The sequence below is a fragment of the Cupriavidus sp. H39 genome (assembly GCF_050271075.1).
GTDB lineage: Bacteria > Pseudomonadota > Gammaproteobacteria > Burkholderiales > Burkholderiaceae > Cupriavidus > Cupriavidus necator_B.
The window spans coordinates 56530-958882 of sequence record NZ_CP189846.1; the positions used below are offsets into that span (position 1 = coordinate 56530).

The window sequence follows — 902353 nt, forward strand, 5'->3', positions numbered from 1 at the left end:
GGCGGACGGCGAGCGCAAGATGGTCACCGCGCTGTTCGCCGACATGGCCGGCTCGACCGCGCTGATCCATGACCTCGATCCCGAAGACGCCCGCCGCCTGATCGACCCGGTGCTGGCACTGATGATGGAGGCCGTGCATCACTATGAGGGCTATGTCGCCAAGTCGATGGGCGATGGCATCCTGGCGCTCTTCGGCGCGCCCATCGCGAACGAAGACCATCCGCAGCGGGCCATGCTGGCGGCGCTGCGCATGCAGGAAGCCATGCGCCATTACGCTGACGGCGTGCGCCTCGCCCAAGGCATCGCGCTGCAGATCCGTGTCGGCATCAATTCCGGCGAAGTTGTGGTGCGTACAATCCGCATCAAGGACTTGCACACCGACTATGACCCAGTGGGCAATTCGATCCATATTGCTTCGCGCATGGAGAGCATTGCAGTGCCCGGCTCTATCGTTGCGAGTGAACACACGCGCAACCTGACCGAAGGCTATTTCGCGTTCAAGGCCCTCGGAGAAACGCCGATCAAGGGGCTATCCAAGCCGCTCGAGGTCTTTGAAGTCGTCGGTCTGGGCCCGCTGCGCACCCGGTTGCAGGTGTCGGCCAGCCGCGGCCTGGCGCGCTTTGTCGGGCGCACCCGGGAACTCGAACAGTTGCACGAAGCGCGGGCACGGGCACGGGCCGGACGTGGGCAGATTGTCGGCGTGGTCGGCGAACCAGGGGTCGGCAAGTCACGGCTTTGCCACGAGTTCAAGCTGCTCGCGCCGCGCGATGGCCTGGTGCTCGAAACCTTTTCGGTTTCGCACGGCAAGGCCTACCCCTATCTGCCGCTGATCGAACTGCTGCGAAACTACTGCCAGATCACGGGGCAAGACGATGAGCGCCGGCGGCGCGAGAAGCTCACTGGCAAGCTCCTGACGCTGGACCGTGCGCTGGAAGACAGCCTGCCTTATCTTTGCCACCTGCTGGGAGCCGTCGAACCAGGCTCGGCACTGGCGCAGATGGACACCCAGATCCGCCAGCAGCGCACCTTCGAGGCAATCAAGCGGCTGCTCGTGCGCGAAAGCCTGACCCAGCCACTGGAGCTGATCGTCGAAGACCTGCAGTGGCTCGACAGCGAAACCGAGGCCTTCCTCGGTTTTCTCGGCGAGAGCGTGCCCAGCGCACGCATCCTGCTGCTGGTCAATTTCCGGCCGGAATACCGGCACGACTGGAGCCGCAAGAGCTATTACACCCAGCTACGCCTGGATCCTCTTGGCGAAACCGAAGCTCGGGACCTGCTGCGCGCGCTGCTGGGCGACGCCACCGAACTTGCCCGGCTCGAGCCGTTGATTCTGGAGCAGACCGAAGGCAACCCCTTCTTTATCGAGGAAGTGGTGCAGGACCTGGTCGAGGGGCAAGTCCTGCGCGGCGAGCGCGGCCATTATCGTCTCGAGCAGGTCCCGGGCAAGCTGCACATCCCCGCCACCGTGCAAGGGGTCCTCGCCGCCCGCATCGACCGCCTGCAGCCGGCCGAGAAAGCGCTGCTGCAGACCCTGGCCGTGATCGGCAAGACATTTCCCTGGAGCCTGCTTGCGCGCGTCGTCGAGCAGCCCGAGGACAAGACCAAGAGCTTGCTGGCCCGGCTGCAGGCTGGGGAGTTCATCTACGAGCAGCCAGCGTTCCCGGAGATCGAGTACAGCTTCAAGCATGCGCTGACCCAGGAGGTGACCTACGGCTCCCTGCTGAGCGAGCGGCGTCGTACGTTGCATGAGCGCACCGCCCAGGCGATCGAGGCCCTGTTCAGTGCTCAGCTCGAGGAGCACTGCAGCGAGCTGGCCTATCACTTCAGCCGCAGCGGCAACACACCGAAGGCGGTGGAGTACCTGCACCGAGCCGGGCGCCAGGCCGTGCAACGCTCGGCTGACGCCGAGGCGGTCGCCCACCTCACCATGGCGCTTGCCTTGCTTGCCAGGACGCGGACTGACGACCTCGAACACGCACGGCAAGAGCTGAGCATCCAGCTCACCCTCGGCCCGGCCTTGATGTGCAACAAAGGCTTCGCCGCCCCCGAAGTAGGGGCAGCCTATACGCGTGCGCTGGCGCTGTGCCGGGAACTGGGCGAGACGACCCAGCACTTTACGGCGCTGCTGGGACTACGCACCTTCTGTACGGTCCGAGCGGAACACCGGACCGCTCGCGAGTTGGCGGACCAACTGCTTGGCCTGGCCGAACAGGCGCAGGATCCTGCTTTGCAGCTCCAGGCGGGTCGGGCGTTGGGGGCCAACCTGCTCTATCTTGGCGAACTGCTGCCTGCCCGCGCGCGGCTCGAGCAGGCCATGGCAATCTATGACCCCGGGTTGCACCGATCACAAGCCTTCATCTATGGCCTGGAGCCCGGCGTTCAAGGCCTGGCTCTCATTGCCATGGATCTGTGGCTGCTTGGCTACCCGGACCAAGCCTGCACACGCAGCCAGGAGGCGCTCGCCCTGGCCCGGCCCCCCTCCCATCCTTCCGACTCGGCCGATGCGCTGATAGCCGCTGCGCAGGTCGGTCTGTTCCGTGGCGAAGTGCAACAGGCTCACGATCTCGCACAGGCACTCGTCGCCCTCGCAACCGATTATGGCTTGCCATACGGATTGGCTTGCGGAACGATCCTGTCAGGCTGTGCCCTGGCTGCTGGTGGGCAAGCAGAAACGGGGATCGACCTCATGCAGAAAGGCTTGCGCGCATACCGCGAAACCGGTGCCGAGCTTCTGCGAACCCTTTTTCTGGCGCTGCTTGCCGAAGCCTGTGCCCGAGCCGGACAAGTTGACGCGGGGCTTGCAGCGGTGGTCGAGGCGCTGGCTGCCGTGGAGCGAACCGAAGAGCGGGTGCACGAAGCAGAGTTGCATCGACTCAAAGGAGAACTGACACTGCTGGAAGCGGGCCGACTGCGCGAAGCGAACGGGGTCGCCAACGACGCCGAAGCCTGCTTCCAGCGGGCGATTGCGATTGCCAGCAGGCAGGACGCCCGATCGCCGAAGCTCCGCGCGGTATTAGCGCTGAGCCGCCTGTGGCAGCAGCAGGGCCGGCATGCCGAGGCCCGTTCCTTGCTGCGCGAAACCTACGGCTGGTTCAGCGAAGGCTTCGACACTGTGGACTTGCGAGAGGCCCACGCGTTGCTCGTCAAACTCGAGGAACAGTGAACCCATCGCCGGACGGATAGCTCGTTTAATCGGGCGTCGCCATCGCCGGTTTGCACAGCATCCCGAACTGGATCCGTAAGCTGCAGACTGAAGGCGGCGCCGTGGATTGAAGCAAACTCCACATCGAGTGGACCACCATCCCTAGCTTTCCAAAGCGAGAACGGCGCCCCGCTCATCCTGCTGATGGGGGCGTGCTACCAGGTAGCGGCCATCCCCGAAGACGAGCGGCCTCTGTTCGGACCGTTCCTGGCGGATAACTCGTCCGATATAGACCACATGGTCACCTTCAGGGTGGGCGGAAACCTTCACGCACTCCAGGTTTGCCGCGCATGAACTAATAATGGGAACGCCGCCCAAACCGGATCGAAATGCGATATTGCGAAATTTGTCGTCGCTAGCTGTCGAAAACTGCCTGGAGATGTGAATTTGATGCTCTGAGAGGATGTTTACCACGAACCGCTCCGCGTCCCGAAAAACGGGGTGGCTCCTCGATGAAAGCGATTGACTCCATAGGATTAATGGCGGATTCAGGGAGACAGAGCTGAACGAGTTGACGGTGAGCCCACATGCCCTTCCGGTGGCGTCCAAAGTGGTCATCACAGCCACCCCTGTGGGGAAAGCACCCAACGCCTTGCGCAGAGCCAGACTATCAATATGTTCCATGGCTTTTCCTTTCAGGCTGCGCTGAGGGCCCCACCGCGACAAGGTCGCCGGCCGTGCTGTCCGGGCGGGTCGCAGCTTATGCCAAGGTTGTGCTTCAAGCCGATTTCAACTGCGTTCTCGATCTGTTCGTTGCTACCGCCAAGCACCGCGGCAAGACCCGCTGCAGCCATCGAGCAGGCCGCCCCGACTTCACCCTGGCTACCGGCCTCGCCCCCAAATATCGACGCGTTCTTCCTATAAATAATGCCGATGGCCGCAGCGGTTAACAGGAAATCCACCACACCATCCTCATTGGCTCCGGGTACGAACTTGCGGTAGTACTGCAGTACAGCGGGAATTATGCCGCCAGCGCCCATGGCAGCGGCAATTGCCAGTAGCCCGGCGCGAATGTCATAGGTGCTTCGCCAGCATTTCTCATTCTCGAGCATCAGGTCGGCAATGGTGCGACCTGACTCCTTGCACATCCGCAATAGCTCCTCGGCGCTCTGAAAGGGGTAAGGAATCGGGTGTTCGTCGACCCTCGGCACATTCAAGTGGCAAGCCGCGATCATGGGGCCCACGGTATGCGAACCAAGGGGCCCGATTTCAACCTTGAAGATATCGAATATGCTGACGGACATACTGCCCTCGACCATGTCTGCGGTACCAGTTCCGCTCGCTCCGAACGGAGCGTCGTCCGCCCTACGGCGTGTCACTAGTACATCAGGTATTGCAGGCTGAGAGATAGAACCGGTGCGTCGTCACATTAGGACATTCGCGCCAAGGCGGGGATTCGTCTACTTCGGCAATCATCACGTCGTGCTGACAGAGGCAGCATTGGACAACAAGGAAGTTGCGATCGTGTTCAAGCCGCGACACGAGTGGCCAAGGAAGTTTCGGTTTCTGAGGCTCTACCGCGACCCACCCCAATCCAGAGCCGCCGGCGAAACGCCCGGCGTCATCCATAGCCGGGCAGCTTCACGTCTAGCCCTATCAAAACGAGGCGGCGCGTTGGTGCCGCCCGATCATTCGGCGCCAGCACGCGCGCGCGGTGGCGCCGCCCGCAGCTCGCGCGGCCGCGTCTTCACGCAGACGGACGTGATGCCCGCTGCGGCGAAAGCCCGGCGTGCACCGCGAGCACCAGCAGGCCGCCCGCCATCGACCTCAGGCCGCATTGTGGAGCCTACGCGCCGTAGGCCGCCAGGAAGACCCGTACGGCCTCGCGCAGCAGAGCCCTGTTTTCCCGGGTATCCGGCATCTCGAGCTTCAGCAGTCCGCGGATGTGCCCGGAGCCCAGGAACATCGACAAGAACAGGTCCGCCGCCTGAAGCGGGTTCCGCACCTTCAGCGTGCCCGCCGCGTCGGCACGGCGCAGGTATGCAGCCAGCTCGCCGTTCACACGCTCCGGGCCGTCCTTGTAGAACGCACGGCAGACTTCCGGCTGCGCCCCCGCGACGCCGTAGACCGAGCGCAACGCGCCCAGGGCGTCGTCTCCGCGCGCCAGTGCGAGAAACCGGGCGCCGATCGCCAGCAGCGCCTTCTCCGGCTGGTCCGGGTCCAGCGCCCCGGCGCCCGGGACGCCAGCCACCACCGTCGCCGTCCTGTCGCGCACGACCGCCTGGAACAGCCTCTCCTTGGAGCCGAAGTTGCTGTACACGGTCATCTTGGACACACCGGCGTCCGCGGCGATGGCATCCACGCTGGCACGCTCCAGGCCATGCTCGTTGAAGTGCCTTTGCGCCGCTTCCAGGATGCGCCGCACGCGCTCGGGATCGCGTGGCCGCCCGCGTTGGGGCTTGAGAGCGGGAGCTGGGGGGCGGGCCATGGGCAGATTAGTGGATTTAACAGTTCATTATAGCGCACGCACTTTATTGGACTTGCAGTCCAGTAACTGACGGCGATCCCGAGGAGCCCCTCAGCGGTGGACAGGGCGGGCCGCGAGCAGCGGCAGCAGCGGCAGCAGCAGCAGCAGCAGCAGCAGTGGGCTATCAAGCATGGCGGACTGTGGAAGATTAATTGTACTTGACAGTTTACTATTTATGCCTAGTATTACTATACTCGTAGTCTAATAATCAGTCGACCCATGACTTCCTCCCCCTGGCGCAGCCGCGGGCCGGCCCCGCCGCCCGTCTCGAGCGCGTAACGCTGGACGATATTTCGCGCCAGGCCCAGCCCACCCCTCCATCCACAACACGGAGCCCATCACCATGAATGACGTGATCATCATCGGCGGCAGCTTTGCCGGCCTCGCCGCCGCCCTGCAGCTCGGCCGTGCCCGCCGCAAGGTCACCGTTCTCGATACCGGCCTGCCGCGCAATCGCTTCGCCGGCCACTCGCATGGCCTGCTCGGGCACGATCACAAGCCACCGCTGGACATCCTGGCAGAGGCGCGGCAGCAGCTGGCGCGTTATCCTACGATCAGGCTGGTCAGTGCCCGGGCCGACAGCGTCTCCGGCGCCATCGACCATTTCTCCGTCCTCACTGGCGATGGCGAAGGCCTTGGGGCGCGCCGCCTGATCCTGAGCTATGGCGTCGCCGACCAGATGCCTGATGTTCCGGGCTTTGCCGAAAGCTGGGGCACGTCCATCGTGCCCTGTCCCTATTGCGACGGCTTTGAAGTCGCCGGCCAGCATTGGGGCCTGGTCTGGGCCGGCCCGCAGTCGCACCAGTCTGTCAGGCTGTTCCACGATTGGACCGACAAGTTGACTGTCTTCGCCGATGGTCACGACATTCCGCCCGATATCCAGGCCGATCTGGCGCGCCGCAACATACCTGTCGTCGATGGCCGGATCATCGAGATCGCCCATCACAAGGGCCATATCACCACCGTCAATCTCGATACCCGCCGCAATATCGCGGTCGACATCCTGTTCGCCCATCCGCGCAACAAGCCGTCCGCAAGCCTGCATGAATCACTGGGCCTCGCCACGGTGGAGACGCCCGTCGGCATCGCCCTCAAGGTCGACGAGCGCCGCCAAACCAGCATGCCCGGCATCTACGCCGCCGGCGACCTCGCCACGCCCTTCTTGCCCTCGGTCACCCTGGCATCATCGCAGGGCGCGATGGCGGGTATCTTCGCCCAGCAATCGATGCTGGTTTGAGGGCGTAGATTCCCGTCTCCGGTGCCGCGGGCTATCGCCAGCAGGGCGATCCCGGCGTGGGTTCGATCCGCAAGACTTGCCGCTAATCAGGTGTGTGCGTGGCGGGTCATGCCGGGCGCCAGGCCTCATCATGGAGTGATATGAGCGTGCTTGAACTGAAGTTTCCTCCTCCCATCGTGGCGCTTGTCCTGGCTGTTCTTATGTGGCTGACGCCAGCCGTCGCGGGCCTTGTGCAGATTCCCTATCCGGTCCGCGTGCTCTGCGCCGTCGTTTTGGTGTGCGTCGGCCAAGGCATCAGCATCGCCGGAATGGTTGCGTTTCGGCGCGCCAGGACCACCGTGAACCCGGTCAAGGCAAGCTTGGCTTCCTCGTTGGTCATTCAAGGCGTGTACCGCTATACGCGCAACCCCATGTATGTCGGGCTCTTGCTTACCCTGTTGGCGTGGGCAGTGTTTCTGGCGAATCCGCTCGCTGTCCTATGGGTCGTCGTGTACGTGCTTTACATCACTCGGTTCCAGATCATTCCGGAAGAACGTGTGTTGGCGTCTCTATTTGGGGCAGAGTACGAGGCTTACAAAGGGAGGGTACGCAGATGGGTATGAGGCCTGACGGGTCTGCAAGCACTTTCCCCCTAAGTCAACCGCCAGACCAACGCTCCGGTTGACGCAGACAGCGCCAGATGGAGATCTCGCCCGTTTCTATGAACGAAAGATGGGTGTTCAGCTTTTCTTGAAGTAACTGGAGATGACGGCCGTCCCATCGAAACGCTCCCAGGCAGTAATATGAGCGTTCGCTCCCCAACTGGAAATACCGCAATGCAAGTACTGGTTGACGCAGACGCCTGTCCGGTCGTCGTCAAGGAAATGCTGTATCGGGCCGCGCAGCGCGTCGAAGTGTGCGTCACGCTGGTAGCGAACAAGTACCTGCGCACGCCGCCGTCCCGCTTTATCAAGGCACTGCAAGTGCCGGCGGGTTTCGATGCCGCGGATGACCGCATCGTCGAACTTGCCAGCAGCGGTGACCTCGTGATTACGGCGGACATACCTCTTGCGGCGGCGGCCCTTGACAAGGGCGCTTACGTGCTCGATCCGCGAGGAATCTGGTTTAGCCCGGAGAATATCCAGGAGCGCCTGACGATGCGTGAGGTGATGGAACAGCTCCGCAGTGCCGGCATCGATACCGGCGGCCCGGCGCCGTACGCCGCACAGGATGGCAAGGCGTTCGCTGGCCAATTGGATCGGTTCCTTGCACGCCATGCGTTGCCAGGCGCGGCCGGCTGAAGCTTGCCATCCCCAGGAACGCAATAGTGGGCCGACGCTGTTGCGGTCGCCCCGCCAGCCATGACGAGATAGCCATGTCCCGATACGTTGCCTTTCTTCGCGGCGTCAGCCCGATGAACGCCCGGATGCCCGAACTCAAGCGCTGCTTCGAGGCGGCGGGCTTCTCCGAAGTGAAAACCTTGCTCTCCAGCGGAAACGTCGTGTTCAATGCGCGATCATCGTCACTGGCCAGCCTGGAGCGGCGCGCCGAGAAGGCAATGCAATCGGAACTGGGCCGCAGCTTCGACACCTTCGTCCGGCCGGTTCGCTATCTCCAGGACCTCATCGACGCGGACCCGTTCGCCGAGTACAGCCTTGCGCCTTCAGCTAAGCGGGTGGTTACCTTTTTACGCAGCCCGGTGCCGCTAGACGTGAAGCTGCCCATCGAGCGTGACGGCGCAAGCATCGTCAAGGCCAGGGCCACGGAGGTCTTCAGCGCCTACGTGCCTGACCCGAAGAAAGGCCCGGTGTTCATGAGCCTGCTGGAGCGCTCGTTCGGGAGGGATATCACCACTCGCACGCTCGATACGGTCATCAAGTGCGCCAGGGTTTAGGGTGGATGCGTAAGGCGGCCGACCTCCAGCTCACGCACTCGGACACTATTGCTGCGCGAGCATCAGGTTCAGGTTCTGAACCGCGGCGCCGGATGCGCCTTTGCCCAGATTGTCGAAGACCGCGGACAGCAGGACGTGCCCGTGTTCCATGTTAGGAAAAACGCTTAGGTGCATGTCGTTAGTACCGTTCAGCGCTTGCGGATCCAGATGCTTTAAATCACGCGATTCGTCCAACGGTACGACACGTACATGAGCCGCCCCGGCATAGTGGCGCGCGAGGCAGGCGTGCAGCGTGGCGCCGTCCACGTTGGGGGCCAGCAGCCGCAACGCGAGCGGCACCGTCAGCACGATGCCCTGGCGGAACGCACCATACGCGGGAACGAAGATGGGACGATGCACGAGCCCGGCGTGCTGCTGGATCTCCGGGGGATGCTTGTGCGCGAGTTCCAGGCCATACACCTGGAATGCCGGCGCGCTGACGGCATCCGGCCCCTCGTGCTCTTCCACGCCGGCACGCCCGCGCCCGGAATAGCCAGACACCGCATGCATGCTGACGGGGTAGCTGGCTGGGACAAGCCCGGCCTGCACCAGGGGACGCAACAGGCCAATCGCACCGGTCGGATAGCAGCCGGGATTGGTGACCCGTCGTGCGTTCGCGATGCGCGCCGCCTGTCCCGGTGCCATTTCCGGAAAGCCATAGGTCCAGTCCGGATGCGTGCGGTGGGCGGAACTTGCGTCGATCACCCTGACCGCGGGATTGACGATGGCGTTCACCGCCTCGCGTGCGGCGGCATCGGGCAAACACAGGATGGCGATGTCGCAGGCATTGATGGCTTCCGCGCGACGCCGTGGGTCCTTGCGTTCCGACGCGCCAAGCGTGAACAGCCTGAGGTCGGTCCGCCCGCGCAGCCGTTCGTGGATCTGCAACCCGGTGGTGCCTTGGTCGCCGTCGATGAAAACCAGGGGAGAGCGCATGCGAGGAATACTCCGGTGACTGAAGGGGTAACACGTCGAAGGAGCCCCAATCTTCCATGGACCGCTAGAATAGGGAAAGTTGAATTTCACAACCTTGATATTCAGCTTTACTGAACCGGGAGCCGACATGCGAGAGATCAGCCTGGACCGCCTGCGCACGCTGGTCGCCATTGCCGACCATGGTTCATTCGCCGGGGCAGCGCGTGCCTTGCACCTTGCGCCGCCCACGGTCAGTCTCCACATCGCTGAACTGGAACACCGCATCGGGGCACCGCTGCTGTCGCGCAAACGCGGACAGGTAAGGCCGTCGGCGATCGGCGAGGTGCTGGTGGAGCGCGGGCGTCGGCTGCTGGCCGATGCGGAGCAGGCGCTGGACGATATTCAACGACAAGTGGAGGGGCTCGAAGGGCGCGCCCGGCTCGGTGCGTCGACTGGCGCGATCGCGCACCTGCTGCCACAGGCGCTCGAGGTGCTGCGCCAGCAGCATCCCGCCATCGACATTCAGATTGCGGTCCTTACTTCGCAGGAAACTCTGTCCCGACTCGCGGACGGCGCGCTGGATATCGGGCTGGTTGCACTGCCTCAGCCGCCGGTGGCAGGACTAGTGATAAAGCCCTGGCGCCGCGACCCCGTGATGGCCTTCGTGCCGGCGCATTGGCAGTGCCCGGCCCGCGTCACGCCGGAATGGCTCGCCGCCCAGCCGCTGATTCTCAATGACGCGACCACACGCCTCTCGCGTCAGACTGCCGAGTGGTTCGCGGCCGCGGGGCACCATCCCGCACCACGCATTCAGCTCAACTACAACGACGCTATCAAGAGTCTGGTCGCGGCGGGTTACGGCGCGGCGCTGTTGCCCCACGAGGCCACCACGCCACTGCCGGACAAGCGCATCGTCATGCGTCCGCTGCGCCCGGCGTTATGGCGTCGGCTCGGCATCGCGCATCGTGCGGGGTACGTTGAACGCTCCACCCAACACGTACTGGATGCGCTGTGGGAACTCCGAGTGGTGTAGTTGGCGGCGGCAGACCATGCCCGCCGCCATCCTGTCGGCCTATTTGACGCAGGCAAGGTTCACGGCAAGGCCGCCCCAATCGGTGGCCTGGTTGTTGTCCACCTGTACCTGGAGCTTGTCGCCATGGGTGACCGTCCCGACCGCCACCTCCTGGCTGCAAGACTGCTGGCCATTGGTGACCTTGCAGTTCAGGTCCTTGACCGGTGTAAGCGTCACCGACGCACCGGAGCCGGTCACCTTGTGCACCGAGATATCGAGCGTGCCCTGCACCTTGCCCAGCGTGCTCGCCGTGAGCGTGACGCGCGTGCAATCGTAGGGAATCACGACCCCGAAGTCAGACGGCAACGGTACCGCACCGCCGGCGCCGGTCATGGCATAGCGGCCGCGGCTGAGCGAATCCGGCACGTTGAAGTTGCCGTTGTAGACGGTGCCGTTGGCCATGGTCACTCCCGACGTTGGCCACTTGCCGTCCTGCTTGGGCCCGTACATCGTCCACGTCGTGGTGTCGAAATAGAAGTCGCCATTCTCGCCGATGTTGTCGGTCGGTGCGCCGCTGCCGTACAGGACATGGCCGCCATTGCCGACCGTGGTGCCACCCGTGCCGCCCGTGCCACCGGTGCCGCCCGACCCACTGGTCAGCGTGACCCCTGCCGGCCACGCGCCATCGGCCTTCGGCCCGTACAGCGTCCAGGTGGTGGTGTCGAGGTAGTAGTCGCCGTTGTTGCCGAGGCTGTTTGCGGGCGCGCCGGCTCCGGTCAGCACCGCGCCGCCGCTCGGTGGCGGCGAGCCGGTGGCGCTGCCGAGCGGCACGCCGGCGGGCCAGGTGCCGTTCGCCTTGGGGCCGAACAGGGTCGAGGTGGAGGTGTTGATGTAGTAATCGCCGTTGTTGCCGACCCCGCCGGTCGGATCCACCGAGCCGGACAGGATGGTGTTGCCGGCCGCGCCGGTATTGCCTCCCGGACCCGCCAGCGAAACCCCTGCGGGCCACACGCCATTGGCCTTCGGACCGAACATCATCCACGTCACGGTATTCAGGTAGTAGTCACCGTCTTTGCCGATCCCGGGCCCCGGATCGGTGGTGCCAGACAGCATGGCACTGCTGGCGGCCGCAGCCGGGGCGGGCGCGGACGGAGCGGTGGGTGTGGTGGGCGTGGCGGGCGACGTGCCTGTCGAAGTGCCCGGGCTTGCGGCGGCGCCGGCAGAGGTCGAGTCGCCCCCTCCGCCCCCGCCGCATCCGGCGAGCGTGATGACAAGGCAGGCGAATGGCACGGCGGCCAGTTTGATGCGGGCGATTTTCATGGGCTCCCCTTCCGCGGACTCTTCGGTCGTAATGGTCGACGGCTTCGAAGCGCCATCGATGAACCCAATCTAGTTGGCGGAAATGGAATGGAAAATCGGCCCTATGGATGAGCCGCCCGATCGAAGCAACGCCGTTGCGGCGCTGATGGCATGGCACTACGTCCGGGCTTCTGCAAGGTGTCCGGCGCGCCGGCGCGAAGCAAGAAACGGCCAGCGCCGCGCTCCCGCGGAACCCTGCAGAGCTTTGCCTGACAAGGCCTTCAGCCATTGACAATGCCGCCCGCAGCGCGCTGGCGAGCGGTAGCCAGCGACGCAAGTCTGAGGTTGGAAAAACAGTCCAGGCGCGCCGAAACCGGTGATCGGTCAGCGCCAGCCAGGGCCCGCCAAATGGACCGGCAAAAGTATGTGTCCGGGATGAAACGCTGAGGGCGATGCGCCGCAACGCGCGGGATCTTGCCCTGCGCCCCGCGTGCCCGGCGGTGGAGGCCACTCTGATCTTCACCCTGCAACCGAAGCCTCCGGCCCGGAAGTCCAGGGCCACTGCCCCGCCGGAATCCCGAAAAAATGCCGGCCATCGCCGATGGCCGGCACCAAGCTCACAGCAGATGGAGAATGCGGCCCCGCGGCGGGTCGCCGCCGCCGGACAGCGCGAACGCGGGGCCGGAGTTCAATGTGCATCACCGCGACGGCCTCGCCTTCGTCCACCCGGACTCGTCCGTTCGGGGTATGCGAGGCGCGGGCGGATGGCTCTAGTGTTTCCTTTCCCAATGACTTTGATGAAGGAGGAGACCATGGCCAAGGCCGAGAATCTGGTGACGTCGATCCAGGTGGAGATCGATGCGCCGGTAGCGCTGGTGTGGGAAGTGCTGACCGACTTTGCGCGCTACGGCGAATGGAACACGTTCTGCCCCGGCCTGGAGACCACCGGGCGGCTCGGCGACATGGTGCACATGCAGGTGCGCATTCCCGGCACCGACCAGGTGATTCCCGTCAACGAGCATCTGGTGGCATGGGAGCCGGAGCGGCTGCTGTCGTGGGAGCAGCGCCCCACCGACGCGAACAAGGACGCCGCCCGGCGCGACCAGTACCTGGAAGCGATCGGTCCGGGACGAAGCCGCTACTTCACCACCGACCTGTTCCTGGGCCTGAATGCCGAGACCATCATGCGCGAGCACGGCGCCTGGGTGAAACAGGGATTCGACCAGGTGGCACGCGACGTCAAGGCGCGCGCGGAAGCACTCCACGCGCAACGGGAGGCCGCGCGCGGCTGAGCCCGGATCAGATCGCCCGGACAACGGGCCGATCTGCCTTTACTGTGGCGGACGCTGGCTCAGCACCAGCAGCGCCGCGGCGCCACGGCTGCGCACGCAGGCGTCGTCGCAGCGCTCCACCGAGGCTTCGGCGGCGGGCAGTGTAACGGCAGGCCGGTGGTCCTGGCCGGCATCCACTGCCAGCCCCCAGGCCACGCCCATGGCGGCGCCGGCCCCGGCCAGGCCCGCCGCCCAACGAAATCCGAGCCGCTTCATCGCTGTCTCCTCCGCTTGCCCCGCTGTTATCCGAGGTGTTGAAAGCATCGTAGTCAGCGGCGCGCCGGATCTCTTCGTCCGAGCAGACTAAGGGGTATCCCGCATCAGGGCGGGGTTGGAAGTAGCAGCGGATCGACCGGCCTCCGGGGTGGCGGCAAGCGCCGGATTGCCCTGGTACAGCCGGGCCAGCGCGGCGGCGCTGCCAGACAGGCCGGATGGCGCCAGGTGCATGGCATGCGCGCCCAGCAGGCCCCACAGGTGGGCCAGCAGCAGGCCGGCGAGGCCGGGCGCCGGCAGCAGCATCGCGAACGCCGCGCGCAGCGCTTCGGCGCCGCGCAGCACGCGCTCGCGCAGCGGACAAAGCTCGCAGGCGTCGCCGCACTTGTGCTGCAGCAGCGCCGCGATCAGGCTGACATGGCGGGCAAGCTCGTCGTCGCTGAGCAAGGCGGAAAGCGCCTGTTCCAGCGCGTGCGTGCCAGTGCCGTCGCCCCCCTGCGTCAGCGGCGCGAGCCGCGCGGCGAAGTCGGCTTCGGCGCAGCACAACAGTGCGCCCAGCAATTCGGCGCGGGAACGGAAGTGCCCATAGACGGCGCCGCGCGTCATGCCGATGGCGCGGGCCACGTCGTCGACGGTGACGCAGTGCAGGCCGCGCTGGCGCATCAGCTGCTGCGCGCTGGCCAGGATGCGCGCGCGCGTGGCGGCGGCATCCTCGCGGGTGTGGCGGGCCATCGGCGCAGCGCGCTTACAGGAAATGCACGTCGTCCGGGCCCCAGTGCGCGCGCATGCTGCGGATGCGGCCATCGTCGCCGAAGGTCATGATATCGGTCACGTCGATGCGCGCGGGCCGCCCTTCCAGCCGGGCATGCACGGCGAAGGTCAGCGCCGCGGCATTGCCGTGCGAGCCACGCGGCGGCGCCACCACCTCCAGCCGCGCGCCCAGCGCGGTGGCGTGCTGGTAGAACGCCAGGATGGCCGGCTTGCCGGCGATCGACTGCGCGCCGACCGGGTCTTCCACGGTGGCGTCGTCGGCATAGAGCGCGACAACGCCCTGCGCGTCGCCGGCATTGAAGCGCTCGACATAGGCGAGCAGCGTCGCCTTCATCGCGGCGCTATCGGGGCCATGGGGCATGGGATTCTCCTGATCGTGGGCTTCAGCGTGCGGTGTAGCCGCCGTCGATCACCAGTTCGGCCCCGGTGACATAGCGTCCGGCGTCGGACACCAGGTACAGGATGCCCGCGGCGATGTCGCGCGGCTGGCCTACCTTGCCCGCGGGCGTCTGCCCGCCCAGGTAATCGAACAGCGCCTCGCCCTGCCCCGAGGCCTGGGCCACGTGCTCGAGCATCGGCGTACGGATAAAGCCGGGATGGATCGAGTTGGCGCGAATGCCCTTGCCGGCATACAGCAGCGCGTCGGTCTTGGCCATCATCCGCACCGCCGCCTTCGACGCGTGATAAGGCGGCACGTCCGGCCCGCCGGCGATGCCGTACATCGACGACACGTTGACGATGGCGCCGCCGCCAGCACGCTCCATATGCGCGATGGCGTGCTTGGTGCACAGGAAGGTGCCGGTCACGTTCACCGCCATCACCTGCTGCCATTGCTCCAGCGGCAGTTCATGGGTGGGCGCATTGGGCCCTTCGATGCCGGCGTTGTTCACCAGGATGCCGAGGCCGCCGAAACGCTCGGCGATCTCGCCGAACGCGCGTGCCACGTCGCTTTCGCGGGTGACGTCGAGCTGCCAGAACGCGGCCTCGCCGCCTGCGGCGCAGATGGCTTCGGCAGTCGCCTTGCCGTCGGCTTCCAGCAGGTCGAGCACGGCCACCCTGGCACCCGCCGCCGCCAGCACGCGCGCGGTCTCGGCGCCGATGCCTCGCGCCGCGCCGGTGATGGCCGCCACCTTGCCATGCAGGCCGAACAGGTCATACGGGTATTCCATGATGTCTCCTTGGTTTTGTCTTGTGGGCGTGCGGGCCAATTATGCCGCGCCGTCCGGCGCGGTATCGCCCAGGAAGCCCAGGCATTCGCGATTGAAATAGGCCGCGTGCTCGACCATCACCCAGTGGCCGCAGCGATTGATCATGACGAAGCGCGCATTGGCGCAGCCGCTCAGGAATTTCGCCGCGCCCGAGGCGGGATTGAACTGGTCCTCGGTACCCCAGAAACCCAGCACCGGGCAGCGGATTTCACCCAGCCGCGCGGTCAGGTTGGGCACCTTCATGGTGGCCAGCACCTCGCGCGGCTGCTCGCGGCAGACCGCCATGCGCTCGTCGACCAGCGCGTCGGTGACCAGGCTGGCGTCGTGCACCAGCAACTGCAGCAGCTGCCGCATGGTGTCCGGGTTCATATGGCCGCCGGTGAACAGCGACACCATGCGCTGGATGCCAGGCATCTCGAAATAGGTCTCGCGCTCTTCGACGCCGCCGGGCGCCATCATCACCAGGCGGCTGACATGCTCGGGGTAATCCAGCGCGTATTGCAGCGCGATCGCCCCGCCCAGCGAGTTGCCCACCAGCACGCAGCGCGGCAGTTCCAGCGCCAGCAGCTGCGCGCGCAGCGCGGCGACGAAGAAGTCCAGCGTGTACTCGACGTCGTCCGGCTTGGACGACAGCCCGTAGCCCGGCAGGTCCACCACCACGGTGCGGTAGCCCGCCGCGCCGAACGCCGGCACGTTGTGGCGGAAGTTGCTGTGCCCGCTCGCGCCCGGCCCGCTGCCATGGATAAAGACCACCGGCTCGCCCGCGCCGGTGTCCAGGCAGTGCAGGCGCAGGCCCGTGGCGGTGGTGATGAAGCGCCCCACCGGCAGGCTGGGGTGCAGCGAGGCCGGCGTGGCGGATGGCGAGGACGGGTGCGGCGAGGTAGCGGACATGAGGGCGTCTCCCTTGGTTTGCCCAGCATCTTGCGCAGCGCCAACGCCGCGGGCATCGTTCATTCGGACTACGAGCCGCCGGGCCACTTCTCCTACGATGGGCGCTCCATGCATCGAACGGGGGGAAAACCCATGACAGGATCCGCAGGATTCCATTACACCGGCCAGACCGTGCTGGTCACCGGCGGCATGCGCGGCATCGGCCGCGCCATCAGCGAAGCCTTCCTGCGCACCGGCGCGCAGGTCTTCGTGTGCGGACGCACCGCGCCCGCCGACGACAGCGAGCTGCCGGCCGCGGACGGCCACCGCGCCCGCTTCATTGCCGCGGACATCCGCGACCTCGAACAGGCCGACGCGATGCTGGCGCGGATCGCGCAGGCGAGCCCAACCCTGGACGTGGTGATCCACAACGCCGGCGGCGCCCCGTTCGCGCTGGTTGCCGAGGCCTCGCCGCGGCTGCTCGAGTCGGTGATCCGGCTCAACCTGGTGGCGCCGCTGCAGCTCGCCCAGCGCGTCAATGCGCGCATGCAGCAACAGGCCGGCGGCGGCGTCCAGCTGTTCGTCGGCAGCGTCAGCGCGCTGCGCCCTTCGCCCGGCACCGCCGCCTACGGCGCCGCCAAGGCCGGCATCCTCAACGCGGTGCGCACGCTCGCGGTGGAATGGGCGCCCCGCGTGCGCGTGGCCGCGGTCAGCCCGGGCATGGTGCTGACCGATACCTCGCAGCAGCAGCACTACGGCGACCCGGCGGCGCTGCGCAGCATGGCGGCGACGGTGCCGCTGGGCCGGCTGGCGCTGCCGGATGACATCGCCGCCGCCTGCCTGTTCCTGGCGTCGCCGCAGGCCGCGTACGTAAGCGGCGCCAATCTCGTGATCGATGGCGGCGGCGAGCGGCCGGCCTTTCTCGACGCGGCCTCGGTCAACCGCGGCTGAGCCGTTGCCCGTAGGGAAACCGCCTAGTCCGTTCTGCCGATTTGTGCGTGGCTCCCCCTCTCTACGCTTCTCGTCCAGGCGAGCGCCGATCGAAGTGCCAGGCAATGAACCAACACCGATACCACGGGGAGACCACCATGCACCAACCAACACGCGGGCCACTGCCGCGCCGCAACCGGCTGCGGCCCATCGCCGCGGCCGCGGCCCTGACAGCGCTGGCCGCGCTGCTCGCGCAGCCCGCGCGCGCCGGCGATACCGTCGACCTGGGCCACGACACCACGCTCGACTACAGCGTCACCGCCTCCTACGGCGCGGCGCTGCGCACCGGCCGCCAGAGCGACGCGCTGCTGAGCCCGGCCAATATCAACGGCGACGACGGCGACCGCAACTTCAAGCGCGGCGACCTGATCGCCAACCGCGTCTCGCTGCTGGGCGAAGCCCATCTCAAGCACAATGCCTTCGGCGCGCTGCTGCGCGGCAGCGTGTTCCAGGACTGGGCCTACAGCGGCACCAACTCGAACAACGCGCCCTTCACGGTCAACCACAGCGGCCCGTTCAACCAGTTCACCGGCTCCGCGCGCGACTACCACGAGCACCGCGCGCAGCTGCTCGACGCCTACGTCTACGGCGCCACCCCGATCGGCGGCACGCAGCTGAGCTTCAAGCTGGGCAACCAGGTGGTGGCGTGGGGCGAAAGCCTGTTCTTCGCCAACATCGCCGGCGCGCAAGGGCCCGCCGATGCGACCAAGGCCTTCGTTCCGGGCGCCGAGGTCAAGGACATCCTGCTGCCGGTGCCGCAAGCCTCGCTGCAGCTGCAGGTGACGCCGTCGTTCAGCGTGATGGGCTATTACCAGTTCACCTACAAGCCGAACCAGATGTTCGCCCCGGGCAGCTATTTCAGCACCACCGACGTGGTCGGTCCTGGCGCCGAATTCATCATCGGGCCCGGCTTCAACATCCCGCGCGGCCCGGACATCCGCCCGTCCGACTGGGGCCAGTGGGGTGTCGGTGCCCGCTTCCGCGTGTTCGAAGACACCGAGGTCGGGCTCTACCAGCTGCGCTACCACGACAAGAACCCGAGCGTGGTCACCTCGCTCTTTCCCACGCTGCAGTACCAGCAGAAGTTCTTCGGCGGCATCAACCTGACTGGCGCCAGCTTTTCCACGCAAGTGCTGGGTGCCAACGTGGCCGGCGAAGTCAGCTACAAGGACGGCATACCGATGCTGGTGGACGTGGCCGGTTCGCCCACGGCCTCGCGCGGCAAGGCGCTGCAGGGCAACCTGTCCGCCATCTACTCGGTGGGCCCGACCTTCCTCGCCAATTCGCAGTCGCTGCTGGGTGAAATCTCCTACCTGCACGTGCTGAGCGTGGATCCGGTGATGGGCTTCAGCCAGCTGACGAATACGCGCAATTCGGCGGCATTTCAGCTTGGCTGGTCGCTGACCTACAACAACGTGTTCGATGGCTGGGACCTGACGGTGCCGTTCACCTACGCGCAGCAGTTCAGCGGCAGGTCGGCGGTGGCCGGCGCCTTCGGCACGCTGATGGGCTATAGCGACAAGCGCGCCAGCGTGGGGCTGACCTTCAAGTACCTGAACAACCTGGAGCTCAACCTGACCTATGCCGCGTTCATTGGCGGCGCCAACATCGCCAACCGGCCGCTGGCTGACCGCGACTACGTCGCCTTCAACGCCAAGTACTCCTTCTGACCCTGGTCCCGGTCCGCGCCGCCATGGCGGCGCGGACCGTCCCTTCCCTGCCATGAACGCCGACCTGATCACCACGCTCAGCAACGAACTCCACCACGCGCTGGTCACGCGCACGCCGGTGCCACCGCTCAGCGGCCGCGGGCTGGCGCTCGATGTCAGCGCTGCCTACCGCATCCAGCAAGGCTTTATCGCCCACCGGCTCGCCGCAGGCGACCGCATCACCGGCAAGAAGATCGGCGTGACCAGCGCCGCCGTGCAGCAGATGCTGGACGTGCACCAGCCCGACTTCGGCATCCTGCTGCAAAGCATGCATTACGCCGCGGGCCAGCCCATTCCCACGGCGTCGCTGATCCAGCCGCGCGCCGAGGGCGAGATCGCCTTCTTCCTGCGGCGCGACCTGCGCGGGCCCGGTGTCACGCGCGACGATGTGCTCGATGCCACGGAAGCGGTCGCGGCCTGCTTCGAGATCGTCGATTCGCGCATCCGCGACTGGCGCATCCGCATCGAGGATACGGTGGCCGACAACGCCTCTTGCGGCGTCTATGTGCTCGGCGACGAACGCGTCAGCCCGCATGCGCTGGACCTGGGCACGTGCGCGATGACGCTGGACAAGAACGGCGAATGCGTCGCCACCGGCACGGGCAGCGCCGCGCTGGGCCACCCCGCCGACGCGGTGGCTTGGCTGGCCAACACGCTCGGCAGCTTCGGCATTCCGCTGCTGGCGGGCGAGACCATCCTGTCGGGCTCGCTGGCGGCACTGATTCCCGTGCAGGCCGGCGACCGCCTGTCCATGCATATCACCGGCATCGGCGGCTGTGCCGCCGTGTTCTCCTGACCCCTGACCTTGCCACGCGAGACCCCATGAACAAGATCCGATGTGCCCTGATCGGGCCCGGCAATATCGGCACCGACCTGCTCTACAAGCTGCGCCGCAGCGAGATCCTCGAACCGGTCTGGATGGTCGGCGTCGAGCCGTCCTCGGAAGGGCTGGCGCGTGCGCGCGAACTGGGCCTGAAGACCACCAGCGACGGCATCGACGGCCTGCTGCCGCACCTGGAGGCCGACGATATCCGCATCGCCTTCGATGCCACCTCGGCCTACGTCCATGCCGAGCATTCGGCCAAGCTGACCGCCCGTGGCGTGCGCGTGATCGACCTGACGCCGGCGGCGATCGGGCCGTTCTGCGTGCCGCCGGTCAACCTCGAGGCCCATATCGGCAGCAACGAGATGAACGTCAACATGGTGACCTGCGGCGGGCAGGCCACCATCCCCATGGTGTACGCGGTGTCGCGCGTGCAGCCGGTAGCGTATGGCGAGATCGTGGCGACGGTGTCGTCGCGCTCGGTCGGGCCCGGCACGCGCCGCAATATCGACGAATTCACGCGCACCACGGCGGGCGCGATCGAAGCCGTCGGCGGCGCGCGCCAGGGCAAGGCCATCATCGTGATCAACCCGGCCGAGCCGCCGCTGATCATGCGCGACACCATCCACTGCCTGACCGAAGACGCGCCCGATGTGGCCGCGATTACCGCGTCGGTGCACGCCATGATCGCCGAGGTGCGCAAGTACGTGCCCGGCTACACGCTGAAGAACGGGCCGGTGTTCGACGGCAAGCGCGTCTCGATCTTCCTCGAGGTAGAAGGCCTGGGCGACTACCTGCCGAAGTATGCCGGCAACCTCGACATCATGACCGCCTCCGCCGCCCGCACCGCCGAATGCATCGCCGCCGCCATGCGCGCCGGCAGCCCCGCAACCGCCACCGCTTGAGGAGCCAGGCCATGACCCAACGCATCACCCTGCATGACATGACCCTGCGCGACGGCATGCACCCGAAGCGCCACCAGATTTCGCTGGACCAGATGAAAAGCATCGCGCGCGGGCTCGATGCCGCGGGCGTGCCGCTGATCGAAGTCACCCACGGCGATGGCCTGGGCGGCGCCTCGGTCAACTACGGCTTTCCCGCGCACAGCGATGAGGAATACCTGCGCGCGGTACTGGGCGAACTGAAGCAGGCGCGCGTGTCGGCGCTGCTGCTGCCCGGCATCGGCACCATCGACCACCTGCGCATGGCGCACGAGATCGGCGTGCATACCATCCGCGTGGCCACGCACTGCACCGAGGCCGATGTCTCGGAGCAGCATATCGGCATGGCGCGCAAGCTTGGCATGGATACCGTCGGCTTCCTGATGATGGCGCACATGGCGCCGGTGCAGATGCTGGTGCAGCAGGCGCTGCTGATGGAAAGCTACGGCGCCAACTGCCTGTACATCACCGATTCCGCCGGGCACATGCTGCCGCACGATGTCACCGAGAAGCTCACCGCCGTGCGCCAGGCGCTGCGCCCCGAGACCGAGCTGGGCTTCCACGGCCACCACAACCTCGCCATGGGCGTGGCCAATTCGCTCGCCGCGATCGCCTGCGGCGCCACCCGCATCGATGCCGCGGCCGCGGGGCTGGGCGCTGGTGCCGGCAATACGCCGATGGAAGTGCTGGTGGCAGTGTGCGAGCGCATGGGCATCGAGACCGGCGTCGATGTGTTCCGCATTGCCGACGTGGCCGAGGACCTGGTGGTGCCGATCATGGACCACCCCATCCGCATCGACCGCGACGCGCTCACGCTGGGCTATGCCGGCGTGTATTCGTCGTTCCTGCTGTTTGCCAAGCGCGCCGAGGCCAAGTACCGCATTCCCGCGCGCGAGATCCTGGTCGAGCTGGGCCGGCAGCGGCTGGTGGGCGGCCAGGAGGACATGATCGAGGATACGGCGATCACGCTGGCGCGCGAGCGCGGCTTGCCGGTGGCGTAACGGCGGCGGCCCCGGTTTCGGCCCGGCGCAGCCGGGCCTGCTTTCATCACCAACAAGAAAAGGAGACAGGTTCCCATGCTCAGACTTCGTGCGCGCCCGCGGCGCGCAGGCCTCGCCATCGCCGCCATCGCACTGGCCGCCGCGGCCAGCCCGGCCCATGCCCTCAATATCCTGCTGACCAATGACGACGGCTGCGCCGCGCCTGGCATCGCCGCGGTACGCAAGGCCCTGCAGGACGCCGGGCACCGCGTCATCACGGTCGGCCCGGCGATCAACCAGAGCGGCTCGGGCGCTGCCTATGCCGTGCCCGATGGCCGCACCCGGCTGGTGGTCGACCCGCTCGCAGGCAGCGCCGAGACTTTCTGCGTGCACCGGGTCAAGCCTACCTTCGTCGCGGGCGGCGCGCTCAACGCCACCAACCCGGAATACATTGGCACCGGCTCGCCGGTGGACGCCACCGCCATCGGCCTGAAGATCGTCGCGCCGGAAAGCGGCTTCACGCCGGACCTGGTGGTCTCGGGCGCCAACTTTGGCGAGAACCTGTCGGACTCCATCCCGCATTCGGGCACGGTGATGAACGTGCTGTTCGCCGCGCGCCGCGGCGTGCCGGGCATCGCGCTGAGCGTGGGGGTGGACTTTGCCGAGGCACGCACCGGCTTCCCCAGCACGCTCGCCGCGTTCCCCAAGGCCGGCGCCTTCCTGGCACGCGTGATCGCCAGCCTGGAAGCCACCCGCGCCGCCGGCCAGCCGCTGCTGCCGGTGGCCAACCCGCTGAGCATCAACTACCCCGTGACCGCCGGCGGCACGCCCGCGGGCGTGCGCCTGACCGTTCCCGGCACCGTGGACTCGTTTACCACGGCCTACAAGCGCAATCCCGACAACACGGTATCGATCGACGTGGGCGCGACGGAGACCGAACCGGCTGCGCTCGCGCGGATTGCCGAGACCCCTGCGTTCCTGGCGAAGTTCATCACGATCTCGCCGCTCGATGTCGACTTCCGCCCGACGCCGCTGGCGCGCGGCCTGTTCAACCGCTCGCGCCGCGAGCTGGCCAACCTGGCCCCTTGAGCACCGATACCATGGGCAAGCACCTTCGACACTGGCGCCACCTCGTGCTCGCATGCGGGGTTGCCGCCGTCGCGGCATGCGGGGATGACCCGGCACAGGAAGTGAGCGGCACCGCGGCGGTCGGCGCGGCGCTGGCGGGCGCGACCGTGCAGTTGCGCGACGCGCACGGGCACGTGCGCCACGCAACGGCCGATGCCAGCGGCGTATTCCGCCTGTCCGGCGTATCGGACGGTGCGCTGATGGTCCGCTGCGAAGGCGGCCTCGCGCAGGGCGAACCGAACCGCCAGCGGCTGCATGGCCTGGTACTGGGCGGGCGCACCGTGAACTGCACGCCGCTGACCGAGCTGGCGCTGTGGAAGCTGACAGGCGGCCCGCCGGTCCAGGCCTTCGACAGTTTCGGCGAGGCAAGCGCCAAGGGGCTGTCGGCCGAAGCCCTGGCTGAAGCGGAGAACGCCGTGCTGGCTGCGCTGGCCGCAGGTGCCGGGGTCGATATCGACCCCGCCGCCACACCGCGGCGCTGGCATGACACCCCGCTGCAAGCCGGCAATGCCGGCGATGCCCACGATGCCGCGCTGGAAGCGCTGCGCGAAGCCATCGCCGACCAGGCGTCGATGGACTTGATGGGCGAGATGGTGGCGCACGGCCTGTGCGTGGCGGACGGGACCTGCGGGTAAGACAGGGGCTGCGGGACGCGTGACCGTCGTCCCGCATGGTCCCGCACTGCGGGCCCGGGGTTCGGCCCCCGCTGTCATCCCTCCGGCCGCAACACGGTCAATTCCAGGCCCGAGCTTCCCTTGGCCTGGCGCAGCACTGCCAGCTCGCCAGGCACCCGGAACAACGCAGCGAGGCAGCCCTTTAGTTCGTGCAACAAGGCTTCACCCCGCGCCGCGTCCTTGCCGCCGTCAAGAACCCACTCGCGATAACCGCTCTGGATCGCCATCACGTCTTCGGTGATCTTCCGCTTCATGGCATGCCCCCCGCCCCGTTGTGCTTCGTCCGTATTCACCTGGACCGCGTAAATACGTGCCTGCCGCCAGCCATTGGCTGCCGACGCGTTGCACCGATGGTAGCCAGGTGAGCTTCGATGCCATATCGGGCAAAGGGATGTTTCAGAAGTGAACGGCAGGACCGGTCGGGAAGCGCCGGCCTGGGACTCGCGCAGGCGTACGCGGTAGTCGTCCCGCCGTCAGGCCGTCGCCAGCAGACCGGTGGTGTCTTGCTGCGCGGCCCGGTACTGGGTCAGAAGCGCGTCCACCAGCCCGGCCACGTCCTGCACCGCATTGACCCCTGACACCGAATGCCCCGCGCTCCAGATATCGACCCAGCGGCGCGGCGTGCGGCCGCCGTTGTGGTGCTCGCTGTACAGTTCGGCCGCCCGCTCCGGTGTGATCGGGCCAGCCAGCGACTTCGGGTCGAGCCCCGCGGCGATTACGGACGGGCGCAGCATATTGGTGTCCAGCCCGGTGAAGGCCTGGGTCAGCAACACGTCATCGAGCCGGCTGTCGACAAGCATGGCCTTGTAGCGGTCCGCGCCCAGGCTTTCGCGCGTGGCAATGAAGCGTGTGCCCATCATGCCCAGGTCACAGCCCAGCGTGCGGGCCGCCCACAGCGCGGCACCGTCGGACATGCCGCCAGACAGCACGATGGGGCCGTCAAACATCTGCCGCACGGCACGCACAAAGGCAAACGGGTTGGCCCAGCCGGTCTGCCCGCCGGCCCCGGCCGTAAGCAGCACCAGGCCGTCGGCCCCGGCCGCCAGCGCCTTCTCCGCATGGCGGATCGAAGCCACGTCGGCGAACACCAGGCAGCCGATATCGTGCAGCGGCTGGATGACCGCCTCGGGCGAACCCACGCTGGCGATGACCATCTCCACCCGGTGGCGGATGAGGACCTGCAGGTCTTCATCCAGCGTGGCCTGGCGGCGCATGATGAGATTCGGGCAGACCGGCGCGGTCGGGCCAGGCGCGTCCGCGCAGTGGGCCTTGATCTCGGTAAGCCAGGCGTCCAGTTGCGCGGCGCTGCGGGCGTTGACCGTCGGAAACGCGCCGATGACGCCGCTGCGGCACGCGGCGCTCACCAGTTCCGGGCCGGACACGCGCAGCATCGGCGCGGCGATCAGTGGCAAGCGCAGGCGCGACGCCAGCGATGAAGGCAAGCTCATGCAATCCTCTCTTGGATGCCTGGCGTCCGCGCACAGCGCGGTGCGCCAAGCCATGTCGATCCATCAGTTGGTGTAGCCGGTCTTTTCGATCAGGCGGGCAAAGCGCTTGCGCTCTTCCTGTGCATAGCGCGTGGTCTTTTCCGGATCCAGGTCGACCGTCTCGGAGCCCGCGCTGGATTGCTCCACGTAAGCCAGATACTCTTTGGATTTCAGCGCAGCGGAGAACCCCTTGTACAGGCGCTGGACCATCTCGGGCGGCGTGCCGGCCTTGACCCCGTAGCCGACCCAGATGTAAGCCGTCGAACCGGGGTAGCCCAGCTCGCTGAAGGTTGGCACATCGTGGAAGGCCGGAGGCCTGCGCTCGTGCGTCAGGGCCAGCAGATGGATCTTGCCGGCGCGGAAGAATTCGCGCGCGGCGCCGGCGTCGATGATCATCGCATCGACATTGCCGCCGACCACGTCGTTGAGCGCGGGCGCAGGGGCCTTGTATTGCACGTTGTTGAGCTCGATGCCGAGCTCGCGCTGGATCATCAGCGCCAGCAGCTTGTAGTAATGCCCGCTATAGGTCGCCAGCGACGCCTTGCCCGGATTGGCCTTGGCGTAGGCGACGAAGTCGGCCAGCGACTTGTGCTTGCCTGCCTTCACGACCAGGGCAGTACCGCCGCGCGTCGAGGTGATGACGGGCTGCAGCTGCGTTTCCGGATTGAAGCGCAGGCTCTTGTTGACCAATGGCACGATCACCATGTTGCTGGGCGAGATCATCAGCACGCGGGTTCCGTCAGCCGGTCCGTTCAGCACGTACTGCGTGGCGATCATGGTGTCGGCCCCCGGCTTGTTCTCGACGATCACCGTGCGCTGCAGTTCCTGGGACAGGATGCTGGCCAGGATGCGCGTGCTGGTATCCGCGCCTGAGCCGCCGCCAAGCGGCAGGATGATGCTGATCGGGGTCTTGTCCTGCGCCAGCAGCGGCGCATGCGCCGTCCATGCCGCGGCCGCCGCGGCGGAGCCCAGCAGAAAGCTTCGTCGTTGCATCGTTGTCTCCTCCTTGTTGGCGCTATTCGCCCGACCAGACCGGCGCGCGCTTGGCCGCGAAAGCCTTGAGTCCTTCCACCCGGTCCCTGGAGTTGAGCGCGACCTGGGCGATGGGCATCTGGTTTTCCCAGGCGTCCAGCTCCTGCCATTCGAAGGCCTTGGACATGATGCGCTTCGACGCGGCCAGAGCCGTCGGGCCGTTCACCAGCAGCGAGCGGGCCAGCTCGATGGCGCTGTCCAGGGCCGCGCCCGGCTCGACCACCCGGTTCAGGAGGCCATAGGGCCGCAGGAAGTCGGCGTCGTAGAACTTGCCGGTCAGGGCCATCTCAAAAGCGATATTGCAAGGAATCTTCTTGGGCAGGCGGAACAGCCCGCCGCCCACGGCGACCAGATTGTGCCTGACCTCGGGCAGGCCGAACTTGGCGTTAGCGGCGGCCACCACCATGTCGGCAGTCAGGCACAGCTCGAAGCCGCCGCCGACCGCATAGCCCTCGACGGCGGCGATCAGCGGCTTGCGCAGCGGGTGCATGAAGCAGCCGAAGCCGCCGCGGCGCAGCCTGGCGCGCTTGGCGCCGCTGGCCGCTTCCTTCAGGTCGGCGCCGGTCGAGAAATTGCCGCCTGCGCCATGGATGACGGCAACGAAGCAGGTACGGTCCTCTTCGATCTCGTCCATGATGTCCTGCAGCGCGATCGCCATGGCGTTATTGCAGCAGTTCTTGACCTCGGGCCGGTTCAGGGTGATGACGGCGACCCCGTCTTGCTTCTCCAGCACTGCGGCTTGCTCGGTTGTCATGCTGCGCTCCTTACAGGTTGAACGAGAATCCGCCGTTGACCGGGTAGGTCTGGCCGGTGATCCACGAACTGGACCCCGAGGCCAGGAACAGCACCATGTTGGCCACGTCCTCCGGCTGCCCCACGCGGCGGATCACGTAGTTCGACAGCATCTTCTTTTTCCTGTCGGGATCGGCCTCGAGACGCGCCGCGATCGCCGGCGTTGCGGTGGCGGAGATGGCCACGCAATTGGCCGTGATGTTGTAGCGCCCCAGGGCGCGGGCCGCGCCGCGCATAAAGCCGGCGGCGCCGGCCTTGGCGCCGGAATAGATCTCCAGGTTGGGCTCGCCCACGCGGCCGGCGTCGGAGATGATGGTGATCAGCCGGCCCGCGTTTTTTTCGATCATGCCCGGCACGACCGCCGCCGTGCAGTTGATGACGCCGTAGAAGTTGACGCGGATAAAGCTGTCCCACGCCGCCTCGCCGACTTCCCAGAAATGCTTGCGCGCTTCCGGGTCGGGGTTGACGCCAGAATTGCCGGCATTGTTGACCAGGATATCGATGCTGCCGCCGGCCTCTTGCACGGCCTGCGCAAACACGGCCTTGACCTGCGCCTGGTCGGTCACGTCACAGACGGCCGCCACGGCTTTCACGCCCAGCGCCGCGATTTCCCGCACCACCGCGTGCGCGCGCTCGGCATAGAAGTCGTTGACGATGACGGCCCGCGCGCCGCTCCTGGCAAAGTGCAAGGCCACCTCGCGGCCCACCCCCTGGCCTGCGCCGGTCACGGCCGCGATTTTTCCGTCGAGGTCGGTCAGGTTCAAGTTCATACGTTGCGCTCCTGGTTATTCCAATGAGGTTGGCGAAGCTCGCGCTTCAGGATCTTGCCGACGGCGTTGCGCGGCAGTTCGGCGACATGCACGAAATCCCGTGGCCGCTTGTACGAGGCCAGGTGCGCCTGCCCCAGCGCCGCCAGTTCGTCGCCCGCGATGGGCCGGCCGTCCCTGGACTCGTAATAGGCCACTACCTTCTCGCCGAATTCTTCGTCGGGCAGGCCGACCACCGCGATGTCGAGCAAGCCGGGATGCTGGTAGAACGCGGCTTCGATTTCCGCGGGATAGATGTTGACCCCGCCCGAGATGATCATGTCCTTGGCGCGGTCGGTGATGTAGAGATAGCCGTCTGCATCGAGATGCCCCATGTCGCCGGTGCGGAAGAAGCCGCGCGCGTCGAGCGTGTCTTCGTCCAGCGGCGGCGCGTTGAGATAGTTCCTGATCACGGCCGGGGTGTTGACCCAGATCTCGCCGACGGTGCCGCAAGGGCACGGCTTGCCGTCCTCGTTGCGGATTTCGACTTCCACGCCGTCATAGGGCAGGCCGCTGGATCCGGGTTTCCTGAAGTGGTCTTCCGCCTTCATGCCGGCGATCATGCCGGTCTCGGTGGAGCCGTAGCCCTCATGCAGCACCGGCCCGAACTGCGCTTGCACCCAGTGCTTGATCGCCATCGGGACCGGCGCGGCGCCGATGCCCATGCTCTTGAGGCGCGGCACCTGGCGGCCCGAGGCCTCCTGGTAGCTCTTGAGCCGCTTGTACATGGTGGGCACGCCGGTCCAGTGCGTGACGCCGTGCTGCTCGGCCAGGTCGAACCAGTGCGCGGCATCGAAGCGGTTCTGCAGGACCAGCATGGAGCCGTGCGTCATTGCCGCGCGCACCTGCGAGGGGCCCGAGCCGTGGTGCAGGGGCATGGACACCAGCACCACGTCGGATGCCTGGTAGCGCTTGTACGCCCCGCCCTGGGCTTCCAGATAGCGGTTCAGGCGCTCGTTGCCCGGCTCAGGCCGCAGATGGCGCGCCACGCCTTTGGGCCTGCCCGTGGTTCCGGAGGTGTAGATGATCTGCTCGCACAGTTCTTCCATGAGGATGGGCGCTCCGCCCGGCTGGATCAGCGCGTTCCATTGGCTCTGTGCGCCAGTCCTGCTTACCGGAATGATGGCGTCCCGCGCCAGCACGGAGATTTTTTCCATGAACCCATGCGGCTGCTCGTCGTCCAGTATCAGCATGCCGGCGCCGGCGTTCTGCAACACATAGTTGACCTCGTCGGGAACCAGGCGCCAGTTGATGCCCAGAAGCCGGGCCTTGAGCTTGGACAGCGCCAGCATCAATGCCACCCATTGCGTCGTGGTCTGCATGCGCAGGGCCACGATGTCGCCGGCGACGACGCCGCGGCTGGCCAGCTGGTTGGCGATGTTGTCGGCCAGGGTGTTGAGTTCGCGCCAGCTCAGGCAGTCGTCCGCGGCCAGCACCGCGGTCCGGTCGGGCTGAACCTGGGCCCAGTGCTCAGGCAGGGTCGGTACAGTTGTCATGGGGATGTCCATCGATCAGCGGAACAGGTGACGGGCCAGCACGTGGTACTTGTGCACCTCGCTCGGGCCTTCATAGATGCGGGCCGGGCGCTGCGAGCGGTACCAGTGCGCGATGGGGTTATCCAGCGAGACCCCGGCCGCGCCGAAGATCTGCACGCCGCGGTCGAGTACGCGTCCGACCACCTCGGTCGCCTGCATCTTGATCAGGCTGGCCTCTACGCGCGTGTCCTGGCCGGCATCGGCCTTGCGGGCGGCCGCGTACATCATCAGGCGGCACTGGTTGATATCGATCCATGAATCCACGACCATGGCCTGGATCGCCTGCTTCTGCGACAGCGGCGAGCCAAACGCCACGCGATCCTTCGCGTAGTCGGTCATCATCTCCAGCGTGCGCATGGCGATGCCCATGGCGCGCGCGCCCACGCCGAAGCGCGCTTGCGATAGGATGATCTGGGCATTGCGAAAGCCTTCGCCGCTGGCGCCGATCAACGCATCCTCCGGCACTTCGCAATTGTCGAAGATCAGCTCGTTGGTGATCATGCCGTCCAGCGTCTGGATGTCGCGCGACACCTTCAGGCCCGGGTTGGCCTTGTCGACCGCGAACATGGAGATGCCGCCGTGCTGGCGCTTTTCCTGGTCGGTCACGGCCACCACGAAGATCACCTCTGCCGGGCCGACGCTGGAGATGAAGACCTTGGTGCCGTTGATCACCCACTTGTCGCCGCGCTTGACGGCCTTGGTCTGGATCGCATTGCCAGGATCGGCGCCGCCCGAAGGCTCAGTCTGCGCAAACGCGTAGCGCAGCCGGTCCTCCAGGCAGGGATCGAGGTAGCGCTCCTTCTGCACGCCCGTGGCGTTGAAGAGGAACGGCGGCACCTGCCCGCCGAAGCGCAGGGGCACCAGGCACTGGAAGTTCTCCTCGATGACCGCCAGCTGCTGCGTCACCGTCAGCTTCGCGCCGCCCAGCGCTTCGGGCAGCGTCAGGCCCCACAGTCCCACCTCTTTTGCGGCCCGGGTGCCGGGCAGCAGATCCTGCGGCGTGATCTCGCCGCCCTGCAGCTTGCGGGCCTCCAGCGGCATCTGGTGCTTGTGCACCAGCTTGCGGGTGAGGTCCACGATGGCACGCGTGTCCTCGTCGAATTCGACCATGTAGTCGATCATGTCTGTGTCTCCTGGATAGGGTTCGGGGTTCAGATGCCCAGCACGTGCGCGTAGCAGACGGCGCCTACGCCAACCATGTGCGCCAGCCCCGTGCGCGCCCGGGGTTGCTGCCGCTGCCCGGCCTCGCCGCGCAGCTGCAGCGTGATTTCGGCGATCTGGCCGACGCCGGTGGGGCCGATCGGATGACCCATGGCAATCAGCCCGCCGGACGGGCTCACCGCCACCTTGCCGCCGATGTGGAACTCGCCCGCCTTCAGGGCAGGGATAGCGTGGCCCGGCTTGCATAGGCCCATGGCCTCGAGGTACAGCACCTCTTCGATGGCAAAGGCATCGTGCAGCTCGACCACGTCAAGCGCCGCGGGGGCGACGCCGGCCTCCTGCAGGGCCTGCTGGCAGGTGGCTTGGGTGAGCAGTTCATCGAACGCCGTGGCGTCCTGGTACACGGCCTGGCTTTGGGCGGCGGACGACAGCACCCGCACCGCGCGGCCGGGGTCGATGCCGTGCGCCCGGATCGCGTCTTCGGACATCAGCACCACGGCCGCCGCGCCTTCACCGACCGGCGTGCATTGCAGCACCGTGAGCTCGCCCGACACCTTGCGCCCGCCCAGCACCTCCTCCAGCGTGCGCGGCTTCTGGCGCTGGGCGTTCGGGTTGAGCGCGCCGTTGTTGTGGTTCTTCACCGCGGCCAGCGCGATGTCGCGCATGTCGGCCCCGGAGCGATGCACGTACTTGTCCGCCAGCAGCGCGAAGTGCGTGAACGGCGCGATGTATTCACTGGCCAGATGCTCGATGCCGGCCTGCGTCTCGGCCCGGACCACCGGCGCGCGCTTGTCCACGCCCAGCACCAGCGCGGTATCGGCCAGGCCGCTGGCCACTTCGATGCAGGCATGGCGGAACGCCGTGGAGCCGGAGGCCGACGCGTTTTCGACATGGGCGATGGGCAGGCCCGTCGCCCCCAGGTGGCGCAGGATGGGTCGCCCGCAGGCCATGCCCAGCAGCGCCCGCGCAACATAAGCGGTATCGACGCCGGCGATGGGCACGCCCGCATCCGCCAGCGCCTGGCGCGCGGCGGTCAGGCCCAGGGTCACGTACGGCGTATCCGACGGGTCCTGGTAACGGTGCCAGCCAATGCCAACCACGTAGACCGGCCGCAGGTCCTTTAGTGTTTGCTTCATGCCGTCACCCCGAAGCGGAATTCCAGGACCGCCGGGTCGTGGCCGCGCTGACGCAGCACGCCATGGACGCGCCGGCCATGCCAGTCGCCCGGCTCATGCCCCACGTCGAGCAGGGCGCGCACCACCGGCCCGGCGTCGAGTCGCACCTCTGCCACCGTGAACGGCATGGCCGGCTCCGGCTGGGCATGGATGTGGACCTGGCTGCTGCCCAGCACCACGCCCTGGGCGGCCAGTTCGATATCGGCCAGGGCGCCGCTGCCGCAGCGCTCGCAGCCGTAGTGCTGGGGGGGAAACGCCACTTCATTGCACGCGGTGCAGCGGATGCCCTTGAGAAAAGGGGTGTGATGGGTGTTCCAGCCACAGAGCCCGGGCTTGTCGATTCGTGGGGTTGTCTCGTCTGTCGTCATGTTTTTTCCTCAACTTACTTACCATATGGTCGGTAAGTTTGTATGATTTATCAAATAGGGTTTTCACGCAGTCGGACACCTATGTCCTGGCTTGCCCCACCCATCCCTGTCCAACAAGGAGCGCACACCATGGGCCCACTCGCAGGCGTCAAAGTGATCGAAATCAGCGGCATCGGGCCCGGCCCGTTCTGCGGCATGCTGCTGGCCGACCTGGGCGCGACCGTCATCGCGGTCGAGCCGCCGGAGCGCCTGGCCGCGCCGGAACGGCCCCATGCCATCACCAGCCGCGGCAAGCAGTCCGTGGTGCTGAATCTCAAGCATCCCGTCGCCGTCGAGGCCGTGCTGCGCCTGTGCGAGGGCGCCGACCTGCTGATCGAGGGCATGCGCCCGGGCGTGATGGAGCGCCTGGGCCTGGGTCCGGAGGTGTGCCTGCAGCGCCGGCCCGCGCTGGTGTACGGGCGCATGACGGGCTGGGGCCAGGACGGGCCATGGGCACCGCGCGCCGGGCACGACAGCAACTACACCGCCCTCAGCGGCGCGCTCTGGTTTGCGAGCCCGCCCGATCAGCCGCCGATGGCGCCGTCCACCGTGCTGGGCGACGTGGCAGGCGGCGCGCTTTACCTGGCGGTCGGACTGCTGGCCGCCCTGCAACATGCGCGCAGCACGGGGCAAGGACAGGTCGTCGATGCCGCCATCGTCGATGGCGCGGCCCACATGCTGAACCTGATGCTCGGCGCCATCCAGCGGCGCGGCGGCAGTTTCGCGCGGGGAACGCAGGCGTTTGACGCGTCGCACTGGGCGGCGCAAAGCTTCCGGTGCAAGGATGGCGGCTGGATCAACTTAGCGCCGCTGGAACCGAGGTTCTATGCAGAGTTGCTGGCGCGCCTCGGACTCAGCGGCGACGCGCGCTTTGTCCGCGGCCAGAACGACCCCGACCTGTGGCCCGCGCTCAGGCAGGCCATGGCCGCACGGATAAGCTCGCGCACACGCGCCGAATGGGAGGCTTGCCTGGAAGGCAGCGATGCCTGCTGGGCACCCGTGCTGGCGCCGGACGAGGCCGCGCGCCACCCACACCTGGCCTCCCGCCAGAGTTATGTCGAGCATGGTGGCGTGCTGCAGGCCAGTCCCGCGCCGCGGTTCTCGGCCACGCCCGCGGCCTTGCGGGACATCGCCCCGGCCGGTACGCACACGCGCGAAATTCTCGGCGCCCTGGATTTCACACCCGATAATCTGGAAGAATTGCTGTCTTCCAACACGCCTGAATTTGCTCGCACATGACCGCCCCTGCCGCCCACCCCGCCCGAACCCGACGCACCCAGGAGGAACGGCGCGCCACGTCGGAGGGTGCGTTGATCAAGGCCGCCATGACGGTCATGCGTGCCAAGGGCATTGGCGGCATGACCATTGCCGAGGTGGCCGAGACTGCCGGCGTCAGCAAAGGGCTGGTGGTCCACCTGTACGGCAACAAGCAGGCGCTGCAACTGGCCGTGCTGTCCGAATTGCGCAGCCAGTTCGCCAGGCGTTTCCATCAGGCGGAGGGGCACACGGTGGGCCTCGCGCGCCTGCGCAGCTTCATCCGTACCCAGCTCGGCAGCCTCGGCAAGTCGGACTCCAACACGCAGGTGTTCTCGGCACTATTGTCGGAGGCCATCTTCCAGGATCGGGAATTCGCGGCAGACGTAGCGCGCATGAACGATGCCACCGTCGCTTTCGTGCGCGAGTGCCTGGAGGCCGAACAGGCCCAGGGCACCCGCTTCATCGAAGAGGACCTGGACAGCCTGGCCACTTTCATCGTCGCCAGCCTGCGCGGCATCGCGCAGGTCTATTCCATCAACGCAACCGCAAAGACCAAGACGCTGGACACGCAAAAGCTGCTGCAGCTGTGCGAAGCCATGGTGGATGGGATGGTCGTTTCGGCTTGATGCCGAGCTGGCATTTTCCGGCCGCCACCGGCGCGAGTTCACGCGCACGCTGTCAGGGACGTCGGGACGCTACCGCCCACGTGTCACCCTGGCCGCGCAGGCGTTTCGATCATGTCACGTCGCCGAACGGCAGGCTACGATACCGCTTGCCTGTAAGGGCCGCAACGGCGTTGGCCAGTGCGGGCGCAATCGGCGGCACCGCGGTTTCGCCGATGCCGGTCGGCGGGTCGGCCGAGGGCACGATGTACACGGCAACCTGGGCGGGCATGTCCGCATGCGTGGCCAGCCGGTAATCATTCCAGTTGCCTTGCTGCACCACGCCGTCCTTCAGCGTGATCTGCGCGCCCGGTAGCGTGGTGCCCAGCCCCATCAGCATGCCGCCCTGGACCTGTGCCTCGATGGTGCGCGGATTGATCGGCATATTGCAGTGCACGGCAGCGGTGACGCGATGCACGACCGGCTGGTTGCCGCGCATCGAAGCCTCGACGATGTACGCCACCACGGTGTCGAACGATTCGTGGACCGCCACGCCCCATGCGCGGCCGGCCGCCAGGCGACGCTTGCCGTAGCCGGAGCGTTCCACCGCCAGGTCCAGCGCCGCGATATGTCGCTTGTGCTCGCGCAGCAGCGTGCGGCGATACGCCACCGGATCGATGCCGGCGGAGCGGGCCAGTTCGTCGACCAGCGTCTCCATGACAAAGGCGGTGTGGGTGTGTCCCACCGAACGCCACCACAGTACCGGCACATTGACCTTGGGGTGATGAACCTGGAGCGCGATCGGGAACGGATAGGGGCTGCCGGCGACGCCCTCGACCATGGTCGAGTCAACCCCATTCTTGACGGTGAAGGATTCGAACGGCGTGCCCATCGTGATGGACTGGCCAACGATGACGTGCTTCCAGGCGAGAACCTTGCCCTTGCCGTCGTGGCCGATTTCCACGCGGTGGAGGTGCATCGGGCGGTAGTAGCCACCGCGCACGTCGTCTTCGCGGATCCAGATCATCTTGATCGGCTCGCGGCGGCCCGCGGCGTACCGTGCCTTGGCCACCTGGGCGGCTTCGAACAGGTAATCCGAAGTCGGCACCGCGCGCCGGCCGAAGCCGCCGCCGGCCATCATGGTGTTGAAGGTCACCTGCTCCGGCTTCAGGCCAAGTACGGCCGCGACATTGGCCTGGTCAACGGTCTGGAACTGCGAGCCGGCCCACACCGTGCACTGGTTGCCACGGAAGTCGATGGTGCAATTGAGCGGCTCCATCGGCGTATGCGCGAGGTATGGGAAGGTAAATTCGGCGGTGATCCGGTGTGGCGCGGCAGCCAGCGCGGAGGTGTCGGCCGTGCTCGCCTGCGTGCCGGGCTGAATTGCCAGCTCGCGGTAGCGGGCCAGCAGCGCGGTGCTGTCCGCCTTCTCGACGCCGGTGGTATCCCATTCCACCTGCAACGCCTCGCGTGCCTGCCGCGCCGCCCAGAATCCGCTGGCGACGATGGCCAGCCCGGTGGCGCCGCCGACCAGCGGTACCTGATAGACATCTTCCACCCCGGCGATCGCTTTTGCGGGCGCCGTGTCGACGCGCGCCACGCGGGCGCCGAACACCGGCGGATGCACCATGACCACGGCGCGCATGCCGGGCAACATCATGTCGATGCCGAACTGTTGCCTGCCGTTGGACTTGTCGCGCGCATCCAGTCGGTCGACAGGCTTGCCGATCAGCCTGAACTGCTGCGGCGACTTGAGCTGCACGCTTGCCGGCACGGGCTCGGCCAGCGCGGCCGCGGCCAGCTCGCCGTACGTGGTGCGGCGGCCGTCCGGCGTGGTCACCACGCCCGAGTCGGCCTTCAGCTGCGCAGGCGGGACACCAAAGCGCCGGGCGGCTGCGGCAAGCAGCATGGCACGCATGCGCGCGCCCACCTCGCGATACTGCGTCCAGCAGTTCTTCATGCTGGTCGAGCCGCCGACCATCTGCATGTGAAAGACCGGATCCTTGTAGGCCTCGCCGGCGGGGGCGAGCTGGCAGCGCACCTTGCTCCAGTCCGCGTCAAGCTCTTCTGCCACGATCATCGGCAATGCCGTCTGCACGCCCTGCCCGAACTCGAGCTTGCCGATGGTGACCGTCACGATGCCATCGGCATCGATACCGACAAAAGCCGATGGCGGAACCGGGGGCGCGGGCGGTGTGGGCGAGGCACCGCCGGCCGTCTGCGCACCCACCGGGAAAGCGCACAGCGCGAAGCCGGAACCGAAGCTCAGCTTCAGGAATGTGCGCCGGTCGATGCCGCCACTTGCCTGCTGCATGCGTATCATGGCATCTCCTCAGCCGATAGACTTTGCGGCGTCCTTGACCGCAGCATGGATGCGCGCGTAGGTGCCGCAGCGGCACAGATTGGCGCTCATGGCGCGGTCGATATCGGCGTCCGTCGGATGCGGGTTGGCCTTGAGGAGCGCCACCGCGGACATGATCTGGCCGCTCTGGCAGTATCCGCACTGTGCAACATCGTGACGGATCCAGGCTTCCTGCACTGCCCGGCCCACCTTGTCGTCGCCAATGGCCTCGATGGTGGTGACCTGCCGGCCGGCGACGGAAGACACCGGTGTCACGCACGCGCGACGCGGCTGGCCGTCGACATGGACGGTGCATGCCCCGCACACCGCGATACCGCAGCCGAACTTGGTCCCGGTCAGCGCAAGGTTGTCGCGCAGCACCCAAAGCACCGGCATGTCGCCAGGCACATCCACTTCCTGCGTCTTGCCATTGAGGCGTAAAGAGATCATGGCTGGCTCCCGTTGCCTTCCCGCGCCGTCTTGGTCATGACGCCAGAGCGCGCGATCTCGCGCAGATGCTTCGCCAATGCCTCGTCAGCAGCGGCGCGCGTGGGTCCGACCGAAGTACGCAGCGGTTCGCTCGTATCGCAAGGCGCGCCATTGCGGATCCATGTGCGCACCTGCTCGTCGAAAGACGCCTTGTCCAGCGACGGCAAAGTGCGCCCGGGCCCCGGCTGCCAGCCCCAGGCAACGAGATGGTCCATGACCATATGTTCCTCGAGCATTGCGAGCGAACGCCCGCCGTTGGTCTTTGGCTCGCGGAACACCTTGCACAGCGCAGGGCCATTGAGTCCAAGCCAGGACATCTTCATGCTGGCTGGTGGCATGTGCCATCCCGGCTGGCCGTCGGTATCCAGCCCGGGGGGCGCATGCACAAGCGGGCTGTTCTGCGTGCCATGGCAGGTGGCGCATTGCAGCGGTGCAACGCCCCTGCCGTCGACGCCGCGCTGCACTGGGGGATAGTGCGGCGCCTTGGCATCGCCCTGCAGTGGGGAATCGGGCACATGGCAGTTCAGGCAGCGGCCATGCAACAGCACCCGCTCGATATTGGCAAAGGCTTGCAGGCCGGCGTTGCGATCGGGCGACGCAGACACCTGGGTGGGCTGGAAGGGCGCATCCGGACCCGCTGCGGAAGCGAGCGTGGACAAGGCCGTAGCACCGATTGCCGCAACGCGGCGAAAGCCCGGGTGAATGTCCATAGCGCCAGCCTCCCCATGCCGCCATGCTGCGGCCATTGGAATGTTGTAGTGCCGGATGCGCTGGCTGGCAAGAACTGGACCGACGTAGCTCGGCGTCTCAGGCGCCGGAGGGTCGATCTGTAACAGCCGCCGTCACGCGTGCCGCTTCTATGGACCCACCGACGGCAACATCTCGCACACCGGCAGCCGGAATATGAACTCGCTGCCGCCGCTGCGCCGGTTGCGCACTTCCAGCGTGCCGCCGTGCGCCTCGATGATGGAGCGGCAGATGGCGAGGCCCATGCCCATGCCGTCTTCCTTGGTGGTGAAGAATGGATCGAATACCTGGCCCAGCACGTCGTCGGGAATGCCGGAGCCATGGTCCTGCACGCTGACGACGACGTTGTCGTTTTCCCGGTACGAGGTCACGATCAGCTCGCGCTGCGCCGCCGGCGTCTGCGCCATGGCGTCGAGCGCGTTGGTGATCAGGTTCAGCACCACCTGCTGCAGCTGGACGCGATCGGCTTCGACCATGGTGGTCCGCGCAGCCAGGCGCGTGCAGACCTTGACGTCGTGCGCGTCGATGTCCAGGCGCACCATGTCCAGCACCTCGCGCAGGACTTCGTCGGGATGCAGCGGTGCCAGCACCGCCGGTGCCTGCTTTGCCAGCGCGCGCATGGCGCGGATGATGTCGGCGGCGCGCAGCGCGTTGTGCTTGATATGGCTAAAGCCGTCGAGCGCCTCGGCGATCTCCGGGGTGGGCCGGTTCAGCCAGCGCAGGCTGGCGTCGACAGTGGCGACGATGGCGGTCAGCGGCTGGTTCACTTCATGGGCGATCGATGCGGCCAGGCTGCCCATCACGGTCAGGTGCGAGGTGCGCGCCAGTGCCGAGCTTGCGCTGCGCAGCCGCATCTCCGCCGCGACGCGGCGGTTGCTCTCGTCGATCAGTTGCTCGTACAGGCGCGCGGTCTCGAGCGAGATCGCCAACTGCGGCGCCAGCACCTCGAGTTCGGCGATCCGGCCGGCGTCGAACACCGCGGGGGCCAGGTTGTTTTCCAGGTAGATCGCGCCGATCATGCTGCCGCCGCGCAGCAGCGGCAGGCACAGCACCGAGCGCAAGCCGCTGGGGATGGCGCCCTTGCTGCGGATCGACGGCGCGTCGACCATGGCATCATCCAGCACCAGCGTCTGCCGGGTGCGCAGCACGCTGTCGAGCACCGCCAGCGGCAGGGCCTGTTCGGTCGGCACCGCGCTGCCCAGCGTCACCGCCACCTTGCCGTCGGCGACGCGTCCCGAGGCTTCGATCATGGGCTGCTCGCCGCGCATCAGCAGCAGCAATCCGTACTGGGCGCCAGCGTGGACCACCACATGGGTCATCAGCGTTTCGATCAGCCGGTCCATCACGATCTCGCTGGACATTGCCCTGGCCGTCTTCATGCCCAGCTCCCAGCGGCTCGCGGCAAGCTTGCTGTCGGCGCCGCCGGGGCCACCGTCGTCAGGCCCCGCAACGTCGAGCTGCGGATGCCGCGCGTCCAGCAGCATCGCCTTGTGCTCCGCGCCCCAGCGGCGGTAGCCGGCACGGGCCAGGCGCCAGTGCTGCGCGGCCGCGGTCGGCAGGCCGCGCGCGTCGCACAGCATGCCGGCCAGCTCGTGCGCGAGCGCCGCCTCGTGAACGAACCCGGCCGCAGCGGCGGCAGCGGCCGACTGCTCATAGCAGGCCAGCGCCCGCATCGGATCGCCGCGCAAGCGCGCCAGCTCGGCATCGACCATCGCTAGCTTGCCCTGGAAGGTCAGCGGGTTCAGCGCCGCCCAGCGGACAAAGCAGTCGCGCTGCGCCGCCACGTCGGCCATGACGCGGTCCGGCGCCGCACCGGTGACCGCGTGCGCCAGTGCAATGGCGAGATACAGCCGGCAATCGGCGACGTTGATATGGGCCGGCGCCGACCAGCTCAGCGCCTGGGCCTCGCGCAGGCTCCGCACCGCGTGGTCCCATTCCTGCCGGAACACCGCAGCCATGCCGTCGTAAAGCCAGATCCAGAACTGGGTCGGCAGCGAGTTGGCGTGCGCCAGCCGCTGCGCCGCGCTCATCTGGTGGACGGCCTCGCCCTGCGGCGGCGCTTCGTCGCCGTTGCGCAGGCGGTGCAGGAAATGCAGCTGCGAATACAGGATCAGCTCGATGTCCCGGTATTGCACCAGCCGGGTCAGCGCCAGCCCGCGGCCGATCTCTTCCTCCACCAGCCGCAGGTGCTCGCCCATGGCAAGCAGGTCCGAGGCGATATGGTTGCAGGCATAGCAGGCCATGCCGATATCGCCCGAGGCCAGGCCCAGCAGGACCGCGCGCTGCGCATGCGCCAGCGCGTAGGACAGTGGCCGGGTCCAGGCGCTGACCTGGTCGACCGCCACCAGCGTTGCAATGCGTTCGGCCTCGTAGCCATGGCGATCGGCCAGGTCCATCGCCGCCAGCCCGTAAGCCAGGCCGTCCTCGTATTCCTCATACAGGCTGGCGATAAAGACGCCGAACCAGGAAAGCCCGTACGGCGATTCCGCGGTGGCGCCGTGCTCCAGCGTCAGTTCCACCATTTTGGCCACATGCAGGAAGCTGATGCCGTCATGCACGAACAGCGATGAGATCAGCGTCGACAGCAGGCCCATGATGGTCTGGATGCGGCTGTCTTCGGTCGCCGGAAACGACCCCAGGCTGTCGATCGGGCGACCGTCCAGCGCCCTGCTCACTGCCTCATAGGCCTCGCGCATGCGCGCTGGCGTGGGGCCGCGCTCCAGGTGGATATCGAGCAGCGCCAGCCCCGACAACGCGGCGTTGATCGCGCCTTCGTAATCGGAACGCACGGTCTGCAGGCTGGCCTTCAGCCGATGCACGGCTGCCTTGTCCGCCGGCGGCAGCTCGCGCGCGAGCAGCGCATCGATCTCGCGCGAGGCGGGCTCAAGGCGTGCCTGCGCCAGCAGGCATTCGCAGTGCAGCAGGCTGGCGGCGTAGGCCAGTTCGCAGTGCGTCGACCACCACGACGGCTGCATCAAGGCGAACGCCTCGTCGGTGTAGCGAATCGCCTGCGCCAGCGCCGCGCTGCGCCGGGCGCGCCTGGCAGCGACCAGCAGCACCTGCACAAACGCCACGCGTTGCAGCTCCGGCAACGGATGCCCGTGCGCGCGCTCGATCTGGTTGCCGATCTCGAAGGCATGCACGGCCAGCTCGGCTTGCCAGTGCTCGATCATGATGCCCGCGATGCGCGCGTGCATGGCCGTACGTTCGCGCGCATCGACCATGGCGTACGCGGCTTCCAGCACGCGGTCATGCTGGAAGGCGTAGCCATCCTCCGTACGGATCAGCAGTCCGGCAGCGACGAACGGGCGCAGCCGCGCGCCAAGCCGGGCCGGACTGACTTGCGCCACGCAGGCGAGCAGGCTTCGCTCGCAGCGTATGCCCACGCACGCCAGTTGCTGCAGCAACTCCGCACCGTCTTCCGGCAGCCTGGCGAAGCGGCGAGTCATCAGGTCGGTCACGCTGTCGCTGTAGCGATGCTGGGCGGCGTCTGCCTCGTCCCAATGCCAGCCGGCGTCGTCGTCGCGGTAGGCCAGCACGCCGTCGTCGACCAGCGCGCGCAATAGCTGGTACGAGAAGAAGGGGTTGCCACCGGTCTTCGCATGCACCAGGCGCGCCAGCCCCTCGACCCGCGGCGCCGGCTCATGCAAGGCAGCCGCCACCAGTTCGGTCAGGTCCGGCACGGCCAGGGGGCGCACGGCGATGCGCGTGACCGGCAGCGCGCCGGAGCGACTGGCGTGCAGCAGCCACGAAAAGCGCTGCTCCACGTCGTTGCCGTGGTCGCGATAGGCGGCGATCAGCAGCAAGTTGCCAGGACGTTGCGTGGTGAAGGCTTCGAGCAGCGCAATGGTCGACGCATCGGCCCATTGCAGGTCATCGAAGCACAGCACCAGCGGCGCGCCCTTATCCGCAAAGATGGCGAAAGTGGCCAGGATGGCCTTCACCGCGCGCGCCTGCGCCTGCCGGGCCGGCACGTCGGCCAGCGGCGCGGTGCCTCCAAGCACATGTCCGGCCTCCGGCACCAGCTCGGCAACGGCCCGGCCCTGCCCCGCGAGCGCGCCCAGCCAGCGCTCGCGCACCGGCGCCAGCGCGGCTTCCGGCTCGGCGAGCAGCGGCAGCACCAGCGCGCGGATCATCTGGGCCACCGGCGCATACGGAATTTCGCGTTGCAATTGGTCGCTCTTGCCGCTGGCAAAGCGCATGTCTTGCTGTCCCGCGTGACACGACAGCCAGGCCGCCAGCGCTGACTTGCCGGTGCCGGCGGCGCCGGCGATCAGCACCAGCTCGGACTGGCCGCTGTGGCGCACGCGCGCCAGCGCATCGGCCAGCTGCGCGGTTTCGCGCGCGCGGCCAAAGAGTTCGCCGGACACGCTCAGCGTCGAAGTCGCGCCGGCGCCGTCGAGGTTAAACGGCGCGATCTCGCCGCGTTCGCGCCAGTCCGCCTGGCAGCGCAACAGGTCGGCCAGCAGCGACATGGCGCCGGCATAGCGGTCGGCGGGATCCTTGGCCAGCAGCCTGAGCACGATCGCCCCCAGCAGCGGCGCGATGCCAGGTGCGAGCACCTGGGGCGGAACGGGTTCGATGGCGAGATGGGCATGCTGCCACGCCGCGGGCGAGTCCGCGGTGAACGGCAGCGTGCCGGTCAGCATCTGGTAAAAGGTGATGCCGAGCGAATACAGGTCCGAGCGCGCGCTGGTGCGCGCGTGGTCCTCGCGCGCGACTTCAGGCGACCGGTATGGCCATGATGCAGGCCCGGGCCGCGGCACGACGGACGGCATGGCATCCAGCGCGGTGGCGTGGTCAAAGCCGGTCAGGCGCACGCCGGCGCGGTCGTCGGCGAGCAGGTTGTGCGGCCGGATATCGCCATGCAGCAGGCCGTGCGCATGCGCGCCCGCCAGCGCACGGGCGCTGCCGATGGCAAGCTCGAGGAAGCGTGCGACGGGGACCGGGGCGCCGCCCAGTGTCGCGGCGAGGGTCGAAGTGGGCGCTGCGCCATACACCACCACCATGCGCTCTGCGCTGCGCAGCGTGGCCGCCGGCACTGCGGCCCAGTCGGCTTGCAGGCGGCCGGACAGCCGGAGCTCGTCCTGCAGTGGCTCGCTGTGCGCCAGCGGCGCACTCCTGGCGAAGCGGCGCAGATGGGTATCGGGATCGGCGAGTTCCAGGTAGCTGATGCCGTCCGATATGTGCAGCACGGTCTGCGCGGCCCGTCTCAGCCAGGCGTTGTCAAAGGCCGGCGCAGTGCTTTGCTGCGGAGGGATGCCAGGCGTCATGGGGGCAGGAATGGTCGGAATCTGGGCGTCATGCGGATGCCATATCTGACTGGCGAAACCCGCACCGCCATGCCGCGCCATTCTAACCGGCATGCGCGGCAAGTCAGGCCATCGATTCCGCGCCGGCGGGCCATCCCATCCCCAGGCGTTGAGGATGCCGCTTCAGGCGGCCACCAACGCACGTCGGGCGTGATCAGCCCCCGACCTTGCAGATGCCGAGCTGCTGCGCCATCAGCACCAGCTCCGCAAAGGTGCGCGCCTTCATCTTGCGCATGGCCTGGCCGCGATGGATCTTCACCGTCACCTCGCTGATGCCAATCTCGGCGGCAATCTGCTTGTTGAGCAGCCCGGCCACCGCAAGGCCCATGACTTCGCTTTCGCGCGGGGTCAGTGACTGGTAGCTGGCGCGCAGCGCTTCGCCCTGGCGCAGATCCTCGCGCCGCAACCGGTCTTTCTCCAGCGCCGCGGCCACCGCATCGAGCAGGTCCTGATCCCGGAACGGCTTGGGCATGAAATCTTCGGCGCCGGCCTTCATGGCCGCGACCGTCATGGCGATATCGCCGTAGCCGGTCATGAAGATGATGGGGATGTCGATGCGCATCCGGCCCAGGCGCGACTGCAGGTCGAGTCCGCTTGGCCCGCGCAGCCTGACGTCGAGCAGCAGGCAGCACGGCGTATCGGGAAAGGGAGTTGCCAGCAACTCTGCGGCCGAGGCGAACAACGCCACCTTCAGGCCGACCGAGCGGAACAAGTTGCCCAGCGCCCGGCGCAGCCCGGCATCATCGTCGACCACCAGCACCGTCGCGTCATCGCTCGCACTGGCGTCGGCCGGCTCCAGGCTTGGTGATGTCACGGTCAGATCTCCAGTGCGCGCGGAAAGGTGAGGCGGATTATAACCAGCAGACAGGCAGGTCACTGCAAGAACCGCGATTGGACCATGGCAGTGATGCACCGGGCACTCATACCATGGTGTTAGTCGCACGGTTGCCCAGCGTGACGGCGTGCCAACCGCAAACCGCACGACCACCCCGGCAGGGTGCACGGGGTACCACGCCAGGGCATCGGCCGTGCCGCCGGGTAATACGAACATACGATTTGCATGGTGGCCCCCAACGACTAGTCTTTCATGCGGCAGCGCTGCGGTCACCACGGAACCACGCCGCCCTTTTCCGCCCCTCCCGTCCACGGCCTTGCCCGCAAGCAAGGACCACGCTCGGGCTCAACCCTGTCCCAAGGAACGACATCATGTCCAATCCGAAGCTCGAAGTCCTTACCCCGCAGAACAGCCAGCTGATCATCATCGACCATCAGCCGCAGATGGCCTTCGGCGTGCAGTCGATGGACCGGCAGGCCATGAAGAACAACGTGGTCGGCCTGGCCAAGGCGGCCCGGATCTTCAATATCCCGACGACGATCACCACCGTCGAGAGCGAATCGTTCTCGGGCTTCACCTACCCGGAACTGCTCGACGTGTTCCCGGACCAGAAGACACTGGAGCGCACCTCGATGAACTCGTGGGACGACCAGAAGGTGCGCGACGCGCTCAAGGCCAACGGCCGCAACAAGGTGATCGTCGCCGGCCTGTGGACCGAGGTCTGCAACACCACCTTCGCGCTGTGCGCGATGCTCGAAGGCAACTACGAGATCTACATGGTGGCCGATGCGTCGGGCGGCACCAGCAAGGAAGCGCACGACTACGCCATGCAGCGCATGGTGCAGGCCGGCGCGGTGCCGGTGACGTGGCAACAGGTGCTTCTGGAGTGGCAGCGTGACTGGGCCCACCGCGACACCTATGACGCCGTGATGAAGCTGGTCAAGGAGCATTCCGGTGCCTACGGCATGGGCGTCGACTATGCCTACACCATGGTCCACAAGGCCCCGCAGCGCACGGCCACGCCGCACGAGTCGATCGCGCCGGTACCGGCGCGCTGAGCCTGCGGCCCTATCGTCTCCTCCTGTCGTCCTCCTCCATCGCAAAGGTGAACCATGAGCTTTGTCACTACCCCAGACGGTACCCGGATCTTCTACAAGGACTGGGGCGCCGGCCGCCCGGTCGTGTTCTCGCACGGCTGGCCGCTGAACGCCGACGCCTGGGATGCGCAGATGCTGTTCCTGGTGCAGCAGGGCTTTCGCGTGATTGCCCATGACCGCCGCGGCCATGGCCGTTCGGACCAGCCCGCGCAGGGCAACGACATGGACACCTATGCCGATGACCTGGCGGCGTTGCTGGACGCACTGGACCTGCAGGGCGCGACGCTGGTGGGCCATTCCACGGGCGGCGGCGAAGTGGCGCACTACATCGGCCGCCATGGCAGCGCGCGCGTGGCCAGCGCGGTGCTCATCGGCGCGGTGCCGCCGGTGATGCTGAAGACCACGGCCTATCCCGACGGACTGCCGATGGCGGTGTTCGATGGTATCCGCAAGGGCGTCGCCGACAACCGCTCGCAGTTCTACAAGGACCTGGCGGTGCCGTTCTTCGGCTTCAACCGCGACGGCGCCAGGGTTTCGCAGGGCACCATCGACGCGTTCTGGGCGCAGGGCATGGCCGGCGGCATCGTCGGCCAGTACGCCTGCATCAGGGAATTCTCGGAGGTGGACTACACCGATGACCTGAAGAAGATCGACGTGCCCACGCTGATCCTGCATGGCGATGATGACCAGATCGTGCCGATCGGCAACTCGGCGCGCCTGTCGGCCGAGATCGTGAAGGACGCCACCCTGAAGATCTACCCGGGCGCTTCGCACGGCCTGTGCGTGGTCAACGCCGACCAGGTCAATGCCGACCTGCTGGCCTTCCTGAACGCCTAAGCTTATGTCAGTTACCCGCCGGCAATTCATCGCCTCCGCTGCCGCGATCGGCGCGGCCGCATCCTCGGAGATCTTCGCCATGTCACCAGGCACGCACCCTGACCTGATCCTCGTCAACGGCAAGTTCGCCACGCTTGACAAGTCCAACCCGCAGGCGGATGCCGTTGCCGTGCGCGACGGGCGCTTTGTCGGCGTCGGCACGCGCCAGGACATCATGAAGCTGGCCGGGGCGCAGACGAAGGTCATCGACCTGAATGGCCGGCGGGCCATTCCCGGGCTGATCGACAGCCATATGCATATCATCCGCGGCGGCCTGAACTACAACATGGAACTGCGCTGGGACGGCGTGCGCTCGCTGGCCGATGCAATGCGGATGCTGCGGGAGCAGGTGGCGCGCACCCCCGCGCCGCAATGGGTGCGCGTGGTGGGCGGGTTCACCGAGCATCAGTTCGCCGAAAAGCGGCTGCCCACCGTCGAAGAACTGAACGCCGTGGCGCCCGATACGCCGGTGTTCATCCTGCACCTGTACGACCGGGCGATCCTGAACGGCGCGGCACTGCGCGCGGTGGGCTACACCAAGGACACACCGAACCCGCCGGGCGGCGAGATCATGCGCGATGCCCGCGGCAATCCCACTGGCCTGCTGCTGGCCAAGCCCAACGCCACCATCCTTTACGCGACGCTGGCAAAAGGCCCGAAGCTGCCGCCGGAGTACCAGAAGAACTCGACGCGCCATTTCATGCGCGAGGTGAACCGGCTCGGCGTCACCGGCGTGATCGATGCTGGCGGCGGCTACCAGAACTACCCCGAGGACTACAGCATCATCGAGGAACTGCACAAGGACGGCCAGTTGACGGTGCGGCTCGCCTACAACCTCTTTACGCAGAAGCCCAAGGAAGAACTCAGCGACTTCAAGACCTGGACCTCGACAGTCAGGCCCGGCCAGGGCGACGACCTCTACCGCCACAACGGCGCGGGCGAAATGCTGGTCTACACCGCCGCCGACTTCGAAGACTTCCGGGTCGAGCGCCCGGAGATGGCGCCGTCGATGGAAGCCGACCTGGAGCCGGTGATCCGCCTGCTGGCGGAAAAGCGCTGGCCGTGGCGCCTGCATGCCACCTATGACCAGACCATCACGCGCGCGCTCGACGTCTACGAGAAGGTCGCCAGGGAGGTGCCGTTCGATGGCCTGAACTGGTTCTTCGACCACGCCGAGACCATCTCGGACCGCAATATCGACCGCATTGCCGCGCTCGGCGGCGGCATCGCCGTGCAGCACCGCATGGCGTACCAGGGCGAGTACTTCGTCGAACGCTACGGCGCGCGCGCGGCGGAAGCGACGCCGCCGGTCAAGAAGATGCTGGAGAAAGGCGTCAAGGTCGGCGCCGGCACCGATGCCACGCGCGTGGCCTCGTACAACCCCTGGGTGTCGCTGTACTGGCTGACCACCGGCAAGACCGTGGGCGGCATGGCGATGTACCCGCAGGCCAACCTGCTCGACCGCGAGACCGCGCTGCGCCTATGGACCGAGGCCAATACCTGGTTCTCCTCCGAAGTGGGCAAGAAGGGCCAGATCAAGGTGGGCCAGCTCGCCGACCTGGCGGTGTTGTCCGCCGACTACTTCAGCGTGCCGGGCGACGAGATCCAGGACATTGCCTCGGTGCTGACCATCCTCGGCGGCAAGGTGGTCTATGGCGACGGCGACTTCAGCAAGCTGTCGCCGCAGATTCCGCCGGCGATGCCGGACTGGTCGCCGGTACGGCATGTGGGCGGCTACCAGCCGCGGCCGCCGGCACGCACGCTCGCCATGAACACCGCGTGCGGCTGCGCCAGCAGCTGCGGCGTGCATGGCCACGCGCATGCCAGGGCCTGGACCTCCAGCGTCCCGGCTTCGGACGAAAGCACCTTCTGGGGCGCGCTCGGCTGTTCGTGCTGGGCGTTCTGATCCCGAACCTCAGTCGCCCACCCAAACAGGAAGACCGGTCATGCCCGAACCGACTACCACGCTGACGCCGGCTACCTCCGGCGATTCCACCCACGGGTTGCCGCGCTGGCTGCACTGGCTCGCGCTGCTGCTGCTGTGCGCGGCCTACCTGCAGGGCGGCCTGGTCAAGCTGGCCGACTTCCACGGCGCGATCGCGGAGATGCAGCACTTCGGCCTGGCGCCGGCGGTGCCGATGGCCATCGCGACCATCGTGCTGGAACTGGGCGCCTGCGCCATGATCCTGCTCGGCTGGCGCCGCTGGCTTGGGGCACTGGCACTGGCCGCGTTCACGCTGGCCGCGACCTTCGTTGCCAACCGCTTCTGGCAGGCGCCGTCCGATGCCAGGTTCATGATGGCCAATGCCTTCTTCGAACACCTGGGACTGGTAGGCGGCTTCCTGCTGGTGGCCTGGCATGACCTGCGCGAGCGCGCCCGGCGCACGCAGCTTGCGCAAACACACCGGTGACCACCATGGCAGAACAAGCCCTCCGCCCCGCGCCCGCCCCTGCCAATGGCGGCACCTTCGCTCCGCTCGCGCAGGCCACCTTCGCGGTGCTGTGGGCCGCGACCATCCTCGGCAACATCGGCAGCTTCATGCGCGACGTGGCCAGCGCCTGGCTGGCCACCGACCTCTCCACTTCCCCGGCCGCGGTCGCCACGATCCAGGCCGCGGCCACGCTGCCGGTGTTCCTGCTGGCGATTCCGGCCGGCGTGCTGTCCGACATCCTGGACCGCCGGCGCTTCCTGATCGCGGTGCAGGTGGGGCTGGCCATGGTCAGCGGCACGCTGATGGTGCTGGCCTGGCGCCAGGCGCTGACCATCGAAATCCTGATCGGCATGGCCTTCCTCGGCGGCATCGGCGCGGCGATGATGGGCCCAACCTGGCAATCGATCGTGCCGGAACTGGTGCCGCAGCAGGAGCTCAAGCGCGCCGTCGCGCTCAATGCGCTGGGCGTCAACATCGCGCGCGCGATCGGCCCAGCCGCCGGCGGGCTCCTGCTGGCCGCGTTCGGCGCGGCCACGACGTATGGCGTGGACCTGGTCAGCTATGTCTTCGTGATCGCCGCCCTGCTGTGGTGGAAACGCCCGCAGCGCCCTGCCGACCCGCTGCGCGAGCATTTCCTCGGCGCGTTCCGCGCCGGGCTGCGCTTTACCCGTGCGCACAGCAAGCTGCATGTCGTGCTGGCGCGCGCGGCCGTGCATTTTGCCTTCGGCAGCAGCATCTGGGCGTTGTTGCCGCTGGTGGCGAAGCAATTGCTGCACGGTGGCGCCAGCCTCTATGGCGTGCTGCTGGGCGCGGTCGGCATCGGCGCGATCCTCGGCGCACTGGGGATGCCGCGGCTGCAGCGGCGGCTCGATGCCGACGGCATGGTGCTGCTGTCGGCCATCGTCACCGCGGTGGTGATGGCGGCGCTGTGCCTCGCGCCGCCGGTATGGCTGGCGCTGCCGCTGCTGCTGTTTCTCGGCGCGGCCTGGATCTCCGCCCTGACCACGCTGGGCGGCGTGGCGCAGGCCATCCTGCCCAACTGGGTGCGCGGACGCGCGCTGGCGGTCTACCAGATGGTGTTCAACGGTGCAATGGCGGCGGGCAGCCTGGCGTGGGGCTTCGTGGCCCAGGCGCTGGGCATCTCCGGCGGGCTGCTGGTGGCCGCCGGCGGCTTGCTGGCCGCGGCGCTGCTGCTGCATCGGCTGCGGCTGCCGCGCGGCGAGGAGGATCTTGGACCCGCCGGGCACTGGCCGGAGCCGGAAGGCGCCGACGAGATCGCGCATGACCGCGGACCGGTAATGGTCCTGATCGAATATTGCGTGCGCGCGGAAGACCGCGACGACTTCCTGCGCGCGGTACACAAGCTCTCGGAAGAGCGCCTGCGCGACGGCGCCTTCAACTGGGGCGTGATGGAAGACCCGGCCGATCCGGAACTGCTGACCGAGTGGTTCCTGGTCGAGTCCTGGGCCGAGCACCTGCGCCAGCACCGCCGCGTGCCGCATGCCGACGCCGACCTGCAGCGCGACATCACACGCTTCCATGCCCGCGAAACGCCGCCGCGCGTGCGGCACCTGCTCGGCGTCGGGCTGCCGGCAGCGCCGTCGGCCCGGCATTGATTTGCGCAACCATCAGGAATTCCTCCCATGAAGCTCTACCTTGTCTCCCTGGCCGCCGGCATCCTGGTCGGTATCATCTACGCGCTGATGCAGGTCCGTTCGCCGGCACCGCCGGTAGTGGCGCTGCTCGGCCTGCTCGGCATGCTGATCGGCGAACAGGTGGTGCCGCCGATCAAGCGCATGCTGGCCGGCGAACCGGTGACGGCCGCATGGTTCCATGCGGAGTGCGTGCCCAAGATCACCGGTACCCCCGGCCCGACGCTGAACGCCGCCAGCAAGACGCCCGCAGACGATGCGGCGAACTAGCCTGGCCGCCCGCGCGCTGCTGGGCACAGGCTATGCAGTGCTGTGCGTGCCTGCGCTGGCGGCAGGCAGCGTCACCGTCTACGGCCGCCTGAACACGTCGATCGAGTACAGCCGCGCCAGCACGGCGACCGACGGCACCGCTCTCGGCGGCATCGTGCGCCTGAACAACAACCGCTCGGTATTCGGGCTGCGCGGCGAGGAAGAACTGGGCGGCGCGCTCAAGGCGCTGTGGCAGATCGAAAGCGCGTTGTCGCTCGATTCCGGGCAGGGCCAGATCGCCAGCCGCAATTCACGCATCGGCCTGCAGGGCAGCCATGGCTTGCTGTTCATGGGCCACTGGCACACGCCCTACACCGAGGCGACCATGGGGTACGACCCTTACTACCCGACCACGGCCGGGTATATGGCGCTGATCGGCAACGGCTCGGCATCGAGCACGGACAATGTCGAGAACACCAGCGCGTTCGATCGCCGCCAGAAGAACATCGTGCAGTACCGCTCGCCGCCATGGGCGGGCGCCAGCCTGTGGCTGGGCTGGGGCTTGCCCGAGGAGAAGACCACTGTCGCGCGCAATCCCGCGCTGTATTCGGTGGCGGCGGTCTATGAGCGCGGCCCGCTCAACGCGACGCTGGCGTGGGAACGCCACCAGCACTACCAGGCCGCTGGCCGCAACGACGACGCGCTCAAGGCAGGCGTGGCGTGGCAGCTGCTGGCCGGCACGCGCCTTGCCGCGGTGGCCGAGCACCTGCACTACCGCACCGATACCGGCGACCTGCAGCGCAACGCGTACTATGCCTCGCTGGTGCAGCAGGTGGGGACCGGCAGCGTGCGCATCGGCGTGGCCTACGCGGCCAACGGCACCGGATCGTCGGCGCAGACCATCGGCTCCTTCCGCAGCGGCGCGCAAACCCACGCCACGCAGTTCACGGTCGGCTACGACTATCCGCTGTCGCGGCGCACGGCGCTGTACGCCTACTACAGCCGCATCGACAATGCGGACAACGCGGTCTACGACTTCGCCATCAACGACCTTGGCATCCGCGCGGGCGCCGATCCACAGACGGTAGCGCTGGGGCTGCGCCACAGTTTTTAGCGCGGTGCCAAGCCCGTGGGCCTGCTGCCGACGAAACAATGGGGCGTGCGTGCCCCTGCCTTCGCGCACACTTTCCTCGGGGAATTTGCGTGAATGCCATGCCCGTGATTGCCATCGTCGACAACGACGCTGCCGTTCGGCACGCCATGGGTCGCCTGCTGCGCGCCTTCGACCTGGCGGTGGAGCTATACGCCGGCGGCGCGGCGTTGCTGGCGTCGCCGTCGCTCGGCGGCATTGCCTGCGTGATCACCGACGTGCAGATGCCGGACATGAACGGCTTTGCACTCAGCCATGCACTGCGCGCGCGCGGCCTGCGGATGCCGGTCATCTTCATGACGGCATTCGACAAGCGCGGGTATGAAGCGCACGCGCAAGCGGCGGGGGCAGCGTGCTTTATCGGCAAGCCGTTCGAGGACACGGAGATCATCCGATGTATCGAACAGGCGCTGGGCCTGCCCGGTGACACGTTGTAAGCCAATCGTGCCCCGGTCTCGACGCGACGCCAGGCCTGCTTGTCTCTCTCCGGTTTCATGGTTTTATGTTCTTCTGGAGGCGCCAGCGCCCCGATACGCTATGTCGGCTGGCTGGTGCGCGCGGTTGGCGCGGTACGCTCGCCTTTGCCATGCGTCGCTAGCCAGCAAAGGATCGAACCCGCGACCACCATGGCGGCGCCCTTCCAGAACGCGAACGACAGCGGCGCTTGCAGCAGCGCGGCGGCCAGCGCCGCGGAAAGAACGGGAATGAAATACGAGGCCCCCGCCAGCACGGTCACGTTGCCGTGCAGGATGCCGACGTTCCACGCCGCGTAGCCGAAACCCATCGCACAGGCCGCCAGCGCCAGGTAGACCACGCCCGCCATGCTGAACGCCATCGCTTCGCCGCCGGTGAACAGGTACTTGGCCCACAAGGCGAGCGCGGTCAGCATGAAGAACAGCGTGACGGCGTTCTTGCCCTGGGCGATCCGGGCCGTCACCGTGCAGTAGCCCGCCCAGATGATGGCGCCGGCGAAGGCCAGTCCGTAGCTGAGCGGGTTGTCCCGCACGTTGGCTGCCATGCCTGCGAGGTCCAGGCCCTGCTCTCCGGCCAGTACCGCGCAGATCCCCACAATGGCCACCACGAAGCCCGGCACGATCAGCCAGTTGGCCCGCTGCCGGTTGAACAGGATCGCGGCCAGCATGGTGAAGGCCGGCCACAGGTAGTTGACCATGCCCACTTCGATCGCCTGCCTGCCGGTGTTGGCGTAGCCGATCGACAGCGACAGGCACAGCTCGTACGAGACGAACAGCACGCTGCCCCAGATCAGGTAAGCGCCGGGCAGCGCCCTGAGCCGCACCTTGCCCACCGCGATCCACAGCAGCACGGAGGCAACCGTATACATCAGGGCCGCCCCGCCCGTGGGGCCGAAGCTCTCACTGACGCCGCGGATCAGGCCGACAATCGAACTCCAGAGGAGCACGGCGACCAGCCCGATCAGTGTTGCCCGTTTTCTTTGCATGACTGCCATGGGGGAAATCTATCGATGGAGCGAAAGGGGCCCTACTTTACTTGAGCGGCACCGGCACATCGATCCAGATCGTCTTGATCTCGGTGTGCTGGTCATGCGCCCAGATCGGCTTGTCGCGCGCCGAAGCCGGAGTCCTTGAACGACGAGATCATCGATGCGATCGCGCGCCACGATGCCGACGCCGCGGCGGAGATTGTGTGCCTTGAGGAGACCCGCCCGGCGCCGGCCGTTTCTTCAGCGCCGGCGCGGGCCTGCGCGTACCGCTAGAATGCAGGCAACGACGCAGCAGTGCTGCGTTGAGTCTGATCCCCGGGAGCCGGCATGGAACCTCTCTCTTTTGAGTTCGTCACCGTTGAGGAAGCAAAGAAGATCCTGGACGGCGAGCCGCCGGTGCAGGCCGCGCCCGACTGGAGCGACCTGCGGCGCCCCCCCGCGCCGCAGGATACGGTGCTGTCGGACCTCGCCATGCGCTGGGTGTTATCGCTGCCCGGCGAGGCGCGTCCGCTGATGCTGTGCCGGCGCTATCCACGCATCGGCAACCAGTTGGCGGCGCTGTCCGCCAATCCGGCCGCGCTGCATGATTTCCTGGTCGAGTTATTGATCGACAAGCGCGGTGGACGGCAGGGGTTCCCGGATGGCATCGCGCTGGAACTGTCGCGCTTGCATGCATACTTGGTGCGGCAACTGCCCGGCGGCAGCGATGCGCCGGGCTGGCCGGACCTGACGGACTGAAACGCCGGCAATTCCCCTTTGCCGGGATGCGCGGCGGGCGCGCTTGCCCGCCGCGCCGCCGTTCAGATCACCAGTTCGATCACGAACGGCCCCTTGCGCGCATTGGCCATGCGGAACAGGTCGGCAAAGCTCTCCATGTCGGTGGCCTGCGCCCCTTCCACGCCCATGCCCGCGGCCAGCTTGACCCAGTCCAGGTCCGGGTTGCCGATGTCGAGCATGTCGAGCGCGGTCTTGCCGGGGTTGGCGCCGACCCCGGCCAGCTCGCCCAGCAGGATGGCGTACTTGCGGTTGGCCAGCAGCACCACGGTAACATCGAGTTGCTCGCGCGCCATGGTCCACAGCGCTTGCAGCGTGTACATGGCCGAGCCGTCGGCCTGCAGCGCGACCACGCGCCGGCCGGGCGCCGCCACGGCCGCGCCGAGCGCCAGCGGCAGGCCTGCGCCGATGGCGCCGCCAGTCAGCTGCAGCCAGTCGTGCGGGGCCGCGTGCACCGTGCCGGGATAGAACGCGCGGCCGAAGCTGATGCTCTCTTCCACCACGATGGCCTGCTCGGGCAACAGCGCGGTAAGCGTGCGCGCCACCGCCTCGGAGGTGACCGCGCCGCGCGCGGGTGCCACCGGCGCAGGCACGGCGGCGGCGGGCAGTTGCGCCTGGCGCGCGCCGAGTTCATCGGCCAGCCGTGCCAGCGCTTCGGCCAGGTCTTCTTCCGGGCGGGCCAGCACATGCATCGCGGCATCCTCCGGATACGGGCGCGGCGACTTGCCGGGGTAGGCAAAGAAGGTCACCGGCGCAGGCGCGCCCACCAGGATCACGTTGCGGATGCCGGCCAGCTTGTCGCGCGCGGCATCGCCCGAATACGGCACGCGATCCACCGCCAGGCGGCCGCGCCCCCGCGCCACGCGCGCATTCGACATGGGCGAGATCAGCCGCGCGCCGGTGGCGGCGGCGATGCGGTGGGCATCGGCCAGCGGTGCCTCGCGCAGGGCGCTGCCGCCCAGCACCAGCAGCGTCGGCTGGCCCGAGCGCAGCACGCGCGCGGCCTGCTGCACGGCATCCGGCGAGACCCTCGGCACCGGCAGCGGCGGCAGCGGCGCGGCCACGACGCCGCCGGCATCCCAGCACACGTCGGACGGCAGGATCAGGCTGGCGACGCCCCCCGGCGCGGCACACGCCGCCTGCACCGCGGCCGACGCATCGGCGCCCACCGAAGCCGCCTGCGTGGCGGTGCGCGTCCACACCGAGACCGGCCGGGCCCAGCCTTCGGTATCGGCCGTGAGCGGCGCGTCCAGCGGCCGGTGGTAGGTGGCCTGGTCGCCGATGAGATTGACCACCGGCGTCTGCGCGCGGCGCGCGTTGTGCAGGTTGGCCAGGCCGTTGGCCAGACCCGGCCCGCAATGCAGCAGTGTGGCGGCGGGCTTGCCGGCCATGCGCGCATAGCCGTCGGCGGCGCCGGTGACCACGCCCTCGAACAGCCCCAGCACGCAACGCATGCCGGGTATGCGGTCCAGCGCCGCGACGAAATGCATCTCGCTGGTGCCCGGGTTGGCAAAGCAGGTGTCCACGCCATTGGCCAGCAGGGTCTTGACCAGGCTCTCGGCGCCGTTCATCGGTTGTGCGTTGTCCATCTGGGGTCCGGTGGTTAAAGTGTTAGCAGGGATTGGCAGGGACCGGTCAGTCATGCCGTCTGCGGGCGCGTGGCCAGCAGGTCGAAATCGAGGCAGACAAACTCGGTCGGGAACTCAATGCGGGCGAAATAGACGATGCGCTCCGCACCCGCCGCCGTGGCCGGCGGCACGCAGGCAAAGCGGCGCAGCTCGGCCACCGGTGCGCCCACCGCAAGCGCCAGCGCGGCCGCCGATTCCGCGCCCGCCGCGACGATCGACAGCCGCTGCCGCGCCGTGCTGACCGACAGCCCGGGAAAGCGGTCGAGCACCGGCACCGAGGCGCCCTGGCGGAAGGCGTCGGGCTCGCGCGCGAACACCTCGGCATCGATATAGACCTCGCCCACGGCAAAGGGGCGTCCATCAAGGCGGTGCAGCCGGCGCAGGAAGTGGTAAGCGGGCGCGCGCTCGCCGGAGCAGGGCATGCCGAGGTCGTCCGGTAGCGGCACATTGCCGGCCGACTCGACCATGGCTTCGGTGTCGAGCTGCGCGCCGACGGCAACGGCCTCGTCCCAGCTGGTCGACAGCGATACCTGCCGCCGCGCGCGGCACGGCGCCTTGACGAACGTGCCGCGCCCGCGCGAGCGCTCCAGCAGCCCTTCCTCGTCGAGCATCGACAGCGCATGGTGCATGGTCATGCGCGCCACGCCGTACTGGCGGCACAGCTGCTCCAGCGACGGGATGCGCGCGCCCTGGCGCCACGCGCCGCTTTCGATCTGGCGGCGAAAGATGGTGGCGAGCTGCAGGTAGACCGGCTGGCGGCTGCGCGACAGCAGTTCGCTGGAAAGACGTTCCGGCATGGGCGGTTGCCCGGTGCCGGGCACATTGAGAGTGCCGGTGGATTCCGGCGGGGTGCCCGACAGTATAAAAAGTCTATATAAGTAGACTACTAGGGTAAACCTTGAACAAAAAAAAAGCGCCCGAAGGCGCCATACAAGACCATCGTGCAGCGTCTTACCACCGCACATCCCGTTCCCACTCCTTCATCTCTTCCTCGGCGCGCTCCTTGGTATAGCCATAGCGCTCCTGGATGCGGCCGGCGAGCTGGTCGCGCTTGCCGTTGATCTGCGTAATATCGTCGTCGGTCAGCTTGCCCCACTTCTCCTTGACCTTGCCCTTGGCTTGTTCCCACTTGCCTTCGATCTGATCCCAGTTCATGTCGTGCTCCCAGGTTTCATGGCAAGGGGGCGCCGGCAGCGTCCCCTTGCATGTGGTGCGGTGAACGGCCCGCCCTTGGCCGGGCCGGACGGTACTGAAGCCGCTTACTTGCCGTACTTGGCCTTCACGTCGGCCTGGCACTTGTCCTTGGATTCGCCAGACAGGGCGTCGCAGCGTTCCTTGTCGGCCTTGTAGGCGGCATCCATGGTGTCCTTCTTCGCGTCAGCGCGGGCTTCCGCGACGTCGGCGCGCGAACCGGTCGCCGCGGCCTTGTCCACCTTGGCGGCAGTCAGGGCCTTTTCATGCGCGGCCTTGGCGTCCTTCTTGCAGACGTTCTTGTCATTGCCCTTCTTGTCGTCGCACATTTCCTTGGCAACGTCATAGTCGCGGTCGGCCTTGGTCTTCTCGGCCTTGGCCATCGACTTTTGCGTGCCGTCGCGGCGGGCTTCGGCCTGGGCCTTGGCCACATCGCGGTCGCGCTTGGCTTCGGCCTTGCAGACGTCCTTGGCATTGTCCTTCATGCCATCGCACTTGGCAGTGGCCGCCTTGTAGTCCGCGTCGGCCTGCTTCACCGCGGCGTCATAGTCGGCTCTTGCGCCGGTTGCAGCCGGGCGGGCCGTCGTTCCCGGTGCTGTGGTCTGCGCCAGGGCAAAGCCTGCCGGGGCAGCAATCATCATCGAACACACTGCTGCAGTCAGCCATTTTTTCATCATGTCGAGCTCCTTTCCGGTTGATTGCGTAAGGGTACGCATGAGAGGCCGGCGGCTATGCTGCTGGCCACGCCGTATGTACAGAGTAGGCCCGGGGGGATGGGGTCAGCAGGCGTTGGGCTCCGAAAGGAACGTCAGACTATTCCGACATAGCGCATCGCGCTCGGCACATGCAGGGCGGCACCGGGTTGCGCAGGGCTTGTCGATTGCGTCTCGCCATGAAAAACGCCGCCCGGCAGCGGGCGGCGCCAGGCATCGCCTATGTCTGCGATGCCAGACAGGCAGCGCAGGGGCACGCCCCCGCGCGCGGCACTGTCATCAGCCTGAAATCGAAGACCCCAGCCGGTTTACGTCGGGCTCCGCGCCTGCCTCGTCCGGCCAGTTGCGGCCCACCATCCATTCATAGAGCGTCGGCAGCACGATCAGCGTCAGCACGGTCGCGGTGATCAGCCCGCCGATGATGACGATGGCCAGCGGCCGCTGCGTCTCCGAGCCGATGGCGCGCGAGATCGCCATCGGGAACAGGCCCAGCATGGCCAGCAGCGCGGTCATCAGCACCGTGCGCAGCCGGTCCATCGAGCCGGTCAGCACCGCCTGGCGCACCGGCATGCCTTCTTCGCGCAGCTGGTTGAAGTAGGTCACCATCACCACGCCGTTGAGCACCGCCTGGCCGAACAGCGCGATAAAGCCGATCGCCGCCGACACCGACAGCGGGATCCCGGTCAGCAGCAGCGCAAACACGCCGCCGATCAGCGCGAACGGGATGTTCGAGATGATCAGCGTCGCGCTCTTGAACGACTTGAACGCATTGAACAGCAGCAGGAAGATCACCAGCACCGACAGCGGCACCACGATCGACAGCCGCGCCATGGCGCGCTCCTGGTTCTCGAACTCGCCCGACCAGCTGATCTTGACGTCATCGGCCCTGACGTTCTTCGCCACCAGCTTCTGCATGTCCTTGACCACGCTGCCCATGTCGCGGTCATGGATGAAGATGCCGATCGAGGTGGTGCGCTGGCCGTTCTCGCGGCTGATGTTCATCGCGCCGGAGGCGGTGCGGAAGGTCACCAGCTGCGACAGCGGCACCTGTGCGCCATCGGCGGTCTGCATGAAGATATTGGGCAGGTTCGGCAGCGCGCGTTCCGACGGCTTCAGCCGCACGGCCACGCTGAAGTGCTTCTCGCCCTCCCACAACTCGGTCGCGGCCTTGCCCGCCAGCGCGGTTTCCATCAGCTCCTGCACGTCGGCCACGTTGATGCCGTAGCGCGCGGCCTGGGCGCGGTCGAACTCCAGCACGTACTGCGGCAGCTCGCCGTCGCGGTCGATAAAGGCGCGCATCACACCCTTGACCGACTGCACGTTGGCCAGGATCTGGTCGGCCACCTTCTTGTTCTGCTCCAGGCTGTCGCTCTGCACCTTGATCACGATCTGGCCCTTGATCTGCGAGATGCTTTCCAGGATGTTGTCGCGCACCGGCTGCGAGAAATTGGGCTCGATGCCGGGGAGCCGGCGCAGGTTCTTGTCGATCTCGCCGATGATGGCGCGCTTGTCGAGGCCGCCGCGCCATTGCTTCTCGGGCTTGAGGTCGACCAGGATCTCGACGGTGTTGATCAGCTTGGGGTCGGTGCCATCGTCGGGACGGCCCACCTTGGAGATGGTGGTGTTGACCTCCGGCGTCTTGCGGATCACGCTGCGCAGCAGCCGCGCCTGGTCGCGCGCCTCGTCGATCGACACCGACGCCGGCAGGTCGAAGCTGACCCACATCGAGCCTTCGTCCAACTCCGGCAGGAACTCGCTGCCGAGGAACTTGCCCGCGCCCACGGTCATCACCAGCAGGCCCAGCGCCGTCCCCACCACCAGCTTCTTGTGGTCCAGGGCCCACGCCAGCATCGGCGCGTAGAGCCGCTTGCAGTGGCGCACCAGGAAGTTGTCGTCGTGCGCGATGTTTTTCTTGAGCAGCAGGTGGCACAGCAGCGGCACCAGCGTCAGCGACAGGATCAGCGAACCGATCAGCGCGCCCGTCACCGTGTACGCCATCGGCGCGAAGATCTTGCCCTCGTGGCGCTGCAGCGTGAAGATCGGGATGTGCGCGGCGATGATGATGACCATCGAGAACACGGTCGGTCGGCCTACCTCGGTGGTGGCTTGCAGGATCGCAAGCAGGCGCGCCCTGCTGTCCTGGATCTGCTGCTCCTTCAGTTCGCCCAGCCGCTTGAAGATATTCTCGACCACGATCACCGCGCCGTCGACGATGATACCGAAGTCCATCGCTCCCAGCGACAGCAGGTTGGCCGGAATCCCGACCCAGGTCAGGCCGATGAACGTGGACAGCAGCGCCAGCGGGATGATCAGCGCCACGATCGCCGCGGCGCGCACGTTGGCGAGGAACAGGTACAGCACCGCCATCACCAGCAGCGCGCCCTCCACCAGGTTGCCGAACACCGTGTGCAGGGTCTTGTCGATCAGCGTGGAGCGGTCGTAGTACGGCACGATCTTCACGCCCTTGGGTAGGATCTGGTCGTCCAGCAGCGCGATCTTCTGTTTCAGCGCGTCGAGCACCAGCGACGGGTTTTCGCCCTTGCGCATCACCACGATACCCGAGACGATGTCCTCCTCGTCGTCCTGGCCCATCAGGCCTTGCGGCGGTGCGCTGCCGACGCGCACGTCGGCAATGTCCTTCACCAGGATCGGGGTGCCGTTGTTCTCCGCCACCACCACGTTGGCGATATCGGCCGACGTGCGGAAGCTGCCCAGCGAGCGCAGCAGAAACTGCTGGCGCCCGTGCGCCACCGCGCCGCCACCGGCGTTGGCGTTGGCGCGCTGCAGCGCGGTGAACAGCTGCGACAGCGAGATCCTGGCGTCGCGCATGCGCGCCAGGTTGGGGTTGACTTCATACTGCTTGATGGTGCCGCCGATGGTGACCAGGTCGGCCACGCCGGGCACCTGGCGCAGGTTCTTCTCCACTACCCAGTCCTGCAGCGTGCGCAGTTCCTGCGGCGTATAGCCCTTGCCGGTCAGCCGGAAGCGGTAGATCTCGCCAATCGCGGTGGACAGCGGCGCCAGGTCCGGATGCACGCCGTCGGGCAGGTCCACGCTGCGCAGCCGCTCCAGGATCTGCTGGCGCGCGGCCACGTCGGTAGCGCGGTCGTTGAAGGTCACCATCATGAACGACAGCCCGAACTGCGTATGCGAGAACACCCGCACCGCGTTGGGCGTGCCCGCCAGCGCGGTCTCGATCGGGATCGTGACCTGGCGCTCCACTTCTTCGGCGGCGCGCCCCGGGTACAGCGTGATGACGTTGACCTGGATGTCGGACACATCCGGGAAGGCTTCGATCGGCAGGTTCTTGAACGCGGCGACACCGCCCCCGACGAAGATAAGCAGGCCCAGCCAGACAAAGAGCTTCTGGTGCAGGGCAAAGCTGACGATACGCGAAATCATTGGGCGGCAGTCCTCATTGTGCTTTTTTTGCCGCGGGTGCCGCGGGCGCGGCGCGCGCCGCGTTCACCGCGGTGGCATCGCGCAGGATGTCCTGCAGGTAGAGGTTGCCTTCGCTGATCACGGTCTCGCCGTCCTTCACGCCTTCGAGCAGCTCGGTGGTGCCCGGCAGCGTCACGCCTACGCGCACCTGGCGGCGCTCGAAGGTATTGGGCGCGGTGCGCACGAACACATAGTTGCGGTTGTCGGCCAGGAACACGGCCTTGGACGGCACCGCGATACCCTTGAACGAGGCCGCCGGCAGCTTCGCCGTGACGAACATCTCGGCCTTCAGGCGGCGCTCGGGGTTGGGCACGCTCAGCCGCACCTTGATGCTGCGCGCGGTCGGATCGACATAATCGGCAATCTTGACCACGGTGCCGGCAAAGGTCTCGCCGGGCCAGGCGGCGCTGGTCAGCTGCACGTCGACGCCGGGCTTGAACAGGCTCAGGTCGGCCTCGCCCGCATCCACCTGCGCCCACAGCGTGGTCGGATCGGTCACCAGGAACAGCGGCGCGGTCGGGGGCTGGTCGGGGCGCAGTTCCATGCCGAGGTTGATGTTGCGCTCGACCACCAGGCCGTCGATCGGGCTGCGCAGCGCAAAGCGCTGGTTGACACCAGCCGCCCCGGCCGCGGCCGCGCCGTACTGGCTGAGCGCCGCCTGGGTGCGCTGCAGGTCGGCCGCGGCGCGCGCGGCATCGGCCTGGGCCTGCTCCAGTTCCTTCTGCGCGATGATGCCGGCGCCATACAGCTCGCGCTGGCGCGCCAGCGCCTTGGCCGCGACCGCGCTGTCGGCGGCGGCCTTGCGCGCATCGGCCTGGGCCACGCCGAATTCCGGCGAGGTCAGCGTCGCCAGCGGCTGGCCGGCCTTGACCGTGGCGCCCGGCTGCACCAACACCTCGGTCACGCGCCCGGCAAACGGCGTGGCCACGCGCACGGTCTTGTCTTCGTTCCACACCAGCCGGCCGGGCAGGCTCAGCATGCGCTCGCCGCCGGTTTTGGCGGCCTCGCCGGCGATGCCGGGCAGCGTCTTCACGCTGGCCGGAAACTGGATGGTATTGCCGCTGACCTTGGGATCGTCATCGGCCTTGGGCGCTTCGGACTTGCCGCACGCGGCCAGCACCAGCGCGCACAGCGCCACGGCGCAGGCCGTCGACAGGCTTGCCGGCGCGGCGGCGGAAAAAGGGATGCAGGACGTACGGCGGAACATGCGTGACAGGAGAGACATGAAGAATGCGCGGGAACTGCGGTTCAGGGACGTGCCTGCGAAGCCACGGGTGCGCCCGTGGTGGTAGAGGTCTGCAGCGCGACACGGTACGCCGACAGCGCCTTGGCGTACTCGCCCTGCGCTTCGGTGGCATCCAGCCGGGTCTGGCGCAGCGCGCGGCGCGCGTCGAGCAGGTCGAGCACGCCGGTGGCGCCCTTGCTGTAGGCGAACTCGGCACTGCTGGCCACGCTCTCGGCCGCCGGCAGCACCTCCTCGCGCATCTGGCGCAGCGACTGGCGCGCGGTTTCGAGCTGGCTGCGCAGGCGGTCGATCTCGTTGCCGGCCTCGAGCATCACGCGGTTGCGGTCGTCCAGCGCGGCGTAGTAATCGACTTCGGCGCGCCGCGCCTCGCCGCCATTGCGGTGGCGCACGAACAACGGGATCGACACGAACACGCCGAAGCTGTTGCCGGAGCCGTAGCTGTTGGTGGGCGAGGTCGGATAGTGCTCCGCCTGGGCACCGATGGTCACATCCGGCACCCGTCCGGCGCGGGCAAGGTCGCGCGACGCGGCGGCGGCGGCCAGGCGGGCTTCAGCCGCGGTCACGTCGGGCCGGCGCTGGAGCGTGTCAGGGTCTGGTTGCGGCACGGCGGCATCGAGCGCCGGCCAGTCCGCCACCAGCCGGTTGTCGGCAAGCGTGCCAGGCACGCCCATCGCCTGCGCCAGCATGGCCTTGTCGCGGTAATGGTCGGTGATGGCCTGGCGCATGTCATTCTGGGCACGCAGGGCGTCAAGCTGCAGCTTGGTCACGTCGGCGCGCGCCACGTCGCCGGCCTTCAGGCGCGTCTCGCTGGCCTGGCGGGTGCGCTCGTACAGCGCCAGCGTTTCGCGCAGTACCGCCACGCGCTCCTGGCTGGCCAGGGCCTCGAAGAAGGCCTGCTCCGCCACGCCGGTCTGCTGCGCCACGACCGCCTGCACCACTTCGCCGGCGGCGGCGCTGGCCTTGCGCGCGGCATCCACGCGCAGGTTGCCCTTGTTGGCGGTCTCGATGAGCTGGTCGACACGCAGCGTGGAGTCCACCGTCTTGCTGCGCAGGTTGCCCGAGCCGACCCCGGCATGCGGGTTGATGTTCTCCACGCCCACGCTCAGCACCGGGTTCGGCCGTTGCGACGCAATCTGCACATCGGCCTGACTGGCTTCAACTCCGCGGCGGGCGGCGATGATGGTGGGGTTGCAGCGCATCGCGTCCAGGCGCGCCTGGGCCAGCGTCAGCGAGGCGCCCGCCGGCGGCGGCGCGCACGGGCCGGGGACGGCCTGTGCGGCCTGGGCGGAGTCTGCGGAAGGAAGCGGATCGGCGGGGCGTGCGCCGAGGGGTTCGGCGGCAAAGCTCGGCGCGGGCCCCGCCACGGCCCCTGATACCAGCAGGACAGCTACGGCTACACGGGAAAAGACAAAAGGCACGGTCAGTCAGGCTCGGTTCGACAACGATCTGCGGTAAACGACCGTGCCCGCCGAACGGTTCACCGGGGCGCAAAATATTCATGCGCCCGGGCCCGCGATGCGGCTGCGCGGCGCGGCTGTCTTGGATGCGCCTTCGCCGCTGTCCTGATGCCGCCAACGGCACCCGGACACGATCTCCCGCCCGCATTCAAACCGAATCGCATTACAAACGGCTTTCATTCGGCTGACAAAAGCCTTTAACTGCTCGAAAACCCCTAGTGGCCGGAATATTCGGCAGCCATCATGGCCGATGCCGGCCATGACGGCGGAAGCCGCCGCCGGATTATCCCTTCACTCGGTCATCGAGCCCCAGGCCGCGGCCGATGATCTCCTTCATGATCTCGCTGCTGCCGGCATAGATGCGCGAGATGCGCGCATCGGCATACATCCGGCAGATGCGGTACTCCTCCATATAGCCGGCGCCGCCGTGCAGCTGCACGCCCTCGTCGACCATGCGTCCCTGCAGCTCGGACGTCAGCAGCTTGGCCGACGCCGCGGTTTCCACCGTCAGCGTGCCGGCATTGTGTTGCAGCACGCACTGGTCGACAAAGGTCTGCAGCGCGTCCAGCTGCGCGCGCAGTTCGGCCAGCTTGAAGCGCGAATTCTGGAACGTGCCGATGGCGCGCCCGAAGGCCTCGCGCTCGCGCACATAGTCCAGCGTGATATCGAACGCCACCTGTGCCGACGCCATGTAGCCGCAGGCCCCGATCAGGCGCTCCTCGGCCAGGTGGCGCGTCAGGTAGCGGAAGGCCTGGCCGGGCTCGCCCAGCACGTTGGCCTTGGGCACCTTGACGTTGTCGAAGAACAGCTCCGAGGTGTCCTGCGAATGCAGGCCCAGCTTGCGCAGCTTGCGCCCGCGCTCGAAGCCCGCCATGCCGCGCTCGACGATAAAGAGCGTCAGGCCGTGGCTGCGCTCCGGGTCGGTGCGGGCCACCACGACCACCACGTCGGCCAGCTGGCCGTTGGAGATATAGGTCTTGGCGCCATTCAGCACCCAATGGTCGCCGTGGTCCTCGGCGCGGGTGCGGATGCCGGCCAGGTCCGAACCGGTCTGCGGCTCGGTCATGGCCACGGCGAAGATCGACTCGCCGCGCGCCGCCGCGGGCAGCAGGCGCTGGCGCTGTTCTTCATTGCCGATGCGGCCGATATAGGGTGCCACCAGGCGCGAGTGCAGCGTGCCGAAGAAGCCGGAGTCGCCGTGGCGCGCGTTTTCCTCGATCAGGATCTGCTCATAGCGGAAGTCCTGGACGCCGGCGCCGCCGTATTGCTCGTCGGCCCACATCAGCAGGTAGCCCTGCTCGCCGGCCTTGCGGAACACCTCGCGGTCCACGCAGCCCTGTTCGCGCCAGCGCTCGCCGTGCGGACCGACCTCGCGCTGGTAGAAGCGGCGGGCGGATTCGCGGAAGGCGTCGTGTTCGGCTTCGAAGATCAGGCGTTGCATCAGGGTCTCCAGGGGTTTTTTGAGATAGACCAGGCCAGTGTCGGCCGCGCAACGCCTATGAGATTCGTCGGAACGGATGATTTTTCTTACCGCTCCGGCAAACCCGCAACTTCAGCAAAAAGCCGATTGAATGCAATTTTATTGATATGAAGTGCAAATAACTTTCATTTACCTGCCGGCACGCTTTGTGCCAATACTGGAACCACGGATAACGATTCGACGGAGCGGGAACATGGAAGCCATCCTCTGGATTGGACTGGCGCTGGCACTGGTGGCGTTGGGGGGTACCGTCACCTGGCTGATCGGCACGCGCGTGCCGGAACCGGTCTTTGCGCGCGCGCAGTTGCACGGGCGCTTTGCCGGCCTGGAGCCACGCCCGCCGCGCCGCGGTGGCGGCGGCCGGATGCGGCGGGTGCGGCAATGGCGCCTGGTGGCCGTGCCCACGCCCGCCGGCCAGCTGGTGCCGGTGCGGATCTGACGGCCGCTCGGAGGGCAGGTCGGCCGGGCGCTATTGCGGGAAGTCCCAGCGCTGCGACCAGTCTGATTCCTCCCGCACGATCTCGCGCAGGATCTCCACGGCGTGCTGCGCCGTTCCCGCGGGCGCCTTGGCACAAACCAGGAACACGGGATACGAGAACTCCGGCGCGCCGGCGACGCGCGCCAGCACCCCGCTGTCCAGGTAGCTCTGCACCACGCGCGTACGGAAATAGCCGCTGCCCCCGAACTGCAGGATGTACTGCAGTGCCAGCGGCCCCAGGTTGAAGTACAGCGACGCCCGCGCATGCTCCGGCAGTGCGCTGTCATGCTGGCGGCGGAACTCCGGGCCCCAGTCGACATAGACATAGCCGCCGTCGCGCTGCGTCGAGCGGATCAGGACCAGCTTCTCCTCCATCAGCGCTTCCACGTGCATGCCGGGCGCGTACTCCGGCTGATAGACCAGTGCCGCATCCAGCGCGCCGGACTGCAGCCTGCGCTGCAGCTCGGCGCCCTCGCCCACCTCGGCCCGCACCGCCTGCGCCGGCATGCGCTGGCGCAGGCGCGTCGCCCACAGCAGCACCAGCGGATTACCCAGGCTGATTTCCGTGCCATAGCGAAACAGACTGGCCAGCCCCGCCGGCAACGGCAACTCGCGGCACGCCGCCTCCCAGGTCTGCACCAGCTGGCCGGCGTAGCCCAGGAAGCGCTGCCCGTCCGGCGTCAGCCGCGCCCCCGCCTTGTTGCGCTCGAACAGGCGGCAGTTCAGCTGCGCCTCCAGGCTCTTGATGCGCGCGGTCACGGCGGTCTGGGTGACATGCAGCTTGTCCGCGGCGGCCAGCAGGCTGCCATCGCGCACGACTTGCAGGAAAGTGCGGGCGAGTTCGATATCCATGGGGCGATCCCGGGGGGGTGTGGCGAGTTTCGGGCAATCTGGCCATTGAGAATCGGAGCATACACACAAGGGGCTTCGAGGGTGATGTGGTGTTGTCCGCCGTCACGCTGGCCGAAGTCGGATTCGGTGTCACCACCTCGCGCGATCCGCAGGGCGCACGGCGCGCCCTCAGGCGTTGATCGGGGGCCGCGCCGCGCCAGCGTGCCGCCACGGGTCGATAACCGCGGCCTTCGGCTGACTTCGCCCTGGCTCAGCGCGCCGGCTGTGCCCGCACCCCCGCTGGCATGGCAACCGGCACGGCGCCCGCCATCGGCGCCACCGGCACGCTGCGCCCCTCGCGTGGCGGCCTTAACGGCACGATGCCTTCCGGCTCCTGCCACGCCTGGCCATTGTCATAGCCGGTGGCGGCGGCCTCCAGGTAGCCGACGGCGAACTTGCGCTCCGGCGTCACGGCCTGCATGACCGGCGAGGCCGGGGCCTGCGGCGCCTCGGACTGCGCGCAGGCGACGCTGTTGATGCATAGGCCCAGCACACGCAGCAGCGCCATGGCCTGGCGCGAGCGGTGCAGGATGGCGGGCGGGCGCGACGCGGCCTGCCCGTTCTGGCATGGGGATCGGGTATTCATCGGGGTTCTCCGGGAAGCCATTGCTGGCAGGTGGCACAACGAGCCGCGGCGCCGCGCTCGCTGTCCATAGCGCAATCACCGTGCCACCGCCTGATGCCGGCTACAGCGGGGATTACGGCACTTTCCGGAGGGGAAGTGGTGGGTTCGGGCCGACGCTAGCGACGCTGGTGTCGGCTGGCGCCCAACATCCCGGCACCGAACCGCCTCAGGGCTTGACCGCCGCCGCCAGCACCGCCGGCATCGGCACCTCGAAGCCGCTGCCGCGCATGTAGCCGGCAACGGTGCCGCGCAGCACCGCACGGATTTCGTCGCGGGCCTTGGGTGTCTGCGCGCGCAGCGTGGCGGCGGCGCGCACGGTGCCCTGGGCCAGCGCATCGAAGAGCTGGTCGGGCGTGGAGAAACGCCAGACCTGCGGCACGCTGCGACAGGTCGGCATGACAAAGCCAGCCTGCTGCAACGCGCTGCGGCAATGGCCTGGGTCGCTGAACAGGAAGAAATTCGGCCCGACCGGGATATCCACTTCCATCGAGCCATAGGCGCGGATCGCGGCATAGACCGCGCCGAAGCCGACGGCGCGCTCGGGCGTATCCCATACCGTGAAGGCGATGCGCCCGCCCGGGCGCAACACGCGAAAGGCCTCGGCCAGCGCCGCGTCCGGGTCGGACATATGGCACAGGCCAAAACCATTGACCACCGCGTCGAAGCTGGCGTCGCCAAAGGGCAGCGCCTGCGCGTCGGCCTGCTCATACCGGACGCCGGGATGCAGCTTGCGCGCCAGTTGCACTTGCGCCATCGAGAAATCGATGCCGATGGCCTCGGCCCCGCGCTGCAGCGCTCCCGCCGCGACGTGGCCGGAGCCGGAGGCGACGTCGAGCACGCGTTGCCCGCCGGCGACATGGGCCGCGTCCAGCAGAGACTCGACCGATTGCCGGGTCACGTGCGACAGATGCTCCTGGTACCGGCTGACGACTTCCGGGTCTTCCCAGCCGGCCAGCTCAAAGGCGCGAAACGAATCTGCGGTGTGGTCCATGCCTACTCCTCGGCGTCGATATCCAGTCGGGCGGGCGTGTATTGGTGATATTGGTGAGCGGACGCAGTGGGGCTGCATCGCGAGAACCCGGTCAAGCCAAGTATAGACAGCGCCGCGGCCAGGGAGCGGCCAGGCGCCCGGACAGGCACCCCTGCGCTTTGCCGCCAGGTCTCACCCGTTCAGGCGAAGCGCAGCGTGGCCACGCCGGCGGCGATCAGGCAGGCCGCGCCCAGGCGCGCGGCGCCGACGCGCTCGTTGAGCAGCAGCGCGGAGATCAGTGCGCCGAACAGGATCGACGACTCGCGCAACGCGGCCACCGGGGCCACCGGCGCGCGCGTCATCGCCCACAGCGACAGCGCGTAGGACGCCAGCGTGCCGCCACCGCCCACCAGCGCGAACACCAGGTTGCGCCGCAGGTAGCCACCGAGCTGCGGCCGGCGCGTCGCCAGCGCCCACGCCGCCAGCGGCAGCGCGGTCAGCAAGAAGATCCAGAAGGCATACGCCACCGGCGCGCCGGAGCGGCGCACACCGGCGCCGTCGATCAGCGTGTAGGTGGCGATCACCAGCGCGTTGAGCAGGGCCAGCCATACGCCCTCGCGGCCCCCGCCCACGCCATGGGCGCCACGCGCGCCGCCGGCCATGGCCAGGATGCCGAGGCTGACCACGGCGATGCCGCCCCATGCCAGCGCCGACAGGTGCTCGCCCAGCCAGCCCACGCTGGCCAGCGCCACCAGCAACGGCGCGCAGCCGCGCATCAGCGGGTAGGTGAGGCTCATGTCCGCGCTGCGGTAGATCCGCGCCACCAGCGCAAAGTACACCACGTGCACGCCCACCGACGCGGCGATGAAGGGCCAGCTGGCGGCCGCCGGCTGGGGCAACGCCGGCAGCGCCACCGCGGCCATCAGGCCCGCCGTCACCGCCACCATCACGGTGGACAGCATCTTGTCGCCGCCGCCCTTGACCACGGCATTCCACGCGGCATGCAGGAAGGCGGCAAGCAGGACGACGGCGAAAACGGTAAGCGACATGGGCGGCAGCAGAGTCGGCGCCATCAGGCAGCGCGGGATCGCGCCATTCTAGCCGCGCCCCTGCTGCGCTTCCTGCCGCGGCGCCTATCGCGCTAAAGCCGGCTCACCTGGCGCCGGTGACGCGCCAGACCGTATTGCCGACATCGTCCGCCACCAGCAATCCGCCACGCTTGTCGATCGCCACGCCCACCGGCCGCCCGCGCGCCTTGCCGTCGTCGTCGACAAACCCGGTGAGCACATCGAACGGCGCGCCCTGCGGCCGGCCCCCGCTGAACGGCACGAAGATCACCTTGTAGCCCGCCAGCGGGCGACGGTTCCATGATCCATGCTGGCCGACGAACATGCCTTCGCTGAAGCGCGCCGGCAGGCTGTTGCCGCTGGCCGCGGCCAGGCCCAGCGAGGCGGTGTGCGCGCCCACGGCATAGTCCGGCACGATCGCTCTGGCCACCAGGTCCGGTGCCTGCGGCTTCACGCGTTGGTCCACATGCTGGCCATAGTAGCTGTAGGGCCAGCCATAGAAGCCGCCGTCGCGCACCGAGGTGATGTAGTCCGGCACCAGGTCGCTGCCGATCTCGTCGCGCTCGTTGACGGCAGTCCACAGCATGCCGGTGACCGGCTCCCACGCCATGCCGTTAGGATTGCGCAGGCCGCTGGCAAAGATGCGGTGCGTGCCGGTGCCAGGGTCGACCTCCCAGATCGCGGCGCGGCCGGCCTCCTTGTCCAGGCCGTTCTCGCCCACGTTGCTGTTCGAGCCCACCGTCACATACAGCTTGCTGCCATCGCGGCTGGCGATCAGGCTCTTGGTCCAGTGATGGTTGAGCGGCCCGCCGGGCAGGTCGGCCACCTTCCGTGGCGCGGCGCTGATCTCGGTCTGGCCGGGCTGGTATGGGAAGCGCAGCAGCGCGTCGGTGGCGGCCACGTAGAAGTCATTGCCGACCAGCGCCATGCCGAAGGGCGAGTTCAGGTCCTTCAGGAATACCGAACGCTGGTCGGCCACGCCGTCGCCGTTGGTGTCGCGCAGCAGCGTGATGCGGTTGGCGCTGGGCGTGCCGGCGCCGGCGCGCTTCATCACCTTCTTCATGATCCAGCCGCGGATGCCCTTGCCGTCGTCGGGCTTGGGGGGCGCATTGCTCTCGGCCACCAGCACGTCGCCGTTGGGCAGCACATAGAGCCAGCGCGGATGGTCCAGCTTGTCGGCGAAGGCGGTCACCGCCATGCCTTCGGCCGGCACCGGGTGCTGGCCCGCGGCCCAGCCGACGGCCGGTGCGATCTTGACGGTAGGAATGGCAGTGGGGTTGGGCGGCGGCAGCTGCGGCGCGGATCCAAAGCCGGCTTCGGACGGCAGCTTGGCCGATTCGCCGCAGGCGGCCAGCGCGGCCATCACGGGCACGGCGCTCGCCAGCAAGGCGGCGCGCAACAGCGGCAAGGCGGTGGGCATCGGCATGGTCCGGGCTCCTCGGCAACGCGGGGCGGCGCGCCTGTGCCTGGACTATAGGACGCATGGCGCCGGGCGCTCTGTAGGCGCCGGGGAAGGCACCGTGTAGGACGATGCCCACCTCCGCGCCGCTAGATCAGCCGCGATGCGGCGTATCGAGCCCCTTGACCACGGCCGGACGCTTGACGAACACCTCCAGCACGCGCCGCACATTCGGAAAATCCTGGATGCCAACCAGTTCCCCGGCTTCGTAGAAGCCGACCAGGTTGCGCACCCACGGGAAGGTCGCGATGTCGGCGATGGTGTAGTCGTCGCCCATGATCCAGTCACGCCCGTCCAGCCGCTGCTCCAGCACGTTCAGCAGGCGCCGGCTTTCGGCCACGTAGCGGTCGCGCGGGCGCTTGTCTTCGTAATCCTTGCCGGCAAACTTGTGGAAGAAGCCCACCTGGCCGAACATCGGGCCGATGCCGCCCATCTGGAACATCACCCACTGGATGGTCTCGTAGCGGCGCGCCGCGTCGGCGGGAATCAGCTTGCCCGACTTGTCGGCCAGGTACAGCAGGATCGCGCCCGATTCGAACAGCGCCAGCGGCTTGCCGCCCGGCCCGTTGGGATCGAGGATCGCGGGGATCTTGTTGTTCGGGTTCAGCGACAGGAATTCCGGCGAATGCTGGTCGTCGCTGTCGAAGCGCACCAGGTGCGGCTCGTACGGCAGGCCGGTCTCTTCCAGCATGGTCGACACCTTGACGCCGTTGGGCGTGGGCAGCGAATAGAGCTGGATGCGGTCGGGATGCTGCGCCGGCCATTTGCGGGTGATGGGGAAAGCGGACAGATCGGGCACACGGGCTCCTGGTGCGGGCGTTTCCACGCCATGGCGGGAAACGCCGGACAACGGCAAAGCCCGATCATAAACCGGCCTTGCCGGGCTTGCAGCGCAGGCCCAGACCGTTGCGGCCGCCGGCGCCGCGCGATACAGGGCACGCGCGCGGCTGCGCAAAAACAGAAGGGGCCCCGCTTGGGGCCCCTTCCTCATGCCCGCCTGGCTGCGCGGCTTACACCGTCACGCCGTCGGCCACTTCCTTGAAGTCCTCGATCTGGTCGAAGTTCATGTACTTGTAGATCTTGTCGCCATTGGCGTTGAGCACGCCCATGTCGGCCATGTACTCGTCCTTGGTCGGGATGCGGCCGAGGCGCGAGCAGATTGCCGCCAGTTCGGCGGAACCCAGGTACACGTTGGTGTTCTTGCCCAGGCGGTTCGGGAAGTTGCGCGTGCTGGTCGACATCACCGTGGCGCCTTCGCGCACCTGTGCCTGGTTGCCCATGCACAGCGAGCAGCCCGGCATTTCGGTGCGCGCACCGGCGGTGCCGAACACGCCGTAGTGGCCTTCCTCGGTCAGCTGCTTCTGGTCCATCTTGGTCGGCGGAGCGACCCACAGCTTGACCGGGATGTCGCGCTTGCCTTCCAGCAGCTTGGAGGCTGCGCGGAAGTGGCCGATATTGGTCATGCACGAACCGATGAAGACTTCGTCGATCTTGGCGCCGGCCACCTCGGACAGCGTCTTCACGTCGTCCGGGTCGTTCGGGCAGGCCACGATCGGCTCATGCACGTCGGCCAGGTCGATCTCGATCACGGCGGCGTACTCGGCGTCGGCGTCCGGCTCCAGCAGCTTCGGATCGGCCAGCCACGCTTCCATGGCCTTGATGCGGCGCTGCAGGCTGCGCGGGTCTTGATAGCCCTGGGCGATCATCCACTTCAGCAGCGTGATGTTGCTGTTGATGTATTCGATGATCGGGTCCTTGTTCAGGCGCACCGTGCAACCGGCGGCCGAACGCTCGGCCGAGGCGTCGGACAGCTCGAACGCTTGCTCGACCTTCAGGTCGGGCAGGCCTTCGATTTCCAGGATGCGGCCCGAGAAGATGTTCTGCTTGCCTTGCTTGGCCACGGTCAGCAGGCCTTGCTTGATCGCGTACAGCGGGATCGCGTTGACCAGGTCGCGCAGGGTCACGCCCGGCTGCATCTGGCCCTTGAAGCGGACCAGCACCGATTCCGGCATGTCCAGCGGCATCACGCCGGTGGCGGCGGCAAAGGCCACCAGGCCCGAACCTGCAGGGAAGCTGATGCCGATCGGGAAGCGGGTGTGCGAGTCGCCGCCGGTGCCGACGGTGTCGGGCAGCAGCATGCGGTTCAGCCACGAGTGGATCACACCGTCGCCCGGGCGCAGCGAAATGCCGCCGCGGGTGCTGATGAACTCAGGCAGCGTGTGGTGGGTCTTGACGTCGACCGGCTTCGGGTAGGCGGCAGTGTGGCAGAACGACTGCATCACCAGGTCGGCCGAGAAGCCCAGGCAGGCCAGGTCCTTCAGCTCGTCGCGGGTCATCGGGCCGGTGGTGTCCTGCGAGCCCACCGAGGTCATCTTCGGTTCGCAATAGGTACCCGGGCGGATGCCCTTGCCTTCCTGCAGGCCGCACGCGCGGCCGACCATCTTCTGCGCCAGCGTGAAGCCCTTGCCGGTGTCGGCCGGGTTCTGCGGCAGGCGGAACAGCGTCGACGGGGCCAGGCCCAGCGCCTCGCGTGCCTTGGCGGTCAGGCCACGGCCGACGATCAGCGGGATGCGGCCGCCGGCGCGGACTTCGTCGAACAGCACGTCGGACTTGACCTTGAACTCGGCGATCACTTCACCGTTCTTCAGCGCCTTGCCTTCGTACGGGCGCAGCTCGACCACGTCGCCCATTTCCATCTTCGACACGTCCAGCTCGATCGGCAGCGCGCCGGCGTCTTCCATGGTGTTGTAGAAGATCGGGGCAATCTTGTTGCCCAGGCACACGCCGCCGAAGCGCTTGTTCGGGATGAAGGGGATGTCTTCACCGGTGAACCACAGCACCGAGTTGGTGGCCGACTTGCGCGAGGAGCCGGTACCGACCACGTCGCCCACGTAGGCGACCAGGTGGCCCTTGTCCTTCAGCGACTCGATGAACTTGACCGGGCCGCGCTTGCCGTCTTCTTCCGGCTGGAACGCCGCGCCTTCGCGCTTGTTCTTCAGCATCGCCAGCGCGTGCATCGGGATGTCGGGGCGGGTGGTGGCGTCCGGGGCCGGCGACAGGTCATCGGTATTGGTTTCGCCCGGCACCTTGAACACGGTGATGGTCAGGCTTTGCGGCACTTCCGGACGGCTGGTGAACCACTCGGCGTCGGCCCAGCTCTGCAGCACGGCCTTGGCGTTGGCGTTGCCCTTGTCGGCCTTCTCCTTCACGTCATGGAAGGCGTCGAACATCAGCAGGGTCTTCTTCAGCGCCTCGGCGGCGACGGTGCCGACTTCGGCATCGTCCAGCAGCTCGATCAGCGGCGAGATGTTGTAGCCGCCCAGCATGGTACCCAGCAGCTCGGTGGCCTTGGCCCGCGAGATCAGCGCGCACTGTTCCTTGCCCAGCGCCACGGCGGCCAGGTACGAGGCCTTGACCTTGGCGGCGTCATCGACGCCGGCGGGGACGCGGTGCGAGATCAGCTCGACCAAGTTCTGTTCTTCACCGGCGGGCGGGTTCTTCAGCAGTTCGATCAGCTCGGCCGTCTGCTTGGCGGTCAGGGGCAGAGGGGGGATGCCAAGCGCGGCGCGCTCGGCCACATGTGCGCGATAGTTTTCAAGCATGGGAACCTGCTGAGTAATTAGGTTTAGAAAGACTCGGTACGTCGCGATTGTAGTCCGAAGCGGCTCCTGGGTCAAATGTCTTATATCTTATATAAGAGTACTTTTACAAAAATCCATCTGAAACAAAGGCTTGCTGAATAAAGGAGTTGAAAACTCGCGTGAGTGACTACCCGACTAGCGTAGTAGGGATTGTGGGCTGGTAGGCATGTGGCCCTGCGGTTGGGTGGCGTGCTTGACGTGCGTGGCTGTTTCGCCGGCGTAGCCGGCGACTTACTCTTTTGTCCGAGCGACAAAAGAGTAAGCAGAAAAACGCGTCGCCTCTGGGCGGCTGGCCAAGGCGGCGTTGGTCATTCGGATGGTGGCGACTTGCGGTCGTGGGTCCGGTGGTTCGACCCTGCTGACGCTACCGGGAGGTGCCTGACGTTCGGGGTCGGATGGACGAACCCGACTTTAGGTCGGTGGCAGCCTGCCAACCAGGTTGTTGGTGGGACGCCTTCGGCTGCGCTGCGCGCGCTCACCATCTCAGGTCGTATGCCGTGGCACGGAGTGCATCGCTGCGCTCGCACGGCGCTGTCGCGGGCGAGCCCAAAAGCTTGGCTTCCCTCCCGCTTGTTCTCTCTCCCCTCCTCCCAACCCAATACCAACACTCAAGTTCCTCCGTCAACAAGCGTTAACCACCCTGCAGGCGCGCAACACAACGGCGCCCGCTCGCGTAGCCGTGCCTGCTCCCTTTCCGCTCAAATGGCCAAGCTGAAAGGGTTTCCCCCTTTTTTTCGGCCCTTTGCTGGCCTGCAATTCCGGAAGAATGGCAGGCATTCCGATACAGGCTTCTCATGGCGAACACGGCTTCCCCTCCCCGGACTGGCAACACAGGCAAGCGCGGCCGGCTACTGCTGATCGGCGCCGGCGTGCTGGTGGTGGCACTGGGTGCCGGAGGCTTCGTGCTGGGCAGCATCCTGAGCAACCGCCAGCCGGCGGCGCCCGCCGCGCCCGCCGCTCCGGTGGTCCCGCCGCCGATCTTCGTGCCGCTGGATGCGTTCACCGTCAACCTGCGCAGCGACGACGGCGACCGCTTCCTGCACACCGGCCTGTCGCTGAAGGTGGCTGACGCCGAGACCCAGGCACGCCTGGCCCAGTACCTGCCCGAGGCGCGCAGCCGCATCCTGCTGCTGCTGTCGGCCAGGCAGCCGGCCGAGCTGGCCACCGTCGAGGGCAAGCGCAAGCTGGCCGACGACATCCGCGACACCATCAGCAAGCCGTTTGCCAGCGGTCTGCCGGCGCAACGCGTGCTGGACGTGCTGTTCACCTCGTTCGTGGTGCAGTAAGCGAGCAGCCAGGGCAGCACGTTTCATCCATAACGCCGCACAAGGGGCAGGACACTAGATGGCCTACGACAAGTTCCTCTCGCAAGACGAGGTAGACGAGCTGCTCAAGGGCGTATCCGGCGAGGCCGATACGCCCAAGGCCAGCGAGACTGCGCCCGACGAGGGCGGGGTGCGCCCCTACAACCTGGCGACGCAGGAACGCATCATCCGCGGCCGCCTGCATACGCTGGAAATCATCAACGAGCGCTTTGCGCGCTCGCTGCGCACGGCGCTGTTCAACTTCATCCGCCGCGGCGCGGACATCACCGTGGGCAGCATCAGGATCGAGAAGTTCGGCGATTTCGCGCGCAACCTGCCGATGCCGACCAACCTGAACCTGGTCCACCTGAAACCGCTGCGCGGCACCGCGCTGTTCGTCTACGACCCCAACCTGGTCTTCCTCGTGGTCGACAACCTGTTCGGCGGCGACGGCCGCTTCCACACCCGCGTGGAAGGCCGCGACTTCACCCAGACCGAGCAGCGCATCATCCAGCGCATGCTGGAGCTGACGCTGAACAGCTACGGCAATGCCTGGCGCACTGTGCATCCGATCGAGACCGAGTACATCCGCTCGGAGATGCACCCCAAGTTTGCCAACGTCGCCACCCACAACGAGGCCGTGGTGACCACCGCCTTCCACATCGAACTGGGTGCCGTCGGCGGCCAGCTTCACGTATGCCTGCCGTACGCGATGATCGAGCCCCTCAAGGACCTGCTGATGAATCCGCTGCAGGACGAGAAAGAGGTCGACAAGGGCTGGGTCACGCAACTGTCGACGCAACTGCGCGCGGCCGAGGTCGAGCTGGTGGCCGAATTCGCCCACCTGCAGAGCACCGTGGCCGAAGTGCTGGCGCTGCGCGCCGGCGACGTGCTGCCGATCGAGCTGCCCGAGAAGGTGTTCGGCAAGGTGGACGGCGTGCCCGTGATGCAATGCGGCTTTGGCACCATGAACGGCCAGTACGCGCTGCGGGTAGAACGAATGATCAATCACCAGGACGGCGATTCCCACCTGGATACCGAGGACACCGATTATGACTGACGGCATCGAGGACAAGCCGGTCGACCCGATGGACGACTGGGCCAGCGCGCTGGCCGAGCAGACCAGCGCCACTTCCGCCGAGATCCCCGCCGCTGCCGCGCCGGCCGCGCCCGCCGCCACGCCGGCCGCGGCCACGGTCTTCCCGCCGCTGGCCAAGGAAGCGCCGAGCGGCTTCCGCAACGATATCGAGATGATCCTCGATATCCCGGTGCAGCTGACCGTGGAACTGGGCCGCACCAAGGTGCCCATCAAGAACCTGCTGCAGCTGGCGCAGGGCTCGGTGGTGGAGCTGGACGGCCTGGCCGGCGAGCCGATGGACGTACTGGTCAATGGCTACCTGATTGCCCAGGGCGAAGTCGTGGTGGTCAACGACAAGTTCGGCATCCGCCTGACCGATATCATCACGCCGTCCGAACGCATCCGGAAGCTGAACAAATGACAGCCGCAATCCGTGCCTTGCTCACTGCGCTGGCCGCGCTGCCTTGCGCCGCGACTGCCGCCGAAGGCACGCACGCGCCCGCGATCAGCGGCGCGGCCAGCCTGGCGCAGGCCGGGCTGGGACTGTTCGCCATCATCGCGCTGATCCTGGGCATGGCCTGGGTGGCCCGGCGTGCCGGCCTGGTGCGCCACGCCACCGGCGGCGCGATCAAGGTGGTCGGCAGCACCATGCTGGGCGCACGCCAGCGCCTGGTGCTGGTCGAGGTGGGAGACACCTGGCTGGTGCTGGGCGTGAGCCCAGGCGAAATCCGGCCGCTGCACACCCTGGCCGCAGGCACGCCCGCCGACAGCCAGGCCATCGTCCACGGCGCCACCGGCCCGTTGCAACCGCCCACCGGCGGCAGCTTTGCCGACAAGCTGCTGCGCTCGATCCAGGCTCAGTTCAAGTCATGACTTTCCCGCGTGCCACGCCGTGGCGCCAGCTGCCGCGCCATGCGGGCGCCGCGCGCCCACTTCCGCTGTGCCTGCCGATACTGCCCCTGCTGGTGCTGATGCTGACCGTGGGCACGCTGGCGCCCGCACCCGCCTGGGCCCAGGCGCTGCCCGGCGTCATCAGCAAGCCCGCGGTGGGCGGCGGCCAGATCTGGTCGCTGCCGGTGCAGACGCTGGTGCTGCTGACCTCGCTGTCGTTCCTGCCGGCGGCGATGCTGATGATGACCGGCTTTACCCGCATCATCATCGTGCTGGGCCTGCTGCGCAACGCGCTCGGCACGGCCACCTCGCCGCCCAACCAGGTGCTGGTGGGCCTGTCGCTGTTCCTGACCTTCTTCGTGATGTCGCCGGTGTTCGACCGCGTCTACAACGACGCCTACAAGCCGCTGTCCGAAAACAAGCTCAGCCTGGAAGCCGCCGCGGCCAAGGCCGCCGAACCGCTCAAGGCCTTCATGCTGCGCCAGACCCGCGAGAAGGACCTGGCCATGTTCGCGCAGATGGCCAAGGCGCCGGAGATGCAGGGGCCGGAGGAAGTGCCGCTCAGCATCCTGGTGCCGGCCTTCGTCACCAGCGAGCTGAAGACCGCGTTCCAGATCGGCTTCACCATCTTTATCCCATTCCTGATCATCGACCTGGTGGTGGCCAGCGTGCTGATGGCGATGGGCATGATGATGGTGCCGCCGGCCACGATCTCGCTGCCGTTCAAGCTGATGCTGTTCGTGCTGGTCGACGGCTGGCAGCTGCTGCTGGGTTCGCTGGCGCAGAGCTTCATGAACTGAGGCGGGCCTCCGGCGCCCGCCACCCCTCACATCATCCGAGCCATGACCCCGGAAACCGTAATGACCATCGCCACCCAGGCGATGAAGATGACCCTGCTGCTGGCTGCCCCGCTGCTGCTGGTGGCGCTGGCCGCCGGCCTGGTGGTCAGCCTGTTCCAGGCCGCCACCCAGATCAACGAGATGACGCTGAGCTTCATCCCGAAGCTGATCGCGCTGTTCGCCACCATGGTGCTGGCCGGGCCGTGGATGATCAATGCGATGGTCGACTACATGCGCGAGGTGTTCCAGAGCATTCCCGCGCTGGCGCACTGACGGCCGCCCCCGCCGCCACCTGCGCTGCTGTCCGCCACCGTTGCCGCTCTTTGCCTGCCTGCCCGCTGACCCGCCGCCGTGATCGAATTCACCTCAGCCCAGCTCTATGGCTGGCTCGCGGCATTCCTGTGGCCGTTCTTCCGCATCCTCGCGCTGATCGGCACCGCGCCGCTGTTCGGTGAATCGACCATCCCGCGGCGCGCCAAGATCGCGCTGTCGGCGCTGATCGCCATGGTGGTCTCGCCCACCGTCGCCCAGCTGCCGGTGGTGCCGGTGTACTCGTTCGGCGGGCTGATCATCATCCTCAATGAAGTCGGCATCGGCCTGGCCACGGGCTTTGTCATGCGGCTGGTGTTTGCCACCGTGCAGCAGGCCGGCGAGATCATCGGCCTGCAGATGGGCCTGTCGTTCGCGTCCTTCTTCGACCGCGCCGCCGGCGGCCAGACCATGGTGCTGTCGCGCTTCCTGAACCTGATCGCGGTGCTGCTGTTCCTGGCGCTGGACGGCCACCTGCTGATGCTGGGCGCGCTGGTCGACAGCTTCAACAGCCTGCCCATCGGCGGCACCCCGGTGTCCGCGGGCGGCGCCATGGCGGTAGCCCGGGCCGGCGGCATGGTGTTCGCCTCGGGCCTGCTGCTGGCGCTGCCGATGATCGCCGCGCTGCTGACTCTGAACCTGGCCATGGGCATCCTGAACCGCGCCTCGCCGCAACTGTCGATCTTCGCGGTGGGCTTCCCGGTCACGCTGTCGGGCGGGCTATTGGTGCTGATGCTGGTGATGCCGCAGATGGGCGGCTACATGCAGCACATGATCGAGGCGGGGCTGGAGGCGGTGGGGACGGTGCTGGGGCAGTTCGGGCGGTAACCGCGCCTGGTGTGGCGGCGCTCAACCCTTCACGCACACCACCTGCCGCAGCGTGTGCACCACCTCCACCAGGTCCGCCTGCGCCGCCATCACCGCGTCGATGTCCTTGTACGCCATCGGGATCTCGTCGATCACGGCGGCGTCCTTGCGGCATTCCACGCCTTGCGTCGCCTGCTTCTGGTCGGCCACGGTGAAGCGACGCTTGGCCTCGCTGCGGCTCATGGTGCGGCCCGCGCCGTGGCTGCACGAGCAGAACGACTCCGGATTGCCCTTGCCGCGGACGATGAACGAACGCGCTCCCATCGAGCCCGGGATGATGCCCAGCTCGCCGGCCCGCGCGCTGACCGCGCCCTTGCGCGTGACCAGCACGTCGGCGCCGAAGTGATGTTCCTTCTGCACGTAGTTGTGGTGGCAGTTGACCGCTTCGAGCTGCGCCTGGAACGGCTTGCGCAGCACCCGCCGGGCCGCGGCCAGCACGGCCTCCATCATCAGCTCGCGGTTGCGGCGCGCGTAGGCCTGCGCCCACGACACGGCGTAGATATAGTCCTCGTAGTGCGTGGAGCCTTCGACCAGATAGGCCAAGTCGCGGTCCGGCAGGTTGGCCAGGTGCTGGCGCATGTCCTGCTGTGCCAGCGTAATGAAGGTGGTGCCGATGGCATTGCCGATCCCGCGCGAGCCGCTGTGCAGCATGAACCAGACCGACTGCGCCTCGTCCAGGCACACCTCGATGAAATGGTTGCCGGTGCCGAGCGTGCCCAGGTGGCTGCGATGGTTGGCGCGCGCCAGGTGCGGGTACTTGTCGGTGATGCGGCGAAAGCCCGGCGCCATCTCGGCCCAGGCCGCGTCGACGTGCGACGGTGCGGAGCCCCAGGCGCCCTGGTCGCGCCGCCCGCCCTGCGCGGTCCGGCCATGCGGCACGGCATGCTCGATCGCGCTGCGCAGCTGGCCCAGGTTGTCGGGCAGGTCGGAGGCGGTCAGCGAGGTCTTCACCGCCATCATGCCGCAGCCGATATCGACGCCCACCGCGGCGGGAATCACCGCGCCCACCGTGGGGATCACCGAGCCGATGGTCGATCCCTTGCCCAGATGTACATCCGGCATCACCGCCAGATGACGGAAGATGAACGGCATCCGGGCCGTATTCACCAGTTGTTCGCGCGCGGCGTTTTCCACCGGCACGCCGCGCGTCCACAGCTTGACCGGCTTGCCGGCGCCAGTGTCGAGTACGTCGTATTGATGCTTGTCCGCCATGTCAGCCCTGTCCCCCGTCGTCATGCTTTGCAGCTTAGAGGCCGGGGCTTGCCAAGGATTCCCTAGCTGCCGGCGTGCCCGACAAAGCCGGCAAACGCACCCAGGTCCACATTGCCGCCCGACACGATGATGCCCACGCGCTTGCCCTTCACATCGAGCTTGCCGTGCAGCACCGCGGCCGCGGCCAGGCAGCCGGTGGGCTCGGCGACGATCTTCATGCGTCCGGCGAAGAACTTCATGGTGTCGACCAGTTCGGCATCCGACACGGTGGCGATGTCGGTCACCAGCTCACGGATCACGGCGAAGGTGTGTTGGCCCAGGTACGGTGTCTGCGCGCCGTCGGCGATGGTACGGGGCGTATCGATGCGCACGATCTCGCCGCTGCGCAGGCTGCGCTGGCCGTCGTTGCCGGCCTCGGGCTCGACACCGTACACCGCGCAACCGGGCGACATCGCCTGTGCCGCCACCGCGCAGCCCGACAGCAGTCCGCCGCCGCCCAGGCACACCACCAGCAGGTCCAGCGGGCCGGTTTCCTCGAACAGTTCCTTGGCCGCGGTGCCCTGGCCGGCCATCACATGCGGGTGGTCATAGGGCGGGATCAGCGTCATGCCGCGCTCGCCGGCGATGCGCCGGCCCAGCGCCTCGCGGTCGTCGCGGTAGCGGTCGTACAGCACTACCTCGGCGCCATAGCCACGCGTGGCCTCGATTTTGATCGCGGGGGCGTCCTGCGGCATCACGATCACCGCCTGCACACCCAGCAAGCGCGCCGACAGCGCGATCGCCTGCGCGTGGTTGCCGGAGGAGAAGGCCAGCACGCCGCCCGCCTTCTGTTGCGGCGTGAACTGCGCAATCGCGTTGTACGCGCCGCGGAACTTGAACGCGCCGATGCGCTGGAAGTTTTCGCACTTGAAGAACAGCTGCGCGCCGGTGGCGGCGTCCGCGGTGGCCGAGGTCAGCACCGGGGTGCGGTGGGCCGCCGCGCGGATCCGTTCGTGGGCGGCGGCAACGTCGTCGAAAGAAATCGGCAGGGCGGTCATGGCGGTGGCAAGAGGGAGTCGGGACCGGCCAGTTTACCCGCCCCGGCGCCTCCGCGCAGCCATGCCGCGCCGGCGGCTATGCCGTGGCCAGCCTGTGCGCCGCGCGCCGCGGCGCGGGCAGCGTACCGGCACCCGGCTGCAAGCCAGCCGCTTCGCCCGGCAGGCGGAAGAACGCCACCACCTCGCTCAGTTCCCGGCCCTGCTCTTCCAGCGCGCGCGAGGCATTGGCCGCCTCGCTCACCAGAGACGCGTTCTGCTGCGTTACCTGGTCGATCTGCACGATGGCCTGGTTGACCTGCTCGATGCCGCGGGTCTGCTCGGCCGACGCCGTGGCGATCTCCTCGACGATGCCGGTCACACGCGCCACCGCCTGGGTCACCTCGGCCATGGTCTGGCCGGCCTCGCTGGCCAGCGACGAACCATCCTGCACCTGCCGGCCCGACGCCTCGATCAGTTCCTTGATCTCCTTGGCCGCGCTGGACGAGCGCTGGGCCAGCCCGCGCACCTCGCTGGCCACCACGGCAAAGCCACGCCCCTGCTCGCCCGCGCGCGCGGCCTCCACCGCCGCGTTCAGCGCCAGGATATTGGTCTGGAAGGCAATGCCCTCGATGATGCCGGTGATCTCCGCGATCTTGCTCGAACTGGCGCTGATGTCCTGCATCGTGCCGACCACGCGCTGCACCGTGGTGCTGCCGCGTTGCGCCACATCGGCGGCGCTGCGCGCCAGCTCGCTGGCCTGGCGCGCATTCTCGGTGTTCTGGCGCACGGTTTCGGTGAGCTCTTCCATGCTGGCAGCGGTCTGCTCCAGCGAAGCCGCCTGTTCCTCGGTGCGGCTGCTCAGGTCGGCATTGCCGCTGGCGATCTCGCTGGTGCTGATGGCGATATTGCCGCTGCTGGCGCGCACCTGGGTGACGGTGGCGGTCAGGCGCTCGTTCATGTCGCGCAGCGCCGCCAGCAGGCGGCCGGTCTCGTCATCGCGGTCCACCTCGATGCGCGCGCCCAGGTCGCCGCCGGCGACGATGCCGGCCACCTCGACGGCACGCTGGATCGGGCGCGTGATGGCGCGCGTGACCAGCACGCCGCCGGCCAGCGCAATGGCCGCGGACGCCAGCGAAATCAGGATCAGCAGGTTGCGCTGGCGCTCGTAGTCCGCCTCGAGCCTGCGCTCCATTTCCTTCTGGCGCGCCTTGGTGAACTCGGCGTAGGCATCGGTCGACTTGATCAGCGCCGCCAGCAGCGGACGGCACTGCTTGTCGATGCGCGCGACGGCTTCCTCGATCTTGCGCTCCACCGCCAGCCCGACGATGCCGGTGGCCACCGGACCATACTGCGCCTCGACCTTGGTCACGTCCTCGACCAGCTTGCGCGCCTCGTCGCTGACGCCAGGCTGGCGCACCATCTCGTTGAGCCGCGCCAGCCGGGCCTGCACGTCTGCGTGCGCGCGCAGGGCGTCGGCCTTCTCGCGCTCCAGTTCCGCCGCATCCGTCACCAGCACCAGGTTGCGCGCCGCGATGGCGCGCCGGTCGACCGCGCTGCGGACTTGCGTGGCCATGTCGGCGCGCGCATTCAAACCGTCCAGATAGTCATTGAAGCCGGCGGTCGCATCGCCCAGCGCATGCAGCGAATACGCCGACACCACCAGCACCACGCCCGCCAGCGTGCCGAACCCGGCCAGCAGCCGCGTGCGGATAGACAGACTCCTGAAATTCATGATCACTCCCCTTACCGTCCAAGAAGACGTATGCGCTTCCGTTGTTATGGTTCTAGCCCTGGTGCATGCCCGACGACTGCATGCCACTGCGCGCCCGTTCCTGCCGGCCGGCACGGTGTGCGCAAGCCGCCGGGCGCGCATGGCCCCGGCGGCGGTCTGGCATCCGTGCTCTTTGTTGCGGGGGCTAACGGTAGGGATGCGGGGAACTGTTCCCTACTGGAGTGGGGGATGGGAGGGTGAGGGTCTCCATGCCGCGCTGTCGGTGCGCGGCAATGCACTTGCGGGTGGTCTGGCTGCCTCAGTCCGCGCGGATACCCCGCTGCCGGATCAAGGCGCCCCACTTGTCCGTTTCCTTCGCGAGGTGCTCGCGCAATCCTGCCGGCGAACTGCCGATCGGCTCCGCGCCGATCAGCGCCAGCCGCTTCTGCACCGCGGGCTTGCGCAGCGCCTCGAGCATGGCGCGGTTGAGCGTGTCGATCACCGGCTGCGGCGTCTTCGCCGGCACGAAGGCGGCGAACCACGGCGACAGCTCGTACCCCGGCAAGCCGGCTTCGGCCACCGTCGGCACATTGGGCAGCGCGCTGGAGCGCTTGCTGGTGGTGACCGCGATCGCCGTCAGCTTGCCCGAATCGATATGCGGCTTGGCCGAAGTGATGCTGTCGAACATGTAGTCGACCTGGCCGCCCAGCAGGTCGGTCATGGCCGGACCGCTGCCCTTGTAGGGGACATGCAGCATGTCGACGCCGGCCATCGACGTGAACAGCTCGCCGGCGAGGTGGATCGAGGTGCCGTTGCCGGCCGACGCATAGGTGTATTTGCCGGGCGCTGCCTTGGCGTGCGCGACCACCTCCTTGACGGTGCTTTCCTGGCGCCGCGCCTTGTTGGCCACCAGCACGTTGGGCACCACCGCCAGCAACGACACCGGGGCAAAGTCCTTGACCGGGTCATAGCTCAGGCGGCCGTACAGCGCCGGGTTCACGGCCATGCCGTTGGCGACGATGATCAGGGTGTAGCCGTCGGCGGGCGCGCGCGCCACCAGCTCGGCACCGATATTGCCGCCGGCGCCCGGTCGGTTTTCCACGACGATGGACTGGCCGAGCGTGCGCGACATCTCTTCGCCCAGCGTGCGGGCAATGTTGTCCATCGCGCCGCCCGCGGGGAACGGCACGATCCAGCGGATGGGGTGATCCGGATAGGCCGCGTGCGCGGCCGGTGCGGCGAACGACAGGCTGGCCGCCAGGGCCAGGGCCCCGGCGCGGCTGGTGCTTGCCAGCCGCTGGAATAACGTCTTCATGGTCTCCTCACTGCGTGATGCGCCGGCGCGGGCAACGCGCCGGGCGCTGGAATAGCTGCGCCGGCTCAACGGCGGCGGTAATGCGCCAGCTTGTCTTCGTCCAGCACCAGGCCCAGGCCCGGCCCTTCGGGCAAGTGCAGGCTGAAGTCGCGGTATTCGGGACGCTGCTGCACGATGTCATCCTTGAGCAGCAGCGGGCCGAACAGCTCGGTGCCCCACGCCAGTTGCGGCAGCGTGCAGAAGCCGTGCGCCGCGGCGATGGTGCCGACGCTGCCTTCGAGCATGGTGCCGCCATACAGCGCGATGCCCGCGGCATCGCCCACCGCGGCGGTGCGCAGCATGCCGAAGATGCCGCCGGCCTTGGCGATCTTCAGCGCGAACACGTCGGCGCCGCCGATGCGCGCCAGCTCCATCGCATCCTCCGGGCCGCACACCGCTTCATCGGCCATGATCGGCACCACGAAGCGCGCAGCCAGCCGCGCCAGCGCCATGCGCTGCTCGCGCGGCGTGGGTTGCTCGACCAGGTCGACGCCGGCGGCTTCCAGCATGGCAATGCCGGTGGCGGCGTCGGCTTCGTTCCAGGCCTGGTTGACATCGACGGTGACGCGTGCGCGGTCGCCCAGCGCGCGCTTGATCGCGGCCACGTGCGCCACATCGTCGCGCACGCCGCGCCGGCCGATCTTCAGCTTGAAGGTGTCGTGCCGGCGTTGGGCCAGCAGTTGCTCCGCCTCGGCAATGTCGCGCGCGGTGTCGCCGCTGGCCAGGGTCCACAGCACCGGCAGCGTCGCGCGCACCGCGCCGCCCAGCAGCGTGGCCAGCGGCACGCCCAGGCGCTTGCCCTGCGCATCCAGCAAGGCGGTCTCAAGCGCGGACTTGGCAAAGCGGTTGCCGCGCGCGACCTTGCCCAGGCGCGCCATCGCGGCATGCACGTTGGTCGCATCCTGGCCGGCCAGCGCCGGGGCCAGGTAGGTGTCGATGGTCAGCTTGATGCCTTCGGGACTTTCGTCACCGTAAGACAGCCCGCCGATGGTGGTGGCCTCGCCGATGCCCTCCACGCCATCGCTGCAGCGCAGGCGCACGATCACCAGCGTCTGCTGCTGCATTGTCGCCATGGCCAGCTGGTGGGCCCGGATGGTGGGCAGGTCCACCAGGATGGCTTCCACCGAAGTGATAGTAGGGGTCATACCTTGTCGATGCGATTTGAAGTTGTGGCCAAGTATGCGGCTTGACTTTGCCGGTGTCCAAGACCGATGATGTCTCGATCAATACCCTGTAGGTATGGGAAGGCTCCCTATGGAACTTCGGCACTTGCGCTATTTCCAGGTCGTGGCGCAGGAACTCAACGTCACCCGTGCCGCCGAGCGGCTGCATATGGCGCAGCCGCCGCTGTCGCGCCAGATCCGGCAACTGGAAGAAGAGATCGGCGTGGCGCTGTTCGACCGCGTTGGCCGCGGGCTGCGCCTGACCGAGGCCGGCCGCTTCCTGCTGGAGCAGACCACGCAATTGACGCAGCGCCTGGAAGAAACCATCGAAGGCACGCGCCGCATCGGGCGCGAGGAAAAGCGCTGGTTCGGCATCGGCTTCGTGCCGTCGGTGCTGTATGGCGTGCTGCCGGAGCTGATCCGCGAACTGCGCGAGTCGGACCGCAACGACCAGCAAGTGGAAGTAGGACTGGCCGAGATGATCACCGTCGAGCAGATCGAGGCGCTCAAGGCCGGCCGCATCGACCTGGGCTTCGGCCGCATCGCGCTGAACGATCCCGCCATCCGCCAGCAGGTGGTGATGGCCGAACCACTGGTGGCGGCGCTGCCCGCGCGCCTGCCGGCACCGCGCCGCAAGGCGCTGACGCCGCAGGCGCTGGCGGCACGTCCGTTCATTCTCTATCCGGCCCGGCCGCGGCCCAGCTACGCCGACCACCTGCTGTCGCTGTTCCGCGCACAAGGCCTGCAACTGCGCGTGGCGCAGGAAGCCAACGAACTGCAGACCGCGCTGGGGCTGGTGGCCGCCGGCATCGGCATCACGCTGGTGCCGGCGTCGATCCAGCGCCTGCACCGCGACGATGTGCGCTATTGCCCCATCGATGCGCCGGGCTTCGTCTCGCCGGTGATCATGAGCTATCGCGAAGGCGACACCTCGCCGTTCCTGGCGCGCGCCGTGGACTGGGTGATGCAGCGGCGCCAGGTTCCCGTCAGGTCCCGGTAAACCGCGGCTTGCGCTTTTCCTGCCAGGCCAGCGCGCCTTCGCGGATATCATGCGAGCCGTTGGCCGCGCCGATGTCGGCAGCCAGCGCCGCGTCGCCCGGCTGCACGGCGTAGAGCCGGCGCAGCAGGTATTCAGGCGCAGGCCACGCAGCAGCGTGGCGCCCGCGACCTCCTTTGCCCCTATGCCAGCATCCGCACCTGCGGCTCCCGGCCCCACTGCCGCGTCTTCGCCGCCGCGATAAAGCGGGCCGTGTCGCTGGCGGACACGATGCCGTCATCCGGCTGCAGTCCGGCGCGGGACAACAGTGCGTCGCCGCCCGCATCGGCGGCAATCGCCTTCAAATGGGCATAGGCAAAGCAGACAAAATCCAGTGCCGCGCTCTCCTGCGCCAGCATGGCGGCACCGTTGGCGGAGAGCACCACGGCCACGGCATCGAACATCACCGAAGGGGTCCCGGCCAGCTGCCCGTCGGCGGGCAGCTTCGCGCCGTCGGCCAGCACCGCGCCGCCCACCTTGGGCGCGACGATCTTCACCGTGGCGCCGGCGGCCATGGCCGCCTGCCGGATCGCCTCGACCGTGGCGCCATCGGAGCCATCGGCGACCAGGATGCCGATCTCGCGTCCCTGCAGCGTGTCCTTCATCTTGCCGATGATTTGCAGCGCCGGCGACGGCGGCAGGTCCTGCACCGGGGCGGCGGTGGGCAGCGGCTCGGGCACCTGGTCCAGCGCCAGGCCGTCGGCCACGCGGCGGCCCAGGTCCGGGTCGATATTGAGCAGGTGAGCCACCATCCGCTCGCGCACATGGACGTGCTCGACCTTCGACAGCTCGAACACCAGCGCCGAGGCGATGTGCGCCTGCTCGGCGCGCGTCTGGCTGCGGTAGAACAGGCGTGCCTGGCTATAGTGGTCAGCGAAGGTCTCCGGGCGGATACGGCCCTTGTCGCCCTGCTCCGGCACCTGCGCGCTACGGAAGCCCAGGTCCGGCGCTTCGCGCGGCGAGTCGTCGGACAGCGAGTTGGGCTCATAGGCGACGCGTCCCCTGGGCTGCTGCATCTGCATATGGCCGTCGCGCTGGTGGTTGGCAAACGGGCACTTGGGCGCGTTCACCGGGATCTGGTTGAAGTTGGGTCCGCCCAGGCGCAGCAGCTGCGTGTCGAGGTACGAGAACAGCCGGCCGAGCAGCAACGGATCGTTCGAGAAATCGATGCCGCGCACGATGTTGGCGGGGCAGAACGCCACCTGCTCGGTCTCGGCGAAGAAGTTGTCGGGCCAGCGGTCCAGCACCATGCGGCCGATGATCTTCAGCGGTACGGTCTCTTCCGGGATGATCTTGGTGGCATCGAGATGGTCGAACGGAAACTTGGCGGCATCGGCTTCGGTGAACAGCTGCACGCCAAGTTCCCATTCGGGGAAGTTGCCGGACTGGATCGCGTTGAACATGTCGCGCCGGTGGAAATCCGGATCCGCGCCGGCGATCTTGACGGCCTCGTCCCACACCGTGGACTGCAGCCCCAGCTTCGGGCGCCAGTGGAACTTGACGAAGGTGGACTTGCCCTGGCTGTCGAGCAAGCGGAAGCTGTGCACGCCAAAGCCTTCGATCATGCGCAGCGAGCGCGGGATGGTGCGGTCCGACATGATCCACATCACCATGTGCATCGACTCCGGCGTCAGCGAGATGAAGTCCCAGAAGGTATCGTGCGCGGTCGCCGATTGCGGGAAGCCGCGGTCGGGCTCCATCTTGACCGCGTGGACCACGTCGGGGAACTTCATCGCGTCCTGGATAAAGAACACCGGGATGTTATTGCCGACCAGGTCCCAGTTGCCCTCCTTCGTATAGAACTTGACCGCGAAGCCGCGCACGTCGCGCGGCGTGTCGACCGAACCGGCGCCGCCGGCCACGGTGGAGAAGCGCGCGAACACCGGCGTCTTGACGCCGACCTCGGTCAGGATGCTGGCGGTGGTGAATTGCGCCAGCGAATCGGTCAGCTCGAAATAGCCGTGCGCCGCCGTACCGCGCGCATGGACGATCCGCTCCGGGATGCGCTCATGGTCGAAGTGTGTAATTTTTTCACGCAGGATGAAATCTTCGAGCAAGGTCGGGCCGCGCGGGTTGGCCTTGAGCGAGTTCTGGTTGTCCGCGATCGGCGCGCCCTGGTTGGTGGTCAACGGCGCGTGCGTGCCGCCGGCAACCTGGTGCAATTCACCGCCGGCGCCGCGCTGGGCATCGCCATAGCCGGCCGGCGCAGCGGCAGCGGTGGTGGCGGAACTGGCGCTTGACGCGAGCCTGGCCTTGTCGTCGGACGTCTGGGGCATAGCGGTCTCCTGGGTCGGATTGACGGTTGAAGGGATGGCAATCCGGCATGGCTTGCAATTGCCGCGCCCGCTTTCGGACACTTTTGGTTACAAAGGCAAAGCAGCGGAAGTGCGGCCTGTCAAACATCTGACATTTGATCCGTCAACAATCGCCCGCTGTCGCGACAAGCCACGGCCATCCCGCAGCCTCCGGCCGGATCTGGGCTTGCCATCCGCTGCGGCGGAGTCCATCGCGTGCAGCCGCTGTCGGCGCATGGGCGCGGCCATCGTTATTCCTTTAACCAAAAGTAAAGGCCCTGCACCAATGAGACCTAACTTGCTGTCGCATTCCGCCCGGCCATGGCTGGCCGCCGGCACCATCACCCTGGCCTTGATGCTTGCCGCCTGCGGCGGCGACGACTCGCCCGGCGCGGGAGGCGGCACGCTCCAGCCCGCCGCCGCCAATGGCAAGGCTCCGGACACAGCGGGCAAGCCCGATGACGCCGGCAAGCCCGGCACCTGCGCCACGCGCTGCGCCCCGTGATGCGGGCCGCCTTCCGACCCAGCGACAGACCCACCCAAGCCACGCCATGACCTTCAATCCGTCCAAGCGACAGTTCCTCAAGACCAGCCTCGGCACCGGCGCCGCCGCCGCGGTGCTGGCCAGCTTTCCGCCCAGCATCCGCCGCGCGCTGGCGATCGAGGCCAACAACGCCACCGGCACCATCCAGGACGTCAAGCACGTCGTGATGGTGATGCTGGAAAACCGCTCGTTCGACAATTACTTTGGCACCTTCAAGGGCGTGCGCGGCTACGGCGACCGCTTTGCGATCCCGCTGCCGAACGGCAAGAACGCGTTCTACCAGACCGATGCCAACGGCAATACGCTGACGCCCTACCACCTCGATGAAACCCAGGGCAACGCGCAGCGCGCCGGCGGCACGCCGCACACCTGGCCCGACGCGCAGGCCGCGTGGGACCACGGCCGCATGGACCGCTGGCCGGTCGCCAAGAAGGCGCTGTCGATGGGCTACTACGACAATGCCGAGATCCCGTTCCAGCGCGCGCTGGCCGACGCCTTCACGCTGTGCGACGCGTACCACTGCGCGATGCACACCGGCACCATTCCCAACCGCCTGTTCTACTGGACCGGCAGCAACGGTCCCACCGGCGACAACGTCGCGGTGATGATCAATGAATTCAACGCCGGCGCCGACGTGGGCCCGTCCACCGAAGGCTGGACCTGGAAGACCTACGCCGACCGCCTCCAGGGCGCCGGGGTGAGCTGGAAGGTCTACCAGAACGTGCCGGACAACTACGGCTGCAACCAGATGATGAGCTTCCGCCACTGGCGCGCCGAGATGGAAAAGATGCCGGACGGGCGCAAGCTGTCCAACACCGCCGGCACCGGCGTCAATCCGCCCTACAACCCCGATATCGACGACCAGTACAGCCCGTTCGCCAAGGGCTTCTGCAACACCATGGCGGACGGCGGCTTCCTGCAGTCGCTGCGCGACGACGTGCAGAACGGCAGGCTGCCCGAAGTGTCGTGGATCATCCCGCCGGCCGAGTTCAGCGAGCACCCCGGCCCGTCCAGCCCGGCCAAGGGCGGCTGGTACGTGCAGGCCATCCTCGATGCGCTGACGGCATCGCCGGAGGTATGGAGCAAGACCGTGCTGCTGATCAACTTCGACGAGAACGACGGCTTCTTCGACCACAGCCCGCCGCCGACCGCGCCGTCGCGCAACCCGGACGGCACGCTGGCCGGCAAGTCCACCCTGGACGACGCGCAGATGGCCTACGAGTACTTCAACTTCCCGCCCGCCACCGCCAAGCAGCCGCCGCAGGACGGCAAGCCATTCGGGCCGGGACCGCGTGTGCCGCTGTGGGTGGTATCGCCGTGGAGCCGCGGCGGCTGGGTCAACTCCGAGGTGTTCGACCACACCTCGGTGCTACGCTTCCTGGAGGCGCGCTTCGGCGTGATGGAGCCGCAGATCAGCGCCTACCGCCGCGCCGTCTGCGGCGACCTGACCAGCGCCTTCAACTTCGCCACGCCCAACACCGAGACGCTGCCCGTGCTGGCGGGGCGCACCACGCGCGCCGATGCCACCAGCCTGACCGCCTGGCAGCAGGCGCAGCCCGCGATCCCGGTGCCGGCCACGCCGGCGCTGCCAGCGCAGGCCACCGGCTCGCGTCCGTCGCGCAAGCTGCCGTATGAACTGCATACCAGCGCGCGCGTCGATGCCGCCGCCCGCACCGTGCGGCTGCTGTTCGCCAACGGCAGCGCGCACCAGGCGGGCGCGGTATTCCATGTCTACGACAAGCTGCACCTGGACCGGATTCCGCGCCGCTACGTGGTCGAGGCCGGCAAGGCGCTGGACGATACGTGGGACATCAACGCCGACGGCGGCAAGTACGACCTGTGGGTGCTCGGGCCCAACGGCTATCACCGCGCGTTCACCGGCGACATCCATGAAGCGGCCACCACCGCCGCCGAAATCCAGGTCTGCTACAACCCCTGCAAGAAGCCGACGATCCAGGTCAAGCTGCATAACGACGGCGATGCCGACGTGACCTTCACCGTCAAGGCGCTGGCCTATCGCGGGGACGGCCCGTGGACGCAGCGGGTCAAGCGCGGCAAGGTCGAAACGCTGGAATGGCCGGTGGCCGAAAGCGGCAACTGGTACGACTTCGCCGTGACCTGCGAAGCCAGCCCGGCATTCGCGCGGCGCTTTGCCGGTCGCATGGAGAACGGCGAGGACACGGTCAGCGATCCGGCGATGGGACTGGCCTGATCCTCCGGGGCGCGGGGCCTCGCGTCCCGCGCAAGGCCCGGGCCGTTTCGTCCGAGCGCAACGAAACGGCCCGTCTGCCGTTTGCTCGTCGCATGCGAGCTTGCCTTGCCTCGGCACCACTAGGCAGGCGGAGCCGACGGCCCGCCTGCGCTGGCACGCAACCGGCTTACGCCTTGCGCCAGACCGGCGACGCCGACACCGCCACCTTGCGCGGCAGGATGCCCTGCGCGGCAAAGGCGTCGGCAATGCGCTGCTGCTCGGCCAGCGCGTCCGCGTCGACGGTGCGCACCGCGTAGCTGCGCCGCGCGTTAGCGGCCTCGACGGTGGCGGCATCCAGGCCGATCAGCGGCGCATGCCAGCGCGCGGCCTCGGCGGGGTGGCGCTTGACCCAGTCGCCCGCGTCGCGCAACGCGTCGAACACCACCGCCAGCACCTCGGCATGGGTGCGCGCAAACGGCGTGGCCGCCAGGTAGAAGCGACGATAGCTCGACAGCCCTTCGCCGTCGCGCAGCACGCGCGCATTGGCCTGGCGCTGCACCGCGGCCAGGAACGGGTCCCAGATCACCCACGCCGCCACGCTGCCGCGCTCGAACGCCGCGCGCGCATCGGCGGGGCTCAGGTAGGCCGGTTCGATATCGCGGATCGACAGCCCCGCGCGCGCCAGCGCCTCGAGCACCAGGTAGTGCGCGCCGGCGCCCTTGGCAAACGCCACGCGCTGGCCCTTGAGCTGGGCCACCTCGCGGATCGGCGAATCGCCGCGCACCACGATCGCCTGCGCCTGGGGCGACGGTGTCTCGGTCGCGTAATACGTAAGCGCCGCGCCCGCGGCCAGCGCGAACGGCGGCACCGCATCGGCCACGTCGGCACTCAGGTCGATGTTGCCCAGGTTCAGCGCTTCCAGCAGCGGCAGGCCGGAGGTGAACTCATACCACTGCACCGCCACGCCCCTTGGCGCCAGGGCTTTTTCCAGCGTCTGCCGCGATTTCAGCAGGATCATCAGCGTGGAGGACTTCTGGTAGCCGATGCGTAGCGTAGCCTCCCCCTGTCCCCGGCTGATGCCCGGCAGCGCGGCAGCGGCGGCCGCGCCCGCTGCAGCCCGGAGCAGGCGGCGACGGCGGTCATGGGTCGGGTTCATGGCGTTGCTCCAGGATGCAGGTCGGAGCGCCAGCTTAGTCAGGGCAACGGGCAAAGCCAACGAAGATTGTCGCGCATGCTTATGCAACCGCCAGCGGGCTCGTTCGGTCGCGGCGCTATCATCCGGGAATCGCGCCCCCCCCCGAACGGAACCCCATGGACCTGTCCGCCGGCATCCCCATCCTCCGCATCTTCTCGGTCGACAAGGCCAGGGAGTTCTATCTGGATTACCTCGGCTTCACGCTCGAGTGGGAGCATCGCTTCGAAGACGGGTTGCCGCTATACGCGCAGGTCAGGCGCGGCGGCCTGACGCTGCATCTCAGCGAACACCACGGCGACGCCACGCCGGGCTCGACCGTGTTCGTGCCAGTGACGGATATCGATGCGCTGCACCAGGAGCTGTCCGCCAGGAACTATCCGTACGCCCGGCCCGGTGTCGAAGATGTGGGCTGGGGCCGGATGCTGCAGGTGGCCGATCCGTTCGGGAACCGGCTGCGGTTTTGCCAGGTGGCGGAGGATTAGGCGGCCGTTCGAAGCCCGAATCCGCCAGCAACCCTCATGGCGCGCTGGGCCGCCTATGCGCAGGGCAATGCCTCGAATGCCGGTAGCCGCTCCAGCGCGGCGGTCAGCGCTGCCAGCGCCGGATGCGACGCCGGATCAACGGCGCCGGGCATCATGCATTGCGCGAAGGTCCAGGCCACCGCGGCGGTCAGTTCAGGCTGCCCGATCTCGGCTTCGCTGGCCGGGACCGGGCGCACGGCAAGCTCGGCTTCCAGCAAGGCAAAGGCGCTCTCGCGCTGGGCATCGACGCGGTCCAGCCACGGCTGGTGCAGCTTGCCGGCCGGACGCTGGCTGTGCTCGTAGAAGTTCTGCACCACCTTCTCGCAAGCCGCCAGCGCCAACCCGATGACGCGCAGCGCGGCCTGCCGGGACGCCGTATCGGCCGGCATCAGGCTGCGGCCCGCCAGCGACTCGGCATAGTCGATGATGAGCGTGGAGTCCATCAGCACGACGCCGTTGTCGCACACCAGCGAGGGGGCCTTGACCACGGGGTTGACGGCGCGGAAGCGCTCGACCTCCCGAAAGACGGACACGGACTCATGCGTGAACGGCAGGCCGAGCAGGCGTAGCGAGATCGCCGTGCGGCGGACATAGGGGGAGTCGAGCATGCCGACGAGTTTCATGGCGTGGCTCCGGTGTCGGGATGGGTCGCGGATGGGTTGGGACGGGATCCCCGCCATCATCCACCCGGCCCGCCGGCCGCGCCACTGCCCGGGACGTGTAAACTGCTGGATTTTTCGAATCCAGCGGAATGTTACAAGTGCCCCGGCGCACAGGCTTCAGCGGACCCACGCTGGTCCGCCTGCTGGCCCGCCTGGCTGAGGCCGATGCCCCCGCCCCTGCAAGCTCGCTTTCCAGCCAGCTGAGCCAATGGCTTGGCTGGGCGGATGCGATCGCGCTGTCGTCGGCGCTGAAGGCCCAGGCGCCCGCCTTGCCAACCGCGCCAAGTGCCGGCGGCGGCACCGAGGCGCAGGAATGCGCGCGCGTGCGCGCCCGATTGGCCGGCGCCATTGCGGAAGACGCCGCGCCAGCGGGCCGGCGGCGCGGGCCGCCGCGCCCGTCGGCGCTGCCCGACCCGGTCGATGCGCAGGTCGATTACGCGGTCCATCGCCAGCGCTACCTGACGCTGCAGCAGACCATGGAGAGCACCATCGGCAGCCTGCGCGCAAGCTTGCGCGCCGCGCTGTCGGCCCGCTCGCCCGCCCTGGCCAAGCTGGCCATGGTCGATGCGGTGATGGAGCGCGTGCTGGGCACGCGCGAGCAAAGCCTGCTTGGCGCGGTGCCGAATCTGCTGGAACCGCACTTCCAGCGCCTGCGCCAGGCCGAAGCCGCCGCGCTGGAGAACCCGGCGCAGGCAGCAGGACAACCCGCGGCGGTCCGCCCCGGCGCATGGCTGGGCGTGTTCCGCAAGGATATGCAGAGCGTGCTGCTCGCCGAACTCGAGATCCGCTGGCAGCCCGTCGAGGGCTTGCTGGCGGCGCTGCAAGACAGCTAACCCGGACATCATGACCCGATACCTCACCCATATTGTTGCGTTCCTGGCGGGCCTGGCGGTCGTCTGCTGGATTGGCGCGGGCTATGCCGGCACCAATTTCCTCGCGCTCGTCGTCACTTTGCTGATCGGCGGCTTCTACCTCGCGGGCGCGCTGGAACTGCAGCGCTACCGCCAGGCCACCGCCACGCTGGCCCAGGCGCTGGCCGGCCTGTCCGAAGCCCCGGCCAGCCTCGGCGGCTGGCTGGAACGCCTGCACCCGAGCCTGCGCGACAGCGTGCGGCTGCGCGTCGAAGGCGAGCGCATCGGCCTGCCCGGCCCTGCGCTGACGCCCTACCTGGTCGGCCTGCTGGTGCTGCTGGGCATGCTGGGCACCTTCCTGGGCATGGTGGCCACCTTGCGCGGCACTGGCATCGCGCTGGAAGGCGCCACCGACCTGCAGGCGATCCGCGCTTCGCTGGCGGCGCCGGTCAAGGGGCTGGGCTTTGCGTTCGGCACCTCGGTCGCGGGCGTGGCGACCTCGGCCATGCTGGGGCTGCTGTCGGCACTGTGCCGGCGCGAGCGCATCCAGGCCGCGCAGGCGCTCGATGGCCGCATCGCCACCACGCTGCGCAGCTATTCCCGCAGCCACCAGCGCGACGAAGCCCTGCGGCTGCTGCAGCGCCAGGCCGACGTGATGCCGGCGCTGGCCGAGCAGATGCAGGCCATGATGCGGGCCATGGCGCAACAAAATGAAGCCCTGGCCGAACGGCTGGCGGCCAGCCAGGACACCTTCCACGGCAAGACCGAGGCGGTCTATACGCGCCTGGCAGCGTCGGTCGAGCAATCGCTGAAGGACAGCATCGCCGACAGCGCCCGCGCCGCCGGCGCCGCGATCCAGCCGGCGGTGGACGCCACCATGGCCGGCCTGGCACGCGAGACCACGGCCCTGCGCGACACCGTCACGCAAGCGGTGCAACAGCACCTGGAGGGCGTCTCGAGCCGGTTCGACAACGCTACCGCCGGCGTCGCTGACACCTGGAACCGGGCGCTCGCCGGCCACCAGCGCACCAGCGAGGCGCTGGCGGCGGACCTGCGCACGTCGCTCGATGGCTTTAGCCAGACCTTCGAACAACGCTCGGCCAGCCTGCTGGACAATGTCGCGAGCCGCTTCGACGCCGTCGCGGCCAGCACCGCCGAGGCGTGGCGCGAGGCACTGTCGCACCAGCAGCAGGCCGGCGAAAAGCTGGCCGGCGACAACCAGCAAGCGCTGGCCGCCGCCGCCGCCGCGTTCGGCGAGCACGCCGCGGCGCTGGTGCGGACGGTGGACACTGCGCATGCCGGCCTGCAGGCGCAACTGGCCGCGCAGGACGCGCAGCGCCTGTCGGCCTGGGCCGACACGCTCGGCGGCATGACCGCCACGCTGCGCCAGCAGCTGGAACAACTGAACGCGCACACCGTCAGCCGCCACGACGAAATCAGCGCCACGCTGGCGCAGAACGTGCGCGAGATCTCGGCGCAGACGCAGGCGCATGCCAGCAGCACGCTGGCGGAGATCGACCGCCTGGTGCAGGCCGCATCGGACGCGCCGAAGGCCGCGGTCGCGCTGCAGGCAGAGCTGGCGTCGCGCGATGCCGAGCGCTTTGCCGCGTGGACCGAGACGCTCGGCAGCATGACCGCAACGCTGCGCCAGGAATGGCAGCAACTGAACGCGCAGACCGTCGCCCGCCAGGACGAAATCAGCGCCGCGCTGGCGCAGAACGTGCGCGAGATCTCGGCGCAGACGCAGGCGCATGCCAGCCGCACGCTCGCGGAGATCGACCGCCTGGTGCAGGCGGCCGCGGAAGCGCCAAAGGCCGCGGTCGCGCTGCAGGCGGAACTGGCTGAGCGCGATGAAGCGCGCTTTGCCGGCTGGACCGAAACCCTCGGCGGCATCGCCGCGACGCTGCGCCAGCAGTGGGAGCAGTCGAGCACGCACGCCGCCGCCCGCCAGCAGGAAGTCTGCGAGGCGCTGGCACAGACCGCGCGCGTGATCGCGGCCGAGACCCAGGCGCACGCCAGCACCACCCTCGCCGAGATCGACCGCCTGGTCCAGGCCGCGGCCGAGGCACCGAAGGCCGCCACCGCCTTGCAGGCGGAGCTGGTGGCGCAGGACGCGCAACGCCTGGCGGCCTGGACCGATACGCTGGGCGGCATGGCGGCGTCGCTGCGCCAGGAATGGGAACAGGCCAGCACGCACGCCACCGCGCGCCAGCAGCAGATCTGCGAAACGCTGGCCGTGACCGCGCGCGACATGGCGGCCCATGCCGAGACCCAGGCCACCGGCACCATTGCCGAGGTTTCGCGCCTGCTGCAGGCCGCGGGCGAAGCGCCGCGGGCCGCGGCCGAGGTTATCGCCGAGCTGCGCGAGAGGCTGACCGAGGGCATGGCGCGCGACCACGCCATGCTGGAAGAACGCAGCCGCATGATGGAAACGCTGGGCACGCTGCTTGACGCCGTGAACCATGCCTCCACCGAGCAGCGCACCGCGGTCGACACGCTGGTCGCCACCACCGCTGACCTGCTCGAGCGCGTCGGCACCCGCTTTACCGACAAGGTCGAGTCCGAGACCGGCAAGCTCACCGACATCGCCGCGCAGGTCACCGGCAGCGCGGTCGAGGTGGCCAGCCTGGGCGAAGCCTTCGGCGTGGCGGTGCAGCTGTTCAGCGAATCGAACGGCAAGCTGATCGACCACCTGCAGCGCATCGAGGCCGCGCTGGACAAGTCGATGACGCGCAGCGACGAGCAACTGGCCTACTACGTGGCGCAGGCGCGCGAGGTGGTCGACCTGAGCATGCTGTCGCAGAAGCAGATCCTGGAAAACCTGCAGCTGCGCACAACTCCGCAGGCACCCAGCGCAGAGGCGGCATGAGAGAAGAACTCGACGCCGGCGTTGAGCCCACCGTGCCGGCCTGGGCGGTCTTCGGCGACCTGATGTCGGTGCTGCTGGGCGCGTTCGTGCTGGTCCTGCTCGGGGTCATCGGCGTGCAGATGGAGCTGTCGGCGCGGCTCGAAGCCGAAGTGAAGCAGCGGCAAGAGGAAGCCCAGCGCCGCGAGACTCTGGAAAAGGCGCTGGCCGGGCCGCTCGCCGCCGGCCGCGTGACGCTGGTGAACGGACGCATCGGCATCAGCGGCAGCGTGCTGTTCGCACTGAATTCCGCCGAGCTGCAGCCCGAGGGCCGCGACCTGCTCAAGAGCCTGGCGCAGCCGCTGTCGGCCTACCTGCGCAGCCGCGACGAGATCCTGATGGTCAGCGGCTTTACCGACGACCAGCTGGTGCGCGAGGGCAACCGGCGCTTTGCCGACAACTGGGAGCTGTCGGCGCAGCGCGCGCTGACCGTGACCCGCACGCTGATCGATGCGGGCATCCCGCCCTCGTCGGTGTTCTCGGCCGCGTTCGGCTCGCAACAGCCGGTGACCCCGAATGCCGATGCCGCGGGCCGCGCCAAGAACCGCCGCGTGGAAATCTCGCCGGTGCCGCGCGTGACCACCGGCACGGTGAAGGCGCATGGCTGACCTCGACGCGGCGGCCAGGGTCCGCGCGCAACTGGACGACTGGCAGGCCAGCGGCGCGGACCGCGCCGACCCCGTGCGCTTCCGCCTGATGCAGGCACTGGCCCGCCGTGCGGCCGGACACGGCGGCGCGGCGCGGCGCCTGCTGGAGGCGCGCCTCCAGGGCTTGGTCGCCGCCTATGCCGCCGTCGTGCAGGGCAATGCCGATAGCGTTGGCGAAGCCATGGGCCAGCACGCGCCGCCCGGGCCGGCGCCGGCGCAAACCGCCAGCGCTCTTGGCGCCCTGGTGCATGACCTCGCCGCCCGCGCCAGGCCGGCCATCGCGGCGGCCCCGGACGCTGCGCGCCGGCTTTCGCCCGCACCGGCGCAAGCCGCGCCGCCGGCCACGCCGCTGGTCGACACCCTCGCTGACTACTTCCGCGAGACCTGGGCCCGGGTCAGCGTCGAGCAGCAGTTCCGCCAGTCGCTGGAACGCGTGCCGGAAAACGCCGGGCCGCTCAATACCGACCACCTCGTGCACCGCTCGCTGTCGCTGATGCGCGAGACCTCGCCGGAATACCTGCGGCATTTCCTGTCGTACGTCGAGGGCATGGCGTGGCTGGAGCAGCTGGGCGCCGCGGCAGCGGCGCAAAAGGAAGCGGCCCGTGCCGCCGCCAGGAAAAGCCAGCGCGGCAAGGCCCGCAAATAGCAGCCCGCCCGCCTGCGGCCTCAGCGCAGCCGCACCACCACCTTGCCAAACGCGCCGCGCTCGAGGTGATCGAGCGCCGCCGGCAGCTGCGCAAAACCATACTCGCATTCGACCACGGGACGCAGTTCCAGCCAGTCGACGGCGCGTACCAGGTCTTGCAGCGCGCGCCGGTGCGACACCCCGATGCCCTGCACGGTCACGCGGCCGTGCAGCACCGGATAGACATTGGCGCGCAGCTCATCGCCCTGCAGGTTGCCGATCACCGAGATCCGGCCGCCCTGCGCCAGCGCGGCCAGCGAGCGGCCGAAGTTGTCGCCGCCCGCCAGTTCCAGCACATGGTCGGCGCCGCGGCCGCCGCTCAGCTCGCGCACCGCGGCGGGCCAGTCGGGTGTGCGGCCGCGATGGATGCCATGCGCCGCGCCCAGCGCCTGGGCGCGTACCAGCTTGTCGTCGCTGCCCGACACCACGATCACGCGCGCGCCTTGGGCCCGCGCAATCTGCACTGCAAACAAGGCCACGCCGCCGGTACCGATCACCACCACGGTATCGCCGGGCCGCGTCACCGTGGCCTCGGCCAGGGCCTGCCACGCCGTCAGGCCGGCGCAGGTCAGCGTACTGGCCTGCGCGGCGTCGAGCGTGCGCGGCGCCGCGACCAGCGCATCCCCGGCCAGCACCACGTATTCCGACAGCATGCCGGGGCCCGGCACGCCCAGCGGCTTGCTGTGGCGCGGCTGCACGCCATCGAGCCAGCCGGTGAAGAAGGTGCTGATCACGGCGTCGCCCGGCGCAAGCTCATCCACGCCATCGCCGGTGGCCACGACTTCGCCGCGCATGTCCGACCCCGGCACCAGCGGCGGCTGCACCGGCATTCCCATGCCGTCCCGAATGACCAGCAGGTCGCGGTAGTTCAGGGCCACCGCCTGCACCCGTATCAGCACTTCGCCAGGTCCGGGCGTGGGCACCGGCGCATCGACGCGGTGCAGGTTGTCGCGGCCGAACGCCGAGAGTTGCCAGCGTTGCATGGAGGAAGTCATGGAAGCTCCAGTAGGGAATTACGGTGAACCCACTATACTGATTCCCCTGTAGATCCATTGGGCAATCGAATTCATTCCTGTGTAGCCTCCATGGAACCAATAACCCACGACCGGCTGGCCGGCATCACGGCCTTCGTGGCCGCGGCGCAGGCCGGCAGCTTTGCCCTGGCGGCGGCCCGCCTGGGCCTGACGCGCTCGGCTGTCGGCAAGGCCATCGCGCGGCTGGAAGCGCGCGTCGGCGTCCGCCTGTTCGTGCGCACCACACGCAGCCTGGCCCTGACCGATGACGGCCAGGCGTTCTACGAACGCTGCGCCCAGGCGCTGGAAGACCTGGATGCCGCGCAGCACATGCTGGAAGCGGGGCGCGGCGCCGTCGCGGGCCGCGTGCGCGTGAGCGCTCCGGTGGTGTTCGGCCGCCATCATGTGGCGCCCCTGCTGCTGGAGCTGGCGGACCGTCATCCGCAGCTGCGGCTGGAAGGCAATTTCACCGACCGGCTGGTGGACTTTGCCGACGACGGCATCGACCTGGCGATCCGCAGCGGCCGCCTGCCGGACAGCGATACGCTGGTGGCACGGCCGCTGGGCACGCAGGCCATGGTGTTGTGCGCGGCCCCCGACTACCTTCGCCGTCACGGCACACCGGCCAGCATTGGCGGGCTGGCCTCGCACCGGTGCCTAGTCTACCTGCACGGCAGCCAGGCGGTACCCTGGTCGCTGGCCGGCGCTGACGGCAATACGGTGCAGCCCGGCCTGTCGCACTGGATCGGCTTCGACGATATCGACACCCTCGCCATGGCCGCGCTCCGTGGTGCCGGCGTGGCCAACCTGCCGCTATGGCTGGTGCGCGCGCCACTGCAACAAGGCACGCTGGCGCGCGTGCTGCCGCACGCCTCGGTCAGCCGCACGCCGATGCACCTGGTATGGCCGCGCACGCGTTTCCTACCCTCCAAGCTGCGGGTCACGATCGATCTGCTGGTGGCGGCGCTGCCTGCGGTGCTGGCGCTGGATTGATGCCGGCGGCGTGGCGATGTAAGACCGCTACGCCGCCACGGCAAACCCGTACAGCGCCGCGGCGTTGCGCCAGCGCAGCGCGGCGGACAACGCCGCACCCGCCGCCTCGCCATCGCCGGCCGGCCCTTGCCACGCGGCCAGCGTGCGGCACTCGTCCAGCCGGACCGGCCCCTCGTGGTTGGTCCATGGCCAGTCGCTGCCCCACAGCAGGCGATCGTCGCCGACGATTTCGCGCCATGCCTGCGCCAGCGCGGGCCAGTCGTGCGGTGATGGCAGCCGGTATGGCGCACTGATCTTCACCCACACCGGGCGGCGCGCCCGCACGGCCGCGGCAACCCCGAAGATGGCATCGGCGATGCCGGCGCTGCCAGGGCGGCCAAAGTGGTCCAGCACCACCGGCGTGCCGGCATCGCCAAGGGCCGCGTCGAGCCGCGCCAGCACCATGCCGCCGTCACCGTTGTGGGTATGGAGTTCGACATGCCAGCCCAGCGCATCGATCCTGCGGAACAGCCCGCGCCAGGGCGCGGTGGCAATGCGCTGCCAGTCCGGATCGCCGTACAGGTTGAGGCGAATCCCGCGCACGCCGGCGGCCTGCAGCGTTTCCAGTTGCGGGTCGGTCACCGAGGGGTCGACCACCGCCACGCCGCGCAGGCGTTCGGGCCAGGCCTGCAGCGCGGCCAGCAGCGTCGAGTTGTCGGTGCCCAGAAAGCTGGTTTGCACCACCACCCCATACAGGTCTCCCAAGCCGCCCAGCGTGGCCCGCCAGTCTTCCAGTCCGGCGGCATAAGCGGGCCGGTAGCGGGCCGACGGCATGGCAGCACCGTTATCGAAGACGTGGAAGTGGGTATCCACCAGCGGCAAAGCGTGCCGGCTCATCATCAGCCCTCCGTGGGGCGGGTATATCCGGATATGGCGTCCGGACCCGCGTCAGTATTCTAGTCCTCTAGAGGACATGAGCAATCAATTTAGCACGGCTTCGGCATGCCAGACAACGCGCTGCACCAGACCACTCCCGCCGCCGCGGGCCTGAGCCGCTACGGCCAGATTGCGGCGGCACTGCAAGCCCGGATCGTTTCCGGCGACTGGACACCAGGCAGTGCCATCCCGGCCGAGGGGGCGCTGGCCAGGGAATTCGGCATTGCGCTGGGCACCATCCGCCAGGCCATTGCCGTGCTGGTCCAGCAAGGCCTGCTGGAGCGCGTGCAGGGCAAGGGCACCTTTGTGCGCAAGGGACTGAGCGGCGCCAGCCTGATGCGGTTTTTCCGCTTCGGCCGGTCCGATGGCGCGCCCGTGGTGCCGCGCTCCGAAATCCTGTCGTGCCGCGCGGTGAGGCTGGACCAGGCCATGGCTGCGCGCTTCGGCCTGGCAAGCGGCGCGCGCGGGCTGGCGATCTCGCGCCGCCGCTGGCTGGACGATACGCCGCGGCTGCTGGAATCGATCTGGCTGCCGCTGCCGCGCTGCGAAGCGCTGCAACAGCTGCCGCGGGCGCAGTGGGGCGACCTGCTCTACCCGCTGCTGGGCAGCGCCTGCGGCGTCACGGTCCATCGCGCCGTCGACGAAGTGACCTTCCGCACGCTGGCGGCGGACGAGGCCGGATTGCTGGCGCTGCCCGATGCGCATCCGTGCGCGGTCGTCACGCGCTACGCCTTCGACCTGGCCGGCCAGTGCATCGAATACCGGCTCACGCGCGGCGACGCCTTTGCCTTTCGCTATACCGCTGACGTCCGCTAACGGACCGTCCCCACGGAGACAGAATCATGCACGCACGCCACGCGATCGCTGCCACGGCCATGATCGCCACCCTCACGCCGGCGCAGGCCGCCGACCCTGCCGCAACGTGGCCGGCACGCCCCCTCACCATCGTGGTGACCTACCCCCCGGGTGGCGGCGCGGACCTGATGGCACGCTTGATTGCCCCGGCTCTCGGGCGCGAGCTAGGGCAGACCGTGGTGGTCGAGAACCGGCCCGGCGCCGGCGGGCAGATCGGCGCCGCCTATGTCGCCAAGGCCGCGCCGGATGGCTACACGCTGATGATCGATGCCTCGTCGTATGCCGTGAACCCGAGCCTTTATCCGCGCCTGCCCTACGACCCGGACAAGGCCTTCCGGGCGCTCGGCGTGCTGGCGCGCTATCCCAACGTGCTGGTGGCCACCGCGAGCTTTCCGGCGGGCAAGGTCAGCGATGTCGTGGCCATGGCCAAACAGAAGCCGGGCTCGGTCGCCTTTGCGTCGTCAGGCAACGGCTCGGCGCAGCATCTGGCGGGCGTGCTGTTCGAGCAGCGTGCCGGCGTCGACCTGCTGCACGTGCCGTACAAGGGCGGCGGCCCCGCCATGACCGATGTCATCGCCGGCCAGGTGCCGCTGTTCTTCGCCAACGTGGCCTCGAGCCTGCAGCACATCCAGGCCGGCAAGCTCAAGCCGCTGGCGGTGACCAGCCGGGCGCGCACGCCGGCGCTGCCGGCCGTGCCGACCATGCAGGAAGCCGGCGTGGGCAGCTACGAGGTCTATGAATGGAACGCGGCCTTCGTCCCCGCCACGACACCGGAGCCGGTCGCCACGAAGCTTGCCGATGCGCTGCAGAAGGTCATGACCAGCGCCCAGATCCGGCAACGGGTGGCCGAACTCGGCGGCGAAGTGGTGGCGGCGCCGCCGGCTCAAGCGCGCCAGTTCATCGACGGGCAGGCGCGGCTCTGGGCCAAGGTCATCCGCGACGGCAACATCAAACCCGAGTAACGCCCGCGCTACCCACTATCGCCCGTGGCTCGCCATGGCCCGGCTACCGCAATTCCAGGAGACAAGCATGACCAATCCCTTTCGCCGCCAACTGCTCAAGGCCGGCGCCGCGCTCGGCGCGTACGCGCTGGCGCCCACCCTCGCCCGCGCCCAGGCCTGGCCCGCCAAGCCGATCCGGCTGGTGGTGCCGTTCGCGCCGGGCGGCAGTTCGGAGATCGTTGCGCGCTCGACCGCGGCGGAGCTGACCAAGCTGCTGGGCGTGTCGGTGTTCGTCGAGAACAAGCCCGGCGCCGCCGGCAATATCGCGATGGGCGAAGTTGCGCGCGCCGATGACAACCACACGCTGATCCTCGGCCATATCGGCACGCTCGCGGTCAATCCCTTCATCTTCCCGAAGCTGCCGTACGACCCCGTCAAGGACTTCCGCGCGATCTCGCTGCTGTCCAAGGTGCCGAGCCTGTACGTGGTCCATCCCGACGTGCCGGCGAAGAACCTGAAGGAATTCGTCGCGCTCGCCAAAGGCAAGCCCGGCAAGCTCAACTATGGTTCAGCGGGCAACGGCAGTGCCGGCCACCTCGCCTTTGAATACCTGAAGGCCGCCACCGGCACCTTCATCACCCACGTGCCGTACCGCGGCAGCGGCCCGCAGATCACCGACCTGCTGTCCGGCCGCCTGGACGCCGCCGCGGTCGGCGCGCCCGCGATCCTGCAATTCATCAAGGCCGGCAAGGTGCGCTGCATCGCCACCGGCACGACCCAGCGCATTGCGCAGTTGCCTGACGTCCCCACGGTGGCGGAGCAAGGCTATCCCGGCTTCGAGATGACGCAGTGGTACGGCCTGCTGGCGCCGGCCTCGCTGCCACAGGCGGCCGCCGACAAGCTGGCGGACGCCACCATGAAGGCAGTGAAGAGCCAGAGCTCGGTCGAACGCCTGAGCGCGGACGCGGCCATCGTGGTGGGCGGCACGCCGGCGGAATTCTCGCGCTTCATCGCGCAGGAGCAGCAGCGCTGGAAGCCGATCATTGCGCGCGCCGGGATCAAGCCGGACTGATCGTATCGGCCAGCGCCGCCCCGTGGCTCAGGGCTTTTCCTGCCACACCGCGATGCCGCCCGCGGTGCCGGCACGGCCATCCAGGCCGATTTCCACGCGGGTCAGGTCTTCGCCGACCAGCAGTTCACCGGCGTAGGTCTTGCGCACCCGCTCGACGATCTGCCCCACGGTGGCATCGCCGTTCAGGCCGATGTGGCTGAACACCGCCAGCTTGGGCGCAGCGGCCTGGAACACCCGCGCGGCATCCTCGGGCGAAGACAGATGGTCGTAGATGGCGCGGTACGCGGGGGTGGACGCCAGCAGCGCATCCGGGATCAGCGTGACGCAATGCACCAGCACGTCCGCATTGCGGGCCTGCGCCACCACGGCGGGACTGAAGCGGGTATCGCCCGACAACACCACCGAACGACCACGATAGTCGATGCGATAGCCATACGACGGGCGGATGTTGTCGCCGTGGTCGTTCTCGAACGCGGTCACGCGCACGCCGTCCTTTTCATAGACGACGCCGGGCGCCACGTCGTGGGCATCGATGGTGATGCCGGTGAGCGCGCTGCCCTCGTCCTTGTGCCGGATCGCGATATCGGCGGCAAAGGCCTGGCGCAGGCCATCCGCCAGCGCGCGCGTGCCCGCCGGCCCATACAGCGCCATGGGCCGGTCGCGACGGCCATAGGGCGGCCGCAGCCAGCCGGTCAGCCACAGGTCGGGCAGGCCCACCAGGTGGTCGGAATGGAAGTGCGTGAGGAAATGCGCATCGACGCTGCCCAGCGGAATCCGCAGCTGCCACAGGCGCACCGATACGTTGCGGCCGAAATCGAACACCAGCTTCTGGCCACCGGCCTCCACCAGCGTGCTGTAGCCGGCGCGGGTTGGCGACGGCACCGGCGTGCCGGTGCCAAGCAGCGTCACGCGGAAATGGTCGGCGCGATCGGCATCGCCTGCGCGGCCCGGCACCGCCGAGGGTGTGACAGCCACCGGCGCCGTGGCGGGCGCGGCGGCCGAGAGCGCTGAAGCGCAGACCAGGACGATGCCGGTCAGCATCGACAGCGAGCGGGATGGTTTCATCGTTCTACCTCTTGAATGGCCGCAACGGCTCAGAAGATCTGCTTGATACCAAGCATGACACCGGCCTGGTTGCCGCCGGGCGCGGGATTGCCGCCGGGGCTGCCTCCGCTGACCGACAGTGCCGACTGGCCGCGATTGTCGATATAACCCGCGGTGGCATAGACCGAGGTGCGCTTCGAGAACGCATAGGTGCCGCGGATCGCGCCCAGCCAGGCCCGGTTCGCGCTGTGCCGGTAACGCAGGTAATAGAGTTCGCCGGCAAGGTTGAATGCGGGCGTGAGGTCATGCGAGGCCCCCGCGAACCACAGATCGCTGCGCGGCGCGGCGCTCGCCTGGTTGTTGCGCGACAGCAGGCCGAGGCCCAGCTTGGTCCGCTGCAGCAGCATGTAGCCGCCCAGCGAGAAGCGATCGTCCGTCAGGCTGCTGCGGGTCAGGCCGCCAAACGCGCCCGGTCCGCCGCGCAGCGAATCGTAGGCCGCGCTCACCCCCCACCAGCCGGTCTCGTACATCAGCATGGCGGACCATTCGCGGCAGGCCCTGGCGTCCGCCGGGTTCTCGCCCGCGCAGTTGGTGCCGGCCGGTCCGGGGCCGGCATTGACGGCATCGCGGCCCAGGCTGTACGTCGCGCCGACGGTGACCCCGCCGAACTTGCCCTTGTACGACACCGCGTTGTCGGCACGCGTGTTGGGGATATAGCTGTCGATCGAGCCGACGCCATAGACGTTGGAGGTCAGGATGTCGGTATCCAGCCTGGCCCAGAACAGCATGGTGTACTGGCGGCCGAACCCGACCTGCCCCCAGGGGCCGCTCAGCCCGACGAAGGCCTGGCGCCCGAACAGGCGCGCGCCCTGGTTCGAAACGCCCGAGTCAGGCGCAAACCCCGATTCCAGCACGAACACGCTCTTCAACCCGTTGCCCAGGTCCTCGCTGCCGCGCAAGCCCCAGCGTGACGGCACGGTCGCCGCCAGCGACGGCTGGCGCACCAGGGTATCGGCCGCCGCGCCGACGTGGTTCAGGTATTCCACGCCGGTATCGATGACGCCGTAGAGGGTCACGGACTGCGCTGCCGCCACCAGCGGCAGCGCTGCGGCGAGTGCGGGAGCGAATATGCGGAATTTCACGATGTCTCTCCTTGCCGGCCACACCAGCCCTCGCATTGGCCCTGTGGGTCGCGTGTTCATATTTGAACATCTGTTTCTTTATTGAACCAATAGGCGCGAATGATAGCGCTACGGGCAATGCCGGCAGAGTGGGGAAACTACCAATCCGGAAACAGGGCAAGGCATGCGGCACGCAGCCAATACCGGCGGCTGAAGCGTGGAAGCCCGTGCCGATACACGCACCATTTACAAACGGCGTGTGCTAACCGCGCGGCAGCAACGCGCAGCAACGGTGGCCCGGAACCTGCAAGGGCTTGCTGCCACGATCCACCTTTCAGGAGCCCGCCATGAGCATCTTCAAGGACATCCTCAACAAGCTGCTGGGCAAGCACAAGCCCGCTGCCACCACCACCGCGGGCACACCCGCCGCCGGGTCGCCGACTTCGGCCGGCGCGCCGGCCGGCACCGCGCCAACCTCCGGCACCGGCACGGCGCCCGCCGGCGGCAACGTCCAGGGCACGACGGGTGCGCCCGCCGGAGCGCAAGCCGCGCCGCTGTCAGGCGTCGATGTCGAGGCCATCATGGACCGGTTGGTGCAAGAGAGCGGGCAGACGCTGAACTGGCGCACGTCCATTGTCGATGCGATGAAGGCGCTTGGCATCGACAGCAGCCTGGAACACCGCAAGGAACTCGCGCGCGAGCTGCACTACAGCGGCGACATGAACGATTCCGCCGCGATGAACGTCTGGCTGCACAAGCGCCTGATGCAGGAACTGGCCGCCAACGGCGGCAAGCTGCCCAAGGAACTGTCCTGAAATGCGGCGCCGGGCTGGCGACGCGGCGGTTCAGCCCGCGATGCCGGCCCAGCGCAGATGCCGGTCCCAGTCGTTGTCGCTGATCACGCCGGACACGCCCTGTCGCTGGCCATCGGCACGATAGAAGTAGGTGCGCGGCATCTCGCCCATCCAGTCGGGGTCGACCGCATAGCGCAGCCGCTCCTGCGGCTCATGCCCGAACACCCACGCATTGCGCGTAAGGCTGACGCGCTGGAGCACCTGCCGCACTTGCGGCAGGGCGTCGGCGCTGTCCGTCGACAGCGTGACGACGCGCAGCGCCGGATGGCGTGCACGCAGCTTGCCGAGGGCGTCGAAGTTGCGCTTGCAATAGACGCAATCCAGCGACCACACCACCAGCACGAAGGGCTTGCCGCCCTGGCTGGCGGCGAGGCGCGCGGCATTGGCCGAATCGAACACCGCGACACGGTCGGCGGCCGGACCGGCGGCATGGGCCGTGCCGGACAGCAGCGCCAATGTTGCAACGGCGGCGGCGAGCAGTTGGCGGCGCGATCGCATCATGCGCCCTCCTGCCCGAGCGCGAATACACGGAAGCCCTCGGCCTCCGTGCGCCATAGCACGTAGGCGCGGCCGGCGTGCTGCAGCAGGTGCGGCTGGTCGGAATCACGCTCGGTACCGGCCAGCTTGCGCGTCTGCCAGGTCTTGCCGCCGTCGTGCGACAGCATGGCGGCGAGCCGCGTTTGCTGGCCGTCGAACGATTTCCACACCACCGCGATGTCGTTGTCGTTCAGCGCGACGATATCGGCATGCTGCGCGCGCGCATCCTCCAGCGGACGTTGCGATTGCAGCTTGCCGTCGCGCCAGCGCCCCACCGACACCGTCGGCTTGTCTTCGCGCACGCTGAACCACACCATGTGCACGGTGCCGTCGGGCGCCACCGAAGCCCCAGAGCCGTGGTGCGGGCACGCGTCGATGCGCCAGTCGTCGAAGGTGGCGCGCTGCATCGGCGTGGCCTTGCCGTCGGCGCCCAGCAGCGCCAGCGCGTGGTCGCGCGCGTTGGGCGGGAACACATGGCGCCACACCGCCAGCATGCGGCCATCCGGCGTGGGCGACAACACGATGCGGCAGCATTCGCACGACTGGTCGGCGATCTTGTAGTCGCCCTGGAAACTCTTGCCATGATCGGACGACACGGCGTAGTAGATCGCGGCGCCGGCATACGGCTGCTTGCGCGCCTCGGCGGCGGCCACGTCGCGCTTGTCGATCCAGCTGACAAAGACGCGCCCGGCCGGATCCACCGCGATGGCGTCGAAGCGATGCGCGATCTGGTCGCGGTTGGCATGCACCGTCAGCGGTTCGGCAAAGGTGTTGCCGCCGTCGGTGGAGCGCGCAAAGCGGATAAAGCCCGTCCACGGCGTGGGCAGCGGCTGGGTCCAGGTGACGTAGATCTCGCCATCGCGCCCGGCGGCCACCTTGGGGCGGCTTTCATGATCGGCGGCGACCAGCTCCGGCGTGCCGTTGACATGCCGCGCCGGGCCGAAGCTGCGGCCGTAGTCCGTCGACGACCGCACGGCAACATGGGGACCGTCCTTGTAGGCAATCCACAGCTTGCCGTCGCGGTCGAAGGCGGCGCCGGTGCCCAGTTCGCTCGTCTTCACGGCCCTGGCCTGGCCCCCATGGCCGGCATGATTGCCGTGCGTCTGCGCGGTCGCGCTGGCGGCGGCCGCCACCGCGACGCAGGCGACCAGCCCGGCAAGGATGACGCGGACGGCGGGACGGGTGCCTGGCAGGGTGGAAGTCAGCGTGTTCACGGGCTCAGAAGGAAAGTTTTGCCTCGGCGTAGAACGTCCGGCCCGGGTACGGGTGGTAGACGTAATAGCGCTGGTCGGTGAGGTTGTCGATGCCAAGCCCGAGCCGCACATTGCGCGCGGGCTTGTAGGTCACCTTGACGTCGAAGGTCAGGAAGCTGCTGGTGCCGCCAAAGGTATCGGGATTGGTGTCCGAATTGTCGAGCGTATTGTACTGCCGGCCCGAATAGGTCATGGCCAGCGTGCCGGCCCACGCCGGCGCGAAACGATAGGTGCCCGCCAGGTTGGCGCGCCACTTCGGGATGCGGTAGAAATACTTGCCCACCGAGGCCGGGTTGTTGGCATTCTCCAGCGTCTTCGAATGGTTGTAGGCGCCGCTGGCCGACAGGTCGAAGCCGCTCACCAGCACGTCGCGCCCGTCATAGGCCAGCTCGATGCCGCGCGTGCGCACCCGCTCCACGTTCTGGAAGCTGGTGACGGTGGGGAATACCGTGGTGTTGGTCTGGCTGACCAGCGCATCGCGGATATCGTCCTCGTACAGCGAGACCCGGAAGTTCGAGGCATCGACCGTGCGCTCGAAGGTCAGGTCCTTCGAGAACGAGCGCTCGGGCCGCAGGGTGGGGTCATTGTTGATCAGCGCCGTGCCAGTGATGCGGCCCTGGAACAGCTCGCTGACGGTCGGGTAGCGATAGGCCTGGCCCAGCGACAACCGGCCCAGCCAGTCCTGCCCGAACGCCTTCTCCAGCGTCAGCTTGGGTGACCAGTTGGATTCGCTGCGCACGGGATAGCCGACCGCCACGCCCGGCTGGCTGCGGCTGCCGTCATAGGCGCGCCAGTGCTCGTAGCGCACGCCGGGAATCAGCTTCCAGTCCTCGGCAAAGTACCAGGCGTCCTGCGCAAAGAGCGCCTGGGTCTCGGTCTTGCCGGCGAAGGCGTTGTTGAACGCGGTGATGGTGGCCGCGCGCCAGTCAGAGGTGTCGTAGCTGGTGTTGCTCAGCCGGTAGTTGTCATAGTGGTAGCCGACCGTGACCCAATGCCCGCCCTGCAACCGCTGCGGGCGGTAGTCGGCCTTCAGGTCGAGCGTGCGCCAGCCGGTGCCATCGCCATAGGTCACCGTTCCCGGTCCGTTGCCGGCGGTGCCGGCGCTGCGGCTCACGTCCTTGCTGACATCGAACAGCGAGGCCACGCCCGAGAAGTTCCAGCCGGTCTGATTGCGCGTGCGCAGCGACAGCCCGTAGAGCCAGCGCGCGTCCTCGCCGTTGCCCGGCGCGAAGGCGTTGGCAGGAATCACATACTGGTAGCCGCCGATATTCACCGGCCCGCCCGAGACCACGTTGCCGTTGGCATCGCGCAGGTAGCTGCCGGTGGAATTGGAGCGGTCCTGCTGCCAGTAGGCGGCGGTGAACTGGGCCTGCAGCGTGCTGGTGATGTCGTAGCCGAGCTTGAGCTTGAGCTGGTCTTGCACCGTGTGCGTGATGCCTTCGCTGTTCACGCCCATCACCACGCGATCGCGGCCGCTCTGGTCCCGGTCGAAATAGGCGCCCGAGACCGGGATGTCCGCCGCGCCCGCTGGTCGCGTCGAGCGCGACGCGGTATAGAAGCTCAGCGGCTGGCTCTTGCTGTCCTGCCGGTCCACGCTGACCAGCCACGAGAACGCGCCGACGCGGTCGCCCACATAGGCGTTGGCATGCACGCCGTTGAAGTTGTCATGGGTGCCATAGAGGCCGAAACGCTGCGCAAACAGCTGCACGCCGGCATCGCCCTCGAACTTCTCCGGCGTGCGCGTGGTGATCAGCACCGTCGCGCCCAGCGAGTTGCCGGGATACAGCGCCGAATACGGGCCGTACAGCACGTCCATGCGCTCGATCTCGGCGGCATTGACCAGCGACCAGCGCGGCGGGAAGCTGAAATCCGAACCCAGCAGGTTGGACAGCAGCAGGCCGTCCGCATAGACCAGCCCGCGCGCCGACTGGCGCGAACTGGTGCTGCGCACCGAGATGATCGAATTCATATCGCCGATAAAGCGCTTGCGCACGGCGAGGTTGGGCGCGTATTTGAGCGCGTCTTCCGTATTGACCACGTTGAAGTCGGCCATGCGGGTGCTGCGGATGCCGTAGGCGGGCGCGGGCGTGTTGGGCGGGATCGCCGGTGTTTCGCCGGACTCCGATTTGGCCGAGACCACCACCTCCTGCAGCGGCTCGGGCGCATCCACGGCCTGGGCGACCGCAACGGGGGGCCCCATCAGCACCGCCGAAACCGCGAGCGCAATGCGATTTTTCTTCACTGGAAACCTTGTTGTCGTCTTTTTGGCTCGCTGTCCTGCGCAGCATCAGGCGCCTCCCGCGCCTCCCCGATAGCGAGCGCTGACATTTTATGGGGCGAGGCGATTGGCGCCGATGCGACATAGCGACGCGGGCCGCCGGCAATCTCAGCGTTAACCCGCATACCCAATGCACGGCCTTGTCACTACATTGCCCCGACTGGCATCCAGCCAGCGTGATGCAGGGAGAGACCGTCGCGGCGCCCGCCGCGCACGGCGCCGAAGGAGCAACCGCCCCGGAAACTCTCAGGCAAAAGGACCGGCATCACCCGTCAGTGCACTCTGAAGAATGCCGGACGCCATCGTCAGCCCGGCATACCGAAGGAGCAAGCGCGCCCCGCCCCCGCGGCCAGGCGTCGTGAATCTCTCAGGTCCAGAACAGAGGGGGCGTCCTTCACGCATGTTGCGTGCGGACTCCTACCCTCAGACGTTCCTGGATCCTGCAGATCATGAAAACGATCGCTGTCATCGGCGGTGGCATCACCGGTGTTACCACGGCCTACGCGCTGGCCCGGCGCGGATTCTCCGTCACGCTGTTCGAACGGCACCGCTATGCCGCCATGGAGACCTCGTTCGCCAACGGCGGGCAACTCTCCGCCTCCAATGCCGAGGTCTGGACCCACTGGTCCACCCTCGTCAAGGGCATCAAATGGATGCTGCGCAATGATGCGCCGCTGCTGGTCAATCCCCGGCCCAGCTGGCACAAGCTGTCATGGTTCGCCGAGTTCATCGCGTCGATTCCCCACTACCGCCGCAACACCATCGAAACCGCGCGCCTGGCCATCGCCGCGCGCGAGCACCTGTTTGCCTGGGCGGCGCAGGAAGGCATCGACTTCGACCTGAAGCGGGCCGGCATCCTCCATATCTATCGCGACCGGGCCGGCTTCGAGCATGCCGGCCGGGTCTCCGCGCTGCTGGCGCGAGGCGGCCTGGAGCGGCGCGCGGTGACGCCCGGGGAGATGCGGGCGATCGAGCCGACGCTGGCAGGCTCCTACTATGGCGGCTACTTCACCGAGAGCGATTCCACCGGCGACATCCACAAGTTCACCAGCGGCCTCGCCGCCGCCATTGCGCGCCTGGGCGTGCGCTGCCTGTACGGCCAGGACGTGCGCGCGGTGAAAACGGACGGACGGCATGCCACCGTCACCGTGCAGGACGACAACGACACCGCCAGTTCCACCTTCGACGGCGCCGTGATCTGCGCCGGCACCGCCAGCCGCGCGCTGGCCGCCGGGCTGGGCGACCGCGTCAATATCTATCCGGTCAAGGGCTATTCGATCACCGTCAACCTGACCGATGACGCCAGCCGCGCCGCGGCACCGGTGGTCAGCCTGCTAGACGACGAAACCAAGCTGGTAACCAGCCGCCTGGGCGACGACCGCTTCCGCGTTGCCGGCACCGCCGAGTTCAACGGCACCAACCGCGATATCCGCGCCGACCGCATCCGCCCGCTGGTGGACTGGGTGCAGCAGTGCTTCCCCGGCGTCAGCACGCGCAGCGTGGTGCCGTGGGCCGGGCTGCGGCCAATGATGCCCGACATGCTGCCGCGCGTGGGGCGCGGTCGCGCGGCCTGCATCTTCTACAACACCGGCCATGGACACCTGGGGTGGACCTTGTCGGCGGTGACGGCGGACATGGTGGCGGGCGTTGTGGACCAGGCACTGGGAACGGCGCCGGCGGTAGTGCCGGGCGCTGCCATGGCGGCGGGCGGGATCTGATGATGCGAAGGTAGAGGGTCAGGGCAAGACCGGAGCCGAACAAATGGCCACTCAGCCGTTGGATTCGTTCAGGAAGGCACTCACTCACCCGCGCAGTCTCCAATTGTGCGCAGAATGAAAGCCTTCTGCGTGGAGGCCAACCAACGGGCGCTGCACGACAGGACCCACACGATCGCTTGCGCAATACAATGCTCCTGTACAAACGGCGGTGGGTCCTGAGGAGCGTACAGATGACCGACAGCAGGGTGAAATCCAATCTTCGCAATACGTGGGAATCGGCAGCACCCGGCTGGGCGAAGTGGGAGCATGTGTTCGCCACCAATCTTTCGGGCGCCACGGACACGCTCATGGATATGGCCGGTATCCGGCCGGGTATGCGCGTTCTCGATCTCGCTTGCGGTGCCGGGAGCCAGAGCATCCAGGCAGCAATGCGAGTGGGTGCCGACGGCGAAGTGGTTGCCTGTGATTTATCGGGCACCATGCTGGAGCATGTCCGCCGAAATGCCGCGCGTGCCGGTCTTCAGAATATCGAAACACTGGAATGCGCCGCAGACGAATTGGACGAGACATTGGCGCCGTTCGACGCGGCGATGTGCCGCTTGGGATTGATGCTTTTTCCGTCACCTGGTGAGGCCTTGATAGCTGTCCAACGCGCACTCAAGCCTGGCGCGCGTTTCGCGGCGCTGGTCTTCACGACGCCGGCCAACAATCCCTTCATGGCTCAGCCGATGGCGATCCTTCTACGCCACGCAGGCAAGTCTCCTCCCGCGCCCGGACAACCTGGAATCTTCGCACTGGGAGGCGATGGCGTGATGGAACGCCTGATGAACGACAGCGGTCTTGGCGATGTGAAAACACAACACGTTCGAGCGCAACTCGCCTTGCCGAGCGCGTCCGATGCTCTGCAACTGATGCAGGAAGCCGCCGGGGCATACCGGGCTGTGATAGCCGACCTCGACGTCGCGGCGAGATTGAAGGCCTGGAACGATGTTTATGAATGCCTAAAGCAGTTTGACGCCGGTGATGGCTTCAAGACCGAGCTTGAACTCATCATCGGGTCGGGCGCCAGGCCAGGATAGTTTCAACAGGCCGATGCAGATCGGGAGAAAGTTTGAGTCCTGTCCGCGCTACCGAGTTTGCAGGGGTGAGCGAATGACGGCTCAACAACGATGGACGGCCGTTCCAGACACGAAGACTTGATTGACGGCGAAGGGTCGGTCGTTCTACGACGGTAAAACTCACCAGCCCGCGCCAGGCCAGTCGGCCGCATACTGGCCGCCCGGCGCTATCAATCAACCTCCGCCAAAGTGCACATTCCCCACAGACTTCGCAACGCTCGCCGCGCCGTCTGCCGCCTTAATCCAGCGTGATCGCTTCGCGCTGGATCACCGCCGTCCAATTGCCCTCCTCCTTTGCCACGCGCTTCGCGAAATTGGCCGGATCGATCATCACGACATCGCCTTGCTGGCCCAGCGCGGTCTTCGCCTTGCTGTCCTCGAGCAGCCCCTGCGCGACCGAATGAAGCTTCTGGACGATCTGCGGCGGCGTGCCGGCCGGTACCAGCATGCCGATCCAGAAGGTCACGTCGAAGGGCGAGATGCCAAGCTCCTCGAGCGTTGGCACCTCCGGCAACTGCGCCATGCGCTTCGGAGCGCTGACGGCGAGGGGCTTCAGCTTGCCCGCTTTGATCTGCGGCAGCGCGGTCCAGGTGTCGAAGGCGGTATCCAGCTCACCGCTGATCACGGCCAGTTGCGCCTGGGCCGCGGACTTGTAGGGAATGTGCGTGGTCTTGATTCTGGTCCGGTTGTTCAGCATGGCAAAACTGAGATGCGCAATATTGCCCGGCCCGGCGGATCCATAGCTGACCTTGCCAGGATGCTGCGTCGCGTAGCGCACGAGCTCGGGCACCGAGCCGACCGCGTTTTTCTGCGACCATTCAGGATTGGTGACGAGGATGAAGGGCGCCTCCAGGACCAGCGTGACCGGCGTGAAGTCCTTTGGCGAGTAGGTGCCCTTCTTGTAGATCTGCGGGTTGATGGTGATGCTGCTGGAGTTGGTGACCAGCAAGGTATAGCCGTCGGGCGCCGCCCTGGCGGCCTCGCCAACGCCGATCAGTCCGTTCGCGCCAGCCTTGTTTTCCACCACCACAGGCTGGCCGAGAGACTTGGTCAGGCGCTCCGAAAGCACCCGGGCCACGGTATCCGTGAACGATCCCGCCGGAAAGGGAACAATCATCCGGATCGGCTTGTTAGGCCAGCCGGTATTCTGGGCCGCGGCCGGCGCGGCCATCGTCGTGGCCAGGAGGCCAAGCGCGGCTGCCGCCATGCTGAGTTTGCCGGCCTTTGCGCCTGCCTGGCACCGCTGGATCCATGTCGATTTGTTCATGTCGTCTCCGTATCGTAATAGTCGTGTTTCTGAATACTTGCAGGGCTTATGGCATCTGCCTTGCCTGCTTTGGTTTCGCGACGGTGCCGGTGATGCCCTGTTGTTCCAGGCTTGCGATCTGGTCCGCGCTGAGCCCGAGCACGCCGCGCAGCACCGCTTCGGTGTGTTCGCCCAGCGTCGGCGCGAGATGGCGGATGGGCACGGGGTCCGGCCCGGTCCTGAACCATGCGGTGCTGGATGTGTAGGTGCCGACGTGGGCGCGCTCGACCTGGCGCCAGAACCCGCGCGCGCGCAGGTGGGGGTCCCGCAGCACCTGCGACATGGGCCGCACCACGCCGGCAGCGATCCCGGCCTGTTGCAGCTGCTGCATTGCCGCGTCGGCGTCGCGAACCACGCACCAGGACTTGATCGCCTGTTCGATCATGGCCTCCCCGGCGCGCCGTCCCGAGGCCTGCGCCAGCCGGGGATCCGCCGCGAGGTCCGCCCGGCCGATCGCCCGGCACAGCGCGGGCCAGTCCGCGTCGGTCACCGTCAGCACGATCCACGCATCGTCGCCGGCGCAACGGAAGCAGCCATGCGGGCAATGCATCGGATGGCGATTGCCCTGCCGCGGCGACACGCCGCCGGTGACGGATTGCTCCAGCATGAACGGTGCGGCCATCGGCAACATGGCCTCTACCTGCGACAGGTTGATGTGCCGACCCTGCGCCGTCGCTTGTTGGGCAAACAACGCAAGCAGAATCGCCGCGCCGCCGTTCAGGCCGCCGACCGGATCGCCATAGGCGTACGACGTCATGGCCGGCGGACCATCCGGGTGACCCGTGTATAGCGGCAGCCCGCTGGCCTGCTCGAGCGTGCCGCCGTACGCTCGGGTATTGCTCCACGCGTTGCCGAGCCCGAAGGCCGGCATCGACAGCATCACCAGCCGTTCGTTCCTGGCGCGCAGGGCTTCGTAGTCCAGCCCGAGCTTGGGCAGGACCTCGGCGGAATAATTCTCGATGACCGCGTCGGCACCTTCGACCAGCTGCAGCAGCAGCTGCTTGCCTTCGGGCCGTGTCAGGTCCAGCGTGATGCCCAGCTTGTTGCGGTTCATCAGGTTGAAGTTCGAGTTCTTCTCGTACAGCCTGTCCCGATAGAACGCCTCGGTGAAATTGGCGCCGCGCCACCAGTCGGGATAGCCGGTGCTCTCGACCTTGATGATCTCCGCGCCAAAGTCGGCCAGCGTCCGCGCCGCCAGCGGCCCGGCCCAGCCCATCGTCAGGTCGATCACGCGCATGCCCTGGAGCGGCAGGTGCTCGCCGGCCGTTCGCATCAGCGCCAGGCGCGGGCGATGGTCCAGTCCCGCGGTGCGGTAGTGCAGGTCATGCGCGCCCTTTGCCGGCGCCTTGCCGCCGGGCAGGGGCCCCGCCGCATCGAGGCGCAGCGGCACCACCGGGCCTTCGAACGTAGCGCCGCCCACGCCGACCGGCACGAAGGCACCGCGCTGCCGGTGCACTTCCTGGCCAAGCAGGGTCTCCATGGTCGGCACGATCACGGCCGGATGCTTCTGCCCGCCCAGGATCTCGAACCACTGGCGGGCCGTGCGCGTCAGGAACGCAGGCATCAGCAGCGCGTCGATCTCGTCCGCACGTTCCATCCGTTCCGGCCCGCTTGCGTAGCGTGGATCGCTGCCGAGGTCGGGACGACCGATGGCCTCGCACAGGCCCTTCCACTGCGGCAGGGTGTGCGTAAAGATGCCGATCCAACCTTCGGCTGTCTGGTAGATCCCGGCCGGATGCGTGCCGCAGAACCGGTTGACGCCAAGGCGCCGCAGCGGATGGCGCTGGTCCTGCACCATGCCCGCTTCCATCTCGACCACGCCGAAGACCGCTTCGTGGGCGCTCAGCACATAGCGGCGGCTGCCCTGGCCGCTTCCGATCAGCGCCGCGACGGCGGCCGAGAATGCGCTCAGCCCGACCACGATCGCCGACTGCACGTCGTGCGGCATGTGCGGCGGCCCATCCGCGGGGCCGCTGCCGTGCACGGCGCCGGCAAGCCCGCGACACACGGCTTCGGCGCCGGCGTAATGGCTGTACGGCCCGCTCTCGCCGAACCAGGTGAGTGCCACCTCGATCGGCTCGTGACGTGGCGTGTGATCGGCCGCCTGCCGCCAGACCGGCGTGCCGAGAATGCCCGGGCCTTCAGCCAGCGCACGGGCGTCCAGCACCACGTCGCACGTCAGCGCCAGCTGTGCCAGCCACGCGCCGTCCTCGGCGTTTCGGTCATCGGCGGTAACGCTGCGCTTGTTGGTGTTCAGCCACGCAAACAGCGCGCTTTCCGGTTGCGCGGCGCCTGGTGCGCTGACCAGCGGCGGCATGCGCCGCCACGCGTCGCCCGCCGGGCTCTCCACCTTGATGACTTCGGCGCCGAAGTCGGAAAACAGCTTGCCCGCATACGCCAGCGCGGGGCCGCTGCCGACCTCCAGCACGCGCAAGCCGCCCAGCGCCAGCTGCGCCGGGTCAAACCCATGCTTCGTCATGGAAACCTCTTGGCTCTGTGTAGGGATTCGCCGGGTACGGCGCTTACCACGCATCGATGAATCCGCGGCGCTCCCTGCGGCCGCGCAAGTCCGCCGAGGCGATGCCCTGTGCGATCCACTTCCGTGTCTGCGCGGGGTCGATCACCGCATCGATCTCGACGGCGGCCGCGGTGTTGATCGCGTGGCCGCGCTCGTAGGACTGGGCGACCAGCCTGTCGAACAGCGCCTTGCGCTCGGGGCCATCCGGCACGGCCTCGAGCTCCTTCTTGAAGCCCAGCCTGACCGCGCCCTCAAGACCCATCGGCCCGAATTCGCCGGTCGGCCACGACACGGTGAAGCTTGCCGAGCGGAAGCCCCCTCCCGCCATGGCCATCGCACCCAGGCCGTAGCCCTTGCGCAGCGTCACCGCCAGCAACGCGACACGCAGCTTGGCCGCCGTCAGGAACATGCGCGAGACGTGCCGCACCTGCGCCCGGGCCTCACATTCCGGACCCACCATGAACCCCGGGGTGTCGATCAGCGAGATGATCGGCAGGCCGTGCGCATCGCACAGCTGCATGAAGCGCGACGCCTTGTCCGCGGCGTCCGCATCGATGGCGCCGCCAAGGTGATACGGGTTATTGGCCATGATGCCGACGGGCTGGCCTTCCACACGCGCCAGCGCGGTGTGGATGCCCACGCCGAAGCCGGCGCGCAGCATCAGCACGCTGCCGACGTCGGCGATGCCCTCGATGGCCTTGCGGGTGTCGTACACGCGCAGCCGGTTCTCGGGCACGACCTGGCGCAGCGCCAGCGCTTGCGGCGCGCTCCAGTGCGCCACGCGGCCCTGGAACATGGACAGGTAGTGCTTCGCCGCCTGCACAGCCTCGGCCTCGTTGTCGACCAGGATATCGATCACGCCGTTGGCCACCTGCACCGCTGCGGGACCGACTTCTTCCGGGCGGAAGATGCCGAGGCCGCCGCCTTCGATCATGGCCGGTCCCGCCATGCCGATATTGGCTGACTTGTCGGCAATGATGACGTCGCAGCAGCCAAGGAAGGCCGCGTTGCCGGCGAAGCAGCGGCCCGAAACAATTCCTACCACCGGCACGTTGCCGCTCAGCTCGGCAAACGCGGCGAACGACGGCTGGTACAGCCCGGACACCGAAGGGAAATCGACGTCCCCGGGCCGGCCGCCACCGCCTTCACCGAACAGCACCAGGGGCAGCTCGTCGCGCAGCGCCACCTCGACGATGCGGTCGGTCTTGATGTGGTTACGCTTGCCCTGCGTGCCGGCCATCACCGTGGCGTCGTAGGCCATCACCGCGCTGCGTGCACGCGCCTTGCCGACCAGTTCGCCGTTGATATTGCCGATGCCGGTGATCAGGCCATCCGCCGGGGTGTTGACGATCAGGTCCTGCTGGCTGCGGCGCGACGACTGCGCGGCGAGCGCCAGCGCGCCGTACTCCACGAAGGTATCCGGATCGCACAGGTCGGCGACGTTTTCGCGCGCGGTGCGCTGGCCGCGCGAGCGGCGCCTGGCGACGGCATCGGGGCGCGCGGCGTCATCCAGGTAGGCATGCCGGTCCAGCACGCGCTGCAGGTCGGCGCGGATCGCGTCGGAGTCGGCCTGCTGCGCGGCGGCCACGGCGACGCCATCGGCCTCGAGCTGCTCCAGCACGATCAGCACCTGGTTTTCCGCAGCCAGCGCGCCCGGCTCCAGCCTCAGGTCGACCACGCGCCCACCGCATTCGGCGACGATGGCGTGCTCCATCTTCATGGCGTCGAGCACTGCAATCGTCTGGCCGGGCTTGACGATTTGGTCCAGCGCGACGCCAATCTCGACCACCCTGCCCGTCAGCGGCGCACGGACAGCCACCAGGCCCTCGCTGATTTCCTCTTCCGGATCGACGTGGCGCGGCGCAAGCGCCTGCGAAGGACGCGTCGCGCCGCCCAGCAAGGCTTCGTGCGCGCGACCGGCCTGCGCAATGGCCTCCGCCGCTGCGGCCAGTTCTTGCACGATCGCCTCGAAGTGCCGGGTATGGACGTCCTGCGCGAGGAAATCGTCGCGCTGCACCAGCGCGCGCAGCAGGTTCAGGTTGGTCGGGACGCCGGCGATGCGGAACTCCGCCAGGCTGCGCTGCAGGCGCCGCACGGCCGCGTCGAACTTCGGCGCTGAGCTGGTGACGATCAGCTTGGCCAGCAGGGTGTCGAAATTGGGCGACGGTTCATAGCCGGTGTAGCCATGGGAATCGACGCGAACGTCCGGGCCCGAAGGCGGGTCGAAGCGCTCCAGGCGGCCGTGTGCGGGACGCGCCAGGCCTTGCGCATCGGTCATCTCGGCGTTGATGCGCACCTGGATGGCATAGCCCCGGGCTTGCGGCGGCGCGGCGGGATCCAGGCCGAGATCGGCGAGCGCCTGCCCGGCGGCGATCCCGATCTGCAGCGCGACCAGGTCGACACCGGTAACCTGCTCGGTGATGGTGTGCTCGACCTGCAAGCGCGGGTTGGCCTCGATAAAGACAAAGTCCTTCTGCTCGCCGGATTCGGCTTCCTCGACCAGGAACTCGAAGGTGCCCAGGCTCTGGTAGTTGACGCGGCGCGCCAGCCTGAGCGCCGCCTTGATGATCTGCTCGCGCAGCTGTGGCTTCAGTACCGGGCTGGGGGCGATCTCGACCACCTTCTGGAAGCGGCGCTGCAGGGTGCAGTCGCGTTCGCCGAGGGCAATCACATGCGCGCCGTCGCCGGCGATCTGCACTTCGATATGGCGCGCGCGGGCAACCAGCCGCTCGGCGTAGACGGCATCGATGCCAAACGCCGAGCTCGCCTCGGAACGGCAGCGCGCATACGCTTCGGCCAGGTCTTCGCGCCGTCGTACCACGCGCATGCCGCGGCCGCCGCCACCGCCAACCGCCTTGATCACCACGCCCGCGCCGCCTTGCTGGTCGAAGAAGCTGGCGATTTCCTCCAGCGACGCCGCGCCGCGCGTCGCCGGCATGACCGGCACGTCGCTGTCGGCCGCCAGTTCAAGCGCCCGCCCCTTGTCGCCGAACAGCGCGAGCTGCTCGACGGTAGGGCCGATAAAGCGGATGCCGGCGTCATGGCAGGCCTGGGCGAAGTCGGCCCGTTCGCTGAGGAAGCCATAGCCCGGATGGATCGCATCGCAGCCGGATGCCTTCGCCGCGGCGATGATGCCTGCCATGTCGAGGTATGCAGCCGGCCCGGCGCCGTCGAGGGCAACGGCCTCGTCGGCCAGGATCCGGTGCAGCGCGCCCTGGTCGTCCTGCGAATAGACCGAGACGGTCCCGATCTCGAGATCGCGTGCGGCGCGCAGCACGCGCAGCGCGATCTCCCCTCGATTGGCAATCAACAGCTTCTTCAATGCAGTCTCCTCTCTGTAATTCGATGTCCGTGCCGTACCGGTGATGCCTGGCCTGGCCGCTCAGGGACGGATGCCAAAGCGGCTGATCCCGGCCTCGCGCAGCGGCGCCGCCAGGTTGGCGAACTCGCACAGCAGCGTGCGGGTGTCGCGGGGGTCGATGATGTCCTCGATGACGAAGGCTTCCGCGCTGCGGAACGGCGACGTCAGGCTGCGCACGCGCAGCTCGATCTCGGCGCGCTTCTGCACCGGATCGTCGGCGCCTTCGATCTCGGCCTTGTAGGCGACGTCGAGGCCGCCTTCGATCGGCAATGCGCCCCAGCTGGCGGAGGGCCAGGCATAGCGGAAATTGAAGCGCCCCATGTGCTGGTGGCCGGCTGCCGACACGCCATAGGCGCGGCGCAGGATCACCGAGCACCACGGCACCGTGGCCTGGTAGAGCGCTGCCAGCGCGCGCACGCCATAGCGCATGATCCCTGCCCTTTCTGCCTCCAGGCCGACCTGGAACCCGGCTGTATCGACCAGGTTGACCACCGGCAGGTGGAAGGCCTGGGCCATGTCGACGAAGCGCGTGAATTTCTCGGCGCTGTCGCTGTCCCAGCTGCCGCCATGGAAGGACGGGTCGCTGGCGATCACCGCCACCGGCCAGCCATCCAGGCGTGCCAGCGCGGTGATGACGGCGCAGCCCCAGTGCCTGCCGATCTCGAAGCAGGACTCGTCATCCATCAAGGCCTGCAGGATCGGCCGGATCTTGTAATCCGCCCGGCTGTCACGCGGAATCGCCGACAGCAGCCATTCGTCGCGGCGCGCGGCGTCGTCCCTGGGCTCGCCGCGCGGCGGCAGTTCAAATACGGAAGGGGGCAGATAAGACAGGAACTGGCGCGCGCGCGCGAAGGCCTCCTGCTCGGTGCCGACCTCATCGTCGACCACGCCGTTGCGGGTGTGGATCTGGCTGCCGCCCAGCTCGTTCTTGCTCAGCGCCTCGCCCACGCGGGCCACGACCGACGGCGGGCCCTCACTGAACAGTTGCGAGGTTTCCCTGACCATCACCGAATAGTGGCTGGCGGCCACGCGCGCCGCGCCCATGCCCGCCACCGAACCCAATGCCAGCGACACCACCGGCACCACCGACATGTTCTCCACCACGTGTTGCCAGACCTTCATGGTGGGAATCAGGGTATGGCCCTTGATCTCGATATTGCGCACCGAACCGCCGCCGCCGGTGCCGTCGACCAGCCGGATCATCGGCAGCCGCAGGTCGTGCGCCATCTTCTCGGCGTGGATCAGCTTGTCGCCCACTGCGCCTTCGTTGGCACCGCCGCGCACGGTGAAATCGTCCCCCACCAGCACTACGGGCCGGCCGCCTACCTGCGCCCGGCCCATCACCAGGTTCGACGGAACCAGGTCCACCAGCCGCCCGTTGCTGTCGTAACGGCCGCTGCCGGTGAGGCCACCGACCTCCCGGAACGAGCCGGGGTCCGCCAGGGCGTCGATCCGCTCGCGCACCGTCAGCTTGCCGGCCGCCTTGTGGCGCTCCACCTTGCCTTCGCCGCCCATCCGGGCGGCGAGCCGTCGACGGTGGGCCAGTTCATCGATTTCAGGCTGCCAACTCACTGTCCTCTCCTGTGTCTTTGCGCAATACATGTGTTGGCAACTTCTCGCAGGAGATGTGCCAGCCCCCAAAAACCCGCTTATGGGTTGAATTTATTGAATAATTTCGGGGCCGCCATTAGGATGTCTCCAATGACTACACAATGTGTCCGCACAGCAGGCACGCACGGAGACACAATGTGTCCTCAATGAAGGCACAAGACGGAACCAAGTTCGCGCTCGGCGTGCTCGTCTGTTCTGGCGACGGAACACGCGAGGCAGCGCTCGGTGCTTGTACCGACCCCGCCATCGCCGACGCCGCGTTCGCTGCATGCGCCCGCGCAGGCGCGCCGGGTTCGGGACGCAGGCTGTTTCCCGTTGACGCAGCCGACCGGCGCTTCATCGGCCTGTCGCTGGAAGACGGCGAGCGCCAGCTGATCGTTCTGCATCACGCCGATAGCCAGGCCGTGCTGCTCGACTTCCTGGGCACGGTGCCCTTCGCCGGCGCGATCCTGGACTACTTCCTGAACGACCCGTACCAGGCCATCACCGTGGTCGACAAGGCAGGACGGGTGCGCTTCATCAGTCCCGTCCACGAGAAATTCCTGGGCCTCGAGACCGGCGGCGGCATCGGCCGTCCGGCGGCCGAGGTCATCCCCAATTCGCGGCTGCCGCAGGTGGTGGCCAGCGGGAAGGCCGAGATCGGACAGTTGCAGCAGCTTGACGGCGCCACCCGCGTCGTCAACCGCATGCCGATCCGCCAGGACGGGGAGGTGGTGGGCGCGATCGGGCAAGTCATGTTCAAGGGGCCAGAGGCGCTTGTCCGCATGCACAAGGAACTGGTTGAATTGCGCTCCGAGGTGGCGCGCTACCAGCGCGAGGTCGATGGTCTTCGCCACGGCTTGCACGAACGGCAACCGACGTTTGGCCTGATCGGCGAAAGTGCGCCGATGCAGCGCCTGCGCCGCGAAATCCAGACCGTCGCGCGCCTTGACGTGCCGGTGCTGATCCTGGGCGAGAGCGGCACGGGCAAGGAGCTGGTGGCCCGCGCCATCCACGGCGCCGGGTCCGAGCCGGCCAGCGCGCGGCCACTGGTCAGCCTGAACCTCGCTGCCCTGCCCGCCACGCTGATCGAGTCGGAGCTGTTCGGCCACGCGCCTGGCGCCTTCACCGGGAGCCAGCGCCAGGGACAGGCGGGCAAGCTCGAACTGGCCGCGGGCGGCACGGTCTTTCTCGACGAGGTCGCCGACATCCCGATGGAAATGCAGGGCAAGCTGTTGCGCGTGCTGGAAGACCACATGATCGAACGCCTGGGCAGCCGCCGCGCGCAGCGGGTCGATTTCCGCCTGGTCACGGCCACCAACCGCGACATTCCCGAACTGATCGACGCCGGGCGTTTTCGTCTTGACCTGTACTACCGGCTCAGCGGCGTGGTGCTGCGCATCCCCGCGCTGAGCCAGCGGCGCGAGGACATTCCGGCGCTGCTGCAGCATTTCGTCGACGCCTTCTGCACGCGCAACGCCATGCCGGCGCCTGGCATCGACCATGAAGTGGCGCGTTACCTCGCCGGCCAGCCATGGCCCGGCAATGTGCGCCAGCTGCGCCAGCGCATCGAGGAGGCACTGGTCTTCTGCGACGGCCGGACGCTGCGCGTGGCGGATTTTGCACGCGGCGAGTCGGCGCGCGGGCTATCGGGGCAGCAAAGCCGGCCCGCCTTGCATGCGCCCGAAGAGGCGTATCCAAACGAGACTGCCGCGACGGACGACCTGCCATCGCCAACTCCCACACATCGCTCCCCTGCCGAGCCCGCCGCGGGCATGCGGGAGCTGGCCTATGCCGCGGTGATGGACGCCGTCGCTCGCCACGGCGGCAACAAGAAACGCGCGGCCGAGCAATTGGGAATCTCCCGCTCGCATCTGTACAAGATCCTGGAGCGCGGGCCGCACGGGTCGCGATCGAAATAGGGTCGCTGCTCGGCGCTGGCTGCCGCAACTACTGGTTCACCAGGCGCCCTGTGGGGACCTCGGCCGATGTCGCTTGGCAGCTTAACCGCCGCTGCGGTCCAGCTTGGTGTCAGCAAGAGGATGGTGAGCCTTTGCATTGCGGAGCCGGAGCGAGCCGCGGGCGTGGCGCACGGGACGGGGCCGGGGCAAAAGGAGTGCCTTTGCAGGCCGCCATCTCGCCCTCCGCTACGCCAAGGCAGCGCCGCGCTTCGGGAAACCGCGCCTCCGCCCTTCCGATATCATACCGATGCCCCGTTTCAGCGGCTTGCATGGCTAAGTGAGAATTCCTTTTCGACAATGACGAAGATTACTGTCGGCATACTGCTGTTTCCCGGCTTTCAACTGCTGGATGTTGCAGGTCCACGTGATGCATTTGCTGAGGCCGAGGCGCTCAGTCGCCGAGTGCACCAGTACAGCATCATGACGGTTGGAACGACGCGGGGCAGCATTACTTCGTCGAGCGGCATGACCGTGGTGCCGGATCGCACGATCTTCGATCCCTGCCCTGACTTCGACACTGTTCTGATCCCAGGCGGCGTGGGAATCTTCGATGCGATGCAGGACGCGGGGCTTTGCGAGTGGGTGGTGGCCCGGAGACGGACCTGTCGCCGCCTTGCGGCAATCTGCAACGGCGCGTTCCTGCTGGGCGCGGCAGGATTGCTCGACGGGCGCACGGCAACGACCCACTGGATCGACGCCGGCAATCTTGCCCGGCAGTTTCCCCGCGCCATCGTCGAGCCGGATCGCATCTACGTCAAGGACAAGGGCATCTACACGACTGCGGGCGTGACCGCAGGCATCGATCTCAGCCTGGCATTGATCGAGGAGGATTTCGGCAGGGTACTTGCCCTCGATGTGGCCAAGTACCTGATCGTCTATTTGCGTCGGGCAGGCGGCCAGTCGCAGTTCAGCCCCTTGCTGGATGTCCAGGGGACGGCAAACTCGGAGGTCGAGCGGCTGCAGCACTATCTGCAGGAAAACCTGCGGCAGCAGCACACTCTGGACTCGATTGCAAAGCAGGCACACATGAGCGCCCGCAATCTTTCGCGCCTGTTCGCGCGGGATTGCGGCATCAGTCCCATGGCATTCCTCAACGACGCCCGCATCGATGCAGCAAGGCGCATGCTGGAAGAGACCGATTGCTCGATGAAGGAAATCGCCGCGAAATGTGGCTTCGACAGTCCGACCGGGCTGCGCCGGGCATTCCAGCGCAGGCTTGAGCTGACGCCGCTGGAGTACAAGCATCGCTTCCGTTCCCGGCACTCGGAGAAACAGAAGACCGGTACGAGCCCGCGCAAGCCTGAATAAATACGTGACGGCAAATATGGCTGCGGGCGTTTGAGGAACTGCGGGCCGTTTCGTCGAATGTTTCTGTGCCAGGCAACGCTCGCCGCGGCCAGGATGGCGCGAGGGGTGCGCGGCGGACTCGGACCATCCGTCCGGTTGGTCGGGAGAATCTTGCGCCGGCCGACCCGTCTGCCTACCGAAAACGCACATCCCAGAGTTTGTCCAGATCGGTTCACATGGACACTTCTGGCCAGCTTGGCGCACCTACTCCGCCAACCTGATAACAGTGCTGGACACTCGGCGCGCGGGGCGGAAGAACGCCCGAAATCCACCCTAGAATCCGTCCAAGACCCGTTTTTCTGAACCTCCCGGAAAGGCCAATCGATGGAAGACGGGTCGTTTCTCCAGCGCTTGGTTAATTGAATGAACGCGATTTTCCGAGCTCCGCACAAGGAATTAACAGGACGGATTCAGTGGATATCTTCATGCTTATCGCCATGGCTCTCGGCGCGGTGGCCGTCGGTGTATCGGCGACCGTAATCATCGGGGTCCTGGTTTCGGATCGGCTGGCTCTCGCGGCACAGCAGCACGGGCGCCATGCGGGCTCAGACAGCAGAACCATCTCGCAAAACGCCAGATCCAGGACACGCAATTCGCCTTTGCGGCGTTGACGCGCCGCGCCCCGGCTTGCAGTGAAGGCCCGCATTAAAAGACGGGCCGGAGGAGAACCATGCGTAATATCGACATATTCAAGCTCGCAGAGCATTCGCGTTTCACGTCATTGCATGGCGTGGTGCTTGCGTGGTGTGCCCTGGTCATTATCTTCGATGGGTATGACCTGGCAGTCGCGGGCATTGCCTTGCCCTACATCATGAAAGACCTGAATGTGGAATCCGCGCATGCCGGCATCATGGTCAGCGCGGCGTTGTTTGGCGCGATGTGCGGGGCGGTGTTGCTCGGGACCCTGGCGGACAGAATCGGCCGGCGCCGCGCCATCGCGCTCTGTGTGGGGCTGTTCAGTGTGTTCACCGCCGCCGCGGGGCTGGCGCGCGACCCCCTAACCTTTGGTGTGTTCCGCTTCATGGCGGGCCTGGGCATTGGTGGTGTGATGCCGGCTGTGGTGGCGCAGATGACCGAGTTTTCGCCCCATAAGTTGCGCGGGACACTGGTTACCCTGATGTTCAGCGGCTACTCCGTTGGCGGCATGATTGCGGCGCTGCTCGGCAAAGGCCTGATCGAACATTATGGCTGGCAGGCGGTGTTCTTCGCCGCAGCCGCGCCGCTGGCGATCGTCCCGTTCCTGCTCAGGTCGATGCCGGAATCGATTCCCTACCTGATCCGGCAGCGCAGGAACGCGGAACTCACGGCCATTGCCGTTCGACTGAGCCCCGACTACACGCCTGAACCGGGCGACCGGTTCGTGATTCCCAACGAGCCGACCCCAGGGTCCACGCCGATCCGGAGCCTGTTTGCGAACGGGCGCGGCATGAGTACGTGCATGTTCTGGCTTACGTTCTTCATGTGCCTGTTCATGGTCTACGCGCTGAGTTCCTGGCTGACCAAGATCATGGCCAATGCGGGCTACAGCCTGGGATCCGCCCTCACCTTCGTATTGATCCTCAATCTCGGCGGCATGATCGGCGCAATCGGCGGCGGCATGCTGGCCGACCGCTACAGCATCAAGCGTGTGCTGCTCTGCATGTTCGCACTGGCTGGCATCTCGATTACCTTGCTCGGCTACAAGCCGCCGACCGCGGCGCTGTACCTGCTGCTGTGCGTGGCCGGCGCCGCGACCATCGGTACCCAGATCGTGGTCTACGCCTATGCCGGTCAGTACTATCCCCTGTCGAGCCGGGCCACGGGCATCGGCTGGGCATCCGGCGTCGGCCGCCTTGGCGCGATTTCGGCACCCGTGATGCTGGGCTTCGTTGTCGCGATGAACTTGCCGCTGCAGCTCAACTTCCTGCTGATGGCTGTTCCCGCTGCCATCGCGTTCATGGCGGTGCTGCTGATCAATCGAAAATCCCGCAACCGGGGCGCTTGCGCCTCCCATGGCAACCTCTCACATGGTCCGGCCACTGCCGCCGCCCTCAGCGAGCACTAGACGCGAGGCATCGGCGGCCGATACCGCATGGCAGGTAGCGGGCGGCCACGCGCTCCCCGCAGCACAGATATTTCCATGATCCGCTCAGGCAAAACTGCCACCCCCGGCAAGCGCGTTGCGCGCCCCAGTCATCTTCCCGCCTCGGGCGAACCATGGCGTTGGCGCGCCACTGAAATCAGTGCCGCAGTACGCGCGGGCCACGTCTCCAGCGTCGAGGTTGTGGAAAGCGTCTATGCGCGGATCGAGAGCGTGAATCCGTCCCTCAACGCCATCGTCCATATGGATCGCGACCATGCGCTCGCCAGTGCCGCCGCGATAGACGAGCAACGCAGGCAGGGCAAGGCGATGGGGCCACTGGCCGGCGTGCCAGTCTCCATCAAGCTGAATGTGGATGTACGAGGCCAGTCCACCACCAATGGCACCCCTCTGTGGAAGGCGCGGATCGCACCGGACGATAGCACGGTGGTAACCAACCTGCGCCGCGCCGGCGCCATTGTCATCGGCCGGACGAATACACCGCCCCACTCCTTCCGCTGGTTCACGGAGAACCCCATCCATGGTCGCACCACCAATCCATGGACGTCCGCAGTGACGTCCGGCGGATCCAGCGGTGGCGCCGGCGTCTCCGTCGCCGCGGGGATGTGCCCGGTTGCCCACGGCACCGACATCGCCGGCTCCATTCGTTATCCCGCATACGTTAACGGCGTGGTGGGCCTGCGGGCGACGCCGGGGCGGATTCCCGCCTATCACCCCACAACGCAGCAACGCTTCTTCGGGCTGCAGTCCATGTCCGCCCAGGGGCCGTTGACGCACACCATCGCCGATGCGCGGCTGGCCCTGGAAGCCATGGCCGATGGTGGCGGCATGGACCCGCTGTGGGTGGATGCACGCATGCACTTCGACGACGATTGCCTTCCGGTGCGCGTGGCCCTGGTGGACGAGATCGATGGTGTCGAGCTGGAGCCGCCGGTTCTGGAAGCACTGCGGAAAGCGGCGGGCGCGCTCGCCGCCGCAGGCTACCGGGTGGAACGGGTGCGCATGCCCAATCTGGAGCGCGGCGTGAGAATCTGGGAGCAAATCGTCATGACCGAGTGCGGATTCGGAATGATCGCCGCAGTGGATGCCATTGGCGATCCGGACATAAGCACTGCAGTCCACAACATGGCACGGTGCTCACCCGGGGTCGACCTGGCGGGCTATGCGCGGGCGATCGCGGATCGGGACAACCTGCGCCGCGAATGGTGCGAACAGTTCGCCGAGTATCCGCTCGCGCTGATGCCTACCTCGTGTCACATGCCCCTGCCCTGGGGCGCCGACCTCGGCACCGTAGCGGACATGAAGGCCTTGATGGCGGTGCAAAGCCCGCTCATCGCCGTGGCGGCCAGCGGTTTGCCTGGTCTCCATGTGCCGACCGGTGTTGCCGATGATCGGCCGGTAGGCGTCCAATTGGTCGCCGGCAGTTTTCGCGAAATGCGCCTGCTCCACGCGGGCGAGATCATCGAGGCCGAATGCGGCATTCTCAACGAGTTGCGCTGGGAACGCGAATAGCACGAGGAGCGGCAAGCTTTATATCTTCGCCGTGACCACTGGTAGCCAGCGTAGCCCGGCTCTCGATACAAATTGATAGCGTTACAACATAGGAAGACAAAGCCATGTCAACGAGCCGCGTGCTTAGCGCCATGATCCCCGACAGCAAACTGGCAAGAGAAGTCACGCAACTCATTCGCGACACCGAAAGTGAATTGCTGTTCAGCCACTCCACTCGCGTCTATCTGTGGGGCGCGCTGCTTGGGAAACGAAAGGGCCTGGCCTTCGATCCGGAGTTGCTTTACGTCGCAGCGATGTTCCATGATATCGGCCTCACATCGAAATATGGCGAGAGCCAGCTGCGCTTCGAGGTGGATGGCGCGAACGCCGCGCGCGATTTCCTGCGAAGCCATAATCTGCCCGAAGATGACGTGGACAAGGTCTGGACAGCTGTTGCGCTCCATACGACTCCGGGAATTCCGGAGCACATGCGCGGGGAAATCGCGTTAGTGCAGGCCGGAGCTGGAATGGACGTGGCTGGGCGTGGCTTTGAGGACTTCACGGACGAACAGCGCGACGCGGTGATTGCTGCATATCCCCGCGACCCTGATTTCGCCGCCAAGATGATTGATGCCTTCTATCACGGTATGAAGCATCGGCCCGGTAGTACGTTTGGTACTTTCAACGATGATTTCCTTGCCTACAAGGATCCGAGCTTCGAGCGGGTGAACCTGTGCAGCATTATTCTGAACTCAAGCTGGAAGCGGTGACCGTTTAGATCAGCGTCTCGTCCGCAGCATCGCGTCCAGGCTACATATAACACCCCCCAATGGATGGGTGTCCAGCTGGCGCAACAACCGAGGGAGTGACACCGATGGCGTGACGCAAAGGGCCTCATCTTTGGCAAAATGTTTTTACGTCGGCGTGGGTGTGCAGGCCGACAATCGTCACGGCACGATTATCGTGACCGGCGACGCTAGAAAAACATCGATTATAAGAAAGGTCTCCGCCGTGGGTCGCATCAAAATCTGCCTGGCACTTGGCGCGCTGGGCTTCATCCTGTCCGGGTGCAGTGTAGTTGCACCACCTTATCCTCCATCGCTCGACAACGTCCAGACGTTAAAAACCAGCGGCGCCGCGCCCACGCGCGTCGGCACGTTCACTGAGAGCGGGCCCGGCGTCAAGCACCCCATTCCGCTGCGGGCCAACAGCCTGGTGTCACCGTATGGCAGCACGTGGTCGGCGTACATCTCGGAGGCTGTGACGCGTGAGCTGACCATGGCCGGCAAAATTTCGCCGAACGCCGATGTGGTGATTTCCGGCACGCTGCTGCGCAACGAGATCGATCCCGCGATTGTCACTGCCTCTGGAGACGTATCGGCGCGTTTCATCGTCAAGAAAGGCGAGACTGTGCGTTACGACCAGATCAAGTCGGTCCATCGCGAATGGGAATCCTCGTTCGCGGCGGCCGTGGCGATTCCGAAAGCAGTCACCGAATACGGCTACACGGTGCAAGCGCTGCTCGCCACGCTCTACGCCGACCCCGCTTTCCTCGACGCCTTGAAATAACACCGATAACGACACAGAAAGGAGAAATACGATGCGTGCCTGGTTCACGATCGCTAGCCGCTGCGCGGCTGTTGCCGCGCTGATCGCACTGGCTGGCTGTGCCCATCCGATTCAGATCGCGACCGACAAGTCCGCGCCCGCCACACCTGCGCAGAAGAAGGTCGACAGGAACATCGGCTTTGTTATCCCGGACCCGCTACTGGCAAAGGAAGTCACCACGCCAGGCGGCGGTGGTGACAAGGTTAGCTACCTGCCATACCGCGACCTCGAGGTGCCGCTCTACAGCACCTTGTCCAACGTGTTCGCCAACGCTACCAAGCTCAAGGCACCGGACGACCGTGCGGCAATTGATAAAGCACAACTCGCCTATATCCTGACGCCTGAGATCTCGACCGATTCGTCGTCGGAAAGCGCCCTCACCTGGCCACCGACCCGTTTTACGATCAACCTTACCTGCACCGTGACGGATCTCAGTGGCAAGGTCGTGTTCAAGAAGGTGGTCTCGGGCCATGGCAACGCGGAGTTTTCGGAATTCAAGAGCAACTTCGCGCTGTCGGCCCAGCGCGCCAGTGAGAACATGCTCAGCAATCTGCAGAAGGCGCTCAGCGAAGCCCCCGAATTCGGCGCGACTCTGCCATCGGCAGCAGCCGTCGCCACGGCACGCTAGCATCGCGCGCGGTATCGGATGCTATGGGGGTCATGCCGCCGTTTTCGGGAGTACGTTTGGCATGCCACCCCGCCCACAGCACGCATGTGCGTCCGGATGCCAGTGACGCGAAGCTGGAACCGAGCGTGACGACGTGAATTGCTTTCGACCAACAAGGGTGGATCTACCCACTGGACCAGTCCCAGATCCCGTGGGTAACGGTGCAATTGAGTCGGTTTGGCGCCGGTTGACGGTCGCCCGTGCCGGATCACGCGGCATCCTCCGGCGACGTTCGTCGGCTGTCAAACCCCTGGTCTAGGGGTGAATGGTCTCCCCGCGACTGAGCATGTCGATGAACTCCTCGATCTTGCGCACCCGTGTTGCGGGCTTTTTGGCGTTCTGTATCCGAAACAGGATGGCGTAGCGGTTTCGGCCGCTCAACGTCGCAAAGAACGCGCTGGCCTTGGGGTTGGCATCCAGTGCGGCCTGCAGGTCGTCCGGCACGGCCGAGTTGCTGGCCGACGTATAGGCAGCCTGCCAGCGGCCATCCTCTTTGGCTTTCTCGATCTCTCGCAAGCCAGCAGGAAGCATTCTGCCCGCGGCGATCAGGGCTTCGGCCCGGTCTCGGTTGAGCTTGGACCAGATACTTTTTGGGGAGCGTCGAGTGAAGCGTTGCAACCAGTATTCTTCGCTTTCAGCCTGTTTTTGACCATCAATCCAGCCATGACAAAGGGCGCTTTCCAGCGCCTGTTGGTAGGTCAAGGTTGGCTGCCCGGCGCCCTTCTTGGCAAGGCGCAGCCATATCGCGGTCGAGGTACCGCCGTTTTGCGTCAACCAGTTTTCCCATTCATTCTGGTCAAGGAACGTCAGGCGAGGCTCAGTCATGGAGATCCGAATGGTTGCATTCCGGCAGCGAGGCTTTTTCGTTTACTAAAGCCTCGCAGATTACCGATTTGCGCGGATTTTGGAATACCCGATTTAGCGCCGATTCGGCGTGCATCCCTCTGAGCAATATGTCAGACCACCCCCTCATCCCGCAACCGCCCCAGCTCTTCCTCCCCAATCCCCAACTCCCCATAAACCTCCGCATTGTGTTCCCCCACATCCGGCCCGGTACGCGGTGACGGCGGCGCATAGCCCGAGAAACGCGGCACCACGCAAGGCGCCGGCACCGTGCCCAGGTCCGCATCGGGCAGCCGCACGATGGCCTGGCGCGCCACCATCTGCGGGTCGTTGACGATATCGGCGATGCTGAACACCTTGCTGAACGGCACCTGGCATTGTTCCAGCCGTGCCGCTGCCGCGGCATAGGGCTGGGCGGCGAACCATGCCGCGATGCTGGCATCGAGTGTTTCGATATGGCGGACGCGGCCGGCGTTGGTGGCGTACTCCGGTGCCTGCGCCAGTTGTGGTGCGTCCATGGCCTCGGCCAGCCGGCGGAAGGTGGCGTCGGACGAGGCCACCACGGTGACCCAGGTATCGTCGGCGGTGCGGTACATGTTGGATGGCGCGGCGTAGGTGGTGCGATTGCCGGCGCGCTGGCGCACATGGCCAAGCTGTTCGTATTCGATGGCAAGCGGATCCAGCAGGCGGAACAGTGCCTCGGTGGCGGCCAGGTCGATCTCGCGGCCGAGCTGGCCGGGTCTGGCGCGCTGCTCCGCCACCGCGGTGGCAATCGCAAAGGCGCCGAACAGGCCGGCGATCATGTCCCCCACCGGGTAGTTCATATGCATCGGCCCGCTTTGTGCCGTGCCCGCCAGGTTGGTGAAGCCACTCCTGGCTTCAAAGATGCGGGCAAACCCGGGCCGCGCCGCGTCAGGCCCGGTCTGGCCGAAGCCGGTCAGGCGCAGCACGATCAGGCTGGGGTTGGCCGCGTGCAGCGTATCGAGATCCAACCCCCAGCGCGCCAGCGTGCCGGTGCGGAAATTCTCCACCAGCACGTCGAAGCCGGGCAGCAGGCGCAGGATGATCTCGCGGCCGCGCGGCGTGCGCACGTCCAGGGAAATGCCGCGCTTGCCGCGGTTGGTCACCTTCCAGTAGAGCGCGTGGTCCTCGGTGACCGGCTCCAGGCCGCGCAGCGGATCGCTGCCGTCGGGCAGTTCCAGCTTGACCACTTCGGCGCCCATGTCGGCGCACAGCGTCGCGGAGAACGGAGCCGCCACCACGGTGGCCATGTCCAGGATGCGCAACCCGGCGAGCGGGCCGGTGGCCGGTGATTCGGGCAATACAGCGGGGGCGTGGGGGTCTGGCATGCGGGTCTCCGGCGGCAGGTTGTCCGCTGCAAGGTGGCAGGCGGGCCGCCCGGGCGCAAGTACGGTTTCGCTGTGCGGAACGGTCGTGCTACAACGTTGACGCCCCCTTCTCCGGATCCCAGCATGGAACCCAATCAACCACCGCACCGCATGGACCGCAACCCGGAACTCCTGCCCCTGCCAGGCCTGGCCAGCGAAGACGCCCTGGCGACCGACCGCCAGTTCGCCACCAACCTGGCGCGCGGGCTCGAAGTGCTGCGGGCGTTCACGCCGTCCAGCCCGGTGCTGGGCAACCAGGACATCGTGGCGCGCACCGGGCTGCCGAAGGCGACGGTGTCGCGGCTGACCTACACGCTGGGCCTGCTCGGCTTCCTCAGCCGCGTGCCGGGCAACCAGAAGTACCGGCTTGGCGCCGGCGTGCTGGCACTGGCCTACCCGATGCTGGCCGGGCTGGCGATCCGCCAGGTGGCCCGGCCGTACATGGAAGCGATCGCGCGCGAAACCGGCTGCACCGTGAACCTGGGCATGCGCGAGCGCCTGTCGGTGGTCTACGTCGACAGTTGCCGGCTGGACCCCGGCAACCTCTACCAGCCGGACATCGGCAGCACGCGCCCGCTGCTGGCCAGCGCCATTGGCCGCGCGGTGTTGCTGGCCTGCAGCGCGGACGAGCGCACTGCGCTGCTGAACCGGCTGCGGGTGGAGGACCCGCAGCGCTTCAACCAGGAGCGCCAGATGTGGGCGGACGACCAGAAGCATTTCCGCGCGCACGGCTATTGCCTGAGCCGCGGCGAGTGGCGGCCCGAGATCCACGCGATCGCGGCGCCGCTGCGCCAGTCGCTGCACCAGGACCCGTTCGCGCTGAACTGCACCATCGCGGCATCGCGCAATCGCGACAACATGCTGGAGCGCGAGGTGGCGCCCCGGCTGCGCGAAGCGGTGCGGCAGATCGAACTGAGCTGCGCGCGCTGACCCGTTACGGGACCGTGGCGCGGCAGCGCAGCCTGCCGGCAATGCCGCCGGCAGGAGCATGACCAGCGGCCCGCAAGAGGCCTGCACGAGACCGACCTTGCGCCCGGCAACGTCCCGGCGCAGGCAACCAAGGAGACAAGATGGATGCCTTTTACCCGTTGCGCCGGCTCGCCGCCGGCATGCTGGCCTGCGCCGCGCTGACGCCTGCGGCTACGCTTGCCGCCGACGATGCCGCGCGCTTCCCGGACCGCCCGGTGCGGATCATCGTGCCGTTCTCGGCGGGCGGCGTGGTCGACTCGGTCACCCGCATCACCGCCGAGAACATGGCCAGGGTGCTGCAGCAAGCGGTGATCGTCGAGAACAAGACCGGCGCCGGCGGCGCCATCGGCGCCGACGTTGTCGCCAGGTCGCCCGCCGACGGCTATACGCTGCTGGCGGTCAGCCCCAGCTACGTGGTCGGGCCGCTGCTCAATCCGTCGACCCATGGCAAGAGCGGCAAGGACTTCCGCGCCGTGGCCGGCATCGGCGCGGTGCCCAACGTGATCGTGGTGCCGGCCGCGTCGCCGCTGCGCACGCTGCCGCAACTGCTCGATGCCGCGCGCAAGCAGCCGGGCACGCTGACCTACGCCAGCGCGGGCGTCGGCACTTCGAACCATTTGTCAGCGGAATTGCTGGCGCAGATGACGCACGTGAAGCTGACCCACGTGCCCTACAAGGGCCAGCCCGAGGCCATGAGCGACCTGCTCGGCGCGCGCGTCTCAATGATGGCGCTGACCTCGGCCATTGCGCGCCAGCAGGTGCAGAGCGGCAAGCTGCGCGCGCTGGCCGTGACCTCGGGCAAGCGCACGGCGGTGCTGCCGGACGTGCCCACCGTGGCCGAGGCGGCGCAGCTGCCGGGCTATGAAGTGGGCGCATGGTTCGGGCTGGTGGCGCCGCAGGGCACGCCGGACGCGGTGGTGCGCAAGCTGGCCGATGCCGCCGCGCGGGCCACCGCCGACCCCGCCACCGCACGACGCCTGGCCGAACTCGGCATGGAGCTGGCACCGCAACCCCCCGCCGCATTCGAGCGCTTCCTGGATGCCGAAACCAAAAAATGGACCGGCGTGCTGAAGACCGCCGGCATCACGGCACAGTAGCCGCGCAAGCCCCAACACGTTCAACTCCCCACCGGAACCCTTCCATGATCCGCGACTCCGCCCGCCAGCAAGCGCTGCTTGCCGAACTCCGCCGCTTCGTGCTGGAAACCTGCATCCCGCTCGAAGCGCAGATCGACCGCACCGACGTCATCCCCGAGCCCGTGGTCGAGCAGATGCGCGGCCTCGGCCTGTTCGGCCACAGCATCCCGGAAGCCTACGGCGGCGCCGGCCTGACCACGGAAGAGCTGGCGCAGGTGAACATCGAAGTGTCGCAAGCCGCCACGGTGTTCCGCGCCCGCTTCGGCGGCAACACCGGCATCGCGTCCGAGTCGCTGGTGGCCGACGGCACCGAAGCGCAGCGCCAGCGCTACCTGCCGCAGCTGGCGTCCGGCAAGATGACCGGCTGCTTCGCGCTGACCGAGCCGGAGGCCGGCTCGGATGCCACCGCGCTGCAGACCACGGCCACGCAGGACGGCGACCACTACGTGCTGAACGGCAGCAAATGCTTTATCACCAATGCGCCGATCGCCGACCTGTTCACCGTGTTCGCCCGCACCGACCCCAGTACGCCGGGCGCGCACGGCATCAGCGCCTTCCTGATTGAACGCGGCACGCCGGGCCTGAGCACCAGCGAGCCTGAGCGCAAGATGGGCCAGCACGGCTCGCCGGTGGGCGATGTCTACCTGAAGGATTGCCGCGTGCCGGCCAGCGCCATCGTCGGCGGCAAGCCCAATGTCGGCTTCAAGACCGCGATGAAGGCGCTGAACAAGCAGCGCATCAACCTGGCCGGCCTGTGCGTGGGGCCGGCGATCCGGCTGATCGACGAGATGGTCCGCTATGCCACGCAGCGCCGCCAGTTCGGCAAGCCGATTGCCGACTACCAGCTGGTGCAGCAGATGATTGCCGACAGCAACACGGAACTGCATGCGGCGCGCGCGCTGGTGCTTGACACCGCGCGCCGGCGCGATGCCGGCGAGGACGTGACCATGGAGGCGTCGATGTGCAAGCTGTTCGCCTCGGAAATGGCTGGCCGCGTGGCCGACCGCGCGGTGCAGGTGTTCGGCGGCAGCGGGTATATGGCGCGCACCGTGGCGGAGCGCTTCTATCGCGACGTGCGGCTGTTCCGGCTGTATGAAGGCACCACGCAGATCCACCAGCTCAATATCGCGCGCCGGACGATGGAGGCGCGCGCGGCGGCGCTGGAGGGCGACGCGGGCTGATGGCGCGCGCAAGCCTTCAATGCGGCACGACGTTGCGCTGCGCCGCGGCTTCCGCGACAAAGGCATCCAGCAACCGCTGTGCCGGCACCGTCAGCGGCGTGTCGGCCCGATACAGGGCATGGATGGTGGTGCGTGGCAGCGCGTCTGCAATCGGCAATTCGATCAGGTCCAGCGCGGGGCCGTAGCGCGCGAAGAAGCCCTTGGGCATGATCCCGACCACGTCTAGCCTGGGCATCAGCGCCAGCAGCGTGGCAAAGGATTCGCATTCGAGCCGTACCTGCGGGGTACGGTCCTGCGCGGCATCGAAGCGCAGGTTGCGCGGATCACCCGGTCCGCCGGTGGGGCCGGTCAGCACCCAGTCGGCCTCGACCAGCCGGGCAAGCTTCCTGGCGCGTGCAAGGGGATGGCTGCGGCGCGCGGCGATGACGACCTGGCTATCGAACAACGGCTGGACCAGCAAGTCGCGCCCCGCGCCGCCGGTCGGCAACGGCCCCAGCGCCAGGTCCAGTTCACCGGCACGCACCTGCTCCAGGGCGCGCGGGTACAAGGTATCGCGCACGCGCAACCGCACCTGCGGCCACCTCGCGCCAAAGCGCGCCACCGCGCCCGGCGCAAGCAGGATCGCTGCCACCGGCGACAGCCCCACGCTGACCTGAGCCTCGGCATGCCGCAGGTGCCATGCCACTTCTTCCCGCGCGCGCTCGAGTTCGCGCACCACGGTGCCCGCGCGCGCCGCCAGCAGCTCGCCGGCAGGCGTCAGGCGCACGCCCTTGGGCGTGCGCAGCACGAGCGCGGCGCCAAACTCCTGTTCCAGCTGCCGCAGCGCCTTGGTCAGGGCGGGCTGCGTCACATTGAGGATCTGCGCCGATGCGCGCAGGCTGCCGCTCCGGGCGAGGGCCAGCAGCAGGTGGAGTTGTTGCAGGCGCACAAGCGCTCCCAGGTTGGGGCGATTACCCATGGTAATCGAGATAGCAAAAGGTGAAGCGATTTTTGCCTGCGGGCCGCCTACGATGGGTCTGGCCGGGCGGTCGTTGGCCCACCCCCGCAGCGCGGTGCCGCGACGAACGTGGAAGCCATATATCCCCTCACCTTGGGAGCGTCCCTTGCCGAAGCGCGTGAAGAACATCCTCTTTATCATGTGCGACCAGTTGCGCGCCGACCACCTGTCCTGTTTCGGCCATCCGGTGCTGAAGACCCCGCACCTGGACGGCCTGGCCGCGCGCGGCGTGATCTTCGACCGGGCCTATGTCCAGTCGCCGGTGTGCGGCCCTTCGCGCATGAGCTACTACACCGGCCGCTATGTGCATGCGCACGGCGCGAGCTGGAACTTCGTGCCGCTCAAGGCCGGCGAGATGACGATCGGCGACCACCTGCGGCCGCTGGGCGTGCGCTCGGTGCTGGTGGGCAAGACCCATATGCGCGCCGACCTGGCCGGCATGTCGCGCCTGGGCATCGACCCGGCATCGCAGATCGGCATGCGCATCGCCGAATGCGGCTTCGACCCGTACGAGCGCGACGACGGCATCCATCCGTACTCGGGCCACGATCCTGACCCGGCCTACAGCGCCTACCTTCGCGCGCACGGTTTCGATGGCGACAACCCGTGGGAAAGCTGGGCCAACGCGACGGTGGACGACGACGGCACGATCCGCTCAGGCTGGTTCCTCAAGTATTCGAACCGCCCGGCGCGCATCCCCGACGAACATGCCGAGACGCCCTACATCACGCGGCGCGCGATCGATTTCATCCGCGACGCCGGCGCTCAGCCGTGGTGCCTGCACCTGTCTTACATCAAGCCGCACTGGCCTTATATCGTTCCGGAGCCCTATGCCAGCATGTACCGGCCCGAGGATGCGCTGCCGGTGGTGCGCGCGGACGCCGAGCGCCACAACCCGCACCCGGTCTACGCGGCGATGATGGACCACCGGGTCTCGCGCACCTTCTCGCAGGACGGGGTGCGCGACACGGTCATGCCCGGCTACATGGGCCTGGTCAAGCAGATCGACGACCAGTTGGGCCTGCTGTTCGCCATTCTCGAAGCACGCGCGCTGATGGATTCGACCATGATCGTCTTCACCAGCGACCACGGCGACTACCTGGGCGACCACTGGATGGGCGAGAAAGACCTGTTCCACGAGCCCGTGATCCGCGCCCCGCTGATCATCTACGACCCCGACCCGCGCGCCGACGCCACCCGCGGCACGCGTTGCGACGCGCTGGTCGAGGCCATCGACCTGGCCCCGACGTTCCTGGACGTCTGCGGTGGCGAGGCCGTGCCGCACATCCTCGACGGGCGCTCGCTGCGCCCGTTGCTGTTCGGCCAGCGCCCTGCCGACTGGCGCGGCCATGTGGTCTGCGAATATGACTTCGCCTTCCAGGACGCGCGCATCGCGCTCGGCACCAGGCCGCGCGAGGCATGGATGCGGATGATCTTCGACGGCCGCTGGAAATACGTGCTGTTCGAGCAATACCGGCCGATGCTGTTCGACCTCGCCACGGATGCCAACGAGTTCCACGATCTCGGCGCCTCGGACCACCCGCAAGCCGCGGCCGCGCGCGCGCGGCTGCACGAGGCACTGTTCCGCTGGGCGCGTCAGCCGCGCCAGCGCGTCACGATCGCGGACGGCACCATCGCGTCCACCGAGATCCAGCCGCGCATCACCGAAGGCGGCATCCTGATCGGCTTCTGGGACGAAGCCGACCTGGCGCAGGCGCGCCAGTCCTTCAAGCCCCGTTTCGCATCCGCCAACCCGCTGGTGAAGCCCACCCTGGACCGGCTGACCCAGCCCCAAGGAGTCGAACATGATGACTGAAACCCCCGACATCACGCGCAACCGCAACGGCATCGACGGCATCTCGTGGAACATTCTCGGTCAGGTCTACGTGCCCATGCAGGTGAGCGACGACAGCATGGCGTGGCATGCCACCTTTCCGGAGGAAACTTTCGTGCCGCCGCACGTGCATCCGCACCAGGACGAGTACATCTACTTGCTCGACGGCCAGATCGACCTGCTGCTGGGCGACAGCAAAACCACGGCCGGCACCGGCGACCTGGTGCGCATGCCGCGCGGCATTCCGCACGCCTTCTTCAATAACTCCGGCAAACCCGTCACGGCCCTGTTCTGGGCCGCGCCTGCCGGCAAGCTGCTGGCGCTTTATCGCCGCATCCACAACGTGTCGAGCCCGACGGAAGTGATGCAGGTCGCGCCGGACTACGGCGTCGTGTTCCTGCCTCCGGTATCGGCGGCGGCCTAGCGCACCAGCGCGCCCGGCAGGGTGGACGCCATCCAGGCTTGATCACCGGAGGGACGATGCAATGCATACCCTGACAAACGACGCTAGCGCGGCCAGCGCGACCCACCGGGCAGCGGCGACGCGGCGCCAGGCCTGGGGCGTGACGGCGATGCTCACGCTCTTCATGGTGCTGAACTTCGCCGACAAGGCCGTGCTTGGCCTGGTGGCCCGGCCGGCGATGGCGGAGCTGGGACTGACGCCGGTGCAGTTCGGCTTCATCGGCAGCAGCTTCTTCTTCCTGTTCAGCCTGAGTGCGATCGCGGTCGGCCTGGTGGCCCACCGCGTGTCGGGCCGCTGGCTGATCCTGGTGCTGACGCTGGTCTGGGCGGCGGTGCAGTTCCCGATCCTCGCCGGCGGCGGGGCCGGCGTGCTGCTGGCCTGCCGCATCATCCTGGGCGCCGGCGAAGGGCCCGCGCTGCCCGTGGCGTTGCACGCAACGCACGGCTGGTTCCCGGCCGAAGACCGCGCCCTGCCCAGCAACCTGATCGCCATCGGGCCGACCATCGGCGCCGCCATCGCAGCGCCGCTGCTGTCCTGGGTCATCGCCTCGCCGGCACTGGGCTGGCGCTGGGCCTTCGGCCTGCTTGGCATTGCCGGCATCGCATGGGGCCTGGCCTGGGCCTGCATCGGCAAGGACGGGCCCTACCGCGGCGGCCATGGCGCCAGCGAGGGCGGACCGGTGGCCAGCTCGTCCACCGAGCGGCTCAGGTCCGTGCCGCTGCGGCGCGTGTTCGGCGGCAGGATGTGGCTGGCTGCCACCCTGGCAGGGTTCTCCTGCTTCTGGGCGCAGGGTGCCATGACCACCTGGGTGCCGCAGTACCTCGGCGGCGTGCTCGGTGTCGAGCCGGCGCGGGTCGGCCTGGTCTACGCGCTGCCATGGCTGTTCGGCACGCTGCTGCTAGTGGTGCTGGGCTTTGCCGGCCGCCACCTGATGCGCAACGGCGGCTCGGCCCGGGTGGCGGTGGGCGGTCTGTTCGGTGCGTCGCTGGTGGTTTCCGGCGCTTGCCTGCTGTGGCTGCCGCACACCTCGGGCCTGCTGGCGATGGTGTTGACCACGGTCGGCTGGGGTGCTTTCCTGGTGTTTCCGATGGCACCGACCGCGGTCGCCTATGCCGTCAATCCCGAGCAGCGGGCCGCCGTGATCTCGACCCTGGTCGGGGTCGCCTCGATCGGCGGGGTGCTGTCGCCCGCGGTATTCGGATGGCTGGTGCAGAACGCCGGATACGTCGCATCCGCGGGCGGCGCTGGCGACACGGCCCTGCTTGCGCAGGGCCTGAACCTGGCCTTTGCCCTGACCGGGCTGCTGCTGCTCGCTACCGGCCTTGCGGCTGTGGCCCTGGTCAATCCGGAGCGCACGGCGACATTGTTGCAGGCAGCCCGCTGAGCGAGCCACGGCGCCACCGCCGCGGGCCCGCAAGGGACCCTGGAATATAGCGCACGAGTCACATTTAGTCACGGCCAGCCCATCTGGCTGGCTGCTCACCGCGATGGCAGCGCTGCAGGCGCAATCGCCCCGCCCCACACCGCATACCCCCCTCCAAACAGGCGTCGGGTTGGTGGAAGTCCGGTCACAATCCTCCCCTGAAGGCTGGCACAGTGGTCGCTACATCAAGCGGGCGCCAGAGCTGACCAGTCAATGGTTCACGCCGGATCATGCCGGGCGCGCCCGCGGCGTGCGCGGACGGCATCCGTTTTGCCGACGGCGCCGCGCCGCGTCTTGCCCACCCTCCGCTTCTTACCGACCTGTTAAGGACCACCGATGCTCACCCACGCCGAGCCTCCGCTAGCCAGGCAGCCTGGCTGCCGCACCAAAGCCCCCACGCTGCCGCCATGGATCACGACGCGCATGGCACAACATTTCGAGGAGCGCATGGGCAAGCTCTGGGGTGGGGACCACCTGCTGCACGGGCTTACCCCCGGACCGGACGCGCTGCACCTGAGCAGCAACGACTACCTGTGCCTGCTGGGCGAAGCCACACTGGTGCAGGCCCAGGCGCGGGCCTTTCACGATGACGCGCCGGAGTTGCTGATGTCTTCGGTATTCCTGCACGGCGATACGCCGCAGCGGCGGGTCGAGCGCAAGATCGCAGACCTGATGCAGGCCGAGGACGGGCTGATCGCCCAGTCCGGCTGGGCCGCCAACGTGGGCCTGGTGCAGTGCATTGCCGGCCCCGGCATTCCGGTCTATATCGACATGAACGGCCATGCCTCGCTGTGGGAAGGCATCATTGCCGCGGGCGCGCAGGCGGTGCCGGTGCGCCACAACGATTGCGAGCACGTGCGCCGCCAGCTTGAGCGCTTCGGCCCGGGCGTGATCATGGTGGATTCGGTCTACAGCACCACCGGCAGCGTGGCGCCGCTGGCGGACTATGTCGCGCTGGCGGAAGCCTCCGGCTGCGTACTGGTGGTGGACGAGTCGCACTCGCTGGGCACCCACGGCCCGCGCGGCGGCGGCCTGGTGCCGGCGCTGGGGCTGTCGGAGCGCGTCCACTTCCGCACCGCCTCGCTGGCCAAGGCCTTTGCCGGCCGCGCCGGCTATGTGGCCTGCTCCACGGCCTTCAAGGATTTCTTCGCGGTGGAATCGCGGCCGGCCATTTTCAGCTCCGGGCTGCTGCGCCACGAGATTGCGTGGTTCGACGCGGTGACGGATTTCATTGCCGCGGCGGATGCGCGCCGGGCGCGCCTGCATGCCATCACCCGCGAGACCCGGGCTGCGATTGCCGCGCTGGGCTACAACATCAGCGAGGGCTCCGAGCAGATCATCGGGCTGGAGGCGGGCAGCGAGCCGCAGGTGAAGGTGCTGCGCGACGCGTTGCAGCGCCGCGGCATCTTCGGCGCGGTATTCTGTGCGCCGGCCACGCCGAAGAACCGGGCATTGATGCGACTTACGCTGCATGCGAAACTTGGCGCCAGCGAAATCGACCGCCTGGTCGGGGTGCTCGCCAGCATCCGCGACGAAGTCCGGCTGGACGAGTGGTCCTCGACGCGCCGGGCCCGGCGCAAGTCCTAGAATCCCACAAGCGGGCCGCTGGCAGGCATCCGCGAGGAGTAGCCCTGGAGATGGATGCAAAGGTAGCGCAAGCGGAGGACGGCCGCACCACCCTGGCCGGGCTGGCCCGCCAGGCGTGGCAGGCCGTGTTCGAGACCGCCGCACGGGCCACGCTGCTGGACGAGGAGAGCGTCATCCGCCTGCGCCGGATCCAGATGGTGGGCGCGCTGGGCGTGGTGGGACACCCGCTGTACTACGTGATCTGGTCCTACGTGTTCCCGCAGCCCTATGAAAACCTGTGGCTGCGGCTGGCCTGCACCGCGCTGTTCGTGCCGCTGCTGTTCGCCTCGGCGTTCTCGGACCGGCGCTGGCTGCCGCCCTATGCGCTCTTTGCCATCACGGTAGGCCTGCCGTTCGCCTTTATCTTCTTCTACCTCGAGAATGGCGGCTCGATGGTGTGGGCCGAATCGGTGATCATCGCGGTGGTGATCCTGTATCACTTCAACACCGCGTTCGCGACCATTGCCTTGTTCTCGGGCGCCGCGGCCGCGATTGCCCTGTTCGTGCTGGCCGGCAACACGATGGGCGGCGTCCCGTGGGAACCGGTGCTGCTGCAGTTGCCGGTGATCGGCTTCGTCATCGCGGTGCTGGTGGTCATCAAGATGGACCGCCAGCTGCTGGCCGAGCAGAAGCGGCGCGGCATGGCCGCCGCGCTGGCAACCGTGGCCCATGAGCTGCGCACGCCGCTGACCAGCCTGGCCATGACTGCCAGGGGCCTCAAGGCCCGGCTGCCCGCGGCGCTGGACCAGGACACGCCGCAGCGCGACGACCTGATGCAGGCCGTGGCCCGGATGGAGTCAGACCTGGCCCATATCAGCAACAGCATCGAGCTGCTGGTCGCCAACTCCAAGAACCCGGAAAACGCCACGCAGGCCCTGTTCGAAGTGGGCGAGGTGATTCGCGACGCGGTCGGCCGCTTTCCGTTCGAGCCCGGCGACCAGGAGCGGGTCACGCTCGACCTGCCCGTCCGCGCCTACGTGATGGGCAACGCCCAGTTGTTCGGGCTGGTCACGACCAACCTGCTGAAGAACGCGCTGGAAGCGGTCCGGCGCGCCGGCAAGGGCACCATCCATATCCGCTGCGAGGTCGGGTCCGAGGCCGTCCACGTGGTGTTCCGGGACACCGCCACGGGCGTGCCACCGCAGGTGCTGGCGCGGATGTTTCAGCCCTTCTTCTCCTACCCCGCGCACCGCGGCACCGGCATCGGGCTGGCGTTCTGCCAGAAGGTGCTGGGCAGCTGGGGGGCGGGCATCAGCTGCCGCTCCGAGGAACACGTATTCACCGAGTTCGACATGCGCTTCCCGCGCAAGGGAAAATGGCCCGAGCCGCAGCGGCCGGACCTGCCGCGGCCTGACGGGCCCCTGACGCACAACTGATACCTGCGGGCCCGCGCGGGCCGTTACACCACGCCGGCGGCCTTCAGCGCGGCCACCTGTCCGGCATCCATGCCCAGCAGGTCGCCCAGCACGCGCTCCGTATCCTGCGACAGCAGCGGCGGCGCGGCGCGCACGGGCAGGCGTTCGCCGTCGAGCCGGTACGGCGGCGCCAGCACCTCGACGCGGCCGGTTTCCGGATTGGGCAGCTCGGCCAGCAGGCCGGCTTCGGCCGAGCGCTTCGAGCGCAAGGCCTCGAGCAGCCCCAGCACCTCGCCGCACGGGATGCCCGCGGCGCCCAGGCGCGCCAGCAGCAGCTCGCGCGGGCGGCGCGCCAGTTCGGCGCGCAGTTCCGGCAGCAGGGCCTGGCGGTTGGCCGAGCGGCCGGTGTTGGTGGCGAAGCGCTCGTCGCCGGCCAGGTCCGGGCGCTCGATCACCTCGGTGCAGAAGCGCTGGAACTGCGCGTTGTTGCCGACCGTGATCACCAGGGGGCCATCGGCCGCGTCGAACACGCCGTACGGCACGATGGACGGATGGGCATTGCCGTACTTGGGCGGGTCCTCGCCCATCAGCAGCGCCTCCAGGCCATAGTAGGCCGTGATCATCAGGCCGCAGTCATACAGCGCCATTTCCACGTGGCGCCCCTGGCCGGTGCGCTGGCGGTCGTACAGCGCGGCCAGCACCGCCTGCGCGGAATACATGCCGGTGAACATGTCCACCACCGCCGTGCCGAACTTCAGCGGGCCCTGCCCTTCCTCGCCATTCAGCGCCATCAGCCCGGCCTCGCCCTGCACTACCAGGTCGTAGCCTGGGCGGGTCGCCTCGGGGCCATTGCTGCGGTAGCCGGTGATGGAGCAATACACCAGCCCGGGGTTGATCGCCTTCAGCGCCTCGTAGCCCAGCCCCATCTTGTCGATGCCGCCGAACTTGAAGTTCTGCACCAGCACGTCGCACTTCGCCGCCAGCTCGCGCACGATGCGCTGGCCCTCGGGCTGCTGCAGGTCGATGCCGATAGACTGTTTGTTGCGGTTGGCACTGTTGAAGTAGGCGGTGTTGCGCGTGCCGACGCGCAGGCCCCAGTCGCGCGTATCGTCGCCGCGGCCGGGGTGCTCCACCTTGATCACCTCCGCGCCCAGGTCGCCCAGCGCCTGCGTGCACATCGGTCCGGCCAGCACGCGGGACAGGTCCAGCACGCGCACGCCGGCCAGCGGCAGGCGGGAATTGTTGGTATCAGCCATCCGGCGATCTCCTTGTGTGTATCTCTCTCGGGCAAGCGATGGATCGGCCCGGGCTTCGCCCGGATTTTGCACTGTCAAGGCCGGGTCGACAATTCCATGGATCGTTGACACGGTGTCAATCAAAAATTAACACTCCGCCGCCTCCAGGCAAATGGCGGTCGGCAAGAACGGGCTTACCTTAGTGCGCGGCAACACAAGAGATTGGGGGGATTCGGCGTGGTGCGTGAGCCCGCCGCGCGCTCGCATGCACGGTCGCGTGCCGGCCCTATAGTATCCTCGCGGGTTCCGCACCCCGTACCACGAGATTGATGCAACACACCGACGACGCGCTGCCCGGGCACGAATCCTCAGTCATTCATGAACCGCGCCTGTGGCGCGACAAGGGCTGGACCGCCCGCGTGATCAAGAACGAGGACGGCGACGGCTGGGCGGTCGAGATGATCCGCGACGGCAGCGCCGAGCCGGCGCTGGTCGGCCCCTGGACCATGGGGCGCAACAAGGTCGACCCCAAGCCGCTGGATGCCACCGCTCACCAGACCCTGGTCAAGACCGCGTCGGAGGTGATCCGGCGCCATGAGCAGCAATTGCACGCGCAGCTCAACAAGCAGGTCAGCATCGAGTCCGACTCCGGCACCGTGACCGTGAAGCTGGCCATCACGCCCGACGAGTTCGAGCCCTTCGGCACGCTCACGGCCGAAGACGCCCTCGGCGAGGTGCTGGCGACCATCAAGGTGCGCCCCGATTTCCGCCTGACGCGCGACAGCGCCGAGCGCTGGGCGGCCAGCGGGTTCGACAGGATCCGCTAGGCGGCCTTGGCGCGCTAGGTTGCCAGCCCGTCGTCCGGATCAATGTTCTGGTTCAACCGGAAGACGTTGTCAGGATCGTACTTGCGCTTGATCGCAACAAGACGGGCATAGTTCTCGCCATACGCCGCCCTTACCCGGTCTTTTCCCTCGTCGCCGAGGTTATTGGCGTAGACGCCTCCGGTAGAGAACGGACGAACGGCCTGCCACATCGCGCGTGCCCATTCCATCTGCTTGCCATCCTCGGCGGGGTCGTCCCAGATGGCGATCGGGAAGCAATCAAAGTTCGCGTCGCGATTGCATCTCGAGATAGGTACGGGGTTGGAGCGTGGCCTCGCCTGGGATGCCGGAATCGATCAATGGCCGCAGCGCCTCGCGTCCCGCATCGCGGACCTGCTGTGGGCACTTCGCGGCGGGGGCGGCAAATTCGGCATTTGACCCCATCGTGGTGGCGAGCCCGTGCCGCATCGTGGCGCGATCGAACTCGCCCAGGTTGAGGCCCGCTTCGGCACGTGCCACGCGGCGTCCGGCATCGACGTCGATGCCTTTGATGCAATGCTTTGTTGGGACGCTGCGCGGCGCACGGCCGGCAAACGTGCACGCGTCAATCGCGCATGCGAAGCAGATCAGCGTAAGAGACCAGCTTGCTGGTCTCCTTGGACAGCGTCTTTCGTTTTGACGCCGGGCGGCGGGACTGGCCGTGCTCGAACGTTGCCGCGGCGCGCGCATCTTCGCGCGCGTTGGTGCGGTCGGTCCTGGCTTCCGCCTTGAGGCGGTCGGCTTCGAGACGCGCGGCGACCCGCTCTTCCCGGGCGACGTCTTGCGCAACCGAAAGGATTTCGGCCCGCAACAGCTCGCGTCTTTGCCGGGCGATGGCACGGGCTGCCTGCAATTTTTCCTTGCGCTGCTGCAGCCAGTCCCTTCTGTTGACCGGCGCGGGCCTCGCCTCCGCCGGCACGCTCAGGCGCAGAGCCCGGCTGAGCGAGACTTTATCCGCCAACAGTTTGCGCCGCGGTTCCTTCGCATTACTCACGCTGCGTCATTCTCCAGCTGCACGTGGATGTCGACCATGCATCACCCACGATCCATGCAATCATCCCGTCGACCTTACCATAGGACGCTATCTCAGGCCGATGATGGCGCAGCATGCCGGCCGCGAAACGGCGACCGTCCGGGAAGCGACTGCACGGCATGGCATCATGTCGATGACCCGCCCGGACCACGTGAAGTCCTTTGCCCCGAACCCTCGCCACTGAACGGATCGAAATATTCGAAGCGCCGCCCACGACGGCCACGTTCCAGTCTCCCGCAACGCGGGGCCGTCCCGGTATTGCCCGGACAGCGTTCCGCTTCATCATTGCGAGTGAACCAGTCCACGCACACTGAGGGCGGCAAACACGTGGTTGACCACCGCGTCGCAGCGTGGGCCGGCAAAGCTGAAAGTGTCCCGCAGATAGGGCTTCGCCTCTTCAGCCAGGGCCTGGCGCAGCATCTTGCGGGCGCGCAGGAAGCGTGTCTTGACCACGTCATCGCTGACGCCAAGGCAATAAGCCGTCTCCTCCACGCTCATGTCTTCGACGGCGCGCAGGATGAACACGCAACGATAGATTGGCGGCAGGTTCTCGACCGCGCTTTGCAGGAGCTCGCGCACCTGGGTGCGCTCGGCCATGGCTTCGGGGGATGCGTCATCAGCGGTGCGGAAGGGCATCACGTTCTCCTGTGAAGCTTCGCCAGAATCTTCTTCCGCCCGGGCGCCCATCTGGACCAGCCCGCGTTGCTTGCGCTGCGTGGTCAGGGCGACATTGATGGCAATACGCGCCAGCCAGGTGCTCAGTGCGGCCTCGCTGCGAAACGAATCCAGGCGGGTAAAGGCGCGCAGGTAGGTTTCCTGCACCACATCCTGCGCTTCGGCGTCGTCCGGGACCACGCCCCGCGCGGTGCGGAACAACAGGCGGTTGTTGCGCCGCATGATGATTTCGAAGGCGGACGCGGCGCCGGCGCGGGCGCTTGCGACCAGGTCGGCATCCGTCGGGGCACCGGCAGCAGACGGCAAAGGTGGCCAGGGATTCTGCTTTGGGTCCATAGTGGCTTTTCCCGTTCCTGGTCATTAGACGGCACCGCCGCGAAAAGGTGACAGCCGGCTCGGGCCGGATCCGACCGCCACCCGGGTTCGCTCGAACCACGCGTCAGCAATCATAGGAGAACGCTACCCGCCGCCACCGGCCGCCACGAGCCGCAATGTGGCCCAGGCCTCTTGTCACCTTCCCGCGTCCGTCAACGTCTAACGACATATGCCACGGACGCGCCCAGGCCACTGCCCTCGGACATGTCCGTTGCCATTTATCAGTCGCCTCATCCATGTGACAAGGACACCGATCATGATCAAGCAACCCTCCGCACTGGCAACCGAAGCAGAAGTCCAGCCCGTACCGTTGCGGCGGGCAACGATGAAGCCCATGCCTCGGCCGCGGCTGGTCAATGCCCTGATGACAGTGGCCGCGATGGCGGCAGCCACGGCATGCGGCGGCGGTTCCGGAGGGGGAGGGACTGACGCGGCCAGCACGGAAGCAGCGCAGAAGGCCCTGGTCGAGCAGGGCAAGCAGATCTTTCGCTTCGATACCTTCGGCGACGAAGCACAGTGGACCGACAAGCTGAGGATGCACGAGGTCATCGCCAGCTCGGTGGATCCCTTGACCGCGTTTTCCGTCGGGCTGAAGGTCGACGCCGACGCCTTGCCCGAGACGGTCGCGAATGGCATCCGCAATGGCACCATCGACCTGAAGAGCCCGGCGACGACGGTGGCGCTGCTGAAACTGAACGCGGTCGTCGGCATCAAGGGGACGGTCGAGACGGTCAACGGGGCAGACAAGCTGACCCATGTCGGCATCACCTGCGCGCTTTGTCATTCGACGGTGGACAACTCGTTCGCGCCGGGCATCGGCAGGCGGCTGGACGGATGGCCCAACCGGGATCTCAATCCCGGCGCCATCATCGCGCTGTCACCTGCCATCGACGATGCCATGAAGAAGGTCCTTAACGCCTGGGGTGCGGGCAAGTACGACCCGCGCAGCAATATCGACGGCCTCAGCAAGCCGGTGGTGATACCGCCCGCCTTCGGGCTGGCCGGCATTCACCGCATCACCTTTACCGGCGATGGCGAAGACATCATGTACTGGAATCGCTATGTCGCCGTCTCCCAGATGGGCGGCCTCGGCTCCGTATCCGAGCCACGGCTGAATATTTCCATCACGCATGGTACGGAGGATCTCGTCACCAGCAAGCTTCCGGCGCTGCAAGCGTATCAGCTGTCGCTGAGCGCGCCCCCGCCGCCGGCCGGCAGTTTCGACCCGGTAGCGGCAGTGCGGGGACGCCTTGTATTCGAAGGCGCGGGTCGATGCGCCACCTGCCATAGCGGCCCGGCATTTACCGATGCCAACTCGGTCCTGCATCCGCCTGGCGACTCGATGGCCGAACCGGAAACCCCGAGCTACGCGTCGCGCTCGGCGACCAAGCAATACCGGACCACGCCCCTGAAGGGCGTGTGGCAGCACCCTCCGTATTTTCATGACGGATCGGCGGCCACATTGCACGATGTCGTAAATACCTACAACACGAAGCAGGGACTGGGACTGAGCAGCGGGGATATTGCTGACCTGGCGGAGTATCTGAAGGCGCTGTGACCGATATTGCCGGTTGCACTTCTCAGCGGGCCTGGCAAACCAGCAGGTCCGGGCTCTTTCTCTTTATGGTGCGCAGGCGGTCTGGTTCCCGATCCGAGCGGCGCGGCGCCTGCCGCCGTTTCAAGCATGCTATAAATCCGCATGCTGCAGTGACCACATCCCCGACGCCCTCCAGAGAACAAGAAAATGCCAATGAGAAAGACGATCGTTGCCGCGGTTGCGCTACTGGGTGCCGCGCCGGTGCTGGCCCAGTCGCCCGCGCCCGCCACCGCGGTGTCGCCCACGCTGTCCCGCGTGGCGCAAGCGGGCATCCTGCGCGTCTGCACCCCGGGCGACTACAAGCCCTTCAGCTTCATGAAGTCCGAAGGCCTGTACGAAGGGCTCGACGTGGACCTGATGACCTCGCTGGCCAGCTCCCTCGGCGCCAAAGCGCAATTCGTCAAGACCACCTGGGCGACGCTGATGCCCGACTTTGTCAGCGGCAAGTGCGATATGGGTGCCGGCGGCATCTCGGTGTCGCTGGAACGGCAGAAGCAGGCCTATTTCAGCGCGCCCTACATGGTCAACGGCAAGACTCCTATCACCCGTTGCGAGAACGTGGCCCGCTTCCAGACCGTCGAAGCCATCGACCAGCCCAACGTGCGCGTGATTGCCAACCCCGGTGGCAGCAACGAGCGGTTCGCCCGCACGCGCCTGTCCCGGGCGAAGCTGACCATCCACAAGGACAACCTGACGATCTTCGACGAGGTCATCCAGGGCAACGCCGACGTCTTCGTCACCGAGGCCGCCGAAGCCATCGTCCAGAGCAAGGCGCATCCCGAGCTTTGCGCCGTCAATCCCGACAAGCCACTCCAGTACGCGGAAATGGGCTATCTGCTGCCGCTTGGCGATGAGGTGTTCAAACGGTACGTCGACCAGTGGCTGCACCTGGCCAAGGCCGGCGGTGAATTCGACGCACGCCGTGCGACATGGCTGGGAAAGTAGTTTGACATCGGGCGGCGCCCGCCCGATGCTTGCGCTGTCGCTGGCCTGCGTCGCGCGGGACAATGGCGACGTTCGATCCACGCAGGAGGGAAATCATGCGCGCTGCCTGGTACAGCAGGAACGGAGAAGCCCGGAAGGTCCTGGAGTTTGGTGAGCTGCCAACGCCGACGCCCGGACCTGGCGAAGTCCGCGTCAGGCTTGCCACGTCCGGCGTGAATCCGTCCGATGTCAAATCCCGGCATGGCCGGCCGCTGGCGAGCGAGCGCGTCGTGCCGCACAGCGACGGGGCTGGCGTGATCGACGCGGTGGGCTCGGGCGTGGCGCAGGCCCGCATCGGCGAGCGTGTCTGGATCTGGAACGGCCAATGGCAGCGGCCCATGGGCACCGCGGCGCAGTACATCGCGTTGCCACAGGCGCAGGCCGTGCCATTGCCCGCCAATACGGATTTTGCGGCGGCCGCCTGCCTTGGCATTCCGGCGATGACGGCTTTCCACGCTATCCATCTGCTTGGCGACATTGCCGGCAAGACCGTTCTGGTCATCGGCGCATCATCCGCCGTTGGCCATTATGTCGTGCAACTGGCGGTTTATGCCGGTGCCTCCGTCATTGGCACCGTGGGCTCGACGCAGAAGGCTGACCATGCGATGGCGGCCGGCGCGCAAGCAACGATCGACTACAAGCAGGAGCCGGTTGCGCAAGCCGTGATGGCGCTGACCGGGGGCAAGGGCGTACATGCCATTGTCGATATGGACTTCTCCACCACGGTACAGCTGCTGCCACAAGGCGTGCTGAGGCCCCACGGCACGCTGGTCAGCTATGGCTCGAACGCGTACGGCGATATCCCGGTCCCGTTTCGCGACCTGCTGTTCAGCTCGGCCTCGCTCCGGTTTTTTCTTGTGTACGATCTCTGCCGCGCCGACCGGGAACGCGCCATCGGCGGGCTGACCCGGCTGATGGAGGATGGCAGGCTGAAGCACGCCATCGGTGCCCGCTTTCCGCTGCAGGCGATCGCGCAGGCGCATGAGGCGGTCGAAGGCGGCAAGCTGATCGGCAACGTCATCCTGGATATACCACCGGAATGACCGCCGGCCGGTCCTGGCCGGCAGACCCGCCAGGCAACCGGCGGCTATCAGAATCGCGCTCGCCCGCCTGACATGTCGAAGACAGCGCCCGCGTTGAAGCGGCTGGCGTCCGAACATAGCCACGCGACCAGGTGCGCGGCCTCGGCCGGATCGCCGAGGCGCCCGGCCGGGCTCTCGCTCACCATGGCCGCCACCTCCTGGCTGCCGAGCGCGCGGATCATGTCGGTATCCATGGGACCGGGTGCAACGCAGTTCACATAGATATTGCGCTTCACCAGTTCGCGGCCGATGGCCTTGGTCAGTGTCACCACACCGCCGCTGGCCGCGGAGTACGCCGCCAGCCCCGCCAACCCTTCCTTGCCGGCCATCGAGCCCATATTGACGATGCGGCCGCCGCCCCAGCGCAACATATGCGGCAGCATCGCCTGCAAGACGTACATGGTGCCGACCAGGTTGACGGCGATGATGCGCTGCCATTGCGCGGGATCGTGGGCTTCGAACGGCCGCACCGGGCCAAGGTAGCCAGCATTGTTGACCAGGATGTCGAAGCGCTGTCCCGCTTCCACCAGCCGCGTCAGCGCCAGCCGGACCTGCGCCCCATCGGAGATATCGACGACCTCGGTGGTGGCATCTGCCAGCTGGAGCGGGACGATATCCCACACATGCACGCGTGCGCCGCCGTCGACCAGTTGCGCCACGATCGCCCGCCCCAGTCCGTTTGCCCCGCCCGTCACCAGCGCTGTCTTGCCCGACAGGTCATAGCGATTTGACACGGTACCTCCAGTGCACCCCGGGATGCGCAGCAGGACAGCGTGGTCTTGCCACGCGGCCTACCCGCGGACCGCTACGGACCGCTACGATACAGGCCGTCTTGCGTACGCTCTGTTCGGTTTCGGACAAATCGGGCCCTGCGCCGCGGTCAGGCATCCCTGATCGAAGTACCGGCCATGCTGCTGGTCGTCGGCATCTTCAACCGGTCGCCGCGCTGGTATGAGGGCAGCGCGCGCCGAGGCCGCGCCATGCTGGCTAGCGACGAAGGTCGGCCACCGCGCCGCGCTTCAAACCCTCGGGATGGAGCCGGTCCGCGTCCAGCCGCCGGAACACCAGCCCGGACAGCACCGTCACCACGCCCATGCTGAAAAAGGCCAGCCGGTAGGCCGGCGCGGCCACGCCGAGCGTGGCCGAGAAATAGCTGACCAGCCCGCCGCCAATCGTGACGCCCAGCCCGATGGCCAGCATCTGCACCATCGAGAACAGGCTGTTGCCGCTGCCGGCATCCGCACGCGACAGGCCCTTGAGCGTGACACTGTTCATCGCCGCGAACTGCATGGAGTTGGCGCAGCCGAACACGGCCAGTTGCACGATCGACAGCGCCAGCGGCCAGCCCGGCGCAATCGCCGCGAACGAGGCAATGGACACGCCGACGATCCATGTGTTGACCAGCAGGAACGTGTCGTAGCCAAAGCGGTTCACCAGCGGCACGATCCAGCGCTTGGAGATGGTGCCGGCAACGGCGATGGGCAACAGCATCAGGCCCGAATGAAACGGGGTGTAGCCGAGCTGCAGCTGGAACAGCAGCGGCAGCAGGAACGGCACCGCGCCTACGCCAATGCGGCACACCAGGTTGCCGGCCAGGCCGACGCTGAAGTTCGGTTCCCCGAACAGCGCGAGGCGGAACAGCGGCGACGCGTGCCGCCTGGCATGCGGAATGTAGAGCAGCGCGCTGCCGACGCTGAGGGCGATCAGGAGCGCGCTCCACGGACTGTGCGCGCCGTGTTCCAGCGCCAGCGAAAACGTGACCATGCATAGCGACAGCAGGCCGCAGCCGATCCAGTCGAACGGCGGCGCCACGCCGGCCTCGCCCTGCGGCAGGTAGCGCCGCACCGCCAACAGGCCCGCCAGGCCCACCGGCACGTTGATCAGGAAGATCCAGTGCCACGACGCGCTCTGCACCAGCCAGCCGCCCAGCACCGGTCCGAAGATCGGGCCGACCTGCCCGGCAATGGAAACGAACGCCAGCGCCGCGATGTACTGTTCGCCCGGGACATTGCGCAACACCGCGAGCCGGCCGACCGGCAGCAGCATCGACCCGCCGATGCCCTGCAGCACGCGCGCCACCACCAGTTGCGGCAGCGTGAAGGCGGTGGCGCAGAACACCGAGCCCAGCACGAAGATCAGGATCGCGCTGAAATAGACCCGGCGCGTGCCGAACTTGTCCGCCAGCCAGCCGGAGGCCGGCGTCAGCATCGCCATGGTCAGCGTGTAGGCCACCACCACCGGCTTCAGGTCGAGCGGGCTTTCGCCGAGGCTGCGCGCCATCGCCGGCAGCGCGGTGTTGACGATGGTGGTGTCCAGGGTCTGCATGAAGAAGCCGGCAAAGACGATCCAGAGCATGGCCTGGCGGGAGACATCGGCGGCGGCGGGAGTTGAGGCGGTGGGCATGCGGTTCCTGGAAGCGGCCGGCCCGGCGGGCTGCGGGATGGCTTGCCTTGCATGCTACGCAGCGCCACCCCCATCGGGAACCCCTCTGGCCTTGTTGACTGTCATCGCAGAATCCGATGACAATGCCGCGATGCTCAATCCCGTCTGGATCCGCACCTTCGCCACGGTCGCCACGGCGCGCAGCTTTACCGACGCCGGGCGCCAACTGGGCTTGTCGCAGTCATCGGTCAGCGATCACATTCGCCGGCTGGAACAGAGCGTGAGCCGGCGGCTGTTCGTGCGCGACACCCATTCCCTGGCGCTGACGCCGGATGGCGAGGCGCTGCTGGTGCATGCGCGGCTGATCCTGGAAGCGCTGGCGCGCGCCGAGTCGCAGTTCACCGCGCCGCGGCTGCAGGGGCGGGTCCGGCTGGGCACGTCCGAGGACCTGGCGCAGGGGCCGCTGCCCAACCTGCTGGCGGCGTTCCGGGCGACGCACCCGGATGTCGAACTCGAGATCATGATTGCCATGACCAGCAAGCTGTACGAGGAGATCGAGGCCGGCACGCTCGACCTGATCGTCGGCAAGCGGCGCGAAGGCGAGCGCCGCGGCGTGCCGGTGTTCCGCGGCCAGCTGGAATGGCTGGCGCGGCCCGGCACCGTGGTCGATATCAGCCAGCCGCTGCCGCTGATCCTGGTCCATGAGCCCAGCGTGACGCGCTCGGTGGTGCTCGACACGCTGGCCAAGGCCGGCTGGCGCTGGCGCGTGGCCTGCACCAGCAGCAGCCATTCCGGCTGCATCGCGGCGGCGCGCGGCGGACTGGGCATTACCGTGCGTGCGCAGAACCTGGCCGGCGGCGGACTGGTGCCTCCCGTCAACGTCGATGCCCTGCCGGCGCTGCCCGGCGTCGAATTCATCACCCTGGCGGCGCGGCGCCTGAGCCGGCCGGCGGAAACCCTGCGGCAACTGATCGCCAAGAGCGACCTGCGCGCGGCGCGGCTGGACTGAAGGCCTGGCCACGCTGCGGCGCCCGGGCCAGCAGCTTTGTGCCCCACGGGTCTGCCAACACGGGTCTGCCAATCATGCGTGCGATGACGCACAGACCAGAATTTACCAGCCGTTAATCTCGATCCCATGAACACGCCGTCGCTTCGAACGGCGTGCACCGGTCTCCCAGGAGCATCGGATGGATCGATTTTGCTTGTCGGACGCCGCGTTCTGCCCGAGCGTCAATCCGGGTCGCACTCCCATCTACAGCAGCTCGCCCGAGCGCGCCGTGGCGTCGCAGATGACCGCGTTCACCGCGGCCCTGCAGGCGTGCACCGGCCATTCCTTCCATCGGTACGGCGCGCTGCATGAATTCTCGGTACGGGAATTCCGCACATTCTGGGGTTGCTTCCTGCAGTGGTCGCAGGGGCTGGCCTGGTCGGGCAACCCCGAGCCGGTCTGCGTCGGCGACGATTGCGAGCATGCCCGCTTCTTCCCGAACGTGCTGCTGAACTACGCGGACAACCTGCTTGGACTGGAGGTAGCGGGTCCCGACGCACCGGCGTTGACCGCCTGCCACGCCGATGGTCGGCGCGAACGCCTGAGCCGCGGCGAACTGCGCCACCGGGTCGCGCGTGCGGCACATTCCTTGTCGCAACTGGGGCTGCGCGAAGGCGACCGCGTGGTGGGCGTGATGCGCAACGACGCGGAAGCCATCGTCGCCGCGCTGGCCGTGACCGCGCTCGGCGCAACGCTGTCGACCGCCGCGGCCGAGATGAGCGTCGAGACGCTGCTCGACCGCTTCGCGCCGCTGGCGCCGCGGCTGCTGCTCGCGCACACCGCGCAGCGCGCATTCGACACCGGCCTGGCGCTGGCGGACAACGTCGCCGGCCTGGCGGCCGCGCTGCCGTCGCTGCAGGGCATCATCCAGCTCGACGACGGCAGCTTGCCGGACACCGTCAGCCAGCCCGTGCATGCGCTGGGCGACCTGATCGCCCGCGGCGATGCGGAGCAATTTTCCTGGCGGCGCTTCCCGTTCAACCATCCGCTCTTCATCATGTTCTCGTCGGGCACGACCGGCAAGCCCAAGTGCATCGTGCACGGCGCCGGCGGCAGCCTGCTGGAGCACCTGAAGGAGCACCGCCTGCACTGCGACCTGCGGCCCGGCGACCGCATGTACTTCCACACCACCTGCGCCTGGATGATGTGGAACTGGCAGTTGTCGGCGCTGGCGTCGGGGGCCGAGATCGTAACCTATGACGGGCCGATCGCCACGGTCGACGCGTTGTGGCGCCTGGTCGCGGACGAGCGCGTCACGGTGTTCGGCACCAGTCCCGCCTACCTGAAGATGTGCGAGGATGCCGGCCTGGTGCCAGGGCAGCAGTTCGACCTGGGCGCGCTGCGCGCGATGATGTCGACCGGATCGGTGCTGTTCGACGCGCAGTTCGAATGGGTGCGCGATCACGTCAAGCCGCTGCCGCTGCAGTCGATCTCCGGCGGCACCGACATCCTCGGCTGCTTTGTCCTGGGCAATCCGAACCTGCCGGTCTATGCGGGCGAAGCCCAATGCAAGAGCCTGGCGCTCGATGTGCAGGCGTGGGAACACGGCGCGCCTGCCAGCGGCATCGGCGAGCTGGTGTGCGCGAACCCGTTCCCGTCGCGACCGCTCGGCTTCTATGGCGACGTGGACGGCAAGGGCTTCCACGCGGCCTACTTTTCCGCCAACGCCGGGGTCTGGACCCACGGCGACCGGATCGAGTTTACGCCCGAAGGCACGGCGCGGCTGCACGGCCGCTCCGACGGTGTGCTCAATGTCCGCGGCGTCAATGTCGGGCCGGGCGAGATCTATCGGGTCCTGCGCGATATCCCGGAAATCCGCGAGGCGATGGTGGTGGAGCAGCGCGCGCAAACGGCACCGCCCGACCGCACGCACGCGGAACGGTACGAACAGCGCATGGTGCTGCTGCTGGTGCTGCAGGATGGCGTCGCGCTGACCGGCGCGCTGGCCGCGCGCGTGCGCCGCGACCTGGCGCGCCGCGCCTCGCCAACGCATGTGCCCGACCGCATCCTGGCCGTGCCGGCGCTGCCGGCCACCCATAACGGCAAGCTCTCCGAAGCGGCCGCGCGCAATGCGGTCAACGGCCTGCCGGTGGGGAATACCGCGGCGTTGCGCAATCCGGGCTGCCTCGACGCCATCCGCACCCATCCGGGCCTGAACCTGGCGGCGCGCGAACTGCCGGCCCCCGGCACCACACGCGAGCAGCTGGAACGCCATTTGCAGGCCCTGTGGGAACGATTGTTCGACTTCGCCCCGATTGGCCGCGACGACAACTTCTTCGACCTCGGCGGGCATTCACTGCTGGCCGCGCGGCTGCTCGCCGACGTGCACCAGTCGACCGGACGCACGATTCCACTTGCGACGCTGCTGTTCACGCCAACCATTGCGGGCCTGGCCGCGGCGATCGACGAGACCGCGTCCCCCCAGCCCTCGCCCAACCTGGTGCCGGTGCGCGGCGGCACCGGCTCGCCGCTGTTCCTGGTGCATGGCGCGAGCGGCTCGGTGATGGAATGCTGGGGCATGGTCAACGCGCTGCGGACGTCGCGCCCGGTCTATGGGCTGCAGGCACGCGGCCTTGACGGCGAGCAGCCGACGCAGCGACGCGTCGAGGATATGGCGGCCAGCTACATCGAGCAGATCCGCACGTTGCAGCCCAGTGGTCCGTATGCGCTGGCCGGCTACTCGTTCGGCGGCCTGGTTGCGTACGAGATGGCGCAGCAGCTGAGCCGCGCCGGCGAGCACGTCGAGCTGCTGTGCCTGCTCGACACCTATGTCTGCGAGCATTTCCTGCCATGGCGGACCTGGGTGCGCTTCTGCTGCAGTTATCCCGGCTATCAGTGGCGCAAGCTGCGGGCGGTGCCGGCGGCGCAGCGCCTGCGTTACCTGCGCTACGCACTGCACCGGGCCGCCGAAGGCGTGGGCATGCGCCGCGGCCGCATCACGTGCCGGCCCGACGCGTTCACCGAATCGCTGCCGCCGGCGCTGCAGCGCGTGCGCGAGACCATGGGCCGCGCCATGACAACCTATCGGCCGCAGCCTTACCACGCCGGCCCGGTGCTCTATCTGCGCGCCGCGGTCAGGCAGCAGCAGCGCGGCGATCCGCTGACGCTGTGGCGGCGCGTTGCGCTGGGCGGCCTGACCATTGCCGAAGTGCCCTGCAGCCATTTCGATCTGGTGCTCGAGCCCAACCTCCAGGTGGTGGCGGCGATCCTGGACGAGGGCCTCGCGGGTGCGTGATGTGGCGCGGCATGGATCAGGCGCCGGCTGGCGCGCGCAGGAACCCGACGCCATGCAGCAGGATGGCTTTGCCGCACTGGGCGCGGTAGATGCCGCGCCGCTCGTGCTGCCGGAGCCGGAACGCCTCGCGTTGCCGGACGGCGCGGTACAGGTATGGATGCTGGAAGACGCGCAGGTCAGCCCCGCCTGTGCGCGGCTGGCCCATGCGCTTGCGCCGGACGAGCGCGCGCGCGCCCTGGCCTACCGCCACGCCCGGCACCGCGAGGGCTATATCGCCCGGCGCGGCCTGCTGCGCTGGCTGCTCGGCGGCTATCTGCGCTGGCCGCCCGAAGCGCTGCGTTTTGCTGTGTCGGCATTCGGCAAGCCCGTGCTGCAATGGCCGCCAGCCGGGCTTGCCTTCAGCGTGTCCCACACCGACGGCATCGCGCTGCTGGCTTTCGGGCGGGATTGCCGCCTGGGCGTGGACGTGGAGCGGCGTGCCGGCGGACTGGATGCTCCGGGCCTGGGGCGCGGCGTGTTTTCCGCCGTGGAGGCACGAACCCTCGCGCGCGCGCGGCCGGATTCGACCGACACCCTGCTCCGCCTCTGGACGCGCAAGGAAGCGCTGCTGAAGGCGCTCGGCATGGGCCTCTCGGGCGATCCCACCGCCTATACGACGGGCAACGACAGGCAGCGCGGCGCGGGCCATTGGCGGGCTTCGCACCATGGCACCGCCATCTCGGGCTGGACCTGCCTGGACTTGGATGCCGGGCCAGCGTTCCGGGCGGCGCTGGCCGTATCGCTGCCGGACGCAAGCGTCACCTGCCACGGCTGCGCGTCGCCGGCACAGCCGCTTGACACGTTACGTGACGCGTTACGTAACACGTAACGCCCCGCCGCCCGTTACCCGCGCATCCACGCGGTCCCGCCAGCCTGGGCTCTTGCCGCAGACCCGCGGCCCGCCTGGATCCGGCGCTGGCACGGCATGGCACGCCAGTCCTTGCCGGGGCTGGCATCGCCCTTGCTGATACCGATGAAAAACGTTGGCCCTCGCGCCGACACCAGACCAGCGGAGGAAGGAATGAGCTCGATTCACCGTGGAACGCCGGACCCGGCGCAAGTGCTGCAATACGGCCGCGAGGCGCATGCCGTGGTCATCGACGACATGCCGATCTACCGGCACGGCGTCATGCGTTTGCTCAGCGAGATGCCGGGCATCAGCCGGGTGGAACCGGTAGAGACAGAGGCCCTGGCGGCGCGCAATCTGCGCTTGCCGGCGCCGGCGCTGCTGGTGTTCGGCATGCCGTTGGACCTGGCCGACGGCTGGAACCAGTTGCGGCTGGCCAGCCTGGTGCTCAGGCCGCGGCGCCTGCTGCTGATCTCGGACAATATGTGGCTGCGACTGCCGCCCGGCCTGGACCCGCGCTATGCCCGCACCTTGTCCCGGTCTGCCTCCGTCGCAACCATCGAGCGGGACGTGCGCGCGCTGCTGGACCTGCCGCTCGCCGCGCCGGCCCAGGCCGGGCCGGACGCCGCGCCTGCCAGCTTGCAGCGGCCCTTCCACGCGTTCGCGTAAGCCGCGGCTATCGCGTCGGCGAAACCATGTGCACCCGCGCCGTGGATCCGGCGATCCGGCGCGAGAACGCACTGGCATTCTCGTTCTCCCCGTAAAAGAACGTTGGCGCCGGGGCGAGATGCCTCAGGAACGGCTGGAACTCCCGGCTGCCGATGCAGATCTTCGACCGCTCCGAAGCCGCCCCCAGCAGCACCTCTCTTGCCGCGCGGTCGGCCTTGTCCAGCCCTACGGCGCGGGCGCGCTGGTCGGTGAGATCATCGTCGACCAGCACATAACGCCCCGGCAGCAGGTGCGACAGCATGAAGTCGCTCAGCGCTTCCTGGACCGATATCGACAGCCCGAACAATCGCTTGGGCATGTTGGCGGGATTGATCCCGCCCCAGTCGTAGGTGCCGCCCTCGCGATTGCGGCGGGGGTTCACGGTGAACTTCGACGACATCGTGCCAATCGCCATGACGTGGACATCGGCGGGCGACCGGAGCAGGGAATACTGCGCCTCGTGCACCGCCAGCAAGCCCGGCGCATTGGCGTAAAGGCCGCCGTCGACAAACTGGTTATGGTTGAACGTGTAGCGCGCAAAGTAGCCCGGTGCCGCGCTGGTCGCCATTGCGATATCGACGATGCGGAACTTGTGATCCCGCTTGAAATTGACGTGGTGCGGTGTCTTGAATATCTGCGGCCGGCCGGTGGAGTAATTGATCGCGGGAATGACCACGCGGTGCGCGCACGCGCCCAGCAGGCGCTGTCCGAACATATGGTCATCGGCAAGCAGTTCGCCGAGACGACGCGAGGAAAACGGGGCCCGCCAGATGCCGGCTAGCGACCAGCGCCGCTGGAAGATTTTCTCGCCATACTCGGTCAGCAGCGCAACAATGCGGCTCGCCGGCACTTCCAGCGCCAGGGCCAGCGCAATCACCCCGCCAATCGAGGTGCCGGCGATCAGGTCGAACCGGGTCGCAATCGGGGCACCGATTTCTTCCTCGAAATCGGCAAGCAGCCTGGCGGTGTACAGCCCGCGAAAGCCGCCGCCCGAGAGCGCGAGAATCTGAAACCGGGTTGGCGCCGCCTCGTCCAAGAAGTCCCCCCTTCAGCCGCATGAATCTTCCGCTATCACGACGGGCAACAGCGGCGCGCTCGGGAACGGGTGCCGCCAGTAACCGCGTGGACACCAAACCGAGTTTCGAAGTCTCGTGGAACGCAGCGCGCCCGAGATGCCATGCGCATCCATACTAGACGACGTCGGATTATTTTTACAGCAGCCAAGGCGCACCGCCGCAGTTCAGCGACGCGGCGCGCGCAGCCAATTAGACGGCATTTCATTCTGACTTGCGCAAAGTGCGGTCTCGCGCGACGTCGATCGGCGGCATCATCAATGCGGTGCCGAACGACCCGGGACTCCTGCGGCTGTCGAGCCGCGCGTTCGAGATGGAGCTGACGCGGGCGTTCTGCGCCGATGTGGACGCGCCGTGAGGCGGCGCGCCAGCGTCACCGGATCCATGCAGATCCCGGCGACGCGCGCGCTCAACGGCTGCAGCGCGCTGTCCGGGCGGCAACCGCTCAGGCGTTTGCCGCCAGCGCGGCATCCGGGGCACGGCGGAAGCTGATGGCAAGCCGGTTGAAGGCGTTCATCAGGCCGATGGCCATGGTCAGGTCAGCAAGCTCCTTCTCGCCGAACACCGCCGCGGCACGCTGGAAGTCGTCGTCAGGCACATGGGTATCGGCAACGCGGGTAACCGACTCCGCCCATGCCAGCGCCGCCTTCTCGCGTTCAGTGAACAACGTGCCCGCTTCATGCCAGGCTTGCACGAGCGCCAGCTTTGCCGGCGTGACACCATGCTTGATCAGGTCCCGGGTATGCATGTCCAGGCAATAGGCGCAGCCGTTGATCTGGCTGACGCGCAGATAGACCAGTTCGACCAGCACATCCTCCAGGCCTGACTGCATGACATAGCCATAGACAGATCCAAACGCCTTCATGCCGCCCGGCGCTGCCTTGGTGTAGTCCAACCTCATTTCAACCTCCCTGCTCGTCGTGGGTAGTCAGTGCCGTGTCGTTCGAATCCACCACGAACACGGCCAGTAGTTTGGCCGGCTTGCGCCGGTCCGCATTACGGCTCACGCGATGGCGCGAGCCGGGTTCCTCGAAGAAGGCTTCGCCGGCCTTGTAGACGCGCTCCGGCTCGTCGTTCACCTTGCTGGCGATGCTGCCCGAGACGACATAGGCATAGATGAACGCCGACCTGGCGTGGGTATGCGGCAACGACGCGCCTCCAGGCGGATAGACAACTTCCACCGCGACCAGTGATTTGCCCGGGATATTGGATATGGTGCGCGAGAAGTTGGGCTTGACGATATCGCCGGCGCCGGCCGGTTGCGGGCCATGCGCGGCAGCGGCGCCGGCGAATGCCATGCCGGCAGCGGTCATCATCGAAAGAAGTGCGTGTCGAGGTGTCATGGGTATAAAAGGCAGGAAGTGCTACAGCGCGCCGTCAGCGTGGCTTGCCACGGCGCGGGAAAACGGGCGGCCGCCTCGCATCACACCGCTTCGGCCTGGCCGGCGGCTGCGGCGCGACCATCCAGGGCCGGCCGCGCGATGCGGCGATGCGCTGCCGCGGTGAAGACAAACGCCAGTGCAATCATTGCCGCCGCGAACAGACTCAGGTACTGCCCGCCGGTCGACCGGAGTACGATGCCCCCAAGCACGCCCGAGCCGGCAAGCCCAAGATAGGTGGCCGTATTGTTCAGCGCGAGCAGCAGTGGCGCCACCTGCGGCGACAGTTGCACCAGCCGGTGCTGTTGCGGCACGATGAGCCCCCATCCGCAGAGCCCCCAGATGACCAGCGCGATGACAGCGCTGACCGGATGCGCAGCGGTCCACGGCAGCGCACAGAAGTTAAGGATGGCGATCCACAGCATCGCATCGACGATATGGCGGCTGTCGAAGCGGTCCACCAGGCGGCCGGCGACCAGGTTGCCAACCGTAGCCGCGACGCCCCACAGCAGGAACAACCCCGCGAGCATGCGTTCGTCGCCGTGCGTCACCGGTTCCAGCACCACGCCGGCATACGTATAGACCATCAGGAATCCGCCGAACGCGAACAGCGACGTCAGCAAGGTCAGCGCGACGCGCGGGTCGCGCATGGGGGCGAGCCGCTCGCGCAGCCTGACCGTTGCGGGCAGCGGCACCGACGGCAGCAGGGTCCAGACGCCGATCATCGCCGCGACCCCGAGCGCCGTGACGAACCACAGCGTCGACCGCCAGCCGCCGAATCCGCCGATCAGTGTGCCCAGCGGCGAACCCAGCGCGGTGGCGCCAGTGAGCCCGGCGGTTACCGTGGCCAGTGCGCGGCCGCGTTTTTCAGGCGAGGCAAGCGCCGCGGCCACGCCCAGCGCAGTAGGCGAGAACAGCGCGGCGCCAAACCCGGCCAGGGCCCGGCTCATCAGCACCCAGTGCACGTCGGTCGCGAGCGCGCTGACGGCGTTGCCGACGACGAAAATGCCCAGCGCCGAAACCAGCAGCAGCTTGCGCGGCAAGCCGCCCGCCACCGCTGCCATCACGGGCGCCGCCACCGCATAGGTCAACGCGTAGCACGTCACCATCAGGCCAGCCACACTGACCGATGTATGCAGCGACGCCGCCACGCTGGGCAGGATACCGGCGACGACGAAGTTGTCGGTGCCCATTGCAAACATGCCCAGCGCCAGGATCAGTAGTCGACGGTCCATAGGAATGCTCTTGCGGAATGCGGTTGCGGATGGGCCCGGGAAGCGGCGCATACGCCGCGGTGTTACTGCGCAGTCACCGTATTGGCCCGCTGTGGTGGTTACCTGCGAGCAATCATAGCCAGCGTTGACCGCGTCTCAAATGTCATATATACCGTCAATTCAGGACATGACTCAGGCACTGACCAGGACAACGCATGCACACCATCGGCTTCGTCGTATTCCCCAACTTCTATGTGATGGGCCTGGCGGCGATCACCGCGTTCGAACTCGCGAACGTCGTGCTCGAAGAGCGCGCCTACGACGTGACGGTGCTTTCCGAGCAGGGGGGACTGGTGATGTCGTCGGCGGGCATCCGCGTCGAGTCGCAGCCGTTCGGCAAGGCGGCGTTCGACACCGTGATGTTCGGCTCCGGCGTGGAAATCGACGTGGTTTCCACAGCGCTGACCGGGTTCGTCAGGCACGCGCTGCAGACCTCGCGGCGGATTGCCGCGCCCTGCACCGGCGCCTTCATCCTGGCGCACGCGGGCGTGCTGGACGGCCGGCGCGCAACGACGCACTGGCGGTTCGCGCACGACTTGCAGCGACACTTCCCCAAGGTCGTCGTCGAGGAAGACCAGATCTTCATCGTGGACGGCCCGATCTGGACCTCCGCCGGCATGACCGCAACCATCGACATGGCGCTGGCCATGATCGAGAAAGACCACGGCCAGGAAGTCTCGCGCGCGGTCGCGCGCAAGCTGGTGATCTACCATCGGCGCGCCGGTGGCCAGTCGCAGTTTTCAACGCTGCTTGACCTCGAGCCGAAGTCCGACCGGATCCAGAAAGCCATCGACTATGCCAACGCCAATTTGCGCAACGCGCTGACTGTCGACGAACTGGCCGATGTTGCCGGGCTGAGCCCGCGCCAGTTCAGCCGGGCCTTCAGTGCCGAGACCGGCCAATCGCCCGCCAAGGCGATCGAACATCTGCGCGTGGAGGCCGCCAGGCTGTTGCTGGAAAAAGGCCGCCTGTCGCTGGACGTGATCGCGGACGAGGTGGGATTCTCGGACCGCGAGCGGATGCGGCGCGCCTTCCTGCGTACCACCGGGCAGCCGCCCCAGGCGGTGCGCCGCATGAGCCGGGAACCGCGCGGGCCGGTCGCTGCCTGAATACGGCAGCCCATGCGATCATAGCCAGGCCCCAGGCCAGCCTCGCCCCGCCATGCCGACCCGCTCCCCACGCTCCCCACGCTCTTCCCCGGTACAACGCGCGCTCTCCATCCTGCGTGCGCTTTCCGATCCGCAGGTGCGGCGCCTGTCCGACGTGGCGCGCGCCACCGGCCTCGACCCGGCGACGACGTCGCGGCTGCTGGACAGGCTGGTCGCGGAAGGGTTCGCCACGCGCGATGCCCGGCGGCGCTTCGGCATCGGCGCCGAGGTGTTCCAGCTTGCCGACGTGGCGCAGCGCCGCGTCGACCTGCGCGCGCTGGCCCGGCACAGCCTGGAGCGGCTGGTCGAGGAATTCGAAGACACGGCCGTACTGACCGAAGCCAGCCGCGGCGAAGCGGTCTGCACGCAGCTCGAACTGGGCACCTTTGCGATCCGCGCCAACTATGTCGAAGTCGGCACGCGCCGGCCGCTCGGCGTGGGGGCTGGCAGCATGGCGGTGCTGGCGTGGTTGCCCGCGGCGGAGCGGGCCCGGCGACTGCAGCAGACCGCGCGCAAGCTGGCGGCGTATCCGCGCCTGAGCCCGGAACTGATCGCAACCGAGGCCGAAGCCGCGCGCGAGCGCGGCCACGTGATGTTCCTGGACTGGGTCATCCCGCAGATGGGCGGTATCGCGGTGCCGATACTGGACTACGAAGGCCAGCCGCTCGGCGCGCTCAGCATTGCCGCGCTGAGCGAGCGGCTGCGCGGGCGCGAAGCCCGGCTGGCCAGGCGCCTGAAGGACGAAGCGCGCCGCATCAGCAGCGCCTGGACCCGACGCGCGGGGCCGCGCTAGCGTGCCACCGTGTTAGTGCGCCATCGCGTCAGGCTGGCGGCCCGCGCAGCAGTCCGGCGAGCGCATCGGGGATCTCCAGTTCAAAGCGCAGCACCACGCTCGCCAATGCCTTGCCGTAATTGTCGAGCGCCAGGCTGCGCGATACGCCGCCACCGAGCGCGCCGTGCGCGACAAAATTCAGCACCTGCAGGCCATCGACGGCATGGCGCTCGACCTCGCCCGTGATCACCGCCCCGTACATGGCCTTGAAAGCCTGCGCGGTGAGCTGATCCTTCAGGTACGGATAGAACGCCGGGTCATAGGCAATTACCGCCGTGTTGGAGGTATTGCCCTTGTCGCCCGACCGGGTATGCGCAACGCGCCGCAATGCAACGATCATGGCTGGCCCTCAGAGAAAGTGAATGCGGGACTCGACCTGCTCGCGCGGCACCAGCGTGGACCATACGCCGATGATCTCGCGGGTGCGGTCCTGGTGCGGCACGCGCTTGCCCGTCGACGCCAGCCCGCACACCGCCATGCTGTCGATCTCGCGGCCGACCTTGGCGGCCTCTTCGCGGGTGCGGGTGCGGGCGGCCACGCGCACGGCGATCTCGTTCGGCTCGCACGGCGGCACCGGCGACGCCGCACCGTGGATCGCGTTGACACCGAGAAAATCAATGCGCAGTTCGTCCGCCTGCAGGTTCGCCAGCGCAAAGCGCTGCTCCAGGATGATGCGCGCCAGCTCCGCCTTGGCCAGGCAGCCAGGCCCCGCATAGAAGAACATGTCCTCGCCGATAAAGCCCTCGGTGCAGCCCAGCGACACCTTCAGCGTGCCGGTGCGCGGCGCGCCGCGCACGCCGCTGATGCGCACCTGGTCCGGGCCGGCCTGCTCGAGCACGGCGGTGGTGAAGTCCACCACCACGTCCGGCGTGATATAGCGGGCGGGGTCATGCACCTCATAGAACATCTGCTCCTTGATGGTCTGCAGGTCAATGCGGCCGCCGGTGCCGTCTACCTTGCCGATGACGGCGCTGCCCTGCGCATCGACTTCCGCGATCGGGAACGCGAGGTTCCACGGCTCGGGCACATCCTTGTAGCCCGGGTCGCCGAAGTATCCGCCGGTTGCCTGTGCGCCGCATTCCAGCAGGTGGCCGATGGCGCTGCCGCGCGCCAGCAGGTCCACGTCGCGCGCGTAGTCCCAGCCAAAGGCGTGGATCATCGGCGCCAGGAACAGCGACGGGTCGGCCACGCGGCCAGTCACCACGATCTGCGCACCCTGCTCCAGCGCCTTGACGATGGGCAGCGCGCCCTCGTAGGGCTCGGCGGAAATCAGCGTGCCGCGCAGCGACGCCACCGGTGCCCCGCTCTCCATCAGCGCGAGGTCCTGGTCGCAGATCGCCGCGGTCAGGTCGGTGGTGGTGATGGCGGCGATGCGCGGCACCGGCAGCCCCATTTCTTCGCAGAGTTCCGCGATGCGGCGCGCCGCGCCGAGCGGATGGATCCAGCCCTGGTTGCTGATGATGCGCGTGCCGTTGGCCAGGCAATGCGGCAACACCGCGCGCATGCGCTCGTCGAGATAGGTGTCATAGCCGGCAAAGGCGGGATCGCGGCGCTTGCGCACCTGGGCCGCCGACACCGTCGCCTCCGCCATGGTCTCGAAGCAGAGATAGTCGAGCCGGCCCAGGCGGGCGCTGAGCGCGGCCGGCTCGACGCGGTCGCCCCACCAGCCGGAGCCGGAGCCGACGCGCAGCGTGGTCTTGGTCATGGAATGGTCCGTGTGAAATGGCGCCTTACTGGGCCTGGATGCCAGCCTGGCGGATCACGCGCGACCACTTGTCGTGGTCCGCGCGCAGCATCGCCGCGAATGCCGCCGGCGTGTCGCCGCCCGGCATCGCGCCGAGCTGTTCGATGCGCTGGCGCACCGCCGGCTCGGCCAGCACGCCGGCCGCCGCCTTCTGCAGCTGCGCGACGATGTCCGGCGGCGTGCCGGCGGGCGCGAACAGGCCGAACCAGGAATTGACCACATAACCGGGCAAGCCGGATTCCTGCACCGTCGGCACGTTCGGCAAGACCGCAGAGCGCTGCGGGCTGGTCACGGCCAGGGCCCTGACCTTGCCGGCCTGGATCTGCGCCAGCGCCGAAGGCAGGTTGTCGAACATCAGCTCGACCTGCCCCGCCAGCAAGTCGGTCATCGCGGGCGCCGCGCCCTTGTACGGCACGTGCTGCATCCTGACATCTGCCATGCTGACGAACAGCTCGCCCGACAGGTGCGGCGAGCCGCCGGTGCTGGTCGACGCATAGTTGAGGCGCCCCGGCTCCTTCTTCGCCAGCGCAATCACGTCCGCCACCGATCGCACCGGCTGCGCGGCATGGGTCAGCAGCACATTGGGCGAGTTGGCCACCAGCGTCACCGGCGCGAAGTCCTTCGCCGGGTCATAGGGCATCCGCGCGTAGAGGTACTGGTTGGTGACCTGCGTGCCGAGCGTGCCCATCAGCAGCGTATAGCCGTCGGGCGCGGCACGCGCCACCGCTTCTGCACCGACATTGCCGCCCGCGCCGGGACGGTTTTCCACCACGACACTCTGTCCGAGCACCTCGCCCAGCCGGGCGCCGACCACACGCGCCAGGATATCGGTGGTGCCGCCGGGCGTGAACGGCACCACCAGCCGGATCGGCCGCGCCGGATACCCGGCAGCGCTCGCCGCCTGCGCCGTTGGCAGACAACACACGGCAACCACAAGCGCCAGCCGGCGCAGGTCCCAGATTCGCATCGCTGTCTCCTCGCACTGCGCCGGCAGCGCCAGCGCTGTTTCGCCTGATGAAGGTCTTGTGCAGCGATGTTAGGCAGCGCGCGCAAACACCGTCAAACTTTGCGGCCGAATTTTCACTGAATGAAAATGTGGGGGCCCGCATCGCAGCGGTGACGCAGTGCCGCTGCGTGATGCGGCAAACCCCGCAGCCGACAGGTGACGCCCCCGGCCGCAGCGGACGACACCGATTTTTCTAAGCTCGCCGCCGAAAAGTTTCACTTCCGCTCGAAAACACTAGCTGCAACCATGCACCAAACTCTGTCCCCGGCCCGCATGGATGGGGAGCGCACGCGGCGGTGGCATTGCCGTTTCCCAAATGACGCGAGCGACGGATGACCATGGTCTTCTTGCTGATGCGGCGGCTTGCCGCACTGGCCATCCTGCTTTGGCTCGGCATCGCCGCGGCCCAGGCCGCGCCGGAGCCCGACGCTGAAGCGGAGGCCGGAACGGTCGAACTCCGCCTGATGAACCGCCCGATCGCGGTGCTGCGCGCAACGCTCGCCGACGTCACGCCCGAAGCGCGCGTCCGCCGCGCGCGGGACCGCTTCGAAGCACTGACCCCCTCCGACCTGCTGCAGCCCGTCAGAACCAGCCCTGGCGAACTCGCCGGCCAGCACGGCGAGGCCATCTATATCGGGGAGCGGCTGCTGATGGCCGTAGTCGAGGGTGACCGGGATCCCGAAGACAAGACCTCGTTCGAAGCGCTGGTCGGGCAGACGGTGGATAACGTCGGCCAGGCCGTGGCCGCGCGTCGCCAGCAGCAGCACTGGCCCACGCTGATTCGCGCCGCCTTGCGCACGGCCGGCGCGCTGGCGGTGGCGGTATTGCTGGGCTGGGCGTTGACGAAGACCCGGCGGTTGCTGGGGCGCGTGGTGGATGCCTCGCTGCAACGGCATCTGAAGGCGCGCACCGCGGACGGATTCGACTGGACCGCGGCCCTCTACCAGCTGACCGACCGCATCGTACGCATCCTGGCGGTCGCGCTGTTCGCACTGGTCGCCTTTGTCTGGCTGGAATTCTCGCTGCTGCAGTTTCCGCTGACGCACCCGCTCGGCGATCGCATGGGGGCGTACCTGTGGCGGCTGCTGGAAGGGATCGGCGGCGCCATGGTCGGCGCCATCCCGGGCCTGCTGGTCGTCGCCATCATCGTCTTCATCACCCGTGGCGTGCAGGGGGTGGTTGCCAGCGTGTTTGCGGCCACCGAGCGCGGCAGCCTCACCGTACCCGGCCTGCATCCGGAGACGGTGCCGGCGACGCGCCGGCTGGCCGCGGTGCTGGTGTGGGCGCTGGGCTTCACCTTTGCCTACCCGTACATCCCCGGTTCGCAGAGCGACGTGTTCAAGGGCGTTTCCGTGCTGCTCGGCTTCATGCTGACCCTGGGCTCGGCCAATGTCGTAAACCAGCTGATGAGCGGCATGGTACTGGTGTACGCGCGCGCGCTGCGCGTGGGCGACATGGTCAGCATCGGCGAGACGGTGGGATGGGTAGAGAGCCTGGGTCCGCTGTCGGTCAGGCTGGTCAACCTGCGGCAGGAGCAGGTCACGCTGCCGAACGCCGTGGTGGTCGGCAGTGCCGTCCACAACTATTCGCGCTCCGGCGACATCAACGGGAGCAGGGCGGCGCTGCTGTCGTCGGCGGTGACGATCGGCTATGACACGCCCTGGCGCCAGGTCCACGCGATGCTGCTCAACGCCGCGCGCGAAGTGCCCGGGCTGGATCCGGGCACAGCGCCCTTTGTGCTCCAGCGCGGGCTCTCGGACTTCTACGTCGAATACGAACTGTTCTTCGCCATCGAAGACCCGCGCCGGCGCTTCTTCGCCCTCTCCACACTGCATGCCGCCATCCAGGACGAGTTCAACCGCCACAACGTGCAGATCATGTCGCCGCATTTCGTGCTGCAACCGAAGGATCCGGTGATGGTGCCGGCCGACCAATGGCATGCGCCTCCGGCGCACCCGCGCCGCGACAGCTGACCCGCCTGTGCGCCGCCGCGCCGGAATCATGCAGGCTTCATGACCCTATAAGCTGTCCTAATCAATCCAGCACGGCAATCTTGACGACAATGATGGCTTTATGACACGGGCCGCAGTCCGGGCTCATTGGCATGACGCCATGCCCCTTTGTCTTCACAAGGAGTTTCCCCATGACAAGATTCCAGGTCAATGGCCAGCCCAAGGACGTCGACGTTCCCGACGAGATGCCGCTGCTGTGGGCATTGCGCGATGAGCTCGGGCTGACTGGCACCAAGTTCGGCTGCGGCATGGCGCTATGCGGCGCCTGCACGGTGCATGTGGACGGCACCGCGATCCGGGCCTGCGTGACGCCGGTGTCCGCCGTCGCGGGGCGGTCCGTCGCGACCATCGAAGGCCTGGAAGGCGACCGGGTGGGCCAGGCGGTGCAGCAAGCGTGGATCGAGCATAACGTGGCCCAATGCGGCTATTGCCAGGCCGGCCAGATCATGACCGCGGTCAGCCTGCTCAAGACCGCGCCGGCGCCGACCGACCGGCAGATCGATGAAGCCATGAGCGGCAACATCTGCCGCTGCGGCACCTATCCGCGTATTCATGCCGCGATCCGACAGGCGGCCAGGCACCTTGCGCAGGGAGGCAAGTAAATGGCCGACATCGCTCAACTCTCACGCCGCCAGTTCCTGCGCGGCAGCCTCGGCCTGATGACGCTGGCCGTGACCACCGGTGGCCTGGTGACCGTCGCCCGCGCCGCGGATCCGGCGCCAAAGAAATTTGGCGCCGACGGCATGCCTGGCGGCACCGTGGACGATCCGCTGGCGTTTGTCTCGATCGCGGCGGACGGTACCGTCACCATCGTGGCCCATCGCGCAGAGATGGGCACCGGCGTGCGCACCAGCCTGCCGATGGTGGTGGCCGATGAGATGGAGGCGCGCTGGGAGCGCGTCAAAGTGGTCCAGGCCGAGGCCGACGAGACCCGCTACGGCAACCAGAACGTCGACGGCTCGCGCAGCGTGCGGCATTTCCTGATGCCGATGCGGCGCGTTGGCGCGGCGGCCCGCCAGATGCTGGAAGCCGCTGCCGCCGCGCGCTGGTCGGTGCCGGTGTCCGAGGTCAGGGCCGTCAACCACGAAGTGCTGCACCAGCCCACCGGCCGCCGCCTGGGCTATGGCGAACTGGCGGCCGACGCGGCCAGGCAGCCGGTGCCCAAGGGGGATGCGCTCAGGCTCAAGCCCCGCGCCGAATTCCGCTATATCGGCAAGAACGCGGTACGGCCGGTCGACCAGCAAGCCATCGGCACCGGCCGCGCCGTCTACGGCATGGACCTGCGCCTGCCCGGCATGGTGTACGCCGTGGTGGCGCGCCCGCCGGTGGTGGGCGGCAAGCTGCGCCGCGTGGACAGCCGCAAGGCGCTGGCGCTGCCGGGGGTCTTGAAGGTGGTGGAGATTCCCGCCTTCCAGGGCGCGCCGGCGTTCCAGCCGCTGGGCGGCGTGGCGGTGGTCGCGCGCAACACCTGGGCGGCCATGCAGGGCCGCGCCGCGCTGGAAATCGAATGGGACGACGGCCCTAACGGCAGCTACGATTCCGCGGCGTATCGCCGCACGCTCGAGGCGGCTGCGCGCGTGCCGGGCAAGACCATGCGCAACCAGGGCGATGCCCGGCAGGCCTGGGACCAGGCGCCGCCGGCCGCGCGCCTTGCCGCCGAGTACTACGTGCCGCACCTGGCCCATGCGTCGATGGAACCGCCGGTAGCCACCGTGCGCATCCGGGGCGGCAGCGCCGAGGTCTGGACCTCGATCCAGAATCCTGTCGCCGCGCAAGCCGCCGTGGCAAAGCGCCTGGAGCTGAAGCCGGGCAACGTCAGGGTCAACGTGCTGCTGCTGGGCGGCGGCTTTGGCCGCAAGTCCAAGCCCGACTTTGTCGATGAAGCCGCCACCGTTGCGCAGGCAATGCCCGAGGGCACGCCGGTCAAGCTGGTCTGGACGCGCGACGACGACATCCACCACGATTACCTGCACACCGTCTCCGCCGAGCGGCTGGAGGCGGTTATCGACAAGCAGGGACAGGTACAGTCCTGGCTGCACCGCAGCGCCGCACCGACCATCGCCTCGCTGTTTACCGAGGGCGCCAAAGGCCAGCAACTGTTCGAGTCGGCCATGTCGGCGATCAACATGCCCTACCGCATTGCCAACGTGCGCGTTGAGACCGCCGAAGTGCCGGCGCATGCGCGCATCGGCTGGTTCCGCTCGGTGGCCAATATTCCGCATGCATTCGCGGCACAGTGCTTTATCGCCGAGCTGGCGCACCGCGCCGGCAAGGACCACCGGCAGTTTGCGCTCGACCTGATCGGACCGGCGCGCAAGCTCGACCCCGGCACGCTGGCCGATACCTGGAACTACACCGAATCGCCGGAACGCTATCCATACGACACCGGCCGCCTGCGCGGCGTGATCGAAGCCGCCACCCGCGGCGCGGGCTGGGGCCGCAAGCTGCCCAGGGGCCACGGGCTGGGCCTGGCCTTCTGCTACAGCTTCATGAGCTACACCGCCACCGTGGTCGAGGTGGCCGTGGATGCGAAGGGTGAGGTGCGCGTGCTGTCAGTGGACATGGCGATGGACTGCGGCCCGCAGATCCATCCCGACCGTATCCGCGCGCAGATGGAAGGCGGCGCCATCATGGGCCTGAGCCTGGCGCTGGCCAGCGAGATCACCTTCGACAAGGGCCGCGTGATGCAGAGCAACTTCCACGACTACGAAGTGCTGCGCCACCATGCGTCACCGCGCGTGATCCGCACCCACCTGGTCAACGACAACCACGACCTGCCGCCGGGCGGCGTGGGTGAACCGCCGGTGCCGCCCGTGGCGCCCGCGCTGTGCAACGCGATCTTCGCCGCCACCGGCAAGCGCGTGCGCAGCCTGCCGGTGCGCAAGGTGGCATAGGGAAGGCGGCGCCGCGTGCCGGTCAGGCCGGCCGCGCCGCTTCGGCGCGCGCGGTCAGCCAGGTCAGCAAGGCCGCGGCCAGCAGCAACGCCGCGCTGGCCGCGAAGGTGCTTTGGTAGCCGCTGCGGTCAAACAACAGGCCACCCGCGGTGGAGCCCAGCGCGATGGCAAGCTGGACCACCGCCACCAGCAGCCCGCCGCCGGCCTCGGCGTTCTTGGGGAAGGTTCTGGCGATCCAGGCCCACCAGCCCACCGGCGCTGCGGTGGCAACCAGCCCCCACAGCGCCAGCAGCGCGACCGCTGCGGCAGTCTGGGCGCCGAATGCGACCAGCGCCAGTGCAATGCCGGCCATCAATACCGGTATGGCGACCATGGTCGCGTAGAAGCCGCGCCTGAGCGCCGTGCCGATGGCCATGGTGCCGATGAAGCCCGTAATTCCGATTACCAGCAGGATCAGCGACAGCGAGGACACCTCCACCCGTGTCACCGTCTCGAGGAATGGTCGCACGTAGGTGAACAGCGTGAACTGCCCCATGAAGAAGACACTGGCACCGAGCATGCCCAGCGCCACCAGCGGCTTGCGCAACAGCCGCAAGCCGTTGCCGGCGCCGCTGCTGCGCGCTGCCACCGGCATGGACGGCAGGCTGATCCACTGCCACGCGAAGGCGATCAGCGCCACCGGAACCAGGCACAGAAACGCGCCGCGCCAGCCGATCACCGCGCCAAGGTAGCTGCCCAGCGGTGCCGCCACCACCGTGGCCAGCGCGTTGCCGCCGTTGAAGATAGCCAGCGCGCGCGGCACCTGGTTGGCCGGCACCAGCCGCATCGCCGTTGCCGCCGACATCGACCAGAAGCCGCCGACCACCACGCCGATGAGCGCGCGGCCCGCCATGTAGATGGCGTAGCTGGACGCCAGCGCGATAACCGCGCCGGAGACGGCCATCAGCGCCGTCAGCGCCAGCAGCAGCGTCTTGCGGTTCATGCTGCCGGCCAGCGCGGCGATGAACAGGCTGGTTACCACGGCAAAGGCGCCGGAGATCGCAATGCCCTGGCCGGCCAGGCCTTCGGTGACATGCAGATCGGCGGCCATGGGCGTCAGCAGGCTGACGGGCATGAATTCCGAAGCGATCAGCGCGAACACGCACAGCGTCATCGCAAAGACGCCGCCCCAAAGGGCGGGCTGTCGCGCGGCGTCGTGCGGGGAGAGGATCGCGCCCAAAGGGGCGTCACAGAGTTGGGTTGTCATGCAATCGGGAAGGACTGGAGGCGCGGGGCGCCGGGAGCGAAATAAATGCCGGGGGCGGCACTGGCGAAGCCGGATCGCGGCTTCTTCGTTCCTGCCATCTTCGCGCGCGCGGGCACCCGTGACTAGCTAATGAGTGCTTAAAGAGGTTATAAGTACGGCTAATCAATGTGCCGATGGAGGCCGATTCCATGGTCCGACGCAATCTCAACGATCTGCTGGCCTTCGTGACGGTGGCGCGCGAAGGCAGTTTCACGCGCGCCGCGGCCTCGCTGGGCGTGACCCAGTCAGCACTGAGCCAGGCCGTGCGCGGCCTCGAGGAACGGCTGCGGATCCGGCTGCTGACGCGCACCACGCGCAGCGTCTCGCCCACCGCGGCGGGGGAACGGCTGATGCAGGCGATCGGCCACCGCTTCGACGAAATCGAGGCGGAACTCGATGCACTGACCGCCTTGCGCGACAAACCCGCCGGCACGGTGCGCATCACCTGCGGCGACAACGTGCTGCACACGATCTTGCTGCCCCGGCTCGCGCCGCTGCTGCATGAATATCCGGACATCAAGCTGGAGTTCGACGTCAACTACGGCTTCCGCGACATCGTCGCGGACCGCTTCGACGCCGGGGTGCGCCTCGGCAGCACCATCGACAAGGACATGATCGCCGTGCCCATCGGCCCGCCGCTGCGCATGGCCGTGGTGGCGTCGCCCGACTACTTTGCCGCGCATCCGTTGCCGAAGACGCCGCAAGACCTGATGGCGCACCGCTGCATCAACCAGCGCATGCCAACCTCCGGCGGGTTGTACGTCTGGGACTTCCAGCGGCGCGGCCGCCAGGTGAACGTGCGCGTGGACGGTCCGCTGATCTTCAATACCACCCAGCCCCAGGTGGACGCGGCACTGGCGGGGCTGGGCATCGCGCTGCTGCCCGAGGATGAACTGATGCCGCATATCGAGGCCGGCCGCCTGGTGCGGGTGCTGGAGGACTGGTGCCCGAAGTTCAATGGCTACCACCTGTATTACCCGAGCAGGCGGCAGCCGTCGCCGGCGTTTGCGTTGGTGGTGCAGATGTTGCGGGGGGGGGTAGGGGTAACGTGCTGACGCTTACAGAGGCGTCATCTTTCAGATGACGCTGCCGGCGATACAAATTGTATTTCTCTACTGGAGAGTCCCATTCCAGCGTCGGGCTGAAAAGCGCTCATTGTCGCTGCTTCGGATATAAGGGCATCTGCTCCGGGAGAAGTGATGGCGAATCGTCGGGACTTACCTGCAGCGCACGGTGTTTCTCCCGAGAACGAGCACGAGCTTCAGCATCGCTTGCGGCTCCACGCCATGGTTCGAAATGAAAGTCCGGTGGCATTACCGGATAGTCAGGACCGGGATAGTCGGGATGACCGGACATGAAATTGGAGATAATTATTCTGATTTTCCATTCAGGCAGAAAATGAATTTGAACTGTACCCGTCTCATCGTACTTCTCGATTGGAACGATGGCCTCATGCCATTTTTCTACTGCCGCATCCCCCGTCGCATTGGGATCCGAACTGGAGGTGGTCCAGCGTACCGTTGCAGTCAGTCCCTGATGCCACTTTCTTGGGTAAGTCACGCAACAAACAAAGCCCCCGCCCCCGCCATAAGCGAAGGAATTGCCTCCCCACGCATCGTTGATGTAGAACTGATGAATATAGTCGGGCGTATGATTGTAAGCAGTGATACTGGAAGCGGCCATATCATTCGCTCGCGCCTCTTCCTTGCCACAAGCCGTAATCATGATGGTCAACGCTGCCACGATGACCGCCATCAGGATTGTGCGCTTACGCTTCATGCTATTTTCGCTCTTCGCCGTGTTGCCGGACTCATGGCAGTACTACCTGCCACCTCCCCGGAATTCGCCGATGAACTTTTCTGTTCGATCGAGCGATTTTTCCCGCCGTGATCATAGAGCGGGGTCAAGCCTAATACGCCTGCTCCTCCATGAACGCCGTGATCGCCGCCATCTCCGCTTCCGTCGCAGCCATGGCGCGGAACAGCTCAGCGTTCTCCATATAAAGATCTTGCGGTATCGATCCGCTGCTGGCGTAGCCGTTCAGCGCCTTGCCAACCACCTCGGAACGGACGCGCGTCTGCTTAAGTTTCTGGTCAAGCTCTTTCATCCGCCTTTTCAGCGCGATGGCGTCAAGTCCAGCTAGTTCCGGATAGCTGGCGCGATAGTCCATATATTTATCGTCGTAGACTGTACGCCATCGCAGATAGCCCCACATCTGCCAGAACTCGCGTCCACTGGCCTGTTGCGGCAGCTGGTCAGTGTAGGCCGGATCCTTCAGGGCTTCGTCGACCGACTGGCCCTTGGCTTCGCGTTGACCTTTGAGGCGTGTGTGCGTCTCCAGCATCGCCTTTTCCTCTGCACTCAATAGCGGTGGTGGCATGACGCTGACCTTGGCCGTCATGGCCCCGCTCATCGCCGGCACAGTTTCCTTTTGTGAGGCTGACTGTGCGGCGGCCGCATCGAGCTTGTCCTGTTGTCTCTGGTACCAAACATCGTCGTCGTCGCCCATGGGCTTGAACCAGGCGCGGGAGTCGTGCACATGGCGAGAGAAGAAAACGTCGACGGCCAGCGGAACATCGGTGTCGTCCCAGGCCCGTTTGACGTCCTTCCACATGCCGAACTTGATGCCGATTGCCCTCTTGGCCTGATAGAACATGGCGGCGCCCTGCACCGCGCCGACGGCCGGCATCCAGGCGAGCGGCCCACCCGGTGCTTCGGGAACTGCCGCCTGTACGGCCGGGCGCACGGCTGAGCCAGCGATTGCCGCCGTTGCCGCACCGAGGTTGTTGGCATGGGCTTCGGCGACCCATTTCGCGCCCTCCATCAGCCAGCCGGTGTAATGACCACGGGACCAGCTCGGCACCAGGTTTTCGTAGCGGTCCTGGCTCCGAACCCATCTCAATTCCTCGGCCAACTCGGCATCGGCGTAGATCAGATCCGTGCGGTCGTTCCTGGGCGCGCGCTGGACGCTGGGCATGGTTGCCACCTTGCCCAGCCAGCGATGGCGCCAGCGCAGGAAAAAGCCGTAATGGTGCCGGATCAGGTTCGGGGTCGTGTCAGGCAGGAGCCCTGAAGTTGCAGTGGCGTCTCGGTAGCCGTTGAAGGCCGCGATAAGATCGGGGTCGACCCGAAACTGCTTCCTCAATTCGGCTGGCGCAGACGCCGGGCTCATCAGGGGCACACCGGCGATGACGGCCTCCCGGTACATGTGCGCCAGCGGAATCTGGGACAACTTGGCGCTGTCGTCAGGTGTCCCGTCGGCGCGGCAGCCGCGTCCCTGTTCGCCCGGCTCATAGCCTCCGCCGAGGTCAGAGTGGACACCGGGATAGACGAATTCCTCCACGTTGCCGCCTTGCGCGCTGTCCAGGGGAAAGGAGCCACGCACCTCATGGCTCGATACCAGATGCACGCAACGTTTGACCAGGTCGGGGCCCGGAATGCGCAGCCAGCGCTTCTGCGCCCACGCGCCGTGTCCGGAAGCCATGGTCTCCATCATGCTCTGGGCGATGCCAGCAGAAGCCACGGTGTCGAACAGCCCCAGAAAGTCAATCTGGACCGGGATGCCGCATAGGCTGAGCTTGCCTCCATTGGCGTCGCACGCGTCCCGCAGCCAGTTGCAGAACACGCGAGCCTGCGCAGCCCCGCGAGAGAAGCCGAACACATGCAAACGAATGCGCTTGATGATCGGCTTGCGGTCCCGGGGCAGATTACCCAGAACCCTGGCCAGCGCCGCCTTGCGTTCGTTGAGCACGCGCCGGCGGCCCTTGGTATTGACCTCGCGCCAGTTGGTGCGCGCTACGGCGGTCAGGGAGGCGAGTGGGCCGACGCCTGAGCGCAACTTGCGATCGAATTCTCCCTTGGCGCGGTATTTTCCGTTCAGTTCGCGCTCGATGGCGCTGCTGTCGCCGAGGCCTGGAATTCGAATCTCGGGAGCATTCAGGTCGGCACTCATCTGCTTGACGAGGTCACGATCAGCGTTTCGCTCGGTCAGATTACTTTGGTGGTAGTGGAAATGCAGATGGTTGTGTATCTGTAGCAGAGCCCAATTCATGCGCGCCTCACCGCCCCAGCCAGCGGCGGCGCCGGCGACCGCCTGGATGCCAATGCCAACATCTCCAACTTCCTTGTAGAACGGTGTACCCACGCCCGCAGCATAGCTTCGAAAGCGGTATCGCTTTAACTCGGATTGTTTTGGATCGACGTCAAACAGGTCAAACAGCCTCGCAATGTTGCTCTGAGCGCTGCGCGGCCGGTCGTTGTCTGCGTTGTTGCGAGTGCCGTCGAAGAAAAATCCGAAGTGCAAATCCTCTTCACACGGAGCCGGTCCGGCAAGACGGAGATCGAGGCCGGTGAACTGGCGATATATTTCCTGCTGCGAAAGTCCGAACGGCTTGGGCGGGCATTGCGGCGCAAACTTGACGACGGTCATGGCTTCTGCAGTCTAGCGGAATAGGTGGTATGGGACTGAAGCATGCTGAGGCAGGCCAAGTGGTTACCTACCTACCTTGCTGGGGGCTTTCGGGGGGATCGCGCAGTTCGGGCCGATAGCATAGACGCCGGTCTTGCGGGGCCCGGCGTTTGATACAAGCCTCTTTCGGATCTTCAAGACGGTAAGGATCTTTCTCAGCCCCGGGCCCCCATTTCGTCAGGTATAGCTTGACCTCTTGGTGTGGGTAGAAGGCAACGTAGAAGAAAGAGGCATCTTCGGGCGGATACTTTTCGACTGATACTTCCTTGGTATAAAGAGCCTTCTCGTCCTTCGCGAACAGTTCGTCGTCACTCCATTTGATCGTGACCTTGAAGTTCGGGTCCCAGTGCTTGGGTACGGAGATCCCTCCAGTCCAACTGGTGCCGCCAGCATTCGCCACCATCCCTCCAGCCCATTGGCCGTTGACGTACACGACGCCGATTGGCACATCGGTGTAGTTGAGCACCCCGATCTGGCCGCCAAGCGTCTCGTCCTCGATCGCTGCGGGTGGCGGCTCGGCTTTGCCGCACGCGGCTATGCCGAACAACGTAGCGGCCAGAAGTACAACAAACGAGCCTCGGATCATCCTTGTCATCATCATTGGTCATCCCTTATGCGCCAGCATGATGCCATGGCGCCGAGCCCTGCCAAGGGCGATTGCCTTCCCGAACGCCGTCACAAGCATGCCCCCTCGAGCAAATGCTAGTGCAGTGCTTCTGTGAGAAACAAATGGCCTCTCTCTGTGCGTCATGGCGACTAAGGCATGAGTGACGTTGGCTCGCGTGGAACCCTTTACTTTGAGACTGTGTTGTCGTCATGGACGGTCTTGTCGGCATCAGAAAGCTTCCCGGCCAATCCGGTGCATTCCTCATGCACAACGTCACGCCAATGCTCACGCGGCTCTCTCTCCCTGATATAGATGTATGACATTTCGATAGTCATCGCGAGCATGCACGCTAGATCTTTCTTGTCATCTCGTTTGGCTGCTTCGTATTGGGTGATGTAGCCATCAATGCGAGTGGGTTCCGATGCCCTCTCGAAATTTTCCGCACCATTTCCCAAGAACCAGTATCCGGCGCAAGCGAGGCCGATCCAGGCAACGCTGATGCCCGCGATGATCCACGTATCACGGCCCATTTTTGATTGTCCTTCGGAGGTCTTCCTCGCAGGGACGGAATCTTGAGGTTGAACAGCTTCGAAAGCGGTATCGCTTCAACTCGGATTGTCTTGGGTGGATGTCAAACAGGTCAAAAATCCTCGCGACGTTGCTCTGAGCACTGCGGGGCCGATCGTTGTCTGCGTTGTTGCGGGTTCCGTTAAAGAAGAAGCCGAAGTGCAGGTCCTCCTCACACGGCAACGGTGCATTAAGGCAGGCATCCAACCCGGTGTGTTGGCGATATCTCTCTTGCGGCGACAGATCAAACGGCGTCGTAGGGAACGGAGGCGCGAACTTAACGATCGTCATGCTTGGGCAAAGTGAGCAGATTCATGTGGAAGGCATGATATGCAAGGGCTAGTTGCGGCCCTTACGCTCCTGAAGCATCCGGTATTCTTCTCTGAACTCCGGCGCATAGCAGGTCTCCCTTTCCGTCGGTGCTTTTCTTTTCAGACAGGCATCGGTGGGGTCCTCCAGGCGGTATGGATCTGCCGCCGCACCGGGGCCCCATTTTGTCAGGTATAGCTTGACCTCTTGGTGGGGGTAGAAGGCAACGTAGAAGAAGGAGGCATCTTCGGGCGGATACTTTTCTACGGATACTTCCTTGGTATAAAGCGCCTTCTCGTCCTTCTCAAACAGTTCGTCGTCACTCCACTTGATCGTGACCTTGAAGTTTGGGTCCCAGTGTTTGGGAACAGAAATCCCGCCAATCCATTCGGTCCCACCTGCATTCGCCACCATCCCCCCAGCCCATTGGCCGTTGACGTACACGACGCCGATTGGCACATCGGTGTAGTTGAGCACCCCGATCTGGCCACCAAGCGTATCGTCCTCGACAGGTGCTGGCTGCGGCTCAGCTTTGCCGCACGCGGCCACGCCGAACAACGTAGCGGCCAGAAGTACCACACACGAGCCCCGGATCATTCTTGTCGTCATCATTGGTTATCCCTTATGCGCCAGCACGATGCCATGGCGCCGCGTTCTGCCAAGGGCTATTGCCTTCACGAACGCCATCACAAGCATGCCCCCGCAAGCAAATGCTCGCGCAGCGCTTCCGGCGACCGGTGTGACTCGCACAATCGCTGCTGCAGCGCTGGTGAGTGCAGGCCGTGTTCCCCCGTTGCCAGTGCATGCGAAGCAAGCAGCAGGATGTCAGGCATAGCCGCAATCCGATGCTGCTTTGCCAGCGCCCAGGCTTGCGCGACCAGCTGATGCGCCTGGGCCCGCTCGCTTGCAGGCAGCACGCCGCGAGATTGCCGATAGAGCGTGTCGAGCAAGGCGTCCGGCATCGCCGCGTCGACCATCCTGTCGAGTGCACCCTGCGAGATCAGCAGCGGTTCTGACGGGTATGCCTCGGGTTCGGTCCTGGGCTCGGTAAGCGGCAATGTTTCGAGCAGCCCATCCCGGTTCACAAGGTGCCACTGCACGACGGGGGCCGTCAGCTGAGCCCATGCCATGGGCCCGAGAGCCACTGGCAGTGAGGACAGGACCCGCGTATCGGCGAAGCGCAGCAGCAGGCGTGTGTCATCGCCTTCGACGACTGGTTGCAGGCAAGGCTCCCATAGCTGCGCCAGGCGCGCAGGGGGTTGCCATGACGTCACGAAGCTAAGCATCGGCCTGCCCTGGCAGTGCTTGCCCAGCGCCGAGACCAAGGCACGCCGTTCATCGCCGGCGAGGCCGTCCAACGGCAATAAGTACGGGGAGGCCGAGAGCAGATCGCGGAGCGCGCTTGTCCCGCCGTACAAAGAGTGGCGCGGGACAGGCGCCGCGAAAGGCCTCGCGCCGTGATCAAACGCGCCATCGACCAGGGCAGACCAGTGGACGCCCGCGGTACTCTCGATGCGATGCAACAGGCTGTCAATCCATGTCTCGGGATCTCGGGACTCGACTGCGAAATACATAGGTGCCTCTACCGGTCTATACGGTTGCGAGCGGCATGCCGGCGGCTGCCGCTTTGAGCAGGCAGTCGAGACAGATCGTCTGCGGGAACTGCGGCAACGAATAGGGTGTGCTCGCCGCCCCCTCGAAGGTTCTCTTCGCGGCCTTATAGGTAATCGGCCCCGGACATTCGACGGTGATATTGCCGCCCTCGATCGTGATGGCCGCCCCGCCCGCCGTCGCAATACGAATGCGCTTGGCGGCGGCAAAGTCCACGTTCATATTGGCCGAGACGATGGTCAGGTCCTCGCGCGCCGCCAGCCTCAGCAAGTCATGCTGCGCCTGCAGATCGATATCATCCTGACCGGCCGTCAATTGCAGGCCGACGTTACCCTCGCCGGCCGATGACAGACCTGCCGCAATGCCGATCGCTTGTCCGGCATGCACGCGCGCCTGCCCTGCGACGGCGACGTTGTTGTCCTGCCCGCTGGCCAGCACCACGCTTTCGCCGCTGGCGATCTGCAAATCCTGGCCCGCGACCATCGCTACGCCTGCCCTGCCGTTGAGATGGACCATCGGCTCGCCCTGATGGGGCACCTTTGCCGGCGTGCTGGTATTGCCATCAGCGGCATCACTCTGGGCCGCTTCAAGCGATTGCCCATCGACCATGCCGGCAGCGGCCCTCGCTTGTTTCGTCAGCGGTGACTCGTCGTCCTTCCCCGCCGACAGCGCCGGGGTCTGGTGCGCGGTCGCGCCATCGCTCAGCGTCCTGACCAGGTCACCCGCCTGCCGCAGCAGCGCGATGCCGGCGGCGTTGTCTCCGGTCGGCAGTAGGCGCCCTGTGATGGCATCGCGATAGGTCGTTAGCAGCAGCCCGGCCTGGCCACGTACCGCGGCATGGCCATCTGTACGCAGCTCGAACCCCTGCCCCCGGAAGCTGCCACGGCGGTTGTCCTGCTGGTGTATTACGTGGCCGAGGTTGAGCTGGGTGGCTTGTTCCGTCGTTGCCAGTTGCGTGCGCAGTTGGTCGTCGGTGTCGTCGAACACCAGTTGGTTGTAGCCCTTGCCGCCATGCTCCTGGCTCTTGAAGCCGGTCAGCGCGGCGGCGTTGCGGTGGCCGTCCGGGTCGGTGCCCATGCCATGCCACGCCGGGCTGTTGCCGCCGGCGAGGTTGCCCTGGGCGCTCGGCTGATTGTCGGAGCCCATCGCATAGACACCGCTGGCGTCATAGGGCTGGGCGAACGTGGTCGCGGCCATCGACTTGCCGCCCGGCGTGGGCGCGATGCCGGCTTCGCCCTGGCCGTTGTACAGCGCGCCGATCACGAAGGGCTGCTCGATATCGTTGTCCGCGAACTTGACCAGCACCTCCTGGCCGATACGCGGCAACCATTGCCAACCCATGCCGGCGCCGGCTTGCCGCTGCGCGACGCGTACCCAGCGGCTGCTGCGGTCGTCGGCGCGTTCGCCGCGCTGCCAGGGGAAGCGCACGCGGATCTGGCCGCGCGGGCTGGCGTGGTGTTCGGCATTGCCATCGGCCTGGGTCTGCCCGTCAGGGCCGACCACGATCGCGGTATGGACGCCCAGTGGCATGGAATGGCTATAGAGGCGCGGACAATCGCCCTCCAGCACGGCGGCACGCCATGGCCGCCGCGCATCAAAGGCACGAAACAGCGCCGCATCGCCGTGCTCCCGAGCCGTGGCCAGCAGGGCTCCGGTCGGCACCAGCCGCTCGGCTGCGTCGTCGAAGAAGCTGCTCATCAGGCCGGCGGTGGTCGCCACGGCATCCGGCGCCGGCGGTGGCGTGTCGAAGTACAACGCCGCTTCCAGCGGTCCCATCCGGTCGGCGAGCGCGGCACGTGTTTCCACCGCGAGGTTGTTGATGCCGCAGTGCTCGACTGCGTCGAGCAGCAAGGGATATCCCGCCGTATCGTCCTCTTGTGGTGGCAGGTGCGGGCAGCCGATGACGGTGAGTCGTGTACCGCAGCGCAGTGTGCGTACGGAAGCGCTGCCGGTGAACACCAACGCACGCGCTTCGATGGCTTCCATTACCTGCTCGGCTACGCGCTGCGCACTTTGGATGTCCGGCGCCAGCGACAGGCTGACCGACAGATAAGGATCGGGACTGGCGGCACGGCCTGAAAATGCGCCGAAGCGCGCCGGCGCGTGGCCACGGACGGTGCGCTTGCTCTCGGGATCCCAGGCACCCACTGCCACGCCGCCAACCGCGGCACGCGTTTCACAGATCAACTGCTGGATGGCGTCAGCCGATTCCTGGCTATGCGCACGGTGGTACCGGATGCCACCGCCGGCGGCCGATTCGGCATCCTCTGGTAATTGCGCGCTGTCGGCAAAGATCACCACGGCATGGCCGAAGGGCGCTTCCTCGTCTTCCACCACCGAGTAGCCGAGCCCGGCCTCGGCCAGCAGGCGCGACAGGAAGTGGTAGTCGGTCTCACGGAATTGTGCGACGTAGGCACGTTCTCCGATTGCCGCGATGCGGGCCTCTGCGCCGGCGGCATACCGCCACCGCGCGTAGGGCGCGTACGGCTGCAGGATGGCCTCGATGATGCTGTCGAGGCGGCGATTCTGGAACACCTGGTTGTGGCGCTGTTGCGTGGTCAGCCACAGCCAAGGCACCACGGTCAGGCGGTAACGCGCGAGGCTGCCGTCAGCGCCAAGCTTCTCGGCCTGCCGGACCAGGCCGGTGCGGCGTGACTGGCTGCCGTCAGCGAGCGTGGTCAGCAGCGTGATGCGCTGTCCGAGCAAGCTGTCGAGCGGAATATCGGCATTGGCGCTGAGCGCGATGATGCGCGATTCCGAAAGCATCGAGACACCTTCGCGGCCGATCCATGCTTCGACAGCAAGTTCCTCGACCGGCGACCGGCCGTCCAGCCTGTACAGGCGATGTTGCGATGAAAAAAGATGCTGATAGAGCGTGGCTAGATCCATTTCCCGTACAAGCAGGCGCAGCGCAATCACCGAAACCTGCAAATCTGCCCCGAAATAATACGGAAGTCCATCAGAAATGTATTAAATACTATTTACATCTATTTTTATCAAATTAAGAAATCGTCATAGGGACTGGTCGGTGTTCGTTTGACCAAAAAAAAGCCGCTCCGAAGAGCGGCTTTGGCAGCTTCATGGGCCCTTGGCCCATCGCGGCATCAGTCGTCCAACAACGACAAATCGCGCACCGCGCCCTTGTCCGCCGACATCACCAGCTTGGCATAGGCCTTCAGCGCAGCGGACACCTTGCGCGGACGCGGCTTGGCCGGCTTCCACCCCTTGGCGTTCTGCGCTTCGCGGCGATGCGCCAGTTCCTCGTCGGACAGCAGCACGTTGATGGTCCGGTTGGGAATGTCGATGCGGATCTTGTCGCCGTCGCGCACCAGGCCGATGGCGCCGCCGGCCGCCGCCTCGGGCGAGCAGTGGCCGATGGACAGGCCCGAGGTGCCGCCGGAAAAACGGCCGTCGGTCAGCAGCGCGCAGGCCTTGCCCAGGCCCTTGGACTTGATGTAGCTGGTCGGGTAGAGCATTTCCTGCATGCCGGGGCCGCCCTTCGGGCCTTCATAGCGCACGATCACCACGTCGCCGGCCTTGACCTTGTCGTTGAGGATGTTCTCGACCGCTTCGTCCTGCGATTCGGTGACGTGGGCGGTGCCCTCGAACACCAGGATGCTCTCGTCCACGCCGGCGGTCTTCACCACGCAGCCGTCGAGCGCGATATTGCCGGTCAGCACCGCCAGGCCGCCCTCCTTGGAGAAGGCGTGCTCGTAGGAGCGGATGCAGCCTTCGGCGCGGTCCAGGTCCAGGCTGGGCCAGCGCGTGTTCTGGCTGAACGCCACCTGGGTGGGAATGCCGGCCGGGCCGGCCAGGTAGAACTGACTGACGGCCTCATCCTGGGTGCGACTGATGTCCCACTGGGCCAGCGCGTCGCCCAGCGTCGGCGCATGCACCGTCGGCACGTCGGTGTGCAGCTTGCCGGCGCGCTCCAGCTCGCCCAGGATGGCCATGATGCCGCCGGCGCGGTGCACATCCTCGATGTGGTACTTGTTGGTGTTGGGCGCGACCTTGCACAGTTGCGGCACCACGCGCGACAGGCGGTCGATGTCGGTCATGTCGAAGTCGATTTCCGCCTCGCGCGCAATGGCCAGCAGGTGCAGGATGGTGTTGGTAGAGCCGCCCATGGCGATGTCCAGCGTCATGGCGTTCTCGAACGCCTTGAAGCCCACCGCGCGCGGCAGCACGCGCGCGTCTTCCTGCTCGTAGTACTGGCGTGCCAGTTCGACGATGCGGCGGCCGGCGCGCTTGAACAGCTGCTCGCGGTCGGCGTGCGTGGCCACCACGGTGCCGTTGCCGGGCAGCGACAGGCCCAGCGCCTCAGTCAGGCAGTTCATCGAATTGGCGGTGAACATGCCCGAGCACGAACCGCAGGTCGGGCAGGCGGAACGCTCCACCTCGGCCACGTCGGCATCGGAATACGCGCTGTCGGCGGCGATCACCATGGCGTCGACCAGGTCCAGCTTCTTGAACTCCATGGCCTTGGTGACGGGATTGGCCAGGCGCGTCTTGCCGGCTTCCATCGGCCCGCCCGAAACGAAGATCACCGGAATGTTCAGGCGCATTGCGGCCATCAGCATGCCCGGGGTGATCTTGTCGCAGTTGGAGATGCACACCATGGCGTCGGCGCAGTGCGCGTTGACCATGTACTCGACCGAGTCGGCGATGATGTCGCGGCTGGGCAGCGAGTAGAGCATGCCGTCGTGGCCCATGGCGATGCCGTCGTCGACCGCGATGGTGTTGAACTCCTTGGCCACGCCGCCCGCGGCCTCGATCTCGCGCGCGACCAGCTGACCCAGGTCCTTCAGGTGCACGTGCCCCGGCACGAACTGCGTGAAGGAATTGACCACGGCAATGATGGGCTTGGAGAAATCTTCGTCTTTCATGCCGGTGGCGCGCCACAGCGAGCGCGCCCCCGCCATGTTGCGGCCGGCGGTGGAGGTTTTGGAACGGTAGGTGGGCATGGTCTTGCTTTAGAAGTATCGCGGTAGGAAGCGGGCCGCGGGAATAAGGGCCCTGGCATGCCCGTGCGAACAACCTCTTGAGCTGCGCCGTGGGCAAAGCCGCGATTATCCCACACCCGGCCGGGCGGGATATTCCGGCGGTGGCGGCGCCCGCCAAGTCCGTCGCAATGTTCGGGCGGCCACCATGGGCGCGCGGCGGCGGCCCCCGATGCCCTTGCGCGATTGCCGTTTCGGGGAAATGCTTGCGCTTATGTCACCAGCGCGGAGCAACGTCATGGATACATCAAGCGAACTGCAAGCCACCGTGGACGCCCTGGCACAAGCGGGCAAGGGCCTGTTGGCCGCCGACGAAAGCGGCCCGACCATCGCCAAGCGCTTCGAGCGCATCGGCGTGGAATCGAGCGAAGAAAACCGCCGCGCGTGGCGTAACCTGCTCCTGGGCACGCCGGGGCTGGGCGACTACATCAGCGGCGTGATCCTGTACGAGGAAACGCTGGGCCAGCACGCCGACGATGGCACGCCGCTGCCTGAACTGGCCGCGCGCCAGGGCATCGTGCCGGGGATCAAGGTCGACAAGGGCAAGATTGCGCTCGCGCTCGCGCCCGGCGACGAAATCACCGAAGGCCTCGACGGCCTGGCCAAGCGGCTTGCTGGCTACCGGCAGCAGGGCGCGCGCTTTGCCAAGTGGCGCGCGGTCTACAACGTCTCGGACACGCTGCCCGGGCGCGCTGCCGTGCAGGCCAACGCCGAGGCGCTGGCGCGCTACGCCGCGATCTGCCAGCAGGCCGGCGTGGTGCCGATCGTCGAACCCGAGGTGCTGATGGATGGCGGCCACACCATGGCCCGTTGCGCCCAGGTGACCGAAGCCGTGCTGCATGAAGTCTTCCACGCCCTGCATCGCCACGGGGTGGCGCTCGAACACATGCTGCTCAAGCCCAGCATGGTCCTGCCCGGCAAGGAAGCCGGCCACGCGCCGCCGTCCGAGGTCGCCAGTCAGACCGTGCAGGTGCTCAGGCGCACCGTGCCGGCGGCGGTGCCAGGCATCTTCTTCCTGTCCGGCGGACAAACCCCTGCCGAGGCCACCGCCAACCTCGACGCGATGAACCGGCTTGCGCCACTGCCGTGGCGGCTGTCCTTCTCTTATGGGCGCGCACTGCAGGAGCCGCCGCTCCTGGCCTGGCGCGGCGAGGCCGCCAACGCCGTGCAGGCGCAACAGGCATTGCTATTGCGCTCCCGGCTGAATGGCATGGCTTGCCTGGGGAAATATGAGGCGGCACAGGAGGGCGCGGCCGGTTGAGCATGCACGATGCGCCTATGCCGTGGAGCATAGGCGCAATGCCGCGCCACCGTCTCAGCGGAATACCCCCACCGCCTCCACCAGCCGCACCGCCTGCTGATTCAAACTCTCTGCCGCAGCCGCGCTTTGCTCGACCAGCGCGGCGTTCTGCTGCGTGATCTGGTCCAGGTCGCTGACCGCGTCGCCCACCTGCGATATGCCGCTACTCTGCTCTTTGGTGGCGTCGCTGATCTCGGCGATCAGTTGCGACACATGCCTGACCTGCGACACGATGTCCTGCATGGTCTTGCCGGCATCGTCCACCAGCCTGGCGCCGGATTCGACGTTGTGCACGCTGGCATCGATCAGTCCCTTGATTTCCTTTGCAGCGTTGGCGCTGCGCTGCGCCAGGCTGCGCACCTCGCCCGCCACCACGGCAAAGCCGCGGCCCTGTTCGCCGGCGCGCGCGGCTTCCACCGCGGCATTCAGGGCGAGGATGTTGGTCTGGAAGGCAATGCCGTCGATCACCCCGATGATCTCGGCGATACGCTTCGAGCTGTCGGTGATCGCCTTCATCGTGCTGATGACCTCGGACACCGCCTCGCCGCCGCGTTCCGCCGCGACACTGGCCGAGCCCGACAAGGTATTGGCCTGCGCCGCGGTATCCGCATTGCTTTTGACCGTGGCGGTCATCTGGGTCATCGACGCGGCGGTTTCCTGCACGTTCGACGCGGCCTGCTCGGTGCGCGCGCTCAGGTCCGAGTTGCCGCGCGCGATTTCATTGCTGGCGGTCTGGACGTTGACCACCTGTGCGCTGACGTCATCGATCAGCCAGCGGAACATCAGGCCCAGCTGGTTGATGGTGCGCAGCGTCATGCCGATCTCGTCGACCCGGTTCATGTGCACCGCCTTCTGGCTTTCGCCCGCGGCCACGCGCAGCGCGTGTTCCAGCACTTGCTCCAGCGGCGTGGTGACCTGCCGCTGCAGCAGCCACGACACCAGCAGCGTGCAAAGCGCCATCACCCCGGCAAAGCCGGCCAGCGCCATGCCGCCCAGGCCAAGCCACCAGGCACTGGCGACACTGGCCGGGAGCAGTCCCGCCAATGCCAGCCGCACGCGCCAGCGCACCGGCATGACCTGGAACACCGACGTCACCGCCATCAGCCCGGTGCGGACGATCAGTCCCTTGTGGAATTTGCGGTTGCCGGCACGGCCTTCTCGAAAGTCGCGGTACAGGCGCTCCGCGGCGGCAATCTCGTCGCGCGTGGCCTTGGTCCGCACCGACATATAACCGGCTGGCCGCCCGTTGCGCACCACCGGCGTGGCATTGGCGCGGACCCAGTAGTGGTCGCCGTTCTTGCGCCGGTTCTTCACCAGCGCAGTCCACGGCTCGCCGCCCTTCAGCGTGGCCCACATGTCGGCGAAGGCTTCCGCCGGCATGTCGGGATGGCGCACCAGGTTATGCGGCTGGCCCTGGATTTCTTCCTGCGTGAAGCCGCTGACTTCGACAAAGGCCGCGTTGGCATACGTGATGTAGCTTTGCGTGTCGGTGGTCGACATCAGCGTGGCGTTGTCCGGGAACTCGAATTCCCGCTGCGTCACCGGTTGATTGTTGCGCACGGCACTCCTCCTCATTCTCGATAAAAGCGGGGGACGCATGAGTGTTTGCGGCTTGCAGAATCGCTGTCTGCATATGTCCCATCCAGCCTGAATATCGGTTTGCGGAGGGTTCGCCTGACCCCCTCTATCGTGGGGGCCGGAAAGAAGCATGACGATGACCGGTGCCGGCATGGCTTCGGACACCGCGCCGCTGTCGGGTCTTGGGGAAAACACCAGGCTCCCCCGACATGCGCCTCAGGAAGCGGCCTGCCGGAGTCGCAGCGCGTTGGTAATGACCGAGGCAGAACTCAGGCTCATCGCCAGCGCCGCGATCATCGGCGACAGCAACAGGCCCGTCGCCGGATACAGCACGCCCGCAGCCAGCGGAACGCCCAACGCGTTATAAATGAACGCAAAACCGAGGTTTTGCTTCATGTTTCGAATGGTCGCGTGCGAGAGTTGCCGGGCCCGCGCAATCCCCCGCAAATCTCCTTTGACCAACGTGACCTGCGCGCTATTCATGGCGACATCAGTGCCCGTGCCCATGGCGATACCCACATCCGCCTTCGCCAGCGCCGGCGCATCATTGATGCCGTCGCCCGCCATGGCCACCACCGCGCCTGCCTGTTGCAGGGAACTGACCAGTTCCAGCTTGTCCGCCGGCTTTACCTCGCCGTGGAACTCGTTCACGCCAAGCTTCGCCGCCACCGCCCTGGCCGTTGCGATGCCGTCCCCGGTCGCCATGACGACACGGATACCTTCTTCCCTGAGACGCGCCAGTGCCTCGGGCGTGGTGGCCTTGACGGGATCAGAGACGGCGAGCAGGCCCGCCAGCCTGCTTTCGACGGCGAGGTACATGACGCTGGCGCCTTGCGCACGCAACGCGTCCGCCTGTGCCACCAGCGGTCCGATGGCCACGCCTTCCGCTTCCATGAGCGCGGTGTTTCCAATCGCGATCGTCCTGCCACCCAACGTGCCCCTTACCCCGATTCCCGAACTCGACTCGAAGCCCTCCGGCTTTTCCAACGGCAGGCTGCGCCCGCGGGCTGCTTCGACAATCGCGGCGGCCAGCGGATGTTCGCTGCCTTGGTCCACGCTGGCAGCCAACCGCAGCACCTCTTCCTCGGTAAAGCCGTCTGCGCCGATCGCGCGCTCGAAGACTGGCCTGCCTTCGGTGAGCGTCCCGGTCTTATCGACAATCAGGGTATCAACCTTGCGCAGGTTTTCAATGGCAGCGGCGTCCCGAAACAGCACACCGCTGGAAGCGCCCTTCCCGCTTGCGACCATGATCGACATCGGCGTGGCCAGGCCCAGCGCGCAAGGACATGCGATGATCAGGACGGCGACGGCATTGATCAGGCCGAACACCCAGCTCGGCTCGGGCCCGAAAAGCCCCCATGCGACAAAGGTCAGCACCGCAATGCCGATGACGCCGACGACGAAGACACCGGCAACCTTGTCCGCCATCCGCTGCATCGGCGCCTTCGATCGCTGCGCTTGCGCCACCATCTGCACAATCTGCGACAGCACGGTCTCGGAGCCGACCTTTTCGGATCGGATAACGAGGCTGCCCGATGTGTTCATGGTGGCACCGATGACATGGTCGCCGACCCGCTTGGAGGTCGGGATCGGCTCACCGGTGATCATTGACTCGTCGACCGCGCTGGTGCCTTCCGTCACGACACCATCGACTGGCACCTTCTCGCCGGGTCGCACGCGCAGCAAGTCGCCAACGTGAACATGGGTGAGCGGCACGTCTTCCTCGACATTGTCGGGACCGATACGTCTCGCCGTCTTGGGCGCCAGTCCCAGCAACGATTTGATCGCGGCCGAGGTTTGCGAGCGGGCCTTCAGTTCAAGCACCTGTCCCAGCAAGGTGAGGGAGATGATCACTGCCGCGGCCTCGAAGTAGACGCCGATACGGCCATGCTCGGCAAAAGCCTGGGGAAAGGCGCCTGGCATGATGGTCGCCACGACGCTGTAGGCATAGGCGGCGCCCGTGCCGATCCCGATCAACGTCCACATGTTCGGACTACGGTGGATGATCGACTGGAAACATCGAACCAGGAAGGGCCAGCCCGCCCACAGCACCACCGGCGTCGACAAGGCAAGCTCGACCCAGCTCTGCGTCGGGACCGCCATCCAGCCAAGGCGATGCCCGAACATCGCCAGCACGAACACCACGCCGGTAAGTGGAAGTGTCCACCAGAAGCGCCGACGGAAGTCCGCCAGCTCCGGGTTCTCGCCCTCATCCAGTTCCGGCAACAAGGGTTCCAGCGTCATGCCGCACTTGGGGCAATTACCCGGATGATCCTGGCGGATCTCCGGATGCATCGGGCAGGTATAGATCGTGCCATCGGCGCGCGGCGCCGCCGTGGCTGGCTCCGTCCTGATGCCCGTCTGTTCATGAACACGATCATGGTGATGCGCATGCTCGTGATGATGGCCATGACCAGCCTGTTCCTGTGCCGCAGTATGTTCGCCGGCGCCGCGGCGCCCTGGCTTTCTGGCATCGCGTTCGTTGCTCGTCCTGTCCATCCTGGCTCCCTTGGTTGCTAGGCCCGCCGTCCACGGCGAACTCCGGCTTGCTTGCTACGTGGCCTTGCCGCAGCCGTGGTGTGGGCCACTAAGGAAATGGTTCAACAGACACGGCCACACTAACTTAAAACGCAGCGTGGGGACTCCGCCATCGCGCCGGAGACGTCAGCTTAGACCTTCCCATAATGGCAAGGTCAAGGGCAACGGTGCACTCCATTGAGTTTCGAGGCTGACCTCAGCCATGCTGATGGTATGGGCCGGTCGCGCACCACAACGTTACGCAACCATGACATCCCGGTAAGCTGCAGCGAACATTGGCTCGGCATGTCGATTGCCAAATTGCGCCTGACGCCCGCACGAACTTCCACACACACTTGTCAGGCGATCGAGAGTTGTTGCGCGCCCGGCGGTACAGCAGGCACTGAAGGACGAGGGCATCGGCTGACCCACCGCGCCACCACCGCCTCGCCCGCAACCCTGATCACGGGAGGCCGGGCCTTACGGACAGGGCAGCGTTCTGCGCGGCTCCGAGGGGCCGCGCGCGATGCGGCTTTCCTTGGGGCTACAGCCAAACTGCGCGTGATACCAGCGCGAGAACCCGCTCGGCGCGGAGAAGCCCAGCAGAGTCGCCACCTCGGTCAAGGGACGGTTGGTTTCGATCACGTGGCGCGCCGCGAGCTCCATGCGGATGTCGTTGACGAGGGACGAGAAAGGCTTCCCCTCTTCTGCCAGGCGGCGCTGGACCGTGCGGCACCCAATGCCCAGGTGCTCGGCGACCTGCTCGATGCTGCAGCGGCCGCTGGGCAGCAATAGCAGGACCATGCGCCGAACGTCGTCGAGCATGGTGGCCTGCTGCGACATGGCTGCGGCGTCTATCAACTGCTGTACATAGCGTGCCATGGCCGGATCGGCATAGGGGTTGCGCGCGTCGAGATCGGCCTTCGTGCAGACGATGCAGTTGAAGTCGTAGTTGAACTCGACGTTTGGGCCAAAAAAACGTTGGTGCACACTGAGGTCGCGCGGCGCCGGGTGCTCAAGGCATACGCGCGCCGGCTCCCAGTCCGGCCTGTGGAGCTGGCGAATCAACCGCACCATGACCCCCAGCGCCAACTCCACCCGCTGACGCGTCGGCTCGTGCGCATTGCCGGCCATGACCCCTTCGCGGATGATGACCAGATCGCCGCACTCCTCGATCGCCAGCGACAACGCACTGTTAAGCAGCGCCTGATAGCGCATCAGCATCCGAAGCGAGTCACGCAGCGTCGGCTGGTCACGGATCAGCAGCCCCACCGGCCCAAGATTGGATAACAGCCGCGACTCGGCCATGCACAGCCCGAAACTCTCGTTACCTGACAGGGTTGCGGCCGCCTGCAGCAGGCGGCCGAGGCGCTCCACAGGAATCATGACGTCCGGCTCACGCAGCGCGCTCGGATTGAGTCCCGCATCAAGGAGCATGCGCACCGGATCCAGCCCGGCGGCTCGGGCAAGCTCGCTGAAGTTGGTCAGGGCTGCGGCGCGGACAAGTGACGACATCAGGCGTATAGGGGGCGGGGGCTGTGACACACAAGGATAAATGCCTGTCACGTACTGTCAAGCGGGAAACGGCGCCAGCCGCCACACTGCTGTGGCGGCATGGTTATCACAGGAGACACGTCATGAATCAGCCACTACACGCGGCACCCGCCGTGGTTCGCGCAACCTCTCTGGGAAGCTCGATCCGGGTCGAACCCCTTACTTGCACGATCGGCGCAGAACTCAGCCACGTCAATCTGGGCGCGGCCGCGGAGGATGTCCAGCAGATGGCGGAAATCCGCGCACTGCTCCTCAAGCATCGGGTGCTGTTCTTTCGCGACCAGGACATCACGCGCGCACAGCACGTGGCGTTTGCAAGCCGCTTCGGCCAGCTGGAAGACCATCCGGTGGTGGGCAGCCACCCCAACCACCCGGGCCTGGTTCAGATCTACAAGACACCGGACAGCCCACCCGACCGCCACGAGAATTCCTGGCATACCGATGCCACCTGGCGCGAAAGGCCCCCGATGGGCTGCGTGCTGCGCTGTATCGAATGCCCGCCTGTGGGCGGCGACACCATGTGGGTCAACATGGTCGAGGCTTATAACCAGTTGCCGGAAGAGATCAAGACGAAGATCGCCCCCTTGCGGGCGCGCCATGGAATCGAGGCGAGCTTTGGTGCTGCGATGCCGATCGAAAAGCGTCTTGCCCTGAAGGCTCAGTACCCCGACGCCGAGCATCCGGTGGTGCGCACACATCCGGAAACCGGAGAGAAGGTGCTGTTCGTCAACGGCAGCTTTACCACGCACTTCACCAATTACAACGTGCCGGCCAACGTCCGCTTCGGGCTGGACAAGGCGCCGGGCGCCGGCAATTTGCTCAGCTATCTGGTCAGCCAGGCCAACATCCCCGAATACCAGGTGCGGTTTCGCTGGAAGAAAAACAGCGTTGCGTTCTGGGACAACCGTTCCACGCAGCATTACGCCGTCATGGATTACCCGCCGTGTCACCGAAAGATGGAGCGCACCGCCATCGTCGGCGACGCGCCTTTCTAAGCATTGGCCGGGAAATCCGACATGCCGCGGCGAGATTACTCCGGCTGGTAGTTGATGGACTTCAGCAGGGCGGCCTGTTGCTGGTACGCTTGCCTTAGGTCCGCCATCATCGCTTCCGAGGTGGCGGCATCCCCCTGCTCCATGCCCATTTCCTTGACGCGCTTCTGCACCGCCGGTTGCCGGAAGTACGCCAGCGTTGCCTCGCGGACTTTTTGCTGGATTCCCGGTGCGACGTCCGGACGCGACCAAACGGCGAACCAGCCTGCCTGCGACAGTTGCGGATAGCCGAGCTCCTTGAACGTAGGCACATCCGCCAGCGCGGATATCCGGGACGGATAGGCCACCGCAATTGCCTTGATCTTTCCCGCCCTGATCAGCGGCAGTGAGGTGGTCACCCCATCGAACATCAGCGGAACATGGCCGCCCGACAAGCCACCCGGTTCACTAGTCGATCTGGATCCGGGCATCGGCGGCGATCTTCGACCAGAGCTGCAGATCGCGGCCGACCATCTCCCGGAACTGCTCAGGCGTGGTCGCGGGTGGCGGCCCGAAGTTCATCGTTTTCATCTTGGCAGAGAGATCGGGAGACTTCTGGACCTTGTTGATTTCATCGCCGAGCCGCTTCAGAATCGCCGGGTTGGTCCCCGCCGGTGCGAAGACGCCAAACCACCCCACCGCATCGAACCTGTAGCCCTGCTCGCCCATGGTCTTGACTTCGGGCAGCTGCGGCGCACGCGCATTGCCGGTAATGGCAATCGCGCGTATCTTCCCCGAACGCAGGAAAGGAATCGGTGCTCCCGGATCGGTCCAGCCAATTTTCACGACGCCTGAAGCCAGATCGGTCAATAACTGATTCGAAGTCCGATAGCGAACGTGGTCGGTCTTCATGCCGGTCTGCTTCTTGATCCATTCCATCGTCAGTTGCCCTGAAGATCCGGTAGACCAGGTGGCGTAGCCGTACTTGTCCGGATTCGCCTTCACGAACTGGATCAGCTCCGACAGGTTATGAACCGGCAGATCGTTGCTGACCAGCAGCACCACACCACCCTCGGCCGTCTCGGCAATCGGCACCAGGCTCTTCTTCGGATCGTAAGGAATGGTCTTCAGCACGGCGGGGGCGATGACCATGTTCGACGCCGTGGTGTAAAGCAGCGTGTAGCCGTCGGGCGGTGCCTTGACAACAAAGTTTGTCCCCACGATCCCACTGCCGCCTGGCCGGTTGTCAACGATGACCGGTTGCTTCAACGATACCGACAAGCGTTGCGCCAGCAGGCGTGCCAGCGAATCGGTTCCCGACCCTGCCGACGACGCCACCACCATCTGGATTGGGCGCGTGGGCCACCCATCCTGCGCGCGCGCGGGCGCTGAAGCGCACCACGCCGCAAGCACTGCGATGCCAAGCGGGACCGCAAGCCGCTGCGTCCGGAATGCCATTGTCACCCTCCATATCATTGTTCTGTCAGCGCGATCACTCAACGTGCGGGAACGACACCAGCCGCTGGCATCAGCCAATGACTGGATTCGTGGCCTGGCTTCAGACCGGCAGGCTTTCCTGCTTGCGCAGGAAGCCCTGGTGGCCACCATTGCGATTGGGGGCGAAGCCATTGGCCTGGAGCGTTTCTTCCACGGTGTCGTAGAAGACGCCGAGCTTCAGGATTTCACGCGTTTGCTGCGCCGTCGCGATGGGACGGCCGAATTCGCGGGCGATACGCACCAGTTGCCTGATCTGCTCGACCGAGCTCATCTTGCCCGTGCGCGTCTGGTTCCAGAGTACGTCCTCGATGCCGCATCGCACATGCAGGCCCAGGGCCATGCCGATCATATTGATGGGCAGCACATTGAGGACCGAGCTTTCCACCGTCACCACGGCGCCATCGGGCACCGCACGCAGCATGTTGGCCAGGTTGTAGATGTTCGCCTGGTCCATGCCGCCGCTGATCGCCACCCAGTTCATCACCAGCGGGCCCTTGTAGACGCCGCGGCGAATCATCCGCTCGATCGTTTCGAAGCTGTTGATGTTGTAGACCTGGAATTCGCTCTGGATGCCGGCCGCGGACAGGCGCCGGATATGTTCCTCGGCCCAGCTGGGATTCGACGGCACGATCATGTCCTTGTACGTGTCGTAGAGATGCGGGAATCCGCGCGATACGCCCTTGAAGTCGTCCACACCGGCATGCTCGGTCACGTTCATCTGTGTCGTGTTGACGGTTACCGTGACCTGGTCGGGCCTGGGGTCGAGTTCGGCCAGCATATGCCGCGTGTCGTCGCTCAGCCATTTGGCGGCCTGACCCTCCTCGGGCGCGAAGCTGATCGAGCCGCCCACCTGGATCACCATTTCAGGTACGGCGGCGCGCACCCCGGCGATCAGTTCGTTGAACATCGACAAACGCTTGCTGCCCTTGCCATCGGCTTCGCGGACATGGAGATGGAGCACCCGGGCACCGGCTTCGTAGCAATCCACCGCTTTCTGAATCTGTTCTTCCATGGTGACAGGGATATCTTCCGGGAAGTCCGAAGGAATCCAGCCCGGCGCATACGGGGCGGCCGTAATGATCAGCGGCTGCTGGTTTTCGGGATACAGGTGGCCGTCAAGGAAGTTCATGGTTATGGGTCTCCAGGATGCGTGTTGTGTATGGAAATGTCGAACCGGCTGAGAGCGTTTCCCGGGCGGGAAACCGTCAGATCACGAAGATGGACGAGCCCGTGGTCTTTCGGGCCTCGAGGTCCCGGTGTGCCTGCACGGCATCCTCCAGGGCATAGCGCTGATTGATCTCGATGCGGATGCGGCCCGCCGCCACATGGCCGAACAGTTCATCGACCAGTTCCGCCTTTTCGGCAGGGTCGGCGATATAGTCGGCCAGGCCAGGGCGCGTCAGGTATGCCGAGCCCTTGCGGGCCAGGATGGCCGGATCGAACCCGCTGACCGGGCCCGAGGCAAAGCCGACGCAGACCAGCAGGCCGCGCCGCTTGAGTGAGTCCAGCGAGGCCATGAAGGTGTCCTTGCCGACGCTGTCGAACACCACAGACACGCCCGCGCCATCCGTCAGTTCCCGCACGCGCCTGGCCACGTTCTCATGGCTGTAGTTGATCGTGTCATCACAGCCATGGGCGCGGGCAACTTCGGCCTTGGCATCGGTAGAGACCGTTCCGATCACAGTCAAACCCAGCAGCTTGGCCCATTGCGAAATGATCAGGCCAACACCCCCGGCCGCGGCGTGCAGCAGGATGGTGTCGCCCGCCTTGAACGGGTAGATCCGGCGCATCAGGTAGGCGGCTGACAAGCCCCGCATGGTCATCGCCGCCGCGACTTCGCAACCGATTGCCTCCGGCAGCTTGATCAGCGGCGCGGCAGAGATCAGCCGCTCGGTACCGTAGGCGCCCAAGGTGTTGGTGAAACCCGTATAGGTGACGCGGTCGCCGACCGCCAGATGGGTAACGCCGGCGCCAACGGCCTCGATCACGCCGGCGGCTTCGTTGCCGAGGCCGCTGGGCAGCGGAACCTGATAGGTGCCGCTGCGGAAATACGTGTCGGCAAAATTCAGTCCGACGGCCACATGACGGACGCGTACCTCGCCTGGCCCCGGTTCGCCAACGGCAGCGGTCTCAAAGCGAAGGACCTCGGGTCCGCCGGTTTCGTAAATCCTGATGACTTTTGCCATGTGTCTCCTGTCTGCTGTCGAACATGAATCCGCACGTCGGCTTGCCGGGTGGCTTGCCTGAGCGACGACCTGTGTGGCGAATCATCAGGCCGTGCCCGGCGTTGCGCTTTCCTTTTGGCGTCTTGCGCTTTCCCTTTTCTGACAAAGGCTGGCCGGCTCGCTCGTATTGGCGTCGGCAGAGGCAAGGGGTGCAGGGGGCGGCGTTCGCGTAGCAGGCGCTGGCCCAGAAATGGCCATGCTTCAGCGATGCGCAATGTGCAGCTTGGACGGCCCGGCCAGCTGGCCGGGACGGGTCTCATCCAGCGGACCATGGGCCATTGCAATCGGTCAGCCTGACCCAGGTCCGCGGGAGCGCGAAACTCACGTCAAGGCAAAGCGCACCGCGAACTGCGTCATGCGGCTGATCTGTAGATATCTCTACATGATTGAAATGCACGTTATGGACTTTTAACATGCTCCCATGACCGGATTCACTGATCCCTGGGCCTTGTTGATCGTTACGCTTCCCACATCCGGCGCCACCGCCCGGATGCGGATCTGGCGTGCGATCAAGACGTTGGGCTGCGCGGCGCTGCGTGATGGCGTCTATCTCTTGCCTGCCGGCGCCAGGCAGATCGCCCATTTGAGCGAACTCGCCGACGAGGCCCGGCGGGAAGGCGGCCAGGCCTGGCTCTTGAATGTCCGGGCCAGGGATCCGGAGGAAGACGCCACGTTCCGGGCGTTGTTCGACCGCAGCGCCGACTATGCCGAATTGCAGGCGGCCCTGGCAGAAGCGCGCCGGTCGCTTGCCAGCCAGGACAGCGCCGAACTCAATCGCCTGCTGCGCCGTCACGGGCGTGCCTACGAAGCCATCCGCATGACCGACTTTTTCCCCAATGAAGCGTCGATCCGGACTGAAGCCCAATGGCATGACTTCAGCCGCGCGATCGACAGCATCCAGTCCCCGGGCGAACCCCAGGCGCTGACGCGGCCCATCGCTCGTCGGGATCCGGCCCAGTATCAAGGCAGGCAGTGGGCAACGCGCCGCCACCTTTGGGTGGACCGCGTGGCCAGCGCCTGGCTGATTCAGCGCTTTATCGATCCCCATGCGCGGTTCCTCTGGCTGGAGAGCCCGGCCGATTGCCCGGACGATGCGCTGGGCTTCGACTTCGACGGTGCGACCTTCACCCATGTCGGCGATCGCGTGTCTTTCGAAGTGCTGCTGTCGAGTTTCGGTCTTGAATCCGACCGCGGGCTCGGCCGGCTCGGCGCCATGATCCATGCACTGGATATTGGCGGGATGCCGGTGCCAGAGGCCAGCGGCTTTGAAGCGATGCTGGCCGGCGCCCGCGCCCGCCTGAAGGACGATGACGCCCTGCTGGCGGAAATCGGCGCGGTGCTGGATTCGCTTTACGCACACTTCCGCACCCAGCAGAAAGCCTGACGTCAACGTTCCTCAGGATCCCGTCATGAATCGCATGCAACAAGAAGAGAGCCCGGCACCACCGGAGATCCCGGAACCGCCCGCCTATACGCTCTGGCAACTCGTCCTGTATTTCCTGCGGCTGGGCACGTTGGGCTTTGGCGGGCCCGTTGCGCTGGCCGGCTATATGCACCGCGACCTGGTGGAGCGGCGGTGCTGGATCAGCGATGGCGACTACAAGGAAGGCATAGCGCTGGCGCAACTCGCGCCCGGTCCGATGGCTGCGCAACTGGCAATCTATCTCGGCTATGTCCATTATCGCGTCCTCGGCGCCACACTGATCGGCCTGGCCTTCGTGCTACCGTCATTCCTGATGGTGCTGGCGTTGGGCTGGGCGTATGTCAGGTTTGGCGGGCTGGCCTGGATGCAATCGGTGTTCTATGGCGTGGGTGCCGCCGTCATCGGCATCATCGCCATCAGCGCTTACAAGCTGACCACCAGGAGTGTGGGCAAGGACAAGCTGCTGTGGGCAATTTATGTGGTGCTGGCGGCGGTGACCATCGTCACCGAGTCGGAAGTCGCGTGGCTGTTCCTGGCGGCGGGCGTGCTCGCCTGGTTCTGGCGTGCGCCACCTCAATGGCTGCGGCAGAGCGGCGCCAATGCGCTTGCTGCCATGCAGGTGCCGGCCGCAAGCGGCCTGGCGAGTACGCTGGAGTGGCCGCTACTGACCCAGATCGGCGTGTTCTTCGCCAAGGCGGGCGCCTTTGTCTTCGGCTCGGGACTTGCCATCGTGCCATTCCTCTACGGCGGTGTCGTGACGGAATACCAGTGGCTGAATGAAAGGCAGTTTGTCGATGCGGTGGCCGTGGCCATGATCACGCCCGGCCCGGTGGTCATCACGGTCGGCTTTATCGGATACCTGGTGGCCGGACTACCGGGCGCCTGCGTGGCGGCATTGGCAACGTTCCTGCCCTGCTATCTGTTCACCGTGCTGCCGGCCCCCTACTTCAAGAAATACGGCAAGCTGCCGGGCATCCTGGCCTTCGTCGACGGCGTCACTGCGGCCGCGATCGGCGCCATCAGCGGGGCGGTGTTCGTGCTGGCCAGGCGTTCGATTGTCGACGCTCCGACCCTCCTGCTGGCCTTGGGCACGGTCGCATTGCTGCTGAAATTCAAGAAGCTGCCCGAGCCGGTCATCATCACCAGCGCCGCGCTGATCGGCCTGGCTGTTTATCCGGTGCTGCATCACTGAACTGGACGGCCTGAAACGCAAGGATTGACGGACCGGCGACCGGATCGCTATGGCTATGCATAAGGATCAAGCTTCGGGCGCCAGCGGGCATTGGCTTCAACGCATCGCGCTGCCTGCCGGTGTGCAAGCCTCCGCCTTGCCGCTGCTGGCCGGCCGCGCGCTGCGCGGCATCTGTGATGGCTATGTGGCCGTGCTGTTGCCGGCCTACCTGCTGGCGCTGGGCTTCGATCCGGTGACGGTGGGGCTGATCAGCAGCGCGACCCTGATCGGTTCCGCCCTGGCCACCATCCTGGTCGGGATCGTCGGGCACCGCTACCCGCAACGCCGCTTGCTGATGCTGGCTGCCGCCCTCATGGCAGCGACGGGTCTCGGCTTTGCCGGGTTCTCGACGCTGTGGCCGCTTCTGCTGGTCGCCTTCGTCGGCACGCTTAACCCTGGCTCCGGCGATGTCAGTGTGTTCCTGCCGCTGGAACACGCGCGCCTGGCGGAATCGGCCTCGCCCGACAGCCGGACGGCACTGTTTGCTCGCTACGGCCTGATCGGGGCATTCTCCTCCGCGTTGGGCGCCCTGGCAGCGGCCATCCCCGCATGGCTGGCGGGGCAAGCCTGGCTGTCGTCGCTCGATGCAATGCGCCTGATGTTCGTTTTCTACGGGATCACGGGGCTGCTGCTGTGGCGTCTCTACGCGCGCCTGCCTGCCACGCAGCCGCATGGAACGCAGCTGGCGACAACGCCATTGGGCCCGTCCCGTCCGATCGTAATGCGGCTGGCCATGCTGTTCAGCGTGGATGCGTTCGCGGGCGGGCTCGTCGTCAATTCGCTACTGTCGCTGTGGCTGATGCAGCGTTTCGGTCTGAGTCCTGCCGCGACCGGCCGGTTCTTCTTCGTGGCAGGCCTGCTCACGACGTTCTCGCAGCTTGCCGCAGTGCCGCTGGCGCGAAAGATCGGCCTGCTCAATACGATGGTGTTTACGCATATTCCTTCCAGCCTGTGCCTGATTGCAGCGGCTTTCGCGCCCACCATGGCGACGAGCCTGGCCTTGCTGCTGGCGCGCAGCGCGCTGTCGCAGATGGATGTGCCGACCCGCACGGCCTATGTGATGGCCGTCGTCACGCCGCCTGAACGGGCGGCGGCTGCAAGCCTGACCGCGGTGCCGCGCAGCCTGGCCGCCGCGCTCAGCCCTGCGCTCGCCGCTATGTTAATGGCCCATGGCTATGCAAGCGTGCCGCTGGTCACCTGCGGCCTGCTGAAAATCGCTTACGACCTCGCCATGCTGCTCGCATTCCGTCGGGTCAAGCCACTCACTTGACGGCGCGGCGTGGAGCGGCTGACCGGCGTAGGCTCATGCCCCCTTGCGCGTTGCACGACATTGCCCCCCGCCGCAAATGCGCTTAACATGACAACCCCATTCCCCATCACCGAGGTATTCGTCATGCGCCATTGATGCCGCCGTCTTCATGACGGCCAGTCTCCACCTACCCCCATGAGCAGGGGGAGCTTCTGGCATCGTTGGAATGCACACATGACGAATCCCTATCTCGCGCTGGAAGGCGTGTCTTACGTTTTGCCGGACGGCAGGACGCTTTTCTCCGACATCAGCGAACAGTTCGACCAGCGTCCCACTGGCCTGGTCGGGCGCAATGGCGCGGGCAAGACGGTGCTGGCGCGCATGCTGGCCGGCCAAGTGCAGCCGGCTGCCGGGCGCTGTACGCGCGCTGGCAGCGTGTACTACCTCGCCCAGCAGGTATCGCATCCGCCGGGCGCCACGGTCTCGGACCTGGCAGGCGTGCGGGCCATCCTCGCTGCGCTCGAACGCATCGAAGCCGGCAGCAGTGCGCCCGAAGACTTCGATGCCGTGGGCGAGCGCTGGGATATCCGCCTGCGGCTGCAGGCCGAACTGGAGCGCAATGGCCTGGGCCATCTCGATGCGGCGACGCCTGCCAGCGCGCTCAGTGGTGGCGAAGCCATGCGCGTCACGCTGGCCGGCGCCTTGTTGTCGGACGCCGATTTCCTGATCCTGGACGAGCCCAGCAATCACCTCGACCGGCCGAACCGTCAGGCGCTGGCCGAGCAGTTGCAGCGCTGGCCGCGCGGGCTCCTGGTGGTAAGCCATGACCGGCAACTGCTGGAGGGCATGGTGCGTACCGTGGAACTGTCTTCACTGGGACTGCGCAGCTATGGTGGCAACTACACCTTCTACGCGCAATGCAAGGAGCAGGAGCGGCAAAGCGCGATCCAGCAACTCGAACAACGCCAGCTTGAACACCGGCGCGAAGTGCAGGCCCTGCGCGAGCAACGCGAGCGCCTGGAGCGGCGCCAGGCCCGCGGCAACCGGCATGGACACGAAGCCAACCAGGCCAGCATCCTGCTGGGCCGCCAGAAAGAACGCAGCGAAGGTTCCGCCGGCAAGCTGCGGCGGCAGCATGCCGCGGCCCGCGCGCAAAGCGCCGAGCGCGTGCGCGAGGCCGCGCAGCGGGTCGAAAACGATCTGGCCATCGTGGTGCACGAGCTGCCGGTTGCGCTGACTTCGCAAAGGCGTGTCGCGGAACTGGAGGCCGTGGAACTGCCCTTTGTCCAGCCTGCCACGCGCCGCATCAGCCTCACTCTGACGGGACAGCAGCGCGTGGGCGTGGTCGGCCCCAACGGCAGCGGCAAGTCGACCCTGCTCAAGGTGCTCGCCGGCCAGCTTCAGCCTTTGGCCGGGACATGCAAGATGTCGGTGGCAGGCATCTATCTGGACCAGCAGCTGGCCAGCCTGGACCTGCGCCGAACCGTGCTGGAACAGATGCTGGCGGCCAACCGTGTGGCCACCGAAGGCGACCTGCGCATGCGCCTCGCACACCTGGGCCTGGATCACCGGAAGATTGCAGCGCCCGCCGGCTCGCTCAGCGGCGGCGAGCGTCTCAAGGCGGCGCTGGCGTGTGTGCTGTATGCTGATCCACCGCCGCACCTGCTGTTGCTGGATGAGCCCAGCAACCACCTGGATTTGCCTTCCGTGCAGGCGCTGGAAGCCATGTTGCGCGGCTACCGGGGCGCGCTGGTGGTGGTGTCTCACGACGATGCATTCATGGACAGCCTTGGCTTGACAGATCGGCTGGTGGCGACTGGACAAGGGTGGCGGATCGAGCCATGGTGATGCGCCAATGCGCTGGCCGGGCCTACCGGGACCAAATAGAATCTGCCACTGCGTTTCCACCTCAATGCTGACAGTACGAAAGGAATCACGATGATCACCGGACACGTCTTCATTGCCACCAGCCTCGATGGTTTTATCGCCCGCCCCGATGGCGACATCGGCTGGCTTCTGGAGCGGGATGACCCCGCCGAAGACCATGGCTACACCGCCTTTATCGCCGACAAGGACGCGATCGTGATGGGCCGGGGCAGCTACGAAAAAATCGTCACGATGGGCGAATGGGCTTACGACCGCCCCGTGGTGGTGCTGTCGCGGCAACTGGCCGGCAAGCCGGTGCCCGAGACGTTGCAGGACAAGGTGCGATTCTGGGATGCCACGCCAGCGAACGCGCTGGCGCAGCTGGAGGCAGAAGGCGCCCAACGCGTCTATGTCGACGGCGGCCAGTTGGTCCAGTCGTTCCTTCGCGCAGGTTTGATCACCGACATGGTGGTCACCACGGTGCCGGTGTTGATCGGGGCAGGCAGGCCATTGTTTGGGGCGCTGCCGAGCGACGTGAGTCTGGTGCTCGAATCGAGCCGTCACTTCCCGTCCGGGCTGGTGCAATCGTCCTACCGGGTGCTGCGCTGATCGGTATTTGGGCGAAACCGGCCGCTATCCGCCTCGCATTCCTTCTTCGAATCAACACACCGCGCGATACGCCCCGTATCGCCCAGTACCAGCGCGCGGCCGATGGTGTCGAGCGCGTCGCGCATCAGCAGCGCCTGTTCGACATCGCCCGCGTAAGCGGTCAAATCCGACCACTTCACGTTGCGGAGAAACCTGGACAGAGCGGCGGCGCGCCGCTCGTCGAGGTCCAGCCGGATGGTGTGTGCCATCACGCCTATGGCAGCTTGGGACCTGCATTGGACATGTCGGCCAGCGCCGGCTGCGCTTCCCTGGTGTAGAACTTGTAGGCGACGAAGACGATGCCAACCCACGACGCGGACACAATCAGCGACATCCGCATGTCCGGCAGGATGGCGATGCAGACCAGTACCGCGGCGATAAACGCCAGGGCAATGTAGTTGCCATACGGGAAGAACGGCATCTTGTAGGAAAGGCAGTCCGCCTGGCCGGTCTGGATCTTGAGCCTGCGGAACCGGAGATGGCTGACCACGATCGACGTCCATGCACACACCAGCGCGAACACGGTGATCGACGAGAACAACTCGAACGCCTTCTCCGGCATCAGGTAGTTCAGCAGTACGCCCGCGAACATCGTGGCGAACACCAGCATGATGGCGCGCGACGGTACATTGCGGCGGTTGACAGTGCCCAGGAAAGCCGGTGCGTTCTTCTGCAATGCCAGGTTGTAGAAGGTGCGGCTGTTGGTAAACACGCTGGCGTTCACGGCCGACAGGACCGCGGTGATGACTACCAGGTTCATGATCCCGGCCGCGGCGGGCACGCCGATCCTGGCGAACACATCGACGAAGGGGCTGCCCTTCGCCGTCAGCGAGGTCCACGGAAAGATCATCAGCAGCACCGCAATGGCACCGACGTAGAAAATCAGCAGGCGCCAGAACGTGGCGCTGACGGCCTTGGGCATGGTGGTCTTGACATCCTTTGCCTCCCCCGCCGCCAGGCCGAGGTTCTCGATGCCGCCGAACGAGAACGCCACCATGACAATCGACAGCACCATGCCTCCGATGCCTTTGGCAAAGAAGCCGCCATGGTCGACGAGGTTGTGATGCCCGATAGGCTCGCCATGGTTGCCGAGGCCAAAGAAGATCATGCCAGCGCCAAACACGATCATCGCAACGATCGCCGTCACCTTGATCAGCGCAAACCAGAACTCGGCCTCGCCATAGAACTTCACGCCGATCATGTTCACAAAGAACATGACCGATACGGCAATCAGCGCGGTTACCCAGATCGGCATGGTCGGGAACCAGAAGTGCACGTAGTTGCCCAGCGCATTCAGTTCAGCCGCGCTTGTCGCCAGCAGGAAGATGAACGCGTTCCAGCCGTTCAGGAAGCCGGCAAAGCGATGGATATACCGGTTCGAGTACGAAATGTAGGACCCGGAAACCGGTTCCTCGACCGCCATCTCGCCCAGCGCCCGCATGACGAAGTAGATCGCCACCGCGGCGACCAGGTAGGTCAGGATGATCGCCGGGCCGGCGGTCTTGATGGCCCACGATGAGCCATAGAACAGGCCGGTACCGATCGCGCCGCCGATGGCGATCATCTGGATATGGCGGCTTTTCAGATCTCGTTTCAGCTCTTCCTGTTCATAGGACTGAGCGGCGGTTTTGCTGCGCATTGCACTGTCTCCTTTGGAACATCTTGTCGTGATGCTTGTCTTTGTGCGGGGCCGCCTGTCCGGTTCGGAAATCCGGATGGGGGGTTGTCGCCTTCCCATGCGATGGGCGAGCGCCACCCCACCCGATGGCTCCTTTTCCATCGGCTGACGGCTTGTCATGGCTTGGTTCGCGGCAGTCGGGGCCTGGCCGCAACGCGTCCGGATTGGCTAGCTAAGGTCAGGCATGCCCCGGTCCGGTCAAAGATCGGCGACGGCGGCGGTCAACCTGCTGATGGCTTCCTCCACGGTCGCACGCGGGCAGCCAAGGTTGACCCGCATGTAGCCGTGGCCTTCGAAGCCGAACTTCTGGCCCTTGTCGAGCCAGAGGCGGGCCCTGGTCAGCATGAACTTTTCCAGCGCTTGCGCGTCCATGCCCAGGCCACGGCAGTCCATCCACGCCAGGTAGAGCGAGTCGGCCGGCAGCACCTGGATGCGCGACGTCGCGCGATGCACTGACTCGCGGAAATGGGCGTGATTGGCACGCAGGTATGCCAGCATCTCTTCCAGCCATGGTTCACCGTGGGCATACGCCGCCTCGGCGGCCACCATGCCCAGCGTATTGACCAGCGGGAACATGTTGCGGTCGTACTGGCGGCGCAGTTCGTCGCGCAGGCGTCGGTCCGGAACAAACACATTGGCACTCTGCAATCCCGGCAGGTTGAAGGTCTTGCTGGGCGCCGTGCAGGTGATGCTGTGCCGGGCGAAATCGTCGCCGAGGGAAGCAAAGGGAATGTGCTTCTTCTCAGGGTGGAGGATGAGGTCCTGATGGATCTCGTCCGCGATGACAAGAACGCCGCGGCGCAGGCAGATCTCGCCCATGGTCCGCAACTCCTCCTCGGACCAGACATTGCCCGTGGGGTTGTGCGGATTGCTCAGGATAAAGAGCCTGGTATCGTCGCGGATCGCCGCTTCAAAGCTGGCCGGATCGAAGCGGTAGCCGGCATCGGTCCGCTCGAGCGGGGCAAAGGCGAGATGGCGGCCATTGATCAGCACGTCGTTATGGAAGTGCGCATAGACCGGCGGCTGGATCAGCACGGAATCGCCGGGTGCGGAAAATGCCTGGATGGCCGTCTTCAGCGCGGTAATGATCCCGGAAGTCTGCACCACCCATTCCTTTGCCACCTCCCAGCCGAACCGCTTGCGCTGCCACGCCACGACCGCATCGACGTAGCTGTCGGTCGCGCCGCCGGGATAGCCGAAGATGCCATGGTCCACCGCTTCGTGCAGCGCGTCGATCACGGCCCGCGGCGCGCGGAAATCCATGTCGGCCACCCACATCGGCAACGGCCTGGCGGCTGCCTCTTCCGGCGCGAGGAGTTTTTCCGGAATGGCCCACTTCATGGATTGGGACTTCGTACGGTCGATGACTTCGTCGAACACGCTGACCGCCTGGCCGGCTCCGGCCGACATCTTGTCTTGCACTGCCGTTTCATGGATCTTCATGGCTTCCTTGTTCTCGATTCAGGGGCGCGCCCGCTGGCGCCGGATGGCTTCGATGGAGGCCAGCATAGCGGCGCCAAGGCATGAATAAAAATGGTATCTTTTCATGAACCAATGAACGGGAGTCATGCGTGCTGGATCGTCAACATCTTGTGGCACTAGTCGCGGTAAGCCGGACCGGAAGCGTCACCGCGGCGGCGGAGAAGCTGAACGTTACGCAGTCCGCGCTCTCGCACATGGTGAAAAGGCTGGAAGACCACCATGGCGTGCCGATCTGGACCAAGAACGGCCGCGGCCTGCGCTTCACGCAGGCGGGGGAATATTTGCTCGCGCTGGCGGACCGCCTGCTGCCCCAGCTGGAGCACGCGGAGCGCATCCTGGCGGACTTCGCCGAAGGGCGCCGCGGGGCATTGCGTGTCGGCATGGAATGCCATCCCTGCCAGAAATGGCTGGCGCGGCTGACGCCGCAATACCTCGCCGCGTGGCCGGATGTCGAGTTCGATGTCCGCACCTCGTTCCGCTTCGACGGCGTCGCCGCGCTGCTGGGGCACGAGATCGACCTGCTGATCACGCCCGACCCGGTCAAGCTGCCAGAGCTGGCTTTCACGCCGGTGATCGACTATGAACTGGTGCTGGTAGTTCATGAATCCCATGCCCTGGCAGCACAGCCGTTCGTACGGCCACAGGATCTGACGGACGAGACGCTGATCACGGTGCCGGTGAGCGTGGAGCGCCTTGACATCTATACCCGCTTCCTCGTCCCGGCGCACTGCAAGCCCAAGCGCCACCGCACGGCCGAAGCGACCGACCTGATGCTGCAGCTGGTCGCGGCGCAGCGGGGCGTGTCCGTGTTGCCGGACTGGCTGGTCGAGGAGGAAGGGGCCGGCATGCCATTGCGGGCGTTGCGGCTGGGCAAGCGCGGTATCCGGAAAAGCATCCATCTCGGCATCCGGCGCGGCGACGAGCAGACGGCATACATTGCCGGCTTTGTCGAGATGGCGCGGCAATCGGGGCGCTAGGCAGCGCGCTGCCGCGCGCGAGACGTCAAAAGCCGAAAAGCCGGGGCAGCCTCGCCACCGGCGTTCTGCGGCGCAATCAGAGCTGCCTGGACGGCTCCGCGCTGGTCCGTTGCAGCCACAGCAGCGCGGCCACGGCAACCATGACAGACGGCAGGATCAGCGAGCTCACCATCGCCCAGCCAAAGGCCGCCAGCAGGCTGCCTGAAACAAACGACCCCACCACCATGGCCCCGAACACGACGAAGTCGTTCAGCGACTGGACACGCGGCCCCTCCTCCGGGCGATGGCAAGTCAGCACCATGGCGGATGCACCCAGGAAGCCGAAGTTCCAGCCCACCCCTAGCAGGATCAGCGCGATCCAGAAATGATGGACGGCCATGCCGCTGAGGCCTGCCAGCGCCGCCATGCCGGTCAGCGCCAGGCCCGCCAGCACGATCGCCGGCGCACCGTAACGGGCGAGCAGGCGCCCCGTGAAGAAGCTCGGCGCGTACATCGCGATCACGTGCATCTCGATGCCGTAGTTCGAATAGAGCCGGGGTATGCCGCACAACTCCATCGCCAGCGGCGCGGACGTCATCATGAAGTTCATCATCATGTAGCTGACCACGCCGCACAGCATGGCCACCAGCAACTGCGGCTGCCGCAGGATCTCGCGCACCGGCCGGCCACTGCCGCCGTGCGGCCCCGCCGTGCGGACCTCGAACCTGACACCGCGCAAGACGATGGCCGCCAGGACCGCGACCGCGGCAGAAGCCAGGTAGGTCACGGCATACGCGTGGGGCGGCCACAGGTTCATGGTGGCGGACACCAGTTGCGGGCCCACGACCCCGGCCGCAACGCCGCCGGCCAGTACCAGGGACAACGCTCGCGGCCGTTCTTCCGGGCCGACGCATTCCGCGGCGGCGAACCGGAACGTCAGCACGACCGCCGCATAGGCGCCGCCGAACAGCATGGCAAAGCAGAACAGCGCGAAGGACCGGTTGACGAGCGCCAGCGCAGCCAGCAGGCCGACCAGTACACCACAAGCGTTGCCGGCTAGAAACGCAGCGGGCCGGCCGAACCGCCGCGCCAGCATCCCGACGGGCAGCGTGGACAGTGCCATGCCAACCACGAACAGCGAAATCGGCAGCGTGGCGAGTTCCGGGCGCGGCGATAGCATGTTGCCGATGATGGCGCCGGTCGCATACACGACGGTGGAGTTCGCACCGGAGAGGGCCTGTGCGATGGCAAGCCGGGCGACGGAGGCATTGAACGTCATGGATGCATTGGCGAGGAAATTGAATTTTGCAAGGCGTCATCGACATTGGCGAAGCGCCCTGCGCAGGGGAACGTTGACGGCGCCGCCGCAGTGCCTGCCTGTCAGGCATTACCCGCCGTCATGGTCAGCACCATTCTGAACTTGACGTCCCCTCGCTTCAAGCGCTGATACGCCTCGTTGGCGCGTGCCAGCGGCATCGCTTCGAAGCGCGGACGCGCGTCCACCAGGACACTGAACGCGAGCGCCGCCTCGCTCTCGTGCGGCGTGCCGGTAATCGAGCCGACGACTTCCCGCTCGCCAACGACCAAATGCCCTGCCTGCACGGCAAGTGGGTCGCGAGTGCCGCCAAGCACAACCAGCCGGCCTTGCGGCACCAATGCGGGGATCAACGCGGAAACGGCCTGCGCGTTGCCGATCGTCGAGACCACGGCCTGCGCGCCACCCAGCTTCTGCAATGCTTGCGCGGCATCGACAGCGTTGGTGTCCAGGTAGACATGTGCGCCGAGTTCGGCCACGTCGCCGGCGATATCGCTTCCCCGTCCCACCGCGACCACCTTGAACCCCATTCGCTTCGCGTACTGGATGGCCATGTGGCCAAGTCCGCCGATCCCGAGGATCGCGACCACATCCCCTGCCTGGGCGCCGGACTTGCGCAGCGCGTTGAACGTGGCGATCCCCGCGCAAAGCAGGGGGGCCGCTTCCTCGGAACCCAGTTCATCGGGAATGGCGACAAGACCTGTCGCGCGCGCACGGACGATTTCGGCATAGCCGCCATCGCAGGTCGCGCCAACGACCGGCTGGTCCTCGCACAGCTGGAACTGTCCCCGCCGGCATTGGTTGCACGCATTGCAGTGTCCGCCCAGGCGCCCGATCCCTACCCGCATCCCGATCCGCCACATGGCGGGCGTATTGGCGCCAGTCGCAAGGATTCGTCCCACGATCTCGTGCCCGGGCACGCGCGGCGGTTGTTGTGTGGCCTTGGCCTGCTCGATATCGCCGATGTCGGCGCCGCACATGCCGCAAGCTTCTACCTGGATCAGGACTTCCCCCGCCTGCGGCAAGGGAGTGGCCCGCTCCACCAGTTCCAGCACTCCAGGATGGGCGATCTGCATCGCGCGATAAGTCGGTTTCATTTCAGAGGCCCACGGTTTTTGAAATCGATCGGTTCATGCGAATCAGGTCTTGCGTTCCCCTGCCAGCGGCATCCAGTGCCCCGGCAAGATAGCCGGGGAAGCGCTGCGACCATTCGCTGGCAATGCCGGTAATGCGGCCTTGCCAGGGCCCGGACGACGCCGTGGCGGCCGGCGCGACGGCATGGCGATGCTGGCCGCCTTCAAGATCCAGCGCCGTCGCGGTCAGGCCATCGGCGGCCCAGTCCTTGACAAAGTCCGCGACGGGTTTCCCCGCGCGCGGACCGAACAGCCGGGCAAGCTGCGCACGGCAGTGGGTGCGCAGCACGTCTTCCGGAACGGTGCGCCTGACACGGGCCGGCACGCCGAAGAATCCAAACAGCGCGGCGCTGCCGCCGGGCATCGATGCATCGTGGATCTCGCCCATCGGTCCCACCGCACTCCGGGCTGCTCCGGAAAGCCCCTGCTCGCGCCAGAACGGACTGTCATAGACCGCGACATACTTGGCGTGCGATGCCATCCAGGTCGGCGTAGCACGCCATTGCTGCGCAAGACGCTCCGCAGCGCCGGGGCGAAGGTGATGGTTGCCTCGGCCAGGCGTGGCGGCAGTGCCAGCAAGACATGTGCTGCCGCCATCGTCACGGCCTCTCCGGCCTCATCGGTGCAATCCAGCGCGACGCCGGAACCGGTGCGGCGCAGCTGGCGTACGGTCCGGCCCGTGACGATCCGCGACGGCTCAAGACGCTGGCGCAAGGCATGCATCAGCGCACCCATGCCGCCCGCCAGGCGCATTGAAACGGGCGAACTGGCATATCCTCGCAGCCGCGCGGGGGCTGCATCGATGCTGCGCTCGGACAGCATGTCCCCAGCCTCATGCTGAGGGAATCGCGCGATGCCAAGTTCGGCCACCAGGCCATCCAGGTCACGCTGGAAAGCCGGCCAGAACCAGGTGGGCCCGAGATCTACGCGGTCCCCTGCGTAATCCTCCGCTTTGGCCGCGGCGTGACCGCGTGACAGGCTTGACAGGCTTGACAGGCTTGACAGGATGCGTCCACCGGGAGCGGAACGCGCTTCAATGATGACGTAGTCGTCGATACCGGATTGCCTGAGCAGCATGGCCGCGTACAGGCCGCTCAGACCCGCGCCGACGATGGCGATCTTTGTGCTGTGCATGACCTATGCCGCGGCCCCTGCGGCCGGTCCATGGGTCCTGATATACAGCGTTGCGCCTGGCACACCGGCATGGATCTCCGCGTGATCGCCCTCGGGGAATCGCATCCAGCTTCCCGCCGCATAGCCTTGGCCATCCACGCGCAGTTCGCCGTGAACCACGAACAGTTCCGCAGGGCATCCATGCGGCAAGGACACGCCACCATCCAGGCGCAGCAGGGCGACACGTTCGGCCGCGTCCGCATACAGCGCGCAGACCGCGCCGCCGTCAAATTCGCGCCAGTGCACGGCGTCGTTGGTATCGATACGCACGCTTTGCTGCTCGCTCGCCATCATGTGCCGCAGCTTCACGAAAATGACGGCGCCGCCCGCGCTTGACGGCCGGTGCGACGATCCAGGCGGATTGCGCAGATACCAGCCCGCCGGGTAGTGCGCGTCCGCCTCGGAGAAGACGCCTGACAGCACCAGGACTTCTTCACCGGCCGGATGCGAATGAGGCGGGAAGTGGGATGCGGGAGCGTACCTGACAATACTGGTCGCCCGGGCCTGCTCTGCGCCAAAACGCTCCAGCATCATCCGCTCGACGCCGGGTTGTGGCGAAGCGACCCAATGGTAATCGGGCACGACGACGGCGCGGCGGGAGAGGTCGGCATTCACGTACATGGGTGGGGAGCGGCGGGCTCACGTTCTGCATGCAGGGAAGGCCGTGCAAGGTGCAAAGACGGTGGCGAGCCGAAAGCGGATTATCGTTGTGGATACAGCGATTGTTGTTGCTTTCGGCGAAGCCGACAACCGAGATTATCTGCGCGACGATAAAGAAAAACTTTAGCGTGGGGCACTCCCGCCACTGCGACCTTGACCCATCAGTACCGACTCCGCGGGCTTTGTATCGTCGGATGCATGGTTCAGTTCGATCATCGCATCAGGCGGGACGCTATCAAGGAGAACCAGTTTCCCCCTTCACTCAAGCTCAGTGATAGCTTCGCGGCTTTTCGCAAGCTCTCTCAAACGGTACTTCTGAATCTTTCCAGTACCGGCCTTCGGCAATGGGCCATATACGACCCTCACGGGGCATTTGTAATGGGCCAACCGATCACGACAGAAATCAATGACCTCCTTTTCTGCGGGCGCGTCGACTCCGGGCTTCAGTTCGATAAAGGCGCAGGGCGACTCCCCCCACTTCGGATGAGGCTGGGCTACCACGGCGGCAATCAATACCGCGGGGTGTTGATGCAAGACATCTTCAACCTCCACCGACGAGATGTTTTCCCCTCCCGATATGATCACATCCTTGGATCGGTCCGTGATCTGTACATATCCGTCGGGATGCATGACCGCGACGTCGCCAGTGTGAAACCAGCCGCCAGCAAATGCGGCTACGGTCGCCTGGGGGTTCTTCAGATAACCCTTCATCACGATATTGCCGCGTAGCAGCAACTCACCTTGCGTCTTGCCATCGCAAGGTACCGGTTCCATGGTGTCAGGATTGGCAACGCGCAGCCCTTCCAGGGCGGCGGCCCGATTGCCCTGGCGCGACATCAGTCGGGCTTTTTCTTCGATTGGCTTGTCATCCCACGCCGGATCGCGATATGAACTGACCGGCGTTCCCGAGGCCTCCGTGATGCCGTAGACGTGCTCCACATCGAAGCCCATTTCCATCACAGCCTTCAGGACACTTGCCGGCGGCGGCGATCCGGCCGTCCGCACCCTGACCGCATGTGACAACGTGCGAGGCTCGGATTCCGATGCCGTCGCAATCGATGCCAGGACGATGGGCGCGGCACAGAAGTGGTCCACCTTATGCGTCTCAATGGCGTGAAAGATGTTCGCCGCCGTGACCTTGCGCAAGCAGACATGCGTGCCCGCCGCGGCAGTAATGGCCCACGCGAAGCACCAGCCATTTGCGTGGAACATGGGCAGCGTCCAGAGATACCGCGGCCCGCGCGGCATGCCCCAGTCAGTCAGCTGAAGCATGCTCATTAGGTATGCGCCCCGATGGCTCAGCACCACACCCTTGGGATCAGAAGTCGTGCCGGATGTGTAGTTGAGTGCGATGGCATCCCACTCGTCATCGGGCCAGATGCCGCCGAAGTCGACATCGCCTTCGCTGAGAAGCTGCTCATAGTCGAGCCCTCCCAGTCGGTTCCCGGTAGGCCCTTCGGCATCGAGAATGTCGACCACCACTGGTGGATTTTCCAGGCCCTGCAGAGCGGTTGCAGCGAGCGCAGCGAATTCGCTGTCTACCAACAAGATTCTGGCTTCGCCATGGGCCAGGATGAACCTCACGCCGTCCGCGTCCAGCCGGCAGTTGATGGCATTGAGCACCGCACCGCTCAGCGGGACACCGTAATGGGCCTCGACCATGGCAGGAGTATTCGGCGCCAGAATGGAAACCGTATCACCACGCTGGACGCCGCGCTTCACGAGCGCGCTGGCAAGGCGGCGGCAGCGGTCTCGCGTTGTCCTCCAAGACTGGCGGAGGCTGCCATGGACGATCGCAGTTCGCTCAGCATACTGCTCGGCGCACCGATCAAGGAACTGCAAGGGCGTCATCGGCACATGGTTGGCCGCATTGCGCTCAAGTCCTGCCCGATAAATGTTGGCGTTCATCTTTTGTCTCCTGCCTGACGTGTCGCGGCTGGTTCATCAGCTATCGCTAGTTGTGGAAACAAAAATGTAGCGACTGCCCATGATCGAGAATGTCTCGCACGAGACATTGCCCCATTCCCAATTTCGTATCGCTACCCGAGGGCGAATGTCTCGCACATGACAGTGCGCCCGCGCTCTTGCTCCTACTCTCCGACCGGAGTCCGTCAGATGTCTACGACATGTCGAGAGAGCAAGCATGAACAGAGTTGCACCCCCACCCGCAGAACTCCAGTCTGTCCGCGAGGCTGTTGAATGGGCGATCGTCACCCGCCGCAGCGTCAGAGCCTTTCGTCCGCAGCCCGTCGATGTCGAAACCGTCCACAAGATCCTCGACGTCGCCCGGTTTGCCGCCACGGGCGTGAATATCCAGCCATGGCAAGTGCATGTCGTGACCGGGCAGGCACGCGACCGCGTTTGCGCCGCAATCAAGCAGGTCGACGATGACCCGGCACAGTCCGGCGCCCATTCTGACGAGTGGGCGTACTACCCGGACGAGTGGGTGGCACCGTATCTGGATCGGCGCCGTGAAGTGGGCTGGAGGCTTTACGGCCTGCTCGGCATCGAGAAGGGAAACAAGGCGCGCATGCATGCCCAGCATGGCCGGAACTATCAGTTCTTCGACGCACCCGTTGGCCTGTTCTTCACCGTCGACCGACTCATGAATGAAGGCAGCCTGATCGACTACGGGATGTTCCTTCAGAACCTCATGGTCGTGGCACGCACATATGGCCTTAGTACCTGCCCGCAGGCTGCCTTCATGAAGTACCACGCCATTATTCGCCGGGAGCTGTCATTGCGGCCCGAGGAGAAGTTGGTAGTCGGTATGAGCCTGGGCTACGCCGACGACGAGCGTGTGGAAAACCAGCTGGTGTCGGAGCGGGCGCACGCATCCACCTTCACCGTCGTCCACAGATAACCAAGGCAAGAAGCTTTACTGACAAGGCAACCCATCCAGCACCGCATGGAGGAGACATATGAAAACCGAGATCAATGTACACAAGCTGGCGGAAGACGCGCGATTCTCGCGATTCCACGCCGTAATCCTGTTCTGGTGTGTCGCCATACTGGTTCTCGACGGCTATGACCTTGCAGTGGTTGGGGCGGCCTTGCCCTCGATCATGAAAGAGATGGGCGTGGATGCCACCAAGGCCGGCTTCATGGCCAGTTCCGCGCTGTTCGGCATGATGGTCGGTGCGATCTGCCTGGGCACCATGGCCGAGAGGATTGGCCGCAAGCTGTCCATCTGCATCTGTGTCGCGCTGTTCAGCATATTTACGGCTGCAGCCGGGCTCACTACCGATCCCATCACATTCAGCGTGACACGCTTCCTCGCAGGGCTGGGAATCGGCGGCGTGCTGCCCGTTGTCACGGCCCAGATGGGCGAATTCGCACCGGCCAAGATGCGCGCCCGGCTGGTCACCCTCGTCTTTGCCGGATATTCGATCGGCGGCATCCTCGTGGCGCTGACCGGCAAGCAACTGATCGGGACGTACGGATGGCAAGCGGTGTTTTTCGTCGCGGGACTTCCGATCTTCTTCATTCCGTTCATTCTGTGGACCATGCCGGAGTCCCTTGCCTTCCTCGCGAAAAAGGGACGCAATGCCGAACTGGAGCGTGTAGCGCGACGCCTGGCGCCGGCATTGACGCAGGGCGAGCGCTATCAGTTTTTCGTTCTGTCCGAGGCACTCGCTTCCAATGCCCCGGTGGCTGCGCTCTTCTCGCAGGGTAGAGCCCTTAGCACGCTGATGATCTGGGTGGCGTTCTTCACCGGCCTCTTCATGGTCTACGCGCTCAGTTCGTGGCTGACCAAACTGATGGCGTTGTCCGGCTACAGCCTGGGCTCGGCGCTGAACTTCGTGCTCGTCTTCAACATCGGTGCGGTCTGCGGTGCCATTGGCGGCGGATGGCTGGGTGACAGATTCAATATCAAGCACGTGCTGGTTGCCTTCTATGCCACGGGAGCGGTTTCTCTCGTCCTGATGGGATACACCAAGACGACAGAACTGCTCTTTGTTCTCGTGTTTGTTGTGGGCGCGTCCACCCTCGGCACGCAGTTGCTGGCCTATGCCTACGCGGGTGAGTACTACCCCGGGTCCATTCGCTCGACGGGCGTGGGATTCGCCTCAGGGATCGGGCGACTGGGTGCCATCATCGCCCCGGTTCTCATCGGTGCGCTGGTGGGAATGAAACTGCCGTTGGAACAGAACTTCCTGGCCATCGGCGTCGCCGGCCTTGTCGGTACGGTCGCCGTCATCCTGATTGACCATCGCAAGAGCGCCGTTGCACAGAACCGGCCAGACGAAATCGCCTCGCAAACACCGCTGGTGTCTATTCCCGCGCATCAACCTACCAACCACTGAAACAGAAGCTCGACCATCATGAAAATCTCCGGCAATGTATTTATCGTGACCGGTGGCGGATCCGGACTCGGCGAGGCGACAGTCAGGGCCCTGACACAGCAAGACGCGACGGTCGTCATCGTCGATCGCGACGTCACAAACGGTCAAGCCGTCGCCAGGGAAACTGGTGGCGTCTTCTGGAAGACCGACGTTGCCGACGAGGCGAACGTCAAGGAGATGTATGCCTTTGCCTCGGGACTAGGAAAACTGCGAGGGCTGGTTAATTGCGCCGGCATTGCACCCGCTGAGAAGGTCCTCGGAAAGAGCGGTATCCACGCCCTGTCGTCGTTCATGCAAACGATGCAGATCAATGTGGGTGGCACTTTCAATCTGCTGCGCTTTGCGGCGGAGATTATGGCAAGCCAGGAGCCGGTGGAGACTGGTGAGCGCGGCATCATCATCAACACCGCGTCAATCGCAGCCTTCGATGGCCAGATCGGACAAGCCGCTTACGCGGCCTCTAAGGGTGCGATCGTGTCGATGACACTTCCGCTAGCCCGTGAACTGGCTCGCTTCGGCATCCGCGTGATGACCATCGCGCCGGGCATCATGGAGACGCCGATGCTGCTGGCCATGCCGCCGGAAGTGCAAAGGGCGCTCGGCGATTCGGTGCCATTTCCGCCCCGCATGGGCAAGCCCGACGAGTTTGCCGGACTGGTCGAATACATCCTTGGCAATGCCTACCTTAACGGCGACGTGATCCGTCTCGACGGCGCGATCCGGATGCCGCCGAAATGATTCAGGAGCAATCATGACCACGAAAGACCCGATCGTCATTGTGTCGGCTGCCCGGACTCCTATTGGCGGCTTCCAGGGCGCGCTGTCCAGCCTGGGCGCCCCGGATTTGGGCGGCGCTGCCATCCGGGCCGCCGTCGAGCGTTCAGGCATTGCGAACGATGCAGTACAGGAAGTGCTGATGGGATGCGTACTGCCTGCAGGCGTTGGCCAGGCGCCCGCTCGCCAGGCGAGCATTCATGGCGGGCTGCCGCTCTCGGCGGCCTGCACCACCGTCAGCAAAGTGTGCGGCTCCGGCATGAAGGCAGTGATGCTGGCGCACGACCTGCTCGCAGCCGGCACCAACGACTTCATGGTGGCGGGCGGTATGGAATCGATGTCCAACGCACCTTATCTCGTGCCCAAGGCGCGCAGCGGTTACCGGCTGGGACACGGCACCCTACTAGACCACATGTTCTTTGACGGCCTCGAAGACCGATACAGTCCGGAGACAAAGGGCAGGCTCATGGGCACCTTCGCCGAGGACTGCGCAGGGGCGTATCAGTTTTCTCGTGAAGCGCAAGACGAATGGGCGGTACTTTCCACGCACCGTGCCCAGGCGGCGATCCGGGACGGCAGCTTCGCATGGGAGACCGCTTCGATATCGATCGTTGACAGGAAAGGCGCGACGGCCACCGTTGCTGATGACGAGCAACCGCTTAAGGCAAATGTCGACAAGATCGCGTCGCTGAAGCCCGCCTTCAGAAAGGATGGCACTGTCACCGCGGCCAACTCCAGTTCGATTTCGGACGGGGCCGCAGCATTGGTGCTGACGAAGGCCTCTATCGCAGCGCGCCTTGGCTTGAGCCCGATCGCCCGCGTGGTTGGCCATGCCAACCACGCACAGGCTCCGGCAACGTTTGCCACCGCTCCCATCGGGGCCATACGGAAGCTGCAGCATGACATAGGATGGGACACGGCTTCGGTCGACCTTTGGGAAATCAATGAGGCCTTCGCCGTGGTCACGATGGCTGCGATTCGCGATCTGTCCCTCGATTCCGCTCGCGTCAACATTCACGGCGGCGCCTGTGCGCTCGGTCATCCAATTGGCGCTTCGGGTGCCCGGATTCTGGTAACGCTCCTGGGTGCGCTGCGCAAGACCAAGGGCCGCCGCGGGATCGCAAGCCTATGTATCGGGGGTGGTGAAGCAACTGCAATCGCGATCGAGATGCTGTAGCAATTGGGCGCCAGGGCGAGTGCCGCCTCGCCCTGGCTTCAATGGATCGGGCGGGCTAGTCGCCAATATGCGCGTACCGGCGCAGTCCATCCAGATCGATTACTACAATGGCTCCGTATTCCATCTCGATCATGCCCGCGTCGGCCAGTTCGCGGAGTGCGCGGTTGGTGTTCTGCCGAGAAAGCCCTGATAGCCTGCCGAGTTCTTCCTGCGACAGCGCAAGGGTGCGCTCGGTCGAAGGATAGAGCTGATGGTGGAATAACTCGGCCAGGCAGAATGCAACACGGGCTGCGGCCTCGTGGAGTCGGAAGTTGTGCACCAGTCCGACGTAGTAACCGCAGCGTGCATTGAGCTGGTCAATGACGTAGCGACTGAAGCCATGGTTACGCCCCAGCAGCCACAAAAAAGTCTCGCGTGGCACGTAGGCAATGCGACTGTCCTTGATTGCTACCACCGAATACGGCCGCGTCTCCGACTTCAGCACTGCGCCTTCACCAAACCACGATCCCGCTGGCACGCCAGCAAAGGTCACGGCGCGACCGCAAGCGGAGGCCGTATCAACTTTAATGATGCCTTCGATTACACCAAGCCAGTGATCGGCCGGATCGCCGCGATGACAAGCCATGCCACCCGCGGCGCAGTAGCGCTCGAACGCCTCGGTTTTGACACGCGACTTCTCTTCGTCGGTCAATATGGCGAACCAGCTTGACGCCTGCAGGAAGTCCTCCAGCGTGCGATGGTGTGACAGCGTCGAACCGTAGCGCGTGTGCACATGGACTGCGCCGTGCATTTCAGCGTAGGAAATCGACCGCATGGCAATACCTTGGCTGTGCAAAGCGACTGGGCCAGGGCTTTTCATCGCTCTTGCCATCCAGGCCCGCGTTTTTTCGCGCCTCGCGGCGCGCCGAAGGATCGGCATAGTGAGCGCCGAACTCTCTGATGCGCTTGCCTGACTCGGCAAAAGGGGAAAAGGATTTCCACGGCGACCGTCTCCTGCTACGGGGCCGGGTCGGTGCCGGCCTTAAGTGAAATCACGATTCACTTAAGGCTAAGGCGGCCGCCTCACGAAGTCAAGGACGAACCCCGCAGGGTATCTACTTACCACCCGCACTTACCTACGGACTTAGCTCGGCATTGCGCCGGGAGGCGTCTTTCCGTACACATCGAACCTAGAATCCGAGTTCTATTTATGTATGCCGTCTTCTGCACAGGGAATCGTCACGCCGGTGGAATGAACCGCACCGTGGTTCCTGCCACGCCACGCAGGCAGAAGGAAATAATGGACGTCGCCTGACTCTGCATTGGGACGCCCGCCAGCGCTGCTTCGCTGCTCAACGGAGCGACAAGTCCCTCGAACAGGCATCCGACAATGCAGTCGGCCGAGGCAGCCGAATCCTGTTGGGGAAACTCGCCGTTGGCAATACCTTGATCAATGATGGTGCGGAACACCCGCGAGAGCGCACGGTGATAGGCCAGTCTTGCTGCCTCGACCTCGGGTTCAACCGGTTCGGCCACCAACGCGTGCGCCAGCCGCCGGCCACGCAACGCCCTGCTCGCGAAAGTCCAGGCCGCCAGGCCCAGCCGCTCGCAAGCGGTGCCATCCCGCATGGCAATGCCGGCCACGACATCAACTTCCCGCTGTGCCGTGTACTTGACGACCTCGACAAGCAGTTCGGTCTTGGACGGAAAGTATCGATATAGCGTCCCGATCGCTATGCCAGCCGCCTCGGCGATCGCCGTCATCTGGGCCTCCCTGAACCCCGACTGCGCAATCAGCGTGCGTGCGGCCTTCAGGATAAGGGGATGCTTGTCGGCACCGCGGCGACGCAGGCGTACCTTGGGAGAAGTCAGTAGATCTTGCATCTCGGTCCTGCTGCCTTAAGCCATCCCTGCCGTAATCGCGGGGAGCATCCTGCGCCGATTATGCCACGCCCGGCCGTTCCAATATGGGAGCGCCGCGCAACGGCCGGCACTCGACCCAGCACCAATGTCCCATACATGACAGTTGTCCCGTACCTCAATGTCTAGCCTCTGCAAAAAGGGCTACCAAACCGAGCAGGACGCGTACCTGCTCACGACACCTGAGGAGACTACTGTGCGCCGTACCGAAATATCGCGTTCGCTGTTCCTGTTTGTGGGTAGTGCCGCAGTCATCGGCAGTCTTGGCGGTTGCGGCGGGTCCGACGAAAACAAGGTTGCTGCAGCGCCACCGCCGTCGGACAGCACCGCCATCGCAACCCCGCAGACCACCTGTAGCGACTTCCTGGGGCAAACCATCGAAGGCGCGACAGTTACGAAGGCGCAAGTCGTTCCTGCCGCCAACGGCGTACCAGAGCGTTGTACGGTCCTCGCGCAAATGCCGCAGGACTTACAGTTCGAAGTGAACCTGCCGACCAATTGGAACAAACGGACGGTATTCCTTGGCGGCGGCGGCTTCGACGGCTCGATCACGCGATTGCCCAGTGGCTCGAACAGCCCCAATATCGCCGAGCGCGGGTTCGCTACGATCGCGACCAATCACGGCCATACGTCCGCCAACACGCAAGCATGGGCCATGGACCCTGAAATGCTCAATGAATATGCGTATCTGGCAGTGCCACGCGTGCTGCCCGCGGCCAAGGCCATCATGCAAACCTACTACGGAGCGCAGCCGGTTTCGAGCGCAAAGATCATCTATGAGGGATGCTCGGGGGGCGGCAGGCAAGGCCTCATCCAGGCACAGCGGTTTCCAAAACTGTTCGATGGCGTGATATCCCGCGCGCCTGCCAACGCGTACACGCCCCAATTCCTTTGGTATCAGAAGACCTACAAGCAACTGGCAAAGCCGGGCGCGGCCCTGTCGACGGCAAAGATCAAGACGATTTCCGACGCTGCCTACAGGAAATGCGATGCCCTTGACGGTGTAGCAGACCGAATCGTCTCACGCCCTGACATCTGCCAGTTCGATCCCGCGGAACTCAAATGCTCCGGTGCTGAGAGCGACGCCTGCCTGACCGATCCCCAGATCGATTCAGCCCATACCTTCTACGCGGCGACGAACATCGCCAATGGAAGTTATACCTGGCCGGGATTCCCATATGGGGGCGAGGAGCAGCAGGGCACCCCCACGCATATGTGGGGAGGCGCGATTTCGAAGCTGCTGATGGATGGATTCATCAAATACTTCGTTGCCCAGGATCCGATGGTAGATCCGCTGACGCTGGAACCGGAAAACTACACTGCCCGGCTGAATCAACTCGTCACCATGATCGACGCGGTGAATCCCGACCTGACGCAGTTTCGGGTACGCGGCGGAAAGCTGATCCTCTGGACAGGACTCACGGATTGGCTGATCACCGCCAACAATGCAACCGACTACTACACCAAGGTCGTAACCCAAGCTGGGGGGCAGGCGGAAGCGGACAAGTTCGTCGAGTACTTTACGGCGCCGGGTGTGAATCACTGCGCCGGTGGCACCGGTGCCGATACCGTCGATCTGGTCGGGCCCATGTTCGACTGGATTGAGAAAGGGGTCCCGCCTTCCCGGGCAGGCATGGTCGCCACCCAGAGCACGCCGCTTCCCAATGAGAAGCCCGTCAAACGTCCACTCTGCAAGTATCCGCAGTATGCACGGTACAACGGCATGGGGAATCCGACCGAGGACAGCAGCTTCACTTGCGTGACGCCGTAGTGCGGAGACAGGTATGGGTCATCGTGACAGCACGAGGCCCATACTGTTTGTCGACAACACTGGCACGAAGTGGCAGGGGAAAGCGGCTTGACGCCGCCCGCGCTCGTGTCGCCTCAAATTTTCCGGAGGCCGCCCCTCCCCCTTACAAATACTTAAACAGATTCATCCCCTGAATCTGCATAAACGACTGCTGCGCCCCCTGCAGCGCCGTCTGCCGCTGGTAGTACTCGGTGATCGCCTTGGCATAATCCAGGTCCTGCAGCCCCGACAACGTCTGCGAATAGGTCAGGTCGCGGTTGGCACCCACGTCGTCCAGCGCGTCCAGCTCGTTCATGCGCGAGCCCACCGATGCGCGCACGGTCAGCACGTTGTCGAGCGAGTTGGAGAACTGGCGCACGGCGGTCGACAGCACGTTGCCGAGGTTGGCGCGGTCGCTGTCGGAGGCGGCGGGCTGGCGCAGTGTGTTGATCACGGTTTGCAGGTTGGCGAACATGTCGGTGCCGGCCTCGCTGGCCGGTTGCATGGTCAGCGTGTCGCCGGCCTTGGGGTTGCCGGTGACGTTGAAGCTGAAGCCCGCCACTTCAATTTGCGCTGGCGACGTGTACGCCACGGGGCCGGTAACCACCGGCGCGGGGGTTGCACCCGTTGAGGTGTCGGTGATGGTGTATTCCATCTGGCCGCTGGCGTTGGCCGTGAACGACATCTGCAGCGCGTGGCCGAACAGCGGGTTGCTGGGGTCGGTGGTGGACACCGTGCCGAAAGTAGCGGTGCCGGTATTGGCGGGGTTGCCCTTGACCACATACCCGGCGCCGCCGGTCACGCTCAGGAAGACTTCGCGGCCGGTGTTGCCTGCGGGCATCTGGCGCGCCACGTCGACCTGCAGCAGTTGCTGGCCGTTGTCACCGATGTAGGTGCTAGCGCCGGCGCTCTGCGTGAACGGTGCGCTGCCCGAGCGGGTGCCACCGAACAGGAACTGGCCATTGCCGTCGTCGGAATTGGCCAGGCCCAGCAACTGGTTGTACAGGCCTTCCAGCGCGGTCGCCACCGAGCCGCGGTCGGCATCGCTCATGGTGCCGTTGCCGGCCTGCACCAGCAGGGTCTGGATGTTCTGCGTGATGGTGGTCACGGACTGTAGCGCGTTCTCTTCCGCCGCCAGCGCGATATTGGCCTGCTTGCGGGACGTGGCGTACTGCCCGTTGACCGCCTGCGCCTGGCTTACGCCCAGCGCGCGGGTGGCGCCGACGGGGTCGTCCGATGGGGTCAGGATGGAGCGGCCGGTGCCGAGCTGCTGCTGGATATGCATCAGCGCGCCCTGCTGGAAGTTCATCGAAGCCAGGCCTTGCTGGTACAGGGTGGAGCTTGCAACGCGCATGTTGGGTTACCTCTTCTGACGCTGGTGAGTGCGGCGCTTACCGGCCGATGCCGATGATGGTGTCGAACAGCGTGCCCGCGGTCTGGATCACGCGCGCATTGGCCTGGTACAGCTGCTGGAAGCGCAGCATCGACACGGTTTCCTCGTCCATGTTGACGCCGGACACCGATTGCTGCGCGGTCTTGATCTGCGTGGTGATGCTGTCCTGCGACGCCGAGGCGATCTTGACCGACTTGGCGCGCGTGCCGACGTCGTTGACCAGCTGCGCGTAGGCCTCGCTGAAGCTGGACACGCCGCCGATGGTCTTGGCGTTCTGCAGCTTGGCCAGCACCAGCATGTTGCCGTTGTCCTTGACCGCGCCAGCGTTGCTGCCCAGCGTGAAGCTGTCGCCGGCGGCGGGCGTGCCGCCGAAGCTGAAGGTCAGGCCGTTGAGGGTGAAGTCGGTATTGCTGCCGTTGGCCACGCCCACCGGCTGCGGCGCCATGGCGACGCCGCCGACCTTGAAGACGTAGTTGGTGCCATCGAACTCGGCGGTGATCTTGCCGGCCGGCGGCGAGAAACCCGGGGCGACCTTGCTCAGCGCGGCGGTGGCGGAGCCCTTGTTGCCGGCAGTCGCTTCGATGTGGGCGGGCGATGCGGCCGCGATCTTGGCGGGATCGCTGATGGCCATGTCGAAGCCGGTGGCGGCATTGCGGGTGGGCTGTACCGTGAACGAGTCGTTGGTGCCCATCGGACCGTTGATGGCGACGGTGAAGCCGTCGGCGCTGAACTGCAGCGGGTAAGTCGCGCCGCCGGCGGGCACGGGCGTGACTACCTGCTGGTAGTCGGACAGGCGCGTCAGCGTGTAGTTGGCGCCGTCGAAGTGCAACGCGTAGTCGCTGGTGGTCAGCGCCGAGGCATTGTCGATGGTCGCGGTTGCCACCGTGGTCTTGACGGTGTTGTTGGCGTTGGGGATGGTGGTGGCGTTGCCCAGCTTGAACATGTCGGTGCCGGGGGCGCCGTTCAGGTCGATGCCGAGCTGGTGCTGCGCATTGAAGCTCGTGCCGATCGCCAGCGACAGGCGGCCGATCGCGCTTTGCGCGGGGTCCAGGGTTTCGGTGCGGAACTGCAGCAGGCCGCCCAGCGAGCCGCCGCTGATCGCGCCCGGCTCGCTCTCGATTACCGTGCCGGTCGGCAGCGTGTAGGCCACCACGGTGCGGTTGGGATCGGCCGCCGAGGCCACGGCCTTCAGGTCATAGGCGTCATTGCCCATCACCAGCGGCTGGCCGTTGCCGACGAAGACGTTGTAGGTGCCGCTGTCCTGCACCACCACCTTGGCGCCGACCAGCTTGGTCAGCTCGGCCACGGCCTGGTCGCGCTGGTCCAGCAGGTCGTTGGGCGGCTGGCCGCCGGAGGCCGCCTTCAGGCGCGTGATCTCCTGGTTCAGGTTGGCGATCTGCCTGGTATAGGCGTTGACCTGCGTGACCGCGGTGCCCACCTGCTCGTTGACGCCGGCCTGCAGCTGCTTGAAGTAGTTGCTGGCCGAACGCACCTGGCCCACCAGTGCCTGGCCCGCCGACAGCATGCCCTGGCGCGCGGCCGGATCGGCCGGGGTATCGGCCACCGCCTGCACCGCGGCGAAGAACTTCTGCATCAGCGGTGCCAGGCCGCCCTTCTGGTCGGCCAGCAGGTTGTCGATCTGGCTGATCTGGTCCGAGTACGCCGCCAGCGAGGCGCTGGCCGAGGTGGCGCCGCGCAGCTGGCCGGTGAGGAACTCGTCATAGACGCGGATCACCGTGGTGGTGTTCGAGCCGAAGCCGTAGAAGCCCTGGCTGGTGTACTGGCCGCCGGCAGATGCGACGATGGTGTTCTGGCGCGAATAGCCTTCGGTTGCCGAGTTGGCAAAGTTATGGCCCGTCGTCGTCAGCGCGTTCTGCGCGGTGTTCAGGCCGGAAAGGCCAATACTGAAGAGAGACATGGTGCTCTGATCCCGGATTTTTTAGGACTGCCGCGGGCTTCGGCCGGCGGTGTGGATGTGGGAGTTATCGGCTGGTGGGGGGTGGGACTTTAGGTGTGGAAGTTGACTTTTGCCGGGGGCCCGCTGGTTTGCTCCCGCGGGAAAGGGCCGGAGGTGGCAATAGCGACAGGCTTCACTTCGTTGATACTCCCGCCCTCACCCCAACCCTCTCCCGCAAGCGGGAGAGGGAGCACGCAAGCGGGAGTTGGGAGGCGCAAGCCAATGATGGTGGCGCTGGTTGGCTCCCTCTCCCGCAAGCGGGAGAGGGAGTACGCAAGCGGGAGTTGGGAGGCCCGAGACAACGGCGCCGCCGCTCCTTACGCCGCCACCTTCTTCATGATCTTCACAAGCTTGTGCCCGTACGCCGGATCGGTGGCATACCCCGCGCGCTGCAGGCCGTGCGCGGCGTCTTCGGCCGTAGCCGCGCTGACTACGCCCGCATAGCGCGGGTTGCTCGTCAGCAGGCGCGCGTAGTCGGCGCAGGCTTCGTCATACGAGCCGTAGGCGCGGAATTTGGCGCGCACCTTCTGCGGCTGGCCGTCGATGTATTCCGTGGTGGTGATTTCCGCGACGCGGCCCTTCCAGCTGGGGCCGGCCTTGATGCCGAAGACGTTGAATGTGGCGGAGCCATCGGCGTGCGTGATCTCGCGCTGGCCCCAGCCGGATTCCAGCGCGGCCTGGCCGACGATCAGCCGCGCCGGCACGCCGCTGGCACGGGAAGCGGCTTCGGCGGGCCCGGCAATGCGGGCAACGAAGGCGCTCACGTGGGCGGGCGCGTCGTCGGGCAGCCGGCCGAGCCGGTCTTCGCCCTGGCCGCGCTCCGCGTAAGACTGCGGCTGGTACTGGCGCAGGCCCGCGGTGGGATTCCAGTGCTGGCCCGCTACGACGGTGCCGATGGCCGGCAGGTCCGCCTGTTCGCCCGCGTCGGCGGGCGCTGCGCCAGCGGCGCGGCTGTCGAGCAGCCTGGCCATCTCGGCATCGGCCGCCTTGCCTGCCTCGGCCGGACTCAGCGCGTTCATGCCGGATAGCATTGCCGTGCCGGTGGCGCGCGCCAGCTGGCGCACCATCACGTCGGCCAGGCCGATGCCGCGCGACGACATCTGCTGCGCCAGCTGCTGGTCCATCATCGACAGGTAGAGCTTGCTCTGTTCGTTGTCGAACAGGCCGTCCTGCGGCGTGGCGTCGCGCATGCTCTTGAGCACCATCTGCGTGAACACCGCCTCGAACTGTTTGGCGACGGCCTGCAGCGTATTGGCGTCGGCGCCGCCGCGCGCGCTGTGCTTGAGCGCTTCGAAGCCTTGCGTGTCCAGCGCAAAGCGCTGGGTCAGGTCGGCGCCTGGCGGCGGCAGCGCGCCGCTGTGGATGCCGCTGTTCATGGTCAGATCACTTCCAGCTCGGCGCGCAGCGCACCTGCTGCGCGCATCGCTTCCAGGATGGTCTGCAGGTCGGCCGGGGTCGCGCCCAGCGCGTTCAGCCCCTTGACCACCGCGGCCAGCGAGGCGCCCGCCTTGACGATCTGCAGCGAACCGCCCTGCTGCTTCATGTCGATCTGCGACACCGGCGCCACCACGGTCTGGCCGTCGCTGAACGGCGCGGGCTGGCTGATCACCGGTTGCGTGTTGATCACCACCGACAGGTTGCCGTGCGCCACCGCGCAGTCATCCACGGTCACGGCCTGGTTCATCACGATCGAGCCGGTGCGGGCGTTCAGGATCACCTTGGCCGCGGCCCGGGCCCGGGTGACGTCGATATTCTCGATGCGCGCCAGGAAGCCCACGCGCGCCGCCGGCGATGCCGGCGCGCGCACCTGCACCACGCGGCCGTCCAGCGCCGCGGCAACGCCGCCGCCCATGTTGCGGTTGATGGCTTCGACCACACGCTCCGCCGTGCCGAAATCCGTGTCCTTCAGTTCCAGGTTGAGCACGCCGCCATCGGGCTGGAACGGCGCGACCGCGCGCTCGACGATGGCGCCGTTGGCGATGCGCCCCACCGCCAGCTGGTTGATCTGCACCTTGCTGCCGTTGGCCGACGCGCCCGCGCCGCCCACCAGCATGTTGCCCTGGGCGATGGCGTAGACCTGCCCGTCGGCGCCCTTGAGCGGGGTCATCAGCAGCGTTCCGCCGCGCAGGCTCTTGGCATTGCCCATCGACGACACCACCACGTCGAGCTGGCTGCCAGGCTGCGCGAAGGCGGGCAGCGACGCGGTCACCATCACCGCCGCGACGTTCTTGAGCTGCATGTTCTTGCCGGCCGGCAGCGTGATGCCAAGCTGCGACAGCATGTTGGTCAGGCTCTGCGTGGTGAACGGCGTCTGCATGGTCTGGTCGCCGGTGTTGTCCAGCCCCACCACCAGGCCGTATCCGACCAGCGGGTTCTCGCGCACGCCCTGGAAGGTGGCCAGGTTCTTCAGGCGCTCGGCCTTGGCACCGGTGGCGAAGGCGCCGAAGGCCACGCCCAGCGCCAGGCTGACCATGGTCAGCCGCAGCAGGCGGGACAGGAAACGAGCGAGCATCTGGGCAGACATGGCGCGGTCAGAACGGAGAAACATTGAGGAAGAAGCGCTGCAGCCAGCCCATGTTCTGCGCTTCGTCGATCACGCCCTTGGCGGTGTATTCGATGCGCGCATCGGCGACCTGCGTCGACAGCACGGCGTTGTCGCCGGTGATGGTGCGGGGATTGACCACGCCGGAGAAGCGGATGAACTCGGCGCCCTGGTTGATGGCCATCTGCTTTTCGCCGGAGACCACCAGGTTGCCGTTGGCCAGCACCTCCAGCACGGTCACGGTGATGGTGCCGTTGAAGGTGTTGGCCGCGCTGGCGCCGCCGCTGGCCTTGAGCGTGTTGGCGCCATTGATGCTGGCGTTCGAGCTACTGCTGAACAGCCCGGCCAGCGCCTTGGGCACGGCATCAAATGCCAGCGAAGTATTGCCGTTGCGGCTGGCGTTGGTGCCCGAGTTCTTGCTGGCGTTGACGTTCTCGGTGATGACGATCGTCAGGATGTCGCCTACATTGCGCGGACGGCGATCCTCAAACAGCGGGTTGCCGGCATACGAGGACGCGAAGATCGAGCCGGTGGCCGGCCCCATCGGCCGCGGCTCCGCGCGCGCGGTGGTGGGCAGTTGCACAAGCGGCTCACGCGGCATCAGCGCACAGCCGCCGCTGGCCAGCATTGCCAAGCCGGCCAGGCAAACCAGCGCACGCGCGCCCAGGCGGGAAAGCAAGGTGGCCATGTTCACACCAATCAACCCAGTTGCGCCAGGCGCTGCAGCATCTGGTCCGATGCCTGCACCGCCTTGCTGTTGATCTCGTACGCGCGCTGCGTCTGGATCATGCTGACCAGTTCCTCGACCACGTTCACGTTGGACGCCTCGACATAGTTCTGCTGCACCGTGCCCGCGCCGTTCAGGCCCGGCACGGTAGTGTTGGGCGCGCCCGAGGCGTCGGTCTGCACGTACAGGTTCTCGCCCATGCTTTCCAGGCCGGCCGGGTTCATGAAGGTGGCCAGCTGCAGCTGGCCCACCTGCACGTTGGCGCTGGAGCCCGGCTGCGTCACCGACACCGTGCCGTCGCGGCCGACGGTCATTGTCAGCGTGTTGGCCGGGATGGTGATGGCCGGCTGGATCACGAATCCGCTGGAGGTCACCAGCTGGCCGTTCTGGTCCACCTGGAACGAGCCGTCGCGGGTATAGGCGGTGGTGCCGTCAGGCAGCGCCACCTGGAAGAAGCCCTGGCCCAGGATGGCGACGTCCTTGGCATTGCCAGTCTGCTGCGGGTTGCCCTGCGTGTGGATGCGCTCGGTCGCCACCGGGCGCACGCCGGTGCCCAGCTGCATGCCGGAGGGCAGCGTGGTCTGGTCCGACGACAGCGCGCCGGGCTGGCGGATGGTCTGGTACATCAGTTCCTCGAACACCGCGCGGCCGCGCTTGAAGCCGTTGGTCGACACGTTGGCCAGGTTGTTCGAGATCACGTCCATCTGCGTCTGCTGCGCATCGAGGCCGGTCTTGGCAATCCAGAGAGAGCGGATCATGTTGGTCCTTGCTTGGGTGCTGGGGGCCGGCACGGTGCGCCGTGCCGGCCGGTCATTCGGTTCAGTTGGTCGAGAGCAGCTGGTTGGCGCGCTGCTCGTTGCCGTCGGCGCCCTGGATCATCTTCATCTGCATCTCGAAGCGGCGCGCATTGGCGATCATCTCGACCATGGCTTCGGTCGGGTTGACGTTGCTGCCTTCCAGCGCGCCCGAGATCACGCGCACGGTGGGATCGGCCTCCAGCGGCTGCGCGCCGGGGCGCAGGCGGAACAGGCCGTCGTCGCCGCGGGCGATGGCGTCATTGGGCGGATTGACCACGCGCAGCCGGCCCACCTGCGCCAGGCCGGCCGAGGCTTCGCCCGGGCCGCGCGCGGTGATGGTGCCGTCGGTGCCGATGGTCACCTGCGAGCCCGGCGGCACCGCCAGCGGACCGCCGTCGCCCATCACCGGCAGGCCGGAGATGGTCTGCACCTGGCCGTCCTGCGCCACCTGCAACGCGCCGGCGCGGGTATAGGCCTCGGTGCCGTCGGGCGCCTGCACCACCAGCCAGCCATTGCCCTGCAGCGCCACGTCCAGCGTGCGGCCGGTGTAGGTCAGCGGGCCGGCGCGCATGTCGGCACCTGGCGTGGACGCCAGCGTGAAGGCGCGCGTGCCCGCCTCCGGCCCGACCACCGGCACCGCGCGGTACAGGTTGACCTGGGCGCGGAACGCCGGCGTCGAGACGTTGGCGAGGTTGTTCGATACCGCCGCTTGCTGGTCGAGTATCTGCTTGGCGCCCGACAGGGCGGTGTAGATCATGCGGTCCATGGCGGCGGCTCAGCTCAGCGTGGCGGTCACAGGTTGACCAGGGTCTGCATGACCGTGTCCTGCGCCTTGATGGTCTGCGCGTTGGCCTGGTAGTTGCGCTGCGCCACGATCAGGTTGACCAGCTGGCCGGACAGGTCCACGTTGGACGCTTCCACTGCATTCGAGCGCAGCGTGCCCATGCTGCCGCCGGCCGCGCCGATCAGCGCCTGGCCGGACGCGCCGGTGGCCGACCACACGTTGTCGCCCTCCGGCTTCAGGCCTTCGACGTTGCCGAACGCGGCCATCACGATCTGGCCCAGCGGCTTGGTCTGCTCGTTGGAATAGTTGCCGGTGATGGTGCCGTCGCCGTTGACCGAGAAGCCGAGCAGGCTGCCCGAGGTGTAGCCGTTCTGGCTGAGCTGCTTGACGTCGTTGTCGGCGCCGAACTGGGTGGTGCCGGTCAGGTCGAGCTTCATCGCCATCGCCTGCGCGCCGTTGGTGGCCGGCTGGGTCAGGGTCACGGCGCCGGCCGCGGGCGATTGCAGCGCGCCCGCATTGTCGAACGCCAGCGTGGCGGGCGCGCCGCCTACCATGTTGCCGTTGACGTCGGTCACGTACATCTGCCAGTCGGTGCCGCCGGCCACGGTGGGATGGACCGGCGCCACGGCCGAGTCCGCCACCTTGGCGAAGTACGCCATCAGCTGCTGCTTGTTGCCCAGCGAGTCATAAACGTTGATCGCCGTGCTGTAGTTGAACATGTTGCTGGTCGGCGGCGAGCCGGCCGAGCTGGCGAAGGCCTGCGTCGGCACGGTGGCGCGCGAGTCCAGCTGGAACTTGGCGGTGATGCTGCTGGTGGCGCGCGGTTCCATCTGCGCGTTGCTGATCACCAGCGGCTGCGGCTGCACGCCGGCACCGCCGGCCACGCCCGCGGGATAGCCCGTGACCTGCAGGCCCTGCATATTGGTGATGCGGCCGTCTTCCTGGCGCTGGAACTGGCCGTTGCGCGAGTAGTAGACCGCGCCTTCCGGGCTGGTCAGGCGGAAGAAGCCATTGCCGTTGGTGATGGCCACGTCGAGGGACCGGCCCGAGGCCTCGATATTGCCCTGGTTGAACGACTGCACCACCGAGTTCACGCGCACGCCCAGGCCGATCTTGGTGCCGGCGTAGACGTCGGCAAACTGCGCGGCCGATTGCTTGTAGCCAACCGTGTTGGCGTTGGCGATGTTGTTGCCGATCACGTCCAGGTTGGACGCGGCGGCGTTCAGGCCGCTTACCCCTTGACCGAAACCCATGATTGCTTCCTTTTGACTAGGCTATGGTGGAAGCCGGCCGACGCCCAGGCGCTGCCGGCACCTGCGTATTAGAGAATGCGGCGCACGTCGTCGACGTTCGCGGTCTGGCCGTCGCCCAGGTCCACCAGCACGCCGCTGGCGTCGCCGCTGATGCTCTGGACCTTGCCGTACACCAGCGCCACCGGCTGCACCGAAGTGCCGTTGGCGGTGGCGGTCACCTTGAAGGCGTAGTCGCCGTCGGCCACAGCCACGCCGGCGTTGTTCTTGCCGTCCCAGGCGATGTTGTGCACGCCCGCGGTCTGGCCCTTCATGTCGATGGTGCGCACCACGTTGCCGTCCTTGTCGAGCACGTCGACCGTGACCGCATCGGCGGTCGACGGCAGGTCCAGCCCGATCTTGCCCGGCACGCCGCCTTCGACCGACACCTGCTTGCCCGGCACCATCACGGTGTGGCCGATCAGGGCGGCGGAATCCATGGCGCGGCTGGCGCTGACCTGCGACAGCAGCTGCGACAGCGTCGCGTTCATGGTCTGCATGCCGCTGACGGTGCTGATCTGCGCCAGCTGCGAGGTCAGCTGCGCGTTATCCATCGGGTTGAGCGGATCCTGGTTGTTCATCTGCGTGACGAGCATGGTCAGGAAGTTGTTCTGCAGCTCGGAGGCGCTGGCGCTGCCGCTCTTGAGCGCGTCGTTGATGCCTTGCGTGTTGCTGCCTGCCGTGGCGCCGGTGGCGGAGGTGGTGGTCATGTCTATGCTTTGTCTGCGTGCTGGTTGGAGGCGTTCGCGTCCCGATCCGGGCCCGCTGCTTACTGGCCGATCGTCAACGTCTTGAGCATCATGTTCTTGGCGGTGTTGAGCACTTCCACATTGGCCTGGTAAGAGCGCGACGCCGAGATCATGTTGACCATCTCCTCCACGGGGTTGACGTTGGGCATCACCACATAGCCCTGGGCATTGGCCATCGGATGCGTGGGGTTGTGCACCATGCGCGGGGGCGACGGATCCTCGCTTACGCCGCGCACCTGCACCCCGCCGATATCGGTCTGCCCGGGCGTGGGCGCCATGCCGAACACCACCTGCTTGGCCCGGTAGGCCTGGCCATCGGGGCTGACCACGCTGTCGGCATTGGCCAGGTTGGACGCGGTCACGTTCATGCGCTGCGACTGCGCGGCCATGGCCGAGCCCGCGACGTCGAAGATGTTCATTGCCGGCATGGGTTCGCTCTCCCGTTACTGCTGGATCGCGGCCAGCATGGTCTTGATCTTGGAATTCATCACCGTCAGGCCGGACTCGAAGTGCACGGCGTTGTCGGCAAACGCCACGCGTTCGGTGTCCATTTCCACGGTGTTGCCGTCGACGCTGGACTGCAGCGGGATGCGATAGGCCAGGTCGAACTCCTCGCGGCCCGGCGCCTGCGCGGGGAGGTGGCGCACCGACGTGGTCGACAGCGACATGCCCTCGTTGCGGTGGCCGCGCTCCACGCTCTGCGCCAGCGTGCTGGAGAAATCAAAGTCGCGCGCCTTGTAGCCGGGCGTGTCCGCGTGCGCGATGTTCGAGGCAATCACCGACTGCCGCTGGTTGCGCAGGCTCAGCGCTTCCTGCTGGAAACGTAGTGCCGCATCAAGTCTGTCAATCATCTGGCATCTCCCTGCTGGCCATGCGCTCACCGGAACGGAGCGAACCTGCCTTCTTCAGGGTTGGCATCTTAGGCGGGGAGCTGTCACGCCAATCGGATGAATAAGGACGGGAAATCCGCGCATTTCGGCCTGCCCGCGCGCGAGGCGCTGCCTACAATGGGCCCCGATGACAGATGTATACGGCGCGCGCAGCCAGTCACGGGGCCGCGCGCCGTCCTTGCCGGGAAGTCCAGATGAAACAGCATTGCCGCAACGCCCGCCGCGTGGCGCAAGCCCTGCTTGGCGCTTGCCTGCTTGGCCCTGCCGCCGCCGGCGCCGCGCCGGCGCAGGTCATGCCGGTCGCCATGCAGGCGCCGGCCGCGCATGGTGCCGGCGCACCCGCCCAGGCCGCGGCCAACCCCTTCACCGAAGACCCCGCGCGGGTGGCCGTCGAGCGCTTCCTGCAACAGCAGACCGCTGGCCTGCCGGGCAAGGTCAGCGTGCAGGTGGCGCCACCGTCTGGCGGCCGCGCACCGGAATGCATATCGCCCGACCCGTTCCTGCCCGCCGGCGCTTCGCCATGGGGACGCATCTCGGTGGGCGTGCGCTGCGGCGGCGAGCGGCCCTGGGTACGCTACATGCAGGCCCGCGTATCCGTGCTGACTGACTATTACGTGGCCGCACGCGCGCTGGGCGCCGGCGAGCCGGTCGGCCAGGCCGATGTCGAAGTTCGCCAGGGCGACCTGGGCGCGCTGCCGCGCGCGGTGATCACCGACCCGGCGCAGCTTGCCGGGGCCGTCACCGCCAACCGGATCGCCGCCGGATCGCCGCTGCGCACCGACCTGCTGCGCAAGGCCATCGCCGTGCGCCAGGGCCAGACCGTCACCGTGGCGGTCGAGGGCGATGCCTTCCAGATCACCAGCGAAGGCAAGGTGCTGGCCGACGCCGCCACCGGCAACACGGTGCAGGTACGCCTGCGCAGCGGCCAGGTGGTCAATGGCCTGGTACGCAGCGGCGACACCGTGGTGCTGCAATAACCGTACGGCAGGTGCTGTAACCGTGGCAGAAAAGACTGGAAATCCGGGGCAGGCGGCGTGCGAAAATGCCGCCGCAGCCGCCGCGCGGCGAATCCGGGCCAGGCGCCCTAAAGAATTCGCCGGCGCGTCCGTAATGCCATAGGAAACCAGCAAGGAACGCCCCGTGAAGATCAACCACTCCACCTCGTCCCGGCCCGCCGACGCCGCCGCTGGCGACGCCGCCCGGCCCCAGGCCGCCCCGGCCGCCGCCGACGCGGCCGCGCCGTCCGCCGGCCTGAGCGTCAGCCCGCTGGCCGCCCAGGTGCGCGACATCAGCGCCCGCCTGGCCCAGCCGACTGACGACGATATCGATACCGCCAAGGTCGAAGAAATCCGCCAGGCCATCGCCGAGGGCCGGATCCGCATCGACCCGGGCAAGATTGCCGACGGCCTGCTCGCCACCCTGCGCGAGCTTGGCCAGGCCGACGCCAAATAGCCATCATGAGCCAGAGCCTGATCCAGTCCCTGCAGCGCGAAACCGAAGGCATCCAGGCCTTCGGCCAACTCCTCGCCGAAGAGCGCGACGCCCTCAAGCGGGGCGACTTCCAGTCCCTGAGCGGACTGCTGACGCGCAAGGTCGAACTGGGCCAGGCCCTGTCCCGCCAGCTCAAGGCCCGCGAAGCCCAGATGGGCGCGCTGGGCCTGCGCGCCGGCCCCGAAGGCCATCTGCTCGGCCGCCAGGTCGACCCGGCGGTGGCCGACGCCTGGCGCCGCCTGATCTTCACCGCCCGCACCGCGCGCGACGCTAACGCCCTCAACAGCGCCGTCGTCGACGCCCACCTCGACTTCACCCGCGAAGCCATCCAGGCGCTGCGCCAGCATAGTGGCGGGGATGCGGGGTTGTATGGGAAGGATGGGAAGGCGGCGGCGGGGGTTGGGGGAGTGAGTCTGGCGGCTGGTTAAGGCTTCGGCTCTGGCGCGCTTTATGGCGGTGGCAATTGCGAGAGCCTTCACTTCGTTGATCCTCCCGCCCTCACCCCAACCCTCTCCCGCACGCGGGAGAGGGAGTACACAACCTGAAATTGGAAAGCCCGAGGCAATAGTGCCGCTGCGGGTTTTCTCCCCTCTCCCGCTTGCGGGAGAGGGGCCGGGGGTGAGGGCAGGCGGTGGCAATAGCGACAGCCTTCATTTCGTCGATACTCCCGCCCTCCCCCCAACCCTCTCCCCCACGCGGGAGAAGGAGTACACAAGCAGGAAGCGGGGGGTTGGTTGAGTCTAGCGGCTCGCTGAATCGATCAGCCAGATGTTCCATCTTTTCGTCACTTGTTGATAAGTGACGAAAGAACGGAACACGCATCCCTACCTGAACCCCACCACCACCTCATTGCTCCGCCCCTGCAACACCGGCACCAGGCTCCCCTGCCCCGGCACCCGGAACGCAAACACAAACCCCTTGGTGGCATCGTCGCCAAGGAACGCGTCAGTCTTGCCCTCGGCCTGCGGCAGCAGCACGCAGCGTTGCGCATTGCACAGGTAGGCCTGCAGTTCCTGCGGTGGCGTCTTGGCGAAGCTGTAGCGCCAGCGCACCGAGGTAATCACCCCTTCCGATTGCGGCAATACGCCGGTGGGCAGTATCGGCGGCGATACCGCGCGTTGCCCGCGGCCGTATAGGGCCGGTCCATTGACGGAGCCCGTCCATGCATGACGGGTGCCGGCATCGAAGGCGGCCCATGCGCAGGCCGATACGGCAACCAGCAGCCAGCAGGCGCCACGCGCGGCGCGCCCCGGCCCACGCATCACAGCAGCCCGCGCAACTGGTTGCGCAGCCGGTTGATGGCCTGCCCGCGGATCTGGCACACGCGCGACTCGGTCACGTCGAGTACGGCGCCGATTTCGCGCAGGTTCAGTTCCTGGTCGTAGCACAGCGACAGCACCAGCTTCTCGCGCTCGGGCAGCCGCTCGATGGCGCGCACCAGGGCCTCGCGCATGCCGCTTTCCATCAGCACGGTGAGCGGATTGCCGTCATCGCTGCCGCCGAGGTGGCGGTCCAGGAAGTCTTCTTCGCCGGAGCGCTCGAAGTCTTCATAGTGCAGCAGCTGGCAGCCATAGACCTCGTTGAGCAGCAGCTGGTATTCGTCCAGCGGCATCTCCATGGCCTCGGCCACCTCGGAATCGATCGGCGTGCGGCCGAGCTTCTGTTCCAGGTTGCGCTGGGTGCGTTCGATGCGCCGGGTGAACTGGCGCAGGCTGCGCGATTGCCAGTCGTTGGCGCGCACTTCATCGAGCATGGCGCCGCGGATGCGCTGGCTGGCGTAGGTCTCGAATCGCGCGCCGTGCGTGTCTTCATAGCGCTTGGCGGCGTCGAGCAGGCCGATCATGCCGGCCTGGATCAGGTCGTCGATCTGCACGCTGGCGGGCAGCCGGGCGGCGAGCTGCAGCGCGATGCGCCGCACCAGCTGGGCGTGCGCCTTGACCACATCGGCCTGTTCGAGCTTTCCCTGGATCGTGTACATGGTGCAATTCTCGTGACTGCTGGATGGCTGGACCGGCACGCCTGCGGCGGCCGGCTGGCTCAGGGTGTGGTGGTTTCGGGTGACATGGCTGGCAGGCTCATGCCATCGCGGGGGCGGCAGCGGGCGTGGCGGCGTCCGCGCGCAGCGGCCAGGCGCCGATGCCGCCGGCGCTGCGGCGCAGTGCCGCAGTGGCTGGTGCCGCCGGGAAGGCCTCGACCACGCAGCGGCCCAGCTGCACGGCGCGCGCCACCAGCGGGTCGGCCGGCAGCCAGCCCGCGCACAGCACTTCGACGCCGAGGTACTGGCTGGCGGTGCGCGCCAGGTTGCGCAGGATGGCTTGCACCGTGGCTTCGCTTGCCGCCAGGTTGACGATCAGGTGGAACCGGCGCCACGCATACAGGTGGTGCAGCCGCTTGATGCAGGCATAGGCGGCGGTGATCGACGCCAGCTCCGGGCGCATCACCACCAGCACGTTGTGCGCGCCGCCCGCAAGCGGCGACAGCGCGCCCTCGGCGTCGATGCCGGCATCCACGATCACGCTGCGAAAATCGCTCCCCGCCGTCTGCGGCAAGCCGGCACCCGGTACCGGCCGGCCCGTCGGCAGCACCGACAGCACGCCGCCCGGGCCAACGCCCGCCGCAGCCTCCAGCGATAGCCGGCCTGCCTGGACATCGGCCAGCGTGCCCGCCGGCCTGGCGCCGGACAAGCGCGTGGCCCCGGCCGCGATGTCTTCATCGACCAGCAGCACACGCTCGCCCTGCATCGCCAGCGCATGCGACAAGCCCAGCGCCACGGTGGTGGCGCCGGCACCGCGTTCGCTGGCGAGCACGGCGATGCGGCGCGTGGTGCGCGGCGCCAGCATGCGGCGCAGGCTCTCGGCCTGGTCCATGGCGAGGGAACTCACTGCAGCGCCTCCGCGGTGGGGGCAGGCGCTGCGATGGCGCGGCCCGGATAGTTTTCCAGCACGTCGAGCAAGGCCAGCATGCGGCCCATGCCTTCATTGAGCACGGTGCCCGGCACCGGCGCGCCCGGGCGCACCGTACGCCCGGCCAGTCGCGCAAGGAACGCGGGCGCGGCCGCGGTCGGCGCATGTTCCAGGCGCAGCCCCGACATGCCCAGCTGCAGCGCGGCCACGGCGGCGCCGGCGGCATCGTGCGCATCCTGCGCGAAATGATCGATGGCATGGCGCAGCGTGCGCAGGCCGGCCTCGGCGGCATCGGTCCACAGCGCCCAGCGCGCGACCTGCGCGGCATCCTGCGCCAGGGCCGGATCGCACAGCAGGTAGCGCGTATCGAGCAGTTCGCCGGTGACGCGGTCAGCCAGGCGGGCTACCACCAGGCAGGCGTCGATGCCGCCTTCGGGCGTGCCCTTGCCGCGCACCGGGCTGTCCGGCACGCGCACGTCGGCGGTTGCCAGCCAGCGCACGGCATCGCGCTCGCGCACGGTGTCTTCGCCGACGGCGTGGAAGGTCAGCGTATCCGCCAGGGCATCGAGCTTCCACGCGGCACCGGCGCTGACCACGCGCGCGGTCTTGCGCGCACTGGCGACCCAGCGCTCGCCAGCCGTCTGCCAGCGCGCCAGCGTGGCGGCGGAAGGCATCGTCTCGAGCAGGTTGACGACCTTGCGCGCGGCGCTCATCGCGGCGCGCAGGTTGGCGGCGTCGGCTTCAGCTTCGCCCAGCGGCTGGCCGGCACGGCCAGTGGGCGTGACGGCAGCCGCCAGCGGCATGCCGTTGCGGTCGGCCAGCCACAGCGTATGCTGCATCGGCTGCGGCGCGCGGCGGCCGGGCACGGCCACCTGCAGCGTGGCGGCGATGGCCAGCACGTATTGCTCGCAATGGCGGGTCACGTCCCGGCACACGGCTTCGCGCACCTTTTGCGACATCGCGCGCAGGGCGGGCGCGCCGGCGCCGCGCTGTTGCCACAGCGAGCGGGCCAGGTCAAAGCCCAGGCCCGCGCCATTGAGTTCGGCCACGCACTGGCCCAGCGCGTCGGCGCTGTCGGTCAGCGAGCGCAGCACGTCGGTGGCACCACCGCGCGCGGGCGCTTCTTCACCGGCGCCGGCGGCGGCGCGGCGCGCGGCATCGGCATCGGCGAACACGGAGCCGCGGCGCGGCGTCAGGAAGGCGCGCTCGACCAGCGCGGTGCTGCTGGCCAGCTCCAGGTGCTCGGGCACGCGCTGCCCGGTGGAGGCATAGAAGACAGGCAGCCGGTGGCGGATCACCACGTCCAGCACCGAACCCAGGTGGGTCGCTTCATCCAGCTTGCTGATGATGCAGCCATCAATGCCGCCCCCCTCCGGCGCGGCGTCATGACGATAGGCGTGCACCACTTCATTAAGCGTATCGCCATGGCTGGCGCCGTTGAGCAGCAGCACGCGCTGCACCGGCGCGGGCACGCCGGCCAGCATGGCGATCTGCTCCGACAGGCTGCGGTCGCGCTGGCTCATGCCGACGGTGTCGATGATCACCAGGTGCTTGTCCTTCATCGCCGCCAGCGCGAAGCGCAGGTCGGCGGCGTCTTTGACCGCATGCACCGGCACGCCCAGGATGTCGCCGTAGATACGCAGCTGCTCATGGGCGCCGATACGGAAGCTGTCGGTGGTCAGCAGCGCCAGCTTGTCGGCGCCGTGGCGCAGCACGAAGCGCGCCGCCAGCTTGGCCGTGGTTGTAGTCTTTCCCACGCCGGTGGGGCCCACCAGCGCCAGCACGCCGCCTTGCGCGAACAGGTGGTCCTCGTCGGCCAGCACCGGCAGCTTGCTGGCCAGTTCGGCGCGGATCCAGCCCATCGCCGCCGGACGGTCATAACCCAGCGGCAGCCGCGCCAGCAGCGTGCGCGCCAGTTGCCCGGAGAAGCCCGCGCCGACCAGCCATTCGAACAGCGATTCGCGCAGCGGGTCGCTCGCGGCCACGCCGTGGGCTGCCGCGCTCGGGGCCACACCTGGGGCCGCGCCGATGCCGGCCAGCTGGCGCTCCAGCATCGCGCGCATCGATTGCAGTTCGCCGCGCAGGTCGCCGATCGCGGCGGGCTCGGCCACCGGTGCCGGCGGCACATACACCTGCGCCGTGGCCTGCACGCTGCCCAGATCCGTATCGCGCATCGCGACGATCTCCACGCCGCCCTCGACGGTGCGGTTGGACAGCACCACGGCATCGGGGCCCATGGCTTCGCGCACCTGGCGCATGGCTTCGCGGCCGTTGGCCGCGACAAACTTGGCTACGCTCATCGTTGACTCCTCACGCGCCGATCATGGCGGTGATGCGGATATTGCGGTTGTCCGGCACCTCGGCGTGCGACAGCACCCTCAGCTGCGGCATGGTCCGGCGCAGGAAGCGCGCCATCAGCGGACGCAGCTGCGACGGCACCAGCAGCACCGGGTCCATGCCCATCTGCTCCTGGCGCGTGACCGCGCCCTGGGTCTGCTGTAGCAGCGCGTCGGCCAGACCCGGCTCGATGCCGCCGCCATTGGTCAGCGCCTGCGACAGCACGCGCTCCAGGCCGGCATCGAGGCCAATCACCTGCAGGTCGGCATTGTTCGGGAACAGCTGCTGCGTGATGGCGCGGCCCAGCGCCACGCGCACCATCGCCGTCAGCTCGTTCGGGTCGCTGATCCTCGGCGCGTGCTCGGCCACCACATCGAGGATGGTGCGCATGTCGCGGATCGGCACGCCTTCGTCCAGCAGGTTCTGCAGGATCTTCTGCAGCGCCGTCAGCGAAATCGCCTTCGGAACCAGGTCTTCGGTCAGCTTGGGCGAGTCCTTGGCGATGCGGTCCAGCAGCGCCTGCACTTCCTGGCGGCCCAGCAGCTCGGCCGCGTGCATGTGGATCAGGTGGTTCAGGTGCGTGGCCACCACGGTGCTGGCGTCGACCACGGTGTAGCCGTAGGCCTGCGCCTGCTCCTTGATGCCGGCATCGATCCACACCGCCGGCAGGCCGAAGGCCGGATCGCGCGTGGCCGCGCCGGGCAGCGTGCCGCTGACCTGGCCAGGGTTGATCGCCATCCACTGGCCCGGCATGGCTTCGCCGCGGCCGATCTCCACGCCCTTGAGGGTGATGCGGTAAGCGTTGGGCTTGAGTTCCAGGTTGTCGCGGATATGCACCACCGGCACCAGGAAGCCGATCTCCTGCGCCACCTTCTTGCGGATGCTCTTGATGCGGCCCAGCAGCTCGCCATCCTGCGCGCGGTCCACCAGCGTGATCAGGCGGTAGCCCACTTCCATGCCGAGCGGGTCCACCAGCGTGACGTCGTCCCAGCTGGCTTCGGTCGATTCCTGCGCGACGGCCGGGGTGCGCTCTTCACGCTGTTTGGTTTGCGCCTGCGCGGCAGCGCGACGCGAGATATAGCGGCCCATCCAAACCAGCGCGCCCGCCAGCAGCAGGAAGGCAAAATGCGGCATGCCCGGGATAATGCCCATCAGTCCGATGATGCCCGCGGTCAGGTACAGCACGCGCGGGTTGGCAAAGAGCTGGCCGGTGAGCTGCTCGCCCACGTCCTGCTCGTTCGACACCCGCGACACGATCACGCCGGCGGCGGTGGAGATCACCAGCGCCGGAATCTGCGCCACCAGGCCATCGCCGATGGTCAGCAGCGTGTAGTTGTGCACGGCGGTGCCAAAGTCCAGGTCATGCTGGACCATGCCCACCACCATGCCCGCGGCCACGTTGATAAACATGATCAACAGGCCCGCCACGGCATCGCCGCGCACGAACTTGCTGGCACCGTCCATGGCGCCGTAGAAGTCGGATTCCTGCGCCACCTCGGCGCGGCGCTTCTTGGCGGCGGCTTCGTCGATCAGGCCGGCGTTCAGGTCGGCGTCGATCGACATCTGCTTGCCCGGCATCGAGTCCAGCATAAAGCGCGCGCCGACTTCGGCGATACGCCCCGCGCCCTTGGTGATCACCATGAAGTTGATCACCACCAGAATCGCGAACACCACGATGCCCACGGCGAAGTTGCCGCCCACCAGGAAATGGCCGAAGGCCTCCACCACCTTTCCGGCCGCATCCGGGCCGGTATGCCCTTCCAGCAGCACCACGCGCGTGGACGCCACGTTCAGCGACAGCCGCAGCAGCGTGGTGAACAGCAGTACCGCCGGGAAGGCCGCAAAATCCAGCGGCTTCTGCGTGTACATGCTGACCAGCAGCACCATGATCGCCAGCGCGATATTGAAGGTGAACAGCAGGTCCAGCACAAAGGCCGGCAGCGGCAGGATCATCATCCCCAAGATCATGATGATCAGCAGCGGCCCGGTCATGGCCTTGAGCTGGCCCGCCGAGCGCAGGCCGGGCAGGTTCAACAGGTTGCTTAGTGCGTTCATTCGCGCATTTCCGGTACGGCGAGTTCATCGGGCACCGCCAGGTCCGCGGGCGCCTGCGGCTGCGGGCCCTGCGAGTAGTGCCAGTGCTTCAGTTGGTAGACCCAGGCCAGCACTTCGGCCACGGCGGTATAGAGGCCGGCGGGGATTTCCTGGCCCAGCTCCACATGGCGATGCAGCGCACGCGCCAGCGGCGGCGCCGACATCAGCGGCACGCGGTGCTCGGCCGCCAGCGCGCGGATGCGCGCGGCCACCTCGCCGGTGCCCTTGGCCACCACGCGCGGCGCGCCCATGCGCCCTTCCTCATAGCGCAGCGCCACCGCAAAGTGCGTGGGGTTGGTCACCACCACGTCCGCCTTGGGCACCTCGGTCATCATGCGGCGGCGCGCCATGGCGCGCTGCTGCTGGCGGATGCGGTTCTTGATATGGGGGTCGCCCTCGCTCTCCTTGAACTCCTGCTTGACCTCTTCCTTGGTCATGCGCAGCTTCTTGAAGAACTCCCAGTACTGCCACGGCACGTCGATGGCCGCCACCACCAGCAGCGACAGCGACACCACCAGGCAGCAATACATGACCAGGTCGACCATGTGCAGCAGCGCCTCCTGCACCGGCGCATTCATCAACGCGATGGCCTCGGGCAAACGCTTCCACAGCACCCACGCGCCGACCGCGCCCACCAGCAGTGACTTGGCCACCGCCTTGAGCAACTCCACCAGCGAGTGCGCGGAGAACATCCGCCCCAGCCCGGCCAGCGGCGACAGGCGCGAAAACTGCGGCGCGAACGATTTGGCCGAGAACACCCAGCCGCCCAGCAGCAGCGGCGCGGCCAGCGCGGCCACGCCGAACAGCAGCAGCAACGGCAGGAAGGCCAGCAGGCTGTCCCACACCATCAGCGCAAAGCGCGACAGCATGCGCGAGGTGTCGAACGCCGTGGCCCGCTCGAAGCGCAGCGCGCCCTGCATTACCTGGTTCAGGCTGCGACCCAGGTGGCCGCCCAGCGTCCACAGGCCGGTGACGCCGGCAATCAGCATGACGAACGTGGCCAGCTCGCGCGAACGCACCACCTGCCCCTCCTCGCGCGCCTTTTCCAGGCGCCGGGGTGAGGCGGGTTCGGTTTTCTCGAGATCGCTTTCTTCGGACATCCACGCTCCGTGCGAAGCGGCCAGCCGCTATTCGTCAGCGGGGATTATCGAAGCGAGGGTGTGTTCCCATTCGCGCGAAAAGGCGGGGGAATTGGGTGCTGTTTGGGATATGGGGGACGTTTGGGGTTAACGGCGGGCGGGTCGCGCGGCTTTAGGGGAAAGTGGCGAATCCGTCGATAGGCCGTGGCTCTGTTAGCACCCTCTGCCCGCTCACTGAAAGAGGGTTTCACATGGTGAAATTTCTGCCGACGAAAGCGTGCCCTCCGTTTTCGTTCTGCGGGAAAACGTTTCGTATCATGAAATTTGTCACGTAACTCATTGAAAATTAAGGACAAACAAAGTCTTATGTCTTATATAAGACTTGGCCGCAGCGGAGCCAGATCCCCCTACAATGAGGTCACGCTGTTTGCTTCGACCCACGGTCGGCACGCCAAACGATTTTTCTCAAACGCGCCTTATCTTAGGAAACTGACATGGCCCAGTATCAAGACGACATCAAGGCAGTGGCTGCTTTGAAAGAGACCCAGGGCAGCGCCTGGAATGCCATCAACCCCGAGTACGCTGCCCGCATGCGCGCGCAGAACAAGTTCAAGACGGGCCTGGACATCGCCAAGTACACCGCCAAGATCATGCGCGCCGACATGGCCGCCTACGATGCGGACCCGTCGAAGTACACCCAGTCGCTGGGCTGCTGGCACGGCTTTATCGGCCAGCAGAAGATGATTTCCATCAAGAAGCACTTCAACAGCACCGAACGCCGCTACCTGTACCTGTCCGGCTGGATGGTGGCCGCGCTGCGCTCCGAGTTCGGCCCGCTGCCGGACCAGTCGATGCACGAGAAGACCTCGGTCAGCGCGCTGATCCGCGAGCTGTACACCTTCCTGCGCCAGGCCGACGCCCGTGAACTGGGCGGCCTGTTCCGCCAACTGGACGCCGCCACCGGCGCCGAGAAGGCAGCCATCCAGCAAAAGATCGACAACCACATCACGCACGTGGTGCCCATCATCGCGGACATCGACGCCGGTTTCGGCAACGCCGAAGCGACCTACCTGCTGGCCAAGCAATTCATCGAAGCCGGCGCCTGCTGCATCCAGATCGAAAACCAGGTCTCCGACGAGAAGCAATGCGGCCACCAGGACGGCAAGGTCACCGTGCCGCACGAAGACTTCCTGGCCAAGATTCGCGCCATCCGTTACGCCTTCCTGGAACTGGGCGTGGACGACGGCATCATCGTCGCTCGCACCGACTCGCTGGGCGCCGGCCTGACCAAGCAGATCGCCGTGACCACCAAGCCGGGCGACCTGGGCGACCAATACAACTCGTTCCTGGATTGCGAAGAACTGTCGGCCGACCAGCTGGGCAATGGCGACGTCATCATCAAGCGCGACGGCAAGCTGCTGCGCCCGAAGCGCCTGCCCAGCAACCTGTTCCAGTTCCGCGCCGGCACGGGTGAAGCCCGCTGCGTGCTGGATTGCGTGACCGCGCTGCAGAACGGCGCCGACCTGCTGTGGATCGAAACCGAAAAGCCGCACATCGCCCAGATCGCCGGCATGGTCAACGAAATCCGCAAGGTCATCCCGAACGCCAAGCTGGTGTACAACAACAGCCCGTCGTTCAACTGGACCCTGAATTTCCGCCAGCAAGCGTATGACGCCATGAAGGCCGCGGGCAAGGACGTGTCGGCCTACGATCGCGCCCAGCTGATGAGCGTGGAATACGACGACAGCGAACTGGCCAAGCTGGCCGATGAGAAGATCCGCACCTTCCAGGCCGACGCCTCCCGCGACGCCGGCATCTTCCACCACCTGATCACGCTGCCGACGTACCACACTGCCGCGCTGTCGACGGACAACCTGGCGAAGGAATACTTTGGCGATCAGGGCATGCTGGGTTATGTGGCTGGTGTGCAGCGGAAGGAAATTCGTCAGGGTATCGCCTGTGTCAAGCACCAGAATATGTCTGGGTCGGATATTGGGGATGATCACAAGGAGTACTTCAGCGGGGAGGCTGCGCTGAAGGCGGCGGGGAAGGACAATACTATGAATCAGTTTTGATTCTGGTAGGGCACCTTAAAGCAGAACGCCAACCCGGAGGGGTTGGCGTTTTTCTTTGCAGCGAGCTTGCTCGCTAATCTTCTTGCGGGGTACCGAACAGTCCGCCAGCGCAGGCGCCTGATGCTGAGGTCGAGACTTCTCAAAATCGGTGAGAAGTCGTGATACAAGGGGCTCAGCGACGCGAAAAGAGTTGGGTCAGCCTTTGTCAGCTAAACGGATTATGGGCGAGGATCCTGCCCGCGCGAGACAACGGCTCCGCCAGCCCCCAGGCAATTTGATGCGGGCCTATAGTCGATGTGCCACACCTTGAATTCGGGACACTGGCCTTCTGAGCCCCCTTCTCTGCGCGTGGCGCCGACCGCCTCCCGCTCACCGCGCGCCCAAAAAATCGCCCACGTTCCGTCCGGGCATCGGGCGACCGACCCTCGATCCGCCATCAACCGCAGACGGCCCGCGCCCGTCCCTTCGCATAAATGCCGCGTCGAGTCCCCCAGTACGGCGCGTTCCTCACGTACGACACTGTCAACGGAGCCTGTCGAGAACATCCGTCAGCGAGCGGGACAGCCAAACGCCATATCGCTGCCCCAGTTTCGCCTGCTCCGCCCGGGATATCGCTGCCTTCTCGGCGATCACCCCAGAGGAGTAGGGAATAGCCGTGTAAAAGGCCTGCAGATCGAACAGATCATTCTGGCTCAGCCTCCCGGTTTTCGATTCGATTCGCGCCGCCATCTCGGCTTCGACGTGCAGACTGGGCACATTTTCTACGAGAGATCGCACGGCCGCGTCGCCAAGACATCGCAACTCCGCCAGGGTATGGCCGGTTTCCTCAAGGATTTGCAGCATTAGGTCCTGATAATCGAGGAACAATTGCGCGCAATACGCCCGACGCCTGAGATCTACCGAACTTCCCGATAGCTGGCTTCGACGGATCTCGATCCGCGCAATCAGATCCCGTCCGAGTCGATCAAGATTCTCGTGGGCTCGACGACGACTCGCATCATCTTGATTGACCATAAAATCGACGTATACCTCGGCCGGATCGAAATGCCGATTAAGGCGACGGACCCGTTCGATATCGGCTTGCGGCGCCGCCAACTCGTCCATCGGGTCAAAGGCCTGAAGAAACCCCTGTGCAATTACCCAGTTCGGATTCAGCTCAGGAGCAGGCTCCTGGAATAGCCGGTGAATGGCCTGTCGTAACTCGACGCCAAGCCGACCTCGCCGGCTTCTGTAGACAAAGCCGCGACTGAGCCTGGCCTGGACCAGTGCTAGCCGACCGCGGCTAATCGGTTCGTTGCGCTTTGACGTCTCGATGATGTGCGCCGCTGAGAGCGGGCACAGGGCGTCTCCAAGATCGACGGCATTCGCCAGACGCTCATAGGATTCGCGCAACAACGGGCTATGTGCCCGACCACTATGTAATCGGGCCAGTTCGATCCATTTATTCTGGTCAAGATAGATGATCTGCACAGCTAGCCTAATCCCTATCCAAGTTTTGGCGGTATGGCACGCGTCGTCTTTCCTTGCAGCCCGCCAAAGAGTATGACAGACATGGTTCCGCTCAGATGCTGTTGGTGCCACCATCCATGTCAAGCCCCTCGCCCCCGCGATGAGGCGGTGCATTCCTATAGCTTTCGTGGCATGCTCCAATTCTCTGGGGAGGAGACATCTCACATGCGTCTAAAGACGATCAAGCTGACAAATTTTCGCGGATATCAGTCTACCGCCATCATTCCAATCGACGAATTCATGACGGGCATCGTTGGTCGGAATGACTATGGAAAGTCCACCATTCTGGAAGGGCTGGCGATTTTCTTCGAAAACGAGAATGTCAAGCCGGACAAGAATGACATGAATTGCTTTGCCGCCCTGCAAGGCGTGGACCACTTCGAGATCGCTTGTGTGTTTGAAGACTTGCCCGAGAAACTGGTTCTCGACGAGAACGCCCAGACCACGCTGTCTCAGGAGTATCTGCTTAACGTAGATGGCAATCTAGAGATTGTTAAAGTCTACAAAGCCAACACCGGCAGGCTCGAGCGTACGGCTATTCGCTGCGATCACCCCTCGGACAGGGTACTCGGCACGTTACTAAGCCTGAAGATGGCTGAACTGAAGCAGTTGGGAAAAGATCGGGATGTGGAGACTGCGGTCCCCGACAAGCGGGTCGCATCGTTGTGGCGCCAGGCTATTCGCAACGCCGCCCAACCCATTGCCTGCGAACAGACGCTCCTTGACGTCGAGAAAGGATTCTCTACAGAAAGCAAAACGATTTGGGGAAAGCTCCAAGACCTGCTCCCAACGTTTGCTCTCTTCAAAGCCGATAGGGAAAGCAGCGACGGGGATGCAGAAGCCAAGAATCCGCTCCAGCAAGCTGTAAAAGAAGCGCAAGCTGCGATACAGGCGCAGATCAACGCGCTGGAACAGACGATCGAGGCCAGCGTCATGGACGTCGCGGCCCGGACCCTTGACAAACTGAGAGAGATGGCACCTGAACTGGCCAACGAACTCAAGCCACGTTTCAAAGAGAAGCCAAAGTGGACATTCAATTTCACGCTCGACGGAGAGAACGGCATCCCGATCAATAAGCGCGGCAGCGGCGTACGGCGCTTGATCCTGCTGAACTTCTTCCGCGCCGAAGCCGAGAAGGCCGCTGCTGGTTCATCGCGCAATGTCATCTACGCCATCGAAGAGCCTGAAACCTCCCAGCATCCCAACTATCAGATGATGCTGATGCGGGCGCTCCTGGCACTGGCTAATCAGCCAAATCGTCAGATCATCGTCACCACCCATGTGCCCGCGCTGGCCGGCCTCATTCCAATCGACGGTCTTCGATACGTTACCAAAGATGCCAACGGCATTCCCATCGTCAAAACCCCCGATCCAGGCGTTCTCAGGGAAGCTGCAGAGAGCCTCGGCGTGCTGCCAGAAAGTGGGATGGAGCGAGCGAAAGGTGTCGTATTGGTCGAAGGCTCGTCCGATGTGACTTTCCTGCGCCATGCTGCTCGAACTCTGAAAGATGGCGGCCATCTCGCCGCCAATCTCGAGGACGTTGGTGTGGTGCCCATCCTGATTGGTGGATGTGGGAGCGTCAAGCATTGGGTGACCTTGAATCTCGCGGACGATCTCGGCTTGCCGTGGTGCGTGTTCCTTGACTCCGATATCGGTGGCGACCCGGCACAAGTCAAGTCCATCAAGAAGCGCCAGCAGGAGGTGGAGTCACGCGGTCGGCCGTTCTACGCCACCCGGCGGCGCGAGATCGAAAACTACCTGTGTCCGGACCTGATCTTTGCCGAGACCGGCGTGAGGGTTGCCTTCACCGACACGTGTGATGCGAAAAAAATCATCGGCAATGCCGTCGGCATGAAACCCGACGAAGTAATCAACCGATTCTGGCCAAGCATGACGGCTGAGCGGATCCTCCAGTGCTCTTTGTATAGAAACGAAGGAGTCGAAAGCTCGGAACTCAAAGAAGTCATGGAACACCTGATCGCGCTTGCCCAATAGCCTGTCGTCACGCCAGCCGACAGTCTTTCGATGCAAAGGCGCCCTCCGCAGAGGTTGGACGCAATCCCTATGTACGAACTTCACCGCCTGGGGTGGAACAGTTTTCAGCAGCTATGCCATACGATTTGCCGCGAAATCCTCGGGCAAACGGTCGAGTCATTCCTCGACTCGAACGACGCTGGCCAGGACGGGGCATTTTCTGGTCAGTGGACGCCGACGCCGGGGCAACTCTACTCTGGCCAATTTGTCATTCAGTGCAAGTTCACGGCGGATGCCAGGCACAACCTCAAGCCATCCGACATCAAGGACGAAATCGAGAAGGTTGAGAAGCTCGTCGCAGCGGGCAGGTGTGATGTCTATGTGCTGATGACAAATGCCGGGGTATCCGGCGCACAGTCGATTAAAGTCAAGGAGCGGCTGTCACAGGCCGGCGTTAAGCATACCCTTGTCTTCGGATCGACCTGGATCAATCAGCAGATTCGAGAAAGATCGGATCTGCGCACCCATGTCCCCCGCCTCTACGGGCTCGGCGACTTGAGTCAGATACTGGACGAGCGCGCCTACGCCCAAGCGCGGGCAGTGCTGGAGTCGATGCGCGAAGATCTCGCGAAGGTGGTACTGACGGCCTCCTATCGGAAAGCGGTCCATGCCCTGAATGAGCACGGGTTCGTACTGCTGATTGGCGAGCCCGCAGCCGGCAAGACGACCATTGCCTCCATGCTGGCCATGGCCGCTGCCGACAAATGGAACTCCTTAGTGCTGAAGCTTAGTGACCCGACGAAGGTCGAGGAGCGATGGAACCCTGGCGAGCCGTCCCAGTTCTTCTGGGTGGATGACGCCTTCGGCATCATGCAGTATGAGTCGTCACAGGCTCACTCATGGAACCGCATCTTGCCTCAGGTCCGGACAATGCTCCGCCATGGGGCCAAGATCGTCATGACGTCCCGGGACTATATTTACAGACGTGCCAGACGTGACCTCAAGGAAGGCGCTTTCCCATTATTCAATGAAAGCCAAGTTGTTATCGACGTTCACGACCTGTCTACCCAGGAGCGGCAGCAGATCCTTTACAACCACCTGAAACTCGGAGGGCAACCCCTTTCCTTCAGGGCCGCGATCAAACCTCACCTTCGTTCCGTGGCTGCTCATCCCCGCTTTATTCCGGAGATCGCCCGACGGCTCGCAGATCCCGCCTTCACCAAGACGCTCAGGATCGCGCCGTACAGCCTCGAGCGCTTCGTGGAGAAGCGCGAGCAACTGCTTCAAGAAGTACTGGATGGGTTGGACCAGGATAGTATGGCTGCACTCGCGCTGATCTACATGAAGAAGGATCGTCTCGAAAGTCCGATTTCACTGCAGGACACGGAAGAGGACGCATTGCGCAGGTTAGGCAGCAATCTAGGCCGGTGCATCACGGCACTCGAAGCACTGAATGGCAGCCTCGTTGTCCACCAGCAGGTGGACGGCGATCCCGTATGGCGATTCAAACATCCGACGATCGGCGACACATTCGCATTGGCCCTGGCTAGAAGCCCAGATCTCTTGGGCATTTTCCTGCTAGGAAGCGCCACCGAGAACTTGATTGAGCAGGTGACCTGCGGCGATGTCGGCATAGAACGAGCCGTGACGGTACCCAAGTCTCTGTATCCGCAGATGATCGCGCGGCTAGGCGAATTCACCGCCAGCGAGAAATACAAATCCCAGTATCTTGCGACTTGGGGTGCGAAGCGATCTCTGCATGCATTTCTAACCCGCCGATGCTCGAAAGAGTTCCTTACGCTCTACCTGGAAGCAAACCAGGGCTTGGTCAGCAGCGTTTGTCAACCAGGCTTGCGACTGATGTGGTCCTCGGAAGTGGACCTCGCCGTGCGCCTGCATGAGCTAGGGCTCTTGCCCGAGGAAGACAGAAAGACCTTCGTTCGTGTGGTCAGCGAATACGCCGTCAGTGGTGAGGATGTGTACGCATTAGGCAGCGAGGGCATTCGCAGTGTGTTCACTCCAGCGGAATTCGACGCGCTTGTCGCGACAGTCCGTACCATGCTGGTCCCTCACCTGGACGAGATGCGACAACGAGAGCAAGCAAGCTATCGTGGAAATGAACCTGCCGAGGAACACTTGGATCACCTGTTCGAGGGCCTCAAAACGCTGATGGACATCTTCGGTGAAGATGGCGAGGCCGGCCAACTCATTGAGCGCGAGATTGACCGGGCACGGGACTGGATCACCGACAACGACCGCGAACGTCCAGAACCCGCCTCCCGTTCGCTCGACGCAGCGACGGTCGAAGACAAGCCACAAGGCACACGAAGCATCTTCGACGACATAGATTCATGAGTATCCCGCTTTCCTTGGCCCATCGTGGCCGGTCAGACGAGATTTCGCTGAGAGCCTTAGCGGAACGCTGGGTGCCTTGGTTCGAAGACCTTCCCGACCCAACGCCGGAGGCCGAAGCTAGAGGAAGAGAACTACAAGCTGAGCTTGAAGAAAGGCGGCTGCGTGGCATAAGCAGATGATCGTCTCGATTGCTACGACTAGGCTATCAGCCAGTTCCGTCGCTCATAGGCATGGGCATCAGCCGCTCTGCAGGTGGAGTGGACGCCCGATCTGCAAAGTTAACATAGCACCGTCATGCCCAAAACAGACGCCGTCCGTTGTGATGTTTGTTCTGAGAAAACCAACCATCTCTCGAACGAGGCATCAAACCTAACGAAATCCCGGTAATGTTCCGTTACCGCCATACCCACTAAGAGCGAGTGAATTATGGCTTCATTGAGAATCGTTTCTGTAAGATTTACTCATTATAAAGCATTCAAGACCTTCTCCTTAAATCTCCAGGATTTCAATGTTCTGGCTGGCCCAAATAATTCTGGAAAATCCACAATTGTTGGCGCCTTCCGGATTCTGCATGAAGGCTTACGGAAAGCTCGCACGAAGAATCCGGAACGAGTCACTGTCGATGGCATCGCCTTGCAGGGCTACAAAATTAATCTTGATGGACTGCCTGTCGCTTCTGAGAATATCTTCCATGACTATGACGACAGTCGTGCTGCGACTATCGTTTTTCGTCTATCCAATGAAAACCTCTTGTATTTGCATTTTCCGGAGAGAGGCCTCTGTATTCTGGTAGCCGAGCCAAAAAGTGGCGCGATTCGAAGTCCCAGTCAGTTTCGGAGTGCATACGACTTAGATATTGGATTTGTTCCAATTCTCGGCCCCGTGGAGCAGCACGAGCCCCGGTATCAAAAGGAAGCTGCGCGAAAAGCCTTGCTCGCAAGTGGTGCATCGCGGAACTTTCGAAATATTTGGCATCACTATCCGGAGGATTTTTCCAAATTTCGCGAGTTAGTGCAATCAACCTGGCCAGGGATGGACATCGAACGACCTGAATTGAGCGACGACGGTAGATTTCTCCTAATGTTCTGTCCAGAGGAACGGTTTCCTCGCGAAATTTGTTGGTCCGGCTACGGGTTTCAAGTTTGGTGCCAAATGTTGACTTTTATTGTGAAGTCTTCATCAGCCAGCCTCCTTGTTATTGATGAGCCGGACATATACCTCCACTCTGATCTTCAGAGACAGTTGGTCTCCTTGTTACGGGAGCTCGGCCCAGATATTGTCTTAGCAACTCACTCGACAGAGATCATCGCAGAATGCGAACCTACCAGCCTCCTAAACGTCAACAAGCGAAAGAACTCAGCTAGTCGAGTTCGAGATGTATCTCAATTAAAGCGGGTTTTTTCAGCCCTGGGATCGAACCTCAATCCGACCTTGACGCAGCTTGCAAAAACTCGACGAGCCGTTTTCGTGGAAGGTTTGGATTTTCAGATTCTTGCTCCACTCGCTCGAACTCTGGGAATGCAAAGACTGGCAAACCGGAGCGATTTCGCAGTAATCCAGACAGAAGGTTTCAATCCTCGGCGGGCAATCGATCTCGCTGCTGGCATCGAGAAGACAGTCGGAGGGAAGGTACTGAGGTCCGTAATTCTCGATCGCGATTACCGGTGCGACGAAGAAATATTTGAGATCGAGACAGAGCTTAAGGAGAATGGATTTCATGTGCATATACATAAGCGCAAGGAAATCGAAAACTACTTACTCACAGAAAAGCCACTTACTCTAGCGCTTCAGGCTCGCTTGCGAGAGAAGGAGCGAAGATCGGGTAAAGCCGCTGGCACGCTTCCGAATATTAATGCCTTACTCGATGCCGATATGGAAGAAGTGCGCCACGATGTTTTTGCCCAGCTACTTGCCCGCTATTCGGACTTCAAGAAGCGTACCGCTGGTAATTTGGATTCAGCGACCGTTAACGCAAAGCTATCTAGGGAGTTCGAAACTAGGTGGTCGCAGATGGGAGGGCGCGAAGCCATGGTCCCCGGGAAGGAGATTCTCGCCAATCTCAATCGCCAATTACAAGAATCCTGTGGGGTAACACTGACTGACGGAGTTATTGCTAATCAATTCTCGCGGGAAACAATTCCTGGAGATTTGTTGCATCTACTCGATTTTCTGAACCGGTTCGGACAGATGGCGACCCCGGAATAGCACAAGATCCTATCGTCGGTAAACGCTAACTCTAACGGCAAACTAGGCTCAAGATTTGATCACTCCCGGATAGCTAGCAAATGACGGCGACGGGTCGTTCTGCGCCCCCCGGAATCAGGCTTCCGGGATGGGGCGGCAGCCGACTACAGGGCAGCCGCCCCACCCGCCATCACTCAACCCCCAACCCCTGCCTCTCCACCACCGCCAACTCACTCAAAACCTGCGTCTCATGCGCCAGCGTGGCCGCAAGGGAAAGCAAACTTTCCCAAACCCCCTGCTCCAAATCCACCGCCTCCAAACTAACAGCCCCATGCTCACTAGCCATAAGCAATAGCCCATGAAGCTGCGCCGCCCGTTGCACCGCAAGACTTAGCGGATTCTCCCCGCGGGTGTGAGCGGTGACGAGCATGTCGACACCATTGTGTTCCGCCGTAATACCGTGATGACTATGGCTATACATGACGCACCTCCACATACGCGGCATGCGCGCGCTGCTGCTTTGTGAAGGTACTGGAAATTGCCAATCGCCCAGAATGGGCAAGTAAGAACTGAAGCATGGGAATGCCCCCTATCCAAACAGGTTCAGTCCCGCTCCCCCGGTGTGTATAGACCGGGGACATAGGTAACACATGTGCCGGGACATGGGTAACAGTCCAGTCTCCAGTTTAATCGGCCAAGTGTAGGTCTATGGTGGCCACCTTTTGATGGCAGAAGTAGACGTCAAAGGTACCGTCCAGGTCCACGCGAGGGCGCAGCGCTACAGGCGTTCCGATCAAGGCTCGTCCGACCCGGAACGTCTTTCCTCGGAAGCAGATGCGCCCACCGTCGCCTACCTTTCGCACGATGTCATCGCTGCCGTACTCGATAGGTGGGAGTTCGCGCGGCATCGCCCGTGGACTAGGCGCATAGCGGCTTGCGGGTGTCTCCATATCCAGCGCGTGATGTGGGCGCTTGAAGTTGTACACGTGGCGCCAATGGCTGAAGTGATGCTGCGCATCATCCAGATCCCGGAAGCGCTGGTTGGCCAGCAACTCCGCCTGCATGGTTCGGTGGAAGCGCTCGTCCTTACCGTTGGTCTGAGGATGGCCAGGTCGGCTATGGCTGAGCCGCACGCCTAGGCGAATCAGCCAAGCGCCCAGCGTGGTTAATGCACGGGGCACTGGAGAACCCCAGGGCGGGCCGTTGTCTGCATTGATCCGCTCGGGCAACCCGTAGCGCGCAAAAGCCTTCTCTAACGCTTCCTGGACGGACGCAAACTGTTCGTTGCCCAAGGCCCTGAGCAGCACATTGAATCGGGAGTGATCGTCCAAGACCGTGAGCGGATGGCACCGCTGCGTGTCGGTGGCGAAGTGGCCTTTGAAGTCAATTTGCCATAGTGCATTGGGCCGGTCGTGCTCGAAGCGCTGCCATGCTGTAGCGGCCGCGCTGGCGGCCGGATCGATCAAGCCATGGCGGCGCAACACCCAATTGACTGTGCTGGGAGCGATTTGGACGCGGTGGTCGCGCTCCAGCACGTGTGCGATCTTGCGGGCGCCCCAAGCGGAATGTTCGGCTCTTATCGCCAGCACGCTCTCTTCAACTGCAGCGGGAGTTCGCCGGGGGGAGCTATGTGGCCGCCGTGTTCGGTCGTCCACATCCTCTCGGTTCAACCACTTGTAACCGGTCTTGCGACTGATGCCGAAGCGGCGACAAAGCTCCGCAATATTGGCGTCCGCCTGGCGTGCCAGGCGGACGAACTCTTCTCTTTGCTGCTTCACGGTGGTTTGGCTCCAGGGCAACGTTGTCCTCCCGCTGACTAAGCGGGAAAAGTGTTACCCATGTCCTGGCACACCTGTTACCTATGTCCCCGGTCCATACACCGGTGCTGATTGGGGTGGGCGGGCGCAAGGCAGGGTTAGCAGACCGGGAGAGAGCAGAGAGCCGGCGAGCCCGAAGGCTCCCCTGCCAGGGCCCGCCCAAAGAAGGGGCGTGCGCAGGCACGAACGTAAGGATACCGCCGGAAGGCGAACGTTCGGCTCTCTCTTTCAGGCTGCTAAACCCGGTCGCTACGACGCAGCGACGAGCCCAGTATGAAGAGATGCAGCAAGCGCGAGTATGGGCAAACTCTTAAAAAGCGTTCAGCGTCGAATTGCCGGGATGAAGCGGGTGCGCAGGTGTTGATGCGGTTGACTCCGTGGATGCGCCCGCCCTCACCCCCGCCCCTCTCCCGCAAGCGGGAGAGGGGAGAAAACACGTGGCATCGCGAAATGCCGCAGGCTAATCAAGCTTCAAAACCCCAAACTAGCCAACAAATCATCCACCTGCGCCTGGTCCGACACCACATCCGGCTTCCCTTCCGGATTCACCTGCGGACCATTCATCAGCGTCGACGGCGCCGGCGCTTCCACGCGCCGCTCGGATGGCACGTTGTCGATCAGCACCTGCAGCAGCTCCTGCTCCAGCGCACGGATCATGTCCATCATCTTCTTGATGACCTGGCCGGTCAGGTCCTGGAAGTCCTGCGCCATCATGATGTCGAGCAGATGGCTGTTGGTGGCGCGGGCTTGGCCCGGCACCTCAGACAGGAAGGCGCGGGTGTCCACTACCAGCGAGCGGGCGTCGGCCAGTTCCACCGGCTTTTCAAACCAGGCGGCCCAGCGCTTGTCCAGCGTTTCGGCTTGCTGTTCGATGTCGGACTGGATCGGCTGCGCCAGCTCGACCGCGTTGAGCGTGCGCTCGGCGGCCTGCTCGGTCATCGCGGCGATGTAGTTGAGGCGGTCGCGCGCGTCGGGGATGGCTTGCGCGGCGCGCTCGATTTCCTTGTCCAGGCCGAGCTCGCGCATGTTGTCGCGCAGCATGCGCGTCAGGTTGCCGATGCGCAGGATCAGTTGTTCGGCGGAGTCGTTGCTCAGGGTGGGGGTCATGACAAACGCGCCTCCGCCTCAGCCGCCGAGTTTTTCGAAGATCTTGGTGATCTTCTCGTCCAGCGTGGCGGCCGTGAACGGCTTGACCACGTAGCCGTTGGCGCCGGCCTGGGCCGCGGCGATGATGTTTTCCTTCTTGGCCTCGGCGGTCACCATCAGCACCGGGATCTTGCCGATGTTGGCGTCGGCGCGGATGGCCTGCAGCATGGACAGGCCGTCCATGTTGGGCATGTTCCAGTCGGAGATCACGAACTGGAAGCTGCCGTCCTTGGCCTTTTCCAGGCCGGCGGCGCCGTCCTCGGCTTCCTCGACGTTGACGAAACCCAGCTCCTTGAGCAGGTTGCGGATGATCCGGCGCATGGTCGGGAAATCGTCCACGACCAGGATCTTGATGTTCTTGTCCACTTTAAAGACTCCAGTAAATGCAGTGATGGCTTGTGGGTCCGGCTTTGTTGTTTCGGCTTTCCGGCTCGATTAGACCCGTTGCGCGCGCGTGCCGTAGGTGGCCAGGCGCGCCATGACGCGCTGGGTCATCGCCGGCAAGGGCACGACTTCATGCACACCGCCGGCGGCGATCGCCTCCTTCGGCATGCCAAATACGATGCAACTCTGTTCGTCCTGTGCCAGGTTGTAGGCGCCGGCCTCGCGCATGCGCAGCATGCCGCGCGCGCCGTCCTTGCCCATGCCGGTCAGGATCACGCCGATCACGTTCTTGCCGCCATGCTGCGCGGCCGAATCGAACAGCACGTCGACCGACGGGCGATGGCGGTTGACCGGTGCCTCCTGCGACAGGTGCGCGACGTAGTTGGCGCCGCTGCGTGCCAGCAGCAGGTGTGAGTCGCCCGGCGCGATATACGCATGGCCCGGCAGCACGCGCTCGCCATGCACGGCTTCCTTGACCGTGATGCGGCACAGGCCGTCCAGCCGCTGCGCGAAAGAGCGCGTGAAGCCGGCCGGCATATGCTGGACGATCAGCACCGCTGGGCTGTCGGGTGGCAGCGGCATCAGGAATTCCTTGATGGCCTCGGTGCCGCCGGTGGAGGCGCCCAGGATGATCAGCTTCTCGGTCGACAGCAGCGGGCTGCGCAGCATCGGCACCGGCGCCGTGCCGGTGGTGGACGGCGCGGCCGCTGGCGTTGCCGCGCGCACGCGCGCGCGCGACGCGGCGCGCAGCTTGTCGGCGATGGTGTCGGTGTATTCGAGCAGGCCATCGCGGATGCCCAGCTTGGGCTTGGTGACGAAGTCCACCGCGCCCAGCTCCAGCGCGCGCATGGTGATCTCGGACCCGCGCTCGGTCAGCGACGACACCATCAGCACCGGCATCGGCCGCAGCCGCATCAGCCGCTCCAGGAAGTCCAGGCCGTCCATGCGCGGCATTTCGACGTCGAGCGTCAGCACGTCGGGGTTCAGGCGCTTGATCAGGTCGCGCGCCACCAGCGGGTCGGGCGCGGTACCGACCACTTCCATGTCGGGCTGGCTGTTGATGATCTCCGTCATCAGGCTGCGGATCAGCGCGGAGTCATCCACGCAGAGCACCTTGATCTTGGCGGCAGTCATGTTTGGTCGGGCTTGTAGGGTTTCAGGGAAGCTGGCGCGAGTGAGCCTGCCGCGCAAACAGTTCCGGCGAGCGCGACGGTTCGCGCGCCGAGGTGGCAATGGCCCGCGCCAGCGCGCGTTCATCGCGCGCCACCGACACCTGGTCGTCCTGCCGCGTCAGGCGGCGCACCAGCGCCAGCCCGCCGATGGGGAAGTAGCTGACGCGGCGCGCATGCGGGCCGCGCAGGTCTTGCGCGGCGACGCGCACCTCTTCGGTCTTCAGGTAGCGCAGCACAAAATCCGCGTTGCGGTCGCCGATGTTCAGCGTGGTCATGTTGGCCAGCACCGCGCCGCCGCCGAAGACCTTGGCCTCCAGCCGCTCGCGACGCGCGCCCATCTTGAGCAGTTCGTTGATCAGCACTTCCAGCGCATAGCTGCCGTAGCGCATCGATGCGGACAGCATGCGGTCGGCGCTGCCGTCATCGTCCGGCAGCATGAAGTGGTTCATGCCGCCGACGCCGGCCACCTCGTCGCGGATGCAGGCGGCCACGCACGAGCCCAGCACGGTGGTCAGCACCACGTCGTCGCGCGTCACGTAGTACTCGTTGGGCAGCAGCTTGATGGCCTGCTTGCCGAACTCGCGGTCGAAGTACGTGCGCGTGGCCAGCGCTTCGGGCAGGTGGGGCGTGCGCATCAGGGCCTGCCCCGTCCGGCTGCTGCGTGCGCGGCCGGTGCCAGTTCATAGACGGTTTGCCCGCGCAGCTGGAATGCGCGCGTAACGTAGGAGAAGTTCTCCGAATGGCCGGCGAACAGCAGCCCGTGCGGCTTGAGCAGCGGCACAAAGCGCTCCAGGATGCGGCCCTGGGTCGGCTTGTCGAAGTAGATCATCACGTTGCGGCAGAAGATGGCGTCGAACTGCTCGCGGATGCCCCAGTCGGGCGCAAGCAGGTTCAGCGGCTCGAACGCGATGGTGGCGGCCAGCTCCGGCTTGACCTTGACCGAGCCGGTGCGCGGGCCGGTGCCCTTCAGGAAGAAGCGCTTGAGCCGTTCCGGCGACAGCCGCGCCACCTGGTCGGCCGAATAGACGCCGCTGCGGGCCTTGGCCAGTACCTGGGTGTCGATGTCGGTGGCCAGCACGGTGCCGGCGCGGTCGCCCAGCGCCTCGGCCAGCGTGATGGCGATCGAATACGGTTCTTCGCCGGTGGACGCGGCCGAGCACCAGACGCTGTAGGGACGGCCGATCTTCTTCGCGTGCTCGGCCAGCAGCGGGAAGTGGTGCGACTCGCGGAAGAACGAAGTCAGGTTGGTCGTCAGCGCGTTGGTGAAGAATTCCCACTCCGGCGACCGGTCATCCGCGTCCAGCAACGCCAGGTAAGAGGCGAAGTCGGTCAGCTGCAGCGTGCGCAGCCGGCGCGCCAACCGGCTGTAGACCATCTCGCGCTTGTGGCTGCCCAGCGAAATGCCCGCGCGCCGGTGGATCAGCGCGCGGATCTGCTCGAAGTCGCGCTCGGTCAGCAGGAAGTCGCGCGCGTCGTCGCGCCGCAGCAGGGCGGCCGGCGCGGAGGCCGAACCCGAATGAGCGGGTGCGCTGGCGGCGGTGCGGAACGGCGTCATGGGCTGTGCTTCGGTAATGCGAAAAATCAGGCGTACTCGGCTTCGACCAGTGCCATCTCGGGGCTGGTCATCAGCTTCTCGATATCGATCAGCACCAGCATGCGGCCATCGATGGTACCCAGGCCGGTCAGGTGCTCGGTCGAGATCGACACGCCGAACTCGGGCGCGGGCTTGATCGCCTCGCCGGTCAGCGTCAGCACGTCCGACACGCCATCCACCACGATGCCGACCACGCGGCCGGCCACGTTCAGGATGATGACCACGGTCTGGTGGTCGTAGCGCACGTTGCCCAGGCGGAACTTCAGGCGCAGGTCGACGATGGGCACGATCACGCCGCGCAGGTTGGTCACGCCCTTGATGAAATCCGGCGCGCTGGAAATGCGCGTGACGGTCTCGTAGCTGCGGATCTCCTGCACCTTGAGGATGTCGATGCCGTATTCCTCCGACCCCAGCGTGAAGACCAGGAACTCCTGGCCCGAAGCGTCGCTTCCGGGGGTATCGATGTGTCCGATGCCGGCCATGATGTCTAGTTCTCCTGTGATGGGGATTACTGCGCCAGCGCCGGTTCCTGCCGGCGCACGCCGGTGCGCTGCAGCGCGCCGACATCGACGATCAGCGCCACGCTGCCGTCGCCAAGGATGGTGGCCGCGGAAATGCACGGCACCTTGCGGTAGTTGGTTTCCAGGTTCTTCAGCACCACCTGGTGCTGGCCGATCAGCTGATCCACCAGCAGCGCGAAGCGCTTGCCTTCGGCCTGCAGGATCACCGCGATGCCCTGCGTGGGCTCCTGCAGCGCGCCAGCCACGTTGAACACGCGGTGCATCTCCAGCAGCGGCAGGTACTCGCCGCGCACGTGCATGACGCGGTCTGAGTTGGCCGCGGTATGGACGTCTTCGGCCTTGGGCTGCAGCGACTCCATCACGCAGTTCAGCGGCAGGATGAAGGTCTCTTCGCCCACCTTGACCGACATGCCGTCCAGGATCGCCAGCGTCAGCGGCAGCACGATGCGGATGGTGGTGCCCAGGCCCGGGCGCGAGCTGATCTGCACGTGGCCGCCCATCTCCTGGATGTTGCGCTTGACCACGTCCATGCCCACGCCGCGGCCGGAGACGTCGGTGACGACCTCGGCGGTGGAGAAGCCCGGCGCGAAGATCAGCTGCCAGACTTCCTCGTCAGTGATGGTCTCGGATACCGGCAGGCCGTTCTGGATGGCCTTGGCCAGGATGCGCTCGCGGTTCAGGCCGCCGCCGTCGTCGCTGACTTCAATGACGATATTGCCACCATGGTGCTGCGCGGACAGGATCAGCTGGCCGGTCGCGTCCTTGCCCGCGGCAATGCGCTTGTCGGGGGTCTCGATGCCGTGGTCCAGGCTGTTGCGCACCAGGTGCGTGAGCGGGTCGATGATGCGTTCGATCAGGCTCTTGTCCAGCTCGGTGGCCTTGCCGAAGGTGACCAGGTCGATCTGCTTGCCGAGCTTGCTGGCCAGGTCGCGCACCAGCCGCGGGAAGCGCGAGAACACATAGTCCATCGGCATCATGCGGATCGACATCACCGCTTCCTGCAGGTCGCGCGCGTTGCGCTCCAACTGGCCCATGCCGGAGAACAGGCGGTCGAACAGCACCGGGTCCAGCGACGACGCGGTCTGCGCCAGCATCGATTGCGTGATCACCAGCTCGCCCACCAAGTTGATGATCTGGTCGACTTTCTCCGTGGGCACGCGGATCGAGCCTTCGCCGTGCGCGGGCGCGGGGGCCGGCGCGGCCTTGGCTTTTTCACGCGCGGCGGGCGCCGCCGGGGCTGGCGCCGGTGCCGCGGCCACGGGTGCGGGCGCGGGCGCGGCAACCTGGGCCGGCGCTGCGTCCGGTGCATCGGCGGCGGCTTCGATCACGATCTGGTCCATGTCGATCACGAAGCAGCACACCGCGATGATGTCGTCGGCGCTGCATTGGGTGTTGAGCCACACCACCAGTTCGCCGTTGGTTTCCTGCTGCCCGGTGATCTCGCCCAGGTTGGCCAGCTCTTCGCGCAGCAGCGCCTGGTCCGACGCCGAGACCTTGATCAGACGGATCTTCAACGCACCGCCTGCGGGCGGTGCTGCGTGAGCGGCGGCGGCAACGGGCGCGGGGGCAGCAGCGGGTGCCGGGGCCGCGTCATGGCCGGCGGCTTCCTGTGCCAGCTGCTGCAGCACGGCGCAGATGCGCGCCAGCGTTTCCGGATCGGGTTCGGTGCCGTTGCGGTAGGCGTTGAGCTGGTCTTGCAACACGTCCTTGGTTTCCAGAAAGGTGTCGATGATGGTCCGGGTCAACGCCAGTTCCTGCCGGCGCGTGCGGTCCAGCAGGTTCTCGAAGATGTGGGTGGTCTCGGTCAGCGCGGCAAAGCCGAAGGTGGCGGCGCCGCCCTTGATCGAATGCGCGGCCCGGAAGATCGCGTTCAGATGCTCGGCATCGGGCGCCTCGATGTCCAGGCCGAGCAGCAGCTGCTCCATTTCAACGAGCAGCTCTTCCGCTTCCTCGAAGAAGGTCTGGTAAAACTGAGTGATATCGATATCGACAGACATGGCGTCCTGATTCACTTGGTTACGGCGCACGGCGCGCTGCGGCGGCCCTGCGTCATGGTTTGCTGCCCGGGGCCGGCGCTGTTGCCGGTGCCGCCGCCGGTGCGGAGGCTGCCGCCAGCCCTGCCTGCATCTCTTGCGCGGCCTTGCCGGCCTGCGCCGCCACCGTGACCTCGGCGGCGCTGGCGTTCTCGGCTTCAAAGCGCGCCTGGGCTTTGTGGTTCAGCACCACGATGCTGATGCGGCGGTTCACCGGCGCCAGCAGGTCTTGCTTGTCCAGCGGCATGGTCGCGGCCAGGCCCAGCACGCGCAGCACCTTGCCCTCCTGCATGCCGCCCGCGATCAGCTCGCGGCGCGAGGCGTTGGCGCGGTCAGCCGACAACTCCCAGTTGCTGTAGGTGCGCTCGCCGTTGGAGTAATTGGACGCATCGGTATGGCCGGACAGGCTGACCTTGTTGGGCAGCTCGTTCAGCACCGGGCCGATCTCGCGCAGGATGGTGCGCATATAGCTTTCGACGGCGGCGCTGCCGGTGCGGAACATCGGCCGGTTCTGCGTATCCAGAATCTGGATGCGCAGGCCTTCGCTGGTGATGTCCAGCAGCAGCTGCGGCCGGAACTGGCGCAGCACCGGGTTGTTCTCGATGATCTGTTCCAGGCGCTGCTTGAGCGCGCGCAGGCGCTGCGCCTCCTGTTGCTCGTTGCGGCGCTGTTCGTCGCTGGGTTCATTGTTGCGCGCGCGCAGGGTCTCGCCGTCCTTGCGCAGCGCGTCCTGGCCGCCGCCCGGGATCACGCTGGGCGTCTGGCTGCTCTTCTCGCCGCCGACGATGGCCACCTTGAGCGGCATGCGGAAGTATTCGGCAATGCCTTCCAGCGTCTTCTTGTTGGCGCTGGACAGCAGCCACAGCACCAGGAACAGCGCCATCATCGCCGTCATGAAGTCGGCGTAGGCAATCTTCCAGCTGTGGTTGCCGTGCGGCCTGGCGTGCGATTTCGCCCGGCGGACGATGATCGGACGCATATCGTGTGCGCTGCTCATGTGGTGCCCCTTGCTGCGTGCGTTGCCGGCTGCTTAGTTCAGGCTCTTCACTTCACGCACGTGGTCGTCAAGCTCGAGGAACGACGGACGCACCGTGGAGTACAACACCTTGCGGCCGAATTCCACCGCCACCAGCGGCGCGTAGCCGTTCAGGGACGCCAGCAGCACCACCTTGATGCACTCGTAGACCTTGACGTTCTCGGACACCTGCAGCTCGATGCGCGCGGCCAGCGGCGAGACAAAGCCGTAGGCCAGCAGGATGCCGAGGAAGGTGCCGACCATGGCGTGCGCGATCAGCGCGCCCAGTTCGGCCGGCGGCAGGTCGGCCGAGCCCAGCGCATGCACCACGCCCATCACCGCGGCGACGATGCCGAACGCCGGCAGGCCATCGCCGACGCGCGACAGGGCATGCGCGGGTATCTCGGCTTCATGGCGGAAGGTCTCGATCTCGTGGTCCATCAGGGCCTCGATCTCGAACGCGTTCATGTTGCCGTTGACCATCATGCGCAGATAGTCGGTGAGGAATTCCATCACCACCGGATCCGACAGGATGCGCGGGTACTGGCTGAACACGCTGCTGGCGGCGGGATCGGCGATTTCCTTTTCCAGGAACAGGATGCCCTCGCGCCGCGCCTTGGACAGCAGCACGTACAGAAGCGACATGACGTCCAGGTACAGCTCTTTCTTGTACTTGGAACTCTTGAACAGGCCCGGCAGCGCACGCGCGGTGGCCTTGATGGCCTTGCCGGTATTGGTGGCGATGAAGGCCCCGATGGCGGCGCCCGCGATGATCACCACTTCAGCAGGTTGATATAGCGCGCCCATATGGCCGCCGGTCATGGCGTAACCGCCAAGCACCGCCGCTACCACGACGACATAGCCAAGAACTACTAGCACGATCGGATCCCCGTCTTAAAAACGCGCGTCAGCCACGCTCATTGGCCCGTTGCACGGGCGCACGGAGAGGATCCGTCCGCCAGCGCAGCAAGCTTGCCAGCCGGCGGACCTTGACCAGGATCAGGCGCTGGTCTGCACGGCGGCGGCGTCTTTCGAGAGCTTCTTGACTTTCCCTGCGCGCGACGGCGGACGGCACAGGCTGCACACGAAGTTCGCGTGCGGCTCATACGCGTGCGTGACAAACTGTCCGCCGCAACACGTGCACCGGGACAGCTGCAGCATGTTGCTCTCGAAGAACCGTACTAACGTCCAGGCCCGCGTGAAACTTAAGACAATTTCACCGCCGAGCAGCGAAACATGCTCGAGGTACAGGCGGTACGCCGCCACCACCGCGCGGATGCCCACGGTCTCGCCTTCCTGCACCATGAACTGGTACGCGGAGAAGAACAAGGACGAGTGGATATTCGGCAGCCAGGTGGTGAACCAGTCGGTCGAAAAGGGCAGCATGCCCTTGGGGGGCGAGACGCCGCGCAGCTCCTTGTACAGGCGTATCAGCCGGTCACGCGACAGCGTGGTCTCGGCTTCAAGCACCTGCAGGCGCGCGCCCAGGCCAATCAGCTCGATCGCGAGCTGGGTCTGGTTGGCGTCCTGGAGCACGCTCTTGCGGCTGGGAACGGAGGTGGCCGTGTAACTCCGGGTCGGCTCGGCCTGCAGGAGCGCGGTCAATTGAGCGACTCCACAGGCTGACGTGCCAGCAAGATCGCGGCGTGGATCTGCTGCATGTCATGGCTCTTGGCCGTGTGGGTGAGAGTAGACAGAAGCGCATGGTCGTCGAAGCGGAACCTGCACAGCACCATGTTGGATGCCGCCAGCTTGACGAGTTGCGCGGAAGTCAGCTTGGCAAGGATATCCGCAATTTCCTTGCTGACCCCTAGCCGAAACATGGCTTCGACCTGGTTTTCGCGCACCAGGCGTTGCGCGAGCAGCAGATAGGCGAGGTTAACCTCCCTGATCTCCTGGAGAACTTCACTGCTTTCCAATTTATCTCCGCTACCAAAACCCGCCATAGCCGCTTGTCCGGCGCTTACCGTTGCCCTCGGGGGGCCCGGCGACCAGATCGTTTGCATGCGGCTGGGCGGGTACAACGTACGACTAAGGAACTACGCCCATGTCCAACTGTAATCAACCCCGTTACAAGTGTTACAGAGTGTAAGTAAGACCGTTACGTTTATATCGGCAATCGCCCCGCGGTGCCAATCCCTACTTACGCGGGGGGGAACCAAATGTCGCATGAAACATACATTACGATTGCGTATTTTGTAACAAGTCACACGCGTGACGCTTGATTTAACGCAACGCAGTTCAGCAAACGTCATATGCATCAAACGCGCCGCCGTGCCTTTGGTAGCCTGCTGGATTCCTCTATTGACGCAGCGTGCGCGCAGTGCTTCGCCGCTGCATACCGGTCGCAACGCTGTCCGTAACACGTCCGGAATACATGTGCCTGAAATCGTTTCGATCTGGCAGCGCGCGGCTCACTGTCCGAACATGCGGCGCAGCCATGCCGCGAGGCGCGCGAACACATCGTCGGGCGCTTCCCGGAACAACGCCGGGCGCACGCGTTCGACTTGCTCCAGCACGCGCGAGGCCTCGTCCGGCTGCACCGAGCCGTACTCCAGCGCCAGCCCCAGCATGCCGCGCAACTCGCCCACGCGGGCGCGGCCGATGGCTTCGTTGTCTTCGGTCTGCAGCGCGTACATCAGGTCATAGGCGCGCTGCCGCAGGCTTTCCGCCAGGCGCCATGCCGGCGCGCGCATGCGCTCTTCCAGTGCGCGCAGGTCTTCCGCGGACGCCGCTACCTGGGTGGCCAGGGCATCGGTATAGGCGCTGTCGGCACCGCACTCGGCCAGCACCTGCGCCGCCCATTCGCGCGCATGCGCCAGGCGCTGTTCGCCGCTCCAGCCGGGCTGCACCGCCAGGCCGAAGCCGAAGCGCTGGGCGTCGCGCATCAGCGCCGCGAGCGCATTGGGCAATTGCTTGTCGAACACGCGGCGCGCCCAGCCGTACTCACCCCCGGACAGCAGCCGCGAGACCGCGCGCTCAGTCAGCGGCCCGTCATGCTGCAGCAGCCGCGCACGCAGGAAGTCATTGAACTCGGGCGGCAGGAACTCGCGGTCCAGTCCGCTCGAGACCCCGACGAACTGGTCGAATTCCTTGCGCAGCCTGGCCGCATCCTCTTGCGGCAGGGCCAGGGTGATATCAGTCGTCATGGCAACACTCAGAACGCGCTCCAGTCGCCGTTGTCGGCAGCGGCGAGCGCGGGCCGCGGCGCCACGGCCACAGCGCGCGGCGCCGGCTTTGCTGGGGCCGGCTCGGCTGCGTCGCGCGCGGCTTCATCGCCGGTGGCGGCTTCCGTCCTGGCAATGGGCTTGGCCGCACGCTTGCCCGCGGCCATGGCACGCACCGCGCCCACGGCGCGCGGGGCTTTGGCGAGCACCGTCGCGGCCGCCGGCAATACCGCGAAGCGATCCGCGCGCTCGTCCTCCGCAGCCAGGCGGAACGTCGCCACCGCGGACTGCAGGCGGCTGGCCTGCTCTTCGAGCGCGCCCGCGGCGGCGGCGGCTTCTTCCACCAGCGCCGCGTTCTGCTGCGTGACCTCGTCCATCTGCGCCACCGCCTGGTTCACCTGCTCGATGCCCGAGCTCTGCTCGGCCGATGCCGCGCTGATCTCGCCCATGATGTCGGTCACGCGCTTGACCGCCTGCACGATCTCATCCATGGTCTTGCCGGCCTGGCCGACCAGCGCCGAGCCGTTGTCGACACGTTCCACCGTGTCGCCGATCAGGCCCTTGATCTCCTTGGCCGCGTTGGCGCTGCGCTGCGCCAGGCTGCGCACCTCGCCCGCCACCACCGCGAAGCCGCGTCCCTGCTCGCCCGCGCGCGCGGCTTCCACCGCCGCGTTCAGCGCCAGGATGTTGGTCTGGAAGGCAATGCCCTCGATCACGCCGATGATGTCGACGATCTTCTTCGACGCATCGTTGATTTCGTCCATGGTCTGCACCACCCGGCCCACCACTTCGCCGCCGCGCAGCGCCGTGTCCGATGCGTTCGCCGCCAGCCCGCTGGCCTGGCGCGCGTTGTCCGCGTTCTGGCGCACCGTGCTGGTCAGTTCTTCCATGCTCGATGCGGTCTGCTCCAGCGATGCCGCCTGCTGCTCGGTGCGCTGCGACAGGTCGTTGTTGCCCGCGGCAATCTCGCGCGAGGCGCTGCCGATCGATTCGGCCGAGGCCTTGAAATCCCGCACCATGCGCGACAGCTGCTGCTGCATCTGCTGCATCGCATAGACCAGGCTGCTCTTGTCGCCGGCACGCGTGGCCACTGGCGACGAGAAATCGCCCTCGGCAATGCGTGCGGCGATGGCCGCGGCATAGGCCGGCTCGCCGCCCAGCTGGCGCGACAGCGTGCGCGCCAGCAGCACGCCCAGCAGCACCGACAGCGCCAGCCCGCCCAGCACCAGCCCCAGCATCCACAGGCGCGTGGCGTCGTAGACGCTGCGCGCTTCTTCCATGTTGTTGCGGGCGCGGTCATCGCGGCGCTTGACCATCTGGAACATCACGGCTTCCAGCGCATGGCTGTCCTTGAGCAGGTCGGCGCTTTCGGAGAACACCTGGCTCTCGAACTGCGAGGTATCCAGCGGCTGCTTGCTGACCAGCTCGACATACTTTTCCATGCGCGCGCGGAACGCCGGCGAGAGATCCTGGTATTGCTTGACCAGCGCCTTGCCCTCCGGCTTCTCGAATGCGCCCGACACCTGGCGGATGCGTTCATCCATCGCGCCCAGCGATTTGGCGATCTGCTCTTTCTCGACCGTGCGCTCGCCCATGGTCGACGCCGACAGCAGCGCGATCTGCGCGCGGCTGGCGTAGACCAGGTTGATATTGGCGTCCTGCACGGCCTTCAGCGCGCGCAGGTCGTCGTGGTAGATCTTGCCGGTCCAGTCGGCCATGCGGCCCATGTTGACGACGCCCAGCAGCCCCATCACGGCGCCGATCACGGCAACGACCAGGAATCCGGCAACCAGCCTGGTCGTGACGCGCAATTGATTGAACCAATGCATAGCAACTCCCCCTTGTAACTGAAGCCTCGGGCACGGCCTGCCGCACCCTGTGTACGCTGGCAGCGCGGTACGCCGCGCCTGCCTTCATTCCGATCCGAACCGTGCGGGCGTCGGGGCCTAGGCCCGTGCCAGCGGCAGCACCGCATCGCCGCGCGTCTGCGCGGGCTGGCGCTGCGGCCGCACCTCTGCCTGCATGCTGACGCGGAAGGTCGCCACCGCATCGCGCAGCCGCAGCGCCTGCTCTTCGAGCGCGCCCGCCGCGGCGGCGGCTTCTTCCACCAGTGCCGCGTTCTGCTGCGTGGACTCGTCCATCTGCGCCACCGCCTGGTTCACCTGCTCGATGCCTGAGCTCTGCTCGGCCGAGGCCGCGCTGATCTCGCCCATGATGTCGGTGACGGACTTCACCGCCTGCACGATCTCTTCCATGGTCTTGCCGGCCTGGCCGACCAGCGCCGAGCCGTTGTCGACGCGCTCCACCGTGTCGCCGATCAGGCCCTTGATCTCCTTGGCCGCGTTGGCGCTGCGCTGCGCCAGGCTGCGCACCTCGCCCGCCACCACCGCGAAGCCGCGTCCCTGCTCGACCGCGCGCGCGGCTTCCACCGCCGCGTTCAGCGCCAGGATGTTGGTCTGGAAGGCAATGCCCTCGATCACGCCGATGATGTCGACGATCTTCTTCGACGCATCGTTGATCTCGTCCATGGTCTGCACCACGCGGCCCACCACTTCGCCGCCGCGCAGCGCCGTGTCGGAAGCGTTCGCCGCCAGCCCGCTGGCCTGGCGCGCGTTGTCGGCGTTCTGGCGCACCGTGCTGGTCAGCTCTTCCATGCTCGATGCGGTCTGCTCCAGCGACGCCGCCTGCTGCTCGGTGCGCTGCGACAGGTCGTTGTTGCCGGCGGCCACCTGGCGCGTCGCCGTCGAGATGCTGGCCATGCCTTCCTGGATCTCATGCACCACCGACAGCAGGCTGCGCTGCATGGTCTGCATGGCCTGGGCCAGCGCGCCGATCTCGTCGGCGCTGCGGTGCTCGAAGCGGGTGGTCAGGTCGCCCGCGCCCATGCGCAGCGCGAAGTCCAGCATGTCGCGCACCGGCCGGTTGACGCGCGCCAGCAGCATGGTGCCGGCGGCGAACGACGAGGCCAGCGCCAGCACAAAGCCGCCCCACAGCCACGGGCGCAACGTCGCGGCATCCGTGCCGCCCACAACTTCCACTGCAACCAGCGCCGCCAGGAACCACACCAGGCCGCCAGCCTGGGCCCACAGGATGCGGCGCTTCAGGTTCAGCCGCAGCAGCCCCTGCGCCATGCCACGCAGGCCGGTGCGCACCACCGCGCCATGGCGGATCGCCAGCCCGTCGGCATGTCCCGCGCGAAAGCGCGCATAAGCAGCGCCCGCGGCCTGCACCTGCTCGCGCGTCGCCATCGAACGCACCGAGGTATAGCCCACCACGCGGCCGTCGACGCGCGTGGGCGTCACGGTCGCATTGACCCAGTAGAAGTCGCCGTCCTTGCGGCGGTTCTTGACCACGCCCATCCACGTGCGGCCGGCCTGCAGGTCTTGCCACAGGTCGGCGAACGCCTCGGGCGGCATGTCGGGGTGGCGCACCAGGTTGTGCGGGGCACCCAGCAATTCCTCTGCCGAAAAGCCGCTGGCCTCGATGAAGGTGCGGTTGGCAAAGGTGATACGGCCCTTGAGGTCGGTGCGCGAGATCAGGTAGTCAGAGGGCGACAGCTGGTACTCGCGGTGCGTGACGGGTTGGTTGTTTCGCATCAATGTCAGTACTGCATGCCCGTGGCGCGCTGCATGGATCCATGCAGCCCCACCGCGGGCGGGTTCGGTCCGGCTGGCGGGGTGCGCCGGCCGGACGGCGGGGGCGCTCGGGCTGGTTCAGGACACCGCTTCCAGCGCGGCCAGTTCTTCGGTATTGAGCAGCTTCTCGATATCGACCAGGATCAGCATGCGCTGCTCGACCGAGCCCAGCCCGCGGATGTAGTCGGTTGCCAGTTCGCCGGAGAAGTGCGGCGTGGGCTTGATCTGCGCGGCGCTGAGCGTGAGCACGTCGGAAACGCCGTCGACCACGATGCCGGTGGTGCGGTCGTTGAGGTCGACGATGATCACAACCGTGTACTGGTCGTAGCTGACGTTGGGCTGGCGGAACTTGATGCGCAGGTCGATGATCGGCACGATGATGCCGCGCAGGTTGATCACGCCCTTGATGTAATCGGGCGCATTGGCGATCTGGGTGACCGACTCATAGCCGCGGATCTCCTGCACTTTCAGGATATCGACGCCGTATTCCTCGCGGCCGAGGGTAAAGGCCAGGAACTCCTCGCCCGCGCCGTCTGCCTTGTCGATGTGCTGCATCGTCTAGCCCCCCAAATTGGCTCATGCTGGTTGCTCTGGCGCCGCAGCGGCCAGGACCGCTGGCTTGCGCCGGGCCATGACTTCGCCCACCAGTGTTTACGGCAGGATCCGGGGTGACTGAAGGGCGACGCCGGCGCTTTCCTTACCCTTCCGACGTAGGGGATGCCGCATCCAGCAGCGCCGCCACGGCCTGCATCAGCCCGTCGGGATCGAACGGCTTGGGCAGGAAGCCCGACGCGCCGGCCGCGCGCGCCTGTTCGCGGATGCTGCCGTCCTGCTCGGTGGTCAGCATCAGGATAGGCATGCGCGCATAGCGCGGCGTGGCGCGCAGGCTGCGGATCAGTGTGAGCCCGTCCATGCCGGGCATGACCTGGTCGGTGACCAGCATGCCGAAGCTGCCGGCCACGGCCAGCGCATGCGCCTGGTCCCCGTCCGCGGCCTCGGTGACGTCAAACCCTCCGGCGCGCAGGCAGGCGCCGATCATGCGGCGTAGCGAGGGAGAATCGTCGACAACGAGGATGCTGCGCGATGACATGGGCGCCTCCAAAGGTGCAGGAACTGGGTGGGTCCGCCAGGAAGATGGAAGGTGCGGCCGGCGACGGATGGGCCGGCGCAGGGCTGCTGCGGAAAGCGGGCAGCCTGCCAGAGTGGTTATCGGGAGGTTGGCGGGGGAACTTTAATCCGGGCTTTGGCGATGAGACTGGCCCCGCGTGTTGGAGACAGGCCCGACTGCGTGGAGGCGCCGGCCCTCACCCCCGCCCCTCTCCCGCAAGCGGGAGAGCGGAGCACACAAGCGGGAGAGAAAAGCCTTTGGCCTCGCCCGCGACAGCGCCGTGCGAGCGCAGCGACGCACTCCGTGCCACGGCATGCGACCTGAGATGGTGAGCGCGCGCAGGCGTCCCACCAACAACCTCGTTAGCAGGCTGCCACCGACCTAAAGTCGGGTTCGTCCATCCGACCTCGAACGCCAGGCACCTCCCGGTAGCGTCAGCAGGGTCGAACCACCGGACACGAAACCGCAAGTCACCACCATTCGAACCACCAACGCCGCCTTGGCCAGCCGCCCAGGCGACGCGCTCTTTGCCTACTTTCTGTCGCTCGGACAGAAAGTAGGTCGCCGGCTACGCCGGCGAAACTGCCACGCCAGTCAAGCACGACCACGCCCCGCGGTGCCCATGCCCCAAAAAAAACATCACCCCCCACCCTGCTCCCGCAACGCCTCAGCAAACCCCCCAGCATCCAGCGGCAACGACAGCAGGTATCCCTGCACCTCATCGCAGCCCATCTCGTTGAGGATCTCCAGCTGCGAGGCCGACTCCACGCCTTCGGCCACCACCTTCATGCGCAGCTCGTGCGCCAGCGCCACCATCGAGCCGACAATGGCACGCCCCTGCGCATCGGTATCGAGCCCGCCGATCAGCGTGCGGTCGATCTTGAGCGTGCCCACGCGTAGCCGCTTGAGATAGCCCAGGCTCGAATAGCCGCTGCCGAAATCGTCCAGCGCCACCTGGATGCCGAGCGACTGCAGCTCGGCCAGCGTTTCCAGCGACTTGCCGATGTCCTTCATCGCCGCGGTCTCGGTGATCTCCAGCGTGATCGCCGACGGCGGGATGTCGTGCTGGTGGATCTGCTCCAGCAGGTATTGCGGGAAGTTGCGGCTGGCAAAGCGCAGCCCCGAGACATTGATCGCCACCGGCACGGTCGGCATGCCGGCGTCGCGCCACTGTCGCACCTGGCGGCAGACGTTGGTCAGGACCCAGTCGTCGAGCTTGTCGATCTGGCCGGACTGCTCGGCCACGGCGATGAACTCGGCGGGGCTGACCTGGCCCAGCGCGGGATGGCGCCAGCGGCAGAGCGCCTCGGCGCCGACCACGGTGCGGCGGCGCGCGTCGTACTTGGGCTGGAACTGCAGCGACAGCGTATCGTCCTGGATTGCCACCCACAGGTCGCGCCGGATCACGCGGGTGCGGCGCGCGCGTTCGCCGGCGGCGCTGTTGAACAGGCGCACCTGGTTCGAGCCGCTCTCGCGGGCTTCGGCCAGGCTGACGCGGGCGGCCTGCATCAGCGTTTCGGAGGTATGCGCGTCGCGCGGGTAGATGGCGATGCCGATATTCACGCCGATCTGCATCTGCAGCCCGCGCGCGGCGATGAACTCCGCCAGCGAGCCCAGCATGCGCGAGCCCAGTTCCTGCGCGCGGCCATGGTGGACCAGTTCGGGCACGCCCACGGCAAACTCGTCGCGCGCCAGCCGCGCCAGAAAGTCGTGCGGCTCCAGCACGGCCTGCGCCAGCGCGCCGGCGTCCTGCGCCAGGATGTCGTCGGCGCGGACCTCGAAGACTTCGTCGACTTCGCGGTAGTCGGCGATATGGATCAGCAGCACGGCGCAGCCGGTCTCGGCCAGCCGGGCCTGGCCGATGGCCTGGTCCAGCCAGCGGCCGAACGCCACGCGGTCGGGCATCACCGTTGCCACGCTGTATTCGCCAATGGTGTCCTGCCCGCGCGCGCCGGCACGCACCGTGAGGCGGCCCGGGCGCCCGGGGATGCGGGCGCCGCGCCGCGCCAGCCGCGGCTCGGCGCCGCGGTGCAGGCCCGGCAGGTCATCGGCAAGCTCGTCGGCCAGCGCGGATTCGGCGCGCGCCGGCGTCGGCAGCCAGCCGCGCGACTGGGCCCGGTGGACGGCGAACAGCAGCGCGCACAGCGCGGTCAGCCCGCCTGCCAGCCACGCCGGGTGCGGCAGGCCGGCGGCGTCGAGGCAATCGCGCGCGGTAACGGTGCCGGCGCCGCACGAGCGGCCCAGGTGCGTGCCGGCAGCCGCCACCAGCCCGGCCCCGGCCACCACCGCCATCAGCGCCGCGCCGCGCCACAGGCGCGCGCCCTGCTGCAACCACTGCGCCAGCAGCTTGACCGCCGTGGTGGCCGCCGCCGCGGCGGCAAAGCTGGCCGCCAGCTGCGCCGTATCGTTGACGGCCGGCACGCTGCCCGACAGCCCCACCACCAGCACGGGCATGCCGATGCTCAATTGCGACAGCAGCGCTGCCGACCACGTCAGGGCACGCAGCGACCGGCTGCCCGCCGGCTGGTCCGCCCGCCCGGCGCGAACACCGAGGGCGGCGGCCACGCCCAGCAGGGCAGCCAGCAGCAACAGGACGGAACTCAGGGCAATCATTGGGCTGCGCGATGATGAAGAAAATGCGCGAAGACGGTCAGGACGCGGGGCAAACCCCGCATCATGGCATCTTGCAGTCGCCGTGTGAACAAGGCAATGACTCGAACGCGGGGTTAGAACGCGCTCCAGTCATCATCGCCGCCGGCCGCGGCCAGCGCGGGCCGCGCCGCTGGCCTGGCTGCCGGCTGGCTTGCCGGCGCGCCCGCGGCTTGCCGCACCGCCGCGCCGCGCGCCGCCGCGGTGGCGGCAAGCTTGGCCGGCGCAGCGCTTTTCAGCGCTTTTGCGGGTGTTTTGGCTGGCGTTGCTGCTACAGCAGCCGCCGCGGGAACGGCTTGCGCGCCGGCGCCAACGGTGAACACCGAGACCACGTTCTTGAGCTTCTGCGCCTGTTCTTCCAGCGCACCGGCAGCGGCGGCGGCCTCTTCGACCAGCGCGGCGTTCTGCTGCGTCACCTGGTCCATCTGGGTCACGGCCTGGTTGACCTGCTCGATGCCGCTGGTCTGCTCCTGCGAGGCGGCGCCGATCTCGTTCATGATGTCGGTGACCCGGCGCACGGCCTGCACGATCTCGCCCATGGTCTGGCCGGCTTCGGCCACCAGCCGGGTGCCGCTCTCCACGCGCTGGCCCGACTCGCTGATCAGCGCCTCGATCTCCTTGGCGGCCGAGGCCGAGCGTTGCGCCAGGCTGCGCACCTCGCCCGCCACCACGGCAAAGCCGCGCCCCTGCTCGCCGGCGCGCGCGGCTTCCACCGCGGCATTGAGCGCCAGGATGTTGGTCTGGAAGGCGATGCCCTCGATCACGCTGATGATCTCCACCACCTTGCGCGAGGCCCCGTTGATCTCGTTCATGGTATCGACCACGCGGCCCACCACGTCGCCGCCCTTGAGCGCGATCTGCGAGGCCTCGCTCGCCAGCACGCCGGCCTGGCGCGCATTGTCGGCATTCTGGCGCACCACGGTGGTCAGCTCTTCCATGCTCGCCGCGGTCTGCTCCAGCGAAGAGGCCTGTTCCTCGGTGCGCTGCGACAGGTCCAGGTTGCCGGTGGAAATCTGCTGCGTGGCCGACGCCATCGAGTCCGCGCCGGTACGCACTTCGGCGACGATGCCCGACAGGCTCGCCTGCATCGCGGCCAGCGCCTGCATCATGCGCCCGATCTCGTTCTTCGAGATGCTGCTGATGCGCGCGGTCAGGTCGCCCCGGGCGATGCGCTCGAACACCGCCAGCGCCTCTTGCACCGGCGCGACGATGGCACGGTTCAGCGTGACCGTGCACAGCACGGCAATGGCCAGGCCCAGCACGATCATGACCACCGACAGCATGCGGATGCGCGCAAAGCCGGCCTGCGCCGCACTGAAATTGGACTCGCCCGCCGTCAACTGGAATTTCTGCAGCTTTTCATGCGCGCTCGACATGCTGCGCTGCAGGTCAGGCAACACCTTCTTTGCCAGCCGCACGGCCTCTTCCTGGTTGCCCGCCAGCGACGCCGCCTGCAGCGGCAGCACGCCCTGGTCCATGAAAGCCTGGCGCTGCTTGCCCAGTTCCGCTGCCAGGGACTGTTCCTCGGCGTTCTGGGGCAGGCTCATATAGCGCTTCCATGCCGCCTCCGACGCCTCCACGAACACGCGCGAGCGGTCGACGTTGACCTTGGGCTCGTCCGGCTCGCCAATCATTACGTTGCGGTCCAGCGCCAGGCGCATGCGCGTGGTGGCCAGCATCGCATCGCTGAGGGCAACGGTCGAGCCAAGCTGGTTGGCATAGGTCTCCTTGAGCGCGTCATTGCTCTGCGAGATGCCATACAGGCCGGCAGCGCCGACCAGCAACAGCAGCAACGACAGGATTCCCATGGCGCCCCGTAGCAGGGTCTTGATCTGAATATTGTTATGGAAGGACATGATGAAAATGACTTAGGCAATCCGCGGGACACACCCCTTGCCCCGGTCCGGCAAGATCGGTACTGCGTCGATCCGCCCTGCTGGGATAACGGCGCGCCCCCCTCATCCTTGAGCGGCCACCAGGCGCCGGCGTTTATGGTGAATTCGGGATGCCGCGATGTCGGATATAAGCCACGTGCCGGATCGCGAGCGAGGGCGACGGCGGCATACATCGCGACCGCCTGTCCATAAAGCCGGCGCGATAATACCGGGCAGGTTTCCGTGCGCGCTGGCAACCGACCGGTCTGGTTGACCGAATACCGCCGCTATTTCCCGCCCGGCGTGCCACTAAGCGCAGTGCCGCCGAGCGCCGCAAAAATCGGCCGGGACTCCAGCTGACACTGAAAGTTCACACAATTAACAGAACAAGAATTTTCGCAAAAAGCGCCCTGGATTACGCCACCAGGATTTGCAGCACGCAGCCGGCCCGTTATAATTGTTTTCAGCATTTTCCCCCGCCCCCCAGCGCACCCAGCGCAATTCATTCACCGGAAACCGAGGACGCAATGGCGACGTATCAGGAAATCGTTCAGAAAATCAGCGAACTGCAGAAGCAAGCCGAGGAAATCAAGGCGCGCGAACAATCCACGGTGATCGCGGATATTCGCGAGAAAATCGAGCAATATGGCCTGACCGCGGAAGACCTCGGTTTTGGCACGAAGGCCCCGGCCGGCAAGAAGGCGGCCAACCGCAAGGTGCCGGTGCGTTATCGCGACAGCGCCGGCAATACCTGGACCGGCCGCGGCAAGCGTCCGGGCTGGCTGACCCAGGCCCTGGCCCAGGGCAAATCGGTCGAGGACTTCCTGATCCGCTGAAAACGCCCGACCGGCAGATGGCAAAACGCCACGGAAGTTATCCGTGGCGTTTTTGTTTTTGGCGCGCGGGAAGCGCTGCCGGGCTGTCAGGCGTCGAACCCGTGCGGGTTCTGCGACTGCCAGCGCCAGGAATCCTGGCACATGCGGTCGATATCGTGCTGCGCGCGCCACCCCAGCAGCTGGTGGGCCAGCGCGGGGTCGGCGTAGCAGGCGGCGATATCGCCGGGGCGCCGTGCCACGATCTCATACGGCACCGGCTTGCCGCTGGCGCGCTGGTAGGCCTGCACCACCTCCAGCACGCTGTAGCCACGCCCGGTGCCCAGGTTCACGGTCATGCCGCGGCCCTGTTCGCGCAGGTAGTTGAGCGCTGCCAGGTGGCCGTCGGCCAGGTCGCAGACATGGATATAGTCACGCACGCCGGTGCCGTCCACGGTGGGATAATCGCCGCCGAAAACCATCAGCTTGTCGCGGCGCCCGCCCGCCACCTGCGCCACATAAGGCATCAGGTTGTTGGGAATGCCGCGCGGATCTTCGCCGATCAGCCCGCTCTCGTGCGCGCCGACCGGATTGAAATAGCGCAGGTAGGCAATGCGCCATGCCGGATCGGATTTTTCCAGGTCGCGCAGGATTTGCTCGCCCATCAGCTTGGTCTGCCCATAGGGATTGGTCGCCGACAGCGGGAAATCTTCCAGGATCGGCACGGCATGAGGATTGCCATAAACCGTCGCCGAAGAACTGAACACCAGTTGTTTCACCCCGGCCGCGCCCATTGCCGCGCACACCGTCAACAGGCCATCGAGGTTGTTGCTGTAATAGGCCAGCGGCTGGCTGACCGATTCGCCCACCGCCTTGAGCGCGGCAAAATGGATCACCGCGCTGATGCGGTGTTCGGCAAAGAGGCGGTCCAGCAAGGCGCGGTCGCGCACGTCGCCCTGCACAAAATGCGGGGCCTGGCCGGTAATGGTGGTGAGCCGCTCGATCACGGCCGGGCTGCTGTTGCACAGATTATCCAGGCCGATCACATGGTAGCCGGCATTGAGCAGCGCGACCCAGGTATGCGAGGCGATATAGCCGGTGGCACCGGTCAGAAGCAAGGTTTCGGGCATGACAAATGGCCTGATGGGATTCGATTCAGTAATAGCGGACCGGCGGCCGGCAGGCCATGTTCGCGGCAAATAACCTGAAGCGCGGCGCCCGGTGCGTGAAGCTGCCTATTATCCACGAAGTGCCGCCGCGCCCCGGCCAGCCCGGCCGGCACGGTATCAGGCAGAGGCAGCCGCGGCGGGCGCCGCCAGCCCGGCCCGGGCCTGCCAGGCTTCATAGGCCGCGCGCAGCCGCCAGCCTGATTCCAGGTCGCGCATGCCCAGGTACTGCGCGACCTCGGCGGGCGCCGTGCCGGCCTCGAAATGCATCGCCGCGCAGGTATTGCGCAAGGTCTGCGGCGAGGCGCGTTCGCTGCGCCCGGCGAGCACGCCGGCTTCATCCAGCAGGATTTCCACGCGCCGGTACACCGACGCCGCATGCATCGCCCGCCCCGTCGGCATGGCCGGGAACACCAGGCTGCCAAGCGTGCCGGAAGCCTCGCGCAGCGCCAGCCAGGCCCGCAGCGGCGCATGGGCCAGCGGGAACAGCGGCACGGTATAGGCCCGGCCGTTGTCCGCGCGCACCATGCGCAACGCCATCCGCCCGGGTGCGCCGTCGGCGATCACGTCGATGCGCAGCGCGCGCGCCTCGGCCACTTTCAGGCCGCCGCCGAGCAGCACGGCCAGCAGCGCCGCGTCGCGCGCGCGCTTCCATTGCGTGGGCGACGCGGCGGCGCGGGTGTCGCCGGCCGGCACGCCGGCCGGACCCAGGATGCGTGCCACCAGCAAGTCGCGCTCCCCTGGGAGCAGGAACGCGGTGGGGTCGTTTTCGCCCTCGGCCAGATGCGCGCGCACCGCCTGGCTGCCCGGGTTGTGCAGGCCCTCGCGCAGCCGCGCCAGGTGGTGGAACACCCGTTCGATCAGCCGCGCATAGCGGTAGCGGTGCGACTTGTGCAGCTGCTGGGCGTCCAGGAACTCGCCGATCTGCTCTGCCGACCAGCTCAGCGGCGGCAGGCCGCGTTCGGCCGACCAGCGCAGCAGCTTGCCCCACATCGCGCGGTACACCACGCTGGTGCCATGGCGAAAACCGTGCTGCGCCAGCCAGCCGTCGAACGCGCGCTCGGGGTGGTCGCGCCAGGCGGCCAGGTCGGCATCGAACAAAGCCACCTGCTCGAGATGGGCGGCGCTGGGCTTGGTGGTCACGGACACTCCTGGTCTCCTGCATTGGCCGGCGGCCGGCGGACGATCGCGACTATTGTAGACAACGCGTCACTGCGGGCTGCAGCGCGCCATGCCGAACTTGCAGCGGGCCGCGGCGCGTGCTACCTTTCGATCCACTATGCAACTGGTTGCATAGAACCGGAAAGCGATCACCGTAACCTACCGCGCCCCGCCAGGAGACCCCGTGACCACCGCCCTGCTCCCCGCCGCCCAGGCCTCGCTCGACGCCTGGCACCAGATGATTGCCACCCATTCCATGGCCGGGCTCGATGCCATCGTTGCTGATGACGTGGTGTTCCGCTCCCCGGTCGCGCACACGCCGTATCCCGGCCGCGCCGCCATCGCCCTGGTGCTGACCACCGTGAACCAGGTGTTCCAGGACTTCCGCTACCACCGCAGCTTTGTCAGCGACGACGGCCACAGCGTGGTGCTGGAGTTCAGCGCCGCCGTGGACGGCAAGGCGCTCAAGGGCATCGACATGATCCGTTTCGACGACGCCGGCCGCATTGCCGAGTTCGAGGTCATGGTGCGCCCCCGCTCAGGCCTGGAGGCGCTGGCTGCCGCCATGGCCGCGCGCCTGGCCAGCCAGAAAGACGTGCTGACCGGCGCCGCCTGACGTGCGCCGGGCGGCAGCGCTTCGCCCTTTACCGTTTCGCTTCCCCGATTACCCGGAATTACCCAGGAGACTTCCCCATGGCCCTTCCCGCCCAGCTGCAGAACCGGCTTTCGCTGCCGGTGGTGTGCTCGCCGCTCTTCATCATCTCCAACCCCGACCTCGTCATCGCCCAGTGCAAGGCCGGCGTGGTCGGCTCGTTCCCGGCGCTGAATGCGCGCCCCGCGCCCAAGCTGGAGGAATGGCTGGACCGCATCACCACCGAACTGGCGGAACACGACGCGAAGCATCCCGAGCGCCCGTCGGCCCCGTTCGCGGTCAACCAGATCGTGCACAAGTCCAACGACCGGCTCGAGCATGACCTGGAACTGTGCGTGCGCTACAAGGTGCCCATCGTGATCACGTCGCTGGGGGCGCGCAAGGAAGTCAACGACGCGGTCCACTCGTATGGCGGCATCGTGCTGCACGACGTCATCAACAACACCTTCGCGCGCAAGGCGATCGAAAAAGGCGCGGACGGCCTGGTAGCGGTCGCCGCCGGCGCCGGCGGCCATGCCGGCACGCTGTCGCCATTCGCGCTGCTGCACGAGATCCGCGAATGGTTCGACGGCCCGCTGCTGCTGTCGGGCGCGATCTCCAGCGGCGACGCCATCCTGGCCGCGCAGGCCGCCGGCGCCGACCTGGCCTATATCGGCTCGGCCTTCATCGCCACGCAGGAAGCCAACGCGCAGGACGGCTACAAGCAGATGATCGTCGACAGCAATGCCAACGACATCGTTTATTCCAACCTGTTCACGGGCGTGCATGGCAACTACCTGCGCGGCAGCATCGAGCGCGCCGGGCTGGACCCGAACGCGCTGCCGGAATCGGATCCGTCGAAGATGAATTTCGGCTCCACCAGCGTGAAGGCCTGGAAGGACATCTGGGGCGCCGGCCAGGGCGTCGGCGCGATCAAGCGTGTGGTGCCGGCCGCGGAACTGGTGCGCCGTTTTGCCGAGGAATACGCGCTGGCGCGCCGCCGCCTGGGACTGGGTGAAGCCAGCCCGGCCGGCACGCGGGCGGTCGACTTGGCCTGACCGCGGGCGCCCTTGCGCCGTCGCGCTACAGCAGCGGCAGCAGGGCCTCCCCCCAGGCCACCCAGTCGGTCTCGAAGCGGATTCCGCGCTGCAGCAGCGCATAGCGCAGTTGCTGCGCGCGATCCATGTCCGGCGCCGAAAAATCGCGCCGCTCGATGGCCAGGTAGGTCTCGAGGCGGGCGCGGTGCAGCGCGATCAGCCGCCGCATCTCGTCGCCCAGGCCAAGTGGGCCGATCACCGCATCGGCACGCAGCTTGACCAGGATCTCCTCGCGCTGGTCCAGGCCCGCGCCCGGCGCCAGCACCCAGCGCGCCAGCTCGTCATGGCCGGCGGGCAACACCCGGTAGACCTTCTTGCGGTTGCGGCGGTCGGCTGCGCCCTCGCCTTCCGCCGCGTCGTTTTCATCGGCGGCAATCCAGCCGCTGTCCGCCATCCGACCCAGTTCGCGATAGATCTGCTGGTGCGTGGCATGCCAGAAATAGCCGATGGAGCGGTCAAAGCGCCGCGCGAGGTCGTAGCCCGATGAGGGCTTTTCGATCAGGGAGATCAACAAGGCGTGCTGGGTCGACATGCGTCTGGGCTGAGCGGCGGGGGTGAACGGAATGGCTCAGAAAGCACGGACGTGCCGGCACGCGCCACGGTCACCGCACTTTCAAAAACAGCCGCTATGGTAGCGCAATGCCGGTACGGTGCCGCCGCGCGGCCGGCGTGGCGCATGCGCAAACCAGATGCCGACAAAACAATATATTTGCCGATTTTGTCAGTTAAGAAATTTCCTACCAGACAGAATTAAAAAATGCTGAATGGCATTTCTGGCCGACGTGCCATACATTCCATACATTGAAGCTGTGCGAGCAAATACGATCCGCCCCCGGCCGCACCATGCAGCAACTTTGGAGTGTGTCCATGACCGGAAGAATCCTGCTTGCCGAAGACCGCGACGTGCCCTGGGAGGCCGACGCGCGCCCGCTCGGCCTGCTGGCGCCAGTGCACGACAAGGCGCCAGTGTATTACCGCCTGCCCGATACGCCTGACGGGCACCATATCAAGGAATACCCCAGCGGCCTGCGCCAGCTGGTACGTTTTGTCGGCGTCGAGGAACAGGTCGTCAAATACAACCTGACCTGAACCCGCACGCCATCGATTTCCCTGTGGTTGTCTCCTCCGAGCCCGATCCTGCGGGCAGGGACTTGAACCCGCGAGCTTCGCGGGTTTTTTCTTGGCGGCGCGCCCGCTCGGTTTTTCCCATCGCCCCACCGCCGTACCGTGCGGGCGTCCGCCGCTTCAGAGTTGCGGCGCGCGGCAGGGGGCGCCATCGGGGTTGGCCGACTCCGCCATGCCGAACACCGCGCGTGCCCCGCACTGCGAGCCAAACATGCGCGCCTGGTCGTGACCCACGCCCACCACCTCATAGGCCTGGTGGTGCAGCCTCAGGTCCGCACTTGCCAGGTAGCGCTCATAGCGCAGGTAGCCGCGGGCACGCTGCAGCCGCGTGGGGCCTTCGGCCTCGGCGCCGCAAGCCTTGTCGAGCACGCGGTGGTTGGGGTCGTTGTCATCGGTACCGGCCAGGTAGGTCACCTGGCGCGCGGCGTAGCGCCGGTACAGCGCCAGGCCATCGGCGCCCTGCGCATACGGCACGATGTCCTGCATGCCGTACCGGTACTTGTCGTAGTCCGGGCAAACCGCCTGGTCATACGGTGCGAACGACTTGCCGTCCGGGCCCGCCGGGCGCACCGGCGTGAAATAGAGATAGGACGACGGGTTCGCCACCACGTAGCGCAAGTCGATGCCGCGCGCGCGGATGCGTTCATCCACCTGGTTCAGCACGGCATAGCGATGCACGATCTGCGCGCCACCCGAATGCCCGGCCACTGTCACCCTGGTCACCCCCGGCAGGCGCGATTTGTCGGTGACGAGGGCGAGCAAGTCGTCAAGCACTTGCAGCGAACTGACCGGGAACGGCGCATTGACGGCATTCTCGCCGCTCATCCAGCCCTGCACCGACCACTGCGGCATGCCTTCGAAGCCCTTGCCATGGTCAGGCGTGCCGGGAAAGTTGGGGGCGACCAGCAACACTTCACCGGGATCGCGGCCGCTGGCCTTGAGCAACGCCGTGCCGGCGGCGTAGTAATCGTCGCCATTGCGCTGCAGGCCGTGCTGCACGAACACGACCTCGCGGATTCGCGACAGATCCCCGTCGAGCCGGTGGTTGGCGTAAACCGGGAAATCGTAACCCGCCCCGGCACCCAGATGCACGCGCTGCCAGTGCGGCCGGGCCAGGGCCGCCTGCGCCGGCGGGCTCGCGGCCAGCGGCGGTTCAACCGCGCCGGCGCAAGCGGCGAGGACCGCGGCGGCCGCCGCACCGGCAACGCAAGAGAGTTGGGGAATGGCTCGGAACATGGCATGCGCTCTGGGTTGGCAGAGCATCAATGGTAGGGCAGCTGCGCGGCCGGCCACAACGTTATGTTGCAGGCACGCCGCAGCACGCCGCGCAACGCCGGCGGCACAGCGGGCAGCGCATTCGGCAAGTACCCTGGTGCCTGCACGATGCTAGCGCTTGCAACAGGCGGAAGAAGGGATTGCAATCGACGGCAGCGCCCGTCCGTTAATAGGACGGGAACGAAGGTTGCAGCGCCTTCGGACTACCCGCCCCAACCCACAGGATTGCCCTATGTACATGGTCTATTGGTCGCAAGCGGACGGCGCCGGGCTCAGTCCGCATGCGCAGTCCTTCCCCAGCGATGCCATGCGTGAAGCGCTGCGCTTTACCGAGGCGCTGCGCCAGCGCCAGCATGCGGGCGAGCCGGTCAGCTTTGTCACGCTGTGCGCAGAAAATCCCGACTCGGTCGGCCGCGCCGGCGCGGCCGACCCGCCGCCCGACTACGCGTGGAAGAAGCGGCGGCCCTGAGCCTGCCGCCAGGCCGCCGGTCAGGCGCGTGCCGCCGCCGGCCGCAGCGCCGCGCGCACGACGAAGGCCATCACTACCGCAAACAGCAGCATCACCGCCAGGAAGTACAGCCCGGCGGCCAGGCTGCCGGTGGCGTCCTTGATCACGCCAATGCCATACGGCCCGAAATAGCCACCCAGATTGGCCAGCGAGTTGATGGTGGCGATGCCCACCGCGGCGCTGGCGCCGGTCAGAAACTCGCCGGGCAGCGCCCACACCACCGCCTGGATCGAATAGACCGAGAACGCGGTCAGGCAGATAAACAGGAACTGCAGCGCCGGCGACTGTACCCACGCGCTCAGCGCCATGGTGATCGCCGCCATGCCGGACACCACCACGATATGGCCGTAGCGCTCGCGCTTGCGGTCCGAATGGCGCGGCACCAGCCAGAGCCCGACCACGGCAAACAGGTAGGGCACGGCCGACAGCAGCCCGGTCATTGCATCGGTGACGCCGAACTGCTTGATGATGGTCGGCAGCCACAGCGACAGCCCGTAGATGCTTAGCGGGAACGGCAGGAACAGCAGCGACAGCAGCAGCACGCGCTTGTCGCGCAGCGCCCGCAGCGGATTGCCATGCGCTTTCAGCGCATAGGTGGCCTGGTCGGCGGCCAGTTCGCGCTCGATCCAGGCGCGGTCGGCCGGCGCCAGCCACGCCGCGCTGGCCGGCGACTCCGGCAGCAGCTTCAGCGTCGGCAGGCACAGCAGCACCGCGGGCAGGCCGCTGAGCACGAACAGCGTCTGCCAGTTGCTCATGCCGAATACGCCGTGGGTCGACAGCACCAGCCCCGCGATCGGCCCGGTGATGATCAGCGCGATCGGCTGTGCCAGCACCAGCAGGCCGATGATGCGCGCACGGTGCCGCATCGGGAACCACTTGGTCAGGAAGTACAGGATGCCCGGATACAGCCCCGCCTCGGCCGCGCCCAGCAGGAAGCGCAGCACGTAAAAGCTGTGGGGCCCACTGGTCAGCGCCATCGCCATGGTGATCACGCCCCAGGTGAACAGGATGCGCGCGAACCAGCGGCGTGCGCCGAAGCGCTCCAGCGCCAGGTTACTGGGCACTTCGCACAAGAAATAGCCGACGAAGAACAGCCCCGCGCCGAGGCCGTAGGCCGCATCGCTGATACCGATCGCCGCATTCATGTGCAGCTTGGCAAAACCGACCACCGATCGGTCGATATACGCCACCACGTAGATCAGCGCCAGGAATGGGATCAGCCGGCGCACCAGCATGCCGATGATGCGGTGCTCTTCCGCGGCTTGCGATCGTTCTCCCTGGGTCGGGGCGGCGCGCTCCATCGGCGCGGTCTGGGTGCCTTGCATGGCGTAGTCTCCTTGTCTTTGTCGTAGCCGGCTGCGCGACAGGCAGCCGGGGGGTTTGGTGCAATGACTCAGTGCGAATGGCGCGGCACCTCGCGGCCGCGGCAGCCCACCAGGAAGTCGAGGTCGCAGCCTTCGTCTGCCTGCAGCACGTGGTTGACGTACAGCTTGCGATAGCCGCCGTCCGCGGGTGCCTCCAGTGGCTGCACGTCAGCCATGCGGCGCGCGAACTCGGCGTTGTCGATATCGAGATGCAGGCGCCCGGCCTCGCAGTCGAGCTCGATCCAGTCGCCGTCGCGCACGATCGCGAGCGGGCCGCCCGCGGCCGCTTCCGGCGCCACGTGCAGCACCACCGTGCCGTAGGCGGTGCCGCTCATGCGCGCGTCGGAGATGCGCACCATGTCCTTGACGCCCTGGCGCAGCAGCTTGGGGGGCAGGCCCATGTTGCCGACCTCGGCCATGCCCGGATAGCCGCGCGGGCCGCAGCGCTTGAGCACCAGCACCGAGTTCTCGTCGACCTCGAGCGATTCGTCGACGATGCGTTCCTTGTAATGCTCCAGGTTTTCGAACACCACCGCGCGGCCGCGGTGGCGCAGCAGTTTCGGCGTCGCGGCCGACGGCTTGAGCACCGCGCCGCGCGGCGACAGGTTGCCGCGCAGGATGCGGATGCTGCCGTCGCGGATCAGCGGCTGATCGAGCGGGCGGATGACTTCATCATTGGTGATCGGCGCATCCCTGACGTTATCCCAGATCGCCTTGCCGTTGACGGTCAGCGCATCCGGGTGCGGCAGCAAACCCGCCTCGCCCAGGCGGCGCAACACCGCGGGCAGGCCGCCGGCATAGTAGAACTCTTCCATCAGGAAGCGGCCCGACGGCATCAGGTCGACGATGGTCGGCGTGTCGCGCCCCACGGTGCTCCAGTCTTCCAGTTCCAGCGGCACGCCGATGCGCCCGGCGATCGCCTTCAGGTGGATTACCGCATTGGTCGAGCCGCCGATCGCCGCGTTGACGCGGATCGCGTTCTCGAACGCCTGGCGCGTCAGGATCTTCGACAGCGTCAGGTCCTCGCGCGCCATCTCGACGATGCGGATGCCGGACATGTGCGCGAGCACGTAGCGGCGCGCATCGACCGCGGGAATCGCCGCGTTGTGCGGCAGCGAGGTGCCAAGCGCCTCGGCCATGCAGGCCATGGTCGAGGCCGTGCCCATGGTGTTGCAGGTGCCGGCCGAGCGCGACATGCCGGCTTCGGCGGACAGGAACTGGTGCAGGTTGATCTCGCCCGCCTTGAGCGATTCATGCAGCTGCCATACCGCGGTGCCCGAGCCGATGTCCTTGCCGTCGAGCTTGCCGTTGAGCATCGGCCCGCCGGTGACGACGATGGCCGGCACGTCGCAGCTGGCCGCGCCCATCAGCAGCGCCGGCGTGGTCTTGTCGCAGCCGGTCAGCAGCACCACGGCGTCGATCGGGTTGCCGCGGATCGCTTCCTCGACATCCATCGCGGCGAGATTGCGCGTCAGCATCGCGGTCGGCCGCAGGTTGGATTCGCCGTTGGAGAACACCGGGAATTCGACCGGGAAACCGCCCGCCTCATACACACCGCGCTTGACGTGCTCGGCCAGCTTGCGGAAGTGCGCGTTGCAGGGGGTCAGTTCCGACCACGTATTGCAGATGCCGATCACCGGCCGGCCGTCGAAGGCGTGGTCGGGAATGCCCTGGTTCTTCATCCAGCTGCGGTACATGAAGCCGTTCTTGTCGGCGGTGCCGAACCACGCGGTCGAGCGCAGCGGCTTGCGTTGCTTGTCGTTGTCCTGGGAATCCGACATGTTGTTCCTGGTGCAATGGCCGCCAGCGCTGGCGGCGGGGAATGGCAGGGACGACGGAGCCAGCGGCATGGCGCCACGCTGTCTCCGGTCGTTGTGGTTTTGTCGGACGCAGTGTATGCAGCTTGCCGATATGCTACTAATGAAGAGTTCGGCCATTGCCATACCAATATCGGCATCAGTATTAACCCTAGTCCAATGCCAGTTCCAACCCCTTCCCCCGCGTATTCCCCGGCGCCGCCGGCCGTGCCGACCTGGCACAACCACACCCGCCTGAAGACGCGCCAGCTATTGCTGCTGCTCGCCGTGGCCGACGAAGGCAGCATCCATCGCGCGGCCGAACGGCTGGCGATGACGCAACCGGCCGCGTCCAAGCTGCTGCGCGAGCTGGAAGATCTGCTGTCGGTACCCTTGTTCGAGCGCCTGCCGCGCGGCATGGCGCCAACGGACTACGGCCGCGCGATGATCCGGCACGCGCGCGCGGTGGTCGGCAGCCTGAACCAGGCGCGGGAAGAAGTGCTGGCACTGAAGGCAGGGCGGCTGGGCCATGTGGCGATCGGCGCGATCACCTCGCCGGGCGTGCGGCTGCTGCCGCCGGCGATCGCGCGGATCAAGGCGCGCTATCCGGGCCTGCGGGTGTCCGTGGAGATCGACAACAGCAACGTGCTGCTCGACCGGCTGGCGCAGGAAAAGCTGGACATGGTGGTGGCGCGCCTGTTTCCCGAGCACGACAAGGGCCGGCTGCGCTACGCGCCGATGGCGCAGGAGCCGGTGTGCGCGGTGGTGCGGCCCGATCATCCGATGCTGGCGGCGCCCGGGCTGTCATTGGCCGACACCGTCGACGCGGCCTGGCTGATCCCGCCGGCCGGCACGGTGCTGCGCCACCGCTTCGAGCTGATGTTCCAGCGCGCCAGCCTGGCGCCGCCGGACAATGTGGTGGAGACCGCCGCGCTGCTGTTCCTGACGCGCATGGTGACGCAGTCGGACATGATCGCGGTGCTGACCGCCGACGTGGCGCAGTACTACGCCGCGTTCGGCATGGTGCAGGTCCTGCCGATGGCGATGCCCTGCCATATGGACGATTTCGGCCTGATCACGCCGACCGACCGGCTGATGTCGCCCGGCGCGCTGCTGGTCGCCGAGGCGCTGCGCGAGGCCGCGCAGGACATCTATGGCGGGCAGCAAGCGGCATGAGCCCGCCCCTGCCCGCGCGCCTCATCCGATGATGTTGAAGTCGCCGAAAAACGCGTCGTTCAGTTCCAGCCCCAGGCCCGGCAGGTTGTCATCTAGCTGCAGGTAGCCGTTGTCCGGCGCGGGGTCGCCCTTGAAGATGTAGTAGAACAGCTCGTTGCCGACCTCGACGTCATGCACCGGGAAGTACTCGGCCATCGGCGACGCGGTCGACGCCATGGTCAGGTGGTAGTTGTGCATCTGCCCGGCATGCGGGATCACCGGCACCGACCAGGCCTCGGCCATGGCGTTGATCTTCTGCGCGGCGGTGATGCCGCCCACGCGGTTGGTGTCGTACTGGATCACGTCGACCGCGCGGCGTTCCAGCAGGTCCTTGAAGCCGTACGAGGTGAACTCGTGCTCGCCGCCCGAGATCGGGAACGGGCTGGCCTTCTTCAGCTCGACATAGCCTTCGATATCGTCGGCGATCACCGGCTCTTCGAGCCAGCGCGGGTTGAACTCGGCCAAACGCGGCAGCATCCGGCGCGCGTATTCCAGGGTCCAGCCCATGTAGCACTCGAGCATGATGTCGACGCCGTCGCCCACCAGCTCGCGCAGCAGGCGCACCTGCTCGATGTTCTTCTGCATGCCGGCGGGGCCGTCCTTGGGGCCGTAGCCGAAGCGCATCTTCATCGCGCTGAAGCCCTGGTCAAGGTAGCCTTGCGCTTCGGCCAGGAAAGCATCGCGGTCATCGTTGTTGTAGAGCTTGGAGGCATAGCACCAGATCTTCTCCTTGGTGCGCCCGCCCAGCAGCTTGAACACCGGCTTGCCGACCGCCTTGCCCATCAGGTCCCACAGCGCGATGTCCACCGCCGAGATCGCCGCCATGCCGATGCCCTTGCGGCCCCACGCATGGGTGCGGCGATACATCTTCTGCCACAGGTATTCGTTGTCGAACGGGTCCTGGCCGATCACGACCGGCGCCAGGTACTGGTCGACGATCTCCTTGGCCACGCGCGGCGCCAGCGCGCAGTTGCCGATGCCAACCAGGCCGGTATCGGTCTCGATCTCGACCACCATCCAGCCATGGAAGCGGAACGAGCCCATGGCGTCGCCGCGCTCGAAGAGGATATCGGTGGCGTTGGTGCAGAAATGCGCTTGCGGCGGCACGGTCTTGCCCTTCCATTCGAAAACGCGGGCGCGGACGTTGGTGATCTTCATGTTCAGCTCCTGATGGCAATGCGTTGGCGCGAACGCGCCCCGGCCGCGCCGGGGGCGGTCTTGCGTGTTGCGGTATGGATGGACGGGTTGGCTAGGCTTGCGCGGCCGCGCGTCGCTGCGCACCCATGCTGCAGGCGATCTGGAACGCCTGCAGCGTGGCGCCCGGATCGGCGCGGCCCTGCTGCGTGATATCGAAGGCGGTGCCGTGCGCGGGCGTGGTGATCGGCACCGGCAACCCGCCCTGCACCGTCACGCCGCGCGAGAACCCCATCAGCTTGATGCCGATCTGGCCCTGGTCGTGGTACATGGTGACGATGGCATCGAACTGCCGCTGCGACGGCCCGCCCTGCACCTTCAGGAAGATGGTGTCGGCCGGGAACGGGCCCTCCGCATTGACGCCGCGCTCGCGCGCCGCGGCCACGCCGGGTGCGATCACGTCGATCTCCTCGCGGCCGAAGGCGCCGTTGTCGCCGTTGTGTGGGTTGAGGCCGCACACGGCAATGCGTGGACTGGCCATGCCGGCGTGGCGCAGCGCCTGGTCGATCAGGTCGATGGCACCGCCGACGCGTTCGGGCGTGATCATCGCCGGCACGTCCTTGAGCGCGACGTGCGAGGTCACGCGCGAGGTCCACAGCCCGTCGAGCACGTTGAACTCGCAGAAATTGCCGTGGTAGCCAAGCTGCTCGGCGAACCAGTGCAGCTCGTCGCTGTGGGCCATGCCGGCGGCATGCAGCGAGCTCTTGTTGAGCGGCCCGAACAGGATCGCATCGGCCTGCCCCGCCTGCGCCAGCTGCAGCGCCAGCGCCAGGGTGCCTAGGCTGTAGCGTCCGCCTTCGGCACTGGCCGCGCCGCGCGGATAGGCCGGGCGCCCTGGCAGCTGCCAGTGGTACAGGCGCGGCTTGCCGTCGTCGGCAAAGGCGGGCACGTCGGTCTCGGCCAGCGCCAGCTCGACGCCTGCGATGCGCATGCCGTGGCGCCATTCGTCGCGGTCGGCGATCAGCAGGATGTCGGCCTGCGCGGCCGTGCCGGCGTCGGCCAGCAGCCGCGCGATCAGTTCAGGACCGATGCCGGCGGGGTCGCCCAGCACCATGGCGATTCTTGGTCGGGAATGCATGAGGCTTCCGTAGGATTATTGGTCGAGCTTGACGCCCAGTTCAGCGATGAGCTTGCCATAGCGCGCATATTCGGCCCGCGAGAACGCGTCGAACTGCGCCGCGGTCAGCGTGCCGGGCACCGCGCCCACATCCGCCAGCCGGCGCACCGTGTCGGGATCCTTGATCACCGTGGCGAGCGCGCTGCCCAGCTTCTGCAGCGCCGCGGGCGGCGTGCCGGCCGGCGCGTAGACGCCGTACCACGCGCTCATCTGGATGCCGGGCACGCCCGCTTCCGCCAGCGTCGGCACGTTGGGCAGCAGCGCGGAACGCTTGTCGGCGGTCACCGCCAGCGCGCGCAGCTTGCCGGCCTTGATATGGCTGATGACCGACGGCATGGTCTCGAAGCTCATGTCCACCTGCCCGCCCATCAGGTCCACCAGCGCGCTGCTGCTGCTCTTGTACGGCACATGGAGCAGCTTGCCCTGGATCTGGCGCGCAAAGGCCGCGCCGGCCAGGTGCTGGGTACTGCCGACCCCCGACGAGCTGTAGCGAAACTTGTCCGGATTGGCCTGGATTTGCGCCACCAGCGCCTTGACGTCGCGCGCCGGCACCTGGTTGTTGACCACCAGCACATTGGGCACGGTCGACACCAGCGCCACCGGAACCAGGTCCTTGAGCGGGTCGAACTGCAGCTTGAGCAGGTGCGGCGCGATCGCCTGCGAGGTGACCACGCCCATCAGCAGCGTGTTGCCGTCCGCCGGCGCCTTGGCGGTAATGTCCGCGGCAATGGTGTTGGACGCGCCGGGGCGGTTGTCCACCACCACCGGTTGCTTCAGCTGCGCGGCGAGCTTGTCGGAGACGATGCGCGCCATTACGTCGGTGCCGCCGCCCGGCGCGGCGCCTACCATCAGCCGCACCGGCCGCGTGTCCTGGGCCCACGCCGCGCCCGTTGCTGCCGCCACCGTGGCGAGGCCGGCGAGTGCGCCGGCGATCCATGTCTTCATTGCTGTCTCCGTCGTTTGCTGTCCGGGCTCTGCGGCGCGGATGGCCAGACTATAGGAGCATCAGCGATTCGCTACTACTGATGTTTTTTGAACCGGCGATCACCTGGAGTTATACCCCGGCGTCCGCCGCACCCGGCCCGCGCGGGCCCGCTTTCAGGATAGCGGCCAGCTGCCGCGCGGCGGCCGACAGGCCGCCCCCGCGCCGCGTGACGATGCCGAAGGTCTGCTGGCGCGACTGCAGCCGCACCGGCAGGATGCGCAGCATCTTCTGGCGCACGAACATGGCGGCCACGCCCGCCGGCAGCAGCGACACCAGGCCGGGGTCGTCCTGCAGCATCGCCACCGTGACGAACGCCGACGAGGTCGACACCGCATTGGCCGGAAAGCTCAGGCCGGCCAGGTCCAGTTCGCGCTGCAGCAGGGCATGCATCGGCATGTGGCCGGCATACGTGATCCAGCGATAGCCCGCGAGGTCGGCAAACCCCATTGAAGTCGCGCGCGGCGCGGGATGCGAGCGCCCCACCACCACCGCCACCTGCTCGTCGCCAAGCGCGTGGTAGTGGTAGCGGGCCGGTTCGTCGCTGACCAGCGAGCGGCCGACCACCAGGTCCAGGTGCCCGTCATCGAGCAGTTCCAGCAGGCGCCGGCTGGTGTCCTCCATGATCTCCAGCGCCAGCTCCGGGTGCGCCTGGCGCAACTGCGCCAGCGCCGGCACCAGCACGTCCGGCACCGCCCCCATGATCGTGCCCACGGCGACGCGGCCGCCGCTGCCGGCGCGGATGCCGGCCACCTCGTCGCACATCGCGCCCAGGTCGGCCACCAGCTGCCGTGCGTGCCGGATCACGCAGTGCCCGAAGGCGTTGGGCCGCATGCCGCGCCGGGAGCGTTCGAACAACGGCGCCTCGAGCATGCTTTCCAGTTCCTGCAGCGACTTGCTGGCCGCGGACTGGGTCATCGCCATGGCCGCGGCCGCCTGGTGCAGCGAGGCGTGTTCGTCGAGCGCAATCAGCAATTGCAGCTGCTTGACGCGCAGGCGGCCCGTGAGAGTTTCGAGCGTGGATTTCATGGCGGGTCAGTGAGTCGCAAAAGCGATCACCAGATGGAAAGGTTTCAATATACAGCCCGCCGGACGGCTCGTATATTGGCCCGACCCATTGATCGACAGCCGGAGCAGACCATGACCCGCAGCCCCACCCCTACCGTCTACCGCGGCGTATTCCCGGTCGCGCCCACCATCTTCGACGCACAAGGCGGGCTTGACCTGGACGGCCAGCGCCGCTGCATCGACTTCATGATCGATGCCGGCTCGCACGGCCTGTGCATCCTGGCCAATTTCTCCGAGCAGTTCGTGCTGAGCGACGACGAGCGCAACGTGCTGATGCGGACCGTGCTGGAACATGTGGACGGCCGCGTGCCGGTAATCGTCACCACCACGCATTTCAGCTCGCGCCTGTGCGCCGAGCGCAGCCGCGCGGCGCAGGACGCGGGCGCGGCCATGGTGATGGTGATGCCGCCCTACCACGGCGCCACCATCCGCATGCCCGAGCGCAGCATCTACGAGTTCTTCGCCACCGTCTCGGACGCCATCGACATCCCCATCATGATCCAGGACGCGCCGGTCAGCGGCACCACGCTGAGCGCGCCGTTCCTGGCGCGCATGGCGCGCGAGATCGGCAATGTGTCGTACTTCAAGATCGAGGTGCAGCAGGCCGCCGCCAAGCTGCGCGAGCTGATCGAGCTGGGCGGCGACGCCATCGTCGGCCCGTGGGACGGCGAAGAGGCCATCACGCTGATGGCCGACCTGGAAGCGGGCGCCACCGGCGCCATGACCGGCGCTGGCTTTCCTGACGGCATCCGCCAGATTCTCGATGCCTGGCAGGCCGGCGACGCCGAACTGGCGGCGCAGCGCTACCAGCAATGGCTGCCGCTGATCAACTACGAAAACCGCCAGGGCTGGCTGGCGACCAGCAAGGTGCTGATGCAGGAAGGCGGCGTGATCGCGTCGGACGCGGTGCGGCATCCGCTGCAGCCGATGCACCCGGCGACGCGCGAAGGGCTGATGCGGATCGCGCGCCGGCTGGATCCGATGGTGTTGCGGTGGGGGCGGTGAGGGTTTGTCCTTGATGTGCTGGCGCCTCGCATCGAGAAGCGCCGGCCCTCACCCCCGCCCCTCGCCCGCAAGCGGGAGAGGGGAGCAAACCACCGGCTTGCGAAGCCACCACTGTTCCCAACTCTGCCGATGTGTGCTCCCTCTCCCGCTTGCGGGAGAGGGTTGGGGTGAGGGCCGGAGCCCTCCACGAAGTGACGGCGCTTTGCATGCCCCCTCCTTCTGAAAGCACACAACGACTTCCCAAAATCCACCCATGACCCTCACCGGCAACCTCCTGATCGGCCGCCAATCACCGCGCGGCACCCAAGGCACCCTCCACGCCATCGACGCAGCCACCGGCGCCACGCTGGAACCCGCCTTCGGCGGCGCCACGCCCCAGCAGCTCGACCAGGCCTGTGCCCTCGCCTGGCAGGCATTCGATACCTACCGCGAGACCGCGCCCGAACGGCGCGCCGATTTCCTCGAAGCCATCGCGGCCAACATCGTGGCGCTGGGCGATGCGTTCATCGATCGCTGCGTCGCCGAGTCCGGCCTGCCGCGCGCCCGCATCGAAGGCGAGCGCGGCCGCACCGTGGGCCAGTTGCGCCTGTTCGCCAACCTGCTGCGCCAGGGCGATTTCCTTGAGCTGCGCGTCGATCCGGCGCAGCCCGAACGCAAGCCGCTGCCGCGCCCGGACCTGCGCCTGCGCCATATCCCGCTGGGCCCGGTCGCGGTGTTCGGCGCGAGCAATTTCCCGCTGGCGTTCTCGGTGGCGGGCGGCGATACCGCATCGGCGCTGGCCGCCGGTTGCCCGGTCATCGTCAAGGCGCATCCGGCGCATCCCGGCACGTCGGAACTGGTGGGCCGCGCGATCCGCCAGGCCGTTGACGAGCTGGACCTGCCCGAAGGCACCTTCTCGCTGCTGTTCGATGCCGGCCTGGAAGTCGGGCAAGGGCTGGTGGCGGACCCGCGCATCAAGGCCGTCGGCTTCACCGGCTCGCGCGCCGGCGGTATGGCGCTGATGGCAATCGCAGCCGCGCGCGCCGAACCGATCCCGGTCTATGCCGAGATGAGCAGCGTCAACCCGGTGCTGCTGTTCCCGCACGCGCTGGCCAGCCGCGCCGAAGCCATCGGCACCGCCTTCGCCGATTCGCTAACGCTGGGCGCGGGGCAGTTCTGCACCAATCCCGGCCTGGTGCTGGCGGTGGCGGGCGACGACCTGGACCGCTTCCTGCGGGCCGCGTCGGCACGGCTCGCCACGCTGCCCGCGGCAACGATGCTGACGCCCGGCATCCATCGCGCCTATTGCGCCGGCGTCGAGTCGCTCGCCCGCCATGCGCAGGTACAGACCGTCGCGCTCGGCCCGGCGGGAGCGGCCACGCAAGGCCAGGCCGCGCTGTTTGCCACCGACGCCGCGGCGTTCCTGGCAGACCCGGCGCTGCGCCACGAAGTCTTCGGCGCCGCCGCGTTGGTCGTGCGCTGCCGCGACCTTGCCGACATGCAGCGCGTCATCGACGCCCTGGAAGGCCAGCTGACCGCCGCGCTGCATCTCGACGAGGCCGATCACGACGCCGCCCGCGCGTTCCTGCCCGCGCTCGAACGGCTGGCGGGACGCATCCTGGTCAATGGCTTCGGCACCGGCGTCGAGGTCGGGCATGCGATGGTGCATGGCGGGCCCTGGCCTGCCACCGCTGACGGCCGCAGCACCTCGGTCGGTAGCCTGGCCATCGCGCGCTTCGTGCGCCCGGTCAGCTATCAGGACATGCCGGCCGCCCTGCTGCCTGCGTCGCTGCGCCCGGACAGCCCGCAACGCCACACGTGGCGCGTGGACGGCAAGCTGCCGGAGACAGTAGGCTGAGCCCTACCGCGACAACGCCCGCAACGCATCGATCAGCAGGCTCATCGATGCCGTCAGCGGGCGGCCGCGCCGCGTGACGATGCCATAGGGCCCGAGCTTGCGCGGCAGCGGCAGCGGCAACACCGCCAGCGCGCCCAGCCGGCCATAATAGGCCGCGACCGACTCCGGCAACACCGCGATCAGTTCGCTGTCCGCCAGCAACGACGTGGTCATCAGCACTGCCGCGGTCTCGATGGTCGATGGCGGCGCGGGCACGCCGGCATCCTCGAACGAGCGGTCGATCAGCGCGCGCATCGGGCTCGGGCGCGGCTGCATGATCCACGGGTAGCGCGTCAGCTCCGCAAACGACAGCTTGCGCCGGCGCGCCAGCGGATGCTCCGGCCCGACCACGATAGCCAGGCCTTCGTCGCCGAGCTGCTCGAACTCCAGGCCGCTGCTGTCCCAGCCATCCGGCACGCGCCCCAGCACGATATCGAGCTGGTCACGCTCCAGCTGCGGCATCAGCACATCGCTGGTCTCCACATGCACCGCCACCTCCAGCCGCGGATGATCGCGGTTGAGCTGCCGGATCACATCGGCAAGCAGCCCCGGCGTCGGCGCCATCACCGCGCCGACGCGTACGCGGCCGATCTTGCCGGATTCCAGCGCGACCAGTTCGTCGCGCAAGCCACCCATATCCGCAAATACCAGCCGCGCATAGCGCGTCGCCGCCAGCCCGAAGCGCGTAGGCCGCAGCCCCCGCGCATGGCGCTCGAACAGCGGCACGCCGAGCAGCTCTTCCATGTCCTGCAGCATCTTGCTGACCGCGGGCTGCGTCAGCGTCAGCGCCTCGGCCGCCTGGCGCAGCGAGCCGCGCTCTTCCACGGCCAGCAGCAGCCGCAGGTGCTGCATCTTGAGGCGGCCGTGGAGGGTGCTGACGGGTGGGATCATGGGCGGGGAAAATGCGTGGGCAATGAGGGGCGCACTGCGATCACAAATTCTTATCGCTTCGGGCAGGCTGGTCAAGCCTGAGGTATCGCTGATGCCCTGCGCATCAAATGTACAATGCCCCGTGCCCGGCACCACGGCCAGCCAGGCCCCGTCATTCTGCAAACCGCTTTCAGGAACAGGACACCAGCCATGGGCAACACCAGCCGGGCTTTCCTTCTCGGTCCGCTGCTCAAGGGCGTCTCGCGTTCGTTCTATCTCACGCTGCGCGTGCTGCCCGCCGGCATGCGCGACCCCGTGGGGCTGGCTTACCTGCTCGCGCGTGCGGCCGACACCATTGCCGATACCGCGCTGATCCCGCCGCAGCGGCGGCTGGCGTTGCTGCTGTCGCTGCGCGAGCAGGTCAACGGCACCGTTGGCATCGCGGCGCCTGCCATCGATATCGCGGCGGAAGTGGCCGGCCAGCAGGAACAGTCGGACGAGCGCCTGCTGCTCGAATCGCTGGAGCCTGCGCTGGACGTGCTGGCGCAGCTGCAGGCGGCCGACCGGCAAGCGGTACGGCAGATCGTGGCGACGCTGACCGAGGGCATGGAATTCGACCTGCGCACGTTTCCCGACGAACGTTCCGGCCGCGTGGCCGCGTTGAGCGACTGCGACGCGCTGGATCGCTATACCTATATGGTTGCCGGTTGCGTGGGCGAATTCTGGACGTACATGACCGCCGCCCACGTGCCGGTTGCGATTGGCGACAGCGGCACCATGCTGCGCCGCGGCGTTCGCTTCGGCAAGGCCCTGCAGATGACCAACGTGTTGCGCGACTGCGGCAAGGACCTGCGCATCGGCCGCTGCTACCTGCCTCGGACCCTGCTGGAGCGGCACGGCTTGCGCGCGCCGGACCTGCTGGCCCCGGAGGCCTCGGCGCGCGCGCGGCCCCTGATGTTCGAGCTGGTGCGCAAGACGCTGGAGCACTTTGAAGAGGCGCTGGCCTACACCCTTGCCATCCCCGCGCGCTTCATCAGGCTGCGGCTGGCGTGCCTGTGGCCGGTGCTGATCGGCATGGAGACCTTGCTGCGCCTGGTCCGCAACGACGACTGGCTTGATCCGGCAAAGGCGTCCAGGCTGCCGCGCAGCGAGGTTTACCGGATCCTTGCCGGCTCACTGCCGGCGGTGCTGTCAGACAGCCTGCTGCGGCGGTGGTTTGCGCGTCTGCGGCGGGACATCGAGGCCCGCGTCCGCTGACGCGCACCGCGCCGTGACCGCTTAGTCCGACTGGTACTTCGGCGAACGCGGCCCATACAGCAGGCCGCCCGGCTGGCCCGCCGCCAGCAGCCGATAGCTGGTGCTGCCGGCAACGGTGTAGCTGGCGTCCAGGGTATGGTTCATCGCCTGCGTGATGGCCGCGCTGATCAGCATGCCGATCAGCCCGCCGCCGCTGCTGGAACTGTCGGTGGCCGCCACCGCGGTGCCGGACCACAGTACGTCACCATTCTTCAGGTCGACCAGTTTGGCGTTTGCAGCCACCCGGGTCACGCTGCTGAGGATCTGGTACCTGGATCCATACTCGGTCACGGTCACGTACAGCGCGGCGTCGGCGCCGAAGATCTCGCGCAGCTTGGCCACCGGCACGGCATGGATCTCGTCCGGCACCGTCAGGCCGTTCTGCCGGAAGGTCTCGTCGACCAGCGCGACCGGCAACACGTAGTAACCGGATTCCGCCAGCGGGAACGTGGCCTGCGACAGCATGGCATAGGTGGCCTTGATGTCCGGCGAGGTATTCTGCGGCGGCAAGACCACGATGGAGCGCGGCCGGCTGGACTTGAAGGCGGAGTAATCCACCTGCTTGTTCGGCACGGCACAACCGGCAAACAGCAGGACGATGGCCGCGCCTGCGAGATAGCTCAGTAGTCGGCGCATCATTGGGCCCTCCCTGCGGTGCCGGCGTCCTTGCCCGCGGCGGTGGCGCCGGTCTTGATTTCTGTGCGGGCGTCGCTGTTGACGTTCCTGAGCAGGAAATCCATATAGGGCGTGGACTCCGGGAACAGGGTCTTCTCGGTCTGGAACTCCTTGATCATCTGGTCGCCCTTGCCGACGTTCAGGTACAGCATGCCAAGCTGGGCGTGATAGCCCGGCGGCACCGAACCGCTCTGCGCCTTGATCTTCTGCAGGCCGCTTTCCATGGCGGTGATCTGCGCCTCCTTGGATTCGCCCTTGAAATACTCGTAGACCTGGGCCTGATAGCCCTCCCACTGATACATGGGCTTTGGTGCCGCGCAGCCGGCGAGCAGCAGGCTGCCGGCGGCTGACATGAATGCTGCGCGGCGCAGCATGACCGTATTCTTCATTGTTGTTCTCGTTGCGTTGGACCTTGCCGCTTATTGCGGGCCCGGCTTCCAGGCGCCCGTCTCGATGGCGCTGACGAGGTTGTTCACGGCCTCGCGCATGGCCAGGTCCATCACCTTGCCGTTGAGCGTCGAGTCGTAGCTGGCGGTGCCGCCGAACCCGATCACCTCGCGGTTCGACAGCTTGTATTCGCCCGCGCCTTGCGTGGCATACACGACTTCCGAGGTATTGATGTTGACGACGTTGAGGTTGACCTTGGCATAGGCCACCTGCTCGCGGCCGCGGCCGAGGATGCCGAACAGCTGCACGTCGCCGACTTCCTTGCGGCCGAATTCGGTGATGTCGCCGGTAACGACATAGTCGGCGCCCTTGAGGCGCTGCGCCTGGTTCTTGATGGCCGCCTCGCGCTGGATTTCCGCCAGGTTTTCGCGCTCCAGCACATTGAAGCGGTTGGTCTGCTGCAGATGGGTGACCAGGCTGGTCTTGGCCTGGCCGCTGAGGCGGTCGATGCCGTCCGAGAACACCCCGCGCATGTAGTTCGAGCGATTGTCGAACTTGCCGACGGCGATCGGCGTGCGTACGCCGTGATACGGCCTGGCGGCGCTTTCTACCTTCTGCACCGGCAAGGCCGTCGAAGTCTCGGTAGCGCAGCCGGCCAGCAGCAGCGCAGCGGCCGCGCCGAGCAGGCAGCACGATTTGATGGGTTTCACTGGATCTCTCCCTGTTGTCGTTGAGCGGGTGCCACGGCCGGGACGCGCGCTGGCGGCCTGGCATGGCACCGCACGGCGGTGCGGCCCGCGGCGCGCGCCATGCTACACCGTGTCCTGCGAGGGAAGGTCGATTTGGATCAACAGGCTGGCGCGGCGGGTGGCATGGGTCGCAATCTGTCTTACGGCAGGCGCTGGCAAATCCTTAGCCATGCGCGGCGAAAATGCAGCGAGCCATAAAAAAACCGGCCCAATGGGCCGGTTCTTCTCTGGACAGCAAGGCGCTGGCGCAGGCTCAGTCCACCGTCGCGCCCGAAGCCTTCACCACCTTCGCCCACTTGGCCGTTTCCGACTTCATGAAGGCGGCCAGCTGGGCCGGCTTTTCCGGGTTGGGTTCGGCGCCCTGGTCGGCCATCTGCTTCTTCACTTCGGGCATGGCCAGGATCTTCACCAGTTCGGCATTGAGGCGGTCGACGATGGGCTGCGGCGTGCCGCCGGTGGCGTACAGCGCGAACCACGAGGTGGCTTCATAGCCCGGCACGCCCGATTCGGCCACGGTCGGCACGTTGGGCAGCGCCGGCGAGCGCTTGGCCGAGGTCACGGCCAGCGCGCGCAGCTTGCCGGCCTTCACGTGCGGATACGACGACGGCATGTTGTCGAACATCAGGCCGATCTGGTTGCCCAGCAGGTCGTTCACCGCCGGGGCGCTGCCCTTGTACGGGATGTGCTGGATATGCAGGCCGGTCATCGAGTTGAACAGCTCACCCGACAGGTGCATCGACGAGCCGCTGCCCGACGAGCCGTACGACAGCTTGTCCGGGTTGGCCTTGACGTAGGCGATCAGTTCCTTGATGTTGTTGACCGGCACCTTGGGGTTGGCCACCACCAGGTTCGGCACCATCGCCACGCGGCTGATCGGGGCGAAGTCCTTGACCGGGTCGTACGGCAGCTTGGAGTACAGCGACTGGTTGATCGCGTGCGTGCCGATGGTGCCCATGAACAGCGTGTAGCCGTCGCCCGGGGCCTTGGCGGCGATCGAGGCGCCGATGTTGCCGCCCGCGCCCGGACGGTTGTCGATCACCACCGGCTGGCCCAGCGCCTTGCCCAGTTGCAGGCCGACGATGCGCGCCAGGATGTCGGTGGTGCCGCCGGCCGAGAACGGCACGATCAGCGTGATCGGCTTGGTCGGATAGCCACCCTGTGCATGGGCCGCGCCGGCAAAGCCGGCGATGGTGGTGGCCAGTGCCACGCCGGCGGCAAGCAGGCGGCGGCGCGTGGTGGAGGTCTGGGAATCTTGTCTCATCGGTAATGCTCCGGTGCTATATCGTTCCGGCGGTGATGGGGTACCGCGGGAGGTTGTGCTGGATGGCGTAATTGCCGTTCCCGAACGGAGGGCGCGCACATGCGCGCTTCCGGTGGGCGGCCCGCTCGTGGGCCGCCATGCGTGACGCTTGGTTAACGTCTCTTCTTGTTGAATGCTTGAGTCGCGCCGGCCGGCCGGGCTTTACACCGGCGCAACGCCCAGCGTGGTGCCGCCGCACACGTACATCACCTGTCCGGTGACGAAGCCGTTGTCCGGCGACAGGAAGAACAGCGCAGCGCGCGCGACGTCTTCCGGGGTGCCCATGCGCTTGACGGTGATGCTGGCAAGGATGCGCCTGGTCTGCTCCGCGCCTTCCGGATTGCTCTTGCGGAACAGTTCGGTGGCGATCGGGCCCGGGGCCACGGCGTTGACGGTAATGCCGTCGCCGCCCAGTTCCATCGCCAGCGTGCGGGTCATGCCGATCAGGCCGGCCTTGGTGGCCGAGTACACCACGCGCTCGGCCTTGCCCAGCGCCGCGCGCGAAGCCATGTTGACGATGCGGCCGAAACCCGCGGCGCGCATCGCCGGCAGGCACGCCTGCGTCAGCAGCAAGGTGGCCTGCAGGTGCAGCCCAGTCACGTAGTCCAGGTCGGCGACGGTGGCGGTATCGGCGGTGCCCGGGCGCGTGGCGCCGGCATTGTGCACCAGGCGCGTGACCGCGAAGCTCGAGGTGACCTGCGCGGCCACCGCCCGGGTGGCCTCGGCATCGGTCAGGTCGGCCTGGAAGAAGGTCATGTTGGGGTGCGACCACGTCGGTTCGGCGTAGTCGACATTGACCACCTGGCTCACGCCATCGGCCAGCAGCATTTCACAGATGGCACGGCCGATACCGGAACTGCCGCCGGTGACGAGGGTGGCTACGGGGAGGGACATCTTTGACTCACTTTCAAAACGACTGCAGGCTAACTCCCTCTCCCGCTTGCGGGAGAGGATTGGGGTGAGGGCGGGAGCTTGCAGTACTACCGCACAGCAAGCCGCGTTGACGCCTTCCAGCGCATTTTTGCCGCGCATGGCAATGGCATGCGCTTGCCCTCACCCCCGCCCCTCTCCCGCGCGCGGGAGAGGAGAGCAAACAAGCGGTAGAGCTACCTGATTGCGCTCAAACGCGCTCGATCACCATCGCAATACCCTGCCCCACGCCGATGCACATCGTGCACAGCGCGACGCGGCCGCCGGTGCGGTGCAGCTGGTACATCGCGGTCGTGACCAGGCGCGCGCCGCTCATGCCGAGCGGGTGGCCCAGCGCGATCGCGCCGCCGTTCGGGTTGACGCGCTGGTCGTCGTCGGCCACGCCCAGTTCGCGCAGCACGGCCAGGCCTTGCGCGGCGAACGCTTCGTTCAGCTCGATCACGTCGATCTGGTCCATGGTCATGCCAAGCTGCTTGAGCAGCTTCTGCGACGCCGGCGCCGGGCCGATGCCCATCACGCGCGGCGCCACGCCTGCGGTGGCCATGCCGACGATGCGCGCGCGCGGGGTCAGGCCGTGCTGCTTGATGCCGGCTTCGCTGGCCAGCAGGATCGCGCAGGCGCCGTCGTTCACGCCTGAGGCGTTACCGGCGGTCACGGTGCCGTCAGCGCGGACCACGCCGCGCAGCTTGGCCAGCGCTTCGAGGCTGGTGGCGCGCGGGTGCTCGTCGCGCTCGACCACGATCGGGTCGCCCTTCTTCTGGGCGATGGTGACCGGCGTGATCTCTTGCGCCAGCGTGCCGTCAGCCTGCGCGCGCGAGGCTTTTTCCTGGCTGCGCAGCGCCATCAGGTCCTGGTCTTCGCGGCTGATTTTGTAGTCGGTGGCGACGTTCTCGGCGGTCTCGGGCATCGAGTCGACACCGTAGGCCGCGCGCATCGCCGGGTTGATGAAGCGCCAGCCGATGGTGGTGTCGAAGATCTGCGCATCGCGCGAGAACGCGCTGGTGGCCTTGCCCATCACGAACGGGGCGCGGCTCATGCTTTCCACACCGCCGGCGATCATCAGGTGCGCCTCGCCCGCCTTGATCGCGCGCGCCGCGGTGCCGGTGGCATCCATGCCGGAGCCGCACAGGCGGTTGATGGTGGCGCCCGGCACGTCCTGCGGCAGGCCCGCCAGCAGCGACGACATGCGCGCCACGTTGCGGTTGTCCTCGCCGGCCTGGTTGGCGTTGCCATAGATCACGTCATCGATGGCCTTCCAGTCCAGGTCCGGGTTGCGCGCCATCAGCGCCTTCAGCGGCACCGCGCCGAGGTCGTCCGCGCGCACCGCGGACAGGCTGCCGCCGTAGCGGCCGATGGGGGTGCGGATGGCGTCGCAGATAAAGGCTTCGGTCATGGTGTGTCTCTCTCTTTGTGATGGGTATCGATGGCGCCGCTCAGGCCTGCTTCAGCGGCACGCCGGTCAGGCGCTGCAGTTCGTCGAAGCTCAGGCCCTCGACCAGGTCGCGCGCGACCAGGCCGTCGGGGGTCACGTCGAGCGTGGCAAGATCCGTGTAGATGCGCGTCACGCAGCCGATGCCGGTAAGTGGATAGGTGCATTGCGGCACGATCTTGCTTTCGCCCTGCTTGGTCAGGTGCTCCATCATCACGAACACCTGCTTGGCGCCGATCGCCAGGTCCATCGCGCCGCCCACGGCGGGGATGGCGCCCGGTGCGCCGGTGTGCCAGTTGGCCAGGTCGCCGGTCTGCGATACCTGGAACGCGCCCAGCACGCAGAAGTCGAGATGGCCGCCGCGCATCATCGCGAACGAATCGGCGTGATGGAAGAACGAGCCGCCCGGCTTGATCGTCACCGGCTGCTTGCCGGCGTTGATCAGGTCACCGTCTTCCTCGCCGGGCGCGGGCGCGGGGCCCATGCCGAGCAGGCCGTTCTCGCTGTGCAGCAGGATTTCCTTGTCGGCGGGCAGGTGGTTGCCGACCAGGGTGGGCAGGCCGATGCCGAGGTTGACCACGGCACCGTCGGGAATGTCTTTGGCCACGCGGGCGGCCATCTGATCGCGGGTCAGGCGTTGCATGCTGTTTCTCCTGTATTCGCGCTCAGGCGACCTTGACGACACGCTTGACGAACAGGCCCGGTGTCACGATGTGCTCGGGATCCATCTCGCCCAGCTCGACCACGCGGCTGACCTGCACGATGGCGCATTTGGCGGCCATCGCCATGATCGGGCCGAAGTTGCGCGCGGTCTTGCGGTAGGTGAGGTTGCCCCAGCGGTCGGCGGTGTCGGCCTTGATCAGCGCAAAGTCGGCGTGGATCGGGGTTTCGAACACATAGCCCTGGCCGTCGATGATGCGCGTTTCCTTGCCCTCGGCCAGCGGCGTGCCGTAGGCGGTGCGGGTGAAGAAGCCGCCGATGCCGGCGCCCGCGGCGCGGATGCGCTCGGCCAGGTTGCCCTGCGGCACCAGCTCCAGCTCGATCTCGCCGGCGTGGTAGAGCGAATCGAACACGTAGGAATCCGCCTGGCGCGGGAACGAGCAGATGATCTTGCGCACGCGCTTGGTCTTCAGCAGCGCGGCCAGCCCGGTGTCGCCGTTGCCGGCGTTGTTGTTGACGATGGTGAGATCGCGCGCGCCTTGCTCGATCAGCGCGTCGATCAGTTCCGCGGGCATGCCTGCCAGGCCGAAGCCGCCGGTCAGGATGGTGGCGCCGTCGTGGATGCCGGCAACTGCCGCTTCCACCGTGTCGTATAGCTTGTTGATCACTTGCGTTCCAGGTCGGAAGATCCGCCAGGCTACCGGAGCGGGCCGCAAGCCGCGGCACATGAAAGACGGTCTCCGGTAATCCTGCCGGAAGGATGTTCGTTGCGGCGGGCAGCGTGGGCTGCCTCGCGAACGGTCCAGCAGTCTGCGCGTGGTCTGCTTTGATCGGGATGGATCAGGCACTCGTAGATCGAACCTCGGCCAAGGCGATGTGCCCGATCGATTTGTTCGATATACGAACTTGAATTCGCAGAATGAACAGATTACACCTGCGCATTCCCGATGGTCAAGCCGACCGCGCGGTCGGCCAACCGGTTTGTGCGATCAGCGCGCACGCGTGACGCGCACGGCCCGTGTGTAGGACAGAGCCGACATCACAATCGGCTCGCACGGGATTGGGCGCCAGGCCGGCCGGGCCTATCGTTGAAACAGAACAGGGCAGCGCCGCACAGCACCCACCGGACCACCCGGCTGAGCAGGCTGCCTGGCAACACAAAAGAACGAGGAACCCGTCATCATGGCCACCCCCTCCGTCCCGTTTTCTTCTACACCCCATGCGGCAGCGCTCGCCCGCATCTTGCATGTCACCCGCAGTGCCTGGGCAATGGACATCCGTCCGACCCAAGCGACGCCTGCCGCCACCGGCGCCGCATTGCAGCCTACCACGCCGGCGCTGTCGCGCCGCGCCCGCCTGGCCCGTGCGGCCGCCCGCGCCTTCGAGGCGCAGGTGATGGCGATTCGCTGCCGCAGCGTGGTCGTCGCCTGATCCGGCCGCTCTTGCCTTTCTAGGCCGCCGCCGGTACGCCGCTCAGCAGCACGTGGCTGCCGTCGATCCCGGGGCGCACTTCCAGCCGCACGTCGATGCGTTCGCGCAGTTCCGTCACGTGCGAGATGATGCCCACCAGCCGGCCGGCCTGCTGCAGGTCGAGCAGCGTGCGCAGGGCAAAGTCCAGGCTTTCGGGATCCAGCGTGCCGAAGCCTTCGTCAACGAACAGCGTGTCGAGCTGGATGCCGCCCGCGCGCGACTGGACCACATCGGCCAGTCCCAGCGCCAGCGACAGCGAGGCCAGGAAGCCTTCGCCGCCTGACAGCGTATTGGCCGGGCGCGCCGCGCCGGTATCGTGGTCGAACACTTCGATGTCGAGCCCGCCGGCGCTGCGCTGGTCGGCCTGCTCGCGCAGGCGCTGCAGCGCATAGCGGCCGCGGCTCATCGCCAGCAGGCGCGTGGAGGCGGCTTCCAGCACCTCGTCGAGCAGCGTCGCCAGCACGAAGCGCTGGAACGTCATGCGGCGCGGGTTGTTGCCGTTGGCGACTTCGGCCAGCCGGCCCAGCACGGCAAAGCGCGCTTCGATGTCGCGGCCCTGGTGGTCCAGCTGCTGCAGCCGCTGCTGGCATTGCACCAGCGCGTCGCGGGAACGGCCGCGTTCGGCCTGTTGCCGCACCAGGGACTCCACCGTCGCGGCAGATGCCCCCAGCGCTGCGCGCAGCCCGTCCAGGTCCGGCGCATCCAGCGCTTGCGCGGCAGCTTGCGCACGCGCGTGCCGATCCGCGGCGGCGGCCAGCTGGCTCTCGAAGGTGCGCAACGTGGCATCCAGCGCTTGCATCGCGTCATCATCCAGGCAGGCGTCGGCGTGCGCCTGCGCATCAGCAAAGCCCTGCTGCGCGAGCCCCTGCGCCAGTGCCGTGTCGGCGTTGGCCAGGCGTTCAGTGATCTGCGCCTGGGCCTGGTGTGCCGACGCCAGCGCGGCCTGCGCACCGGCATGCTCCGCCGCGGCCTGCCGCTCGGCCGCCTGCGCCGTGGCCAGCGCTTGCTCCAGCCCCGCCAGCGTGGCCTGCGCCTGGCGCAGCGCCTCGCCCAGGGCCACCGGATCGCGCGAATCCTCGGGCACCTGGGTGCTCTCGGCCTGCCATTCAGCGCGGCAATGGGCCAGCACCTGCAACGCGGCATCGGCGGCGGCAACGGCGTCGCGGTGCACGGCTTCGGCGCTTTCGCGCGCGGCGTGCGCGGCCGCGATCGTGGCCTGGCGTTGCGCCAGGCTGGCCGACGCCTGCTGCTCCTGCGCCAGCGCCGCTTGCCGCGACCGGATCTCGGCGTCGAGACTGGCGGCGGCTTCGTCGCTGGCATCGCCGAGTTCCGCCGCCAGTTCTTCCCGCCGCTCGCGTGCGTGCCGGATCGCCAGCTGCGCTGCCTCGTTTTGGCCGGCGCAGCGCACCGCTTCGGCCTGCGCTTCCAGCAGGGCCTGGCGCGCTGCCTCCAGCGCCAGGTCCGACAGCGGCTGCGCCACATGTTGTGCCGGCTCGGGATGCGCGGTGCTGCCGCAGACCGGGCAGGCATCGCCCGCCGCCAGCCCTTGCGCCAGGCGCGCGGCCTGCCCGGCGCGCCACGCGGATTCGGCCTCGGCCAGCGCGGCGCGGCAGCGGTCGCGCTGATCCAGCGCCTGCTGTTCGGCCCGCGCGTGGCCGGCGGCTTGTCCGTTGGCGGCGGCCAGCGATTGCGCCGCCTGCCGATGCCGCTCGAATTGCCGCGCGCGGTCCTGCAGCGCGGCCAGTTGCAAGGCGCTCGCCTGTGCCTGCGCCGCGGCAAGCTGCGCCTGCGCTAATGCCGACTCGGCGGCCACGGCGGCGGCACGGCATGTCTCCAGTTGCGCCACGGCGTGCCCGCGCGCCGTGGCGGCCGCGGCCTGCCTGGCTTCGGCCTCCTGCAAGGCGCGCTGCAGCGTCCCCAGCCGCTGCGCGCGCGGCAGCATCGCCTCCAGTTGCGAAACGCGGCGCTGCGCGGCCTGGCGTACGTCGACCTGCTGCGACTGGGCCTGCAAGACCGCGGCGGCCTGCGCGGCCCGTTGCGCAGCGCGCCCGGCGTGTTCGCCGGCCTGCGCCAATGCACTGGCGCCGGCAATGTGATCGCGCTGCGCGGCCTGTGCGGACAGCAACGCCGGCATGACGCGCGCGGCGCGCTGGGCCGCGTGCAAGCGGGCGCGTTGTTCTTCCATGGCGGCCTGCCGCGCCAGCAGCCCGGCATGGGCGGCCTGCGCCTGCTGGCGCTCCTGCAGGCGCGCCGCGACCTGCTCGCCGGCGGCCAGCGCCGCCTGGGCGGCGGCTTGCGCGGCGCGCGCGCCTTGCTCCTGGCCATGCAGTGCCTGCAGCTCCGCCTGCATGGTCGTGATGCTGTCCGCCAACGCCGCAGCCGACTCCATCCCGGCCTGCCGCAAGGCTTCCTCGCGCTGGATGGTGATGCGCTCGGCGTCGCGCCGGATGCCGGCGGCTTCGGTCTTCAACAGCTCTTCCACGCGGCGGTACAGCTCGGTGCGGAACAGCCGCTCCAGGATGGCCTGGCGCGCCTGCGAACTGGCGGTCAGCAGTTCGCGAAAGCGGCCCTGCGGCAGCACGATCACCTGGCGGAACTGCGCGCTGTCAAAGCCCAGCAGATCCCGCACGGCATCGGTGACCTTGCCCGGCTGGCTGGCCTTGCTGGCCCAGCCGTTGCCGTCGTGCAGATCCAGCTGCGCCTTTGCCGGTTCTGTCACCCAGCCCTCGCCGCGCTGCCTGGGCCGCTCCTGCGCGGGCGAGCGCACCACGCGCCAGCGCTGCGCGCCCAGGCTGAACGTCAGCGTCACCTCGGTGCGCAAGCCCGCCGCGGCGTTGGCGCTGCGCATGGCCTGCGCGCTGCGCTCGCCGCCGGAGGTGTCGCCGTACAGCGCAAAGCAGATGGCATCGAGCAGCGTGGTCTTGCCCGCGCCGGTGGGGCCATGGATCAGCACGAAGGCCTGCTCGCCCAGCCGCGTGAAATCGACCTGTTCGGTCGCGGCAAAGGGGCCGAACGCCTGCAGCGTCAGATGCAGCGGTCTCATGCCGACTCCCGCTCAGCCGCGGCGATACCGGCCAGCACCTGGTCGAGCGCGGCGCGCTGGGCCGGGTCCAGCTCGGCATCGGCCACTTCGCGGAAGAAGCTGGCGAACAGCTCGCCCGTGCCAAGCTGCCGCAGCTTGCGCCCTGCCTCGGAGGCCACGCCGCTGCGCGCCAGCACGGTGCGCTCGATCGCCAGCGCGTTGGGATAGACCTGGCGCAGCCGGGCCATCGGGTCCAGCAGCGCGCCGGTATCCGTGAGGCACGCGTGGATGTAGTCGTCGCGCTGCGGGTCGTCGGCGCCCGCGGCCAGCAATTGCGCCAGCTCGCCCTCCACCACGCGCACGTCGCGCAGCGGCTGCAGCGCTACCGGCGTAATGGCAACGGCCCCGTCCGCATCCAGTTCAATGCGCGACACCGACTTCTCGTGCGCGCATTCCGACAGCGAGTATTTCAACAGCGAGCCCGCATAGTGGATGCGTCCGCCGCCCAGCGTCTGCGGCCGGTGCAAGTGGCCCAGCGCGACCAGGTCGAAGCCGGCGAACAGGTCCGCGGCCACCGCGCCGCTGCCGCCCACGGACAGCGGCCGTTCCGATTCGCTGGCCGCGCCGCCCACCACGAAGGCATGGCCCACCACCACCGCGCGCACGCCCGCCGGATGCACCGCGCGGATGGCATCGAGCTGCGCGCGCAAGGCGGCTTCATGCGACGGCACTTCGGTGCCGATGGCATCGCGCACCACGGCAGGCTCGGCATACGGCAGCGCGTAGATGCGCACTTCGCCATGCGCGTCTTGCAAGGTCACGCAACTGGCCGCCGCCAGCGTGCGGCCGGCCACGTGCAGCCCCTGCGCGCGCATCAGGCGCGCGCCGAACTCCAGCCGCTGCGCGCTGTCGTGGTTGCCCGCGATCATCACCACCGGCACGCCGGCGTCGACCACGATGCGGCCCAGTACGTCGTCGAGCAGCACCACCGCCTCGGGCGGCGGCACGGCGCGGTCGTAGACGTCGCCGGCAATCAGCACGGCATCTGGCCGCTCGATGCGAACCAGTTCGACAAACTGGTCGAGGAGATGGGCCTGGTCTTCCAGCAGACTGCGCGCGTGGAAGAGGCGGCCGAGATGCCAGTCGGCGGTGTGAAGGAATCGCAATCCGGGGTCCGTTGAAGAATCGGGGAAACCCGTATCATAATGCGTCGCAGGCCGCCGTCCTCCAGCACCGGTTCAGGCGGGCGCGCGCGACCGGAAGGAAATCCGCCTGCCCGGAGGCGGATCGCGCTCAGACCGGCTCGGCCTCGCTGTCGGCGATCTGGTACTTGCGCATTTTTTCCCACAGCACCTTGCGGCTGATGCCCAGGCTTGCCGCCGTGTCCTGCCGCCGCCAGCCGTTGGCGTCGAGCGCGGCCAGGATGCGCCGGCGTTCTTCCATGTCGCCGCGCAGGTCGGCGCGCTCGCCGCCATCGAATGCGCCCGGATGCAGCGCGCGGAACAGCGGCCGGATCCGTTCCTCGTCCCAGTGCCCGCTCTGCTGCACGGTGATGCCGACGCGCTCGGCCAGGTTGCGCAGCTCGCGCACGTTGCCGGTGAAGTAGGCGGTGCCGACCGCGCCCTTGAGCCAGTCCGGCATCGGCGGCAACGCGTCATAGCCGGACGCGCCCAGCATATGGCGCAGGAACGACTGCAGCAGCGCCAGCTTGTCGGCGGGGCCGCGCTCCTCCAGGCTGGGGATGCGCATCTCGATCACCGCCAGGCGGAAGAACAGGTCGGCGCGGAAGCGTCCCTGCCGCACGGCATCGCGCAGGTCCTTGTTGGTCGCGGCCACCAGCCGGAAATCCAGCTTGACCGCCAGCGTCGAGCCCAGCCGGGTGATCACGTTCTCTTCCAGCACGCGCAGCAGCTTGACCTGCTGGAACAGCGGCAGGTCGCCGATTTCATCGAGAAACAGCGTGCCGCCGTTGGCCTGCTCGAAATACCCGCGATGCGCGAACGACGCGCCCGTGAACGCACCCTTGGCATGGCCAAAGAATTGCGACTCGAACAGCCCGTCGGGAATCGCGCCGCAGTTGACCGCGACGAACGGGCCCTTGCCGTAGGTGCTGTTGCGCTCATGGAACAGGCGCGCGATGCGCTCCTTGCCCGCGCCGGTTTCGCCGTACAGCATCACGTTGCTGCCGAAGTCGGCAAAGGTCTCGACGTGCTGCAGCAACTGGCGCATCGCCGCGGAGCCGGCCACCAGGTCGGCCTCGCGTTCGCCGGTCGGCTCGGTGGCGAGCAACTGCGGCAGCAGCTTGCCGATCTGGCTGCGCAGGTCGGCGCCGGTAAAGTCATCGGCCAGGATATGGGCGTACTCCGGCGGGAAGCGGCCGGGGTCGGTTTCGCGCCCCGGTCCCGCCACCCAGATCACCGGCATGCCGTGCGCGGCCTCCCAGTCCAGCGAGAAGCGCGCGGCACCGATCACCGACACGCTGATCACCGCGATGCACGGCTTCAGGCGCGGCTCGGCCGGCAAGGCCTCGAGCGCGCCGGCGCGAATCACGTCCACGCCCAGCGGCGCCAGGAAACGGGTAACGCGGTCGGCAATCTCGTACTTGCCTTCCCACACGTAGACTTCAAGGTTTTCGTAGGCCCAGCGGTCTGTCTTCATTCTGTTTCTGCCATCAGGCGGGTTGGCGCGATCATGGCTCAGTACACCAGTTCGGCGTTGTTGCAATCGATGCTGTGGACCCAGAGGTCGGCGTTGCCGAGCTGGATGCCGAGGCTGTTGAGCAGCGGCGGAACCAGGGTGTCGAGCGCAGCCCCCAACGTTGGTGCGAGTAGCGGGCCGAGGTCAATGGGCACGCTGAGGATTCCCAGCAGTTTCGTCCGTACCTTCAGCGACAGCACCTGCGAGAACAACCCACCAAAAGGATCGGCCATACCCACTTGCGCATGGCCACCCGGGCCCAGGGTGATGTCCTGCCCGGCAGTGTTGCCGTAGCGCGTGACGTCGGCGGCAACCACGTCCGCGATCCCGACCCCAAGTACCTCCGCCTTCCCGAGCACCACCTCGCCGCCCGTGCAGCCGTCGGTCAGGCAAGCCGTGGCCAGGCCGCTCTTCACCTGCATCGTGGCCCGGCGGTCCGCTGGATTGGCCGCGCATTGCAGCCGCGTAAGGTCGGCCGTGGCGCCGGCGACATCGAGATAGAGCGGCACGTTCAAATTGGCGTCCAGAACCGGCTTCAGAATGTCGGCCTTGATCTGGAGCGCCAGCGTCAGCCTCACCTGCGAGGAACTGGCGCTGGTCTGCCAGGTATCGGGCTTATCGGAAAGCTGTCGCGCCGGACCGGCTGCCGTGACCGGTGGCTCGATCACGCGCAAGTTGGCGGTGATGCCACCCAGTCCAAGCGGCAGCTTGGGTATGTTCAGCGGCAAGGCGACCGCGCTGTCTCCGCGTGCGATTTGCGCACCGGCTACCAGCAACTGCGCGACATTCACGCCCACTTCCACCGCCGACGATGCGGCGGGTGCCATCAGGCCAAGGTCAAGCAGCCGTGCCAGCGACACCGTCGCGGCCGCCCCGCTCGCTGCCAGCGTGGTCGGCGGGCTGCCCAGCATGGTCGTGAGCAAGGTTTCGCGTCCGGCCGCGCCGAGCACCAGCGCATAGAAATCGCGCAGGTTCAGCGTGGTGCTGAGCAGTTGGTCCACCGTACCGACATCGGCTTCGAGCCTCAGCTGATCCAGCGTTACCGTGGTATTGACCAGCCCCTGCCAGTCCGCCAGCGACAGGTTCACCGCATTACCCAGCAGCATGCTCAGCATGCCGTTGGCGGTAGAGACATCCAGCAAGCCCGTCCCCAGCGAAAACGCCGCCACCGGCGGACTGCCGCTGGCAATCGATTCGGCAAACAACTGCCTGCCGCTGCCGCCGTTGAATACAAACAGGATCGGCACGGTCTGCGTGGCCTGTACGCGCACGGCGTTGGGCGAGACCGTAGCGGGGTTGTACGCGACGTTGAAATGCCGCGGGCCGGCCGTCGCCGGATCCCACACCCCGACGCAGGCCGTCATAGCGTCGGCGCCGCCGCCGGCGGCATCGGCACAGCCCATGGCAATGCCGGACGGATACCCGTTCTTCGCGCCGATATTGCTGACCGTCCCCAGCACCGCGGCGTTGAGATTGGCCGCGCTATCCGCCCGCTTGAGCTGCTGCGCCGCCGACATCGCCGCCAGGTCCACCATGTTCTGCAACTGCCGCTGGCGCAGGAACACATGGCCGACGTCGATCGACACCAGCGTGGCGATGGCCACGGTGGCGATCAGCAGCGCCGCCATCACGCTGACGGCGCCGCGCGCGGAGCGAGGGGTGCGGCGCACCGGCGGCTGGCGCAGGCTCATTTTCCGCCAAGCATCTGGCCGGCCGAGCCGGAGCGGGTGGTGCTGGCGTTGGCCTGGCCCGTGTAGAACTCGGGCAGCGCAAAGCGGAAGCTGTTCAGGTAGCGCTCATAGCCCAGCGCGGCCTGTTCGCCGTGCATCGGCAGCATCGGCCCGGCCTGCGTGCCCTCGCGCTGGATCGCCAGGATCGCGCGCGTATCGGCGCCGATCTCGCGCTGTGCTGGCCGCCCGGGCGGCATGGTGCTGGCGACGGCCGCTTCAGCCATCGCGGCGTCGCCCTGCGCGTGCGCAAGCGGGGCCAGCGCCCACAGGCCGAGCGCCAGGCAGGCGGCGCGCTTGTGTATGGCAACAAGAAGAGTGGTGGTCATGGTGTAGCGCCGGCTTGCGCGGCGATGGCGATTGGCTTGGCCACGACCGCCACGGCGGCGGGCGCGGATATCGGTTTCTGGCCCGGGCGTGCCGCGGCGCGCTCGCGTGCGGCGGCGGCGCGGGCAATGCGGTCGGCTTCCTTGCGAATCGCGCTGCGGGTGGGCTCCGGCAATGCGGCCTTCTGCATCATGGCGTTGGCCTGGGCGCGCTTGCCATCGGCCATCAGCCAGACCACGGCATTGCTGATCACGCGCGGATTGCGCGCATCCAGCTCGAGCGCCTGCATCACCGGCACCCGTGCGTCCTGCAGCGCGCCGGCGCGCATCAGCGCATAGCCCAGGTCACTGGCGATGCGCGCGTTGACGGGGTCCAACGCGGCGGCCGCGCGCAATTCCGTGATCGCGCGCGCAAAGTCATCCTGGCGCCCGGCCAGCAGCCCCAGCCCGTGGTGCGCATGCGCGGCCTCGGCGCCCTTGGCGGTGGCGGCCAGCTTCTGGTACGCCTCGGTGGCGGCCTGGTCCTGTCCGGTCTCGCGCAGCGCGTCGGCCCGCATCACCTGGATCTCGGGGCCGGCGCCGAAGCGCTGCACATAGACCTCGATATGCGCGAGCGAGGCAAAGTACAGCCCGTCCTGCTGCATCTTGCGGATCAGGCCCAGGTAGACCGCCTGTTCGCTGTACTCGGCGCGCGCGGTCTTGTCGCGCAGCTTCGCCAGCTCGACCTGCGCCTCGGCTTGCTCGTGCATGGCCGAGGCGCCGTTGTTGCCGGCGGCGCAGCCGCACAGCGCGGCCAGCAGCAGGCACGCGGCCGAGGTCCGCATCCGGCTCGTCGCCGGGCCGGCCCGGCGCGCCATCCATCGGGTCATCGCGTTCCTCCCATGTTTGCCAGCATGCGGATCACCCCGAGAAAGCCGGGGCCCGCGGTCAGGATCAGCAGCACCGGCAGCAGGCTGACCACCATCACGGCCGTCATCTTGACCGTGAGGCGGCCGATCTCATCCTTCATGCGCGACTTGCGCGCCTCCTGCATGCGCAGCCCGAACTGGCGCAGCGGCTCCTGCACCGCGCCGCCGTGCTTGTCGACCTGCGTCAGCAGCGTGATCAGGCTCTTCAGGTCTTCGCTGTCGAACAGCCGGCCGATGCGCAGCAGCGTCTGCTCGCGCGAGCGCCCCGACGCAAACTGCTGGTTGGCGCGCGCCAGCTCCGGGCCCAGCACGTGCAGCATGCTGCCGAACTCGGCCACGATCACCTGCAGGCTCTGGTCGATCGAGAGACCCACGCCCTGCAGCAGCCGCAGCATGTCGATAAGCACCGGCAGCTCGTCGTCGACCATGCGCAGGCGCGCGGCGGCGCGCCGGCGCAGGTACCACTTGGGCGCCAGGTAGGCCACGGCGAAGGTGCCGAAGCCCCATGCCATCACGGCGAACGCACCCGCGCCGACATGCCACAGCATCGCCAGCACCGACAAGGCCAGCGGCAGGCCCAGCCGCAGCACGCCGAACACCACGCGCGCCTGCAGGCCAACCCAGCCGCATTGCTCCAGCAGCTGCTGGTCTTCGGGCGTCACCACCGCGCGGCCCAGCCGCGATTCCAGCCAGTGGGCGTCGAAGCGCTCGCCGACGCGCGCGCCAAGCTGAGCGCCGAGCGCGTTGGCTACCCCGGCCGTTGCCGCGGCGCCGGTTGCCCTGGCTCCGGGATGCGCACCTGGCGCGCCTGGCGCGCGCGGCGCCGCAAGCGGGGCCTGGGCCGCCTGCGCCGCCTCCAGCGCGCGCTGGCGCGCCAGCGCAGCGTCGATAGTGCGCGCCGACAGCCGGCGCTGGCGCCAGTCGCGCAGCAGCGGCAATGCCAGTACGCCCACGCCGCACGCGGCGGCAAGCAGGCTCAGCGAGATCAGCGTCAGGCGGTCCATGATGGCGATGTCATCGTTGTTCAGATCGACCTGGCCAGCCGGTACAGCATCAGCGCGCCGGCAATTTCCAGCGCGGCGGCGGACAGCAGCATGGTCTTGCCGGTGGGGTCTTTCCACATCATCAGGATGTAGCCGGCGTTCAGCGTGAACAGGCCGCCGGCCACCACCAGCGGCAGCAGGCCCAGCACCCATGCCGACAGCCGTGTCTCCGCCGACAGCGCCATCAGCTCTCGCTGCGCCTGCTCGCGGTCGCGCATGAAGGTGGCGGTGCGCTCCATCACCACGTCGGCGCGGCCGCCGTAGCGCACCGACAGGCGCAGCACGGAAGCGACCAGCACCAGTTCCTCGACCTGGTAGGCGCGCCCGACCTGCAGCACTGCCTGGTCCAGCTCCTTGCCGGCGCGCTGCAGGTGCACGGCCTGCACCAGGCACTGGCGCAGCGGTGCCTCGGTATTGGCGATGGAATTCTGGAACGCCGCCGGCACGCTGCTGCCGATGGTCATCAAACGCACCACGCCGTCGAGGAAGCCGGGCAACTGCGACAGCAGCTTCTTGTGCAGCCGGCGCACGCGGTGCCAGGCCGCGCATGCCGTCACCGCCACCGCCACAACCAGCGCCGACACCGCGCCCAGCCATTGCCCCGCGACCGCGCCGGCGAGCGTGCACAGCGCCAGCGGCGCCAGCCAGACCACCGCGGTACGGCGCGTCGGCGCCAGGTCGGCCCGGCGCAGGAAGTCGTCCCAGCGGCGACGCAGGTCGCGCGCCGGCATCTGCAGCGCGGGGTCGGACGCCTGCGTGTAGCGCATCCGCACCTGCTCGGTCTGCGCCTGCAGGAAGGCCTGCTGCTGTTCGCGGCGCGCGCGTGCCTGCGCGCTGGCGAGCAGCAGCAGCCCCAGCCCGGTGATGACCAGGGCCACCGCGGCGAGCAGCAGCGTGGCGCTAGACATCGAAGCGGTCGTCCAGCATGAAGCCCGGCCCGCGCATGCGCGCCAGCTTGGGCGAGTGCGGCAGCAGGCCCAGCGACAGCCAGCGGTCGGTCTCGGTGCCGTCGGGGTTCATGAACGGCTCGTGCCGGTACAGCTCCTGCGTGGAGATGATGTTGTCGCCCAGGCCAGTGACCTCGGTGATCGAGACGATGCGGCGCTTGCCGTTGGACAGCCGCGCGATCTGCACGATGAAGTCGATGGCATTGGCGATCTGGCGCCGCAGGCTCATCTCGCTGCCCTGGAAGCCGGCGAAGCCGGCCAGCATCTCTAGCCGGTACAGGCATTCGCGCGGGCTGCTGGCGTGGATGGTGCCCATCGAGCCGTCGTGGCCGGTGCTCATCGCCTGCAGCATCTCCAGCACCTCGCCGCCACGCACTTCGCCGACGATGATGCGGTCCGGGCGCATGCGCAGGCTGTTGCGCAGCAGGTCGCGGATCGACACCACGCCGGTGCCCTCGAAGCCGCCGGGCCGGCTTTCCAGCCGCACCACGTGCGGGTGGTTCAGCGCCAGCTCGGCGGTATCCTCGATGGTGATGACGCGCTCGGTGGGCGGCACGAAGGTGGCCAGCGCATTGAGCAGCGAGGTCTTGCCGGAACTGGTGCCGCCGCTCACCAGGATGTTGCAGCGCGCCTGCACCGCGGCCTGCAGCAGGTCGCAGATCTCGGGGCTCATGGTGCCCAGCGCCTGCAGGTCGGCGGGCGTCATCGGGTCCTTGCGGAACTTGCGGATCGACACCACCGGCCCTTCCAGCGCCAGCGGCGGGATTACCACGTTGATGCGGCCGCCGTCAGGCAGGCGCGCGTCGACCATCGGGTTGGACTCATCCAGGCGCCGGCCGATCGGCGCCAGGATGCGGCGCACGATGCGCAGCAGGTGGCCGCTGTCGGCAAAGCGCACCGGGATGCGCTCGAGCACGCCGTGGCGCGACACGTACACGTCCAGGTGGCCGTTGACCAGGATGTCTTCGACCGCGGGATCGTTGAGCAGGTCCTCGATCGGGCCGAAGCCCGCCAGCTCCTTGGTCAGCGCCTCGGCGATCTGGCGCAGCTCGGCCTCGTTGATGGGGATGCGCCGCAATCGGGTAAAGCTCTCGAGCTCCAGGTCGACAAAGCGCTGGATCGCGGTGCGCGACCAGCGGCCGAACTCGGCGCCAAGCTCTTCGATGCGGGTCAGCAGGTGCTCGTGCGCCGCTTCCTTGATGTTGTGGAACTCCTGCGACACCGGGAACGGTGCGGGGGTGTTGTCCGAGAATTCGATCGCTTGGCTCATGTCAGCTTCCAGTGCGTGCCGTGCGCGCACCGCGCGCTACCAGCGCTGCGCGCAGCGCCGCGGGCAGTTTGTCCTTGATCCGCGCCAGCAGCGTGGTGTCCCTGGCCGCGGCAGTGCGGTAGCCCAGCCGCGCCAGCAGCTCGGCCAGCGCGCGCACATAGGGGCAGTGCGGGTCGTCGTCGGCGAGCACCGCGCCGCGGTTCGTCGCCAGCACCAGCGCCTCGCGGCTGTCCGGCAGCGTCGCCACCGATTCCACGCCCACGCGCCGCGCAATCTGCGCCGCATCGACGCCCAGCCGCGCATCGAAGCGCGACACCAGCAGGTGCAGGTCGTCGCGCTCCACTTCGCGCGCGCGCAGTTCGTGCACCAGTTCCGCCGCCGAGACGATCGCGCCCACGCTCTGGTCCGCCACCAGCACCACGCTGTCGGCGGCCTTGACGATCTGCGCGGTGAACTCGGCATTGCCGAAGCCGCCCAGGTCGACGATCTGCAGGTCGAAGAACGCGCGCAGGCGCTCGAGCAGGCCGATCGCATCGGCGTACGAAATGTCGCGCAACTCGCTCAGCGCGGCAGGCAGCGGCAGTACGCACACGCCGTTGCCATGGCGCGTCAGCGCGGTCTGCACGAAGACCTGGTCGAAGCGGCGCAGGTTGCGCACCGCCTCGACAAAATGAAAGCCCGGGCTCAGGTTCAGGTAGAGCGCGCCGTCGCGCGCCGGCAGGCCCAGGTCGGTCAGCAGCACTTCGGCGCGGGCATCGGTCTTGGCGTGGCGCGGCAGGTGGCGGCGCGCCGCCGCGGCCAGGTTGACCGCCAGGCTGGTCACGCCCACGCCCGCGCGCGCACCCAGCAGCGCCACGATCTTGCCCTGGCGCGCCGCCTCGGCCGGGCGCACCTGCTCGCTCGGCACGGCCAGGCGCTTGACCACGGCCTCGGCCTCGGCCGGCGCATCGCGCAGGTCGATGAAGTCCTTCACGCCCGCGCGCAGCGCGGCCAGCATCACGCCGGGCTCGCCGGCGTGCCCCACGGCCACCAGCGGCAGGCCCGGGAACAGCCGCTGCAGCTGCTCGGCCAGGCGCGCCGACGGCCCCGCCAGCTCTGCCGAGAAATGCAGGAACACGAGTCCCGGGCGCAGCTCGGACACGCGCTCGATAAAGCCTTCCTGGGCCCCGCCCTCGGCCACCAGCGTGCCCAGCGCGCCGATGATCCGGCCCAGCCAGTCCCTGACTTCGCCCTGCGTTGCGTGCAACAGAAAATAGTCCATCTCTCCGCCTCAAAGCTGTGGGCCATGCCAGCCGGCATGGCCGGCGGCTATTTCGAGAAACCCGGCAAGGTCGGGTCCGCGTATTCACCCAGCACATACCAGCCCCACACGTTGGGACTGGCGTTGGTCCGGCCGTCGGCGCCGACAGCCTGCGCCGCCGGCGCGTTCCTGGCCATCGGCTTCACCAGCCGCGGCGTGACGACGATCATCAGCTCGCGGTCTTCCTGGTGGAAGTTCAGGTTCTTGAAGAACGCGCCGATCACCGGCAGGTCACCCAGCACCGGCACCTTGTTGACGTTGCTGACGGTGTTGCGGCTGACCAGCCCGCCGATGACGAAGCTCTCGCCGTCGCCCAGTTCCACCGTGGTATCGGCGCGCCGCGTGACGATGGCCGGCACCACCGCGCCGTTGATCGAGATGCCGCGCGACGGGTCGAGGTCGCTGGCCTCGGGCGCCACCTTCAGCGCAATGCGGTCGGCCGACAGCACCGTGGGCGACACCGTCAGCCCGATGCCGAACGGCTTGAACTGGATCGTGGTGGTGCCCAGCGCCTGCGGCACCGGGATCGGGATCTCGCCGCCGGCCAGGAAACTGGCGCTCTGCCCTGACAGCGCCACCAGGCTGGGCTCGGCCAGCACGCGCGCCAGGCCGTTGGCCTCCAGCAGGCTGATGTTGGCGAAGATGCCGTGCGTGAGCGACGCGGCCACCAGGTTGAAGGCATTGCTCATCGGCGACGCGATGTCGGCGCTGAAACTGCCGGGCGCACCGCCGCTGCCCGGCGTAAAGGTGAACTTGTTCAGCGTCGACGGCGAGAACGTGCCAAAGGCAAAGCCCGAGTTGTTGCGGAAGAAGTTGATGCCGACTTCCTTGAGCACGGTCTTGCTGATCTCCACCACCTTGACGTCGACCTGCACGGTGCCCGAAAGCGGCACGGTGGAGCGGTCCACCACCAGACCCGGCTTGCCGTCGGCCTTGCCGGCGGTGGCCGCGCGCGCCGCCGCCTGCGCGCGCGCGGCGGCGTAGGCGTCGGGCGACTGGCCGGTGATGGTGGCGCCGGCCGCCGAATAACCCAGCTTTGCGCCATCGGCGTCGGGCGCGATGGCATCGACCTGCACGCTGTAGGTCTGCGGCTCGGCGCCGCCGCGGGTCCACACCATCACGTCGGTCACGCCGGGTTGTTTGGCCACCAGCAGCACGCTTGGCGCGCCGCGGGTGCGCAGCACCAGCGCATCGGCCACCGCGGGGTTGCCCACGGCGACGCGTTCCACTGGCTGCGCGCTGCGCAGCTCCTTCTGCGCGCCGGCCATCAGGCGCAATTGCCGCGCCGTGGCGGCGTCCTGCGCCTGCGCACGGGGCGCCAGCGCGCACCACGCGGTGGTGGCGATCATGGCGGCAAGCGTCAGCTGCATCAGCCGGCGGCGCAGCGTCACGGCATGGGCTGGGGTGTTCTGGATTGGCATGCGATGGGCGCCCACGTTCTTATTCGATGTCGCGCTTGCCGGCGCGGATCACTTCCACGCCGGCGCGTTCCCTGAGCTGCGCCGACGCCGGCGGCGCCGCAACCTGCAGCGGCCGCGGTGCCGGCGCTGCCACCGGTGCGCGCGGCGCCGGTGCGCCGGCGGTGGCGGCCAGTCCGGACAGCAGCACGCCGGCCGTGGCCTTGTCGGTGGCGGCGCGCGGTGCGTCGGCACCCATGCCGGCGCGTGTCGCCAGCGCGGGCGGCAGCTCGGCAAACATGCCGTCGCTGGGCATGGCTTCATCCTGCGGATTGCGCAGCGCCAGCATCAGGCGCCCGGAATGCTGCGCCATCGCCAGCCGGCTGACGTATTCCAGCGGCACCGACAGCACCGCGGTCTTGGCGCCTTCCTGGCGCGCCATCATCTGTTCCGGCTTGACCGCCTGCGGCCGGTTGACCGAAGCCACGCCGTAGGCCAGCACGCGCAGGCGCGACAGCAGCATGCGCGCCTGGCTGTCGGGGATTTCCTGCTGGTCGCGCCGCAGCACCAGGAACACATCGACATAGTCGCCGGGCTGCACCTGGTTGCCGACGCCAATGACTTCATCGACCGACACCGCGACCGCGCGCTCGCCTTCCGGCACCTGCGCGGCCAGGCCGGACAGCAACTGGCTTTCCAGCACCGGCACGTTGGCGCCCAGCGCCACCAGCGGCACCTGCCCGGTCACGCGCGCCACTTCGCGGTAGGCGCCGGCGGGATCGATCGGCAGCATCTCGAGCTTGAGCGACTCGGCATCGAGCGGCTTGCCGGCTTCGGCCGGGCGCGTGGTGACCACCACCGGATGCAGCGGCCTGGCGCTCGCCGATGCCGCGGGCTGGGTCGGCTGGCGTCCCACCTGCCACGCCAGCAGGGCCAGCAGCAAGGCCAGGCCAAGCAGCACGATGGCCAGTAATCGGATCTGCTTGCTGGTCATGCGGAAATCCTTGGTTCGGGCATGGGGCGTTTCGTCAGGCGCATCAGATATCAGGAGAGAGCTGGACCATGGCCGAGCCCGACAGCGCGGCCGGGAGCGGCACCATCGGTACTGCGGGCATGATGTTGGTTGTGGGCAGGGTCAGCGTGACCTGCACGCAGATGTCGGCCGAGCCCGCCGCGCATGGCACGGCCGCGGCAATGCCGGCAGCGGGAATCAAGGCACTGATGGATGCGGGAAGGGTGTTGCGCGCCATCGCGGCCGCGGCATTGACACGGGCCTGCTGGGTGGCTGCCAGGCTGGTGCCGGCAACGCCGGCGGGATAGCGCAGCGCCGCGCGCGCGCCTTCTTCAGCGGCCAGCGTCAGCACCTGCTGCAGCGCCAGCATCACGCCGTAGTACACGATGCCGATCACGATGGTGATCAGCACCGGCGCCACGATGGCGAATTCGATCGCGGCACTGCCGGCGCCGTGGCGGCGTCGGTCGATCCTCCTGTTGGTCCCTGCGTGCAGCAACATCTGAAACCCCGGTCCCTGGTGTTCTTTCGCGTCGACCGGCGGCGCGGCCTGCCGGCCTCAAGCCTGTCCGGCTATTGGCCCGCAGCGGTCCAGGCCAGCACGCCCACGGCCAGGTACGCCGCATATGGGATGCCGCGCGCCAGCGAAAACTGCGCCGTGGGAAGTGGTTCGTCCTGGGAAGGCAAAGCGTGATCCGCGGCCGGCGTGCGGCGTGCCAGTGCCAGCGCCAGCGCCAGCGCCAGCAGCGCATGCACCAGCCCGAGCAGGCTGCCGACGACCCACGCCACCACCAGCCCTTGCGGACCGGTGAACAACCCCGCCACCGTCAGGAACTTGACATCGCCCGCGGCCATGCGCCCGAGGGCGTAGACCGGCAAGGTGACGGCAAGACCCAGCCCCGCGCCGATCAGGCGCGCGGCCAGCGAAGGTTCCGCGGCCTGACCGGCGATCAGCGCCAGCCCAAGGGCCAGCACGGCAATCGCCAGCAGGAGGTTCGGAACGCGACGGTAAGCGAAGTCTGTGTAGAGGGTCGCCGCGCAGAGCAGCGCGGCAAGCACGGCTGTAAAGTGCTTATTCCCCTGCCGCAGGAAGCCACTTCAAGACTTGTTGTCCAAGATTCTTGAAACCGGTGGTGAGGTCTTTGCCGAGTTGAGTTGCACCGACAGCAACACCAAGGGCTACGAGTCCCGCAATCAGCCCATATTCAATAGCGGTTGCCCCGCGCTCATCTTTAATAAAGCGTGCAATGAGTCGTTTCATGATTTTTTTGACACTCCCGAAGTGATCTGACGCCGCGATCACGCTTCCCCCGTTCGATTATCACGGTGCTCTGTGGCCCGCTCTTTTATCGACTATTCACGCTTGCTGCGCTTTTTTTATAAGACATGGTATGTCTCAACCATACCCCTCCTACGGGTGATAGTAATGACCCGAAGGGGTTAAAGCACCCGTTTCAAACGGCCGAGCGCGCGTTGGACCCAAAGGTTGTTAAAGAGCAGGCGGGCCGGCGCAAACCGGCCCGCAGCCTGGCCACGCAGGCATTTCAGCCGCGCGGCCAGAGGGAATAAAAAGATGCGCTGCGACGGGGTGATGAGCGACAGCGCACCGTGAAAACACCTATGCGGGTTGATACATTTCAGTGAAGCAGACCGCCCAGGATCGGCAGTTGCGGCTTGCTGTCGCCGCCGCCGGCGCTGCCCCCGGCGCTGCCGCCGACACCGCTCTTGATGCCGCCGACCAGGCCGGTCACCGGGGCCAGCAGCGCACCGACGGGACCCAGCGCACCGCCGCCACCGGCACCGGCACCGCCATCGCCGCTGCCGGACTTGACCAGCGGCAGGTTGCCGAGCAGGCCGCCCAGCGCATTGCCGCCGGCGCTGCCATCGCCACCGTGGCCGTTGCCGGCGCCGGCCAGCGGCAGGTTGTTCAACAGGCCGCCCAGCGGGTTGCCGCCGGCCTGGCCGTTGCCGTTGACAAGCACGCCCACCGCTGCAACGGTCTTGCCGGCCTCGGTCACCACGCCGCCGAGCGGTGCCACCACCGGCGCCTGGGTGTTGCTGAGCATGCTGCCGCCGGTGGCCACGGTATTGCCCACCTTGTAAAGCAGGCCGTTGACCGGTTCGCCCAGGCGCGTGGCCCCGCCCAGGGTCTGGGTGCCGTCGGTGACCTTGCTGGTCAGCGGCACGATGACCTTGCTGAGCGAGTTGGTGACCTGCGCGACGGCGCCATCGGACAGCACCGCTTGCAGCTTGTCGCCGCCACCCTGTACCGCCGTGCCCACCTGCTTGACCAGGCCGCCCACCGGTGTGGTCAACGGTGCCAGCGGCGCCAGCTTCTCGGTGCCCAGGCCCTGCACCAGCGCACCGCCGCTGACCACGGTATCGCCCACTTCGCGCACGACGTTGCCGGTGCTGGACACGGTCACGCCGAGCGGGTTGTCGACCGCGCCCATCTGCCCGAGCCCGTCGCGCACGCCGGCGCCGAGCGCGCCAACCGCTTCGCCCGCATTGACCACCACGCCGCCCGCGCCCTGGCGCGCATCGGTGGGCAGCAGCGGCAGCGGCGCGTCCTGGATCGACTTGCCGATCTCGCTGACGGCATTGCCCGCTGACACCACGGTGTTGCCCGTGCCTTCGGTGACCTTGGCGGTCGGCGTGGTCTGCGCGGCGGCCGGCGGCGGCGGCGTGACCGGCGTATCGGCGCCGCCACTGCTGGGCTGCGGATTGGCACCGCTGCCGCCGCCGCTCGACGAGCAGCCCGACATCAGCAAGGCAAGGGCGGCGACGCCGGCCGCGGCCAGCGAGGTCATGGAAAGCGGTGCGGGATGCTTGGTCTTCATGGTCCTTCTCCTGTCTGGTTGACCACGGCGCTGCCGGGCCGTCTTTTCTTGTGAGCCGCATGGAATGCCGACGAGCCCCCCGGTTGTCCCGCTTTGTTCGACCGGCCTGCCATCCCCATCAGTCATGGCAACACGGTGGAACGCGAAATCGTCGGCGGCGTCGGGATAGCCATTGGCAAGGCGCATGCCAGCGCTGCAAGGTGGGCTGGCGCACAGACCGGCGCGCTGCTTGCAGGCCTTGTGCGGCGCGGCTTGCCGGGTGAATCGGGGTGGCGGCGGAACCGGCGCCGGCAGCGCCGCGGCCGGGTCAGAACGCGTTACGTGCTACGTAACGTGTTCCGGGCCGGCGGGAACACGCAGCGGCGGCGCGGACAGCGCGCGTCAGCGGCCTGCGCACCTCATCGCCCGCGCGGGTTTTGTTCCCCGCGCAACGACACACGTTACGTAACGCGTAACGCGCCGCCCGCTTCGCGCAAACGCTCGCGCGGGTCTTGCGCCGTTTGCCCCGATCACCGTGCAAGCCGCATGCCGCAAGGCTTGGCCGGGGCCACACCCGACTTCGGCGGGGTCTGTGCGGTAGCGCGCCAAAGTGCTGGCATAGCGATTGCGCTATCAGCGTCACCGCAGCACGCAGAAGACAAACGCGTTGCGCGGCCGAGCGATTGAAACGACGGGAATGAAGGAACAGACCATGCGCAAACAACAACTCGCCGTTACGGCACTCCTTGCAACCCTGCTGGCCCTCGGTGGCTGCGCCAGCGGTAGCGGCTCGACGTCCATGGGCACCAGCGACACAGCGGGCACCAATGGCGGTACCAGCGGCGGTACCAATGGCGGTACCAGCGGCGGCACTGGCGGCACCGGGGGAACTGGTGGTGGCACCGACCTCGCCGGGGGCGGTACCGGCGGCACAGGGGGCACGGGTGGCGGTACCGGTGGCACGGGTGGCACCGGTGGCACCGGTGGCAATGGCGGCAACACCGGCGGCGGCGAGACGCCCACCGCGCTGACCCCGACCGCCACGGTGATCAACAACGCTGGCACGGTGCTGGGCAATACCGGCAGCACCGTCACCGATCTCGGCAACCAGCTTGGCAATGCCAACCTGCCGCTGGTGCCGACCCAGACGCAAAGCGGCCTGGGCGGCGTGGTGGCAGCCACCGGCGATGCCGTGGGCGCGCTGGCCACGGGCCTGCAATCCGGCCTCGGCAGCATGCCCAATTCCACCAACCCGGTCGGCACCACCGTTGCCAGCACCGGCAACGTGGTGACGGAGCTGGGCAAGGCGGTATCGAGCGCGGGCACGGCGGTGAGCGGGCTGGGCACCGGCCAGCTGGCGCCGCTGGCGCCGCTGACGTCGCCGCTGGGCACGGTGGTCGGCACGCTGGGCAACACCGTGAGCAACACCGGCGAGACGCTGACCTCGGTGCTGTCGAGCGGTGCGGTCGAGCAGGTGACCATTACCACCAGCAAGCTGATCGTGCCGATCACCTCGCAGCTGACCAGCACGACGCAGTCGCTGGGCGCCGCGACCGGGCTGGGCACCCCGACCGCTGGCCTGCTGGCGACGGTGGGCGGCGCGCTGGCAACGGCCGGCAGCAAGCTGCAACAGACCAACACGCCGGTGGTTGCGGGCGTCGGCGGCGTGGTGAACGCCACCGGCACCACCGTGGCCGCGCTCGGCGGCGCGGTGAACGGCCCCGCCAGCGGCGGCGGCCTGGGCGCGCTGAGCCCGGTACTGGCACCGGTAACTTCGCTGGCCGGGGGGCTGACGGGAGGTACGGGCGCTGGCGGCACGGGTTCGCCGCTGGCGCCTGTCACCAGCCTGGTCGGCAGCGTCACCGGCGGCCTGACGTCCGCCACGGCCAACACGCCGCTGGCGCCGGTCACTTCGCTAGTCAGTGGCGCAGTGGGCGGCCTGGGCAGCGCCACCGGCGGCAGCACCGGTTCGCCGCTGGCGCCGGTCACCGGCCTGGTCGGCGCGGTCACCGGGGGGCTGACCTCCGCCACCGCCAACACACCGCTGGCGCCGGTCACTACCGCGGTCAGCGGTGTAGTGGGCAGCGCCGGCGGCGCCACGGCGGGGACGGGCAGCACCAGCCCGCTGGGCCCCGTCACCAACGTCGTCTCAGCCGTCACCGGCGGCGCCACCTCGACCGCTGGCAGCACCACCAAGGGTTCGACCACCACCGGTCCGATCGGTGGCCTGGTCGGCGGCCTGCTCGGCGGCCTGAGCGGCGCGCTCGGCCAGAAGTAATCCCGCCTTGACCCGCTGCCCGGGCGATCGCCGGATCGCGGGCAGCGGCGCACTACCGATTCAACGTAGCGGCCACGCGCTGGACCAGCAGCATCGGACAGCAGGCGCCCGGGGGTAGCGGCAATCCCCACGCCCGTGGCACGCGACGTCAATAGCCGCAGTGTTTCTTACAGGGGTTTTGCCATGCGTGCACGTCATCGCGTTGCCGCGCTGCTGGTCGGCGTCGGCGCGTTCCATCACGGCCTGGTCCAGGCCGATCCGCGCAGCCCGGTCCAGGGCGATCCAACCCAGACGCTTCCCAAGATTGCGCCGGCCCGGCCCGACAGCCGCGTGACCGTGCAGGTCGAGCGGCCGCAGCCCGCCATGCAGGATCTGCTCAACGCGCGCCTGACGCCGCGGCGCTTTCGCATCGAAGGCGCCAAGACGCTGCCGTTCGAGGAAGTGGCCGCGCAATTCAAGCCGCTGGCCAACCGCGAGATTACGGTGGCGCAGCTGCTGGAGGCCGCCAATGCGGTGACGCAGATGTACAAGGAGCGCGGCTATCCGCTGTCGTTCGCCTTTGTGCCGGCGCAGGATTTTGCCAATGGCGATGTGCTTGTCACCGTGGTCGAAGGCTATGTGGCCAAGGTGACCGTGGCCGGCAAGGCCGGCCCGGCCGAGGGCCGCCTGCGCGCCATTGCCGAGAAGCTGCAGCAGGACCGTCCGCTGCGCCAGGACCGCTTCGAGCACTACGTCAACGCGCTGGCGCTGCAGCCTGGGCTGCAGGTCGCGGCCACGGTGCAGCCGCCGACTACCACCGACGGCGCCTGCGAGATGGTGCTTGAGGTCAGGCGCAAGCCGTTCACCTTCGGCACCGGCATCGAATACATGTCGCCGGGCCTGCGCGCCATCGCCACGGCGACCACCAACAGCCTGACCCCGCTGGGCGAACAGATCTCGGTGTCCGCACTGTTTCCCAAGGGCCGCGACAGCGAGGAGTACTACGCCGCCAGCTACGCCCAGCCGCTCGGCACCGAGGGCATGGTGGCGCGGCTCAATGCCTCGCACTACCGCGGCGTGCCGCAGAACGCGACGCTCGCGCCGATCGGCTTCAACCCGCGCTATGTCAACGACACCAAGCGCATCGGCGGCACGCTGAGCTATCCGCTGCTGCTGTCCAACGCCCATACGCTGACGCTGACCGGCGGCGTCTACGGTGCCGACCAGTTCGAGCGCTATACCCACACCGCCACCGGCACGCGCGTCACGCTCGGCACCAACGTGCGCGTGGCCACCGCCGAGCTGAGTTACGTGCAACGCGGCGAAGGTGTGAGCCGCAATGCCACGCTGGGCCTGTACAAGGGTTTCGATGCGATGGGCGCGAGCCGCCAGAACAACAGCAACGACCTGAGCTTCTTCCGCACGCGGCTGCTGCTGTCGCAGTCCAGAGACCTGCCCGCGGGCTTTGGCCTGACCGTGGCCGCGGCCGGCCAGTACAGCGGCGACCGGCTGGCTTCCGGCGAGCAGATCAGCTTTGGCGGCCGCTTCTTCGGCCTGGGCTATCCCGCCGGCGAAGTCGCCGGCGACAAGGGCTGGGGCGCCTCGGCGGAAATCAGCCGGCTGTTCCTGCCGGATCTGACCTACCTGCGCACGATCCAGCCCTACGTGTCGGCCGACGTCGCGCGCGTGTATTCCAACAGCGTGTCGCTGTCGCACCGCAGCCTGTCATCAGTGGCCCTCGGCGCGCGCTTCTCCGACCGGCGCTATTACACGCTGGACCTATCTTTGGCCCAGCCGGTCGGCGACAAGCCGACCAATGCCAGCCACCGCTCGCCGCGCATCAACATGATTTATTCCTACCAGTTCGACTGAACCCTGCCCGCTGAACGGTTCCCTGCACGGCCGGCGGCAGTTCAGCGCCGGCCGGTTTTTTTGGCCACGCCCGCCTCGCGGCGGCCTCCGCGAGCGCCGCAATTTCGCAACACTTTCGCCAGGTAGGGTTCCGGCATGCATGGCCAGCCTTGACCAGTCAATGACAAGCAAATGATAATACTTCTCATTATTGTTTCATTTTGCTAAACCACTGAGGCGTAAAGTGCAGTATTCGTCAGTCATAACAAGAAAGAATCACGGGAAGCTGGGTGCCATGCCACGACTGACCAGCGTGGTCGGCGCAGCGGTCGCGGCGGCGCCGGTGGCCGCGCAGGAGGCGCCCGCCAGGCCGGTCGACCTGCCGCAGGTCACGGTCACCGGGGACAGCGGTTTCAAGGCGGAAAGCTCGTCGTCGATCAAGAATCCCGAGCCGCTGCGCGATACGCCGCGCTCGATCACGGTCATTCCCCAGGAAGTCATCCAGAGTACCGGCTCCACCACGCTGACCGACGTGCTGCGCACGGTGCCGGGCATCGCGTTCGGCGCGGGCGAGGGCGGCAACCCGGTTGGCGACCGCCCCTTTATCCGCGGCTATGACGCGCAGGCCAGCACTTTCCTCGACGGTTTCCGCGATATCGGCGCGCAGTCGCGCGAGCTGTTCAACGTCGAGAACGTCGAAGTGACCAAGGGCCCGGCCGGTGCCTACGACGGGCGCGGCTCGGCCGGCGGCAGCATCAATATCACCAGCAAGGCGCCCAGGCTGGCCAATTTTGCCGAAGGCAATATCGGCGTCGGCAACGCGCAGTATGTGCGCGGCACGGCCGACGGCAACTGGCAGTTCGCCGATCACGCGGCGTTCCGTCTTAATGCGATGTTCCACGACCAGGACGTCGCCGGCCGCGATGCCGTGCACCAGAAGCGCTGGGGCGTGGCACCGTCGGTGGCGTTCGGCCTGGGGACCGACACGCGCCTGACACTGTCGTACTACCACATGCAGACCGACGACATCCCCGACGTCGGCATCCCGTACAACAACCCCGCCTTCACCGCGCGCCGCGACGGCCTGCCGCGCATGCGCCAGACCGGCGACGGCTCGCCGGTCAACGTGCCGCGCAGCACCTACTACGGCCTGCTGGACCGCGACTTCCGCAAGGACCAGGCCGACATGGGCACGATCCGCTTCGAGCACGATTTTTCGCCGGCGCTGAAGTTCCGCAACCAGACCCGCTTCTCGCGCACCAACCAGGACTACATCTACACGCAGCCTGACGACAGCAAGGGCAACATCTACTACGACCTGCTCTGGCGCCGCGTGAACACGCGCTATTCCACCGCGCGCACGGTGGCCAACCAGACCGACCTGTCGGGCGAGTTCCTGACCGGCGCGGTCAAGCACAAGTACGTCTTCGGCGTCGAGTTCTCGCAGGAAAAGAGCGAGAACGACAGCTACACCGTCGCCACCGGCAACAGCAGCTGCCCCAACGGCGCCGGCGCGGCCAGCGGCTACAACTGCACCACGCTGCTCAACCCCAACCCCAACGACCCGTGGGCCGGCAGCATCGCGCGCACCAATAACCCGACCAACGCCAAGACCAATACGGCGTCGGTGTACCTGTTCGACTCGGTCGAGCTGAGCAAGCAGTGGATCGTCAACGGCGGTGTCCGTCTCGACAGCTATCGCTCCAGCTTTACCGCGGCGCGCGCGGCCAACGGCTCGCGTGCCGAATACTCGCGCGACGACAACCTGTTCAACTACCAGCTTGGGGTGGTGTACAAGCCGGTGGAAAGCGCCAGTTTCTACGTGTCGTACGGCACCTCGTCGACGCCGGCGGGCGCGTTCCTGGCGCAGGGCTCGGACCCCAACGGCCTGGCCCCGGACCGCAGCGGCAACCGTGGCGACCAGCTCGCGCCGGAAAAGAACCGCTCGTTCGAACTGGGCACCAAGTGGGACGTGCTGAAGAACCGCCTGGCACTGACCGCGGCAATCTTCCGCATCGAGACCACCAACGCCCGCATCGTGCAGCAGGACGGCACCGCGGCGATGGCCGGCAACAAGCGCGTGGACGGCTTCGAGCTGGGCTTCTCCGGCAACCTGACCGACAAGTGGGCCTTGTTCGGCGGCTACACCCACCTGAAGAGCGAGCTGCGCAACAACGGCGGCGCGGGCGCGGCCTTCGGCCAGAGCAACGGCCAGTCGTTCCCGAATACGCCGGACGACAGCTTCAGCCTGTGGACCACGTACCAGCTGCTGCCGAACCTGACCCTTGGCGGCGGCGCGTACTACGTGTCGAAGATCTGGGGCAACCAGGGCACCAACAAGTGGGTGCCGTCGTACTGGCGCTTCGATGCGATGGCCGCGTACCGCATCAACAAGAACGTGGCGCTGCAGCTGAACGTGCAGAACCTCACCGACAAGACCTACTACAGCCAGGCCTACACCTCGCACTACGCGACCGTGGCACCTGGCCGCGCCGCGGTGCTGAACCTCAACCTGCGCTACTGAGCGCGGCGGCCGCCCAGGTCGCCAGCCCGCACTGCGCATCTGCACCACGCGGCACGCGGCCGGCCCCGGCTGCGTGCCGCTTTGCCTTTCAAGCGAAGCCCTTTGTATGGATACCCTGCCCTTTCGCGTCGCCACGCCAGTCGAACTCCACCAGCTCGGACCCGCCGCATTGCGCGACAAGCTCGCCGGCCCGCCGCACCTGGCGCTGCCGTGGCTGGGCGGCGCCGCGGTGGCGGGCCACCTCGACGCGCAGATGGTACTGGGCCAGTGGTTCCTGGCCGGCCATGGCGTCACGCGCGACGAAGCGCAGGCCTTCGCCTGGTTCAAGCATGCGGCGCACGCCGGCCACGCGGGCGCGGCCAACCTGGCGGGCCGCTGCTACGAAAACGGCTGGGGCACCGCACCCGATGATCGCGCCGCCGCGCACTGGTACACGCTCGCGGCCGAGCGTGGCTCGGACTGGGGCATGTACAACCTGGCCACGGCGCTGGTGCTGGGACGCGGCCTCGCCGCGGACCGGCGCGCAGCGCTCGGCTGGTACGAGCGCGCCGCGGCGCTTGGCCATGCCAAGTCGCTGAACATCATCGGCAGCTTCCATGAAGACGGCTGGGAGGTAGCGCAGGATCCGGCGCGCGCGGCCGCGTATTACCGCCAGGCGGCCGAAGGCGGCGACTTCCGCGGGCAGTTCAACCATGCGCGGATGCTGGCGCTGGCGGGACGCGAGGCCGAAGCGCAGCAATGGATCCGGCGGGTGCCGCAAACCGCCACCGGGCCCTTCATCGACAAGATGCTCGCATTCCTGCGCGACGCCCCGCAGCAAGCGCTGCAGCGTCTGTACGCGCATGCCAGTCAGGCCGCACGGGCGGCGGCTGCCGCCGCCTGAAAGCAGTGTGGGCTCAGGTCACGCGGAAGCCCACCTTCAACGTGACCTGGTAGTGCGCGATCTTGCCGTTCTGGATATGGCCGCGCGTTTCCACCACTTCGAACCAATCGATGTTCTTGATGGTCTCGCCGGCTTTGGTGATGGCGCTCTGGATCGCCTGGTCGCAGCCGTCGGGCGACGACCCGACGATCTCGACCAGCTTGTAGGTGTGGTTGGTCATTGCCTCTCCTTGGCGGGCGCAGCCGCAGGGGGTTGCCTCCATCATAGGCGCCGGCCGCGGATAGCCCCAAGCTTGCCGGGCGCAGATCCTGTTACACAATCGCCCTTTGCCAGTGGCGTATGCGGCTGCTACGCTGCGTTCCCGCCAGACAGGTGCGGCGCGCGGCGCGCGCACGCTGTCATTCACCGACGCAAAGATCCGCCGTGACTTATCGATTCATTCGCCGGGCCGTGCTGGGCCTGGGGCTGGCCACCGCCTTGTCGGCCTTCACCTCGTTCAGTCCCTTCGCGCTGCTTGCGCACGCCCGTTCGGCCTCCACCTTCGACCAGGTGTCCGAAACCATTGCCAACAGCATCAGCGAGACCTTCAACGAGGCCGTCGCCAATCACTTCCCCACCCGCACCGGCAAGCCCGCGCAACCGGCCCAGCCACCCGACGCCAGGCCGGTGCCCGCCAAACCCTTCGCCGAGGGCAGCGGCTACACCCTATGCTTCGTTCCCGATGGCGCAAGTTGCCAGGCACTGCTGGTCAATGCCATCCGCAGCACGCGACATCGCCTGCTGATCCAGGCCTATTCGTTCACCAGCGCCCCGATTGCCGAAGCCGTGGCGCAGGCGCACCGGCGTGGCGTCGACGTGCGCGTGATCCTGGACAAGAGCCAGCAGAGCGAGCGCTATACCAGCGCCACCTTCCTCAAGCACGCCGGCGTGCCGGTGGTGATCGACAGCAAGCCCGCGATCGCGCATAACAAGGTGATGGTGTTCGACGACCAGGCGGTCTTCACCGGGTCCTTCAACTTCACCAAGTCGGCGCAGGAGCGCAACGCCGAGAACGGCATGCTGGTCCGCGGCGACGCGGCGGTGGTCAAGGCCTATACCGACAACTGGAACAAGCGCTACCGGCAGTCGCGCGCGTACTGAGCGCTGCTCCACGCGGCCCCTGCACGAACCCGCGCGCGGTGGCACACTGGCGGGCTGACGTCGCCGCATGTTGCCGCGGCGGCCCGTGCAAAGTCTTTTCCGGAGAGCCCTTTCCCATGACAGCCATTCCTGACAGCCAGTGGATCCGCGTCGACACCGCCGCGGGCAGTTTCGATGCCTACCTGAGCCTGCCGCCGGCGGGCGTGCAGCCCGGCGCGCCGGGCATCGTGCTGCTGCAGGAAATCTTCGGCGTGAACGAGCATATCCGCGCCGTGGCCGACCAGTACGCCGCCGACGGCTATGCCGTGCTGGCGCCCGATGTGTTCTGGCGCCAGGCCCCGCGCGTGCAGCTGGGCTATGAGGGCGACGACATGGCGCGTGCCATGGCCTTGCGCAAGGCGGTGGACGTGGCGGCCGCGCTCGACGATATCGCCGCCACGGTGCAGGTGCTGCGCCAGCATACCGGCGCCGGCAAGGTGGCCGCGGTGGGCTACTGCTTCGGCGGGCTGCTGTCGTACCTGAGCGCGGCGCGCGGACTGGTGGATGCGGCCGTGCCCTACTATGGCGGCGGCATCCAGAACCAGTTGCAGGAGGCCGCGAATATCCGCGTACCGGTGCAGTTCCACTACGGCGCGCTCGACGCGCATATCCCACCCGACGCCGTGCAGGCCGTGCGCGAGGCGATGGCCGGCAAACCCGGCAGCGAGATCTTCGTCTACCCGCAGGCCGACCACGGCTTCAACTGCTGGGCGCGCGGCTCCTATCACCAGTCCAGCGCCGCCCTGGCGCACGGGCGCGCGCTGATGTTCCTGTCGGCATCGCTGTAGTCCGCACCCCGACGGCTGCCGGCTTGCCATGGCGAGGCGGCAGCCCTTATCCTCGGCGCTTGGCTTCAAGACTTGCTGGACCCCAACCATAACAATGGAGACCACCATGCAGTCAGAGCAGCAGCGCGCCCTGCGCAACACCATCCCCGACGCCATGGCCCGCGCCGTGCGGCGCAGCCCGGGCAAGACCGCGATCCGTTTCGGCGAACGGTCGTGGACCTTCGGCCAGCTCGATGACGCCAGCGCGCGCGTGGCCGGCGCGCTGGCGCAGTGGGGCCTGCGCCCCGGCGACCGGGTCGCCGCCTTCGGCAAGAATTCCGACGCCTATGTGCTGCTGTGGCTGGCCTGCCTGCGCAGCGGCCTGATCCATGTGCCGGTCAATTTCTCGATGACGCGCGCCGAGGTCGAGTACATCGTCACGCAATCGGGCGCCAGCGCGATCTTTTGCGACCCGGCGCTGGCTGACCGCGTCGATGGCCTGCCCTGCAAGCTCAGCGGCACGCTGCATGGCGGCGATCCGCGCGCCAACCCGCGCGATATCCTCGTTGCCGCCGCAGAGGGTCCGCCGGCACCCGTGTCAGATGGCCTCGCCGAGGCCCTGCCCGCGCAGATCCTGTACACCTCCGGCACCACCTCCGCGCCCAAGGGTGCCGTGCTGACGCATCGCGCGCTGCTGGCCGAGTATGTCAGCACCATTGCCGCCTGCGATATCCGCGCGTCGGACTATTCGCTGGCCGCACTGCCGCTTTACCACTCGGCGCAAATGCATGTGTTCCTGATGCCGCTGCTGCTGTGCGGCGGCACCACGCTGATCGCCGACAGCCCGGAAGCCGGCTATTGCCTGCGCACCATCCACGCCGAAGGCATCACCAGCTTCTTTGCGCCGCCGACGGTATGGATCGCGCTGCTGCGCCATGCGGAGTTCGACCCGGGCCGGCTGGGGTCGCTGACCAAGGCTTACTACGGGGCCTCGATCATGCCGGTACCGGTGCTGCTGGAGCTGCAGCAGAAACTGCCGGCGCTGCGCTTCTACAACTGCTACGGGCAAAGCGAGATCGGGCCGCTGGCCACGGTGCTGGGGCCCGACGAGCACGCCGCGCGGCCGGCATCGGCGGGGCGGCCGGTATTGAACGTCGAGACCCGCATCGTCGATGAAACCCTGCAGGACATGCCGCCGGGCGAACTGGGCGAGATCGTGCATCGCTCGCCGCAGCTGCTGACGCACTACTGGGACAAGGCCGAGCAGACCGCCGAAGCCTTCGCCGGCGGCTGGTTCCATTCCGGCGACCTCGGCTATCTGGATGCCGAGGGCTACCTGTACGTGGTGGACCGGATCAAGGACGTGATCAACTCGGGCGGCGTGCTGGTGTCGAGCCGCGAAGTGGAAGAGTGCCTGTACACCCATGCCGCGGTGGCCGAAGCGGCGGTCTTTGCGCTGCCGCACCCGAAGTGGGTCGAGGCGGTGACGGCCTGCGTGGTGCGCAAGCGCGGCCATGAGGCCGCCACCGAGGACGAACTGATCGCGCATGCGCGCCAGGCGCTGGCGCCGTTCAAGGTGCCCAAGCGCATCGTGTTCGTCGCGGACCTGCCGCGCAATACGGCGGGCAAACTGCTCAAGCGCCAGCTGCGCGAAGATTACGCGCAGCTGTTCGGCGCGGACTGACGCGCTCAGTACGGCACGGCCACGCCGTTGTCGATCCTGACGCGGTCGCCGATGCGCATCTGGTAGGCGTTGGACTGGGTCAGCGTCAGGTAGGCATTGTCGCTGGTGCGCACGCGCACCCGGTAGGCCGCGGCCGACGATCCGGTGCGCTTCTCGACCTCGTTGCCGGCCACCGCGCCGGCCACGGCGCCACCGATGGTGGCCACGGTATTGCCACGCCCGCCGCCGACCTGATGGCCCAGCAGGCCGCCGACGATGCCGCCGACCACGGCACCGGCACCACTGGTCGAAGGCGGCTGGCCCGGCACCACTTCAATCGCCTCGACCCAGCCATAGCGCACGCCGTAGCCCGGGTTGCCGTTGTGGTTGCCATAGCTGCCGTCCGGATAGGCCTGCTGCGGATACGGCTGCTGCGGATAGGAAGACTGCGGGTAGTCCGGCTGGGGATACCCTTGCTGCGGGTAATTCTGTTGCGGATAGCCCTGCTGCGGGTACTGCGGATACCCCTGCTGCGCGGGATAGCCGCTGATGGTGGTGCCGCTGCTGCCATAGCCCGTGCTGCCATAGCCGTTGTTGCCATACCCGCCACCGTAGCCCCCGCCATACCCCGAGCCATAGCCATTATCGTAGCCATACGGCGTGGCACACCCGGCCAGCGCACCGGCGCCAAGCACCGCAAGCACAACCGAACGAAGGGGGATGGACATGTCAGGACTCCTGCGCGCTGCGCGTGTTGGGGAATGCGCGCGAGTCTAGGGCTGCCGGCGGCCAGCGGGTGTCACCGGAGCTTGTGATTGGTAACCGCCTGTAACGGGGGTGCGATGCCGGCGTGGCCGCGCTCAGCCGCGCTCCGCGCCGTCGTCGTTGAACTGCGTGATGCGGGCCACGCGGAAGGCGCCGCGCAGCGATTCCAGCTCGGTCCGGTGCAGCATGGCCAGGCGGTTCAGGTAGCGCTCGCCCTTGGCCGTCAGGTGCACCTGCACCACGCGGCGATCCTCGGGGTTGAGCCGCCGCTTGACCAGCCCGGCGGCCTCGCAGCGATTGACCAGGGCCACCACGCCATGCTGCTTGGCCTGCAGGCGCTCGGCCAGCTCGCCGATCGAAGCCCAGTCCTTCTCGGCACAGCCGCGGATATGCAGCAGCAGCAGGTATTGCTGCACCGTCAGGCCCTCCTCGCGCGCCGCGTCTTCGGAGAACCGCAGGAAGCGGCGCAGCTGGTAGCGGAAGTCGGATAGTGCCTCGAAGTCGGCCTTGCTGAGCGGGGCGGGATGCGACGACGAGGCGGACTTGCTGGGCATGGGCGGCAAAAAAATGCGAAGGGAGGAAGAGGCGCGGAAACTGCGCACGCGCCCCCGTCGGGGCGCTCGCAATTATAGGGGCCGCACGGCACACCGCCAGTCGCGGCCGCGCGGCCGCCGGCAGCAGATCCCGGTTTGCGCCGTGCGCGCGCCCGGCTATGGCAGAATCTGTGCGGTTGCAGACACCTTCACCCGTCACCGGAAAACGCACCGATGTTCTCGGAAATCGCTCTCTTCTTGCTGGATACCGTCTTTACCCTGTTCGGCATGGCGCTGCTGCTGCGCGTATGGATGCAGCTGACGCGGCTGCCCACGCGCAATCCGGTGTCGCAGGGCGTGTTCCAGATCACCGACTGGCTGGTGCGGCCGCTGCGCCGCATCATCCCGGGTGTGGGCGGCATCGACTGGGCCACGATCCTGGCCGCATGGCTGACCGCGGTGGTGTTCCTGGCGCTGGTTGCGCTGATCAGCGGCATCGACTTGCCCGGCTTCCTGCCCGTGATGCTGCTGACCGCCGTGCTCTACGTGCTGAAGTGGGCCATCAGCCTGGTGATGTGGGTCACGCTGCTGATGGCGATCCTGTCGTGGGTCAACCCGCATTCGCCGATCACCCCGGCCATTGACCACCTGACCGCGCCGGTGCTGCGTCCGATCCAGCGCGTGGTGCCGCGCCTGGGCGGCTTCGATGTCTCGCCGCTGGTGCTGTTCGTAATTGCGCAGATTTTGCTGATGGTCATCGCGCGGGTCGGTGCGGGCGTGTTCGGCCTGCATTGAAGGGGGAACGATTCATCGCCACATTGTTCGCCGCCTTGGACAGTGTTTCGCGGAGCCGCGCTTTTTCCGAGCCGTGCGAAGTCCTACATTACAGGGCAACGCGGCGCTGACGCCACGCCCCTGCCAAGAAGGACTCCACACCATGAAGACCATGATCCAGCGCCGCACCCTGGCGCTTTCCGTGCTGTGCGCCGCCGGCCTGTCGTTGGCCGTCGCGGCCCACGCCGCTGAACCGGTTTCCGATCTCGCGCGCCTGGACGGCAGCAGCGCCCATGTGGGCAAGGCCGATCCGTACCTGGACGGCGCCCGCATCGGCCGCGCCGACCCCTACACCGATGGCGCCCGCGTCGGCAAGCCGGATCCGTTCACCGACGGCGCCAACGTCAGCGAGCGTCGCAACGCGTTCACCGACGGCGCCTGACACGCAGTGACTTGCCACGGCCCCGGCCGTGGCAGCCCGCCGGCGACCCTCAACCCGCCGTGCGGGCCTCTCCGGGCGCCAGCCCGTCCGCAGCGGCATCGAGGCCGCCATCCCGTACCGTCTCGGCGCCTCCCTCTGGTCCCTCCGGCGGCAACTCCGACACCATCATCGATTCGATCGCTTCCATGAAGGCGCGCACCTTGCGCGGCTGCAGGCGCCGGTCCGGCAGCAGCGCGAACACGCGCAGCGGCGGCAGCGGATAGTCGGGCAGCACGCGCACCAGCCGCCCTTGCGCGATCTCGGCCTCGCAATAGATCACCGATAGCCGGGCGATGCCCAGCCCGGCCAGCGCGCCCTGCAGGCGCAACTCGGCGTTGTGGGTCTGCATGCGCGGGCGAATCGGCACCGATACGGTCTGGCCGTCGCGGGTGAATTCCCAGACCGTGTCGCCGGGCGTGGTCAGCGTCGGCATGTTGGCCAGGTCTTCCGGGCGCAGTTGCGCCGGCAGGCTGGCCGCCAGCGCAGGTGCGGCGAACAGCCCGCGTTCGACGTGGTAGATGCGGCGCGCCACCGTGCCCGAATCCGGCAGGTCGGCGTCGACGATGACGAAGGCCACGTCAAAGCCATCGCGGATCGGATCGACCAGGCCCTGCGTGATTTCCACCGCCACATCCAGCGCGGGGTGTGCCGCCAGTGTGCGGCAGATCACGCCGCCCAGCTGCTGCGCGCCGAATTCATAGGGCGTGGCGATGCGCAGCACGCCCTGCACGCGCTCTTCGCGCGCCAGCGTTTCCTGGCGGATCTCGCGCAGCCGCGCGAACAGCGGCGCCACATCGCGATACACCGCCTTGCCCGCATCGGTGAGGCGCATGCGGCGCGTGGTGCGCTCCAGCAGCTTGGCGCCGATGGCGGTTTCCAGCCGCGCCACCGCGGCCGAGACGCGCGACTTGGGACAGTCAAGCTGCTCCGCGGCGGCCGTGAAAGTGCCCTGCTCGACCACGCAGCAGAACGCCTCCCAGTCATTCCATTGGATTGTTTCGTTCACCGGACAATGTTTCCCTGACAGCCTGTAGTTCTCCACGGTGGGCCTACATTATGCTTGAGCGATGCAACAAACGCCTGTCCCAGCCGGAGCGGACGGCCTCGCCCCCGCGGCTCCGGCAGCCCCCGCCCCCATTACCGCCACGCCCCCGCGCCCGCGCATGCAGATCGCCAGTCACCCCGAAATGGGTCACTGGCGTCTTTCATTGTTCGGTTTGACGCTGGGGCTGGTGACCGGCATCGACTTCTCTTCCACGCTGATGATGGGCGTGGCCAGCCAGCATATCCAGGGCGGCGTCGGTGCCGCGCCGGAAGACTACCTGTACGCGATCTCGGCCTACGCCGCCACCGCGGTGCTAATGAACATGGTGCTCGACCAGATCGCGCGCCGCATCACCTACAAGCGCTTCACCTTGGCGTCGCTGCTGGTGTTCATCGCGGGCTCGCTGATCTGCGCCGAGTTTGCCAGCCCCGCCGGGCTGATCACCGGCAAGGCGGTGCAGGGCTTGGGCGCGGGCGGCCTGTTCGCGGCCTCGCGCATCCTGGTCCAGTTGGTGTCGACGCCGGCCGAGCGCGGCCCGCTCATGCTGCGCTTTGGCGGCGGCGCGTTCTCGATGCTGGCGATCACGCCCTGGCTGACCAGCATCTTCCTCGACGATATCGGCTGGCGCGCGGTGTTCCTGTTCCAGGCCGGCATTGCGCTGCCGGTGCTGCTGTCGGTCGCGCTGACCTACCCCACGCGCGCGCCGCGCGATCCGCATCCGCCGGTATCGACGCTCGACTGGCCCGCCGCCATCGCCGCCGCGCTGGGCGCGCTGGTGTTCCTGCATACGCTGCAGGAAATGCGCTACACGCGCTTCTTCAGCTCGCTGGAGATGCCGCTGGCCGCGCTGTGCGGGGTGGCGCTGTTCGCCTTCAGCGGCTGGCGGCTGTATCGCCATCCGGACCCGTGGATCGACTTCTCGCGCCTGGCGGGGCGCCAGTACTTGTACGGCCTTGGCTTCTACACGCTGTACTACCTGCTGTCGTCGGCATGGTCGTTCCTGCTGCCGACGCTGACGCAGACCGGTCTGGGGCTGACCTTCCGCACCACCTGCATGCTGCTGTCCACCAGCGGCACGGTGTCGGCCATCGGCGCCATCGTGATCACGCTGGGCATGGCGCTGGTATTCCGCAAGCGGCGTGTGATCGCGATCGGCTTTGTCGTCTACGCCTGCGCGGCGATGCTGCTGTCGCACCAGCTGATGCCCGGCGCGCCGGACTACGCGCTGGTGCCGGTGGTGCTGCTCGAAGGGCTGACGCCGGTGCTGCTGATGGTCCAGGTGGCATCGATGACCTACCTGGAAGTGCCGGTCGAGGATTTCTCGCACGCCTACCAGTTCAAGAACGTGTGCAAGCAGATCGCCTCGGCGATGGGCACCGGCTTGGCCAGCGTGTTCATGCAGGACGGCCTGGCGCAGCACCGCACCCACCTGGTGGAGCACATCACCCGCTTCAACCCGGCGCTGCAGATGCCCGACGTACTCTCCGCGGGCGGGCTGGCCAGGATCTCGCAGGAAGTCGACCGGCAGGCCACGCTGCTGGCCGGCATGGACATGCTGCATGGCTTTGCCGTGCTGTGCGTGGTGGCGGCGGTGTTCGTGCTGCTGCAGCGCAGCTTCCGCTGAGACCCAGATTCTGGCCGCTGCTGGGCGCTGCCGGCCCGGCACTGGCGCAATCCCGGCATTTCCTCTACCCTTTCGGCCTTTCCGTGCCAATCCGGCGAACCGCGCCGGCTACGCAGATGGCCAGTTCCACCGATTCCCGCCAGACTCCGCCGCCAGCATCGCAGACCGCCGACAGCGCCGCCACGCCCGAAAAGCCGAGCGACAGCTATGTGCAGTCTTTTGCACGCGGCCTGTCGGTGATCCGGGCCTTCAACGCGCAGCACCCGGCCCAGACCCTGACCGAGATCGCCCAGGCCAGCGGCCTGACGCGCGCCGGCGCGCGCCGCATCCTGCTGACGCTGGTGGGCCTGGGCTACGTGCAGGCCGACGGGCGCCTGTTCCGGCTCACGCCCAAGATCCTGGACCTGGGCTTCGCCTACCTGACCTCGATGCCGTTCTGGAACCTGGCCGAGCCGATCATGGAGACGCTGTCGCAGCAGGTGCATGAAAGCTGCTCGATCTCGGTGCTGGACGGCACCGAGATCGTCTACGTGCTGCGCGTGCCGGCGCGCAAGATCATGACCATCAACCTGTCGATCGGCAGCCGCCTGCCGGCGTATTGTTCTTCGATGGGACGGGTGCTGCTGGCCGGCCTGAGCGAGGCTGAGCTCGACCGCGTGCTGCGCGCCACCGAGCTGCGCGCGCGCACCGGGCGCACCGTGACCGACGTGGACGCGCTCAAGGCCATCGTCGCCGATATCCGCCAGCGCGGCTGGGCCCTGAACGATCAGGAGCTGGAAGAAGGTCTGGTGTCGCTGGCCGCGCCGATCCGCAACCGCGCCGGCCACACCATCGCCGCCATCAACATCAGCGGCCAGGCCAACCGCACCAGCGCGCAGGAGATGCTGGAGCGCTTCCTGCCGCCGCTGCTGGAGGCTTCCGAAAAGATTTCCGGGCTGGTCGGGCTGCGCACCTGAGCGCAGCCGCGCCGGATCAGACTGCGGCGGGCAGCTCCACGCTGCCGAACTCGGCCGAGCGCGTGCCGTCCAGCGGGCGATTGCTGGCGCCGAAATATGCGAACGCCACCGACAGCTTGACCGCATTGGACGCATTGCGGCCGGCGGCATGGAACAACCGGCTGTCGAAGCACAGCACATCGCCGCGGTGCAGCGCCAGCGGCTGCGCGGCGTCCAGCAGCGGCTGGCTGGCCGGGTGCGCTTCGATCAGGAATTCGGCCGGGTCCAGCTGGCCCGGCTCCAGCTTCGCCTGGTGCGACCCCGGGATGACGCGCAGTACCCCATTGCGCTCGTCCTCGTCGCCCAGCGCCAGCCACACCGTCACCAGTTCCGGCCGCGCGAACGACCAGTAGCGCGTATCGCGGTGCCAGCCGGTCTGGCTGCCATAGTGCGGATGCTTGGTCATCACGCAGTTGTGATGCGCCAGCGTGATGCGCGCGGGCTCGCCGAGCAAGGCCTGCACCACGGCCACCAGCTTGGGGTCGCTGGCCCAGCGGCGGAACACCGCATCGCGCCCATAGGCCTGGCGCAGGCGCCTGACCGTGCCGCCGCCGGCGGCATCGCGCGTGGCCGGGGCACCCGGATAGCCGAGGTCGGCCTCGAATTCCACCGGCGGCACCGCCGCGGCCAGGTGCTGGCGCGTCACCGCCTCCAGCGCCGCGCACGCCGCCTCGTCGGCAAAGCCGCGCAGGATCACGAAACCGTTGGCATGGAAGGCCTGCACCAGGCGCGGCAGCGCGCCGGCATCGGCGGACAGAGTGGAAGCAGGCAGGTCGGCGCAGGGATCCAGCAAGGTCATTGCAGCAGGCGCGGGCAAGGCCGCGGAAAGAGGCGGAAAGAGGAACAGGGCCGCGGTGGCCCGACAGGCTCATGATGCCAGAACCGGCGCGATCTGGCGCAGGCGCCGCATCGTCATCCTGCGCCGTGCGGCGGGGCCATCGGGCGCCTGCGTACGGAAACAGACGGTGCCGCAAGCGGCCCGCGCCGCTACAATGCGCTCGTCTCCGCCCGATAATCCCTGCATCCGCCGACTTTTTCCCCACCTCTTGCGCCGAGGTCCCACGTGACTGCACGCCCCCGCATCGTCGCTTCGCTGGCCGAGGCCCAGGCCCAGCTGGGCCGCATTGTCCTTGGCAAGCCACAACCGGTGCGGCTGGCGCTGGCCTGCATGCTGGCCCGCGGTCACCTGCTGCTGGAAGACGTGCCGGGCGTGGGCAAGACCACGCTGGCCCATGCGCTGGCGCGCACGCTGGGGCTGCACTACCAGCGCGTGCAGTTCACCAGCGACCTGTTGCCGGCCGACCTGATCGGGGTTTCGGTCTTTGTCCGCGACGCCGGCGAATTCCGTTTTCACCGTGGCCCCGTATTCGCGCAGGTGGTGCTGGCCGACGAGATCAACCGGGCACCGCCCAAGACCCAGAGCGCGCTGCTCGAGGCGATGGCCGAGGGGCAGGTGACCCATGACGGCGCCACGTACCCGCTGCCGTCGCCCTTTTTCGTCATCGCCACGCAGAACCCGCTCGAGCAGATCGGCACCCATGCGCTGCCCGAATCCCAGCTGGACCGCTTCACCATGCGGCTGTCGCTGGGCTACCCCGACCCCGCCTTCGAGCGGGTGCTGTACCTCGGCGGCGCGAGCGCTGCGGAACTGCCCCCGGTGATGGATGGCAGCCAGGTGCTGGCCTTGCAGGAAGCGGCCGCGCAGGTCTACGCCAGCCCGGCGCTGGTCGACTACGCGCTGGCGCTGGTGCAGGCCACGCGCAGCCACGGCGGCTTTGCCGCGGGGCTGTCGCCGCGCGCCGGGCTGGCGCTGCTGGCGTGTGCGCGGGCCTGGGCCCTGCTGGCACAGCGCGAACTGGTGCTGCCCGAAGACGTGCAGGCGGTCTTTATGGCCGTGGCCGCGCACCGCTTGTTGCCGGCCGGCGCCGGTGGCCACGCCGCCGTCGACGGCCAGCTGGCCGCGCTGCTGGCCGGCGTGGCGATTCCCTGAGGGCCATGGCGTCGCGCAAGGGCGTGCTCGGCGGCTTGCCACGCCTAGCACGGCACCGCGCGGCAAGCCGGCGCCCCGCTGGCGGCGCCGGCGGCGTGGTGCTGCTGGACCGGCGCCATCTCTATATCCTGCCCACGCGCGGCGGGGTCGGCTTTGCGGTGGTGCTGGCCGCCATGCTGATGACTTCGCTGAACTACAACATCAGCCTGGGTTTTGCGTTGACGTTCATGCTGGCGGGCATCGGCATGTCGTGCCTGTGGCTGGCCTACCGCAACCTGCTTGACCTCGCCGTGGCCGCGGGGCCGGTGGCGGCGGTCCATGCCGGACAGGATGCCGTGTTCCACCTGCGCGTGGACAGCCGCGGTGGCGACGCGCGCATCGGCATCGAGGCCCGCTTGCGCGCCTGGCCGGAAGTCGCTGCCGCGACGCTGACGCTCGATGCCAATGCCAGCGGCATGCTGGCGCTGCACGTGCCGGCGCCACGCCGGGGCCGTCTGGCGCTGCCGCGCGTGACGATGGCGAGCCGCTTTCCGTTCGGCCTGTTCCATGTCTGGAGCCATGCGGACCTGGAGTTGTCGACGCTGGTCTACCCCGCGCCGGAAGCCGGTGCCCCGCCGCCACCCGAGCAGCGCGCCGACGCAGGCGACGGCGCGCAAGCCGCCGCCAGCGCGGCGAGCAGCGAAGACGGCATCGACCAGCTGCGTCGCTACCGCAGCGGCGACCCGCTGCACCGCATCGCCTGGAAGCACAGCGCGCGCACCGGCCGCTGGCTCAGCCGCGCCGGCGATCCGCCGCGGCAGCCGGCGCGCTGGCTGGACTGGCACGCGCTGCCCGCGGGCATGGAGGCCGAGGCCCGGCTGTCGCGCCTGTGCGCGTGGCTGCTCGCCGCCGGCGACGAGGTCGAGATCGGCCTGCGCCTGCCCGGCGTGGAACTGCCGCCGGCGCGCGGCGCCAGCCACCGGCGCGCCTGCCTCGAGGCACTGGCCTTGTGGCCGCAACGTCCTGGCACCTACCGCGCCGCGGCACACCCATGAAAACCGCGCCCCGGCCGCTGCGGCATGAAGACCACGGCCTGCTGCTGGGCCAGCTGGCGCTGGTGCTGGCGCCGCAGGCGCGCACGCTGCCGGTGGCGGTGAGCCTGCTGCTGGTGCTGTTGCTGGCGTGGCGCTGGCTGCTGTGGCGGCGGCGGGCGCCGCTGCCGTCGCGCTGGATGCTCGGCACGACCGCGGTGCTGGTGCTGCTGGTGGCGTGTGCGCTGGTATGGCAGGACGGAGGTGGCATCGGGCGCGAGCTGGCGGTGGCGTTGCTGGGCGCCTTTGTCATCCTCAAGCTGCTGGAATGCCGCGCACTGTCGGACGCGACCCTGGTCACGCAGCTGTCGTTCTACCTGCTGCTGACGCTGTACCTGTCCGACCAGCCGTTCTGGCTGGCGCTGTATAGCCTGGCCATCGGCGCCTGGGTGCTGCGCAACTGGCTGTTGCTGCATCACCCCGAGGCGCGCAGCCGGCTGGCGATCTGGCCGCTGCTGGGCCGCATGGCGCTGTTGGGGTTGCCGTGGGCACTGGCGCTGTTCGTGCTGTTCCCGCGCCTGGAGCACCCGCTGTGGCAGCTGCCCCAATCGGCGCAGAGCGGCACCACCGGCATCAGCGACACCATGCGCCCGGGCAGCGTGGGGCAACTGATCCGTTCGCCCGAAATCGCCCTGCGTGCCGAAATTGCCGGCCAGCCGTTGCCCGCGGCCGCGCTTTACTGGCGCGCGCTGGTGCTGTGGGAATACGACGGCACCACCTGGCATCCGTCGCCGCAGCGACGCCAGCAACTGGCCCCCGCGGCTGGCGCCGGCAGCACGGCGAGCATCGACATCAGCATTACGCTCGAACCCAGCCGGCAGCGCTGGCTGTTCGTGCTCGACCGCGGCCAGGCGCTGTCCGCCGGCGCGGATGCCGCGATCACGCCCGATGGCGAATTCATGTCGCGCCGGCCGGTGGACCAGCGCATCCGCTATCGCGCCCATTCCACGCTGTCGCCACCGGCGGAATCGCTGCCGCCGGCCACGCTGCGGCTCGCCCTGAGCCTGCCCCCCGGCAACCCGCGCGCCCGCGCACTAGGCGCCCAATGGGCACAGCGCCATGCCGATCCCGCCGCGCGCGTGCAGGCCGCGCTGCGGTTGTTCGCGGCCGCGCCCTTCGCCTATACGCTCACGCCGCCGCCGCTCGGGGCTGAACAGATCGACAGCTTCGTGTTCGATACCCGGCGCGGCTTCTGCGAGCACTACGCCAGCAGTTTCGTCTTCCTGATGCGCGCCGCCGGCGTGCCGGCGCGCGTGGTCACGGGCTACCAGGGCGGCGAGTACAACCCCATGGCCAATCACTACGTGGTGCGCCAGTCCGATGCGCATGCGTGGGCCGAGGTCTGGCTCGACGGCCGCGGCTGGCTACGCGTGGACCCGACCAGCGCGGTCGCGCCCAGCCGCATCGAGCAGGGGCTGGATGCGGTGGTCGGCAGCGAAGCCAATGACTGGCGCCCGTCGCGGCAGCCGGCGTGGCTGAAGGATTTGCGCTGGGCGTATGAGGGCATGGTCTACACCTGGCAGCGCTGGGTGCTGCAGTACGACCATGCGCGCCAGCAGCGGCTGCTGCAGGCGCTCGGCACCAGCGCCGGCGCCGGCCCTTTGCTGGCCGCCGTGCTTGGCATGCTGTGCCTGCTGGCGCTGGTGCCCCTGTGGCGGCGGCGCGTGCCGGCGGACCCGGTCAGTGCGGCCTATGCCCGCTTCTGCACCGTGCTCGCGCGCCACGGCTGCACGCGCGCGCCGGCCGAAGGCCCACAGGACTTTGCGGTGCGGGCCAGCGCGCAGCTGCCGTGCGCCGGCGACGCGATCGCCGCCGTCAGCGCCGCCTATATCAGCCTGCGCTACGGCAGCCTGCCAGCCGAAACGCGGGCCCAGGCCCTCGCCTCGATGCGGGCCGGCATCCGCCGGATCTCGGCGTCATTGCATCGGTAGCAGGCGGACGCTCGCGCATTAGCTGCATTTGATATAATTACATTTGAAACTATATCAGATGCCATCAATCCGCCGCCCGCCATGTCCTTTGAGCAACGCATCGACCGCTTTTGCGCCACCCACCCGGAAGCCCCGCGCGACCTGATCCTGGCCTCACGGCTGCTGCTGCGCACCGCGCGCCTGCTGCGCGGGCATATCGACCAGGCCCTGGCGCCCTTTGAACTGGAGATGAGCCAGTATCTCGTGCTGAGCATGCTTGCCGTCGATGAAGGTGAACCGAGCATGCCGTCCGAACTGGGTGCCACGCTCGATGCCACCCGCACGCAGATGACGCGGCTGCTGGATGGCCTGGAAACGCGCGGGTTGCTGCGCCGGCGCGCTTCGGCCAGCGACCGGCGCAGCCTGGAGCTGACCCTGACACCGGCCGGCCGCCGGCTGCTCGAGCGTGCCGCCCCGGCCGTGCATGCCGCCTATGGCGAAGCGTGGGCGCCGCTCGGTGCAAGCGGCCTGGCCAGCGCTACCCGCACGCTGACCCTGCTGCACCAGACCCTCGAGGCACAGCAGCCATGAATCCGGAATCGCCCTGGCGCCCGCTGTGGCGATTGCGCGCGGGCATGCGGTGGCTGCGCTGGCTGAGCCACCGGCAGCGGCAGACGCTGCTGATGACGCTGCTGGCGCTGGCCACGGGCGTGGAGTTCCTCGAGAACATCATGTTCGTGTTTGCCTCCAGCCATATCGTCGGCGGCCTTGACGCCGACCCGCGCAGCTTTGCGCTGGTGCAGGCGGCCTACGCGGTGGGCAGCATGCTGATGATCCTGAAGCAGCAATGGCTGTCGCGCCGGTTCGGCTACCGCTACTACCTGACTGGCGCGCTGCTGCTGTTCATGGCCGGCACGGTGGTGGCCGCGACCAGCCATGCGCTGCCGCAGATGGTGGTGGCGCGCTTTATCCAGGGCGTGGGCGGCGGCGCCTTGTTCACCAGCTGCCGCATCCTGGTCAATGTGCTATTCAGCCCAACCGAGCGGCCGCGCGCCACGCGCATCTTCATGATCGGCATCTTCGCCGCCTCGGCGCTGGGCCCCGCGTTCGCCGCCGAACTGATCGACCATGGGGTCTGGCAGGACGTGTTCTATGGCGTGTTGCCGTTCGCCGCGCTGGCGACGCTGGGCGCGTGGCTGCTGCTGCCCGATGCCGAGCCGCGCGCCGGCGCCGACGGCCCCGCGCTCGGGCCGCTGCTGCTGTTCGGTGCCGCCATCGTGACGTTGCAGGCGGCACTGACCGAGGCGCGCTTCGACGTGTTCTCGCATCCGCTGCGCCTTACCCTGGTGGCCACCGCGGGGCTGGCGCTGCTGGCGGTGTTCCTGTGGCACCAGTGGCACCACCGCGCGCCGGTGCTGCATCTGCGCGCGCTGCGCCAGCCGGTGTACCTGACCGGCCTGGCGATGTACTTCGTGTACTACATGATCAGCAACCTGAGCGGCTACCTGTTCCCGATCTATGCCGAGCAGGCGCTGAAGATCCCGCTGGCCACCACGGGCTGGCTCAATACCTTCGCCGCGCTGGTCAGCCTGGCCGGCATCTTCGTCTACCTGCAACTGGCGCCGCGCCTCACCCGCAAGAAGCCGCTGATGGTGGCCGGGCTGGTGCTGATGGCCGGCACGGCATGGTGGTTCGCGCAGATGCCGCCCGACGTCGGGCCGCCGGCGCTGGCGTGGGGGCTCATCGGCAAGGGCCTGTTCGGCGTGCTGGTGATCATTCCCATTGCCGGGCTGACGTTCCGCGCGCTAAGCCCGGATGCATTTGCCCACGGCTACCGCAGCAAGAACCTGATGCGGCAGATCGCCAGCTCGTTTGCTTCGGCGCTGGGTGCGGTGCTGCTGCAGAACCGCCAGTTCGCTGTGCACGACAGCCTGCTGCACGCGCTCGGCCAGCGCCCCGCGGAGGCGGAACACTGGATGTCCGGGATGCAGGCGGCGCTGGCCGCGCGCGGCTTCGATGCGGCGCAGGCACACCAGGGCGCGCTGGCGCAGCTCAGTGCACTGATCACGCAGCAGGCCACGCTGATTGCTTGCGAGGATATCTATCGGCTGATTGCCGGCCTGGCGCTCGGCGCGGCGGCGTACATGCTGTTGCAGCGGCGGCTGACGTAGGCACCCAATGCATCGCGACGCGAGGCTGGCGAGGACTGCAGGTACTACCGGGAGAATCAGGGAGAAGCGAAGGCACCGCGCGCAAAAGGGGGCGGCGCGGACGGGTCGCAGTGCCGGCGGTCGCGGCACCGGCGCAGGTCCTGCTCAGAACAGCGACAGCTGGCGCATGCCGAAACCAATGGTCTCTTCCACGCGCGCGCGGGCGTGGGCCAGCGAGCCTTCCGCGCCGGAGTAGTTGCCGGCGGCCCAGTGGTAGACCACGGGAAGCTCGCCGCGCTCGGACAGGCGCACTTCGCCCAGCTTGTCGCCACGCTCGTTGCGGTAGAAGTGCGAACGGTAGCCGCGCTCCCAGTGCGGGGCCACCTCTTTCTTGCGCCGCCGGGGCTTCGGCGCGGAGCCGGTGGCAGACGTCGTGGACGTCAGCCGCCGCGCTCGATCGGTACCCGGCATCTGGGCACGGGTGAAATCCAACTGCATAGACTTCCTCTTTGTCGATTCAGCAGAACCAGGGCCGGCGGGGGCTGCCGCCGCATGCTTCGTGCATCGCAGTCGAGATGATACCTGCTGGCGCGCTTTCTGTAAGCAGTTCGTTGCGCTGAATCCCGCCTCTGGTAAGGCTTAGCGGGCCGTATACCGGCACGTATACCCGCTTGTTTACGTGTCGGTATACGTGCGGGTATACGGCCCGCGGAGGCGTCAAAGCGTTGCTGGTTAACGGCTTGCGGACACACGGCGGTGCCCGCAAGGATCAACCCAGATCGAGCGGAATGAAGATGCGTGCATCATCGCGCTGCACCAGCAACGCCACCTGCTTGCCCGACTTGCCCACCAGCGTGCGCAGTTGATCGACCGATGCAATGGGCGTGCCGTTGAGCGACAGGATCACGTCGCCGGGCTGGATGCCAACGCGCGCGGCGGGCCCGGTCACGTCCTCGACCACCAGGCCGCCGTCGATGCCGCTTTCGTGCTTCTCCGCCGGCGTCAGCGGGCGCACAGCCAGCCCCAGCCGGCCATTGGCCTCCTTGCCGCCCGCCTTCTGCGCCACGGCCTGGTCCCGGGCGGTGCCCACGGTCACCGCCAGCGTCATCGGCTGGCCCTTGCGGATGATCTTCAGCGAGCTCTGCGTGCCCGGCTTGATGTCGGCCACGTGCTCCGGCAGGTCGCCCGAATGATCGATCACGTCGTTGTCCAGCTGCACGATGACGTCGCCAGGCTTCAGGCCCGCGCGTGCGGCCGGGCTGTCAGGCTCCACCGAATTGACCAGCGCCCCCGTCGGCCTGGGCAGCCCGAACGACTGCGCCAGCGCCTGGTTGACCTCCTGCACACTGATGCCAAGGCGCCCGCGCGTGACCTTGCCGTGCGCCACCAGTTGCTGCTGCACCTTGGTCGCCACGTCGATCGGGATCGCGAACGAGAGGCCCTGGTAGCCGCCGGTCTGGCTGTATATCTGCGCGTTGATGCCGACCACCTCGCCGCGCTGGTTGAACAGCGGGCCGCCCGAGTTGCCGGGATTGACGGCCACGTCGGTCTGGATGAACGGCACATAGGTGTCGTCAGGCAGCGAGCGCGACTTCGCGCTGACGATGCCCGCGGTCACGGTGTTCTCAAAGCCGTAAGGCGAGCCGATCGCCAGCACGGGCTCGCCCACGCGCACCTGCGACGGGTCGCCCAGGCGGACCGTCGGCAGATCCTTGGCATCGATGCGAATCACTGCCACGTCGGTCTGCGGATCGGTGCCGAGCACCTTGGCCTTGAACTCGCGGCGGTCGGTCAGCTTGACGGTCACCTCCTGCGCGCCGTCGACAACGTGGGCATTAGTCAGGATCAGGCCGTCGGGGCTGACGATAAAGCCCGAGCCCAGTCCGCGCACCAGTTGTTGCGGACCAGCTTGCGGCCCCTTGAATTGCGGGCCGAAGCGCTTGAAGAACTGGAACAGCGGATCGTCCGGATCGATGCCGGGCGGCATCTGCACCGCCGTGCGCTGGGCGCGCGCGGTCACGCTGATATTGACCACCGCGGGTCCGTACTGAGCGACGATGCCGGAAAAATCCATCGGCCTGGCCACGGCGGCCGCCGGCTGGGCGGCCGCCACCACAGGAGCGGGAGCCGCGTAGCCCGGGGTGATGACTTCCCGCTGCAGATAGGCATAGCCGCCGCCGAGCGCGGCCAGGGCCGCGATACCAACGGCGGTGCGAGCAATGGTCTGGCGCATCATAGGTGTTCCTTTCCTTTTAGCATCCGGCGTCGGCACGATGCGACGCAACACCGCCATGCTAGCGAGCCAGACTTAAAACAGACTTAAGGATGAGACTCGCATCCCACTGCGCGGCGATCCGCTCGGCGTTCTCGAAAATTTAGCTTGCGCACAATCTAATTGTGTTTAATATACTGGCATGGAACGCGATCACGAACCCGCCACTGACTGGCTTTTGCTTGATCAGCAACTATGCTTTGCGCTGTATTCGAGCTCGTTGGCGATGACCAAGCTGTACAAGCCACTGCTAAGTGAGCTTGGGCTTACTTATCCGCAGTACCTCGTCATGCTGGTCTTGTGGGAGACAGAAACGTTGTCGGTTTCGGAACTCGGCAATCGCCTGGCGCTGGACTCGGGCACGCTGACGCCGCTGCTGAAGCGGCTAGCCGCCACGGGTCTGGTCAACCGCACCCGGGACGCAACGGACGAACGCAGGGTCCTGGTCAGCCTGACTGACGCCGGCCGTGCACTGCGTCAGCGCGCGACCAGGATTCCTGAACAGATGTTATGTGCCACGCAATGCCCGGTCGAAGAGATCCAGGCGCTGACGCGGCGCTTGCATGCACTGCGGTCGACGCTCGAACAAGCGCGGACCGATTCCAGCTTGCCGAACTGACGGCAGGCCTTAATGATGGCGCCCCTGCGGGCAACCAAACCGGAGCCTTAGATGAAACTCGAAAAAGTCGTATATACCGCCCATGCCACTGCGACCGGCGGCCGCGATGGCCGTGCCACTACCTCCGATGGCCAGCTCGATGCCAAGCTCGCCGTGCCAAAAGAGATGGGTGGTGCCGGCAACGGCCTGAATCCGGAGCAGCTGTTTGCCGCCGGCTATTCGGCCTGCTTCCTCGGGGCGATGCGCTATGTCGCGAGCCAGCAGAAGATCAACGTGCCCGCCGATGCATCGATCGAGGGCGCGGTCGGCATCGGTCCGATCCCGCAGGGCTTTGGTATCCAGGTCGAACTGAAAATCTCGCTACCCGGCTTCGAGCGCGAGGCTGCCGAGAAGCTGGTCGAGCAGGCGCATCAGGTGTGCCCGTACTCGAACGCGACGCGCGGCAATATCGACGTCACGCTGACTGTGGTCTGAAGCGTCGAGCCGAGAAAAAACGGCCCGCATCGCAAGTGCGATGCGGGCCGTTTTTTTGGCATGGTGCGGGCTACTGGCCCGGTTCGGCGCTGGTCAGATGAGCGCAAAATGACCGCTTCTGCGCCGAACTCATCCGTTTGATTTCGATTTCTGCCTTCAACGCTTCCGACTTGGTGGCAAAGCGCAATTGGCCGAGCACGCGCAAGGGCTTGCGCGAGCGCGTGTACTTGGCGCCTTTGCCGGACTGGTGTTCGGCAAAACGGCGCGCCACGTCCGTGGTGATTCCGGTGTAAATGGAATCGCCGGTGCATTCGAGCAGATAGAGATACCAGGCGCAGTCAGCGGACATAGGCGGAAATGGAGAGCTGCGGCAATGGTATTACGGTGTAACGGCAATGGCGAGCGCAGCGCCAAAGCAAAAACCCCTCGCAGCGAATGCTGTCGAGGGGTTTTGCACGATAAGAGCCTGGCGATGACCTACTTTCACACGGGTATCCGCACTATCATCGGCGCGGAGCTGTTTCACGGACCTGTTCGGGATGGGAAGGGGTGGTTCCAGCTCGCTATGGTCACCAGGCATGAAGGGTTGTGACGCTGGGGTTGAAGCCAGCGTCACGAATCGGGATGTAGTGTTGGTTGTGTATTGACTGTGTCAACTGGCACAAGGCGAATCACTCACCAGGCAAAACACACTGGTTATAGGATCAAGCCTTACGGGCAATTAGTACTGGTTAGCTTAACGCATTACTGCGCTTCCACACCCAGCCTATCAACGTCCTGGTCTCGAACGACCCTTCAAGGAGGTCAAGCCTCCAGGGAATCCTCATCTTCAGGCGAGTTTCCCGCTTAGATGCTTTCAGCGGTTATCTCTTCCGTACATAGCTACCCTGCGATGCCTCTGGCGAGACAACAGGTACACCAGCGGTACGTCCACTCCGGTCCTCTCGTACTAGGAGCAGCCCCCGTCAAGATTCCAACGCCCACGGCAGATAGGGACCAAACTGTCTCACGACGTTTTAAACCCAGCTCACGTACCTCTTTAAATGGCGAACAGCCATACCCTTGGGACCGGCTACAGCCCCAGGATGAGATGAGCCGACATCGAGGTGCCAAACACCGCCGTCGATATGAACTCTTGGGCGGTATCAGCCTGTTATCCCCAGAGTACCTTTTATCCGTTGAGCGATGGCCCTTCCATTCAGAACCACCGGATCACTATGTCCTGCTTTCGCACCTGCTCGACTTGTCGGTCTCGCAGTTAAGCACGCTTTTGCCATTGCACTTTAGGTACGATGTCCGACCGTACCAAGCGTACCTTCGAACTCCTCCGTTACACTTTGGGAGGAGACCGCCCCAGTCAAACTGCCTACCATGCACTGTCCCCGACCCGGATTCACGGGCCAAGGTTAGAACCTCAAACAAACCAGGGTGGTATTTCAAGGACGGCTCCACGTGAACTGGCGTCCACGCTTCAAAGCCTCCCACCTATCCTACACAGATCGGTTCAAAGTCCAATGCAAAGCTACAGTAAAGGTTCATGGGGTCTTTCCGTCTAGCCGCGGGGAGATTGCATCATCACAAACACTTCAACTTCGCTGAGTCTCGGGAGGAGACAGTGTGGCCATCGTTACGCCATTCGTGCAGGTCGGAACTTACCCGACAAGGAATTTCGCTACCTTAGGACCGTTATAGTTACGGCCGCCGTTTACCGGGACTTCAATCAAGAGCTTGCACCCCATCATTTAATCTTCCGGCACCGGGCAGGCGTCACACCCTATACGTCCACTTTCGTGTTTGCAGAGTGCTGTGTTTTTATTAAACAGTCGCAGCCACCATTTTATTGCAACCCCTTCACCCTTCTGGCGCAGGCCAGTCAAGCTACCAGGGCGTACCTTATCCCGAAGTTACGGTACCAATTTGCCGAGTTCCTTCTCCCGAGTTCTCTCAAGCGCCTTAGAATACTCATCTCGCCCACCTGTGTCGGTTTGCGGTACGGTCTCGTATGACTGAAGCTTAGAGGCTTTTCTTGGAACCACTTCCAATTGCTTCGCAGCACTAGGCCGCTCGCCCCACACTCTTGAATTCCGCGCCCGGATTTGCCTAAGCGCCTTCTCCAATGCAGGGACCGGGACTTCCAACACCCGGACAACCTTCCGCGATCCGTCCCCCCATCGCATCATACGACGGTGCAGGAATATTAACCTGCTTCCCATCAGCTACGCATCTCTGCCTCGCCTTAGGGGCCGACTCACCCTACGCCGATGAACGTTGCGTAGGAAACCTTGGGCTTACGGCGAGGGGGCCTTTCACCCCCTTTATCGCTACTCATGTCAGCATTCGCACTTCTGATACCTCCAGCATCCTTTACAAGACACCTTCACAGGCTTACAGAACGCTCTCCTACCACGCACTTGCGTGCGTCCGCAGCTTCGGTATATGGCTTAGCCCCGTTACATCTTCCGCGCAGGACGACTCGATCAGTGAGCTATTACGCTTTCTTTAAAGGGTGGCTGCTTCTAAGCCAACCTCCTGACTGTTTTAGCCTTCCCACTTCGTTTCCCACTTAGCCATATTTGGGGACCTTAGCTGGCGGTCTGGGTTGTTTCCCTCTTGACACCGGACGTTAGCACCCGATGTCTGTCTCCCGTGATTGCACTCTTCGGTATTCGGAGTTTGCTATGGCGGGGTAATCAGCAATAGACCCCCCAACCATGACAGTGCTCTACCCCCGAAGGTGAGACACGAGGCACTACCTAAATAGTTTTCGGAGAGAACCAGCTATTTCCAGATTTGTTTAGCCTTTCACCCCTATCCACAGCTCATCCCCTAACTTTTCAACGTTAGTGGGTTCGGTCCTCCAGTACGTGTTACCGCACCTTCAACCTGGCCATGGATAGATCATCTGGTTTCGGGTCTACACCCAGCGACTCAACGCCCTGTTCGGACTCGCTTTCGCTACGCCTTCCCTAATCGGTTAAGCTTGCCACTGAATGTAAGTCGCTGACCCATTATACAAAAGGTACGCCGTCACCCCTTACGAGGCTCCGACTGTTTGTATGCATGCGGTTTCAGGATCTATTTCACTCCCCTCCCGGGGTTCTTTTCGCCTTTCCCTCACGGTACTGGTTCACTATCGGTCGATCACGAGTATTTAGCCTTGGAGGATGGTCCCCCCATCTTCAGACAGGATTTCACGTGTCCCGCCCTACTTGTCGTACACCTAGTTCCACAATCGTGTTTTCGCATACAGGGCTATCACCTGCTAGGGCCGGGCTTTCCATCCCGTTCTGCTAACACCACTGCTAAAGAGTACAAGGCTCTTCCCATTTCGTTCGCCACTACTCTGGGAATCTCGGTTGATTTCTGTTCCTGCAGCTACTTAGATGTTTCAGTTCGCCGCGTTCGCTTCCCTGACCTATGAATTCAGTCAGGGATGACCCATACGGGCCGGGTTTCCCCATTCGGACATCTCCGGATCAAAGCTTGTTTGCCAGCTCCCCGAAGCTTTTCGCAGGCTACCGCGTCCTTCATCGCCTGTGATCGCCAAGGCATCCACCACATGCACTTGTTCGCTTGACCCTATAACGAGTGTGTCTCGATGACTCGAAACCGTCGCTACAGGATGAGTTCTCGCATTTGTGCCGTATTCCAAGTCATCTTTCGATCACTTAAATACATTTTGGTTGATACAATCACAACCCGGTATCGCGTTATACAACTGTGCGTCTCATCAACGCACCGCGACACCTTTACTACATCCCATATTGTTAAAGAACAGCCGATTCGCAGGTGAGACCCGCGATCGCTTGGCAATGCCAAAGGGAAGCACTCAGTAAGCGCTTTCCTTTGACAACCAAACCAAGGTACCAGGTAGTTTCGTCCCGCTCGTAAGCGGTGGTGGAGGATGACGGGATCGAACCGACGACCCCCTGCTTGCAAAGCAGGTGCTCTCCCAGCTGAGCTAATCCCCCCTTCGGATAACTTGGTGGGTCTGGTAGGACTTGAACCTACGACCCCCGCCTTATCAAGACGGTGCTCTAACCACCTGAGCTACAGACCCTTGGCTGTAACAGCAAACAAACCGATAAGTGTGAACGCTAGGCTTGAGACACAAGCCTCTGGAAAGGAGGTGATCCAGCCGCACCTTCCGATACGGCTACCTTGTTACGACTTCACCCCAGTCATGAACCCTGCCGTGGTAATCGCCCTCCTTGCGGTTAGGCTAACTACTTCTGGCAAAACCCACTCCCATGGTGTGACGGGCGGTGTGTACAAGACCCGGGAACGTATTCACCGCGGCATGCTGATCCGCGATTACTAGCGATTCCAGCTTCACGTAGTCGAGTTGCAGACTACGATCCGGACTACGATGCGTTTTCTGGGATTGGCTCCCCCTCGCGGGTTGGCAACCCTCTGTACGCACCATTGTATGACGTGTGAAGCCCTACCCATAAGGGCCATGAGGACTTGACGTCATCCCCACCTTCCTCCGGTTTGTCACCGGCAGTCTCTCTAGAGTGCCCTTTCGTAGCAACTAGAGACAAGGGTTGCGCTCGTTGCGGGACTTAACCCAACATCTCACGACACGAGCTGACGACAGCCATGCAGCACCTGTGTCCACTTTCCCTTTCGGGCACCTAATGCATCTCTGCTTCGTTAGTGGCATGTCAAGGGTAGGTAAGGTTTTTCGCGTTGCATCGAATTAATCCACATCATCCACCGCTTGTGCGGGTCCCCGTCAATTCCTTTGAGTTTTAATCTTGCGACCGTACTCCCCAGGCGGTCAACTTCACGCGTTAGCTACGTTACTGAAGAAATGAATCCCCAACAACTAGTTGACATCGTTTAGGGCGTGGACTACCAGGGTATCTAATCCTGTTTGCTCCCCACGCTTTCGTGCATGAGCGTCAGTGACGTCCCAGGGGGCTGCCTTCGCCATCGGTATTCCTCCACATCTCTACGCATTTCACTGCTACACGTGGAATTCTACCCCCCTCTGACATACTCTAGCCTGACAGTCACAAGCGCCATTCCCAAGTTGAGCTCGGGGATTTCACGCCTGTCTTATCAAACCGCCTGCGCACGCTTTACGCCCAGTAATTCCGATTAACGCTCGCACCCTACGTATTACCGCGGCTGCTGGCACGTAGTTAGCCGGTGCTTATTCTTCCGGTACCGTCATCGACCCCGGGTATTAGCCAGGGCCATTTCTTTCCGGACAAAAGTGCTTTACAACCCGAAGGCCTTCTTCACACACGCGGCATTGCTGGATCAGGGTTGCCCCCATTGTCCAAAATTCCCCACTGCTGCCTCCCGTAGGAGTCTGGGCCGTGTCTCAGTCCCAGTGTGGCTGATCGTCCTCTCAGACCAGCTACTGATCGTCGCCTTGGTAGGCTTTTACCCCACCAACTAGCTAATCAGACATCGGCCGCTCCTGTCGCGCGAGGCCGTTACCGGTCCCCCGCTTTCACCCTCAGGTCGTATGCGGTATTAGCTAATCTTTCGACTAGTTATCCCCCACGACAGGGCACGTTCCGATGTATTACTCACCCGTTCGCCACTCGCCACCAGGGTTGCCCCCGTGCTGCCGTTCGACTTGCATGTGTAAGGCATGCCGCCAGCGTTCAATCTGAGCCAGGATCAAACTCTTCAGTTCAATCTCTGTGTGGAAGCCTCGCGGCTCCCTCGCTCTTTCGAGCGGTCGCTCACTCTCAGAAAACTGACTGACCAGATCCGAAGACCCAGTCACGTTTTGCTGTGCGAGCACTGTATAACTTGAAGCAGCACTGTCCGAAGACAGCGGCGTCCGCTACCCAGCGCCCACACTTATCGGTTGTTTGTTTGTTAAAGAACTTCGCCATCCGGCTTTGCCGTTCAGCGCGCTGCGTTGTCTGCAGCAGAGAAACGAGATTATGCAGCGCTTTCTTCGTTTCGTCAACCGTTTGCAGCAATCTTTTTTGCTGCCGTCAGCGCTGCAAACCTCGCTGCGCCAACCTCCCGGCCGACCCCGCATCCCTTGCTGCGCCTGCCTTGCAGGGGCCGCGTGGTGTTGCGAGGGGGCGAATAATAAGCGACCGCAACGGGGTTGGCAAGCGGTTTCTCGGAAACGCCCGAACTCGGCACGGATGCGCCGCTTTCGGCGCTTGGGCCCTGACGCGCCACGCTACTTATAGAATGACCGTTCCGGCCCGCGGGGCCGCTTTTCGATTAAATGGGGGCGTTTGATGACTATCCAAGCGACGTGGAAGCCAAGCCAGGGCAACAGCATCTGCCAGCTGACCAACGGCACTGCCGAGTGGCAAGCCGATCTCGACGCTTCCGCCGGGGGCGACACCCGCTATCCGAATCCGCATGACTTGCTGGACTCCGCCCTGGCGGCCTGCACAACCCTGACCTTGCAGCTGTATGCGAAACGCAAGGGTTACGCGGTCACTGATGTCCATGTTTCGGTCGGTCATCAGGAAGCCAACGGCACCTATACGATGCAACGCGAAGTGAAGGTCAGCGGCGACCTGTCGCCCCAGATCCTGGAAGACCTGCTGCGGGTCGCGAATCGTTGCCCGGTGCACAAGACCTTGTCCGGACAATTCTCGATCGAGACCTCGATGGCATGACCTGGCGCAACCTCGGTTCATTCAATGGTTGCAGCCGCAAATGATAATCGTTAGCATTTGACTCTCGGGTTCTGACACCACCTGAGTCAGCAAATGGGTTGGCCGGGCACGCTAGCGTGCCCGGCTTTTTCTTTTGCGGCATGGCTGGCACCGCGCGCGTCACGGGCCATGTCATGGTCCTGACCACGACGCGGGATACGCTAATGATGTCGTCGACGGAATCGGCGCCGCGATCCGACCCGTTAGAGCGAACGCCCATGCGGTGTGTTGGCTGGCCCACCAAGGTTGCCTGCGGGAAGGGGTCAAAACGAAGGTGGCGGCTTTCTCTGCCATGCCGCGCCGGCTTACCATGGACGGAAAGCAGAAGAATAAAAAAACGCTTACAAGACGAAGCGAGCGGGGGGATGCCTTGACCAACTTCATTGAAGCCTATTGCGCCCAGATACGGCTTGCGGGCGCAAGCGGCGTGATTGCGAAACCCGTCGTGGTGGCGCGGGACAGCACCTACGCCATGCATTACGTCCCCTGCGAATACCTGAATACGCAGGCAGCGCTGGTGCTGGTCAGCACCACGCCCGGTCATGCCCATGTGCGGCTGGCCGCTGCGGTAACCGAGGAACTGCTGCGCACCCATGCGCCGGGCCGCGTGGTCCAGCGCGAGAACAAGCGGCGCGTCGAACTGGGCGGCAAGCTGGTGCGGCCCAACCTGATCCGCATGCTTGACCACTTCCGCGTGCCCGAGCTGGTCGGACTGCCGCATGCCGCCGCGTTGTGGAACGAAGGCTTCGAGCGCCTGCAGCCGCTCGCCCTGTTGCCGCATGCCACCACGCGGCGCGGGCTGGCCTTTGACGGCCCGCTGGAAGAACTGCTGGACGCGCCGATGCTGCGTGAAATCTTCGAGACCCAGTTCCTCGGTGCCGTGCGGCAGATGCGCACCGACGCGCTGTACCTCGCACTGGGCCGCACCGCCTGGGCCGGGCTGCAGCATGCGGTCACGCGCCGGTTGCTGGCACGCCGCCAGTTGCTGGGGATGATGCCAGTGCCGGCGCGTGCCGGCAGCATGGTGCGCTACTTCCTGCGAGAGATTGCGGCCAGCGCCTTGTCGGCCAAGGATCCGGTGCGGCATCGCGTGGACTGGCTCGATGCGGCCCACGCCGAACTGGAATCGAACGTCCGGAAACTGCGTGCTTCCGTACGACCGGATCCGCATCCCGCCTACCTGATCGCGTAAGCGGACGCTCGCCTTCACGGTTGTGATGCATAGACCCCACGAAAGAGGGGTCTTGCGGCGTCGGTTTGGGACGATAACGTCTCTTGAGGAAATTGACACTCCTCGCATTCCCGATTGGCGGCCCCTTGCGGGCCGCGATTTTTTTGGGGCGCGCGGTATGGCAAGGTTCAGATTGGCCAGCGTGCGCAATGCTCGGGCACACGGTTTGCGTTCGGTCCCACCGTCCGTCTTATGCTGATCCCGTCATGACCCCGACCCCCGCCTTGCACCTTGCCCTGTGTGCCACCCTGCTGCTTGCGTCCCTTCCCGCGCCAGCGCAAGGGGGCCAGCCCGGACTTGTCCTTTCCGAGCGCAAGCCGGGCGGCGCGCTGCCGCCGGACTGGAAAAATTTACCGGTGGCCGAAGGCAAGGCCAGGACCGAGTACAAGCTGGTGGCGGAGGGCGGCACCACGGTGCTGCTGGCGCAAGCCAACAGCTCGGCGTCGGCGCTGATGCATGCGGGCGACGTGGACCTGTCGCGTACGCCCGTGGTGGCCTGGCGCTGGAAGGCAGATGGCGCGATACCCGGCGCCGACAACCGCGACGGCGCGCGCGAAGACGCGCCGGCGCGGCTGGTGTTCTTCTTCGACGGCGACACCAGCAAGCTCTCGCTGGGCGACCGTGCCGCGCGGCAACTGGCCAGGACCGTGGCGGGCGAGGAACTGCCCTATGCCACGCTGATGTATGTCTGGTCAACCAGCGCCGCGCCGGGCAGCGTCATCCCCAATCCGCATACCGGCCGCGTACAGATGATCGTGGTCTCCGGCGAGGGCGATGCCGGCACATGGCAGAACCTGCGGCGCAACCTGGCGCAGGACTATGAACGCGTCTTCCACGAACCGCCCGGCCCGCTCAAGGCCTACGGCATCATGACGGACACCGACAATACCCGCGCCGCCGCCCGCGCCTGGTATGGCGACATCCGCTTCCTGCCTCGCACCGCGGCGAAGGACTAGGCCGGGGCAGGATGCTGGCCGAGGCTCCATCGCAGCGCATCCGCGACCTTGGCCATCAGCGTGGCATCGTCGTGCGCGTCGTGCCCGCCGGCCACCAGCGCCTCGCGCACGCTGACAACCTTGTCCGCGCCATAACGCCGTTCGCTGCCAATGGCCGCCTCGAAGGCATTGGCGCGTGCATTGATCTGCTCAGGGTCGGCGCCGACCAGCAGCACGGCATGGGCGAGCACCAGGTGGCGCTGGCCGTCGGCGGCCTGCATGGCGGCCGGCGCACGCCGCCAGTATTGGGCCGTGCCGGCGATCTTGCGCGCGGCGGCGGGCGGCCCCCAGGCAAGGTTGTAGCGGCCGTCGCAAAAGGAGCCGGCCACCGCCTGCCAGTGGGTCTCGATGCCGAGCCTGCGCAGGCCGCCGCCGATCACCGCGCACAGGTGCAGGTAGACCGCGTCGCTGAGCGCGCCTGGCGGCTGTCCCACGGCGTAAGCCAGACTCAGGTTGAGGATGCCGGGCCCTTGCGGAACCAGCCCGCCGCCGGACATGCGCAGGAACACGGGGCACCCGTTCCGGACGAAATCGGCGCACGCGGTCTCGAGCGCCACATGGCGCAGGTAGGTGCGCGGCACCACCAGCGACAGCGGTGCTTCCCACAAGCGCGCCACCTGCCGGCCCTGCGCCGCGAGCTCCATCAGCGCCAACTCTTCCTGCAGCGGGTCGCTGCCGGGCGGGACCGTGGCAAGGGCTTCGACAAATTCAAACGGCATCGGATCGCACCGGCCCGGAGTGGCAATAGGCCGAGTCTAGCAATCCTGGGCGTTGAGCGCATCGAAATACGCCAGCGCGCGGGCGGCGTACATGGCGCCGGGTCCGCCACCCATTTCGATATTGATCGCCAGCACCTCGGCCAGCTGGGCGCGGGTCGCGCGATGGCGCTGTGCCTGGCTGGTATGGAACAGCACGCAGTCGTCGCAACCTTTCTGCACCGCCAGCGCGACGGCCACCAGCTCCTTGACGGCGGCGGGCAGGCTGCCCTCCTGCATGGCGGCCTTCATGACGCCCTGGAAGGCGCTCATCGCGGCGGGCTGGGCCTGGCCGAGCGCGCCGAATTGCTTGTTGATCTCCGCCAGGCGGGTCTTCAGGTCTGTGGTCATCTAGGTAGTCCTGTGGTGGAACGGCCCAAGGCAGCGGCCCGGACGGCGCACGGCGGCGCCCCCCGGGCGCTGTATCAGCCGGCCAGGTGAATCTTCAGCAACGCATTGAAGTCATTGGCCTTCTCCATCTGGCTCATATGGCCGGCGTCGGGGAAGACCCTGACGGTGGCACCCGGCGGCGCGGCTTCGGCATGCTCGGCGGGGATGATGCGGTCCTGTCCGCCCCACACCACCAGCACGCGCTTGCCGCTGTCGGCCAGGCGCTGGCCCGGTTGCTCGCTCTGCCGGCCGCCGCCGAACAGGCCCTGCCCCAGCGCGGTCAGCGCCTCGGGCACGCCATCGAGCCGCTTGTAGCGCAGCAGGTCGTCCAGCATCTGCCGGCTGACAAGGCCGGGGTCGGCAAACAGCAGTTCGACCACGGGCTTGAGTTCGCGCCGCGACTGCGCACTGACGAAGCCATCGGTATAGCCGCTGTTGACAGCCTCGCCGAAGCCCACCGGCGACACCAGCGCCACCGACAGCACCCGCTGCGGCGCATCCACCGCCAGTTGCGCGGCCACGCCGCCGCCCATCGAGTGGCCCACCACATGGGCCGCGTCGACCCCGATCTCGTCCATGAAGCGCGCTACAAAGCCGGCCATCTGCGCCAGCGTCGTGCCCGCGAGCCGCGGCGACGACTGTCCGTGGCCGGGCAGGTCGAGCGCCACCACGGTGTACGCGTCGGCCAGGGGATCGAGGTTGAACAGCCAGTTGTCCAGGTCGCCGCCAAATCCGTGGATGAAGAGCACGGTCTGGGCGCCCTCGCCCTTGCGGGCATAGCGGACCCGGATGCCGTCGACCTCGGCGAACTGGTACGCGGCGGCGGCGTCCTCGTCGCCGCCGTCGTCCGCCGGCGTTTCATAAGCCGCGACATATTCATCGATCTGCGCATCGCTCACCTCCGCAGGGGCCAGCACGCCAAGCAGCGCCTTGACCGGCAGCACGTCGCCGGCCTGCGCCACCCTGCGGCGCAGCGTGCCCGCGTCGGGCGCCTCCACCGCATTGGCGATCTTGTCGGTTTCCACGTCGAGAATCGGCATGCCCACGGTGATCTCGGTGCCTTCGTCGACCAGCCAGGCATTGACGGTGCCTTCCTTCATCGACAGGCCCCATTTGGGCATCACGATCGGGGTAATTGCAGGCGTAGACATCAGTGCTTGCCTCCCTTCACGGTCTTGCGCGCGGCGTTGACGATGTGCGCGGCGCTGGGGATATACAGGTCTTCCAGCGTGGGCGAGAACGGCACCGGCGTATGCGGCGGGCACACCATCTCGATGCCGGCCTTGAGCGCGCCGAAGGCCTGCTGCGCGACCTGGGCGGAGATGTCTGTGGCGATATTGCAGCGCGGGCTGGCTTCATCCACCACCACCAGCCGGCCGGTGTTCTCGACCGACTCCAGCACCGTGTCCATGTCCAGCGGCGACAGCGTGCGCAGGTCGACGATCTCGGCCTCGATCCCTTCCTTCGCCAGCGTTGCCGCCGCCTCCAGCGCGCGATGCACCATCAGCCCGTAGGTGACGATCGACACGTCCTTGCCGTCGCGCACGATATTGGCCTCGCCGAACGGGATGGCATAGGCGCCTTCGGGAACGTCGCCTTCCAGGCCATAGAGGTTCTTGTGCTCGCAGAAGATCACCGGGTCGTTGTCGCGGATCGCCTGGATCAGCAGGCCCTTGGTGTCGTACGGCGTGGACGGGCACACCACCTTCAGGCCGGGGATATGCGTGAACAGCGGCGTCAGCATCTGGCTGTGCTGCGCGGCGGCGCGAAAGCCCGCGCCCACCATGGCGCGGATCACCACCGGGGTCTCGGCCTTGCCGCCGAACATGTAGCGGAACTTGGCGGCCTGGTTGAAGATCTGGTCGAAGCAAACGCCCATGAAGTCGATAAACATCAGTTCGGCGATCGGGCGCATGCCGCAGGCCGCGGCGCCGATGGCGGCGCCGACATAGGCGGACTCGGACAGCGGTGTATCCAGCAGCCGGTCGCCATGCTTGGCATAGAGCCCCTTGGTCACGCCCAGCACGCCGCCCCAGGCGTCCTTCTCGCCGTCCGCGCCGGCGCCGCCGACGATGTCCTCGCCCAGCATGATGACGCTGGGGTCGCGGGTCATTTCCTGGTCGATCGCCTCGTTGATCGCCAGCTTGATGCTCAGTTTGCGAGCCATGTTTGTCTCCTGATGATTGGGTGCGTGGCGGATCAATAGCTGACGTAGACGTCGGTCAGCAGGTCTTCAGGGCCCGGCTGGGGCGCTGCCTTGGCTTCCTGCACGGCGTGCTCGATCAGCGCGGCGACTTCGCGGTCGATGGCGTCGAGTTCCTCGCGCGCGACCACGCCGGCCTGCGTCACGGTGCGGCCGAACAGCTTCAGGCAATCCTTGTTGGCGCGGATGTCGTCAAGTTCGCCGGCGGCGCGGTAGGTCTGCGCATCGCCTTCGAAGTGGCCGTAGAACCGGACCATCTTGCATTCCAGCAGCGACGGCCCGCCACCCTCGCGCGCGCGGCGGATGACTTCGCCGGCGGCCTCGTGCACGGCAAAGAAATCGGTGCCATCGACCGTCACGCCCGGGATGCCGAAGCCGGCGGCGCGGTCGACGTAGCTGTCCACCGCGGTGCCATAGTCGCGCGAGGTCGATTCGGCGTAGCCGTTGTTCTCGATGACGAAGATCACCGGCAGGTTCCATACGGCCGCCAGGTTCAGGCTTTCGAGGAAGGTGCCCTGGTTGGAGGCGCCGTCGCCGCAGAAGGTAATGCCGACCTCGCCCTTGCCGCGGAACTTGGCCGCCAGCGCGGCGCCGCAGATCAGCGGCGCGCCCGCGCCGAGGATGCCGTTGGCGCCCATCATGCCCTTGGACAGGTCGGCGATATGCATCGAGCCGCCCTTGCCGTTGCACGAACCGCCCTTCTTGCCGTAGATCTCCTTCATCATCGCCACCGGGTCGACACCCTTGGCAATGCAGTGGCCATGGCCGCGGTGCGTGCTGGCGATGCGGTCGCCGTCGTGCAGGTGGTGCAGGATGCCGACGCCCGCGGCTTCCTCGCCCGCGTACAGGTGGACGAAGCCGGGGATGTCGCCGCGCGCGAAGTCCACGTGCAGGCGTTCCTCGAAATCGCGGATGGTGCGCATCCGGCGGTACACCGTCAGCAGCGTCTCCTTGTCGAGCGGCAACGCGCCGCGAGGTTGCGCCGGGTCTTGCGAAGCTCTGGCTGTCATGTCTGTCTCCTTCGTTTTCAGGTGTTGCACTTCAAGAAAAGCGGGGCATGTTGCGGGCCGAGGCCCGCGCGGGATCAGGCAAAGACGTGTTGCGGCGCGCTGCGCATCAGCTGTTGGCGCGCCGCGTGGCGCATGCAGGCAGCGACGTCGATACTGCGGAAGGCGTGGTCGTGCAGCGTGACAGTGACTTCGTCGTCCGGGCCGAAGGTCAGCTCGCGCTCGCCGTCGAGCGCGACGATGCCGCTGCGCTGGCGCACGCGATGGGGTCGGCCATGCTGAAGCCGCTGCCAGCCGGCCACCGGCACGGTGCACATCAGGCCCGGCGCGATCGGCGCGCGCAGGTCGAATTCGCCCGCGCCCGGCGCGGCCAGTTCGATCGCGAGGCCGCCGGCTTCCCGCCGTCCCACCGGCTCCAGCAAGCCGGCGATGGACGACAGTCCGATCGCCTCGGGGTCGGCAAAGGACACGTAGACCGCGGCCAGCGTGTCGGTCTTCCACAGCGCGCGCGCGCCGATGAAGTGTTCATGCGAGATCACCGCATCGACCAGCGCGATGTCGCGGCGAAAGCCGCCGTTGCCGTCGCGGATGACGATGTCCAGGCGCTTGTTCGAGGCCAGCGCCTGGCTGGCGGGAATGCGGCCGGTGGCATAGAGGCCGGTGGCCAGCCCGGTGATGGTGGGCTCGCGCATCTCGGGGTAGGCATTGTTGGTGCCGGTCGACAGGCCGGCGATCGGCACCGCGCCGCACTCGCGCACCACCGCGCGGTGGGTGCCATCGCCGCCCAGCACGATGATGGCGGCCACGCCCGCATCGGCCATGCAGCGCGCGGCATGCAGCGTGTCGTCGACGCGCGAGGCCACCGGCATGTCGACATAGTCGACCTCGGGCAAGCCGGCATCCGGTCCCTGCCGGCGTGCCAGGTGCCGCGCCAGCATGACCCGCAGCCCTTCGCGGTCGGGCATCATCAGCACGCGCCGCACGCCGCAGGACGACAGCGCGGCGAGCAGGCGCAGCACGATATTGACGCGGTCGGACAGCTGCAGGCTGTTGGCGTTGGCGATCACGCGGCGGATGTCGCGCGCCGAGATCGGATTGGCGATGATGCCGACCAGCGGCGCGTCGGCGGACCTTGGCTGCCCCATTGCCTGTCTCCTGTGTTGTCATTGTCGTGACAGGCTTATTGCAATGGGTGTGCCAGTGGCCGGACAGCATCGCGATGGCCGAAATCGGGCATTGCGTGGCCCGGACTTCAGGGATAACCCGCAAGAACCGCTACCGCTTGCGCCAAAAGAACGGCCAGAGCGGCCGCCATGGCGAGACAGGTGTCACAGTACAGGTGTACGGGCTGGACACGCGTAACGTCTCATGACCGGTGTCTTCGCACGCGGGCGAAGCCGACGCGGCTCGAAACAGCGAGATGCGAGAGTGCCCGGCACCTTCGCAGAAACGGGTACGGTCGGCCCAAGCGCTGGCTCTGCCGGCCTGCTGCAGGCTGCGTGGCGCTACGACTGCGCGTCGCCGTCGCGCCGGTTAGGCGACTGGATGCCATAGCGCTCCATGCGCCGGTACAGCGTCATGCGGCTGATGCCGATCTGGCGCGCGACCGCGCTCAGGTTCCAGCCCGACGCGCGCAGGTACTGCATCAGCAGCATGCCCTCGGGGGGCAGCTGGTGCGGATCGAACGGGGCGGCGGTATCGTGGTTCGCGGCGGGTACGGCCGGGGCGGCCACCGCGGCCGGGGCGGCAGCAGCCGGGATGGCGGTGCCGGCCACCGCGTCGGGCAGGTCATGCACGTCGATATAGCCGCCGCTGCAGACCGCGCGCGCGTACTCCAGCACATTGCGCAGCTCGCGCAGGTTGCCCGGCCAGCGGTGGCGGCGCAGCCGCTCGCTCGCCGCCGGCGACAGCGTCACCGGCTCGCCCGCGCCTTCCTGCAGCAGCTTGCGCACCAGCCAGTCCAGGTCGGTGCGGGCGCGCAGCGGCGGCAGCTCGAAGCGCGCACCGTTCAGCCGGTAGTAGAGATCCTCGCGGAAGCGGCCCTCGGTCACCAGCTGCTCGAGGCGATGGTGCGTGGCCGAGATCACGCGCAGCCGCACCGGTACGGGCCGCGCAGCGCCCACCGGCAGCACCTCGCCCTCGGCCAGCACGCGCAGCAGCCGCGACTGCAGCTCGCGCGGCATGTCGCCGATTTCATCGAGGAACAGCGTGCCGCCGTCGGCCTCCTGGATCAGCCCGCGCTTGCCGCGCGAGCCGGCGCCGGAGAAGCTGTTGGGCAGGTGGCCGAACAGCTCGCTCTCGATCAGCGTCTCGGGAATCGCCGCGCAGTTCACCGCAACGAAAGGCCCGGCGCGGCGCGCGCTGGCCTGGTGCAGGGCCTTGGCGAAAAATTCCTTGCCGCTGCCGGTTTCGCCGTGGATCAGCAGGTGGATCGGTGAATCGACCAGGCGCGCGGCGCGCTCCAGCTGTTGCGCCAGCGCGGCATCGCCGCCACTGAGCGCCGCCAGCGGTGCCGGCATCGCAACCGGCGCCTGCGCCGCGGGCGCTTGCCAGCCCAGCGCGGGCGGCATCACGCTCAGGTACAGCAGGCCGCCGCTGCGGTTGAGCGCCACCAGGCGCTGCTCGCTGGGGCGCGAGTAGACATAGCGGCCCAGGTCTTCGAGGCGCGCGGCGAACAACGCCTCGAACGGCTGGCCGAGCACGGTGGCGCCCGGCATGCCGCCCAGTTCGGTCTCCAGCATCAGGCGGGCACGATGGTTATGGCCGACGATACGGCCGGCATCGTCGAGCGCCAGCAGGTATTCCGGATTGACGTCGACGAACTCGGGCGCGACGTTCAGCTTCAGGATCCAGTCGCGCCGGTGCGCGCGCAGGAAGTTAGCGTTCTCGATATGCGCGGCGTAAATGCGCACCATCTGCAGCGCCAGGCCCTGGCTGTCCTTGGCTTGCGGCGAGACCAGCGCCGAGATGTCGAGGATGGCGTGCAGGTTGCCGTGCGTGTCGAACAGCGGCGCGGCGGTGCAGGTCAGCGGGATATGGGTGGCATCGAAATGGTCAGCCTGGTGCACGGTCAGCGCCTGCCCGGTGACCAGCGCGGTGCCGACCGCGCAGGTACCCGCGCCGCTCTCGCTCCATTCCGCGCCGAGATAGAGGCCGGCGTGCCGCAGCGCGGCATCGCTGTGGGTATCGCCGATATAGTCGACCGTCACGCCCTGCGCATCGGTCAGCAGCACCACATAGCCCAGCGCCGCCACCTGGGCGTGCAGGCTCTGCAGGCCGTGGCGCGCGATGCGGGCGAAGTCGTCGATGCGTTCCTGGTGTTCGCGCAGGCGGGTCTGCGGCAGGATGCGCGCCTCCTGCATGCGCGAGGGATCGAGCCCGTACTGGTGCACGCAGCGCCGCCACGAGTTCTGGATGATCGCGTCATGCGCGATGCGGTCCGCGAGCAAGGCTGGCGGGGATAGGTAGGCGGTGGCCTGGACCACCGTCTCGATGTGCTCGCGTTGCCGCAGGTCCATCGCTGTCTCCTGTCGTCGCTGCCCTCGTGGCCACGGCTGCGCCGGAGGCGCGCATGGCTCGCATGAAGCGGTGGATCGGGCGGACTGCGGGCGCGTGCTGCGGGAGCCGCGCCACTGTTATGGTCTCGGGGCTACTAATGTATCCGAGCCCGGCGGCGCTGCGCAAACAGGATGCGTGGGGAAGCGGGCGGCCGTGCGCTGCAAGTGCGGCGCACGCCATTCCATCGGCAATGGCGCTCAGGCCGCCGGCGAGCGCTGCAGGCTGCGGGCTGCATCCGCGGCGATGGCGAACGAGCGCAGCCGCGCGGCGTGGTCGAAGATCTGTCCCGTGATCATCAGCTCGTCCGGGCGCAGGTCATCGACAAAGCGCTGCATGCCGGCGCGCACGGCATCGGGGTCGCCCACCACCGAGCAGGCCAGCGAGCGCCGGATGTGGTCGGCCTCGCTCTCGTTCCAGAGCGCTTCGATATCGTCGACCGGCGGGCGCAGCTGGCCCGGCGTGCCGCGCACCAGCGCCAGGAACTGCTGCTGCAGCGAACTGAACAGCCGGCGCGCCTCGTCCCCGGACTCGGCCGCGAACACATTGAGGCCGAGCATCACATAGGGCCGGTCCAGCGATTCGGACGGGCGGAACGTGCGCCGGTACAGGTCGAGCGCCTGGCGCATGAAGCCCGGCGCGAAATGCGAGGCAAAGGCGAACGGCAGCCCCATCGCCGCGGCCAGCTGCGCGCTGAACAGGCTCGATCCCAGCAGCCAGATCGGCACTTTCAGCCCCGCGCCAGGGACCGCGCGCAGCCGCTGCCCGGGGCGCACGTCATCGAAATACGCCTGCAGCTCCTCCACGTCCTGCGGGAAGGTATCGGCGCTGTCGCTGGCGAGCTGGCGGCGCAGCGCGCGCGCGGTGGCCTGGTCGGTGCCCGGCGCGCGGCCCAGGCCCAGGTCGATGCGGCCGGGATAGAGCGAGGCCAGCGTGCCGAACTGCTCGGCGATCACCAGCGGCGAATGGTTGGGCAGCATCACGCCGCCGGAGCCCACGCGGATGGTCTGCGTGCCGCCGGCGACATAGCCGATCAGCACCGCGGTGGCGGCGCTGGCAATGCCGGGCATGTTGTGGTGCTCGGCCAGCCAGTAGCGGTGGTAGCCCAGCTGCTCGGCATGGCGCGCCAGGTCCAGCGAGTTGCGCATGGCCTGGGCGGCGTCGCTGCCTTGCGGGATGGGGGCAAGGTCCAGCACCGAATAGGCGACGCCGTTGCCGGCGGGGAGAGCGTTGCGATTCATGTCGTGGTCGGGCGGGCGGCGTACGCCACGCGTGCGCCGCCCGCTGCAAAGGCGGATGGTTCGCTATGTTAGTGAGCCTGCGCGGATCGTGCTGGCGGCGGCGTTGCGGCCCTGCGGGCGGCGTGGGTATCGCCAGGCGCAGCGCGACCGCGGCGGGCGCAAGGATTGAGCCGCGCGCCGCTTGCCCTTACCATTCAGCCCGATGCGAAGGAACGATCGATGACTCTCAAGACACTGGATGGCGCGCTGGCCTTGCTGACCCACTTCACCGTGCGCCAGCCCACCTGGGGCGTGCGCGAGCTGGCCAAGCACAGCGGCGTGCATTACGCCGTGGTGCACCGCGTGCTGGCTACCTTCGCCGCCAACGGGTTCCTGGTGCAGGACGCGGCCACGGGCAAGTATTCGCTGGGGCTGCGGCTGTTCGAGCTGGGCCAGGTGGTGCGCAAGAGCTTCTCGCCCGACGAGATCGTGCGCCCGGTGCTGGAAAAGCTGGCCGCGCAGAGCGGCGAGACCGTGTTTCTGTCGTGGCTCGACGGCCATGAAGGCCTGTGCGTGGGGCTGGTGCACAGCCAGCACCAGCTGCGCTTTTCGATCGAGCTGGGCGAGCGCTTTCCGCTCTATGCGGGCGCGCATGCCAAGGCCATGCTGGCGTTCCAGGACGAGGCCTTCCGCGACGAGGTCTACCGCCAGGGCGTGGCCCGCATGGGCCCGCATACCACGCTGGAACGCGAGCGCATCGAGCAGCAGCTGGCCGAAGTGCGCGAACGCGGCTGGGCCCATACGCGCGAAGAAGCCGCCGCCAGTGTCGCGGGGCTGGCCTTGCCGCTGTGGTCGCGCGACCACAGCGCGGTGGTGGGCTCGGTCGCCATCGCCGGTCCGCAGCAGCGGCTGGACGACGCCGCCGTGCCGCGGCTGCTGGAGGCGCTGCGCGACGCCAGCGGCCGGCTGGAAGACGTGATCGGCTTCGTGCGCTGACCCGGTTCAGCGCGCCCGATCACGCCAGCAGCGCCTTTCCCACTTCGCCGCCCAGCACGCGCTGGCCGATGGCATGCCCCAGCGCCCGGTAGCTTTCCCACTGCGCTTCATCGAAGAACTGGTCGCCGGTGCCTTCCTGCGGGAAGGCCGGGTGCGTGGCGCCATAGTGCCGCACGTCGGCCGGCGCCCATGACACCAGCCGCGGCTTGAGCAGCACGATGCGGCAGACCCGCGCGCGCGGCGCCGCGCAGGCCGGGTCGGTGCGGTACACGTCGAGCAGCACCGCGCATTTGTCGGCGGCGGTGCCGCTGCCCGCCCCGCCCGGCAGGAAATCGTCCGGCACGCCGAAGACGCGGCTCAGCACCGGGTGCGTGGTTGCGGCCTCGGTATCGACCTCGATCTCCAGGCCATGGTCGATACGCGCAAGGCGGATCAGGTTGGCGAGGTCGCCGAAGCGGTAGTCCGGGTCGCCGCCACCGTCGCACAGCACGATCAGGGCGACGTCGCGGCCCGGACGCAGCAGCTCGTAGACACCGGTGTTGTCGAAATGGCCGCCGTCCGACAGGTACTGCCAGCCGCGCCGCGTGCCATGGAAGCGGGCGCTCAGCTCGCACCCCAGGTAGTACTGCGTGCGGAATATGCCGGCGGCCAGCCAGGGATGGGTGGCACGTTCGGGATGGCGCCCCCGCGCGCCCGCGCGTCCGCCCTGGCGCGCGTACCTTGCCGGATACGACGGCCACCATGTACCCAGCCGCAGGTTGGCCAAGCCCAGCAGCAGCGATGTGCCAAGCGTGGTAGCACGGCCCAGCCCGGTGGACACCGCCGCGCCGGAAATGGCGATCCAGTCGCCCACCGTGAGCGCTTGCGCAAGCTTGCCCGACGAGGGCCATGACGCATCCGGGCAGCACTGCCAGCCGTCGACGGTGAAGCGCGCATAGGCGTCCGGCGCGAGCGCGGTCGCCGCGCCCGGCCGGGGCAGGCCGGCGCCTGGCGCCAGGCACAGCGGCTTGCCCTTGCGGTCGCGCTGGACCAGTTGCTCGGCCGGATCGATGGTCAGGTTCAGCGTCACGTTGATCAGGTGCAGCGGCGCCAGTACGTGTGGATCGTAGTAGGCGTTGAGGCTGAGCTGGTCGCCGGGCACGGGCTCGGCTACGCTGAAGCGCGCGCGCCGGCGCCGGTCCGCCGCCGGATCGGCATCGGGCGCGGCAAAGCGCTCGCCGTTGGACGCGCCCAGGTAGGCGCGGGTCAGGCGCGCCGCGTAGAAGGGTTGCAGCGTGGAAAGGTTGAGGAATCCGGTAAAGCGGCCGGCGACCAGTGCCAGCACCAGCGCCACGATCGTCAGCGTGGCCAGGGCTGGCCCGGTGTAGGCGGTGCCATACACCAGCCAGTCGACCGGCTCGCGGCCATTCCAGCGCACCCACAGCACCAGCCACGACCACAGCACGAACAGCAGCAGCGCCAGCACCGCCGCGGCCGCCCCGGCCAGCAGCGAGACCGGCAGGCGGGCCCAAAGTGCGCGCCAGGCGGTCCGGGCGCTGCCCTTGCGGCCTTCGTCGAGCTTGCGCGCGCCGTAGCGCACCAGCCAGACCAGCACGCCCAGCGCGCTCGCGGGCAGCGCCACGCCCCACGGATGGCCGGCGGCGTGGGCATACAGGTAGGTGGTGCGTGCGGCGGTATCGGCCACGCCCAATGCCGCGAGCCACAACGTCAGCGTGACCGCCGTGCGCAGCGCCCGCGTGGCGCGCACGCGATAGCCGGATACGGTGCGCGGCTCGCCCTGCAGCATCACCAGGCAGGTCAGTACGCCCAGCCAGGTCAGCACGCCCAGCGCGGCAAACAGCTGCGCAGGCACGGGCTGCGCACCGATCCAGTCCAACCAGCGCGCGGCGCCTAGCAACAGCAGTCCGAGCAGCGTGGCCACCATCGGCGCGGGGCTGAAGAAGCGGCCCGGCGCCTGCGGGTCGCTGGCGCGCGGATAGACCAGCCAGTACGCCAGGCCGGGCGGCACCGCGCCGATCACCGCCGTGGCCAGCGGCAGCCACAGCCAGGGGCTCCACCAGATCGCCCATTCGCCCTGGTTGAAGGCCTGCCGCGCATCGTGCAGCAGGTCCATCTCATAGCGTCCGAAGCCATACCACACCCCCGCGGCACCATGCAGCAGCAGCGCGAGCGTGGCCAGCACCGCCAGCAGCGCGCTGCCGATCACGTAGTGCATCGCCAGCCAGTTGCGCACCACCAGCGCGGCGGCATAGAGGTTGTCGCCCGCGCCCGTGGGCGACAGGTAGCGGCCGTTCTCGCGCAGCCACGCGAGCGCGCCGCGGCCGGGATCGGCGGCATACGAGACCGAGGTGTGGATGCGCCCCGGCGGCTCGCACTGGAGCGTGTGGTATGCCTCGGCCGCGGCCTGGACCGGGCCGGTGCCGCGGCGCAGGCGCCCCGGCACGAACAGGCTGACGAAGAAGGCGCCAAGGTAGCCGCCGCCGCTGACCGTGGACAGGTAGTCGAACTGGGCCAGCAGCGACGCCAGCCCGGGCACGGTCTGCGCCGCGGCGGCAGTGCTCGCCGCGGGAGTCTGGGGCGCGCTGCGGTCCGGGTTGGCCGCCGTGGTTCCTGCCGGCATGTCGGTGCCCGCCAGCGCCTGCATCACACCCAAACAGAAGGTGGCGCTGCGGATGCCGCCGCCGGACAGCGCCAGCGCCCAGTTGCGCTGGCCCTCCGTCATGCGCGGCGCGATGCCGAGCTGGCGGCGGCGGTGCGCGATGCGGGCCGTTTCGTCGCCGTAACCGTGGTCTTCCGCAGCCATGGGTGCCTCCCCGTAGCAGTCGGCCTGCGCCAAGTATAGGCAACGGCGCATGGTCGAGATGTGGCGGGCCCCGGCGAGGAATGCGCGTTAACCCTGATTGTTGTGCGGCGGGGTCAAGCCTAGCATTTCTCTGTATCAGAGACGTTGTCTCTTATATAGAGACACAAGCAGTCAGTCATGCTCAAGACCCTCGATGGCGCCCTGGCGCTGTTTACTCATTTCACCGCTCGCCAGCCCAGTTGGGGCGTGCGCGAGCTTGCGCGCGAAAGCGGCGTGCATCACGCCGTGGTGCATCGGGTACTCGCGACCTTTGCCGCCAATGGCTTCCTGACGCAGGACGCGGCAGGCCGCTATGGACTGGGCCTGCGGTGGTTCGAGCTGGGGCAGGTGATGCGCAAGACGTTTTCGCCGGCCGAAGTGGTCCAGCCCGCGCTGGAGGCGCTGGCGCGGGAAAGCGGCGAAACGGTTTTCCTGTCCTGGCTGGACGGTCACGAAGGCCTGTGCACGGACATCGCCCAAAGCCAGCACCAGCTGCGCTTTTCGATCGAGGTGGGGCAGCGCTTCGCGCTGGATGCCGGCGCGCATGCCAAGGCGATCCTGGCATTCCAGCCCGAAGCGTTGCGGCGCCAGCTGAGCGGCGACGCGCCGGCACTGGCCGCGCAGCTGGCCCAGGTCCGCGCCGACGGCTTTGCCTATACCTGCGAGGAATCCGCGGCCACGGTGGCCGGGCTGGCAGTGCCGCTGCAACACCGTGAGACCGGGGCGGTGGTGGGATCCCTTGCCATCGCCGGCCCGCTGCAGCGGCTGACGCGCGAGGCCGTGCCCCGGCTGCTGGAAGCGCTGCGCGCGGCGTGCAAGACGATCCGCCCGGTGGCGGGTTGCATGCGCTGAGCGCGCGCCAGGCATCACACACAACAGACAAAACCAGACAACACTAAGGGGAGCGGTGGACGACATGACCATGCCAACACAACTGAACGCGCCGATGGCGGCGCAGCCTGCAACCCGGACCCGCTTCATGGAGCCCTTGCTGCTGCTGGTCTCCGTGGCGCTGTCCGTCTTCGGCGCGATGATCGGCATGCAGCTGATCGTGTCGCTGGGGATCTCGGCCAATACCTCGATCATCGGCGCGCTGATCGCGATCGTGTTCTCGCGCATTCCGCTCGAGGTCACGCGGCGCTTCCGCGTGCTGGAGCGGCAGAACCTGGTGCAGACCGCGATCTCGTCGGCCACCTTCGGCGCCGCCAACTCGCTGATGATCCCGATCGGCGTGCCGTACGCGATGGGCATGCCCGAGCTGGCCACGCCGATGCTGCTCGGCGCGGTGATTGCCATGTTTGTCGACGGCGCGATGCTGTACTTCCTGTTCGGCAGCAAGATCTTCCCGGCCACCGGCACCTGGCCGGCCGGCATCGCCACGGCTGAGGCGATCTGGGCCGGCGACCGCGGCGGCCGCAAGGCCGCGTTCCTGGGCCTGGGCATTGCCGTGGGCGTGGGCGGCGCGTGGCTGGGCGTGCCGATGTCCGCGTTCGGCGCGGCCTTCCTCGGCAACCTGGCGGCGCTGACCATGTTCGGCATCGGCCTGCTGGTGCGCGGCTATTCGGTGGCGCTGACCGGCATCGATATCGCCAAGGCCTATATCCCGCACGGGCTGATGATCGGCGCGGGCATCGTCGCGCTGTGCCAGGTAGCCCATGAAATCCGCCGCGCGCGCCACGCGCCGGCGGCCGACGCGCGCACCGTCGAAGTCCCGGCCACGCGTGCCAGCCGCATCCTGTCGGGCGGCTTCCTGATCTACCTGGCGATCGCGCTGCTGATCTCGGTGCTGGCCGGCCACGTGTCGGACATGTCGCTGGGCATGCTGGTGCTGTTCGTGCTGTACGCCGCCTTTGCCGCCTACGTGCATGAGCTGATCGTCGGCATCGCGGCGATGCACTCGGGCTGGTTCCCGGCCTTCGCGGTGGCGCTGATCACGCTGACCATCGGCATCCTGATCGGTTTTCCGCCGACGGCGCTGGCGGTGCTGGTGGGCTTTTCGGCCGCTACCGGCCCCGCCTTCGCCGACATGGGCTACGACCTCAAGACCGGCTACCTGCTGCGCGGCGAAGGCCGCGACATGGAGGCCGAGCTGGCCGGGCGCAAGCAGCAGTTCCTGGCTGCGATGATCGGCTTCGCGGTGGCGGCGGTGGTGGTGCTGGTGTTCCACGGCAGCTTCTTCGCGCAGGGCCTGATCCCGCCGGTGGACCGCGTCTATGCGGCGTCGATCAAGGCCGGCTCGTCGGCCGAGATCGCGCGCAACCTGATGATCTGGGCCGTGCCCGGCGCGCTGCTGCAGTGGCTCGGCGGTGCCAAGCGCCAGCTCGGCATCCTGCTCTCCACCGGCATGCTGATCGCCTCGCCGCTGGCGGGTTGGGCGGTGCTGGCGGGCCTGGCGATCCGCTTCGTGCTGCAGCGCCTGCGCGGTGACAAGCACATCGCCGAGATGAGCGCCTTCGCCGGCGGCGTGATCGCGGGCGACGCCCTGTTCAGCTTCTTCGGTTCGGTCACCAAGCTGAAGAAGTAAGCCCCACACCCAGCTTTTCCGGGGCGCGTGCCAGTGTCCCGCCTGTCATTTCCCGAGACGTTCCATGGATATCCAAGCAATCCGCGCCGACACCCCGCTGACGGCTTCCACCATCTATCTCGACACCGCCGCGGCGTCGATCCCGCCCGACGCCGTACTCGACACCGTGCGCAGCTACCTGCTCGATACCGGCCATGTCGGCATCTACCTGCCGGCGTTCCGCAAGCAGACCTATGCCCGCGTGGAAGCCGTGCGCGAGACCCTGGCCGGATGGCTGAACTGCGCGGCCGACGAGCTCGCCTTCACCAAGAACGCCACCGAGAGCATCTCGATCGCCGCGCGCGGCATCGCCTGGCAGGCCGGCGATGAAGTGCTGGTGGCCGACACCGAGATGCTGAGCAACCTGCTGCCGTGGCGCCGGCTGGAGCAATCGCACGGCATCGTGGTGAAAATGGTGGCGGCCAATGCCGAAGGACTGCTGAGCGCCGAGGCATTCGAGGCCGCGATCACCCCGCGCACGCGCCTGCTGACCTTTTCGCACCTGCCCAACTCCAGCGGCGCGGTGCAGCCCGCGGCGCAGATCTGCGCGGTCGCGCGCAGGCACGGCGTGCTGTCGCTGGTCAACGGCGCGCAAAGCGTGGGCATGCTGCGCTCGGACGTGGCCGAACTCGGCTGCGACTTCCTTGCCGGCTGCGGCCGCAAGGCGCTGCGCGCGACCGAGGGCTCCGGCTTCCTGTATGTGCGGCGCGCGCTGATCGCGCAGGTCGAGCCGATGCTGGTGGGGTGGTGGAACGGCGCCTACGACCGCGCCACCGGCGCGCTGTCGCTGGTGCCCGGCGCGAAGCGCTTCGAAGCGGGCTGCCCGATCGTGCCGGCCATCCTGGGCCTGGGCACCGCCATCGACTACGCCGCCGCGATCGGCATTGACGCCATCGAAGCCCGCGTGCGCGACCTGACCGAGTACGCGGTAGCGAAGTTCTCGTCGATCCCCGGCTTCGAGCTGTATGGGCCGGCCGACGTGGTCCAGCGCATCGGCATCGTGCCTTTCAATGTGCGCGGCGTCGACCCGGCCCGCATCGTCACCGCGCTGGAGGCGCAGCAATGCATCATCGAAGCGGGCAACTTCATGGCCGACGCCATCCTGGCGCGCTACGGCGTCTCGACCATGGCACGCGTGTCGCTGCACTACTTCAACACGCATGAAGAGATCGACCGCGTGGCCGCGCTGATCCGCACCGCCATCGCCTGAACCCTGAACCGAACAGACGGAAACCAAGACATGACCCAACGCATCCTCCTGATGAGCAGCTCGCGCAAGGACCACCTCGGCTATCTGGAGCACGCCGGCGAGCAGATCCACACGCTGCTCAAGCACGAGCCGCGCAAGGTGCTGTTCGTGCCGTTCGCGGGCGTGACCTTCAGCTTCGATACCTATGAAGGCATGGTCAAGCCGGTGTTTGAGAAGCTCGGCTACGCGCTGGAATCGATTCATCACAGCGCCGACCCGCTGCGTGCGGTGCGGGAAGCCGAGGCCATCGCCGTCGGCGGCGGCAACACCTTCGCGCTGCTCAAGCGCCTGTACGACGCCGGCATCGTCGATGCCATCCGCGCGAAGGTGCGCGCCGGCACCCCGTATGTGGGCTGGAGCGCCGGCAGCAACGTCGCCTGCCCGACCATCCGCACCACCAACGACATGCCGATCGTGCAGCCGCCCTCGCTGCGCGCGCTGGGGCTGGTGCCGTTCCAGATCAACCCGCACTTCATCAGCGGCAAGCCCGCCGGCCACAACGGTGAAAGCCGTGAAGAGCGGCTGGCTGAGTTCCTGCACATCAACGCACCGGAACAGGTGTTTGCGCTGCCGGAAGGATCGGCGCTGTATGCGGATGGCACCACCGGTCTGGTACTGGGCGAGCGTCATGCGTTGTGGTTCCCGGCGGAAGGCAAGGTCGAGACTATCCGCGAGGGCGAGCCGTTCGCGCTGTCGCAGATCACTGGGCCGGCGGGGATGGAGGAATGGCCGGGTTTTGCGGCTTGAGTCGGCATTGACGGCGGATAACCGGGTGTTTTCTCCCCTCTCCCATGTATGGGAGAGGGGCGGGGGTGAGGGCGGGCGTCTCCACGAAGTGAACCGCCAGGATGCTTGCCATGCGCCTGCCCTCACCCCCGGCCCCTCTCCCGCAAGCGGGAGAGGGGAGCACACACCCGGCATGGATCGCCAATAGCGAGCCAGCCACATCGGGCCGCCAAGCCCAACGCAACCCAACAACAACCCGCCCGCGAGCCGCCCCGCGCCGCTCGCGTGGCCCCCCTTTACCCTCTGGAGGAGAAACCACAATGAGCCAACCCCTTCGCCACGCCGCGCGCCTGGCCTTGCCCATGATGCTGGGCCTGCCGGCCGCCGCGATGGCGCAGTCCGGCGTAACCCTGTACGGCGTCATCGATACCGCGCTGACTTACCAGACCCATTCCAACCCCGCCGGCGATGCGCAGGTCGGCTTGCAGCAGGGTGGCGAAGGCTTCCTGTCGGGCAGCCGCTTCGGCCTGAAGGGTGTCGAAGACCTGGGCGGCGGCGTAAAAGCCGGATTCGTGCTGGAGAACGGGCTGCTGGCCGATACCGGCAGGCTCGACCAGCAAGGCCAGCTGTTCGGCCGCCAGGCCTACGTAAAGATCGGCAACCAGTGGGGCGAGCTGGCGCTGGGGCGGCAGTACACCACCGCCAACACCATGCTGTACTACGTCGATCCGCTCGGCGTGGGCGCGGCGCCGTCGAATGCCTGGATGGTCTACCTGACCGGCCAGCGCTACGACAATGCTGTCAGCTATACCGGCAATTTCGGTCCGGTGTCGGTGATCGCCGAATACGCGCTGGGCGAGGTTGCGGGCAATACCCGCGCGATGTCGTCGATGTCGTTCGGCGCCAGGTACGCGGCCGGGCCGATCACCGCCGTCGGCGACTTCCAGCAGACCCGCGACAGCCAGAGCCGCAACGCCAACCTCTACCTTGCCGGCCTGAAAGCCGCCGTCGGCCGCGCCAGCCTGTTCGCCAACTATATCCACAGCGACCGCGACGCGGGCTTCGACTCGTCCCGGGGCGGCACCGATACGGCCACCATCACCAGCATGTCGACCGCGGCCACGCCGACCAACCGTGCGGCGATCAGCTCGGTGTTCGGCGGCAGCCGCCACGACGACTTCTTTACGCTGGGCGCAAGCTACGCCGTCACCGGCAACGTGACCCTGACCGGCAGCGTGATGCACAACCGCACCCGCGCCGACAGCTTCAGCGGCAACCGCACCACCGCGTACGCCGTGGCCGGCTACGCCTTCAGCAAGCGCACCGATGCCTACCTGGCGCTGGCCTATGACCGCGTCCACGGCGACTGGTCGGGCCTGTTCGGCAACAACACCACCAGCTGGACCGGCGGCAACGGCACGCCGCTGGACGGGCGCGACACGCAGACCACGGTGATGGCCGGCCTGCGCCACCAGTTCTAACGATTTAACCGACGCCCGCCCGCGCCACGCGGGCCGGCACATCATCTGGAGAAAGCCATGGCCCTGCAGCAGACACTGGTCATTCACGAAGCCCTGGACAGCCCGCACGCCAACGGCGCGGTCGTCAGCCAACTGTTCGCGCCGTACGCCGAGGCCGGCGTGTCGGTGCAAGTCACCACGGTCAACAACGCGCCGCCCGAGAACGCGGGCAACACCACCGATTTCATCACCATCGTGATCCCCGGCAGCGCCGGCAAGCGCGGCGGCGGCAAGGCGCCGACGCTGGGGGTGATCGGCCGCAATGGCGCCATCGGCGCGCGTCCGGAACTGGTGGGCCTGGTGTCCGATGCCGATGGTCCGATCGGCTGCCTGGCGGTGGCGCTCAAACTGGCGCAGATGAAGGCGCGCGGCGACCACGTGGCGGGCGACGTGATCGTGACCACCCATCTGTCGACCAATGTCTCGATGGTGCCGCACGACCCCGTGCCGTTCATGGGCATGCCGGTCTCTTCCGACACCATGAACGACTACCAGGTGCTGCCGGAAATGGACGCGATCCTGTCGATCGATGCATCGAAGGGCAACAGCATCGTCAAGCATCGCGGCTTTGCGATCTCGCCGACGGCGATGCAGGGCTATATCCTGCGCGTGGCGCCGGACCTGGTGGCGACGATGGAATCCACCACCGGCTGCCCGGCGGTGACCTTCCCGATCTCGCTGCAGGACATCACCCCGTACCACAACGGCCTGTACCACTTCAACAGCATCATGCAGCCGCACGTGGCCACGCCGGCCCCGGTGGTGGGCGTGGCGGTGACCGCGCAGTCGGTGGTGTCGGGCAGCGCGACCTCGGCCAACCATGAAATCGATATCGCCGAGGCGGTGCGCTTCTGCGTGGAGGTGTCCAAGCGCTTCGGCGCTGGCAAGTGCCAGTTTTTCAATGCCGCCGAGTGGGAGCAGATCCGCGCGATCTATCCGGACCTGTCGGTGTTCCAGACCGCCGGCAAGCGCTGAGGCTTGCGCCTCAGCGTGCCGTCGCCTTGCCCGGCCCGGGATGGGTGATGGCAGGCGGCACGGTGTCGCCGTGCCGCCGCTTCCATTCGTCGAAGCCCCCGGCCAGCGCCCAGGTCCTGGGATAGCCGGCCACGCGCAGGCGTTCGGCCAGCAGCGCCGCCGACATCTCGTTGGGGCAGGCGCAATAGACCACGATGTCGGCCTCGTCACGCGGCACGCCCAGCGCGTCGAGGCTGTCGAGCGCGCCCTGCATGTCGAGCACCATCGAACCGGGGATGCGCTCCATCGGCATGTCGCCATGGGCGCGCACGTCGATCACGACGGGCAGCGTGCCGGCCACGCGGCGCGATTCCAGTTCATCCACACTCATGCGCGGCACGCGCCGGGTGATGCGCAGCAGCCGGAAGCGGCGCCACGAGCGCCACGCCAGAAACACCAGGAACGCCCCCACCACCGCCACCACGGCCATATGGCCATAGGTGCTGAAGCCCTCCAGGATGGCATCGATAAAGTCGCTGAACACCACGCCGATCAGCAGGCCGCTGCCGGCCCACACCAGGGCGCCGATCGCGTCGTAGAACAGGAACAGCGGCAGCGGCGTGCCGGTCATGCCGGCCATCGCGGTCGACAGCGCGCCGGCACCCGGCAGCAGCTTGGCCACCACCAGCGAGCGCGGCCCCACGCGCAGGTACAGCGACTGGGTCTGGCGGATGCAGGAATCGGGCGAAATCGATACCTTGCAGATGGTGCGCAGCATCGGCTGCCCCAGCCGGCGCCCGGCGAAGTACCAGCCGGTATCGGCAACCAGGCAGGCCACGATGACCGCCGCCAGCACCGCGCCGATCGACGGCCCGGTCTCCTGCGCGCCCAGCGCGCCCGCGACGAACAGCATCGGGTAGGCCGGCACCGGCAGGCCGGCCTGCTCGACCAGTACGTTCAGGAATACCAGCATCAGCCCGTGGTTCTCCAGCAAGGCCTGTAACTCTCCCACCGCGCGCTCCTTTTTGGATCAGGACGCCAGTGTGCCAGCCGATGAGGGCCCGCGCAGCGCGAGGTTTGCATGGTCGATTCAAAAATTTGATGAGTGCGGCATGCGTTACATGAATTACGTTGTCCTACAACAGAACCTTTTCGCGGCTGGCGGTGTACGGCGGGCGGTGGGTTACTCCAGTGATTCGGTACTTACAGACGGAGCGGGGGCGGGGCCAGCTGCGCAGCTTGGCGGGCGGACTCCCCGTTAACCCGAGGTACGTCCACACCCTATTGCCTTCGCCTATTTGTTGTCGTACGATGACTGATAACTCGGATGATCTGCCCCACGCAGTCAGCCGCCTCTGCCACCCGGGCGCCCGCCCTCCAGGATTGCCGCAATGCTCGCACCCATCGAACTCAAGCAAATCGTCTCCGAAGGCCTGCTGTCCTTCCCCATCACCGACTTCGACGCCCGGGGCGATTTCGCGCCGCAGTCCTATGCCGCCCGCCTGGAGTGGCTGGCCCCCTACGGCGCCACCGCGCTGTTCGCGGCCGGCGGCACTGGCGAGTTCTTCTCGCTGACGCCGCAGGATTACTCGGCCGTGGTCGACACCGCCGTGCGCACCTGCGCCGGCAAGGTCCCGATCCTGGCCGGCGCCGGCGGCCCGACCCGCACTGCCATGGCCTATGCGCAGGAAGCGCAGCGCCTGGGCGCCGCCGGCGTGCTGCTGCTGCCGCACTACCTGACCGAAGCCAGCCAGGACGGCATTGCCGCCCACGTGGAGCAAGTCTGCAAGTCGGTCGATATCGGCGTGATCGTCTACAACCGCGCCAATTCGAAGCTCAACGCCGACCAGCTGGCCCGCCTGGCCGAGCGCTGCCCCAACCTGATCGGCTTCAAGGACGGCGTGGGCGACATCGAGGCCATGGTCAGCATCCGCCGCAAGCTGGGCGACCGCTTCTCGTACCTGGGCGGCCTGCCCACCGCCGAGGTTTATGCCGCGGCCTACAAGGCGCTGGGCGTGCCGGTGTATTCGTCGGCGGTGTTCAACTTCATCCCCAAGACGGCGATGGACTTCTACCGCGCCATCGCCGCGGACGACCACGACACCGTGGGCCGCCTGATCGATGACTTCTTCCTGCCCTACCTGGCCATCCGCAACCGCAAGGCCGGCTATGCGGTGAGCATCGTCAAGGCGGGCGCGCGCCTGGTGGGCCGCGACGGCGGTCCGGTGCGCGCGCCGCTGACCGACCTGACCGGCGAGGAAATGGAAATGCTGGGCGCGCTGGTCAACCAGCTGGGCCCGCAGTAACGGCAGGCAGTCACGGCACGCAGGCGGCCGGCAGGCCGTCCTCGCATTGCCTCGCATCGCATTTCGACCAGCCGGCCGCGGGGCGCATGCCCTCCGGCCGGCGTCCCCGTTCCCAACGCTGACAAGGAATTCTTCCATGCAAATCACCGGCGACATGCTGATCGGCGCGCAAGCCGTGCGCGGCACCGAAGCGACGCTGCAGGCCCTCAACCCCGCCACCGGCGCGGTGCTCGGCCCTGACTTCCACGGCGGCGGCCAGGCCGAAGTCGAGCGCGCCTGCGCGCTGGCCGAAGCCGCCTTCGACACTTACCGCAACACCACGCCCGAACAGCGCGCGGCCTTCCTCGAGGCCATCGCCGCGGGCATCGAGGCGCTGGGCGACACGCTGATCGAACGCGCGCACCTGGAAAGCGCGCTGCCGATCGCGCGCCTGCAGGGCGAGCGCGGCCGCACCGCCGGCCAGCTGCGCCTGTTCGCCACGGTGCTGCGCGAGGGTCGCTGGCAGCAAGCCACTTTCGACCCCGCGCTGCCGGAGCGCACCCCGCCGCGCCCGGACCTGCGCATGCAGCGCATCGCCATCGGCCCGGTGGCGGTGTTCGGCGCGAGCAATTTCCCGCTGGCCTTTTCCGTGGCCGGCGGCGACACCGCCGCGGCGCTGGCCGCCGGCTGCCCGGTGGTGGTCAAGGCGCACTCGGCGCACCTGGGGACCTCCGAACTGGTCGGGCGGGTCATCCAGCAGGCCGTGCAGGACGCCGGCCTGCCGCAGGGCGTGTTCTCGCTGCTGGTGGGCGCGGGCAATGTCATCGGCACGGCGCTGGTGTCGCACCCGGCGATCCAGGCCGTCGGCTTTACCGGCTCGCGCGCGGGCGGCATGGCGCTGATGCGCGCCGCCAACGCGCGCCCGCAGCCGATCCCTGTGTACGCCGAGATGAGCAGCATCAACCCGGTGTTCCTGCTGCCCGCCGCGCTCGACGCGCGCGGCGAGGAAATCGGCCGCCAGCTGGTCGATTCGCTGGTGCTGGGGGTCGGCCAGTTCTGCACCAACCCCGGTCTGGTGATCGGCATCGAAGGCCCCGCGCTGGACAAGTTCCGCGCGGCGGCGCTCGACGCGCTGCAAGGCAAGCCGGCGGCCACCATGCTGACACCCGGCATCCATGCCGCCTATGAGCAGGGCGTGGCGCAGCTGTCATCGCTCGACGGACTGCGGCGCATCGGCAACGGCGTGGACGCCAGCGGCGTGAACCAGGCGCGGCCGGCGATCTTCGAAACCACCGCCGCGCAGTTCCTCGCCGACCACCGCATGCAGGCCGAGGTCTTTGGTCCGTCGACGGTCCTGGTGGTGTGCCGCGATATGGAAGAGATGCTGACCGTGGCGCGGCATCTGGAGGGCCAGCTGACGGCGACGATGCAACTCGACGACGCCGACCACGCGGCCGCGCAGCGCCTGCTGCCGGTGCTGGAACGCAAGGCCGGTCGCGTGCTGTGCAACGGCTATCCCACCGGCGTCGAGGTAGCCTACGCGATGGTGCATGGCGGGCCGTTCCCGGCAACGTCGGATGTGCGGACCACGTCGGTGGGCGCTACGGCGATCGACCGCTTCCTGCGGCCGGTCTGCTATCAGAACCTGCCGCAAGGGCTGCTGCCGGCGGCGCTGCGGAAATAAGGCAGGACGCTGGGATGTGCCCCGCCTGGTGCGGGGCTTTTTCTTTGGGAAATGCCACAGGCTTTTCCAATACCGGCGGTGTACTCCCTCTCCCGCTTGCGGGAGAGGGTTGGGGTGAGGGCGGGAGCAACCACGCAGTGCGAGCGCAACGCGCTTGCCACACGCCGGCCCTCACCCCCGCCCCTCTCCCGCTTGCGGGAGAGGGGAGCAAACCACCGCCGTCTCGAGCCGCCAAAAAAAACGGCCCGCATTCACCATGCGAGCCGTGCTGCCGCCACCATTCCCATCAAGCCTCCAGCTTGATCCCCGCCTGCTTCACCACCCCCGCCCAGCGCGATTGCTCGGCGACGAAGAACTTGCCGGTCTCCCCCGGCGTCATCGTCACCACTTCGGCGCCCTGCGCCACCAGCTGCGCGCGCAGGTCCGGCGCGCGGATGATGCGGATCAGCTCGCCGCTGATGCGCGCCACCATGGCGTCGGGCATGCTGGCCGGCGCCATCACGCCCTGCCAGGTGCCCGATTCGAAGTTCGGCACGCCCTGCTCGGCGATGGTCGGCACGTTCTGCAGCAGCGGCATGCGCGTGCGCTTGGATTGCGCGATCAGCTTGAGCTTGCCCGACTGCACATGCGGCAGCGTGGCGAGCATGCCGTTCATCAGCACCTGGGCGCTGCCGCCTACGGTATCGGCAATCGCCTGCGAGCCGCCCTTGTAAGGCACGTACTGCCACTTGGCGCCGGTGGCCTGCTCCACCGCCACGCCGGCGAGGTGCGGCGCGCTGCCGATGGCGGTCACGGCAAAGTTGAGCTGGCTGCGCTGCGACAGCGCCACCAGTTCCTTCACGCTCGCGACCTGCACCGACGGATGCACCACCAGCAGGTGCGGCGAATACGCCAGCATCGATACCGGCTTGAGATCCTTGGCGATATTGAAGGTCAGCTTGGTGTACACCGACGGGCTGATGGCCAGCGCGCCGATATCGCACAGCAACAGCGTGTGGTTGTCGGTGGCCTGCGCGACCAGCGCCGCGCCGACGTTGCCGTTGGCACCGGGCCGGTTGTCCACCACCACCGACTGGCCCAGCGCCTCGCCCAACTGCTTGCTGACCAGCCGCGCGATGATGTCCGACGAGCCGCCGGCGGTGTACGGCACCACCAGGCGGATCGGACGGTTGGGCCAGTCCGGCGCGGCGTGCGCGGCCGTTGACAGGCCGGCGAGCGGCCCCGCGGCCAGGCCGGCGGCCAGCGCGGAAGATTGCTTGAGGAAATTGCGGCGTCCGTGGGTCATGCTGTGGTCTCCTGTCGATGGCGCGCGCCGGCGCGGCACGGGTGGGCGTGCAGGGCCGGCGCGGTCGGTGCTTTGTTTGGTCTTGGTGTGGTGATTTCAGTCCAGCGCGATCTTGCCCTTCTCGATCACGGTCTTCCAGCGCTGCAACTCCTGCGCCTCGAACTGGTTGAATTGCTCGGGCGTGTTGGCCACCACCTCGAAGCCGCTCTCCGTCAGCGTCTGGCGCATCTTCGGGTCGTTCAGCGAGGACACCAGCGCGCCGTGCAGGCGGCTCTTGATCGCGGGCGGCAGGCCGCGCGGCGCGGCCACGCCCTGCCAGGAATAGACCTCGACATCCTTGATGCCGGCCTCGGCCATGGTGGGCACATTGGGCAGCACCGGCGAGCGCTTGTCAGAGGTCACCGCCATCGCCTTGAGCTTGCCGGCGCGGATATGCTGCAACACGGCGTTGATGTTCTGGAACGACACGTCGACCTGGCCGGCCAGCAGGTCGGAGATGGCCGGGCCGCCGCCCTTGTAAGGCACGTGCAGGCCGTCGGTGGCGCTTTTCTGCCAGAACAGCGCCGCGGTCAGGTGGTCCGACGAGCCTGCGCCGGACGAGGCAAAGCTGACCTTGCCCGGGTTCTTCTTCATGTAGGCCACCAGCTCCGCCAGCGTGTTGGCGGGGAACCGCGGATTGGCGACCAGCACGTTGGGCGCGCGCACCGCAACGGTCAGCAGGTCGAAATCCTTGGCCGGGTCATAGGCCAGGTTCTTCTGCAGGAACGGATTCACCGCATAGACGCCGATCGACGCCACCATCATGGTGTAGCCGTCGGCCGGCGCGCGCTTGACGTAGGTGGCACCGATGGCGCCGGTCGCGCCGGGACGGTTGTCGATCACGAACGGCTGGCCCAGCTTCTCATTGAGCGGCACCGTCAGCATGCGCGCGATGGCGTCGCTGGAGCCGCCCGGCGGGAACGGCACCACAACCGATACCGGGCGCTGCGGCCATTCCTGCGCCGCGGCGCCGGCCGTGGCGCTGAAGGTGAAGGCCGCCATCGCGGCGACCGAGCCGAGCGCGACGGCGCGCAGCCAGCGGGGCAGGCGCGGCGCGCCCTGGCATGGGAAGGTGTACATCATTGTCTCCTGCAGTGTCTTGATGAGGGAGGCCGGCCGTCCCGATGGCGGCAGCGGCCGTTGGCGTCGTCGCCGGTGCCGTATCAACGCACCATGCACGGCGCCTTGTTGTTGAACTTCCAGCCGGGGATCAGGAACTGCATCGCCGCGGCGTCATCGCGTGCGCCCAGGCCCTTGCGCTGGTACAGCTCGTGCGCGCGCGCGAGGGCATCGAGGTCAAGCTCGACGCCCAGCCCCGGGGTCTTGGGCACCTGCACCAGCCCGCCTTCGATCTTCAGCGGGTTGCGGGTCAGGTGTTCGCCGTCCTGCCAGATCCAGTGCGTGTCGATGGCGGTGACGCGCCCGGGCGCGGCGGCGGCCACGTGGGTGAACATCGCCAGCGAGATATCGAAGTGGTTGTTCGAATGCGAGCCCCAGGTCAGGCCCCATTCGGCACACATCTGGGCGACACGCACCGAGCCCTGCATGGTCCAGAAATGCGGGTCCGCCAGCGGGATATCGACCGACTGCAGCCGCACCGCGTGCCCCATCTGGCGCCAGTCGGTGGCGATCATGTTGGTGGCGGTGGGCAGGCCGGTGGCGGTGCGGAATTCGGCCATGATCTCGCGCCCGGAATAGCCGTCCTCGGCGCCGCACGGGTCTTCGGCATAGGCCAGCACGCCGCGCTTGTCGCGGCACAGGCGCACGGCTTCCGCCAGCGACCACGCGCCGTTGGGGTCCAGCGTGATGCGTGCCTTGGGGAAGCGCTCGGCCAGCGCCAGGATCGCTTCCATCTCTTCGTCGCCGCGCAGCACGCCGCCCTTGAGCTTGAAGTCGTTGAAGCCGTAGCGCTCATACGCCGCTTCGGCCAGGCGCACCACGGCGTCGGGCGTCATCGCCACTTCATTGCGCAGGCGGAACCACGCGTTGTCCGCGTCCGGCTCGGTGCGGTAGTCCAGCGTGGTGCGCTGGCGGTCGCCGATATAGAACAGGTAGCCCAGCATCTCCACCGCGTCGCGCTGCTGGCCTTCGCCCAGCAGCGCGGCCACCGGCACCTCCAGGTGCTGGCCGAGCAGGTCGAGCAGCGCCGCCTCCAGCGCCGTGACGGCGTGGATGGTGATGCGCAGGTCGAAGGTCTGCAGGCCGCGGCCACCCGCATCGCGGCCGGCAAAGGCCGCGCGCACGCGGTTCAGGATGGCCTGGTACTGGCCGATGGGCTGGCCCACCAGCAGCGGGCGCGCGTCTTCCAGGGTCTGGCGGATGCCTTCGCCGCCCGGCACTTCGCCCACGCCGGTATGGCCGGCGCTATCGCGAAGAATCACGATATTGCGCGTGAAGTACGGGCCATGGGCGCCGGACAGGTTCATCAGCATGCTGTCATGCCCGGCGACGGGCACCACGGTCAGTTCGGTCACGACCGGGGTGTGGGCGGACGCCATGGGGGTGGCGGTAAGGGTCATCTCAGGACTGTCTCCGGCATTGCCGCGGGGCGTACGATCCGCCACCCGGGCCTCTGTGTTGCGTATGTTATCTGTCATCGTATGACTGATAACCCAGTATAATGAGCCCATCTCGAACCGGTCAAGTCCGGGAAACCCCGCCCGTATCAGTCTCCGTCGCAGCCGCCATGCCCAACGCACAGCCCCTTGGTCCCGCCCCCAGCCCCACCCCGATGCGCCGCCGCGGCCGCACACTTGCCGAGGAAGTCGTACAAGCCCTTGGCGAGCAGATCCGCGAGGGCCAGCTCAAGCCCGGCGACAAGCTGCCCACCGAATCCGAGATCATGGCCGCCATGGGTGTCAGCCGCACCGTGGTGCGCGAAGCGCTGTCGCGGCTGCAGGCCAGTGGCCAGGTGGAAACACGCCACGGCATCGGCACGTTCGTGCTGGAACGCGCGGCCGAGGCGCCCTCGCCGTTCCGGATCGGGCCGGAGGCGCTGGGCACGGCCATGGACGTGATGGCGATGCTGGAGTTCCGCGTCAGCGTGGAGGCGGAGGCTGCCGGCCTGGCCGCCGCGCGCCGCACCGAGGCCCAGTTGGCGGCGATGCGCCAGGCGCTGGATGAACTCAAGCACGGCGCCGGCGCGGGCAATGACGCCGTGGAAAGCGACTTCGCCTTCCACCTGGCCATCGCACGCGCCACGGGCAACCGCTATTTCACCGACATCATGGGCCACCTGGGCACCATGGTGATCCCGCGCAGCCGCCTGCAGGTCAGCTCCCCGGAACGGGTGCAGTACCTGGAACGCGTCAGCATCGAGCACGAGAACATCTACGACGCGATCGAGCGCCGCGACCCCGATGCCGCCAAGGCCGCCATGCGCATGCACCTGACCAACAGCCGCGAGCGGCTGCGCAAGGCTTCGGGCTCGGCCAGCCCGCAAGGCTGAAGCGGGGCGCGCATGCCGCGGGCATGCGTGGTTAAGTTATACGATGTCTAATGAGAAAGCGCGGGTGGAATCGCCCTATGGCGTCAGCCGGCACCGGCGGGCAAAGTCGACCAGTTCGACCAGCGACGACACCTGCAGCTTGTTCATGATGCGAGCCTTGTAGCTGCTGACGGTCTTGTTGCTGATAAACAGGCTCTCGCTGATGGCCTTGTACGACATGCCCCGCGCCAGCATCTGCAGCACCACCAGTTCCTTGTCGGACAGCCGACGCAGCATCTCGTCGTCGGCCGACATCGACTGGCGCGGCGCGCCGCCGCGGCCCAGCAGCGGAAAGACGGTGTAGCCGGCCAGCACCGCCTCGACCGCGCGCAGGATCTCCTTGATGTCCTGCGTCTTGCTGACGAAGCCCTGCGCGCCGGCCTGCCAGGAGCGGCTGACGAACACTGCCGGGTCCAGCGCCGTCACCACCAGGATGCGCACCTGCGGATGGATCGCGCGCAGGCGCGGCGCCACGTCGAGCCCGCTCGAGCGCGGGATGTCGAGGTCCAGCAGCACCAGGTCCGGCATGCGCGCGCGCACCATTTCGATGGCGCATTGGCCGTTGTCCGCCTCGATCACCTCGTCGACGCCAAGCAGCTGCGACAGATGGTGCCGAAGCACCAGCCGCATCGCCGGATGGTCGTCAACGATCAGGATGGTTGTCATGCGCGGGTCCGAGGTTCGAGGCAGGCATCGGGCGCAGGCAGCATCCCCGGCAGCAACGGGAAAGCAGGAACGGCCACGCCGGTACGCGATGCCACGCCAGTATAGGGAGCGGCAAGCGCGCACAGGATGGGAGGAATCCGCATCGCTTGCAGCGAAAATCCTAGGCCGGCCTCAGACGCGCGGCGCTGCGCGCGGGCCGCGCCGGCGCCGGCCCCGGGCGCGTGTCCCTGCCCGCGGCAGGGGCAACGGCAAGCGGCCAGTGGTGCTACTCTATTCGGGCGTGTTTCATCATTCCATCCATGGAGAACACTGTGCCCCGCAAGACCCCCATCGAGCGCTACCGCAATATCGGCATCAGCGCGCATATCGACGCCGGCAAGACCACCACCACCGAGCGCATCCTGTTCTACACGGGCGTCAACCACAAGCTGGGCGAAGTGCACGATGGCGCGGCCACCATGGACTGGATGGAGCAGGAGCAGGAGCGCGGCATCACCATCACCTCGGCAGCCACCACGGCCTTCTGGAAAGGCATGGCCGGCAACTACCCCGAGCACCGCATCAACATCATCGATACGCCCGGACACGTCGACTTCACCATCGAAGTCGAGCGTTCCATGCGCGTGCTGGACGGCGCCTGCATGGTCTACGACGCGGTCGGCGGGGTACAGCCGCAATCCGAAACGGTCTGGCGCCAGGCCAACAAGTACGCGGTGCCGCGCATCGCGTTCGTCAACAAGATGGACCGCGTTGGCGCCGACTTCTTCCGCGTGCAGACGCAGATCGCCGACCGCCTCCGCGGCCGCGCGGTGCCGATCCAGATTCCGCTGGGCGCCGAGGACCACTTCCAGGGCGTGGTCGACCTGGTCAAGATGAAGGCGATCGTCTGGGACGATGCCAGCCAGGGCGTGCGCTTCGAGTACCAGGACATTCCCGCCGAACTGCTCGCCACCGCGCAGGAATGGCGCGACAAGATGATCGAGGCCGCAGCCGAGGCCGACGAGGCGCTGCTGACCCAGTACCTGTCGGGCGAGCCGCTGACCGAGGACCAGATCAAGCAGGGCCTGCGCAAGCGCACCATCGCCAACGAGATCGTGCCGATGCTGTGCGGCAGCGCCTTCAAGAACAAGGGCGTGCAAAGCATGCTGGACGCGGTAATCGACTACCTGCCGTCGCCCGCCGACGTGCCCGCCATCCTGGGCCACACCGAGGACGACCGCGAAGCCGAGCGGCACCCCAGCGACGACGAGCCGTTCGCCGCGCTGGCGTTCAAGATCATGACCGACCCCTTTGTCGGCCAGCTGATCTTCTTCCGCGTCTATTCCGGCGTGGTCAGCTCCGGCGACAGCGTCTACAACCCGCTCAAGGGCAAGCGCGAGCGCCTGGGCCGCATCCTGCAGATGCACGCCAATGTGCGCCACGAGATCAAGGAGGTGCGCGCCGGCGATATCGCCGCGGCGGTGGGACTGAAGGAAGCCACCACCGGCGACACGCTGTGCGACCCCGACAAGGTCATCATCCTGGAGCGCATGACCTTTCCGGAGCCGGTGATCTCGCAGGCGGTGGAGCCGAAGACCAAGGCCGACCAGGAGAAGATGGGCGTCGCGCTGAACCGGCTGGCGCAGGAAGACCCGTCGTTCCGCGTGACCACGGACGAGGAATCCGGGCAGACCATCATCTCCGGCATGGGCGAGCTGCACCTGGAAATCCTGGTCGACCGGATGCGCCGCGAATTCGGCGTGGAGGCCTCGGTCGGCAAGCCGCAGGTGGCGTACCGCGAGACCATCCGCCAGCCGGCCCGGGACGTCGAGGGCAAGTTCATCAAGCAGTCGGGCGGGCGCGGCCAGTACGGCCACGTGGTGCTCAACCTGGAGCCGATGCCGCACGGCGGCGGCTATGAGTTCGTCGATGCGATCAAGGGCGGCGTGGTGCCGCGCGAGTTCATCCCCGCGGTGGACAAGGGCATCCGCGAGACCATGCAGTCAGGCGTGCTGGCCGGCTACCCGGTGGTCGACATCAAGGCCACGCTGGTGTTCGGCTCTTACCACGACGTGGACTCCAACGAAAACGCCTTCCGCATGGCCGGCTCGATGGCGTTCAAGGAAGGCATGCGGCGGGCCCGGCCGACGCTGCTCGAGCCGATGATGGCGGTCGAGGTGGAAACGCCCGAGGAATTCACCGGCAACGTGATGGGCGACCTGTCCTCGCGCCGCGGCATGGTGCACGGCATGGAAGACATCGCCGGCGGCGGTGGCAAGATCGTGCGCGCCGAAGTGCCGCTGGCGACCATGTTCGGCTACTCCACCACGCTGCGCTCGCTGACGCAGGGGCGTGCGACCTTCACGATGGAGTTCAAGCACTACGCCGAGGCGCCGGCCAATGTGGCGGAAGCGGTGATCTCGGCAAAACGGGCGGGCTGACGGCGACCCACGCCGGGGTGTCGCGCGGGGACTTCGTCGACGCGCGGGGCCTTAGCCCGGCGCGCTCCCGCCAGCGGGATAGGCGCGCCCAGGCGGCATATTGAAGACCTGCGCCCGGCCCTCGGCTGCCGCCGCCCACCCACCGGAGGCGCGCTATCCGCGCCTTTGCGTTGCGGTGGCACCACGGCGCCGCTCGCGCAATGCCAGTGCCGACGCGTTGTTTTTGCAAGCCCCGCGAAAGAATTACCACCACTGCCTGCTCGCCAGGGCGGCCGGAGGCCGCGCGGGGCGCCGCCGCCCGGCGATCTGCGCAGAAACCACGCCAAACCGACGCAGGCATGGTCATTGCGCACGCCATGCATTCCACCGTCTCGCGACAAGGAGCACAGCATGCAAACCCAACCTCCCAGCAGTCAAGGCGCAGCCATCGTCGGTTCCGGCGTGGGCGAAGGCCCGGGCCCGGAAGTGATGGCGGCTTCCAGCCTGGATGGCACCAAGGCTTATTCGTCCGACGGCGAGCATGTCGGCAAGATCTCCGAGATCATGCTGGACGTGCCGCACGGCCGCATTGCCTATGCGGTGCTGACTACCGGCGGCTTCCTCGGCATCGGCGACACGCTGCATGCCATCCCCTGGAACGCGCTGGTCATGGATACCGACGAAAAGTGCTTCCGGATCGCCGTGACGGCCGACCGGATCAAGTCCGCACCGGGCTTCAACAAGGATAGCTGGCCGAGCATGGCCGACCCGCAGTGGGGCAAGTCGCTGCACGAATACTACGGGCGCGACCCGTACTGGGTCTCTCCGCCGCTGTAAGCCGATTGCAGCAGGCTGCGGGATCGGGCCGCGAGTGCGCCGGGACAGGCGCCTCGCGGCCTGCTTGCATTGCGCGGCAAGGCTAGGCACAGTCTGGCCAGACGCGGGTCGAAGGCCGGGGCCCGTGCGCCCCGTGCGACAACCAATAAGTACACCCGCCGCCAGCATGACGCCCTTGCCATCTCCGCCCCCCTCAACCAAGGTTCCTGCCGCCGGCGCCCGCACGGCCCCGGTTGCGCCCGCCGACATGCCGGGCTTTCTGGCCGGCGGCGGCGAAATGGGCGCGCTGATGCGCGCGTTCGACTGGGGCGCCACCCCGCTGGGGCCGCCGCAGGCCTGGCCGCACAGCCTCAGGACGGCGCTGCGCATCATGCTGACCTCGCGCCAGCCGATCTGGATCGGCTGGGGCGAGGCCTTGCACTTCTTTTACAACGACGCCTACAAATCGATCATCGGCGGCAAGCACCCTGGTGCGCTCGGCCAGCCCACTTCGGTCGTCTGGCGCGAGATCTGGCCCGAGATCGGCCCCCTGCTCGCCACCGCGATGACCGGCATCGAAGGCACCTTCGTCGAGCAGAAGCTGCTGATCATGGAGCGCAACGGCTACCCGGAGGAGACCTACTACACCTTCTCCTACAGCCCGGTGCCGAATGACCACGGCGGCACCGGCGGCATCATCTGCGCCAACAGCGACGACACCGAACGCGTGCTGGCCGAGCGCCAGCTGAACGTGCTGCGCGACGTGGCGGCTTCGGCCAGCGATGCGCGCGCGTGGCGCGACGCCTGCGAGCGCGCCATGGCGGCGCTGTCGGCGGACCCGCGCGACATCGTGTTTGCGCTGCTGTACATTGCCGAGCCCGGCGCCCGCACGCTGCAGCGCGTGGGCGCCATCGGCATCGATGCCGGCCATCCCGGCGCACCCGCGCAGATCGCGCTGGACGCGCAGTGGCCGTGGCCCGTGGCCGAGGTGCTGGCGCAGCAGCAGCCCGGCCTGGTCAGCGGCCTGGCTTCGCGCTTCGCCGTGCCGCTGCCGGGCGGCGCATGGGGCGTGCCGCCGTCGTCCGCGGCCGTGATCGAGGTCGCGCCATCGGGCAACGCGTCGCATCGCGGCGTGCTGGTGGTGGGCCTGAACCCGTTCCGCCTGTTCGGGGACCGCTACCGCAGCTTCCTGACGCTGGTGGCGGGGCAGATCGGCGCTGCCATGCACTCGGCGCTGGCCTATGAGGCGGCACGCAAGCGCGCGGAAGCGCTGGCCGAGATCGACCGCGCCAAGACCGCGTTCTTTTCCAATATCAGCCATGAGTTCCGCACGCCGCTGACGCTGATGCTGGGCCCGCTCGAAGAACTGGTTCGCCGCGCCGGTTCCGGCGAAGACCGCGCCCTGCTGGAGATGACGCATCGCAACGGGCTGCGCCTGCTCAAGCTGGTCAATGCGCTGCTGGATTTTTCGCGGATCGAGTCCGGCCGCGTCACGATGCGCCGCCAGCCCACCGACCTGGCCGCGTTGACGGCGGACCTGGCCTCGCTGTTCCGCGCCAGCGTGGAAGCGGCTGGCATCACGCTGCAGGTCGACTGCCCGCCGCTCTGCCCGCCGCTGGCGCACGCCGTGGCGGTGGACCGCGACATGTGGGAGACCATCGTGCTGAACCTGGTCTCCAACGCCTTCAAGTTCACCTTCGCCGGCACCATCAGCGTGACCGTGGCGGCGCAAGGCGACGACACCGTGGCGTTCACCGTGCGCGACACCGGCATCGGCATCCCGGCGGCGGAACTGCCGCGCATCTTCGAGCGCTTCCATCGCGTGGAAGGCGCCCAGGGCCGCACCATCGAAGGCAGCGGCATCGGCTTGGCGCTGGTGCAGGAGCTGGTGCGGCTGCACGGCGGCACCATCGACGTGCAGAGCGTGCCAGGCGAAGGCAGCTGTTTCACCGTGCGCTTGCCGGTGGGCGCGGACGCGGCGATGGAGGCGGCCACCGACACTGACGCCGCGCCTGCGTCCAGCAGCGTGCAGGCGCGCGCCTATGTCGAAACCGCGCTGCGCTGGCCGCAAGCGCAGGTGCCGCCGCCGGCGGGGACGCTGACCGCTGAAGACCTTGCGATGCCGTCGGCGGAAGCAGCGGCGGCATTGACGACAGAAGCGGCCGCCGCAGCCGGCGATGCCGCCCACGGCGGCGCCCTGGTGCTGGTGGTGGACGATAACGACGACCTGCGCGACTACATGTGCCGCCTGCTGGGCGCCGCCGGCCACCGCGTCGCCGTGGCCGCCGACGGCGAGGCGGCGCTGGCGCTGGCGCGCGCGCAGGCGCCGGCGCTGGTGGTCTCGGACGTGATGATGCCGCGCCTGGACGGCTTTGGCCTGGTGCGCGCGCTGCGCGCCGATGCCGCGCTGAGCGACACGCCGGTGCTGCTGCTGTCGGCCCGCGCCGGCGAGGAGGCACGCGTGAGCGGCCTGGGCAGCGGCGCCGACGACTACCTGGTCAAGCCTTTCTCCGCGCGCGAACTGCTGGCGCGCGTGGCCAGCAACCTGCGCCTGTCGGCCCTGCGCCGGGCCACCGAGCGCCGCCTGCAGGAACTGAACGCCACGCTGGAGCGCCGCGTCGCGCAGGCCGTGGCCGACCATGACCGGCTGTGGGAGCTGAGCGAAGACCTGCTTATCGTCGCGCGCTTCGATGGCTGCCTGCAGCGGGTCAGCCCGGCGTGGACCCGCACGCTGGGCCACGCGCCACAGCAGGTGCTGGGACGCGCGTATCTGTCATTCATCTACCCCGACGACCTGGCCAGCGCGAGCGCGCAGCTGGACGCGCTGCGCCACGAGGGTGTGCCGGTGCGCTTCGAATGCCGGCAGCAGCGTGCCGACGGCGCGCTGCGCTGGCTGGCCTGGACCCTGTCGGTCGATCCGGCCAACGGCCATATCCACGGCGTGGGCCGCGACGTCACCGGCGACCGCGAAGCGCAGGCCGCGCTACGCCATGCCGATGCGGCCCTGCGCACGGCGCAGAAGATGGAGGCGATCGGCAACCTGACCGGCGGCGTCGCCCATGACTTCAACAACCTGCTGCAGGTGATCGGCGGCAACCTGCAGTTGCTGGCGCGCGACCTGGCCGGCGATGACCGCGCCGAGCCGCGCCTGCGCAACGCGCTGGCCGGCGTCGCGCGCGGCGCCAAGCTGGCGTCGCAGTTGCTGGCCTTCGGGCGGCGCCAGCCGCTGGCGCCCCGCGTGGTCAACCTGGGCCGGCTGGTGCGCACGCTGGACGACATGCTGCGCCGGGCGCTGGGCGACGGCATCGAGATCGAGACGGTGGTGTCGCCCGACCAGTGGAACACACTGGTCGACCCGTTCCAGGTCGAGAATGCGCTGCTGAACCTGGCAATCAACGCCCGCGACGCCATGCACGGGCATGGGCGCCTCACCATCGCGGCGCGCAACGCCATGCCGGGCGAAGCCGGCGACGAAGCCGCGGCCGCGTCAACGCAGTATGTGCTGCTGTCCGTCACCGACACCGGCGTCGGCATGCCGCCCGAGGTGCAGGAGCGCGTGTTCGAGCCCTTCTTCACGACCAAGCCCGAGGGCCAGGGCACCGGCCTGGGCCTGAGCATGGTGTATGGCTTCATCCGCCAGTCCGACGGCCACGTGAAGATCTTCAGCGAGCCCGGGCGCGGCACCACGGTCACGCTGTTCCTGCCGCGCGTGCGCCAGGACGAAGACCCGGATATCGAAGTGGACGCGGGCCCCGCGCGCGGCGGCAGCGAGACCGTGCTGGTGGTGGAAGACGACGAAGACGTGCGCGCCACGGTAGTCGAGATGCTCGCCAGCCTCGGCTACCACGTGCTGCGCGCGCGCGACGCGCACAGCGCGCTGGCCATCGTGGAGCGCGGCGTGCCGGTAGACCTGCTGTTCAGCGATGTGGTGATGCCCGGCCCGCTGCGCAGCACGGAACTGGCGCGCAAGCTGCGCGAACGGCTGCCGGAGGTGGGCGTGCTGTTCACCTCAGGCTACGCCGACAGCGTCATCGTGCATGACGGGCGGCTCGATGCCGGCATCGAACTGCTCAGCAAGCCCTATACCCACGAGGCGCTGGCGCGCAAGGTGCGCCACGTGCTGGCCAATCGTGGCCAGCGCGCCGCGATGGTCGCGGACGCAACGCCGGTGGGCCAGGCGCCAGAGGCCGCGCCGCTGCGCGTGCTGTGCGTCGACGACGACGCGCTGGTACGCGCCGGCACCGCGGAAATGCTGCGTGCCTATGGCATGCACGCGCTCGAGGCGGACAGTGAAGCGACGGCGATGGCCATGCTGGCCGGCAATACCGTCGACGTGCTGGTGACCGACGTGGCGCTGGCCGGGGATTCCGGCGTGGACCTGGCACTGGCGGCATGCGCGCACCATCCGCGGCTGGGCGTGGTGTTCGCCACCGGCTACACGCTGGACCTGACGCCGGCCCAGCGCGCCGGGCTTGGCGCGGTTGCGGTGCTGCGCAAGCCGTATCCGCCGCAGATGCTGCTCGAGGTGCTGCGCGATGTCGTTGGCGATGCCGGGAACGATGTCGCACCCCAGGCCGAAGCGTCCGGCCGGCCGCAACCGGCGAGCTGAGCGCGCCGCCGCGCAACCTGTCGCCTCAGCCGCTCAACCGCTCAACCGGCAAGCAGCCAGCAGGCGCCCGCGCCGGCCAGCCCGATGAGCGCCACGCCGGGCAGCAGGCGCTGCACCGCGCGCGGCGCGTAGGACAAGCCCAGCGCCACGGCGATGGCACTGGCCGTCAGCATGCCCAGCCACGACACCGTGCCCAGCGGCCCGCCCTGCGCGGCAATCTGCAGCCCCAACGCCAGCGTCAGCGCCAGCGCGCCGGCCAGGCGCAAACGCGCCACCGCGCCACCGCGCCGGGCGTCGGCATGCTGCCGCGGCCATGGATATCGGCATGGTGGCGCTCGAGCGACAGCGCCAGGGCGGCAAACCCGGCCAGCGACAGCGCCAACGCAGCCAGCGCGTTCATGCGGCCTCCTGCGTGCCGGCGGCGACGTTGCGCGGACGCGATGCCATGCGAGCGCCAGCGGGTTGGCGGCGGCCGGTCATCCACGCGGCGGCGCCCAATCCCAGGCCCAGCGCCAGCGACACCAGGTCGAAGCCAGCCACGGCGGCCGGCCCGCGTCCCTGCAGCAGCGTCACGCCCAGATGCGACGCGGTGGTCAGCGCATTAAGCAGCGGGATGGTGCCGAACAAGAGCGCGCCCGCCCACAGCTGCGCGCGCCACATGCCGCGCGTGGGCCGGCATAGCGCCAGCAGCGCGCACGCGCCCCAGGCCATGAAGAACCAGCGGATCTCGGCCTCGGGCCGCTGCGCCATCGTCACCGGCAGCAGGCGGTTGGCCCAGAAGTAGCTGGCAAAGGCCACCGGCAAGCCGGCAATCGCGCCGATATTGAGCGCCTCGACCAGGCGCAGCCCAAACCCCGGCCGTCCCCGCGCGGCGATCGCCCTGGCCTGCTGCTGGCGCGTGCGCACCGTCCACAGGATCGCGCCGGTGGCCACCATGGCAGTGCCGGCCAGCCCGCACAGGAAGAACAGCGCGCGCAGGCCCGGCGCCGCAAAGCCGGCGATATGCAGGCCGGTCATGACGCTGCGCGTCAGTTCCGCGGCGGACTTGTTCTCGGCGTACCTGCCGAGCAGGGCGCCGCTGGTACCCGCGAATTCGAGCGCCGGCGGATCGTGCGCGAGCGTATCGGGCTCGGCGCGGCTGATCGTCACGGTTGCGTTGGCATCGCCCGGCAGGCTCACCACGATGCGGCGCACCGCCCCGCCCTGCCACGCGCGCTCGGCTTGCGCCATCATGTCCGGCACGCTCGCCAGGGGCGCGGCCGCGCCCGCTGCCTTGGGCGGCGGCGGGCGCAGCCTGGCCTGCGCCTGGAACGCGCGCTCGTCGCCGCGGTAGGCGGCCTCGATGCCCCACGGCATGTACATGAACAGCAGCGTGACCAGCCCGGTGTAGGTGATCATCAGGTGGAACGGCAGCGGCAGCACCGCCAGTGCATTGTGCGCATCGAGCCAGGAACGCTGGCCCTTGCCACGCCGGAAGGTAAAGAAATCAGCAAAGATGCGGCGATGGGTGATCACGCCGCTGACCATCGCCACCAGCATGAACATGGCGCAGATGCCGGCAATCCAGCGCGCCCACCTGGCCGGCATGTAATGCAGGTCGAAGTGCAGCCGGTAGAGGAATTCGCCGCCGCGGGTCTCGCGCGCGGCTTGCAGCGGCGCACCGGTGGCCGGATCGAGCAGGCGCGTGTCGAAGCGGCGCGGCTTGCCATCGGCATCGCGGGGCGCCTGGCCCGGCTTGTAGGTCCACAGCACGTTGACCGTGTCGCGCCGCGCATCCGGCAGCGTGATGAACCAGCGCGCGGCATCCGGCGCCTCGCGCTCGAGGTAGCGCAACGCGTTCTGCGCCACCTGCGCCGCCGGCATCTGCCTGCCGGCATCGGCGGGCGCGGTGCGATGCAGCTCTGGCCGCATCCACAGCGATATCTCTTCCTTGTAGTAGCTGGCGGTGCCGCCGCAGAACATCAGCCACAACACCCAGCACACCAGCAGCCCGCTCCAGGTGTGCAGCCATGCCATCGACTGCCTGAATCCCGCGCGCATCACGCCCCCCGCCCAAGCGCCAGCATGGCCGACAGCAGCGCGGCCGGCAGCGCCAGGCCCACCCACGCGCGCCATGCGCTGCGCACCGCAAACACCCAGACCACCGCGCCGGCATAGATGGCGAACGACAGCAGCGTGGCCGTGGTCACGGCATCGTGCCGCGCCATCGGCAGGTAGAGCGCCAGCACCGCGGTGGCCAGCGCGGCCAGCGCATAGCCGCCGGCGATGGCGGCAACGGCGCGCGCGCCGACGCCGGCGCGATAGCGCCACGGGCTGGCCTGCGTCACCTTGCTCACGCCGGCCCTCCCAGGGCGTGGGGATCACCGCAAGCGATGGAGACAGGCAAAGCGGGGTGGCGGGGGATGGCGGGGACGGCAGACATGGCGCGAGGTGGATTTCGAGTCATCACGAATGATAACAATTCGCATTTTCGCTCTCAAGGTTATCGCTGTCCCCTCCATGGCGGATGCCCGTTCATATCGTCAATTTTTTTGAATAACAATTACAAGGAATGTTTCCTGTAAGGCGCATCGCCTTCGCTATAGTTCTCTACATGGCAGCGCGACAAAGAATATAGCGCCGCCGCAGACGATCAACTAATTTGAATTTATCCGGAGAGCCCCATGTCGAACGCCAAGCTTGAAGTCCTGACCCCGCGCAACAGCCAGCTGATCATCATCGACCACCAGCCGCAGATGGCCTTCGGCGTCCAGTCGATGGACCGCCAGACCATGAAGAACAATGTGGTCGGGCTGGCGAAGGCGGCCAGCGTGTTCGACGTGCCGTCCATCATCACCACGGTGGAGAGCGACTCGTTCTCGGGCCACACCTACCCGGAATTGCTCGATGTGTTTCCCGGCAAGCAGACCCTGGAGCGCACCTCGATGAATTCGTGGGACGACCAGAAGGTGCGCGATGCCCTGCAGGCCGCCGGCCGCAAGAAAGTGGTGGTGGCCGGACTGTGGACCGAGGTGTGCAACACCACCTTCGCGCTGAGTGCGATGCTGGAAGGCGACTACGAGATCTACATGGTGGCCGACGCCTCGGGCGGCACCAGCAAGGAAGCGCACGACTACGCCATGCAGCGCATGATCCAGGCCGGCGTGGTGCCGGTGACGTGGCAGCAGGTCCTGCTGGAGTGGCAGCGCGACTGGAAGAACCGCGACACCTATGACGCCGTGATCGACATCGCCAGGGAACACTCGGGCGCCTACGGCATGGGCATCGACTATGCCTACACGATGGTGCACAAGGCCGCGCAACGCACCGCCACGCCGCACCAATCGGTCGCGCCGGTGCACGCCCCGGTGATCGAGCGCTGACCCGCGTCGGCATCCGACGGGAGAACACACCATGAACCCAAGCGCAAACCTTGCCCATGGCGCACTGCTGCTCGGATGCTGGCTGGCGCTCGGCACCACCAGCCTCGCCGCCGCGGCCCTGGTCGCAAGCACGCTCGCCTGAGCAGCGCAGGCGCGGTCGGCAAAAGGCCGCGTTCCCGGCTAGCGCTGCTGCGCGAACATCGACATGTGCCGGCCGATGTGGTCCAGCAGCTCGATCGCCGCCGCGGGCAAGGGCCGGCCGTCTTTCACCAGCAGCCGCGCCTGGGTGCCGAGGAACAGGGGATGGTCCAGCGGCACCACCGCCAGCGTGCCCGCCGCGATCTCGCGGTACGCGGCGAATTCCCCGATCAGCGTCATGGACTGGCCGTAGGCGACGAACTGCTTCAGCGCAGTCAATGAGTTGCTGACCAGCGTGGCGCGGATCGAGATGTTTTCAGCGAACTCGACCATGCGCAAGGCATGGCCGACGCCAAACGAGGCCGGCATCATGGCCAGCGGGTAGTCCTGCAGGTCAGCGATGCGGGCGGCGCCGCCGCGCAGCGCCAGCGGGTGGTCGGGCCTGACCAGCAGCACCACGGGCTGCGGCGCGCTCGCCCGGTACGCGATGCGCGGGTGCGGCGGCGGGTTGTAGGCCAGCCCGATATGCGCGCGGCTTTCCGCCACTTCCTCCAGCACGCCGTCGACCGCAAGGATATCCATGCGGATATCGAGGCGGGGATAGCGCGCACAGAACCGTGCCAGCACTTCGTTGACGAGCAGGTCGACGTAGCCTTCGCTCAGCACCACGCGCACCTCGCCTTGCTGCAGCCCTTGCAGCGCGTGCAGCTGGTCTTCCAGCTTTTCCTGGTGCGAGCGGTAGCCGCGCCAGAACTCCAGCAGGTGCGCCGCCGCGGCGGTGGGACGGAGCCCGCGCGGCTCGCGTTCGAACAGTATCGCGCCGAGCTCTTCCTCGAGCAGGCGGATCTGCCGCGTGATCACCGAGGGCGAGGTGTTCAGGCTGTCCGCGGCGCCGCGGATGGTGCCATGCGCCAGCACTTCACGAAAATATCGCAGCCGTTGCTGATTGATTTCTCGCATGTCGAACGCGGGTTCCGCGGAATTTTTCCGGAGCGCTAACGATACCTGAACGCGCCTCGCCTTGCTCGCCCCGGGGGCAGCGCGGGTCACCTGGCGACGGGGTGTTGCCCGGAACAGAACGAAGTGTGGACCGAGTTGCTGTTTGCCAGCCTGGCGCCGGCTGCCAGGATTCAGTTCACGAGGGCCCCGACCAAGCCCCATCGAGCCGCAAACCACCGGAGACAGCCAGCATGCTCGCAATCCCTACCCCAGGCGCCATCGACGGCGCTTCCAGCCTCTACAGCCGGATCAACTGGCGCCTGTTGCCCTTCCTGCTGGTCTGCTACCTGTTCGCCTACCTGGACCGGGTCAACGTCGGCTTTGCCAAGCTGCAGATGCAGGGCGAGCTGGGCTTTTCCGACGCGGCCTACGGCGTGGGCGCCGGGATCTTCTTCCTGGGCTATGTGCTGTTCGAGCTGCCGAGCAACCTGATGCTGCCGCGGGTCGGCGCCCGCAAGACCTTCAGCCGCATCCTGGTGCTGTGGGGCGTCACTTCGGCCTGCATGGTGTTCGTGCGCGACGTGCCGACGTTCTACGCGATGCGCTTCCTGCTCGGCGTGTTCGAGGCCGGCTTCGCGCCAGGCATGATCTATTACCTGTCGTGCTGGTACGGGCCACAACGGATGGCGCGCGCCATCGCCATCGTCTTCCTGGCGGGGCCGATCGGCGGCATTGTCGGCGGCCCGGTGTCGGCGTGGCTGATGACCGCGCTCGCCGGCCAGGCCGGCTTGTCCGGCTGGCAGTGGATGTTCCTGGTCGAGGGCCTGCCTTGCGTCCTGCTCGGCCTGCTGGCGCTGTCGCTGGTACCGGACCGCCCCGCGCAGGCGAGCTGGCTGAGCGAAGCGGATCGGCGGCTGCTGGCAACCGAACTGGGACCTGTGGCGGCGCACAAGCATGGCTTCGGCGCGGTGGCCCGGGACCCGCGCGTCTATGTCCTCGCGCTGGCCTACTTCTGCATCATCGCGGCCATCTACGCCATCAGCTTCTGGCTGCCGACCATGATCAAGGCGCAGGGCGTGGACGATACCGTGCGGCTCGGCTGGTATGCGGCCATCCCCTACGTGGCCGCCGCGTTCGGCATGTACTACATGGGCCGCAAGTCAGACCGCTCGGGCGAACGGCGCCTGCACTGCGCCGTGCCCGCGCTTGCGGCGGCCGTGCTGCTGGCGGCCTCGGTCCTGGCCGATGGCCACCTGGTGGCGACGCTGGCGCTGCTGACCTTCGCCACCATGGCGCTGTGGATGGCCTACACCGTGTTCTGGGCCATGCCGGCCGAGTACATCAAGGGCCCCGCGGCGGCGGGCGGCATTGCGCTGATCAATACCATTGGCCTGTCGGGAGGCTTCTGGGGCCCGGCCACCATCGGCTGGACCAAGACCGCGACCGGCAACCTCCATCTCGGCGTGCTGCTGATGGCCGCGCTGCCGTTGCTCGCGGCCATCATCCTGCTAGCCAGCAAGCAGCGCGCGCGCCGCTGAGGCGGCATGACGTGGGCAATACCGCGGATCGCACCGCACCGCGACCGCGCCAACTGACCAACCAAGGAGCTCCCGTGCAACTGCATCTTTCAACCTGGGCGGAAGTCGAGCAATACCTGGCCCGCAGCCGCACCATCGTGGTCCCCATCGGCTCGAACGAACAACATGGACCGACCGGGCTGCTCGGCACCGACTGGCTGTGCCCGCAGATCATCGCGCACGAGGCGGAGCAGCACGCCGATATCCTGGTGGCGCCGACCTTCAATATCGGCATGGCGCAGCATCACCTGGCGTTCGCCGGCACGATCTCGCTGCGTCCATCGACCTTCATGGCCGCGATCGGCGACTGGGTACGCTCGCTCGCCGGACACGGCTTCGAAAAGATCCTGTTCCTGAACGGCCATGGCGGCAATGTTGCCTCGATCGACGCCGCGTTCTCCGAGCTCTACGCCGAAGCCAGCTTTGCCCGGCGCCGCGCCGGCTTTGCGCTGAAGCTGTGCAACTGGTGGGACCTGGCGGGCGTGGGCGAACTGGCGCGCGACCAGTTCCCGACCGGCCACGGCTCGCATGCCACGCCCTCGGAAATCGCGATCACCCAGTGGGCCCTGCCGCAGACGCGCAAAGCCGCAGACTATGCGCCCCGGATCGCCCCCACCGGGCCGATCCGCGAGGCGCTGGACTTCCGCGCGCGCTATCCGGATGGCCGCATCGGCTCGGACCCGGGCTTGGCAACGCCCGACAAAGGCGCGGCGCTGGTCCGGCTGGCGGCGCAGAGCCTGGTGCAGGAGCTGGACGCGTTCAGCCGCGAGCCCATGCCGGCGTGATGTGGTGGCGTGATGTGGTGGCTGCGCCGGCAATACCGGCGCTGGCCGCGGCGGGCTCGGGATTGATTACGCCATGTATCAATGGCTGTTCCCGCCGATGGCTTTATCGCGTGTCGGCGGCGCCTTAGAGTCCGTCGCATGGGCCACGGCAAGCGGACGCGACCTGCGCTTTGCGCCGCCCCCGATGCAGCGGCCGGCACCCGCCGTGCCCGTTGCGAGCCAACCCTTGATTGGAGAGCCACTATGTCTGTCCTGCAACGACTCGCGGCGCGCGGCATGGCGCTGCCGCCACCACCTCAACCCTTGGGCAGCTATACCGCGGTCAGCCAGGCCGCAGACCTGCTGTTCATTTCCGGGCAGCTGCCGCTGCAGGATGGCAAGGTGCTCTGGCAAGGCCAGGTCGGCAACGATCTGAGCGTCGACGAAGGCAGGCGTGCCGCCGAACTGGCGGCGCTCAACGTGCTGGCGCAGATTGATGCCTATCTGGGTGGCTTTGCGCGGCTGGACCACATCGTGCGGGTCGATGGCCACATTGCCAGCGCGCCGGGCTGGTTCGCGCAACCCGCGGTGCTGGACGCGGCCTCGGAGCTGTTCCGCGACGTGCTGGCAGAAAAGGCCGGCCACGCGCGGACCATTTCTTCCCACTTCCAGCAGCCCGGCAACGCGGCAGTGATCCTGGTGGTCATTGCCCAGATCCGGCCGGCATGAGCGCATCGTGCGGGCGGCGCAAGCTGCCTTGCTACGCCGAAAATTTCTCGAGCAGGAAGTCAACCAGGACCCGCACCCGGCGCGTGACATGGCGCGCGGACGGGTAAAGCAGCACGAACGGGCGCGTGCTGCCGCCGTATTCGCGCAGCACCTCCACCAGCGTCCCGTCGCGCAGGTCCTGTTCCACGACGAAGCGATAGGTCTGGAACAGGCCGGCGCCGGCGCGCACCAGCGTGGCACCGCCGAGGATATCCTCCGAGGCCGTGTACGAGCCGGTCGTCACGATATCGGTTTCGGTGCCGCCGACGCGCAGCGTCCAGGGAATCCGGCGCCCGCTGCTGGGGCGCTCGAACTGGATGCATTCATGCCGCAGCAGGTCCTCGGGAGATTGCGGCGTGCCCGCCTGGCGCAGGTACCCGGGCGTTGCCACGACCACCAGTTCGGCATCCTCCAGCTTGCGCGCGATCAGGTTCGAGTCATCCGGCGCGCGCCCGCGCACGCTGAGATCATAGGTGTCATCGGCGAAATCCACATTGCGGTTGCTGATGTGCACGTCGATGCGGACCTCCGGGTACAGGGCCCGGAATGCCGGCAGTACCGGCAGTACGCGATAGTGGGCATAGGGCGTGGGCAGGCTGATCCGCAGCCGCCCCGCCGGCGCCGTGCGCTGACCGCCAATCTGGCGCTCGGCATCGACCAGCTGCGCCAGCGCCCCGCGGCTCTGCTCGAAGTAAAAGCGGCCTTCGTCGGTCAGGCGGATCTGCCGCGTGGTGCGCACGAACAGCCGGACCCCGAGCCGCTCCTCAAGTCTTTGCACCGTGCGGCTGACCGCGGGCGGCGTCACGCCGGCGGCGACCGCGGCCGCGGTGAAGCTGCCCAGTTCCGCAGCCAGGCAGAACAGTTCGATGCTGCCGAGCTGAAGGTCATCGAATTGCCGTTTCATCGCTTCCCTTGCTGGTGACGGACCATCGCCCGCTATGCCGGACAGTCGCCATCATAGGTGCGCGCCGGGATCAAGTCGACTACGGCGGGGTGGGCCGCGCGCCGATCCGGCGCATTCGTACTCGCCGCGCATAACTGTTTGTCCGGCCAGGGCCTTCGAAGCGCCAGGCGGATTCCCTAGAGTGGAATCCATCGGCGCCGCCGGCCCGATCGGCAAGCTAGCCGGCCCCCACCTACATCGAGGTAAATCATGAGTGCAGCCCAGAAAGTCATCGTCATCACAGGCGCATCGCAAGGCATTGGCGCAGAACTGGTCAAGGCCTTCCGCGAACGCGGCCATCGCGTCGTCGCCACGGCGCGCAGCATCCGCCCATCCGACGACCCGGACACGCTGGCAGTCGCCGGCGATCTCGCCGACCCGGCCACCGCGCGCCGCGTTATCGCCGCAGCCATGGCGAAGTTCGGCCGCATCGATACGTTGGTCAACAACGCCGGCATCTTCGTCGCCAAACCGTTCACCCGCTATACCGACGCGGACTACGCGGCGGTCACGGGCATCAACCTGACCGGGTTCTTCCATATCACGCAACTGGCCATCGCCGAGATGGAAAGGCAGCGCAGCGGCCACGTTGTCAGCATTACCACTAGCCTGGTCGACCATGCCATCAGCGGGGTGCCATCGGTGCTGGCATCGCTGACCAAGGGCGGGCTCAATGCGGCAACCCGCTCGCTGGCGATCGAGTACGCCCGGACCGGCATCCGCGCCAATGCGGTCTCGCCCGGCATCATCAAGTCGCCGATGCACGCACCGGAAACCCACGAGGCACTTGGCGCGCTGCACCCGATGGGCCATATGGGCGAGATGCGCGACATCGTCGATGCCGTGCTGTATCTCGATACGGCGCCCTTCGTTACCGGGGAAATCCTGCACGTCGACGGCGGGCAGAGCGCCGGCCATTGAGGCCATGGCATGCGACGGCGGCAGCCCGCGCCTGCCGCCGTCCCGATCGACAACACGGGACTGCCATGCCGCGAGCCGCCCTTGCTTCAGACCAGGTTGGTCTCGACGTGAATGCTGGCGCGCAACGCCTTGGAGTACGGACAAGTCTGGTGCGCGGTATCGACCAGTGCCTGTGCCACCTCCCGCTCGATGCCGGGTATCCGGACATTGAGGCGCGCCTGCAGCAGGTAGGCTTCGCCGGCCCTGCCCAGGTCGACCTCTGCGTCGACCGACAGGTCGGGCGGCAAGCCGACGCGCATCTTGCCGGCGGCAAGCCCGAGCGCGCCGATAAAGCATGCCGACCAGCCCGCCGCCAGCAATTGCTCCGGGTTGGTGCCGGCGCCGCTGGAGCCCGGCGACGACAAGCGCAGGTTCAGGCGGCCGTCGTCGCTGCGGGCCTCGCCGTCGCGGCCGCCCGCGGTGATATGGACCTTGCCGGTGTACAGCACTTTCTCGATGCGCGTCATGTCTTGTTCCTGATGGGTGGTGTTGGGGTGGATGCGGAAAGCCAGCGCGTCGCCGGCCGGCACGGCTTACGCGTAGGCGCCGTCGAGATAGGGGTCGATGCTGCGCGACGGGTCCGCCGAGACGCCGCTGCGGTCGAGCCCGGCCACGGCACGGGCGCCGTCGGTAAAGGGATCGACGTTGCGGGCACCGTCGCTGTACGGGTCGACGCTGCGCGCACCGTCGCTGTATGGGCTGCGCGTGTCCTGAATGGAGCGCGCGCCTTCGCTGTACGGGTCACGTGCATCCGCCACGGCGCGGGCGCCGTCGGTGAACGGGTCGCGTGCGCCTGCGGCAGACAGGCTGGCAGCCTGGGCGCCGGCAGCTGCGGCGGCGAGGGCCAGGGCGAGGACAACACGGCGGGCGATTTGGGTAGTCATGATCGGTTTCCTTAAAGTTCGCGTTGAGGGTTTAGCGGGCCGGCTTCGCTTTCGGGTTATCCGGCGCGCGGCCACGGAACGTATTTAAGGAGACCGGTGTATCGGCCATGTAGCCAATGCAGGCCGACTTTGTCAGCCGCCGTGTCGCACCACAGGCGAGATACAAAGCGGTACAAAGTGGCGGGCGCGACGCGCGCTGGGCGCCGTGCCAAAGGCCGGGCCATGCGCCGCTGTGCGCCTCGCCGCGCCGTTGTCCAGGCGGCTAATCGGTTGCGGCGCCCTGCCCGGGCCCCAGGCGCATGGCTTCCTCGCGCAGGCTGCGCACGAACGCATGCACCACCTCGCCTGCCCCGCCCTGGCGCCATACCGCGCCAACCGGCCCGAACGATTCGGCGTCGGCCACGGGCAGCATGCACAGCAACCCCAGCGCTTCGAGGTGGCGTGCCATGGCGCCGGAACAGACCCCGATGTAATCGGTGCCCCGCAATACCGCCTCCAGCGTCAGCACCGAACCGGTTTCCACGCGCGGCTGCAGCCCGGCCGCGCCGCGCTCGAGCAGCACCGTGTCGAGCCGGGTCCGCATCAGGGTCTCGCGCGGCGGCATCACCCAAGGAAAGGCGAACAGGTCGCGCCAGGCGATGCGCTGGCGCCCCGCCAGCGGATGATGCCGTGCCACCACCACGCCGATGCCATCCTCGAACAGCACCTCGTGCGCCAGGTGCGGCCCATAGGCGCGCGCGTCGAGGGAGCCGACGATGACGTCGTAGTCGCGCCGCTCGAGCCGCTCCAGCAAGGTATTGAAGACGCCTTCCGTGACCGCGATCTGCACGTTGGGCTGCGCCTGCTGGAAGCTGACGATGGCGCGCGGCACCAGGTGCGCCACGCCGGCAAAGACACTGCCCACATGCAGCCGCGCCACCGCGCCCTTGGCGATCGAGCCCAGCTCTTCATGCGCGCGCGAGACCTCGCCCAGCACGCGCACCGCCAGCTTGCGCACCGCTTCGCCGGCCGGCGTGAGCTGCAGCCGGCGTCCGCGCACCAGCAGCCGCGCGCCCGCCAGCGCTTCCATCTCGCCCAGCCAATGCGACATCGCCGACTGCGTCATGTGCAGCCGCTGCGCCGCCGCGGACAGGGTCCCGGCATCCAGCAGGATCAGGAAGGATTCGAGATGGCGCATGCGCAACCGGCGCGCCCACGCCACGCTATCCGCAGGTTCAGTCATGAGTGTTTACTAATACATCCATCGGAACAATTCACTGGCGCTCATGGTAAGCCAATTCAATAATGCGCAGGACTTCCCCCGCTTTCTCGGCTTCCTCACATTGTTCTCAGGCTTTTCATCTATGAAGAAACTCTCAGTTATTTCGTACCTGGCCGTGGTGGCGGCTGGCCTGGGCCTGGCCCTGCCAGCCTGGAGTTGCGGCGAAGCGGGATCGAACCGGCCGATCCGCCTGGTGGTGTCCCAGCAAGCCGGCGGCAGCACCGACACCATCGCTCGCATGTGGGCCGAGCATGCCGGCAAGGAACTCGGCACCACGGTGGTGGTGGAGAACAAGCCCGGCGCCGGCGGCGTCATCGCCGCCAAGTCGGTCCTGGCGCAACCCGCCGACGGCTGCACGCTGTTCCTGGCGGGCGTGTCGCAGATGGTGCTGAACAAGTTCGCCTACGCGCCGCTGGCCTATTCGCCCGAGAAGGATTTCACGCCGGTCGCGACGCTGACCAACGTGCCGTTCGTGCTGGTGGCCAACCCGCAGAGCGGCTTGCGCACGCTGGACAACCTCACCGAAGCGGCGCGCGCCAAACCCGGCGCGATCAACTTCGCCTCGTCCGGGCTCGGCAATTCGACCCATCTGGTGGTGGAGATGCTGCTCAAGCAGCGCGGCCTGCGCATGACCCACGTCCCCTACAAGGGTGAGCCGGATGGCGTCATCGCCACGGTCTCGGGTGAAACGCAGGTGATGGCGCCGGTGCTCAGCACCGCATTGCCGCAGATCCGCGCCGGCAAGCTGGTGCCGCTGGTGGTGTTTGCCGCGAAACGCGTGCCGGACCTGCCGGACGTGCCGGCGGCACCGGAAATCGGGCTGAAGGGTTTCGAGGACATCGGCTGGTCGGGCATCGCGGCCAGGGCCGGCACGCCAGCCGCCCCGATCCGGCGCATGCATGCGGCGACGCAGAAGTTCCTGTCCGATCCGGTGGTGGTCGACAAGCTGCGCGCGATGCAGGTCACGCCGATGCCCGGTCCGGTCGGCAAGCTGGCCGAGCTGACGGCCCGCGACACGGTCAAGTGGAAGGACGCCATCGGCGACCTGAACCTGCGCGCCAACTGAAGCCCACACAACCCTGGACCCCGAGGTAACAATGAAAAAAGGCATGGTGGTCTGCCCGCAGCCCGAAGCGGCGGAAGCAGGCATCGAGATCCTGCGCGCCGGCGGCAATGCGGCGGACGCCGCGGTCGCCTGCGCGTTTGCCCAGACCGTGGTCGATCCGCTGATGTGCGGCATCGCCGGCTTCGGCACCGCCGCGGTGTATATGCCGTCGCAACAGGCGCACGAGTACATCGACTTCCACGCCACCGCCCCGGCGCGCGCCACGGCGGACATGTGGGCCGACAAGCTGCAAGGCGAGGCGCGCGACGGCTTCGGCTTCTTCGTGAAGGACCGGCTCAACGACATCGGCTACCAGTCGATCGCCACGCCGGGCACGCTGCGCGGCCTGGAGGCGATCCACCGCAGCTACGGCAGGCTGCCGTGGCGGGAAGTGATCGCGCCGGCGATCCGCTGGGCGCGCGAGGGCTATTTCGTGCGCCCGGGCATGTATGCGTTCTGGATCGACGTGGCCACGCTGGGCCGCGCCAGCAATCTGGAGCGGCTCGCGTACAGCGCCGATGGCCGGCGCCTCTATTGCCGTGAAGACGGATCGCCCAAGACCATCGGCACGCCGCTGCACAATCCCGGCTATGCGGACACGCTCGAGCAGATCGCGCGCGAGGGGGCGGACGCGTTCTATCTGCACGATATCGCCGCGCGCATCGTCGAAGACATGGAGGCCAACGGTGGCCTGCTGTCGCGCGACGACCTGGCGGCCTACCGGGTCGAGCGCACCGCGCCGCTGACCGGCACCTATCGCGACCGCACCATCACCACCAACCAGCCCCCGGGCGGCGGCGTGATGCTGATCGAGATGCTGAACATCCTCGAACGCTTCGACCTGGCGCGGATCGGCCACAACACGCCGGAATACCTGCGCATCGTCTGCGAGGCGATGAAGGCGGCCACGCGCGACAAGGACCTGCACGTCGGCGACCCGGCCTTTGTCGAGGTGCCGCTGGCGCGCCTGCTCGACAAGGGCTATGCCCGCGCGCTTGCGGAGCGCATCGTCGCCGGCGACAAGGTCGACATTGCCCGCGTCAATCCCGGCCACGTGGTGCCGCGCGACACCACGCACCTGTCGGTGGTCGATGGCGACGGCAACTGCATCGCGCTGACGCATTCGCTGGCGATGCCCTCGGGCGTGATGACGCCGGGGCTGGGCTTCCTGCACAACGGCTGCATGGGCGTGTTCGATCCGCGCCCCGGCCGCGCCGGCAGCATCGCGCCGGGCAAGCGGCGCTTCACCTCCTCGTGCCCTTCGATCGTGTTCCGTGACGGCAAGCCGGAGATCGTGCTCGGCGCGCCGGGCGGTACCCAGATCGCCATGGGCGTGCTGCAGGCCATCCTGAACGTGGTCGATTTCGGCATGGCGATGCAGCCGGCGGTGTCGGCGCCGCGCTTCTCGTCGACCAGCAATGCCATCGACGTGTGCAACCGCATTCCGCGCTATCTCACCGCGGAACTGGAAGCGCAAGGCTACGAGGTGATCCGCAATCCTTACAACTACACCATCGCGTGGGTGCATGCGATCCGGCTTGAGCAGGGCGTGCTCGATGGCGGTGCGGATCCCGGGCGCGACGGGGTGGCACTGGAGACGGAGATCGCTTGAAGACGCGTCGCGTGCGCGACATGCACCACCCGTGCCGCCCGGGACGAAGACGGACTACTTTTCCAGCGTCAGGATCGGCGCGCCCTGCTTCTTGATCAGGAACACGACGAACTTGGCAGGCCTGGTCTTGCTGGCATTGCGCCCGACGGTGTGGATGTCGTCAGGGCCCTCGTGGAAGGTCTGGCCCGCCTTGAGCGTGACTTCCTTTCCGCCCTTCACGCCCATCACGATGCTGCCTTCGAGCACGTAGATGAAGCCGTGTGCGTCGTGGCGGTGGACCGGGTCGGCACCGCCCGGGCCATACTCCACGACGATCATCTCCACCTCCTTGCCCGGATACTCGGGCAAGGGCTCGGTCAGCAACGGCTTGACGCTGACATCGTTCGCGGCCATGGCGGGCCTTGCCATCGCCAGGCACGACAGCGCCAGCACCGGCAATATGCAGAGGATGCGCTTCATCGCCTTACTCCAGACCGGCCTTGTCGAGGCCGAACGCCTTGTCGGACGAACCGGGCACGGTGCGGAAGGCGACGTTGAGGCGGTTCCAGGTGTTGATCGTACCCACCAGGAACGTGAGATCGGACAGTTCCTTTTCGGAGTACTGCGTGCGCACGCGTTCATAGACATCATCGGGCACGCCTTGCGCCGACAGTTGCGTCACGGCTTCGGTCCAGGCCAGCGCGGCGCGCTCGCGCGGTGCGAACAAGGTCGATTCGCGCCAGATTGCCACGTGGTGCAGGCGCAGCTCACGCTCGCCATGGATTTTTGCCTGCTTGATGTGCATGTCGACGCAGAAGGCGCAGCCATTCAGTTGCGATGCGCGAATTTCGACCAGCTCACGCACAGGTGCCTCGATGGTGGTCTTCTGGAACAGTGCGCCAAGCTCGATGAGCTTTTTCGACAGTTCCGGGGATTGCTGAAAGAAGTTAAGGCGTTGCGTCATGGGTCGCTCCTGCAGGGCTATGGGTTGGGCTCACAGCCCCTCTGCGCCGTACGTCCGGCGCAGCGGCTGCTTGCCGTGAATGCTAGGTGCGGAGGAAACAGCGCGGTAGTGCCCCGATGGTGCCCACGCTGTTGTCGTGCCGGCACCAATCGTGCCGCGCCATCAGTCGATGACCCTGACGATGCTGTGGATCCCCTCGCGTGCCATCTTTGCGTAAGGGCACAGCCGCTCGGTATCCCGCACCAGCGCCTCGGCAACGTGCCGGGCCACACCAGGCATGCGGATGCGGATCTCGGCAATCAGCGCGTAGCCGCCATCCATGGGATCGCGGCCGAACGACACCTCGGCCGCGACCGTGGCATTCGACACGTCGACCCGTGAACGCTTGCCGACAAGGCTCAAGGCCCCATGAAAGCAGGCCGCAAAGCCTGCCGCGAACAGTTGCTCGGGATTGGTGCCGCTGCCCGGGCCACCGAGCGCCACGGGCAGGCGCAGATCGAGCATCAGGTTGCCATCGTCGGATCTGGCAATGCCGGAGGCACGGCCATGCCCCGCCTCACCACCCGCCACCGTGACCGTCGTCGTATAGAGCGCGGTGAAGCCCTGCCCACGGTACCGGTCGAGCAGCGTAAGCGGTGGCGGCTGCAAGCTTTCGCTGTCCCCCATATGGTCTCCAGGCTACTTGCCTTGCGATGGCTGCCAGTCTTCGAAGCGGATGCGGCCGAGGCGTGCCTCGCCCGCGGGCACCAGGGTGTCTTGCCGAAGTTCGGCGCCGAAGTATCGCGCGGCCGTATCCGCCACGACGCGACGCGTGTCGCCAGTGGCCTGCAGATAGCGCTGCACCAGGTCGCTCATCTTGAAGCGCTCCGGCCCGGCGATCTCGGTAATCGCGTTGAGCGGTGCGGCCAGCGCGGCGTCGGCGACGGCGTCGGCAACATCGTCCGAGGCAATCGGCTGGATCAGCGCGGACGGCAGCGTGATGGTGTCGCCCGGCCCGGCCGACTGCACGATGCCGCCGAGGAATTCGAGGAACTGGGTCGAACGGACAATGGTGAAGGGAATGCCCGCCTTGCGGATCAGCGCCTCCTGCGCGATCTTGGCGCGGAAGTAGCCGCTCTGCTCGAGCTTGTCGGTACCGACGACCGACAGCGCGACATGGTGGCGCACACCGGCCGCCTGCTCGGCTGCCGCCAGGTTGCGGCCCGAGGTCTCGAAGAATTCCAGCACGGCCCGATCCTCGAACGACGGCGAGTTTGCAACATCCACCACCACCTGCGCGCCCGACAGCGCTTGCGCCAGGCCCTCGCCCGTCAGCGCATTGACCCCGGTGGCCGGCGAGGCGGCAACTACGTCATGACCCTGGGCAGCCAGTCGCGCGACGACTTTCTTGCCGATCAGGCCGGTACCACCGATAACAACGATCTTCATGATGCCTCTCCAGACAGAAGGTGGACAATTCCCTCCGCATGTTAGGGAAGGCGGTGATTGCGCACCAGAGCGGCGCGGGACGCACGCTGTTTCCTGTTTGGCATCAATCGAACGTGGCAGCGCCGGCGCAAAGGGTGTGCACCCGCCCCGCAGGACATGCGCGGCGCCCGCGCGCGGGTCTAGCGATTCACCTTGAGACGGTATTCGCTGGGCGAGAGCCCGAAATGCCGGCGGAACGTCACGCGCATCCGTTCTTCGCTGCCGAATCCACACGCGCGCGCGATCACGTCGATCGGCTGGCTGACGTCCTGCAGCTGGCGCCGCGCGGCCTCCAGGCGGAAATACTCGACGCCCTTGGCTGGCGTGCGGCCGGTTTTTTCCTTGTAGACCCGCGCGAAATTGCGCGGGCTCATGCCAACGCGATTGGCCAGTTGCTCGACCGAAAGCGCTTCGTTCGCCAGGTTCTGGGTGATCCACAGGTGCAGCGATTCGAACATCGGCACCTGGCGGCTTTGCGTGATCAGGATCTCGCTCAACTGCGGCTGCGCCCCGGGCCGCTTCATGTAGACCGCCAGCTCCTTGGCCGCATTGAGCGCGACCTCGTGCCCGTAGTCGGCTTCCGCCATGGCAAGCGCCAGGTCGATGCCGGTGGTGACGCCGGCCGAGGTCCAGAGGTGCTGCTGCTGTACGAAGATCGCATCCAGGTCCAGGTCCACCGTGGGGAACAGCACGCGGAACCGGTCAAGCATGGCCCAGTGCGTGGTGGCGCGCTTGCCGTCGAGCAGGCCCGCGAACCCGAGCAGGAAAGCGCCGCTGCACACGGACGCCATGCGCCGTACCGAGCCGGACGCGCGGGTCAGCCACTCGATCAGCGGCGTCGAGGTTCGCGCAACCTCGAGGATGGCCGGCGAGCCCGGCACCACCACCGTGTCGACCGTGCCCAGGTCGAAGGTATCGAGCGCCGAGGTGTGCATCGCGGTGCCTTCCACCGTCGTGACCATGCCGCCCGAAAAGCTGGCCGTGTGACAACGGTAGCCCGGCATGCCGCGGGCCTGGGCGTAACGGGATGCGGCCCAGAACACGGTCTGGGGGCCGGCAAGATCGAGCAGGCTTACGTCCGGATACGCCACGAACAGGATGTTGCGTGGCACATCTTCGGCGTTCTCGGGGGCAAGGGGCGACGGATTCAGGACCATGGGCGGGAAATACCGTAATCGGGGCGATGCTATGTCATCGGAGCCAGCGTGCGCAAGAGACTGCGAAGGCTGGGCGGTCTGCGCGATACATGTCTTTTTGCGCCTGGCTCCGGACACAGGCTACCGGTAGTGCGGCGGCGTTTCCACTGATGCACCAATCGCCGCTGAAGATGGCGTGACGTGCAGCGACCGGCTGGCAGCCTGGCAGGAATTCGGGGTTCGCTGTCATTTACGCCCCGCTGGCCGGTTATTAAGATTCGCAAGGGTCGGCCAGGGACGCGAGGACATCGACGCGCATCGGGCGCCGCAGCAAACGGTGGGTGCGAGCGGCTTCCCGGCGCGCATCGCCCTGGGCGGCGGCGCTTTCAACGCGCTTGCCGGGCACTGTATCAGCGATGGCCGACGCGCTGCAAAAGAGGGAGCCCTTGGGGGGCAGACATGAAGCCATCAGAGCCAACGGATATGCCGGAGCGAAGCTTCCGCCTGAGTTTGCCCAATCGGGCGGACGCGCTGTCGGCCAGCTTTGCGGCCAGTTATGCCGGCATCATGGCATTCATGGCTGTGGCAAGCGAGGGCAGCTTCGCCAAGGCGGGAGAGCGCCTGGGTATCGGTCGATCGGCAGTGAGCCGCAATGTGCAGAAGCTCGAAACCCAGCTCAGCACGCGGCTGTTCCTGCGCACCACACGCACCACGCAGCTGACGCGCGAAGGGCAGCGCTTCTTCGAGAACTGCCACCAGGGCGTCACGCACATCGTCGAAGCGATGAACGACATACTGGAACTGCGCCAGGGCCCGCCGCGCGGACTGGTGCGAATCAGCGCGGCAGTGGACTTCGGCAGGAAAGTCGTCGCCCCGCTGCTCGACCAGTTCGTGCGTGCCTACCCCGACATCGCCATCGACCTGCTGCTCGACGACCGGCCTACGGATTTTGCCTCGGAGCAGATCGACATCGCGTTCCGCAATGGCCGCATCGAGGATTCGAGCATCATCGCAAGACAGCTGATTCCCATGCAGATGGCCTTGTGCGCGGCGCCGTCCTACGTGGCCAGGCACGGGCTGCCCCAGACGCTGGAAAACCTGGCGCAGCACGAATGCATCAGCTTTCGCTACGCCAGCGGACGCGTATGCGATTGGGAATTCAAGGCCGACGGCGTGGTGCGCAAGTACACGCCCACGGCGCGCATGACGTTCAACGACGCCGACCTGGTCCTGCAGGCCGTGCTGCGGGGTTGGGGCATTGCGCAGCTGGCTGGCTACCAGATCCGCGATCACGTGGCGAACAAGGAATTGCTGGTGGCGCTGGACCGGTACGCGCCCGACGACCGTGGGCATTACCTGTGCTACCTGAGCCGCCAGCACTTGCCCACGCGCATTCGTGTCTTCATCGATTTCATGGTCGAGCATATACGTGGGCTCGATCTGAATTGCCTGACCGGCTTCAACCCGGCGCGCGCGAACGGCGATGTCAGGATGGCAACCGCTCCCACCGCTGGAGAGCTGGGCTAAAGGACAATGCCATGTTCCGACGCCGGTTCCGGCACGGGGTCGGTCTCGCCTAGCATCTCCATCAGTTCGCGCTCGATCTTGCGGCAGATGTGCGCGATCGGCACATCGTTGGCGCCGCCTTCGAAAGGGTTTTCGGTGCTTTCACCGACCTGTTCCAGCGCGAGATACATCCACGAGATCATCGCGCTGAACGGAACCACCAGCCAGATCAGGTGGCTATGCATGAAGCCCGGCACGCTGCTGTTGAGCTTCTCGAATTCCGTGAGAATGCCAAAGGGAAGCAACAGGCAGAACGAGCGCACGAAGAGCTGGTTGATGACCGCGTATTGCCTGGGGTACGGATAGTCCTTGATACGCTCTGCCCGCCCTTGCTGCTCGAAGGCATCCCGGATGGCTCGTTCGAACTCCATATGGAAGGCGCAGTCGATCTCGCCGGCTTGCACCAGGCGTTTGATTGCCGCTGACTGCGAGGCAAGTATCCGCGTTGCCTTGCTTTCGGTCCGCCGCAGCGCATCGCGCTCATCGGGCGGCAGATACCGGGCAAGCGCATGTTCCAACGGTGTTTCCCACTCGGGCACGCGGTAGTGCTTGCGGTATTCCACGTTGGCAGCCTTGCCCGCGTTCTCCCAGATCCGCGGGCTTCTGAGTTGATAGCGAAGCGCCGTCAGCCACGCGCAGTGCCGCAGAACCAGTTCTCTTCCGGCCGCCGGCGTGGTGGTGAAGTCCCGGCTGATGACACCCAGGAACCGGCTTCCGTTCAGGATCTGCGTCCAGACCTGCTGGGCCTCCGACGCCCGGTTGTAGGTCTGCACATTCTTGAAACCCACGATGAACGAGGTGGCGGTGCCCAGCAACACCACGACCGATAGCGGCACCGACAGCCATGTCAGCCCAAGGAGCTGATAGAGAACAATGGGGAGCGCTCCACATGCCAGCAAGGCATAGATTTGCCGTCTCGACCAGACGATGAATTCGGACAACGAGTAGGATCTTCCGAGGTGCATGATCGGAATCGTATGAGCGGTGGCACCCATGCGCTAGATGCGCAGCGATACGCATGGCGTTGCCCGGACGGCACCAATCCCCGGCGCGCGGGTACGCGCTGCCTGACCGGCCTGGGCCGCGTGAGCGAAACCCAGCTACGGTACGCGGGCAATCCGGTGGCTGAAGCCACCGGCAAATTCGATACCCCCGAAAATTTTCCTTGTAATGAGATCGATTCCCATTTACTATTCGATCACTGCCTGCCGTACGGCGCACCGAACCCGGCACCGGATGGCACAGGCAGACCGGCCAGGCTGGCCCCGCTCGCGGCACGCGACGGCGACCAGCGCTGGCCGGGACAGATTTCCGGATGCCGCCCCCGCGGCCTTCGACACCGTCTTTTGTGGGGACCGCTCCGTCACGCGGAGCGTTTGGTAGTAGCCAGTCTCCGGAAGATCGGGAAAGCAACCAGACCCCGCTTTCCCGATCGCGTCTTCCGGCGGCAAGCCAGGCCACCTTTTTATTCCGCGCGCCGTGCAGGCACGTCGCGCCGCCAGGGGCAGGAGCGCCAGCGCGCCCGGGCCCTGGCGCTTCCCGCCTGAAATCCCGCCACGCCACCGACGCCGCGCCCGCGGCGCCAGGGCCGGGCGCCGCCCTGACTGCGGGGCGCCAGCCGCAGCATGCCTATGCCATCCGCCATGTCATCCGAGAGCACCAACCCGATCCATCTCAAGCGCGCCGGCCTGAAGGCCACCTCGCCCCGGATGCGCATCCTCGAAGTGTTCCGCACCAGCGCCAGGCGCCACCTGAGCGCGGAAGACGTGTATCGGATTCTGTTGACGCAGGACGAGGATGCCGGGCTGTCGACGGTGTATCGCGTGCTCAACCAGCTGGTGCAGGCCGATATCCTGCTGCGGCACAGCTTCGAGTCCGACCACGCCGTGTTTGAACTGAACGAAGGCGGTCACCACGATCACCTGATCTGCGTGGCGTGCGGCCGCGTGGAGGAATTCCGCGACGACAGCATCGAACAGCGCCAGCGCCAGGTCGCCGCCGACAACGCCTTCGTGCTGCGCGAGCATATGCTGGTGCTGTATGGCGTGTGCCCGCAATGCCGTGCCGCCGACGCCGATACCGAGCGCGTGCCGGAACTGCCGGCCAGCGCCTGATCCCGCCGCATGTTGCGCGCCTGACGGAGCCATCCATGGAGCGCCTGACCAAACCCCTGTCCGAACTGAAACACCTGATCAACCGGTGCCTGCGCCAGGAGCCCGGCTGCCAGGACTGCCAGCTGCGCGCGGTGTGCGTGCACCGGCCCGACCATACCGGCTGCAACTGGAGCGCCGAAGTCGATTTCCCCGAACGCAGCGAAGCCGACGCCGTGCGTCACTGGCGCCAGGCGCGCCGCGTGGTGATGATGGTGCGCGCGCAGTACAACGTGGGCACCGCGACGCAGGCCTGAACCCTCAATGTTCAGCGGTAACGCCGGACGCCCGGCTAGCGTCACGCTGCCCCGCACGGGCCGGCCGCAACACCAGCCACACAGCCATCCCGATCAGCACCCCGCCCGCCGCGTGCGCCCACGACAGCGCCTCGCCGAGGAACAGGGCGCCCCAAACCATGCCGAACGGCGGAATCAGGAAGGTCACCGTCAGCGAGCGCACCGGGCCCAGGTCGGCGATCAGCCGGTAGTACAGGATGTAGGCCAGCGCCGTGCACAGCGTGCCCAGCCCCAGCATGGCCGCCCAGACCCCGGCGCCGGCGTCGGGCAGCGTGTTGTGGCGCCACAGCGCGGCGATGCAGAAAGGCAGCAGGAAGGCGGCGGCACCCACCAGGCTGCCGGCTGCGACCAGGCGGCTGTCGAGCCCGCCCCGCTGCGTAATCCAGCGCCGCGCGAGAAAGCCCGACAAGCCATAACAGGCGGTGGCGAGCAGGCAGGCCAGTGCCCCCAGCAAGACCTCCGCGGTGAATGCCACCGGCCCGGTGCGGGTCAGCACCGCGACACCTGCCACGCCCAGCATCACGCCCAGGGCTTTTGCGCGCGTCAGCGGTTCCGCAAACGCGATCGCCCCGATCACCACGCCCATCAGCGGCGTCATGGCATTGAAAACCGCCGAGTAGCCGGCCGGCAGCCACAGCGCCGCCACGGCATACATCGCGAACGGAATGCCGGAGTTGACCACGCCCAGCGCCAGCACCGCCGGCCATTTGCCTTGCATCTCCCACCGCAGGCGCAGCAGCGGCAGGCACGCTGCCAGCGTCAGCGCGCCGATCAGGACGCGCACGAACGCCGTCGGCACTGGCCCCAGCACCGGCGCGCCGATGCGAATGAACAGGAAGCTGGCGCCCCAGAGGGCGGCAAGGGCCAGCAAGCGGATCAGGTCGAGGGGTTTCATCGGTCAGCGGGTATCCGCCAGCAGGTCAGCGATGCCGCATTGGACGCCGGCGCGGCGCCGATCGCAAGCCGGATTCGGACCTGTGGCCCGGTAGCCCGCGCCCGGGAGGTCAGCGGGACGCCGCGAATTGGCGACGCGTTGACAGATCTACATGAAATTTGAGGGCCGTTTCCGCCACAATGTCACGTAAACACGTCACTTTCTTACCGTGACCTTTCATCCTTCCCCCTCGCAGGAGGGGACGCGTTGCCGACGCGTGACAATCCGCATTCGATTAAATTAAAATCTGGTCTGCGCCAGAGTTAATTGACCCCTCCGACGCATTCCCGACAAGCCGCCAGGCCCCCTGGCGGCTTCTTTTTTTGATGCGGTAAAATGCGCGCTGCCCGGCGCAGCGGCAGGCAATACCCGTTCGCCGCCGGTCCCACGGTGCAGCAGGCATCACAGCACCTGCATCCCGCGTCAACCGGCGCGGCGCCACCCGCGTTGCCAATCCACATGAAACGACAGTTCCTGGGCCTGCTGGCCCGCGTCTACGTCCTGCAATTCGCGCTGGAAGTACCCGCGACGGTGGCCATGCTGGCCGACATGCTGCTGGAATATGGCTTCCAGGTCGATATCGGCTCGGTGCGCCCCCTGCTGCGCGCGTTGCAAATGGAAGGCTACCTGGAAAGCGTGCTGCGCGACGGCATCGGCCGGGTCTACCTGCTGACCGAACGCGGCCGCGAAGAACTGCAGGCCAGCCGCCAGCGCATCGACGACCTCTATCGCCGCCTGCACGCCGGCCTGCCAATCACCGACGAAGCACAGCGCTCCGCCTGATCGCGCGCCCGACGCCGGCGCCGCGAGCGTACCCGTTTCTGCGCGGCTGCTTGGTCACGGCGGCGGCGCCCCAGCCGGCGTACCGGCCTTACTTCTTCTCCGCCTTGCCTTCGTAGCGCTTGCTCCATTCGGCCAGGATGCGGTCGCGGTTGTCGCTGGCCCAGCGGAAGTCGTTCTTGATCAGGCGCTTCTCGTAGTCCGCCGGCAGCAGCGCATCGGGCTTGGCGATGCCCGGCACGGCCAGCACCGCGAAGTTCTTTTCATACAGCGCCATCGCCTCGCGCGACGCGGAGAAGTCGGCCAGCTTGCGCGCGGCATCAAGCTGCCTGGTGCCCTTGACGATGGCGGTGGCCTCGATGTCCCAGCCCAGGCCTTCGCTGGGCAGCACGATGTCGATCGGCGCCCCTTCCTTCTTCGACTTCATGGCGCGGTACTCGAACGCGATGCCGATCGGGAACTCGCCCTGCGCCGCCATCTTGCACGGCTTGGAGCCCGAGTGCGTGTACAGGCCGATGTTCTTGTGCAGGGCGTCCATGTATTGCCAGCCCTTCTGCTCCCCCATCATCTGCAGCCATGCGCTGACGTCGAGGAAGCCCGTGCCCGACGAGGCCGGATGCGGCATCACCACCTTGCCGGCGTAGACCGGCTTGGCCAGGTCGGCCCACGAGGCGGGCTTGGGCAGGCCCTGCTTCTGCGCCTCGACCGTGTTGAAGCAGATCGCCGCGCCCCACACGTCCATGCCGACCCATGCCGGCGGGTTGGCGGGACTGCGGTATTTCGCGTCGATCGCGGCCAGGTTCCTGGGCGCGTACGGTTCCAGCATGCCTTCCTTGTCCAGGATCGCCAGGCTGGAGCCGGCCAGGCCCCACACCGCGTCGGCGCGCGGCGCGGCTTTTTCCGCCAGCAGCTTGGCGGTGACGATGCCGGTGGAGTCGCGCACCCACTTGATCTCGATATCCGGATGCACCTTCTCGAACGCGGCCTTGTAGGCGGCGATCTGGTCGGCTTCGAGCGCGGTGTAGACCGTCAGCACGGTGGCGGCGTGGGCGTGGCCGGCCAGCAGCGGCAGCGTGGCGGCGGCCAATGCTGCGGCAAGGCGGGTGATGCGGGACATGGTTTCTCCTTTGGGGTCGGTCAGTGTGTTGCGCAATGCAGCGGGATGACAAAACGGGAACGGTTCAGCCGGCACGCCAGCGCTGCGCGCGGCGCAGCCAGCCGGCCGAAAGCGCGTGCAGCAGCAGCGCCGCCAGCACGGCGGTCAGCAGGATCAAGGTCGACATCGCCGCGGCCGGCGCGGTATCGCCGGCATCGTCCATGTTCAGCACCGAGATCGCGGCCAGCACGGTGTCGGGGCTGTACAGGAAGATCACCGCGGAGACCGTCGTCATCGACGACACGAACAGGTAGCGGAAGATGTCGAGCAACGCCGGCAGGCACACCGGCACGGTCACGCGCCAGCACGTCAGCAGCGGCGCCACGCCCAGCGACAGCGCGGCGGCCTCGAACTCATGGTCGAGCTGGCGCAGTGCGGCGGCCGCGGTCAGGTGGCCGGTGGTGTAGCAGTGCGCGACATTGCATAGCACCAGCAGCGCCATGGTGCCGTACAGCGCGTGCAGCGGATTGCCGGGCGCATTGAAGAAAAACACATAGCCCAGGCCCAGCACCAGGCCCGGCACCGCCATCGGCAGCAGGAAGCCCGCACGCAGCACGCCGTGCAGCCAGGCGGGCCCGCGCGTGCGCAAGGTCAGCCAGGCCCCCAGGAAGATCGCCACCGTGCCGGCCAGCGCGGTCAGCGCCGACAGCTTCAGGCTATTGCGGTAGGCCAGCCAGCCGCCGCCGTCCATGTTGTCGAAGTCGTAGTGCGCCAGCGTCAGGTTCAGGTTGTACGGCCACAGCTTGACCAGCGACGCCCCCACCGCGGTGGCGACCACCGTCAGCAGCGCGGCGCTGATGCCCAGCACCAGCAGCAGGCACGCGCTGTCACGGCCACGCTCGGGCGCCGGCACGTATACCTGCGCGCGGCTGCCCAGCTGCGTGCGCTGGCGCCGCTGCAGCGCCATGTCCACGGCAAAGGTCAGCAGCGCGGGCGCCAGCAACAGCATGCCGATCAGCGCGCCGCGGTCGAACTGCTGCTGGCCGACCACGGCCTTGTATGCCTCCAGCGCCAGCACCGGGTAGCCACCGCCTACCACCTTGGGCACGCCAAAGTCCGTGATCACCAGCGTCAGCACCAGGCAGGCCGCGGCGAACAGGCCCTGGCGCGCGCCTGGCAGCGTCACGGTACGAAAGGTGCGCCACGGGCCGGCGCCCATCGCGCGCGCCGCTTCATACAGGCGCGCATCGGCCAGCGACAGCGTCGCCACCAGCACCATCAGCGCATGCGGGAAGGTGTAGAAGGCCTCGCCCAGCACGATGCCCCAGAAGCCATAGATGCCACCCGCCCCGAAGGCGCCGCGGAAGATGCCCTGGTTGCCGAACAGGTAGACCAGCGCGATCGCCGGCAGCAGCGAGGGGGCAAACAGCGGCAGCAGCGCAATGCCGCGCCACAGCGGCCGCAGCACGATGCAGGAACGCTGCAGCGCATAGGCAAAGCCGAACGCCAGCGGCACCACCAGCGCCACCACCGTCAGCGACACCGCCACGCTGCGCCCGAGCATCGGCACGAAGTTGGGGCCGGAGACCAGCGCGGCCAGGCGCGCGCCCAGCACCCACTGGCCCGCGCCATCGAACCAGGCCTGGCGGAACAGCGCCAGCAGCGGCAGCAGCAGGCCGACGGCAAGCCCGGCCAGCCACAGCCACTTCATCGCGGCGGGGGCGCCGTGCGCCAGTCGCCCGGCCAGGCCGGTGCCGCGCCGGTGGGATGCAGGTGCCTGCGTTGGCAGCACGGTCGTGGCGGCGCGCGTCATGCGAACACCCGCAACGCCGGCGCGGGCAAGGCAATCCAGAACTTGTGGCCGCCCGCCTCCGGCAGCCGGTGCCGCGCCTCGCGCGCGACGTCGGCAAACAGTGTCAGGCCGGGCAGCCGGTCGGCTGCCAGCGCGAGCCGGTAGCGGTTGCCCAGGTAGGTCTGGTCGACCACGCGCGCCAGCAGCCGATTCGGCTCGGCGGGGTCCGGGTCCAGCCGCACCGCCTCCGGGCGGCAGCACAGCCTGCCGGCGCCAGCCACGGGCGCCGCGGCGTCCACCAGCAACTCGACCGCCTCGCTGCCCTCGCCAACCCGGAAGCGCCCGGCCGGCGCGCTGTGTCCGGGTAGCCAGTTGGCCTGGCCGACAAAGCCGGCGACGAAGGCCGACGCCGGCTGCTCGTAGATCTCGGCGGGCGTGCCCGCCTGCACGATGCGCCCCCCGTCCATCACGGCGATGCGGTCGGCCATGGTCATGGCCTCTTCCTGGTCGTGGGTGACCATCACGGTGGTGATGTTCAGGCGGCGCTGCAGCTGGCGCAGCTCCACCCGCAGATGCTCGCGCACGCGCGCGTCGAGCGCCGACATCGGCTCATCCAGCAACAGCAGCGAAGGCGCCGGCGCCAGCGCGCGGGCCATTGCCACGCGCTGCTGCTGGCCGCCGGAGAGCTGCCCGGGGAACTTGCGTTCGCTGCCGGCCAGCCCGACCAGGTCGAGCATCTCGGCCACGCGCGCGTCGCGATGCGTGCGCCCCATGCCGCGCCCGTGCAGCCCGTAGGCGACGTTCTGCGCCACCGTCAGATTGGGGAACAGCGCGTAGGACTGGAACAGGATGCCGTAGTCGCGCGCCTGCGGCGGCAGGCCGGTCAGCGCGCGCGCGCCGGCGTGGATGCGGCCGGCGTCCTCGCGCTCGAGGCCCGCGATGATGCGCAGCAGCGTGGTCTTGCCGCAGCCGGACGGGCCCAGCAGGCACAGCAGCTCGCCTTGCCCGACCGACAGCGACACCCCATCCAGCGCGACGAAGCCGCCAAAGCGCTTGCTGACCTGCTCCACGGCCAGGAACGCCCTGCCTTGCGTTGGCTTGCCTGCCTGCATTACCGAATCTCCCCGCATCTCGATCGAACCGGCCGCCAGCATAGGCAGCGCAGATGCCAGCCATATGGCAGATCGGCAAAGTATTTCGATGGAGCTATCGGGGGATTTGGGATGCCGCGCGCGGGGCGCGGTCAGGCCTGGGACGGCGTGGACGCAGCCGGGATCTGGGCAATGTCCGGCACGGCCAGCGGCTTGCGCAGCACCTCGCGCAGCGCCTGCTGCGGCACGCCCTGGCTGAACAGGAAGCCCTGCAGCCCGTCGCACCCCTGCGCGCGCAGGAAGGCGAACTGCGCGGCGGTCTCCACCCCTTCGGCGATCACCTTCAGATGCAGCTGGTGGCCGAGCGCGATGATGGCCGCGGCCACGGCCTGGTCGTGGCCCGGCGTGGCCACGCCGTCGACAAAGGACTTGTCGATCTTGAGCCGGCTGATCGGCAGCCGGGTCAGGTAGCTGAGCCCCGAGTAACCGGTGCCGAAATCGTCGATCGACAGCCCCACGCCCAGCTCGCGCAGGCGGCGGAAGGTTTCGATGGTGGTCTCGCCGCCATCGACCAGGAGGCCTTCGGTGACTTCGATCACCAGCCCCTGCGGCGGCAGGCCGGCTTGCTGCAGGCAGCGCGCGACGGTGTCGGGGAAGCTGGCCTGGCGCAGTTGCAGCGGCGAGATATTGACCGCCACCTCGAGGTCGCGGCCCAGTTCCGTGCGCAAGGCCTGGATCTCGCGGCAGGCGGTGGCCAGGGTCCATTCGCCCAGCGGCACCACCAGGCCGCTCTGCTCGGCAATGGGGATGAACTCGGCCGGCTGCATGACGCCGCGCTCGGCGGTCTCCCAGGTGATCAGCGCCTCGACGCCGGGAATGGTCAGCGTGGCGGTATCGACGATCGGCTGGTAGCGCAGCCGGAATTCGTTGCCCGCCAGGGCGCGCCGCAGCAGGCCTTCGATGGTGAAGCGCGCCAGCGAGGCCTCGGCCATTGCGCTGGCAAAGCGGCACAGCTGCGCTCGCCCGCCCTGCTTGGCGGCGTAGACCGCCGAGTCGGCGGACTTGAGCAGCTCGGTCAGCGTGTCGCCATCGTCCGGGAACACTGCCATGCCGATCGACGGCGTCACGCGCAGGCGCTGGCCGCCGGCCAGCAGCTCTTCATTGACGCGCGCCTGGATCTTGGCGGCGATCAGCTCGGCTTCGCTGTCGTGGCGCAGGCCGCCCAGCACCACGCCGAACTCGTCGCCGCCCATGCGTGCCACCAGGTCGCCCTGGCGCACCGTGCCCTTGATGCGGTCGGCCATGGTGCGCAGGACGTCGTCGCCCACCGGGTGGCCGAGCGAATCGTTGATGTGCTTGAAGTGATCCAGGTCGAGCAACAGCAGCGCCACGCGCTCGCCGCGGGTGCGCGCTTGCAGCAGCAGGGCCTGGGCGCGCTCGCTCAGCTCGGCGCGGTTGGGCAGGCCGGTGAGCGGATCGTGCAGCGCCAGGTGGCGGATGTACTCGTCCACGCGCAGGCGCTCGGTCAGGTCGTAGCCGATCGCCTGGTAGCCGGCTGCGGGCGCGCCGGGCGCGGCATTGCTGGCGGGCGCCTTGGGCGACGACGGCAGCGGCAACGCGGACACCGCCAGCCGCACCGGCATGCGCGAGCCGCCCTTGCGCACCCAGGTCCATTCGCGTTCATCGGTCAGCCCCAGCCGCGGCTTGGCCAGCAGCGCGGGCAGCCCCGGCGGCACCGGCGCGCCCAGTTCGGCGCTCAGCGCGCGCGCGTGGTCGGCCAGTTCGGCGGCGACATGCAGGCCGGTCATGGGCATGTGGCCGACCAGTTCGGCGCTGCTGTACCACAGCATGCGCTGGCCGGCCGCGTTGATGCCGGTGATCAGGCCGTGCTGGTCGAAGGTGATGACGCAGAAGGCGGCGTGGTCGAGCAGCCCGGCATAGCGCGCCGCCTGCACCGCGGCGGTCTCCTGCGCGCGCCGCTCGGGCGCGAGGTCCGTCAGCGCCCACAGCCAGTGGCACGCCGCGCCGGCGGCGCCGGGCAGGCGCGTGGCGCTGACGCGCAGCGCAAAGGTGGCGCCGTCGGCGTGCACGCCCGCCAGTTCGCGGTGGACTGCGGAACCCGCCGCGGCGTCGGCGGGAACCACGCCGGTGGCGCCGGGAACCAGCGCGTCCAGGCTGCGTCCGGCCAGGCGCGTTGCATCGGTGCCGAACAATTGCCCGGCGCGCTCGCTGGCGCGCACCACCACGCCCTGCGCATCGGTCACGACAAAGCCGTCGGCGGACTGGGCCAGGCAGGCCTGCAGCATGGCGCTGTCGTCTTCCCAGGCGTGCACGGCCTGCGCCTCGCGCTGGCGCGCGGCGCGGCCCTGACGCGCCAGCGCATGGGTCAGCCATGCCAGCAGCAGCGTCGCCAGCGCACCCGCCGCCGGGACCAGATAAGCGGGGTGCGGGCCATGCGCGGCTTCGAAGGCGGGACGGGTGGCGGCGCGCAGCGTCCAGCTGCGGCCGCCATAGTGGAACTGGCGCTCGCCCTGCAGCAGCGGGGCCTTGCCGTCTTCGCGCAGCTCGCCTTCGGTGGGCCCGCCCGACAGCAGCGCCCCGGCCGCGGCGGGGCCGCCCTCGTGCAGCGACAGTTCGAGTTCGTTCGCGGCCGAGGCCCCGACCGCGCGCATCAGGTCGCCCAGCCGCAGCGACAGGTAGACGTAGCCGAGCACGGCCTCGCGCCGCTGCGCCACCGTGCTGAGCGCGGCAGCGCCGCCATAGACCGGCAGGAACACCATCGCGCCCCGCTGGCGCGGCACGGCCTCGGGCTCGCGGATCGGGTCCAGGCCGGCGCTCAGGCGCGGCTCGCCGCTGTCGCGGGCGGCTTCGAGCGCGGCCCGGCGGGTGGGCTCGGACAGCATGTCGAAACCGGCAACCCGCATGCTGTGCCCGTCCAGCGGATCGATGTAGAGAATGGGTGCGTACCGCGCGCGCGCGCCGGCGGGATGGATGCTGTAATCGGCGAGGCCGTCGGCGCGGGCGGCCTGCACCAGCCGTGGTACCTGCTGCGGCGTGGTGAGCGGGGCGTAGCCGATGGCCTGGGTGCCGGCCGGCAGGTCGTCGCGCTGCGCGGTATAGAGGTAGTTGCGCCATTGCGCGCGCGAGGTGGCGGGATTGGCCGTCATCACCGCGGCCACGCCGCGCAGCAGCCGTTCGTTCTCCAGCATGCGCTCGCGCAGCGCGCCGCCGGCTTGCGCCAGCAGTGCATCGAAGTGCTGCTGGGCGGCGCGGCGCTCGAGCCGGTCGGCCTGCAGCCATGCCCCCGCCGTCAGCATCGCGCCGCCGGCCGCGACCAGCAATGACAACAGGGCGGGAGGAAGCGAAGTCAGTCTCATGTTCGGTGGGTTCCGGCATGCGGCAGGGGCCCCCCCCCTGCGCAGGCATGCCGCCACGCGACCAGCCCTCGCCTTAGCGGGGGACTATACCGTGGCGCAGGCAGCGCGCACAGCCCCGCCGCGGCATGGCGCCGGCAGCGGGGAAATGCCGGATGCCCCACTGCGGCGGGGTATGCTAGGGTTGTACCCGAGACTCGACCTGCAGTTTGCGACAAGCCTGCGCTCTCCTCGCCGGCCTTGCGCCCCCACTGCACCCGACATGCCCGTCTACACGCCCACGCTGAAAGCACGCATTGCGATCATCACCACCGTGCTGGCCGCGGTGTTCGGCACCGGCATCGTACTGATTGCCCTGTACGACGCGCATCGCGACCTGCACGATGCGCTCGAAGGCCAGCAGGACTCCGTGGTCAAGCTGACCGCCAACCAGCTCGACACGGCCATGAACGACCGGATCCAGCTGCTGTCGCACCAGGCCGACCAGCTCGGCGGCCTGCTGGCGCAGGCGCACGGCGCGCAGGCCGCGGCGGCGCGGCAGCGGGCGCTGGAGGCGCTGTCCGCCGCGATCCCGGTGCCGGCGGCGTTCAACGCGCTGCTGGTCGCCGACCAGCACGGCAATGTCGTGAGCGGACATGGCGCCGGCGCTGAAGTGGGCGACCGCGCCTATTTCCGCGAGGCGGCACGCACGCTGGCACCGGTGGTATCGCCGCCGATCCGCTCGCGCGCCACCGGCCAGATGGGCGTGCTGGTGGCGGTGCCGGTGCTGTCGCCACAGCGCAGTTTCCAGGGACTGGTGGGCGGTTGGCTGGACCTGTCCAGTGCCAACTTCCTGGTCGACATCCTGCATAACCGGCTGGGCACCACCGGCTATTACTGCCTGGTATCGGCCGGCCGCGAGCCGGTCTACGTGCGCCATCCCGACCCCGCCCAGGCGCGCCAGCCGGCACGGCCGGTGGCCGATACCTGCGGCGAGGACGACAGCCCCGCTACCCTGGAATTCCTTACGCCGGCGCGGCCGGTGATTGCGCGCTACCTGATGTCGAGCACCGGCTGGGAACTGGTGGCATTGCTGCCGGCGCGCGAGGCCTACGCGCCGCTGCGACAGATGCAGCAGCGCTTCCTGGGCATGGCGGGGGTGGCCATGGCCGCGGTGGCGCTGCTGATCTGGCTGGCGGTGCGGCGCCAGCTGACGCCGCTGTCGCGCCTGCATCGGGTGGTGCTGGCCAGCGCCAACGACCTGTCCGCGTTCGAGCGGCTGCCCACGCGCCAGCAGCGCGACGAGATCGGCGACCTGACCCGCGCTTTCATCAAGCTGATGCGCGACGTGCGCGAGCGCCGCCAGGCGCTGGACCGCAGCGAACGGCGGCTGCGCGCCGTGACCGACACGCTGCCGTCGCTGCTGGCCTTCGTCGATACCGAAGCACGCTATGTGTTCAACAACCTCGCCTACGAGCGGGTGTTCGGCCTCAAGCCCGAAGAACTGCGCGGCAAGCCGATGCGCGAGGTGCTCGGCGAGGCCCGCTTCGCGCGCGTGCGGCCGTTCCTGGAACGCGCGCTGGCCGGCAGCGCGGTGACCTTTGAAACCGAGGACGAGGGCCCCGACTACCACTGCATGGAAACCAGCCTGCGCCCGGAATGGAGCGCCGACGGCAGCGCAGTGGTGGGCGTGCATGTTCACGTGCAGGACATCACGCAGCGCAAGCTCGAAACGCAGCGCCTCGCGCGCATGTCGCGCACCGACCACCTGACGCAGCTGCTCAACCGCAGCGCCTTCGAAGGCCAGCTGCACGCGGCCATGACGCGCAGCCGCGAGCATGGCGCGCTGATGGCGCTGCTGTATCTCGACATGGACCGCTTCAAGGCGGTCAACGATATCCACGGCCACGCCGCCGGCGACCTGCTGCTGCAGGACTTCGCGCAGCGCGTGCGCCAGTGCGTGCGCGACAGCGACACCGTGGCCCGGCTCGGCGGCGACGAGTTCGCCGTGGTGCTGGAAGACCTGCCGCAGCCCGCCGCCGCGCGCCGCGTCGCGCAGGCGATCCTGCAGGCGATGGACCAGCCGTTCAGCTTCGAGGGCGTGCGCGCCGACGTCGACGTCAGCATCGGCGTAGCGCTGTACCGCGGCGGCCCGGCGCATGACCACGAGCTGATGCGGCTCGCGGACGTGCTGCTATACCGCGCGAAGGGCGCGGGCCGCGGCCGCTACGAGATCGGCCCGCCGGAACTGGCGGAGGAACCGAGCCCGCAGCCCGCGGGGCCGCACGCGGCTCAGTGAATGGTGCCGGCGGGCTTGTCCGGCGCCGCGCCGCCGGCGCCCTCGGGCTCGAACGGCACGTGGCGCCCATCGCTGGACTGGTAGCCAAGCTGGGCGTCGGCGCCCAGCATCTTTTCCCAGGCGATCATGGCCTCGGCGACGGCCTCGGGCGCGCCCTTGAACACCACCACATCGTTGCCGCAGTTGGGACATTCGCCGCCGAACACGGCGTCGATGCCGGGCAGGCCCGGCACGTCGAGCGCGTCGAACTGCGCGAACGCGGTCTTGCAGTGCCCGCAAACCAATTGGGGCGGGCGCAAGGCCTCGATCTTTGCGCGTGCCTGTGCTGCACGCTCCTCGGGGGTACCCCGCCGTTTTGCCTCGCCCATGATGTCGTTCCTTCCCCGTGCTGCCGGTGTGTGTGTTGGCATCGGCCGGCCGTGCGGCCGGTGCCATGCCTGTTAGATGCGCAATGCGGGCCGGTGGTGCCCGAACCCTGCCGCAGGTGACGGCCGCGTTGCCTGCGTGCCGGCGCCTGCCTGCTGCGCTTACCTGGCATTGTAACCAGCGTGGCGCAGCAAATACCGGGCCGACAGGAAGCTGCAGCGCCTGCTATTGTGGATAACGATGCCCTGAGCGGGCGTGCAGGCGACGCTTGCCGCACCGCGGGCATGCCGGTTCCATCCACCTACCCCCGAGGAGGACGTTCCATGATCCGACCCACCGTGCAGGAAAACGCCGCCCGCTACGCTGACTGCATTGCCGCCTGCAATGCCGCGGCGGCGGCCGCCCTCAAGTGCGCGGCCGCCTGCCTGGAAGAACAGGACGTGCGCAAGATGGCGCGCTGCATTGCGCTGGACATGGATTGTGCCGGCATCGCCCAGCTGGCCGCGTCCTACATGCTGCGCAACAGCGAGTTCGCGCCGCTGGTGTGCGAGGACTGCGCCGAAGTCTGCAAGTGGTGCAAGGAGGAATGCGAGCGCCATGATGCCGAGCACTGCCAGGAATGCGCGCGCGCCTGCGCCGCGTGCATGGAGCAGTGCCTGAAAATGACGGCGTAGCGCAAGCGCCGCTCAGTTCCCGCCGGGTGCCTGCCCGGATGGTGCGTCCGCCAGCGCGACAAAGGCATCGATCAGCCGCGCGCCGCGCCGCTCGCGCAGGCAATACAGGTATTCGTGCAGGCATGGCGAAGCATCGGTGAAGCCCAGCACGCGCAGGTCAGCATGGCTGGGCACCTCGTGCCGGGCGATCACCGATACGCCCAGGTTGCGGATCACCGCTTCGCGGATCGACTCCCGGCTGCCGATTTCCATCTGCGCCGCGGGACTGACGCGCGCGTGCGCCAGCATGTCTTCGGTGGCGATGCGTGTGGTCGACCCCAGTTCGCGCATCAGCAGCCTGCAGCCCGCCAGCGCGCTGACCGGCACTTCGGCATGCCCGGCCAGCGCATGGGTGCGATGCACCACCAGCATCAGCGGGTCCACCCCCAGCAGCATGCGCGACAGGCGCGCATCGTCCACGCGCTGCGACGACGTGGCCAGGTCGACGCGGTATTCCTGCAGCGCCGCCAGCACCTCCTGCGAGTTGCCGGTGACCACGTTGACGTCGATGGCCGGGAAACGATCGCTGAAGCGGCGGATCAGTTCCAGCACGTAGTAAGGCGCGGTGGCGCCCACGCGCAGGCTGCCGGTGCGCAGGTCGCCGGAATGGCGCAGGAAGAAGTCGATCTCGGTTTCCTGCTGCACCAGCGCCTCCACCCGCGGCAGCAGCGCCAGCCCGGCGTCGGACAGCGCCAGCCGGCGCCCGCCGCGATGGAACAGCTCGACCCCGTAGGCATCTTCCAGCGCGCGGATCTGCGCCGTAATGGTGGGCTGCGACAGGCCCAGGCGCCTGGCCGCCTGCGTGACGCTGCCGATGCGGGCCACCATGAAGAAGGATTTGAGCTGGGCGATGAGCATGCGGCGGGAAGATGTCGCGAAAGCCGGCAGCGCGGCAAGACAGCGGAGCGCGGGCACCCGCCGTGGTGAAGCGGTATTCTAATGGACTGCATCACGCCTTCCGCCCAGCCGCCCGCCGCCTTGCCAAGGAGTCTGCCCATGCCTGACCCGTCCACCGCCGCCACCCGCATCGAAAAAGACAGCCTCGGCGACGTGCCCGTGCCCGCCGACCACCTGTGGGGGGCGCAGACCGAACGCTCGCGCCAGAACTTCCGCATCGGCACCGAGAAAATGCCGCCCGCGCTGATCGAGGCCTTTGCCATCCTGAAGCTGTGCGCGGCGCGCGCCAACGGCGAACTGGGCGTGCTCAAGCCCGAACTGGCGCACGCCATCGAGCAGGCCGCCGCCGAAGTCATCGAAGGCCGCTGGCCCGATGAGTTCCCGCTGTCGGTGTGGCAGACCGGTTCCGGCACGCAGACCAACATGAACCTGAACGAGGTCATCGCCAACCGCGCGATCCAGTTGCTCGGCGGCCAGGTCGGCAGCAAGACGCCGGTGCATCCCAACGACCACGTCAATGCCAGCCAGTCTTCCAACGACAGTTTTCCCACCGCGATGCACATCGCCGCCACGCGCGCGATCCAGCAGCAACTGCTGCCGGCGCTGGAGCAGTTGCAGCAGACCTTCGCGCGCAAGGTCGAAGCCTTTGCCGATATCGTCAAGGTAGGCCGCACGCACCTGCAGGACGCGGTGCCGCTGACGCTGGGACAGGAGTTCTCGGGCTACATGGCGCAGGTGGCCGATGCCCAGTCGCGCCTGCAGCAGGCCATGCTGCGCGCGATGCCGGTGGCACAGGGCGGCACCGCGGTGGGCACCGGCCTGAACGCGCCGCACGGCTTCGCCGCCGCCTTTGCGCGCGCGCTGGCCGACTACACCGGCCTGCCGTTCGAGCCCGCGCCCAACCGCTATGCGCTGCAGGCCGCGCACGATGCGCTGGCGGACCTGTCCGGCGCGCTCAACACCACTGCCTCGTCATTCCTGAAGATCGCGCGTGACTTCATGCTGCTCGGCTCCGGCCCGCGCGCCGGCTTTGCCGAGCTGGTGCTGCCGGCCAACGAGCCGGGCTCGTCGATCATGCCGGGCAAAGTCAACCCGACCCAGGCCGAGGCGCTGGCGATGGTGTGCTGCCGTGTGATCGGCAACCACACCACGGTCACGCTGGCGAACGGGCTGGGCACGCTGGAACTGAACGCCTACAAGCCGGTGATCATCTACAGCCTGCTGCAGTCAGTGAGCCTGCTGGCGGGCGCGGCCTCGAGCTTTGCCGAGCATATGGTCGAAGGCGTCGAGGCCGACCGCGAACGCATCGCCGAGCTGCTGGAGCGCTCGCTGATGCCGGTGACCGCGCTCAATCCGCATATCGGCTACGACCGCGCCGCGGAGATCGCCAAGCTGGCGGTCAAGCGCAACCTGTCGCTGCGCGAGGCGGCGATCGCGTCCGGGCATGTCACCGAGGCGCAGTTTGCCGAGTGGATCGACCTGAAGGGGATGACGCGCGAGGTGTAGCGCGCAAGGGATAAAACAGAGGCGCCCGGCGTGGAATCAATCCGCGCCGGGGCGGGCCGGCCTCAGCCGACGAAGGCCTTTTCCAGCACGAAGTGGCCGGGGTGGCTCATATTGCCTTCGGCAAAGCCGCGCGCTTCCAGGATGCCGCGCACGTCCTTGAGCATATCGGGACTGCCGCACAGCATGATGCGATCGTTCTCGGTCGAGAACGGCGCCACGTCCAGGCGTTCGAACAGTTCGCCCGAGGCGATCAGGTCGGTGATGCGGCCGCGGTTGTCGAACTCTTCGCGGGTCACGGTCGGGAAGTACACCAGCTTCTCGCGCACCAGGTCGCCCAGGTGCTCGTGCTGCGGCAGGTGTTCCTGGATCAGCTCGCGGTAGGCCAGCTCTTCCACGAAGCGGCAGGTGTGGGTCAGCACGACCTTGTCGTAGCGCTCGTAGACCTCGGGGTCGCGGATGATCGACAGGAACGGCGCCAGGCCGGTGCCGGTCGCCAGCAGCCACAGGGTCTTGCCGGGCAGCAGGTTGTCCACCAGCAGCGTGCCGGTCGGCTTCTTGCCGACGTAGATCTGGTCACCCTCGCGCAGGTGCTGCAGGCGCGAGGTCAGCGGGCCGTCGGGCACCTTGATGCTGAAGAATTCCAGCGTCTCTTCGTAGTTGGCACTGGCGATGCTGTAGGCGCGCAGCAGCGGGCGGCCGTTCACCTCCAGCCCGACCATGGCGAACTGGCCGTTTTCAAAGCGGAAACCGGGGTCGCGCGTGCAGGTGAAGCTGAAAAGGGTGTCGGTCCAGTGGTGGACGGAAAGGATCGATTGCTGGTTCAGATTGCTCATGGCAAGACGCGGAATACAGCGCAACGGGCGCGCCAAAACGGCTGGGAAGGAAGCGATCTTAACGCATGAGCCGAGTGGGCGCAGGCGGAGCCTGCAACGCCAGCAAGGGATTTGCGCGCGCCACGGCGCAGGTGCGGCGTGGGAAGCACGCGGCTGATTGTTGATGAATTTTGGCTAATCCTTTGTTATGGACAACATTTATTCACTGAGTGCCAACGTCCATCATGCAGCCATCCCCAACCTCACCAGGAAACTGCCATGACCTCCACTTCCTCCCTTCCGCTTGCCTCACGCCGTGCCGCCCTCGTCACCGGCGGCTCGCGCGGCATTGGCCGCGCCATTGCGTTGCGGCTCGCCGCCGACGGCTTTGACGTGGCCGTCGGCTATGCCGACAACGCCGCCCGTGCCGAAGACACCGTGGCGGCGGCACGCGAGGCCGGCGTCCACGCGATCGCCGTCCAGGGCGATGTGGCGCAAGCCCCTGACGTGGCACGGCTGTTCGACGCCGCGCAACAGGCCTTCGGCCGGCTCGACGTGGTGGTCAACAGCGCCGGCATCATGCCGATGGCGCCGGTGGCGCCGGCCAGCGTCGACACCTTTGACCAGGCCATCGCCACCAACCTGCGCGGCGCCTTCCTGGTGCTCGGCGAGGCGGCGGCGCGCCTTGGCCAGGGCGGGCGCATCATCGCACTGTCGACCAGCGTGATTGCGCGCGCCTTTCCCAACTATGGGCCGTACATCGCGGCGAAGGCCGGCGTCGAGGGGCTGGTGCGGGTGCTGGCCAACGAACTGCGCGGCCGCGGCATCACCGTCAACGCGGTGGCGCCGGGACCGGTGGCGACCGAGCTGTTCCTCGACGGCAAATCGGCGGAGCAAGTGGCGCAGCTGTCGAAACTGGCACCGCTGGAGCGACTGGGCACGCCCGAGGACATTGCCGGGGCGGTGGCGTTCCTGGCCGGGCCGGACGGCGCGTGGGTCAACGCGCAGGTGTTGCGCGCCAATGGCGGCTTTGCCTGATCGGCATCAGCCGCCGGGCGATGGCGTGGGCGGCAGTTCGCAGCGCTGTCGCGCCAGCGCCTCGCGCGAGTAGCCGTGGCGCACGCGCAGCTGGTGCTCCACGGCGTCCGCCTGGTCCAGGCAGGCGAACACCAGGTCATCCTTGAACCGCTGCGATACGCCCTTCAGGCGCGGCGCCTCGTAGGCGACCTGGCGCGCACGGCAGCGCAGGAACAGCAGGGTTTCCTGGGAAGCGATGATGAGCTGGTCCTGCTCGATCCGCTTGCATTCGACCAGATCCTGGGCAGAGGCGCTGGCGCCGGCAAAGAGCAAAGGCAGGCACAGCCATCGGCGCAACGAGCGGTGCATGGCAAACGGGGGGCGCAGAAGGCCAGTTGAGGGTCCGGCTCGAATCATTGCCCAGCGGCGCGCACAGTGCAAGCCACAGTGCGCGCAACATCGCATTGCGGCATGGCTTCGGACGGCCCAATTCGGATTCAGTGTCCCGCATGCCGGACAATCGCCCACAAACCCTGATAACGCCGTCGCCCGCCGGGCCCATGCAGCGCCGCAGCGCCTCGCCTGGGCTGGGCAGGCCAGTCCGTTGCCGGTACGCTTGAGGCCATAGCGCCGCAGTGCGCGCCAGATCACGCCCCAGACGCACGGGCTTTTGCGCCCGGCCCTGCCCAGTGTGCCCCCGCCGCTTCAACGCCGATGCGGGCCCTGTCAGCGGCATCTTCCGCCCGTACTGCGCAACGCGACCCACCGCGGCGGTTGCACCGCCCTGACTGCAAAGACCCCCACATCATGACCGATCTCACCGCTACCCCAGCCCAGGCGGCGCCGCCCGACCGTGAAGAGGTGCGCAAGCGCGTCTACGCCATCGTTGCCGCTTCCTCGGGCAACCTGGTCGAATGGTTCGACTTCTATGTCTACGCCTTCTGCGCCATCTATTTCGCGCCGTCGTTCTTTCCCAAGTCCGATCCCACCGCGCAACTGCTCAATACCGCCGGCGTGTTTGCCGCCGGCTTCCTGATGCGTCCGATCGGCGGCTGGCTGTTCGGCACCATCGCCGACCGCCACGGCCGCAAGAACTCGATGCTGATCTCGGTGGTCATGATGTGCGCCGGCTCGCTGCTGATCGCCTGCCTGCCCACCTACGCCAGCATCGGTAACTGGGCCCCGGCGCTGCTGTTGCTGGCGCGGCTGATCCAGGGCCTGTCCGTCGGCGGCGAGTACGGCACCACGGCCACCTATATGAGCGAGGTGGCGTTGCGAGGGCGGCGCGGGTTTTTCTCGTCGTTCCAGTATGTGACGCTGATCGGCGGGCAGTTGCTGGCGGTGCTGGTGGTGGTGATCCTGCAGCAGTTGCTGGACGAAGCCGAGCTGAAGGCCTGGGGCTGGCGCATCCCGTTCGTGGTCGGGGCCGTCACCGCGGTGGTGGCGCTGTTCCTGCGCCGCACGCTGCATGAAACCTCGTCGGCCGCCAGCCGCGGCAGCAAGGAAGCCGGCAGCGTCGCCGGGCTGTTCCGCCACCACAAGGCGGCGTTCTTCACGGTGCTGGGCTATACCGCCGGCGGCTCGCTGATCTTCTACACCTTTACCACCTACATGCAGAAGTACCTGGTCAACACCGCCGGCATGTCGATCAAGACCGCCAGCTATGTGATGACCGGCTGCCTGTTCCTGTACATGTGCATGCAGCCGCTGTTCGGCGCGCTGTCCGACCGCATCGGCCGGCGCAACAACATGCTGCTGTTCGGGGCGCTGGGCGCGCTGGGCACGGTGCCGATCCTGACCGCGCTGGGCACCGTCAGCAGTCCCGGCATGGCCTTCGTGCTGATCGCCGCGGCGCTGGCCATCGTCAGCTTCTATACCTCGATCAGCGGCATCGTGAAGGCCGAGATGTTCCCGCCCGAGGTGCGCGCGCTGGGCGTCGGTCTGGCCTATGCCATCGCCAACGCGATCTTCGGCGGCTCGGCCGAATATGTCGCGCTCGGCATGAAGACGCTGGGCCATGAAACCGCGTTCTACTGGTATGTCAGCGCGATGATGGTGGTGGCCTTCCTGGTCAGCCTGCGCCTGCCGCGCCAGGCCCGCTACCTGCATCACGAGCACTGAGGCCCGTGCCCGCGCGCGGGCATGGCAAACTACGGGGCCGGCAGCCGCCACGCGGCGCGCCGGCCCCTTATCTTTTTTCCGAGCCATGGATCTCAACGCCCTGCGCCTGTTCGTCGACATCGTCGACGCCGGTAACCTGAGCGCGGCCGCGCGCAAGCTCAAGATGACGCGCGCCAACGTCAGCTACCGGCTCAAGGCGCTGGAGGAAGAGCTGGGCGTGCAGCTGCTGCGCCGGACCACGCGCCATGTCGAGCCGACCCCGGTGGGCGCCGGGCTGTACGAGCACGGCCGCAATATCCTGGGCGAGGTCGCCGCCGCCAATGCGCTGATCAGCAACATGGGAAAGAGCCTGCAAGGCCATGTGCGGCTGTCGGTGCCTACCGGGCTAGGCCATTCGCTGCTGTCGCCGCTGCTGGTGCGGTTCAAGCAGCGCTACCCGGACATCACGCTCGACGTGGTCTTCGACAACCGCGTGCACAACCTGGTGTCCGAGGACGTTGAAGTGGCCCTGCGCATCATTTCCACGCCGCCGGATTCGGTGGTGGCCACCGAGATCGGTGCCGTCGACTGGATCGTGTGCGCGTCGCCGGGGTACCTCGCCGGACACCCGGCACCGCAGGCGCTGTCGGGGCTGCAGGCCCATGCCATCGTGTGCGCGTCGCCGGTGGGGCAGAAGCTCAAGGCATCGGGTTCGCGCGAAGGCGGCAGCGGCGACGAGGTCCGCGAACAGGTGGTGCTCGAGCCCACGCTCAGCTCGGAGAATTTTGCCTTCCTGAAAGAGGCGGTGCTGGCCGGCCTGGGCGTCGGCATCTTCCCGATCTATGCCATCGGCGCGGAACTCGACAGTGGCGCGTTGCTGCCGCTGCTGTCCGACTACCGCATCAGCGTGTTTGGCAGCAAGCTTTACATGCTGACCCTGCCCAACCGCTACCAGACCTTGGCCACGCGCTACCTGCTGAACTTCCTGAAGACCGAACTCCAGGCGGTGTGGCCGCGGCTGCACCGTTAGCCGCGGGCCTTCAGGCATGGTGCCGGCGCACTATAGTAGGAGCACAAGGATAACCGTCGGCGCATCCGGAACCAAGGAGCAACCATGGCCCTGGCCAGCACGCTCGCAAACTGCCTGAGCAGCAAGAACACCCACTACGACATCATCCGCCATCCCTACACCCTGAGCAGCATGGCCACGGCAGAGGCCGCGCACGTGCCCGGGGACCGGCTGGCCAAGACCCTGTTGCTGGAGGATGACCGCGGCTACGTCGCCGCTGTGATCCCTTCGAGCCATCACCTGCAGATGGCCGCCATCTGCGAACAGACCGGGCGCAACCTGGTGCTGGCGCACGAGGACGAGATCCGCGAGATCTTCAAGGACTGCGATCTCGGCGCAATTCCTCCGGTGGCGATGGCATACGGCATGCAGACTTATGTCGACGACACCCTGATGCAGCAGCCCGAAGTCTATTTCGAGGGCGGCGACCACCAGGAGCTGGTGCACATGAGCGGCGACCAGTTCGCGCAGCTGATGTCGGATGCGGGGCATGGGCAGTTCTCGCGCCGCATGATGTAAGCGGTCGCGGCAACGGCCACCACGCGGGCTTGCCGCCTGCGCGGTGGCCGTTTTGCGTTTTCCGGCGATTAAAGCTCAGCCGGCGGGCAACGCCGGCGCGCTGTCGTCCTTCAGGTCCACGCCGGAGCGCCCCAGCGCCGCGGCGCCGCGCAGCAGGAACACCAGCCGGTCGGCCGCCTGCGCATACGGCAGCCCTTCCGGGCGCACATTGGAGATGCAGTTGCGCTCGGCATCGGTGCGGCCCAGGCGCGGCGCATAGGTCAGGTAGATGCCAAGGCTGTCGGGCGAACTCAGCCCGGGCCGCTCGCCGATCAGCATCACCACCTGGCGCGCGCCCAGCCGCTCGCCGATTTCGTCGCCCAGCGCCACGCGCGACTGCTCGGCCACCACCACGGGACCGACCTGCCAGCCGTGCGGCAGGCGTTGCCGCGCCGCCTCGAGCAGCGGCAGCGCATGGCGCTGCGTCGCCAGCGCTGACAGGCCATCGGCGATCACGAACACCACATCGGGCGCCTGCTGCGGCCGTGCCGCGTCCAGCTGCGCACGGCTGGCCTGGTCCAGGCGCCGGCCCAGGTCAGGGCGGCGCAGGTAATGCTCGCGGTCCGGCGCCGCGCTGTGCACGGTGGCGTGCGGCAGCCCTGCAGCCTCCAGCACCGCGGTGATGGTGCCCACCTCCAGCGCCAGGTGCACCGCGTCGCGCGCCTGCGCGTGGGCCAGGCCGAACGCCAGCACGGCATCGGTGGGCTGGCTGTGGCCGGTGCGGCCCAGCGCGATGCGCGCGCGCGTGAACCGGCGCAGCCGTTGCCACGGGTCGGCTTCGTCCGCGGCGGTGTCCGGGCTGGCGGGCGTCTGGCGTCTGGCCGTCATCGCTCGCGCCTCACAGGGTGTGGGCCATCTGCAGCAGCGGCTGGCGCGCCGCCGGCTCCAGCAGCCGGCCAGCGGCATCGGCCATGCCCATGCGCTGCAGCCACGCCTCGAACTCCGGCGCCGGCCGCAGCCCCAGCACTTCGCGCAGGTACAGCGCATCATGGAACGAGGTGCTCTGGTAGTTCAGCATGATGTCGTCGGCGCCCGGCACGCCCATGATGAAGTTGATCCCGGCCACGCCGAACAGCGTCAGCAGCGTATCCATGTCATCCTGGTCGGCCTCGGCGTGGTTGGTGTAGCAGACGTCGCAGCCCATCGGCACGCCCATCAGCTTGCCGCAGAAGTGGTCTTCCAGCCCGGCGCGGATGATCTGCTTGCCGTCGTACAGGTACTCCGGCCCGATAAAGCCCACCACGGTATTGACCAGCAGCGGCGAGAACGCGCGCGCCACCGCATAGGCACGCGCCTCCATGGTCTGCTGGTCGACGCCGTGGTGCGCGTCGGCCGACAGCGCGCTGCCCTGCCCGGTCTCGAAATACATCACGTTGTCGCCCACGGTGCCGCGCGCCAGCGCCTGCGCGGCGTCGTGCGCCTCGGCCAGCAGCGCCAGGCTGATGCCGAAGGCCGCATTGGCGCGCTCGCTGCCGGCCACCGACTGGAACACCAGGTCCACCGGCGCGCCCTGCCCGATCGCGCGCAGCGTATTGGTGACATGGGTCAGCACGCAGGACTGCGTGGGGATGTCGAAGCGGCTGCGCAGCTCATCGATCATGCGCAGCAGCGAGACGATCGTGCCGAGGTGGTCCGAGGCCGGGTTGACGCCGATGGTGGCATCGCCGCAGCCGTAGAGCAGGCCGTCGATGATCGACGCGGCGATGCCCTTGGGGTCGTCGGTCGGGTGGTTGGGCTGCAGCCGCACCGCCAGCCGGCCCGGCAGCCCCACCGTGCTGCGAAAGCGCGTGACCACCTGGCATTTGCGCGCCACCGCGACCAGGTCCTGGTTGCGCATCAGCTTGCTGACCGCCGCCGCCATTTCCGGGGTGATGCCAGGCGCCACCCGCGCCAGCAGCGCGCTGTCGGTGTCATGCCGCAGCAGCCAGTTGCGCAGGTCGCCCACGGTGGTGGCGCCGATCGCGGCGAAGGCCGCGGCGTCGTGGCGGTCGTGGATCAGGCGCGTGACTTCGTCGTCCTCATAGGGCACCAGCGCCTCGTTGAGGAAGCGCGTCAGCGGCACCTCGGCCAGCGCCAGCCTTGCCGCCATCCGCTCCTGTTCGCTTTGCGCGGCGAGGCCCGCCAGCGCGTCGCCGGAGCGCGCCGGGCTGGCCCGGGCCAGCAGCGTGCGAAGATCGGCAAAGACGTGGCGGTGGCTGCCGATGGTATGGGTGTAGGCCATGCGTTGCGTTCCCTGGCTTTGCGACAACGGAGACAGCGCGGCGCACGACTGGCCGAGCCCGATTCCCCCTAATATAGACACCCTTTGCGTGTGCCGATATGCCAACATCGACATCACGTGGCGGCGGCACATGCGACTGACGCAGCCGACTGACGCAGCCATTACATCTGGATCGGCGAGAATCCAGAATTCTTTTCAGCAAATTGCATGCCGGAGACACCGATGAAAGACCCCGAACCGACCGCCACCCCGCGCCTGCCGCCGGCGGCGTGGTACAGCGTCGGCACCGTCGCCTACCTGCTGACCGCGCTGGCGCTGTGGACCGTGCTGCATGCCAACCTGGTCGCGGCGCTGCTGTCCGGGCTGCTGCTGTATTCGCTGGTGGACGTGCTGGCGCCGCGCCTGAGGCGGCTCAACCAGCGCCACGACGCGCTCGCCGTGGCGATCCTGTCGGCGCTGATCCTGCTGGGGCTGACGCTGGCGGGCTGGCTGCTGGTGCGCTTCGTCAGCGGCGAGGGCAACACCCTGGACGGCCTGCTCAACCACGTGGCCGACATCATCGACCGCTCGCGCGGGCAGCTGCCGCCCTGGCTCAGCGACGCGCTGCCCAACGGCGTCGACGAACTGGCCAACACACTGATCGACACCCTGCGCGAGCATGCCGCGATGGCACAGAAGCTGGGCGCTGAAGTCCTGCGCACGCTGGTGCATATCCTGATCGGGCTGGTGATCGGCGCGATGGTGGCGCTGTACCGCGCGGTGGCGCGCCCCAACCGGCGCCCGCTGGCGGCCGCGCTGGTGGCGCGCGCGCGCACGCTGCAGCTGGCGTTCTCGCAGTTCATCTTTGCACAGATCCAGATTTCCACCATCAACACCGTGCTGACCGCGGTCTACCTGCTGCTGGTGCTGCCGCTGTTCGGGGTACACCTGCCGCTGAGCAAGACCCTGGTGGTGATCACGTTCGTGGCAGGACTGCTGCCGGTGCTGGGCAACCTGATCTCGAACATGGCCATCGTGGTGGCTTCGCTGTCGGTGTCGCTGCCGATCGCGGTGGCGTCGATGGTGTTCCTGGTGGTGATCCACAAGCTGGAGTACTTCCTGAACGCGCGCATCATCGGCGCGCGCATCCAGGCAGCGGCGTGGGAGCTGCTGATGGTGATGCTGCTGATGGAAACCTTGTTCGGCATCCCGGGCGTGATCGCCGGGCCGATCTTCTATGCGTACCTGAAGCGCGAGCTGGCCGGCGCCGGGCTGGTCTGAATGCCGCGGCCGGCACCCCGGCCCATGGTAGGACCAATTTCCGGCCAGCGCCCCGGGCTCAGTCCCCGTCCTGCTCCACCCGGCTGCGCACGAAGTCGATATGGGTCTGCATGGCGGTGCGCGCCTCTTCGGGGCGGCGCGCGCAGATCGCATCGCACAGCGTGCGGTGCTGCAGCAACAGCAGGTCCGACGCCCCGTCATCCTGTTCGCGCAGGCCGGTGCCGTTGATGGTGATGTGCTCGCGCAGCATGCCGATCACGCTGGTATGCAGGTGCAGGAACATGGTGTTGTGCGAGGCCTGCGCGATGGCGTCATGCAGTTGCGCATCGGCATCGGCCTCGGCCTGCTTGTCGTCGGCGGCGCGTGCGCGCTCCAGCTCGGCCATCAGCGCGCGGATGCGCTTGACGTCCGCGGGATTCGCGCGCAGCGCGGCAAAATAGGCCGTGGCGCCTTCCAGCACGCGGCGGAATTCCAGGATGTCTTCACGCAGCGCGGGATGGTCCGCCACCAGCTGGCCCCAGGGCGACGCAATGCCCGCGCGCAGCTGGTCGGTGGCATAAACGCCGGCGCCGCGCCGGCTCTGCAGCAGGCCGCGCGCAGCCAGGCGCTGGATGGCCTCGCGCACGGTGTTGCGCGCCACCGCGTATTCCTCGGCCAGCACGCGCTCGGCCGGCAGCCGCGTGCCGGGCGGCCAGGTGCCGTCGAGCAGCGCGGTTTCCATGCGCCGCATCACCGACTCCACGCGTCCGCGGGTGTGCCCGTGCCTGGCTGCCGTCATGCCGTATGTCCTCGTCCTGATCCTGTGCGCGACGGCCCCGGAGAATTGGTCCAACCAATTTGTACCGCCGCGCGGAAGCGGGAATTATGCGCCCAAACGTGCGACCCAGCACGTGCGGAGCGAGACATGAAGGATCGTCAGTACCCCAGCGGCCCTGCCCCCACGCAGGCCTACCTGTTTGCCACCTGCCTGGTCGACCTGTTCGTGCCCCAGGCTGGCCTCGATGCCGTGCGGCTGCTCGAGCGCGAAGGCCTGACCGTGCATTTTCCGCGCGGGCAGAGCTGCTGCGGCCAGCCCGCCTACAGCAGCGGCAACCCCGACGCGGCCCGTGCGGTGGCGCGCGCCCAGCTTGAACTGTTCCGCCAGCCGTGGCCGGTGATCGTGCCGTCCGGTTCGTGCGCAGGCATGATGCGCCACCACTGGCCCCAGCTGTTTGTCGACGATCCGGTGGCCGGCCCCCAGGCCCGTGAACTCGCCGGGCGCGTTTATGAACTGGGCGAGTTCCTGCTGCACGTGCTGAAGGTGGATTTCGGCGATGCCGCAGCGTCGGCCCAGGCGCCGGAACGCATCGTGCTGCATACCTCGTGCGGCGCCCGCCGCGAAATGGGTACGCGCCAGCACGGCGTGGCCCTGGTCGATGCGCTGCCCGGCGTGACCCGCGTCGAGCATCAGCGCGAGTCCGAATGCTGCGGGTTCGGCGGCACCTTTTCGCTCAAGCATCCCGACATCTCCGGCGCCATGGTGCGCGACAAGGTGGCCGCGGCCTGCGCCACCGGCTGCGACCGGCTGGTTTCGGCCGACTGCGGCTGCCTGCTCAACATCGGCCATACCGCCGCGCACGACCACGCGCCGCTGCAGGTAGAGCACCTGGCCAGCTTCCTGTGGCGCCGTACCGGAGGTGCCGCATGAGCACGCCCGGCGCCCGCGAACGCATGCTTGGCCGGCTGCGCGCCGCCGCACCCGCGCCGTCCCCGCAAACCACTGAGCTGGACCACCGCATCGACGATCATTTCGCCGCGCGTCGCGCGGGCACGCCGACCACCGGCGAGCGCGTCGCCGCGATGCAGGCCGCGCTGGAAGGCCTGCATGCCGAAGTCTGGTGCGCCGGCGCGACCGCGTGGCCCGCGTTGATTGCCACGGCACTGGCCGAGGCTGGCGTAAAGCGCCTGCTGCTCGATCCGGCCAGCCCGGCCGGCGCCACGCTGGCTGCCGCACTGCCGGCCGGGATAGCAGCCATCGGCTACGACCGCCCGCTCGAAGCGTGGAAGGCGGAACTGTTCGACACCGTCGATGCCGGCTTTACCGTGGCGCGCTCCGGCATCGCCGCCACCGGCACGCTGGTGCTGGCGCCCGACGCGGGCTCGCCGCGCACGGTGTCGCTGGTGCCGCCGCTGCATGTCGCGCTGGTGCGCGCCTCGACACTGCATGACGACCTGCACATGGCCGCGCGCATCGAGCGCTGGGCCGACGGCATGCCGACCAACCTGGTGCTGATCTCGGGTCCGTCCAAGACCTCCGATATCCAGCAGACCCTGGCCTACGGCGCGCATGGTCCGCGCCGGCTGTGGGTCGTAATCGAGACCGACACCGCGGAGGCCGGGCAATGAGCCAGCAGACCCTGCAATTCGTTGCGCCACAAGACTTCAAGGCGCGCGCCCGCGAGGCACTGGACGATCCCAAGCTGCGTCAGAGCTTCCGCGGCGCGATGGACTTCCTGCAGGGCAAGCGCCTGGCGCAGTTCCCCGACGCCGATGAACTGGAGCGCCTGCGCGACCTCGGCGAAGCCGTGCGCCAGCACGCGCTGGCCAACCTGCCGGACCTGCTGGTGCAGCTTGAAGACAAGCTCACCGCGGCCGGCGTGCAGGTGCACTGGGCCGAGACCGCCGCCGAGGCCAACGCGATCATCCACGGCATCGCCAGCGCCCGGGGGGCAACGCGCGTGATCAAGGGCAAGTCGATGGCCAGCGAGGAGATCGAGCTGAACCATTACCTGGCCGAACGCGGCGTTGACTGCATCGAGTCGGACATGGGCGAATACATCGTCCAGCTGGCCGGCGAGAAGCCATCGCATATCGTGATGCCGGCGATCCACAAGACCAAGGGCGATATCGCGCAGCTGTTCACGGCGCATATCCCCGACACGCCCTACACCGAGGACGTCGACGCGCTGATCCAGACCGGGCGCCGCGCGCTGCGGCAGGCCTTTGTCGAGGCGGACATCGGCCTGTCCGGCGTGAATTTCGCCGCCGCCGACACCGGCACGCTGTGGCTGGTCGAGAACGAGGGCAACGGCAGGCTGTCGACCACCGTGCCCGACGTGCATATCGCCATCATGGGCATGGAGAAAGTGGTGGCCAGGCTCGAGCACATTGTGCCGCTGTCGACGCTGCTGACGCGCTCGGCCACCGGCCAGGCCATCACCACGTATTTCAACCTGATCTCGGGCCCGCGCCGCGCGGGCGAGCGCGACGGCCCCCGCGAAGTCCACCTGGTGCTGCTCGACAACGGCCGCACGCAGGCCTATGCCGACGCGCAGCTGCGCGCCACGCTGCAATGCATCCGCTGCGGTGCGTGCATGAACCACTGCCCGGTCTACACCCGCATCGGCGGCCATGCCTATGGCACCACCTACCCGGGTCCGATCGGCAAGATCATCTCGCCACACCTGCTGGGGCTGGACGCCACCGCCGACCTGGCCACCGCGTCGAGCCTGTGCGGCGCCTGCGGCGAAGTCTGCCCGGTGCGCATCCCGATCCCGCAACTGCTGGTGCGCCTGCGCACCGAGGCCAACCGCGATCCCGCCGAGCCGGTCGCCCATCCGCTGCGCGGCCAGGGCGCGAAGTACAGCCGCAGCGAGCACCTGGTGTGGCGCTTCTGGAGCGGCGCGTATTCGCACCCGGCCGTGTACCGGCTGTTCCGCTGGGCCGCGACGCGGCTGCGCGCGCTGACGCCGGCGCGGCAGATGGGCTGGACCCAGCACCGCACGCCGCTGCGGCCGGCGGCGAAGAGCCTGGCGGATTTGCTAAAGGACAAGGGGCAGCCGGAGTAGGAAGGCCGCTCAGCATCGTTGAGCTATCCCGATACCACTGGTGTTCTCCCTCTCCCGCCTGCGGGAGAGGGCCGGGCTGAGGGCAGGCGCGTCGACGAAGTGAAGCGCAGTCGCATAACAACGGCCTGCCCTCACCCCCTGCCCCTCTCCCGCTCGCGGGAGAGGGGAGCAAACCAGCGGACGCGGATGCGCCCGCAGCCCCCAACCAACAAAACAACGATTTTCCGAAACACCACCCAAGCAGGAGACTAAACCGTGCAACCCTGGACCCAACTCTACACACCGCTAGGCAGCCTGTGGCTGTCCGCGCTGGCGGCAGCCATTCCGATCCTGTTCTTCTTCATCGCGCTCGCGGTCTGGCGCATGAAGGGCCATGTCGCCGCGGCGGTGACGCTGCTGCTGGCGCTGGCCGTGGCGATCTTCGCCTACGGCATGCCCGCGCAGCAGGCACTGGCCGCGGCCGGCTTCGGCTTTGCCTACGGGCTGTGGCCGATTGCGTGGATCATCGTGACCGCGGTGTTCCTCTACAAGATCGTGGTCAAGACCGGCCAGTTCGACGTGATCCGCGCCTCGGTGCTGTCGATCACCGACGACCAGCGCCTGCAGATGCTGCTGATCGGCTTTGCCTTCGGCGCCTTCCTGGAAGGCGCGGCGGGCTTCGGCGCGCCGGTGGCGATCACCGCGGCGCTGCTGGTGGGGCTGGGCTTCAATCCGCTGTACGCGGCAGGCCTGTGCCTGATCGCCAATACCGCGCCGGTGGCGTTCGGCGCGATGGGCATTCCCATCATCGTGGCCGGGCAGGTGACCGGCATCGACCCGTTCCATATCGGCGCCATGGCCGGGCGCCAGCTGCCGCTGCTGTCGCTGCTGGTGCCGTTCTGGCTGGTGTTCATGATGGACGGGGCCAAGGGCGTGCGCGAGACCTGGCCGGCGGCGCTGGTGTGCGGCGGCAGCTTCGCAGTGACCCAGTACTTCACCTCGAACCATATCGGACCCGAGCTGCCGGACATCACCTCGGCACTGGTAAGCCTGGTATCGCTGGCGACGTTCCTGAAGGTGTGGCAGCCGCGCAGCGCATCGCAACGTGCCGGCGGCAGCGCGGGTGGCGGCGTGAGCGGCGGCACCGTCGCGCTGGCAGGCTTTGGCGGGGGCTTCGGCGGCGCGCTGGCGAGCCGCCAGGCATCGCCCTATACCGTGGCGCAGACGCTGCGCGCGTGGGCGCCGTTCGGCATCCTGACCGCCATCGTCACGGTGTGGAGCCTGCAGCCGTTCAAGGCGCTGTTCGCCGCCAACGGCGCGCTCGCCGGTACGGTGCTGAAGTTCAAAGTCCCCGGGCTGGACCAGCTGGTGATCAAGGCCGCGCCGATCGTGGCCACGCCCAAGGCCTACGACGCGGTGCTGAAGCTCGACCTCCTCTCCGCGGTCGGCACCGCCATCCTGCTGACCGCGCTGATCTCCGCCGTGCTGCTGCGCATGAAGCCGCGCGACCTGCTGGCCACCTTCGGTGAAACGCTGGTGGAACTGGCGCGCCCGGTGCTGTCAATCGGCCTGGTGCTGGCGTTCGCCTTTGTCGCCAACTACTCCGGCATGTCGTCGACGCTGGCGCTGCTGCTGGCCGGAACCGGCGCGGCGTTCCCGTTCTTCTCGCCGTTCCTGGGCTGGCTGGGGGTGTTCCTGACCGGGTCCGATACCTCGTCCAACGCCTTGTTCTGCGCGCTGCAGAACACCACGGCGCACCAGATCGGCGTGTCCGATACGCTGATGGTGGCCGCCAACACCACCGGCGGCGTCACCGCCAAGATGATCTCGCCGCAGTCGATCGCGGTGGCCTGCGCGGCGACCGGGCTGGTGGGCAAGGAATCGGAGCTGTTCCGGTTTACCGTGAAGCACAGCCTGCTGTTCGCGGTGATCATCGGCATCATCACGGTGGTGCAGGCCTACCTGTTGCCGGGGATGATTCCGGGGTGATGAACTTTGCGTGACCCATTGGATGCTCCCTCTCCCGCTTGCGGGAGAGGGTTGGGGTGAGGGCGGGAGTCTTCACGAAGTCCAGCCGGTGGTATGCCTGCGCCTGCCCTCACCCCTGCCCCTCTCCCGCAAGCGGGAGAGGGGAGCAAACCGCGGTACTAACCGGCCACGTCGCTATTCGAGGAACTCGTCCCCTTCAGTGAGCGGCGCATATCGGTACGTCGCCGGCGTGCGGCTCAGTTTCACCGGCGCGCCCAGCCCCTGGTATCCCCCTTCCATCTCCACCACCATCCCGCGGTGCCGCGTATGCGGATGCTGCAAGGCATCGGCCACGGACAGCACCGGCGCGCAGGGCACGCCTGCGGCCACCAGCTCGTCGGCCAGCACCTTGCCATCGAACTCGGACAGCCTGGCTTCCAGTTCCGCCTTCAGCGCCACGCGGTTCACCGAGCGCGCGCCCGCCGTGGCATAGCGCTCGTCATCGGCCAGCGCAGGCAGCCGCAGGTGCTCGCACAGGATGCGGAACTGCCGGTCGTTGCCCACGGCCAGGAAGATCGGGTCCGTGGCAGTCGCCACCGTGTCGTACGGGTAGATGTTCGGGTGCGCGTTGCCGGTGCGCTGCGGCGTCTTGCCGCTCATGAACCAGTTGGCTGCATGCGGATGCAGCAGCGACAGGCCGGAGTCATAGAGCGCCGCCTCGACAAACTGCCCGCGCCCGCTGCGCGCGCGCTCCTGCAGCGCCAGCAGCACGCCGATCACGGCGTTCAGGCCGGTCACCATGTCCACCACTGGCAAACCCACGCGCAGCGGATCGCGATCGGCCTCGCCGTTGATGCTCATGATGCCGGACATGGCCTGGATCGCGGCATCGTAACCGGGCAGGCCGCCCAGCGGGCCGTCGGCGCCGAAGCCGGAGACGCGGCAATGGACCAGCCGCGGGAAGCGCTCCGACAGCACGTCATAACCCAGCCCCCACTTCTCGAGCGTGCCGGTCTTGAAGTTCTCGACCAGCACGTCGGCCTCGGCCAGCAGCGCCAGCAGCACCTCGCGGTCCGGCTCGGCGGCCAGGTCCAGCCGCATCACGCGCTTGTTGCGGTTCAGGCCGAAGTAGTAGGACGCGACGCCGTCCTTGAACGGCGGCCCCCAGGTACGCGTGTCGTCGCCCTGCGGCGGCTCGATCTTGAGCACGTCGGCGCCGTGGTCGCCCAGGATCTGGCCGCAATACGGGCCGCCCAGGATGCGCGACAGGTCGACTACGCGGATGCCGGCGAGCGCGCCGGGACTGGCTTGGTTCATGGCTGCGATCCCCTGTGCGATGTCAGTCAAGCTGGGCGCCGGACTTCTGCACCACGGCGCGCCACTTGCCGACCTCGGCCTTGACGAAGCCGCCCAGCTGCTCGGGCGTGGTCGACGGCGCGAATTCCAGGCCCTGGGCCTGCAGGGTCTTGCGCACCTCGGGCTGCTTCAGGGCATCGGCAAAGGCGCGGTTGAGCTTGCCGATCACTTCGGGCGGCGTGCCGGCGGGTGCGACCACGCCGAAGAACACCGACACGTCGAAGCCCGGCACGCCCTGCTCCGCCACTGTCGGCACGTCAGGCAGCGCCTGCGAGCGCGCCTTGGTGGTGACGCCCAGCGCGCGCACCTTGCCGCTCTTGATGAAGGGCATCGCGGTCAGCACGTCGGTAAAGGTCATGCTGACCTGGCCGCCCAGCAGGTCGTTCAGCGCGGGGCCGGTACCCTTGTACGGGATGTGCTGGAAATCGGTGCCGGTGACGTTGTTGAACAGCACCCCGGCCAGGTGCGACGAGGCGCCGTTGCCGGAGGAGGCATAGGTCAGCTTGCCCGGGTGCGCCTTGCCATAGGCAATCAGCTCATTGACGTTCTTCGCCGGCACCGACTGATTGACCACCAGCACGTTGGGCAGCTGGCCGATCTGGATCACCGGCGCGAAGCTCTTGACCGGGTCGTAGTTGATCTTGCGGTACAGGCTGACATTGATCGCCAGCGGCGCCGAGGTGCCGAACATCAGCGTGTAGCCGTCGGGCTCGGCGCGCGCCACCACCTCGGCGCCGATATTGCCGCCGGCGCCGGCGCGGTTTTCCACCACCACCGGCTGGCCCAGGCTGGTCTTGAGCGCGGCGGCCAGCGTGCGCGCCATGGCATCGGTGGGGCCGCCCGGCGGGTAAGTGACGACCATCATGATCGGCTTGGACGGGAAGTCCTTCTGCGCGAAGGCGGGGGCGATAAACAGCGAGCAGGCGGCGAGGGCCGCGACGCGGTGCCAGAGTTTCATGGCGTTGTCTCCTGGGTATAGGACGTCTCCCGCCGGTGGCGGGATGGTGTTGCGGGGGATTGGTGCCGGACGTGGATCCGGTCAGAACACGTTGACCTGGTCGACCGCGCCGGCGCCACGCACCGTGCCGTCAGCCGGCGCGACGGTCTCGGCCAGCCACTCGGGCTCGGGCTGCGCGGCCAGCGGGTCCTGCGGCAGCACGCGGTGGCGCAGCACCAGCTGCGCCAGCCGCATGCGGCGCACCGAGCCGATGCGCCCGGCTTCCCAGGCCATCGCCACCGCACTGGTGACGTGGTACAGCGCCGAGGCGGCCTGGCGCGCCAGCAGCTCGCCGTCGGCACCAGCCTCGGCGGCCTGGCCGGCCAGCGTCGCCGCGGCGGCGATGGCGCGCTCGAACACGGCGCGGGCACCGGCGTGCATCGGCGTATCGGCCAGCAACGCGGCCAGGTGCGCCTGCAACACCGGCAGCGCGCCTTCGCGCCGCACCGCGCGCAGCACGTCGAGCGCGACGATATTGCTGGTGCCTTCCCAGATCGAGCCGAGGTGCGCGTCGCGCAGCAGGCGCGGGTCGCTCCATTCCTCGATATAGCCGCAGCCGCCGCGAATCTCCATGGCGTCGCCGGTGACCTTGCGTGCGTCGCGGCACGCGCGGAACTTGATCAGCGGCGTCAGGATGCGCATCAGCGGGTAGGCGTCGGGCTCGCCGGCATCGGCGCGGCGCAGCGCCTCGGCGGTCTGGAACACCATGGTGCGCGCCTGCTCGGTGGGCAGCGTCAGCTTGAGCAGCTGGCGGCGCATCAGCGGCATGTCCTGCAGGCGCTTGCCGAAGACCTGGCGCTCGCGCGCGATGAACAGCCCTTCGGTCAGCGCGCGGCGCATCAGCCCGGCCGCGCGCACGCCGTTGGACAGGCGCGAGTTGTTGATCATGTCGGCCATCTGCACGAAGCCGCGGCCGGGTTCGCCCACCAGGTAAGCGTGCGCGCCCTCCAGCCGGATTTCACCACTGGCCATCGAGCGCGTGCCCAGCTTGTCCTTCAGGCGGATGATGCGGTAGTGGTTGGCGCTGCCGTCGGCCAGCTTGCGCGGCAGCAGGAACAGCGACACGCCCTTGTGGCCGGGCACGGCGTTGCCGGCCTCGTCCTCCACCCGCGCCAGCACCATCGCCAGCGCGGCATCGGGGTTGGAGCAGAACCACTTGTCGCCCAGCAGGCGCCAGCCGCCCTCGGCCGAGGCATCGCGCACCGCGCGCGTGGCGGTGGCGGCCACGTCGGAGCCGGCGCCCTGCTCGGTCATGAACATCGCGCCCTGGTACAGGTCGTCGAACACCTGCGTGGTCAGGCTGGGCAGGAAGCGCTCGACCAGCGCCGGGTCGCCGAACTTGCGCAGCGTGCGCGTCAGCGAATCGGTCATTGACAGCGGGCAGCACAGGCCGAACTCGGCCTGCACGAACAGATACGTGAGCGCGTACTTGGCCGCCGGCGGCATGGGCTTGTCCCAGCCCAGCACGCCGCCGCGGTGCGAGGCCGCGGCGAGGCCGAATTCGGCAAAGGCCACGCGCTCCATCTCGACATAGGCCGGGTGCTTGTCGATGCGCTGCGCGTCCACGCCGGCGCGGGTGCGGTAAGTGAGCTCGGGCGGGTTGCGGTCGGCCACGCCGGCCAGTTCGTCAAGCACGCCGCCGGCCAGCGCGCCCATGCGCTCGAGGTACGGCAACAGGTGCTTGAACAGGTCGGGCGGCAGGTACAGCGGCAGCAGCGCGCGCAGGTCCGGGTCGGCGGCGAACAGGCTGCCACCCTGGCGGTCGGGCACCGGATGGGCGGCGGCCGCCACGGGCGCGGCCTGGGCTTGCTGGGGGATGTCGCGCACGGCGCTGGATGGCATGGCTGGTCTCCTGGTATGGGGTGGGTGCCGGCTTGCGGCCCCTTTGGCCTCCATTATTCAAACCCCAAGGATTTGCGTCTAATTCTAAAATTGGCTTGATCCATATAATTTCTGTATCGCCATGGAATTCCGCCACCTGCGTTACTTCCTCGTGCTGGCCGAGGAACTGCACTTCGGCCGCGCCGCGCGCCGGCTGGCCATCTCGCAGCCGCCGCTGTCGCTCAATATCCAGCAGCTCGAGGCCTCGGTCGGGGCGCGGCTGTTCGACCGCGACAGCCGCGGCGTGCGGCTGACCGCGGCCGGACGGGCCTTTCGCGAATCGGCCACGGCCCTGCTGGCGCAGGCCGAGGCCGCGCGGGTGCTGGCGCGCGACATCGAAGCCGGCGCGGTCGGGCGCCTGCGCGTGGGCTTTGTCGGCTCGATGCTGTACCGGGGGCTGCCGCAGACGCTGCGCGAGTTCCAGGCCGCCTACCCCGGCATCCAGGTGGCGCTGACCGAGCTGAACTCGCAGGAGCAGATCGACGCGCTGCTGCACGACGAACTCGACGCCGCCTTCATCCACACCGGCCGGGTGCCTGACACGCTGCAGGCGACGCTGGTGCATACCGAGCCCTTTGTCTGCTGCCTGCCCGCCGACCATGCACTGGCCAAGCTGGCCGAACTGCCGCTGGCGGCATTGCGCGGCGAGCCGTTCGTGCTGTTCTCGCGCAAGGCCTCGCCCGACTACTACAGCCGGATCTTCGACATGTGCGCCGCGCAAGGCTTCTATCCGCAGATCCGGCATGAGGTGCGGCACTGGTTGTCGGTGGTGTCGCTGGTGTCGCAGGGGATGGGGGTGGCGGTGGTGCCGGCGGCGCTGGCGCGTTCCGGCATGGCCGGTGCCGCGTTCCGGCCGCTGGCGGACGCGACGGTGCGCTCGGAGGTCTACTGTGCGTGGAACGTCGCGCCGGACCATCCGGCGCGCGACCATTTTGTCGCCATGGTGGCGGCGAAGGCGGCAGGCCCGAAGCGCGGCCATAAAGAAAAAGCCACCGGTCCAGGGACCGATGGCTTGTGAAGTACGCGTGGAACGGGGTGTTCAGCGTGCCGTGAGCTTAACGCCGCTGGCTTACGGCATCCAATAACGCAAATGCAGTAATTGAGCGGTGCCACCGAAGCGCAAGCCTGCGCCGCTAAGCGGTTATCATTCGCCTCCTGCCGTGCCCGGCGCGGCAAGGCTGGCGTGCCCGCCGTTTGAGGGGCAACGCAAAGCCCCATTTGCGATACAATGAAAACGATTTTCATTTACATACCCCGGCGCGGTCGCACGGACCGCTTGGCGGCAGGCCGCGCCACGGACTGGAAGCATGATGCGGTTGTCTGAACTTCCACGGCGCACGCCCGCCGTAGTGCAATCGGTGGACGACGCCACCCCCGGGGATCCGGTCGCGCGCCGCCTGCGCGAACTGGGCTTCGTTCCCGGCGAAGCCGTGCAGATCATCGCCTACGGGCCGTTCGGCATGGATCCGCTGGTGGCGCAGGTGGGCTTCACGCGCTTCGCGCTGCGCCGCTCGGAGGCGGCGCGCATCGGCGTCGAAGTCGCCAGCGCCTCGGTCACCCGCCTCGCCCCCGCCGCGCAGGGCGACGAGACTGCCCCACCGTCCGCCCAACGGACTGCCTGAGCCTTCCCGGATTATGTCTGCAGCTGCTTCCCCTTCTGCCCTGCGCATTGCGCTGGTCGGCAATCCCAATTGCGGCAAGACCGCACTGTTCAACCGCCTGACCGGCAGCCGCCAGAAGGTGGCCAACTACGCCGGCGTCACCGTGGAGCGCAAGGAAGGCTATTTCGTGTCGCCGGCCGGACGCCAGGTACGCATCCTGGACCTGCCCGGCGCCTACAGCCTGCATGCGGCCAGCCTCGATGAGGCCATCACGCGCGATGTCTGCCTGGGCCAGCGCCCCGGCGAAGCGCGTCCGGACCTGCTGGTGTCGGTGGTCGACGCCACGAACCTGCGCCTGCACCTGCGCTTCGTGCTGGAACTGCGGCAGCTGGGGCTGCCGATGGTGGTGGTGCTCAATATGAGCGACGCCGCCGCGCGGCGCGGCATCGAGATCGACCGCGACAAGCTGGCGGCCGCGCTGGGCGTGCCGGTGGTCAGCACCGTGGCGGTCCGGCGCGACGGCGCCGCGGCGCTGGTGAGCCTGCTCGACGCCACGCTGCCGCCCGCCCCCCCGACCGCATCGGAGTTCGCCAGCGATGTCGACGTGCATGCCGAAGTCAACCGCCTGCTGTCCGCCGCGGTGAGCATGCCGGCGCGCACCGCCGCGCTGGACGACCGCATCGACCGCATCGTGCTGCACCCGGTGTTCGGCCTGCTGTTGCTGGCGGTGCTGCTGTTCCTGATGTTCCAGGCGGTGTTTTCGTGGGCCGAGCCATTGATGGACGGCATCGAGGGCGGCGTGCACTGGGCCGGCGAGATGCTGGGCGCCTGGCTGCCCGACGGCATGCTCAAGAGCCTGCTGGTCGACGGCCTGGTCGCGGGGCTGGGCAGCGTGGTGGTGTTCCTGCCGCAGATCCTGATCCTGTTTCTTTTCATCCTGACGCTGGAAGAATCTGGCTACCTGCCGCGCGCGGCCTTCCTGCTCGACCGCCTGATGATCGGCGCGGGCCTGTCGGGGCGCTCGTTCATTCCGCTGCTGTCCAGCTTTGCCTGCGCCATTCCGGGCATCATGGCCACGCGCACCATCCAGGACCCGCGCGACCGGCTCACCACCATCCTGGTGGCGCCGCTGATGACCTGCTCGGCACGGCTGCCGGTCTATGCGCTGCTGATCGGCGCCTTCATCCCCGAGCGCACCGTGATGGGCCTGTTCAACCTGCAGGGCCTGGTGCTGTTTGCGCTGTACGTGGCCGGCATCGTCAGCGCGCTGGTGGTGGCCTATGCGCTCAAGTTCCTGCGCCGCGACCGCACCGACCATCCGCTGCTGATGGAGCTGCCTTCGTACCGTATCCCCAACCCGCGCGACGTGGCCATCGGCCTGTGGGAACGTGCCCGCACCTTCCTGTCGCGCGTGGGCAAGGTGATCCTGGCGCTGACGGTGCTGCTGTGGTTCCTGTCGACCTTTCCGTCCGCCCCCGCGGGCGCGACCGCGCCGGCCATCGACTACAGCTTTGCCGGCATGATCGGCCATGCGCTGCAGAAGGTGTTTGCGCCGGTGGGCTTCAACTGGCAGATCTGCATTGCGCTGGTGCCGGGGCTGGCCGCACGCGAAGTCGCCGTGGGCGCGCTGGCCACCGTCTACGCGCTGTCGGGCAGCGAAGAGACCGTGGCGACGCAGCTGGCGCCGATGATCGCGGCGCAGTGGTCACTGGCCACCGCGCTGTCGCTGCTGGCGTGGTACGTGTTCGCGCCGCAGTGCATCTCCACGCTGGCGGTGATCCGGCGCGAAACCAACTCCTGGAAGGTGATGGCGCTGTCGGCCGCCTACCTGACCGGGCTGGCCTACCTGGCCGCATTCGTGACCTACCGCGTCGCGCTGATGTTCAGCTGAGGCCAGCCGCCGCCATGACCTTCTACCACGCCATTGAAACCCTGCTGGTGCCGCTGATCGTGCTGGCATGCGCGGTGTCGGTGGTGGCGCGCTATGCGCCGCGCACGCGCGAGCGCGTCAAGGCGGCGCTGGCGGCGCGCCTGGGCGGTCCCGCCGCCGCAGGCTGGCGCGGCCGCCTGGCACGCTGGCTGGCCCCGCAGGCCGCCGCGGGCTGCGCCAGCGGCTGCGACGACGGCGGCTGCAATACCTGCGGCGCCAATACCAGCACATCGGCCAGCCCGGACAAGCCTGCCGAGCAGGTGGTGCGCTTCGTGCGCAAGCGCTGAACGACGCGCTTTCCTTCTCCAGAGATCCACGCAGAAACGGGTACGCCCGCTGCTTTCGGCCGGTGCCGAAGCAGCGGTTTGCGCTCGTCTGCGCGTGTCTGTGGGCCCTGCGACGCGGGCCGTGCGCTGGTCAGTCGGGCCCTGGAAAGCCTTGCGTCCCGGCGCGCAGAATTGGGTACGCTTTGCGTGGGCTTGCTTGGTGTGCAGGCCGGGAAGTGTCGAAAGCTGGCACGCAGAAATGGGTACGATTTACCTTTCTACCCATCATCCATGCCGCTTGTGTACTCCCTCTTCCGCAAGCGAGCGGGGAGCAAACCGACAGCCTGCCATTTGCCCCATAAAGCAAAACGCCCTCCATGCGGAGGGCGTCTTGCCAGCTGCGGGATACCGGCGTTTACCTGACCGTACCGAAGACGACCAGCTTCAGCGGCGTATTGTCGGCGACCGCGGTGCAGGTCGCGGTGATGGTGAAGTCCCCGGGTCCGGTGCCGCTGGCGCGTACCTGGTTGGGCAGCATCAGCATGCTCGGGCTCAGCGACACCGGCCCGGTGCTGGACCATGCCCAGTCCTTGCACGCGGTGAACTGCGCATCCTCGCCCAGGTGCTTCATGCGTGCGGTCACCTCGATCGGCATGGGCGCCATCAGCAGCAGCGTCATCGGCTCTTGGTTATCGCCCACCAGTGCCCACAGCGGGTTCTCCGTCACCGTCAGGGTGGCGCTGCGGCGCTCGCCCAGCTTGCTGCTGACCGCGGTCACGGTCAGGCTGCCCTGGACCGGACCGGTGTCTCCCGCCAGGCTGGTACGCACCGTGGCGTCATGCGTACCCGCGGCTTCCAAGGCGGACAGCGTGGCCGAGGTCTCCGTGTAGCTCCAGCTGCCGTCGAAGTCCGCGGTCACGTCCTGGCCGTCGTGGCGCAGCACGCGCGCGCTGAAGGTCTCCGGACGGTTGCTGAACACCTGCAGCGCATTGACTTCGCGCCCGCCCTGGGTGGTCACCACGCGATAGGCCGCGGCGCCGTTCTTCTGCACCGTCACGGCGATGACGCCGGCGAGGGCATGTCCGTCCGGCGCGGTCACCGAGACCGAGACACTGGCCGTGGCCGCGGTCGTGGGCGAGCCGTTGCTGGCCTTCAGCGTGGCGCTGTTCTGGCTGGCCGCGACCTGGACCGCGGTGCCGCTGCTGGACCAGGCCCAGTTGGCAACGCTGGCCGACACATCGCTGCCGTTGCTGTCGAGCAGCGCCACTTTGACCGGCAGTTCCTGGCCATCGCGCATCGACAGGCTGGTGGCGGGCATCGACAGCGTGTAGCTCAGGGCCGACGCCGGCACCACGGTGATGGTGGCCGCTTGCGCGGGCAGCTGCACCGTGGTGTTGTCGGTGCCCCGCACCGTTGCAACCACCTGCACGGTGGTGGTGCCGGGGGCAACGCCCTTGACCACGGCGCTGCCCGGCGTGCCGGCGCTTGGCTGCACGGTGGCGACGGCGCTGTCGGTGCTGACCCACTCAAACGTGGTGTTGCCCGATACGTCGACGCCGTTGCTGTCCACGGCCAGAGCGCTGATGGTCAGCGTGCGGCCAACCCCCACCTCGCCGGAGGTCACGCTCATCTTCGCCGTATAGGTCAGCGGCGTGGTCGTGCGGCCCGATGCCGGCGCGGCCGGCGTGCCGCTGCCACCGCCACCGCCGCATGCCGCCAGCAACAAGGCCGCGGCCGGGCCCGCCAGCCAGGATGCCCACCTTCTCAGTCTCATGATGTTTCCCCCAGTCGTGTTTTTTCCCGCGCTACCAGCCTAGGCACAAAGCGGCGCACGCAATACCAGCCAGAGGACTGAGGTGCAGCGCACAGAACCCCGCAGCGATTCATCCATTCAGGGCAGAGCCTCGCCTTGCGGGCGACGGAACGCCAGGCCGCCACGCGCCAGCGGCCGCAGGGGGCTCAACCGTTTGGCGCAATCCGTTGCTGCCGCTCCCCCGACCGGGCCACGGTGGATCGGCGCGCAACGCGGCCCGCGTTCAACCCTTGACCGGCTCCCAAGTTGTCGACTAACCTTGCCCGGTCATATGGACTTGCGCTGCGTGCGTACCCACCGGAGCGGCTGCGGCCCTCTCTCTCTCCAGCCACGATGAACCGTTACACCAGCACTCCCTGCCAGGCTGCCGATGCGTCCCGCATCGCTGCCCGCGCACGCGTGCTGGCCGCCCAGGCATCGGGCCGCGCCCTGCGCGCTTCCTCGCTACCGCTAAGCCTACCGATCGGTTGCCGGGCCTAGGGCCCCGTGGCAGTTCGGCAGCCTTTCGCCACCCTTTTCCCGTTGATCCATCGTTTATCTTCCCTTGCGAGGAAGGAGACCCCGTATGCTCGGCAATCCCGCCACCAAGTACCGCCCCGCCGCCACCGTCGACATCCCTGACCGCACCTGGCCCGGCCGCACCCTCACGCGCGCGCCGCGCTGGATGAGCACCGACCTGCGCGACGGCAACCAGGCCCTGATCGAGCCGATGAACCCGGCGCGCAAGCTGCGCTTCTTCGAACAGCTGGTGAAGATCGGCCTGAAGGAAATCGAAGTGGCGTTTCCCTCCGCCTCGCAGACCGACTTCGACTTCGTGCGCATGCTGATCGAGCAACAGCGCATTCCCGACGACGTGACAATCGTCGTGCTGACGCAGTCGCGCGAGGACCTGATCCGCCGTACCGTCGAATCCGTGCGCGGCGCGGCGCGCGCCACCGTGCACCTGTACAACCCGATCGCACCGGCCTGGCGGCGCATCGTCTTCAATGCCTCGCGCGACGAGATCAAGGCAGTCGCGGTATCGGGCACGCGCCTGATCAAGTCGCTGACCGATGCCATGCCCGAGACCGCCTGGACCTACGAGTATTCGCCCGAGACCTTCAGCCTGGCCGAACTCGATTTCTCGCTGGAAGTGAGCGACGCGGTGTCAGCCGCGTGGCAGGCCGGGCCAGGCCGCCCGATGATCCTGAACCTGCCGACCACGGTGGAATGCAGCACGCCCAATGTATTCGCCGACCAGGTCGAATGGATGCACCGCCGCCTCGCCCGGCGCGAGCACATCGCGCTGTCGGTGCACCCGCACAATGACCGCGGCACCGCGGTGGCGGCCGCGGAGCTGGCACTGATGGCGGGCGCCGACCGCGTCGAGGGCTGCCTGTTCGGCAACGGCGAGCGCACCGGCAACGTCGACCTGGTGACGCTGGCGCTGAACCTCTATACGCAGGGCGTGGCGCCACAGCTGGACTTCTCCGATATCGATGCGGTGCGCCAGTGCGTGGAGCACTGCAACCAGCTGCCGGTGCACCCGCGCCATCCGTATGTGGGCGACCTGGTGTTCACCGCGTTCTCGGGCTCGCACCAGGACGCGATCCGCAAGGGCTTCGCGCAGCAGCAGCCGGACGGCATCTGGGAAGTGCCCTACCTGCCGATCGACCCGGCCGACCTGGGCCGCAGCTATGACGCGGTGATCCGCGTCAACAGCCAGTCGGGCAAGGGCGGCATGGCTTACCTGCTGGAACAGGTGCATGGCCTCTACCTGCCGCGCCGCCTGCAGATCGAGTTCAGCCGCGCGGTGCAGGCCATGACCGACGACACCGGGCTGGAAGCGAGCGCGGACGACCTCCACGCCCTGTTCCAGCGCGAGTACCTGGCGCGCGAGACGCCGCTGCGCTATGTCTCGCATCAGTTGGCATCTGACAGCGGTGGCGCCACCGTGATCACGGTGCAGATGGTGCGCGACGGCCAGCCCTGCAGCGTGCGCGGTAGCGGCAACGGCCCTATCGACGCCTTCGTCAATGCGCTGGACCTGCCGGTACGCGTGATGGATTACCACGAGCATGCGATGACCGCCGGCGCCGATGCGCGGGCAGCGTGCTATGTGGAAGTGCGCGTGGGCGATTCGCCGACCGGGTTCGGCGCGGGCATCGACGCCAACCTGGTCACGGCCTCGCTGCGCGCGGTGCTCTCGGGCGTGAACCGGCACCTGCAGGCCGGCTTTGGTGCAAGCCATCCCATCGCACATGCCGCTGCGGCCGGCGCGGCCGCCGAGGCCTGACGCCCGGCGTATCGCAAGAAAACCGGTGTGCCCCGCCCCCACGGGGCACACCCGGAAAGACGCCCTTGCGGGCGCCCACGACATGCCTGGTGCGGATCCTGGTACCAATGCGCGCGCACCGCATTGCACGTGCTCGGATCTTTCGCAAAGCGTAAGCGGCAGAATCGTGCCGCGCTACGAATCATTTCGCATGTGGTTAGAAGCGACGTCCGAAGCCGCGCCGCGCGTGGCCGCACTGTAGCGCCCTCGCGACGCCGCGCGCACCATTTGGTTCCGCTTGTTTTGTGTCAAGGCCCCCGCCAGCCTGCTCCGCCACACTTGGCCCGGCTTCGATAACAAACCAAGCAGACCTCATGAAAACACTGTCTCTTCGCACCGCCACCTGTTCGGCCATCGCCACCTGCGCCATGCTCGGCGCCTTCGCCACGCCCGCCGCCGCCGCGGACGACGCCCAGGGCAACTGGATGGTGCGTCTGCGCGGCACCTACCTCGACATGGCCAACAGCGCCGATCCCGTTGGCGGCGTCGGCCCGTCCGACCGCATCACGGTCAACAACAAGTGGATCCCGGAACTCGACGTCACCTACTTCTTCACGCCGAACATCGCCGCCGAACTGGTGCTGACGGTGCCGCAGAAGCAGAACGTCTACCTCGATGGCAACAAGATCGGCACCTTCAAGCATCTGCCACCGACACTGCTGGTGCAGTACCACTTCATTCCGAACGGCACTTTCCGCCCGTATATCGGCGCAGGTTTGAACTTCACCCGCATCTGGGGCGAGAACATCGCCAATAACGCGTTGCAGCTCGACAGCTGGAGCGTCGGGCCCGCGCTGCAGATCGGCATGGACTACAAGCTGACCAAAAACTGGTTCCTGAACGCCGACATCAAGAAGATCTGGCTGTCGAGCGACGTCAAGGCGGGGGACGTCAAGGTATCCAAGGTAAGCCTGGATCCGTGGCTGTTCAGCATGGGGGTGGGCTATCGGTTCTGATCCTGCCACGCCATGCAAAAGGCCGGCGCCCATCGGGCGCCGGCCTTTTTGCCTTGCGGATGAACGCGTCGGCCGACGCTACCGGAACGCTGGCTCGTCAAAGCTGCGCAGCTTGCGCGAATGCAGTTGCTCGACGCCGTGCTCGCGCAGGATGCGGATCGCCTCCAGCCCAATGGTCATATGCTGGCTGACGCGCTGCCGATAGAACGCGTTGGCCATGCCGCGCAGCTTGAGTTCGCCATGCAGCGGCTTGTCCGACACGCACAGCAGGGTGCCATACGGCACGCGCAGCCGGAAGCCATTGGCCGCCACGGCCGCGCTTTCCATGTCGATGGCAATCGCGCGCGACTGGTTGAAACGCGCATACAGCGACTTGGACTTCAGCTCCCAGTTGCGGTCGTCGGTCGAGACCACCGTGCCGGTGCGCATGCGCGTCTTCATCTCGTTGCCCGACAGCCCGGTCACGCGCGCCACGGCCTCTTGCAGCGCCACCTGGATCTCGGCGATGGGCGGCACCGGCACCCATGGCGGCAGGTCGTGGTCGAGCACGTGGTCGTCGCGCACGTAGGCGTGCGCCAGCACGTAGTCACCAAGCTGCTGCGAGCGGCGCAGGCCGCCGCAGTGGCCCACCATCAGCCAGCAGTGCGGGCGCAGCACGGCGAGGTGGTCGGTCATGGTCTTGGCGTTGGACGGCCCGACGCCGATGTTGACCAGCGTCACGCCCAGCTTGTCGCCGCGCACCAGGTGGTAGGCCGGCATCTGCGGCAGCACGCGCGGGCGCGTGGCGTCGTCGGGTTCCGCCGCGCCGAGGTCCTGCACCACGTCGCCGGGCTCGACAAAGCGGGTGTAGCCGCCGCCGTCGCCATCGCCCATCAGCGCGCGTCCCAGCGCGACGAATTCATCGACATAGCGCTGGTAGTTGGTGAACAGCACGAAGCGCTGGAAATGCTGCGGCGCCGTGCCGGTGTAGTGGTAGAGCCGCTGCAGCGCCAGGTCCACGCGCTCCGCCGGGAACAGCGACAGCGGCCAGGCTTCGCCGGGCACCGGCTCATAGGTGCCGTTGGCAATGCCGTCGTCGATGCGGTTCAGTTCGGGCAGCACGAACGACGCTTCCAGCTCGCGCGCCTGGGTGTAGCTGATGTCGGTGGTGGAGGCTTCGATCACGAACGGCAGCGGGATCGGGCGCCGGCTCAGGCCCACCACCACCGGCACGCGGTGATAGCGCATCAGCCGCTCGATCTGGTCGCGGTAGTAATCGGCCAGCAGGTCGGGGCGCGTCACCGTGGTGCCATAGACGCCGGGGTACGCCACCGTGCCCCATGACGGCCGGCTGTCGGTGACCATGGTCTCGATGTTGACCGAGATGCCCAGGTACGGGTAGCACGCATGCGCGGCCGAGGGCAGGGGCTTGCCGCCGGCGAAGGCATCGAAGCGCGCACGCACGGCGCCGACCGATGCCTCGTAGATGTCGCGGATGCGGGCGAGCGCCGCATCCGCGTCGGTGAACTCGGCAAGCTGGTCGGCTGGATGCGCGGAGGAGAAGACGGGGGCGTTCATGGAGGCCATGATACCGCGCCGGCGCGTTGCCGTGAGCGACGCCCCGCCGTGCCAGGCGCCAAATTGACGCGCCCGCGCACGCTCGCTACACTCCGCCAATTGCGCAGCACGGCTCGCCGTGCCGTTCTCGACTCGCGGCGCCCCTGGTGGCAAGGGGCGGCGAGGGGGCCGTACACGATTTGCTGGGAGAGCCGCCAATGGAAATCCGTAACTTGTTGCCCGACGACCTCGAGGCAGCCAGGCAACTACTGATCGCCAATGGCTGGGCTCACCGGGTCGGCGGTCCCGAAAAATTCGCGCGGCTGGTCGCCAATTCGCAGCGCGTCGCCGTGGCGGTTGAAAAAGGCGAGGTGGTCGGCTTCGCCCGCGCGCTGTGCGACGACGTCTGCGACGGCTTCCTGTCGATGGTGGTGGTCGCACCCGGCCACCGCCGGCACGGCATCGGCCGCGCCCTGGTGCGGCATATCGTCGGCAGCGATCCCGATATCAACTGGATGCTGCGCGCGGCACGCTCTTCCGAAGCGGCGTTCTTCGGCCAGCTCGGCTTTACGCCCTCGATGGTCGCGATGGAGCGGCGCCGGCCCTGAGCCGCCCATCCCCCCTTTCGTAGTTCAGCGTGCGCCGATCTTGCGGCGCAGTTCTTCGGCCGTACCCACCTGCCGGAACAGCGGCCCGCCCGGCGCAAAGCGATCGGCGCTGGCCAGCGGCCCCACCACCACCGGTTCGAATCCCGCATCGCGCACCAGTTGCGCGGCCACCTGCAACGCAGCCGGGTCATCGCCCGCGATCGGCACCGCCACCAGCCCGCCGGGCCGGTGATGCTCGCTGGCAAATTGCGCCGCGCCCATGAAGTTGAAGGCTCGCACCACGCGCGCGCCGCGCAGGTAGCGCGCGGTGGTAAGGCCGATGCCATCGCGCCGCGCCTCGTCGGCGATGGGGCCGTCGCGGTGTTCATAGGCGTTGGTGGCATCGAGCACGATCTTGCCTTGCCAGGCCCTGGCATGGTCGCGGCTGAGTTGCGGCAGCGCGCCGTAGGGCATGGCCAGGAACAGCACGTCCGAGAACGCATTGGCCTCGGCCACGGTGCCGGCGCGTGCGCGCGTACCCAATTCTTCGACCAGCGGCTTGCGGCGCCCCATGGGATGACTCTAGGCGAAAAGGCGCCGCCCCTGGCTAGCGGTCGCCGCGGATCGGGCCATACTCGGCCGGCACCCATGCATAGCCGGCGCTATCGCGGCGCACATGGCCCAGGCCCGGGAACGGCATATGCGCGCCGCCCACCCACAGCCGGCCTCGGGCCGCCTGCTCCAGCAAGCGCTTGCGCGTGATGACGGCCTGGTGGCTGTCGACGTCGAATTCGATCGCCACCTGCGGCCGCCGCAGTTGCAGCGCGTGGTTGTGCACGATGTCGCCCCACAGCAGCAAGCTGTCTTTGCCCGAGGTGAACAGGTAGCCGCTGTGGCCCGGGGTATGCCCGTTGGCCTGCACTACGCGCACCCCGGGAATGGGCTCGCCGCCGGCGCCGCCGCTGAAGGTGCGCAAACGCTGCGCCGCCTGGTACGGCGCCACCGCGGCACGCGCCATGGCGAACAGGCCCTGCGCCTCCTTGGGCGCAGCAGCGGCGTTGGCGTCGCTCAGCCAGTAGTCGAGGTCGGCCTTGTCCACATACACCGTCGCGTTCGGGAACGCGGCCTTGCCGTCGGCGGCCAGGCCGCAGGCGTGGTCGCCATGCAGGTGCGTGAGCAGCACGGTGTCGACCTGTTCGGGCGCATAGCCCGCAGCGCGCAGGTTCTCGCCGATGCGTCCCAGCGTCGGCCCGAAACAGGCCGCCGCGCCGGTGTCGACCAGCACCAGGTGGCTGCCGGTATGGATCAGGTAAGCATTGACGGCGGTCTGCATGCCCGGCGTCGAGGCCACGAACATGCGCGCCAGCAAGCTCTGTACTTCACGCGCACTGGTGTACTTGAAGATCTTCGGATCCAGATCGATGTAGCCGTCATAGAGCGCGGTGACTTCGAGCTGGCCCACCATCATGCGGTAATAGCCCGGCACCTGGGTCTTCTGCTGTGCCGGCGGCGCGGCGGTCTGCGCGCCGGCCACGCCAGCGGCCAGCACGGCGCTGCCCATGGCGATGGCGAGGACGGCACGCGATACGGCCCGGCGCAGCGTCGGGCGCTGGCGTCGGCGGGAGGTGGCATGGCGCACCACGGACTGCAGCTTCATATCCTGATCCTGTTCTGGTTGGTGTTGTCGAGGAGCAGGCCGGCGCCGACGGCGCGCGCGGCCAGCACATATCTTAGCCGCGCCTTGCCGGACAAGGGCGCAAGGGTCAAAGCGTACCTACTTCTGCGTAAAAAACGGGGCCACGTGGCCCCGTTTTCCATGCATGGGAGCTTGCGCCGCTCCGCGTTCACTCTGGCTGGATATTCGCCGCCTTGATGATGCGGCCCCACTTGCCCGACTCCTGCGACTGGAACTTCGCCAGTTCCGCGGGCGTGCTGGTGAAGACCTCGGTGCCGGTCGACTTGTAGAAGCCGGCGGCGGTCTCGCTGCGCGCGGCCTTGACCATCAGCGCATTGAGCCGGGCTACCACCGGCTGCGGCGTACCCGCGGGTGCGTAGGCGGCGAACCAGTAGCTCATCTCGTAGCCCTTGACGCCGGCTTCATCGATGGTCGGCACTTCCGGCGCCAGCGGCGAGCGCGCCTTGCCCGACACGCCCAGCGCGCGCAGCTTGCCGCTCTTGACCTGCGGCAGGCCGGTGGCGGTGTCGGTGATCATCATCTGGATCTGGTTGCCGAGCAGGTCGGTGATGGCCAGCGGGTTGCTCTTGTACGGCACGTGCAGCAGCTGCACCTGTGCCATCTGCTGGAACAGCTCGCCGGCGATGCGCGATGACGAACTGCCGCTGCCGAAGCTGAGCTTGCCGGGCTGTTGCCGCGCCAGCGCGATGAATTCGCCCACGGTCTTGGCCGGCACCTGCGGATTCACCACCATGATCTGGCCGCCGCGTCCCAGCGCGGTGATCGGCGCATAGTCCTTGACCGGGTCGTAGGGCAGCTTCTTGTACAGGTGCTCGTTGGCCGCATGCGTGGTGTTGGTGCTGATCAGCACGGTGTAGCCGTCCGGTGCCGCCTTGGCGACGTCGGACGCGGCAATGAAGCCGTTGGCCCCGGGCTTGTTGTCGACCACCACGGTGACCTTGCTGTCCACGGTGATGGCCTGGCCGATGGCGCGCGCCAGCTGGTCGGTGGCACTGCCCGCGGCGAACGGCACCACGAAGCGGATCGGCTTGTCCGGAAACTCGGCCCAGGCCTGGCCCGCGGGCAGGACCAGGGCGAACGCTACCGCGGCCAGTGGCTTGAGAAACGGGTTCATGGGGTCTCCTGTTGAAATCGTTGTCGGTGGAAGCAATGGATCAGTTGGCGTGGTCGGCCGCCGCGAGCCGGGGCGGCAGCGGGATCTCGAGCTGCAGCAGGCGGAACGACAGCGCCTTGCCATGGGTGTCGAGGTTGAGCGCATCGTTGACGCCGCCATCGAGCACGCCGTCGAGCACGAAGTTCATCGCATGGAGCGAGGGCACCAGGTAGCGCGTGACCGCCGCGGGCCGGCGCTCGCGAAACAGCGCGCGCACCGCGTCTTCGGTCACGTGCGCCACCAGGTGGTCGTAGTCGCGCGCGTCATAGGCAATCACGCTGATGTTGGAACGGTCGCCCTTGTCGCCGGTGCGGCCATGGGCGAACTGGTAGAGCGCGGCGGTGGCGGTCATGGCTGGCTCCTCAGTCGATGAAGGTATGGGTAGGCGTGACGGCTTCGCGCGGCACCAGGCACGACACCGCATTCAGCCGCGCGCGCTGGGCGGTGCGCACACCGCCGCCGCCGGCGGGGCCACAGGTATAGAGCGCATTGACTTCGCGCTGCAGCGCCTGCGCCACGGCCACGTCGTCATGTGCCAGCGCGGCGCGCAAACGCACGTCCTGCGCCTGCGCCTCGTGCGGCTGGGGCTGCGCGAGCATGGCACCGCCATCGTCGGCCAGCACGCTGAGCACGCCGATCAGGTCGAAGCGGAGCGGCACCTCGTGGCCCAGCAGCTGCATGCGCCGGCGCAGGATGTCGGCGGCCAGCCGCGCGCGCGCCGCGGCGTTGGGACCCGCGTAAGAGATCTCGCCCTCGGCCAGCCAGCCGCCGTGGCTGAACACATTGGCCTTGAGCTGCGCCGGGCGCGGGTGGCCGCGCACATGGCGCAAGCCAACGCGGTCCGGGCCCAGCTGCGCCACGGTAACGGCGCCGATGTCGGCCACCACGTCGGGCGTCAGATACGCGCATGGGTCGTGGACCTCGTACAGCAACTGCTCCTTGACCGTGCGCAGATCGACGCAACCGCCGGTATTGGCGGCCTTGAAGATCTCGATGCCGCCATCGGCATCGAGCTGCGCGATCGGGAAGCCCAGCGCGTGCACGTCCGGCACCTCCTTGCGGCCCGGATCGGCGAAGTAGCCGCCGGTCACCTGCGCCCCGCATTCGAGCAGGTGCCCGGCCATGGTGGCGGCCGCGAGCCGGTCCCAGTCGTCCCACGACCAGCCGAAGTGCGCCATTGCCGGCCCCACCGCCAGCGCCGGGTCCGCGACGCGTCCGCACACCACCACCTCGGCACCGGCGGCGAGCGCGTCGGCAATGCCTTGCGCGCCGATATAGGCGTTGGCGCAGACAAAGCGTTCGGCGTCGAAGGCATCGCCAAGAATGCCGTGCAGGCGCGCGCGCCCCGCATCGTCGGACAGGTCATCACCCTCCACCACCGCCACCCGCGGCACGGGCAGCCCCAGTTCGCGCGCCAGCTGCAGCACGCGCCGCGCCGCGGCGCGCGGATTGGCGGCGCCGAAATTGCCGACGATGGGAATGCGGTGTTGCAGGCACAGGCCCAGCACCGGCGCCAGCAGCGCATCCAGCAACGGCTCATAGCCTTGCGCGGGATCGTTGCGCCGCGCCAGCTGCGCCAGCGCCAGGGTGCGCTCGGCCAGGGTCTCGAAGATCAGCGCGGCCGGCTGCGCCGCGGCGATCAGCGTGCGCACCACCGGCAGCGCGGCGTCGGTGCGGTCGCCGGAGAAACCGGCGCCGGAGCCGATCAGCAAGGGAGCAGTCATGGTCGGGAAGCAGTCGTTGGGCAGGGTCGATCCCATTCTAGGGCGTGCGCGCCCAGCCAAAAAATGGATTATTTGGATTAATCTATCGACTTGCTGGATATATCCACCGGGCCCATGAACCTGTCGGTCAAGCACCTGCGTGCCTTCGTGGCGCTGGCCACCTATCGCAATTTCACCCGCGCGGCGCGCGCCTGCCACCTGTCGCAGTCGGCCTTCAGCGCGCTGGTGCAGACGTTGGAAGAGCAGGCCGGCAGCCGGCTGTTCGAACGCACCACGCGGCACGTCGAGCTGAGCAGCGACGGCGTGCGCTTCGAGCAGACCGCGCGCCGGCTGCTGGCGGACTTCGAGACCGCCTTCGAAGACCTGCGCGCGCATGCCGAGCGGCGCAAGGGCCGGGTTTCGATCGCGGCGCTGCCTTCGCTCGCCGGCGGTGACCTGCCGCCGCTGCTGGCGCAGTTTCGCGCGCGCTATCCGGGCATCGTGCTGGAATTGTTCGACCAGCTTGCCGACGGCTGCATCGAACTGGTCCGGCAGGGCCGCGCCGACTTCGCGCTGGCGCCCGCGCCGGCCCAGGACGACGACCTGCGCGTCGAGGCGCTGGTGCGCGACACCTTCCACCTGGTGTGTCCGGCGGACCATGCGCTGGCGCGCAAGCGGCGCATCACGCCGGAGATGCTGGCCGGTCTGCCGTTCATCCAGCTGTCGCGCACCACCAGCGTGCGCCAGCACCTGGACGCCGCGCTGCATCCGTTGCGCCTGGCCAGCGTGATGGAGGTAGAGCACCTGGCCACGGTCGCGGCGCTGGTGCAGGCGGGGCTTGGCATCAGCGCGGTGCCGTCGCTGGCGCTGTTCCAGTTCCGGCGCGAAGGTCTGGCGATCCGGCCGCTGCAATTGCCGTCGCTGGTACGCGATATCTGCCTGGTGCGGCTGAAGGACCGCGGCGATTCAGCCGCGGCGGCCGCGATGATCGAGGCCCTGCAGGCGTTCTACCGCGGTGGCAAGGTCCCCTCGCGGCGCTGATCCGCGGGCCGGAGCCGCACGCAGAATTGGGTACGCTCTGGCGCGCGGCGCGTCAGAAGTGCCCGAGATAGCCACCGTCGACCGCCAGCACCTGTCCGGTGACATACGACGCGGCCGGCGATGCCAGGAACACCACCGCGCCCGCCACCTCCTGCGGCTGGCCCCAGCGGCCCAGCGAAGTGCGCTGACGCAGCCACTCGGCCACGCTCTCGTCTGCCACCATGGGCTGGTTCGGTTCGGTGGCGAAATAGCCGGGGGCGATGGCATTGACCGTGACGCCGTGGCGGCCCAGGTCAGCGGCCATGGCGCGCGTCAGTGCGTCCAGCCCGCCCTTGGTGGCGGGATACAGCACGTCGCCGGCGCGCGCCACCTGGCCCGCAATGGAGGTGACATTGACGATGCGCCCGTAGCCGCCGTGGCGCATGCGCTGCGCGGCCAGGCGGCACAGCGCGTACGGCGCCACCAGGTTGGTCTCGAGCATGGCGCGCAGGTCGCCGGCATCGAGCTGGGCCATGGAGCTGCGGTTGCGCGCGCCGGCGTTATTGACCAGGATGTCGAGCCGGCCATGGCCCGCGTCGATGCGTTCGAACGCGGCCGCCACGGCGGACTCGTCGGTGATGTCGAGCACCAGCGCCTCGGCGCTGCCGCCGCGCGCCGCCAGCGTGGCAACGGCCTCTTGCACGCGTGGCGCATTGCGCGCCACCACCAGCACATGGGCGCCGGCATCGGCCAGCCCGGCGGCAATCGCCAGGCCCAGGCCCTGCGCGCCGCCGGTCACCAGCGCCACGCGGCCATGCAGCGAAAACGGCGTGCGGGAATCGGGGGAGGGGATCGGATTAGCCATGCGGGCGACTATACCGCAGGCCGCCGGCCTCGGCCCCCGTGACTGCGCACTAGCGGATCAGCTTGCCGGTGGACGACACGATCGACATTTCCACGAACGACGAGCCGGTGTGGCGCGCGGCGCTGTAGCTGATCAGGATGCCGCCGAGGTCATAGTCGCGCATGCCTTCCAGCGCCGCGACCAGCCGTTCGCGGGTCAGGTCGGGGCCGGCGCGGCGCAGCCCTTCGACCAGCACCTTGGCCGACATGAAGCCCTCCATGCCGGCGTTGGAAAGCTCCACGCCCTGCTGCCGGGCCAGGCTGCGGTATTCGCTGGCCAGCGTCATCTGGCTGGAGTTGGTGCCCGGCACCACCTGCGTGATGATCAGGCCGCGCGCGTCGTCGCCGAGTTCACGGATAAAGGCATCGGCGGCATTGTTGGACAGCGTGACGAACTGCGCCTCGCTGCCGGCGCGGCGCAGCTCGCGGATGACGCGCGCCGCCTCGGAGCCCGAGCCGATCACCAGCACTGCCTGCGGGTTGGCCTTGTGCATGGCGGCCACGCCCTGGCCGATGTCGCCCATCGGCCGGGAGAAACTGACCGTGGCCGCGGGCTGCACGCCGCGCGCCTGCAGCGCGCCGTTGTAGCCTTCCAGCACGTCCTTGCCGAAGCCGTCGTTGGCGTAGAAGATGCCGATGCGGCTCATGCCGGACGTAGCCAGGTGGTTGATCGCCCGCGCCACCTCGTCCTGGTACTTGGCGCGCACGTTGAAGACGTAGCGGTTCACCGGCCGGTGCAGCGTGATGGCGCCGGTCAGCGGCGCCACCAGCGGCACCTTCTGCGCGGCGATGATGGGCAGGATGCTTTCGTTCTGCGGCGTGCCGCGCACCATGAAGAGCGCGAACACCTTGTCCTCGTCGAGCAGCTTGCGCACATTGTCGGGGGTGCGCTTCGCGTCGAAGCCGTCATCGTAGGTGACCAGTTCGATGCGCCGGCCGGCGACGCCGCCGCTGGCATTGACCGTGCGCAGGTACACCTGCGCGCCGGCGATCTGCTCCTTGACCGAGCCCGCCACCGGCCCCGTAATGCCGGCCGACTGGCCGATGCGGATGGTGTTGCGGGTCACGCCCGGCTCCGCCAGGGCCGTCTGCGCGGCCCACCCCAGCGTGGCGGCCAGCATGCCGCACGCGATCCATTTCGCCTTCATTGTCTCGACCCCTCCGCCTGGACGGCTGCTTTCATTGTTCTGTGGCGGCGCGGCGGGCATGGCCCGGCGCCGTCACGCAAGTTACCGCATGCGTCCGAGCGGGGCAAACCGGGAAATCAGGGGGTGTTGCAGCAGCCTCACACCGGAACCGGAGCGGTTCCGGTGCGGGCCGGGGCGCGTAACAGGGAACGCGCCGGAACGCGCCGCAAGGGCGCGGCAGGAGACATGCAGCGCCGCGAGGCGCTGGCCGGCGACAACTGCCGGATCAGGGGAACGCCGGTACGGCCGGATCCATGCCGGCGAAGCTGGCTTCCGGATGCGCGTTGCGCAGCAGGGTTTCGATTTCCTCGATGCGGCCGCGCGGCACGTCCACCATCAGCAGGATCTTGCCCGCCTCGATGTCCTTCTCGAACGCGCGCAGCCGGCTGTTGGGCGCAGAACTGCCGATCATGCTGGCGGCCCAGGCCCCGAACACCGCACCCAGCACCGCCAGCACGCCGACCAGCCCCCACTGCGGGGTATCGCTGACGATGGGGAACATCGCCACCACGACGCCAGCCACCACGCCCACGCCGCCGCCCACCATCAGGCCCATTTCAGCGGCATGAACGATGTCGGAGGTCTGGAACAGGTTGGCTTCATGCAGGCCGGTCATGTCGGCACCGTCGCGCGCCACGAAGTGGATGTGGCGGTTCTCGAGGCGGGCCAGCAGCAGGTCATCCATGGTGCGTTTGGCACTTGCCAGGTCGGGCAACAACCAGAAGATGCGTTTGCGCATGTCTCTCTCCTTGTTCAGGCCGCGCCACCGGTGAGGTGGAAACCGCTCGGAAAGTACCGCTGGCGGCGCGGGGTTATTTCTTTGTACGCCGTTCATGGGGCCAGCGCAAGGCGCCTTTCGGCGCTGGCGCACCGTGCCGGCGCATGTGACGCGCACGCGCAGGCCGCGCGGGCGGGGCACGCGTCACGTCTGCGCAGCCGGGCGTGCCGGCGGCTCAGAAAGTGATCGGCAGGCGCACATTGACCTGCAGGTCGGGCGTGTCGCGCGTCAGCCCCGCGCCCACCGAAAGGTTCAGCGTATAGCGGTTGTTGAAGCGGTACGAATACCCCACCAGCAAGGTGCCCTGCGTCACGCGCACCGAGCCGGGCACGGTCAGCCCGTTCTGCTTGGTCGGCCAGATGATGGCCTGGTCATAGCCGATGCTGAACGACGCCTTCTCGTTGAGCGACAGCCCCATGCCGAAGCTGAACTCGAAGATGTCGCCCGGCGCGATCTTGCCCAGGTTCTCCGTCTCGCCGTTGAGCACGGTGCGGCTCACGTTGTTGCGCGCAAAGTTGTGCAGGTAGCTGAAGGTGCCGAAGAACACCGCCGGATCGGTCGGCAGCAGCCAGGTGATGCCGGGCTGGATCGCCTGGAAGCCGGTGCCGGTGGGCAGCCCCAGCGGCAGGCCGGTGCCAGTGGCATTGCCGACGCAGCGCGTCACGCAATCGGTGACCACCTCGAACGGGTCCTTGCCGGTGTTGGACTTATAGCGCAGCCAGCCGACGAAATACGGGATGCGCTCATTGCCGTAGTTGAGCTGGTAGCGCACCGTGGCCTCGACATCGCCCAGGCCCTTGCCGCTGGAATTGAATACGTTGTCGACCGCGGTGCCGGTGAACACCTCGCGGCTGATGGTCGAGCCCGAGGTCTGCACGTACGGCACCTTGGCCTCGATCTCGAGCCGCTTGGTGACGCCGTAGCGCAGCGCGATCGATTCGATATAGGTCGAGGTCTTGACCTCGCGCACATCGATCAGGCCGATCAGGATGGCCGGGATGATCGAGTAGCCGACCAGCGCGACGCGGTTGTTCGACGAATAGCCGTACTGGAAGCCCGGCTCCACCACGAACTTGCCCTCGGCGGTGAGCACCCCGGGCTGGTCGATCAGCGGCGCAATCTCCGGCGGACGCCGGTCGCTCTCGGGCGGACGGCCCACAGGCTCTTCCACGGCCACCATCTGCGGGCTGGCGGACTCGCCCTGCTGCGCCCCGCCCTGCGGCGCCTGGGCGATGACCTGTTGCGGGCTGCCGGGCAGACCCGGCACGCCCTGCGTGGCACTGGCCGCCGCTGCCGCGGTGGCGGCGTTGGTGGCGTTGTCGGCCGGCATCACGCCGGGCCCCGTGCGCTGCCCGCCGCGCTTGGTGGCCAGCACCTCGGTGCCGATCACGCTGCGCAATTCGCGGATCACTGCTTCCTGCTCGGCCAGCGCGCGTTTCATGGCATCGAGCTGGCTGGCCTGGTCGGCGAGTTCCCTCTGCAGTGATTCCAGTCCGGCCGCGGGTGGCCCCGCTTCCGGCGGCGTCTGGGCCTGCGCCAGTCCGCCGAGCAACAGCAACGTCGAGCATCCCGCATTGCGGATGCCCTGCATCGACCGCTTCTTCATCACGTCGTCCTCCCCCGGATTGCAGACTGTCTTGCAGGAGCCTGCGACCTGTACTGCCGGTTACCTCGCTAACGGCTATCTCATGCTTGCGGCCCGCAGCAGCGCATGGTTCAGCGCCGTGTTGGCCAGTTGCGACCGGAAGGCCTGCAGCGTATTGACGCTTGCGTCGATTGTCATCAGGCTCCGGATGCTCTGGTTGTTCAGGGTGTTCTGGATCACGGTCGCCGGCGTTCCCGCCAGCGCGCCCACCGATGCGGCATTGCCCGGGCCGTTCTGGATCACGTTCAGCAAGCCGTTGGTCACGACCTGGCCCGTGGCGGTACTCACCACGGTGGTGGGCAGGCCCGCCGCCGCTGCGCCTGCCGCGCCTGCGGCGGGCGTACCGGCTCCCGCTGCACCGGCGCTGGCAGCGGCGCCGCCATTGGCCGCTGCGGAAGCCGTGCCGCCTGCCCCCGTGCCAGCCGAAGCCGAAGCCGCCGCGCCGGCCGTGACCGGATTGCCCGCCAGCGCGTTGGCCACCGCCGCGTTGGTGCTGGCCACAATGGCGGGTCCCAGCGTCGCGGCCAGCCGCGTGGCCTGGTCCGCGGTGATGCGGCTGACGTCCGGGATGTTAATGCTGGTAGCGACCACCAGGTCGCCGTTGATGTACACCGCGCGTTCGATACCGAACGAAACCTGCAGCCCGGGCATCTCGAAGCCGCCGCGCATGTCGTCGAGCTTTTCATGGGTTACCGGTTTCCAGCCGGCCATGCTGCCGCGCGCGGCAGCCAGAGGTTGGGTGTCGGCGCGCGCGCGCGCGGCCATGGCGGCCTGCGCTGGCGGCGCCGAGGCATCGGGCGCCGCGGGCGGCGGCGGCATGCCGGCCTGTGCCGTGCCGGCGCACGCCAGGCCCGCGCCCAGCACCATCGCCGCGGCCGCCGAGGCGGTGCTGCGTGGCACGGCCGGGGCCGGCAAGGAAGTCTGCAACATGATGCGTTCCTCAAAAATCCCCGGCGCCATGCCGGGGCATCACCGTGAAGAACAGGTTGTCCCGGTTGACGCCCATCCAGTAAGGACCGCTGGGCGCGACGCGCCAGTCCGCGGCAACGTTGAAGCGCGCGTGCTCGGTGCGGTTATGGATCACGAACAGCAGCTGGCTGTCCCAGATGCGCTCGAACTGTTGGCGCGACATGGCGCGGGTGCCGCGCGCCGGATCTCCGACCAGCACGCGGTCGCCCTTCACGCCCTTGACCACCACGAAATGGTGGTAGCCGTTCTCCACGATCAGCACGATCGCCGGCACCTGCGTTTCTTCCAGCTTGGACAGCGGCACTTCGAAGCCATCCGCCTCATAGCCCAGCGCAGCCAGGAAGCGCTTCATGTCCAGCAGCGAGAACCCCTCGGCGCGGATCTTCTGCTGGTCGCCGTTGAGGTACATGTTCTGGAACACCGCCGCCTCGTTGATCGGATGGCCGTACTGGTACGTCAGCAGCGTGGCCACCGCGGCCGAGCCGCAGCTGAAGTCGAACTGCTGGCGGATGGTGGACTTGAAGCGCGCCTCGCGGATGCTGGTGACCCGGACGGTGTAGGGTTCGCCGACCGGGCCGTAGATCGCGGCGTCGGCAGCCAGCGCGCCGGGCGCGTGCGCCGTGGCCAGCAGGCCCGGCACGCACGCCAGCAGGATTCGCAGCGGCTTCATCATTTGAACTGGACGTTGACGATGGTGGCGTTCTGGATCAGCACGTTCGATCCCGAGTTCTGGATCGCGGTGGGAATCCCCGCCGCATTCGAGAACGCGCCGTCCGTGATGTGGTTCGCGCCGGACAAGGTATTGACCGCGGCGTTGTCGGCCACGGTGCCGTGCAGGCGCATATCGTTGACGGTGACTTCCGCACCGCCGCGGATGTCATCCAGCCGGGACACCGGCACGGCTTTCGCCGCGCCGGCGAACAGCGCGGCCGTGGCGGATGCCCGCCCGGGGTCGGCTGGCGCCGCCCGCGTGGCCGCGGCTGTGTCCGCACGCGCCGCAGCCATGGCGGCCTCCAGCCCTGGCGGCTCCGCGTGGGCCTGCAATGCTGTCCAGGCGAGTAATGCCGCGGCACAGGCGCCGACGGCGAAGCGGACCGGTTGCATGGTGTTTCCCCCCTGCCGCTGCGCCGACTCGTTCCAGTCGGCTGCATGGCAACTAGGCTTGCGTAGGCATGACAGGGCCCGGGCGCCCGCACACAGGATGCGGGCGCCGGTCCTGCCGGCATGACTGCGACACCGCCGGCCGGCCCCCGGGGCAAACCCCGGGGATTCCGGCCGCGTTGCGCGTCTTACCTGCCGCCCACGTTGAGGTTGGCCTGCACGTTCACGCTTTGCTGCACCAGCGAGGCAACGCCGCTGTTCTGGCTGGCCATCATGATGCCCGCCGCCGTCTGACCGACGCTGGTCATGGTGTTGGACATGTTGAAGGTGCCCGCGTCGACCAGGACGTAGCCGCCATTGCCGCCGGTCCCGCCAGCGCCGCCGTTGCCGACGCCGCCCGTACCGGCAACCCCGCCGGTCGCCGAACCGCCGGCACCGCCGGCACCGCCCGAGCCACCGCTGCCGGTGGAGGCACCGCCGTTGGAGGCCGTCGCCGTGGCCGCCGCGGCATTGGCGTTGCCGCCCGCACCGCCAGCACCTGCCACGCTGGTCTGCGAACCGCCTGCCGCGCCGTTGGCCGTGGCCGAACCCGCGGTGGCGGTCGAGGTGGCCGCACCGCCAGCGCCACCGGCACCGCCGGTACCCGAGCCGGCGCCGCCGGTCGAGGTCGACATCGAGGTGCCCGCGCCGCCTGCGCCGCCGCTCGCCGTGGCCGTGCCGCCGGTGGCGCTGGCCGCGCCGCCGGTGCCGCTGCCATTGGCTGCGCCCGCCGTACCGCCGCCGCCGCCGGCACCGCCGGCACCGCCGGAGTCAGCGCCCATGCCATTGCCGACGCTGCCGCCCGAGCCGCCGCTGCCGCCACCGCCGGCACCGGAGCCAGCCAGGCCGCCCAGGCCCGCGCTGGCGCCCAGGGCGCCGCCGGCCAGTCCGGCCGCGCCACCGCCACGGCCACCTGCGCCCAGCGAAGCGCTGAGCGAACCGCCACCGAGGCCAGCCGCGCTGCCGCCGCTGCCGCCGCGGCTGCCCGCCGCGCTGAGGGCGCTGCCGCCCAGCGCCGCGGCGCCGCCACCGTCGCCACCGGTACCGCTGGCACGGCCGCCATTGCCGCCGTCGCCCGCCACGGCGCGTCCGCTGGTGGCATCGCCCGCGGTGGCGCTGCCATTGGTCGCGCTCGCGCTGCCGCCGATCGCGCCGACCGCGCCGTTGCCGCCCGTCGCCGCGCCGCCGGTGCCGCCGTTGCCGCCGGTGCCGCCCCTGCCGCCGTAGCCGACGCCGCCGTTGGCATTGCCGGTGTTCCGGGCCACGTTGCCGATGTTGGCGACGGTGTTGCCGGTCACCTGGCCGCTAAGCTTGCTGACCGCGATCGCCTTGCTGGTGTTGAAGGCATTGGCGATGCTCGACGAGGCATTGCCGGCATTGGCGGCGGCATTGCCAAGGCCGCCCTGGTCCAGCGTCAGCCGGGTGCGGTTGTCGGAGTTGGTCTTGGTGCGATTGTTGGAGTTGGTGCGGTTGTTGGAGTCATTGGTCGACTTGTCGACCGCTACCGTCGTGGTCCGGTTGTTGGAGTTGGTGCGCGACTTGTCGACGTCGATCGAGGTGGTGCGGCTGCTGGTACTGGTGCTGTGATCGGAGTTGTCCTGGTTCGAAGTCGAGTTTTCGTTGGCCAGGGACCCGGCGCCGCTTTGGGTCGAGGTGGCGGTGGCTGACTGATGGCTCCAGCCGTCGGTGTTGTTATTGGTCGGGTTACCCCACGCCGAACCAGCAAAGGCGAGGGCAATCGCCGACGCCAGAAGTGTCTTGTTCATTACGATGCTCCCAGGAGGATTTCACGGTCACAGCGGCTCAGCTCCTGGCCCGCACTCATCGACGAGCGCGGCAGGAGGTTCAGGTCCGGCGTTCTGCCAAACCAGCCTGCCCTGCGCATAATCGGTGCCAGCTTCGTCACCCGGGGCGGCAAGTCCTTGTATTACAAGGGCCACCCGGCGCCGCGGCAGCGCTCTGGCCGATGTTTTGCCGGATCGACATGGCCCCGCGCCGATGTGCGGCACGCGACATGTCACATTGCTGTGACAGAGGCGCCCCATCGCGTTTTGAGGGGCCCGCGGCGACCGTCAGGAAAGCTTTCATTTTCAAGCCCTTGCAGCGCCGGCTCGGGATTTGCCCTGATTCTTTCGCCACGTATCGGCGGTGAAACACGCGCCTGGGGGTGTCGCCGCCGCCGCCCTTTTGGGCCGGACCACATTGCTGACTCGACCCGGCGATGGCGCCATGGGCAAGCCCGCGGCTACCGCCATGGTCGCGGTATCGCCCGCTGGCCGGCTCGCCGGCGACGCCATCGGCCCCACCCGGCACAATGCGTCACCGCGCCTTGGCGCAGCACGGACCACCGCGGCACGCGTGCGAGCCCCTGTCGCGAAAACCCCTCAGCGTTTATCCTCGCTAGGCCCTATGTCTGATTTAAAGTACATTAGAGGCATTACAGACTTGTCATCTCTCCACAAGGGAAACCATGAGTGAAGCCGTCGTTCCCCTGTATCACCAGATTTACGTGGTGCTGCGCCAGCAGATCGTCGAAGGCCGCTTCGGCCAGGGTCCCTTGCCCGGCGAGATTGACCTCGCCAAGCAGTTCCACGCGTCGCGCGTGACCATGCGGCGCGTGTTCGACCGGCTGGTGCAGGAAGGGCTGGTGCGCCGCCACCGCGGGCTCGGCACCTTCGTCAACCCGCATCCGGTGCGCCCGGCCGCGGCCGCCGGCGAGGAACGCGGCACCAGCCTGCTCGACAACATCATCGACATGGGCCAGAAGACGTCGGTCAAGGTGATCTCGATCGATGAAGTCCATGCCACCCCGGACGTGGCCGATTCGCTGCAGATCGAGCCGGGCGATCCGGTGGTGAAGATCGTGCGCGTGCGCCACTACCGCAACCGTCCGCTGTCGCACATCACCGTCTACCTGCCGGCAGCGCTGGGCCGGCCGATCACGCGCCAGGCGCTGGAAGAGACCCCGGTGCTGCGCTTGCTGGAAGCGGGCGGGGTCAAGCTCGGCCGCGCCAGCCAGGTCCTGTCGGCACGGCTGGCCGACGTGGTGGTGGCGCCGCTGCTGGACGTGCCGGTCGGCGGCGCGCTGCTGGCGGTGCGCCGCGTGGTCAAGGACCAGTCCGGGCGCCCGGTGCAGCTGCTGCTGGGCCAGTACCGCCCGGACCGCTATGAATACCGGATGGAACTGTCGCCGGCCGGCGTCGACAGCGCCAACGTCTGGGTGGAAAGCGAGACCCGCCCGGGCTTGCGCGACTGACGCCGCGGTGCCGCCCCGGCGGTGCGTTGCCGGGGATGCGCCGGATCGTGTTCCGCGCCATACTGCGCATCCCTGATCACATCAAGCGAGGAGCCGCCGCCATGCCTGAGTTCCGCCTGGTCCCGTCCATCCCGGCCAGCCCGACCCGTCTGCCTTCGATTCCGCGCCGCGCCACGGTGCGGCGCCTTGCCGCGCTCGGCACGCTGGCCGCCTGCGCGCTGGCCCTGCCGCTGGCGGCCGTGGCCCAGGCACAAGGCCAGGGGCCGGCGCAGGTGGCCGGCGGCAAGCCGATCCGGATCCTGGTGGGCGCGCCAGCCGGCGGCACCACCGACACGCTGGCGCGCACCATTGCCCAGGAGATGTCGCAGGAGCTGGGCCAGCCCGTGGTGGTCGAAAACCGCCCCGGCGCCGGCGGCAATATCGCCGCGGACCTGGTCGCCAAGAGCGCGCCGGACGGCAGCACGCTGCTGATGAGCTTCACCAGCCATACCATCAACGCCACGCTGTACAAGAAGCTGCCGTTCGATCCGGTGCAGGACTTCACGCCGATCACGCTGGTCGCCACCGTCCCCAGCGTGCTGGTGGCCACGCCCCGGCTGGCGGCCAACAATGTGCCCGAGCTGATCCGCCTGGCGCGCTCGGAACCGGGCAAGCTGAACTTCGCCATCGGCTCGGTGGGCTCGTCGCTGCATATGGCCGGTGACATGTTCAAGATGATGACCGGCACCTACATCGTCAACATTCCGTACAAGGGCACGTCGCCGGCGTTGACCGACGTGCTGGCGGGGCAGTGCGACCTGATGTTCGCCAGCACCATCAACGTGCTGCCGCACGTGCGCGCGGGCAAGCTCAAGGTGCTGGGCGTGACCAGCCCCGCGCCGCTGCCGCAGTTCCCGGGCGCCGCGCCGATCGGCAATACCGTCAAGGGCTTCGAGTCGAGCGCGTGGTTCGGCCTGTTCGGGCCGGCCGGCATGCCGCACGACACCACGCAGGCGCTGTACCAGGCCGCGCGCAAGGGGCTGGAAGCCCCCGCGGTGCGCAAGCGCCTGGAGAACGACGGCGCGCAGCCGATGGGCACGCCGCCCGACGCCTTTGCCGCGTTCGTGAAGCAGGACGTCAAGCGCTGGGCGGGCGTGGTCAAGTACTCGGGCGCGTCGCCGGAATGAGCGCCGCACCCGCCACGCTCGCACAGAAGCTGGTGGCACGCGCCGCCGGGCTGGCCCATGCCGAGCCCGGCACCGTGGTGATCTGCCGGGTCGACCTGGCGATGTCGCACGACTCCAGCGGCCCGCGCCGCGTGGCGCCGCTGCTGGACGAACTGGGCACCGGCGTCTGGGACCCGTCGCGCTATGTGGTGGTGACCGACCATTTCGTGCCCGGCGGCGATGCCCAGGCCGAATCGATCCTGCGCTTCACGCGCGACTGGACGCGCCAGGCCGGCGCGCACTTCATCGACGCCGAAGGCATCTGCCACGTGGTGCTGCCCGAGCGCGGCCACGTGCTGCCGGGCCGCCTTATCGTCGGCGGCGACAGCCACAGCCCCACCGGCGGCGCCTTCGGCGCGTATATGTTCGGCGTGGGCGCGACCGAGATGGCCGGCGTGCTCGCCACTGGCGAGATCTGGCTGCGGGTGCCGGACACCATCCGTCTGCAGTGGGACGGGCAACTCGCGCCAGGCGTGTGCGCCAAGGACATGATGCTGTTCCTGTGCGCCACGCTGGGCATGGGCGGTGGGCGCTACCAGGCCCTGGAGTTCACCGGCAGCGCCGTCGCCGCGCTGCCGATGCAGGAGCGCATGACGCTTACCAACATGAGCACCGAGCTGGGCGCGCAGACCGGGCTGGTGGCACCCGACGCAGTCACGCTCGACTGGCTGGCCCAGGCCGGGGTGCCGGCGCAGACCCTGGCGGCGATCGACCTGGACCACTGGCGCACCGATCCCGGCGCGCCCGTGCTGGCCACCCATCGCTTCGACGCCGCGGCGCTGGTGCCGCAGGTGGCCGCGCCGCACTCGCCCGCCAACAGCGCGCCGGTCGACCACGCCGCCGGCGAGCCGGTGCAGATCGCCTACCTGGGCGCTTGCACCGGCGCCAAGCTGGAAGACCTGCGCATGGCCGCGCGCGTGCTGCGCGGGCGCCGCGTGGCCGCCGGCGTGACGCTGCAGGTGGCACCGGCCTCGCGCCGCGACCAGATGCAGGCCGAGCAGGAAGGCACGCTGCGAATCCTTGCCGACGCCGGCGCCATGCTGCTGCCCAACGCCTGCGGCGCCTGCGCGGGCTATGGCGCGGCGCGCTTCCCGGCGGGCAGCCGTGCCATAGCCTCGACCGCGCGCAACTTCGCCGGCCGCATGGGCGATGCCGGCAGCGCCGTGTGGCTCGGCTCGCCGATGACAGTAGCCGCCAGCGCCGTCACCGGCCGCATCACCGATCCGCGCACGCTGCTGGAGTAACGCCGCAGCCCTGACCCCGTGCCCGCCGCCGGCGGGACAGACTTCTCCGCATGACCTCTGCCTTCGCCCCCGCACCTGCCGGCCGCCTCTGGCGCTTCGGCGACAACATCGACACCGATGCCATGGCCCCCGCCGTGCTGATGAAAGCGCCGCTGCCGGTGCTGGCCCGGCATTGCCTGGCCGCGCTGCGTCCGGAGTTTCCCGGCAGCGTGCGCCCCGGCGACGTGCTGGTGGCCGGTGCCAACTTCGGCATCGGTTCCTCGCGCGAGCAGGCGCCGCAGGCGCTGCGCGAACTGGGCGTGGGGGCGGTGGTGGCGCAATCGTTTGGCGGGCTGTTCTATCGCAACGCCATCAACCTGGGCCTGCCGGTGCTGGTCTGCGCCGACACCAGCCGGCTGGCCGATGGCGCGCACGGGGTGCTGGACCTGGATACCGCGCAATTGCGGCTGGACGACGGCAGCGTGGTGGCGTGCGAACCGATTCCGGCGTTCCTGCGCGCCATCCTGGCAGCGGGCGGGCTGGTGCCGCACCTGAAGGCGCGCCTGGCGCGCGAACGCGGCGCCGGGGGCTGAATCCGGCGCCTCAGGCCGCGGCAGGCGGTGGCGCGGTGCGCAGCAGCGCCAGCGCCTCTTCGTCGCTGGTCTGGCTGAAATCGAGGTAGAACGCGCCCACCGCGCCGAAGCTGGGCGGCGTGTTCAGGCAGATGACCTCGTCGGCAGCCGGCGCCAGGCTGGCCAGCCCCTCCTGCGAACCCACCGGCGTGGCCGCGACCACGCGCGCCGCGCCGGCCATGCGCACGCCTTCGAGCGCGGCGCGCATGGTGGCGCCGGTGGCAACGCCATCATCGACCACGATCACGACGCGTCCGGCGCGGGCCGGCACCGGCTTGCCGCCGCGGTAGCGCTGCTGGCGCCGGGCGATCTCGTCGAGCTGGCGGCCGCGCTCGGCATCGAAGCTGCCGCTCTCGACGGCGCGGCGTGCCCAGGGATCGTCATTGACCACCGTGTGCGGCCCGCCGCCGCCGGCATCGCCCTCCACCACCGCGCCCAGTGCCAGCTCCGGGTAGCCCAGCGCGCCGATCTTGCGCACCAGCAGCACGTCCAGCTGCCCGTCCAGCGCGCGCGCCACCTCAAATGCCACCGGCACGCCGCCGCGCGGCAACGCCAGCACCAGCGGCGGCTGGCCCAGCCGGGCGGCGCCAAAGCCCAGCGCCGCCAGGTGGCGGCCGAGGTATTGGCCCGCTTCGCGGCGATCGGCAAAGCACGGGGGCAAGGACATGTCGGTTTCCATGGGCGGGACAGTCCGGCGCGGGGGTCCCTCCGCCCAATATAGACCCTGGCGATGCCTGCGGGGGCGGCCCGCGGGCCACCTGCCGGCGCGAGCGAGCGCCATTAGGCGCGATGGTGCAACAGTGTGTTCAGCCGGGGGTGGCTGACCGCGCCGCAGTGCAGCATTACGATGGCGGCTGGCACTGACAACGCCGCACCGCCCTTGCCGGGCGGGTACCGCCCGCGCCCGGCCCGATCGCATGAGCCCTGACATGACCACGCCCTCCTCCGCCCGCGCCGCGACTGCGCAACCCCGACACGACGCCACGGCAGACGTTTCCCCCCTCGCCGCGCCGGACATTCCGTTCGGTTCGCTCGAAGCCGCCGCGATGGCCGAGCTGCCGTACACCTTCCGCCCGGCCGGCACCTGCACGCGCTACTACAACGAGTTTTTCGGCTGAAGCGCCGGCGGCGCGCCCGCCGCCATCACGGTATCGCACAGCGCGGCCAGTCGCGCCGCCATGTCGCGCGCGGCGGCCGGCAGGTCCGGCTGCGCGTGCAGGCTCAGTTCGACATCCGGCACCGCGGCGGGCCAGCCTTGCTCCAGTACCGTGTGCTGCGCCGTGGCCAGCCGCCGCGGCAGCAGCGTCACGCCCAGGCCATCGGCCACCGCCGCCAGGATGCTGGCCAGGCTGGCGCTGACAAAGGCCACGCGCCAGCGCCGGCCGCCGGCGTCGAGTGCGTGCGTCATCTCGCCGCGATACAGGCCGCCCACCGGGAACGCCACCAGCGGCACCGGATCGCGCGCCACCGCCGGACGGCTGCGGCTGTCGATCCAGCACAGCGGCTCGGGCCAGCTGGCCAGCCCCTGCGCCTGGCCGGTGCGCTGCTTGACCAGCACCAGGTCCAGCTCGCGGTCCTGGAAACGCTGCCACAGCTCGTGGCTCATGCCGCTGGTCACCTCCAGCCGCATGCCCGGCCAGTCATCGGCAAACCCGGCCAGCACCGGGGTCAGAGGGCGCGCGGCAAAGTCCTCGGGCACGCCTAGCCGGATCTCGCCCTGGCCGGCGCTCTGGCGCAACTGCCCCACCGCCTCGGCCATCAGCTGCTGCAGGCGGCGCGCATAGCCGAGCAGGCGCTCGCCTTCCGGCGTGGTGGTGACATAGCGGCCGCTGCGGTCCAGCAGCACGCAGCCCAGCTGGTCTTCCAGCCGGCGCACCTGCTGGCTCACGGTGGACTGGGTCAGGTGCACACGCTGGGCGGCACGGGTAAAGCTGCCGCTTTCGGCGACGGCGACAAAACTCTGCAGCAGCACGGGGTCGAGACGGGGATCCTGCACGACGGGGCATCCATTGGTTTTTCCACTGCTGGCGATTTCATCATTTAATTTCCCAATCACCAAGGCCCGGCGTACAGTGGCGCCGCGATGGCCCCGGCTGCATCCGGGCGCCGTCGCCCCTGACTTCAAGCACCATGCCGCGTTGCGCGCGAGCATGTACCCACTTTTCTGCCAACCATGACCACTCACCAGGCATTCATGCGCGAGGCGGTCCGCCTCGCCTTGGCCAACCGTGACCGCGGCGCGCGCCCGTTCGGCGCCGTGCTGGTGCTCGACGGCGAGGCTGTCGCCACCGGCGTCAACGACATCGTCCACAGCCACGACCCCACCACCCATGCCGAGATGGAGGCGGTGCGCGCCGCCGCGCGCAAGCTGGGCCGGCCCGACCTGCGCGGCAGCGTGGTCTATGCCAGCGGCCACCCCTGCCCGATGTGCCTGGCGGCGCTGACCATGGCCGGGGTGCAGGCGGTCTACTACGCCTTCGACAACCACGATGCCGCCCCCTACGGCATGTCGAGCGAGGCCGCCTACCAGGCGCTGCGCCTGCCGCTCGACCCGCCGCCGCTGCCGCTCACGCGGGTGCCGGTCGACCTTTCCGCCGCGCAGCTCTACGGCATGCGCGCGCGCCGTGGCTGAGGGCGCGCGCCCGGCGCGCCCCGCGCCGCCGCGCTGGCTGGTGCTGGCGGCCGTGGCCGGCATCGGCCTGAACCTGCGGCCGTTCCTGACCGCGGTCGGGCCGCTGGCGCCGGCCATCCGCGGCGGCACCGGCCTGAGCTACCAGGGCATGGCGTGGCTGACGCTGCTGCCGATGCTGCTGATGGGGGTGGGCGCGTTCTTTGGCCCTGCCATCCGCGCGCGGCTGGGTGCGCGCACCGCGGTGCTCGGCGCGCTGGCCTTGCTTGGCGGCGGTTGCGCGCTGCGGCTGGGCGCGGCCGGCGCCACCTGGCTGATCGCCTCGGCGGCGCTGTGCGGGTTGGGTGTGGCGGTGGTGCAGGCGGCGTGCCCGGGACTGGTCAAGCAGGAGTTCCCGGCGCGCGTGGCACCGGTGATGGGCCTGTATTCGGCCGCACTGATGGGCGGCGGCGCGCTGGGCGCGCAAGTGTCGCCCTATGTCACCGAGCTGGCCGGCAGCTGGCGCGAGGCGCTGGCGCTGTGGGCCGTGCCCGCGCTGGCGGCGCTGGCACTGGCGTGGGTGGCGCTGCCGCGCGGCGCGGCCAGCAAGCCGGCATGGGCCGGGGCCGCGCGGGCAAGCCGCCCGGCCAGCGCCGCCGGCAAGACCGGCGCGCTGCTGCGGCGTCCGCGCACCTGGCTGCTGATGGCTTGCTTTGGCGTGATGAACGGCGGCTATGCGTCGCTGGTGGCGTGGCTGGCGCCGTTCTACCAGAGCCACGGCTGGAGTGCGCCGGCGAGCGGCTCGCTGGTGGCGCTGATGGCGGTAGCTCAGGCCGCCGCGGCGCTGCTGCTGCCCACGCTGGCGGCGCGCCGCCTGGACCGGCGCGCCTGGATGGCACTGGCGCTGGGGCTGCAGGTGGCCGGCTTCGCCGGCCTCGCGCTGTGGCCAGACGCGGCGCCGCACGCCTGGGCCGTGATCGGCGGCGCCGGCTTGGGCGGCTGCTTTGCGCTGTACCTGGTGGTGGCGCTGGACCACCTGCCCGATCCCGACAGCGCCGGCGCGCTGAGCGCGGTGATGCAGGGCGGCGGCTTCCTGCTGGCGTCGCTGGCACCGTGGCTCACCGCCATGCTGCACGACCGCACCGGCGACTTTGCCGCGGGCTGGTGGTACCACCTGGCGTGCGCGGCGGTGGTCGGCGTCCTCACCATGCGGCTGGATCCGGCGCGCTACGGCGCATCCTTTGCATTGGCGGCGCCCGCCGGGTGCGCGCGGGCCGCAGGATGAAACCGGCCTGGCCGCGATGACGGCGGACGGCTGATACCAGTCTGGCCGCCAGCCGCCTCGTCCGGGCTCAACCGGGCTCAACCAGGCTTACCCCGGCTCAACCGGGGGGCCGGCGAGGTCAGCGGGCCGGCGCGGCCTCCACCACGGCCGTGACATCCGCCGGCGCCGGCTGCTGCGGCAGTGCGAACAAGGCTGCGGCGGGCGGCGACAGGCCCTGCAGCCATTGCAAGGCAAGCACGATAAGCATGACCGGCATGGCGCCTCCTTCCCGCATTCCGTGGCCACTTCCCACTGGTATAGCCCATCCTGCCCGCACGGCGCCCGAGGGCGACGTCCGGTATCGTCCGGGCGTACCCGTTTCTGCGTGCCTGCCGCACCGGCCCGGCCCGTTAGCGGCCACGCCCGGGCCGGCCGCCTTGCGAAAACTATTTCGCATGTAACGTCACATTACCTTCGAAGTTGTGCCCGTGCGCCGTCTGCCGGGTCCGCCGCTGTGCCCGGGGAGCCTTGCCCGGCAAAGGATTCCGGCGGGCATGCAGGCGCAGCGGGACCTCGCCCGCGCCGTCGCCCCTTGTGAGACAGGCTTACAAGTGCAAGCGCGCAGCGTGGGGGCCGGTCGCTACATTGGAGCCGTGTCCAACGCGATCCCGCCAGGAGCCCTGATGAAACGCGCCCTCTCGCTGGTGGTGCTGCTGTCCACCACCGCCGCACTGCTCTCCGCCTGCATCGTGGTGCCCCCGCGCGGCGGCCCGCCGCCGCGCCACTACCACCACTACGACCGCTATTGATTACCCCCACCGCCCAAAGGAGCTATCCCATGAAACGCCAACTCCTGCTTGCTGCAGCCGTCCTTGCCACGGGCGGCGCTTTCGGGCTGAGCGCCCCTGCCGAAGCCCATCCGGCCGTCGTCGCCAGCGGCTACGGCCACCCGCCGCCGCCGCCGCGCTATGAGCCGCACCCGGCCGCGCGCCGCGGCCAGGTCTGGGTCCCGGGACACTGGGAAGCCCGCGGCGGACGCTACGACTGGCGCGGTGGCTACTGGCAGCCGCAGCGCGTCGGCTACCGCTATGTGCCCGAGCGGTGGGTGCGCGGGCCGCACGGCTGGGTCATGCGCCCGGGCCGCTGGGTACGCTGAAGCCGGACAGCTGGGCCATCATCCTGCACCGCGGCCTGCCTCCCCCCACCAATGGGTGGTGGCAAGCCCGGCGCGCCCGGTGCCGCCCGCGCCGCAGCGTTCATCCATAGTGGTAGCCGCGCCTCATCCAGAAGCACTAGACCATGTGCGCGAACTGCCCGGAAATCTCCCGAATTGATTTCGCAACCAAGCTTTCCGGAGCACGTTTCATAATTGGAGCAGCACCGCTGATGATGTATTCCGGACACCCCTCGATAGGGTTATAAAATCGTCATATCCCGCCTCGGGATAATAGAATCTGTTTCAGGTTTGCAACCAATTTAATTCTCAATGTCACATCTTTGAAACCACCGCGAATGGCGCCAGCGCGGCGTTTGCGGAACCTGGCAGGTATAAATACGACATATTTGAAGGGATTATTAAGGTCCTTTCATTCCCTCCTTCATTCCACCCCGGACCCACTCGCTTGCATTCCCCTCCCCCACCCCATAAGATGAATTCCAAGTGATTTAGGAGCAAGCAGCACCCGGGTTCGGATTTCGGGGTCATCCTTCCAGCCATGAGCGAGTTCCAGCCACAACAACGGAACTGTCAGGCATGGAAGCATGGGGGTCAGCCACAGAGCCAGCCACCAGTCATCAGCCGTCGCTGGTGACGGCGGTCCTGTCACGTCCTCCATACGCAAAGTGCCCCGCAGTCCGCCCCCAGGTAAAAACGGGGAGTGAAGTCCATGAATGCGTTGCTGATCGAGGAGCATCCACTGCTCCGGCTCGGGCTGTTGCAGATGCTCGAAAACATCCAGGAATCCGCCCAGGTGGCGGCCATTGCGCCCGCGGATATGGCCAGGCTGGACGCCAGGCACCAAAACGCCGACCTGCTCGTTTTCGGCATGCCCGCCGACCCCGCGCCCGGCTGGGTGCTGCTGGACCAGGCCCGGCAGACACTCGCGCCGCAACGCATCCTGATCCTTGCCGACACCCTGCCGTTGCACGTGCCCACCGCGGACAGCGCGCGCGGCATCTGCGGCTGCCTGCCCAAGTCCGCCTCGCTGGCGGTGATCGAGGCTGCCATCCGCATGGCCGTGTCCGGCGTCCAGGGGCTGGTCTTCACCGCCGAGACCGGTACCTTGCCCTCGGCGTCGCGCTCGGCAATGCCCGCCATGCAGTCACTCGCCTCGGCTGCGCCGCTGCCGCTCAGCGCCGCGCATCCGGCCCAACCGCCGGGGGAGCAGTTGTCGCTGGCGTCCTGCGCCAGCACCCCGCGCGCCGCCCTGCGTACCACCGTGGCCCTGCGCGACCTGACCGAGCTGCGGCCCGGCCAGCCGCTGTCCGCACCGGCATCGGCGGCGGTGTCGCCAACGCCCGCTGCCATGCCGCTGACCGAGGAAGAGCCCGGCTACGACGAGGCTGAGATGCTCAAGATCACGCCGCGCCAATACGAGGTGCTGGTGCTGCTGGCGCGCGGCTATCCGATCAAGACCGTCAGCCGCATGCTCAACATCTCGGTGGCGACGGTGAAGAGCCACGCCTGCACGCTGTACCAGCGGCTCAAGGTGCGCAACAAGGGCGAGGCCGTCTACGCCGCCCTGCAGCGCGGCGCCACGCTGGAATGGGTCAGTGGCGACGAACGCATCACGCGCGAAACCAATGGCGCCGGGATGGCGTCAAGACGCAACGAACCGCCGTGCCAGGCGGTCAGGCCAGCGGTCTGAGGCCGGTCTGACAGTTTTGCCGCGCCGCGCCCGCACAGACGGGCCGGCGCAACACCGGCGCTTGCCGGACGGGAGGGGTCATCATGCAAGGCAGCACGTTCTTGCCCAGCTTTTCCGTGTGCGTCAGCACGCGCGACCATCCGGACGGCCTGCGCCGGACCTTGCAGTCGATCGCGGCATCGACCATGCCGCCGCACCAGCTGATCGTCTGCGATGACAGCAGCCACGACGCCACGCGCGCGCTGATGCGCGACGCGTACCCCGACATCCCCTGCCTGGACGGGCCCCGGCGCGGCGCCGCCGCCAGCCGCAACCGGCTGCTGCGCGCGGCCACGGGCACGCATGTGCTGTTTCTCGACGACCACGCCGCGCTGGGGCCAACCTTCCTGCAGCAAATGGGCGAGCGCCTGGCCGACGACTTCATCTACCGGGTCGCCGCCGGCGGCAACGCCGACGCGCTGGTGCTGACCGGCACGGCGATGTGCGCGGGCGAATGCCTGCGTCCGCAGCGCCAGGATTTCCTCGGACAGCCGTTGCGCCAGCCGCGGCGCGGCGCGGCGCGCGCGCGGCCGCTGTGCGCGGTGGTGCTGTCCAGCACGGTGTTCCCGCGCGCGCTGCTGGAGCGGCTGCCGTTCGACGAGTGCCTCGATGCCGACTACGACGTCGCCGACCTGACCGGGCGCGCGGTCTATGGCTGCGGCTGCCGCATCGAGCTGGTGCCGAGCGCGATCAACCTGCTGCATGGGCAGCGGCCACTGCCATGCGGCGGCAGCCCGGCCGCCGATGCCGCGCGCATGGTCACCATGCTGCACCGGTACGGCCGCAGCCAGCACCGTCACGACAAGGCCGCGCTGTTCCTGATGCTGGCCCTGCCACACAACCTGGGACAGCACCTGCACCGCAGCGGCTGGCGCGGCGTGGCGCCGTTCTGGGCCACCACGCGCCTGCTGTGGCAGCACTTGCGGCTTGCGCCCGGCCATGACGGCACCGCGGACCCGGCCCGCGCCGAGGTCGCGGCGCCGATGCCGCGCACCTGATCCGTGGCGGTGCGCCCACACCGGCGGCCGCCCTTGTGTGGGGTAGCAGACGGTGCGCCGCAGGACCGCGGCGCTACAGTCGCCCCACTTGCTAACGGATCAGAGCCATGGGCGCAAACGAGCTGGACACTCTCGGTCATCACACCGTCATCGGGCCGGAGCGGACCGCGCCGCGCGGGCGCAACGGCATCCGGCGCGCGCTGATCACCGGCATTACGGGGCAGGATGGCTCCTACCTGTGCGAGCTGCTGCTGGCCAAGGGCTATGAAGTCCACGGCATCAAGCGGCGCAGCTCGCTGTTCAACACCGAGCGCATCGACCACCTGTACCAGGACCCGCAGGCGCCGGAGCGCCGCCTGATCCTGCACCACGGCGACATGACCGACACCGCCAGCCTGGTGCGCGTGGTGCAGCAGTCGCAGCCAGACGAGATCTACAATCTCGCCGCGCAGAGCCACGTGCAGGTCTCGTTCGAAGAGCCCGAATACACCGCCAACACCGATGCGATCGGCACGCTGCGCCTGCTGGAGGCGATCCGCATCCTAGGGATGGAGAAGCTCACGCGCTTCTACCAGGCGTCCACCTCCGAACTCTACGGGCTGGTGCAGGAAATCCCGCAGAAGGAAACCACGCCGTTCTATCCGCGCAGCCCGTATGCCGCGGCCAAGCTCTATGCCTACTGGATCACGGTGAACTACCGCGAGGCCTACGGCATGTATGCCTGCAACGGCATCCTGTTCAACCATGAAAGCCCGGTGCGCGGCGAGACCTTCGTCACCCGCAAGATCACGCGCGCGATTGCCCGCATCGCGCTGGGCCTGCAGGAAACGCTGTACCTGGGCAACCTGTCAGCGCTGCGCGACTGGGGCCATGCGCGCGACTACGTCGAGATGCAATGGCTGATGCTGCAGCAGCCCGCGGCCGAAGACTTCGTCATCGCCAGCGGCGAACAGCACAGCGTGCGCGAGTTCGTGCAGCGCGCCGCGCGCGAGCTGGGCATCACCATCACCTTCCATGGCAGCGGCGTCGACGAGGTCGGCATGGTCGAGCATGTCGATGCGCCCGCGCGCGGCGGCATCACGCCGGCATGCAAGCCGGGCGAAATCGTGGTGCGGGTCGATCCGCGCTACTTCCGCCCGACCGAGGTGGAAACGCTGCTCGGCGACGCCAGCCGTGCGCGCGAGCGCCTGGGCTGGACCCCGCGCATCGGCTTTGCCGAACTGGTCCGGGAAATGATCGAGGCCGACTACGCCGCCGCGCGGCGCGACGCGCTGGTCAGGCTGGCCGGGTTCCAGGCCTTCAATCACCTTGAGTAGTCCCTTGTCCGGTCACGAGGCATCCATGAACGAGCCCATTGGCGCGCGCCCGCGCATCTTTGTCGCCGGCCACCGCGGCATGGTCGGCTCGGCCATCGAGCGCGCGCTGCGCGCGCAGGGCGACGCCGACATCGTCACGCGCACGCACGCCGAACTGGACCTGTGCGACCAGCAGCAGGTGCAGGCATTCTTTGCCGCGCAGCGCATCGACGCGGTCTACCTGGCTGCGGCCCGGGTCGGCGGCATCCATGCCAACAACACCTATCCGGCCGAATTCATCCACCAGAACCTGGCTATCGCCACCCACGTGATCCATGCCGCGTGGCAGGCCGGCGTGCGGCGGCTGCTGTTTCTGGGCTCGAGCTGCATCTACCCGCGGCTGGCGCCGCAACCGATCCGCGAGGCGTCGCTGCTGACCGGCGCGCTCGAGCCGACCAATGCGCCCTACGCCATCGCCAAGATCGCCGGCATCATGCTGTGCGACAGCTACAACCGCCAGTACGGCACCGATTACCGCTGCGTGATGCCGACCAATCTCTACGGGCCCGGCGACAACTACCACCCCGACAACAGCCATGTGATACCGGGACTGGTGCGCCGCTTCCACGATGCCCGCCTGGCCGGCAGCGCGCGCGTGTCGGTGTGGGGCACGGGCAAGCCCTTGCGCGAATTCCTGCATGCCGACGACCTGGCGCGTGCCTGCCTGCATGTGATGGCGCTGTCCGCACCGGCATACCGCGAGGCAGCGCCCACGGGCTTCCTCAACGTCGGCAGCGACGACGAGATCTCGATCGGCGCGCTGGCGGCACTGGTGGCGCAGGTCACCGGCTATCGCGGCAACATCGCCTTCGAAACCGACAAGCCCGACGGCACGCCGCGCAAGCGCCTGGACAGCGCCGCCATCATGCGCACCGGCTGGCGCCCGCGCATTGCCCTGCAAGACGGCCTGCGCAGCGTGTACGAGGACGCCTGCCGCACCGGCAGATTGCCTGGCGGCATCGCGGCCGCGCTGGCCTGACCCCCAACGCGCGCGGAGCGGCCATGAAGATCCTGATCTACTGCCAGAACTACGCGCCCGAACTGACCGGCATCGGCAAGTACACCGGCGAGCAGGCGCAATGGCTGGCCGCGCGCGGGCACGAGGTGCGCGTGATCTGCGCGCCGCCGTACTATCCCGCGTGGCGCGTCGGCGAGGGCTACAGCGCCTGGCGCTATGGCCGCGAAGCGCACGGCAGCGTGACGGTCTACCGTGCGCCGGTATGGGTGCCGCGCAAACCCTCGGGCCTGCTGCGCATCCTGCACCTGATGAGCTTTGCGCTAAGCAGCCTGCCCTGCGTGGCGGCGCAGCTGCGCTGGCGTCCCGACGTGATCTTTGCGGTCGAACCCACGCTGATGTGCAGCCCGGCGGCGCTGCTGCTGGGCAACTGCACGCGCGCCCGCACCTGGCTGCACGTACAGGACCTGGAGGTCGATGCCGCGTTCGCGCTGGGCGTGCTGCGCCATCCGCTGCTGCGCCGGCTGGCCACCCGCATCGAACGCGCGCTGACCACGCGCTACCACCGCGTCTCGACCATCTCGCAGGCCATGGCGGACGCGCTGCTTGCCAAGGGCGTCAGCAACGCGCGCCTGCAGCTGCTGCCCAACTGGGCCGACCTGCACGAGGCGCCGGCCGACGCGGCGCTGGCGTTCCGGCACGGCCTGGGCATCCCCGCCGATGCGGTGATCGCGCTGTACGCGGGCAACATGGGCAACAAGCAGGGCCTGGAAGTGCTGGCCGATGCCGCGCAGGCGCTGCAGGGCCACCCGCGCATCCACGTGGTGCTGTGCGGCGACGGCAGCGGCCGCGCCGCGCTGCAGGCGCGTTGCGCCGGCATGGCGCGCGTGCATTTCCTGCCACTGCAGCCGCAGGCGCAGTTCCACGCGATGATGGCGGCGGCCGACATCCACCTGCTGCCGCAGCGCGCCGATGCCGCTGACCTGGTGATGCCGTCCAAGCTGACCGGCATGCTGGCCAGCCGGCGCCCGGTGATTGCCACCGCGCAGCCCGATACCGAACTGGGGCGCCTGGTGGCACGCGTGGGCGTGCTGGTGCCGCCCGGCGACGGCAGCGCGCTGGCGCACGCCATTGCCACCCTCGCCTGCCAGCCGCAGCGGCGCGCCATGCATGCCGCCGCGGGCCGCGCCTGGGCCGAAGCCCACCTGGGCCGCGACGCCGTGCTGGCGCAACTGGAGTGCGCGCTGCAGGCACTGGTATCGCCGCCTGCCGCGCAAGATGCCTCTGCGGTTGCATAAGCGCAGAGGCGGCGAACGCCAACCGTCCAAGGGGGACCTCATGAGCCAGAACACCGCCACCACGCAAGCCGCGCTGGTGCAACGCCTGATGCAAACCATCAAACCCCTGGTGCCAAGCTGGGTGCGCACGTACTACCACGTGCGCCGGGAGCAGCAGCATGACGCGCGCTACCGCGCCAAGCCGCCTGGCGAAGTGTTCTCCGACATCTACCACAGCAGCCTCTGGGGCGAGGCGAACGAGCCGGGCTTCTTCAGCGGCACCGGCTCGCACGATCCGCGCATCGTCGAGCCCTACGCCGATGCCGTCACCGCGCTGCTGCGCGAACTGCCGCGCAAGCCCGACGTGGTCGACCTGGGCTGCGGCGACTTCCATATCGGCAGCCGCATCCGCCCGGCATGCGGGCGCTATGTGGCCTGCGACGTGGTGGCGCCGCTGATCGCGGCCAACCGCGAACGCTACGGCCATCTCGATGTCGAGTTCCGCTGCCTCGACATTGCCGGCGACGAGCTGCCCGCCGGCGACGTGGTGTTCCTGCGCCAGGTGCTGCAGCATCTGGACAACGGCCGGATCGCGCGCGTGCTGGCCAAGCTGCACCGCTACCCGGTGCTGGTGCTGACCGAACACTTGCCGCTGGCGCCGGATTTTCCGCCCAATGCCAACAAGCGGCTGGGGGCCTCGACGCGGCTGGCGCGCATGGTGCCGAGCGGCGTGGTGCTGACCGCGCCGCCGTTCAACCTGAAACCGGTGCACAGCCGCGTGCTGTGCGAGGTGCGCGAAGGCGCGGGCGTGATCCAGACTGTCGCCTACACCCTGCATTGAGCCGGCGCCCGCGCAACGGCGCGGCCTTGCCGGCTTGCCACCGGCCTCAGCCGGCGGTGCCGGCCTCGGCCGGCGCGGTGGCCGAGGCCGGAGCCAGCGCGGCCAGGTAGATGGCCTCGTACTGGTCCAGCGCCCGTTCCGCGGAGAAATGCCGCGCCCACGCCAGCGAGTCGGCCGAGAGCTGGTCGCGCCGGTCCTGCGGCCACGACAGCAGCTCCAGCAGCATCCCCACGTTGCGCCGGGCCCAGGCCTGCGCCTCGCCTGGCTCCATCGGCTCCATCATCAGCGCCAGCCCGCCGCCGATTTCCTGCATCGGCGCCCGCGCCGTGGTCAGCACCGGGATGCCGCACGCCATGGCCTCGATCACGGGCCAGCCGAACCCCTCTTCCAGGCTCGGGAACAGCAGCACCGCCGCCAGCGCATAGGCGGCGTGCACGGCCGCGGTGGACATGCCCTCCAGGAACCGCACCTTGCCGCCCAGGCGCTCGGCGCCGGCGGCCAGCTCGCGCATGGCGGGGGTCGGCTCGGGGCCGATCATCCACAGCGGGCGCGGCGCGGCGGCACTGTCACCGCCGCTAGCTTCGCAGTACGCCTGGTATAGCGCCAGCACGCCCTCGCGGTTCTTGTACCACTGGTTGCCGCCGATATGGACCAGCATGCCGGGCCGGATCTCGTCGATGCTGGCCGCGCGCAGCCGGCGCATGGCGACATCGGGCGCGAGCGGACGGAACGGGTAGTTCAGGCCGTTGTGCACCACCCGCACCCGCGGCCGCGGCCCGGGATGCAGGCGCAGCAGGTCTTGCGCGGTCTTCTCCGACACCGCGACAAAGTTCCGGCCCAGCGCGATGCCGCGCAGGATCAGCGCCTGGTAGAGGCGCCCGCTGGCCGACAGCTGGCGGCCCGGAAACTCGCCCGCGGCAGTGCGCTGCGCGATGAAGTCGTGGCAGTGGATGACATGCGGGCGGCGATGCAGCAGCCACATCCACATGCCCAGCGAATGATCGGTCAGCACCACCAGCGCACCCGCACCCTCGCGCCGCAGCCGCCACCACGCCCACGCCGGAAAGAGCAGGTACTGGTCGACATAGCCGAGCCACTTGCGCAGGCCCGGGCGCGTGGACAGCCGCACCAGCACGGCGGGCGGCGTCCATAGCTGGGCCTCGTGGCCGCGCTCGCGCATGCCCTCGACGATCATGGCCGCGAAGCGGTCCATGCTGTGGCTGCCGAAAAATGTGGGATGACCGAACAGGATGAGCCTCATATTGCTTTTCTTTTCGGATCCATGTGGAGGTTCGATGGAGATGCCTGGCCGGCAGCCTGCCGCTAGCGCGCGTGTCGCCGTCGCGGCCGCGCGCGCCCGTCCGTGCGCGCCGGCCGCCCCTGCCGCTCCAGGCGCGTGACCGCCATGGTGAGGCCGACCAGGAGAAAGCCCAGCACGTTGGCGGTCAGCTGGCCGATCAGCGACCACGTCAGCAGGCCCAGCGTGCTCACCAGCCACAGCAGGATGGCAAAGCAGCTGCCGGTGCGGCGCGCCGCACCGATGGCGAGCCACATGCCGGCCACGCACACGGCGAACTTCAGCGCCACGTACAGGTAGCCGAGCAGGCCGGCCTCCTCGACGGTGCGCCCGGTCTCGGTCTCGGACAGCATGAAAGTGATTTCGCCGCGCTCGAGGTAGCTGGCCAGGTTGCTGCCGCGTCCGAGCCCCGCGCCCAGCAGACTCGGCTTGGCGTAGGCTTCGGTCTCGCCCAGGAACATGGTGCCGACGCGGTCGCCGAAGTCTTCGTCCTCGGCGGCGTCGTGGAAGCGCTGCACCGTGCCTTCGACGGACTCGCTGAACACGGCCATGCCGACGGCGCCAATCAGCACCGCCGCGCCGGCCCAGACCAGCACACGGCGCTTAGCCACGCCGCGCCCGAACGCCAGCGTGCAGAGCGCCGCCACCCCGAACAGGCCCGGCAACAGCAGCACGGTGGCACGCGATCCGCTCACCAGCACGCTGACCAGCAGGCTGCCCAGCACCACCAGCGCATACAGCCAGTGCCGCTTGCCTTCGCCGCCAAGCACGTAGTGCAGCGCCATCGGCATGGTGATCGCCAGGAAGGTGGTATAGCCCAGCGTGAACGAGAACGTGCCGGTGGTGCGCACGATGTCGCCGACCATCATGAAGACCCGGTCTTCGTCGCCGTCGACCTGCCGGTTCAGGAAGCTGCCGGGCGGCAGATAGTGCTGCAGCACCACCAGCGGTGCCATCAGCACCATCAGCACCAGCGTGGTCTTGCAGATCGCCGCCACGTCTTCGGGCTCGAGCAGCAGCGCCGCGGCCACGCCGAACCACACGTAGAGCAGCCAGAAGCGCAGGCCGACCAGCATGATGGCAAAGCTGCCGTCGCCGGCAATCGCCTGCAGCAGCCCCCATGCCAGCACCAGCGCGCTCCACAGCATCAGCAGCCGCATCGCGGGCCGCGCCGGCGTAAAGCCGCCATAGCGCATGGCGTAGTAGATGCCATACACCGCCAGCAGGTCGCGCAGCAGCACCAGCGGCAGGCTCAGCGAGCCGGCTACCCACTTGCGCGCCGCGCCTTCTAGGACGGCCACCAGGAACACCAGCAGGAACACGGTGCCGAAGGTGGTGCGGGCCTGCCGGCGGATGCGCGAGCGCGCCGGCGGCGCCAGGTGTGCGACGGAGGGGCTCAGCATAGCGTGGCAATGGTTGCGACCGCGGCGCGGCGATACCTGGCCCAGGTGTATTTCTCCCCTGCCATGCTCGCGTAAGGGCGCGCCTCGTCCAGGCTGGCGCGTACCGTGGCAAGCTCCAGCATGCGGTCATACAAGGATTGCGCGCTGACCTGGACGACCCAGCCCGCGCGCGGGAATTCCTGCAAGATCTCTTTGGCGCCGACCCGTTCCGACACCAGCGCCGGCGTGCCGCAGGCGAGCGCCTCGGCCACCACCATGCCGAACGAATCGAAGCGCGACGGCAGCACCAGGCAGTCGGCGTCGGCCAGCTCCTGGTAGAGCGCCGACTGCGGCAAGGCCCCGAGCAGCGTAACCCCGGGGGTCGACGCCAGTGCCGCGGCCAGCCCCGGCTCGGCGCCGCCGCCGGCCACCGCGAGCTCGGCCTCCGGGACGCGCGCGCGCACCATGGCAAAGGCCTGTTGCAGCAGGTCGACCGCCTTGAGCGTGGTCAAGCCGCCGGCATACAGGAAGCGCGTGCCGGCGCGCGTGCGCCGGCGCCGCACGTCGCCCGGCGGGCTGGCGCCGAGCAGGATCGGCCTGAGCTTGGCGCTGGGCACGCCGGCCCGCGCGTAGGTCTGCGCGGCAAACTCCGAACAGGTGATGACCAGGTCCGCCAGTTCGACCTCGCGGTCCTTGCGCGCATCGATGCACGCAAGGTACGGGTCGGGCTGCAGGCCGAGCAGGGCCGCCGCCGTCGCGCGATGCACCGCCGGCGCGTCGAGCACGCAGCGGGCGCCGATACGGCGGGCCGCCTCGAAGGTCTGCATCGCCGAGTTCTCGTAGGCCACCACCACGTCGGGGCGCAGCGCCTCGACGCGCCGCGCCGCCCACGCATCGAACAGGTGGAACACGCGGTGCGCATAGGCCGACTGCGACATGCCCAGATACCGGTTGAGCCGGACGCGGTGGTGCAGCCCCAGCTTGAGCATGGCCGGGAAGCACAGCGGATGGCGGCGCAAGGCCAGCGGGATGCCGACCTCGCGCACCTTGGCGCCGAGCGCCGGCGGCAGCCACCACGGCACCGGCTCGCCCGGCCCGCGCACCGGCACGCCCGACCAGTACTGGCAGAGCAGGCCCTCCTCGTGGAGCGCCTGCGCCATCTGGTGCGAATGCTGCAGGCCGGGGTGGGTCACCAGGATCTTCATGGGCGGCCCCCGTCGACGCTCAGCACGGCCGGCGGCAGCAGCCGCCCGGCGCGGATCGCGCCCGCCAGCTCGCACATCACCGCGGCGCCAAGCCCGGAGGCCAGGCCGGCCTCAAACCAGAGCACGCCCCTGAGCGTGGACAGGTCCAGCAGGTGCGGCGCGGCCAGGCACCAGGCAATCACGACCGGCACCTGCATGTAGTTGAAGTGGTTCAGGCCGCGGTTGGCCAGCAGTTCCCAGGCTACGCCGGCGATGCTGTAGGCACCGGCGCCGAGGCAGGCGATCACCAGTTCCGAGCCCAGGCCGGCGTAGTTGGCGCCGACCAGGCGCAGCAGCAGCCCGGGCCACAGCCAGGCCAGCAGCACCAGCGTGCAGGCCGGCAGCGAACCCAGCAGCAGCCAGCCCAGGTACTGGCGCAGCACGTGCTCGCGCGCCTGCGCGAAACGGGGCACGACATACGCGCCCACCACGATGCTGACCGGCACCAGCAACTGGCCGATGCGCGACAGCGCGCCGATCGCTGCGGTCTGGCTGACCGCGCCGTAAAACGCGACGATGCCGAAGGCGAACTGCGACTGCAGGCAGAAGAACGCGTCCATCGGAATCTGCCGGCGCGTGATGGCGCGGATCGAACGCTGGTCTTCGGCCACGGGTTCGGCCGCCGTCGCCGGCAGTTCGCGGCGCAGCCAGCGGCGCACGAACGGCACGCGCAGGCCGGCGAAGAGCGTGTTGACCAGGCTCGCGGCCAGCGCGCTCTGCAGCCCGAGCAGGTAGACCACCCCCGACAGCAGCAGCCGCGCCCCCGACAGGCTGGCATCCAGCGCCTGCAGCGCCGGCGCCCGGTTGGCGAACAGCAGCACCTGGTCCACCACGCGCGACTGCATGTCGAAATACCACATCGCCAGCAGCGTCAGCAGCAACGCGGCCACCAGCGCCAGCGACGCATGGTTGCGGTACATCAGCACGGCGGCGACGATCAGCAGCGGCGGCAGCAGGAAGGCCGAGATGCGCTTGCGCTGCGCCAGCGCGGCGCGCGTGGCCTGGGCCGCGCGCTCGCGGTCGGGCCAGGTGCGCCCGAGGATGGCATTCAGGCCGAAATGGATGCCGCCCTTGGTGATGATCGACATGGCGCCGACGATGGCCCCCGTGACCGTATAGATGGCGTAGTCGCCCACGCTGAGCCAATGCGCCAGCAGCAGGCCGGTGACGGCACCGAGCCCCTGCGACAGCACCGCGAAGACAAAGATGCGCAGCGCTTTCATGGGGTGCCGCCCGGCGTGGCACTGGTGGCGGCGGGTCCGTGCGCGGGCTGCGACGTGGCCTCGGCGGCAGGCGCCGGCGCCGGCCGCTCGCCCAGGATGTCCAGCAGCCGCTGCGCGCTCTGCCGCACCTCGTAGCGCCGCAGGAAGCAGTCGCGCGCCTGCACCCGCATGCGCGCCTGCGCGGCGGGCCCGGCCTGCAGCCATTGGCGCAGGCACGCGCCGGTGCCCGCGGCGGTGTCGGCGCCGGCCAGCCCGGCCCCGTCGGCCACGATTTCGCGCCAGATATTGACCTTGTCGGAGATCAGCACCGGCACGCCGCAGCCCAGCGCCTCGGCCACGGCCACGCCAAAGTTCTCCTGGTGCGACGGCAGGCTGAAGACTTCGGCCGCGTGATAGGCGCCCCATTTCAGGTCGCCCGACAGCATCCCGGTCCAGCTGAGGCGCTGCGCCAGCCCCAGGCACTCGGCCTGCCGCGCCAGGCGCGCGCGTAGCGCCGCCTCGACCGGCCCCGCCAGTACCAGCTGCAGCCGCGGGTCCGCACCGGCCACGCCGGCAAAGGCTTCGAGCAGCAGGTCGCAGCCCTTCTTTTCGTGGATGCGGCCCAGGAACAGCACGATGCGCTTGCCGCGCAATTCCGGAAATGCGGCCAGGAAGAACTCGCGCAGCGGCGCGGCCTCGGCGGGCGGCTGCGCGGTGCCGTATCCGGCCACCAGCTCGCGGCAGCGATACGGCCAGAAGGCATTGCGCGAACGCCGCTGCTCTTCCTCGCAGGTGAACAGCACGGCGCGCGCGCCGCGCAACACCCAGTAGTCGCCAAGCAGCCAGTACAGGCTCTTCTTGATGTGCTTGAGCGGATAACGCTCGCGGAACCACGGATCGAGCATGCCGTGGGTAAAGACAAAGTAAGGCACCTGGCCGCCGCGCAGCGCGAGGCAGGTGGCCAGCGCATGGAACTGCCACAGGCCTTCGACCAGCACGGCGTCGTAGTTGCCCGCATGGGCGCGCAGCCACCGCAGCATCCGGGGGTTGAAGCCGTATTTCGTCGCGGTCGGCCCCAGTGCGATCACGTTCATCTCGCTGGCGCGCACGAACGGTGCGTCAGGGGCGTCGCCACAGCAGACATCGATCTCGGCGCCGCGCTCGCGCAGCGGCTGGCGCAATTGGCGAATGCCCTCGATGGGGCCGCCCCCGGCCGGGTTGATGGAGGGTATGACGTGCAGCAATTTCATGATGCAGGGCGATCTCCGGAATGCGCGCGTCGTGCCCGCTTGATGCCTGGCACGTGTCCCCAGGCTGGCGCCAATGGCAAGCGGGACCATACGTCCTCGTGCCCGCAGCATGAGCCAGGCCGCGCGCAGGCTCTGTTCGCTGCCACACACCCGCGCCGGCCAGCGCTGGCGCCGCCTGGCGAATGTGGACCAGCGCACCGAGCCGCGCCCCGCAGCGCACCAGAATGGCTCCCACCGGCGCCGTTTGCATGGCGCCCTATCCGCGCCACGCCATGCCGATTCCGATCCTGATGTACCACCAGATCGACGCACCGCCGCCACGCCGCTCGCCCGGGCGCGGGCTGTGGGTGCCGCCCGCGCGCTTTCGCCGCCAGATGCGGCTGATGCACCGGCTTGGCTATCGCGGCCTCAGCATGCGCGACCTGATGCCGTACCTGCACGGCGAGCGCAGCGGCAAGGTGTTCGGCATCACCTTCGACGACGGCTTTCGCAACGTGTTCGAGCACGCCATGCCCGCGCTGGATGCGCTAGGCTTCACCGCCACCAACTACTTTGTCTCGCGCCAGCTGTCGGGCAGCAATGTCTGGGACCGGCACCTGGGGATCCGCCCCGCAGCCCTGATGAGCGTGGCGCAGATGCGCGCATGGCACCAGGGCGGCCATGAGGTCGGCTCGCATACGCTGGACCATGTCGACCTGCGCCGCATGGCGCCGCAGGAGGCGCGCCGGCAGATCGCCGCATCCAAGGATGAGCTGGAGCAGTGGCTCGGCGTGCCGGTAACGGCCTTCTGCTACCCCTATGGCAGCCAGGATGCCGCGCACCGGGCGATGGTGCGCGAGGCGGGCTACGCCAACGCCACCATTACCGCGCGCGGCCTGGCCCGCGCCAGCGACGACCCGTTCGGCCTGCCCCGCGTCAGCGTGTATTGCGCCACCGGCATGCTCGGCTTCCTGCGCAAATGCCTGACCGCGCACGAAGACCGCTGGCGCGAAGCCTAGCGGCCAGCTTCGGAAGAACCCTGCCGCTCCGTGCTGAAGGGGGTGCGCTCGCGCGGCTCGCTCGGATGCTGCGTGAAGCGCGCGATGGCCTCGGCATAGCGCAGCGCCACCGCGTGGCGTTCGTGCTCGCGAAGGAACTGGCGCGTGCCGGCGGCATCCCGGCGTGACGCGCCGGCCAGCACGGCAGCCATGGCGGCGTGCAGCGGCTCGAGTGCCGGCTCGACGACCCAGCCGAAATCGCCGACCGCTTCGGGCAGGCCGCCGCGCTGGCTGACAATCACTTCGCACCCTGCCGCCAGGCCTTCCAGCGCCACGATGCCAAAGGACTCATAGCCCAGCGACGGCGCCACCAGGCATCGATGCCGGCCCAGCAGCGCCGCCACGCTGGCGGCGCCCTGGCAGCCGGCAAAGTGCACCGCGTGCGCGCATCCCAGTCCGGCGGCCAGCCGCGCCAGGGCCTCGCGCTCCGGCCCTTCGCCGACGATGGTCAGCCGCGCGTGCGGCTGCCGCGCCTGCAGGCGCGCGAAGCTGCGCACCAGCAAGTCCACGCCCTTCTCGGACACCAGCCGCCCGACGAAGATAAAGCTTCCCGCCGGCCGCGCGCCGGCTGGCGCGGGGTCGGCGAACAGTTCGTCGCGATAGCCATTGTGGATCACCAGCGGCTGGCCCGGCAGCCAGCCGGCCAGGTAGTGACTGACGCAGATGCCGTCGTAGAAGCGCGACAGCCAGCGCTTGAAAGCACCGGTCCAGGCGCCGCGCGTGTCGCCATGGACCACGTACGGGCCGTGGTGCGTCAGCACGATGCGCCGGCGCAGCAGGCTGGCCAGCATCACGTCGTAGAAGGTCAGGCCGACGAACAGCACGCGCCGGTGGCGCAGCAAGGCGCGCGCGAGCTGCAGCTTGCCGCGGACCCGGGTCACGGCGAACGGGAACGTGGTGGCATCGCCGGGCGCGGCGGGCGTGCTGGTGGCCACTTCCACTGGGTAGCCCAGTTCCGCCAGCCCGCTCGCCAGCTCCTCGGCGAACCGCTCCATGCCGCCGATCAATGGATGGAAAGGGGCGCTGAAGATCAGGATGCTTGGCAACGGCGCAGGGGTCTCGGGCAGCCGCAAGGGTTGCATCATCGCGTCATGGCTCCGGTCGCGCAGCATGCAAGCACGCCTGTGCAAGCTGCGTCCTGGCCGCAGGATGCACCATCACCGGGTGCCGTTCCGTGCGCTGGCGCACTTGCCTGAAGCGTGGCGAAGCTACGGCTTGCGCGCGATGAAATGGAACCAGCGGATATCCTCCACGCCGGCGCCGTCGGCCAGCGGTGTCGCGGCGAGGTCGCCGAACACGGCCTCGGTGCTCAGGCCGACCTCGGCCAGTGCGCGCTGCTGCGCGGTGCGCTCGGTATAGACAATGACGATGCCGAACTTGTGCGCGGCGCACACCCGCACCGCGTAGCCGTCGCACTCCTGGTTCAGCCGCGAATGGCGCAGGTAGTTGACGGTGGCCAGCGGCAGGTTGACGACCATGCGCGCGGCATTCAGGCCCAGCCGCAGCGGGTTGGCCGACCATGCCGGCGGCCGCAGGAACACAGACAGGTTCTCGCGATAGCTGGGTCCGTGCAGGTTATGGGTGGAGAACAGCAACAGCCCGCCGGGCCGCAGCACGCGCGCGAACTCGCGCAGGATCGCAGCGCGACCGGCGTAGTCGACGGCATCGATGCCGTTGAAGCTGAACACCACCAGCCCGAAGCTGTTGTCGGCCAGCGCCGACAAGTCGCGCGCATCCATCAGCCTGACCGCCACGCCCGGGTGGTTGCGCCGGCAGACCTGCACCAGCCGCGGGGTGTAGTCGATGGCGAGGTAGTCATGGCTGAGCGCGCGCAGCATCGCCACCGTGCGCCCGCCACCCACGCCGACGTCGAGCACCGGGGTGTCCCGTGCGTCTTGCGCGACATACGACAGCGCCGCCGCCTCGCCCGGGTCGGTCCAGTCCGTCATCGTGCCGAACCAGCGGGTGGCACCCCAGCTGGCCCAGGCGCGGCGGTTGATCCGGTCTTGTGCCGTTTCCATCCATGCCTCCAGTAGCCTCGTACGAGCCACGCCGGGCGTCCGCCCCAATGGCGCGACCCGCGTGCCCGAGTGCATAACGCCGACGATGCGCCGCCGGTTGGCGCGCAACCGTGCGCGAACACACCGCGCCGGTCGCGCGCGGCCGCTGCATCTGTGGCACGGCGCACCGATCCGCGCGCCGCTTGGCGCGAGCATCGCCGCAATGCCCGCCGTCCCGGAACGCTCCGTATGATCATCCAGCACACCCACCGCACCTCCGGCCCGTCGTTTTCGCTGTCCAACCGCGTGCGCCGGCAGCTATGGAACTGGGTATGGCTGTGGCTGTTCCGCCCCAGCCTGCGCCCGATGCATGCCTGGCGTGCCGCGCTGCTGCGCCTGTTCGGCGCCCGCCTCGGCCGCGATGCGCGGGTCTATCCCGCGGCGCGGATCTGGGCGCCGTGGAACCTGGTGATGGGCGAGCACACCGCCGTCGCCGACGGCGTGACCCTCTACAACATCAGCCCGATCACGCTGGGCGACTACGCCATCGTGTCACAGGGCTCGCACCTGTGCACGGGCTCGCATGATTACAACAGCGAGACCTTCCAGCTGATCGCGTCGCCGATCACGCTGGAGCGCCATGTGTGGGTGTGCGCCGAAGCCTTCATCTCGCCGGGCGTGACGTTGCCCGAGGGCGCGGTGATCGCGCCGCGCACGGTGGTCACCAAGCCGCTGCGCGAAGCCTGGACGGTGTACGGCGGCACCCCCGCGCGCGCCATCGGCCAGCGCCGGCCACAGCCATAGCGGTGCCGGTGGCGGCACGTGGCCGGTGCGGGGCATGCCACTCACAGCGCTCGGCGCAGTGTGCGAGAGCGCACTGATCCGGGCTACCCGCAGCCCTAGGCTGGGAGCATCGGGGGCATGCCGTCCCAGCGAGGGCGCAGCCCCAATGTGCAGGAGGAACGTCGTGGAAACCAGTCAATGCCGCACCACTTGCCTCATCCCCCGCACCCGCGCGGCGCGCCGGCGCGCGCTGCCGGGCGTGTGCGCCGTGCTCGGCGCCGCCCTGCTGCTGGGCGGCTGCGCCGCATCGCCGGGGATGTACTTCAGCGCGAACGCAAACGTCGATGCCGTCGGGCCGGACGCCAAGCCGGACATCACGCCCATCACCATGGACCTGGTGCGCGAACTGCGCGCGAAGAGCAAACCCACCAATCACCGCGTCGAAGAGCTGTTCGCCACGCCCAAGCCCTACGTGATCGGCCCCGGCGACATCATCTCGGTGGTGGTGTGGGATCACCCCGAACTGGTGTTCCCGACGCAGACCTATAGCATCGGCGCGGGCTTCGAGGTTCCGGCCTCCACCGGCGGCTCCAACATGCCCGGTTATGTGGTCAGTCCCAACGGCGACATCCAGTTCCCGTATGCCGGCGTGATGAAGGTCGCCGGCAAGACCGCCAACCAGGTGCGCGACGAAATGGCGCGCGTGCTTTCGCGCGTGGTGCGCAACCCGCAGATGACGGTGCGCGTGCTGGGCTTTCGCAGCCAGCGCGTCTATGTCGACGGCGAGGTCAGGACGCCCGGCATGCTCGCCATCGACGACGCGCCGATGACGCTGGTCGAGGCGCTGAACCGCGCCGGCGGGGTGCTTAACAACACCGGCGACAACAGCCGCGTGCGCGTCACCCGCGGCGAGCGCAGCTGGTACGTGAACATCCCCGCGATGCTGGCCAAGGGCGTGGACCCGTCGCGCATCCTGCTGCGCTCGGGCGACATCGTGCGCGTCGAGCAACGCGAGGACAGCAAGGTCTTTGTCACCGGCGAAGTGGTCAGGCCGGCCTCGCTGCTGATGCGCAACGGGCGCATGACGCTGAACGAGGCGCTCGGCGACGCCGGCGGCGTCAACCCCAACTCCGCCAACGCCGAGCATATCTACGTGATCCGCAAGATGGCCAACGATGCGCCCAAGGTGTTCCACCTCGACGGCTCCTCGCCGGTGGCGCTGGCGATCGCCGAAGGCTTCGAGCTCGAGCCCAAGGACGTGGTCTACGTCGATGCGCGCGAAGTGGTGCGGTGGAGCCGGGTCATGACCCTGCTGGTGAGCCCGATCGTGGGCGTCAACAGTCTCGCGCGGCCCTGAACCCATGCTGCATCTGCCGATCCTGAAACCCGATGAAGCCGCGATGATCCGCTCGATCCTGGTGGTGTGCCTGGGCAACCGCTGCCGCAGCCCGATGGCCGCCGACCTGCTGCGCCAGGCCTTGCCCGGCTGCAGCATCAGTTCCGCGGGGCTGGCGCCGCCGGTGGGCGCCGGCGCCGATCCGCGCGTGATCCGGCTGCTGGCCAAGGACGGGCTGGACCTGGCGCCGCACCGCGCGCGCGAGCTCGACGACGACATGGTCGACGCTGCCGACCTGGTGCTGGTGATGGACAGCGAGCAGCGCGAATGGCTGGAGCAGCGCTTCCCGCAGGCGCGCGGCAAGACCTTCCGCCTGTGCGAGGCCGCGCAGGCGGATATTCCCGATCCCTACGGCGGCTCGCAGGCGATGTTCCTGATCGTGCTGGGGCTGATCCGCGAGGGCGTGCAGGCATGGACGGCACAGATTCAATCCGAAGCACAGGCAACCCGCTACGGGGAGGCAACATGAGCAACATCAAGAACCTGCGTGACTACGAGGCCCAGGCCCCCGAAGGCGATGAGCCGTCGTCGGACCTGACTTCGTATGTCGACGTGCTGGTCCGTTATCGCTGGACCTTCCTCGCGGTCGCCGCGGCGGTGATGGCCGCGGGCCTGCTGTTCGCGCTGTTGAGCAAGCCGGTCTACCGCGCCGACATCCTGGTGCAGGTGGAGGAGCAGAACGGCGCCAGCGCCAACAACCCCAACAAGCCCACCGCGACCGTGTCGCCGGTGTACGACGTCAGGCCCGCGCCTTCGGCGGAGATCGAGCTGCTGCGCTCGCGCATGGTGGTGGGCAAGGCGGTGGACGCGCTGCAGCTGGACGTGTCCGCGTCGCCGCACTACTTCCCGGTGATCGGCGCCGCGCTGGCCGGCTTCAACCGCGAGCTGTCGCAGCCGGGCCTCTTCGGCAAGGGCGGTTATGCGTGGGGCAGCGAAGCGATCGCGGTATCGCGCCTGGAGGTGCCGGCCGCGATGGAGCGCCGGCTGATCACGGTGACCGCAATGGGCAATGGCAAGTACCGGCTGGCCTTCGCCAGCGACGATGCCGTGGCCGAAGGCAGCGTCGGCGTGCCGCTGACGGTGGCGACCCACAGCGGCAAGGTCACCATCGAGATCAGCCAGCTCGAAGGCCGCCCCGGCGCAGTCTTCCATGTCTCGCGCGTACCGCGCGCGGTGGCCATTGCCGACCTGCAAAGCCAGATGATGATCACCGAGCGCGGCAAGCAGAGCGGCGTGATCGGCGTGGCGCTGGAGGGCACCTCGGCCGAGAAGACCGCCGCCATCCTGAACGAGATCGGCAACGAGTATGTCGAGCAGAATCTGCGCCGCAAGGCCGCCGAGGCCGAGAAGTCGCTGGCCTTCCTGGAAGCGCAGCTGCCGCAGCTCAAGCAGCAGCTGGAAAGCGCCGAGTCGCGCTACAACAACATGCGCAACCAGCGCGGCACCATCGACCTGAACGAAGAATCCCGGCTGGTCCTGGCGCAATCCGTGGCGGCCCAGACCAAGCTGGCGGACCTGCGGCAGCGGCGCCAGGAACTGATCGCGCGCTTCACGCCCAACCATCCGGCGATCGAGATCATGGACAAGCAGATCGCCGACGTGAACGCCGAGCTCGGCGCGGTCGGCAGCAAGATCCAGCGCCTGCCGGATATCGAGCAGAACGTGCTGCGGCTGATGCGCGATGTCCGGGTCAGCACCGAGATGTACCAGTCGCTGCTGAACGACGTGCAGCAGCTCAGGCTGGTCAAGGCCAGCAAGATCGGCACGGCGCGGCTGGTGGACCCGGCCGAGGTGCCGATCCGCCCGGTCAAGCCCAACCGCCAGCTGATTGCCGCGGCCTCGGTGCTGCTGGGGCTGCTGGCCGGGACAGCGGTGGTGGTGCTGCGCCGGCTGCTCGACGGCGGCGTCGCCGATGCGGACGAGATCGAGCGTGAAACCGGCATGACGGTGTACGCCACGGTGCCCTACAGTGCCGCGCAGTCGCGCCTGCGTGGCGGGCCCGATATCGACAAGCTGCTCGCCAGGCGCTTGCCCGACGACCCGGCCGTGGAAAGCCTGCGCAGCTTCCGCACCTCACTGCAGTTTGCCCTGCTCAACAGCGACAGCAACAATGTGGTGGTGATCACCGGGCCAGCGCCGGAAGTAGGCAAGTCCTTCATTTCGGCCAACTTCGCCACCGTGCTGGCCACCGCCGGGCGCCGCGTGGTGCTGGTCGACGCCGACCTGCGGCGCGGCGGGCTCAACCACCATTTCGGCAAGCCGCGCGTGCCGGGCCTGACCGAACTGCTGACCGGCACGCCGCTGGAGCAGGTGCTGCAGCGCGACGTGGTGCCGGGGCTGGACTTCATCGCCACCGGCTCCGAGCCGCCGCTGGCGGCCGACCTGCTGCAGACGCGCGGCATGGACACGCTGCTGGCCACGCTCAGGAACCGTTACGACGTGGTGCTGCTCGATACCCCGCCGGTGCTGGCCACTTCCGACGCCGGCGTGCTGGCGACCAAGGCCGGGGCCGTGTTCCTGGTGGCGCGGGCCGATGCCAGTACGGCATCAGAGCTCAAGGCCACGCGGCGGGCGATCGTGCAGGCGGGGAGTGATATCAAGGGCGTGATCTTCAATGGCCTGAAGGTAGAGGGGCGCTGGTATCGGGCGCACTATCACTTCGGGAAGTATCGGTATATGAATCAGTATGGGGGCGCGAGTTCTAAGAGGGCTTAAGGTGGCTTAGGTTGGGTTTTGGAAGGGGCGGTGTTGGTGACATGCTGTCGGCTTTTGAACCGCTGGGTTCCGCCCTGCTGGGCGGGTCACTTTTTGTCCGAGCGACAAAAAGTAACCAAAAAGCGCGTTTACTGCCCTGCGGGCGGCATGTCTTATCGTAGTGTGCCTGGGGGTTTTCGTACGGGGCTGGGCTTCCTCGCATAGCGGGACTGCCTGCCGCAGGGGTGCACGACCGTGGGAGGGGCGTTGAAGGGATGGTTGAACGAGCCCAGAGCGGTGGGTGGCCGCCTGCTGCGGGCCTTGCCGTAGGAACGCCTACGGCTGCGCTGCGCGCAGGCAGTATCGCAGGTCAGGGGCCTCGGCACGGTACGCCTCGCTGCGCTTGCTTGGCGCTACGGGCCGGTGACCCGGTCTGGCGAAATCGCACAAGGCCTTCGGGGGGACGCCTGCAGCAGTGTTACGCGCCGGCAGCTACTGGCTGACGGAACTCAGAAACCCGCCTCGCACACAAAAAAAACGGAAGTCCAGACAGGCCCTGCGGCCCGGCAGCGCCAAGCGAGCGCAGCGAGGCGTTCCGAGCCGGGAACCCCGATCTGCGACACTGCCTGCGCGCAGCGCAGCCGTAGGCGTTCCTATGGCAAGGCCTGCAGCAGGTGGCCACCGGCCGCTCTGGGCTCGTTCAAACACCGCTCCAACGCCCCTCCCACGGTCGTGCACCACCGCGGCAGGCAGTCCCGCTATGCGAGGAAGCCCAGCCCCGTACGAAAACCCCCAGGCACACTGCGATAAGACATGCCGCCCGCAGGGCAGTAAACGCGCTTTTTGGTTACTTTTTGTCGCTCGGACAAAAAGTGACCCGCCCAGCAGGGCGGAACCCAGCGGTTCAAAAGCCGACAGCATGTCACCATGCCTCACCCCCCAATCCCAACAAAACCATCAACACACCTTCGCACCCTGCGGCAACCCCTCCCCCACCGCCTCCATCGCAGCCAATGTCCCCACCACATGCTTGACCACCTGGTCACAAAAAATCTGCCTCCCCTCCGCCAGAAACAACGCATGATCCATACACCCATGCCGATGCACAGTGATTTGCGTGAACGCCGCCAGCGCTTCCAGATCTCTGCCAAAACGGAGCTGAGCCTCATCGAACCCCACGTCCTCCGACCCATACAGCATGTCCGTGCGCACCCCACGCTCATTCAGGCTGCGCATCGCGGCCCGTGCGTAAGCCGTGACTGATGCCAAATCTTCGCCACCGCGCAGCCGCGTCAAGCGAAACGCGACGCGCTCGGTGGCGTGCCGGTACGCATAGCGCGCCATGGCCGCGGCGAGCGCGCCGATCCGCACCTGCCCCTGCAACACCCGTTCCCAGTTGCCGCTACGGCGCGCGGCCGAGAGCCAGCCTTGCCACGATCGCGCGCCCTTGCCCGCGCTGCGGTCATCGGCGCGGTCCCAGCGGAATTTCACCAGGTTGGCCAGCACCAGGCCGTTCACGCCGGGGTTAGCCAATGCGGCGTGCAGGCTCAGGAAAGCGCCGGAGCACACGCCGGCCAGCACGATGCCGCGGAAACCGCGCGCGCGCATCCAGTCGACCGCGGCGCTCACGTCCGCGCGCGGCGCGGGGGAGTAGATCTCGGGAATGCTCATGCTGCGTGGCGCGCGCGGGCTGTCGCCCAGCGCCGCCACGTCCAGCCGCAGCGCGGCCACGCCCAACCTTGCCAGCCGGCGCGACAGCGTGACGAACATGCGGCCATCGCCGACATGGTGATTGCCGCCGGTATTCGGGAAGATCACCGCGACCGGCGCGGGTGCCGCGTCGCTCGGCATGCACAGGATGCCGAACTGGCGTCGTGCGTCGAGCCAGACCGACTCTTCGACCACGCCGTCGACGGCCACGCGCAGGGACGCCGCACGCGACGCGCCAGGCATGGTCCAGCGTGCCGCCGGTAGCGCCGCCGGCATCCGCGCCAGCCACTGCACCAGTTGCCGCCACGCCTGTGCCGGCACCCCGGCAAACTCGGCCGATTGCATCATCTCGGCGTATTCGGGGAATGCGGCCGACTCGACCTGCGCGCCGCCTTCCGTGTAGCGCTGCGCCAGCGCGCCGGTCGCAGAAGGGGTACCGGGCCACGGGTCGAGCAGCAGCACGCGCGGCGCGGGACAGGAGGTGTCGCAGTCCAGGCGCAGCGCCTCGAGTTCGCGCACGGTGTCGGCAGTGAAGCGGTAGGCCAGCACATCGAGCGCGCCGGCCGGCGCCGGTAGCGGGGTTTCGGTCGGCCCGACGCTGTTGAGCCAGTTCAGATGCAGCGCACGCAGTTCGCGCAGGTAGGCGCGGCCATTGACCACCGGCGCGATCAGCACCAACCCGGCCACTCCACCCTCCCATGCCGGGTGTGAGCGCATTGCCTCGGCGGCCTGCACCGCGAGGCTGGCGCCGGCGCGCAGCCCGCACAGCACGATGCGCTCCACCCCGGTCAGCGCGCGCAGCTGCGCGGCCGCGGCGACGATGCTGGAGGCGGCGCGCCCGAGGAAGTGTGCCGCCTCGCAGGCACCTGCCGAGTCGCCGGTGCACGGATAGTCGAAACGCAGCACCGGCATGCCGGCCGCGGCGAGATCATCGGCCAGATGCCGCCATGCCCGGTGCGACCACATGGCCTCGTGGCCCAGCGGCGCGCACAGGACCACCCCAGTTGTGCCTTGTGCCTCGTGCAGCCAGCCGGCACAGCCTTCGAACATCAGGCGCCTCATGTCGCCTCCTCGCAAGTGGATGGTCCGCCGCCGAGCCGGTGGAACAGACCACCCATCCACGCAGAAACGGGTACGCTCCCGCTTCTGCGCCTCTTATTCTTTCTTCTCTTCGCGGTGCAGCGCCTGCCCGATCCGGCGCGAGATCGGCGCGGTCGCCGGCATGCCGAGGTAAGGGTTGACGCTGTCGAATTCGGCGCGGTTGCTGCGCTTGGCGATCACACAGTTGAGAATGCCGCCCAGCAGGCGCGCATCGGCCCGCTGCAGGCGCTTGAGTGTTTCATCGACCTGGCCGGGCAGGGTAGCGTCCGCACGCAGCACCACCAGGGTCGAACCCGCCAGGTTCGCGACCAGGCTGGCATCGGCCACGGCCAGCACCGGCGGGGTGTCGATCAGCACCAGGTCGAAGCGGGCAGCGCACTGCCGCAGCGCTTCGGCCATGCCGGGGCGCATCAGCAGTTCCGACGGATTCGGCGGCGGCAAGCCCGCCGGCAGGATCGACAGCCCGTTCACGACCGTGGGCCGCACCGCGGCGGACAGCGGCACGTGCCCGGTCAGCAGCTCGGCCAGGCCGGATTCGGCGGGCTGGTCGAACCAGCTGGCCACCCGGCCGCGGCGCAGGTCGGCGTCGATCAGCAGCACGCGCTGCCCGGCTTCGGCGAACAGCACGGCCAGGTTCACCGACGCAAAGGTCTTGCCCGCGCCGGGCGCGGGGCTGGTGACGGCGATGACATGGTCTGGCGCGCTGCGCAGGGCAAAATGCACCGCGGCGCGGATATTGCGCAGCCCTTCCACCGCCAGCGAATGCGGCGCGTTGCGCGCCAGCAGGAACTGGTCGTGCAAGCCCAGCCGCAGCAACCGGTCGGCACTGTCATGCTCCAGCGCCGACACATCGATCACCGCGCTCGACGGCTGCGGCCGTTCCAGGCGCGCCGACGGCGGCACGGCGTAGCCCGCGGCCACGCCCAGCAGGGCCTTGGCCGACACCATGCGCTCCAGCGTGGCCTGCTCGCGGCTGAAGGCAATGTCGCCCAGCATGGTGATGCCAAGCTTGTCTTCGGCGTCATTGGCGGTGGCCACGGTGGGCCGCACGCGCTGGCGCAGCGTCAGTGCCCCGGCTGCCAGCAGCATGCCCAGCACGCCGCCACCGGCGGCCGGCGTCCACGGTCCCATGCCGACCGGCACGGTGGGCGTGAGCGCGTTGTCGACGATGCGCACCTGTCCGGTGCGGTCGAGCTGCGCCAGCGACAGCTGCTCGACCTTGTTGCGCAGCGTCATGTACATGTCCTCGGCCACCTTGACGTCGCGCGTCAGTGCCACCGACTCGCGTTCGGACGCCGACAGGTTCTGCATGCGCGCGTCCATCTCCTGGCGCTCGCGCGTGAGCTGCTGGATCTGGCTGTCGACCGTGCGGACCTCGTTGGCTTCGGTGGTAAAGCGCTGCAGCAGCTTGGTCCGCTCCAGGCGCAGCAGTGCGATCTGGCGCTGGTATTCCATGCTGCCGTTCAGGTAGGACTGCACGTCCTGGCTTGGCGCCAGCGAGCCCGAGCGCGAACGGTAGCGCGTCAGCGCGCTCTCGGCACGCTCCAGCTCGGCCTTCACGCGCGGCAGTTCGCCGGACAGGAAGGCCAGCGTCGCGGCGGTGTCGTCCTGGCGCTGCTCGGCCTGGCCCTTGATATAGGAATCGGCAATGCCGTTGACCAGCGCGGCCGCGGTGGCGGGGTCGCGGTTCTGCCAGCTGATGCGCAGCGTGGTGGCGTCGCTCGATTCGCCCTCCACGCGCAACTCGCGCGTGACGGCATCGACGGTCAGCGTCAGGTCGCGCCGCGTCACCAGGAAGCGCGTACCCGGCCGCGCCTCGATCCGCCCCACCAGCATCGAGATGCCACCGGCCTCGGCCAGCTGGCCCGCGCGGCCCTCGACCTGCACCTGCGGTCCGCTCAGCCGGAAGCCGTTGTCGGGCAGGATCTCCAGCGTCAGCGGCACGTTGAGCAGGCGCGCCGGCACGTTGAGGCGCTCCACCGCCACCCGCTCGCCGCCCCACGCATAGCCCAGCTCGGCCGGCCATGGGCCGCGCAGCTTGCCGGGCTCGGCGAAGTGGTTGGCCAGGCTGCCCAGCAGCGGCGCGCGCAGCGGCTGGACTTCGATATCCAGGTGCAGGCGCTCGACCACCGGCCCGACCACGGCGCGGCTCTTCAGCATGCCCAGGTCCAGTTGCGGCGTGGCCGCGCGGCCGGCGCCGTCGCGCGTCTGCAGCTGCACCAGCGACTTGGCGCGATACAGGTCAGGCGTGGCCAGCCAACCCAGCCAGGCAATGGCGGCGCCGGTCAGCCCGGCGGCAAGGATCCAGCCGGCGTGGTCCAGCAACAAGCGCGCGTTCGCGCCGCTGCGCGGCGACACCTGGTCGGGTACCGGTACGGCTCCGGCAAATGACATTCTGCTCACGACATCTCTCCCGCCAAACGCTGCCTCTCGCTGATCACGCGGCAACCGGTGCGTGTCCGCCGCGCCTGCCGGCGCCTGGCGCAACGCACTGGCCGCCAACCCCTTATTTGCGCCCGTAGTTGTCTTCGAACCTCACGATGTCGTCTTCGCCCAGGTAAGCGCCCGACTGCACCTCGATGATCTCCAGCGGCGTCTTGCCCGGGTTTTCCAGCCGGTGCAGGGTGCCGATTGGGATATAGGTCGACTGGTTTTCCGAAAGAATGCTGATGTTGTCGCCGCAGGTCACGCGCGCGGTGCCGCGCACCACGACCCAGTGCTCGGCGCGGTGGTAGTGCATCTGCAGCGACAGGCTGGCGCCGGGCTCGACCACGATGCGCTTGACCTGGAAGCGGTCGCCGCGATCGATCGAGTCATAGCAGCCCCAGGGCCGGCGTACCTTGCGATGGTTCACCACTTCATTGCCATGCTCGGAGCGGATCCGCTGCACGATGTTCTTCACGTCCTGCACGTGGGCCTTGTCCACCACCAGCACCGCATCGGCGGTTTCCACCACCACCACGTCCTGCACCCCGACGCACGCGATCAGGCGGCCTTCGGAATGCGCCAGGCACGAGCTGGCACCGTCGAACAGCACCCGTCCGCGCCCGGCGTTGCCGCTGGCGTCCTTCGGCGCGATATCCCAGATCGCCGCCCATGAGCCCACGTCGGACCAGCCCGCATCCAGCGGCACCAGCATGCCGGCGACATCCGGCAAGGTCTCGAGCTTCTCCATCACCGCGTAGTCGATCGAGTCGGACGGGCAGGCGTGGAACGCCTCCTTGCCCAGGCACAGCACTTCGCCGGCGCAGGCGGCTGGTTCGCTGGCCGCATAGGCGGCGCGGCATTGCCGAGCCATCTCGGGCTGCAACTCGGCCACCGCGCGCAGCCACACCGAGGCCCGCACCACGAAGATGCCGCTGTTCCACCAGAATTCGCCGGACTCGACATAGTGCTTGGCCAGCTCAAGGTGCGGCTTCTCGACGAAGCGGTCCAGCATGAAGGCGCCATGGTCCGCGCCGCCCGCCGCGCGGATGTAGCCGAAGCCGGTTTCCGGCGCCACCGGCTTCACGCCCAGCGTGACGATGGCACCGAGGTCCGCATGCCGGATCGCCGTGGCGATGGCCTCGCGGAAGGACGCGACATCGGCCACGCTGTGGTCGGCCGGCGTCACCACCAGCACCGCATCGCCGCCCTCGCCCGCGGCGGCCAGCGCATGCAGCGCGGCCACCGTCAGCGCCGGCGCGGTATTGCGCCCGCACGGCTCGGACAGCACGCGCGCCGGCTTGCCGGCGCGCTTCATCATGTCGGTGATCATGAAGCGGTGCTCTTCACCGCAGACCACGATCTGCGCCGCCTCCATGCCGTCCGGGCGGCCCGCCAGCGCGGCCACGCCGGCGAGGCGGTTGGCCGTGGCTTCCAGCAGCGTGTCTTCGGCAATCAGGTTCAGCAGCTGCTTGGGGAACTGCTCGCGCGACAGCGGCCACAGGCGCGTACCGGCGCCGCCGGCAAGGATCACGGGTTGCACCACCGGCACCGCGGCGCAATGCGCCGCCCGGTCGCCCAAGCCCTGCAGGGCAGCATGGATTTCGCCGTTGACCGGCGGCGGCGTCTGGTTCTCTTCCCGGGTCCGAATTCGCATCATGCCTCCTGGCGTGTCGGCAGTTCCAAGCGTCCCGCGCGTTGCGCCCGGGCCTGCGCAGCCGCACCGGCAGCATCGCAGAAACGGGTACGCCCGGCAGCGGTCCCTGACCGCCATGACGGGGATGCCAGCCAGTCTAGGCAGGCGCCCTGGCGCAATCTGTTCGATTCCGCACACCCCACTTGTGCCGCCGGGGCAGGTCGCCAACATGCGCGCCGCGGCGGCGTGCGATCGCGCGCGCTCTGTTGGAGAACGCACCGATAGCGGCGGCCGCCGGCGTTGCAATACAGTGGGCCGTGCAGGGACGCCGCTTGCCATCGCGGCCCGGCGGCATGCGCGTACGGCGGAGAAACGACATGGAGCAGGCGGTGGCAACTACGGCGGCAACTAAGGTGGCAACTACGGTCGCAAGTGCGGCCGCAACTACGGCAGCAACCACGGCCCCCGACCGCGCCGGCTACCACTACACGCGCCAGTCGCCGTGCCGCATGGCCCGGCCGGTGCAGCGCTGGCTGCACGATGCAGCCTCGATCTGGCAGGAGACCAATTGCTACATGGACCTGTGGATCGAGCTGCTGTATGGCTGGGGGCTCGACCCGCGCGCGGCGCTGGCCTTCACCGTGGCGCAGGACTACGAGGGCGACCATTTCACCTTCTTCAAGTATCCGCAGGCGGACATCGAGCTGCTGTACGGCACGGTGGTGCAGGAGATGGCGGTCTACGACACGCTGCAGGCCCACCTGGTCGAACAGGTCGGGCGCGGCCATACCGTGCTGGTCGAGATGGACAGCTACTACCTGCCCGACACGCGCGCCACCGCCTACCGCCAGGCGCATGTGAAGACCACCGTCGCGATCGACCGGATCGACCCCGCTGCGCAGCGGCTGTCCTACTATCACAGCCTCGGGTACCACACCGCCGAGGGCGAGGACTACCGCGGCCTGCTGCGCCTGACGCCCGAGCTGAGCGACGGCAACATCCTGTTTCCGTACGCCGAATGCGCCAAGCGCGTGCGCGCGCCGCTGCACGGCGCGGCCGCGGCCGACGCCGCCGCGGCGCTGATGCGCCACCACCTGGGCCGCCGCCCCGCGCTGAACCCGGTCACGCGCTGGCGCGCCGACTTCGACGAACACGTCGCGGTGATCCTGGCGCGCGGCGATGCCTACTTCCATCACTACGGCTTCAACCTGCCGCGCCAGCTGGGGGCGAACTTCGAGATGCTGCATCACTGCCTCGCTTGGTTCGGCGAGCATGGTTACGATGTGCCCGCGCACGTCGCGCAGGCCGCCAACCGCATGGCTTCGGAAAGCAAGGTGCTGCAGTTCCGCCTGGCCCGGGCCATGGCGCGCGGCCGTCCGGACCGCTGCGCCGAGTGCCTGGACACAATGGAGTGCGCTTATGAAACCGTCATCGCCGGCCTGCTGTCGGCGTTCGGCGCCGCCGATCCCGCGTAGCGGGCAGACGCCTGACGCCAACGGCAAGCGCCGCCAGCACCGCGGGCGCACGGCTCCTGCCGTGCCGTGCGCCCGTGGCGCTTCAGGCGTGGGCCAGCGCGGGCAACAGGCGGTCGTACTCGCGCTTGACCAGCTTGTAGCATTCGCAGGAATGCTTCTCGAGCCCGCAATGATCGAGGATGGTGATATGGCCGCGGCTGTGGTGGATCAGCCCGAGGTTTTCCAGCTTGCCGGCCGCTTCGGTCACGCCTTCGCGGCGCACGCCCAGCATGTTGGCGATGACCTGCTGGGTGATCACCAGTTCGTTGGAGTTCATGCGGTCGCGCGCCAGCAGCAGCCAGCGGCACAGTTGCTTGTTCAGCGAATGGTGGCGGTTGCATGCCGCCGTCTGCGCGATCTGCGTCAGCACCGCCTGCACATACAGCAGCGTGACCCGCTGCAGGGTCGGCAGGTAGGACAGCTCGGCGCGCAGGGCGCGCGCGGGAATGCGGTAGGCGAAGCCCGGGCTGCGCACTTCGACGCGGCTGGGCATGGTATCGCCACCCGTCACTACCGGAATGCCGACCAGGCCTTCATTGCCGACCGCGGCAAACTCGACCGTGGCGCCGTCTTCGAGCAGCGACAGCAGCGACACCACCGAGGTGGTCGGGAAATACACATGCACGATGCGCTGGCTGGTGTCAGTCAGCAGTTCGCCGGCACGTAGCCGGACCAGTTCAAAGTGGCGCGACAGCGTCTCCCATTCCTGCCGCGGCAAGGCATTGAGCAGATGATTGACATGCAGGTCCGACCGTTGCGTGATCATGCTGATTCTCCCCGTTGACCCGGGACCGGCACTGGGCCGCGCACTGGCTGCGTGGTGCAAAGCCCGGCTGTACCGCTCCACCCGTGACTGATGCTTTCCGACTTGTTGACACCGCATAGGACTGACTGATGACGGGCCGCAAGCCGCTTTCCGTCCCGACGCGCAAGCCCTGCGGTGTGCGGTGTGCCTGCCTCGTCTGTTGACTGTATTAAGTGCCATGGCGCACAGAAGCGACAGTAGGCAGACGGCTGGTACTCGTTCATCCTTTGGTTGGTTGGTAGCAGGCCGGCGCGGCGCCCGGGGCTGGCGGCGAATGCAAGTAAGCGGCCGGCACCGGGCCGGTGGCGAGCGCGCATGACGCGCTGCCAGGCCAGGCATGGCAAGGGGAGCCCCGGCTGACGGCGGCGGACTGGCGCGTCCTGCAGGCCAGATATGCCCTAAAGGGCCTGAGCGTCGTAGCTGGCGGGCCGGTCGGCGTTGATGGCGTAGATCTCCCCCGAAGGGATGGCGCCGGACGCCGCCTCCGGTCCGCCCTCATGCATCAGGCGGATGCGCCGCGTTTCTCCTGGCCCCAGGTGGAACCAGTCCTGCTCCGGCACGAACACGTGATCCTCGATATGCACCCAGCGCGCAAAGCGGCGCGTGCCGACGTGCAGCCACCACTGGCCCTGCACGCATTCGACGCTGCCATGCAGCTCGGGCGGCGCCAGCGCGCCGGCGCTGCGGTCAGGCAGATAGACCGCCTGGCTCAGCGGCGCGCCGCCGCTGTCGTCATCGGCATGCAGCGTGGCCAGCACCACGTCGTGGACGGGCGGCCCGAAGCGGTAGGCATAGGTGAAGTCGAAGAAGCGGTCGAGCATCGCCGCCGCCGCGATCCGGCAGCACTCGCGCGGCCGCAGCGCCAGCACCTCCCGCGCCTGCGCCGCCACCGCCTCGCCGTCGCGCAGGCAGCGCAGCGTCAGCTGCACCGTGCGCGCCTGCGCGGTTTCATTGATGACATGCACATGCAGGCCATTCAGGCCCTCGTCGGTCAGCAGCACCTGGAGCGGCTGCCACACCGCGCGCAACGCATGCCACGGCGACTTGGGGCGTCCGCACGCATCGACGATGCCCCAGCCGGCGCCGGGCAACAGGTCCTGCAACTGCCACACCAGCCCGCCCGCGCAGGTGGAACCCACGCGGCGCCATTCGCTGAAGACCTCGGTCATGATCTCGGCCACCACCGCGCGCGACAGCGCCAGGTAGCGCGCCGGGCGCTCGTAGCGCAACTGCGGCGGATCGACCTGGTACAGCTTGCGCAAGTAGAAGTCGCGGATATCCTCGAAGTCCCACGCCGCGCCGGCATCGCGCGGCACCCGCGCCTTCCAGCGCGGATCGTGCAGCGGCTGGGTCAGGCCATGCTGGTTCAGCGTGCGCGCGCAGGGCACGTTGGCAAAGGCCAGGCACTCGGAAGTAAAGCGCACGTTGGCCAGCCGCGCATCCGCCAGCGGACGCTGGTAGGCGCCCACGCCGTAGTAATGGGTGATGCCGGTATCGGGCTGGAACGGCCACGCGCCTTCGCTGGGCGAGTTGCGCACATAGACCACGTCGGCCCGGTGCCTGGCCACCAGGCCGGGGATCAGCGCGTCGAACAGCGGCTGGCGCCAGTCGCCGCGCGGCGTGCCCAGCATGGCCGCCTGCTGCTCGGCTTCGCTGCCGCCGCACAGCACGGCAATGGCCGGATGCGCGCCCGTGGACAGCAGCCACTGCCCGACTTCGCGCGCGGCATCGTCCATCAGGCCGCGCGCGGCTTGCGGATCTGCGCCATAGTCGAAATTGGCGAACATGAAGTCCTGCCACACCATCAGGCCCAATGCGTCGCAGCAGCGATAGAAGGCCTCGCCGGGGTAGCAGGTGACGCCGCTGACCCGCACCATGTTCATGCCCGCGTCGCGCGCCAGCTGCAGCCAGCGGGCCACGGCCTCGTCGCTGTCGGCCAGCCCGGGCAGGTCATGGCTGGACACGCAGGCACCGCGGCAGAAGATGCGCTCGCCGTTGACGCGCAGCGCAAAGGCGCCGGGCTCGCCCTCGCGGTCTTCCTCCACGATGCGAAAGCCAACCCGCGCGCAATGCAGCGCCTGCGCGCCGAGGCGGGCCTCGACGCGGTACAGCACGGGGTCGCCATGCGTATGCGGCCACCAGCGGCGCGCTTGCGGCACCCGCAGCGTGCCGGCCAGCACCTGCGCGGAAGCGCGCGCCAGCGTGCCCCAGATTTCGCTGTCGCCATCCGCTGCCAGCCAGCGCGCCTGCGCCGGCGCCGGTCCCGGGAAGTGCAGCGTCAGCGCGATGATGCCGTCGGTGCCGTCCAGCTGCGTGCTGACCTCGGCGCGCACGCCGTGCAGCGGATCGGCGCTGGCCGGATCAAGCAACTCGATGCTGCGCCAGGGCCCGACCGCATGGACCGGCGGACACCAGCCCGGCATGTGGCCCAGCAGCGTGGTGCGGACCGCGCGTAGCGTGGGCGGCACGATCATGCGCGGCTTCCAGCGGACCTGGCCGCGCTGCCTGCGCAACCACGGATGCAACGCGCGGAAGCACAGGTGCAGCGTGTTGTCGCCGGCCAGCTGCACCGCGACCTGGTGGGCGGCAAACATATGGCGCGTGGTCAGCACCAGCACGCCGTTGAGCCACACCTCGGCCAGCGTCGCCAGGCCATTGCAGCGCAGCGTGCGCGCCCCGCTGCCGACAAAGCGCACGCGGTACCAGTGGTCATGCCGGTGCAGCGGCGGCGGCGCGCTGTCGTCCCAGCGGCCCGCCGCGCGCATGGCCGCCGCCACCGTGCCGGGCACGGGCGCGGGCAGCCACGCCGCATCGGGCGCAAGATCAGCCGGCGCCTGCGCCGCGTCCGGCAGCGTTTGCAGCCAGCACCATTCGCCGGCCAGCGCGCCGGAGCCGACCGCCACGCCGGGCGCGATCGCCAGCGCAGTGGGTTCCGACGTGACAGGGGTCGTGGCGGTGGTCTTGGCGGAGGTCGTGGGCGCGCCCTGGCCTTGCGCCAGTGGCGCCACGTCGCGCGCGTTCATGCGACGCTCGCGCCCAGGTGCGAGGCCAGGGCCGGTACCGTGCCCTGGTAGGCCTGCTCGAGCTGGTCCAGGCAGTCGTGGCATGGATCGGACTTGCGGCTGATCACCGCGCGCATCAACCGGAACTGCATCACCATGGCTTCGGAGGCCATGGTGTAGCAGGCCTCGCCGATGCAATCGGGCATCGCGTGCCCGTGCAGCACCAGCCAGCGCAGATAGCGTCCGAGCAGTTCGAAATTGACACCCAGCTGGCGCAGCACGCTGGCCGCATAGACCTGGAAGTTGGGCTCGCCACGCACCATCAGTTGCTCGAGATGGCCCGGGAACGCCATGCGGAACACGCTGATCGGGTTGTTCTGCGGACGGCGCGACAGGTGATGGCGCAGCAGCTCCAGCGAAGTCCGCATCAGCGCGGCATCAGTCTGCGCGGCAAAGCGCCGCCGCGCCACCGACGCATGCGGAAACGCCGCCACCTCGCCGTAACCCACGGTTGCGGGGCGGAAGATGGCGGCATAGTCGTCCCCGCTGGCGGTGTGGTAGCCGTCGCCGTGGAAGTAGCCCACGGCGGCCGCCTCGGGCACCAGCACGTCAATGCCGATGCACGAGCGCATATGCTGGCGGCGATACGTGCCGGCCGGCTGCGGCAGTTGATAGCTGTCGACTTCCAGCAGCACCACGTTGCCGCGCGCGGTTTGGGTGGCAACATGCGCCTCGAGCCGGTCGTACATCGACAGCTCGTGCGTGACGATGCCATACAGGCGTTCAAGGTCGTTGGCGGGGAACGCCGAGAGCGTGAACTGGTCGCCCTCGAAGTCCTGCGCCACGGTGAACGGCAGTGCGGCGATGGGCTCGAGATCCCACCCTTGCAGCAGCTCGACCCACAGGTCGATCTGCTGGTTCGCATGGGACCAGACCGGATTGCCGCCATGCCAGGTGGAGCGGCCTGCGCGAACCCTGGCTCTGCCGTCGCCGTACATTTACCCCCCCCACAGCGTGTCGCGCACGGTTTGCGGCCAGCGTGCCGGATCCAGTCCGTGGTGGCGCAGCAGCGCCAGTGCCATGCGCTCGACGCCGATGCCGACGCAGCCCGTGTGCGCGACGGCGCCGTCCGCGCTGCGCAGCTGCCACATGTTGCCGAAGTGGTCCATGTGGTAGTTGAAGCTCATGCACGCCGTGGGCGGTGCGCCGTCGTTGATCGGAATCAGCAGCTCGAACTTGAGCCTGAGCTCGCGCTGGCTTTCGGCCACCAGCTTGCCGCCGCGCCCGAAGAACGGATCGTTGGCGACGTCGATTTCCACCGGCAGCTGCAGCGCCTCGCCCAGCTCCGGCACGCGCGCAAGCCACTGCTCGCGGAACGCCGCGATGCGCTGCTGCGTCCCCAGGCAGACATACTCGCGCTGGCGAAACAGCTGCATGCGGGTCGGCTCCAGCGAAGACTCGTGGCGGAAGCAGTACGACAGCACGTCGACCACCTTGCCGCCCTCGGGCAGCGGGCCGCGCCGTGCGATCACGGGGTAGATCGGATAGCACGCGGCCGGAGTCAGCACCACGCCGGTCGGCTGCTGCTGGTCGGTCCAGTCGTCCTTGTCCTCCAGGCGCGCCAGCAGGCGGCGGTGGCCTTTGTCGTCGCCGCAGAAGCTGTGGACGGTGCCGGCCAGTTGCGGAAAGCTCTTCAGGTAGCCGCTGGTCTCGAAGTCGGCCTGGCCCATGGCCGGCGGGAAATGCAGCGTTTCGGCGCCCAGGTCGTGCCCCAGTCGCGTCATGAAGGCGTTAATGCCTTCGCAGATCGATTCGAAGGTGGTATTGCGGCCATAGAGGCCGGGCACGCCGGTCGGGATCATCAGGCCCTCGGCCACCAGCTGCTCGAGGAACGTGGGGCCGGATGCGCCCGGCGCCGGCTCGCCGCGCAGCGCTGCGGCGCCGGCCTCGGCCGGGGCGCCGCCCAGTGCGCCGGCGTCGGTCAGGGGATGGATGTCCATGCGATCTCCCTCAGGAACGGTCGGCCAGCAACAGATTGGCCGTGTTGGTCAGGATGCGATCGTTGTTGATCATCAGCGGCGCCGACCACAGATCGCGCAAGTGGCGGCCCAGGCTGAACGGCGTGCCGTGCTTGTAGCCAGCCATGCCGCATACCAGCATGGCCTGTTGTACCGCCTCCAGCGCCAGCGAGGACACCGCGGTCTTGAGCCCGTTCATGCCCGCGGCCAGCGCGAATGCGGTGGACACCGACGGCTCGGCATGGCGCTGGCGCTGCTGTTCCAGCGCCAGTTCCAGCCGCCCTTCGATCAGCTGCAGCAGGCTGACCGCTTCCGCCACGCGCGCCGCCGACGGCGGCAGCGAGCCGGGCCGCGCGCGCGCCTGGCCCTGGAAGAACGTCTTGGCGCGCGCCACCGCATCGCTGCAGATGCCGAGCCACAGCGCACTCCACAGGATGTGCGACACCGGCGTCATGGTGGCGTCGGCAATTTCGCCGAACGACACCGGCAGCACCTGCGCCAGCTCGCCCGCGGCTTCGAGGCGGAAGCCATTGCTGCAGGTGCCGCGCATGCCCAGCGTGTCCCACGTGTTCAGGCTTTGCAGCGTGTAGTCCGGCTTCAGCGCGCACACCAGGACCTGGTCCGATGGCGCGGCGTCGGCATGGCGGCGCGCCGTGATCAGGATGCCGTCGGCATGCGCGCCATACGAAATGGTCGGCGCCATCTTGAGCAGGTGAAAGCGCTCGCCCTCGACGTTGAGCGCACAGCCGCTGCTGCGCAGCGCGCCGCCAATGGCCTCCTCTGAGGTAGCCGAAGCCAGCAGCAGCTGCTCGGCGGCAATGCGTGCCAGCAGGTCCTGGTGCCAGGGACTGCCGGTGCCGTGTTCGATCACGCAGGCCACTTGGATCTGGTGCATGGCGTAGATCATCCCGGTTGACGCGCACGCCGCGCCGAGCACGCGACAGATTGCAGCCACCGTGGCCAGCGAGGCGCCGGCGCCGCCTTGCGCGGCGGGCACCATGGCGCCGATCAGGCCATGCTGGCGCAGGCTGTCGCAGGCTTCCTGCGGGAAGCGCGCGTCGCGGTCGACCGCGTCGGCGTGCGCCTGCGCCACCGCGGCAGCGGCCTGGGCGGCGGCGAGCAGCGCTTCGCCGCTCGCCCGCACGGCGTCCGATTCGGCGCTGGAATGTGCCAGTGCCACCCTCGCTACGGGGGTCATGCTGCCTCCTGTTGCTGCCGGATCTGCTCGACCGCGGCGGCCAGGGAATCGATGCTGCGGAACAGCTGGCGCGTCAGCATCTGGTCCGGGATCTCGATATCGAAAGCGTTCTCGAGCGCGAGCATCACGTGCACGGTGGCCAGCGACGACAAGCCGGCGGCATACAGGTCATCGCTGTCTGCCAGGTCGGCGAGCGGCACATCGAGCCGGGCCACTTCGCCCAGGATGCTGCGGATGGTTGCTTTCATGGAACACCTCCCGTTTTTTATGGGTGCGGCCTATTGCACGCTTAACAAGCTGCGGCTTCGGTACGTTTGCGCACCAATCCATGCGCCCCCCGGGCCCCGCCGCGGCCGGCTCAATACGCACTGGTGCCGGTCCAGCCATGCAGCGCGGTGCGCAGGATGATCTGCAGGTCGAGCTGGAACGACCAGTGCTGGATGTAGTAGATGTCGAACTCGATACGCCGGCGCATCTTTTCGACGGTGTCGGTCTGGCCGCGCAGGCCATTGATCTGGGCCCAGCCAGTGATGCCCGGCTTGACCCGGTGCCGCAGCATGTAGCGGTCGATCAGCTCCTTGTAGAGCTCGTTGTGCTCCATGGCATGGGGGCGCGGGCCCACCACCGACATCTCGCCGCGCAGCACGTTGAAGAACTGGGGCAACTCGTCCAGGCTGGTGCGGCGCAGGAAGGCGCCGACCCGGGTCACGCGCGCATCGCCGCGTACCGCCTGTGTCACGCCCACATCGGCGTGCAGTCGCATGGTGCGGAACTTGAAGACCTCGAACGGGCGCCCGTCCATGCCCAGCCGGCGCTGGCGGAACAGCACCGGCCCCGGCGACGACAGCTTCACCAGCGTCGCCACCACCAGCAGCAGTGGCGCCAGCCCGATCAGCGCCGCCAGCGCGAAGGCGCGGTCGAAGCTGGCCTTGAGCAACCCGGTGATGCCCGACACCGGCGGGCTGTTCAAGTCGATCACGGGCAGGCCCAGGAACTCGCTGAAGCGGTGGCCCAGCAGTTCCACCGACATCACGTCGGGGATCCAGCGAATGTCGATCAGCTCATTGCGGAACTGGCGCACCACGTCGTACAGGTCGCGGCAAGCCACCATCGGCAGGGTCAGCCAGATCTCTCTCACGGCCTGGCTGCGCACGAACAGGTTGACCTCGTCCATGGTGCGCAGCGAGACCACGCCGTGCGGCACCGCGATCGGCTCCTCATGGTAGATGCCGACCACGCGGTAGCCCGCGGCGCGGATCTGGTCCACGCGCAGGTACATCTCGCGGCCCAGCGGCCCGTAGCCAAAGATCACCACGCGCTTGGCGTTGATGCCCTGTTCGCGCACGTTGCCCAGCATGCGGAACATGACGGCACGCACACCCGCCAGCGCCAGCAGGCTGGAACCGAACCAGGCCAGCGACCAGACCCGCGACACCGCGGCGATCTGGTGCATCAGGAACGCCGTCATCAGTCCGACGATAAACACCGTGGTCCACGCGGCGAGCAGGCGCAGCACCAGCGCCGCGCGGCTGCGGCCGCGCCACGATTCATAGATGCCGAAAGCGGGAAACACCGCCAGCACGCCCACCGAACACAGCGCGGCAAGGAAGCCGTGAACCGGCGCGGCGCCGCGGATGCCCTCCGGAAAGTACAGCGCACCGATCATCACCGCGCAGGTGCCGACCAGCACCGCGTCGGCCAGCCGGTACAACAGGTGCAGCGCCGTGTGGCGCTCTGCCGCAAAGGTCGAACTGGATGCCATGGCTGCCACCGCGAATGCAATGCTGGATGGAGCGATGGTTGCCGAGGCGCACGCCAGTGTCTGTTGGCGGGCGCACACAGCCCCTGGCGGGAAAATCAGCCCGGCACGGCCGCGCTCAGCACGACCCGGGGCGCACGAAGGCGTGGAGGCTGGCGTGCCCGGGCGCGCGCCCGTGCATGGCCCATTCGCCGCGCTGGAAGGTGCGGTCGCGGCCGGACAGCAGCATGGCAAGCTGCTGGATCAGCGCGTGTGAGGCGCCCACGGTGCGAGTCATCGGCATCACCAGGGCCGTGGCCAGCACCAGGCTGGCCAGCACCATCGCCAGCGGCCCGTGCGGCGTGGTACGCCGCAGGATGAACGGCAGGCTCACGCACAGCCCTACCGCCAGGCCGCCCGCCACTTCCGACACCGAGTGCGCGTGCAGCGCCAGCCGCGACACCCCCACCAGCAATGCCAGGCCTACGCCCGCGCTCGCCGCGATCCAGCCCACGCGCCGCCACGCCGCCGGCACCGCCAGGTAGAGCAGCACCGGCAGCACCGACGCCGCCATCATCGCGTGGCCGGAGAAGCCGGTGAAGTTCAGCGCCGCGCTGCCAATGCCCCAGCCCAGGAACGCGAGCTTGGACGCCAGCACCAGCAGCGCTGCCGCGGCGAACGCCAACACCCAGTGGCGCGCGCTGCCAGGCGCGCCGCGCCAGTACAGCCACAGCGACAGGAACACGGCGCAAGGCAGCAGGTACGCGGATTCGCCGAACAGGGAAACGAGATGCCAGTGGCTCATGGGCGTGCGCAAGGGGTAGGCGTCAGGGTCTGGTGGCGCAGCGTACCACCGCGCCGCGCGCGGCGGCATCGCCCGCTTGGGCGGATCGCCCGGCGCGGCACGCGCGCGCATCGCGGGCCCGGCCCGCGCCCGGTCAGGGTGCAGACAGGTTGAGAGTGCATGACGGCATTGGCCTTCTGGTGGATAGAGAGTCTTTGCGCAATTCGATATGTTCAATCGGGATCGCTGCCCATGCATCACCGGGCAGCGTTTTCAAAGCCCGCATGGTCCCCCGGTCGGCGGGCTTCTTTTTTTGCCGGCCGCGCATGCGGCCCCAGAACGGCGGCGGCAAGGTGCCACCATGCGACCCGCCCGGTACCGCCTGCACGGCATCGCCCACGCGGTACGGCCCACGCGGCACGGCCCACACAAACGCACAGCGGCACCGGGCGCTCGCGCCGGGTGCCGCTGCACAACCGCTGCGCGTGCCTGCAGGTTCAGGTCACCAGTGACGGCGGCACACGGTGCCGATGCTGCGCGATGATCAGCGCCTTGATGCTCTCCACGCGCAGCAAGGCTTCGCGCTCGCCGGCGGCGCGCGCGGCATCGGCGGCGGCCAGCTCGCAATCGAACTGGCGCCCATGCAGTTCTCCCCGGTACAGCAGCGGCTCATCGCTGCCGGCAGCGCCATCCGCGCCGCAACCTTCCTCACGATGGGCGGCGAGCCTGATCTCGAAGCAGCACGCCCACTTTCCCCGGCCCTCGCGCACCGCAAAGCCGCGCACGACGAGGAACTCCAGTCCGGCCTCCATACGACCCCCTTCTCCCCGGGACGGCCAGCCTGCAAATGAGGGCCAGCTTCTGCCTCCGGGCGAATCAAGCATAGGCCATCGGCAATATTGCGCCCTCATCCGGTGGTTGTAGGACGGGTCGCACAAAGGAGGGAGGGAGCCGACGCACGAGCCCCGCCCAAGGACAGCGCCATGCGCGGAAAACATTGGCCGCCTGCCCACACCAGCGCGGTGGCCGCGCACACCAGGTCCACCGCCGCGGGCAACGCCAGGCAACCGCTCGCGCCGAGCAGGGCGGCATGCAGGACCAGCGCGGGATCGAGACGATCCGACAACACCAGCCAGCGCCGCGGCGCCAGGCGCGCGTGCAGTTGGTCCAGCCATGCGCGGGGATCGCCGTCCAGGCCGCTGCAATCGATCACGGCAATATCCGCGGGATCCGGCGGCAGCCGCGCGCCGGCGTGCGCAGGCGTCTGGCCCGGGACGGGCTGAGGGCCCTGGGTAGCGGTCCGCGCCGGCGCAGCGCTTGCCGGGGCATGCGCTGATGCCTGCAGCCATTGCGGCGTGCGGCAGGTGATCGGCTTCGGCAAGTCCAGCGCGTGCAGGCGCCGTGCGAGGACACGGCACATCATTTCATTGCTGGCGATCAGGTAGGTCGGCATTGACTCGGTCCGGCGGCAACCCGGGCGGCCATGGCAGTGGCCGTGCGGTCGGGTCCGGGCTGCGCTGCGGCCCGGCAGGGAAGGCATCGCGCCAGCGCCAACCCGCCGGCGTCGGTCTGTGCAGGTGCCTTCCCTCAGAAGGTAGCAAGCCGCTGCCACCCCTGCCTCATGCTTTTGGCGGAGCGCCGGGCGGCAGAAGGATGAGGCGCCGCCCGCCATGGTGCGGGCGCCGTCCGGTTGCCAAGGCTGCCAGCTCAGGCCGCCTGGACCACGGGTGTGGACACTCGCGTCGACGGCGCCGCCGGATCCGGTCCCGCCCAGTTGAGCGTCGCGCCCTTTTGCAGGGCCACGTAGACCGCTTCGCCCTTGTTGCGCACATGCAGGCGCTGATACAGCGTACAGGCATGCGTCTTGGCCGTGGCGATCGAGATGTTCAGCATGCGGCTGACGGTCTTGATCGGATAGCCCCGCGCCAGCAATGCCAGCACTTCATACTGGCGCTCGGTGATGTTCAGCAGGTGTGCGCCGGCCGATGGCGTTTCGTACGCCGTGGCGTGCGCGGCGAACTGGCGTTGCACCACCGGTGTCGCGCTGTCGTGCCCGGCATCGTCCACCCCAGGGCGCAGCGCCACCACCCGGGCATCGCCCGGGACCGCCGCCGGACGCGCCGCGTCGGCGTCCGTGCCGGCGTGCCGGCCCGGCATCGGCTGGCTCCACGCCGGGAAGCACTCGCCGCCGGCCAGCACCAGCCGTACCGCCGCATCCAGCGCGTCGGCGCTGCAGTGTTTCGGCACGCAGCCACGCACCGGCTCGGGCAATCCGCCCTCGGGCAGCGCCGGCATCGCCTGCTCGCTGAGGACCAGTACCCGCTGTGGTCGCAGCCGCTGACACACCTGCTTGAGCATGGACCAGCCGCTGGCCTGGTCGGCCGGCAGTCCGTAGACCATCAGGTCGGCATCATTGAGCCAAAGGTCGGAATCGATGGGCGCCAGCGGATCGATGTCCAGCAGGTCGCCTTCGAGGTGTGCTTGGGCCAGCAGATGGCGCAGACCCAGGCGCAGGAGGGGGTGAGGCTCGATCAAGAGGATGGTGGCCATGGCCGCTCTCTTATTATTGCGGCAAGCACGGACCCCGCGACAATCCGTACCTGCTTATCGGACGTGCCCCGCTATCCTGCGGTTGCACCTCCATACGATCCGCCAGTGCTCCGGGGCCGCCGTGCAGCCTTCCCGTCTGGCTGCAGATCGTCCTTATCCTGGAGATACCGGATCGCCCCGGTTGCGTGTGAAACGCTTGTGTTGCAAGAGCCTTAGATTCGGCTGAAGTCTGATCTAAGTATTTGTAACTCCTGAACTGCAGCATATGAAACACGCCCGGCGAATGCAAGGTCATGGTGCGCTGCAGCGGGTAATCCCCAACCGGCACGTTGCGACGCCGCTCGCCCGGTCTCACGGCGACTCATTCGAGCATACGGGTGGAATCACGCCCGCGGGACTGTGCATCCCGCGCCATCCCGCATAAAATTATCGGCATTGCATTTTGCTATGCATTTCGGGTCGGATGATTTCTGCCTCGCCTAGGGTGCCTTATAAATCAATAAGTTAGCGATACTGCGCAATGATTCCTGCCATCCCCGCCGTCAGCCTTACCCGCAGCGAGTTCGCCGCCGTACGCGCTTATGTCCAGGGCATGCCGGCCGCCATGGTGGTCCCCCGCTACCTGGCTGATGACGCCGACGACGACGACGCAGGGGCGGAGTCGGCGCTGCGCATCCTGCTGGGCTTGCGTGATCGCATGGTCCAGCTCGCGCATCTGCACGGGCGCGCCGACCTCGCCGACCTGCTGCTGGCCGGCCCGGGGCGCTCAAACCGGGGGATGGATCGCCGGGTGGATGCGCTCGGTGAACTGGAACGGCTCGGCACGGCGGCTCCTCAGGCCCAGCACAGCGTGGAACTGTGGTTTGCGCCCGCACTGGCGCGACGCCTGCGCAATGCCGGAATTGTGACGCTTGAATCTCTTTTGGGCTTGGCCAATCGGCGCGGTACAGCGTGGTGGCGGGCGGTGCCGCGCATTGGTGCCCTCGCCGGCGCCGCCATCAACCGCTGGCTCGGCGAGCATCGCACGCTCTTCAAGGGCGGGGATGGTGCACCGCTGCTGCACGCGCACGTCGGCAACCGCGCGCCGCTGCAACCGATGGCGCTGAGTCCGGCGCTGCGCCAGCCATTGCCGCTCGAGTGGCTGAGTGAGGCGCCGGCCACCAGTGCAGGCGGCGCCTGCCCGTACAGCCACGGCGTGACGGTGGTCAAGGCATGGCTGCGCGACGCGGCAGGCCACGCCAGCACGTTTGCCGCGTATCGCAAGGAGGCCGAGCGGTTGTTGCTGTGGGCAGCGCTGGAGCGCAGCAAGGGGCTATTGCAACTGGGCCTGGACGACCACCAGGCCTACCTGGCTTTCCTGGCCAGCCCCGAACCCGCCAGCCGTTGGTGCGGGCCGCGCGCGCCCCGGCACCAGGCCGCGTGGCGGCCACTGACCGGCCCGCTGAGCCCGGCCAGCCAGCGTCACAGCCAGCGCGTGCTGGCTGCCTTGTTCCGGTGGATGCACGATAACGGCTATGTTTGTGCGGCGCGCTGGCCCGCGCAGACCGGGGCGGAACTGGCAGCGAAGCCGGAAGCCGTGGCGGCTGCGCTGCCCGCCCGCGCTCCGCTGCCGCACGACAGTGTTGTCGCCTTGCTGTCATGGCTGGCGGCGCAGGCCGAAGCCAGCGACGGGCAGCGCTACCGCGCCGCGCACGCCGCCGTGCTGCTGTTGCGCGAGCAACGGCTGAGCCTGGATCAGTTGGCTTCGGCGACGTTGCGATCGCTGTCCCCAGCGGGGCCCCCAGACGGCCAGGCCGTCGAACCCGGCAACCTCGGTCATGATGCAGACGCGTCCAGCCCAGCGATCAGCCTTGCCCCGGCGACACGGTTTGCGCTGGTGCGCCACTGGCAGGACCGCCAGCTGCAATGGGATGGGCCAGGCATGGAGGACGCCTGCCTGATCGGTCCGGCGGCGGCGCCGCCCACCGGGCGCGCCCGCCGCAAGCGCGCGGCACAGCCTTTGGGGGGCTATTCGGTGCGCGGCCTGCACGCCTTGCTTGCCAGCACGCTGGAGCGCTACCGCAAGCGCTGTGATCCGGCATTCCCGGCGCGTTCGCCGCGCGATCTGATGGCCTGAAAACAAGGAGGGCAGTGTCGCCACTGCCCCCCATACTCGCCCCGCCCCGCCTATCAGGTCGGCGTCCGCGTCGCGGCGGAGCCAGGCGGGCGCCGGTTTCAGAGCAAGGTCTTGTCGAGTCCGAAGCGCGACTTCAGCGCTTCAACCAGCGCCTCGCGCGCGCTGCGGTCGGTCAGTTGCACGTCCAGCATCACGCGTCCGGAATCCCATTCCTTGATGGTGCCCAGCAACTGGCCGCTGTCGGTCCGGATCTTGTATTGCCGGCTGATCTCCTTGACCTTGCGCGCCTTGCCGTCCTGCGCCTGCTTGCGAATCGCCTCGACTTCGCGGCTGGACAGCCCATCGTGGATGATCCGCGCCGCCAGCTCGCGGGTCCGCTCTTCGCCCGCCAGCTTGAAGTACAGCGTCAGTTCGTAGCCGGCGGCAATCCCGATCGCGCTCGGGCGTTCGCGCATCACGCCCAGCACCGACTCCGGCAGGCGCAGCAACGCGAGGGTCTTGTTCACCGTGCCGGCGGAGATGCCGGTCAGTTCGCAGATTTCCTCTTCCTTCTGAACCTTGCCTTCGTCAAGCAGCTGGCGCCAGGCAATGGCATTGTCGAGGGCGGACTGGTCCGAGCGCTGCTCGTTCAGCATGAACGACAAGCGGTAGAAATCCAGGTCGCTCAGGTCGTCCTCGACAAAACATTCCATTTCAAGCTTGCCGGCAGATGCCAGGGCTCGCTTGCGGTAATGGCCGTCGATCAGGATGTAATGGCCCGGGCGCGCCGGGTCCGCCGCGGCCAGGCCAGGCGTCTTCTGGCCGTGCGTGGCGATTGAGGCCGCGCGTTCCTGCACTACCGCGGGGTCGTAGATGCGGCGTGCATTCAGCGGGTTGTCATGTAGCTGCGCCAGCGGAATCCGGATCAGTTGCCGGCCCGCAGGAACGTCGTCGAGACTTTCAGCGCTGAAACCGGGCGACGCTTCGACCGCCCCCCTGCCCTGCAGCAGGCCGTTGGGATGCTGGGAAATGGCGGCTTCCGCCCGCGCGAAGCGGTCCATCGTATCGTTCCGGCTCTTCTCGGCCGCCATGCCGGCGAGCATGCCATCCTTCAGGCTTTTCAATTTGGTAGCCATGCCTATTGCTCAATCAAAGACAACACTTCATCGACCATCATGTCGACTTCCTGCACCGCCTCGCGCGCGCCGGCCACGCCATGCACGGTGCAGCCGATCGCCTGGCATTCGCGGAACGCCGAGCGCGACCCGATCATCGAATTCAACAGCGGGACCTCGCCATCGTCGCCAAGGATTTCAATCGCCTGGCGCGCAATCGACACCCGGCGCTGGACCATATTGGCCATGACCCGGATCAGCAGCGATTCGTTCTGGACCTGGGCGTGCTGGGCCAGCGTTTTGGCGGCCACTGCCGCCCACAGGTCCGGCGGCGAAGGCACCACGGGAATGATGGCAAGGTCGGAAATCAGCAACGCACTGGATGGCGCCGCCGAATGAACTGCCGGCGGGCAATCCACCACGATGTAGTCATAATCCTGGACAAATTTGCGGACCTCGCGATGCATGGCGCCGCCGGACGGCGCCAGACCAATCACCGAGGCCGGGAACGGCCGTTCATCGCTGGCCTGGGCCGCCCATCGGGTGGCGGTGCCTTGTTCGTCCATGTCGACCAGCATCGACCGCGCACCCCGCAGGCCCAGCGTGCCGGCAAGATGCATGCTGACCGTGGTCTTGCCGCAACCGCCTTTCTGGTTAAAGACCGTAATGATTTTGGCTGGCACGCGACCTCTCTTTCAGCGCTGAAAGCGCAGTTTGATTCTTAAGGCGCAACTGTAGCCAAAACCACGTGACGCATCAACCGTTTTCCAATTTAACAAAATTTGTGTTTCAACACGCAGAAGGCCAAACCGACCGAGCGACGCCGGAAAACACACAAGACGGAAAAATTGCTTGAAAAGCAGGCCGGAATGTGCCTAAAGTATCTGTAGTGCGCATTACGCCGCACATGACACCGTAATCCAAAGTGGTTATGATGCGCGCTACAGTCGAGTCAAGTCGTGTCACCTCGTCGGCTTCCGTTCGGTATCTACGAGAACTCAACGTGCTTGAACGGTTGTTTGCGTTGTGTACAAGAACTTGCTTCGAAAAGGAAATTCCTATGGCAACCGGTACGGTCAAGTGGTTCAACGAGACCAAGGGCTTTGGCTTCATTACCCCGGACGACGGTGGTGCAGACCTGTTCGCGCACTTCTCAGAAATCCAGGGCTCGGGCTTCAAGACCCTGAAGGACGGGCAGCGCGTGACGTTTGAAGTCAAGCAAGGCCCGAAGGGCCTGCAGGCTTCGGCCATCAAGCCGGCCTGATCCAGCCTCGGCTGACCCCCTCGCCCGCCGCGATGCATGCGCGACGGGCAACAAAAAAGGCAAGCGTTTCACGCTTGCCTTTTTTGCATCCAGGCTTGTCCGCCTGCGGCGCGGTTCAGCCCAGCTTGCGCACGCTGGTGCGCGACGGCTGCAGGATCAGCGCCTTGGACGAATCCGCATCCACCTTGGCGCCGGGGTAGACCACCAGCACGTCCTTCAGGGCCTTGCGGAACAGCGCGCGGAACTTGCGTTCACTCTCGGTTTCCGTGCCGAACTGCATCTGCAGCGCTTCCCAGGGGATCTCGGTACGGCGCTGAATCGTGAAGAACCGGTAAGTCAACCAAGAGTACACGTCGAGCGCGAACGGCGACTGCTTGAGGGCCTTCAGCGCGCGCATGTCCACCGGCACCGGCCGATTGACCAGCTCGTTGAAGAAAGGCTCGGACAGTACCACGAAGCTTTCGAACATCGAGCCCTGGCCCGGCTGCATCGGATCCCACCAGGTCGACAGCTGATCGGCCAGCAGGTAGCCCACGCGATCGATCGATAGCGGCTCGTGGTTCGGATTCTGGTTCTGGCTTGGCGTCGACTTGTTCTGCACGATCGCGATGGTCGCCGAGAACAGGCGGATCATCTGCTGGCGGACCAGCGTCATGGTGCCGCGCTTGCCCCCGGTGGCCATCGGGATGCCGAGGTTGTACATGAACTCGGACAGCGAGTTGCCAAGCGAGATACGTCGGTCTTCTACCGTGCCGGTGAACTCGCCGCGCTTTTTCTTCGCCATGATCTCCTTGCCGATCCAGGCCAGCATCAGGCGCGGATAGGAGCCGTACGGGTACCCCAGCGACACCGTCTCCGAAACCAGCTTCTGGCGGCCGTTGGTGGCGCGTTCGGAGCGTTGCTGCGTGAAATAGCCCGGCTGGATCATCAGCGAAATATTGCCGCTGGTGCGGGTCCAGACCGGCGGCGCACCTTTGGGCGCGCGATATGGCAGCGTGACCTGGACGCTGGCGCGGCTGAGGAAGCCGACCTCGCCGCTTTGCCAGGCGTCTTCGCGCTCCATGGCCTGCGCCTCGTCGAACAGGCGCTGGAATTTCTCGGACGGGACCAGGTTGTTCTCGTTGCCGGGAACAATGATGCGGGAGGGTTCGGCGTCCAGGTCGAGGACGCTTCCCCCCGTGGCGGCCGGGGAGCGTTTGATGGGCATAGTGGCTTGCTTCGGATTACCCGCCTTTGTACTCGAAGCCGCAAAGCTTGTCACGCAGAAACAGGTACATAAGCGACGGCATTGCTCGCGGGGTTCTTGTCAGCCGGGAGGATCCGATGGCTGATCGCATGGTGGCGGACGGTGGGCAACCCGGCAGGGTTGTCCACGGTTCGCCAGCCATCAGCTACCAGTAAACGATACCGATACGGGTTAACTACTTGTAAACCGTATACGTGAAGTCAAGCCCGTTGATTCGTAAGGGAAAATGAGCGCCCTGCGAACCCGATTCTGCGGCGATCCGTACCCAATTCAGCGAAGGGGCGAACCCGTATCTGCGACCAACCGAACCTGTATCTGCGGCCGGCGCGAACCGGATTCTGCGGGGATAACTCGCGTCGCCCACAGGCTTCTCCACAGGCGGGAGCCCGCAAAGCGTACCCGATTCTGCGAGATAGTCGCGTGCCAGACGAGATGAGGCGCGACTTCCCGCCCAAAACCGGTGGATAACTGCGCCGGCGTGGGCTTATCCACGCAGAAACAAGTTCGCGTTCGAGGTGCCCGGCTGGCGCCCTGAGACGCGCCGCGTACCCGTTTCTGCGAAAACGCCCGCCAAAGCGTACCCGATTCTGCGTTGGGCTCAGATTTGCTGCACCTGGCCACCCTAGCGTACCTGTTTCTGCGGCGTACCCGTTTCTGCGAAAGAGCCATGACAGCCTGGTTCGCCCGAACCGTACCCATTTCTGCGGGCTCGACCGAGGGTGCTGCGACGCCATCCGTACCCGTTTCTGCGTCAGCAATTCCCTAGGCCAGGGCGGTCCTTTGGCCAAGTTTCCATTATACAGGCGACTTATCCAAAAAGCTAGTACTTACACCCAACGTATACGTGTGCGAACAAGACCGTGACCCGCCCGTACCCGTTTCTGCGAGGCCTTACGGAGAGACTTGGCACGACTGGCTGCCCACATGGCGATGCTTCGCCAATGCGTACCCGATTCTGCGAGCGCGCCTGTCCGGCAACTGACGCAAACCCCGTACCCAAATCTGCGAACGCAAAGCGTGGCGCGGCCCCGCAGCCCGGTTCTGCGCCGCAGCATGGTGCGTACCCGTTTCTGCGTTAACCCGCCACGGCTGGGGATGTGGATAAATCTGGGCCTGGGCGGCGTTCCGGATGTCCACCGGGGACACAAAAAAATTTGCGGCGTACCCGTTTCTGCGTGGAGGCACTGGGCGGGTTCGGAGGGCAATGCGTACCCGTTTCTGCGTGGCGATACGATGGGAGCGGGAGGCTCAGGGTACTGGCGCGTACCCGTTTCTGCGGGGAGGGGACGCGGGTCCAGCGCTCCGCGGTGCAACATTGCGTACTCGTTTCTGCGAGGGAAGTCGAAGGAAGGCGCGGCGCCGACGAGCGCTTGCCGATCAGGCAGGAAGAGGGGAAAGGGCCGGGAAACGAAGGCGGAGACAGCGCAGGTGAGGCAAGGCCGCGCCGTGATGCTGCGTCAGAAAACAAAAAACCCCGCCTTGGGGCGGGGTTCTACGTTGCGCGGCGCACACCAGGTGCGCCAGGGCGGTCAACGCTTACAGCGGGGTGATGTTCGCGGCCTGCAGGCCCTTCGGGCCATTCTTGACTTCGAACTGCACGCGCTGGTTTTCCTGCAGCGACTTGAAGCCGTCAGCACGGATTTCCGAGAAATGGGCGAAGAGGTCGTCACCACCCGCGTCCGGCTTGATGAAGCCGAAGCCCTTGGCGTCGTTGAACCACTTGACGATACCGGTTTGCATGATTTGCTTTCCAGAAAAAGGACAGAAAAGATCGCATGACGAAAACGTCATCCGACACGGGGAACTCAAGGAAAGGACACCATGGACAACCGAAGTACCAGACGGTGGCTAACGAATGAACTGTTGCCTCGTCGCTTGAATCTAGGCGGGTTTATACGGGGGATTGCGGCCACCGTCAAGATGGGGCCGGCCCCATGCCGCGCGGCTCCCGGGACTGGCCGGCCGCGTGCGCGTCGTGGGATCATCACGCCTTTTGCATGTTGCTGATTCGTGCCCGCCGTGACGGCGCCGGGGCCGGCCGGTGCACAGTACGCTTGCCGATCGGGGCATGCGCCGCGGGCGCACCAGACCGAGCGGCACCTGTACTGATCGACGGGCCTGGCCCTGCGCGCAGCGGACACGATAAGACACCAGGAGATCATTCATGTCGATGCCGGATCCCGTTTCCAAGCCGGACACATCCACCCCCGCCGCGGCCCAGGCCGCGCCGTCACTGATCGAGCGGGTATTCAGGCTGCGCGAGCACCATACCGATGTCCGTACCGAGATCCTGGCCGGCATCACCACGTTCCTGACGATGGCGTACATCATCTTCGTCAACCCCTCCATCCTCGGCGATGCGGGCATGCCCAAGGACGCGGTGTTCGTCGCCACCTGCGTGGCCGCGGCGATCGGCACGCTGATCATGGGCTTCTACGCCAACTATCCGATCGCGATGGCGCCTGGCATGGGCCTGAACGCGTACTTCGCGTACACCGTGGTCAAGGGCATGGGCTTCCCGTGGGAAGCGGCGCTGGGCGCGGTCTTCATCTCCGGCTGCCTGTTCCTGCTGGTGACGCTGTTCCGCGTGCGCGAGATGATCGTCAAGGGCATCCCGCATTCGATTCGCGTGGCGATCACCGCGGGCATCGGCTTGTTCCTGGCCATCGTTGCGCTGAAAAACGCTGGCATCGTCACCGCGAGCCCGGCCACGCTCGTGACCATCGGTGACCTGCACCAGCCTTCGGCGGTGCTGGCGATCGTCGGCTTCTTCGTGATCGTGGCGCTGGACCACCTGCGCGTGAAGGGCGCCATTCTGATCGGCATCCTGCTGACCACGCTGCTGAGTTTCGCCTTTGCCGGCAACACCTTCCACGGTGTCTTTTCCGCGCCGCCGTCGCTCGGCCCGACGCTGTTCAAGCTCGATATCTCCGCGGCACTGTCGATTGGCATCATCAACGTAGTGCTGGTGTTCTTCCTGGTGGAGCTGTTCGACGCGACCGGCACGCTGATGGGCGTGGCCAACCGCGCCGGCCTGCTCAAAGCCGGCAAGATGGACCGGCTCAACAAGGCCCTGATGGCCGACAGCACTGCCATCATGGCGGGCTCGTTCCTGGGCACGTCGTCCACCACCGCGTACATCGAAAGCGCCTCGGGCGTGCAGGCGGGCGGACGCACCGGCCTGACCGCGGTGACGGTGGCGGTGCTGTTTCTCGCAGCGCTGTTTATCGCGCCGCTGGCGGGAACGGTGCCAGCCTATGCCACCGCGCCGGCGCTGCTGTATGTGTCGTGCCTGATGTTGCGCGAACTGCTGGAAATCGACTGGAACGACGTCACCGAGGTGGTGCCCGCGGTGATGACGGCACTCGGCATGCCCTTCACCTATTCCGTTGCCAACGGCGTGGCGTTCGGCTTTATCAGCTATGCGGCGCTCAAGCTCCTGACCGGGCGCGCACGCAGCGTGCCGGTGATGGTGTGGATCATTGCCGCCGTGTTCATCTTCAAGTTCTATTACTTGCCAGGGCACTGACCGCCGCGCTGGATCACGGCAAGTCTTACTAGCAGGGCGGCCCAGGGCCGCCCTTTTTATCGCCGTGACGACAGGCAGCGCCGTCCGCGCAACGCTGCCGCGTACCCGTTTCTGCGGGAGGTCGACCCGGCGCGGCCGAGGGAGCGTACCCGATTCTGCGTGCAGGCCGGGGCAGCACATCGAGGCTTGCTGCGCGCTTGTGCCCCTGCCGCGGTGGGGTGTCGGAGCGTACCCGTTTCTGCGTAGTATGGTTGCGCCGCATGGACGCCATGGGATCGCCGCGGCGTGTCGTTGCCGGCGCTAAAGCGTGTGTGCGCGAGGGCTCATACCAAAGGATGAGATTGGCTGTAAGTCACCCACTCGGGGCTGGACAAACCGCCGCAAATGCACTGAACTATAGGCGTGGCAAAGAGGGGCGCGGCAAGCGCCCCTTCTTGACTCCGGTGTATGCGGCAGGGTGCCGGAGCCACGCCGAAAGCGCGTCGGCGCAATGCGCCAGGGCGGCAGCGCTTGCGGGACAGAGACCGTCAATCGCAATGACGGCGCCGTCCACAATCCGGGAGCGTGCGGACAACATGCGCGCCACGCAAACAAGAAAATTCCAAAACTGAAAAAGTGGTAAACGTAGACGTGCAGTGCCGGGGGATGTTGTTCAACGGGGATAATCATGACCGCAGGAGAGATCCGGCGACCCGTCATCGGGCCTGTCAGGGAGTCCAGTAACCGATCCATCCGATCAATGCGTCCGACCTGGGCTGCCGTGGGGGAGGCCGCAGGCGAAGCGCCCGCCAAACGGGTCGTGCGCGACGCTGTCAGCGCGGAGGTTGACGCCCTGCTTGCCGAAGACAGCGAACTCAGTGACAGCGCCCGTGCGGCCGTGTCCAACCTGCTGCGTCGCCATCGGCTGCTCGAGGGGGAACTGGCGCGCCAGCGTACGCTGCTGCAGGAATGGATCCTCAGCCAGCTGACCTACAAGACGCTCTACTATCAATACTCCGGCCAGTCGCCGCAGGCGCCTCGCCTGGAGTTGATGCGCGAGAAGGAGGCCGTCCGGCGGCGCATCCGCGAGCAGCTCCAGCCGGGCGCGGATTACCTTGCCGCCCCTGATGAGTCCACCCGCAGTCTGTCCAGCTCGTGACACCGACGTCGACCGCGGGCGCTTGCCCGCAGCCAGTTCAGCCCCACCGTCCGCCACGGACGCGCGCCGCTGCGGCGGCCACGGGTGCCGGCACCAAGAACAAGCCTAACGTCCGGGAGATCGTGATGGACCGACTGTGCAAGGCGTCACGCACTGCACAGCTCGTGGTCGTGTCGCGTCATGAAGATTTTGGTTTTGATCCGTCCGTGATCGGCACGGAATGGGAAGTCCGCCGCGTGGCCCAGGTTCGCGACGCCGAGCGTGCGGTGCGCGCCTGCGCGCCCACGGCCGGGGTGATCGACCTGCAGTCCGACTACAGCGAGGCCGAGTTCGCGCAGTTGGAGCAGGCGCTGCAGTACCTGCATATCACCTGGGTGGCGATTACCTCCGATGCGATGCTGGCCAACGAGCGCGTACGGCGGATGATCCGCGACTATTGCGTCGACTATGTGCGCCTGCCGTTCTCGATGCCGGAACTGCTGTACACGTTGCGGCATGCGCGGGGCATGGCGTCGCTGCACGGCACGCGCCCCCAGGAAAGCGCGTCGCGCGGCACCATGATCGGCGAATGCGCCGCCATGCGGGCGATGTTCCGCTCGCTCGCCAAGGTCGCGCACAACGAAGCGCCGGTGTTCATCTCGGGCGAGTCCGGCACCGGCAAGGAGCTGGCCGCGCAGGCGATCCACGATGCCTCGAGCCGGCGCAAGGGCCCGTTCATTGCCATCAACTGCGGCGCCATTCCCTCGCACCTGGTGCAGTCAGAGCTGTTCGGCTATGAAAAGGGTGCATTTACCGGTGCCAACCAGCGCAAGATCGGCTGGATCGAACAGGCGCAGGGCGGCACGCTGTTCCTCGACGAAATCGGCGACCTGCCGCTCGAAAGCCAGGTGGCGCTGCTGCGCTTCCTGCAGCAGGGCATGATCACGCGGCTCGGCGGCCACCAGTCGATCCCGCTGAACCTGCGCATCATCTCGGCCACGCACGTGGACCTGGTCGCCGCGCAGGCCGACGGGCGCTTCCGTTCAGACCTGTTCCACCGCCTGTGCGTGCTGACGCTGACCATCCCGGCGCTGCGCGAGCGCGGCGAGGACATCCTGCTGCTGGCCAATGCCGTGCTGGCCGAGCACGGCCATGAGGCGCACCGGCGTATCCGCGGGTTCTCCGCCTGCGCGACCCAGGCGATGATGCAGTATGCCTGGCCGGGCAACGTGCGCGAACTGATCAACCGCGTGCGTCGCGCCATCGTGATGACCGACAACCGCAAGATCACCGCCGAGGACCTGCAGCTGCACGGCGGCGCCGAACTGCCGCGCAAGACCCTCGATGCGATCCGCGAAGAGGCCGAGCGCGAGGCGATCCGCACCGTGATGGCCAGCCACGGCTTTCACGTGGTGCCGGCCGCGCGCGAGCTCAATGTGTCGCGCGTGACCCTGTACCGGCTCATGCACAAGCACAACATTCGTGTGGAGAGCCACGCCTCGGCGGGGGAATAGGGAACAGGGGAATCCGGCGCGGAGAATTAGGCGCGCGGCACGCTTGCCACATGGCCGGGCCTGGCGCCAGCGGGAAAGGGGAACCGGCGACGTCCGCTCGCCGGTTCCGCCTTTCCCCGTGCCGGCCGGCACGTCAGCGCACCACCCGCGGGGGCCGCGCGGCCCCCGTCCCGCCCGCAAACCCGCCGCCGGCCTGCGCGGGCGCGGTGGCGAGGTTCATGCTGATCTTGCCGCGGGTCCGCCGCGGCGGCTCGCGCGCGTCCTGCCGTTGCCACGGCTCCACGTCGCGGCGGCGCTGGCTGTCGCCTGCGTGCCGCACGGGCGGCGCCAGCGCTTCGCTGTCCGCCGCGGCCGGGTCCAGCCGCAGTTCTCCCCAGGCCCAGCCGAAGCCGCGCACATAGACATCATTGCTGACCGCGGCGTGGCTGTTCGCGTCGGCCGCGTCGGAGCGGTCGAACCACGCGTAGCTGGCCGCCGCCGCGCTGCCCGAGCAGGCCACTAGCGCCGTGGCAAGCACTACCGCTTTCATGGTCGGCATCTCCCTGTGAAAAAAAGTGCCCGCCGGGGGACGGAACACGAATCCGCGCGGTCCCGCTGGCTCGCGTGCCCGCTTGTTGTGTCGGCCCGTCAGGCGCGCCGCTTGCCCGCATGACGGCGGCACGCCGGACTGGCCTGCGCCGGTCTGCGGGTTGCCACGCAAGCCATGCCGTGCGCGCTACGCGCGACTTGTATCCGCGCGCGCGGATAGGGCAGCAGCGGCGCCGACACCAGGTCCACCTCTGACGGCGGCGGGCCGGCCAGCCGGTATGCGCGCCGGCGCGCCGTCATGCGGGAAGGCGGGTGACGCATGTGGTGTTCTCCAACGCGCGACGACGGGTTTGACGGAACTGGCGCAGGCATGCCCGCGTGCGCCCTGGCAAAGGCAGAGCGACAAGTGTGCCAAGGGCCGCAAAGGCTTGTGCCACGCGGCTTGGCGGGACGCTTTCGTCGGCCCCGGCCGCCGCCGTGCCGCGGCACTGGACTAATCGGTTTCGCCACTGCAACGCGGTGCGCAAACACCGCGGCGGTGCCGGCATGGCGCTCGCGTCCGCTTGCGCGCACTGGCCGGCCGTTTGCCGCGCCCGCGGCGCGTGGCGCAGCGGCCGCCCAGGTCGTTGCACGGTTGAAACTGGCCTTACATCAGTCCTGCACGAGAGTAACGACGGTGCATCGTGCCAACAAGACGGAGCGGTGTGGCCACGCAGAAACGGGTACGCGCGGGGCCCGCAGCGCGGGCGTGCTCAGCGGGGCTGCCCCGAGGTTCCCGAGGGACTGGCCGGGCTGGACGGCGTGGCAGCAGGCGCTGCCGAGGGCAAGACGCCCGATGCGGTGCCGGAGATAGGCTTGGGGCCGGGCTGGCTGCGCTCGCAGCCAGCGCAGCCCAGCATGGCGATGATTGCCAGCACGGCCGCCGGGCGTGCGCGGAGGTTGCAGGTCACGGGTGCCTCCTTGCGCCGGCGCTCGGGCAACGGATGCGCCGGCAGGTATGCCTGGTCTTACTGTAGCAGGTCGCCCGCGGCGCGCCGCGCAAGGCCCGCCTTGGGCAAGCCGCGCGATGCGCAGTATGATGAACGCAGCGCCCGCCGCGCGGGCCGGTATCCCACCCGCGGTCCTCGCACCGGATCGCGCCAGCACCAGGCCGTGACCGACAAGACCGAACCTTCCTCCTCGTCCGCCACCGGCGGCGTGCCGCCGCCGCGACGGCACCGCCCGCACTGGCTGCCCGACCGCCACACCGGCGCCCGCACGCTGCGCGTCGTGGGCGCAGCCATCACGTCGTGGTTCGCGCACCGTGCCGCCAGCAAGGGCGCTGCGCTGTCCTTTTACATGCTGTTCTCGCTGGCGCCGGTCCTGGTGCTGGTGATCTCGATCGCAGGCCTGTTCTTCGGCGCCGAGGCGGCGCGCGGCGAAATCTTCGCGCAGCTCGAGGGCCTGGTCGGGGACCAGGGCGCCGCCGCCATCCAGAGCATCCTGGCCGCCACGCACCGCGCCGGCGGCAGCGGCATGGCCGCGCTGATTGCGACCGGCATCCTGTTCGTCGGTGCCACCAGCGCGTTTGCCGAACTGAAAAGCAGCCTGGACGACATCTGGCACGTGCCGGTCCCCGATACCGCCGGCTGGCGCCAGTTGCTGCGCACGCGCCTGCTGTCGTTCAGCCTGGTGCTGGTGCTGGCCTTCATGCTGCTGGTGTCGCTGATCGTCAATGCGGCGCTGGCGGTGGTCGAGCGGATCTGGGGCCAGTTGTGGACCCAGTCCTGGTTTGCGCCGGTGGCCGACGTCATTTCCACGCTGTTTTCATTCGCGGTGGTGACCGCGCTGTTCGCGGTGATTTTCAAGATGCTGCCGAATGCGCGCATCGCCTGGCGCGATGTCACCATGGGCGCGGTCATCACCGCGCTGCTGTTCTCGATCGGCAAGCGGCTGATCGGGCTGTACCTGGGCAACAGCGCGGTGGCGTCCTCCTACGGCGCCGCCGGGTCGGTGGTGGCCCTGATGCTGTGGGTGTATTACTCCGCACAGATATTCTTCTTTGGCGCCGAGCTGACGCGCCAGTACGCGCTGCAGTTCGGCAGCCTGCGCGGCAAGCCGGCGGACAAGCTGGCCGAATAAGGCAGCGTGGCGACCGGGGAAAGGGCAAGGACAGCACAAATCCCGTAGCGGCCCCCAAACCGGTAAAATACCGCCCCATTCCCCTTCGCGTGCCCGCGGGGCCCGGCCCCGCTGCCGCCCGCGGCGCTGCCGGTCCTGCTTCCGGCCACCGCCGGGCCATCCCATTATTTCCAGTCAAACTCCGCTGCCGTGAGCTCGCTCGTTCCAGAAATTGCGCGTCGACGCACCTTCGCCATCATCTCCCACCCCGATGCGGGCAAGACCACCCTGACCGAAAAGCTGCTGTGGTTCGGCGGCGCGATCCAGGTCGCGGGTGAAGTGCGTGCGCGCAAGGCCGACCGCCACGCCACCTCGGACTGGATGGAGCTGGAAAAGCAGCGCGGCATTTCGGTGACGTCGTCGGTGATGCAGTTCCCGTACCGCCGCGAGAGCGCGGACGGCAAGGCGCAGGAAAACATCGTCAACCTGCTCGACACCCCCGGCCACGAGGACTTCTCCGAAGACACCTACCGCACGCTGACGGCGGTGGACTCGGCCGTGATGGTGATCGATTCGGTCAACGGCGTGGAAGCGCAGACGATCAAGCTGCTGAACGTCTGCCGGCTGCGCGACACGCCCATCCTCACCTTTATCAACAAGCTCGACCGCGAAGGCCGCTCGCCGATCGAGCTGCTCGATGAGATCGAGGACGTGCTGCAGATCCAGTGCGCGCCGATGACATGGCCGATCGGCATGGGCAAGGCCTTCCGCGGCGTGTATCACCTGATCGACGACAAGGTGCAGCTGTTCGACCCGCACGGCGACAAGGGCACGGCCGCGATCCTCGATGGCCTGGACAATCCGGAGCTGGACCGCATCCTGGGCAGCCAGGCCGAAGAGCTGCGCATCGAGATCGAGTTGGTGCGCGGGGCCTCGCACACCTTCGACAAGCACGCCTTCCTCAACGGCAAGCAGACCCCGGTGTACTTTGGCTCGGCCATCAACAACTTCGGCGTGCAGTCGCTGCTCGATGCGCTGTGCGAACTGTCGCCGCCGCCGCTGGCACGCAACACCGATTCGCGCGTGGTCGAGCCGCAGGAACCCAAATTCACCGGCTTCGTGTTCAAGATCCAGGCCAATATGGATCCCCGCCATCGCGACCGCATTGCCTTCGTGCGCGTGTGCTCGGGCCGCTTCGAGCGCGGCATGAAGCTGCTGCACGTCTCGGCAGGCAAGACCGTGGCGATCAACAATGCCATCACCTTCATGGCGCAGGACCGCAACACCACCGAAGAGGCCTACGCCGGCGACATCATCGGCGTGCCCAACCACGGCACCATTCGCCTGGGCGATGTCTTCACCGAAGGCGAGCCGCTCAAGTTCACCGGCATCCCGTCGTTCGCGCCGGAGTTCTTCCGCCGCGCGCGCCTGAACAACCCGCTCAAGGTCAAGCAGCTGCAGAAGGGCTTGCAGCAGCTGGCGGAAGAGGGCGCCACGCAGATGTTCCGCCCGCTGGCCTCCAATGACCTGGTGCTGGGTGCGGTGGGTATCCTGCAGTTCGACGTGGTGGCGCACCGGCTCGAGCATGAGTACGGCGTCGACGCCATCTTCGAATCGCATGAATGCGCGACCGCGCGCTGGCTCAAGGGCACCCCCGCGGAGATCGAGAAACTGATCGCCAAGGCCGGGCATAACGTGGCGCTGGACGGCGCCGGCGACCATGTCTACCTGGCGCCGAGCATGGTCAACCTGCGCCTGACGCAGGAGCGCTTCCCGGAGCTGCAGTTCCTCGAGACGCGCGAGATCGTCTGAGCGCGCGCGGCGCCGTCAAAGCAAAACGGCTCGCCTTGGCGAGCCGTTTTGCTTGCGGGGCCTGGCCGTTCAATAGGCCAGCGACGCCTGGATGTAGAACGTCCGCGGCATCCCCACGTACTTTCCGGCGTTGTTGTCGGTGGAGCGCGTGAAGTAGCGGCGGTCGAACACGTTCTTCACGCCCACCGCCAGCTTCAGGTTCTGCGCGGCCTTGCCGAAGTCATAGCCCACGCGCAGGTTCATCAGCGCATAGCCCGGGATATCGCCGAGCGCGCCATTGGCGCTTTCGGCGGTCTGGTAAGTGGTCGAAGTGCTCGGGTCGCCCGGCGAATGCTGCTTCGACTGCGCGAAGCCGTCGACATTGAGCGACCAGCGGTTGCGTGCGTAGCGCATGCCTACCGTGGCCACATGGCGCGAATAGAACGGCAGGTCGCGCCCGGCGAAGCTGCCCTGGTTGTAGGTGGCTTCGGTGTAGGTGTAGGTGGCGTAGGCCGACAGACCCATCAGCGCCTTGTCGAGCGCGCCGAAGTCATAGCGCAGCGACGACTCGACGCCGCGGTGGGTGGTGGCACCCAGGTTGGTCCACGCATCCGGCGCGCCGCCGGTGCCGCCGCGCAGCTGCAGTTCGTCGTCGAAGTCGATATTGAACAGGGTCAGTTCGCCGCCCCAGCCATTGGCGTTGAAGTGCGTGCCGACCTCATAGGTCTTGGCCTTTTCCGGCGTCAGGCCATTGGTGGTCTGCGCGATCTGGAAATACTGCAGCGGGCCGAACGATACGCCGGCGTTGGCAAACAGCTTCCACTGGTCGCTGACGTGGTACATCACCGCCAGCGACGGCAGCGGTTCATCGGACGACACGTCGCGGCGCACGTTGGTAAAGCGGTCGGTCACGTTCGAGCGGATGAACTCGTAGCGCAGGCCCGGCGTGATGGTCCAGTTGCCGACGTTGATGGTGTCGTCGATATAGACCGCGTTGGCGATGGTGCCGCCGGTGCGCCACTGGTAGACCGGCGACGCCAGCGTGGTGGCATCGACCGAGCCGGGCACGTAGTAGGCGGTGCGCGCGGCCTGCTCGTCGCTGGCTTCGCGCAGGAAGCGGTAGCCGACGCTGACCTCGTGGCTCATGCTGTCGCCGCGGAACAGCTGCGAGTAGCGCGGCTCGACCGCGAACGTATGGTAGTTGCGCGGCGCTGCGGTCAGGCGGCGGCGCCCAGCCTGCGCGCCAGTGCCTTCCTGCTCGATATTGCTGCCACGGAAGCTGTCGGTGTAGTACGTCAGCACCTCGAACTTGCGGTCGGCGTCGTTGTGGCTGTATTTCAGGCTGAAGTCGTGGCGCCGTCCGCTGAAATTGTCGAAGGGCCGCACCGACTGGAACGGGTCGGCGGCGTACTGCGCGGGCGTCAGGCCGCCCGGCATGCCGGCGGTGCCTTCGTAGTAGTGGAACGCGGCGCTCAGCGAGTCGGTCTTCGAAATCCGGTAGGCGCCCTTGAGCAGCAGGTCGTCGATGTTGACGTGGTCGTTGCTGGCGCGATAGCCGTTGCCGTGGATGCCCGAGTACAGCAGCGCGCCGCCCAGGCCCTGTTCGTTGCTGCCGCCGATGAACGCCGTCGGGTTGGTCTTGACATTGCCGCCGTGGCTGTAGATATCGGTCTCGATCGAGGCATCGGCGATGAAGGTCTGCGGGATCGGGCGCGTCACGAAGTTAATGATGCCGCCCACGTTCTGCGGGCCGTAGCGCACCGAGCCCGCGCCGCGCACCACGTCGATGGTCTCGAGGTTGCCCAGCGACAGCGGCGCCATCGACAGTTGCGGCTGGCCGTAGGGCGCCACCGCCAGCGGAATGCCGTCCATCAGGATGGTCGAGCGCGGCGACAGCCGCGAGGCCAGCCCGCGCACGCCCACGTTCAGCGAGACATCGCTGCCGCCGGTGCCGTTGTTCTCCTGCACCTGCACGCCCGGAATGCGGCGCAGCACTTCGCGCACATTGTTGGCGCCGGCCTCGGCGAAGGTTTCGCGGTCGACGATGGTGCGCGCGCCCGGGTGCTCGAGCACCTTGGCTTCGTTGGCGTTTTCCAGCCAGTTGCCGACTACGGTGACCGTGTTCAGCGTGGCTTCGGCAGGGGTGGCGGAAGTAGCGACGGGCGCGGCGGAAGCCGGTTCCGCGGCGTGGGCCGGCATGGCGGCGAGCTGGGCAAACAGCAGGGCGGCGCCGAGGGCGCCGCCGGTCAGGCGGAAAGCGGGCTGCAAGGTGAGTTCCTGGAGAGCGGCGCGCCCGCTGCGCCGGGAGCCGTGGTTCCCGCCGGTCGCGCCAATGGGCGGCGATTATAAATGCGAGTGATTCTCATAGGCGAAAAGCCCTGCATCCCCAGCCCGATGGTTGTCGCTTCTATGCATCATTGTGCAGACAATGAGGCGAGACTCGCGCTTCAAACGGCACATTCCGCTCATGGCGTGTGCGCGGGTGGGCATGCAGCAATTAAGCGCACGCTTTAGAATCTGCCCTTTGCGCATGGCGCCCCGGCTGCGTGTCTCACGGCACCTGCGCCGGAGCTGCCGCGCGCAAGCCTCTGCCCCTTCCTGCCGCATCCATGTCTTCCCCTGCCACCGTGCCGGCCATCGAGCCGGACAGCGTCTTCCGCGACCCCGTTTTTCGCCGCTATTGGTTCGCGCGCCTGTGCACCACCATCGGCTACCAGATCTTTACCGTCGCGGTGGGCTGGCAGATGTACGACCTGACGCGCGATCCCCTGATGCTCGGGATGGTCGGGCTGGTGCAGTTCCTGCCCTCGGTGGTGCTGATCCTGATGTCCGGCCACGTGGCGGACCGCTTCGACCGGCGCCGCATCGTGCGTACCTGCCAGTCGCTCGAGGCCGTGCTCGCCGCCGGCATGGCTGCCGCCAGCCTGGGCGGATGGATCGACAGCCACCACATCTTTGTCTTCGTCGCGCTGATCGGCGCCACGCGCGCGTTCGAGAACCCGACGCTGCAGGCGCTGCTGCCCAGCGTGGTCACGCCGCGCCAGCTGCCGCGCGCGGTGGCGCTGGCCAGCTCGGCAGGGCAGGCCGCCATCATCATCGGGCCGGCCATCGGCGGCTTCGCCTACGTCGCCGGACCCGGGGTGGTGTACACGCTGAGCGCGACACTGTTTGCCATCGCCGCGGTACTGGTGGGCGGCATCACGCTGCGCCAGGCGGCGCAGCGGCTGACCGCGCCGGTCAGCGTGCGCACCGTCTTTGCCGGTTTTGCCTATATCCGCGGACGCCCGGTGCTGCTGGGCGCGATTTCGCTGGACATGGTCGCGGTGCTGCTGGGCGGCGCCGCGGCGCTGTTGCCGATCTACGCGCGCGACATCCTGCATACCGGACCGTGGGGGCTGGGCCTGCTGCGCTCGTCCCCGGCGATCGGCGCGCTGGCGATGGCCTTGTGGCTGGCGCGCCATCCGCTGAACCGGCGCGCCGGGCGTGTCATGTTCGCCGCGGTGGCGGTGTTCGGCCTCGCCACGGTGGTATTCGGGGTCTCGACGTGGTTGCCGCTGTCGATGGCGGCGCTGGTGGTGCTGGGCGCCTCGGACATGATCAGCGTGGTGGTGCGCTCCACGCTGGTCCAGCTGGATACGCCCGACGACATGCGCGGGCGCGTCGGCGCCGTCAATTCGGTGTTCATCGGCGCTTCCAACCAGTTGGGCGAGTTCGAGTCCGGGGTCACCGCGGCGCTGTTGGGCCCGGTGGGCGCGGTGATCGTGGGCGGCGTCGGCACGCTGCTGGTGGTGGCGGTGTGGATGCGGTTGTTTCCCGCACTGGCGGCACGCGACAAGCTGCATGAACATCCGGCGTGAATCGGGCAAAAGCCGGCGCGAACCGGCACGGCGATCGCCGGAGCGTACCCGTTTCTGCGTGGGCGGAAGCGAGGCTGACGGCGGTATAGTGATGCCTCGCGCGCCAACTTTCGTCGCTGAAAGTGGCGCGGTCCATCCCCGGCCGCCACCCGCCACGCGCTGCTTGCCATGACCCTGCCGACCGATCCCCTGCAGCGCCACGCGGTGTTTGCCGCGCTCAGCGGCTCGCGCGCTTCGCTCGAGCGTGCCGCGGCGCTGGGCGATGGCCTGGGCGTGGCGCTGTGGCGCAACCGGAACGACAGCACCGGCTATGCCCGGCCTGGCCACCACACCATGTCGGTCTATCTGCAGGGCGGCCACGCCACGTTCCGGCGCGACCAGCCCGGCAACACGGGCGCCCCGGGCAGGCTATGCCTGTTGCCGGCCGACCATGAGTCGCGCTGGCATGTGGGCGGCCCGCAGCGCTTCCTGCATCTGTACTTCCGCCCCGAAACCCTGGCCTGGCACTGTGTGCGCCTGCTCGACCGCGAGCCGCGCGCGGTGGCCTTGCGCGACCTGACCTTTGCCGACGATCCGCGCCTGCATGGCCTGAGCCAGCGGCTCGCCGCGCTCGACTGGCAGTTGCCCGAAGCCCGCATGGCCGGCAATTCGCTGGCGCACGAGGCGCTCAGCCATCTGGTGCTGACCCATGCCGCCCGTGCCGCGCCGGCTGACTGGCGCGGCGGCTTGTCGGCGCAGGCACGGCGGACGGTGCGCGACTGGATCGAAAGCCATCCCGAAAGCAACCCAACCCTGGGCGAACTGGCGGCCCTGGCGGGGCTGTCGGAATTCCACTTCGCGCGCATGTTCCGGGTGTCGTTCGGCATGCCGCCGCATGCGTGGGTGTTGCAGACGCGCCTGGAGCGGGCGCAGCAGTTGCTGGCCGATCCGCGCCGCCCCCTGCACGAAGTCGCCGCGCGCGCCGGGTTTGCCTCGGCCAGCCACCTGAGCCGCCGTTTCCAGGCGGCCTTCGGCGTCACCCCCGGCGCCTGGCGCGCAGGCGCGTAGCCTGCGCCAGGTTCGGCCTGGTCCGGCGCCAGCCGTTGCGGCGCAAGGCCTGGCGGCCACGCCTGCCAGACCCGGTGGCCCATCGCGGGGAACCCCCTCTCGCTTGGCTTGTCCCCTGTATGTGTCGTGTTTGCGGCTTTGTCAGTGATCGTCTGACATCTTGCATTCAATGGTCATCAATTATTCAAGCGTGATCATTGCTCCCAGTGTTCCGGCAAGTTCGTCGGAAAGCCGCCTCGGCACGCAGAAACGGGTACGCATCACCACCCCAGGCCAGCACCGTCGACAACCCTGACAACAACCGCAAACGGAGCCGCTCCCATGGATCTGAACTTCATCGATGCCAACCAGCTGGAGGCGGGCTGGACCTACCTGGTCCGGTTTGCCATCAACCAGGGCATGAACTGCCTGGCGGCCATCCTGATCCTGATGATCGGCTGGTGGCTGTCGGGCCGCGTCGGCACCGCGGCGCGGGCCGCGCTGGGCCGTACCCATGTCGATGCCACCATGCGCCCGCTGCTGGCCAATGCCCTGCAGTGGATGGTGCGGGTGCTGACGATCGTGCTGGTGCTGTCGCAGTTCGGCGTGCAGACCGCCAGCATCATCGCCATGCTGGGCGCGGCGGGCCTGGCCATCGGGCTGGCGCTGCAGGGCACGCTGCAGAACATTGCCGCCGGCATCATGCTGGTGCTGCTGCGCCCGTTCCGCGTGGGCCAGTACATCGACGCGCAGGGCGTGGCCGGCACCGTGCGCGAGACCGGGCTGTTCATGACCGAGCTGACCACGTTCGACGGCGTCTGTCTGCGCGTGCCCAACGGCAAGCTGTGGGGCAGCGCCATCACCAACTACAGCGAGAACGCGACGCGGCGCGCTGATATCGAGGCCACGGTGACCTTCGACAGCGATGTGCCGCGCAGCCTGGAAGCGCTGCGCGCGATGCTGGAGCGCGAGCCGCGGCTGCTGGCCGAGCCCGCTCCCGAAACCATGGTGGTCAACTACACCCAGCAGGGCATTACGCTGAACGTGCGCTACTGGACCTCGAACGACGATTACTGGAACGTGCGCTTCGCGTTCTATGAGCGCATCAAGCAGGTGCTGGAGCAGGCCGGCAGCAAGCTGGCGGTGCCGATCCAGGAGTTGCACGTGCCGGGCGCGTCGTCCGTGCAGGGAGGGGTGAAGGTGGCCGACAGCGCGCCGTCGGCCGCGCCGCGGCCGGCGGGCTTGTCGGCGCAGCCGCCGCGCCAGCCGGCGCGGCAACCGGGCTAGCCCCCTGCCGGCGCGGTGGAGGCGGCGCGGCGGCTGGGCTCTGCCTGGGCCTCGCCTTCCTCCGAAAACAGCGTGCAGGCACCGCTTTCGGCCGTGCTGACATGGCAGCGGAAGGTCGCGAACAGGTCGCGCCCGACGCCGTGGCGATTGGCGCTCAGGTCCGGGTGCGCCGGCGCGCGCGCCTGCCATTCGTCTTCGGGCACCAGCACGTCGAGAATGCCGGCGGGCGCATCCACGCGCATCATGTCGCCGGTGCGCACACGCGCGATCGCGCCGCCGCGCAGCGCTTCCGGGCAGACGTGGATGGCGGCCGGAACCTTGCCCGATGCTCCCGACATGCGGCCATCGGTCACCAGCGCCACGTTGAAGCCCCGGTCCTGCAGCACCGTCAGCGTGGGCGTGAGCTTGTGCAACTCCGGCATGCCGCACGACGCCGGGCCCTGCCACGGCAGCACCGCGACGAAGTCGCGCTCCAGCTCGCCGCGCTTGAAGGCGTGCAGCACATCGTCCTGATGCTCGAACACGATCGCCGGCGCCTGCACCACCTGATGCTCCGGTTTTACCGCGGAGGTCTTGATCACCGCGCGGCCGATCCTGCCGTCCAGCAGCTTGATGCCGCCGTCGGGGGCAAAGGGCGCGTCGGCGCCGCGCACGATGCTGTCATCGAGCGGCGCGGCCGGGCCATCGATCCAGGTCAGCTTGCCATCGCGCAGCACGGGCTCGCGCGTGTAGTCCTGCAATCCGCGGCCGACGATGGTGGTCACGTCGTCGTGCACCAGCCCGAGCGCCAGCAGCCCGCGGATCACCACCGCCAGCCCGCCGGCCGCCTGGAACTGGTTCACGTCGGCCTTGCCGTTGGGGTACACGCGCGCCAGCAGCGGCACCACTGCCGAGAGCTCGTCGAAGTCGTCCCAGGTGAGCACGATGCCGGCCACGCGCGCCATCGCGATCAGATGCAGCGTGTGGTTGGTGGAGCCGCCGGTGGCCAGCAGCCCGACGATGCCGTTGACGAAGGCGCGTTCGTCGAGCACCTCGGCCACCGGCGTATAGCGCTCGCCCCCATGCACCAGCTTCAGTGCCTGGCGCGCGGCCTCGCGCGTCAGCGCTTCGCGCAGCGGCGTGTTGGGATTGACGAAGGCCGTGCCCGGCAGGTGCAGGCCCATCATTTCCATCAGCATCTGGTTGGAATTGGCGGTGCCGTAGAAGGTGCAGGTGCCCGGCCCGTGGTAGGAGCGGGTCTCGGCCTCGAGCAGCTCCTTGCGGCCGATCTTGCCTTGGGCGTAGAGCTGCCGCGTGTGCGCCTTCTCGTCATTGCTGATGCCCGTGGTCATCGGCCCGCCGGGCACGAATACCGCGGGCAGGTGGCCGAAGGACAGCGCGCCCATCACCAGGCCCGGCACGATCTTGTCGCACACGCCCAGATACAGCGCGGCATCGAACATCTGGTGCGACAGCGCCACCGCAGCGGCCAGCGCGATCACGTCGCGCGAGAACAGCGACAGGTCCATGCCGTCCTGGCCCTGCGTGACGCCATCGCACATCGCCGGGGTGCCGCCGGCAAACTGCGCGGTGCCGCCAGCCTCCAGCGCGGCTTCCTTGAGCCATTGCGGGAACGCCGCCAGCGGCTGGTGCGCCGACAGCATGTCGTTGTAGGCCGAGACGATCGCCAGGTTGGGCCGCTCGTCGGCCTTCAGCCGGATCTTGGCGGCGTCCGGCATGGCGGCCACCGCGTGCGCCAGGTTGGTACAGGAAAGCTGCGCGCGTTCGACCTTGTGCCCGGCCATGGCGCGGGTGCGGTCAAGATACGCCTGGCGCGAGGCGGTGCTGCGGGAGACGATGCGGGCGGTGACCCGCTCGAGCACTGGATGACGTGGCATGGGGTTCTCCTGCGGGGGAGCTTTCAGCCTAGCGCACTTTGCCGGGTGCTGCACGCCACGCGCGCCGGCACGCAGAAATGGGTACGCTTATGGGCGCGCATTCTCGCCAACGCAGGATGAGTCACGTAAACTGGCCCCAACATGGCCATCGATGGCCCAATGCTGCCCCCCGCAGCAACAATCAAGGAGCCCCAGGGTGAGCATGCCTGATTTCGACATGGTGCTGTTCGGTGGCACCGGCGACCTGGCGCGGCGCAAGCTGCTGCCGTCCCTGTTCGATGCGCACCACGCGGGCCTGCTGCATCCGGCCGCACGCATCCTCGCCACTGGCAGCCAGCCGCTGTCGACCGCGGACTACGTTGCCTCGCTGGAGCAGACGGTGCGGCCCGCGCTGGCCCAAGCGCCGCCCGAGTCATGGGACAAGTTCTGTGCACGCATCGTCTACGTGCAGGCCGACGCACGCGTGCCGGCGCATTTCGATGCCCTGGCCGAGCAGGTGCTGTCGCGCCAGCCCGAGGTGGTGGTGTGTTATCTCGCCACCGCGCCGCACCTGTTCGTGTCGATCTGCGAGCAGCTGGCGCGCACCGGCCTGAACACGCGCCACGCGCCCAACGTGCGCATCGTGCTGGAAAAGCCGCTGGGGCATGACCTGGAATCGAACGAGGCCATCAATTCTGCGGTGGCGAAGTTCTTCGCCGAAGAGCAGATCTACCGCATCGACCATTACCTCGGCAAGGAGTCGGTGCAGAACCTGATGGCGATCCGCTTCGGCAACGCGCTGTTCGAGCCGCTGTGGCGGCGCGAGTGGGTGCAGGACGTGCAGATCACCATCGCCGAAGAACTGGGCGTGGAGACGCGCGGCGACTTCTACGACCGCACCGGCGCGCTGCGCGACATGGTGCAGAACCACCTGCTGCAGTTGCTGTGCATGGTGGCGATGGAGCCGCCGGCCAGCCTCAGCGAAGACGCCATCCGCGACGAGAAGATCAAGATCCTGAAGGCGCTCAAGCCGATCACGCCGCAAGACGTGGCCGAAAAGACCGTGCGCGGCCAGTACCGCTCCGGCGCGATCGGTGGCAAGCCGGTGCCTGGCTACCTGGAGGAAGAGGGTATCGCGGCGGATAGCCGTACCGAGACCTTTGTCGCGATCAAGGCCGAGATCGCCAATTGGCGCTGGGAAGGCGTGCCGTTCTACCTGCGCACCGGCAAGCGCATGCAGGCGCGCGTGGCCGAGATCGTGATCCACTTCCGCGACGTGCCGCACGCGATCTTCCCGCGGCCGCTGACGCTGTCGCCGCAGAACCGGCTGGTGATCCAGCTGCAGCCCGAGGAAAGCATCCGCCTGTACTGCCTGGTCAAGCAGCCCGGCGATACGCTGGAACTGACGCCCACCTCGCTCGACCTGGACTTCGCCAACTCGTTCAAGGTGCGCCGCGCCGGCGCCTATGAACGGCTGCTGCTCGACGTGATCCGCGGCCGGCTGGGCCTGTTCGTGCGCCGCGACGAGCAGGTGCAGGCGTGGCGCTGGGTGGAGCCCATCATCGACACCTGGGAAGCGAGCACGGTCCCGCCCAAGCCCTATACCGCCGGCACCTGGGGCCCGGCGGCGTCGTCGGCGCTGATGTCGCGCGATGGCGGCCTGTGGCACGAGGAAGCCTGAGCCGATGAGCTCGCACCCTTGCAAAGGAAGCTGCCATGCGCCTGTTTGAACATCCCACGCCGATGGACCAGGCCGAAGCCCTGGCCATTTCGATCGGCAATGCGCTGGACCTCGCCGTGCGCGTCAAGGGCTGGGCCGTGCTGGCGGTCTCGGGCGGACGCTCGCCGGTGGCGATGTTCGAGCGGCTGCGCCACCGCCACGTGCGCTGGGAAGCCGTGACCATCACGCTGGTCGACGAGCGCGTGGTGCCGCCCGACCACGCCGACAGCAACGCCGCGCTGGTGCGTGCCCACCTGCTGCGCGAGGCCGCGGCCAGCGCCGCCTTCGTGCCGCTGATTGCCGATGCGCAGGACGCCGCCGCGCCCGCGCAGGCAGTGGCGCGCGCCAACGCCGCGTTCCGCCAGCCCGACGTGGTGGTGTTGGGCATGGGCGAAGACGGCCATACCGCTTCGCTGTTCCCGGATGCGCCCGAACTGCAGGACGTGTTGGGCGAGCCGCAGCCGGGGTACGCCATCACGCATCCCTCGGTGGCGCCGCATGCCCGCATCACGCTGAACCTGGCCGCTCTGCTGGCCGCCGAGCGCGTGTTCCTGTCCGTGTCCGGCGCGGCCAAGGCCGCGGTGCTGGAGCGCGCACTGCAGGGCCCCACGCCGTCATTGCCGGTAAGCCTGGTGCTGTCGCGGCACCGGCACGGGTTTGACGTGTTCAAGACCTGACCGCCCCACCTTCGAGCGGATCGAACCCTAACGCCATGGCCACTACCGCATCCTTCTCCGCTGACTTTCCGCGCCTGCTCGGCGATGTCGGCGGCACCAACGTGCGCTTCGCACTGGAAACCGCGCCCGGTCGGATCGGGCCGGTGACGGCGCTGAAGGTGACCGACTTCCCATCGCTCGAGGCCGCGCTGCGCCAGTACCTCGACGGGCTGGCCGGCTCCGGCCAGCCCGCGCCGCACCATGCGGCGATCGGCCTGGCCAATCCGGTAACCGGCGACCAGGTCCGGCTGACCAACCACAACTGGACCTTCTCGATCGACGGCATGCGGCGCGCGCTGGGGCTGCAGACGCTGGTGGCCATCAACGACTTCACCGCGCTGGCGCTGGCCCTGCCGCACCTGCCTGCCAACGGCCTGGTGCAGGTGCGCGCCGGCACCGCCGTGCGCACGGCGCCGCTGGCGCTGATCGGGCCCGGCACCGGCCTGGGCGTCTCCGGGCTGGTGCCGGCGCCGGGCGGGCAGGCCGTGGCGCTGGCCGGCGAAGGCGGCCATATCGAGCTGATGCCGGAGACTGACGACGAATGGATCGCCTGGCGCGCGGCCCATCGCAACGTGGGCCGGGTCTCGGCCGAGCGGCTCCTGAGCGGCAGCGGCCTGTCGCATATCCATGCCGCGCTGGCCGCAGAAACGGGTACGCTTTTGCTCGCGCCGCTGCAGCCGGCGCAGGTCACCGCGGGCGCCTTCGAACACCACGACCCGCTGTGCCAGCGCGCCATGGCCGTGTTCTTCGGCCTGCTCGGCTCGGTTGCGGCCGATGTCGCGCTGGTCATCGGCGCGCGCGGCGGCGTCTACCTGGGCGGCGGCATCCTGCCGCGCTTCGTGCCGGCGCTGCAGGCCTCGGTGTTCGCCGAGCGCTTTGTCGCCAAGGGCCGCATGCGCGGCTGGCTCGAGGCGGTGCCGGTCCATGTCATCACCGCCAGCCATCCGGCGCTGCCCGGGCTGGCACAAGCGCTGGCCGAGCGCCTCAGCGGCGCGGGCGGGAACGGCTAGCCATGCGCGTGCTGCTGGTCGAAGACGACGCCATGATCGGCGAGAGCGTCAAGCTGGCACTGCGCCAGGAAGGCTTTGCCGTCGATTGGGTGCGCGACGGCGACGCGGGCCTGGCCGCGGCCACCACGGTGCAGGACCACCAGGCGTGCTACGACCTGATCCTGCTCGACCTGGGGCTGCCGCGCCGCCCCGGCCTGGAGGTGCTGCGCGCGCTGCGTGCCCGCGGCGTGCCCACGCCGGTGCTGATCCTGACCGCGCGCGACGCCGTCGCAGACCGTGTCGCCGGGCTCAATGCCGGCGCCGATGATTACCTCGTCAAGCCGTTCGACCTGCAGGAACTGGCCGCGCGCATGCACGCGCTGGCACGCCGCGCCGCCGGGCGCGCCGAACCGCTGGTCAGCTACGGCGACATCGTGCTCAATCCCGCCACGCGCGAAGCGACCTGCCGCGGCGAACCGGTGCGGCTGTCGGCGCGCGAGTTTGCGCTGCTGTCCGCGCTGATGGCGCGCCCCGGCAAGGTGTGGTCGGTGCCGCAGCTGCAGGAACGGCTGTACGGCTGGGACGACGAAGTCGGCAGCAATACGGTCGAGGTCTATATTCACGCGCTGCGCAAGAAGTTCGGCGCGGCGCTGATTCGCAATATCCGCGGCGTAGGCTATGTGGTGCCGCGCCTCGACAGCGAAACGGCCGCGGCTGGCGACGGGGAGGACGCCTGATGCGCTCGATCCAGCGAACGCTGCTGGGGTGGCTGGCGGCGGGCCTGGTGGCCGGCATCGCCATCGCCACCGCGCTGATCTACGGGCAGGCGCGGCAGGAGGCCAATGCGCTGTTCGACTACCAGATGAAGCAGATGGCCGCGGCGCTGCCGAGCCAGTTTGCCAACCCGGTGGCGCCGCCCTTCATCGGCGCGCCCGGCGATCTCGCGCATGCCGACGAAGACGTGGTCATCCATATCTGGGACGGCTCCGGGCGCAGCCTGTACTTGTCGCACTCGCACCCGGCGCTGCCCGCGCGCGCCGAACTCGGTTTCTCCAATGTGACCACGCAGCAGGGCGAATGGCGGCTGTACAGCATGCAGCTGGGGCCCACCGTGGTGCAGATCGCGCAGCCGATGAGCGCGCGCCGCACGCTGGCCGCGCGCATGGCGCTGCGCACCGTGGCGCCGCTGCTGCTGTTGCTGCCGCTGCTGGGCTGGCTGGTGTGGATGGCGGTGGGCCGCGGCCTGCGCCCGCTGCGCGAGATTGCCACCGAGGTGCGCGCGCGCGACGCCAACACGCTGGCGCCGCTGACCGTGCGCCCGATGCCCGACGAGATCGCGCCGCTGAGCGCCGCGCTGAACCAGCTGCTGGAGCGGCTCTCGCACGCCATCGATACCCAGCGCGCCTTCGTCGCCGACGCCGCGCACGCGCTGCGCACGCCGCTGACGGCACTGCAGCTGCAGGCACAGCTGGTCGAGCGCGCCGACGACGGCGCCGCGCGCGACCAGGCGATCGGCAAGCTGCGCCAGGGACTGGAGCGGCTGACCCACCTGGTCACCCAGCTGCTGACGCTGGCCCGCCAGGAACCGGGCGCGGCTGTGCCACCGCATGAACCGGTGGAACTGCATCAACTGGCCGCAAGCGTGGTCGCCGACCTGGCGCAGGCCGCGCTCGATCGCGATATCGATCTGGGACTGGACGGCAGCGCTGGCGCCGCGCCGGCCGTGGTGCGCGGCGATGCGGATGCGTTGCGCATCCTGCTGACCAACCTGCTGGATAACGCGCTCGCTTACATCCCCGCCGGCGGGCGCGTCGACGTGGCGGTACGGCGCAGCGCCGACGGGCGCGGCGTGGAGCTGGTGGTCAGCGACAACGGCCCCGGGATCCCCGCGGAAGAACGCGCGCGCGTGTTCGACCGCTTCTATCGCGTGGCCGATGCCCCGACCGGCGGCAGCGGGCTGGGCCTCGCCATCGTCGCCGAGATCGCGCAGTCGCATGGCGCGCGGGTGCTGCTCGAGGATGCGGGGCCGGGGCTGCGGGTCAGGGTGGTGTTTCCGGTTTAACCGCAGTCCGCGAACCTTGCGGCGTGCCGCGGCTGACCGAGGGCGGAGCGCCAATGGAGCTTGTCTTCCGCCTTGCGCAATGCCGGCGCCGCCATGAATGCAAGCAGCCGCTGTTGCAAGCTGCAGATCTGGCGCGGTCCTGGACTTGCCGAAGGCGACAGCGAGCGCCGTGGCAGCGCGCGCAGTGGGCACGCAGAAACGGGTACGCTTTGTCTGCGCCAGCCGATGGCGCGGTGAGCGCGCCGCCGCGTGATGTGCCATGAAATACGGCGTTATCGCGTTTCCTTAAGGCCCCGCGGCGTGGTTCCGCCGCCTCCGCCGAAGCACGCAGAAACGGGTACGCTTTGCCGCCGCGGCCCTCTCGCCGCCATGCCGGCACAGCGCCATTGCGTATCATGCGTGTTCTCATCCTCACTCCCGATACAACGGCATGCGCGCAATCGGCAACTTCCTCTGGTTCATCCTGGGTGGCGTGGTGATGGGGCTGGCCTGGTGGCTGGCTGGGCTGCTGGCCTTTATCTCGATCATCGGGATTCCCTGGGGCAAGGCCTGCTTCGTGATCGGCAGCTTCACCTTTTTCCCGTTCGGCAAGCAGGCCATCAGCCGGCGCGAACTGACCGGGCGCGACGATGTCGGCACCGGTGCGCTGGGGCTGGTGGGCAATGTGCTGTGGTTTGTCTTTGCCGGCGTATGGCTGGCCATCGGCCATGTGATGGCGGCGATCGCCAACTTCGTGACCATCATCGGCATCCCGTTCGCGATCCAGCACCTGAAGCTGGCCGGCATCGCACTGGCGCCGATCGGCCAGACCGTGGTCAGCAACGAGATGGCCGACGCCGCGCGCCGCGATGGCGCCCGCGCGCAGGTGGACAACCTGCGCCGCTGAGGAACTCAGTCGTCCGTGTCGTCGGCGCCTTCGCCGTCCTGCTGGCTGGCATGCGCAACCAGCCGGTCAAGCAGGCTGCCTAACAACGCCTGTTCGGCGTCGCTCAGGCAGCCAAAGATCTCGTCATTGCGCCTGGCGATCATGGCGATCGCCTGCCGGTACAGCGGCTTGCCCTGCGCGGTCAGCGACAGCACCACGCCGCGGCCGTCGGCCACGCTGGCTTCCTTGCTGACCAGCCCGCGTGCCACCAGCGCCTGCGCCGAGCGGCTGGCCTGACCCTTGGTCAGGTTGGCGCGCTGCGCCAGGGCGTTGACCGACAGCGGCTCGAACGCGCCGATCGCCGCCAGGCAGCGGCCCTCGCTAAGCGGCAGCCCGCACCGCTCCAGGTAGGCGGCGGCGCTGTCCTTGTCGCTGAGCTTGTTGACCTGGTGCAGGCGGTAGGTCAGGAACTGTTCGAGGCGTGGCAGTGGCTTCATCGCGTGTCCATATCAGGCGTCGGCATTGTAGAGCCCCCGGGGGTGTCCTGTTGGCGGCTGCGGGCCTCGGCCTCGTCGATCAGCGCCAGCACTGGCGCCAGCGCCTGCTGCCGGCTCATCAGCCCGAGGCACACCATCGCCAGCAGCAGCGGCGCACGGGACTCGCCAGTGCGACCCATGGCTTCGCACAGGTGGGTGTAGGCGAGGTCGAGGTCTTCAGCTTGCATGGGGGGCTCCGGTTTGCAGCAGGGGGGCGAGGGCGGCGCGGACGGCGTCCCAGGATGGTTCGCGCCAGCGTGCCATGACATAGCCATCGGGCCGGATGAGGTAGAGCGTGCCGGGCCGCGCGCCATAGCGTTCGGGGGCCTGGCCGTCGACGTCGGCCAGCGCGCTGGCGCCGGCCGCGCCGCCGGTGACCACCGCGTGCGCCTGCAGGGCGTGCGGATGCGCGTGCGCGAGCGCTGCGAGCGGCTCGGGCAGCGCGGGTCCATCGGCGGCCCGGAACCACAGCAGTGTGAACCGTTGCCCGAAGCACTGCGTCAGGTGACTGATGCCATCGGGTCCGGCCACGCGCATCTCCGGCGCGGGCGCGCCCGGGGCCGCGCCCGGGCAATCCGCGCCGAAGTCGCTGGGACCATTCAGCGCCGAAGCGGCATAGGCGATCGGAGCCGACTGCCGCGGGTTAATCAGCGAACGCACCGCCGGCTCCGTCAGCGCCAGCCGCAGCGTGGCCTCGCGCATCAGCCGGAAGGCGAAGTCGGGCGGGGCCATGAACTCGGTGCTCTTGGCGCCGTAGGCCAGGTTCTGGCGCGTGGCGTGCAGGCGCTCGACCGAGTAGGAATCGAGCAGGCTGTCGGCGGCCTCGCCGCGCAGCACCCAGGCCAGCTTCCAGGCCAGGTTGCCGGCATCGTCCAGCCCCGAATTGAGGCCGCGCACGCCAAAGATCGGCACCAGGTGCGCGGCATCGCCGGCGAACAGCACGCGGCCATGGCGGTAATCCTGCAAGGTCAGGCACTTGGCGTTGTACATCGAGATCCACAGCGGCCGCCACGGTTCGGTCTCGCCGATCATGTCGAGATGGCTCTGCACGCGCGGCAGCACGTGCTCTGGCCGCACCGCCTCGTCGGGGTCTTCGTCGTCGCGGATCTGGTAGTCGATGCGCCAGACATTGTCGGGCTGGCGGTGCATCAGGATGGTTGAGCCCGGATTGGAGGGCGGGTCGAACCAGGCCAGGCGCTCCACTTCGCGCCGCGTTTTCTGCACGATATCGACGATCACATAGCGGCCTTCGTACTGCGTACCCTCCATGCGCAGGCCAAGCTGCTCGCGCACGGTGCTGCGCCCGCCGTCGCAGGCCACCAGCCATTGCGCATCGACCTGCACCACGCGGTCGCCGGCCCGGATCTCGGCCACGACGCCGCCGGCATGCTGGCGCAAGGCCTGCAGCCGCGCGCCGAAGCGCACATCGGCAGGCGCCGCGCCGCGCAGCGCGGCGTCGTGGACGAAGGCCTCCAGGTAGTACTGCTGGATATTGACCATGGGCGCGAATCGTTCGCCCGGCTCGCTCGGCATGCGGAAGTGCAGCACTTGCGCATCGCGGTAGTAGCTGCGCCCCCCGACCCATGGCAGGCCGGTTTCCACCGTGGGCCGGTCCGCGCCCACCCAGCCGAGGATCTCCAGCGAGCGCCGCGCCATGCAGATCGCGCGGCTGCCGGCGCAGTAGCCATCGTCGGCTTCCACTACCAGCGCGGCAATGCCCTGGCGCGCCAGCAGCGCGGCCAGGGTCAGGCCGACCGGGCCGCCGCCGGCGATCAGCACCGGTACGCGCTGCGGCCACGGGCGGGGCGAAGCAGGCGGCGGGGCCGGCGGCACGGCCGCATGGGGTGCGTTGAGGTCTGGCATGGCGAGCTTATGGGTCAATGAAAATGTAGTTGTGGGCGCAACTATATCGTCGAGATGGTTGCGCACGAAACTAGTGTAAACCCGCCCGGGAAAAGACAGGACGACAGCCGTTGCAGACAAGTCTCACGCCTCGCCCGGGGGGCTTGGCCTATGCTTCGCAGCAGGCACACTGTTCCGTCCGCTCCGCCTCGCCATGCCGATGCTGCCCACCGAAGCCGCGCCCCGCGCCGCCTGGCTGCCGCCCCCGGGCAGCTGGCAATATCACGTTTTGCTGGGCGCGGCCGGCATGCTGGTGCTCGGGCCGCTGGGCGGGGTTGCCGCGGCGTACATGAATTTCTCGCTGGGTTTCTTTGTCGGTGGCCAGGTGCTGGCAGGCATCCTCGGCTCGGTGGTGACCGCCGGCTACGGCGCGTCAGGCCGCCATGGCGCCAATTACATCCAGACCGCGGCGGCGTCGGTGGCGGGCATGGGCGGCATGGCCGTGGTGCTGCAGGCGATGGCGTGGCTGGGCATGGCGCAGCCGCCGCTGTGGCAACTGCTGCTGTACCTGCTGTGTATCGGCATGTTCGGGGTAGGCGTGGGCATGCTGTACACGCCGTTGCTGGTGGACCGCATGCAGCTGACCTTTCCGTCGGGACTGGCGGTGGCGAACATCCTGCGCGCGCTGACCGATGCGGCGCTGCTGCGCCGATCGGTGGCGCGGCTCGGCGGCGGCATGGCGCTGGGCCTGGCCAGCGGGCTGGGCGCGCCGCGCCTGCCCTGGCTGGCGGCACTGGACCTGTCGGCGGCAACCTTCGGCGCGGGCATGATCGTCGGCGCGCGCGTGGGCGTTGCGGCGCTGGTGGGCGGGCTGGCCGGCTGGGCCATGACCCCGTGGTTTGTCGAGGCCGGCTGGCTCGCGCCCGGCGAGCCGTACCGCAAGGCCACGTTCCTGGTGGCGCTGGGCATGATCATGGGAGCGGCCGCGGTCGATCTGGCGCAATTGCTGGCGCAGGCGTGCCGGCAGTGGCGAGCGGGGCGCACGCCGCGGCAGCCCACGCCGCGGCGCGGACCTGGCATGGGCTGGGTGGCGGCCTGGGCCTTGCTGTGGGGCGCGGCCACGGTGGCGTCGGGCGTGGCGTGGTTCGGGCAGCCGCTGGCATTCCAGTTGATGGCGGTGCTGCTCGCGCTGGTGTTCGCGCTGGTCAACGGCATCTCGGTCGGCATGGTTGACCAGAACCCGATCTCGTCCGCATTCGTGCTGTCGGTGATCCTGATGGCGGCCGCCGGCCTGCGCGCGCCGCAGGTCGGCCTGATCGCCGCCACGGTGCTGCTGGTGGCCACGGCCGAGGCCAGCGACATGCAGCAGGACCGCTCCACCGGCTGGCGCCTGGGCAGCGACCGCATGGTGCAGTTCGGCTACCAGGTGGCGGGTATCGTGGTGGGCGCGCTGGTCGCGGTGGCGATGGCCAGGCTGTTCCTGCAGGCCTACCCGGCGCTGGGGCTGGACCAGACCAGCTTGCCGGCCGAGCAGCAGCCGGCGCGCTGGACCTCGGCCATGACCTACAAGATCGTGGGCGTGCTGCATGGCCTGTCGCAAAACCGTGCCGATCAGCACATGGCGGTCGCGGCGGGGCTCGCGATCGGGCTGGTCACGGCGGTGTTGCGTCGCGTCGTCCTGGGCCGGCCCGGGTGGCAACGCTTTGCGCGATCCAGCCGGGGCGGGCAGGCCGCTGACTTCGTGCTCGATGCGGTGATCCTGCCCTCGCCCTACGCGTCGTCGTTTGGCGGGTTCGTCAACCTGGCGGCGGCTGGATGGATGGCCGCGGGTGGCGTGGCGGCCAGCGTGGGCGCCGCCGTCGGGGGAGCGGGCGGGCACCGGCCGGGTTTGCCGCAGGACATGAGCACCGCGTCGCTGCTGGGCGGAGGCCTGATCGCCGGCGATGCGCTGGCGGCGCTAACCATCGGCGTGGTGGGCCTGCTGGCCATCACATAGGGGCGGCACGGCTTGCATTGTCAAGTTTTATTGACGCTTCTGTCCAAGATCCAGTGGATTGTCAAATCGTGCGACCGGCGTACCATAGGCGGCCAGACTGACGTACTGGCTTGACCCGGAGAATCCCCATGGCCCTAGACCAAGAATCCTTTGCCCTGCTGCGCGCCTCGGTGCAGCGCTTCATCGACGAACGCCTGAAGCCCGCCGAAGACACGCTGGAGGAAACCGACGACGTGCCTGCAGACATCGTCGCCGACATGAAGGAGATGGGGCTGTTCGGCATTTCCATCCCCGAGAGCTACGGCGGCATCGGCCTGTCGATGTCGCAGGAATGCGATGTGGTCTACGACCTGGGCCATACCGCGTTTGCGTTCCGTTCGGTATTCGGGACCAACGTCGGCATCGGCTCGCAGGGCATCCTGATGGATGGTACCGAGGCACAGAAACAGCAGTACCTGCCCCGCATCGCCAGCGGCGAGATGATCATCTCGTTCGCGCTGACCGAGCCGAACGCCGGCTCCGATGCGGCCTCGCTGCAGACCAAAGCCGAGCTGGACGGCGACCACTACGTCATCAACGGTACCAAGCGCTTCATCACCAACGCGCCGCGCGCGGGCGCCTTCACGCTGATGGCGCGCACCGGCGGCCCCGGCGCCGCGGGCATCTCGTCGTTCATCGTGCCGGCCGACACCCCCGGCATCTCGCTGGGCAAGCCCGACAAGAAGATGGGCCAGCGCGGCACCAAAACCTGCGACGTGGTGCTGGAGAACGTGCGCGTGCCGGCGGCCAATATCATCGGCGGCGTGCCGGGCGTGGGCTTCAAGACCGCCATGAAGGTGCTCGACCGCGGCCGCCTGCACCTGTCGGCGCTGGCTTGCGGCATGGCGCACCGGCTGATCACCGACGCCGTGGCCTATGCCAAGGAACGCAAGCAGTTCGGCCGCCCGATCGGCGACTTCCAGCTGATCCAGGCGATGCTGGCCGACAGCCAGGCCGAGCTCTACGCAGGCCTGTCGATGGTGCGCGACTGCGCCCAGCGCTACGACGCCAAGCCCGCCGGCAAGAGCGATCCGGAAGTCAGCATGCTGGCTTCGTGCACCAAGATGTTCTGTACCGAGATGGTGGGCCGCGTCGCCGACCGCGCGGTGCAGATCCACGGCGGCGCCGGCTATATCGCCGAGTACAAGGCCGAACGCTTCTACCGCGATGTGCGCCTGCTGCGCCTGTACGAAGGCACCACGCAGATCCAGCAGATGATCATCGCGAAGCAGCTGCTGCGCGACTGACCCCAACCGCCCGGCGTGGCAGGAGTCGACATGGACACGATGCAGTTCCGCGGGCCCGACGGTGCGCCGCACGCAGGACATGATGACCGCGCGCCGCACCGGCTGCGCGCGGTGGTCGCGACTTATCGCCCCGCGCTGCAGGCGTACACGCTGGCGGTGTCGCCAGCCGAGCTGATGCTGCTCAGTGCGCTGCCCGGGCAGGTGGCGGGCAGCGTCGCCGCGGCCCCGGACCCGCGCGTGCAGGCGCACCTGGCGCGCCTGCGGGCCGAGGTGCAGGGTAGCGGCATCGCATTGCCCGGCGCTATCGTGGTGGCGGTGAGCGGTGGCCGCATGCAGTGCGAGTGCGACCACCTGTTTACGCTCAGCCTGCAGCCGCGCCATGGCGACCGGCTGATCGTGATCGACGGCTACGACCGCCTGCTGGCGCTGGCGCATGGCGAGCGACGCCAATGCAAGACGCTGGTGTCGGCGGTGTTGTGGCGCACCGCGCTGGAGGCCGGCAACGAGATCATCGACGCGCCGGTAGCGCAATCATGCGCGGCGCGCTGGCCCCACGCGAGCCGGGTGTGGCATTGATCGCCACGCGGACAAGCGCTGCAGGGGTGCAGCGATCCGTGTGAGCGTGGACCGGCGCAACGTGACGGAAGCCGCCTGCGGGGCGGCTTCTTCTTTTTCTAGTCAACGCAGGCGTGCGCAGGCCGCTTATTGCGGCCAGACCCCGTCGACGTCGCGCAGCAGGTGGCCGGCGAGAATATAGTCGCCGAGCCGCGTGGCCTTGGCTTCGAGGTCGAGCAGTTCATGGTCCGCCAGCGTGCCGAGATCGAACTGGCAATAGAGATTGCGTTGACGGAAGGTGGCCTTGGGTTTGGCCAGCCCTTCGATCAGGGCTTCGCGGGAACGGACGGCGATGCTCTCTTGTCCGCGATACTGCACCTTGATACCGCGCTTTTCTCCGAGCCTGCCGAGTTCGACGGCGTCCTGCCATCCGGTCTCGTAGTCCAGCTCAAGCGCCAGCACGCCTTCCGAGGCCAGAAGCCTGAGCGCTTCTGCCTTGCTGCCAGCTCGCACGATTGACATCCACACCTCTTATATCGACTTATACTGTACGAATATACAGTCAACCCGGGGTCGGGGCAAGGCCCTTGCGCCGCGCAACGCCAGACGTGCCGCGCCATCGCTGCATGGACCCTGCGTTGTCGGCGCTCGCGGCTGGCGCCACCGCCGGCGAGTATGGTCGCCGGGGTATGACAGGGACATGTCAGGGGCGCGCGGGTGGCGCGTCGCTGGCTTCATTGCCGCCGGCCGTCGAACCGGTCGCGGTGCTGGCGGGAGCGCCTGCTCCCTGGCCGGTTGCACCGCCCTGCGCCGCGGCGCCGGCGAAGTCGCCGGCATAGGCGCGCGACAGCGTGCCAGGCTGCATATAGCGGCGGATGGCCGCGTTGACGGTTTCCGTGGTGGCGTCGCGCAGGCGTTGTTCCAGTTCCGCGGTAAAGGCCATGGTGCGGCCGAGGTAGAGCTGGCTGGCCAGCGCGCCGGCCAGCGCCGCGTCGTTGCTGCGGCTGACCATGCCCTGCTGCAGCAGGCCGCTGACGGCCTCGGCAAGTTCCTGTGCGGTAATGCCGTCACGCACTAGCCGCTCCAGTTCTTCGTTGACGGCGCGCTGCACGCGCGGCAGGCTCTGCGGCGCATACTGCGCGCGCACGCCGAAGCGGCCGGCGCGGTCGAGCGCGCCGACCTGCACCCAGCTGCCCGCGCCGTAGCTCACGCCTTCCCGCTGCCGCAACCGGTCCGCCAGCCGGCTACGCAGGCTGGCGCCCCCCAGCACCCGGTTGGCAATCATCAGCAGCGCATAGTCGGGCGCATCATTGGTCAGGTCGATCGGGGCGGTGGCCAGGTACACGGCGTTAGCTTTGCCCGGCGTGGGCAGCGTGAACTCGGCGGCCGGGATCGGCACGAAGGGCCGGTCGACGCGCGCATACGGCTGCGGCGCGGTCCAGTCGCCAAACAACTCAGCCGCCTGCGCGGCGGCAGCCGCACCATCGAAATCTCCGACCAGGCTCAGCTGCGCATGGCCCGTGCCGTAGAAACGGGCATGGAAGTCGCGCACCTGCGCCAGCGTGGCCGCACGCAGGTCGGCGACATTCTCGGCGATGGTGCGCGCATGGCGCGGGTCACCGGCGGGGTAGGGGTCGCCGTGCCGGCCGAGCGCATTGGAGGCCAGCACGCCGGGTTCGCGCTGCACGCTTTCGAGTTCGGCGATGCTGGTCTGGCGCAGCGTCTCGAATTCTGCTTCGGGAAATGTCGGCGCGCGCAGCAGGCCGCGCAACAGCGCCAGTACCTCCGGCAGATGCGCGCGGCGCGTCTCGAAACTGACCGTCACTTGCTCCGAGCCGCCCGAGATGCCGACGCGCGCGCGCAGGGCCTCGATGCGGTCGGCGATCTGCTGGCGGTCCATGCCGGCGCTGCCGCGGCGGAGCATCGCGGCGGTGAGCGCGCCGACCGTGCCCAGCCCCTGCAGGCTTTGCGCATCGCCCATGCGCAGCACCAGCACGCCGTGCACCACTTCACCGCGCGCGGGCTTGGGCAGCAGCGCCAGCTGCATGCCGTTGGCAAGCGTCTGGCGCGTGGTATGGGCTTCGATATTGGCGGGGCTGGGATCGAATGCCGCCACCGTGGCCAGCGCCGGCCGGCCCTGGTAGCCGCTGACCATCGCCGCGATGTCCGGCGCCGCCGGCACTTGCGCGCGCGGCGGCTGGTCGGCCGGCAGGAATATACCCACGGTGCGGTTAGAGGCCTGGAAGTAGTTCTGCGCCACGCGTTGCACGTCAGCCAGCGTGGTGGTCTCGATGCGGTCGCGTGCCAGGAAGAACAGGCGCCAGTCGCCCTTGGCGATGGCCTCGGACAGCGCAATCCCGAGCGCACCGGGGTCGTTCATGTATTGCTCGTAGGCGTTGCGCATGCGCACGCGCGCGCGCTCCAGCTCGGCCTCGGTCACGGGCGCTTCGGCAAAGCCCTCGATCTGCGTGATCAGGCCGGCGCGGGCGGCGGCGAGCGGCTGGTCTTGCGAGGCCTGCGCCATGAACAGCAGCGCCCCCGGATCCTTCATCGCGTAGAACGCGCTGCTGATCGACGCGGCCTGGCCGCGCTCCACCAGCGCCTTGTACAGCCGGCCGCCGGGGGTGTCGGCGAGGATGATGGTCAGCAGCGACAGGGCGGTGGTGTCGGGGTGCGCGCCGGGGCTGACATGGTATTGCGCGGCCACCAGGCGGGTGTCGCCGGGGCGCATGATCACCAGCTCGCGCGCGCCTTCCTGCGCGGGCTCGACCGTGGGTTCGGACGGCAGCACGCGCTGCGGGCGCGGAATCGGTCCGAAATAGCGCTCGATGCGCGCCAGCGTGGCGGCGGGATCGAACTTGCCCGCCACCACCAGCACCGCGTTGTCGGGCTGGTAGTAGCGGCGGTAGAAGGCGCGCAGGTTGTCGATGCTGACGTGCTCCACATCGCTGCGTGCGCCGATCGGGGCCTTGCCGTAGTTGTGCCAGCGATAGGCGGCGGCCATGGTCTGCTGCATCAGCATGCGCCCGGGGCTGTTTTCGCCCATCTCCATCTCGTTGCGCACCACCGTCATCTCGCTGTCGAGGTCGGCGCGCGCGATCACGCTGTTGACCATGCGATCGGCTTCCATGCGCAGCGCCCAGTCCAGGTGGTCGTCGCTGGCGGTGAAGGTCTCGAAGTAGTTGGTGCGGTCCTGCGCGGTGGTGCCGTTGACGCTCATGCCGCGCCGCGCGAATTCGCCCGCGATGGCCTTGCCCGGCAGCGACGGCGTGCCCTTGAACAGCAGGTGCTCGAGCAGGTGGGCCATGCCGGTCTCGCCATAGTTTTCATGGCGGCTGCCGACCAGGTAGGTGAGGTTGACGGTGGTGGTGGCCTTGGCGGCATCGGGCGCCAGCACGATGCGCAGGCCGTTGGGCAGGCGGTGTTCGGTGATGCCTTCGACGGACGCCACCTGCGTCGCCTGCACGGGCGCTGCCGACGGCTGCGCCTGCGCCAGGGGACAGGCCAGCGTGGCAAGCAGTGACAGATGCAGGGCAGTACGACGCATGGATTCTCCGATCGCAAAGGACAAGGGCAAGGACAAAGACAAGGGCAATGGTGCGGGCGCTGGCCAGGCCAGCGCCCGCACCATGCTGGCCCTGTCCCGTGCCGGCAACTGTGCCGCAAGCGAACCCCGCGCGCCAGAGGGAAATGTCCGAAACCAGCGGATGCGCGGCGCCATCTGGCGGTAGCATGCGGTCATGAACCTGGATCCCGATACCTGCTACAAGGCCGTGGCATCGCACGACCGCCGCTTCGACGGACGCTTCTTCGTGGGCGTCTCGTCGACCGGCGTGTATTGCCGGCCCGTGTGCGCGGTACGAACCCCCAAGCGCGAGAACTGCTCGTTCTATGAAAGCGCCGCCGCGGCCGAAAAGCATGGCTTCCGCCCGTGCCTGCGCTGCCGCCCGGAACTGGCGCCGGGGCATGGCCTCGCCGATATTTCCGGGCGGCTGGCGCAGGCCGCCGCCACGCTGATCGATGAGGGCTTTATGGCCGAAGGCAGCGTGGCCGCGCTGGCGGCGCGCATCGGCGTGACGGAGCGGCACCTGCGGCGGCTGTTCGATGCGCAGTTCGGCGTGTCGGTGCTGGAGTACGCGCAGACCCAGCGGCTGCTGCTGGCCAAGCGGCTTCTCGCCGATACCGCGCTGCCGGTGACGGACGTGGCGCTGGCGGCGGGCTTCGGCAGCGTGCGCCGCTTCAACGATGTGCTGAAGACCCGCTACGGCCTGACGCCGCTGGCGCTGCGCCGGCGTGCCGCCGACGGCGTGGCCGACCGGCTGGTGTTCGAGCTCGGCTACCGCCCGCCGTTTGCGTGGGAGGCGTGGCTGGGCTTCCTGGCCACGCGCGCGGTCGACGGCATCGAGGCCATCCGCGACGGCGCCTACCTGCGCACGTTGCGGGTCGAAGCCGGCGGCAGCGCCTACCTGGGCTGGGTGCGCATCGAGCATGTGCCGCGCCGGCTGGTATTGCGCGTGACGCTGTCCGCGTCGCTCGCGCGCGTGATTCCGCAAGCGCTGGGAAAGGTGCGCCGGCTGTGCGACCTGGGTTGCCGTCCCGACGTGGTGGACCGGCATCTTGGAGCGCTGGCCGAGGCGATGCCTGGCATGCGCCTGCCGGGCTGCGTCGATGGCTTCGAGATCGCGGTGCGCGCGGTGGTGGGGCAGGTGATTTCGGTGGTGCAGGCGCGGCGCATCCTGGCCGCGCTGGCGCAGCGCGCGGGGCAGGCGCTGGACGGCGCGCCGCCGGACGGCCTGCGCTACACCTTTCCCAGTGCGGCCGCACTGGCCGCGTTGCCGGAGCCATCGCTGCGCGCGGCCGGGGTGTCGCCGGGCAAGGCTCGCACACTGCAGGCCCTGTCCCGCCGTGTGGCCGACGGCACGCTGGTGCTCGACCCGCATGCGGCACCGGAGCAGGCCGTGGCCGCGCTGCGCGACATCGACGGCATCGGCGACTGGACCGCGCAGTATGTCGCCATGCGCGCGCTGGGTTGGCCCGATGCCTTCCCGGGCACCGACTACGCCCTGCGCAAGGTGCTGGGCGTCAGCACCGTGCGCGCGATGCACGAACGCACGGCGCAATGGGCGCCGTGGCGGGCCTACGCCGCGATCCACCTGTGGCACCGCTACGAAGCGATGAAGGACACGCCGCCGGCAGCGGCGCAACCGGAGACCCTCCCATGACCAGCTATCGCCATCTCGACAGCCCGCTGGGCACCGTGCTGCTGCGCGCGTGCGACGGGCACCTCACCGGCCTGTTCTTCGCGGGGCAGAAGTACCATCCCGCCGGCATTGCCGACAGCCGCGACGTGCCCCCTGCGGATGCCGCGGTGCTGGACCGCGCCGCCGCCGAGCTGGCGGAGTATTTCGCCGGCCGCCGCGACAGCTTTACCGTGCCGGTTCGCTTTGCCGGCAGCCCGTTCCAGCAGCGCGTGTGGCAAGCGCTGCTGGAAATCCCGTGCGGCGCCACCGCATCCTACGGCGAACTGGCGCGTACGCTGGGGCTGCCGCCCACGCATGCGCGCGCGGTGGGCGGCGCGGTCGGCCGCAACCCGCTGTCGGTGATCGTGCCTTGCCATCGCGTGCTCGGCAGCGCCGGCGCGCTCACCGGCTATGCCGGCGGCATCGAGCGCAAGCGTGCCCTGCTGCGCCGCGAGGGCATCGCCGCCACGGCGGACTGAGGCCGGCCGCGCTGGCATGGCACGCCTGTTTATCGCGGTGGAAGTGCCGCCCGCACAGGCGGCGGCACTGCTGTCCACGCTTCCTACCGCGCACGGCGTGCGGGCCGCGACGCCCGCGCAGGTGCACCTGACCCTGCATTTCCTCGGCGATGGCCTGGGCGAGGCCGCGGTCGACCAGCTCGACACCGCGCTCGAGGCAATCCGCACGCCCGCGTTCTTGCTGCAGGCATATGGCACCGGGCGCTTCCGCAGCGGCCCGGGGTCGGTGCTGTGGGCGGGCCTGGCGCCGGGTCCGGGCCTTGACACGCTGCGCGCCTTGCACGCCGAGGTGGGGCAGGCACTGGCGGACGCGGCCGGCTTCCTGCCGGAGCGGCGGCGCTTCCATCCTCACGTGACCCTGGCCCGCTGCAAGCCGACCGTGCCCGAGAGCGCGCTGCGCGCATGGCTCGATGCGCACCGCACGCTGGCCAGTGCGCCGTGGCGCGTGGCGCGGCTGGTGTTGTTCGAAAGCCAGCTGGGTCCGCAGGGCCCGCAACACCTGCTGCGCCTGGCCTGGCCGCTGGCGGCGCCGGGCCGGGAGCCGGACCCGGATCCGGGACCCTAAGCCAGGTTGCTGAACCCCAGCGCCACGCCCAGTCCGCACAAGACCGAGCCGATGGCGCGGTCGAGCAGCCGCTGGCGCCGCAGCATGGCCGCGCGCAGCGCCGGCGCAGTAAACACCCAAGCCACCACGCTGAACCATGCCAGGTGTGCCACCGACATGAACCCGCCATAGGCCCACTGCACCGGCACCGGCGTGCGGGCATCCACCACCTGGGTGTAAGTGCTGATGACGAACAGCGTGGTCTTCGGGTTCAACGCATTGGTCAGGAAGCCCATGCGCAGCGCCGCCAGCGGGCCCAGAGCGCGTTCGCCGTGCAGGTCCACCGTCAGCGCGTCACGGTTGCGCAGCGTCTGCACGCCGATCCACACCAGGTAGGCGGCGCCCAGCGCCTTCACCACCGTCAGCACGCCATGCGCGTGGGCCATCAGCAGTGACACCCCGAACATCGTATAGAGCACATGGACCTGCACCCCCAGTGCGATGCCAAGTGCACTGAGCAGGCCGGCGCGACGGCCGTGCAGATAGCTGTTGCGGGTGACCATGGCGAAGTCCGGGCCAGGACTGATCACGGCCAGCACGGTTACTGCGGCAACTGCCAGGGATTCGGCGAGAAGGAGCATATTGCGTCAGGTTATGTTGTGTTTCGGGGCCGATCGCCCGGTCCGGCGATCCAAGCGTACCCAATTCTGCGTGCCGCAAGGACCCGCCACAACCGATATATACTCGCCCGTTACCGTGAAAAAAACTGACCAATGCACTGGCTGGGATGGATCCGATTCTTCGAGGCCGCGGCGCGCCACGAAAGCTTTGCCCGCGCGGCTGAGGAACTGCACCTGACCCACGGCGCGGTCAGCCGGCAGATCCGCCAACTCGAGGACACGCTCGGCGTGGCGCTGTTCGAGCGGCGCAACCGCGGCGTCTTCCTGACCGAGGCGGGGCGCGCGCTGTTTGCGGCGGCGACGCAATCGATGGAAGGGCTGGCGGCCGCGGCCGCGCGCATCCGCACCCAGCCGCCGGGGCGGGCCCTGGTGCTGTCGTGCGAGCCGACCATCGCCATGCGCTGGCTGATCCCGCGGCTGCCGCGCTTTGCCGCGCGCCATCCCGACATTCCGCTGCACCTGATGGCGGCGGGCGGGCCGATCGACTTTGCGCGCAGCGGTGCGGACCTGGCGCTGCGGCGCAACGACTTCGCCTTCGATGCGCGCTGGCATGCGCGCGAGGTGGTGCAGGAGCAGGTGGGTCCGGTGTGCCGGCCCCAACCTGCGCAGGGCGTCGCGGTGGCGCCGGTGCGGTTGCATACGCGCACGCGGCCCGAGGCCTGGCAGCGCTGGCAGGCGGTGTGCGCCGAGGCCGCGGCCCGCTTGCGCTTTGACGGCGACGCCTGGTATGAGCATTTCTATCTGAGCCTGCAGGCCGCGGCGGCGGGACTGGGCTGGGCCATGGCGTCGCAGCTGATGGCTGCCGATGAGATCGCCGACGGTCGGCTGGCCGCGCCTTTCGGTTTTGCCGCCGACGGGTCGGCCTACCACCTGCTGTCGCCCGCGCCGTTCGAACACGACCCGCGCCGGCAAGCCTTGCTCGCATGGCTGCGCGAATGCGCGCAGGCCACGCTGGCACCGCCGCAGGCCTGAAAGCCGCGCAAGCGCTACCCCCCGGAAGTCTGTCCTCAAGTTCTGCCACAGATTTGCCGAAGTGAGATCATCGGTCTTGCCGGCCAATGGTGCAGGCGCTTAACATGCGGCGCGCCGGCAGGCGGTGCCGCCGATGGCCCCGGCTGGTCCGTGCCTGCCCCTGTGGCTGCCCCGTAGCCGGCGCTCCCAGCCTCTCCAGATGTTGCGTGAATCTATGAACCAGCACGACGCCCCCGGGCCGGCCGATACCGGCGCCGAATCCGAACCCGAAGCCGAGCCGACGGACGACCGCTATCGGTTGACCCACAACTCGCAGATCGGCACGGTGCTGCGCGACCTGGCGTGGCAGAAGTGCATGCTGAGCGTGCGCACCCGCACCGCGCACCAGTTCGTCACCTCCATCCTGCATGTCGATCCCGTCAACCGCACCTTCGTGTTCGACTGGTGCAACGCCGAGCCCGAGCGGATGTCGCTGCTGACTTCCGCAGAGAATGCGTTCTCGGGGCTCTTGCGCGGCGTGCCGGTCAATTTCATGGTGGGCCAGCCGGCGGCCACGCGGTATGACGATGGCCCAGCCTTCGTGGTCGAGTTTCCGGAAAAGCTCTATCACTTCCAGCGGCGCCGCCATTTCCGCGCGCGCACGCTGGTGACCAAGGGCTACCGCTGCGAGATGCCGCGGCCGGACAAGAGCGTGCTGGGGCTCGATATCGCCGACCTGTCGCTGTCCGGGGTGGGACTGCGCTCAAAGACTGTCACCGCGGATCACCTGCCGGTCGGCACCACGGTGGCCAAGTGCCGGCTTGACTTCCGCGAGCTGGGCAAGCTGGAGGTGGACTTGCAAGTGGTGGGGCACTGGCTGGTGGGCCACGACGACAGCGCGATCCACCACTTCGGCTGCGCCTTCGTCAATCCGGACGGGCGCATGGAAAACTTCCTGCAGCGGCTGGTGTTCGCGCTGGAACTGGCGCACCGCGGCTAAGATGACGCGTCGATCCCGGCGCGGTTCCCGCTGCGGCTGATACCTACCGCGCGGGCAGGCTCAGGACCCGACCATCCGGCCGATCGCGGCGGCGGCTTCGCGCATCGGCGCCAGCAGCCGCGTGATCATATCGGCCTCGGAGACGCGCGCGGCGCGCACGCTCACGCTCAGCCCCGCGAGCACGATGCCGGAGGCCGAGCGCACCGGCACGGCCATGGCGCGCAGGCCAGGCTCCAGCTCTTCATCGACGATTACATAGTCCACTTCGCGGGCGCGCTCGAAGCACGCTTCCAGCTCCTGCCGCGAGACCTTGGTCTGCAGCGTGCGCGGGCGCAGTTCGGCATGCTCGAAGAAGCCGTCCAGCACCGTGGCGGGCTGGTGCGCCAGCAGCAGCCGGCCGTTGGAGGTGCAGTAGGCCGGCAGGCGGCTGCCCATGCCCAGCGAATAGTTCAGCACGCGCTGCACTTCGGAGCGCACCAGGTAGAGGATGTCGGTGCCGTCCAGGATCGCCAGGGTGCAGGTCTCGTGGATGCGCGCGCTCAGGTTGTCCAGGATCGGCTGCGCCAGCGACACCAGCGAGGTCGACGAGAAATACGCGTGCCCCAGGTGCAGCACACGCGGGCGCAGCGCGAATTGCCCGTCCTGCTGGCTGACGTAGCCCAGTTGCTCCAGTGTGTAGAGGCAGCGCCGCACCGAGGCGCGCGAAAGCTGGGTACGCTGCGCCACCTGTGAAATCGTCAGGGGGCGCTTGCGTTCGGAAAAGGCTTCCAGCACGGTCAGGCCGCGCGCCAGCGACAGCATGAAGTTGGGATCGCCGGCGAAACTGGCCAGCAGGTCGGCCTGGGGCCGGGCAACGCGGACGGTGTCGGCCTGGGCATGGCCAAGACCGATGGGGCGGAGAACATCCATGGGGGCGGGGGGTCTGCGGTTGTTCGATAATCGCGCAATGGTAAACCGGTCGGCCGCCGGGGGCCAGCACTGGTTGCATGCTGCAATGCGTCAACGCCGCCGTCCGGCCAGTGCTTCGGCCACTTCGAACAGCGCCATGCCAGCCAGCATCGCCGCTACGAAGCCCCAGGCCTTGGCGTAGCCCGCACCCAGCGCGACCAGCGCGGGACCGGGGCAAAACCCAGCCAGGCCCCAGCCCACCCCGAACGCGGCACTGCCCAGTACCAGCCGCGGCGTGATGGCGGCCAGCGCCGGCCATTGCATCGGCAGCCCCAGCCAGGAGCGCTGGCGTCGCCGCGCCAGCGCGAAGGCGGCCACGCCGACCAGGATCGCGCCGGCCATGACAAAGGCAAGCGATGGGTCCCATGCGCCCGCGAGGTCAAGAAAGCCCAGCACCTTGGCCGGGTTGGCCATGCCGGAGAGAATCAGCCCGATGCCGAACACCAGTCCGGCCAGCAATGCCAGCAGCGTGCCCATGGTTCAGCCCCCCAGTCCGTGGCGCTGCACCAGCACCGTCAGGAAGCCGGCCGCCATGAAGGTTACGGTGGCCGCGAGCGAGCGCACCGAGCCGCGCGACAGCCCGCATACGCCGTGGCCGCTGGTGCAGCCGCCGGCGTAGCGCGTGCCGACGCCGACCAGCAGCCCGGCCACCAGCACCTCGGTCCAGTCCGCGTCGATACGGGCGGCAGGCATGACGTCGAACGCGTTGGCCAGCCACGGCGACAGCAACAGCCCGATGACAAAGGCAGCGCGCCAGGCGCTGTCGCCGTGCGGCAGCCGCAGCAGGCCGCCGACGATGCCGGAGATGCCGGCGATACGGCCAAGCCCGAGCATCATCAGTGCCGCCGCGAGTCCGATGACGAGCCCGCCGGCCAGCGAGAGCCACGGCGTGAAATGGAGGAAGTCGATCTGCATGGAGTGTGCGCGCGCAGGACTGGCGCGAAGGCGGCCGCAAGTGCAGCCTGAGGCAGGGATTATAGGCGCGCCGTAGCCCTTGCACGCGCCCATAAAAAAGTCGCCGCTGGGGAAGCGGCGACCGGGGAAGGTGTCATTCAAGAGGGGGTCTTGGTGACAGCAAAAGTATAGACATTTGAATTAAGACATTACATACAACTTTGGTGGGGTAAGGCGGGCGCACATGGAGCCTGCATCAGAACGGTTTGCCCAGGTACAGATAGAAGCTGTAGACCCCGGCCGCCGCGCGGCCATAGGCCAGGTACAGCGGCCCGAGCGGGCTGTCGAGCGCCAGGAACACCGACCCCGACTTGAGCAGCCCGGTGGGGCTGCCCGGCACCAGCGGGTCGCCCACGCGGCCAGCTTCCAGCGAAAAGCCGGCGTAGACGCCTTGGAGCAGGGTCTGCCGCGCCAGCTTGTTGTAGTACACCAGCCGCGCAAACTGCAGGTTGCCGCCCATCAGCTGGCCGGTGGCGTAGCCGGATTGCTGCAGGAAACCGCCCCACTGGAACAGGTCGTAGCGCGGCAGGGGCTTGCCGCCGGGATTGCCGCCAACCTTGAAGCCGAACGACAGGGTGTGGTCGCCGAACGAGTGGACATAGGTGCCGTCGGCCTGTGCCTTGACATACTCGCGGTCCGCCCCGAGTCCGGGTTGCGAGGCATAGATCCGCACTCCGCCCGCATAGCCGAAGCGCGGGAAGTCGACGCTGTCGAGCTGGTCGAAGAAGAGCCGGCCCGTGATGGCCCCGCGCCGGATATTGCCTGGCCCCGGTTCCAGCGAGGCCGGCCCGGTGCTCAGGGTGGCATGCTCCGAGCCGGTCTGCACCCCGACGCGCAACTCGCCGTACTTGGTGAACTGGCTGCCGACGTCGAGCGCGAGGTCGAAGCGGCGCACGTCGTAGGTGGCGATGCGCGTGCTGCCCCGGAACACATTGACCGGGCGCCGCTCAAGCTCGATGCGCGGTGCGATGAAGAAGAACTGGCGCGTATCCAGCGGCTGGTAGAACTCGCTGCTCAGCGCCGAGGTCTGGCCCACCTGCGCGTCGGTGCGCCATTCCGCCCCCAACGCATTGAGCCAGGTGCGCCGGTAGCTGCCGACCAGGTTGAAGTACGCATCGCCGCGGAAGTCCGAGCTCAGTCCCAGCCCGAAGCGCAGGTAGTCGGGGCCGTACGATTTCTCGACCGCATTGACTGTCAGCACGCGCCTGCCGGGCTCTTCCAGGAAGCTGTAGTTGACGTGCTCGAAGTCGCCGGTGCCGAACAGGCGGCGCATGTCCTGGTCCAGCGCAGCCTGGTCGATCGGCTCGCCCGGCCGGGTCTGCATCACCGCGGTCGCATAGTCCGGATTGACGCGATGCAGCGGGGCCAGCCGGATCTCGTCGACGGGGCGGGTGTCGGGCGGCTGCACCGCCTGCTGGGCCGCGCGCAACGCGGCATACTGCGCCGGCGGCAGCGCCAGCGGCGCGAGGCGCTCGGCAACCTGGCGCGCCGCCGCCTCGCCGATCGGGATGGTGGCGGGCAGGTGGTCGAAATCGGTCGCGGAGAAGTCGCCCAGTGCGGGTTCGATCAGCACGTCGGTGGGCCGCAGCGAGGCCAGCGACGCGCGCACGTTCTGCTCGGTCAGGATATTGAGCATCTGGCCGGTGACGCCGATCACCGAGGTCAACTCCTCGCGCTTCATCAGCGGCGTGCCCAGGTTCACCGCGATGACGATATCGGCACCCATGGCGCGCGCCACGCCGACCGGCAGGTTGTCGGTGAGCCCGCCGTCGACCAGCAGCCGGCCCTCGTACTCCGCCGGCGCCACCGCGCCCGGCACCGACATGCTGGCGCGCATCACGTTGGCCAGTTCGCCCTGGCTGAATACTACCGGCGTGCCCGCCACCAGGTCCGTCGCCACGGCGCGGTAGGGGATCGGCAAGTGGTCGAAGTCGCGGAAGCCCGGCGTCCGGGCCAGCTGGCGCAGCACCGTCTCCAGCTGCACGCCGGAAACCGCGCCCTTGGGCAGCAGCAGGCCGCTTGCCTGCACGCCGATCTCGGGCGTGATCAGGTTGGTGTAGTCGTCCTGCTTGCGGCGGATGGTCAGGTCCTGGCGCGGCGGCCGTTCCTTGAAGAGCTTGTCGGTGCTTAGTCCGGCGACCAGCCGTTCCATCTCCGCAGGCGCCATTCCGGTGGCGTAGGCGCCGCCGACCAGCGACCCCATGCTGGTGCCGGCGATGCAGTCGACCGGGATGCGCATTGCCTCCAGCACCTTGAGCACGCCGATATGGGCGGCGCCGCGCGCGCCGCCGCCCGACAGCACCAGGCAGATGCGCGGGCGCCCCAGCGCGGCAGCGTGCGCGTCGGCGGGGGCTGCAGGGCTCGCGGCAGCGCCGGCGTCGTGGCTTGGCGCCGGACGGTCTGCGGCCGTCGCGGCGCCGGCAGTCAGCGCGATGGCGGCAAGCAGGCTCATCGTGCCGGCGTGGCGCAGGCGATGGTGTGGGGCTGCCTTCATGGCTCGATCGGGGTCGAAATCCGCTGCGCGGCCGGTTGCCGTGGGGGGAGTCCGGCTATCTTCCGGCAAAACGTGGCGTGCGGGCCCTGCGCCGCGCCGCCCGCCAAAACAATTCAACACGCGGCTCGGAAGCGTGCAGATCGGCTTTCGGCGCTGCCACCGGGCCCCGGCGCACCGGCGGGCGCGCCGGAATATACTGGGGGCTGGTCTGCCATGGCGCCGTGCGCGCAATCCGCAAGTGTCTCAAGTGTCCCCCGTAGTCCCTGTCGCCGGTTCCACGATTGCCCCTGACGATCCCCGCCCCCAGCCCCCGGAGCGACCCGCCGACGGCGAGTGCTGCGGCTCCGGCTGCGATCCCTGCATCTTCGATTACTACTACCAGGAGATCGACCACTACCGCGAGGCGCTGCGGGCATGGGAGGCGCGCCAGGCCGCGCGCCATGCCGAGGATCCGGCCCGTTGAGCGCGCTGACGACGCAGCCCTCGCAAGCCGCGACGGAAGCCGGGGCGGCGCTGTTCGATTTCGTGCAGCGCCACCCGCGCCTGTTCGTGCTGAGCGGTGCCGGCATCAGCACCGATTCCGGCATTCCCGGCTACCGTGACGCGCGCGGCCAGTGGCAGCGCTCGCCGCCGATCACCCTGCAGGCCTTTCTCGGCTCGCACGCCGGGCGCCAGCGCTATTGGGCGCGCAGCATGCTCGGCTGGCCGCTGGCATGGCAGGCGCGGCCAAACGCTGCCCACCACGCGCTGGCACGGCTCGGTGCGCAGGGCCGGCTCACGGCGCTGGTCACGCAGAATGTCGACGGCCTGCACCAGCGCGCCGGCAGCCAGGGCGTGATCGAACTGCACGGCAGCCTGGCCAGCGCCATCTGCCTGGACTGCGGCGCCAGCCACGACCGCGCCGGCCTGCAGGAATGGCTGATGGCCCGCAACGCCGCGCTGCGCGACGTGATTGCCGCACCGGCCGCCGATGGCGACGTGCATTTCGAATCGCCACTGTTCGCCCAGTTCCAGGTTCCCAGCTGCGGCCATTGCGGCGGCATCCTCAAGCCTGACGTGGTGTTCTTCGGCGAATCCGTGCCGCGCGCGCGCGTTGACGCGGCGCGCGCCGCGCTGGCCGCCGCGGATGCGATGCTGGTGGTGGGATCGTCGCTGATGGTGTATTCCGGCTACCGCTTCTGCGTCTGGGCCGGCCAGATGGGCAAGCCGGTGGCCGCGCTCAACCTGGGCACCACGCGTGCCGATGCCATGCTGGCGCTGAAGGTCGAGGCCGGCTGTGCGCCGGCGCTGCAGGCACTGGTGTCGCGTCTGGAGCAGGAAGCTGCCCGATCCCGTTGACGCCAGCGCCGGCCAGGCATAGCATCGCCACACCGCTTGATCGACGCCGATTCGATACCTTTTCGAGATTTCCCGTTCCACCATGACCGCAGACCGCCAACGCCCCGTCAACGCCGCGCCCCCGGGCCGCGCGCTGCCGTGCCTGCGTCGCCAGCCTGCGTTCACATCTGTCGCGCCGCCGCCGCCGTTCTCTGGCGGTGCACACCCGCCGCCGCGCGGCTGACGGGCACGCGCCCCAGCCTCTCTCGTCTCCGGTAGTCCCGCCTCCGTGTGCCCGCGCGCACGGCAGCCGCACGCCCGTGCGCGCTGCCGCCGCGCCGTGGCCGCATGCCGATGCGTCTGCCGGAGCCCGCCAAGCTGACGACAGATGACAAGCCATGACCAACCACGAAGACTGCGCGGCGCGCTTCGACGCCGCGCGCCACCCGCTCGCCACGCGCACCACATCCACCGCCCTGTGGGCCACGCCGCTGTTTGTGCTGCTATGGAGCAGCGGCGCCATCGCCGCCCGGCTGGCGCTCGACCACGCCACCCCGTTTGCTCTGCTGACGCTGCGCTTTGCGCTGGTCTGCGCCGTGCTGGGCGCGATCGGCCTGGCGCGCAAGCGCCTGCTGCCGCCGCGCGGCGAGCGGCTGCACACGGCCTGCGCCGGCCTGCTGCTGATCGGCGGCTACGCCGTGTTTTATTTTCTGGCGCTGGACCACGGCATGACGCCCGGCGTGCTGGCCACGGTGCTCGGCGCGCAGCCAATGCTGACGCTGTTGCTGACTGAGCGCCGTGTCAGTGCCGCCCGCCTAGTCGGCCTGGCGCTGGCGTTCGCAGGGCTGGCCATGGTCGTGGCCGACAGCGTGCTGCTGGCCCGGCTGTCGCCGGCGGGCGTGCTGTGCGCGCTGGCCTCGCTGGCCAGCATGACCGTCGGCGCCATCCTGCAGAAGCGCAGCACGCGCGCAGCCGCCGAAGTGCTGCCGCTGCAGTACGGCGCCAGCCTGGCGGCGTGCCTGCTGTGCCTGCCGTTCCAGCCCTTCGCCTTCGAAGCGTCGCTGGCGTTTGCCGCGCCGCTGCTGTGGCTCGCGCTGGGGATCTCGATTGGCGCGACGCTGCTGTTCTACCGCCTGATCCACGCCGGCAACCTGGTCAACGTCACCAGCCTGTTCTACCTGGTGCCGGTGGGCACGGCGCTGCTCGACTACCTGCTGCTGGGCAACCGCATGGCGCCGCTGGCGCTGGCGGGGATGGGGGCGGTGCTGGGGGGTTTGGGGCTGGTGTTCCGGGGCAGCAAGGGCTGATGCACCGGCGGGCTGGACCAGGACGTGGAGGGCGGGTGCTGCCCGAAGGTGCGCCTATCGCTGCTTCACCTCCACCCTTACCTCATCCTTGCCCACCGTGATCGCCCCCGGTTCCACGTCCTTGCCACCGACGCGCAGTTCCTCCGGCTTGAAGGTATAGACCGGATAGTCCTTCAGCAACTGCTGCGCGACCACGGCACCAATGGCGTTGAGCTGTTCGCGGTAGATCGCCATGCCGGTGACTTCGACCTGCTGCACGGTCGGGTTGTCGAGCAGCACCGCGCGTTTGGCCGGGTCGTAGCGCACGCCGCTGTTGAGCGCCAGCTTGCCGTCGACGGGCGGCGCAGGCAGCAAGGCATTGGTCAGGCGTGCGTCGACATGGGTGGTGATGCGGTTGCTGGCTTCATCCAGCACCAGCCGGGGGTGGCTGAGCTGCACGCTGACGACATCGGCGTAACGCAGCGTGGCGGGAAAGCGCTTGTCCAGTTCGGTCTGCAGTTCCTGGCGGCTCAGGGAATATTCGCCGGTCCAGAGGTTGTAGCCGGCAAGGGCCGGGGCGGAGCCCGCGATGCAGGTGGCCGCGAGCAGCAGGAACGGTTTCAGGCGCATGTGGCGGATCGGGCGCGCCATGGGACGACGCGGCAAATGGAATCAGCCTGTCAGACCGCTGCGGCAGGCATGGCGTTCCGTCATATCGGCAATGGCATGCCCACGGCCGGGCCGTTCAACTTAGTAATGCGGCGGGATTTCCTGCAGTGGGTCGGCCTCGGCCGCGGTGGTGGCGGCGCTGCGCACCTGCTGGTACAGCGCGCGCATCTGCTCCTGCAGCAGGTCGATCTGCTGCTGCTGGCGCGCCACGGTGCTGTTCAGGGTATCGAGCAGGTCTTCCTGGAAGGCGAGCTTGATTTCGAGTTCGTTGATGCGATCATCCATGGCGAGGTTTCTCCGGCAGGCGGCGCGCATTGTAAACCCTGACCGGGCCCATCGCCCCGGAGCGCGCGTCGCCGGCCGGGAAACCCCGCGCCACTTGGCTTACTTGGGTGCCGTCAGCAGCATCCACATGATGCCGAAACGGTCGGCCACCATGCCGAACTGCTCGGCAAAGAAGGTCTTGTCCAGCGGCATCAATACCTGGCCGCCGTCCTTCAGGCCGTTGAAGGCCTTCTCGACGCCGGCCGTATCGGGGAAGGTGATCGCCAGCCCGAAACCCTGGAACGCGGGCTGGTTCGAGCACTGCCCGTCCGAGGCCAGGATGATGCTGTCGCCGACCTGGAACTCCAGGTGCATGACCTTGTCCTGGGCGGCAGCGCCGGGCTGGCAGCCTTCGCCACCGCCCTTGCCGGCGTCGGGGTTGTCGCCGAATGTCATCCGGCTGTTGACCTTGGCGCCAAGGGTCTTCTTGTAGAACTCGACCGCTTCATCGCAACGGCCTTCGAAAAACAGGTAGGGCTTGACTTGCATGGCAACTCCTGTGAAGGGCGCCCCGGGGGGCTACCGGATATCGGCATGGCGTGCCGTGATCAAAGCGCGGAGAGGCACCGCGGACCGGCACGTCGGCAATGGCGCGCAAGCTTTTGTGTACGCCGTCCACATACCTTAGCAAAGAAAATGGACGACGTCCACATCATTCGCTGGCACCGCGGCCAGGCCCGCACGGCAGGCCGAAAGGCCACCGCGCTGCACTAGAATGGCCGCGAGATCGCCGCGGCCCATTGCCAACCGGTTCGACCGCCGCGGCCAGACCGGAGTTGCCTTGCGTTACGAACTGACCGACCTGCGCCTGTTCCAGGCCATTGCCGATGCGCAAAGCCTGTCGGGCGGCGCATCGGCCACCCATATCACCGCCTCGGCGGCGAGCTACCGGCTGAAGAACCTCGAGCACGCCATGGGCACGCTACTATTCGTGCGCAGCGCGCGCGGCATGGAACTGACGCCGGCCGGCGAAACCCTGCTGGTCCATGTGCGCGAACTGCTGCTGGGCGTCGAGCGCATGCATGGCGAGGTCGGGCGCTTTTCCGCCGGGCTCAAGGGCAATATCCGGCTGCTGGCCAACAGCAGCTCGCTCAACGGCTTCATCATCCCGAGCGTCAGCCGCTTCCTGCTCGCCAATCCCGATGTGAACATCGACCTGGAGGAGCGCGCCAGCCAGTCGATCCTGGCCGCGGTGGCGGCGCACGAGGCCGATGTCGGCATCCTCGCCGGAGACTTCCACACCGGCGGCGACGCGGCCGGCGTGCGCTCGGTGCGCTACGCGCGCGACGAGCTGATCCTGGTCATGGCGGCGGACCATCCGCTCGCGCGCGAGCCGGAGGTGCGCTTTGGCGCGGCGCTGGCGTTCGACTTTGTCTGCATGAGCCGCACCAGCAGCAACTTCCTGTTCCTGCGCGAGATGGCACAGCGCGCCGGCAAGGGGCCCAACGTGCGGCTGCATGCGCACAGCTTCGATGCGGTGCTGTCGCTGGCCGAGGCGGGCGTGGGGGTGGCGCTGGTGCCGCGCAGCGTGGCGGCGCAGGCGCTGCGCGAGGCGCGCGTGGCCGGGGTGCGGCTGGCCGAGCCGTGGGCGCTGCGCGAGCTGAATCTGATCGTGCGCGCCGACGGCAAGCTGCCGGCGTTTGCCGAAGCCTTTGCGCAGTTCCTGCTTAACGATCCGCGCGTGGTGGCCACGCGCGCAGGCGGCGCCGTCGCGGCGACGGCGCCGTAGGCACTGCCAGCGCTTCAGCGCCTCAGCGCTTGCGGTTCAGGAAGGTGGCCATATGCTGTTGCGGCTCACCGGTGTCGAAGGCGCTGCCAAACTCGGTCACGCTGTTGTTGATCGAGACTTCCAGCGGCGCGTCTTCCCACTCGCGCAGCAGGCGCTTCTGCTGGCGTACCGCGACCGGGCCAAAGCCGGCCAGCAGCGCGGCCACGCGCTCGACCTCCAGGTCCAGCTCCGCCAGCGGCACCACGCGACTGACCAGGCCCCACTGCAGCGCTTCGGCGGCGTCGGCGATCTCGCCTGTCAGCAGCATCCAGGCGGTGCGCGCATTGCCGATCAGGCGCGGCATCAGCGCGGCGTGGATCACCGACGGAATGCCGACCTTCACCTCGGGCATGCCCAGCTGGGCGTTGTCGGCGGCGATGCGGAGGTCGCAAGCCAGCGCCAGTTCCAGGCCGCCGCCCAGGCACCAGCCCGGCATGCGCGCGATCACCGGCACCGGCAGGTGGCGCACGGCATCGCACAGGCGCCGCAGGCCGCTGATGAAGGTCTCGGCGCTGGCGCGGTCGAGCGCGGCCATTTCCTTGATGTCGGCGCCGCCGACAAAGCCTTTTTCGCCGGCGCCGCGCAGCACCAGCACGCGCACCGCGTCATTGGCGGCCAGCGCTTCGATCGCGCGCGTGAGCGAGGCGATTACCGGCGTGCTCAGGATATTGAGCGAGCCCGCCTCGCGGATGGTGACGGTGGCAATGCCGCGCGCGTCGATCTCGACGCCCGCGTGCGGTTCCTGCTGAAGTGCGCTCATGTCGGTCCTTGTGGCTTACTGGAGCTTGATGAAATGGATATCCTCGACCACCTGCTTCCAGTGCGCATTCTGCCCACGGATCAGGTCGCCGAAAGCCTTGCGCGAGGTCGGGGCCGGGATCGCGCCCTGCTTCTCGATGGCGGCGATCACCTCGGGCTCGGCCAGCACCTTGCGCACGGCGTCGTTGAGCTGGTCGAGGATGGCGGCGGGCGTGCCGGCCGGCGCGCCCAGTCCGAACCACGACGGGTTGTTCATTGCCGGCAGCCCGGCTTCGGCATAGGTCGGCACATTGGGCAGCACCTTCAGGCGCTGCTTCGCGGCGACGGCCAGCGGCTTGAGGCGCCCGCCCTGGATCAGCCCCGATGATGACGGGATATTGTCGAACACCACCTGGATCTGGCCGGCGACCGCATCGTTGAGCGCCGGGCCCAGGCCCTTGTACGGCACGTGCAGCATACGGGTGCCGGTGGCATTCATGAACAGCTCGCCGTTCATGTGGCTCAGGCCGCCGTTGCCGGACGAGCCGAACGAGTACTTGCCGGGATTGGCCTTGAGCAGCTTGATGAACGACGGCAGGTCCGCGGCGGGGAAGGTCGGATTGACCACCAGCACGTTGGGCACGTCGGCGAGGTTGCTGACCGGGGCGAAATCCTTGACCGGGTCGTACGCGGTCTTCAAGTAGACGTTGGGATTGACCGCGTGCGAGCTTTCCACCTCCATCACCAGCGTGTAGCCGTCGGGCGGCTGCTTGGCGGCGTAGGCGCTGCCGACCGCGCCGCCGGCGCCGGGTCGGTTCTCGACCACCACCGGCTGGCCCAGCACGGGTCCCAGGCGCGTGCCGACGATGCGGGCAATGATGTCGGTGGTGCCGCCGGCGGCGTAGGGCACGATCAGCTTGATCGGGCGCTCGGGATAGGCGGCGTGCGCGGCGCTGGCCATGCCAAGCAGGGCCATGGCGACGAGGGTTGACTTCATCGGGTGTCTCCGGGTCAGGGTTATCGGTTTTGGGTGGGGTCTCAGCGCGGCGGACTGTGTTCGCCCAGCAGCGGCGGTGGCGCCAGCGGGCCATCGTGCCCGGCCAGCATCGGGTTGCGCACCATCGGCACGCGGCCCATCACCGGGTGCTCGGCCACCTGCATCAGCCGGCGGTGCTGCACCTGCGGATGGGCGAAGACTTCGTCCATGGTGTGGATCGGCCCCCAGGGCACGCCGGCGGCATCGAAGGCTTCGGTCCACGCGGCACGGGTGCGGGTGGGGAAGAGCTCGGTCAGCCATGCGCGCAGTGCGTCCAGGTGTTCGATGCGGGCGGAATTGGTGGCGTAGCGCGCGTCCTGCGCCAGCTCGGGCAGGCCGGCCACCGCGCAGAAGCGCGCGAACTGGCCGTCGTTGCCGATCGCCAGGATCAGGTGGCCGTCGGCGCAGCGGAACACTTCATACGGCGCGCAGTTGGGGTGGGCGTTGCCGCTGCGCTGGGGATTCTGGCCCGACACCAGGTAATTTGCGGCCTGGTTGGCGTTCATCGCCACCGCGACATCGAGCAGCGCGATATCCAGGTGCGCGCCCACGCCGGTGGCGTGGCGCTGGTACAGCGCGGCCAGCACCGCCGAGGTGGCATACATGCCGGTGCTCAGGTCGACCACGGCCACCCCGGTGCGCAGCGGACCGGCGCCCGGCGTGCCGTCGGGCTGGCCGGTGTAGCTCATCAGCCCGCCCATGCCCTGGAACACATAGTCATAGCCGGGCTTGTCGGCCATCGGCCCGCTCTGGCCGAAGCCGGTGATCGACAGGTAGACCAGGCGCGGGTTGATCGCCTTGAGCGTGTCGTAGTCGAGCCCGTAGCGGCGCAGCGTGCCGACCTTGTAGTTCTCGACCAGCACGTCGGCGTCGCGCGCCAGCTCGCGCACCTGCGCCGCGCCCGCGGGCGTGCCATAGTCGATTGCGACCGAGCGCTTGCCGCGGTTGCAGCAGATGAAGTAGCCGGACAGGCGCGTGTCCGCGGGGCCCGCGGGCGCTTCGAGATACGGCGGGCCCCAGCCGCGGGTATCGTCGCCGCGCTCGGGGTGCTCGACCTTGGTCACCTCGGCGCCCAGGTCGGCCAGGTTCTGGGTACACCAGGGACCGGCCAGGATGCGCGACAAATCCAGGACCCGGACACCTTCCAGGGCGCGATGCAGCATGACGACTCCGCTTTCCGACAACAGTGCGGCGCAGTATAGGGAGGGGCTCCGGGGCGAACCAGTCGAGAGTTTTGAAAGGCGCGTTCGCCGGATTTGAACGGTGCGACGGCAGCGCAGAAGGCGTGGGCGCAGGTGGCGCGCGCGCCCCCGCCGGCCCCGGGGTTTGGCGCGTGGGCGCCGCCGTGTCACAATTCGCGTTTGGCACTGACTCGGCACGTGACTCGGCCGGCCGCGTCGCCGTGCTTCCCGCCGCCCCCCGGCCGCTTGCGGCCGACGCAGGGGAAGCCCGCCCAAGAGCCGACAAATTCACATTGATTTCTGGCGATGACTACCATCCTGCAGCATATTCCTACCGGCCAGCGCGTCGGTATCGCCTTCTCCGGCGGCCTTGACACCAGCGCGGCTCTCCTCTGGATGCGCCAGAAGGGCGCCGTCCCCTACGCCTACACCGCCAACCTGGGCCAGCCCGACGAGCCCGACTACGACGACATCCCGCGCCGCGCCAAGGCCTACGGCGCCGAGGAAGCCCGCCTGGTCGACTGCCGCGCGCAACTGGTCGCCGAAGGCATCGCCGCGCTGCAGTGCGGTGCGTTCCATATCTCCACTGCCGGCATCACCTACTTCAACACCACCCCGATCGGCCGCGCCGTGACCGGCACCATGCTGGTCGCCGCGATGAAGGAAGACGGCGTCAACATCTGGGGCGACGGCAGCACCTTCAAGGGCAACGACATCGAGCGCTTCTACCGCTACGGCCTGCTGACCAACCCCGGCCTGCAGATCTACAAGCCGTGGCTGGACCAGCAGTTCATCGACGAGCTGGGCGGCCGCGCCGAGATGTCCGAGTTCATGCGCCAGAACGGTTTCGACTACAAGATGTCGGCCGAGAAAGCGTATTCCACCGACTCGAACATGCTGGGCGCGACCCACGAAGCCAAGGACCTCGAGCACCTGGATTCGGGCATCCGCATCGTGCAGCCGATCATGGGCGTGCAGTTCTGGCGCGATGACGTCGACGTCAAGCGCGAGGAAGTCACCGTGCGCTTCGAGGAAGGCCAGCCGGTGGCGCTGAACGGCCAGACCTTCGCCAATGCCGTCGACCTGTTCATGGAAGCCAACCGCATCGGCGGTCGCCATGGCCTGGGCATGAGCGACCAGATCGAGAACCGCATCATCGAGGCCAAGAGCCGCGGCATCTATGAAGCCCCGGGGCTGGCGCTGCTGTTCATCGCCTACGAGCGCCTGATCACCGGCATCCACAACGAAGACACCATCGAGCAGTACCGCGACAACGGCCGCCGCCTGGGCCGCCTGCTGTACCAGGGCCGCTGGTTCGACCCGCAAGCCATCATGCTGCGCGAAACCGCCCAGCGCTGGGTGGCGGGCGCCATCACCGGCGAAGTCACCATCGAACTGCGCCGCGGCAACGACTACTCGATCCTGAACACCACCTCGGCCAACCTGACCTACAAGCCGGAGCGGCTGACCATGGAGAAGGGCGAGTCGATGTTCACGCCGCTGGACCGGATCGGCCAGCTGACCATGCGCACGCTGGATATCGTCGACACGCGCGAGAAGCTGCAGACGTATGCCAAGACCGGCCTGCTGTCGTCCAAGGTCAGCGCCTCGCTGCCAAAGCTGGAAGACTGAAGCTCGCTTGCCCTTGCCTGACGGCGGGGCAGCCAGAAACCGGCACCTTCGGGTGCCGGTTTTTTTTTGTCTCGGCGTTCTCCCCAGCTGTCACGGAATGTCAAACGGACGTCCCGGAATATCAAGCCGCGGGGATCCGATCGCCAGATACTGGCCGGGTTCGCCGCCGCTTCGGCTGCGGGCAGTGAATGCCTATCCCTCCGCCTGCCCCCGCCAGGCCGACACGCTGCGCCCGAAACGCCCGCTGAACCAGCGCGAGAACGCGCTCAGCGACGAGAACCCCAGCAGCGCGGCCACCTCCGACAGCGGGCGCTCGCGGTTTTCCAGGTAGCGGATCACCAGGTCGGCACGGGCTTCGGCGAGGATCTCGGAGTAGGTCGTGTGTTCCTGCCCGAGCCGCCGATGCACGGTGCGCCGGTCCACGCTCAGGTGCTGGGCCACGCGTTCGACCGAGCACAGCCCGGTGGGCAGCAGCGCGTAGACCAGCTTGCGCACCATGTCAGCCATGGTGGCCGCGGTCGACTGCGCCAGCAGCGTGCCAAGGTAGTGCTTCACTTGCTGCGCCATCACCGGGTCATACGATGGCAGCGGCGCTTCCAGGTCCGAAGCCAGGCAGACGATGCCGTCAAAGTCCTGGTTGAAGGTGCCGGGCATGCCGAACACGCGGGTGCACGTGGCCGTGCTGACCGGCGCCGGGTGCGTGAAGCAGATGCTGCGCGGCCGCCACGACGGGCCCAGGAACAGCTTCAGCATGCGGAACATCACGCCGACCGCGAGGTCGGTGGCCTGGCGCAGCGTGCCCGGCGCTTCGCTGAGCACTTGCAGCCGGATCGTCACCAGCTCATCGCTGTCCTCGATGCGCATGGTCAGCGATTCATTCTGCAGCCCCATGTAGCGGACCATCGACTCCAGTGCGCGGCGCAGCGTCGGTGCTTCGCGCACCACGAAGGCGAGCGGGCCGAGATTGGAGAACTCGCGCAGCTCGGCCATGCGCAGGCCGAAATCGTCGGCCGCGGCGGCGCGCGCCGAGGCATCCAGCAAGCGGCCCACCGCTGCCGCCGGGATGCGCAGATCGGGGTCCAGCAGCACCGAGCGGTTGATCTTCGCGGCCCTGAGCTGCTGGTACGGGTCCAGGCCCAGCGCGCGCGCGACTTCGACGTAGTTGGTCAGGCTGGCGCTGCGCAGATAGTAGGACATGGGCGGATTCCGTGCTTTCCCTGAGTGTCCCGAAATGTAAATCGGTTGTCCCGGACCGTCAAATCGCAGCCGGTCGTTGACCGATACTGCAGACACTGACCAACCGGAGCGAACCATGCAATTCCTTGACGATTCCCTGCACCCCGAAAACATGGACAAGGTGGTGATCACCGTGGCCCCGTATGGGCCGGAGTGGATGCCGCAGGATTTCCCCGAGGACATCCCGGTGACCATGGAGGAACAGGTGCAGAAGGCCGTCGATTGCTACAACGCCGGCGCCACCGTGCTGCACCTGCACGTGCGCGAACTCGACGGCAAGGGCTCCAAGCGCCTGTCCAAGTTCAACGAGCTGATTGCCGGCGTGCGCGCCGCGGTGCCGGACATGATCATCCAGGTGGGCGGCTCGATCTCGTTCGCGCCGGAGGACGACGGCCAGGAGGCCAAGTGGCTGTCGGACGACACGCGCCACATGCTGGCGGAGCTGGAGCCCAAGCCCGACCAGGTCACGGTGGCGATCAACACCACCCAGATGAACATCATGGAGCTGCTCTATCCCGAGTACCTGAAGGGTACCTCGCTGGAGCAGCCGGCCTACCAGGCCGCCTACCGCGAGATGACCGTGCCGGCCGGCCCGGGCTGGGTGGAAGAGCACCTGCGCCGGCTGCAGGCATCGGGCATCCAGCCGCATTTCCAGCTGACCGGCATGCATGCGCTGGAAACGCTGGAGCGGCTGGTGCGCAACGGCATCTACACCGGCCCGCTGAACCTGACCTGGATCGGCATCGGCGGCGGCTTCGACGGCCCCAACCCGTTCAACTTCTTCAACTTCGTGCACCGCGCGCCGGACGGCTGCACCCTGACCGCCGAGTCGCTGCTTAAGAACGTGCTGCCGTTCAACATGATGGCGATGGCGATGGGCCTGCATCCGCGCTGCGGCATCGAGGACACCATCATCGACCAGCATGGCAACCGCATGACTTCGGTCCAGCAGATCGAGCAGTGCGTGCGCGTGGCCAGCGAACTCGGCCGCGAGATCGCCTCGGGCAAGGAAGCCCGCGAGATCTACCGCATCGGCACCTGGTACGACAGCGCCGACGCCACGCTGCAAGCCAATGGCATGGCCCCCAACCGCAAGTCGGGGCAGAAGAACCTGCCGCTGCGCGCGGCGGCCTGACGGCCTGCGCTGGCAGGCCAGCGCAGGCACTACCGGAGTCCGCGATGCATCACCCCGACGCCCTCGCCAATCCCTGCATCAACATTTGCCGCATGGATCTTGCCAACCGCTATTGCCAGGGTTGCGGCAGGACCCGGCTTGAGATCGGGCGCTGGGCGCAGCTGAGCGAGGCGGAACGCGCGCAGGTGCTGGCGGCAGTGCCGGCACGCCGGGCGACCAAGGTCCATACTACATAACGGAGACAACATGCCCACCCACCCTGCGTTCCTGCTGCGCCTTGCCGCCGCGGCGGCCTGCCTCGCGCTGGCCGCTCCCGCCGCCATGGCCTGGACCAGCAAGCCGGTCCGGATGCTGGTGCCGGCCCCGGCCGGCGGCACCATGGACGTACTTGCCCGCCTGCTGGCGGACCAGCTGTCGGCGGACCTGGGCCACCCCGTGGTGGTCGACAACAAGCCCGGCGCCGGCGGCGGCATCGCCATCACCACCATGCTGGCGGCACCCGCCGATGGCCAGACCATCATGGTCACCGCCAGCAATGTGCTGACCGAGGTGCCGCATGTGCTCAAGCCCGCGTTCGACCCGCTGAAGGACATCCGCCCCATCGCCGCCGTGGCGCGTTCGCGCATGGTGATGATCGGCGCGCCCGGCCTGCCGGCGAGGGACCTGAAGAGCCTGGTGAGCTACGCGCGCGCCAACCCCGGCAAGCTCAGCTTTGCCTCGTACAGCGCCGGCACCGCCTCGCACTACGCCGGCATGATCATGAACCAGAAGGCCGGGCTGGACTTGCAGCATGTGCCTTTCGCGGGGTCGGCGCCGGCGCTGGCGCAGGTGATGGGCAACCAGATTGCCGTGATGTACGACGGCATGGTGACGTCGCTGCCGATAATCCGTGCCGGCAAGGTGCAGGTTTATGCGGTGGCGTCGAAGAGCCGCTCGGCGCTGCTGCCGCAGGTGCCGACCTTCGCGGAAATGGGCTACCCGGAGATGGAGTTCAGCAACTGGGTGGGGGTGATTGCGTCGTCCAGGCTGTCGCCCGAACTGGCCGAGAAAATCCACGCGGCGGCATACAAGGCGGCTTCCACGGCCAAGGTGCGCGACCGGATGGAGGCGCTTGGCTATGAGCCGCTGCCGGCGCAGCCGTTGCCGCAGTTGAGCGAATCCGTGCGCGCGGAGTTCGAGCGCAATGCCGGCATCGTCAAGGCGTTCAATATCCAGCCCTGAGTCCATGCCGGGCAACAAGAAAGGGCAGCCTCGGAAGAGGCTGCCCTTTTGTCCTTCCTGCCGCCGTCAGAACGGCACGTCGCCGATGATGCCGGCCCGCTTCATCTTGCGCACCGTCGGGGCATAGTCCTGCACCGCGTAATGCTGGGTGCAGCGGTTGTCCCAGATCGCCACGCTGTGCTGCTTCCAGCGCCAGCGCACCTGGTACTCCGGGATCTCGGCCTGCGCGCACAGGTAGTGGTCGCGCGCGCCGGGCATGAAATCCATCGCTACGACGTGATCCGCTTCGGCAAGACTTTGCATTTGATGCCACGCGGTCCTATCATCGCTGCTGCCGCGGGAAGGCGCCCGGCGCGGCTGCAGCGACGCTGCGCAACCCGTCTACCACTTCGCAAGGGCAATGCCGGCTTGGAAACCCTGATACGTGCTGCCGCACTGACCAACTTCCTCGAGGTTGCGCGCGACCTCGGCCTCGATCCGCAGCCGTTGCTGCGCCAGGCCCGGCTGCGGCGTGCCTGGCTGGACGACCCCGACCAGCGTATTCCGCTGAGCGCCTGCGTGGCGCTGCTGGAAGCCGCCGCGCAGGCGTCGGCGTGCCCGAGCTTCGGGCTGCGCATGGCGGAGTCGCGCCAGCTCTCGGACTTCGGCGTGATGAGCCTGCTGATCAGCCAGCAGCCCACGCTGCGCGCGGCGCTCGCCACCACCATCCGCTACCGGCACCTGGTCAACGACTCGGTGGCGCTGTTGCTGGAAGAGGCGGGCGGCGCGGTGGTGATCCGGCAGGAAGTGCTCAGCGACGCGCCCTCGCGGCAGGCTACCGAGCTGGCCATCGGTGTCGTCTTCCGCATGTGCGCGCTGCTGCTGGGGCCGCGCTGGCAACCGATCGGCGTAAGCTTCACGCATGCGGCGCCGGCCGACCTGCGCATCCATCGCCGCCTGTTCGGCTGCCCGCTGGAATTCAATGCGGACTTCAATGGCATCGTCTGCCGCGCAGCCGACCTCGACGCGCCGAACCCGACGGCGGACCCGGCCATGGCGCGCTATGCGCAGCAGTTCATCGACACGCTGCCGCGCGCCAACCCGCAGTCCATCGGCCAGGAAGTGCGCGCCGCCATCTACCTGATGCTGCCGATGGGCCGCGCCACCTGCGAAGCCGTGGCCGAGGGCCTGGGCCTGAGCCTGCGCACCATGCAGCGCCAGCTCGACGACGCGGGCGAGAACTTTACCGAGATCCTCAACGACGTGCGGCGCGAACTGGCGCGACGGTATGTGGAAAACCCGCGCTATTCGCTGCTGCGCGTGTCGCAGTTGCTGGGCTATGGCTCGGCCAGTTCGTTTACGCGGTGGTTTTCGGCGCAGTTCGGCATGGCGCCGGCCAGCTGGCGCAGGGATCGCGCCGGGCGCTAGGCGGACCGGTGGTCATGCCGGCGTCGCCGCCGCGCTGGCTTCGCGCAGCGCCAGTTCCGCATCCTTGATATCGGCCAGCGGCGCAAGCACGGCCCCGTCGAATGGCCGTAGCGGCTGTCCCGCGCGCACCCGCACCGGCCAGTCCGGATTGGCCAGCGCAGCGCGCCCGAGCGCGACAAGCGTCGCGCCCTGGTCCAGCATGCCGGCTGCCCGCGATGGCGCATGCAGGCCGCCGTTGGCGACGATCGCCAACCCCGGCGCGGCGCGGCGAGCGTGTTGCACCAGCGTCGCGCCGCCGTCGGCGAAGGCGGGCTGCCAGGCCTCGTGTTCCGTCACGTGGAGGTAGTCGACGGCGCTTGCCGCCAGCGCGGCAAAGACCGCGTTCGCGCCGTCCGCGCCTTCCGGCCATTTGTAGGTGAAATCGTTCACCTTGCCTTGCGAGAGGCGCGCGCCCACGACGAAGCCGGCTCCCACTGTCGCCCGCACCGCGCTGATCGTCTCCAGCAGCAGGCGCATGCGCTGCGCGATGCCGCCGCCCCAGCCATCCTGGCGCTGGTTGGTATGGCCGGTGAGGAACTGATCCTGCAGATAACCATTCGCGCCGTGGATTTCTACCCCGTCGAACCCCGCTTCGCGGGCCAGCCGCGCGGCCTGCGCAAAGCCTTCGATCGCCTGCAGGATCTCTGCCTCATCCATCGCGCGCGGCATCCGGTATGGGCCCTTGCCGCCATAGACAGGCATCTGCTGGCCGCGCGGCTGCACGGCCGATGGCCCCACGGTGTCGTCGCGAAAGCGGTTGGCTTGCGACAGCGCGCCGGCATGCATCAGCTGCGCGACGATGCGCCCGCCGGCCTGGTGGACCGCGGCCACGACCTTTCGCCATGCATGCGCCTGCTGGGCGTCGGTCAGGCCGGGCTGGCCGGCGTAGCCCTGCGCGTAGGCGCGGTCGGTATAGATCCCCTCCGTGACGATCAGGCCAAAACCGCCGCGGGCGAAGCCCGCGTAATAGCGGCGCATGGCCTCGGTGGCAACGCCCGCGTCCGAGGCGCTGATGCGCGTCATCGGCGCCACCACCAGGCGGTTGCGCAGCGGCACGCCGTTCAGCGCCAGCGCATCGAACAGCGACGGGGCGGCGGGCGCGGTCATTGCGCGGCCCCCGTGGCGACGGCGATGGCCTCGATCTCGATCATCGCGTCCGGCGAATAGAGCGCCGCGACCTCGACGATGGTGTCGGCAGGGTAGGGGGCGGAGAACCACTTGCGGCGCAGCGCGACGATCTTCGGGAAGTGTTCCATCGACGTCAGGAAGATGGTCACCTTGGCGACGCGGTCCAGCCCGGAGCCGCCCGCCTTCAGCGCGCGTTCGAGGTTGCGGAAGGCCTGCTCGGCCTGCGCGTCGAAGTCGCCGCGGCCGACGATGGCGCCATCGTCGCCAACCCCGGCCTGGCCGGAAACGAACAGCAGGCCGCCCGCCCGGATGGCTTGCGAAAGCAGATAGGGGGCATAGGGATCGGGATGGGTGTGGACTTGTTCCAGGTGCATCGCTGGCTCCGGTGAATGATTGAGTAGAATTCATCTTGTCGACTGGCTCGCCATCTGGCTTTCCGGCCGACATCGCAAGTATCGGCGTCGATATCGACCCAGACAAATGGTCGCTTCTCAGTCGATGCATGAGCACATCTTATCCATGGAGATATCTTGCGCAAACTGCCGCCACTGGGCGCCCTGCGCGCCTTCGAAGCTGCCGCCCGCCGCGCCAGCTTCAAGCACGCGGCGGACGAACTGCACGTCACGCCGACGGCGGTCAGCCACCAGATCCGCTTGCTGGAAGACAGCCTCGGCGTGAAGCTGTTCGAGCGCCAGACCCGCAAGGTGCGCCTGACGGCGGCCGGGCATCAGCTGTTCCCCGCGGTGCGGGACGGTCTCGACGGCATGGAGCGCGCCGTGCTGGCGGTGCAGCGCAGCGGCCGCAGCCAGGTTGCGACGCTCACGTCGACGGTGGCGTTCATGGCCCGGCGGCTCGCGCCGCTTGCCGGCCAGTTCCGGGCCGCGCATCCCGACTGGACCTTGCGCCTGGATGCGTCGGACCAGGTCGTCGACCTGGACCACGATGCGGACGCGGCGATCCGCTACGGCAGCGGCAGCTATCCGGGCCTGGTGGTCGAGCCGTTGTTCCGTGACCGCTTTGCGCCGGTCTGCAGTCCCGGACTGGGACTGGCCAGCTTGCAGGACCTGAAGCAAGCCACGCTGGTTCACTTTGAATGGGGCCCTGCCGCGCGCGATGACGTGCGCGCCCCGGTATGGCGCCAGTGGCTGGCGCAGGCCGGCGTCGAGGTGGCCGATGCGCAGGCGGGCCTGCGCTTCACCGACGAGATCCACGCGGTGCAGGCCACCATCGCAGGGCAGGGCGTGGGCCTGCTCAGCCTGACGCTGGTGGCGGAAGAACTGGCTTCGGGCGCGCTGGTGCAGCCCTTTGACCTGGCGCTGGAGAGCTTTCGCTATGACCTGGTCTACAGCGAGCGCGCGGCGCAGCGTCCCGCTACGCGGTTGCTGCGGGACTGGGTGAGAGAGATGTTTGCGGGGTAGCCAGGTCGGCATCCAGGGCGATGAAGCTACGGCGTACACTGTGGCTCCTTACCCCCTTGAGCCCCGCACCCATGCCCGCCCTGCGCACCCTCTATCCCGAAATCGAGCCCTATGAAACCGGCACGCTGGAGGTCGGCGACGGGCATGTCATCTACTACGAACGCGTCGGCACGCCCGGCGCCAAGCCCGCGGTGTTCCTGCATGGCGGGCCCGGCGGCGGCATTTCCGCGGAGCACCGGCGGCTGTTCGATCCGGCGCGCTATGACGTGCTGCTGTTCGACCAGCGCGGCTGCGGGCGCTCGACGCCGCATGCGGGGCTCGAGGCCAATACCACCTGGCACCTGGTCGACGATATCGAGCGGTTGCGCGGGCTGGCGGGGGTCGAGCGCTGGCTGGTGTTCGGCGGCTCGTGGGGCTCGACGCTGGCGCTGGCCTATGCGCAGAAGCACCCGCGGCGCGTCAGCGAGCTGGTGCTGCGCGGCATCTACACGGTGTCGCAGGCGGAGCTGGACTGGTACTACCAGTACGGCGTGTCGGAGATGTTCCCCGACAAGTGGGCGCGCTTCCAGGCGCCGGTGCCCGAGGCTGAGCGCGGCAACATGATGGCGGCATATCGCAAGCTGCTGACCGGCGACGACAAGGACAAGCAGGTGCAGGCGGCGCGCGCCTGGAGCGTGTGGGAAGGCGAGACCATCACGCTGCTGCCGGACGCCGGCAATAGCGCCAGGCATGACGACGGGCATTTCGCGCTGGCCTTCGCGCGGCTGGAGAACCACTACTTCACGCACCGCTGCTGGCTGGAAGACGGACAGCTGCTGCGCGACGCGCACAAGCTGGCCGACATCCCCGGCGTGATCGTGCATGGCCGCTATGACATGCCGTGCCCGGCACGCTATGCCTATGCGCTGCACCAGGCGTGGCCGCAGGCAGATTTCCACCTGATCGAAGGCGCCGGCCATGCATGGACCGAGCCGGGCATCCTCGACCAGCTGATCGCCGCAACCGATCGCTTCGCCGCGCAGCGGTAGGCGCGCAAAACCCCTGCCACCACATTCACCACCGGAGATCACGATGCAGCTGTACGCGCACCCGTTTTCATCCTATTGCCAGAAGGTCCTCGTTGCGTTGTACGAGAACGCGATTCCTTTCGAATTTCGCATGCTGTCGCCGGAGCACGCCGGCAACATGGACGAACTGGGCCGGCAGTGGCCGCTGCGGCGCATGCCGCTGCTGATCGATGAAGGCCGCGCGGTGTTCGAGTCCAGCATCATTGTCGAGTACCTGGACCAGCATCACCGCGGGCCGGTGCGCTGGCTGCCGGAAGCGCACGACGCCGCGCTGCGGGTGCGCCTGCTTGACCGCTTCTTCGACCAGTACGTGATGACGCCGATGCAGCGCATCGTGGCCGACTACCTGCGTCCCGCGGCGAACCGCGATGCCTATGGCGTGGCCGAGCACCGCAAGCTGCTGGACGCCGCCTATGCCTGGCTGGAGACCGAGCTGGCGGCACGGCAATGGGCCGCCGGCGATGCCTTCACGCTGGCGGACTGCGCCGCCGCGCCTTCGCTGTTCTATGCGGACTGGGTGCAGCCGATCCCGCCGGCATGCGGCAATGTGCGCGCCTATCGCAAGCGGCTGCTGGCGCGGCCGTCGTTTGCACGCGCGGTGGACGAGGCGCGGCCTTATCGTCCGCTGTTCCCGCCGGGTGCGCCGGATCGGGACTGAGCGGCGACGTTTCTCCACACCGCATCCGCCTGCGCCGCCATGGCGCGATAGCCCGCATCGCCCGGATGCAGGTGGTCGCCGCTGTCGAATGCCGGCAGCAGCGCCTGGGGGCGCGCGGGATCCCGCACGGCCGCGTCGAAATCCACCACCGCATCGAACGCACCGCCGTGGCGGATCCAGTCATTGACCGCCAGCCGCACGGCTTCCTTGCCCGGACCGTCATAGCCGCGGATCGGCGTATCGCGCAACGCCCCGGCAAACGGCGTGATGGTGGCGCCGATCACGCGCACGCCGCGCGCATGAGCCGCGGCTATCAGGCGACGGTAGCCCTCGATCAGTTCCGCGGGCTGCGGCACGGCAGCGGCGGGCGCGAAGGTCGAGCCCGGCCAGGCGATGTCGTTGATGCCGATGGCCGCGACCACGGCGCGCACGTGCGGCTGGCTCAGCACGTCGCGCTCCAGCCGCGCCAGCGCGGATACGCCCATGCCGTCGCGCAGCAGCCGGCCGCCGGAGATGCCGGCGTTGAGCACGGCCACGCCATCGGCGGCCAGACGCTGCGCCAGCAGGTCCGGCCAGCGCCGGTTGGTGTCGGGGGTCGAGCCGTTGCCTTCCGTGATCGAATCGCCGAGCGCGACCACGGCACCTGCGCCCGCTGGCGCGTCGACCTGCACCTCGCTCAGCAGCAGGCGTGCGCTGAACGCCTGCGGCGCCGGCAAGCCGGCTTGCGTGGTCGCATCGCCAGCGGCAAGCCACGCGGTCTGGCGGCCGTCCCAATGGAACGATTCGATCTCGGTGCGCTGCGGCAGGTAGAGGCTCAGCGCCAGCTCACGCAATGCCGGCGTGGCGAAGGCAAGCGGGTCGCTGGCCACGGACTGGCCGGCGGGAATCGTCACCGTGGCGCTGCCGCCGAACGTCACGGCGTGGCTGCCGGCAGTGTCGATGCGGCCGCCGCCGTCGTGAGGGGCAAGCTGCGCCGCGCCAACCACGACCGGTTGCCGGCCATAGGGGTTTGACAGCACCACGCGCAGCCGTCCGCCGCCCACGCTCAGCCGCACCACCTGGCGCACCGTCTGGTCCGCCAGCACTGCCGGCACGCCGGTCGGCAACGGCAGCGCATCGGGCTGCCACACCGGCTGCTGGCTGGCCATCCAGCTGGTCAGCCAGGCCCGGTCCTGCAGCGGGGTGGCGATGGCTGCGCTGCTGGTCATGGCCGCTACAAAGGTCAGCGCCGCCACGCGGCGCAGCAAACGGAGATCGGAAAACATGGTCTTGTCCTGGTGGATGGACCGGCTACGGTGCCGGCATGGGACCAAAGTTAGGCCATTCCACCTATGCCAGCTAGCAGGCAAAATGGCATATTGCACATTCCAATCCGGAATGACGAAGAACAAGGAGCGGCATGGACACCATGCGGGCAATGCAGGTCTTCGTGCGCGCGGTGGAGCTGGGCAGCCTGTCGGCGGTGGCACGCGAGCAGCAGTCCACGCAGCCGACCATCAGCAAGATCGTGGCCGCGCTGGAGCGTGACATGGGCGTGCGGCTGCTGGCGCGCAGCACCACCAGCCTGGCGCCGACCGAGGCCGGGCGGCGCTTCTACGAGCGCGCGCGGCGTGTGCTGGACGAATACGGCGAGGCCGTCGGCGAGGCGCGCGGCGTCTCCGGCCAGCCGGCGGGCCGTGTGCGCGTAAGCGCCCCGGCCAGCTTCGGCGTGCTGCGGCTCAACGCGCTGGTGCTGGCGTTCCAGCAGCGCTATCCCGAGGTGGAGGTGGAACTGCTGTTCGACGACCGCTTTGTCGACCTGGTCGAAGCCGGTGTCGATGTGGCGGTGCGGCTGGGCGCCGCGTTGCCGCCGCATGTGGTGGCGCGCCGGATCGCGGTGTCGCAGCGCTTGCTGGTGGCCGCGCCGGGCTACCTGGCGCGGCATCCGAAAATCCGGCAGCCAGCGGACCTGGAGCGCCACCAGATTCTGCGCTTTACCTGGCTCGCCGCGGGCGAAGAGATCGTGCTCGACGGTCCCGGCGGGCAGGCGCTGGTGAGCGCGCCGTGCCGCTACCGCGTCAACAACTCGCTGGCGATGCGCGAGAGCTTTCTTGCCGGCGCCGGCTTTGGCATGACGCCGGCATGGCTGGTGCAGGACCTGCTCGACAGCGGCGCGCTGCGGCGGGTGCTGCCGCGCTGGCGCGGCCCGGCGCAGGAAGCCTTCCTGGTCTGTCCGTCGCGGCGCTACCAGCCGGCGCGGGTGCGGGTGTTGCTGGACTTTCTGGCGGGCGAGATTGCGGCGCTGCCCGGCTTCGCGCCGGCTTAGGGCAGCACATTCAGGACAGCACCTCAGGGCAGGCGCCCGCGTGCCACCAGCATCGTCAGCGGCCGCGCGAGCAGCGTGCTGGCCAGCGCCATCAGCAGCAGCCCGGAAAACGCCGCGGTGCTGAGGATGCGCGCGTCCAGCAGCACCGTCAGCACCACCACCTCGACCAGGCCCTTGGTCTGCAGCAGTGCGCCCAGCGCCAGCGCATCGGGCCAGCCAAGCCCGGCGCGGCGGGCGGGCAGCGCCACGCCGGCCATCTTGCCGGCGACCGCGACCACCAGCGACAGCGCCGCGATCCACAGCGTCATCGGATTCTCCAGCGAGATCTCGGTGCGCAGCCCCGCGGCGAGGAAGAAGAACGGCAGCAGCACCACCACCGTGACCGGCTCGAGCTGCTGGCGCACGCGCTGCGCCGCGCGCGCCGGCCATGCCAGCCCGGCGACAAAGCCGCCCATCACATGGTGCAGGCCGGCCAGCTCGCCCAGGAATGCCGAGACCAGCACCAGGCTCAGCGCCATCGCCAGCAGCAGCTCGGTTTCCGGCGCGCGCCGGCGCAGCAGCCAGGCCAGCGCGGGGCGCACCACCAGCAGCATGAATGCCAGGTAGGCCGCGGCGCGGATGGCCACGGCGAGGATGCCAGCGCCGTCGTGGCCGCCGTGCTGCAACAGCACCAGCGTCAGGAACAGCCACACCCAGGCATCGTTGACGGCGGCGCAGCGCAGCGCCAGCTGGCCCAGGTGCGTGCCGGTCAGGCGCATCTCGCGCAGCAGCGCGCCCAGCACCGGCAGCGCCGTAACCGCGGTGCAGATGCCCATCGCGCCGGCGAACCACGCCGGGCTTGCCAGCGCGCCGGCCACCGGCCAGCCGGCGGTGACCATCCACCAGCCCGCCGCGGCCCCGAGTGCGAACGGCGCCGCGATGCTGCCCAGCGAGATCTGCACGGTCGCGCGCCAGTGCGCGGGCACGCCGCCTTCGCGCAAGTGCAGCCCCGTCAGGAAGCAGAACAGCGTCACCGCCAGCCATTGCAGCCCAGACAGCATCGGCAGTCGCTCGGGCCCGAACAGCGCGGTCCAGCCGCGCGGCGCCAGCGCGCCGAACACCGACGGCCCCAGCACGATGCCGGCCAGCACCTGCACGCCGACCAGCGGAACCATCGCGCGCAGGCCGGCACCGCGCCACAGCAGGTAGGGCAGCGCGACCACCAGCATCGCCTGCAGGAAAAAAATGCTGACGCCGTTCATCGGGCCATCCATGGTTTCGGTTCAGGACTCGGCCGGGGCGCAGGCACCGGCCCGCAGCAGGCGCCAGTAGCGCGGGGCGGCGGCCATCTCGGCGAGGTCGAGGCTGGCCACGTCAGCGGCGCACAGCGCCAGCACATGACCGTCATGGAGCCAGGTACAGGCATCGGCGTGCAGCGCGCACGACGGCACGAGGGTCAGCGCATGACCCAGCATGGTGGCGAACAGGGCGCCGCCATGGCGCTTGATGCCGGCTTCCTTCAGCGTCCACGCGTGCGCAAACCGGTGCACCGCGTCAGCCTGCCCCACGTGGGCGGCGAGCGCGGCGCGCTCGGCCTCGGTGGTGATCGCCGCATAGAGGGCGTCCAGGCCCTTGCGCGGCCGCACCGGCTCCAGGTCCAGTCCCAGCACGTCGCGGCCCACCGCGCACGCGACCAGTTCCTGGCTGTGCGAGATCGACAGGCTGGCGGGCACCGGGCCGCAAGCCCGCGGCGGCGCGTCTTCACCATCGCTCAGCGACCAATCCTGCCAGCCGCCGCCGAAGGCGCGCGCCAGCAGCATGCGGGCCAGCCAGCGGCCGGCGACGAACTGCGCGCGCCGCCGCGTGGCCGGCATGCCGGCCAGGCGCGCGCGTTCGCCTGCCGACATCCACGACTGCGCGTCGGGCGCCTGCGCGGCAAGCGCGCTCACGCTGCCCAGGCGCAGCCAGGCCGTCATTACGGCGCAACCTTGGCGTAGGTGCCCTTCAGCGCCACGCCCACCACCACCGCGCCGGCGTGGCATTCATAGTCGGTCGGGCTCGCGACCTCGTTCTTCTTGTAGTAGCTGACGATGTCGACGACCGCGTTGGCGCCCTTCGACTTGGCCGTGTCCTGCAGCGCGATCAGCGCCGACAGCGCGGCCCAGCGGCAGCCGTCCTCGTCGCTCTTGCCCACGCCGTTGGTCTTGCGGTTGGACACGCCCGAGTCGATCCGGTCCAGCACCTTCGGCGTCTTCTGCCCGGCCAGGTAGAAGCGGAACGAGTCGTCGAGCTTTTCCTTGGCCTCCGGCATGTTGAGCACTTCCTGCAGCGGCAGCATGTACTTGGTGTCGCGGGCCATCGCGGGGGTGGCGAGCAGGGCGCCGGCGCAGAGCGCCAGGGTGGCGGCGGACAGAACGGGCTTCATAGATCTTCCTTCTTCTGGTTGGTATGCGGTTGGCAATCTAGAAAGGACTTCGGCACAGCACTTCAGTCTTCCCAACGGCGGAACACCAGCGAGGTGTTGATGCCGCCAAAGGCGAAGTTGTTGCTCATCACGTAGTCCGCGGCGAACTCACGCGGGGCCTGCATGATGTAGTCGAGCGGCGCGCAGCGCGGATCCGGGCTGCGCAGGTTCAGCGTGGGGGCAAACCAGCCATCGCGCATCATCTCGATGGTCATCCACGCTTCGAGCGCGCCACAGGCGCCCAGCGTATGGCCCATGTAGCTCTTGAGCGAACTGACCGGCATGGCGGCGCCGAACACGGCGTGGGTGGCGTGCGACTCGGCCACGTCGCCGTGGTCGGTGGCGGTGCCGTGCGCGTTGACGTAGCCGATGCGCGCGGGGTCCAGGCCCGCGTCTTCCAGCGCCAGCCGCATCGCCACGGCCATGGTCTCGGCCTTGGGCTGGGTCACGTGCGCGCCGTCGCTGTTGGTGCCGAAGCCGACGATCTCGGCCAGGATGCGCGCGCCGCGCGCGCGGGCGTGCTCCAGTTCTTCCAGCACCAGCGTGCCGGCGCCCTCGCCCAGCACCAGGCCGTCGCGGCCGCTGTCGAACGGGCGCGGCGTGGTGTGCGGGGTGTCGTTGCAGGTGCTGGTGGCGAAGAGCGTATCGAACACGGCCGCCTCGGTGGCGTCGAGCTCTTCCGCGCCGCCGGCCAGCATCGCCACCTGGCGCCCGCTGCGGATCGCTTCATAGGCGTAGCCGATGCCCTGGCTGCCCGAGGTGCAGGCGCTCGAGGTGGTGACGATGCGCCCGGTGATGCCGAAGAACACGCCGATATTGACCGCCGTGGTATGGGGCATCATGCGGATATAGGTGGTCGCGCTGATGTCCTCGGTGGTGCGCTCGCTGCGCATGCGGCCGAAGTCGGCGACCGCCTCCGGCGTGCCGGTGGACGAGCCGTAGGCGATGCCGAGCCGGCCGCTGCGCAGCAGCGCGTCGCCCAGCAGGCCCGCGTCCTGCAACGCGGCTTCGCTGGCCAGCACCGACATCAGCGCCACCTTGCCCATCGAGCGGGTCAGCTTGCGCGTGTAGTGCGGGGGCAGGGTCAGCGGCGGCACGGGCGCGCCCAGCAGCGTGTTCAGGCCCTTGATGCCCTCCCATTCCGGCATGCGCACCACGGCGCTGCGCCCCGACGCCAGGAAGCCGCGCACGGCCGCCCAGTCATTGCCCAGCGCGCTGATGGCGCCGGCTCCGGTGATGACGACGCGCTTCACCCGAACATCCCCCCATTGACCGAGATCACCTGCCGCGTGATATAGCCCGCATCCGGCGACAGCAGGAAGGCCACGGTGGCGGCGACTTCCTCGGGCGTGCCCATGCGCCGCGCCGGGATCATGCGCAGCGCTTCGTCGCGCACGTGCGGCTCGACCATGTCGGTGTCGATCAGGCCGGGCGCCACGCAATTGACGGTGATGGCGCGCTTGGCCAGCTCGATCGCCAGCGCCTTGGTGGCGCCGATGATGCCGGCCTTGGCCGCGCTGTAGTTGGCCTGGCCGCGGTTGCCCACCAGCCCCGACACCGACGACAGCGTGACGATGCGGCCCGGCTCGCGTCGCTGCACCATCGGCATCACCACCGGGTTGAGCACGTTGTAGAAGGCATCGAGGTTGGTATGCACCACCTCGTCCCATTCGGCGCCGGTCATGGCCGGAAAGGCGGCGTCGCGCGCCAGGCCCGCATTGCACACCACGCCGTAGTAGCAGCCATGCGCGGCGATATCGGTCAGCAACGCGCTGGCGGCGTCTTCGCGGCGGGCCACGTCGAAGCACAGCACGCGCGATTTGCGCCCGCACGCGCGCACCGCGTCGGCGACGGAGTCGGCCTCGTCGCGGCGCGCACGGCAGTGCACCACCACGTCATAGCCGTCGCGGGCCAGCCGCAGGGCAATGGCGCGGCCGATGCCGCGGGACGAACCCGTGACCAGCACGGTCGGATTACTCATGGCTGTTGTCCTTGCAGAAAGGCCTGCGCATCGGCAGGCTGGAACACGGAGACATTGGCGCGGGCGACCTCGCGGCCATCGAGCGCCAGCCGGCAGGCAAACTGGCCCAGGCCATTGTCGCCGGTCAGTTCGGCCTGCACGCTGATGGTCAGCGCGCTGCCCAAGGGGAACGCCGGCACCTCGCACTCATAGCGGCGCGACCCGAGCAGGAAGCCGATGCCGGGCGGCCGGCCGGCGCGGCGGTCGCGCATGCCGGCCCAGGCGGCGATGGCCTGCGCCATGTATTCGATGCCGACCCAGGCGGGCATGCCCGCCGCATCGGTAAACAGCTGCGCCGGCCGTACCGTGGCGCGCACCGTGCAGCGCTCGTCGTCGGCGTGCAGCAGCGCGTCGAGCAGCAGCATCGCGCCGCCATGCGGCACCACCTCGGCAACGGGCGGCAAGGGATCCAGGTCTTGCACGCTCAGCCCTCCCCCAGCACCAGCACGCCGTTGCTGCCGCCAAAGGCGAACGACAGGCTCATCAGATGGCGCGGCGCGCGCCCGAGCGCGCTGCCCGGGGCCGCCACATGCAGCGCCGGCAGCGTCGGGTCGGCGACGCCGTCCCACCAGTGCGGCGGCAACTGGCCACGCGGGTTGCCCGCCAGCGTCAGCCACATCAGCGCGGCTTCGATCGCGCCGGCCGCGCCCAGCGTGTGCCCGGTCAGCGGCTTGGTCGAGCTGACCGGCACCTCGCGGCCCAGCACCGCGGCCACGGCATGCGCTTCCATCACGTCGTTGGCGGGGGTCGCGGTGCCATGCAGGTTGACGTAGTCGATGTCTTGCGCGCCGATGCCGGCGCGCGCCAGCGCCTGCCGCATCGCCAGTTGCGCGCCCTTGCCGTGCGGCTCGGGCGCGGACATGTGGTAGGCGTCGGAGGATTCGCCCCAGCCCGCCAGGCGCACCGGACCGGCCTCGCGCGACATCAGGAACAGTGCCGCGCCTTCGCCGATGTTGATGCCGTTGCGGTTGGCCGAGAGCGGATTGCAGCGCGCCGCGCTGACCGACTCCAGCGAAGAAAAGCCGGCCACGGTAAACGCGCACAGCGTATCGACGCCGCCGGCCAGGACCACGTCCGCCAGCCCGTGGCGCAGCAGCCGCGCGCCGGCCGCCAGCGCCTTGGCGCTGGACGAGCACGCGGTCGAGATCGTGTACGCCGGCCCGGTGGTGCCGAGCGTGGCGGCGAGGAAACTCGCCGGCGAGCCCAGTTCCTGCTGGCCGTAGTGGTAGCCAGGCGGCAATGCGCCCGCGTTTGCCAGGGCCTGCAGCGCCAGTTCGGCCTCGCGCATGCCAGAGGTGCTGGTGCCGAGCACGATGGCCACGCGGGCGGGGCCGACGTGGCCGATGGCATCGTCCACGGCGGGGCGCACCTGCGCCAGCGCGTCGAGCAGCAGCGCATTGTTGCGGCTGCGGTGGCGCGCATCGGCATGCACGGGCACGGCATCGTCGGCAAGATCCCTGACCGTGCCGAGCTGCAGCAGGCGGCCGGGGCTGTAGCGATCGGTGACTTCGCCGCCCGCCGGTGCGTCGGCCTGCCACATGGCGGCGCGCACCGCGTCCGGTCCGCGCCCGAGCGCGCAGCGGATGCCGACCGTGTTGAGATAGGCCGTCATGCGGCACCGCCCGCGTTCGCGCGCGCATTCGCGTCTGGCGCGGCGGGCAGGTTGCGGATGGTCAGCCGGTAGCCGTCGCGGTGCTGCACGAACAGCGTGGTGGCGGGGTCGGGGAAGCGGATCTCGGCCACGGTCTCGCTGCCCTGGCGCAGCTGTCGCAGCGCAGGGGTCGCCTCGAGGCTCCAGCCCGCCGGCAGCGCCGTGCGGATGGCCGCGGCCGGCCACAGCGCCAGCTGCAGGTCGCTCAGTATGCGTTCGGGCTCCAGCTCGGCCGGTGCCCAGGGCGCGCGCGTGACGTGCAGTGTGGTGCCGTCCCAGTCCAGCCGCGCCAGCACCTGGCCGCCGCCGACGGCGGCCAGGCGCGTGCGGGCGGCATCGGCCTCGAGCAGCGCCAGAAGTTCGCGGCGCTCGGTGCGGCCCTGCACCGTGAACTCGACGGTGATGTGCTGCTGCAGCTTCAGCTCGCGCTGCAGCGACGCCGGCGGCAGGCGCAGCAGCGCGCGCGCGGCCGGTGCCGGGTGTTCTGGAGCAGGGCCGGGCGCGGCGCAGCCCGCCGCCAGGGCGGCGGCCAGCGCCAGCGCGGACAAGGTGGCGCGCTTCATCAGACCCTGCAGAATTCTTCCAGCACCGCCAGCCGGCGGCGCGGTTCGGCGACGAAGGGGTTGTCGCGGTCCCAGGCATAGCCGGCCAGGATCGCCGAGATCATGTTGCGGATTTCCGGGGTGGCGTTGGGATGGAAGATCAGTTTCTGGAAACGGCCTTCATACCAGGCTTCGACAAACACGCGGAAGCAGTCCACGCCGGCCTTGAGCGGTCGCGCGAAGTCCTGCTCCCAGTCGACGGTCTCGCCGGCCAGCTGGCGTACCAGGCATTGCGCCGCCAGGCTGGCCGACTTGAAGGCGATGGTCACGCCGGACGAGAACACCGGGTCGAGGAACTCGCCGGCATTGCCGAGCAGCGCGTAGCCGTTGCCCCACAGCGATTTCACATTGGCCGAGTAGCCCGCGATCTGGCGCGCCGGGGTATCCCATTGCGCATCGGCCAGCAGCTTTGCCAGGCCCGGCTCTTCGGCCACCAGCGCCTGCAGCCGCTCGGTGTCGGTGCCGGTGTAGCGGTCCAGGAACGCTTTCTCGGCCACCACGCCTTGCGAGCAGCGCCCGTCGGAGAACGGGATGGTCCAGTACCAGACGTCCTGGTGCTGCGGATGCACGCTGATCAGGATCTTGTTGCGATCGAAGGTGCCGGTCAGGATGCGGTCTTCCACGTGCGTGAAGATCGCGCTGCGCACCGGGAAGCCCGACGGCGTTTCCAGCCGCAGCAGGCGCGGCAGGATACGACCGAAGCCCGAGGCGTCGAGGAGGAACCTGGCGCGCACGGTGTAGTGGCTGCCGTCCGGCGCGCGCACGGTGACTTCGGGCTGCGCGCCGCTGACATCGACGTTTTCCACCCGGTGCGAGAAGCGCACCTCGGCGCCCTGACGCTCGGCCTCGCGGATCAGCACGTGGTCAAAGCGCGCGCGCTGGACCTGGTAGGTGGTGCCCCAGCCCGGCGAGAACTTCTCGCGGAAGTCGAACGCGGTCTGCTGCGTGCCGCGCGCGAACGCGGCGCCGTTCTTGTACTGGAAGCCGGCCTCCACCACCGCGCGCAGCATGCCCGCTTCCTCGATATAGGCCATGCTTTGCGGCAGCAGGCTTTCGCCGATCGAGAAGCGCGGGAAGGTTTCCTTTTCGATCACCAGCACCGGAATCCCATGCTTGCGCAGCAAGCCGGCAGCGACCGAGCCCGCTGGCCCGGCGCCGATGATGACGACATCCGTGGTTTCCGTTTTCATAAGCTTCGAATTCCGTTCATAGATTGCAGGTTTGGGCGCGAATGCCGGCGGTGCTCAGTGCCCGTCATGCGCAGCGCCTGCCGGCGCCTGCGGCCGGAACCACGGCGACAGCACCCAGACCGCGCCGACCCCGGCCAGCATGGTGACGCCGAACGCATGCAGCGCCGGCGTGGACGACAGCGCCAGCAGGCCGAACGCCAGCAGCGTACTGGCCGCGCCCAGCACGATCGCGGTCCACGATACGCCATCGCCGGGATGTTCCAGCAGAAAGATGCCATAGTCGACGCCGACGCCCAGCAGCAATGCCAGCGCCAGCACCGGGAACAGCTGCAGCGGAACCTGCAGCCAGCCCAGCAGCGCCACGCTGAACAGCGCCGCGAGCAGGGTTGGCACCAGCGCTCGCCACGCGGCGTGGCCATAGCGCCAGGCTAGCAGCACGCTGACGGCCACGGCGCCGGCCAGCAGCAGCCAGGTCATCAGCACGCGGTAGTGGTGCAGCAAGCCGGACAGGTCCGCGACCCGGTCGACCCATTCGACGCCGGGCACGCCGGCCACGGCAGCCTGCACCTTTGGCATCGTCCTCGGGTCGTCCAGTCCGCGCAGCAGCATCACGCTGGCGTAGTTGCCGTCCTTGCCTTCGCGGCCGAGCCAGAGGTGGCGCAGGGCCGCGGAGACCGGATGGGCGAGCCACGCCTGCAAGGTCAGGGCCGACTGTGCGTCCGCCATGCCGCGCGCCGCTGGCGTACCGGCTCCGGTCATCTGCCCGACGCGCTCGCGCACCTGTGCCTCCAGCGGCGCGGCCAGCGTCGCATCGGCGCGCTGGCGGGCCGCCGACGGCACCCAGTCGGACAGCGCGACCAGGCCGCCCAGTCCGCCCTGCGCGACCATGCCGGCCAGCGCCGCCTTGGCGGCTTCCTCGCGCTGCAGCACCTGCTCGGCGGACGCGCCGCGCACCAGCAGGAACTGCGCCGGGCTGGGGCTGCCGAGCAGGCGCCCGGCGCTGCGCTGCGCCGCGATCAGCGCGGGCGGTGAGCTTTGTAACTGGCGCACGTCGTCTACCACCTTCACTTGCCACAGGCCAGGCACGATAAACGCCGCCAGCGCCGCCAACAGCAACAGGGTGCGGCCATCGGCGCGCACGCGCGGCCAGCGTGCCAGGCTGTCGGCCAGCCCCGCCGACAACCGCGTGGGCCGCAGGCTGCCGCGATCGAGCAGCGGGAACCACAGCACCACCGTCAGGAACGCCGCCAGCAGGCCCACCGCCGAGAACAGCGCCATTTGCCGCAGCCCCGGGAACGGCGCGATCCCCAGCGCCAGGTAGGCGACCACGCTGGTGGACAGCGCCAGCGCCATGCCGGGCAGCAGCCGGCGCATCACGCCGGCCGGCGTGCGCCGGCCATCGGCCTGGCGAGTCACGAAGTAGTGGATGCCATAGTCCTCGGCCACGCCGACCAGGCTGGCGCCGAACACCAGCGTGATCAGGTGCACGCGCTCGAACACGGCGGCGGTCACCGAGATCGCCGCGGCGGTGCCGACCAGCAGCGACAGCGCCACCAGCACGATCGGTCGCAGCGAGCGGAATGCCAGCCATACCAGCAGCAGCACCGCGGCCAGCGAGCCCAGGCCGATCACGTTCATTTCGAAGCTGGCCTGCGCCGCCGCGGCTTCGGCATGCAGCGGGATCCCGGCCATCACCACGCGCACTGTGTCCTGCCCCGCGCGTGCGCTGGCGTCGGCGCGAGCCAGCAGGTCGGCATAGTCGGTATCGCCGCTGACCGAGAACGCGGACTTGCCGATGCGATAGGTCAGCAACACCCACTGCAGGCCATCGGCCTGGAAGGCTGCCATGCCGTCGCGCTCGCGCACGCGGGTCAGGTCGGCGCGCGACAGCCACCAGTCCGGCCACAGCCCGAGCGGATCGGCGGACCAGCCCGACAGGCCGGCGCCGACCGAAAACTGGTACAGCCGCGCCAGCGCCTGCTGCGCCAGCGTGTCGGCATCGGCGCGGCCCAGCATGGCGCGCTGGCTATCGGTCAGCAGGTGCGCGCGCCAGGGGCGGTAGAACGCCAGCGCGGCATCGAAGTCGAACGCGGCGATCCGGTCGACCGGGCGCAGCAGCGCGGGTTGCGCGCCGGTGCTCTGGCCGAAGCGCTGCGCGGCGGCCTTGGCCTGCTGCCAGTCGGGCGCGCCGACCAGCACGATGATCTCGCGCGAGACGCTGTCGGCCAGCTGGCGCAGCACGCGCTCGGCGGTGGCGGTGCGCTCGCTGCCGGGCAGCAGCGCCATCACGTCGGTGTCAATGCGGGCGCTGCGCCAGAAGCTGGCCTGGTGCACGGCGATGCCGACGACGATGGCGAGCCAGGCGAACGCCAAAGCGCGCGCCAGCGGCGCCATGCCGGCGGCGGCGCGGGTCCCGGTGGTGGTGCGGTGGGCCGAATCACTCAAAGCGCTGCGCCTCCGCGGCGGACAGGCGCGGCGCGGCCGCGGGATCGATCAGCCGGATGCGGGTGGCATCGCCGCCGGCCTCTTCCAGCCGGATGTTGCGCACGAAGCGGTCGCCGGCCAGCTCGATGCGCGCGAAGGCGCGGCGGATGCCGCCGTCGGTCGGCGTCAGGGTCATCGACCAGCCGTCCTTGCCGGCCAGGCGCGCGTCGATGGCAAAGCGGCCAGACAACGCCGACAAGTCGCCGCGCAGCACCGCGATCATCGATTCGCCGACGACCCGCATGGCCGGCTGCGCATCGGCCGCCAGGCGCTGCTGCACCTGGCCATCGGCGCCGCGCACCACCAGCTGCGCGGGCGTCACCAGCAGGCTCGACACGATCGGCTCGCGCGTGATCCAGGCCAGGCCGCGGTCGCGCGCCAGCACGAAATCCCCGCGCGAGACCAGCGGCTGGGCAAAGCCCGCCAGCTGGCGCTGCTGCTCGAAGCGGCCACGGATCACCGGCGCGTCGGCCAGCCGCGCGGCAATGGTGTCCAGCGCCGGCGTGGACGGGGCAGCCTGCGCCGGCAGCGCGGGCAGGCAGGTGGCCAGCATGGCCGCGGCCAGCCAGGTGCGGCGCTTCATCGCTGCACTCCCAGCCGCTGCCACAGCACCGGCGGGCACTCGTAGCACATCTCGCCGTTGCGCATATCCACTGCCACCTGCACCGTGTAGCCCTTGGTCAGCCGTGCGCCGGTGGCCGCATCGCGCACCAGGTAATCGATCCTGAGCCGGTTCTCCCACTCGACGATGGTCGCGCGCACGGTCACGGACTGGCCGTACACCAGCGGACGGACATAGCGCAGGCGCAGGTCGACCACGGGCCAGGCGTAGCCGGAATCGCGCATCGCGGGATAGTCGTAGCCAAAGCGCGCCAGCAGCGCGCAGCGCGCGTGCTCCAGGTAACGCACATAGTTGCCGTGCCACACCACGTCCATCGGGTCGAGGTCGTGGAAGGCGGGGCTCAGGGTGATCTCGTGGCTCAGGTCTGGGGTCATGGCACGGTGGGTTTCGATCCACCCGGCGCGCGCGCGGCGCTGGCGTCGGGGTCGGCCCAGAAATCGTAGAAGTTGAACCAGTCATAGGGCGACAGCAGCAGCAGGTCGGCCAGCCAGTCGGCATAGGCACGGGCGTGGCCGGCCAGCGCCTCGGCGCGGCCCGCGCGTGGCAGGCGCACGGTGCGTGCCAGTTCGGTAAAGCGCAGCAGGTGGCCATTGCCATGGCGGATGCAGCCCATCGCGAACAGCGGACAGTCCAGCAGCGCGGCCAGCACGTAAGGACCGACCGGAAAGCGCGCCGGCGCGCCCAGGAACGGCACCGTGACGGCGCGCCCGCCATGGGCCGGGGCGCGGTCGCCGGCGATGGCGACAAACTCGCCGGCGCGGACCTTGTCGGCCAGGTCCTGCGCGGTGGCCGGCGAGATCTCGTCAACCTGGTACAGCTGCAGCGTCGCGCCGGGATCGATGCGTGCCAGGATGCGGTTGAAACGCTGCGCATGCGCGGTATGCACCAGCACCGTCAGGCGCAGGCCGCGGCGATGGCGCGCCAGCACGCGGCACAGCTCCAGGCAGCCCATATGGGCGGTGACGATGATGCCGCCCTGGCCGCTCTCGATCTGGCGCAGCATCACCTCGGCGCCTTCGCGCGTGACGTTGCCGAAGGCATAGCGGCCGCCGATCGCCAGCAGCTTGTCGAGCAGCGTGTCGGCAAACGCGTACAGGTGGCGTAGCGTCTGGCGCGCGCCGGGAGCAGGGCTGGTGGTGCCGGCCACGCGATGCACGCGGCGCAGGTAGTCGCGCGAGGCGCGGCGCGCGGCGCCGTGCGCAAGCCAGTAATACGTGACCACCGGGTACAGCACCGCGCGGAAGGCCGCGCGCCCGCACAGGCGGTGGATCGCGTACAGGCACCATACGCCCCAGACGCAGGTGGCTTCGCCGATGCGGCTCCAGTGGCGCGGCGCGGGCGCGGCGTCGCGCGCGGCGGGGGCGCTCGTGCTCATGCCAGCTTGCGTCCCAACAGCACCGGCAGGCGCCGCAGCATGCCGAAGAACAGGCGCGTGTGCATCCACGAGATGCGCAGGTTGTCACGCCAGACGCGGAAGTGCGAGACGCCGTCGCTGGGGTAGGTCACCGGCGTGGGGATATTGAGGATGCGCACCCCGCGCCAGACCAGCCGCACCAGCACCTCGATGTCGAATTCCATGCGCGGGCCGATCCGCGCTGCGCGCGTCAGCGCCACCACCTCGGCCAGCGGATAGACGCGCAGCCCGCACATCGAATCGCGCACCGCGAACGACAGCGTATGGACCCAGACCCACACATGGGTCAGGTAGCGGCCCACCAGCCGCCCGCGCGGCACCGAGGCGTCGTAGACCGGGTTGCCGCACACCATGGCCTGCGGATGCCGGCGCGCCATGTCGATGAAGGCGGGAATGCAGCCGGCATCGTGCTGGCCGTCGGCGTCGATCTGCAGCGCATGGGTGTAGCCGGCGCGCCAGGCGGCTTCGAAGCCGGCGGTCACGGCCGCGCCCTTGCCCTGGTTCCGTTCCAGCCGGACCAGCGTGATGCGGCCAGCCTCGCGCGCGGCGAGTTCGCGCAAGACCGCCGCGCAGGCGGCGTCGCTGCCGTCGTCGACCAGCAGGCACGGCACCGGGTGCGCCAGGATCGCCGCGACCATGGCGCCGATGGCTCGCTCGTGGTTGTAGACCGGCACCAGCACCACGGGCCGGAACTCGGCGTCAGCCATGTTCGCTCCTGAAGATGATGCGGCCACTGGCGTGCGCGCCCGCGGCCGAGCTCAGCCGGAACGCCAGCGCCTGCCTGGCCGGCTCCCAGGCCAGGTCGAGCCGCACCTGGGTGCCAGGCCGGATGATGGCCTGGAACTTCAGCACCTCCAGGCGCAGGAAGCGCTCGCGCGGCGGCACCGGCAGGCGCTGCGGTGCCAGCGCCATGGCCCAGTCGACCTGGGCCACGCCGGGCACGATCGGCGTGCCGGGAAAATGCCCGTCGAACACGGCCAGGTGGGCTCCCACGTCGAGCATGGCCGCGGCGGCGTGCCCGCTGCTTTCGATCCACACGGCCTGCGGCAGGGTCTCAGTCATGCCGGCCTCCGGCCATCGCGTGCCGGCGCACCAGCCATTCTCCGGCGAACATGGCGCCGATCAGCACATAGGCAATGGCGCCGTTGTACAGCGCCCAGACCCGGTCGCTGGCAAACAGCGCGGTGCCGGTGGCGAGCGCGCCGTTGACGCAGAAGAACACGCACCACGCCGCAGTGACCTTGCGCGTGTAAGCCACGCCCGCCGGCGGCAGCGCCGGTTCGCGCAGGCGCGCGATGCGCTCCACCACGCTGGGCCCGCGCCACAGGCTCAGGCCGAACACGGCCAGCAGCACGGTATTGACGAGCGCCGGGTACAGCTTGAGCGGCAGCGCCGCGCCGGAGGCGAACACCACCAGCGCCAGCGCGGCCGCGGCCAGCGCCAGCGGGCGCCAGCCCGGGTGGCGCACGGCCGCCAGCCGCAGCGCCAGCAGCGCCACCAGCAGCAGCGCCACCAGCCGCGGCGGCCAGTACTGCAGGCCGACATAGACCGCCACCGGGTAGCACAGCGTGAGCGCGCCGAGGGTCCAGCCGCGCCACGACATCAGGCCGTCGCGGCGGAACCGGAGTCGATCAGCAGCGCCAGCGCCTGCACCACGTCCTGGACGGTGCGCACCGACTTGAACTGTTCGGGCTTGAGGGGTTTGTCCAGCATCGGCTTCAGCTTGACCAGCAGGTCGACGGCGTCGATGCTGTCGATATCGAGGTCCTCGTAGAGCCGGGCTTCCGGCCGGATGCGCTCCGCTTCGATTTCAAAGGAGTCCTGCAGAACTGCCGAAACGCGCGCAAAGATGTCGTCGTGGGTCATGGCCATGCCTACCAGCTTGAAGGGTCAGGGTACGTTGGGTCGGTGGGACGCTGCAAGCGCGCCTCAGGCCGCGGCCTGGTCGGCGCGCTGCGCGCTGACGAAGGCCGCCAGCGCCGCGACGCTGGCAAAGCGGCTGCGCACCACGTCCTTGTCGCCGCCCATGGAGACGCCAAAGCGCTTCTGCAGCGCCAGGCCAAGCTCCAGCGCATCGATCGAGTCCAGGCCCAGGCCCTCGACGAACAACGGCGCATCGGTGTCGATATCGCCGGGCGCCAGGTCCTCGAGCGACAGCGACGAGACGATCAGTTCTTTGATTTCTTGTTCAAGCGCCTGCACGGCGTATCTCCCTGGAAAAATAATCGGTCATGGCCTGCGTGACGGCACGCACGGCGATGGCATCGTCGACGCCGGCCCCGGCCAGCCGGCTGGGGTCGAAATCGTCGCGCACGTCGATCACATAGCGCGGCCGGCGCACCGGCACGCGGTACCACTTGTCGCCCTTGCGCAGCGTGGGCGGTTCACAGCGGATGATCACCGGCGTCAGCGCAAAGCCGCCGCGCACCGCGATGTTGGCGGCGCCGCGCTGCAGCCGCAGGCCGCCGTCGGCCGGCGTGCGCGTGCCCTCCGGAAAGATCACCAGGTTGTTGCCCGCGCGCAGCGAGGCGATGCAGTCTTGCACCATCGCCGCGCCGGCATCGTTGCGGACATAGCCGGTGGCCAGCACCGGCCCCCGCGCGAACGGATTGCGCGCCAGCCCCGCCTTGACCACGCAGTCGGCGCGGCGCGTCAGCGCGATCAAAAAAATCACGTCGATCAGCGACGGATGGTTGGCGACGATCAGCAGCCCGTGGCGCTGCAGCCGTTGCGCGTTGCGCACTTCGTAGCCGATCACGCCCACCGCACGCATCAGCCACAGGAACAGCCGGAACGCGTGGCGGATCACGCCCTTGCATACATGCTGGCGCCGCGCCGCGCTCCACGGCGCCAGCGACAGCAGCGGGAACACCAGCACGCGCAGCACCAGCCCCCCCAGCCCGAACCCGGAAAAGCACAGGCCGGTGGCGCACACGCGCCAGGCGCGGTCAAGCCGCTCAACCATGGCGCCGCCATTGCCAGGTTGCGCGCTCGCCGCGGTGGCGCAGGCCGGTGTCGCCCGCCAGCATGAAGCGCAGCACGTCCAGGCCATGGGGCAGCCGCGCCGCCGGTGCGGCTGCGCCCGGGTCCGCTTCGTCGGCTTCGTCCGCCCGGCTCAGCGTGTACCAGGGCTCGCCCGCGCGCGGCGCGCCGATGCGCCAGCACCAGCTGTACAGGCAGCCCGGCTCGTCCGCGAACGCGGCGTAGGGCTCCGCCAGCGGCGCCTCGTAGTGGACCAGCATCACCTCCGGCGCGCCGTCGGCCACCAGGCTGCAGGCCTCCAGCACCGCCGTCTCCACGGTGTCGCGCCCGGCCGACAGCGCCTGCAGGTTGTTCATGTCGGCCAGGTCGATCGAACGTACCGCGCCGATTGCGTTGTGCACCGCCAGGCCGAACGCGGTCGGCGACAGCGGCTCGGCCGCCGCCAGCCCGCTCAACATGGTTACCAGCCGGGCGGTGTCGCCGTGGCGCGAGGCAAACACGGCGGGCACTTGTGCGTGTCCGGCCTCGGGGTAAGCACATGCATAGGCCGACGCCAGCGCCACGCGGCCCAGCAGCGGCAGCCGCCGGCGCAGCATCGCGGCCAGTTCCGGCAACGGCGGCGCCTGGGCAAGGGCCGGCGGCAGGTGCGGAGCGGCGCTCCATGCGCGCCAGTCGTCTTGGGCCTGCAGACCGTCAGCCCATGCCGACCAGGCGCGAATGCCAAAAGCCAGCGCCGTGCGGCCGGTGCCCGCGCCGTCCGCCATCATGCCGGCACACGGTGCGGGCCATGAAAATGGCCGTTAGCGCACAACGAGGCGTGGCGATGTGGGAATGGAGCGCGAATAATCACTGGGGAAACGGTGGGATTTTGGCGGGCGTTATTTTACTCAGATCGCCCTGCGGCGAATGGCAAAATATTGCCGCTGTGGTGAAAATGCTTATTCCGCAGAATATATCGGGCCGGCCCGCGAGATTGCCCGGGCCCCAATATATCTCGGCGATTATCACCGATTCTTTAGCTCGACCGCCGCCGCAAAAATCACTGCAATTCCCGTCATGCCGGAGCGCGGGTCAGACATGGGTGCCCAGTGCCCGGTTGATCCGCAGCGCCAGCAGCGTGCAGGCGGCGCCCGACAGCAAGTAGCCGCTGACGGCGACCAGGCCGAATTCCGCCGACAGCCCCAGCGCCACCAGCGGCGCAAAGCCGGCGCCGAACAGCCACGCCATGTCGGTGGTCAGCGCCGCGCCGGTGTAGCGGAAGCGCCGCTCGAAGTTCGAGGTCACGGCGCCGGCGGCCTGGCCGTAGGACAAGCCCAGCAGGCCGAAGCCGAGCAGGATGAACAGGTCCTGCGCCACCGGGCCGCCGCCCATCAGCCAGGGCGCGAACAGGCTGAAGATGCCGATCAGGATGGCCATTAGCGCCAGCGTAGTGCGGCGCCCGATCCGGTCCGCGATCACGCCCGACGCGATGGTGCCGAGGATGCCGATGAAGGCGCCGGCAATCTGCACGGCCAGCACGTCCGTGACCGGCTGCGAGCCGTTGAGCGCCACCCACGACAACGGAAACACCGTCACCAGGTGGAACAGCGCAAAGCTTGCCAGCGCGGCGAACGCGCCCAGCAGCAGGTTGAAGCCCTGCTTGCGCACGATCTCGGCGGTGCTGATGGGCTCGAGTTCGTCCTCGTCCAGCAGTTGCGTGTATTCGTGCGTCACCACCAGGCGCAGGCGCGCGAACAGCGCCACCACGTTGATCGCGAACGCGACATAGAACGGATAGCGCCAGCCCCAGGCCAGGAACTCGTGCGGCTCGAGGCTCAGGTTGAGGAACAGGAACAGCGAACCGGCGACGATAAAGCCGGTGGGCGCGCCGAGCTGCCCCAGCATCGCGTACCAGCCGCGCCGTTGCGGTGGCGCATTCAGCGCCAGCAGCGAGGGCAGCCCGTCCCATGAGCCGCCGAACGCCACCCCCTGCAGCGTACGGAACACCGCCAGCAGGATGATGGAAGCCGGGCCGAGCGAAGCATAGCCGGGCAGGAAAGCGATGCCGACGGTGGCCGTGCCGAGCAGGAACAGCGACGCGGTCAGCTTGATGCCACGCCCCCAGCGGCGCTGGATGCGCATGAACAGCGTGGTGCCGAAGGGCCGGCCGATAAAGGCCAGCGCAAAGACGGCGAAGGCGTAGAGCAGCGCCTCGAGCCGGTCGGCGAACGGGAAATAGACCGCCGGGAACACCAGCACCGAGGCAATGCCGTAGACGAAGAAATCGAAGTACTCGGAGGCGCGGCCGATGACCACGCCGGTGGCGATTTCCGCGGGCGCGACATGCGCGGCGCCGGGTGCTGGAGGTGCGGTAGGAGACGCCCGGTGCTGGTGGGTCGCGGTGGTCATCGGCATACCTCCCTGTCTGTGAGCGAGGGCGCTGCAAATTGCACCATGAAGAATGGCACTTGAGCGCCTACACTGCCATAGTTGCTCAGACCAGTCTAAGTCACTTGCGCCGCGGCGTACAAATGGCGCGGGCCCGAAAGCTATGCGATCTTCCGGTCAGACAATGTCCATGCACCGTCCTAGCCGCTGGTTGCTGCTGCCAGTGTTGCTGTGGCTGGGCGGCTGCAACGCCGTGCTGCTGGCCCCGGCCGGCGATCTGGCCGTGCGGCAACGTGACCTGATCATTATTTCCACCGGTCTGATGCTGCTGATCATCGTGCCGGTGATCGTGCTGACGCTGGTGTTCGCGTGGCGCTACCGCGCCGCCAACGCCGATGCGCACTACAACCCCGACTGGGACCATTCCACGGTGCTGGAGCTGCTGATCTGGTCGGCGCCGCTGCTGATCATCATCGCGCTCGGTGCGATCACGTGGGTCAGCACCCACAAGCTCGATCCCTACCAGCCGCTGGCGCGGCTCGATGACAGCCGCCCGCTGCCGCCGGGCACGCAGCCGCTGACCGTCGAGGTGGTGGCGCTCGACTGGAAGTGGCTGTTCGTCTACCCCGAACAGGGCATCGCCACCGTCAACGAACTGGCCGCGCCGGTCGACCGGCCGATCCGCTTCAAGATCACGGCCGCCACCGTGATGAATTCCTTCTTCATTCCCGCCCTGGCCGGGCAGGTCTACGCCATGCCCGGCATGGAAACCCGCCTGCATGCGGTGGTCAACCAGCCGGGCGTCTACGAGGGTTTCTCCGCCAACTACAGCGGCGCGGGCTTTTCGCACATGCGCTTCCGCTTCCACGGGCTGAGCGACGACGAATTCGGCCGCTGGGTGCAGACCGTGCGTGCCGCCGGCGCACCGCTGAGCCGGGCCGCCTACACGCAGCTGGCGCAGCCCAGCGAACGCGAGCCGGTGCGGCGCTACGGCAGCGTCGACGCCAACCTGTTCGATGCCATCGTGAACCGTTGCGTGCAGGCCGGGCAGGTCTGCCAGAAAGACCTGATGGCGCGCGATGCACAACGCGCAGCGCAAGGCGCCGCGGGCCTGGGCGCCGCCGTCTGCACGGCCAGCAACACGCTGGACGAGCCACTGTTCCGGGCCGGCGCGGCCAGTGCCGGCAAGCTGCTGCGATAGCGTGCCCGCGCCAGGCGCTGCGCAAGACTGTGCCAATGACCGTGACCTAGAACGCCGTTGTTGTCCTGGAGATCCACATGCCGGAGCGATCCGAACTCGCCACGCAACTCTTCGGCCGCCTGAGCTGGGAGGCAGTCCCGCTGCACGAACCCATCCTGCTGGCCACCTTCGCGGTGGTGGCGATCGGCGGGCTGGCGCTGGCCGGGGCGGTCACGTATTTCGGCCGCTGGGGCTACCTGTGGCGCGAGTGGTTCACCAGCATCGACCACAAGCGCATCGGCATCATGTACATGATCCTAGGCATCGTGATGCTGCTGCGCGGCTTTGCCGATGCCGTGATGATGCGGATCCAGCAGGCCATGGCCTTTGGCGACAACCTGGGCTACCTGCCGCCGCACCACTATGACCAGATCTTCACCGCGCACGGCGTGATCATGATCTTCTTCGTCGCCATGCCGCTGGTCACCGGCCTGATGAACTTTGTCGTGCCGCTGCAGATCGGCGCGCGCGACGTGGCGTTTCCGTTCCTGAACAACTTCAGCTTCTGGATGACGGTGGGCGGCGCGGTGCTGGTGATGATGTCGCTGTTCGTGGGCGAGTTCGCGCGTACCGGCTGGCTCGCCTATCCCCCGTTGTCAGGCATCCTGCAGAGCCCGGACGTGGGGGTGGACTACTACCTGTGGTCGTTGCAGGTGGCGGGGGTGGGCACGCTGCTGTCCGGCATCAACCTGCTGGTCACCATCGTCAAGATGCGCGCGCCCGGCATGACGCTGATGCGCATGCCGATCTTCACCTGGACCGCGCTGTGCACCAACGTGCTGATCATCGCCGCGTTCCCGGTGCTGACCGCGGCGCTGGCGATGCTGGCGCTCGACCGCTACCTGGGCATGAACTTCTTCACCAGCGACCTTGGTGGCAGCGCCATGATGTACGTGAACCTGATCTGGATCTGGGGCCATCCCGAGGTCTATATCCTGGTGCTGCCGGTGTTCGGCGTGTTCTCCGAGGTGGTGGCCACCTTCTGCCGCAAGCGCCTGTTCGGTTATGCCTCGATGGTGTATGCCACGGTGGTGATCACGGTGCTGTCCTACCTGGTGTGGCTGCATCACTTCTTCACGATGGGCTCGGGCGCCAGCGTGAATTCGTTCTTCGGCATCACCACCATGATCATCTCGATCCCGACCGGGGCCAAGCTGTTCAACTGGCTGTTCACCATGTACCACGGGCGCATCCAATACGAGGTGCCGATGCTGTGGACCGTGGGCTTCATGGTGACGTTCGTGATCGGCGGCATGACCGGCGTGCTGCTGGCGGTGCCGCCGGCGGATTTCTCGCTACACAACAGCCTGTTCCTGGTCGCGCATTTCCATAACGTGATCATCGGCGGCGTGCTGTTCGGGCTGATGGCGGGCATCACCTACTGGTTCCCCAAGGCCTTCGGCTACCGGCTGGACCCGTTCTGGGGCAAATGCTCGTTCTGGTTCTGGCTGGTCGGCTTCTACGTGGCGTTCATGCCGCTCTACGTGCTCGGGCTGATGGGGGTGACCCGGCGCGTCAGCCATTTCGCGGACCATTCGCTGCAGATCTGGTTCCAGCTGGCGGGCGTGGGCGCGCTGTTGATTGCGCTGGGCATCGGCTGCTTCCTGGTGCAGTTGGTGGTGAGCTTCCTGCGCCGCGAGTCGCTGCGCGATGTCACCGGCGATCCCTGGGACGGCCGCACGCTGGAATGGTCGACCTCGTCGCCGCCGCCGCCGTACAACTTTGCCTTTACGCCGGTGGTGCACGATACCGACGCCTGGTGGCAGATGAAGGCGCTCGGCTACCAGCGCCCCGCGCAGGGCTTCATCCCGATCCACATGCCCAAGAACACCGGCGCCGGCATCATCCTGGCCGGACTGAGCACGCTGTGCGGCTTCGCGCTGATCTGGCATATCTGGTGGCTGGTGGTACTGGCCTTCGCCGCCACCCTCGTCACCGCGATCGGCCATACCTTCAACTACCAGCGCGATTTCTATATCCCGGCCGACGACGTCCACCGCACGGAGGCAGAGCGCAGCGCGCTGCTGGCCAGCCATGGCTGACACTTACGCCCCCTTTACCGCCGACGGTGCGCCCGCGCACCCGGCCCCGCCGCAGCGCGCGCCTGCGCCGCCGGCCGAGCTGCGCTTCTACATGGCCGAGGAATACCACGCGCCCAACGGCACGCTGCTCGGCTTCTGGCTCTACCTGATGAGCGACTGCCTGGTCTTTGCGTGCCTGTTCGCCGCCTACGGCGTACTGGGCCGCAACTATGCCGGCGGGCCGACCGGCGCCGAACTGTTCGAGCTGCCGCTGGTGGCGCTGAACACGTCGTTCCTGCTGTTGTCATCGATCACCTATGGCTTTGCCATGCTGGAGACCCAGCGCGGGCGGCTGGGGCCGACCCAGGGCTGGCTCGCCGTGACCGGCGTGCTGGGGGCGGCCTTCCTCGCCGTCGAGATCTACGAGTTCGCGCACCTGGTCGGCGCCGGCGCGGGGCCGCAGCGCAGCGGCTTCCTGACCTCGTTCTTCGCGCTGGTCGGCACCCACGGCCTGCATGTGACCTTCGGCATCGTGTGGCTGGTCACGCTGGTGACTCAGCTGCGCCGCCACGGGCTGATCCCGGAGAACAAGCGCCGCCTGATGTGCCTGTCGATGTTCTGGCACTTTCTCGACGTGGTCTGGATCGGCGTCTTTACCTTTGTCTACCTGATGGGAGTGCTGCCATGAGCGCGCATGACGACACGCTGCAGGCCGACGGCCGTGGCCATGGCCACGGGGAAAGCGAGATCCATATCTCGCTCGGCGGCTACGTGACCGGCTTCGTGCTGTCGGTGATCCTGACCGCCATCCCGTTCTGGCTGGTGATGGGCAAGGTGTTCGACCAGTCCAGCACAACCGCGATGGTGCTGCTGGCGCTGGGCGCGGTGCAGATCGTGGTGCACATGATCTACTTCCTGCACCTCAACGCCCGCTCGGAGGGTGGCTGGAACATGCTGGCGCTGATCTTCACGCTGGTGCTGGTGGTGATCGCGCTGACCGGCACGCTATGGGTGATGTTCCACCTGAATTCCAATATGATGCCGGGCATGCATACCACCAAGACCTTGCCTTGACCGGTTCCACCGACGACCGCGCCGCGCCGGGCGCAAAGCCGCGCACCGCCAACGCGGCCCACGCCGCCAAAGGCGCCCCCGAATCTCCGCGCCCGCTGCCGACGATCTGGCTGACGGCACTGGCGCTGTTTGCCGCGGCGGCCATCGCCGGTCTGGTGGCGCTGGGCAACTGGCAGGTCGAGCGCCGCGCCTGGAAGCTTGGACTGATCGCCCAGGTGGCCGAGCGCGTCCATGCGCCGCCGGTGGCGGCGCCCGCGCCCGCGCAGTGGGCGGGGCTGACCCGGGCCAATGCCGAGTACCGGCGGGTCCGCGCCAGCGGCACCTTCCTGGACGACCGCCAGACCCTGGTGCAGGCCGTGACCGAGCAGGGCGGCGGCTACTGGGTGATGACGCCGCTGCGGCTGGCCGACGGCAGCACCGTGCTGGTCAACCGCGGCTTCGTCGCCGAGCCGTTCCGCGCGCGCGTGGTCCCCGCCGGCGGCGGCACCAGCGAAGTGGTCGGCCTGTTGCGCATGAGCGAGCCGGGCACCGGCGTGCTGCGCCACAATGACGCGGCGCGCGACCAGTGGTTCTCGCGCGACGTGGCGGCAATCGCCGCGCGCCGCGGGCTGGGCGAGGTCGCGCCGTATTTCATCGACGCCGCGGCAGTGCCGCCGCCGGCCGGGGCAGATCCCAAGGCCTGGCCCACCGGAGGGCTGACGGTGACGGCCTTTACCAACAACCACCTCGGCTACGCGCTCACCTGGTACGGCCTGGCGCTGATGGTGGCCGCCGCCGCCGCGTACGTGGGGCGCGAGGAATACCGCAAGCGCCGCGCGTCCCGGGCTGCCGCGCCCGGCCCGCGCGCCTGACGCCGCGCCCGCAAGCCGGGCCGGGTGGCGGCACAATGTGGGCTATCCCACTACAAGGAGCCGCCATGCCAGACTTTTCCATGCCGTACCGCCGCCTCGGCGCCAGCAACTTGCGCGTCTCGGCGCTGTGCCTGGGCACCATGATGTTCGCCGACCAGACCGACGAGGCCGAGGCCGGCCGCATCGTCGCCAGCGCGCGCGACCACGGCGTGAATTTCATCGATACCGCCGACGTGTACAGCAAGGGCGCGTCCGAGCAGATGGTGGGGCGCCTGCTGAGCGCCGACCGCCACGACTGGGTGCTGGCCACCAAGCTCGGCAACGCGATGCAGGCCGCGCCCAACCACGGGCATTATTCCCGGACCTGGATCACGCGCGCGGTCGAGGACAGCCTGCACCGGCTGGGAACCGCTTACATCGACATCCTCTACCTGCATCGCGACTACCCCGGCGCCAACCTGGAAGAGCCGGTACGCGCCATGGGCGACCTGGTGCGCAGCGGCAAGATCCGCTACTGGGCGGTGTCGAACTTCCGCGGCTGGCGCATCGCCGAAATCGCGCGGCTGTGCGACGCGCTGGGGGTGCCGCGCCCGGTGGCGTGCCAGCCGTACTACAACCTGCTGAACCGGCTGCCGGAGGTGGAGATCCTGCCCGCGTGCGAGCACTACGGCCTGGGCGTCGTGCCTTACAGCCCGGTGGCGCGCGGCGTGCTGACCGGCAAGTACGCGCCCGGCCAGGCGCCGGCCGAGGGCACGCGCGCCGGCCGCGCCGACCGCCGCATGATGGAGACCGAGTTTCGCGAGGAATCCCTGGTCATCGCCCAGCAACTCAAGGCCCATGCCGAGGCGCGCGGGCTGACCCCGGGCCAGTTCGCCACGGCCTGGGTGCTGGCCAACCCGATCATCTCGTCGGTGATCGCCGGCCCGCGCACGCTGGCCCAGTTCGAGGATTATATCGGCGCGCTCGGTGCCGTGATCACGCCGGAGGAAGAGGCGATGGTCGATGCGCTGGTGTCGCCGGGCCATGCGTCGACGCCCGGCTACAACGATCCGGGCTATCCGCTGGTGGGCAGGCCGGTGGCGCGCGACGCGGCTGGCCGATAATCTGCTGGCCGCGTTTCGGACGCACCGCAAGTGGCGCAGCCGTTGCACCGCGTGACGCCGGTTTGCAACGGCACACAACGCGCGCGCGTGCTTGATGCACGCGCGCGCGACTCCTACTAATATCAATACAGGCGGCGCGCGCGCGGCGCGCACCGCGAAAAAGATTGCGCTTCGAGCCGGTGCAAGGAGATCTTTGCGCGCTGCGCCGGCCCCATGAGGAAGCCCAAACGTGTCGCGTCGTGGCTGGATTTTCGCTGGCTTGGCGGTCGCCCTGACGGGGGGCGCCTATGTCGTGTATAGCTTTGTCGCAAGCGAAGTGCGTAACTCGCACTTGCAGGCCCGGCTGATCGGCAGCCTGGGCCAGCGCCTGACATTCGAGATCCAGCCGGGTGCCAGCGACAGCATCCGCTTTCCGCATTCCGGACCCTACGACGCCCGCATGGGCTACGGCAGGCTGCCGCTGTTCGCGCAGCGGCTCGAGCAGCGCGGCTATGTGCCCGCCGAGCAGGCGCGCATGTCGCCCGACATGGTGCGGCTGATCGACGAGGGCCTGTTCACGCCCTACCGCGAGAAGAACCAGGCCGGCCTGCTGCTGCGCGACTGCAACGGCCTGACGCTGGCATTCGAGCGCTACCCGCAGCGCCAGTACCCCGACTTCGGCGCCGTGCCGCCGCTGCTGGTGAGCGCGCTGCTGTATGTCGAGAACCAGGGCCTGCTCAATCCGGAATACCCCAACATGAACCCGGCGCTGGACTGGCGCCGGCTGTCGCGCGCGGTGCTGGACCAGGTGATCCGGCTCGCCGACAAGTCGCACGATGCGCCCGGCGGCAGCACGCTGGCGACGCAGATCGAGAAATACCGGCACTCGCCCGAGGGCCGCACCTCTTCGATCCCGGAGAAGTTCCGGCAGATGGCATCGGCGTCGCTGCGCGCCTACCTGGACGGGCCCGACACGCAGCGCGCGCGCGAGCGCATCGTGGTCGACTACCTGAATACGGTGCCGCTGTCGGCGCGCGCGGGATTCGGCGAAATCAACGGCATCGGCGACGCGCTGTGGGTCTGGTACGGCGAGGACTTCGGCGAGGTCAACCGGCTGCTGAAGGAAATGGATCCGCGCGCGCCCGAACCGCGCCAGGCGCAGGCGTTCAAGCGGGCGCTGTCACTGGTCATCTCGCAGCGCCGGCCGTCCTACCACCTGCGCCGCGACGACACCAACCTCGATGCGCTGACCGGCAGCTACCTGCGCCTGCTGGCGGCCAACAGCATCATCACGCCCGAGTTGCGCGACGCGGCGCTGGCGCAGCCGCTGGACAAGGCGGCTGCGCCGCAGCGCCCGCCGCAGGAACCGTTTGTCACGCGCAAGGCCGTCAACCGGGTGCGCGCCGACATCACCCGGCTGACCGGGGTCGAGAGCCGCTACGACATGGACCGGCTCGACCTGACCGTCGACAGCACCATCAACCGCGAGGCCCAGCGCCTCGTCACCGAGACGCTGCAGCGCGTGAACAACAAGGCCGACGCGCGCGCCATGGGCCTGTATGGCCACAACCTGCTGCGCGACAACGACGATCCGTCGAAGCTGATGACCAGCTTCACGCTGTACGAGCGCGTGGGCAACGCCAGCGTGGTGCGGATCCAGGCCGACAATATCGACCAGCCCTTCGACATCAACAGCGGCGCGCGCCTGAACCTCGGCTCGACCGCCAAGCTGCGCACGCTGGTGACCTACCTGGAGATCATCAGCGAGCTGCACGCGCGCTATGCCGGCATGACGCGCGCGCAACTGGCCGCGATACCGCTGGCGCGCCAGGATGCGCTCAGCCGTTGGGCGGTCGATTACCTGTCCAAGGCGCGCACCCCCGCGGAGCGCGAACTGATGCCGATGCTGGAAGCGTCGATGGAGCGCAAGTATTCCGGCAATGCCGGCGAGGGCTTCTACACCGGCGGCGGCCTGCAGAGCTTCACCAACTTCGAGCGCTGGGAAGGCGAGCGCATCATGACCGTGCGCGTCGGCTTCGAGCATTCGGTCAACCTGGTCTTTATCCGCATGATGCGCGACATCGTGCGCTACGAGATGTTCCATGCCAGGCCTGACATGGGTGACCTGTTCGAGGACCGCAACGCACCGGGCCGGCGCGAGTACCTGGAGCGCTTCGCCGACCAGGAAGGCAGCGCCTACATGACCGGCTTCTACCAGCGCTACCGCGGCAAGAGTTCCGAGCAGCGCCTGGACACGCTGCTGGGCCGCGTGCGCATGACCATCCCGCACCTGAATGCGGTGCGCATGTCGGTGACGCTGCTGAGTGCGCGGCCGAACCTGGACGAGGCCAGCTATGTCCGCATCATGCGCGCGCGCCTGGGCGACAAGCAGCTGGCCAAGGAAGACCTGCCGGCGCTGTACCGCAAGTACGGCAAGGACAAGTTCAACCTGAACGACCGCGGCTACCTGTCGCGCGTCCACCCGCTCGAACTGTGGATGGTGGAATACCTGGACCAGCACCCTCAGGCGACGCTGGCCGAGATCCTGCGCGCCAGCACCGCCGAGCGCCAGGAAGTGTACAAGTGGCTGTTCAAGACGCGCAGCAAGGCCGGCCAGGACAACCGCATCCGCACGCTGCTGGAGCAGGACGCCTTCACGCACATCGCGCGGCGCTGGCAGCGTCTGGGCTATCCGTTTGATTCACTGACGCCGTCGTACGCCAGCGCCATCGGCGCCGCCGGCGACCGCCCCGCGGCGCTGGCCGAGCTGGCCGGCATCCTGCTGGCCGGCGGCGTGGTCACGCAGAACGCGGCGGTGCGCAGCCTTGCCTTTGCCGACGGCACGCCATACGCGACGCGCTACGTGCTGCAGCCGGGCCCGGGCAAGCGCGTGCTGCCGGCCGAGGTGGCCGAGCTGGCGCGCCGCTCGATGCTGGATGTGGTGGAGCGCGGCACCGCCAAGTCGATCCGCGGCGCGTTCACGGTGGCAGGGCGCGATGGCGCCGCCCTGACCGTGGCGGGCAAGACCGGCACCGGCGACCAGCGCTTCCAGGTCTACGGTCCGGGCGGGCGGCTGATCTCGTCGCGCTCGGTGAACCGGTCGGCCACCTTTGTCTTCACGCTGGGCGAGCGCTTCTTCGGTACCGTGGTGGTCAATGTGCGGGAACCCTACGCGGCACGCTACAGCTTTACCAGCGCGCTCGCGGTGCGGGTGCTGCGGGCGGTTGCGCCGCAGGTCTCGGCGATGGCGCCGGGCGGCGACCGCGCGCTGCTGCGCTGCCGCGACGCGGGCCCGGGGCTGCGCCCGCGCGCGCCGACCATGGCGGCGCCCGCCGAAGGCGTGCCCGGCCCGGTGCTGGCGGATGGACTGGATGCGGCGCTGGACGCCGGGCTGCAGCCGCGGGCCCGGCAAGAGGTGGCGGCGATGCCGCCGCCCGCGCCCCAGGTGCCGGGAGGCGTGGCCAACAACAGTGACGCGGCCGGCGTGCGCCGCGCCAGTCAGGCCCTGCGGCGCACCATGCCGTAGATCACCAGCAGCACGATCGCGCCGACCACCGAGGCGACCCAGCCCGCCGGCTCGCCCGGCTGGTACCAGCCCAGGGCGCGGCCCACGTAGCCGGCGACCACCGAGCCCAGGATGCCCAGGATGATGGTCATGATCCAGCCCAGCTTGTCGTCGCCGGGCTTTACCGCCCTGGCGATCAGTCCGACGATAAGGCCAACGAACACGGTGCCAATGAATGCCATCATGGTGCGCTCCTGTCAGTGGTCTGCGGTAACGGTCTGATGCACTGAGCCGGCCGCCTGTGCGGCCGGCTTCGCTTCATCATACACGCAGGCGCGCGGGTAGTACGACGCCCGGTTGCGCCGCTCAGGCCGCCGCCAGGCGGAACTGGCCCACCGCGCGATGCAGCGCTTCGGCCTGGTCTTCGAGCGAAGCGGCGGCGGCCGCGGCCTGCTCCACCAGCGCGGCGTTCTGCTGCGCCATCTGGTCCATCTGCGACACCGCTTGGTTGACCTGCTCGATGCCGCCGGTCTGCTCCTCGGTGGCGGCGCGCATTTCGCCCATCAGGTCGGTCACGCGCTTGACCGCGTCGACGATCTCGTCCATCGCCCGGCCGGCGTTCTCGACCAGCACCGCGCCGTCTTCCACGCGCTGCGCCGAGTTGCCGATCAGCGCCTTGATTTCCTTGGCCGCGGTGGCGCTGCGCTGCGCCAGCGTGCGCACCTCGCCGGCCACCACCGCGAAACCGCGGCCCTGGTCGCCGGCCCGGGCCGCTTCGACCGCGGCGTTGAGCGCCAGGATATTGGTCTGGAAGGCAATGCCCTCGATCACGCCGATGATGTCGACCACCTTGCCCGAGGCGCTCTTGATCTCGCCCATGGTGTCCACCACCTGGCTGACGATGGTGCCGCCGCGCACGGCGATGTCCGACGCGCCCTCGGCCAGGTGGCTGGCCTGGCGCGCGTTCTCGGCGCTCTGGCGCACGGTGCTGGTGAGCTGCTCCATGCTGGCGGCGGTTTCCTGCAGCGACGCGGCCTGCTCCTCGCTGCGGCGCGACAGGTCGGCATTGCCCGCGGCGATCTGCTTGGCCGCGCCGGCAATCGAATCAGCCGAGCCGCGGATGCTGCCGATCGCGCCGGTCAGGCGCGCCTGCATGCGGTGCATGGCGTAGAGGACACTGTGCTCGTCGCCGGCGCGCACCGCGACCTGGCCGGCGAGGTCGCCTTCGGCAATGCGCCCGGCAATCTGCGCGGTGGTGGCCGGCTCGCCGCCAAGCTGGCGCTGCAGGCTGGCCGCGACCCGCACCATCACCAGCGACATCAGCGCGCCGACCGCCAGCAGCAGGCCCAGCGCCTTCCACAGCTCGGCCCGGAACGCCGCCTCGATGTCATCCAGGTACAGCCCGGCGATGAAGTTCCAGTCCCAGGGGCGGAAGTTGGCCACGTAGCTCAGCTTCGGCTGCGGTGCCTGCGCGCCCGGCTTGGGCCACAGGTATTCGACGAAACCCTTGCCGGGGCCCTTGCCGATCGCGGCGATGTCGCGGAACAGGTAGACGCCGTTGGGATCCTTCATGCCCTCCATCGCCTTGCCGTTCATCTCCGGCTTGAACGGGTGCATCAGCACCACGGTGTCGGAACGCATCAGCGTGAAATAGCCGTCGGCGCCAAAGCGCATCGCGCGCACGCGTTCGATTGCCTGCTGCTTCGCCGCCTCGGCGGGCAGCTTGCCGGCCTTGGCCAGGGCCTCGTACTCGGCCACCACTGAAACCGCGGTGTCGGTCACGTGGGCCAGGTCGAGCCTGCGTTCCTCCATGCGCAGCGTGCGGATGTGCCACGCATTCCACAGCGTGATGCCGAGCAGGCAGACCCAGCTCAGCACCAGCGGCAACAGCAGTTTTTTCTTCAGGCTCAGGTTATGCAGCATGGCTACCACTCCTCCTTCTTCGCGCTTTGCGCTTCTTTCTCGTCGGTGATGCGCATGGCCGTGCCGCGCCGGTTGGCGCGGGTCGGCCGGCCTGCAGGGGGACAGGGGCCGACGGCGCATGCGTCTGCCGCATAACGGCGCGGGACGGCAGTAACTTGATTGAGGTAGCTCCGCCACACTGGCAGTGTGGTTGATTGGCTGCAACAGGTCGGACGTGGGTTGTGCGCCATGGGACGCTTGGGGCGCTTGCTCCCGCGCTCGGGTGATGCCGGCCCCGCTTTGCCGCCCGGCGCCGGCAAAATCGGTCAGAATCTGCGCTGTCTTCCGCCACCCTCTTGTCCGCCTCACCCCATGGCCACCTTGCCCAGCCCTTCCGACGACACCCGCGGCCACGACGGGCCGCTCGCCGTGTTCCTGATCTTCCTGCGGCTTGGCCTGACCTCGTTCGGCGGTCCGGTGGCCCACCTGGCGTATTTCCGCGAGGAACTGGTGCGCCGCCGCCGCTGGCTCAGCGAGGCGGCCTATGCCGACGTGGTGGCGCTGTGCCAATGCCTGCCCGGACCGGCCAGCAGCCAGACCGGCATCGCGCTGGGGCTGGCGCGTGCCGGCTATGGCGGCGCGCTGGCGGCGTGGGTGGGTTTTACGCTGCCGTCGGCGCTGGTCATGATCGTGTTCGCGCTGGGGGTGACTCACTACGGCATGGCCGCCGCGCCGGGCGCGCTGCACGGGTTGAAGCTGGTGGCGGTGGCAGTGGTGGCGCAGGCCGTGTGGGGCATGGCGCGGACGCTGTGCGTCGGCCCGGTGCGCATCGCCATCATGCTGGTGGCTGCCGCCACCGTGCTGGCTTGGCCGGGACCGTGGGTGCAGGTGGCCATGATGGCCGCCGCGGCGGTCGCCGGCATGGCACTGTTGCGGCCGGCGCTGGGCGGCGCGCATGAGCCGCTGCGGCTGCCGGTGACGCATCGCGGCGGCATGCTGGCACTGGCGCTGTTCGCCGCGCTGCTGGCCGGCCTGCCACTGCTGGCGCAGTGGGCCGCCGATCCGGCGCTGCGCGTGTTCGATGCCTTTTACCGCGCCGGCGCGCTCGTCTTCGGCGGCGGGCACGTGGTGTTGCCGCTGCTGGATGCGGCCGTGGTGGCGCCGGGCTGGGTTGGCAAGGAAGCCTTCCTGGCCGGGTACGGCGCGGCGCAGGCCATGCCGGGACCGCTGTTTTCCTTTGCCGCCTTCCTCGGCGCCGCCATGCAGCATCCGCCCACCGGCGTTACCGGCGGGCTGCTGTGCACGCTGGCCATCTTCCTGCCCGGCGCGCTGCTGGTGCTGGGCGCGCTGCCGTTCTGGGAAAGCCTGCGCCGCAACCTGCGCGCCCAGGCGGCGCTGGCCGGCATCAACGCCGGCGTGGTCGGGCTGCTGCTGGCAGCGTTGTGGCATCCGGTATGGACCAGCGCGGTACAGGGTCCGCTGGACATCGTGCTGGTGGCGCTGGCGCTAGTGGCGCTGATGCGCTGGAAGCTGCCGCCGTGGCTGGTGGTGGTGGCCAATGGTGTGGCCGGCTGGGCCGTCACTGCCGTCCTCTGAGGCGGGTGGCGGCGGCGGTGCGGCCGGCTTGACGTTGTAATGCGCTGTAATCCGGCCCGCCTGCCGAGCGTTTGCGCTTTCAAATGCGAACGATTATCCTTCTCTCTTCCGCACCTCCTAGTGCCGGCCATGGCACACCTTGACGCCATGTGAGCGTTCCCGGGGGGCGCTCCCGCTACCCGTATGCAATACCGGGCGCGGCCCGACCGGGCTGCGCCTGCCCATCCACCGCAATGACCGACACCCAGCCGGCCGCCGGCCAGCAGCGCCGTGCCTTCTGGCTCAAGCATCTCCACCAGTGGCACTGGATCAGTTCCGCGATCTGCCTGATCGGGATGCTGTTGTTCGCGGTCACCGGCTTCACGCTGAACCACGCTGGCCAGATCGAAGCCAGGCCCGCCGTGCAGACCCGGCACGCCACCGTGCCGACGCGCGTGCTCGACAAGGTCCGGGCCGCGGCCCCGGACGGCGCGGCACGCGCGGGCGAGGCCAAGGCGCCCGTGCCGGCGGTGCTGGCCGACTGGCTGGCGCAGGCGCTTGCGATCGACGCCAGCGGGCGCGAGGCCGAATGGTCCGCCGACGAAATCTACGTGGCGCTGCCACGCCCGGGCGGCGACGCCTGGGTCAGCATCGCGCTCGACAGCGGCGAGGCGCAGTACGAGCGCACCACGCGCGGGGCCATCTCGTACCTGAACGACCTGCACAAGGGCCGCAACACCGGCGCAGCGTGGAGCCTGTTCCTGGACGCCTTTGCGCTGGCCTGCCTGGTCTTCTGCGTGACCGGCCTGTTCCTGCTCAAGCTGCATGCGGGCGGGCGCGTGGCGACCTGGCCGCTGGTGGGGTTGGGGCTGGTGGTGCCGGTGCTGCTGGCGATCCTGTTTATCCACTGATCGGTCGCGATCGAGCCGATCTTCTTCCTGCATCCCACTGACGAGGTTTCTCCGATATGCGCCGACTGCTCTCCGTCTCCCTGACCGGCATGGCCGCCGTGCCGCTGGCCGGCCCCGCGCTGGCCGCGGACCTGAACGTCAAGGTCGACATCCCGCGCCTGACCGTGGCCGAGTACCACCGGCCCTACGTGTCGATGTGGGTCGAGCGCGCCGACCAGAGCCCGGTGCAGACCCTGGCGGTCTGGTACGACGGCAAGCTCAAGGACGGCGAGGGCACCAAGTGGCTCAAGGACATGCGCCAGTGGTGGCGCAAGGCCGGCCGCGACCTGCATATGCCGGCCGACGGCATCTCCGGCGCCACGCGCGCGCCGGGCGAGCACAGCGTCAGCTTCAGCGACGGCAAGGCGCCGCTGGGCAAGCTGCCCGCCGGCAACTACCAGCTGGTGGTGGAGGCCGCACGGGAAGTGGGCGGGCGCGAGCTGCTGCGCGTGCCGTTTACGTGGCCGCCGCAATCCGCCCAGACCGCCCGCGCCAAGGGCGAACACGAACTCGGCGGCGTGACCGTCGAACTGAAGCCTTAATCCCGTCCCGGAGCCCGACCATGAAGCCTTCCCTGATGTCCGTCGCATCTTCCCGCCTGGCTGTGCGCGCTGCCGTGCTGGCCCTCGCCGCGCTGGCGCCGCTGGCCGCCCACGCGCACCGCCAGTGGCTGCTGCCGTCGGCTACCGTGCTGTCCGGCAGCGATCCGTGGGTGACCGTGGACGCCGCGGTCTCCAACGACCTGTTCTACTTCGAGCACGTGCCGATGCGGCTCGACAACCTGCAGGTGACCGCTCCCGACGGCAGCGCCGTCAAGGCCGAGAACGCGGCCACCGGCAAATACCGCAGCACCTTCGACCTGCACCTGACCCAGCCGGGCACGTATCGCGTGGCGGTGGTCAACCACGGCCTGTTCGCCAGCTACAAGGTCGACGGCCAGGCCAAGCGCTGGCGCGGCACCGCCGAGAACTTCGCCAGGGAAGTCCCGGCTAACGCGCAGGACCTGCAGGTCACGCAGGCCGAGGGCCGCATCGAATCGTTCGTCACCGCCGGCAAGCCCAGCGACAAGGGCTTGCGCACGGTCGGCCGCGGCCTGGAGCTGGCGCCGATTACGCATCCGAACGACCTGGTCGCGGGCGACACCGCCAGCTTCCGCCTGCTGCTCGACGGCAAGCCCGCCAGCAACCTGAAGGTCGCGGTGGTGCCGGGCGGCATCCGCTACCGCGACCAGTTGCAGGAGTTCAGCGCCACCACCGACGCTGACGGCAAGTTCAGCGTCAAGTGGCCGGCTCCCGGCATGTACTGGATGGAGGCCGAAGTGAAGGACGACAAGACCACCTTCAAGCAGGCCAAGGCGCGCCGCGCCGTCTACGCGGTGACGGTGGAAGTGCTGCCGCAATAAGCCGGTTGCCGGCCATGAACCGCGTCCTGGTCCCCGTAGCGCTGTCCGCGCCCCCGCTGCCGCCGGCCGCCGATGCGCGCATGCAGCGCTGGAGCGGGCAGACCATGGGCACCACCTGGTCGGTGGCGGCGGTGCTGCCGCCGGCCGCGGAGGCGCACGCCATCGCCGCCGGCATCGAGGCCGTGCTCGCTCGCGTGATCGCGCAGATGAGCAACTGGGAGGCGGATTCGGACCTCAGCCGCTTCAACCGCGCGCCGCCAGGCAGCTGGCAAGCGTTGCCGGAAGACTGCTTTACGGTGCTGCAAACCGCGCTGCAGGTCGCGCGCGACAGCGGTGGGGCGTATGACCCGAGCGCGGGCCCGCTGGTCGACCTGTGGGGCTTCGGCCCTGCCTCGATCCCGGCCGCGGCGCGCCGCGTGCCGCCGTCGCCCGACGCGGTGCAGGCCGCGCGCGGCCGTTGCGGCTGGGCCCGCATCGAAGTCGATGCCGCCGGCCGGCGCGCCCGGCAGCCGGGCGGCGTGGCGCTGGACTTCTGCGCCATCGCCAAGGGCTTCGCCGTGGACGCGGTGGCGCGCTACCTGTGCGCGCAGGGCCTGGACCACCACCTGACCGAGATCGGCGGCGAATTGCGCGGCCATGGCGTCAAGCCCGACGGCCTGCCGTGGTGGGTCGCGCTGGAAGCGCCGCCGGGGCCTGGCGGCGATGATGCGGGCCAAACGCTGGTGGCCCTGCACGGACTGTCCGTGGCCACCTCGGGCGACTACCGGCGCTACTTCGACAGCGACGGGCGCCGCTATGCCCATACCATCGATCCACGCACCGGTTATCCGGCGAGCCACGCGCTGGCCTCGGTCACGGTGATCCACCCGCAGTGCATGCTGGCCGATGCGCTGTCCACCGCGCTGACCGTGCTGGGCCCCGACGCCGGCATGGCGCATGCGCGTCGCCACGGCATTGCCGCGCGCTTCCTGGTGCGTACGCAGGACGGTTTTCTCGAACATTCGTCGCCGGCCTTTGCCGCGATGCTGGCATGAGCGCCGCCACCATGCCATCCGCTGTCGCGGCGGCCAGCTGGCTGGTCGTGGCCGGCGGCGTGGCGTTGTCCGTGCTCGGGCCGTCGCGCATCGCCATGGCGGCCGGGGTGCTTGCGGCTTACGCCGGGTTTTGCGGGGCGGTGGTGGCCCATCACCGCCAGCGGCGCGCCAGCGCGAAGGCGCTGGCCGGCACGGAAGACGGCGCGACGCTGGTGGCCTATGCCAGCCAGACCGGGTTTGCCGAACAGCTGGCGCTGCAGACCGCCACCGCGCTGCAGGGCGCGGGCATGCCGGTGCAGCTGTTGTCGCTGGCGGAGGTTGACGGCCGGCGCCTGCGGGCCTGCCGCCAGGCCTTGTTCGTGGTCAGCACCACCGGCGAGGGTGACGCCCCGGACAGCGCCTCGGGCTTCGCCCGCCGCCTGCTGGCCGGCACCGATGGCCTGCACCAGCTGCGCTACGGCATCCTGGCGCTCGGCGACAGCAGCTACGCGCGCTTCTGCGCCTTCGGCCATGCCCTGGAGAGCTGGCTGCGGCGCCAGCGGGCCCAACCGCTGTTCGACCTCGTCGAAGTCGACAACGGCGACGCCGGCGCGCTGCGCCACTGGCAGAACCACCTGTCGGCGCTGAGCGGCGGCGCCGAGATCGCCGACTGGGAGCGGCCGCGCTATGACCCCTGGCGGCTGGCGCAGCGGCGCCATCTGAATCCCGGCAGCCAGGGCGCGCCGGCCTTCCATCTGGTGCTGGCGCCGCCAGCCGGCGCGGCGCTGGACTGGCACGCCGGCGACATTGCCGAGATCGGCCCCTGCCACGCGCCGGCCGAGGTCGGGCGGCTGCTGGCGCGGCTGGGCCTGGACGGCGCCACCCCCGTGCGCTGCGATGGCGGCGGCACCACCCTGGCGGCGGCCCTGGCCACGCGCATGCCGCTGCCCGAACCCCACTTCGCCGCGATGCAGGGCCTGGCGCCGCAGCAGCTGGTGGATGCGCTGGCGCCGCTGCCGCACCGCGAGTATTCAATCGCCTCGCTGCCGCAGGATGGGCAGCTCGAATTGCTGGTACGCCAGACCCGCCACGGCGACGGCCGCCTCGGCCTGGCCTCCGGCTGGCTGACCGAGCATGCCGCCGTGGGCAGCCGCATCGCGCTGCGCATCCGCGCCAATCGCGGCTTCCATCCGCCGGTCGACGACCGGCCGCTGATCCTGGTCGGCAACGGCACCGGGCTGGCCGGGTTGCGGGCCCAGCTCAAGGCCCGCGCCGGGGCCGGGCGGCGCCGCAACTGGCTGCTGTTCGGCGAGCGCTCGGCGCAGCATGACGCGTTCTTTGCCGAGGAGCTGGCCGGCTGGCGGGCGGACGGCACGCTGGCACGCGTGGACCACGCCTGGTCGCGCGACGGCGGCGCGCCACGCTACGTGCAGGACGCCTTGCACCTGCACGCCGACGTCGTGCGGCAATGGGTGGCCGACGGCGCCGCCATCTATGTCTGCGGCAGCCTGCAAGGCATGGCCGGCGGCGTCCATGACGCGCTGGCCGGTATCCTGGGTGAGGACGCGCTGCGCCGCCTTGCCGACGACGGCTGCTACCGGCGCGACGTCTACTGAGGCGGGGCGCCAAGCCCGGCACCCCACGCGGCGTGCGGAGATCGGCCGCGGCACTCGCGCGCCGGCCAGCCATGCACTATCTTCGGTGTGAACTGCAAGACATCTGCAGCCATCACAACACCGAGGAGACCTGATGTTACGCACCCCCCGCCGCCTGGCCGCTGCGCTGGCCCTGCTCGCCACCACCATTCCGGCCGCGATGGCCGAAGTCCCAGCCCGCCACGACACCTTCGCCGTACCCGGCCTGGAAAAACCCGCCAGCGTGCTGGTCGACCGCTGGGGCGTGCCGCACATCTATGCCGGCACGCTCTACGACGCCTTCTATGCGCAGGGCTTCATGGCCGCGCGCGACCGCCTGTGGCAGATCGACCTGTGGCGCAAGCGCGGGCTTGGCGAGATGGCGCGCGACTTCGGCCCGGCCTACGCCGATGGCGACCGCATGGCGCGTGCGGTGCTGTTCCGCGGCGACATGTACCGTGAATGGCTGGCCTACGGCAGCGACGCCAAGCGCGTGGCCGAGGCCTTTGTCGCGGGGGTGAACGCCTATGTGGCACTGACCGAGCAGAAGCCTGAACTGCTGCCGCCCGAGTTCCGCAAGCTCCACTACAAGCCGGCGCGCTGGCAGGCGGAGGACATCGTGCGCATCCGCCACCACGGCCTGACCCTGAACTTCACCGGCGAGATCGATCGCGCCCGCCTCTACTGCGAGGCCAAGGACCATGCGGCGCGCGCGGACTGGCTGCGCCGCGAGCTTGACCCGCAGATCGAACCCCGGCTCAACCCCGGCGTCGACCCCTGCACCGTGCCCGCGGCCGAACTGCGCCGCGCCTATGAGTTGGCCACCGCCGCGGCGCGCTTCCCGAAAGAGGCGTGGGGCGACGCCCGGGACGCCAGCCTGCCGCTGGACCAGCTCTACGCGGTGGTGGATCCCAACAGCGATACCGGCCGCAGCCTGGGCTCGAACAACTGGGTCATCGGCGGCAAGCGCACCACCACCGGCCGCCCGATCCTGGCCAACGATCCGCATCGCTCGCACGGCGCGCCCAGCCTGCGCTACATCAGCCACCTGAACGCGCCGGGGATGTCGGTGATCGGCGCCGGCGAGCCATTCCTGCCCGGCATCTCGATCGGGCACAACGGCACCATCGCCTTCGGCCTGACGCGCTTCTACATGGACCAGGAAGACCTGTACGGCTACGAGCTGAACCCGGCCAACCCGCGCGAATACAAGTACAAGGGCCGCTGGGAGCCGATGGAGACCATCACCGAAGAGATCGCGGTAAAGGGCGAGCCCGTGCCGCGCAAGGTGACGCTCGACTTCACCCGCCACGGCCCGGTGCTGGTGGCAGGGTCCGGGCACGCGTGGGCGCTCCGCGCCGCGTGGCTGGACTACGGCATGGCGCCTTACTTCGGCTCGATGGACTACATGCGCGCGCGCAACTGGGACCAGTTCCGCGCCGCGATGAACCGCTGGGGCGCGCCCGGCGAGAACCAGGTCTATGCCGACACCAGTGGCAATATCGGCTGGATCCCGGGCGGGCTGACCGTCAAGCGTCCCAACTGGGACGGCCTGACGCCGGTGGCCGGCGACGGCCGCTATGAATGGGCCGGCTACCGCAACATGGACGAATTGCCGTGGGCCTACAACCCCGCGCCGGGCTATATCGTCACCGCCAACGAAAACAACATCCCGCCCGAGCATCCGGCGGCGAAGCTGGGCGTGGGCTACGAATGGAGCGACAGCGCGCGCGCGCGCCGGCTCAAGGCAGTGGTCGGCGCCAATCCGCGCAGCTCGGTGCAGGATTCGATGGCGTGGCAGAACGACACCGTATCGCTGCCGGCCCAGCGCGTGGTGGCGCTGCTGCAGGATCTGCGCAGCGACGACCCGCAGCTGGCCCGCGGCCTGGACCTGCTGCGCGGCTGGAATGGCAACGAGCGCGCCGACAGCGCCGCCTCGGCGCTGTTCGAGGTCTGGTTCAGCAAGCACCTGCGCCAGGCCGTGGTGCGCGCGGCATTGCCGCCTGAGGCCGCGCGCCTGGTCGGCGCCGGCGATGCCGCGCGCGTGGTGGCGGTGCTGGAGCAGCCGGGACCCTGGATGCCGGTGGAACGCCGCAATGCGGTCATGCTCGAATCGCTGAAGGCCGCGATGGCGGAGGTGGAGGGCAAGCTCGGGCCGGACCCGCGCGGCTGGCAATGGGGCAAGCTCCACACCGCCGTGTTCACGCATCCGATGGACCCGATCCTGAGCGACGCGGAACGCCAGCAGTTCAACGTCAACGCCGGTCCGATCGGCGGCTCGGCCTTCACGCCGATGAACACCAGCTACCGCAACAACGATTTCCGCCTGACCGCGGGCGCGTCGTTCCGCATGGTGCTGGACGTCGGCAACTGGGATGCTTCGCGCGTGATCAACACGCCGGGACAGTCCGGCAATCCCGCCAGCCCGCATTACCGCGACTTGGCGCCGCTGTGGGCCAAGGGCGAGTATTTCCCGCTGGTCTATACGCGCAAGGCGGTGGAGAAGGCGAGCCGGGAGCGGGTGGAGCTGGTGCCGCAGTAAGCCTCCAGCGCCCCAATCCCGCTCGCGGGAGAGGGCGGGAGTATCAACGAAGTGAAGGCCGTCGCCATTGCCGGCGCCTGCCCTCTCCCCCCGCCCCTCTCCCGCGCGCGGGAGAGGGGAGCAAACCAGCAGCGGGTTGAACGCTGTGTGTCTTACTTCAACAACCCCAACACCGCCTGCGCTCCCGCCTCTGACGATGCCGGATTCTGCCCCGTCACCAGCCGTCCGGCGACCGCCACGTGGCTGGCCCAGTCATCGCCGCGCGTAAACCGCCCGCCGCTGGCCTTCAGCACATCCTCCACCAGGAATGGCACCACCGCGGTCAACTGCACCGCCTCTTCCTCGCTGTTGGTAAAGCCCGTCACTTCCTTCCCCTTCACCAGCGGCTGGCCGTCCGCGCCCTTGACGTGCCGCAGCACCCCCGGCGCATGGCACACGGCGCCAACCGGCTTGCCGAGCCGGTCAAACCGCTCGATCAGCGCGATCGAGCGCTTGTCTTCCGCCAGGTCCCACAGCGGTCCATGGCCGCCGGGATAGAACACGGCGTCGAAGTCCTCGGCCTTCACCTGGTCCAGCGTCAGCGTGCGGGCCAGCGCCTGCTGCGCGGCCGTGTCAGCGCGGAAGCGGCGGGTCGCGTCGGTCTGTGCATCCGGATCGTCGCTCTTGGGGTCGATCGGCGGCTGGCCGCCTTTTGGCGAAGCCAGCGTGATGTCGGCGCCCGCGTCCCTGAAGACGTAGTACGGCGCCGCGAATTCCTCGAGCCAGAAGCCGGTCTTCTTGCCCGTATTGCCAAGCTGGTCGTGCGAGGTCAGCACCATCAGGATTTTCATGTTCGTTCTCCGGTTTGCATCCACGGTCGGCCGGGGGAGGCCCGGCATTGGCAACATCCTACGCAGCTGGCTATGATTCGAAAACTTCGAATCTTCGATTTCTGCCATCCAAAAAATGAATATCGCCGGCAAGGACCTGAACCTGCTCTATGTCTTCCATGTGCTCTACCAGGAAGGCAACGCCTCGCGCGCGGCAGCGCGCATGGCGCTGAGCCAGCCGGCGCTCAGCCACAAGCTGAACCGGCTGCGCGACGAACTGGGCGATCCGCTGTTCGTGCGCGCGCCGCGCGGCCTGACGCCGACCCCGCGCGCGCATGCGCTGGCGCCGCAAGTGCAGCGGCTGGTTGCGGACCTGGATGCGTTCTATGACGCTTGCGACGGCCGCGATTTCCTGGCACGCAGCGAGGCCGTCCACATCTACACCACCGACTACATGGAGCAACTGCTGCTGCCGGCGCTGTTGCCGCGGCTGCGCCGCGATGCGCCCGGCGTGGTGCTGGTCACGCACAATACGCGCGGCCAGCTGCCGCGCGAGGAACTGGAGAAGGGCACCTGCGACCTGGCGATCGCGGGCTTCTACGAGAACCTGCCCGACACCTTCCACCAGCAGCGCCTCGGCAGCGAGGATTTTGTGGTGCTGGCCTCGCGCGCCAATCCGCGCCTCGCGCAGGGCCTGGACCTGGACGCGTTCCTGGCGTGCGAGCACCTGCTGACCACGCTGACTGGCGACCTCAATGGCGTGGTGGATCGTGCGCTGGCGCGCCTGGGGCGCCAGCGCACGGTGGTGGCGGGTTTGTCGAGCTTCCTGGCCCCGAGCCGGCTGGTGCGTGGCTCGGCGCTGTTGCTGACCTGCCTGCGCTCGGTCGCGCAGGAAGCGGTGGCGCGCGATCCGGACCTGGTGATGCTGCCGGTGCCATTCGCGCTGCCCCAGGTCGACATGATGCAGATCTGGCACGCGCGCACCGATGCCGACCGGCTGCGGCGCTGGCTGCGCCAGCAGATCCAGGAAGTCGCCAGCGCCATCGGCGCGGCCGGACCCACCGCGCGACGGCCGCGCGTCAGGCGCGGTTGACCACCGGCACCAGTGCGCCGTGCACCGCGCGGGCGGCGTCGGAGGCCAGGAACAGGATCACATCGGCCAGGGCATCCAGGGCGACCCAGCGCGAGGTATCGGCATCGGGCATGGCCTGGCGGTTCCCGGGCGTGTCAAGGATGCTTGGCAGCACCGCGTTGACGCGGATGCCCTGGTCGCGCAGTTCGGCCGACATCGATTCGGTGACCCGCGCCAGCGCGTCCTTCGATGCGCAGTAGGCGCCCATCTGCGCCAGTCCGCGTGCCGCCGAGTTAGCGCCCACGTTGACGATGGCGCCGCCGCCCGCGGCCAGCATGTGCGGCACCACCGCGCGTGCCATGTTCAGCACCGTGCCGACGTTCATGTCGAACAGCCGGTTCCAGTCGGCCGCGCTGGTCTCGTGGATGCCCGTGCCCATGGCAAAGCCGCCGGCCAGGTTGCAGACCACGTCGATGCGCCCGCATGCCTGCGCGGCTGCGCCGATCGCCTTGCCGAGGCTGTCCGCATCGAGCAGGTCGGCCTGCAGCGCCAGGTGGCCACTGCCCACTTCGGGCAGCGGTGCGTCATGGCGGTCCAGCAGCACCATGCGCGCGCCCGCCCGCGCGAAGGCCTGTGCGACCGCGCGCCCCAGGTTGCCGCTTGCGCCGGTGACCAGTACGTTCTTGCCGTTGAAGTTCATTTGCGTGCTCCTGCGCCGTGGCGGCGCGCATTGTCGTGATCAGGCTTCGCCAGGCCGTTTCCAACCATCGTGGCCGGCAGCGAAAAACGCAAGCCAGTCTACGCAACGGCTCGCAACATAAGCTTGCGAAAACGCCCCGGGGTAACCCTCGAAACGCACAGGAAGTTGCGCGCGGCGCTTACCGTTTGCGCCGTGCCGGGCTCTGCGCGGGTACGACGCCTGATGCTGTCGCTTCCTTCGTCGCGGCTTCCTCGAGGAACTGCACCAGCAGCTGCGCCGCGGGCGACAGCAGCGAGAAGTCGCGGCAGCAGATCGCAAAGCGGCGCCGCGCCCAGTCGTTGCGCAGCGGGACGACGCGCAGGCCGAAGGCCGTGGCCACGAGCGTGGCGATCTCCGCAGGGATGATGACGATGCCGAGTTCGGCGCGCACGCAGCGCAGCGCGGCGTCGAAGGTCGACACCACCGCGCGATGCGCCAGGCGGCGCCCGAGGATCGCGGCATAACGCGTCAACATGATCTGCACCGCGGTCTGCGCCGGCATGGCGATCTGGTCGTAATCCAGCGTGTCTTCGAACAGGCAGGTGTCCGCTTGCGCCAGCGGGTGCCCTGGGTAGACCACCGCGGCGAGGTGGTCGGCGCGGTAGGGGCGGGTCTGGAAGCCCTCCAGGTCGGCCGCATCCCAGCAGATGCCCAGCGGCGCCGTGCCGTCACGCAGCGCGCGCACCACTTCGCTGCTCAGGCTTTCTTCGATGGTCACGCGCACGTCGCGGTGCCCGGGCAGTTGCATGAAGGCGGCGATGTCATCGGGCAGCGATTCCGCCATCGTCGATACCGTGGCGAGCAACCGCACCTGACCGCGGACACCGGTCCCGTAGTCGGCGAGGTCGCGCGTGACGCGATCGGCGGCGGCGAGCATCGTGCGCGCATGCGCCAGCACCAGTTCTCCGGCGGGCGTTGGGATGACGCCGCGGCGGCGACGTTCCAGCAGCGTGGCGCCGACGGCTTCCTCCAGCTGGGCCAGGCGCTTGCTGATGGCGGAAGCGACGATGTGTTCCTGTTCGCCGGCGCGCGCCATGTTGCGGGTTTCGCAGACGGCGACGAACAGGCGCAGCGTGGTGAGGTCGAGGTCTCGCATGGCGGGGGCGCAATGTTTCCGGATTGGAATGCTACGCCGCTTCATGGCGCCATGACATCGCATCCGGGAAATCCCGTAGCGACTCCGTGGCGCCATGGTGGCTTTCCGATTCGGCATGTCTGGCTGCGCAAATCATCGCTTCAGCTTACCCGCAGAAACTCATAGAGTTCTTCCGTCGCCCCCGCCGGGGGACGCCTTATCCAGTCCCCGAGAACCATGACCCACTCCTTCCCCAGCCAGGCCGTGATCCGCGAAGTCGGTCTGCGTGACGGCCTGCAAAGCGTCCGCACCATCCTGCCCACCGCCAGCAAGCTGGCGTGGATCCGCGGCGCGCACGCCGCCGGACTGCGCGAACTCGAAGTCGGTTCGTTTGTCCCCGTCCGCCTGCTGCCGCAACTGGCCGACACCGCTGAACTGGTGGCATTCGCGCGCACGCTGCCGGGCCTGTTCACGTCGGTGCTGGTGCCCAACCTGCGCGGCGCGCAGGATGCGCTGGAGAGCGGCGCCGACCTGATGATCGTGCCGCTGTCCGCCAGCCATGCGCATAGCCTGGCCAACCTGCGCAAGACGCCCGATGAAGTCGTGGCCGAAGTGGCGCGCATCCGCGCCGCGCGCGATGCCAGCGGCGCGAAGACGCTGATCGAAGGCGGCGTCGGCACGGCCTTCGGCTGCACGCTGCAAGGCCATGTCGATGCCGGGGAAGTGCTGCGGCTGATGCAGGCGCTGCTCGATGCCGGCGCCGACCGGGTCAGCCTGGCCGATACCGTGGGCTATGCCGATCCGGCCATGGTGCGCGAGCTGTTCGGGCGCGCCGTGGAGATCGCCGGCGAGCGCTTCTGGTGCGGCCATTTCCACGATACGCGCGGGCTCGGGCTGGCCAATGTCTATGCCGCGCTCGAAGCCGGCGTGACCCGCTTCGACGCCTGCCTGGCCGGCATCGGCGGCTGCCCGCATGCGCCTGGCGCCAGCGGCAACGTCGCCACCGAAGATCTCGCGTACATGCTCGGCAGCATGGGCATCGATACCGGCATCGATATCGGCCGCCTGCTGGCGCTGCGCGAAGACGTGGCCGGCTGGCTGCGCGACGAAACCCTGCACGGCACGCTGTGGCGCGCCGGCCTGCCCAAGACCTTCGCGGCCCCGCGTGCCGTGGCCACCGCCTGAGGACGAACATGCTCCAAGACAGCAACAGCAATACCCTGCCGCTCGCCGGCGTGCGCGTGGTGGAATTCACGCACATGGTGATGGGCCCCACCTGCGGCATGATCCTGGCCGACCTCGGCGCCGAGGTGATCAAGGTCGAGCCGCCCGGCGGCGACAAGACGCGCAACCTGCCGGGCCTGGGCATCGGCTTCTTCCGCGCCTTCAACCGCAACAAGAAAAGCGTGGTGCTCGACATCACCACCGACGAGGGGCGCGCGGCCGCGGCCGAACTGGCGGGCCAGAGCGACATCCTGCTGGAGAACTTCCGTCCCGGCCTGATGCAGAAGCTGGGGCTGGACTACGCCACGCTGTCGCGCGATTACCCGCACCTGATCTATGTGTCGCACAAGGGCTTCCTGCCTGGCCCGTACGAGCGCCGGCTGGCGCTGGACGAAGTGGTGCAGATGATGGGCGGCCTGTCCTACATGACCGGCCCGAGCGGACGGCCGCTGCGCGCCGGTAGCTCGGTCAATGACATCATGGGCGGCATGTTCGGCGCGATCGGCGTGCTGGCCGCGCTGCGCGAGCGCGACCGCACGGGCAAGGGGCAGGAAATCCAGAGCGCGTTGTTCGAGAACTGCGTGTTCCTGGCGTCGCAGCATATGCAGCAATACGCCATGACCGGCGAGCCGACGCCGCCGATGCCGTCGCGCGTGTCGGCTTGGAGCGTGTATGACGTGTTCACGCTGGCGCAGGACGAGCAACTGTTTATCGGCGCGGTCAGCGACAAGCAGTTCGTCACGCTGTGCCGGGTGCTGGAGCACCCGGAGCTGATCGACAAGCCGGAGTACGCCAGCAACACCTCGCGCGTCGCGGTGCGGCCGCAACTGCTCGAAGAACTGGGCGCGATCCTGCGCCACCATCGTTCCGCGGAACTCGCGCCCAAGCTCGAAGCGGCCGGCATTCCCTATGCGCCGATCGTGCGTCCGGACCAGCTGCTCGACGATCCGCACCTGCTTGCCAGTGGCGGACTGGTGCCGATGCAGGCGGACGACGGCTCAACCACGCCCACGGTGCTGCTGCCGCTGCTGATGGGCGGGCGCCGCCCTGGCGTGCGCAGCCCGCTGCCCAAGGTCGGGGAGCACAACGAAGAGATTCTGGCGCGGCTCGGCAAGGGCGCCTGAGGGCAAGCCGCGCCACAGCGGCACGGTCGAGGCCCTACGATAACGATACGGAGACAAACCATGCAACGTCGCACCCTGCTCAAGTCCGCGCTGGCATTTTCCGCCACGCTCGCTGCTACCCTCGCCGTGCCCGGCCTTGAAGCGCTGGCCCAGGGCGGCTCGGGCAAGCCCGTGCGCCTGATCCTGCCGATCAGTGCCGGTTCCGGCGTCGACACCATCGCGCGCGCCGCGGGCCCGGCGCTGGGCAAGGCCTTCGGCCAGCCGGTGGTGATCGAAAACCTGCCTGGCGCCGGCGGCATCACCGGTGCCGCGGCCGTGGTCAAGGCGCAGCCCGACGGCAGCACGCTGGGGCTGGTATCGAACAATCACGTGATCAACCCCAGCGTGTTCCGCGCAATGCCTTTCGACGCGATCAAGGATATAACGCCGATCAGCGTGCTTGGCACCACGCCGCTGGTGCTGGTGGTCAATGCCAAAGTGCCGGCGAAGAACGTGAAAGAGCTGGTGGCGCTGCTCAAGGCCAGGCCCGATGCCTACAACTATGCATCGTCGGGCAACGGCACCATCATCCACCTGGCCGGCGAGATGTTCCTGGACGAGGCGGGCGTGACCGCACGCCATGTGCCCTACAAGGGCACCGGCCCGATGATCAACGACCTGCTTGCCGGACAGGTGGAAATGGGCGTGGTCGCGCTCAACGCGGTGGCGCCGCACCTGAAGGCCGGCACGCTGCGCGCGATCGGCCTGTGCGGCGACAAACGCACGGCCGCCGCGCCGGACATTGCCACCATCGCCGAACAGGGATTGCCGCGCTACAACGTCGCGGGCTGGTTTGCCGTCATCGGCCCGGCCGGCATGCCGGCGCCGGAAGTCAGGCGCGTGCACGATGCCTTTGCCAAAGCCTTCACGTCACCCGAAGTGCTGGAGACGATGAAAAAGCAAGGCACGGTGATCGAGCCCGGCACGCCGGAGGCCGCTGCCGCGTTCTTCCGCAGCGAAGCCGCGCGCTACGCCGCGCTGGTGAAGAAGGCCAACGTCAAGGTCGAATAAGCCAAGCGGTCTTCCTGCTTTCCTGCTGCCAACGTGGCCCGTCCCTTATCCAGGGCGGGCGCGGTGGCGGCCTTCTTCCTTACCTGACCCATCATGACTCTCTACAAGCTTGGCGAGCTCGCGCCCGCCATCGCCGGCAGCGCCTTTGTCGCCGCCGAAGCCACCATCATCGGTCGCGCGGAACTGGCCGAGCACGTATCGGTCTGGCCCGGTGCCGTGATCCGTGCCGACAACGAACCGGTGACGGTCGGCGCCGGCAGCAATATCCAGGAGGGCGCCGTGCTGCATACCGATCCCGGCTGCCCGCTCGCGCTCGGCGCCGGCGTGACCGTGGGGCACCAGGCCATGCTGCACGGCTGCACCGTGGGCGACGGCGCGCTGATCGGCATCCAGGCCGTGATCCTGAACCACGCCAACATCGGCGCCGAATCGCTGGTCGCCGCCGGTGCGCTGATAACCGAGGGCAAGCAGTTCCCGCCGCGCTCGCTGATCCTGGGCTCGCCCGCCAAGGCCGTGCGCGAGCTGACCGATGAGGAAGTGAAGAACCTGCGCGCCAACGCTGAGGACTACGTCCGCCGCGCCGCGCGTTATCGCACGGCGCTGGAAAAGATCGGCTGAGCCGCCATCGCCGCGGCCTGGTCAGCGTGACCGCCGGCAGGTTGCCCGGCAAGCGCCTAGAATGTCCTGCATCCCGCCATGCAGGAGCACGACGATGTCAGGCAAGCCCGTCAGGATCCCCGGCCCCGACCATCCCATCACCATCACGCCGACCGCCGGCAGGGTCGTGGTCAAGGTGGCCGGCATCACGATTGCCGACAGCGACGCGGCGCTGACCCTGCAGGAGGCCGCCTATGCGCCGGTGCAGTACATTCCACGCGCGCATGTCGACATGGCGCGGCTCGAGCGCAGCGCGCACGCTACCTATTGCCCGTACAAGGGTGACTGCAGCTACTTCTCCATTCCGGCCGGCGGCGAGCGCTCGCGCAATGCAGTGTGGAGCTATGAGGCGCCGTACGCCGCCGTCGCCGCGATCGGCGCGCACCTGGCGTTCTATCCCGACCGCGTCGACAGCATCGAGATCGTCACGCCGTGAGGGTACGCACCGTGGCCGGGCCTAAGGCTCGAGTGCCGCGTCGACCATCGCTGCGGCCAGGCCGATCACCAGTGCGATGGCGGAGGCGATAAACCATCGCACCGTCCTGCGGTACTCAGGCACCGCGTCGTCCTCGACCCGCAGCGCGCGGAACAGCGCGACGATCTGCAGCACCACGGCGGCCAGCAGCGACACCGCCGCCAGCAGCGAGCGCCAGTCCCATTCGCCGGGGCTTTCGAAGCCCCAGAAGCGCCAGAACCCCAGCGAGAAGCCCAGCAGCACGGTGATGGCGGTGATGATGCCCTGGCGATAGCCGGTGGGCACCACTTGCGGCGCCGGCGGCTCCAAAGGCACCACGGGAGACGCGGCGGTGGGCGGGGTCGGCGGGGCGGCAGGCTGGCCAGCATCCATGGCACGTCTCCGGTTGGCGATGGGGCTGGATGCAGTCTAGTCCCGATCAGCCCTTGCTGAAGATGCTGTAGAAATCCGGCGCGCCGCTGTCAGGCAGGCTCAGGTCGAGCGAGCCTTCGATGTGTTCCAGGTGTTCCGCCATCAGCGCGCTGGCGCGCGCGGCATGTCAACATTCGTTTTCCCTGAAGTCGTCGTGGCCGCAACCCCGCCCCGCGATGGACGAAAAAAAACCCCGCTCCGGAGAGCGGGGTTCTGCGTGCGCGGCGTCCGGCGGAGCGGACGTCAGTAGGCAATCTTCGCCGTCAGGCTGACGCTGCGCGGATCCGCGGGCTGGATGTAGTTTTCATACTGGAAGCCCCAGTAGCGCTTGTTGGTCACGTTGTTCAGCGCGGCGCGCAGCGTCAGGTCCTTGCCGGCGACGCGGGTGCTGTAGCTGGCGCCGAGGTTGAACACGGTGTAGCCGCCGGCGTCGAGCGTATTGCCGGCGTTCAGCTTGGTGCTGCCGGTGTATTTGCCATCGACGCCAAGACGCAGGCCCGGCACCAACGGCACGCGGTAGCTGACGCGGCCCGCCATGATGAAGCCCGGCGCGCCGGCGACGCGGTTGCCGCTGTTGGCCACGCCGTTGTCGTAGTAAGAATCGAGATACATCGCGCTGGCGCCGAACTCCCATTGCGAGCCCAGGCGGTACACGCCGGCCAGTTCCAGGCCCTGGTAGATCGAGGTGCCATCCTGCTGGCGCGTCGGCACGCCGCCGTTGATGCTGTCGTACTCGGCGCCGCGCTCGATGCGGAAGGCACCGGCGGTTGCGCTCCACGCGGCCTGGTCGGCCTTGACGCCGATTTCATACTGCTTGCTGCGGATCGGGCTGAGCAGCTGGCGCGCGTTGGTGTAGCCGTCTGGCACGATCGATCCCGGTTCCAGCGCCTCGACATAGCTGGCATAGACCGTGGCCGCGGGCACCGGCTTGAACATCAGCGCCAGCGCGGGCGTGACCACGCCGTTCTTGCTGTAGCTGGAGGTGACCGGCACATAGCCGTTCTGCTCGAAGTTGGTCACGCGCAGGCCGGCCAGTACCGACCAGCGCTCGCTCAGTTGCACGGTATCGCTGGCGAACACGGACTTCTGCGTGATGTCGCTGTTGCGCACCTTGTTGAAGGCGGTCGAGCTGTAATAGGTGTTGGGGTTGGGCGCGAAGATATTCCCGGTGCCGATGACCGCGCCGAAGCCGTTGTTGTCGTAGCGATCGATCTGCTTCTGCCACGACAGGCCCGCCACCAGCTGGTGCCCGAACGGCCCGGTGCGGAACTTGCCCTCCAGCATCGCCTGCCATTGCCCCACCTGCTGGTTCTGCGCGGTGTCGTAGCGCTGGTCGGTGTAGTCGCCGGCCTGGTTCAGCAGGTTGTAGGTGCTTTCATTGCGGCTGCGATTGACCTTGGTGAAGCTGTAGCTGGTGCTGACCGCCCAGTCCGGATTGATCTGGTAGCGCAGGCCGGTGCTGTACAGCTGCAGGTTGGTGTTCAGGTGCTGGTCGGTGCCGGCGAAGTTGCGGATGCGCCCCGATACCGCGTTCGGCAAGGCGGCATCGCCGTAGCTCCACAGGCTGAACGACGGCATCTGTCCGGTGGCGCGGCGGTCCTGGTAGATCGAATCGAAGGTCCAGGTCAGGTCCTTGGTCAGGCGTGCGTCCAGCCCCAGCGACACGCTGTCGCGCCGGATGTTGCGCGCGTTGTAGGGCGTGCCTTCCTCGTGCGTCACGTTCAGGCGGTAGCCGAACATGTTGTCCGGGCCGGCGCGCCCGCCCAGGTCGACGTGTTCGCTCCAGACATTGGCGGCGCGGTAGCCCAGCTCGAACGATGCGGTGAACGCATCGGTCGGCTTCTTGGTGACGTAGTTGACGATGCCGCCCGGCGTGGCGAAGCCGTACATGAAGCCCGGCAGGCCCTTGAGCAACTCAACCTGCTCCATGTGTTCATACGGCAGCGTGATGCCGTACGCCACGAACGGCAGGCCGTTGATCTTGAAACCGTTCTGCCAGTCGATCTGCAGGCCGCGCACGCTCAGGTAGCTGGACCAGCTGTTGTAGCCGTTGCCGTTGTCGCTGACCGACGCGTCCATGGTGAACACATCGCCGAGCTTGGCCACCTGGCGCTCGGCGAGGTCTTCGCCGGTGACGATGGTGGTGGAGTAAGGCGTGTCCAGTTGCGTGCGCGAGCCGAGCGCGCCGGTGCTGGCCTTTTTCTCAAGCTGCAGGCCGGAGTCGTCCACCGCCGCGGCGCTGACGGTCACCGCCGGCAGCGACGCCGCATCGGCCGGCGCGGCGCTTTGCTGCGCCAGCGCGGCCGTCGCCGGAAAGCCGGCGAGCACGGCAAGTTGCGCCAGCACGGCGAGATGGCGGGGTTTGGGTGCGCGCGCGGGCGCGGCGCGAAGGACATGTCGGCTCATGATGGAACAGCAGAAAAAAGGCAGGCCTGTATGTAATGTAAATACAAATGCGAATAATTCGTATTTAGGAAAAGACCGAATGATGCCCATGGGTGCGCACTGGCGTCAAGGCGGGAGATCAGGGTTTGGGGAGAAAGCAACGGCTGAGGGCGCTGGTCCCGATGCAATCCGTGCCCGGTTGCTGAGCGCGCAGCGCGCTGGGCGACGGCGAGACGCGCCTGCCGTTGCCCTGAGAGAACCACAGCGTCAGAACGTGTACGCCGCCGCGAGATAGGTGAAGTTGGTATTGCGCCCGCCCGCCGTGCGCAGCACTGGCGCCACCTCCACGTGCACCAGCCCGGCATTGACAGCGACATGGCGGCCCACTTGCCAGAACACGTCGAAGGCGAGCTGGCTGCCGGTATAGCGGCCGGGCCGGCCCGCCGTGCCGGCGATCGGGACCGAGGTTGCGGTATAGACGGCGTCGCCGGTGGTCTGGCGCCAGATAAAGTCCCACGACACCGTCAGCCGCAGCGTTGCCGTCGGCCGCAGTGTCAGCGAGGGCTGCAGGTCCATCACGTTGGCGGTGCCAAGCAGGCCGGCCTGGTTGAAGTAGGCCAGCTTGGGAAACAGCCCGCCGTAGGTGCCGAGCCGGCCGTCGCCTGGGTCCTTGTCGCCGCTGCCAACGGTAGCTTTCAGGCCTGCCCGTGCCTGCCATGCGGCAACGGCGAAGGCGTAGCCGGTGTCGGTCGAGACACCCCAGGCCCGCAGGTCTTGCCGGCCGAAGCTGCCGAACTGCGCCAGCGCCTCCCAGTCCCAATCCCAGCGGCCGTGGCTGCCGAAGATGCGCCCGCCCACGGAATGGCGGCGCTCCGCGCCCGCGCCGATGCTGTACAGCGCGCGGCTGTTGTCGAAGCCCAGGTAATAGAGATCCAGGCCGGATGCCGGCACGATGCTGCGCGGGAAGGTCGTATAGACGCCCCAGAAGCCTTGCGCATGATTGGCATGGTCGTCGAAGTTGCCGGCCTGGAGCAGCACTGGCCGAGTGGCGAAAGCATCGATGCGGATGTCGTTGGCATTGCCGCCGAGGCGCACGCCATCGAACGCGCGCCGTACGTTCGGGGCGTCGCGCACCGACACCAGCCGCTGCGAACCAAACGCCATCTCTTGACGCCCGATGCGAAGGTTGGGATCGGCCGAAGCTGTGCCAGACAGCGGCAGACGCGCGTCGATGAACGCTTGCTGCAGGTCCAGCCGGTCTTCGTATGGCGGCACCGCGACGTCCTTGCCGGGCGCGAGCTGATTGCCGAGCTGGACGAAGGCGCGCAGGCGCTCGCCGGCATGCAGGTCGGCATGCAGCAGGATGCGATGCAGCAGATAGCCGTCTGCCTCGCGGCCCGGCGTGCCGAAGTTCGCTGCCGAATAGTTCTCGAAGCGTTCGCGGATCTCGCCGCCCAGGCTCAGGTAGGCATTGGGCGCGCCAAGCCCAATGTACTTGACGGGATCCCAGGCATCGCGGCGCGTCGCGTCGGCGCCGGGGTCTTGCAGGTAGCGGTAGTCTTCCTCGTAGCGGAGGGCCTTGTAGGCAGGCGCGCCTGCCGGTGCCTGGGCCAGCGCGGCACCCGATACGGCGAGCAAGGCGAGCGCAAGTGCGCGGAGAGGAGCCAATGGCTGCTGCGGCGTAGTCGACGTTGCAAGGCAGGCAGGATTGCGCATCGCTACGCGCACCGCCTTCGTCAAGCCAACATAGGCCGTGCGGTCTGGCAACACAACCCGCGCTCGTCTGCTACACCACGTTGCGCCGGCGGTCGGCTTGCGCTTTGACCGCTAGCGCCCGTCCTGGGTCAGCGGATAGGTCATCGAGTAGCGTAATCGTCGCGACCCTGCCCCTCGGTCTCGTACCGCAATGTCTGATATGACATCGTCTAGCTCTCCTTGGTGTTGGAGTAACGCGCGCACGCCGAGCGCGTGGGCCCGGCCTTCGAATTCGGCCTGGGACAGCATCACGATCACCACCAGGCCGTCACGAGTGGCCCAAGGGCGGTAGACCGTGGCGAGCGTGGACGTTGGCGCCGTGACCAGGCCTGGGTTGAGCGCATGCAGCGCGGCGACCGCCAGCCCGAGCCGATCCATCACGCCCGGGACCGGCGCCGCACGCGACCGCCTGGCTATGGCTGGCTTACCGCTTGCCGTCCTTCGCGTAAACACGCTCCCCAGCCACCCACGTTTCCAGCACCTGCGTCTTCCAGATGTCCGCCGGCTTTACCTTGAACAGGTCCTGGTCGACCAGGATAAAGTCCGCCCACTTGCCCGGCTCGAGCGAGCCCAGCGTTTTCTCCTGATGCTCGGCGTAGGCCGCATCCAGCGTGAAGGCGCGGAAGGCCTGTGGCAGGGTCATGGCTTCTTCCGGATGCCAGCCCTGGATGGGGCGGCCTTCATGGTCGGTGCGGGTGACTGCCGCGTGCAGGCCATAGAACGGATTGGCCGATTCCACCGGGAAGTCCGAGCCGCCGGCGATCACGGTGCCTTGCCTGAGCAGCGTCTGCCAGGCATACGCGCCCTTGATGCGGTCCTTGCCGACGCGGTCTTCGGCCATGTTCATGTCGCTGGTGGCGTGCGTGGGCTGCATCGACGCGATCAGGTCCAGGGCCTTGAAGCGCGGGATGTCCGGCAGCGCGATCACCTGGGCGTGCTCGACGCGGTTGCGCAGAGCGCGCCCGCCCACGTCCTTGTACGCCGCTTCCATGGCGTCCAGCACCTGGTGGTTGGTGGCGTCGCCGATGGCGTGGATGTTGACCTGGTAGCCGGCCTGGATCGCGGTCTTGACCGCGGCCTGCATGGCGGCATCGCTCATGAACAGCAGGCCGCTGTGCACGTGGTCGTCCGAGTACGGTGCCATCAGCGCCGCGCCACGGCTGCCGAGCGCGCCGTCGCCGTACAGCTTGACCGCGCGCAGGTAGTAGCGGTCATTGCCATAGCCCGACAGCGGCCCCTTGGCCGACAGCGTCTTGAAGTCGTCGCCGGTGTCGCGGATCATGCCGTAGATGCGGGTGGTCAGCTTGCCCTGGTCGGCGAATTCGCGGTAGATCCGGTCTTCGGCGACGGTCACGCCGGCGTCGCCCGCCGCGGTCAGGCCGAGCGCGTTCATATGCGCCAAGGCGGCGGCCAGCGCGGCGCGGCGATCGTCGTCGCTGTACGGCGGGATCACGTTGTTGACCAGTGCCATGGCCTTGTCGACCAGCACGCCGGTGGGGTTGCCGCTGGCATCGCGCTCGATGCGCCCGCCGGCCGGATCCTTGGTGTCGCGCGTGATGCCGGCCGCCTGCAGCGCCCTGGTGTTGAGCCATGCGGCGTGGCCGTCGACGCGCACCAGCCGCACCGGGCGGTCCGAAACCGCGGCGTCAAGCTCCGCCGCCGTCGGGAAGCGGCCCAGCTTCCAGTTGACCTGGTTCCAGCCATAGCCCAGCAGCCACTTGCGCTGCGGGTTCTTGTCGCCATAAGCGCGGATCATGTCCTGCGCCTCGGCCAGCGTGCGCGTGCCCGACAGCGAGATCTCGGTGGTCTTGAAACCCAGGCGGAACACATGGCCGTGGGCGTCGATCAGGCCCGGCAGCAGGGTCTTGCCTTGGCCGTCGATGCGCTGCGCGCCGGGATACTGCGCACGCAGGGCGGCGGCGTCGCCGGTGGCCAGCACCTTGCCCTGGTCGAATACCAGCCCGGTGAAGCGGGTGACCTGGTCGTGCTGCAGGGTGTAGCCCTGCACCGACTCCACCAGCGTGGGCGCGGCGTGCGCGGACAGGCTCAGTGCCATGCCGGCGCCAAGCGCCAGCATGGTCATGCGGATTGCCTTCTTCAAAGCGATGCTCCTTGTTGTTGTGCTTCTTGTTTTTTTGTACTGCGTTCATGAAGCGCCCGGGAACGGCGCTTATTCACCGGTTGCCGGTGCGACGGCGGGCGCCGGCATGGCGTCGCCGCCCCTGGCCGGCAGCGCGGGGAATTCCATCTCGGCATAGGGCACGAAGCGCGTCTTGCGCGCGATGCGGTAGCCCAGCCAGATCAGCAGGAAGATCGGAATGCCGATGTAGGTGGCGGCCACGCTGACCCAGTCGATCTTGCCGCTGGTAAAGGCCTGGTAGTTCTGGCCCAGCGTGACGACCAGGCATAGCGCAAAGGCAAAGACCGGCCCGTAGGGAAAGAACGGCGAGCGATAGGGCAGCCGGTCCAGGTCCAGCCCCTGCGCGACAAAGCCCTTGCGGAAGCGGTAATGGCTGACGGCGATGCCGAGCCAGGCAATGAAGCCGGTCATGCCCGACAGGTTCAGTAGCCACAGGTACACCGACTTGCTTTCGAACAATGAGGTCAGGAAGCACAGCGCGCCGACCGCGGTGGTGGCCAGCAGCGCCACCAGCGGTACGCCGTTGCGTGTCAGCCGGGCAAACACGCGCGGCGCGCGGCCCTCGGTGGCCAGGTTGTACAGCATGCGGGTCGAGGCATACATGCCGGAGTTGCCCGCTGACAGCACGGCGGTCAGGATCACCGCATTCATCACGCCGGCGGCAAAGGCCAGGCCCGCATGGCGGAACACCAGCGTGAACGGGCTGATGCCCACGGTCTGCACGTCGCTCTTGAGCAGGCTGGGGTCGGTGTAGGGAATCAGGATGCCGATGATCAGGATCGCCAGCACATAGAACAGCAGGATGCGCCAGAACACCTGGCGCACCGCGCGCGGGATGTTCTTCGCCGGATCGGCCGATTCGCCGGCGGCCACGCCGATCAGCTCGGTGCCCTGGAACGAGAACCCGGCAATCATGGCCACGCCGATCAGCGCCGGCAGCCCGCCGACAAAGGGCGCATCGCCGGTGGTCAGGTTGGCCAGGCCGTGGCTGCCCGACATGTCGCCGCGCAGGATGCCGAAGATCATCAGCGTGCCGATACCGATAAAGGCGATCACCGTCACCACCTTGACCAGCGCGCACCAGTATTCGGCCTCGCCGAAGCCGCGCACCGAGATCGCATTGAGCGCGAACATCAAGCCGAGAAACAGCCCGCTCCACAGCACGCCGGGCGTGTCCAGGAACCAGTACTGCATCACCAGCTGGGCCGCGGCCAGTTCCACCGCGATGGTCACCGCCCAGTTGTACCAGTAGTTCCAGCCCAGCGCGAAGCCGAAGCCCTCGTCGACATAGCGCGCGCCATAGGTGGCGAACGAGCCCGACACCGGCATGTAGGCCGCCAGCTCGCCCAGGCTGGTCATCAGGAAATAGACCATCGCGCCGATCAGGATATAGGCGGCCAGCGCGCCGCCGGGCCCGGCTTGCGCGATGGTGGCGCCCGAGGCCACGAACAGCCCCGTGCCGATGGAGCCGCCGATGGCGATCATGGTGAGGTGGCGTGCGCGCAGGGTGCGGCGCAAGGTGGGCGCCGGCGCGCCGGCGGAGGAGGGCTGGGAAGGTTGGGTCGACATCGGGATCCGGTCTGGGCGCGCGCCCGGCGCTGCAAGGCCAAGGGCCGCGCAGGCGCGCAACGATGCCGGCAGCGCCGGGCGGCTGCAAGCTGCGCCACGCCGCCAGCCGCACGGGCGGCGACAGATGCCGCAGGGCCTCCCGCCGGTGCTACCGGCCGGTATATTGGCCGGCATCATAAGAGAAATCGCTGTGCAGGGAAAGCCGCTGCCCGCCGGCCCGGGCCGGGCGCGCTGGGCGAAGTGCCGCACCCTCCGCCGGCCGTGGCCCGCCCCGGACCTGCGGCGGTGTAGGACAAACTCCCGGCGCGGACAGGAATGGCACCGCTGCCGACGCCGCCGCGCGCGGTATATCTTGCGAAGTAGCAGGCGCTGCACGCCGGCCGGTGTGAGGACCCGGCCCATCCCCGTTCCTTCATTCACTGGCGCAGGGAGACTGACGGATGTTCCAGACGCACAGCGATGTTCCGTTCGACGCCCGGCGGCCGGCGCCCGCGCGGGGGGCCGGCGCCGGCTGGTGCCGGCGCGCGGGCCGGCTGGCCGCCATCGCGCTGGCCGGTCTGCTCGGCATCGCCGTGCTGGGCGGCTGCGCCAGCCTGCCGGCGCAGGCGGAGCGCACCCCGTCGAGCGCGCCGGCCAACACCAGCGACACACCGCTGGGCAAGGTGCTGGCGCCGCGCCTGGCCAAGCGCCCGGGCGAGTCGCTGTTCTATCCGCTGCAGTCCGGGCCCGACGCGCTGGCGGCGCGGCTGGCGATGGCGCGCGCGGCGCAACGCAGCCTGGACCTGCAGACCTATATCTTCGAGCCGACCGGCACCGGCGCGGCCGTGCTGGGCGACATCCTCGACGCGGCCGACCGCGGCGTGCGCGTGCGGATGCTGCTCGACGACATGCATACCGGCGGCCTCGACAAGATCCTGTCGGCGATCGATTCGCATCCCAATGTCGAAGTCCGCCTGTTCAACCCGTTTGCCAACCGCAGCACGCGCTGGCTGGAAATGCTGACGGGTTTCAAGCGCCTTGACCGGCGCATGCACAACAAGTCGATGACCGTGGACAACCAGATCACGCTGCTGGGGGGACGCAATGTCGGCGACGCGTATTTCTCGGCACGCACCGACATGGACTTCAGCGACCTCGACGTGCTGGTTGCGGGGCCGGCGGTGCCCCAGGTGTCCGCGGTGTTCGACGAGTACTGGAACGACGCGTCGTCCTACCCCGTGGTGGCGCTGATCCCGGCGGGCAAGGAAGCGCCGGTGGAAATGCGCAACCTGCGCAAGCGGCTGGAGGCGCGCGGCGACCAGGCCGTGGCTAGCCCCTACGTGCAGGAGCTGCTGGATTCGGGCCTGGCCAAGGGCATCGAGAGCGGCCACATGCCCGGCTATTCGGGCAAGGCGGTGGTGGTGTCCGACAAGGCCGCCAAGATCACGCACCGGACCAATGACGATCCCGGTGACGCTACCGCCCGGCTGGAGAAGATGATCAGCGGCGCGCAGAAGGAAGTGCTGCTGATCTCGCCCTACTTCGTGCCCGACGACGACGGCGAAGCCTGGCTGATCGCGCTGGCCCGGCGCGGCGTGCGCGTGCGCATCCTGACCAACTCGTTTGAAGCCACCGATGTCAGCCCGGTGCACGCGGGCTATGCGCCGCACCGCCAGGCGCTGGTGGCCGCCGGCGTCGAACTCTATGAGCTCAAGCCCAGCGCGTATGCCGAGCTGGCCAACCGCGGCAAGGCCGCGCGCGGGTCGCGCTCGCGCGCCTGGCTCTCGTCCAGCCGCGCCAGCCTGCACGCCAAGAACTACATCGTCGACCGGCGCCTGGTCTTTATCGGCTCGCTCAACATGGACCCGCGCTCGGCCAGGCTGAATACCGAGATGGGCGTGGTGCTCGACAGCCCGGCACTGGCCGAACGCATGATCAAGTCCACCGAGGACGTTCTGCTCGACATGGCTTACCGCGTCGGGCTGCAGACCGATGGCGACGGCGGCAATCCGCGCCTGACCTGGACCACGCGCGAGAAAGGGCAACTGGTGGTGTACGCCAGTGAGCCCGGCATGGGCCCGCTGCAACATCTGGGGATCGGCGTGTTGCGCGTGCTCCCGATCAAGGAAGAGCTGTAAAGCCGGCCGGGCGCGCGGCGCGGCTTTCCTGAACCTCGGTTTGGGAGTATTTTTTCCGGCACCGTTGCTCCCCTCGAGAGGACTTCCATGAAAGCTGCAGTGCTGCATCAACCCAGGACGCCGCTGGTAATCGAAGACGTGGCGATCGGCAAGCCCGGACCGCGCGAAGTGCTGGTGCGCACCGCCGCCGTCGGCGTGTGCCACTCGGACCTGCACTTCGTGGACGGCGCCTACCCGCACCCCCTGCCCACCATCCCGGGCCACGAGGCCGCCGGCGTGGTCGAGCAGGTCGGCGCCGAGGTGCGCACGGTCAAGCCCGGCGATCACGTCATCACCTGCCTGTCGGCCTATTGCGGCCATTGCGAGCATTGCCTGACCGGCCACCTGTCGCTGTGCACCGAACCCGATACCCGCCGCCGCGAAGACGAGGCGCCGCGCCTGCTGGCCCCGCATGGCAAGGCCATGCACCAGTTCCTGAACCTGTCGGCCTTCGCCGAGCAGATGCTGATCCATGAGCACGCGCTGGTCGCAATCCGGCGCGACATGCCGCTGGACCGCGCCGCGCTGATCGGGTGCGCGGTGACCACCGGCATGGGCGCCGTGATCCATACCGCCCGGGTGCAGCCGGGCGAGACCGTCGCCGTGATCGGCTGCGGCGGCATCGGCCTGGCCACGGTCAACAGCGCCGCCATTGCCGGCGCCGGCCGCATCATCGCCATCGACCGCGTGTCCGGCAAGCTTCAGCTGGCGCGCGAGTTCGGCGCGACCGACGTGATCGACGCCGGCGATGGCCATGTGCTGGACGCGGTGCGCGCCCTGACCGGCGGCGGCGTGCACCATGCCTTCGAAGCCATCGGCCTGAAGGAAACCACCGAGCAGGCCTTTGCCATGCTGCGCCGCGGCGGCACCGCCACGGTGATCGGCATGATCGCGCCGGGCGTCAAGATCGAGCTGAAGGGCAGCGATTTCCTGGGCGAGAAGCGCATCCAGGGCTCGCTGATGGGCTCCAACCGCTTCCCGGTGGACATGCCGCGCATGGTGGATTTCTACATGGCCGGCCGCCTGCACCTGGACGCGCTGATCGCGCAGCGGCTGCCGCTGGCGCGCATCAACGATGCCTTCGACGAACTGCGCCGCGGCGAACTGGCGCGCTCGGTGATCCTGTTCGACTAGGCACGCATCCGGGCCGAAGCGCCAGCGTCGGCCCTGTGGGACAATCGCGGCGCACCGCAATCACGAGGCGCCGCATGAAGACTATCGAATGGAAGGACTGGGAGATTTTCTGCCGCGTGGTGGAAGGCGGCGGCTTTACCCAGGGCGCGGAACTCGCCGAGGTGCCGAAGTCTTCCGCCAGTGCCGCGGTGGCGCGGCTTGAAAGCCAGCTTGGCGTGCGCCTGTTCGAACGCACCACGCGCCGCGTGCGCGTGACCGAGCGCGGCCAGCGGCTCTATGAGCGCGTGGCGCCGCTGTTTGCCGAACTGCATGAAATCAGCGCCGAGGCCGCCTCGGACAGCGCCGAAGTCAGCGGCCTGCTGCGTATCTCCACGCCGTATGAAGTCGGCTCGCAACACCTGTCAGAAAGCCTGACGCGCGTGCTGCGTGCCCACCCGGGCCTACGCGTACAGGTGGACGTCAGCTGGGACCAGCCCGACCTGATTCGCCACGGCTACGACCTGGCCTTCGTGATGACCGACACCGCGCTGCACGACACCTCGTTTGCCAGCAAGCGGGTGGTGCTGGTCGAGCGCGGCTTCTATGCCGCGCCCTCGCTGATCAGGGCACGCGGCCTGCCGCGCACGCCGCAAGACCTGCAGGGCTGGCCCACGCTGGGCAACGCCGATGACCGCCATTGGGAGTTCCTGCGCGATGGCGTGGAGATTGCCCGCCTGGAGGTGGCGCCGCGCATCAGCACCCACAACGCCGAGTTGCGGCTCAAGGCGGCGCTCGACGGGCTCGGGGTGACGCGGCTGTCGCCGCGCTTCGTGCACGATGCGGTGGCGCAGGGACAACTGGTGCGGGTGCTGCCGGCCTATGCCTCGTCGCCGCTGAAGGTTTATGTCCTGATGCCGGCGCGCAAGCTGATGCCGGCGAGCGTGCGGGTGCTGCTGGACATGCTGGAGCAGACCCTGGGCGTGCCCGAGACTCGGCGTCCTGCCGGCAGGCGGCGCGAGAGCGCGTAGCCGGCGCCGTCCCGCGCACGCCGTGCGAAGCGCCGAGCCTGCCGTCAATAAGGCTGGTCCGCCGGCCGCACCTCGAAGCGCAGGATCTCGGCCAGGTCCAGCATCTCTTCGTCGTCCTCGCTGCGCGTGATCCAGCCGCCGTAGGCGTCGCCGCCGGTGTCCCAGTTCCACAGCGTATAGCCGGCCACGCGCAGCTGGTTGTGCGCCAGCTCCATCAGCTCCGGCACGCTGGTGCTCTCCAGGAAGGCTTCGTCCTCGGGGTCGTCGGTGCCCCAGTCGAGCTCCACGTCCATCCGCTCGCACAGCTGGTTCAGGCAGCCGATCAAGGACTGCACATCCTTCCAGTCGACAAAGAACCCGGACTGCCAGTCGATGACCTCGCGCACCACCCACAGCAGCTCGGGGCCTTCGGTGTCGTCGTCCTCGGCATCCAGCAGCGCATCTTCGAACATCGACAGCTGCGCCGCGGTCTGGGCGCTGTCGCCCAGGTTGATCAGGGCGAAGAAACGCGCGATCGCGTCCTGCGACTCGTCATCCAGCGGTGTGGCCATCTTTTTTCTCCGGTTGTCGCGGCATGCTAGGCCGCGATGCGGATGATCTCGCGTTGGCCGGCCGGTGTCACGCGCAGCGCGCGCGAGGTGCGCGTGGGCTCGACCCAGCCCCGCGCCAGCAGGCTGCCCAGCAGCGCCGCACCCAGCGCGCCACCGAGGTGCGGCTTGCGTTCGCTCCAGTCCGGGCAGGTGCAGGCGAACTGCCGCCGCTTGCGGCGCGCGGCGTCCACGTCCACGCCCAGCCGGGCCAGCGCCTGCGCGCCGTCGCCACTGAGTTCGACGCGCTGCCCGTCCAGCATCAGCCAGCGTGATTGCGTCATGCGCTCGAACAGGCCGACTGCCAGCTCCCCCGCCAGATGGTCATAACAGGTGCGCGCCTGGCGCAGCGCCGGCGGCGCCGTGCGCGACACCGGCACCGCCCGCAGCCGCGGCGGCTGGCTCGCCACCGACGCCGACGCCAGCGCCTCGATCGCCACGCCGATCTCCGGCGTCGCCAGCCGGTAATAGCGGTTGCGCCCGCGCGTCTCCGCCACCAGCAGGCCGCCTTCGGACAGGCGCGCCAGGTGCCCGCTGGTGGAAGACGCCGACAGGCCGGCGATCAACGCCAGCTCGCCCGCCGGGCGCGCGCTGCCGTCCATCAGCGCCCACAGCATGGCGGCGCGCCCAGGATCGGCGAGCAGGCTGGCGAGGTGGCTGATGCCGGGGGTGTAATCCATGGTTCGGCGTGGGGTGAAGGAAGTTATGCGCAGTATAGGCAAGGTTGGCCTCGCCGTTGGGCGGTGCGAATTAAGTTCTTAGTAGCGAATTAAGTTCTTACCGACCGTTCGCTCGTGCTCCCTGTTGTAAGAGAAGTCCGTCGCGTTGCCAGTCCGGTTGGATTCGCTCCGGAACATCCTGGCCAGGCCATGATCGGGGCGTTAAAGCTGACGAGCCAGCATGGACGAACCGCAAGGAACGACGCAGGCCATTTGCGGACGTCGTTCCAGCAACTCGTCAGTCCATCTAGGGACTATCCATTGGCGGGACGTGCATTTACGTTCGCGACTTTCGTGCAGGCAGAGATGGCTTACGTGATGCGACCAAGTGGTGGTGTAGTGCCTAGTCGCCACGTCGACTAAACGGTTGCCAGTTGACTCAACGCGATTGCCCCTGAATGCGGGATTGTGACTTACGCGGATGATCTTGTGATCCGTGCAAGCGGAGCAAGGCAGAAGAAGCGTTGGTCCTAATGCGCGAGATCCTCCCAGTGAGATCCGCCATGCGCGGTGACAATCCCCGTTCGATCAAGACGCAGGCTATTGCGTCCTTATGCGCCACGGTCTACTTCATCGGGTGCGTAGATCGCGTGCTGATTTCCCCTGTTGGAGAAGCCATGAGGCACGCGAGTGCGCGAAGCCCGGTGATGCCAGTCCTTGTCTCGGATTGTCCGCCTGCTGTCAGGCCATTTCACTTGCGGCTTCGCAAGCCAGCCCGACTTCCGTCTCATCGGACACCGTGCTTTCCGCTATCACGTTGTCGTCTTCGGAAACCATGTCGCCTAGACCGATGACGACCGTGATATTCGGGGTCCAGTTCTTGCGGTCGGTGCTGACCTCGGCAAACGTGGTCACCGTTGCGGTGTAGCCCTGCGCTCTGAGGTCGTTGACTAGCCTTTGCGCGCGCGGTTCTAGGGCTGCTTACGGATTGTCTTCGTTGATGTCGAGTACCAGTCTGGTCTCGAATTCTTCCCTGCCCTTCTGGATTGCCGTTTGCATTGCCTTGAGTTGCTTGTTCGCGAGCGCGACGAGCTTGCTGTATCTAGACTCTTCCTGGCTGGCGCGCAGTGCCTTGGCGGCGTTGATGATTTCGGTGCGGTCCACGAACATAATTGCCTTTCGAGGTGAAAGAGAGAAAGCGCAGGCGCCGCACGGGCTCGACTTCAGGAGCCAGCTTTTCGGGGATGCGACGACAACTGTATAAATATACAGTGCTCGCAGACTAGCCAGCAAGAGGGTGAACGGTGAAAGTCCCTGACAGCGGAAGATCTACCTTTCCTGGCTCCGGCTGAAGCTGGGTACCTTGTAGGGCCGCATTCAGGCCGTTGCGCACGGTCAGCTTAGGGAGCATCTATCCAGACGCTTACATTGCGACCCGCGACGAGTTGCTTAAAATTATGCCGGGGCTCATCTCGACATTGTCTACGCGGACACTTCGCGTATCTCATCGACCAATGGCGATTATGGACAACTCAATTCGGTCCTTTATCAAAGCAGTCCGGACTGGCGCGTCCCATGGCGTGTGGCCGGTGCCGGCCATTGGCGAATCTCGAACGATGGGCGCTATTGCGGGACGGTAGGCCACAAATTCTACACTTGGCCGGCCATGGTTAGCTGGTGTCGCTTCTTCGTTCGGAAGCCGGACGGCACCTGGGTTTTGAAGTCGGTAGGCAGCGCCCCAGACTGGTCGGTGCGCCTTACGCCCAAGGATCGTGAGGAAGCGCAGTAGCTGGTCATGCTACTGAACCTGCAAGAACGTTCAAACGGAGGCTTCATCGTTGGCATTCTCCTCAGGCGACGGTGTGTCCGAGGTCAGAAGGTCAATCATGGCACGCGCGGCTGCTGATTGGCGTCGGTGCGGTGCATAGATCAAGGTGAATGGTCGCGTTCGTCCGCGAAGTTGCGGTAACACTTCCACAAGCTCCCCTCGCTGCATCCGGTCCCGGACGATGAACTCGTAGCTTTGGCAGATGCCGATGCCTTGTTCGGCCAGTGATACCACCCCAAGCACGTCATCTGACGTTTCGATGGATGAACTGGGCAGCCAGTCGAGATCTCGTTTGCCATCGCGAAACACCCAAGGCGCGAGTCGGCCTGTCCGCGGCAATATGAAAGGCAGACACATGTGCCGTTGCAGGTCCTCCAGCGTCTGAGGTGCACCCATCCGGCGGAGGTAGTCAGGCGATGCGACGAGGAGCAGTGCGGCGTCCTCCAGTTTGCGCGCCACCAAGCCGCTGTCAGGCAGGTGGCCCAGGCGAATGGCGAGATCGAACCCTTCCGCCACCAGATCGACGTTGCGATTGGTGATGTTCACTTCCAACTGCACCAGCGGGTACTGACGGACAAAGCGCGCCAGCAACGGCGGCAGCCGGTAGTGCCCATAGGTCGTCGGCACACTTAACCGCAGGCGCCCGGCGAGTTCGCCTTCTTGACCCTGTACGTCGCGCTCGGCCTCGACGAGCAGGGAGAAGGCCGAGCGCACCTGCTCCAGGTACAGCCGTCCGGCCTCGGTCAGGCCGACACGGCGGGTGGTTCGCTGTAGCAGTTGCCGCCCCAGGCGTGCCTCCAGACGGGAGATAGCGCGGCTCAGCACGGAGGGCGTGGTCGACAGTGCCACCGCTCCGGCGGTGAATGAGCCGTGCTCGGCGACTGCGATGAAGACCTCTACATCCCCAAGGTAGTCGAACTTTCGGCTCATCTTGCTCTTCTGGGAACAAATATTTTTCTGTTCGGATAGTTTATCTCCACTTTGGCGATGAATAAAGTAGCGCACATTCGCTATCACAGGGCAATTGCCATGAGCCAGACTTCTTCCGTCACCCCCGTAAAGCTCGGACAAGAACTGCTCAAGCGCTTGAAGTAGCACGACGCCTGGCGCCGCAGCGCTATCACGGTTCGCCGGGTTTCCCGACCCACTTTGCCGCAACGACACCCGCGTCCATGCTGCGGGTCGCCTTCAGTTTACTCAAAGGAAATCACCATGGATCTTCAACTCACAGGCAAGACCGCTCTCGTCACCGGGGCGACCGCCGGCATCGGCCTGGCCATCGCCCGTACCCTGGCGCGTGAAGGCGTCGCCGTCACGTTGACCGGGCGCGATGCCGCAAAACTGCGCAGCGCCGTTGCGGAAATCTCTAAGGCAGTGCCCACAGCGCAAGTTTCCACGGTGGTCGCAGATCTGAGCAGCGCTAAGGGCGCCGCAGCGCTGGTTGCGGCCCACCCGGATACCGACATCCTGATCAACAACCTGGGCTACTACGAGGCCAAGGCCTTCGCGGACATCACCGACGAGGACTGGCTGCGCATGCTTGAGGTCAACGTGATGTCCGGCGTGCGCCTGTCGCGACATTATTTCCCGCGCATGCTGGAGCGGAACTGGGGCCGGGTGATTTTCATGTCGAGCGAAGTGGGCGCGTTCACGCCGCCGGACATGGTGCATTACGGTGTCAGCAAGTCGGCCCAGCTCGCCGTCTCGCGCGGCATGGCCGAATTAACCAAGGGCACCGGCGTCACGGTCAATAGCGTGCTGCCGTCGGCTACCCGCTCCGACGGCATCGTCGATTACCTGCGTCAGACCGCGCCGCGACCGGGCATGACGGACATGGAAATCGAAGCGAACTTCTTCCAGACCTACCGCCCCAGCTCGCTGATCGCGCGAATGATCGAAGCGGACGAGATCGCGGCGATGGTCGCGCTACTGGCCAGCCCGCTCGGTGCCGCGTCCAACGGTGCGGCCGTCCGCGTCGAAGGCGGCACCATCCGTTCCATTCTCTGATCCGGAGTTGAGCCGTGTCTGAACTCATCATCATCGCCATCGCACAAGCCAAGCCCGGTTACGAATCCGCGCTCGTCCAAGCGCAGTCGGAACTGGTCTCCATCGTTCGTGAGTTGCCCGGATGCATTCGCTACGAATTGAACGAATCCCTGGAGCATCCGGGCCAAGTCGTGTTTATCGAACGCTGGCGAGATCGCGCCGCTTGGGAAAGCCACATGCGCGGCCCCCACTTGGATGCGTTCCGGGCCAAGGCTGGTTCGATGATCGGCGCGTTCGACCTGCTGCAAATGAAGCAGGTAGCTTGAGTCTTGCCGACGGTTTACTTTTTCCTTTCATTCTCCCGAGCACGATCATGACCGAGCGCATTTACCGCGTGTCCGCCCTTGCGATGGCGGCACTGCTTTCCTTCACGCATCTGGCCAGCGCGGCGGATGCGCCCGCCCTCGAACGCTGGCGCAGCTACACCGGCGTGAGCTGGGATGCCCCCAAGGAAGGCGTGGCTCCGGCCGCCTTCTCCGGCTCGGTCGGCGCGCCCATCGCCGGCGTCCACTTCGATGCGAAGGGTACGGCCTTCGTGAGCACGCCGCGGCTGGTATCCCCCGGTGTTCCGGCCACATTGAGTATCCTGGACACGAAGGCCGAAGCGGGGCCGGCGCGGTTGACCGCCTTCCCGTCCCTTCAGGGCAATGCCACTGATGCCGACCCCGAGCAGAACCTGCGCAACGTGCTCGGCTTCTACGTCGATCGCAAGAACGGTTGGCTATGGGCACTGGACATGGGATTCGTCGCGGGCGAGACAGAATCGCCGGCCGGCTCCCAGAAGCTGCTGGTGCTGGACCTGAAGTCCGGCCGCACGGTCAAGCGCATCGCCCTGGATGGCGTGGCCGACCGGAAGGCGAGCTTCCTCAACGATGTCGTCGTCGACGAGAGCCGTCGCATCGCTTACATCTCCGATAGCGGCTCGCGCAGTGCCCCGAACAACGCCGTCGGCCTGATCGTGGTCGATTTCGCCAGCGGCAATGCACGACGCGTGCTCGATCGCCACCCGAGCCTGCAGATCGAGCCGGGCGTGAAGGTGGTGTCGCACGGTGCCGAAGTGTGGCCCGGCAACCCACTGCTGATCGGCATCAACGGCATCGCCCTGTCACCGGATGCGCGCACGCTGTACTGGACGGTGACGACCGGAACCCGCGCACGTGCAGTGCCGACCGTCATCTTGCGGCAGGCTGGCTCCACCGACGTGCAAATCGCCGACAAGATCCAGGACCTTGGCGCGGTTGGAGGCAACAGCGACGGCCTCGTGACCGATGCCAAGGGCAACCTTTATATCACCGATGTCACTCGCAACGGCATCGTCAAGTACGACCCCAAGGCCAATTCGATGTCACTGGTTGCATCCAACGAGGGCGTGCACTGGCCCGACACACCGGCCATCCAGCCGGGCGGCGACCTGGTGTTTACCTCCAGCAGCCTGAACGACCACTTCGCGGGATCGGTTAAGCCCGGTCAGGAGCGCTACGAACTGTGGCGCCTGCCGTTGAGCAGCCGTCCGGCCAAAGCCAAGTGATAGCTGCATCCACCGCTTACACAGCAGGAAGCGCGCGCGGGTCCCGATCGTATCAACGCGGTTCGGCGTTGAACCGCGGACTTAGGAACTGAGGTAGCCGTTGGCGCCGGGCCATAGCCTTTAAGACACGTGGCGTTTCAACCCCAGGCACAGCGCGTCAAAGGTGACTTTGCACCGAGCGCTGTGGCGCAAGTCTTCATGCATCGTGACCCACGTTTCCAGTGGAAGCGCGAAATCATCGGCCAATACGCGCACCAGTTCCGAATCGCGCCGCGCCAGCATGACCTGGCAGACGCCGATGCCCGCTCCTGCACGGATCAGGGCGAGTTGGGCAAGGTCGCTGTCCGTGCGCAACGTAAAGGCGCTGCGACGCAACCCCGGCAGCGCTTTGATTGCAGCGCGCAGGAACGGTGTTTCCTCGTCGAAGCCGATCAATGCGTGCTTCGCTAGTTCGGTGGGGTTCTCCGGAGTGCCGCGTTCGCGCAAATAGCGTCGGTGGGCATGCAAGCCCAATTCCACGGTGCCGATACGCCGAGCGAGCAAGGCGTCTTGATCGGGGCGTGTCATGCGAATAGCGATGTCGGCTTCGCGCAGCAGCAAATCCTGGACGCGATTGGTCAGCGCGAGTTCGATCTTGAGGTCAGGGTGCGTCGCTTGCAGTTGCGTCACGATGGGCGGCAAAACCTCGGCACCGACAACTTCGCTGGCGCTGATACGCACGGTGCCCTTGACGTCGCCCTGACTTTCCGCCGCGCGCATGAGTGCCGCTGCGGAGCTGGCCATGGCCTGCGCGTAGGGTTTTAGCTCCAGCGCGGCCGGCGTGGGCAGGAGCCCCAACTGCGAGCGGGTGAAAAGGTTTAGTCCCAGGGACTTCTCCAGCGCTTCGATATGCCGACCCACCGTCGGTTGGGTCAGGCCCAAGGCGCGGGCAGCGCCTGACAGCGAGCCCTTCTGCAGCACGCTGAGGTAAGAGCGATAGAGCTCCCAGCTAGGTTCTGATGTCATACATAAATCTATAGCGACTATGCACTATTAGTCAATTTTCTTCTAGCAGGGGCGCGCTAAGAATGCTCCCATGTTCATGAGGAGATTCGACATGCAAGCCAGCAAGACAGCCTTGGTCCTGGGCGCCACCGGCGGCATCGGTGGCGAGGTCGCACGCCAGCTTCGCGATGCAGGTTGGGACGTGCGCGGGCTCAAGCGGGGCCAGCAGGCCACCGTGGTCCGGGATGGCATCACCTGGATCGCTGGTGATGCAATGAGTCGCGAGGATGTCATGGCGGCAGCGCAAGGATGCTCGGTAATCGTGCACGCGGTGAACCCGCCGGGCTACCATCGTTGGGCAAAACTGGTGCTGCCCATGCTCGACAACACGATAGCCGCAGCGGCAGCACAGGGGGCCACCATCGTGCTGCCAGGCACGGTCTACAACTTTGGTCCGGACGCAATCCCGGAGCTGCACGAAGACTCGCCACAGCACCCGCAAACGCGCAAGGGACGAATCCGCGTTGAGGTGGAGCGGCGTCTGCGCTCGGCTACCGTCAGCGGCGTGCGCGCAATCGTGGTTCGCGGTGGCGACTTCTTCGGCCCGAAACCGGGCAACAGTTGGTTCTCGCAAGGGTTGGTCAAGCCAGGTCGGGCCGTCACCGGCGTGAATCTCCCGGGGCGCACCGGAATTGGACATCAGTGGTCCTATTTGCCTGACGTGGCGCGCACGATGGTGGAGTTGCTCGCGCGGCGCGAATCGTTGGAGCCGTTTGCGGTGTTCCACATGGCGGGGCATTGGGACGCGGACGGCATGCAGATGGCCGAAGCCATCCGTCGCGTCGTAGTTCGTCGCGGCGGTCGTGCGCCGAAACTGCGGGCATTCCCATGGTGGCTGCTCACGCTTGTCTCGCCCTTCGTCGCAACCTTTCGCGAGATGCGCGAGATGCGTTACCTATGGCAAGAGCCGGTGCGCATGGGCAACGCCAAGCTGAAATCCGTGCTTGGGGAGGAACCGCATACCCCGCTCGATCAGGCCGTGGAGTCCGCCTTGGAGGGCATGGGTTGTCTCGCACCGGTGGAAGTGAAATCCAGAGCGAAGGCCGGCGTTGCCTCTCTTGTTTAACGGGTGGTTGTTGCCGCCGGCGGGGTGTCTTTGCGGGATTATGCGCAAGCATCGCCCATATGTCGCCGACGGGGGCATGTACGCCCTACTGGGGCCGTACGCCATTTCGAACGCTGGCCGTGATTGCCGTTTGCAGGCTTCGAAGATCATCAATCCACAGATCACGCGCCATATTGCGTTGGCCATTTCGCGCCATGGTGAACTCACACTAGCGTGCCGCACCGTTATGCAGCTGGTTCGTGAGATAGCGCAATTCGGTGGGCCGGAGTTGACGGGGCGCGGCATCGAAGTGTCGACGTGAGACTGGCTGCAGTACGTCTCGAGCCGGCAGGTTTCACGCAAGCATCGACGTGAGGCTTTCTCGAATGGGGTCCGCTTAATGCAGCAGATCTTGGTTTGATGGTGTTCCGGTGCTGCTCCGCGCGATGTATGGCTTGACCCCCAGGTCATTCGCGACAGCAAGACGGTCATCGACTTTGGGCTACTGTTCCTTGCCGAATGGCATGACCATCGATGAGCTGCATGGCAGCATCCAACGAAGAGCCGCTGTCAGCGATAAAGACGACGTTCGAATGTCCGGGCGTGGGCCTGAACGAACGTCCGTCTGCCCTCGGTCCATCCTGGCCAGGGCTTGCGGGTGACAGAGGCAACTACCGATCCATCTCTGTCGTTCGCCGTCTCATTTGACAAACGGCAGCTTTCAACGAAGAGCGGCCCTCGTCGACAGGCCGGAAAGCTGGTTGTTTCGGGAAATAAGGGGTGCTGAGATGGCACACGCGCCCTTGCCGAGCATGTCGCTCCTTATGGTCGCATCCGTGCGTATTTCCGCCTGGCCAACAGCGTCCACGTAGGTGCGCACCCGCTGGTGGCAAATCGGACAAAGCTGGCCGACCTACTGCCCTAATCGTTCCCGCAGGAACTCAATAAAGCGCTGCGTCTTCGCCGGCAGTAAGCGAGTTTCGGTGATGGCGTAGACTGGCATCGGTGTGCCGTGCCATGTTGGCATAATGCGGCGCAGGTTTCCGCTGGCCAGTTCATCGGCGACGATTTCGTCGGGCATCAGGATGATGCCCAAGTCGAGCGTTGCCAGCCGGCGGGCCATGCCGACGCTGTTGAGCGTGAACCGACCACCCACCGACACCGTGGCGGCCCGCTTGCCATCGTGCAACGTCCACGATCCCGTCTTCAAGATGCCGAGACACTCATGGCGCGCCAGATCGGCGGGCTTGGCTGGCTCGCCCGATTTCTCCAGGTAGCGGGGCGAGGCATAGAGATAAGGCGTAAGCGATGCGAGCGGGCGTGCGATCAGTTGCGAGCTTTCACACTCTCCCATGCGGATCGCTACGTCGAATGGTTCGCTGACCAAGTCGACCCGTCGCGGTGTGAGGTCGAAATCGAAGGTGATGCCGGGATAGAGGCCAGCAAACTCGGCGATCAGCGGCGCCAAGTAGGTCACGGCGAAATCCACCGGCAGTGAGGCGCGCAGCACGCCGCTCGGCTGGGCCAGCATTTCGCCAAGTTGCTCGCGCCAGCCGGGCTTCGTCGACGATGCGCTTGCAGCGTTCGAAGTAGATCTGGCCGGCCTCCGTCAGTTCGATCTTGCGGGTCGTCCGATGTAGCAAGCGCAGCCCGATGGCCTTCTCCAACCCGCTGATTCGCCGCGATAGTGTCGAGTTCGGCACTCCCATCGTCTCCGCGGCACTGCGAAAACCCTTGGCTTTCACGACCTCGATAAACAAGGCCATGTCATTAAGCAGTTCCATAAACATTGCTCCGTGAATGGATCAATGTTCTCCAAATTACCATATTTATTCCACGCTGGAATCGCGCGATGATGCATCCATCCAATCCAACCGAGGAATTCAATCGTGAGCAAACTGTTCAATCCCGTCCGGGTCGGCCGCTACACCCTGCAGAACCGCCTGGCCATGGCACCGATGACCCGCAGCCGCGCCCGGCACGACGGCACGCCGGGAGAACTTGCCGCCGAGTACTATGCGCAGCGAGCCAGCATTGGCCTGATCATCGCCGAAGGCACTCAGCCCTCTGACGACGGGCAGGGGTACCTGACTACTCCGGGCATCTATACCGACGGGCATGTTGGCGGCTGGAAGCAAACCACGGATGCTGTGCATGCCCAGGGCGGTCACATCTTCATCCAGTTGATGCACGCCGGGCGTATGTCGCACCCGGATAACACTCCGCATCACCGGGAGGGCGTCGCGCCCTCGGCCATTGCCCCGGGCGCGGCGATGTTCACGGCAAAAGGCATGCAGGACATCCCTGTGCCGCGTGCGCTGACCACCGAGGACGTGCGCCAGACCGTCCAGGATTTTCGCTACGCGGCCCGCCGTGCGGTCGAGGCCGGTGCCGATGGCGTCGAGATTCATGGCGCAAACGCCTACCTGATCCAGCAGTTCTTCGCCCCCAGCGCGAACACGCGCACCGATGAATACGGCGGTTCGATCGAGAACCGAGCCCGCTTTGCCATCGAGGTCGCGACCGCGATCGCCGAGGAAATCGGCGCTGACCGCACTGCCATCCGCCTGTCGCCCGGCACGGCGATGTGGGGAATTGATGAAGGCGATGAAGGCCCGGACCTGTACCGCTACCTGGTTGCCGAACTCGACAAGTTAGGGCTGGCTTACCTGCATATCATGCACTTGGGCAACGATGCGCTGCTGGCAGACATCCGCGAGCTCTGGACAGGCATGCTTATCTTGAACAGGCCGGGCCGCCCGCGCGAGCAGATCGGCGCCGACTTGGTGGCGGGCTTGGCTGACTTGGAGGCCTACGGTCAGATGGTGCTTGCGAACCCGGATTTTGTCACCCGGCTGAAGGACAGCGCACCGATGAACGAGGCGGACCGTAACGCCTTCTTCGGTGGCACGGCGCAGGGCTACACCGATTACCCAACCCTGAGCGAAGTTCAGGGCGCCTGAGGCGAACATCGTGTCCGTCATTGCCCCGCTGCAGCGTGCCAACCACGGCAGCCACTTTCGCGCCTACGGCTTGCGCGGCGTGGCTGCGTTGATCGATCCTTTCCTTGGGGTTGATCATGCCTGGATGAGCGCGCCAACCTTTCCGCCGCATTCGCATATCGGCTTTTCCGCCGTGTCCTACGTATTCCTCGATTCAGACACGGGCATCGACAACCGTGACTCGATCGGCACCTGCAACCTGATTCGGCCCGGTGGCCTGCACTGGGCGACGGCCGGGCGCGGCATCGTCCATGAGGAAGTTCCGGCTGTGCCCGGCAAAACTGTGCATTCGCTGCAGATCTTCGTCAACCTTGCCCCGGAGCGACAGAGCATCGCGCCATTCACGTTGTCCCTGGAGCCGCAGGACGTGCCAGTGGTGCAGTTGCCGGGCGCCAAGGTACGCGTGCCAGTCGGAAGTTTCAGGGATGCCCAATCCCCGCTGGAGCCACCGACCGAAGTGACGATGCTCGATATTTCGCTGGAGGAAGGTGCCGACCTAACTGTGCCCATCGAAGCGGGCCATTGCGCCTTCGTCATGCCGATCTTCGGCACTGCGACAGTGGACTGTCAGGACTTCGGACACAACGATCTCAAGCTCCCTGTCTTTGCGGCGCAGGACACGCCCCATGCGATCTCGCTTCAGGGCCTCCATGGCAGCGCCAAGGTAATGCTTTTCGCAGGCCCGCCTTTGCGCGCCTCCTCAACCTGACCAAAAGGAGTCTCACCATGCCTTTCGAACGCTTTACGGCGGATAACGCCGCGCTCCTGCTCATCGACCACCAGGTCGGTACCATGGGCTGGGTACATTCGATCCCCTTTGAGGAAATGAAGCGCAACGCGCTGATGTTGGCCAAGACTGCAAGCATCCTCAAGATGCCGGTCGTACTTACCGCCAGCATGGAGGAATACGCACAAGGGCCTCTGCTAAGCGAACTGGAAACCATCCTGCCGGACCAGTTTGCCGTGCGCATCAAGCGCGTCGGTATCGTCAATGCGATGGACGATGAGAACTTCGCAGCGGCAGTCAAGGCGACCGGGCGCCGCAAGCTCATCATCGCCGGCGTCACCAATGATGTCTGCACGGTGTTCCCAGCACTAAGCTTGACGCGCGACGGCAACGACGTACAGGTGATCGCCGATGCCGGCGGCTCCCCGAGCAAGATTGGCGACGACATGGCCTTGCGCCGCATGGAGAAGAACGGCGTCACGCTCTCCAGTACGAACCAGGTCATTGCCGAGCTTGCGGGGAGCTGGAGCACGCCTGAGGGCATGCGGATTGTGCAGGAAGTCATCATGCCCGCATTGCAGGGCTGACGGCCTGGCACCTCTTGCCAGCCAAGTACCTGAAGGCCTTGCGGTGTGTGCATCCGTGAGCGATATGCGCGGTCATCACACTCGCAAGGCGGCGCAGCCTAGACACGACGGATACGTGGCGCGGGTGCGGCATCGCCCACCGAGTCGCCCTTCTTGATTCCGCTCTTAGGTTGGCACGACCAGTCGAATGCCGCGTCGTCACGATCCGGATATCAAATCAGTGGTTATTGACGGGGCGGGCACCATTCCGGCCGAACTTGGATCAGCGAATGACGACGACGAGACCCCAGCCCGTAGTCATTGGCGGCGTTGTTCATCGTTGGTACTCCTCGTCGAGCCGTGATGATGGCCGCCGCCGCTATGCATGAACACATGCATCAACAGGCAGGCAAGGAAGAGCAAGAACGGCGGCGCGCCCAGCAAGTGCGCCGTGTGCTTGGTCAGAAGGTAGAAGCCGATAACGGCGCAAGCTACCAGCAGCGCCAATCCAGCGCGTGAACGCCAGAACGATGGCGTCTCGTGATGCTCGTGGCCCATGACCTCCGTCCTCGTGTCACTTCGCGGGGGGGCGGGTCACTTCGCGGTCCATCATCATCTGCATCATCATTTCCATCATGTCCATGCGTTTGTTCATGGCGTCTGGGCCCATCCCCATTCCGCCACCCGGGCCCATAGTGCCCTTGCCGCCGTGCATCTGACCCATCATGGACATGCCCTCCTGCATGGTCTTCATGTGTTCGCTCATCAGGGCTTGGCGCTCCTCCGGCGTCCTGGCAGCCATCATCTTGTCGTGCACCTCCTGCATCGACTTCATCATGGCGTCCATTTGAGCCGTGGACGGCGCACTGGCTGCCTTGGAACTCTTCGAAGCTGCCTTCGGGCCAGCCTTCGTCGGTGGCGTCGACGGCGCAGAGGCGGAAACGTCTGCAGGGTGGTGTGCTGCGTGGTCCTGGTCGGCCGGAGCGGTCGGTGCAGTCTGGGCGAGCGCACTGGCGCTGCGAAGGGCGGCAGTGGCGATTGCAAGAAGGGTACGCATGGCCTTTGAGCCCTACTGCCGTGGGAAGGTCAACGCATTTGCGTGCCGGTATTGATTGCAAATCAACTGCAACGCCGCCCTATGCAAGGTGAGCATGACTCTGCAGGGCCGCCGAGGAATTGATTTAGATCAAGGTGCGCAAAGGCAAGGCGACTAGGTTGTTGGCATGGCAGTTGAGGATTGAAGGAGACTGCGATGAGCACACTCGAAATCGCCCCTCGGAATCAGGATTCAGCACGCCCGGCGTTACACACGGGCATTTCGCTCGCTATCACGGTGGCATTGTTCTACGCGCTGTGCACTCTCGTCTGGCTCGCTGCCCCCGGACCCTTTCTAGAGTTCATGAACAGCCTGTTCCATGGCATGAACTTCTCGCCGCTCCTGCGGTCGGCATCATTTTCCTGGGGCAGCTTCTTAGAGGCGCTGCTGGTCATGTCGGTCTGGTCGTTCTTCGCGGGCACTTTCTTTGGGTGGGTGCGCCAACGCCTTGGCGCCTGAGGGAGCCGCTATCAGTGGAAGTGGCCACGATCGAAGTTTCAATGCAGCCCGAGGCCGCCACCAAGTTTGCCACCGATGGCGCCGCCCCGGCCGGCGGCACGCCGCAGCAGCTTGCCTCGCTGATAGGCCGCGAAGTGAAGACCTGGTCGGAGATCGTGACGAAGCTCGGGATCAAGCCTGACTAAGCTAGCCTGACTAAGCCGGCAGAAAAGGCTGGCCGTGTTCCCCGCCAGCCCTATAACTGTCAGTCAGATTCCATATTGGAATTTACACGGTGGCCTCGGTACAGTGGGCCGGACAAGGTGCAGGACGCCGTTGTCCTGACCGGAACACGGAGGAGACCAGGTCATGCCAGGCAACACGGAGCAGCAAGCGCAGGCAACATCGCACGCCCGCGACAAGCAAAGCGCAGTCCGGCGCTACGAAGTACTGCGCTCGGCGGTGATCTCCATTGAGGTCTACGAGCTGGGTGCCGGCCCGGCAGTCGTCTTGCTGCCGTCGCTCGGCCGCGGCGCAACTGACATGCTGGAATTGGCCGAGCCGCTTTCGGCTGCCGGCTATCGTGTGCTCTGCCCGGAGCCGCGCGGCAATGGCCGCAGTGTTGGTCCGCTTGCCGACAAGACGTTGCACGACTGGGCAGGCGATATCGCGGCTGTGATCGAGCATGGGGGCCAGGCGCCGGTCGTTATCGTCGGGCATGCCCATGGCAACTGGATCGCTCGCACCGTGGCCAGCGACCGGCCTGACCTGGTGCGCGCGCTGGTCCTGCTGGCCGGCTCGGCGGGAAAGGTGCCGAAGGGCGTCGATGCCGTGCCGATTCCGCCGGAGGTACGCGCCCAGATCGAGCGTTGCGGTGATACCAGCCTGCCGGACACGGTCCGCCTGGAAAGCCTGCGCGCGGTATTCTTCGCGCCGTGCAATGACCCTGCGCCCTGGCTGCAGGGCTGGAACACAGAGCTGATGACGATGCAGACGTTGGCGCAGAAGCGCACACCGGTCGATGACTTTTTTGCCGGCGGCAACGTGCCGATCCTGAATGTGCAGGCAGAGTACGATGTGATTGCACCGCAGCGCTATGCCAATGTGCTGCGTGACTACCTGGGCGAGCGCGTGACCAACCTCACCATCCGCGACGCCGCGCATGCGTTGCTGCCGGAGCGGCTGGACGAGGTTGTGGCCGCGATCCTCGACTATGTGGCCGCGCTACCTCCGTCACAAAGCACGGTGGCTTGACTGACGGCTGCGGGAAGAGGCTTAGTCCCCGATCGGTTCGCTCATCACTTCGCTCATCACTTCGCTCACCACCCGCGTGACCAGATCGCTGGGGGCCTGCTCACGCCAGATTGCATAGAGCTGGATGTGGCCAGCGGTCTGCCCGATCTCGCGGAACACGACGCCTGGGAGGCCTGCACGGGCGTAGGAACGCGGCACCAGCGCCACCCCCAAGCCGAGCTTGACCATCTGAAAGGTGGTCAGTGGATTGCGCGCCGTGTGTGCAATGACGGGGCTGAAGCCGGCATGCAGGCATGAGGCGATCATGCCGTCGAACAGCGCCGGCGCGTGCTCGCGCGAGAATGCCACCAGCGGCACTCCCTCCAGGTCGTGGAGCGCCAGCGCAGGCCTGGCGGCGAGCTCGTGGCCCTCAGGCATGACGATAGTGAAATTCTCGGTGAAGATCGGTGCCTTGCCGAGGCCGCCGCGCGTCGGGATCGAATGCACGATGCCGATATCGAGCTTGCCTTGCATCACGGCATGCGCCTGGTCGGCCGAGCCCATGTCGGTAACGGCGATATGCAGCCCGGGGAAACGCTCTGCCATGCGCGTCAGGATGGTGGGCAGCACGTGGAAGATGCCTGACGTCACCATGCCGATCTGCAGCGTGCCGATATCACCGGCCGCCGTGCGCCGCGCGGTGGTCACAGCGACGCGCAACTGTTCGAGCACGGTGCGGCAGTCCGCCTGGAAGGCACGGCCAGCGTCAGTCAGGCGGACTTCCCGTCGATTGCGTGCCAATAGTTCCACGCCTATCTCGTCCTCCAGTGCCTTGATTTGCTGGGAGAGCGGTGGCTGCGACATGTGCAGCCGCACCGCCGCCTTGCTGAAGTTCAACTCATCCGCGACGGTCACGAAATAGAGGAGTTGCCGGAGTTCCATGGTGCTGTTCCTTGCGGGACGGGGCACTAGGATAGCCGCAACCAACGCAGGGGCGCGCAGTGCCGTCTCATATGCCAGCCCTATAACTCATGGAGCGAAACAGTATTGGACGGTCCGTCGGCCCGTCCCTACAGTGGCCTGCATAGCGCGGCGCCATGCGGACGGAAGGCTCCGGAAGACTAGGAAGCCGCGCAAAAACCGAGGAGACGGCCATGAGCAGGACAGGTAGAACAGGGCGGCGTACGGTGCTGGGTGTGATCGCTGCGATGGCGATGATGGTCGGATCGCAGCCGGTGGCGTACGCGAGCGGCGCGTATCCCAATCGCCCGATCAAGATGATCATCCCTTACACTCCGGGCGGCTCGATCGATACAGTCGGGCGCCTGGTGGCTGCGCAACTGCAGCGCCAGCTTGGGCAAGCGATCGTTATCGAGAACCGGCCGGGCGCGTCGGGCATGATCGGGTCCGAAGCGGTGGCGAAGGCATCGGCCGACGGCTACACGCTGCTCTTCAATGCCTCCAGCCAGGTCTACCTGCCGCTGGTCGCGAAGAACGCTCCTTACGACGCCATCAGGGATTTCACCCCGATCGCACAGGTGGGGCACGTGCCGCTGGTCGTCGTCGCCAACACCAGCCTGCCCGCCAACTCGCTGCGCGACCTGGTCAAGCTGGCGCAAGCCAAGCCGCGAACCTATACCTGGGCCACCTCCGGGCTAGGCACCACCAGCCACCTGGCCGAAGAGATGATCCGCCACGCGTTCAAGCTGGAAATGGATATCGTGTCCTACAAGGGCGCCGTGCCGCAGTTGAACGACGTGATGGGCGGTCACGTGTCGGCGGCGGTGTCGCCGATGCCAGGTGCGTATCCGTTCGTCAAGGCGGGGCGGCTGAAGGTGCTGGCGGTCACGAGCAGCAAGCGTATCCCGCAGCTTCCGGGCGTGCCGACCGTTGCCGAGAGTGGGCTGCCGGGTTTTGAACTGCTGTCGTGGTACGGGCTTTGGGGTCCCGCCGCCCTGCCTGCGGACATCACCCGCAAGCTGTCGCTGGAGCTCAACAAGGCCGTGCGCGAAGCCAGCCTTAAGGCGCGCTTCGACGAGCTGGCCTTTGAAGCCGTACAGTCCACGCCTGAGCAGTTCAAGGTGGTGATCAAGGATGAGATCGACAAGGTCGCGGGCATCGTCAAGGCAGCCAGCATCCGTATCGATTGAGCGAAAGACAGGGACAAGGACCAGCAAGCATGCCTCAGCAAACGCAAGCGATGCCCATCACCCGGGAACTTGCAGGATGGATCGCCGGGATCCGTAATGCCGATCTGCCGGACGCGGTGAGGCAGGCGGTCGCAGGCCTCTCCCTGGATACGTTTGGCGCCGCCCTGACCGGACATGACGAGCCCTGGTCGCAGGCCATCCGTGGCTGGGCGGATGATGGTTACCTCGCTCCGCGCGGTGGCGGGGCACGCGCATGGGGCCGGCCGGCCATGACGTATCGGGCCGCCGATGCCGCGCTGGTCAATGGCGCCGCTGCGCACGCCTATGAGCTGGACGACTTTCACAATGCAAAGGTCCACTTGGGTGCGGTCGTATTGCCGGCGGTCTTCGCGTTGGCCGAGACGCGCGAGGTGCCGCCCGAGCGGGCCGAGACCGCTATTGCCGTCGGCTACGAAACCATGATCCGCTGCGCACTGGCGCTGCAGCCGGCGCTGGCCAGGATGAAGGGGTGGCATATGACCGCCGTGTGCGCGCCGCTGGGCGCGGCAGCGGCATCGGCGGTGATGCTGGGGCTCGACGCCGAGCGCACCGCGTGGGCGCTGGGTCTTGCCGGCACCCAGTCGGGCGGACTGTTTGCGTTCGCTTGCGACGGCACGGATTCCAAGCGCTTCCACCCTGGGCGCGGCGCGCAGGCCGGCGTGATGGCTGCGGAACTGGCGGCGCGCGGCCTCACCGGCCCGACGCAGTTGTTCGAGACCGGAGACGGTGGCTGGCTCAAGGCATTCTCGGAGTCGCCCAAGCCGGAAAGGCTGGTGGAAGGGCTGGGCAGCGACTGGCATATGCCCCGGACCAATTTCAAGCCCTATGCTTGCTGCGGCAGTGCCCATGCGCATGTCGATTGTGCGCTGCGGCTGCGTGCCGACTGGGTGGGACAGGGGCCGATTCGCGTCGGCATGCCAACCGTTGTCGATGTGCAATGCGGCTACCGTTACGCGCCGGGCAGTGTGCTGAACGCGCAGATGAGCGCCCGCTACGCGCTGGCGGTGGCGCTGCTGGATGGTGAGGTATTGCCGGCGCAGTTCGGGCAGGCGCGCCTGGCGGACGCGAAGATCGTCGCGCTGGCCAACGCGATCGAGATCGTCCGCGACCCCGAACTCGACGCGCTATATCCGGCCAGCTTCTGTGGCTGGGTGGAGCTGATGTCAAAGAACGGCGAGCGGGTGCGTGCGTACCAGGCCAATCCGTCGGGCTCCGCGGAGAATCCGGCGCGCATGGCAGCCATCCGGGACAAGTTCCGCGCCGTGACGGCGGGCGTGCTTGCGCCCGCGCAGGCGGAGGTGCTGATCGACGTATTTGGCAAGCTGACGATGACGCCGGTGCGCCACATCCTGGCCGCCGCCGAATCCGTCGCCTGAAGGGGCTACGCCGGCGGCACCCCGAGCGAACGCAGCGCGCGCTGCAGCACTGGCGAGCCGTTGTCGGGATTCCAGATCGCCGAGTACTCGGCGATGGCGGGCTCGCCGGTAAGGTCGCGCAAGGCCACGCCGGGCAGCGAGGCCTTGGCGAGCGTGGCCGGTACCAACGCGATGCCGCGGCCCAGTCCCACCAGGCTGACCACTGACAACAGGTGCTTGGCGTAATGCCGGAGATGCGGGCTGAAGCCGGCCTGGACGCAGGTGGAAGTCACCAGGTCGAAGTACGCCGGCGCACTGTCGCGCGGGATCGTGACAAAGGGCATCTCGGCCAGCCGCACCAGGTCGATGCGCTTGCGTTTGGCGTACGGGTGCGATGCCGGCAAAGCCACCACCAGCCGCTCCTTGTGGATGACATGGGCGCGAAGCTCGCCCGGGGGCGTGCCGACCTGCGCGAACCCCAGGTCGATGCGGTCGCGCTGCAGCGCATCGACCTGTTCGGCGGTGCTGGTCTCCTCCCAGGTGATATCGATCTCGCCGATATCGTGCTCGAACTTCTGCACGATGCGCTCGACGTTCATGTACAGCACTGCCGCGACAAAACCGATGCGCAGGTGGCCGGTCTCGCCGTGCTCGGCCTTGCGCACCGCCTCCACGGTGGCGTCGAGCTGGTTGAGCATGCGGCGCGCTTCGCGCACCAGTGCCGAGCCGGCGGGCGTCAGCCGCACCGTGCGGCGGTTGCGATCGAAAAGCAGCACGCCGAGGTCTTCTTCGAGTTGCTGGATGTGCTTGGTCAGCGGCGGCTGCGAGATCAGCAGGCGCTGGGCGGCGCGGCCGAAGTGAAGCTCCTCGGCGAGTACAAGGAAGAGGCGGAGGGTACGGAGTTCGAGCATGGCGCGTGGGCTGAAGAAAAAGGGACGACCAAGTCGACTTATTCTAGAACGGAATCAGTCTCTTCCTAAAACTGTATTGGACGCTATCGTAGCCGGCAACCAGAATAGCTTCCATCAAACCAACAATGAAGCGGAGACAGCCCGGCCGACCCCGTCGGATCGCGCGCCCCATCGGTGCCCTGGCCTGTGTTCCGTTTCTGACCGTCGACACGGAGCGCAAGCGAATGAAACGCCTCAAGCCACTGAAACCCGAAGAACTGACGCCCGAGCAGCAGGAAGTCCACGCGGCGATTGCTGCCGGTCCGCGCGGGCAGGTTCGAGGGCCGCTTGCGATGTGGCTGCACCGCCCGGACCTGGCCAATCGCGCGCAGGCGCTGGGCCAGTACTGCCGCTATGGCTCGTCGTTGTCACCGCGGCTGTCGGAGCTGGCCATCCTGATGATGGCCCGCATCTGGATGTCGGAATTCGAATGGTGGGCACACAAGCCCATCGCGCTGAAGGCAGGCGTGGCCGAAGACGTGGTCGAGGCGATCCGCGCAGGGCGTGAGCCGGTCTTCGTCAACGAGGATGAGCGCGTGATCCACGAGTTACTGACTGTGCTGCATGCCACGCGCAATGTGCCGGACGACCTGTACCAGCGCGCGATGGCGGTGCTGGGCAAGGATCAGGTGGTGGACCTTGTTGGCCTGGCGGGCTACTACACGCTGATCTCGATGACCATCAACGTCTTTGATGTCGTGCCCCCGGACGGCAGCGCACCGGAATTGGTGTGCGGCTGATTCCCGTTCAAACCGTTACCCCGAAACACAAAAGGATTCCGTATGTCTGGCCGTCTTGAAGGAAAGGTTGTCATCGTTACTGGCGCGGGTTGCGTCGGCCCCGGGTGGGGCAATGGCCGCGCCGTTGCGGTGCGCTTTGCACAGGAAGGCGCAAAGATTTTCGTCGTCGACAAAAGCGCTGATGCGATGCGTGAAACGCTGGAGCGGCTGGACGCCGCGGGTGCGGAGTTTGACTCGCACCTGTGCGACGTGACCGACACAGCAGCGGTCAAGGCCATGGTCGATGCCTGCGTGGCGCGCTTCGGGCGCGTGGATGTGCTGGTCAACAACGTCGGCGGCTCGGCCAAGGGTGGGCCGGTGCAGCTTAGCGAAGAAGACTGGGACCGCCAGCTCAACTTCAACCTGAAGAGTGTCTTCCTGACCTGCAAGCACGTGCTGCTGCACATGGAGCAGCAGGGCGGCGGCGCTATCGTCAATACCGCGTCGACTTCGGGCATCCGCTGGACCGGTTCGGCCCAGGTCGGCTACGCCTCGGCCAAGGCGGCGATCATCCAACTCTCGCGCGTGGTCGCGGTCGAGTACGCCAAGAAGAACATTCGCGTCAACACGGTAGTCCCCGGTCAGATGCATACGCCGATGGTGGAGGCGCGTCTTGCCGGGCAACGTGCGGGCGGTGATGTGGACACACTGCTGGCCCAGCGCCAGGCACGTATTCCGCTCGGGTTCATGGGCGATGGCCGCGATACCGCCAATGCGGCGCTGTTCCTGGCATCCGATGAAGCGCGCTTCGTCACCGGTACGGAGATCGTAGTCGACGGTGGCATGAGCGTGCGCTGCGACTGAATCGCGTCAAGCGCAAAACCATCAGGCAATAGCTTTGGAGTTGCAAATGAAGTTTTCATTTGGCATCGGGCGCCGCCAGGCGCTGAGCCTGATCGCCGGCGTCATGCTCGGCACACTGGCATCCGGCGCGCATGCCGCGACGTTCCCGGACAAGCCGATTCGCCTGGTGGTGGCGTTCTCGGCAGGCGGACCGACGGACATCCTCGCCCGCGTGATTGCGCGAGATATGAGCACGCGGCTGGGTCAGCAGATCATTGTCGATAACCGTCCCGGCGCTGGTGGCAATATTGCAGCGGAGCTCGTGGCGAAATCGCCGGCGGATGGCTACACCCTGCTGTACAACAGCTCGTCGATCGCGATCTCGCCGGCGCTGTTCAACAACACCAAACTCAATCCGGACCAGATCTTCGCGCCCGTCGGCTACGCTGCTACGGTGCCGCTGGTGCTGATCGTCAACGCCGAATCGCCGGTGAAGACGCCGGCCGATTTCATCAAGCTGCTGAAGGCCAAACCGGGGCAACTCAACTTCGGCTCGTCCGGCAACGGCACCATCGATCACCTGACTGGCGTGGTGTTTGCCGACAAGACCAAGACCAGGTTCAGCCACGTCCCCTACAAAGGCAATGCCGCGGCACTGCCTGACCTGCTCGCCGGACGCATCGACTTCATGATGTCGGGAAGCCTGAACGCGGTGCTGCCGTTCATCAAGGAAGGCAAGCTGCGCGCGGTCGCGGCCACCACCGTCAAGCGGGTTTCGGTGTTGCCGGACGTGCCGACGCTGGCTGAGTCGGTGCTGCCGGGGTTCGATTCCGGCACCTGGCAGGGCCTTGTGGCGCCAAGGGGCACGCCCACGCCGGTGGTCGAACGGCTCAACCGCGAACTGAACGCCACGCTCAAGGCGCCTGAGGTGATCAAGGCCCTGCATGCGCAAGGCGCGGAGCCTACCGGCGGCACACCAGCCCAGTACCGGGACCTGATCCACGGCGAGTACGCCCGCTGGACCAAGGTGGTGAAAGACACCGGCGCGACGGCGAACTGATGGCAGCCAGCGACGAAGCCAAGATGCCCGCCTCGCCGGCAGTGTGGGACTGCCACACGCATATCTACGGCCCCTATGACCGCCACCCGCTGCCCGACGGTGCCGTGTATGCGCCGCAGGCGGCACCGTTCGATGCCCTGCGCGCAATGCACCGGTCGCTTGGCATCACGCACGGCGTGATCGTGCAGGCGGCCTGCTATGGCAGCGACCATAGCGCGCTGCTGGCAGCGCTCGATGCTGGCGATGGCGCGTATCGCGGCATCGCCGTGATTGCGCCGGACATGGACGAGACGCTGCTCGCGCAGATGGCGGCACGGGGCGTCAAGGGCGTACGTATCGGCCTGATGAGCCATCTCGGCAATGCCTTTGATGCGGGTCGCGTGCGTGCGATGGTCGCACGCATCCGCCCGTATGGCTGGCACGCGCTGGTCCATGGCACGCCGGGGGATGTGGTCAAGGCGGTCGAAGCCGTGGGCCATCTCGGCACCCCGCTTGTCATCGACCACATGGCGCGGGTGGCGGTCTCCGAGGCCGGGCTGGCGCGCCAGCTCGACAACGTCTGCGGGTTGCTGCGCAATGAATCGGTGTGGATCAAGGTCTCAGGCGTCGACCGCATCACCGCGGGTGACCTGGACGCACCGCAGGCGCGCACTGTACTGGAGCGCATGTTGGCAGTGGCGCTTAGCCGCGCGATCTGGGGCACGGACTGGCCGCATCCAAACCTGTCCTATCCGGTGCCGGACGACCGCGTGCTGCTGAGCTGGCTGCAAGCTGCGGCTGGCAATGACTCACTGCTGCGCGCCGTGTTGTCGGAGAACCCGTCCCGTCTTTATGGATAACCCCTTTTTCGGATCCTCCGGACTGAACGATGACCATGCACTCTTTTCTTGCACCGGCCGAGCCGGTGCGCTACCCGGATGCGCGCGTCCAGGCACTGAGCCCGCGCTTCGAAAAATACCACCTGCACCTTGCCGCAATCGACCGCATAGCCACCGGCTGCCGTTGGAGCGAAGGCCCGGTCTGGTTCGGTGATGGCCGCTACTTGCTGTGGAGCGATGTCCCGAACAACCGGATCCTGCGCTGGGATGAGGAGACCGGTAACACCAGCGAGTTCCGTAGCCCGTCAAACCATGCCAACGGCAACACCCGCGATCGGCAGGGTCGACTGGTGACCTGCGAACATGTCGGCCGGCGCGTCACGCGCACCGAGTATGACGGCAGCATCACTGTGCTGGCGGACCGCTATGACGGCAAGCCGCTGAATTCGCCCAATGACGTGGTGGTGAAATCGGACGGCTCGATCTGGTTCACCGATCCTCCGTTCGGCATCGCCGGCTACTACCAGGGCGAGAAGGCGACTTCGGAACTGCCGGAGCGCATCTACCGCATCGATCCGGTCAGCGGCCGCCTTGACATCGTCGCCGATGATGTCAGTGGGCCCAATGGCCTGGCATTTTCGCCTGACGAGGAAGTGCTGTATGTGATCGAGTCGCGCACACGGCCTCGCCGCATCCGAGCTTTCCCGGTCAGCGAAAGCGCCAAGGGGCTGGGCAACAGCCGAGTACTGGTTGACGCCGGACCCGGCACCCCGGATGGCTTCCGTGTCGATACTGACGGCAACCTGTGGTGCGGCTGGGGCATGGGCACGCCGGAACTCGACGGCGTGCGCATCTTTGCCCCGGACGGCGAACCCATCGGGCATATCAGCCTGCCAGAGCGCTGCGCCAACCTGTGTTTTGGCGGACGCCATCGCAACCGCCTGTTCATGGCGTCTTGTACGTCCATCTATGCGCTGTATGTCAATACGCAAGGCGCGGCCGGCGGCTGAGCGCAAGCACCCACAGAAGCGAGGCATTGCAACATGAGAAGGACTTTCCTGAAGGGTTCGCTGGCGGCGGTGCTGGCGATGTCATTTGGCCAGGCGGCCATGGCCGGCGACGTGGTGCGGATGGTGGTGGCATTCCCCGCGGGCGGACCGGCGGACGCGCTGGCGCGCGCGATTTCCAGGCAACTGGAGACGGAACTCAAGCACACCGTCATCATCGACAACCGGCCCGGGGCCAATGGCGCCATCGCCGTCAGCGCGGTCACCAAGGGTCCGGTAGATGGCTCGGTGTTCTTCCTGACCAGTGCCGGGGCCATCGTCATCAACCCGTCCCTGTACAAGAACCTGTCGTACCGCCCAGAGCGAGACCTGATGCCGGTTTCGCTGGTGGTCACCACGCCGCAGGTGCTGGTGGTGCCAGTGCAGTCGAAGATTGGCTCGGCGAAGGACCTGGTGGCGCGGAGCCGGGCAGGCCGGCCGGTGTCGCTGGCGTCCTCCGGCATCGGCAGCATGCCCCACATGGCGATCGAGCTGTTCAAAGCCTCAACCTCGGCCGAATTCCTGCATGTGGCGTACAAAGGTGCGGCGCCGGCCATCACCGATACGATCGGCAGGCAGGTGGATGCGTTCTTCGGCGATGCCTCGGGACTCGTACCGTTCATCGAGGGCAAGAAACTGAAGCCTGTCGCCGTCACAACGGCCAAACGCCTGCCGTACCTCCCGGACGTGCCAACGCTGGATGAAAGCGGCATCAAAGGCGTCCATGCGGAGAACTGGTACGGCATGATGGTGCCCGCGGGCACGCCGCCAAAGGTTGTGCAGACGCTGAATGAGGCCATCCGCAAGACGTTGGAGGACAAGGACGTCAAGGCCAATCTGGCAAAGATGGGCCTGACGCCGGCACCGTCGACTGCTGCGGAATTTGCCGGTCGGATTCGTGCGGACCGGGACAAGTGGTCCAAATTGATTGCGGACCGAAACGTCAAGCCTGAGTAATGTGCTCGCCGGACTACGTCCGGCGTTGGTTTGCTGTCCTGAATTCCCGGGCTGGCTGATCTGGGACGGATGGCCGAAGGCGGCCGATCATCGCTCGCCATGCCGGCAGCGACCACGGATTTCCTCTTCCGACCCTTCTCTGTCATTTGACAGCGCTGAGATCAATGTCCGTTGATAGGAGCCGCCAGAAGCCAGGCCGGTCGCTAGGCGCGACTCGAAAACAAAAAGCTACGGAATAGCCGCCGAAGGAACGCGCATGGGCTACGGCGGTATCACCCCGCCGGGCTGATGCACATTTGCTGATAGGCGCTGCCGGCGCCGACATCGCCAATAGAATGCCGGCCGACCAACGCACGATGGCAAGAAGTCGGCCGGCAAGGCGCTGCGGTCAGTACTTCGGGACTGGGCGGGCGCCACCTGCCCAGTCATGGGTGTACTGATAGACGTTCTGGATGTAGTCTGCGAGGCGCTGGTCGATCTGGCCACCCTTGATGGCGGACATTTCGACGCAATCCAGGACTTCGATGGCCGGCAGGTCATGAATGACAATGGTCGCGCGTTCGTTGGTTTGGGTAGCCATGATGAAGCTCCTTTGCTCAGGTCGAGTTGGTGAGCATTGGCTGTAGCGAGTTGCCGTGTCCCTTGCTCACTAGTCGTATCGCATGTCGCGTGCCAGTGTCCTGGTGTGCGTACGTCGCCACGGATTGGGCCCACGGGGAGCGATAGGCGACGATTCGACTATCGTGATGTGGGTGGGAAACCAACAGACGCTGTCTCTACGTTGGGCCGTGCCAGACGGTCCCGATGGAGTGAGATTTTGGTGGGCGACATCGTCAATCACGACGCCGGCCTTCAGCGCCTTCCCCTAGTCTTACGAGGCATCTCGTCCGAAGTTAATTTGCACGACTCAGCCCTGATGGCCAAAACGCCGCCACGAACCGGTCACTACCGCGCTGGCGCAATCGCTACGGCCGGCCGCCGGGCGGGAATTCCCATGCCAATGAGAAAGGCCTCCGCGGAGGCACCGCGAAGGCCTTTCAGTCAGTGCGAATGACGCCTCGAATCCCTTATGCGGCGACGGTCTGCCCGGTGCCGACGCCCATCGCGGCCAGGACTTCGCCGATAGCCTTTACCGCCCCGGGGATGCCGGCGTCGCCGAAATGGCCGATGCAGCCGACGCGGAAGGTCTCGATCTCGGTCAGCTTGCCCGGATACAGGATGTAGCCGCGCTGCTTGACAGCCTGATAGAAGGTCTTGAAATCGTAGCGCGGGTCGGCGGGCGCGTGGAACGTGACGATGATCGGTGCCTGCACCTTGCGATCGAGGTAGGGCTTGATGCCAAGCGCTTCCATGCCATCCACCAGCAACGCGCAGTTGCGCGTGTAGCGGGCGCCGCGTGCCGGGAGTCCGCCTTCTTCCACATATTGCTGGAGCGCCTGGTCAAGCGCCGCGACCACGTGCGTCGGTGGCGTGAAGCGCCACTGCGTGGTGCGTTCCATGTATCGCCACTGGTCGTAGAGGTCGAGCGACAGGGAGGGGCTGTTGCCTTCGCAGCGTTCCAGCGCGACGCGGCGGACGATGACGAAGCCCATGCCCGGCACCCCTTCCAGGCATTTGCCCGAGGCGGCAATGACGGCGTCGAACGGCGTGGTGCGCGCGTCGATGTCGATCGCACCGAACGAGCTCATGGCATCGACGATCAGTCCGCGCCCGTGCCGGGCCACCACCTGGGCGATCTGGTCGAGCGGATTGAGCACGCCGGTGCCGGTTTCGCAGTGGACGACAGCGACGTGGGTGATGGACGGGTCCGCCGCCAGCATACGGTCAATGTCCGCGGCCCGCATCGGGCGGTCCTCGGCATACTCGATGGTGGACAGGCGCCGGCCAATCGTCTTGCAGATCCTGGCGATGCGCTGGCAGTAGGCTCCGTTCACTGGCACCAGCACATGGCCGTCACGCGGCACCAGCGTGCCGATGGCGGCCTCCACGGAAAAGGTACCGCTGCCTTGCAGCGGCACGGATTCGTGCGTGCCTTGCCCATGCACGATCGCAAGCACCTGCTGGCGAATGCGGGCGGTAATGGCGTTGAAGTCAGTGTCCCACGATCCCCAGTCACGCAGCATGGCCGCGCGGGTTCGGTCGGAGGTTGTGAGGGGGCCGGGAGTGAGAAGAATGGGGTAGGGCGTGGCGGTCATGGTGTCTCCTGATGGCGGTTTATGGTTTGCTGGAAAAGCGGTGCTCAGCCGCGGGCCAGGTCGCGCCAGGCTTGCGTGCGTCGCAGCAGCACGCGGGTGCACAGGGCATAGACCAGGCAAATGGCGGTGGACGTCAGTACGATCAGGCTGGCCAGGGCGGCTGCCGGGCCGATGTCGCCGGCATCGTCCATGTGCATGATGGCCACCGAGGCAAGGATGGTTTCCGGCGTATAGAGGAAGATCACGCAGGACAGCGTGGCCATCGACACCACGAAGTAATACCGGGCGATGTCGAGCACCGCCGGCAGGCATACCGGCAGCGTGACACGCAGGAACGTGCGCCACTGCGGCACCTTGAGCGAGGCCGAGACCGCCTCGAACTCGTTGTCGATCTGCTTGAGGGCGGTAATGGCCGTCAGGTGGCTCGAGGTGTAGTAGTGGATGATGGTCGACTGGATCACCAGCGCCATCGTGTTGTAAAGGAAGTTGAACGGGTTGGCAGGATGATTGAAGAAGATGACATAGCCAAGCCCAAGCACCAGCCCCGGGACCGCCATCGACAGGACGGCCAGGAAATGCATGAGCGGCCGCATCAGCCCGAGGTTGCGGGTCTTCTCGATCAGGTAGGCCCCGGTGAAGACAATGAGCGAGCCAGTGAGCGCCGTGACGCCGGCCAGCACCAGGCTATTCTTGTAGGCACCCGCCATGTCGCTCTCGAACAGCACCATGCGGTAGTTCTGCAGGCCGAGCGTCAGGTCGTATGGCCACAGCTTGATCAGCGAGGTATAGACCGCCATGCCGACCACTGCCAGCAACAGTGCGCAAACCAGTAAGCAGTAGCTGCCCAGCAGCGCGTTGACCCAGGCATTGGGCTTGGGCGCGTAGGGCACCGAACGTGCGGTGAGCTGGGCGCGCAGCTTGCGGCGCACCACGGTGTCGATCATGAAAGAGAGGACGGACGGCACCAGCAGCAGCAGCCCCACCACCGCACCCATCGAAAAGTTATGCTGGCCGATCACCTGCTTGAAGACGTCGATGGAAAGCACGTTGAAGTCACCGCCAATCACCTTGGGTGCACCGAAGTCAGAGATGACATAGGTGAAGGTCACCGTCGCCGCGCTGATCAGGCCGTACTTGCAGGAGGGCAGGGTAACGGTGAAGAACTTGCGCGAGGTACTGGCGCCCAGGGCGCTGGCGGCCTCATAGAGGCGGCCGTCGGCAAGCGACAGCGCCGTGACCAGGATCATCAGTGCATGGGGAAAGGTGTTATAGACCTCGGCGATGATGATGCCGGGCGCGCCATAGATCGAAGCCCCGCCCAGCAGGGGTTTGAGCACGCCCTGATTGCCAAACCATTGCACGAAAGAGATGGCGGAAAGCAGTGACGGCGCCAGCAGCGGGATCAGTGCCACCAGCCGGAACACCGCCTTCAGCGGCGCGGGCAGGGTGGTGCGCGTCAGCGCATAGGCGAAGACAAAGGCCAGTGGTACCGAGATGCCGACCACGCAGCCGGCCAGCAGCACCGAGTTGCGTGCCGACTGCATCAGCGCCGGCGTCCTGATATACGCGGCGAAGTGAGCCAGCCCGACAAAATGGCCGTCGTGATCGAGTACGGCATTACCGAGGATGGCACCCATCGGCGCCAGCAAGAAGAGAAACAGCGCCAGCAGAACGCAGGCCAGCACCGCGCGGGCGATGATTTCGTCCCAGTTCAGGCGGGCCAGCCAGCCGCCATCGGTTGCCTCGGGCGTTTGGGAAAGCGCGAGCTCTTTCATCGTCTTGCTCCTGTCGCCGCGAAGGCCTGGATGCGGTTGGCGCGCAGCGCAATCCGAAGGGGCTGGCCGGCGCGGATACCGTGATCGTGGAACTGGTCGAGGGTGAACTGAAGGCTGAGCGACTGGTCGCGCAGTTGCTCGCAGCGGACTTCGGCCATGCAGGTGTCGCCGAGGAATTCCACCTTTTCGATGTTGACGGTCAGCTGGTTGGGCATGTCGTCGCCGAGCTCGCCGATATGGCGGTCTTCGGGGCGAACATAGAGATTGACCGGCGTGCCGGGCTCGAACTCACGGCGGCTGCCTTCGCAGGTCAGTTCGAGCGTGCCCGCGCGGTAGCGCTGTCCACCGAGGGCCGTAGCGGACAGCACGTTCACGCGCCCGACAAAGTCAGCCACGAAGGGCGTGGCCGGGCTTTCATAGACCTCCAGCGGCGTGCCGACCTGCTCGATGACACCGTGGTTCATGACCACGATCCGGTCTGCCATGGACAGGGCTTCTTCCTGGTCGTGCGTGACCATGATGGTGGTCACGCCCACTTGCTGCTGCAGGCGCCGGATCTCGCCGCGCAGGCGCACGCGTTCGAGGGCATCGAGCGCTGACAGCGGCTCGTCCAGCAGCAGCAGCCCGGGCCGGGTCGCGAGCGCCCGGGCCAGCGCCACGCGCTGCTGCTGGCCGCCCGACAGCTGGCTCGGATACTTGCGCCCGGAGGTCGGCAGGCCTACCAGGTCGAGCAGTTCCTGCACCCGCTGCGCGGTCTCGGTCCGGCCGGCGCGGCGATTCGCAAGGCCGTAGGCCACGTTGTCGGCAATCGTCAGGTTGGGGAACAGGGCATACGACTGGAACACGATGCCGTAGTCCCGCCGGGCGGGAGGCAGGGCCGAAATATCGCGCCCGGCCTGGAGGATGGTGCCGGCGGTCTGCTGCTCCAGTCCGGCGATGATGCGCAGCAGCGTGGTCTTGCCGCAGCCCGACGGGCCGAGGAAGCACAGCATCTCGCCCTGGTAGACGGTCAGGTCGATATGCTGCAGGGCGCAGAACGATTCGAATTCCTTGCGCACGCCGCGGATCTCGAGGGCGGGCACGCTGCCGGCGCGCGTGGCGACGAACTTGGCGCTGGTCATTTCCATGGGGGTCCCCACTATGTGGTGATGGCTACAGGTCGTGAAAGACCGGGCGGACGGGCGCCCGCCCCGGCGCGCGTTACTTGGCTTCGGCCTTGCTGTCGTAGCGCTTGCTCCACTCGGCCAGGATGCGGGTGCGGTTCCTGGCGGCCCATTGGAAGTCATTGCGGGCGAAGCGGCTCTCATAATTGGCGGGAATGCCGTCCAGCGGCTTGGCCACGCCGGGATAGGCCACCACGGCCCACCAGTTGGCGCTGATCTGGTTGGCGTCGCGGCTCGCCATCCAGTCGGCGAAACGCCTTGCCTCGGCCACCTTCTTGGTCGTCTTCATGATGCCCGTGGCCTCGATGTCCCAGCCCAGGCCCTCGGCAGGGAAGATCAGGTCGACCGGCGCACCGGCCTTGCGCACCTGGTGGCCGCGGAATTCGAACGAGATGCCGATCGGGAACTCGCCGGTGGCGGCCTGCTTGCACGGCTTGGAGCCAGAGTGCACATACTGGGCGATGTTCTCGTGCAGGCCATCCATGTACTTCCAGCCATCGGCTTCGCCCCACATCTGCAGCCAGGCCGCCACATCGAGGTAGCCGGTGCCGCTGGAAGCCGGGTGCGGCATCGTGATGCGGCCCTTGTAGATGGGCTTGGCCAGATCCTTCCAGCTCTCGGGCTTGGGCAGGCCGAGCTTCTGCGCTTCGACCCGGTTGAAGCAGATGGTGGCGGCCCATACGTCCATGCCGACCCACTGCGGTGGCCGCGCGGGATCGGAATAGGTCGCGTTCAGTTGCTGGAAGCCCTTCGGCTCGTAGGCCTGCAGCATGCCTTCCTGTGACAGCAGCACGAGGCTGCTGGCGGCCAGCCCGGCCACCACGTCGGCCTGCGGGTTGGCCTTTTCGGCCATCAGCCGGGCGGTAACGATGCCGGTGGAGTCGCGCACCCATCGCACTTCGATATCGGGGTTCGCCTTCTCGAAGCCATCCTTATAGAGCTTCATCGCATCGGTCTCCAGTGCGGTGTAGACCGTCAACGTGGTCTTTTGCGCGGCGGCGATGCCTGTGGCGAATACCAGGGAAGAGGCGCACAGCGCCATGGCAAGGGAATTTCTCATGCTCGTCTCCGTATTAGGCAGATCTGTCGTCTGTCCTGTTTGCCCTGCCGCGGTGTGTCGCATCGGCACCCCTGCGGTAAGATTGGAAATCAATGTAGAACGTAGGCTGATGACTGTCAACTGAAGATTGAAAACTGTTGACAGTTTGCAATTCGCCCACTTTAATGGAGCCATGGGAATGACCGACGCCATCCAACTCTTGCGTTCAAGCTCGCTGCCAATGCTGGTGCAGGAGGAACTCGAACGACTGATCATGACCGGCGAACTGCCGCCCGGCACGCGCATCAACGAGAGCGACATCGCCGCGCGCTTCGGCACCAGCCGCGGCCCCATCCGCGAAGCACTGCGGGCGCTGGAGGAGGCCGGACTGGCGCGCAACGAGAAGAATCGCGGGGTCTTCGTGCGCGAGATCTCGGTCGAGGAGGCCGATGAAATCTACGAACTGCGCGAGGCCCTGGAAGAAATCATCGGCAAGCGTGTGGCGCAGCGCGTCAACGCAGCGCTGGCGGATGACCTGAACCAGCTGGTGGGCGCCATGGAAGAGGCCGCAAACAACAAGGAGGCGGCCACATACGCCTCGCTCAACCTGCGCTTCCATGAACTGCTGCTGGATCGCGCGGGTAGCAGCAAGCTCGCCGAGACCTACCGGCGGCTGGTGAAGGAGCTGCACCTGTTTCGCATGCAGGCATTGACCCAGGGCGGGGGGCTCGATGTCTCCGCCGACGAACACCGCACCATCGTGGACGCCATCGTGTCGGGCGATGCCAGGCGCGCCGGCGCTGCGCTACGCGCGCACGTGGCCGCCAGCCGCGTACGCATGCTCAAGGCGCACCGCAAGGTGCATCCAGGCAGTAACAAAGAACCATGAGCTGACGCTCATCACCAAGGGGATTGAAAATGGGAACGACCAAGGCCGAAAGGATCGAAGTCAACGGCAGGACCTACCGCTGGATGGACCGGCCGGTGGTCGTGGTATGCGTGGACGGCTGTGCGCCGGAATACCTTCACGCTGCCGCCAAAGCGGGCGTGGCGCCTTTCCTCCGGCGTGTCATGCAGCGCGGCACCAGCCTGCTGGGCGACTGCGTGATCCCATCGTTTACCAATCCCAACAACCTGTCCATCGTCACGGGCGTGCCGCCGTCGGTCCACGGCATCTGCGGCAATTATTTCTTCGACCGCGAGCTGGGCGCCGAAGTGATGATGAATGATCCGAAATACCTGCGCGCCGGCACCGTGCTTGCTGCCTTTGCGGACGCCGGGGCCAGGGTGGCGGTGGTCACTGCCAAGGACAAGCTGCGCAAGCTGCTCGGCCACGGCCTGCGGGGGATCTGCTTCTCTTCGGAGAAGGCAGACCAGGCCACGCTGGAAGAAAACGGCATCACCGGTGTCGTGGAGATGGTGGGCATGCCCGTGCCGTCGGTCTACAGCGCGGAGCTGTCCGAGTTTGTCTTTGCCGCCGGCGTCAAATTGATGGAGCAGGAGCGGCCCGACCTGGTGTATCTCTCCACCACGGACTACGTGCAGCACAAGGCAGCCCCGGGAAGCGAGGCCGCCAATGCCTTCTACCGGATGATGGACGGCTACCTGAGCCGGCTCGATGCCATGGGCGCCACGATCGTGCTGACCGCCGACCACGGCATGAACGACAAGCACGGCGCTACCGGCGAGCCCAACGTCATTTACCTGCAGGACCAGCTCGACGCCTGGTACGGCGAGGGGGCGGCCCGCGTCATCCTGCCCATTACCGACCCCTATGTGGTGCACCACGGCGCACTGGGCTCGTTTGCAACGATCTATACGCCGGATGCCGAGAGTGCGGCCCGATGGATTCCGCGCATCGCCGACATCGACGGCATGGATAGCGTACTCACACGCGAACAGGCAGCCGAGCGCTTTGGGCTGCCGCCCGACCGCATCGGCGACATCGTTACGGTCTCACGCCAGAACGTTGTGATTGGCACGTCGAAATCCAGGCACGACCTGTCCGGCCTGGACGCGCCACTGCGCTCCCACGGCGGGGTGTCAGAGCAGGTTGTGCCGCTGATCTGCAATCGCGCGATGGTGGGGCTCAGTCCGGGCCGTCGCCTGCGCAACTTCGACGCGCTTGACCTCGCGCTGAATCACGCCGCCTGACGGCACTTTCCCGAATTCCTGGCTGCTGTCCCGATACGCCCCTGCGCAGGGGCGGGGGGACAGTCGTGCCCGCCGATTGAAACCAAGAGGAGACACTCATGAGCACAGCAGTCACGTCAAGCATCCGCCATGAAGCGCTGCGGATTGCCGGCGAAAAGGTCTATCGCGATCGCGTGATCGAGGTGACCTATCCCTACACCGGGGAAGTCATCGCCACGGTGCCGAAGGCCGATATCGAAGACGTGCGCCGCGCCCTGCGCATTGCCCATCAGTACCGTTCGACCCTGACCCGCTACGACCGCTACCGCATCCTGATGCGCGCCGGCGACATCATCGCGCAGCGCAAGGAGGAGATTGCAACCCTGATCACCCTGGAATCGGGTTTGTCGCTGAAGGACACGCTCTATGAAGTCGGCCGCGCCTCCGACGTGCTGCTGTTCGCCGCCAACCAGGCGCTGGTGGACGATGGCCAGGTCTTCTCGTGCGACCTTACCCCCCACGGCAAGAGCCGCAAGGTCTATACGCTCAAGGAACCGCTGCTGGGTGCCATCTCGGCCATCACGCCGTTCAATCACCCGCTTAACCAGGTGATTCACAAGGTCGCGCCGGCGGTGGCTACCAACAACCGCATCGTCCTCAAGCCGAGCGAGAAGACGCCGCTGGCCGCCTTCGCGCTCGCCGATATCCTCTATGAAGCCGGCCTGCCGCCACAGATGCTGTCGGTCGTCACCGGCGATCCGCGCGAGATCGCCGACGAATTGCTGACCAGCCAGCACGTCGATCTGGTCACCTTCACCGGCGGCGTGCCGATCGGCAAGTACATCGCGGCAAAGGCCGCATACAAGCGCCAGGTACTGGAGTTGGGCGGCAATGATCCGATCATCGTGATGGAAGACGCCGACCTGGAGGAGGCCGCGACGCTGGCCGCGGGTGGCTCATACAAGAACTCCGGCCAGCGATGCACCGCCGTCAAGCGGATGCTGGTGCAGGAATCCGTGGCCGACCGCTTTGTCGAGTTGCTGGTCGCCAAGACGCGGGACGTGAAGTATGGCGACCCCCTGGATCCCGCCATGGACATGGGCACGGTCATCGACGAGGCCGCCGCCATCCAGTTCGAGTCCGTGGTGAATGCCGCCATCGCCGGCGGCGCGCGCCTGCTGGCCGGGCACAAGCGCGACGGCGCACTGTACGCGCCGACCGTTCTCGACCACGTCGACCCGGAAATGACCGTTGTCAGGGAGGAGACCTTCGGCCCGGTCTCGCCGGTGATTCGCTTTAAAGATATCGACGACGCCATCCGGATTTCCAACGGCACGGCGTACGGGCTTTCGTCGTCGGTCTGCACCAACCGGCTCGACTACATCACCCGCTTGATCCGCGAGTTGCACGTCGGCACGGTCAATGTCCGTGAGGTCCCTGGCTATCGCCTTGAGATGACACCGTTCGGCGGCATCAAGGATTCAGGGCTGGGCTACAAGGAGGGCGTGCTCGAAGCGATGAAGAGCTTCTGCAATACCAAGACTTATTCGCTGCCCTGGTAAGGCGGCAGCGCCATCGTACCGGATTCACATAACACCAAGGAAGGAGACAGCCATGAGGATCGGAGTTCCGAAGGAAATCAAGAACCACGAATATCGCGTCGGCCTGACGCCGTCGTCCGTGCGCGAGATGACGGCACACGGCCACCACGTGCTGGTGCAGACCGCCGCCGGCGCGGGCATCGGCGCCAGCGATGCCGACTACCGCAAGGCCGGCGCGACCATCGTCGATACGGCGCAGGAGATCTTTGCCAAGGCTGACATGATCGTCAAGGTAAAGGAGCCCCAGGCCGGCGAGCGTGCCATGCTGCGGGAGGGTCAGATTCTCTATACCTACCTGCACCTCGCGCCGGATCCGGACCAGTGTGCCGATCTCATCCGCAGCGGTGCGGTCTGCATTGCCTACGAGACCGTGACCCAGGCTGGTGGCGGCCTGCCGCTGCTGGCGCCGATGTCGGAAGTCGCTGGCCGCATGTCGGTGCAGGCCGGGGCGAATTGCCTGGAGAAGGCGCGCGGCGGCATGGGCGTTCTGCTGGGCGGCGTGGCGGGCGTGGAGCCGGCCAAGATTGTCATCCTGGGCGCGGGCGTGGTCGGCACCAACGCGGCGCAGATTGCCGTAGGCACCGGCGCCCAGGTGGTGGTGATCGACCGCAATATCGATGCGCTGCGACGCATGGACCGCCTGCTGGGCGCCCGCGTGACGACGGTCTACTCCAACCAGGACAACCTGGAGCGCCATGTACTGTCGGCCGACCTGGTCATTGGTGGCGTACTGATCCCAGGCGCGGCCGCGCCCAAGCTGGTGACTGCCGGCATGGTGGACGCAATGAAGCCGGGTGCGGTCATCGTCGACGTGGCGATCGACCAGGGCGGTTGCTGCGAAACCGCCAGGGCGACGACCCACGCTGATCCGACCTACCTGGTTGGCAGCGTGTTGCACTATTGCGTAGCCAATATGCCGGGCGCAGTGCCGCGTACATCGACCTATGCACTCAACAACGCCACGCTGCCCTTTGCGCTGCAGATCGCCGACAAAGGCTGGAAGACCGCACTGGCGGACAATGCGCACCTTGCCAATGGCCTGAACGTGGCGTTCGGCAAGGTGACCTGCAAGGAAGTCGCGCACGACCTTGGCCATGTCTACCACGAACCTGCGCAGCTGCTGGCGCATTGAGCCGGTCGCGAGCAAGTCCGCTACCGTGAGCGGATGGCGTCGCGCACTGGCCTCATAAAGGTGGACAATGCGTAAGGCCGGCCCGGCAGGGCTGAGTGCTGCATTGCACAGGACTCGGCTCTGCCGTCCAACCAGGCGCCGGCGGGCATAGGGAGACGCAAATGACTACTGGCAAGCGTTCCGCGGGGCTGCTTGTGATGCGGTGCGTCGACGATGAATGGCGCTGCCTCGTGTTGCGCGCGTATCGGAACTGGGATCTGCCCAAGGGCCTGTCGGAAGCGGGCGAAGATCCATTGTCCACGGCGTTGCGGGAAACCCGGGAGGAAACCGGCTTGTCCGTCCTGCAGCTTTGCTGGGGCGAGGACTATCGGGAAACCGCTCCGTATGCCAACGGCAAGATTGCGCGGATCTATCTTGCCGCCTCGCCTTGCGGCGAGGTTGCATTGCCGGTCAGCGCGGAACTGGGCCGCCCCGAGCATCACGAATTCCGCTGGGTGACGCTGGCGCGGGCACGAGACCTGTTGCCGCCGCGGTTCGGTCCCGTTCTGGAGTGGGCGGCCAGTGTGACCGGCTCATCGCCAAGGGAATAGGACGCGTATGCTGCGGCCGCTGCCTCACTCGATGGTGACATTGCCTTCCTTGACGAGCGTAGCGAACTTGTTCGTCTCATCATTGATGCGCTTTGCAAACGCTCCGGGAGTACTCGCCATCGGTTCCGCACCCGCCGCAAGCATGCGCTGCTGGAAGTCAGGCGAGCTGACAATCTTCACGATCTCGGTGTTCAATCTTGTGACGACCGGCTTGGGCGTCGCGGCGGGAGCGAGGACGCCGAACCAGGTTCCAATGTCGAAGCCCTTGAGCCCCGACTCGCCCATTGTGGGTACGTCGGGCAAGGCGCTCGAACGCTTGGCCGTTGTGACTGCCAGCGCCTTCAGCTTGCCGCCCTTGATGTGCGGCAACACCGTTGTCAGCGTGTCGAAGGACATGGACACCTGACCGCCCAACAGGTCCGTGGTGAGCGGGCCACTACCCTTGTACGGCACATGCAGCAGCTTGACGCCGGTTGTCGCCTGGAACTGGGTTCCAATCAGATGTTGCGCAGTGCCATTGCCATTGGAACCATACGACAACTCTGGTGACGCATTCTTTGCGAAGGCAACCAACTCGGCCACGTTCTTGACGGGTGTTTTTGTACTGTTGACCACCAGCACGTTGGGGACCATCGCGAGTGTGGAAACGGGAACTAGGTCCTTCTGGAAGCTATAGGGAAGTTTTTTGTAGACAGACGTGGCAATGGTATGGTGGACCGCGCCCATCAGAAGGGTGTAGCCATCCGGCCTGGCTTTTGCAACATAGTCGGCGCCGACAGTGGCACCGGCGCCCGGCCGGTTCTCGACAATGACTGGCTGGCCGAGAGCCTTGGACAACTGGTCACCCAGCGCGCGCGCGAGGATGTCGGTCGTGCCGCCAGACGGGAATGGGACGACCAGGCTGATCGGCTTGGACGGCCATTCCTGAGCAATCGCTACGGACGCTCCGCAGATACCGAAGCCGAACATCGACAGGCCGCAGATACGACGGACCAGTTGAGTAGTGAACGTACGCATGGTTGTCTCCTTTAATGGTAGTGATTGCGATGCGCGTAGACAGGCCGCGAAGCCTTCGCTACCGGACCAACCGATTCGAGGTGAGTCGCCTGCGGTCGAGGGCTCTGATGGCCGTTGTCGGGGTCCGCAAGGAAGCAGACGCGCGCTGAGCGCGCGCCTGCCGGCAGCCCGGCCCTGGCCGGGTGCGAAGGGTGCTACAGGTGAAGCCGTGACCGAAGCCTTATGCGGCCTTGGCCTGTCGATGTGTTGCCAGGTAGTCGCAGACTGCCTTGGTCACATCGACCGTTTTCGCCTTGCCGCCGAGGTCCCCGGTATGCAGCGCCGGGTTGGCGGTCACTGCTTCGATCGCGGCCATCACGCGTTGCGCGGCGGCGCTTTCGCCCAGATGTTCCAGCAGCATGACCACCGACCAGAACGTGCCTACCGGGTTGGCCAGGCCTTTGCCCATGATGTCGAAGGCGGAGCCGTGGATCGGCTCGAACATCGACGGATAGCGGCGTTCCGGATCGATATTGCCGGTCGGCGCAATGCCCAGGCTGCCGGCCAGCGCGGCGGCCAGGTCGCTCAGGATGTCGGCGTGCAGGTTGGTGGCGACGATGGTGTCGAGCGACCTCGGGCGGTTGACCATGCGCGCGGTGGCGGCATCGACCAGTTCCTTGTCCCAGCTGACGTCCGGGAAGTCCTTGGCCACCTGCACCGCCACTTCATCCCACATCACCATGGCGTGGCGCTGCGCGTTGGACTTCGTGATCACGGTGAGCAGCTTGCGGGGGCGCGACTGGGCCAGCCTGAAGGCGAAGCGCAGGATCCGTTCCACGCCCACGCGCGTCATCATCGACACGTCGGTGGCGGCCTCGATCGGATGGCCCTGGTGCACGCGGCCGCCCACGCCCGAGTATTCGCCTTCGGAGTTCTCACGGACAATGACCCAGTCCAGGTCTTCGCGCGCGCAGCGCTTCAGCGGCGCGTCAATGCCGGGCAGGATGCGGGTGGGGCGCACATTGGCGTACTGGTCGAAGCCCTGGCAGATCTTGAGGCGCAGGCCCCACAACGTGATGTGATCGGGGATCTGGTTGTCGCCGGCGGAGCCGAACAGGATTGCGTCCTTGTCGCGCAGCGCGTCGAGGCCATCGGCGGGCATCATCACGCCATGCTGACGATAGTAGTCGCCGCCCCAGTCGAAGTCCTCGAACTCAAAACGAAAGTCGCCGCCAGCGGCGGCCAGGGCTTCCATGACTTCCCGGCCGGCGGGTACGACTTCCTTGCCGATGCCGTCGCCCGGAATGGTTGCAATCTTGTACGTCTTCATCTTTTCGTCTCCTGTCTGGTCTGGAAATCCGTCTGGTGCCGTCATCGCTGCTGCGAGCGTGAAGCGGATTCTGGGCCGTGGACGAAGTTTTGGATCGCGGCTAAAGTTAAACCATTCTTAACCCTGTGGTTGAAAGTGGGATATGGCTTCCAACAGTGCGATCCAGCCGGCCGAGCTGGGCTTCTTCGCGGCATTGGCCACGGCTGGCAGCCTGAGCGCCGCCGCGCGGGATCTCGGCATCACGACGGCGGCAGTCAGCAAGCGGCTAGCGCAGATGGAGACACGCATCGGCATGCCATTGGTCACACGTACCACACGGCGCATGAGCCTGACGCCGGAAGGAGAGGTATTGCTGGAACATGCCCGCCGCATCCTGGGGGCACTCGACGACCTGGAGCAGTTGCTGACCAGCGCCAAAGGCAAGCCGAGCGGCCTGCTACGCGTCAATGCCACGCTCGGCTTCGGACGCATGCATGTGGCGCCCGTGATTTCCGAGTACAGCCGGATGTATCCCGATGTGGATGTCCAGCTGCAATTGTCAGCCGACCCGCCCCCGCTGACAGAGGATGCGTTCGATGTATGCGTGCGATTCGGCGAGCCACCTGACGCCCGCATCGTCGCACGCAAACTCGCACCGAATCGGCGGCTGCTGGTTGCCTCGCCACGTTACTTGTGGGAGCACGGTACACCGCAGACGCCTGCAGAACTGCAGCGCCACAACTGCATTGGCATCAGGCAGGGGAGCGATGCCTACGGTGTGTGGCGCCTCACGGCGGTAAAGGGTGCCAAGGCACGTACCGAGGCGATCCATGTCCGCGGCAACCTGACAACCAATGATGGCGAGATTGCCGTCAACTGGGCGTTGGAAGGGCATGGCATTGTGCTGCGCGCGGAATGGGACGTTGACCGCTATCTGCGCAGTGGAAGACTGGTGCAGGTGCTGCCGCAGTACGTGACACCCGAAGCAAACATCTATGCTGTCTATCAGCAGAGGCATCAGCTATCGTCCCGCATCCGGTTGTTCGTCGAGTTCCTGGGCCGGAAGTTCGCGGCGTTTGGTCAATAGCCCGGTTCGCTGCGAGTGGCTGTTTCCGATGCATGAACAGTCGATGAACGTGTTCGTTTTAGTGACTCCACTTCAACTCCCCGGCCGAGCCGTCAACAATCCCTGCCGCGGTGGACAATCGAGTTTCCGCCCCCGGGTAGGCGTTCGCAGTGCCTGCGGGAAGGTTGCATCCGCACTTCCGTCGAGGAGTTGCACATGCGGAAGCGCTTCCAATAAGGTGGCGGCGGATGGCGCCCGCGCAATGCGCAATGCATCCGCAAGGCAATGGAGCCCCGGAACGTTTGACGATGGCGGCCACTACTGCGCGTTGCTACGCAAAGAAGGGCAGATCCTGCCTTGGAACGGCCAATTGGAGGTATGATTGCATTCAATATTGCATATCTAATTCAGACCTATCCACACCGTGTCTACCGCAGAACTACAAGGGATCGACATTCCCGCCCAGATCGCCCAGGAAATCCGCAAGCTCATCAACCGCGGACAGTTGCCGCCTGGCCTGCAGCTACGGCAATCCGACCTGGCGGACCGCTTCGGCATCAGCCGCGTCCCCGTGCGCGAGGCGCTGAAGCTGCTGGCGGCCGAAAGCATCATCGAGCACGATCCGAACCGGGGCTTTTTTGTCGCGCCATTGTCGACCGACGAGGCCCGCCAGCTTTACCTGATGCGGCAACTTCTGGAAGCGGAACTGCTTTCCACGATCGAGTGGCCCACGCCCGCACAACTCAAGCAGCTCAAGGCGATGCTGACCGAACTCGACGAACTGCTCGCGGCCGGTAATCGCTCGGAATGGATCGAGCACCATCGCGCGTTCCACGACGCGGTGTTCGAGCTGTCGCCGAACAAGGTGCTCAAGCGCGAGGCGCTGCGCCTGATGCGGCTGACTGACCGCTACCGTGCGCTGGCCGCCGACATCACGCTGCGCGACCAGCACCTGAACGCCAACATCGAGCAGAAGCTCGTCAAGGCGTTGAGTACCAAGAACCGGGAAATGTTGCTGGATGCCTACGCCCAAGGCCGCAAGATGGTGGCCGAGGGGCTGATGCAGATCCTCGCGGCGCGCGGCGTATGAAGCGGGGCATGCTCCAGCGCCCCGCGTACTGCCGTCAGAAGCGGTGCATCATGCCGACTGCCGCGACGGACTGGATCTTCCCGCTGGCAAGGATGTTGCCGATCTCCGCGGCATAGGCGCCGTTGGTGTGCTGGTAGACCCCCACCAGATAGACCGCGGTCCGCTTGGAGAAGGTGTACGTCAACTGGAGCGCGCCCTGGTGGATGATCACGTTCTTCAGTTGCTCGTTGCCGTTCTCGTAGGTATAGGCGCCGCCGAGAATCAGGTCCGGCGTCAGTTCGTAGCCGATGCCGCCGGCCAGCGCGTAGATCCTCGCTCCGGTGAATGTGTTGCGCGCCTGGCTGTACATGCCCGAGAAATCGAAGCGCGACACCTTGGTGCGGGCGCCGGCGAGGAAGTTGGCGATGCCGCTCTGCCCGCCATTGACCGCGCCGTAGTTCTGCTCGGTATAGACCACGGCGGCGCGCGTTTCTCCCTGGTGATAGCCGATCGCCGCGCTCTTGCCTGACCCGTTCCGGAAGTCTCCGGCGACTTCGCCGAAGCTGTACATCAGCCCGGCCGAAAAGCCGCCGATCTCGTCGGTCGTCAGCTTGACGGCGTTCGACATTCGCTTGCCGCCCACGCGGTCCCAGTTGATGGCCGACATGCCAACCGGCGCGCCGGCGGCATTGGTGTACGGCGCGTATGGCGCACCGGCGGCAAGGCCGGCGCCGATCTGCGCGGGGCCCTTGAGGCCAAGCAGGTCCGCGCCGAAGCTGCCGGTGCGGAAGTTCAGCATGCCGCCCGCGATGCCGGTGGCCGGGTCGATGGCGCCGATCAGGAAGTAGTCGAACGCGAAGTCGTTCTGCTGCCCGAGGCGGAAGCCGCCAATACCGGCCTTGCGCATGCCGACCCAGGCCGAGTTCTCGAACAATGCGCCGCGCGACTGCGGATCGAGCGCCCCGGTGCTGAGGGAGATCATCGAGTCCAGGCTGAACGACGCCTGCAGGCCGCCGCCAAGGTCCTCGATGCCGCGCAGGTAGAACTTCGACGGGTAGATGGCGGAATCCTGCATGCGGACGTTCGAATGGCCGCCGTTGTCGCGATAGACCGCGACACCCTCGTCCAGCAGGCCGCCGATGGTGACGCTGCCCTGCGCGTGCGTCACGGTGGTGGCGGCCGTCATTGCAATGCCGAAGGACAGATGGCGAAGTGCCATTGCCAGCTTTCTTCTCCGAAGAGCCAATTCGTGTCTCCGTTATTGGAATTTATTGTTGTGGTGCCCGCCGGGCAGGGGATGCGGGCGGGATTTTGTCGGCCGGCGGGTTTGCGATGGTCCGCCTCAGCCGGCCGGTTCCGGGTCCCATGTCGGAATCCAGAGCAGTTCCCGCGCCGCGGCAGCGTCGGTTGACGAAAACTCGCCGTAGCTGCCGTGCGCGTACAGCAGCGGCCGGGCGCGGTCGGCGCGCGGCGTTGCGGTGTCGATGGCCCCGAAGAGGATGCCGTGCGTGCCGACATCCACGGCACTGGCCACGCGGCAATCGAAGCTGACCAGCGCGTCACGGAGCACCGGCGCGCCGGTGCTGGCGCGTCCCCATACGCCGTCGGCGAACTTCTCCTCCGCCGGCATGGGGCTGGCGAAGCGGTCGGCCAGCCGCCGGCTTTCCAGCGCCAGCACGTTCACCGCGAAGATGCCCGACGCCTGGATGGCGTGGAACGACGCGCTGTTGCGGTTGACGCAGGCGAGCAGCGTGGGCGGATCGGCTGAGACCGAGCAGACGGCCGTGGCGGTCAGCCCCGCCCGGGAGCCGTCCGCCGACAACGTGGTAATCAGGCAGACGTGGCCGGCGAGGCAGCGCATCGCTGCCTTGAACTGGTTGGCGTCGATGCTCATGGCGAGTTCTCCGTCCCGAGGCTATGCGACAGTGGTGGCGGCAGCGAGATGGCGCGCGAAGTGCAGCACGGTGCGACCGTGCGCCTGCATCGCGGCGAGCGGCTGGTAGCTGGCACGCTCCCAGCAATTGAAGCCGTGGCTCGCGCCGGGATAGACAAAGAACTTGGCGGTGTCCCGGTCGGCGAAGGCTGCCCTGACGCGCTCGACCGCGGCAAGCGGGATCATGGGATCCGTCTCGCCGTAGTGGAACAGCATCGGGCAACGCACGGCCGCCGCCTTCTGCAACTGGTCCTGGATGCCGCCGCCGTAGTAGCACGCGGCGGCCTCCACCAGTCCTGCAGCGGCCGCCAGATAGGCCAGCCGGCCGCCGATGCAGAAGCCGAGCGCGCCCACGCCGCCCGTCACCTCGGGACGCTCGCGCAGCGAGCGCACGGTGCCTTCCAGGTCGGCCCCGATCTCGGCCATGTCGGCACGCATAAGCATGTCGCGCGCGCGTGCGGCGTCGTCGCCCACATAGCCGAACGATTCGCGCGGCGCCTGCCGCCAGAACACGTCGGGCGCGAGCACGACAAAGCCGAGTTGCGCGTACTGCTCGGCCACAGCCTTGATATGGCGGTTGACGCCGAAGATTTCCTGAAAGAGGACAATCCCTGGGCCAGTTCCCGCAGGCGGCAGCGCGAGATAGCCCTGGTACGCGCGCCCATCGGCTGCCGGGATGTCGATCCAGCTCGTGCGGATCGTCGTGTCATCGTCGATGCGTTCGTTCATTTCGTCGCGCTCCCGCTCAGTTCCAGCCGAAGATGTCGAGCGTGGTCTCCCCCGCACGGAGCCGGCGGCACTGATCGGCTTCGTTTGCCTCTCGCGCAAGGCCGGCCTCCACCACCTTGCCAGCGCGGTCGCGCGGAATGCAGACCACGCCGTCGCTGTCACCGGCGATCAGGTCGCCGGCATGCACCGTGACGTCGCCGAACACGGTCGGTGCATTGATCCAGCCGCGCGCGCCGAAGTCCTTGCCGGTGCCGCGAATGCACAGGCCGCGGGCGAACACCGGGAAGCCGATCTCCTCCAGCAGCACGCCGTCGCGCACGCAGCCGTCGATCACCAGGCCGGCGAGGCCGCGCACCTGGCTGGCGGTGGACATGACTTCGCCCCAGTAGCCGTGTTCGAAGGCGTCGCTGACCGACACCACCAGCACGTCTCCTGGTTGCGCGGCGTAGATGGCGCGGTGCAGCCACAGGTTGTCGCCGCCCGGCGCATGCACCGTGAGGGCCGGGCCGCACAGCCTGAAGCCGGGTGCGACGGGTTTGATCACGGACGGAAACGCTCCGATCTTGCCGCCAGCCTCGTGCAGCGTGGCCGTGGGGATGGCGCGGGCGGCGTCGATGATTTGCGCAGCGGTACGCGCGAAATCCAGTTGCGTGGTGTCGCGCGGGTCGATGCGGTCGATAGGCAGGCTCATGCTTTCGCTCCTTCGGCGCGCGTCTGCAGTTGGTGGTAGCGGTGCTGGGCGCGGGCTTCGTCCAGGCGCATGCCGCCGGCGACGGCCTCGCGGATGGCGTTCTCGGCGGCTTCGATCTCTTCGGCGGCGGCGAGGATGCGTTCCTCGTGCTCGCGGGGGATCGACACCAGCCCGTCGGCATCGCCGCGCAGAATGTCGCCCGGCACCACGCGTACGTCGCCGATATTCACCGGCACATTGGTGGCCTCCACCTGCACGCGGTCCTTGCCGGTGCGCATCCAGTTGTCGCGCGAGAACACCGGGTAGCCGAGCGAGAGGCAGAGATGCACATCGCGGTTGATGCCGTCGATCACGGTGCCGGCGATGCCGCGACGATGGGCGATCTCCGTCATGATGTCGCCCCAGACCGTGGCATCGGTGCGGCCACCGTTGTCTAGCACGATCACGTGACCGGGCGGCACGTCGTCAATAAAGTCCCCGACCGTGCCCGGCGGGCTCGCGGCCGGGCCGTAGAGGATAGTGAAGGCGCGGCCGGCCATGCGGAAGCCAGCATCGCGCGGCTTGATGGCGCGGCACTGGCCGACGATGCCGAGGCGGTCCATCGCGTCGCTGAGCGTGGCGGTATCGAGCCTGCCGGCGCGGGCGACGTTGCGGTCTTCGATCTGTTCTGACATGACCTAATCCTTCAGCATGAATTCGTAGTTGCCGCCCATGACCTGGCTAATCGGCGTGCCGGCCAGGACGGCCTTGGCCATGCGGGCTTCGCGGGCGACGATGGCTTCCGCAGCTTCCAGCACACGGTCGATGTTCGCCGCGGCGATGAAGATGACCGCGCTGCGGTCGGCGAGAACGTAGTCGCCTGCATCGACATCCACGTCCCACACGCGGATCGGCACGTTGGTGCCTTTCTCGACGATACGGCCGCGCGCGGTGCGCGCGGTGAGGGAAGAGGCGAACACGGGAAAATTCATCGCGCGCGCTTCGTCGATGTCGCGCACGGGACCATCGGCCACCACGCCTGCGATACCCTTCACCTTCGCCCCGAGCGACAGCATGCCGCCCCAGCTTCCCGCCTCGACGCCGGTGCGCTGCTCGACGACGATCACGTCGTCCGCGCCGCCGGCCTCGATGGCGGTGGTGCCCAGGTGGCGCGGCTCGCCCGGTGGCGGGGCGCCCGTGCCGAGCTTCACGGTAATCACGCGACCGGCGATGCGGCCGTCACCGGCTTCCTGACGCACGCCGCTCACAACGCCCGGCAGACCGAGCTTGTCGAGCGTGTCGGACACTGCGCAACAATCCAGCCGGCGCAGGCGACGCACATATTCCTGGGGAGTGCTCATCGGATGGTTTCCTTGTGGTTGTCGGGCCGCCAGCAGGCGAACCCCATGGCATTGCCCGTCCCAGCTTCGCTGCGGTAGCACGGCACGTAGTCGATCACTTCCATGCCGAAGCCAAGCTCGTCCATCGCACCGGCCACGGGAATCCAGTTCTTGACCTCGGAGGTCCCTGCCTGGAAGATCGCCTCGCCCAGTCCCTCCACGCGCGCGAAGTCATGCGCGCGCATGCTGTCCAGGATCAACTGGTCGACGCTCTCGTCGATGACGAAGTGGGTCAGGCCACCCGAGGCGATGATCGCCACGCGCGCGTCGCTGTCCCACGACCGGATGGCGCGCGCCAGCGAACGTCCGAACGCATGGCAGCGGCCGGCGGTCGGCTGGTTGGGCGGATAGAACGTGTTGATCAGCACCGGGACGGTGGGAATCACCTGGTCCTTCATCAATTGCCGGAACACGAAGCCGAAGGCGTGCGGCGTCTCGGTAGCGGAAAGGTGCTTCAGTGCCGTGATGTCAAAGCCGTCGGCCACGGTGCTTTCGATCAGGTGGCGGCCCAGCGCCGGCACGCCGGCATAGGTCGCTTCGGGCGGCATGTAGCCGGGCATGGCGTGGGCCACGCCGGGCGGCAGGCGCGACAGCTTCTCGTCGCTGATCATGTTGTTGACGATGGTCTCGCCCCACATCACGCTGAACGCGGGCACGAGCATGTCGTCGAAGATTTCCATCTGGTCGTTGCCGACGATCACTGCCACATCGGGGCGGGCTTCGGCCAGCACCTGCGACATGCGTTCGATGGCCTGCATGCAGCGGGCATGCCGGGCTTCCCACACTTCCGGCCTGATCTGCGCGGCCAGGTTTTCCGACGCGCGATGCTGCACCAGCTCGTCGAACGTCCACGTCCGGCCCTGGTAGTGATGCAGGCTGCGGCGGTCGTCGGGCAGGCGCGAGCCCCATGTGTGCGGCGGCGTGACCAGCATGGGACCATGCGAGGTGCCCATGCCGAGTACGATTTCTGCCATGGTTTGGTCTCCTCAGGGCGTCTTTGCGCGCTTAGCGGTACGCCGCCAGGTCGAGGTTGAACAGCTTCTGCGCGTTGCCGAAGAAGATCTGGTTCTTCTCTTCCGGCGACAGCCAGTCGAAGCCCTGGATGAACGGCTTGATGTCGTCGAAGGTGCGGCCAGTGGCCGGATTGGTCTGCGAGCCCACGCCGGGGCACTCGGCGCCGAACAGGCAGCGGTCCGCGCCGACGGTCTTGATCAGCAGGCGCAGCGATTCCTCCGAATACAGCACGGTGTCGTAGTAGAGATTGCGCATTCCGGCGAGGAAGTCGCGCCCCGCGCGCGCGGCGCCGGACTGGAAGCGGCCGATCTGGTAGGGGATCGAGCCGCCGCCGTGTGACACCAGGATCTTCAGCGACGGCAAGTCCTTGAACACGTCGGAGTTCACCAGGCCGAACACGGCGATGGTCTCTTCATTAATGAAGTGGACCGTGTACGGCGAGCGCGCGGAGTGCGAGCCGGTGGCGTGGATGTGCGCGGGGATGTCGAGCTCGCACAGCTTCTCGTAGAGCGGATACCAGTAGCGGTCGCCCAGCGGTGGCGCTTCGGAGCCGTTGTTCTCGAACGGGTCCGGATTGAGCAGCACGCCGCGGAAGCCCAGTTCCTTTACGCAGCGTTCCAGTTCCGGCAGCACCACTTCGATGGGATCGCCGGCCACCTGCGGCAGGCCGCCCACGCCGATGAAGCGCTTGGGCAGCAGCTTCACCGTGCGGGCGATGATGTTGTTGGTCTCCTCGGTGAACCAGTGCACCAGCTTGCCCGGCTTCGTGCTGTGCATCATCTGGAACGGACGCGGCGACAGCAGTTGGACGGTGGTGCCCGCGCGGTCGAGCAGGTCGATGTGCCCGGCCGGACCCATCTCCTTGCGGTTGGCGTAGTGCAGGATCTCCTCGTCCGTCACCTCGGGCATCTTGCGCCCGTGCTCGCCGCGGTGCGACAGGATGTGCGCCTTGTAGACCCAGAGCTCGGCAGGCGGGCTGACGTGGCCGTGGCAGTCAATGATCATGGGATGTCTCCGGTTGGGATGAAATGACTTACAGATCGAGGACCAGCCGCTCGCCCTTGCAGCCCGAGCAGCAGATCATCATGGTGTTGTTGGCCGCCTTCTCCGGTTGAGAGAGGATGGCGTCGCGGTGGTCGGGAATGCCGGACAGCACGCGCGTCTCGCAGGCGCCGCACACGCCTTCCTCGCAGGAGTGCGCCACTTCCACGCCAGCATCCTTGAGCACCTGCAGGATGGTCTTGCCGCCCGGTACCTGCAGCGACTTGGCGCTGCGCTTCAGCTCGACCGTGTAGCCGCCGTCCAGCGCGGCTTCCTGCTTCGCGGTGAAGTACTCGACGTGGACCTGCGCCGGCGGCAGGTGGGCCGTGGCCGCCTCGAAGGCCGCGAGCATCGGGCCCGGGCCGCAGCAATAGAAGTGCGCGTTGGCCGGCTGCGCCTTCACTATCTCGACGATGTCGAGCACGCCGCCCGCTTCCGCGTCGATGTGCAGGTGCAGGTTCTCGTAGCTGCGCAGTTCCTCGAGGAAGGCGACGTCGACGCGGTCGCGGCACGAGTACACCAGCGTCATCGAGCGGCCCAGCGCCTTCAGGCGCCTTGCCATGCACAGGATCGGCGTGATGCCGATGCCGCCGCCGACCAGCACCGAATGCTCGGCCTCCTCGTTCAGCGGGAAATTGTTGCGCGGCGGCTCCACCTGGATCACCACGCCGGGGCGCAACTGCTCGTGCATGAAGCTGGAACCGCCGCGGCTTTTCGGGTCGCGCTTCACCCCTACCTGGTAGCGCCGCGGCTCGCGGCCGCCTTCGAGCAGCGAGTACTGGCGCACCAGGCCATTGGGCAGGTGCAGGCCGATATGGGAACCCGGCTCGCACGCCGGCAGCGCGGCGCCCGCCGGGGACGCGAAGGCGTAGAGCAGCGTGTCGCGAGCGAGGAATTGAATCGACTCCAGGCGCAACTCAAGGAGGGCGCCCGTGGACGGGGGCAGGTCGTTCATGTGTGTCTCCAGTGGCGACGTTCAGTGATGCGGCGAGGCCTATGCCTCCCTTGCGCCTGGCGTTCGAAGCGCGGGGGGTGGTCCGTGCCGCTCGCTTCGTCGTTGACGCGAAATTCTTTTTTGCATATTATTTCGACTAACAAGAAAAAAGTCAAAGACTCTCGATGCACGGACTTTCCCGGGCGTTGGCCCGAAGGCTCACATCACTGGCGGAAACAGGCGGCGGCAGCGTGCAGCGCAGCAGCACGGTCCGCGTCACATGGAAATGGAGAACAAATTGATCGCAGTCCTCTCTTGCAACGGCGGCACGGTCACGCACGGCAGCGGCCCCGCCACCCAGCTCTTCGTTGCCACCTTGCATGGCATGCATGTATTCGAGCGGACGGGGCAGGGCGCGCTCTGGCAGCGGACCCGCTCGACGTTGGAAGACCGTCACGTGAGCGCGCTGCTGTATGAGCCGCAGTCGGGGCTGCTGTTTGCCGGCGCGCACGGCAAGGGCGGCATGGCGGTCAGCCGCGACCTCGGCGTTACCTGGGAGCCGCGCGGCAATGGCCTGAAAAGCGAGCACGTCTACACGCTGGCGGCACAGCAGCGCGACGGTCGCGTGGTGCTCTATCTCGGCACCGAGCCCTCGGCGCTGTATCGCAGCGACGACCTCGGCGAGAACTGGGTGGAAGTCTCGGCCATGCTGTCCGTGCCGGACCAGGACAAGTGGACGTTCCCGCCGCCCCCGCACGTGGCGCACGTCAAGAACGTGGCCTTTCATCCGGCGCAACCGGGCACGCTGTACGTATGCATCGAGCAGGGCGCGCTGCTGAAGACGACGGACGACGGTGCCACCTGGACCGAGCCGCGCGCCTATGAGTCCGCGCAGGACAAGTTCTATCACGACAACCACCGCGTGCTGATCCGTCCGTCGAACCCCGCACAGCTTTTCATGTGCGGCGGCGAAGGCCTGCACTACAGCGCCGACGCCGGCGAGACCTGGATTCACCTGATGACGCGCGCGGACCGCATCGGGTATCCCGATGCCATGTTCATCGACCCGCGCGACGAAAACGTGCTGTACCTCGGCGGCCCCGGCAACGCTCCGCGCGAGTGGGGCGCCAAGCGCAGCGCCGACGCCACCGTGCTGCGCAGCCGCGATGGCGGCGCAACGTGGGATGAAATCCGCAACGGCCTGCCGGCAGAAATCATCGGCAACATAGAAGGCATGGGCTTGTATCACTGGGCCGACCAAGTGATGCTGCTGGCCGGCACCGCGACCGGCGAGACCTACGCCAGCGAAGACGGCGGCGAACACTGGTACACGGTTGCCGACGACTTGCCCCCGATCTCGAAGGGCGGCCACTACCGCTGGTTCCTGCAGGTGGACGAGCGCGAGAAGGTGGAGGACCGCATGCGCACTGGAACCTGACCGCCGGCCCCCCGGCCAACCCATCCAGAAATGACAAGCCTTGCCTCGCCGCCGCGTCACGGGCGCGCGGCGCGGCGGCGTACGTCCTCACACAGGAGACAAGACATGAGCACCTCCCCCCTGGCAACTTCCCCCGGCAGCGTGCCGGCGCTGGCCAGCCACGACGCCGCCATGGCCGCGGCGCGCGCGCTGCACGACAAGATCCGCGCTCGCGCCGACCGCACCGAAAGCGAGCGCATCGTTTCCACCGAGACCATCCACGACCTGATGGACGCCGGCCTGTTCGGCGTCGTCACGCCGCGCATGTTCGGCGGCTCGGAACTGGGCTTCGCCACGCTGGTCGACGTGACCGCCGAGATCGCCGCCGCGTGCGGCTCGACCGGCTGGGTCTACGGCGTGCTGGCCGGCCATAGCTGGATGCTGAACCTGTTTCCGCTGCAGGCGCAGCGCGAAGTGATGAGCGCTGACCGCGTGCTGACTGCCACCGTGTTCCGGCTCGGCGGCACCGTCACCGAAGTGGAGGGCGGCTACCGGCTGGTCAATGGCGACGGCCGCTTCTGCTCCGGCATCGACCATGTGCAGTGGGTCATCGTCGGCAATGCGGTGCAGCGCGAGGGCCTGCCGCCCGAGCCGCGCTTCTTCGTGGTGCCCCGCGAGGATATCGAGATCGTCGACGACTGGTTCACGGCCGGCATGCGCGGCACCGGCAGCCGCTCGATCCGCATCGCCGATACGTTCATCCCGGCGCATCGCTCGGTGTCGGTGAAGGACATGATGTCGGGCATGGCCGACGAAACCGGCTCGGTGCGCGCGCCGATCTACCGGATGCCGTTCCAGAACGTGACGCCGTTCTCGTTGGTCGGCGCCCCGCTGGGCATGGCGCGCGCCGCGGTGCGCTCTTTCTCGGAAGGCCTGGCGGCGCGCCTGGCCACGTTCAGCAGCGAGCAGGCGGCCGAGCAGTCGGCCACGTTTGCGCGCGTGGCGGAATCGGTCGCTGAGATCGACGCCGCGCTGGCCGTCGTGCGCGAAGATGCGCGCCGCGTGGACAGCGCGGAAGATCCCCGCGCGTTGAGCGACCTCGACTGGGCCCGCATTCCGCGCGACTGGGCCTATGCCGCGCAGAAGGCGCGCTACGCGGTGAACGCGCTGTTCGAAGCCGCCGGCGGCTCCGGCATCTACAACAGTTCCGAACTGCAGCGGATCTGGCGCGACGTGAATTCCGCCGCCCAGCACTTCGCCTTCACCTGGGACAGCGCCATGACCAGCTACGGCCGCGCGGTCATCGGCCTGCAGCCCTCGAAGTTCGGCCCGAAGGGTCGGTAAGCGGCACGCACAGAGGAGAGCCCATGCATGCCGACGAACTGACTTCCATCGACGACTACTCGGCCGCCACGCTGTCGTCGATCTGCGAGCGGATGGCGGTTTCCCGCGAGGTGGAACACATGATCTACCGGGAATCCGAACTGGACGAGGTCTGGCGCCTGCTCGACGCCGACGTCGCCAATGCCGCGCGCGACCGCCGCAGCGCGCAGCAGTTGCAGCGCCTGGAGGCCATGCGCTCCCTGGTGATCGAAGCACACGACCTGGTCGGCAACGACGGAGACACCGTTGCCGCCCGGGAATGCCTCGGCCGTGCCATCGCGCTTCTAGGCTGAACCCACCGAAGCCGGCGCACGGCGCCATTTCCCCACAAAGACGATACACAGATTCAAGGATAGGAGGACCTATGCTCACCCGTGAAGACAACAATGTGCTGACCCAGGTTGGCCGCGGCACCCCGATGGGCGAACTGATCCGGCGCTTCTGGATTCCCGCGCTGCTGGCGTCGGAGATTGCCGAACCTGGCGGCAAGCCGGTGCGCGTTCGCCTGCTCGGCGAAGACCTCGTGGCGTTCCGCGACACCGATGGCAAGGTCGGCCTGCTCGACGAGCAATGTCCGCACCGCCGCGCGTCGCTGGCGCTGGGCGACAACTCCGACGGCGGCCTGCGCTGCCTCTACCACGGCTGGAAGTTCGCCACCGACGGCACCTGCCTCGATACACCCACCGAGCCGTCCGGCTCCGCCTTCTGCTCGCGCATCCGTGCGCAGGCCTATCCCACCCGCGAGATCGGCGGCGTGATCTGGACCTACATGGGCCCGGCCGCCGAGCTGCCACAATTCCCGGAGTTCGAGTGGCTGTCGTATCCCTCCGTCAACGCCGTGCCGTTCAAGGTGCTGGAGGACTGCAACTACGCGCAGGCGGTCGAAGGCACCATCGACTCGGCGCACGCCGGCGTGCTGCACCGCGAGCAGCCGTGGAGCGCGCCCGCGAAGTACGACCATGAGCGCGACCTGCAACCGAAGATCGAAGTCGAATACACCAAGTACGGCCTGCGCTACGCTGGCGTGCGCAACTTCCGCGAGGAGGGAAAGCTGCATGCGCGCGTGACCGAGGTGGTGCTGCCGTTCTTCACGCTAATCCCGCCCGACGGCTTCGGCGTACGCAAGAACCGCCGCATGGCCAACGCCTTCGTGCCGCGCGACGATGAATCGACGTGGCACATCCAGTGGTTCTTCGACGACAGCCAGCCGGTGGATGTCGCCTACCGGATCGAGGAAGGCGGCCACTGGGTCGACGAGAATTTCCGCAAGCTGCGGAACATCGACAACTGGTACCAGCAGGACCGCGAGCTGATGAAGACGGCTTCGATGTCAGGCATCAAGGGCATCCTGACGCAGGACCACGCGGTCAGCGAAACCCAGGGCCGGATTCTGGACCGCACCAAGGAGCACCTCGGCACCTCCGACGTGGCCGTGGTGGCATGGCGTCGCCAGATGATCCGCACCGCGCGTGCGCTGGCCGAGCGGGGCGAGGCGCCGAGCGTGCTGACCGCGCCGATCCCGTTCCCGCAGATCCGCGCGGCCACGGTGATCTTCAGCAACGAGCGCACGTGGAAGCAGGAAGTCCCGCTCAATCCCGACGTGGCCCTGACGGCCTGACCGCGGCGATGCTGATCGACAGCCACGCGCATGTCTCGCCGGTCTGGTACGAGCCGGTGGAGACGCTGCTCGGCCAGATGGCGCGCCACGGCGTGGCGCGCGCGGTGCTGACGCAAATGATCGGGCAGGTGGACAACCGCTACCAGGCGGACTGCGTGCGCGCGCATCCGGGCCGCTTCGCCAGCGTGGTCTGGATCGACCCGGCCGCGCCGGACGCTCCACAGGTGCTTGCCAGCCTGGCGGACGAAGGGGCAGCCGGCGTGCGCCTGCGCCCCGGCGCCCGCTCGCCCGGCGACGATCCGCTCGCGATCTGGAAGGCGGCGCAAGCTTGCGGCCTGCCGGTCAGCTGCGTCGGCAATGCCGAGGCGTTCTGCGCGCCGGCCTTTGCCGAACTGCTGCAGGCCGTGCCGGGACTGACCGTGGTTCTCGAGCACCTTGGCGATACCAGCAAGCCGATGGAGAGCGAAGCGGACGGCGAACTGCGCTACACCGTGCTGCGGCTGTGCCGCTTCGACAACGTGATTCTCAAGGTGCCGGGTCTTGGCGAACTGGTGCCGCGTGCGTCCACCGCGCTGCGCGACGGCCCCACGTTCGGCGGCGCTGCCGCGGCGTTGCTCGAAGCCGCCATTGCCGCGTTCGGCGCCCCGCGCCTGATGTGGGGCAGCGACTTCCCGGTGGTGAGCAGCCGTGAGGGGTATGGCAACGCACTGGGGCTCGTGCGCGAATGCCTGCTCGACCATGCCGCCCCGGTGCGCGAGGCCATCCTCGGCGGCACCGCCCGCCGAGTGTTCTGGAAGGAGACCTGACATGACAAGGAAAGTACTGGCGGCCGTCAAGACCGATGTCGAGACGACCGAGTTGAGGGAGTTCGACTACCCGCAGGTGCAGCCGGACTCCGGCATCCTCAAGGTGGAAGCGAGCGGAGTCGGGGGCAGCGATCCCGAGACCTACCGCAAGCCCGGCCATGCGCCCGTCATCATGGGGCACGAGAACGTCGGCACCATCGTCGAGCTCGGCCCCATCGCGCAGCAACGCTGGGGCGTGAAGGCCGGCGACCGCGTGGCGCTGCACGAATACCTGCCGTGCTGGCACTGCGAATGGTGCATGAAGGGCGACTTCCGGCTGTGCATGGAGGTCGATTTCTTCAACGTGAAGGACCGGCTTAACACGCCGCGTTTCGGCATGTCGACGTGCGAGAAGCCACCGCACCTGTGGGGTGGCTACGCGCAGTACATGCACCTGCCGCTGAACACCGTGATGCACGTGATCCCGTCCGACATGCCCGCCGTGCATGCCACGCTCGCGGTGCCGTTCGGCAACGGCGTGCAGTGGGCCTGCAATGACGGCGGCGCCGGTCCCGGCAAGACGGTGCTGGTGTTCGGCCCCGGGCAGCAGGGACTGGGCTGCGTACTCGCGGCGAAGGCGGCGGGCTCGCTGACCGTGATCCTGGCCGGCATGACGCGCGACCGCGCCAGGCTCGACCTGTCGCTGCGGCTCGGCGCCGATCACGCCATCGATGTGCAGAACCAGGATCTCCATGCGGAGGTCATGCGCCTGACGAAGGGGCGCGGCGTCGACGTGGTGGTCGACACCACCGGCGATCCGACCGGCGAGGTGGCGCAACTGGCCGTGGGGCTGGCGGCGAAGGGCGCGTACCTGAGCCTCAACGGCCTGGAGCAGAGCGTGCCGATTGGGGAGATCAAGAAGCGCTACCTGACCGTGCGCGCTCCGCGCGGACGCAGCTACGCGGCGGTGGAGCTGGCGTTGCGCTACATCGGCTCCGGCAGGTATCCGCTCGACGAAGTGTGTTCGCACACCTTCGGGCTCGCACAGACCCACGAGGCGATCCTGGCCACTGCGGGCAAGGGCGTGGAGGGCGCCATCCACGTGACGGTGGACCCATGGAAATGAACTGTCCCGCGCCCTTGTCGGCGCGGGGCAGAACCAACAGCATACAGAGGAGACATAGCCGATGATCGACAGTCATGCACACCTGATTTCCGCCGATGCGGAACGCTATCCCACGTCGCCATTGAGCGGCGAGCTTGAGCCCGGCGGGCTCGACAATCCCGTGACGGCGGAGCGCCTGCTCGCGCTGATGGACGAGCAGGGCATCGAGCGCGCACTGGCCGTGCAACGGGCGCATATCTACGGTTTCAACAACGCCTATGTGTGCGACGCCGCGGCGCGCTACCCGGAACGCCTGCGCGCGCTCGGCATGGTGGACGCGCTCGACCCGGAGATCCGCCGGCAGGTGCGGCACTGGGTCGGCGAGCGCGGCGCGGTCGGCATCCGCCTGACCGAGCCGTTCAAGGGCGCCGACCCGTCCTGGTTCGCGTCGCCCGAGGCGATGGCAGCTTGGGAGACCGTGTCGGAACTGGGCGGTTCGGTGCGACTGCACTTCTATCGCTGGAACCGCGAGGCTGCCCTGAAGGCGCTCAAGCCGGTACTGGCGCGGTTCCCGCAGACCACCGTGGTGCTGGATCACTTCTCCAATATCGCCGGCGAGAGCGGGGCGCCGGACCACGGCGTCGATGCGCTGCTGCTGGAGATGGTGGAGCATCCCAACGTCTACCTGCTGTACTCGATGATCAACCTGGGCAAACTCGCCGCCGCGCAGATGCCGGCGGCGCCGATGGTCGAGCGCGTGGTGCGCGAGTTCGGCGCGGATCGCGTGATGTGGGGGTCCGACGTCGCGCAGTCGAAGGGCAGCTACGCGCAGATGGTCGCGCTGGCGAAGGCGTCGGTGTCGCTGCTGTCTGAAACCGACCAGCGCAAAGTGCTGCACGACACCGCGCGCGCGGTGTACTGGGGCGCGCGCTGAGATGGGCCGGCGCGAGGTGTTCGATCCTCCCGCGGGCCTGGCGCCTCGCGCCACCGATACCGACATGCCGTCGCGGCTCGCGGCCGATATCCGCGAACTGATCAACGAAGGAAAGCTGTCACCCGGACAGCAGTTGCGGCAGCAGGATCTGGCCCGGCGCTTCGGCATCAGTCGCGTGCCGGTGCGGGAAACGCTGAGCCTGCTGGTGGCCGAGGCCGCGGTCTGCCACGACCCCAATCGCGGCTTCCACGTTGCGCCGCTGTCGAGTAGCGAGGCGCGGCAACTCTATCGCATCCGCCACCTGCTCGAGACGCAATTGCTGTCGACGGTGCGATGGCCCGACGCCGACGAACTGGCGCACCTGCGCGCGCGGCTCGCGCTGCTCGACCACCATCTGACGGAGGGCGCGCGCGCCGCGTGGGTTCGCGCACACCGCGAGTTCCATGCTGCCATCTTCGCCTTGTCGCCCGACGCGGTGCTCAGGCGCGAAGTGATGCGACTGATGCGGCAGACGGATCGCTATCGGGCGATGGCCGCGACGGATATTGCCGGCTATCGCTTCCCGGCCGACCCGGAACATCACCTCGTCGAGACGCTCGCCGCGCAAGACCGCGCGGCGCTGCTGGAGGCCTACCGGCGCGACCGCAGTGCGGTGGAAGAGCGCCTGCTGGCGTCGCTGACCGCGCGCGGTCTCTGAAGTCACATCTCTAACGCCGGATGTTCATCCGTTCGCCGCCGCGCGGACGGGGACGGCGCACGTCCGCATTTTGGTGGGTGAGGGGGAGCGGGGTTTACCCCGTAATGCCAAAGAAAAGATTGAAGCGCGGCTTTTCGATGTATAAGATTCGCAATACTAAATTGAATAATATTTTGACCTGAGGGAACGGAGGGATCCGCCTTCCGGATCAAGAGCACCTTCGGACACAGCGGCCAAGGACGCCGTTGGCAAGAGTATGTAGCCCCATGCCAGCCCACTGGCAAGAACAAAACTACTAGAAGGAGACGACGTGGACAAAAGAATCGCCGGAATAGCGTTTGCCGGCTTTTTCCCCCTTGCGGCATCTGCCGCCACCGTGACCCTGTATGGGGTTGCCGACAGCTTTGTCGGCTATTTCCGCAACTCGGAGAAGAGCGTCACGAGCCTGAACAGCGGTGGCCTGGCTGGCTCGCGCTGGGGCATGCGCGGCACGGAAGACCTGTCGGCGGATCTCAAGGCCGTGTTCGTGCTTGAGGGCGGCTACAACATGGATACCGGCACCAACGCCCAGGGCGGGCGCCTGTTCGGCCGCCGCGCAACTGTCGGTATGCGAAGCAATACTTATGGCGAGATCGCGCTGGGCCGGCAGCCCACGCCGGGCTACGACTTCGCCGCGATCTTCGATCCAGTCCTGATGGCTCCGGGTTCGGTGGCAGCGTCGCTCACCGGCGAGTCGAGTAATCCGTGGATGTTCAACCCGCTCAATGATCCGGCCCGCGCGGATAATGCGATCCGCTACAACTCGCCATCCTTCGGCGGCGTAACGGTTTCAGCAGCGCATGTGTTCAGCGAGAATGCCGGCACGCCGGTCAACCGCAACTACGACATCGTCACGTTCCTCTACACGGCCAATAAGCTGAACGCCGGCTACGGCTTTGCGCGCGCCACGGGAACGACAAACCTGACGCCAGACACCAGCCGTCAGCTCGAGCACGCCTTCGCGGCCTCTTACGAGACGCCCTGGGCCACGCTCTACGGCAACTATCAATTGCGCTACCGGTTGGGCGCGGCGCATGACTCGGCGTGGCAAGTCGGCACCACCATTCCGGTTGGCGCGGCCGGCAATCTGAAGCTTGCCTACGGCATGCGCGACAGCGGAGTGACCAACGGCCTGCCGGATACCTCGGCGACGGCGGACGTGGCCGCATGGGCCATCGGCTACACCTACGACGTATCCAAGCGCACCACGCTCTACGCCTTCTTCAAGCGCCTCGAAAACCGCGGTTCGTCAAAGCAGACAATTTATCCACCCGGGGGGCTGACTTCGCCCACCCAGTTGCACGAGAAGGTGAACGCGCTTGGCGCGGGCATTTATCACCGTTTCTGACGCAGCCGGAGTTCATCGATGAAAACGAATACTGCAATGCAAGCGAGCACGGCCCGCGCGGTCTCCATCGGGGTCGGGATCGCAATCGCACTATCGTTCGCTTACAGCCTGCATTTCAATCCGCGCTGGTATGGCGACAACGGCCCCGGCGTGGGAAAGCTTCCACGCACGATCGTGCTGGACTATATGAAGCAGGCCTACGACAAGGGGCGGGGCGCGGAGGCCGCACAGGGATACTTCTCGCCGAAGATGCTCGACCACAGTCCCGGCTCGATCGAGCTGCGGGATGGCGAACCGATTCGCCATGAGATCCGGCAGGTTATCGCCGAAGGCCTGGTCGTCGCTGTGTACCACCGTGTGGAAGCGGCGCGGGGTGAGCCGGCAGTCGATGTGCTCGACGTGTTCAAGACAGGCGCCTATACGGGCCGGATCGCCGAAAGGCGGCGTTTTGTCCAATTTCCGCTGGCCGGCGAGGCCGCCAAGACTGCTCATTCCGGAGATGCCAAATGAATACACCGTCCCTTGCAAAAAGGAGGCTGGACGCTGCCTGCGTCGGCCGTCTGGCCATCACCCTGATGCGGCTCATCCTCGGCGCCTGGATGATCAACAGCGGCCTGAGCCATTGGCTGACGAACTTTGGGTTCCCGCCCATCTTCCCTCAGCCGCTTGGCACCCTGCCCGCTTCCAACGCAATGCTGGTCACGCTGATCGAGACCGGTGTGTTCGACATCGTCAAGGCTTGCGAACTGATAGCGGGCTTGCTCCTGCTGCTTGACCTGTTCGTGCCCTTCGCACTGGCAATGACGCTGCCGATCTCGTTCATGGTCTTCTTCAACGCCATTGTCCTGAACCTGCGGTTCGGAATGCTGTTCAGCACGTCCATGAGCGTGTGGTGCCTGTATCTGAACGTCATCCTGATTCTGGCGTACCTGCGCTATTACTTGCCGATGTTGGCGTGCCGGACATCGCCGGGGCGTCTCGAAGACATCAAGCGCCTGCCGGCTGCTGTCTTCGCTTCATGCCCCGACGAACAACGCAGTGCGTGACCCGCGCGCATCACGGTAGCCGATCCTCAAAACACAACCTGGAGTAAAGAAATGTTCCTTCGTAATTGCTGGTACATGGTTGGATGGTCCACTGACTTTGCCGACGACGCCATCGTGCCCTTTACCGTGATGGACGAGCCGCTGGCCATCTATCGCAAGACCGACGGAAGCCTGGCTGCGCTGGAAGACCGCTGCTGCCACCGCCTCGCGCCATTGTCGGTCGGCCGCAAAGAGGGCGACGAACTGCGCTGCATGTATCACGGACTGAAGTTTGCCGCGGACGGCCGCTGCACCGAAGTGCCGGGCCAGGACCGGATCTCGCCGCGCGTGTGCGTGAGGGCCTACCCGATCGTGGAGAAGCACGGCGCGGCATGGGTCTGGATGGGCGAGGCGGAGAAGGCGGACGAAGCGCTGGTGCCGCCCATCATTGGGCCGGACAACGCCGACTGGGCGATGGAATGCTCGACCTTCGACATGGACGTGAATGCCGAGCTGATCTCCGACAACCTGCTCGACCTCTCGCACGCGCCGTTCGTGCATGAGGCCACCTTCGGTGCCAGCGATCCCGTTGCGCTGAAGATGATGAAGGAAAGTGAAACGAAGCGCGGCGTCACGCAACTGGAGCGCGGCGTGCTGGCCGACCGCTGGCAGTTGGGCCGCCAGTCCAATCCGTACTTCGGCGCGCGCCCGTGCGACGACCGCGTCGTCAGCCTGTTCCTGGTGCCGGGCGTGTTTATCCTGACCATCACCTCTTACGAGCCGGGTGCGCTCGAGCGCAGCGAGGGCGGCGACGTAACCGAGACGCCCATCTTCAAGCGCTGCACTTGCCAGATGATCACGCCTATCAGCCAGAACAAGTCGCGCTTCTTCTTCAACTTCGGGCCGTGGGCCGCCGCCGCCGACCTGAAGCAGCACTGCTTCGGCATCGCCGACGCCGCCTTCCAGGAAGACAAGCGGATCATCGAGGCGCAGCAGGACATGATCCACCGTTCGCCCGGCCGCAAGTTTGTGCTGCTGCCGATGGACCAGCCGGTCGTCCGTTACAACGAGATCTACGCCCGCCTGCTGGCCGATGAGAAGCCGGTTGCCGAGCCGGCCTGAATCGTTGCGACCGATAGGATTTCGAGAGAAGAAGATGGAACAGAAGACGCGTGCAGTGAACTGGTCGCCACCGGCGTGGGACGACGAGGCCGACATGGTAGTGGTCGGCTACGGCGGCGCGGGCGCAACGTTCGCCTTCGCAGCAGCCGAGGCCGGCGCCGAGGTGCTGGTGCTGGAAAAGGGCGATCGCGGCGGCGGCAATTCGGTTTGCGTCGCGGGCGGGCTCATCATGACCTCGACCGACGAGGCCGCCACGTTCGACTACATGAACTGGCTGTGTGCCGGCCAGACCGACGAGCCGGTCCTGCGCAACTTTGTCGCAGGCCTGAAGGACATCCCGGCCTTCCAGCACAAGCTGGAGCTGCCCCTGAAGGACAACCCCAGGCCCTTTAGCGCGCCGGGATTCTTCCCCGAGTTTCCGGGCGCGCCCGGCGCCGCCAGCATCCACGGCATGAGCGTGGTGGCCGCGCCCGGCGGGGCAGGGCTATACAACGCTATCGCCGCGGTGGCCGAGAAGCACGGCGCGCGCGTTCAATGCAATACGGCGGTGACGCAGCTCGTGCAGGATCCGGTGTCGCGCGCCATCCTCGGCGTGCTTGCTCGCACCGCCGACGGCCGCACCATCGCCGTCAAGGCACGCAAGGCGACCGTGCTCGCCAGTGGCGGCTTCGAGTTCGACGCCGAGATGTGCCGGCAGTACCTGACGCCGTGCCCCATCCATTTCCTTGGCAGCCCGAACCTGACCGGTGACGGCATCCGCATGGCGCAGGAAGCCGGCGCGCAGCTCTGGCACATGAACGCCGTGGCCGGGCCGCTGAACTGGGGCATCAAGGTGGACGGCGGGCGCGTGTACGTGACGTACGACCTCAACAAGGTAGCCGGCTTCGGCTACAACTCGGGGGCGTTCAAGGACGGCGGGAGCCTGATCTGGGTGAACCGCCACGCGGCCCGCTTCCACAACGAAACCACCGACACCGCCGACGTCCGCCACGGCCTCGGCAATCGCGCCACGTGGCTCGCCACTGACCCCGACGTGCCCGAGTTCGTCAATGTGCCCGCCTTCCACATCTTCGACGAGAAGGTCCGCGCAGGCGGCGCCGCGATGACGACGCTGAACTCGCGCACCCCGCCGTGGAGCGCCGACAACCTCGCCGAACTCGACAAGGGCTGGATCATCCAGGCCGACACGCTGGAGGAACTCGCGCTGAAGTGCCGCTGGGACGCAGAGCCCGGCGCATGGCCGGCGGGTCACCTCGACCCCGACGCGCTGAAAGCCACCGTGGCGCGCTACAACGCGCAGTGCGAGGCCGGCGAAGACACCGACTTCGGTCGCAAGAACTTCCTCGTACCGCTCGACAAGGGCCCGTACTACGCCATCGGCCCGATGCTGCCGACGTTCCTGAATACACACGGCGGCCCGCGCCACGACGCGAAACAGCGCGTGCTCGACCAGCGCGGCGCCCCCATCCCGCGCCTGTACGCCATCGGCGAATGCGGATCGCTGTGGGGCCCGTACTACAACTCGATGGGCGATATCGCCGAGTTCATCGTGTCGGGCCGCACCGCCGCCCGCGCGGCGCTGGAAGAAGCCGCCTGGGACCGCTGACAACACTGCCGCCTGAACAACGAGAGTTCGAGAGAACCGCAAACCGGAGACAACCATGTTGGAAAGCCCCACCACAATCCAGTCGCCGCCCCGCAGGTCAGCGGCGGTCGCGCCGGCGCCGGCTAAAACCGCGGTGGCCCCCGGCGGCTGGGCCGTGCTGTTCGTGCTCACGCTCGTCTATATCGTGTCCTTCATCGACCGGGGCGCGATTTCGCTGGTGGTCGGACCCATCAAGCAGGATCTCGGCGCTACCGACCTGGAAGTGAGCTGGCTGCTCGGCCTGTCGTTCATGCTGCTGTACAGCGTGCTCGGCATTCCGGCCGGCTATCTGGTCGACCTGTACCGTCGCAAGTACCTGCTGAGCGGCGCCATCCTGATGTGGTCCGGCGTGCAGATGCTGTGCGGACTGAGCAATACGTACTGGCACCTGTTCCTCGCCCGCATCGGCCTGGGTGTCGGCGAGGCGATGCTGCCGCCGGCGGCGTCGTCGATGATCCGCGACGCTTTTCCGCCGGAGCGGCGCGGGCTCGCGTTCGGCATCTACAACATCGGGCCGCTGCTGGGCAGCGGGCTGGCGCTGGTGCTTGGCAGCTTCCTGCTGACGTTCGCCGCGAGCGGCAAGCTGGCGGGCGTGCCGCTGCTGGGTAGCCTGAAGCCGTGGCAATTCGTGCTGATCGTGCCGGGGCTGCTGGGCGTGCCGCTCGCCGCCTTGATGCTGCTGCTGCGCGAGCCGCCGCGACGCGACGCGATCGCGCAAGCGGATCGCGTCACCTATCCGGACGCGCTGCGCTTCGCATGGCAGCACCGTGCCGTCTATGCGCCGCTGTGGATCGCCATCTGCCTCTACGGCATCGCCATCGGCAGCCAGTTGGCGTGGCTGCCCGAAATCATCAACCGCTCGATGGGCATCGCCCGTCCGGAGATCGGCAAGACGCTCGGCGCGATCAGCGTGGTGGCTTCGCCGCTCGGGCTGCTGTTCTTCGGCAGCGTCGCCGACAAATTGCAGAAGCGCTGGGCCGACGCACCGGTGCGCGTCGCAATCGGCTCGACCGCCGTGGCGGCGCTCATCACCGCCTGCTTCCCGCTGATCCATAGCGCGCAGCTCGGCGCTATTGCCTATGGCGCGCAGACGTTCTTCTTCGTGATCTTCGCGGTGGCCGGCGGCGCGACCATGGCCAATTTCACGCCGGGCAACATGATGGGCAAGCTGACCGCGCTGTATTACCTCATCACCAACCTGCTCGGCCTGGCGCTGGGCCCCACTGTCTGCGCGCTGGTGGCGCGGCTGTTCTTCGACGGCCCCAACGCGCTCGGCCATGCGTTTGTGGCGTGTTACGTGGTCTCGGTCGGCATAGCCGTTTGCCTGCTGGTGCGCGTCTCGCGAGCGCTCAGGGCAGCAAGTCAGCTTCGCGCTTCCTGATCCACCGCCTCGTGCCGCGCCACGCCCACGCCTCCATTTTTGTCCGACTGCGGATAAAGGAAACTGCCAATGCATGCCGCCGAAAAATCGCCATGGAAGTATCTGGTCCTGTGGCTCAGGTTGTACTTCGCCATTCACTATCTGGCTTCCGGGCTGAATTTCGTCATCTTCAACTTCGTTCCGGATTTCAGTCATGCCGGGCGGGTGGGACCGTATCTCCATGCCATGGCGGATATCGGCTTTTACCAGGTCATCAAGTACCTCGAGGTCGTGCTGGGGACGATGCTGCTTTTCAACCTGGCAGTGCCCCTCGCGCTGATCGTGATGACCGGCGTAAGCGTCACGATCATCTACCTGAATCTCTTCATTTCCCCGGCGCCCCGGCAGTTGTTCACGGGGATCCAGGAGCTGCTTCTCAACGGCGGCCTGTTGCTCGCCTACGGGGGGTACTACGCGAATTTCTGCCGCATCAAGACAAGGCCGTTCTGGTTTTGGGACGGGTTGTCGCACCCGTCACGCGCTGAAACGAGAGGATGAATGCGGCTGGCAGGACGGCTTGTCGTCAACGCTTCGATTCATGAAAGCCGCCCGATTGGCCATGCAGTGCCGGTCTGGCGGGAGGAGATAAACGTGATCAGGGATCTAGTCTTTGTTGTGGCAGTGATCGTGGCGACGATACTCGTCGTCATGGCTGCCTCTACCAGCTTCGGCGCAAGACCGCTGCGGATCTACGACTATGGCCCGCCGCTGGCCGCGGGCGTGGTTGCCGTGGTTGCGCTGCTCCGTGACGCCAGAGGGAAGTGATGCCGCCATGAAGATCACGAAAATCGAATGCATCCCGGTATCCATGCCGCTGAAGAAGCCGCTGCGATTGCCGAACGTCACCATCACCAAGCTCGATACGCTGCTGCTGCGGCTGCATGCCGATAGCGGGCTGGTGGGCATCGCCGAGTCAGGCGACACGTCGTCGTGGTATCGCGGCGAAAGCCAGGCGTCGATGGTCGCCATGATCTGCGACATCTTCGCGCCGCGCATCCTGCTCGGCGAGGACCCGCGCAATATCGAGAAGATCGTCGGCGCGATGGACACGCTGGCGCGTGACAACAACCAGGCCAAGGCGCTGGTGGACTGCGCGCTGCACGACCTGAAGGGCAAGGCGCTCGGCGTGCCGGTCTACCAGTTGCTCGGCGGGCGCACGCGCGACTCTGCGCCGCTCGGCTGGGTGCTGTCGGCGGGCGAGCCGGCGAGGGTCGCCGAGGCCGCGCTGGCGGCGCGCGAAGCCGGGTTCGTCGCGTTCAAGCTGAAGGTGGGGCGCGGCACGTTCGACAACGACGTGGCGACGGCCGCCGCCGTGCGCGAGGCGCTCGGCGATGGCGCGCGCATCTGTCTCGACGCCAACGGCTCGTGGAACTACGAACAGGCGCTGCGCACGATCCGACGGCTCGACGCGCATCGTCTCGACTTCGTCGAGCAGCCCCTGCCGCATTGGGATATCGAAGGCATGGCGCGCCTGCGCCAGCGCATCGAAACGCCGCTGTACGCCGACGAGGCCGCGCAGGAACTGCACCACCTAAAGGAGATCGCCGAGCGGCGCGCCGCCGACGGCGTGATCCTGAAGGTGCAGAAAGTCGGCGGCCTGCTCAAGGCCCAGCGCTTCCTCGCCGTGGCGCAGATGCTCGACCTGCCGGTGATGTGCAGCACACTGATCGGCTCGGGCGTGGAAGCCTGCCCGACCGCGCACCTGTGGGTGGCGAACCAGTGGGCGTGCCAGTTCATCAGCGAGAGCACCGGGCCGCTGGCCGTGCACGGCGTCTGGAACAGTGAAGACATTCCGCAGGGCGCCGACCTCGCCCTGCAAGGCGCGCGCTTCCATCGCGGCCATGTATCCCCCGGCGACGGTCCGGGCCTCGGCGCGGAACTGAACGAGGCACTCCTCGCGCAGATTCGCACCGAGGGCCGACCGGCGCGGGTGGTCAACCTGTAGGGCGCCCCCGACCCCGCAAGGCTTTCAATTCCTAGACGCAGGAGACACGACATGAGCAGCGCCAATCAATTACCTTGGAAGTACGCCATCCTCTGGCTTCGGATCTATTTCGGCGCCCACCTGTTTTACTCGGGCAGCCGCTTCATCCTGACCTCGTATGTGCCGGAGATTCCGGGCATCGGCGGCGCTTACGTGGCGGCGGCGTCCGACATCTACATCTTCCAGATCATCAAGTACATGGAGTGCGTGCTCGGCCTGATGCTGCTCACCAACCGTGGCGTGCTGCTGGCGCTGATGCTGGAGATGCCGGCCACGGTCAACATCTTCTGGCTGAACACCTTCATCGTTGCCACGCCGCGCCAGCTCTTCACGGGCCCACAGGAGTTGTTCATGAATGGCGCCCTGCTGCTTGCCTACGGTGGGTATTACGTGTCGGTACTGCAGGCGAAGGTCGAGCCGATGTGGCTGTGGGACGGACTGAAGAAGGTGGCAAGCGCGCGCGAACGCGGCGAGGCCGCACCTACCTCGGTCCAACAGATCGAAGCCTGAACCAAAGCCTGAACCGGAGACTGCAATGAAGAAAGAGATGTGGATTGGCGTGGCCATGTGCGTGTTCTTGTCCGTGGCTGCCTGCATCGGCTCGACGGGGCTGGGCTATGCGGAATATCGCCCGCTGCGGAATTTCGACTATTTCGCGCTGGGGATCTCGTGGACCTTCCTGATCGTGACGCTCATCAAAGATCGCCGCAGCGACAAGTCATGAGCGGGCGCATCGGCATGACGCCGGTGTGACTGGGGCGCCGGCCGAACCAGCGGCTGGCGGCGGCGCCCGGGAAGGGGCGGGAAGTAATTCGGCTGTGAACAATAAATATACAGAGGAGACATCAAATGAACAGGGATGTGCAATCCCCCTGGAAGTACGTGGTTGCCTGGCTGCGGATCTACTATGGCGCCAACCTGATTTACTCGAGCGTTCGCTACATCGCCACCGGCTTCATTCCGGAGATACCCGGAGCCGCCGGCGCCTATGTGGATGCGGCGAAGGCCATCTACCTCTACCAGGGCATCAAGTTCCTCGAATGCTTCTGCGGGATCCTGCTCGTGACCAACCGGAACGTGCTATTGGCCCTGGTGCTGGAGATGCCGACTACGTTCAATATCTTCTGGATGAACACCTTCATCGTCGGCACGCCGCGCCAGTTGTTTTCCGGCCCGCAGGAACTGCTGATGAACGTCTCGCTCCTGTTGGCGTATGGCGGGCACTACGCGACGATCCTGCAGGCCAGGGTCGAGCCGGTATGGCTGTGGGACGGATGGAAAACGCTGGTGCGAGCGCGCGAACGCGCAGGTGCGCTGCGGGGCCGAATTCAGCAGGCCGACGCCTGAACCGGAGACTGCGATGAAGAAACCCATGTGGATTGCTGTCGGTATTTGTCTGCTCATCACGCTCGCCGCGTGCATCGGCTCGACCGGACTGGGCTATGCGGATTATCGTCCGCTGCGCTATCGCGACTGCTTTGCGCTGGCGGCGGCATGGCTCTATGTGATCGTGATGTTCGTCAAGGATAGACGCGCCAGCCGTTCCGGCGTGGCGAAGCGTGGCAACGCCGGTGCCTGATCGCTGATTTTCGACTTCTCGTGCTCGAGAGTTGGGCGGCGCCTGGAAACTGGCTGTCGCTCTTTTTTCTTTTGGTATCCCTCATGCAGTTACCCCACGGCCTCCGCGCGCTTTCCTCCCGCAGCTTCCGCCTGTTCATAGCAGGGCAGGGTGCCGCGCAAGTGGGCAACTGGCAGCAGTTGATCGCCACGTCCTGGCTCGCCTATGCACTGTCCGGTTCGACGCTGGTCCTCGGCCTGGCGGCATTCGCGCTGCAGATTCCCTTCCTGCTGATGGCGCCGGTGACGGGGCCGCTGCTCGACCGTGTCGATACCCGCCGCGTACTGATGGCGGCGAATGCCGTGGCGTGCGCGCAGTCGGTGACGATGCTGTCGCTCGTGGCGACCGGCCTTCTGCGGCCATGGCATATTGTGCTGGCGAATCTGGTACTCGGTATCGTCAACGCATTCGATTCGCCGGCGCGCCAGTCGCTACTGTCGCAGATGGTCGAGCGCAAGGAAGACCTGCCCAACGCAATCGCCCTCAATTCCAGCATGATGGCGGCCGCCCGGTTCGTCGGACCGACGATTGCCGGCGCCATCATCGCCGCTTTCGGCCAGGTGTGGGCCTTCGCGGCGAACGCGATCCTGCGCTTCGCGATCATCGCCGCGCTGCGCGGCATGCGTCTGGTACGGGCGCCACGCAAGGCCGAACCCGAGCCGTGGCTCCGGCAGTTCGCGGGCGGACTGCGGTATGCGCACGGTTTCACGCCATGCCGCAACAGTCTGTGGCTGCTCGCGACGATGAGCTTCACCATCCAGACGCATGCCGCCATGATGCCGTGGTTCGTGCGCGAACGATTCCACGGCGACTCGCGCACGTTGGGCATGCTGCTTGGCGCGGCGGGCCTGGGTGCGCTGGCGGGAATGCTCTATCTGGCGATGCGCCGCGGCATTGGCTGGCTGCTGGCGACGATCGGCTTCGCCTCGGTCATGGCTGCGCTCGCCACCATCGGTTTCGCCCTGGCGCCGGTGGTATGGATGGGATTCGCGATGCTGTTCCTCGTCGGCATGGGCACCATGCTGGCGGCGGCTTCGGTCAATACCCTGATCCAGCTCGCGGCGCCCGAGGGCTTGCGCGGCAGGGTCGCGTCGCTGTACGTGGTGGCGTTCCTGGGCATTTCGCCCGTGGGCGCGCTGTTCTGGGGCTGGACGGCGGAGCACGTCGGGACGCCGGCGGCGCTGACAACCTGCGGCGTGGTGCTGCTGCTGGCATCGGCGTTGTACATGACGAACATCGCGGCCATGCGCGAGCAGGTCCAACCAGTGTACAGTCGCATGAACCTGTCGTGAGCGCAGGCATCCCCGTCCGTCCATCCGCTGCCGAACATGAACACTGTAGAAGTCAAGGGCGTCGATCTTCCGGCCCAGATCGCCCAGCAAGTCCGCAAGCTGATCAATCGCGGCACCCTTGCGCCCGGGCTGCAATTGCGCCAGTCGGACCTGGCCGACCGCTTCGGCATCAGCCGCGTGCCGGTGCGCGAGGCGCTCAAGCTGCTGGCGGCCGAAGGCATCATCGAACACGATCCCAATCGCGGCTTCTTCGTTGCCCCGCTTTCCACCGACGAGGCCCGGCAACTCTACCGCTACCGCTTCCTGCTGGAGCGGGAACTGCTGAAGACGGTCGCGTGGCCGGACAGCGCACAGATGAAGGCGCTGAAGGCCATGCTGGCACGGCTCGACAGCTACCTCGACACGGGCCAGCGCGCTGAGTGGATCGACGAGTACCAGGACTTTTACGCGCTGCTGTTCGACCTGTCGCCGGACAAGATCCTGCGGCGCGAGGCGATTCGCCTGATCAGGCTGACCGACCGGTACCGGGCACTGGCCTCGGAGGTGAGGATGCCGGGCGAGCAACGAACCGCGCACCTGGAGCACGCGCTGGTGTCGGCCATGTCGAAACGGGACCGTGGACAACTGATCCTCGGCTTCGAACGCGAGCGCGAGAAGATCCTGACATCGATGCTGGCGAGAATCGACGCGCGCGGGCTGTAGCCCGCTTCAGAACACCGTGGTGATGCCGAGCCGGTAGGCGCCATGCCGCTGGCGCCGGCTTTACGCGAATCCGGCTTCCCACCGTCAACGCCGGACGGGACCGCGCCGCCATTGTGGCCGTGGGCGCGCGCTACCAGATCGACAACTGGCGCCTGAACGGGCTCCACGCTTCCGTGCGCAACACGTTCACGAGCGCCACCGTCCATGCGGCCGAACTCGGCGCGGTGCGCTGCTACTTCGCCGTGGGTGCTCGGCTTCAGCGTCGAGAACAACACGCAACATCGCGCGATCATCGACGCCATCCGGCACGGCTACCCCGCCGAAACCGCCGCCGCGATGCGCATGCATCTCTTGGGCGTGCCGCACGCCTATCCGACCGGACCGGTGTCCTTGATTTAGCATGCATAATTGAATAATATCTAGCCTACAAATCAGGTGGCCAGCCCTTGCTGCTTCCCCTTGAGGCCACCGAACGGAGACGGATATGACAAGACGCGGCATGCTGCGGCGCCTCGCGTGGCGCGCTACCCCAGATTCTCGCCTGCTTGCGGATCAGCCTTGGCGTGGCGCTGCTGGTCATCGTCGCCGCGGAGTTCGTTGGCGCCAAGTCGGGCATCGGCTTCCTCATCTGGAATAGCTGGCAGGTGTTCGAGGTCGAGAAGATGTACGTGGGGCTGGCCGCGAGCGCGGTGCTGGGCTTCCTGTTCTCGCTCGGGTTCGACCTGCTGGAGCGGGCGCTGCTGCCGTGGCGCGTGGTCGCTCGTGGGCACCGGCGACGGCGGCCCTGAACGCTGCGCCCCCAATGCGGCCGATGCGAGCCGCCATGTACATGCAATCACTACGGAGACATTATGGACGCACGCCAACCGGGCACCGATCGTGCCGCTTACTACGCCGATATCGGCCGCAGCCACATGAGCGCCCTCTGGGAATCGCTGCATTCGCTGGTGCCGCCGCAGCCGCAGCCGCAGATGTTGCCGGCCATCTGGAAGTACAAACAGGTTCGTCCGCTGGTGATGCAGGCTGGCAACGTCATCAGCGCCGAGGAAGCCGTGCGCCGCGTGCTGGTACTGGAGAATCCGGGCCTGCCTGGCAAGTCGAGCATCACCGGCTCGCTCTACGCCGGGCTGCAACTGATCTTGCCGGGCGAGGTGGCGCCGAGCCATCGCCATACGCAGTCGGCGCTGCGCTTTATCGTGGAGGGGCAGGGTGCCTGGACGGCCGTGAACGGCGAGCGTACCACCATGCACCCCGGCGACTTCATCATCACGCCGTCGTGGACGTGGCACGACCACGGCAACCCGGCCGTCGAGGACGGCGGCGAGCCGGTGGTCTGGCTCGACGGGCTCGACATCCCGCTGGTGCAGTTCTTCGACGGCGGCTTTGCCGAGAACTACCCCGAGCCGCAGCAGCCAGTCACGCGGCCCGAGGGCGACAGCTTCGCCCGCTTCGGCCACAACATGGTGCCGGTGCGCCACAAGGTTTCCGACCCGACCTCGCCGATTTTTAGCTATCCATACGACCGTTCTCGCGAGGCGCTCGACCAGCTCTACCGCAACGGCGAACTCGATGCGTGGGACGGTGTGAAGCTGCGCTACGTCAACCCCGCCACCGGCGGCTGGCCGATGCCGACCATTGCCACCTTCATGCAATACCTGCCGGCCGGCTTCCAGGGCCGCACGTATCGCAGCACGGACGCGACCGTCTACAGCGTAGTCGAGGGGCGCGGCACCGTGCGCATCGGCGACGAGCAGTTCCAGTTCGAGCCGCGGGACACCTTCGTGGTGCCCTCGTGGGCGCCCGTGCAACTCGCCGCGCTGGACGACGCCGTGCTGTTCAGCTACTCCGACCGTCCTGTGCTGTCCGCGCTCAACCTGCTGCGCGAATCGCGCACCTGATCCGATTTCCCTTCGATATAAGCCACCGGGGCGCGCCGCCACAGGCTGCCTCGGGCCCGCTCAACCTGCGTTTGCCCAATTCTTTGACCGAGTCTGTCATGTCCTACATCTTCACGCCCCCCGCAACCGTCTCCATCCCCGTCGCCGGCAGCGACGACCAGTTCGCCGTGCGCCGCGTCTACTGCGTCGGCCGCAACTACGCCGCCCACGCCCGCGAAATGGGCTTCGATCCGGACCGCGAGCCGCCGTTCTTCTTTTGCAAGCCGGCCGGCGCCATCGTGCCGGTGCAGGACGGCGAGGTGCTGGAACTGCCGTATCCCGCGCAGACTACCAACTACCACTACGAAGCCGAACTCGTCGCCGTGATCGGCAAGGCCGGCTCCGACATCCCCGTCGACCAGGCGCTCGAACACGTGTGGGGCTACGCAGTCGGCCTGGACATGACGCGCCGCGACCTGCAGATAAAGATGCGCGAGATGGGCCGCCCATGGGAAATCGGCAAGGCCTTCGACGCCTCGGCGCCGGTCGCTTCGATCCATCCGGCCAGCAAGATCGGCCACCCCACCGACGCGGCGATCTGGCTGACAGTCGACGGCGAGACGAAGCAGCGCAGCAACGTCACGCACCTGATCTGGTCGGTGGCCGAGACGGTGGCGTACCTGTCGCAGTTCTTCCGGCTGGAGCCGGGCGACGTGATCTTCACCGGCACGCCGGAAGGCGTGGGCGCGGTGAAGGCCGGCGAGACGATGGTGACGGGCGTGGACGGGCTCGGTGAACTGACCGTGCGCGTGGTCTGACGGAAATTCACGGGAGTAGTCATGCAGCTCTATAGCTTTTTCAACAGTTCCACGTCATACCGCGTGCGTATCGCCCTCGCGCTCAAGGGGCTGTCGTACGAGTACCTGCCGGTGAACATCCGCGTCGGCCAGCATCATGACGGGGAATACGTGGACGGCATCAACCCGTCGGCGTCAGTGCCGGCGCTAGTCGATGGCGACTTCACGCTCGGGCAGTCGCTGGCGATCCTGGACTACCTCGACGCGCGCCATCCGGAACCGAGCCTGCTGCCGGCGAGCGGCGAACGCCGCGCGCGAGTGCTCGAACTGGCGTATCTGATGAGCTGCGACATGCACCCGGTGAACAACCTGCGCATCCTCAAGTACCTGCAAAGCGAGCTGAAGGTGTCGCCCGAGCAGAAGGACGCGTGGTATCGCCACTGGATCGACGAAGGCATGGCCGGCGTTGAGCGCCTTCTTTCCCGATATGGGGAAGGGCCGTGGTGCTTCGGCGCGCAGCCCACGCTGGCCGACGTCTGCCTCGTGCCGCAGATCGCCAATGCCTTGCGCATGGGCTGCGATCTTTCCGGTTACCCGAAGGCGATGGCAGTCTTTACCCACGCCAGCGCGCACCCCGCTTTCGCCCAGGCCGCCCCGGCGCGCCAGCCCGACTACACCGCCTGAGCGCAAGAACGCCCAGGTCCAGGAGACGACACATGCAATCGAATCAATCCGACAGGAAAGCCCTGATCATCGGCGGCGGCATCGGCGGACTTGCCGCGGCGCTCGCGCTGGCGAAGCAGGGCATCCGGATCGAGTTGCTGGAGCAGGCCGACCAGATCGGCGAGATCGGCGCCGGCATCCAGCTCGCCGCCAACGCCTTCGCCGCGCTCGACGCGCTGGGTGTGGGCGAGGCTGCGCGCGACCGCGCCGTGTTCACCGACCAGATGATCTTGAAGGATGCGCTCGACGCCAGCGACGTGGCCCTCGTGAACGTGGGCACACGGTACCGCGAGCGTTTCGGCAATCCGTATGCGGTGATCCATCGCGCCGACATCCACCTCTCGATCCTGGAAGTAGTGCAGGAGCATCCGCTGATCACGTTCCGCACCAGCACCCGCGTGGAAAAGCTGGAACAGGGCGAGCGCGGCGTGACGGTGGTCGACCAGCGCGGGGAATGCCACGTGGCCGACGCCGTGGTGGGCTGCGATGGAGTGAAGTCCGCTATCCGCCAGACGCTGATCGGCGACGAGGCGCGCGTGACCGGCCACGTGGTGTACCGCGCCGTCGTCGACGTAGAAGACATGCCAAAGGACTTGCAGGTCAACGCGCCTGTGGTGTGGGCCGGCCCAAACTGCCATCTCGTGCACTACCCGCTGCGCGGCGGCCAGCAGTACAACCTCGTCGTCACGTTCCACAGCCGCGAGAAGGAAGAGTGGGGAGTGAAGGACGGCAGCAAGGAGGAGGTGCTGTCGTACTTCGAAGGCATCCATCCACTCCCGCACCAGATGCTCGACCGGCCGTCGTCGTGGAAGCGCTGGGCCACGGCCGACCGCGACCCCGTAGAACGCTGGAGCTTCGGCCGCGCGACCATTCTCGGCGACGCCGCGCATCCGATGACGCAGTACGTCGCGCAGGGCGCCTGCCAGGCGCTCGAAGACGCCGTTACGCTCGGCGCAGCCGTGCGGGAAGCCAATGGCGACTTCGAGGCCGCGTTCAGGCTGTACGAGCAGGCCCGCATCCCGCGCACCGCGCGCGTGCTGTACGCCGCCCGCGACATGGGTCGGATCTACCACGCCAAAGGCGTCGACCGCCTCGTGCGCAACTCGCTCTGGACCGGCCGCGCGCAGTCGCAGTTCTACGACTCGCTGCAATGGCTGCATGGCTGGCGGGCTGAGAAATGCCTGAGCCAGACGCCGTGGCTGTGAGAAGCGACGTGAGGGAAAGGAAGGCGAGTCACGCTTCTTGCTGCTTTGCAAAAAATCAGTAGAGCGCATCGTAGTGCATAACAAGGAGATAGGAATGCTCAAGAATTCAGCCGTATTGGGTCTTCTTACCTTATTGATGTCGTTAAGGGATAGGCGAAAGCTTGCAAGACTCGCTTGTTGCATCCCATTATCCGTGCTGGCAACCACGGCGGTGGGAGACCCTCTCCCCGCCGCGAAGCCGGAGGCGAGAATCATCCATATCGCTGATTACCGTGGATATCTCCAGGCGGACCACCCGGTGCGCCGTGGCATGAGCAAGTTCTCCGAACTGGTGGCCACCCGAAGTGGTGGCCGCATACTCGTGCAAGCCTCCGCAGATTCCATGCCGGGATCTCCATCAAGCCAGATCGCATCCTTGCAGGCAGGAGATGGCAGAACGCCAGAGTTGATGCTACAAGCTACGATCGGACTGGCTGACGTCGAGAAGGGCTTTGGTCTGATTGATCTTCCGTTCACGATCAGCAATGAAAGACAGGCCAATGCGTTGCTCGAGGGCCCTTTCGGCGCCACCCTGTTGGATCGTCTCGCAAGCCGTAATTTGATCGGACTCGCATGGTGGGAGAACGGCTTCCGACATATGACGACTTCTACTGGCCCCATCCTCCATGCGGACGACTTCATTGGCTTGAAGATTCGTGTCATCCCTTCGCCATTGTTCATTGAAAGCTTCAAGGAGATCGGGGCGGATCCCGTTCCTTTGCCATTTTCTGAACTGTATGCTGCGTTGAAATCCAAGAGCGTCGCAGCGCAGGACAATTTCTATTCCCAGATAGTGACGGGAAAACTGTATGAGGTGCAGACATACCTGGGTGTTACGCACCACTCTTACGGTGCCATGACATTGATCGCGAGCAAGCGCTTCTGGGACACGTTGTCGCCGGCTGACCAGACTCTCTTGCGCCATGCCGCGGAAGAGGCCGGCCAGTACCAGAGGCGCCTAATTCGTGATGAGGATGCCAAGGTGCGTGCGGACCTTGAATCCAAAGGAATACGTATAAATGAACTGGATGACAACGAGTTCACAAAGTTGAGCGAGCGCGCTCGACCGGTGCTTGCGCGCATTGCTGGGAACTATGAGGCGTCCCTTATTAAATTGTATGAGACCGAGCTAGATAAAATCCGTGCGCTCCACTGATCTAGCCGCGAGGGGGGTGGAAGCCGCAATCGGCGACACGGGCGGGCCCTTCGACAAGATCTTCTGTGGACTGACGCAAACTGGCCGAACCTGCGGATAGGCGACGATGCGACATGCAGGTCCGCTCATCCACCATCACGCGCCTGCCATGGTTTCCGGCGTCACTTCCCAGCCTGCATCGATGCCGCCGGGAAGCATTTGCCCACGGTCTTCACCGACCTCCGCATCGATCAACCGGTTCAACTTGTCGTTCATCGCGACGACAAGTTCACGGTGTCGGGTTTCGCCCGCCAGATTGTGCATCTCGTACGGATCGGTCTGCAGGTCAAACAGTTCCAGGTCATTGAACTGGTTCAGCGCCTCTAACGTCCCGGGGCGGTTATGCTGCTTGGGCGAGAAGTAGCGGGCGAAGGGTTCAGGAAGGTCGTGCCACGCTGCATCAGGCGTTCATGCGCAGGCAGGCTATAGCCAGCCGGCAATTCTCCCGCGCGAAAAAGGCGTTCCTGATCGACCACGATGAGAAGAATGTTGTAGGGGCCTGCCGCGCGGCTTGCCATGGATGGCGCGTCGCCCTCTGTACGTGTTGCCGCTGCCTCGGCGCTGTGGCCGCTGCCGAGGCTCAGCGCGGCGGCGCCCAGACCGGCAACACGGAGGAAATCGCGGCGAGTCAGCGCCGATTCGGGATTGCTGTCGTTTGTCATCTCGATTTCCCCAGCGAAAGCGCGGCGCCCGGTGGGACAAATGGATGACGACATACGCATGGCCCACGCATGCCAATGAAGCCTAGCAATAATCACTCCCGGTTCAACAAGCCGGCTTTTGACCGCGAAGGTGCGAAACGTTGGACAGCGTACTAAACACGCAGTCCGGGCCGGGCGCCGAATATAAAGGACGGCCCTGCCGCGCAGGAGCCTTGTGGCCGAAACTCCATTTCGTATGTAATATACAGAATATCAGAGTCCGGAATCCTATCATGCTCGATCCATCGCTGCTCGGTCGGCTGGCCTTTACGTTGGTGCATCCTGTTGATGCGCCGTTGTCGCCGGGACATCATCCCATTGCGTTGGCAGAGGGGCGCCCTGCCGTGCTGTTCGTTCCCGCAGGCATCGATGCCAACGCGCCGGTGCCCCTGATGGTCATGTTCCACGGCGCCGGCGGCTTCCCTGAAAAAGTCTTGCCGCATCTCGAAGCGCATGCGCAGCGGCACAAGTTCCTGGTGCTGGCCCCGCATTCGCTTTATCCCACGTGGGACATCGTCATCGGCGGCAATGGGCCGGACCTGGAACGGCTGCACCGCGCGCTGACCGCGGTGACCCGCCGCTACCGGATCGATCCGCAGCGGCTCGCCTTCGCCGGCTTCTCGGATGGCGCCAGCTATGCGCTGTCTCTGGGCCTCACCAACGGCGATATCGCCAGCCATGTGATGGCATTCTCCGGCGGCTTCATGTCAGTGTTCATGCAGACCGGCGTCCCCAAGGTATTTGTCGCGCACGGGCTGGCCGACGAGCAGCTGCCCATCGCCACCAGCGGGCGCGCGCATGCGGCCAAGCTCAGGGCCGCTGGCTATGACGTGCAATACGTCGAGTTCGACGGGCCGCATGTCATCCATGCGCCGGTGGTCGAGCGCGCGATCGATTTCTTCCTGCAGTAGAACCCTGGCCGCTGGCCGGCGCGGCCACGCCATTGAACGGGAGTGCGGTACATGGACTTCGAGATTCCGGAGGCGCTGATCCATCCCCTGCTGGCGATGATCGAAACCGGGTCGCCGCTGGCACGGCAGCTGCAGCAGCATGGCGTGTGCCACGGCAACATGCTGGTGTCGAGCCAGCTGTTCGATGCGCAGGCGCTGACTTCGCTCTACACGTTGAGCAAGACCCAGAACGAGCGCGCGCTGATGTTCCAGATGCTGGCGCTCGACAACATCTACAACGCGCCGCAGGCGCGCGAGATCCCGGGGCTCGAGCAGCTGGTGGCGGGGCTGGTGGCCTACCTGTCGCGCGATGCCATCGACGGCTGGCTGTACCAGCGCAACCGCGACGGCGTGCTGCTGCCCTGGCTGGTGCGCCGCATGCGTTATGTCGCACCGGAGCAGGGCCTGTCCTACGTGGTGGTGGACCTGCTCGCCAACACCATGCAGTCGGCCAACTCGGCGCTGACCGACCACCACCTGCGCCGCTCGGGCATGACCACTTCGATGGTGATCACCCGCGACGATATTGCCAACCGCACCATCCCGGAGCTGCTGGCCGAATTCGGCTTCTACAAGGAATGCGCGGAATTCCGCCAGGAATATGAACAGCACGCGCAGCGCTTCGTTCGCTACCAGCGCGGCTTCGGCGCGCAGTTCATGGCGACGCGCGCGGCGTTCTCGCTCGATGCCAAGGGTGTGGCGGAGCTGATTCCCATTGCCGACGCCGCCGGTGCGCGCTGCGTCAACGACGAAGAGCGGCTGGAGCGCCGTTTCGAGATGACCTGCGACCCGTCGTTCTGGCGCGACGCGGGCATCATGGAAGGCTTCGAGCGCGTGCCGCTGCATGGCTACGTGCACCTGTACCACCTGGAGTGGCACCGCAATATCTGGGTCCACGTGCAGCATCTGGCCGAGTACCGCTACCTGCCCGCGCTGCGCGAGAAGCTGGTGCTGCCCGCGCACCACCGCGACCTGATCGACATCCTGACCTCGCACATGGACATGCTGGCGCCGGACTTCGTGCCGGGCAAGTCCGGCGGCACCACCATCCTGTGCCAGGGCGCGCCCGGCCTTGGCAAGACGCTGACCGCCGAGGTCTATGCCGAGGTGGTCGGCAAGCCGCTGTACCGCGTGCACTCCGGGCAGCTGGGCACCACCGCGGCTTCGGTGGGCGCCACGCTGATGACCATCCTGCGCCGCGCCATGCGCTGGAACGCGATCCTGCTGCTCGATGAGGCCGACGTCTATATCCGCCGCCGCGACAACGACCTCGAGCACAACGCCATCGTCGCGGAGTTCCTGCGCACGCTGGAGTACTTCACCGGCCTGCTGTTCATGACCACCAACCGCATCGGCGACGTCGACGATGCCATCCTGTCGCGCTGCATCGCCACCATCCACTACACGACGCCGTGCCGGGAAGATGCCGTGCGGCTGTGGCGGCTGCAGGCGGCGCAGTTCGGCGCGGAACTGGACGATGGCCTGATCGATGCGCTGACCGACGCCTACCCCGCAGCGAGCGGGCGCGACATCAAGGAGCTGCTGAAGCTGGCGACGCGCTATGGCAAGGCCAAGGCGATGCCGCTGTCGATGGACGTGTTCCGCCTGTGCGGGCAGTTTCGGGGGATCGGCTGACGGCCCGGCATGCCGGCAAGGGGAGGGCGCGGGTATGATGGCGCATCCGTCCAGGCAACCGCCCCCCAACATCTCCGATGCGCCTCGACCCCGCCGAACTTAATGGGCTACGTCCCTACCTGTTGCGCTTCGCGCGCCTGCAGTTGCGCGACGAGGCGGTGGCCGAGGATGCCGTCTCGGAAACCGTGCTCGCGGCACTCGAGCATCCGGAGCGCTTTGCCGGCCAGTCGGCGCTGCGCACGTACCTGGTCGGTATCCTGAAGCACAAGATCATCGACGCGCTGCGCAGCGGCAAGCGCGAAGTCAGGCTGGCGCTGGCCAGCGACGGCGATGGCCAGCCGCAATCCGACGACGATGCCTTCGACGCGCTGTTCACGCGCAACGGCCACTACCAGGATCCGCCGTCCGACTGGGGCGACCCGGAGCGCGCGTTCGAGCGCCGCGAGTTCTTCGAGATCCTGCAGCTATGCGTGGACCGCCTGCCGCCGCGCACGGGCCGCATCTTCATGATGCGGGAATGGCTGGAGCTGGACACCGAAGAAATCTGTCAGCATTTGCAGATCAGCGCGACCAATGCCTGGGCGATGCTCTACCGTGCCCGCATGCGCCTGCGCGAATGCCTGGAACTGCACTGGTTCGGCCAGCGCGGCCGGCCCGGCAAGGCGGGTTGAGCCCCACTACACGCAAGGCCATGGACTGACATGCCGGAAACTCCACCCTCCCGCTCCCCGCGCCGGCTGCTGCCGGACTGCGAGGAGGTCCACCATCTCACCATGAAGAGCCTGGACCTGCCGCTGTCATGGACGGAGCGGCTGCGTGTGCGCTCGCACCTGGCGATCTGCGATGCCTGCACCCGCTTCAGCGCGCAGATGCGCACGCTGCGCGAAGCCATGCACAGGCTGGGGCGCGAAGAATGACGAAAGCCAGCGCTTGCGCTGGCCTTCTTGCTGATACGTGATGCGGGGCCGCTCAGGCGCGGGCGCCTTCGCCGTAAGGGTCGAACTTGCCGGCGCGGCTGCCTTCGGTAAAGGTGTCGAAGCTGCGCGCGGGCGTGGCCGACACGCCGCTGCGATCCAGGCCGGCCACGGTGCGGGCACCCTCGGTGAAGGGGGCGGCCTTGCCGGTACGGGCACCATCGGTAAAGGCGTCGTGGCTGCGGAAGTCATAACCATACTTGTCCCCGGGCACGGTGCTGCGGAAGCTGTAGCCATACTTGTCGCCGGGCAGTTGATCGGCAGCGGTGGCGGCTTGTGCGGCGCCGAGGGCGGCCAGCGACAGGAGCACGGCGGAAGCGAAGCGGGCGGTCTTGGTCATGGTGGTTCTCCGTCAGTTTGTTGAATTTGTCAGAAGGCGTTGCTTTGTGCGCGTGCCGTTCATGTACGGAACTATAGGAGTCACCGTCCGACGCAAGCGGTGGCTTTGTCGGATCAGTTATTCAAAAATACTGAATAAAGGAATCCGCCCGCCGCGCCGACCAGGCCATGACGCAAATGTAATGACCCCGTTGCCGGAATGCCGGTCGCGCCTCGGTTAAACTTGCGACTCGCTGCCGGCGCTCCCGCTTGTCATGCCTGCAGCGCAGACCTCACGATTCATGCAACGGCTCCTGCTCGTCCTCCTTGCGCTCGTCCTGCCGCTCCAGTTCGCCTGGGCGGGAGCTGCCGCGTATTGCGGGCATGAGGTCGCGGCTTCGGCCAAGGCCCATTTCGGCCACCATGAGCACCGCCACCAGGCCGCTGGCGGCAAGCAGGACCAGCCCGCCGAGCCTGCACCGGACAAGGCGAAACTCAACCTGGCCGACACCGACTGCGGCGTCTGCCATATCGCCTCGCTGCCATTCGCGCGGGCCGATGCGCAGGACGTGCCTGCGCTGCGCCGCGTGGAACTGGCGCCGCCGGTGCCGCAACCCCGCTTCTCCTCGCACAGCGCACGGGCGCCCGACCGCCCGCAGTGGCCACGTCTCGCTTAGCCGGCGAGACGACGCTTCCCCGCTTTCCTGATCCTTGCCGATCGCCTGCTGGCGTCATGACCGCATGACGCCAGGCGTCTCGCCGAATTCTCCCGGTTATTTTCTGGTGCAATTCGATGCGAAGACTTTTGCTGCCGCTCGGGCTGGCGGCCGCGTTATCCAGCCCTTTCCCCGGCGTCGCGCAGACGCCGCCCGCCGCCGTGGCGCCGCCACCGGCGCCCGCGCCGGCCGGCGCACCGCAGCCGGCGGAGACACTGACCCTGGAAACCGCGCTGGCGCTGGCCGAAGCCGGCAGCTTTACGCTGTCGGCGGCGGGCAAGGAGCTGGACGCCACCGAAGGCGACCTGATCCAGGCGCGCGTGCGGCCCAACCCGGAACTGGCGGTGTCGATGGAAGACACGCGCAAGGCTTCGCGTTCGACCACCGGCCAGGTCAACCTGCCGCTCGAACTTGGCGGCAAGCGCGCCGCGCGCATCGGCCTGGCCGAGCGCGGGCGCGAGCTGGCGCAGGCTGAACTGGGCGGCACCCGTGCCGAGCTGCGCGCCGCGGTGATCGCCCGCTTTTTCGGCGTGCTGGTGGCGCAGGAGCGCGTCAGGCTGGCCGAGGGTTCGGTCGGCATCGCCAGCCAGGCCGCCGCCGCCGCGGGCCGGCGCGTGGCCGCCGGCAAGGTGGCGCCGCTGGAAGCCACGCGCGCCAGGGTGGAGCAGGCCAACGCCGAGCTGGAGCTGGCCGAGGCCACCGGCGCGCTGCAGACCGCGCGCCAGGCGCTGGCCGCGCTGTGGGGCGATACCGTGCCGGGCTTTGCGCAGGCGCAGGGCGATCTCGATGCGCTGCCGTCGCGGCCCGCGCCGGCCGCCTTGCAGGCCGCGCTGGAAGACTCGCCGCTGCTGGCGGCAAGCCGCCTGTCAGCGCAGCGCAGCCGTGCCGAAGTGGCGGTGCAGCGCAGCCGCCAGTATCCCGACGTGACCGTGAGCCTGGGCGCCAAGCGCGACAACGAGGCCAACCGCAACATGGCGGTGCTTGGCGTGGCGATTCCGCTGCCGCTGTTCGACCGTAACCAGGGCAACCTGTACGCGGCGCTGCGCCGGGCCGACCGTGCCCAGGATGCGCACGCCGCCACGCGGGTGCGCCTGCAGGGCGAACTGCAGCAGGCTTCGACGCAGCTGTCGGTGTCCCGCGCCGCGGCGCAGACGCTGCAGGCCTCGGTGCTGCCGGCGGCCGAGCAGGCCTACGCCGCCGCCGCGCGCGGGTTCGAGGCCGGCAAGTTCAATTTCCTCGACGTGCTGGACGCCCAGCGCACGCTGTTCCAGGCGCGCATCCGCTACCTGGACGTGCTGGCCCGCACCTATGACGCCGCGGCCAGCATCGACCGCATCCTCGGACACTGATACGGAAGCCGCAGACATGGCAATGACCAAGCAACAACGGGCCGCGGTGGCGGCCATTCTGGTCGCGGGGCTGCTGGGCAGCGCGGCGATCCTGTTCACCGGCAAGGGCGGCAGCGCTACGGAGGAAGCCGGCCATGGGCATGCCGAACCTGGCGACGGGCATGATCACGGCAAGGAAGGCGACACCGCGGCACGGCACGCCACGGCGGCCGGGCGCGCCGGCGCCAGCGTTCCGGCGGCGCAGCCGGCAGCCGCAGGCAAGCCGCACGTGATTGCGCTGACGCCCGCGCAGATCGGGCAGGCCGGCATCGGCATGGCCACCGCCGCGGCGGCGGCGCTGCGCAGCAGCGTCGACTTTCCCGGCGAAATCCGTTTCAACGACGACCGCACCGCGCACGTGGTGCCGCGCGTGGCCGGCGTGGCGCAGGCGGTGCCGGCCAACCTGGGCCAGCCGGTGCGCAAGGGTGAAGTGCTGGCGCTGATGGCCAGCACCACGGTGGCCGAGCAGCGCAGCGAACTGCTGGCGGCGCAGAAGCGCGAGGCGCTGGCGCGCGCCACCTACGCGCGCGAGAAAACGCTGTGGCAGGAGAAGATCTCCGCCGAACAGGACTACCAGCAGGCGCGCACGGCGCTGGAAGAGGCGCAGATCGCGGTGCAGAACGCGCGCCAGAAGCTGACCGCGATCGGCGCCGCCGAGCGCGGCGCGGGCGGTGGCGGGGCGCTGAACCAGTTCGCGCTGCGCGCGCCGTTCGACGGCATCGTGGTCGAGAAGCACCTGGCGCTGGGCGAGGCGGTCAAGGAAGACGCCAGCGTCTTCACCGTCTCGGACCTGAGTTCGGTATGGGCCGAGTTCGTGGTGTCCGCGCGCGACCTGGACCGGGTGCGGGTGGGCGAGGCGGTCACGGTGCGGTCCAGCGCTTCCGCGACGCAGGCGGAGGGCAAGGTGTCCTACGTCGGCGCCTTGCTGGGCGAGCAGACCCGCACCGCCAAGGCGCGCGTGACGCTGGCCAATCCGGGCACGGCGTGGCGCCCCGGGTTGTTCGTCACGGTCAGCGTGCTGGGCGCGCCGGAGCAGGTGCCGGTGACGGTGGCGGCCGAGGCGGTGCAGCAGGTCGACGGCCAGAGCGTGGTGTTCGTGGCGGTGCCCGATGGGTTTGCCGTGCAGCCGGTCAGGACCGGCCGCAGCGACGGCAAGCTGGTGGAGGTGAGCCACGGCCTGCAGGCCGGCGCGCGCTACGCCGCGACCAACAGCTTCATCCTCAAGTCCGAGCTGGGCAAAGCCAGCGCCGGGCACGAGCACTGAGCGGGAGGCGCGCATGTTCGAACGCCTGATCCGCTTTGCCATTGCACAACGCTGGCTGGTGCTGCTGGCGGTGCTGGGCATGGCCGCGCTGGGCCTGTACAGCTACACCCGGCTGCCGATCGACGCGGTGCCCGACATCACCAACGTGCAGGTGCAGATCAACACCGCCGCGCCGGGCTATTCGCCGCTGGAGACCGAGCAGCGCATCACGTACCCGGTCGAGACCGTGATGGCGGGCCTGCCCGGGCTGGAGCAGACCCGCTCGCTGTCGCGCTACGGGCTGTCGCAGGTGACGGTGATCTTCCGCGACGGCACCGATATCCACTTTGCGCGCCAGCTGGTCAACCAGCGCATCCAGCAGGCGCGCGACCAGCTGCCCGCCGGCATCGCGCCCGCGATGGGGCCGATCTCGACCGGGCTCGGCGAGATCTACCTGTGGACCGTCGAGGCCGACCCCGGCGCGCGCAAGACCGATGGCACGCCCTACACGCTGTCGGACCTGCGCGAAATCCAGGACTGGGTGATCCGGCCGCAGCTGCGCAATGTGCCGGGCGTGACCGAGGTCAACGCCATCGGCGGTCATGCGCGCGCCTATGTGGTGGCGCCGGACCTGGCTCGCATGGCGTCGCACGGGCTGTCGCTGGCCGATGTGGTGGGCGCGCTGGAGAAGAACAACGACAACGTCGGCGCGGGCTATATCGAGCGCCGCGGCGAGCAGTACCTGGTGCGCGTGCCGGGCCAGGTGCGCTCGCTCGACGACATCGGCGACGTGATCGTCGGCACCGCGCAGGGCCAGCCGATCCGCGTGCGCGACGTGGCCACGGTGCAGACCGGCGGCGAGTTGCGCACCGGCGCGGCCACCGAGAACGGCCGCGAGGTGGTGCTGGGCACCGTGTTCATGCTGATCGGCGAGAACAGCCGCACGGTGTCGCAGGCGGTGGACCGCAAGATGGCCGAGATCAACCGCACGCTGCCGGCGGGGGTGAAGGCCGTCACCGTGTACGACCGCACCACGCTGGTCGACAAGGCCATCGCCACGGTCAAGAAAAACCTGCTGGAAGGGGCGGTGCTGGTGATCGCCATCCTGTTCCTGTTCCTGGGCAACCTGCGCGCGGCGCTGATCACCGCGCTGGTGATCCCGCTGTCGATGCTGTTCACCTTCACGGGCATGGTGCACTACCGCATCAGCGCCAACCTGATGAGCCTGGGCGCGCTGGACTTCGGCATCATCGTCGACGGCGCGGTGGTGATCGTCGAAAACTGCGTGCGCCGGCTGGCCCACGCGCAGGCCAGCCAGGGACGCGCGCTCACGCGCGACGAACGCCTGCACGAGGTCTTTGCCGCGGCGCGCGAGGCGCGCCGGCCGCTGCTGTACGGGCAGCTGATCATCATGGTGGTGTACCTGCCGATCTTTGCGCTCACCGGCGTCGAAGGCAAGATGTTCCATCCGATGGCCTTTACCGTGGTGCTGGCGCTGCTGGGGGCGATGGTCCTGTCGGTGACCTTCGTGCCCGCGGCGGTGGCGCTGTTTATCGGCAACCGCGTGGCCGAGCGCGAGAACCGGCTGATGGCGTGGGCGCGCCGCCGCTACGCAATGCTGCTGGAGCGGGCGCTGGCCGCCACGCCGGTGGTGCTGGCCGGTGCCGGCGTGGCCGTGGTGTTATGCCTGGCGATGGCCACGCGCCTGGGCAGTGAATTCGTGCCCAGCCTCAACGAAGGCGACCTCGCGCTGCAGGCGCTGCGCATTCCCGGCACCAGCCTGACGCAATCCGTGGCGATGCAGCAGCAGGTGGAAACCGCGCTCAAGGCCAGGTTCCCGGAGATCGAGCGCGTCTTTGCCCGCACCGGCACCGCGGAGATAGCCTCGGACCCGATGCCGCCGAATATCTCCGACGGCTACATCATGCTCAGGCCCGAGGCGCAATGGCCCGAGCCGCGCCGCACGCGCGATGCGCTGATCGCCGCGATCCGCGCCGAAGTGGGCAAGCTGCCGGGCAACAACTATGAGTTCTCGCAGCCGATCCAGCTGCGCTTCAACGAGCTGATCTCGGGCGTGCGCTCCGACGTGGCGGTCAAGGTGTTCGGCGACGACAATGCGGTGCTGGAGCAGACCGCCAGACAGATCGCCGCGGTGCTGCAGGGCATCCGGGGCGCGGCCGAGGTCAAGGTCGAGCAGACCACCGGCTTGCCGATGCTGACGGTGCAGATCGACCGCAACCAGGCCGCGCGCTACGGGCTGAACCTGCGCGAGATCCAGGACGCGGTGGCGATCGGCATTGGCGGCAAGGTCTCCGGCACCTTCTTCAGCGGCGACCGGCGCTTCGATATCGTGGTGCGCCTGCCTGAGGCCGTGCGCGCCGACGTGGACACGCTGCGGCGTCTGCCGGTGGCACTTCCCAGGGACGCCGGCGCGCGCACCAGCTATATCCCGCTGAGCGAAGTCGCCAGCGTGGAGATCGCGCCGGGCCCCAACCAGGTCTCGCGCGAAAACGGCAAGCGCCGCATCGTGGTCAGCGCCAATGTGCGCGGGCGTGATATCGGCAGCTTCGTGCCCGAGGCCGAGGCCGCGATCCGCGCGCGCGTGCCGGTCCCGGCCGGCTACTGGACCAGCTGGGGCGGCACCTTCGAGCAATTGCAGTCCGCCACCGCGCGGCTGCGCGTGGTGGTGCCGCTGGCGCTGGGGCTGGTGTTTGTGCTGCTGTTCGCCATGTTCGGCAATGTGAAAGACGGGTTGCTGGTTTTCACCGGCATTCCGTTCGCGCTGACCGGCGGCATCCTGGCGCTGTGGCTGCGCGGCATCCCGTTGTCGATCTCGGCGGCGGTGGGGTTTATCGCGTTGTGCGGGGTCGCGGTGCTCAACGGGCTGGTGATGCTGTCGTTCATCCGCTCGCTGCGCGAGGCCGGCCACGGCCTGGACCACGCCATTCGCGAGGGCGCGCTGACGCGCCTGCGCCCGGTGCTGATGACGGCGCTGGTGGCCTCGCTCGGGTTCGTGCCGATGGCGCTGGCCACCGGCACCGGTGCCGAGGTGCAGCGGCCACTGGCGACGGTGGTGATCGGCGGCATCCTGTCGTCGACGGCGCTGACGTTGCTGGTGTTGCCGGTGCTGTACCGGCTCGCGCACCGCAACGACGAGCCGGTGACGGCGGCGGTGCGGGGCGCAGGGGAGCTGGCTTGAAACCGATCGCTGACCTTATCGGGGCGTACCGGGCAGCGCGCCGGGTGTCAGCACGCTCCACCCGGAGACGCCGCTCGACGTGGTCCGGCGCTGGCTCCTGAGGACGCTGTTCTGGTCGAACTCGAACAGCACCGTCGAAGACCGGATCGCGCCGCCGGAGAACAGCGGCCCGATGAACGGAATGAAGCTCTCCGGATGGGGCTGCGACGTCGCAAACGAATAGACCAGAATGGTGGACCCGTCGTGCAGCGTGGCCCGCGACGACGGCGGTCCCAGCTGCGCGGTGACTTGGTCAAGGGTGGAGAAGCCGGGCAGGAAGTTCGACAGTTGCTCGGGCTTCACGTCGACGCCCGTCGACACGCATGCCGACAACAGGGTGCCAGCCACAACCAGTGCGTGAACACGCTTCATGTCGCCACCGCCGTACTTGGTCCGGCGTGGTCTGACAACGTGGGGAAGCCATGGTGCCAGCGTTGCCGCCCCGGGGGCGCGGCACGCCGTGCCTGAAGCATACATCCATTTGCGGGCCCGCATTCGACAGTTCACGCCGCCATGAAGCTTTGCCCGGCCGCCGGGCGGCATGATGCGCATGTGCGCCGGACACCGCGGCGCGCAGATCGCCGCCACCGCGGCACCCACCTTTCGCGCCACCATGAACCAGAGCCGCATTGCAGAGAGGGCTGAGACCGCCGGGATTGACCCGCTGAGCGCCGTCACCCATCCCGACCCGTACCCCTATTACCGGGAACTGGCCGCCAGCCGGCCGTTCTTCCGCGATGCGCGGCTGGGCCTGTGGGTGGCGGCCGGACCGGTTGAAGTCGCCGCCGTGCTGGCGCATCCCGACTGCCGCGTTCGGCCGCCGGCGCAGCCAGTGCCGCCGCCCCTGGCCGGCACCGCCGCGGGCGCGCTGTTCGGCCGGCTGGTGCGCATGAACGACGGCGCCGGGCACGCACCGCTGAAGGCCTTGCTGGTGCCGATGCTGGCGGCCATCGATCCGGCCGCGGCAGCGCAGCGGGCCGGCGTGCTCGCGCGGCTGGTGGAGCCGGACGATGCGCTGCGCACCGCGATGTCCGGCGACCGCGTCAACCGCTGGCTGTTCACGCTGCCGGTGGTGACGCTGGCGGATCGGCTTGGCCTGCCTGTAGCGGATGCCGCGAGCGGGCGCGGCAACGCTGTGCAAGTCGCCCACCATGTCGTGGCATTCGCCGCGGCGCAATCGCCATTGGCCGATGCGCAGGCGGTGTCGGCGGGTGCCGAGGCGGCGCAATGGCTGGGCCAGTGGCTCGCCGGCCTGCCGCCCGCCGGGGGGCCGCTGCAGGGCCTGCGGGATGCCGCCCAACGCGCGGGCATCGACCCGCAAGCGGTGGCCGCCAACATCATCGGCCTGCTGGTGCAGGCTTGCGAAGCGACCGCCGCGCTGGCGGGCAATACACTGCTGCGGCTGGGACGCGGCGGATCCCCGAGCGATGCGCTGGAGCACGTGGTGGCACGGGTCGCGCAGGACGATCCGCCGGTGCAGAACACGCGCCGCTTCCTCGCCGTGGATAGCGAGTTGTGCGGCCACGCCGTCAAGGCCGGGGACACGGTGCTGGTGCTGCTGGCCGCGGCCTCGTGCAGCAGCCCCGCGGACGATGCGCGGGCGTGGACCTTCGGCCATGGCCGCCATGCGTGTCCCGGCGACAAGCTCGCGCAGGCGCTGGCCGCCGCCACGGTGGCGGCGCTGCGTGCGCGGGGCGCCGATCCGGCTGCGCTGGCGCGCGCATTCCGCTATCGTCCGTCGCTGAACGCGCGCATTCCCCATTTCCTTTGATACTACGGAGACACCAATGATCGCCGTCATCTTCGAGGTCGAGCCCGCACCGGGCCGGCAGGAAAACTACCTCGACATCGCCGCGCACCTGCGCCCGCAGCTCGAGGCCATCGATGGCTTTATCTCGGTGGAGCGCTTCCAGAGCCTGACCAACCCCAACAAGCTGTTGTCGCTGTCGTTCTTCCGCGACGAAGCCGCGGTGATCGCCTGGCGCAATACGCTGGCGCATCGCCAGGCGCAGGCAGCGGGGCGCGGCGGCGTGTTTGCCGGCTACCGGCTGCGCGTGGCGCAGGTGCTGCGCGACTACGGGCTCGATGCGCGCGATGAGGCGCCGGCGGACAGTCGCGCGGTGCACGACCGCCACGCCGGCTGAAGGGGTGGCGATGACGATGGAATCGATCGCCACCCAGGCCGCCTTTATCGGCCTGACCTTCCTGCTGGCCGGCTTCGTCAAGGGCGTGGTGGGACTGGGCCTGCCCACGGTCGCGGTGGGCCTGCTCGGGCTGGTGATGCCGCCCGCGCAGGCGGCGGCGCTGCTGGTGGCGCCGTCGATGGTAACCAACGTGGTGCAGCTGTTCAGCGGCCCGCGCTTCGGCCTGCTGGTACGGCGGCTGTGGCCGATGCTGGCGGCAATCTGCGCCGGCACCTGGCTATGCGCGGCCCTGGTGCCGGCCGGCATGATGACGCACGCGACTGCCGCGCTCGGCGTGGCGCTGGTGCTGTACGCGGTGGTGGGGCTGGCGGCAGTGAAGCTGACGGTGCCGGCCGGGGCGGAACGCTGGCTGGGGCCGCTGGTGGGGCTGGTGACTGGCGGCATCACCGCGGTGACAGGCGTGTTCGTGATTCCGGCCGTGCCCTACCTGCAGGGGCTGGGGCTGGAGAAGGAAAGCCTGGTGCAGGCGCTGGGCCTGTCGTTCACGGTGTCGACCATCGCGCTGGCGGTCAGCCTGGCGCTGGGCGGGTCGCTGTTGCACATGCCGGTGCTGGGCGCGTCGGCGCTGGCGCTGGTGCCTGCGCTCGGCGGCATGTTCCTGGGCCAATGGCTGCGCCACCGGATCAGCGCCGAGCGGTTTCGCAAGCTGTTTTTCTGCGGGCTGCTGGTGTTGGGCGGGGAGCTGGCGATGCGTGGGGTGTCATGAAGATGTGCTCCCCGCTCCCGCAAGCGGGAGAGGGAGTACCCAAGCGATGTTGGAAGTTTCCCGGTCGTGGAAATATCTAGCGGCTTGCCTGCACCGTGCGGCCATTCAGCGGCTGCACCGGTCGCGCGTTCATCGGATAGAGCCGGCGGAACGCCGCCAGCTGCGCCGGCGAGACTTCCACGGGCGTCTTGAGCACCTGCCAGCGCACGTCTTCGCTGCACGGCGGCGTGGTCAGCGAACCGGTGAAGGCCCAGTAGGCCTGCTGCGCCGGCAGCATGGCCGCCACGTCCAGCGGCGCGGCGAGTTCGCGCGATGCGCCGGCGCTGTCCGGCAGGCTGGCAAAGACGGGTTTGAGCGCGGCGTTCTCGCGGCCCGACTTGAACAGCACCGCCACCACCGCCAGCTTGCCCTCGGCATTCTGGTGCACCAGGTGCGCCACCAGCGGATAGGTCTTGCCGTTGATCTTCTCTTCGCTCGGCGTGTGGAAGTGGAACTGCAGCAGCTTGTAGGGCACGCCGTCCAGTTCAATCTGTCCGGCCGCGGGCAGGTTGACCTGCACGGTATGGCCGTTGTTGACGACCGTGCCGGACGCCGCGGCGTAACCGAAGCCGATCGGCTTCAGGTCCGCGGGGCGGGCCTTGCCGGTGCGGATGTCGATGGGCGACTGGTGCTTGCCCAGCGCGCAGGTCTGGTAGGCCTGGTCCAGCTCGGCCCAGTGGCTGGTGCCGGTGGGGCCGGTGTAGCTCCAGTGCGCGTCGTTGCCGGCCCATGCGGCAGGTGCAAGCAAGGCGGCGCAAACCGTGAAAAGCGACAGCTTGGTGTTCATGTGTCGATGCGTCCTCGTGTTGGTAACCCCTTGTTTTCCGACGTGGTGTTATCGAGCTGTCCCAGTCTTGAATACCGGGCGCGGGCCCGGGCCAGAAATCATGCAGCAAAACTGCGGGCGGGCGAATAAGGCATTGCTGAATTCCGGTCTGCACTGCGCTTATCGCAAGTACGGGCTGCATGCGGGCCAAGCATTGATGCATGGCGCTCATGCCGTCACGCGAGCGACATCAAGCCGACATATCGGCCCACCACCATGGCGCATTGCCCAACTCCAGGAACCCTGCAATGCGCCTGAGCGTCTTTTCTTCGCGCCGGTCCCGCGCGGCATTGGCCAGCGCCGCGGTGGCGGCATCACTGCTGGCAGCATGCGGCGGCGACGACAACGACAACGCCGCGGTCACGCCCGCGGTCACCGCACCCACGCTGGTGGGCCGCGCGGTCCTGCCCGCTGCCACCTTTGCCAGCGGTCCGCAGTCGGGGCGCTATGTCACCGGCGATCTCAACGGCCAGGTCGCGCCGTTCGCTTCGCAGCCGGTGCAGGGCTTCTCGGCGGTGCTGCGCAACCCGGATGGCAGCTTCATGGTGATGGCCGACAACGGCTACGGCTCGCTGGAGAATTCGGCTGACTTCCACCTGCGCGTCTACACCGTAGCGCCCGCGTTCAAGACCGCGGCCGGCGGCGCGGGCAGCGTGGCGGTGCGCAGCTTTATCGAACTGAAGGATCCGGACCAGCATGTGAAGTTCGCGATCGCGAACCAGTTCACCACCGAGCGCGTGCTGACCGGCGCCGACTTCGATATCGAAAGCATGCAGCGCGGCAGCGACGGCACGCTGTGGTTTGGCGATGAGTTCGGCCCGTTCCTGCTGCATACCGATGCCAACGGCGTGCTGCTGGAAGCGCCGATCCCGCTGCCGGATTTCGAGAACGCCGGCAAGGAGATCCGCTCGCCGCAGAATCCGTTCAACGAAGAGGCCACGCCGGTGCGCATCATGAACGCCGTGCGCGCGCATGCGTTTGCGCACGGTGGCACCCGCGCGCCGGTATTCGCGCCGTACTACGTGCAGCTCAAGTACGACGTCAACGGCGTCAGGTCGAGCCCCGACGCGCACTATGCACGCGGCAGCAACCCGCAGCCGGGGCTGACGCCGGCGGTGTCCGACACGCTTGACGTGGCCTCGGTCAAGGCCGCGGGCTACAGCGTGGTCACCTGGACCGTCAACGACAGCGCGAAGATGACCGAATTGCTGAAGGCGGGCGTCAACGGCATCATCTCGGACCGGCCCGACCTGCTCTATGCCGCCGTGGCCGCCTACGATGCCAACGGCGACGGCAAGGCCGGCGACTACCTGAGCGCCGACGGCCTGATCGATGCGGCGAAGTTCGACGCGCAGGGCCACCGTGGCGCGCGCGACCTGCGCCCGGAGAACACGCTGCCGGCGATGGAAGCGGCGCTGGACCACCTGATGACCACGCTGGAGACCGATGCCGGCATCACCGCCGACGGCGTCGCGGTGCTCAAGCATGATCCCTATATCGAATCGGTCAAGTGCCGCCGCGCCGATGGCGCGCCCTACGGCAGCGCCGACGAAGTGCTGATCCGCAACCTGACCGCGGCGCAGATCCAGTCCACCTATATCTGCGACAAGCTGTTCCGCGGCCCGAGCCAGCGCAACGATGCGGCGCTGTCGCCGGTGTCGGCGGCGGTCGCGGCCGCGAAGGGCTACGCCAGCCCGTACGTGGTGCCGCGCGTGCAGGATGTATTCGACCTGGTCAGCGCCTACGTCGCCTACTACAGCACTGGCGCCGGCAAGGGCCATGCGCAGGCGGCGCAACGCGTGAAGAACGCGCAGGCCGTGCGCTTCAATATCGAAACCAAGATCAACCCGCGCAGCGACAAGGACGTCAAGGGCAACGTCTACAAGGACCGCACCGTCGGCGCGGAGCAGATGGCCGATACCCTGGCAGGCGTGATCAGTGCCGCCGGCATGACGCAGCGCGCCGATATCCAGAGCTTTGACTTCCGCACGCTGCTGCGCGTACAGGAGAAGTTCCCGGCGATCCGCACGGTGTACCTGTTCGGCGACTTCCCGATCTATGGCGACGCGGCCAACAGCGACGACGGCACCAACATGCAGGACGAAGCCGGCGCCAACACGCCGTGGATGGCCGGCCTGTACTGGCCATACCGCGCCACCGCGATGTCGCATCCCATGCGCGCGAAGCGCTCGGGCGGCTTCGAGGGCATGGCGATCAGCCCGGACGGCAAGAAGCTCTATCCGCTGCTGGAACTGCCGCTGGCCGGCCACGACGGCAAGACGCTGCTGATCTCCGAGTTCGATATCGCCAGCCGCAAGTACACCGGCGTGCAGTACAAGTACCGGCTCGACGACAAGGGCACCAATATCGGCGACTTCATCCTGTTCAACGGCACCGAGGGCATCGTCATCGAGCGCGACGGCTCGCAGGGCGACCAGAACGGCTTCAAGAAGCTGTTCCAGGTGACGCTGGGCCAGCCGGGCGACTACGTCGCCAAGGCCGAACTGGCCAACCTGATGGCGCTGCGCGACCCGGCCGGCATCAGCGCCGGTGGCGCCGCCGGCGACGTGGCCGTGGGGGATCCGTTCGGCATGCCATTCAATACCATTGAAGACGTGCTGGTGCTGGATGCGACCACGCTGCTGGTGATCGACGACAACAACTTCCCGTTCAGCGTGGGGCGGCACGTCGGCAGCAAGATGCCGGATGACAGCGAGTTCATCCAGATCCGGCTGCCGAAAGCGCTCAAGGTAGGGGGTTAAGGGAACCCCGGGGCAAAAAAGAGGAAGGTGCGCGGGCGTCCCCGCCCAGGCGGGGATGTCAGCCGGACCGCGCGCCGGCGTGTGCCCGTTCCAGTTGGGCGCGCACCGCGGAGATATGATCGCCCGCCTTATCGACGGCGCTTTCCAGAGCGCTGGTGCTGCAGCCGAGCTCCCTGCACCAGTACTGCACTTCGAGCGGATCCGTCAGGTTGATGCGGCCCGGATCCAGGGGCCTGAAATCGCTTGTCACATCGCTCATGCTTGCCTCCGGTTCGTGTCTCGTTGCGACACGGCCCTTGCATTGTAGGCAGTCATCCGAAACGCGTCGCATGCAAGGCGTGCTGCGCCAGGGCATATGATGTAGCGGTTACCCAGCCGACAGGATGCCGCATGCCCCGCTCGCCCGGCGCAAAACTCTGGTCCACGCTGAACAAGGCCGCCGCCCGCAATGCGCGCCAGATGCAGCGCGCCGTCAACAAGAACCTGACCAAGCCGATGACCGAGGCCATCGTGCGCAACGCGGTGAAGCAATCCGCTGCAGTCACGGCCGCGACGCAGCGGGCGTTGTCCGGCGTGGTCTCGCCGGTGGAGGCACCGCAAAGCCGTGGCAGCGGACGCTGGAAGGAGGGCGCCTGGGGGGCGCCGCTGGCGCCGCGCCGCTACCGCATCTTCGTGCCGGCCGGCGCCACCGCGTCACGGCGCGCGCCGATGCTGGTGCTGCTGCACGGCTGCGGCCAGGACGCCGCCAGCTTTGCCGCGGTCACGCGCGCTGCCGCCGTGGCGCGCGAATCGGGCTGGGTGGTGCTGCTGCCCGAGCAGTCGTCGCAGGCCAATGCGCAGCGTTGCTGGAACTGGTTCCGGCCCGCCGCGCAGGGCACCATGGAAGCCGGGCTGCTGATGGCGCTGGTCGACCAGGCCTGCCGGCGCCATCCGGTGGCGGCGGACCGCATCAGCGTACTGGGCCTGTCCGCCGGCGGCGCAATGGCGCTGATGCTGGGGCTGCGCTATCCGTCACGCTTCGCCGCGGTGGGCTCGCACTCCGGCGCGGTGCCATGGAGCGCCACCAACGCCGCGCAGGCGACGCGCGCCATGCGCGGGCAGCGCGGGCCCGATGCCAAGGCCATGCAGGCGCTGCGGATCGGGCTGGCGGGGCGGCGCCCGCCGCCCTTGCTGCTGCTGCATGGCGATGCCGACCACGTGGTCGACTTCAGCAACGCCACCGCCACGGCCGGCATGTGGATGCACCTGCAGCCCGAAGGCGGGCTTGCGCTGACCGGCGTGCCGGCCCGGCGTATCCAGCGCGGCATGCGCCGCGCCATCGATGTGTTCGACTGGACCGAAGGCCGGTCGCCCTATCTGCGGCTGGTGCGGATCGAAGGACTGGGCCACGCGTGGAGCGGCGGGGCCGGCGGGCATGCCTTCTCCGATTCGGCGGGGCCGGACGGGCTGAAGCTGGCGTTGCGGTTTTTTCTGGCGGCGGGAGCTTAGAGGAACGGCGATTGCCGCGGGACCATGGGTGGCCTAAACTAAGTAGACTTAGTTTATCGGGGTGAATCGTGCAAACCATTAACATCCATGAGGCCAAGACCCATCTTTCACGGCTGGTCGATCAGGCGGCCAACGGCGAGCCTTTTGTGATTGCCAAGGCTGGCAAGCCCCTTGTCAAGGTCGTGCCGCTGAATGCGCCCGCGGAAGGCCAAATCAAGCGGTTGGGATTCATGGCTGGCCAGGGGCAGGTGCCCGATGATTTCGATCGCATGGGCGAGCGGGAAATTGAAGCCATGTTCGGCGGCGAGTCATGAAGCTGCTGCTCGATACCCACCTATTGCTGTGGATGGCATTGACGCCTTCGCGTCTCCCGCTGGACGCGCAGTCGCTAGTGAGCAGAGATGACACGATGCTTTTTTTCAGCCCGGCCAGCCTGTGCGAGGTCGCGATCAAGCAGGGGCTTGGGCGCGCAGACTTCCAGGTCAATGCCCGGGTCCTGCGCAGAGGCTTGCTGGATAACGGCTACATTGAACTGCCCATCCGCAGCGATCATGCAGTAGCGATCGATTGTCTCCCCCCGATTCACAAGGATCCATTTGATCGGCTTCTCGTTGCCCAGGCGACCGTGGAGGGCGTGACGCTGCTGACCTCGGACCCGCTCGTTGCCCAATACCCGGGGCCCATTCGACTAGTCTGATCGCAGCTAGCAAAGCCTCACAGGCTCAAACACCACATCACTCGTCGGACAAGCCACGCAGGGCAATATCAGCCCCTCGTCCTTCTCGTCCGGACTCAGCCCCGGCCATTCAATCAGGTAGCGGATCGTCCCGGCGTGCAGCCGGCTGGCACAGGCGCGGCAGGTGCCGTTGCGGCACGAATTAGGCAGCGCCACGCCTTCGAGCAATGCGGCCTCCAGCAGGCTCAGCGCCGCCGGCGCCGTGAAGGGGGTACAGCCCGGCAGCACCTGTGCGGTGAATTCGGCGCTTTCGACTGAAGCGTCCAAGTCAGTCATGGCTGTCATCCTCCACCTGCGGAAACCGGGCGCGTCCGTGGGTGGCGTCCCGCAACGCGTCGCGCGCGGTGTCGAGCTGTGTCGCGGGCATGCGCAGCACCAGCGTGGCGAGCGCGCCGTAGCCGGTCTCGGCCAGCGTGCAGCCCGGCGGCGCGTCGTAGTCGAGCCAGCGGCGCACACGTGGCTCGTCGGCGTAGTCGACGGCCACCGTCAGCGTCCCGTAGGCAATGCGTTCCACGCGCTCGGCCGCTTTCAAGGCGGCCGCAATCGCGTCGGTGTAAGCCCGTACTAACCCGCCTGCCCCCAGCTTGACGCCACCGTAATAGCGCACGACTGCCGCCAGCACGCCGTCGAGATCATGGTGGCGCAGCACTTCCAGGATTGGCCGCCCGGCGGTGCCGGAGGGCTCGCCGTCGTCGGACATGCCCGAAGCGCCGCCGGCCAGCAGCGCCCAGCAGACGTGGGTCGCGGTGGGGTGCTCGGCCCGCAGCGCCTGCAGCGCGGCCATGGCGGCATCGCGGTCGGCAACCGGCGTCGCCAGCGCCAGGAAGCGGCTCTTGCGGATCTCGATCTCGGCGTGGACGGGGGTGGCTAGCGTGTAGGTGGGCAAGTGCAGCGGCGCAAGGGGCAGGGAATCCGCGCCGGCCAGGCCGCGGAAAGCAGGCAGAAGTGTACCGCAGCCGGTCGGGGGGGCCTTGGGGCTGCGGCCGTTGTGTTGCATCGTCAACTTCCTGTCACAAAGCGGGCCTACGATCCGGCCCGGACGTGCGCAATGACGCCCGCCGCCCGCCTGTGCCAACAGGTGCCCGGTTCCGCGTGAGGGACTGGCGCAAACATGCAGTGAACCATCCCTTTCCTTTCCCCGGATCGAAAACATGCCTGAACAACCCAATGTTGGCCGCCGCAAGGCCCTGAAGCTGCTGGCCGGCGCGCCGATGCTGCCGCTGGGCCTGGCCTCCACCAGCCTGCTGGCAGGCTGCGGCGGTGGCGATGACGCCGTCGTGCCGGCACCCGCGCCGGCGCCGGCCCCGGCGGCCACGTTCACCACCGCCGAGTTCGTCCCGATGAGCGCGCCGACGCTGGCCACGCCGGAGGCGATGGCGACCACCACGGTAGGCTCGAGCCTCAAGCTGTCGTTCAGCGACGGCAGCACCCAGACCTACAAGCTGGCCTACCAGCCGTTCTTCATCACCGGGGACACCGTGCCCGACGGCAAGGGCGGCACCATCCTGGCGGGCGGCTACTACGACATCAACAACCAGCCGATCATCGATACCTCGGTGGCCGGCAAGGAACGCCAGTTCTTCTCCGACGCGCCCGACGGCAGCTCCCTGCTGACGCTGGCCAACCCGACCGTGCCGGGGGTCAAGGGCAACACGGTGTTCGCGGTGGTGCAGTTCGAATACACCACGCGCAACCAGAACAACGTCAGCATGTACGGGCTGCTGCCGTCGCCGATCGCGGTGCTGACGCTGGACCAGGACCCGGCCACCGGCAAGCTGACCCTGGTCAAGTACCACAATGTCGACACCTCGGGCGTCAACGGCCTGTGGATCACCTGCGGCGCCAGCCTGTCGCCGTGGAACACCCATCTGTCGAGCGAGGAGTACGAGACCGACCTGATGGATGCCAACGCGGTCAAGCAACTGCAGGGCTACAGCCAGAACCTGTATGGCGACCCCGCCCGCGCCAACGCCTACCATTACGGTCACCTGCCCGAAGTCACGGTCAACCCGGACGGCACCGGCACCATCAAGAAGCACTACTGCCTGGGCCGCATCTCGCACGAGCTGGTGCAGGTGATGCCCGACGAGCGCACCGTGCTGATGGGCGACGATGCCACCAACGGCGGCCTGTTCCTGTTTGTCGCCGACCAGGCGCGCGACCTGTCCGCCGGCACGCTGTACGTGGCCAAGTGGCACCAGACCTCAGGCGCAGGCCCGGGCAGCGCCACGCTGTCGTGGATCCGGCTCGGCCACGCCACCAGCGCCGAGATCCGCGCGCTGGTCGACGGTGGCATCCGGCTGGCCGACATCATGGATGTCAAGACCGCCGACCCGGCCGACGCCAGCTACACCCGCATCCTCTACAACGGCAAGCAGAACTGGGTGAAGCTGATGCCGGGCATGGAAAAGGCCGCGGCGTTCCTGGAAACCCACCGCTACGCCGCGCTGGTCGGCGGCAGCCTGGGCTTTACCAAGATGGAAGGCACCACTGTCAACATCAAGGACAAGAAGGCCTATTCGGCGATGTCCCGGATCGAGTCGAGCATGCTGGCGGGCAATGCCGCCAATGCCGGCGATATCCAGGTCGAAGGCCCGTACTCCGGCGCGGTCTATGAACTCAACCTGAAGGGCGGCCAGGCCGACAAGACCGGCGCGGCGATCAACAGCGAATGGGTGCCGGTCGACATGGCCGCGGTGCCCGCGCTGGTCAGCGAAGACCTCGGCGGCGGCAAGATGAAGCAGCAGGACGCGCTCGGCAACTTTGCCAACCCCGACAAGGTGGCCACGCCGGACAACCTGAAGTTCTCGGAGAAGCTGCGCACGCTGTTCGTCGGCGAAGACAGCAACACCCACGTCAACAACTTCCTGTGGGCGTACAACGTCGACACCAAGGTGCTCAGCCGCGTGCTGTCGTGCCCGGCCGGCGCCGAATCGACCGGCCTGCATGCGGTGGACGAGATCAACGGCTGGACCTACGTGATGAGCAACTTCCAGCACGTTGGCGACTGGGAATCGCCGCTGCACGACAAGGTGAAGGCGCAGCTCGATCCGCTGGTGCGCGCCAACTACAAGGATCGCTTCGGTGCCGCCGTCGGCTACCTGACCGGCGACCCGACCGGCGTCAGGCTGGCCAAGGCCTGACGCGCGGCAGCGTGCGGCAATAAGGACGGCGGGCTTCGGCCCGCCGTTTGCATTGGCACGCGCTCAGCTGCCATCCGCCTCCCGGTCCGTTAACACGCAGCGCCGGTTCACGCGAGCCGGGGTAACCCGCATCCGTTGCAAGCGTCGCAGTGTGCCGAGGATTGCCTCCATGCGGGATGCGCCGCCGTGTCCTACAGTGGTGGGGGCGTCGGCCACGGCACTTCGCTGCCGGCGCGTCATCCGCCAGGACAACAAGATCCGCATAACAAAGGAGACCAGGGCATGAAACGAACTGTCGGGAAAGCCGCGATGCTGTGCCTCGCCGCCACGCTGCTGTACGGCTGCGGCGGCGACGATGATGCGCCGGCGCAGAATCCGCCGCAGGCCGAAGAGAAGCGGCCGCAGGACGACCGCGCTTTCACCATGGATGCGGCCACGCTGCCGTTCGCGGCGCTGGCCGGCGCGCCCGATGCGGACCGCTGGTGGGGCGTGCAGGACGGCGCGGGCTACCGTATCGAAGTGCCGAAGAACTGGAACGGCCGGCTGGTGATGTACGCGCACGGCTATGCGGGCACCGGCGCGGCGCTGGCGGTGACTTTGCCCAGCATCCGCCGGCACCTGCTGGAGAACGGCTACGCCTGGGCCGCATCGAGCTACGCAAAGAACTACTATGACGTGCGCGCCGGCCTGGAAGACACCAACGCGCTGGCGCTGGTCTTCACCCGCATTGCCGCGCAGAACGGGCGCACGCTGGCGGCGCCGGCGCGCACCTACATCATCGGCCATTCGATGGGCGGCCATGTCTCGGCCGCCGCGGTCGATGACGAGAACATCCAGGCCGCCAATCACAAGGTGCGTTACCACGGCGCGGTGCCGATGTGCGGCGTGCTGGGCGATACCGAGCTGTTCAATTATTTCGGCGCCTACCAGACCGCGGCCCAGCAACTGGCCGGCTATCCGGTGACGGCGTGGCCGGCGGCCAGCTGGGCGCAGGTTGCCCCGGCAGTGCGCGCGGCGCTGTTCACCACTTACCCCGGCCAGACCACGGCGCAGGGCGATACCCTCAAGGCGATCGTGCGCAACCTGACCGGCGGGCAGCGGCCATTGTTCGACTGGGGCTTCGGCGGTCCGGGCGCGCAGGCGCTGCAGGACGCGGTGTGGAGCACCTTCGGCCAGGACGGCACGGTCAACGGCATCCTGACGCAGAACGTGGTCAACACCACCGGCATTACTTTCCAGTTCGACAATGACCCGGGGCAGTCGCCGGCGGAGCAGTCGTTCAACGCGGGCATCTTCCGCGTGACCGGCAGCGCCGACGCCAATCGCCCGCGCAGCGACGGCCTGCGCTGGATTCCCCGGACCAATGCGCGCATCGGCGTGCCGGTGGTGACGCTGCATACGCTGGGCGACATGTACGTGCCGTTCAGCATGGAGCAGATCTACAAGCGCCGCGCCGATGCCAACGGCACCGCGCAATGGCTGGTGCAGCGCGCCATCCGCGGCGTGAGCCATTGCGACTTCACCGTGGCCGAACAGGCCAGGGCCTTCGACGACATGGTCAACTGGGAGCAGAACGGCGTGAAGCCGGCCGGCGACGACGTGCTGGACGCCGCCACCGTGGCCAGCCCCGCCTACGGCTGCAAGTTCACCGACAACACGCTGGTGAGCGGCGAGGAAAGCCCGACCACGGCGGCGCTGCGGCCCTCGGTGGCGCAGGCGTTCCCGTGCACGCCCGGCTGATCGCCAAAGCGGATCGGCAACGCGGCGCGCGGCCGGGCCGCGCGCCGATTCTGCTACGCTAGGGCCCATTCCCTTGCTCCCGCCTGCGCCTGCCATCATGACCGGACCGACCCACGACCCCGACGCGCGCCGCATGGCGCCCGCCACCGAACGCAACCGCGAACCCATCCTCGCCGTGCTGCGCCAGGTGCTGCCCGCCCGCGGCACGGTGCTGGAAATCGCCAGCGGCACCGGGCAGCATGCCGTGCACTTTGCCGCGGCGCTGCCGGGGCTGACCTGGCAGCCGAGCGATCCGGACGAGGCCGCGCGCGCGTCGATCGCCGCCTGGACCGCGCACGCCGGGCTGGCCAATGTGCGCGCGCCGCTGGCGCTGGATGTCTGCCGCCAGCCGTGGGGCATCGACGCCGCAGACGCGGTGGTCTGCATCAACATGATCCATATCGCCCCGTGGGCCGCGGCCGAGGCGCTGTTCGCGGGCGCCGGCAAGCTGCTCGGTCCCGGCGGCGTGCTGTTCCTGTACGGCCCTTATCGCCGCGGCGGCGCGCACACCGCGCCCAGCAACGCCGCCTTCGACGCGCAGCTGCGCGCCACCGACCCCGACTGGGGCGTGCGCGACATGGAAGCCGTGATCGCGCTGGGCGCGGCGCAGGGCCTGCGCTGCGATGCCCCGGTGCCGATGCCGGCCAACAACTTCTGCCTGGTGCTGCGCAAATAGCGCCCCGCGCAGGCTTCAGCCGCGCATCAGCAACACCACCGCAGTGGCGATCAGGCATACCGCGAACCACGCGCGCAGGTGGCGCTCGGGCATCCGGTGCGCCAGCGCCACGCCCCATGAGATGGTCAGCATGCCGCCCAGCGACAGCGGAATGCCGCTGGCCCAGTCGACGTGGCCGGCATGGGCATAGGTGGCCAGCGCCACCACCGCGCCGGGCGTCACCAGCGCCAGCGCCAGGCCCTGTGCCGCCGCCTGGCGCAGCCCGAACAGGCCGACCAGCGCCGGCGCGGCCACCACGCCGCCGCCCACGCTGAAGAAGCCGGAGAACAAGCCGCCGACCACGCCCACCAGCGGTATCCAGCGTGGCGAGAGGCGGGCCTGTTGCGCCGTCACCGCGCGCCCCGGCAGCAGCCGCCACAGGAAGTACAGCGCCATGCCGATCATGAACAGCGCAAAGATGCGCCGCAGCAGCTGCGCGTCCATCGCGGTGGCCGCGCGCGCCGCCAGCTAGGTCGCCAGCACCGCCGACAACCCGAGCACCACCGCCGTGCGCAGCGCAATGTCGGCGCGCTTGCGGTACTGCCAGAAGCCGATCAGCACATTGGGCGCGATCATCACCAGCGCGGTGCCCTGCGCCAGCTGCTGGTCCATGCCGAACAGCAGCCCCAGCGCCGGAATCGCGATCAGCCCGCCGCCGATGCCGAACAGCCCGCCCACCGCGCCGAGCAAACCACCCAGTCCGAAGATCAGCAGAGAGGGCAGCAGCACGTGGTCAGGCATCAGGGCAGGGGAGCAATGCGGGATTCAGGCCGGGTTCCGGAGCAAGCGGGGGGCAAGGCGCGGCGGCCTCAATCATACGCGAGCGGCCCGGCGAGGCGCTTTGCACTAAAATCGGCGGGGTCATTCGATCCTGCGCTGCGCGGCCCTGCCGGGCCCTGCCGCATCGCACCCGCCACGGAGAACACGATGAAGGTCCAGAACATCCTGCAGACGATCGGCAATACCCCGCATATCCGCATCAACCGGCTGTTCGGCAACGGCCATGAAGTCTGGATCAAATCCGAGCGCAGCAACCCGGGTGCCTCGATCAAGGACCGCATCGCGCTGGCGATGGTGGAGGACGCCGAACGCCGCGGCGTGCTCAAGCCCGGCGGCACCATCATCGAGCCGACCTCGGGCAACACCGGCATCGGCCTGGCCATGGTGGCCGCGGTCAAGGGCTATAAGCTGGTGCTGGTGATGCCGGACAGCATGTCGGTGGAGCGCCGCCGCCTGATGCTGGCCTATGGCGCCACCTTCGACCTGACCCCGCGCGAGAAAGGCATGAAGGGCGCGATCGCGCGCGCCGAGGAACTGGTCGCCGCCACCCCGGGCGCATGGATGCCGCAGCAATTCGAGAACCCGGCCAATGTCGACGTGCACGCGCGCACCACCGCGCAGGAGATCCTGAACGATTTCCCCGAAGGGCTGGACGCGCTGATCACCGGTGTCGGCACCGGCGGCCACCTGACCGGTTGCGCCAGGGTGCTCAAGGAAAAATGGCCGCGGCTTAAGGTGTTCGGCGTCGAGCCGGTGGCGTCCCCGGTGATCTCCGGCGGCGCACCGGCGCCGCATCCGATCCAGGGCATCGGCGCGGGTTTTATCCCGAAGAACCTCGATACCGCATTGCTTGACGGCGTGATCCAGGTCGACGCCGAGCCCGCGCGCGAGATGGCGCGCCGCTGCGCACGCGAGGAAGGCATCCTGGTCGGGATCTCGTCGGGCGCCACCCTGGCGGCGATCGCGCAGAAGCTGCCCGAACTGCCCGCCAACGCGCGCGTGCTGGGCTTCAACTACGACACCGGCGAGCGCTACCTGACGGTCGAAGGGTTCCTGCCCGCGTAAGCGCCTGAGCGCCCGGCCATCGGCGCGGGGCGCTCAGAACGCTTCGTTGATCTGGAAGTAGGCCCCGCGCGTGCGCCGGCCGAAGCCGGCATCGAGGCGCACGTTGACGCGCGGCTTGAACTCGAAGCGGTAGCCGATGCCGGCGTTTGGCAGCCAGTGCGCCGAGGGCAGGTCGCCCGGCTTGGGCGCAATAGAAAAGCGGATGCCGATGTCGCCGCCGCCGCGCACCGTGCCGAGCATGCCATAGACGTTCATGAACGGGAACAGCCACGGCGCCCAAACCGTTTGCAATGGCCGCGTCCGGAAGAAAGACTAAGATCTCTCGGTGAAAACGTTCATATCGCGCCGGCACGCCATTCAGCGCGACAACAGGCCGTGCCGCTTGTGCCAGTCCGCCAGCGATTCCTCCGGCCACGTGTCGCAGTGCACATGGCCCTTCCCCTTGGGCACGTCGACCCAGGGCGCCACCGATTCCAGCGAGGCCTCCACCACCTCCGGCGGGCGCGGCAGCGGCGTATCGATGGCCGAGGCATGGGGATACAGCAGTTCAGGCCAGCGCGGATCCCACAGCCACAGCGCGCTGCCGCACTTCACGCAGAAATGCCGCTGTGCCGGCGAGCGCCGCGCGCGCTTGCCGGGTTCGCGCAGCACCGCGTGGTAGACCCCGAGGTGCTTGCGCCCGCGCACGCGCAGCGTGGCGGCATCACCGCCGATGTTGATGGCATAGCCGCCGCCGCCCGCCGTCTTGCGGCAGATCGAGCAATGGCAATGCATGTAAGGGCAGGGCGAATCGGCTTCGAGCGAGAAGTGAACCGCGCCGCAATGGCAGGAGCCGTCGAGATGCATGGAGGGGCCTTTGCACGTTGGCGTTCATGACAGTCCATTGACTGTAGAAAACCGCCGGCAAAAGTGCCAAGGCCGGGCAGGAACCTACTGCGCCTTGCGGAATGTGAGATTGATGCGCAATGACCCCAGCAGCGGATGGTCGCCATCGGCCAGCGGCGCCACGCCGTGGAACGCCAGCCGCGATGGCCCGCCCCATACCACCACGTCGCCATGCGCCAGCCGTACCCGCTGCGGCTTGTCGGCACGGCGCATGCCGCCGAACAGGAACACCGCCGGCAGCCCCAGCGACACCGAAACGATGGGCGCGCTCAAATCGCGCTCGTCGCGGTCCTGGTGCAGCGACAGCCGGGTGCCCGGCACATAGCGGTTGATCAGGCAGGCATCCGGCGCAAAGCCGGCATAGCCCGCCTGCGCCGCCGCGTTCGCGGCCAGCGCGCGGAAACTCGCGGGCATTTCGGGCCATGCGTGTCCGCTCAGCGGATCGACCGGGTCATAGCGATAGCCGCGTGCGTCGGAGACCCAGCCGAGCGCGCCGCAGTTGGTCATCGCCACCGACATCTTCAGGCCGCCGGGGGTGACCATGTGCCGCCACGGGGCCAGGGCCACGATGGTTTGCGCGTCGACGAGCAGCACTTCGGCATTTGCCCGCGCCGCGCCGCGCAGCACGGCGGCGCCGTCGGCGAGAGGTTCGATGGCGAGGGTGGCGGCGCTGTCTTCGGGCAGGTCGTCGAACAGGTCGAACGTCATGGTGGGGAGGGTGCTGCCGAGGCCAGGCGGGTTCAGGCGACCTTCAGTTCCAGCCGCTTGCCCAGCGCCCGGAACGCGGCTTCGATCGTGTCGATCTTGGTCGCATGATCGAGGTTGACGATGCGCTGCACTTCTTGCTTGCGAGTGTGCAGCCGGCGTGCCAGCTCCGCCTGCGTGACCCCCTGTGCGATCATCTCGTTGAGCAGCAGCACCTTTGCCGACATGCTTGCCGGCAGCTCTACCAGATGCTGTCCGCGTCCGGCCTTCGACGGCAGCGGCACCGGGCGGCCATCCTCGAAATAGAACTCCATGGCCGTGGCAAGCGCATCGGCGGCCATCTCCCGGGCCTGCTCGATAGTGGCGCCGCTGGTCAGGGCTTCGGGGATATCGGGAAACGAGACCGCAAAGCCATCGCCGTCGGGGACGATGTTGGCGGGAAAACGCAGCATATTGAAACTCCTTTGGCGAAAGGGGCGGGTACGTCTTGCAGGCTTACGACAGGCCGAGTTGCTTGAGGATCGCCTTGCGCAGCCCCTCGCCGATTTCATGGCTGGGATGCCTCGGCAAAGTCGACTGCCTGCCATTGAGATACACCCTGATGTGCTTTGCCCCTTCGCTGAACGTCGCGCCTTGTCCGGCAAGCCATCGCCGAAATTCACTTTGCTTCACCCGAAACCTCCTGTCGCTCAGCGGGATTCAGGGTAAGCAAAAATGTTTATGTATTCTAGCAGCAATACGTCCATTCTTGTTGCAGCAAAGTATCCGGGCTTCCATGCTTGGTCACTTCTGATATGACAAGGCCGCCCTTGAGGCGGCCTTGCTCTCTTGTCCGGCCGCGAAACAAATTCGCGCGACGGAGTCCTTTACGCAAACGTATCAATCTCCCCCCGCCCCAGCACGCGCGCGGGCCGTGCCGTAGCACCTGCCGCTGGCACCGGCTCTGCCGCCGCTATCGCAGCGCCACCAAAGCCGGCTTGTCCGCGCCCTTGCCCCGGCGCCTGCTGTTGCTGCCCGTTGCCGTTGCCTGCCTGGCCGGCAAAGCCATCGGCGCCCACCGAGGTGTGTCCCAGCTGGATGCCGTTTTCCGACAGCGCGGTGCGCAGGTGCGGCAGCGCGGCCTCGACCGCGGCGCGCACGGCCTGGTGCGGCGAGACGAATTGCGCCTGGGCCTGGTCGTTGACCACGTTGAGCACCACCTTCAGCGGTCCCAGGTCGGGCGGGTTCAGCTGCAGCTCGGCGCTTTGCTGGCCTTGCGTGCCGAGGCGGATCATCTGCTGGCCCAGGGCCTGCGGCCACTGGCTGTCGTACAGCGGGGGTGCGACCACCGGCCGGCTGGCGGCAGCGGCGGCAGCGGCCGGGGTGGGCTGGCCGGCCAGCGTGGCGGCCAGCGCCGGGGTGCCGACGGGGCTGGCCGCGGTGGTCTCGCCAGCGCGTGCGGCCGCCTGCGCGGCGGCGAACGCGGTGGCCGCGGACCGGGCCTCGGGCGCGGCCGTGCCGGCGGCGAGCGGGTCGCCGCTTTGCTGGCCAAGGCCGCTGTCAGGTCGATGTCCCGATCCGCCTGCCGATGCGCCGGCATCCTGGCCGGGCAGGTCCGCTTGCGGGCGTGCCAGCGCGGCGCCCGCAACGGTCTGCGTGGCCGGGGCTTTGGCGTCGGTGCCGGCGCTGCCGCCGGGCTGCATCGCCGCGCGCTGCGAGGCGATGGTGGCCAGCGTGTCGGCGACCGAAGGCTGCGCCGGGCGGGCGTCGGCGGAGGCCGTCTGCAACGCGTCGGGCAAGGCCGTGCCGGCGGCCGTGTCGGTCGTGGTGCCTGCGTCGGCCTGGGTTTGCGCGGTGGTGTCGGGCGTGGCGGTGCCGCTCAGCGCCGCCTGCAATGCCGCGGCACTGCCGGTGCCGGCCATGCCGGCCACTGCAGCGCCTGCCGTGCCGGCTGGCGTGGCGGCGGGGGGCGCCGGTGCGACGGCGGGCAGCATCAGCGCCAATGCGGCGGCGGCTGCTTCCGTCGGCGTTGCCGCGGCGGCGTCTTCCTTATCCTGATCCTGGTCCTGGTCTTCAGCAGCGGGCTTCTTGCCGGTGGCGGCGGCGGGCTGGGGCTTGCCGGCGTCTGCCGGCGCGGCAGCCGGGCGCGCGGCGGGCTTGTCGCGCGCCACGGTCTCCCTGGCGGCGGGCGCCGGTGCGGCGGCCTGGTGGCTGTCGCGGGCGTTCGACAGCGCGTCGCGGAAGCCGCTGGTGGCGGCGTCGGCCGTCGCGCGCCGGGCACCTTCGACCGCATTGGCGGCGCTGCTGACAATCTGGCTGATATCGATCATGGGTGTTCGCTACGATGTGGCCTGGCGGATGGCTTGCGCCCAGGCGTTGTTCAGGCTTCGCTCAGGCGGCCGGCCGTGGTACGGGCCAGGCGCGCGGCGTATTCGTCGTTGGCGCGCTGTTCGCGGCGGGCGGCAATCTGCTCGTGCTTCGCTTCGGCGCGCGCGATCAGCGTGTCGAACGAGTTCAGGCGGCGCTTCTGGTGCTGCCAGCGGCTGCGGCCGGCCAGCAGGTCGGCCTCGGCCTTGGCCAGCGCCACGCCCTGCTGGCGGATGGCCTGGTCCAGCGAATCCAGGAAGCGCGAGAAATCCTGCCAGCGGCTTGAGCTCATGCCTTGCGCCGCCACCGCCTGCATGCGCTCGCGGTATTCCTGGCGATACTGCGTCAGCTGGTTGAGCTGCAGCTCCGCCTGCGTGCGCAGGCCCTGCAGCCGCCCCAGTTCGCGCGCGGCGGTGTCGGTATCGGTCTGGGCCAGGTCAGCCAGCGTGTTGAGCGGTGAATGCTTGAGCATGTTCACTCCTGTCGAAGAGGCGGTGCAGCGCGGCGATGGCGTCGGCGTAGCCGGCGCGCTCGTGGATATCCTGCTGCAGGAAGGCTTCCATGCGCGGATGCAGCTGGATCGCCAGGTCCAGCTCCGGGTCATTGCCGGGCACGTAGGCGCCCACGCTGATCAGGTCGCGGTTGCGCTGGTAGCGCGACATCAGCTGCTTGAAGCGGCGCACCGAGCCAAACTGCTCGTTCGGGATCAGCGCCGTCATGGCACGGCTGATCGAGGCCTCGACGTCGATGGCCGGATAGTGGCCGGCTTCGGCCAGGCTGCGCGACAGCACGATATGGCCATCGAGGATGGCGCGCGCGGAATCGGCGATCGGGTCCTGCTGGTCGTCGCCTTCGGTCAGCACGGTGTAGAAGGCGGTGATCGAGCCGCCGCCCTCGGGGCCGTTACCGGTGCGCTCGACCAGCGTCGGCAGCTTGGCGAAGACCGACGGCGGATAGCCCTTGGTCGCCGGCGGCTCGCCGATCGCCAGCGCAATCTCGCGCTGGGCCATGGCGTAGCGCGTCAGCGAATCCATGATCAGCAGCACGTGCTGGCCCTGGTCGCGGAAATACTCGGCCAGCCGCGTCGCATAGGCGGCGCCCTGCATGCGCAGCAGCGGCGAGCAATCCGCGGGGGCAGCCACCACCACCGAACGCGCACGGCCCTCGGGGCCGAGGATGTTCTCGATGAATTCCTTCACCTCGCGCCCGCGTTCGCCGATCAGCCCGACCACGATCACGTCGGCGCTGGTGTAGCGCGCCATCATGCCGAGCAGCACGCTCTTGCCCACGCCCGAGCCCGCGAACAGGCCCATGCGCTGGCCGCGGCCGACGGTCAGCATGCCGTTGATCGCGCGCACGCCGGTGTCGAGCACGGTTTCGATCGGCGCGCGCATCAGCGGGTTGATCTGCTCGCCGGCCAGCGGCACTTCCATCGCCGCGGCAAGCGAGCCGAGCCCGTCGAGCGGGCGGCCGGCCGCATCCAGCACGCGGCCCAGCAGGCCGGGGCCGACCGGCAGGCGCTTGGAGCCTGGCTCGCGCGGCGCGGTGGCGCCAGCCGGTTGCGGCGACGGTTCCAGCGGATAGACACGCGCGCCGGGCAGCAGGCCCACCACGTCGGATTGCGGCATCAGGTAGAGGCGGTCGGCGCCAAAGCCGACCACTTCCGCTTCCGCGGTGCGCGGGGCGTTGCTGTCGGTGGTGAACTGTCCGGCCGGCAGCTCGATCAGGCAATCGCTGCCCACCGGCAGGCGCAGGCCCACGGCTTCCAGCACCAGCCCCGCGGCGCGCGTCAGGCGGCCGCAGCTGCGCTTGCTGTCGAGCCCGGCGATGCCGGCCGCGGCGCCGTTGAGCGCGCCGATCCAGCGTTGCGTGTGGGCCTGCGGCGCGTCCGCTGCGGGGGTGGCCGTGGCTTGCGCGCTATCAGGCATGTGGCGGCTCCCACGGGTCATCGCGGCCCAGTGCCTTGACCACGCGGGTCCAGCGCGTGGGCAGCGTGGCATCGCGCTCGCCGCTGGCGGCGCTGGCGATGCAGCCGCCACGCGCCACCGACGGATCGGCGCGCACGGTCCAGCCGGCGGCGGCGAGTTCGCCTTGCAGGTGGGTCTCGACCAGTGCCACGTCGTCGGGATGCAGCAGCAGGCTGGGCGATCCGGACAGCGCCGGTTCGCTGGTCAGCAGCTCGCGCACCGCCGGCAGCAAGGCCGCTGGGTCTTGCGCCAGCGTCGCGCGCACCAGTTGTCGCGCCACGTCCAGCGCCAGCGACACCAGCGCGCGCGCGACTTCGTCATCAACGCTGCCGAGCGCGACGCGGAAATTGCTGGCCAGCGCCTGCAGCTGCGCGGCTTCGTTGCGGGCGGCTTCGAGGCCGCGCGCATAGCCTTCGCGGTGGCCGTCCCCGTAGCCCTGGGTCTGGCCCTGGGTGTAGCCCTGGGCATAACCTTCCTTGCGCGCGCCTTCGCGCATCGCGTCGAGGGCGGCAAAATCGATCGGCGGCGGTGCGGGTTCGGCCGGCATGGCGGCCAGGGCCTCGGGCGGCTCCGCATGCCGGGAATCGAGCGAGCCCATCTGCCAGCGCTGCCAGCCGGCGGCACCGCCACGCGCACGGCGCGGCGGCTCGAACGGCGCGAAGCCGCCCGTACCGGCGGCCGCGCCGTGGCCGGCCAGGGACGAGAGCGAATCCGCGCCCGACGCGCGGCGCGCGCTCCCGCGCTCGGGGTCTGCCTCAGACATAGGCATCGTCGCCTCCGCCGATCTGCACTTCGCCCGCATCCGCCAGGCGCCTTACCACCTGCAGGATGGCCTTCTGCTCGGCCTCGACCTGCGACACGCGCACCGGGCCCAGCGCGTCCAGGTCCTCGCGCAGCATCTCGCCGGCGCGGGTGGACATGTTGCGGATGAACTTGTCGCGCAGTTCCTGCGGCGCGCCCTTGAGCGCGACGATCAGCGACTCGGTGGCGATTTCCTTGAGCACGCGCTGGATGCCGCGGTCGTCGACCTCGAGCAGGTTCTCGAACAGGAACATCTCGTCGATGATCTTCTGCGCCAGGTCGCCGTCGTGCAGGCGCACGCCGTCGATCACGGCCTCTTCGTGCGCGGTGCTCATCAGGTTGATGATCTCGGCCGCGGTACGCACGCCGCCCATGCGGCTGCGCTTCAGGCTCTGGCCCGCCAGCAGCTTGGTCAGCACGTCGGTCAGTTCCTGCAGCGCGCCCGGCTGCACGCCGCCGAAGGTGGCAATGCGCAGGATCACGTCGTTGCGCAGGCGGTCGGTGAACAGCCCCAGCACCTCGGACGACTTCTGGCGATCCAGGTGGATCAGGATGGTGGCGATGATCTGCGGGTGCTCGTCGCGGATCAGCTCGGCGATCGCCGTGGCATCCATCCAGTTGAGCGAGTCGATGCCGCCGCCCGGATCGCGCGACTCCAGGATGTCCTCGATCACCGACTGCGCGCGCTCCTCGCCCAGCGCCTTGTTCAGCACGCTGCGGATAAACGCGCCGGAGTCGACGTTCAGCGCCAGGTATTGCTCGGTCTCGGCGCGGAACTCGCCCAGCACCTCGGCCATTTCCTCGCGCGTGACCGAGCTGAGCGTGGCCATGGCCGAGCCCAGCTCCTGCACTTCACGCTGCGACAGGTGCTTGAACACCTCGGCGGCGGCATCCTCGCCGATCGCCATCATCAGCACCGCGCTCTTCTGCAGGCCGGATTCAGAGATGCCCTTAGCGGTTGTCATGGCTAATCCAGTTCTTGATCACGCTGGCGACCAGGCGCGGGTCGCGCTGGGCGGCGTCGCGCACCAGCGCGAGGTCGCTTTCATACTTGGCGGCAAGCCGCAGGATTTCCGGATTGGCCGGCTCTTCCGGCGGCAGCAGTACCGCCTCGGTCTCGTCCCGGGGTTCGGGCGCGGGCAGCGGCGGCGTGGTGTAGCGGCGCAGGATCGGGCGCGCCACCTTGAACCACGCGAACAGCGCCAGCAGTGCCAGCAGCAGGTAGCCGGCCAGGGTCTTGCCCAGTGCGATCATGTCGGGCTGCTTCCACAGCGGCAGTTCGGGCTCGGCCTTCTCGCGCTCGGCAGTGAAGGGGCTGTTGACCACATTGATGGAGTCGCCGCGGTCGACCGAAAACCCCATCGCTTCCTTGGTCAGGTTCTGGATCTGCGCCAGCAGCGCCGGCGGCAGCGGCTCGGCCACGAGCTTGCCCTTGGCATCGGCCTGCTGGCGGTAGTTGACCACCACCGCCACCGACAGCCGGCGCACGCCGCCCGGGGCCTGCTGCACATGGCGCACCGAGCGGTCCAGTTCATAGTTGACGGTGGAATCGCGGCGGTTGCTGCTCGGGCCGCTGGCTGCAGTGGACGTGGCTCCCTGCGCGGCCTGCCCGGGCTGGCCCGCTGCCGGCGCGCCGGCCTGGCCCGGCGCCTGGCCCGCGCGCGGCGTCTGCGGCGTGGTCACGGGCGCGGCGGCGGCCGCGGGCGGCTGGTTCGACAGCGCGCCGGGCACGCCGCCCGGGGGCGTCGCGCCCTGCTGGGCCGATTCGCTGGTCTGCTGGCTGCGGATCGCGGTGCGGGTCGGGTCCTGGTTGGGCTTGTAGCTCTCGTCGGTGTGCTCGACGATGGAGAAATCGACGTCTGCGGTGACCTGCGCGCGCACGTTGTCCTTGCCGACGATCGGCGTCAGGATCGCCTCGATGCGCTTCAGGTAGTTCTGCTCCAGTGCCTGCACGTACTTGAGCTGGGTGGCGTCGAGCATGCGCTCGTTGCCGGTGTTCGACAGCAGGTTGCCGTGCTGGTCGACAATCGAGATCGACTTGGGCGTCAGTTCCGGCACGCTCGACGACACCAGGTGGCTGATCGCCGCGACCTGGCCCTCATCGATGGCGCGCCCCGGGTACAGCTGCAGCACGATCGATGCGGTCGGCTTCTGGCGCTCGCGCACGAACAGCGTCGGCTTGGGGATGGCCAGGTGCACGCGCGCGGACTGCACCGCGGCGATCGACTCGATCGAGCGCGCCAGCTCGCCTTCCAGCCCGCGCTGGTAGTTGACCTGCTCGGCAAACTGGCTGATGCCGAACTTCTGGTTGTCCATCAGCTCCATGCCGGCCGTGCCGCTCTTGGGCAGGCCTTGCGAGGCCAGCCGCAGGCGGGTCTCGTGCACCTTCTCGGCCGGCACCATCACGGCGCCGCCGCCTTCGGCGAACTTGTACGGCACGTTCATCTGCTGCAGCGACTGCAGCACCGCGCCGCCGTCGCGCTCGGACAGGTTGCTGTACAGCACCTTGTAGTCCGGGCCGCGCGACCACAGCACGCCCACCGCAATCGCGGCGGCCAGGGCCGCGCCGCCCAGCATCAGCGGCAGCTTCGGGTTGGCCTTCAGGCGCTCCAGCACTTCGGCCGGACGCCCGGGCAGTGCCACGGCCGCGGTCATGCGCGTGCTCCGGACCCGGCGCGGCGAGGCGCGCGGCGGCACCGGCGATGCTGACCGCCCTGGTCGTCGGCGCGGCTCACGGCACGGCTCACATTACGCTGCAGAGAAAACACGCGTACTCCCGAATCGATGGTTGTCTGGTGATCTCCGGGGGCAGCACGAGTCGACAGCCCGCGCTCCTCCGGCACGGTGGCAATGATCGGCCAGACTTGAGCGGCACAATCCGGTGAATAGACCGGGTTTTCCGGCCGATTTCGGTCCATGGGCCGGCGGCGGCGGCGGGTACTCTGCGGGGGCTGAAACTGGGTGCGAACCGCCTGAGGCCTGCTTGCCGGCAGGCTGGCTCTGATGCAAGGGGCGCGCCACAAGACGAACCGAGCCGGTACGCCGGTCTACGACGAGCCAAATGACCACTATCTCTTCCATCGAGGGCATGCTGCAGCAACTGCGCGGGATGTCCCAGGTTGCCTCGGGCAACACCGCCAGCCAGTCCGCGGCGCCGGTCGGCGGCGGCTTTGCCGGCGAGCTGCAACGCTCGCTCGGCCGCATCAACGCCGCGCAGGAGCGCGCCTACGGCCAGGCCGAGGCGTTCGAGCTGGGTAAGCCCGGCGTGGCGCTTAATGACGTGATGATCGACCTGCAGAAGGCCAACGTGTCGTTCCAGACCGGGGTGCAGGTGAGGAACCGGCTGGTGGCGGCGTATCAGGAGATGATGAATATGGCGGTGTAGGGCCAGTCCTCTGAAAGGCAAACGACCCCTGCACCGCTCCTGCGGGCAGGGGTCGTTTGCATTCCGGCGCGTCAGACGCGGAAGTATTCTTCAATCGCCGGCTGCGCCACGGGCCTGCAGACCAGGTCGCCGCCGTTGCCGGCAAACACCAGGCAATGGCCCGGCGTGTCCCGGTTCACCACGCCGACGCCCTGCGCGATCACCGATCCCGCGCCCACCTGGCTGCGCCCGATGATGGCAGAGTTCGGGTACATCACCACGCCGTCGCCGATGACGGGCGCGGCACCATGGTTCTTGCCGACCGTCGAGTTCTGGTAGAGCACCAGGTAGTTGCCGTAGGTGGCCTTGGCCAGCACGATGCCGATGGAGTGGCCGATAAAGAACACTTCCGGCATCTCGATCTCATAGAACAGGTCGATGCCGTTGAGCGCCTTGTTCAGCAGGAACAGCCGCGTGCAGGCCTGCGCGTCGCGCTCGTTGCGCCAGATCGTATTGGCTAGGTAATAAAGGTACTGGCAGTATTGGCTGGAATGCAGGTAGTTGAAGCTGCCCGGCTTCCACATCCTGACCGCATCGATGCAGCGGCCCGTGCGTTGCAGCGCTTCATCGAGGTTGCGCGCAATGAGCGGCAGCATGGCGCCGGCTTGCCCGTCGGGCACCAGGGCGCCGACCTGGGCGCAGGTGTAGGCGGCCAGACTTGCGCGGGATTGTCCGATCAGTTCCATTGCTGAATCTCTCCAAGCCGGGCGTCCACCAAGTCGCGCACGTCGCGCGGGATCACGTTCAGGGCGTGCAGCCGCTGCACGCTGCAAAGCGGTGCCGATTGCGGCGCGGTCGAGCGCGCCAGCGCCACCGACCAGCCGCGCCGCGCAAACACTGCGGCCAGCTCGGCGTTCGATACATTGGCGCCGCTGGCGACGTTGAAGATGCCGGCGGCGGCGCTATCGCACAGCCTGGCCAGCGCGGCCACCACGTCGTCCAGGTGGATATAGTCGCGCACGAATGCCGCGTCAGTTTCCAGCCGGAATTCCCGCTCACGCCCGGCGCGCTGCAACCACTCGGACAGGAAGCCCGGCGCGCCGTCTTCCCAGTCAAAGACGCACGACAGGCGCGCCACGGCGGCGCGGCCCTGTGCCTGCGTCAGGCACAGGTTCTCGCCCAGGGCCTTCGACAGGTCATAGAGCGCCCGCGGGTTGGCGGGATCGAGCGTCAGCGGCGCGGCCTCTTCGCCCACTGCCAACGCGGCACTGTCGTAGAGCCGCGTCGATGACAGGTAGACCAAGTGAGCGAAGCGATCCGCGCGCAGCACGTCGGCAAGCAGCCCGACATGCGCCTGCACCGTGTCGAACGGGCGCGCGGCGTAGTCGGCGGTCAGGCCGGCGCAGTAGTAGACCTGGCCCAGGTCGCGCGCCAGCAGGTCGGGATCCCCGCGCTCGGGGACATACACGCTGCGTCCGGCACGGCGCAGCGTGTCGGCCAGCCGCCGGCCGACAAAACCGGCCCCGCCGATGACGGTACATTGCATGGCTGCCACCGGCACTCAGTGGATCGGGTGGTGCAGGGCCGGGTCCCGATGCCACAGCAGCTTGGGGCTGACCCCAGGACAGACCGCGAAGTCGGACGAACGCAGCAGCGCAGGGTTCTTGACCGCCACCATGTTGAACCCGTGCGGCGGGCCGTCCAGGTAGATGTTGTCCGCCGGCACCAGTTCGATCGGGCGGCCCTGCATGTCCACGTTCGAATTGAAATCGCGCACGGCATAGACGTGGTAGCCGTAGTTTGACAGCTCGCGCACGATCTCGGCGTTCTGCAAGCCCTGGCTCCAGTCGACATAGTGGCGATGGACTTCGAACACCAGGTTGGGCGCCTCACCGGCCGGGCGCGCCAGTTGCCGTGCGGCGCCGCGGAACACATTCAGCTCGGCGCCCTCGATATCGAGCATGATCAGGCCGAGCTTGTCGATGCCTTGCTGTGCGCAGTATTCGTCCACGGTGATGGTGGCAAAGCTCGACGACTCCGTCCCTGCCTCGCCGGATTCAGCGTGCTCCGCATGGGCGAACGAGTCGTGCCCCACCAGCCGCAGCTGCGAAGTGCTGTCGGACCACAGCCCCAGGCGCCAACTGCGGATATTGCCCACGGCATTGAGTTCGGCATTGCGACGCAGCATGCCGAGCTGGTCGGCATTGGGCTCGAATGCATGGCAAGTGCCGCCGGCCTGCGCCAGGCGGCGCGCCATCAGCACTACCTGGTCGCCGAAGTAGGCGCCGCCCACCACGGCATGGCCGCCCTGCGCGCACAGGCTCAGCAGCAGCTTGGTAGTCTGCGGCTCCCACACATGGTCCGGCTGCTCCGGCGCACTCATCAGGAAGTCGCGCGCGATCTTGGTGCGATACAGGAACTCGAAGACGGTGCCGTCGGCAAGCGTCTTGCGCAGGCGCGTGTCCTCGGTGTGCAGCGCGTCTACGATCGGGCCCGTGATGTCGTCACGCACGCTGCCGGCGTAGTCGCCGAAATCCTGCTCGATGGCCTTGCACAGCGCAATGACCTTGTCCCGGGCGGCGTGGTTGCCGGCCACGGCCTGCAGCGCAGCGGTAAGTTTCTGGAGTTCTTCGGTGCTCATGGTGTCTCGGCGGATAGGATCTGAATAAGTGAAATCAACGCTGCGCCAGTCCGGCCAGCGTCGGAAGCGCGAGATCTTTGGGCGAGATCAGCCGGTGCTCGCAGTCCGGCCAGCCGATGCCGACGTCAGGGTCGTCCCAGCGCAGTCCGCGACTGCTGTCCGGCTGGAAGGCAACGGTCATCTGGTAGTAAACCTCCGAGAGCTCGGTCAGCGTCTGGAAGCCGTGTGCAACCCCCTTCGGGATATAGATGGCGCGCTGCGATTGCGCCGACAGCTCGAACGCCTGCCATTGCAGATAGGTCTCCGAGTCAATGCGCAGGTCGAGGATCACGTCATGGACGGCACCGGTTGTCACGCGCACCAGCTTGTCCTCGGCAGCTGCACCCGCCTGGAAGTGCATGCCCCGCACGATCCCCGCGCGGGTATTGCGCGAGACGCTCTGCTGGACAAAGCGCGCGTCCAGGCCGTGTTGCGCAAAGGCTTGCGTGCAGACGGTACGGGCAAAGAAGCCGCGCTCGTCGTGCATCGGCTCGGGGTCGACCAGCCAGGCGCCGGCGATCCGGGTGGGGGTGAAGATCACGAATGCACCACCGTACCGGGAATCGCCGTGACAAAGCTGCCGCCCCAGGCGCGGATGCCGGACATCTGGTCCATGATCTCGTCGCGCAGATTCCACGGCAGGATCAGCAGATAGTCGGGGCGACGCTCGTTGACGGCCTCGGGCGCCAGCACCGGGATGCGCGTGCCGGGCAGCAGCTTGCCCTGCTTGGCCGGGTTGCGATCGACCACGAAGTCGATGAGGTCGGTGCCCGCGCCGCAGTAGTTGAGCAGGGTATTGCCCTTGGCCGCCGCACCGTAGGCAGCGACGCGCTTGCCCGCCCGCCGCGCTCCGATCAGGAAAGTCAGCAGGTCGTGCTTCACTTGCCGCACGCGCTCGGCAAAGGCCGCATAGGGTGCCGGCGAAGACAGGCCGCTCGCGGCTTCCTCGTCCAGGCACGCCTGCACTGCGGCGGTGGTCTCATGCGCGGCGCCGGCATGGCAGGCATAGAGGCGCAGGCTGCCGCCGTGCGTCGGCAGGTGCGCGATGTCGAACGCGCGCAGCCCGGCGCGCGCCAGCACAGGCAGCAACGCGGTCAGCGAAAGGTATGAGTAGTGCTCGTGGTACAGGGTGTCGAACTGGTTCTGTTCGAGCAGGCGCAGCAGATGCGGAAATTCCAGCGTGATGACGCCCTCTTGCCCGAGCACCACCGGCATGCCGCCCACGAAGTCGTTGATGTCAGGCACGTGTGCCAGCACGTTGTTGCCGAGCAGGAGGTTCACCTGCCAGCCTTCCTCGCGCAGGGCGCGCGCCGTGGCCGTGCCGAAAAAGACTTCGCGGCTGTCGATGCCCTTTGCGCGCGCCGCGGCGGCGGTATTCGAAGACGGTTCTACGCCCAGGCAGGGAACGCCGGCCTGCTGGAAGTACTGCAGGAGATAGCCGTCATTGCTGGCTAGTTCCATGACCTGGCTGGCCTGGTTCAGGCCGAAGCGCCGGGTCATGTCGGCGACATAGCGCCGGGCATGCTCCAGCCACGACGTGGAATACGAGGAGAAGTAGACATAATCCTCGTGGAAATGGGTTTCCGCCGGCGTTTCGTCGCGAAGCTGCACCAGCCAGCAAGCCTGGCAGACCATCGCATGCAAGGGATAGAACATCTCGCCCGACGCGGCATGCTCGGGCCGGATAAAGGCATTCGACACTGGCGACAGGCCAAGGTCGACGAAAGTCTGGGACAGCGTCGCGCCACAGGCGCGGCAAGTGGTGGATGGGGCGGCGGTCATGCGCAGTATTGCTCGATTTGTTGTTCAGTGACGGCCCTGGCGGCGCCAGGCTCCTGCAGCACGGCGCGATACCAGCGTGCAGTCTGCGCCAGAGCCTCTTCCAGCGTCCAGCGCGTCTGCCAGCCGAGCATGGTGCGCGCGAGGGCGGAGTCCAGGTACAGGTTGCGGGCTTCGTGCAGCGCGTGCCCGGGCTGCGCGGGCGGGCATTCCCAGCGCAGTTCCGGCCAGTGCTGCTGCAGCTGTGCCAGGACACTGGCGACGGGCTGGTTGTCGCGCGGCTCGGGCCCGAAGTTGAAGGCGGTGCCAAAGTCCTCCTCCACATCCAGCAGACGGGCGCCCAGGATCAGGTAGCCGTGCAGCGCCTCCAGCACGTGCTGCCATGGCCGCGTGGCGCCGGGATGACGGATCTGCAGCGCCTCGCCGGCGGCCGTCGCACGCGCTGCGTCGGGGATGAGGCGGTCTTCTGACCAGTCGCCGCCGCCGATCACGTTGCCCGCGCGGGCGGTGGCAAGCAGGACGCCGCGTTCGGCCAGAAAGGAGCGACGGTAGCTCGCGGCCACCAGCTCGGCGCCGGCCTTGCTGGCGCTGTAAGGGTCGTGCCCGCCCAGTGGGTCGCTTTCGCGGTAGCCCCAGGCCCACTCCTTGTTGTCATAGCACTTGTCCGTGGTGACGACGATCACCGCGCGTACCGACGGGCAGGCACGCACCGCTTCCAGCAGATGAACGGTGCCCATGACGTTGGTCGACCAGGTATCGGCGGGGTCGCGGTAGCTTGCCCGCACCAGCGGCTGGGCAGCCAGGTGGATAACGAGTTCCGGTTCCGCCCGGCTCATCGCGGCGGCCAGGGCGACTGCATCGCGGACATCGGCAAGGTCGTGGTACCGCAGGCAGGACTGGATGCCGGCAGCCTCGAACAGGCTGGGTGTGGTGGCGGCGGGCAGCGCGTAGCCGCTGACCCTGGCGCCCAGCCGCGCCAGCACCAGCGCAAGCCAGGAGCCCTTGAAGCCGGTGTGGCCGGTGACGAAGACACTGCGCCCGGCATAGGACGGCAAGGTCGTGGCGCCGGGCGTCATCACCAGACCTTCCACGGAGCCTTGCCGGACTGCCACAGATCCTCCAGCAGGTTCTTTTCGCGCAACGTGTCCATGGGCTGCCAGAAACCACGGTGCTCGAAGGCAAGCATATGCCCGCTGCGGGCCAGCTCCCGCATGGGGGCTTCTTCCCAGGCGGTGGAGTCTCCCGGTATCAGGTCGATGACCTCGGGCTGCAGCACGAAGAAGCCGCCGTTGATCCACGCGCCGTCGCCGCGAGGCTTTTCCGTAAAGCCGGCCACCTTGTCGTTGTCGCGCTCCAGCGCCCCGTAGCGGCCGGGCGGCTGCACCGCGGCAACCGTTGCGCGGCGACCGTGGGCGCGGTGAAATGCAATCTCCGCGGTGAGATCGAGATCGGAAACACCGTCCCCGTACGTGAAGCAGAACGGCTCGCCCGGCGTCAGGTACTCGCGCACGCGCTTCAGGCGGCCTCCGGTCATGGAATCCTCGCCCGTGTCCACCAGCGTCACCCGCCAGGGCTCTGCCTTGCGTTGATGGACGGCCATGTGGTTCTCGCGCATGTCGAAGGTCACGTCGGACATATGCAGGAAGTAATTGGCGAAGTACTCCTTGATGACGTATCCCTTGTAGCCAAGGCAGATGATGAAGTCGTTGATGCCATGCGCGGCATACATCTTCATGATGTGCCAGAGGATGGGCTTGCCGCCGATCTCGATCATCGGCTTGGGCCGCAGGTGGGATTCCTCGGAGATGCGGGTACCCAGCCCGCCCGCCAGGATGACGGCCTTCATGCAGCTTCCTCCAGGATCTGGATGCCCAGGATCTCGTGGGTGGTAGGCTTGCCCTGGCCTTCAAGCAGGGCAAGTTCAAGTCCGAACTGCTGGTTCAGGAGCTCGGCGAGCCAGCTCCGGTCATGGCCGCGTTCGGCCATGCGGGCATTGAGCAGCCGGTAGAGGGGCAGGTGATACGGCCGCAGGTTGATGCTTTCCATCAACAGCTCCAGGGCACGGTCGTAGTTGCCCACGCGCTGTTCCATCTCGCCCAGCGCGAAGGCGACCAGCCAGTGCTTGCTCCACTTGGAGGACATGTTCTCCAGCAGGCTGTTCAGCTCGATATGCCGCCCTTCTTCCAGCAGCAGGCTGATGGTCAGCACCAGCTCTTCCATCGAGTGCCATGCGCCCTTGCAGAACACGCCGTCCTGCGTGCGTGGCACCAGGTGGCTCAGATCCCGATGCTGCTGCACCAGCGCCACGGTCTCTGCCTCGAACCAGCGGGTGAAGCCGGCGGCGTCGAAGGCGGCACTCTTCTCGAAGCGGTGGCGCAGGGACAGGCGCAGCGCGTTCAGCTGGGCAACATCGCCAGCAAGCTGCGCGGCAGCCTCGACGTAGCCATCCTCGCTGTCGCAGACCAGGCCGCCCAGCCCGACCGCATGGAGGAAGGGCGCCGACACACGCGTGTGGAATGCCGGGCCCGCGAGCGAGACCACCGGCACGCCCATCCACAGCGTGTCACAGGTGGTAGTGCCGCCGGTCACGGGAGAGGTGTCCAGCGAGATGTCGATGTCGTGGTACGTCAGGTACTGGTTCTGGCCAAGGCGGGGAATGCAGGTAACGCGGGCAGGATCGATGCCCGCCAGCGCCATGCGCTGCAGCAACGGGCCGCGTATGCTGTCCTGGTCCAGTTCGGCTGCTTCGATCAGGAGCCTGCTTTCCGGTACGCGCGCGAGCACCGCGCTCCATAGCCGCAGCGTGCGGTCGGTCAGCTTGCCCAGGTTGTTGCAGGAACCGAAGGTGACGTAGCCATTGGCCAGTGCCGGGGTTTCGCGCACCTGGTACTGCGGCTGATAGGCTCGCAGCGGGTCGAAGACCAGCGGCTGATAGGCGGCGAAGACGCCCGGTGCCCGCAGCAGGTTCTCGGTGTAATGAGGCTCGAAGCCCGCCGGGTCGGCAACGCCGTCCGTGATCCGATGCTGGATGGCCGGCATGCCAGTGCTGCCTGGATATCCCAGCCACGTCATCTGTACCGGTGCCAGGCCATGGACCATGTACTGCAGCGGCGAGGTGCCGGTGTAGCCGCCAAGGTCAATCAGCACATCCAGGCATTCATCGCGCACGGCCTCGACAACGTCCACCGCATTACGGTTGGCGAGCTGGACAAACCGGTCCGTGTACATCTCGATCTTCTGCGTCACGCTGTCGCGAAACGGGTGCAGGCCCAGCGCCACGATCTCGAACCTGGCACGGTCAAGGTTGGCCAGGAAGGGCACCAGGAAGTACGCGCAGGCATGGCGGTACAGGTCGTTGGAGAGCACACCAAGGCGAATCTTCTGTCCCGCCGATGCCGGCTGCCGCGGGCGCGTATCGGGCATGGGGACCGAACCCAGCAGCTTTGCGTAGTCGCTGGCTTCGGCAAGCAGGTCCGCGGCGCCGCTGTCCTCGCCGAACAGCATCATGAACAGCAGGTTGGAGCGGATGCTGTGATTCTCAGGCGCAAGCCGGGCAGCCTTGCGCAGCGTGGCGATGGCCTGCTCGGCGTTGCCGGTGTCCTTCAGGTCGTTGGCATAGTTGGACAGCACCGCCGGATTGTCGGGCGCGAACTCCAGCGCGCGCAGCGACGCCTGCAGGGCTTGTGCGTGCAGGCCAAGGGTGCGCAGCACGATGGCGAGGTTGGCCCAGCCGGCCAGCGACGCCGGATGCAGAGCGACGCAGGCCTCCAACTGGACGCGGGCGTCGTCGGCGCGGCCCAGCTTGAGCAGAATGCGCCCGCACAGGGCCATCAGGTCCGAGTTGTCAGGCGCGGCCGCAAGCCCCTGCAGGACCAGCGTGTGGGCCAGCGCGTTGTGGTGCAACTCAAGGTTGGCAAGCGCCAGCCAGTAGTAGGGCTCGGGCAATTTCGGGCCCTGCTGGCGGGCCTGTTCGGCAAACTGCAGGGTCTCGTCGAGCTGGCCGGCAAAGAAGAAGGTTTCCGCTTGCCTGAGCAAGTGAGGCGTCGTCATTGGCATTGCCGGGGAGGCTTTCGGTTTCATTGGGTCCTGCGCCGGTTGCGGCGCGGCTGCGCTGTGGAATCCGGCGGCTTCGATGCCCAGCAGTTCCGGGAGGGTCGGCACGGGCTGCTGGTCCAGGTAGTCCAGGCGGATGCCGAATTCCTGTTGCAGGAACTCGGCCAGGGCCTGCGCGTCGTGCCCCGATTCCTGCAGCCGGACGCTCAGCATCCGGTATAGCGGCAGGTGGTATTTGCGCAGCGCGGCGGTTTCCATCAGCAATGAGATCGACGCAGCCGTATCGCCGTTGCGGTGCGCAAGCTCAGCCAGCACGCAGGGCACCAGCCAGTGACGGCTCCACTTGGCGGAGATGTTCTCGAGCAGGTTGCGGACCGCAGCATCGTTGCCTTGCGACAGCAGGCTGACAATGCCCAGCATGATGTCTTCCATGCTGTGCCATGCGCCCGCATAAAACACTCCATTGGTGCGGCGCTCAGCGGGCAGATCGAGCGTCCGCTGGCGTCCCACGATCTCTATCAGCTGGGACTCCAGCCAGCCAGCGAATGCGGCGCCGTCCATCGCGGGGCCCTGCTCGAAGCGCTGCCGCAGGCCTAGGCGCAGGGCGTTGAGCCGGCCGGCATCGGCGGCCAGGCTTGCGGCGGCTGCCACATAGTCTTCTTCACTGCCGCAGACCAGGCCATCGAGCCCAGCGGCGTGGAGGAACGGCGCGGAGATCCGCGCGTGATAAGCCTGCCCGGCCAGGGAAACCACCGGCACGCCCATCCAGAGAGCATCGCACGTGGTGGTGCCGCCGGTGAGCGGCGTGGTATCCAGCACGATGTCGATGTCGTTGTAAGTCAGGTACTGCCTGCTGGTCTGCAGCGGCACACAGCTGACCCGGCCCGGATCGATGCCGGCTCGCGCCATGCGGGCCAGCAGGGGCTGCCTGATCGCCTCGCGGTCGAGCTCCCGTGCCTCGACCAGCAGCCGGCTACCCTCGCAGCGGGCCAGCACCGCGCTCCACAGGCGCAGGGTCTTGTCGGTAAGCTTGGCCAGGTTGTTGCAGGACCCGAAGGTGATATGGCCGTTGCGCAGCGCCGGCGTTTCCTGCACGGCGTACTTTGCCTCATAGGCGCCCAGCGGGTTATGTACCAGCGGCGCATAGGCGCAGAACGCGCCGGGCGCGCGCAGCAGCGATTCCGTGTAGTGGGATTCGAAGCCTGCAGGGTCGGAATGCCAGTCGGTGACGCGGTACTGGATGGCATCCAGGCCGGTACTGCCGGGGTAGCCAAGCCAGGTCATCTGCACCGGCGCGAGCCCATGCGCCATGTACTGCAGCGGCGAGGTCCCGGTGTGACCGCCGAGATCGACCAGCACATCCAGTTCTTCATCCCGGATGACCCGCATGATCTCCGTCCGGGACATGCCGGCTAGGGCCACGAACCGGTTGGATTGCGCGCGGATCTTGTCGGTGACCAGGTCGGAGGCGGGATTGAGCGACAGGGCCACGACCTCGACACGGGTGCGGTCGAGGTTGGCGATCAGCGGCAGGATGTAGTAAGCGCAGGCGTGCCGGAGGAGGTCGTTCGAAAGCAGGCCCAGCCGGATCGGACCGCCATCCGCGCGCGTACGGAATGCCTGCGCAGAGCGCGCCGGGCGCGGCGGCGTGGTGAGCCTGGCATAGGCCTTTGCCTCGCGCAGCAGATCCATGGCCGTGGTGTTCTGGTCGAACAACATGCCGAACAGCAAGTTGGTGCGGATGCTGACGTTCTCCGGCGCCAGTGCCGCCGCCTGGCGCATGGCCACGATGGCGGCCTCCATGTCGCCAGTGTCTTTGAGCGCGGAGGCATAGTTGCTGACGGCGGCTGCCTCGCGGGGATCGAGGGCCATTGCCTTCTGCGCGGCGTCGCGCGCGGCGCTGTGCTCACGCAGCTCGGTCAGCACCGCGGCGTAGTTGATCCAGCCGTTGATCAGGGTCGGAGCAATGGCCACACAACGTTCCAGCAAGGCCTTGGCCCCGCTGAGGTCGCCATTGTGCAGGGCCACCACCCCGGCCAGCGCCAGCAGCGGCGCGTGGTCCGGGTCGGCTTGCAGCGCCGCTTCAATGATCTGCGCTGCCTGGCGCGAGTCCTGCATGCCCATGCACGCCGCGGCGCGCCAGTAGCTGATTTCGGTACACCTGCCGTGGGCCTGTTCCAGTTTCGCGGTCAAGTCCAGGGCTTCCTGGTGTCGTCCCCCCGCGCACAGCGCTTGCGCCTGGTCGAGTTTGCGCTGCAGGGTGGTGGCGGTCTGGGTTCGTTTCATCGGTAGGGTGTGCTGGTCCTTCCAGCCGGGATCTGATCGGATAGGTGTCGTCCCGAGCACGCGCGCGACGGCAGTAGCCGGCCCCTGAACGTTAGCAGCGGCCCGATCGGGGCGCGGCCCGAATACAAGGGGAAAAAGGGGCTAATTCCCTCGGCGCGGCATGCGCGCAAGGGATTGGAGGAGGGAGTGACGCGTGGCCGGGCGCTGGCGTCAGGCTGCCGGCGCGCGGCGGTTGGCGCTAGCGCTCAGCGCAGGCCTCGTCCATCTGGTACAGCCAGGCGAGCAGCTCCGCCACGGCCACATAAAGCTGAGGGGGGATGTGGGAATCGAGGTCGACCTGCACGAGGAGGGTCACCAGCGCCGGGGAGTTGTGCACATAGATGCCGTTCTCGCGGGCGCGGGCAATGATGGCATCGGCCACCTCGCCATAGCCCTTGGCCACGATGCGCGGGCTCTGGTCGTGCTGGTCGTCGTAGCGCAGCGCGACGGCGCTGCCGCGCTTGCCGGCGGCCGGGTCCTGGTCAGCCATGCTCATGCCGGTTGGCCCGGGCCCGGCCAGAAGATGCCGTTGACTGTCAGCTGGTGCACGCTCAGGCCGAGCGCGCCCAGGCGCTCCTGCAGTTGCGCGCGGGCGCCATGGAGCTGGTTGACGGATTCCGTCGCTGCCAGCCTGGCGTCCAGGCCGTTGCCGCTAAGCCGTAGCCTGGCTTCCACTTTGCCGAGGTTGGGAAACTCAAGCAGAAGGCGCGTCGACCAGACCGCCGCATCACTGTCGGCTTCACGGCGCGCGTCCGGATGCTCATGCTCGCGCACGATCTGCCAGTCCATCGGGGTGCCGGGCCACGCTTCACCGCTCCAGCGCCATTGCTGGGTGGCCAGTATGTCCAGTTGCTGGCGCACCAGTGCCACAGCATCGGCGTGCACGGGCGCTGCGGGGGTGGGCGCCGCAGGGCCTGGCTGGCGCGCATCTGCCACGGGCCTGGCGCTGTCGCGCTCCGCGGAGCGGCCCCACAGCAGCGCTTCGCGCGCCGTCGGCTCCGTTGGCGCAGACGGCCGGTTCAGGTCCGCCTGGTAGGCGTGGGCGACCTGCTGCGCGAGATGCGCCTGGGCCGAGGTGCTGGCCGGCGCGGTGGAGGCAGGGTTAGAGGAAGGATGGAATCTGGCCGTAGGCTCTTCGACCACCAGGTCTGGCAAGGGTGCGGATGCGGTGGCCTGTGCCAGTTGCGCTGGCGTGGCCAGGGTACGTGCAGGCGTGCCGGAATCGTATGGCAACAACGCGGCGCCTGGGGGCGGGCCCGCCGCAGGCTGGGCAGGGCGCCCCAGCTTGGCCTGGGGTTCGCGTATCAGCGTGTCCAGCGAGCGTGTTCCCTGCAGCCACTGCTGCAGGTGCGATTCATAGAACGCGCCGCTCTGGTCCAGTTGTTGCGCCAGCGCGCTGGCCAGGACCGCCGCCTGGCCGCTCGCGGGCGGCGCAGGCAGCACGGGCGCCGCGCCGCGCATCGGCGCAGCGGGAGTGCTTTCCAGGATATCGAGAATCACGCGCGCGGCCTTGCTGAGCGACTGGCGGATATCTGCCTGCGCGCCAGGCGCTGCCGGCGCCGCGGTGCCCGTTCCGACGCCGCCCGGGCGGCCCTGGGTCACCCTGGCGCCGTCGCTGGCGCCGCCCACCATGTCCGAGACGGCGCCTGCCGGCATCAGCGCGGCAAGCTTGGCAATTGTGATGGCTGACCTGGCGTCATGCGGATCCGCACGCAATGCGTGGGCCGGGTCCAGTGGAGGGGTGATGCCGACCATGCGGTGTGTCAGAGGATCGCGTTGGCCTGGTACGCGTGGTGCAGGCCCTGACGGCGGCGCGAACTGTTGATCAGCTCAGCCAGGCGGGCGAGTTGCGGCATCACCAGGTTGCGTATCGCGGCATCCTGCGACAGGATGGTTTCCAGCATCTGGTAGCGATAGCGGCGCTCTTCGTCGGTGAGCGTGGCGGCATCGTCCTGGAGCGACTTGAGGACATTGACCTCTGCCACATAGCTTGCCTGCAGGGTCGCCAGGCCGTCCCAGTCCTGGCGCTGGGCCGCCTCGCACATCCGCGCGGACAGGCGCAGCAGTGCTTCGTAGCAGGCGATCAGGCGGTTCGATTGTTGCAACATGTCATGCGCCTATCAGTACGGCGTCGCGTGGCAGCGCCGTCTGTGGCTCGGCCTGCGGCTCGCGATCCGGGTCGACCTGGCTCCAGGCCGAGGCCAGGTCGCCAAGCAGCTTGTCGACCTCGGTCAGGCGCGCATCGTCGTTGTTCAGGTTCGCCAGCATTAGCTGCCGCGCCATGTAGTCGTAGAGTGCGTCCAGATTACCGGCCAGTTCTTCGCTGGCGCCGTGGTCCAGTGCGGCGCTCAGGCCGTTCTCGATGATGTCGATCGCCTTGGAGATGGCCAGGCCCTTCTCGGGAATCTGGCCCGCCTCCATGTGGAAGCGCGCTCGTGCAATGGCGGTCCGCGCCCCATCGAACAGCATGGCGATGAGCCGGTGCGGGGACGCGTTCATCGCGGCGGTCTGGAGGCCCACGTTGGAGTAGGCATTGGCGGCATTGCGTGCGTACATGTCGGGCCTTTGATAGAGAATGGGATGCTGCGGCGCTCGGACTTACTTGCTGTTGCTGTTGTTCATCGCGTTGAACTGCTGGGTCAAGTAGCTCTTGGTATTGTTGAACTGCGACATGACCGCATCCAGGCGCTGGAATTGCGCGCGATACTGGGCGATGGTGGCGTCGATCTGGCCCGACATGGTGGTGTAGTCCGCTTTCAGCGACTTGATCTGCAGGTTCAGGCCGTCGGTCGCGCTGGTGAGAACGCCCTTGCTGGCGGTGAATGACTTGGCCAGCGCCGAGATCTGGTTGCCGTAGCCGGACTTGCCGTCGGTGCCGCTGAACAGTTGTGCCACGCCGGTGCGGTTGCTGGTGAGCGCCTTGTCGAGCTTGGCGGTGTCCAGCGTCATCGAGCCATCGGCCTTGAAGCCAATGCCGATCTGCGTAAGGTTGGTCAGGCTGGAAGGACCGGTGCTTTCCTGCGAGGTATTGATGACGCCGCGCAGCTGGTTCTGGATGGAGCGCAGTGCGGTGTCGCCAAGCAGGGCGCCCGCCGTCTGCGTCTCAGGATCGTAGTCAGAGACGCCGGCCGCGGTGGACTGCAGCGTGTTGTAGGCATTGACGAAATTCTGCACGGCGGTGGTCATGGCCGAGGTGTCGGTGGTGACCGCGATATTGCTGGTGCCAGTGGAGAGCAGGTTCAGTGTCAGTCCCTGGGCCGCATCCTTGACCAGATTCGTCTGGCTGGTGATGTTCATGCCATTGACCGTCAGCTGGGCGTTGGCAGGCGTCACCTTCTCGGTCATGGCCTTGGTGCCGGCCGGGTCGTAGGTCAGCAGGCCCGCGATCATGCTGGAGTCGCCCCCGCCATTGGGGCCGACGGTGACGCGCATGCTCGAAGTTTCGCCAGTGGTGTTCGACGTCAGCACCAGGTGATAGGGTGTCGCGCCGCCGTCATTGACGATGCTGGCGGTGACGCCCGCGTTGGCGGCGTTGATGGCATCGCGGATACCGGCCAGGGTATTGTTGGTGCCGTTGATCTTGATCTGCGCCGACGGCTGCGTGCCTTGCGTGAAGACCGCGCCGTTGGTGGTGCCGAAGTCGATATTGATGGTGGCTTCGCCCAGCAGCATGCCGGTGCTGTCCACGATGCCGTCCGACGCCAGCGATTGCGCCTGGGCCAACTGGGTCACGTTGACGGCGTAGTTGCCGGCTGCCGCGGTCTTGTCGGACGTTGTCGTCAGCACATCGGTCTTGCTCGACGTCACCTTGGTGCTGTTGTACAGGCTGGCCGTGCCAAGCGCAGCGGCTGCAGTCTGGAACGAGGCCAGCGCGCCCTGCACCAGGCCGTAGGCCGACAGCTTCGTCGTCACGCCCTTTTGCTTGGCGGTGATGACGTCGAGCTTGGTTTCTTCGGCGGCCTGCAGGTTCGCCAGCAGGGTACTCAGGTCCAATCCGGAACCAACACCAAGGGAAGAGATTGACGATGCCATGATTACTACCTTTATGACGTGAGATCGGAGGAGAGAGCCGCTCAGGCGGTCTGGTGGATCAGCAGGCCCTGGAGCCGGTCGATGGCGCGGGTGATGCGCAGCATCTCCTCGCTGGGGTACTGGCGGATGGTGTCGCCGGAGTTCTTGTCGACCACCGTGGTGACGACGCGGTGCGTCTCGCTGTCGATGGTAAAACGCACTTCCAGCGGCGTCGCCCGCAGCGCCTCGCTCAGGCTGGTGAGCGCGCCCGCCAGTTCCCGGGGCGCCGCGGTCGCGCCGGCTTCGGCTTCGGGGCCGGTTTCAGCGGCATCCTGGGCGCGTGGCGCGCTCGCCGTGGCCAGTTCCGCGGGCTGCGCAGGCACGGCTGCGGTGACGGCAAGCGCAGCCGGGAATGGACTCGTGGTGTTGATCATGGCTCTTGTCTCTGCGACTCAGGGATCGAAAAGTGCAAGCTTCGTTGGAAACGCTTTCAGAGCGGAGACCGCTCTGAAAGCATTCCCGGCTGGAAACAGACCCGAGGGTCCGTTTCCGCCAGGCTGGTGCGAAGCCGGTGCGGATTAACGCAGCAGCGACAGCACGTTTTGCGTGGTCTGGTTGGCCTGGGCCAGGACCGAGGTACCAGCTTGTTGCAGGATCTGGGCGCGCGACATGTTCGACACTTCGGTCGCGTAGTCAGCGTCCTGGATGCGCGAACGCGAAGCCGACAGGTTCGTCACCGCCGAACCCAGGTTCGTGATGGCCGAGTTGAAGCGGTTCTGCACGGCGCCCAGCGAGCTGCGCAGCTGGTCGACGGTGGACAGGGCCTTGTCGATCACGGCCAGGGGGTTGGTCGTGCCCGAGCCGGTGAACGTGGTCGAAGCCGTGGCCGAACCCGCGGTGCTCAGCTGGATCGTGGTCGGGTTCGAGTAGGTCGTGGCGGTCGTGCCACCGTTGGTCAGCGAGGTGTTGGCGTCCAGCTGGTAGTTGTTGCCGCCTTGGGTCACATAGGCCTGGGCAGTGCCGGTGGTGTCGGCGCCGACCTTGACGTATTGGGTCACGTTGCTGCCGGTGGAGTTGCCGTTGGCAACGTCGGCAACGTTGACCGTGGCGGTGTTCAGCGTCACGGCGCCGGTGGTGCTGTTGACCGATGCGGCGTAGTACTCGCTGCCGGACTTGACCACGTATTGCTGGGTGGCTGCGCCGGCGCTGGTCAGCACGTTGTGCAGCGTCAGGTCGCTGGCGTTGACGCCCAGGTTGCCTGCCGCGGTGGTCAGGTTCACGCCGACCGGGGTTGCGCCCGAAGCCGTGGTGACGTTGGTGATGGCGGCGCTGGTGCCCAGGGCGTTCTTGGCCACCGTGAAGCCGGTCATGCCCAGCGTCTTCGCGCTGATTTCCTTCAGGTCGATCGAGATGGTCTGGCCGTCTTGCGCGCCAACCTGCACCTTCAGCGAGGCGGCCGTCGACGACAGCACCTTCACGCCGTTGAAGTCGGTCTGCACCGAGGTGCGGTCGATTTCAGCCATGCGCTGCGTGATTTCGTCCTGGATCGACTTCAGGTCGCTGGTCGAGTTGCTGCCCGTTGCGGCTTGCACGGCCAGGGTACGGATCGCTTGCAGGTTGTTGTTGACTTCGGTCAGCGCGCCTTCGGTGGTCTGCGCCAGCGAGATGCCGTCGTTGGCATTGCGCTGGGCTTGCGACAGGCCGTTGATGTTGGCGGTGAAACGGTTGGCGATCGCCTGGCCGGCTGCATCGTCCTTGGCGCTGTTGATACGCAGGCCCGACGACAGACGCTGGATCGCATTGTTCAGCGACGACTGCGACGCGCTGAGGTTATTCTGCGTCATCAGGGACAGCGTGTTGGTATTGATGACCATCGACATGGTAGGAACTCCTAGACTTTAGATTGGGTTGTGCAATCCGGCTGTTGCCGCAACGTTGGCTGCCTGGCAATGCAGGGCGAGAAGTGCCACCGTTGCAAGGGTTATCGACCGGGCAACAGAAAGGTTTAGAGTGATCTTCCGTAGGATTGCGCCGCGTGGGCAGCGCGCAGGCGGCTTACCGGCGCCTCCGGGTGCGCGGTATATAGAGAGGAACAAAATCCGGCGTGGCCGCCAGGTCCGACGCCACCACCGTCGCCTCCTCCACATCCGCCGGCGTGACCAGGCAGATGGCGCGCTTGTACACCACGGTAGGCTGGATGTCGTCGGGCCGGCGGCCGAGCAGCAGCACGAAATCGTCGGCCGCCAGCACCAGCCCATGCAGCCGGGCGCCGTTGGACAGATGCACGATCACCGGGGTCTGGCTGATGTGGTACGCCGCGAATTGCTGGGGCTGCAGTTGCCGTCGGCTGGGGGGCTTGGGCCGAATTTCCTTCTTCTTCACAACGACTCCGGAAGAGCCCGCAAGGGTTCTGGCGGCTGGTAACGGTCCGTTGGCCGGCGGCTTGGGGTGCGGCACGGCGCTGGCGGCGGGGGAAACATCCGCTCTCGGTAACGGCGACCGGGCTGGCCGCGGCCATAGCGCTAATCGCAGGCCGGATAAAGAGCCTCCGGAATGTTGCGCAATGGCCGGCGGCGGGTGCTGCCAGAAGAGAAGGGGAATACTTCAGGGGCGAGAGTAACAAAGTTTTACAAGCATTGACGGACAGCGCGCCCCCCCAATCTAGAGGTTTTATTCTATTAATATTGTTGCCTATTCATGATGTTTTGGTGTAGGCATTTGCGACGACGCGGTCGAGCAAGGGCGCGCCGTGGGCCGGCGAGGCCAGGCAGGCGTTGGGCTGGCGGCGATTTGCCAGTGTTTGCGAGAACTAGCCTGAAAGTGATTTCAGGGCCAGAAGTGCTAGAAATACTTAAATACCTGCTTGCCGGTAAGGGAATCCCCTGATAAAAGCGGGATTTACACCTCATGTAAGCGCGTTTATATTCATCACAAGAGCTGTTTGGCTCGAGCAGTCCTGGAAAGCCTACGAGCACCCCGCGCGTGGGCTTTTTTTTGCCCGCGTCGTTTGAATCGCGCTCTGCGGCGCAGTGGCCGGCCCTCAAATTCGCTGACCGGCCGTTCGGAATGCCGAGCCACATTTAACGCCACTTTTCGCGTGCCCGATTCACTGAAATGCGGGGGATTCTGCCCCTAATTCCGCTTTACCCTCCGGAAGCGTTCGCTGATCGCCCTTGGTGGGGGGCGGCGCGCATCGTTCGCGGCGGGTCGGGCTTCAACCCGTCTTGGCGTCCGTGCCTCGCGCCACGCGCCGCCGGGCACGCGCGGCTAGGCCGGCACCCAGTGCCCAGCGCAGTGCCGGCGCCAGCACGCGCATGCCGGCCAGTGCCGCAGGGCGCCGGATCGACGGGCCGTCCAGGTCGAGCTGGTGGCGCGCCCAGGACGGCAACAGCGCGATGCCGGCATCGGTCATGATGCTGACCGCGGGCTGCAGCAACGGATTGGCCACCGGCATCTTCCTGACCAGCCGCACCACTTCGCGGGTGCGCTCGCTGGCCATTAGTGCGGGCCGCATGGTGTCAAGGTAGGCGGCCACTTCGGCGCGCGAGCGCGGCACGTCGGCCGCGCCCAGCAACTGCGCGATGCGCGCCACCTCGGCGTAATAGCGGTCCTGCTCGGCAGCGCCCAGCGGGCCGACATAGCGCAGGTAGCCCGCCAGGAAGCTCGAGACCTCGGCCACGTGCACCCAGGTCAGCAGCGCGGGGTCCGAGGCCGCGTAGGGCCGTCCGTCCGGCGCGAAGCCGGACACGCCGGTATGGATGCGCCGCACCCGTTCGATCAGCGCCATGGCATCGGCGCGGCTGCCATAGGTAGTGCCGGCAATGAACTGCGCGGTGCGGCCCAGGCGCCCCTGCATGTCGGTGCGGAAGCTGGAGTGGTCCCACACCCCGGCCAGGGCCAGCGGATGCAGGGTCTGCAGCAGCAACGCGCTGACCCCGCCGGCCAGCATCGCCGGAAAATCCGCATGCACGCGCCAGCAGACCGCTTCCGGGCCGAACAGGCCGGGGTCGCCCGGCGGGTTGTCATAGTCCAGGCTCAGGCCGGAGTTGCTGCGAGTCAGTGCGCGCACGTGCGCACCGGCCTGTGCTCGCAGTCTTGCCGAGAGTTGATGCAGCGGGCCGCGGCGCCGCGGCGTGGCGCCGCCCGGGGCGGGGTCGGTGACGCTGGACAAAGCGGGAATGCCTGCAAGGCAAAGGGTTGGGTCAGGGCCAGCATACCCGCGATGGCGGCAAGCTGCGCGCACCGCCCGCGTGCCGCGGCCGTAAAAAGGGCCGGAGCCCCGTGCGGGGTTCCGGCCTGCCAATCTCCGGCGTATGCCCCTGCGTCAGCACCGCATGTTGCTCACGCACATACCCGGATAGCTGCCTGGTTGTGGGGGTTGGGCTTATTGCTGGCGTTGTCCGCCTTGTCCACCCTGGCCGCTCTGCTGGCCACCCTGTTGCCCACCCTGTCCGCTTTGCTGGCCGCTGCGTTGGCCGCCTTGCTGGCCAGGTTGCGAGCTGCCGCGGTCTTGTTGCTGCTGTTGGTCCTGCATGCGGTCCTTGTCACCCATCTGTCCGCCGCCTTGTTGTCCCGGTTGCTGCTGGCCGCCGCGTTGGCCAGTTTGCGATTGTTCCTGTTGCTTCTGGCCAGATTGCGATTGGCCCGACTGTGATTGACCCGGCTGTTGCTGCTGTCCCATTGCTAGCTCCTTGACGCGGCGAACTGCCGCAGACCTTGCTTCGCAATCGCCATGCCAAGCGCGACAGTGCCGGCGCGCCGCCTGTGCCCAGCCAATGCGCGCGATGCGGCACGCGCGCGCCGCGGCGCTTTTACAACGCGTGGCCCGTTTTACACAGCGGCGGCGTGCTGCGGTGGCCGCGTCCAGGCCGGCCACGGCGGGTACGGAGCTTGCTGAAAAATGCCTTAACCGTGGCGCTGCCTGCCAGCCCGGCAGCGGTGCCCGCTGGACTATCGAGGAGGACGACATGCAATGTTCCCGAACCACCGCGCGCGCACTGCGCAGGGCCTGGCTGGCCGCGGCACTGGCAGCGGCCGCCGGTAGCGCGCTGGCGCTCGACAAGAGCGGACTGATATTCGCCGCGACGGAGAATGCGCCGGTGGCGCCGGTCAACTCGGCGCCGGGCATGCCCGGGCGGCCTGATCCAAATGCCAGCGCAGGATCGGGAGCCGACCAGCCGAAGCAAACCGTGCAGGACAGCGCCATCACCACCCGGATCAAGACCCGGCTGCTCGCCACCAAGGACCTCAAGTCCACCGGCATCCACGTGACCACGCAGCAGGGTGCGGTGGACGTCAGCGGCACGGTGTCCAGCCAGCAGCAGCACGACCTCGCGCTGAAGACGATTCGCAGCGTCGACGGCGTGACGTCGGTGATTGACAACCTGAAAGTATCGGCGCGCTGACAGGGCCCTTGCATAGGGCCGGGCCGCTTCTTGGAAGCGCTTGCCCTTTGCCCCCGGCCCTCTCCCGCATGCGGGAGAGGGCGCAAACCGGCGGATTTTCTCTTCCGGGGCAGCGCTGGGGCCCCGGGGTTACGAGGCTCAGGCGGCGCGCTTGCGTGCGCTGGTGCCGGCGCTCTTGCGCGCGGCTGGCGCGTGCGATTCGCGCTTGGCGGGCGCGCGCTTGGCGCTGGCGGTCTTCGCGCCGCTGGTGCCGCCGCTGCGCTTGGCCGGCGTGGCGCCGGTGCGCTTCGCGGCCGGCTGCTTGCGCGCGGCGGCATGCCGCGCGGGGGTCTTGCGGCGTGCGGGCTCTGCTTCGGCTTCGGTCTCGTCTTCCGGCTTGTCCTTGCCGCGTTGGCCCAGGCTCTGGCGCAGCAGCGCCACCATGTCGATGACCTTGGCGCCCTGGCGCGGGGCTTCTTCCTCTGCCGCGGGCGGCGTCAGCTGGTGGGTCTTGCCGGATTCGATCTTTTCCTCGATGCGCGCCATCAGGTCGTCGCGGTAGGTGTCGCGGTACTGTTCCGGGGCCCATTCCTCGGTCATGTCGTCGACCAGCTTGGTGGCCATCTCGATCTCGCGCGCGTGCGCGCCGGTGGGCTTGCCGCTGGCAGCCTTGGGCAGGCGCAGCTCCGCGATCGGCAGCACCTCGTCGGCGAAGCGCATGGTGTTGAGCACCAGCGCATCGTCGTGCACCAGCATTGCCGCCAGGTGCTGGCGCGCGCGCAGCACCACCAGCGCCAGCGCGGCCTTACCGGTGCGGCGCAGGGTTTCGTGCAGCAGCGCGTAGCCGCGTTCGCCGCGCTTGTCAGGCTCGAGGTAGTACGGGGTGTCGAAGTAGTACGGCGGAATGCTCTCGGCGTCGACAAAGCTGACGATGTCCACGGTCTGCGTGGCTTCGACATTGGCGCGGCGGAAATCTTCCTCATTGAGCAGCACGTACTCGTCCTTGGCGTACTGGTAGCCCTTGACGATATGCTCCTTGTCGACCGGCTTGCCGGTGCTCTTGTTGATGCGCTGGTAGCCCACCGGGGCCATGTCGCGCACGTCTAGCAGGTCCAGGTCCAGCGACTGGCTGCGCGACGCGGGGCGCAAGACGACGGGGATGTTGACGAGGCCGAAGGCAATGGCGCCTTTCCAGATGATGCGGGACACTTGATCGCTCCTTTGCCACGGTCGCCGGCGCGTTGCGGCGGCGGTGGCGGCATGTCGCCCGGAGGCGGGTCTTCCACGGGTTGGGGCGGGCCCGGCGGCGGCTCCGGCGGCGGGACTTCGGGCTCGCGGGGCGGGATGTCGGGATCTGGCGTGGTATGCACGAATAGCTCCTTGTTGAGGGCTCGGGTAACAGCACGGATGCAGGGATCGGCTGGCACAGGCATGGCGCTAGGCTTGCTGCTGCGGATCCAGTTCATCCAGCAGCCGCGTCAGCGCGTCCAGGTCGGCGGGCTTGACCAGGTGCTGGTCGAATCCCGCGGCCAGCGCGCGGCGGCGGTCCTCGGGCTGGCCGAAGCCGGTCAGCGCGACCAGCCTGGCGCCACGCAGCTCAGGCAGCGCGCGCAGCCGGCGCACGGTTTCAAAGCCGTCCATGGCGGGCATGCCGAGGTCCAGCAGCACCACCTCCGGACGCGCAGCGATGGCCCGCGCCAGCGCGCTCGGGCCGTCGGGCGCGGTCACCACCGTGTGCCCCATCGCCTGCAGCGCCATCGTCATCGCCTCCAGGGCGTCGACGTTGTCGTCCACCACCAGGATGCGGCGCGGCACGCTGCGCCGCGTGCCTGCCTTGCCGGAACCGGGATGCCAGTTCTGCCAGGGTTCCACCGGCAGCGTCACGGTGAAGGTGCTGCCCTGGCCGGGGCCGGCGCTGAAGGCGCGGATGGTGCCGCCGTGCAGCTGCACCAGCTTTTGCACCAACGTCAGGCCGATGCCCGGCCCGTCATGCGGGAAAGCGCTGCGCGGGGCTTGCGTGGCGATGTCGCTCTGGTCGCGCTGGTCGGTCGGGGCGCCCGGGTCCGGCGGGGCAAGCGGATCGAACAGTTGCCGCTGCAGCGCTTCCGACAGTCCGGTGCCGTTGTCGCGCACGCGCACCGTGACCTGCCCGCCCGAGACGGCATCCGGAATGGCTTGCGGCGCGCTCTCATCGAAGCCGGCTTCAACCGAGATCATGCCGCCGGCCGGGGTGTACGCGGCCGCGTTCTGCAGCAGGTTGCTGAAGATCTGCGTCAGGCGCACTAGGTCGCCGCGCACCGGCAGCGGCTGTTCGGGCAGCGACAGCCGCAGCGTGTGGCGGTAGCCGTCGAGCACGGGACGCACCGCTTCCACCGCGGTATTGAGCGCGGTACGCAGCTCCACCAGGTCTTGCCGCAGCGTGATGCGGCCCTGGTTGAAGCGGGAGATGTCGAGCAGCTCGTCGACCAGGCGGGTCAGGTGATGCACTTGCCGGCCGATGATGTCGCGCGCGCGAAACATGTCCTCGCGCGTGGGAGCAAGCTGCTGCAGCAGGTCCGCGGCGCTGCGCAGCGGCGCCAGCGGGTTGCGCAGTTCATGCGCCAGCATCGCCAGGAACTGGTCCTTGCGCCGTTCCTCGTCGTGCAGCGCGCGCCCGGCGCGGTTCTGCAGCGTCACGTCCTGGCAGATCCCGGCAATGCGCAGCGGCGGCGTGCCCGCGGCAGCCTGCGCGCCGTCGGTGCCATCGGTGCCATCATCGATGCCGTCCGCACCGCCATGGCTGCGCACGGGGAAGGCGCGCGCGCGGATTTCGCGCGGCTCGCCGCTGGGCAGGGTCAGCGCGAACTCGAGGTCCATGCTGCCGTCGCGCAGCATGCTTTCCACGGCGGCTTCCACGCGCGCGCGGTCGGCCGGCGCCACGCGTTCCAGGCACAGGCGCGGGTCGTCCATCAGCTGCTCGGCGGAGTGCCCGCACACCGTCGCCAGCGATGAACTGGCAAACAGCAGCCGCCGGGTCGCCGGATCCAAGATCCAGACCACGTCGGCCAGCGATTCGGCGAGCTGGCGGAACATGTCCTCATGCTCGTGCAGCGCCCGCGAGGTGCGATGGTAGGCGTCCTCGGCTCCGCGCAGGCGCAGCAGCGCCTGGATGCTCGACAGCAGTTCCTCGGGTTCGGCAGGCTCCACCAGGTAGCCGTCGGCGCCGCAGTTCAGCGCCTCCACCCGCTGCCGCGACTGGGCCAGGCCGGGCGAGGTCAGTAGCACCAGCGTGCGCGCGGTCTGCGGATCCTCCTTCAGCAGGCGGCACACTTCCAGGCCAGTGATATCGGGCAGCTTTGCCGACAGCAGAACCAGCGACGGCGCGTGCTGGCGCACCAGCGACAACGCGGAGTGGCCCGTCACGGCCTCAATCACCGAAAAGCCGCCGCGGTGCAGGATGCGGCTCTTGACGTAGCGCGGTCCTTCGCGATCCTCGACATTCAGGATCAGCGGAGCCCGGTTGGCTTGCGGCTTCATGGCTGCACACCTCGCGCCGCGGCGGCGCGCGCCCGCAAAGACTGGCATGCCGGCGCGCTCCCGCCGTGTAAAAGCGCGCTGGCTATCGTGTGGCGTGTGTAAGAATTACCACGGTGCCGCGCACTGCCTTTGGAAGTTTTGCAATCTCCCATCCCCCAGATCATCGCCATCCCCCTTGTTCATCAACATGGCCGCGGTGCTTTGCACAGACCGTTCGGCTTCGCCGTGGCAAGACGCGTGCCGGGTGGGCAACGTCGCGGGCAACCTGGGCAGGTGGGGAAGTCGCCGGGCGAAGCACGCCGGGATCCGGCCCGGCGTGTTCGGTTAGCGGCGCGCGGCTTCGCCGCTGTGAGCCTCGGCACTAGGTGAGGTTCCGCCTTGCGGGCCAGCGGAGCGGGGCGCTTCGGCTGCCTTCTGCGGGATCTTGCCAGGCTCGGTCGCGGCGCTGGGCGTGGCGCCCTTGCCAAAGCGCGCGGCAATCCGGTCCTGCACCGTGGCGAGCGCTTCGGCCTGCTGTTTGGCCGTTTCGGCTTCCTTGGCTTTCTTGGCCTCGGCTGCCTGCTGCTGCTCGGGCGTCGGCGGTGGCAGCTTGGCGTGCACCGGTGCGGCGGCGCAGGACAGCATGGCGCAGGACACCAGCAGGCGCCGCAGGCCGCGACGGTTGCGCGGGGCCGCGCCGGTGGTGCCGGCGGCGCGGAGATTCGCGAGAATCCTGAGTGGGGGCATGGTCAGTCTCCGTACGGTGTTGCCATCCCGGCGTGATGAGCCAGAGGGATAACGCCAGGACAAGCTCGCCACCAAGGGGCAAGAAATGTGCCGCCGGCCAGGGGCCGCGACAGCCCCGGGGCCGTTGGTTATCCGGCCCGCGCGAGGCGTGCCGCGGCGCGCGTGATGGCCTGGCGGGTGCCGGCGTAGTCCGCCCACGGGTCGGCCGCTTCCAGCGCCTCCAGCCGCGCTTCGACGTTGGCGACGGTCCATTGCGCGGCGCTGGTCAGGGTGTCCAGTTCCTCCCATGCCACGGGAATCGACACGCCCAGGCCGGGCCGCGCGCGCGCCGAGAACGCCGCCACGGTGGTGGCGCCCATGCCGTTGCGCAGGTAATCGATGAAAATCTTGCCGACCCGGTTGCGCGCGCCGCTCTTGGCGACGAAGCGCTGCGGCAGCGTCGCGGCCACATGCAGTACCACGTCGCGCGCGAAATCCTTCAGCTCGTCCCAGCCGGCGCGCGGCGTCACCGGCACCACCACGTGCAAGCCCTTGCCGCCGCTGGTCTTCAGGAAGCTGGCCAGCCCCAGCTCGTCCAGCAGCGCCTTCATCAGCGCGGCCGCTTCCTGCACCTGCGCCCAGGGCACGCCCTCGCCGGGGTCGAGGTCGAAGATGATGCGGTTGGGCCGGTCGATGCTGCGCTTGCTCGCATTCCAGGTGTGGAACTCCACCACATTGAGTTGCGCGGCAGCCACCAGCGCCTCCGCCGAGGCGATTTCCAGCAGCGCGGGATGCCCGGGCCACAGGCCGGGGTCCAGCACGTTGAGGCCGTCCACGCGCAGCGTGTCGCTGTGCCGCTGGAAGAACTGCTCGCCGCCCACGCCCGAGGGCGCGCGCACCATCGCGATCGGGCGCCCGCGCAGGTGCGGCAACATCAGCGCCGCGGCGCGCTCGTAGTAGCGCACCAGTTCGCCCTTGGTCGTGCCCGAGTCGGCATCGATCACGCGCTCGGCGTGGCTGATCGAGACCTTGCCGCCCACCGCCGTGGGGCGTTTGGCCGCAGCGCCGGGCTTCGGCTTCGGCGCCGCCTTGGCTGTGGTTGTCGCGGCCTTGCCCTTGCCGGCAGGTGCCGCCGGCCGCTCCACCGACACTGCGCCGGCGGGCTTGTCGGTGCGCAAGCCATGGAATACGGCGTGGCGCACGCGGCCTTCGCGGGTCCAGCTGCCGAAAGAGACCTCGGCCACCAGCTTCGGCTTGACCCAGTGCCCACGCACGCCGGCCGGCACCGTGTCGAAGGGCGCCGCATCGGCGCGCAATGCATCCAGTTGCGCGCGCAGGTCGTCCAGCGTGCGGGTGTCGAAGCCGGTGCCGACGTTGCCCGCGTAGCGCAGGCGCCCGCCGGTGTCGTGCACGCCCAGCAGCAGCGCGCCGATGCCGGTGCGGCTGCCCTTGGGATCGGTGAAGCCCGCCACCACGAATTCCTGGCGCAAAGTGCATTTGAGCTTGATCCACGTATTGCTGCGCGCGCTGACGTAGCCGGAGTCCACGCGCTTGCCGATCACGCCTTCCAGCTTCATGCGGCACGCCGCATCCAGCATGTCGCCCGCGCTGGCTTCAAAGTCTTCGCTGAACTGCAGGCGCGGCGAGGCGTTGTGCTCGAAGATCCGGCGCAGCAGCGCGCGCCGCTCCACCAGCAGCACCTTGCGCAGGTCATGGCCGGCGAAGTAGGGCAGGTCGAACGCAAAGTACTGGATCGCCTCGACGCGCGAGGTATCGAACGCATTCTGCAAGGCCTGGAAGTCGGTCTCGCCGTGCTTGCCGAGCACCACGATCTCACCGTCCAGCCAGCCGTCGGGCAGGCCGAGCGCGCCGACATCGCGGGCCAGCGCGCGCAGCTTGCTGGTCCAGTCATGGCCTTGCCGGGTGAACAGCCGCACATCCTTGCCGTCGACGCGGGCCAGCAGGCGGTAGCCGTCGAACTTGATCTCGTAGCGCCACGCCTCGGCGTCGGGCGGCGGTTTTTCAACCAGCGTCGCCAGTTGCGGCGCCAGCGCCAGCGGCAATGCCGCGCGCGTTGCGCCGGCGGGTGGCTTCAACGCCCGGATGGCGCTGTGCGCCGCGGGCGCGGCGGTCTGGTTCCCCTTTGCCGTCGCCTTGCCCGCACTGGCCGGCTTTGCCGCGGGCTTGCGCTGGGTGCCGCCCAGCACGCTGTCCGGCAGAGCCTCGACCACGTCGAATTCCGACGCCGGCACCGCGGCGTCGTCGCGTTCCTTGATCAGCAGCCACGCGTCCTGCTCTTTCTGCTGGCTGCCATGCATGCGGACCAGGGTCCAGTGGCCATGCAGCTTCTCGCCGCGCAGCTCGAACTTGAGCTTGCCGCTGCGATAGCCAGCCTCGGGGTCGCCCACCGGCACCCAGGTGCCCCGGTCCCAGACGATCACCGTGCCGGCGCCATAGTGCCCGGCGGGAATTACCCCCTCGAAGCCGGCGTAGTCCATCGGATGGTCTTCGACATGCACCGCCATGCGCTTGTCGGCGGGGTCCAGGCTGGGTCCCTTGGGCACGGCCCAGCTCTTCAGCGTGCCGCCCAGTTCCAGCCGGAAATCGTAGTGCAGCCGCCGCGCCGCATGCTTCTGGATCACGAATGACAACGCCGCGGCGCGCTTGCGCGGCGCGGCGCCGCCGCTGGGTTCGGGCGTGGCGCCGAAATCGCGCATGCGGCGGTATCTGTCGAGTTCCGCCGGCGTGCCCGCGGCCGAGGTCGCACCGCGTGCCGCCGGGCGGGCGCTGGTCGACCGCTTTGCCGCTGTCGTCTTGCCGGCCCCGGTGCTGGCTCTGGCGGTGCGGGTGCCGGGCTTGCCTGCGGTGCTGGCGGCAGGCTTCGCCGTGCCCTTGCCAGCGGCGCGCCGTGCGCGCGAGTCCTGCGGAGTGGTCTTGGCCATGGCGGTCGCCGGTTGCGTGGATGCATCCAGCTTAGGCAGCACATGCGCGCGCTGAAATCGGCGCCCGTCCTACATGCAGCACCGCGGCGACCCCGAGCGGGATGCGCCCCCGGAGCCATGTGGTTCTTACCGGGCGTTGTAAATCTGCCGCGGGCGCCATGCCCCGGCGCCGCGGTCACGGCGGCCTCGCGACGGGAACGCTCCTTGCGACTTCCCACCGGCACGCCCGGCGCCGTGCCGGGTCTCCCCCATCGGAGGAAGCGGCAGATGAAACCCACCTTGAAGAAAATCAGCTCGCAGGTCATGGTGCTGACCGGCGCCAGCAGCGGCGTGGGGCTGGTCACCGCGCGCAAGGCGGCGCAGCAGGGCGCACGCCTGGTGCTGGTGGCGCGCAGCGAGGGGTCGCTGCACCAGCTGGCGGAAGAGCTGCGCGAGCAGGGCACGGAAGTGATCACCGTGGTCGCGGACGTCGGCCGGCACGATGAGATCGGCAAGGTGGCGCATGCCGCGATCGAGCGCTTCGGCGGCTTCGACACCTGGATCAACAACGCCGGCGTGACCATCTTCGGGCGCCATTGCGACGTGCCGCTGGAAGACCAGCGGCGGCTGTTCGACACCAACTACTGGGGCACCGTGCATGGTTCGCTGGCGGCCGCGGCGCATTTGCGCGACCGCGGCGGCGCCATTATCAACATGGGCAGCGAGGCCGCCGACGGCCCGATGCCGCTGCAGAGCGCCTACTCGGCGTCGCAGCATGCAATCAAGGGCTTCACCGATTCGCTGCGGCTGGAGCTGGAGCAGGAGCAGGCGCCGGTCAGCGTGACACTGATCAAGCCTGCTGGCCTGGAAACGCCGCTGGCGATGCACGCCAAGAACTTCCTCGACGTCGAGCCGCGCCTGCCGCCGCCGCTGTATGACCCGGCCCTGGCCGCCGACGCGATCCTGTTCGCCGCGGAAAACCCGCGCCGCGAGCTGTTCGTCGGCGCCGCGGCCAAGGCCTTCTCGGCGGCCGCGTACCATGCGCCGCACACCTTCGACCGCTTCATGCGCCGCTTCATGGGCCGCGCGCAGCAGACCCGCCACCCGGCCGGGCCGCTCGAAGACAATGCGCTGTACGGCAGCGGCAGCGGCCTGCAGGAACGCACCGGCACCCACGCCGCGCTGCATTCCTGCCCGTACACCACCACCGCGCGCTACCCCATGCTGACCACCGCGCTGGTGGTCGGGGCATCGGCCGCGGTCGCGGCGATGGTCCAGTTGCGGCGCCGCTAGCGCGCGCCGGCGCCGCGCGGTGCCGCCACGGCAGCCGCGCGACACACCGTCTTTTCTCCCCGTCCCCAGCGCGGCCCGCGCCACTCGCTATATCGGGTGGCGCATGGGTCGCCAGCGCCTATCATTGAGAAGGCCCGCGCTCGCGGGCATCTGGCCCTGTGCGGCGGCACGGGTCGATGGCTCCCCGCCGCGGGCCAGGCCACCATCCCACCCTAGCGAAGGTGCTCATGTCCGGGCTGCAAGCGGCAAGCAAGGTTCGCCCAACTGCGCTGGAAGCGTCCAGCCTGGCGCCGGACGATGACGCCCTGCAGCTGGCGCAACGATATCGGCGTTTGCTCGACGCGGTGCAGGACTGCGCGGTGTTCGAACTCGACGCGCACGGCGTGGTCGTGGCATGGCCGGAACCGGCGCGCCGGCTGTTCGGCTACAGCGCCGCGGAGATCGCCGGCAGCCACGTGTCCCGGCTGCACCGCCCCGAGGACGTTGCCGCGGGCCTGCTGCAGCAATGGCTGGATGCGGCCGCGCGCAGCGGCCATGCACGCGACCACGCCTGGTGCGTGCGCCGCGATGGCAGCCTGCTGCAGGCCCGCTGCGAGCTACGGCGCATTGACGCCACCAACCTGCCCGATGGCACATCGGCTGCGGGCTTTATCGTGTCGTGCCGCGACACCACCATGGAGCAGGCTGCGGCCGACCAGGCCCGCCTGGCCGACGACAAGCTGCAGCTGCTGGCCGACAACCTGCCCTGCACCGCGGTTTGCGAACTCGGCCTCGACGGCACGATCCGCAGCTGGAACGCGGGCGCGGGCGCGCTTGCCGGCCACACCGCGGAAGCGGCGGCGGGCCAGCCGCTGGCCTGGCTCTATACCCGCCAGGATGCCGCCGCGGGCCGCCCGCAGGCCGCGCTGGAGGCGGCGCGCGCATGCGGCCAATGGGCCGGTGAAGAACGCCTGGCGCGCAAGGACGGCTCGGTGGTGCGCTGCGCCACCCGCATGGTGCTGGTGCGCGATGCGGCGGGGTGCCCCGAGAGCCTGCTGTGGACCGCGCGTGACCTCAGCGATACGCTGCGGCTGGAAATGCTCGATGCCGGCAACCGCCGGCTGCAGTCCTTCCTGGCCATCCTCGCCCACGAACTGCGCAACCCGCTGGCGCCGGTGCGCAATGCCGTGGAAGTCATCGCGCTGACCCCTGACGCCGGGCCGCGCGTGCGCCGCTGCGCCGAGATCATTGATCGCCAGCTGCGCCAGATCGAGCGGCTGGTCAACGACCTGCTCGATGTGGGCCGCGTGACCGCCGGCAAGATGAAGATGGAACTGAGGCCGACGTCCTATAACGACGTGGTGAGCACCAGCCTGGAAGCGATCCGTCCCACGCTGGAGGCGTCAGAGCAGCAACTGGTGGTGGCGCTGCCGGAGGCTTCGCCTTATGTGCGGGCCGATGCCGCGCGGCTCGGGCAGGTGCTGCTGAACCTGCTCAGCAACGCGGCCAAGTACACGCCCCGCGGCGGCACCGTCACCGTGCATGTCTACGTCGAGCCGGCGCGCGTGATCACCGCGGTGTCGGATACCGGCCGGGGGCTGGAGCCCGCAGCGCTGGACCGGATCTTCAACCTGTTCGCGCAGGAGGGCGACGCGGGCAGCCGCAGCGGGCTGGGCATCGGCCTGGCGCTGGCCAAGGCCATCGTCGAAGCGCATGACGGCGCGATCCGGGCCGACAGCGCGGGCGCGGGCAAGGGCAGCACCTTCACCGTGATCCTGCCGCGCGCCACCGCGCGCCCGGCTGAGGCGGCCACGCCGCCGCCGGGCCAGGCGCCGCGCCGGCGCGTGCTGGTGGTGGATGACAATGCCGACTCGGCCGACAGCATGGCCGAAGTGCTGACCCTGCTCGGCCACGCGGCCCAGGCCGTGTACAGCGGCCAGCAGGCTGTCGGCGTGGCCGCGGCGTTCCGGCCCGACTGCGTGCTGCTGGACCTGCAGATGCCTGACATGTCGGGCTATGAAGCCCTGGAGGCGCTGCGCCAGACCTTGCGCGGCCGTGCGGTGCGGTTCCTGGCGCTGTCGGGGTGCGGCACCGCCGAAGACCAGCGCCGCAGCAGGCTGGCCGGCTTCCATGCGCACCTGACCAAGCCGCTGTCGATCGAGGCCTTGTCGCGTGCCCTGGCCGAGCCGGTGCCGGCGGACCCCGCGGGGCCGGCGCCTCACAACGAGCGATAGGCGTCAAGCCGGTTGTAGAGCGTCTTCAGGCTGATGCCGAGGGCGCGCGCAGCCTGGCGCTTGTCGCCGTCGAAGCGCGCCAGCGTGGCCATGATGATCTCGCGCTGGGTGTCGGCCAGCGTGGTGCCGACGCGCACGTTGACCACGCCGTCGACGGTGGTGGGGCGCGGCGCCTGTGTGGCCAGGTTGGGGTTGCCGATCTCCACCACCTTGTCGGCGAGGATAAAGGCGCGGTAGACCGCGTTCTTCAGCTCGCGCACATTGCCGGGCCAGTCGTAGCGCACCAGGCGGTCCAGCGACCCCGCCGAAAAGCTCTTGTCGGTGCGTTCCATGGCGTTGTATTCGGCCAGGAAGTGGCGCGCCAGCGGCACGATGTCGTCGGGCCGCTCGCGCAGCGGCGGAATATGCAAGGGAAACACCGCCAGCCGGTACAGCAGGTCTTCGCGCAACTGGCCGCCGCGTACGGCCTCGACCGGGTCGCGGTTGGTGGCCGCCAGGATGCGCACATCGGTGGCGATCAGCGTATCGCCGCCGACGCGGTGGAAGGTGCGGCCTTCCAGCACCCGCAGCAGCTTGATCTGCATCTCCAGCGGCATCTCGGTGACTTCGTCGAGAAACAGCGTGCCGCCCTGGGCCTGCTCGAAGTAGCCCGCCTTCTGCTCGATCGCGCCGGTAAAGCCGCCTTTTTCATGGCCAAACAGCTCGGATTCGATCAGCGTGGGCTGGATCGCGCCGCAGTTGACGGCAATGAAGGGGCCGTTCTGGCGGGTGCTGCGTTCATGCACCGCGCGCGCCACCACTTCCTTGCCCGAGCCGCTTTCCCCTACGGCCAGCATGGTGACATCGGTGGGCGCCACGCGCTCGATCTGCGCCAGCAGGCGCTGCATCGCGGGCGAGGTGCTTTCCCACAGCAGCGATACCTGCGACGGCACGGCGCGGCGCGGCGCGGGTTCACTGGCCGGCGCAGTGCCGGCGACGTGGCTGGAAGCGGGGGCGGCATGGCTGCGCCGCGAAGTGCTGGCGGTCACTGGCACGATATCGGCCGGTTGAGGGTTGCAGGTAGCGGGTTGCCGGGAGAAGTTCCTATGCTAGCCTTTGGCGTGGGGGCTTGCCATAGTGGCGCGCGCCTGCGCGGCAACTTCCGACAGCTGTGTCAGACGGACACCGGCAACGACCGTGCCTGGCCGGGCTTAGACTGCCATTACGCAGTGTGGACCCGCCCCCGCGGACCAGAATCCGCAGTCAAGGTCGTGCCCTCCTGTGCCTGCCATGGCTGCCGTACGCGCCACGCATGAGGCGCGCCGGCGGATTTCCGCAGTCCCGGCGCCGCTCGGCGTTGCGGTCGCGGAAGGCAGTGCCCCAGGGTTTGCCTTGAGTTTCCATTAGGTCTCACTGACGGATCGTATGCCCCACATCCTGATTGTCGATGACGACGAAAACGCATGCGCCGCCCTGGCCGAGATCGTAGCCATGGAAGGCTTCACCTCCGCCACCGCCGGCACGCTGCGTGAAGCGCGGCTGCAGATCGGCTGGCGCATGCCGGAGGCAATCGTGGCCGACCTGCGCCTGCCGGACGGCAACGGCATGGAGCTGTTCGAAGAGGTCGGCGCGTCCGGCGTCGAGGTGATCCTGACCACCGGCTACGCCAGCGTCGAAAGCGCGGTGGAAGCGCTGCGCGCCGGCGCCACCGACTACCTCGTCAAGCCCATCAACGTCGCGCGCCTGCAGACCGTGCTCAAGCGCCTGGCCACCACCGGCGAGCTGCGCGCCGAAATCCATTCCCTGCGCGGCGAATTGCGCCGCTACGGCCGCTTCGGGCGGCTGATGGGCAGCTCCGAGGTGATGCAGTCCGTCTATGACCAGCTCGCGCGGGTAGCGCCCACCGAGGCCACCGTGCTGCTGATCGGCGAAAGCGGCACCGGCAAGGAGCTGGCCGCGCAGACCGTGCATGAGCTGTCGTCGCGGCGGCGCCAGCCGTTCCTGGCAGTCAATTGCGGCGCGATCTCGCCCACGCTGATCGAAAGCGAGATGTTCGGCCACGAGCGCGGCAGCTTTACCGGCGCCGATCGCCAGCACAAGGGCTATTTCGAGCGCGCCGACGGCGGCACGCTGTTTCTCGACGAGATCACCGAAATGCCCGCGGAACTGCAGGTCAAGCTGCTGCGGGTGCTCGAGACCGGCACCTTCATGCGCGTGGGTACCAACCGCGAATGCCATGCCGACGTGCGCGTACTCGCCGCGACCAACCGCAACCCGGAAGAAGCGGTGGCTGACGGCAAGCTGCGCGCCGACCTGTTCCATCGCCTCAATGTATTTCCGGTAGAGCTGCCGCCGCTGCGCGCGCGCGGTGACGACGTCATCCAGATCGCCAACATGATGCTGGACCAGCTCAACGCCGAGCAGGGGCTACAGCGCCGCTTCGCGCCCAATGTGCTCGACAGCCTGCGCCTGCACGCGTGGCCCGGCAACGTGCGCGAGCTGCGCAACTTCGTGCAGCGCGCCTTCATCATGGCCGACGACGACCTCATCACCGAAGCCCAGGTGCCGCTGCAAGTCGCGGCCACGCAGGCGCCGGGCGCGGCCGTGGTGTCGGTACCGGTGGGCATGTCGCTGGCCGACGCCGACCGGCAACTGATCTTTGCCACGCTCGAGCAATGCGCGGGGGTCAAGAAGCACGCGGCGGAGATCCTCGGCATCAGCCTGAAGACTTTGTACAACCGGCTGGAAGATTATGCCGCCCGTGGCGAATTGCCAGAGTGGTTGCGCGCCTCGCGCAATGACTCGGGCTCGTCAGCAACCGGGTGACCGCGTGCGTTATCGCTTGGGACGACGGGGAGGGCTGGCACGTGCGGCGTGCCAGGCGCGGGAGCGGGCGTGCGCAGCACGTTTCTTGCTTTCGAGCAGGACGAGGTTCCCGGCCGATCCGGCCTGCCATGTCTACTGGCCGTTGCGGCCGACCTGCAGATGACGCAGCTACTTCCGCCGTCCGGCGCGCCGGACACTCCTGAGCCGCGTCCAGCGTCATCGCTGGACCTGCAGGCGTCCAGCGCTCAGGCGACCGCCGGCAACGGCAGCGCCGAGCCGGTGCGCAGCGTGCAGGAAGTCAGCACGCTGATCGAGCAATCCGCGCATGACCTGCGCTCGTCGCTGAACGCCATCCAGAGCTGGGCCTACGTGCTGGACCGCGCCTTCGATACCACGCCGGCGCCGGCGCAGCGCGCGCTCGACGGCATCCGTTCCGGGATGCAGCAGCAGCTGGCGCTGATCGAGGAAATGGAAGAGGCGGTGCGGCTGCTGGCCGACGAGAGCCCGCCGCGCTGGCAGCAACTGGACCTGCGTGTGCTGGCGAGCCAGGCCATTGCGGACCGGCGCCACGCGGCCGATGCGCGCGGCGTGGTGCTGTCGCCGCTGAGCGCGGACGGGTCGACAGGGCCGGCCCCTGCCACCGCCGCGGCGCCGGACGCGCCCGATACCGCGGCTTACTGCGTCGACGGGGATGCCATGCGGCTGGCGCCGTTGCTGCGGCACCTGCTGGTGCACTGCATCTGGCGCGCGCAAACGGGCGGGCGGGTGAGCGTGCACCTGTTCAGCGAGCCGGACTACGTCAAGCTGCGCATTACCGAAAGCCCGCCGCTCGATTCCCAGCGCAGTGCCAGCCGGCTGGCGGCCCTGACCGACTTCTTCGGCCGCCGCCCGCCACAGGGCGGCGAGCCGCCGTCCCGGCAAAGCAGCGCACTGCTGCTGACGCGCCGCATGGTGGAAATGCACGGCGCGGTGCTGAGCGCGGAGAGCGACGGCTGCGACAGCGACAAGGTCAGTGTCTGCATCGCGGTCCGGTTCCCGCGCCATATGCGCCGCGACTGACTGCGCCGGGTCTGGCTGCGCGCGCCGGAACCTGAGACCGCCGCCGATGTAGTTTTTACCAGCCCGGCCCCAACGCTACGCGTACCACTTGCCCGCCACGCCATGGCACCGCCGCCGCGCGCCGCGGTACGGCAGCGTTCACACCGGCCGCGGCGTGGCTGACGGCCCGGCCAGTTGCCGGCAAGCTTCTGGCCCGCCCCTTGCATGGATGGAACACCCCAAACCAAGGAGGGAACAACCATGCCCAACGCCAGCCGCAAGTCCGCCCAGGCCGAGCAGGTTGCTCAGAAGCCGTCCCGGGCGAAGTCCGCGACCGCCATGCGGTCCGCGCAAGCCAGCGGGTCCACGTCATCCGCACGCGCCGGCATGTCGCCGTCAGGCCGCGGCAGCGGCAGCGGGCCGGCCGCGGGCAAGGGCGCAGCCGGCAAGCCGGCCGCGGGCGCCAAGCCGCGCGGCAAGGAAGCCAAGACCTACCAGGCCGCCGTCGACGATTCGCTCGAGATGACCTTCCCGGCCAGCGATCCGATCTCGCCCAGCGCTGCCATGCACGCCGAGAAAAAGACGCAGACCGCGCGCGACGACGTTGACTGGAAGCTCAAGCAAGGCAGCCAGGAGCAGCCGGTAGGCGCCAAGCCGGCGGGCCAGCGCAAGGGCGCGGCCGCGGAGTCGGGACGGCCGGCCAAGCCTGCTGCCAGGACCGCCGCAAAGACCGCTGCAAAACCGGCCGCAAAAACCGCGAGCAAGACCGCAGCGAAATCGACGGCCAAGCCCGCCGCCAAGACTGCCGCCAAGCGGGCGGCCAAGCCTGCCGCGAAAACCGGTGGGGGTAAAGCCGCTACGAAGACCGCGGCCAAGTCCGCCAAGCCGGGCAAGTCGGCCAAGCGCTGAGGTGCGTGCCTGCCCCCTTTAGTCCACCTTGAGTCCAAGCGCCGCGGCGCGGCTACACAGCCTCGCCGCGGTTCCGAACACATCGATGAACGAAAAGGAGCCACCATGTCCGCCATCATCGCTGGCCGCTTCGACAGCTTCTCCACCGCCGAAACCACCGCAAGCCGGCTGCGTGCGCAGGGGTTTGCCGACCAGGACCTGAACCTGTTCTACGTGAACCCGCCCGGGCAGCACGCGGCGTATGCCATCGGCGGCGACCATGCCGCGGACGCCGGCGCGCGCAAGTCGGGCGTGGGCGCCATCAGCGGGGTGCTGATCGGCGCCGCCGCGGGTGCAGCCGTCGGTGCGGCGATCGTTGCCGCCCTGGGCGCGACGCCGCCGCTGTCGATCCTGGTGCTGGTGTTTGCGATCGGGCTGGGCGCCTACCTGGGCTCGCTCGCCGGCGCGCTGGCGCTGGCGCGCCATGCCAGGCGCAATCCGCGCACCGGCCAGCCCGCGGTGCGCAATGCCGGGGTCGTGCTGGCGGCGCACCTGGCCAGCACCGACACCGCCACGGCGGACACGGTCGCCACCGTGCTGCGTCAGGGCGGCGCCAAGGATGTCGAGCGCGCCGACGGCCAATGGGTCGATGGCCGCTGGGCCGATTTCGATCCGCTGGTGCCGCCGGTGCCGGCCAACCCGCGCGAACGCATCTAGCGAACGGCACCCCGCGCTTTTTCTTCCCGCTCCACTTGCTACCCGAGCAGCCAAACGGAGGTATCCCATGAATCCAGTCCAACCTGAAACGCCCGGCGGCGAACACCCGCACGGCGCCTCGATCGTCGGCGGCATCGACCGCGATTCACCGGGTCCCGGCCCGTTCGTGATGGCGGCCGATACGCTCGAGGGCAACAAGGTGGTTGATCCGGCCGGCGACGACATCGGCACCATCGACCACATCATGATCGACGTGCTCGGGGGCCGCGTTGCCTATGCCGTGCTGGCGATGGGCGGCTTCCTCGGCATCGGCGAAAAGCTGTTCGCGTTGCCGTGGTCCGCATTGACGCTGGACACGCGGCGCAAGTGCTTCGTGCTCGGCGTCGAGAAAGACCGGCTCAAGGCAGCGCCGGGCTTCGACAAGGACCACTGGCCCACCATGGCCGACTCGCAATGGGCCACCAGCATCCACCAGTACTATGGCATCTCGCCTTACTGGGAAGCCGACCGCTATGACCCCTGGGCCTGAGCGCGGCATGCCACGCCGCTAACGCCAGGACGGCCAGGGCGCCGGAGATTACCTCCGGCGCCCTGGCGTTTAGCGGCAACGCTCACACCTTGTGGTTCACCTGCCCGGCGGGTTTCTCGGCCGGGTCGGCATGCATGCCGCTGGCGGCGGGCTGCGCCTGCGGCTCAGGCGGAGGCGGCTGCCGCGTCGACAGCGCGTTATGCACGCCCAGCACGCCGGGGCTGACCGCCGCGGCTTTTTCCACGCGCTGCGCGGTGGCGACGTCTTCGACGCAGCCGCGCACGGTCAGGCGCCGGTCTGCGACTTCAAGCGTCACGCCATCAGGAAAGCGGCCGTCGAAGGCCTCGGTAATCTTGGCGCGCACGGCCACGCGCAGGGCTTCGTCATCAGCGGCAGGGGTTGCGTTCATCGCGGCTCCTTGTCGATGCAGTGGTTTCAGCGCGCGGGCGCTGAAGGCGTGGAGATCGAAGCCAGCGCGGCACCGGAATCGCGTGGCTCAACGCCCTTGCTGGCGAGGTCGCCCAGCGACACGATGCCCACCAGGGCGTGGTCGTGGTCAAGCACCGGCAGGCGCCGCACCTGCGCGGCTTCCATCTTGTGCCGCGCGTCTTCAAGCGATTCGTCTTCGCGGCACCATTCCACTTGCGGCGACATCGCCTCGGCGACGGGCGTGGCCTGCGGCGGCTGGCCGCTTGCGATGGCGCGCACGGTGATATCGCGGTCGGTCAGCATGCCGACCAGGCGCCGGCCGTCGCATACCGGCAGCGCGCCGACATGCAGGTCCGCCATCAGCTGCGCGGCACGCTGGATGGTTTCATCGGGAGAGAGATAGGCCGGCTGGCGCGTCATGATGTCGAGGACGCGCCGGGGCGCGCGGGGCTGCGTGGCAGGGGACTGGAACATGGCTGACTCCGGTTCGCTGGTGGGACCGATCCCGTGTGCGGACCGGGCTCGGTTCAACAGGGCGGCGACTGGCCACCGGCGCACCGGGAGTCGCCGCTTCGTCACGGCATCCGGCGCAAGAAGCGTTCCCGTCCCCCTGCGCGCGCCCTGTCTCGCGAGGCGGCCACGCCGCAGGCAAGATTTATCACCCGATGTAGAAACGAAAGCAGCAGGGCGCGGCAACCGGCGGCAAGTGCTGCGCCCGTTGTAGGACTGCGCCCGCTGCACATTGGCCATGCGCTCCATACAATGAAATCAGCATGCCGCCCGGCCAGCAGCCCAACTCAGCAGCTCACCCTGGCGGCCAATCCGCCGACTCATCCGTGGGAGTGCAACGATGCGCAAGTCCAGCCCAATCATGCCCGACGCTGGCCATCGGCCCGGCCCCGGCAAACGTGCCACCGTGCTGCACCTGTTCGACCGCTTTGCCGGCGGCGCCACGCGCCATGCCGGGTCACCGACCGCCTTTGTGCTGGCCGTCGGCGTGGTGGTGGCGTGGGCTCTCACCGGCCCGATGTTCGGGTACTCCGAAACCTGGCAGCTGGTGATCAATACCGGCACCACCATCGTCACCTTCCTGATGGTGTTCCTGATCCAGCAGAGCCAGAACAAGGATGCCGTCGCGGTACACCTGAAGCTCAACGAGCTGCTCGCCTCTCACCGCGAAGCCAGCAACATGCTGGTGTCGATCGAAGACCTGGACGAAGAGGAGCTGCGCCAACTGGTGAGCTTCTACCGCCAGCTGGCCGAGCTGGCCGACCAGGAAGACGGCATCAAGACCAGCCATTCGCTCGACGAGGCGCGCGAGAACCACGCCGCCAAGCGCCACGCGCGGGCCGCGCGCGGGCGCCAGACCGAACCGCCCGCCGGTGATGCCGGCAGCGCGCCCGCCACCTCCGCCTCGGCCGCCTCGTAGCGTGCCGGCCGCGGCCCCCCCTTGCGCAAGACCCGTGCGACAAACCGAGACAGGAGCTGGCCGTGACCACATCGAGCAACGCAAGCAAGCGAAAACCGGCGCCGACGGCGGCAGGCCCGGCAACCGCGCCGCAGGGCAGCCGGACGGTGATGGCTTACGGCTGCGAGACCCTGGGCGAGGCCGACAGCCACCATGGCATGACCCTTGCCAATCTCGCCCGCAAGGTGGCCGAGATCGCCGGCCTGTCGTTCGCCGGCGGCTACGCCGCGCCATCGGCGGGGCGTCCGGCGCCATACCTGGTGCCGGCGCAGACCCTGGTCGGCCGCGAACTGGCGGCGGGCCTCGGCGTGCAGGGCGAGGACGATCTCTTCGGCGGCGTTGTGCCGTACGCGTTCGTCGCCACCAAGGCGATCACGCATGGCCTGGTGGAGCCCGGCGCCGCGGCGCCGCGGGGCTGGTCCGAGGCCTTCGTGCGGCGCGTGGTCGGCGCGACGCTGCCGGGTTTCACCGCGTTCAGCGTCGCTGATGCGCGCATCGCGGCGCTGCGGCTGTTGACGCTGGGGCCGGTGCGGCTGAAGGATACCGGCGGCGTCGGCGGTCTGGGCCAGCGCGTGGTCGACGGCGAACGCGCGCTGGACGAAGCACTGGACGCGCTCGCCCCCGAGGTGGTGGAACGCGACGGCCTGGTGGTGGAGCGCGATCTGCGCGCGCCGCAAACCTACAGCGTCGGCAAGGTGGTGCTGGCGGGGCTGGAAGCCAGCTATTGCGGCACGCAGGGGCTGACCCAGAACAACCGGGGGCAGAAGGTCTACGGCGGTTCCACGCTGACGGTAGTGCGCGGCGGGTTTGACGCGCTGCTGCAGCATCCGTTCGACGCCCGCATTATTGCCGCGGTGCGCGCGGCGATGGTGTACCACGAGGCGGCGCTGGCGTGCTATGGCGAGGGCGGCGGCATGGTGCTGTCGCGCTGCAATTACGACGTCGCCTTTGGCGCGCCCGCGGGCAATGCCGATTGCGGGCAGATGCTCGGCGGCGTGCTGGAACAGTCCTGGCGCGTGGGCGGCGCGACCGGTGCCGAACTGGTGGCGCTGGCTGCGCTGCGCGACGACCCGCAGCGCACGCGCGTGGTCGCGTCCACGCACGAAGTCTACGGCAACGACGTGCGCGTGCCGGATGACGCGGAAGTCTATTACCACGGCGAAGACCGCCATGTCGGCCCGCTGACCAAGTACGCACGACTGGAGCCTGAATCCGATGGCAACGCATGAAGAACTGCTGCAGATCGAAAGCGAAGGCGGCACTATCGCCGGTACCCTGATCAGCCCGGAAACCAAGTTGCCCGGGGTGTTGTTCGTGCACGGCTGGGGCGGCAGCCAGCAGCAATACCTGGCGCGCGCGCGCAAGGTGGCGGGGCTGGGCTGCGTCTGCCTGACCTTCGACCTGACTGGCCATGCCGGCACGCGCGCGCAGTACGAGACCGTCAGCCGCACCCGCAACCTGGCCGACGTAGTGGCCGCCTACGACGTGCTGGTACGCCAGCCCGAGGTGGACCGCAACGCGATCGCGGTGGTGGGCAGCAGCTATGGCGGCTACCTGGCCGCGCTGCTCAGCGGCCTGCGCCAGGTGCGCTGGCTGGCGTTCCGGGCCCCGGCGCTGTACATGGACTCGGGCTGGGACCTGCCCAAGCGCCAGTTGCATCGCGAGCAGGACCTGGTGAACTACCGGCGCCATATGGTGCCGCCCGCGAGCAACCGCGCGCTGCGCGCCTGCACGGCGTTTACCGGCGACGTCCTGGTGATCGAATCCGAGCACGACCAGATCGTGCCCCATGCCGCGGTGATGAGCTATGTCGATTCCTGCATCCATGCCAACTCGCTGACCTACCGCGTGATCAAGGGCGCCGACCATGGCCTCGCCGATGAGGAATACCAGCGCACCTACAGCAGCATGCTGGTCAACTGGCTGCGTGAAATGGTCACCGTGGCCCGCGCCGGCCCGGTCACGGCCGAACGCGCGGTGCCACCGGCGCCGCCGAAGCCCGTGCCGCCCGCGCCCGACGCCGGTCTCGAAACCCCGCATCCCGAGTCGGCGAGCGCGCCGGGCGCCGCCTAGCGCCCACGCCCATGGACAGCACGCTGCCCGGCACCGAAGCCCCCGCCGCGCTCGACACGGTGCTGCGCGACGCGGGGCTGCGCTATGTCGACGACAGCAAACCTGGCATCACGCGCCGGCGCCATGGCAGCGGCTTCAGCTATACCGGGCCGGACGGCAAGCGCGTGGCCGATGCCGCCACGCTGGCGCGCATTGCGGCGCTGGCGATCCCGCCGGCCTATGAGTCGGTGTGGATCTGCCCCGACCCGCGCGGCCACCTGCAGGCCACCGGGCGCGACGCGCGCGGGCGCAAGCAGTACGTCTACCACCCGCAATGGGCCGCGCTGCGCGATACGGACAAGTACGCGCGGCTGGCGGCTTTTGGCGCCGCGCTGCCGCGCCTCCGCGCCCGCGTGGCGCGCGACCTGCGCCGCAACGGCATGCCGCGGGAGAAAGTGGTGGCCGCGGTGGTGCTGCTGCTCGACGCCACGCTGGTGCGCGTCGGCTCGCCGCGTTACGCGCGCCAGAACCGCACCTACGGCCTGACCACGCTGCGGCGCCGCCACGTGACCGTGCGCGGCAGCCGGCTGCGCTTCCAGTTCACCGGCAAGAGCGGCATCACGCACGACGTCTCGGTCAACGACCCGCGCCTCGCCCGCATCGTGCGCAATTGCGCCGACCTGCCCGGCCAGTGCCTGTTCAAGTACCGCGACAGCGACGGCGAGATCCGCGAGATCGGCTCGGCCGATGTCAATGCCTACCTGCAGGAGGTGACTGGCGGCGACTTTACCGCCAAGGATTTCCGCACCTGGGCCGGCAGCGTGCATGCGTTGGCGATCCTGCGCAAGCTGCCGGACGCGGCCAGCGAGACCGCGCGCCGCAAGGCCGTGACCGATGCCATCCGCGAGGTCGCGGGCCAGTTGCGCAACACTGTCGCGGTGTGCCGCAAATGCTACGTGCACCCCGACGTTATCGAGGCGTACCTCGGCGGCGTGCTGCAGGCCGGCGGCCGCGCGCCGGCGATGACGCGGCTGCGCGCGGACGAGGCGCGGCTGCTGCAGCTGCTGGCGGCAGGCCAGTCCCGGCCGGCCAACGGCAAGAACGGCAACAACGGCTGATCGTCACCGGAAGCGTGTTCAGCATCCCAGGGCGCCGATATAGCCCGGCAGGTCCTTGGCCTCGCGCGAGTGCGCCAGCTTGAAAGCGCTCGCCAGCGCAAAGGCGAAGTGGTGCGGCGTATCGAACGGGCCGGGCACGTGGCGCCGGAAGAAATCCGCCCAGCGGAAGTCCATATAGGCGGTCTTGACCTTGCGGTAGCCGCCGGCCAGCTGGACGAAGGCTTCCAGGCTGCGATACGGGTCGTCGCGCATGTCGTGGATGGCCTCGGGCAGTTCGGTCAGCGGGCGCTTGCGTCCATGCTCGTCGTAAGGATGGACCATATGGTTGGCGACCATGTGGCGCCAGAACGCCGGCACGTCCATGTCGCTCAGGTCGGCGCGGACGATGGCGGGCACATGGGTGAGTCCCAGGTCATGCCACGCGCGCACCCAGTGGTGGTGGTCGACCACATAGAGCGTCTGGGCCGGTCCGATCACCAGGTGCACGCGGTGCCGGTCCAGGAACGCCGCGCGCGCTTCCGGCGCAACCCGCCGCGTCACATGGACCTTCTGCGCCACGTGGTAGCCGCCCACCGTGATCTGGGTGGGCCGCAGCGCGTCCAGCGGCACCATCAGCTTGCTGTCGGCGGCCAGTTTGCGCGGCGCTCGCCGCGGGGCCGGCGCGGTCGGCATGGCTCAGCTCTTGTTGAGGGTGCGGTCCGGCGAGGTGCCGCCCGATGACGCGCTTTCCGAGGTGTCCGTCGACGTGTCGCCACCGACCTCGGATCCCGCCGCCCATGCGGTGCCTTGCTGGCGCTGCACGCGCAGGCGGTTGTCGACCTCGGTGACGCCGAACACGGCGTCGGCGATTTCCTCGACCACGTATTTCTCGCGGCGCTCGCTGACGGTGCCGTCAAGCGTCACCACGCCGTTTGCCACCTCGACCGTGACCTCGCCGACGTCGACATACGGGTTCATCGCCAGGCGCTCGCACACATCCTCGCGCACGCGCTCGTCAGAGCGACGGTAACCCTTGGGGCCGCTCGCCCGGCGGCCGGCATGCTGCCCGCCCTGCGCACCGGAGGCGCCGGCCTGGCCGGCATAGGGGGAACGGCGGCGGTAGCCCGGATCGTCCGGATAGACGCGCTGTCCGCCGCTGAACGACTGGCCGCCACGGCCGGCATCGCCGAAATAGCCGCCGCCATAGCTGGGCTGGCCGCCGCGTTGGGCACGGTCGCGTTCGCTGCCTTCTTGCCAATGCATGGCGCGGCCGCCTTCACGGCGGCCCCGCTCTGCGCCCCAGCCGCCCTCGCTGCGCCGATCGCGTTCGCCGCGTTCATCGCGCTCGTAGCGCTGGTTGCGTTCATTGCGTTCATTGCGTTCGCTGGTTTCGCTGCGGCGCCCGCGCGGGCCGAAGCGGTCCTCGTCGCGATAGCCGTAGCCCGATTCGCGTTCCTCGCTACGGTAGCCGCTGTCCTGTGGCGATGGCCGATAGCCGCCATAGGCGCTGCTGTACGGATGGCCGCTGCCGCCGACATCGGCGGCGCCATAGCCGCGCTCTCCCCAGCTGCCGCGCCGCTGTCCCGCCGGCGTGTCCTGCTCATACCAAGGGCCGCCGTGGCGCGAAGATTCGCGCTCGCTCCCCATGCCACGGCCCTGGCCGCGGTCTTCGTCCCGGCGGCTGTCCTCGCGCTGGCCGCGGCTTGCATAGCCGCCATACTCGCCGCGCGGCTGGCTGCCTTGGCCGCGCCAGTCCTCGCCCCATTCCTGTCCCCAGTCCTCCGAGCCGCGGCCTTCACTCTCGTCGCGCGTCCTTTGCTCGGGGCCGCGGTCGCGGCGTTGCGCTTCGGGCCGGCCGCGGCTGCCGCGGTCATTGCGGAAGTTGAACATATCTGCCTCCTGGCGATGAGGCCCCGCGCGCTGGCACTGCACGCGGGCAAGTGCGGCAGGCGCCGGAAGCCGTTGACGGTTCGGATATCCAGTTGGCCGCAAAATCCGTGCCCCAACGTGTAGACGAAGCGGCGCAGCGCGCAATCCCGGCGCGCTGTAAGGATTGCCGTGCGATGTAAGGGTTACGGGCAGCGCCCCGGGGGCTGGCGCTGCAGCGCGTGGCGGCATGCGGGGCCGCGCGCTGCGCTTTGCGGCATGGAACTTGCGCGCCACCCTGGCATCTTGCATGGCCGCGGCGTGCCGTCACGCTGGCGTCGCATGGCGCGGCCATGCCGACAGGAGACTCCCATGTCCACACCCAAGAGCGTCCCGCCCCAGCACCAGTCGCGCCAGCCCGGCCTGGAAGCCCCGATGCGCCCGCAGCCGGACAGCGGCGCGGACGACTACGTCGGCAGCGGCCGGCTCAACGGACGCGTTGCGCTGGTCACCGGTGGCGACAGCGGCATCGGCCGCGCCATTGCGGTAGCCTTTGCGCGCGAAGGCGCCGATGTCGCGATCGCCTACCTGAACGAACATGCCGACGCGCGCGAGACCGTCAACCTGGTCGAGCAGGCCGGGCGCAAATGCCTGGCCATCGCCGGCGACCTGGCCGACTGCAACCACGCCGAGGCCGTGGCGCGGCAGACGCTGCAGCAGTTCGGCAAGCTCGACATCCTGGTCAACAATGCCGCCGAGCAGCATCCCAAGGAATCGCTGGAGGAAGTCGAGGCCAGCCAGGTGGAAGCCACCTTCCGCACCAACGTGTTTGCGATGTTCCACCTGACCCGCGCGGTGCTGCCGCACCTGAAGGCCGGTGCGTCGATCCTGAATACCACGTCGGTCACCGCCTACCGCGGCAGCAAGCACCTGCTGGACTATTCCGCGACCAAGGGAGCGATCGTGTCGTTCACGCGCTCGCTGGCGCTGCAAGTGGTGGAGCGCGGCATTCGCGTCAACGGCGTGGCACCGGGCCCGATCTGGACGCCGCTGATTCCGTCCACGTTCAGCCCCGAGGAAGTGGCGGAGTTCGGCAAGAAGACGCCCATGGGCCGCCCGGGACAGCCGTTTGAAGTCGCCGGCGGCTACGTGTTTCTCGCCTCCGATGCGGCCAGCTATATCACGGGCCAGATCCTGCACATCAATGGCGGCGAGGTCGTGAATGGCTGATCGACCGGGTCGCGCCACGCCGGCGCATGTAGTTCCGGGGCCGCGTTTGCAAATATTGCACGCACCGTTCCCTTCGTCTGCCGTGCCGTGCAGATCCTGCGCGCGGGCGTGGCTCTTGCAATACGGGTGAGATCAGCCGACCGCCATTGCCAATCTCTGGGAGGCATCATGTCATCGATTATCGCGGGACGTTTTGATTCGGTAGCCAGCGCCGAAGATGCCGCACGCACACTGTTCGCGCGCGGGTTCTCGGTCTGGGAGGTATCCATCGTGTCCGTGCCGGAGCGCGCCGCGGACCGGCAAGACGACGGCGCCGCGCACCAGCCGGCGGACAACGTCATGCTGGCCGCGTGCGTCAACAACGGGCTGGGTTCGGTGGTGATCGACGTGCTGCGCGAAACCGGCGCCAGCCAGCTGGAGCGCGCGCAGGGAACCTGGGAATGCGGGCAGTGGACCGATTTCGATCCCGCCCGGCGGGGCGAGCCGGTCCGTGAGGGCGAGGGCGAGTACTGGCCCCGGCCGCTGGCCAGCGACGCCACCGCCGAGGAAAGCACCGGCAACGAAGACCCCGGCAGCGAGCTCGAGCATTTCGTCGATCAGAAACGTGCCGAGCACGACTGAACGCCGCGCCGGTCCGGACGACCCGGCCACCGGGGCCGCGCCCGTCGCCTTGCCGCGCTATTCGCGCGGCAAGGCGGTGGCCGAACTGGCAAGGCTGCGCCCGACCCAGCTGACGCTGGGCTACATCCACGTCCACCACAAGATGGAAGTCACGCAGCGCCACGCGGATCCGCAAGACCGCGAGGCGTTGCAGCGCTTCATGCGCCGGCATCGCATCAAGACCGTCGCGGGCCCGGGCGGAGAGCTCTATATCATCGACCACCACCATTGGGCGCGCGCGTGGCTGGATCTCGGCTACCAGCTGGCCCCGGTGCGGGTGCTGGAAGACTTCAGCCATCTGGACGGCCCCGCGTTCTGGAAGCGCTTGCGCCAGCTGGGCCATGTTCATCCCTACGATGAGCGCGGCAGGCGCCTGGGGCCCAGGGCGTTGCCTTCAACCGTACGCAGCATGCGCGACGACCCGTACCGCAGCCTAGCCGCCTTTGTCCGCGAAGCGGGCGCGTACCGCAAGCCGGGCAACGCCTACGGCGACTTCTGCTGGGCTGGGTTCCTGCGCAAGCGGGTGGAGCAGGATCTGGGCAGCATCGCGGGCTTCGGGCTGGCGCTGGCGGAATCGATCAAGCTAGCCCGCAGCCCGCGGGCCAGGCGCCTGCCGGGCTATTGCGGTGGTCCGCTGGAGGGCAGGACGGGCCAACCCGCAAAGTCGTTGAAGACGGGCAAGGGCAAGGGCAAGAACGGCAGGGCCGGATAGCAACAGGGCAGGCGCGTGCCTGCCCTGGGTTGGCAATGCCGCCGCGCTGCCAGCGCGGGCCGGCGTATGCCGGTCAACGTTGCCGGTCAACGTTCCGACTTGTGCTTCGGCATACCCTTGGTCTTGGTCGAAGCCATCTTGTCGAGTTCCTTCTCGCTCATCGACTTGTACATCGAGCGGGAAGGTCCTTTCAGCGAACCGGCCTTCTTTTCGCCGCGCTTTGCGGAGAGCGCCGCTCCGGCGGCCTGTTGTTGCGCCTTGGATTTTGCTGGCATCTGAGTCTCCTTGCGAAAAGTGGAAAGGTGGAAAGGACCCGGGCGCGCGCTGTCGCGCATGCCCGCGCTTCGTTATAGGTGCCAGGCGCGGCCGGGACAAGCGCGGACTGCGCGCAAATTCCCTGCGCGCTCCTTGCCGCGGCGCGTTGTCGGCCGGACCCCTAGATGCGGCCCAGCACCACCAGCAGCACCACAATCAGGACGATCAGTCCCAGACCGCCGCTGGGCCAGTAGCCCCACCCGGAACTGTACGGCCAGGCCGGCAGGGCGCCGATCAGCAGCAAGACGAGAATGATCAGAAGGATGGTGCCGATTCCCATGGCGTGCTCCTTGTTCGTGGATCGGGGAAGCCGCGCGGCTTCCGGTCCGAGGCGGCTCCGAAGAGCCATCCGCTTACCGTTCAGCGTAGAACAAGGGGCGCGGGCATCCCTCCGGGCAAGGGCTGATATCGGTGTAGGAATCGGACGACGCCCGGGTGCCGGCAAGGCGACCTGCCGGGCCTGCGCTGGCGGCGCCGCGCCGGTGCGGTGCAAGGCAATCTATGTGGACCAGCGCTGCGCAGGGAGCCATGCGCGAGGGTCAGGCCGTGTTCAGCCCGTGTTCCACGGCATAGACCGCCACCTGCACGCGGCTTGCCAGGTTCAGCTTCTTCAGGATGTTCTGCACGTGGATCTTCACCGTGCTCTCGGCCACGCCCAGGTCGCGCGCGATTTCCTTGTTGCTTTCTCCACGTGCCAGGCCTTGCACGATCTCGCGCTCGCGCGCGGTCAGCCGCGGCGCGTCTTCAAGGCGCGGCGCGGCCGCCGGCGCGGGCGCGCGGAACTGGGCCACCAGCTTGGCGGTCATGCTGTCGGAGATCACCGGCTCGCCGGCGGCGGCGCGGCGGATGCCGGCGATCAGCGCCTCGGTCTCGATGTTCTTGATCAGGTAGCCGCGCGCGCCCCCGCGCAGCGCGGCGGCCAGTTCCTCGGCCTCCTCGGACACCGTGAGCATGATCACGGCGGTCTGGGGCAGGTCTTCGACCAGCAGTTGCAGGGCTTCCAGCCCGGACAGGCCCGGCATGTTCAGGTCGAGCAGGATCACGTCGGGGCGGTGCTGCTTGGCGCGCTTGATGCCTTCCACGCCGTCGGCGGCTTCGTCGACGATCTCGAAGTCGGCCTGGCGCTGCAGCAGCGCGCGGATGCCCGAGCGGAACAGGGTGTGGTCGTCGATCAGCAGGATGCGGATGGTCATGGCTGGGTCTCGGTGAGGCGGGTGAGTCTGGTGAGGGGGGCGGCGGACCGTTCCCGGCTGGCGCCCTGGCTGCCCGCGGGCAGCACCAGCTCGATGCGCACGCCGCTGCCCGGGCTGGCCTGCACGTGCAGCTGCGCCCCCAGCCGCGCGGCGCGCTCGCGCATGATGCTCAGGCCGATATGCGCGTCGGCGCGGGTGGCCAGTTCGTCGGGGTCGAAGCCCTCGCCGTCGTCCTGCACCACCAGGCGGAAGTCGCGGCCATGGCTGAGGGCCACCGCCACGTGCGCCGCCATGGCGTGCTTGCGCACGTTGGACAGCGCCTCCTGCAGGATGAACAGCACCTGCAGCTGCTGCTCCGGCGACAGCGGCCAGGCGCCGCCGCGTTCGTCGATGGCCAGCGTGGCCTCGGTACGGCATTGCCGGCGGAAGCGCTCGACGGTTTCTTCCACCGCCGGGCGCAGCTCGCCGGTGGCCAGGCGCGAGCGAAAGTTGTTGAGCAGCTCGCGCACGTCCTGGTAGCTCTCTTCCACGCCATGGCGCAGCATCGGCACCAGTTCGCGGGTTTCGGCCAGGTCGTCGCGCGCGACCGCGTCGTCCAGCAACTGCACCTGGAGGTTCAGGTAATTGAGGCCCTGCGCGATGCTGTCGTGCAGGCCCTGCGCCACCAGGTTGCGCTCTTCCACCACGGCCAGCTGGCGCGCCGTGGCGGACAGGCGCAGGTGTTCCAGCGCGGTGCCCAGGTGCTGCGCCAGGGTCTGCAGCAATTGCCGGTCCGATGCCGGCAGCTTGCGCGGCGCGCGGAAGTGCAGCGCGAACATGCCGGTGGCGCCGCGCTGGCTTTCAATGCGGAAAGCCGCCAGCGACTGGAAGCCATCACGGCCGCAGGGCGTTTCGTCGGCGGCGCCGGCACGTGGCGCCCCGCGCAGGTCGACGATGGCGACCACGGCTTCGCGCGTGGCATCGCCGCAATGGCAGCCGATCGCCGACGCGCAGGAGTCAGCCTCGGCCAGCGCCGCGGGCAGGCCGGCGGCGGCCAGCAAGTGCATCCTGCCGTGGCGGCTGTCGAGCACGCGCACGCTGCCGCCATCGGCATCGAACTGGCGCATCACCCGCGCCAGGAAGCCCTGCGCCATGGCTTCGGCGTCGGCGGCCTGGTTCAGGAAAGCGGCCATCTCGTACAGGGTTTCCAGGTCGCGGTTGTGGCGCTCCAGTTCGGCGGTCTTCTGCGCCACGCGCGATGCGAGGTCGTGGTACAGGCCCTGCAGCTCGCCCGCCATGCGGTTGAAGCCTTCGCTGAGCGTGCCGAACTCGTCGCGGCTTTCCACTGGCAGGCGCAGCGAGAATTCCCGCGCGGCCATGCGGCGCAAGCCGTCCTGCAGGCGCAGCACCGGCAGGATGATCCACAGGTAGAGCAGGTAGATCACGGCGACCGTGCCGATGCAGGCCATCAGCGCCAGCGCGATTTGCGACAGGCGCAACAGGTCGGTCTTGCGCGCGCTGTCGTGTTCGATCATGCCGACCAGGCGGTCGGCCTGCGCGACAAAGCCCGGCAGCGCGGCAACGTAGGCGGCGGGCGCATCGCTGGCGCCGGTCAGAGCCAGCGGCCGCAGGCGCTGTTGCCAGTCATGGGTGACGCGGGCCATCTGCGCATGGATCGCGGGTTCGTCGGGCAGGAACAGCGGCCGTGCCGCGTCGCCCTTCTTCAGCAGCGCCAGCGTGGCGTCGAGCGCCTGCACCTGCGCGGCAAGATCATTGGCGCGGCCCGAGTGCGCCAGCGTCAGTTCGATCGCCACGCGGTTGGCGCGCATGCGCAGGCTGCCGGCGTCGTTGATGGCGGCGCCGGCGCCTTCCAGCTTCCAGGACAGCCACAGCGTGCCGGAGATCATGCCCAGCACCACCAGCAGCACGGCCAGCGAGAGCGAGATGATGCGCGTGGAAAGGCGATGGCGCAGCGCGGGCAAGGCGGAAGCCGCCGTGGCAGGGACGGCAGGAGGATCGGTATCGGACATGGCGGTATCGGGGGCTACCAGAGGGACCTGTCGTGGGCATGTCGAGGCGCCGGGCAGCGGCCCGACGGCCATGGCAACAGGGTCACGCAGGGGTCGGAGGCGATTTTCCCTGCGCGCCAGGCTGGGCTTCCTGCGCCAGATCAAGGAAACCCGGCTTTGGCACGCATATGTGCGGACGGCGGCGCATCGCGGGCATGGGTTTGCGCCATGGCGGGTTTCATCACACCGTGATGGATACCGCCGGCGCCGGACTTGGCGACGGTCAAATCCCTGCGTGGCGTGGCGGCCTAGCATCGGGCCTCTGGTGAGAAAGGAGCGATGGCCATGTCGAGTTCAAGCGGCGCACGGTTGCGCCACCGCGGCCGCGGCCGCGGCCCGCGCAGGGAGCGCCCATGAAAGGCGCGGATCTTGACTACGCCCGTGCGCCCCGGCCTGCGCTGGTGTTCGGCTGCCTGATGCCGGCGCCGTGGCTTGGCGCGGCCGCGGGGCTGCTGCTGGCAGCGGGGCCGGCCGATGGCCTGCCGGACCGCTTTGCGCCGCTGGCGCTGGCGGCGGTGCATGCGCTGGCGCTGGGCATGCTGCTGCCGGTCATGGTCGGGGCCCTGTTCCAGATGATGCCGGTGGTGGCACGCGTGACTGTCCCCGGCGCGGGCCGCATGGCGCCGTTCATGGCCGCGTCCGGCGCGGCAGTGGCTGCCGCGCTGGGCGTGGGCTTGCTGGGTGGTGAGCCCGCGGCCATGCGAGCCGCCACCGCGCTTGGCGCGATGCTGCTGCCCGTGGGCGTGGCGTTGCTCGCCGCGGGCCGGCGCGTGGTCGCGGTGGATGCCACCACGCGCACGCTGGCCGGCATCGGTGCGCCGTTGATGGTGGCGGTGCTGGCCGGCATCGCGCTGGCAGGCACCTTCGGCGGGCTGTGGCGCGTGCCGGTGGCGCAGGCGCTTGGCCTGCATATGGCTTGGGCGCTGGGCGGCTGGCTGGCGGCGCTGGTCAGCGGTGTCGCGGCCACCGTGGTACCGATGTTCTGGCAGACGCCACGCGTGCCGGCGGCACTGGCGCGCTGGCTGCCCATGGGGCACTGGCTGCCGCTGGCGGCGTTCAGCGCCGCGCTGCTGCTGTGGCCCGGCCAGCCGGTGCTGGCCCGGGGCGCGCTGTTGGCGTGGCTGTCGTTCGTGGTGGTGTTGGCCGGATGCGGGCTGGCCGGCACGCTGCGCGCGCGGCGGCGTCATGATCCGCTGTGGCTGTTGTGGCCGGTCGCATGCGCCAGCCTGCTCGGCGCGGCGGTGCTGGGGGCGGCGGCAATGGTGCTGCCCGCGGTAGCGCTGCCGCTGGCGTGGTGGGCCGGCACGATGGCGCTGGTCGGCGTGGGCGTGCTGCCGGTGACGGCCATGCTGGGCAAGATCGTGCCGTTCCTGGTGTGGCTGCACCTGCGCCGGCTGGTGCCGCCAAGGGCACGCGTGCCGGCCATGCAGGCCATCATCGCGCCGGGCCGGCAGCGGGGCCAGGCTTGGCTGCTGCTGGCGGCCTACGCGCTGCTGCTGGCGCTGCCGCTGGCACCAGCGCTACTGGCCCGCGCGGCCGGCCTGCTGCTGGCGGGCGCCAATGCGTGGCTGGGTTGGCAACTGCTGGCGGCGCTGCGCTGCATGCGGCAGATGCGCAAGCGGGGTGGGCTGCCACCGCGTGTCGCCGGGCGCCTTGCGATGCCGCCGGTTGGCGCCCCTGCCGCAAGCGGGCGAGGGGAGTCTTGATCGGGCGGCGCCGGCTACGGCGCGCATGGCTGCATGCGCGCGCAGCGCTCAGATTGCTGTAGCGCTTGCCGCCACGCTTTGCGCCTGTGCCGGCGCCAAGTCGGCCGGCTTTTCTCCGGTCAACAGGTAGTGCATCAGTTCCGCCACCGTCCGGATTGCCTCGCCGAACGGCAGCGCACCCCGGCCGCGGAAGAACAGGCCGCGCTCCACGTCGCCGCGCACGGCCTGCGCCAGCTTCAGGTCGATGCAGAACTGGCCGATGCGTGCGATTCCGTCGCGCAGCCCGCAGGCCTGCAGGCAATCGAATCCTTCCAGGCACTCGCGCACGCGTGCGCGGCGCTGCAGGCGCGCTTCGCTCGACAGGTAGCGTTGCAGCCATGGCGTCAGCACCGCGCGCGCGGGCAAGCCCGCCACGCTGGTGAATTCGCGCAGGGTTTCCGGGCGCGCCGTGGCCAGCACTTGCTTGAAGGCCGGATGGGCATCGCATTCCTCGGTCACGGCGAAGGCCGTGCCCAGCTGCACCGCGGCGGCGCCTTCGCCCAGCCAGTGGCGTACCTTGGCGTGGCTGTCGATGCCGCCCGCCAGGATCAGCGGGATGCTGTCCCAGGCCAGTCCCAGTTGCGCGAACAGTTCGCGGCATTCGCCCAGCACGCGCGAGAACGAGAAGCGCGGCTCGGACAAGTCCTGGATGGTGGCCGCACCCAGGTGGCCGCCGGCGTGCGCCGGGTGTTCGACCACGATGGCGTCGGGCAGCCGGCCCTTTTTCATCCAGCGGCGCAGCACCAGGCCGATGCCGCGCGCCTCGGACAGGATCGGGATCAGCGCCACCCTGGGGTGATTGGCGGTCAGCTCAGGCAGGTCCAGCGGCAGCCCTGCGCCCATGACGATGGCATCGGCGCCGCTGTCGCAGGCTTGCCGCACCAGCGCCGCGTGCGAGCCCACGGCCTTCATCACGTTGACGGCGATCAGGCCGCGGCCTGCGGACGCCGCGCGCGCGGCGCGAATCTCGCGGTCCAGCGCCTCGAGGTTGGCGGCTTCGATGGCGGGCTTGTCGCGGCTGCCGCGGGTGCGCGCCATCAGGTCGGGGTGGTGGTGGCGCAGGTCGATGCTGGCGATGGTGCCGACGCCGTTCTCGCGCGCGACGGCGCCGGCCAGCCGGTGGGCCGAGATGCCGATGCCCATGCCGCCCTGCACGATCGGCAGCAGGCGGCGGCCGCCCAGCTTGAGCCAGGGGTGATTCATAAACGGATCTCCGGAAGAGGATGGGCGCCGGACCGCCATGGTGGCGCCGGCGCGGGGTTGACGCGCAAGCGTGGCACAGCGGCACGGGCCCGCGTTTGCCGCAGGTCAACCGCGGCAGGGTGGTCTGCCATCGGCCTACGCCGACCGGCGTAGCCCGACGCGGCCGGGGTGGCGTTGGCGTCGGTTTGCGCGCGGTCAAGCCCCTGCTGCGGGCGCTTGGCTAGCATCGGCCGCTGTCCTCATCCCCGCGCCGCCGCCGGCGCCATCACCGATGACCTGTTCCACCCAAGCCCCCTCCGCGGCCCCACCCGCCACCGCGTGCGCGCCGCGCCGGCCCCAGCTGGTCGCGCCCGCCGGCTCGCTCGCGGCGCTACGCATGGCCTTGCAGCACGGCGCCGACTCGGTCTACCTGGGCCTGCGCGACGCCACCAACGCGCGCAACTTCGGCGGCCTGAACTTTACCGAGGCCGACATCCGCACCGGCGTGGCCGAAGCCCATGCGCGCGGCGCCGAGGTGCTGTTCGCCATCAACACCTTTGCGCAGATGGGCGCGGTGGCGCAGTGGCAGCGCGCCGTCGACGCGGCGGCGGACTTGGGCGCCGACGCCGTGATCATGGCCGACGCGGGCCTGATGGGCTATGCGACTCGGCGCCATCCCGGCTTGCGGCTGCACCTGTCGGTGCAGGGCTCGGCCACTCACGCCGATGCCATCGAACTGATGCGCGAGCGCTTCAACATCCGCCGCGTGGTATTGCCGCGCGTGCTGTCGCTGGCGCAGATCGGCAAGCTGGCGCGCCAGACCAGCGTGGAGCTGGAGGTGTTCGGCTTTGGCAGCCTGTGCGTGATGGCCGAGGGGCGTTGCCTGCTGTCGTCCTACGCCACCGGCGATTCGCCCAACAACAAGGGGGTGTGCTCGCCCGCGCATGCGGTGCGCTGGACCGAGCACGACGGCACCATGCAGGCGCGGCTGTCGGGGATCCTGATCGACAGCTACGCGCCCGGCGAGCCGGCCGGCTATCCGACGCTGTGCAAGGGTCGCTTCGAGGTCGAGGGAGAACGCGGCTATGTGCTGGAAGAGCCGACCAGCCTGAACGCGCTGTCGCTGCTGCCCGCGCTGATCGACATGGGGATCGCCGCCATCAAGATCGAAGGGCGCCAGCGCAGCCCGCGCTACGTCGGCGATGTGGTCGGCGTGCTGCGCGCGGCGATCGACGCCGCCTGCGCCGATCCGGCCCGCTTCGTGCCGCGCCAGGAGTGGCAGGGCACGCTGGGGCGCCATGCCGAAGGCGACCAGGTCACGCAGGGCGCCTATGACCGCCCCTGGCGCTGACGTCATGCCAGCCATGACCGCCACGATGGACCTGACGGAGCTTCCCATGCCACACCCCGCCGCGGCCGCGATGCCGCACGCCGCAGCGATGCCCGGCTTCGGCATCGCGCTGGGCCCGCTGCTGTACTACTGGCCGCGCGAGACCGTGATGCAGTTCTATGCGTCGGTGGCCGACGCACCGGTCGACCGCGTTTATCTTGGCGAAACGGTCTGCACGCGCCGCCACGAAATCCGCCATGCGCAATGGCTCGAGATTGCGCAGATGCTGCGCGATGCCGGCAAGGAGGTGGTGCTGTCCACGCCGGTGCTGGTCGAGTCCGATACCGATATCGCCTGGATGCGGCGCGTCTGCGCCCAGCATGACTACCTGGTCGAGGCCAATGACCTGGGCGCGGTGCGCTGCATGGCCGGGCGGCCCTTCATCGGCGGCCCGCACCTCAATGCCTACCATGCCGATACGCTGGCGTGGCTTGCCGGGCTGGGCGCGGTGGGCTGGGTCGCCCCGGTGGAAATGGATGGCGCCACGCTGGCCGCGCTGGCGGCAGCGCGGCCAGCCGGCACGCAGCTGGAAGCCTTTGTCTGGGGCCGGCTGCCGCTGGCGTTTTCGGCGCGCTGCTTTACCGCGCGCCACCATCGCCTGCGCAAGGACAGTTGCGAATTCCGCTGCATGGACTATCCTGATGGCCTGGTCGCCGCCACCGGCGAAGGGCAGGCGTTCTTCACCCTCAACGGGGTGCAGACGCAGAGCGCCACCTGCCTGGACCTGTGCGCCGAGGCGCCGTCCATGGCACGGATGGGCGTGGGGATGCTGCGCGTCAGCCCGCATTCGGCCGGCACGCTCGACGTGGTGCAGCAGCTGGCGGCGATCCGCGCGGGGCAACGCGCAGCCGCCGCCAGCGGTATCGCGCCGGCCGGCGCCGAGCCGTGCAACGGCTACTGGCACGGCCGCCCCGGCATCGCCTGGGAGACCCCGGCATGAGCACGCTGCACCAACTCATGGCGGGCGTGCACCGGCGCCTGCCGGCACGCGCGCGGGCGCTGCCGCTGGTGGCCGCGCTGGAACTGGCGCGCCGCGCCGGCTGGCTGGAACCGCCGGCGGCGCTGGATGGACATGCCTTCCTGCTGACGGTGCAGGACCTGGAGCTGGCGGTGCCATTCCGCTGCGAAGGCGGGCGCTTTCGCAGCGGTACGGCCGACGCCGAGCCGGCGCTGACGCTGCGGGCGGGCGCGGTGGACTACCTGCGCCTGCTCGGCGGCGAGGCCGACACCGACACGCTGTTCTTCCAGCGCCGGCTGGTGATCAGCGGCGATACCGTGCTGGGGCTGGAGGTCAAGTACTGGCTGGATGCCGCGCCGCGGCCAGCCTGGGTCAGCCAGGCCGCGGCGCGGCTGATCGCGTTGCACGGCGCCATGTCGGGCCGGGCCGGGACGGGGGCCTGAGCGCGGCTCAGGCGTCGCCGTCGAGCATGAAGCGGTTGCGGCCGGCGCGCTTGGCGCGGTACATCGCGCTGTCGGCGCGGTGCAGCAGCGGCTCCAGCCGCGGCGCTTCGGGCACGGTCCAGACCGCGCCCACGCTGATGGTTACCACTGGCTGCACCGGCGTGCCCTGGTGCGCGATGCCCAGCTCGCGCACCGCGGCCACCATGCGGCGCCCGACCTCGCGGGTCTCGTCACGGGTGGCGCCGGGCAGCACCGCCGCGAATTCCTCGCCGCCCAGCCGCGCGCAGAACTGCTCCCCGTGCAGCACGCGGCTGAGGGTGCCGGCAATCTGCCGCAGGCAATCGTCGCCGGCCATGTGGCCATGCAGGTCGTTGTATTGCTTGAACTGGTCCACGTCCAGGATCAGCAGCCCCAGCGGCTGGCTGCGCTCGCACGCGCGGGTCACGGCGGCGATCGATTCGCGCTGGAAGTAGCGGCGGTTGCGGATGCCGGTCAGGGCGTCGATGTCCAGGTCCGCCTGCACTTGCCACAACTGTTCCTCGGTCTGGCCCAGCCGCGCGCTCAGCGCCAGTTCGCGCGACTGGAAGCGGCTGATGTCGCGCAGGAACAGCAGGCTGCCCATCTGCCTGCCGTCCAGGCGCGCGACGCGTTCGCCGGTCAGCTCGAATGGCGCACCGGGCGGCACGAAGGGCGCGGCAGCGGCGTCGGCGGCTTGGGCCTCGGCGCTTGCAGGGGCGGGCCGCAACACGGAGTCCCAGCCGGCGGGCAGCGGGTCGCCGCGGCGCAGCGCGGGCCACAGCTGGGTCGCGGCGGGGTTGAGTTCGACGATGGTCCCATGCCCGTCGACGATGACGCAGCCCTCGCTGAGCGCATCGAACACGCGCAGGCGGGCATAGTGGCCGATATCGTCAAGGTGCGTGCGCAGCCCGCAGAACCACACCAGCGCCGCCATCAGCGAGAACGTCGCCGGGGTCAGGTCCCCGCCCAGCGGGCCGGTCCAGCGGTTGAGATAGGCGACATTGGCCACCAGCGGCAGGGCCAGGCCCCCGCCCAGGATGGCGCGCCCGCGGCGCGACAAGGCGCCGTTGGGCACTTCGGCCGTGACCAGGAAATACAGGCTCACTGCCAGCAGCAGGTACGACCACGCGGCCACCACGGCATAGCCGATGCCATGGTCGAACACCGCGCCGGGCGAGACCCCGGGCGGCATCAGCGTGATGCGCGGCCACACCAGGCCGTGGCGCTCGTTGGTAAAAACCATCACGACGGTGACCACCGCGGCCAGCACCGGCAGCCACAGCCTGGACCACGGCACCACATAGCGCGGGCGGCTCAGGTGCACCATCGCCACCAGCCAGCCGATCGGCACGGCGACGATGCCGAGGTACTGGATCTTGGCCCACAGGATGCGCCCCTCCAGGTCGGTCGAGCTGATCTCCAGCAGGCGGCCGCCGCTCCAGGTGGCCGCGCCGGCGGCCAGCACCAGGAAGGCCTGCACGGTCGGATCGTCGCGCCGCGGCCAGGTGGCGATGGCCATGCCGATACAGGCAACCACGGCGACGGTGAGCAGGAGAACCAGCGAATATGAGGGCATTGAAGGCGGCGCGCGTCTCGAGACCCGGGCGCTGGTGCCATCGCCCGGCCACGCGCGCGCCGGTGACGGCGCTCCGCGATCTCGTCAGCCAGCATGATACCGGGCGGCATGGCTGGCTTGGCATCGGGTGCGCCGATGCAACAGCGCCCGGCGCGGCCGCTGCCTCCCGCCGCCGCGACGGTATCAAGACCCCGCTCAGGCCCGTGCCGGGCTTTCCCGCACCAGCCAGAAGGGGATGTCGACCACGTCCTGCTGCAGGCCGGGCCAGTCAAACACCAGGCCTCGCGTCAGCAGGTGGCCCCAGCCGTCGATCCACTTCTGCTGGGCCCGGGCATACAGCTCCAGCATGGCCGACGCGTAGTGCAGCGGGCCGCCGAGCAGCGGCAGTTCGCCGGCGATCTCGCGGGCGAAGCGCGCTTCGGGGTCCGGCTCCATCAGCGTGCCCATGGCGTCGAACTGGATCTCTTCGAACATGGTGCGCGCGAAGTCAAGATTCAGTTCGGCCATGCGGCGCCAGCTACCCGCCAGTTCGGCCTGCATGGTCTCCACTTGCGGCATGCCGGGAAAGACCGCAGGAAGGGGCCAGAACCCCAGCGGCCAGAAGATTTGCGTTGCGGTCATCATCACGGGGAATCTCCAGTGGTGGGCCGTGCGCACGGTGGGCGGCAGTTGCTGCACACGACGATGCCGCCCTGCGGCGGGCATCCGGATCAGCTTATGCGGTAATCGCGCAACTTGCCATGCCGTCGCGGCGCAGCCGCAAGGGGTTCACTTGCATCCCAGACGCCTGGCCAGCTTGTGCAGGTTGCTGGCATCGAGGCCCAGCTGGCGCGCCGCCTGCGCCCAGTTGCCGCCGTGGTCTTGCAGCGCCTGCACGATGCAGGCCCGCTGGGTTTGCTCCACGGCGTCGCGCAGCGTGATGCCCGCGGCCAGCGCCGGCACGGCCGCCGGACTGGCGTCGCTGGCGCCGGCGCGGGTGGCCGATGGCAGCTCCAGTCCGTCGAGATCGAGCAGCGCTGGCTCCAGCGTGACGATGTCATTGCGCTCCGCGCCTCGGCTGACCGCGCGTAGCGCGGCGCGGCTGATCACGTGTTCCAGCTCGCGCACGTTGCCGGGCCAGCGGTAGTGGCGCAGCGCATCCTGCGCGCCGCCCGACAGCCGCAGGCTGCGCAGCCCCAGGCGCGCGCGATTCAGCTCCAGGAAGCGCCCCGCCAGCAACAGCACGTCGTTGCCGCGCTCGCGCAGCGGCGGGATCGGGATCGGGTAGACCGACAGGCGGTGGTACAGGTCCGCGCGGAACGAGCCATCGCGCACATGCTCGCGCAGGTTGCGGTTGGTGGCGGCAATCACGCGCACGTTGACGCGGCGCGGGCGGTCCGAGCCCAGCCGCTGGATTTCGCCGTTCTGCAGCGTGCGCAGCAGCTTGGCCTGGATCGCCAGCGGCAGCTCGCCCACCTCATCGAGAAACAGGGTGCCGCCGTCGGCGGCCTCGAAGCGCCCCGGGCGCTCGCCGGTGGCGCCGGAGAAGGCGCCGCGCGCGTGGCCGAACAGTTCGCTCTCGGCCAGCGACTCGGGCAGCGCGGCGCAGTTGACGTGCACCAGCGGGTGCGCGCGCCGGCGCGACTGGCGGTGCAGGCGGTGCGCGAACAGCTCCTTGCCCACGCCGGTTTCGCCCAGCAGCAGCACTGGCAGGTCGGTGTCGGCCACCACTTCCAGTTCATGCAGCAGGTTGGCGATGGCCTCGCTCTGGCCGATGATCTCCGCGCCGCCGTCATGCGGGGTCGCGCCTTCTTCGGCGTCGGGGCTGCCGCGCGCCAGCTGCAGCGCGCGGATCTCGCCCTCCAGCCGGGTGGTGCGGATGGCGGCTTCGACGATCACCGTCAGCCGCTGCAGTTCGGCCTGGGCCGCGCCGTCGAAGGTGCCGACCGTCAGCGCATCCAGCGTCAGCGCGCCCCAGGGCTGTCCGTCCACTTCCAGCCGGGTGCCCATGCAGTCATGCACCGGCAGCGGCTCTCCCACGTGCTCGTCGATCAGGCCATCGTACGGGTCGGGCAGCATGCTGTCGTGATGGAAGCAGGTGACCCCGCGGCGCGCCAGGATCGCGGCCAGGCGCGGATGCAGGCCCACCGCAAAGCGCCGGCCCAGCGCATCGCGCACCAGGCCATCGACCGCCACCGGGCGCAGGTGGTCTTCCTCCAGCCGCAGCAGTGCCACGGCGCCGCAACGGAAATGGGTGCGCAACGCGCTGACCAGCCGCTGCAGGCGCACCGCGTGCGGCAAATCGGTGACGAGGTCGGCCAGAAGGTCGGGATACATGGCGCTCGGTAGCATGGTGAAAAAAACCGTGAAGGGTAATAAGTACCGCGAGAAGTATAGGGTATCTAATACCCTGACATTTCCAAGATCTTGAATTCACGAGGTTTTTTGCTGGCACATTGCTCGCGTATGCCATGCGGTCATCACTTCCACACGGAGAAACCGCCATGACGTTGCAAGACCATTCGCTGGGCCAGCTGGCCCGCCTGATCCCCGGTGCCACCCGCATCTTCCACGACCACGGGCTGGACTTCTGCTGCGGCGGCAAGCAGACCCTGCGCGACGCCGCGCAGCAGAAGGGACTCGATGCCGCCGCCGTGGCCGCCATCGCCGCGCAGCTGCACGCGCTGCAGAACGAGGCCGGTCCGTTGGCGCAGGACTGGAACACGGCCGCACCGCCGGCGCTGATCGACCATATCCTCACGCGCTTCCACGCGCGTCATCGCGAGCAGTTGCCGGAGCTGATCCGCCTGGCGCGGCGAGTCCAACAAGTCCACGGCGATCGGCCGGAGTGCCCGCGCGGCCTGGCCGACCACCTCAGCGAAATGCTGCGCGAGCTGGAATCGCACATGCAGAAGGAAGAGCAGGTGCTGTTCCCGATGCTGCTGCGCGGGCTGCATGCCGCGGCCAGCCGCCCGATCGCGGTGATGCGTGCCGAGCATGACGACCACGGCGTGGCGCTGCAGCGGCTGGCCGAGCTGACCCACGACATCACGCCGCCGCGCGCGGCCTGCAATACCTGGCGCGCGCTTTACCTGGGGCTGCGCACGCTGCGCGAAGACCTGATGGAACACATCCACCTGGAAAACAACGTGCTGTTCGAAACCACCACGGCTACCGCTTCCGCCACCGTGCCCGCGCAAGCCAACGGCTGCGGCTGCTCGGCGCACGCCTGAGCCCCGCCATCACCCTCAACCACTTCGCATCATGGGTCCCTACCGCAAACTCTGGTTCCTGCTGATCGCCGTGCTGGCGGTCACCTTCTCCCTGCTCGGCTACTACGGCGTCGAGGTGTACCGGCAGGCCCCGCCCATACCGGCCAAGGTGGTCACGGCCGAGGGCCGCACGCTGTTCAGCGGCGACGACATCCTCGACGGCCAGACCGCATGGCAGTCGGTGGGCGGCATGCAGCTCGGCTCGATCTGGGGCCATGGCGCCTACCAGGCGCCGGACTGGACCGCCGACTGGCTGCACCGCGAACTGACCGCGTGGCTGACGCTGGCCGCGCAGGACGCCTACGGCCGTCCCTTTGCGCAGCTTGACGCGCCGGCGCAGGCCGCCTTGCGCGAGCAGCTGCGCACCGAGTACCGCGGCAATGCCACCGATCCGGCCACCAACGTGCTGATCGTGTCCAGGCGCCGCGCGCAAGCCATTGCCGACACCGCCGCCTACTACAGCCAGCTGTTCTCCGACGCACCGGCGCTGCACACCACGCGCGAGCACTATGCGATGAAGGAGAACACGCTGCCCAGCGCGGAGCGCCGCCAGCAGCTGACGCATTTCTTCTTCTGGACCGCCTGGGCCGCATCGACCGCGCGCCCCGGGCATGAGGCCACCTACACCAACAACTGGCCGCACGAGCCGCTGATCGGCAACCAGCCCACCAGCGAGAACGTGGTGTGGTCGGTGATCAGCGTGGTGGTGCTGCTGGCCGGCGTCGGCTTCCTGGTATGGGCGTGGGCCTTCCTGCGCGGCAAGGAAGAAACGCCGCCGCAGGCGCCCGCGCGCGACCCGCTGCTGTCGGTGGCGCTGACGCCGTCGCAGCGCGCGCTGGGCAAGTACCTGTTCCTGGTGGTGGCGCTGTTCGTGTTCCAGGTGTTGCTGGGCGGTTTCACCGCGCACTACACCGTCGAGGGGCAGAAGTTCTACGGCATCGATGTGTCGCAGTGGTTCCCGTACGCGCTGGTGCGCACCTGGCATATCCAGAGCGCGCTGTTCTGGATCGCCACCGGCTTCCTGGCCGCGGGGCTGTTCCTGGCGCCGCTGATCAACGGCGGCAAGGACCCCAGGTTCCAGCGGCTGGGCGTCGACATCCTGTTCTGGGCGCTGGTGGTCGTGGTGGTGGGCTCGTTCACCGGCAACTACCTTGCCATCGCGCAGAAGCTGCCGGCCCACCTGAACTTCTGGCTGGGCCACCAGGGCTATGAGTATGTCGACCTGGGCCGGCTGTGGCAGATCGGCAAGTTCGCCGGCATCCTGATCTGGCTGGTGCTGATGATGCGCGGCATCCTGCCGGCGCTGCGCGCGCGCGGCACCGACCGCAACCTGCTGGCGCTGCTGACGTCGTCGGTGGTGGCGATCGGCCTGTTCTATGGCGCGGGCCTGGCCTACGGCGAACGCACCAGCCTGACGGTGATGGAGTACTGGCGCTGGTGGGTGGTGCACCTGTGGGTCGAGGGCTTCTTCGAGGTCTTCGCCACCACGGCGCTGGCCTTCATCTTCTCCACGCTGGGCCTGGTGTCGCGTCCGATGGCCACCGCGGCCAGCCTGGCGTCGGCCTCGCTGTTCATGCTGGGCGGGATTCCCGGTACCTTCCACCACCTGTACTTTGCCGGCACCACCACGCCGGTGATGGCGGTGGGCGCCGCGTTCAGCGCGCTGGAAGTGGTGCCGCTGATCGTGCTGGGCCATGAAGCCTGGGAGAACTGGAGCCTGAAGCAGCGCGCGCCGTGGATGGCCGACCTGAAGTGGCCGCTGATGTGCTTTGTCGCGGTGGCGTTCTGGAACATGCTGGGCGCCGGCGTGTTCGGCTTCATGATCAACCCGCCGATCGCGCTGTATTACATCCAGGGCCAGAACACCACGCCGGTCCATGCCCATGCCGCGCTGTTCGGCGTGTACGGCTTCCTGGCGCTGGGCTTCACGCTGCTGGTGCTGCGCTACGTACGCCCGGCCTACCGGCTCAGCCCCGCGTTGATGAAGACCGCCTTCTGGGGCCTGAACCTCGGCCTGGTGCTGATGATCGGCACCAGCCTGCTGCCGATCGGCATCATCCAGTTCCTGGCCAGCGTCGAGCATGGCACCTGGTATGCGCGCAGCGAGGCCTTCATGCAGCAGCCCATCCTGCAGACGCTGCGCTGGGTGCGCACCTTCGGCGACGTGGTGTTTATCGTCGGGGCGGTGTCGTTCGCGTGGCAGGTGGTGCTGGGGCTGGCCAAGCGCACGCCGCGCGCGGCCGATGCCGTTGTGGCGGGGATGAAGCCGGCAGCCCGCTGAATAATAGGGGAGTGAGAGGCAGGGTTGGCCCGCCCGGGGTTCCGGGCGGGCCTTTCTTATCCTGCCGATGCGTCGCTGCTCAACGGTTCCCGGCCTGCTGCGCCTCGGCAACGATCTCGCGGATGGCTTGCTCGAACGCCTCCACCGGCTGTCCGCCGGTCACCAGATAGCGGTTGTTGAAGATGATCGACGGCACTGAGTTGATGCCCATGCGCTGGTATTCCTGGATTTCCGCGCGCACCGCATCGGCATAGTCATCGCTTTCCAGTACCTTGCGGGCCGCCGCGGCGTCCAGGCCGACAGCCTGCGCGGCTTCGGCCAGCACGTCATGGTTGCTGGGGTCCTTGCCGTCGGCATGATAAGCGCGCAGCAGCGCCAGCTTCAGCGGCAGCTGCTTGTTTTCCAGGCCAGCCCAGTGCAGCAGGCGGTGGGCGTCGAAGGTGTTGTAGACATGGGTGCGCGGACCAAAGGTAAAGCCCACGCCCGCGCCGCGTTCGCGGATCATCGCCTGGGTTTCGGCGATCTGCGCCGGGGTGCGCCCATACTTCCGGCCGAGATAGTCGACGATGGCCTCGCCCTCCGGGCGCATCCCGGGGTTCAGTTCAAACGGATGCACGACGATCTCGGCATCCACTGCATCGCCCACGCGCTGCAGCGCAAGCTGCAGCGAAGACAGGCCGATGGCGCACCAGGGACAGGCGATATCGGAGACGAAGTCGATCTTGAGAGGCTGTGGCATGGCTGCTCCTGGGCATGTTCGCAGGCGGGGCGAGGCCATGGCCCCGGCACCGGGATTGAAAGTTGCCGACAGGGTAGCGCGACTGGCGATTCCTTGCAGGCGAACGCCGCGGCCGGTGGCCGCGCGCCCGCCCGCCGCGCTGTCGCGGTGCTCAGTCCCAGCGGCGACCGTAGCCGCGGCCGCGGTCATCGTCGTCGCCATGGCGGTGCCCCCACTCGCGCCCGCGCCACTCGCGCCGGTTGTCGTGGTAGCCGTCGCGGTAGCCTTCGCGATAATCGCCGCGGTAATAGGCGCGACGATAGCCGCGGTCATCGTCGTAGCGTACCGGCACGGGCGCTACCACCACGGGGCGTGGCGCCACCACGACCGGGCGCGGCGCATAGGCCACCGGTGCTGGCGCGTACACCGGCGCAGGCGCATAGACCGGGGCCGGATGGTAGACCGGCGCCGGCTGGGCCACCACCACGCCAGGCACGCCGATGCCGATATCGATATTCACACCGGCGTAAGCGCCGGCGCTTGCCACCAGCATTGCACTACCTGCTACCGCCATTGCGATGATGCGTTTCATGGCTGCCTCCCAGGGGGCGTTGGACATGGGCTCACTGTAGGGTGGCGGCCTGTAATATGGGGCGCGCGAAGTGTTGCAAGTGTGACGTGGTGTAACCCGCGCCGGGGCTGCCTGTATCATGCCGGCCGTTGCCCAGGCATTTCCCGTCCAAGCTGCTCATGCGCCGTACCGCCGCCACTCTGCTGGCACTGACCACTTTCACCGCTACCCCCGCTGTCGCCGCTGCTGCCGCCGATCTCCAGGCCGGCAAGGCGTTGTTCGCCACGCGCTGCGCCTCGTGCCACCACGTCGGGCGCAATGCGCGCGCGGGCTTTGGTCCGCAGCTGAACGGGGTCTTCGGCCGCGCAGCGGGCAGCACCCCGGATTTCCAGTATTCGGACGCGATGCGGGCGTCCCGGGTGGTGTGGTCGCATGACACGCTGCGCGCCTTCATCCGCTCGCCCGCCAAGGTGGTGCCAGGCACGAAGATGCGGTTCTGGGGGCTGGGCGATGACCAGCAGATCACCGATCTGCTGGGGTATCTGGAAACGTTCAGGTAAGCCGCGCCGCCCCGGCCAAGCGCTTCATTCCACAAAATGCGGCCCAGGCCCCTCGCCGGCCAGCGCGTCGTGCGGATTCCGTAACGGACACGCCTTCAGCGACAGGCATCCACAGCCGATGCATCCGTCCAGCTGGTCACGTAATTGCGTGAGCGTGCGGATCCGTTCATCGAGGTCATCGCGCCAGCTGGCGGAGAGCTTGCGCCAGTCCGCCACGGTGGGGGCGCGGCCATCGGGCAGTTTCTGCATGGCGTCGGAGATCACCGCGAGCGGCAACCCCATGCGCTGCGCCACGCGGATCACCGCCAGGCGCCGCAGCACGGCGCGCGCATAGCGGCGCTGGTTGCCGCCGCTGCGGGTGCTGGCGATCAGGCCGCGCGATTCATAGAAGTGCAGCGCCGAGACGGCAATGCCGGTGCGTGCCGAGACTTCGCCGACCGAGAGGAGCGCTTCCGAGGGCGGGGCGCGGCGTCGGCGCGGCGTGGCGGGCGGGTGGTTGGAGGCCATGACGAAGGAAAGGCATCAGCGAACGCGGGAATGCCCATGCTACCACCAAGGCCGCGCTTGACCTTAACCTAACTTGAGGTTTGATACTGGCGGCTCCACTGTCCGAGATGCCTTGTTCAAGCCGATGACAATGTTCCCTTTCGCGCCCTCGTCCCTGCGTTCGCCCGCGATGCCCGCGTTGCCCGCGATCCCCGCGTTGCCCACCGTGCCCTTCGCCCGCCCCAATGACGCGCTCAGCCTGCTCAATCCCGACGGGCTGTACGACCCGCGGCCCAATGGCTATTCGCACGTAGCCGTGGTGGAAGGCCCGGTCCGCATGGTCTATGTGTCGGGCCAGGGCGGCGAAGACGCGGCGGGCTGCCTGCCGCTGGATTTTCCGCGCCAGGTGGCGCGCGCCATGCACAACCTGCGCATTGCGCTGCAGGCAGCCGGTGCCGACGTCGGCGACGTGGCCAAGCTCACCGTGCTGGTGGTGGACCACTCGCACGACCGGTTGCGCACCTTCGGCGCGGCGCTGCGCGAGATGTGGGGCGATAGGCCGACGCCGGCCTGCACGCTGATCCCGGTGCCGCGACTGGCGCTCGACAACATGTTGTTCGAGATCGAGGCGACCGCGGTGCTGCCGGCCTGAGGCACGGCCGCGGCCCCCACTCAGCGCGCCGCGGCGCTGAAGGTCTTGTTGACGATCTTCCAGACCCCGTCGATCTCGAGCAGCGTCATGTAGTCGGTGAAGGTCACGCCCGGATATTCCAGCACCACCTTGACCACGCCGGCATTGCCGACCACATCGAACTGCGTGATGAAGCGCTTGCGCTGCGCTTCGTCCGCGGCCGGATGGCCCGGGCAGCGTGCCGAGGCGAATTCCTCGACGGTCAGCGCATGCAGCTTTCCGTCGCGGTACGAGACGATGCGCGCGTCCGCGGCGAAGGCCTTGTACATGAATTCGGCCTTGCCGGTGATATGGCCCTGCAGGTAATCCTCGATCGGCGCGAGCGCGGCGACATGGCGGGAGGTCAGGCCCGTTTCCGAATACGTCATGGTCTTCTCCAAAACTGGGGCGGCAGGGACTGCGCCATGCCGCGACGTTGAAAGCGCTGATTGTATTCCAGTTTTGTATGCAAAAGCTCCGCGACGGCAACGCTCACACCGATGTGGCGATGTGCTCACGCAGCCAGCGGTGCGCCGGATCGCGATGCACGCGTTCCGGCCACAGCATCGACATCTCGTAGCCAGGCACCTCGACCGGCGGCGCCACCACGCACAATGCCGGCACGCCGCGCACCAGCCGCTCGGGCACCATCGCCACCAGGTCGGTGCTGGCAACTGCCGCCGTGACAAAGAGAAAGTGCGGCACCGACAGCACCACGCGCCGCTGCATCCCCGCCTGTGCCAGCGCATCGTCCGTGACGCCGTGAAAGCCGCCGCCGTCCGGCGACACGATCACGTGCTCGAGCGCGCAGAACTGCGCTAGCGTCGGCCGCCGCTTCAGCCGCGGATGGCCAGCGCGGCCTGCCAGCACATAGCGCTCGGTGAAGAGCGCGCGCCGATGCAGCCCGGGCGGCGAGCCGTCGGTGGTGTGGAAGGCCAGGTCCAGCTCGGCGCGCTCGGCTTGCCGGGCGATGCGCGTCGGCACCATCTCGACTACAGCCAGCCGCGCACCGGGAGCCGCCCTGCGCAGGCCCTGCAGCGCTGGCAGCACGACGGTCGATTCGCCATAGTCGGTGGCTGCCACGCGCCAGGTATGGCGCGACGTGGCCGGGTCGAACGGTGTGTCGGCGGAAACGGCCAGCGCCAGTGCGCCGAGTGCTTCGCGCAACGGTTCGCGCAGCGCTTCCGCCCTGGCGGTGGGGCGCATGCCGCGCGGGCCCGGCAGCAGCAGCGGGTCGCCGAAGTGATCGCGCAGCCGGGCCAGATGGACGCTGACTGAAGGCTGCGACAGATGCAGCCGCTGCGCCGCGCGGGTCACGTTGTACTCGGACAGCAGCACATCCAGCGTCACCAGCAGGTTCAGGTCCAGCCGCCTCAGACTGGCTGCAGAATTAGTCATGGCAATACCTGGAATATTGGATATTCATTTCCAATATACCGGACAACTGCCTATGCTGGCTTCACCAAAAACTTTGTGAGGCCACCGCCATGAACGTACTGCTGGTCTATGCCCATCCCGAACCCCGCTCGCTCAACGGGGCGATCCGCGACTTTGTCGTGCAGCGGCTGCGCGCAGCCGGCAACGAAGTCCAGGTTTCCGACCTGTATGCGATGCAATGGAAGCCGCAGCTCGATGCCTTCGACTCGAAGGTTCCGCCGGCCGACGCGCCCTTCCATCCGTCGCTGGATTCGAAGCACGCCTTCGAGAACGGGCTGCAGAGCGATGACATCGCACGCGAGCAGGACAAGCTGCGCTGGGCCGACGCCGTGATCCTGCAGTTCCCGCTGTGGTGGTTCTCGATGCCGGCAATACTCAAGGGCTGGGTCGAGCGTGTCTATGCCTATGGCTTTGCCTACGGCGTTGGCGAGCACTCCGACGAGCGCTGGGGCGACCGCTATGGCGAGGGCACCCTTGCCGGCAAGCGCGCGATGCTGATCGTCACCACCGGCGGCTGGGAATCGCACTACAGCGCGCGCGGCATCAACGGCCCGATCGACGACATCCTGTTCCCGATCCACCACGGCATCCTGTACTACCCCGGGTTTGACGTGCTGCCGCCGTATCTGGTGTATCGGACCAGCAAGGTGGATGCGGTGCGCTTTGGGGAGATTCGCGAGGAATTGGGCCAGCGGCTGGATACGCTCTGGACAACTGCTCCGATCCCATTCCGGCGGCAGAACGCGGGGGACTACCGGATCCCGCAGCTGACGCTACGCGACGAGGTGGCGCCGCAGACCGTCGGGTTCGCGGCGCATGTGGAGGCCGCACGGGTCTGACCGCGCGCGCGGGGTCTATTCGGCGCGAATATCCGCCCGCGCCGCCACCGCCCGCATCTCCGGCAGCTCCTTCTCCACCCGCGCCTTGACCGCGGCACCGTTGCCATAGGCGGGCGTCAGCGCCAGCTCGACCATGCGCGCCCTGGTTGCCGGCGCGTTGGCGACGTCGGCCAGCGCCTTTTCCAGCTTCTGCTGCACCGGCCCGGGCAGGCCCGCGGGCGCCATCAGCGCGAACCACGTGCCCATCTGGAAACCGGGATAGCCGCTTTCCGCTACGGTCGGCACCTGCGGCAGCGCCGGCAGGCGCTGCGGCGACAGCACCGCCACCGGCCGGATCTTGCCGCCCTTGATCAGCGGCAGGGTCGCCACCACGGTATCGACGGCCACCTGCACCTGTCCGCCAGCCAGCGCGGTCAGGCTGGGGGCGCTGCCGTTGAACGGCACGTGCACCATGCGGATACCGGTGGCGGTCTTGAGCATCTCCGCGCCGAAATGGACCGAGGAACCCGCGCCGAACGAGCCGTAGGAGAACTTGTCAGGGTTGGCCTTCGCCTGCGTCACCAGGTCCTTCAGCGAGGCGATGTGCGTGTCGGGGTTGGCCACCAGCACCAGGCTCATGTCGGCCACCAGCCCCAGCGGTGTGAAGCTCTTGATGGGGTCGTAGCCGAGGTGCTGGCGGATCGCCGGGTTCAGCGTCAGCGTGGTGCTGGCCGCCAGCAGCAGCGTGTAGCCATCGGGCGCGGACTTGGCCACTTGGGTGGCGCCGATCACGGTGCTGGCACCGGGCTTGTTCTCGACCACCACTGGCTGGCCGAGCTTTTCGCCGAGTCCGACTGCCAGCAGGCGGCCCAGCAGATCCGTGGCGCCGCCCGCGGCGAAGGGCACCACCAGCCGGATCGGGCGGTCCGGCCAGGACTGCGCCTGCGTGGCGGAGGGCGCGGTGGACAGCACCGCGGTCAGCGCGGCGGCGCAGGCGAGAAACAGCTTCGGGGACGTTGCGGTCATCGTGGGCACTCCTGCGGGCAGTTGTTGGAATAGAAGGCAGTCGGAAGCAATGCGGGGCGGTCTGAAGTGGGCGGCACTGCCCGGCTCAGCCCAGCCAGGGGCTGCGCACGCGCGAAAAGCCGCCGGCCTGGTCGTAGGCATGGCCCAGCTGCAGCACCGCGGCGTCGGCCTGCGCCGGACCGATGATTTGCAGGCCGGCGGGCAGGCCCTGCGGGCCGAAGCCGGCGGGGGCGGCCAGCGCCGGCAGCCCGGCCATGGTGGCCGGCACCACCGCCTGCATCCAGCGGTGATAGGTGTCCATGTCGCGGCCGTCGATGGCATGCGGCCAGTCCCAGCCGGCATCGAATGGGAACACCTGCGCGGCCGGCAGCACCAGGTAATCGAAGCGCTCGAACAGCGCGCGCAGCGCCTGGTACCACGCGCTGCGTTCGGCCATGGCCTCGTACACGCGCGTGCCCGCCAGCGCCAGCCCGCGTTCGATTTCCCAGACCGCTTCGGGCTTGAGCAGCGCGCGCTTGGCCGGGTCGCGGTACAGCGCCGCGTTGGCGCCGGCCACCGAGAAGCTGCGCAAGTCGATCCAGGCGCGCCACAGGCGTTCCAGGTCGAATTCCGGCAGCGCGGCGTCGATGGTGCAGCCGAGCGTGCGCAGGTGGGCAAGGGCCTGCACGCAGGTGTCGAGCAGGCCCGCTTCGGTGGGCAGGTGCCCGCCCAGGTCGCCGAGCCAGCCGATGCGCACGCCGGTCCAGTCGCGTTCGGGCGGCAGCGCAAAAGTGCCGGGCGCCTCGGCGCGGCGCGTCAGCGGCAGGCGCGCGTCGAAGCCGGCCTGCACCGACAGCAGCAGCGCCAGGTCCGGCACGTTGCGCGCCATCGGCCCGGCCACGCTGAACTGCTGGAAAAACACTTCGTCGCCCGGGCCGTGCGGCACGCAACCGACCGAGGTGCGCAGCCCATACACATGGTTGAACGCCGCGGGCGTGCGCAGCGACCCCATCATGTCCGAGCCGTCGGCCACCGGCAGCATGTGCAGGGCCACCGCCACCGCGGCGCCGCCGCTGCTGCCGCCGGCGGAGCGGGTGGGGTCGAAGGCATTGCGGGTCGTGCCGTAGACGGGGTTGTAGGTATGGCCGCCGAGGCCGAATTCCGGCGAGTTGGTGCGCCCGACAAACAGCGCGCCGCCGGCGCGCATGCGCTCGAAGATCACGGCATCGGCGTCGCTGACCTGGCCGGCGAAGATGGGCGAGCCCTTGGTCGTGACCATGCCCTTGGCTGGGCTGATGTCCTTGGGGGCCTGCGGGAACCCGTGCAGCGGCCCGCGGCTGGCGCCGCGCGCCAGTTCGTCATCCAGTCCGCGCGCCTGCCGGCGCAGCGTGTCGCGGTCCACCGCGGCGACGATGGCGTTGACGCGGGGATTGTGGCGGTCGATCTGGGCGAGGAAGGCCTCGAGCACTTCCACGCAAGAGACGTCGCGCGCATGGATGGCGCGCGACAGCGCGACGGCATCGAGATCAGTGATGGATTCAGGGGTCTGGGCGATCGCCATGGCGAGAGGTCTCCGGTGTTGTCGGGGAAAGCATACGGGCGGGGCATGCTTTCCCGCAATCGACGATTTTTTCAAATATCCTTGCGTAAAACGCAAACCAGCCGGAGCCGCCCCACCATGTTGTCGCATCGCCTGCAGGACACCTCGCTGCGCTATTTCCTTGAAGTGGTTCGCAGCGGCTCGCTGACCGAGGCGGCGCAGCGGCTCAATGTGACCGTGTCGGCGGTGAGCCGGCAGGTCGGCGCGCTCGAAGCGCTGCTCGGCGTGCCCTTGTTTGACCGCCGCCCGCGCGGCATGGTGGCCAGCGCCGCCGGCGAGTTGCTGGCGGCCTATGCGCTGCGCGGCGCGCTGGAAGCCGACCGGGTGGTGTCCGAGATCGCCGCGCTGCAGGGCCTGCGCCGCGGCCGGGTGCGGGTCGCCAGTTCCGCCGGCTTTGCGATCGAGTTCCTGCCGCGCGTCATCGCCGAGTTCCGCCAGCGCTATCCGGGCCTGCAGTTCCACGTGCGCGTGGCGCCGCCGGCCGATGTCACCGGCATCGTGCTGCATGGCGATGCGGATATCGGCATCACCTACAGCCGCGCCGCCGAACAGGGCATCCGCGTCGCACACCGCCAGGCCGCGCCGGTGATCGCCATCATGCGCCCGGACCATCCGCTGGCGCGCTTTCGCAGCGTCACGCTGGCGCAGATGCAGCCGTATCCGCTGGCGCTGCCCGAGGGCGACAACACCGTGCGCCAGCTGTTCGACCTGGCCTGCGGCGAGCGCGGCATGGTGTTCGAGCCGGTGCTGGTGACGAACCACTTCGAGACCCTGACCAGCTTTGTGCTGCACGGCGGCGGCCTGTCGATCTCCGGCACGGTGACCGTGGGCGACCGGGTGCGCCGCGGCGAGCTGCATGCCGCGACCATCCGCGAACGCGGCATGCGCGGCCGTGCCATCGAACTGCAGACGCTGGCCGGCCGCACGCTGCCGGAGGGCGTGCGCGCGTTCCTGGGATTTGTCCGCGACCAGTTGGTGGCGGAGGCGGCGGCCGGGTTGGCCGGCGTGGCCGGTTCGGGCGTGGCTTAGCCCGCCCGCTTGCGCCGTGCCGGCGGACCCAGCACCACCCAGGCCGGCGCATGGTCGCTGGGATGGTCCTCGCCGCGGACCCAGCGGTCCACGCCGGCGTCGCGCAGCCGCGGCGCCAGCTCGGCGCTCAGCAGCAGGTGGTCGATGCGCAGGCCGGAGTCGGTCTGCCAGTGCTGGCGGAAGTAATCCCAGAAGGTGTAGATCGGCGCATCGGGATGGCGCTGGCGCAGCGCATCGGTCCAGCCCTGCGCCAGCAGGCGCGCGTACGCGTCGCGGCTTTCCGGCTGCAGCAGGGCGTCCTTGCGCCAGGAGCGTGGGTTGTAGATGTCCTGGTCGGTCGGCACCACGTTGTAGTCGCCGGCCAGCACCACCGGGTGGCCACTGTCGAACAGTTCCTGCGCGTGCGCGATCAGCCGTTCGAACCAGGCCAGCTTGTAGTCGAACTTCGGTCCGGGCTGCGGGTTGCCGTTCGGCAGGTAGAGGCAGCCGATCACCATGCCCGAGACCGCGGCCTCCAGATAGCGGCTGTGGCTGTCGTCGGGGTCGCCGGGCAGGCCGCGGCGCACTTCCACCGGTTCCGCCCCGCGCGCCAGGATGGCCACGCCGTTCCAGGACTTCTGGCCGTGCCAGATCGCGCCATAGCCGGCTTCGCGGATCTCGCGCGCGGGAAAGCTGTCATCGGCGGTCTTCAGTTCCTGCAGGCAGACGATGTCCGGTGCTTCGCGCGCGAGCCAGTGGCACAGCGCGCCCACGCGGCTGCGGATGCCATTGATGTTGAAGGTGGCGATCTTCAGTGTGGACGCGGGCATGCGATGCGGGCGGTGACAGGATAAACAAAAAAGCCGGCGGAACGCTCCGCCGGCCACTTGCCTTATGCGCGCCAGGTGCTGCCGGTGGTTGCGCTGGAAGCGCTGCCGGCGGTGGTGCCGCTCACACTGCCCGAGCCGCTTGCGCTGCCTGCGCTCGGTGCGCGGCTGGACGAAGCGCCCGGGCTGTCGCTGTCGCGGCGCACGCGGATGTCGTTGTTGACGTCCTTGACGCCGTAGGTGCTGTCGGCCATGTCCTCGATGTAGTACTTCTGGCCGCGGTCACGCACGGTGCCGGTCAGCGACACCACGCCCTCGCTGACCTCGACGCTGACATCGCTGACATCCACCCCGCGCGCGTAGCTCAGCCGCTCGCAGATCTGGTCGCGGATGCGGTCGTCGCTGCGCTGGTAGCCGCGCGGACCGGAGCGCCGTTCGTGCTCGTCCGGCGTGCCGAACCAGTCGCCCACGACCTCGCCGATGCGCCGGCCGAGGTTATAGAGCACGCCGTGGTCGCGGTCGTCGTCGCGATCGTCATCGCGGGAGTCATCGGTCTCCCACCCACGCCGCTGCGCGTACTGGCGATATCCGGGGCTGTGCTGCGCCGCGTAGCGGCGCGCCTCGTCTTCATCGTCGTCCGGTTCCGTCCAGTAGCGGGTGTCGCTGCGCAGGTCGCTGAAGTAGCGCTCGCGGCCTTCGTCGCGGGACGAGCCGCGGGTTTCATAGCGCTCACGTCCCTGGTAGTGCTCGCGCGGTTCGCGTGCGCGCTCGGTACTCTGGCGCCACTGCCGTTCCGCGTATTCGTCATCGCGTTCCCATGCCTGCGGGTCGCGCCATTCGCTGGCGCGTTCCCAGCCGTAGCCGCCATTCAGGCCGTAGCGCAGGTTGCTGCCATAGCGCGCTTCGCGCGGGTGGTCGGGGTAGCGTCCGGCGCCGTACTGCTCGTTGAATTCCCGGGACGGGCGGGCGGGGCCGCCGTAGCTGGTCTGGCCCGGGGCCATTTGCTGGCGTCTGCGCTGCGCTTGCCAGCGGTCGCGTTCGGACTCTGGCTGCCAGTCATCGTCGTCCCATGCCTGGCGGCGTTGGCGTTGATCGCGCGCTTCACGCTCATCGTAGTAGTAGCCCATGCTGGTTTCCTGACAAGTAACGCCATGTGCGGAAACCGGCGCAACAGCGCGCCGTTTACCGCTGGCGGGTATCAGCAATGGGCAAGATTCGTACCGTGCGGCAGATGGCCTTGCGGCCACGGCTGGCCGGGACCCGACGAACAGGTGGCCGTGCAACGGTTTCAGAGCGTGTAAGGGATGCAGCCTGCGCGGCGGAATGCGGCGGTGTCGCCACGCGGAGCGGTACGCAAACGATGCGGTGCGGCGCCCAGCGGCCGATCGGGTGACAGCGCCGGCGCCCGTTCCGCGTTGGCCAGATTACTTCTTGCTGGTCTTTGTCGATTTAGCCTTGGTGCTGGTGGCGGCCTTGGATGGGGTTGCCGTGCTCACCGGCGCGGCTTCGATCTTCGACTTGGCGAAGGCGAAATAGCATTCCTTGTTGCTGCTGTTGTACATCTCGGAATCGCTGGTCGCCAGCACGCCGGTCACGTTGATCTTGTCCCCGGTCTGCAGGTTGCTGATCTTCTTCTGGTTGACCAGCATCGCATAGCGCATCAGCGCCTTGCCGGTGCACTGCGGATTGACCGAATCCTTGAAGTAGACCGCGATGGTGTCGTCCGACCGGCTCAGGCCGTCCACCTTGGTGATGCGCGAGACCGTGCCCGAGACCAGGATGGCCTGCGCATCCCACTTCTTCTTGGCCGTGATTTCGTTCTTCTTCCAGTCCGTCCAGATGTCGCCGAGCGACGCCGGCTTGGGGTCGGCCAGCATGCGGAAGTCGCCGCTGAGCACGTCGCCGGTGCCGTCGAGCACGCCGCCGATGGAGGACATTGCGCCATCCATCGATTCACAACCGGCCAGCAACCCGGCCAGGACCAACCCTGCCATCAGTTTTCCCGTCTGCATTTTGCTTCTTCTCCAGGTCCGCCAGCTCTATCGGCCGACGCCGGGGCATTGTATGCGTACATCTTGCAAAAACCAACAGAACTGCCAAAAGCGCTACAACGGTCAATAAAAGCGCACGGGTATCCCCCGAACGGGGTTGGCCTGGCCGCCCCCCGCCAGCAACCGGACCGCTCCCGCGCCTCCCCAGGATATGGGATGCGCAAGCGGCGCCGCCGTGCGATGGATAGGGGCGGCGTTTACCCTGAAGCGGCCGCCGGGCCGTCCGAACGCGGGCGGGATATGTCAGAATCCGCCGTCGTGCCGGCGCCCCCTGCGCACAGCGCGGCAACACAGGGGGCGCACCGCGGCGTGGCTCGGGAATACAGGCATGGCAAGCACAACAACAGTCCTCATCGTCGAAGACGACCCCCTGGCGCTGCGCCGGCTGGTGCAGGCGGTCGACCTGCATGCAGCGGATGCCGCGGTGGCGGGCTGCGCCTCTACCGTGGCGGAGGCGCTGGCGTGGCTGGCGCAGCACCCGCCCGACGTGCTGCTGTGCGACCTTGGCCTGCCCGACGGCAGCGGCATCGACGTGATCCGCGCCACGCGCAAGCGCTATCCCGCCTGCGACTGCATGGTCGTGACCGTGTTCGGCGACGACCAGCATGTGCTGGCCAGCATCGAGGCCGGCGCCATCGGCTACCTGCTCAAGGATGAAACCACCGACCGCATTGCCGCCTCCATCGGCGAACTGCGCGCGGGCGGCTCGCCGATGAGCCCGCTGATCGCGCGGCAGGTGGTGAACCGGCTGCGCGGCGCGCCGCCGGAGGCGACGGCGCGCGATGCCGCCGGCGCGGTGGTGCTGTCGGTGCGCGAGAACGAGATCCTGGACCTGATCTCGCGCGGCTATACCTACGCCGAAACCGCCCGCTACCTGGGGCTGAGCGTGCATACCGTGCAATCGCACATCAAGAACATCTACGGCAAGCTGGCCGTGCGCTCGCGCGGCGAGGCCGTGTTCGAGGCCGCCAAGCTGGGTTTGCTCAAGTCCTTGTAGGCGCCATGCTGTTCTGGCCGCGCCTTTTCCGCATCCTGTTTGCCGTGCTGCTGGCGTGCGCCTGCCTGCTGCGGCCTGGCATCGCGGCGGCGGACACGATGGCGCTGGCGGAAGCCACGCGCTCGGGCACGCTGGACGACGGCACCGTGCTGGCGGCGCGCGCGCTGACGCTGCCCGACTACTGGGACCGCGTCATGCCGGGCCAGTCCGGCACGGTGGTGTACGAACTGCGCTTCGATCGCAACTGGCCCGGCGCGGCGCCCGGGGGACTGTTCGTGCCCTGGGCCGGGGGCAGCTACGAGGTGCGCCTCAACGGGGTACTGCTCGCCGCCGGCGGGCGCCTGGACGCGCCGTCGTCGGCGCTGGCCAAGCGACCCTATTACGTCGCCGTGCCGCCCGAGCTGGCGAACGCGCACGGCAACCTGCTGCGCATCACCGTGGCGGCGCGCGCGTACGCGCGCTCGGGCCTGCTGCCGGTGACGGTGGGCCCGGCCGCCGAGGTGCGCGCGCAGTATGAGCGGGCCTTCCTGCTGCGGGTGGTCGGCCCGCTGATCGCGGCGGTGCTCAGCGTCGTGCTGGGTGGCCTGGCCCTGCTGATCTGGTGGCGCCAGCGCGATCCGCTGTTCGGCCTGTACGGGCTGGCCGAGATTGCGTGGAGCGTGCGCCTGCTCGACTATTTTGTCGATGACCTGGCCATCCCCGCGGAATTGCGCGGCTATATCGTCGCCGCCGCGCGCGAAGTGTTCCTGGGCGCCATCGCCAGGTTCTGCCTGCTGGTGATCCGGGTGCCGTGGCGCTGGCTGCATCGCACCCTGAACGCCTACCTGTGGCTGGCGCTGCCGGTGATCGCGCCGCTGGCCGCCATCTCCAGCCATCCGCTGGTGTTTCCGCTGAGCTGGCTGGTCAAGGTCGGCATCATCCTGACCGTGGCCGGCGCGATGGTGTGGGGCGCGTTGCGCCGGCCCAGCCGCGAGGCCACGCTGCTGGCGGTCACCGTCGGTGTGTCGGCGGTGCTGTTCCTGGCCGACTGGATCAAGGTCTGGCTGACCGGCGACTATTACTGGGTGCATTCCATGACCCGCTATGTCTCGGTGCCGTTCAGCGTGGTGATGGCGTGGATGCTGGTCGAACGCTATACCAGCGCGGTGCAGAGCCTGCAGAACGCCAACCAGGTGCTGACCGAGCGCGTCGCGCAGCGCGAGGCGCAACTGCGCGCGGCGTTTGCGCGCACGCAAAAGATTGACGCCGAGGAAACCGCGCTGCGCGAGCGCGGGCGCATCCTGCGCGATATGCACGACGGGCTGGGCAGCCAGCTGGTTACCACCTTGTCGATGCTGGAGTCGGGCAAGGCCAGCGGTTCGGAGGTTGCCACGCAGGTGCGGCATGCGCTGGATTCGCTGAAGCTTTCCATCGACGCCATGCAGGACACCGGCGGTGATCTGGCCGCGGTGCTGGGCAACCTGCGCTACCGGCTGGGGCCGCGCATCGCCGATGCGGGGCTGGAGATCCACTGGGAGGTAGAGCGCCTGCCCACGCTGCCCCATTTCTCCGCGCGCAAGGTGCAGGAACTGCAGTACCTGCTGCTCGAAGGCATCACCAACGTGCTGCAGCACGCCGCGGCGCGCGCGCTGACCGTGACCGCCCAGGCGGACCCGGGCGCGCAGGCGATCCGCATCACGCTGGCCGACGACGGCCGTGGCTTCGATACCGAGGCCACGCGCGGCGGGCGCGGCTTGCGCAACATGCAGGTGCGCGCCGCGGCGATCGGCGGCCAGTTGCGGATCCGCTCGGCGCCCGGCGGCACGGCGCTGACGGTGGAGGTGCCGCTGGCGCCGGCGCAGGGCGATGAGGCGGGCGCCCCAGGGGAAGGGACCGCGCCCGCGGCATAAGGCCGGCCCCGTCTCACCGCGCCGCGCCCTTCGCCAACAGCCGCACCGCCAGCGCGGCCAGCGCCGCGGCGGTGGCCAGCGCGGCCACGCCGGTCCAGCCAAAGCGCGCCAGCGCCACGCTGCCCAGCGCCGCGCCGGCGGCCATGCCGGTGAACATGCAGACGAACAGTACGGCATTGAGGCGGCTGCGCGCACCCGGATCGATGCCATAGACGATGGTCTGGTGCGCGACCAGTGCCACCTGGACGCCCAGGTCGAAGCCGATGGCGCTGGCGCCGATCAGCCACAGCTGCGCCTGCGGCGCCAGCAGGGGGCTCAGCAGCATGGCGGCAAACGACAGCGCCGCCAGCGCCGCGCCAGCGCGCGTCACCCGTTCGGGACCGCCGCGGTCAGCCAGGCGGCCGGCCAGCGGCGCACCCAGCGCGCCGGCGGCACCGGCCAGGCCGAACGCGCCGGCGGCCTCGCTGCCCAGGTGGAACGGCGCGCCGTGCAGCATCACCGCCAGCGTGGACCAGAACGCGCTGAACCCGACCGCAAGCAGTCCCTGCGCCAGCGCCGCGCGGCGCAGCGCGCCATGCGCCCGCCACAATGCCCCCAGTGAGGCCAGCAGGGCCCGATACGGCAGCGCCGTGGCGGGGGCCAAGCGCGGCAACTGGCGCCGGGCGACCAGCGCCACCGCCACGATGCTGGCCGCAGCCAGCAGGAACATCGCGCGCCAGCCGAAATGCGCGGCGACGAAGCCGCTGACCACCCGCGACAGCAGGATGCCCAGCAACAGTCCGGTCATCACGTTGCCGACCACTTTGCCGCGCTGCGCGGCCGGTGCCAGCGCGGCGGCGGCCGGCACGATGTCCTGCGCCAGCGTGGCGGACAGGCCCACCACCAGGCTGGACCCGAGCAGCATGCCAATGCCCGGCGCCAGGCCCGCCAGCAGCAGCGCGCCCGCCAGCGCCACCGCCTTGGCCACGATGATATGGCGCCGGTCATAGCGGTCGCCGAGCGGCGCCAGCAGCAGGATGCCCAGCGCGTAGCCAAGCTGCGTCAGGGTCGGGATGGCACCGGTGGTGGCATCGCTGGCGTGCAGGTCCGGGGCCATCACGCCGAGCATGGGCTGGCTGTAGTACAGCGAAGCCACCGCGAGCCCGGCGCCGGTGGCAAGCAGCATGACCAGCCGCGCTGGCACGGCAGGGTTGTCCAGCGTGGCGGCGGGCGAGGTGGCGGGAACGGGGGACATGGCGGTTTGCGCGGTGCGCGGCAAAGTTGGGATGGCCCGAAGTGTTGTCCGCGCGCGCCGATTCTGGTAGAGGTGCCGGATGAACAATGGCTATACGAGACGCGTATGAAACGCCAGCCAGCCGCCGCCCCCACCACCGCACACGCCATGGCTGCGCCACGCGGCGCGCCCGGCCCCGACCGGATCGAACTGATGCAGACCTTCGTGCGCATCGTCGAGGCCGGCAGCCTGTCGCAGGCCGCCGCGCAGCTGCAGACCACCCAGCCCACCGTCAGCCGGCGCCTGCAGACGCTGGAACGCCTGCTGGGCGTGCGCCTGCTGCAGCGTTCCACGCATGCGATGAAGCTGACTGAAGACGGCGCGCGCTGCTACGAGCGCGCGCGCGAACTGGTGGCCGACTGGGCCAGGTTCGAGACCGACGTGCGCGGCGTGGGCCATGCGCCCAGCGGCACGCTGCGCGTGGTGGTGCCGCACGCGTTCGGGCAGGAGTTGCTGGTGGGCCCGCTGGCAGACTTCCTGCGGCAATACCCGCAGGTCGCGGTGGAATGGCTGCTGCACGACCGCACCCCGGATTTCATCGCCGAAGCCATCGATTGCGCGATCCATGTGGGCGAGGTGCATGAGCCCGGCCTGGTGGCCGTGCGCCTGGCGGAAGTGCCGCGCGCGGTCATCGCCGCGCCGTCGTTGTTCGACGGCAAGCCGCTGCCGCGCCGCCCGCAAGACCTGGAAAGCCTGCCATGGCTGGCACTACGCACCTTCTACCGCAACGAGATCGTGCTGCAGAACCTGCAGACCCAGGCACGCCAGGGCCTGGCCTTCGCGCCGCGCATGAGCACGGACAGCCTGTACGCGCTGCATGCGGCGGCCCGGCTGGGGCTGGGCGTTGCCGTCGGCTCGTCGTGGATCTTTGCCGACGACATCGCCAGCGGCAGGCTGTTGCACCTGCTGCCGCAATGGCAGGCCGAGCCGTTGCCGATCTACCTGGTCTATCCGCATGCGCGCTTCTATCCGGCCAAGCTGCGTTTATTCGCCGACGCCATGCGGCAAGCCATCCCGACCGCCGGCATGGTCGAACGGGCGCGCATGCCGCGCGGGATGCCACAAGCGCGCCGATAACGCCTATCCTGTATCGGCCACTACCTCTGCCGCGGGCCGCCCCGCGCCTCGACCTCATGGTGCCTGCGTGATCCGCCGCGTCTTTCCCAGGTTTCGAACAAGGGGCCGAATGTTTGCCTTTGCCGCCGCCGTCGTGTTGCTTGCCCTGGCGGGCATCGTTGCCTACAACCTGATCGGCGGCGAGAAACGCATCGAGCGCCGCCTCGATCGCCTTTACAGCCTGGAAGATCCGCAGTTCGCCCGTGAACTGGGTGTGTTGCTGGGCCCGCCCGTGCTCGACGGCAACCGCTACCGCGTGCTCAGGAATGGCGACGAGATCTTTCCGGCGATGCTGGGCGCGATCCGCGCCGCGCAAAAGACCATCAATTTCGAGTCGTATATCTATTGGTCCGGCGACATCGGCCATGACTTCGCCCAGGCCCTGGCCGAGCGCGCCAGGGCCGGCGTCAGCGTCAAGGTGCTGCTGGACGCGGTCGGCAGCTCCAAGATCGACAAGGCCGCGCTCGCACTGATGACGGAGGCCGGCGTGGATGTGCGCCACTACCATCCGGTGCGCTGGTACACCGTCGGCAAGCTGAACAACCGCACCCACCGCAAGGTGCTGGTCGTCGACGGCAGGATCGGCTTCACCGGCGGCGTCGGCATCGCGCCGGAGTGGACCGGCCATGCGCAGGATCCCGACCACTGGCGCGATACGCATTTCGAGGTGGAAGGCCCGGTGGTCGGGCAGATGCAGTCGGTGTTCCTGGACAACTGGATCAAGATCAGCGGCGCGGTGCCGCATGGCCCCGACTACTTTCCCGAACTGCCGCCGGTCGGGCAAGGCCGGGCCCAGATGTTCAGCAGTTCGCCGACGGGCGGCAGCGAGAGCATGGCGCTGATGTACCACCTGGCGATCACCGCGGCGGCGCGCAGCATCGACCTGTCGGCGGCGTATTTCGTGCCGGATGCGCTGACCGAGAAGGCCTTGCTGGCGGCGCTGGCAAGAGGCGTCAGGGTGCGGGTGATCGTGCCGGGCGAGCATATCGACTCGGAAGCCGTGCGTTCCGCGTCGCGCGCCCGCTGGGGCGATCTGCTGAAGGCCGGCGCGCTGATCGCCGAATACGCGCCCACCATGTACCACTGCAAGGTGCTGATCGTGGACGAACTGCTGGTCTCGGTCGGGTCCACCAACTTCGACAACCGGTCGTTCCGGCTCAATGACGAAGCCACGCTCAATATCCTTGACCCGGCATTTGCGGCGCAACAGACCCGGATCTTCGAAGCAGACCTGAAGCTGTCGCGCCCCATGACCTTCGAGGCCTGGCTCAACCGGCCATGGCGCGAGCGACTGCGCGACCGGCTGGCCTCGCTGATCGGCGCTCAGCTGTGACCGGGCCCGGCTTACGGACGCGATAGCAGGCGTCGCCGACGCGGCCCCGCAAGGGTGCGCCAGGCTCTGGCCCGGTGCGTATTCCGCCCCATTTCAGCCCTTTTATTGCACCGCATTTGCGCATCGTCAAAAAGGCGGCCGCCTGCGCTTCAGCCGCGAAAATCCGGGCCGATAGCAGGGAAACCAAGCCCCTCTGTGACGATCGATGCCTGCCCTTTTTCTTCCTGCCGAGCGCCTGATGGCGCGCCTGAATATCCAGCGCAAACTGGCGCTGATCGCCGTGTTGTTCCTGCTGCCATTGGGCGGTGCGTTGTCCGTGGTGCTGGGCGATGCCGCGCAGGCGCGCCGCACCACCGGCCAGGAAATCCGCGGGCTGGCGGTGGTGGGGGACACGCTCGACTTCATGCGCGAGACCCAGGTCCGGCGTGGCGCCGCGCATGCGGTGCTGTCTGGCAACGCCGCCTTCCGCGCCAGGTTCGACCAGGCCGACGCAAAGGCGGCGGCCAGCCTGGCCGCATTGGCGCGCGGCATTGCGCAGAATCCTGACTTCGGCCTCGCGCCCGGCATGCGCCAGCTGGAGCAGGACTGGCAGCAATTGCGCGGGCTCGGCCTGGATAGCCAGGCAGGGCCGCTGTTCGAGCGCCATAGCGCGCTGGTGCGGCAAACGCAGGCGTATATCGCCGACGTGGCCGAGCGCTCGCAACTGACGCTGGACGGTGAAACCGGCTCGTACTATCTGGTCAGCCTGCTGGCGGGGGCGATGCCGCGACTGGCTGAGCTGAGCGCGCTGGCGCGTGGCCGCGGCGCCGGCATCATCGCGCAGGGCGGTTATGCCGATGCCACCCAGCAGGCGGGACTGGGCGCGCTGTACGAACAGATCGATGCCGGCCTGGACACGATACGGCGCGACATCGCGCGCGTGGGCAAGGCCTCGCCCGCTTACCGGGCACGCATCGACGCCGCCCTGGCGCGGCTGGGCGCGATGGACCGCTTCCAGCGCACGCTCCGGTTGCGCATGCTGGGTGCGGGCGGCATCGGCATCGATGCCAGGGCCTATTTCGACGAAGCCACCGCCGCCATCGAAGGCGTCGCGGACGCCAGCCAGGCGTTCGTCGCCATCGCCGCTGAGATGCTGGCGCAGCGTGCCGCCGCGCAGGCGCGGCAATTCGCGTGGCTGGCCAGCGTTGCGCTGGTGACGGTGGGTGCCGCGTTCTACCTGTTCATCGGCTTCAGCCGCGGCATGCGCGCCGACGTGCGCCAGGTCGCCGGGATGGTCGCGCGCATCAACGCGGGCGACCTGACCGTGCGCCTCGCGGTGCGCGGGCGCGACGAACTGAGCGAGATCAAGCGGCACCTGTTGTCGCTGGCCGAAGGCTGGCGCGGCCTGATCGGCGACACCAAGGCCGGCGCGCACAACGTGCTGGCCGCCGCGGGCGATATCGCACAGGGCAATATCGACCTGTCGCAGCGCACTGAGGAACAGGCGTCGTCGCTGGAGCAGACCGCGGCCAGCATGGAGCAGCTGACCGCCACGGTGCAGCAGAATGCCAGCAACGCCGGTCAGGCCAGCGCGCTGGCGCGCGAGGCGTCCGCTGCGGCACGCGCTGGCGGCGACGCGGTCGGGCGCATGCAGCAGACCATGCAGGCGATCGACGCCGATTCGCGGCGCATCGCCGACATCATCGCGGTGATCGACGGCATCGCGTTCCAGACCAATATCCTGGCGCTGAACGCGGCGGTGGAAGCCGCGCGCGCCGGCGAGGCCGGCCGCGGCTTCGCGGTGGTGGCCAGCGAGGTGCGCGGGCTGGCGCAGCGCGCCGGCGCCTCGGCCAAGGAGATCCGCATGCTGATCTCGCAATCCGGCGAGCGCGTGGCCGCGGGCAATACGCTGGCGCTGGACGTTGCCGCGACGATGGCCGGCACCGTCGCCGCCATCGGCCGGGTGACGGCGATGATGGATGACATCAGCCAGGCCTCGCGCGAGCAGAGCACGGGCATCGGCCAGGTCAACCAGGCGGTGGCGCAGATGGACCAGGTCACGCAGCAGAATGCCGCGCTGGTGGAGGAGGCGGCCGCCGCGGCGCAGTCGCTGCAGGCGCAGGCGCAGCAGATGCAGCGCGCGATGGCGGTGTTCCGCACTGAGGCGCAGGCGGCCTGATGACGCGGGCGCGGCTCAGCGCCGCAGCAGCCAGATCACGACCGAGACCACTACCGACACCAGGATGCAGGTCGTGATGGGCAGGTAGAAGCTGAAGCCGTCGCGGACGATATGGATATCGCCGGGCAGGCGGCCGAGGCGGTCGAACGGCAGCCTGGACAGCCAGGGCCAGGCGGCGCCGGCGGCAAGCAGCACGGCGCCCAGGATAAGGAGGAGGCGTTGCATGGGAAGGAAATCGCGAGGCCCTCTTTGAGGCGTTTGACCGGCGATTCGACGCATTGATTCCAGCCCGTTGCGCGAGCCCAGCCGGTCAGCATGCTGGGATGTTTCAGAGGTTCTGGAATGTAAATTGAAGACTGGCGCTTTTTACATGAAATTTCCTTATCTGCCTTCCTATGCTTAATGGAAAATTTCATGCATAAGCCAATGGTTGGAAGGAAGTGCCGCGAGCCACATCGAGATTCGTTTAAAGAGCGGGAAAATAGAGAATTCGTAGTGAATTCCGTCGCACCGGCCGACGCATTTTTGCCGGGTTAACGCCAATTCTTGGCCCAGGTGCCCGTTGCCTAAGATTCGTTCAATTAGAGAACGTGAGTTCGCTATTAGAACAATCGCGAGTGCGCGATTTCCAAGGCAGACGGAGACAACAGTGCCCCAATCCCTCCCCTCCAAGGCTGGCGTCGTGGACGTCCAGGCCCTGATCGACGGACAGCGATTCACTGGTTACCAGTGGCTTATCCTTGTGCTTTGCTTCCTGGTGGTAGCCGTAGACGGCTTCGATACCGCCGCCATCGGCTATATCGCGCCGGCGCTGGTGCAGGACTGGGGGATCGAGAAGTCGGCCCTCGGGCCCGTCATGAGCGCCGCGCTGTTTGGCCTCGCCTTCGGCGCGATCTTTGCCGGGCCGCTGGCCGACCGCATCGGCCGCAAGAAGGTGCTGGTGCTGTCGGTCTTCTTCTTTGGCGCCTGCAGCCTGGCCACGGCCTTCGCTCCCACCCTGGGCTGGCTGACGGTGCTGCGCTTCCTGACCGGCCTGGGTTTGGGCGCCGCCATGCCCAATGCCGTGACGCTGACCGCCGAGTTCGCACCGCAACGCCGCCGCGCCGTGCTGGTGAACACCATGTTCTGCGGCTTTCCGCTCGGCTCCGCCGCCGGTGGCTTTGTCGCCGCCGCGATGATCCCGCACTTCGGCTGGCACAGCGTGCTGCTGCTCGGCGGCATCGTGCCGCTTGCGCTCGCGCTGCTGCTGGTGGTGCTGCTGCCTGAATCGGTGCGCTACATGGTGTTGCGCAACTATCCGGCCGACCGGATCCGCCAGCTGCTGCGCCGCATGACCGGCGCGGACGTGGGTGAGGCGAACGCCTTCATCATCGGCGAACAGGCGCCCGCCACCCGCTCCGCCGTCGGCACCGTGCTGGCTCCCGGCTACCGCCTGGGTTCGGCGATGCTGTGGTGCACCTACTTCATGGGCCTGGTCATTTTCTACCTGCTGACGAGCTGGATGCCCACGCTGATGAAGGACGCCGGCTTCTCGATCCAGCACGCGTCATTCCTGACGGCGCTGTTCCCGCTGGGCGGCGGCATCGGCACCATCGCGGCGGGCTGGTTCATGGACCGCTTCAATCCGAACAAGGTGATCGCCATCACCTACGCAGCCACCGGCGTGCTGATCTACGCCGTGGGGCACGGGACCGGCAGCCAGGTGCTGCTTGGCGTGCTGATCTTCCTTGCCGGCACCGCCATGAACGGCGCGCAGTCGTCGATGCCTTCGCTGGCGGCGGCGTTCTACCCGACCCAGGGCCGTGCCACCGGGGTGGCGTGGATGCTGGGCATCGGCCGCTTCGGTGGCATCGCCGGGGCCTTGCTCGGTGCCGAACTGCTGCGCCTGCATCTTGGCTTCGACACCATCTTTACGCTGCTCACGGTGCCGGCATTCCTGGCCGCCGGTGCGCTGGTGGTCAAGCATGTCAGCGGCAGCCGTGCGCCGGATCGCGACGCCGCCGGCAGCGCAGGCGTGGCGGCGCACTGAGCATCCACTGATCGTTCAATGAGCGGCAAGCGGCCGGGCCGCGGCGCGGATGCAGTCCGCCAGCGCTTCAGCCATCGGGCTGAGCGTGCGGTCGCCGTGCCGCAGCAGGCCGATCGGTTCCTCCGTGCCCTGCGTATCGAGCGCCAGCAGGACCAGCTCATCCTCGGCCACCGCGCGCTGCGCGGCGGACAGCGGCGCCGCCCACACGCAGTCGCTGTGGCGGGCCAGCAGGCGTCCGAGGTAGGCATCCGAGGTTTCCACGCAGCCGCCCGGCAGGGGCAGGCCGTGGCGGGCGAGCAGGCTTTCGGTGTTGTGGCGGGGGATCGAGCCCGCGGCGGGGATCACCAGCGGCCATGCCAGCACGTCCAGCAAGGTCGGCCGCGATATGGCGGCTACAGGATGCCCGGGGCGCACCGCCAGGGCCAGCGAGTCCGGGCCGAGCGATTCGAACCACAGGCTTTCCATCGCCACCGGGTCGTCCATCCGGCCAATGACCAGATCCAGCACGTCGGCCTTGAGCTGGTCGATCAGGCTGCGGTTCATGCCGGTCTGGACGGCCAGCCCCACCTCCGGATGCGCGGCACGGAAGCGCAGCAAGGCATCGGTCAGCACCGCGGGCACGACGCTGGGCAGCGCGCCCAGCCGGATGCGCTCCTGGGGCTGCGCCTGCTCGCCGGCCATGCTGTCGGCCGCCGCATCGATATCCGCGAGGATGCGCAGCGCGTGCCGCAGGAAGCGCGTGCCGGCGGTGGTCAGTTCGGTGCCCGCGCGCTGGCGCACCAGCAGGCGTGTGCCGGTCAGCTCCTCCAGCTCGCTCAGGGTCTTGGACACGGCTGGCTGGGTCAGCCCCAGGCGGTCGGCGGCACGGCCCAGGTGCTGGGTCTGCGACACCGCCACGAAGCAATAGAGATGCCGCAGCCGCACCCGGTTGCGGAAGACCTCGAGCGCGGGCGGGGCGGTGGTTTTCATGCCTGAAAGTTATCGGAATTCTCAGAAAACTTAATTTACATGACTTTATGTGTTGCTTAAAGTCATTCCATTCCAACCACAAGGAGACTGCGCAATGACCCGCCTTGCCCAGTATCGCCGTCCCTACTGGGACACCCAGCCCGCATACCGCTTCGACCCCTACGCGTCCACGCAGAAGCGCTCGCCTGGCCAGCCGCTGATTGCGTTGCCGCAGTCGCTGTCCGAAGTGACCGGTCCCACCTTCGGCCCCGAGTTTGTCCGCGAAGGGGATAACGACCTGACCGCCGGCAATGGCGGCGAACCCATTGGCGAGCGCATCTTCGTGACCGGCCGCGTGCTCGACGAGAATGGCCGGCCGGTGCCGAACGCGCTGATCGAGGTGTGGCAGGCCAACGCGGCCGGCCGCTACGTGCACAAGCGCGACCAGCATGACGCGCCGCTGGACCCGCATTTCTCCGGCGAGGGCCGCACCGTCACCGACGCCAACGGGCACTACCGGTTCAAGACCATCAAGCCCGGCGCCTATCCCTGGCGCGACCACCACAACGCCTGGCGGCCGCAGCATATCCACTTCTCGCTGTTCGGCAACGCCTACGCCACGCGGCTGGTGACGCAGATGTACTTCCCCGGCGATCCGCTGCTGCCGTTCGACCCGATCTTCAACTGCGTGCCGGACCAGAAGGCGCGCGACCGGCTCATCGCCAGCCTCGACTGGGAGACTACCCAGCCCGAATACGCGCTCGGCTACCGTTTCGATATCGTGCTGCGTGGCCGCGATGCCACGCCGATGGAGTAAGACCATGCTTTACGCCACCGCATCCCAGACCGTCGGTCCTTATCTCCATATCGGCCTGAGCGGGCTGAACTGCGCCGACCTGACCGCCAGCGCGCCGGCACTGGCCGGCCAGCGCATCGTGATCGAAGGCCGCGTCACCGACGGCAACGGCGAGCCCGTGCCGGACGGCATGGTCGAGATCTGGCAGGCCAATCCCGCCGGCCGCTACCGCCACGCCGAAGACACGCGCGAGCTGCCGCTGGTGCCCGGCTTTACCGGCTTCGGCCGCGTGCCGACCGAGGCTGACGGGTCGTTCCGCTTCGTCACCGTCAAGCCGGGCGCCGTGCCCGGTGCCGACGGCCGGCCGCAGGCGCCGCACCTCATGGTGTCGGTGTTCATGCGCGGACTGGTCAGGCACGTTGCCACGCGCATGTACTTTCCGGACGAGACCGCGGCCAATGCGGCCGACCCGGTGCTGGCGCTGGTGCCGGCCGGGCGGCGCGGCACGCTGGTTGGCAACGATGCCGGCAACGGCACGCTGCGCTGGGATATCGTGCTGCAAGGCCCGGACGAAACGGTGTTCTTCGATATCTGACCCGCCGCGCCGGCGGCGACAGACGCATAACCAGATGGTCGTTATCGCCACGACCCCTACCGATCGCCCCCATGCCAACCGTCACGCGTCTCACCGATCCCATGTCCGGCAGCCCCGCCGTGCTGGACATCTTCTCCGACGCCGGCACCGTGCAACGCATGCTTGCCGTCGAGGCCGCGCTCGCGCGCGCCGAAGCGCAATGCGGCGTGATCCCGGCCGCCGCCGCGACAGTCATCACCGCAGTCTGCCGCGACGTCGGCACCATCGACCGCGATGCGCTGGCCCAGGCCGCGGTCGCCGCCGGCAATCTCGCCATTCCCTTCGTCAGGCAACTGACCGCCGCCGTGGCTGCGCGCGATGCCGATGCGGCGCGCTTCGTGCACTGGGGCGCCACCAGCCAGGACATCGTCGACACCGCGCTGGTTCTCCAGCTGGTCGACGGGCTGCGCGTGCTCGAGGCCGACCTGGTCCGCCTGGGCGACGCCTGCGCCGCGCTGGCCAGCGCGCATCGCGCCACGCCGATGGTGGCGCGCACCTGGCTGCAGCATGCACTGCCGACCACCTTTGGCTGCAAGGCTGCCGGCTGGCTCGACGCGCTGCGCCGCGACCTCGCCCGTCTGGCTGCGGCGCGCGCGCAGGCCCGTGCGCTGCAGTTCGGCGGCGCCGCGGGCACGCTTGCCAGCCTTGGCGACGCCGCGCCCGGCGTAACCGCGGCACTGGCCCGCGAGCTGGGCCTGGTCGCACCCATGCTGCCATGGCATGCGCATCGTGACCGGGTGGTCGAAGTTGCCACCACGCTCGGCATGCTGACCGGCACGCTCGGCAAGATGGCACGCGACCTCTCGCTGCTGATGCAAACCGAGGTGGCGGAGGTGGCCGAGCCCGACGGGCCCGGCCGCGGCGGTTCCAGCACCATGCCGCACAAGCGCAATCCGGTCGGCTGCGCGGCAGTGCTGACGGCATCGGTGCGCGTGCCGCCGCTGGTGGCCACCATGCTGTCAGGCATGGTGCAGGAGCACGAGCGCGCGCTGGGCGGCTGGCAGGCGGAATGGGACACGCTGCCCCAGATCGTCACGCTGGCCGCGGGCGCGCTGCGCCAGATGGGCGAGGTGGTCGCCGGGCTGCAGGTCGATGCGGCGCGCATGCGGGCCAATCTCGATCTCACGCATGGGCTGATTCTTGGCGAGGCCGCGATGCTGGCGCTGGGTGCCCGCATCGGCCGGTTGCCGGCGCACAAGCTGGTAGAGAACGCCTCGCGGCGCGCGGTGGAGCAGGGCACGAGCCTGCGCGACGCGCTGGCGGCGCTGCTGCGCGAAGACCGCGCGCTCGCCGGGTTGCTGGATGCGGCGGCGCTGGACCGGCTGGCGGATCCGGCCAATTATGCGGGGCAGTCGGTGCAGTTCGCGGATGCGGCGGTAGCGGCGTGGCGGGAAGCGGTGGCGAGGCATTGAATGCGCGATCGGCACGATGGCCTGCTGGGCCGGCGTTTGCCAGGCCCGACGCCGCAGATTCACCAATAACCAACATCAAGTCAGGGAGACCACCTTGCCTTATCTAGACCACGCCGGCGCGCGCCTATTCTATACCGTCGACGGCCCCGAGTCGGCACCGGCCATCATTTTCTCCAACTCGCTCGGCACCGATCACACCATGTGGCAGCCTCAGGCCGCCGCGCTGGCCGGGCGCTTTCGCGTGGTGCGCTACGACACCCGCGGGCAAGGCCGATCCAGCGCACCGGGCGACGCCTTCACGGTGGAACAACTCGGCCAGGACGTGATCGCCATCCTGGACGTATTGGGCATCGGCCAGGCCGTGTTCTGCGGCCTCTCGATGGGTGGCCTCACCGGGATGTGGCTGGGCATCCATGCGCCCGGGCGCTTCTCCCGCATCGTGCTGGCCAATACCGCCGCAAAGATCGGCAACGCGCAGGGATGGAACGCGCGCATCGACACCGTCCTGCGCGACGGCATGGGCGTGATGGTCGCGCCCTCGGTCGAGCGTTGGTTCACCCCGGGGTTTGCCGCCTCGGCAGACCGCGCGCTCGACGGTTTGCGCGGCGTGCTGGCGGGACTCGATCCGCGCGGCTATGCGGCCAACTGCGCGGCGGTGCGCGACGCCGACTTCCGCGAGACGGTGTCGTCGATCCCGGTGCCGGTGCTGGTCATCGCCGGCAGCCATGACCCATCGACCACCGCGCAGGAAGGCCGCGCGCTGGCCGATGCGATTCCCGGCGCGCGTTTTATCGAATTGCCTGCCGCGCATATCTCAAGCTTCGAGCAGCCGGGCCGCTTCACCACCGCACTGGTCGATTTCGTGCGCGGCCGCCTGCCCGTGAGCGACGACCACGCCCGCTATGACGCCGGCCTCTCGGTGCGGCGCGAGGTGCTCGGCAGCGCGCATGTCGATCGTTCGCTGGCGCGGCTGACGCCGCTCAACGAAGAATTCCAGAACCTGATCACGCGCTACGCCTGGGGCGAGATCTGGACGCGCGAAGGCCTGCCGCGCCATACGCGCAGCCTGCTGACCATCGCCATGATGGTGGCGTTGAACCGCCCGGACGAACTGAAGCTCCATCTGCGCGCAGCCGCCAACAACGGCGTGACGCGCGACGAGATCAAGGAAGTGCTGTTGCAGGCGGCGATCTATTGCGGTGTGCCGGCGGCGAATTCGGCCTTCCACATGGCGGAGGAAATCTTCGCCGCGATGGACCCGCCAGCCTGAGCCATCAGCGGACTGCGAACGCCGGCAGCCGGGCCCGTCCCGCTTGCCGGAATTCCGTGGGCGCCTGACCCACCAGCCGCGCGAAGAAGCGCGAGAAGTACGCCGCATCGGAGAAACCGAGCGACAGCGCGATGTGCTTGATTTCCAGGTCGCTGAAGAGCAGGTCGCGCTGCGCTTCGGCGAGCACGCGCGCGTGGATCATCTGCAGCGCAGACTGTCCCGAGGCCTGGCGGCACACGCGGTTGAGCTGCGTGGGCGTGATGCCGATTGCGCCGGCATAGTGGCCGATCTCTTTCTGCTCGCGGTAGTCCGATTCCAGCAGTTGCTGGAAGTGCTGGAAGTGCCGCGCCGGGCGACTGCCGCTGCGCGCGGCCGCTGGCTGCGAGGCATTGGCCAGCCGCGCCATGCCGATCAGCACCAGCGTCAGCAGCGCCGACAGCGCCGCCCCGCGCCAGGCGGACACGGCTTCCATCTCCCCGCGAAACAGCGCCAGCGCCTGCGCCAGCGCGTGACCGCGCCGCACGCGGTCGTGGCGCGGGTGTTCGAACAGCGGCAGCGCATCCGGCACGCCCGCCAGCAGCGTGCGCAGGTGGCTGTCGGTCATGGTGACGACCATGCCGTCAGTGTCCGGCGTAAACACGAAGCCGTGGACGTGCCGCGGCGGCATCGTCACCAGCGAGCCGCTGCGCAACGGCTCACGGCGCGCTTCTAGCAGGGCTTCCCCGCCACCCGCATGAATGTACAGAATTTGCAGGAAGCGCTCATGCCGGTGGGGCTTGATCTCCCACCCGTGCAGGCGGCTGCGCGCCGCGATGGACTCGAAATGCAGCTGGTCGGACAGCGGCGCGGACGAATTCACGCCGTACAGCGAGTAGGTCGGGACAGGTCTCACGGGGGCGTCAGTGTTTACCAGCAATGTTCCGATTGTCCTGTCATTGGTTCGGTCTGTCCATTCCGCAGCGACCCTGCGGCGACTATCGTTAGCGCCGGCAGAACGATATCCACAAGGAGACAAGACATGCGCACCCAGGTTGCCATCATCGGCGCCGGCCCGGCCGGCCTGTTGCTAGGGCAGTTGCTCACCAAGGGGGGAGTCGACAACGTTATCGTCGAGCAACGCAGTCCGGAATACGTGCTGGGGCGCATCCGCGCCGGCATCCTCGAAAGCGTGACCGTCGCCGCGCTGGAACGCGCGGGGGTGGCGGCGCGGCTGCATGAGGAAGGGCTGGTGCACGACGGCATCGTGCTGTCCTTCGATGGCCAGCGGCATCGCATCGACCTGCACGCGCTGGTCGGCCGCAACGTGACCGTCTACGGCCAGACCGAGGTCACGCGCGACCTGATGGCGGCACGGCAGCAAGCGGGCATCGCCACCGTCTACGACGCGCAGGATGTCAGCCTGCATGAGTTCGAGGGCGCGAGGCCGGTGGTCCGTTATCGGAAGGACGGCGTGGCACACGAGATCCACTGTGACTACATCGCCGGCTGCGACGGCTTCCATGGAGTCAGCCGCCAGAGCGTGCCGCGTACCGCCACGCAGGTGTTCGAGCGCGCCTATCCGTTCGGCTGGCTTGGCATCCTCTCGGAAACACCGCCGGTGGCGGACGAACTGGTCTACGCCAGCCACGAACGCGGCTTCGCGCTGTGCAGCATGCGCTCGCGCACGCGCAGCCGCTACTACGTACAGGTGCCGTCGAGCGAGCGCGTGGAGGACTGGCCCGATGACCGTTTCTGGGACGAATTGCGCCGCCGCCTCGATCCGCGGTCGGCGCAGTCGCTGGTGACGGGACCGAGCATCGAGAAGAGCATCGCGCCATTGCGCAGCTTTGTCTGCGAGCCGATGCGCTTCGGCAACCTGTTCCTGGCTGGGGATGCCGCGCATATCGTGCCGCCCACCGGCGCCAAGGGACTGAACCTGGCGGCCAGCGACGTGCTGACCCTGGCCGACGGACTGATCGCTGCCTGCCGGCATGACGACAAGCGCGAGCTGGACGCCTATTCGGCGCGCTGCCTGCGCCGCATCTGGAAGGCCGAGCGCTTTTCATGGTGGCTGACTTCGCTGATGCATCGCTTCCCGGACGCGGATCCGTTTGCGCTGCGCATGCAGCGGGCCGAGCTGGACTATCTGGTGGGGTCGGAGGCGGCATCGCGGATGCTGGCGGAGAACTATGCAGGCTTGCCGTATTGAACGGGAAAGGCGGCATTGCCGCGCCTTGCATCGCCTAAAGCCCATCCCCTTCCCTGCGCCTGGCGCGCGGGTTCCAATCTATGCGGCCAGCGGGCCCGCGCCCGCGGCCATCGTCGCCACTGCCGGCAGCGCGTCCGCGACCACCCCGCCAACCAGCACCACCGCCGGGCTTGCCAGCCCGGCTGCAAGCGAGTCGGCGAGCGTGCCGAGCGAGCCGGTCCAGCTGCGCGCCTGGTCGCTGCCGGCGTGCATCACCACCGCCGCCGGCACGCCGGCAGCCATGCCCGCTGCCAGCAGGCCGTCGCGGATCGCCGCGATGCGGCTCATGCCCATGTAGATCACCAGCGTGGTGCCGCCACGCACCAGCGCCTGCCAGTCGGGCGAACCGTGCGCGCTGGTATGGCCGGTAACGAAGGTCACGCCGTGGCAGTGCGCGCGATGCGTCAGCGCAATGCCCAGCGCCTGCGCGGCGGCCATGCCGCTGCTGATGCCGTTGACGATCTCGACGTCCAGCCCGTGGCCGCGCAGGAATGCGGCTTCTTCCCCGCCGCGCCCGAACAGCAGCGGATCGCCGCCCTTGACGCGCGCCACCGTGCGGCCGGCCAGCGCGTGCTGCAGCGTCAGCTGCTGGATGCGCTGCTGGCTCACCGAGCAGCGCCCGCCGCGCTTGCCGACCCACTCCACATGGGTGCCCGGTCTGGCATAGGCGGCCATTTCCGGCGACACCAGGTCATCGACCAGCCAGACCTCGGCCGCGGCCAGCGCGCGCGTGGCGCGTACCGTGACCAGGTCCGCGCTGCCGGGGCCGACCCCGACCAGCCAGACCTTGCCGGGCTTTAGCGGTGGATGCATGTTGGACTCCTGCAATGGGATCTCGCCACGCGCTCAGTGGCTGGTGCCGGCCGAGCGCGTGGTCTTGTTGAAGACGTTGTACTTGCCGATGGGTTTGTCCATCGGCAGGCGCTTTACCTCCCGCAACGTGGCGGCGTCGTACACCACGATGGCGCCGTCGCGCTCCATCAGGCTGACCAGCGCGTAGCGCCCGTCGCGCGTGAACTCGACGTGCGCGGCGGTGCGGCCCGGGCTGGGGGTGACGCTGCCGACTACCTGCAGGCTCTGCTTGTCGATCACCTGCAGGATGTCGCGGCGGGGGCTCATCATGGCATCGGCCCAGGCGTAGGGCGTGCGTTCATGGCTGCGCAGGAAAAAGCCCGGGCCGTTGGTCGGCACGGTGGCGACGGTGTGCCAGTCCTGCATGTCGATCACCGTGATGCGCCCCTGGCCGAGGTCCGGCGACGCCATCACTTCGCGGCCATCGCGCTGCCAGGTGATGCCGCTGCCCAGGTGCGGCATGCCGCCCAGCGCCAGTGACGCCACCTTGCGGCCCTGCTTCAGGTCGATCACCTGCTCGACGCCCTGGCGCGAGGCGCCCAAAATATGGCGGTACGGCTGGTCGAAGAAGAAATCGTCGAGCACATCGTCCAGCACGATCGCGCGCGGCGCCAGCAGGGCCGGGGGCGGCAGCGGCGTGCCGGCGGCATCGGCATACGGGAGTTCCCAGACCTCGGGGATATCCTTCAGCGCGGCGATAAAGCTGTGGCGCGGCGCGGCATCGTAGACGGCGGAGACGCGCGAGCGCGCGCCGTTGCGCCCGGTGACGTCGATCACCTGCGCCAGCGACAGGTCGTCGGCATGGAGCAGCACCAGCGTGCGCGGCAGCGTGTTGCCGGCCAGCACCCAGCGCCCGTCGTCGCTGACGGCAACGTTGCGCGTGTTCACGCCAACCCGGACCTCGGCCACATACGCCAGGTTCCACAAGTCATACTTGCCGACCCAGCCGTCGCGGCTGGCCATGTAGACATAGCGGCCATCGCGGCTGAACTTGGGCCCGCCATGCAACGCGAAGCGCGTGGCAAAGCGATGGACCGGCTCCAGCCGGTCGCCGTCGAGCACGGTCATGTGATGGCTGCCGGCCTCCACCACGACGAACAGGTTCTGCGGGTCGGCGCTGAATACCGGCCGCGGCGGCAGGCTGCCGGGGGCGTGGTGGACGATGTGGCTGGCGCGGATGGCCCGGGCGTCCCACTGCGGCACGGTGGCGGGCGCGGCGCGCAGCCAGCGTGCCAGCGCCTGCAACTCGGCCGCGGCCAGTGTGCCGGCGAACGCCGGCATCTGCGTGGCGGCACGGCCGTCGCGCAACACCGCATCGAGTTCGCCGGCGCGCAGGCGCTCCAGGCTTTCCGGCAACAGCGCCGGACCCATGGCCCCGAGCCGGTCGGCACCGTGGCAGGCGGCACAGTGCTGGCCGTAGAGCGCCGCCGGGTCAGCCGCCGCGGCAGCCGTGTCAGCCTGCGTGGCGTGCGCGATGCAGGCGAGCGCCAGCGCGCCCAGCCATCGGGTCAGTGGGGTCATGCCGCGACCTCCGCGCCCGGCGTGTGCGCGATCTCGGCATCGCTCAGGTAGCAGCCCGGATCTTCCGCCCACGGGTTGCCCGTCAGGGCAAAGGCGCGCACGCGCGTATTGCCGTTGCAGATGGCGCGATGCGCGCAGCCGGCGCAACGCCCCTGCAGCGGGCGCGGCGTGCTGGCCAGGCCCGCCATCAGCGGATCGGCGCGGTCGGCCCAGATTTCGCCGAACGGCCGCTGGCGCACATTGCCGAGCGTCACGTGCCACCACATGGTATCGGGATGGACATTGCCCAGGTTGTCGATATTGGCCACGCCGACGCCGGTGGCATTGCCGCCCCAGCGCTCCAGCCGCTGGCGCATGTCGGCGACGCGGTGCGGAAAGCGGCTGGCGATCCAGTACAGCAGGTACACGCCGTCGGCATCGTTGTTGCCGGTGACGAAATCCCCCGCATGCCCTAGCCGCGCGCGGCCCCAGACGTGGTCGAACAGCCAGTCGAGCGCGGCGCGGGTGCGGGCATGGCGCGCATCGTCGGCGCGATGGCTGCGCGCGCGGCCGGCATAGTTGAAGTGCGACAGGTAGAACTTGTCGATGCCTTCGCCCTCGGCCAGCGCCACCAGTTCGGGCAGCTGCGCCGCGTTCGCTTCGGTCAGCGTCATGCGCACGCCCACGCGCAGGCCGGCCGCGCGCGCCGTGCGCAAGCCGGCCAGCGCCTGCACGAAAGCGCCATCGCTGCGGCGGAAGCGGTCGTGCGTGGCGGGCAGGCCATCGAGGCTGACGCCGACGTAGTCGAAGCCTGCCGCCGCCAGCCGCGCCGCGTGGCCGGCATCGAGCAGCGTGCCGTTGGACGACAGCGACAGGTGGAAGCCGAGCGCGCGCGCGCGTCCGGCAACCTGGTACAGGTCCGGGCGCAGCAGTGGCTCGCCGCCCGACAGGATCAGCGCCGGCACGCGCGCGTCGTGCAGCTGGCCAAGCACCTTCAGCGCTTCGTCGGTATCGAGCTCGCCCTTGAAGTCGGTGTCGGCGGAGGTGGCATAGCAGTGCCGGCAGTTCAGGTTGCAGCGGCGGATCAGGTTCCAGATCACCACCGGGCCGGCGGGCTGGCGCGGCGGCGGCAGCGGGCCGTTATCGCGCAGGGCTTCCATGAAGCGGGACAGGCGGAACATGGGTGGGGCTTCCTATTGGTCTGGGCTGGACGGCGGCAGGCGCAGTCCGGTTTTCTTGAGGACGCGGGTGGACCACAGCACGTCGTGCGCGCGGCAGGCGTCGCCCAGCAGTGCCGCGATCACCGCGACCTGGGGCGCGGCGCCTTCGCGCGAGCGGGCATGCACCATCGCGAAGAGGTTGTAGGGCCAGTGCGGCAAGCGGCGCGGGCGGCGATAGCAATGGCTGACGAAGGGGAGCGCGCCGATGCGCGCGCCCAGCGCGTCGATGCGGGCGTCGTCCACATCCCACACGGTCATGCCATTGGCGCGCCAGCCCAGCCGGTAGTGGTCGGGCACGGCGGCGATGCGGCGCAGCATGCCGCGCGCCTGCATCGCCGCCAGCCGCGCGATCACCGCCGCCTCGGTCAGGCCGAGCTCGGCGGCGACCGCGGCGTAGGGTTCCGGCACCAGCGGCAGGCCGGCCTGGGTGGCGCGGATCAGCGCCAGGTCGGTGGGGTCGGCGGCGTCCGCGGAAGCCAGTGGATCGACAGAGTCGGGCATCAGGCGGGCAAGTAGAGGTTGACGAAGAATTCGCGTTGCTTGGGAAACGGCAACACCTCGACGCCGGCCGCCGCGGCGATGCGCGCCAGCACTGGCGCGACCTGCTCAGGCCGCGCGACTGCCAGCACGAACCACAGGTTCAGGTGGTGCGTGCGCGAGTAATGGTGCGCGACTTCAGGGTGGGCATTGATGGCGGCGATGACGGCTTCCAGGCGCGCCGCCGGCGCATGGCAGGCGCACAGCACGAAGCGGCCGCCCGCGCGCTCGATCTGGTACAGCGGGCCGAAGCGCGTCAGCACGCCACGGGCAAGCAGGGCGCGCAGACGCTCCAGCAGCATGCCCTCGTCAATGCCGAGCGCCGCGGCGGCTTGCGCGTACGGGCGCGGCACCAGCGGCAGGCCGCGCTGCAGGGCGTTGATGATGCGGCGGTCGAGTGGGTCGAGCGGATCGGTGGCCTCGGGTGCCGCGCAGGCGTGCTTCATGCCGGCACCTGCATGGCATAGCGCGTGCCGCGCTGCTTGTAGCAATGCGTGCCGACCAGGACCGCGCCCGACACCTGCTGCAGGCCGGCGGCGGCACGGATGCGGGCCAGCGCGGGCTGCAGCTCCTGCGCGCTACGGGCGTGGATCATCGCAAACAGGTTGTAGGGCCAGTCCGGCAGCCGGCGTTCGCGGCGGTAGCACAGCGTTACGCACGGCTGCCGCGCCAGCCGCATGCCGATGGCGTCGACGCAGCCGTCCGGCACGTCCCACACGCACATGGCGTTGTGGCGGTAGCCGAAGCGCCCGTGGCGCAGCACCACCCCCAGGCGCCGGATCACGCCTTGCGCGGACCATTGCGCCAGCCGCTCGAGCACCTGTGGCACGGCCAGGCGCGCCTGCCTGGCGAGCGCATGGAACGGGCGCGGCGTCAGCGGCAGGCCGGCTTCCAGCGCCGCGACCAGGCGCCAGTCATCGTCGTCCAGCGCAACGGCCGCGGCGGCCACCGGGCCGGCGCGCCGGCGCGGGCGGCTGCCGTGCTGGCGCGACAGCGGAAAGCCCAGGTCGATGTGGTACTCGCGCGCCATCGGCAGGTCCAGCGGTGCCTGGCCCGTGAGATCGCCGATCGACGCCAGCGTGGCATCGAGCGTGCCGCGCTCGCGCGCGCCCGCGACAAACCACAGGTTGTACCGATGGCCGCTGCGCGCGTAGTTATGGCTGACCGCCGCGCAGGCGCTGACGCGGGCCGCCACGCGGTCAAGCTGCGCCGGCGGCACCGACAATGCGCCCAGCGTGCTGACGCCGATCACGTTAGGCGCGAACACGGCGCCGACGCGGCTGATGCGGCCGGTGCCGAGGTCGCGCGCGAGCAGGCTCAGCAGCGCGTGCTCGCACCATCCGGCTCTGGCGGCCAGCGCCTGGTAGGGCCGCGGCTGCAGCGGGAAGCCGCGCTGCAGGTGGTCGTAGAGGGTTTGCTCGTTGAACATGGTGCGCCTTACATGCCGAAGCGCTGCGCGCGCGCGGTAAAGAAGATGCCGCTGGGATTGTCGGCGGGTAGTGTGGCGACGCGTTCCAGGCTGGCGGTGTCGTAGACCTCGACGCGGTTGTCGTCGCGGCACGACAGCCACAGCGACTCGCCCTTGGGCGTGAATTCCATGTGCAGCACGCCGCGGCAGGGGCGCAGCGTGCGCACCACCTGGCGCGTGGCGGTGTCGATCACCTGCACGGTGTCGTTGTGCGGAAAGGCGAAATTGACCCAGACCTGGCGCCCGTCGGGCCGCGCCATGGCAAATACCGGCTGGCCCGCCAGCGCCACGCGGGCCGCCTCGCGCCAGCCGTTGGCGGGATCGGCCACCAGCACCTCATGGCGCCCGATCGCCGGCAGCCAGGCCAGGCCCTGCGCCATGGCCCAGCCGCGCAGGTGCGGCATCTTGTAGACCGGCAGCGGCGCGTTCCCGCGGCCGTAGCCGGACAGGATACGGCGCGCTTGCGGCGGGGCCTGCCACAGGTCGACCAGCGCCAGGCCGTCTTCGCCGAACAGGCCGGCCAGGTACCAGCGGCCGTCGGGCGTGACCAGCCCGTCGTAAGGTTCGCGGCCGGCCGGCAGCCGGGTTACCTGCGGATGGCGCGGGTCGCTGGCGTCGATGATCCAGATTTCGCCGGATTCGAACAGGCTGGCAGCGAAGCGGCGGCCGGGCAGGTCGGCCAGCCCGACCACCTTGGCGCGGCGTCCGTCGCTGCCGATCGCGGGAAGATCCGCCAGCGGTTCAAGCGTCTGGGCGTCGAACAGGCGGATGCCCCCCGGCGCGTAGTTCTGTGCCGCCACCACCCGGCCGTCCTGCGAGATGGCGCCGCCAATGCTGTTGCCGGCCTGCAGCACGCGATGGGTGATGCGAGCGCCGAGCAGGTCGACGCGCGTCAGGCCGCCATCGCGGCCGAAGACATAGGCATAGCGCGCATCGCGCGAGAACACCACGCTGGCGTGCGACAGGTCGCCCAGTCCAGCCACCGTGGCTAGCCGCGTCATGCCGGTGGTCTCGACAATCTGCAGCCGTCCCGCAGCGCGCTCCACCACCACGCCGAGGTCGCCGGTGCCGCGCACGGTGCCGGCGCAGCCCGCGAGCAGCGCGGCAACGAAGACAGCGCCTAGTCCCCGCATCAGTTGCCTTGCGGCGCAACGGCCGGCGGCTGGCCTGCCTGCAATCGATCGATCAGCCATCGGGCTTCATCCTGCGTCATGAAAGGTTGCCAGGGCGGCATCGCCGTGCCGGGCCGGCCGTACAGCACCGTAGCCACCAGCCCCTCGGGCGGCTTGCCGGCCAGGCTTGCCGATGTGAGCGGCGGGCCCAAGCCGCCGCGCAGGGTCATGCCGTGGCAGGCGCCGCAGTCATCGCGCAGCCAGTGCGCCAGTTGCGCCTGCCGCGCCGGCGCGGGCGGGTCCGCCGCGGCGAGCGCGCTCGCGGCCACGGCGGCAGCAAGACCCGCGGTGGCGGCATGGCGCCAGGCGGTGCGCCTCAGAGGGAGAGAATCCATTTGGCCAGGATGTTGGCGTCGGCCTCGCTGACGGCGTTGGCCGGCATCGGCACCGGGCCCCAGCGGCCGCTGCTGCCTTTCAGGATGGACTGGACCATCTGCGCCTGCCCGTCCTTGCGGCCGCTGTACTTGCCCTTGATGTCCTGGAAGGCGGGGCCGACCATCTTCTTGTCGAGTCCGTGGCACGCCAGGCAGGCCTTGCTCGATGCCAGGTCCTGGCTGGCATGTGCCGGCATGGCGGCGCCGAGCGCCAGCAGGCAGCCGAACGCCGCCAGCAGCGCCGGCCGCGCGCGTTGTGTTCGCATGATGCATTGCTCCGTAAAAGGAAACGCGGGATGACGCGGGCCGCCCGGGCTGCGCCGCGGCGCAGCCCGGGCGCGGGCTCAGTAGACGTCGTGCTGCGTGTTATAGGCGTTGAACTTGCCGGTCGGCGTGATCAGGCGCTTGTCCTTGATCACGGTCTTGAGCGTGCGGGTCTTGTCGTCGACCACCACCAGCGCGGATTCGCCGTCCTTGGTGCCCCACACCGAGAACCAGACCTCGTCGCCGGCCTTGTTGTATTCGGCCTGCACCACGCGCTTGGCGCCCGCGCCCTTCAGTTCGGCCCACTCGGCGATCGGCAGCACCTTGAAGCCGGCTTCCAGGTTGCGTGTATCGAACACCGCGACCGACTGGTTGAGCCTGGCATCCGGATTCAGCGGCGTATCGACCCACAGGTTGGACGACTTGGGATGGGTCTTGATAAAGAGCGAGCCGCCGCCCTGGCCCTTGACCGTCTGCACCACCTTCCACGCTTGCGCCGGGTGGCCGGCGGGGTCGGTGCCGATCAGGCTGATGGTCTCGTCGCCCAGGTGGCTGGTGGCCCAGACCGGGCCGAACTGCGGATGCGTGAAGTTGGCGCCGCGGCCGGGGTGCGGGGTCTTGCCGACGTTGACCAGCGCGGCCAGCTTGTCTTCCTTGGTGTCGACCACGGCGATCTTGTCGGAGGCGTTGGCCGCGACCAGGAAGTAGCGTCCGGTCGAATCGAAGCCGCCGTCATGCAGGAACTTGGCCGAGTCGATGGTGGTGGTCTTCAGGTTGGCCAGGTCCGAGTAATTGACCATCAGGATCTTGCCGGTCTCCTTGGCGTTGATCACGAACTCGGGGTGGTAGTGGCTGGCAACGATCGAGGCGACACGCGGCTCGGGGTGGTATTCGTTGTCGACGGTCATGCCGCGCGTGGACACCACCTTCAGCGGCTTAAGCGTATCGCCTTCCATGATCACGTACTGCGGCGGCCAATACGAGCCCGCCACCGCGTACTTGTCTTCATAGCCCTTGTACTTGGAGGTCTCGACCGAGCGCGCCTCCATGCCGATCTTCACTTCGGCGACGATATCGGGCTTGGGCAGCCACAGGTCGATCAGGTCCAGCCGCGCATCGCGGCCGATCACGTACAGGTAGCGCCCCGACGCCGACATGCGCGAGATATGCACCGCATAGCCGGTCTTGACGATATTGATGACCTGCTTGCTGTCGCCGTCGATCAGCGCCACCTCGCCGGCGTCGCGCAGCGTGACCGAGAACAGGTTGTCCAGGTTGTACGGGTTCATCTTCTGCGTCGGGCGCTTGGCGACGGGCAGGATGTCCTTGCGGCTTTTCTCGATATCGGCGAGCGAGAACTCGGGCGGCGTCGGCGGATCGAGCTGGATGTAGCGCGCCATCAGGTCGACTTCCCGGTCGGTGAGGTCGCCCGAGGTGCCCCAGTTGGGCATGCCGGCGGGGCTGCCGTACTTGATGAAGGTCTTCAGGTACTCGGTGCCGCGCGCACGCGTGATGTCCGGCGTCAGCGCCTTGCCGGTGGCGCCCTTGCGCAGCACGCCGTGGCAGCCGGCGCAGCGCTCGAAGTAGATCTGCCGCGCGTGGTCGAATTCGGCGGCGGTGAGCGTGGGGATGGCGGTCTTTTGCTCAGCCTTCTGTGCGGCCTTGGGTTCGGCCTTGGTAGCCGCGTGGGAGAGCCCGAGCCAGAGTGAGAACGGCAATGCCGCGATTGCCGGATACAGCCAGTTTTTTGCTTTCATGGGGTGCCGTGGGATCAGCGGTGGGAAAGCGATTTCGCGGTGCGCAGGCTTGCATTGGCCTGGACCTGTCGTGCATGTGGCGATCATGCGCACACACTGGCGACATGGGATTGACTGGCATCAAACCAAGGAGGAAGGGTGGGAACGAAGCGCGGGCAGTGGCTTCATGTCGTTCCCGGCGGGCAAGCGTGCGGCTATGGCGGCCGCACGCCGGAGATGCGTGGCTCAGGTGTTGCCGAGCCTTGCGCGCGTGCGTGCCGCCACGTTCTGGGTCCACGGAAACGCCGACCAGTACTGCTGGATGAACTGCTCGATTTCGCCGCGCTGCCGCAGCGACAGGCCGATCATGTCCAGCCCTTCGAGAAACATGCGGCGGTGCCGTGCCGACAGTTGGAAGGCGTGGTCGCCGCAGGGCGTGCGCACGCGCATCGCCTCGACGTCAATGTCGATGGTGTTGCGGCTGTCCGCGTCCACCGCGTTCATCAGTGGCTCGATGACCTCGCGCGGCAGCATCACCAGCAGCAGCCGGTTGTTCATCGCGTTCGAATAGAAGATCTCGCCAAAGCTCGGCGCGATCACGGCGTGGATGCCGAATTGCTGCAGGCCCCAGACCGCATGCTCGCGGCTCGAGCCGCAGCCGAAGTTGGCGCCGCCCACCAGGATGCTGGTACCGGCGTATTCGGGGCGGTTCAGTACGAACTCCGGGCGCGGCGCGCCGCTGGCGTCGAAGCGGTGGTCATGCAGGATGCCCTGCGCCAGTCCGGACTTGTCGATGCCGCGCAGGAACTGCTTGGGAATGATCTGGTCGGTGTCGAGGTTCTCGAAGCGGATCGCGGCGGCCTTGCCGCGGATGCAGGTGGGTTCAGGCATGAATCGTCTCCAGCTTGCGGACGTCGGTGATGGCGCCGGTGACCGCGGCGGCGGCGGCCATGGCCGGGCTCATCAGGTGGGTGATGGCGCCGCGTCCCTGCCGGCCCTCGAAGTTGCGGTTGGTGGTAGAGGCGCAGCGCACGCCGTCGGCGAGCACGTCGTCGTTCATGGCCAGGCACATCGAGCAGCCCGGCTGCCGCCATTCGAAGCCCGCGTCGATCAGGATGCCGGCCAGTCCCTCGCGTTCGGCCTGCGCCTTGACCGCGCCCGAGCCGGGCACGATCATGGCCCGCACGCCAGCGGCCACCTTGCGGCCGCGCACCACGCTGGCCACCGCGCGCAGGTCTTCGATGCGGCCGTTGGTGCAAGAGCCGATAAAGACGTGCTGGATCGCGGTGCCGGCCAGCGCCGCGCCGGGCTGCAACCGCGTGTACGCGAGCGCGCGCTCGACCGAGCGCTGCTCGGCCTCGTCGATCTGGTCTTCCGGAAACGGGATGGTGCCGGACACCGGCAGCACCTGGTCCGGGCTGGTTCCCCAGGTCACGTAGGGCTCGATCTCGCTGGCATCGAACGTAAACTCCAGGTCGAACACCGCCTCCGCATCGCTGTGCAGCGTGGCCCAGTAATCGAGCGCGGCGTCGCGCTGCGCGCCCGCGATGTCCGGCGCGCGGCGCAGCACGTAGTCGGTCGCGGCCGCATCCGGCGCGATCAGCGCGCCGCGTGCCGCCGCTTCGACGGTCATGTTGCACAGGGTGAAGCGGGCCTCGATGCTCAGGTCGCGGATCGCCGCGCCGCAATACTCGACCACGTAGCCGCGCGCGCCTTGCGCGCCGATCGTGCCGATGATCCGCAGGATCAGGTCCTTGGCGGTGGTGCCCGCGGGCAGCTTGCCGTCGACGCGGATGCGCATGGTCCGGGCCATGCGGTAGACCAGCGTCTGCGTGGCCAGCACGTGCTCGACCTCGGACGTGCCGATGCCAAAGCCCAGCGCACCGAGCGCGCCATAGGTAGTGGTGTGGCTGTCGCCGCAGATCACCACCATGCCGGGGCGGATCATGCCGTGCTCGGGCGCGACCACGTGCTCGATGCCTTGCAGCGCATCGTTGGTGTCGAACAGCGGGATCGCATGGCGCGCGCAGTTGGCGTGCAGGTTGGTGGCCTGCAGCGCGGAGGCGGGGTCCGCGATCACGCGGATCGCGGTCGGGTGCGTCGGGATGATATGGCTGACCACCGCCACGTTCTGGCCGGGTACCAGCACGCCGCGGTCCTGCTCGTGCAGCCCGGCGAAGGCCTGCGGGCTGGTGTACTCGTTCATCAGGTGCAGGTCGCAGTACAACAGCACGTTGTCGTCGTCGATCCTGGCCACGGTATGGGCGTCGACCAGCTTCTGGTATAGCGTCTTGGGGGTCATGGCAACGGCCTGGTCTGTCGTTATTCCGCGGTGATGCCGCGTTGCTTGATCAGCTTCGCCCACACGGGCATTTCTTTTTCAAGGCGCTGACGTGCCGCCTCGGGCGTGGTCGGCGTGGGCTCGAAGCCCTCCCTGACCATGCGTTCACGGGTGGCCGGCGCGGCCAGCGCGGTGTTGAGCGCGGCGTTCAGCTTGTCGATCACGGGCCTGGGCGTGCCGGTCGGGGCGAACACCATGAACCAGGTCTCGAAGGCATAGCCGGGCAAGCCCGCCTCGGCCGCGGTCGGCACGTTTGGCAATTGCGGCGCGCGCCTGGTGCCGGTAACCGCGAGCGCCCTGAGCTTGCCGCCCTGCACATGCTGCTGGGCCGCGGAGATCACCGGGAAGCTCATGTCGACCTGGCCCGCGATGGTGTCGACCAGCGCCGGGCCGCCGCCGCGGTACGGCACGTGGACGATCGAGACATTGGCCACCGACTTGAACAGTTCGGCCGACATATGGAAGGTGCTGCCGTTGCCCGCGGAGCCATAGGTCAGCTTGCCTGGCGCGGCTTTGGCGGCCGCGATCAGCGCCTGGAGGTTTTTGGCGGGCACGTTGTTGTTGACCACCAGCACATGCTGCGAACTGGCCACCATGCCGATCGGCGCAAGATCCTTCAGCGTGTCGTACGGCATGCGCGGGAACAGGCCCGGGTTGATCGCCAGCGACACGGTCTGCAGGCCGATGGTGTAGCCGTCGGCGGCGGCCTTGGCCACCGCATCGACACCGATATTGCCGCCAGCGCCGGCGCGGTTTTCCACCACGATGGTGCCGCCCAGGCTCTTTGCCCACGCCTCCGAGACCAGCCGGGCGGCGATGTCGGCGCTGCCGCCCGGGGCGTAGGGCACGATCAGGCGCACCGGGCGCTGGGGATAGTCTTGCGCCGCGGCGGTGCCGATCGATGCGGCGCACAGCAGCAAGGCGGTGAGGCGGGCAACTTTCATGGGTGTCTCCTGTGGCAATGACTTGTTATGAAAGCCATCGTATCATTCACCTGGAGACGCATAATGCAAACTCAGTTACTTCTTTGTTTCCTGTAATTCATCAATGGCATCAATGGATCCGCTTTCCGACGTCGCGTTCTTTTCCTGTATCAACAAGCACGGCAGCCTGGCCGGCGCGGCACAGCAGCTGGGCGTGACGCCGCCGGCGGTCAGCAAGCGGCTGGCTGCGCTGGAAGCGCGGCTGCACGTGCGCCTGCTGCACCGGACCACGCGCCGTATCAGCCTGACGCCCGAAGGCGAAAGCTACCTGGTGGAAGGCGCCCGCATCCTGGCCGAGATGGAAGCGCTGGAACGTACCATCGCCGGCACCGGCAGCACCCCGCACGGGCTGCTGAAGATCGGCGCCACGCTGGGATTCGGGCGCAGGCAACTCGCGCCGGCGCTGTCCGGTTTTGCGCGCCGCTTCCCGAATATCGAGGTCCAGCTGTACCTGAGCGACCGGCCCCTGAACCTGGTCGAACAGGGGCTGGACGCCATGATCCACTTCGGCGAGATGCCGGACGTGCGGCTGGCCGCGCGCCTGCTGGCCAACAACCGCCGCCTGCTGTGCGGGGCGCCGTCGTACCTGGCGGCGCACGGCGAGCCGTCAAGCCCGCGCGAACTGGCGCGGCACAACTGCATCTTTATCCGCGAAGCCGACGAGACCTTCGGCACCTGGCACCTGCGCCATGGCGCGCAGCAGGAGACCGTCAAGGTCCGCGGCACGATGAGCACCAACGACGGGGAATCCGCGCTGGCGTGGGCGCTCGACGGACAGGGCCTGATCGTGCGTTCCGAGTGGGACGCCGCGGAGCACCTGCGCAGCGGCGCGCTGCGCCGGGTGTTGCCGCAGTGGCAGTTCGCGCCGGCGGACATCTACCTGGTGTTCCCGGCGCGCAATCATCGTCCGGACAAGGTGCGGGCGCTGGTGGACTTCCTGCTCGAGCACTTTGCCGGCCACCGCGCCGCGGGTGGCGCCAGCCCCTGGTAAGGCCGCGGCCGGCCTTGGGACGCTACAGCGCCAGTTCCGCGGCACGCGCAGCGCTGGCGCCCGCGCCCGGCATGGCGGCGGCCTGGTCGCGCATGGCCAGGATAAAGCCGCCGATCTGCGCGATATCGTCCAGCGCCATGCAGGGCAGCACGGTGTCCATGCGCGTGTCCGTGGCCAGCGCCATGATCGAGGGATCACCCGGATAGCAGGGCGCGCGCCCGTGCGCGGGCCGGTAGACCTCGAGGCGCGGGATGGCCTCGCGGCGGAAGCCCTCCACCAGCGTGATATCGGCCGGCCGCAGGCGCGCGACCTGTTCGGCCAGTGTCGGCTCGGCTTCGCCGGCCAGTTCGCGCACGATGGCGTAGCGATAGGGCGACGCCACCATCACCTCGGCCGCGCCTGCCGCGCGAAAGCGCGCGCTGTCCTTGCCCGGCGGCTCGAGTTCGAGCGGATGGTGGCTGTGCTTGACCACGTTGACGCTCAGGCCCTGGGCGCGGAACCAGGGCAGCAGCGCCGTGATCAGCGTGGTCTTGCCGCTGCCGGAGGTGCCGGTGATGCCGAAGATAAAGGGATGCATGGGATCAAGGTTCCGTATGGGCGGGCAGCGGGCACACCAGTGGCAGGAAGCTGTCGGCGCGCTGCGAATAGGCCAGCAACGCGCCGGCCTGGAGATCGAAATACCAGCCGTGCAGCGTCAGCGCGCCGGCTTCCAGCGCACGCCGCACGAACGGGAAGGTCTGCAGGTTGCGCAGCGACACCAGGATCGCCGCCTGCTCGCAGGCGCGCTCGCGCTGCTCGGCGCTGGCTGCCACCAGGGTTTCCTCCACCTGCCGCCGCGCTGGCGCGGCGATGCGCACCCAGGCGCCGAGGTAGTCCGGGTCCTCGCTGTCGTCGGGCGGATGGTCGCCGGCGTCGGCCGGCTGCGCCAGCAGCGCGCGGATGCCGCCGCAGCCGCCGTGGCCCATCACGATGATGCGGGCCACGCGCAACTGCTGCACGGCGAACTGGATCGCCGCGGACACGCCGTGCAGGCTGCCTTCATGGCGGCCAGTGCAGGGCGGCACCAGGTTGCCGATATTGCGCACGGTAAACAGCTCGCCCGGATCGCAGCCAAGCAGCAGGCCGGGATCGACGCGTGAATCGCTGCAGCCGATCAGCAGCGTCGGTGGACGCTGGCCGGTGCGCAGAGTGTCGAACAGCCCGGGCTCGTCGTCGAAGTAGCGTTGCTGGAAGCGTTCGAAGCCTTTGAGCAGATGTTCGATGTGATGCACGGCGGCCTCCGGGCGTTACTGCACCAGCGGGCTGTCGGCGCCTTCCAGCTCGATGCCTTCGATGCGCGCGCGGCCGATCAGCAGGCTGGCGTACTGCTTCCACGCGCGGTCGCGCGCGGCGGCGCCCAGGGCGCGGGCAATCTCGACGCGCACCGCCTCGAACGGCAGGCGCGTGCCCGGGCAACGCTCGAGGATGTGCACGATATGCAGGCCGAAGCGGCTCTGCACCAGTTGCGGCAGCACGCCGTCCTGCTGCGCCGCAAACAGCGCGCGCTCGAACTCGGGCGCGGTCTCGCCGCGGAACACCCGGCCCAGCCGGCCGCCGTTGGCGCCGCTGGGGCAGTTCGACAGCGCGCGGGCATGGTGGGCAAAGCTCGAGGGATCGCCGCGCACCAGCGCCAGCGTCTGCGCCGCGATCTCGCGCAACGCGTCCAGCGGCACGCGCGGCGTAACCTGGAACAGGATGTGGTCGGCTTCGACCCATTCGCCTTCGCGGAAACGCTCGGGGTGGCTGTCGTAGTGGCGGCGGCAGCTGGCTTCGTCGGCTGCGGGCGTGGCCGCCTCGCGCGCCAGCAGCGCCTGCGCCAGCGCATCGTCATCCATCTGCGCGGCGTCCAGGCCGATGCGCGCGGCTTCGGCGCGCATCAGCAGGCGCAGGATCGCCGCGATGGTGGCCAGCCGCGCGGGATTGGCGGCGTCGTGATGGTGGTCCAGTTCGCGTTCGATATCGGCGTCGCGCAATTCCACGCCATTGACGGTGACAGGCATCGTGTTCTCCTTGTGGGGTGGCGGCGCTCAGCGGCTGCGCACCAGTTGCCAGGCACGGCCGAGGTAGCCGACCGAGGCAAAGCCGCTCCATACATGGACCAGCCGCGTGAACGGGAAGATCACGAACAGCGTCATGCCCATGAACAGGTGCGCCTTGAACAGCAGCGGCGCGTCGGCGACGAAGCCGGCGGCGTCACCGCGCAGCGTGACGATGCGCTGCGCCCAGTTCATCAGCTGCACCATCATGTGCCCGTCCATGTGGCCGGCCGATTCGAAGATGGTCGACAGGCCCAGCAGCAGCGTTGCGAGCAGCCACAGCAGCAGCACCTTGTCGCCGGTGCGGGTCACCGCGGACACGCGCGCGTTGGTCAGCCGGCGGTGCAGCAGGATCAGCAGGCCGGCCAGGCACATGGTGCCCATCACGCCACCGGCGGCCATCGCCACCGCCTGCTTGAAGCCGTGCGAAACGCCCAGCGTGTCCCATACCGCGACCGGCGTCAGCAGGCCCACCAGGTGGCCGAAGAACAGGCCGAGGATGCCGACATGGAACAGGATGTTGCCGGTGCGCAGGTTGCCGCGGTACAGCACCTGCGAACTGTCGCTCTTCCAGGTGTATTGCTCGCGCTCGAAGCGGGCCAGGCTGCCGAACAGGAAGACGGCGAGCGCGATGTAGGGGTAGATGCCGAAGAGGAATTGGTGGAGGGTTGCCATGGTGTTAGCTCGGTAAGAGGGACAAAGACCGATTGCCTGTGGGCTTGCTTCGGGGTCCGAATCATCCGACTGTGTTCCCTCTCCCCTCAGGGGAGAGGGGAGCGAACAGTCGGCTTGAGTAGGCATTTCAGCAAGGCAATGGCGCCGGCGCCGTGCCGCGCGGATAGAACTTCACCGCCTGCGGCCCCGCCTGCGGTGCCAGCAGCGGCTCCACGCCGTCGGCGCCAGGCCCGAAGGTCTCCAGTGCCTCGTCCATGTCCCGCACCGGCGGCTCCTGTTGCGGTTGTGGCTGCACGTCGGTGAGCGTGCGCAGCACGGCGAATACGCCGGCGTACGGGCTGTGGTTGCGCGCCAGCCGGTCGCCGATCGCGGCCAGCACGTGGATGGCCTCGCCCAGCAAGTGTTCGGCGCGCGCCTCCTTGCCGTCGGCCACAAGCGCGCCGAGAAACTCCAGAAACAGCGGCACATAGTCAGGCAGCTCCGACGCCGCGGGCTCGAAGCCGTCGCGCCGGTATTCGTCGATCAGGTCGACCATGGCCTGGCCGCGGTCGCGGCTTTCGCCGTGCACGTGCTCGAACAGGTGCAGCGAGTGCGCCGGGTTGCGGTCGAAGGTGACGACGTAGTTTTCCTGCAGCGTGATCAGCGACTCGCCACGCAGCATCGCGGTCACCGGTGCCAGCAGGTCGCGCGCCTGCGGCCATTCGGCGAGCGCGGCGTCGATTTCCGGCAGGGCGTCGAGCAGATCCTGCTCGGGATAGGCGAGGAGGGTGCTGAGAATGGGATAGAGAGGCATGTTCTTCTCCGTTTCGTTCGCGAGGTTTCAGCTCATCACGGCTTTCTTGCGCGACTTCGGCATGTCGACGAAATGCACGCTGCCCTGCGGCTTTTTGCCGAACAGCGCGCCTTCCGAGGTGCCGCCCGAGCAGCCGTTGCCGAAGGTGAAGCCGCAGCTGGCCTTGTCGTTGAAGCTGTCCTCGACCATCTCCTTGTGCGAGGACGGAATCACGAAGCGGTCCTCGTAGTTGGCGATGGCCATGGTCTTGTACATGTCCTCGACCTGCGCGGGCGTCAGGCCCACCTGCTTCAGCACATCGAGGTCCTGCACGCCGTCGACCACCTGCGAGCGCTTGTACGCGCGCATCGCCAGCATGCGGTCCAGCGCCGACAGCACCGGCATCACGTCGCCCGCGGTGAGCAGGTTGGCCAGGTACTTGACGGGGATGCGCAAACTTTTGACGTCGGGGATGATGCCGTTCATGCCCATGTGGCCCGCTTCGGCCGCCGACTGGATCGGCGACAGCGGCGGCACGTACCACACCATCGGCAGCGTGCGGTACTCGGGATGCAGCGGGAAGGCGATCTTCCATTCGCACGCCATCTTGTAGACCGGCGACTTGCGCGCGGCGTCGAGCCAGCTCTGCGGGATGCCCTGGCGCAGCGCCTCGGCCTGCACCTTGGGGTCGTGCGGGTCGAGGAACACGTCGAGCTGCGACTGGTACAGGTCGCGCTCGTCGGCCACCGACGCGGCCTGCTCGATGCGGTCGGCGTCGTACAGCATCACGCCGAGGTAGCGGATGCGGCCGACGCAGGTCTCGGAGCAGACCGTGGGCTGGCCGGCTTCGATGCGCGGATAGCAGAACAGGCATTTCTCGGCCTTGCCGCTCTGCCAGTTGAAGTAGATCTTCTTGTACGGGCAGCCCGAGATGCACATGCGCCAGCCGCGGCACTTGTCCTGGTCGACCAGCACGATGCCGTCGTCCTCGCGCTTGTAGATCGAGCCCGACGGGCACGACGCCACGCAGGCCGGGTTCAGGCAGTGCTCGCACAGCCGCGGCAGGTACATCATGAAGGTGTTCTCGAAGGTCGAGTACATCTCCTTCTGCACGTCGTCGAACAGCTTGTCGCGGCCGCGCGAGCTGAACTCGCCACCGAGGTCGTCTTCCCAGTTCGGGCCCCACTCGATCTTTTCCATCTTGCGGCCGGTCAGCACCGACACCGGGCGCGCGGTCGGCGGGGTCTGCGACAGCGGCGCCTTCTGCAGGTGCTCGTAGTCGTAGGTGAAGGGCTCGTAGTACTCGTCGATCGCCGGCAGGTTGGGGTTGGCGAACAGGTTCGCCAGGATCTTCAGCTTGCCGCCCTGGCGCGGCTCCAGCGTGCCGTCGGCGTTGCGCTGCCAGCCGCCCTGCCACTTGTCCTGGTTCTCCCATTCCTTGGGATAGCCGATCCCGGGCTTGGTCTCGACATTGTTGAACCACGCGTACTCGACGCCGTCGCGGCTGGTCCAGACGTTCTTGCAGGTCACGGAGCAGGTATGGCAGCCGATGCACTTGTCGAGGTTCAGCACCATGGCCACCTGGGCGCGGATCTTCATTGCGTTGCTCCTTCCTTGGTCTTTTCGACGAGCGGCCCTTCGAGCCAGTCGACCTTTTTCATCTTGCGCAGGATCACGAATTCGTCGCGGTTGCTGCCGACGGTGCCGTAGTAGTTGAAGCCGTAGGCCAGCTGCGCATAGCCGCCGATCATGTGGGTGGGCTTGGTCACGGCGCGCGTGACCGAGTTATGGATGCCGCCGCGCATGCCGCTGGTCTCGGCGCCGGGCACGTTCACGATCTTTTCCTGGGCGTGGTACATCAGGCACATGCCCTTGGGCACGCGCTGCGACACCACCACGCGCGCCGTCAGCGTGCCGTTGACGTTGAACACCTCGACCCAGTCGTTGTCGCGGATGCCGTTGGCCTGGGCCTCGGCTTCCGAGATCCACACGTGCGGGCCGCCGCGCGACAGCGTCAGCATGCGCAGGTTGTCGGAGTAGGTGGAGTGGATGCCCCACTTCTGGTGCGGCGTGATCCAGTTCAGCACGAGTTCCGGGTTGCCGTTGGGCTTCTTCCCCAGCATCGGCGCGACGGTCTTGGTGTCGATGGCCGGCTTGTACACGCATGCGCCTTCGCCGAAGTCCAGCATCCAGCGATGGTCCTGGTAGAACTGCTGGCGGCCGGTCAGCGTGCGCCAGGGGATCAGCTCGTGCACGTTGGTGTAGCCGGCGTTGTAGCTGACCTCGTCCGATTCCAGCCCCGACCACGTCGGCGCGGAAATGATCTTGCGCGGCTGCGCCTGCACGTCGCGGAAGCGGATCTTGTCGTGCTCGCGCCCTTCGGCCAGGTGCGTGTGGTCGCGCCCGGTGATCTTCGACAGCGCTTCCCATGCCTTGACGGCAACGTGGCCGTTGGTCTCGGGCGCGAAGGTCAGGATCATCTCGGCGGCGTCGATCGCCGTTTCCAGTTTCGGCCGGCCCTGGCTTACACCCGGTTCGGTCACCGTGTGGGTCAGTTCGCCGATTTCCTTGACCTCATGCCGGGTGTTCCAGTTGATGCCCTTGCCGCCGTTGCCAAGCTTGTCGAGCAGCGGGCCGATCGAGGTAAATTTCTTGTAGATGTCGCCGTAGTTGCGCTCGACCACCGTCATCGACGGCGCCGTCTTGCCCGGGATCAGGTCGCACTCGCCGGCCTTCCAGTCCTTCGGCTCGAACGGCTGGCCCAGTTCGCCCGGGGTATCGTGCAGCAGCGGCGTGCACACCAGGTCCTTGCGCATGCCCAGGTACGGGCCGGCGATCTCGCTGAATTTCTTCGCGATGGCCTTGTAGATTTCCCAGTCGGTCTTGCTTTCCCACAGCGGCTGCACGGCTTCGGACAGCGGGTGGATGAACGGGTGCATGTCGGACGTGTTGAGGTCGTCCTTCTCGTACCACGTGGCCGTGGGCAGCACGATGTCGCCATACAGGCAGGTGGTGCTCATGCGGAAGTCCAGCACCGTCAGCAGGTCGAGCTTGCCTTCGGCGGCCGGGCGCACATTGACTTCGCTCGGCGTGATGGCGTCGTTCTCGTCGCCGAATACGGCATTCTGCGTGCCGAGCAGGTACTTCAGGAAATACTCGTGCCCCTTGCCCGAGCTGCCCAAAATATTGGAGCGCCACACGAACATATTGCGCGGGAAGTTGGCGGGATTGTCGGGGTCGTCGCAGGCAAACTGCAATGCGCCGGATTTCAGTTGCTCGACGGTGTAGGCCACCGGGTCCTGGCCGGCTTTTTCCGCCGCGTCGACCACGTCGAGCGGATTGGTGCCGAGCTGCGGCGCCGACGGCAGCCAGCCCATGCGTTCGGACTTCGCGTTCAGGTCCAGCAGCGACAGGCCGTCGTAGCGCTTGCGGTCGGCGGTCGGCGACAGGATCTCGTCGACGGCCAGCTTCTCGTGGCGCCACTGGCTGGTGTGGTTGTAGAAGAACGAGGTGCCGTTCATCTGGCGCGGCGGGCGCGACCAGTCCAGCCCGAACGCCAGCGGCGCCCAGCCGAACTGCGGGCGCAGCTTCTCCTGGCCGACGTAGTGGGCCCAGCCGCCGCCGCTCTTGCCGATACAGCCGCACATCATCAGCAGGTTGACGATGCCGCGGTAGATCATGTCGTTGTGGTACCAGTGGTTCAGCGCGGCACCGACGATCACCATGCTCTTGCCCTGCGTGCGGTCGGCGTTGTCGGCGAACTCGCGCGCGACCTGCGTGACCAGCCGCGCCGGCACGGAGGTGTGCTTCTCCTGCCAGGCCGGGGTGTAGGGCACGTCGTCTTCAAACGAAGCCGCCACGTTCGGGCCGCCGAGCCCCTGGTCGACGCCGTAGTTGGCCATCTGCAGGTCGTACACGGTCGCCACCAGCGCGCTGCCGCCATCCGCCAGCGTGATGCGGCGCGCCGGCACGCGCCGGCGCAGCAGTTCGTCGTGTTCGCCGCCGAAATAGGGGAAGCCGACTTCCACTACCTCATCGTGGTGGTCCAGCAGCGACAGGCGCGGCTCGACCGGGCGGCCGCTGCCGCCGTCCTTCATTTCCAGGTTCCAGCGGCCCACCTTCTCGCCATCATTGTGCGCGGCTTCGCCCCAGCGGAAGCCGATCGAGCCGTTGGGCGCGACGATCTCGCCGGTGGCGTCGTCGAGCAGCAGCGTCTTCCATTCCGGATGGTTGGCTTCGCCAAGGCTGTCCGCCAGGTGCGAGGCGCGCAGGAAGTGGTCGGGCACCAGCGTATCGCCATGCTCGCGCAGCAGCACCAGCATCGGCATGTCGGTGTACTGCTTGACGTAGTCGCGGAAGTACGCGGACTTGCCGCTGGCATGGAATTCCTTGAGCACCACGTGGCCCATTGCCATCGCCAGCGCGGCATCGGTGCCTTGCTTCGGCGCCAGCCAGATATCGCCGAACTTGACCATCTCGCCGAAGTCGGACGAGACAGCGACGGTCTTGGTGCCCTTGTAGCGGACTTCGGTGTAGAAGTGGGCGTCCGGCGTGCGCGTCTGCGGCACGTTGGAGCCCCACACCATCAGGTAGGTGGAGTTGTACCAGTCTGCGGATTCCGGCACGTCGGTCTGTTCGCCCCAGATCTGCGGGCTGGCCGGCGGCAGGTCGCAGTACCAGTCGTAGAACGACAGGCAGGCGCCGCCGAGCAGGCTCAGGTAACGCGCGCCGGCGGCATACGAGACCATCGACATCGCCGGGATCGGCGAAAAGCCGACCACGCGGTCCGGGCCGAACCGCTTCACGGTGAAGGCGTTGGCCGCGGCGATCATCTCGGTGGCGGTGTTCCAGTCGGCGCGCACGAAGCCGCCCTGGCCGCGCACGCTCTTGTAGCGTGCCGCCTTCTTCGGGTCCTGGCTGATCGATTCCCAGGCGGCGACCGGATCCATGGTCTTGCGGGCCTCGCGCCACATCTCCATCAGCCGGCCGCGGATCATCGGATACTTGACGCGCTGCGCGGAGTAGACGTACCAGCTGTACGACGCGCCCCGCGGGCAGCCGCGCGGCTCGTGGTTGGGCAGGTCGGGGCGCGTGCGCGGGTAGTCGGTCTGCTGCGTTTCCCAGGTGATCAGGCCGTTCTTGACGTAGACCTTCCAGGAGCAGGAGCCGGTGCAGTTCACGCCGTGGGTGGAGCGCACGATCTTGTCGTGCTGCCAGCGGCTGCGGTAGCCGTCTTCCCACTTGCGGTCTTCGTTCACCACCGCGCCGTGGCCGTCCGCATAGGTGGACTTGACGCGCGACATGAACTTCAGTCGATCCAGGAAATGACTCATTTGCTTGTTCTCCGCGAGGCTATTCTGCGGGGCTCCGACGGTTGCCCGGGAGCCTTTGCAGGGACACCTCGAGCTTATGGGGGAGCGGGGCGGCGGCCAATTCGCTGGTGGAACAGCCGCCGCGTGGCGATCGGGGGAGGAGCAGGGCGCGGACCTAGTTCCGAAGAACTAGTCCGGCCGGCGAGGCCTTAGCAGGGCATGGGCGCGTTGCGGCGCGCGTAGTACCACCAGGTCACCAGCACGCAGCTGAGATAGAAGGCGATGAAGCAATAGAGCGCGGCGTCGGGCGCGCCGGTCAGCTCCAGTGCGGTGCCGAAGCTCTTGGGGATGAAGAAGCCGCCGTACGCGCCGATCGCGCCGGAAAAGCCCAGCACCGCGGCGGATTCCTTGCCGGCGTCCTGCAGCGCCTGGCGTTGCGCGGCGTCGCCCTTGCCCTGCGCGGCGCGCTGGCGCTCGGTCAGGAAGATCACCGGGATCATGCGGAAGGTCGAGCCGTTGCCAATGCCGGTCAGCGCGAACAAGGCGATGAAGGCCGCGAGGAACCAGGTGAAGTTGCCGCCGGCGCCGTCGTGCGGCAGCGCCGCCAGCACCGCGAACACCGCGGCGATCATGCCGACGAAGGTCCACAGCGTGACGCGCGCACCGCCCAGCTTGTCCGAGATCCAGCCGCCAACCGGACGCGTCAGCGCGCCCACCAGCGGCCCCAGGAAGGCATAGGCGGTGGGGTTCACGCCGGGGAACTGCGACTTGGTCAGCAGCGCCAGCCCGGCCGAGAAGCCGATGAACGAGCCAAAGGTGCCGACGTACAGCCAGCACATCAGCCAGTTGTGCTTGCGCTTGAAGATCACCGCCTGCTCGGCGAACGAGGCCTTGGCATCGGCGATGTCATGCATGCCGAACCACGCCGCCAGCGCGGACACGACGATGAACGGCACCCAGATAAAGCCCGCGTTCTGCAGCCACAGGTTCTGCGCGGCGCCGCTGGCCTGGTATTGCTGCGACTCGCCGCCGAGCGCGCCAAACACCGCCACCGACACCACCAGCGGCGTGACGAACTGCACCACCGACACGCCCAGGTTGCCGATGCCGGCATTCAGCCCGGTGGCCAGGCCCTTCTTCGCCTTGGGGAAGAAGAAGCTGATATTGGCCATCGACGAGCTGAAGTTGGCGCCGCCCAGCCCGCACAGTAGCGCCAGCACCAGCAGCGTGGGGTAGCCCGTGGACAGGTCGCGCAGCGCGAAGCCCATGCCCAGTGCGGGAATCAGCAGCAGCGCGGTGGAGATCGCGGTGAAGCGGCGCCCGCCGAACACCGGCACCAGGAAGGAATAGAAAATGCGCAGCGTGGCGCCGGACAGCGCCGGCAGCGCGGTCAGCCAGAACAGCTGGTTCTTGGTGAACTGGAAGCCGGCGCGGTCGAGGTTGACCGCGACCACGCTCCACAGCATCCAGACCACGAAGGCCAGCATCAGCGCCGGGATCGAGATCCACAGGTTGCGGTAGGCGATGCGCTCGCCTTCGCTTTGCCAGAATGCCTTGTTTTCAGGCTCCCAGCGGGTGAGTACGGATGAGGTCATGATCAGTGTGCCTTGATGAAGAAAGCGCGCAGGCGCAGGGAGGTCGGTGCCGCGTCAGGCCGCCTGGGTCAGGCCGACGGCCTGGGCCTTGCGCTGGCGTTCGGCGCGATGGCTGTAGTGCATCCACACCAGGCTCACGCACACGGTGCCGTACATCAGCATGAAGCAGCTGCTGCGGATGCCGGTCAGGTCGGCCAGCATGCCGAACAGGATGGGCAGCACGAAGCCGCCCAGGCCGCCGGCCAGGCCCACCACGCCGGAGACCGCGCCGATGTTGTGGGTGAAGTCGTTGGAGATGAACTTGAACACCGAGGCCTTGCCGATGGCGAAGGCGATGCCGACCACGAACAGCAGGATGGTGAACAGCGTGGGCGTCAGCGCGATGCGGAAGGCCTGCGGGCCGCCGGTGGTCTGGACGATGAAATCGGTCTGCGGGTAGCTGAGCAGGAAGAAGCCGACCCAGCTGACCCACATCACCCACCAGGTGGTGCGGTGCGCGCCGTAGCGGTCCGAGATCCAGCCGCCGATGGCGCGCAGCACGCCGCCCGGCAGCGAGAAGCACGCCGCCAGGAAAGCGGCGGTCTTGATGTCGAAGCCGTATTCGCCGATGTAGTACTTGGTCATCCACAGCGACAGGCCGACATAGCCGCCGAACACCACGGAGTAATACTGCGAGTAGCGCCACACGCGCGGGTCGCGCATCACCGCCAGCTGCTCGCGCCAGCCCACGCTGGACTTGACCAGGTGCGCCGGGTTGCTGCGTGAAAACACCCAGAACAGCAGCGCGGTGACGAGCATCGCCACCGAATAGACGCGCGGCACGACGGTCCAGGTGCCGGCCGCCAGGATCAGCGCCGGCGCGACGAACTTGGTCAGCGCGGCGCCCGAGTTGCCGGCGCCGAAGATGCCCATCGCCAGCCCCTGGCGGGAGCGCGGGAACCAGCGCGCCACGTAGGGCGTGCCCACGGAAAACGAGCCGCCCGCCAGGCCCACGAACAGCCCCAGCAGCAGCAACTGCCACAGCGTGGTCGCATACGAGATCAGCCAGATCGGGATCACGGTGGCCAGCATCAGCACGAAGAAGACGATGCGGCCGCCGAAGCGGTCGGTCCACAGGCCCAGCGGCACGCGAATCAGCGAGCCGCTCAGCACCGGCGTGGCGGCGAGCAGGCCGAATTCCGTGTCGTTGAGGCCGAGCTGCTGTTTGAGGGGGATGCCGAGAACCGCGAACAGCATCCAGACGGCAAAGCAGATGGTGAAGGCAAAAGTACTGGACGCCAGTGTTATTGCGGCGCCGGGCGGGATCGGCGCCGGCGCGCGGGATTGGGTGGCCATGGCCATGCTCCTGTATCAACTTTGGCGGGGGTGATGCCAGAGTAGGGGCGGGCGCTGGTGCTGCCTATTCGCCGGCAGCACAGCGCACGCGCGGGCGCGGCCTGCCTTTGGAGGTAGTTCTACCGGGGGAGGTTGCCGGCGCGGCGGCGGTGCTATCGTGCAGTCAACATGCGGCGCATCGCTTTGCACCGCTACGGCGAACCCCGCGCCGCCTCCCCTGATCCTCATCGCCAGCCATGGACACCATTCCCATCCTTCCCGCGCGGCGCACGCCGCCTTCTGGCAAGGCCCCCGCGGGGCCTCCGCCACGTGGCTTTGCCTTGTTTGCGCTGGGTTTTCGCCCGTTCTACCTGGGCGGCGCGGTGTTTGCCGCGCTGGCGATCGCGGCATGGTCGGCGATGCTGGCGGGTATGAACGGTGTCGGCCCGGCACCGGCGCTGCCGGCAATGTTCTGGCATGCGCACGAGATGGTGTTCGGCTTCGCCGCGGCCATCGTGGTGGGGTTTCTGTTTACCGCCGGACGGGCCTGGACCGGGCAGCCGACACCGACCGGCACCGCGCTGGCTGCGCTGTTCGGGCTCTGGGTGGCTGGGCGTGCTGGCCTGTGGCTGGCGCCCGGCACCGCGGCCTTCGCGGTCGAAGGCGCGTTCCTGCCGCTGGCGGCGCTGGCCTTTACGCGCACGCTGGTGCGCGGCGGCAACCGCCGCAACTATCCGCTGGCCCTGGCCTTATGGCTGCTCGCGCTGGCCGATATCGCCAGCCTGTGGCTGCAGGCGCGCGGCCATGACGCCGCGGCGATGCTGGCCTGCCGCGCTGGCGTGGCACTGGTTACGCTGTTTGTCGTGGTGATCGGCGGGCGCGTGATCCCGATGTTCACCACCAATGCGATTCCCGGCTTCCGGCTGCGCCAGTACCGGCAGGTAGATCGCCTGGCAATTCCGGCGGCCGTGCTGGGGCTGTCGGCGGGTCTGCTGCCCGTGCCCGCATGGCTGGCCGCAGCGCTGTCGCTGCTGGCCGCGCTGGTGCTGGGCGTACGCGTGGCGGGGTGGCGCGGTCATGCGGTTGGCAACCGGCCGATCCTGTGGGTGCTGCACCTGGCTTATGCGTGGCTGCCGGTGGCGTTGCTGCTGCAGGCGCTTGATGCGCTCGGCCTGGTGATGGCCGGGCTGGCGACGCACGCGTTCACCGTGGGCGTGCTCGGCGTGGCCATCATTGCCATGGTCACGCGCACCGCGCTGGGCCACACCGGACGCATGCTGGTGGCCGGCCGCGCGGAGACCGCGGCGTACTGGCTGGTGGCCGCGGCGGCGGTGTTGCGCGTGTTCGGGCCGATGGCCTGGCCCGCCGGCTACCTGCATTGGGTGTGGGGCGCAGGCGCTTGCTGGGTGGCGGGCTTCGGGCTCTATGCGCTGACGTATGCGCCGCGGCTGGCGCGGCCGCGGCTGGACGGCAAGCCGGGCTGAAGGCGCTACAGCATCCCGCTCAGGGGCAGGCCTGCGCCAGCGGTGCGCGGGCGCCTTGCTCCAGCTTCACGCTCAGCCATGCCACCGCCAGCGCCGCCATCGGCGCCAGCGCCGCCACCCACGGCAATGCCGTGAGCCCCAGGCCGTGATCGACCACCACCCCGCCCATCCACGCACCCAGGCCGTTGCCCAGGTTGAACGCGGCGATATTGAAGCTCGATGCCAGGTTCTCGCCGGCGCCGCGGGCGTGGCGCAGCACGCGCAGCTGCAGCGGCGACACCGTGGCAAACGCCGCCACGCCCAGGATGCCGACGAAGGCCACCACCAGCACCTGGCTGTGGATGGCCAGCGTCATCGCCGCCAGCACCAGCGTCAGCGCCGCCAGGGTGGCCAGCACCGCGCGGGTCGGGGCGCGGTCGGCAAAGCGGCCGCCCAGCACGTTGCCGACGATCATGCCGGCGCCGAACAGCAGCAGGATCGGTGATACCGCCGCCTCGCCAAAGCCGGACACGCGCGTCAGCAACGGCTGCACGTAGGTGATCACGGCGAAGATGCCCATCGACTGCAGCACCGTCATCGACAGCCCCAGCAGCACCTGCGGGCGGCCGATGGTGGCCAGTTCGTCGCGCAGCGCCACGCGCGCGCCGTGGTCCCGGCTGTTCTGTACCAGCAGCGCGATCACCGCCAGCGACAGCAGCCCGACCAGCGTCATCGCCCAGAAGGTCGAGCGCCAGCCCAGGTGCAGGCCCAGCCAGGCGCCGGCGGGCATGCCCAGCAGCGTGGCCAGCGTCAGTCCGGAAAACATCACGGAAATCGCCGAGGCGCGGCGGTGTTCCGGCACCAGGCCGGTGGCGACCACCGCGCCGACGCCGAAGAAGGTGCCATGCGTGAGCGAGGTCAGCACGCGCGCGATCATCAGCGTGGTGTAGTCCGGCGCCAGCGCGCACGCCGCGTTGCCCACGGTATAGATCACCATCAGCGCCAGCAGCACCGCCTTGCGCGGCATCCGGCGCGTCAGCAGCGTCAGCACCGGCGCGCCGGCGAACACGCCCAGCGCGTAGCCGGAGACCAGCATGCCGGCGGCGGCGATGGTTACCTGCAGGTCGGCGGCCACCTGCAGCAACAGGCCCATGATCACGAATTCGGCGCAGCCGATGCCGAAGGAGCCGGCGGTCAGCGCGTACAGCGCCATCGGCAGCCGGTCCCGGGCGGGGGCGGCGGGGACGGATTGAGGGGAAGCCATGGTGGACAGGGTCGCAAGGGGGAAGGAAGCCCGCAGTCTGGGCCTTTTCGGCTTCAGTAAAAACCGGCATGATCCATAATCAGTTTCAAGGAAGCATTGAAAATCATGGACCGGATCGGCGATATCGGCCTGTTTCTGCGGGTGCTGGACCTGGGCTCCATCAGCGCCGCGGCGCGCAGCCTGGATCTTTCAGTGGCGGTGGCAAGCCAGCGGCTGCAGCGGTTGGAGCGCGAACTGGGCGTGCGCCTGCTGCATCGCACCACGCGGCGGCTGCACGCTACCCCGGAGGGTGCCGTGCTGGCCGAGCAGGGGCGCGCGCTGGTGGATGACCTGGAGGCGCTGGGGGCGTCGCTGCGGCAGGCTGGCACCGGCGTCAGCGGAACCTTGCGGGTGACCACGTCGTCGTCGTTCGGACGGCTCTATGTCTCGCCGTTGCTGCCGGAATTCCTGGCCCGGCATCCGGGCGTATCGCTCAGCGTGAACCTGACCGACCATGTGCTGGACCTTGTCAGCGCCGGCTTTGACCTGGCGATCCGCATCGGCGCGCTGGACGATTCGGCGCTGGTCGCGCGCCGGCTCGCCAACAACCGGCGGCTGCTGTGCGCGTCGCCCGACTACCTGCGCCGGCGCGGCACCCCGCGCACGCCGCAGGACCTGGCGCGGCACGATTGCCTGCTGCTGGTGGGCAGCCAGGGGCGGCAAGATGTCTGGCGGCTCGGCGATGGCGCCGGCGGCGAGATCGCCGTGCGCGTGCGCGGCCGGATCGAGGCCAATACCGGCGAGCTGCTGTCCGACGCCGCGCTGGCGGGCTTCGGCATTGCGCTGCATTCGGCCTGGCATGTCTGCGCCGACCTGCAGGCCGGCCGGCTGGTGCAGGTGCTGCCCGATTACCCGCTGGCGGACACCGGCATCTACGCGGTGATGCCGCAGCGGCGGCTGGTGCCGCCGCGCGTGCGCGCCTTTGTCGATTTCCTGGCCGAACGCTTTGGCGACAACCCGCCGTGGGAGCGCGCCCGCGGCGGGTGAGCGAGGCCGCTGCTAGGCCGGTGGCTGCGGCGCTGGCGTGGCGTGGCGCCGGTAGTCGCCCGGCGTCGTGCCGGTCCAGCGGCGGAAGGCGCGGAAGAACGAGTTGGCATCGTCAAAGCCGAGCCGGAACGCGATCTCCCCGAGCGACAGCGCGCCTTCGCTCAGGTAATGGCCAGCCAGCTCGCGCCGCGCGTCTTCGCACAGCGCGCGGAAGCTGGTGCCGGCGGCCATCAGCCGGCGCTGCAGCGTGCGCTCGCTGATGTCGAGGTGGCGCGCCACCGCCGCCAGGCTCAGGGCGCGGTCGCCGGCCAGCTGCTGCAGGGCGCCGCGCACATCGGCAAGCGACGCCGTGGCCGGCCGCAGGTCGCGGCTGGCGGCGGGCGCCGTGGGGCTGGAGCGGTCGCGTGCCATCAGCCGCAGCGCCAGGTCGCGCCGGCCGAACACGATCGCGTCTTCGGGCTCGCCGAAGCGCACCGGGCAGTCGAAGGCCTCGGTGTAGCGCAGGTGCCAGTCGGGCCGGCCGATGCGCAGCGACACCCGCAGCGGATGCAGCGGCTTGCGCGTGAAGCGCCGGCCGAAGGCCAGCAGCGAGCACAGCTCCATGTCGATGCGCGGCCGGCTGTCGGGCGCTTCGGGATCGCTCGGGCGGATGCAGACCCAGGCTTCGTCGCCCTGGCGGCGCAGCTCGACGCGGTCGCCGGCGAGCAATTTCTGGTAGCGCGCGATGCGCCGCAGGGCCGTGCCCAGCGACGGTCCGGCCATGGCGGGCAGGCCGGCCAGGCCAAGGAGGTCGGGCGGCATGCGGCTGCCCAGCCACAGCCCGATGGCGGGGTCGCCGGTGGCGTGATAGACGGCCAGCAGCAGGTGGATGGCCTGTTGCGGGTCGGCCGCATGCGCGGCGGGTTGGTGGTCGCAGGAGTCGGAGTCGGTATCGGATTCCGGGGCAGGCGCGAGTGCCGATACGTCGTAACCGCCTTCACGCAGTGCGTGCAGCAGGTCACGAGGCAACGGCCCGGCCTGGAGAGGCTCTTGTTGTGGCATCGTCGTTTTCTGGCTGGCAAGGTGGCGCAAGTGCGCCAGTGCAGCCCCCGGTACGAAAGAGATTACGCGGTGACGATGGCCCCTACAAGGGTGCGTGGCGGGCGGAAGTGTGTGCCAGGCAGCTTTACTGCTTCCGGATCCCTGCCTGACGGCGGCGAGTGCCGCGCCGCTGCTGGCTTCCGGGGTCGCTGCAACCCGTTGCCTAAATTTTGGGCAGTCCGGTGCGCTGGCGCACAGACTGGGGTTTCCGGACGGGGCACGGCCAGGATATCCACAGATTCTGTGGATATCACGTCGGAGTTTTCAACATGGGTTTGTGCGGCTGCCGGTGGGCGTGGGAAGCGGGTATGCTGGGCAGCTTTGGTGGCATGGCGCCCGCGCCCGGGGCGCCGGCGGCCATTGGCGGGACGGCCGGCCGCAGCGCGATCAGGCCGCATCCCTGTTCCAATTTTCATCATCGTGCCGCCAACGCCCGGCTCCGGGCCCGGCATCCTGCCTTCGCGACTTAACCTGCCCGCCGCCATGCGCCATCACCGGTTGTCCGCCCGCCCGCCCCGCCTTGCCGTGTTGCCGATGCTTGCGGCTGCCGTGGCGGTGTCGGGCTGTGTGGCGCAATACCGGGTACCGGCCGGTGCGCCGTCCGCCAGCGTGCGGCTGGTGACCAGCACCGACGAAAACACCTCGTTCACCATCGTCGATCCGGCCCGGTGCCCGGATCCGGCCCGGCCGCTGGTGCTGGCAGGAATGGGCAAGCAGTTGTCGGCGATGGGAAGGGAGCGCAGCCTGGACATGGCCGGGCGTTCGCCGGAGCCGGCCGCGCGCACGCGCGAACGGCTGGTCGAGGCGGGCCGGCGCATCTATGTGGCGGTGAGCTCGGCCGCCGCGCCGCCGCTGCCCGAGCTGCGCTGCGCCGCGGGCATGTCGTTCGTGCCGGTGGCCGGCGGGCAGTATGAGATCCGCTACCAGCGGGACGAGACCGCCAGCCAGTGTTCCGCGCGGATTCTGCGCTTGCAGCCGCTGCCCGACGGCGGCGCGCGCCTGACGGCGGAGCCGACCCAGCAGGGCTTCAGGGCGCTGCGCAAGGATTACGTCTGCCAGGCGTTGTGAGACCCGTCCGGGCCCCCGGGCTGCGGACGGGTTGCGGCGCTGCCGTCCGGCGGCAGCGCCCGTTTTACTGCTCGATCAGGAAGCGCTCCGGACGCTTGCCCAGCCAGGCCGGCGCACGGCCGCGGCCCGACCAGGTCTTGCCGGTCTTGGGATCCATGTATTTCGGGGGCAGGGCGGCGGCGGCCTTGCGCGGGCTGCTGCCGGCGGGACGGCCGCGCTTGCGCCGGGGCAGGATGTCTTCCGCGGTCAGGCCATATTCGGTCATCAGGTCGCGGATTTTATCGATCACGCCCGCCACTTCGGTCGCGCGCACTTCATTCAGCTTGGCTTCCAGCGCTTCCTTCTCAGCCAGGAGTTGCTTGTATGTCGCCATTTATATCCCCTTTCTGCAATTAGGCCGCTGCATGGTACTAGAAATTCCGGTGACAGAGCACCTGAAAAAATTTTACAAAAAATAACGCAGATTGCACGGAGAGATTGTCGGGCAGCTGGCCAGCCTGATTACCATGCCAATTACGGGCAACCATTGTCGCAAGCATCGCCGCAACCTCGCCCGATCCAATGCACTGCTTGACCGCGCCGGATCTTCATTTTTGCCGTCATTTAGAGAATAGAAATACGCGCGCCGCTTTGCAGTTTTCGCCTAGACTGTTTGTCTGCGCCCCGCGCAGTGCCACGTCACGACCTCCGGAGCCGCCCTATGAATCAGCAGATCTTTGTCAATTTGCCCGTCCGCGACCTGCAAAAGTCGATTGCCTTCTTTACCCAGCTGGGCTTTTCCTTCAATCCGCAATTTACCGACGATAGCGCCACCTGCATGATCGTCGGCGAGAACATTTTCGTGATGCTGCTCACCGAAGCCAAGTTCCGCAGCTTCTCGCCCAATGAAATCTGCGATGCGCGCAAAGCCACCGAAGTGCTGGTTTGCCTGTCGATGGAAACCCGGGCGCGCGTCGATGAAATGGTCAATGCCGCAGTGCTGGCGGGCGGCAATACCTACAAGCCGCCAATGGATCTGGGCTTTATGTACGGGCACGGCTTCCAGGACCTGGATGGCCATGTCTGGGAACTGGTGTACATGGATATGGCGGCGATGCAGACCGCGCAATAAGCAAGGCCAGCCTGACAGCAGCGCACGCGCCGGATAGACGATCAGAGGCCAAAGTAACGCAGATTGCCCTCGATGCGCGCGCGCTCGTGCGCCGGCACGCGCCCCTCGCTCGTCAGCCGCACCAGCGCTTGCCTGCCCTGCTCGACCGCATTGACGTAATAAGCGCTCACGGCGAGCTCGTCGAGGGCGCGCCATGCATAGACGGATTCGTCCACGAACAGGACGTCCGCCGGTCTGGCCAACGCCACGGCCTGTTGGGCAAACAAATGCGCGAGCGCGAACTCGCCGCGCAGGCGGTGGTAGCGGGCAAGCTCGCACAAGGGCTCGGCGCGGCTGGGGCGCGCCTGATAGGCCTCCAGATAGCTGTCGCGCACGGTCGCGGGGGCATCGCCGCGGCGTTCTCTGAGCACGGCGATCTGGAAACGAGAAAACCAGACCTCCTCATCCCAGCCGCCCATGGCGGCGCGTTCACTATAGGCCCGGATGCTTTCGTCGAGCATGCCGGCATCGCGATAGCTCTGCGCCAGATAGAAGCGATAGCGCGCATTTGCGGGTTCGTTGCGAACGGCCGCCTCGAGTATGGCGATATCGCCCAGATAGGTGTCGTCAGCGCGTGCCCGGGCGCCATCCCGGGACACCACGATGGTGGCGCCGGGCAGGATCTCCCAGCGGTGCGCGCGCTCTTGCGTCAGGTATTCGTGGAGCACCCCTTCCCAGCGCCACGGCATGCCGGCCGGCACCAGCGCGTTGCGCAGGTAATGCCAGCCGTCCAGCTCGCAACGGAACTGATATCCCTGTTGCTGCAGCACGGGCCAGCCGAATCCCGGATCCATGCGCAACGTTTCGTCCGCATCGATAAACAGCAGGAAATCGCTTTCAC

General features: G+C 67.8%; 819 protein-coding genes, 2 tRNA genes, 3 rRNA genes, 9 pseudogenes and 2 riboswitches (2 of these 835 running past the window's edge). Of the genes and pseudogenes, 376 read left to right on the forward strand and 457 right to left on the reverse strand.

Annotated features, from left to right (window positions below):
• Nucleotides 1-3163: the 3' portion of an AAA family ATPase gene (locus ACOCMH_RS00725; protein ID WP_427307284.1), read on the forward strand. The gene continues 290 nt to the left of window position 1, outside the view; the window shows 3163 of its 3453 coding nt (coding positions 291-3453); the start codon falls outside the window, past its left edge; its stop codon occupies nucleotides 3161-3163.
• A 141-nt stretch (nucleotides 3164-3304) separates the two neighbouring features.
• Here ACOCMH_RS00725 and ACOCMH_RS00730 read toward each other — a convergent pair whose 3' ends face one another.
• The 4 genes and pseudogenes from ACOCMH_RS00730 to ACOCMH_RS00745 form a co-directional block, all read right to left on the reverse strand.
• A complete protein-coding gene (locus tag ACOCMH_RS00730; RefSeq protein WP_427307285.1) occupies nucleotides 3305-3826 on the reverse strand; it encodes a flavin reductase family protein in 522 nt (173 codons plus the stop codon).
• A 38-nt stretch (nucleotides 3827-3864) separates the two neighbouring features.
• Nucleotides 3865-4206: pseudogene (locus tag ACOCMH_RS00735) on the reverse strand (L-serine ammonia-lyase, iron-sulfur-dependent, subunit alpha); the annotation flags it as partial.
• A 165-nt stretch (nucleotides 4207-4371) separates the two neighbouring features.
• Nucleotides 4372-4461 (reverse strand): annotated as a pseudogene (locus tag ACOCMH_RS00740) (serine dehydratase beta chain); the annotation flags it as partial.
• Nucleotides 4462-4988: 527 nt separating this feature from the next.
• The gene (locus ACOCMH_RS00745; RefSeq protein WP_171515040.1) at nucleotides 4989-5567 is read right to left on the reverse strand and encodes a TetR/AcrR family transcriptional regulator C-terminal domain-containing protein; all 579 of its coding nucleotides are present in this window, start codon (nucleotides 5565-5567) and stop codon (nucleotides 4989-4991) included.
• 445 nt (nucleotides 5568-6012) lie between these two features.
• Here ACOCMH_RS00745 and ACOCMH_RS00750 point away from each other — a divergent pair, with 445 nt between their 5' ends.
• Nucleotides 6013-6906, forward strand: coding sequence for an NAD(P)/FAD-dependent oxidoreductase (locus tag ACOCMH_RS00750; protein WP_427307286.1), 894 nt, complete (start codon nucleotides 6013-6015; stop codon nucleotides 6904-6906).
• Nucleotides 6907-7046: 140 nt separating this feature from the next.
• A complete protein-coding gene (locus ACOCMH_RS00755) occupies nucleotides 7047-7508 on the forward strand; it encodes a methyltransferase family protein (RefSeq protein WP_427307287.1) in 462 nt (153 codons plus the stop codon).
• Between the two features lie 34 nt (nucleotides 7509-7542).
• On the opposite strand, the gene ACOCMH_RS00760 is transcribed toward ACOCMH_RS00755, so the two are convergent.
• A complete protein-coding gene (locus tag ACOCMH_RS00760) occupies nucleotides 7543-7722 on the reverse strand; it encodes a DUF6572 domain-containing protein (RefSeq protein ID WP_427307288.1) in 180 nt (59 codons plus the stop codon).
• On the opposite strand from ACOCMH_RS00760, the gene ACOCMH_RS00765 reads away from it, so the two are divergent.
• Both ACOCMH_RS00765 and ACOCMH_RS00770 read left to right on the forward strand, forming a co-directional pair.
• Entirely contained in the window at nucleotides 7722-8186 is a 465-nt protein-coding gene (locus ACOCMH_RS00765) for a YaiI/YqxD family protein (RefSeq protein ID WP_427307289.1), read from the forward strand. The genes ACOCMH_RS00760 and ACOCMH_RS00765 overlap by 1 nt on opposite strands.
• A gap of 74 nt (nucleotides 8187-8260) precedes the next feature.
• Complete coding sequence (locus tag ACOCMH_RS00770) at nucleotides 8261-8779, forward strand: DUF1697 domain-containing protein (protein ID WP_427307290.1); 519 nt, start codon at nucleotides 8261-8263, stop codon at nucleotides 8777-8779.
• Nucleotides 8780-8824: 45 nt separating this feature from the next.
• Here the strand turns inward: ACOCMH_RS00770 and argC are convergent, their stop codons facing one another.
• Nucleotides 8825-9754, reverse strand: a complete 930-nt coding sequence (argC, locus tag ACOCMH_RS00775) for an N-acetyl-gamma-glutamyl-phosphate reductase (RefSeq protein WP_427307291.1) — start codon at nucleotides 9752-9754, stop codon at nucleotides 8825-8827.
• A gap of 127 nt (nucleotides 9755-9881) precedes the next feature.
• On the opposite strand from argC, the gene ACOCMH_RS00780 reads away from it, so the two are divergent.
• Complete coding sequence (locus ACOCMH_RS00780; RefSeq protein ID WP_427308456.1) at nucleotides 9882-10766, forward strand: LysR family transcriptional regulator; 885 nt, start codon at nucleotides 9882-9884, stop codon at nucleotides 10764-10766.
• A 39-nt stretch (nucleotides 10767-10805) separates the two neighbouring features.
• Here the strand turns inward: ACOCMH_RS00780 and ACOCMH_RS00785 are convergent, their stop codons facing one another.
• Nucleotides 10806-11858, reverse strand: coding sequence for a hypothetical protein (locus ACOCMH_RS00785; RefSeq protein WP_427307292.1), 1053 nt, complete (start codon nucleotides 11856-11858; stop codon nucleotides 10806-10808).
• On the opposite strand from ACOCMH_RS00785, the gene ACOCMH_RS00790 reads away from it, so the two are divergent.
• Both ACOCMH_RS00790 and ACOCMH_RS00795 read left to right on the forward strand, forming a co-directional pair.
• Entirely contained in the window at nucleotides 11857-12138 is a 282-nt protein-coding gene (locus tag ACOCMH_RS00790) for a hypothetical protein (RefSeq protein ID WP_427307293.1), read from the forward strand. The two genes, ACOCMH_RS00785 and ACOCMH_RS00790, sit on opposite strands and share 2 nt — an antisense overlap.
• A gap of 718 nt (nucleotides 12139-12856) precedes the next feature.
• Nucleotides 12857-13336 (forward strand): SRPBCC domain-containing protein, encoded by a 480-nt coding sequence (locus tag ACOCMH_RS00795; RefSeq protein ID WP_427307294.1) that lies wholly within the window; start codon nucleotides 12857-12859, stop codon nucleotides 13334-13336.
• 39 nt (nucleotides 13337-13375) lie between these two features.
• Here ACOCMH_RS00795 and ACOCMH_RS00800 read toward each other — a convergent pair whose 3' ends face one another.
• The 5 genes from ACOCMH_RS00800 to ACOCMH_RS00820 all read right to left on the reverse strand — a co-directional run bounded on the left by ACOCMH_RS00800 (nucleotide 13376) and on the right by ACOCMH_RS00820 (nucleotide 16458).
• The gene (locus ACOCMH_RS00800; RefSeq protein ID WP_427307295.1) at nucleotides 13376-13591 is read right to left on the reverse strand and encodes a hypothetical protein; all 216 of its coding nucleotides are present in this window, start codon (nucleotides 13589-13591) and stop codon (nucleotides 13376-13378) included.
• 87 nt (nucleotides 13592-13678) lie between these two features.
• Nucleotides 13679-14320 (reverse strand): TetR family transcriptional regulator, encoded by a 642-nt coding sequence (locus ACOCMH_RS00805; protein ID WP_427307296.1) that lies wholly within the window; start codon nucleotides 14318-14320, stop codon nucleotides 13679-13681.
• A gap of 13 nt (nucleotides 14321-14333) precedes the next feature.
• Complete coding sequence (locus tag ACOCMH_RS00810; protein WP_427307297.1) at nucleotides 14334-14720, reverse strand: nuclear transport factor 2 family protein; 387 nt, start codon at nucleotides 14718-14720, stop codon at nucleotides 14334-14336.
• A 22-nt stretch (nucleotides 14721-14742) separates the two neighbouring features.
• Nucleotides 14743-15528, reverse strand: a complete 786-nt coding sequence (locus tag ACOCMH_RS00815) for an SDR family NAD(P)-dependent oxidoreductase (RefSeq protein WP_427307298.1) — start codon at nucleotides 15526-15528, stop codon at nucleotides 14743-14745.
• Between the two features lie 39 nt (nucleotides 15529-15567).
• Nucleotides 15568-16458, reverse strand: a complete 891-nt coding sequence (locus ACOCMH_RS00820) for an alpha/beta fold hydrolase (protein WP_427307299.1) — start codon at nucleotides 16456-16458, stop codon at nucleotides 15568-15570.
• A gap of 108 nt (nucleotides 16459-16566) precedes the next feature.
• On the opposite strand from ACOCMH_RS00820, the gene ACOCMH_RS00825 reads away from it, so the two are divergent.
• From ACOCMH_RS00825 to ACOCMH_RS00855, 7 genes are all read left to right on the forward strand, one after another.
• Nucleotides 16567-17388, forward strand: coding sequence for an SDR family oxidoreductase (locus ACOCMH_RS00825; protein ID WP_427307300.1), 822 nt, complete (start codon nucleotides 16567-16569; stop codon nucleotides 17386-17388).
• Nucleotides 17389-17525: 137 nt separating this feature from the next.
• Nucleotides 17526-19097, forward strand: a complete 1572-nt coding sequence (locus tag ACOCMH_RS00830) for a DUF1302 domain-containing protein (RefSeq protein WP_427307301.1) — start codon at nucleotides 17526-17528, stop codon at nucleotides 19095-19097.
• Between the two features lie 52 nt (nucleotides 19098-19149).
• A complete protein-coding gene (dmpE, locus tag ACOCMH_RS00835; RefSeq protein ID WP_427307302.1) occupies nucleotides 19150-19932 on the forward strand; it encodes a 2-oxopent-4-enoate hydratase in 783 nt (260 codons plus the stop codon).
• Nucleotides 19933-19958: 26 nt separating this feature from the next.
• A complete protein-coding gene (locus tag ACOCMH_RS00840; RefSeq protein ID WP_427307303.1) occupies nucleotides 19959-20864 on the forward strand; it encodes an acetaldehyde dehydrogenase (acetylating) in 906 nt (301 codons plus the stop codon).
• An 11-nt stretch (nucleotides 20865-20875) separates the two neighbouring features.
• Nucleotides 20876-21901: a 4-hydroxy-2-oxovalerate aldolase gene (gene dmpG / locus ACOCMH_RS00845; RefSeq protein ID WP_427307304.1), complete on the forward strand. Its 1026-nt coding sequence runs from the start codon at nucleotides 20876-20878 to the stop codon at nucleotides 21899-21901.
• Nucleotides 21902-21976: 75 nt separating this feature from the next.
• Nucleotides 21977-22969 (forward strand): 5'/3'-nucleotidase SurE, encoded by a 993-nt coding sequence (surE, locus tag ACOCMH_RS00850; protein ID WP_427307305.1) that lies wholly within the window; start codon nucleotides 21977-21979, stop codon nucleotides 22967-22969.
• A gap of 11 nt (nucleotides 22970-22980) precedes the next feature.
• Nucleotides 22981-23643, forward strand: coding sequence for a hypothetical protein (locus ACOCMH_RS00855; protein ID WP_427307306.1), 663 nt, complete (start codon nucleotides 22981-22983; stop codon nucleotides 23641-23643).
• 74 nt (nucleotides 23644-23717) lie between these two features.
• Here ACOCMH_RS00855 and ACOCMH_RS00860 read toward each other — a convergent pair whose 3' ends face one another.
• The 9 genes from ACOCMH_RS00860 to ACOCMH_RS00900 form a co-directional block, all read right to left on the reverse strand.
• Nucleotides 23718-23936: a hypothetical protein gene (locus ACOCMH_RS00860; RefSeq protein ID WP_427307307.1), complete on the reverse strand. Its 219-nt coding sequence runs from the start codon at nucleotides 23934-23936 to the stop codon at nucleotides 23718-23720.
• Between the two features lie 219 nt (nucleotides 23937-24155).
• Nucleotides 24156-25130, reverse strand: coding sequence for an NAD(P)H-dependent flavin oxidoreductase (locus ACOCMH_RS00865; RefSeq protein WP_427307308.1), 975 nt, complete (start codon nucleotides 25128-25130; stop codon nucleotides 24156-24158).
• Nucleotides 25131-25193: 63 nt separating this feature from the next.
• Nucleotides 25194-26162 carry a Bug family tripartite tricarboxylate transporter substrate binding protein gene (locus ACOCMH_RS00870; protein WP_427307309.1) on the reverse strand — a complete coding sequence of 323 codons (969 nt, stop codon included), beginning with the start codon at nucleotides 26160-26162 and terminating at the stop codon, nucleotides 25194-25196.
• Between the two features lie 22 nt (nucleotides 26163-26184).
• Nucleotides 26185-26955 carry a crotonase/enoyl-CoA hydratase family protein gene (locus tag ACOCMH_RS00875; protein ID WP_427307310.1) on the reverse strand — a complete coding sequence of 257 codons (771 nt, stop codon included), beginning with the start codon at nucleotides 26953-26955 and terminating at the stop codon, nucleotides 26185-26187.
• A 10-nt stretch (nucleotides 26956-26965) separates the two neighbouring features.
• The gene (locus tag ACOCMH_RS00880; RefSeq protein ID WP_427307311.1) at nucleotides 26966-27763 is read right to left on the reverse strand and encodes an SDR family NAD(P)-dependent oxidoreductase; all 798 of its coding nucleotides are present in this window, start codon (nucleotides 27761-27763) and stop codon (nucleotides 26966-26968) included.
• The gene (locus ACOCMH_RS00885; RefSeq protein WP_427307312.1) at nucleotides 27760-29295 is read right to left on the reverse strand and encodes a class I adenylate-forming enzyme family protein; all 1536 of its coding nucleotides are present in this window, start codon (nucleotides 29293-29295) and stop codon (nucleotides 27760-27762) included. Before ACOCMH_RS00885 ends, ACOCMH_RS00880 begins: the two co-directional genes overlap by 4 nt.
• Before the next feature lie 15 nt (nucleotides 29296-29310).
• A complete protein-coding gene (locus tag ACOCMH_RS00890) occupies nucleotides 29311-30456 on the reverse strand; it encodes an acyl-CoA dehydrogenase family protein (protein ID WP_427307313.1) in 1146 nt (381 codons plus the stop codon).
• A 29-nt stretch (nucleotides 30457-30485) separates the two neighbouring features.
• On the reverse strand, nucleotides 30486-31631 hold the full coding sequence (locus tag ACOCMH_RS00895; protein WP_427307314.1) for a thiolase family protein: 1146 nt from the start codon (nucleotides 31629-31631) through the stop codon (nucleotides 30486-30488).
• Nucleotides 31628-32038, reverse strand: a complete 411-nt coding sequence (locus ACOCMH_RS00900; protein WP_427307315.1) for a Zn-ribbon domain-containing OB-fold protein — start codon at nucleotides 32036-32038, stop codon at nucleotides 31628-31630. Before ACOCMH_RS00900 ends, ACOCMH_RS00895 begins: the two co-directional genes overlap by 4 nt.
• Nucleotides 32039-32167: 129 nt before the next feature.
• Here ACOCMH_RS00900 and ACOCMH_RS00905 point away from each other — a divergent pair, with 129 nt between their 5' ends.
• Together ACOCMH_RS00905 and ACOCMH_RS00910 are read left to right on the forward strand one after the other, a co-directional pair.
• Nucleotides 32168-33316, forward strand: a complete 1149-nt coding sequence (locus ACOCMH_RS00905; RefSeq protein ID WP_427307316.1) for a CaiB/BaiF CoA transferase family protein — start codon at nucleotides 32168-32170, stop codon at nucleotides 33314-33316.
• Nucleotides 33313-33960: a TetR/AcrR family transcriptional regulator gene (locus ACOCMH_RS00910; RefSeq protein ID WP_427307317.1), complete on the forward strand. Its 648-nt coding sequence runs from the start codon at nucleotides 33313-33315 to the stop codon at nucleotides 33958-33960. Before ACOCMH_RS00905 ends, ACOCMH_RS00910 begins: the two co-directional genes overlap by 4 nt.
• A gap of 109 nt (nucleotides 33961-34069) precedes the next feature.
• Here ACOCMH_RS00910 and ACOCMH_RS00915 read toward each other — a convergent pair whose 3' ends face one another.
• From ACOCMH_RS00915 to ACOCMH_RS00935, 5 genes are all read right to left on the reverse strand, one after another.
• Nucleotides 34070-36250 carry a molybdopterin cofactor-binding domain-containing protein gene (locus ACOCMH_RS00915; protein WP_427307318.1) on the reverse strand — a complete coding sequence of 727 codons (2181 nt, stop codon included), beginning with the start codon at nucleotides 36248-36250 and terminating at the stop codon, nucleotides 34070-34072.
• Between the two features lie 18 nt (nucleotides 36251-36268).
• Nucleotides 36269-36727, reverse strand: coding sequence for a (2Fe-2S)-binding protein (locus tag ACOCMH_RS00920; RefSeq protein ID WP_427307319.1), 459 nt, complete (start codon nucleotides 36725-36727; stop codon nucleotides 36269-36271).
• Entirely contained in the window at nucleotides 36724-37512 is a 789-nt protein-coding gene (locus ACOCMH_RS00925) for a hypothetical protein (RefSeq protein ID WP_427307320.1), read from the reverse strand. The genes ACOCMH_RS00920 and ACOCMH_RS00925 overlap by 4 nt, the downstream gene beginning before the upstream one ends.
• A gap of 111 nt (nucleotides 37513-37623) precedes the next feature.
• A complete protein-coding gene (locus tag ACOCMH_RS00930; RefSeq protein WP_427307321.1) occupies nucleotides 37624-42786 on the reverse strand; it encodes a trifunctional serine/threonine-protein kinase/ATP-binding protein/sensor histidine kinase in 5163 nt (1720 codons plus the stop codon).
• A 193-nt stretch (nucleotides 42787-42979) separates the two neighbouring features.
• Complete coding sequence (locus tag ACOCMH_RS00935; protein ID WP_427307322.1) at nucleotides 42980-43639, reverse strand: response regulator transcription factor; 660 nt, start codon at nucleotides 43637-43639, stop codon at nucleotides 42980-42982.
• 392 nt (nucleotides 43640-44031) lie between these two features.
• Between ACOCMH_RS00935 and ACOCMH_RS00940 the strand changes: the two genes are divergently transcribed.
• From ACOCMH_RS00940 to ACOCMH_RS00975, 8 genes are all read left to right on the forward strand, one after another.
• Nucleotides 44032-44718 (forward strand): hydrolase, encoded by a 687-nt coding sequence (locus ACOCMH_RS00940; protein WP_171514988.1) that lies wholly within the window; start codon nucleotides 44032-44034, stop codon nucleotides 44716-44718.
• Nucleotides 44719-44772: 54 nt separating this feature from the next.
• Nucleotides 44773-45594 carry an alpha/beta fold hydrolase gene (locus ACOCMH_RS00945; RefSeq protein ID WP_427307323.1) on the forward strand — a complete coding sequence of 274 codons (822 nt, stop codon included), beginning with the start codon at nucleotides 44773-44775 and terminating at the stop codon, nucleotides 45592-45594.
• A gap of 79 nt (nucleotides 45595-45673) precedes the next feature.
• Nucleotides 45674-47539 (forward strand): amidohydrolase, encoded by a 1866-nt coding sequence (locus ACOCMH_RS00950; RefSeq protein ID WP_427307324.1) that lies wholly within the window; start codon nucleotides 45674-45676, stop codon nucleotides 47537-47539.
• Nucleotides 47540-47579: 40 nt separating this feature from the next.
• Nucleotides 47580-48044 carry a DoxX family protein gene (locus ACOCMH_RS00955; RefSeq protein WP_427307325.1) on the forward strand — a complete coding sequence of 155 codons (465 nt, stop codon included), beginning with the start codon at nucleotides 47580-47582 and terminating at the stop codon, nucleotides 48042-48044.
• Nucleotides 48045-48049: 5 nt separating this feature from the next.
• Nucleotides 48050-49681, forward strand: coding sequence for an MFS transporter (locus ACOCMH_RS00960; RefSeq protein ID WP_427307326.1), 1632 nt, complete (start codon nucleotides 48050-48052; stop codon nucleotides 49679-49681).
• Nucleotides 49682-49708: 27 nt separating this feature from the next.
• Entirely contained in the window at nucleotides 49709-49987 is a 279-nt protein-coding gene (locus ACOCMH_RS00965) for a XapX domain-containing protein (RefSeq protein ID WP_171514983.1), read from the forward strand.
• The gene (locus tag ACOCMH_RS00970) at nucleotides 49974-51080 is read left to right on the forward strand and encodes a porin (RefSeq protein WP_427307327.1); all 1107 of its coding nucleotides are present in this window, start codon (nucleotides 49974-49976) and stop codon (nucleotides 51078-51080) included. The genes ACOCMH_RS00965 and ACOCMH_RS00970 overlap by 14 nt, the downstream gene beginning before the upstream one ends.
• A gap of 98 nt (nucleotides 51081-51178) precedes the next feature.
• Entirely contained in the window at nucleotides 51179-51553 is a 375-nt protein-coding gene (locus ACOCMH_RS00975) for a response regulator transcription factor (RefSeq protein ID WP_427308458.1), read from the forward strand.
• A 98-nt stretch (nucleotides 51554-51651) separates the two neighbouring features.
• Here the strand turns inward: ACOCMH_RS00975 and yddG are convergent, their stop codons facing one another.
• A complete protein-coding gene (gene yddG / locus ACOCMH_RS00980) occupies nucleotides 51652-52575 on the reverse strand; it encodes an aromatic amino acid DMT transporter YddG (protein ID WP_427308460.1) in 924 nt (307 codons plus the stop codon).
• 144 nt (nucleotides 52576-52719) lie between these two features.
• Between yddG and ACOCMH_RS00985 the strand changes: the two genes are divergently transcribed.
• Complete coding sequence (locus ACOCMH_RS00985) at nucleotides 52720-52851, forward strand: hypothetical protein (RefSeq protein WP_427307328.1); 132 nt, start codon at nucleotides 52720-52722, stop codon at nucleotides 52849-52851.
• A gap of 54 nt (nucleotides 52852-52905) precedes the next feature.
• Entirely contained in the window at nucleotides 52906-53316 is a 411-nt protein-coding gene (locus tag ACOCMH_RS00990) for a hypothetical protein (RefSeq protein ID WP_427307329.1), read from the forward strand.
• Between the two features lie 62 nt (nucleotides 53317-53378).
• Here ACOCMH_RS00990 and ACOCMH_RS00995 read toward each other — a convergent pair whose 3' ends face one another.
• From ACOCMH_RS00995 to ACOCMH_RS01030, 8 genes are all read right to left on the reverse strand, one after another.
• Nucleotides 53379-54923 carry an acetolactate synthase large subunit gene (locus ACOCMH_RS00995; RefSeq protein ID WP_427308462.1) on the reverse strand — a complete coding sequence of 515 codons (1545 nt, stop codon included), beginning with the start codon at nucleotides 54921-54923 and terminating at the stop codon, nucleotides 53379-53381.
• A 68-nt stretch (nucleotides 54924-54991) separates the two neighbouring features.
• Nucleotides 54992-55777 (reverse strand): GntR family transcriptional regulator, encoded by a 786-nt coding sequence (locus tag ACOCMH_RS01000; protein ID WP_427307330.1) that lies wholly within the window; start codon nucleotides 55775-55777, stop codon nucleotides 54992-54994.
• 154 nt (nucleotides 55778-55931) lie between these two features.
• The gene (locus tag ACOCMH_RS01005; protein WP_116358015.1) at nucleotides 55932-56135 is read right to left on the reverse strand and encodes a CsbD family protein; all 204 of its coding nucleotides are present in this window, start codon (nucleotides 56133-56135) and stop codon (nucleotides 55932-55934) included.
• 104 nt (nucleotides 56136-56239) lie between these two features.
• Entirely contained in the window at nucleotides 56240-56848 is a 609-nt protein-coding gene (locus ACOCMH_RS01010) for a hypothetical protein (RefSeq protein ID WP_427307331.1), read from the reverse strand.
• 315 nt (nucleotides 56849-57163) lie between these two features.
• A complete protein-coding gene (locus ACOCMH_RS01015; protein WP_427307332.1) occupies nucleotides 57164-60286 on the reverse strand; it encodes an efflux RND transporter permease subunit in 3123 nt (1040 codons plus the stop codon).
• A gap of 13 nt (nucleotides 60287-60299) precedes the next feature.
• Complete coding sequence (locus ACOCMH_RS01020; protein WP_427307333.1) at nucleotides 60300-61550, reverse strand: efflux RND transporter periplasmic adaptor subunit; 1251 nt, start codon at nucleotides 61548-61550, stop codon at nucleotides 60300-60302.
• Between the two features lie 23 nt (nucleotides 61551-61573).
• Nucleotides 61574-62935 carry a TolC family protein gene (locus ACOCMH_RS01025; RefSeq protein WP_427307334.1) on the reverse strand — a complete coding sequence of 454 codons (1362 nt, stop codon included), beginning with the start codon at nucleotides 62933-62935 and terminating at the stop codon, nucleotides 61574-61576.
• A 376-nt stretch (nucleotides 62936-63311) separates the two neighbouring features.
• Nucleotides 63312-64469: an acyl-CoA dehydrogenase family protein gene (locus ACOCMH_RS01030; RefSeq protein ID WP_427307335.1), complete on the reverse strand. Its 1158-nt coding sequence runs from the start codon at nucleotides 64467-64469 to the stop codon at nucleotides 63312-63314.
• 232 nt (nucleotides 64470-64701) lie between these two features.
• Between ACOCMH_RS01030 and ACOCMH_RS01035 the strand changes: the two genes are divergently transcribed.
• Nucleotides 64702-64947, forward strand: coding sequence for a hypothetical protein (locus tag ACOCMH_RS01035; protein ID WP_427307336.1), 246 nt, complete (start codon nucleotides 64702-64704; stop codon nucleotides 64945-64947).
• A gap of 30 nt (nucleotides 64948-64977) precedes the next feature.
• Here the strand turns inward: ACOCMH_RS01035 and ACOCMH_RS01040 are convergent, their stop codons facing one another.
• The 7 genes from ACOCMH_RS01040 to acnB form a co-directional block, all read right to left on the reverse strand.
• The gene (locus tag ACOCMH_RS01040; protein ID WP_427307337.1) at nucleotides 64978-65838 is read right to left on the reverse strand and encodes a LysR family transcriptional regulator; all 861 of its coding nucleotides are present in this window, start codon (nucleotides 65836-65838) and stop codon (nucleotides 64978-64980) included.
• Nucleotides 65839-66088: 250 nt separating this feature from the next.
• Nucleotides 66089-66463: a hypothetical protein gene (locus tag ACOCMH_RS01045; protein WP_427307338.1), complete on the reverse strand. Its 375-nt coding sequence runs from the start codon at nucleotides 66461-66463 to the stop codon at nucleotides 66089-66091.
• A gap of 205 nt (nucleotides 66464-66668) precedes the next feature.
• On the reverse strand, nucleotides 66669-67493 hold the full coding sequence (locus ACOCMH_RS01050; protein ID WP_427307339.1) for a class I SAM-dependent methyltransferase: 825 nt from the start codon (nucleotides 67491-67493) through the stop codon (nucleotides 66669-66671).
• Nucleotides 67494-67672: 179 nt separating this feature from the next.
• Nucleotides 67673-68521: an EamA family transporter gene (locus ACOCMH_RS01055; RefSeq protein ID WP_427307340.1), complete on the reverse strand. Its 849-nt coding sequence runs from the start codon at nucleotides 68519-68521 to the stop codon at nucleotides 67673-67675.
• A 103-nt stretch (nucleotides 68522-68624) separates the two neighbouring features.
• Nucleotides 68625-69965, reverse strand: coding sequence for a PQQ-dependent sugar dehydrogenase (locus tag ACOCMH_RS01060; RefSeq protein WP_427307341.1), 1341 nt, complete (start codon nucleotides 69963-69965; stop codon nucleotides 68625-68627).
• Between the two features lie 127 nt (nucleotides 69966-70092).
• Entirely contained in the window at nucleotides 70093-70797 is a 705-nt protein-coding gene (locus ACOCMH_RS01065) for a glutathione S-transferase N-terminal domain-containing protein (protein ID WP_427307342.1), read from the reverse strand.
• Between the two features lie 211 nt (nucleotides 70798-71008).
• Complete coding sequence (gene acnB, locus ACOCMH_RS01070) at nucleotides 71009-73600, reverse strand: bifunctional aconitate hydratase 2/2-methylisocitrate dehydratase (protein ID WP_427307343.1); 2592 nt, start codon at nucleotides 73598-73600, stop codon at nucleotides 71009-71011.
• A gap of 833 nt (nucleotides 73601-74433) precedes the next feature.
• On the opposite strand from acnB, the gene fliL reads away from it, so the two are divergent.
• The 7 genes from fliL (at nucleotide 74434) to fliR (ending at nucleotide 78888) form a co-directional block, all read left to right on the forward strand.
• Nucleotides 74434-74925, forward strand: coding sequence for a flagellar basal body-associated protein FliL (gene fliL, locus ACOCMH_RS01075; RefSeq protein WP_427307344.1), 492 nt, complete (start codon nucleotides 74434-74436; stop codon nucleotides 74923-74925).
• Between the two features lie 58 nt (nucleotides 74926-74983).
• Nucleotides 74984-76003 carry a flagellar motor switch protein FliM gene (gene fliM / locus ACOCMH_RS01080; RefSeq protein ID WP_427307345.1) on the forward strand — a complete coding sequence of 340 codons (1020 nt, stop codon included), beginning with the start codon at nucleotides 74984-74986 and terminating at the stop codon, nucleotides 76001-76003.
• Nucleotides 75996-76442, forward strand: a complete 447-nt coding sequence (gene fliN / locus ACOCMH_RS01085; protein ID WP_427307346.1) for a flagellar motor switch protein FliN — start codon at nucleotides 75996-75998, stop codon at nucleotides 76440-76442. The genes fliM and fliN overlap by 8 nt, the downstream gene beginning before the upstream one ends.
• Nucleotides 76439-76894 (forward strand): flagellar biosynthetic protein FliO, encoded by a 456-nt coding sequence (gene fliO / locus ACOCMH_RS01090; protein ID WP_427307347.1) that lies wholly within the window; start codon nucleotides 76439-76441, stop codon nucleotides 76892-76894. Before fliN ends, fliO begins: the two co-directional genes overlap by 4 nt.
• A gap of 98 nt (nucleotides 76895-76992) precedes the next feature.
• A complete protein-coding gene (fliP, locus tag ACOCMH_RS01095; protein WP_427308464.1) occupies nucleotides 76993-77712 on the forward strand; it encodes a flagellar type III secretion system pore protein FliP in 720 nt (239 codons plus the stop codon).
• Between the two features lie 42 nt (nucleotides 77713-77754).
• Complete coding sequence (gene fliQ, locus ACOCMH_RS01100) at nucleotides 77755-78024, forward strand: flagellar biosynthesis protein FliQ (RefSeq protein WP_012355210.1); 270 nt, start codon at nucleotides 77755-77757, stop codon at nucleotides 78022-78024.
• A gap of 78 nt (nucleotides 78025-78102) precedes the next feature.
• Nucleotides 78103-78888, forward strand: coding sequence for a flagellar biosynthetic protein FliR (fliR, locus tag ACOCMH_RS01105; protein WP_427307348.1), 786 nt, complete (start codon nucleotides 78103-78105; stop codon nucleotides 78886-78888).
• A gap of 21 nt (nucleotides 78889-78909) precedes the next feature.
• Here fliR and ACOCMH_RS01110 read toward each other — a convergent pair whose 3' ends face one another.
• The 5 genes from ACOCMH_RS01110 to ACOCMH_RS01130 form a co-directional block, all read right to left on the reverse strand.
• Nucleotides 78910-80139: an RtcB family protein gene (locus ACOCMH_RS01110; RefSeq protein ID WP_427307349.1), complete on the reverse strand. Its 1230-nt coding sequence runs from the start codon at nucleotides 80137-80139 to the stop codon at nucleotides 78910-78912.
• Between the two features lie 62 nt (nucleotides 80140-80201).
• A complete protein-coding gene (locus ACOCMH_RS01115; protein WP_427307350.1) occupies nucleotides 80202-81176 on the reverse strand; it encodes a threo-3-hydroxy-L-aspartate ammonia-lyase in 975 nt (324 codons plus the stop codon).
• 76 nt (nucleotides 81177-81252) lie between these two features.
• On the reverse strand, nucleotides 81253-82887 hold the full coding sequence (locus ACOCMH_RS01120; protein WP_427307351.1) for a methyl-accepting chemotaxis protein: 1635 nt from the start codon (nucleotides 82885-82887) through the stop codon (nucleotides 81253-81255).
• Between the two features lie 298 nt (nucleotides 82888-83185).
• Entirely contained in the window at nucleotides 83186-84181 is a 996-nt protein-coding gene (locus tag ACOCMH_RS01125; RefSeq protein ID WP_427307352.1) for a tripartite tricarboxylate transporter substrate binding protein, read from the reverse strand.
• Nucleotides 84182-84246: 65 nt separating this feature from the next.
• A complete protein-coding gene (locus ACOCMH_RS01130) occupies nucleotides 84247-85365 on the reverse strand; it encodes a muconate/chloromuconate family cycloisomerase (protein WP_427307353.1) in 1119 nt (372 codons plus the stop codon).
• Between the two features lie 109 nt (nucleotides 85366-85474).
• Between ACOCMH_RS01130 and ACOCMH_RS01135 the strand changes: the two genes are divergently transcribed.
• Nucleotides 85475-86383: a LysR family transcriptional regulator gene (locus tag ACOCMH_RS01135; RefSeq protein WP_427307354.1), complete on the forward strand. Its 909-nt coding sequence runs from the start codon at nucleotides 85475-85477 to the stop codon at nucleotides 86381-86383.
• 179 nt (nucleotides 86384-86562) lie between these two features.
• Here ACOCMH_RS01135 and ACOCMH_RS01140 read toward each other — a convergent pair whose 3' ends face one another.
• Nucleotides 86563-88695, reverse strand: coding sequence for a catalase (locus ACOCMH_RS01140; protein WP_427307355.1), 2133 nt, complete (start codon nucleotides 88693-88695; stop codon nucleotides 86563-86565).
• A gap of 316 nt (nucleotides 88696-89011) precedes the next feature.
• Here ACOCMH_RS01140 and ACOCMH_RS01145 point away from each other — a divergent pair, with 316 nt between their 5' ends.
• Entirely contained in the window at nucleotides 89012-89218 is a 207-nt protein-coding gene (locus ACOCMH_RS01145; RefSeq protein ID WP_427307356.1) for a hypothetical protein, read from the forward strand.
• A 46-nt stretch (nucleotides 89219-89264) separates the two neighbouring features.
• Entirely contained in the window at nucleotides 89265-91469 is a 2205-nt protein-coding gene (locus tag ACOCMH_RS01150) for a phosphocholine-specific phospholipase C (protein WP_427307357.1), read from the forward strand.
• A gap of 166 nt (nucleotides 91470-91635) precedes the next feature.
• Here the strand turns inward: ACOCMH_RS01150 and ACOCMH_RS01155 are convergent, their stop codons facing one another.
• Nucleotides 91636-92604, reverse strand: a complete 969-nt coding sequence (locus ACOCMH_RS01155) for an aliphatic sulfonate ABC transporter substrate-binding protein (protein ID WP_427307358.1) — start codon at nucleotides 92602-92604, stop codon at nucleotides 91636-91638.
• Between the two features lie 155 nt (nucleotides 92605-92759).
• Here ACOCMH_RS01155 and ACOCMH_RS01160 point away from each other — a divergent pair, with 155 nt between their 5' ends.
• A complete protein-coding gene (locus ACOCMH_RS01160) occupies nucleotides 92760-93125 on the forward strand; it encodes a glyoxalase superfamily protein (protein WP_427307359.1) in 366 nt (121 codons plus the stop codon).
• Between the two features lie 53 nt (nucleotides 93126-93178).
• Here the strand turns inward: ACOCMH_RS01160 and ACOCMH_RS01165 are convergent, their stop codons facing one another.
• The gene (locus ACOCMH_RS01165; protein ID WP_427307360.1) at nucleotides 93179-93787 is read right to left on the reverse strand and encodes a glutathione S-transferase family protein; all 609 of its coding nucleotides are present in this window, start codon (nucleotides 93785-93787) and stop codon (nucleotides 93179-93181) included.
• 128 nt (nucleotides 93788-93915) lie between these two features.
• Between ACOCMH_RS01165 and ACOCMH_RS01170 the strand changes: the two genes are divergently transcribed.
• From ACOCMH_RS01170 to ACOCMH_RS01185, 4 genes are read left to right on the forward strand one after another with little or no spacing between them, the layout of a single operon-like run.
• Nucleotides 93916-94659: a DUF3348 domain-containing protein gene (locus ACOCMH_RS01170; RefSeq protein WP_427307361.1), complete on the forward strand. Its 744-nt coding sequence runs from the start codon at nucleotides 93916-93918 to the stop codon at nucleotides 94657-94659.
• A 10-nt stretch (nucleotides 94660-94669) separates the two neighbouring features.
• Complete coding sequence (locus tag ACOCMH_RS01175; RefSeq protein ID WP_427307362.1) at nucleotides 94670-97546, forward strand: DUF802 domain-containing protein; 2877 nt, start codon at nucleotides 94670-94672, stop codon at nucleotides 97544-97546.
• The gene (locus tag ACOCMH_RS01180) at nucleotides 97543-98190 is read left to right on the forward strand and encodes an OmpA family protein (RefSeq protein WP_427307363.1); all 648 of its coding nucleotides are present in this window, start codon (nucleotides 97543-97545) and stop codon (nucleotides 98188-98190) included. The genes ACOCMH_RS01175 and ACOCMH_RS01180 overlap by 4 nt, the downstream gene beginning before the upstream one ends.
• Nucleotides 98183-98875, forward strand: coding sequence for a DUF2894 domain-containing protein (locus ACOCMH_RS01185; RefSeq protein ID WP_427307364.1), 693 nt, complete (start codon nucleotides 98183-98185; stop codon nucleotides 98873-98875). Before ACOCMH_RS01180 ends, ACOCMH_RS01185 begins: the two co-directional genes overlap by 8 nt.
• 20 nt (nucleotides 98876-98895) lie before the next feature.
• On the opposite strand, the gene ACOCMH_RS01190 is transcribed toward ACOCMH_RS01185, so the two are convergent.
• Nucleotides 98896-99909 (reverse strand): zinc-dependent alcohol dehydrogenase family protein, encoded by a 1014-nt coding sequence (locus ACOCMH_RS01190; protein WP_427307365.1) that lies wholly within the window; start codon nucleotides 99907-99909, stop codon nucleotides 98896-98898.
• 90 nt (nucleotides 99910-99999) lie between these two features.
• On the opposite strand from ACOCMH_RS01190, the gene ACOCMH_RS01195 reads away from it, so the two are divergent.
• Nucleotides 100000-100920: a LysR family transcriptional regulator gene (locus tag ACOCMH_RS01195; protein ID WP_427307366.1), complete on the forward strand. Its 921-nt coding sequence runs from the start codon at nucleotides 100000-100002 to the stop codon at nucleotides 100918-100920.
• Nucleotides 100921-100947: 27 nt separating this feature from the next.
• Here the strand turns inward: ACOCMH_RS01195 and ACOCMH_RS01200 are convergent, their stop codons facing one another.
• On the reverse strand, nucleotides 100948-101799 hold the full coding sequence (locus tag ACOCMH_RS01200) for an amidohydrolase family protein (protein ID WP_427307367.1): 852 nt from the start codon (nucleotides 101797-101799) through the stop codon (nucleotides 100948-100950).
• A gap of 102 nt (nucleotides 101800-101901) precedes the next feature.
• On the opposite strand from ACOCMH_RS01200, the gene ACOCMH_RS01205 reads away from it, so the two are divergent.
• The 3 genes from ACOCMH_RS01205 (at nucleotide 101902) to ACOCMH_RS01215 (ending at nucleotide 104703) form a co-directional block, all read left to right on the forward strand.
• Nucleotides 101902-102651, forward strand: a complete 750-nt coding sequence (locus ACOCMH_RS01205) for a GntR family transcriptional regulator (protein ID WP_427307368.1) — start codon at nucleotides 101902-101904, stop codon at nucleotides 102649-102651.
• 26 nt (nucleotides 102652-102677) lie between these two features.
• A complete protein-coding gene (locus ACOCMH_RS01210) occupies nucleotides 102678-103652 on the forward strand; it encodes a tripartite tricarboxylate transporter substrate binding protein (RefSeq protein ID WP_427307369.1) in 975 nt (324 codons plus the stop codon).
• 67 nt (nucleotides 103653-103719) lie between these two features.
• Nucleotides 103720-104703, forward strand: coding sequence for a Bug family tripartite tricarboxylate transporter substrate binding protein (locus ACOCMH_RS01215; RefSeq protein ID WP_427307370.1), 984 nt, complete (start codon nucleotides 103720-103722; stop codon nucleotides 104701-104703).
• A gap of 27 nt (nucleotides 104704-104730) precedes the next feature.
• Here ACOCMH_RS01215 and ACOCMH_RS01220 read toward each other — a convergent pair whose 3' ends face one another.
• Both ACOCMH_RS01220 and ACOCMH_RS01225 read right to left on the reverse strand, forming a co-directional pair.
• The gene (locus tag ACOCMH_RS01220) at nucleotides 104731-105768 is read right to left on the reverse strand and encodes an MBL fold metallo-hydrolase (RefSeq protein WP_427307371.1); all 1038 of its coding nucleotides are present in this window, start codon (nucleotides 105766-105768) and stop codon (nucleotides 104731-104733) included.
• 29 nt (nucleotides 105769-105797) lie between these two features.
• The gene (locus tag ACOCMH_RS01225) at nucleotides 105798-106889 is read right to left on the reverse strand and encodes a porin (protein WP_427307372.1); all 1092 of its coding nucleotides are present in this window, start codon (nucleotides 106887-106889) and stop codon (nucleotides 105798-105800) included.
• A gap of 326 nt (nucleotides 106890-107215) precedes the next feature.
• On the opposite strand from ACOCMH_RS01225, the gene ACOCMH_RS01230 reads away from it, so the two are divergent.
• Nucleotides 107216-107683, forward strand: coding sequence for a DUF3597 domain-containing protein (locus ACOCMH_RS01230; RefSeq protein WP_427307373.1), 468 nt, complete (start codon nucleotides 107216-107218; stop codon nucleotides 107681-107683).
• A 30-nt stretch (nucleotides 107684-107713) separates the two neighbouring features.
• On the opposite strand, the gene ACOCMH_RS01235 is transcribed toward ACOCMH_RS01230, so the two are convergent.
• Genes ACOCMH_RS01235 through ACOCMH_RS01245 form a run of 3 tightly spaced genes read right to left on the reverse strand, consistent with a single transcriptional unit; the run spans nucleotide 107714 to nucleotide 111712 of the window.
• The gene (locus ACOCMH_RS01235) at nucleotides 107714-108223 is read right to left on the reverse strand and encodes a TlpA family protein disulfide reductase (RefSeq protein WP_427307374.1); all 510 of its coding nucleotides are present in this window, start codon (nucleotides 108221-108223) and stop codon (nucleotides 107714-107716) included.
• Entirely contained in the window at nucleotides 108220-109473 is a 1254-nt protein-coding gene (locus ACOCMH_RS01240) for a sialidase family protein (protein ID WP_427307375.1), read from the reverse strand. Before ACOCMH_RS01240 ends, ACOCMH_RS01235 begins: the two co-directional genes overlap by 4 nt.
• A gap of 4 nt (nucleotides 109474-109477) precedes the next feature.
• Entirely contained in the window at nucleotides 109478-111712 is a 2235-nt protein-coding gene (locus ACOCMH_RS01245; protein ID WP_427307376.1) for a TonB-dependent receptor, read from the reverse strand.
• A 251-nt stretch (nucleotides 111713-111963) separates the two neighbouring features.
• Nucleotides 111964-112062: riboswitch (glycine riboswitch) on the forward strand.
• Nucleotides 112063-112182, forward strand: a riboswitch (glycine riboswitch).
• Nucleotides 112183-112197: 15 nt separating this feature from the next.
• Between ACOCMH_RS01245 and ACOCMH_RS01250 the strand changes: the two genes are divergently transcribed.
• Nucleotides 112198-113508 carry a D-amino acid dehydrogenase gene (locus ACOCMH_RS01250; protein WP_427307377.1) on the forward strand — a complete coding sequence of 437 codons (1311 nt, stop codon included), beginning with the start codon at nucleotides 112198-112200 and terminating at the stop codon, nucleotides 113506-113508.
• Between the two features lie 230 nt (nucleotides 113509-113738).
• Complete coding sequence (locus ACOCMH_RS01255) at nucleotides 113739-114587, forward strand: class I SAM-dependent methyltransferase (protein ID WP_427307378.1); 849 nt, start codon at nucleotides 113739-113741, stop codon at nucleotides 114585-114587.
• A 277-nt stretch (nucleotides 114588-114864) separates the two neighbouring features.
• On the opposite strand, the gene ACOCMH_RS01260 is transcribed toward ACOCMH_RS01255, so the two are convergent.
• Genes ACOCMH_RS01260 through ACOCMH_RS01275 form a run of 4 tightly spaced genes read right to left on the reverse strand, consistent with a single transcriptional unit; the run spans nucleotide 114865 to nucleotide 123383 of the window.
• Nucleotides 114865-115893 (reverse strand): tripartite tricarboxylate transporter substrate binding protein, encoded by a 1029-nt coding sequence (locus ACOCMH_RS01260; protein WP_427307379.1) that lies wholly within the window; start codon nucleotides 115891-115893, stop codon nucleotides 114865-114867.
• A 46-nt stretch (nucleotides 115894-115939) separates the two neighbouring features.
• Entirely contained in the window at nucleotides 115940-118411 is a 2472-nt protein-coding gene (locus ACOCMH_RS01265) for a CoA transferase (RefSeq protein ID WP_427307380.1), read from the reverse strand.
• A 43-nt stretch (nucleotides 118412-118454) separates the two neighbouring features.
• Complete coding sequence (locus ACOCMH_RS01270) at nucleotides 118455-121772, reverse strand: carboxyl transferase domain-containing protein (protein ID WP_427307381.1); 3318 nt, start codon at nucleotides 121770-121772, stop codon at nucleotides 118455-118457.
• A 60-nt stretch (nucleotides 121773-121832) separates the two neighbouring features.
• Nucleotides 121833-123383 carry an acyl-CoA carboxylase subunit beta gene (locus ACOCMH_RS01275; protein WP_427307382.1) on the reverse strand — a complete coding sequence of 517 codons (1551 nt, stop codon included), beginning with the start codon at nucleotides 123381-123383 and terminating at the stop codon, nucleotides 121833-121835.
• Nucleotides 123384-123568: 185 nt separating this feature from the next.
• Between ACOCMH_RS01275 and ACOCMH_RS01280 the strand changes: the two genes are divergently transcribed.
• Together ACOCMH_RS01280 and ACOCMH_RS01285 are read left to right on the forward strand one after the other, a co-directional pair.
• Nucleotides 123569-125323: a sigma-54 interaction domain-containing protein gene (locus ACOCMH_RS01280; protein WP_427307383.1), complete on the forward strand. Its 1755-nt coding sequence runs from the start codon at nucleotides 123569-123571 to the stop codon at nucleotides 125321-125323.
• A 336-nt stretch (nucleotides 125324-125659) separates the two neighbouring features.
• A complete protein-coding gene (locus ACOCMH_RS01285) occupies nucleotides 125660-126670 on the forward strand; it encodes a GlxA family transcriptional regulator (protein WP_427307384.1) in 1011 nt (336 codons plus the stop codon).
• A 449-nt stretch (nucleotides 126671-127119) separates the two neighbouring features.
• Here the strand turns inward: ACOCMH_RS01285 and ACOCMH_RS01290 are convergent, their stop codons facing one another.
• Nucleotides 127120-127248 (reverse strand): hypothetical protein, encoded by a 129-nt coding sequence (locus ACOCMH_RS01290; RefSeq protein WP_272871713.1) that lies wholly within the window; start codon nucleotides 127246-127248, stop codon nucleotides 127120-127122.
• Between the two features lie 131 nt (nucleotides 127249-127379).
• On the opposite strand from ACOCMH_RS01290, the gene ACOCMH_RS01295 reads away from it, so the two are divergent.
• The 5 genes from ACOCMH_RS01295 to ACOCMH_RS01315 all read left to right on the forward strand — a co-directional run bounded on the left by ACOCMH_RS01295 (nucleotide 127380) and on the right by ACOCMH_RS01315 (nucleotide 132516).
• Nucleotides 127380-128753, forward strand: coding sequence for an MFS transporter (locus ACOCMH_RS01295; RefSeq protein ID WP_427307385.1), 1374 nt, complete (start codon nucleotides 127380-127382; stop codon nucleotides 128751-128753).
• Nucleotides 128754-128828: 75 nt separating this feature from the next.
• Entirely contained in the window at nucleotides 128829-130301 is a 1473-nt protein-coding gene (locus ACOCMH_RS01300; protein ID WP_427307386.1) for an amidase, read from the forward strand.
• Nucleotides 130302-130405: 104 nt separating this feature from the next.
• Nucleotides 130406-131050 carry an HD domain-containing protein gene (locus tag ACOCMH_RS01305; protein WP_427307387.1) on the forward strand — a complete coding sequence of 215 codons (645 nt, stop codon included), beginning with the start codon at nucleotides 130406-130408 and terminating at the stop codon, nucleotides 131048-131050.
• A 67-nt stretch (nucleotides 131051-131117) separates the two neighbouring features.
• Entirely contained in the window at nucleotides 131118-131849 is a 732-nt protein-coding gene (locus ACOCMH_RS01310) for a hypothetical protein (RefSeq protein ID WP_427307388.1), read from the forward strand.
• A gap of 31 nt (nucleotides 131850-131880) precedes the next feature.
• Nucleotides 131881-132516 carry a hypothetical protein gene (locus tag ACOCMH_RS01315; protein WP_427307389.1) on the forward strand — a complete coding sequence of 212 codons (636 nt, stop codon included), beginning with the start codon at nucleotides 131881-131883 and terminating at the stop codon, nucleotides 132514-132516.
• A 294-nt stretch (nucleotides 132517-132810) separates the two neighbouring features.
• Here the strand turns inward: ACOCMH_RS01315 and ACOCMH_RS01320 are convergent, their stop codons facing one another.
• A complete protein-coding gene (locus tag ACOCMH_RS01320) occupies nucleotides 132811-133380 on the reverse strand; it encodes a YdeI/OmpD-associated family protein (RefSeq protein ID WP_427307390.1) in 570 nt (189 codons plus the stop codon).
• 131 nt (nucleotides 133381-133511) lie between these two features.
• Entirely contained in the window at nucleotides 133512-134747 is a 1236-nt protein-coding gene (locus ACOCMH_RS01325; RefSeq protein ID WP_427307391.1) for a CaiB/BaiF CoA transferase family protein, read from the reverse strand.
• 123 nt (nucleotides 134748-134870) lie between these two features.
• Between ACOCMH_RS01325 and ACOCMH_RS01330 the strand changes: the two genes are divergently transcribed.
• The 3 genes from ACOCMH_RS01330 to ACOCMH_RS01340 all read left to right on the forward strand — a co-directional run bounded on the left by ACOCMH_RS01330 (nucleotide 134871) and on the right by ACOCMH_RS01340 (nucleotide 138072).
• A complete protein-coding gene (locus ACOCMH_RS01330) occupies nucleotides 134871-135716 on the forward strand; it encodes an IclR family transcriptional regulator (RefSeq protein WP_427307392.1) in 846 nt (281 codons plus the stop codon).
• 140 nt (nucleotides 135717-135856) lie between these two features.
• Nucleotides 135857-136852, forward strand: a complete 996-nt coding sequence (locus tag ACOCMH_RS01335; RefSeq protein WP_427307393.1) for a tripartite tricarboxylate transporter substrate binding protein — start codon at nucleotides 135857-135859, stop codon at nucleotides 136850-136852.
• Nucleotides 136853-136896: 44 nt separating this feature from the next.
• The gene (locus tag ACOCMH_RS01340; protein ID WP_427307394.1) at nucleotides 136897-138072 is read left to right on the forward strand and encodes an acyl-CoA dehydrogenase family protein; all 1176 of its coding nucleotides are present in this window, start codon (nucleotides 136897-136899) and stop codon (nucleotides 138070-138072) included.
• Nucleotides 138073-138088: 16 nt separating this feature from the next.
• Here the strand turns inward: ACOCMH_RS01340 and ACOCMH_RS01345 are convergent, their stop codons facing one another.
• A complete protein-coding gene (locus ACOCMH_RS01345) occupies nucleotides 138089-139000 on the reverse strand; it encodes a LysR family transcriptional regulator (RefSeq protein WP_427307395.1) in 912 nt (303 codons plus the stop codon).
• A gap of 187 nt (nucleotides 139001-139187) precedes the next feature.
• Between ACOCMH_RS01345 and ACOCMH_RS01350 the strand changes: the two genes are divergently transcribed.
• The 5 genes from ACOCMH_RS01350 to ACOCMH_RS01370 all read left to right on the forward strand — a co-directional run bounded on the left by ACOCMH_RS01350 (nucleotide 139188) and on the right by ACOCMH_RS01370 (nucleotide 145791).
• Nucleotides 139188-140885 carry a sulfatase-like hydrolase/transferase gene (locus ACOCMH_RS01350; protein WP_427307396.1) on the forward strand — a complete coding sequence of 566 codons (1698 nt, stop codon included), beginning with the start codon at nucleotides 139188-139190 and terminating at the stop codon, nucleotides 140883-140885.
• Nucleotides 140875-141327, forward strand: a complete 453-nt coding sequence (locus ACOCMH_RS01355) for a cupin domain-containing protein (RefSeq protein ID WP_427307397.1) — start codon at nucleotides 140875-140877, stop codon at nucleotides 141325-141327. The genes ACOCMH_RS01350 and ACOCMH_RS01355 overlap by 11 nt, the downstream gene beginning before the upstream one ends.
• 61 nt (nucleotides 141328-141388) lie before the next feature.
• Nucleotides 141389-142750 (forward strand): MFS transporter, encoded by a 1362-nt coding sequence (locus ACOCMH_RS01360; protein WP_427307398.1) that lies wholly within the window; start codon nucleotides 141389-141391, stop codon nucleotides 142748-142750.
• A 375-nt stretch (nucleotides 142751-143125) separates the two neighbouring features.
• Nucleotides 143126-144376, forward strand: coding sequence for an alpha-hydroxyketone-type quorum-sensing autoinducer synthase (gene cqsA, locus ACOCMH_RS01365; protein ID WP_427307399.1), 1251 nt, complete (start codon nucleotides 143126-143128; stop codon nucleotides 144374-144376).
• A gap of 50 nt (nucleotides 144377-144426) precedes the next feature.
• Complete coding sequence (locus ACOCMH_RS01370) at nucleotides 144427-145791, forward strand: sensor histidine kinase (RefSeq protein WP_427307400.1); 1365 nt, start codon at nucleotides 144427-144429, stop codon at nucleotides 145789-145791.
• A 23-nt stretch (nucleotides 145792-145814) separates the two neighbouring features.
• On the opposite strand, the gene ACOCMH_RS01375 is transcribed toward ACOCMH_RS01370, so the two are convergent.
• Entirely contained in the window at nucleotides 145815-147026 is a 1212-nt protein-coding gene (locus tag ACOCMH_RS01375) for a CaiB/BaiF CoA transferase family protein (protein ID WP_427307401.1), read from the reverse strand.
• A 308-nt stretch (nucleotides 147027-147334) separates the two neighbouring features.
• Between ACOCMH_RS01375 and ACOCMH_RS01380 the strand changes: the two genes are divergently transcribed.
• A complete protein-coding gene (locus tag ACOCMH_RS01380) occupies nucleotides 147335-147832 on the forward strand; it encodes a hypothetical protein (RefSeq protein WP_427307402.1) in 498 nt (165 codons plus the stop codon).
• 14 nt (nucleotides 147833-147846) lie between these two features.
• Here the strand turns inward: ACOCMH_RS01380 and ACOCMH_RS01385 are convergent, their stop codons facing one another.
• The 4 genes from ACOCMH_RS01385 to ACOCMH_RS01400 form a co-directional block, all read right to left on the reverse strand.
• On the reverse strand, nucleotides 147847-148059 hold the full coding sequence (locus ACOCMH_RS01385) for a BBE domain-containing protein (RefSeq protein ID WP_427307403.1): 213 nt from the start codon (nucleotides 148057-148059) through the stop codon (nucleotides 147847-147849).
• 49 nt (nucleotides 148060-148108) lie between these two features.
• A complete protein-coding gene (locus ACOCMH_RS01390; protein ID WP_427307404.1) occupies nucleotides 148109-148348 on the reverse strand; it encodes a hypothetical protein in 240 nt (79 codons plus the stop codon).
• Between the two features lie 85 nt (nucleotides 148349-148433).
• Nucleotides 148434-148862: a hypothetical protein gene (locus tag ACOCMH_RS01395; RefSeq protein ID WP_427307405.1), complete on the reverse strand. Its 429-nt coding sequence runs from the start codon at nucleotides 148860-148862 to the stop codon at nucleotides 148434-148436.
• A gap of 321 nt (nucleotides 148863-149183) precedes the next feature.
• A complete protein-coding gene (locus ACOCMH_RS01400; RefSeq protein WP_427307406.1) occupies nucleotides 149184-149912 on the reverse strand; it encodes an RNA polymerase sigma factor in 729 nt (242 codons plus the stop codon).
• A gap of 295 nt (nucleotides 149913-150207) precedes the next feature.
• Here ACOCMH_RS01400 and ACOCMH_RS01405 point away from each other — a divergent pair, with 295 nt between their 5' ends.
• From ACOCMH_RS01405 to ACOCMH_RS01415, 3 genes are all read left to right on the forward strand, one after another.
• Nucleotides 150208-151509, forward strand: coding sequence for a hypothetical protein (locus ACOCMH_RS01405; RefSeq protein ID WP_427307407.1), 1302 nt, complete (start codon nucleotides 150208-150210; stop codon nucleotides 151507-151509).
• 192 nt (nucleotides 151510-151701) lie between these two features.
• Entirely contained in the window at nucleotides 151702-152493 is a 792-nt protein-coding gene (locus tag ACOCMH_RS01410) for a transporter substrate-binding domain-containing protein (protein ID WP_427307408.1), read from the forward strand.
• 95 nt (nucleotides 152494-152588) lie between these two features.
• Nucleotides 152589-153575 (forward strand): NADPH:quinone reductase, encoded by a 987-nt coding sequence (locus tag ACOCMH_RS01415; RefSeq protein WP_427307409.1) that lies wholly within the window; start codon nucleotides 152589-152591, stop codon nucleotides 153573-153575.
• Between the two features lie 47 nt (nucleotides 153576-153622).
• Here ACOCMH_RS01415 and ACOCMH_RS01420 read toward each other — a convergent pair whose 3' ends face one another.
• A complete protein-coding gene (locus ACOCMH_RS01420) occupies nucleotides 153623-154348 on the reverse strand; it encodes an SDR family NAD(P)-dependent oxidoreductase (RefSeq protein WP_427307410.1) in 726 nt (241 codons plus the stop codon).
• Nucleotides 154349-154601: 253 nt separating this feature from the next.
• Nucleotides 154602-156017: a multidrug transporter subunit MdtD gene (gene mdtD / locus ACOCMH_RS01425; protein ID WP_427307411.1), complete on the reverse strand. Its 1416-nt coding sequence runs from the start codon at nucleotides 156015-156017 to the stop codon at nucleotides 154602-154604.
• 130 nt (nucleotides 156018-156147) lie between these two features.
• Between mdtD and ACOCMH_RS01430 the strand changes: the two genes are divergently transcribed.
• The 4 genes from ACOCMH_RS01430 (at nucleotide 156148) to ACOCMH_RS01445 (ending at nucleotide 161834) form a co-directional block, all read left to right on the forward strand.
• Nucleotides 156148-157005 carry a LysR family transcriptional regulator gene (locus ACOCMH_RS01430; protein WP_427307412.1) on the forward strand — a complete coding sequence of 286 codons (858 nt, stop codon included), beginning with the start codon at nucleotides 156148-156150 and terminating at the stop codon, nucleotides 157003-157005.
• A 178-nt stretch (nucleotides 157006-157183) separates the two neighbouring features.
• A complete protein-coding gene (locus ACOCMH_RS01435; RefSeq protein WP_427307413.1) occupies nucleotides 157184-160279 on the forward strand; it encodes an acetoacetate--CoA ligase in 3096 nt (1031 codons plus the stop codon).
• Between the two features lie 52 nt (nucleotides 160280-160331).
• Nucleotides 160332-161147 (forward strand): 4'-phosphopantetheinyl transferase family protein, encoded by an 816-nt coding sequence (locus ACOCMH_RS01440; RefSeq protein WP_427307414.1) that lies wholly within the window; start codon nucleotides 160332-160334, stop codon nucleotides 161145-161147.
• 192 nt (nucleotides 161148-161339) lie between these two features.
• Nucleotides 161340-161834 (forward strand): DNA-binding response regulator, encoded by a 495-nt coding sequence (locus ACOCMH_RS01445; RefSeq protein ID WP_427307415.1) that lies wholly within the window; start codon nucleotides 161340-161342, stop codon nucleotides 161832-161834.
• A 7-nt stretch (nucleotides 161835-161841) separates the two neighbouring features.
• Here the strand turns inward: ACOCMH_RS01445 and ACOCMH_RS01450 are convergent, their stop codons facing one another.
• Nucleotides 161842-162909, reverse strand: a complete 1068-nt coding sequence (locus tag ACOCMH_RS01450) for a CBASS cGAMP-activated phospholipase (protein WP_427307416.1) — start codon at nucleotides 162907-162909, stop codon at nucleotides 161842-161844.
• Between the two features lie 251 nt (nucleotides 162910-163160).
• On the opposite strand from ACOCMH_RS01450, the gene ACOCMH_RS01455 reads away from it, so the two are divergent.
• Complete coding sequence (locus ACOCMH_RS01455) at nucleotides 163161-163304, forward strand: hypothetical protein (protein ID WP_427307417.1); 144 nt, start codon at nucleotides 163161-163163, stop codon at nucleotides 163302-163304.
• A gap of 87 nt (nucleotides 163305-163391) precedes the next feature.
• Here the strand turns inward: ACOCMH_RS01455 and ACOCMH_RS01460 are convergent, their stop codons facing one another.
• The 3 genes from ACOCMH_RS01460 to ACOCMH_RS01470 form a co-directional block, all read right to left on the reverse strand.
• Nucleotides 163392-163847 carry a carboxymuconolactone decarboxylase family protein gene (locus ACOCMH_RS01460; protein WP_427307418.1) on the reverse strand — a complete coding sequence of 152 codons (456 nt, stop codon included), beginning with the start codon at nucleotides 163845-163847 and terminating at the stop codon, nucleotides 163392-163394.
• Nucleotide 163848: 1 nt separating this feature from the next.
• The gene (locus ACOCMH_RS01465; protein ID WP_427307419.1) at nucleotides 163849-164289 is read right to left on the reverse strand and encodes a cupin domain-containing protein; all 441 of its coding nucleotides are present in this window, start codon (nucleotides 164287-164289) and stop codon (nucleotides 163849-163851) included.
• An 80-nt stretch (nucleotides 164290-164369) separates the two neighbouring features.
• Nucleotides 164370-165560, reverse strand: a complete 1191-nt coding sequence (locus tag ACOCMH_RS01470; RefSeq protein ID WP_427307420.1) for an MFS transporter — start codon at nucleotides 165558-165560, stop codon at nucleotides 164370-164372.
• A gap of 194 nt (nucleotides 165561-165754) precedes the next feature.
• Between ACOCMH_RS01470 and ACOCMH_RS01475 the strand changes: the two genes are divergently transcribed.
• Both ACOCMH_RS01475 and ACOCMH_RS01480 read left to right on the forward strand, forming a co-directional pair.
• A complete protein-coding gene (locus ACOCMH_RS01475) occupies nucleotides 165755-166708 on the forward strand; it encodes a GlxA family transcriptional regulator (RefSeq protein ID WP_427307421.1) in 954 nt (317 codons plus the stop codon).
• A gap of 52 nt (nucleotides 166709-166760) precedes the next feature.
• Nucleotides 166761-167540, forward strand: coding sequence for an IclR family transcriptional regulator (locus ACOCMH_RS01480; RefSeq protein ID WP_427307422.1), 780 nt, complete (start codon nucleotides 166761-166763; stop codon nucleotides 167538-167540).
• 28 nt (nucleotides 167541-167568) lie between these two features.
• Here ACOCMH_RS01480 and ACOCMH_RS01485 read toward each other — a convergent pair whose 3' ends face one another.
• From ACOCMH_RS01485 to ACOCMH_RS01495, 3 genes are read right to left on the reverse strand one after another with little or no spacing between them, the layout of a single operon-like run.
• The gene (locus ACOCMH_RS01485) at nucleotides 167569-167919 is read right to left on the reverse strand and encodes an AtuA-related protein (protein WP_427307423.1); all 351 of its coding nucleotides are present in this window, start codon (nucleotides 167917-167919) and stop codon (nucleotides 167569-167571) included.
• A 9-nt stretch (nucleotides 167920-167928) separates the two neighbouring features.
• Nucleotides 167929-169284 carry an acyclic terpene utilization AtuA family protein gene (locus ACOCMH_RS01490; protein WP_427307424.1) on the reverse strand — a complete coding sequence of 452 codons (1356 nt, stop codon included), beginning with the start codon at nucleotides 169282-169284 and terminating at the stop codon, nucleotides 167929-167931.
• A gap of 25 nt (nucleotides 169285-169309) precedes the next feature.
• Complete coding sequence (locus ACOCMH_RS01495) at nucleotides 169310-170290, reverse strand: Bug family tripartite tricarboxylate transporter substrate binding protein (RefSeq protein ID WP_427307425.1); 981 nt, start codon at nucleotides 170288-170290, stop codon at nucleotides 169310-169312.
• 371 nt (nucleotides 170291-170661) lie between these two features.
• Here ACOCMH_RS01495 and ACOCMH_RS01500 point away from each other — a divergent pair, with 371 nt between their 5' ends.
• The 3 genes from ACOCMH_RS01500 to ACOCMH_RS01510 all read left to right on the forward strand — a co-directional run bounded on the left by ACOCMH_RS01500 (nucleotide 170662) and on the right by ACOCMH_RS01510 (nucleotide 175235).
• Nucleotides 170662-172302 (forward strand): mechanosensitive ion channel family protein, encoded by a 1641-nt coding sequence (locus ACOCMH_RS01500; RefSeq protein WP_427307426.1) that lies wholly within the window; start codon nucleotides 170662-170664, stop codon nucleotides 172300-172302.
• 170 nt (nucleotides 172303-172472) lie between these two features.
• Complete coding sequence (locus ACOCMH_RS01505; RefSeq protein ID WP_427307427.1) at nucleotides 172473-172943, forward strand: (2Fe-2S)-binding protein; 471 nt, start codon at nucleotides 172473-172475, stop codon at nucleotides 172941-172943.
• The gene (locus tag ACOCMH_RS01510; RefSeq protein ID WP_427307428.1) at nucleotides 172944-175235 is read left to right on the forward strand and encodes a molybdopterin cofactor-binding domain-containing protein; all 2292 of its coding nucleotides are present in this window, start codon (nucleotides 172944-172946) and stop codon (nucleotides 175233-175235) included.
• Between the two features lie 22 nt (nucleotides 175236-175257).
• Here ACOCMH_RS01510 and ACOCMH_RS01515 read toward each other — a convergent pair whose 3' ends face one another.
• Nucleotides 175258-176481: an MFS transporter gene (locus tag ACOCMH_RS01515; protein WP_427307429.1), complete on the reverse strand. Its 1224-nt coding sequence runs from the start codon at nucleotides 176479-176481 to the stop codon at nucleotides 175258-175260.
• A 188-nt stretch (nucleotides 176482-176669) separates the two neighbouring features.
• On the opposite strand from ACOCMH_RS01515, the gene ACOCMH_RS01520 reads away from it, so the two are divergent.
• Nucleotides 176670-177575: a LysR family transcriptional regulator gene (locus ACOCMH_RS01520; protein WP_427307430.1), complete on the forward strand. Its 906-nt coding sequence runs from the start codon at nucleotides 176670-176672 to the stop codon at nucleotides 177573-177575.
• A 97-nt stretch (nucleotides 177576-177672) separates the two neighbouring features.
• Here the strand turns inward: ACOCMH_RS01520 and ACOCMH_RS01525 are convergent, their stop codons facing one another.
• The 8 genes from ACOCMH_RS01525 to ilvD all read right to left on the reverse strand — a co-directional run bounded on the left by ACOCMH_RS01525 (nucleotide 177673) and on the right by ilvD (nucleotide 189046).
• Complete coding sequence (locus tag ACOCMH_RS01525; RefSeq protein ID WP_427307431.1) at nucleotides 177673-178299, reverse strand: DUF3304 domain-containing protein; 627 nt, start codon at nucleotides 178297-178299, stop codon at nucleotides 177673-177675.
• 130 nt (nucleotides 178300-178429) lie between these two features.
• Nucleotides 178430-180949 (reverse strand): T6SS phospholipase effector Tle1-like catalytic domain-containing protein, encoded by a 2520-nt coding sequence (locus ACOCMH_RS01530; RefSeq protein WP_427307432.1) that lies wholly within the window; start codon nucleotides 180947-180949, stop codon nucleotides 178430-178432.
• 67 nt (nucleotides 180950-181016) lie between these two features.
• On the reverse strand, nucleotides 181017-181589 hold the full coding sequence (locus tag ACOCMH_RS01535; protein ID WP_427307433.1) for a DUF3304 domain-containing protein: 573 nt from the start codon (nucleotides 181587-181589) through the stop codon (nucleotides 181017-181019).
• A 191-nt stretch (nucleotides 181590-181780) separates the two neighbouring features.
• Entirely contained in the window at nucleotides 181781-182125 is a 345-nt protein-coding gene (locus ACOCMH_RS01540) for a hypothetical protein (RefSeq protein ID WP_427307434.1), read from the reverse strand.
• A 376-nt stretch (nucleotides 182126-182501) separates the two neighbouring features.
• On the reverse strand, nucleotides 182502-183083 hold the full coding sequence (locus ACOCMH_RS01545) for a DUF3304 domain-containing protein (RefSeq protein ID WP_427307435.1): 582 nt from the start codon (nucleotides 183081-183083) through the stop codon (nucleotides 182502-182504).
• 74 nt (nucleotides 183084-183157) lie between these two features.
• Nucleotides 183158-184045 carry a DUF4123 domain-containing protein gene (locus ACOCMH_RS01550; RefSeq protein WP_427307436.1) on the reverse strand — a complete coding sequence of 296 codons (888 nt, stop codon included), beginning with the start codon at nucleotides 184043-184045 and terminating at the stop codon, nucleotides 183158-183160.
• 16 nt (nucleotides 184046-184061) lie between these two features.
• Nucleotides 184062-186971 carry a type VI secretion system Vgr family protein gene (locus tag ACOCMH_RS01555; RefSeq protein ID WP_427308326.1) on the reverse strand — a complete coding sequence of 970 codons (2910 nt, stop codon included), beginning with the start codon at nucleotides 186969-186971 and terminating at the stop codon, nucleotides 184062-184064.
• 215 nt (nucleotides 186972-187186) lie between these two features.
• Entirely contained in the window at nucleotides 187187-189046 is a 1860-nt protein-coding gene (gene ilvD, locus ACOCMH_RS01560; RefSeq protein WP_427307437.1) for a dihydroxy-acid dehydratase, read from the reverse strand.
• A 274-nt stretch (nucleotides 189047-189320) separates the two neighbouring features.
• Between ilvD and ACOCMH_RS01565 the strand changes: the two genes are divergently transcribed.
• Complete coding sequence (locus ACOCMH_RS01565) at nucleotides 189321-190343, forward strand: class I fructose-bisphosphate aldolase (RefSeq protein ID WP_427307438.1); 1023 nt, start codon at nucleotides 189321-189323, stop codon at nucleotides 190341-190343.
• 54 nt (nucleotides 190344-190397) lie between these two features.
• Here ACOCMH_RS01565 and ACOCMH_RS01570 read toward each other — a convergent pair whose 3' ends face one another.
• From ACOCMH_RS01570 to ACOCMH_RS01580, 3 genes are all read right to left on the reverse strand, one after another.
• Entirely contained in the window at nucleotides 190398-191942 is a 1545-nt protein-coding gene (locus ACOCMH_RS01570) for a methyl-accepting chemotaxis protein (protein WP_427307439.1), read from the reverse strand.
• A gap of 234 nt (nucleotides 191943-192176) precedes the next feature.
• Entirely contained in the window at nucleotides 192177-194459 is a 2283-nt protein-coding gene (locus ACOCMH_RS01575) for a copper-transporting P-type ATPase (protein ID WP_427307440.1), read from the reverse strand.
• A gap of 498 nt (nucleotides 194460-194957) precedes the next feature.
• Complete coding sequence (locus ACOCMH_RS01580) at nucleotides 194958-195992, reverse strand: AraC family transcriptional regulator (protein WP_427307441.1); 1035 nt, start codon at nucleotides 195990-195992, stop codon at nucleotides 194958-194960.
• A gap of 122 nt (nucleotides 195993-196114) precedes the next feature.
• Here ACOCMH_RS01580 and ACOCMH_RS01585 point away from each other — a divergent pair, with 122 nt between their 5' ends.
• A complete protein-coding gene (locus ACOCMH_RS01585) occupies nucleotides 196115-197026 on the forward strand; it encodes a TauD/TfdA dioxygenase family protein (RefSeq protein ID WP_427307442.1) in 912 nt (303 codons plus the stop codon).
• Between the two features lie 35 nt (nucleotides 197027-197061).
• On the opposite strand, the pseudogene ACOCMH_RS01590 reads toward ACOCMH_RS01585, so the two are convergent.
• The 4 genes and pseudogenes from ACOCMH_RS01590 to ACOCMH_RS01605 form a co-directional block, all read right to left on the reverse strand.
• Nucleotides 197062-197457, reverse strand: a pseudogene (locus ACOCMH_RS01590) (Bug family tripartite tricarboxylate transporter substrate binding protein); the annotation flags it as partial.
• Between the two features lie 13 nt (nucleotides 197458-197470).
• Complete coding sequence (locus tag ACOCMH_RS01595; RefSeq protein WP_427307443.1) at nucleotides 197471-198460, reverse strand: Bug family tripartite tricarboxylate transporter substrate binding protein; 990 nt, start codon at nucleotides 198458-198460, stop codon at nucleotides 197471-197473.
• A 100-nt stretch (nucleotides 198461-198560) separates the two neighbouring features.
• Nucleotides 198561-199628: a 3-keto-5-aminohexanoate cleavage protein gene (locus tag ACOCMH_RS01600; RefSeq protein WP_171514850.1), complete on the reverse strand. Its 1068-nt coding sequence runs from the start codon at nucleotides 199626-199628 to the stop codon at nucleotides 198561-198563.
• A gap of 76 nt (nucleotides 199629-199704) precedes the next feature.
• Entirely contained in the window at nucleotides 199705-200685 is a 981-nt protein-coding gene (locus ACOCMH_RS01605; RefSeq protein ID WP_427307444.1) for a quinone oxidoreductase family protein, read from the reverse strand.
• Nucleotides 200686-201145: 460 nt separating this feature from the next.
• On the opposite strand from ACOCMH_RS01605, the gene ACOCMH_RS01610 reads away from it, so the two are divergent.
• From ACOCMH_RS01610 to ACOCMH_RS01630, 5 genes are all read left to right on the forward strand, one after another.
• Nucleotides 201146-202108 (forward strand): chromate resistance protein ChrB domain-containing protein, encoded by a 963-nt coding sequence (locus tag ACOCMH_RS01610; protein WP_427307445.1) that lies wholly within the window; start codon nucleotides 201146-201148, stop codon nucleotides 202106-202108.
• A 25-nt stretch (nucleotides 202109-202133) separates the two neighbouring features.
• A complete protein-coding gene (locus tag ACOCMH_RS01615; RefSeq protein WP_427307446.1) occupies nucleotides 202134-203339 on the forward strand; it encodes a chromate transporter in 1206 nt (401 codons plus the stop codon).
• A gap of 55 nt (nucleotides 203340-203394) precedes the next feature.
• Nucleotides 203395-204648, forward strand: coding sequence for an MFS transporter (locus ACOCMH_RS01620; RefSeq protein ID WP_427307447.1), 1254 nt, complete (start codon nucleotides 203395-203397; stop codon nucleotides 204646-204648).
• Nucleotides 204649-204861: 213 nt separating this feature from the next.
• Nucleotides 204862-206475, forward strand: a complete 1614-nt coding sequence (locus ACOCMH_RS01625) for an ABC-F family ATP-binding cassette domain-containing protein (RefSeq protein ID WP_427307448.1) — start codon at nucleotides 204862-204864, stop codon at nucleotides 206473-206475.
• A gap of 90 nt (nucleotides 206476-206565) precedes the next feature.
• Nucleotides 206566-207102: a dihydrofolate reductase family protein gene (locus ACOCMH_RS01630; protein WP_427307449.1), complete on the forward strand. Its 537-nt coding sequence runs from the start codon at nucleotides 206566-206568 to the stop codon at nucleotides 207100-207102.
• Here ACOCMH_RS01630 and ACOCMH_RS01635 read toward each other — a convergent pair.
• The 3 genes from ACOCMH_RS01635 to ACOCMH_RS01645 form a co-directional block, all read right to left on the reverse strand.
• Nucleotides 207084-207350, reverse strand: coding sequence for a DUF7706 family protein (locus ACOCMH_RS01635; RefSeq protein WP_427307450.1), 267 nt, complete (start codon nucleotides 207348-207350; stop codon nucleotides 207084-207086). The two genes, ACOCMH_RS01630 and ACOCMH_RS01635, sit on opposite strands and share 19 nt — an antisense overlap.
• Nucleotides 207351-207355: 5 nt before the next feature.
• Nucleotides 207356-208780: an amino acid permease gene (locus ACOCMH_RS01640; protein ID WP_427307451.1), complete on the reverse strand. Its 1425-nt coding sequence runs from the start codon at nucleotides 208778-208780 to the stop codon at nucleotides 207356-207358.
• Between the two features lie 237 nt (nucleotides 208781-209017).
• Nucleotides 209018-210262 (reverse strand): MalY/PatB family protein, encoded by a 1245-nt coding sequence (locus ACOCMH_RS01645; RefSeq protein ID WP_427307452.1) that lies wholly within the window; start codon nucleotides 210260-210262, stop codon nucleotides 209018-209020.
• A 128-nt stretch (nucleotides 210263-210390) separates the two neighbouring features.
• On the opposite strand from ACOCMH_RS01645, the gene ACOCMH_RS01650 reads away from it, so the two are divergent.
• The gene (locus tag ACOCMH_RS01650) at nucleotides 210391-211278 is read left to right on the forward strand and encodes a LysR family transcriptional regulator (protein ID WP_427307453.1); all 888 of its coding nucleotides are present in this window, start codon (nucleotides 210391-210393) and stop codon (nucleotides 211276-211278) included.
• 76 nt (nucleotides 211279-211354) lie between these two features.
• Here ACOCMH_RS01650 and ACOCMH_RS01655 read toward each other — a convergent pair whose 3' ends face one another.
• The 4 genes and pseudogenes from ACOCMH_RS01655 to ACOCMH_RS01670 all read right to left on the reverse strand — a co-directional run bounded on the left by ACOCMH_RS01655 (nucleotide 211355) and on the right by ACOCMH_RS01670 (nucleotide 215499).
• Nucleotides 211355-212536, reverse strand: a complete 1182-nt coding sequence (locus ACOCMH_RS01655; RefSeq protein WP_427307454.1) for an MFS transporter — start codon at nucleotides 212534-212536, stop codon at nucleotides 211355-211357.
• A 101-nt stretch (nucleotides 212537-212637) separates the two neighbouring features.
• The gene (locus ACOCMH_RS01660) at nucleotides 212638-213669 is read right to left on the reverse strand and encodes a zinc-binding dehydrogenase (RefSeq protein WP_427307455.1); all 1032 of its coding nucleotides are present in this window, start codon (nucleotides 213667-213669) and stop codon (nucleotides 212638-212640) included.
• 1 nt (nucleotide 213670) lies between these two features.
• A pseudogene (locus ACOCMH_RS01665) lies at nucleotides 213671-214839 on the reverse strand (flavin monoamine oxidase family protein).
• A 3-nt stretch (nucleotides 214840-214842) separates the two neighbouring features.
• Complete coding sequence (locus ACOCMH_RS01670) at nucleotides 214843-215499, reverse strand: cupin domain-containing protein (RefSeq protein WP_427307456.1); 657 nt, start codon at nucleotides 215497-215499, stop codon at nucleotides 214843-214845.
• A 43-nt stretch (nucleotides 215500-215542) separates the two neighbouring features.
• On the opposite strand from ACOCMH_RS01670, the gene ACOCMH_RS01675 reads away from it, so the two are divergent.
• Complete coding sequence (locus ACOCMH_RS01675) at nucleotides 215543-215665, forward strand: hypothetical protein (protein ID WP_427307457.1); 123 nt, start codon at nucleotides 215543-215545, stop codon at nucleotides 215663-215665.
• 131 nt (nucleotides 215666-215796) lie between these two features.
• On the opposite strand, the gene ACOCMH_RS01680 is transcribed toward ACOCMH_RS01675, so the two are convergent.
• The gene (locus ACOCMH_RS01680; RefSeq protein WP_427307458.1) at nucleotides 215797-217446 is read right to left on the reverse strand and encodes an AMP-binding protein; all 1650 of its coding nucleotides are present in this window, start codon (nucleotides 217444-217446) and stop codon (nucleotides 215797-215799) included.
• A gap of 235 nt (nucleotides 217447-217681) precedes the next feature.
• On the opposite strand from ACOCMH_RS01680, the gene ACOCMH_RS01685 reads away from it, so the two are divergent.
• The 4 genes from ACOCMH_RS01685 to ACOCMH_RS01700 are packed head-to-tail and all read left to right on the forward strand — an operon-like array spanning nucleotide 217682 to nucleotide 221835.
• A complete protein-coding gene (locus tag ACOCMH_RS01685; protein WP_427307459.1) occupies nucleotides 217682-218401 on the forward strand; it encodes a nitroreductase in 720 nt (239 codons plus the stop codon).
• Between the two features lie 58 nt (nucleotides 218402-218459).
• Nucleotides 218460-219845: an MFS transporter gene (locus ACOCMH_RS01690; RefSeq protein WP_427307460.1), complete on the forward strand. Its 1386-nt coding sequence runs from the start codon at nucleotides 218460-218462 to the stop codon at nucleotides 219843-219845.
• An 18-nt stretch (nucleotides 219846-219863) separates the two neighbouring features.
• Nucleotides 219864-220622 carry an SDR family NAD(P)-dependent oxidoreductase gene (locus ACOCMH_RS01695; protein ID WP_427307461.1) on the forward strand — a complete coding sequence of 253 codons (759 nt, stop codon included), beginning with the start codon at nucleotides 219864-219866 and terminating at the stop codon, nucleotides 220620-220622.
• A gap of 13 nt (nucleotides 220623-220635) precedes the next feature.
• Entirely contained in the window at nucleotides 220636-221835 is a 1200-nt protein-coding gene (locus ACOCMH_RS01700) for an acetyl-CoA C-acyltransferase (RefSeq protein ID WP_427307462.1), read from the forward strand.
• A gap of 55 nt (nucleotides 221836-221890) precedes the next feature.
• On the opposite strand, the gene ACOCMH_RS01705 is transcribed toward ACOCMH_RS01700, so the two are convergent.
• Both ACOCMH_RS01705 and ACOCMH_RS01710 read right to left on the reverse strand, forming a co-directional pair.
• Nucleotides 221891-222649 (reverse strand): Crp/Fnr family transcriptional regulator, encoded by a 759-nt coding sequence (locus tag ACOCMH_RS01705; RefSeq protein ID WP_427307463.1) that lies wholly within the window; start codon nucleotides 222647-222649, stop codon nucleotides 221891-221893.
• A 404-nt stretch (nucleotides 222650-223053) separates the two neighbouring features.
• Complete coding sequence (locus ACOCMH_RS01710; protein ID WP_427307464.1) at nucleotides 223054-223698, reverse strand: TetR/AcrR family transcriptional regulator; 645 nt, start codon at nucleotides 223696-223698, stop codon at nucleotides 223054-223056.
• Between the two features lie 232 nt (nucleotides 223699-223930).
• On the opposite strand from ACOCMH_RS01710, the gene ACOCMH_RS01715 reads away from it, so the two are divergent.
• On the forward strand, nucleotides 223931-225505 hold the full coding sequence (locus ACOCMH_RS01715; RefSeq protein ID WP_427307465.1) for a tannase/feruloyl esterase family alpha/beta hydrolase: 1575 nt from the start codon (nucleotides 223931-223933) through the stop codon (nucleotides 225503-225505).
• A 142-nt stretch (nucleotides 225506-225647) separates the two neighbouring features.
• On the opposite strand, the gene flgL is transcribed toward ACOCMH_RS01715, so the two are convergent.
• The 11 genes from flgL to flgB all read right to left on the reverse strand — a co-directional run bounded on the left by flgL (nucleotide 225648) and on the right by flgB (nucleotide 236612).
• Entirely contained in the window at nucleotides 225648-226877 is a 1230-nt protein-coding gene (flgL, locus tag ACOCMH_RS01720; protein WP_427307466.1) for a flagellar hook-associated protein FlgL, read from the reverse strand.
• A gap of 37 nt (nucleotides 226878-226914) precedes the next feature.
• Nucleotides 226915-228834 (reverse strand): flagellar hook-associated protein FlgK, encoded by a 1920-nt coding sequence (flgK, locus tag ACOCMH_RS01725; RefSeq protein WP_427307467.1) that lies wholly within the window; start codon nucleotides 228832-228834, stop codon nucleotides 226915-226917.
• Between the two features lie 356 nt (nucleotides 228835-229190).
• Nucleotides 229191-230249 (reverse strand): flagellar assembly peptidoglycan hydrolase FlgJ, encoded by a 1059-nt coding sequence (gene flgJ, locus ACOCMH_RS01730; protein ID WP_427307468.1) that lies wholly within the window; start codon nucleotides 230247-230249, stop codon nucleotides 229191-229193.
• 2 nt (nucleotides 230250-230251) lie between these two features.
• A complete protein-coding gene (locus ACOCMH_RS01735; protein WP_272871711.1) occupies nucleotides 230252-231397 on the reverse strand; it encodes a flagellar basal body P-ring protein FlgI in 1146 nt (381 codons plus the stop codon).
• Between the two features lie 7 nt (nucleotides 231398-231404).
• Complete coding sequence (flgH, locus tag ACOCMH_RS01740) at nucleotides 231405-232103, reverse strand: flagellar basal body L-ring protein FlgH (RefSeq protein WP_427307469.1); 699 nt, start codon at nucleotides 232101-232103, stop codon at nucleotides 231405-231407.
• Nucleotides 232104-232114: 11 nt separating this feature from the next.
• The gene (flgG, locus tag ACOCMH_RS01745; protein WP_306855248.1) at nucleotides 232115-232900 is read right to left on the reverse strand and encodes a flagellar basal-body rod protein FlgG; all 786 of its coding nucleotides are present in this window, start codon (nucleotides 232898-232900) and stop codon (nucleotides 232115-232117) included.
• A gap of 61 nt (nucleotides 232901-232961) precedes the next feature.
• On the reverse strand, nucleotides 232962-233705 hold the full coding sequence (locus ACOCMH_RS01750) for a flagellar basal body rod protein FlgF (protein ID WP_373376077.1): 744 nt from the start codon (nucleotides 233703-233705) through the stop codon (nucleotides 232962-232964).
• Between the two features lie 26 nt (nucleotides 233706-233731).
• On the reverse strand, nucleotides 233732-234976 hold the full coding sequence (flgE, locus tag ACOCMH_RS01755; protein ID WP_427307470.1) for a flagellar hook protein FlgE: 1245 nt from the start codon (nucleotides 234974-234976) through the stop codon (nucleotides 233732-233734).
• Between the two features lie 68 nt (nucleotides 234977-235044).
• Entirely contained in the window at nucleotides 235045-235722 is a 678-nt protein-coding gene (locus ACOCMH_RS01760) for a flagellar hook assembly protein FlgD (protein ID WP_427307471.1), read from the reverse strand.
• Nucleotides 235723-235781: 59 nt separating this feature from the next.
• The gene (gene flgC, locus ACOCMH_RS01765) at nucleotides 235782-236189 is read right to left on the reverse strand and encodes a flagellar basal body rod protein FlgC (RefSeq protein WP_010812667.1); all 408 of its coding nucleotides are present in this window, start codon (nucleotides 236187-236189) and stop codon (nucleotides 235782-235784) included.
• 15 nt (nucleotides 236190-236204) lie between these two features.
• Nucleotides 236205-236612 (reverse strand): flagellar basal body rod protein FlgB, encoded by a 408-nt coding sequence (gene flgB / locus ACOCMH_RS01770; protein ID WP_316155169.1) that lies wholly within the window; start codon nucleotides 236610-236612, stop codon nucleotides 236205-236207.
• A 233-nt stretch (nucleotides 236613-236845) separates the two neighbouring features.
• Here flgB and flgA point away from each other — a divergent pair, with 233 nt between their 5' ends.
• The 3 genes from flgA to ACOCMH_RS01785 all read left to right on the forward strand — a co-directional run bounded on the left by flgA (nucleotide 236846) and on the right by ACOCMH_RS01785 (nucleotide 238570).
• On the forward strand, nucleotides 236846-237628 hold the full coding sequence (gene flgA / locus ACOCMH_RS01775) for a flagellar basal body P-ring formation chaperone FlgA (protein WP_427307472.1): 783 nt from the start codon (nucleotides 236846-236848) through the stop codon (nucleotides 237626-237628).
• Nucleotides 237629-237791: 163 nt separating this feature from the next.
• Nucleotides 237792-238103, forward strand: a complete 312-nt coding sequence (gene flgM / locus ACOCMH_RS01780) for a flagellar biosynthesis anti-sigma factor FlgM (RefSeq protein WP_427307473.1) — start codon at nucleotides 237792-237794, stop codon at nucleotides 238101-238103.
• 5 nt (nucleotides 238104-238108) lie between these two features.
• Nucleotides 238109-238570: a flagellar protein FlgN gene (locus tag ACOCMH_RS01785; RefSeq protein WP_427307474.1), complete on the forward strand. Its 462-nt coding sequence runs from the start codon at nucleotides 238109-238111 to the stop codon at nucleotides 238568-238570.
• A gap of 396 nt (nucleotides 238571-238966) precedes the next feature.
• Here the strand turns inward: ACOCMH_RS01785 and ACOCMH_RS01790 are convergent, their stop codons facing one another.
• The 6 genes from ACOCMH_RS01790 to flhB form a co-directional block, all read right to left on the reverse strand.
• Nucleotides 238967-239404 carry a flagellar protein FlhE gene (locus ACOCMH_RS01790; protein WP_427307475.1) on the reverse strand — a complete coding sequence of 146 codons (438 nt, stop codon included), beginning with the start codon at nucleotides 239402-239404 and terminating at the stop codon, nucleotides 238967-238969.
• Entirely contained in the window at nucleotides 239404-240120 is a 717-nt protein-coding gene (locus ACOCMH_RS01795; RefSeq protein ID WP_092316269.1) for an RNA polymerase sigma factor FliA, read from the reverse strand. The genes ACOCMH_RS01790 and ACOCMH_RS01795 overlap by 1 nt, the downstream gene beginning before the upstream one ends.
• Before the next feature lie 97 nt (nucleotides 240121-240217).
• Nucleotides 240218-241009 (reverse strand): MinD/ParA family ATP-binding protein, encoded by a 792-nt coding sequence (locus ACOCMH_RS01800; RefSeq protein ID WP_427308327.1) that lies wholly within the window; start codon nucleotides 241007-241009, stop codon nucleotides 240218-240220.
• A gap of 11 nt (nucleotides 241010-241020) precedes the next feature.
• Complete coding sequence (gene flhF, locus ACOCMH_RS01805; RefSeq protein WP_427307476.1) at nucleotides 241021-243345, reverse strand: flagellar biosynthesis protein FlhF; 2325 nt, start codon at nucleotides 243343-243345, stop codon at nucleotides 241021-241023.
• A 10-nt stretch (nucleotides 243346-243355) separates the two neighbouring features.
• Complete coding sequence (gene flhA / locus ACOCMH_RS01810) at nucleotides 243356-245437, reverse strand: flagellar biosynthesis protein FlhA (protein ID WP_427307477.1); 2082 nt, start codon at nucleotides 245435-245437, stop codon at nucleotides 243356-243358.
• Nucleotides 245434-246576, reverse strand: a complete 1143-nt coding sequence (gene flhB / locus ACOCMH_RS01815; RefSeq protein WP_427307478.1) for a flagellar biosynthesis protein FlhB — start codon at nucleotides 246574-246576, stop codon at nucleotides 245434-245436. Before flhB ends, flhA begins: the two co-directional genes overlap by 4 nt.
• Nucleotides 246577-247049: 473 nt before the next feature.
• On the opposite strand from flhB, the gene ACOCMH_RS01820 reads away from it, so the two are divergent.
• On the forward strand, nucleotides 247050-248630 hold the full coding sequence (locus ACOCMH_RS01820; protein WP_427307479.1) for an isocitrate lyase: 1581 nt from the start codon (nucleotides 247050-247052) through the stop codon (nucleotides 248628-248630).
• Between the two features lie 522 nt (nucleotides 248631-249152).
• Here the strand turns inward: ACOCMH_RS01820 and ACOCMH_RS01825 are convergent.
• Entirely contained in the window at nucleotides 249153-250100 is a 948-nt protein-coding gene (locus ACOCMH_RS01825) for a hypothetical protein (protein WP_427307480.1), read from the reverse strand.
• A 204-nt stretch (nucleotides 250101-250304) separates the two neighbouring features.
• Between ACOCMH_RS01825 and ACOCMH_RS01830 the strand changes: the two genes are divergently transcribed.
• The 3 genes from ACOCMH_RS01830 (at nucleotide 250305) to ACOCMH_RS01840 (ending at nucleotide 256673) form a co-directional block, all read left to right on the forward strand.
• Nucleotides 250305-252134 carry an AAA family ATPase gene (locus ACOCMH_RS01830; RefSeq protein ID WP_427307481.1) on the forward strand — a complete coding sequence of 610 codons (1830 nt, stop codon included), beginning with the start codon at nucleotides 250305-250307 and terminating at the stop codon, nucleotides 252132-252134.
• Nucleotides 252135-252203: 69 nt separating this feature from the next.
• On the forward strand, nucleotides 252204-254468 hold the full coding sequence (locus tag ACOCMH_RS01835) for a hypothetical protein (protein ID WP_427307482.1): 2265 nt from the start codon (nucleotides 252204-252206) through the stop codon (nucleotides 254466-254468).
• A 426-nt stretch (nucleotides 254469-254894) separates the two neighbouring features.
• The gene (locus ACOCMH_RS01840) at nucleotides 254895-256673 is read left to right on the forward strand and encodes an AAA family ATPase (protein ID WP_427307483.1); all 1779 of its coding nucleotides are present in this window, start codon (nucleotides 254895-254897) and stop codon (nucleotides 256671-256673) included.
• A gap of 169 nt (nucleotides 256674-256842) precedes the next feature.
• Here ACOCMH_RS01840 and ACOCMH_RS01845 read toward each other — a convergent pair whose 3' ends face one another.
• From ACOCMH_RS01845 to ACOCMH_RS01940, 20 genes are all read right to left on the reverse strand, one after another.
• Nucleotides 256843-257133 (reverse strand): hypothetical protein, encoded by a 291-nt coding sequence (locus ACOCMH_RS01845; protein ID WP_427307484.1) that lies wholly within the window; start codon nucleotides 257131-257133, stop codon nucleotides 256843-256845.
• Nucleotides 257134-257338: 205 nt separating this feature from the next.
• Nucleotides 257339-258451, reverse strand: a complete 1113-nt coding sequence (locus ACOCMH_RS01850) for an IS481 family transposase (RefSeq protein WP_427307485.1) — start codon at nucleotides 258449-258451, stop codon at nucleotides 257339-257341.
• A 489-nt stretch (nucleotides 258452-258940) separates the two neighbouring features.
• Nucleotides 258941-259576 (reverse strand): protein phosphatase CheZ, encoded by a 636-nt coding sequence (gene cheZ, locus ACOCMH_RS01855; RefSeq protein WP_171518278.1) that lies wholly within the window; start codon nucleotides 259574-259576, stop codon nucleotides 258941-258943.
• 18 nt (nucleotides 259577-259594) lie between these two features.
• Complete coding sequence (gene cheY / locus ACOCMH_RS01860; RefSeq protein ID WP_018004712.1) at nucleotides 259595-259981, reverse strand: chemotaxis response regulator CheY; 387 nt, start codon at nucleotides 259979-259981, stop codon at nucleotides 259595-259597.
• 69 nt (nucleotides 259982-260050) lie between these two features.
• Nucleotides 260051-261133, reverse strand: a complete 1083-nt coding sequence (locus tag ACOCMH_RS01865) for a protein-glutamate methylesterase/protein-glutamine glutaminase (protein ID WP_427307486.1) — start codon at nucleotides 261131-261133, stop codon at nucleotides 260051-260053.
• 22 nt (nucleotides 261134-261155) lie between these two features.
• Complete coding sequence (gene cheD / locus ACOCMH_RS01870; protein WP_427307487.1) at nucleotides 261156-261806, reverse strand: chemoreceptor glutamine deamidase CheD; 651 nt, start codon at nucleotides 261804-261806, stop codon at nucleotides 261156-261158.
• A complete protein-coding gene (locus ACOCMH_RS01875) occupies nucleotides 261806-262726 on the reverse strand; it encodes a CheR family methyltransferase (protein ID WP_427307488.1) in 921 nt (306 codons plus the stop codon). The genes cheD and ACOCMH_RS01875 overlap by 1 nt, the downstream gene beginning before the upstream one ends.
• A gap of 26 nt (nucleotides 262727-262752) precedes the next feature.
• A complete protein-coding gene (locus tag ACOCMH_RS01880) occupies nucleotides 262753-263247 on the reverse strand; it encodes a chemotaxis protein CheW (protein ID WP_092316101.1) in 495 nt (164 codons plus the stop codon).
• A gap of 26 nt (nucleotides 263248-263273) precedes the next feature.
• The gene (gene cheA, locus ACOCMH_RS01885) at nucleotides 263274-265283 is read right to left on the reverse strand and encodes a chemotaxis protein CheA (protein ID WP_427307489.1); all 2010 of its coding nucleotides are present in this window, start codon (nucleotides 265281-265283) and stop codon (nucleotides 263274-263276) included.
• Between the two features lie 52 nt (nucleotides 265284-265335).
• Nucleotides 265336-266316, reverse strand: coding sequence for a flagellar motor protein MotB (motB, locus tag ACOCMH_RS01890; protein WP_427307490.1), 981 nt, complete (start codon nucleotides 266314-266316; stop codon nucleotides 265336-265338).
• Nucleotides 266317-266349: 33 nt separating this feature from the next.
• Nucleotides 266350-267213 (reverse strand): flagellar motor stator protein MotA, encoded by an 864-nt coding sequence (gene motA, locus ACOCMH_RS01895; RefSeq protein WP_026201511.1) that lies wholly within the window; start codon nucleotides 267211-267213, stop codon nucleotides 266350-266352.
• 120 nt (nucleotides 267214-267333) lie between these two features.
• Nucleotides 267334-267939 carry a flagellar transcriptional regulator FlhC gene (flhC, locus tag ACOCMH_RS01900; protein WP_116297411.1) on the reverse strand — a complete coding sequence of 202 codons (606 nt, stop codon included), beginning with the start codon at nucleotides 267937-267939 and terminating at the stop codon, nucleotides 267334-267336.
• Nucleotides 267936-268253: a flagellar transcriptional regulator FlhD gene (gene flhD / locus ACOCMH_RS01905; protein ID WP_010812713.1), complete on the reverse strand. Its 318-nt coding sequence runs from the start codon at nucleotides 268251-268253 to the stop codon at nucleotides 267936-267938. Before flhD ends, flhC begins: the two co-directional genes overlap by 4 nt.
• 495 nt (nucleotides 268254-268748) lie before the next feature.
• Entirely contained in the window at nucleotides 268749-269483 is a 735-nt protein-coding gene (locus ACOCMH_RS01910) for a DUF4088 family protein (protein ID WP_427307491.1), read from the reverse strand.
• 8 nt (nucleotides 269484-269491) lie between these two features.
• Nucleotides 269492-271330, reverse strand: a complete 1839-nt coding sequence (locus ACOCMH_RS01915) for a methyl-accepting chemotaxis protein (RefSeq protein ID WP_427307492.1) — start codon at nucleotides 271328-271330, stop codon at nucleotides 269492-269494.
• A 117-nt stretch (nucleotides 271331-271447) separates the two neighbouring features.
• Nucleotides 271448-273097: a methyl-accepting chemotaxis protein gene (locus ACOCMH_RS01920; RefSeq protein ID WP_427307493.1), complete on the reverse strand. Its 1650-nt coding sequence runs from the start codon at nucleotides 273095-273097 to the stop codon at nucleotides 271448-271450.
• 117 nt (nucleotides 273098-273214) lie between these two features.
• Nucleotides 273215-273691 carry a chemotaxis protein CheW gene (locus ACOCMH_RS01925; RefSeq protein ID WP_012355096.1) on the reverse strand — a complete coding sequence of 159 codons (477 nt, stop codon included), beginning with the start codon at nucleotides 273689-273691 and terminating at the stop codon, nucleotides 273215-273217.
• A 142-nt stretch (nucleotides 273692-273833) separates the two neighbouring features.
• Nucleotides 273834-274226, reverse strand: a complete 393-nt coding sequence (locus tag ACOCMH_RS01930; protein WP_427307494.1) for a response regulator — start codon at nucleotides 274224-274226, stop codon at nucleotides 273834-273836.
• A 657-nt stretch (nucleotides 274227-274883) separates the two neighbouring features.
• Nucleotides 274884-276857 carry a putative bifunctional diguanylate cyclase/phosphodiesterase gene (locus tag ACOCMH_RS01935; protein WP_427307495.1) on the reverse strand — a complete coding sequence of 658 codons (1974 nt, stop codon included), beginning with the start codon at nucleotides 276855-276857 and terminating at the stop codon, nucleotides 274884-274886.
• A 113-nt stretch (nucleotides 276858-276970) separates the two neighbouring features.
• The gene (locus ACOCMH_RS01940) at nucleotides 276971-278749 is read right to left on the reverse strand and encodes a methyl-accepting chemotaxis protein (RefSeq protein WP_427307496.1); all 1779 of its coding nucleotides are present in this window, start codon (nucleotides 278747-278749) and stop codon (nucleotides 276971-276973) included.
• 545 nt (nucleotides 278750-279294) lie between these two features.
• Here ACOCMH_RS01940 and ACOCMH_RS01945 point away from each other — a divergent pair.
• Nucleotides 279295-279603 carry an H-NS family nucleoid-associated regulatory protein gene (locus ACOCMH_RS01945; protein ID WP_171517994.1) on the forward strand — a complete coding sequence of 103 codons (309 nt, stop codon included), beginning with the start codon at nucleotides 279295-279297 and terminating at the stop codon, nucleotides 279601-279603.
• Between the two features lie 86 nt (nucleotides 279604-279689).
• On the opposite strand, the gene galE is transcribed toward ACOCMH_RS01945, so the two are convergent.
• Nucleotides 279690-280709 carry a UDP-glucose 4-epimerase GalE gene (galE, locus tag ACOCMH_RS01950; protein WP_427307497.1) on the reverse strand — a complete coding sequence of 340 codons (1020 nt, stop codon included), beginning with the start codon at nucleotides 280707-280709 and terminating at the stop codon, nucleotides 279690-279692.
• Nucleotides 280710-280865: 156 nt separating this feature from the next.
• Nucleotides 280866-281888 (reverse strand): tyrosine-type recombinase/integrase, encoded by a 1023-nt coding sequence (locus ACOCMH_RS01955; RefSeq protein ID WP_427307498.1) that lies wholly within the window; start codon nucleotides 281886-281888, stop codon nucleotides 280866-280868.
• Nucleotides 281889-282090: 202 nt separating this feature from the next.
• Between ACOCMH_RS01955 and ACOCMH_RS01960 the strand changes: the two genes are divergently transcribed.
• Together ACOCMH_RS01960 and ACOCMH_RS01965 are read left to right on the forward strand one after the other, a co-directional pair.
• Nucleotides 282091-282522, forward strand: a complete 432-nt coding sequence (locus ACOCMH_RS01960; protein WP_427307499.1) for a nuclear transport factor 2 family protein — start codon at nucleotides 282091-282093, stop codon at nucleotides 282520-282522.
• Nucleotides 282523-282599: 77 nt separating this feature from the next.
• Nucleotides 282600-283595 carry an NAD(P)H-dependent flavin oxidoreductase gene (locus ACOCMH_RS01965; protein WP_427307500.1) on the forward strand — a complete coding sequence of 332 codons (996 nt, stop codon included), beginning with the start codon at nucleotides 282600-282602 and terminating at the stop codon, nucleotides 283593-283595.
• A 25-nt stretch (nucleotides 283596-283620) separates the two neighbouring features.
• Here ACOCMH_RS01965 and ACOCMH_RS01970 read toward each other — a convergent pair whose 3' ends face one another.
• Nucleotides 283621-284166: a PadR family transcriptional regulator gene (locus ACOCMH_RS01970; protein WP_427307501.1), complete on the reverse strand. Its 546-nt coding sequence runs from the start codon at nucleotides 284164-284166 to the stop codon at nucleotides 283621-283623.
• A gap of 335 nt (nucleotides 284167-284501) precedes the next feature.
• Here ACOCMH_RS01970 and ACOCMH_RS01975 point away from each other — a divergent pair, with 335 nt between their 5' ends.
• Nucleotides 284502-284723 carry a hypothetical protein gene (locus ACOCMH_RS01975; RefSeq protein WP_171518000.1) on the forward strand — a complete coding sequence of 74 codons (222 nt, stop codon included), beginning with the start codon at nucleotides 284502-284504 and terminating at the stop codon, nucleotides 284721-284723.
• A gap of 156 nt (nucleotides 284724-284879) precedes the next feature.
• Here the strand turns inward: ACOCMH_RS01975 and ACOCMH_RS01980 are convergent, their stop codons facing one another.
• Entirely contained in the window at nucleotides 284880-285995 is a 1116-nt protein-coding gene (locus ACOCMH_RS01980; protein ID WP_427307502.1) for a hypothetical protein, read from the reverse strand.
• Nucleotides 285996-286266: 271 nt separating this feature from the next.
• On the opposite strand from ACOCMH_RS01980, the gene ACOCMH_RS01985 reads away from it, so the two are divergent.
• Nucleotides 286267-286503, forward strand: a complete 237-nt coding sequence (locus ACOCMH_RS01985) for a hypothetical protein (RefSeq protein ID WP_427307503.1) — start codon at nucleotides 286267-286269, stop codon at nucleotides 286501-286503.
• A 20-nt stretch (nucleotides 286504-286523) separates the two neighbouring features.
• Here the strand turns inward: ACOCMH_RS01985 and ACOCMH_RS01990 are convergent, their stop codons facing one another.
• Together ACOCMH_RS01990 and ACOCMH_RS01995 are read right to left on the reverse strand one after the other, a co-directional pair.
• A complete protein-coding gene (locus ACOCMH_RS01990; protein ID WP_427307504.1) occupies nucleotides 286524-287867 on the reverse strand; it encodes an MFS transporter in 1344 nt (447 codons plus the stop codon).
• A gap of 68 nt (nucleotides 287868-287935) precedes the next feature.
• A complete protein-coding gene (locus tag ACOCMH_RS01995) occupies nucleotides 287936-289687 on the reverse strand; it encodes an IlvD/Edd family dehydratase (protein ID WP_427307505.1) in 1752 nt (583 codons plus the stop codon).
• Between the two features lie 195 nt (nucleotides 289688-289882).
• On the opposite strand from ACOCMH_RS01995, the gene ACOCMH_RS02000 reads away from it, so the two are divergent.
• On the forward strand, nucleotides 289883-290878 hold the full coding sequence (locus ACOCMH_RS02000) for a LysR substrate-binding domain-containing protein (RefSeq protein ID WP_427307506.1): 996 nt from the start codon (nucleotides 289883-289885) through the stop codon (nucleotides 290876-290878).
• Nucleotides 290879-290899: 21 nt separating this feature from the next.
• On the opposite strand, the gene ACOCMH_RS02005 is transcribed toward ACOCMH_RS02000, so the two are convergent.
• The 4 genes from ACOCMH_RS02005 to ACOCMH_RS02020 all read right to left on the reverse strand — a co-directional run bounded on the left by ACOCMH_RS02005 (nucleotide 290900) and on the right by ACOCMH_RS02020 (nucleotide 295239).
• A complete protein-coding gene (locus tag ACOCMH_RS02005) occupies nucleotides 290900-292075 on the reverse strand; it encodes an L-rhamnonate dehydratase (protein ID WP_427307507.1) in 1176 nt (391 codons plus the stop codon).
• A 91-nt stretch (nucleotides 292076-292166) separates the two neighbouring features.
• Nucleotides 292167-293189 carry a 4-hydroxythreonine-4-phosphate dehydrogenase PdxA gene (locus ACOCMH_RS02010; protein ID WP_427307508.1) on the reverse strand — a complete coding sequence of 341 codons (1023 nt, stop codon included), beginning with the start codon at nucleotides 293187-293189 and terminating at the stop codon, nucleotides 292167-292169.
• 15 nt (nucleotides 293190-293204) lie between these two features.
• Nucleotides 293205-294173 carry a Bug family tripartite tricarboxylate transporter substrate binding protein gene (locus tag ACOCMH_RS02015; RefSeq protein WP_427307509.1) on the reverse strand — a complete coding sequence of 323 codons (969 nt, stop codon included), beginning with the start codon at nucleotides 294171-294173 and terminating at the stop codon, nucleotides 293205-293207.
• 109 nt (nucleotides 294174-294282) lie between these two features.
• Nucleotides 294283-295239, reverse strand: a complete 957-nt coding sequence (locus ACOCMH_RS02020) for a LysR substrate-binding domain-containing protein (protein WP_427307510.1) — start codon at nucleotides 295237-295239, stop codon at nucleotides 294283-294285.
• Between the two features lie 111 nt (nucleotides 295240-295350).
• On the opposite strand from ACOCMH_RS02020, the gene ACOCMH_RS02025 reads away from it, so the two are divergent.
• Nucleotides 295351-296283: a dihydrodipicolinate synthase family protein gene (locus ACOCMH_RS02025; protein WP_427307511.1), complete on the forward strand. Its 933-nt coding sequence runs from the start codon at nucleotides 295351-295353 to the stop codon at nucleotides 296281-296283.
• A 253-nt stretch (nucleotides 296284-296536) separates the two neighbouring features.
• A complete protein-coding gene (locus ACOCMH_RS02030; RefSeq protein WP_427307512.1) occupies nucleotides 296537-298120 on the forward strand; it encodes an aldehyde dehydrogenase (NADP(+)) in 1584 nt (527 codons plus the stop codon).
• 3 nt (nucleotides 298121-298123) lie between these two features.
• Here ACOCMH_RS02030 and ACOCMH_RS02035 read toward each other — a convergent pair whose 3' ends face one another.
• Nucleotides 298124-299050 (reverse strand): LysR family transcriptional regulator, encoded by a 927-nt coding sequence (locus ACOCMH_RS02035; RefSeq protein WP_427307513.1) that lies wholly within the window; start codon nucleotides 299048-299050, stop codon nucleotides 298124-298126.
• Nucleotides 299051-299239: 189 nt separating this feature from the next.
• Between ACOCMH_RS02035 and ACOCMH_RS02040 the strand changes: the two genes are divergently transcribed.
• Entirely contained in the window at nucleotides 299240-300286 is a 1047-nt protein-coding gene (locus tag ACOCMH_RS02040) for a phytoene/squalene synthase family protein (RefSeq protein ID WP_427307514.1), read from the forward strand.
• A gap of 21 nt (nucleotides 300287-300307) precedes the next feature.
• On the opposite strand, the gene ACOCMH_RS02045 is transcribed toward ACOCMH_RS02040, so the two are convergent.
• From ACOCMH_RS02045 to ACOCMH_RS02080, 8 genes are all read right to left on the reverse strand, one after another.
• Entirely contained in the window at nucleotides 300308-300964 is a 657-nt protein-coding gene (locus ACOCMH_RS02045; protein ID WP_427307515.1) for a DUF799 domain-containing protein, read from the reverse strand.
• Nucleotides 300961-301389 carry a DUF4810 domain-containing protein gene (locus ACOCMH_RS02050; protein WP_427307516.1) on the reverse strand — a complete coding sequence of 143 codons (429 nt, stop codon included), beginning with the start codon at nucleotides 301387-301389 and terminating at the stop codon, nucleotides 300961-300963. Before ACOCMH_RS02050 ends, ACOCMH_RS02045 begins: the two co-directional genes overlap by 4 nt.
• 30 nt (nucleotides 301390-301419) lie before the next feature.
• On the reverse strand, nucleotides 301420-302088 hold the full coding sequence (locus tag ACOCMH_RS02055; RefSeq protein ID WP_373459797.1) for a CsgG/HfaB family protein: 669 nt from the start codon (nucleotides 302086-302088) through the stop codon (nucleotides 301420-301422).
• A gap of 301 nt (nucleotides 302089-302389) precedes the next feature.
• Nucleotides 302390-303397: a Bug family tripartite tricarboxylate transporter substrate binding protein gene (locus ACOCMH_RS02060; protein ID WP_427307517.1), complete on the reverse strand. Its 1008-nt coding sequence runs from the start codon at nucleotides 303395-303397 to the stop codon at nucleotides 302390-302392.
• A gap of 201 nt (nucleotides 303398-303598) precedes the next feature.
• Nucleotides 303599-304330 carry an SDR family NAD(P)-dependent oxidoreductase gene (locus ACOCMH_RS02065; RefSeq protein WP_427307518.1) on the reverse strand — a complete coding sequence of 244 codons (732 nt, stop codon included), beginning with the start codon at nucleotides 304328-304330 and terminating at the stop codon, nucleotides 303599-303601.
• A 226-nt stretch (nucleotides 304331-304556) separates the two neighbouring features.
• On the reverse strand, nucleotides 304557-305759 hold the full coding sequence (gene pcaF, locus ACOCMH_RS02070; protein WP_427307519.1) for a 3-oxoadipyl-CoA thiolase: 1203 nt from the start codon (nucleotides 305757-305759) through the stop codon (nucleotides 304557-304559).
• 40 nt (nucleotides 305760-305799) lie between these two features.
• Nucleotides 305800-306438, reverse strand: coding sequence for a CoA transferase subunit B (locus ACOCMH_RS02075; RefSeq protein WP_427307520.1), 639 nt, complete (start codon nucleotides 306436-306438; stop codon nucleotides 305800-305802).
• A gap of 22 nt (nucleotides 306439-306460) precedes the next feature.
• Nucleotides 306461-307123 carry a 3-oxoacid CoA-transferase subunit A gene (locus ACOCMH_RS02080; protein ID WP_171518021.1) on the reverse strand — a complete coding sequence of 221 codons (663 nt, stop codon included), beginning with the start codon at nucleotides 307121-307123 and terminating at the stop codon, nucleotides 306461-306463.
• A gap of 514 nt (nucleotides 307124-307637) precedes the next feature.
• Here ACOCMH_RS02080 and ACOCMH_RS02085 point away from each other — a divergent pair.
• Nucleotides 307638-307886 (forward strand): hypothetical protein, encoded by a 249-nt coding sequence (locus ACOCMH_RS02085; protein ID WP_427307521.1) that lies wholly within the window; start codon nucleotides 307638-307640, stop codon nucleotides 307884-307886.
• A 19-nt stretch (nucleotides 307887-307905) separates the two neighbouring features.
• On the opposite strand, the gene ACOCMH_RS02090 is transcribed toward ACOCMH_RS02085, so the two are convergent.
• From ACOCMH_RS02090 to ACOCMH_RS02165, 16 genes are all read right to left on the reverse strand, one after another.
• Nucleotides 307906-310968 carry an AAA family ATPase gene (locus tag ACOCMH_RS02090; protein ID WP_427307522.1) on the reverse strand — a complete coding sequence of 1021 codons (3063 nt, stop codon included), beginning with the start codon at nucleotides 310966-310968 and terminating at the stop codon, nucleotides 307906-307908.
• Nucleotides 310965-312113, reverse strand: a complete 1149-nt coding sequence (locus ACOCMH_RS02095) for an exonuclease SbcCD subunit D (protein WP_427307523.1) — start codon at nucleotides 312111-312113, stop codon at nucleotides 310965-310967. The genes ACOCMH_RS02090 and ACOCMH_RS02095 overlap by 4 nt, the downstream gene beginning before the upstream one ends.
• Nucleotides 312114-312240: 127 nt before the next feature.
• A complete protein-coding gene (locus ACOCMH_RS02100) occupies nucleotides 312241-313605 on the reverse strand; it encodes a sigma 54-interacting transcriptional regulator (RefSeq protein WP_427307524.1) in 1365 nt (454 codons plus the stop codon).
• Nucleotides 313606-313643: 38 nt separating this feature from the next.
• A complete protein-coding gene (locus tag ACOCMH_RS02105) occupies nucleotides 313644-315335 on the reverse strand; it encodes a TadG family pilus assembly protein (RefSeq protein ID WP_427307525.1) in 1692 nt (563 codons plus the stop codon).
• On the reverse strand, nucleotides 315332-315700 hold the full coding sequence (locus tag ACOCMH_RS02110) for a DUF3613 domain-containing protein (protein WP_427307526.1): 369 nt from the start codon (nucleotides 315698-315700) through the stop codon (nucleotides 315332-315334). Before ACOCMH_RS02110 ends, ACOCMH_RS02105 begins: the two co-directional genes overlap by 4 nt.
• Entirely contained in the window at nucleotides 315697-316554 is an 858-nt protein-coding gene (locus tag ACOCMH_RS02115) for a tetratricopeptide repeat protein (protein WP_427308329.1), read from the reverse strand. Before ACOCMH_RS02115 ends, ACOCMH_RS02110 begins: the two co-directional genes overlap by 4 nt.
• A gap of 8 nt (nucleotides 316555-316562) precedes the next feature.
• Nucleotides 316563-317609, reverse strand: coding sequence for a type II secretion system F family protein (locus ACOCMH_RS02120; RefSeq protein WP_427307527.1), 1047 nt, complete (start codon nucleotides 317607-317609; stop codon nucleotides 316563-316565).
• A 20-nt stretch (nucleotides 317610-317629) separates the two neighbouring features.
• Nucleotides 317630-318556: a type II secretion system F family protein gene (locus ACOCMH_RS02125; RefSeq protein WP_427307528.1), complete on the reverse strand. Its 927-nt coding sequence runs from the start codon at nucleotides 318554-318556 to the stop codon at nucleotides 317630-317632.
• Complete coding sequence (locus ACOCMH_RS02130; protein WP_427307529.1) at nucleotides 318549-319865, reverse strand: CpaF family protein; 1317 nt, start codon at nucleotides 319863-319865, stop codon at nucleotides 318549-318551. The genes ACOCMH_RS02125 and ACOCMH_RS02130 overlap by 8 nt, the downstream gene beginning before the upstream one ends.
• 1 nt (nucleotide 319866) lies before the next feature.
• Complete coding sequence (locus tag ACOCMH_RS02135; RefSeq protein WP_427307530.1) at nucleotides 319867-321126, reverse strand: AAA family ATPase; 1260 nt, start codon at nucleotides 321124-321126, stop codon at nucleotides 319867-319869.
• A 47-nt stretch (nucleotides 321127-321173) separates the two neighbouring features.
• A complete protein-coding gene (locus ACOCMH_RS02140; RefSeq protein WP_427307531.1) occupies nucleotides 321174-322586 on the reverse strand; it encodes a type II and III secretion system protein family protein in 1413 nt (470 codons plus the stop codon).
• A gap of 19 nt (nucleotides 322587-322605) precedes the next feature.
• Nucleotides 322606-323556, reverse strand: coding sequence for a Flp pilus assembly protein CpaB (gene cpaB, locus ACOCMH_RS02145; protein ID WP_427307532.1), 951 nt, complete (start codon nucleotides 323554-323556; stop codon nucleotides 322606-322608).
• 43 nt (nucleotides 323557-323599) lie between these two features.
• The gene (locus ACOCMH_RS02150; protein ID WP_427307533.1) at nucleotides 323600-324076 is read right to left on the reverse strand and encodes a TadE/TadG family type IV pilus assembly protein; all 477 of its coding nucleotides are present in this window, start codon (nucleotides 324074-324076) and stop codon (nucleotides 323600-323602) included.
• A gap of 71 nt (nucleotides 324077-324147) precedes the next feature.
• Entirely contained in the window at nucleotides 324148-324633 is a 486-nt protein-coding gene (locus ACOCMH_RS02155; RefSeq protein WP_427307534.1) for a prepilin peptidase, read from the reverse strand.
• Nucleotides 324634-324646: 13 nt separating this feature from the next.
• Nucleotides 324647-324835, reverse strand: coding sequence for a Flp family type IVb pilin (locus tag ACOCMH_RS02160; protein ID WP_025582889.1), 189 nt, complete (start codon nucleotides 324833-324835; stop codon nucleotides 324647-324649).
• A gap of 376 nt (nucleotides 324836-325211) precedes the next feature.
• On the reverse strand, nucleotides 325212-326414 hold the full coding sequence (locus ACOCMH_RS02165; protein ID WP_427307535.1) for a collagen-like triple helix repeat-containing protein: 1203 nt from the start codon (nucleotides 326412-326414) through the stop codon (nucleotides 325212-325214).
• A gap of 691 nt (nucleotides 326415-327105) precedes the next feature.
• Between ACOCMH_RS02165 and ACOCMH_RS02170 the strand changes: the two genes are divergently transcribed.
• The 4 genes from ACOCMH_RS02170 (at nucleotide 327106) to ACOCMH_RS02185 (ending at nucleotide 333908) form a co-directional block, all read left to right on the forward strand.
• The gene (locus ACOCMH_RS02170; protein WP_427307536.1) at nucleotides 327106-328671 is read left to right on the forward strand and encodes a collagen-like triple helix repeat-containing protein; all 1566 of its coding nucleotides are present in this window, start codon (nucleotides 327106-327108) and stop codon (nucleotides 328669-328671) included.
• A gap of 183 nt (nucleotides 328672-328854) precedes the next feature.
• Nucleotides 328855-330522: a ShlB/FhaC/HecB family hemolysin secretion/activation protein gene (locus ACOCMH_RS02175; RefSeq protein ID WP_427307537.1), complete on the forward strand. Its 1668-nt coding sequence runs from the start codon at nucleotides 328855-328857 to the stop codon at nucleotides 330520-330522.
• 274 nt (nucleotides 330523-330796) lie between these two features.
• Nucleotides 330797-333025: a TonB-dependent receptor gene (locus tag ACOCMH_RS02180; RefSeq protein WP_427307538.1), complete on the forward strand. Its 2229-nt coding sequence runs from the start codon at nucleotides 330797-330799 to the stop codon at nucleotides 333023-333025.
• Between the two features lie 106 nt (nucleotides 333026-333131).
• Nucleotides 333132-333908, forward strand: coding sequence for a tetratricopeptide repeat protein (locus ACOCMH_RS02185; RefSeq protein WP_427307539.1), 777 nt, complete (start codon nucleotides 333132-333134; stop codon nucleotides 333906-333908).
• 13 nt (nucleotides 333909-333921) lie between these two features.
• On the opposite strand, the gene ACOCMH_RS02190 is transcribed toward ACOCMH_RS02185, so the two are convergent.
• Nucleotides 333922-334128, reverse strand: coding sequence for a dodecin (locus ACOCMH_RS02190; protein WP_022537411.1), 207 nt, complete (start codon nucleotides 334126-334128; stop codon nucleotides 333922-333924).
• A gap of 203 nt (nucleotides 334129-334331) precedes the next feature.
• On the opposite strand from ACOCMH_RS02190, the gene ACOCMH_RS02195 reads away from it, so the two are divergent.
• From ACOCMH_RS02195 to ACOCMH_RS02205, 3 genes are all read left to right on the forward strand, one after another.
• Nucleotides 334332-335048 carry a phospholipase D family protein gene (locus ACOCMH_RS02195; protein WP_427307540.1) on the forward strand — a complete coding sequence of 239 codons (717 nt, stop codon included), beginning with the start codon at nucleotides 334332-334334 and terminating at the stop codon, nucleotides 335046-335048.
• 116 nt (nucleotides 335049-335164) lie between these two features.
• Nucleotides 335165-335875: a dienelactone hydrolase family protein gene (locus ACOCMH_RS02200; protein WP_427307541.1), complete on the forward strand. Its 711-nt coding sequence runs from the start codon at nucleotides 335165-335167 to the stop codon at nucleotides 335873-335875.
• Between the two features lie 106 nt (nucleotides 335876-335981).
• Complete coding sequence (locus tag ACOCMH_RS02205) at nucleotides 335982-337538, forward strand: acyl-CoA synthetase (protein WP_427307542.1); 1557 nt, start codon at nucleotides 335982-335984, stop codon at nucleotides 337536-337538.
• Nucleotides 337539-337543: 5 nt separating this feature from the next.
• Here ACOCMH_RS02205 and ACOCMH_RS02210 read toward each other — a convergent pair whose 3' ends face one another.
• Together ACOCMH_RS02210 and ACOCMH_RS02215 are read right to left on the reverse strand one after the other, a co-directional pair.
• Nucleotides 337544-338245 carry a glycine zipper 2TM domain-containing protein gene (locus ACOCMH_RS02210; protein WP_427307543.1) on the reverse strand — a complete coding sequence of 234 codons (702 nt, stop codon included), beginning with the start codon at nucleotides 338243-338245 and terminating at the stop codon, nucleotides 337544-337546.
• A gap of 132 nt (nucleotides 338246-338377) precedes the next feature.
• Nucleotides 338378-338836: a MarR family winged helix-turn-helix transcriptional regulator gene (locus ACOCMH_RS02215; protein WP_427307544.1), complete on the reverse strand. Its 459-nt coding sequence runs from the start codon at nucleotides 338834-338836 to the stop codon at nucleotides 338378-338380.
• Nucleotides 338837-339049: 213 nt separating this feature from the next.
• On the opposite strand from ACOCMH_RS02215, the gene ACOCMH_RS02220 reads away from it, so the two are divergent.
• On the forward strand, nucleotides 339050-339610 hold the full coding sequence (locus tag ACOCMH_RS02220; RefSeq protein WP_427307545.1) for a YggT family protein: 561 nt from the start codon (nucleotides 339050-339052) through the stop codon (nucleotides 339608-339610).
• 142 nt (nucleotides 339611-339752) lie between these two features.
• A complete protein-coding gene (locus ACOCMH_RS02225) occupies nucleotides 339753-340031 on the forward strand; it encodes a hypothetical protein (RefSeq protein WP_427307546.1) in 279 nt (92 codons plus the stop codon).
• Between the two features lie 49 nt (nucleotides 340032-340080).
• On the opposite strand, the gene ACOCMH_RS02230 is transcribed toward ACOCMH_RS02225, so the two are convergent.
• Complete coding sequence (locus ACOCMH_RS02230) at nucleotides 340081-341076, reverse strand: LysR family transcriptional regulator (protein ID WP_427307547.1); 996 nt, start codon at nucleotides 341074-341076, stop codon at nucleotides 340081-340083.
• A 61-nt stretch (nucleotides 341077-341137) separates the two neighbouring features.
• On the opposite strand from ACOCMH_RS02230, the gene ACOCMH_RS02235 reads away from it, so the two are divergent.
• Entirely contained in the window at nucleotides 341138-342739 is a 1602-nt protein-coding gene (locus ACOCMH_RS02235; protein ID WP_427307548.1) for an MFS transporter, read from the forward strand.
• A 116-nt stretch (nucleotides 342740-342855) separates the two neighbouring features.
• Nucleotides 342856-343695, forward strand: coding sequence for an IclR family transcriptional regulator (locus ACOCMH_RS02240; protein WP_427307549.1), 840 nt, complete (start codon nucleotides 342856-342858; stop codon nucleotides 343693-343695).
• Between the two features lie 16 nt (nucleotides 343696-343711).
• On the opposite strand, the gene ACOCMH_RS02245 is transcribed toward ACOCMH_RS02240, so the two are convergent.
• Nucleotides 343712-344533: a phytanoyl-CoA dioxygenase family protein gene (locus ACOCMH_RS02245; protein WP_427307550.1), complete on the reverse strand. Its 822-nt coding sequence runs from the start codon at nucleotides 344531-344533 to the stop codon at nucleotides 343712-343714.
• A 264-nt stretch (nucleotides 344534-344797) separates the two neighbouring features.
• Here ACOCMH_RS02245 and ACOCMH_RS02250 point away from each other — a divergent pair, with 264 nt between their 5' ends.
• The 5 genes from ACOCMH_RS02250 (at nucleotide 344798) to ACOCMH_RS02270 (ending at nucleotide 350875) form a co-directional block, all read left to right on the forward strand.
• Nucleotides 344798-345724 (forward strand): AAA family ATPase, encoded by a 927-nt coding sequence (locus tag ACOCMH_RS02250; RefSeq protein WP_427307551.1) that lies wholly within the window; start codon nucleotides 344798-344800, stop codon nucleotides 345722-345724.
• 5 nt (nucleotides 345725-345729) lie between these two features.
• A complete protein-coding gene (locus tag ACOCMH_RS02255; protein ID WP_427307552.1) occupies nucleotides 345730-346758 on the forward strand; it encodes a DUF58 domain-containing protein in 1029 nt (342 codons plus the stop codon).
• Nucleotides 346755-348725 (forward strand): transglutaminase TgpA family protein, encoded by a 1971-nt coding sequence (locus tag ACOCMH_RS02260; RefSeq protein ID WP_427307553.1) that lies wholly within the window; start codon nucleotides 346755-346757, stop codon nucleotides 348723-348725. Before ACOCMH_RS02255 ends, ACOCMH_RS02260 begins: the two co-directional genes overlap by 4 nt.
• A gap of 81 nt (nucleotides 348726-348806) precedes the next feature.
• Entirely contained in the window at nucleotides 348807-349295 is a 489-nt protein-coding gene (locus ACOCMH_RS02265) for a MarR family winged helix-turn-helix transcriptional regulator (protein ID WP_427307554.1), read from the forward strand.
• Nucleotides 349292-350875, forward strand: coding sequence for an MFS transporter (locus tag ACOCMH_RS02270; RefSeq protein WP_427307555.1), 1584 nt, complete (start codon nucleotides 349292-349294; stop codon nucleotides 350873-350875). The genes ACOCMH_RS02265 and ACOCMH_RS02270 overlap by 4 nt, the downstream gene beginning before the upstream one ends.
• A gap of 144 nt (nucleotides 350876-351019) precedes the next feature.
• Here ACOCMH_RS02270 and ACOCMH_RS02275 read toward each other — a convergent pair whose 3' ends face one another.
• Nucleotides 351020-351352, reverse strand: coding sequence for a hypothetical protein (locus ACOCMH_RS02275; RefSeq protein WP_171518056.1), 333 nt, complete (start codon nucleotides 351350-351352; stop codon nucleotides 351020-351022).
• A gap of 271 nt (nucleotides 351353-351623) precedes the next feature.
• On the reverse strand, nucleotides 351624-353090 hold the full coding sequence (locus ACOCMH_RS02280; RefSeq protein WP_427307556.1) for a DegQ family serine endoprotease: 1467 nt from the start codon (nucleotides 353088-353090) through the stop codon (nucleotides 351624-351626).
• Nucleotides 353091-353268: 178 nt separating this feature from the next.
• On the opposite strand from ACOCMH_RS02280, the gene ACOCMH_RS02285 reads away from it, so the two are divergent.
• Together ACOCMH_RS02285 and ACOCMH_RS02290 are read left to right on the forward strand one after the other, a co-directional pair.
• Nucleotides 353269-353745: a MarR family winged helix-turn-helix transcriptional regulator gene (locus ACOCMH_RS02285; protein WP_427307557.1), complete on the forward strand. Its 477-nt coding sequence runs from the start codon at nucleotides 353269-353271 to the stop codon at nucleotides 353743-353745.
• A gap of 51 nt (nucleotides 353746-353796) precedes the next feature.
• Complete coding sequence (locus ACOCMH_RS02290; RefSeq protein ID WP_116357812.1) at nucleotides 353797-354219, forward strand: organic hydroperoxide resistance protein; 423 nt, start codon at nucleotides 353797-353799, stop codon at nucleotides 354217-354219.
• A 70-nt stretch (nucleotides 354220-354289) separates the two neighbouring features.
• On the opposite strand, the gene ACOCMH_RS02295 is transcribed toward ACOCMH_RS02290, so the two are convergent.
• The 6 genes from ACOCMH_RS02295 to ACOCMH_RS02320 all read right to left on the reverse strand — a co-directional run bounded on the left by ACOCMH_RS02295 (nucleotide 354290) and on the right by ACOCMH_RS02320 (nucleotide 359875).
• On the reverse strand, nucleotides 354290-354568 hold the full coding sequence (locus ACOCMH_RS02295; RefSeq protein ID WP_427307558.1) for a GIY-YIG nuclease family protein: 279 nt from the start codon (nucleotides 354566-354568) through the stop codon (nucleotides 354290-354292).
• A gap of 115 nt (nucleotides 354569-354683) precedes the next feature.
• Nucleotides 354684-354796, reverse strand: a 5S ribosomal RNA gene (gene rrf / locus ACOCMH_RS02300).
• Between the two features lie 123 nt (nucleotides 354797-354919).
• Nucleotides 354920-357798: ribosomal RNA gene (locus ACOCMH_RS02305) — 23S ribosomal RNA — on the reverse strand.
• Between the two features lie 316 nt (nucleotides 357799-358114).
• Nucleotides 358115-358190, reverse strand: a tRNA-Ala gene (locus ACOCMH_RS02310).
• A 12-nt stretch (nucleotides 358191-358202) separates the two neighbouring features.
• Nucleotides 358203-358279: transfer RNA gene (locus tag ACOCMH_RS02315), tRNA-Ile, on the reverse strand.
• A 62-nt stretch (nucleotides 358280-358341) separates the two neighbouring features.
• A 16S ribosomal RNA gene (locus tag ACOCMH_RS02320) occupies nucleotides 358342-359875 on the reverse strand.
• The 16S, 23S and 5S rRNA genes sit together here with 2 tRNA genes alongside, the layout of an rRNA operon.
• 568 nt (nucleotides 359876-360443) lie before the next feature.
• On the opposite strand from ACOCMH_RS02320, the gene ACOCMH_RS02325 reads away from it, so the two are divergent.
• The 3 genes from ACOCMH_RS02325 to ACOCMH_RS02335 all read left to right on the forward strand — a co-directional run bounded on the left by ACOCMH_RS02325 (nucleotide 360444) and on the right by ACOCMH_RS02335 (nucleotide 363059).
• On the forward strand, nucleotides 360444-360833 hold the full coding sequence (locus tag ACOCMH_RS02325) for an OsmC family protein (RefSeq protein WP_427307559.1): 390 nt from the start codon (nucleotides 360444-360446) through the stop codon (nucleotides 360831-360833).
• Nucleotides 360834-361242: 409 nt separating this feature from the next.
• Complete coding sequence (locus ACOCMH_RS02330) at nucleotides 361243-362064, forward strand: hypothetical protein (protein ID WP_427307560.1); 822 nt, start codon at nucleotides 361243-361245, stop codon at nucleotides 362062-362064.
• A 245-nt stretch (nucleotides 362065-362309) separates the two neighbouring features.
• Nucleotides 362310-363059, forward strand: a complete 750-nt coding sequence (locus ACOCMH_RS02335; RefSeq protein WP_427307561.1) for a DUF3047 domain-containing protein — start codon at nucleotides 362310-362312, stop codon at nucleotides 363057-363059.
• Here ACOCMH_RS02335 and ACOCMH_RS02340 read toward each other — a convergent pair.
• The 8 genes from ACOCMH_RS02340 to ACOCMH_RS02375 all read right to left on the reverse strand — a co-directional run bounded on the left by ACOCMH_RS02340 (nucleotide 363056) and on the right by ACOCMH_RS02375 (nucleotide 372249).
• Nucleotides 363056-363817 carry a lipoyl protein ligase domain-containing protein gene (locus ACOCMH_RS02340; RefSeq protein ID WP_427307562.1) on the reverse strand — a complete coding sequence of 254 codons (762 nt, stop codon included), beginning with the start codon at nucleotides 363815-363817 and terminating at the stop codon, nucleotides 363056-363058. The two genes, ACOCMH_RS02335 and ACOCMH_RS02340, sit on opposite strands and share 4 nt — an antisense overlap.
• 36 nt (nucleotides 363818-363853) lie before the next feature.
• Nucleotides 363854-364204, reverse strand: coding sequence for a carboxymuconolactone decarboxylase family protein (locus ACOCMH_RS02345; RefSeq protein ID WP_427307563.1), 351 nt, complete (start codon nucleotides 364202-364204; stop codon nucleotides 363854-363856).
• Between the two features lie 74 nt (nucleotides 364205-364278).
• Nucleotides 364279-365394 (reverse strand): acetoin dehydrogenase dihydrolipoyllysine-residue acetyltransferase subunit, encoded by a 1116-nt coding sequence (locus ACOCMH_RS02350; protein WP_427307564.1) that lies wholly within the window; start codon nucleotides 365392-365394, stop codon nucleotides 364279-364281.
• Nucleotides 365394-366410: an alpha-ketoacid dehydrogenase subunit beta gene (locus tag ACOCMH_RS02355; RefSeq protein ID WP_427307565.1), complete on the reverse strand. Its 1017-nt coding sequence runs from the start codon at nucleotides 366408-366410 to the stop codon at nucleotides 365394-365396. Before ACOCMH_RS02355 ends, ACOCMH_RS02350 begins: the two co-directional genes overlap by 1 nt.
• 32 nt (nucleotides 366411-366442) lie before the next feature.
• Nucleotides 366443-367456, reverse strand: a complete 1014-nt coding sequence (locus ACOCMH_RS02360) for a thiamine pyrophosphate-dependent dehydrogenase E1 component subunit alpha (RefSeq protein ID WP_171517372.1) — start codon at nucleotides 367454-367456, stop codon at nucleotides 366443-366445.
• A gap of 74 nt (nucleotides 367457-367530) precedes the next feature.
• On the reverse strand, nucleotides 367531-368598 hold the full coding sequence (locus ACOCMH_RS02365) for an ATP-NAD kinase family protein (RefSeq protein ID WP_427307567.1): 1068 nt from the start codon (nucleotides 368596-368598) through the stop codon (nucleotides 367531-367533).
• A gap of 360 nt (nucleotides 368599-368958) precedes the next feature.
• Nucleotides 368959-370971 (reverse strand): sigma-54-dependent Fis family transcriptional regulator, encoded by a 2013-nt coding sequence (locus ACOCMH_RS02370; protein ID WP_427307568.1) that lies wholly within the window; start codon nucleotides 370969-370971, stop codon nucleotides 368959-368961.
• A 237-nt stretch (nucleotides 370972-371208) separates the two neighbouring features.
• Nucleotides 371209-372249 (reverse strand): LLM class flavin-dependent oxidoreductase, encoded by a 1041-nt coding sequence (locus ACOCMH_RS02375; RefSeq protein ID WP_427307569.1) that lies wholly within the window; start codon nucleotides 372247-372249, stop codon nucleotides 371209-371211.
• Between the two features lie 219 nt (nucleotides 372250-372468).
• Between ACOCMH_RS02375 and ACOCMH_RS02380 the strand changes: the two genes are divergently transcribed.
• The gene (locus ACOCMH_RS02380) at nucleotides 372469-373224 is read left to right on the forward strand and encodes an IclR family transcriptional regulator (RefSeq protein ID WP_427307570.1); all 756 of its coding nucleotides are present in this window, start codon (nucleotides 372469-372471) and stop codon (nucleotides 373222-373224) included.
• Between the two features lie 19 nt (nucleotides 373225-373243).
• On the opposite strand, the gene ACOCMH_RS02385 is transcribed toward ACOCMH_RS02380, so the two are convergent.
• On the reverse strand, nucleotides 373244-376027 hold the full coding sequence (locus ACOCMH_RS02385; RefSeq protein ID WP_427307571.1) for a hypothetical protein: 2784 nt from the start codon (nucleotides 376025-376027) through the stop codon (nucleotides 373244-373246).
• 177 nt (nucleotides 376028-376204) lie between these two features.
• Between ACOCMH_RS02385 and ACOCMH_RS02390 the strand changes: the two genes are divergently transcribed.
• From ACOCMH_RS02390 to ACOCMH_RS02415, 6 genes are all read left to right on the forward strand, one after another.
• Nucleotides 376205-376918: an IclR family transcriptional regulator gene (locus ACOCMH_RS02390; protein ID WP_427307572.1), complete on the forward strand. Its 714-nt coding sequence runs from the start codon at nucleotides 376205-376207 to the stop codon at nucleotides 376916-376918.
• A 64-nt stretch (nucleotides 376919-376982) separates the two neighbouring features.
• Nucleotides 376983-378590: an OPT/YSL family transporter gene (locus ACOCMH_RS02395; RefSeq protein ID WP_427307574.1), complete on the forward strand. Its 1608-nt coding sequence runs from the start codon at nucleotides 376983-376985 to the stop codon at nucleotides 378588-378590.
• Between the two features lie 64 nt (nucleotides 378591-378654).
• Nucleotides 378655-379839: an aminotransferase class V-fold PLP-dependent enzyme gene (locus ACOCMH_RS02400; RefSeq protein ID WP_427307575.1), complete on the forward strand. Its 1185-nt coding sequence runs from the start codon at nucleotides 378655-378657 to the stop codon at nucleotides 379837-379839.
• Between the two features lie 30 nt (nucleotides 379840-379869).
• Nucleotides 379870-380625, forward strand: coding sequence for a dipeptidase PepE (gene pepE, locus ACOCMH_RS02405; protein ID WP_427307576.1), 756 nt, complete (start codon nucleotides 379870-379872; stop codon nucleotides 380623-380625).
• Nucleotides 380626-380924: 299 nt separating this feature from the next.
• Complete coding sequence (locus ACOCMH_RS02410) at nucleotides 380925-382085, forward strand: porin (protein ID WP_427307577.1); 1161 nt, start codon at nucleotides 380925-380927, stop codon at nucleotides 382083-382085.
• 57 nt (nucleotides 382086-382142) lie between these two features.
• The gene (locus ACOCMH_RS02415) at nucleotides 382143-383099 is read left to right on the forward strand and encodes a DUF1177 domain-containing protein (protein WP_427307578.1); all 957 of its coding nucleotides are present in this window, start codon (nucleotides 382143-382145) and stop codon (nucleotides 383097-383099) included.
• 10 nt (nucleotides 383100-383109) lie between these two features.
• Here ACOCMH_RS02415 and ACOCMH_RS02420 read toward each other — a convergent pair whose 3' ends face one another.
• Complete coding sequence (locus tag ACOCMH_RS02420) at nucleotides 383110-384090, reverse strand: DedA family protein/thiosulfate sulfurtransferase GlpE (protein WP_427307579.1); 981 nt, start codon at nucleotides 384088-384090, stop codon at nucleotides 383110-383112.
• A gap of 379 nt (nucleotides 384091-384469) precedes the next feature.
• On the opposite strand from ACOCMH_RS02420, the gene kdgD reads away from it, so the two are divergent.
• Nucleotides 384470-385384 carry a 5-dehydro-4-deoxyglucarate dehydratase gene (kdgD, locus tag ACOCMH_RS02425; protein WP_427307581.1) on the forward strand — a complete coding sequence of 305 codons (915 nt, stop codon included), beginning with the start codon at nucleotides 384470-384472 and terminating at the stop codon, nucleotides 385382-385384.
• A 136-nt stretch (nucleotides 385385-385520) separates the two neighbouring features.
• Nucleotides 385521-387047, forward strand: coding sequence for an aldehyde dehydrogenase (NADP(+)) (locus tag ACOCMH_RS02430; protein WP_427307582.1), 1527 nt, complete (start codon nucleotides 385521-385523; stop codon nucleotides 387045-387047).
• A 286-nt stretch (nucleotides 387048-387333) separates the two neighbouring features.
• Here the strand turns inward: ACOCMH_RS02430 and ACOCMH_RS02435 are convergent, their stop codons facing one another.
• The 3 genes from ACOCMH_RS02435 to gudD form a co-directional block, all read right to left on the reverse strand.
• Nucleotides 387334-388332 (reverse strand): Bug family tripartite tricarboxylate transporter substrate binding protein, encoded by a 999-nt coding sequence (locus ACOCMH_RS02435; protein ID WP_427307583.1) that lies wholly within the window; start codon nucleotides 388330-388332, stop codon nucleotides 387334-387336.
• 96 nt (nucleotides 388333-388428) lie between these two features.
• On the reverse strand, nucleotides 388429-389451 hold the full coding sequence (locus ACOCMH_RS02440; protein ID WP_427307584.1) for a Bug family tripartite tricarboxylate transporter substrate binding protein: 1023 nt from the start codon (nucleotides 389449-389451) through the stop codon (nucleotides 388429-388431).
• A gap of 83 nt (nucleotides 389452-389534) precedes the next feature.
• Entirely contained in the window at nucleotides 389535-390890 is a 1356-nt protein-coding gene (gene gudD / locus ACOCMH_RS02445; RefSeq protein ID WP_427307586.1) for a glucarate dehydratase, read from the reverse strand.
• Between the two features lie 167 nt (nucleotides 390891-391057).
• On the opposite strand from gudD, the gene ACOCMH_RS02450 reads away from it, so the two are divergent.
• A complete protein-coding gene (locus ACOCMH_RS02450) occupies nucleotides 391058-391819 on the forward strand; it encodes a FadR/GntR family transcriptional regulator (protein WP_427307588.1) in 762 nt (253 codons plus the stop codon).
• Between the two features lie 75 nt (nucleotides 391820-391894).
• Here ACOCMH_RS02450 and ACOCMH_RS02455 read toward each other — a convergent pair whose 3' ends face one another.
• Nucleotides 391895-392524, reverse strand: a complete 630-nt coding sequence (locus tag ACOCMH_RS02455; RefSeq protein WP_171517391.1) for a response regulator transcription factor — start codon at nucleotides 392522-392524, stop codon at nucleotides 391895-391897.
• A gap of 311 nt (nucleotides 392525-392835) precedes the next feature.
• Here ACOCMH_RS02455 and fusA point away from each other — a divergent pair, with 311 nt between their 5' ends.
• The 3 genes from fusA (at nucleotide 392836) to ACOCMH_RS02470 (ending at nucleotide 400348) form a co-directional block, all read left to right on the forward strand.
• Complete coding sequence (gene fusA / locus ACOCMH_RS02460) at nucleotides 392836-394944, forward strand: elongation factor G (protein WP_427307590.1); 2109 nt, start codon at nucleotides 392836-392838, stop codon at nucleotides 394942-394944.
• A gap of 390 nt (nucleotides 394945-395334) precedes the next feature.
• A complete protein-coding gene (locus ACOCMH_RS02465) occupies nucleotides 395335-395760 on the forward strand; it encodes a PRC-barrel domain-containing protein (RefSeq protein WP_012354988.1) in 426 nt (141 codons plus the stop codon).
• A gap of 247 nt (nucleotides 395761-396007) precedes the next feature.
• Nucleotides 396008-400348, forward strand: coding sequence for a response regulator (locus ACOCMH_RS02470; protein WP_427307592.1), 4341 nt, complete (start codon nucleotides 396008-396010; stop codon nucleotides 400346-400348).
• 41 nt (nucleotides 400349-400389) lie between these two features.
• Here ACOCMH_RS02470 and ACOCMH_RS02475 read toward each other — a convergent pair whose 3' ends face one another.
• The 4 genes from ACOCMH_RS02475 to ACOCMH_RS02490 are packed head-to-tail and all read right to left on the reverse strand — an operon-like array spanning nucleotide 400390 to nucleotide 402684.
• Nucleotides 400390-400623, reverse strand: coding sequence for a DUF3325 family protein (locus ACOCMH_RS02475; RefSeq protein ID WP_427307594.1), 234 nt, complete (start codon nucleotides 400621-400623; stop codon nucleotides 400390-400392).
• A complete protein-coding gene (locus ACOCMH_RS02480; protein ID WP_427307595.1) occupies nucleotides 400587-400748 on the reverse strand; it encodes a DUF3325 family protein in 162 nt (53 codons plus the stop codon). The genes ACOCMH_RS02475 and ACOCMH_RS02480 overlap by 37 nt, the downstream gene beginning before the upstream one ends.
• Nucleotides 400745-402388, reverse strand: coding sequence for a PepSY-associated TM helix domain-containing protein (locus ACOCMH_RS02485; protein WP_427307596.1), 1644 nt, complete (start codon nucleotides 402386-402388; stop codon nucleotides 400745-400747). Before ACOCMH_RS02485 ends, ACOCMH_RS02480 begins: the two co-directional genes overlap by 4 nt.
• Nucleotides 402388-402684 carry a DUF3649 domain-containing protein gene (locus ACOCMH_RS02490; protein WP_427307597.1) on the reverse strand — a complete coding sequence of 99 codons (297 nt, stop codon included), beginning with the start codon at nucleotides 402682-402684 and terminating at the stop codon, nucleotides 402388-402390. The genes ACOCMH_RS02485 and ACOCMH_RS02490 overlap by 1 nt, the downstream gene beginning before the upstream one ends.
• Before the next feature lie 327 nt (nucleotides 402685-403011).
• On the opposite strand from ACOCMH_RS02490, the gene ACOCMH_RS02495 reads away from it, so the two are divergent.
• A complete protein-coding gene (locus ACOCMH_RS02495; RefSeq protein ID WP_427307598.1) occupies nucleotides 403012-403710 on the forward strand; it encodes a hydrolase in 699 nt (232 codons plus the stop codon).
• Nucleotides 403711-403890: 180 nt separating this feature from the next.
• Here the strand turns inward: ACOCMH_RS02495 and ACOCMH_RS02500 are convergent, their stop codons facing one another.
• Nucleotides 403891-404808, reverse strand: coding sequence for a LysR family transcriptional regulator (locus ACOCMH_RS02500; RefSeq protein ID WP_427307599.1), 918 nt, complete (start codon nucleotides 404806-404808; stop codon nucleotides 403891-403893).
• A gap of 230 nt (nucleotides 404809-405038) precedes the next feature.
• Between ACOCMH_RS02500 and ACOCMH_RS02505 the strand changes: the two genes are divergently transcribed.
• The 3 genes from ACOCMH_RS02505 to ACOCMH_RS02515 all read left to right on the forward strand — a co-directional run bounded on the left by ACOCMH_RS02505 (nucleotide 405039) and on the right by ACOCMH_RS02515 (nucleotide 407857).
• Complete coding sequence (locus ACOCMH_RS02505) at nucleotides 405039-406325, forward strand: MFS transporter (RefSeq protein ID WP_427307600.1); 1287 nt, start codon at nucleotides 405039-405041, stop codon at nucleotides 406323-406325.
• A 74-nt stretch (nucleotides 406326-406399) separates the two neighbouring features.
• Nucleotides 406400-407149: a creatininase family protein gene (locus tag ACOCMH_RS02510; protein WP_427307601.1), complete on the forward strand. Its 750-nt coding sequence runs from the start codon at nucleotides 406400-406402 to the stop codon at nucleotides 407147-407149.
• A gap of 243 nt (nucleotides 407150-407392) precedes the next feature.
• Nucleotides 407393-407857 carry a RidA family protein gene (locus ACOCMH_RS02515; protein WP_427307602.1) on the forward strand — a complete coding sequence of 155 codons (465 nt, stop codon included), beginning with the start codon at nucleotides 407393-407395 and terminating at the stop codon, nucleotides 407855-407857.
• A 31-nt stretch (nucleotides 407858-407888) separates the two neighbouring features.
• On the opposite strand, the gene ACOCMH_RS02520 is transcribed toward ACOCMH_RS02515, so the two are convergent.
• Nucleotides 407889-408800, reverse strand: a complete 912-nt coding sequence (locus ACOCMH_RS02520) for a LysR family transcriptional regulator (protein WP_427307603.1) — start codon at nucleotides 408798-408800, stop codon at nucleotides 407889-407891.
• A gap of 249 nt (nucleotides 408801-409049) precedes the next feature.
• On the opposite strand from ACOCMH_RS02520, the gene ACOCMH_RS02525 reads away from it, so the two are divergent.
• A complete protein-coding gene (locus ACOCMH_RS02525; protein ID WP_427307605.1) occupies nucleotides 409050-409760 on the forward strand; it encodes an SDR family NAD(P)-dependent oxidoreductase in 711 nt (236 codons plus the stop codon).
• Between the two features lie 86 nt (nucleotides 409761-409846).
• On the opposite strand, the gene ACOCMH_RS02530 is transcribed toward ACOCMH_RS02525, so the two are convergent.
• From ACOCMH_RS02530 to ACOCMH_RS02540, 3 genes are all read right to left on the reverse strand, one after another.
• Nucleotides 409847-410266 carry an organic hydroperoxide resistance protein gene (locus tag ACOCMH_RS02530; protein ID WP_427308330.1) on the reverse strand — a complete coding sequence of 140 codons (420 nt, stop codon included), beginning with the start codon at nucleotides 410264-410266 and terminating at the stop codon, nucleotides 409847-409849.
• Nucleotides 410267-410332: 66 nt separating this feature from the next.
• Nucleotides 410333-410683: a hydroxyquinol 1,2-dioxygenase gene (locus ACOCMH_RS02535; RefSeq protein ID WP_427307606.1), complete on the reverse strand. Its 351-nt coding sequence runs from the start codon at nucleotides 410681-410683 to the stop codon at nucleotides 410333-410335.
• 262 nt (nucleotides 410684-410945) lie between these two features.
• Nucleotides 410946-411905, reverse strand: coding sequence for a LysR family transcriptional regulator (locus tag ACOCMH_RS02540; RefSeq protein WP_427307607.1), 960 nt, complete (start codon nucleotides 411903-411905; stop codon nucleotides 410946-410948).
• A gap of 121 nt (nucleotides 411906-412026) precedes the next feature.
• On the opposite strand from ACOCMH_RS02540, the gene ACOCMH_RS02545 reads away from it, so the two are divergent.
• Both ACOCMH_RS02545 and ggt read left to right on the forward strand, forming a co-directional pair.
• Nucleotides 412027-413010 (forward strand): Bug family tripartite tricarboxylate transporter substrate binding protein, encoded by a 984-nt coding sequence (locus ACOCMH_RS02545; protein WP_427307608.1) that lies wholly within the window; start codon nucleotides 412027-412029, stop codon nucleotides 413008-413010.
• Between the two features lie 43 nt (nucleotides 413011-413053).
• Entirely contained in the window at nucleotides 413054-414661 is a 1608-nt protein-coding gene (gene ggt / locus ACOCMH_RS02550) for a gamma-glutamyltransferase (protein ID WP_427308332.1), read from the forward strand.
• 54 nt (nucleotides 414662-414715) lie between these two features.
• On the opposite strand, the gene ACOCMH_RS02555 is transcribed toward ggt, so the two are convergent.
• The 5 genes from ACOCMH_RS02555 to ACOCMH_RS02575 all read right to left on the reverse strand — a co-directional run bounded on the left by ACOCMH_RS02555 (nucleotide 414716) and on the right by ACOCMH_RS02575 (nucleotide 418228).
• Nucleotides 414716-415120, reverse strand: coding sequence for a cupin domain-containing protein (locus ACOCMH_RS02555; RefSeq protein WP_427307610.1), 405 nt, complete (start codon nucleotides 415118-415120; stop codon nucleotides 414716-414718).
• A gap of 4 nt (nucleotides 415121-415124) precedes the next feature.
• Nucleotides 415125-415604 (reverse strand): carboxymuconolactone decarboxylase family protein, encoded by a 480-nt coding sequence (locus ACOCMH_RS02560; RefSeq protein ID WP_427307611.1) that lies wholly within the window; start codon nucleotides 415602-415604, stop codon nucleotides 415125-415127.
• 162 nt (nucleotides 415605-415766) lie between these two features.
• Nucleotides 415767-416270: an Ohr family peroxiredoxin gene (locus tag ACOCMH_RS02565; RefSeq protein WP_427307612.1), complete on the reverse strand. Its 504-nt coding sequence runs from the start codon at nucleotides 416268-416270 to the stop codon at nucleotides 415767-415769.
• Nucleotides 416271-416282: 12 nt separating this feature from the next.
• A complete protein-coding gene (locus ACOCMH_RS02570) occupies nucleotides 416283-417032 on the reverse strand; it encodes an SDR family oxidoreductase (protein ID WP_427307614.1) in 750 nt (249 codons plus the stop codon).
• A 179-nt stretch (nucleotides 417033-417211) separates the two neighbouring features.
• The gene (locus ACOCMH_RS02575; RefSeq protein ID WP_427307615.1) at nucleotides 417212-418228 is read right to left on the reverse strand and encodes a GlxA family transcriptional regulator; all 1017 of its coding nucleotides are present in this window, start codon (nucleotides 418226-418228) and stop codon (nucleotides 417212-417214) included.
• 438 nt (nucleotides 418229-418666) lie between these two features.
• Here ACOCMH_RS02575 and ACOCMH_RS02580 point away from each other — a divergent pair, with 438 nt between their 5' ends.
• The gene (locus ACOCMH_RS02580) at nucleotides 418667-419734 is read left to right on the forward strand and encodes a LysR family transcriptional regulator (RefSeq protein WP_427307616.1); all 1068 of its coding nucleotides are present in this window, start codon (nucleotides 418667-418669) and stop codon (nucleotides 419732-419734) included.
• On the opposite strand, the gene ACOCMH_RS02585 is transcribed toward ACOCMH_RS02580, so the two are convergent.
• Nucleotides 419731-420738 (reverse strand): bestrophin family protein, encoded by a 1008-nt coding sequence (locus ACOCMH_RS02585; RefSeq protein WP_427308334.1) that lies wholly within the window; start codon nucleotides 420736-420738, stop codon nucleotides 419731-419733. The two genes, ACOCMH_RS02580 and ACOCMH_RS02585, sit on opposite strands and share 4 nt — an antisense overlap.
• Before the next feature lie 660 nt (nucleotides 420739-421398).
• On the opposite strand from ACOCMH_RS02585, the gene fur reads away from it, so the two are divergent.
• On the forward strand, nucleotides 421399-421887 hold the full coding sequence (gene fur / locus ACOCMH_RS02590; protein WP_427307617.1) for a ferric iron uptake transcriptional regulator: 489 nt from the start codon (nucleotides 421399-421401) through the stop codon (nucleotides 421885-421887).
• Nucleotides 421888-421922: 35 nt separating this feature from the next.
• Complete coding sequence (locus tag ACOCMH_RS02595; protein ID WP_427307619.1) at nucleotides 421923-422180, forward strand: hypothetical protein; 258 nt, start codon at nucleotides 421923-421925, stop codon at nucleotides 422178-422180.
• Nucleotides 422181-422184: 4 nt separating this feature from the next.
• Here ACOCMH_RS02595 and ACOCMH_RS02600 read toward each other — a convergent pair whose 3' ends face one another.
• On the reverse strand, nucleotides 422185-423114 hold the full coding sequence (locus ACOCMH_RS02600; RefSeq protein ID WP_427307620.1) for a DMT family transporter: 930 nt from the start codon (nucleotides 423112-423114) through the stop codon (nucleotides 422185-422187).
• A gap of 498 nt (nucleotides 423115-423612) precedes the next feature.
• Here ACOCMH_RS02600 and ACOCMH_RS02605 point away from each other — a divergent pair, with 498 nt between their 5' ends.
• On the forward strand, nucleotides 423613-423936 hold the full coding sequence (locus ACOCMH_RS02605) for a PadR family transcriptional regulator (RefSeq protein ID WP_171517416.1): 324 nt from the start codon (nucleotides 423613-423615) through the stop codon (nucleotides 423934-423936).
• A gap of 88 nt (nucleotides 423937-424024) precedes the next feature.
• Here ACOCMH_RS02605 and ACOCMH_RS02610 read toward each other — a convergent pair whose 3' ends face one another.
• From ACOCMH_RS02610 to ACOCMH_RS02625, 4 genes are all read right to left on the reverse strand, one after another.
• Entirely contained in the window at nucleotides 424025-425050 is a 1026-nt protein-coding gene (locus ACOCMH_RS02610) for a putative 2-aminoethylphosphonate ABC transporter substrate-binding protein (protein ID WP_427307621.1), read from the reverse strand.
• Between the two features lie 64 nt (nucleotides 425051-425114).
• The gene (locus tag ACOCMH_RS02615) at nucleotides 425115-426842 is read right to left on the reverse strand and encodes a putative 2-aminoethylphosphonate ABC transporter permease subunit (protein ID WP_427307622.1); all 1728 of its coding nucleotides are present in this window, start codon (nucleotides 426840-426842) and stop codon (nucleotides 425115-425117) included.
• Nucleotides 426839-427933, reverse strand: coding sequence for a putative 2-aminoethylphosphonate ABC transporter ATP-binding protein (locus tag ACOCMH_RS02620; protein WP_427307623.1), 1095 nt, complete (start codon nucleotides 427931-427933; stop codon nucleotides 426839-426841). Before ACOCMH_RS02620 ends, ACOCMH_RS02615 begins: the two co-directional genes overlap by 4 nt.
• Before the next feature lie 131 nt (nucleotides 427934-428064).
• Nucleotides 428065-431289 (reverse strand): bifunctional diguanylate cyclase/phosphodiesterase, encoded by a 3225-nt coding sequence (locus tag ACOCMH_RS02625; protein WP_427307624.1) that lies wholly within the window; start codon nucleotides 431287-431289, stop codon nucleotides 428065-428067.
• Nucleotides 431290-431548: 259 nt separating this feature from the next.
• On the opposite strand from ACOCMH_RS02625, the gene ACOCMH_RS02630 reads away from it, so the two are divergent.
• Complete coding sequence (locus ACOCMH_RS02630; protein ID WP_427307625.1) at nucleotides 431549-433564, forward strand: diguanylate cyclase domain-containing protein; 2016 nt, start codon at nucleotides 431549-431551, stop codon at nucleotides 433562-433564.
• On the opposite strand, the gene ACOCMH_RS02635 is transcribed toward ACOCMH_RS02630, so the two are convergent.
• On the reverse strand, nucleotides 433558-433932 hold the full coding sequence (locus tag ACOCMH_RS02635) for a hypothetical protein (RefSeq protein ID WP_427307626.1): 375 nt from the start codon (nucleotides 433930-433932) through the stop codon (nucleotides 433558-433560). The two genes, ACOCMH_RS02630 and ACOCMH_RS02635, sit on opposite strands and share 7 nt — an antisense overlap.
• 321 nt (nucleotides 433933-434253) lie before the next feature.
• Between ACOCMH_RS02635 and ACOCMH_RS02640 the strand changes: the two genes are divergently transcribed.
• Nucleotides 434254-434604, forward strand: coding sequence for a four-helix bundle copper-binding protein (locus tag ACOCMH_RS02640; RefSeq protein WP_018006016.1), 351 nt, complete (start codon nucleotides 434254-434256; stop codon nucleotides 434602-434604).
• 12 nt (nucleotides 434605-434616) lie between these two features.
• Here ACOCMH_RS02640 and ACOCMH_RS02645 read toward each other — a convergent pair whose 3' ends face one another.
• The gene (locus ACOCMH_RS02645; protein WP_427307627.1) at nucleotides 434617-435501 is read right to left on the reverse strand and encodes a LysR family transcriptional regulator; all 885 of its coding nucleotides are present in this window, start codon (nucleotides 435499-435501) and stop codon (nucleotides 434617-434619) included.
• A gap of 138 nt (nucleotides 435502-435639) precedes the next feature.
• Between ACOCMH_RS02645 and fumC the strand changes: the two genes are divergently transcribed.
• Nucleotides 435640-437046 carry a class II fumarate hydratase gene (gene fumC / locus ACOCMH_RS02650; protein WP_427307628.1) on the forward strand — a complete coding sequence of 469 codons (1407 nt, stop codon included), beginning with the start codon at nucleotides 435640-435642 and terminating at the stop codon, nucleotides 437044-437046.
• 62 nt (nucleotides 437047-437108) lie between these two features.
• Here the strand turns inward: fumC and ACOCMH_RS02655 are convergent, their stop codons facing one another.
• Nucleotides 437109-437879 (reverse strand): ferredoxin--NADP reductase, encoded by a 771-nt coding sequence (locus ACOCMH_RS02655; protein ID WP_171517426.1) that lies wholly within the window; start codon nucleotides 437877-437879, stop codon nucleotides 437109-437111.
• 258 nt (nucleotides 437880-438137) lie between these two features.
• Here ACOCMH_RS02655 and ACOCMH_RS02660 point away from each other — a divergent pair, with 258 nt between their 5' ends.
• Entirely contained in the window at nucleotides 438138-438896 is a 759-nt protein-coding gene (locus ACOCMH_RS02660) for an SDR family oxidoreductase (protein WP_427307630.1), read from the forward strand.
• Nucleotides 438897-438902: 6 nt separating this feature from the next.
• Here ACOCMH_RS02660 and ACOCMH_RS02665 read toward each other — a convergent pair whose 3' ends face one another.
• Nucleotides 438903-439244, reverse strand: a complete 342-nt coding sequence (locus tag ACOCMH_RS02665) for a hypothetical protein (RefSeq protein ID WP_427307631.1) — start codon at nucleotides 439242-439244, stop codon at nucleotides 438903-438905.
• Nucleotides 439245-439682: 438 nt separating this feature from the next.
• Between ACOCMH_RS02665 and ACOCMH_RS02670 the strand changes: the two genes are divergently transcribed.
• The 3 genes from ACOCMH_RS02670 (at nucleotide 439683) to ACOCMH_RS02680 (ending at nucleotide 442563) form a co-directional block, all read left to right on the forward strand.
• Complete coding sequence (locus ACOCMH_RS02670) at nucleotides 439683-440996, forward strand: MFS family transporter (RefSeq protein WP_427307632.1); 1314 nt, start codon at nucleotides 439683-439685, stop codon at nucleotides 440994-440996.
• Between the two features lie 85 nt (nucleotides 440997-441081).
• Nucleotides 441082-442005: a LysR family transcriptional regulator gene (locus tag ACOCMH_RS02675; RefSeq protein ID WP_427307633.1), complete on the forward strand. Its 924-nt coding sequence runs from the start codon at nucleotides 441082-441084 to the stop codon at nucleotides 442003-442005.
• Between the two features lie 84 nt (nucleotides 442006-442089).
• Nucleotides 442090-442563 (forward strand): aminoacyl-tRNA deacylase, encoded by a 474-nt coding sequence (locus ACOCMH_RS02680; RefSeq protein ID WP_427307634.1) that lies wholly within the window; start codon nucleotides 442090-442092, stop codon nucleotides 442561-442563.
• A 75-nt stretch (nucleotides 442564-442638) separates the two neighbouring features.
• Here the strand turns inward: ACOCMH_RS02680 and eutC are convergent, their stop codons facing one another.
• Nucleotides 442639-443430, reverse strand: a complete 792-nt coding sequence (eutC, locus tag ACOCMH_RS02685) for an ethanolamine ammonia-lyase subunit EutC (RefSeq protein WP_427307635.1) — start codon at nucleotides 443428-443430, stop codon at nucleotides 442639-442641.
• A 10-nt stretch (nucleotides 443431-443440) separates the two neighbouring features.
• Nucleotides 443441-444823, reverse strand: coding sequence for an ethanolamine ammonia-lyase subunit EutB (locus ACOCMH_RS02690; protein WP_427307637.1), 1383 nt, complete (start codon nucleotides 444821-444823; stop codon nucleotides 443441-443443).
• A gap of 222 nt (nucleotides 444824-445045) precedes the next feature.
• Between ACOCMH_RS02690 and ACOCMH_RS02695 the strand changes: the two genes are divergently transcribed.
• Nucleotides 445046-446083 carry an AI-2E family transporter gene (locus tag ACOCMH_RS02695; protein WP_427307638.1) on the forward strand — a complete coding sequence of 346 codons (1038 nt, stop codon included), beginning with the start codon at nucleotides 445046-445048 and terminating at the stop codon, nucleotides 446081-446083.
• Nucleotides 446084-446141: 58 nt separating this feature from the next.
• On the opposite strand, the gene ACOCMH_RS02700 is transcribed toward ACOCMH_RS02695, so the two are convergent.
• Nucleotides 446142-446861, reverse strand: a complete 720-nt coding sequence (locus ACOCMH_RS02700) for a FadR/GntR family transcriptional regulator (protein WP_427307639.1) — start codon at nucleotides 446859-446861, stop codon at nucleotides 446142-446144.
• 126 nt (nucleotides 446862-446987) lie between these two features.
• On the opposite strand from ACOCMH_RS02700, the gene ACOCMH_RS02705 reads away from it, so the two are divergent.
• From ACOCMH_RS02705 to ACOCMH_RS02720, 4 genes are all read left to right on the forward strand, one after another.
• Nucleotides 446988-447770 (forward strand): (Fe-S)-binding protein, encoded by a 783-nt coding sequence (locus tag ACOCMH_RS02705; protein ID WP_427307640.1) that lies wholly within the window; start codon nucleotides 446988-446990, stop codon nucleotides 447768-447770.
• On the forward strand, nucleotides 447767-448468 hold the full coding sequence (locus ACOCMH_RS02710; RefSeq protein ID WP_427307641.1) for a LutC/YkgG family protein: 702 nt from the start codon (nucleotides 447767-447769) through the stop codon (nucleotides 448466-448468). The genes ACOCMH_RS02705 and ACOCMH_RS02710 overlap by 4 nt, the downstream gene beginning before the upstream one ends.
• Complete coding sequence (locus ACOCMH_RS02715) at nucleotides 448465-449910, forward strand: LutB/LldF family L-lactate oxidation iron-sulfur protein (protein ID WP_427307642.1); 1446 nt, start codon at nucleotides 448465-448467, stop codon at nucleotides 449908-449910. The genes ACOCMH_RS02710 and ACOCMH_RS02715 overlap by 4 nt, the downstream gene beginning before the upstream one ends.
• 255 nt (nucleotides 449911-450165) lie before the next feature.
• Nucleotides 450166-451878, forward strand: a complete 1713-nt coding sequence (locus ACOCMH_RS02720; RefSeq protein WP_427307643.1) for a lactate permease LctP family transporter — start codon at nucleotides 450166-450168, stop codon at nucleotides 451876-451878.
• 174 nt (nucleotides 451879-452052) lie between these two features.
• On the opposite strand, the gene ACOCMH_RS02725 is transcribed toward ACOCMH_RS02720, so the two are convergent.
• The 3 genes from ACOCMH_RS02725 to ACOCMH_RS02735 all read right to left on the reverse strand — a co-directional run bounded on the left by ACOCMH_RS02725 (nucleotide 452053) and on the right by ACOCMH_RS02735 (nucleotide 456052).
• Nucleotides 452053-453174, reverse strand: a complete 1122-nt coding sequence (locus ACOCMH_RS02725; protein WP_427307644.1) for a CaiB/BaiF CoA transferase family protein — start codon at nucleotides 453172-453174, stop codon at nucleotides 452053-452055.
• A 22-nt stretch (nucleotides 453175-453196) separates the two neighbouring features.
• A complete protein-coding gene (locus ACOCMH_RS02730) occupies nucleotides 453197-454171 on the reverse strand; it encodes a Bug family tripartite tricarboxylate transporter substrate binding protein (protein WP_427307645.1) in 975 nt (324 codons plus the stop codon).
• Between the two features lie 81 nt (nucleotides 454172-454252).
• Complete coding sequence (locus tag ACOCMH_RS02735) at nucleotides 454253-456052, reverse strand: acyl-CoA dehydrogenase family protein (RefSeq protein WP_427307647.1); 1800 nt, start codon at nucleotides 456050-456052, stop codon at nucleotides 454253-454255.
• Nucleotides 456053-456173: 121 nt separating this feature from the next.
• On the opposite strand from ACOCMH_RS02735, the gene ACOCMH_RS02740 reads away from it, so the two are divergent.
• From ACOCMH_RS02740 to ACOCMH_RS02755, 4 genes are all read left to right on the forward strand, one after another.
• Nucleotides 456174-457109: a LysR substrate-binding domain-containing protein gene (locus ACOCMH_RS02740; RefSeq protein WP_427307648.1), complete on the forward strand. Its 936-nt coding sequence runs from the start codon at nucleotides 456174-456176 to the stop codon at nucleotides 457107-457109.
• Between the two features lie 292 nt (nucleotides 457110-457401).
• Nucleotides 457402-457713, forward strand: a complete 312-nt coding sequence (locus ACOCMH_RS02745; RefSeq protein ID WP_427308335.1) for a FeoA family protein — start codon at nucleotides 457402-457404, stop codon at nucleotides 457711-457713.
• Between the two features lie 13 nt (nucleotides 457714-457726).
• Nucleotides 457727-459583, forward strand: coding sequence for a ferrous iron transport protein B (gene feoB / locus ACOCMH_RS02750; protein WP_427307650.1), 1857 nt, complete (start codon nucleotides 457727-457729; stop codon nucleotides 459581-459583).
• A gap of 14 nt (nucleotides 459584-459597) precedes the next feature.
• The gene (locus tag ACOCMH_RS02755) at nucleotides 459598-459909 is read left to right on the forward strand and encodes a DUF6587 family protein (RefSeq protein ID WP_427307651.1); all 312 of its coding nucleotides are present in this window, start codon (nucleotides 459598-459600) and stop codon (nucleotides 459907-459909) included.
• Between the two features lie 394 nt (nucleotides 459910-460303).
• On the opposite strand, the gene ACOCMH_RS02760 is transcribed toward ACOCMH_RS02755, so the two are convergent.
• Complete coding sequence (locus tag ACOCMH_RS02760) at nucleotides 460304-461662, reverse strand: hypothetical protein (protein WP_427307652.1); 1359 nt, start codon at nucleotides 461660-461662, stop codon at nucleotides 460304-460306.
• 604 nt (nucleotides 461663-462266) lie between these two features.
• On the opposite strand from ACOCMH_RS02760, the gene leuA reads away from it, so the two are divergent.
• Both leuA and ACOCMH_RS02770 read left to right on the forward strand, forming a co-directional pair.
• A complete protein-coding gene (gene leuA / locus ACOCMH_RS02765; RefSeq protein WP_427307654.1) occupies nucleotides 462267-463976 on the forward strand; it encodes a 2-isopropylmalate synthase in 1710 nt (569 codons plus the stop codon).
• 353 nt (nucleotides 463977-464329) lie between these two features.
• Nucleotides 464330-464971 carry an OmpW/AlkL family protein gene (locus tag ACOCMH_RS02770; RefSeq protein ID WP_427307655.1) on the forward strand — a complete coding sequence of 214 codons (642 nt, stop codon included), beginning with the start codon at nucleotides 464330-464332 and terminating at the stop codon, nucleotides 464969-464971.
• A gap of 78 nt (nucleotides 464972-465049) precedes the next feature.
• Here ACOCMH_RS02770 and ACOCMH_RS02775 read toward each other — a convergent pair whose 3' ends face one another.
• A complete protein-coding gene (locus tag ACOCMH_RS02775; protein ID WP_171517448.1) occupies nucleotides 465050-466537 on the reverse strand; it encodes an AMP nucleosidase in 1488 nt (495 codons plus the stop codon).
• Nucleotides 466538-466725: 188 nt separating this feature from the next.
• Between ACOCMH_RS02775 and ACOCMH_RS02780 the strand changes: the two genes are divergently transcribed.
• Nucleotides 466726-467115, forward strand: a complete 390-nt coding sequence (locus tag ACOCMH_RS02780) for a GNAT family N-acetyltransferase (RefSeq protein ID WP_171517449.1) — start codon at nucleotides 466726-466728, stop codon at nucleotides 467113-467115.
• 24 nt (nucleotides 467116-467139) lie between these two features.
• On the opposite strand, the pseudogene ACOCMH_RS02785 reads toward ACOCMH_RS02780, so the two are convergent.
• The 5 genes and pseudogenes from ACOCMH_RS02785 to ACOCMH_RS02805 all read right to left on the reverse strand — a co-directional run.
• Nucleotides 467140-467655: pseudogene (locus tag ACOCMH_RS02785) on the reverse strand (NADPH-dependent F420 reductase); the annotation flags it as partial.
• A 46-nt stretch (nucleotides 467656-467701) separates the two neighbouring features.
• On the reverse strand, nucleotides 467702-468751 hold the full coding sequence (locus ACOCMH_RS02790; RefSeq protein WP_427307656.1) for an MBL fold metallo-hydrolase: 1050 nt from the start codon (nucleotides 468749-468751) through the stop codon (nucleotides 467702-467704).
• A gap of 187 nt (nucleotides 468752-468938) precedes the next feature.
• Entirely contained in the window at nucleotides 468939-469904 is a 966-nt protein-coding gene (locus ACOCMH_RS02795) for a Bug family tripartite tricarboxylate transporter substrate binding protein (protein WP_171517451.1), read from the reverse strand.
• A 40-nt stretch (nucleotides 469905-469944) separates the two neighbouring features.
• Nucleotides 469945-470295, reverse strand: a complete 351-nt coding sequence (locus ACOCMH_RS02800; RefSeq protein WP_427307658.1) for an AtuA-related protein — start codon at nucleotides 470293-470295, stop codon at nucleotides 469945-469947.
• Between the two features lie 10 nt (nucleotides 470296-470305).
• Entirely contained in the window at nucleotides 470306-471667 is a 1362-nt protein-coding gene (locus ACOCMH_RS02805) for an acyclic terpene utilization AtuA family protein (RefSeq protein ID WP_427308337.1), read from the reverse strand.
• 114 nt (nucleotides 471668-471781) lie between these two features.
• On the opposite strand from ACOCMH_RS02805, the gene ACOCMH_RS02810 reads away from it, so the two are divergent.
• A complete protein-coding gene (locus ACOCMH_RS02810) occupies nucleotides 471782-472687 on the forward strand; it encodes a LysR substrate-binding domain-containing protein (RefSeq protein WP_427307659.1) in 906 nt (301 codons plus the stop codon).
• 52 nt (nucleotides 472688-472739) lie between these two features.
• Here the strand turns inward: ACOCMH_RS02810 and ACOCMH_RS02815 are convergent, their stop codons facing one another.
• The 8 genes from ACOCMH_RS02815 to ACOCMH_RS02850 form a co-directional block, all read right to left on the reverse strand.
• Nucleotides 472740-473531 (reverse strand): SDR family oxidoreductase, encoded by a 792-nt coding sequence (locus ACOCMH_RS02815; RefSeq protein ID WP_427307661.1) that lies wholly within the window; start codon nucleotides 473529-473531, stop codon nucleotides 472740-472742.
• 49 nt (nucleotides 473532-473580) lie between these two features.
• Nucleotides 473581-474717, reverse strand: a complete 1137-nt coding sequence (locus ACOCMH_RS02820) for an ABC transporter substrate-binding protein (protein ID WP_427307663.1) — start codon at nucleotides 474715-474717, stop codon at nucleotides 473581-473583.
• Nucleotides 474718-474982: 265 nt separating this feature from the next.
• Nucleotides 474983-475495 carry a DUF1269 domain-containing protein gene (locus ACOCMH_RS02825; RefSeq protein WP_427307664.1) on the reverse strand — a complete coding sequence of 171 codons (513 nt, stop codon included), beginning with the start codon at nucleotides 475493-475495 and terminating at the stop codon, nucleotides 474983-474985.
• 214 nt (nucleotides 475496-475709) lie between these two features.
• Nucleotides 475710-477140 carry an acetate kinase gene (locus ACOCMH_RS02830; RefSeq protein WP_427307666.1) on the reverse strand — a complete coding sequence of 477 codons (1431 nt, stop codon included), beginning with the start codon at nucleotides 477138-477140 and terminating at the stop codon, nucleotides 475710-475712.
• Nucleotides 477141-477215: 75 nt separating this feature from the next.
• Nucleotides 477216-478109: a flagellin gene (locus tag ACOCMH_RS02835; RefSeq protein ID WP_427307667.1), complete on the reverse strand. Its 894-nt coding sequence runs from the start codon at nucleotides 478107-478109 to the stop codon at nucleotides 477216-477218.
• 10 nt (nucleotides 478110-478119) lie between these two features.
• On the reverse strand, nucleotides 478120-478818 hold the full coding sequence (locus ACOCMH_RS02840; protein WP_427308339.1) for a C39 family peptidase: 699 nt from the start codon (nucleotides 478816-478818) through the stop codon (nucleotides 478120-478122).
• Entirely contained in the window at nucleotides 478818-479252 is a 435-nt protein-coding gene (locus ACOCMH_RS02845) for a hypothetical protein (RefSeq protein WP_427307668.1), read from the reverse strand. Before ACOCMH_RS02845 ends, ACOCMH_RS02840 begins: the two co-directional genes overlap by 1 nt.
• Nucleotides 479253-479437: 185 nt before the next feature.
• Nucleotides 479438-481054, reverse strand: coding sequence for a hypothetical protein (locus tag ACOCMH_RS02850; RefSeq protein WP_427307669.1), 1617 nt, complete (start codon nucleotides 481052-481054; stop codon nucleotides 479438-479440).
• 704 nt (nucleotides 481055-481758) lie between these two features.
• On the opposite strand from ACOCMH_RS02850, the gene ACOCMH_RS02855 reads away from it, so the two are divergent.
• From ACOCMH_RS02855 to ACOCMH_RS02870, 4 genes are all read left to right on the forward strand, one after another.
• Nucleotides 481759-482544 (forward strand): GntR family transcriptional regulator, encoded by a 786-nt coding sequence (locus ACOCMH_RS02855; protein ID WP_062803991.1) that lies wholly within the window; start codon nucleotides 481759-481761, stop codon nucleotides 482542-482544.
• A 101-nt stretch (nucleotides 482545-482645) separates the two neighbouring features.
• Nucleotides 482646-483710, forward strand: coding sequence for a tripartite tricarboxylate transporter substrate binding protein (locus ACOCMH_RS02860; RefSeq protein WP_427307671.1), 1065 nt, complete (start codon nucleotides 482646-482648; stop codon nucleotides 483708-483710).
• On the forward strand, nucleotides 483707-484993 hold the full coding sequence (locus ACOCMH_RS02865) for a 3-isopropylmalate dehydratase large subunit (protein WP_427307672.1): 1287 nt from the start codon (nucleotides 483707-483709) through the stop codon (nucleotides 484991-484993). The genes ACOCMH_RS02860 and ACOCMH_RS02865 overlap by 4 nt, the downstream gene beginning before the upstream one ends.
• 50 nt (nucleotides 484994-485043) lie before the next feature.
• The gene (locus ACOCMH_RS02870; RefSeq protein WP_427307673.1) at nucleotides 485044-485565 is read left to right on the forward strand and encodes a 3-isopropylmalate dehydratase; all 522 of its coding nucleotides are present in this window, start codon (nucleotides 485044-485046) and stop codon (nucleotides 485563-485565) included.
• 10 nt (nucleotides 485566-485575) lie between these two features.
• Here ACOCMH_RS02870 and ACOCMH_RS02875 read toward each other — a convergent pair whose 3' ends face one another.
• Entirely contained in the window at nucleotides 485576-486271 is a 696-nt protein-coding gene (locus ACOCMH_RS02875) for a phosphoribosyltransferase (RefSeq protein WP_427307675.1), read from the reverse strand.
• Between the two features lie 262 nt (nucleotides 486272-486533).
• On the opposite strand from ACOCMH_RS02875, the gene ACOCMH_RS02880 reads away from it, so the two are divergent.
• Entirely contained in the window at nucleotides 486534-486722 is a 189-nt protein-coding gene (locus tag ACOCMH_RS02880; protein WP_427307677.1) for a hypothetical protein, read from the forward strand.
• Here ACOCMH_RS02880 and ACOCMH_RS02885 read toward each other — a convergent pair.
• Nucleotides 486701-487600: a LysR family transcriptional regulator gene (locus tag ACOCMH_RS02885; protein WP_427307678.1), complete on the reverse strand. Its 900-nt coding sequence runs from the start codon at nucleotides 487598-487600 to the stop codon at nucleotides 486701-486703. The genes ACOCMH_RS02880 and ACOCMH_RS02885 overlap by 22 nt on opposite strands.
• 177 nt (nucleotides 487601-487777) lie before the next feature.
• On the opposite strand from ACOCMH_RS02885, the gene ACOCMH_RS02890 reads away from it, so the two are divergent.
• Together ACOCMH_RS02890 and ACOCMH_RS02895 are read left to right on the forward strand one after the other, a co-directional pair.
• A complete protein-coding gene (locus ACOCMH_RS02890; protein WP_427307679.1) occupies nucleotides 487778-488236 on the forward strand; it encodes a nucleoside deaminase in 459 nt (152 codons plus the stop codon).
• Nucleotides 488229-489497 carry a cyanate transporter gene (locus ACOCMH_RS02895; RefSeq protein ID WP_427307681.1) on the forward strand — a complete coding sequence of 423 codons (1269 nt, stop codon included), beginning with the start codon at nucleotides 488229-488231 and terminating at the stop codon, nucleotides 489495-489497. Before ACOCMH_RS02890 ends, ACOCMH_RS02895 begins: the two co-directional genes overlap by 8 nt.
• Nucleotides 489498-489615: 118 nt before the next feature.
• Here the strand turns inward: ACOCMH_RS02895 and ACOCMH_RS02900 are convergent, their stop codons facing one another.
• A complete protein-coding gene (locus tag ACOCMH_RS02900; protein WP_427307683.1) occupies nucleotides 489616-489753 on the reverse strand; it encodes a hypothetical protein in 138 nt (45 codons plus the stop codon).
• Nucleotides 489754-490159: 406 nt separating this feature from the next.
• On the opposite strand from ACOCMH_RS02900, the gene ACOCMH_RS02905 reads away from it, so the two are divergent.
• From ACOCMH_RS02905 to ACOCMH_RS02940, 8 genes are all read left to right on the forward strand, one after another.
• Nucleotides 490160-490285 (forward strand): hypothetical protein, encoded by a 126-nt coding sequence (locus ACOCMH_RS02905; protein ID WP_012354904.1) that lies wholly within the window; start codon nucleotides 490160-490162, stop codon nucleotides 490283-490285.
• Nucleotides 490286-490314: 29 nt separating this feature from the next.
• The gene (locus ACOCMH_RS02910; protein WP_427307685.1) at nucleotides 490315-490632 is read left to right on the forward strand and encodes a hypothetical protein; all 318 of its coding nucleotides are present in this window, start codon (nucleotides 490315-490317) and stop codon (nucleotides 490630-490632) included.
• A 730-nt stretch (nucleotides 490633-491362) separates the two neighbouring features.
• Complete coding sequence (locus ACOCMH_RS02915) at nucleotides 491363-492343, forward strand: response regulator transcription factor (RefSeq protein WP_427307687.1); 981 nt, start codon at nucleotides 491363-491365, stop codon at nucleotides 492341-492343.
• 83 nt (nucleotides 492344-492426) lie between these two features.
• Nucleotides 492427-493380 (forward strand): glycosyltransferase family 2 protein, encoded by a 954-nt coding sequence (locus ACOCMH_RS02920; protein WP_427307688.1) that lies wholly within the window; start codon nucleotides 492427-492429, stop codon nucleotides 493378-493380.
• Nucleotides 493381-493487: 107 nt separating this feature from the next.
• Nucleotides 493488-494696, forward strand: a complete 1209-nt coding sequence (gene gmd, locus ACOCMH_RS02925) for a GDP-mannose 4,6-dehydratase (protein ID WP_427307689.1) — start codon at nucleotides 493488-493490, stop codon at nucleotides 494694-494696.
• A 25-nt stretch (nucleotides 494697-494721) separates the two neighbouring features.
• Nucleotides 494722-495714 carry a GDP-L-fucose synthase family protein gene (locus ACOCMH_RS02930; RefSeq protein ID WP_427307690.1) on the forward strand — a complete coding sequence of 331 codons (993 nt, stop codon included), beginning with the start codon at nucleotides 494722-494724 and terminating at the stop codon, nucleotides 495712-495714.
• Between the two features lie 23 nt (nucleotides 495715-495737).
• Nucleotides 495738-496988 carry a glycosyltransferase WbuB gene (locus tag ACOCMH_RS02935; protein WP_427307691.1) on the forward strand — a complete coding sequence of 417 codons (1251 nt, stop codon included), beginning with the start codon at nucleotides 495738-495740 and terminating at the stop codon, nucleotides 496986-496988.
• A gap of 40 nt (nucleotides 496989-497028) precedes the next feature.
• Complete coding sequence (locus ACOCMH_RS02940; RefSeq protein WP_427307692.1) at nucleotides 497029-497808, forward strand: class I SAM-dependent methyltransferase; 780 nt, start codon at nucleotides 497029-497031, stop codon at nucleotides 497806-497808.
• Nucleotides 497809-497854: 46 nt separating this feature from the next.
• On the opposite strand, the gene ACOCMH_RS02945 is transcribed toward ACOCMH_RS02940, so the two are convergent.
• From ACOCMH_RS02945 to ACOCMH_RS02965, 5 genes are all read right to left on the reverse strand, one after another.
• Nucleotides 497855-499069: a glycosyltransferase gene (locus ACOCMH_RS02945; protein ID WP_427307693.1), complete on the reverse strand. Its 1215-nt coding sequence runs from the start codon at nucleotides 499067-499069 to the stop codon at nucleotides 497855-497857.
• Between the two features lie 62 nt (nucleotides 499070-499131).
• Complete coding sequence (locus ACOCMH_RS02950; protein ID WP_427307694.1) at nucleotides 499132-500508, reverse strand: hypothetical protein; 1377 nt, start codon at nucleotides 500506-500508, stop codon at nucleotides 499132-499134.
• The gene (locus tag ACOCMH_RS02955; RefSeq protein ID WP_427307695.1) at nucleotides 500502-501692 is read right to left on the reverse strand and encodes a glycosyltransferase; all 1191 of its coding nucleotides are present in this window, start codon (nucleotides 501690-501692) and stop codon (nucleotides 500502-500504) included. The genes ACOCMH_RS02950 and ACOCMH_RS02955 overlap by 7 nt, the downstream gene beginning before the upstream one ends.
• The gene (locus ACOCMH_RS02960; protein WP_427307696.1) at nucleotides 501689-502954 is read right to left on the reverse strand and encodes a hypothetical protein; all 1266 of its coding nucleotides are present in this window, start codon (nucleotides 502952-502954) and stop codon (nucleotides 501689-501691) included. The genes ACOCMH_RS02955 and ACOCMH_RS02960 overlap by 4 nt, the downstream gene beginning before the upstream one ends.
• A complete protein-coding gene (locus ACOCMH_RS02965) occupies nucleotides 502951-504183 on the reverse strand; it encodes a glycosyltransferase (protein ID WP_427307697.1) in 1233 nt (410 codons plus the stop codon). Before ACOCMH_RS02965 ends, ACOCMH_RS02960 begins: the two co-directional genes overlap by 4 nt.
• A gap of 272 nt (nucleotides 504184-504455) precedes the next feature.
• Between ACOCMH_RS02965 and ACOCMH_RS02970 the strand changes: the two genes are divergently transcribed.
• Nucleotides 504456-505181 carry a polysaccharide deacetylase family protein gene (locus ACOCMH_RS02970; RefSeq protein ID WP_427308340.1) on the forward strand — a complete coding sequence of 242 codons (726 nt, stop codon included), beginning with the start codon at nucleotides 504456-504458 and terminating at the stop codon, nucleotides 505179-505181.
• Here ACOCMH_RS02970 and ACOCMH_RS02975 read toward each other — a convergent pair.
• On the reverse strand, nucleotides 505178-506332 hold the full coding sequence (locus ACOCMH_RS02975; RefSeq protein ID WP_427307698.1) for a glycosyltransferase family 4 protein: 1155 nt from the start codon (nucleotides 506330-506332) through the stop codon (nucleotides 505178-505180). The genes ACOCMH_RS02970 and ACOCMH_RS02975 overlap by 4 nt on opposite strands.
• Before the next feature lie 96 nt (nucleotides 506333-506428).
• Entirely contained in the window at nucleotides 506429-507241 is an 813-nt protein-coding gene (locus tag ACOCMH_RS02980; protein ID WP_427307699.1) for a class I SAM-dependent methyltransferase, read from the reverse strand.
• Between the two features lie 228 nt (nucleotides 507242-507469).
• Here ACOCMH_RS02980 and ACOCMH_RS02985 point away from each other — a divergent pair, with 228 nt between their 5' ends.
• The 4 genes from ACOCMH_RS02985 to ACOCMH_RS03000 all read left to right on the forward strand — a co-directional run bounded on the left by ACOCMH_RS02985 (nucleotide 507470) and on the right by ACOCMH_RS03000 (nucleotide 512114).
• Complete coding sequence (locus tag ACOCMH_RS02985; protein WP_171517484.1) at nucleotides 507470-508024, forward strand: putative colanic acid biosynthesis acetyltransferase; 555 nt, start codon at nucleotides 507470-507472, stop codon at nucleotides 508022-508024.
• 145 nt (nucleotides 508025-508169) lie between these two features.
• Nucleotides 508170-509360, forward strand: coding sequence for a polysaccharide biosynthesis/export family protein (locus ACOCMH_RS02990; protein ID WP_427307700.1), 1191 nt, complete (start codon nucleotides 508170-508172; stop codon nucleotides 509358-509360).
• 4 nt (nucleotides 509361-509364) lie between these two features.
• On the forward strand, nucleotides 509365-509868 hold the full coding sequence (locus ACOCMH_RS02995) for a low molecular weight protein-tyrosine-phosphatase (protein WP_236901439.1): 504 nt from the start codon (nucleotides 509365-509367) through the stop codon (nucleotides 509866-509868).
• Nucleotides 509865-512114 carry a polysaccharide biosynthesis tyrosine autokinase gene (locus tag ACOCMH_RS03000; RefSeq protein WP_171517485.1) on the forward strand — a complete coding sequence of 750 codons (2250 nt, stop codon included), beginning with the start codon at nucleotides 509865-509867 and terminating at the stop codon, nucleotides 512112-512114. The genes ACOCMH_RS02995 and ACOCMH_RS03000 overlap by 4 nt, the downstream gene beginning before the upstream one ends.
• Before the next feature lie 936 nt (nucleotides 512115-513050).
• On the opposite strand, the gene ACOCMH_RS03005 is transcribed toward ACOCMH_RS03000, so the two are convergent.
• The 3 genes from ACOCMH_RS03005 to ACOCMH_RS03015 all read right to left on the reverse strand — a co-directional run bounded on the left by ACOCMH_RS03005 (nucleotide 513051) and on the right by ACOCMH_RS03015 (nucleotide 518985).
• Nucleotides 513051-514865: a serine aminopeptidase domain-containing protein gene (locus tag ACOCMH_RS03005; protein ID WP_427307701.1), complete on the reverse strand. Its 1815-nt coding sequence runs from the start codon at nucleotides 514863-514865 to the stop codon at nucleotides 513051-513053.
• Nucleotides 514866-514958: 93 nt separating this feature from the next.
• The gene (locus tag ACOCMH_RS03010; protein WP_427308342.1) at nucleotides 514959-517298 is read right to left on the reverse strand and encodes a polysaccharide biosynthesis tyrosine autokinase; all 2340 of its coding nucleotides are present in this window, start codon (nucleotides 517296-517298) and stop codon (nucleotides 514959-514961) included.
• A 112-nt stretch (nucleotides 517299-517410) separates the two neighbouring features.
• Entirely contained in the window at nucleotides 517411-518985 is a 1575-nt protein-coding gene (locus ACOCMH_RS03015; RefSeq protein ID WP_427307702.1) for a mannose-1-phosphate guanylyltransferase/mannose-6-phosphate isomerase, read from the reverse strand.
• A 488-nt stretch (nucleotides 518986-519473) separates the two neighbouring features.
• Between ACOCMH_RS03015 and ACOCMH_RS03020 the strand changes: the two genes are divergently transcribed.
• The gene (locus ACOCMH_RS03020) at nucleotides 519474-520439 is read left to right on the forward strand and encodes a DUF1839 family protein (RefSeq protein ID WP_427308344.1); all 966 of its coding nucleotides are present in this window, start codon (nucleotides 519474-519476) and stop codon (nucleotides 520437-520439) included.
• A gap of 82 nt (nucleotides 520440-520521) precedes the next feature.
• Here the strand turns inward: ACOCMH_RS03020 and ACOCMH_RS03025 are convergent, their stop codons facing one another.
• From ACOCMH_RS03025 to ACOCMH_RS03075, 11 genes are all read right to left on the reverse strand, one after another.
• A complete protein-coding gene (locus ACOCMH_RS03025; protein WP_012354880.1) occupies nucleotides 520522-521244 on the reverse strand; it encodes a Crp/Fnr family transcriptional regulator in 723 nt (240 codons plus the stop codon).
• A 437-nt stretch (nucleotides 521245-521681) separates the two neighbouring features.
• The gene (locus tag ACOCMH_RS03030) at nucleotides 521682-524306 is read right to left on the reverse strand and encodes a glycosyl hydrolase 2 galactose-binding domain-containing protein (RefSeq protein WP_427307703.1); all 2625 of its coding nucleotides are present in this window, start codon (nucleotides 524304-524306) and stop codon (nucleotides 521682-521684) included.
• Nucleotides 524303-525283, reverse strand: coding sequence for a DUF1839 family protein (locus ACOCMH_RS03035; protein WP_427307704.1), 981 nt, complete (start codon nucleotides 525281-525283; stop codon nucleotides 524303-524305). The genes ACOCMH_RS03030 and ACOCMH_RS03035 overlap by 4 nt, the downstream gene beginning before the upstream one ends.
• The gene (locus ACOCMH_RS03040) at nucleotides 525284-526285 is read right to left on the reverse strand and encodes an amino acid--[acyl-carrier-protein] ligase (protein ID WP_427307705.1); all 1002 of its coding nucleotides are present in this window, start codon (nucleotides 526283-526285) and stop codon (nucleotides 525284-525286) included.
• A 10-nt stretch (nucleotides 526286-526295) separates the two neighbouring features.
• Nucleotides 526296-527501, reverse strand: a complete 1206-nt coding sequence (locus ACOCMH_RS03045; RefSeq protein ID WP_427307706.1) for an acyl-CoA dehydrogenase family protein — start codon at nucleotides 527499-527501, stop codon at nucleotides 526296-526298.
• Complete coding sequence (locus tag ACOCMH_RS03050; RefSeq protein ID WP_012354876.1) at nucleotides 527498-527749, reverse strand: acyl carrier protein; 252 nt, start codon at nucleotides 527747-527749, stop codon at nucleotides 527498-527500. The genes ACOCMH_RS03045 and ACOCMH_RS03050 overlap by 4 nt, the downstream gene beginning before the upstream one ends.
• Nucleotides 527750-527859: 110 nt before the next feature.
• Complete coding sequence (locus ACOCMH_RS03055) at nucleotides 527860-529263, reverse strand: undecaprenyl-phosphate glucose phosphotransferase (RefSeq protein ID WP_427307707.1); 1404 nt, start codon at nucleotides 529261-529263, stop codon at nucleotides 527860-527862.
• Nucleotides 529264-529378: 115 nt separating this feature from the next.
• Nucleotides 529379-530044: a phosphatase PAP2 family protein gene (locus tag ACOCMH_RS03060; protein WP_427307708.1), complete on the reverse strand. Its 666-nt coding sequence runs from the start codon at nucleotides 530042-530044 to the stop codon at nucleotides 529379-529381.
• 476 nt (nucleotides 530045-530520) lie between these two features.
• Nucleotides 530521-530835, reverse strand: coding sequence for a hypothetical protein (locus ACOCMH_RS03065; RefSeq protein WP_427307709.1), 315 nt, complete (start codon nucleotides 530833-530835; stop codon nucleotides 530521-530523).
• A gap of 95 nt (nucleotides 530836-530930) precedes the next feature.
• Nucleotides 530931-531476: a DNA-binding response regulator gene (locus ACOCMH_RS03070; RefSeq protein ID WP_427307710.1), complete on the reverse strand. Its 546-nt coding sequence runs from the start codon at nucleotides 531474-531476 to the stop codon at nucleotides 530931-530933.
• Nucleotides 531477-531730: 254 nt separating this feature from the next.
• Entirely contained in the window at nucleotides 531731-532573 is an 843-nt protein-coding gene (locus ACOCMH_RS03075) for a response regulator transcription factor (RefSeq protein WP_427307711.1), read from the reverse strand.
• A 520-nt stretch (nucleotides 532574-533093) separates the two neighbouring features.
• On the opposite strand from ACOCMH_RS03075, the gene ACOCMH_RS03080 reads away from it, so the two are divergent.
• Nucleotides 533094-534689 (forward strand): phage integrase family protein, encoded by a 1596-nt coding sequence (locus tag ACOCMH_RS03080; protein WP_427307712.1) that lies wholly within the window; start codon nucleotides 533094-533096, stop codon nucleotides 534687-534689.
• A gap of 98 nt (nucleotides 534690-534787) precedes the next feature.
• Here ACOCMH_RS03080 and ACOCMH_RS03085 read toward each other — a convergent pair whose 3' ends face one another.
• On the reverse strand, nucleotides 534788-535804 hold the full coding sequence (locus ACOCMH_RS03085) for a ParB/RepB/Spo0J family partition protein (protein WP_427307713.1): 1017 nt from the start codon (nucleotides 535802-535804) through the stop codon (nucleotides 534788-534790).
• 2 nt (nucleotides 535805-535806) lie between these two features.
• Nucleotides 535807-536466 (reverse strand): AAA family ATPase, encoded by a 660-nt coding sequence (locus ACOCMH_RS03090; protein WP_427307714.1) that lies wholly within the window; start codon nucleotides 536464-536466, stop codon nucleotides 535807-535809.
• Between the two features lie 377 nt (nucleotides 536467-536843).
• On the opposite strand from ACOCMH_RS03090, the gene ACOCMH_RS03095 reads away from it, so the two are divergent.
• On the forward strand, nucleotides 536844-537047 hold the full coding sequence (locus ACOCMH_RS03095; protein WP_006159056.1) for a cold-shock protein: 204 nt from the start codon (nucleotides 536844-536846) through the stop codon (nucleotides 537045-537047).
• 115 nt (nucleotides 537048-537162) lie between these two features.
• Here ACOCMH_RS03095 and ACOCMH_RS03100 read toward each other — a convergent pair whose 3' ends face one another.
• Both ACOCMH_RS03100 and ACOCMH_RS03105 read right to left on the reverse strand, forming a co-directional pair.
• Nucleotides 537163-538254: a replication protein RepA gene (locus tag ACOCMH_RS03100; RefSeq protein WP_427307715.1), complete on the reverse strand. Its 1092-nt coding sequence runs from the start codon at nucleotides 538252-538254 to the stop codon at nucleotides 537163-537165.
• Nucleotides 538255-539829: 1575 nt separating this feature from the next.
• Nucleotides 539830-540033 (reverse strand): cold-shock protein, encoded by a 204-nt coding sequence (locus ACOCMH_RS03105; RefSeq protein ID WP_010811149.1) that lies wholly within the window; start codon nucleotides 540031-540033, stop codon nucleotides 539830-539832.
• Between the two features lie 424 nt (nucleotides 540034-540457).
• Between ACOCMH_RS03105 and ACOCMH_RS03110 the strand changes: the two genes are divergently transcribed.
• The 3 genes from ACOCMH_RS03110 to ACOCMH_RS03120 all read left to right on the forward strand — a co-directional run bounded on the left by ACOCMH_RS03110 (nucleotide 540458) and on the right by ACOCMH_RS03120 (nucleotide 544453).
• Nucleotides 540458-541822, forward strand: a complete 1365-nt coding sequence (locus tag ACOCMH_RS03110) for an NCS2 family permease (RefSeq protein WP_427307716.1) — start codon at nucleotides 540458-540460, stop codon at nucleotides 541820-541822.
• A 667-nt stretch (nucleotides 541823-542489) separates the two neighbouring features.
• On the forward strand, nucleotides 542490-542960 hold the full coding sequence (locus ACOCMH_RS03115; RefSeq protein WP_427307717.1) for a hypothetical protein: 471 nt from the start codon (nucleotides 542490-542492) through the stop codon (nucleotides 542958-542960).
• A gap of 125 nt (nucleotides 542961-543085) precedes the next feature.
• The gene (locus ACOCMH_RS03120) at nucleotides 543086-544453 is read left to right on the forward strand and encodes a sigma 54-interacting transcriptional regulator (protein WP_427307718.1); all 1368 of its coding nucleotides are present in this window, start codon (nucleotides 543086-543088) and stop codon (nucleotides 544451-544453) included.
• Nucleotides 544454-544586: 133 nt separating this feature from the next.
• Here ACOCMH_RS03120 and ACOCMH_RS03125 read toward each other — a convergent pair whose 3' ends face one another.
• The 3 genes from ACOCMH_RS03125 to ACOCMH_RS03135 form a co-directional block, all read right to left on the reverse strand.
• Nucleotides 544587-544982, reverse strand: a complete 396-nt coding sequence (locus ACOCMH_RS03125) for a hypothetical protein (RefSeq protein WP_427307719.1) — start codon at nucleotides 544980-544982, stop codon at nucleotides 544587-544589.
• A 98-nt stretch (nucleotides 544983-545080) separates the two neighbouring features.
• Nucleotides 545081-545302, reverse strand: a complete 222-nt coding sequence (locus tag ACOCMH_RS03130) for a hypothetical protein (RefSeq protein WP_427307720.1) — start codon at nucleotides 545300-545302, stop codon at nucleotides 545081-545083.
• A 431-nt stretch (nucleotides 545303-545733) separates the two neighbouring features.
• A complete protein-coding gene (locus ACOCMH_RS03135) occupies nucleotides 545734-545931 on the reverse strand; it encodes a hypothetical protein (protein WP_427307721.1) in 198 nt (65 codons plus the stop codon).
• A 202-nt stretch (nucleotides 545932-546133) separates the two neighbouring features.
• On the opposite strand from ACOCMH_RS03135, the gene ACOCMH_RS03140 reads away from it, so the two are divergent.
• Both ACOCMH_RS03140 and ACOCMH_RS03145 read left to right on the forward strand, forming a co-directional pair.
• Nucleotides 546134-547102, forward strand: a complete 969-nt coding sequence (locus ACOCMH_RS03140) for a YihY/virulence factor BrkB family protein (protein WP_427307722.1) — start codon at nucleotides 546134-546136, stop codon at nucleotides 547100-547102.
• A gap of 189 nt (nucleotides 547103-547291) precedes the next feature.
• Nucleotides 547292-548893 carry a peptide chain release factor 3 gene (locus ACOCMH_RS03145; protein ID WP_427307723.1) on the forward strand — a complete coding sequence of 534 codons (1602 nt, stop codon included), beginning with the start codon at nucleotides 547292-547294 and terminating at the stop codon, nucleotides 548891-548893.
• A gap of 69 nt (nucleotides 548894-548962) precedes the next feature.
• Here ACOCMH_RS03145 and ACOCMH_RS03150 read toward each other — a convergent pair whose 3' ends face one another.
• Nucleotides 548963-551140 carry a TonB-dependent receptor family protein gene (locus tag ACOCMH_RS03150; RefSeq protein WP_427307724.1) on the reverse strand — a complete coding sequence of 726 codons (2178 nt, stop codon included), beginning with the start codon at nucleotides 551138-551140 and terminating at the stop codon, nucleotides 548963-548965.
• 341 nt (nucleotides 551141-551481) lie between these two features.
• Here ACOCMH_RS03150 and ACOCMH_RS03155 point away from each other — a divergent pair, with 341 nt between their 5' ends.
• From ACOCMH_RS03155 to ACOCMH_RS03165, 3 genes are all read left to right on the forward strand, one after another.
• On the forward strand, nucleotides 551482-552729 hold the full coding sequence (locus ACOCMH_RS03155) for an MFS transporter (protein WP_427307725.1): 1248 nt from the start codon (nucleotides 551482-551484) through the stop codon (nucleotides 552727-552729).
• A gap of 168 nt (nucleotides 552730-552897) precedes the next feature.
• Entirely contained in the window at nucleotides 552898-553776 is an 879-nt protein-coding gene (locus tag ACOCMH_RS03160) for a helix-turn-helix domain-containing protein (RefSeq protein WP_427307726.1), read from the forward strand.
• A gap of 321 nt (nucleotides 553777-554097) precedes the next feature.
• On the forward strand, nucleotides 554098-555042 hold the full coding sequence (locus ACOCMH_RS03165) for a mechanosensitive ion channel family protein (protein WP_427307727.1): 945 nt from the start codon (nucleotides 554098-554100) through the stop codon (nucleotides 555040-555042).
• Here ACOCMH_RS03165 and edd read toward each other — a convergent pair.
• Nucleotides 555039-556919, reverse strand: a complete 1881-nt coding sequence (gene edd / locus ACOCMH_RS03170; protein ID WP_427307728.1) for a phosphogluconate dehydratase — start codon at nucleotides 556917-556919, stop codon at nucleotides 555039-555041. The two genes, ACOCMH_RS03165 and edd, sit on opposite strands and share 4 nt — an antisense overlap.
• A 202-nt stretch (nucleotides 556920-557121) precedes the next feature.
• Between edd and zwf the strand changes: the two genes are divergently transcribed.
• The 6 genes from zwf (at nucleotide 557122) to ACOCMH_RS03200 (ending at nucleotide 563271) form a co-directional block, all read left to right on the forward strand.
• Nucleotides 557122-558579, forward strand: a complete 1458-nt coding sequence (gene zwf / locus ACOCMH_RS03175) for a glucose-6-phosphate dehydrogenase (protein WP_427307729.1) — start codon at nucleotides 557122-557124, stop codon at nucleotides 558577-558579.
• 35 nt (nucleotides 558580-558614) lie between these two features.
• Complete coding sequence (gene pgl / locus ACOCMH_RS03180; RefSeq protein ID WP_427307730.1) at nucleotides 558615-559295, forward strand: 6-phosphogluconolactonase; 681 nt, start codon at nucleotides 558615-558617, stop codon at nucleotides 559293-559295.
• 35 nt (nucleotides 559296-559330) lie between these two features.
• Nucleotides 559331-560344: a glucokinase gene (gene glk, locus ACOCMH_RS03185; protein WP_427307731.1), complete on the forward strand. Its 1014-nt coding sequence runs from the start codon at nucleotides 559331-559333 to the stop codon at nucleotides 560342-560344.
• 2 nt (nucleotides 560345-560346) lie between these two features.
• Complete coding sequence (locus tag ACOCMH_RS03190; RefSeq protein ID WP_427307732.1) at nucleotides 560347-561060, forward strand: response regulator; 714 nt, start codon at nucleotides 560347-560349, stop codon at nucleotides 561058-561060.
• Nucleotides 561060-562385, forward strand: coding sequence for a sensor histidine kinase (locus ACOCMH_RS03195; protein WP_427307733.1), 1326 nt, complete (start codon nucleotides 561060-561062; stop codon nucleotides 562383-562385). Before ACOCMH_RS03190 ends, ACOCMH_RS03195 begins: the two co-directional genes overlap by 1 nt.
• A gap of 430 nt (nucleotides 562386-562815) precedes the next feature.
• On the forward strand, nucleotides 562816-563271 hold the full coding sequence (locus tag ACOCMH_RS03200) for a YccF domain-containing protein (protein WP_427307734.1): 456 nt from the start codon (nucleotides 562816-562818) through the stop codon (nucleotides 563269-563271).
• A 5-nt stretch (nucleotides 563272-563276) separates the two neighbouring features.
• Here ACOCMH_RS03200 and ACOCMH_RS03205 read toward each other — a convergent pair whose 3' ends face one another.
• Genes ACOCMH_RS03205 through ACOCMH_RS03215 form a run of 3 tightly spaced genes read right to left on the reverse strand, consistent with a single transcriptional unit; the run spans nucleotide 563277 to nucleotide 565649 of the window.
• Nucleotides 563277-563747 (reverse strand): MarR family winged helix-turn-helix transcriptional regulator, encoded by a 471-nt coding sequence (locus ACOCMH_RS03205; RefSeq protein WP_427307735.1) that lies wholly within the window; start codon nucleotides 563745-563747, stop codon nucleotides 563277-563279.
• Nucleotides 563744-563974, reverse strand: a complete 231-nt coding sequence (locus ACOCMH_RS03210) for a hypothetical protein (RefSeq protein WP_427307736.1) — start codon at nucleotides 563972-563974, stop codon at nucleotides 563744-563746. The genes ACOCMH_RS03205 and ACOCMH_RS03210 overlap by 4 nt, the downstream gene beginning before the upstream one ends.
• Entirely contained in the window at nucleotides 563964-565649 is a 1686-nt protein-coding gene (locus ACOCMH_RS03215) for an FAD-dependent oxidoreductase (protein ID WP_427307737.1), read from the reverse strand. The genes ACOCMH_RS03210 and ACOCMH_RS03215 overlap by 11 nt, the downstream gene beginning before the upstream one ends.
• 193 nt (nucleotides 565650-565842) lie before the next feature.
• Here ACOCMH_RS03215 and ACOCMH_RS03220 point away from each other — a divergent pair, with 193 nt between their 5' ends.
• The 3 genes from ACOCMH_RS03220 to ACOCMH_RS03230 all read left to right on the forward strand — a co-directional run bounded on the left by ACOCMH_RS03220 (nucleotide 565843) and on the right by ACOCMH_RS03230 (nucleotide 569486).
• Nucleotides 565843-567624: an OPT/YSL family transporter gene (locus ACOCMH_RS03220; protein WP_427307738.1), complete on the forward strand. Its 1782-nt coding sequence runs from the start codon at nucleotides 565843-565845 to the stop codon at nucleotides 567622-567624.
• Nucleotides 567625-567752: 128 nt separating this feature from the next.
• Nucleotides 567753-568910, forward strand: coding sequence for an acyl-CoA dehydrogenase family protein (locus ACOCMH_RS03225; RefSeq protein WP_427307739.1), 1158 nt, complete (start codon nucleotides 567753-567755; stop codon nucleotides 568908-568910).
• 30 nt (nucleotides 568911-568940) lie between these two features.
• Nucleotides 568941-569486, forward strand: coding sequence for a hypothetical protein (locus tag ACOCMH_RS03230; RefSeq protein WP_427307740.1), 546 nt, complete (start codon nucleotides 568941-568943; stop codon nucleotides 569484-569486).
• Between the two features lie 126 nt (nucleotides 569487-569612).
• Here ACOCMH_RS03230 and ACOCMH_RS03235 read toward each other — a convergent pair whose 3' ends face one another.
• Both ACOCMH_RS03235 and ACOCMH_RS03240 read right to left on the reverse strand, forming a co-directional pair.
• Entirely contained in the window at nucleotides 569613-569987 is a 375-nt protein-coding gene (locus tag ACOCMH_RS03235; protein WP_010811174.1) for a hypothetical protein, read from the reverse strand.
• A 181-nt stretch (nucleotides 569988-570168) separates the two neighbouring features.
• Entirely contained in the window at nucleotides 570169-573012 is a 2844-nt protein-coding gene (locus tag ACOCMH_RS03240; RefSeq protein ID WP_427307741.1) for a M16 family metallopeptidase, read from the reverse strand.
• On the opposite strand from ACOCMH_RS03240, the gene ACOCMH_RS03245 reads away from it, so the two are divergent.
• From ACOCMH_RS03245 to thpR, 4 genes are read left to right on the forward strand one after another with little or no spacing between them, the layout of a single operon-like run.
• Nucleotides 573011-573196 (forward strand): hypothetical protein, encoded by a 186-nt coding sequence (locus tag ACOCMH_RS03245; protein WP_427307742.1) that lies wholly within the window; start codon nucleotides 573011-573013, stop codon nucleotides 573194-573196. The genes ACOCMH_RS03240 and ACOCMH_RS03245 overlap by 2 nt on opposite strands.
• A 9-nt stretch (nucleotides 573197-573205) precedes the next feature.
• Nucleotides 573206-574687: an AlkA N-terminal domain-containing protein gene (locus ACOCMH_RS03250; protein WP_427307743.1), complete on the forward strand. Its 1482-nt coding sequence runs from the start codon at nucleotides 573206-573208 to the stop codon at nucleotides 574685-574687.
• Nucleotides 574684-575184 carry a methylated-DNA--[protein]-cysteine S-methyltransferase gene (locus ACOCMH_RS03255; RefSeq protein WP_427307744.1) on the forward strand — a complete coding sequence of 167 codons (501 nt, stop codon included), beginning with the start codon at nucleotides 574684-574686 and terminating at the stop codon, nucleotides 575182-575184. Before ACOCMH_RS03250 ends, ACOCMH_RS03255 begins: the two co-directional genes overlap by 4 nt.
• Before the next feature lie 16 nt (nucleotides 575185-575200).
• Nucleotides 575201-575788, forward strand: a complete 588-nt coding sequence (gene thpR, locus ACOCMH_RS03260; RefSeq protein ID WP_427307745.1) for an RNA 2',3'-cyclic phosphodiesterase — start codon at nucleotides 575201-575203, stop codon at nucleotides 575786-575788.
• On the opposite strand, the gene ACOCMH_RS03265 is transcribed toward thpR, so the two are convergent.
• Complete coding sequence (locus tag ACOCMH_RS03265; protein ID WP_427307746.1) at nucleotides 575785-576408, reverse strand: LysE family transporter; 624 nt, start codon at nucleotides 576406-576408, stop codon at nucleotides 575785-575787. The genes thpR and ACOCMH_RS03265 overlap by 4 nt on opposite strands.
• A 132-nt stretch (nucleotides 576409-576540) precedes the next feature.
• Between ACOCMH_RS03265 and ACOCMH_RS03270 the strand changes: the two genes are divergently transcribed.
• Nucleotides 576541-577419 (forward strand): LysR substrate-binding domain-containing protein, encoded by an 879-nt coding sequence (locus ACOCMH_RS03270; RefSeq protein WP_427307747.1) that lies wholly within the window; start codon nucleotides 576541-576543, stop codon nucleotides 577417-577419.
• A 199-nt stretch (nucleotides 577420-577618) separates the two neighbouring features.
• Nucleotides 577619-578398: a flagellar brake protein gene (locus tag ACOCMH_RS03275; RefSeq protein ID WP_427307748.1), complete on the forward strand. Its 780-nt coding sequence runs from the start codon at nucleotides 577619-577621 to the stop codon at nucleotides 578396-578398.
• 60 nt (nucleotides 578399-578458) lie between these two features.
• On the opposite strand, the gene ACOCMH_RS03280 is transcribed toward ACOCMH_RS03275, so the two are convergent.
• The 4 genes from ACOCMH_RS03280 to ACOCMH_RS03295 form a co-directional block, all read right to left on the reverse strand.
• Nucleotides 578459-579307 carry an IclR family transcriptional regulator domain-containing protein gene (locus ACOCMH_RS03280; protein ID WP_092314986.1) on the reverse strand — a complete coding sequence of 283 codons (849 nt, stop codon included), beginning with the start codon at nucleotides 579305-579307 and terminating at the stop codon, nucleotides 578459-578461.
• Nucleotides 579308-579397: 90 nt separating this feature from the next.
• Entirely contained in the window at nucleotides 579398-579823 is a 426-nt protein-coding gene (locus ACOCMH_RS03285) for a DUF6691 family protein (RefSeq protein WP_427307749.1), read from the reverse strand.
• A gap of 3 nt (nucleotides 579824-579826) precedes the next feature.
• Nucleotides 579827-580261, reverse strand: a complete 435-nt coding sequence (locus ACOCMH_RS03290; protein ID WP_427307750.1) for a YeeE/YedE family protein — start codon at nucleotides 580259-580261, stop codon at nucleotides 579827-579829.
• Nucleotides 580262-580496: 235 nt separating this feature from the next.
• Complete coding sequence (locus ACOCMH_RS03295; RefSeq protein ID WP_427307751.1) at nucleotides 580497-582794, reverse strand: patatin-like phospholipase family protein; 2298 nt, start codon at nucleotides 582792-582794, stop codon at nucleotides 580497-580499.
• Nucleotides 582795-583041: 247 nt separating this feature from the next.
• Between ACOCMH_RS03295 and ACOCMH_RS03300 the strand changes: the two genes are divergently transcribed.
• The 3 genes from ACOCMH_RS03300 (at nucleotide 583042) to ACOCMH_RS03310 (ending at nucleotide 585418) form a co-directional block, all read left to right on the forward strand.
• Nucleotides 583042-583257 carry an oxidoreductase-like domain-containing protein gene (locus ACOCMH_RS03300; protein ID WP_427307752.1) on the forward strand — a complete coding sequence of 72 codons (216 nt, stop codon included), beginning with the start codon at nucleotides 583042-583044 and terminating at the stop codon, nucleotides 583255-583257.
• Complete coding sequence (locus ACOCMH_RS03305; protein ID WP_427307753.1) at nucleotides 583209-584132, forward strand: NAD-dependent protein deacetylase; 924 nt, start codon at nucleotides 583209-583211, stop codon at nucleotides 584130-584132. The genes ACOCMH_RS03300 and ACOCMH_RS03305 overlap by 49 nt, the downstream gene beginning before the upstream one ends.
• Nucleotides 584133-584509: 377 nt before the next feature.
• Nucleotides 584510-585418, forward strand: a complete 909-nt coding sequence (locus ACOCMH_RS03310; protein ID WP_427307754.1) for a DMT family transporter — start codon at nucleotides 584510-584512, stop codon at nucleotides 585416-585418.
• Between the two features lie 54 nt (nucleotides 585419-585472).
• Here the strand turns inward: ACOCMH_RS03310 and ACOCMH_RS03315 are convergent, their stop codons facing one another.
• The 3 genes from ACOCMH_RS03315 to ACOCMH_RS03325 all read right to left on the reverse strand — a co-directional run bounded on the left by ACOCMH_RS03315 (nucleotide 585473) and on the right by ACOCMH_RS03325 (nucleotide 586879).
• Entirely contained in the window at nucleotides 585473-586048 is a 576-nt protein-coding gene (locus ACOCMH_RS03315; protein ID WP_423766641.1) for a DUF1439 domain-containing protein, read from the reverse strand.
• Nucleotides 586049-586147: 99 nt separating this feature from the next.
• Nucleotides 586148-586351, reverse strand: a complete 204-nt coding sequence (locus tag ACOCMH_RS03320; protein ID WP_427307755.1) for a SlyX family protein — start codon at nucleotides 586349-586351, stop codon at nucleotides 586148-586150.
• Between the two features lie 99 nt (nucleotides 586352-586450).
• Nucleotides 586451-586879, reverse strand: a complete 429-nt coding sequence (locus tag ACOCMH_RS03325) for a VOC family protein (RefSeq protein WP_427307756.1) — start codon at nucleotides 586877-586879, stop codon at nucleotides 586451-586453.
• A 292-nt stretch (nucleotides 586880-587171) separates the two neighbouring features.
• Here ACOCMH_RS03325 and ACOCMH_RS03330 point away from each other — a divergent pair, with 292 nt between their 5' ends.
• Nucleotides 587172-588119, forward strand: a complete 948-nt coding sequence (locus ACOCMH_RS03330; protein WP_427307757.1) for a LysR family transcriptional regulator — start codon at nucleotides 587172-587174, stop codon at nucleotides 588117-588119.
• Nucleotides 588120-588141: 22 nt separating this feature from the next.
• Here the strand turns inward: ACOCMH_RS03330 and ACOCMH_RS03335 are convergent, their stop codons facing one another.
• The 3 genes from ACOCMH_RS03335 to ACOCMH_RS03345 are packed head-to-tail and all read right to left on the reverse strand — an operon-like array spanning nucleotide 588142 to nucleotide 591095.
• The gene (locus tag ACOCMH_RS03335; RefSeq protein ID WP_427307758.1) at nucleotides 588142-588918 is read right to left on the reverse strand and encodes an enoyl-CoA hydratase; all 777 of its coding nucleotides are present in this window, start codon (nucleotides 588916-588918) and stop codon (nucleotides 588142-588144) included.
• A 15-nt stretch (nucleotides 588919-588933) separates the two neighbouring features.
• Entirely contained in the window at nucleotides 588934-589893 is a 960-nt protein-coding gene (locus ACOCMH_RS03340; RefSeq protein WP_427307759.1) for a Bug family tripartite tricarboxylate transporter substrate binding protein, read from the reverse strand.
• Between the two features lie 41 nt (nucleotides 589894-589934).
• Nucleotides 589935-591095: a CaiB/BaiF CoA transferase family protein gene (locus ACOCMH_RS03345; RefSeq protein WP_427307760.1), complete on the reverse strand. Its 1161-nt coding sequence runs from the start codon at nucleotides 591093-591095 to the stop codon at nucleotides 589935-589937.
• A gap of 324 nt (nucleotides 591096-591419) precedes the next feature.
• On the opposite strand from ACOCMH_RS03345, the gene argG reads away from it, so the two are divergent.
• Complete coding sequence (argG, locus tag ACOCMH_RS03350; protein WP_427307761.1) at nucleotides 591420-592745, forward strand: argininosuccinate synthase; 1326 nt, start codon at nucleotides 591420-591422, stop codon at nucleotides 592743-592745.
• A 192-nt stretch (nucleotides 592746-592937) separates the two neighbouring features.
• Here argG and ACOCMH_RS03355 read toward each other — a convergent pair whose 3' ends face one another.
• The gene (locus tag ACOCMH_RS03355; RefSeq protein ID WP_427307762.1) at nucleotides 592938-593942 is read right to left on the reverse strand and encodes an AraC family transcriptional regulator; all 1005 of its coding nucleotides are present in this window, start codon (nucleotides 593940-593942) and stop codon (nucleotides 592938-592940) included.
• A gap of 115 nt (nucleotides 593943-594057) precedes the next feature.
• Here ACOCMH_RS03355 and ACOCMH_RS03360 point away from each other — a divergent pair, with 115 nt between their 5' ends.
• From ACOCMH_RS03360 to ACOCMH_RS03370, 3 genes are read left to right on the forward strand one after another with little or no spacing between them, the layout of a single operon-like run.
• Nucleotides 594058-595116, forward strand: a complete 1059-nt coding sequence (locus tag ACOCMH_RS03360; protein WP_427307763.1) for a 3-keto-5-aminohexanoate cleavage protein — start codon at nucleotides 594058-594060, stop codon at nucleotides 595114-595116.
• Nucleotides 595117-595160: 44 nt separating this feature from the next.
• Nucleotides 595161-595352 (forward strand): DUF1289 domain-containing protein, encoded by a 192-nt coding sequence (locus tag ACOCMH_RS03365; RefSeq protein WP_427307764.1) that lies wholly within the window; start codon nucleotides 595161-595163, stop codon nucleotides 595350-595352.
• Nucleotides 595353-595362: 10 nt separating this feature from the next.
• Nucleotides 595363-596337, forward strand: a complete 975-nt coding sequence (locus tag ACOCMH_RS03370; protein ID WP_427307765.1) for a tripartite tricarboxylate transporter substrate binding protein — start codon at nucleotides 595363-595365, stop codon at nucleotides 596335-596337.
• A 66-nt stretch (nucleotides 596338-596403) separates the two neighbouring features.
• Here the strand turns inward: ACOCMH_RS03370 and ACOCMH_RS03375 are convergent.
• A pseudogene (locus ACOCMH_RS03375) lies at nucleotides 596404-596601 on the reverse strand (TauD/TfdA family dioxygenase); the annotation flags it as partial.
• 144 nt (nucleotides 596602-596745) lie between these two features.
• On the opposite strand from ACOCMH_RS03375, the gene ACOCMH_RS03380 reads away from it, so the two are divergent.
• On the forward strand, nucleotides 596746-597744 hold the full coding sequence (locus ACOCMH_RS03380; protein ID WP_427307766.1) for an AraC family transcriptional regulator: 999 nt from the start codon (nucleotides 596746-596748) through the stop codon (nucleotides 597742-597744).
• A gap of 12 nt (nucleotides 597745-597756) precedes the next feature.
• Here the strand turns inward: ACOCMH_RS03380 and ACOCMH_RS03385 are convergent, their stop codons facing one another.
• The gene (locus tag ACOCMH_RS03385) at nucleotides 597757-598890 is read right to left on the reverse strand and encodes an NADH:flavin oxidoreductase (protein ID WP_427307767.1); all 1134 of its coding nucleotides are present in this window, start codon (nucleotides 598888-598890) and stop codon (nucleotides 597757-597759) included.
• Nucleotides 598887-599285: a RidA family protein gene (locus ACOCMH_RS03390; protein ID WP_427307768.1), complete on the reverse strand. Its 399-nt coding sequence runs from the start codon at nucleotides 599283-599285 to the stop codon at nucleotides 598887-598889. Before ACOCMH_RS03390 ends, ACOCMH_RS03385 begins: the two co-directional genes overlap by 4 nt.
• Before the next feature lie 156 nt (nucleotides 599286-599441).
• Between ACOCMH_RS03390 and ACOCMH_RS03395 the strand changes: the two genes are divergently transcribed.
• From ACOCMH_RS03395 to ACOCMH_RS03405, 3 genes are all read left to right on the forward strand, one after another.
• Nucleotides 599442-600329: a LysR substrate-binding domain-containing protein gene (locus tag ACOCMH_RS03395; RefSeq protein ID WP_427307769.1), complete on the forward strand. Its 888-nt coding sequence runs from the start codon at nucleotides 599442-599444 to the stop codon at nucleotides 600327-600329.
• A 71-nt stretch (nucleotides 600330-600400) separates the two neighbouring features.
• Nucleotides 600401-601357: a prolyl aminopeptidase gene (gene pip / locus ACOCMH_RS03400; RefSeq protein WP_427307770.1), complete on the forward strand. Its 957-nt coding sequence runs from the start codon at nucleotides 600401-600403 to the stop codon at nucleotides 601355-601357.
• A 43-nt stretch (nucleotides 601358-601400) separates the two neighbouring features.
• Complete coding sequence (locus ACOCMH_RS03405; RefSeq protein WP_427307771.1) at nucleotides 601401-602054, forward strand: glutathione S-transferase family protein; 654 nt, start codon at nucleotides 601401-601403, stop codon at nucleotides 602052-602054.
• On the opposite strand, the gene ACOCMH_RS03410 is transcribed toward ACOCMH_RS03405, so the two are convergent.
• Entirely contained in the window at nucleotides 602012-603319 is a 1308-nt protein-coding gene (locus ACOCMH_RS03410; RefSeq protein ID WP_427307772.1) for an SGNH/GDSL hydrolase family protein, read from the reverse strand. The genes ACOCMH_RS03405 and ACOCMH_RS03410 overlap by 43 nt on opposite strands.
• A gap of 134 nt (nucleotides 603320-603453) precedes the next feature.
• On the opposite strand from ACOCMH_RS03410, the gene ACOCMH_RS03415 reads away from it, so the two are divergent.
• Entirely contained in the window at nucleotides 603454-604359 is a 906-nt protein-coding gene (locus ACOCMH_RS03415) for a LysR substrate-binding domain-containing protein (protein WP_427307773.1), read from the forward strand.
• Nucleotides 604360-604382: 23 nt separating this feature from the next.
• Here the strand turns inward: ACOCMH_RS03415 and ACOCMH_RS03420 are convergent, their stop codons facing one another.
• The 21 genes from ACOCMH_RS03420 to ACOCMH_RS03520 form a co-directional block, all read right to left on the reverse strand.
• A complete protein-coding gene (locus ACOCMH_RS03420; protein ID WP_427307774.1) occupies nucleotides 604383-605600 on the reverse strand; it encodes a cation:proton antiporter in 1218 nt (405 codons plus the stop codon).
• Nucleotides 605601-605621: 21 nt separating this feature from the next.
• Nucleotides 605622-606314, reverse strand: a complete 693-nt coding sequence (locus ACOCMH_RS03425; protein WP_427307775.1) for a 4'-phosphopantetheinyl transferase family protein — start codon at nucleotides 606312-606314, stop codon at nucleotides 605622-605624.
• Nucleotides 606314-606763, reverse strand: a complete 450-nt coding sequence (locus ACOCMH_RS03430; protein WP_427307776.1) for an excinuclease ATPase subunit — start codon at nucleotides 606761-606763, stop codon at nucleotides 606314-606316. The genes ACOCMH_RS03425 and ACOCMH_RS03430 overlap by 1 nt, the downstream gene beginning before the upstream one ends.
• Before the next feature lie 62 nt (nucleotides 606764-606825).
• Nucleotides 606826-608055 (reverse strand): beta-ketoacyl-ACP synthase, encoded by a 1230-nt coding sequence (locus ACOCMH_RS03435; RefSeq protein WP_427307777.1) that lies wholly within the window; start codon nucleotides 608053-608055, stop codon nucleotides 606826-606828.
• Nucleotides 608052-608783, reverse strand: coding sequence for a 3-oxoacyl-ACP reductase FabG (gene fabG / locus ACOCMH_RS03440; RefSeq protein ID WP_427307778.1), 732 nt, complete (start codon nucleotides 608781-608783; stop codon nucleotides 608052-608054). Before fabG ends, ACOCMH_RS03435 begins: the two co-directional genes overlap by 4 nt.
• Nucleotides 608780-609187 (reverse strand): hypothetical protein, encoded by a 408-nt coding sequence (locus ACOCMH_RS03445; RefSeq protein ID WP_427308346.1) that lies wholly within the window; start codon nucleotides 609185-609187, stop codon nucleotides 608780-608782. Before ACOCMH_RS03445 ends, fabG begins: the two co-directional genes overlap by 4 nt.
• 59 nt (nucleotides 609188-609246) lie before the next feature.
• Complete coding sequence (locus ACOCMH_RS03450; protein ID WP_427307779.1) at nucleotides 609247-610434, reverse strand: beta-ketoacyl-ACP synthase; 1188 nt, start codon at nucleotides 610432-610434, stop codon at nucleotides 609247-609249.
• Nucleotides 610431-611036, reverse strand: coding sequence for a DUF3261 domain-containing protein (locus tag ACOCMH_RS03455; protein ID WP_427307780.1), 606 nt, complete (start codon nucleotides 611034-611036; stop codon nucleotides 610431-610433). The genes ACOCMH_RS03450 and ACOCMH_RS03455 overlap by 4 nt, the downstream gene beginning before the upstream one ends.
• Complete coding sequence (locus ACOCMH_RS03460) at nucleotides 611036-612265, reverse strand: NAD(P)/FAD-dependent oxidoreductase (protein ID WP_427307781.1); 1230 nt, start codon at nucleotides 612263-612265, stop codon at nucleotides 611036-611038. The genes ACOCMH_RS03455 and ACOCMH_RS03460 overlap by 1 nt, the downstream gene beginning before the upstream one ends.
• Before the next feature lie 54 nt (nucleotides 612266-612319).
• Complete coding sequence (locus ACOCMH_RS03465; RefSeq protein ID WP_427307782.1) at nucleotides 612320-614710, reverse strand: MMPL family transporter; 2391 nt, start codon at nucleotides 614708-614710, stop codon at nucleotides 612320-612322.
• Complete coding sequence (locus ACOCMH_RS03470; protein WP_427307783.1) at nucleotides 614703-615332, reverse strand: LolA family protein; 630 nt, start codon at nucleotides 615330-615332, stop codon at nucleotides 614703-614705. The genes ACOCMH_RS03465 and ACOCMH_RS03470 overlap by 8 nt, the downstream gene beginning before the upstream one ends.
• Complete coding sequence (locus tag ACOCMH_RS03475) at nucleotides 615329-615745, reverse strand: acyl-CoA thioesterase (protein WP_427307784.1); 417 nt, start codon at nucleotides 615743-615745, stop codon at nucleotides 615329-615331. The genes ACOCMH_RS03470 and ACOCMH_RS03475 overlap by 4 nt, the downstream gene beginning before the upstream one ends.
• Nucleotides 615742-616746, reverse strand: a complete 1005-nt coding sequence (locus ACOCMH_RS03480) for an acyltransferase (RefSeq protein ID WP_427307785.1) — start codon at nucleotides 616744-616746, stop codon at nucleotides 615742-615744. The genes ACOCMH_RS03475 and ACOCMH_RS03480 overlap by 4 nt, the downstream gene beginning before the upstream one ends.
• Nucleotides 616743-617492 (reverse strand): glycosyltransferase family 2 protein, encoded by a 750-nt coding sequence (locus tag ACOCMH_RS03485; protein ID WP_427307786.1) that lies wholly within the window; start codon nucleotides 617490-617492, stop codon nucleotides 616743-616745. The genes ACOCMH_RS03480 and ACOCMH_RS03485 overlap by 4 nt, the downstream gene beginning before the upstream one ends.
• Nucleotides 617485-617847 carry a hypothetical protein gene (locus tag ACOCMH_RS03490; RefSeq protein ID WP_427307787.1) on the reverse strand — a complete coding sequence of 121 codons (363 nt, stop codon included), beginning with the start codon at nucleotides 617845-617847 and terminating at the stop codon, nucleotides 617485-617487. The genes ACOCMH_RS03485 and ACOCMH_RS03490 overlap by 8 nt, the downstream gene beginning before the upstream one ends.
• Nucleotides 617840-618388: a hypothetical protein gene (locus ACOCMH_RS03495; protein ID WP_427307788.1), complete on the reverse strand. Its 549-nt coding sequence runs from the start codon at nucleotides 618386-618388 to the stop codon at nucleotides 617840-617842. Before ACOCMH_RS03495 ends, ACOCMH_RS03490 begins: the two co-directional genes overlap by 8 nt.
• Entirely contained in the window at nucleotides 618388-618651 is a 264-nt protein-coding gene (locus ACOCMH_RS03500) for an acyl carrier protein (protein WP_427307789.1), read from the reverse strand. Before ACOCMH_RS03500 ends, ACOCMH_RS03495 begins: the two co-directional genes overlap by 1 nt.
• Before the next feature lie 63 nt (nucleotides 618652-618714).
• Nucleotides 618715-618987, reverse strand: coding sequence for a phosphopantetheine-binding protein (locus ACOCMH_RS03505; protein ID WP_427307790.1), 273 nt, complete (start codon nucleotides 618985-618987; stop codon nucleotides 618715-618717).
• Complete coding sequence (locus ACOCMH_RS03510; protein ID WP_427307791.1) at nucleotides 618974-619750, reverse strand: lysophospholipid acyltransferase family protein; 777 nt, start codon at nucleotides 619748-619750, stop codon at nucleotides 618974-618976. Before ACOCMH_RS03510 ends, ACOCMH_RS03505 begins: the two co-directional genes overlap by 14 nt.
• Nucleotides 619743-620534 carry a beta-ketoacyl synthase chain length factor gene (locus ACOCMH_RS03515; RefSeq protein ID WP_427307792.1) on the reverse strand — a complete coding sequence of 264 codons (792 nt, stop codon included), beginning with the start codon at nucleotides 620532-620534 and terminating at the stop codon, nucleotides 619743-619745. The genes ACOCMH_RS03510 and ACOCMH_RS03515 overlap by 8 nt, the downstream gene beginning before the upstream one ends.
• A 304-nt stretch (nucleotides 620535-620838) precedes the next feature.
• A complete protein-coding gene (locus tag ACOCMH_RS03520) occupies nucleotides 620839-622155 on the reverse strand; it encodes an MFS transporter (protein WP_427307793.1) in 1317 nt (438 codons plus the stop codon).
• 163 nt (nucleotides 622156-622318) lie between these two features.
• On the opposite strand from ACOCMH_RS03520, the gene cyoA reads away from it, so the two are divergent.
• The 7 genes from cyoA (at nucleotide 622319) to ACOCMH_RS03555 (ending at nucleotide 631928) form a co-directional block, all read left to right on the forward strand.
• Complete coding sequence (cyoA, locus tag ACOCMH_RS03525) at nucleotides 622319-623335, forward strand: ubiquinol oxidase subunit II (protein ID WP_427307794.1); 1017 nt, start codon at nucleotides 622319-622321, stop codon at nucleotides 623333-623335.
• 77 nt (nucleotides 623336-623412) lie between these two features.
• Nucleotides 623413-625416 carry a cytochrome o ubiquinol oxidase subunit I gene (cyoB, locus tag ACOCMH_RS03530; RefSeq protein ID WP_427307795.1) on the forward strand — a complete coding sequence of 668 codons (2004 nt, stop codon included), beginning with the start codon at nucleotides 623413-623415 and terminating at the stop codon, nucleotides 625414-625416.
• Complete coding sequence (gene cyoC, locus ACOCMH_RS03535; RefSeq protein WP_427307796.1) at nucleotides 625409-626083, forward strand: cytochrome o ubiquinol oxidase subunit III; 675 nt, start codon at nucleotides 625409-625411, stop codon at nucleotides 626081-626083. Before cyoB ends, cyoC begins: the two co-directional genes overlap by 8 nt.
• Complete coding sequence (cyoD, locus tag ACOCMH_RS03540) at nucleotides 626080-626469, forward strand: cytochrome o ubiquinol oxidase subunit IV (protein ID WP_427307797.1); 390 nt, start codon at nucleotides 626080-626082, stop codon at nucleotides 626467-626469. The genes cyoC and cyoD overlap by 4 nt, the downstream gene beginning before the upstream one ends.
• Entirely contained in the window at nucleotides 626466-627320 is an 855-nt protein-coding gene (locus ACOCMH_RS03545; protein ID WP_427307798.1) for an SURF1 family protein, read from the forward strand. The genes cyoD and ACOCMH_RS03545 overlap by 4 nt, the downstream gene beginning before the upstream one ends.
• A 65-nt stretch (nucleotides 627321-627385) precedes the next feature.
• Nucleotides 627386-628423, forward strand: coding sequence for an aldo/keto reductase (locus ACOCMH_RS03550; RefSeq protein WP_427307799.1), 1038 nt, complete (start codon nucleotides 627386-627388; stop codon nucleotides 628421-628423).
• 229 nt (nucleotides 628424-628652) lie between these two features.
• Nucleotides 628653-631928: a transglycosylase domain-containing protein gene (locus tag ACOCMH_RS03555; RefSeq protein ID WP_427307800.1), complete on the forward strand. Its 3276-nt coding sequence runs from the start codon at nucleotides 628653-628655 to the stop codon at nucleotides 631926-631928.
• Here ACOCMH_RS03555 and ACOCMH_RS03560 read toward each other — a convergent pair.
• On the reverse strand, nucleotides 631901-632152 hold the full coding sequence (locus tag ACOCMH_RS03560) for a GlsB/YeaQ/YmgE family stress response membrane protein (protein ID WP_427307801.1): 252 nt from the start codon (nucleotides 632150-632152) through the stop codon (nucleotides 631901-631903). The genes ACOCMH_RS03555 and ACOCMH_RS03560 overlap by 28 nt on opposite strands.
• A 121-nt stretch (nucleotides 632153-632273) precedes the next feature.
• Nucleotides 632274-633830 (reverse strand): methyl-accepting chemotaxis protein, encoded by a 1557-nt coding sequence (locus ACOCMH_RS03565; RefSeq protein WP_427307802.1) that lies wholly within the window; start codon nucleotides 633828-633830, stop codon nucleotides 632274-632276.
• A 351-nt stretch (nucleotides 633831-634181) separates the two neighbouring features.
• On the opposite strand from ACOCMH_RS03565, the gene chrA reads away from it, so the two are divergent.
• The 7 genes from chrA (at nucleotide 634182) to ACOCMH_RS03600 (ending at nucleotide 642925) form a co-directional block, all read left to right on the forward strand.
• Nucleotides 634182-635405 (forward strand): chromate efflux transporter, encoded by a 1224-nt coding sequence (chrA, locus tag ACOCMH_RS03570; RefSeq protein ID WP_427307803.1) that lies wholly within the window; start codon nucleotides 634182-634184, stop codon nucleotides 635403-635405.
• A gap of 233 nt (nucleotides 635406-635638) precedes the next feature.
• Nucleotides 635639-636295, forward strand: coding sequence for a PepSY-associated TM helix domain-containing protein (locus ACOCMH_RS03575; RefSeq protein ID WP_427307804.1), 657 nt, complete (start codon nucleotides 635639-635641; stop codon nucleotides 636293-636295).
• 56 nt (nucleotides 636296-636351) lie between these two features.
• Entirely contained in the window at nucleotides 636352-636876 is a 525-nt protein-coding gene (locus tag ACOCMH_RS03580) for a DUF2271 domain-containing protein (RefSeq protein WP_427307805.1), read from the forward strand.
• Nucleotides 636877-636896: 20 nt separating this feature from the next.
• A complete protein-coding gene (locus ACOCMH_RS03585; protein WP_427307806.1) occupies nucleotides 636897-637736 on the forward strand; it encodes a DUF4198 domain-containing protein in 840 nt (279 codons plus the stop codon).
• 14 nt (nucleotides 637737-637750) lie between these two features.
• Nucleotides 637751-638770 (forward strand): FAD:protein FMN transferase, encoded by a 1020-nt coding sequence (locus ACOCMH_RS03590; RefSeq protein WP_427307807.1) that lies wholly within the window; start codon nucleotides 637751-637753, stop codon nucleotides 638768-638770.
• A gap of 11 nt (nucleotides 638771-638781) precedes the next feature.
• Nucleotides 638782-640365, forward strand: a complete 1584-nt coding sequence (locus ACOCMH_RS03595) for a sulfite reductase subunit alpha (RefSeq protein ID WP_427307808.1) — start codon at nucleotides 638782-638784, stop codon at nucleotides 640363-640365.
• Nucleotides 640366-640498: 133 nt separating this feature from the next.
• Nucleotides 640499-642925 carry a penicillin acylase family protein gene (locus tag ACOCMH_RS03600; protein ID WP_427307809.1) on the forward strand — a complete coding sequence of 809 codons (2427 nt, stop codon included), beginning with the start codon at nucleotides 640499-640501 and terminating at the stop codon, nucleotides 642923-642925.
• A 152-nt stretch (nucleotides 642926-643077) separates the two neighbouring features.
• On the opposite strand, the gene ACOCMH_RS03605 is transcribed toward ACOCMH_RS03600, so the two are convergent.
• Entirely contained in the window at nucleotides 643078-643755 is a 678-nt protein-coding gene (locus tag ACOCMH_RS03605) for a type 1 glutamine amidotransferase domain-containing protein (protein ID WP_427307810.1), read from the reverse strand.
• Between the two features lie 115 nt (nucleotides 643756-643870).
• Between ACOCMH_RS03605 and ACOCMH_RS03610 the strand changes: the two genes are divergently transcribed.
• Nucleotides 643871-644827: a LysR family transcriptional regulator gene (locus tag ACOCMH_RS03610; RefSeq protein WP_427307811.1), complete on the forward strand. Its 957-nt coding sequence runs from the start codon at nucleotides 643871-643873 to the stop codon at nucleotides 644825-644827.
• On the opposite strand, the gene ACOCMH_RS03615 is transcribed toward ACOCMH_RS03610, so the two are convergent.
• Complete coding sequence (locus ACOCMH_RS03615; protein WP_427307812.1) at nucleotides 644814-645506, reverse strand: SDR family NAD(P)-dependent oxidoreductase; 693 nt, start codon at nucleotides 645504-645506, stop codon at nucleotides 644814-644816. The two genes, ACOCMH_RS03610 and ACOCMH_RS03615, sit on opposite strands and share 14 nt — an antisense overlap.
• Before the next feature lie 178 nt (nucleotides 645507-645684).
• Nucleotides 645685-646641: a LysR family transcriptional regulator gene (locus ACOCMH_RS03620; RefSeq protein ID WP_427307813.1), complete on the reverse strand. Its 957-nt coding sequence runs from the start codon at nucleotides 646639-646641 to the stop codon at nucleotides 645685-645687.
• A 216-nt stretch (nucleotides 646642-646857) separates the two neighbouring features.
• Between ACOCMH_RS03620 and ACOCMH_RS03625 the strand changes: the two genes are divergently transcribed.
• From ACOCMH_RS03625 to ACOCMH_RS03645, 5 genes are all read left to right on the forward strand, one after another.
• Nucleotides 646858-647805 carry a hydroxymethylglutaryl-CoA lyase gene (locus ACOCMH_RS03625; RefSeq protein ID WP_427307814.1) on the forward strand — a complete coding sequence of 316 codons (948 nt, stop codon included), beginning with the start codon at nucleotides 646858-646860 and terminating at the stop codon, nucleotides 647803-647805.
• A gap of 8 nt (nucleotides 647806-647813) precedes the next feature.
• Nucleotides 647814-648968, forward strand: coding sequence for a CaiB/BaiF CoA transferase family protein (locus ACOCMH_RS03630; protein WP_427307815.1), 1155 nt, complete (start codon nucleotides 647814-647816; stop codon nucleotides 648966-648968).
• A 60-nt stretch (nucleotides 648969-649028) separates the two neighbouring features.
• A complete protein-coding gene (locus tag ACOCMH_RS03635) occupies nucleotides 649029-650018 on the forward strand; it encodes a Bug family tripartite tricarboxylate transporter substrate binding protein (protein WP_427307816.1) in 990 nt (329 codons plus the stop codon).
• A 93-nt stretch (nucleotides 650019-650111) separates the two neighbouring features.
• Nucleotides 650112-650636, forward strand: a complete 525-nt coding sequence (locus ACOCMH_RS03640) for a gamma carbonic anhydrase family protein (RefSeq protein ID WP_427307817.1) — start codon at nucleotides 650112-650114, stop codon at nucleotides 650634-650636.
• 94 nt (nucleotides 650637-650730) lie between these two features.
• Nucleotides 650731-651111 carry a DUF427 domain-containing protein gene (locus ACOCMH_RS03645; RefSeq protein ID WP_427307818.1) on the forward strand — a complete coding sequence of 127 codons (381 nt, stop codon included), beginning with the start codon at nucleotides 650731-650733 and terminating at the stop codon, nucleotides 651109-651111.
• Between the two features lie 21 nt (nucleotides 651112-651132).
• On the opposite strand, the gene ACOCMH_RS03650 is transcribed toward ACOCMH_RS03645, so the two are convergent.
• The 6 genes from ACOCMH_RS03650 to ACOCMH_RS03675 form a co-directional block, all read right to left on the reverse strand.
• Nucleotides 651133-651522 (reverse strand): hypothetical protein, encoded by a 390-nt coding sequence (locus ACOCMH_RS03650; protein ID WP_427307819.1) that lies wholly within the window; start codon nucleotides 651520-651522, stop codon nucleotides 651133-651135.
• Nucleotides 651523-651804: 282 nt separating this feature from the next.
• Nucleotides 651805-653967: a TonB-dependent siderophore receptor gene (locus ACOCMH_RS03655; RefSeq protein ID WP_427307820.1), complete on the reverse strand. Its 2163-nt coding sequence runs from the start codon at nucleotides 653965-653967 to the stop codon at nucleotides 651805-651807.
• Between the two features lie 246 nt (nucleotides 653968-654213).
• Complete coding sequence (locus ACOCMH_RS03660; protein ID WP_427307821.1) at nucleotides 654214-655614, reverse strand: alginate export family protein; 1401 nt, start codon at nucleotides 655612-655614, stop codon at nucleotides 654214-654216.
• A 159-nt stretch (nucleotides 655615-655773) separates the two neighbouring features.
• A complete protein-coding gene (locus ACOCMH_RS03665) occupies nucleotides 655774-656082 on the reverse strand; it encodes a hypothetical protein (RefSeq protein WP_427307822.1) in 309 nt (102 codons plus the stop codon).
• Nucleotides 656083-656125: 43 nt separating this feature from the next.
• On the reverse strand, nucleotides 656126-657784 hold the full coding sequence (locus ACOCMH_RS03670) for an amidohydrolase (protein ID WP_427308347.1): 1659 nt from the start codon (nucleotides 657782-657784) through the stop codon (nucleotides 656126-656128).
• Nucleotides 657785-657871: 87 nt separating this feature from the next.
• Nucleotides 657872-659410, reverse strand: coding sequence for an amino acid permease (locus tag ACOCMH_RS03675; protein WP_427307823.1), 1539 nt, complete (start codon nucleotides 659408-659410; stop codon nucleotides 657872-657874).
• 440 nt (nucleotides 659411-659850) lie between these two features.
• Here ACOCMH_RS03675 and ACOCMH_RS03680 point away from each other — a divergent pair, with 440 nt between their 5' ends.
• The 3 genes from ACOCMH_RS03680 to ACOCMH_RS03690 all read left to right on the forward strand — a co-directional run bounded on the left by ACOCMH_RS03680 (nucleotide 659851) and on the right by ACOCMH_RS03690 (nucleotide 663707).
• Nucleotides 659851-661527, forward strand: coding sequence for a phospholipase D family protein (locus ACOCMH_RS03680; protein WP_427307824.1), 1677 nt, complete (start codon nucleotides 659851-659853; stop codon nucleotides 661525-661527).
• 87 nt (nucleotides 661528-661614) lie between these two features.
• The gene (locus ACOCMH_RS03685) at nucleotides 661615-662700 is read left to right on the forward strand and encodes a Zn-dependent alcohol dehydrogenase (RefSeq protein ID WP_427307825.1); all 1086 of its coding nucleotides are present in this window, start codon (nucleotides 661615-661617) and stop codon (nucleotides 662698-662700) included.
• Nucleotides 662701-662774: 74 nt separating this feature from the next.
• The gene (locus ACOCMH_RS03690; protein WP_427307826.1) at nucleotides 662775-663707 is read left to right on the forward strand and encodes a LysR family transcriptional regulator; all 933 of its coding nucleotides are present in this window, start codon (nucleotides 662775-662777) and stop codon (nucleotides 663705-663707) included.
• A 44-nt stretch (nucleotides 663708-663751) separates the two neighbouring features.
• Here the strand turns inward: ACOCMH_RS03690 and ACOCMH_RS03695 are convergent, their stop codons facing one another.
• From ACOCMH_RS03695 to ACOCMH_RS03715, 5 genes are all read right to left on the reverse strand, one after another.
• Complete coding sequence (locus tag ACOCMH_RS03695) at nucleotides 663752-664258, reverse strand: DUF6630 family protein (RefSeq protein ID WP_427307827.1); 507 nt, start codon at nucleotides 664256-664258, stop codon at nucleotides 663752-663754.
• A gap of 26 nt (nucleotides 664259-664284) precedes the next feature.
• Complete coding sequence (locus tag ACOCMH_RS03700; protein WP_427307828.1) at nucleotides 664285-664974, reverse strand: ArsR/SmtB family transcription factor; 690 nt, start codon at nucleotides 664972-664974, stop codon at nucleotides 664285-664287.
• Between the two features lie 720 nt (nucleotides 664975-665694).
• Complete coding sequence (locus tag ACOCMH_RS03705; protein WP_427307829.1) at nucleotides 665695-665868, reverse strand: hypothetical protein; 174 nt, start codon at nucleotides 665866-665868, stop codon at nucleotides 665695-665697.
• A 66-nt stretch (nucleotides 665869-665934) separates the two neighbouring features.
• Complete coding sequence (locus ACOCMH_RS03710) at nucleotides 665935-666117, reverse strand: hypothetical protein (protein ID WP_427307830.1); 183 nt, start codon at nucleotides 666115-666117, stop codon at nucleotides 665935-665937.
• Between the two features lie 655 nt (nucleotides 666118-666772).
• Nucleotides 666773-667711 carry a LysR family transcriptional regulator gene (locus tag ACOCMH_RS03715; RefSeq protein ID WP_427307831.1) on the reverse strand — a complete coding sequence of 313 codons (939 nt, stop codon included), beginning with the start codon at nucleotides 667709-667711 and terminating at the stop codon, nucleotides 666773-666775.
• 282 nt (nucleotides 667712-667993) lie between these two features.
• On the opposite strand from ACOCMH_RS03715, the gene ACOCMH_RS03720 reads away from it, so the two are divergent.
• The 3 genes from ACOCMH_RS03720 to ACOCMH_RS03730 are packed head-to-tail and all read left to right on the forward strand — an operon-like array spanning nucleotide 667994 to nucleotide 670355.
• Nucleotides 667994-668788 (forward strand): SDR family NAD(P)-dependent oxidoreductase, encoded by a 795-nt coding sequence (locus ACOCMH_RS03720; RefSeq protein WP_427307832.1) that lies wholly within the window; start codon nucleotides 667994-667996, stop codon nucleotides 668786-668788.
• Between the two features lie 14 nt (nucleotides 668789-668802).
• A complete protein-coding gene (locus ACOCMH_RS03725) occupies nucleotides 668803-669093 on the forward strand; it encodes a putative quinol monooxygenase (RefSeq protein WP_427307833.1) in 291 nt (96 codons plus the stop codon).
• A 47-nt stretch (nucleotides 669094-669140) separates the two neighbouring features.
• Nucleotides 669141-670355, forward strand: a complete 1215-nt coding sequence (locus ACOCMH_RS03730) for an L-dopachrome tautomerase-related protein (protein WP_427307834.1) — start codon at nucleotides 669141-669143, stop codon at nucleotides 670353-670355.
• Nucleotides 670356-670475: 120 nt separating this feature from the next.
• Here ACOCMH_RS03730 and ACOCMH_RS03735 read toward each other — a convergent pair whose 3' ends face one another.
• Nucleotides 670476-671360 carry a LysR family transcriptional regulator gene (locus tag ACOCMH_RS03735; RefSeq protein WP_427307835.1) on the reverse strand — a complete coding sequence of 295 codons (885 nt, stop codon included), beginning with the start codon at nucleotides 671358-671360 and terminating at the stop codon, nucleotides 670476-670478.
• Between the two features lie 91 nt (nucleotides 671361-671451).
• Here ACOCMH_RS03735 and ACOCMH_RS03740 point away from each other — a divergent pair, with 91 nt between their 5' ends.
• Nucleotides 671452-672465, forward strand: coding sequence for an NAD-dependent epimerase/dehydratase family protein (locus tag ACOCMH_RS03740; RefSeq protein WP_427307836.1), 1014 nt, complete (start codon nucleotides 671452-671454; stop codon nucleotides 672463-672465).
• Between the two features lie 76 nt (nucleotides 672466-672541).
• On the forward strand, nucleotides 672542-672766 hold the full coding sequence (locus ACOCMH_RS03745) for a hypothetical protein (RefSeq protein ID WP_427307837.1): 225 nt from the start codon (nucleotides 672542-672544) through the stop codon (nucleotides 672764-672766).
• 591 nt (nucleotides 672767-673357) lie between these two features.
• On the opposite strand, the pseudogene ACOCMH_RS03750 reads toward ACOCMH_RS03745, so the two are convergent.
• Nucleotides 673358-674228 (reverse strand): annotated as a pseudogene (locus ACOCMH_RS03750) (LysR family transcriptional regulator).
• Nucleotides 674229-674333: 105 nt separating this feature from the next.
• Between ACOCMH_RS03750 and ACOCMH_RS03755 the strand changes: the two are divergent.
• Genes ACOCMH_RS03755 through ACOCMH_RS03765 form a run of 3 tightly spaced genes read left to right on the forward strand, consistent with a single transcriptional unit; the run spans nucleotide 674334 to nucleotide 676760 of the window.
• A complete protein-coding gene (locus ACOCMH_RS03755) occupies nucleotides 674334-675407 on the forward strand; it encodes an alkene reductase (RefSeq protein ID WP_427307838.1) in 1074 nt (357 codons plus the stop codon).
• A 10-nt stretch (nucleotides 675408-675417) separates the two neighbouring features.
• On the forward strand, nucleotides 675418-676155 hold the full coding sequence (locus tag ACOCMH_RS03760) for a pirin family protein (RefSeq protein WP_427307839.1): 738 nt from the start codon (nucleotides 675418-675420) through the stop codon (nucleotides 676153-676155).
• A gap of 17 nt (nucleotides 676156-676172) precedes the next feature.
• Nucleotides 676173-676760, forward strand: coding sequence for an isochorismatase family protein (locus tag ACOCMH_RS03765; protein WP_427307840.1), 588 nt, complete (start codon nucleotides 676173-676175; stop codon nucleotides 676758-676760).
• Between the two features lie 297 nt (nucleotides 676761-677057).
• Here the strand turns inward: ACOCMH_RS03765 and ACOCMH_RS03770 are convergent, their stop codons facing one another.
• Entirely contained in the window at nucleotides 677058-677297 is a 240-nt protein-coding gene (locus ACOCMH_RS03770; RefSeq protein WP_427307841.1) for a DUF2933 domain-containing protein, read from the reverse strand.
• Between the two features lie 16 nt (nucleotides 677298-677313).
• A complete protein-coding gene (locus ACOCMH_RS03775) occupies nucleotides 677314-677796 on the reverse strand; it encodes a hypothetical protein (protein ID WP_427307842.1) in 483 nt (160 codons plus the stop codon).
• 195 nt (nucleotides 677797-677991) lie between these two features.
• Between ACOCMH_RS03775 and ACOCMH_RS03780 the strand changes: the two genes are divergently transcribed.
• From ACOCMH_RS03780 to ACOCMH_RS03790, 3 genes are all read left to right on the forward strand, one after another.
• The gene (locus ACOCMH_RS03780; RefSeq protein WP_427307843.1) at nucleotides 677992-678294 is read left to right on the forward strand and encodes a DUF5676 family membrane protein; all 303 of its coding nucleotides are present in this window, start codon (nucleotides 677992-677994) and stop codon (nucleotides 678292-678294) included.
• 20 nt (nucleotides 678295-678314) lie between these two features.
• Nucleotides 678315-678479: a hypothetical protein gene (locus ACOCMH_RS03785; RefSeq protein ID WP_427307844.1), complete on the forward strand. Its 165-nt coding sequence runs from the start codon at nucleotides 678315-678317 to the stop codon at nucleotides 678477-678479.
• Nucleotides 678480-678642: 163 nt separating this feature from the next.
• The gene (locus ACOCMH_RS03790) at nucleotides 678643-679527 is read left to right on the forward strand and encodes an alpha/beta fold hydrolase (protein WP_427307845.1); all 885 of its coding nucleotides are present in this window, start codon (nucleotides 678643-678645) and stop codon (nucleotides 679525-679527) included.
• 21 nt (nucleotides 679528-679548) lie between these two features.
• Here the strand turns inward: ACOCMH_RS03790 and ACOCMH_RS03795 are convergent, their stop codons facing one another.
• Nucleotides 679549-680448 carry a LysR family transcriptional regulator gene (locus ACOCMH_RS03795; RefSeq protein WP_427307846.1) on the reverse strand — a complete coding sequence of 300 codons (900 nt, stop codon included), beginning with the start codon at nucleotides 680446-680448 and terminating at the stop codon, nucleotides 679549-679551.
• Nucleotides 680449-680660: 212 nt separating this feature from the next.
• Between ACOCMH_RS03795 and ACOCMH_RS03800 the strand changes: the two genes are divergently transcribed.
• A complete protein-coding gene (locus tag ACOCMH_RS03800) occupies nucleotides 680661-681656 on the forward strand; it encodes a Bug family tripartite tricarboxylate transporter substrate binding protein (RefSeq protein WP_427307847.1) in 996 nt (331 codons plus the stop codon).
• 50 nt (nucleotides 681657-681706) lie between these two features.
• The gene (locus ACOCMH_RS03805) at nucleotides 681707-683071 is read left to right on the forward strand and encodes an MmgE/PrpD family protein (protein ID WP_427308349.1); all 1365 of its coding nucleotides are present in this window, start codon (nucleotides 681707-681709) and stop codon (nucleotides 683069-683071) included.
• Nucleotides 683072-683076: 5 nt separating this feature from the next.
• Here the strand turns inward: ACOCMH_RS03805 and ACOCMH_RS03810 are convergent, their stop codons facing one another.
• A complete protein-coding gene (locus tag ACOCMH_RS03810; protein ID WP_427307848.1) occupies nucleotides 683077-683961 on the reverse strand; it encodes a LysR substrate-binding domain-containing protein in 885 nt (294 codons plus the stop codon).
• 224 nt (nucleotides 683962-684185) lie between these two features.
• Here ACOCMH_RS03810 and ACOCMH_RS03815 point away from each other — a divergent pair, with 224 nt between their 5' ends.
• The 6 genes from ACOCMH_RS03815 (at nucleotide 684186) to ACOCMH_RS03840 (ending at nucleotide 689443) form a co-directional block, all read left to right on the forward strand.
• A complete protein-coding gene (locus ACOCMH_RS03815) occupies nucleotides 684186-684740 on the forward strand; it encodes a carboxymuconolactone decarboxylase family protein (protein WP_427307849.1) in 555 nt (184 codons plus the stop codon).
• 42 nt (nucleotides 684741-684782) lie between these two features.
• Nucleotides 684783-685583 (forward strand): SDR family NAD(P)-dependent oxidoreductase, encoded by an 801-nt coding sequence (locus tag ACOCMH_RS03820; protein WP_427307850.1) that lies wholly within the window; start codon nucleotides 684783-684785, stop codon nucleotides 685581-685583.
• Nucleotides 685584-685629: 46 nt separating this feature from the next.
• A complete protein-coding gene (locus ACOCMH_RS03825) occupies nucleotides 685630-686622 on the forward strand; it encodes a Bug family tripartite tricarboxylate transporter substrate binding protein (RefSeq protein ID WP_427307851.1) in 993 nt (330 codons plus the stop codon).
• Entirely contained in the window at nucleotides 686622-687461 is an 840-nt protein-coding gene (locus ACOCMH_RS03830) for an amidohydrolase family protein (protein WP_427307852.1), read from the forward strand. Before ACOCMH_RS03825 ends, ACOCMH_RS03830 begins: the two co-directional genes overlap by 1 nt.
• Before the next feature lie 29 nt (nucleotides 687462-687490).
• On the forward strand, nucleotides 687491-688450 hold the full coding sequence (locus ACOCMH_RS03835) for an SMP-30/gluconolactonase/LRE family protein (protein WP_427307853.1): 960 nt from the start codon (nucleotides 687491-687493) through the stop codon (nucleotides 688448-688450).
• Nucleotides 688451-688528: 78 nt separating this feature from the next.
• A complete protein-coding gene (locus ACOCMH_RS03840) occupies nucleotides 688529-689443 on the forward strand; it encodes a Bug family tripartite tricarboxylate transporter substrate binding protein (protein ID WP_427307854.1) in 915 nt (304 codons plus the stop codon).
• Nucleotides 689444-689831: 388 nt separating this feature from the next.
• On the opposite strand, the gene ACOCMH_RS03845 is transcribed toward ACOCMH_RS03840, so the two are convergent.
• The 5 genes from ACOCMH_RS03845 to ACOCMH_RS03865 form a co-directional block, all read right to left on the reverse strand.
• A complete protein-coding gene (locus ACOCMH_RS03845) occupies nucleotides 689832-690023 on the reverse strand; it encodes a hypothetical protein (protein WP_018310244.1) in 192 nt (63 codons plus the stop codon).
• A 487-nt stretch (nucleotides 690024-690510) separates the two neighbouring features.
• Complete coding sequence (locus tag ACOCMH_RS03850; RefSeq protein ID WP_427307855.1) at nucleotides 690511-691638, reverse strand: 2-aminoethylphosphonate--pyruvate transaminase; 1128 nt, start codon at nucleotides 691636-691638, stop codon at nucleotides 690511-690513.
• A gap of 44 nt (nucleotides 691639-691682) precedes the next feature.
• Nucleotides 691683-693413, reverse strand: coding sequence for a putative 2-aminoethylphosphonate ABC transporter permease subunit (locus ACOCMH_RS03855; RefSeq protein WP_427307856.1), 1731 nt, complete (start codon nucleotides 693411-693413; stop codon nucleotides 691683-691685).
• Entirely contained in the window at nucleotides 693410-694540 is a 1131-nt protein-coding gene (locus tag ACOCMH_RS03860; protein WP_427307857.1) for a putative 2-aminoethylphosphonate ABC transporter ATP-binding protein, read from the reverse strand. Before ACOCMH_RS03860 ends, ACOCMH_RS03855 begins: the two co-directional genes overlap by 4 nt.
• Nucleotides 694541-694613: 73 nt before the next feature.
• On the reverse strand, nucleotides 694614-695636 hold the full coding sequence (locus ACOCMH_RS03865; RefSeq protein WP_427307858.1) for a putative 2-aminoethylphosphonate ABC transporter substrate-binding protein: 1023 nt from the start codon (nucleotides 695634-695636) through the stop codon (nucleotides 694614-694616).
• Between the two features lie 178 nt (nucleotides 695637-695814).
• Here ACOCMH_RS03865 and ACOCMH_RS03870 point away from each other — a divergent pair, with 178 nt between their 5' ends.
• The 5 genes from ACOCMH_RS03870 to ACOCMH_RS03890 all read left to right on the forward strand — a co-directional run bounded on the left by ACOCMH_RS03870 (nucleotide 695815) and on the right by ACOCMH_RS03890 (nucleotide 701071).
• Entirely contained in the window at nucleotides 695815-696504 is a 690-nt protein-coding gene (locus ACOCMH_RS03870; protein ID WP_427307859.1) for a phosphonate utilization associated transcriptional regulator, read from the forward strand.
• A gap of 29 nt (nucleotides 696505-696533) precedes the next feature.
• Nucleotides 696534-697769, forward strand: coding sequence for a phosphonoacetate hydrolase (phnA, locus tag ACOCMH_RS03875; protein ID WP_427307860.1), 1236 nt, complete (start codon nucleotides 696534-696536; stop codon nucleotides 697767-697769).
• Between the two features lie 98 nt (nucleotides 697770-697867).
• Complete coding sequence (gene phnY, locus ACOCMH_RS03880; protein WP_427307861.1) at nucleotides 697868-699310, forward strand: phosphonoacetaldehyde dehydrogenase; 1443 nt, start codon at nucleotides 697868-697870, stop codon at nucleotides 699308-699310.
• A 52-nt stretch (nucleotides 699311-699362) separates the two neighbouring features.
• A complete protein-coding gene (ald, locus tag ACOCMH_RS03885; RefSeq protein WP_427307862.1) occupies nucleotides 699363-700481 on the forward strand; it encodes an alanine dehydrogenase in 1119 nt (372 codons plus the stop codon).
• A 161-nt stretch (nucleotides 700482-700642) separates the two neighbouring features.
• Nucleotides 700643-701071: an NUDIX domain-containing protein gene (locus ACOCMH_RS03890; RefSeq protein WP_427307863.1), complete on the forward strand. Its 429-nt coding sequence runs from the start codon at nucleotides 700643-700645 to the stop codon at nucleotides 701069-701071.
• A gap of 24 nt (nucleotides 701072-701095) precedes the next feature.
• On the opposite strand, the gene ACOCMH_RS03895 is transcribed toward ACOCMH_RS03890, so the two are convergent.
• Together ACOCMH_RS03895 and ACOCMH_RS03900 are read right to left on the reverse strand one after the other, a co-directional pair.
• The gene (locus ACOCMH_RS03895) at nucleotides 701096-702088 is read right to left on the reverse strand and encodes a tripartite tricarboxylate transporter substrate binding protein (RefSeq protein WP_427307864.1); all 993 of its coding nucleotides are present in this window, start codon (nucleotides 702086-702088) and stop codon (nucleotides 701096-701098) included.
• 220 nt (nucleotides 702089-702308) lie between these two features.
• Nucleotides 702309-703397 carry a tartrate dehydrogenase gene (locus ACOCMH_RS03900; protein WP_427307865.1) on the reverse strand — a complete coding sequence of 363 codons (1089 nt, stop codon included), beginning with the start codon at nucleotides 703395-703397 and terminating at the stop codon, nucleotides 702309-702311.
• A gap of 142 nt (nucleotides 703398-703539) precedes the next feature.
• Between ACOCMH_RS03900 and ACOCMH_RS03905 the strand changes: the two genes are divergently transcribed.
• Nucleotides 703540-704463 (forward strand): LysR family transcriptional regulator, encoded by a 924-nt coding sequence (locus tag ACOCMH_RS03905; protein WP_427307866.1) that lies wholly within the window; start codon nucleotides 703540-703542, stop codon nucleotides 704461-704463.
• Nucleotides 704464-704866: 403 nt separating this feature from the next.
• Nucleotides 704867-705532: a GntR family transcriptional regulator gene (locus tag ACOCMH_RS03910; RefSeq protein WP_427307867.1), complete on the forward strand. Its 666-nt coding sequence runs from the start codon at nucleotides 704867-704869 to the stop codon at nucleotides 705530-705532.
• A gap of 34 nt (nucleotides 705533-705566) precedes the next feature.
• Here the strand turns inward: ACOCMH_RS03910 and ACOCMH_RS03915 are convergent, their stop codons facing one another.
• The 9 genes from ACOCMH_RS03915 to ACOCMH_RS03955 all read right to left on the reverse strand — a co-directional run bounded on the left by ACOCMH_RS03915 (nucleotide 705567) and on the right by ACOCMH_RS03955 (nucleotide 713253).
• Nucleotides 705567-706730 (reverse strand): porin, encoded by a 1164-nt coding sequence (locus ACOCMH_RS03915; protein WP_427307868.1) that lies wholly within the window; start codon nucleotides 706728-706730, stop codon nucleotides 705567-705569.
• Nucleotides 706731-706853: 123 nt separating this feature from the next.
• Entirely contained in the window at nucleotides 706854-707405 is a 552-nt protein-coding gene (locus tag ACOCMH_RS03920; protein ID WP_427307869.1) for a flavin reductase family protein, read from the reverse strand.
• Between the two features lie 21 nt (nucleotides 707406-707426).
• Nucleotides 707427-708173, reverse strand: coding sequence for a dienelactone hydrolase family protein (locus tag ACOCMH_RS03925; protein ID WP_427307870.1), 747 nt, complete (start codon nucleotides 708171-708173; stop codon nucleotides 707427-707429).
• A 16-nt stretch (nucleotides 708174-708189) separates the two neighbouring features.
• A complete protein-coding gene (locus ACOCMH_RS03930; protein WP_427307871.1) occupies nucleotides 708190-708864 on the reverse strand; it encodes a 4-carboxy-4-hydroxy-2-oxoadipate aldolase/oxaloacetate decarboxylase in 675 nt (224 codons plus the stop codon).
• Nucleotides 708861-709538 carry an RraA family protein gene (locus ACOCMH_RS03935; RefSeq protein WP_427307872.1) on the reverse strand — a complete coding sequence of 226 codons (678 nt, stop codon included), beginning with the start codon at nucleotides 709536-709538 and terminating at the stop codon, nucleotides 708861-708863. The genes ACOCMH_RS03930 and ACOCMH_RS03935 overlap by 4 nt, the downstream gene beginning before the upstream one ends.
• A gap of 3 nt (nucleotides 709539-709541) precedes the next feature.
• Nucleotides 709542-710204, reverse strand: coding sequence for an RraA family protein (locus ACOCMH_RS03940; RefSeq protein WP_427307873.1), 663 nt, complete (start codon nucleotides 710202-710204; stop codon nucleotides 709542-709544).
• A complete protein-coding gene (locus tag ACOCMH_RS03945) occupies nucleotides 710201-711217 on the reverse strand; it encodes a protocatechuate 3,4-dioxygenase (protein ID WP_427307874.1) in 1017 nt (338 codons plus the stop codon). The genes ACOCMH_RS03940 and ACOCMH_RS03945 overlap by 4 nt, the downstream gene beginning before the upstream one ends.
• A gap of 31 nt (nucleotides 711218-711248) precedes the next feature.
• Nucleotides 711249-712262, reverse strand: coding sequence for an amidohydrolase family protein (locus ACOCMH_RS03950; protein WP_427307875.1), 1014 nt, complete (start codon nucleotides 712260-712262; stop codon nucleotides 711249-711251).
• A gap of 28 nt (nucleotides 712263-712290) precedes the next feature.
• Nucleotides 712291-713253 carry a PDR/VanB family oxidoreductase gene (locus ACOCMH_RS03955; protein ID WP_427307876.1) on the reverse strand — a complete coding sequence of 321 codons (963 nt, stop codon included), beginning with the start codon at nucleotides 713251-713253 and terminating at the stop codon, nucleotides 712291-712293.
• Between the two features lie 277 nt (nucleotides 713254-713530).
• Here ACOCMH_RS03955 and ACOCMH_RS03960 point away from each other — a divergent pair, with 277 nt between their 5' ends.
• From ACOCMH_RS03960 to ACOCMH_RS04105, 30 genes and pseudogenes are all read left to right on the forward strand, one after another.
• Nucleotides 713531-714670 carry a glycosyl hydrolase gene (locus ACOCMH_RS03960; RefSeq protein ID WP_427307877.1) on the forward strand — a complete coding sequence of 380 codons (1140 nt, stop codon included), beginning with the start codon at nucleotides 713531-713533 and terminating at the stop codon, nucleotides 714668-714670.
• A 105-nt stretch (nucleotides 714671-714775) separates the two neighbouring features.
• Nucleotides 714776-715993: an acyl-CoA dehydrogenase family protein gene (locus tag ACOCMH_RS03965; protein WP_427307878.1), complete on the forward strand. Its 1218-nt coding sequence runs from the start codon at nucleotides 714776-714778 to the stop codon at nucleotides 715991-715993.
• Nucleotides 715994-716016: 23 nt separating this feature from the next.
• Entirely contained in the window at nucleotides 716017-716325 is a 309-nt protein-coding gene (locus ACOCMH_RS03970) for a hypothetical protein (RefSeq protein WP_427307879.1), read from the forward strand.
• 71 nt (nucleotides 716326-716396) lie between these two features.
• Nucleotides 716397-717650, forward strand: coding sequence for a Rieske 2Fe-2S domain-containing protein (locus ACOCMH_RS03975; protein ID WP_427307880.1), 1254 nt, complete (start codon nucleotides 716397-716399; stop codon nucleotides 717648-717650).
• 8 nt (nucleotides 717651-717658) lie between these two features.
• The gene (locus tag ACOCMH_RS03980; RefSeq protein WP_427307881.1) at nucleotides 717659-718456 is read left to right on the forward strand and encodes an amidohydrolase family protein; all 798 of its coding nucleotides are present in this window, start codon (nucleotides 717659-717661) and stop codon (nucleotides 718454-718456) included.
• Nucleotide 718457: 1 nt separating this feature from the next.
• Nucleotides 718458-719561, forward strand: a complete 1104-nt coding sequence (locus ACOCMH_RS03985) for a zinc-dependent alcohol dehydrogenase (RefSeq protein WP_427307882.1) — start codon at nucleotides 718458-718460, stop codon at nucleotides 719559-719561.
• 61 nt (nucleotides 719562-719622) lie between these two features.
• Nucleotides 719623-720474 carry an amidohydrolase family protein gene (locus ACOCMH_RS03990; protein ID WP_427307883.1) on the forward strand — a complete coding sequence of 284 codons (852 nt, stop codon included), beginning with the start codon at nucleotides 719623-719625 and terminating at the stop codon, nucleotides 720472-720474.
• Between the two features lies 1 nt (nucleotide 720475).
• The gene (locus ACOCMH_RS03995) at nucleotides 720476-721171 is read left to right on the forward strand and encodes a GntR family transcriptional regulator (RefSeq protein WP_427307884.1); all 696 of its coding nucleotides are present in this window, start codon (nucleotides 720476-720478) and stop codon (nucleotides 721169-721171) included.
• A 310-nt stretch (nucleotides 721172-721481) separates the two neighbouring features.
• Nucleotides 721482-722558 carry a porin gene (locus tag ACOCMH_RS04000; RefSeq protein ID WP_427307885.1) on the forward strand — a complete coding sequence of 359 codons (1077 nt, stop codon included), beginning with the start codon at nucleotides 721482-721484 and terminating at the stop codon, nucleotides 722556-722558.
• An 18-nt stretch (nucleotides 722559-722576) separates the two neighbouring features.
• Nucleotides 722577-723068 carry a hypothetical protein gene (locus tag ACOCMH_RS04005; RefSeq protein ID WP_427307886.1) on the forward strand — a complete coding sequence of 164 codons (492 nt, stop codon included), beginning with the start codon at nucleotides 722577-722579 and terminating at the stop codon, nucleotides 723066-723068.
• Nucleotides 723065-723604: a DoxX family protein gene (locus ACOCMH_RS04010; RefSeq protein WP_427307887.1), complete on the forward strand. Its 540-nt coding sequence runs from the start codon at nucleotides 723065-723067 to the stop codon at nucleotides 723602-723604. The genes ACOCMH_RS04005 and ACOCMH_RS04010 overlap by 4 nt, the downstream gene beginning before the upstream one ends.
• A 51-nt stretch (nucleotides 723605-723655) precedes the next feature.
• Entirely contained in the window at nucleotides 723656-724705 is a 1050-nt protein-coding gene (locus ACOCMH_RS04015) for a Rieske 2Fe-2S domain-containing protein (RefSeq protein WP_427307888.1), read from the forward strand.
• A 34-nt stretch (nucleotides 724706-724739) separates the two neighbouring features.
• The gene (locus ACOCMH_RS04020; protein ID WP_427307889.1) at nucleotides 724740-726311 is read left to right on the forward strand and encodes an FAD-dependent oxidoreductase; all 1572 of its coding nucleotides are present in this window, start codon (nucleotides 724740-724742) and stop codon (nucleotides 726309-726311) included.
• Nucleotides 726312-726366: 55 nt separating this feature from the next.
• Nucleotides 726367-727731: an MFS transporter gene (locus ACOCMH_RS04025; protein ID WP_427307890.1), complete on the forward strand. Its 1365-nt coding sequence runs from the start codon at nucleotides 726367-726369 to the stop codon at nucleotides 727729-727731.
• Between the two features lie 69 nt (nucleotides 727732-727800).
• The gene (locus ACOCMH_RS04030) at nucleotides 727801-728268 is read left to right on the forward strand and encodes a hypothetical protein (protein WP_427307891.1); all 468 of its coding nucleotides are present in this window, start codon (nucleotides 727801-727803) and stop codon (nucleotides 728266-728268) included.
• Complete coding sequence (locus ACOCMH_RS04035; protein WP_427307892.1) at nucleotides 728269-728535, forward strand: hypothetical protein; 267 nt, start codon at nucleotides 728269-728271, stop codon at nucleotides 728533-728535. It begins immediately after the preceding gene.
• A 7-nt stretch (nucleotides 728536-728542) separates the two neighbouring features.
• Nucleotides 728543-729715 carry a mandelate racemase/muconate lactonizing enzyme family protein gene (locus tag ACOCMH_RS04040; RefSeq protein ID WP_427307893.1) on the forward strand — a complete coding sequence of 391 codons (1173 nt, stop codon included), beginning with the start codon at nucleotides 728543-728545 and terminating at the stop codon, nucleotides 729713-729715.
• A 51-nt stretch (nucleotides 729716-729766) separates the two neighbouring features.
• On the forward strand, nucleotides 729767-730264 hold the full coding sequence (locus tag ACOCMH_RS04045) for a hypothetical protein (RefSeq protein ID WP_427307894.1): 498 nt from the start codon (nucleotides 729767-729769) through the stop codon (nucleotides 730262-730264).
• 25 nt (nucleotides 730265-730289) lie between these two features.
• Nucleotides 730290-730478, forward strand: coding sequence for a hypothetical protein (locus ACOCMH_RS04050; RefSeq protein ID WP_018314141.1), 189 nt, complete (start codon nucleotides 730290-730292; stop codon nucleotides 730476-730478).
• Nucleotides 730479-730603: 125 nt separating this feature from the next.
• The gene (locus ACOCMH_RS04055; protein WP_427307895.1) at nucleotides 730604-731101 is read left to right on the forward strand and encodes a hypothetical protein; all 498 of its coding nucleotides are present in this window, start codon (nucleotides 730604-730606) and stop codon (nucleotides 731099-731101) included.
• Nucleotides 731102-731114: 13 nt separating this feature from the next.
• A complete protein-coding gene (locus tag ACOCMH_RS04060; protein ID WP_427307896.1) occupies nucleotides 731115-731333 on the forward strand; it encodes a hypothetical protein in 219 nt (72 codons plus the stop codon).
• A gap of 83 nt (nucleotides 731334-731416) precedes the next feature.
• Nucleotides 731417-732664, forward strand: a complete 1248-nt coding sequence (locus ACOCMH_RS04065; protein WP_427307897.1) for an MFS transporter — start codon at nucleotides 731417-731419, stop codon at nucleotides 732662-732664.
• A gap of 36 nt (nucleotides 732665-732700) precedes the next feature.
• On the forward strand, nucleotides 732701-733366 hold the full coding sequence (locus tag ACOCMH_RS04070) for a GntR family transcriptional regulator (protein WP_427307898.1): 666 nt from the start codon (nucleotides 732701-732703) through the stop codon (nucleotides 733364-733366).
• A gap of 204 nt (nucleotides 733367-733570) precedes the next feature.
• A complete protein-coding gene (locus ACOCMH_RS04075) occupies nucleotides 733571-733765 on the forward strand; it encodes an FCD domain-containing protein (protein ID WP_427307899.1) in 195 nt (64 codons plus the stop codon).
• A gap of 128 nt (nucleotides 733766-733893) precedes the next feature.
• Nucleotides 733894-734154 (forward strand): annotated as a pseudogene (locus ACOCMH_RS04080) (ABC transporter permease); the annotation flags it as partial.
• Between the two features lie 63 nt (nucleotides 734155-734217).
• Nucleotides 734218-735264: a gentisate 1,2-dioxygenase gene (gene gtdA / locus ACOCMH_RS04085; protein WP_427307900.1), complete on the forward strand. Its 1047-nt coding sequence runs from the start codon at nucleotides 734218-734220 to the stop codon at nucleotides 735262-735264.
• Nucleotides 735265-735362: 98 nt separating this feature from the next.
• Entirely contained in the window at nucleotides 735363-736061 is a 699-nt protein-coding gene (locus ACOCMH_RS04090; protein ID WP_427307901.1) for a fumarylacetoacetate hydrolase family protein, read from the forward strand.
• A 21-nt stretch (nucleotides 736062-736082) separates the two neighbouring features.
• Nucleotides 736083-736724 (forward strand): maleylacetoacetate isomerase, encoded by a 642-nt coding sequence (gene maiA, locus ACOCMH_RS04095; RefSeq protein WP_427307902.1) that lies wholly within the window; start codon nucleotides 736083-736085, stop codon nucleotides 736722-736724.
• Nucleotides 736725-736756: 32 nt separating this feature from the next.
• The gene (locus ACOCMH_RS04100) at nucleotides 736757-737968 is read left to right on the forward strand and encodes a 3-hydroxybenzoate 6-monooxygenase (RefSeq protein WP_427307903.1); all 1212 of its coding nucleotides are present in this window, start codon (nucleotides 736757-736759) and stop codon (nucleotides 737966-737968) included.
• 94 nt (nucleotides 737969-738062) lie between these two features.
• Nucleotides 738063-739163 (forward strand): TRAP transporter substrate-binding protein, encoded by a 1101-nt coding sequence (locus tag ACOCMH_RS04105; RefSeq protein WP_427307904.1) that lies wholly within the window; start codon nucleotides 738063-738065, stop codon nucleotides 739161-739163.
• 135 nt (nucleotides 739164-739298) lie between these two features.
• On the opposite strand, the gene ACOCMH_RS04110 is transcribed toward ACOCMH_RS04105, so the two are convergent.
• Nucleotides 739299-739466 (reverse strand): hypothetical protein, encoded by a 168-nt coding sequence (locus tag ACOCMH_RS04110; RefSeq protein ID WP_427307905.1) that lies wholly within the window; start codon nucleotides 739464-739466, stop codon nucleotides 739299-739301.
• A 59-nt stretch (nucleotides 739467-739525) separates the two neighbouring features.
• Nucleotides 739526-739864, reverse strand: coding sequence for a twin-arginine translocation signal domain-containing protein (locus tag ACOCMH_RS04115; protein ID WP_427307906.1), 339 nt, complete (start codon nucleotides 739862-739864; stop codon nucleotides 739526-739528).
• Nucleotides 739865-740136: 272 nt separating this feature from the next.
• Here ACOCMH_RS04115 and ACOCMH_RS04120 point away from each other — a divergent pair, with 272 nt between their 5' ends.
• The 4 genes from ACOCMH_RS04120 to ACOCMH_RS04135 all read left to right on the forward strand — a co-directional run bounded on the left by ACOCMH_RS04120 (nucleotide 740137) and on the right by ACOCMH_RS04135 (nucleotide 743405).
• Nucleotides 740137-740814 (forward strand): alpha/beta hydrolase, encoded by a 678-nt coding sequence (locus tag ACOCMH_RS04120; protein WP_427307907.1) that lies wholly within the window; start codon nucleotides 740137-740139, stop codon nucleotides 740812-740814.
• A 51-nt stretch (nucleotides 740815-740865) separates the two neighbouring features.
• Nucleotides 740866-742488, forward strand: a complete 1623-nt coding sequence (locus ACOCMH_RS04125; RefSeq protein WP_427307908.1) for an AAA family ATPase — start codon at nucleotides 740866-740868, stop codon at nucleotides 742486-742488.
• Between the two features lie 77 nt (nucleotides 742489-742565).
• The gene (locus ACOCMH_RS04130; RefSeq protein WP_427307909.1) at nucleotides 742566-743159 is read left to right on the forward strand and encodes a sigma-70 family RNA polymerase sigma factor; all 594 of its coding nucleotides are present in this window, start codon (nucleotides 742566-742568) and stop codon (nucleotides 743157-743159) included.
• A gap of 30 nt (nucleotides 743160-743189) precedes the next feature.
• Nucleotides 743190-743405 carry a zf-HC2 domain-containing protein gene (locus ACOCMH_RS04135; protein WP_427307910.1) on the forward strand — a complete coding sequence of 72 codons (216 nt, stop codon included), beginning with the start codon at nucleotides 743190-743192 and terminating at the stop codon, nucleotides 743403-743405.
• Between the two features lie 52 nt (nucleotides 743406-743457).
• On the opposite strand, the gene ACOCMH_RS04140 is transcribed toward ACOCMH_RS04135, so the two are convergent.
• Complete coding sequence (locus ACOCMH_RS04140) at nucleotides 743458-743802, reverse strand: hypothetical protein (RefSeq protein WP_427307911.1); 345 nt, start codon at nucleotides 743800-743802, stop codon at nucleotides 743458-743460.
• A gap of 280 nt (nucleotides 743803-744082) precedes the next feature.
• On the opposite strand from ACOCMH_RS04140, the gene czcI reads away from it, so the two are divergent.
• From czcI to ACOCMH_RS04160, 4 genes are all read left to right on the forward strand, one after another.
• Entirely contained in the window at nucleotides 744083-744457 is a 375-nt protein-coding gene (czcI, locus tag ACOCMH_RS04145) for a cation efflux protein, CzcI family (protein WP_427307912.1), read from the forward strand.
• A 116-nt stretch (nucleotides 744458-744573) separates the two neighbouring features.
• Nucleotides 744574-745845 (forward strand): TolC family protein, encoded by a 1272-nt coding sequence (locus tag ACOCMH_RS04150; protein WP_427307913.1) that lies wholly within the window; start codon nucleotides 744574-744576, stop codon nucleotides 745843-745845.
• A 16-nt stretch (nucleotides 745846-745861) separates the two neighbouring features.
• Nucleotides 745862-747148, forward strand: a complete 1287-nt coding sequence (locus ACOCMH_RS04155) for an efflux RND transporter periplasmic adaptor subunit (RefSeq protein WP_427307914.1) — start codon at nucleotides 745862-745864, stop codon at nucleotides 747146-747148.
• Nucleotides 747149-747161: 13 nt separating this feature from the next.
• Nucleotides 747162-750326 carry a CusA/CzcA family heavy metal efflux RND transporter gene (locus ACOCMH_RS04160; protein ID WP_427307915.1) on the forward strand — a complete coding sequence of 1055 codons (3165 nt, stop codon included), beginning with the start codon at nucleotides 747162-747164 and terminating at the stop codon, nucleotides 750324-750326.
• 15 nt (nucleotides 750327-750341) lie between these two features.
• On the opposite strand, the gene ACOCMH_RS04165 is transcribed toward ACOCMH_RS04160, so the two are convergent.
• A complete protein-coding gene (locus tag ACOCMH_RS04165) occupies nucleotides 750342-750737 on the reverse strand; it encodes a hypothetical protein (RefSeq protein WP_427307916.1) in 396 nt (131 codons plus the stop codon).
• A gap of 241 nt (nucleotides 750738-750978) precedes the next feature.
• Here ACOCMH_RS04165 and ACOCMH_RS04170 point away from each other — a divergent pair, with 241 nt between their 5' ends.
• From ACOCMH_RS04170 to ACOCMH_RS04180, 3 genes are read left to right on the forward strand one after another with little or no spacing between them, the layout of a single operon-like run.
• Nucleotides 750979-752136: a cytochrome P450 gene (locus ACOCMH_RS04170; RefSeq protein WP_427308351.1), complete on the forward strand. Its 1158-nt coding sequence runs from the start codon at nucleotides 750979-750981 to the stop codon at nucleotides 752134-752136.
• 16 nt (nucleotides 752137-752152) lie between these two features.
• Complete coding sequence (locus tag ACOCMH_RS04175; protein WP_427307917.1) at nucleotides 752153-752509, forward strand: antibiotic biosynthesis monooxygenase family protein; 357 nt, start codon at nucleotides 752153-752155, stop codon at nucleotides 752507-752509.
• Between the two features lie 10 nt (nucleotides 752510-752519).
• Nucleotides 752520-753275: a sulfite exporter TauE/SafE family protein gene (locus tag ACOCMH_RS04180; RefSeq protein WP_427307918.1), complete on the forward strand. Its 756-nt coding sequence runs from the start codon at nucleotides 752520-752522 to the stop codon at nucleotides 753273-753275.
• 76 nt (nucleotides 753276-753351) lie between these two features.
• Here the strand turns inward: ACOCMH_RS04180 and ACOCMH_RS04185 are convergent, their stop codons facing one another.
• Entirely contained in the window at nucleotides 753352-754101 is a 750-nt protein-coding gene (locus ACOCMH_RS04185; RefSeq protein WP_427307919.1) for a carbonic anhydrase, read from the reverse strand.
• A 287-nt stretch (nucleotides 754102-754388) separates the two neighbouring features.
• Between ACOCMH_RS04185 and ACOCMH_RS04190 the strand changes: the two genes are divergently transcribed.
• The gene (locus ACOCMH_RS04190) at nucleotides 754389-756902 is read left to right on the forward strand and encodes an esterase-like activity of phytase family protein (protein ID WP_427307920.1); all 2514 of its coding nucleotides are present in this window, start codon (nucleotides 754389-754391) and stop codon (nucleotides 756900-756902) included.
• A 58-nt stretch (nucleotides 756903-756960) separates the two neighbouring features.
• Here the strand turns inward: ACOCMH_RS04190 and ACOCMH_RS04195 are convergent, their stop codons facing one another.
• Nucleotides 756961-757161 (reverse strand): DUF3606 domain-containing protein, encoded by a 201-nt coding sequence (locus tag ACOCMH_RS04195; protein WP_427307921.1) that lies wholly within the window; start codon nucleotides 757159-757161, stop codon nucleotides 756961-756963.
• Nucleotides 757162-757292: 131 nt separating this feature from the next.
• Between ACOCMH_RS04195 and ACOCMH_RS04200 the strand changes: the two genes are divergently transcribed.
• The 3 genes from ACOCMH_RS04200 (at nucleotide 757293) to ACOCMH_RS04210 (ending at nucleotide 759087) form a co-directional block, all read left to right on the forward strand.
• Nucleotides 757293-758390, forward strand: coding sequence for an extracellular catalytic domain type 1 short-chain-length polyhydroxyalkanoate depolymerase (locus tag ACOCMH_RS04200; protein ID WP_427307922.1), 1098 nt, complete (start codon nucleotides 757293-757295; stop codon nucleotides 758388-758390).
• A gap of 68 nt (nucleotides 758391-758458) precedes the next feature.
• Nucleotides 758459-758704, forward strand: a complete 246-nt coding sequence (locus ACOCMH_RS04205) for a type II toxin-antitoxin system Phd/YefM family antitoxin (RefSeq protein ID WP_116297039.1) — start codon at nucleotides 758459-758461, stop codon at nucleotides 758702-758704.
• Nucleotides 758701-759087: a type II toxin-antitoxin system VapC family toxin gene (locus ACOCMH_RS04210; protein ID WP_427307923.1), complete on the forward strand. Its 387-nt coding sequence runs from the start codon at nucleotides 758701-758703 to the stop codon at nucleotides 759085-759087. Before ACOCMH_RS04205 ends, ACOCMH_RS04210 begins: the two co-directional genes overlap by 4 nt.
• Before the next feature lie 6 nt (nucleotides 759088-759093).
• On the opposite strand, the gene ACOCMH_RS04215 is transcribed toward ACOCMH_RS04210, so the two are convergent.
• Complete coding sequence (locus tag ACOCMH_RS04215; protein ID WP_427307924.1) at nucleotides 759094-759402, reverse strand: 2Fe-2S iron-sulfur cluster-binding protein; 309 nt, start codon at nucleotides 759400-759402, stop codon at nucleotides 759094-759096.
• Complete coding sequence (locus ACOCMH_RS04220) at nucleotides 759395-760012, reverse strand: IMPACT family protein (RefSeq protein ID WP_427308353.1); 618 nt, start codon at nucleotides 760010-760012, stop codon at nucleotides 759395-759397. Before ACOCMH_RS04220 ends, ACOCMH_RS04215 begins: the two co-directional genes overlap by 8 nt.
• Before the next feature lie 265 nt (nucleotides 760013-760277).
• Between ACOCMH_RS04220 and ACOCMH_RS04225 the strand changes: the two genes are divergently transcribed.
• From ACOCMH_RS04225 to ACOCMH_RS04235, 3 genes are all read left to right on the forward strand, one after another.
• A complete protein-coding gene (locus ACOCMH_RS04225) occupies nucleotides 760278-762269 on the forward strand; it encodes a PhoX family protein (protein WP_427307925.1) in 1992 nt (663 codons plus the stop codon).
• A 282-nt stretch (nucleotides 762270-762551) separates the two neighbouring features.
• The gene (locus tag ACOCMH_RS04230) at nucleotides 762552-764009 is read left to right on the forward strand and encodes an alpha/beta hydrolase family protein (protein ID WP_427307926.1); all 1458 of its coding nucleotides are present in this window, start codon (nucleotides 762552-762554) and stop codon (nucleotides 764007-764009) included.
• Between the two features lie 97 nt (nucleotides 764010-764106).
• Nucleotides 764107-764724 (forward strand): DUF938 domain-containing protein, encoded by a 618-nt coding sequence (locus ACOCMH_RS04235; protein WP_427307927.1) that lies wholly within the window; start codon nucleotides 764107-764109, stop codon nucleotides 764722-764724.
• Nucleotides 764725-764739: 15 nt separating this feature from the next.
• Here the strand turns inward: ACOCMH_RS04235 and ACOCMH_RS04240 are convergent.
• Nucleotides 764740-765504: pseudogene (locus tag ACOCMH_RS04240) on the reverse strand (sulfite exporter TauE/SafE family protein).
• A gap of 186 nt (nucleotides 765505-765690) precedes the next feature.
• Between ACOCMH_RS04240 and cysK the strand changes: the two are divergent.
• Complete coding sequence (gene cysK, locus ACOCMH_RS04245; RefSeq protein ID WP_427307928.1) at nucleotides 765691-766608, forward strand: cysteine synthase A; 918 nt, start codon at nucleotides 765691-765693, stop codon at nucleotides 766606-766608.
• Between the two features lie 33 nt (nucleotides 766609-766641).
• Here the strand turns inward: cysK and ACOCMH_RS04250 are convergent, their stop codons facing one another.
• The 11 genes from ACOCMH_RS04250 to fliF all read right to left on the reverse strand — a co-directional run bounded on the left by ACOCMH_RS04250 (nucleotide 766642) and on the right by fliF (nucleotide 775967).
• Nucleotides 766642-766899: a hypothetical protein gene (locus ACOCMH_RS04250; RefSeq protein WP_427307929.1), complete on the reverse strand. Its 258-nt coding sequence runs from the start codon at nucleotides 766897-766899 to the stop codon at nucleotides 766642-766644.
• Nucleotides 766900-766965: 66 nt separating this feature from the next.
• Nucleotides 766966-767454: a GFA family protein gene (locus ACOCMH_RS04255; protein ID WP_427307930.1), complete on the reverse strand. Its 489-nt coding sequence runs from the start codon at nucleotides 767452-767454 to the stop codon at nucleotides 766966-766968.
• A gap of 84 nt (nucleotides 767455-767538) precedes the next feature.
• Entirely contained in the window at nucleotides 767539-768201 is a 663-nt protein-coding gene (gene alkB / locus ACOCMH_RS04260) for a DNA oxidative demethylase AlkB (protein WP_427307931.1), read from the reverse strand.
• Between the two features lie 32 nt (nucleotides 768202-768233).
• The gene (locus tag ACOCMH_RS04265) at nucleotides 768234-768650 is read right to left on the reverse strand and encodes a type II toxin-antitoxin system HicB family antitoxin (RefSeq protein WP_012356941.1); all 417 of its coding nucleotides are present in this window, start codon (nucleotides 768648-768650) and stop codon (nucleotides 768234-768236) included.
• A 43-nt stretch (nucleotides 768651-768693) separates the two neighbouring features.
• Complete coding sequence (locus ACOCMH_RS04270; protein WP_427307932.1) at nucleotides 768694-768870, reverse strand: type II toxin-antitoxin system HicA family toxin; 177 nt, start codon at nucleotides 768868-768870, stop codon at nucleotides 768694-768696.
• A 194-nt stretch (nucleotides 768871-769064) separates the two neighbouring features.
• Nucleotides 769065-770507: a flagellar hook-length control protein FliK gene (locus tag ACOCMH_RS04275; protein ID WP_427307933.1), complete on the reverse strand. Its 1443-nt coding sequence runs from the start codon at nucleotides 770505-770507 to the stop codon at nucleotides 769065-769067.
• A gap of 50 nt (nucleotides 770508-770557) precedes the next feature.
• On the reverse strand, nucleotides 770558-771016 hold the full coding sequence (gene fliJ / locus ACOCMH_RS04280; protein WP_427307934.1) for a flagellar export protein FliJ: 459 nt from the start codon (nucleotides 771014-771016) through the stop codon (nucleotides 770558-770560).
• Nucleotides 770982-772472 carry a flagellar protein export ATPase FliI gene (gene fliI / locus ACOCMH_RS04285; RefSeq protein WP_427307935.1) on the reverse strand — a complete coding sequence of 497 codons (1491 nt, stop codon included), beginning with the start codon at nucleotides 772470-772472 and terminating at the stop codon, nucleotides 770982-770984. The genes fliJ and fliI overlap by 35 nt, the downstream gene beginning before the upstream one ends.
• Nucleotides 772465-773280: a flagellar assembly protein FliH gene (fliH, locus tag ACOCMH_RS04290; protein ID WP_427307936.1), complete on the reverse strand. Its 816-nt coding sequence runs from the start codon at nucleotides 773278-773280 to the stop codon at nucleotides 772465-772467. Before fliH ends, fliI begins: the two co-directional genes overlap by 8 nt.
• Complete coding sequence (gene fliG, locus ACOCMH_RS04295) at nucleotides 773267-774277, reverse strand: flagellar motor switch protein FliG (protein WP_115702290.1); 1011 nt, start codon at nucleotides 774275-774277, stop codon at nucleotides 773267-773269. Before fliG ends, fliH begins: the two co-directional genes overlap by 14 nt.
• Entirely contained in the window at nucleotides 774264-775967 is a 1704-nt protein-coding gene (fliF, locus tag ACOCMH_RS04300; RefSeq protein ID WP_427307937.1) for a flagellar basal-body MS-ring/collar protein FliF, read from the reverse strand. The genes fliG and fliF overlap by 14 nt, the downstream gene beginning before the upstream one ends.
• A 406-nt stretch (nucleotides 775968-776373) precedes the next feature.
• Between fliF and fliE the strand changes: the two genes are divergently transcribed.
• Complete coding sequence (fliE, locus tag ACOCMH_RS04305) at nucleotides 776374-776697, forward strand: flagellar hook-basal body complex protein FliE (RefSeq protein WP_115214578.1); 324 nt, start codon at nucleotides 776374-776376, stop codon at nucleotides 776695-776697.
• Nucleotides 776698-776768: 71 nt separating this feature from the next.
• Here fliE and ACOCMH_RS04310 read toward each other — a convergent pair whose 3' ends face one another.
• The 17 genes from ACOCMH_RS04310 to ACOCMH_RS04390 form a co-directional block, all read right to left on the reverse strand.
• Nucleotides 776769-777422: a hypothetical protein gene (locus ACOCMH_RS04310; RefSeq protein WP_427307938.1), complete on the reverse strand. Its 654-nt coding sequence runs from the start codon at nucleotides 777420-777422 to the stop codon at nucleotides 776769-776771.
• Nucleotides 777413-778222 carry an NAD-dependent epimerase/dehydratase family protein gene (locus ACOCMH_RS04315; protein WP_427307939.1) on the reverse strand — a complete coding sequence of 270 codons (810 nt, stop codon included), beginning with the start codon at nucleotides 778220-778222 and terminating at the stop codon, nucleotides 777413-777415. Before ACOCMH_RS04315 ends, ACOCMH_RS04310 begins: the two co-directional genes overlap by 10 nt.
• Nucleotides 778223-778237: 15 nt before the next feature.
• Nucleotides 778238-779317: an FkbM family methyltransferase gene (locus ACOCMH_RS04320; protein WP_427307940.1), complete on the reverse strand. Its 1080-nt coding sequence runs from the start codon at nucleotides 779315-779317 to the stop codon at nucleotides 778238-778240.
• A gap of 34 nt (nucleotides 779318-779351) precedes the next feature.
• Nucleotides 779352-779897, reverse strand: a complete 546-nt coding sequence (gene rfbC, locus ACOCMH_RS04325) for a dTDP-4-dehydrorhamnose 3,5-epimerase (protein WP_427307941.1) — start codon at nucleotides 779895-779897, stop codon at nucleotides 779352-779354.
• Complete coding sequence (locus ACOCMH_RS04330) at nucleotides 779894-781138, reverse strand: methyltransferase domain-containing protein (RefSeq protein ID WP_427307942.1); 1245 nt, start codon at nucleotides 781136-781138, stop codon at nucleotides 779894-779896. Before ACOCMH_RS04330 ends, rfbC begins: the two co-directional genes overlap by 4 nt.
• On the reverse strand, nucleotides 781135-782211 hold the full coding sequence (rfbG, locus tag ACOCMH_RS04335; RefSeq protein WP_427308355.1) for a CDP-glucose 4,6-dehydratase: 1077 nt from the start codon (nucleotides 782209-782211) through the stop codon (nucleotides 781135-781137). The genes ACOCMH_RS04330 and rfbG overlap by 4 nt, the downstream gene beginning before the upstream one ends.
• Nucleotides 782211-782981 (reverse strand): glucose-1-phosphate cytidylyltransferase, encoded by a 771-nt coding sequence (gene rfbF, locus ACOCMH_RS04340; RefSeq protein ID WP_427307943.1) that lies wholly within the window; start codon nucleotides 782979-782981, stop codon nucleotides 782211-782213. The genes rfbG and rfbF overlap by 1 nt, the downstream gene beginning before the upstream one ends.
• Nucleotides 782978-787474 (reverse strand): tetratricopeptide repeat protein, encoded by a 4497-nt coding sequence (locus ACOCMH_RS04345; RefSeq protein ID WP_427307944.1) that lies wholly within the window; start codon nucleotides 787472-787474, stop codon nucleotides 782978-782980. The genes rfbF and ACOCMH_RS04345 overlap by 4 nt, the downstream gene beginning before the upstream one ends.
• 238 nt (nucleotides 787475-787712) lie before the next feature.
• Complete coding sequence (locus ACOCMH_RS04350) at nucleotides 787713-788003, reverse strand: EscU/YscU/HrcU family type III secretion system export apparatus switch protein (protein WP_427308357.1); 291 nt, start codon at nucleotides 788001-788003, stop codon at nucleotides 787713-787715.
• A 2-nt stretch (nucleotides 788004-788005) separates the two neighbouring features.
• Nucleotides 788006-789268 (reverse strand): flagellar hook-length control protein FliK, encoded by a 1263-nt coding sequence (locus ACOCMH_RS04355; RefSeq protein ID WP_427307945.1) that lies wholly within the window; start codon nucleotides 789266-789268, stop codon nucleotides 788006-788008.
• Nucleotides 789269-789276: 8 nt separating this feature from the next.
• Nucleotides 789277-789621, reverse strand: a complete 345-nt coding sequence (locus tag ACOCMH_RS04360; RefSeq protein ID WP_427307946.1) for a flagellar protein FliT — start codon at nucleotides 789619-789621, stop codon at nucleotides 789277-789279.
• Nucleotide 789622: 1 nt separating this feature from the next.
• Nucleotides 789623-790069: a flagellar export chaperone FliS gene (gene fliS, locus ACOCMH_RS04365; RefSeq protein ID WP_427307947.1), complete on the reverse strand. Its 447-nt coding sequence runs from the start codon at nucleotides 790067-790069 to the stop codon at nucleotides 789623-789625.
• Between the two features lie 42 nt (nucleotides 790070-790111).
• Nucleotides 790112-791506, reverse strand: a complete 1395-nt coding sequence (fliD, locus tag ACOCMH_RS04370) for a flagellar filament capping protein FliD (protein ID WP_427307948.1) — start codon at nucleotides 791504-791506, stop codon at nucleotides 790112-790114.
• Nucleotides 791507-791586: 80 nt separating this feature from the next.
• A complete protein-coding gene (locus ACOCMH_RS04375) occupies nucleotides 791587-791958 on the reverse strand; it encodes a flagellar protein FlaG (RefSeq protein ID WP_427307949.1) in 372 nt (123 codons plus the stop codon).
• Between the two features lie 144 nt (nucleotides 791959-792102).
• On the reverse strand, nucleotides 792103-793404 hold the full coding sequence (locus ACOCMH_RS04380) for a flagellin (protein WP_427307950.1): 1302 nt from the start codon (nucleotides 793402-793404) through the stop codon (nucleotides 792103-792105).
• 175 nt (nucleotides 793405-793579) lie between these two features.
• A complete protein-coding gene (locus tag ACOCMH_RS04385; protein ID WP_427307951.1) occupies nucleotides 793580-793906 on the reverse strand; it encodes an RNA chaperone Hfq in 327 nt (108 codons plus the stop codon).
• Nucleotides 793907-794738: 832 nt separating this feature from the next.
• A complete protein-coding gene (locus ACOCMH_RS04390) occupies nucleotides 794739-795695 on the reverse strand; it encodes an oxygenase MpaB family protein (RefSeq protein ID WP_427307952.1) in 957 nt (318 codons plus the stop codon).
• A 234-nt stretch (nucleotides 795696-795929) separates the two neighbouring features.
• Here ACOCMH_RS04390 and ACOCMH_RS04395 point away from each other — a divergent pair, with 234 nt between their 5' ends.
• Complete coding sequence (locus ACOCMH_RS04395) at nucleotides 795930-796178, forward strand: hypothetical protein (RefSeq protein WP_427307953.1); 249 nt, start codon at nucleotides 795930-795932, stop codon at nucleotides 796176-796178.
• Between the two features lie 313 nt (nucleotides 796179-796491).
• Nucleotides 796492-796929 (forward strand): BON domain-containing protein, encoded by a 438-nt coding sequence (locus tag ACOCMH_RS04400; protein ID WP_427307954.1) that lies wholly within the window; start codon nucleotides 796492-796494, stop codon nucleotides 796927-796929.
• Nucleotides 796930-797067: 138 nt separating this feature from the next.
• Here the strand turns inward: ACOCMH_RS04400 and ACOCMH_RS04405 are convergent, their stop codons facing one another.
• From ACOCMH_RS04405 to ligD, 4 genes are all read right to left on the reverse strand, one after another.
• A complete protein-coding gene (locus ACOCMH_RS04405) occupies nucleotides 797068-798117 on the reverse strand; it encodes a Ku protein (RefSeq protein ID WP_427307955.1) in 1050 nt (349 codons plus the stop codon).
• 228 nt (nucleotides 798118-798345) lie between these two features.
• The gene (locus ACOCMH_RS04410) at nucleotides 798346-800424 is read right to left on the reverse strand and encodes a response regulator (RefSeq protein WP_427307956.1); all 2079 of its coding nucleotides are present in this window, start codon (nucleotides 800422-800424) and stop codon (nucleotides 798346-798348) included.
• A gap of 324 nt (nucleotides 800425-800748) precedes the next feature.
• Nucleotides 800749-801150, reverse strand: a complete 402-nt coding sequence (locus ACOCMH_RS04415) for a hypothetical protein (RefSeq protein ID WP_427307957.1) — start codon at nucleotides 801148-801150, stop codon at nucleotides 800749-800751.
• Between the two features lie 128 nt (nucleotides 801151-801278).
• Nucleotides 801279-804071: a DNA ligase D gene (ligD, locus tag ACOCMH_RS04420; protein WP_427307958.1), complete on the reverse strand. Its 2793-nt coding sequence runs from the start codon at nucleotides 804069-804071 to the stop codon at nucleotides 801279-801281.
• Between the two features lie 267 nt (nucleotides 804072-804338).
• Between ligD and ACOCMH_RS04425 the strand changes: the two genes are divergently transcribed.
• Nucleotides 804339-805343: an SDR family oxidoreductase gene (locus ACOCMH_RS04425; RefSeq protein ID WP_427307959.1), complete on the forward strand. Its 1005-nt coding sequence runs from the start codon at nucleotides 804339-804341 to the stop codon at nucleotides 805341-805343.
• Between the two features lie 227 nt (nucleotides 805344-805570).
• Complete coding sequence (locus tag ACOCMH_RS04430) at nucleotides 805571-807556, forward strand: PAS domain-containing hybrid sensor histidine kinase/response regulator (protein ID WP_427307960.1); 1986 nt, start codon at nucleotides 805571-805573, stop codon at nucleotides 807554-807556.
• Here the strand turns inward: ACOCMH_RS04430 and ACOCMH_RS04435 are convergent.
• Nucleotides 807541-808590: a sigma-54 interaction domain-containing protein gene (locus ACOCMH_RS04435; RefSeq protein ID WP_427307961.1), complete on the reverse strand. Its 1050-nt coding sequence runs from the start codon at nucleotides 808588-808590 to the stop codon at nucleotides 807541-807543. The two genes, ACOCMH_RS04430 and ACOCMH_RS04435, sit on opposite strands and share 16 nt — an antisense overlap.
• A gap of 370 nt (nucleotides 808591-808960) precedes the next feature.
• Here ACOCMH_RS04435 and ACOCMH_RS04440 point away from each other — a divergent pair, with 370 nt between their 5' ends.
• From ACOCMH_RS04440 to ACOCMH_RS04460, 5 genes are all read left to right on the forward strand, one after another.
• Nucleotides 808961-810361 carry a sigma-54-dependent transcriptional regulator gene (locus ACOCMH_RS04440; RefSeq protein WP_171515443.1) on the forward strand — a complete coding sequence of 467 codons (1401 nt, stop codon included), beginning with the start codon at nucleotides 808961-808963 and terminating at the stop codon, nucleotides 810359-810361.
• A 159-nt stretch (nucleotides 810362-810520) separates the two neighbouring features.
• On the forward strand, nucleotides 810521-811420 hold the full coding sequence (locus ACOCMH_RS04445; protein WP_427307962.1) for a sensor histidine kinase: 900 nt from the start codon (nucleotides 810521-810523) through the stop codon (nucleotides 811418-811420).
• A 240-nt stretch (nucleotides 811421-811660) separates the two neighbouring features.
• Entirely contained in the window at nucleotides 811661-812308 is a 648-nt protein-coding gene (locus ACOCMH_RS04450; protein WP_427307963.1) for a hypothetical protein, read from the forward strand.
• Between the two features lie 105 nt (nucleotides 812309-812413).
• Complete coding sequence (locus ACOCMH_RS04455; protein WP_427307964.1) at nucleotides 812414-813004, forward strand: DUF6861 domain-containing protein; 591 nt, start codon at nucleotides 812414-812416, stop codon at nucleotides 813002-813004.
• A gap of 67 nt (nucleotides 813005-813071) precedes the next feature.
• A complete protein-coding gene (locus ACOCMH_RS04460) occupies nucleotides 813072-813533 on the forward strand; it encodes a PRC-barrel domain-containing protein (protein WP_171515440.1) in 462 nt (153 codons plus the stop codon).
• Nucleotides 813534-813615: 82 nt separating this feature from the next.
• Here ACOCMH_RS04460 and ACOCMH_RS04465 read toward each other — a convergent pair whose 3' ends face one another.
• Both ACOCMH_RS04465 and ACOCMH_RS04470 read right to left on the reverse strand, forming a co-directional pair.
• The gene (locus ACOCMH_RS04465) at nucleotides 813616-813942 is read right to left on the reverse strand and encodes a BON domain-containing protein (protein ID WP_427307965.1); all 327 of its coding nucleotides are present in this window, start codon (nucleotides 813940-813942) and stop codon (nucleotides 813616-813618) included.
• A gap of 26 nt (nucleotides 813943-813968) precedes the next feature.
• Complete coding sequence (locus ACOCMH_RS04470) at nucleotides 813969-814436, reverse strand: CBS domain-containing protein (protein ID WP_427307966.1); 468 nt, start codon at nucleotides 814434-814436, stop codon at nucleotides 813969-813971.
• Between the two features lie 376 nt (nucleotides 814437-814812).
• Between ACOCMH_RS04470 and ACOCMH_RS04475 the strand changes: the two genes are divergently transcribed.
• From ACOCMH_RS04475 to ACOCMH_RS04490, 4 genes are all read left to right on the forward strand, one after another.
• Entirely contained in the window at nucleotides 814813-815391 is a 579-nt protein-coding gene (locus ACOCMH_RS04475; protein WP_427307967.1) for a low affinity iron permease family protein, read from the forward strand.
• Nucleotides 815392-815540: 149 nt separating this feature from the next.
• Nucleotides 815541-816659, forward strand: coding sequence for a DUF3182 family protein (locus tag ACOCMH_RS04480; protein ID WP_427308359.1), 1119 nt, complete (start codon nucleotides 815541-815543; stop codon nucleotides 816657-816659).
• Complete coding sequence (locus ACOCMH_RS04485; RefSeq protein ID WP_427307968.1) at nucleotides 816646-817503, forward strand: alpha/beta hydrolase family protein; 858 nt, start codon at nucleotides 816646-816648, stop codon at nucleotides 817501-817503. The genes ACOCMH_RS04480 and ACOCMH_RS04485 overlap by 14 nt, the downstream gene beginning before the upstream one ends.
• 11 nt (nucleotides 817504-817514) lie before the next feature.
• On the forward strand, nucleotides 817515-818600 hold the full coding sequence (locus ACOCMH_RS04490) for a DNA topoisomerase IB (protein ID WP_427307969.1): 1086 nt from the start codon (nucleotides 817515-817517) through the stop codon (nucleotides 818598-818600).
• An 18-nt stretch (nucleotides 818601-818618) separates the two neighbouring features.
• Here the strand turns inward: ACOCMH_RS04490 and ACOCMH_RS04495 are convergent, their stop codons facing one another.
• The gene (locus ACOCMH_RS04495) at nucleotides 818619-819272 is read right to left on the reverse strand and encodes a ParB-like protein (protein WP_427307970.1); all 654 of its coding nucleotides are present in this window, start codon (nucleotides 819270-819272) and stop codon (nucleotides 818619-818621) included.
• Between the two features lie 3 nt (nucleotides 819273-819275).
• Nucleotides 819276-820469 (reverse strand): BON domain-containing protein, encoded by a 1194-nt coding sequence (locus ACOCMH_RS04500; protein ID WP_427307971.1) that lies wholly within the window; start codon nucleotides 820467-820469, stop codon nucleotides 819276-819278.
• Between the two features lie 348 nt (nucleotides 820470-820817).
• Between ACOCMH_RS04500 and ACOCMH_RS04505 the strand changes: the two genes are divergently transcribed.
• From ACOCMH_RS04505 to ACOCMH_RS04515, 3 genes are all read left to right on the forward strand, one after another.
• Nucleotides 820818-821675 (forward strand): SDR family oxidoreductase, encoded by an 858-nt coding sequence (locus tag ACOCMH_RS04505; RefSeq protein WP_427307972.1) that lies wholly within the window; start codon nucleotides 820818-820820, stop codon nucleotides 821673-821675.
• A 168-nt stretch (nucleotides 821676-821843) separates the two neighbouring features.
• Nucleotides 821844-822296 (forward strand): hypothetical protein, encoded by a 453-nt coding sequence (locus ACOCMH_RS04510; RefSeq protein ID WP_427307973.1) that lies wholly within the window; start codon nucleotides 821844-821846, stop codon nucleotides 822294-822296.
• The gene (locus ACOCMH_RS04515; RefSeq protein ID WP_427307974.1) at nucleotides 822280-823047 is read left to right on the forward strand and encodes a ParB-like protein; all 768 of its coding nucleotides are present in this window, start codon (nucleotides 822280-822282) and stop codon (nucleotides 823045-823047) included. The genes ACOCMH_RS04510 and ACOCMH_RS04515 overlap by 17 nt, the downstream gene beginning before the upstream one ends.
• An 86-nt stretch (nucleotides 823048-823133) precedes the next feature.
• Here the strand turns inward: ACOCMH_RS04515 and ACOCMH_RS04520 are convergent, their stop codons facing one another.
• The 4 genes from ACOCMH_RS04520 to ACOCMH_RS04535 form a co-directional block, all read right to left on the reverse strand.
• Complete coding sequence (locus ACOCMH_RS04520; RefSeq protein ID WP_012356890.1) at nucleotides 823134-823322, reverse strand: DUF3008 family protein; 189 nt, start codon at nucleotides 823320-823322, stop codon at nucleotides 823134-823136.
• Between the two features lie 161 nt (nucleotides 823323-823483).
• Nucleotides 823484-823642 carry a DUF3309 family protein gene (locus ACOCMH_RS04525; RefSeq protein ID WP_012356889.1) on the reverse strand — a complete coding sequence of 53 codons (159 nt, stop codon included), beginning with the start codon at nucleotides 823640-823642 and terminating at the stop codon, nucleotides 823484-823486.
• 259 nt (nucleotides 823643-823901) lie between these two features.
• Complete coding sequence (locus ACOCMH_RS04530) at nucleotides 823902-824555, reverse strand: response regulator (protein ID WP_427307975.1); 654 nt, start codon at nucleotides 824553-824555, stop codon at nucleotides 823902-823904.
• A complete protein-coding gene (locus tag ACOCMH_RS04535) occupies nucleotides 824552-826564 on the reverse strand; it encodes a type IV pili methyl-accepting chemotaxis transducer N-terminal domain-containing protein (RefSeq protein ID WP_427307976.1) in 2013 nt (670 codons plus the stop codon). Before ACOCMH_RS04535 ends, ACOCMH_RS04530 begins: the two co-directional genes overlap by 4 nt.
• Before the next feature lie 392 nt (nucleotides 826565-826956).
• On the opposite strand from ACOCMH_RS04535, the gene ACOCMH_RS04540 reads away from it, so the two are divergent.
• Entirely contained in the window at nucleotides 826957-828309 is a 1353-nt protein-coding gene (locus ACOCMH_RS04540; protein WP_427307977.1) for a hypothetical protein, read from the forward strand.
• 48 nt (nucleotides 828310-828357) lie between these two features.
• Here the strand turns inward: ACOCMH_RS04540 and ACOCMH_RS04545 are convergent, their stop codons facing one another.
• A complete protein-coding gene (locus tag ACOCMH_RS04545; protein ID WP_427307978.1) occupies nucleotides 828358-829551 on the reverse strand; it encodes an NAD(P)H-dependent flavin oxidoreductase in 1194 nt (397 codons plus the stop codon).
• 271 nt (nucleotides 829552-829822) lie between these two features.
• Between ACOCMH_RS04545 and ubiU the strand changes: the two genes are divergently transcribed.
• From ubiU to ubiT, 3 genes are read left to right on the forward strand one after another with little or no spacing between them, the layout of a single operon-like run.
• Nucleotides 829823-830881 (forward strand): ubiquinone anaerobic biosynthesis protein UbiU, encoded by a 1059-nt coding sequence (gene ubiU / locus ACOCMH_RS04550; RefSeq protein ID WP_427307979.1) that lies wholly within the window; start codon nucleotides 829823-829825, stop codon nucleotides 830879-830881.
• 46 nt (nucleotides 830882-830927) lie between these two features.
• The gene (locus ACOCMH_RS04555) at nucleotides 830928-831860 is read left to right on the forward strand and encodes a U32 family peptidase (protein WP_427307980.1); all 933 of its coding nucleotides are present in this window, start codon (nucleotides 830928-830930) and stop codon (nucleotides 831858-831860) included.
• The gene (gene ubiT / locus ACOCMH_RS04560) at nucleotides 831857-832321 is read left to right on the forward strand and encodes a ubiquinone anaerobic biosynthesis accessory factor UbiT (protein ID WP_427307981.1); all 465 of its coding nucleotides are present in this window, start codon (nucleotides 831857-831859) and stop codon (nucleotides 832319-832321) included. The genes ACOCMH_RS04555 and ubiT overlap by 4 nt, the downstream gene beginning before the upstream one ends.
• A 7-nt stretch (nucleotides 832322-832328) precedes the next feature.
• Here the strand turns inward: ubiT and ACOCMH_RS04565 are convergent, their stop codons facing one another.
• From ACOCMH_RS04565 to norR, 3 genes are all read right to left on the reverse strand, one after another.
• Nucleotides 832329-833915, reverse strand: a complete 1587-nt coding sequence (locus tag ACOCMH_RS04565) for a histidine kinase N-terminal 7TM domain-containing protein (RefSeq protein WP_427307982.1) — start codon at nucleotides 833913-833915, stop codon at nucleotides 832329-832331.
• Between the two features lie 195 nt (nucleotides 833916-834110).
• Nucleotides 834111-834539: a polyhydroxyalkanoate granule-associated phasin gene (locus tag ACOCMH_RS04570; RefSeq protein ID WP_427308361.1), complete on the reverse strand. Its 429-nt coding sequence runs from the start codon at nucleotides 834537-834539 to the stop codon at nucleotides 834111-834113.
• 144 nt (nucleotides 834540-834683) lie between these two features.
• The gene (gene norR, locus ACOCMH_RS04575) at nucleotides 834684-836246 is read right to left on the reverse strand and encodes a nitric oxide reductase transcriptional regulator NorR (protein ID WP_427307983.1); all 1563 of its coding nucleotides are present in this window, start codon (nucleotides 836244-836246) and stop codon (nucleotides 834684-834686) included.
• A 152-nt stretch (nucleotides 836247-836398) separates the two neighbouring features.
• Between norR and ytfE the strand changes: the two genes are divergently transcribed.
• Both ytfE and ACOCMH_RS04585 read left to right on the forward strand, forming a co-directional pair.
• The gene (gene ytfE / locus ACOCMH_RS04580) at nucleotides 836399-837127 is read left to right on the forward strand and encodes an iron-sulfur cluster repair protein YtfE (RefSeq protein ID WP_427307984.1); all 729 of its coding nucleotides are present in this window, start codon (nucleotides 836399-836401) and stop codon (nucleotides 837125-837127) included.
• A 31-nt stretch (nucleotides 837128-837158) separates the two neighbouring features.
• Nucleotides 837159-839447: a nitric-oxide reductase large subunit gene (locus tag ACOCMH_RS04585; RefSeq protein ID WP_427307985.1), complete on the forward strand. Its 2289-nt coding sequence runs from the start codon at nucleotides 837159-837161 to the stop codon at nucleotides 839445-839447.
• A 79-nt stretch (nucleotides 839448-839526) separates the two neighbouring features.
• Here the strand turns inward: ACOCMH_RS04585 and ACOCMH_RS04590 are convergent, their stop codons facing one another.
• Together ACOCMH_RS04590 and ACOCMH_RS04595 are read right to left on the reverse strand one after the other, a co-directional pair.
• Nucleotides 839527-840186 (reverse strand): DsbA family oxidoreductase, encoded by a 660-nt coding sequence (locus ACOCMH_RS04590; protein WP_427307986.1) that lies wholly within the window; start codon nucleotides 840184-840186, stop codon nucleotides 839527-839529.
• A 151-nt stretch (nucleotides 840187-840337) separates the two neighbouring features.
• Complete coding sequence (locus ACOCMH_RS04595) at nucleotides 840338-840757, reverse strand: hypothetical protein (RefSeq protein WP_427307987.1); 420 nt, start codon at nucleotides 840755-840757, stop codon at nucleotides 840338-840340.
• A gap of 158 nt (nucleotides 840758-840915) precedes the next feature.
• On the opposite strand from ACOCMH_RS04595, the gene ACOCMH_RS04600 reads away from it, so the two are divergent.
• Entirely contained in the window at nucleotides 840916-841296 is a 381-nt protein-coding gene (locus tag ACOCMH_RS04600; RefSeq protein WP_427307988.1) for a c-type cytochrome, read from the forward strand.
• Nucleotides 841297-841320: 24 nt separating this feature from the next.
• On the opposite strand, the gene soxR is transcribed toward ACOCMH_RS04600, so the two are convergent.
• Complete coding sequence (soxR, locus tag ACOCMH_RS04605) at nucleotides 841321-841803, reverse strand: redox-sensitive transcriptional activator SoxR (RefSeq protein WP_427307989.1); 483 nt, start codon at nucleotides 841801-841803, stop codon at nucleotides 841321-841323.
• A gap of 124 nt (nucleotides 841804-841927) precedes the next feature.
• Between soxR and ACOCMH_RS04610 the strand changes: the two genes are divergently transcribed.
• Nucleotides 841928-842434 carry a RidA family protein gene (locus ACOCMH_RS04610; RefSeq protein ID WP_427307990.1) on the forward strand — a complete coding sequence of 169 codons (507 nt, stop codon included), beginning with the start codon at nucleotides 841928-841930 and terminating at the stop codon, nucleotides 842432-842434.
• 20 nt (nucleotides 842435-842454) lie between these two features.
• Here the strand turns inward: ACOCMH_RS04610 and ACOCMH_RS04615 are convergent, their stop codons facing one another.
• The gene (locus tag ACOCMH_RS04615) at nucleotides 842455-842841 is read right to left on the reverse strand and encodes a nuclear transport factor 2 family protein (RefSeq protein WP_427307991.1); all 387 of its coding nucleotides are present in this window, start codon (nucleotides 842839-842841) and stop codon (nucleotides 842455-842457) included.
• A 103-nt stretch (nucleotides 842842-842944) separates the two neighbouring features.
• Nucleotides 842945-843850, reverse strand: coding sequence for a LysR family transcriptional regulator (locus ACOCMH_RS04620; protein WP_427307992.1), 906 nt, complete (start codon nucleotides 843848-843850; stop codon nucleotides 842945-842947).
• A gap of 89 nt (nucleotides 843851-843939) precedes the next feature.
• Between ACOCMH_RS04620 and ACOCMH_RS04625 the strand changes: the two genes are divergently transcribed.
• On the forward strand, nucleotides 843940-844728 hold the full coding sequence (locus ACOCMH_RS04625; RefSeq protein ID WP_427307993.1) for an NAD(P)H-dependent oxidoreductase: 789 nt from the start codon (nucleotides 843940-843942) through the stop codon (nucleotides 844726-844728).
• 15 nt (nucleotides 844729-844743) lie between these two features.
• Here the strand turns inward: ACOCMH_RS04625 and ACOCMH_RS04630 are convergent, their stop codons facing one another.
• A complete protein-coding gene (locus ACOCMH_RS04630; protein ID WP_427307994.1) occupies nucleotides 844744-845733 on the reverse strand; it encodes a Bug family tripartite tricarboxylate transporter substrate binding protein in 990 nt (329 codons plus the stop codon).
• Nucleotides 845734-845818: 85 nt separating this feature from the next.
• On the reverse strand, nucleotides 845819-847273 hold the full coding sequence (locus ACOCMH_RS04635; protein WP_427307995.1) for an amidase: 1455 nt from the start codon (nucleotides 847271-847273) through the stop codon (nucleotides 845819-845821).
• A gap of 117 nt (nucleotides 847274-847390) precedes the next feature.
• Here ACOCMH_RS04635 and ACOCMH_RS04640 point away from each other — a divergent pair, with 117 nt between their 5' ends.
• Nucleotides 847391-848341, forward strand: a complete 951-nt coding sequence (locus ACOCMH_RS04640) for a LysR substrate-binding domain-containing protein (RefSeq protein ID WP_427307996.1) — start codon at nucleotides 847391-847393, stop codon at nucleotides 848339-848341.
• On the opposite strand, the gene xth is transcribed toward ACOCMH_RS04640, so the two are convergent.
• The 3 genes from xth to ACOCMH_RS04655 form a co-directional block, all read right to left on the reverse strand.
• Nucleotides 848338-849150 (reverse strand): exodeoxyribonuclease III, encoded by an 813-nt coding sequence (gene xth, locus ACOCMH_RS04645; RefSeq protein ID WP_427307997.1) that lies wholly within the window; start codon nucleotides 849148-849150, stop codon nucleotides 848338-848340. The genes ACOCMH_RS04640 and xth overlap by 4 nt on opposite strands.
• A 62-nt stretch (nucleotides 849151-849212) precedes the next feature.
• On the reverse strand, nucleotides 849213-850274 hold the full coding sequence (locus ACOCMH_RS04650) for a BON domain-containing protein (protein WP_427307998.1): 1062 nt from the start codon (nucleotides 850272-850274) through the stop codon (nucleotides 849213-849215).
• 297 nt (nucleotides 850275-850571) lie between these two features.
• Nucleotides 850572-851141, reverse strand: coding sequence for an OB-fold protein (locus ACOCMH_RS04655; RefSeq protein ID WP_427307999.1), 570 nt, complete (start codon nucleotides 851139-851141; stop codon nucleotides 850572-850574).
• Nucleotides 851142-851526: 385 nt separating this feature from the next.
• On the opposite strand from ACOCMH_RS04655, the gene ACOCMH_RS04660 reads away from it, so the two are divergent.
• Nucleotides 851527-852195 carry a response regulator gene (locus tag ACOCMH_RS04660; protein ID WP_427308000.1) on the forward strand — a complete coding sequence of 223 codons (669 nt, stop codon included), beginning with the start codon at nucleotides 851527-851529 and terminating at the stop codon, nucleotides 852193-852195.
• A 5-nt stretch (nucleotides 852196-852200) separates the two neighbouring features.
• Nucleotides 852201-854084, forward strand: coding sequence for a sensor histidine kinase (locus ACOCMH_RS04665; protein ID WP_427308001.1), 1884 nt, complete (start codon nucleotides 852201-852203; stop codon nucleotides 854082-854084).
• A 13-nt stretch (nucleotides 854085-854097) separates the two neighbouring features.
• Here ACOCMH_RS04665 and ACOCMH_RS04670 read toward each other — a convergent pair whose 3' ends face one another.
• Nucleotides 854098-855318, reverse strand: a complete 1221-nt coding sequence (locus ACOCMH_RS04670) for an MFS transporter (protein WP_427308002.1) — start codon at nucleotides 855316-855318, stop codon at nucleotides 854098-854100.
• 105 nt (nucleotides 855319-855423) lie between these two features.
• Here ACOCMH_RS04670 and ACOCMH_RS04675 point away from each other — a divergent pair, with 105 nt between their 5' ends.
• From ACOCMH_RS04675 to ACOCMH_RS04685, 3 genes are all read left to right on the forward strand, one after another.
• Nucleotides 855424-856434, forward strand: coding sequence for a LysR family transcriptional regulator (locus ACOCMH_RS04675; protein WP_427308003.1), 1011 nt, complete (start codon nucleotides 855424-855426; stop codon nucleotides 856432-856434).
• A 109-nt stretch (nucleotides 856435-856543) separates the two neighbouring features.
• The gene (locus ACOCMH_RS04680) at nucleotides 856544-857806 is read left to right on the forward strand and encodes a phospholipase D-like domain-containing protein (protein ID WP_427308004.1); all 1263 of its coding nucleotides are present in this window, start codon (nucleotides 856544-856546) and stop codon (nucleotides 857804-857806) included.
• Between the two features lie 205 nt (nucleotides 857807-858011).
• A complete protein-coding gene (locus ACOCMH_RS04685; RefSeq protein WP_427308005.1) occupies nucleotides 858012-859964 on the forward strand; it encodes a methyl-accepting chemotaxis protein in 1953 nt (650 codons plus the stop codon).
• A gap of 15 nt (nucleotides 859965-859979) precedes the next feature.
• Here the strand turns inward: ACOCMH_RS04685 and ACOCMH_RS04690 are convergent, their stop codons facing one another.
• Nucleotides 859980-860189 carry a DUF2905 domain-containing protein gene (locus ACOCMH_RS04690; RefSeq protein WP_116341694.1) on the reverse strand — a complete coding sequence of 70 codons (210 nt, stop codon included), beginning with the start codon at nucleotides 860187-860189 and terminating at the stop codon, nucleotides 859980-859982.
• Between the two features lie 424 nt (nucleotides 860190-860613).
• Here ACOCMH_RS04690 and ACOCMH_RS04695 point away from each other — a divergent pair, with 424 nt between their 5' ends.
• Nucleotides 860614-861993 carry an MFS transporter gene (locus tag ACOCMH_RS04695; protein WP_427308006.1) on the forward strand — a complete coding sequence of 460 codons (1380 nt, stop codon included), beginning with the start codon at nucleotides 860614-860616 and terminating at the stop codon, nucleotides 861991-861993.
• 15 nt (nucleotides 861994-862008) lie between these two features.
• On the opposite strand, the gene ACOCMH_RS04700 is transcribed toward ACOCMH_RS04695, so the two are convergent.
• Nucleotides 862009-862962, reverse strand: a complete 954-nt coding sequence (locus ACOCMH_RS04700) for a LysR substrate-binding domain-containing protein (protein WP_427308007.1) — start codon at nucleotides 862960-862962, stop codon at nucleotides 862009-862011.
• 94 nt (nucleotides 862963-863056) lie between these two features.
• Between ACOCMH_RS04700 and pcaH the strand changes: the two genes are divergently transcribed.
• The 4 genes from pcaH to pcaD all read left to right on the forward strand — a co-directional run bounded on the left by pcaH (nucleotide 863057) and on the right by pcaD (nucleotide 867053).
• Nucleotides 863057-863758, forward strand: coding sequence for a protocatechuate 3,4-dioxygenase subunit beta (gene pcaH / locus ACOCMH_RS04705; protein WP_427308008.1), 702 nt, complete (start codon nucleotides 863057-863059; stop codon nucleotides 863756-863758).
• A gap of 4 nt (nucleotides 863759-863762) precedes the next feature.
• Nucleotides 863763-864332, forward strand: a complete 570-nt coding sequence (pcaG, locus tag ACOCMH_RS04710) for a protocatechuate 3,4-dioxygenase subunit alpha (protein WP_427308009.1) — start codon at nucleotides 863763-863765, stop codon at nucleotides 864330-864332.
• 71 nt (nucleotides 864333-864403) lie between these two features.
• Nucleotides 864404-865783 (forward strand): 3-carboxy-cis,cis-muconate cycloisomerase, encoded by a 1380-nt coding sequence (locus ACOCMH_RS04715; RefSeq protein ID WP_427308010.1) that lies wholly within the window; start codon nucleotides 864404-864406, stop codon nucleotides 865781-865783.
• Nucleotides 865784-865877: 94 nt separating this feature from the next.
• Nucleotides 865878-867053, forward strand: coding sequence for a 3-oxoadipate enol-lactonase (gene pcaD / locus ACOCMH_RS04720; protein ID WP_427308011.1), 1176 nt, complete (start codon nucleotides 865878-865880; stop codon nucleotides 867051-867053).
• 4 nt (nucleotides 867054-867057) lie between these two features.
• Here pcaD and ACOCMH_RS04725 read toward each other — a convergent pair whose 3' ends face one another.
• Nucleotides 867058-867945, reverse strand: a complete 888-nt coding sequence (locus ACOCMH_RS04725; protein ID WP_427308012.1) for a helix-turn-helix domain-containing protein — start codon at nucleotides 867943-867945, stop codon at nucleotides 867058-867060.
• Nucleotides 867946-868071: 126 nt separating this feature from the next.
• Here ACOCMH_RS04725 and pobA point away from each other — a divergent pair, with 126 nt between their 5' ends.
• Entirely contained in the window at nucleotides 868072-869241 is a 1170-nt protein-coding gene (pobA, locus tag ACOCMH_RS04730; RefSeq protein WP_427308013.1) for a 4-hydroxybenzoate 3-monooxygenase, read from the forward strand.
• Between the two features lie 78 nt (nucleotides 869242-869319).
• Here the strand turns inward: pobA and cobA are convergent, their stop codons facing one another.
• The 13 genes from cobA to ACOCMH_RS04795 all read right to left on the reverse strand — a co-directional run bounded on the left by cobA (nucleotide 869320) and on the right by ACOCMH_RS04795 (nucleotide 881688).
• Nucleotides 869320-870093: a uroporphyrinogen-III C-methyltransferase gene (gene cobA, locus ACOCMH_RS04735; protein ID WP_427308014.1), complete on the reverse strand. Its 774-nt coding sequence runs from the start codon at nucleotides 870091-870093 to the stop codon at nucleotides 869320-869322.
• A gap of 33 nt (nucleotides 870094-870126) precedes the next feature.
• The gene (locus ACOCMH_RS04740) at nucleotides 870127-871653 is read right to left on the reverse strand and encodes a cytochrome D1 domain-containing protein (protein ID WP_427308015.1); all 1527 of its coding nucleotides are present in this window, start codon (nucleotides 871651-871653) and stop codon (nucleotides 870127-870129) included.
• On the reverse strand, nucleotides 871650-872813 hold the full coding sequence (gene nirJ, locus ACOCMH_RS04745; RefSeq protein WP_427308016.1) for a heme d1 biosynthesis radical SAM protein NirJ: 1164 nt from the start codon (nucleotides 872811-872813) through the stop codon (nucleotides 871650-871652). The genes ACOCMH_RS04740 and nirJ overlap by 4 nt, the downstream gene beginning before the upstream one ends.
• A gap of 12 nt (nucleotides 872814-872825) precedes the next feature.
• Nucleotides 872826-873353, reverse strand: coding sequence for an AsnC family transcriptional regulator (locus ACOCMH_RS04750; RefSeq protein ID WP_427308017.1), 528 nt, complete (start codon nucleotides 873351-873353; stop codon nucleotides 872826-872828).
• Complete coding sequence (locus tag ACOCMH_RS04755) at nucleotides 873353-873835, reverse strand: Lrp/AsnC family transcriptional regulator (RefSeq protein WP_427308018.1); 483 nt, start codon at nucleotides 873833-873835, stop codon at nucleotides 873353-873355. The genes ACOCMH_RS04750 and ACOCMH_RS04755 overlap by 1 nt, the downstream gene beginning before the upstream one ends.
• Complete coding sequence (locus ACOCMH_RS04760; RefSeq protein ID WP_427308019.1) at nucleotides 873832-874818, reverse strand: Lrp/AsnC family transcriptional regulator; 987 nt, start codon at nucleotides 874816-874818, stop codon at nucleotides 873832-873834. Before ACOCMH_RS04760 ends, ACOCMH_RS04755 begins: the two co-directional genes overlap by 4 nt.
• Before the next feature lie 8 nt (nucleotides 874819-874826).
• Entirely contained in the window at nucleotides 874827-875990 is a 1164-nt protein-coding gene (locus ACOCMH_RS04765; protein ID WP_427308020.1) for a cytochrome D1 domain-containing protein, read from the reverse strand.
• Entirely contained in the window at nucleotides 875990-876364 is a 375-nt protein-coding gene (locus ACOCMH_RS04770) for a c-type cytochrome (RefSeq protein ID WP_427308021.1), read from the reverse strand. The genes ACOCMH_RS04765 and ACOCMH_RS04770 overlap by 1 nt, the downstream gene beginning before the upstream one ends.
• Nucleotides 876346-876669: a c-type cytochrome gene (locus ACOCMH_RS04775; protein ID WP_427308022.1), complete on the reverse strand. Its 324-nt coding sequence runs from the start codon at nucleotides 876667-876669 to the stop codon at nucleotides 876346-876348. The genes ACOCMH_RS04770 and ACOCMH_RS04775 overlap by 19 nt, the downstream gene beginning before the upstream one ends.
• A gap of 78 nt (nucleotides 876670-876747) precedes the next feature.
• Nucleotides 876748-878424, reverse strand: a complete 1677-nt coding sequence (locus ACOCMH_RS04780; protein WP_427308023.1) for a cytochrome D1 domain-containing protein — start codon at nucleotides 878422-878424, stop codon at nucleotides 876748-876750.
• Between the two features lie 225 nt (nucleotides 878425-878649).
• Nucleotides 878650-879294 carry a 3-isopropylmalate dehydratase small subunit gene (leuD, locus tag ACOCMH_RS04785; protein WP_427308024.1) on the reverse strand — a complete coding sequence of 215 codons (645 nt, stop codon included), beginning with the start codon at nucleotides 879292-879294 and terminating at the stop codon, nucleotides 878650-878652.
• On the reverse strand, nucleotides 879287-880705 hold the full coding sequence (gene leuC, locus ACOCMH_RS04790) for a 3-isopropylmalate dehydratase large subunit (RefSeq protein ID WP_427308025.1): 1419 nt from the start codon (nucleotides 880703-880705) through the stop codon (nucleotides 879287-879289). Before leuC ends, leuD begins: the two co-directional genes overlap by 8 nt.
• A gap of 20 nt (nucleotides 880706-880725) precedes the next feature.
• Nucleotides 880726-881688, reverse strand: a complete 963-nt coding sequence (locus ACOCMH_RS04795; RefSeq protein ID WP_427308026.1) for a tripartite tricarboxylate transporter substrate binding protein — start codon at nucleotides 881686-881688, stop codon at nucleotides 880726-880728.
• A 112-nt stretch (nucleotides 881689-881800) separates the two neighbouring features.
• Between ACOCMH_RS04795 and ACOCMH_RS04800 the strand changes: the two genes are divergently transcribed.
• Complete coding sequence (locus ACOCMH_RS04800; protein WP_427308027.1) at nucleotides 881801-882718, forward strand: LysR family transcriptional regulator; 918 nt, start codon at nucleotides 881801-881803, stop codon at nucleotides 882716-882718.
• Between the two features lie 22 nt (nucleotides 882719-882740).
• Here ACOCMH_RS04800 and mobB read toward each other — a convergent pair whose 3' ends face one another.
• The 9 genes from mobB to ACOCMH_RS04845 all read right to left on the reverse strand — a co-directional run bounded on the left by mobB (nucleotide 882741) and on the right by ACOCMH_RS04845 (nucleotide 894482).
• A complete protein-coding gene (gene mobB / locus ACOCMH_RS04805) occupies nucleotides 882741-883295 on the reverse strand; it encodes a molybdopterin-guanine dinucleotide biosynthesis protein B (protein ID WP_427308028.1) in 555 nt (184 codons plus the stop codon).
• A gap of 4 nt (nucleotides 883296-883299) precedes the next feature.
• Entirely contained in the window at nucleotides 883300-883989 is a 690-nt protein-coding gene (locus ACOCMH_RS04810; protein ID WP_427308029.1) for a carbonic anhydrase, read from the reverse strand.
• Between the two features lie 15 nt (nucleotides 883990-884004).
• The gene (locus ACOCMH_RS04815) at nucleotides 884005-884757 is read right to left on the reverse strand and encodes a peptidylprolyl isomerase (RefSeq protein WP_427308030.1); all 753 of its coding nucleotides are present in this window, start codon (nucleotides 884755-884757) and stop codon (nucleotides 884005-884007) included.
• Between the two features lie 27 nt (nucleotides 884758-884784).
• Complete coding sequence (narI, locus tag ACOCMH_RS04820) at nucleotides 884785-885468, reverse strand: respiratory nitrate reductase subunit gamma (RefSeq protein ID WP_427308031.1); 684 nt, start codon at nucleotides 885466-885468, stop codon at nucleotides 884785-884787.
• Nucleotides 885469-885595: 127 nt separating this feature from the next.
• Nucleotides 885596-886261, reverse strand: a complete 666-nt coding sequence (narJ, locus tag ACOCMH_RS04825; protein ID WP_427308032.1) for a nitrate reductase molybdenum cofactor assembly chaperone — start codon at nucleotides 886259-886261, stop codon at nucleotides 885596-885598.
• 27 nt (nucleotides 886262-886288) lie between these two features.
• The gene (gene narH / locus ACOCMH_RS04830) at nucleotides 886289-887839 is read right to left on the reverse strand and encodes a nitrate reductase subunit beta (RefSeq protein WP_427308033.1); all 1551 of its coding nucleotides are present in this window, start codon (nucleotides 887837-887839) and stop codon (nucleotides 886289-886291) included.
• Nucleotides 887836-891573 (reverse strand): nitrate reductase subunit alpha, encoded by a 3738-nt coding sequence (locus ACOCMH_RS04835; RefSeq protein ID WP_427308034.1) that lies wholly within the window; start codon nucleotides 891571-891573, stop codon nucleotides 887836-887838. The genes narH and ACOCMH_RS04835 overlap by 4 nt, the downstream gene beginning before the upstream one ends.
• Nucleotides 891574-891761: 188 nt before the next feature.
• Nucleotides 891762-893147 carry a NarK family nitrate/nitrite MFS transporter gene (locus ACOCMH_RS04840; protein WP_427308035.1) on the reverse strand — a complete coding sequence of 462 codons (1386 nt, stop codon included), beginning with the start codon at nucleotides 893145-893147 and terminating at the stop codon, nucleotides 891762-891764.
• Between the two features lie 54 nt (nucleotides 893148-893201).
• Complete coding sequence (locus tag ACOCMH_RS04845; RefSeq protein WP_427308036.1) at nucleotides 893202-894482, reverse strand: MFS transporter; 1281 nt, start codon at nucleotides 894480-894482, stop codon at nucleotides 893202-893204.
• Nucleotides 894483-894718: 236 nt separating this feature from the next.
• On the opposite strand from ACOCMH_RS04845, the gene ACOCMH_RS04850 reads away from it, so the two are divergent.
• Nucleotides 894719-895945, forward strand: a complete 1227-nt coding sequence (locus ACOCMH_RS04850) for an NnrS family protein (protein ID WP_427308037.1) — start codon at nucleotides 894719-894721, stop codon at nucleotides 895943-895945.
• A 19-nt stretch (nucleotides 895946-895964) separates the two neighbouring features.
• Here ACOCMH_RS04850 and ACOCMH_RS04855 read toward each other — a convergent pair whose 3' ends face one another.
• Nucleotides 895965-897188: an MFS transporter gene (locus tag ACOCMH_RS04855; protein WP_427308038.1), complete on the reverse strand. Its 1224-nt coding sequence runs from the start codon at nucleotides 897186-897188 to the stop codon at nucleotides 895965-895967.
• Nucleotides 897189-897293: 105 nt separating this feature from the next.
• On the opposite strand from ACOCMH_RS04855, the gene ACOCMH_RS04860 reads away from it, so the two are divergent.
• A complete protein-coding gene (locus ACOCMH_RS04860; RefSeq protein WP_427308039.1) occupies nucleotides 897294-898214 on the forward strand; it encodes a LysR family transcriptional regulator in 921 nt (306 codons plus the stop codon).
• A gap of 12 nt (nucleotides 898215-898226) precedes the next feature.
• Here the strand turns inward: ACOCMH_RS04860 and ACOCMH_RS04865 are convergent, their stop codons facing one another.
• The gene (locus tag ACOCMH_RS04865; RefSeq protein ID WP_427308040.1) at nucleotides 898227-899255 is read right to left on the reverse strand and encodes an AraC family transcriptional regulator; all 1029 of its coding nucleotides are present in this window, start codon (nucleotides 899253-899255) and stop codon (nucleotides 898227-898229) included.
• A 573-nt stretch (nucleotides 899256-899828) separates the two neighbouring features.
• Between ACOCMH_RS04865 and ACOCMH_RS04870 the strand changes: the two genes are divergently transcribed.
• Nucleotides 899829-900362: a hypothetical protein gene (locus ACOCMH_RS04870; protein ID WP_427308041.1), complete on the forward strand. Its 534-nt coding sequence runs from the start codon at nucleotides 899829-899831 to the stop codon at nucleotides 900360-900362.
• 64 nt (nucleotides 900363-900426) lie between these two features.
• Here the strand turns inward: ACOCMH_RS04870 and ACOCMH_RS04875 are convergent, their stop codons facing one another.
• A complete protein-coding gene (locus ACOCMH_RS04875; RefSeq protein WP_171515316.1) occupies nucleotides 900427-900735 on the reverse strand; it encodes an H-NS histone family protein in 309 nt (102 codons plus the stop codon).
• 327 nt (nucleotides 900736-901062) lie between these two features.
• Here ACOCMH_RS04875 and ACOCMH_RS04880 point away from each other — a divergent pair, with 327 nt between their 5' ends.
• On the forward strand, nucleotides 901063-901473 hold the full coding sequence (locus tag ACOCMH_RS04880) for a VOC family protein (RefSeq protein WP_427308042.1): 411 nt from the start codon (nucleotides 901063-901065) through the stop codon (nucleotides 901471-901473).
• Nucleotides 901474-901514: 41 nt separating this feature from the next.
• Here ACOCMH_RS04880 and ACOCMH_RS04885 read toward each other — a convergent pair whose 3' ends face one another.
• On the reverse strand, nucleotides 901515-902353 hold the 3' portion of the coding sequence (locus ACOCMH_RS04885; protein WP_427308043.1) for a tetratricopeptide repeat-containing glycosyltransferase. The gene runs 244 nt beyond the window's last position; only the last 839 of its 1083 coding nucleotides appear in the window; its start codon lies off the right edge, out of view; it ends in the stop codon at nucleotides 901515-901517.

Bases quoted from the DNA above. Each gene is read 5' to 3' on its own strand.
- ACOCMH_RS02225 (WP_427307546.1), top strand. From the start codon at position 339,753: ATGAAGACCATGATCCAGCGCCGCACCCTGGCGCTTTCCGTGCTGTGC.
- ACOCMH_RS03470 (WP_427307783.1), bottom strand. From the start codon at position 615,332: ATGAAGCGCCGCACCTGGCTGGCCGCGGCCATGCTGGCCACCTGCCTG.
- ACOCMH_RS03000 (WP_171517485.1), top strand. From the start codon at position 509,865: ATGAGCAACATCAAGAACCTGCGTGACTACGAGGCCCAGGCCCCCGAA.
- ACOCMH_RS03670 (WP_427308347.1), bottom strand. From the start codon at position 657,784: ATGACCATGCTGGCGCTTGGCGCCGGCATGGCACTGAGCCTGTCCGCG.
- ACOCMH_RS00830 (WP_427307301.1), top strand. From the start codon at position 17,526: ATGCACCAACCAACACGCGGGCCACTGCCGCGCCGCAACCGGCTGCGG.
- ACOCMH_RS02185 (WP_427307539.1), top strand. From the start codon at position 333,132: ATGGATACCCTGCCCTTTCGCGTCGCCACGCCAGTCGAACTCCACCAG.
- ACOCMH_RS03270 (WP_427307747.1), top strand. From the start codon at position 576,541: ATGCACTGGCTGGGATGGATCCGATTCTTCGAGGCCGCGGCGCGCCAC.
- ACOCMH_RS03695 (WP_427307827.1), bottom strand. From the start codon at position 664,258: ATGGCCACACCGCTGGATGACGAGTCGCAGGACGCGATCGCGCGTTTC.
- ACOCMH_RS04410 (WP_427307956.1), bottom strand. From the start codon at position 800,424: ATGAAGCCGCAAGCCAACCGGGCTCCGCTGATCCTGAATGTCGAGGAT.
- ACOCMH_RS04135 (WP_427307910.1), top strand. From the start codon at position 743,190: ATGCCGGAAACTCCACCCTCCCGCTCCCCGCGCCGGCTGCTGCCGGAC.
- ACOCMH_RS01515 (WP_427307429.1), bottom strand. From the start codon at position 176,481: ATGACAACCCAACTCTGTGACGCCCCTTTGGGCGCGATCCTCTCCCCG.
- ACOCMH_RS01235 (WP_427307374.1), bottom strand. From the start codon at position 108,223: ATGATGCGATCGCGCCGCCAACTGCTCGCCGCCGCCGTTGCAACATTG.
- ACOCMH_RS02415 (WP_427307578.1), top strand. From the start codon at position 382,143: ATGGCCCTGCAGCAGACACTGGTCATTCACGAAGCCCTGGACAGCCCG.
- ACOCMH_RS04195 (WP_427307921.1), bottom strand. From the start codon at position 757,161: ATGAGCGATGTGACAAGCGATTTCAGGCCCCTGGATCCGGGCCGCATC.
- ACOCMH_RS01605 (WP_427307444.1), bottom strand. From the start codon at position 200,685: ATGGCAAAAGTCATCAGGATTTACGAAACCGGCGGACCCGAGGTCCTT.
- fur (WP_427307617.1), top strand. From the start codon at position 421,399: ATGCCTATGCCATCCGCCATGTCATCCGAGAGCACCAACCCGATCCAT.
- czcI (WP_427307912.1), top strand. From the start codon at position 744,083: ATGCAACGGCTCCTGCTCGTCCTCCTTGCGCTCGTCCTGCCGCTCCAG.
- ACOCMH_RS03425 (WP_427307775.1), bottom strand. From the start codon at position 606,314: ATGACGGCCTGGCTGCGCCTGGGCAGCGTGAGCGCGCTTGCCGCGCAG.
- ACOCMH_RS01190 (WP_427307365.1), bottom strand. From the start codon at position 99,909: ATGACTTCCTCCATGCAACGCTGGCAACTCTCGGCGTTCGGCCGCGAC.
- ACOCMH_RS04035 (WP_427307892.1), top strand. From the start codon at position 728,269: ATGCGGCTGGCAGGACGGCTTGTCGTCAACGCTTCGATTCATGAAAGC.
- ACOCMH_RS03305 (WP_427307753.1), top strand. From the start codon at position 583,209: ATGGGAGGCGCGCCAGGCCGCGCGCCATGCCGAGGATCCGGCCCGTTG.
- ACOCMH_RS03630 (WP_427307815.1), top strand. From the start codon at position 647,814: ATGCTCCAAGACAGCAACAGCAATACCCTGCCGCTCGCCGGCGTGCGC.
- ubiU (WP_427307979.1), top strand. From the start codon at position 829,823: ATGACCTGTTCCACCCAAGCCCCCTCCGCGGCCCCACCCGCCACCGCG.
- ACOCMH_RS02800 (WP_427307658.1), bottom strand. From the start codon at position 470,295: ATGACCGCCACCGCCGCGCTCTACCAGTTCGCCCATGGCCGCACCGGC.
- ACOCMH_RS03010 (WP_427308342.1), bottom strand. From the start codon at position 517,298: ATGTCATTTGCCGGAGCCGTACCGGTACCCGACCAGGTGTCGCCGCGC.
- ACOCMH_RS01535 (WP_427307433.1), bottom strand. From the start codon at position 181,589: ATGATGATGACAAGGATGATCCGAGGCTCGTTTGTTGTACTTCTGGCC.
- ACOCMH_RS02890 (WP_427307679.1), top strand. From the start codon at position 487,778: ATGACCACTCACCAGGCATTCATGCGCGAGGCGGTCCGCCTCGCCTTG.
- ACOCMH_RS00890 (WP_427307313.1), bottom strand. From the start codon at position 30,456: ATGATCGACTACATGGTCGAATTCGACGAGGACACGCGTGCCATCGTG.
- ACOCMH_RS04150 (WP_427307913.1), top strand. From the start codon at position 744,574: ATGCGAAGACTTTTGCTGCCGCTCGGGCTGGCGGCCGCGTTATCCAGC.
- ACOCMH_RS02260 (WP_427307553.1), top strand. From the start codon at position 346,755: ATGAAAACCGCGCCCCGGCCGCTGCGGCATGAAGACCACGGCCTGCTG.
- ACOCMH_RS01545 (WP_427307435.1), bottom strand. From the start codon at position 183,083: ATGATGACGACAAGAATGATCCGGGGCTCGTGTGTGGTACTTCTGGCC.
- ACOCMH_RS01430 (WP_427307412.1), top strand. From the start codon at position 156,148: ATGCTCAATCCCGTCTGGATCCGCACCTTCGCCACGGTCGCCACGGCG.
- ACOCMH_RS03420 (WP_427307774.1), bottom strand. From the start codon at position 605,600: ATGAACGGCGTCAGCATTTTTTTCCTGCAGGCGATGCTGGTGGTCGCG.
- alkB (WP_427307931.1), bottom strand. From the start codon at position 768,201: ATGACGTTCGACCTGTTCGACGACCTGCCCGAAGACAGCGCCGCCACC.
- flhA (WP_427307477.1), bottom strand. From the start codon at position 245,437: ATGAACGCACTAAGCAACCTGTTGAACCTGCCCGGCCTGCGCTCGGCG.
- ACOCMH_RS02715 (WP_427307642.1), top strand. From the start codon at position 448,465: ATGAGCCAGCAGACCCTGCAATTCGTTGCGCCACAAGACTTCAAGGCG.
- ACOCMH_RS02730 (WP_427307645.1), bottom strand. From the start codon at position 454,171: ATGAAACTCTGGCACCGCGTCGCGGCCCTCGCCGCCTGCTCGCTGTTT.
- fliS (WP_427307947.1), bottom strand. From the start codon at position 790,069: ATGTACGCACGCAATGCCGCCAATGCCTACTCCAACGTGGGCCTCCAG.
- ACOCMH_RS01595 (WP_427307443.1), bottom strand. From the start codon at position 198,460: ATGGCATTCCGGACGCAGCGGCTTGCGGTCCCGCTTGGCATCGCAGTG.
- ACOCMH_RS04320 (WP_427307940.1), bottom strand. From the start codon at position 779,317: ATGAGCACCGAAGAACTCCAGAAACTTACCGCTGCGCTGCAGGCCGTG.
- ACOCMH_RS02830 (WP_427307666.1), bottom strand. From the start codon at position 477,140: ATGAAGAAGCGGTCGATGCAGGGCATCCGCAATGCGGGATGCTCGACG.
- fliL (WP_427307344.1), top strand. From the start codon at position 74,434: ATGGCGAACACGGCTTCCCCTCCCCGGACTGGCAACACAGGCAAGCGC.
- argC (WP_427307291.1), bottom strand. From the start codon at position 9,754: ATGCGCTCTCCCCTGGTTTTCATCGACGGCGACCAAGGCACCACCGGG.
- ACOCMH_RS03070 (WP_427307710.1), bottom strand. From the start codon at position 531,476: ATGCCGACCTACCTGATCGCCAGCAATGAAATGATGTGCCGTGTCCTC.
- leuC (WP_427308025.1), bottom strand. From the start codon at position 880,705: ATGACCCCCAAGACGCTATACCAGAAGCTGGTCGACGCCCATACCGTG.
- thpR (WP_427307745.1), top strand. From the start codon at position 575,201: ATGGCACGCCTGTTTATCGCGGTGGAAGTGCCGCCCGCACAGGCGGCG.
- feoB (WP_427307650.1), top strand. From the start codon at position 457,727: ATGTCTGCAGCTGCTTCCCCTTCTGCCCTGCGCATTGCGCTGGTCGGC.
- ACOCMH_RS01875 (WP_427307488.1), bottom strand. From the start codon at position 262,726: ATGACGCCGTTCCGCACCGCCGCCAGCGCACCCGCTCATTCGGGTTCG.
- ACOCMH_RS03905 (WP_427307866.1), top strand. From the start codon at position 703,540: ATGGCTTCCAACAGTGCGATCCAGCCGGCCGAGCTGGGCTTCTTCGCG.
- ACOCMH_RS04175 (WP_427307917.1), top strand. From the start codon at position 752,153: ATGATCGCCGTCATCTTCGAGGTCGAGCCCGCACCGGGCCGGCAGGAA.
- ACOCMH_RS00875 (WP_427307310.1), bottom strand. From the start codon at position 26,955: ATGACAACCGAGCAAGCCGCAGTGCTGGAGAAGCAAGACGGGGTCGCC.
- ACOCMH_RS02190 (WP_022537411.1), bottom strand. From the start codon at position 334,128: ATGACCAACCACACCTACAAGCTGGTCGAGATCGTCGGGTCGTCGCCC.
- fliO (WP_427307347.1), top strand. From the start codon at position 76,439: ATGACAGCCGCAATCCGTGCCTTGCTCACTGCGCTGGCCGCGCTGCCT.
- ACOCMH_RS02970 (WP_427308340.1), top strand. From the start codon at position 504,456: ATGCCGATTCCGATCCTGATGTACCACCAGATCGACGCACCGCCGCCA.
- ACOCMH_RS03005 (WP_427307701.1), bottom strand. From the start codon at position 514,865: ATGAGGCGCCTGATGTTCGAAGGCTGTGCCGGCTGGCTGCACGAGGCA.
- ACOCMH_RS02275 (WP_171518056.1), bottom strand. From the start codon at position 351,352: ATGCAGTTGGATTTCACCCGTGCCCAGATGCCGGGTACCGATCGAGCG.
- ACOCMH_RS01620 (WP_427307447.1), top strand. From the start codon at position 203,395: ATGCATAAGGATCAAGCTTCGGGCGCCAGCGGGCATTGGCTTCAACGC.
- ACOCMH_RS03915 (WP_427307868.1), bottom strand. From the start codon at position 706,730: ATGGCACTTCGCCATCTGTCCTTCGGCATTGCAATGACGGCCGCCACC.
- ACOCMH_RS01660 (WP_427307455.1), bottom strand. From the start codon at position 213,669: ATGAAACCGACTTATCGCGCGATGCAGATCGCCCATCCTGGAGTGCTG.
- ACOCMH_RS03790 (WP_427307845.1), top strand. From the start codon at position 678,643: ATGCCAGGCAACACGGAGCAGCAAGCGCAGGCAACATCGCACGCCCGC.
- ACOCMH_RS04855 (WP_427308038.1), bottom strand. From the start codon at position 897,188: ATGGCTTCCCCTCAATCCGTCCCCGCCGCCCCCGCCCGGGACCGGCTG.
- flhB (WP_427307478.1), bottom strand. From the start codon at position 246,576: ATGTCCGAAGAAAGCGATCTCGAGAAAACCGAACCCGCCTCACCCCGG.
- ACOCMH_RS03815 (WP_427307849.1), top strand. From the start codon at position 684,186: ATGAAACGCCTCAAGCCACTGAAACCCGAAGAACTGACGCCCGAGCAG.
- ACOCMH_RS04315 (WP_427307939.1), bottom strand. From the start codon at position 778,222: ATGCAATGTACCGTCATCGGCGGGGCCGGTTTTGTCGGCCGGCGGCTG.
- ACOCMH_RS02085 (WP_427307521.1), top strand. From the start codon at position 307,638: ATGGCCACCCCCTCCGTCCCGTTTTCTTCTACACCCCATGCGGCAGCG.
- ACOCMH_RS04200 (WP_427307922.1), top strand. From the start codon at position 757,293: ATGCCCCGCTCGCCCGGCGCAAAACTCTGGTCCACGCTGAACAAGGCC.
- dmpG (WP_427307304.1), top strand. From the start codon at position 20,876: ATGACCCAACGCATCACCCTGCATGACATGACCCTGCGCGACGGCATG.
- ACOCMH_RS00880 (WP_427307311.1), bottom strand. From the start codon at position 27,763: ATGAACTTGAACCTGACCGACCTCGACGGAAAAATCGCGGCCGTGACC.
- pepE (WP_427307576.1), top strand. From the start codon at position 379,870: ATGACCCAACGCATCCTCCTGATGAGCAGCTCGCGCAAGGACCACCTC.
- ACOCMH_RS02065 (WP_427307518.1), bottom strand. From the start codon at position 304,330: ATGTCCCTCCCCGTAGCCACCCTCGTCACCGGCGGCAGTTCCGGTATC.
- ACOCMH_RS04650 (WP_427307998.1), bottom strand. From the start codon at position 850,274: ATGGGCTACTACTACGATGAGCGTGAAGCGCGCGATCAACGCCAACGC.
- ACOCMH_RS02375 (WP_427307569.1), bottom strand. From the start codon at position 372,249: ATGAATCGCAACGCTCTCCCCGCCGGCAACGGCGTCGCCTATTCGGTG.
- mdtD (WP_427307411.1), bottom strand. From the start codon at position 156,017: ATGCCCACCGCCTCAACTCCCGCCGCCGCCGATGTCTCCCGCCAGGCC.
- ACOCMH_RS00865 (WP_427307308.1), bottom strand. From the start codon at position 25,130: ATGAGCTTGCCTTCATCGCTGGCGTCGCGCCTGCGCTTGCCACTGATC.
- ACOCMH_RS03190 (WP_427307732.1), top strand. From the start codon at position 560,347: ATGCGCGTGCTGCTGGTCGAAGACGACGCCATGATCGGCGAGAGCGTC.
- ACOCMH_RS00940 (WP_171514988.1), top strand. From the start codon at position 44,032: ATGTCCAATCCGAAGCTCGAAGTCCTTACCCCGCAGAACAGCCAGCTG.
- ACOCMH_RS04565 (WP_427307982.1), bottom strand. From the start codon at position 833,915: ATGCCCTCATATTCGCTGGTTCTCCTGCTCACCGTCGCCGTGGTTGCC.
- ACOCMH_RS02015 (WP_427307509.1), bottom strand. From the start codon at position 294,173: ATGAAGACATGGATCGCCGGCGCACTCGCCGGCCTCGCCACGGTGGCG.
- ACOCMH_RS04065 (WP_427307897.1), top strand. From the start codon at position 731,417: ATGCAGTTACCCCACGGCCTCCGCGCGCTTTCCTCCCGCAGCTTCCGC.
- ACOCMH_RS00755 (WP_427307287.1), top strand. From the start codon at position 7,047: ATGAGCGTGCTTGAACTGAAGTTTCCTCCTCCCATCGTGGCGCTTGTC.
- ACOCMH_RS04530 (WP_427307975.1), bottom strand. From the start codon at position 824,555: ATGACCATCCGCATCCTGCTGATCGACGACCACACCCTGTTCCGCTCG.
- ACOCMH_RS04665 (WP_427308001.1), top strand. From the start codon at position 852,201: ATGCTGTTCTGGCCGCGCCTTTTCCGCATCCTGTTTGCCGTGCTGCTG.
- ACOCMH_RS03245 (WP_427307742.1), top strand. From the start codon at position 573,011: ATGGATTCTCCGATCGCAAAGGACAAGGGCAAGGACAAAGACAAGGGC.
- ACOCMH_RS03650 (WP_427307819.1), bottom strand. From the start codon at position 651,522: ATGGATGCTGGCCAGCCTGCCGCCCCGCCGACCCCGCCCACCGCCGCG.
- ACOCMH_RS01320 (WP_427307390.1), bottom strand. From the start codon at position 133,380: ATGACTGAGCCTCGCCTGACGTTCCTTGACCAGAATGAATGGGAAAAC.
- ACOCMH_RS03865 (WP_427307858.1), bottom strand. From the start codon at position 695,636: ATGAGAAATTCCCTTGCCATGGCGCTGTGCGCCTCTTCCCTGGTATTC.
- ACOCMH_RS01165 (WP_427307360.1), bottom strand. From the start codon at position 93,787: ATGAAACTCGTCGGCATGCTCGACTCCCCCTATGTCCGCCGCACGGCG.
- ACOCMH_RS02040 (WP_427307514.1), top strand. From the start codon at position 299,240: ATGGGCAACACCAGCCGGGCTTTCCTTCTCGGTCCGCTGCTCAAGGGC.
- ACOCMH_RS02205 (WP_427307542.1), top strand. From the start codon at position 335,982: ATGCAGTCAGAGCAGCAGCGCGCCCTGCGCAACACCATCCCCGACGCC.
- cqsA (WP_427307399.1), top strand. From the start codon at position 143,126: ATGCTCACCCACGCCGAGCCTCCGCTAGCCAGGCAGCCTGGCTGCCGC.
- xth (WP_427307997.1), bottom strand. From the start codon at position 849,150: ATGCCCGCGTCCACACTGAAGATCGCCACCTTCAACATCAATGGCATC.
- ald (WP_427307862.1), top strand. From the start codon at position 699,363: ATGAGGATCGGAGTTCCGAAGGAAATCAAGAACCACGAATATCGCGTC.
- ACOCMH_RS03920 (WP_427307869.1), bottom strand. From the start codon at position 707,405: ATGAGCATCGACGCCAACCAGTTCAAGGCAGCGATGCGCTGCCTCGCC.
- ACOCMH_RS01205 (WP_427307368.1), top strand. From the start codon at position 101,902: ATGCCAGACAACGCGCTGCACCAGACCACTCCCGCCGCCGCGGGCCTG.
- ACOCMH_RS03585 (WP_427307806.1), top strand. From the start codon at position 636,897: ATGAAGCCTTCCCTGATGTCCGTCGCATCTTCCCGCCTGGCTGTGCGC.
- ACOCMH_RS02580 (WP_427307616.1), top strand. From the start codon at position 418,667: ATGAAGCCATCAGAGCCAACGGATATGCCGGAGCGAAGCTTCCGCCTG.
- ACOCMH_RS04170 (WP_427308351.1), top strand. From the start codon at position 750,979: ATGAACCAGAGCCGCATTGCAGAGAGGGCTGAGACCGCCGGGATTGAC.
- ACOCMH_RS01325 (WP_427307391.1), bottom strand. From the start codon at position 134,747: ATGCCAGACCCCCACGCCCCCGCTGTATTGCCCGAATCACCGGCCACC.
- ACOCMH_RS03580 (WP_427307805.1), top strand. From the start codon at position 636,352: ATGCGCCGACTGCTCTCCGTCTCCCTGACCGGCATGGCCGCCGTGCCG.
- ACOCMH_RS04050 (WP_018314141.1), top strand. From the start codon at position 730,290: ATGAAGAAAGAGATGTGGATTGGCGTGGCCATGTGCGTGTTCTTGTCC.
- ACOCMH_RS03970 (WP_427307879.1), top strand. From the start codon at position 716,017: ATGCATGCCGACGAACTGACTTCCATCGACGACTACTCGGCCGCCACG.
- ACOCMH_RS01470 (WP_427307420.1), bottom strand. From the start codon at position 165,560: ATGGACCGTCGACTACTGATCCTGGCGCTGGGCATGTTTGCAATGGGC.
- ACOCMH_RS02535 (WP_427307606.1), bottom strand. From the start codon at position 410,683: ATGACTACCCAAATCGCCCGCCGTGTTGTCCTCGCCCTGGCCCTCGCC.
- ACOCMH_RS02220 (WP_427307545.1), top strand. From the start codon at position 339,050: ATGTTCTCGGAAATCGCTCTCTTCTTGCTGGATACCGTCTTTACCCTG.
- ACOCMH_RS02380 (WP_427307570.1), top strand. From the start codon at position 372,469: ATGACTCTCAAGACACTGGATGGCGCGCTGGCCTTGCTGACCCACTTC.
- ACOCMH_RS01710 (WP_427307464.1), bottom strand. From the start codon at position 223,698: ATGCAAGATCTACTGACTTCTCCCAAGGTACGCCTGCGTCGCCGCGGT.
- ACOCMH_RS00870 (WP_427307309.1), bottom strand. From the start codon at position 26,162: ATGCAACGACGAAGCTTTCTGCTGGGCTCCGCCGCGGCGGCCGCGGCA.
- ACOCMH_RS04850 (WP_427308037.1), top strand. From the start codon at position 894,719: ATGGACACCATTCCCATCCTTCCCGCGCGGCGCACGCCGCCTTCTGGC.
- ACOCMH_RS02775 (WP_171517448.1), bottom strand. From the start codon at position 466,537: ATGGCCTCCATGAACGCCCCCGTCTTCTCCTCCGCGCATCCAGCCGAC.
- ACOCMH_RS04440 (WP_171515443.1), top strand. From the start codon at position 808,961: ATGCCCCACATCCTGATTGTCGATGACGACGAAAACGCATGCGCCGCC.
- ACOCMH_RS02915 (WP_427307687.1), top strand. From the start codon at position 491,363: ATGAATGCGTTGCTGATCGAGGAGCATCCACTGCTCCGGCTCGGGCTG.
- ACOCMH_RS03560 (WP_427307801.1), bottom strand. From the start codon at position 632,152: ATGATGGCATTCATTGGCACCGTGTTCGTTGGCCTTATCGTCGGACTG.
- ACOCMH_RS01495 (WP_427307425.1), bottom strand. From the start codon at position 170,290: ATGCGAATCTGGGACCTGCGCCGGCTGGCGCTTGTGGTTGCCGTGTGT.
- ACOCMH_RS03100 (WP_427307715.1), bottom strand. From the start codon at position 538,254: ATGCCCATCAAACGCTCCCCGGCCGCCACGGGGGGAAGCGTCCTCGAC.
- ACOCMH_RS01990 (WP_427307504.1), bottom strand. From the start codon at position 287,867: ATGCAAGGCACCCAGACCGCGCCGATGGAGCGCGCCGCCCCGACCCAG.
- ACOCMH_RS03925 (WP_427307870.1), bottom strand. From the start codon at position 708,173: ATGAACGAACGCATCGACGATGACACGACGATCCGCACGAGCTGGATC.
- ACOCMH_RS03340 (WP_427307759.1), bottom strand. From the start codon at position 589,893: ATGAAGTCAACCCTCGTCGCCATGGCCCTGCTTGGCATGGCCAGCGCC.
- ACOCMH_RS04760 (WP_427308019.1), bottom strand. From the start codon at position 874,818: ATGTTCAACGAGCAAACCCTCTACGACCACCTGCAGCGCGGCTTCCCG.
- ACOCMH_RS02675 (WP_427307633.1), top strand. From the start codon at position 441,082: ATGGATCTCAACGCCCTGCGCCTGTTCGTCGACATCGTCGACGCCGGT.
- ACOCMH_RS01140 (WP_427307355.1), bottom strand. From the start codon at position 88,695: ATGCCCCAGACGTCCGACGACAAGGCCAGGCTCGCGTCAAGCGCCAGT.
- pcaG (WP_427308009.1), top strand. From the start codon at position 863,763: ATGCTTTACGCCACCGCATCCCAGACCGTCGGTCCTTATCTCCATATC.
- ACOCMH_RS02850 (WP_427307669.1), bottom strand. From the start codon at position 481,054: ATGAACAAGACACTTCTGGCGTCGGCGATTGCCCTCGCCTTTGCTGGT.
- ACOCMH_RS04535 (WP_427307976.1), bottom strand. From the start codon at position 826,564: ATGTCCGATACCGATCCTCCTGCCGTCCCTGCCACGGCGGCTTCCGCC.
- ACOCMH_RS01405 (WP_427307407.1), top strand. From the start codon at position 150,208: ATGATCAAGCAACCCTCCGCACTGGCAACCGAAGCAGAAGTCCAGCCC.
- ACOCMH_RS03050 (WP_012354876.1), bottom strand. From the start codon at position 527,749: ATGAAAGCAACCATCCGCAGCATCCTGGGCGAAGTGGCCCGGCTCGAT.
- ACOCMH_RS02980 (WP_427307699.1), bottom strand. From the start codon at position 507,241: ATGGAAACGGCACAAGACCGGATCAACCGCCGCGCCTGGGCCAGCTGG.
- ACOCMH_RS02585 (WP_427308334.1), bottom strand. From the start codon at position 420,738: ATGCACCTCGGAAGATCCTACTCGTTGTCCGAATTCATCGTCTGGTCG.
- ACOCMH_RS01600 (WP_171514850.1), bottom strand. From the start codon at position 199,628: ATGAACTTCCTTGACGGCCACCTGTATCCCGAAAACCAGCAGCCGCTG.
- ACOCMH_RS03310 (WP_427307754.1), top strand. From the start codon at position 584,510: ATGACCAACCACGAAGACTGCGCGGCGCGCTTCGACGCCGCGCGCCAC.
- ACOCMH_RS02150 (WP_427307533.1), bottom strand. From the start codon at position 324,076: ATGTTGCTGCACGCAGGGACCAACAGGAGGATCGACCGACGCCGCCAC.
- ACOCMH_RS03370 (WP_427307765.1), top strand. From the start codon at position 595,363: ATGCCCACCCACCCTGCGTTCCTGCTGCGCCTTGCCGCCGCGGCGGCC.
- ACOCMH_RS01060 (WP_427307341.1), bottom strand. From the start codon at position 69,965: ATGCCGATGCCCACCGCCTTGCCGCTGTTGCGCGCCGCCTTGCTGGCG.
- ACOCMH_RS01615 (WP_427307446.1), top strand. From the start codon at position 202,134: ATGAATCGCATGCAACAAGAAGAGAGCCCGGCACCACCGGAGATCCCG.
- ACOCMH_RS02525 (WP_427307605.1), top strand. From the start codon at position 409,050: ATGAGTGCAGCCCAGAAAGTCATCGTCATCACAGGCGCATCGCAAGGC.
- ACOCMH_RS00955 (WP_427307325.1), top strand. From the start codon at position 47,580: ATGCCCGAACCGACTACCACGCTGACGCCGGCTACCTCCGGCGATTCC.
- ACOCMH_RS02965 (WP_427307697.1), bottom strand. From the start codon at position 504,183: ATGAAATTGCTGCACGTCATACCCTCCATCAACCCGGCCGGGGGCGGC.
- ACOCMH_RS01975 (WP_171518000.1), top strand. From the start codon at position 284,502: ATGACCGGAAGAATCCTGCTTGCCGAAGACCGCGACGTGCCCTGGGAG.
- cheD (WP_427307487.1), bottom strand. From the start codon at position 261,806: ATGCGCACGCCCCACCTGCCCGAAGCGCTGGCCACGCGCACGTACTTC.
- ACOCMH_RS01625 (WP_427307448.1), top strand. From the start codon at position 204,862: ATGACGAATCCCTATCTCGCGCTGGAAGGCGTGTCTTACGTTTTGCCG.
- ACOCMH_RS04455 (WP_427307964.1), top strand. From the start codon at position 812,414: ATGTCCGCCATCATCGCTGGCCGCTTCGACAGCTTCTCCACCGCCGAA.
- ACOCMH_RS04815 (WP_427308030.1), bottom strand. From the start codon at position 884,757: ATGCCTGTCACCGTCAATGGCGTGGAATTGCGCGACGCCGATATCGAA.
- ACOCMH_RS02780 (WP_171517449.1), top strand. From the start codon at position 466,726: ATGGAAATCCGTAACTTGTTGCCCGACGACCTCGAGGCAGCCAGGCAA.
- ACOCMH_RS04055 (WP_427307895.1), top strand. From the start codon at position 730,604: ATGAACAGGGATGTGCAATCCCCCTGGAAGTACGTGGTTGCCTGGCTG.
- ACOCMH_RS02090 (WP_427307522.1), bottom strand. From the start codon at position 310,968: ATGAGACCGCTGCATCTGACGCTGCAGGCGTTCGGCCCCTTTGCCGCG.
- ACOCMH_RS01655 (WP_427307454.1), bottom strand. From the start codon at position 212,536: ATGACGTTCAATGCCTCCGTCGCCCGGCTTGCCATCGCACAGGCCCTC.
- ACOCMH_RS04625 (WP_427307993.1), top strand. From the start codon at position 843,940: ATGAACGTACTGCTGGTCTATGCCCATCCCGAACCCCGCTCGCTCAAC.
- ACOCMH_RS04635 (WP_427307995.1), bottom strand. From the start codon at position 847,273: ATGGCGATCGCCCAGACCCCTGAATCCATCACTGATCTCGATGCCGTC.
- ACOCMH_RS03485 (WP_427307786.1), bottom strand. From the start codon at position 617,492: ATGGCTGACGCCGAGTTCCGGCCCGTGGTGCTGGTGCCGGTCTACAAC.
- ACOCMH_RS04235 (WP_427307927.1), top strand. From the start codon at position 764,107: ATGACCGGACCGACCCACGACCCCGACGCGCGCCGCATGGCGCCCGCC.
- ACOCMH_RS04105 (WP_427307904.1), top strand. From the start codon at position 738,063: ATGCTCAAGAATTCAGCCGTATTGGGTCTTCTTACCTTATTGATGTCG.
- ACOCMH_RS03020 (WP_427308344.1), top strand. From the start codon at position 519,474: ATGGCCCGGCCGGTGCAGCGCTGGCTGCACGATGCAGCCTCGATCTGG.
- ACOCMH_RS03040 (WP_427307705.1), bottom strand. From the start codon at position 526,285: ATGGACATCCATCCCCTGACCGACGCCGGCGCACTGGGCGGCGCCCCG.
- argG (WP_427307761.1), top strand. From the start codon at position 591,420: ATGACTACCATCCTGCAGCATATTCCTACCGGCCAGCGCGTCGGTATC.
- ACOCMH_RS03590 (WP_427307807.1), top strand. From the start codon at position 637,751: ATGAACCGCGTCCTGGTCCCCGTAGCGCTGTCCGCGCCCCCGCTGCCG.
- edd (WP_427307728.1), bottom strand. From the start codon at position 556,919: ATGCCACGTCATCCAGTGCTCGAGCGGGTCACCGCCCGCATCGTCTCC.
- ACOCMH_RS01410 (WP_427307408.1), top strand. From the start codon at position 151,702: ATGAGAAAGACGATCGTTGCCGCGGTTGCGCTACTGGGTGCCGCGCCG.
- ACOCMH_RS01160 (WP_427307359.1), top strand. From the start codon at position 92,760: ATGGACCTGTCCGCCGGCATCCCCATCCTCCGCATCTTCTCGGTCGAC.
- ACOCMH_RS04460 (WP_171515440.1), top strand. From the start codon at position 813,072: ATGAATCCAGTCCAACCTGAAACGCCCGGCGGCGAACACCCGCACGGC.
- ACOCMH_RS03490 (WP_427307787.1), bottom strand. From the start codon at position 617,847: ATGACTGAGACCCTGCCGCAGGCCGTGTGGATCGAAAGCAGCGGGCAC.
- ACOCMH_RS02030 (WP_427307512.1), top strand. From the start codon at position 296,537: ATGACCCTCACCGGCAACCTCCTGATCGGCCGCCAATCACCGCGCGGC.
- ACOCMH_RS04800 (WP_427308027.1), top strand. From the start codon at position 881,801: ATGGATCCGCTTTCCGACGTCGCGTTCTTTTCCTGTATCAACAAGCAC.
- cysK (WP_427307928.1), top strand. From the start codon at position 765,691: ATGAAGGTCCAGAACATCCTGCAGACGATCGGCAATACCCCGCATATC.
- ACOCMH_RS02870 (WP_427307673.1), top strand. From the start codon at position 485,044: ATGACCTCTGCCTTCGCCCCCGCACCTGCCGGCCGCCTCTGGCGCTTC.
- pobA (WP_427308013.1), top strand. From the start codon at position 868,072: ATGCGCACCCAGGTTGCCATCATCGGCGCCGGCCCGGCCGGCCTGTTG.
- ACOCMH_RS01790 (WP_427307475.1), bottom strand. From the start codon at position 239,404: ATGCGTGGGCCGGGGCGCGCCGCGCGTGGCGCCTGCTGGCTGCTGGTT.
- ACOCMH_RS02115 (WP_427308329.1), bottom strand. From the start codon at position 316,554: ATGGCGCGCCGGGCCGGCCCGGCGACGAGCCGGATGCGGACCTCGGCC.
- ACOCMH_RS04520 (WP_012356890.1), bottom strand. From the start codon at position 823,322: ATGCCAGCAAAATCCAAGGCGCAACAACAGGCCGCCGGAGCGGCGCTC.
- ACOCMH_RS03275 (WP_427307748.1), top strand. From the start codon at position 577,619: ATGTTGCGTGAATCTATGAACCAGCACGACGCCCCCGGGCCGGCCGAT.
- ACOCMH_RS03265 (WP_427307746.1), bottom strand. From the start codon at position 576,408: ATGCTCCTTCTCGCCGAATCCCTGGCAGTTGCCGCAGTAACCGTGCTG.
- ACOCMH_RS03835 (WP_427307853.1), top strand. From the start codon at position 687,491: ATGACCATGCACTCTTTTCTTGCACCGGCCGAGCCGGTGCGCTACCCG.
- ACOCMH_RS03935 (WP_427307872.1), bottom strand. From the start codon at position 709,538: ATGTCAGAACAGATCGAAGACCGCAACGTCGCCCGCGCCGGCAGGCTC.
- ACOCMH_RS02130 (WP_427307529.1), bottom strand. From the start codon at position 319,865: ATGAGCCAAGCGATCGAATTCTCGGACAACACCCCCGCACCGTTCCCG.
- ACOCMH_RS02555 (WP_427307610.1), bottom strand. From the start codon at position 415,120: ATGAAGCGCATCCTCTGCATATTGCCGGTGCTGGCGCTGTCGTGCCTG.
- ACOCMH_RS03820 (WP_427307850.1), top strand. From the start codon at position 684,783: ATGTCTGGCCGTCTTGAAGGAAAGGTTGTCATCGTTACTGGCGCGGGT.
- ACOCMH_RS00810 (WP_427307297.1), bottom strand. From the start codon at position 14,720: ATGCCCCATGGCCCCGATAGCGCCGCGATGAAGGCGACGCTGCTCGCC.
- ACOCMH_RS03830 (WP_427307852.1), top strand. From the start codon at position 686,622: ATGGCAGCCAGCGACGAAGCCAAGATGCCCGCCTCGCCGGCAGTGTGG.
- ACOCMH_RS03320 (WP_427307755.1), bottom strand. From the start codon at position 586,351: ATGGATGATCGCATCAACGAACTCGAAATCAAGCTCGCCTTCCAGGAA.
- ACOCMH_RS03335 (WP_427307758.1), bottom strand. From the start codon at position 588,918: ATGAGCGCACTTCAGCAGGAACCGCACGCGGGCGTCGAGATCGACGCG.
- ACOCMH_RS00990 (WP_427307329.1), top strand. From the start codon at position 52,906: ATGGAACCTCTCTCTTTTGAGTTCGTCACCGTTGAGGAAGCAAAGAAG.
- ACOCMH_RS03200 (WP_427307734.1), top strand. From the start codon at position 562,816: ATGCGCGCAATCGGCAACTTCCTCTGGTTCATCCTGGGTGGCGTGGTG.
- ACOCMH_RS01865 (WP_427307486.1), bottom strand. From the start codon at position 261,133: ATGACTGCCGCCAAGATCAAGGTGCTCTGCGTGGATGACTCCGCGCTG.
- ACOCMH_RS02050 (WP_427307516.1), bottom strand. From the start codon at position 301,389: ATGAAGAATACGGTCATGCTGCGCCGCGCAGCATTCATGTCAGCCGCC.
- cheZ (WP_171518278.1), bottom strand. From the start codon at position 259,576: ATGACCCCCACCCTGAGCAACGACTCCGCCGAACAACTGATCCTGCGC.
- ACOCMH_RS03405 (WP_427307771.1), top strand. From the start codon at position 601,401: ATGCAGCTGTACGCGCACCCGTTTTCATCCTATTGCCAGAAGGTCCTC.
- ACOCMH_RS04660 (WP_427308000.1), top strand. From the start codon at position 851,527: ATGGCAAGCACAACAACAGTCCTCATCGTCGAAGACGACCCCCTGGCG.
- ACOCMH_RS04755 (WP_427308018.1), bottom strand. From the start codon at position 873,835: ATGAAGCACGCCTGCGCGGCACCCGAGGCCACCGATCCGCTCGACCCA.
- cyoC (WP_427307796.1), top strand. From the start codon at position 625,409: ATGGCTGACACTTACGCCCCCTTTACCGCCGACGGTGCGCCCGCGCAC.
- ACOCMH_RS00925 (WP_427307320.1), bottom strand. From the start codon at position 37,512: ATGGCCGCAGCATGGCGGCATGGGGAGGCTGGCGCTATGGACATTCAC.
- ACOCMH_RS01375 (WP_427307401.1), bottom strand. From the start codon at position 147,026: ATGGCTGATACCAACAATTCCCGCCTGCCGCTGGCCGGCGTGCGCGTG.
- ACOCMH_RS01330 (WP_427307392.1), top strand. From the start codon at position 134,871: ATGGAACCCAATCAACCACCGCACCGCATGGACCGCAACCCGGAACTC.
- ACOCMH_RS02805 (WP_427308337.1), bottom strand. From the start codon at position 471,667: ATGACTGCTCCCTTGCTGATCGGCTCCGGCGCCGGTTTCTCCGGCGAC.
- ACOCMH_RS03235 (WP_010811174.1), bottom strand. From the start codon at position 569,987: ATGTCAATCGTGCGAGCTGGCAGCAAGGCAGAAGCGCTCAGGCTTCTG.
- ACOCMH_RS01465 (WP_427307419.1), bottom strand. From the start codon at position 164,289: ATGACACCTCGACACGCACTTCTTTCGATGATGACCGCTGCCGGCATG.
- ACOCMH_RS01045 (WP_427307338.1), bottom strand. From the start codon at position 66,463: ATGAATACCCGATCCCCATGCCAGAACGGGCAGGCCGCGTCGCGCCCG.
- ACOCMH_RS02110 (WP_427307526.1), bottom strand. From the start codon at position 315,700: ATGACCACCACTCTTCTTGTTGCCATACACAAGCGCGCCGCCTGCCTG.
- ACOCMH_RS01125 (WP_427307352.1), bottom strand. From the start codon at position 84,181: ATGAAGACGTTATTCCAGCGGCTGGCAAGCACCAGCCGCGCCGGGGCC.
- ACOCMH_RS03280 (WP_092314986.1), bottom strand. From the start codon at position 579,307: ATGGATGTTCTCCGCCCCATCGGTCTTGGCCATGCCCAGGCCGACACC.
- flgG (WP_306855248.1), bottom strand. From the start codon at position 232,900: ATGATCCGCTCTCTCTGGATTGCCAAGACCGGCCTCGATGCGCAGCAG.
- pcaH (WP_427308008.1), top strand. From the start codon at position 863,057: ATGACCCGCCTTGCCCAGTATCGCCGTCCCTACTGGGACACCCAGCCC.
- ACOCMH_RS01280 (WP_427307383.1), top strand. From the start codon at position 123,569: ATGAAGGCACAAGACGGAACCAAGTTCGCGCTCGGCGTGCTCGTCTGT.
- ACOCMH_RS03250 (WP_427307743.1), top strand. From the start codon at position 573,206: ATGAACCTGGATCCCGATACCTGCTACAAGGCCGTGGCATCGCACGAC.
- ACOCMH_RS01265 (WP_427307380.1), bottom strand. From the start codon at position 118,411: ATGACGAAGCATGGGTTTGACCCGGCGCAGCTGGCGCTGGGCGGCTTG.
- ACOCMH_RS03240 (WP_427307741.1), bottom strand. From the start codon at position 573,012: ATGCGTCGTACTGCCCTGCATCTGTCACTGCTTGCCACGCTGGCCTGT.
- ACOCMH_RS04160 (WP_427307915.1), top strand. From the start codon at position 747,162: ATGTTCGAACGCCTGATCCGCTTTGCCATTGCACAACGCTGGCTGGTG.
- ACOCMH_RS02845 (WP_427307668.1), bottom strand. From the start codon at position 479,252: ATGCAACCGGTCCGCTTCGCCGTCGGCGCCTGTGCCGCGGCATTACTC.
- ACOCMH_RS04490 (WP_427307969.1), top strand. From the start codon at position 817,515: ATGGACAGCACGCTGCCCGGCACCGAAGCCCCCGCCGCGCTCGACACG.
- ACOCMH_RS03315 (WP_423766641.1), bottom strand. From the start codon at position 586,048: ATGGCGCGCCCGATCCGCCACATGCGCCTGAAACCGTTCCTGCTGCTC.
- ACOCMH_RS04380 (WP_427307950.1), bottom strand. From the start codon at position 793,404: ATGTCGATGGTCATCAATACCAACACGCTGTCCCTGATGACGCAGAAT.
- ACOCMH_RS02270 (WP_427307555.1), top strand. From the start codon at position 349,292: ATGAATCCGGAATCGCCCTGGCGCCCGCTGTGGCGATTGCGCGCGGGC.
- ACOCMH_RS01735 (WP_272871711.1), bottom strand. From the start codon at position 231,397: ATGTCTGCCCAGATGCTCGCTCGTTTCCTGTCCCGCCTGCTGCGGCTG.
- ACOCMH_RS04125 (WP_427307908.1), top strand. From the start codon at position 740,866: ATGGACTTCGAGATTCCGGAGGCGCTGATCCATCCCCTGCTGGCGATG.
- ACOCMH_RS01215 (WP_427307370.1), top strand. From the start codon at position 103,720: ATGACCAATCCCTTTCGCCGCCAACTGCTCAAGGCCGGCGCCGCGCTC.
- ACOCMH_RS03995 (WP_427307884.1), top strand. From the start codon at position 720,476: ATGGGCCGGCGCGAGGTGTTCGATCCTCCCGCGGGCCTGGCGCCTCGC.
- ACOCMH_RS03600 (WP_427307809.1), top strand. From the start codon at position 640,499: ATGTTACGCACCCCCCGCCGCCTGGCCGCTGCGCTGGCCCTGCTCGCC.
- ACOCMH_RS02900 (WP_427307683.1), bottom strand. From the start codon at position 489,753: ATGCCGGTCATGCTTATCGTGCTTGCCTTGCAATGGCTGCAGGGCCTG.
- ACOCMH_RS02840 (WP_427308339.1), bottom strand. From the start codon at position 478,818: ATGAAGCCGCTGCGAATCCTGCTGGCGTGCGTGCCGGGCCTGCTGGCC.
- ACOCMH_RS01640 (WP_427307451.1), bottom strand. From the start codon at position 208,780: ATGCGCAGCAAAACCGCCGCTCAGTCCTATGAACAGGAAGAGCTGAAA.
- maiA (WP_427307902.1), top strand. From the start codon at position 736,083: ATGCAGCTCTATAGCTTTTTCAACAGTTCCACGTCATACCGCGTGCGT.
- ACOCMH_RS03325 (WP_427307756.1), bottom strand. From the start codon at position 586,879: ATGCAAGTCAAGCCCTACCTGTTTTTCGAAGGCCGTTGCGATGAAGCG.
- eutC (WP_427307635.1), bottom strand. From the start codon at position 443,430: ATGACGGCCAGACGCCAGACGCCCGCCAGCCCGGACACCGCCGCGGAC.
- ACOCMH_RS01680 (WP_427307458.1), bottom strand. From the start codon at position 217,446: ATGAACGCCAACATTTATCGGGCAGGACTTGAGCGCAATGCGGCCAAC.
- ACOCMH_RS03860 (WP_427307857.1), bottom strand. From the start codon at position 694,540: ATGGAAATGACCAGCGCCAAGTTCGTCGCCACGCGCGCCGGCAGCGTG.
- ACOCMH_RS02455 (WP_171517391.1), bottom strand. From the start codon at position 392,524: ATGACAACCATCCTGATCGTTGACGACCATCCGGCGATGCGGCTGGTG.
- ACOCMH_RS03355 (WP_427307762.1), bottom strand. From the start codon at position 593,942: ATGTCCTACTATCTGCGCAGCGCCAGCCTGACCAACTACGTCGAAGTC.
- ACOCMH_RS04690 (WP_116341694.1), bottom strand. From the start codon at position 860,189: ATGCAACGCCTCCTCCTTATCCTGGGCGCCGTGCTGCTTGCCGCCGGC.
- gmd (WP_427307689.1), top strand. From the start codon at position 493,488: ATGGGCGCAAACGAGCTGGACACTCTCGGTCATCACACCGTCATCGGG.
- ACOCMH_RS02770 (WP_427307655.1), top strand. From the start codon at position 464,330: ATGAAAACACTGTCTCTTCGCACCGCCACCTGTTCGGCCATCGCCACC.
- ACOCMH_RS03735 (WP_427307835.1), bottom strand. From the start codon at position 671,360: ATGACATCAGAACCTAGCTGGGAGCTCTATCGCTCTTACCTCAGCGTG.
- ACOCMH_RS03840 (WP_427307854.1), top strand. From the start codon at position 688,529: ATGTCATTTGGCCAGGCGGCCATGGCCGGCGACGTGGTGCGGATGGTG.
- ACOCMH_RS02345 (WP_427307563.1), bottom strand. From the start codon at position 364,204: ATGACCACAGACCTGAAGACCCGCCTGGCGGAGATCAACAAGCAATTC.
- ACOCMH_RS03500 (WP_427307789.1), bottom strand. From the start codon at position 618,651: ATGACCCACGACGACATCTTTGCGCGCGTTTCGGCAGTTCTGCAGGAC.
- fabG (WP_427307778.1), bottom strand. From the start codon at position 608,783: ATGAGTAATCCGACCGTGCTGGTCACGGGTTCGTCCCGCGGCATCGGC.
- ACOCMH_RS02290 (WP_116357812.1), top strand. From the start codon at position 353,797: ATGAAACTCGAAAAAGTCGTATATACCGCCCATGCCACTGCGACCGGC.
- ACOCMH_RS03110 (WP_427307716.1), top strand. From the start codon at position 540,458: ATGTCGATGCCGGATCCCGTTTCCAAGCCGGACACATCCACCCCCGCC.
- mobB (WP_427308028.1), bottom strand. From the start codon at position 883,295: ATGCATCCCTTTATCTTCGGCATCACCGGCACCTCCGGCAGCGGCAAG.
- ACOCMH_RS02450 (WP_427307588.1), top strand. From the start codon at position 391,058: ATGCCCAACGCACAGCCCCTTGGTCCCGCCCCCAGCCCCACCCCGATG.
- ACOCMH_RS00780 (WP_427308456.1), top strand. From the start codon at position 9,882: ATGCGAGAGATCAGCCTGGACCGCCTGCGCACGCTGGTCGCCATTGCC.
- fliE (WP_115214578.1), top strand. From the start codon at position 776,374: ATGACCACTATCTCTTCCATCGAGGGCATGCTGCAGCAACTGCGCGGG.
- ACOCMH_RS00895 (WP_427307314.1), bottom strand. From the start codon at position 31,631: ATGAAGCAAACACTAAAGGACCTGCGGCCGGTCTACGTGGTTGGCATT.
- ACOCMH_RS02945 (WP_427307693.1), bottom strand. From the start codon at position 499,069: ATGAGGCTCATCCTGTTCGGTCATCCCACATTTTTCGGCAGCCACAGC.
- ACOCMH_RS04670 (WP_427308002.1), bottom strand. From the start codon at position 855,318: ATGTCCCCCGTTCCCGCCACCTCGCCCGCCGCCACGCTGGACAACCCT.
- ACOCMH_RS04590 (WP_427307986.1), bottom strand. From the start codon at position 840,186: ATGCCACAGCCTCTCAAGATCGACTTCGTCTCCGATATCGCCTGTCCC.
- ACOCMH_RS04155 (WP_427307914.1), top strand. From the start codon at position 745,862: ATGGCAATGACCAAGCAACAACGGGCCGCGGTGGCGGCCATTCTGGTC.
- ACOCMH_RS03075 (WP_427307711.1), bottom strand. From the start codon at position 532,573: ATGGCCACCATCCTCTTGATCGAGCCTCACCCCCTCCTGCGCCTGGGT.
- ACOCMH_RS03930 (WP_427307871.1), bottom strand. From the start codon at position 708,864: ATGAGCCTGCCTATCGACCGCATCGACCCGCGCGACACCACGCAACTG.
- ACOCMH_RS01155 (WP_427307358.1), bottom strand. From the start codon at position 92,604: ATGAACCCGACCCATGACCGCCGTCGCCGCCTGCTCCGGGCTGCAGCG.
- ACOCMH_RS01585 (WP_427307442.1), top strand. From the start codon at position 196,115: ATGAATCAGCCACTACACGCGGCACCCGCCGTGGTTCGCGCAACCTCT.
- ACOCMH_RS03410 (WP_427307772.1), bottom strand. From the start codon at position 603,319: ATGTTTTCCGATCTCCGTTTGCTGCGCCGCGTGGCGGCGCTGACCTTT.
- ACOCMH_RS01760 (WP_427307471.1), bottom strand. From the start codon at position 235,722: ATGACCACCACCTCCGCCACCGGCGCCACGGCAGGCAGCAACACGCAA.
- ACOCMH_RS04415 (WP_427307957.1), bottom strand. From the start codon at position 801,150: ATGCCCCCACTCAGGATTCTCGCGAATCTCCGCGCCGCCGGCACCACC.
- ACOCMH_RS03775 (WP_427307842.1), bottom strand. From the start codon at position 677,796: ATGCGTACCCTTCTTGCAATCGCCACTGCCGCCCTTCGCAGCGCCAGT.
- pip (WP_427307770.1), top strand. From the start codon at position 600,401: ATGCCCGCCCTGCGCACCCTCTATCCCGAAATCGAGCCCTATGAAACC.
- ACOCMH_RS02810 (WP_427307659.1), top strand. From the start codon at position 471,782: ATGAACCTGTCGGTCAAGCACCTGCGTGCCTTCGTGGCGCTGGCCACC.
- ACOCMH_RS00885 (WP_427307312.1), bottom strand. From the start codon at position 29,295: ATGACAACTGTACCGACCCTGCCTGAGCACTGGGCCCAGGTTCAGCCC.
- ACOCMH_RS04180 (WP_427307918.1), top strand. From the start codon at position 752,520: ATGACGATGGAATCGATCGCCACCCAGGCCGCCTTTATCGGCCTGACC.
- ACOCMH_RS02500 (WP_427307599.1), bottom strand. From the start codon at position 404,808: ATGCGAGAAATCAATCAGCAACGGCTGCGATATTTTCGTGAAGTGCTG.
- ACOCMH_RS03210 (WP_427307736.1), bottom strand. From the start codon at position 563,974: ATGCAAGCTGAAGACCTCGACCTCGCCTACACCCACCTGTGCGAAGCC.
- ACOCMH_RS01635 (WP_427307450.1), bottom strand. From the start codon at position 207,350: ATGGCACACACCATCCGGCTGGACCTCGACGAGCGGCGCGCCGCCGCT.
- ACOCMH_RS03685 (WP_427307825.1), top strand. From the start codon at position 661,615: ATGAAAGCTGCAGTGCTGCATCAACCCAGGACGCCGCTGGTAATCGAA.
- ACOCMH_RS00815 (WP_427307298.1), bottom strand. From the start codon at position 15,528: ATGGAATACCCGTATGACCTGTTCGGCCTGCATGGCAAGGTGGCGGCC.
- ACOCMH_RS03080 (WP_427307712.1), top strand. From the start codon at position 533,094: ATGATTCCTGCCATCCCCGCCGTCAGCCTTACCCGCAGCGAGTTCGCC.
- ACOCMH_RS04355 (WP_427307945.1), bottom strand. From the start codon at position 789,268: ATGGTCGGCATCACCCCTCCACTGGACCCGGCCCACGCATTGCGTGCG.
- ACOCMH_RS01355 (WP_427307397.1), top strand. From the start codon at position 140,875: ATGATGACTGAAACCCCCGACATCACGCGCAACCGCAACGGCATCGAC.
- ACOCMH_RS02360 (WP_171517372.1), bottom strand. From the start codon at position 367,456: ATGACAGCCAGAGCTTCGCAAGACCCGGCGCAACCTCGCGGCGCGTTG.
- ACOCMH_RS03730 (WP_427307834.1), top strand. From the start codon at position 669,141: ATGACCGAGCGCATTTACCGCGTGTCCGCCCTTGCGATGGCGGCACTG.
- ACOCMH_RS04585 (WP_427307985.1), top strand. From the start codon at position 837,159: ATGGGTCCCTACCGCAAACTCTGGTTCCTGCTGATCGCCGTGCTGGCG.
- ACOCMH_RS04265 (WP_012356941.1), bottom strand. From the start codon at position 768,650: ATGCTGCGTTTTCCCGCCAACATCGTCCCCGACGGCGATGGCTTTGCG.
- ACOCMH_RS01440 (WP_427307414.1), top strand. From the start codon at position 160,332: ATGCAGCAGGATGGCTTTGCCGCACTGGGCGCGGTAGATGCCGCGCCG.
- ACOCMH_RS03655 (WP_427307820.1), bottom strand. From the start codon at position 653,967: ATGAGCCGACATGTCCTTCGCGCCGCGCCCGCGCGCGCACCCAAACCC.
- ACOCMH_RS03060 (WP_427307708.1), bottom strand. From the start codon at position 530,044: ATGAGCCACTGGCATCTCGTTTCCCTGTTCGGCGAATCCGCGTACCTG.
- ACOCMH_RS04430 (WP_427307960.1), top strand. From the start codon at position 805,571: ATGTCCGGGCTGCAAGCGGCAAGCAAGGTTCGCCCAACTGCGCTGGAA.
- kdgD (WP_427307581.1), top strand. From the start codon at position 384,470: ATGCTCGCACCCATCGAACTCAAGCAAATCGTCTCCGAAGGCCTGCTG.
- ACOCMH_RS01700 (WP_427307462.1), top strand. From the start codon at position 220,636: ATGACCACGAAAGACCCGATCGTCATTGTGTCGGCTGCCCGGACTCCT.
- ACOCMH_RS00970 (WP_427307327.1), top strand. From the start codon at position 49,974: ATGCGGCGAACTAGCCTGGCCGCCCGCGCGCTGCTGGGCACAGGCTAT.
- ACOCMH_RS04880 (WP_427308042.1), top strand. From the start codon at position 901,063: ATGAATCAGCAGATCTTTGTCAATTTGCCCGTCCGCGACCTGCAAAAG.
- ACOCMH_RS02740 (WP_427307648.1), top strand. From the start codon at position 456,174: ATGGAATTCCGCCACCTGCGTTACTTCCTCGTGCTGGCCGAGGAACTG.
- ubiT (WP_427307981.1), top strand. From the start codon at position 831,857: ATGAGCACGCTGCACCAACTCATGGCGGGCGTGCACCGGCGCCTGCCG.
- ACOCMH_RS04795 (WP_427308026.1), bottom strand. From the start codon at position 881,688: ATGAAAGTTGCCCGCCTCACCGCCTTGCTGCTGTGCGCCGCATCGATC.
- ACOCMH_RS04165 (WP_427307916.1), bottom strand. From the start codon at position 750,737: ATGAAGCGTGTTCACGCACTGGTTGTGGCTGGCACCCTGTTGTCGGCA.
- ACOCMH_RS01290 (WP_272871713.1), bottom strand. From the start codon at position 127,248: ATGGCGCCCGTGCTGCTGTGCCGCGAGAGCCAGCCGATCCGAAACCAG.
- ACOCMH_RS03715 (WP_427307831.1), bottom strand. From the start codon at position 667,711: ATGAGCCGAAAGTTCGACTACCTTGGGGATGTAGAGGTCTTCATCGCA.
- ACOCMH_RS02930 (WP_427307690.1), top strand. From the start codon at position 494,722: ATGAACGAGCCCATTGGCGCGCGCCCGCGCATCTTTGTCGCCGGCCAC.
- ACOCMH_RS04685 (WP_427308005.1), top strand. From the start codon at position 858,012: ATGCCTGCCCTTTTTCTTCCTGCCGAGCGCCTGATGGCGCGCCTGAAT.
- ACOCMH_RS02690 (WP_427307637.1), bottom strand. From the start codon at position 444,823: ATGGCCTACACCCATACCATCGGCAGCCACCGCCACGTCTTTGCCGAT.
- ACOCMH_RS02995 (WP_236901439.1), top strand. From the start codon at position 509,365: ATGCTGCATCTGCCGATCCTGAAACCCGATGAAGCCGCGATGATCCGC.
- ACOCMH_RS04350 (WP_427308357.1), bottom strand. From the start codon at position 788,003: ATGGCTGACCAGGACCCGGCCGCCGGCAAGCGCGGCAGCGCCGTCGCG.
- ACOCMH_RS01415 (WP_427307409.1), top strand. From the start codon at position 152,589: ATGCGCGCTGCCTGGTACAGCAGGAACGGAGAAGCCCGGAAGGTCCTG.
- ACOCMH_RS00730 (WP_427307285.1), bottom strand. From the start codon at position 3,826: ATGGAACATATTGATAGTCTGGCTCTGCGCAAGGCGTTGGGTGCTTTC.
- ACOCMH_RS03030 (WP_427307703.1), bottom strand. From the start codon at position 524,306: ATGAACGCGCGCGACGTGGCGCCACTGGCGCAAGGCCAGGGCGCGCCC.
- ACOCMH_RS03810 (WP_427307848.1), bottom strand. From the start codon at position 683,961: ATGCTCGAACTCCGTACCCTCCGCCTCTTCCTTGTACTCGCCGAGGAG.
- ACOCMH_RS04510 (WP_427307973.1), top strand. From the start codon at position 821,844: ATGTCATCGATTATCGCGGGACGTTTTGATTCGGTAGCCAGCGCCGAA.
- ACOCMH_RS02340 (WP_427307562.1), bottom strand. From the start codon at position 363,817: ATGCCGTTTGAATTTGTCGAAGCCCTTGCCACGGTCCCGCCCGGCAGC.
- ACOCMH_RS03025 (WP_012354880.1), bottom strand. From the start codon at position 521,244: ATGATCACGCAACGGTCGGACCTGCATGTCAATCATCTGCTCAATGCC.
- ACOCMH_RS02045 (WP_427307515.1), bottom strand. From the start codon at position 300,964: ATGATGCGCCGACTACTGAGCTATCTCGCAGGCGCGGCCATCGTCCTG.
- fliM (WP_427307345.1), top strand. From the start codon at position 74,984: ATGGCCTACGACAAGTTCCTCTCGCAAGACGAGGTAGACGAGCTGCTC.
- ACOCMH_RS03975 (WP_427307880.1), top strand. From the start codon at position 716,397: ATGCTCACCCGTGAAGACAACAATGTGCTGACCCAGGTTGGCCGCGGC.
- ACOCMH_RS03800 (WP_427307847.1), top strand. From the start codon at position 680,661: ATGAGCAGGACAGGTAGAACAGGGCGGCGTACGGTGCTGGGTGTGATC.
- ACOCMH_RS04865 (WP_427308040.1), bottom strand. From the start codon at position 899,255: ATGCCACAACAAGAGCCTCTCCAGGCCGGGCCGTTGCCTCGTGACCTG.
- fliF (WP_427307937.1), bottom strand. From the start codon at position 775,967: ATGACCGCGGCCGTGGCACTGCCCGGGCGTCCGGCCGAAGTGCTGGAG.
- ACOCMH_RS01480 (WP_427307422.1), top strand. From the start codon at position 166,761: ATGCCGACCCGCTCCCCACGCTCCCCACGCTCTTCCCCGGTACAACGC.
- ACOCMH_RS03015 (WP_427307702.1), bottom strand. From the start codon at position 518,985: ATGCGAATTCGGACCCGGGAAGAGAACCAGACGCCGCCGCCGGTCAAC.
- ACOCMH_RS02695 (WP_427307638.1), top strand. From the start codon at position 445,046: ATGAAAGACCCCGAACCGACCGCCACCCCGCGCCTGCCGCCGGCGGCG.
- ACOCMH_RS02725 (WP_427307644.1), bottom strand. From the start codon at position 453,174: ATGAACCAAGCCAGTCCCGGCGCGCTCGCCGGCATCCGCGTAGTCGAC.
- ACOCMH_RS03475 (WP_427307784.1), bottom strand. From the start codon at position 615,745: ATGACCCCAGACCTGAGCCACGAGATCACCCTGAGCCCCGCCTTCCAC.
- narH (WP_427308033.1), bottom strand. From the start codon at position 887,839: ATGAAGATCCGCGCCCAGGTGGCCATGGTGCTGAACCTCGACAAGTGC.
- ACOCMH_RS02365 (WP_427307567.1), bottom strand. From the start codon at position 368,598: ATGGGGCAGCCAAGGTCCGCCGACGCGCCGCTGGTCGGCATCATCGCC.
- ACOCMH_RS01695 (WP_427307461.1), top strand. From the start codon at position 219,864: ATGAAAATCTCCGGCAATGTATTTATCGTGACCGGTGGCGGATCCGGA.
- ACOCMH_RS01580 (WP_427307441.1), bottom strand. From the start codon at position 195,992: ATGTCGTCACTTGTCCGCGCCGCAGCCCTGACCAACTTCAGCGAGCTT.
- ACOCMH_RS03720 (WP_427307832.1), top strand. From the start codon at position 667,994: ATGGATCTTCAACTCACAGGCAAGACCGCTCTCGTCACCGGGGCGACC.
- ACOCMH_RS04655 (WP_427307999.1), bottom strand. From the start codon at position 851,141: ATGGCAGGGTTGGTCCTGGCCGGGTTGCTGGCCGGTTGTGAATCGATG.
- ACOCMH_RS01555 (WP_427308326.1), bottom strand. From the start codon at position 186,971: ATGGATCTAGCCACGCTCTATCAGCATCTTTTTTCATCGCAACATCGC.
- ACOCMH_RS03610 (WP_427307811.1), top strand. From the start codon at position 643,871: ATGAATATCGCCGGCAAGGACCTGAACCTGCTCTATGTCTTCCATGTG.
- ACOCMH_RS01575 (WP_427307440.1), bottom strand. From the start codon at position 194,459: ATGGACAGGACGAGCAACGAACGCGATGCCAGAAAGCCAGGGCGCCGC.
- fliP (WP_427308464.1), top strand. From the start codon at position 76,993: ATGCTGACCGTGGGCACGCTGGCGCCCGCACCCGCCTGGGCCCAGGCG.
- ACOCMH_RS03770 (WP_427307841.1), bottom strand. From the start codon at position 677,297: ATGGGCCACGAGCATCACGAGACGCCATCGTTCTGGCGTTCACGCGCT.
- ACOCMH_RS04765 (WP_427308020.1), bottom strand. From the start codon at position 875,990: ATGCGGGGACTAGGCGCTGTCTTCGTTGCCGCGCTGCTCGCGGGCTGC.
- ACOCMH_RS01400 (WP_427307406.1), bottom strand. From the start codon at position 149,912: ATGGACCCAAAGCAGAATCCCTGGCCACCTTTGCCGTCTGCTGCCGGT.
- ACOCMH_RS04640 (WP_427307996.1), top strand. From the start codon at position 847,391: ATGTTGTCGCATCGCCTGCAGGACACCTCGCTGCGCTATTTCCTTGAA.
- ACOCMH_RS02860 (WP_427307671.1), top strand. From the start codon at position 482,646: ATGCCTGAGTTCCGCCTGGTCCCGTCCATCCCGGCCAGCCCGACCCGT.
- ACOCMH_RS03160 (WP_427307726.1), top strand. From the start codon at position 552,898: ATGACCCTGCCGACCGATCCCCTGCAGCGCCACGCGGTGTTTGCCGCG.
- ACOCMH_RS02530 (WP_427308330.1), bottom strand. From the start codon at position 410,266: ATGACGCGCATCGAGAAAGTGCTGTACACCGGCAAGGTCCATATCACC.
- ACOCMH_RS03605 (WP_427307810.1), bottom strand. From the start codon at position 643,755: ATGAAAATCCTGATGGTGCTGACCTCGCACGACCAGCTTGGCAATACG.
- ACOCMH_RS00960 (WP_427307326.1), top strand. From the start codon at position 48,050: ATGGCAGAACAAGCCCTCCGCCCCGCGCCCGCCCCTGCCAATGGCGGC.
- ACOCMH_RS03635 (WP_427307816.1), top strand. From the start codon at position 649,029: ATGCAACGTCGCACCCTGCTCAAGTCCGCGCTGGCATTTTCCGCCACG.
- ACOCMH_RS04190 (WP_427307920.1), top strand. From the start codon at position 754,389: ATGCGCCTGAGCGTCTTTTCTTCGCGCCGGTCCCGCGCGGCATTGGCC.
- ACOCMH_RS02680 (WP_427307634.1), top strand. From the start codon at position 442,090: ATGGCCCTGGCCAGCACGCTCGCAAACTGCCTGAGCAGCAAGAACACC.
- ACOCMH_RS02235 (WP_427307548.1), top strand. From the start codon at position 341,138: ATGCAACAAACGCCTGTCCCAGCCGGAGCGGACGGCCTCGCCCCCGCG.
- ACOCMH_RS02430 (WP_427307582.1), top strand. From the start codon at position 385,521: ATGCAAATCACCGGCGACATGCTGATCGGCGCGCAAGCCGTGCGCGGC.
- ACOCMH_RS01210 (WP_427307369.1), top strand. From the start codon at position 102,678: ATGCACGCACGCCACGCGATCGCTGCCACGGCCATGATCGCCACCCTC.
- ACOCMH_RS03965 (WP_427307878.1), top strand. From the start codon at position 714,776: ATGAGCACCTCCCCCCTGGCAACTTCCCCCGGCAGCGTGCCGGCGCTG.
- cpaB (WP_427307532.1), bottom strand. From the start codon at position 323,556: ATGACCAGCAAGCAGATCCGATTACTGGCCATCGTGCTGCTTGGCCTG.
- ACOCMH_RS04445 (WP_427307962.1), top strand. From the start codon at position 810,521: ATGACGCAGCTACTTCCGCCGTCCGGCGCGCCGGACACTCCTGAGCCG.
- ACOCMH_RS01055 (WP_427307340.1), bottom strand. From the start codon at position 68,521: ATGTCGCTTACCGTTTTCGCCGTCGTCCTGCTTGCCGCCTTCCTGCAT.
- fliI (WP_427307935.1), bottom strand. From the start codon at position 772,472: ATGCCTGATAGCGCGCAAGCCACGGCCACCCCCGCAGCGGACGCGCCG.
- flgA (WP_427307472.1), top strand. From the start codon at position 236,846: ATGAAACAGCATTGCCGCAACGCCCGCCGCGTGGCGCAAGCCCTGCTT.
- ACOCMH_RS01800 (WP_427308327.1), bottom strand. From the start codon at position 241,009: ATGGACCAGGCCGAGAGCCTGCGCCGCATGCTGGCGCCGCGCACCACG.
- ACOCMH_RS02140 (WP_427307531.1), bottom strand. From the start codon at position 322,586: ATGCCAATCCAGAACACCCCAGCCCATGCCGTGACGCTGCGCCGCCGG.
- fliN (WP_427307346.1), top strand. From the start codon at position 75,996: ATGACTGACGGCATCGAGGACAAGCCGGTCGACCCGATGGACGACTGG.
- ACOCMH_RS04425 (WP_427307959.1), top strand. From the start codon at position 804,339: ATGAAACCCACCTTGAAGAAAATCAGCTCGCAGGTCATGGTGCTGACC.
- ACOCMH_RS04025 (WP_427307890.1), top strand. From the start codon at position 726,367: ATGTTGGAAAGCCCCACCACAATCCAGTCGCCGCCCCGCAGGTCAGCG.
- ACOCMH_RS01840 (WP_427307483.1), top strand. From the start codon at position 254,895: ATGGCTTCATTGAGAATCGTTTCTGTAAGATTTACTCATTATAAAGCA.
- ACOCMH_RS01175 (WP_427307362.1), top strand. From the start codon at position 94,670: ATGACCCGATACCTCACCCATATTGTTGCGTTCCTGGCGGGCCTGGCG.
- ACOCMH_RS02480 (WP_427307595.1), bottom strand. From the start codon at position 400,748: ATGAACGCGCTGGCTGCGTTGGCGCTGTCGCTGGCCGGGTTTGCCGCC.
- ACOCMH_RS00910 (WP_427307317.1), top strand. From the start codon at position 33,313: ATGACCGCCCCTGCCGCCCACCCCGCCCGAACCCGACGCACCCAGGAG.
- ACOCMH_RS01015 (WP_427307332.1), bottom strand. From the start codon at position 60,286: ATGATTTCGCGTATCGTCAGCTTTGCCCTGCACCAGAAGCTCTTTGTC.
- flgB (WP_316155169.1), bottom strand. From the start codon at position 236,612: ATGATTGACAGACTTGATGCGGCACTACGTTTCCAGCAGGAAGCGCTG.
- ACOCMH_RS03450 (WP_427307779.1), bottom strand. From the start codon at position 610,434: ATGACGGCCTATCTCAACACGGTCGGCATCCGCTGCGCGCTCGGGCGC.
- ACOCMH_RS04870 (WP_427308041.1), top strand. From the start codon at position 899,829: ATGCTTGCGGCTGCCGTGGCGGTGTCGGGCTGTGTGGCGCAATACCGG.
- ACOCMH_RS02875 (WP_427307675.1), bottom strand. From the start codon at position 486,271: ATGTCCTTGCCCCCGTGCTTTGCCGATCGCCGCGAAGCGGGCCAATAC.
- ACOCMH_RS01490 (WP_427307424.1), bottom strand. From the start codon at position 169,284: ATGACCAAGACCACGCTGCGCGTCGGCTCCGGCTCCGGCTGGTGGGGC.
- ACOCMH_RS00920 (WP_427307319.1), bottom strand. From the start codon at position 36,727: ATGATCTCTTTACGCCTCAATGGCAAGACGCAGGAAGTGGATGTGCCT.
- ACOCMH_RS04540 (WP_427307977.1), top strand. From the start codon at position 826,957: ATGAAAGGCGCGGATCTTGACTACGCCCGTGCGCCCCGGCCTGCGCTG.
- ACOCMH_RS04860 (WP_427308039.1), top strand. From the start codon at position 897,294: ATGGACCGGATCGGCGATATCGGCCTGTTTCTGCGGGTGCTGGACCTG.
- ACOCMH_RS03430 (WP_427307776.1), bottom strand. From the start codon at position 606,763: ATGAAGCCCGTTCTGTCCGCCGCCACCCTGGCGCTCTGCGCCGGCGCC.
- ACOCMH_RS01230 (WP_427307373.1), top strand. From the start codon at position 107,216: ATGAGCATCTTCAAGGACATCCTCAACAAGCTGCTGGGCAAGCACAAG.
- ACOCMH_RS03215 (WP_427307737.1), bottom strand. From the start codon at position 565,649: ATGCCAGACCTCAACGCACCCCATGCGGCCGTGCCGCCGGCCCCGCCG.
- ACOCMH_RS02395 (WP_427307574.1), top strand. From the start codon at position 376,983: ATGACCATGCCAACACAACTGAACGCGCCGATGGCGGCGCAGCCTGCA.
- ACOCMH_RS03980 (WP_427307881.1), top strand. From the start codon at position 717,659: ATGCTGATCGACAGCCACGCGCATGTCTCGCCGGTCTGGTACGAGCCG.
- ACOCMH_RS04620 (WP_427307992.1), bottom strand. From the start codon at position 843,850: ATGACTAATTCTGCAGCCAGTCTGAGGCGGCTGGACCTGAACCTGCTG.
- ACOCMH_RS01195 (WP_427307366.1), top strand. From the start codon at position 100,000: ATGGAACCAATAACCCACGACCGGCTGGCCGGCATCACGGCCTTCGTG.
- ACOCMH_RS02165 (WP_427307535.1), bottom strand. From the start codon at position 326,414: ATGAAGACCAAGCATCCCGCACCGCTTTCCATGACCTCGCTGGCCGCG.
- ACOCMH_RS01285 (WP_427307384.1), top strand. From the start codon at position 125,660: ATGACGAAGATTACTGTCGGCATACTGCTGTTTCCCGGCTTTCAACTG.
- ACOCMH_RS03855 (WP_427307856.1), bottom strand. From the start codon at position 693,413: ATGAAAGAGCTCGCGCTTTCCCAAACGCCCGAGGCAACCGATGGCGGC.
- ACOCMH_RS00770 (WP_427307290.1), top strand. From the start codon at position 8,261: ATGTCCCGATACGTTGCCTTTCTTCGCGGCGTCAGCCCGATGAACGCC.
- ggt (WP_427308332.1), top strand. From the start codon at position 413,054: ATGGTGGTCTGCCCGCAGCCCGAAGCGGCGGAAGCAGGCATCGAGATC.
- ACOCMH_RS02505 (WP_427307600.1), top strand. From the start codon at position 405,039: ATGCTCGCAATCCCTACCCCAGGCGCCATCGACGGCGCTTCCAGCCTC.
- ACOCMH_RS03870 (WP_427307859.1), top strand. From the start codon at position 695,815: ATGACCGACGCCATCCAACTCTTGCGTTCAAGCTCGCTGCCAATGCTG.
- ACOCMH_RS02705 (WP_427307640.1), top strand. From the start codon at position 446,988: ATGAAGGATCGTCAGTACCCCAGCGGCCCTGCCCCCACGCAGGCCTAC.
- ACOCMH_RS01930 (WP_427307494.1), bottom strand. From the start codon at position 274,226: ATGTCATCGCGCAGCATCCTCGTTGTCGACGATTCTCCCTCGCTACGC.
- ACOCMH_RS02515 (WP_427307602.1), top strand. From the start codon at position 407,393: ATGTCTGTCCTGCAACGACTCGCGGCGCGCGGCATGGCGCTGCCGCCA.
- ACOCMH_RS00975 (WP_427308458.1), top strand. From the start codon at position 51,179: ATGCCCGTGATTGCCATCGTCGACAACGACGCTGCCGTTCGGCACGCC.
- ACOCMH_RS04630 (WP_427307994.1), bottom strand. From the start codon at position 845,733: ATGACCGCAACGTCCCCGAAGCTGTTTCTCGCCTGCGCCGCCGCGCTG.
- ACOCMH_RS01995 (WP_427307505.1), bottom strand. From the start codon at position 289,687: ATGTCGGATTCCCAGGACAACGACAAGCAACGCAAGCCGCTGCGCTCG.
- ACOCMH_RS04185 (WP_427307919.1), bottom strand. From the start codon at position 754,101: ATGAACACCAAGCTGTCGCTTTTCACGGTTTGCGCCGCCTTGCTTGCA.
- ACOCMH_RS02075 (WP_427307520.1), bottom strand. From the start codon at position 306,438: ATGCAACGCCTGACCCGCGATCAGATGGCCGCCCGCGTGGCCAAAGAC.
- ACOCMH_RS03220 (WP_427307738.1), top strand. From the start codon at position 565,843: ATGCCGATGCTGCCCACCGAAGCCGCGCCCCGCGCCGCCTGGCTGCCG.
- ACOCMH_RS01750 (WP_373376077.1), bottom strand. From the start codon at position 233,705: ATGGACCGCATGATCTACACCGCCCTGTCGGGCGCCAAGCAGATACTC.
- ACOCMH_RS04500 (WP_427307971.1), bottom strand. From the start codon at position 820,469: ATGTTCAACTTCCGCAATGACCGCGGCAGCCGCGGCCGGCCCGAAGCG.
- fliJ (WP_427307934.1), bottom strand. From the start codon at position 771,016: ATGCTCAAGCATTCACCGCTCAACACGCTGGCTGACCTGGCCCAGACC.
- ACOCMH_RS03675 (WP_427307823.1), bottom strand. From the start codon at position 659,410: ATGTCGACCCAACCTTCCCAGCCCTCCTCCGCCGGCGCGCCGGCGCCC.
- ACOCMH_RS02355 (WP_427307565.1), bottom strand. From the start codon at position 366,410: ATGGCTCGCAAACTGAGCATCAAGCTGGCGATCAACGAGGCGATCGAC.
- ACOCMH_RS01335 (WP_427307393.1), top strand. From the start codon at position 135,857: ATGGATGCCTTTTACCCGTTGCGCCGGCTCGCCGCCGGCATGCTGGCC.
- ACOCMH_RS01630 (WP_427307449.1), top strand. From the start codon at position 206,566: ATGATCACCGGACACGTCTTCATTGCCACCAGCCTCGATGGTTTTATC.
- ACOCMH_RS04140 (WP_427307911.1), bottom strand. From the start codon at position 743,802: ATGACCAAGACCGCCCGCTTCGCTTCCGCCGTGCTCCTGTCGCTGGCC.
- ACOCMH_RS00950 (WP_427307324.1), top strand. From the start codon at position 45,674: ATGTCACCAGGCACGCACCCTGACCTGATCCTCGTCAACGGCAAGTTC.
- ACOCMH_RS01150 (WP_427307357.1), top strand. From the start codon at position 89,265: ATGACCTTCAATCCGTCCAAGCGACAGTTCCTCAAGACCAGCCTCGGC.
- ACOCMH_RS00945 (WP_427307323.1), top strand. From the start codon at position 44,773: ATGAGCTTTGTCACTACCCCAGACGGTACCCGGATCTTCTACAAGGAC.
- ACOCMH_RS03125 (WP_427307719.1), bottom strand. From the start codon at position 544,982: ATGAAAGCGGTAGTGCTTGCCACGGCGCTAGTGGCCTGCTCGGGCAGC.
- ACOCMH_RS02880 (WP_427307677.1), top strand. From the start codon at position 486,534: ATGACCACGCCCTCCTCCGCCCGCGCCGCGACTGCGCAACCCCGACAC.
- ACOCMH_RS02600 (WP_427307620.1), bottom strand. From the start codon at position 423,114: ATGAAACCCCTCGACCTGATCCGCTTGCTGGCCCTTGCCGCCCTCTGG.
- ACOCMH_RS04465 (WP_427307965.1), bottom strand. From the start codon at position 813,942: ATGAACGCAACCCCTGCCGCTGATGACGAAGCCCTGCGCGTGGCCGTG.
- ACOCMH_RS00905 (WP_427307316.1), top strand. From the start codon at position 32,168: ATGGGCCCACTCGCAGGCGTCAAAGTGATCGAAATCAGCGGCATCGGG.
- ACOCMH_RS03565 (WP_427307802.1), bottom strand. From the start codon at position 633,830: ATGCTGCATAACCTGAGCCTGAAGAAAAAACTGCTGTTGCCGCTGGTG.
- ACOCMH_RS03495 (WP_427307788.1), bottom strand. From the start codon at position 618,388: ATGTCGTGGCGCGGCTGGACCCTCGGCGCGCTCACGCTGTGCTACCCG.
- ACOCMH_RS00965 (WP_171514983.1), top strand. From the start codon at position 49,709: ATGAAGCTCTACCTTGTCTCCCTGGCCGCCGGCATCCTGGTCGGTATC.
- ACOCMH_RS03230 (WP_427307740.1), top strand. From the start codon at position 568,941: ATGGACACGATGCAGTTCCGCGGGCCCGACGGTGCGCCGCACGCAGGA.
- ACOCMH_RS04010 (WP_427307887.1), top strand. From the start codon at position 723,065: ATGAATACACCGTCCCTTGCAAAAAGGAGGCTGGACGCTGCCTGCGTC.
- ACOCMH_RS02025 (WP_427307511.1), top strand. From the start codon at position 295,351: ATGACCCGCAGCCCCACCCCTACCGTCTACCGCGGCGTATTCCCGGTC.
- ACOCMH_RS04545 (WP_427307978.1), bottom strand. From the start codon at position 829,551: ATGAATCACCCCTGGCTCAAGCTGGGCGGCCGCCGCCTGCTGCCGATC.
- ACOCMH_RS01030 (WP_427307335.1), bottom strand. From the start codon at position 64,469: ATGCAACGCCTGATCTTCGAAGCCGAACACGACGCCTTCCGCGAATCC.
- ACOCMH_RS02990 (WP_427307700.1), top strand. From the start codon at position 508,170: ATGTGCAGGAGGAACGTCGTGGAAACCAGTCAATGCCGCACCACTTGC.
- ACOCMH_RS02335 (WP_427307561.1), top strand. From the start codon at position 362,310: ATGACCCCGACCCCCGCCTTGCACCTTGCCCTGTGTGCCACCCTGCTG.
- ACOCMH_RS02125 (WP_427307528.1), bottom strand. From the start codon at position 318,556: ATGTCTAGCGCCACGCTGCTGCTCGCCGCGGTGGCCCTGGTCATCACC.
- ACOCMH_RS01020 (WP_427307333.1), bottom strand. From the start codon at position 61,550: ATGTCTCTCCTGTCACGCATGTTCCGCCGTACGTCCTGCATCCCTTTT.
- ACOCMH_RS04310 (WP_427307938.1), bottom strand. From the start codon at position 777,422: ATGGAACTGATCGGACAATCCCGCGCAAGTCTGGCCGCCTACACCTGC.
- ACOCMH_RS03195 (WP_427307733.1), top strand. From the start codon at position 561,060: ATGCGCTCGATCCAGCGAACGCTGCTGGGGTGGCTGGCGGCGGGCCTG.
- ACOCMH_RS00860 (WP_427307307.1), bottom strand. From the start codon at position 23,936: ATGAAGCGGAAGATCACCGAAGACGTGATGGCGATCCAGAGCGGTTAT.
- ACOCMH_RS02865 (WP_427307672.1), top strand. From the start codon at position 483,707: ATGAGCGCCGCACCCGCCACGCTCGCACAGAAGCTGGTGGCACGCGCC.
- rfbG (WP_427308355.1), bottom strand. From the start codon at position 782,211: ATGACGCCCGGCGCCACGACCTTGCCGTCCTATGCCGGGCGCAGTGTC.
- ACOCMH_RS02285 (WP_427307557.1), top strand. From the start codon at position 353,269: ATGGAACGCGATCACGAACCCGCCACTGACTGGCTTTTGCTTGATCAG.
- ACOCMH_RS04005 (WP_427307886.1), top strand. From the start codon at position 722,577: ATGAAAACGAATACTGCAATGCAAGCGAGCACGGCCCGCGCGGTCTCC.
- ACOCMH_RS04700 (WP_427308007.1), bottom strand. From the start codon at position 862,962: ATGAAAACCACCGCCCCGCCCGCGCTCGAGGTCTTCCGCAACCGGGTG.
- ACOCMH_RS03850 (WP_427307855.1), bottom strand. From the start codon at position 691,638: ATGACCGCCACGCCCTACCCCATTCTTCTCACTCCCGGCCCCCTCACA.
- ACOCMH_RS02520 (WP_427307603.1), bottom strand. From the start codon at position 408,800: ATGAAACGGCAATTCGATGACCTTCAGCTCGGCAGCATCGAACTGTTC.
- ligD (WP_427307958.1), bottom strand. From the start codon at position 804,071: ATGGCCAAGACCACTCCGCAGGACTCGCGCGCACGGCGCGCCGCTGGC.
- ACOCMH_RS03900 (WP_427307865.1), bottom strand. From the start codon at position 703,397: ATGAAGACGTACAAGATTGCAACCATTCCGGGCGACGGCATCGGCAAG.
- ACOCMH_RS04770 (WP_427308021.1), bottom strand. From the start codon at position 876,364: ATGGATTCTCTCCCTCTGAGGCGCACCGCCTGGCGCCATGCCGCCACC.
- ACOCMH_RS03130 (WP_427307720.1), bottom strand. From the start codon at position 545,302: ATGCGTCACCCGCCTTCCCGCATGACGGCGCGCCGGCGCGCATACCGG.
- ACOCMH_RS03805 (WP_427308349.1), top strand. From the start codon at position 681,707: ATGCCCATCACCCGGGAACTTGCAGGATGGATCGCCGGGATCCGTAAT.
- ACOCMH_RS04835 (WP_427308034.1), bottom strand. From the start codon at position 891,573: ATGAGTCATTTCCTGGATCGACTGAAGTTCATGTCGCGCGTCAAGTCC.
- ACOCMH_RS02215 (WP_427307544.1), bottom strand. From the start codon at position 338,836: ATGCCCAGCAAGTCCGCCTCGTCGTCGCATCCCGCCCCGCTCAGCAAG.
- ACOCMH_RS00765 (WP_427307289.1), top strand. From the start codon at position 7,722: ATGCAAGTACTGGTTGACGCAGACGCCTGTCCGGTCGTCGTCAAGGAA.
- ACOCMH_RS04015 (WP_427307888.1), top strand. From the start codon at position 723,656: ATGTTCCTTCGTAATTGCTGGTACATGGTTGGATGGTCCACTGACTTT.
- ACOCMH_RS04330 (WP_427307942.1), bottom strand. From the start codon at position 781,138: ATGACCGCCGCCCCATCCACCACTTGCCGCGCCTGTGGCGCGACGCTG.
- ACOCMH_RS01565 (WP_427307438.1), top strand. From the start codon at position 189,321: ATGGATACATCAAGCGAACTGCAAGCCACCGTGGACGCCCTGGCACAA.
- ACOCMH_RS01435 (WP_427307413.1), top strand. From the start codon at position 157,184: ATGGATCGATTTTGCTTGTCGGACGCCGCGTTCTGCCCGAGCGTCAAT.
- ACOCMH_RS02485 (WP_427307596.1), bottom strand. From the start codon at position 402,388: ATGCGCGCGGGATTCAGGCAGTCGATGGCATGGCTGCACACCTGGAGC.
- ACOCMH_RS01315 (WP_427307389.1), top strand. From the start codon at position 131,881: ATGCGTGCCTGGTTCACGATCGCTAGCCGCTGCGCGGCTGTTGCCGCG.
- ACOCMH_RS02825 (WP_427307664.1), bottom strand. From the start codon at position 475,495: ATGCGCAAACGCATCTTCTGGTTGTTGCCCGACCTGGCAAGTGCCAAA.
- ACOCMH_RS01785 (WP_427307474.1), top strand. From the start codon at position 238,109: ATGAGCCAGAGCCTGATCCAGTCCCTGCAGCGCGAAACCGAAGGCATC.
- norR (WP_427307983.1), bottom strand. From the start codon at position 836,246: ATGCTACCGAGCGCCATGTATCCCGACCTTCTGGCCGACCTCGTCACC.
- ACOCMH_RS01980 (WP_427307502.1), bottom strand. From the start codon at position 285,995: ATGTTCCGAGCCATTCCCCAACTCTCTTGCGTTGCCGGTGCGGCGGCC.
- ACOCMH_RS02790 (WP_427307656.1), bottom strand. From the start codon at position 468,751: ATGAAGCTGCAGTCCGTGGTGCGCCATGCCACCTCCCGCCGACGCCAG.
- flgL (WP_427307466.1), bottom strand. From the start codon at position 226,877: ATGCGCGTTGCAAGCTCCACCCTGTACCAGCAAGGCCTGGCTTCGATG.
- ACOCMH_RS02950 (WP_427307694.1), bottom strand. From the start codon at position 500,508: ATGCTGAGCCCCTCCGTCGCACACCTGGCGCCGCCGGCGCGCTCGCGC.
- ACOCMH_RS02410 (WP_427307577.1), top strand. From the start codon at position 380,925: ATGAGCCAACCCCTTCGCCACGCCGCGCGCCTGGCCTTGCCCATGATG.
- ACOCMH_RS04345 (WP_427307944.1), bottom strand. From the start codon at position 787,474: ATGAAACGAACCCAGACCGCCACCACCCTGCAGCGCAAACTCGACCAG.
- ACOCMH_RS04845 (WP_427308036.1), bottom strand. From the start codon at position 894,482: ATGGCCACCCAATCCCGCGCGCCGGCGCCGATCCCGCCCGGCGCCGCA.
- ACOCMH_RS02985 (WP_171517484.1), top strand. From the start codon at position 507,470: ATGATCATCCAGCACACCCACCGCACCTCCGGCCCGTCGTTTTCGCTG.
- ACOCMH_RS02120 (WP_427307527.1), bottom strand. From the start codon at position 317,609: ATGGACCGCCTGACGCTGATCTCGCTGAGCCTGCTTGCCGCCGCGTGC.
- ACOCMH_RS02570 (WP_427307614.1), bottom strand. From the start codon at position 417,032: ATGAAGATCGTTGTTATCGGTGGTACCGGCCTGATCGGCAAGAAAGTC.
- ACOCMH_RS02655 (WP_171517426.1), bottom strand. From the start codon at position 437,879: ATGAGCAATCTGAACCAGCAATCGATCCTTTCCGTCCACCACTGGACC.
- ACOCMH_RS01795 (WP_092316269.1), bottom strand. From the start codon at position 240,120: ATGTACACGATCCAGGGAAAGCTCGAACAGGCCGATGTGGTCAAGGCG.
- pcaF (WP_427307519.1), bottom strand. From the start codon at position 305,759: ATGACCGAAGCCTTTATCTGCGACGCCATCCGCACCCCCATCGGCCGC.
- ACOCMH_RS01530 (WP_427307432.1), bottom strand. From the start codon at position 180,949: ATGACCGTCGTCAAGTTTGCGCCGCAATGCCCGCCCAAGCCGTTCGGA.
- ACOCMH_RS00840 (WP_427307303.1), top strand. From the start codon at position 19,959: ATGAACAAGATCCGATGTGCCCTGATCGGGCCCGGCAATATCGGCACC.
- ACOCMH_RS01830 (WP_427307481.1), top strand. From the start codon at position 250,305: ATGCGTCTAAAGACGATCAAGCTGACAAATTTTCGCGGATATCAGTCT.
- ACOCMH_RS03845 (WP_018310244.1), bottom strand. From the start codon at position 690,023: ATGGCTACCCAAACCAACGAACGCGCGACCATTGTCATTCATGACCTG.
- ACOCMH_RS02640 (WP_018006016.1), top strand. From the start codon at position 434,254: ATGATCCGACCCACCGTGCAGGAAAACGCCGCCCGCTACGCTGACTGC.
- zwf (WP_427307729.1), top strand. From the start codon at position 557,122: ATGCCTGATTTCGACATGGTGCTGTTCGGTGGCACCGGCGACCTGGCG.
- ACOCMH_RS04100 (WP_427307903.1), top strand. From the start codon at position 736,757: ATGCAATCGAATCAATCCGACAGGAAAGCCCTGATCATCGGCGGCGGC.
- ACOCMH_RS02635 (WP_427307626.1), bottom strand. From the start codon at position 433,932: ATGGGCGAGGCAAAACGGCGGGGTACCCCCGAGGAGCGTGCAGCACAG.
- ACOCMH_RS00825 (WP_427307300.1), top strand. From the start codon at position 16,567: ATGCATCGAACGGGGGGAAAACCCATGACAGGATCCGCAGGATTCCAT.
- ACOCMH_RS03985 (WP_427307882.1), top strand. From the start codon at position 718,458: ATGACAAGGAAAGTACTGGCGGCCGTCAAGACCGATGTCGAGACGACC.
- ACOCMH_RS03740 (WP_427307836.1), top strand. From the start codon at position 671,452: ATGCAAGCCAGCAAGACAGCCTTGGTCCTGGGCGCCACCGGCGGCATC.
- ACOCMH_RS03455 (WP_427307780.1), bottom strand. From the start codon at position 611,036: ATGAAGCGCGCCACCTTGTCCGCGCTGGCGCTGGCCGCCGCCCTGGCG.
- ACOCMH_RS01115 (WP_427307350.1), bottom strand. From the start codon at position 81,176: ATGACCGCCCTGCCGATTTCTTTCGACGACGTTGCCGCCGCCCACGAA.
- ACOCMH_RS01370 (WP_427307400.1), top strand. From the start codon at position 144,427: ATGGATGCAAAGGTAGCGCAAGCGGAGGACGGCCGCACCACCCTGGCC.
- ytfE (WP_427307984.1), top strand. From the start codon at position 836,399: ATGACGTTGCAAGACCATTCGCTGGGCCAGCTGGCCCGCCTGATCCCC.
- narJ (WP_427308032.1), bottom strand. From the start codon at position 886,261: ATGCCTCTCTATCCCATTCTCAGCACCCTCCTCGCCTATCCCGAGCAG.
- ACOCMH_RS02135 (WP_427307530.1), bottom strand. From the start codon at position 321,126: ATGGACTATTTTCTGTTGCACGCAACGCAGGGCGAAGTCAGGGACTGG.
- ACOCMH_RS01360 (WP_427307398.1), top strand. From the start codon at position 141,389: ATGCATACCCTGACAAACGACGCTAGCGCGGCCAGCGCGACCCACCGG.
- ACOCMH_RS01380 (WP_427307402.1), top strand. From the start codon at position 147,335: ATGCAACACACCGACGACGCGCTGCCCGGGCACGAATCCTCAGTCATT.
- ACOCMH_RS02210 (WP_427307543.1), bottom strand. From the start codon at position 338,245: ATGTCCATCCCCCTTCGTTCGGTTGTGCTTGCGGTGCTTGGCGCCGGT.
- ACOCMH_RS03390 (WP_427307768.1), bottom strand. From the start codon at position 599,285: ATGCACCTGGAACAAGTCCACACCCATCCCGATCCCTATGCCCCCTAT.
- ACOCMH_RS03700 (WP_427307828.1), bottom strand. From the start codon at position 664,974: ATGGATTACACCCCCGGCATCAGCCACCTCGCCAGCCTGCTCGCCGAT.
- ACOCMH_RS02005 (WP_427307507.1), bottom strand. From the start codon at position 292,075: ATGAAGATCACCAACGTCCGCGCCCGCGTTTTCGAATGGAAGGGCAAG.
- ACOCMH_RS00800 (WP_427307295.1), bottom strand. From the start codon at position 13,591: ATGAAGCGGCTCGGATTTCGTTGGGCGGCGGGCCTGGCCGGGGCCGGC.
- ACOCMH_RS02390 (WP_427307572.1), top strand. From the start codon at position 376,205: ATGCTCAAGACCCTCGATGGCGCCCTGGCGCTGTTTACTCATTTCACC.
- ACOCMH_RS01505 (WP_427307427.1), top strand. From the start codon at position 172,473: ATGACAAGATTCCAGGTCAATGGCCAGCCCAAGGACGTCGACGTTCCC.
- ACOCMH_RS01445 (WP_427307415.1), top strand. From the start codon at position 161,340: ATGAGCTCGATTCACCGTGGAACGCCGGACCCGGCGCAAGTGCTGCAA.
- nirJ (WP_427308016.1), bottom strand. From the start codon at position 872,813: ATGTTCCGCCTGTCCCGCTTCATGGAAGCCCTGCGCGATAACGGCCCG.
- ACOCMH_RS02280 (WP_427307556.1), bottom strand. From the start codon at position 353,090: ATGATGCGCCAGACCATTGCTCGCACCGCCGTTGGTATCGCGGCCCTG.
- ACOCMH_RS00750 (WP_427307286.1), top strand. From the start codon at position 6,013: ATGAATGACGTGATCATCATCGGCGGCAGCTTTGCCGGCCTCGCCGCC.
- ACOCMH_RS04570 (WP_427308361.1), bottom strand. From the start codon at position 834,539: ATGATGACCGCAACGCAAATCTTCTGGCCGCTGGGGTTCTGGCCCCTT.
- ACOCMH_RS04595 (WP_427307987.1), bottom strand. From the start codon at position 840,757: ATGAAACGCATCATCGCAATGGCGGTAGCAGGTAGTGCAATGCTGGTG.
- ACOCMH_RS02105 (WP_427307525.1), bottom strand. From the start codon at position 315,335: ATGAGCCTGCGCCAGCCGCCGGTGCGCCGCACCCCTCGCTCCGCGCGC.
- dmpE (WP_427307302.1), top strand. From the start codon at position 19,150: ATGAACGCCGACCTGATCACCACGCTCAGCAACGAACTCCACCACGCG.
- ACOCMH_RS02605 (WP_171517416.1), top strand. From the start codon at position 423,613: ATGAAACGACAGTTCCTGGGCCTGCTGGCCCGCGTCTACGTCCTGCAA.
- ACOCMH_RS02975 (WP_427307698.1), bottom strand. From the start codon at position 506,332: ATGCTGCGCGACCGGAGCCATGACGCGATGATGCAACCCTTGCGGCTG.
- ACOCMH_RS01925 (WP_012355096.1), bottom strand. From the start codon at position 273,691: ATGCAGCACATCGACAAGGCAGACGGCGCGGGCGAGGAGTTCCTGGCC.
- ACOCMH_RS02435 (WP_427307583.1), bottom strand. From the start codon at position 388,332: ATGACCCACGGACGCCGCAATTTCCTCAAGCAATCTTCCGCGCTGGCC.
- ACOCMH_RS02495 (WP_427307598.1), top strand. From the start codon at position 403,012: ATGTCGAACGCCAAGCTTGAAGTCCTGACCCCGCGCAACAGCCAGCTG.
- ACOCMH_RS03225 (WP_427307739.1), top strand. From the start codon at position 567,753: ATGGCCCTAGACCAAGAATCCTTTGCCCTGCTGCGCGCCTCGGTGCAG.
- ACOCMH_RS02615 (WP_427307622.1), bottom strand. From the start codon at position 426,842: ATGACGCGCGCCGCCACGACCGTGCTGCCAACGCAGGCACCTGCATCC.
- ACOCMH_RS02200 (WP_427307541.1), top strand. From the start codon at position 335,165: ATGACAGCCATTCCTGACAGCCAGTGGATCCGCGTCGACACCGCCGCG.
- ACOCMH_RS04600 (WP_427307988.1), top strand. From the start codon at position 840,916: ATGCGCCGTACCGCCGCCACTCTGCTGGCACTGACCACTTTCACCGCT.
- ACOCMH_RS01220 (WP_427307371.1), bottom strand. From the start codon at position 105,768: ATGAAACCATCCCGCTCGCTGTCGATGCTGACCGGCATCGTCCTGGTC.
- ACOCMH_RS04225 (WP_427307925.1), top strand. From the start codon at position 760,278: ATGCCTGAACAACCCAATGTTGGCCGCCGCAAGGCCCTGAAGCTGCTG.
- ACOCMH_RS02610 (WP_427307621.1), bottom strand. From the start codon at position 425,050: ATGTCCCGCATCACCCGCCTTGCCGCAGCATTGGCCGCCGCCACGCTG.
- ACOCMH_RS04400 (WP_427307954.1), top strand. From the start codon at position 796,492: ATGCAATGTTCCCGAACCACCGCGCGCGCACTGCGCAGGGCCTGGCTG.
- ACOCMH_RS02325 (WP_427307559.1), top strand. From the start codon at position 360,444: ATGACTATCCAAGCGACGTGGAAGCCAAGCCAGGGCAACAGCATCTGC.
- ACOCMH_RS03055 (WP_427307707.1), bottom strand. From the start codon at position 529,263: ATGGCATCCAGTTCGACCTTTGCGGCAGAGCGCCACACGGCGCTGCAC.
- ACOCMH_RS04040 (WP_427307893.1), top strand. From the start codon at position 728,543: ATGAAGATCACGAAAATCGAATGCATCCCGGTATCCATGCCGCTGAAG.
- ACOCMH_RS01010 (WP_427307331.1), bottom strand. From the start codon at position 56,848: ATGATGAAAAAATGGCTGACTGCAGCAGTGTGTTCGATGATGATTGCT.
- ACOCMH_RS03155 (WP_427307725.1), top strand. From the start codon at position 551,482: ATGTCTTCCCCTGCCACCGTGCCGGCCATCGAGCCGGACAGCGTCTTC.
- ACOCMH_RS04680 (WP_427308004.1), top strand. From the start codon at position 856,544: ATGTTTGCCTTTGCCGCCGCCGTCGTGTTGCTTGCCCTGGCGGGCATC.
- ACOCMH_RS02745 (WP_427308335.1), top strand. From the start codon at position 457,402: ATGCGGTTGTCTGAACTTCCACGGCGCACGCCCGCCGTAGTGCAATCG.
- ACOCMH_RS04110 (WP_427307905.1), bottom strand. From the start codon at position 739,466: ATGCACAATCTGGCGGGCGAAACCCGACACCGTGAACTTGTCGTCGCG.
- ACOCMH_RS04070 (WP_427307898.1), top strand. From the start codon at position 732,701: ATGAACACTGTAGAAGTCAAGGGCGTCGATCTTCCGGCCCAGATCGCC.
- ACOCMH_RS01915 (WP_427307492.1), bottom strand. From the start codon at position 271,330: ATGCATTGGTTCAATCAATTGCGCGTCACGACCAGGCTGGTTGCCGGA.
- ACOCMH_RS02735 (WP_427307647.1), bottom strand. From the start codon at position 456,052: ATGCCATCCAGCGCCGTGCGCGACATCCCCCAGCAAGCCCAGGCCGCG.
- ACOCMH_RS02670 (WP_427307632.1), top strand. From the start codon at position 439,683: ATGACCGATCTCACCGCTACCCCAGCCCAGGCGGCGCCGCCCGACCGT.
- ACOCMH_RS02440 (WP_427307584.1), bottom strand. From the start codon at position 389,451: ATGTACACCTTCCCATGCCAGGGCGCGCCGCGCCTGCCCCGCTGGCTG.
- ACOCMH_RS03035 (WP_427307704.1), bottom strand. From the start codon at position 525,283: ATGTACGGCGACGGCAGAGCCAGGGTTCGCGCAGGCCGCTCCACCTGG.
- ACOCMH_RS02560 (WP_427307611.1), bottom strand. From the start codon at position 415,604: ATGACGCAACGCCTTAACTTCTTTCAGCAATCCCCGGAACTGTCGAAA.
- ACOCMH_RS01050 (WP_427307339.1), bottom strand. From the start codon at position 67,493: ATGGACCACACCGCAGATTCGTTTCGCGCCTTTGAGCTGGCCGGCTGG.
- ACOCMH_RS03780 (WP_427307843.1), top strand. From the start codon at position 677,992: ATGAGCACACTCGAAATCGCCCCTCGGAATCAGGATTCAGCACGCCCG.
- ACOCMH_RS01120 (WP_427307351.1), bottom strand. From the start codon at position 82,887: ATGAATTTCAGGAGTCTGTCTATCCGCACGCGGCTGCTGGCCGGGTTC.
- ACOCMH_RS02010 (WP_427307508.1), bottom strand. From the start codon at position 293,189: ATGCATTCCCGACCAAGAATCGCCATGGTGCTGGGCGACCCCGCCGGC.
- ACOCMH_RS02035 (WP_427307513.1), bottom strand. From the start codon at position 299,050: ATGATCCCACCCGTCAGCACCCTCCACGGCCGCCTCAAGATGCAGCAC.
- ACOCMH_RS02955 (WP_427307695.1), bottom strand. From the start codon at position 501,692: ATGAAGATCCTGGTGACCCACCCCGGCCTGCAGCATTCGCACCAGATG.
- cobA (WP_427308014.1), bottom strand. From the start codon at position 870,093: ATGCATCCACCGCTAAAGCCCGGCAAGGTCTGGCTGGTCGGGGTCGGC.
- ACOCMH_RS03095 (WP_006159056.1), top strand. From the start codon at position 536,844: ATGGCAACCGGTACGGTCAAGTGGTTCAACGAGACCAAGGGCTTTGGC.
- ACOCMH_RS02620 (WP_427307623.1), bottom strand. From the start codon at position 427,933: ATGCAGGCAGGCAAGCCAACGCAAGGCAGGGCGTTCCTGGCCGTGGAG.
- ACOCMH_RS02180 (WP_427307538.1), top strand. From the start codon at position 330,797: ATGCCACGACTGACCAGCGTGGTCGGCGCAGCGGTCGCGGCGGCGCCG.
- ACOCMH_RS03255 (WP_427307744.1), top strand. From the start codon at position 574,684: ATGACCAGCTATCGCCATCTCGACAGCCCGCTGGGCACCGTGCTGCTG.
- motB (WP_427307490.1), bottom strand. From the start codon at position 266,316: ATGAGCAGCGCACACGATATGCGTCCGATCATCGTCCGCCGGGCGAAA.
- ACOCMH_RS02630 (WP_427307625.1), top strand. From the start codon at position 431,549: ATGCCCGTCTACACGCCCACGCTGAAAGCACGCATTGCGATCATCACC.
- ACOCMH_RS03360 (WP_427307763.1), top strand. From the start codon at position 594,058: ATGCAATTCCTTGACGATTCCCTGCACCCCGAAAACATGGACAAGGTG.
- ACOCMH_RS03955 (WP_427307876.1), bottom strand. From the start codon at position 713,253: ATGAACGACCTGCCCCCGTCCACGGGCGCCCTCCTTGAGTTGCGCCTG.
- ACOCMH_RS01945 (WP_171517994.1), top strand. From the start codon at position 279,295: ATGGCGACGTATCAGGAAATCGTTCAGAAAATCAGCGAACTGCAGAAG.
- gtdA (WP_427307900.1), top strand. From the start codon at position 734,218: ATGGACGCACGCCAACCGGGCACCGATCGTGCCGCTTACTACGCCGAT.
- ACOCMH_RS02645 (WP_427307627.1), bottom strand. From the start codon at position 435,501: ATGCTCATCGCCCAGCTCAAATCCTTCTTCATGGTGGCCCGCATCGGC.
- ACOCMH_RS02920 (WP_427307688.1), top strand. From the start codon at position 492,427: ATGCAAGGCAGCACGTTCTTGCCCAGCTTTTCCGTGTGCGTCAGCACG.
- ACOCMH_RS02245 (WP_427307550.1), bottom strand. From the start codon at position 344,533: ATGACCTTGCTGGATCCCTGCGCCGACCTGCCTGCTTCCACTCTGTCC.
- ACOCMH_RS04130 (WP_427307909.1), top strand. From the start codon at position 742,566: ATGCGCCTCGACCCCGCCGAACTTAATGGGCTACGTCCCTACCTGTTG.
- ACOCMH_RS00795 (WP_427307294.1), top strand. From the start codon at position 12,857: ATGGCCAAGGCCGAGAATCTGGTGACGTCGATCCAGGTGGAGATCGAT.
- ACOCMH_RS04840 (WP_427308035.1), bottom strand. From the start codon at position 893,147: ATGACCTCATCCGTACTCACCCGCTGGGAGCCTGAAAACAAGGCATTC.
- ACOCMH_RS01550 (WP_427307436.1), bottom strand. From the start codon at position 184,045: ATGTATTTCGCAGTCGAGTCCCGAGATCCCGAGACATGGATTGACAGC.
- ACOCMH_RS02905 (WP_012354904.1), top strand. From the start codon at position 490,160: ATGAAACGCGCCCTCTCGCTGGTGGTGCTGCTGTCCACCACCGCCGCA.
- cyoB (WP_427307795.1), top strand. From the start codon at position 623,413: ATGCCGGAGCGATCCGAACTCGCCACGCAACTCTTCGGCCGCCTGAGC.
- ACOCMH_RS01485 (WP_427307423.1), bottom strand. From the start codon at position 167,919: ATGATCGTTGCATTGCGGCGCGTTGCGCATACCCGGTCGGGCGACAAG.
- phnA (WP_427307860.1), top strand. From the start codon at position 696,534: ATGGGAACGACCAAGGCCGAAAGGATCGAAGTCAACGGCAGGACCTAC.
- ACOCMH_RS03615 (WP_427307812.1), bottom strand. From the start codon at position 645,506: ATGAACTTCAACGGCAAGAACGTACTGGTCACCGGCGCAAGCGGCAAC.
- ACOCMH_RS02000 (WP_427307506.1), top strand. From the start codon at position 289,883: ATGCCAGTTCCAACCCCTTCCCCCGCGTATTCCCCGGCGCCGCCGGCC.
- ACOCMH_RS01965 (WP_427307500.1), top strand. From the start codon at position 282,600: ATGGCCCTTCCCGCCCAGCTGCAGAACCGGCTTTCGCTGCCGGTGGTG.
- ACOCMH_RS03595 (WP_427307808.1), top strand. From the start codon at position 638,782: ATGCCATCCGCTGTCGCGGCGGCCAGCTGGCTGGTCGTGGCCGGCGGC.
- ACOCMH_RS02625 (WP_427307624.1), bottom strand. From the start codon at position 431,289: ATGAGACTGACTTCGCTTCCTCCCGCCCTGTTGTCATTGCTGGTCGCG.
- ACOCMH_RS02240 (WP_427307549.1), top strand. From the start codon at position 342,856: ATGGCCAGTTCCACCGATTCCCGCCAGACTCCGCCGCCAGCATCGCAG.
- flgH (WP_427307469.1), bottom strand. From the start codon at position 232,103: ATGGCCACCTTGCTTTCCCGCCTGGGCGCGCGTGCGCTGGTTTGCCTG.
- ACOCMH_RS02470 (WP_427307592.1), top strand. From the start codon at position 396,008: ATGCCGGGCTTTCTGGCCGGCGGCGGCGAAATGGGCGCGCTGATGCGC.
- ACOCMH_RS01040 (WP_427307337.1), bottom strand. From the start codon at position 65,838: ATGGATATCGAACTCGCCCGCACTTTCCTGCAAGTCGTGCGCGATGGC.
- ACOCMH_RS02295 (WP_427307558.1), bottom strand. From the start codon at position 354,568: ATGTCCGCTGACTGCGCCTGGTATCTCTATCTGCTCGAATGCACCGGC.
- ACOCMH_RS04375 (WP_427307949.1), bottom strand. From the start codon at position 791,958: ATGATCAACACCACGAGTCCATTCCCGGCTGCGCTTGCCGTCACCGCA.
- ACOCMH_RS03825 (WP_427307851.1), top strand. From the start codon at position 685,630: ATGAAGTTTTCATTTGGCATCGGGCGCCGCCAGGCGCTGAGCCTGATC.
- ACOCMH_RS04230 (WP_427307926.1), top strand. From the start codon at position 762,552: ATGAAACGAACTGTCGGGAAAGCCGCGATGCTGTGCCTCGCCGCCACG.
- ACOCMH_RS03945 (WP_427307874.1), bottom strand. From the start codon at position 711,217: ATGGCAGAAATCGTACTCGGCATGGGCACCTCGCATGGTCCCATGCTG.
- ACOCMH_RS02265 (WP_427307554.1), top strand. From the start codon at position 348,807: ATGTCCTTTGAGCAACGCATCGACCGCTTTTGCGCCACCCACCCGGAA.
- ACOCMH_RS03460 (WP_427307781.1), bottom strand. From the start codon at position 612,265: ATGAAAACGGAAACCACGGATGTCGTCATCATCGGCGCCGGGCCAGCG.
- ACOCMH_RS00790 (WP_427307293.1), top strand. From the start codon at position 11,857: ATGGCACTGCTGGCGGCCGCAGCCGGGGCGGGCGCGGACGGAGCGGTG.
- ACOCMH_RS02940 (WP_427307692.1), top strand. From the start codon at position 497,029: ATGAGCCAGAACACCGCCACCACGCAAGCCGCGCTGGTGCAACGCCTG.
- leuD (WP_427308024.1), bottom strand. From the start codon at position 879,294: ATGCCTGAACCCACCTGCATCCGCGGCAAGGCCGCCGCGATCCGCTTC.
- flgK (WP_427307467.1), bottom strand. From the start codon at position 228,834: ATGTCTCTCTTCAGTATTGGCCTTTCCGGCCTGAACACCGCGCAGAAC.
- ACOCMH_RS03895 (WP_427307864.1), bottom strand. From the start codon at position 702,088: ATGCGTACGTTCACTACTCAACTGGTCCGTCGTATCTGCGGCCTGTCG.
- fumC (WP_427307628.1), top strand. From the start codon at position 435,640: ATGCCTGACCCGTCCACCGCCGCCACCCGCATCGAAAAAGACAGCCTC.
- ACOCMH_RS03120 (WP_427307718.1), top strand. From the start codon at position 543,086: ATGGACCGACTGTGCAAGGCGTCACGCACTGCACAGCTCGTGGTCGTG.
- ACOCMH_RS04120 (WP_427307907.1), top strand. From the start codon at position 740,137: ATGCTCGATCCATCGCTGCTCGGTCGGCTGGCCTTTACGTTGGTGCAT.
- ACOCMH_RS04045 (WP_427307894.1), top strand. From the start codon at position 729,767: ATGAGCAGCGCCAATCAATTACCTTGGAAGTACGCCATCCTCTGGCTT.
- yddG (WP_427308460.1), bottom strand. From the start codon at position 52,575: ATGCAAAGAAAACGGGCAACACTGATCGGGCTGGTCGCCGTGCTCCTC.
- ACOCMH_RS03680 (WP_427307824.1), top strand. From the start codon at position 659,851: ATGTTCCAGACGCACAGCGATGTTCCGTTCGACGCCCGGCGGCCGGCG.
- ACOCMH_RS01935 (WP_427307495.1), bottom strand. From the start codon at position 276,857: ATGATTGCCCTGAGTTCCGTCCTGTTGCTGCTGGCTGCCCTGCTGGGC.
- ACOCMH_RS00930 (WP_427307321.1), bottom strand. From the start codon at position 42,786: ATGACGCCTGGCATCCCTCCGCAGCAAAGCACTGCGCCGGCCTTTGAC.
- ACOCMH_RS01255 (WP_427307378.1), top strand. From the start codon at position 113,739: ATGACCGACAGCAGGGTGAAATCCAATCTTCGCAATACGTGGGAATCG.
- ACOCMH_RS01985 (WP_427307503.1), top strand. From the start codon at position 286,267: ATGTACATGGTCTATTGGTCGCAAGCGGACGGCGCCGGGCTCAGTCCG.
- ACOCMH_RS03205 (WP_427307735.1), bottom strand. From the start codon at position 563,747: ATGAAGCCACTGCCACGCCTCGAACAGTTCCTGACCTACCGCCTGCAC.
- ACOCMH_RS03385 (WP_427307767.1), bottom strand. From the start codon at position 598,890: ATGACCGCGCCCGCCGCCCCGTCGCTGTTCGATGCGCTGGCGCTGAAC.
- ACOCMH_RS01295 (WP_427307385.1), top strand. From the start codon at position 127,380: ATGCGTAATATCGACATATTCAAGCTCGCAGAGCATTCGCGTTTCACG.
- ACOCMH_RS03765 (WP_427307840.1), top strand. From the start codon at position 676,173: ATGCCTTTCGAACGCTTTACGGCGGATAACGCCGCGCTCCTGCTCATC.
- ACOCMH_RS04030 (WP_427307891.1), top strand. From the start codon at position 727,801: ATGCATGCCGCCGAAAAATCGCCATGGAAGTATCTGGTCCTGTGGCTC.
- ACOCMH_RS00995 (WP_427308462.1), bottom strand. From the start codon at position 54,923: ATGAACGGCGCCGAGAGCCTGGTCAAGACCCTGCTGGCCAATGGCGTG.
- ACOCMH_RS03445 (WP_427308346.1), bottom strand. From the start codon at position 609,187: ATGCTGCTGCTCGACGCGCTGCTGCACGCCGACGACGAGCGCTGCACG.
- ACOCMH_RS03345 (WP_427307760.1), bottom strand. From the start codon at position 591,095: ATGCTGCATCGCGCCCTGGAAGGTGTCCGGGTCCTGGATTTGTCGCGC.
- ACOCMH_RS04555 (WP_427307980.1), top strand. From the start codon at position 830,928: ATGCCACACCCCGCCGCGGCCGCGATGCCGCACGCCGCAGCGATGCCC.
- ACOCMH_RS00900 (WP_427307315.1), bottom strand. From the start codon at position 32,038: ATGACGACAGACGAGACAACCCCACGAATCGACAAGCCCGGGCTCTGT.
- flhF (WP_427307476.1), bottom strand. From the start codon at position 243,345: ATGAGCGTAGCCAAGTTTGTCGCGGCCAACGGCCGCGAAGCCATGCGC.
- ACOCMH_RS03550 (WP_427307799.1), top strand. From the start codon at position 627,386: ATGCCAGACTTTTCCATGCCGTACCGCCGCCTCGGCGCCAGCAACTTG.
- ACOCMH_RS02760 (WP_427307652.1), bottom strand. From the start codon at position 461,662: ATGAGACTGAGAAGGTGGGCATCCTGGCTGGCGGGCCCGGCCGCGGCC.
- fliH (WP_427307936.1), bottom strand. From the start codon at position 773,280: ATGCCTATGTCTGAGGCAGACCCCGAGCGCGGGAGCGCGCGCCGCGCG.
- ACOCMH_RS02020 (WP_427307510.1), bottom strand. From the start codon at position 295,239: ATGAAATCCACGCTCGAAACTCTCACGGGCCGCCTGCGCGTCAAGCAG.
- ACOCMH_RS02835 (WP_427307667.1), bottom strand. From the start codon at position 478,109: ATGTTGCAGACTTCCTTGCCGGCCCCGGCCGTGCCACGCAGCACCGCC.
- ACOCMH_RS01970 (WP_427307501.1), bottom strand. From the start codon at position 284,166: ATGTCGACCCAGCACGCCTTGTTGATCTCCCTGATCGAAAAGCCCTCA.
- ACOCMH_RS03165 (WP_427307727.1), top strand. From the start codon at position 554,098: ATGGATCTGAACTTCATCGATGCCAACCAGCTGGAGGCGGGCTGGACC.
- ACOCMH_RS03365 (WP_427307764.1), top strand. From the start codon at position 595,161: ATGCATCACCCCGACGCCCTCGCCAATCCCTGCATCAACATTTGCCGC.
- ACOCMH_RS04090 (WP_427307901.1), top strand. From the start codon at position 735,363: ATGTCCTACATCTTCACGCCCCCCGCAACCGTCTCCATCCCCGTCGCC.
- ACOCMH_RS02910 (WP_427307685.1), top strand. From the start codon at position 490,315: ATGAAACGCCAACTCCTGCTTGCTGCAGCCGTCCTTGCCACGGGCGGC.
- ilvD (WP_427307437.1), bottom strand. From the start codon at position 189,046: ATGCCCACCTACCGTTCCAAAACCTCCACCGCCGGCCGCAACATGGCG.
- ACOCMH_RS04875 (WP_171515316.1), bottom strand. From the start codon at position 900,735: ATGGCGACATACAAGCAACTCCTGGCTGAGAAGGAAGCGCTGGAAGCC.
- ACOCMH_RS02710 (WP_427307641.1), top strand. From the start codon at position 447,767: ATGAGCACGCCCGGCGCCCGCGAACGCATGCTTGGCCGGCTGCGCGCC.
- ACOCMH_RS01035 (WP_427307336.1), top strand. From the start codon at position 64,702: ATGGAAGCCATCCTCTGGATTGGACTGGCGCTGGCACTGGTGGCGTTG.
- ACOCMH_RS03295 (WP_427307751.1), bottom strand. From the start codon at position 582,794: ATGAAGGCAGCCCCACACCATCGCCTGCGCCACGCCGGCACGATGAGC.
- ACOCMH_RS02170 (WP_427307536.1), top strand. From the start codon at position 327,106: ATGCGCAAACAACAACTCGCCGTTACGGCACTCCTTGCAACCCTGCTG.
- flgE (WP_427307470.1), bottom strand. From the start codon at position 234,976: ATGGGTTTCGGTCAAGGGGTAAGCGGCCTGAACGCCGCCGCGTCCAAC.
- ACOCMH_RS02160 (WP_025582889.1), bottom strand. From the start codon at position 324,835: ATGAAACGACTCATTGCACGCTTTATTAAAGATGAGCGCGGGGCAACC.
- flgC (WP_010812667.1), bottom strand. From the start codon at position 236,189: ATGCCGGCAATGAACATCTTCGACGTCGCGGGCTCGGCCATGGCCGCG.
- ACOCMH_RS02100 (WP_427307524.1), bottom strand. From the start codon at position 313,605: ATGAAGACAGACCGCTGGGCCTACGAAAACCTTGAAGTCTACGTGTGG.
- ACOCMH_RS01835 (WP_427307482.1), top strand. From the start codon at position 252,204: ATGTACGAACTTCACCGCCTGGGGTGGAACAGTTTTCAGCAGCTATGC.
- ACOCMH_RS02255 (WP_427307552.1), top strand. From the start codon at position 345,730: ATGGCGTCGCGCAAGGGCGTGCTCGGCGGCTTGCCACGCCTAGCACGG.
- soxR (WP_427307989.1), bottom strand. From the start codon at position 841,803: ATGGCCTCCAACCACCCGCCCGCCACGCCGCGCCGACGCCGCGCCCCG.
- ACOCMH_RS03645 (WP_427307818.1), top strand. From the start codon at position 650,731: ATGTCAGGCAAGCCCGTCAGGATCCCCGGCCCCGACCATCCCATCACC.
- ACOCMH_RS02960 (WP_427307696.1), bottom strand. From the start codon at position 502,954: ATGAAAGCGCTGCGCATCTTTGTCTTCGCGGTGCTGTCGCAGGGGCTC.
- ACOCMH_RS04750 (WP_427308017.1), bottom strand. From the start codon at position 873,353: ATGCCCGACTCTGTCGATCCACTGGCTTCCGCGGACGCCGCCGACCCC.
- ACOCMH_RS04210 (WP_427307923.1), top strand. From the start codon at position 758,701: ATGAAGCTGCTGCTCGATACCCACCTATTGCTGTGGATGGCATTGACG.
- ACOCMH_RS01385 (WP_427307403.1), bottom strand. From the start codon at position 148,059: ATGGAATGGGCACGCGCGATGTGGCAGGCCGTTCGTCCGTTCTCTACC.
- ACOCMH_RS04615 (WP_427307991.1), bottom strand. From the start codon at position 842,841: ATGACGTATTCGGAAACGGGCCTGACCTCCCGCCATGTCGCCGCGCTC.
- ACOCMH_RS03285 (WP_427307749.1), bottom strand. From the start codon at position 579,823: ATGGGCACGCTGCTGGCATTGCTGGCCGGACTGGTGTTCGGCATCGGG.
- ACOCMH_RS04450 (WP_427307963.1), top strand. From the start codon at position 811,661: ATGCCCAACGCCAGCCGCAAGTCCGCCCAGGCCGAGCAGGTTGCTCAG.
- ACOCMH_RS04780 (WP_427308023.1), bottom strand. From the start codon at position 878,424: ATGAAAGCAAAAAACTGGCTGTATCCGGCAATCGCGGCATTGCCGTTC.
- ACOCMH_RS04115 (WP_427307906.1), bottom strand. From the start codon at position 739,864: ATGACAAACGACAGCAATCCCGAATCGGCGCTGACTCGCCGCGATTTC.
- ACOCMH_RS01880 (WP_092316101.1), bottom strand. From the start codon at position 263,247: ATGGCCGGCATCGGACACATCGATACCCCCGGAAGCGACGCTTCGGGC.
- ACOCMH_RS01300 (WP_427307386.1), top strand. From the start codon at position 128,829: ATGATCCGCTCAGGCAAAACTGCCACCCCCGGCAAGCGCGTTGCGCGC.
- ACOCMH_RS01705 (WP_427307463.1), bottom strand. From the start codon at position 222,649: ATGCGGTCGATTTCCTACGCTGAAATGCACGGCGCAGTCCATGTGCAC.
- phnY (WP_427307861.1), top strand. From the start codon at position 697,868: ATGAGCACAGCAGTCACGTCAAGCATCCGCCATGAAGCGCTGCGGATT.
- ACOCMH_RS00820 (WP_427307299.1), bottom strand. From the start codon at position 16,458: ATGTCCGCTACCTCGCCGCACCCGTCCTCGCCATCCGCCACGCCGGCC.
- ACOCMH_RS04020 (WP_427307889.1), top strand. From the start codon at position 724,740: ATGGAACAGAAGACGCGTGCAGTGAACTGGTCGCCACCGGCGTGGGAC.
- leuA (WP_427307654.1), top strand. From the start codon at position 462,267: ATGCTCGGCAATCCCGCCACCAAGTACCGCCCCGCCGCCACCGTCGAC.
- ACOCMH_RS02540 (WP_427307607.1), bottom strand. From the start codon at position 411,905: ATGACTGAACCTGCGGATAGCGTGGCGTGGGCGCGCCGGTTGCGCATG.
- ACOCMH_RS03085 (WP_427307713.1), bottom strand. From the start codon at position 535,804: ATGGCTACCAAATTGAAAAGCCTGAAGGATGGCATGCTCGCCGGCATG.
- chrA (WP_427307803.1), top strand. From the start codon at position 634,182: ATGGCCACCTTGCCCAGCCCTTCCGACGACACCCGCGGCCACGACGGG.
- ACOCMH_RS01520 (WP_427307430.1), top strand. From the start codon at position 176,670: ATGGTCCGACGCAATCTCAACGATCTGCTGGCCTTCGTGACGGTGGCG.
- ACOCMH_RS02350 (WP_427307564.1), bottom strand. From the start codon at position 365,394: ATGTCTACGCCTGCAATTACCCCGATCGTGATGCCCAAATGGGGCCTG.
- ACOCMH_RS04485 (WP_427307968.1), top strand. From the start codon at position 816,646: ATGGCAACGCATGAAGAACTGCTGCAGATCGAAAGCGAAGGCGGCACT.
- ACOCMH_RS01475 (WP_427307421.1), top strand. From the start codon at position 165,755: ATGCACACCATCGGCTTCGTCGTATTCCCCAACTTCTATGTGATGGGC.
- ACOCMH_RS04360 (WP_427307946.1), bottom strand. From the start codon at position 789,621: ATGTTGCAACAATCGAACCGCCTGATCGCCTGCTACGAAGCACTGCTG.
- ACOCMH_RS01690 (WP_427307460.1), top strand. From the start codon at position 218,460: ATGAAAACCGAGATCAATGTACACAAGCTGGCGGAAGACGCGCGATTC.
- ACOCMH_RS04675 (WP_427308003.1), top strand. From the start codon at position 855,424: ATGAAACGCCAGCCAGCCGCCGCCCCCACCACCGCACACGCCATGGCT.
- narI (WP_427308031.1), bottom strand. From the start codon at position 885,468: ATGGCAACCCTCCACCAATTCCTCTTCGGCATCTACCCCTACATCGCG.
- ACOCMH_RS02935 (WP_427307691.1), top strand. From the start codon at position 495,738: ATGAAGATCCTGATCTACTGCCAGAACTACGCGCCCGAACTGACCGGC.
- ACOCMH_RS01845 (WP_427307484.1), bottom strand. From the start codon at position 257,133: ATGTATAGCCATAGTCATCACGGTATTACGGCGGAACACAATGGTGTC.
- ACOCMH_RS00855 (WP_427307306.1), top strand. From the start codon at position 22,981: ATGGGCAAGCACCTTCGACACTGGCGCCACCTCGTGCTCGCATGCGGG.
- ACOCMH_RS03415 (WP_427307773.1), top strand. From the start codon at position 603,454: ATGGACACCATGCGGGCAATGCAGGTCTTCGTGCGCGCGGTGGAGCTG.
- ACOCMH_RS04475 (WP_427307967.1), top strand. From the start codon at position 814,813: ATGCGCAAGTCCAGCCCAATCATGCCCGACGCTGGCCATCGGCCCGGC.
- ACOCMH_RS01940 (WP_427307496.1), bottom strand. From the start codon at position 278,749: ATGTCCTTCCATAACAATATTCAGATCAAGACCCTGCTACGGGGCGCC.
- ACOCMH_RS03940 (WP_427307873.1), bottom strand. From the start codon at position 710,204: ATGAGCACTCCCCAGGAATATGTGCGTCGCCTGCGCCGGCTGGATTGT.
- ACOCMH_RS03515 (WP_427307792.1), bottom strand. From the start codon at position 620,534: ATGATGGCGGACGGCGCGGGCACCGGCCGCACGGCGCTGGCTTTTGGC.
- ACOCMH_RS02855 (WP_062803991.1), top strand. From the start codon at position 481,759: ATGAGTGAAGCCGTCGTTCCCCTGTATCACCAGATTTACGTGGTGCTG.
- ACOCMH_RS01460 (WP_427307418.1), bottom strand. From the start codon at position 163,847: ATGAGGTTGGACTACACCAAGGCAGCGCCGGGCGGCATGAAGGCGTTT.
- ACOCMH_RS01510 (WP_427307428.1), top strand. From the start codon at position 172,944: ATGGCCGACATCGCTCAACTCTCACGCCGCCAGTTCCTGCGCGGCAGC.
- ACOCMH_RS01670 (WP_427307456.1), bottom strand. From the start codon at position 215,499: ATGTACGTGAATGCCGACCTCTCCCGCCGCGCCGTCGTCGTGCCCGAT.
- ACOCMH_RS03625 (WP_427307814.1), top strand. From the start codon at position 646,858: ATGACCCACTCCTTCCCCAGCCAGGCCGTGATCCGCGAAGTCGGTCTG.
- galE (WP_427307497.1), bottom strand. From the start codon at position 280,709: ATGCCCGAAACCTTGCTTCTGACCGGTGCCACCGGCTATATCGCCTCG.
- ACOCMH_RS03520 (WP_427307793.1), bottom strand. From the start codon at position 622,155: ATGACCACCGCGACCCACCAGCACCGGGCGTCTCCTACCGCACCTCCA.
- ACOCMH_RS01610 (WP_427307445.1), top strand. From the start codon at position 201,146: ATGACCGGATTCACTGATCCCTGGGCCTTGTTGATCGTTACGCTTCCC.
- ACOCMH_RS01685 (WP_427307459.1), top strand. From the start codon at position 217,682: ATGAACAGAGTTGCACCCCCACCCGCAGAACTCCAGTCTGTCCGCGAG.
- ACOCMH_RS02060 (WP_427307517.1), bottom strand. From the start codon at position 303,397: ATGAGACAAGATTCCCAGACCTCCACCACGCGCCGCCGCCTGCTTGCC.
- ACOCMH_RS02755 (WP_427307651.1), top strand. From the start codon at position 459,598: ATGACCTTCTACCACGCCATTGAAACCCTGCTGGTGCCGCTGATCGTG.
- cheA (WP_427307489.1), bottom strand. From the start codon at position 265,283: ATGTCTGTCGATATCGATATCACTCAGTTTTACCAGACCTTCTTCGAG.
- ACOCMH_RS02595 (WP_427307619.1), top strand. From the start codon at position 421,923: ATGGAGCGCCTGACCAAACCCCTGTCCGAACTGAAACACCTGATCAAC.
- ACOCMH_RS01260 (WP_427307379.1), bottom strand. From the start codon at position 115,893: ATGAACAAATCGACATGGATCCAGCGGTGCCAGGCAGGCGCAAAGGCC.
- ACOCMH_RS04525 (WP_012356889.1), bottom strand. From the start codon at position 823,642: ATGGGAATCGGCACCATCCTTCTGATCATTCTCGTCTTGCTGCTGATC.
- ACOCMH_RS03510 (WP_427307791.1), bottom strand. From the start codon at position 619,750: ATGGTTGAGCGGCTTGACCGCGCCTGGCGCGTGTGCGCCACCGGCCTG.
- ACOCMH_RS01340 (WP_427307394.1), top strand. From the start codon at position 136,897: ATGATCCGCGACTCCGCCCGCCAGCAAGCGCTGCTTGCCGAACTCCGC.
- ACOCMH_RS04215 (WP_427307924.1), bottom strand. From the start codon at position 759,402: ATGACTGACTTGGACGCTTCAGTCGAAAGCGCCGAATTCACCGCACAG.
- ACOCMH_RS01110 (WP_427307349.1), bottom strand. From the start codon at position 80,139: ATGGCGGACAAGCATCAATACGACGTACTCGACACTGGCGCCGGCAAG.
- ACOCMH_RS03290 (WP_427307750.1), bottom strand. From the start codon at position 580,261: ATGCAGATCGACTTCCTCCATTTCACGCCGTGGCTCTCGCTGGCCGGC.
- ACOCMH_RS04505 (WP_427307972.1), top strand. From the start codon at position 820,818: ATGTCCACACCCAAGAGCGTCCCGCCCCAGCACCAGTCGCGCCAGCCC.
- ACOCMH_RS04610 (WP_427307990.1), top strand. From the start codon at position 841,928: ATGACAATGTTCCCTTTCGCGCCCTCGTCCCTGCGTTCGCCCGCGATG.
- ACOCMH_RS01305 (WP_427307387.1), top strand. From the start codon at position 130,406: ATGTCAACGAGCCGCGTGCTTAGCGCCATGATCCCCGACAGCAAACTG.
- ACOCMH_RS01000 (WP_427307330.1), bottom strand. From the start codon at position 55,777: ATGCCGGAACGTCTTTCCAGCGAACTGCTGTCGCGCAGCCGCCAGCCG.
- ACOCMH_RS02700 (WP_427307639.1), bottom strand. From the start codon at position 446,861: ATGACGGCAGCCAGGCACGGGCACACCCGCGGACGCGTGGAGTCGGTG.
- ACOCMH_RS02660 (WP_427307630.1), top strand. From the start codon at position 438,138: ATGACCTCCACTTCCTCCCTTCCGCTTGCCTCACGCCGTGCCGCCCTC.
- ACOCMH_RS03745 (WP_427307837.1), top strand. From the start codon at position 672,542: ATGTACGCCCTACTGGGGCCGTACGCCATTTCGAACGCTGGCCGTGAT.
- ACOCMH_RS01920 (WP_427307493.1), bottom strand. From the start codon at position 273,097: ATGCGAAACAACCAACCCGTCACGCACCGCGAGTACCAGCTGTCGCCC.
- ACOCMH_RS02370 (WP_427307568.1), bottom strand. From the start codon at position 370,971: ATGGACCTGCGGCAACGCGAGCACATCGAGACGGTGGTCCAGGCCACC.
- ACOCMH_RS02385 (WP_427307571.1), bottom strand. From the start codon at position 376,027: ATGGCTGCGGAAGACCACGGTTACGGCGACGAAACGGCCCGCATCGCG.
- rfbF (WP_427307943.1), bottom strand. From the start codon at position 782,981: ATGAAGGCCGTCATCCTGGCGGGCGGGCTGGGTACCCGCATCTCCGAG.
- acnB (WP_427307343.1), bottom strand. From the start codon at position 73,600: ATGCTTGAAAACTATCGCGCACATGTGGCCGAGCGCGCCGCGCTTGGC.
- surE (WP_427307305.1), top strand. From the start codon at position 21,977: ATGCTCAGACTTCGTGCGCGCCCGCGGCGCGCAGGCCTCGCCATCGCC.
- ACOCMH_RS00915 (WP_427307318.1), bottom strand. From the start codon at position 36,250: ATGCAGCAGGCAAGTGGCGGCATCGACCGGCGCACATTCCTGAAGCTG.
- ACOCMH_RS03065 (WP_427307709.1), bottom strand. From the start codon at position 530,835: ATGGAGGCCGGACTGGAGTTCCTCGTCGTGCGCGGCTTTGCGGTGCGC.
- ACOCMH_RS01170 (WP_427307361.1), top strand. From the start codon at position 93,916: ATGTTACAAGTGCCCCGGCGCACAGGCTTCAGCGGACCCACGCTGGTC.
- ACOCMH_RS01185 (WP_427307364.1), top strand. From the start codon at position 98,183: ATGGCTGACCTCGACGCGGCGGCCAGGGTCCGCGCGCAACTGGACGAC.
- ACOCMH_RS03990 (WP_427307883.1), top strand. From the start codon at position 719,623: ATGATCGACAGTCATGCACACCTGATTTCCGCCGATGCGGAACGCTAT.
- ACOCMH_RS02575 (WP_427307615.1), bottom strand. From the start codon at position 418,228: ATGGTCCTGAATCCGTCGCCCCTTGCCCCCGAGAACGCCGAAGATGTG.
- ACOCMH_RS00785 (WP_427307292.1), bottom strand. From the start codon at position 11,858: ATGCTGTCTGGCACCACCGATCCGGGGCCCGGGATCGGCAAAGACGGT.
- ACOCMH_RS02820 (WP_427307663.1), bottom strand. From the start codon at position 474,717: ATGAAGGCGAAATGGATCGCGTGCGGCATGCTGGCCGCCACGCTGGGG.
- ACOCMH_RS03045 (WP_427307706.1), bottom strand. From the start codon at position 527,501: ATGACCCCCGTAGCGAGGGTGGCACTGGCACATTCCAGCGCCGAATCG.
- ACOCMH_RS01135 (WP_427307354.1), top strand. From the start codon at position 85,475: ATGGAACTTCGGCACTTGCGCTATTTCCAGGTCGTGGCGCAGGAACTC.
- ACOCMH_RS02665 (WP_427307631.1), bottom strand. From the start codon at position 439,244: ATGCACCGCTCGTTGCGCCGATGGCTGTGCCTGCCTTTGCTCTTTGCC.
- ACOCMH_RS03480 (WP_427307785.1), bottom strand. From the start codon at position 616,746: ATGAGCACGAGCGCCCCCGCCGCGCGCGACGCCGCGCCCGCGCCGCGC.
- ACOCMH_RS01005 (WP_116358015.1), bottom strand. From the start codon at position 56,135: ATGAACTGGGATCAGATCGAAGGCAAGTGGGAACAAGCCAAGGGCAAG.
- ACOCMH_RS01200 (WP_427307367.1), bottom strand. From the start codon at position 101,799: ATGATGAGCCGGCACGCTTTGCCGCTGGTGGATACCCACTTCCACGTC.
- cyoD (WP_427307797.1), top strand. From the start codon at position 626,080: ATGAGCGCGCATGACGACACGCTGCAGGCCGACGGCCGTGGCCATGGC.
- ACOCMH_RS04075 (WP_427307899.1), top strand. From the start codon at position 733,571: ATGCGGCCGAACTCGGCGCGGTGCGCTGCTACTTCGCCGTGGGTGCTC.
- ACOCMH_RS04775 (WP_427308022.1), bottom strand. From the start codon at position 876,669: ATGCGAACACAACGCGCGCGGCCGGCGCTGCTGGCGGCGTTCGGCTGC.
- ACOCMH_RS03105 (WP_010811149.1), bottom strand. From the start codon at position 540,033: ATGCAAACCGGTATCGTCAAGTGGTTCAACGACGCCAAGGGCTTCGGC.
- ACOCMH_RS00805 (WP_427307296.1), bottom strand. From the start codon at position 14,320: ATGGCCCGCCACACCCGCGAGGATGCCGCCGCCACGCGCGCGCGCATC.
- ACOCMH_RS03620 (WP_427307813.1), bottom strand. From the start codon at position 646,641: ATGCGAGACCTCGACCTCACCACGCTGCGCCTGTTCGTCGCCGTCTGC.
- ACOCMH_RS04495 (WP_427307970.1), bottom strand. From the start codon at position 819,272: ATGCCGACCGCGCCGGCCCCGCGGCGAGCGCCGCGCAAACTGGCCGCC.
- glk (WP_427307731.1), top strand. From the start codon at position 559,331: ATGGCCACTACCGCATCCTTCTCCGCTGACTTTCCGCGCCTGCTCGGC.
- ACOCMH_RS03795 (WP_427307846.1), bottom strand. From the start codon at position 680,448: ATGGAACTCCGGCAACTCCTCTATTTCGTGACCGTCGCGGATGAGTTG.
- ACOCMH_RS01245 (WP_427307376.1), bottom strand. From the start codon at position 111,712: ATGGGGCCCCCCGTTGCGGTCGCCCAGGCCGTGGATGCGCCCGAGCCG.
- ACOCMH_RS04740 (WP_427308015.1), bottom strand. From the start codon at position 871,653: ATGACCCCACTGACCCGATGGCTGGGCGCGCTGGCGCTCGCCTGCATC.
- ACOCMH_RS04060 (WP_427307896.1), top strand. From the start codon at position 731,115: ATGAAGAAACCCATGTGGATTGCTGTCGGTATTTGTCTGCTCATCACG.
- ACOCMH_RS03950 (WP_427307875.1), bottom strand. From the start codon at position 712,262: ATGATCATTGACTGCCACGGCCACGTCAGCCCGCCTGCCGAGCTCTGG.
- fliG (WP_115702290.1), bottom strand. From the start codon at position 774,277: ATGACAACCGCTAAGGGCATCTCTGAATCCGGCCTGCAGAAGAGCGCG.
- ACOCMH_RS03115 (WP_427307717.1), top strand. From the start codon at position 542,490: ATGACCGCAGGAGAGATCCGGCGACCCGTCATCGGGCCTGTCAGGGAG.
- ACOCMH_RS04715 (WP_427308010.1), top strand. From the start codon at position 864,404: ATGCCAACCGTCACGCGTCTCACCGATCCCATGTCCGGCAGCCCCGCC.
- ACOCMH_RS01500 (WP_427307426.1), top strand. From the start codon at position 170,662: ATGACCATGGTCTTCTTGCTGATGCGGCGGCTTGCCGCACTGGCCATC.
- ACOCMH_RS04275 (WP_427307933.1), bottom strand. From the start codon at position 770,507: ATGATCGATATCAGCCAGATTGTCAGCAGCGCCGCCAATGCGGTCGAA.
- ACOCMH_RS02565 (WP_427307612.1), bottom strand. From the start codon at position 416,270: ATGGGGGACAGCGAAAGCTTGCAGCCGCCACCGCTTACGCTGCTCGAC.
- ACOCMH_RS01910 (WP_427307491.1), bottom strand. From the start codon at position 269,483: ATGACGACTGATATCACCCTGGCCCTGCCGCAAGAGGATGCGGCCAGG.
- ACOCMH_RS02400 (WP_427307575.1), top strand. From the start codon at position 378,655: ATGGATATCCAAGCAATCCGCGCCGACACCCCGCTGACGGCTTCCACC.
- ACOCMH_RS04480 (WP_427308359.1), top strand. From the start codon at position 815,541: ATGGCTTACGGCTGCGAGACCCTGGGCGAGGCCGACAGCCACCATGGC.
- ACOCMH_RS02545 (WP_427307608.1), top strand. From the start codon at position 412,027: ATGAAGAAACTCTCAGTTATTTCGTACCTGGCCGTGGTGGCGGCTGGC.
- ACOCMH_RS04255 (WP_427307930.1), bottom strand. From the start codon at position 767,454: ATGCATCTCGACGGCTCCTGCCATTGCGGCGCGGTTCACTTCTCGCTC.
- ACOCMH_RS02465 (WP_012354988.1), top strand. From the start codon at position 395,335: ATGCAAACCCAACCTCCCAGCAGTCAAGGCGCAGCCATCGTCGGTTCC.
- ACOCMH_RS02815 (WP_427307661.1), bottom strand. From the start codon at position 473,531: ATGGCTAATCCGATCCCCTCCCCCGATTCCCGCACGCCGTTTTCGCTG.
- ACOCMH_RS01820 (WP_427307479.1), top strand. From the start codon at position 247,050: ATGGCCCAGTATCAAGACGACATCAAGGCAGTGGCTGCTTTGAAAGAG.
- pgl (WP_427307730.1), top strand. From the start codon at position 558,615: ATGCGCCTGTTTGAACATCCCACGCCGATGGACCAGGCCGAAGCCCTG.
- fliQ (WP_012355210.1), top strand. From the start codon at position 77,755: ATGACCCCGGAAACCGTAATGACCATCGCCACCCAGGCGATGAAGATG.
- ACOCMH_RS02795 (WP_171517451.1), bottom strand. From the start codon at position 469,904: ATGAACCCGTTTCTCAAGCCACTGGCCGCGGTAGCGTTCGCCCTGGTC.
- ACOCMH_RS01525 (WP_427307431.1), bottom strand. From the start codon at position 178,299: ATGAAGCGTAAGCGCACAATCCTGATGGCGGTCATCGTGGCAGCGTTG.
- ACOCMH_RS01130 (WP_427307353.1), bottom strand. From the start codon at position 85,365: ATGACCCCTACTATCACTTCGGTGGAAGCCATCCTGGTGGACCTGCCC.
- ACOCMH_RS02175 (WP_427307537.1), top strand. From the start codon at position 328,855: ATGCGTGCACGTCATCGCGTTGCCGCGCTGCTGGTCGGCGTCGGCGCG.
- flgJ (WP_427307468.1), bottom strand. From the start codon at position 230,249: ATGAACAGCGGCATCCACAGCGGCGCGCTGCCGCCGCCAGGCGCCGAC.
- ACOCMH_RS03575 (WP_427307804.1), top strand. From the start codon at position 635,639: ATGACCGACACCCAGCCGGCCGCCGGCCAGCAGCGCCGTGCCTTCTGG.
- ACOCMH_RS04470 (WP_427307966.1), bottom strand. From the start codon at position 814,436: ATGTTCCAGTCCCCTGCCACGCAGCCCCGCGCGCCCCGGCGCGTCCTC.
- ACOCMH_RS03690 (WP_427307826.1), top strand. From the start codon at position 662,775: ATGAAGACTATCGAATGGAAGGACTGGGAGATTTTCTGCCGCGTGGTG.
- ACOCMH_RS03890 (WP_427307863.1), top strand. From the start codon at position 700,643: ATGACTACTGGCAAGCGTTCCGCGGGGCTGCTTGTGATGCGGTGCGTC.
- gudD (WP_427307586.1), bottom strand. From the start codon at position 390,890: ATGACCCTTACCGCCACCCCCATGGCGTCCGCCCACACCCCGGTCGTG.
- ACOCMH_RS01180 (WP_427307363.1), top strand. From the start codon at position 97,543: ATGAGAGAAGAACTCGACGCCGGCGTTGAGCCCACCGTGCCGGCCTGG.
- ACOCMH_RS03640 (WP_427307817.1), top strand. From the start codon at position 650,112: ATGACTCTCTACAAGCTTGGCGAGCTCGCGCCCGCCATCGCCGGCAGC.
- ACOCMH_RS01540 (WP_427307434.1), bottom strand. From the start codon at position 182,125: ATGGGCCGTGATACGTGGATCATCGCGGGCATCAGCGTTGCCTGGATC.
- ACOCMH_RS01645 (WP_427307452.1), bottom strand. From the start codon at position 210,262: ATGAAGATCCATGAAACGGCAGTGCAAGACAAGATGTCGGCCGGAGCC.
- cyoA (WP_427307794.1), top strand. From the start codon at position 622,319: ATGTCCATGCACCGTCCTAGCCGCTGGTTGCTGCTGCCAGTGTTGCTG.